This window comes from Bacteroides parvus (genome assembly GCF_017309675.2).
GTDB lineage: Bacteria > Bacteroidota > Bacteroidia > Bacteroidales > Bacteroidaceae > Bacteroides > Bacteroides uniformis.
The window spans coordinates 230686-1153431 of the sequence record NZ_CP084680.1 but is presented as its reverse complement, the minus strand read 5'-3'; the positions used below and the strand labels follow the sequence as shown (position 1 = coordinate 1153431).

The following is a 922746-nucleotide window of genomic DNA, read 5'->3' as shown; positions in this document are numbered from 1 at the left end:
GAGAAAAAGACAACCTCGACGATGAAATGGCAGATATTCTCTGGGTACTTCTCTGTATTGCAAACCAGACCGGAGTGAACCTGACAGAGGCTTTCCGCCGTAACTTCGAGAAGAAAACCAGACGTGACCAGACAAGACATATCAATAATCCTAAATTGAAAGACCATGGAGAAGAATGAGCCTACCCAGAGTAAGTATGACGCCGCCCTGGCAAAGTACAACACCCAACTGGATGATGCAGAAATAGCTGCACAAGTTGCCAGAATCATTGCAGAGAAAGTACCGGCAAACAATACACCGGAGGTAAAGAAATTCCTGTTCAACTGCATTGACCTTACCACCCTGAAGAGTGAAGACAGCGATGAAAGCGTCATGAAATTCACCCAGAAAGTGAATAAATTCGACGAAGAGTTCCCCGACCTGAAGAATGTGGCAGCCATCTGTGTATACCCCAATTTTGCAGAAGTCGTAAAAGATACGCTGGAAGTGGAGGATGTAAAAATAGCTTGTGTATCAGCAGGTTTCCCCTCCTCCCAGACTTTCATTGAAGTGAAAGTGGCAGAAACTGCCATGGCACTGATGGAAGGCGCCGATGAAATAGACATCGTTATTTCGGTGGGCAAGTTCCTGGCTGGAGACTATGAAAGCATGTGCGAGGAGATACAAGAACTCAAAGCAACCTGTAAAGAGCACCACATGAAGGTAATCCTCGAAACCGGAGCTTTGAAGACGGCTTCGAACATCAAAAAAGCATCCATCCTTTCCATGTATTCGGGTGCCGATTTCATCAAGACTTCCACCGGCAAGCAACAGCCTGCCGCCACACCGGAGGCCGCTCTGGTTATGTGCCAGGCCATCAAGGAATATCACGAGCTGACGGGTATCAAGGTAGGCTTTAAGCCCGCAGGAGGAATCAACTGCGTGAACGACGCACTGATTTACTACACCATCGTCAAGGAAGTGCTCGGCGAAGAATGGCTGAACAACGAACTGTTCCGCTTGGGAACCAGCCGTCTTGCTAACCTGCTGCTTTCGGAAATCAAGGGCGAGGAAATGAAATTCTTTTAAGAGGAAGTTGCATTTACCTATAAATAAAGCCTGATGGAATGGATTCCATCAGGCTTTTTCATATTATCAACCGGAAATAGTTCCGTTATTTTTCCCGTTCCACCACATAGTCCAGATACCCGGTAAGCGCTGCTTTTACCTCCGTATCGGGCAAAGAAGCCAGCAAAGAAAGGGCCTTTCTCTTATAATCATGCATCACTTGCGAAGCATACTCTATGCCACCATGCTGCTTGGTAAACTCGATTAAATGGGCTATTTCACTAGGCGTTGCCTCTCCGTTCTTTATCTTCACGGCAATCTCTTCCGCTGTTTTATCCTTCACGGTATTGAGTACATGGAGCACGGGCAGGGTCAACTTCCCTTCCACCATATCATTTCCGGTAGGTTTGCCTATCTCCTTGCTCTCGGAGTAATCGAAAATATCATCCTTTATCTGAAAACAAAGCCCGATATATTCACCGAACAGACGCGCAGATTCCGCCATTTCATCGCTGGCTCCCACCGAGAGCGCGCCCGCCTTCGTACAAGCAGCAAAGAGCACGGCCGTCTTCTTGCGGATGACGTCGAAATACACTTCCTCAGAAAAATGAAGATTACTGACGTTGGAAAGCTGCAGAAGTTCACCATCTGCCAAATCCTGCCCCAGGCAGGAGACAATGTCAATGATGTCATGATTACGGGTCATGCCCACTTGCACCAACGCTGTCGCAAGCAGATAATCGCCTGCCAGCACGGCTACCTTATTATTGAAAATGGCATTAACGGAGAGTTGTCCACGGCGTTCAGTACTTTCATCCACTACATCATCGTGTACAAGGCTTGCATTATGGAGAAGTTCCAGTGCAACCGCAGCATGCAGGGTTGCAGGACATACTTTACCGAAAAGCTTCGCAGCCAGAAGCACCAGAATGGGGCGCATCATCTTCCCGTTCTTCTGCCGGATATGCGCAATCACGCTGTTCAGCAAAAGGTTGGAACTGGAAAGGGTACTTTCAAAAAGTTTCTTGAAGTCCTCCAGTTCCTCAGAAATCGGAGATTTTATCAATGATGAGTTGTCCATGCATCGCTATTTGCCTACAAAAATAGTAATAAAACGGTTAATACGGTATTTTTTTGTACTTTTACCATGAAAAAAAGGATTAAATGTATGAATTCAATCGATAAACTGTTTTTGCTCGATGCCTACGCACTGATATATCGGGCCTATTACGCGTTCATCAAGAACCCGAGAACCAACTCAAAAGGATTCAACACCTCGGCCATTCTGGGCTTTGTAAACACCCTGGAAGAAGTGCTTAAAAAAGAGAATCCCACACACATAGGAGTAGCCTTCGACCCGTCAGGCCCTACCTTCCGCCACGAGGCCTACGAGCAATACAAGGCACAGCGCGAGGAGACACCCGAGACCATCCGCCTTTCCGTACCTATTATAAAGGATATCATCCGCGCCTACCGCATCCCCATCCTTGAGGTGGCCGGCTATGAAGCGGACGACGTGATAGGCACGCTTGCCACCGAAGCAGGGCGGCAGGGCATCACCACCTATATGATGACACCCGACAAGGACTACGGCCAGCTGGTATCGGACCGCATCTTTATGTACCGCCCCAAGCACACCGGCGGATTCGAAGTGATGGGTACCGAAGAAGTAAAAGCCAAATTCAACATACAAACCACCGAGCAAGTCATCGATATGCTGGGACTGATGGGCGATGCTTCCGACAACATCCCCGGCTGTCCAGGTGTGGGCGAGAAAACCGCACAGAAGCTGATTGCCGAATTCGGCAGCATCGAGAACCTGCTGGAACACACCGACCAACTGAAAGGCGCACTGAAAACGAAGGTGGAGACAAACCGGGAGATGATTACCTTCTCCAAATTCCTTGCTACCATCAAAACAGATGTCCCCATCCGGCTCGATATGAATTCGCTCGTCCGGGAAGAACCGAACGAAGAAGAACTCCGCAAGATTTTCGAAGAGTTGGAATTCCGCACACTCATCGACCGGATACTCAAAAAAGGAAACGGCAACTCTTCCTCCCCCACCCCAACCTCTCCGACACCCGACCTCTTTGCCGGCACTCTGTTTGCCCAGCCGCAAACCTCCAATCCCGAAAACAGCGCCCCCGTTCAAGGCGATTTGTTTGCAAATTTTGCGGGCGAGGGGACGGGAGCTTCTGAAAATTCAAATCTGAAGCGGTTAGAAATGCTCGATGTAGACTATCAACTCATTGATACAGAAGAGAAAAGAAAGGGAATTATTCAAAAGTTGCTTACAAGCGAAATTCTCTCAATAGATACAGAGACTACCGGAACCGAGCCAATGGATGCCGAACTCGTGGGAATGAGCTTCAGTGACGCCGAAAATCGGGCATACTACGTACCCGTACCTGCTGAACGAGAGGAAGCCTTAAAAATTGTAAACGAGTTCCGCCCCCTCTTCGAAAACGAGAAATCCATGAAGGTGGGACAAAATATCAAGTACGATATGATTATCCTCCAGAATTACGGAGTCCGGGTGAAAGGCAAGCTTTTCGACACCATGCTCGCCCATTACGTGCTTCAACCCGAACTGCGACACAACATGGACTATCTGGCGGAAATCTACCTGCACTACCAGACCATCCACATCGATGAGCTGATTGGAGCGCGAGGCAAAAACCAAAAGAACATGCGCGACCTTCCACCCGAAGATGTCTACCGTTATGCCTGCGAGGATGCGGACGTCACCCTCAAACTGAAAAACGTGCTGGAAAAGGAACTGAAGGAGCAAGGTGCCGAACATCTGTTCTACGAAATAGAGATGCCGCTCGTCCCCGTACTTGTCAATATAGAGAGCAACGGAGTGCTGCTCGATACGGAAGCATTGAAGCAGTCGTCCCAGCACTTCACTGTCCGCCTGCAGGAGATTGAAAAGGAAATCTACGAGATGGCTGGCGAGACATTCAATATCAGCTCCGCCAAGCAGGTAGGCGAAGTGCTGTTCGACAAGCTGAAAATCGTGGAGAAAGCGAAAAAGACCAAAACCGGACAATACGTCACCTCCGAAGAGGTGCTGCAAAGCTACCGCAGCAAGCACGACATCATCGGGAAGATACTGGAATACCGCGGACTGAAGAAACTGCTGAGCACCTATATAGATGCCCTGCCCCAGCTCATCAACCCACGTACGGGCCGCATACACACCTCCTTCAACCAGGCGGTAACCGCTACCGGACGCCTCAGCTCCAGCAATCCCAACCTGCAGAACATCCCCATCCGCGACGAAGACGGAAAGGAAATCCGCAAGGCGTTCATCCCCGACACCGACTGCGAGTTCTTCTCTGCCGACTACTCGCAGATAGAGCTGCGCATCATGGCACACCTCAGCGAAGATAAGAACATGATAGACGCCTTCCTCAGCGGACACGACATCCACGCCGCTACCGCTGCCAAGATATATAAGATAGATATAAACGACGTAACCGCCGACATGCGCCGCAAGGCAAAAACGGCAAACTTCGGCATCATCTACGGCATCTCCGTCTTCGGGCTTGCCGAACGCATGGGCGTTTCCCGCCAGGAAGCCAAAGAGCTGATAGACGGCTACTTTGAAACCTACCCACAAGTGAAGGAGTATATGGACAAAAGCATCCAAGTGGCACGCGAGAACGGCTATGTGGAAACCATCTTCCACCGCAAGCGCTTCTTGCCGGACATCAACTCAAGAAACGGGGTGGTACGGGGCTATGCCGAACGGAATGCCATCAACGCTCCCATCCAGGGAAGTGCCGCCGACATCATAAAAGTAGCCATGGCACACATCTATCAGCGCTTCCAAGCTTACAATCTGAAAGCAAAGATGATTTTACAGGTCCATGACGAACTAAATTTCAGCGTTCCAGAGGCAGAAAAAGAGCTTGTACAGAAAATCGTAATCGAAGAGATGGAGCAGGCATATCGCATGTACGTACCCCTGAAAGCCGATTGTGGGTGGGGAAACAACTGGTTGCAGGCACACTAAACAGCCCAATAACTTTATTTAACTTACAATCAGAAAGCAACAGAAGCAATCCTTTCCAAATACAGTTTGCTCATCAGAATATCCGGCAACCTCGCTGCCGGATATTTTTTATTCACCAATCTTGCCAAAAGGAAAGCATACCGGAACCCTCACTACTGACATATTGATAAAATTTAATCCGATATTTATATTTATGTCAATTTAATACGTACCTTTGCAGCGAAATCAATGACATATTGATAGAAAATAGAAAGTTAAACTAAAAAAGACATAAAACCATGAAAGCAAAAGTATCTTTAAAAACAGTGATTGTTTCAGCACTTCTCTTAGTTTGCGGATTAAATGCCTCAGCCGACAATAAGAGCAACCTCATTTACAATTCGGAAGAAGTAAATGGCATGAAGGTGGCAGAGACCGTATACAAGATGGACGGAAACACGCTTGCCAACTATATGAAGTACAATTATAAGTACGACGACCAGAACCGCATGACGGAAAGCGAAGCCCTGAAATGGAACAGCACCAAGAATACATGGGGCAAGGACATGTGCATCCGCTATGCATACCAAGGCAAGACGATGACTACCACATACTACAAATGGAACAACAAGAAAGGCGAATACATACTGGTTCCCGAGATGACAGTAATCATGGACAACCCTAACATGTAATTGACAAACTCTCTCTTAAAGTAAGAAATCTTATTCCTAACAACAATAACCGAAACCTTTCATAAAAGAGCCGGAATGATTCGCACATTCCGGCTCTTTTATTATATCTTCGCCTCCTAAAAAGGAATGCCACATGATACCCGAGACCCTCATTACCTATATCGAGACAGCAATCATTCCCCGGTACAAGGAGTTTGATAAGGCACACAACCTCTCACACGTCCGCACCGTCATCGAAGAAAGCCTTGCCCTCGCCCGGCAATATCCCGAAGCGGACGAACGCCTGGCATACGTCATTGCCGCCTACCATGACACGGGACTGTGCCGCGACCGCGCCACCCACCACCTTGTCTCCGGCGAGATACTGATGGCGGACTCCACCCTGCGGCAATGGTTCTCCGACACGGAAATCCTCCTCATGAAAGAAGCCGTAGAGGACCACCGGGCCTCCACAGACCACGAACCTCGTAGCATCTACGGCAAGATTGTTGCCGAAGCGGACCGTATCATCGACCCGGACATCACCCTGCGCCGCACCGTCCAATACGGCTTGAAACAGAATCCTGCCGCCGACAAGGAGTGGCACTACCAGCGATTCCATCAGCATCTCATGGCAAAATATGCACCCGGCGGTTATCTGAAGCTTTGGTTTCCCGAGGGGAAGAATGCGGAACAGCTGAAGAAGCTCCAAGCCATTATCGCAGACGAAGGACGACTGCGGCAAGTTTTCAACCGAATATTCGAGGAGGAAAAGCAATAGCGGTATCAATGAAGCATATACCCCATTTCATTTCCGACTATGGAAACGGTTTGTTTCCTATAATGGAACAGAGTGTTCTCTATAAGGAAACAAAGTGTTTCCTATAACGGAACAAATCGTTTTATCCCGTCGAAACAAGTCGTTTCATACAAGAGAAACAATCTGTTCCGACGGGGTGTAACAAAGTGTTCTGTACTGTGAACTAATACAATAGCTCTATTTAGAAGGTCTCACAAGATAAGTATCCGCCTCCATAAGTATAAAGACTTATGGGCGTGGCAACATGAGGAAATCATAAAACTCACAGATGGACTGGCCTTCGGTCTCTGATTCGAAGACAAAGAAGAGCGGCTGCTTTCCCTTATGCAGCTTTGCCGGAATAGAGAGCGGAGCATAAAACTCCCTGCAAGTGCTGCCAGCCTTCACATCCACAAGTCCTATCTCTACACCACCTTTTGTTGTCCAAGGGCTACCCAGCATGATGCGGATGCGTCCGTCGGTATCTTCAGCCTTCAACCTTAACTGCATCTGCAAAGGCTTATCTTGCGGAACGGCATTCATATTCAAGTATTTATATCCTACAATCGACCCGCTTGTATTATTCACCACCGGAGCGAACGGGATTTTGTGGTTGTTATCGCCGGCATAGGGATTATTATCCCGGTACACAGGCCGGATGTAAGACCCCGTGTAGACATAATGGGGATAAACCTCTTTGATACCTCCGGGATTGGTGTGCCAACAAGCCAGTCCGGCCGAGATGCGTTGCATAGGATTGAGCCCTTCAAGAAGGAAACCCTCAGAGTTGAATTCCCCGCGTGAAATCACAACTTTCCCGCCTTTTCCTTTTTCCACCTTTACATCAATGGCCGACACCATAGCCTGGCGTGCATAGCAATCAGTACCTATCTGGCGATGATAGAACACGTACCATTGCTTGCCTATCTTACAGATACTGCCATGCGTATTTCCACCGGGCATGGCAGAAGCTATCACATTGCCTTTTTCATCATATTCGCGCGCCCGCGCATCGATGATTGTTCCGCCATAGGTCCAGGGGCCCAAAGGATGCTCGCTGTAGGCATAGGCCAACGTATAATTGCTGGCGTTTGGCAAGCCATCTTCACCCTCAGCGGTAGTACGGCTATAGATAAACACATACTTATCCTCAATCTTGCGGATGGAGGATGCCTCAAAGAAGCGGAATATACCTTCCTGCCGATAGCCTGAAACCATGTTCTCCACCACTTCGGTACCCGGCTTTACCGTGCACATGGTAGCAGGGTCCAACTCCGCGCCATGCGAAATGCCAAATCCCCAATAACCATACACACGTCCATCATCATCGACAAACACTGCGGGGTCGAATCCCAAACAACCGAAAGTCTCGCGAGGACGCTCCTTATGCCAGTTGCATACCGTAAACGGGCCATCGGGACGGTCGCTTTTGGCAATCATGGAATTGCGTCCGCCACCTTGATTGTTCGGAAAAAGGTAATAAGTTTTCTTACCATCGGCATCGGTAGTTACTGTCACGTCAGGAGCAAAAAGCACGTCGTCGGTTCCATCAGCATTCAGTTTATACAGTTCGGGCGACTCATTGACTTTAAATATCACGCCGTCATATCTCCAACGGGTCAAGTCTTCTACGGGTGCCGACCACACCACTTGGTCACGTCCGCAATACATCCACTTGAGATTATCGTGCGAACCATAAATATAAAGACGGTACTTGCCGGGACAGTCAGGATCCTCAAACACATAGGGCTCACCATCAGGAATAAATTCCCAAAGCGGCAGATAAGGATTCTGTGCAGATAATGTAAAAGACAGACCGATGAGACAAGAGAAAATCATCAGAATTTTTCTTACTTTGTTTTTCATAATCGCATTGATTTATAGAATGATACTTAAATTTATAATTGCAACAAAACTATCAATTTATCATTTTACTCTCGTGCTTTTAATGCAAATTAACACACCCACTTTCCCCGGTAAGTACTATCTTTGCTTAAAAAAGTGAAGATAGGCCGCACCTCAGCATAAAAAATGAACGCGTTCATTTCATTCTGCCTTCGGTTTGCACTATCTTTGCATCCAATTAACTGAACAATAACTAAAAAACGAGATAACACTATGGCATTAAAAGCTGGTATCGTGGGCCTTCCCAACGTAGGAAAATCCACTCTTTTCAACTGCTTGAGCAGCGCAAAGGCACAAGCGGCAAACTTCCCGTTCTGTACAATCGACGCCCAAATGGGGCAAGTGTCCGTACCCGACGAACGACTGACGAAGCTCGCCGAGCTGGTTCACCCGGGGCGTATCGTACCCGCCGTGTGCGACATCGTAGACATTGCCGGACTGGTGAAGGGCGCCAGCAAAGGTGAAGGACTCGGCAACCAATTCCTGGGCAACATCCGCGAGTGTGACGCCATCATCCACGTGCTGCGCTGCTTCGACAATGGCAACATCGTCCACGTGGACGGCTCGGTGAACCCCGTACGCGACAAGGAAATCATCGACACAGAGCTGCAACTGAAAGACCTCGAAACCGTGGAAAACCGCATCAAGCGCGTAGAGAAAATAGCCAAGGTGGGTGGCGACAAGGCGGCAAAGATAGAGTACGAACTCCTGCTCCGCTACAAGGATGCCTTGGAACAAGGGCAAAGCGCCCGCACCGTCATCCCGCAGAACGACGACGAGGAACAATGTGGCAAGCAGATGTTCCTGCTCACCACCAAACCCGTGCTGTACGTCTGCAACGTGGATGATGTCAGCGCCGCCGGCGGCAATCAGTACGTAGAACAGGTGCGCGAAGCCATCAAGGGCGAGGATGCGGAACTCATCATCATCTCCGCACAGACCGAAGCCGATATTGCCGAACTGGAGACATACGAGGAAAAACAGATGTTCCTCGAAGACCTGGGACTGAAAGAAAGCGGTTGTAACCGCTTGATTAAAGCTATCTACAGCCTGCTGAATCTCGAAACCTTCATCACTGCCGGAGAGATGGAAGTAAAGGCATGGACCTATCGCAAGGGATGGAAAGCGCCGCAATGCGCCGGCGTTATCCATACGGATTTCGAGAAAGGGTTTATCCGGGCAGAGGTCATCAAGTATGAGGATTATATCAAGTATGGCAGCGAAGCAGCCGTGCGCGAAGCCGGAAAGTTGGGTGTGGAAGGCAAGGAGTATGTGGTGCAGGATGGGGACATCATGCACTTCAGGTTCAATGTGTAATGATATTCATTCCAGATGGCAATGTACTTTCTTTGTACATTGCCATTTTCTAATAAACTCCATACAATAACAATACTGTGAAACAGATTATCTTCCTTTTATTCTTATTGTCCTGTACTGCCGTTTATGCACAACAGCAAGACTCAGTAACCATTCACGGACGGGTGACTGATTACAACGGACAGCCGATAGACAGTGCCAGCATCTGGTGGCAAAACCCGCAGTTCAATGACATCATAGAAGCCATAACCGACAAAGACGGGCATTACACGGCCCGTATACCCAAAGGGAAATATCAAAGTGCAGCCTCTATTTATCTGCCCTCCTATGCACACATTGCCATGAAAAGCGGGCTGCCCGAGACTGAACACCGCCTGGAATTCTGGGCCTGGGATTTCATCGCCGACCGCGACACTACACTCGACATACGTTATCATCGTATGGAAGCTTATGGCCTGCGTGCTTTCCGCATCCCCGGAGCCATGCCTACTTATCAGATATACGTCCGTCCCATGAGCTTGACACGTACCTACCAATGGATGAAAGAAACAAAGCCCGAGTCATTGGTACACGGTGAAAACCTGAGTGACATTGAGCAACAAGAACAAAACAAAGAAACCAGAGAATGCCAGATGGCTCCCCGCCCCGGGCAACTGAAAGTCACTGTCTGGATAGACGGCGAGAAAGTCCCCGTGCTGATGAAGCAGGAAATAAAAGAATATTTCGACAGCAACGAATATGGTAACGCCTATCTATTGACAGTAGACATGCCCAAGCATCCCAGAAAAGACCTTCCCTACCGTATTTTCAAAGTAGAGCTGGAAGACATGGAGAACGGTGACCGGGGCGAAGGGCTTTACTATATGGAAAAGGAAAACTACGTTCAATAAACCATACACAACAAATGGCAAACAGTAATCTGAAATACCTCATAGCAGGTACCGGCGGCGTAGGCGGAAGCATCGCCGCCTTTCTTTCATTATCCGGCAAAGACGTCACTTGCATTGCACGTGGCGAACACCTTGCCGCCATACGCGGGAACGGATTGCAACTGCACTCCGATTTGAAAGGTGAACATTCTCTGAAAGTGGCGGCATTTACCGCAGAAGAATTCCAAGGCAAAGCGGATGTTATCTTTGTCTGCGTCAAAGGTTATTCCGTAGACTCCATTACGGAACTCATCAAACGTGCCTCACACGAGCGTACAGTGGTAATCCCCATCCTAAATGTTTACGGAACCGGTCCCCGTATCCAACGGTTGGTCCCCGGCGTCACGGTGCTCGACGGCTGCATCTACATCGTAGGATTCGTATCCGGACGGGGAGAAATCACGCAGATGGGAAAGATTTTCCGGCTCGTCTACGGAGCACACCGCGGCACGATTGTTTCCCGTGAAACATTGGAAGCCGTGCAACGCGATTTGCAGGAAAGCGGCATCAAAGCCGAAATCTCCGACGACATCAACCGGGACACATTCGTCAAGTGGTCCTTCATTTCTGCTATGGCCGTCACCGGAGCCTATTACGACGTACCTATGGGCGAAGTCCAGAAACCGGGCAAAGTGCGCGACACCTTTATCGGACTGTCACAAGAGAGTACAGCTTTGGGCAGGAAGTTGGGTATAGAATTCAAGGAAGACATCGTGCAGTATAACCTCAAAGTAATAGACAAACTCGCCCCCGAAAGTACCGCCTCCATGCAGAAAGATATGGCCAAAGGGCATCAGAGCGAAGTACAAGGCTTGTTGTTCGACATGATTACGGCTGCAGAGGAACAAGGGATTGAGGTGCCGACGTATAGGATGGTGGCGGAGAAATTCAAATAAACTGCCACAATGAACTGCCAAACGAGATAATTTCATACCTTTGTCCCGAACAACCCCGTAATTCAGTAATTTAATTCTTCATAAATATGCTATCACTACTCACCATCAACTGGAACCCCGACCCCGAACTATTCAACTTCTTCGGCATATCCATCCGCTACTACGGTTTGTTATGGATTATCGGCCTCGCTTTTGCCTACCTTATCGTGCAACACCAGTACCGCGACCGCAAAATAGACGAAAAGAAATTCGAACCTCTTTTCTTCTATTGCTTCTTCGGCATACTGATAGGCGCACGACTGGGCCACTGCATATTTTACGACTGGGCCTACTACCAAGACCACTTCGTTGAAATGATTCTCCCCATCAAGCAGACCGCCGCAGGATGGAAAATGACGGGCTACACCGGCCTTGCCAGCCACGGCGGCACGCTGGGCCTGATTATCGCCCTCTGGATGTACTGCCGCAAGACGAAGATGCACTACATGGACGTGCTCGACATGATAGCCGTTGCCACTCCCATCACCGCCTGCTGCATCCGCCTTGCCAACCTAATGAACTCCGAAATCATCGGCAAACCGACCGACGTGCCCTGGGCATTCATCTTCGAGCGGGAAGACATGTTGCCCCGCCATCCGGCACAGCTCTACGAAGCCATTGCCTACTTCATTTTCTTCTTGGGAATGGTCTGGCTATACAAACGCGGGCAGAAGAAACAAGAGAGCAAACTTGAAACAGATTTCAGCACCACCAAGCGGAAATCAACCACCGTGCAGGCCGAAGCCTCCCTGCCCTATCACCGCGGTTTCTTCTTCGGACTCTGCCTGACGGAGATTTTCACCTTCCGTTTCTTCATCGAGTTCCTGAAAGAAAACCAGGTGAACTTTGAGGACAACATGACGCTGAACATGGGCCAGTGGCTCAGTATCCCGTTTGTGATTATCGGGGTGTATTTCATGTGTTTCTACGGGAAGAAGAAATGAAACACGGCCCCTTCTTCTATGCGCTCTACACCGGAGTGGCATGCATCATTATCATGGTGCTGCTACAGCCCTTCGGCATAGACCGGGTGGAGCACTACAAGTACCCCATCATCGTGGGCTATGCCGTATTGTCTGCCATCGCCTATCTGCTGGCGAGCTTGCTGACAACCTACGCGCTGCGAATGCCGCGACGGGAAGAATGGGACTTCAAACGCAACATTGCCGTCGGACTGCTTATCTGCCCCATTATGGGAGCTTTCATCTGTTGCTATTCTGCATGGGCCTACGCCGGAGACATCCGGCAAGGCTGGTTTTATCCCGACGGACGTTTCACGCTGAAAGCGTTCTGGATAAACAGCGGATATACACTCATCATCTCTTTCTTCCTCACTTTGTTCAGCTACTATATGGAACACAGCCGCCAGCTTGCCAAGCGCCTGCAGGAGGTAATGGAGCTGAACGAGGCACTGGCCAAGGAAAAGAAGAAACAGAACCTGCAGATGCCGGAAGAAGCCTCCTCCGAAGCCTGCAGAATTTCCGGTAACCCCACTGCTTCCGGTTCCGCGGAAAGCGCCGCTTCCCCCGAACACATTAAAACAGCCGACAGCCCTCTGCATTTGGAAGGCAACAGCCGGGAGACAGTGGAACTGAAATCGCCTGCAGAACTACTCTTCGTGGAGTCGGACGGGAACTATGCCCTCGTGCACTATCTATATGAGGGAAAAGAAGTACACAAAGCCTTGCGCTGCACCCTGAAGCAGATGGAAGAACAACTGCAAGGAGTGCAAGGCATCATGCGCTGCCACCGAGCCTACATTGTGAATATAGCCCACGTAGAGCATGTATCGGGTAACGGACAAGGTTATCGGCTGACCCTGAAAGCCACCAAAGAGCAAGTCCCCGTATCGCGCCAATACGCCGCAGCCATCTACCGGAGCATCCGTATTTAAGTCCATTCATCCCTCCATTCGTCCCAAACAGCCGTCACACATCACCTTCAGCCGTCGTCTGTCCCACATTCTTGCCCCTACCGGGATTCATCCATAGCTTTGCCAACGGATTTCAAAACGAAAAACTAAAAAGCAAAGTTATATGAACAGAAGAATCGTACTTATCCTCCTCGCACTGGCAGCAACCATCGCTGCCGCACACGCACAGAAAATGACAGAAACCTATCATCAGGACAGTCTGCTGATAGACGTAGAAACCCAAGAAGTCGTAGTGCAAGCCTCTCCCTGCCTCCGGCGCGGCGACCGGAACATCTATTTCCCTACCGCACAGCAGAAGCAGCTTTCCACCAACGCACTGGGACTGTTGGAGAAGATGCAGCTCAACGGCCTGCAAGTGAACAGTCTATTCAACACTGTAGAAGTATCGGGCGGCGGCACTCCCGTCTTCTGCATCAACGGCCGTCCTGTGGAACTGAAGGACATCCTTGCCCTGAAGCCCGATGAAGTGGCGCGTGTGGAGCACAACGACAATCCCGGCGCACGCTTCAAGGATGCAGCCGTCGTCATCAACTACAAGCTGAAACAGAGCATGCAGGGAGGCGGATTCATGGCAGACCTGATGGAGGCCGTGAACACAGTATATGGCGTGAACCGCGTTTCCGGGAAATACAACCACAAGGCATCGGAGTGGAGCGTAAACTACGACATGCAACATGCCGCTTTCAAAGAGTTCTACAACGAGAACCGCGAAGAATACCTCTTCGACGACAACCGCCACGTGCTGCAGCAAGAAGAAGGAATCCCCGGCCGCCTGCGCTATAACCACCACTGGCTCACCCTGAACTACAATTACCTAAAAGCGGACAACCGGATGCTGAACGTGGCTTTGCGCGGCAAGTACCTCAACACGCCCAAGTCCGAACTGGACAGCCGCCTCTACAACCCCGAACTCTCCACTTCCCCCTTGGAATTGCTCAACCACAGCCGCGACCACTCCGCCACAACCGCCCTCGACCTCTACTATCAACACAACCTGCCCCGCCGACAGACGCTCATCCTCGACTTCACCGGCAGCTACACCGACACCGACAGCCGCCTGGACTATCTGATAAGCCAAGGCAATGCCTCTTCTCCCCTGAGTCGCCTCAGCAACAACGTGGACGGCAAGAAGTACGCCCTCATCGCTGAAGCCCTCTACGAGAAGTCCGCCTCCCCCACCGACACGTGGAGCATCGGCCTGAAGCAGACCTACGGCTACGCCAACAACCGCTACTTCGGCACCGAGAACACGGAGAACCGCCTGCACAACTCAGAACTCTACCTCTACACCGAATGGAACCGCAAGATGGAAAAATGGAACCTGTCCGTAGGTATGGGCGGCAGCTACCTCCGGGCAAGCCAAGAAGAGCAGTCTTACCATCGCCTGCTGCTGCGCCCCATCCTCCGTGCCGGATTCACCCCCTCGGACCGCTTCACCATCCGATATCGGGGCAGCGTGGAGAGCATCGCCCCCACCCTGGCCGAGCTGAGCTGCGTGGAGCAGCAACTGGACTACTACCAGCTGCGCCGCGGCAATGCCCTGCTCACCCCTTCCACCGAATACCGCAACCGGCTGACCCTAGACTACCACCGCACCGACTGGAGCACCGCCCTCAACCTCAGCTTCCACTACCGCAACAACCCCATCATGGAGCAGACCCGGCAGGAGCAGAACCTCTTTGTACGCGAGATGGCCAACCAGGACAGCTGGCAGAAATGGAACGCCGAATACGAATTCCGCTACCAGCTGATGCACGGACTGATTTCGCTGCGTGCCGCCCTCGGCATGGACTACTTTGACAGCCGCGCCGCCGACTACCACCACACGCACTGCAACCTCTACGCCGTGGTCAACGCCCAAGCTGCCTACAAGTGCATGGCTCTCACCTTCAACCTGCGCACCCACCGTCCCACCCTCTACGGCGAAACGCTGGCCTTGGGCGAAGACCTGCACGACATCGCTCTGACCTACTTCAAGAAGCGTTTCAGCCTTACCCTTGCCATGAACAATCCCTTCATGGACAACTACCGCATAGGCAGCGAAAACTGGAACCGCCGGGCCGGGAATACCAGCTACCAATACGTCAACGAAACCTCGCGTATGCTGCTGGTGAAAGTGACCTACGGCATGGACTTCGGACGAAAACGCAAGACTGCCGCCAAGCGCATACAGAACGAAGATACGGACACCGGCATCCTTAAAGGAAACAAATAGAAGCAAAATAAACATTTCAGCCCCACATAAGCAACATACCTGCCCCTTTCATCTGTGTGGATTTCTCTACTTTTACGGCATCGAAACAGTAACCGTAAATCATATATTTATCATGAAAGAGAGACAACTGATGAAAGGGGCAGCTTTTATGCTGCTGGCAGCAACTGCCACCCCGCCCGCGCATGCCCAACTGAAAACAAATGCCGGCGTGCAATACCTGCTTTCCCAGTCGAAAGACATGAGCCAGGATTTTCTGGACCTCAGCAACACCTATTTCTTCGCCGACAGTCTGGTATCGTTCGACACCTCCACCGGTAAAGGAACTGTCCAGTGGAAACGCCAGCAACTGATGCCCCGCCAGGCATTCAATGCAAACACTTACCTGCACCAGCCCCTCCAGTCGCTGGACTTCCCGGAGACCGCCTACGACAATAACCCGCAACTGACGTTCACCGTCGAGCCGGTCAGCGAACGTACCCTCCGCATCCGTATGCTCACCTCGCCCATCGTGCCGAAAGAAGATGCTGACGACCCCATGCTCATAGGAAAGCCCGCCGACGGACGCTCCTTCTGGAAAGCCGAGAAGACGGACAAAGGTACGCTGTACACCTCCCGATACGGCAGCCTGCTCATCCAGAACTATCCCTGGCGTCTGGTACTGAAAGACGCCGACGGACGCCTGCTGACACAGACCCGTTGCTGGAGCGACAACGACTCTACGCAGGTCAAGGTACCTCCATTCAGCTTCATCAAGCGCGGCTCGGACAACTCACGCAGCATCAATCCCGTATTCAGCCTCGCGCCGAACGAGAAAATCTACGGTTGCGGCGAGTCCGCCACCGCACTGAACAAGGCCGGGCAGAAGGTCAACCTCTTTGTCACCGACCCGCAGGGCCCCGAAACCCCGGACATGTACAAGCCCATCCCCTTCTTCTTCAGCAACCGTGGCTACGGCATGTTCATGCACACTTCCGCCCCCGTGACCTGCGACTTCGGCTGTTCCTACATCGGAGCCACCAAACTCTTCATGGCAGACGAAGCGATGGACATCTTCATCTTCCTAGGTTCGCCGAAGGAGATGCTGAGCGAATACACCGCACTGGTAGGACGGCCCGAAATGCCCCCCTTGTGGAGCTTCGGCACCTGGATGAGCCGCATCACCTACTTCAGCGAAGCAGAGGGCCGCGACGTAGCCCGGAAACTGCGTGAGAACAAGATACCGAGCGATGTCATCCACTTCGATACCGGCTGGTTCAGCGTGGACTGGCAATGCGACTACGCCTTTGCCGCCGACCGCTTCGACAATCCCCGGCAGATGCTCACCGACCTGAGGTCACAAGGTTTCCGCACCTGCCTCTGGCAACTTCCCTACTTCACTCCGAAAAACAAGTTCTTCCCTGAGTTGGTAGAACGCGGTCTGTACGTGCGCAACGGCAAGGGACAGCTCCCCTACGAGGACGTGGTGCTGGACTTCACCAACCCCGAAACCGTGCAGTGGTATCAAAAGAAGCTCGGCAACCTGATTGAAATGGGTGTAGGCGCCATCAAAGTAGACTTCGGCGAAGGTGCCCCACTGGATGCCATCTATGCCAACGGCCGTAGCGGACTATACGAACACAACCTCTATCCCCTGCGCTACAACAAGACCGTGGCCGAGGTAATCAAGAAGATACACGGCGAAAACATTATCTGGGCACGTTCCGCATGGGCAGGCTCACAACGCTACCCGCTGCACTGGGGCGGTGACGCCGCCACTACCGAAACCGGTTTCGAGGGAACCATCCGCAGCGGCCTCTCCATCGGACTGAGCGGATTCTGCTTCTGGAGCAATGACATAGGCGGCTTCGTGACCCAAAGCCCCGAAAGCCTCTACCGCCGCTGGCTGCCCTTCGGCTTCCTCACCAGCCACAGCCGCGTGCACGGAGCACCTCCCACCGAGCCGTGGTACTACGGGAAAGAGTTCACAGACTATTTCCGCCGTTGTGCCGAACTGAAGTACAAACTGATGCCCTACGTATATGCACAATCCAAAGAGTGCACCGAAAACGGCTGGCCGATGCTCCGCGCCCTGCTGCTGGAGTATCCCGACGACCCGGGTGCATGGCTGGTAGAGGACGAGTACATGTTCGGTTCCAATCTCCTCGTGGCACCCATGCTCGAAGAGGGCAGCGGACGGGATGTCTACCTCCCCGGACGGCAGAAATGGATAGACTACCAGACCGGAAAGGTGTATGCTCCGGGATGGAACCATATCGAGTGCGGCACCCTGCCCATCATCATTCTTGTAAAGGACGGTTCGGCCATCCCCCATATCCCCGTGGCACAATGCACAGACCAAATGAAGTGGGACAAGATTACGTGGAAGAAGTATCTGGCAGACGAAAAGAAAGCCGAAGGGTTGCTCTGTCTGCCGCAGGACGGACGGTTGCAACGAATGTCCATCCCATAATCCCCTATCCTTTCATGTACGAGATGCGCATCTCAAGTTGCATGAGATATACATCTCGTACATCATGAGATGCACATCTCGTGCAGACAAAAGGTATAGATTGAGATAACAACCAAGAATGTTTGCTATGACAACTCACTACATTGAATCCATTAAACCCTAATGAACCATGAGAAACAAGTCACTACTCCTCATTTTCTCTCTGCTGCTTTGCCTGCAGACAAGCGCACAACAAACACAAGCCTTCCAAGATACCACGCTCACCGACGAACAGCGCGTAGACCATCTTCTTTCCATCCTGACATTGGATGAAAAGATAAACCTTCTTTCCACCGACCTCGGTGTCCCCCGCCTCAACATTCCCCGTTGCGGACACTACGAAGGACTGCACGGGCTGACCCTCGGCGGGCCTGCCATGTGGGGCGGACGCCAAAGAACGGAAGATGGGAAAGTAGTCCCCACAGACTGCCCCACCACCATATTCCCCCAATCCTACGGTCTGGGCTCCACATGGGACACCGATTTGGTGCAGAAAGTAGCGGAACAAGCCGCTGAAGAAGCCCGCTACTACATGCAGACCACCGGTAACAAGCGTCATGCCCTCGTGATGCGCGCTCCGAATGCCGACCTTGCCCGCGACCCGCGCTGGGGACGTACCGAGGAGAGTTTCGGAGAAGATGCTTTCCTCACCGCCCAACTCACCATTGCCAGCGTACGCGGCCTGCAAGGCAATCATCCCCGCTACTGGAAAACTGCCTCTCTGATGAAACACTTCCTTGCTAATAGTAACGAGGACGGACGGGACAGCACTTCCTCCGACTTCGACACGCGGCTGTTCCATGAATACTACGCTTATCCTTTCTATAAAGGCATCACCGAGGGAGGCAGCCGCGCCTTCATGGCCGCCTACAACAGTTGGAACGGCATCCCCATGTCCATCCATCCCTGCCTCAAAGAGATTACCCGCAAGCAATGGGGCAACAACGGTATCATCTGTACGGACGGCGGTGCCCTGAAACTGCTGATTGAAGCGCACAAGAGTTTTCCAAGCTTTGCGGAGGGTGCCGCTGCCGTAGTAAAAGCCACCACAGGACAGTTTCTCGACGTATACGTTCCTTACGTCAAGGAAGCGCTGGAAAAGGGATTGCTGACCGAAGCCGACATTGACAAAGCCATCCGCGGGAACATCTTCGTCGCCCTCAAGCTTGGCTTGCTGGACGGGGACCACTCCCGTAACCCTTATCTCTCCATCGGAAAGGACAGTACGCAGGCACCGCCTTTCATGACAGCAGAAGCCCGCAGGCTGGCACGGGAAGTCACCGCCAAGTCCGTGGTATTATTGAAAAACAAGAATCTCCTGCCACTCGATGCCGGAAAGCTGCGTAAAATAGCCGTTATAGGCCCGTATTCGGACAAAATCGTACAAGACTGGTATAGTGGTACCCCGCCTTACGAAACAACGATTCTGAGTGGCATACGCAATGCTGTGAAAGAAGGAACCGAAATCATCCACGCCGAAGACAACCGCATGGGCCAGGCGGAAAAGGCTGCCGCAGCCGCCGACATCGCCATTGTATGTGTAGGAAACCATCCTTACGGCACACGTGCGGACTGGAAGTTCTCTCCCGTCCCCAGTGACGGCCGCGAAGCCGTGGACCGCAAATCGCTGATGCTGCCCGATGAAGACTTGGTGAAGCTGGTGCTCAAAGCCAATCCCAATACCATACTGGTGCTCGTCAGCAGTTTCCCCTACACCATCAACTGGAGCCAGGAGCACGTGCCTGCCATCGTTCACATCACCCACTGCAGCCAGGAGCAGGGCAACGGACTGGCCGACGTACTCTTCGGCAAGGTAAATCCAGCCGGACGTACCGTACAGACGTGGGTGAAAGACATCATCGACCTGCCCGACATGATGGACTACGACATCCGCAACGGACGTACGTATATGTACCACCAAGGCCCTGTGCTCTATCCTTTCGGCTATGGTCTGAGCTATTCCGACTTTACGTACGAGAAGATTGAATCCGTCAAGCAAGACAAGAAGAACATCCGCGTGACGGTATCAGTGAAGAATACCAGCGGACGCGACGGAGAAGAAGTCGTACAGCTCTATGCCAGCTATCCGGACTCCAAAGTGGAACGTCCTTCCAAGCAGTTGCGCGCCTTCAAGCGTATCCCCATCAAGGCCGGCGAAACCCGGGAAGTGACGCTTACCGTTCCCAAAGAGGAGCTCGGCTATTGGAACGAAGGAAAGCAGATGTTCGTTGTAGAACCCGGAACGGTGAAGCTGCTGATAGGGGCTTCGTCGGAAGATATACGGTTGGAGGGAAAGATCAGGCTATAAGAATGAAAAAGCCATCCCTTAACATACCGACTATAAAAATTAGCGAGTTATGCCACAACAACGTGGCAAACCCGCTAATTACATATTTGCAAGCATAAATGAAGTACAAGGTCACTTTACAATAAACTCATATCTTCCTGCCGCCAGTTCCACCACCCGTACATTCTCGGCCTTGTCAGGTAAAGTGAGTGTAGCTGTACTGTTAGCGGGCACTGTAACTTCATAATGCACACATTTCCCTTTCCATTCCCAGCGAGAAACAATTTCACCGTAAGGCGACCGATGACGAGCTTCAAACCGTTTCAATCCCTTTATGAAATGGGGACGGAGCAGAATGTTTTGAAAACCAGGTTGCGCGGGATCAGGGAAAATACCTCCCAGCCCCTTGTAGAACCAAGCACCTATTTCACCGAACATCATATGATTGTCCGAGATGTCACGAGTAGCCTGCAAATCCCAGTTCTCGAGCAGCGTAGTGGCACCGTTCACCATCCACCAACCCCATGAAGGATAAGTGTCCTGTACAGCCACCTTATAAGCTGTTTCAGCATAACCATTTTCGCTGAGTGCATTCAGAATAGCTTTAGCTCCTAATACACCCACATCCAAGTGAAAACCGTCCTCCTCTACCTTATGTGCCAAGTTAGCTGCCACTTTTCCTATCAACTTTTCGGGCACAATCTTCCATTGCAAGGGAACACTCAATTCGGTTTGTGAACCTTCGGCATAGATGCCTGTTTCTCGATTCAGGAACTTATCATTGACAGCTTGCTTTATCTCCTCCGACAAGGCATTATAATATTCGTAATCGGCCTGTTTGCCGAAGAGTTTGGCAGCAGCGGCCAAAATCTTGGTATCTACATAAAAGTAGACCGAGGAAGTCAGCTCTTTATTGGATTTTGACTTCACCGGCACCCAGTCTCCGCGCCCCCACGTAGTGAGATGATTGTTAGAGATACGCTCCACATAATCCACATAACGTTTGATGCTCTCGTAACAATCGCTCAAGGGCTTGCTATCACCGTAGAAGAGGTAGATATTCCAAGGGATGATGGCAATAGTACTAGTCCAGTCCAGCCCGTTGTCTGTACCATATCCCCATCCACCAGTTGGAATAATATCGGGCAGCACTCCGTTGGGCTGCTGTTCGTCACGATGGTCGGCCAACCATTTTTCGTAAACGGTAATTCCATCAAAGTTATAAAATGCTGCCTCAATGGCAAAATGACCGTCACCAGTCCAACCGTTCTTCTCGCGCTGAGGGCAATCGGTGGGGTAGCCCATCAGATTGGAAAGGTAAGAGTGATTGGCAGCATGGAGCAGCTTGCCTATCAGTGGACTCGAAGATTCCAAGCTACCTACTGCCGGCACATCACTGTGCATGAAGTAAGCAATCAAGCTGTTTTGGTCAAGCTCAATAGGCTTATCTGCCACTACCTCCACATAACGAAATCCCTTGTAATTAAATCGGGGCATGAACTCATCCTCTTCTCCACTCAGAATGAGAATGTCCGTCTGAAAAGGGTCTTTCTCCTTATCGCCTCGAAAGTAGACATCAATGTTCGAGAGATCGAGGCGGCCATTTGGATGTAAGCGTTCGCCATGTTTGATTCTGACCTCCGTTCCCCGTTCACCCGAAACATGAATACAAGTCACACCGGACATATTTTGCCCGAAATCATAGATGTATGTTTTCTCGTCCACTTTGCGGAAAGAGACGGCGGGGAAAATCTTTACATTACGGATGGGATGTACTTGCTGGGCAGTGACATTGGAAGAAGGTACACTCCGATAGGCTACTCCGCGCCACTTGGAATCATCGAATTCCGGAGTGCTCCATCCTTTCTGCTCCAGACGTGCATCGTAGTGCTCGCCAGTATAGATACTATTAAAAGTGATTGCACCCGACGCTGTCCGCCAACTGAGATCGGTGGGAATAGTCTCCACGCTTCCATCGGTGTAAGTAATGCGCAAGTCCAGACAGAAAGCGGGACGGTTGCGCCAAGGGGCACGGTCGAAGTCCCACACTGCTTTGGATTGATGGTTATACCAGCCGTTACCCAAAAGTACGCCAATAGCGTTGTCACCATTCTGTAATTGTGAAGTCACATCATAAGCCACATACAAGTTGCGGCGATCAAAGCGGGTATAGAGAGGGGCAAGGCAGTGGTCTCCTACCTTCTCGCCATTGATGTAAAGCTCATATAGTCCAGCAGCGGCAATATAAGCACGCGCTGACTTTACCTTTTTGCCGGTCTTGAACTCTTTTCGGAAGTAAGGGGCAGGCCCATAATGAATATCCTTGCCATCGCCAATCCAAGCACCTTGCCAATGTTGCATCCCCATCATGCCCGTTTCAAAGTAAGAGACAGGAGAAGCTGTCTCCTTATATTCCATGTCGCTGCAGATTACTTTCCAATAATATCTAGTGAAAGGCTGCAGTTTTTTGCCCGCATAGGCCACAAGCTGATTACGGGAATCGTTCTTTCCACTATCCCACATCCTGCCACAGCCATTGACCACATTCAACGAGTCTTCGTCTACCACAATCCGCCAGGAAGTCTGCACAGCTCCCTGCCTACCATCTTCCATCCGCCAAGAAAGGCGTGGAACGGGATTATCCAAACCTATAGGTCTGTCAAGATGTTCGCTCCTCAGATCAACCAAACGAACCGGAGTCTGCCCTTGTACAGTAATGCAAGCAAAGAATGTGAATAGAAGCAGTATATTTCTTTTCATAACTCCATTGTTTATCTATTCCGTAGTAATCACCAGTTCCTTGCCCTCCCTCAGTTGGTCATGGGTGATAAAGTAACCGTCAATCTTTTTACCGTCATAAGTAATGTCAATAATCTTCTTGCCGCTTCCTTTCTTCACAATCGTAAAGGGACGACCATTCAGATTGAACGTCACTTTATCGAACAAGGGAACAGTAACAATATATTCAGGATCGGCAGGCGAATAAGTGTAAAGTCCAATAGCATTGAGCACATACCACGAAGACATCTCGCCGGCATCATCCATCCCTGCATAAGCCAGCTTGTCGGCACCCATGTCATAGTAGTGGTTCATCAGACTGTCAAGAATGCATTGGGCTTTCTCTTGTTTGTCTATGAAATAATAGGTGTAAGGAATGCTGTGTCCCGGCTGGTTTCCGTGGCAATAGTTTCCGATGAATCCGGTCAGGTTGTGGGCCTCGTAACCTCTCCACGGTTCGCTGAATAAGGAATCCAGTTTAGCCTCCACCGCCTCTTTACTGGGATAGAGCTTAATCATGCCTTCGGGGTCGTGGGGGGCGAAGAAGAGGGCGTTCCATGCATTGGCCTCACGGTACATGTACTGGTAATAGGGATAATACGGATCGAAATCCTGAATCCAGCTACCATCGTCAATCTTACCTCTCCAAAAGCCGGTAGAGGGGTCGAATAGCGTCTTGTAGTTGTTGGAGCGTTCCATCATCAGTTTGTAGTTGGCTTCATCTCCCAGCTCCTTGGCTACCAAGGCTACGGCATAGTCATCGTAAGCATATTCCTGGGTCTTGGTCACAGCCCCTTTGTATTCGTCCCATGTGGGTACATTCACTGTGTCTTTTTCAGCAATCCAACCTCGCTCCATATACTCATCCAAATAGCGACGTCCTCCTTTACCGGGCACCGTAGCATTTTTCAGAATCAACTTATAAGCACGCTCCAGATCGAAATCATGCAAACCACGCAACCAAGAACCAGAAATAAAAGTGGAAGCGTGATCACCATGGAAGAAGGTGGGCATGTAGCCGTCACGCTTCTCACCTTTGTCAATAATAGACCTAATGATGTCAGTAGTCACATCGGGAGAAATCATACCTATGAGTACCAGTTTGTTGCGATAATCGTCCCAAAAAGAAGGGTCAGTGTAATAGTGGAAGCCGTTATTCACTACTTCGCCACGGACATCAGTATATTCATGATTCACATCGCTACGCAAAGCCGGCCATTTAAAAGCATGGAAGAAAGTAGAATAAAACAATCTCTTTTCACGTTCCGTGCCACCTGCAACTTGAATCTTGGAGAGGAGTGCTTCCCAAGCCGCATCAGCTTCTTCTGCCACTTGTGCAAAACTTTTGTTCAACATTTCGGCCTTCAAATTCATTTGAGCATTCTCTATACTCACAAACGAGAAACCAGCCTTCACTTCCAAAGGTTCAACACCTTTGCTGTCGATAAAACGCAGCACAGCCACCTCATGTTTGTCGTCTTTTACCATTTCCACTTGGCCTATTTTATAGTTGGTCTTAGCGTAAAAGTAGATTTTACCATCGCCATCTTGATAACCCGTGAACGTATTATCGTCAACCTTCTCAATCTTCCAATCACGGACATCATTATTAGAACGGCGGATGTCTACCAATAATGACTTATCGTCGCCCTTGCCGAAAGTATATTTATGGTAGGCACAACGCAAGGTACTGGTCAACTCGGCGTTCACTTTATAGCGTTCCAGATAAACTTGGTAATACCCCGGATGCGCAGATTCCTTCTCGTGACTAAACCCGGAGCAATAATTACCCGGAGCGATAGTTCCCACCACTGGCAACATGGGGACATGCAACAAGTTCCAATGCCCTTTAGCAGTATGTGAAAAACCATAAATCACAGTGTCCTCATATTGATAGCCCGCACCGCTACGAAACTGTGTAACGGGGCTGAGCTGCACCATTGCGTTGGGCAAGGTAGCACCCGGATAAGTTTCCGCACCCCATGTACGTGACTTTATTTTGCGCGTATACCCTAAGTCCTCAGGCTCCCACAAAGTAGCCGTACCCAAGAAAGGATTGACATATTCGGTTAATTTCTTCTGCGTACCGCCACAGCCCGTCAGAACAATCAGGGCGAACAGTAGAAATAAATATTGATTCTGTTTCATCTTTTGTGTTTATTTTATATAAAAAACTGTTGTCTCTAAAAACATTATTTCCAAAATAACTGCCAATTAAAACTGGCTCTAAAAAAAAATGTGCCGAAACCCAATAACCAGATTGAGTTTCGACACACTTTTAATTGCTAACTTATTTCAGGCTCTTTTCAAAGAGAGCTTTGGCTTCAATCAAAGTACAACCACTTGTCTGCGTAGTCAGATGGTTGTTGCCGCTATTGTTCATTGCCCAGTTAGTATTATACAGCAAATCAAGTTTATTGATTCCCTTTCGCCACAAGATTTCAGCATTATTGTTAAAGAAAGTGATGAATTTCTTCTTATATATGGGGTCCAAATTCGGTTCCATAATCAACTGCACATAATAACGCATGAAAATACCCTTAAACAAACCTCCGTCACCATCGCCTTCATCACGAAGTAAATTATTTCCAGTATCTATCATGCTGCTATTACTGATAGCGAAATTGGCAGCCTTACGAGCATCTTTCAAATAGGACTCTTCTCCTGTGATCTTATACAGTTCGTAAGCAGCACCCAAGAATGTACCTTGGTTATAAGAAAGAGAAAGTGTACTCAACTCACCCGTCTCACCGTTCACATTATCATAGATGGCGCCGGTAGCAGGGTTAAATAAATTTTCACGCTCCCATTTATAAATATTGACAGCCCAATCCAAATCCTCCTGATTCCCGTTAATACGGTAAAGACGAGCAGCAATCAAAGCAGCAGGGCCGTTGGAACAAGCATTTTTGCTCCATAGCTGGTCGTGAGTCCAAGCAATGCCACCACCTGCGTAATCGTTCCAACCGGTCTTGATTTCATTCCACATCTCTTGAGAAGTTTCCAGATACTTGTTTTCATCAGTAACTTCGTACAAGCGAATCATGGTGAGAGCAATCCACTCCATATCATCATAAAAGTTGTTCCAATAACTGCCACCGTTCTTTGCCTTGATACCGACATACCATTTGTCAAACAAGTCGCTGTACTTGCTATCTCCGGTACGATTGTAAGCATCTATCATCACATCCATAGCATGAGCCTGCGGCCAATAATGGAAATCCTTGATTGAACCGTCATTCCCGTAGTTGAAATAATTCTCTTCCGTATTCCAGAAACGATCTATCAGGGTCACAGAACTGCTGTCGGCAGCCGCATCCCAATCTATGGTGTAAAGCCCCTTATCATACATATACTCATCTTCTATCTCGCACGATTGAAGTGCCAAAAGAAGCAGGGGCAGACAAAATAATATTTTTTTCATAATCTCTCCTTAAATTAGTTGGCCAATTCCACTTTATGAGTATAGTTCTCCACATTGAATATCACACTAATCTTGGTGATGGCACCCGGATTGTGGCCATCGGCCGCACCATCGAATTCATTGTTCAGTTTCCACTTCTGATCCCATTGGTTATCAGGAGTCTCCATAATGTAGAAATAAGGATCTTCGGGAGTAGCCGCACCAGGATTAGAGTCTGTAGTATTCTTGGTTCCCCAATACTGTATACTACCATCAGCATAAGTCATCAAGAACTTATAGCGTTGGTCGCGCCCCCATCCTTCTTGCTTGAACTCAATTTTATCCTGACCGCAGAACACACCGTTTCCAACATAAGGCAATTCAAAAGTTGCGGCACCACTCGGGCAGAAGTAGAATTCCATCTTACTTACTTCCCTGACGGTTACAGATGCAATGGAGAAATCCATCTCAATGCGATAAACTCCCGTCTTTTCTACGGTTGTCTCGCCTTCGCCTTCCATAATCTTATTGCCATTGATATAAAACACCTTGGCACCTTCGGCTGCTCTATCTACCAGTTTGTAAGTCTTTCCGCCTTCCAACTTCGTAAAGACTTCGAACTTATCCTTTTCGGGTGAAGCACACGCCACGGCCTTAGAAGCATCCATACCACCTTCAGTAGCACTTCCGGTCAAGTAAAGCTGTGCTGGAATCTCTTCAAATCCCACCAAGCGAGTGATGGTGAGCTTCTTGCTTTCCTTTGCCATTACAGAATTCAAACCTCTGGAAGCCATTACTGTCCAAACAAGTGTACCCGTCTCACCACTGTTCAATCCGGCAGCCGCACCAACCTTGTTCAATGTCTTGTGGCTGATGGTAGCATAGCTCAAAGAACCGCCATTGTCAGAAAGCACTTTGTAAATAGGCTTAGAAAAATCTCCACCTTCTTTATCGAATACCACTTCATAAAGAGGGGCACCGCTATCTTCAGCCTTGGCCGACTCCCATTCAAAGAACAGGCTGGCGCTGGCCGACGATTGCAAGACTACTTCCTTGCCGTCAGTGGGTTCATACAACTGATTTACTGAGGAAACTTTGGAATCCTTGTATTCCATGTCTTCCGTACAAGACGTAGCAAAGAGGACTACCGAAAAAAGAGCTATTGTTGAGAATATTGTTTTCATTGTTCTATTGTTTTTAATGAGTTTAGATACACGTTAATTTCCATATCCCGGATTGTTAGGTGCCAGATTGGGATTCAAATTGATTTCACTGATAGGAACTGCCCAAAGGTAATCTCTTGCCTCTTCGAACTTGCGAGTGTCAAGCTTATTCTCGTCCACGAAGCTTGCACCGCGCACCTTGCCCGACAAGTATTCGTTGCCAGCCTTCCAACGCTTAATATCATACCAGCGCAAACCTTCCATCGCCATTTCTACACGACGTTCGTCGCGAATAATCTGCCTCATCTCTTCCTTGCTCTTTCCGGCAGGAAAGTTCAAGGCTGCATCGGCAGTGAATCCGGCACGTTCGCGGATGGGACGGATGGTCTTGTTCCATACCGCTTCAGTCATACCGCTTGTTTCGTGAACAGCCTCAGCATACATCAGCAAGATGTCAGCATAACGCATAGTGATGATGTTCATACCGGAATTCTGATCACCGGAAGCCTGCGGATTATAATACTTACGAGTGAAATAACCGGTAGAAGTGCCGTTTCCACCACCATCGTAGGCATCGGTTCCCGAACCCGGACGAATGTTGATGACTACGTCTTTACTGCCATCGTCCACATTGCCACTCCAATCATAGCCATCATAAATGATAGTAGCGGTGAGACGTGGGTCACGGTTATCGTAAGGATAAGCAGGGTTATAATCTGTCCCGGCTTCACTGATAGTCTTTCCACTAAGCATCAGATAAGTGTCTACCAACGATTGCTGCGGCACACGGTTCACGGCACGTCCGCCTCTTGACAAAGGAATCATGTCTACCATCTCACCCCAAGTAATCAAATTGGGTACATAAGAACGATCCATGATAATCTCTTCATTATACTCATTGGCTTCATCAAAAAGCCCGGCATAATCAGGAAATAAAGCATAAGTACCATATTCGCCTTGTTTGTTCATCAGATTGTCGCAATAAAGCATCACATTGTTCCAGTCGCTATCCATCAAGTAGACACGAGCCTGCAAAGCACAAACGGCACCTTTAGTAATTTTGCCCTTGTCTTCTTCGGGCAATTGGTCGCGAGTGGGAAGCGCATCCTTGATGTCTTCCAATTCTTGGTGAATGAAGCTGATAATGGTTTCGCGGTCTGTACGACTTACACTCCGCGATTCTTCCAGCGTGATGTCCTCCGTAAAGAAAGGTACTGCACCATAAAGGTTAGTCAGACGGAAGTAGAGGCTTGCACGGATATAGCGTATCTCGGCAATCATACGTGCTTTAACAGATGCGTCCATGTTGGGTACCAGATCCACCTTTTCAAGGAACACGTGGCAGGTCTTTATACCTCCGTAAAGGTCTTTCCATTCATTCTTGAAGATGTCGAGCGAGGGAGTGGCCATACCTTTGCGAATGGCACGTTGGTCGTCCACACTGCGACCGTCGTAAGCATTGTCACTCAAACTTTCATCGCTCCACATACGGCCTGCATTGTACATCTGGCTGTAAGCCATATTCACCACATACTGGGCTTTGGTGGTGGAAGTCCAATAAGAGTTATCCGTAAATTTGTTTGTCGGTGCGTTCTCCATCTCGTTGCAACTGCAAAGCATCAGAACAGCCATTCCGGCAAAAGCTATATATTTTTTTAGTTTCATAGTTATCTGTTGTTTTTAGAATTCAATGTCTATACCGAAACCATAGTAACGGAGCGTCGGATAGTTTCTACCAGAATTGGCGCCACTATTACCCATCTTAGAGTCGAACTCAGAAGATTCAGGGTCAATAAACGAGTTATTACTGAAAGTCAGCAAGTTTTGTCCGTTGACATAGATACGTGCCTTTTCCATGCCCACCTTGCGGCTCCATGTTTTGGGGAATGTGTAACCAATCTGCAAGTTCTTCAGACGCAGGTATTTTCCATCCATCAAGAATAGGTCGGAACCTTGTCCGCTTCCGTAGTTGTTTCTGTTGGAAGTAGAACCCGGGGCAGTAAGTCTCGGCCAACGTGCATCGGTGTTGGTAGGAGTCCAGAAATCCAGTTGATGCTTATAGATATTATAAGAGTAATTGGCGTGGAACGGTTCAATCAATTCACCACGAAGCATCATGTCACGCTTGCCCACACCCTGCCAGAACATACCGAAATCGAATCCTTTCCATTCTACATTGTAGTTGAAACCGAAAGTAAGACGAGGGAAGGCATTACCCAAGATAAACTTATCCTTCGAGTCGATGACACCATCTTCGTTACGGTCTACAAACTTCACGTCACCCGGCTGTACCTTTCCACCTACAGGAATAGCCGATGCCTCAATCTCCTCGTAGCTTTGGAAAAAGCCGTCCATCTTGTAACCGTAGTAAGACTCCAACGGACATCCTTCACGGGTGATACGGCTCAACTCCTCTATTTGTGAGATTCTTTCGTGACCAGGGTACTTCAGCACTTCATTCCAAGAGTCACCAAGATTGAAGTTGAAGTTATGATTTGCGGCTCCCGTTTTCAAACGATAGTTGATAGAGAGGTCCCAACCTTGATTCTGCATCTCACCAATGTTGTCCATCGCCATATCCGTACCAAATACCGAAGGCACAAGGGGCTTCATTAAAATGTCGCTCGTACGCTTGTAGAAATAGTCGAACGTCACATTCAAAGCGTTATTGAAGAACGAAGCGTCTACACCCACGTTGAAGGTTTTGGTCTTTTCCCAAGTCAAATTATCCTTACCTAACTTAAAACCTGCGCCCGATACTGTCTGGTTGTTGTATGCGTAAGAGTTGTTGTACAGTTCGTAAACAGTAAAACGGTCATAAGTACCAATAGACTGGTTACCCAAAATACCAAAAGAAGTACGCAGTTTCAAGTCACCCACACGTTCCTTGTAAGCCTGCATAAAGTTCTCCTCGCTCAAACGCCAGCCTAATGAAACAGAAGGGAAGAAACCCCATCGGTAGTCTTTATGAAACTTGGAAGAAGCGTCATAACGGAAGCTGAATTCTGTATAATATCTGTCAGCGTAAGAATACCCCACACGTCCCAACAGAGAAGTCAGACTGGTACGGTTGGATTCATCTACAAATGTTTTTCCTGTGATGTTTCCCACAGTACTATTGGTAATGTCTGTACCAATACCCAAGTCGGGATCTACCCCCTTCTTCTCAATCTCATTGCTAGACGAAGTAAACGATTCATTGGTTACTCCAAAAAGCCCGCTGACATTGTGTTTACCGAATGTCTTGTTGTAATCCAACAAAAGTTGGCTATTAATAAGGTAAGCCGTATGATTCCAGTTACTGGTCCGATAGTCAGTATCTTTCACTGGACGTGGTTCGGTAGCCTCTTCATTCAAGTAATAGGATACGCCCAAATTGCGGGTAGAACGCATGTCGTTTATCACATCCGCACCCAACACTCCACGCAACTTCAATCCGTCAATAAGCCGGAATTCAGCATTGACATTAGCGTTCAGATAATTGTTACGATACTTGTTACGGCCACCAGCTTCCAATGCTCCCAATGGGTTAAATTCAGTCAATACATCATTTAACAAATATCTTCCATCTTCCGATTTCATTTTGTAATAATAATAAGTAGGTACACGGGCGGCATCCACTTCCAAACTCCCACCGGTGGTACTTACACTATTATTACGTGTATAAGCCAAAATAGCATTCAGTTTCAAACGTCCCACTTCCGTGCTAACATTGGTACGAAAATTATAACGCTGCACGCCAAAATCACTGTTGCCCACATAATTACTTTCCTGGTCATAATAACCCATGGACACCATGTAAGTAGTTTTATCACTACCTCCAGATACGCTTAGATTGTAATTCTGCTGTAAGGCTGTGCGGACTATCTGATCAAAAAACCAGCTTTCTTCATTTTGATGGGCAGCCAGGTCACGGATTTGATCGGGTGTATACAAAGGAGCCTCTCCAGCATTGGTGGCAGCTAAATTGCGCAAAGTAGCGTTCTGATAGCCTTTCACCGGAGAAAACAAGATATCCGGATTCTGCCATCCCATCATACCACTTAACCGAACTGTCGCACGCTGGTTCTTCTTACCTTTCTTAGTAGTAACCAAAACTACACCATTGGAAGAACGTGAACCATAAATAGCAGCTGTACCGGCATCTTTCAAGATGGAAATGTTCTCAATATCATTGGGATTCAATTTATCGAAACTACCGCCATCAGCTACCAATCCGTCTATGACAAAAAGCGGACTATTGTCATTCACAGTGCTGATACCACGAATATTAAAGTTAGTCTTACGATCATTAGGATTGCTACTGCGCTGCTGGATAACCACGTTGGGCGCAGCCCCTTGCAAAGCATCTGTCATGTTAGCCACGGGACGGTCTTCGATCATGGAAGCCTTTACCTGGTCTACAGCACCTACGGCACTCTTGCGGGTAGTAGTACCATAACCGATGACAATAACTTCATCCAGCACCTTGGTATCCTCCTTTAAGACAACATTCAATTGTTTTTGATTTTTCACAGCAATTTCCTGAGTGGCATATCCCACATAGGAAAAGACGAGAACATCTTGGGCACTACAAACAATGGAATAGTTTCCGTCCACATCTGTAATGGTACCCACACCTTCTTTACCCTTAACAGTAACACTCACTCCAATCAGGCTTTCACCTGTGGCATCCTTAACGGAACCTCTCACCGTGGCATTGTTTTGCTGCACCACAGTAATAGTCTCCGCATGTGCATAAACCGCAGGAGCCTGCGCCAGCATAGTCACAGCAGGCAAGGCAATAAGCCAGAACTTATAGTTCCCACCTATCCGAGCCAGCAATGAATTTACTGTGTACACTCGATTCTTTTTCATATTCTTTAAGATTAAACATTATAATAAATCACGATAAAAAAAGGAAAAGAACACAAATAATACCAACGAACAACCAATTCATGCAATTTGTATCCTAATCCTCCTTCCAGCGCACTTTATTGATTTTAAATAATTCCTGTTTTTACAAGCTGTTCAGCAAATCCACTTTACCCTCGTTCACTAATTTCAAAATCAATTCTCCAAACAGCGTATTCTGCCAAGCAAACCATGCACGGGTAAAGTTAGTGGGGTCATCCTTGTGGAAAGACTCGTGCATGAATCCCGTACCGGCATCCGTATCCATCAGCATTTTGATACAAATCTTTATCTCCTCATCATTCTGGCTGGTGAATGCCTTCATCATGATACTCATAGGCCATACCATATCATAACCAATGTGCGGACCTCCGATACCTTCACCGGCTTTACCTTTAAAAAAGTAAGGGTTGCTGCCACTCCACACAAAGCGGCGTGTATTCTGATAGATAGGATCGTTTACGTCCACATCACCCAAATAAGGCATAGCAAGAAGGCTGGGTACATTGGCATCGTCCATTAACAGATGATTGCCGAATCCATCTACTTCAAATGCATAGATTGTCCCAAACTCAGGATGATTGTAAGTGGCATATTTCTTCAGGGCTGCCTCCACTTCGGCTGCCAAATCGGTGCATTCTTTGGCCAAGGATGTTTCCTTGTTTACTTCCGTCAGAATTTCAGCAGCCTTTCTCAGAGAAGAGACAGCGAAAAAGTTGGAAGGGACCAGGTACTGAAGCGTAGTGGCATCGTCCGATGGGCGGAAAGCGGAAACAATCAGTCCCACCGGTTTGACCGGAGCACCCAAGCCGTCGTTATTCAGCGTATCCAGAGCACGTTCCGTCTTACGTTGGAAACGGTAAGGGCCTACACCGTCCTTACGCTGCTGTTCCTTGAAAGTCTTCAGGATAGCAGTAATTGCCTTCATCCATTCACCGTCGAAGATACTGCTGTCACCAGTTACTTTCCAATACTGGTAAGCCAGACGAAGCGGGTAACAAAGAGAGTCTATCTCCCATTTGCGCTCGTGCAGTTCGGGCTTCATATCTGTCAAGTCAGTCATCCAGTTGCCACCCGTAGGTCCGTCGTTGAAAGCATTGGCGTACGGATCAATGTTGATGCAAAGGAACTGACGGCGAATGACACCTTCGAGCATCTCTTTCAATTGCGCATCATTGTTGGCTAACTGCACATATGGCCACACCTGCGCACCGGAGTCACGCAGCCACATAGCATGGATGTCACCGGTATAAACAAAAGTATCGGGTTTACCGTCCAGCATGCGAAAGTGTACAGTAGTGTCAAGCGTATTAGGAAAGCAATTCTCAAACATCCACGCCAACTTAGGATTGGTAAGCAGTTTCTTCACGCGAACAATCTCAGCTTCCACCGCTTTTGAGGTGAAAAGGCGTTTCTTCATTTTTGGACGATTGCTCTTGTAAGCAGCAGTCATCTGAGCATAGTTCTCCACACAAGTGTTGTCACCTTTCAGGATAAAAGTGTCTGCCTTAGCATAGCCTTGCATACAGAGCATGGCAACAGCGCACAAGGTAATGTTTCTCTTTTTCATTTGGTCTGATTCGTTTTAATTATAAAGACTGATTAGCGAACACGGCCAAACGCGCGTACATCTCTACCATGGCGGCTTGTGTCAGCAGCCATTTACGATTGTCGCGGCTCTTGCCGGTGAAATCAGTATTGAAAAGGCCGTTATCTTCACGGGCATGCGTCCAAGCATAGTCCAGACTGCGGGCAAAGGAATCAAGATAAACCTTGTTACCGTCCACCTGATAGAGTTCCATAAAACCACGCAACATAACGGCGGTGAACCACACATCACCCTTCTTCAGCATATGGAACGGTTCTCCCTGTCCGGGGGTGAATTCCATGAAGAAATAATTATGACAAGCAGCAGCAATCGCTTGCGCATCCTTCAGATACTGCCCATTACCGGTAAGCTGATAGAGCAAAGCAGCCGACTGCATCATCTGACCGCTGTTATAGGCAAATTTGGCACGTCCTATCTCACCGTCCAAACGCATGTTGTCGAAGTAAAGGCAGTCTGTTGTGTCCTGCAATGTTGCTTTAGTCCACTCGTACAAACTCTTCCCTTTCTCAAAATAGGAGCTGTCTTGCGTAGCCTTGAAAAGTTTCAGGGCAAAGACGGAACCAGGGGCGTTGGAACAAGTGTTCTTTGATTCCTTCTTCTGTTCGCACCAATAGATACCTCCTCCCAAACAATCGTCCATACCGCTTTCTATAAACTTCCAGATAAGCTTGGCGCTCTGCAGATAGTTCTCTTGGCTAGTCATCAGATAGACGTCTGTGAAGTCAATGCCGAGCCACACGTTGTCATCGTAAAAGCGGTCGGACAACGGAGCGTCCTTGATGTAAGAAGCATACGCTTCGGGCATACGACGAGTATCGAAATATTCAGCAAGTCCCGGAAGCACTTTCTCATCAAGCAACTTCTGATAGTTCCCGAAATCTTTCTTGTTATCTTTAGTGGCCTCCATCAACGCATTCACTGCGGAGAAGGTACCGGAATAAGGCCACAAATAAGAGTAGAGATTGGGACGGTTCTTTTGTTCCTCGGAAGCCAGATAAGTAGCGGTATAGCCTTCCACGTCCGAAGGATAATTCTCACGCAACAGACAAGTGCCCGGTGCGGAATAGTGAGCATATAAGGAATCAAGTGTTTGTGTAGATCTGACCAGCATTGCGTTATCTGCCACAGCCGGTTCTTTCTGTGTCTTGCATCCGGTTACTGCCAAGGCGCATGCCAATAGGCAGAGGAGTGCTTTCTTGGAATTTTTCATCTTTTTTCTACGGCATTAAATTGTTCGACTTGTTTTTCACTCCGTTGCAGGAGTCTTCTTTTATATAATATATAAACCCTATTAAAAACGATTGCAAAAATAGACAGTAAGGTTAAAAGCCAACTATAAATCCGTGACATAACCGTCCACATTCCGGACATGGCAGAATTCTAAAACAAGTTTGTCACAAAACAGACACACCGTTTCCCCCATACTTCGGAAACATCATTTCCCAACAACTGGAAATTCTGAAATACGCAGGGTTGTACAACCGTAGGGTATCAGCGTGATTTCTTGCTCTCCTCCTTCGGCACTGCCACAGAAAGAGAAAGGCTGGGGCCCTGCCATTTCATTATATACTGTCCAAGTAGGGATAAGACGAGCCTTCATCTTTATTTCAACCGGTGCATTTTCCTGATTCCAAGGAAAGTCCAATTGCTGTTTTTGGCTATTGATACTTACTTGGGCCACCTCGTTCATTCTGTTACGGTCAAAATCCACCAATCCGTAGTTCCATGGATCCGAAGAAGTCACCTGATAATAATAAGAACCATACCAACTATCCTTAAACTCTTTCTTTTCCCAATTTTCTTCCATTTTCAGGGCATATACCAACGGACCTCTTTCAATAGATACTGCGTTTTCATACCAAGTGCTAGTAAAGACCTCCATGGGCAGATACAGTTCAATCTTATCATTCCGCTTCCATATACGGTCTACGATAGCTATTTTCCCACCTTTGACAGTTTGCTCCATCTTTCCATTTACCCGTATTTCAGCTTGCTTGCACCACTTCGGAACACGCAGGTGAAATGGAAATTTCACTTGTTTCACCTTATTTCTCACCTCTTTAATGGTAAAAGTTATCTGATGATCCATCGGATAGTAAGTATCTTCACTGATAACCACCGGTACATTATCACCCACATTGGCTGTTACTTCCGACGGAGAATAGACAATGGCTGCAATGCCGTTATCAGGTGTGGCATACCATAGGTGCTGTGTAAATTTTGGCCAACCTTGGTGCATATTCGAAAAACAACATGGGTATCCAGTCAGAGTGCCAAAAGCAAGGTCTGTTCCTTCATGATCCTGGTCGAAGTTGCGACGATGGCGTGTTACCATCACCTGATTCGGTTGCTGGAAATATTGCTTAGTCATAAAGTCATCGGATATTTGGGCTGGTAAAGCATTAAAAGCAATGCGTTCCAAATGGTCGGCAAAGTCTATGTCTCCTGTAATCTCCACCATTTTTTCCAGCGAGTACATCAACTCTACGGCCGAACACAACTCCGAGCCTTGTGTAGGATTGTTTCCATGCAAAGCCTCATCGCCTCCATACATGCCTTGCGGCTGTCCGTGGAACCGGCGAATATCTCGAAAGCCTTCCTTGACAGCATCAATATATTTCCGGTCGGTATCTTGCTGATAATAAATAATCGGTTCTTTGATGCCTTGTGCCAAATTAACACAGTGTATAGTGCAGGGTCTGCGCAAGTCTCCCCTATCTACCATATCTATGAAACTGAAACTCTGCCGGTGCAGCAAATGCCCCAATTCAAGCAAAAAATCCTCCCCCGTAAGATTATAAAGCCAATATACAGCTTGCAAATTGTCACAAGCACGGAATTCTGCCCAACTGCTCCAGTGTCCTAAAGGTTTTTGCGGCAAGGTATTCAGTTGATAACGGAAATATTTTGTCATAAAAGCGACGACTCTCTTATCGTTCGTTGCCGAATAATACTGCTGTAGGATTTTCAGCACGACCATACGCGGCCACCAGTCTTGCGAGTTATCACGTTGCAGTCCAGGCTCTCCCGGATAATCTTTTTCAGGACCGAAGAATCCGTCCTCACGCTGGCTCTGCAAAGCCCATTCTATCCAAGGTTGCACTTTGGCTTTCAAGACATCATCATCCAGTATATACGCCAAAGGAAGTAGACCGTCTATCCAGTATGGACCGCGTTCCCACTGGTCTCCATCACCACCTAACCAACCATTGCGTTTGCCCATAACCGAAGGGTAAAGAACATCCATCTGACCACTGGCGCCATTTTTCTGACGAACCAGCATTTCGTGCAACCAGCCTTTAGGTTTGATACTGCCTAAAGGAAGTTCCATTAAGGGCTTACGGAGTAGAGGATAGCGATTATTCTTGTAGTTTCCTTCTACTACCTGGCTCAAAAGAGCATCCACTTGTTTCTCCGCCTCAGGCGTAAACCACTTTTGAGCAGATATTGTAAAGAGATTAGCAGCTAATAAACATACAACAGCAAATATTTTAATTTTCATTTTTCAAGGTATTTGTTATTTCCAATAAATTTACTTCAATAGAGTTGTTAACTTACTCACATTAAGCACTTACACCTGAGAATCATCAGATCCTTGTGTCTGTGGTGACAGACACAAGGATCTGAAAAATGGGAATATAATAACTGTTTATTCGTATACTTCCATTTCATAAATGCGCACATCTTTACCAGAAGCCGATTGCATGGGCTGTGTCACTAAAAGACGCAGGTAGCGAACACTTTCAGACTTATTTAGCGTGCGATTCAGTACATTCTTACCATTACCAGAAACATAGTCCAGTGTGCGCCATTCACCATTCTTGTCGCTCTTACCTTGCAGAAAGCAGGAGGAAGTGACGTAGGAATGGTTTTCGCCGGCAGCGTTCAGTAACTTCCAGCCATTAATGCTTCTTTCACCGCCCAAATCAAAGTCTACGTAGTGGGGCATTTCAGCAATAGCACACCACTTTGTGTTTTCGTCGCCATCTACCATGAAAGCCGGCTTCTCTTTCTCGTTCACATAGCTTGAATAGCCCATTACCATGTCCTGCTTCAGAATGTTCACTCTCTCTGTGGAGCTTTCCGTCTGATAGCGATTGCACTTGTTTGCCGTACGGAACAGTTCGGAAGCGGGACAAACAGAAGTAGCAGCAACATCAGTCAAAGTGGCGGCAAAAATAACAATATCCTTATTATCGGGCAATACCACCTCAGTAGCCTTTTCTGGCAGGTCTATTGCGAACTTAAACATGTAAGTGAACTCATACGGCTGATCGCCTTCACCGGAATGGCGGTGCGTACCCACATAGGCAACTTCAGCATCTTTCAGATAACCTTCCGTATGTCCGGTGTGCCCCCACTGACCGATGAAGCCAGTATAAGAAGGAACAATGACTTCCTGCACATACTTGCCTACGCGGAATATCCCCTTCACATCTTTATCAGAAGCGGCAGCAGCAAGGATATAGAGTCTGTTATAAGTACAGTCGGCGGGCAGTTTCAGTACATTGCCCTTGCAAGCCATACCATTCAGCTCTTCACGTGTCTCCAATTTGAAAGGCACTCCATGCACATTCATCTCGGCAGGTATCAATTCAGCAGCATAAGAATAACCAGACTCAAAGTTGGCAGCAGCCTTGAACTCGTTCCAACTGAAGCACTTCTTATCATAAACAAGGGGCAATGGTTCGGCCACCGTCTGCACCTTTTTATTGGAAGCAAAACGTACCTTGTAGGTCTTAATGCTGTTTGGATTGACTGACACTTCCAAGCGATTTCCACTGAATGTAGCCTTACCGATGGTCTTTTCCGTACCATCTGCTTCTACAGCAGCCACAAGGTTGTCGGCAAAGACAATCGAGGCTTTCTGCGCCTGCTTGCCTGCGGCTTCATACACGCGTACCACATATTCATCTGAACTTTCGGCTTTCTTTAAGGCTTTAATAAGTACATTCCGGTTATCGGAAAAAGCCAATGAATAGCTCTTACCTAATTCGCCGCGATGCTTTCCAACAACGAACGCCTTGATGCGCTGGTTCAGCAACTCAGCATTCTCGCGGGTTTGAACTACGTCCAAAGCGCCCACATGACCTACCAAGCTGTAAGTAAAGGTATGGTGACCGAAGTCCTGACGATCTTGATAAGCATAGTTCTTTTTTGTCTTCGGAGTGTGCAGCAAAGTGAGACGCAAGGTATTGTTATCAGGCTTGTCCCAGCCATATTTGCTGTCGTTCATGATGGAAACGCCATAAGAGCCGTTAGCGTCCGTCAAATCTGCCCAATATTGAGCGTATACTTCGTAAGCGGTCAAGATGTTGTTTCCTCTCTGCACGCTGCCTACGCCCAAGTCGTAAGTGGCCACCTCATTATTCAAATTGAGGGGAAACTCAGCCTTCAACAGAGCGTTGGTAGACTGCCAGTCCACTTCGTTAGTAAAGTCAATGCGGTGGGCCAATACACCTTCATACAAATGGATGTACTGGCGGAAAAAAGAATCATCGTGACGTTTCTCCACGCAGAGAGTCTTACGTAATGCACCGTTTTCGCAAAGAGTCACTTTCACATCCTCGGTGATGGAAATAGGAGTAGCGTCCACAGTCTCTTTCAATATCTCCCATGCCGGCCATTCGAATGACTTGTTTTCAGTGAAGAGGGCTAAACGAATAGCCTTACCAGCCTTTACCAATTCCTTGTTGTTTCTCTTGTCGAACAGTGAAGTAATGTCACCGTTCTCATTCAATGTCAGTTTGTAGAACGAATTTTCAACACTTGCAGCTTCAACAGCAGACATCTCTTTTCCTTCGCCGGAGAGGCGGACATCGTAAACTGCGTATCCATTGGCGGGTACAGTGGCTTCTACTAACAAGCGGACCTTTCCATCAGTATATGAAACCAACTGAGAAACCACCAACTTGCCTTGTTCGTTATATACAGCTACACTTTTGGGAAAACGGGAAGCCTCCACTTCGATGGTCACCACATCTGCAGCCTTGAAGCCCGAAGCGTTATAGAGCACTACGGGAATCCCCTTGACACGAGTATCAAGCTTGCCTGCCACACTTCCCACAGAATGAGTCAGGATACCGGAGAACTGTTTCAGAGAGAGAAGTTCATCGTTCCAAGAAAATTCATAGGCACGGGGAATGCTGGTACCAGTCAAATCATCGTGGAATTGGTGGAATATGAAGCGCTGCCAAGACTCCGTCAGGCTCTTACCAGGATATTCGGCAACCCCCAAAAGGGCAGCAGCCACAGAAGCACGTTCAGCGGCATCACCCAAAAGTTCATTTTGACGATTATAGAGTTTCATAGCAGCCTGTGAAGTGTAGCAGCCGGTTCCATGAACGTCCATCAGCAATTCACCGTCAAATACGGGGAGCTCGGGATGGCTGCCATAAGGCTGGTAATCCTTGAACAACTGGTCACTGGCTGCACTGATAATCTTCAACGGACCGTCTCCCTTGATACCTTTCTCCACGGAAGCCACAGAAGCGATGGTAGGTGAACCGCCCACATCACCTGTTCCATAGTAGCGGTAAACGGTATTCAGGGGAGTGCATTTGGAGAGTTCCATCAAATATTCATTTTCTGAAAGGTCTTCATTATCCCAACGACGACCGTAATCATATCCGTGAGCCAGCATGACGGACGCTCCATCCACTCCTTTCCACAGTCCGATGGTAAAGGGATGCTTGCTCTTACCGTAGAAAGGATTGTTACGCCAATCCAGCTTCTGTGAAGAGAAACCTATCAGTCCACAATGGGCAGCAACAGTAGGCAATGTCCAACCGAATCCGAAGCAATCGGGAAGGAAGATGTCGGTACTTTCTACCCCCAGCTCCTTACGATAGAACTCCTGCCCCAGCATAATGTTGCGAATAAACGATTCAACAGACGGCACCAAAGTGTCGGTAGCATCCCAACTGGCCCCACTCACATGCCATCGACCTGCCTTTACAAAAGCCTTCATCAGTTCGTATTCACGAGGATAATATTCCTTCATCCAAGCATATTTCACTCCACCTTCAAAATTAAAGATATAGTCGGGGTACTGGTTCAAAAGGAAAAGGTTCTGATTCAAGGTATTCCAAACATAATCCTTAATAGTAGTCTGAATGTCCCAGTTCCACTGCGTGTCCAAGTGGGCATCTGCCACCATGTACGCTTTTGCTTTCTTCGGTGCAACGGTCTGAGCCGATAATTGTCCTCCTGCAACGGCCAACATCACGGCTCCCGCTATCAGATGGGTCTTCCCCATCAGTATTCGTCTCTTTTTCATGGTTTTGTTATTATTGTTTTTTCGTAAAAGATAATGTCAATTCGATATAAACCACCGCATTCTTTGTTATAAATGTGCTGCCTCCTCTAGCCGCAAACCGCTCTTTCACCTTCTCTCTTTAGCCTCCATCCGGCAACAATAGTTTTCTGACATGTGGAATGTTGGTAACAAAAATAGCCCATCCTTCACTCTCATACTGTACAGATTCGCGACATAGATATGTAAAAAGTCGTCTGTGGCATGATTTTATATATTTATGTCATAAATAGCATACATTTCCTACAGAATACAAACTACTTTTGTATATTGTAAAAATCCAAAAGCTAAGAACATGAAAAAACAATTCCTACTCTCGGCAGTTCTCTGCCTCTCACTGACCGCTTTCGGACAGAAAGTACATCAACTGGCCTCACCCAGCGGAAACATCCGCATCTCAGTGGAGCTGACCGATCAAATCCAATATGATGTAACCCAAGGAAATCAAACACTGATGGACAACTGTGTCATTGGTCTGGAAACTGCCAACCACCAGCTGGGCATCCATCCTAAACTAAACAAAGTAGTACGCCAAAATGTAAACGAGGAACTGACTCCCATCGTACCCCTGAAATTCTCTACTATAACCAACCGCTACAACCAATTGCTACTGAAGTTTAAAGGAGGCTATTCAGTAGAGTTCCGTGCCTTTGATGACGGATTCGCCTACCGCTTCCTTACTGACCTGAAAGGCGAGCAAGAAATAATGAATGAAATCCTCCGCCTGAACTTTGTGGATGATTGCCTGCTACATCTTCAGCAACCTGACGGCTTTAAGACTTCCTATGAAGAAGAATATCGCCACCAAACAAGCAGCGAGTGGAAAAACTCCAATCGCATGGCTCTGCTTCCCCTTTTAGCCAGCACACCCAAAGGTGACAAAATCCTCATGAGTGAAACCAATCTGACAGACTATCCCGCCATGTTTCTGAAAAACGATGGACAAGGCGGCATTACCGCCGTCTTCCCCCGTCTGCCTCTTGAATTCGGAGAAGACGGTGACCGCAGTCTCAAGATTCTGAAAGAAGCCAACTGCATAGCCCGTACCGCAGGCAAGCGCAGTTATCCATGGCGTTACTTCGTCATTACCGACGATGACCGCAAACTTATAGAAAACACTCTATCCTATCGCCTCGCTGAAAAGAATGTCATAGAAAACACCTCTTGGATTAAACCAGGACTAGCCAGCTGGGAATGGTGGAACGGAGCCACACCCTACGGCCCCGACGTGGACTTCAAAGCAGGTTGCAACCTTGACACCTACAAATACTTCATCGACTTCGCATCCCACTACGGCGTAGAATATATAGTAATGGACGAAGGCTGGGCCATGAACACCCGCAACCCCTATAAACCCAATCCCTCGGTAGACATACACGAACTCATCCGCTACGGCAAAGAAAAAAACGTAGGCATTGTGTTATGGCTCACTTGGCTTACGGTAGAAAACCACTTTGACCTATTCGAAACTTTCGAAAAGTGGGGTGTGAAAGGCGTAAAGATAGATTTCATGGATCGTAGCGACCAATGGATGGTAAACTTCTATGAACGCGTAGCACATGAAGCCGCCAAACACCATCTCTTCGTTGACTTTCACGGTGCTTTCAAACCTGCCGGATTAGAATACAAATACCCAAACGTACTCTCCTACGAAGGCGTAAGAGGTATGGAGCAAATGGGCGGATGCCGTCCCGACAACAGTGTCTATTTCCCCTTCATACGCAACGCAGTAGGAGCCATGGACTATACTCCCGGCGCCATGCTTAGCATGCAGCCTGAAGTCTACCATTCCGAACGTCCCAATTCTGCCAGCATCGGCACACGTGCCTATCAGATGGCACTCTTTGTTCTTTTTGAAACCGGCCTGCAGATGATGGCAGACAATCCTACCCTCTATTATCGCAACGACGAGTGTACACGTTTCATCACCCAAGTACCCCAAACATGGGACGAAACCATCGCTCTCGAAGCCAAAGCAGGAGAATATGCCATCGTGGCCAAACGCAAAGGAGAACAATGGTATATAGGAGGCATGACCAACAACCGCGAACGTGAACGGGTCTTTAACATCTCCCTTGATTTCCTGCAAGAAGGAAAAAATTATCTCATGACCTCTTTTGAAGACGGCATCAACGCTGACCACCAAGCCATGGACTACCGCAAGCAAGAACAATCCTTGAAGAAAGGCGACCATATCACAGTCCGTTTGGCACGCAACGGTGGATTCGCTGCGGTCATTCGCTAATCATATCCATACCTATCTGCTCCGTACAAATACATTTCTAAGGATACGGAGCAGATACAAAGCAAACTGTAAGCCTACAACTAAAGAAATATATTGCAAATATTGACTGTTTCCACCTTAAAATATATCTTTGCAACTCAAAATCAATACAACAAGCCACATGAAAGACATATGCTGGAAAGGCCATACGATTTTATTGCTTATCAGCCTCTTATGCTGTTTTCCGGATTTTGTGTACGCTTACAGCCTACGGCAATTCTCCAATAAAAACGGTCTTTCCAATAGTGCCATCCAATCCCTTTACCAAGATAGCCAAGGTGTACTATGGATAGGAACATGCGACGGACTGAACGTGTTTGACGGCAACAATATCCACCTATATACGCCCGTTGATGTGTCACGCAACCTATTGTCAGGCAACATTATCAGCCAGATCGTAGAATCAGAGCCAGGCATACTGTGGTTACAAACCAACTACGGGTTAGACAGATTGGATACATACCGACAGACCTGCCGGACCTTTACCGAATTCAAGGACAACATCTTCTTGGCACGAAGCAACAACAAGTGCATGTTAGTGCTGAAAGATGACGGAAATCTGTATCACTACCAACAAGAGAACCAGAAATTTCTCCAGTTAAACATCTCTTCCATGGATTTTAATAAAGTACTGTCCATGACCATTGATTCCAACAACCTGCTTTGGATATTCGCAACTGGAAACAACACTCGTTGCTATCGTCTGAACCACACGGGAAAAAGCGTGACACTGATTCCGGAAAAGCCATTTGGACATCACGGCTTGAAGCATGCCTTCATCGGAGAAGATTCAGCCTACTTCATTGATGAAACCTATGCCCTCTACGAATATAGTTTCAGCAACCGACAGTGTTACTACATTGCCGACCTGAAAGACGAAATAGAAAAACGAGGTGAAGTATCTTCCATCATCAAACGAGAAAATGACTTCTGTATCGGTTTCAAAAGCAGCGGCTTGATAGTACTGAAATATGAAGCAAACCAAAAGATTAAATACCGTATAGAATACACTGAAATACAGTCGGGCATCTTCTGTCTGATGAAAGACAAATTTCAAGATATCGTATGGGTAGCTACCGACGGAGAAGGGTTATACATGCTTTACAATGACACATTCACCATGACCAACACCCTGCTCAACACTCCCGCATATCAGGTGAACAACCCGGTACGCAGCCTTTACCTCGACCCACAGCAAACCTTATGGATAGGAACCAAAGGCAGTGGCATATTGCGTATACCGAATTATCTTGTCAACAATACACCCGAAAAACATGATCGTCTCATCACCGGTAACAGCACATTGACCGACAACTCCGTCTACTGTTTTGCACCCGGTGGAAAAGACCGACTTTGGATAGGTACGGAAAACGGAATCAATTATTATTCCTACTCTACCCACCAATTGAAAGAACTGGCGGTACAAGCCAATGGAACCAAAGTGAAATATGTGCACTCCATTGATCAAACCAATGACAGTACACTTTGGATTTCCACCGTGGGCGAAGGAATCGTAAAGGTGACACTAGAAAATCAGAGAAAAGATCCTATTGTGAAGCATGCTACACGGACTTTGGTGAGTAACGGACATATGGCATCAAACTATTTTTTCACCTCCTACCGTGAAAGCAGCTCTACGCTGTGGTTCGGGAACAGAGGGCTCGGAGCCTACCGCATTGATGTACGTACTGGAGAAATGGCACAGTTCCGCTTCAACAACTTGGTAAACAGCCAAACCGCCAACGATGTGTTCGCCATACACAAAAACGAGCAAGGCTACTGGCTGGGCACTGGATCAGGGCTTCTCCGCTTCTACTCAAACGAAGACGGAAACCCAGACAGCATCAGTGCAAAGCTCTACACCAACAGCACCGTACATGGTATCTTGGAGGACAACCGAGGCAATCTCTGGGTGAGTACCAATCAAGGATTAATGAGACTCAATCCCCAAGAACAGACCAAGCAGACCTACAACAACGGAAACGGACTGGCCGTGACCGAATTTAGTGATGGAGCCTTCTACAAAGACAATGCTACGGGAATCCTTTTCTTTGGAGGTGTAAACGGCTTCGTCACCGTGAAGCCCGATTCTTACATCACCACGGACTATATGCCCGAAATCAGCCTGAAAGGACTTTCCATCTTCGGTAAGGAATACAACCTGCATGACTTTTTACATTACAAAGACGGGAAGCCCGTGCTACAACTGGACTACAAACACAACTTCTTCCAGCTCAACTTCCGGATAACAGACTACATTAACGGAAACGACTATTTCTACTCCTATAAACTAAAGGAAGCAAGCGACCAATGGATAGAAAACGGAGTTTCACCCAATGCCATCTTCTCCAACCTTTCCCCCGGAGAATATACTCTGTTTGTGAAATACCGCAACAACATCAACGGTAAAGAAAGCCATCCGCAAGCCTTCACCATTTACATCGCTCCTCCCTGGTATCTCAGTACCTGGGCCTATGTGGGCTACTTTTTGTTAGGGTTACTATTATGTACAGGCATAGTCGCCTATGCATTCTATACCTACCGCCTGAAGCGGCAGCACATGATGAAGAAAATGGAACGACAGAAAAAAGAGGAAGTCTATGAATCAAAACTACGCTTCTTCACCAACATCACCCACGAGTTTTGCACCCCCCTCACCCTGATTCAGGGACCGTGCGAGAAGATACTCACCCACAAGGAGACAGATATCTACACGCACCGCTACGCCAAGATGATTCAGCAAAATGTGGAAAAGCTGAATGGTCTCATTGTGGAATTGCTGGAGTTCAGAAGACTGGAAACGGAAAACAAAATGCTCTCCATACAGCCGCAACCTGTTTCCGAAAAGTTAAGGGACATCGCCGAATCCTTCGGTGACATGGCGGAAAACAGAGAAATGAACTACTGCCTTGACATAGCCCCCGAACTGACATGGAACACCGACCTGAGCTGCTTCAACAAAATAGCCGGAAACCTCATATCCAACGCTTTCAAGTACACACCCGACAAGGGGAACATCAGCGTAACATTGTACACGAAAAACGAACGTCTTATTTTGAAGATAGCCAATACCGGCAAAGGCATCACACCGGAAAATCTCGGAAAGATATTCGACCGCTATAAGATTCTCGACTCCGTGGAGATGAACGGCAAAAACTCAAGAAACGGACTGGGGTTGGCCATCTGCAAAAACATGGTGACCCTGTTGGAAGGAGACATAAACATCGAAAGCACACCGGGCGAACTGACCACCTTCACTGTAAGCCTTCCCTCGCTCCCCCCAAACGGACAAGAAGTACCGCAAACTGCATACGAAGCGGCTTCTCCAAGCATTCCCACCGAAGAAGTGCAAGAATTGCCCGAAAAATACACCCAAGAATTCGACGCAAACAAGCAGACGGTCATGGTGATAGATGATGACCCTTCCATGCTGTGGTTCGTATCCGAAATATTCACAGAGAAATACAACGTACTCTCTTTCAATAATGCCCAAAAGGCATTAGACAGCCTGGAGCAACGACAGCCAGATCTCATCATCTCAGACGTGATGATGCCCGATATAGATGGGTTATCCTTCACCTTCACCATCAAGCAACACAAGCTGTGGAGCCATATTCCCCTAATCCTGCTCTCAGCACTGCATCACGAAGACGACCAAGTAAAAGGACTGGAATCGGGGGCGGATGCCTATGTCACCAAGCCTTTCAATGTGAAATATTTGGAAAAGATGGTCTATCATCTCATCCGCCGCGAAGAAAACCTGAAGGAATATTATAGTTCGGCACTCAGCACCTTTACCTGGAAAGAAGGAAGCTGCTTGCACAAAGAAGAACAAGAATTCTTAGAGAAAATGACAGAAGTCATTGAAAAGAACTTAGCCAATCCAGACCTGCAAGTAGAACTTTTGAGTAAGGAAATGGGCTACAGCAGCCGGCAGTTCTACCGCAAACTGAAACCACTTACTGACAAATCGCCTGCCGACATCATCAAAGAATACCGCCTCTCCACGGCGGAACGCTTGTTAGTCTCCAGCAACTTCACCATCGAAGAGCTGATGGACCGCACGGGATTCACCAACCGAAGCACTTTCTATAAAGCTTTTTCACAACGTTACGGAATGCCACCCCGTCAATACTGCGAACAGCAAAAGAAGAACGTGAAGGAAGGACAGGAAATCACTAATACTTAATCATCTTATACCATCTGTATTTATGAAAAGAAGCTCTTTTTTGAGTATCGCATTCACCGGGCTGCTTGCTACCGCAACAGCACAAACTCACGAACAACCCGAATGGAATGACCTGAACATTTCGGGAGTGAACAAAGAAACGGCATGCCAAACCGCTATTCCCTTTGCCGACGAAGGACAAGCCCTACGCCTGAGCATCGAGGAATCCCCCTATTATCAAACTCTGAACGGTACATGGAAATTCCATTGGGTGGCCGATCCCGAAAAACGGCCGAAGGATTTCTTCAAGCCCGACTACGACGTAAGTGGCTGGGATAACATCAAAGTGCCCGCCACATGGCAGATAGAGGCTGTACGCCATAATAAGCCCTGGGACAAGCCTTTGTATTGTAATACCATTTACCCTTTCTGTGATTACAGTAAAGGAGTACAATGGCCCAACGTCATCCAACCTCGCCCGGCAGACTATACTTTTGCCAACATGCCCAATCCCGTAGGCAGTTACCGACGTGAATTCACTTTGCCCACATCTTGGAAGGGCAGAGATGTATTTATTCGCTTCAATGGAGTGGAAGCAGGTTTCTATCTTTGGTTGAACGGTAAAAAAGTGGGCTATTCAGAAGACAGCTACTTACCTGCCGAGTTCAATCTGACTCCCTATTTACAAGAAGGAAAAAACACATTGGCAGTTGAAGTGTACCGTTTCACCGATGGAAGTTTTCTTGAATGTCAAGATTTCTGGCGGTTCAGCGGTATCTTCCGCGATGTATTCCTATGGTCAGCACCACGCACGCAAATTAGGGACTTCTTCTTCCGAACCGACTTGGACGGAGATTATCGTAATGCTACAGTTTTTTTGGACGTGGAAATCACCGGTAAGAAAAGTTCTGCCGAACTCATAGTGAAGCTCTCCGACACAGAAGGAAAGGAAGTGCTATCACGCACTATCCACGCCACAAAAATAGGTAGTACCCATCTGGAATTCGATGTGAAGAACCCACTGAAATGGACAGCCGAAACACCCAGCCTCTACAACCTGACCCTGACCCTAAAACAGAAAGGAAAAGTGACAGACCTACGTAGTGTAAAGGTAGGCTTCCGCGAAATAGAGTTTGCCAAAAACGGACAACTGCTGATTAACGGCAAACCCACTCTTTTCAAAGGTGTCAACCGCCACGATCACAGCCCATTGAATGGCCGTACCGTCTCCAAAGAAGAGATGGAAAAGGACGTACAACTAATGAAAGCGCTGAACGTAAATGCTGTCCGTACCTCCCATTACCCCAACAACCCTTACTTTTACGACCTATGCGACCGCTATGGCATCTATGTATTGGCAGAAGCCAATGTAGAGTGCCACGGCGAAATGCGTCTCTCACACGAGCCACAGTGGGAAAAATCATTCACCGAGCGCAACGAGAACCAAGTGAAACGTTTCCGTAACCACGCTTCCATCGTAATGTGGTCCATGGGCAACGAATCGGGAAACGGAAACAACTTCTCCACTGCTGAAAAGGCCATCAAACGTTTGGATACTACCCGCCCCACCCACTACGAGGGAAACAGTTCCTTCTGCGACGTGACCAGTTGCATGTACCCAAGTGTGGACTGGCTGGAAAACGTAGGCCGTGAACGATTGGAGAAAATACAAAAGGGCGAGATCGTGAAACCTCACGTAGTATGCGAGTATGCCCATGCCATGGGAAATTCCATAGGAAACTTCAAGGAATACTGGGAAACCTACGAACGCTATCCGGCACTCATCGGAGGTTTCATTTGGGATTGGGTGGACCAAAGCCTGCGTATGCCCACTCCCGACGGCAAAGGCTTCTACATGGCCGTAGGCGGTGACTTTGGTGACAAGCCCAACGACGGTAACTTCTGTACCAACGGCGTCATCTTCTCCGACCGTACATTATCTGCCAAATCCTATGAAATGAAGAAGATACATCAACCCATCCGCATAGAAGCATTAGGGAATGGCAAATATAGAATCAGCAACAAGCGATTCCATGCCAATATGGAAGACCTCTACGGGAGATACGAAATAACGGAAGATGGAAGGACCGTCTGCTCAGGCAATCTGGAAGATTTGAAGCTGGAAGCACAGGCAAGCAAAGTCATCACCCTGCCAGACATACCCGCAACGAAGGTACCCGGAGCAGAATACTTTATCAATTTCAGTTTCTGCCAAAAAAGAGATACCGAATGGGCAAAAGCCGACTACGAGGTAGCCACCGAACAATTCAAGCTATCAAGCAGCGAGAAACCTATATTCGTACCCGAAAAAGGAAACATCAATCTAAACGAAACTGCCGACGCATTGGTGGTGAAAGGTGAACGTTTTGAAGCTGTCTTCTCCAAGGAAGAAGGAACTTTATCGGCATATACATTGAATAATATCCCCCTGATAAGTAAAGGACTCGAACTGAACCTCTTCCGTGCTCCCACCGACAACGATAAACAGGTAAGTGGCGATTGGCAACGCAAAGGCCTTTACCAGCTGCAAGCGGAAACCGGCAAATGGGAAACCCACCAAGAAGAGGACAGAATAACCCTGCACATCCGGAACTGCCACAAAGGTAAACTCGGTTTTGAGTATCGCACAGAAATAGAATACACCGTAAATGCCGATGGTTCCATCATGGTGAACAGTGTCATCATCCCGGTATCCGACAGCGAAATCATTCCGCGTGTGGGCTATCGAATGGAACTGCCCGAAGGCTTCGAGCGTATGCGTTGGTATGGACGTGGCCCATGGGAAAACTACGTAGACCGCAAGGATGCCACCCCAATAGGCGTATACGAAAGTACAGTATCCGACCAATGGGTGAACTATGTAAAGCCTCAGGAGATGGGTAACCATGAAGAGGTACGCTGGATTTCCATCACCAACGCCGACGGTATGGGCTTCGTTTTCGTGGCAGGCGACCAAATGGCGGCTTCTGCCCTGCATGTCAGAGCACAAGACATGGCAGACCCCGACCATCTGCAAAAACTGATTCACAAATACGACATCCCGATGCGCAAGGAGACAGTTCTTTGTCTTGATGCCCACAATCGTCCTCTGGGCAACGCAAGCTGCGGTCCAGGCCCGATGAAAAAATACGAACTGCAAGCAACTCCCGTAGCATTCAGCTTCATCATGATGCCTTTGGAAAGAAGCTACACGCAAAGTGAGCTTACCAAGAAAGCACGCGTACAGATGCCTGCATGCATGCCCGTAATGGTAGAACGCGATAACAACGGTTACCTGCAAATGAGTACCGGAACTCCGGACGCGACCATCTTCTACAGCCTTAACGGTAACGAATACCGGGAATACACAGCTCCATTCGAGTTCATTGACGGTGGAAAGATACAAACATACGCTGTTTCTGGAAAATTAGGCAAGAGCCTGGTCACTACTATGGAACTACCCATATTCGTAGACCACTCGGCATGGAAGGTGGTCTCCTCCAGCAGCGACAGCCAAGGAGAAGAGGCGCAAAACGCCATCGATGGAGACCCTTCCACGTATTGGCACACCCGTTGGCACGAACCCATTCCAGAGTTTCCACACAGCATTGTGGTAGACATGGCTTCCCTACTGGTAGTGGACAAATTCATCTACACAGCACGACATTCCAATGATAACGGACACGTCAAAGACTACGAGCTAAGCTTCAGCAAAGACGGAAAAAATTGGGAAAGCACCGTCAAAGGTACATTCTCCAATCTGACGTCTGCCCAAACCATAACATTGGAAACACCCGTCACTGCCCGTTACTTCAAATTCGTTCCCTTGTCCGAAATGCACGGCAGGAAATGGGCTTCGGCAGCCGAACTGAATGTGAGCATCCTGAAAAACATCAGCGGAGCATCCCAGAGACAAATAGTGGTCTCCGTAGACAGCGATGCAGACAACAGCATGAAGCTGGCGGCAGACGGTAACATAAACACCTATTGGCACACGGTACACAACCAATTCTACATAGCTCCCTACCCTCATGAGATACATCTTTCCCTATCCAAAGAGGCCACTATAAAGGGTATCCGCTACACTCCGCGACAAGATAGCGAAGAAGGACGGATAGCTTCCTATGAAGTATATGCAAGCAAAGATGGAAAAAATTGGGGGCAGCCCATTATCTATGGCACCTTCCATATAGGTACAGCAACGCAAACTATAGAATTTACTCCTTGCCGGGCACGTTATGTGAAACTATTGGGATTATCGGCCCATGACAAAGGAAAGAAAGCTGCCATAGCAGAATTAGAGATAATCTTGGAAGAATAATTTTAGAGGAAAAACTATTAACCATGGAGTTTCAGGGCTTGTGCAAAAACTTGTACAAGTCCTGAAATTCCACGTTTTCTCCTATAAGTAAAAATCACTTTCCCTTCACTATCCGCTTAATATCATTCAGCTTGTTCAGCGCCTCCAGCGGCGTCAAGTTATTCACATCCAGATTCAGTATCTCATCGCGTATCTGGCACAGCACCGGGTCGTCGAGCTGAAAGAAGCTGAGCTGCATACCACCGCGTGTCTCTCCCACTTCCACCATCGGTTTGCTGGAAATCCCCTGCTGGCGGTTGTCTGTTTCCAGTTGTTTCAGAATGTCATTGGCACGCTTCACGATGCTTTTGGGCATACCCGCCATTTTGGCTACATGAATACCGAAGGAGTGTTCGCTGCCACCGCGCTCCAATTTGCGCAGGAAGATGACTTTGTTATCTATCTCCTTCACCGAAACGTTGTAGTTCTTAATACGCTTGAAGCTTTTCTCCATCTCGTTCAACTCATGGTAGTGCGTGGCAAACAAGGTGCGTGCCTTCGCCTTTGGATGCTCATGGATATGCTCCACAATCGCCCAGGCGATGGAAATACCGTCGTACGTAGAAGTACCGCGTCCCAGCTCGTCGAACAGCACCAGGCTGCGGGGAGAAAGGTTGTTCAAGATATCCGCCGCCTCGTTCATCTCCACCATAAAGGTAGACTCGCCCACGGAAATATTATCGCTGGCACCCACACGGGTGAATATCTTATCCACCAAACCGATATGGGCACTCTCCGCAGGCACGAAACTGCCGATTTGAGCCAGCAGCGTAATCAGCGCCGTCTGCCTCAGCAAAGCGGACTTACCCGCCATGTTGGGACCCGTAATGATGATAATCTGCTGCGTCTGGCTGTCCAGCATCACATCGTTGGCAATATACTTCTCGCCGATGGGGAGCTGCTTCTCAATGACCGGATGCCGTCCCTGATGGATTTCCAGCACGTCGTCGTCGGCAATGACGGGGCGTATATAGTTGTTCTCGCGCGCCGCTGTGGCAAAGGAGAGCAGGCAGTCCAACCGTGCTATCTGGTTCGCATTGATTTGAATGGCAGGAATGAACTCGCTCAAAGATTGTACCAGCTCTGCATAGAGTTGTGTTTCCAGTACCAGTATCTTGTCCTCCGCGCCGAGAATCTTCTCTTCGTACTCCTTCAACTCCTGGGTAATATAGCGCTCGGCATTGGCAAGGGTCTGCTTGCGTATCCACTCTGCCGGCACCTTGTCCTTATGCGTGTTGCGCACCTCGATGTAGTAGCCGAAGACATTGTTGTAGCCTATCTTCAAACTGGGAATCTCTGTCAGTTCGCTCTCTCGCTGCTGTATCTGCAACAGATAATCCTTACCGGAATAGGCAATCTGGCGCAGCTCGTCCAGCTCGGCACTGACACCGGATTTGATGACACCTCCCTTATTAATCAATAACGGCGGGTCATTGTCTATCTCCCGGTCAATGCGGTCGCGGATAAACTGGCAGATATTCAACTGCTCGCCTATATGGTTCAAGCTGGCATTATCGGCATCCATGCAAGCCGCCTTGATGGGTTCTATCGCCTGCAAAGCCACCTTCAGCGCCACCACCTCACGCGGAGAGACACGCCCTACCGCCACTTTGGAGATGATGCGTTCCAAGTCGCCAATCAAATGCAACTGCTCTTCTATCAACTCTTTGAAATCAGGCTGGCGGAAAAAGTATTCCACCACATTCAGCCGCTCGTTAATCGGCTGCACGTCCTTCAACGGGAATACCAGCCAGCGTTTCAGCAGGCGGGCACCCATCGGGCTGATGGTCTTGTCTATCACATTCAGCAGACTGCTGCCACCGTCGTTCATCGACCCCATCAACTCCAGGCTGCGCACCGTGAACTTATCCAGGCGGACATACTTATCCTCCTCGATGCGTGCCAGCGAAGTGACATGCCCTATCTGCGTATGCTGCGTCATGATGAGGTATTGCAGGATGGCTCCCGAAGCGATGATACCGTTCTTGAGATGCTCCACACCGAAGCCTTTCAAGTTCTTCACCTCGAAATGCTTCAGCAGCTTTTCGCGGGCAGATGTCTCGGTAAACACCCAGTCGTCCAACTCGAAGGTGAAGAACTTGCTGCCGAAGTTTCCTTCGAACATCAGCCGCTTGCCACGCTCGAAAAGCACCTCTTTGGGGGCAAAGTTGTTCAGCAGCTTGTCCACATAGTCGAAAGGTCCTTCCGCCGTCAGAAATTCGCCCGTAGATATGTCCAGGAAAGCCACACCGCAGGCACCCTTACCGAAATGCACGGCAGCCAGGAAGTTGTTCTCCCGGTAGTTCAGCACATTGTCGTTGATGGAAACTCCCGGCGTCACCAGCTCCGTGATGCCGCGCTTCACCAGTTTCTTCGTCAGCTTCGGGTCCTCCAACTGGTCGCAGATGGCCACACGCTTGCCGGCACGTATCAGCTTGGGCAGATAGGTGTCGAGCGCATGATGCGGGAAACCCGCCATTTCGATGGTTTTCCCCTTGCCATTGGCACGTTTGGTCAAGGTAATACCGAGGATTTCGGACGCAACGACGGCATCGGTGGAATAGGTTTCATAGAAGTCACCACAACGAAACAGCATGACAGCATCGGGATGCTTTGCCTTCAAGTCGAGGAACTGCTTCATCATCGGGGTAAGGACAATATCTTCGTGCATACAAGTCTTTAATTTTTAATTTCCAAAGCTTTGAGCCAAGAGAGCAGGAAATCGTCAAGTAAGACCCAAAACTTAATGTGACAAAGATAATTCTTTTTTAGAAAACAGCCACGGAGAGGCTTCAAAACCTTAGCAAGCCTTAACAAAGAGACGCATTTTCCTAAAACATGTTATAAAACAGTCTTTTTTATTTGCTTTATTTGGAGATAAGCAAAAAGTTCGTACCTTTGCAATGTGTTTTTCATAGTATTAGATTTAAGGTTAACAAAGGTTGGAGTACAGCGGTACTCCTTTTTTTATGCCCATACCTTTCGTATCTTTCCCCTTTTCCCTTACAAAAGTACATATTCACTCGGCGAAACGCCCTTTATCTTCTTGAAAACCTTGTTCATGCGATCCCAACAAGGATGAGCAACAGTTGTCTCCCATTTACTACATTCCCTATTTAAGCAACAATTCCTGCAATACTGCATTTTAAATTCTTGCTTACTAAAACTTATTCGTCCGACAGCCGTTGAATTATCGTCCGACAATTGTCGGACGATAATTCAACGGCTGTCGGACGATAATTCAACAAGTATCGGACGAATAAATCTTAGCAAATAGAGAGATAGATGGCTTACCGCTTGATTTATTTGTGATTATCCGCGCACACAATCAGTACCTCCCCAAAAGAATCAAGTTGCCAATGGGGTCTCATAGAGATTGTCATTGCAACTTCAGGAATGGCAACGTATTTCCACCGGTAGACAACGGCAATTTCCCGTCCCATTTCTCCACAGCCTTTAGTTGAATCAATTCCGGCGTGATGCTTTGTTGAAGGATACGGTTGGCATCTGCCTTACCCTTGGCGGCAGCTACTACCTTTTCCGCCTCGGCTATAGCGGCTTTCTTTTCATTCTCCACCTTCAAGGCATTCTGCACAGCAGTATTCTTTTCGTCAATGGCAGCTTGCAGTACATCGTTGGGTTTCACGGACGACTGTATGTTGGTAAACGTAAAGCCACGGGTACTGAGACGCTCCTTCAGTAATGCCTCCACCTCCTTCTCGAAAGCCGGACGGTTGTTGATGAGCGAATCCGTCTCATAGAGTCCTGCCACGTCCTTATAAGCGTTCTTCACTTCCGTCAGGATAACACTCTGTTCCAATTCTTCGGTAGTCTTGCGATAGCGTAGAAAAACTACTTTGGCATCCTCCCGCTCAATGAAGTATTCTATAGTAGGGTCTGTCTTGAAGATGGTTCCCTTCTTGTCCTGAATGTCGAAAGGTTCGTAGTCTACAATCTGCGCAAATGCAGGATATTCGAATAGCTGCTTGGCAAAACGGTTGTAAACCACCCATCCGGTTTCCACCTTGGCATCATCTACTCCACGCTCACTACCGGCCAGATTGACGATGATGCCCGTCTGTCCCGAATCAATACGCTCCACGGCAAACATGACCAAGAACAATACTATAATTCCAATGACTGCGACTCCTGCCGCGCCTACTCTCACTGTTGATTTGTTTGTGACTTTCATGGTGTTTTCTGTTAGTTTAATGAGTGAATAATGCTCCAAAGATATTTATAATTGTTTGTTCAAGAAAGGCAATCCGGTTATTTTTGGAGAGAACATTACCTAAAGACAAGGCCTCCCTCCACGGCTTTCTCATTTAAGGGAGTTATAGGGGTTATCACTTCGCTCCGCTCCGTTAGAAGTAAAGGAGTTAAAGCCGATACTCTTGTCTATGTAGTCACAGAAGTATTGGCTTTAACTCCTCTAACTCCCTTAAATGAAAGAGCCGTGGTCTCCCCCCCGCACATAGTACGGAAAGGAGACCTACAGTCTCTATATCATCGGAACTTTTTCAGCCCTACAGACTACTATCCCAAAGGGTTCTCACCCTGGTCGCCGCCACCATCGGAACCGTCACTGCCATCACTCCCGTTAATACGGTCTACATCCTTCAGCACAAGACCATCCGAACGCGTGGCACCGGATGCAATGATACGGATATCGCTGTTTGCACGGAAGCGGTTCTTTCTTCATACCATCTTACGAAATCTTAAGCAATGTACTCAAGGCAATTTCTCCGACACCGGGAAGCTCTACCTTCCCCGGTGCCGAAGAAACAAGAAACCCGCATTGCCTGTATAACACTGTAAATATCCTATGCAAAGACAGAGAGAGCCTCCCTTACTTCACCACACCGTCCGCCATCGTAAATCCCTCTAGCGAACCGGCTTTCACCTGAATACAAATCACACTGATGGCACTGTCCGCAGCGGCAGACAACTGACGTTCTCCTGCCGGAGCCACACGAAGCCAGTCACCAGCCTGCAACTCTACGGTTTCTCCGTCAATCACCATGGTGCCACGTCCGGAAAGGACGGCATAAATTTCTTCATTCTGCTTGTGCGAATGCACAAAGGGCACTCCTCCGCCTGCCGGCAGATTACTGATGGATACTTCCGCACCGGTCAGATTCAATGAATCGTGCAGCTCGACACGTGCCTCGCCTGCGGGCACATTTACCTTCTGATAGTTCTTCATAATGATTTCTCCTATATGTTTTGATTTACAGCCGCAAAGTTAGGCGACTGCCACATGTCACACAATAAGGCACTTAGAACTCAGTCTGTTACCTCCATGTAACCGTTATTGAAAGCCAAAGGATTGAAGTTTTCACTTTAACGTGAATTAACCTCTTTCGGGTTGCCCTCCCTCCCCCACCGAAACAGCCACGCCCGCAGAAACCGCCTCATGAACAAAAAGCAAACAAACAGGAAGATTATTTGACTCCAAAAGAAGAATTTTCTACATTTGTATTTTAAACGCCAAAAGAATACTACTAATATATATGAAAAAATACTTCCTACTAATAATTGTCCTGCTCCTTCAGGCAGTGCCGTCTCCAGCCGGCAACACTGTTCCGGACAATACTTATTTCCTCAGCAGGATAGACCATCAGCAAGGATTGTCACACAGCGCCGTATTCTGTTTCTACCAAGACTCAGCAGGACTGATGTGGCTGGGTACCTACGATGGGGTGAACTGCTATGACGGACGAAACATGGAAATCTTCCGCTCTGAGTTCTCGCCCGAAAAGACACTGAACAACAACATCATCCACGCCATCAACCAGGCAGACAACGGATGCCTCTGGATCAGCACACACCTGGGCGTGAACCGTCTGTCGCCGACAGCCCGCAAGGTAGTGGGCAGCTACGAGTTCAAGGACTACTATTTGCACTCCAACCAGCACGGAGACACATGGATCATTGCACAAGATACACTCTACTTCTACAACCCGCGCCTTGAACGGTTCGTCAAACTGCAAGCACCTACCGTATCGACCGAGGACATGGACCGCCGCTCGTTCGTCACCCCCAACGGTATCTTCTGGCTCTTCCCACAAGATACGGGCACGCTGATACAAGTGTCCATCGACAACTTCGAGAAGGACTCGCTCTCCGTGAAACCAACCGCTGTGACGAGCGCCTTCCATCCCAAAGCCATCCGACACATCTTCTACCAGAACAACTGTTTCTGCTTTATCGACTCGGACCATGACCTCTACCTCTATGACCTCTCGCGCAAGACGAAAATCTACATCCGCAACCTCGCCTCACTGCTGGCGTATGGAGACGACATAGAGGGCATCGTACCCTTCCACGAGGACATCATCATCGCCTTCCGCACACATGGGCTGATACGCCTCTGCACCTCCCACAAGTTTGAGATAGAGATGATAGAGCGCAACGTGCGCATCTACGACATCTTCCACGACCCGCAGCAAGGCATCCTCTGGGTGGGCACCGATGGACAAGGGGCACTGATGTACTCGCGCAAGCAGGACATTGCCACCAACTTGCTGCTCGGCAGCCTTTCACCCAACCTCAACCGACAGGTGCGCTCCATCATGACCGACACGCAGGGCGACCTCTGGTTCGGCACCAAGGGCGACGGACTACTGCACATATCGCGCTACGACGAGGGCATCAAGCCCGAGAAAACGGAAGTGATTGCCCCCGAAGGCCGGCAGAAGGCCACCGACTACCGGAAGTGGGAACGGGAATTCCACGTCTACATACTGAAACAGAGTCGCTATTACAACGGTTTCTGGCTGGGCACGGGCACGCCGGGGCTCTACTTCTACTCTTACGACGACCACACCCTGCAGCAAGTGGAAGGCCATCTCTCCGATACTACCGTCGAGGTGCACGACCTGCACGAGGAGAACGACAGCACGCTCTACATATCCACCTCGGGCAGCGGTTTCCGCAAAATCACGTTCGAAGGAGACGGGAAGCTGTTCCGCACCAAACGGGTCGTGCCCTACGAATTCTTCCACAAACAGAAAGAAATTACCATGTTCTTCCCCATGACAGCCGGAGGCGACTCGCTCCTATGGCTAGGAAGCCGGGGCCAGGGCATCGTAAAGTTCAACAAGACAACGGACGAGTATACCGTCATCTCCCTGAAGTCCCTGCTCCACAAACCGACAGACGATATACTGAGCCTACACGCCGACAGCCTGGGCAACCTCTACGTGGGCAGCACCTCGGGATTCATCATCCTGCCCGCCCCCACCACGCACGCCACCCCACGCTGCATAGACCGCAGCCAAGGCATGCTGAACGACATGATTCACGGCATACTGGAGAACAACCACGGCTTCCTTTGGCTCTCCACCAACCGGGGACTGGTGAAGTACAATCCGGAAAACCAATCGTTTCACACCTACTATTACAACTCGGGCATGCAGGTAGGCGAGTTCAGCGACGATGCCTACTACCGTTGCCCCTACTCCGGACGGCTCTTCTTCGGTGGCATCGACGGACTGCTCTATCTGAAGAAGGAGAAAGACAAAAGCACGCCCGACCGCTACCCCGACCTACTGCTGCGCAAGCTCAGCCTGGGACGCCGCCAAGTGGCGTTGTCCGACTATTATACCGACAACGGAAAGGCCCTGCAACTGCCGGCCGGCGAAAACTCCTTCTCGCTGACCTTTGCCGTACCCGACTTCCTCTCGGCCAACGACATCGAATACTCCTACCGGCTGGAAGGATACGACCGGGAATGGTCGCCCTTCAGCAATGCCAACGAAACGTTCTACACACACATACCCACAGGTAACTATATCCTCCATATAAAATATAAGAAGGACGTCTTCGACAATGAATTCAAATACTATTCGCTGCCCATCCGCATCCTGCCGCCCTGGTACCTGAGCAAGACAGCTTGTGCAGTATATGTATTGCTGTTCCTGCTCGTGGCAGGGATATCCGGCTACGCATTCCACCGCAAACGGTCGTACCGCCGCCTTACCACACGCTTCCAGCGCCCCGATGAACCGGATGCCACCAACATGGCGGACTACAGCCGCAGCATGCTGGACCGCCTTACACTGCTCTACCAGGCTTGCGACCGCCTCCGTGCCGACAACCTCACGCCTGCCGAGCAGCGTGAAACCGTAGAAACCATGCGCGAAACCCTCATGACCGCCCTCCTGCATCCCGATACGCTGCGGGGTGAAGAATTCCACCTCTTCTTCCCCAACCGCTTCATCGTGACGGCCGAGGTCAACGTGAAGGAAACTCTGGAACGTGTGCTGCACACCCTAGACAAGCAAGTGATCGCAACCACCGGCATCCGCCTCTCCACCCCTTCCAGTCTCACCTTTCCGGTCTACGAGAATGCGCTCTACAGCATCCTCTACTACTGTTTCCTGCGGATAACCAAAGAAACCGGAGCCCAACCTACCCAAGTGGAAGCCTCGCTCCACGGAGATCGGCTGTACCTGACCTTCACCGGCGAGGGCAAAAGCATGAAATATTTGCATGACGCCCTCACCAATCAAACCCAACCACCCAAGCAGAAAAGTGCCGACTCCACCTTCGGCATACAGCTACTGGCACATTTCGTACAATCTACCCTCGAAGTGACCCACACCGAACTGCACTGCGAAGAGCCGTGGCAGAGCCTCACCCTGAGCCTTGCCCCCGTCACTCACGAAGCATCTGCCGAAGGAGAGAAGAAAAGTGTCCTTCTGCTCGAAGAACGTGCCGAAATGACGTGGCTTGTCAGCAACCTGCTGGCCGACGATTATCACGTCATGCCCGTGCGCACCATCGAAGAAGCCTTCGAAGAGATGCGCCGCTCGCTTCCTTCGGTATTCATAGCCGACCTTTCGGTATACGCAGGAGCCGAAGAGCGCTTCATGGAACATATTCGGCGCAACCGTACGCTGCTGTCGCACATCCCCTTCATCCCGCTGCTGACGTGGCAGGTCAGCTCGTCGGTGCAACGCGAACTGGTGCTGTGGGCTGATTCCTATCTGACACTGCCCTACGACATCCTTTTCCTGCGCGAGCTGGTGTACGTGGCCATCTATGGCAAGCACGAGGCCAAGCAAATCTACATGGACGAGCTGGGCGAACTGGCACACCACATCTGCTGCACTACCCACGAGCAGACGGAATTCATACGCCGGCTGCTGCAAGTCATCGCCCACAACCTGAAGCAGGAAGAACTGGGCTCGGCTTTCATTGCCGAACGCATGAACATGAGCCCGCGCAACTTCTATCGCCGTCTGAAGGATGTCTCCACGCTGTCGCTCAGCGACCTCATCCGCAACTACCGCATGGAGAAGGCCAGCCGCCTGCTGCAAGAAGAGGAGCTCTCCATTCAGGACGTGATAACCGAAGTAGGCATCTCCAGCCGTTCTTATTTCTACAAAGAGTTCACACGCATGTTCGGCATGACACCGAAAGAGTATCGGGAGAAGAACAGGCCAAAGGAAGAAGCGACACTTTAGTTCCCTGTTCACGCCTGCACATCTTTCACCTTTTTCCGCATCACCCTGTCCATCGGGGATTCCGGTGAAACTTCTTTTCACGATGAGCATCGTGAAGTGAAGGCCTGAATACGCCAAGTTGAGGTTTACGACCGCCAACCTTTACGCTGACAAACATAAGTGCCCGTCGTCTTGAACACCAGTGTCTGTTATAACAAACACCAGTGTCTGTCGCGTCAAGCACCGGACTCTGTCAAAACAAGTATTGCCATCCATCCGCCCGGAATCTCCAATAACGTAATATAAAACTTTTGTTCATTTTCCATCAGATATGAATCAAATGAAGATAGTACCACTTAATCAATTTGACTCATAAGTATACCATTATAAGCAAAATCACATCCGATTCAGGCTTAACACGACTTTAAAAAGAGGCACAACCTTGTTCTCTCCTTGTGCTCTATATAGACACACACACATATAAAACTCTTATTTACAATTACTTTAAACTGTACTCTACAGAACATCCTTGTACTCAACAGCGACCACCCGCTTTTGCCAAAAATCTGTCACCCACACGGACTGTTCCTTATCGGCAAACTCCTTATTTTGCCGCCGAAGCAAAAAAACGCGAGTATTTTTTGTAACCTTAATATTCACTTTTAAACCAAAGTAACATGAACTTATTTGGGATGAAAAAACATCACTTGAAAGCGCTATGGATATGGGCGCTTTTGGCAACGTTCTGTCTGGAGGTTCACGCGCAAAGCGGAACAGTGACAGGACGCGTTTCCGATGAAAAAGGAGAACTCCTCATCGGAGTAAGCGTACAGGAAAAAGATACGGGCAACGGTACCATTACCGACATCAACGGCCAGTACACCCTGAAGCTGACTACTGCCAATCCTACCCTTGTCATTTCCTACGTAGGATACAAACCGCAGGAAATCGCCGTGAACAAGAAAACCCTGATTGACGTGATTCTTGCCGAAGACGTATCGGCACTGGACGAAGTAGTGGTAGTGGCCTATGGACACCAACGTAAAGTGTCCGTGGTAGGTGCACAGTCGTCCATGAAGATGGATGACATCAAGATGCCCACCGCCAACCTCTCCTCCTCCATCGCAGGCCGTCTGGCAGGTGTGGTAGCCGTGCAACGCACGGGTGAGCCGGGACACGACGATTCCGACATCTGGATTCGCGGTATCTCCACCTTCACCAACCAGAACACCAAACCGCTGGTACTGGTAGACGGTGTGGAACGTAGCTTCAGCAACATCGACCCCGAAGACATCGAATCGTTCACCGTACTGAAAGACGCCTCTGCCACGGCCGTTTACGGTGTGCGTGGCGCCAACGGTGTAGTTATCATCAAGACCAAGCCGGGAAAGGTGGGCAAACCGCAGTTCAACCTCGACTACTACGAAGGATTCGTCACCCTGACCAAGCGTCCCCAACTGGCCGATGCCTATACCTATATGGATGCCGCCAACGAAGCGAACATGAACACCAACGGACGTCTGCTCTATACCTCGCAGTACATCGAGGCCACGAAGAAGGCCAACGGTCTGCTGCCGAACGACAACCCCACGATGTTCAACCAATACCTCTATCCGGCCGTCAACTGGATGGACGAGCTCTTCAACGACCTGGGCCACAACCGTCGTGTGAACATGAGCGTGCGCGGCGGTGTGCCCAATGCCACTTACTACGTCTCACTGAGCTACTACAACGAACGAGGCCTGACACGTACCGCACAAATGGAGAACTATGATGCCAACATGCGCTACGACCGCTACAATTACACCGCCAACCTCAACCTGAAACCCACCGAGACCACCACCATCGACCTGGGCTTCAGCGGCTACCTCGCACAAGGAAACTACCCGCAGCAGTCCACCTCCAGCCTTTTCTCGGCAGCTATGGACATCAACCCGGTCTATTTCCCCAAGTTGATGCCCGACGGTTCTGTCCCCGGCATATCGTCCAACGGTGACTTCCGTAATCCATACGCCGACCTGACACGCCGCGGATATACCAACGAAGCACGCAATCAGCTCAACTCCAACATCCGCGTGACACAAGACCTCGGCTTCTGGAAGTGGAGCAAGGGACTGAGCGCCACAGCCATGATAGCTTTCGACGTGAACAACTCACGCAATCTCTACTATAAGAAACGCGAAGACACCTACTACTTTGCCGGCTCCAAAGACAGCGAAACCGGCTTGTGGAACGAAGATGTATTCGACGCCAACGGCGAATACCGCTTGAACCGTACCTATCAAGGAAACCACGAACTGAGTTTCGAGCAGTCTTCTTCGGATAACCGCAGCACTTATTTCGAGGCTTCGCTCAACTACGACCGCTCCTTCGGCCTGCATCGCGTAGGCGGGCTTTTCCTTTATAGCCAGAAGAACTACCGTACCAGCCAGAACCTCTCCAAAGACGACAATGGTACCCTGGTAGGTTCACTACCCTACAAGCAACAAGGCATCGCCCTTCGCGGAACCTACTCCTGGAACGACCGCTACTTCTTTGAAGTGAACATGGGTTACAACGGTTCTGAGAACTTCAGCCCGCAGAAACGTTTCGGTCTGTTCCCTGCATTCGGTGTGGGCTGGGCCATCTCCAACGAAGATTTCTGGCAACCGTTGCAGAAATACGTCTCTTACTTCAAAGTACGCTATACCGACGGTCTTGTAGGTACGGACGCCGTTACCAACCGCCGCTTCATGTACCTCGACCAGATGGGAAGCACAGGCGGCTACCGCTTCGGTGTGAACAACGACGGTGTAGGCGGATGGGGCTTCTCCAAGTACGGAGCCAACGTAGGATGGTCTACCTCACGCAAGCAAGACCTAGGTATCGACCTGAAATTCCTGAACGACAACCTCTCCGTGTCGGTAGACCTCTTCAAGGAGCACCGCAAGGACATCTTCCTGCAGCGTGCCACCATCCCCGACTATGCAGGATTCATTGAAATGCCTTACGGCAACCTGGGTATCGTGGATAACAAAGGTATCGAAGCCACGCTGGAATACATGCAGCAACTGGGCAAGAGTACCTTCCTGACCGTACGCGGAAACATCTCCTGGAATGAAGACGAAATCATCGAGAATGACGACCCCGCAGCCGTATATCCTTGGCTGGAACGCCGCGGCACCAACGTGAACGGCCGCTGGGGATGGATTGCCGAAGGCCTTTTCACCAGCGAAGAAGAAATCATGGACCATGCCAAGCAGTTCGGTGAAGAATATCCGGGACAAGTATCCCGTCCGGGCGACGTGAAATACAAAGACCTGAACGGTGACGGCGTCATCGACGACTACGACCGCTGCCTCATCGGCCAAGGCGACGTGCCCAAAATCTACTACGGCTTCGGTGCCGACCTGCAGATGGGTAACTTCTCCATCGGCGCCCTCTTCTCGGGTACCGCAAAGGCCGACCGCTGCCTCTCGGGCAACGCCATCCACCCCTTTGCCGATACATCGGGCTACTCTAACCTCTACGACAACATCGGTGACCGCTGGTCGGCCGACGACCCCACCAACCAGGATGTGTTCTATCCGCGCCTGCAATACGGTGCCACGGCCAATGAGAACAACACCAAGACCAGTACCTGGTGGCAGAAGGACGTCAGCTTCCTGCGCCTCAAGCAGATGACCGTTGCCTACAACTTGCCCAAGGCATGGCTTAACAAGACGTTCATCAAGAACGCACGAATCTACGTGATGGGTACCAACCTGCTCACCTTCTCGAAGTTCAAGCTGTGGGATCCAGAGTTGAACACCAACAACGGTACGTCGTACCCCAACTCGCGCACCTATTCCATAGGAGTGAACGTGAATTTCTAATCCACCCGTCAAAACAAACAAGAAAACTCATGAAAAATATATTCAAGATAGGAGCTCTGGGACTGCTGATGTCCGTAGGATTGAGCTCATGCAACGACTTCTTCGATGCCATACCCGGCGAACAGTATGACATGGAAGACACCTTCACCAACCGTCAGAAAACCGAACAGTTTCTGAACAACGTATACAGCTACGTGCCCGACGAAACCAGAGAACGCTACAGCACCAACTACTCCGACCAGCCGGGTACCATTGTTACCGGTGCCTCGCTCGAAGCCAACATCACCTGGAGCTGGCATTCCAGCAACGAGTGGACCATGGGTATGACCTACGCTTCGTCCAGCTGGATCAACTTCTGGTTCATCAATTACTACAAAGGCATCTCCAAGGCAAGCTCCTTCATTGCCAACGTGGACCGCTGTGCCGAAGCCAGCGCCAACGACCGCCTGGTGTGGAAAGCACAGGCCCGTGCCCTGCGCGCCCTCTACTACTTCTACCTCTTCCGCATGTACGGGCCGGTAGTGCTCTTAGGCGAAGATGCCCTGGCACTGGACACCCCGCTCGAAGAACTGCTGAAAGAGCGTAACTCCGTAGACGAATGCATCGACTACATCACTGCCGAGCTCGACCTCGCAGCTCAAGACCTGCCCGACCGCTACAACGGCTCCAACCTGGGACGCATCGACAAAGGCGCCTGCAAGGCTTTCAAAGCGAAAGTACTTCTTTACGCCGCCAGCCCGCTCTTCAACGGCAACAGCGATTATGCCGAAATACGCAACAAAGACGGCAAGCAGCTCTTCCCGCAAGAATACTCACAAGCCAAGTGGGAAGCCGCACGGCAGGCATACGCCGACTTCTTCAACCAATTCGGCAGCCAGTACAAGCTCTACACCGTATCAGGCAGCAATGGCCCAGTAGACTTCTATGAATCGTACCGCCAAGTTACAGACGGCGTACACTACGGCGATGACAACAAAGAGCAGATTTTCATCCGTCTGGCAGACCACAGCGACCATACTTACGAAGTGACCCCCTACCACGCACACCTATCGAGCGAAAGCTCCATCCGCGGCGGTCTGGGATTCGGCACCACGCAAGAGATGGTAGACCTCTTCTTTACGGACAAGGGTGTGCGCATTGTGGACGACCCCGACTACAAGGAATACGACGGCATCCCCTCGGCCGACATGTACACCGTGACCGAGGACTACAATAACCCGATGAATCCCGCACGCAACTACTTCCTGGCACGCAACGAGAAAGAAAACGAACCCAACTACGTACTGAAACAATGGAAAAACCGCGAGGCGCGCTTCTATGCCAACATCACCTTCAACGGCTCCACCTGGGTGAAAGACGACACCAACCAGGGCAAGATTACCTCCGTGTTCAGCCTGAACGGCAACTCAGGCTTCAACAAAGCCGGACACGACGCCCCGGTAGAGGGATATGGCGTACGCAAGATGGCTCCCATCAACGGCGTATGGAGCGGCAAGCACTGCGCCAACCTGTTGCGCCTGGCCGACATGTATCTGGGCTATGCCGAGGCATTGAGTGCCTGCGGCGACTATGAAGGAGCCATGCAGCAAGTGAATCTGGTACGTGCACGCGCCGGTGTGCCGGGCTACGGCAACAAGGGCGGCAAGGATGCCAACGGTTACGACTTCCTCACCTATCCTGCCGACCGCGACAACGTGGACAAGCGCATCCGTCGCGAGCGCCTCATCGAGCTGGCCTACGAATGGAACTACTACTACGACGTGCGCCGCTGGAAGGTGGCCGACATGGCCGTGGGTGACGACTGGATTTATCCCTCTTACCACCGTGGCGGTGAAGGCGGAGACATCCACGGCATGAATTCCAAGGCAGACTTCCCCGCCTTCTTCGAGAAAGTAGTGACCGAGACACGTGTCTTCAACAAACGCCACTACCTCTTCCCCATCCCCGACCAGGAGATCCGTCGTAACCCGAAGATGGTACAGAACCTGGGCTGGAACGCAGAGACGGGAGAGAGCCAGGAATAAGAACGAGAAACGAACAACTAAAATCATAACAGATGATAAGACTGAAATCCATACGATTGTTCACTTTCTCTATCCTGAGCGCGGCGGCATTGCTTACGGGCATGCCGGCGTGCTCCTCGGACAGCGGAGATGGACCGGGCGGAGAAAACAAGGGCGACAACTCGTCGCCTTACCACTCGCTGCCCGCGGAAAACCGCAACATGCCCTGCGGCGGAACTGTAGTGGCACAATACTCGGACGCACCCGAGGCCTGCTCCATAGCCAAGCTAGTGGACGGAGATGCGGGCACGAAATACTGCACGCGCCACAACAGCTTCAGCATCACCTGGAACGGCAACAGCAACGTGGCCGTACTCTCCTACTCGCTCACCTCTGCCGACGACGCTCCGGAAATGGACCCCAAGGCATGGACGCTGGAAGGCTCCACCGACAGCAAGACGTGGAAGACGATAGACTCGCGCAGCGACCAGACCTTCGGCTCGCGCAAGGAGAAGAAGGAGTATGAAGTGGAAAACAACGTGACCTACCGTTACTACCGTCTCAACGTGAAGCAAAATGCCGGAAGCGAAAGCACCCAGATAGCCGAATGGACTCTGTCTGCCGCCGCAAGCACGGGCGAGAACATAGACGACCTGCTCCGCTTGGCAGGCGGGAAGACCGCCTCGCAAATCACTCCCATGGGCACCATCCACGAGAGCGACCGCAAGGCATCCGCCCAAGATTTGGAATGGCTGAAAAACGCTACCGCACAGCCGGAGACATTCGACGGACTGGCATGGAAAACGTTTGACGTGGCAGGCTCCATCTACCCCTTCGGCGACCCACTGCCTGCCGACATCAACCAGCATAGCATAGGAGACTGTTGCGCATTGGCTGTTATGGCCGACCTGGCATACACCTATCCCAAATACATCCGGAGCATGCTGAAGGAAAAGGAAGGCAACACGTATGCCGTCAGCCTCTTCGACCCCATGGGGAAACCGGTGGAAGTGTGCGTAGACAACTACTTCGTGGCCGACGGCAACAAACTGGGCGCCTGCTCGGGCAAGACGAACAACGTGACCTGGGCCACCATCATAGAGAAAGCACTCATCAAGTGGCTGCAAGTCTATAAAGGCTCGTCGAGCATCAACGGCATCGCCACGGAATACGTAGCTGCCATCCTCACCGGAAGCGGTAACACCTATTCGTTTGCCCCCGGCGTACTGTCAGGCAAGGATATGAAACGCGCCGTAGTGTCACTCGTGATGCAGCGCCAGCTGGTGATAGGCGGATTTAAGGACGGAGACAAGCCCATCGACGGAAAATACAAGTCGGTGAACTTCCACGCCTACAACTTCCTGCTGCCGCCCTCGAACAAGTACCTCTTCGTGATGCGCAACCCCTGGGGACTACTCCCGCTCATCTCGGGCGGCTACAGCGACGGCAAAGAAGACGGACTGCTGCAGATTGAGGACGATGGTGTGATACCGCCCATCATCGACCTGCGCATCTGCTCGCCCGGAGCCGCCAAAGGATACGCCTCACAAGGCACGATGATGCCTTATACGCCACCCTCGTATGCACCGGTACCCATGCGCATCCCGCGCGCCGTGCTTGCACCGCGGGCTTTCTGAATAAACTACCGAAAAACAACATTCTAAAACGAAAAACAATGAAAAAGATAAGATACACACTACTCGCCTCGTGCCTCTTCGCCCTTTGCGGCTGCGGCACCACCGACGTATGGAAAGACTGGGAAGACCAGGGAACCATGAACGAAGAAACCCGCCTCCGCCCCTCGGAAGTGAAGAAACTACTCTGCGCCGCCGACGGCTGGAAACTCTCCTACGAAGGCGTGGACTTCTACCTGCAGTTCGACGAAAACGGAAACGTCATCACCAACACAAACGAAAAGATACTCCGCCCCGAACTGGAGGCACAATACCACCTCGACTTCAAGGGCGAACAGACCGTGCTGCTGACCTTGGCAGGAAACACCTCGCTGCAATACCTCAAGAACAACCAGGAATCCACATTCCTTATCAGCAGCTATGCCTCCGACCTCATTGCAGCCACAGGACAGGCCCACGGACTCACCATGAACCTCTCGCCCGTCACCACGGCCGACCTTGCCGCGAACCGTGAGACCAAGGCTGCCATCCTCCACCGCGTGGAGGCCCTCGAGAACATCAGCTGCGGAGCCATCCGTGAGAAGGGAGGCGATATACTGGCCTATTATACACTGAGCTCGGACAACGACAACAACTGGTCCATGCAACTCACCGACATCGCGGACGGCAAGGTGGTGCACACCAACCATGCCCTCGTGCTCAACGTGGAGGATGACCGCCTCGGCGTAGTCACCGCCCCGGGTCTGGACATCAAGGGACACGCTCTGAAAAGCATCACTTACGACTACGACGGTGCCACACAGCCCGTCATCGGCAACGCCAGCCTCGTCTTCGATTTCAACGCAGGCGCCTCCTGGACAGATGCCTACATGGGCAACTGGAACACCCACATCATCGATGCCAAGGCAAGCAGCCTCGACCTCTCGCTGATGCCCGAGTCGCAACTCGAGATGGACAACCGCTCGCCGCGCAACCTCGTCATCTGCCCGGGCAGCATCAGCGATGAAGATGCAGGCAAGTGGCACTATGTCTTCTTCGAGCTGAACGCAGCCGCCAATAACGGAAACTCGTGCGTGCTTTTCAGAAACACCGCCATCACTACTCCCTTCGGCGGCTATGGCAACGACGTGAATCTCGCAAAAGAACAATTCAAGCCCCTCATCGACCTGCTCTTCTGCGAAAGTGGGCTCTGGGTATGGGAGAAGGACGGAAATACGTACTTCATCCAGCCGGCAGGAAACGGATGGTTTAAGTTCCAATAAAAAAGCAAATATGTAAATGCTGATTAAGCGGATAAATGAAACAAAATCCACTTAATCAGTACTCAAACATCTCTCCCCAAAGTATTCACATTATCAACCTCATTCCTATGAACTACAAGAAAATAATCCTTGCACTTACCGTAGCGACTTCCATCCTTGCAGGGCATGCACAGCAGAAAGAGCCGGTGGACTACGTCAACCCGCTGATGGGCACCGACTCCAAGATATCACTCTCCAACGGAAACACCTACCCCGCCATCGCCCGCCCCTGGGGCATGAACTTCTGGATGCCCCAGACCGGAAAGATGGGCGACGGATGGGCTTATACCTACACCTCGGACAAAATCCGCGGCTTCAAGCAGACCCATCAACCCAGTCCGTGGATCAATGACTACGGACAATTCTCCATCATGCCCATGACCGGCCGGCTGAAGATAGACCAGGAGCAGCGCGCCTCGTGGTTCTCGCACAAGGCGGAAAAAGCGATGCCCCACTACTACAGCGTCTATCTGTCCGAATACAACCTCACTACCGAAATCACCCCTACGGAGCGTTGCGCCTACTTCCGCTTCACCTTTCCCCAGGCAGACAAGGCATACGTGGTGGTGGACGCCTTCGACCGAGGCTCGTACATCAAGGTCATCCCCGAAGAGCAGAAAATCGTAGGCTACACCACACGCAACAGCGGAGGCGTGCCCCAGAATTTCCGCAACTACTTCGTCATCGTCTTCGACAAGCCTTTCACCTTCAACAAAGTGTGGGCTGACTATCATACCGTGGAGAAACACCTCGAACTGCAATCCAACCACGTAGGTGCCGCCATCGGCTTCTCCACCAAGAAAGGCGAACAGGTACATGCCCGCGTGGCCTCCTCGTTCATCAGCCCCGAACAAGCGGAACTGAACCTGAAGGAGATAGGCGTCAAGAGCTTCGACCAGACCAAGGAAGAAGGCCGCCGCGCATGGAACGACATCCTTGGGCGCATCCGCGTGGAGGATGACAACACCGACCGCCTGCGCACGTTCTACTCTTGCATGTATCGCTCGGTGCTCTTCCCACGCATGTTTCACGAAGTAAACGCCCAAGGCGAAACCGTGCACTACAGCCCCTACAACGGACAGGTGCTGCCGGGACACCTCTTTACCGACACCGGCTTCTGGGACACGTTCCGCTGCCTCTTCCCCTTCGTCAACCTCGTCTTCCCCTCCATGGGCGAGAAGATGCAGGAAGGACTGCTGAACACCTATCTTGAAAGCGGATTCTTCCCCGAATGGGCCAGCCCCGGGCACCGAGGCTGCATGGTGGGCAACAACTCTGCCTCCGTGGTGGCCGACGCCTTCATAAAGAACATCACCAAGGCCGATGCACAAAAGATGTACGAAGGACTGCTGCACGGAGCCAACAGCGTACACCCCCGCATTGCCAGCACGGGCCGATACGGCTACGAACACTACAACAAGCTGGGCTATGTGCCCTACGATGTGAAGATAAACGAAAACGTGGCACGTACGCTGGAGTATGCCTACGACGACTGGTGCATCTACCGCATGGGACAGCTCCTGGGCCGACCCGCCCAGGAGCTGGAACTCTACAAGCAACGCAGCCGCAACTACCGCAACGTGTTCGACCCCGAAACCCGCCTGATGCGCGGACGCAACGCCGATGGCACCTTCCAGGCACCGTTCAACCCCTTCAAGTGGGGCGACGCCTTCACCGAAGGCAACTCTTGGCACTACACCTGGTCCGTCTTCCACGACGTACAGGGACTCATCGACCTGATGGGCGGCAAGCAGACGTTCACCGCCATGCTCGACTCCGTGTTCAGCCTGCCCCCCGTCTTCGACGACAGCTACTACGGCGGTGTCATCCACGAAATACGCGAGATGGAGATAGCCGGCATGGGAAACTATGCCCACGGCAACCAGCCCATACAGCACATGATTTACCTTTACAACTACGCCGGACAGCCCTGGAAAGCCCAATACTGGCTGCGCGAAACCATGAACCGCCTCTACCTGCCCACACCGGACGGCTACTGCGGCGACGAGGACAACGGACAGACCTCGGCCTGGTATGTGTTCACCGCACTGGGATTCTACCCCGTCTGCCCCGGAAGCGACCAGTACGTGCTCGGTGCCCCCTACTTCAAGAAGGTGACGCTGCAACTGGAAAACGGCAAAAAACTTGAAATCTCCGCCCCGAAAAACAGTGATGAAAACCGCTATATCCGTTCCCTCAACTACAACGGGAAGAACTATACCAAAAACTACCTCGACCACTTCGAGTTGCTGCGCGGTGGCAAGCTGACCTTCAACATGGACAGCCGTCCGAACAAGACGCGCGGCGTGAAGGAGAGCGATTTTCCGTATTCACTCAGCAATGAGTAACAAGTCATAAATGACAAAAACATTCTTAACCACATCATCATGAAGATTAAAACATTCATCATCCTGCTGACAGCCGCGACCCTGCAAGTAGCGGCCCAGCAGCCTGCCGACTATGTCAACCCCATCATCGGCACCAATGGCATGGGACACACCTTCCCCGGGGCCTGCACTCCCTTCGGGCTGATACAGCTCAGCCCGGACACCGATACCATCCCGCACAACGTGGACGGACGGTATCAGGGCAAGGCCTACGAGTATTGTGCCGGCTATCAGTACAGCGACTCCACCATCGTCGGCTTCAGCCACACGCACCTGAGCGGCACGGGCCACTCCGACCTGGGCGACATCCTGCTGATGCCCGCCACCGGCAGCCCGAAACTCACTCCCGGACGTGCCGCCACTCCCAACGAGGGCTACCGCTCGCGCTACGACCACGCCACCGAGAAGTCTACGCCCGGATACTACGAAGTGACCTTGGCCGACCATGGCATACGTGTCCAGCTCACCGCCACGCAACGGGTAGGCATACACAAATACACCTTCCCTTGGGGCGAAGCCGGGCACCTCGTACTGGACCTAACGCACGGCATCTACAACTACAACGGCAAAGTGCTCTGGGCCAACCTGCGCGTGGAGAACGACACCCTGCTGACTGGCTACCGCATTACCAACGGATGGGCGCGCACCAATTACACCTACTTCGCCATCTCCCTCTCGCAGCCCATACGAGACTACGGCTACCGTGACTTGGAACCCGTGAAGTACAACGGCTTCTGGCGCCGCTTCAAGCTGGAGAAGAACTTCCCCGAAATCACCGGCAGGAAAATCGTCTCCTACTTCCATTTCGACACCCGGCAGAACAGCGAGCTCGTAGTCAAAGTGGCCCTCTCTGCTGTCAGCACCGAAGGCGCCCTGAAGAACCTGCGCGCCGAAGCCGCCGGCAAGAGCTTCGAACAGCTGGCCGACGAAGCCCGCGAAAGCTGGAACCGCGAACTGCGCCACTTCACCGTGGAAGGCACAGCAGATCAGAAAGCGATGTTCTATACCTCGCTCTACCACACCATGATTAATCCTTCGGTCTACATGGACGTGGACGGCCAGTACCGCGGACTCGACCACAACATCCACCGTGCCGACAGATTCACCAACTATACCATCTTCTCCCTTTGGGACACGTACCGCGCCCTGCATCCCTTCCTCAACCTGGTGAAGCCCGACCGCAATGCGGACATGGTGAAGTCGATGATTGCCCACGCCCGGCAGAGTGTACACGGCATGTTGCCCGTGTGGAGCCTGATGGGCAACGAGAACTGGTGCATGAGCGGCTATCACGGAGTGTCGGCCGTATCGGACGCCTTGGTAAAGGACGTCTTGAAAGGCGAAACCGACGAAGCCCTCAAGGCGATGGTCAGTACCTCTACCGTGCCCTACTATGAAGGGGTGGCCGACTACATAAAACTGGGCTACATCCCCTTGGAAAAGAGCGGTACGGCTGCCTCCAGTACGCTGGAGTATGCCTACGATGACTTCACCATCTACCGGGCAGCCCTGAAAGCAGGCCACCGCGAACTGGCGGACGTGTATCGCAAGCGCGCCCTCAACTACCGCAACCTGTACGATCCTTCCATCGGCTTCGCCCGCCCGCGCCTGGCAGACGGCTCCTTCAAGCAGGAGTTCGACGTATTGCAAACCTACGGCGAAGGCTTCATCGAAGGAAACTCCTGGAACTTCTCCTTCCACGTGCCCCACGACGTGCTGGGACTGATGCAAGTGATGGGAGGTGAAAAGCAGTTCATGGAGAAGCTGGACAAACTCTTCGCCATGCACCTGCCCGAGAAGTACTATGAGCACAATGAAGACATCACTGCCGAATGCCTTGTAGGCGGCTACGTCCACGGCAACGAGCCGAGCCACCACGTGCCCTACCTCTACGCCTGGACCTCGCAACCCTGGAAGACGCAGTACTGGCTGCGCGAAATCCTAAACAAGATGTATCGGAACGACATCAACGGCTTGGGCGGCAACGATGACTGCGGGCAGATGTCGGCCTGGTATCTCTTCTCGGTGATGGGATTCTATCCCGTATGCCCGGGTACGAATCAATATGTGCTGGGCGCTCCCTACCTGCCCTACCTGAAACTAGAACTTCCCAACGGCAAGACACTGGAAATCAAAGCACCCGGTGTAAGTGACAAGAAGCGCTACGTGCAGTCGCTGCGCATCAACGGCAAGGAATACGGCAACATGTACATCAGCCACAGCGACCTATTGGAGGGTGGCGTATGGGAATTCAAGATGGCCGCTTCGCCCAACAAGCGCCGAGGCACCGCCACCAACGCGAAGCCTTACTCACTGACGGACGGAAAGGAGGAGAATTGAGAAGCCACTGCTTATCAACAGTATAAGAACTTGCGAAACTTCAACCGACAACTTAAAAACTCAAAAGATATGAAAACAAGAAATCTGCTCTACACTGCCTGCCTGGCAGCCGCCTTCGGCACCTACGCGTGCCAGCAACATACACAAACTGCAGCCAAACCGACCGACTGGAACGATTACAACGTCGGCACTATCCTCTTCGAAGACAAAGCACCCGAATCGGCCGGTTCGGACATCTATCACCGCATCATTCCCGATGCCGAATCGTACATCAAGGAACAGGCACGCACCGTGCTGGCCACGCTCTATGCCTCGCCCGAAGACAGCATCGCACCGGTGCACAACATCCACTATACGCTGGAAGACATCGACGGCATCTCCGCCAAGGGAGGCAGTAACGGTGACGTGACCATCTTCTACAGCACGCGCCACATCGAAAAATCATTTGCCGAAGCCGATACCGCAAAACTCTTCTTCGAGACCCGCGGCGTGCTGCTGCACGAACTGACCCACGCCTACCAGCTGGAACCGCAAGGCATCGGCTCGTATGGTACCAACCGCGTGGTCTGGGCATTCATCGAGGGCATGGCCGATGCTGTGCGCGTGGCCAACGGCGGCTTTGGTCCTGATGGACGCCCCAAAGGCGGCAACTACATGGACGGTTACCGGAAAGCGGGCTACTTCTTCGTATGGCTGCGCGACAACAAGGACCCCGAGTTCCTGCGCAAGTTCAACCGCAGCACGCTCGAGGTGGTGCCCTGGTCGTTCGACGGTGCCATCAAGCACGTCTTGGGCGAAAAATACAATATTGACGACCTGTGGCATGAGTACCAGGTGGCCATAGGAGACATCGAAGCATAACACATACAAACAGACTATGAACAATGGACAAGAAAGGTAAAAAACAGTTTTTAGGATTCACACTGGCATGCCTGGCGCTCTCCGCGCCGGGCATCGCCCAATCTGAGAAGCTCATCGATTACGTGAATCCTTTCGTGGGTACCGACGGCTACGGCAACGTCTATCCCGGTGCCCAGATTCCCTTCGGAGGTATCCAGATAAGCCCGGACACGAACCACCGCTTCTACGATGCGGCCTCGGGCTATAAGTATAACCACACCTCGCTGATGGGCTTCAGTCTGACCCACCTGAGCGGTACGGGCATCCCCGACCTGGGCGACTTTCTCTTCATGCCCGGCACGGGCGAGGCGAAGCTCACTCCCGGCACACCCGAGAATCCCGACGAAGGCTACCGCTCGCGCTACTCGCACGAACGCGAACAGGCCACGCCCAATTACTACACCGTACACTTGGACGACTACGGGGTGAAGGCCGAAATGACCTCGGGCCTGCGTAGCGGCATGTTCCGCTTCACCTATCCCAAAGCGGAGAAAGCGTTTATCCTCATCGACTTGAACCATACGCTGTGGCAGTCGTGCGAATGGGCCAATCTGCGCATGGTGAACGACTCCACACTGACCGGCTACAAGCTGGTGAAAGGCTGGGGCCCCGAACGCCATGTCTACTTCACCGCCACCTTCTCGAAGAAACTGGACGGACTGCGCATCATGCAGGATGGAAAACCGGTAATCTACAACACCTCGCGCTTCCGCAGCGACCGCGAGGCATGGGGCAAGAACCTGGTGGCCTGCATCTCCTTCGCCACCCGAGAGGGAGAGGAAGTGACCGTGAAGACCGCCATCTCTGCCGTCAGCACCGACGGAGCCGCACGCAACCTCCGCGAACTGGACGGCCTGACCTTCAATGCCCTGAAAACCCGGGGCGAAGAGTTGTGGGAAGAGGAACTGAGCAAATATACCCTCACTGCCGACCGCAAGACCAAGGAAACGTTCTATACCTCGGCCTACCACGCCGCCCTGCACCCGTTCATCTTCCAGGATGCCGACGGCAGCTTTCGCGGGCTGGACAAGAACATCGAGAAGGCCGAAGGATTTACGAACTATACCGTCTTCTCGCTGTGGGATACGTACCGCGCCCTGCATCCCTGGTTCAACCTGGTGCATCAGGACGTGAACGCCGACATTGCCAACTCCATGCTGGCACACTATGACAAAAGCGTGGAGCGGATGCTGCCCGTCTGGTCGTTCTACGGCAACGAGACGTGGTGCATGATAGGCTATCACGCCGTATCGGTGCTGGCGGACATGATTGTGAAGGAAGTGCCGGGCTTCAACTACGAGCGCGCCTACGAAGCCATGAAGACTACGGCGATGAATCCCCACTACGACTGTCTACCGGAGTATCGCGAACTGGGCTATGTACCCTTCGACAAGGAGGCAGAATCGGTATCGAAGACCTTGGAGTATGCCTACGACGACTATTGCATCGCACAGGCAGCCCGCAAGCTGGGCAAGGAAGAGGATTATCGCTACTTCCTGAACCGTGCCCTCTCCTACCAGACACTGATTGACCCCGAGACCAAATACATGCGCGGACGCGACAGCCGGGGCCAGTGGCGCACACCGTTCACTCCCGTAGCCTATCAAGGTCCCGGCTCGGTGCACGGCTGGGGCGATATCACGGAAGGATTCACAGTGCAATACACTTGGTATGTACCCCAAGACGTGCAAGGGTACATCAATCTGGCAGGAAAGGAGTTGTTCAAGAAGCGCCTCGACGAGCTGTTCACCGTGGAGTTGCCTGAGGATATTCCCGGAGCACACGACATTCAAGGCCGTATCGGAGCTTACTGGCACGGCAACGAGCCTTGTCACCATGTGGCTTATCTCTACAATTACTTAAGAGAGCCTTGGAAATGCCAGCAGTGGGTGCGTGCCATCGTAGACCGCTTCTATGGCAACACACCCGATGCGCTGAGCGGGAATGACGACTGCGGACAAATGTCGGCATGGTATTTGTTCAACTGTCTGGGATTCTATCCGGTAGCGCCCTCAAGCAATGTCTACAACATCGGCTCGCCTTGCCTGGAGGCCGCCAGCGTGAAGATGAGCAACGGCAAGCTGATAGAGATGCAGGCCGACAACTGGTCTCCACGGAATGTATATGTGAAAGAGCTGTACGTAAACGGCAAGAAGCATGACAAATCCTACCTGACGTATGAGGATATCCGCAACGGAGTGAAGCTGCGGTTCGTGATGAGCAGCAAACCCAATTATCGCCGGGGAGTATCGAAAGGAGCAGTGCCGCCTTCCTTGTCGAAAGAGGGGAAGACAATGAAGTATGGTTCCGGCGAATCCGTATCCGAGGAATAAGTATAATCAACCATTATTTTGCTACATAAAAAAATACATTTTCTATCTGTTGGCTCTTGTCCTCGCCGGGTGCACGCACAGCGGCGGGATAAAGCCCGCAAATACAGGCATCCAGGTGCTGCAAATAGACTGGAAACACATCAGCGACAAGCTGGATTATGCGCCGATGGTGGAAGACAGCATCCTGATGTTTCAGCTCGAAGCAACGAATGAGTGCCTGATTGGCGAAGTCACGAAACTAATCTATCAGAACGACCTGATTTATATAGCGGACAATCTTGGCAAGCGCGTGTTCGTGTTCGACACCACCAGCAAGCTGCAAGCCGACATCCACCGGGTGGGCAACGGACCGGGCGAGTACACCCATATCTCCTGCTTCGCCGTACATGGGACGGAAATGGTGATATTCGACCATTTCCTGGGCAAGTTTTTCTTCTTCGATGCAGAAGGGCGGTTCCTGCGCGAAAAACCAGCCGACGGTATATGGACGGAAGATTTGTTCTGCATAGGCGACAAGCTCTATCTGCCCAACAGCAACCGGACACACGAAGGCTGTTATCATCTGTTCGCACTGGACCTGAAGGAGGGTGACAAGCTGGAAAAGCATCTTCCCTTCTAAGAGGAGGCGGACGACGGCAACGGGAATGGAGCCTGGATACCTACTGATGAAGAAGCGCTGTTGTGGTTCTATCCTTACGACGAAGTGTACAAGCTGAAAGACGACAGCATCTCCCTACGGTACAAGGTAGATTTCGGAAACCGGTGACTGCCCCAGCAGTATATCGATGGTGACGGAACCACTGCCCTACAAACCGTCTTCCAGGATAATTATGTGACAGGGATAGACCGTATCCAGCAGTCGAAAAGGTATCTGTTGATGCAATTCGAAGATGCGGAAAACGAGTATTTCACCCTATATGACAAAGAAACGGACGATATGCGGACAACAAAGTCACTATACAACTCCCTATTGGGCAGACTACCCTTGCAGCAGGAGGGAGAGCACTTCACCATCCAGCACGATCACATCGTCCAATGCCATGATGCCTACTTCTTCCAGCTTTGGAACACGAACGGGCACTTGGAATCGGGAGATACACGGTTCTATACGGAAGAACTCAGAAAAAGATTTGTGGAACTGGCACGGACAGAGGTCCATGGATAAAAGATATACATTAAGGATGTCATAATACCTCCAACTAGAAAAGTTCGAGTATGTATCAGAACTCTCTCTTTATGGAATTTACTCCTGCTACAGCTATTTGTAGCAGGGGTATTTCTCTATTTCATGAACCAACGATTCAAATGATTATGAGGAGCAACTACTACGAATTTATAGAATTTCGAGTGGGGAAGTTCTTTCAGATTTACCGTATAGGAAGTGGTGCCGGCGGGCAACTTGGCAAGCTCGATGTAATTGTCCTTGCTTCCGGTCTTGAAATGATTAGTCGTAGCAGCGTAGACGGTGACCGGCACTTACTCCGCGTAAGTGCGCCATGACAAGGTCACGGTGTCGTCATAAGGCATGGTCTTCAAGTCGCAGATGTCTGTCCGACCGATGAAAGGAATGCCATCCTGCTCCCAAAGGACATCCGAAGGCACCTCGAAACCAAGGTAGCGGCTGAGAGACGGAGCTATGTCGGTTATGGCCAGATTACGGTCTGCGAAATGCGCATTGACCGGCACGTTGGTCGAAATCCAGGTGGTGTGCTCGCGCTCGGACTGGCTCCCATGTCCGTAGCCGTTTTCAGTGCGACCGTGGTCGGTGGTGACCACTACCATCCACTCTTCATCGAAATGCTCTTCGCGATACTTCACAATTTCCCATACGCGTGCCACCTGCTCGTCGGCTTTGCGCACATACGCATCGAAGAATTCGCCGTTGCCCTCTATATGGCCTGCATCATCGGTGTACCACAGATAAAACCAACTGAGGTCGGGTGCATCCCGGCGGATGCTCTCGGCAGCATCCTTGGATACTTGTTCGTCGTAGTCGAATACATGCAAATCCTTCTCCTTGTGCGGAAAGCGGACTTTATCGAGATCGTAACCGTCACTGACGTAGTCTATCTTCAAGCGGCCTGTCTCCTCCTTGCTCTCTCCTATGAGCACAGTACGGTTGTCGATCCAGCTCGAGTAGAGTCCGGTCTTCACCGGACGCGACTGCTCCTTGGCGATGCGGAAAATGGTCCAATAGTTGTAATTGGGCTGTAGGTTGTCATTGCCTCCCACATTATGCTTGTTCAGCCAGGTGGCTGTCAGCAGATTGGTGTAACCGATGGCCGATATAATGGGCGTTTGCGAGTAAGTGCCTATTTCTCCACCGGTATATGCCCGGGCATATGCGCCTCTTGAAGCGATGTCGAAGACAGCGGGTGTGTGCAAGCGCTCTATCTGGTCGGCAGGAACTCCGTCTATGACGATATAGACTGCTTTTTGGGTACGGGCACACAAGCTGATACACCACAGTGCCACAAGTAAGGTAGTGATGGTGTAACGTTTCGTCGTCGAATTATTTGAGTTTGAGCACAAATTTAATGAGAATCTCTGGAAAAGGCTAATAAAAAGGAGGAAAAGTCTTCGTAATACCACGGTTCTTTCATTCAAAAAACTCTGCCCATTTCTCCGGCACCGGGGAAGGCAGGGTTCCCCGGTGCTGGAGAAATAAGTGGATTGATACTTGCTTTATCGTAACGGTGGCATCTGAAAACGTGGTGGGGCAAGTGTCGGCCCACCGGAGTTCATTTTATCAGGAAAAACGACATTACGCAGAATCTCATACAAAATTCCGCCCATGTCCAGACTTAATTTAAACTTGTCTAATTTATAATAAGGAATCACCACGGGCACCGTCTCCCAACGACCGCGATAAGCATCGTAATAACGTTGTACCCCGACTTCCATCCCAAAACGTTCGGACATATCTAGCGATATGGTGGCACCATAATGGTGGGTATCCATCCCATAAGGATTTCCTATGGCATACGAACCGAAAACTTTAAAAGTTACACGGTCCGAAGCCTGATACCGCAAAACTCCCGAAGTACTGAAAGCCTGCCCGGTGGAATGAATCATATTTATCTTCATGGCATCTACGCCAAGCTGAAGCGTCAGCCTTTGGTTAAAGGCGTGCTGATATCCCAGGGAAGCATTGTTGAAACGTCCGATACCCGGTACGCTGGTCTGCCCACCAGAACCGAATAACATACCGTGAGGGAACTGTCTTAATACACCACTTGCGCTGTAATCTCCCCGAAATAGCAGAGAAGGATTGGTCTGATAAGGCAGACGAAGAGACTCTTTCAGTGAAAAATCGGGCAGAGAATAGGAGTGTTCCGGATGAAACATAGAAGAAGGGGCAAAGTTTCCAGAGGGAAGCTCAAAAGGAGAGAATAGAGATTCATTGAATTCTGGCTGTATCTGTATACTGTCACGAATGAAACGTACACTGTCTTCCTGCGCAAAAAGCAACTGCGGCACAAAAGCCAACAGCAGGCAGATTCCCAAACGGACATCAAGACAAGAAATATTGACTTTCCGTTTTATACACATATACCCTCCTTATTTATATTCATAATACTGCTATACAAAAATAACGAAAATAAATCAGAAGAGCAGTACATATACTGCTAAATTATTACAATATAGAAGAATACATTATTAATTTTCTATCAATATCAACCCTACTCCTTTCACTGTTTTAATGGTTACCGACTCGTCTTCCGAAAGAAGTTTCGTCTTGCCTATTATTTTGAAGACAAAGATAGAATTTTATCATAGAAAAGGAGAATTTTACTTTTTTTCCGCCCAATATACTCCTCCCAATATCAGCACCGCCCCCATCAAAGCAACTATAGTAAGCTGTTCGCCAAGCAGAAAAGCAGAACCTACCAGAGTGAAGAGAGGATTCAGATAAATATAGTTGGAAGCTCTTATCGTTCCCAGCTGTTTTAAGACTACGTTCCAGACTACAAAACAAATCAAAGAAGCCAATACACCCAGGAAAAGTAAATTGAACAAAATAGCCGGCTCGAGAAGACGGACAATGTCGAAGTTCCAGGGATGAATCAGAAATGCAGGAAGAATAGTCAATACCCCATAAAAAAATATCTTACGGGTAATAAAAATTATACTGTAACAGTTGGACATTTTTCTCATTATTAAACTATAGAATGCCCAGGAAAAAGCTGCAAGTAAAGTAAGGAAATCACCTAAAGGAGAAATCTTTAATACAAAACTACCATTATAAACCACCAATGCCACACCAACCAACGCCAGCAAAGAACCAGCCATCAATCCACGGGTAGCCTTTTCCTTTTTATAAATCCACAAAGAAAGAATGGTCGTGAGCAATGGTGCCGTACAGACAATAAATGCCACATTCGTCGCCAATGTAATCTCCAAAGCTGTATTTTCCGTAAAAAAGTAAAATGAACCGCCTGCTATACCTCCTAAAAACAGCCAAGATTCATCTTTCCAATTATCAGCAAACAGTTTTCGGGGAGAAATAAACCAGATGCCCAGATAAGCTATCAGGAAACGAAGCAAGAATATTTCCTGCGGGGAAAGGCTATGCCCAATCAATACTTTCGTTGAAATAAAAGTCAGACCCCAAATACCTACCGTAAGGACGGCGACAATATGATAAGTATAATTTTTCATTGCGTTCATACACTTCCGATAAGTTGCGCAAAGATACGACTTTCTTCTTCAACACAATAACGCGAAGGATGAAATCTTCCCAGACTTCATCCTTCGCTATATCCTAAAAATCTTTTAGTAAATATCCTATTGAATTAATTTAGCTATTATTTGTATTACAAACAAAAAATTAGTTTTAAAAGCACATCACAAATGTAAGTAATAAAAAGTGAATTATCAAGCCTTTGCCATTGTTTTTTATGTTACTTAGCTACAAATCTGAAAATAAACCCGTAACTTTGCACCGATATTAACCGGATACTAACCGGTTTTAACCATGGAATAAACAATGTTTTCAACAAAATATTAATAAATACCACTATGGAATACAATTTCAGGGAGATTGAAAAGAAATGGCAGAAAAGGTGGGTGGAAAACAAAACCTACCAAGTAACGGAAGACGAAACGAAAAAGAAATTCTATGTGCTGAACATGTTCCCCTACCCCTCCGGTGCGGGATTGCACGTAGGTCATCCGCTGGGATATATCGCTTCGGATATTTACGCCCGCTACAAACGACTGCAAGGTTTCAATGTACTGAATCCCATGGGATATGACGCTTACGGTCTTCCAGCAGAGCAATATGCCATACAAACGGGACAGCACCCTGCAATTACGACCGTCAACAATATCAACCGATACCGTGAACAGTTAGATAAGATAGGTTTCTCTTTCGATTGGAACCGCGAAATTCGTACCTGCGAACCGGAATATTACCATTGGACCCAATGGGCGTTCCTCAAAATGTTCAACAGTTACTACTGCAACGATAAAAAGCAGGCACGTCCTATCCAGGAACTGATTGAAGCATTCAGCCAAACCGGTACTGAAGGAATGAATGTGGCTTGTGGCGAGGAATTGAGTTTTACCGCCACAGAATGGAATGCCAAGAGTGAAAAAGAACAGCAGGAAATCCTGATGAACTACCGTATTGCCTATCTAGGCGAAACAATGGTTAACTGGTGTCCGCAACTTGGTACCGTACTTGCCAATGACGAAGTAATAGACGGTGTCAGTGAACGCGGCGGTTTCCCTGTCATCCAGAAGAAAATGCGCCAATGGTGTCTCCGTGTATCTGCCTATGCACAACGCTTATTGGATGGACTCGATACCATTGATTGGACCGAATCCTTGAAAGAAACCCAAAAAAACTGGATAGGACGCAGTGAAGGTGCGGAGATACAATTCAAAGTGAAAGACAGTGATTTGGAATTCACTATTTTCACTACCCGTGCAGATACCATGTTCGGTGTCACCTTCATGGTATTGGCTCCCGAAAGCGAACTGGTACCACAACTTACCACCGACATACAAAAAGATGAAGTAAACGCTTATCTGGAACGCACCAAAAAACGTACTGAACGCGAACGTATTACCGACCGTAGCGTTACCGGTGTATTCTCCGGAAGCTATGCCCTCAACCCCTTTACCGGTGAGGCAGTACCCATCTGGATAAGCGACTATGTGCTTGCCGGATATGGTACGGGTGCCATCATGGCTGTGCCTGCACACGACAGCCGTGACTATGCTTTTGCCAAGCACTTCGGCCTCGAAATCCGCCCGCTGGTAGAAGGTTGCGATGTAAGCGAAGAAAGCTTCGATGCCAAGGAAGGTATTGTATGCAACTCTCCACGAGAAGGTGTTACTCCCTATTGTGACCTTTCATTGAACGGACTGACCATCAAAGAAGCGATTGCTGCTACCAAGAAATATGTGAAAGAGCACAATCTGGGACGTGTAAAGGTGAACTTCCGTCTGCGTGATGCCATTTTCTCACGTCAGCGCTATTGGGGCGAGCCGTTCCCGGTTTACTACAAGGATAACATGCCTTATATGATTGATGAAAGTGCCCTACCCCTGGAATTACCCGAAGTTGCCAAATTCCTGCCTACCGAAACCGGTGAACCTCCATTGGGACATGCCACAAAATGGGCTTGGGATATTGTGAACAAATGTGTTGTGGAAAACGAAAAGATAGACAACACCACCGTCTTCCCACTGGAACTCAATACTATGCCCGGATTTGCCGGTTCAAGCGCCTATTATCTGCGCTACATGGACCCACACAACAACCAGGCACTTGTGGATAAGAAAGTAGATGAATACTGGCACAATGTAGACCTTTACGTAGGCGGTACCGAACATGCAACTGGTCACTTGATATACTCCCGTTTCTGGAACAAATTCCTATACGACCTCGGCATCTCCGTAGCCGAAGAACCGTTCCAAAAGTTGGTGAATCAGGGCATGATTCAAGGACGAAGCAATTTTGTCTATCGCATCAAAGATACCAATACATTCGTGTCCCTAAATCTGAAAGACCAGTACGATACTACCCCACTCCACGTCGATGTGAATATCGTATCCAATGATGTTCTGGACCTTGAAGCTTTCAAAGCATGGCGTCCCGAATACGCAACTGCCGAGTTTATTCTGGAAGACGGCAAGTACATCTGTGGATGGGCTGTGGAAAAGATGAGTAAGTCCATGTTCAACGTTGTCAATCCCGATATGATTGTCGACAAATACGGTGCCGACACTCTCCGCATGTACGAAATGTTCCTCGGCCCGGTAGAACAATCAAAGCCATGGGATACAAACGGAATAGACGGTGTACACCGCTTCATCAAGAAGTTCTGGTCACTGTTCTACGACCGCAACGACAATTATCTGGTAACAGATGAACCTGCCACCAAGGAAGAACTGAAATCCCTCCACAAACTGATTAAGAAAGTGACGGGAGACATTGAGCAATTCTCTTACAACACAAGTATCAGTGCTTTCATGATTTGTGTAAACGAGTTGTTCGGGATGAAATGCAGCAAGAAGGAAATTCTGAACCAGTTCATCATCGTTCTGGCTCCCTTTGCTCCGCATGTATGCGAAGAATTGTGGGAGACTCTGGACAATGCAGGTTCTGTATGCGATGCCAAGTGGCCAGTATGCAACGAAGAATACCTGGTGGAAGATACGGTCAACTACACCATTTCCTTCAATGGAAAGGCACGGTTCAACATGGAATTCCCCGCAGATGCGGCATCGGATGCCATCCAGACTGCTGTATTGGCCGAAGAACGCTCTGAAAAATGGATAGAAGGCAAGACCATTGCCAAAGTAATCGTAGTACCAAAGAAGATTGTGAACATCGTTGTTAAATAACAGATATGCAAATTACAAAACCAACCAAAGCGGAAGTGACGAGGGAACTGAAGGATTATATCTTCATCACTTTGGGGCTCATCAGCTATGCATTGGGATGGGCAGCTTTCCTCATCCCTTACCAGATTACGACCGGAGGTACTACCGGTATTGGTGCCATCATCTATTATGCCACTGGATTTCCCATCCAGTGGTCATACTTCATCATCAATGCCGTACTGATGACTTTTGCCATCAAGATACTCGGACCGAAGTTCAGTATCAAGACCACGTTTGCCATCTTCGGACTGACCTTTTTTCTATGGTTTTTCCAGCTGTTGGTGAATGGTCCCGATGGTGTCCCTCCCCAACTGCTGGGCGAAGGACAAGACTTCATGGCTTGTCTGATAGGTGCTGCAATGTGCGGTGCCGGCCTGGGCATCGTATTCAACTGCAACGGTAGCACGGGAGGTACGGATATTATTGCAGCCATCATCCACAAATACAAGGATGTCACACTGGGACGCATGATAATGGCCTGTGACTTCATCATCATCAGTTCCTGCTACGTGGTATTTCATGACTGGAGACGTGTGATATTTGGTTTTGTAACTTTGTTTGTCATCGGGTTTGTACTGGATTACATTGTCAATAGCACCCGGCAATCTGTTCAATTCTTTATTTTCTCCAAAGAATATGAAAGGATTGCCGATCGCATCACCAAAGAAACCCATCGCGGTGTAACGGTACTCGACGGTATCGGCTGGTACAGTAAACACAACGTGAAGGTACTGGTCGTACTTGCCTACAAACGCCAATCGGTAGAAATATTCCGGATGGTGAAAGATATAGACCCGAACGCTTTCATTTCCCAAAGTTCCGTCATCGGTGTATACGGAGAAGGTTTCGACCGGTTGAAAGTGAAATAGGGACTTGTATAAGCCACAAGTATAAGGAGAACATAATATGAGAAAGAAATTTGTATTTGCCACCAACAATTCACACAAACTGGAAGAAGTGACTGCCATTTTGGGAGAAAAGGTCGAACTTCTCAGCATGAAGGATATCAAATGCGATACTGACATTCCGGAAACTGCAGACACACTTGAAGGAAATGCTTTGCTGAAAGCAAAATATATCTTCGATAACTATCATCTGGACTGTTTTGCCGACGATACCGGTTTGGAAGTGGAGGCCCTTGGTGGGGCACCGGGTGTATATTCCGCCCGTTATGCCGGCGATGCACACAATTCGGAAGCAAACATGAAGAAGTTGCTGAAAGATATGGAGGGCATCGAGAACCGTAAGGCACAATTCCGTACCGTATTTGTACTTATCATCGACGGAAAGGAACATCTGTTTGAGGGCATCGTGAAAGGAGAAATCACAAAAAACAGAAAAGGTACTTCAGGTTTCGGTTACGATCCCATATTCATTCCCGAAGGATATACGCAGACTTTTGCAGAAATGGGGAATGAACTGAAGAATAAAATCAGTCACCGGGCATTGGCCACTAACAAGTTGTGTAAGTTTTTAATGAGATAATGTTTTTAATGTGCTGATATGCTAATGTGCCAATGTGCTAATTAGCTGCGCTGTCACGCCAAAAGGTCATTAGCACATTGGCACATTAGCATATCAGCACATTATAACCCCAGTTGAGCCGATATTTCCAACATCCTCTTAATCGGTTTCACTGCTTTTTCTGCAATCTCAGCATCCACCTTTATTTCCGGTGATTCATTTTTCAAACAATCATAAAGCTTTTCCAGTGTATTCAGCCGCATGTAACTGCATTCATTGCAGGCACAAGTGCTGTCGTTGGGAGGAGCCGGAATAAATGTTGTCTGCGGGCATTGTTTCTGCATCTCGTGCAGGATACCGCTTTCGGTAGCTACAATGTAGCTCTTTTCGGGATGTGCCACTGCATACTTCAGCAAAGCTGCCGTAGAGCCTACCACATCGGCCAGTTTCAAGACTGTACTCTTGCATTCGGGATGTGCCAGTACCACCGCATCGGGATGCTGCCGTTTTATTTCAACAATCTTTTCAACCGAGAATTCCTCGTGTACATGGCATGCGCCATCCCATAATAACATATTTCTTCCGGTAATGGAGTTGATATAATTACCCAAGTTCCGGTCTGGGCCAAAGATTATTTTCTCATCTTTGGGGAAGCTTTCCACAATCTGCTTTGCATTGGTAGAAGTTACCACCACATCGGTCACCGCCTTTACGGCAGCCGTTGTGTTCACATAGGATATCACCGTATATCCGGGATGCTCTTTGACAAACTGACTGAATTTGTCTGCCGGACAACTGTCTGCCAACGAACAGCCTGCTGCCATATCGGGCACCAGTACCTTCTTGTCGGGACAAAGTACCTTCGCCGTTTCTCCCATGAAGTGCACACCGCACATCACGATGATGTCTGCCTCCGTCCGGGCCGCCCATTGCGCCAAAGCCAGACTGTCGCCCACGTAATCGGCTATATCTTGTATTTCACCTTTCTGGTAGTAGTGTCCCAGAATGATTGCGTTCTTCTCCTTCTTCAGCTGCTTGATAGCTTCTATAAGATTATCCATAATTATATTTTTTAATTTCTCTTTCTTCTTTAAAAATCCTTTGATAGTAATGATAGGCTGTTAACAGTGTGGACAAATAAATACGATTTTTCTTGCCTATGAAGTTATTAGTATCAAGCTGAATTTTACTCTTATGCTTATAAACCGGGGTTTTTAAGTTTATCCGTTGATAATAAGACTTCTGCTAAACAGCATTAACATGTTGTTAATAATATGCAAAGTTAATAACTTTAGAGTTATAAACCGATGAAACCAGGCTGAAAAATATGTTGAATGAAGCCTGGAAAATTCTCCTTAACTTTTTTGGTTTGTTCGTTTCACTGCTGTAATATGCAGACCTTTGAATAATGCAAGGATTATTTTTAAAATTGTTTCCCTATTGTATTGACACCTTTTCAACGGTTATTAACCGGGATATAAACGGAAAAAAGTATCTTTGCGGGGAGATTTAAAAGTATATTGTCATGCGTAAACTGAAGATAACTGAACTGAATCGTATTAGTGTAGAGGAATTTAAGGAAGCCGAAAAACTGCCTTTGGTAGTGGTATTGGATAATATCCGCAGTCTCCATAATATAGGTTCCGTTTTCCGTACTTCGGATGCTTTCCGCATCGAGTGCATTTATCTTTGTGGCATTACAGCTATCCCACCCCATCCGGAGATGCACAAAACAGCTTTGGGAGCGGAATTTACCGTAGATTGGAAATATGTTGATAACTCTGTTGAAGCTGTTGATAACCTAAAAGCCGAGGGATACATTGTTTATTCTGTAGAGCAGGCGGAAGGTAGTGTGATGCTGGACGAACTGGTGCTGGACAAGACTAAAAAGTATGCTGTGGTAATGGGAAATGAAGTGAAGGGTGTTCAACAAGAAGTGATTGACCATTCGCACGGTTGCATTGAAATTCCTCAATACGGCACAAAGCATTCGTTGAATGTATCGGTTACGGCGGGTATTGTTATTTGGGATTTATTCAAGAAACTGAGATAATAACAGGGCTGTTAATAAGCTGTCAATATATCGGGTTTGTTGGAGCTATATAGGTATGATGAGAGATTTTATGAACAGTGGTTGATTATAAAAATCAACCACTTTATTCATTGTAAATTAATGCTTTATCTCCTAATCTATCCTTTTTGTTAACCATGTATTCAACACATATCGGTTGTATGTGGAAAACTTGCTGTACAGTTGGTGTCTTTTCTTATTTTTTGTATATTTGCTGAATATATATAAATCATATCGATATGAAAAAGATAATATCTTCATGGATAGGCATTTTTGTAGGTTGTACTATTCTGGCAGCAGGTTTTGTTTACTTTATCAATCCTTATAATCTTGTTCCTGGCGGGGTGTATGGAGCCAGTATTGTGCTTCATAATCTGTTCCCTTCTATTCAAGTAGGTACTTTCGGTTATATGTTTGATATTCCTTTGCTTATCATTTCCGTGCTGGTACTGGGAGCAAAATTGGGAGCACGTACTATCGTGGCGGCACTATTCACTCCGCTTGCCATGAATGTGCTGTCTCTCCTCTCCTATCCTTCTGAAGAAGCGCTCCATCAGTTGGACCCTACACAGTTGCTGGGTGGCAGTCTGAATATGTCCGACCATTTGATGCTGACTTCTGTGATTGGTGCGGTAGTTATCGGTATAGGCTGTGGTATTGTAGTGCGTAGCCGGGCTACTACAGGAGGTACGGATATTGTGGCGATGATATTGCAGAAATATTGCCATATACGTTTTTCAAAGGCGATACTGCTGGTAGATGGCATCGTGGTGGGATTCGGCCTATTGGTTATCGGTTTCGGTATTGGAAATCCGGATGATGCTACACAACCTTCGTGGCATTTGTCTTTCTATTCACTGATAGCTATTTTTGTCACTTCGAGGGTATTGGCCTATGTGATAAATGGGGAGAAGAATGACAAGATACTGTTTGTCATCAGTGATATGCGCCTTACCGCTTTGCACGACTATATTCTTAAAGATTTGGACCGTACAGCCACTTGCATCAAGAGTAGTGGTCTTTATACCAATGTAGACAAGGAAATGCTGTTTCTTGTGGTGAGTTACAAGGAAGTGGTAGGTATCAAGCAGAAGATAAGGGAAGTAGACCCAAAGGCTTTTGTAGTGGTTACCGATGCTTATGATGCATTTGGTGAAGGTTGGAAAGAGCTTCCGATGGCAGGAGAGGTACAACCCGAATAAGTAGTAATAAACAATTGTTCATTCTGTTATTAACTGAATATATAGCTTAATATCAATTGTTTAATAACTAATTATTTGTGTTGCTAACATAGTTTTCAACATGGTGTTAACTATAAGTTTTTTGTTTGAATGAACGGTATTGTTGCGAAGTCGATGATGTGGAACTTATGGCATGGTTGCCATAAATTGAGTGCAGGTTGTAAGTATTGTTATGTTTATCGTGGTGATGCTCGGCGAGAGGTGGACAGTTCGGTGGTGGTGCGGACAAAAAACTTTGACCTGCCTTTGCGTAAAAAGCGTAACGGAGAATTCAAGATACCACCTGGAACATTTGTCTACACCTGCTTTACTTCCGATTTCTTTGTGGAAGATGCTGACAAATGGCGGGCCGAAGCATGGGAGATGATTCGTTACCGCAGTGATCTGCATTTTATGATGATTACCAAGCGTATAGACCGTTTTTCTGACTGTCTGCCCGATGATTGGGGAGACGGATATGATAATGTAACCATCTGTTGTACGGTTGAAAACCAGACTTGCGCCGATTATCGCTTGCCCATCTATAGGATGGCTCCCATAAAGCATAAGATAATAATCTGTGAACCGCTGCTGGAAAGGATAGATTTAAGTACTTATGCTGTTGGCGAATGGATTGAACAGATAGTTGCAGGGGGAGAATCCGGTTACGAAGCCCGCCCTTGTGATTTTGAATGGGTGATGGACCTTCGCAGAATTTGTGTGGAAAATAAAGTGGAGTTCTGGTTCAAGCAGACCGGCTCTAAGTTCGTCAAAGACGGAAAGACATATGATGTGAAACGCCAGTTTCAACATTTGCAGGCACGCAAGGCGGGAATAAACATCAGTTTATAATTGTCCGCTTTCCACCATCAATATCACCCGTTCGGTCAATGCATCGTCTCCCATAGGGTCGTATTGCTTCTTTAGACTGGCGCCGAAGAGTGCGGCAAAAGTCTGGTAGAAACCGGCTTTGAAAGGGCCCATAAAAGCTTTTACCAGTTCATATCCGGTGGAGTTGGTCTGTCGGTCTACCAGTTTTATTAACAGTTTGCCTTGGGCAAAGGTAAGTTTCTTCATGCGGGGAGTGTATTGCTCCTTCAAGCTTTTCTCTACTGCTTTCATGTGTTTCTGGCGGGCTTTCTCGGTGGGCAGGGTCATCATGTATTCGTAGGTTTCAATGATGGCACGGTTAATCTCCTTGGAGATGGGAAGTACCTTCTTTACGTCACGAATGAGTTTGTAGTACTTGTTCATGTCGCGCTTGTTCTTGAATTTAAGCGGCTTGAAGATGTAGACAGTGGGGAGCTTGACATAAGGGATGGTATCTCCTTCGTAAACGCACATGGGAGTAAGATAGACACTCTTTTGCGCAGCAGACTGTGGTTGCTGCTGTGCAAAACATTTCAGGCTTCCGAGAGAAAGAAACATGATGAGTATTACTATGTTAAGCCTTGCGTTCATGTTGCAAAAGTACACCATTCTGTGTAATGTTGTTGCATCATGTTGATTTTTCCTTGCTCAATTAACTTATTTAAGGTAACTTCGCTTCCCAAAACATGAAAGTGACCTACTATTAATGGAATTACTCAAGATAGGAGTTTTTGTAAGTATGCTGTCAATGACTCCTATGCTTGAAGCTCAAAATATATCCGGCCTTCAGAAAGAACAGCCTTTACTTCTTTTGGAAGAAAATTTGGAACAACTTTCCATCGGGAATGAGGAAGAATACGGTTGGGAAGATGAATTGGAGGAGTTGTCCCGACGTCTGCAAGAGCCTGTCAACCTCAATGCCGCCACTAAACAGCAATTGGAGCAGTTTCCTTTTCTTACGGATATACAGATAGAGAATCTTCTGGCTTATGTCTATATATACGGACAGATGCAGACCATTTATGAATTGCAACTGGTGGAGGAGATGGATAAACGTACCATCGACCTACTGCTGCCCTTTGTCTGTGTGCGGGCAGTGAAAGCGGGTAGGGGGTATCCTGCTTTAAAATCTATACTGAAATACGGGAAACACGAAACATTGGCACGTTTGGATGTACCGTTCTATATCCGTAAAGGATATGAGAAGAATTACCTGGGACCTTCCCTTTACCATTCTTTGCGCTATAATTTTCATTATGGAGATTATCTCCAAATAGGCGTGACGGGAGAGAAGGATGCCGGAGAACCATTCTTTGCCCTGCACAACAGAAAAGGCTATGATTACTATTCTTTCTATTTTCTGATAAAGAATCTGGGGCGGCTGAAGGCTTTGGCATTGGGCAATTACCGTCTGAGCTTCGGGCAGGGACTGGTACTTAGTACGGATTTTCGTTTAGGAAAAACATTCTCTATGTCTACAACAGAATATCGTACCGGAGGCATCCGTAAGCATAGTTCTACTGATGAGTACAATTATTTCCGGGGAGTGGCGGCAACGGTGGGAGTATTGCCTTACTTGGATATTTCGGCTTTCTATTCGCATCGCTCCATGGACGGTGTGGTGGAGGATGGCGAGATAACTTCCATTTACAAGACAGGGTTGCATCGCACGCAGAAGGAGGCAGATAAAATGAATGCCTTTGCCTTGCAGGTAATAGGTGGAAACATGACCTATGAAAAGAACTCTCTGAAGGTGGGAGTAACGGGGATTTACTATTTTTTCAACCGTCCTTACAAGCCTCGGTTGAACAAGTATGCAAAGTATAATCTTCATGGAAGTGATTTCTATAACGTGGGTATGGATTATAGGTATCGTCTGGGCCGTTTTGTCTGGGTGGGGGAAGCGGCAACCGGCAGTAAAGGCTATGCGTTGCTGAACCGGCTGAAGTATAATCTTTCTTCCGATTATCATCTGCTACTTGTTCACCGGTATTATTCATATGATTATTGGACTTTGTTTGGGCGTTCCTTTGGCGAAAGCAGTATGCCGCAGAATGAGAATGGATGGTATTTGGCAGCAGAGGCCACACCTTTCGCTCATTGGAAGTTTTTCACTTCACTGGATGTGTTTTCTTTTCCTTGGTGGAAATACCGTATAAGTAAGCCCTCAAAGGGAGTGGATGCCATGTTTCAGGTTACTTATACTCCTCGAAAGAGCCTTTCGATGTATTTTAATTATCGGTACAAACAGAAAGAAAGAGACGTGACGGGTACAAGCGGTGCAGTTATCGAACCTATCTATCACCATAAACTCCGTTATCGGCTGACCTATATGCCGGGAAGATATATCTTTCGTACTACAATAGATTATAACCACTTCCGTCAGCAGGATGGGGAAGGGTATCGCTTTGATAGACGGCAAGGTTATCAGTGTACTCAATTTTGCTCGTACACTTTCCCCTTCCCTCTGTCAGTTTCCGTGCAGGGAACCTGGTTTCATACGGACGATTACGATTCGCGTGTTTACGCCTCCGAGCGTGGATTGTTATATACTTTCTATACCCCTTCCTTCTATGGCAAAGGGTTCCGTTACTCCGCTCATCTGCGATATGATTTGAGTAAGAACTTCATGTTTCTTGCCAAATTCGGACAGACGGTTTATCAGGATAGGGAGACGATTGGTTCGGGCAATGATGAGATACCGGGAAATAGGAAAGCGGACTTGCAGATGCAACTGCGTATCAAGTTTTAGAAACTGTTTTAATTTTATTTTTCAGGTTGCCTCAGAAGAAAACTGAAATAAAATTAAAACAGTTTTTTAGAGTCTTCTCTTTATCTGTCACTTTCTTCCAACATGAAAATTTCATTTACAGTCTTTCCGAATATCTCTGATATTTTCAATGACAGCAAGGTGGAAGGGACATACTTTCCCGATTCTATGGCATTGATGGTTTGCCGGCTCACTCCTATGGCTTCAGCCAATTGCTGTTGGGTCATATGCTTGATGGCTCTTTCTACCCTTAATGTATTAGTCATTGTTGCTCCTCCTAAATTTATAAAGTTCAATGTTGTACTTTATGATGAACAGAAACAATATCATGAACAAGTCTATAAATACAAAATTAAGATATTGCATGTCATAAATCAGCATAGTGCATACTATCAGTAGGGAATACGCTGTTATGGTAGCCCAGATAAGAGAGTTTGAACGAATATTGGCAATGCATTCATCTTCGTCCTTTTCTTTTGAGAAAGCTATGAACAAGAGTGAAACCGTAAGCCCTATCATACTCAACTCGTCGAATAAAGAGTTCTTGATAATACCCCAGGGAATTACTGACAACGCGTTTACCTTCAACCAATCTTCATTGCTGCCGTCGAAAAGGCAGATGAAGGACGTGATGGCGAATGGGACAAATAAACACCAACCTATCTTTCTGAAAGTGGTTGGAAATAAATAGTTCTTTCTCATAATACTATGCATTTAGATGTTATCTGCAAATGTAATGTATACTTTACATATAAACAAGTAAAATAGATAAAATGTAATGTATGATTTACTTTTTTAACATGAAATGTATGCTTTATAAAGGGAATATTTTCTTTTATGGGTAAACTTTTGCAAGCCGAACATTGCCAGATACCATAGTTTTCACTTAACTTTGGAGCGGTAAGATTGTTTAAGCATTAATCAAACCGTAAATCGTCAAATCATAAATAGTATGACTGTCATTTATCCATCTCCCATATTCGGTCCCGTTCATTCTCGCCGTCTGGGAGTATCTTTGGGAATAAATTTATTGCCGGCAGACGGCAAAGTATGCACTTTCGACTGCATTTACTGTGAATGTGGCTTCAATGCCGACCATCGTCCCAAACAGCCGTTGCCTACGCGCGAAGAAGTCCGTTCGGCCCTTGAAGCCCGTCTGCGGGACATGCAGCAAAACGGACCTACACCGGATGTACTGACTTTTGCCGGTAATGGAGAACCGACGGCACATCCCCGTTTCCCCGAAATCATAGAAGATACACTTGCCTTGCGCGACAAGTATTTTCCGAATGCAAAGGTGAGCGTACTGAGCAATTCTACCTTTATTCATCGTCCTGCCGTATTCGAGGCTTTGAACAAGATTGACAACAACATCCTTAAACTGGATACGGTAGATGAAGAGTATATCCGTGTACTTGACCGTCCTACCGGACATTACTCCATCCGGGAGATTATAGAAGGGATGAAAGCGTTCAAAGGGAACTGCATTATCCAGACCATGTTTCTCAAAGGAAGTTATAAAGGACAAGATATGGATAATACATCCGATAAATTTGTTCTTCCCTGGCTGGAAGCTGTCAAGGAGATTGCTCCCCGCCAAGTGATGATTTATACCATCGACCGCGAAACGCCCGACCATGATTTGCAGAAGGCCACCCGCGAGGAACTGGATCGCATTGCGGAACGGATACGGGAAACGGGTATACCGGTAAGTGTTTCTTATTAATAATATACTTATGAAATCAATAGCAATTAAAGATTTAAGCGAGAACTTCTTCGAAGTGATAGGCAAAGAGTGGATGCTGGTTACGGCAGGCAGTAAAGAACATTTCAACACCATGACTGCCAGTTGGGGAGGTATTGGCTGGCTTTGGAACAAGCCGGTGGTGTTTGTCTTTATTCGTTCCGAGCGCTATACGTATGAGTTTATGGAGGAGAACGAATATTTCACTCTTTCTTTTTTAGGAAAGGAAAATCGGAGCATTTACAACCTTTGTGGCAGTAAATCGGGTAGGGAAGTGGATAAGGTAAAGGAAACTGGTCTGAATCCTATCGTTACCGAGCGGGGAAACATTCTCTTTGAGCAGGACCGCCTGGGATTGGAGTGCCGCAAGCTTTTCATTACCGATATGAAAGAAGAACTCTTTCTCGACCATTCCGTCTACGAGCGTTGGTATGGCGGTGACCACGGTGGATTGCACCGGGTTTATGTAGCCGAGATTGTAGATGCCTGGGTAAAGGAATAGCTCCTTTACCACAGTTTCAAGTCATATTCGGCTTCCACCTTCTCTTCTATTTCATCCGGAAGGGCGGGGAAGAAGTCGATACCTGTAATACGTTCCACTTCGTCCACTGTATTGACGTAGCTGTCCAATGGATGATTGCCTGATGCATTCTTATAAATGAAGCCGATGGCTTTGGGGGGATTGCTGTCTGCACACAGAACGACCTTGAAGAATGCTTCGGGCACTGTAATTTTGTGCTTCTTACCAATGGTACGGTGACGTTGGTCATAGAGAATAGGACCGCATACAATGTATATCTTGCCTTCTTCTTGTGCCCAACGGCGGCATGACTCTTCCAGTTCTTTCCAGTCGCCACGGTTTAGATTGTGGTTCTGCGGGCAAATGTTTGTCATGTAGAAGCTCTCTTGCATGGCTTTCCAGTGCCAGCGGTTGTCACCGGCCGGACACATATGTCCGCGGTCCATGCCGGCTCCTTTGTAGTCATCGGTGGTTACTGCCTCGTGCTCAGGCAGGTCGGGGTCGGGCAAGAACTTGTCTGTACGGCTTTCACGCTCCACCAGTTTTTCGGGAGTGAGTTCCCAGGCTACCCAATTGGGTATCTTTAAATCCTTGTTGTAGGATACTGTGTAGCCTTTCCGCTGGAGAATCTGTTCGGAGACGTTCTTCAGCTTTGCCGGTATTTCAAGGCGTGTGCCTGCTGTGAGTTCTATCTTGGCAGGCGTAGAATTCTTTTGCCTGGCATCCGAAAGTATCTTTGCAACGGGTTCATAGGCAAGGCAGACTGCACATATAAACAATATAAGATAATAGACGCCCTGCGATTGTTTCTTTTTTTTTCGTGCCATGCCGGGATTAGTGTTGGATAATCATTTTGGCCCTTTCCAGTGCCACATTTATGTTCGGACAGATATTTTCTTCGCCCAACAGCTCATAGAAGCCCGATTTTTCCAGTACCTTATGTACCTTTTCATTGACACCGGAGAGCACAATGGTTATTTTTTCCTTTTGGGACATCTCACAAAGGCTTGTCAAGTTATGGATACCGGTAGAATCGATGAACGGAACTTTACGCATGCGGATGATGCGCACTTTGGGGCGGTCGCCCAGCCGCGCCATGATTTCTTCGAATTTGGTGGCGATGCCGAAGAAGTAAGGACCGTTTATTTCGTATACTTCCACATCCTCGGGGATTATCAGGTGCTCGTCATTGCTTGCAATGTCCGATTCTGCATTCGGGTCTATTTCATCTTTGATGACGGATATTTCGGTAGTCTCCATGACGCGGCGCATAAACAGCACGCAGGCAATCACCAGACCTACTTCAATGGCAATAGTCAGGTCGAAGATGACGGTCAGGAAGAAAGTAATCAGCAGTACCGTGACATCCGATTTAGGATTCTTCAATAATGCCTTGAACGTACGCCAACCGCTCATGTTATAGGATACTATGACCAGTACACCCGCCAGGCAGGCCATTGGTATATACTGTGCCAGTGGCATGAGAAACAGTAGGATAAGCAGCAACACCACTGCATGAACCATACCTGCTACGGGAGTTTTTCCTCCGTTGTTGATGTTTGCCATGGTACGCGCGATGGCTCCGGTGGCAGGGATACCGCCAAACAGCGGGGTAGCCATGTTGGCAGCACCTTGTGCTATCAGTTCCGTGTTGGAATCGTGTTTGTCGCCTATCACACCATCAGCTACGGTGGCAGACAGCAAAGATTCGATGGCACCCAGTACAGCGATTGTAATGGCTACGGGGAACAAGTTCTTTATCGCTTCCCAATCCAAGGCAGGCATCACGGCATCCGGCAGTTCGGCACGGATGCTGAAACGGTCGCCGATGGTATCGATACAATCAATGCCTCCATATACTTTCATCAGCCAGACTGCCACTGTCACCACGATGATGGCAATAAGTGACCCCGGAATCTTCTTCGAGAACCGCGGTGTAATGGCAATGATGAAGATGCTGACAATACTTACAATCGTGTTCCACCAGTTTACGGTATCGAAATGTCGGAAATAAATCATCCATTTTCCTACAAAGTCTCCCGGAACTTTCTCTCCTCCGAACGTCAGCCCGAAAATGTCGGCAATCTGCGTGGTGAAGATGGTGACGGCAATACCGCTTGTAAAACCTACGATGATGGGATAGGGGATAAACTTAATGACAGCTCCCAGCTTGAACACTCCCAGCAGGATGAGCAGTACGCCTGCCATCAGTGTGGCGACAATAAGCCCCGATTCACCGTATTGCTGGATGATGCCATAGATAATGACGATGAACGCACCGGTCGGTCCTCCAATCTGTACCTTGCTCCCACCCATCAGGGAGATGATGAAACCGGCTATGATAGCCGTAATGATACCTTTCTCCGGTGATACGCCGGAGGCGATACCGAATGCAATGGCAAGCGGGAGGGCAACGATACCTACAATGATACCTGCCATCAGGTCTGCCATAAACAGTTCTTTAGAGTAATTTTTTAAAGCCGTGTATAGCTTTGGTCTGAATCCGAACGCTTTCATTATAATCTACTTTTTTATACGTTTTTTTATACAGAATGTAATGTATATATTGCAAATTGCCTGCAAAAGTAGATAAAATAATGGATATTAGTGAACACAACTGTGATGTATTTTGTTTTCCTTATCAGATATGTGCTATTAATTATGTCTGAAATACCTCTTCGGGTTATCGGTGAAGATAGATTCTTTCTATAAGACGATAAATAAATCCGATGGGGCAGAGGTGTGATTATTCCAAACTAAATTCGTAATTTTGTGTTGTTTATAAACAGTACGAACGACATTTATACGTAATTATATTAACTAATAAAAAAAGAGACTATGGCTAAAAGTGTTAAAGGAACTCAGACTGAGAAGAATCTGCTGACTTCATTCGCTGGTGAATCACAAGCAAGAATGCGTTACACTTATTTTGCAAGTGTAGCCAAGAAAGAAGGTTACGAACAAATCGCCGCTATTTTCACAGAAACGGCTGACCAGGAAAAGGAACACGCTAAACGTATGTTCAAGTGGTTGGAAGGCGGTATGGTAGAAATCACCGCTTCTTATCCTGCAGGTGTTATTGGCACTACCCTGGAAAATCTTCAGGAAGCTGCTGCCGGCGAACACGAAGAGTGGTCATTGGATTATCCTAAGTTTGCTGATATTGCAGACGAAGAAGGTTTCCCCGAAATTGCTCTTATGTACCGTAACATCGCCATTGCCGAAAAGGGACACGAAGAACGTTATCGCGCTTTTATCCAGAATATAGAGACTGCCAGCGTATTTGCCAAGGAAGGTGAAGTGGTATGGCAGTGCCGCAACTGTGGTTTCATCTACACCGGTAAGGAAGCTCCTCAGGTATGTCCGGCTTGCTTGCATCCGCAGGCTTACTTCGAAGTAAAGAAGTCAAACTATTGATAATGTCTCCTGCTTGTGCAGGTATGGATAACGGGAAACGCCCGGATGCTTTCTTCAGAGCATCCGGGCGCTTTGTTTAAATGACCATGTTCGTTTTCCGTGCCAGTATAGTGGTGCGAGTTTTACTTTAGTTACTTCCCGACGTGCGGATAGTCTATCGTATAGTGCAGTCCGCGGCTTTCCTTGCGTTCCATGGCTTGCTTGGTTATCAGGTATCCTACGTTTATCATGTTGCGCAGTTCGCACAGCTCCCGGGTAGCCTTGCTACGCTTGAAGAGTGCTTCTGTCTCCTCGTAAAGTATGTCCAGTCGGTTCCAGGCACGTGTCAACCGGGTATTGCTGCGGACAATACCTACGTATGCCTCCATAATCTGGTTTACTTCCTTCATGCTTTGTGTGATGAGGACACGTTCTTCGGTGGAGATGGTACCTTCGTCGTTCCATTCGGGGATGTCTTCGTTGAAGTCATAACGTTCCAGTACGCTCAGTGCGTGTTTGGCTGCCGCGTCGGCATAAACCACGGCTTCAATCAGTGAGTTGCTTGCCAGACGGTTGCCGCCATGCAGTCCAGTGCACGAACATTCGCCGATGGCGTACAGACGGCGGATGCTGCTCTGTCCGTCCAAGTCCACCTTGATACCACCGCAGAGATAATGGGCGGCGGGGGCTACCGGTATGTATTCCTTTGTAATGTCTATACCGATGCTGAGGCATTTCTTGTATATGTTCGGGAAATGCTTCTTGGTTTCTTCGGGGTCTTTGTGTGTGACGTCCAGATACACATGGTCTTCACCGCGCTGTTTCATTTCGTTGTCGATGGCACGCGCCACGATGTCACGCGGGGCCAGTGAGAGTCGCGGGTCGTACTTCTGCATGAATTCTTTTCCGTCTTTGGTGCGCAGCACGCCGCCATAACCACGCATGGCTTCGGTGATGAGGAACGAGGGGCGGTCTCCCGGATGGAAAAGGGCTGTGGGATGGAACTGGATGAATTCCATGTCTTTCACTGCTCCCTTGGCACGGTAGACCATGGCAATGCCGTCTCCCGTGGCTACCAGCGGGTTGGTGGTATGGCGGTAAACGGCTTCGCAACCGCCCGTTGCCATGATGGTGACTTTGGAAAGGAAGGTATCCACCTCGCCCGTCGCTTCGTTCAGCACGTAGGCACCGTAGCACTTGATGCCGGGGGTATGGCGGGTAACGATGATTCCCTGGTGATGCTGGGTAATGATTTCCACAGCATAGTGGTCGGTCAGTACGGTGATGTTGGGGTGTTGCTTCACAGCTTCGATGAGGCTGGTCTGTATCTCTGCACCCGTATTGTCCTTATGGTGGAGGATGCGGAATTCGGAGTGGCCGCCTTCTTTGTGCAGGTCAAACTCTCCGTCCTCCTTTTTGTCGAAGTTCACTCCCCATTTAATGAGCTCCTTGATTTGTTCGGGAGCATTGCGCACCACCTTCTCTACGGCTTCGCGGTCGCTTATCCAGTCACCTGCAATCATGGTGTCCTCGATGTGCTTCTCGAAGTTGTCCACAGCCAGATTGGTGACGGAAGCGATACCTCCTTGTGCAAAATAGGTATTTGCTTCTTCCAGACCTGCCTTGCAGATAAGGGCTACTGTCCCCTTGTGCGCCACTTTCAGCGCAAAACTCATACCGGCAAGCCCGGAGCCGATAACGAGGAAATTGAACTTTCTTACCATAGGATTTAGTGTTTATCGCTGCAAAACTACAAAATAAGTACATTCCTTGTTCATTCCGTAGGGATTTATTCGTAAAAAGACCTACCTTAGCGGCAAAAATCCGATAGAATGAATAGAATCTTTCATGCCCGTATTGCTGTAGGGCAGTTTTTGTTTCTGGCTCTGATAAGTGGTCTTGCCATTTATATGTTGTGGGATAAATACGTGCTGCCTGCGGCGCTTTTCATGCTTTGGCTGATAGTTGTCATCGAGAAGCTGATTCATACTACCTATACGGTGACTCCGGACGGGAAGCTGAAATTGTATTTCGGCCGCTTCTCGCGCAGCAAGGAGATTCTGCTGAAGGATGTCATTTCCGTGGAGCGTGCCTCTTCCATGCAGATAGGACGGTTTGCAGTAATGCGCTACGTACTGGTGAAGTATGGAGCGGGTAAGTGCGAGGTATTGTTTCCGGTCAAAGAGGAGGAATTCATCCGGTTGATGGAGGAACGGAGAGGATGAGCAATATGGTGTGCCCACGTATGTGATTCCGTTTTAATCTGCCGTTATCGGTTTCATGGTAATGTCTCCTGTGTAGCTTTCCGGAGTTGTTTGTATGAACTTTCCCTTTATCTGTTTTTCCGTTTTTGTATATTCACCTACGAATGTCAGCGTATAGGTAGCTACAAGCTTGCTGTAGTGTAGTGTTCCTTTTATGATGAGCCGACAGTGAGGTGGTATGCTGATGGTGGAAGTACTGCTGTTTGGACCTTTGGCTTTTGTTGTTTCGCTGCCATATTTTATTGTTGTCCCGCTTAACGATAGTTCATCTCCAAACATGTAAGGGGCATTGACGAATATGTCTTCTTCCCCCATCCATGCAAATGCTCCGGGGTCGTTGCTTTGGAAGGTGGTTTCCTGCCATGTGTCTTCAAAGGGGGAGTTTGTGGTGGTAATACTGCTGTTCAAATTGTTTTCCATGATGAAAGGCAGGAGTTCTACATCATAGGTACTGAATCCATCCCCTTCTTCTTCAAAAGAGTATTGAATATCTTTGAACAGATATTTTTCAGCATCTTTAATTTCGTCTTTATCATAACAGCCGGTCGTGCAGACAATCAATATGGCGGACAATACGAGGTGGAATAGTTTCTGTTGTTTCATAGCCTTTACTTTTTTGTGAGGATGTACGTACAAAGATAAGTTTATTTTTTTGAAACTATTCATAGTGAGCACTTTATTTTCCTGATAATTTAGTCTTTCTGTAAATGCAGGTAATCTTTGAATCATAAATAAAGCTTAATTTTAGCTCTTCTGTTTGCAGTTTTTCGGATATGGCAGCGTCCATCATGTAAAAAAGAAACGAACATGAATTTGAATTGTGCCATTTTACATGCAGACCCGGAGATTGCCGGAAGGTTGGAAGAGTATATCGACAAGGTTCCTTTTCTCTCTTTGCACGGAAAGTACGGCAATCCTCTTGAAGCGCTGAAGGATTATTATGAGACAAAAGTGGAAGTTTATTTTGTCGGCATCTATCCGGTGGAAGAAGGTGAAATCAACGGAATGGATTTTTGCAGGCTCTTGTCCTCGTCCACTCGTGTCATTTTCATTACAGATACCGACAAGTATGCTGCCGAGTGTTTCCGCCTGGATGCGTTGGACTATCTGATGGACGGGCTCAATTTCTCCACGTTTTTCCAGTCTGTCAGCAAGGCGGCACGCTGGTTCTCTTTGCAAGATGCAGGTACGTCCGACTCCAAGCACAGGCAAGGTCTGGAAGAGACTCCGAAGGTGATTTACATGCGGTGTGACAACCGCATCATGCGGCTCGACCTGGAGCGGATAAACTACATAGAGGGTTTGGGGGATTACGTCAAGATTTTCTGCAAGGGTGCCTCCAAACCTGTCTTGAGCCTATGCAGTATGAAGTACATGGAGGAAAAACTTCCGGCGGACGAATTTATCCGCGTGCACCGTTCTTTTATTGTCCGCATGGACTGCATCAGCGCCATCGGGCGCAGCACACTGCTCATCGAGCAGAAGGATGTCCCCATTGGCGATGCTTACCGCGAAAGGGTAAAAGGGTATGTGTCCAGGCTGGCAGTGTTGTAATACCCCGTTTTCAGATACTATATACTTTGTTTGTTGGATCTATAGTTCCAGCGTGCTGCATCTATATATGCAACGCGTTGCATATATAGATCCAACAAATGATAATCATTCGGTGTAAAATCCGTGTAATCTGTGGTGAACCGGAACCTTGTATTACTTTAGTTTTGCTCTCGAAATTCTTTCCCCGAACGTCAAGTTCAGATTCAGACTGAACCGGCTTTCCTGCATCAGATTGCTGCGTGAGTTCAGTTGTTTCCGCCACGTGGCGCCCAGCGAGAGATAGGAGTACCGGATGGGGAAGCTCGCCCCTACGCTGGCTTCCAGATACTGCATCTTCCCGCCTTTCAGATTGATATAGGAGTTGCCGAAACCTATTCCGCCCATCAGCTCGGTGGAACGTGCCAGGCGTGGCTTGGTAATGTAGCTGCCGCCTATGTTCACTTTGTGCTGGTTCTCGTATTTCATGGAGGTATAGGAAGAGGAGTTGCGGCTCCAGTCCAGGTAGTTGTAGTCGGCGGTCAGCACCCAGCGTTCGGTGGCCATGCTGAGGCCGGTGCCGAGGTGCATGGGCAGATATTGTGTACGGCTGTGGTATCCTTTATTGAGGTTCTCGCTGGTAGATGAGTTGCTGTAGGTCAGTGTATTGTCGTGGCTGATGGGAAGGGAGGGAGCAAATACCAGCCCTGCTGCCCACTTCCGTTGTCCGGTCGCACCCCATTCGTAATGTATGCCGAAGTCCGCATAAAAGGCCCGTTTGGAGGATTCGTACTTTACGACGGCGCTTTCCTGCGTTTCGCTCTGTGTCACTGTGCCCACTATCATCCCCAGGTTGATGCCGACCGACAGTTGCCTGCTCAGTGCAAAGGCATTGGTGACGTAGCACCGGTATAGTCCGCCCGTACCCTCAAAGAGCGAGTAGGTGTAGTTGCCGGGCATTCCCTCTATCTCTTCTTCGGTCTGGATGACATAGCCCACACTGCTGTATGGTGCTGCACCTACAAGGGCATACCAGCGCGGCAGGACACGGAAGCCCATGCTGATGCGGTTGGGGTTGCCGGTGAAGTTGGAGCTGTGTTCGCTCAGGAAGGAGTAGCGGGCATATGAGGCAGATACACCCACATCGAACGTGAAGCAGGCGGTGTCCATGCGGGTGATGGCTGCGGGGTTCAGCGTGTTCAGAAATCCGGTACGGTTCAGGGCGATGCCCGTGTTGCCCATGCCGGCATAACGTCCGCCGTCACCGGCACTCAGTTCGCCCACTCCGTACATGGAGGTGGGCAGGTTGGTGGTGTTTTGTGCCACGGCGGTGAGGCTTGCCGTACACAGACTGCACAGCAGAAGGGGAATCCAGTAATGGCGTTTCATTGCTCGTTGTATATTTTGAATCTTACGTCTAATCTGCATTGGTTTTCTTGTTCGGGGTCGTTGGTGAAGATGACCTGGTTGAAGGTGGTGGTGCTTTCTTCGTCTGTCAGACTCATCAGCAGTTTCTGCCGCTTGATGCCCGAAGTGCCGTAGTTGTTGCGGATGAATTCGGTGAGGTCGAAGGAGTAGTAGGTCTCTTTCCCGTACATCTCGTCGATGGTCAGGTCGCCGGTCTGTACGGTTACGCCGTCACTGCCGTATACGTAGTCCTCCAGCACATTGTTCTCGTCCGTGATATAAAGGCGGATGTCATTGGGAAGCTGGCTCACTTCGTTGTAGCTCCGGGCCAGAGGATAGAGGTAGAGTGTGGCGCGCAAGATAAGTAATATTTAGAAATGCAATAAAAAACAGAATGACGAGAATTAAACGTAAAACGTTTATAATTAAGCATTTTGCAAGAATTGCAGAACAGACATACCTGCAAAAGACAACAAAATATTGCGACGTTTCAGTTACCAGACTGTTAGCCGCCTGTTTCGGAAACAACGGCAGGTAACCGAATTTTTACCGATAGGAACAAAGCGGATTTGTATTCACTGTTTATCAATGTTTTGCATGCCAAAGGACGCTTTTCAAAGGAGTATTTTTACAACCTAAAAAAGAGCGTTATGAAAGTGGAAAAATTCAAGGTGCTGCTCTACCTGAAAAAGAGCGAGCCGGACAAGACCGGCAAGGCCCCGATCATGGGACGGATCACCCTCAACCGCACGATGGCGCAGTTCAGCTGCAAGCTCTCCTGTACCCCCGGGCTATGGAACGCGCGTGAGAGCCGATTGAATGGCAAGAGCCGGGAAGCGGTGGAGACCAATGAAAAGATAGAGAGGCTGCTGCTTGCCGTACACTCGGCCTTCAATTCCCTCATGGAAAGGAAAAAGGATTTCGATGCCGCCGCGGTCAGGGACATGTTCCAGGGTAATGCGGGCATGCAGATGACCCTGCTCAAACTTCTCGACCGGCACAATGAGGAGATGAAGGCCCGTGTCGGCGTGGACCGTGCACCGACGACAATGTCGACCTACGTGTACACCCGGCGCACCCTTGCCGAATTCATCAAAACGGAATTCAAGGTCTCGGACCTCGCCTTCGGACAGCTCAACGAGCAGTTCATCCGTGACTATCAGGATTTCTGCCTGGAAAAGAAGAAACTGGCAATGGAGACGGTGCGCCATTACCTGTCCATCCTGAAAAAGATCTGCCGCATCGCCTACAAGGAGGGGCACTCGGAGAAATACCATTTCTGCCACTTCAAGCTGCCCAAGCAGAAGGAGACAACACCGAAAGCACTCAGCCGGGAGAATTTCGAGAAGCTACGCGATCTGGAGATACCGGAAAAACGCAGGTCACATGTCATCACCCGGGACCTCTTCCTCTTCGCCTGTTACACCGGCACCGCCTATGCCGATGCGGTAAGCATCACCCGGGAGAACCTCTTCCAGGATGACGAGGGCAGCCTCTGGCTGAAATACCGGCGGAAGAAGACCGACTACCTCGGACGCGTCAAGTTGCTGCCGGAAGCACTCGCGTTGATCGGGAAGTATCGTGACGATACCCGCATCACCCTCTTCCCGCCGCAGGACTACCACACGCTCAGGGCCAACATGAAATCCCTGCGCCTGATGGCGGGGCTGAGCCAGGACCTTGTCTACCACATGGGAAGGCATTCTTTCGCCTCATTGGTCACGCTCGAGGAGGGAGTGCCGATCGAGACCATCAGCAAAATGCTGGGACACTCCAACATAAAGACCACCCAGATATATGCCCGTGTAACTCCGAAGCGACTGTTCGAGGACATGGACAGGTTCGTCGAGGCAACCCGCGATTTGAAACTTATTCTTTAATCCTTAAACAATTAAACAATCATTATCATGCGCAGTACATTCAAGCTTTTATTCTACATCAACCGTAACAAGGTAAAATCGGACGGCACGACCGCCGTCCTCTGCCGGATCAGCATCGACGGAAAGAAATCGGCTGTCACGACAGGCATCTATTGCAAACCCGGAGACTGGGACAGCAAGAAGTGTGAAATCAAAACAGCCAGGGAGAACAACCGCCTTACCGCCTTCCGAGGCCGGCTGGAAGAGGCGTACGGGAACCTGCTGAGGAACCAGGGAGTGGTCACGGCCGAGCTGCTCAAGACCACCGTATCCGGTGCCAATTCCGTGCCGGAATACCTCCTGCAGGCCGGAGAGGTGGAACGCGAACGGCTCAGGGTCCGCTCCAAGGAGATCAATTCCACCTCCACCTACCGCCAGTCGAAGACCACGCAGCTTAACCTCAGGCAGTTCATCGAATCCCGCGGGATGAAGGACATCGCCTTTTCGGACATCACCGAAGAATTCGCCGAATCGTTCAAGGTCTTTCTCAAGAAGGAGCTGGGACACAGGAACGGACACGTGAACCACTGCCTGTGCTGGCTCAACCGGCTCATCTACATCGCCGTGGACCGGGAAGTATTGCGTGCCAACCCGATAGAGGACGTGGCATACGAGAGGAAAGAAGCGCCTAAACTAAGGCATATCAGCCGCAGTGAACTGAAGCGGATGATGGAAACCCCGCTGCCCGACCCGATGATGGAGCTGGCGCGCAGGACGTTCATCTTCTCCTCGCTGACCGGTCTGGCCTACGCGGATACGAGGGCTCTCCATCCCCGTCACATCGGAACGACCTCGGAAGGAAGAAGGTATATCCGCATCCGCCGCGCCAAAACGGACGTGGAGGCGTTCATCCCGCTGCATCCCATAGCCGGACAGATACTGGATCTTTACAACACCACGGATGAAGACAGGCCGGTATTCCCGCTGCCGGTCCGCGATGTCCTCTGGTACGAGGTACATGGAATGGGTGTGGCATTAGGCATGAAAGAGAACCTGTCCTACCACATGGCCCGGCATTCGTTCGGGACCCTGACACTGACCGCGGGCATTCCGATAGAGAGCATCGCCAGGATGATGGGCCATACGAATATCGACAGCACGCAGGTCTACGCCCAGGTCACCGACCGGAAGATATCCTCGGACATGGACCGGCTGATGGAAAGAAGAAAGCCTGCGGCCGGCAAGGAAGCCGCAGGCTAAATAAAAATTGCCGTCGGAATCGTAAATGCAATTCCGGCGGCAATCCTTAAACTTGAATACGATATTATACCAATGCAGCGTGATAGTTCTCCTCCAGCAGCTTCTCGATGTCCGATTGCCTGTACAGGATCTTCCCGCCAAGCTGGATATAGGGAATCCGTCCTTGGTCCCTGTAATCCTGCAGGCACCTGCGGCTGATCTTCAACGTCCCGGAAAGCTCCCTGTCGGTCAGGAACCGTTCCCCGTTGAAGGGAGGACGGTTGTCACGGGCAAGACGTTCCACTTTTTTCTCCATGTTGTCCAGCAGGGCAAAGAACCTGCGGGCACGTTCGTTCTCCTTGTCGATAATGCCTTCCATCTCTTCCGCTCTTTAAAGGTTTCCGTTCTTTCTTCCCTCTCTCACAGCCTTCTCCTTGCGTCTGATGCCGACGTAGGTCATCAGCCTCTCCACGTCTTCGGGCTTGTAATAGAACTTGCGCTGGAGGCGGGTGAACGCCAGCCGTCCGGTATCGCGGAGGGTCTGCAGGGTACGCGGCGAGATGTCAAGGCGCAGGCAGACATCCTGGCCGTCCAGTCACTCTCCGGGTTCCTTACGGCGGTTTCTCTCATACAATCTGTCCACATGTGCGGACAGGTTCTCGGCGCGTGCCAGCATCCTCTCAAGGACACCGGCCTCGATGTAGCATATTTCCATAATTTCAACATGTTTAAATGTCAGTGCGAATATAAGGGAAGAAACCATGAGAGGCAAGCGCGACCGGTACACTGGCAGGAATAGTCATGGATAGTCGGTTTTTGTCATATGGCGCGGGAAAAATACTCCGTAGCCGGTCGGTTTTCACGACCCCCTTTGGAAAACCTGAAGGACGGGTGCGTCATGGCGATGAAAAAAGAAAAATCCCCACCGGAAGTGAAGCGACCCCAAACCGGCAGGGAGTGTAATAATAAAGGAACGGACTGTTCAGCCCTTGATGTAACCGTACTTTTTCAGGTCGTCCATGAAATGCTCCGGCGTATCGGTCCTCACCGTCACCCCGTGCAGTTCCCTGTACCGCCCGGAGAAATTCACCATGTACTCCCCGTCGGTGCACCCGCTGTCAAACCAGCTGCCCTCACGCAGGACGCGTACAAACTCGGAAGAGCCGGAGGCGGCAATCCTGCCGCCATCCGCCAAAATACTTGATCTCGTTTTTTTTATTATCGGTATTTCAAATGTCTCAAAAGCCTCTTTGACAGGTTACCATCCGGGATGATCGCCTGAATTCGCATGTACCGGATTTTCTATTTACCAGATTCCATAATGGTTCTTGCCATCCGTTTTTTCTCTGCGGCTGTCGCTTTTTTCCTCGTGGCATCATGGTCTGTTACCGGATGGGAAAAGCCATCTCCATCACAACCATGAATTATAGTGTAGCCATATTTGTATATAGCCGTATGATACGCTATCCGGATAATGCTATCACAGAATTGCGATATAGCCGGATATCAAAATAGGGATAGCCGGGAGCGAAGGGAGCACGCATCCTTCCGGATATAGATATCTCAAAATCTCCATTTGCAGAAGTGTATAAATATCAATCCATTAATGGAGACGATGAAGAAAAACAATAAGGCGTATACGGCTACCTGTTATTCTCCATTTACAGATGTGTAGAAGTTTCAATCCATTAATGGAGACGATGAAAAAACAATAAGGCGTATACGGCTACCTGTTATTCTCCATTTGCAGAAGTGTAGAAGTAGCAATCCGTTAATGGAGACGATGAAGAAAAACAATAAGGCGTATACGGCTACCTGTTATTCTCCATTTGCAGAAGTGTAGAAGTAGCAATCCGTTAATGGAGACGATGAAAAAACAATAAGGCGTATACGGTTACACGTCATTCTCCATTTGCAGAAGTGTAGAAGTAGCAATCCGTTAATGGAGACAATGAAGAAAAAACATAAGTCGTACACGGCTACATGCCCATTCTCCATTTGCAGAAGTGTAGAAGTAGCAATCCATTAATGGACAATAGGGCATGTAAAGGGCAGATTTTCCGTATATTCGCCTCCTTATCCCCGAATTATGGGCGTAAGTCACATGGTCATGGAGATATATCTATCCTTTAATGGGGAGAACAGCCGGCAAATATCTGATGGAAAAGCCCCACAAACCACAGGAAAATAGCCACACAATGGTCTGATACACAATAATTATTGGAGAAACGAGGTCCGCTCCTGCGGACAGCAAGTTGTGTTTTCGTTAAACGAAAACAGGACGGTTTAACAGCGGAAACACAGCCAAACCGTACTCCCCCAAAAAGCTCCGGAGTCGCTTTTCCGTACCGGTATCAGAAAAGCAACCGACAAATCACATAAAGAAGGAAAGTGAACAGCTTTCCGATATTTTAGTCAGAAATCACATCGGAAATTTTGAACGGTACATGTATTTTTACTTAATAAACAGTACCCCTTGCTGCTTATTCGAGAATATTGCCTATCTTTGTAAAGTCGTGCAAACGACTGACATATATAGTTGATGTGTTTCGCTAACACCTTGTATTAGAAATCTAGTAAATCAGTTATCAAAAGAAGAAGTAAAGTATATAGTCCTTTGTGCAAGGATATAACAAAAAAGAGAGCCTACCGTTTCTCAGCGGCAGACTCTCACGGACAGAGTTCTTTAAAAGTGGCTTAGAATTTGTATCCCAAAGTAATACCGATACTGGCATTATGTGGAGCGTTTCCGTCCATCACTTTGCAGAAACCGAGCTGGGTATCGAGACCGACCAAAATTTTGCCGAATTCTACCCCTAATCCGATGTTCCATCCGGCATCAAAACGGTTGTAGTCAAGGCCGTCGCTGCCAAAAGTATTGACTTTGTCTCCCCCATTGACTGTAATGCCACCAATAGAAGCTCCTCCGTCAAATTTTGTCTTACCACCTACACCGCAAGCAAGGTAAGGACCGGTCGCGATGACCAGATTGGTGTTATCTGCAAGGTTAAAGCGGAATTGTACATTGATAGGAAGTTCCAGATAGAGTTGGTTGATCTTTACGTCTGCATCGGCATCAACGACGGTTCCTTCATAGCCGCTAGAGTATTTGGTCCCTTTTTGTGAGAAGAAGAGAGAAGGCTGTAGAGAAATAAGGTCTGTAAACTGGTATTCCATACCTACTCCGATGCGTGCTCCGGGCTTGAATTTGGAATGGTCGGAATTTTCACCGATATAGCTGCTCAGATTCAGACCGGCTTTTACCTGAAAGGAGACTTGTGCGAATCCAATGGTGCTGCATAACGCAAACAAGACAGTTAAAATACTTTTTTTCATGATTATGTTCATTTTAAGTTTCAATCAAAAAGAAGTCGGACACTTGGTATGTCCGAACTTTCACACACAATGTAGCTTCCAAGCGGATTAGTTTTCATGGATGGTGCAGATGCTTACCCGATTCCAATCCGGTTCTTCAAACATGTTTCCTACACCTTGTCCTTCGGCTGTAATCCGGTTCTCGGCTATTTTATACCGTTTCACTAACAAACTCTTGACGGCATCCGCACGTTGTTGGGCGATACGGGCATTTACTTCGACCTTTCCTTCCGGAGAAGCATATCCTTTGATGGATACAGTAGCCTTTTCATGATTTTTCAAGTAAGTCGCAATACGTTCCACATTAGGGGTCTGAGAAGCTACTACACTGACACCTCCTTGGCGGAAGGTTACCACAGATTCCAATGTTTTCTTGTGGTTGGTGATGGTATCTGTTACGATAACCGGACCCTGATTCTTGCAGTCGGCTAACTGTTGTTCCAATTCAGCATTTCGTTGGTTGGCAGCAGTCAGTTTAGCTTCTTGATCTACGTTGGTTTGTCTCAGGTTATTTATCTGCCCGTTCAGCGCATCCACTTCTGCCTGGTCATACAGTTTGGCAAAAGAGATATGGTGTTTGCCATTGCTGCAACGGAAGTGGTATTTCAGACCGGCTGTAATTTCCCAGGCTGCCCGGTTGGCGTTAAATCCTACGTTTCGTTCACCACATGCGTTCAGGTCATATACCAAGGCTGGTTTGATACCAATGGTCCAAGCTTTGGCTTCACCTAAATTGAAATTGAAGTTGAGTCCCAGTTTGCTGGAGATGCTGTTACGGTCTCCGTCACCGTTTTGGGCATAATGTAGCCAACCGAGTCCGGCTACGGTTTCTATTTCGAATAATCGGGGTGTTCCCCAATATCCTGCAAATAGGTTGCTCAGATTGACGGAAGTCAATAAACTTACATTGGTGTTGTCAAATGCCGTTTTACTGGCAGTCGTATTGATGCTGGTCATGGCTTCCACACCCATACCGAAAAAGGGTGTGAGCTGTTTGCCTATTCCAAGTCCCCATGTGGCTCGCATGTTCGGGAAAAATGCACTGTGGGTCAATGGAGTGGTAACACCGGCATGGATGCCAATAGACCAGTTATCTCCCAAGTTGGCTCCTTCATAAGCTCTTTGAGCATAGATGCCACTACAAGTAAGGCAAGCTACGGTTACTGCAATAAATTTCTTCATAAGAATGAGTTGTTAAAAGTTTAGGGTTGCAATATTAGCATCAATTATAATCCGTTATTATCGACAGGTCTTCTAATTAACAAATATTAAGCACAAACTGTGTTTTGAGTCAATTTTGCATATTTAATAATAAAGTGATCCGAAGGAAAGTATTACATAGGTTATGTTGAGTCAGTACAATGATTCTATGATTTCGTGTTGTATATTTTATCCGGGTGGTTTTCTTTGACGTTTCTGCCTTTATTGATATCTTTGTTGGGGATAATTGGCAAGGAAGAAAGACGATTTCCACACTATAGTAATAAAGACGATAAATATGTGTATACAGAGATTGATTCGGTTTATTTTGAATGTGTTGTTGCTGATGGTAGCTATCACCGCTATGTTGGCATGCATCACCAAAGCGGATATATATTCAAAGATGGTGCATGTAGCCTTGGCTGTAGCTTGTGTGAGTGCGGCCTTTTCCAAAAGATACAGATATGTGTGGTGTAGCATGGCTTTGCTGATTATGTTCATAAGCTTTCTTTGCCATAAAGATATGCTGTAGGACATGGAATCAGATGAATTTCAGAATGTCTGTCTCCTTTTTTATAAGCTATGACCATATTTCCCAAGAAAAAAGTTTGAACCTTTATTTTTATTTATACATTTGTAAGTTACATAGGTTAAACAGCCTGTTTTTAAACCTTGTAGTATAATAGTATAGTTTAATCAAAATATTAAGAAAACATGAAAAAGTACATTGCTGAAATGTTGGGAACGATGGTTCTCGTTCTTATGGGATGTGGCACGGCGGTCAGTTTGTCGTGTACGTCAGCTAACCCTGATTTAGCTTCTACTGTTGTTGGTACGGCTCTTGCCTTCGGACTGTCTGTTGTGGCTATGGCTTACGCTATTGGCGGTATTTCCGGCTGTCATATCAATCCGGCTATTACACTGGGTTGTTTGTTGTCGGGACGTATCAGTGGAAAGGATGCCGGTATGTATATGCTGTTTCAAGTAATCGGTGCCTTTATCGGTTCAGCTATTTTGTGGGTGCTGACTTCCAATTCCGGACTGGTCGGTACAGGAGCCAATGCTTGTCAGGAAGGAGTTTCCGTAATCGGAGCTTTACTGGCGGAAATAGTCTTTACCTTTGTTTTTGTATTGGTGGTATTGGGTACAACAGATGCAAAGAAAGGAGCAGGCAACTTTGCAGGACTTGCTATCGGTCTTTCTTTGGTGCTGGTTCATCTCGCCTGCATTCGCTATACGGGAACTTCGGTTAATCCGGCCCGTAGTATAGCTCCTGCTATTTTCCAAGGTGGGGAAGCTTTAAGTCAGCTGTGGATATTCATCATCGGACCTTTCATCGGTGCTGCATTAAGTGCCGGAGTGTGGAAAGTGTTTGCCGACAAACAAGCCTGATAGAATTGAGTATTTAAAAATAGAATGAACGGATTAGTTACATTTAAAATTGAACGATTATGAAATTGAAAATGTATTTTAGATTTTTGTCAGTTAGACTTAACTGATTGAGAAATAAACTTTTAGCAAAGTATTTGAGAAGTGGCGGTAACGAGTTAGCAACCGTGCGAATTTCAGCGTTTTGCGTTGCTATGCTGTCAAACAACTCTTTAACGAAGCAAAAATAAGAAGTTTTTCTGAGAAAAACAAAATTCGGATGTATCTTTTTCCATATTCTTTTGCTTGAATGATAGAACTTAAGTATATTTGCATTATGTCGTCCACGCCGTGGAATTAACAACGATGGGTGGGCGAGATATTACATAATATAAAAGCGTCATTGATGCTTTGTCTTGTGGCTTTCTGAAACCTGAGAAATTTCGAATTGTTGGTCATGGACAATGTCTGAAGTGAATGCTACGGGTATGTTAAATTGTATCCCGGAGTGTGCAGTGAGAGTATATAATGCTCTCCGCACACTTTTATGGGAACGTGCAACATATTGGCGTGGGCAGACACTCCATTCGTTCACCAACAAGGTTTTCTCAGGACCTCAGAAGCGGACAAGTGGATGTGGAAGCCCACGTTTTTTATTATGTAATCAAAATTTTTAAGCAAAAAAATCGCCTTATCGGGTTTCTAAAGGCACAATAGTTATTTTTATGAAAAAATATGTATTAATGCTCATGTCTCTTTTCATGATGGTATGCTCCGCCAACGCTCAAATCAAGGACGACATTCAGAAAAGTAAGGAACGCGCTGCAAAATTGCAAGCATTGTGTAATGATTACAAGACATCAGGAAGTGCAAATGTGGATGGCTATGGGGATGCAGTGAAGAATGCCGCAGTTTTGGCGATTGCCAACAGTGTACAATTGGAAAATATGTACAAACGAGAAATTGGTGAAACTCAAGATGGTGTAACAGATGTTACAATTACTAAACCTACTCTTGATGAATGGGTAACATTTGCAGCGACTGTAGCAGGAGAAGCCGCAAGCATAAAAGCTGCAACGGATAAAGTTCAAGCGGCTGCTGACGAGGCAAAGAAAATGATAGAAGAGGCATCCAAGCAAAAGAATCCCATGAAAGCTGCAAAAGCTGCAAAAACAGCCAAGGCTGCAACAGCCGTAGTAGAATTTGGAAATACCGCAACTCCAATTTTAGTGGAAGAAAGTGCAGCTCAAGTAAAGGCTGTTAATACAATTATCGAAACTCTGAAATCGGGTAAAAATCTATAATCCCTAACTGATTATGAGATTTGTTATTATTACAATCATTATGACTGCGTGTATCTTTAAAGGGTATGCGCAGTCAAATGATGATGACCGCCAAGTAGTCGGTGTCGCAGAATTTTCTTGTAAAGAAAATAGCCCTTATACTGGATTGGTGACAGAAAAGGTTGTGGAAATGCTTACCAATAGTAAACGTTTCAGAGTAGTTGACCGTACCAGTCGGGAAAAAATAACACAAGAATTGGAATTACAAAAAAGCGAGGCGTTTATTGATAGTGATAATCTTGTAGAGCAAGATGTTGCTGTTGCTGCGGAAAAAATGATTACCGGAGAGATTGTCAAGATACCCGTTTACCGTATGAAAAATGGAGATGGAACAATAAGAGGTTATAAGGCAAGTGTCGCTTTTCAAATGAAGATTGTGGATGTGGCAACGGGGTTGAGTACGGAAGCAACCAGTTTTGAAGGAAAAGCAAGCGATGAGTGCCTTTCTCCGGAAAGTGCCGTTACAATGGCTATGATGTCTTTACAAGATAGAATGGCTGAATATTTTAGGATAAACTTCCCCATTACAGCTAAACTTATGAAGATTGTGAAAGAAAAAAATGGTGTGGCAGAAATTATCCTGATAAAAGCGGGTAAAAAGCATGGGATAAAAGTAGGGGATAAATTCAATGTTGAGGTGCTTGAAATTCTTGATGGAGAAATTCTACCTACTACTTTGGGAATTGTTACTGTGACAGCATTAAAAGGAGAAGCCTATTCAGAATGTAAGGTTAGTAAAAAAGAAGGTAAGGCAATCTACGAAAACTTTAATGCAAATAAGCAAATCAAATGTTTTCTTATTATAAAATAACGGTTTAGATGAAGAAAATACTGATAATATGCCTAATAATGTTGACCGCTATACTTGAAGTTTCAGCACAATATCAAGTAAGCGTATTAAACGCAACAAAAGATGCTGTTTCAATGCGTTGTGTCGGTTATGGGAAAAAGGCTACTATTGCCTCAATGGATGCAGAGTTATCCGCAATAAAGACTTTACTTTTTGTAGGAACGCAGAAAACTCAACACAGTATGCCTCTTGTACAAGAAGATAAAGCCGTAGTCGAAAACAAATACAAGAAGTTCTTTGATGCTTTTTACAGTAAAGAATATCAAAACTTTGTAGAATCATCTATCATAGTTACTCCCTACGGGAAAAACGCATTAAAACAAAAATGTATAACATTAGATGTCTGCATAAGAGTGAACCAATTGAGAACTTATCTTGAAAACAATGGAATTATAAGAAAATTCGGTTTATAAAAACAGAGCGTATGAAAAAAATTATGATACTACTACTGGCAGTATTTCTCAGTAGTATGGCATGGGCGCAGACAGCTACAGTCCAACCCAAAATAATGGTTATCCCATATACCAAACAAGGAGAAGACATTTCTCAAGTAATAGAAAATGATGTCAATAAAAGAATTGTATTAGCTAAAATACGTGAAGCTTTTGATAGTAGAGGATTTACGACCGTTGACTTTGCAGCAAAACTTAAATCTTTATCACGTACATCGGGATTGTCTCAAGAAAGTCAATCAGATTTAAAATCAATGATTATCCAGCAATCGGGTGCGGATATATATGTAGAAGCGGAAATGGATATAGTTCTTTCATCTACTGGGAATAGTGTTAAAACAATACTTACAGCGTATGATATTTCAACTGGTGGCTCTCTCTCAAATAAGGTGGGAGAAAGTGGCAAATTCTACACTGAAGATATTGGTAAACTTGGAGCAAAGGCTGTTGAAAAAGTTGCTGATGAATTCCTTGATATTATTCAAGTAAAATTCACCGATATAGTTAACAACGGACGTTCAATTAATGTGGATTTTAGTTTTGAACAAACCGCTTCCATTTCCATGTCAACAGAAATTGGCAATGATGGTTTAACCTTGTCAGACCAGTTGGAACTTTGGATGAGTGAACACGCTTATAAAAACAATTATCATATACAAGGTACAACTGATAAAAGAATGATATTTGATGATGTGCGTATTCCATTAAAAGATGACAATGGAAATAATTATAATATCAATAAATTCGGACTCGAATTTTTGAAATTTGCAAGAAGCATCGGGCTACAAATTACTCGAAGTACTGCCAATAATACACTTGTTATAACATTTAAATAGTGTCTTACGATGAAAAAAATATTTTTTCTTTTATTGTTATTAGGATATTCTTGCCTTGTTCAAGCTCAAACTGATAATGTCTATATATCTGTAGCAATGCCAAGTGACTGTACCCTTGACGGTAATACAAAATCAATTCTTAAAAACAAACTTTTACAAATTCTTTCTACGGAAGGTGTCGCAGGTACTGAATGTGGTGCTATCATTATAGTTCCGGAAATCAATATAATCAACTCCAATTCTGTATATGGTGGAATGAGACAAATTTTGTCTGTAGAGCTTGGTATAACTGTGACTGTTAGGAACATGATAACAAATACTGTATTCAATACCATGCAAATTGCCTCTAAAGGTGAAGGCTATTCTGATAATGAAGCTAAACGTTCGGCTATCAATAAAATAGATGCACTTAATACTGATTATTCAAGATTTGTAGAAGCAACTAAAATGAAAATATCTGATTATTATAGAAATAATACAGTCTCTTTAATAACCAAAGCCAATACTTTGGCTTCTCAACAACTGTTTGACGAGGCTCTTGCTTTACTTTCTACTTATCCCGAATCATTGCCCGGATATACAAAAGTTTCAAATGCAATGGTATCCATATTCAAAAAATGCCAGACACAATATTGCAGTCAGATTTTACTATCGGCTCAAGCTGCTTATTCTAAGCATGATTATACAGAAGCGGCAGAACTTGTTTCTATGATTGATGCACAAAGTAGCTGTGCCGCACAAGCTAAAGCTTTACTTAATTCTATAAAAAAAGGAATGGATAAGCAGTATAATGATATAATCGCAATGGAAAAAGAGAAAATCCGTTCAGATGAACGTATCAAGTCTGCACAAATAAAAGCTATCAAAGACATTGCTACCGCATATTTCAAACGTCAAACAGAGTATATATTCTTTTGGTAACTGTAAATTCAAATAAAGCAACTCCTAACGGTAAATAAATGTATCGGTCATTCTTACTTAGCATTCAGCAATAAAAGATACGGAACAGAAAAAGCTGCTCCGTATCTCTTAGTTATTTATAATTTCATCCCCTTGCTTTTCCGTTGCGATTGTATGGGCTGTCGCATGCTTTGTTTTAGCCTCTCGAACTGCTCCTTGAACCATTCGCCAACGGGAGTTTGATTGATATACAGCACAAGTCGTTTCGATACGGATTCCTGCCTTATTTTTGCAGTGACGTTTCTTGCCGTGAAACTTCGCCCGTGTTCTTCGGAATAGAGCGTGCCATCGTGCGTTACTTCCCTGCCGGCTATCAGTGTACGGGTCTGTTCCGTGGAAAAGCCCACGATGGCGCATAACTTCTCAACCCGCAGGACTTCTTTCGCCAACGGAAACCATGCGCAGAGCTTCTCCACAAGGCGTGTAAGCCTTGATACCTCTCTCTTGTGTTCGGCTTCTTTCATCTGTATTTCCGTCATGTGCCGTTGCTGCATTTCCAGCACTTGACGGTTGTGGTCTGCCCGTATGGTCTGTATCTCGGCTTGCAGTGCTTCGATGGTTTCCTCGTGTGTGGCTACCTCCCTATGCAGGGCGGTGTTCTCCCTCTCCAGCGTCTTGACCTTGTTGCTCCCGAAAAGAGAACCGACACTCTCGGCGATGTTGGCGGCTGCGGTCGTGGCTGCCCCTTTCAGCCGTTCGGTCTGTATCTCTTTTTTCGCCCGTTCAAGCTCTTCCCGTGCCGTTTCTTTCCGTTCCTGCAATTCCACCACTTCCGTTTTCAGCTCCTCCGTCTGTCGCTTTATGTCACGGTAATATTGCTGCGTGGAAACGTGCCTCGCCTCCGAACCGTCCACGCCCCGTTGTAAACCGTATTTTTTCATCGCAACGGCGTAGCTGTCCTGATAGGCTTTCAGTTTCAAGCGGCTCATGATGTCATCTGCGCACAGCCTCACGGTGTCGGTCGGCTTCTTGCGGTAGCGTTTCTTCGCCTGCTCCTCCCTTTTCTTCCGCTTGCGTTCCCCCTTGACTATCGGCACAAGTGTGACGTGCATGTGCGGCGTTTTCTCGTCCAAGTGCAGGTGAGCCGCCACGATGTTCTCCCTCCCGAACGTGTCGGCAAAATATTTGAGGTTGTCGGCGCACCACTCGTCCAGCCGTCCCTCCCGTTCGATGCGTTCCATGTCTTCGGGTGTTGCTGACACGTTGATGCGGATTGCCCGCACTTGGTTACTTCCGATTTTGCGTGTCAGTCCCGCTTCTTCCAGCCTCCTTTGGATAGCCGCCGAACGGTCTTTCACTCCTTCGGGATATTCGATGAGTTTTCGGTTTAGATGCGTGCGTGTGGGGTCGGCGTTCTTGGGTATGATGAAACGCTCTATGTGGGCGGTCGTCCCGCTGTCGGAACCGTGCGCCTTTTCCATGTGTAAAACTACGAAACCCATATATTCTTCCTTTCTTTTTTGGCTTGTGAAACAATGATTTTTTGTATCTTCAGGGGCGGCAAATGCCGTCCCCGATGGGGTGTGCAGAGGGGCTTGCCCCTTGCCTTATTGGGGAATTTTCAGCGATACGTAGTATTGCGGCTCGGAAAATTCCCTAATAAGCTACGGTATTTTCTCCGTAAATACCCTGCGGCGTGCCGTCCGTCTGCCTTTCGGCGGTGGCTGTCCCTGCCGCCTGCTTACCCGTATAACCCCACCTTATTATTTTTCCCTTTCGGTCGGTGGTGGGCGGCGGGGCGGTCGTTTCCGTTTTTAAAGGCTCTTTTGCACGGGGCGGTCGGATACAAGGTTTTCCCAATAAATACGCTCGCAGCGAAGCGAGAGGAAGATTTATCGGGAAACGGCGCAGCCGCCTGACCTTTAAGCCGACATAAAGCCCCGTGCTTGCTTTGCCTTTGTAAACGGAAATGATTGCTCCGCTTTCCTCTGAAAAGAGAAATAGAACCTGCAATATATATCACCATAGTGATAGGTTTGCATGTTGGTATGCTGATATATTGGTATGTTTGCATGTTGATATGTTGATATGTCATCATGCTTTCCAACGGCTGTTGGGCTTGCCGTCCGAAACAACCGACACGAATACCGTCGTTTTCTCTTTTCGCCCGTGTATAATCCTCTCTAATAATGCCCTGCGGACTTTCGCCGCCCCGAACGATTCGATACGGAAAGCGAGGGCGGCTATCGTTTCGAGGTTGTAAACCTCCGCGCTGTATCTGTCCGATATGCGGATAATGCGCTTTATGTCATATATACTCAAAACTCCGCTTTTGCAGAGTGCCTTTATCCCTGCCCGAACCGTCGGGGCGATAACCCCGAACAGTTCGCAGATTTCTCGCTCGGTCATGGCGGTTGCGCCTATATCGCTCGGCAGGGAGATATTGCCCTGCCCGTCCATCGTGATAATGTTCCTTTCTTCTTTCATCGGTATTCTGTTCTTAATTAAATGGCTCGGCAGATATTCTTCTCCATATCCTCCAACTTGTGCGACAAGGTTTCCATGTCTTGGCTTATCTTCTGGGCGGTGATTTTGGCGTAAATTTGGGTGGTCTTTATGTTCGTGTGTCCCAAAAGGCGGCTCACCGTTTCGATGGGTACGCCGTGCGACAGAAGCACGGTCGTGGCGTTCGTGTGGCGTGCGACATGGTAGGTCAAACGCACCTTGAAGCCGCATTGTCTGCCTATATCTTTGAGTATCTTGTTACAACTGCCGTTGCTCGGAACGGGGAAAACATGACCGTCCCTTGCCAGCCCCTTGTATTTCTCGATGATACGCTTGGGAACGTCCAAAAGGCGGATGTTCGATTCGGTGTTGGTCTTCTTTCTTCGGGTGATTATCCACAGGTTGCCGTCGAAGAATGTTTGCAGGCGGTCGGCGGTGAGGTTCTTCACGTCCGAATACGCCAAACCCGTGAAAACAGAAAAGACGAACAAGTCCCGTACAAGCTCGTGGGTGGCGTTCTTCATCGGTGCGTCCATGAGCGTCTGTATCTCCGTTTGGGTGAGGTAGCCCCTGTCCACGCTTTCGGGAGAGTTGATATATCCCGCAAAGGGATTAAAGGGCAAACGCCCGTCGTTCCTCGCTATGGAAACGATGTGTTTCAACACAATCATGTAGCCCCACACGGTATTGGTGCGGCATTTCTTCTCCGTGCGCAGAAAATACTCGAAGTCGTTGATGAACGTGAGGTTTAGTTCCTTTAATGGAATATCCTCACGCTTGTAGGTATGGGGCAGGAACTCCCGAATATGGTTGCAGACCGTCCGATAACGGGTAAATGTACCCTGCGCCCTGCTGTGCCCGACTTTCTTCTCGAACTCGGCGTTGTGCTGCTCGAACAGCTTCAGCAAAGTTTCCTGCTTGACGCCGATACCGAGATAGGCGTCTTTGAGTTTGGCGGCGGTAACATAACCGTCCGTCTGCATTAACTCTTGATAGCGGCGGTTTACCTCCACACGGATTTTATCTACTGCAAGGTTGATTCTCTGCGCTTCGACGCTCTTGCCCGAAGCACGGCTGTTCTTCACATCCCACAAGCGTGGGGGAACGTCCATCTTGCAACTGAACTGTTTAATCTCGCCGTCCACCGTGATACGGCACATCAGAGGCAGGTTGCCGTTCGGCTTCTCGCTGCCTTTCTTCACGTAAAATAATACCTTGAATGTACTTCGCATAACTCACTCCTTTTTTTGGTTACAAAATTAGTTCTTAGTGAGTTACCGACAGCTATGTAAATCAACGCAAAACGCAGAAAAAGAACCTTTTAGCAAGAAATTTGCACCCGTTACGGGAGTAACGAGGTGGTAACTGAACTTCTGCGCCGTTTGGCTTCGAGGTGGTATTTCGTTGGCTCTGTCCCATAGAAAAACAAAGCGTAACGAACGCTCTATCAGCTAATTCGCTACGCTTTGCCCAAATTTACTTTTTCGCTATGTGTTTATTTTATAATGTTGGCCTTGGGCCTGTTCAGCTTCGCAATGCAAAGTTGTGATGATGACGATGAGGATGCTCCTGTTTCAGAACAACTGGAGAAAGCCTTTATCAATGAATTTGGCAATGTAGCCCATAACTGGTCTACGCGGGGGACTAATCATGTTGCATCTTTCAATCAAGACAATACAGAAAAAGAAGCCTGGTTTGATGCAAATGGAGTCTGGCTGATGACAGAAACGGACATTGTTTATGATGATCTTCCTTTAATAGTAAAACAAGGATTTGAAGGGCTTACTCAATATGAGGGATGGAAGCGTGACGATGTGGATATGCTTGAGCGTAAGGGCATGGAGAAAGTATATGTGATTGAAATCGAAAAAGGCAAGGAGGAATTGGACCTCTATTTTGATGTCAATGGAAATCTGTTGAAGGAAGTGGCTGATAAAGACGATGATTCGTTCAACTATTTACCTTCTGAACTTCCTACTGCTGTAGCTCAGTTACTGAATGAGAAGTATGCCGGTTATAAGTTGTTGGAGGTTGAAGTGGATCCTGTTTCCAAACTTCTGGAAGTGGATGTCCTTTTGCAGTCTGCCCAGTTGGAGGTTTGCTTTGATGTTACAGCATCCTATGCGTGGGTTTCCACTTCAAAGGATGTGCTGTATACGTCTCTGCCTGATGCCGTGAAAACTGCTGCTAAGAATGCAGAAAAAGAACATGCCGGCTATGAGCTGGATGATGAGGAAGCTGAAAAGGTGGTTACTCCTACAGGCACCTATTATATCGTAGAATTGGAAATGGATGGAAAACCTGACATTCAAGTTGAAATTAAAGAAGACGGTACACTAAAACAATAAGATTCATGTAAATACTCAATTCCAATAAAAGAAGAGAGCCTTTTGCTGCATTTCAGTAAAAGGCTCTTTCTTGATTATACAAGTACGGCAAATTTAAAAACGATAAGCAAATCCGAGATTGAATACAGCCTGATCAAAATCACTGACCAGTTGATAACGGAACTCAAAGTTCATCATCCAGTTTCTGGCTATTGCGAAATCAACTCCACCACCAATATTCATGCCAAACCGGCATTCATTGTCGCTGTCGTCATCGCCATCTATATGGACATGATTTCCATGTATGTCCACATCCCAGTCATCATTCCAGTCAAACATCCAATTGGAAAATGTCAGACCAAGCAATGGGTAAAGCTTTACTTTACTTGCCACAGGAAACAAATAGTGGAAATTCAGGTTTACGTCTAACATGCTGACGTTGTCATTCTCAAAGAAATAGTTCAATGAGGGTTCCAGACGTATGGGGTTGGTGATATTGTACTGATATTTCAGTCCCAGACCAACACTCTCAATTTCTGTTCCATAACTTAAACCGAATCCGATTGCTTGTTTTCCCTTTTGTGCATAAGTGTTGCCAACAAGCATCAAAAAGCAAACTGCTAAAAATAAAATCTTTTTCATTTTGGTATGTATTTTGTGTTAAATTAGTCATCGTCATCATCCCAGTCGTCATCATCATCGTCATCATCATCCCATTTATGACGCTTGTATTTTTTAGGATGGTGATACCTGTCGTGATGGTCACAATAGGAACAATAATGTTTGTGCCAATATCTGCTATGGAAATCAATCCTGTCATAAAAAGGATTGTAGTAATCGCTTCCCGGTCTGATACCAATTTCAATCAAAACACGATTCCATTTCCGATAACGTTTATAATAATGGCAGATGTCACGCATGTGTTTGCCGGAAGTCCTTGCTATTTCAAGGGCTAAACCGACATTACCCCAGTCGCGTCCACATTGCCTGTAATAGTCATCCAGAAGACTGCCGCGTGTGTTATACTCCACGCACAATCGTTTCCGGTAGTCGGACAGTTCTACAGAGGCATATTTGTTTGCTCTGCTGATGAACAAGGATAGCCTGTCTTGCGCAAAGATGGAACAAGAAACGGCCATGAGCAATAGTAAAGTATAAAATTTCCTCATAAAACAAATGATTGGTATAATCGTGGACAAAGGTACTATAAAATCATGAGATAATGCAGTGCATCTGAAAAAATACAATCATTTGTTGTTTTTTTTATTAGGACGGATGCTTCAAAGCAAGTCTTAGACAGAGGTGGATGGGTTAAATTAACCAAACGGAAGTCTTTTTATAAAAACAGATAGCTGATTTCTAATTCTATTTGTTACCTTTGAGAATCATTGTAAAATATGGCTTATGGGAACCTTAGGATGCATCAATGACATGTTGCAACGTGATAAGGAAAATCGGGAGTTGCGCAAACGAAACCGGGAGAGGCTAACAGCCACCTACCACCGGTTATTAGATACAGGAAAAGAGACTGACCTCTCTCAGATAACGGTGGAAAAGATGGAAGATATCCGCCGGAAAACTTTGGAAAAAGAAGAGCTGGATAAGGCTGCCAATTTTAAGGCGATGCTTTATTTAGCCTTGGGAATGGCATTAATTTTTCTCTTAGTATGGTTACTTGTGGGATGTAGCGGTAAACCGTCCGGAAACAATCTGTCTGCGGTAAAGAGTGATTCAGCTTCGATTACACAAGGTGCTCAAACAGTCTCCGTTCATACCCAAGACACGATCTGCCATCTTCCAGTAGCTACTCAGAATGTAAAGGATTCTGTGTTTACAGAGCAAGAATTGCAAAAGATACAGAACGAACTGCGAGAACGATATGTGCGTTCAGAAATAAAGGGCACTCGATTAGACGGCAATATATGGGGATGGGGCGTATATGGGAATCATCTTATCGTAAATTTATGTCTAAACTCTCCGGAAGCCAGAGCCATTTTTCGTGAGAAGATTATGGATTCACCCGCTATCCGTTTGGAAGGACCTACAGAACCGTCACCCAACAATCAACGATACACTTCCGACACTTTGGGCATCCATTTATATCCTGAATTCTCTGCATACCCATACACGGCTCATGCCGCCACTTTTGTACTATTCAATCAGAGCGAGTACGAGATAGAGAGTGGAGACCCATACTGGATTACTTATGAAGACCAGCATGGAGTCTGGCGAACTCTTCCCATACATACGGTATTCAATAGTATAGCCTATAGTATTCAGCCTGGTAAGCAATTTCTGTTTAAAGCTAACCTCAACCCAAATGTCTTGCCTAACCGACCGGGCAGATACCGATTTTTCTATGAGGTAGAACTAATGGATAAGAAACAGAAAATCACACTTATGACCGAATTCCGGTTGGCAGACATCAAAGAAGCTGTTCGCGATTCCTCCGATGTAATCAGCGTGGAATATGTAAATTACCATAGAAAGAGTTGATTTAAAGCCTCTTGCGGATATTGTGCGTTTTCGAAAGAACTTTGTTTTTATATATTGTTTTGCCTATGAGAAGCTGTATTGTATTTTTGATAGCTTTTTGCCTTCTTTCAACCGGTTGCGTCCAGCAACGACAGAAAACAGAGACGAAAAAATGTTCTGCCATCCCAATGGATACTTCTCTTGTGGTGGTGGATTCAACCATATTGTTATATTCCAATTTGAAGACTTCCGATAAAGAAATCCATGCTATATTGGAAGAACGGCCTAAATATCCAGGCGGTATGGATGAAGTTGTAAAATACATACAGACTCACATTCAGTATCCTCCAACTGCCGTATACAAAAAAATGGAAGGAAAAGTTTGGATAGAGAGTGTAATTGATCGCGACGGAAAAGTTGTACAGCCTAAAGTAGCATACAGCGTCCATCCCCTGTTAGACCAGGAAGCCCTCCGCATTATAAAAATGATGCCAGACTGGAGGCCGGGGAAACTGAACGGAGAGACCGTGAAAGTAAAATACGTTTTTCCTGTAACCTTCCGTATTGAGGATCTCATTGTGCTTGTTGATGATGGTCCCAAGCGTAATCCGAATGATACGGGAGCTGTAGAAATTGAGTATATTCCTCCCGTAAATTTCGATTCAGTTATCAAGAAATCACCCTCAGTAAAATGGGGTTTCTTAGAGGATGATACAGAAGGAGTGCCCAAGGTTCATTTGGACGATCGGACGCATCAGGAAATTAAAAGCAAAAGTGAAGACGTTAAAATCATTTCAAACTCCTTATCAAACGATAAGGTTTATGTGTCCATTTTCTGTACAAGCCATCGTCTTACGTATAAAGGTGAATACATTTTTTATCGGGAGGATAAGCAAGGAAAATTACATGAAATACACAGTAAAAACATAGACAAAGAGTCTGTGGCCCTTCAGGTGGTAAGAGGGAAGGAAGCCGAAATCGGGATTGATTTACCTAAGAATGCTCAGCCGGGTGATTACCTCTTGAAAATTAGAGTTTATGATGAAGATGAGACTTGCTTTTACAACATATATCAATGGTTTGAAGCTTACACTTCACAGCAGGTTTCAACCAGAGAAAGACCTATTCCTATAGGACCTGCCAATGATTCCGGTAATGAGTTTCTCCCAGACGAAGAAGATGTGTTTGATGTTGTGCAGCATATGCCTGAGTTTCCGGGTGGTATGCCCAAATTGATGGAATTTATCAGACAAAACATACAGTACCCACAGACTGCCAAGCGTAGCAAACTGGAAGGCAGGGTAATCATGCAGGTGGTGATTGATAAAGATGGAACGGTGACCCAGCCTCGAATTCTTCGCAGTGTCAACCCTGTTTTAAGTGCGGATGCTGCATTATGCGAAGAAGCATTTCGCATTGTTTCGATTATGCCCAAGTGGAAGCCGGGTCGTCAGCATGGAGTGAACCTCAAAGTGAGATATGCATTTCCAATCAAATTTGAATTACCGGTTAATTAATTGAACTAAAGTAAAGTATACTATGAGATCAATTACTTTTTATCTATTTAGTCTCAGTATCCTACTGATGGGATGCACCGAGAAAACAGCAAAGGATACTAAAAACATAGCTGATGCTGACACGACTGTAATTTGTAGTTCAGAATCGGTACTCGCCGGCTTCTATAATTTGGGTACAACCACTCAAATGAAAGTGATACAAGGACATTATACACCGGACAGTAAACTAATTTTTGCCGTAGTCCTAAACCCGCAGCATTTTCGATTAAGCTACGGCTATGATTGGACTTTGGAAAAATGGGAAAAGAACAAGTGGATTAGACCCAAAATGAAAGTAACAGAATTTGTATATAGCGACGAATTAATAGGTCCTATATCAGACTTTCTTTGCCTCCAATTTCCTATTGAACATTATGAGATAGCTCCCGGTAGGTATCGTATATTAACATCCGTAGATAATGACAGGGAAGAAATAAAATTAAGTGCTGAATTTGAAATAAAATGAATGTCATGAGAATACTATTCATAACTATACTCTGTGTTTTGCTGGTGGGATGCGCTAACAAATCCAGACAACAGGCAGCGGGGAATGCTCCGATTCCCGCAAAGGATTCTATTTATCACCTACCAGACCAGTATCCAGAGTATCCTGGAGGTATGAAGAAATTAATGGAGCAGATAGAAAACAGCATTCAATATCCGGAAGGAGCACGAAAGAAAGGAGTTGAGGGAAGAGTCATCGTTCAGTTTTTCGTAGATGAAAAAGGGAAGGTAATAGAGCCTCAAGTGTTGAAGAGCGTGGAGCCTTCTTTGAATAAAGAGGCTTTACGTATTGTCAGCATGCTTCCAACATGGAAACCGGGAACATGGGAAGGGAAAGCCCGTAAAGGTGAAATATACAATGCCGGTTCTTTTTAAACTTGAAGAAACGGAGCCGAAGAAAAAGGAAGACAGCACAGTATCTGAACCAGCCATTTTGGGCTTGCAGCCGATGCCGAAGGATATTCCATCCGGAAAACGCATGAATCCGGATTCACTGTCCATGACCACGGAATTTGCCTATTATCCGCTGTCTGCTACCCAGGTGAACGTTTTTATCCATAACCATTCCCATAGAATGTATACGTGTGGAGATGAATACAGTCTCGCTTTCTATAATGAAAGCCTGCAGAAATGGGAACCTTTACCCACCAATCCTATTATCGAGGATATACTTTGGATGCTACATCCCGATTACCATCCATATCGTTTGCAAACTATTGAACTGTATACTTCTGAAATACCCAACCGCCCCGGTAACTATCGGATTTATAAGACCTTTAATGGCGGCGAAGTAGCGTATGCGGAATTTGAACTGGTGGACCGAAAAGGAGTGAAAAGATTGAGGAAACTGATTGATGATTATTGGGACAAGAACTCTGCTAATCCGTGCGACACGGTTGCCCATAATATCAGTACTACTTGGATAGTACATGATGACGGGGATACCATATTTGTGGGCTTGATGAACAACACCCCTCGTTATCAGGAAATGTTTCGGCGAAAAGTGGTCAGCTATTCAGCGGTCAGTCACGGAAAGGTTGTAGAGAACGTAGTATTTGACAAGCCTTCTTTTTCTGACACCCTGCAAGTAACCATGCAGACCGAAAAAGCGGTCTATCCCGTAGGAACAGAAACTATTACGGTTCAACTTACAAACGAAAATCCCAAAGGTCTGTTCTTTGGAGAGGATTATTGGATTGTCCGCAAAGAAGGGCAGCAATGGATTTATCTGCACGATAATGGTTCGTGGACTGATATAGGATATGGTTTGGAGAAAGGGCATACCCTTACCTTTACCGCAAGGCTCCGTCCATTGATCAATGACAACCGTCCCGGGACTTACAGAGTCATCAAGGAAATCGGTTTTTTCGATTCGCGGCAAGATTGGTATATGGCGGCTGAATTCAGAATCGAATAGCAGACGGAAAATGACGCATGGAAAAATGGTCTATCCGACATTCATCTTTCAGCGAGTCAGCTATCCTTGCTGACAAGCATTCCGAAGGTAGCCCTATGGCATAAGTTGAATCTCAAAACATACAAGTCATGAAAGCATTTCGACATATTCCGTTTCAATCACACCCTAACAGCAATGGATTTTCCGTGTGTCTGTTTTTGTTATGCGCCCTGTTTACGGGATGCCAATCGACTTCAACCGTTCTATCTGATAAAGCTGAACAACCGGCTATCACTCAAAAGAAGGCAGGTGAGCAAGTGATTGAAGCATTAAACAGAGCCTATGGTGTGGATACCATAGGGCTTTTCTTGGACAGTCCCCGATGCCCTGACTTCGTAGAAGGAATGTTTTACGAAGATTCTCTTCCCGTCTTTCAGATACGAGGAGACACTGCCAAAGCCAGACGCATTCTGGAAGCGTCCGCCGGGAGCGGAGCCTTCCGGCTGGAAGCCGACACAGAGCATACCTTTACCCAAAAAGAACTAAGGAGCATCCTGGACACCATCAGCAACCGGTTTCATAAGCTACCCGATGGTGCTCTGAAATCCAACATGGACTTTTGGGGAATGGACAATCATACCGCTTTAGTGTTTTTCAAATTGAATACTCCTGCTGCCAGACAAGCTTTCAGGGAACACATCATCGATTCACCGGCAGTATCTTTTGAAGGACCTGAATCACCAATGCCTCATTCTGAAACGGGTGTTCCTGATACTTTAGGCATTTCACTAAGACCGGAATACCCGGTTTATTCCACACAAACCTCAAAAGCATCCTTTGTGCTTATCAACCAGAGCAATAGCAATATCATGTGTGGAGAAGAATATTGCATTACTTACGAGGATGAACAAGGCATATGGCGAAAACTGCCTACCGACCATTTTTTCTTTAGTGTGGGATACCTTGTTCAGCCAGGCGAATATCGTATCCGTACAGCCTCCCTTTATCCAGAGGTGCATCCGAACAAGCCGGGACGCTATCGTTTCCTTTATCACCTTACCCTATTGGACACCCGCACAAGAATACAAATGATGACCGAATTCCGCCTGAGTAATGATGAGAAAGAGTGGAAACAGACCAAGACATTAGAAATACCCATCCATCTTACCATCACACAAAACTCGGACAATTCAGCAACCTCTGAAACCTCAGCTGATGAAAAAATGTCCGGTCAATAACCCTAAAAAATATCCATTGATGAAAACACTATTTACATTTCGACGATTTGACAGGCTGAAAGATTATCTTCAGGATAAATACAGTATTGTACAACCATTAAAATTAGAACGTGATATAAAAAACTTTTTACTATTTGCTACCGGAATAAGTTTGTGCATCCTTGTCAGCTGCCAACAGACTTCATCCCACAAACCTTTTGTAGAGTTATCTTCCTTGGAGCTTTCGGAAGAGGAGATGCCTATGGTATCCATCAGTAATGACTTTGCTTGCAGTTTTTTTCAGAAGATGAATGAACAGGAGAAAGGACAAAGTTTTTTCATTTCTCCTCTGAGTGCCCAATTCAATTTAGGGATGCTTGCCAATGGTGCTGCAGGAAAAACATTAGAAGAAATAGCTTCGGTACTTTCCGTTTCTAAGAGTAAGCCTTCATTGGCCAATAACTACTTTTTAAAACTGATAAGCAATCTGCCTCGATTGGATTCTACGACTGTCTTTCAGTCAGCCAATTCCATCTGGATTCATGACAAGTCACCTGTGAAGGATTCCTTTCAACAAATAAACCGGCAGTATTTTCTTGCAGAAATACAGAACCTGGATTTTTCTGAGCCGAAATCAACAGGCATTATCAACCGATGGGCAAAGGAACAAACGCAAGGGCGTATTCCTCACATCTTGGATCAGGCACAAGGTAACTGTATTCTCATCAATACGTTGTTCTTCAAAGGTGGATGGATTTTCCCTTTTGAACCGGCTGAAACCCGGCAGGAAAACTTTTATCCTGTGAGTGGAAAGAAGCATCCGGTCAGCATGATGCACCTGTCTGATCAATGGTTTGCCTTTTATAAAGCGGAATTGTTTGAAATGGCTACCCTCCCTTACGGAAACGATTCGTATGCCATGACAGTAATTCTTCCCAAGAAAGGTGTATCCATTGACTCCTGCATAGCCACATTTAGTGAAGCCAATTGGAAAGCATGGCTGTCCGCATCAGATAGTATAAGTTGTATGCTGGACCTCAAATTACCTTCTATCAAGTTGGATTACAAATCCGACATCATTCCTACTTTCCAGAAAATGGGCATCCATGATGCTTTTAATGAAAATTGTGCAGATTTTTCACGTATGACAGATATACCTGCCCACATTTCTGAAATCGAACAATTTACCCGATTGGAAGTAACGGAAACAGGCACAGTTGCAGCAGCAGCGACTATTACAAATGTTGTTTTTGAATCAGAAATAGTGCCAGAGATTACACCTTATCCATTCCATGTCAATCGTCCATTCTTATTAGTTATCCATGAAAATAAAACAGGTTTAATTTTGTTTATGGGAAAGATGATGGATATTCTGTAATCTGAAATACTGAGCATTGCAAGGGAGAAAAAATAACTTTAGCAAGCAGAAAGCTTATCTATAGCATCCGTATTGTATAATCCTCAACATTAGAACGTGACATGAAGATACCTACATTTTTCAAAAGTCTGATGACAGCTATCATTTTCCTTCTTATTCCTTGGGAAGGAAAGGCTACCGGACTGTCCGGTGATTTCATCTATCTGCAGGGAGAAGAATGGGAATTGTTGGCCAAGCCCATCAATAGGGATTCTGTTCTGTTTCATCGGTTGATGGAATTTTTGCCGGACAACCATTGCATTACTACCGCCAATTGGGAAGGCTATACCGCCTATTGGGAAGTGCAGCAATCCCATCTGTATCTGCATCATTTGGAAGTCTGTGTCTATGATAAACAGAAAAAAGAAGAGTATTCCCTCACTTATCAGCCAGACCAGTTGAAAGAAGTGTTTCAGCCTTACTACCAAGACGAAAAAATTGGTGCCCGCTGGTTTAGTGGGGAACTGCGTGCCGGGAAAGGTGAACTGGTGCGTTACGTACACAGCGGCTTCGACCGCAATCTAGAAACGGAGCAAGTGATGATGCTTCAACACGGTCGTATAAAAAGTTGCCGGACTTACCATAATACCCTACGGGCTGGCATGAAAATGCAGCATGCTCAGGATAAAATCATCCGACGTTTCCCCTGGCATCGCTTTCCGGAATACAAAGGTCAACGTATAACCTTTTTTGTTGAGAATGTACAATGCAGTTCAGACGGCCATCTGGTGGATGTGGATGTAAGAACTATATTCGTTCGTCCCCAACGGGAAAACATCGAAGACGGAAATCATCCTTTAGCAAAGGCATTTGAAGAAGTACTGAAGAGCATTTATCCTTGGGAGGTGTTGTTTATCAACGGAAAGTACACGATTGAATTTAAGGATTTTGTACTTTCCATTTGGAAAGATAAGCTAAAGCCTTCTCAAACAAACGATACTACGAAATACACCTTTGTAGGCAAGGTTTATGGCGAAGAAGTGCGGCAGATTCCTCCTTACGATGTGGTCAAATTCCCAGCAGGCGGTGCCTATCTGACTTTGGCTGGAAAGCCTTTTCAGGGTTGGCTGGCCGATTCTACGGGAACATTCAGCATAGAGCATTTGGAAAAAGGTGAATACCGTTTGAAAGTACAGTTTATAGGCTTGACATCCTGTGATACCCTTATCCATGTGCCCATGAAGGATGATACTTTGCAGCTCAGGCTTTCTTTGCCTTACGACTATTTGGAAAAATACGATTGTTCACCGGCTCTGTCTCGCGAATACATTGAGCAGGGGAAACCCAATCTGAGGCTCATCATTCCGATTGGGCAGGAAGAGGAGATCCAAAAGCATCCCTTTTGGAAGAAATATGGGGTTACGTATTTCAGGTACTCCCCCTTGAAGGAGGACGGTAAGCTAGATTGTTATTTAGGTACTCCCAACCATCTGCTGACTGCTTACAACGAAGAAGTTTTCCGGTATTTGGATAAAAAGTTCGGCCAGAAATGGCGTAAGGAAGTACCTACCGGCATCTTCGGATTGGACCAGTCTCTGAACGAACTGCATGATTATAACTGGCTCATCAAAACACTGAGCAGAGAGTGTAAATATCCCGTTGCCCAGCAAAGAAGGAACAAGGGTTGTGTTTTACAGGTGGAATATACTGTGACCCCGGAAGGTTATATCAGCCATGCTACGGTACTCAACCAAGCACCCCGTGTATTCCGAAAGTCGGTGATGCAAGTTTTTCAATCGCTACGGAATGTACCCACTGTCTTGCGCCCCGGGAAAAGTACTCTCAGCATCCAATTCTGGCTGGATAACATGGCGAAAAGCCCTCACGCAGATGTTTTGATAATCGGCTACAGTTCTTGTGATACCCCTGTCTTGATGAAATAGATGGATAGGCTGTCGTTTATCTAAAATAAAATCAGCCCATCCATTATCCGTCTTTCGTCAAAATACGTATCTTTACCGAAAAACCATTCCTATGCAGCCTATGAGAACGCGAATATCTTTTTATCGTACAGTCTTATCAGCACTTCCGTCAGTCGTGTTGATGCTTGCCATCAGACTTTTATGGGTCGGATGTCAGCATAAGTCAATTGCAATCCACCGTGAAAATGGTTGGTATCCTGTAACGGGCGACTCCAATGACAGTCTTTCTTTGGAGCCTATCGTTACGACGAAAGATTTCAGTGTTTTACGATTAGATTCGGATGCCTTTGGCAAATACGTAATTTTTGGACAGATACATCCGTATTATATGAACCTATGGGCGGAAGAAACAGAAAAAGCCATTGGAAAACAGATTGCTTTTGTGTTTAATGATTCAGTGATAAGCACCCCCACTGTAAATATGAGAATTGAGAGTGGAAATTTTGCCATAACCTCTTATTGTGACACTTTGCTGCCGGAAATTTATGAGGAACTGAACAAGGAAATCAATCCTTCTTACTCGGACAGTTTGACAAGACTTGCTACTGCCCGATTATGGAAGGAAGCGAAAGAATTTAAAAAGACACTGACGGACACGACCTTTTTGAAAACCAAGGGGATGATGTCTTATGCCGCTATAGATGTAATGAATGCCAACGGATTTAATCCGCATTATGCCTATAATCAAGTCGTTTATCTCAAAGCCTTGGATAGAGCCAGAAAGAAAATATCCATAAAGAACGGACATGTGATTTTCCCCTGTCAACGTGGTAAAGACCTGAATATATCAGATAACTTATTTCTGTTTATACAATCCTTATTTAAAGAGTGGAATCAATGGTTGGATACCGGCAAGTATCAGCTAGTCAAAGATGAAGATGGTTTGTATACTGTTGAGCCACTTTCTGAAAAGAAGGATAAGCAGGTCTCTGTTTCTCTTTCTTCCGCCAAATTTGAGAAACAACCTATAACGGAAGAATCAATTGACCAAAGAGCTGGTCAGCAAGTAATAGATGCTTTGAGTAAAGCATATGGCACGGACTCAACAGTTATCGGCGATTTCTTGGACAGTCCGCGCTGTCCTGCATTCTTGGAAGGAATGTTTTTTGATGGTTCTACACTGGTCTTTCAAGTAAGAGGAGATACCACAGTAGCACGGCGCACACTGGAAGCAACAGCCCAAAGCGGTGCTTTCCGGCTGGAGCCTGCTACAGCTAAAAATTTTACCCAAAAGCAGCTGAAAGAGATTTTGAATGTTATCGATAGTAAAAGAGAGAAACTTACAGATGAATGCTTGAAATCCAATTTGATGTCTTGGGGTATGGGTAGCCATCATATTCACGTAACTTTTATCATGAACACTCCGGAAGCCCGAAAAGCTTTCCGGAAAAAGATTATTGATTCACCGGCTGTGTTATTTGATGGAACAGCAGATAACACACCTAACGATTACATCGGTGTCAGCGATACCTTGGGCATCTTGCTACAATCTGACTATCCGGTCTATTCCACTCAAAGTAAACGAGCCACTTTTGTTTTAGTCAATCACAGCCAAGTAACATTAGAATCCGGTGAATCTTATTACATCACTTACGAAGATAAGCAAGGCGTATGGCGAAATCTGCCCATTCATACCATATTTAATTGTGTAGCCCATATCATTGGCCCGGGAAAAAATAAGCATTTATCCGGTTCTTTGTATCCGGAAATACATCACAACAAGCCTGGAAGATACCGCTTCTTCTATCCCGTTACTTTTACGGACACCGGAAGAGACGTTACTCTGATGGCGGAATTCAGGCTGACAGACAATCCACAAGAATTGGCAGAAGGACAGAAGGAAAAGAGATCTGCCATACCCTCTACCCAAGATAACCGACCAGTTGGAACTATAACAACGTCTGTACCGGAAGTTCCGACAGAAGACAACAGCCTTTTCAAAATAGTAGAATGTATGCCCGAATTTCCCGGAGGGATGAAAGGTTGTCTGGATTTTATACAGACCGAAATGTGCTATCCTGAAGAAGCCAAGAAAGCAGGCATTCAAGGGCGGGTAATCCTGCAATTCATCATCGAGAAAGACGGCACGCCCGCCCAGCCTCGGATTGTACGTAGCGTTCACCCCTTGTTGGATAAAGAAGCCTTACGAATTATCCGACAAATGCCGAAGTGGACACCGGGAAAACAAGATGGGAAGCCCCAACGGGTACTTTATACCATTCCGATTTCATTTCGGTTGCCTAAGCCATAAACATACCATTGTCTGATTTTAATTCCATATACATATGAAACGATTTTTTCTATCCTTCATACTGCTTGGATGCATCTTTCAACTTGAAGCACAAGAAAGAACAGTCAACGATACTATTCTGATGTTGGAAAACAAAATATGGAGAACAGAACTTCCTTCTGAAAAATCCTATACGCAAGAGATGGAGTTCAGAGAGGGTGGATGGTGGACTACCTTCACGTATAATGGGGAAAAAACAGTACTAGAAGACTCTTACCGCATTAGTGAAGATACCATCAAAACATACGGCTGCAAGCAGTATTTAATTCTGGAATTGAATGATAGTACACTTGTTATCCGTTATCTACCCAAAGAATTGGTCATAGGCAATGGTCCTGTAAAATACATCAACACGATTAACTCACCCGCCAAAATGCTTGCAAACGAGCAACGGTTAGACAGTATCTGGAGGAAAGAAGATATTTGGAATAAGGGAGTTGCTGATATTTCTGGGAAGCCTATCAAAGATTTGTCAACCATTGAACCTCCCCGATGGGCGGTATGGGATTACGATTTGACAAAATACTATGTTTCCCAAATGAAATACCCTGAAGAGTTGCTAAAAAAGAATGTGGCAGGCTATTCTGTAGTGATGTTTGCTCTTGACACATTAGGCTTGCCACGCTGGAATACCATTTTGACGACCATCCATGAAGATTTTGATAAAGAAGTTATCAGACTGACCAAAGAGCTTCCACACTGCCTGCCTTGCAGGGACAAAAACGGCAAACGAATGGAGTGTCTTTATACGGTATATGTCCCTTTCCTGCCCCAACATTATAGGGATAGGGTAAAGGCGGACAGCGTTAGGAAAGAAGAATTGAAACAAAGTTTTGTGGAATGGGAAGCTGTGTCTTATTTTGAAAAAGCAAATCCGTATGCAATTACCGACTACATTAATGAACGCCTAACATACGATTCCAATCTATTAAACGGTAAAAAAGAAATCAAAGGGATTTATACGATACGCATTGATTCTTACGGAGAAATAATAAAGGTAGAGACCTTACGAGGTTGTGGCATACAAGAATGGGACAACCAAGTATTGCAAATCATAAAAGGTATGCCACGGTGGACTCCTACCATCAATTTTCATGGTAAAGGTGAATATCGGAACTCTGTTTGGACTGTACCTGTTTTATTCAAGAATGATAGTCCAACAAAAAATGAACTGCATGATTATAACTAACTGGCTCAACAAGACTTTGAGCAGGAAATGTAAATATCCCGTTGCCCAGCAAAAAAGGAACAAGGGGTGTGTTTTACAGGTGGAATATACTGTGCCCCCGGAAGGCTATATCAGCCATGCTACGGTACTCAACCAAGCACCCCGTGCATTCCGAAAGTCAGTGATGCAAGTTTTTCAATCGCTACGGAATGTACCCACTGTCTTACGCCCCGAGAAAAGCACTCTCAGCATCCAATTCTGGCTGGATAACATGAAAAAATCCCCTAAAGCAGATGTAGTCATTATCGGGTATACCTGGGATGATAAGCCGGTCTTGATGATGTAGATGAGTAGAATATCGTTTGTATGAAATAATCATCTTGTCATTTGTTCCAAGGCAAACATTCGATCGTCATTTCTGTAACGAAGATATGGTTTAGCAAATATTCTCCCATACTTGACATACTAAAGGAATTGTCGGCACGAGGTGTGGAGGTTTTCGCTTTGGTCAAAAACAATACAGCGAAGGAAGAAAAATTGAAAGAGACAGGAATCCGAACCAAGGTTAATGATTCATTGTCAATGGATGTTGTTATCATTGACAAGTCTTTGATATGGTATGGAAGCGTCAACTATCTTGGTTACAATACAGATGAAAACAATGCCATACGCATTTATGATTCAAAAGTGGCTGATCAAATTTTGGAAGCTCTATATACATAACATCTGTCGGTCCTTTATCCAACTTGTGCAGAAGAAGTACATAGAGATGGAATATCGATTTTTCATTAAACAGCTATTGGAAAAGAACGTAAAAAATCGTATCTTTGCAAACAAGAAAAGCGTTCTTTTGGTTGATGCAGGACGTTGCAGAATATAGAAGCTCGCTCGTTTCTAAATCGTTACCTGTTTAAGATAATGTCTGTTTTAAATGTTTGATTTTTAATAAGAAAAGAAAATTTAAATGTCTTTCTCTATGGAGACTATCTGTCCGGCACTTCCGAGGCTGTTGAGGTAGGGGAATTCCAGTTGGTTGTAGTAGCCCGTCAATCCCTGCATATAGGCCAGGCAACCCATGTCGCCGGAGTGGACGAGGTTCTCTATTCCGCTTTTCAGGGAGGCAAGGTGGGTGCCGGTGGGGTCGTGCCGGATACCGGTATAGGCATAGTCGGTGTTTACGCTGAAAGTCAGCACTTGTCCGGTACGTTGGTTGGAGACTTCCTGGTAGTGGAGGTTGATGCTCATGGCAGAGTCGTTCACCATGAATCCGGTGATACACTGCCCGTCGTTTTCGGGCACAAAGACCAGTCCGGGGAATTTTTTCTTGAACTTGTCTTGGGTATCGAAGTAGTCTTCCTGAGCCACGAGGTCATTCAGCAGTTGTTGTCCCCATGAGTCGGGCAGGCGGACGCTTACTTCCTTCTTCCGCCCCGGGCGGGGGGTGAAGGTAAAGCTGAAGAGTGGGGCATCTTCCGTCGGGAGTACGGTGCTGTTGTAAAGGTCCTCGTCGTTGTCCAGCACGATGGGGTTTTTCAGCCGGTAGATGGAGATGCGCTGTTGCGTCAAGGTATCTCCCCAGAAATGGCCCGAAGGTATCATCTGCAGTACGAGGGAGTCGAGGGTATAGGTGTGGTCTGTGTTGGGGGTGAAGTCGGACGTGGAGTATTCGGCATAGTAGGTGGCGGATACATCTCCCCAAGAGCTGCTCCGGTAATGTCCCAGCTGGCAGATGCTGTCGCCCCGGGTCTCTATGGAGTCCAGCAGGATGGTGCTGATGTCTACCGAGCATGTGTCTACGTATACATTATAGAAGGAGCTTTCCACGAGGCTCTTTCCAAGCTGCGAGTTCTCGTCCTGGCAGGCGCAGAGGATAGCGAGGACTGCGAATAAGCTGTACAATGATTTCTTCATTTCTGTTCTTTTAGTTGGCGGCAAAGGAAGGGCAAAACTTTTATATCTTTCTACAAAAATCGGCGTTCGGACGGTTTTTATCGGTAAAGGCGTTTAACGGGAATTTCGGACTGTTCGTCGGTTATTTTTGCCGGTGTGGTTGCGGCGGTTTACTTTTGCGGGCAGAACTTCCGCCCTTCTGAAAGAGGAGGGGAATAGTTTCGGCATCCCGATACTAAAACTATTCTCCTTCCTCTTCAGGGGAACGAGGGGTATGAAAAATTAATCTTTAAAACAATAAACAATGAACAGACTATTGGTAGGAATAATGTTGCTGGCCATCGTGTGCATTGCCGGCAGTTGTACGGACGAGGATGAATACACTCAGGGGCAGTGGATGAAGAAAGCCAGCTATAACGGTGTGTACCGCGCTTATGCCTCCGGCTTCACCATCGGCAATTATGGGTATTTGTGTGGTGGCTTCTACGGAGCGAACAAGGATTACCTGAACGACCTTTGGGAGTATGACATGAGCCGGAACAGCTGGACGCAGTGTGCCGACATGCCCGTTGCCGGGCGCAAGGCTGCCGTGGGCTTTGCCGTGAATGGCAAGGGATACATTACGACCGGTTCCGTGAAGGACGGCTCCTCGTCCTACTGTGTGGCAGATACCTGGGAGTATGACCCTGCCACGGATGCCTGGACACGGAAAGACGACTTCAAAGGCGGGGTGCGCGACGGTGCCCTGGCTTTCAGTATAGGCGGATATGGCTATGTCGGTACGGGCTGCAACAGCGACGCTACCGGCAGCGAGAGTGCCTACAAGATGGACTTTTACCGTTTCAATCCCAATGGCGCCGAAGGTTCGCAATGGGAAGCGGTGAGCGGGTATGGAGGCGAGAAGCGCTACTTCGGTACGGCATTCGTCATCGATGAGGTGGCCTACATCTGTTGCGGGCGAAACAACAGTACCGATCTGGTGGATTTCTGGAAGTTCGACGGAAGCAACTGGACCCAGTTGCGTGACATTGCCGATACGGACTCCGACAATGACTATGACGATGACTACGCCATCACACGGTCCGAAGCCGTATCCTTCGTCATCGGTGGAAGGGGATTTGTGGCTACGGGAATACGTAACAGCACTTCCTTGAGCAGCGACTACTGGCTGTACGACCCTGACAAGGACTTATGGTACGGCGATTCCGATGACGACTTTACCCCCATTACAGATGTACATAATTATCCTTCCGGTGCTTCTTCGCGCAGGGCTGCCGTTGGTTTCTCTACCGGCGAACGTGGTTTTGTGCTGACGGGAACAAGTGGTACCAGCTACTTTGATGATGTGTACGAACTTCTACCCGATGAGGAAGAGGAAGTCTGATTCGCCCCATAACTGAACGGAACTTATGAAGCTGATGTTTATGATGATAAAGATAGGTGTACCGGCTGTGATGGCGGTATGCCTTTCTTGCTGTTCGGGTCATACTGCCGGCGGTGGCAATGAGTTGAAATGCCGGGTGATGGAGGTGGAAGGCGGTTACGGCTACGTGGTGCTGCATGGAGCCGATACCCTGATATATCAACCTTTTATACCTGCTTTGAGCGGTCGCCTGCCATTTGCAACAAAGGTGGAAGCGCTGGCGGCCGGTCGGTTGGTATGCCGCAAGCTTGCCGATGGGCAAGCTCCGGCATTGAGCAGGGAGGAGGTGGAGTCTTGTCTGACAGACACCGGACTCTAATCTTCTAAAGAATCCTTTACTTCGTGATGTATTTCCGAGCAGTCATAAGGGTATCTCTGCATGAATTTACCCTTGAGTACCTTCTTTGTATCGCTACCGGGACGTGAAAGAGTGGCGGTGAATGTCACTTGAAGCCGTTTGTAGTAGATGGTTGAAGTGTATATGTTCCATTTCATGCCCACTATATCCATTTCAAAATGTTTATATCTCAATTCGTCTTCTTTGTAGTACTTGCCTTGGGCAAGGAAGAATAGCTGTTGTTGCCCCATCACCACCTTTCCGTCTTCTATACGGTCGGGCAGGTAGATGCTGCGTTTCTTCGGGTCTATCCAGTTGAAGACATCGTTGGAGTGGTCGTTGAGCAAGAATGCGTATTCTGTCCATTTGTTGATGAACGGATAATGGTCATGCTTTCCGGTTGTGTTGCCCATAGTTTCATCTTTATAGGTACTCTTGTCGGGTTCCGTCCCGGCTTCTTCCACCCCGTCATTATTTTCCACGCTGTATTCAATGGATTCTATCTGATAGAAATTCTCGCATGGCGCTTGCCGTATGGTGATTTGTTCTTTGTAGAAGCCCGTCTTCATCTCAAGGTTGAGGATAAGCCCGCGTTCTTCTCCGTCGAAATTATCTTCAGTCTTTAGTGTGAGCCGGGTTTCGTTCTCGCGGGTGAGGTCAAACCAGCGGAAGTGAAGGCTTCCCAAGCCTTCCAACTGTAAGGGGCGGTTGTTGGTGTCTACCATTGTGGTTCCGCCAAGGGTGGTGATGGAGGCAATGCGCCAGTCACTACGTGTCAGGTCTATCTGCAGGGTAGAGGCATCTCCATCCAGAGTAGTTTCCTGCATGGGCGAGAGGCGAAGGTCATCGTCGTTGCTACAAGCTGTCAAGCCGCAAAGAAAAAGAGCGAACAGAAGGATGGGTTGGAATAAGTCAGTCGTTTTCATGTTGGTTATTATTTGATTTATGTCCATTGGACGTGGCATTCTTTGTAAATGCTGCACGACAAAGATAATTATTTCCTCTTTACGGTGTATTCTCCGAAAGAAAGAAGTACTCTTTTTTGCCGGATAATACGGGTTTTATTAACTTGCGCACAAATTAACCACTAATCACTAACCATTAATCATTGATTCCATGAAATACCAAGTTGCCATTATCGGTGGAGGTCCTGCGGGATATACTGCTGCCGAAGCTGCCGGAAAAGCAGGATTGAGTGTCGTACTATTTGAGAAGCAGAGTCTCGGTGGAGTGTGCCTGAATGAAGGGTGTATCCCTACCAAGACCTTGTTGTATTCGGCCAAGACCTATGACGGAGCCCGCCATGCTTCGAAGTATGCGGTCAGTGTGCCCGAAGTATCGTTTGATTTGCCCAAGATTATTGCCCGCAAGCAGAAGGTAGTGCGCAAGCTGGTATTGGGAGTCAAAGGAAAGCTGACTGCCCATGGTGTGACGATTGTCAGTGGAGAGGCCACAGTGACGGACAAGAATCATGTGGAGTGCGGCGGAGAAACCTACGAATGCGAGAACCTGCTGCTCTGCACCGGTTCCGAAACCTTTGTCCCTGCCATTCCCGGCATAGACAAAGTGTCCTATTGGACTCATCGTGATGCGCTGGATAACAAGGAACTGCCCGCTTCGCTTGCCATCATCGGCGGCGGTGTCATCGGTATGGAGTTCGCTTCTTTCTTCAACAGCCTGGGAGTGCAGGTAACTGTCGTCGAGATGCTGGACGAGATACTGGGAGGCGGTATGGACCGAGAGCTGGCGGGTATGCTCCGTGCAGAGTACGCCAAGCGGGGAATCAAGTTCATGCTGAGTGCAAAAGTAGTGTCTGTCATGCCGGATACTGCCGAAGCTTCTTCCCTTATCCAGGTGAATTATGAAACAGCCGACGGTCCCGGTTCCGTCGTTGCCGAACGGCTTCTGATGAGTGTCGGGCGCCGTCCGGTAATGAAAGGCTTCGGATTGGAGAATCTGGGCTTGGAAAGAACGGAGCGCGGAAATGTCTTTGTCAACGGACAGATGCAGACCTCCGTTCCCGGAGTATATGCTTGCGGTGACTTGACGGGATATTCCTTGCTGGCGCATACAGCCGTTCGCGAGGCGGAAGTAGCCATACATTCCATCATTGGCAAGAAGGATGCCATGAGCTACCGTGCCATCCCCGGCGTGGTATATACCAATCCCGAAATAGCCGGTGTGGGCGAGACGGAAGAATCCCTTCAGAAGAAAGGCGTAGCCTACCGTGCAGTGAAGCTGCCGATGGCGTACAGCGGTCGTTTCGTCGCCGAGAACGAAGGTGTGAACGGTGTCTGCAAGTTACTGTTGGGTGGCGACGATACCGTATTGGGGGCACATGTTTTGGGTAATCCCGCTTCGGAAATCATCACGTTGGCAGGCATGGCCATTGAGCTGAAACTTACTGCCGATGAATGGAAGAAGATTGTCTTTCCGCACCCCACGGTGGGAGAGATATTCAAGGAGGCATTGTAGAACCCATGACTATTGTTTCATATAAACATAAAAGATGAAAACCGTAAAGCTAATCACCTGCGACGATGCCTTTCAGGCACATGTTATTCAGGGTGCCTTGAAGAATGAGGGCATTGCGTCTGTTTTGCATAATGAAAACATGTCTTCCGTGATGCGCGGATATGTCCGTGATGTCACGGGAGTGGATATATTTGTCTATGAGGACGAATATGACAATGCCCTCCGTCTGCTTGAACGGAACCAGATGATTCCGGAACAGTTGAGGTACTGCCCCCATTGCGGTTCGGATGAGATTAAGTTTGTGCTGAAGAAGAGCCATCGGGTGCGTGCTGTGGTGGCTGCTGTTATTGCGGCATTGTCGGCCGCACCTCCGGGCACTGAGCATTGGGAGTATGTATGCAGGAAGTGCGGCACTCATTTTGAGAAGCCGGTGGCGAAAGGAACAATTGAAGAATAATCAGGTGTTTATTCTTTTAACCGCTTTTCAATCCAGTCCCGGTTTTTACGTCCCAATCGGCTTTCCGCAAAATCCAGGAAAGCCGATGTGTCTGTTATATGGGCTTGGATGACACCTGCCAGAAAGTTGAAGAAAGGTTCTTCACCCACCCGGACAAGCAGGTCGGCGAGTAGTACTGACCCTTTCCTATAGAGGGCAAGATGCGCTTCGCGGTCGTTGCGGTCAATACCCCAGATAGGACGGATATGGCGTGTTTCCTTACGATAGGCGTCGATGTAAGCGGCATAGGCTTTCTCGCCGCGGGCGTGGCGTATGTATTGCAAAGCACTGAATTCGGCAAAAGATTCGTTCAGCCAGTCGTGCCAGGATTCCACCGGAGCCTTGTTCCACCAGAAGTGGCCGATTTCGTGGGCGGTGTTCTTGAGTACATATTCATTGAATGTTCGTGAACTGAGCATAATGAAATTTTTACGGCTGTACCCTCCTGAGGTGCCGGAAGCTGAAAGCAGGAATTTCATGTAAATATCCTCATCTCCCGCAATTTTATAAAGGCGTCGGAAGAATTTCAAGGCATTGTGGCAACATTGAAGTGCCGAGTCTGCACCGGCATCCGGGAAGTCTGTATAGATAAGTTCAATGGTAGTTCCGTTATCATTGATGCGGCGGCTTTTCAGCATGGGTGAAGCCAGGATAACATTGTCGAAATTCTCCCAAGGTTGCTCCATTTCCCACATCCCTTCTTCTGTATGGGAAATAATACCTGAGCCGCTCACCGTATAACCGTCAGTGATGCCGATTCGTAAGTGCGAATAATCTGCCCGGTTACCGTTGCAGACAGGATACCATCCCGTATAGTAACCAAGTTCAATCCAATGGTCATTGAATGATTTTGCAGGGCCCTGCACTTCCTGCATGTAGAGTGTGTAACGGGTATTTATGCGGCAGCGGTCATCGGCTCCTGCCGGCCGGTAGAGGGTCAAGGTCCGTCCGTCGGGAATGAATTGGGCAGGTGCTGGGGCAAGCGTATCGAAACGGTAGGTTATCTCCCGGCTGTTGTGGCGTAGTGTGTCGATACGGGCATGGCGCCATAGTACCAACGAGATTGAGTCACTGTCCTGGAAATCAACTTCAAACGAACCGCCTACTTCGACCTGTCGGTTCGGTACATCAATCTGTACGGTTAAGTCATAACTGACAATGCGCGGAGATTCTTGTGCCCGAAGCATGGGGGAGAAAAGGAGGCATATTGTAAAGCTGGCAATTGTAAGTTGTAGTTTCATGGTACATCAATTTTAGAGTGATAGTAACTGGGAGATTTTGCCTATGTAAAAGTAGTATTTTTAAAGGAATATTAAGATGGATGGCTGGATATAATTTATGAAAAGACTACCTGGTTATTGTTCATTTGTAAGATTGTCGTACTTTTGCCTTTAAAGATAAATATATTTATGAAAAGGATATTGTTGCTGTTAATTTTATCCGTCTGCCTGCTCCCATTGTGGTCCCAAGAGACGGTAACTCCGGTGAAGCCGCTCTCTGCGCGGATTGATGCGTTGATAGAACACAAACTTCCCGCAGGCTCTAATGTGGCCATTTCGGTCTATGACCTGACTGCCGGCAAGCCCTTGTACGGCTATCAGGCGGACAAGCTTTCCCGTCCCGCTTCCACCATGAAGCTGCTGACCACCATTACCGCCCTTTCCCGTCCCGAAGCCGACGAGCCGTTCCGTACGGAAGTGTGGTATCAGGGAACCATTGAGCGCGATACCTTGCAGGGGAATATGTATGTGATAGGCGGTTACGACCCGGAGTTTGATGAAGAGGCATTGGATTCCCTGGTGGCTGCCGTGGCCCGTTTCCCCTTCTCTGTCATCAAAGGCAAGGTGTATGGAGATGTCTCCATGAAAGACTCCTTGTACTGGGGCAGCGGCTGGTTGTGGGATGATACTCCCTATTCCTTCCAGCCCTACCTCTCACCGCTGATGCTGAATAAAGGAGTGGTGAAGGTTACCGCCACACCCGGCGAACGGGGCGACAGCGCACGCCTTGAATGCACTCCCGCCTCTTCCTATTATACACTGACGAACAAGACCCAAAGCCGTACCCCTTCTGCCGGACGTTTCCGTGTGTCGCGCGACTGGCTGGTGAACGGGAACAACATCACCGTGACGGGCAACGTCGATGCCCGCCGTGCAGGTACGGTCAATATATTTTCTTCGCAGGACTTCTTCATGCATACCTTTATGGAACGGTTGCAGGCACGAGGCATCCGGTGCATTCCGGCGGCAGAAGCGGAAGTCTCTTACCTCTTCGGCGAGTTCCGGCAAGACAGTCTTTCCGTGCGGATGGCTTCCTATGAAACTTCCGTGCAGGATGTGGTGAAACAGATAATGAAGGAGAGCGATAATCTCAATGCCGAAGCCATGCTCTGCCGGTTGGGTGTGCAGAGCAGCAGAAAGAAGCGTGTCTCTGCCGAGGACGGGCTTTCTGCCATCCGCATGCTGATAAAAGAGATGGGATATAACCCCGATAGGTATAATCTGGCAGATGGTTGCGGCCTTTCCAATTACAACTACATTTCACCGGAACTCTTGGTTTCTTTCCTGCGATATGCCTACTCGCGTACGGATGTTTTCCAGAAACTTTATAAGGCTTTGCCCATTGGCGGCGTGGACGGTACACTGGAGTTCCGCATGAAGAAAGGCACCCTTTCCCACAGAAATGTACATGCCAAGACGGGTTCCTTTACCGCCATCAACTGCCTGGCCGGCTACCTTAAAGCCCGCAACGGACACGAGATAGCCTTTGCCATCATGAACCAGAATGCACTGTCGGGCAGGGAAGCACGCGCTTTCCAGGATGCGGTGTGTGATGAAGTGATACGTTGAGGTTTAGCCATCGTAAAGTTGACCTTTAGCGTCGTAAAGTTAAGGTTTAGCTTCCTAATGCAGACCTTTACGGAGTGAGCCCCAAGAGTAGGGGAAATCATTCCTCTTTCGTATTGCGGTAGCGTGCCGGAGACATACCCAGATAAGACTTCACATACTTCCCGAAGAAAGACTGGTTGGGGAAATTAAATTCTTCTGCAATCTCCTTGATGGACTTGTCCGAATGCTTCAGCCGGTACTTGATGTGCTCGATGGCACTTTCGTTAATCAAGTCAAGCGGTGTACGTCCGCACGCTTGTTTGATAACCTTCGAAAAGTGTTTGGGGCTGTAGCAGAGTGCATCGGCATAATATCCTACAGAACGGTGTATGCCGTTGTCTTTGGACAACATCTCTATAAATTTACACAGGATATAGTCGGACTGTTTGATGCTTTCTTTTGTATCGGCTGTCATTGCTGAAGGGTTCACTTCTTTGTTGAGGTGTCCCAACATCTCACAGAAAATGGCAGAAAACAAGTGTTGCATCACTTCCCTATGATAGGGATGAGGCTCGTCGTTTATCTTTGCCATAAGCAGTTCCCGGTAGAATTTGAAGATTTCCTTGTCTCCTTCCTCCCCGACAGATTTTATGGGATTGTTGTGGATATGCATAACGGTATTCCATGTATCCTTCTCCATCTTGACCACGCGTTGTAGGAACTGTGTGGAGAATGCGGCAAGCCTTATCTTGTGCTTTGGGCTTACCATCGCGTGGCTGATAATGGTATTGGGAAGGCCGAGCAGTAAGTCGCCTGCTTCCAGTTGGTAGGTTTTGTAGTTGACGTCCAACTGGATACAGCCTTCTAGACAGATAGCGATAAGGAAGCATCCTAATCTTATTGTATCTTCATTGTAGGGGCTTCCCTCCAGACTGTTGATTATGACAAAGTCATTGTCTACATAGTCAAGGACATGTTCGCTGTTCTTAAAGTCCGCGATTTCTACGATTTTTATGTTCCCTTTCTCCATATTCTTCCTTTTTCGTTTTGCAAAGTTGGTGAATAATGGGAAATATGGAATGTTCCATTATGCGGCTTTCTTGTTCTATATGTCATTTATAGACAATTCATTAGCCTTAAAAAAGATGAATGTCGAAAAAGGGATATCCTTGGAGTGTAATTGGTCATTATGGCGTTGTTCCTTTCTCCTACTTTTGCCACCAGTTTTAACAAAAATACAATGAGAAAGAGTATGATTACATTAAACAGGAAATGGATACGGCTGATAGGGATTGTCGGTTGTACAATGTGTTTGGCATCTTGCAAGCAGGCAACGGATGCTTCCGGAATGAAACCTTCTTACGCTACCATGAAAGTGGAGGCGACAGACAAAGAGCTTTCCACTTCGTATTCGGCAACGATACGCGGACGGCAGGACATAGATATCTATCCGCAAGTGTCGGGTACCATTGAGAAGCTTTGTGTGACTGAGGGGCAGAAGGTGCGCCGCGGACAGTCGCTTTTCATTATCGACCAAGTGCCCTACAAGGCTGCCCTCAAAACGGCCGTGGCCAATGTGGAGGCTGCACGCGCTGCACTGGCTACTGCTGCACTGACTTACAATAGCAACAAGGAACTGTATGCGCAGAAAGTGGTTTCGGAATTTAGTCTGAAGACTGCCGAGAACGCCTATCTTACCGCCAAGGCACAGCTCTCGCAGGCCGAAGCCCAGGAGATAAGTGCGCGCAACAACCTCTCCTATACGGAAGTGAAGAGTCCCAGCGACGGTGTGGTGGGGGCATTGCCCTACCGTGCAGGAGCATTGGTCAGCCCCAGCCTGCCGCAGCCGTTGACAACGGTCAGTGACAACAGCGACATGTACGTTTACTTTTCCATGACCGAAAACCAGTTGCTTGCCCTGACCCGCCAATACGGAAGCATGGACGAGGCGTTGAAGAACATGCCTCAAGCGGAACTGAGACTGAACGACAATTCCGTCTATGACAAGAAAGGAACCATCGAGTCCATCAGTGGCGTCATTGACCGTCAGACGGGTACGGTAGTGGCACGTGTGGTATTTCCCAATGAATCGCGCCTGCTCCACAGTGGGGCGTCGGGCACGGTGGTGGTGCCTACCACTTATAAGAACTGTATTGTGATTCCGCAAGAGGCCACCGTGCAGTTGCAGGACAAGACAGTGGTATATAAGGTAGTGGATGGCAAGGCCGTTTCTGCCTTGATTACCGTGGCCGGAATAAATGACGGACGCGAATACGTAGTGCTGGACGGACTGGAAGTCGGCGACGAGATTGTTTCCACCGGTGCCGGACTGCTGCGCGAAGGGACACAGGTGAAATAATGAACTGCTATTTATCAACTATCAATGACCCATTAAGATGAAAGGAAATATATTTATAAAGCGGCCGGTGATGGCTATCTCCATCTCCGTACTGATTCTGGTGATAGGGCTTATCTCGCTCTTTACGCTGCCGGTGGAACAGTATCCTGATATTGCACCTCCCACGGTGTACGTCAGCGCCAACTACACCGGTGCCGACGCCGAAGCCGTATTGAACAGTGTCATCATGCCGTTGGAAGAGAGTATCAACGGTGTGGAGAACATGATGTACATCAGCTCTACCGCCACCAATGCCGGTTCTGCCACCATACAGGTCTACTTCAAGCAGGGCACGGACCCCGACATGGCTGCGGTGAACGTACAGAACCGCGTATCCAAGGCGCAGGGACTGCTGCCTGCCGAAGTGACGAAAATCGGTGTGACTACCCAGAAGCGCCAGACCAGCTTCCTGCAAATCGGTGCTTTGGTAAGCACCGACGGACGCTACGACCAGACTTTCCTAGCCAATTACCTCGATATCAACGTGATTCCGCAGATTAAGCGTATCGAAGGTGTGGGTGATGTAATGGAGCTGGGCGATACATACAGCATGCGTATCTGGCTGAAACCGGAACGGATGGCGCAGTATGGACTGGTTCCTTCGGATGTGACCGCCGTATTGGGCGAGCAGAACATCGAGGCGCCTACCGGTTCGCTGGGCGAGAGTTCTAAGAACGTATTCCAGTTTACGATGAAATATCGCGGACGCCTGAAAAGTGTGGAGGAATTCCAGAATACGGTGGTACGCTCGCAGAGCGACGGTTCCGTGCTTCGTCTGAAAGATGTGGCGGATGTGGAGCTGGGTACGTTGACTTACAGTTTCCGCAGTGAGATGGACAGCAAGCCGGCTGTACTTTTCATGATGTTCCAGACGGCAGGCTCCAACGCAACCGCCGTCAACAAGCAGATTACTGCACAGATAGACGAGATGAGGAAGAGCCTGCCCGAAGGGACGGAGTTTGTGACGATGATGAGCTCCAACGACTTCCTCTTCGCTTCCATACACAATGTGGTGGAGACGCTGGTGATTGCCATTATCCTGGTAATCCTGGTGGTGTACTTCTTCTTGCAGGACCTCAAGAGTACGCTCATACCGTCCATCTCCATTATCGTGTCGCTGGTCGGTACGTTTGCCTGCCTGGTGGCTGCGGGGTTCAGTCTCAATATCCTGACGCTGTTTGCACTGGTGCTTGCCATCGGTACGGTGGTGGACGATGCCATCGTGGTGGTGGAGGCGGTGCAGTCCAAGTTCGACGCCGGATATAAGTCTCCCTACCTTGCCACGAAGGATGCGATGGGCGATGTGACGATGGCTATCATCTCTTGTACCTGCGTGTTCATGGCGGTGTTTATCCCCGTGACGTTTATGGGTGGTACTTCGGGTGTGTTCTATACGCAGTTCGGCATTACGATGGCAACGGCAGTGGGCATCTCCATGATTTCGGCATTGACGCTTTGCCCCGCCTTGTGCGCCATCATGATGCGTCCGTCGGACGGCACGAAGAGTGCGAAGAGCATCAACGGACGGGTGCGCGTGGCATACAATGCTTCGTTCAACGCCGTGCTGGGAAAATATAAGAAAGGTGTGATGTTCTTTATCCACCGCCGCTGGATGGTGTGGACTTCATTGGCGGCTACCGTCGTATTGCTGGTTTACTTGATGAGCACCACCAAGACAGGGCTTGTGCCGCAGGAGGACCAGGGTGTCATCATGGTGAACGTCAGCACCTCACCGGGAAGCACGCTGGAAGAAACTACGAAGGTGATGAACAAGTTGGAGGATATTCTGAAGAGCACACCAGAGATAGAGCACTATGCCAAGGTGGCAGGCTACGGGCTGATGTCCGGTCAGGGAACTTCCTACGGCACCATCATCATCCGTCTGAAGGACTGGGGTGAGCGAAAGGGGAGCGAACACACGTCCGATGCTGTGGTGGCACGCCTCAATGCCCAGTTCTACGGTGTGAAGGAGGCGCAGATATTCAGCTTCCAGCCGGGTATGATTCCGGGCTACGGTATGGGTAACTCCTTAGAGCTGAACCTCCAGGACAGAACGGGCGGTGACATGGCAACGTTCTACGAGGCAGTGATACAGTTCCTGGGTGCGCTGAACCAGCGTCCTGAGGTGGCTATGGCGTATACCTCTTATGCTATGAACTTCCCGCAGGTATCGGTAGATGTAGATGCGGCCAAGTGTAAGCGTGCGGGCATTTCGCCGAGTGTGGTGCTCGACGCGTTGGGCAGTTATTGCGGTGGAGCTTATATCTCCAATTACAACCAGTTCGGTAAGGTATACCGCGTCATGATGCAGGCATCGCCCGAATATCGTCTGGACGAACAGGCACTGGGTAATATGTTTGTGCGCAACGGTACGGAGATGGCTCCGGTCAGCCAGTTTGTGACATTGAATCGGGTGCTTGGTCCGGAGACGGCCAACCGCTTCAATCTGTATAGCGCCATCTCTGCCAACGTGAATCCGGCAGAAGGATATTCGTCCGGTGAAGTGCAGAAAGTGATTGCGGAAGTGGCGGAACAGACATTGCCGCTGGGCTACGGTTACGAGTACGGAGGTATGGCACGTGAGGAAGCCAATACCGGTGGTGCGCAGACTGTCTTTATTTATGCCATCTGTATCTTCCTTATCTATCTCATTCTGGCATGTCTCTACGAGAGCTTCCTGGTGCCGTTTGCGGTCATCTTCTCCGTACCGTTCGGGCTGATGGGTTCGTTCCTCTTTGCCAAAGTCCTTGGCTTGGAGAACAACATCTATTTGCAGACGGGTGTAATTATGTTGATTGGTCTGCTTGCCAAGACAGCTATTCTGATTACGGAGTATGCCATTGAGCGGCGCCGCAAGGGAATGGGCATTGTGGAATCGGCCTACTCGGCCGCCCAGGTCCGCCTGCGTCCTATCCTGATGACGGTGCTGACGATGATATTCGGTATGCTTCCGTTGATGTTCTCGAGAGGTGCGGGTGCCAACGGCAACTCTTCGCTGGGTACGGGTGTAGTAGGCGGTATGCTTGTAGGAACATTGGCATTGCTATTTGTGGTTCCCGTATTCTATATCATCTTTGAGTACTTGCAGGAGAAGGTTCGTCCGCCAATGGAGGAAGAAGCCGATATGCAGGTATTGCTTGAAAAGCAGAAGAGTGAGGCAGAACGGGCGAAAGATTGAGGAAAATAAAATAAAAACAGATTGGAACAATGAAGAAACATATCATCCTATTGTCCGCCGCCGGTTTGCTGTTCAGCAGTTGCGGCGTGTACACCAAATACAAACCCGCTACCGAGGTCCCCGACGGCCTCTACGGGGAAGAAATAGCCACTTTTACGGAGAGCACCGACGGTTCTCCGGTGGCTCCCGAAGACAGCCTGGACCTTGGCCTGGGCGGCATGGACTGGCACGAGCTTTTCACCGACCCGCATCTGCAGGCACTCATCGGGCAAGGGCTACAGAACAATACCGACTACCAGTTGGCACAACTCCGTGTGGAGGAAGCCGAAGCCACCTTGCTGTCCGCAAAGCTTGCTTTTCTGCCCTCCTTTGCCCTTGCACCGCAGGGCACGGTGAGCAGCTTTGACACTCACAAGGCTACGCAGACCTATTCGTTGCCCGTCACTGCCAGTTGGGAACTGGATATTTTCGGTCGTATGCGTAATGCCAAGAAACAGTCGAAGGCACTCTATGCGCAGAGCCGGGACTACCGTCAGGCCGTGCGCACCCAACTCATTGCCGGGATAGCCAATACTTACTATACCTTACTGATGTTGGACGAGCAGCTTGCCATCTCCAGGCAGACCGAAGAGACGTGGCGGGAAACCGTTGCTTCCACCCGTGCCCTGATGAATGCGGGCATGGCTAATGAGTCTGCCGTGTCGCAGATGGAGGCCACATACTATCAGGTGCAGACTTCCGTGCTTGATTTGGAAGAACAGATAAACCAGGTGGAGAACAGCCTTGCGCTGTTGCTGGCAGAGACGCCCCGTCATTACGAGCGCGGTGTGCTGGCAGAGCAGCAGTTCCCCGCGGACTTTTCCATAGGGATTCCTGTCCGGCTGCTTTCCTGCCGTCCTGATGTCCGCTCAGCCGAGCGGACACTGGAAGCGGCGTTCTACGGTACCAATGCGGCGCGTTCCGCCTTCTATCCCTCCATTACGCTGGGTGGGAGTGCGGGCTGGACCAATTCCGCCGGTTCAATGATTGTGAATCCCGGCAAGTTCCTGGCTTCGGCAGTGGGTTCGCTGACGCAGCCGCTCTTTGCCCGCGGGCAGGTCATTGCACAGTACCGCATAGCCCGTGCCCAGCAGGAGGAGGCTTCCCTTGCCTTCCAGCAGACATTGCTGAATGCAGGCAGCGAGGTGAACGATGCCTTGACTGCTTGGCAGACAAGCCTATCCAAAAGCGAACTGCTGGACAAGCAGGTAGCTTCCTTGCAGACAGCTGCCCGCAGCACTTCCCTGCTGATGGAGCATGGCAACACCACCTATCTGGAGGTGCTTACCGCCCGGCAGACATTGCTCAACGCACAACTGGCACAGACGGCAAATCGATTTTCTGAAATACAAAGCCTGATTAACCTCTACAAGGCGTTAGGAGGAGGTCAGGAATAGAGTGTCATCATACTACTCTCTCTGCATCTTCATTTTAAATGTGAAGGAAGGGCTGTCCGGGAAGTGATTCCAGGACAGCCCGTTTTCAATGAATAGGAGGGATCAAATGGAGGCAAGTATTTCTCTGGACAAATTATTGCAGTTTTTCACTCAATGCGAACGATAAGTGTTGGCTCGGTGAGAGATCGATTGAAGAAACTGAAAAGGAAACTGAAGCAAAAGATAGTGAGTTTACCGGTAAGAAGGAGGTTTTGCCAGGAATTGATGCAGGGATGTAGTAGGTACTGAAATAGCTTGTTGTTGGATCTATAGATGCAGCGTGTTCCATCTATATATGCAACGCGTTGCATATATAGATCCAGCAAACCGGAAATATACATGCAACGCGGCATATCTTTCGGGCGGTTTCTCTCCGCCTTTGAGGGAGCGGTTTATTTATACTGTGCCCAGTCTACATTCTTCATGTCTCCACTTTTGGCCAGCTCAGCGTGCATAGCCAGTGCGGCGCGCAGAGCGTGGGGAGTTTGTGATTTGCCGTCGGTCAGCTTCAGGTAATCCCACAGTATGTTCTTGTAGTCCGGATGGACACAGTTTTCGATGATGGCTTGTGCACGCTCTTTCGGACTCTTGCCGCGGAGGTCGGCCACACCTTGTTCGGTGATGATGATATTGACATCGTGTTCCGTGTGGTCTATGTGCGAAACCATCGGCACGATAGCCGAGATTTTACCTTCCTTGGCAACGGACGGACAAGTGAAGATGGAGATATAGGCATTGCGGGTGAAGTCACCGCTTCCGCCGATGCCGTTCATCATCTTGGTTCCGCCGATGTGCGTGGAGTTCACGTTGCCGTAGATGTCGGCTTCGATGGCAGTGTTGATGGAGATGATACCGAGTCGGCGCACCACTTCCGGGCTGTTAGAGATTTCCGACGGACGGAGCACCAGTTTGTCGCGGAAGAAGTCCATATCCTGGTAGATACCTTCCAGACAGTCGTTCGTTACGGTCAGTGAGCAGGCGCTGCCGAATTTCACGCGGCCTTCGCGGATAAGTCCGATAACGGAGTTCTGGATAACTTCTGTGTACATTTCAAAAGCAGGGATGGTCTTGTCACGTCCCAAAGCGCCCAGTACGGCATTGGCAATGTTGCCCACACCGGATTGCAACGGCAGGAAGGTAGGCGGAATGATTCCGCGTTTCATGTCGGCGGCAAGGAAGTCGGCCACGTTCTGCCCGATTTTGTCGGTCAGCGGGTCGGCGGCGGCAAACGAACGTGCCTCGTCCGGCCAGTTGGTCTCCACTACGCCGACAATCTTTTTCGGGTCTACCTGGATGTAGGGCAGGCCGATACGGTCGCTCGGCTTGTAAATGGGGATTTCGCGGCGGTAAGGAGGGTCTAGGGGTTCGTAGACGTCGTGCAGACCCATGGCACTCTTGCTGTGGGCGGCATTCAGTTCCACGATAATCTGGTCGGCTAGGCGGCAGACAGTCGGAGCGATACCGCCGGCTGCCGTCAGGTAGATTTTACCGTCGGGAGTAACCTCGCATGCCTCGATGATGGCAACATTCACTTTTCCCATGAAACCGTAACGGACTTCCTGAGCCATCTGTGAAAGGTGGATGTCGTTGTAGGCTATTTCACCGTTGTTCACGGCTTTGCGGAAATCAGCGTTGGTGGTGTAAGGAGCACGGTAGCGGATAGCTTTAGCGCGTGAAAGGATACCGTCGCAGGAATCTCCGGTAGAAGCACCGGTGAAGATACCTATCTGGAACGGGTTTCCTTTTGCATGTTCTGCTTCCGCGATTTTTGCTAATTCAGCCGTAACGGCTTTGGCTGTTCCTGCGGGGGTAAATCCGCTCAAGCCGATGTTGTAGCCATGTTTGATGAGGCTCGCAGCTTCTGCTGCCGAAATGTAATTGAGTGCCATAATATAAATAGTTATTTTTTCGTGTAAAGATTCTGAAGGGGCTCGTAATTGGTTCTGCAATTATCGACTGTAAACTATCCGTTCTTTAATATTTTCGTTGAAGTATTTCTGACCAGATAATGGCTTTCCTCGCTTCTTCTGCCGAGTGGATGCCGTATTCGGACATTGCTTCATCAGATTCCTGCGGACGGGATGCCGGGGAGGGAGGGGAAGCCTTTATGGAAGTGTGCTTGGATTTGGCAGACGGTTTGGATACCGGCTTGGGCTTTTCTGTCGGTTTGGGGCCTTCGGGAATAAAGCCTCCGTAAGTGTCTTCGCCCCAGTATTCGGGCAGTGGGTTGTCGACGTCGGGCATAGGTATGTCGGGACTCTTGTCAGCGTTTTTATCTGCTTCTTTCTTAAACTGCTTGACGAGTCCGATTACTATGACAGCCGCAACTAACAGAAACTTGAAGACATCTTCCATATTCTTTTTGATTTTCCACCCAAAGATAGTGCAATTATCTCTTATCTTTGCTTTTGGGCAAAGTTATTATTTAATCTGATTACAGCCAAGGAATTGGTAATAAAAAAGGGCAGCTTCACAGCTCCCCTTAATTTTTTTAACCTAAACCTTAACTATGAAAAAATCTAATGTTTCTTTCATTCCACAAATTTGTGAATTAATTTGCTCTATGCCAAATTAACACTCGGAAAATGTTTATTCTCTTAACATTAATTAGCTGATAAGGCGCAGATTGACAACTTGTAATGGCATTTTTCTTTCATTTCATCCGTTTATTGGGAGGGAAGAAGTATCTTTGCGCTCCGAATGACAGATACCAACTTATGATATAAACTGATTTTAAACGAATTGATTATGGAAAAAGTAACGGGAGCAGACTTTAAATCTGCAACTGCTGATGACAACAAGAAGTTGTTTATCGAGACTTACGGCTGCCAGATGAATGTGGCCGACAGTGAAGTGATTGCATCCGTCATGCAGATGGCGGGATATTCGGTGGCCGACACCCTGGAGGAAGCCGATGCGGTGTTTATGAATACCTGCTCTATCCGCGACAATGCGGAGCAGAAGATTCTGAACCGTCTGGAATTCTTCCATTCGCTTAAGAAGAAGAAACGCGGCTTGATAGTGGGTGTGCTGGGCTGTATGGCAGAGCGTGTGAAGGACGACTTAATCACCAACCATCATGTGGACTTGGTGGTGGGACCGGATGCCTATCTTACTCTGCCCGAACTGATTGCCTCGGTAGAGGCCGGTGAGAAAGCCATCAACGTGGAGCTTTCCACTACAGAGACCTATCGGGATGTCATTCCCTCGCGCATCTGCGGAAACCACATCTCCGGCTTCGTGTCCATTATGCGTGGTTGCAACAATTTCTGTACCTACTGCATCGTTCCCTACACCCGTGGCCGCGAGCGCAGCCGTGATGTGGAAAGCATCCTCAATGAAGTGGCCGACCTCGTGGCAAAGGGTTACAAGGAAGTTACCCTGCTGGGACAGAACGTCAATTCCTACCGCTTCGAGAAGCCGGACGGAGAGACGGTTACCTTCCCAATGCTGCTGCGCACCGTGGCAGAGGCAGCGCCGGGCGTACGTATCCGTTTCACCACCTCGCACCCTAAAGACATGAGCGACGAAACTCTCCAGGTCATCGCCGACATGCCCAACGTATGCAAGCACATCCACCTGCCGGTGCAGAGTGGGAGCAGCCGCATCCTGAAGCTGATGAACCGCAAGTACGACCGCGAGTGGTATATGGACCGCGTGGCAGCCATCCGCCGCATCATCCCCGATTGTGGCTTGTCTACGGATATATTCTCCGGTTTCCATAGTGAGACGGAGGAGGACCACCAGCTTTCCCTCTCGCTGATGGAGGAGTGCGGATACGATTCCGCCTTCATGTTCAAGTACAGCGAACGCCCCGGTACGCATGCTTCCAAGCACCTGCCGGACGATGTGCCCGAGGAGGTGAAGATTCGCCGTTTGAATGAAATCATCGCCTTGCAAAACCGTCTCTCTGCCGAGGCGAATGCCCGTTGCGTGGGCAAGACGTACGAGGTGCTGGTGGAAGGTGTTTCCAAACGCAGCCGCGACCAGTTGTTCGGCCGTACAGAACAGAACCGTGTGGTGGTGTTTGACCGTGGCACGCACCGTGTGGGCGATTTTGTGATGGTGAAGGTTACCGAATCCAGTTCGGCTACGCTGAAAGGAGAAGAGGTAGCCGGCTGACGGGATAGAAAAGTCTCGATGACATCAGTATGATGACACCGGTATATAGAATAAAAGCACGAGCCTCACGGCCCGTGCTTTTCATATTATAAACTTTAAATTTTATTCTGCCATGGCCAGAATATTCGCTACGTAGTCGGTCTTGTTGTAGCTTACCAGGGTCAATTCGGACTTTGGAACGTCCTGGTTGTAGAGTTTGTAAGCTACCGGCATGTTTTCATCGTTCAATTCATACACACTTTTCTTCATGTCTTTGTCATAAGCCTTGTGAGACTCGTTCCAACGTGCGTAGGACATGGTGATTTCATCATTGCCATATTGGTATGTCATTTTAAAGTAAGGTATCCATTCATCTTTTGCACCGTCCCACTTGGAGGCTTCCTTGCAGGTCAGGCGTTTCTGGTCGTCATAAGAGTATTCATAACGGATGTGCCGGTAAAGTTGTGCGCCGTCTTGCTTAAAGATGGTCTTGGCAACTACTAATTCGTTTTTCACTTCTTCATTGGTGATGAAGTTGTTTTCCTGAGCTTTCACTTCTGTATTCATAACGCTTACGATAGTCATTGCTACGAATGCGACTGCCTTGAATAAATTTGTAGTTTTCATAATCTTTATTTTTAATTGTTGTTACTTACTCTGTTTCTTTTAGACGTTGTTCCCGATTAAAAGGTTGCATTCCAACTAATCTTTTTCTCAAACGCCTTCGCCTAATTATAGTCAATTCCCATGCCAAATATTTAAGTTGTTGATAATCAATGAATAAATGCTTTCGAAAACTGTTCATTATCGGACAGTTGTCCGCTTAATATCGAACAGTCGGTCATTCGTTCCGCCGGCTGGCCGGAGTAAGCGTTTGTTTTCTTAAATCTCCTTAATGGAAGCCCTATAAATCACTTTTTATTTGTTATTTTGCACCAAATTTAGGTATAGTGTGGTCTGTTTCATTTGGGCTGCACTTCCTTATTGGCAGAACGTTCGATGAATAAACTCACTATAAAAGCTTGTCCGTTATGTGGTGGAACGCATTTGGAGCGTGCCCTGACATGTGTAGACCATTATGCCTCGGGCGAAATGTTCCACTTGTGTCGCTGCCGGGATTGCGGTTTCCTTTTCACGCAAGACTTTCCCGTGGAGGCTGAAATCGGTCGTTACTACGAAACTCCTGATTACATTTCACATACCGATACCCGCAAGGGGGCGATGAACTCCGTGTACCACTGGGTGCGCAACTATATGCTGGGACGCAAGGCACGTCTTGTGGTCCGTGAAGCACACCGCAAGGAGGGCCGTCTGCTGGATTTGGGTACGGGGACCGGTTACTTTGCCGATGCCATGCAGCGTCGCGGCTGGCAGGTGGAAGCTGTGGAAAAGAGTGCGCAGGCGCGTGCCTTTGCCAAAGAACACTTCAATCTGGATGTGAAACCCCATACGGCATTGAAAGATTTTGCACCGGGCAGTTTCGACGTCATCACCCTATGGCATGTCATGGAACATCTGGAACCCCTTAACGAAACGTGGGAAACCCTGCACTCCCTGCTGACTGAAAAGGGGGTGCTGATTGTAGCTGTGCCCAACTGCTCTTCCTTCGATGCAAAGAAATACGGGGCTTACTGGGCTGCCTACGATGTGCCCCGCCATTTGTGGCACTTCACACCGGGCACCATCCAGCAATTCGGTTCCAAGCATGGCTTCATCATGGCAGAGCGGCATCCCATGCCGTTCGATGCTTTCTACGTGTCCATGCTGACGGAAAAGCACATGAGGCACTCGTGTACTTTCCTGCGGGGAATGGTGACCGGTACACTGGCCTGGTTCAGCGCGTTGGTGAAGAAGGAACGCAGCAGTTCCATGATTTACGTGTTCAGGAAGAAAGGGTGAGAAAAGGGATTAGGGATTAATGATTAATAGCGACTGATTTACATAACTTGTAGCTTGTAACTCGTAACTTATAATTGATATAATGAAAGGAAAGAATAACTCGGTATCCTATTTTGACATGCAGTTCATTACGTCCAGCATCAGTACGACGCTGGTGTTGCTGCTGTTGGGGCTGGTCGTATTCTTTGTGCTCGCGGCTCATAATCTTTCCGTGTACGTCAAGGAGAACATCAGTTTCTCCGTGCTTGTCAGTGACGACATGAAGGAGAGCGACATCCTGAAGCTGCAGAAGAGGCTGGACAAGGAGGCTTTTGTGAAGCAGACGGAGTACATTTCCAAGAAGCAGGCACTCCGCGAGCAGACTGAGGCGATGGGTACGGACCCGCAAGAGTTCCTTGGCTACAATCCTTTCACTGCCTCCATCGAAATCAAGCTGCATTCCGACTATGCCAATTCGGACAGCATCGCCAAAATAGAGAAACTGATTAAAAAGAATACCAACATCCAGGAAGTGCTCTACCAGAAAGACTTGATAGATGCCGTGAACGATAATATAAGGAACATCAGCCTGATGCTTCTGGGGCTGGCTGTGATACTGACGTTTATCTCCTTTGCGCTGATAAACAACACCATCCGTCTGGCTATATATTCCAAGCGTTTCCTTATCCACACCATGAAGCTGGTGGGGGCAAGCTGGGCATTCATCCGTCGTCCGTTTCTGCGGCGCAATTTCTGGATAGGTGTGCTGGCCGCTTTCATAGCCGACAGTATTCTGTGGGGAACCGCCTATTGGCTGGTGTCCTACGAACCGGAGCTGGTCAAGGTGATTACGCCCGAGGTGATGGTGCTGGTGTCGGGTGCCGTGCTGGTGTTCGGCATACTTATTACGTGGCTGTGCGCTTTACTCTCCATCAACAAATATCTGAGGATGAAGGCAAGCACGCTGTATTATATTTGACGCCTTAAAGTGCATAGAGAGAAAGTACTGTTAGTACGGTACGTTAGATTGTAAATTGTAAATAGTTAAATTGTAAATGTATAGATGAGTAAAGAGAAATTTGCTTTTGATAAGACCAATTTTATCCTGCTTGGCATCGGAATGGCGGTGGTTATCATTGGTTTTCTTCTGATGACCGGTCCCGCGTCTACCCCGACGACCTTTGAGCCGGACATTTTTAGTGTGAGACGCATCAAGGTGGCTCCGGTGGTTTGCCTGCTGGGGTTTGTGTTCATGATATATGCCGTGCTGCGCAAGCCTAAAGGCAGCGGCGCGGGGGAGCAGTAACCCAACCCCTTACACCCTAATAACTTATAACTTATAATTCATAACAGTGGAATGGTTTGAAGCGCTTATCCTTGGGCTTATTCAAGGACTGACCGAATATCTGCCGGTGAGCAGTAGCGGACATCTTGCCATCGGTTCGGCATTGTTCGGCATTGAGGGAGAGGAGAATCTTGCTTTTACGATAGTGGTACATGTGGCTACGGTGTTCAGTACGCTGGTGATACTCTGGAAAGAGATTGACTGGATTTTCAAGGGACTGTTCAAGTGGCAGATGAACGAGGAGACACGTTACGTCATCAATATACTGGTATCCATGATACCTATCGGCATTGTGGGGGTATTTTTCAAGGACGAAGTAGAGGCCATTTTCGGTTCGGGACTGGTCGTTGTGGGCTGCTGCCTGCTGCTGACAGCTCTGCTGCTGTCTTTCTCCTATTATTATAAGCCGAAGCAGAAGGAGAACATCAGCATGAAGGATGCCTTTATCATCGGTCTGGCACAAGCATGCGCGGTGCTTCCGGGGCTTTCCCGTTCGGGCAGCACCATTGCAACCGGTCTGTTGCTGGGCGACAACAAGGCGAAGCTGGCACAGTTCTCTTTCCTGATGGTGATGCCTCCCATCCTGGGCGAGGCACTGCTGGATGGAATGAAGATGATGAAAGGTGAGGCGGTTGCAGGGGATATTCCGACGCTTTCGCTGGTGGTAGGTTTCCTGGCTGCTTTTGTTTCGGGCTGCCTGGCCTGCAAGTGGATGATAAATATTGTGAAGAAGGGCAAGCTGATTTATTTTGCCATCTATTGCGCGATAGCCGGTGTCATAACGCTCATATTAAGCTAAAGCCCCTCCTTGTGTGGGGGAAAGACTGATTACTCCGGAAATCAATAAGAGAAAAATATTAAGTTGTACCATTTTATCCCCCTCCCTACCGAGGAGGGGTTAGGGGAGAGGCCAATGAATTTTAAAGAAGGAGAAGTCCTCTATTTCAATAAACCGCTGGGATGGACATCGTTCAAGGTTGTGGGACATGCGCGTTACCACATCTGCCGGCGGATAAAGGAGAAGAAGTTGAAAGTAGGCCATGCCGGTACCCTCGACCCGCTTGCTACGGGGGTTATGATAGTCTGTACGGGCAAGGCCACGAAACGGATTGAGGAATTCCAGTATCACACGAAGGAGTACGTTGCCACCATCCGGTTGGGTGCCACCACTCCCTCTTACGACCTGGAACATGAGATAGATGCCACCTATCCCACGGAGCACATCACCCGCGGACTGGTGGAGGAGACGCTGAAGAAGTTCATCGGCGAGATACAGCAAGTGCCTCCCGCCTTCTCGGCATGTATGGTGAACGGGAAACGTGCCTACGACCTTGCCCGCAAGGGAGAGGAGGTAGAGCTGAAACCCAAGTTGCTCGTCATCGACGAGATAGAGCTGCTGGACGACGGGCTGGATATTGCCGAACCGTGGATAAAGGTACGCGTAGTATGCAGCAAAGGAACCTATATCCGCGCCCTGGCACGTGACATCGGCGAAGCCCTGCAGAGCGGCGCCCACCTCACCGCCTTGGAGCGTACCCGTGTAGGCGACGTCCGGCTGGCAGACTGCCTCAATCCCCTCGATTTCAAAGAGTGGATAGAGGCGCAGGAGATAGATATTTAGTTATAAGTTATGAGTTATAAGTTATTTGCTATGAAGTGTAGCATACTGCCGGATAACTCATACCCTCTTATGACTAAAACAGACTGATATAAATAATAAATAACTCATAACTTATAACTCATAACTAATTATGAAACTGTCGCAATTCAAATTCAAGCTTCCCGAAGAGAAGATAGCTTTGCACCCCACGAAGTACAGAGACGAGTCACGTCTGCTGGTGTTGCACCGTAAGACGGGTGAGATTGAGCACAAGATGTTCAAGGATGTTCTGGACTATTTTGATGACAAAGATGTGTTTATCTTCAACGACACCAAGGTTTTCCCTGCCCGCTTGTACGGTAACAAGGAAAAGACCGGTGCGCGTATTGAAGTGTTCTTGTTGCGTGAGTTGAACGAAGAGCTCCGGTTGTGGGATGTACTGGTGGACCCTGCCCGTAAAATACGTATCGGCAATAAGCTCTACTTCGGTGACGACGACTCCATGGTGGCTGAGGTTATCGACAACACCACTTCGCGCGGGCGTACGCTTCGTTTCCTTTACGACGGTCCGCACGATGAGTTCAAGAAGGCGCTCTATGCGCTGGGCGAAACGCCGCTGCCCCACAGCATCATCAACCGTCCCGTAGAGCCGGACGATGCCGAACGTTTCCAGTCTATTTTTGCACGCAACGAAGGAGCTGTTACGGCGCCTACCGCCAGCCTGCACTTCAGCCGCGAGCTGATGAAGCGTATGGAAATCAAGGGTATTGACTTTGCCTACATCACCCTGCATGCTGGCTTGGGTAACTTCCGAGACATTGATGTGGAAGACCTTACCAAGCACAAGACAGACTCCGAGCAGATGATTGTGAACGAGGAAGCCGTACGGATTGTGAACCATGCCAAAGACCTGAACCGCCAAGTCTGTGCCGTAGGTACCACCGTGATGCGTGCCATCGAGAGCACCGTCAGCACCGACGGACATTTGAAGGAATACGAGGGTTGGACCAACAAGTTCATCTTCCCGCCGTACGACTTTACCGTGGCCAATGCCATGATATCCAACTTCCACATGCCGCTCAGTACCCTGCTGATGATTGTTGCCGCTTTCGGCGGTTACGAGCAGGTGATGGAGGCATACAATGTGGCATTGAAGGAAGAGTACCGCTTTGGTACGTATGGAGATGCGATGCTGATTACAGACCGGTAATTATGGTTGTTTATTTCAGTCTTGGTACCAATCTCGGCGATAAGGAGCAGAACCTCCGCATGGCCGTCCAAAAGATAAGAAAGCAGATAGGTGAAGTGATTTCCCTATCTGCTTTTTATGCTACTGCTCCGTGGGGCTTTTCTTCCGATAATACTTTTCTGAATGCCGCACTCTGCGTAGACACTGCTTTGGCGCCTTTGGAGGTGTTGCAAACGACGCAGGAAATCGAGCGGGAGATGGGGCGTACGCATAAGTCTGTCAATGCAGTGTATAGCGACCGTGTGATAGACATCGACCTGTTGCTCTGTTTTGCCGATGACGGTACTCCCGTTTTGCTGGATACTCCCGAACTGAAACTTCCTCATCCGCTGATGCAGGAACGCCGTTTCGTGATGGAGCCGTTGGCGGAGATTGCTTCAGGCGTGGTGCACCCGGTATTGGGAAAGACAATCGGGGAATTGTTGCAAAATCAGTGTTAATCTCTGCTATCTGTAGCGCAGATACAAGATTTCTTTTTTATCTTTGCCTCCGGAAAGCGAAGATAGGCTGCACCTCAGCATAAAAAATGAACAAGTTCATTTTGTTCTGCGTTCGGTTTGCACTATCTTTGCGCCCGAAAACGATATGTGGAGAGATTTGAGTAGCTTGCAACCACAGAAAAAAATGCTAAAACACATCCTTTTCTGACGGCACGTTTGTGTGCCGGATGCATCTACTCCACACACCTCCTTCCGCCATTCGTTGAATTATCAATTATCAACTATCAATTCTCAACTGAAATGGGATATTTATTCACATCCGAATCGGTGTCTGAAGGACACCCCGACAAAGTGGCCGACCAAATATCGGACGCTGTGCTTGACAAACTGTTGGCCTACGACCCCAGTTCGAAAGTAGCTTGCGAAACTCTGGTTACTACCGGTCAGGTAGTGCTGGCTGGAGAAGTGAAAACCAAAGCGTACGTTGACATGCCTCTCATCGCACGCGAAGTAATCAAGAAAATCGGCTATACCAAAGGCGAGTATATGTTCGAGAGCAATTCGTGCGGCGTGCTGAGCGCCATCCACGAGCAGAGCCCCGACATCAACCGCGGCGTGGAGCGACAGGACCCCATGGAACAAGGTGCCGGAGACCAGGGAATGATGTTCGGCTACGCCACCAACGAAACGGAGAATTACATGCCGCTTTCACTGGACCTTGCACACCGCATCCTGCAAGTGCTGGCAGATGTCCGTCGCGAAGGCAAGGTGATGACCTACCTCCGTCCCGACGCCAAGAGCCAGGTTACCATCGAATATGATGACAACGGCACGCCGGTACGCATCGACACCATCGTAGTCTCCACCCAGCACGACGACTTCGTCCAGCCTGCCGACGACAGTGATGCCGCCCAGCTGAAGGCCGACGAGGAAATGCTCGCCCAAATCCGCCGGGATGTAATCGAGATTCTGATGCCGCGTGTCATTGCTTCCATCCATCATGAAAAGGTGCTGGCACTGTTCAACGACCATATCACATACCACGTCAACCCCACGGGCAAGTTCGTAATCGGTGGTCCTCACGGTGACACCGGGCTGACGGGACGCAAGATTATCGTAGATACCTACGGTGGCAAGGGTGCCCACGGCGGCGGCGCTTTCTCCGGAAAGGACCCCTCTAAGGTAGACCGCAGCGCAGCTTATGCAGCCCGCCACATTGCCAAGAATCTGGTAGCTGCCGGCGTTGCCGACGAAATGCTGGTGCAGGTAAGTTACGCCATCGGTGTGGCACGCCCCATCAATATTTTCGTAGATACTTATGGCCGCAGCCACGTCAATATGAGCGACGGTGAGATTGCCCGTAAGATTGACGAGCTGTTCGACCTTCGCCCCAAGGCAATAGAAGACCGCCTGAAACTGCGCAACCCCATCTATCAGGAGACTGCCGCCTACGGACACATGGGCCGCGAGCCGCAGACCATCGTCAAGCATTTCAAGAGCCGCTACGAAGGCAACAAGGACATTGAAGTGGAACTCTTCACCTGGGAGAAGCTGGACTATGTGGACAAGGTGAAAGCCGCATTCGGTTTATAATCAGCATAGCTTTACGGCTATTTATATAGAAGGCTGCCCTTCTGCATCTCCGGAATATCGGTATATGCAGAAGAGGTGGCTTTCGTGTTTTTGCTCGTCACGGGGGCATGGTGGTTTATCAACAAGCGATTCTTCTTCTCTCTTTTCCTTATTTTACAAGCAATTTTGCCATTGCATTCGTAGCTTACCTGCAAAATGTGCATGGAATGTGTACAGTAATCTCCTCTAAATAGTGTACCTTTGTGAACAACAACGAATATAGGGCTGCCTATGAGATACCTTTTGCTTGCTTTTTCCTTCTTTTTAGTAACTTCTGTGCTGTGCCAGTCGTGCAAGGAGGAAGTCACTTCTGCACGTTCCATGCTCGTGGCAGCAGATTCCATGATGTGGAGCAATCCCGACAGTGCTTTGCTGGTGTTGGAACAGATACCGGATTCCCGCGAGTTGCGGGGAGAAGAACGCGCCTTGTATGCGTTGCTGCTGACGCAAGCCCGATACAAGAGTTGTGTGCTGCTGGAGAACGATTCGCTGATACAGATAGCGGTAGACTATTACGAAGGAGGCGGAAAGCAGGAACGGCTGGCGCAAGCATATTTCTATTGGGGATGTGTCTATATGGAAAATAAAGAGTTTCCGAAGGCGATAAGCCTCTATCTGAAGTCGCTGGAACTGATGCCAAAGAAAGACTCTATATTCGTGGCGATGCTGTACAGCCATTTGGGGAACTGTTATAATGAGCAAGATTTACATTCTACGGCAAGGGAAATGTATCGGAAGGGATATAATTTATGTGCAGTGAAGGATTCTGCACGTTCTTTTTATGCATTAAGAGATATTGGAAATACCTTTTTGTTGGAATATCAATTGGATAGTGCGCTTTGTTACTATCAACAAGCTTTAAAAATTGCATCCTCGCTGCAAGACAATGAGTGTTTATCCCTTATTTATAAAAACATAGCGGGGCTTTATAATGAGTTGGGGCGGTATATGGAGGCGGAATCGGCTCTTTCAAAAGCTTTACCCTATTTGACCGTTGAGGAAGATTATACATCGGCTTGTTCTATAAAGGGGGATATTCTAAATTCCTTAAATCGGAATGATTCTGCTGTTTATTATTGGAAAATTGGAGCAAGGTCTTCTAATATATATGTAAAGACATCGTCTTATAATCATTTGTTTGAAGGATATAAAAAAATGAAGGATTGGGAAAATGCTACTGTATATGTTGACTCTTTCATTCTTTTCTATGACTCCATTCAAATGATGAATTATCGTGCAGAACTTGATGAACTGATGGATAATCATTTAATAGAACTTCATAAACGTGAATTGTCTGTCAGAAATCAACGGATAGTTGCAGGCTTGGCGGTTCTTTTTTTGTTATTCATGTTTGTATTGGTCATTGTTTATCTGTGGCGTGATGCCCGTAGGAAAAAGGAGTATATGGCTTTGCAGCAGCGCTTGATGGAAAACCGTGCGGAGGTGATGCTTTTGAATGAAATTCCTGAATCAGCTTCTAATACGAAAGTAGCAGAATTACACAAATTGGAGGAGGAACGATTCAGTATCTGTGTTTCTATATTTAGAACCACCGAGGGAAGTAGAAAACTTGATGAATTGAAGAAAGCAACTGCTAAAATGCAGGTTTCGATTGCAGATACTTATAGGCAAGTGATGGTGAGTGATATAAGAAAGACTTTTGCCGATGTCATGAAAGATTTGAAGGAACACTATCCCGGTTTGACTAATGATGATTTGCTTTATTGTATATTGTCTTTGCTCCGTTGTTCCAAATTTATTGTTTTATGTATACTGGATGTCTCTTCGGACGCTATAAAAACGAGAAAGAGCCGTATCAAGAATAAAATTGATGAAGAACTGTTCAATCGTATGTTTGACTATTGATAAATAGCGTATTATAATGGATTTGTTACTTCTGTTACATTGCTCTGTTACCACTGTTACCTCTTTTTTGTAGGCTTTCTTATAAAAGATTAAGTTATTTGCAGTATTAAACTTTTAATAACTTAATTAATAATGAGAACAAGAAAACTACTATTGTGTCTATTTGCATTTACTTGTATGAATATAAATGCAATGTCTCAGAAACGACCGAAAAAGATAGATCTTGAAAAAATTGTAGCTTCTTCTACTACAAATAGTAAAGGAACACGTTCTGCTATCTTAGAGGCTTCTGCATTATTCGATTCTAATTCAGAATCAATTATGATAACTTCTTAGAATGGCTTTGCTGATGTCAAGGTTTCAGTTACCAACCTTTTTACTAATGAAACCATCTTTTCTGATTCATACTCTACTTTTGAGATAATACTAAATTTAGCAGGCTTATTAAATGAAGGAGAAGAGTATCGTTTAGAAATTACTATCGGAGATACCGTTTTATACGGGGATTTTATTTACTAACATTATATTTAAGAAAAAATGAAGAAACATTTGCTGTTCGCCTTTTTAGGTGCGCTGGCTTGTTACTCATGCAGTAACAGCTACGATTTGTTGGAAAATGATGCGGAGCTTGCTAAAGCTGCTGAAGATTATGAGCTATCAACCAGAGCAATTAATGAGGAGGGGGATACGGCAAAAATTGAGACTGTAGCCGATGAACAAGTTATTCAGGCTTTGATGGATGAGTACGAGCAGGAATTAATGAATAGACAGTCTGTTGCTAAAGAAAGAGTAATGAGAACTGCTTACACTGGAACTACTGATGTAGTAGGGGTGTTCAAAGTAGAGTCATGTGGGACTTATAAAGAACTGACACTTTATCTTGATGCAGAAGATACAAGACAGAATTCTAAGATTGAAGGTTATGTAGGAGATACGTTTGTAGATAATAATGGCAATGTCCGTTTCAAATTCTGCTTGACGGAAGCAACTCAATATTATCCTGGAGGAGTTTTTCTTGTTGACCATATAAATTACAGTCAGTTTGGTGGTACAATGGATATACTTGTTCGTTATCATGATTGTGATGATAAGCATACTGATAATAAAATAATTGATAGCACACATCCTGAATACCAAAGAATTGATCAGCTTGGAGGGTATACTGTCGTGAATTCTAATGCAGCATTAGCCTGGGCTTACCCTCCTTATCCTCGCAATCAATGGGGCTATATTCCTGGAGTTGGTCCTCGAAATTCTATTAAGTATGGAGTTTTAGCTTATGCCTATACTATTGAGGACTTAGGCATGATTTATGTTGATGACGAAGATTCCAGCAATAAAAACTGGCTTAAATCCTATAAGGGATATACATACAAAGATAAATTGTCTGGTGACCAAGGCATGTATGGAATTAATGCTACAGACAACACAAGATATTATGTTTTATTAAACACAAACAAAGGTTTTGCATTGAATAATATATTCCATCCTAATTTTGGAACCCCTATACCAAGACCGTAATAATATGAAATATCAAATATTTTGCTGTTTACTTCTTTTATGCTCTTGTTCCAACTGGGACAAGAGCATTGTGGCAGAAGTGAATGGACATAAAGTTTATTCTTCCGAGCTGTCTCAATTAACTACCCAAGAGACTTTTGATTTGCTTAATACAGCTTATGAGATAAAGATGAAGGCTTTGGAAGACTTGATTAAACAAAAGTTGATAGAGCAAGAAGCCACCGTTGCAGGAAAAACTTTCGAGACTTTTTTGAATGACTATATAGAAAAGGTGATGAGCATTAAAGAAGACAGCCTGCTTGCAGTGTATGGTTCTGTAAATGAGCGAATTCTCCATTCAAGGGAGAGATTAAACAAGATTTCTTCAGAAAGTATTGAAGGAACTATTTCTGTGAAGAATGATATTCGTGCAGCTATCATTCAGCATTTGGCAGATTCATTGTATAATAAGGCGCAAGTTAAAAGATACCTTTATCCTCCTAAACAGCCCAAATGTGTTGTTGGTGATTTGAACGTGCGCTATAGGGGCAATCTGAATGCTGCTACAACTTTCATTGTTGCTTCCGACTTTGACTGCAAACGTTGTGTTGATTTTGAAAAGACATTGAGGCGGATTTATGATAAATACAAGGAGCGGGTAAAGTTTGGATTCATCAATTTTGCTGATGAGCCTACCCTTGCATCCTTATCGTGCGAGGCTGCTTCCAGGTATGGTAAATTCTGGGAGTTCCACGATGCTATTTTTGAACACGAAGCTTTGGTAGATTCATCTTTTATTTTTAATATAGCCACAAATTTGGGTTTAGACTTAGAAGCATATAAACAAGAGTTGTTGTCTGCTCCAAATTATGATAAGGTAAACCATGCTATCAATAAGTTGATGGAACGGGGGCTTTTTGCCACTCCTACCATTATCATTAATAACAGACTAGTATACATCACAAATTCGTATGAGGAACTGACTAGACTCTTAGACCAAGAATTACAAAACAGATAAACTCTGATGCCGATGGTAAGATACCTTACAATTACATTTCTGGCCGGCCTTTCTCTCCTGCTTGCAAGTTGTGAGGAAGTGTTTGATGTCAATATCCCCGATTCTATGCTTGAGGGAATTGTATTTAATGGAGTAATTACAAACGAAAATCCCCCTTATTTCTTTCTTTTGAGGGAACCGGCATTGATGTCGGCTGAAGATTATGCCTATGAGGGTATAGAAGATGCTGTGATGATTGTTACGGACCTTACTGAAGGTATCAGAGATACTATGCAGGTGCTTTATCCGTATGGTGATTACGGTGGAGTGTTTTATGATTTTTATGATTATCATTTAAAGAAGAATACTCGCGAAAGAGTGAACCTCATGTATGATAATGGTTCTGGCAGGGGTATGTATGTCACTACCAAAATTTATGGCATAGAAGGTCATTCTTATCAATTGGATATTTATCACGATGGTAAGCATTATCAGTCCGATGTCCAGAAGATGGAGCCTGCACTTGTCATTACTGATTTGAAGCTGAAATATTTCGACTTTAATGAAAAAGGAGGCAGGTGGGCGCCATGTATAAGTTTCACTAATCCGTCTGAGGTAGATAACTATTATTTGTTCCGGTTATATTCGCGTACTTACAAGCATTTTTCTTTTTCGCGCCCTCACTCTTTGTTGGGCTCCAATACCTTTTGGGAGTATTCTATCTTGAGCGATGAGTATCTTGAAGAGAATGTGGTTGATTTTCTGATTGACGACGGAGAAAATCCTCTGGGTTATCCTCCGGGTTGGGATTATCCCATGGGAGATTCTGTATATGTATGGGCTCAGACCATATCCAAGAGTTGTTATGACGTTTTCGACCAGATGATACGCCAGTTCCGGTCGGATGGTGGCGCTTATACACCTGCACCGTCATCGGTGGGCAGCAATATAAGCGGCGGGGCGTATGGCTGCTTCCGTGTGAGTGCGGTTTCCGAAAAAGGTATTGCAACGGGGGAAAGATGATGCGTTCTTTTTTGTAATCGTAAGAAGATAAAATTAATGAAACTGTTGCTGATTTATTTCTGTATTTTGTTTTTGAGTTGTCAGGCAGTGGTTGCTCAAAAGGCCGTTGTACGAGGATGTGTGACGGATGCCAAAACGGGTGAGATTCTTTCGGATGCCAATGTGCTGGAACGAAGGTCGGGAACGGGGATGGCAACCAATGCTTACGGACTTTATTCCATATCACTTCCCAAAAGGGAATGTATATTGCAATGTTCCATGTTGGGGTATGTTACTTGGAGAGATACCTTGACTTTATCAGGAAATACGGTGGTGAATATCGCATTGACTCCCGATGATTATTGGCTGAAAGGTATCGAGATAGTGGGAAGCCGCAAGCATAGCGGACAATTTGCTTTGGAAGCAAAGGAAATACAAGCATTGCCATCTGTGGGAGGGGAACCGGATTTGATGAAGTCATTGCAGTTTCTGCCCGGAGTGCAGAGTGGCAATGAAGGGACAAACAATATTTCTGTACGGGGTAGTAACCAATGGGGAAATCTGGTCTTGCTGGATGAGGCTGTAGTTTATAACCCCAGTCATGTATTGTCCTTCTTTTCGGTGTTCAACAACGATGCCATCCGTGAGGTGAACTTGTACAAATCGTTCTTCCCGCTGAAGTATGGCGGTCGTTCTTCATCCGTCATAGACGTGCGTATGCGCGAAGGTAACAGCAAGGAACGTGAACGGAGTGCCAGCTTGGGGCTGATAGCCTCGAAAGTGTTGTTGGAGGGACCTTTGAAGAAGAAAGAGGGGTCTTATCTGGTTTCCGGCCGGTTTGGATATCCGGGTGTAGTAGCCGGACTGTTGGGAAGTAACCTGACGTCGAAACCGCAGATGTGGTTTTATGATGTCAATGCCAAAGTGAACAGAACGCTGGATGCTCGAAATCGTATGTTCTTTTCCTTGTATAGCGGAGGCGACCATACCGTGTTCAACAAGCTGGTGAAAGGCTATGGGATGGATTGGGGAAATGCTACGGCTACGATACGTTGGAATCATATACTGAATGATAAGACAAATGTGAATACAAGCGCTGTCTTCAGCAACTATTATTATAAGTACAAATCGTTGTCGGACGGATTGAGATATGTGTGGAAGTCGAACATGCAGTCGTATCAGTTGAAGTCGGATTGGGAGAGGTATCAGAACAATCTGCTGACCTTGAAGGGAGGGGTGAACCTGCATTATTTCACTACGATGCCCGGTGAGGTGGGCAAGTCCGGTAAGGATTCTAACATCACTCCTTCGGAAATGTCGCGCAAGAGTTTGTGGGATGCGGCATTGTATGCCGAGGCAAATTATAAATTCCTGCCCCGTTTTCTTCTGAATGCCGGGGTTAGGCTGTCCGTATTGCATGCACCGGCCTCTACCTATTATGCAGCCAAGACATTTGTGATGCCCGAACCCCGTGCCGAACTCTCTTTTATTCCGAATGCCTCGCACCGGTTTTCCGCATCGTATACACAGGCGGCACAGAGCATACACATGCTTACCACCTCTTCAGTAGGTATCCCCTCGGACATGTGGATGCCTGCCAATGCACTGTTGAAGCCCTCCGTCATGCGCCAACTGGCATTGGGATATGAATACAATTTCCCTGATAAGGAATATACATTGTCACTGGAGGCATATATGCGCCGAACAAACCATGTGGTAGATTATAGGAAAAATGCCGATATTTTTCAGAACGACCGGATAGAGGATGAAGTCGAAACCGGTTCTGCCAGAGGGTGTGGATTGGAATTCTATTTGTCAAAGAATAAAGGAGCCGTGACCGGATGGATTAGTTATACTCTCTCGCGTGCGCGTAACCGTATAGGAGGAGAGGAGTACCGACCGGTGTACGACCGTCCCCATAACCTGAAATTGTTCGTAAACTGGGAAATGAACAGACATTGGTCTCTGTCTTCCACTTTCTCCTATGCATCGGGGATGAATCTTACGCTTCCCGTTGGAAAGTATGAATCGGAACATGTACTGGTCTATATTTATTCTGACCGGAATGGTTATCGTGCCCCGGCTTTCCACCAGTTGGACTTTTCGGCAACGTGGCGTATCAGGCAAGACCGTAGCTTGAGCCTTTCCATCATCAATGCTTATAGCCGGAAAAATGTGTTCTCTATTTATGCAGGGAGGCAGGGGCACTTTTCTGTAGGAAACGGGCGTATCTATAAACTGTATCTTTATGGCATCGTCCCTTCGCTGACCTATTCTTTCAAGTTTTGAGATAACTCTTATTTTTTTCCTCCACCGGCAGTACAAACACGAACCTTGCCCCCTCCTTGTACTCCTTGTCCAGCAGCACTTTCCCTTTCAGTCGTTCGGCGATGAGGCGGCAGATATTGAGTCCCAGGCCGGTGCCTTGCTCGAAGTTGTCGGCCTTTTCAAAGCGTTCGAAGATGGTTTCCGAGTATTCCGGGGGAATGCCGGTACCGGTATCGGTGACGGAGAAGGTGACGTATCCGGGATGCTCTGTGAGGGAGCAGTGCAGGCGGATTTCGCCTTGTGTGGTGTGTTTCTCGGCATTGGTAAGGAAGTTGATGAGTATCTGGCACACACGTTGCCCGTCGGTGCTCAGTTCGTAGCAGTCGTCCACTTCGGAGGTGTAGTAGAGCTTCACGCCTTCGGGCGTGCGGTGTTCAACGGTGGTTATGGCTTCCCGGCAGAGTTTGTTGCAACTGTGCGGCGCTATCTTCATGGTGTATCTGTTGCTTTCCAACTCGGCTGCGCTGAGGATGTCCTCCACCAGTGTGAGGAGGAGGTCGGAATTGTGCTGTATGAGATGGCAGAAATCCTGCCTTTCCTCTTGGGAAAGGTTCGTGTCGGGGGAAGTGATGAGTTGTGAGAAGCCCACGATAGAGTTGAGCGGTGTCCGTATTTCGTGACTCATGTTCTGCAGGAAGATGCTCTTTGCCTTGTTGGCTGCTTCGGCTTGGTCGCGCGCTTCGGAAAGTTCCTCGTTCTTGTGGCATAGTTCGAGGTTGACTTTACGTTTGCGGTGGAGGTAGAGCATTAGGAAAAGCAGAGATAACAGTAAAAAGCCGGTGACAATGCTGAAAAGAGTGATGCGGTAGCGCGAGGTGGCCTGTATGTTTTCTATTTTCAGGCGTTCGGCGCCTATCTGGGTGTTCAGTTCGGCGATGTCCGACAGTTGCAGCAGATTGTTTGTCGAATCCAACTGCTGGTAATATTTTTTCAGATATTTGATGGCATTGGGATAGTCTTTGGCGCATTCGTAAATGTAGGCATGTTGTTGCAAGCCTTTCTCGGACAATTGGTCAGCGTGGGCATGGGCCTGCTCATACTGTTTGTCCAGTATGTTCTTGCTGATGTGGGCTATCAGTAGGGAAACGTTGGCAGAGAGCTTGCAGCGGTCTGCCATTTGTACGGCTTCTTTATAACAGTCGTTGAATTCATCTATACGTTTCTGCTTGAACAGTATCAAGCATTTCTCTATCATGGCTTGGGCTATGTTCCGTTCTGTTTTAGCGCTCTTCAAGGCTTTTTCGCAATAGTCCAGTGCGGTGGCGTAATCTTTTTGGGTGTTACGGTAATATTCGGCAAGGTTTGAGTATAGTTGGCTGGGATCCTGGTCGGGCATATTCTTCAGCATATAGTCCAAGGCTTCCTGATAGTATTGGGCGGAGAGGTCGAAGTTTCCGCGTGATTTGTAGATATGGCCCATGGTTCGGATACAGCTGAAGATACCGTAAGGGTATCTGTCGGCAAAAGCTTGCTTTTTCATTTTTTCCGCTTTCTGCAAGGCGAGCAATGAGCGTTGTTGGTTCAGGAAGTAGATGATTTCGCTGCTCCAAGCGTGATAATAATATTGCAGATAGTTATTGGCACGTGAAATCTCTTTCAGGTCAGTGGATGCCTTTTCTATTTTGCTATCATCTTTTTGGGATATATAGAACTGCAGGGGGATGATGTATGCCAGGCATTGTGCTTTTTTGTCACCGAGCTTCAGAGCCTGTTGATACAAAGTGTCGGCCACCAGCAGCCCCTCCTGCTGGCGTGCCTGCTTGGAAGCCCGCTGGTAGATGGGGTAGAGTGCATCGTCTATCTTGTAGGGATTGTTCTGTGCTGCGGAAGGTAGGGACACCCATACTGAAAGCACTAGAAAACATAACCTTGAAAGAATGCACTCCCTCTTTGTTCTATTGGATGGAATAAGCATGTTTTTTCCGGATACTTATTATTATGCCTATGGCATCGCAAAAATAAGATAAAAGAATAAATTACAAGTTTTTTATTTGCATAATTTCTCTATTTACTTGTTAAATAGTTCTTGTCAGGAGTGTTCTTACGAAATTTCCGGTGATAATGCCGCCCTCTACATCATCATATTCTTCCTTATTGAGAACTTCACGATGGCCATCGCTTCGACCTTCAGGACACGGCAGGTTCGGGCGGCAACGACGGCGACCAGGGCGAAAATCCTTTGGGATAAAATTATTTACGATTTGACGATGTACGATTGGAGTTAGTACTGCTAAATAGCCGCGCCTGTGTAGGCATTTATGATACGAGGAGTAATCCCAATCGTACATCGTCAAATCGTACATCTCTTAATCATTAACTCTTAATCCCTATTCATCATTCATGCGAAAAATCAACAACATCGTGGTGCATTGCAGCGCCACGCGGGAGGGCCATGCGCTCACTCCCGAAGCTTTGGAGGCAGAGCACCGCCGTCGCGGCTTCCGCACGACGGGCTATCACTACTATATCCGGCGCGACGGCACTGTGCTCGGGGCCCGCTCTCTGGAACTGCGGCCACAACAAGTATTCGGTCGGCATCTGCTACGAAGGCGGACTGGATGCCATGGGGAATCCGAAAGATACCCGCACCCCGGAGCAGCGTTCGGCACTCCGGCTGCTGGTACACCAGCTGCTGAAGCAGTTCCGGAATGCCCGTGTCTGCGGCCACCGCGACCTGAGTCCGGATTTGGACGGGGACGGAACGGTGCAGCCACGGGAGTGGGTGAAGCAGTGCCCGTGCTTCGAGGTTAGTAAAGAACTTTAATCCCCCCCTAGGACTCCCTGAAGGGGGAGGGGGATAGTCCTGAAGATTGAGCGCGCGCAGGATTGGCGGGAGTATTCTCCTTCCCCTTTAGGGGAACGAGGGGTCTAAAAACACAGAACATCATGAAAATAAGTAAAGAAACTTGGAAAGACATCCTGAAAATTGTGGGTACTATCATCGCTACCATAGCCAGTGTGCTGGGGGTGCAGGCGATGCCGCTCTGATTTCCCGGATGACAACTACCCCGCTTACAGCTTGGTATACAAAGCTACCAAGTGGGGCAGTTTTATGAAAAAAAACAGAAAGCATTCGTTCAAGTTTCGCAAGTCCTCTGTTGAAAGTCAATTATTGGATTTACGAAACTTAAGACTTTTACTCATCAGGAAATACAAAAAAACATGAAGCGAACAATTTATATCCTATTTTGCTGCCTATGGTGTGCAATTGCTACGTTTGCGCAGTCAGACAATATTCTTATCTCTAATGTGACTCCACCTTCCCCTCATGCACAAAGCATGCTGAAGGCAGGACATTTTCCGGTGTCCGGCTATACAGGGGTACCGGATATTACCATCCCCCTCTATACCGTCCAGTTGAAAGATTTTTCCTTTCCCGTCTCTCTTTCCTACAATGCCTCGGGCATCAAGGTAAATGAGGAGGCCACTCGGGTAGGGCTGGGCTGGACATTGAATGCCGGCGGAGTTGTGACCCATACCGTGAGAGGACGTTATCAGGACTTCTGCGAGTGGGCCTATTTCAATGACTCCCCGGATAACCAGCTCCAGGACATTGCGGGCATCTATCATATCGACACTTATCTTACGCAGGGAGCCGGCACTTCCTTGCCGTTCGCTCTACCCCAAGGTATGACCCATGAAATGCTGTACAGAGCTTTGACGAGCGATACTTATGCCAGTTGTGGCGGTACGGAACTGGCTCCTGATGTCTTCCACTATCACTTCTTGGGATATTCGGGAAAGTTCATATTTTCTCACTCGGGCCACATAGTGAAGGAAAGAGAAGACAATGTGCGGATTACGCCTCTTACGGAAAACGATGCTATGGGCCATCCCAAACTGGCCGGCTGGGTCATGACCACCCCCGATGGCACTGAATACCGTTTTGAACAGACTGAACAGACGTTTTTCACAGACAGTCCGCGTGCAGAAAGCTATTCCAGTGCTTTCTACCTGACGCGGATAAAGACAACGGCCGAAGCAGTGGTTACATTCGGCTATAAAACCAGGGATTTCCATTTGGCTTCTTTTGCCAATATTCAGGACAGTCGGATGGAACAATATATCACCGCGGATATGGCTTATTACAAGGTGCCCTATCTGGATAGAATCAGTTATCCCGGTGGCAGCATTAGTTTTGAGTATGCCACAGACCGGTTGGACTACAGTTCGGAAGTGCGCTTGTCGGCTGTTCGCATCAACGACGCTGCGGGCAACAATCTGAGCAAGTGGGAGTTGATTCAGGGATATTTTGTTTCCAATGCCAACACTGGCTTCGATGTGCCTACCCTTGACGAACTGAATCGCAGGCTGCCTAACAGCGCTTATTACAACTCCACATGGAACAACAAGATGTTTACGAAAGATTGGAATACCAAAAGACTGAAACTGACCGGACTCAAACATACGGCAAGCAATGTGGCTTCACCGGAAGTCTATTCCTTTTCCTACAACGAAGCCGCTCTACCCACCAAGTTGTCGGAAGCTCGTGATCATTGGGGATATTATAATGGTGCGGCCAACAAAAGTCTGATTCCTGCCTATTGCTGTAACAGCAATCAAAAGTCTGATTCGGTCATTTTGGAACATGGAGGCAGTGCCGATCGCGAACCCACTCCGGCATTCGCACAAGCATTCCAGTTGAGGTGGGTGACATATCCGACGGGGGGAACGGCGGAATTCACCTATGAATCGAATGTATACAAGACAAATGATTTTGAACAAGACCCCTATAAAAAAGATTTGATGTACCGCGTACAAGAGGTGGTATTGTCTGCCAGCCAGCGCCACAAATACGACAGCTACGGCAATCCTCTGTATGTCTCTGCCGATGGAACCGGAAACATGGTTTTCCTATGGAGCTACCAAGGCATGTACCCGGTGGCAAAAATCGTGAATGCCACGTATGAAGAGGTAAAGGCAGCCCTGGGCACCGCTCCCGAATCACTGTCCTCCTCTTCCAGTCCCGATACGGCACTGATAGACGGACTGAGGACGAAATTGGGCAAGGCGCATGTCACCACCTATACCTATAAACCCCAGGTGGGGTTGCTGACAGAAACTTCTCCGGCAGGAACAACCACTTACTACGGATACGACAACTTCGGCCGCCTGTCAGAAGTCTGGATGCTGGAAGGACTGTCCAGAAAAGTGCTTCAATCCTATGAATATAATTATGTCAATCCCTAAAACAACATGGCTATGAATAAGATTTTAAGATATATACTATTGATATTCGCTTTGGGCATCTCTTTGGAAATGCAGTCTCAAAGCTCCGGTCCGGCAACGGTCTCGTTCAGCAAGGACAAGAATTATGTGGCTACGCTCACTCCCCGCAACGGGGTTTCCTCCGTGGCTTGCAACAACGGGACAATCAGCAATTACGAAAGCGGCAACGTGCAGGTTTCCATCTGTTACATGGATGGATTGGGACGCCCGGCGCAGCAGGTGGAATACCGCACTTCGCCTGCGGGAAAGGATCTGATAAGCATGCAGGAGTACGCTTCCCTTGATGTGCCGGAAAAGCACTGGCTGCCGGTGGCTTTCAGTGCGGGCGGGGCATATACCGCCCCCTCCTCTGTCACGGCACAGGCACGGACGAACTACGGCGACACCGCTCCTTATGGCATGTCTTCCTATGAGGAACCCATACACCGACGCGTCTGTGAGGAGTATGGTGCCGGCCAGCTGTGGCACGACAACCGGAAGCGTGTGCAGACAAGCTACCTGACCAACAGGACGGGCGACAACCGGCTTGACTGCATCCGCTACAAGGTAGGGGGTGTCGGGAGCGGCACTGCATTGGTGCAATCCGGCAGCTATGCTTCGGGAGAGCTCAGTGTGGTATGCACCACGGACGAGGACGGGAACGTTTCCTACCTGTTTACCGACAAGCTGGGACGTATGGTATTGCAGCGCTGGGTCATTGGAAGCGACAACCACGACACCTACTACGTCTACGACAACCGGGGCAATCTCCGCTTCGTCCTTCCCCCGCGCATCCGGGACGAGGGAATCTCACAAGACAAGCTGGATGCACTGGCCTATTGCTATCGGTACGACAGCCGTGACCGGTGCGTGTGGAGGAAGCTGCCCGGCTGTGATGCCGTGCGCTATGTCTACGACAAGGCCGACCGTCTGATTTTCGTGCAGGACGGCAACCTGAAGGGACAAGGCAGATGGCGCTTCACCATTCCCGACGCTCTGGGCCGTACAGTGCTTTCCGGGCTCTGCTCGGACACCCTGCCGGTGGTTGGAAGTCCGGTGGAAGCGGAGTTCACGGGCAGCGGAAGTTATAAGGGATATGCCGTGAAAGTGGGTGGAACCGTCCGTGAACTTTCCGGAAGCAGGCTGCTCACTGTGAACTACTACGACAACTATGACTTTCTTGGCAAGAACGGTTTTCCTGCCTATGCCTACGACAGTTCCATGGAGTCCTCCGGATACGGCACCAAATCCGATGCCCGGGGAATGCTTACGGGCAGCGTGACGGGCTTGGCCGGGGACGGCGCCGGACAGCTTTACAGTGTGGTGTATTATGACCGCCGTTCACGGCCCGTCCAGCGGCAAGGTTCCAATTCCCTGGGAGGCAAGGAAACGGAATACACGGCCTATAACTTTACCGGCCAGCCTACCAGGTTGCGCCATGTTCATACTGCCCAAGGCAAGGCTGTCCGTACGGAGGTCCGTACATATTCCTATGACCATGCAGGCCGGTTATTGACGGTGAAGCACAAGCTGGATGCTTTGGGAGAGGTTACGCTCGTGAACAATGTCTATGACGACCTGGGGCGTCTACAGTCGAAGTCGCTGCATGGCAGTGCCGTCAACAAGCAGACCTATGCTTACAACATCCGCAACTGGCTGACGGGGGTCAGCGGAAGCAAGTTCACGCAGAATCTGTATTATAACACCGGAAACGGAGTAGCGAAGTACAACGGCAGCATCAGCAGCATGACTTGGAAGGCAGGCAATGAAAGCACCGTCCGCGGCTATAAGTTCACCTACGACGGTCTGGATAGGATGCTGAATGCTATTTATGGGGAAACGGCAGGCATCAATACGAATGCCAACCGTTTCAGCGAGAATGTGACGGGCTATGACAAGAACGGTAACATCAAGGGATTGCAACGTTACGGGCAGACCGGAGCTTCTGCCTACGGCCTGATAGACAACCTGACTTTTACGCTGAACGGTAATCGGTTGAACCGCGTGGACGATGCGGTAGCGGTTTCCACTTACAACGGCGGCTTTGGTTTTAAGGACGGCGTGAAGCAGGCGAATGAATACACTTACGACGCTAACGGGAATTTAACTAAAGATTTAAACAAGGGAATCACCGGAATATCGTATAATTGTTTAAATTTGCCGAATGCAGTAACCTTCAGTGACGGAAGTACAATTACCTATACCTATGGAGCTGACGGCACAAAGCTAAGAACAGTCCATAAGATAGGCAGCGCTACCACCACTACCGATTACTGCGGAAATGTGGTCTATGAAAACGGAGTGCAGAAGATGCTTCTTACCGAAGAGGGCTATGTCAACCTGACCGGAACTCAGCAGTATCACTACTATCTGAAAGACCATCAGGGGAACAACCGGGTAGTTGTCAACCAGTCAGGCACTGTAGAGGAAACGAACCATTACTATCCCTTCGGAGGGGTATTTGCAAGTACTACGAATGTCCAGCCTTATAAGTATAACGGCAAGAAATATGACACGAAGAAAGGACTGAATTGGTATGACTATGGAGCAAGGCATTATGATGCGGTACTGGGACGGTTTACGACTGTTGACCCTCTGGCGGAGAAGTATTATTCGATAGGGATGTATGCATATTGTAGTAATAATTCCGTACGCTATATTGATCCGACAGGTATGTCCATAAGTCCGATTTATGACGAAGAAGGTAAGTTGATTGGTACAGATGATGAAGGTCTGCAAGGAGAGGCCATTATTATGAACAAGTCAAACTTTAAACAAGACATGTCTCATGAAGAGGCACTAAGCCATAGTTTAGGGTATAATGGATTGGCAGATGAAGAAGCGCGCTCTAACTACTTGGAGAGTTATACAAGTCTTAAAGACAGACCGGATTATGATGGATATTTGACCTTGGAGGAAGCTAATAAATGGTATAGGGAAGGGAAAGGACAACCTCTATTCACATCTTTAGCAAAAATAGATTTATCAGGGATATACTCTTTAGGAGAAAAATATGTGAGAGAAATAAAAAGTTTTAATTTATTGTTGCATAGTGGCTCCTTAAATGATGGATTAGTATACGGAAACGTTACTTTAAAACGATATCCGAATCATTCAGTAAGAGCTTTTTCTGATAAATATGATTTTGAAATGCACAATGGTCGGAATCCATTGAATTGGGGAAGAAATATAGAAACTATTATAGGAAATAGGGTTGCAGGAAGGGGACAACCATATGAAATAAATATTTATGGAAGTGCTAAACTGACACCATTTTTACCTTGGATAAAATAATATGAAGAGATATGAAAAAGGGATGTATTGTTCTACATTTGCTTTGTAGTTTATTTATTCAAAGTTGCATTTCTGATTCTATTAAGAACTTAGGAAATGGATATTTTTATAGAGATGAAGGAGAGAATATAAAAGATATTCTTTGTCAAAATTCCAATGGTGGAGAAATACCGGCAACTGTACTTGACTATATCTATAACGATGAATATATTATTGCAAAACAGAAGCCTAAATATCCTCAAGAACCTTTATACAAAAGAAAATATGAATATGGAACAAACGATAGTTTATTCTATTGGATAATTTTAAAAACAAACGATGTTGTATTGGGACCTTTGAGTTGGCAAGAGTATTTGGATATGAGATTAAAATACCAAATACCAATTGAGCTATCTTTGTACTGATTTTTTGTCGCAGCGGATGTTCTTCATCCGCTGCTTCTGAATATTAGAATCTCCTGCTTCGATAAGCCAAATGATTCCCTGCTTATATTGCCCCATCTCTATAAGCAGGGAATTTTATTTCATACCTGACGAACGTTCCGGGCGGAGCTTTATTGAACCGCATAGCCTATAAAGTGAACGGGACAGGTAGGAACGCCACGCTTTCCAAATCAGGGAACTGCTCTTCGGGCAATCTTTACATTGTGCGCACCACGGACGAGGACAGGAACGTTTCCTGCCTATTCACCGACAAGCTGGGACGTATGGTATTGCAGCGCCGGGTCATCGGAAGCGACAACCACGACACCTACTATGTCTACGACAACCGGGACAATCTCCGTTTCGTCCTTCCCTCGCGCCTGCGGGACGAGGGAATCTCACAGGAAAGGATGCACTGGCCTATTGCTATCAGTACGACAGCCGCGACCGCTGCGTGTGGAGGAAGCTGCCCGGATGTGATGCCGTGCGCTATGTCTACGACAAGGCCGACCGTCTGATTTTCGTGCAGGACGGCAACTTGAAGGGACAAGGCAGATGGCGCTTCACCATTCCCGACGCTTTGGGCCGTACAGTGCTTTCCGGCCTCTGCTCCGAGCCCCTGCCGGTGGACGGAAGTGCGGTGGAAGCGGAATTCACGGGCAGCGGAAGCTATAAGGGATATGCCGTGAAAGTGGGTGGAACCGTCCGTGCACTTTCGGGAAGCAGGCTGCTCACAGTGAACTACTACGACAACTATGACTTTCTTGGCAAGAACGGTTTCCCCGCCTATGCCTACGACAGTTCCATGGAGTCCTCCGGATACGGCACCAAATCCGATGCCCGGGGAATGCTTACGGGCAGCGTGACGGGCTTGGCCGGGGACGGCGCCGGACAGCTTTACAGTGTGGTGTATTATGACCGCCGTTCACGGCCCGTCCAACGGCAAAGTTCCAATTCCCTGGGAGGCAAGGAAACGGAATACACGGCCTATAACTTTACCGGCCAGCCTACCAGGTTGCGCCATGTTCATACTGCCCAAGGCAAGGCTGCCCGTACGGAAGTCCGTACATACTCCTATGACCATGCAGGCAGGTTGTTGACGGTGAAGCACAAGTTGGATGCTTTGGGAGAGGTTACGCTCGTGAACAATGTCTATGACGACCTGGGCCGTCTACAGTCGAAGTCGCTGCATGGCAGTGCCGTAAACAAGCAGACCTATACTTACAACATCCGCGGCTGGCTGACGGGGGTCAGCGGAAGCAAGTTCACGCAGAATCTGTATTATAACACCGGAAACGGAGTAGTGAAGTACAACGGCAGCATCAGCAGCATGACCTGGAAGTCCGGGAACGAAAGTACAGTCCGCGGTTACAAATTCACTTATGACGGTCTTGACAGAGTACTGAACGCTACCTATGGCGAGACAGCAAGTATCAGCACGAATGCGAACCGCTTCTCGGAGAACGTTACGGGGTATGACAAGAACGGCAATATCAAGGGATTGCAGCGTTACGGGCAACTCTCTTCAACCTCCTACGGCCTGATAGACAACCTGACTCTCACCCTGAACGGCAATCAGTTGAGCTGTGTGGAGGATGCGGTGAGTACCGCTGCATACGGTACAAACACTGCCTTTGTGAACGGTGCAAGCGTCGCAGGGGAGTATGCCTACGATGCCAATGGTAATTTAACAAAAGATTTGAATAAGGGAATTACCGATATTCAATATAATGTATTAAATTTGCCCAGTACGGTATCGTTCAGTGATGGTAGCACAATCACCTATACTTATGGTGCTGACGGCACGAAACTGAGAACAGTCCATAAGATAGGTAGTACAACCACAACGACTGACTACTGCGGTAATGTGATCTATGAAAACGGTACTCAGAAGTTGTTGCTCACCGAAGAGGGTTACATCAACCTGACCGGTACCCAGCAGTATCATTACTATCTGAAGGACCATCAAGGTAACAACCGTGTAGTAATCAACCAGTCAGGTACTGTGGAGGAAACGAACCATTACTACCCTTTCGGTGGTGTGTTTGGCACTGCAGGCAATACCCAGCCTTACAAGTATAACGGTAAGGAGCTTGATACGAAGAAGGGTTTGAACTGGTATGATTATGGGGCGAGACATTATGATGCTGCGTTGGGAAGGTTTACGACGAATGACCCGTTGGCGGAGAAATATTATTCGATGAGTCCGTATACTTATTGTGCCGATAATCCGGTAAAGTTCATAGACCCAAATGGTATGGAATATGCTCCTGGTGATCTGTTTAAGACTAAAAGAGCAGCAGCTAAAGATTGGGGTATGTATTATAATGGTGCATCTATTATACGTAAACGTGAAATGGGCTCTTCTATTTATGAAGTTAAGCAAAAGGGAAAGCTAAAGGGATATTCTTATAGTGCAGCCAATGAAGGAGAGCACAGCGTATCTATAAGCTTACCTCCTAACGGTGAGAGATTTGTAGGATCGATTCATTCGCATGGAGACGCGGACGCAGAGCATATAAATAATAAATTCTCAAAAGCTGATATAAAATATATTGAGAAAACAAAAGAAAATGGTTATTTGGCTACGCCGAGTGGCGATTTGTTAGAATATAATCCTTATAGTAAGAAAACATCAATAGTGACTAGTGATCTTCCTAGTGATCCCAAAGATCCTAAACGAAAGAATAATATTAATCCGAAAGATATTCCTGCTGAAAAGGGTAAACAAAGAATGAAAGAATTGCTACAAAAGCCAGATTTAAACATTCCTGTTAGCCAGAGAGAACATATTCATTGGGTATTTTAAAAAGATAGCAATATGTATAGGACTTATTTTTTTGCTTTAATGCTATTTGCGATGTCATGTACAAACAGTACATCGAAGGTCGGAGAAGATCAACAATCATCTCAACAGATTGAGTATGTAATGAATGATAGTCTCTCAACAGATTTTTATACTGATATGAAAAGCTATGTTCCTGCAGAGGGATTTATACCTACAGCGGATATTGCAGTAAAGATAGCGGAATGCGTACTATTGGAAATTTATGGAAAGGAAAGTATAGAGAAAGAAAAACCTTTTTCTGTTAACTTGGTAAATGGAATATGGGTAATAGAAGGGCATATTCCTAATGGAAATGATAGTGCGCTGACTTTCTGTGGACAATCTTATGTGGAAATAAGAAAAAGTAATGGTGAGATTATAAAGCTTTTGCATACTAAATAAAAAATATTACTCTAATATAAGTTGCCTTTTTTCAATGAGATTTATTTAATTACTATCCTAACATCAGATATGCTATATCTTGTATGTTAGGATAGTTTTTTAGGTCTATCAAATGATGTAGGTCATGCAGGACTACATCCGTACTCTCCGGATGCTTAACAGCACGGGCACTTCCTATCTGGATAACATTTCCTATATGTATTATTTGTACGACAGTCTGGGACGGCTGACCCTGCAGGGGGGAATCCTTCTTCCAGTCCTACCGTGCTTGTGCAGAACAACTTGCTCAGTGGCTACGACATCACAAGTACGGTTTATACTTTCTCCAACAAGCCGTCTGGTGTGACACATACACATACTGCCAGCGGAAAGACCACGCGCACGGAAGTATATACCTATACCTACGACCATGCGGACAGAATAAGCAAAGTGCAGCATAGTCTTGGCAGCACTGCGATTACTCTGTACGATGCGACTTATGACAACTTCGGTCGTTTACTGACCAAGCAGTATCACGGTACGAGCACCAACAAGCTGACTTATACCTACAACCTGCGTAGCTGGCTGACGGGAATCAGCGGCACACGCTTCACGCAGAACCTGTACTACAACACGGGTGTGGGTACTGCGAAGTACAACGGCAGCATCAGCAGCATGACCTGGAAGTCCGGGAACGAAAGTACAGTCCGTGGTTACAAATTCACTTATGACGGTCTTGACCGGATGCTGAACGCTACCTATGGCGAGACAGCAAGTATCAGCACGAATGCGAACCGCTTCTCGGAGAACGTTACGGGTTATGACAAGAACGGTAACATCAAGAGTTTGCAACGTTATGGCCAGACTGGTGCCAGTGCCTACGGCCTGCTTGATAACCTGACTTACACATTGACCGGTAATCAGTTGAGCTGTGTGGAGGATGCGGTGAGTACCGCTGCATACGGTACAAACACTGCCTTTGTGAACGGTGCAAGCGCCGCAGGGGAGTATGCCTACGATGTCAATGGTAATTTAACGAAAGATTTGAATAAGGGAATTGCCGATATTCAATATAATGTATTAAATTTGCCCAGTACGGTATCGTTCAGTGATGGTAGCACGATTACCTATACTTATGGTGCTGACGGCACGAAACTGAGAACAGTCCATAAGATAGGCAGTACAACCACAACGACTGACTATTGCGGTAATGTGATCTATGAAAACGGTACTCAGAAGTTGTTACTCACAGAAGAGGGTTACATCAACCTGGCCGGTACCCAGCAGTATCATTACTATCTGAAGGACTATTAGGGTAACAACCGTGTAGTGATCAACCAGTCTGGCACTGTGGAGGAAACTAACCATTACTACCCTTTCGGTGGTGTATTTGCCACTGCAGGCAATACCCAGCCTTACAAGTATAACGGTAAGGAGTTTGATACGAAGAAGGGTTTGAATTGGTATGATTATGGGGCGAGACATTATGATACGGCGTTAGGAAGGTTTACGACTAATGACAGATTTGCCGAGAAGTATTATTCGATGTCTCCGTATCAGTACGGGGCGAATAGTCCGGTTGTTAATATTGATGTGAATGGAGATAGTATTAGAATTTGCACTGAAACTCAGTCCTTTGGTCACACATGGATTAGTGTTGGTGAAGGATCTAATATGACTGTTTATAGCTACGGACGATACAATGGAACTAATAAAGGGCCAGATAGAAGCTCTAATTCTTTAGGAAATGGTTCCGGTGTTCTTTTAAAGTTAATGGGGGATGAAGCAAAAGCTTACAATGACAAAAAAAGCAGCTGGTGGAATGTCTGTATTTGTAGTAACAGATGTGGCAGATGAAAAAGTTGCTAATATTTTAGACGAAAAGTTTAATTAATATGTCAACTACAATGCCAGATAATCCTAAAAGTGATTATTATAACAGTTCTTCTGCTCGTATTATTGATGAATATAAGCTGACAAGTAATAATTGTACAACAATGGTATCTGACGTGTTGAATAAAAGTGGGTCAAATGCTCTGAAAGGGACAAGGCTACAACAAACAAGTAATTTGGGAACATGGACTACTATTCCTATTGTCAACAGATTTGTTCTTCCAATATCAATGCAGAATCATTTAGTGAGAATATCCAAACCAGGAGGTGTAGTTTATAAAACAAGATAGATTATGAAATGGCTTAGAATTGTGTTTGTTGCCACATCAATAATTCTTTCATTATTAATTATATACGCAATTATTAATTGTGAAATTAGTTATAAATATGAGATTGAAAATCGATGTGGGGATAAGATTGATATCTTATGGGTTGAGGAGTGGCTAAAAGAAACGATTAAAGTGTGGAAGTTTTTTCTATGCTATGTAATCATTAATATCTTTTATTTAGTAGCTTCTCTTGTCAATAGCCGTAAATCTTCAAAAGAAAAATGCAGTTTATCATAAACAAACGCAGTCTCTTTTGTATTGATAATTAGGCCGTCTTGCCTTGATATGAATTGACTATTTTTATCGTTATCCTAACATCAGATATCCCATATCTTGCATGTTAGGATATTTTTTTGTCATATAACAGTCATACCATTTCTAATGTTGTAACTATCCTCCGTGCCGGGCTACACCCTTTTTTGCAGATGGCTATACCATCGCATAGAAAGGGTGTAGCCATCCGGAGTAAAAGGTGTAGCCTCGTGAAATGTGTCCTACGAATGCTTTTGGCGGGGATAATAGCGGCTTGCATAGAATCTGTGTTCCTTTGTCCGCGTCTTGTTTTTATACTGCTTCATCCGAAGAAGAAAAGGAAGCGCAAGAATCTACGGTGGCAGATAACATTACCCCGACAGTATAACATATCATATCCGACCATAAAAATCCATGCCCGAAGACCAATGCTCCGAGCGTGGTGTTTCGTATGGCATTCGCCCAATCGACCTGGTATAATTGGCTGATTTCTACGCAATAAGAAAACAGTAAGGAGATTGCGGCCACTTTGAGTATGGATGCCGAAGGGAAGAGAAAGCGTAATCCCCAATAGACCATAGCTGCCCAAAGTGTATCGCCAATATACTCTGCAATAAATTTAGGCAATGCATTGCCATATTTCCGGGAAGCAAGTCCTGCCAATATGATGACGAAAGTGACGGTTAAGTAAATCCAACGTTTGTATTTCACATCATGATGTTTTAGGTCCATTGCAAATTTATGGAAAATTGACAGATATGAGTGAGAAGGAAGAGCTTTTTCGTATTTTTTCCTATCGAACGGTCTGTGTAAGGCTATAAACAGAAAAGCAAATGAAGGGCAATACTATGACACGTATATGGCCAAAAATAACTATTGGTACAGCATGCATGAACTGAGCCGCATGGACGATGAAACAGGCGACCCCTTGCCGGGTGACCGGAGACTTGCACCTATTCCCGTCGGATTTACCGTTCGGAGCGGTGGCACCCAATGGCTGTTCGAGAACAGCGTCCGCACCACAAATCCGGAAGAACTTTGGAAATAAGACTCTCTTGTTTCAAATCTCCCCGAAATCATGTACCTTTGTGGCGATACCTAAAAAAGGGTGTGGCAAGATGATGAACAAGATAAATTCCGTATGCGTATATTGTGCTTCGAGCACAAAGATAGATTCCGTTTATTTCGATGCAGCCCGTGAGTTGGGCACTCTGCTGGGGCAGCGGCAAATTCGCTTGATTAATGGTGCGGGAAATATGGGACTGATGTCCGCTGTGTCCGATGCGGCACTCCGGGCAGGGGGAGAGGTGACGGGCGTCATTCCCCGCTTCATGGTGGAGCAGGGATGGCATCACACCGGACTTACCCAACTCGTGGAAGTGGAAAGCATGCACGAACGGAAAAAGACAATGGCCGACTTGAGCGATGCCGTCATCGCCCTGCCCGGTGGTTGCGGCACCCTGGAAGAACTGCTGGAAATCATCACTTGGAAGCAACTCGGACTGTATCTGAACCCGATTGTGATACTGAATGTCAAGAACTATTTCGACCCTCTGCTCGATATGCTCCGGCAGGCGGTGGACGAAAACTTCATGCGCGTGCAGCACGGTGCCATCTGGCATGTGGCGCAGACACCGCAGGAAGCCGTGGAACTGATATATACCACTCCCTTGTGGGACGCCTCCATCCGTAAATTCGCTGCAATATGATAGGGCTGTTGATGGCTTGGGCAGTAGTGGGGACGGAGGGGATTCCTATTCCATATTCTCCGAGAATGGACGATGGCATCACCGTGGTCCTTTTGTGCTGTTTCTTTCTGTCGGCCTATGTCTTGTCACGCAGCCGCAAGTTCCTGCTGCAACTGGTGAAGGATTTCCTGCTTCATCGCGAACGTACCAGCATATTTGCCACTTCCACAGCCGCCGATATGCGCTATCTGCTGCTGCTCATCCTGCAGACCTGCATCCTAGCAGGCGTCTGTATCTTCAACTACTTCAATGATATACAGCCGGAACTGGTACACCATGTGCCGCCGGGACTTCTATTGGGGATTTACATCGGTATGTGTCTTCTCTATTTGTGCTTGAAGTGGATGCTTTACTCTTTTCTGGGTTGGATTTTTTTTGACGAAAGTGTTACAACGCTATGGCTTGAGTCCTATTCTACGCTACTTTATTACTTGGGATTCGCCCTTTTCCCGTTTGCTCTGTTCATAGTCTATTTTGATTTGAGTTTGCAGCTGACGATAATAATCGGATTGATTTTAGCCTTTTTTGCTAAAATATTGATGTTATACAAGTGGTTAAAGCTTTTTTGTAACAATTTATATGGCGGTTTACTTTTAATTTTGTACTTTTGTGCCCTTGAAATCATGCCTTGTTTTGTGTTATATCAAGGTGTGATGCAGCTAAACAGTTATTTGATAATAAAATTTTAGGACGTTGAAAATTAAGAAAGTACTTGTGTCGCAGCCGAAACCGGCATCAGAGAAATCTCCTTACTACGACATCGCCGAGAAGTATGGTGTGAAAATAGATTTTCGCCCATTTATCAAAGTGGAGAGCCTTTCAGCGAAAGAGTTCAGACAACAGAAAATTTCGGTCTTGGATCATACTGCCGTTATTTTTACTTCGCGTCATGCTATTGATCATTTCTTCCACTTGTGTACAGAATTGCGTGTGACAATTCCCGAAACAATGAAGTATTTCTGCGTGACGGAGGCCGTTGCTCTGTATATCCAAAAGTATGTGCAGTATCGTAAGCGTAAGATTTTCTTCGGAAACACCGGGAAGATTGACGATTTGATACCTTCCATTGTTAAGCATAAGACTGAAAAGTACTTGGTACCAATGTCGGATGTACACAATGATGACGTGAAGAATCTGCTGGATAAGAATAAGATTCAGCACACGGAAGCTGTCATGTACCGTACTGTCAGCAATGACTTTGCTGCAGATGAGGCTTTTGATTATGACATGCTGGTGTTCTTCAGTCCGGCAGGCATCAGTGCCTTGAAGAAGAATTTCCCTGATTTTGACCAGAAGGAAATCAAGATCGGAACATTCGGCTCTACCACTGCCCAGGCAGTCCGTGATGCCGGACTTCGTCTTGACCTGGAAGCTCCCAGCGTGCAGGCACCCTCAATGACGGCGGCGCTTGACATGTTTATCAAGGAGAATAATAAAGGAAAGTAAAAAGAGAGAAATAAAGAGAGAAATAAGGATTAGGGATTAAGGATAAAGGATGAAAGAACCTATTCACCTCCACCTCCTTTATTCTTTATCCCTAATCCTTTATCCCTAATCCCTAATCCCTAATCCTTGTTTCTCATGCCAAATACCTTGCGTAAGTCCGAACGGTTGGACAAGAAGAAAGTGATAGAGAAGATGTTTGCGGGCGGCTCACGCTCGTTTTCGGTTTTCCCTTTGCGTGTGGTGTATCTGCCGGTGGAGGAGCTGGAGGCACCCGTTTCCATTCTTGTAAGTGTTTCGAAACGCCGTTTCAAGCGGGCGGTGAAGCGCAACCGCGTGAAACGCCAGATACGTGAAGCCTACCGCATGAACAAACACGGACTGCTGGCCGTGCTGACGGAAAAAAAGTGCCGTCTGGCCGTGGCCTTTATCTATCTTTCGGACCAGTTGGTAGACTCTTCTGTCATTGAGGACCGTATGAAGACAGCTTTGGCACGCATTGTCGAGAAGGTAGCGGCAAATGCTGAAGCCGAGCAAACTCCGCAGGTGTCATGAAGCGTCTGCTTTCATATCTGCTGCTGCTTCCCATCTATTTCTATCAGAAGTGCATATCGCCCATGATAGGGCCTTCATGCCGTTTTACCCCCACTTGTTCGCAATATGCGGTGGAGGCCATCAAGAAACACGGACCTTTCAAGGGGTTTTGTCTGGCAGTAAGGCGCATTCTGCGCTGCCATCCCTGGGGAGGTTCCGGATATGATCCCGTTCCATGAATATTCCAGTAGACATACATACACACCGGTTTCCGCAAGTACCCGGAACTGCCATTGCAAATTGCTATCCCGAAACGTTCTCTCCACAGAGCGGCGGATGGTATTCGGTGGGGATACATCCCTGGCATATAGGTCGGAGTGGAGGTGAACACTCTGGAGTTGAAGGTGCTGTGGCTAGCAGGGTGTGCGGCCTGGAGGAGTTAGTGCGTCATCCCCAAGTACTTGCCGTGGGCGAAGCCGGGCTGGACAAGCTGGCAGATGCTCCGATGGATTTGCAGGTGGAAGTGTTCAGACACCAGGCATGTTTGGCAGAGGAAGTGGGAAAGCCGCTGGTGATTCATCTGGTGAAGGCGGTTGATGAACTGCTGAAGGTGAAGCGGGACTTGCGCCCGTCGAATCCGTGGATAATACATGGTTTCCGTGGCAAGGCGGCGCTGGCGGAGGAATATCTGAAACATGGCTTTTATCTTTCATTCGGGGAGAAATACCAGGAAGCAGCCTTGTGCCGGGTACCTGCCGACCGGCTGTTCATCGAAACGGATGAAAGTGAAGTTTCCATCGGGGAATTGTATGCACGCGCTGCCGAAGTGCGCGGCATCTCTCCCGAGGAGCTTGGAGAAACACTCCGGAGAAATGTCTGCAAAGTCTTTTTTAAACCCTAAGAGTTGTTTCTTCGAATAAAGAGTCGTATTTTTGCGCAGATTAAAATAGGAATCAAACAATTCATAGATAATCACTTAAATAATTAATCAGATAACTTAATCATTCGATGAATTTTGTAGAAGAATTAAGATGGCGTGGCATGCTCCACGATATGATGCCGGGTACGGAAGAACTTCTGGCTAAGGAACAAGTGACTGCATACATTGGTTTCGACCCTACTGCGGACTCTTTGCACATCGGGCACCTTTGCAGTGTGATGATTTTGCGTCACTTCCAGCGTTGCGGACACAAGCCGTTGGCACTGATTGGCGGTGCTACGGGTATGATTGGTGACCCTTCCGGAAAGTCTGCAGAACGCAATCTGCTTACGGAAGAGACGTTGCAGCGCAATCTGGCCGGTATGAAGGCCCAGCTCTCCAAGTTCCTGGATTTTGATTCGGATGCCCCCAACCGTGCCGAGTTGGTGAACAACTACGATTGGATGAAGAACTTCACTTTCCTCGATTTTGCCCGTGAAGTGGGTAAGCACATCACCGTGAACTATATGATGGCGAAAGATTCTGTAAAGAAGCGTCTGAACGGTGAGGCACGTGACGGTCTTTCCTTCACGGAATTCACCTACCAACTGTTGCAGGGATACGACTTCCTTCATCTGTATGAAACCAAAGGCTGCAAGCTCCAGATGGGTGGCAGCGATCAGTGGGGTAACATCACTACCGGTGCCGAGCTGATTCGCCGTACGAACGGCGGGGAGGTGTTTGCACTGACCAGCCCGCTGATTACGAAGGCCGACGGTGGCAAGTTCGGCAAGACAGAGTCCGGAAACATCTGGCTCGACCCGCGCTACACTTCTCCATATAAGTTCTACCAGTTCTGGCTGAACGTGAGCGACGAGGATGCCAAACGCTACATAAAGATATTCACTGCACTGTCCAAGGAGGAGATTGACGCTCTAACGGCCGAGCACGAGGCTGCTCCCCATTTGCGCGTCCTTCAGAAGTGTCTGGCCAAGGAAGTGACTATCATGGTTCACTCCGAAGAGGACTATAATGCTGCTGTGGATGCATCCAACATCTTGTTTGGCAATGCAACTTCTGATGCACTGAAGAAGTTGGACGAAGATACGCTGCTGGCTGTGTTCGAGGGTGTTCCCCAGTTCGAAATATCCCGTGATGCACTGGCTGCCGGTGTGAAGGCGGTGGATTTGTTCGTGGATAATGCTGCTGTATTCGCTTCCAAGGGCGAGATGCGTAAGCTGGTGCAAGGCGGTGGCGTTTCTCTGAATAAGGAGAAACTGGCTGCTTTCGACCAGGTGATTACGACAGCCGACCTGCTGGACGAAAAATACCTGCTGGTACAGCGCGGCAAGAAGAATTACTATCTGATTATCGCCAAATAGCGGTATCCTAAAGAGAAGTAATTAAGGAAATAATGCTTCGGCAGTAAAAATAGCCCCGAAATATTTGGATATTTCGGGGCTTCCTTTTATCTTTGCACCGCTTTTTAACAGAAAGCCCTATGTTTGGACTATGGTGTAATGGTAGCACAACAGGTTTTGGTTCTGTTTGTCCAGGTTCGAATCCTGGTAGTCCAACTACGATGCAGCTAATTGCAGCTAAAAACCCACTAAAATCGCAAGTTTTAGTGGGTTTTTTTGTTATTCTTTCCCCCTCTTGTTGGCACTATAGGTATAGATTTTTTCTTTTTACGAATCTTTGAACGATATTGCTATATAATTGACACAAATTTATACGGTTTCTCCATTTTCTTTTGTTACATTTGCATCGTGTACGCAAACGATGTGTATTTGATGGCTGAAGTTATAACCTATTAAATGTAGTGCAATCATGAAAACGAACTATGAAATTCGCTATGCTGAGCATCCCGATGATGTGAAAAGCTACGATACGAAAAGCATTCGCTGCGATTTCCTTATAGGGAAGGCATTCTCCCAAAATAAAGTTTCCATTGAGTATAAACTACTTGCAAATCGTACATAAATAGAATATCACTTATTTAAACTTAATAATTTAACGTTATGAATCCGTATTTGAATTTTTCTTTGGAAGGTAAAGTAGCCCTTGTTACAGGTGCTTCTTATGGTATCGGTTTTGCTATCGCTTCAGCTTTTGCAGAGCAAGGAGCAACTATCTGTTTCAACGATATCAACCAGGAGTTGGTAGACAAAGGCTTGGCTGCCTATACTGAAAAGGGTATCAAGGCACGCGGTTATGTATGTGATGTGACAGATGAACCTGCTGTTCAGGCCATGGTAGCCCAGATTGAAAAGGAAGTAGGCTCTGTTGATATCCTCGTAAACAATGCCGGCATCATCCGCCGTGTTCCTATGCACGAGATGGAGGCTGCTGACTTCCGTCGTGTAATCGATATCGACCTCAATGCTCCGTTCATCGTATCAAAGGCTGTTCTGCCTGCCATGATGAAGAAGGGCCACGGTAAAATTATCAATATCTGCTCTATGATGTCCGAACTGGGGCGTGAGACTGTGTCGGCCTATGCCGCTGCCAAGGGTGGCTTGAAGATGCTGACTCGCAACATCTGCTCTGAATATGGTGAATATAACATCCAATGTAACGGTATCGGTCCGGGTTACATCGCTACCCCGCAGACTGCTCCGCTGCGTGAAAAGCAGGCCGACGGTAGCCGTCACCCGTTCGACTCGTTCATCTGCGCCAAGACTCCGGCAGGCCGCTGGCTGGCTCCGGAAGAACTTACCGGTCCGGCAGTGTTCCTGGCATCGGAAGCCTCTAATGCGGTAAACGGTCACATCCTCTATGTAGACGGAGGTATCTTGGCTTATATCGGAAAGCAACCGAAATAAATTTGAAGGATAATTGAGAAGGTGATAAAGTGGCAGGATAATGTCACTGTCACCTTTTTCTTTTGGGCACGGATTACGCGGAAAAGATAAGGAAAATCCGTATAATCCGCGAAATCCGTGCCTAAAAGAAAGTTATACAACTGATTAGGAAAAAGCAATGATTATATGAGAAACTTTCTTTTATTGTATATGGCGACCCTCTGCTGTCTTGCTTGCAACGATAGCAAGACAGTGACCGTTACGGTAACCAATCCGCTGATGATGGACCGTTCCGATGAGATGGTAGAGGTGTCTATGACCGAAATCTCGAACCGTCTGAATCTGGCAGATACCGCACAGATTGTGGTTCTGAATGTCGAAGGGGAGCAGGTTCCCTACCAAGTGACCTACGATGACAAATTAATCTTCCCTGCTACGGTAGCCGCCAATGCATCGGCTGCATATACCGTCCAGGCCGGTACTCCCGTCGATGTGGAGGTAAGGGCTTGTGGGCGGCAGTATCCCGAACGTCTGGACGACATGGCCTGGGAGAACGACTTGGTAGGCTTCCGTGCCTACGGTCCTGCATTGCAGGAAAGGGGTGAACGCGGTTTCGGCTACGACTTGTTCACGAAGCGAGGCACTGCTGCACCGGTATTGGAAGACATGTATGCCAAGGAACTGGATGCAGACTCCTGGAAGCAGGTTAATGAATTGCGCAAGACAGACCCGAAGGCAGCCGATGAGCTGGTACGCACATTCTCCTATCATATAGACCACGGTTATGGCATGGACTGCTATGCAGTAGGCCCAACATTGGGAGCCGGAGTGTCTGCATTGATGGTGAATGATACCATTATCTATCCGTGGTGCTACAAGACGCAGGAGGTGCTGGACAACGGTCCGTTGCGCTTCACGGTGAAGCTGGAGTTCAATCCGTTGGCTGTGAAAGGGGATACTGCGGTGGTGGAAACGCGTCTGATTACGCTGGATGCCGGTTCTCATCTGAACCGTACTGCCGTTTCGTATAGCAATCTAAAGGAATCTTTGCCCATTGTTACCGGTATTGTGCTGCACGAACCGGACGGTGCTGTGGTGGCTGATGCCGCCGGTGGCTATATGACGTATGTAGACCCCACTACCGGACCGGATAATGGCAAGATATTTATGGGTGCCGCTTTCCCTGCCGTTGTGAAGGAAGCCAAAACCGTGCTTTTCCCCGTAGAGGAGAAGAAGATGCGTAACAATGCAGACGGCCACGTACTGGCTGTCAGCGACTATGAGCCGGGTGCCGACTACGTGTATTACTGGGGTTTTGCCTGGGACCGTGCGGACATCAAGACGGCTGAAGCCTGGAATAGCTATATGGCGGCATTTGCACAGAAGGTACGCAATCCGATGACGGTGAGTATCCGTTAAGTTGATTTTCCTCCTTTTCCGAAAGCGAAGCTTGAGAAGCTGGAGGCTTGTAACTGTCCGGGCGAATGACAAGTGTTCTCAGAATAAGCTCTTCCCCTTGTAGACAAGTTCTGCAACGTTTTTGGCCTCCAGTTTTTCCATCAGGCGCTTCCGGTAAGTCTGTATTGTATTGATGCTGAGAAATAGTAATTGGGATATTTCAGAAGTGCTCAGTCCTTGCGAGAGATAGGCGAGCACTTCTTTTTCACGTCTCGACAATTCGGGAAGTGCATGTGGTAGGGTGTTTTGTTTTTCCTTGTCCAGTTCGCTGAAAACATTGCTGAAGTATCTGGTTCCGTTTTTCAGTGTACTGATGGCGTCTCTCAATTCGCTGGTGCTGGCATTTTTTGAAACAGCTCCGTTGATGTTTAGGGTGGATAATTTGGCTATGATCCAAGGTTCTTCATGCATGGTATAGATTAAAATGCCGCATTCGGGTATCTGGCTGTGAAGGTGGGATATGAGTTGGAATCCATTCATATCCGGTAGTTCAAGGTCAATGATGCAAAGGTCGAATCTCTCTTTGAGGGTCAGTTGTTCCACGTCTTTTGCACAAGTGGCTCCTTTGCACGTCACTCCTTCGAGTTGCGAGGCCAATGCGATGATGCCTTCAGCAACAATCGGGTGGTCATCTATTACCAGTATTCTGTATGTTTCTTTGTTTGGTTTCATTCGTTTATGTTAAGCAGTAGGGTGAAAACGTTGTTTTCTGTTGACGAGCATACATTGGCGGTAGCGTTGATGGCTCTGATACGGTCGTTTACGGTGCGCAATCCTATGCCGTCATTGTTGTTTGTTGCTGTTTGTTGCTTGTTTGCATTCTTACCGTTGTCTGTAATTTGCAGGGTATATTTATTTTCATTGTCGGCACGGAGACTGATGACTATATGACTGGCTGAGGCATGTTTCACGATGTTCATGGTGAGCTCTTGTACGATGCGGTACAGCTCATAAGCGGTTTCATTGGGAAGATGGCGTGATGCGTTGTTCTCCGTTGGATGATAGCTGACCTCTATGCCGGTGTTCTCGGTCAGTTTGGCAGCATAACGGTCGAGTATCTGGTCTAGACTGAGATGCTCGAATTCGGGAGGCATCAGTTCGTGTGAGATATTCCGCACGTTGTTTCTCAGTTTGCTGACGAGTGAGGCCAGTTCCTGCTCATTCCCTTTGCTGGCAGAAGTTTCTATCTTCATTTGCAGCCCCAGCAGGTCGTTGGCTATGCCGTCATGCAGTTCCTTGGCAAAATATTTGCATTCCTCTTCCAACCCTTCAATGTAACGGCGTGCCGAGTTCAGTTCGTTTTCTTGCTTTAGCAGTTCAATCTTCTTTTCGGCTATTCGTTTCTTGTGGCGGAGCGTCAACAAAGTAATGAGAGCAAGACCGGACAGAAGGGCTACAGCAATGGAGGCTTTTAGCAGGAAGGCTTGGTGTTCCAGTTGTTCTTGTTGCAGGTGGGCTATCTCCAATTCCTTTTCTTGTGTGTGATATTTCACGTTGAATTCTGCCATTTGTTGCGTCAGATTGTGCTGTGCCAGCGTATCAGTCCACATGCGGGCACTATCCATATAGGTGTAGGCCAGTTTGGGGTTTCCCAAGGCATCGTAGCATCGTGCCATTTGTGTAAATAATGTTTTGGGCTCGGTACCGGTTTTCCGGTTACGCAGCCAGTGGAAGTCCTTCAAGGCGCGGGCATAGTTTTTGCGGTTTGTTTCGGTGGCTGCCCTCGATTGTATGAATCCTATGGCAGCGATGGAGTTGGATGGTACCCGTTGTAGTAGTTTGTTCCCCAATTTCAAGTAGTGGTCTATGGAATCGGGTTGTTCTTTTCGTTCAAAGAGTCTCAGCATGCCGGGCAGGCAGCGTATCTTCCATAGGTCTTCGTTTCCCTCTCCGTGGCAGGCAATGTTCCAGGCTTTGCGGTTGGATTTTTCAGCATCATCCAGCTTGTTCAGTTCAGCCTTTATGGTTGCCCTGATTTGCCAGGTGGTGAAGGCTACGAATGGGTCTTCGGTTCTGGCGGCATGTTCGGCGGCCATGTCGGTATACTTTTCGGCTTCGTCCAGCTGCCTGATATTGAAGTATAGGATGGACACATTGTTGCAGATGTGGGCTATCCAGCTTTCGTCTCCGTATTGCAAGGCAGTGTCCAGTGCTTTATTGTAATAGTAGAGTGTAGAGTCATTCATTTGGTGCTGACGGTAGAGGAGGCCCAAATCGTTGTATACGCTGATGTGCTTTTCCAAATCATCTATCTGCGGCAGGTAGGGGAGCACATTTTTTTTCATGGCAAAGGCTTCTTCTGTCTTTCCCACATAGACCAGCAGTGTGGCTTGTTCGTTCAGCAAGATGGGATACATGAAGGAGTGCTTTACGTTCCGGGTGGCAAAGGCGCTGTCGAAGCTACGTTGCGCTTCATCGTAGTGTCCTTCTTCCATGAGATTGGCTGCCCGGTTGTAGAAGTGTGCCAACAGAGTGTCTGTTGGTATTTCTCCGGCGTGAAGCAGGATAGTGGTTAAAGAAAAGAGGAGTGATAATAGCTTAGTATGACGTACCCTCATATCGGTATATTTTAGTGGAATTCAATCTGTGCTTAGTTGTTGCAAATATACGTCTTATTCATTTTGCTTTTTATTGGAGATGCTGAATTTTTTCTGTATGTGGCTGAAAAATCACCTTTTTCAGTGACAAGGAGTGAAAGGAAAAGTTTATTACTTTGCAAAAAATATTAAGCTTTGTCTGGGAATGATAAATGGCCAAAAGTATCTGTCCGGGTTTGAATGGCAGAGTCTTGTTGTCGTGAGATACGGACGGCATTCCTTATACTTTTGTTATTATGGATTTTCCTTAGAGGGATGGGGATAAAACAAGATTTGTAACTTATGAAAATGTTTAAAATGATGGCTGCCTCCATGTTGGGTGTGGCGTTGTGCTTGGGATTCACTGCTTGCAGTGACGATGACGAAAATGAGAATGGTGAGGGTGGCGAAAACACCGCCACTGTGGTCAATCCTTCGCAAGTGTTTACGGGAGGGCTTCCGAAGTCGGTTTCGGGCATGGCGATTTCTCACAATGAAGAAGGGCTGGTGACGAACATTACAACTGAGGATGGGGATAAAGCCGTCTTTGAGTACTTTCCCGCTACTACAAAGGCAGATGTTGCAAAGGACCGAGCAAGAATCACCGTGACGGATGAAGAGGGCGATGTTACAGAACTGAACTTGCAGCTCAACAGCGATGGTTATGTGGAATTTTGCAACTCAATAGACCACGCTGGTACTCCCGATGCCGATGAGTTTACTTGGGAGATGGAATACGACACTGAAGGCCATCTGGTTGTAATGAAACGCTCTGAAAGCGATGGTGAAATAACGAACATCACCTATAAGGATGGAGATGTGGTGAAGACTTCCACACGTTATGTAGCTAGTGGGGATCTCAATGGTGACGGAATTATCGACAGCAATGACGAGTGGGAGTATAGTGCTGCCATAGACTATACGACGGATAATATAACAGCTCCTATCGAGAATAAGGGCTGCCTGATGTTGTTTGATGAAATACTGGATGTGGATATGGACGAGATGATATATGCCTATTATGGAGGCATGCTTGGTAAGGCTACGAAACATCTGCCGCTTGTAGGGCATTATACATACAATGGCGAGGACTCTGTGTCCGATATGTATTTTACATGGACATTGAATTCCGACAGTTATCCTACGGAACTGGTTGTAAAAGACCAGTGGGATGAATACAGATGTACATTTACTTGGTAATTATAAAACATCTGTTTATTCTTGTGGAACAGGACATGAGCCTATAAAATGTAAGGGGTTGCCTTTTGCCGAGACAACCCCTTCTTATTTTATGTGGAATTTATTGTGACAGCAGATGTTGGTAACTTTCTGCTGTTTCAAGTTTATAATACTTTGAATTCATATCCCTCTTCCTTCAGGAAGTCAATGGCGCGCGGCAATGCGTACTGCAGGTTTCCGTTGCACCAGGATTTCAGGGAATCGTGGAAGGTGATGATGGAGCCGTTGCGGGCGTAGCGCATCACGTTGGCAAGCACTTGCGGACCGCGCAGCTTCTTGCTGTAGTCGCGGGTCACGAGGTCCCACATCACAATCTTGTAGGTTCGTTTCAGCGTGAGATACTGGTTGGCGAACATATGGCCGTGGGGAGGGCGGAACAAGAGAGGGTAGAGAACCTTCTCCACATTGCAATTGATGTCCCCACCCATTTCCATGAAAATCTTCGCCTGTTCGGTATTTCCCAGATAATTCTTGGCCGTGTATTCAAATCCACGGATATGGTTGAAGGTGTGGTTACCGATGCGGTGCCCACGCTCAACGACCATCCGGAATTCGTCCGGATGCTTCCGTATGTTGTCACCTACCATGAAGAAGGTGGCTTTGATGTTGTGCTTATCCAGCAGGTCGAGCACCCAGGGAGTTACTTCGGGGATAGGGCCATCGTCGAAAGTCAGATAAACGGCTTTTTCATTGGGGTCCATCCTCCAGACTGCACCGGGATATAGTTTGCGAAAAAACTCAGGAGGTTGTTCTATAAACACGTGATTAATGATTAATTAGGGATTAAGGATTAGGGATTAGGGGTTAAGGATTAGGGGTTAAGGATTAGTTATTAATGATTAGTGATGAACTGCACAGGCTAATCCCTAATCCTTTAATCCTTAATCCCTAATCCTTATTCTCACTCCTTCATTCTGTCCACATACATATTATACAGTTCTTCCACCTTCGGCTCGTAGATTTCGGCGAGCTTGGAGTTGTACTTCTTCATGGCCTTCACCTCGGCATCGAGTACAGCCCAGTGGTATTCAAATTCACGGGTAGAAATCATGAAGCGGTTGTCGTCCAGGCTCAGATACCAGGTCAGGTACTCTACAGCCTTGTCAGCAAGGGCTTTCATCATCTCGTCCGCCTTGGCGGTTTCGCCCAGTTGGTAGTAGGCTTCCGCCATCTGTACGGCACCGTTCTGCCAGTCGTAAGGCACGTTGTAGGCGGGAATCATCTTTTCGGCATAGTCCAGGGCGGCTTTTGCCTTGTCTTTCTTGCCCTCACGCATCAGCTGCTGCACGAGTTGGGAGAAGATGCGACGGTGAGAGTGACACATGCGCATGGCGTTCTCGTCGATATAGATGCCCGGCTTGTCGATGCCACCGAACTTGAACTTGTTCATCAGGTTGTCGTACATCTTTTCGGAGTCTATTGTCACGCCCGTCTTACTGGTGTCGAACGGAGTGAAACGATAGGCAAGACCTTCCTGAACGAAGTGGTTCTCCATGTTCAGCTGGTTCTCCCTGCCTACGCTGACAGCGATATAGATGGGGCGTTCCCAGTTGGCCTCGCTCAGCATTTCGAGCATCATCAACTCGCTCTTGTAGAGGGCGCGTTTGCCTTTCAGCGAAATGTGCATGTAGTCGGGGATTGAGTCGCCCGGTATCATCATGCCGCTGCGGCGCACGGCTTCCTTGTCTACCTTGATGACAATGCTGTCGGTAGGAATCACCTTCAAGTCCTGATTCTTGTTGCGCACCCAGTTCTTGAGGATATTCTTTAGCTCATACGGGTTGTCACCGAATTCTTTCTTTACATTGACCAGTGCTTCGGGATTACCGTCCAGTGCCTGCTTCTCGGCTTCGGCATAGAGCTGGTCGATGCTTTTCTTGTACTCAGGCTGGATGGGGACGTATTCGTTGGTGCCTTCTACGTACTCCATTCGGTCCCACGTGATGGGGAGAGAAGGACTGTCGTAGGCGGGGCGCTTCATCTGGTCGATGTACCAATCGGTCTGCAGGTACGAGAGGTTGCAGGTGCGGGCGTCGGTACGGAAACCTTCGGTCTCCTGGTTGTACCAGAGGGGGAAGGTATCGTTGTCACCGTTGGTATAGATAATCGGGTTGCCGCTTTCTTGTAGGGACATCAGGTAGTTCTGGCCGAAGTCGCGTGCCATGTAGCGGTCGCTGCGGTCGTGGTCGTCCCAAGTCTGGCTTGCCATCTGCACGGGGACAAAGAGGCAGGCTACGGAAACGATGGCGGCAGCAGGCAGTTCCTTCATCTTGGCATAGTCTTGAAGCAGACGGACGAGTCCTGCCACACCCATACCAATCCAGATGGCGAAGGCGTAGAACGAACCGGCGTAGGCATAGTCACGTTCGCGCGGTTGGCTCGGAGTCTGGTTCAGGTAGAGCACGATGGCAATACCGGTCATGAAGAAGAGGAAGAAGACCACCCAGAATTGCTGGATGCCTTTCTGCCCACGGTAGGCTTGCCATAGCAGGCCGATGATACCCAGCAGCAGGGGCAGGCAGTAGAATACGTTGTGTCCCTTGTTGTCTTTCAGTTCCTGAGGCAAGAGGCTCTGGTCGCCCACCAGCCAGTTGTCAATGAACGGGATACCGGTAATCCAGTTGCCGTGTTCAATTTCTCCGCTGCCTTGTATGTCGTTCTGGCGTCCGGCGAAGTTCCACATGAAGTAGCGCCAGTACATCCAGTTGAGCTGGTAGGAGAAGAAGAACTTGATGTTTTCCCACTGTGTGGGCATGTTTACCATAATCATGTTGCCGCATTTGTCATAGGGCACATCGTAACCCTTGATGTCCTGCCAGGCATGGTATTGTTGTGTATGGGCACTGCTGTACATACGCGGGAACAGCATGTTCTGGGCGTATTCGTACTCAATGCGTCCGGGGATTTCGATGTACGAATCCTTTTCGTCGGGCGTAGCTTTCTCCTTGCGGATGAACTTCGTGCCGTTGTACTTGATGCGCGGTTCGCAGTAACCGTCTTTCACGTCCAGCGCCACTTGCGAGGAAAAGGCAGGGCCATAGAACAACGGGCGTGTGCCATACTGCTCGCGTCCCAGGTATTCGCCCAGTGTGAAGATGTCCTCCGGAGAGTTCTGGTCCATCGGCGTGTTGGCGGTGGAGCGGATGACGATAAGTGCATACGAGGAATATCCGATGACAATCATCATGGTGCAGAGCAGCGAGGTGTTCAGCGTGCGTGCCGATACGCGGAATTTCTCTTTGACGGCTGCCTGCGTCTTCGGACGGAGGTAGAGCCACAATGCGGCAATGACGATGATACCGATAACCACCGAGCTGGTGCCGTGTCCGTAGAACGGGATACCCAGCATGGCGATGGTGAGTATGAACGAGAGTGCCATACGTGCCTTGTTGCGTTCGGTATAGCTTTCGTAGATACCCCAGATGAGGCAGGCTGCCAACAGGATGATATATACGATGACACCCGTGTTGAAGGACATGCCCAGCGTGTTGACGAAGAGCAGTTCGAACCAGCCGCCCACTTTCACGATACCCGGCACGATGCCGTAGAGTACGGCTGCTACCAGTATGCCCGAAGCGAGCAATGCCAGCAGGGAACCTCGGGCATTGGCGTTGGGTACTTTCTTGTAGTAGTATACCAGTACGATGGCGGGCAGGCAGAGCAGGTTCAGCAAGTGCACGCCGATGGAAAGTCCCGTCAGGTAGGCGATAAGAATCAGCCAGCGGTCACTGTGAGGCTCGTTGGCAACGTCCTCCCATTTCAGTATGAGCCAGAATACGACGGCAGTGAACAGTGAGGAGAAGGCATACACCTCGCCTTCCACAGCGCTGAACCAGAAGGTATCGCTGAACGTGTAGGCAAGTGCGCCCACCAGACCGCTACCCATGATGGTAACCATCTGGCCGCGTGTGATATTGTTTTCGTCTGTCACCACAAGTTTGCGTACCAGGTGCGTGATGCTCCAGAAAAGGAACAGGATACATGCGCCGCTCATCAGCGCGCTCATGTAGTTCACCATCTTGGCAACGGTGGAGGCATCGGAAGCAAATTGTGAGAATAGGTTGGCTACCAGCATGAAGAACGGTGCGCCGGGCGGGTGTCCTACTTCCAGCTTATAGCCGGTGGTGATGAACTCCGGGCAGTCCCAAAAGCTTGCAGTAGGTTCGATGGTCATGCAGTAGACCGTCGCTGCAATGAGGAAGGTAATCCAGCCTACAAGGTTGTTTACGGTTTTGTACTGTTTCATTCGGATGAAATTCGTTATTATTCAGTTTTGTTTTTTACAAGCTGTTTTGCCATCGCTTAGTCAACGTATTGGCATATATGGGCGCAAATATAATGATTTCGCTTCTAAATAGGTGACAATAAGCAGCATTATTAGGATAGGTTAAGGGATTTGCTGCATCTATAGATGCAGCACGGTGGAAGTATAGATGCAGCGCGGTGGAAGTATAGATGCAACAATGATGATTCTATAGAGGGAATATCCGGCCGATAAAGGGGGATGCGGAAAGGAAATATCCTCCTTGCTTGTCTAAATGAATCTTTCGTTTATAACCGAAAATCTAGCCTTTTTCGCAAATTTTTTAGGTTATGAACGAAAGAGTTGATAGAAATATTCGTTTATAACCGAAAATTGTTATCTTTGCAACTAAAGTTTAGGTTATGGACGAAAGAATGGATATACTTAGGAAGTACAATCTCTGGACAGAAGGAGATTTTGACTTTGGTTTCATGCGGGTAGCTTATACCGGCAGAATCATGGACTACGTAGGTAATCGTCTTGTAAAGGTGCTTATCGGTCAGCGGCGTACCGGAAAAAGTTATGTGTTGAGACAGATAGCAAGGGAACTGATAAGAAACGGTGTCCCTCCGCAGAACACCTTGTTCATCAACCGGGAACTGAGCGACTTTGCTTTCTTGAAGACTCACAAGGATTTGGAAGAGTTGGTGGCGCTTTATAAAAGCGAACTGCACCCTCAGGAAAGGATGTATATTTTCATCGACGAAGTGCAGCTCATCCAAGAATGGGAAAAGTCGGTCAATTCTTATTCGCAGGACTATACCGAGGAGTACGAGCTCTTTATCAGCGGCTCCAACTCACGGATGCTGTCCGGTGAGCTTGCCACGCTGCTTTCCGGGCGATACGTCCAATTTCCGATATATCCCTTCAGCTATCAGGAGTATACAGAGATAAGGCATCTGGAACAGAACCGTGAGAGCTATATGGGCTATATGAATACGGGCGGAATCCCGGAACTTTTTGTCTTGCCCGAAAAGCAGGAGGTGCAGCGCAATTACTTGTCTGCCTTGAAGGACACCATCTTGCTGAAGGACATCATCCAACGCTACAGCATACGTGACCCCCGACTGCTTGAGGACCTTTTTGCGTTTCTTGTAGGCAATGCCTCTAATTTAGTGTCCATCGGCAACATCGTGAACTATTTCAAGAGCCAGGGCCGGAAGACGAGCTATGATGCCGTGGCTGCCTACATAGGCTATATCGAAGACTCGTTCTTGGCGTATCGTTGTGAACGCTTTGACTTGCGCGGAAAGGAAATACTGTCCGGTACGGCGAAATATTACATCAACGACCTTGCCTTTAAGAATTTCCTCTATCCCGGAACAGCCTATGATGTGGGTTATAAACTGGAGACTCTTGTCTATCTGGAGTTGCTTCGGGCGGGCTATGATGTCTATACCGGATGTGCTAAAGAAAAAGAGGTGGACTTCATCGCTCGGAAAGGTGACCGTACGATATATCTGCAATCCACCTACATGCTGGTAGATGAACAGACGGTGCGCCGTGAGTATGCTTCGTTGGAGGCGATACAAGATAATTATGAGAAACTGGTTGTCTCGCTTGATGACTTCTGCCTGCCGTCCAATGAAGGAATACGGCATGTGCGGGCGTGGGAACTGGGTGGATTGCTTGAAAGATAGGGATATTTCTGTAAATGTGACAAAAAGCATTGCTTTTGTCTTTGCTTTCTCGGCGTATCAAGGCTTTCGGAGATATATTTTCAATTTATTAGGAGGAGGAATGTTTTGATATATTCCTTATAATCTGTATTTTATATGTTTTTGTTCTCGAATTTCCTTTCGTATAGACAGAGAGATGGAAATACGGGGGATCCTCATACGATAGAAAATACAAAGTGTCAGAATGGTAAAAGTAGAATACCCACCATTGATGTGAATAACATTAATGATGGGCATTCTACAATGTGTTGAGTTATATCGACGTTACGTTACTTCATTCGTTATCAAGCTTGCCACTTCGGAAGTTCCGATGGTGCGGACACTCACCACGCGGTGTGCTCCGTTTTCATCTTGCTCAAAGCATAGTTTCTGGTTGTGGGTATCGTTCTCATAGACATAAAGTACGCCGGCTGAGTATGTTCCCGTCAGGGTGAACTGCGGTTCCACTTTGGCTGTAAAGGTGAACGGCTTCGTGTTGTCTATCTCTGTAAAGATAACAGGTGAGTTGTTGATGGCAGTTCCATCCGGCGAACGGAAATAGTCTGTCTGCGGACCGGCAACAAACTTCAGTGTGTCGTTGAATACGGTGACATTGTTCTCCGCCCCGTTCTTGGCTTGGGTAAATTGTATGTTACTGAGTTTGACGTTGCAGGATGAAAGTGTTTCTTTCTCTGGCACTATAAAATATTTTGTGTAAATGGAAAATACGGGATTCAAAATCGAGTTCCGTATTTTTTATTTTATACATTTACCAAATGAAAAAGATTATGAAAGAAAAGAATCAAGTAGTGCCTGATGAGGTATTAAGCAAGGAGTTCCTTAGCCAGTTCAAGACAGAAGCGGATGTGAGCAGGTTTCTGAATCAGTTGCATGCGCAGGTATTGGAAAAGATGCTTGAAGGTGAGATGGATGCCCATTTGGGGTATGAGAAGAATTCCGTGGCAGGGAACAACACCGGCAACTCCCGGAATGGCAGTTATCCGAAGAAAATTCAGACCGGACATGGAGAGTCTGTCATCTCCATTCCGCGTGACCGCAACGGGCAGTTTGAACCGATAGCAGTCCCCAAGCATGAAAGCCGGGGACTTTCTATAGAGAAGCTTGTTATCTCCCTGTATGCCAAAGGAATGAGTGTTTCCGATATAGAGGAGGAGATGCGTGAGATTTATGAAATAGAGCTCTCTACATCAGCCATTTCCATTATTACAAACAAGGTAAGCCAGGCTGCGCAGGAATGGCAGAACCGTCCTCTGGATCCGGTCTATCTGATAGTCTGGATGGATGGTATCGTCTTCAAGGTACGGGATAACGGCAAGATTATAAACAAGACCGTCTATCTTTGTGTCGGTCTGAAACAGAACGGCCTGAAGGAAGTCCTTGGCATGTGGGTCGGCAAATCGGAAAGTTCCTCTTTCTGGATGGGTGTCCTGACCGACTTGAAGGCTCGTGGAGTGCAGGATATACTGATTACCTGTACTGACAATCTGAATGGATTTACAGATACCATCCGTACCGTATTCCCCCAGTCATCCACTCAGATCTGTGTGGAACATCAGATCAGGAACTCCTGTAAATATGTCGTTTATAAGGATAAGAAAGAGTTTACGGCGGATATGAAGAATATCTACAATGCACCTAATAAGGAAGTTGCTGCCGCAGAACTTGACAATCTGGAAAAGAAATGGGGAGGAAAGTATCCATACGCCATACTTTCATGGAGAAACAACTGGGATGATCTGACTGTTTTCTTCCAGTTCCCATTGGAAATCAGGAAAATAATCTATACCACAAATCTTATTGAGAATCTGAACGGAAAAATCAGAAAGTACACCAAATCAAAGCTTTCATTCCCGTCGGACGATGCCGTAAAAAAGACCGTGTATCTTTCACTTATGGAGATTGAAAAGAAATGGACAATGCCTATTTCAAACTGGGGATTGATTATGAACCAGTTTATGCTTATATTTGAAAACAGAATCCAGATATAAGAACAAACTTACAACTGAATCCTGTTTCCATTTACACAAAATTTTGGACAGTACCCTTTCTCTACTGCCGCATCCGGTTTACTCTCGGCGCAACCGGTCATTAAGATGCTCATAAGCAATCCAAAGTATGAATGTTTATTCATTGTGTAATTGTTTTTTGTTTATGTTGCAAAGTTAGTGAATTTAGAGTCTTTCAGTAATACTCCCTCTTGAACCACAACTCAAATACCGGGTTGGAGAATATGTACTGCTCCCCTTTATCGACCAATGTGCCGTATTGAAAAGGTGATTTTATGGGCTGCTTGTTCTTGATTTAATGACAAATATACAGATTATACATTCATGTATAATTTCTTTTCTTTTATTTCTATTCAGCCTTGTCGTTTTCCAATCCCCGCCCTAATTCTGCTCAAACTCACCGGAGTAATCCCCAGATACGTAGCAAGGCATTCCAGCGGGATTCTTTGCAGCAGTTCCGGGTTATTCTTCAGCAGTACTTCGTACCGTTCGGCTGCGGAAGTAAACAGCAAGGGGATGAATTTCTCTTCAGTCTGCAGGAATTCTGTCTCTGCAAACTTGCGTTCCCAATTGGCGATGTGGATGTCTTCTTGGAACAATCTTGCCAGGACACTCTGTTTCAAGACGTAAAGAATGACGTCCTCCATGCATTCCACGGTTTCATAACCGGGTGCGTTGCCGATGTAGCTTTTCAGTGAAACGACTGTGGCTCCCTCGGCACCAATCCAGAAGGTGATTTCTTTGCCTTTTGCTTCCACGTAGGCGCGGACAATACCTTTCCCGACGAAGAAAATGTTTCTCTCCGTCTTTCCGGCTTCCAGTATGAGGGAACCTTTGGGGTAAGCTACTTCCGCAATGTTCTCCACCAGCTTGTCGACAGATGCCTTTGGCATTGGATATATGGTATGGATAATATCGTATTTGTTCATTATCAAGCAAGTATTGGTTCTTAGTGTGGCAAAAATACGATTTTCGACCTTATCCGGTGCTTCTTATCAAATGTAAAGTGGCAGGAGTACGGGAAAGGTTATCTTTGCTCCCTCTTTAAATGTATAATGAAACAGAAGAATTGAGTATGAACTGGATTATTTTGGTTGTAGCCGGACTGTTTGAGTCAGGCTTTGCCTTTTGTCTGGGAAAGATGAAAGGCGTTACGGGTACGGAATATTATCTTTGGGGTGCAGGTTTTCTTGTCTGTCTGGCCATCAGTATGTTGCTGCTTGCCAAGGCGGTGCATACGTTACCTATCGGGACGGCCTATCCCGTGTGGACGGGGATAGGTGCGGTAAGTACGGTAATATTGGGGATTGTATTCTTTGATGAGTCGGTTTCCTTCATCCGTTTGTTCTTTATTACTACGTTGATAGCTTCTATTGTAGGTTTAAAGATGACTTGATTCCTACGATTGCTGCGGAACAATGCGATGTAAACTTTTGACTTGAAAAAGGATGAACGTGAGCAAAAAAGCCCTATTTTTGCTCACGTTATTGAATTCTGAATAAGTAGTAAACATAAATATGCCATGAAAAGTAAAACTCTTGCATTGATTCTATTATGCTGCACCGCTTCATTGGGCGCCAAGGTAAAACTGCCTGCACTGGTAAGTGACAATATGGTTCTTCAGCAACAGACGGAAGTAAAACTGTGGGGAACGGCTGCACCGAAAGCCGAAGTACGCGTCACGCCTTCGTGGAATGGACAGACAACGACTTGCCGTGCCGATAAGGACGGACGTTGGCTGCTTGCCGTGAAAACTCCGGCAGCAGGATACACGCCTTATGAGATAACCTTTGATGATGGAGAAAAAACTACGTTGACGAATGTCCTAATCGGTGAAGTATGGCTTGCTTCCGGTCAGAGTAATATGGAAATGCCCTTGAAAGGTTTTGCCGGCTGTTGCATCATGAATGGGGTGGATGATATCATAGCTTCTGCCGAAAATAAGGGTGTGCGCATGTTCACCGTTCCCAAGCATCAAACGTATGAACCGCAAACAGACTGCGAAGGTAGTTGGAACCTCTCCTCCATCGAGACCGCACCCGATTTCAGTGCAACAGCTTACTATTTCGCAACTTCACTGAGCCGTGCCCTCCGTATTCCCGTGGGTATCATCAGCAGTGCCTACGGTGGAGCCACTGTGGAAGGTTGGATAAGCCGGGAGTTGCTGGAAAACTATCCGGACATTTCCCTCAACCCCGATTCCATCGAACGCCTGCACCCCATGCACCGCCCCATGCTGATGTACAATGCCATGCTGAAGCCGCTTCAGAACTATACCATAAAGGGATTCATCTGGTATCAAGGCGAGTCTAACGTAGGCCGCCATGAAACATATGCCGAGCGCCTGGCCGACATGGTGCAGCTGTGGCGCAAGGAATGGGGACTGGGCGAATTGCCTTTTTACTTTGCAGAAATAGCTCCTTATGCCTATGGAGGCACTCAGCAAGAGAAAGCTGCCTACCTGCGCGAAGCGCAATTTCGTGTCCAAAGCCAGATTCCGAACAGTGCCATGATTTCTACCAACGACCTTGTGGAACCTTACGAGATATACAACATCCATCCCCGCAACAAGAGGAAGGTGGGCCAACGTTTGAGTTATCTGGCATTGAACCTCACCTATGGATTGAAGCAGATACACTGTTTCGGCCCACAATATAAGTCATGGACTGCTAAAGGCAATGAAGCCTGGGTTTCTTTCGACCACCTGGAAATGGGTATCTGCCGTAACTATGACCTTCGTGGCTTCGAAGTGGCAGGCGAGGACCGTGTATTTCATCCTGCCGATAAAGTATGGCTGCACTGGCAGACGAATGAAGTGGTAATCTCTTCAGAAAAGGTATCCCATCCCGTCAGCGTGCGCTACTGTTTCCATGATTTCCAGATTGGTACGATGATTGGCGGAAATGAATTGCCTACCATTCCGTTCCGTACGGATAATTGGTGAAAGAACGGAAAGTAGATAAACACTTTCATTATACTATAATATTAGGCGCGGGTTACGCGGAATCCATGGATGCAGTAAACTAAATCCGTGTAATCCGCGCCTAAAAGAAAATATCCAGAGGGTTTTGTTCCCCCCTCTGTCTTTCTTATTGTTTCAGCAACTGTTCTGCTGCAAGTACCAGGAACATATAGTGGGACGAACCTCCTCCCAACACATACTCAGTCTGTTGCCAGAGGAACGGGAACGTCAGGAGTTCCGGGAAGTCGGGACGGATAAGCGCTGTACCGGAAATGACTCCACCGGGAATGTACGACCAGTCTGCGCGGTTCAGTCCGTAGCCTACAGTGGCTGATTGTGCGCCAACACCCGAGGCGAAGGAAGCCTGGTTGGAGCCCGGGTGGCATCCGAGAATGAAGTTGAGGGCATTGAATACCGGTGCTTTCGGGAATATTTCCGGATAGGCGGTTGTCAGGAAGTAGTGCTGGAAGCCGAAACGCTGTATATCCCAGCCTGCACCCCAGATATTCGGACGGTAGGGAACGCCATAAGGAGTTTCATGCACTTGCTTGTCCAGTTCTTGTTTGTATCCGGCCAGAGCTTTGCGGAAAGCGGTAGAGAAGGCTTTGGCTTTCTTGTTCTTCATCTGTGCAAACTGTTGTTCTACGCGTGCCGTGTACCAGCCGATTCGGCCTATCTGCTTGATGATGAGCTCCTGGTTGTCCAGGATGAAGTCCATATAGGGTTGTTCGCCCGTGGTGAGGTACAACTCTACGGCTGCCTGCACTTTGGGGAACAAGGCTCTGTTGTTGCCGCTTTCGGTAGAAGCATATACTTTGCGGGCAATGTCGAGACAATGTACACTCAATGTATCATTGAAGCCTTTCAATACGCGTGATACGGCAGCAAGTTGGGCGGCTGTCGACAGTTCTCGTCCGGGGTTGTCCTCTGTAAATATCCAACGGTCGTCTTCATTACCGATTTTTCCGTCCGTCATGGCGGCGGCATCACCCAGAAGTACGTATTGGCGAAGGTCGTTGCAGATGATTCCCCGGTAGAGACGTCCCAGTGCCAGGTAGCCGTTGACTACCGTAAGGGCGCCGTTCTCTACTTGTTGCAGCAGGTCATTCTTACCGTCGGGCTGGTGGATTTCCGTCACACGGTTTATCTGGTCGATGGAAGTCACGTCGAGATTCGGGCGGAAAGCTTCGTAGGCCAGTGCCAGGATATAGGATTCTCCGGCTTGGGATTCGATGCGGAGGTCAAAGTCTCCGGCATCGTGCCAGCCGCCTATGTTCACTCCGGGAACCACTTCACCCGGTTTGAATTTGGACAGGCCCTCTTTCTGGTCGTAGCCGTCGATATGATTGTGTGCCGGTGCCATCCGGGCATCGTCCATGTGGCAGCAGTCGTGCCATACGCGGTATTTCTCGTTGACGCGCATGTGGCACATCTGTACGGGAAGGAAGTATTCCAGTACGGGTTGCCATACGCCACGGGCATATACGTCATTGTCGATGCGGAAGATAGGAGATACGGAGGTATCGTATTTAATCTTGTAGAGTCCCGGTTCCTTCACATCCGTGAAGTCCACCTTCAGATAGTTGTATCTTAGGAACTTGCCCCAATTGGCAGGAGTGACGTTCTTGACCACTTTCTCGCCGTCTGCGTCAATGCGGATGATTTGTGCCGTTTCCTTTCTATTGTCACGTATATCCATTTCGATGACGGCTTCCTTGTCCTGGGCGGGATGATAACCTATCTGTGAAGTCTGGATAACCGGCTGATACATCCAGTCGGCCACTACGTTCGGAGTGATAATCCATTTGACGACCCCTTTGGTGACACCCGGTTTTATGTTGCTGCGCAGTACGAACCAGCCGTTATTGTGGTTCATACGCCCGTCAAACAGTTGTAGGTCACCACTCAATGATTCGATGGTTACTTTGTTGTAAGGGTCGTCGGGGCGGGAGGTAAACTTACGGCCTTTGGCATAAGGTTCGCTGATGATGTCGTCGGCCACAATCGGGCTGTAACCTTTTCCTATCAGTTTGTCCATGTCTGCCAGCGATTGCTTGCCGTCATGATAATTTCCCGTATGCAGATAGTTGGGTTGGGTTGTCATTAGGGGGGAGTTGGGTTGTTGCGGGAAGATGCCGCTCTGACCGTCCATAATCCAGGGCTTGCCGAAGAGGGAACCCGGGAAGAATTCAAGGTTGAAGCCCACTTTTCCGATGAATTCCTGGGGAATGGGGCGGTCCAGGTCTACGGTCACCTCTATGTGTTTACCTTTGCTTTCCACTTGTACCGTATATATAAGGTGGAGATCCGGGTAAATCATCGGGTTGAATCCGGTGAGGTGGCGTGAGGAGTCGGGATAGCAGAGCGTAGCGGTGATGCTGTTGTCGCTGAGCTTCCGGTCGAGTTGTTTCGGTACGGGCTGCCATTGTCCGGGGGTGGCTTCCAGTCGGATGTCTCCATTCGTTGCTACGCGGTGTCCATTCATGATGATACATACTCCTCCTTGGTGTCCCTCGGGATAGATGTCATCAAAAGCCATGACGTCTACTCCCTGGTTCTTGAAATAACCGGAAGATGTCAGCTTGAAATCTTGTGCATGCAGTGCACCGCTACTGCAGAGCAGTGCCAGGGCGGATGCGAATAGAAAATGTCTCTTTCTCATAGTATCTATTTTTGAGTTACAGAATTCTCCACTAATATACGGACTAAAAAGGAAACGGATGGTTTTTGTTTGTAGCCAATAACGTTATAAAATGTATCTTTTTCCGGTGTTTGCCTATGTTTCTGGGGCAGATATTGTAGCACTTGACGAACACTGGTGTTTGACAAAACAAGGATTCAGTACCCAAAAATGACCTTTATCGGAACCAATTGTATCCCTTGAAAAAGGATGGCAATGAGTAATGACAACTTGTTTTTTTGTAAATTTGCAGTGTAACTATGGCCAATTTCTTAAATCGCTACATTATGAGACACCTATTTCCCGTTTTTCTGCTGATTGTAGTAGGGCTGCTGATTGCACCTTTCCTAAAAGCGCAATCACACGCGGATAAGATTTTAAAAGATGAGATAACCTCAGACTTGAAAGAGAATATCCTCTCTTTTTGGGAAAAATACAGTGTAGACCCTTCCGGAGGTTTTTACGGTTCATTGGGACGTGACGGTGCCCCGATAGCGGATGCTCCCAAAGGAGGCGTACTGAATGCCCGCATCCTCTGGACTTTTTCAACCGCTTATCGGATGTATGGCGATGCTGCCTACCGCAAACTGGCTGACAGGGCGCAACGCTATTTCATAGACCACTTCATCGACCCGCAGTATGGAGGCGTATATTGGCTGATAAAAGCAGACGGTACTCCACTGGATACGGACAAGCAGACTTACGGCTGCTCTTATGCCATCTACGGTTTGTCCGAACATTTCAGAGCAACAGGCAACAATGAAAGCCTGCAAAAAGCCATAGAGCTTTACCGGACCGTGGAGAGCAGAATCAAAGACCCCGTAAACGATGGTTATATAGAATCTTTCACCCGCGAATGGGAAGTTCCCAAAAAGCTGGGATATGATGGAGATGGTGTTGCCACCAAAACAATGAATACCCATATCCATGTATTGGAGGCATACACAGCGTTATATAAAGTATGGAAAGATGACGGCCTTCGCGAGCGCCTTGCAAAAGTGATAAACTTGATAACAACCAAACTGTATAACTCACAAACACATCACCTGATATTATACTGTGATTCGAACTGGAACAATCTGGATGACATTGACTCTTACGGGCATGACATCGAAACTTCCTGGCTGCTGACGGAAGCTGCAGAAGCTCTGGGTGACCCGGAGGTCATCGGGAAATGCAGGGAAGTGGCTTTGGAACTTGCAGACGCCTCCTTGAAAGAGGGCATCAACCCGATGGGTGCCATGATGTACGAACGGCATAAGGACAAAATCAGGAAGGATGCTTCCTGGTGGTGCCAGGCGGAAACTGTGGTAGGATGCATCAATGCCTGGCAGCTGACCGGTGAACAATCTTATCTGGACAGTGCCGTCCGTACCTGGAACTTCATCAAATCACGGATGATAGACAAGGAGTATGGCGAATGGTTCAGAACTGTGCTGGAAGATGGGACTCCCCGCTACAAGGAACCTAAAGCAAGTATGTGGAATTGTCCTTATCATAACAGCCGTATGGGGTTTGAGATTGATACAAGACTGAAATGACAACCTTTTATATATTTGATATAATGAAGAATTTACGAATTTTCCAGTTGGGAATGGCTGCATTGCTGTGTGGCATATTGTCTCTGCCGCTTTCTGCCCAGACGGAAGTGATGGCATGGAGCAATATCACGGGTGTCCGTGTAGACGGTGAATTGATAGACTTTGAGTCGTCCCTGCGTGTCGGAACCTTGAAAGGGGATATGGAGATTACCGGAAAGGAGAAGCAGGTCCGTCCCGTTTTCCATCGTGAGGGGGATATGCAGGAAGTGACGACTACTCTGCGAGGTGTAAAGTTCCATCAGAAAGTGACTGATAAGGGAAAAGGCTTGGTGGAGATTTCTATTGATGCGCTGTCGGACACTACTTTGAACCAGACAGCCTATTACTGTATTGCTTTAAGTCCGGAAAACTACGCTGATGCCAAAGTAAGGACAAGTGGCAGGAAGCTGACCGTTACTTCGGCTAATAGGAAGTTGGAATTCAAGTTCAATAAGTCTGTAAAGGCCACGGTTGAAAAAGAATCCACCGGTACCGTAGTTTATATCTCGCTGATGCCGACTCTGAAAAAGGCTGAGAGAACTGCATTGTCCATGGCACTGCATGCTTCCGGAGTGATAGATCATAGTGACGCGGAAATTATATTGGATATGCAGAATCCGGGCAGTCTGTTTACAGGCTTTGGAGGGAATTTCCGCCTGCAGAATCCTGCTGCCGACCCTAAAGTGATAGATTACTGTCTGGAAAATTTGCGTGTAGCCTATGGACGTGTGGAATTTCCGTGGAGATTGTGGCAACCGGAAGAGGAAGCCGACCCTATTGCCACCGCACAGAATGGGGGACTGAACAAGCGGGTGGAGGAAAGTCTCCTCATGGCAAAGCGCTTGAAGGCGATGGGAATGCCGGTAATACTAAGCTGCTGGTTTCCACCTGCGTGGGCCATTGACGGAGGTCCTGCAAGTTATGCTCGTCAAGGCGGTGTCATTGCTTATCGTCTGGATAACCGGAAAAAGGAGAAGATTTATAAATCCATGGCAGATTATCTGTTGTATGCCAAACAGTATTATGGTATTGAGTTCTCCATGTTCTCGTTCAATGAATCGGATTTGGGTATTGATGTCCTCCACACTCCGCAGGAACATGCAGATTTCATTAAGGAGTTCGGTGCTTATCTGGCAGGGTTGAATCTTCCTACCCGCATGCTGCTTGGCGACAATTCGGATGCCACGACTTTCGATTTCATCCTTCCTGCTTTGAACAATCTTGAGACTCATAAGTATATTGGTGCAGTTTCTTTCCATTCATGGCGTGGTTGTGATGATGTTACGTTAAAGAAGTGGGCGGATGCTGCCAAAGCGATCAATGTACCACTCTTGGTTGGTGAGGGTAGTACGGATGCCGCTGCTCATGGTTATGCCGAGATATTCAATGAGTCGACGTTTGCACTTTATGAAATCAATCTGTATACGCGTATTTGTGCCATTTGCCAGCCATTGTCCATCTTGCAGTGGCAGCTTACTTCAGACTATTCGTTGTTGTGGGGAGACGGCATTTATGGTTCCAAAGGTCCTTTGCGTCCTACGCAACGTTTCTGGAATATCAAGCAACTGGCCTCCACTCCGGCCGATGCCTTGGCCATTCCGGTCAGTAGCAGCAAGAAAAACGTAAACTGTGCGGCTTTCGGAAATATGGTGCGTGGGGAATATGCCGTCCATATGGTCAATAATGGGGCGGATTGCGAGGCGGTCATCTCCGGTATCCCTGCAGAAGTGAAGGAACTGAAAGTCTATGTGACCAATACAAAAGACTGCATGAAGGAAACTGCAGTGAAAGTGGAGAATGGGCAGGTACGGGTACACTTGCCGGCCATCAGTTTCATTACCTTATTGTCTGATAAATAGTTTTGAAATAGAATAATATAAATGATTACTAAAGAATAGTGATATGAATATAACTACATGTCTGTTTACAGTTCTGGGAGGGATGGCCACTTTAGGGCATCCTTCAGAAACTATACGTTTGAATCAGTTAGGGTACTATCCCCAGCAGGAAAAAGTAGCTGTGGTGAATACCGGTGAGGTCCGTGAATTTACCATAGTAGATGCAGCCACGGGTAATCGGGTATTTTCCGGTAAGCCCGGATATATTGCTTCATCTGCTTGGTCGGATAAGAGCAGGACGATATTGGATTTCAGTGACATCACGGCACCGGGAAACTATTTTCTGATGGTTAACGGAGATTCAGTGGCATTCGAAATAAAAGAAAGAGTACTGTCCCCTTTGGCCGATGCAGCTTTGAAATCTTTCTATTACCAACGTACGGGCATGCCCATCGAAGCGACTTATGCGGGTCGGTGGAGCCGTCCGGCAGGCCATCCCGATGACAAGGTACTGATACATCCCAATGCTGCCGGGCCGGAACGTAAGGCGGGAACGGTGATTTCTTCTCCGGGAGGATGGTATGATGCCGGAGACTATAACAAGTATATTGTGAACTCCGCCTATTCCATTGGACTGATGCAGGCGATTTATGCCCGCTTTCCTGATTATTTTATCCGTCAACAGGTGAACATCCCGGAAAGCGGAAACCACACGCCCGATTTGCTGGACGAGATGTACTATAACCTGAGATGGATGCTGACTATGCAAGACCCTGCCGACGGAGGAGTCTACCACAAGCTGACTACCCCTTCGTTCGAGGGATTCATCAAGCCTACGGAGTGTAAGCAGCCTCGTTATGTGGTTCAGAAATCAGTAACGGCGGCATTGGACTATGCTGCGGCTTTGGCGCAGGCTTCTGCCTTGTTTACTCCTTACGAAGAGGATTATCCGGGCTTTTCGACAGTGGCTTTACAGGCTGCCGAACGTGCTTACGCCTGGGCAGAAGCGCATCCGCAAGCGCTCTATCATCAGGACCTCCTCAACAAGCAATATCAACCTGCCGTGGTTACGGGAGCTTACGGTGATCGTAGTGCCGATGACGAATTCTTCTGGGCGGCTTCCGAGCTCTATCTTGCTACGGGAAAGCCCGTTTACCGGGAACAAGTGAAGAAGCATCTGCCGACTGCATATAAGACTCCTTCTTGGGGCAATACCACTGCGTTGGGCGTGTTTGCCTGGCTGCAACCGGGCAGGGAATATCAGGGTGAAGACGTGGAATTGGCAAATGCCATGAAAGACCTGTTACTGGACTATGCTGTCGAGGCTGTGCGGGGTGCTGACCGCTCTCCTTTCCATGCTCCTTACGGCAACGATGCCAAAGATTTCTTCTGGGGATGCCTTGCCGAAGGGTGTGCTAACCAAGCCACTTCACTGGTTTGCGCCTATTTGCTTACGGGCGAGAAGTCGTACCTGACGAACGCCTACCGCAATATGGACTACATTTTAGGAAAGAATGCTACGGGATATTGTTATGTTACCGGTTTCGGGATGAAGAGTCCTCTGTATCCGCACCATCGTCTTTCTACATCGGATGATATAGAGGCACCTCTTCCCGGTTTCCTGGTTGGCGGTCCCAATCCTGGGCAGCAGGATGGCATTGCTTATGCTTCCAACCTGCCGGATGAGTCTTATGCAGATGTGGAGGGTTCGTATGCTTCCAATGAGATAGCCATTAATTGGAGTGCCGCTTTGGTGGCGTTGGTGTCTTCGTTGGATGCTTTGATGTCAAAATAATGTTGCTATTCAGCCTGCTGCCTTATAAATTCGGATGGGCTGATGTTGAACTCTTCTTTAAAATGTTTGGAGAATACCTTGGGGGAGTTATACCCCAAGGTATATGCAATTTCCGAAACTTGCATCTGGCTTTCTGTCAAGAGTTGTTGTGCACGTTTCATACGGATGGTCCTGATGAATTCGATGGGTTTCTTTCCCGTTATCTTAATCATTTTCTTGTAGAAATAGCTGCGTGATATATTCAGGCTGCTGGCCAGCTCCTCGACGGAAAACTCGGTTTCGCTGATATTGTCCTCTACAATCTGGATGGCTTTTTCCACCAGCTGCCGGTCAAGGGGAGTGATGGTGATACGGCTTGGCTCGATTTTAATGTCCTGATTGAATATTTCCTGACGTTTGACGTTCATCTCGATAATCTTGTTGATGCGCAGCTTGAGGACTTCCATATTGAAAGGCTTGGTGATATAGTCGTCTGCACCAACGCTAAGCCCTTCCAATTGGTGTTCTTCACTTGTCTTAGCTGTCAGGAGGATAATGGGGATATGGGAGTAGCGTATGTCATTCTTGATGGTTGAACATAGTTCCAGACCATCCATCTCGGGCATCATGATGTCACTGACCACTAAATCAATATCTTCCTTTTCCAGTACATTTAGTGCATGTTTTCCGTTTGTGGCTTTTAATACATGATACTGCCTGGCAAGACTTTCAGAGAGAAATTTCAAGAAGTCGTAGTTGTCATCTACGAGTAGTATGGTGAATGGATGGGATTCTTCCTTTATTTCCGGTTCTTCGACCGGTTCTCCGTTTTTGGTTTCATTACTGTTCTGGTGCAGGGGTAGGGTAATCAGGAATACAGAACCACAAGGCTGGTTATCCCTGACACAGACAGTACCCTGATGCATCTTTACGTATTCGGAAACAATGTGCAGTCCAATGCCGCTGCCTCCGTTGCTCGACTGGTTTTTGCTCGACTGATAGAATCTTTGGAATATTTTCTCCTTGGATTTATCTTCTATGCCGCAACCGGTGTCGGTAAAGGTCAGCTCAAGATTTGTGCCTCTTACGGCAATATCCAGTGAGATGCTTCCTTTATTGGGAGTGAACTTGAATGCATTTGACAGGATATTTGTGCATATCTTGCGTATCTTGCCATAGTCAAAATCCATGAATACAGAATGTTGTGGAGCGGTAAGGCTATAGCTGATGTTCCGTTTCTGTGCTATCGGATCGAAAGAGTGGAATATTTCACTCAGAATGATAAGGATGTTGTCATGTTTGCATTTCAGGGTTTCAGCCTTGGCATCCAGCTTTCTGAAATCCAGCAGTTGGTTAATCAATTCCAGCAGATAGTCGGCATTTTGTTTGACTATATCCAGAATGCCTTTACGATATTCGGGATGGTCTACGAAAAACTCTTCAAGCGGATTGATGATAAGTGACAAGGGAGTCCGCAGTTCGTGGCTTATGTTGGCAAAGAACTGCAGTTTCATATTGTTGATTTTCTGCTGCCTTTCATTTTCCACCTCGATGGCCTGCATGATTTGTTTCTGCTTTTGGCGTAAGCGCAGATTGCGGATAATGGACAGAAGGATACACAAAATGATACCGGTATATATGGTATAGGCCCACCAGGTGCGCCACTAAGGAGGGAGTATCTTTATTTTCAGTTCCTTGACGTTGGGGCTCCATATGCCTTGTGAGTTGCATGCCTTAACGGATAAAGTATAGTTTCCGGCAGTCAGCATGGATAGGTTTACTTTGTTGTTTTCAACATAAATCCAGTTGGAATGAATCTTATAGGCATATTTTATCTTATCCGTTTCCACCAGGTCGAGGGCAGAGAAGGACAGAGTGAATGAATTTTCCTTTTCAGTGAAGGAAAGATGTTGTGCACATTCAAGTGAGCTGCCGTTCAGGATGTCCGGATGGGGCATTCCGGATTTGAATTCAATGTCGGTAAGGTAAATGTTGGCATCATAACTTGTGGTCAGGATGTCTTGTGGAATGATAGTCTGGTAACCTTGAGGAGTACCTATCAGTATATTGCCGTTCTGCAGTTTGAGGATGGCGTGGACATTGGTATCGTTGCATATCAGTCCGTCGCTTACGGAGTAGTTCACGATGGTGTATGTATCGTTTGTTATTTTGATTCGTGAGATGCCGTTGCCGGTGCCAATCCACATTTGGTTGTTGTTGTCTTCCGTGATGGCTCTGACGAGATTGGCGGCAAGCCCGTTTTTCTGGTCAAGGAAGTAGATGGAGTCGTTCTTCTGGTTCCATATGCTCAGTCCGTGTGGATGTCCTATCCAAAGAAGGTCCCGGCTGTCCTTATAGACAGTGAGCATATTGTTCTCCTTGAAACGGCTGGCTTCGGCGTATATATTATAGGCTTGGGTTTCCGTATCGATAATAATGAGTCCTCCTCTGGTTGCTACGTAAAGGGTGCTGTCTTTGTCATAGTACATATCACGGACAAAGAATTCTCCCGGACGGTACAAGATGGTGTCAAACTGCCCGGTTTCCGGATTTAACCTCTGTATATATCCTTTCATGGTACCTATCCAGATGTATCCGTGTTTGTCCACCTCTACTGTATACACATTGTTTTCGAGAAGCTGGCTGTTGCTTACCGTGTATTGTTTGATTTGCCCTTTCGAGTAGCATAGCAGTCCTTTCTGGAAGGTGCCTATCCATAGGCGGTTTTTGGAGTCGATGGATAAGTCGACTACAATATTGGCGGGAGTTGCTATCTTTTCGTATGAATCGGTCACCAGTGAACGTCGGATTAGTCCCGTACCGTCTGTTCCGTAGTAAATGGATTCCTGGCTTGTGTCTTCGCAGAAGGTTAGGATATCATCATATTCCAGGGATTTGTTGCATAGTATGATTTGAGACATGGGGCTATAATAGGAAATACCGTGTTTGAAATTCCCTATGTATATGGTTCCGTCTTTGTCCCGGTAAATGGTATTCAGATTGTTGCTGGCAATGGTGTGCGGTTTCAATGGATTGTGCACCAAGTTGGTAAGAGATTTGGTCAGGGCGTTGTAAACGAACAACCCCATATGGCTGGTAAGTATCCATACGTTGCCGTCTCCCAGGTCGAGGATGCGTTGCACGCGATTGTACTGTATGTGAGTGTTATTGTTCAGGCTGATGTTCTCCCATTGCTGTGTAAAACTGTTCTTGTGCAAAAGCAGGCTGTTTTGGAAGGTGTATACCCATAGGTTTTCGTTTTGGTCTATGTAAATGTGTGGCTCATGATTCTCCAGCAAAGGTCTATAGATGGCGGGAATGGCTATTTCCTTGACTTCGGAAGTCTGCTTGCTGATACTGTATAGGATACCGTTGGAGTACATTATATAAATGAACTGGACACCTATATAGAGGCTTGAAATCTTTTCAACTGCCAGTGGATAGGCTTTGATGGAGCTGTTGTCCATGCTTCGTATGTAAAGTTTGGAATAGTCGTAGGCCCAAAATTCATTCTTGGAGGTTTTTCCCATCCTCAGAATGTTTTTACTGGGGATTTGCAGCCCATCGAGTATGGGTTTATAGTCATTGTCGAATTTACCGGTCTTATAATTATAGATACTGTAGCCGCTGGAAGTCCTTATCCATACATTGTCGTCCGGTCCTTCGAAAATTTCGCTGATGGCATCGTCCGGCAGGTTGGAGTTGTTCTGGTAATACTGCTGGAAGGAGTAGCCGTCGTATTTGTTGAGTCCTGATTCTGTCCCCACCCAGAGGAATCCCCTATTGTCTCTGTAGATGCTTCGGATACTGTTGTTGGAGAGTCCTTCTGTTGTAGAGAGCTGCTTGAACATGACAGCCGGCGGGATTTCCGTTGAGTTACCTTGAACAGTAAGGAGAAAGGTCAGGTTGCATATAAGGAATAGGAGCAGTTGTTTCATGTATTTTCTTTATTAGAAGGATTAACAATATTGTAACTGCAAACTTAAATATAATCCTCCGAACGAGCAAGGGAAGATTTGCGTATTCGCGTGGGATGATATCCTCCGTTTGGTGAAAAATAGTATGCATTTTGTTTCCAATGATCCTATATGGGTTCTATGAAACAAAACCGGATATTAAAAGACATTTTTAAGGCATCTGTGTTTCCTTTAAGAAAAATACATTTGCAGGCAAGATCATTTAAATCCTAATAGTATGAAGAAAGAACTTTTAGCAGTGGCGATGCTGTTGTTTGCCGGCGGCAATCTGTTGGCACAGCCACATGTCAATGACGGTACCTCGTATCTGATGAACCAACCTCTGGACATGAGTACCGATTTCCGTGACTTGAGTAATACTTTGTTTTTTGCAGATCACCTGGAGTCATTCGATGCCAAGTCGGGTGAAGGGCTGGTGAACTGGAAACGCGGGCATCTGATGCCCCGTCAAGCCTTCAATACCAACGGTGCACAGCCCCGGAAAATGAGAATGCTCGATTTTCCTTTCACTGCCTATGAAAATGACCCTAACCTCAAATTCAAGATTGACTTTGTAACTCCGCGTACGGTACGTATCCGTATGCTAACGACCCCGGTGGAACCTAAACCTGCCGCTTCCATCATGTTGGTAAAGGAACCGGGCAGGGATGGAAGCTGGAAAGTTACCGAGACGAATGACAAGATTGTCTATTCCAGTGACTATGGAACCATTCAGATTAACAAGAATCCCTGGAGAATCGTCTTGAAGGATAAAGCCGGACGTATCTTGAGCCAGACTGCCGCTTTGAGTGATGCGGACTCTACGCAGGTAAAATATACACCGTTCTGTTTTGTGAAGCGGGGAAGTGACAATGCCCGCCGCATCAATCCGGTATTTACCTTGACTGCGGATGAAATGATTTTTGGTTGCGGAGAGTCTGCCACTGGGCTGAACAAGGCCGGACAGAAGGTGAACTTGTTTGTTACAGACCCACAAGGGCCTGAGACGGACCAGATGTACAAACCGATTCCTTTCTTTATGAGTAACCGGGGATATGGCATGTTTATGCATACATCCGCTCCCGTGACTTGTGATTTTGGTGCTACCTATATTGGGCTGAACAAAATGTTCATGGGTGACGAGAACCTGGATTTGTTCGTTTTCTTCGGCGAGCCGAAAGATATTCTGGACGAGTACACCGATTTGGTAGGAAAGCCGGGCATGCCCCCCTTGTGGTCTTTCGGTACGTGGATGAGCCGTATTACCTATTTCAGTGAAAAGGAAGGTTATGATGTAGCGGCCAATATCCGTAAGAACAAGTATCCGTGCGATGTTATCCATTTCGATACCGGCTGGTTTGATGTGGACTGGCAGTGTGACTATAAATTCTCCGAGAACCGTTTCCAGAATCCACAGCAGATGTTGAAGGATTTGAGGTCACAAGGTTTCCATGTATGTTTGTGGCAGTTGCCTTATTTCACTCCTAAAAATCGTTATTTCTCTGAACTGATAGAGAAAGACATGTATGTGAAAAATGGAAATGGTGAACTTCCCTACGAAGATGTGGTGCTCGATTTTTCCAATCCGGAAACCGTAAAGTGGTATCAGGACAAACTGGCGGGATTGCTGAATATCGGTGTCAGTGCCATTAAAGTAGACTTCGGCGAGGCTGCTCCACTGAACGGTATTTACGCTTCCGGCAAGAGCGGATGGTATGAGCATAACCTCTATCCGGTGCGTTATGATATGGCAGTGTCCGAGATAACCAAGAAGTTGCACAACGAGAATATAATGTGGGCACGTGCCGCATGGGCCGGTTCCCAGCGTTATCCATTGCATTGGGGCGGTGATGCTGCAACTACGAACACGGGACTGCTAGGTACGCTTCGTGCAGGCTTGTCCTTCGGCTTGTCCGGTTTCTCCTTTTGGAGCCATGATATGGGTGGCTTTGTAAAAGCCACTCCGGAGGACTTGTATTGCCGCTGGATACCGTTCGGTTTTCTTACTTCCCATACCCGCGCGCATGGGGCACCTCCGACAGAGCCGTGGTTGTACGACAGCAAGCGTGTGCAGGATGTCTTCCGCAAGAGTGCAGAGATGAAGTACCGTCTGATGCCTTATGTGTATGCTCAGGCTAAGGAATGTACAGAAAAGGGCTTACCGATGCTAAGAGCCTTGTTTGTAGAATTTCCCGATGATCCGGGAGCATGGAAAGTGGATGACGAGTATCTCTTCGGTTCGCAGATTCTGGTTGCCCCCTTGCTTGAATCCGGTATGACGGGCCGCACAGTTTACCTTCCCGAAGGAAAATGGATAGACTACCAGACAGAGAAAGTCTACGAAGGTGGATGGCACCAAATTGAAGCAGGCAGTCTGCCGATAATCATGCTGGTACGTGACGGTTCGGTACTTCCTCATCTGAAGTTGGCGCAGTCCACTGTTGAGATGGATTGGAGCAAAATGAACCTGAAGGTATACAGTGCTGACAAGAAGCAGGCGGAAGGATTGGTTTGTCTACCTGCCGACAACCGTATTCAGGTTGTGAAAGTGGATTGTGGAAAGGCCAAACCGCAACTGTTGAACCAGGTTGAAGGCACTTCCCTGAGTTTCTGAACTTAATCTTTGAAAATCTATATTGAATTCACCCCTGCCGGTATGGAAGAGAAAGGGATATAGTTACCGAAATCTGTGTTACTATGGTGGCACAGATGTGCCTTCCCAATGGCACGGCAGTGCCTCTATAGTGGCACAAAATTGTGTCGCATATCTTTTTCCCGATGTGCTTATGACCGGGGTATTTGTTAAACCTAAGTATTTAGTATTTATGAGAAATGTGATGAAGTATTTGGGTATCATGTCAGTATCGCTGGCATGTGCCGGACCTCTCTTTGCAACAAGCGTACAGCCGTTTGCAGGTGTCACTGTCGTACAGCAGAGTGTAGTTACTGTGAAGGGCCAAGTGGTGGATGAGAAAGGCGAGCCCATCATCGGTGCCAATGTCATTGTGGAAGGTACGACAAACGGTATGATTACCGATTTGGACGGTAACTTCTCCTTGCAGTGTCCCGTAGGTTCTACGCTGAAGACCAGTTACATCGGTTATCTGGCGCGAACGGTCAAAGTAACCGGGAATATGAATGCTCTGAAAATTATTTTAAAGGAGGATACCGAAACCTTGGATGAGGTAGTTGTTGTGGGCTACGGTACGATGAAGAAATCCGACCTCACCGGTTCTGTGGCTTCCGTGAATGCGGAGGAAATGATGAAGCGGAATCCGGTGAACTTGGGACAAGGTTTGCAGGGAGCTGCGGCAGGTGTATCTGTCATCCGTTCTTCCGGTGACCCGGAAGGAGGTTTCTCCATCCGTATCCGCGGTGTGGCAACCGTGAATGGCTCTGCCGACCCACTCTATGTAGTGGACGGTGTGCAGGTGGGAACTTCCATCGATTTCTTGAATCCTAATGATGTAGAGTCCATCGAAATTCTGAAGGATGCTTCGGCTACGGCAATCTATGGTACTCGCGGTGCCAATGGCGTCATTATGATTACTACCAAGAACGGTGGTAAGGGGAAGGCAAAGGTGAACTTTTCGGCCAACTATGCCCTCCAGTTCAATTCGAATAAGATTGATGTGGCTGATGCGGGCTTGTTTGCAAGTGCTGTACGTTCCGCCGTCAAGAATGACGGTATTGCCATGACCAATCTGGCATATGGCGAGGATTACATAGGCAGACTGAACAGCATTGACTGGCAGGATGAAATGTCACGCACGGCATTACAGCAGAACTATAACCTTTCTGCTTCGGGAGGCAGCGAAAATACCCAAGCCAACTTATCTCTGGGTTATTTGAACAACCAGGGTATCGTGATTGAGTCGAATTTTAAACGCTTGACGGCACGCGCTAATATCACTCACAAAGTGAAAGACTTTCTGCATGTAGGCTTGAACTTGAACTATGCACATTCGGAAAAGATGGGAGGAGGCAACCTGAGAAACTATGCACAAGCCATTCCAACCATGGATTATGTAGAGGACGGTGTTTTCTATTCCATGCCTATTGTGTTGCCCGACGGTACTTGGGGACATTACAAGAAAGAAGGCAATGGAGACGTGAACAAGGGAGCTGACAATCTGGTTGCTGCTGCCAAGACTGCCGACAGTATTAATAAATGGGACCGTATGCTTGCTAGTGCTTTCCTACAACTCGATTTGTACAAAGGATTGACTTTCAAGACTATTGCCAGTTATAATTATTATACAAAAGGTTATAATGGCTATACAGCCTATAATGATAGAACCTTTGGAACTCAAGACCGTAAGGACTCGTTCTCGCTGAACCAGAGCCAGTCCACTTCACTCGGTCTGGAAGCGTTCTTGAACTATGACTGGTCCAATGAGCATCACCGCGTAAGTGCAATGGCCGGTTTCTCTACCAGCGATACGAACGGTGCCTGGCTGAATTCCAGTGCCAACGATTTCCCGGCAGACAACATCCGCAAAATTTCATTGACCAATGACCCATCGTCTAAACAAACGGATGGTGGGCTGGATTTGAAGACAAGATTCCTTTCTTACTTCGGCCGTCTGACTTATACTTTGAACGACCGCTATATTGTGACTGCAACGGTACGCCGCGACGGTTCTTCGAACTTTGGTGCCGGCAATCGTTATGGTACATTCCCTTCCGCTTCTGTAGCTTGGCGTCTTTCCGAGGAAAAGTTCATTAAGGATTTAGAACTGTTCAGTAACTTGAAGTTGCGTGCCGGATGGGGACAGACCGGTAATGCGGGCAATGGTACCAACTTGTCCATAGCACAGTTGTCTTCGGCAAATGCAATGTACTGGTTCTTTAATGGTTCGAGTGTGATTAACGGTGCCGGTATTGCCCAGCAGAAAGAAATTGATACCAACCTGAAATGGGAAACCAATGAGCAGACAAATATCGGTATTGACTTTGCCTTTATGAACAATGAGCTTTCTTTCTCTGCCGATTACTTTATCCGTGACGCAAAGGATCTGCTTCTGTATCGCCAGATTCGTCCTTCTACCGGTTTCTCCAATGTCTATACTAACGCGGGACATATCCGTAACTCAGGTTTCGAGTTTACTGCTGCGTGGAACAAGAGCTTCAGCGATTGGAATATCGGCATAAGACTGAATGGGTCTACCCTGAAGAACGAGGCTATTGAAGTCGGCGATCCGATATTCAGCAAGTCAGGTTCAGCACAAGATGGCGACAACTGGGACAACCACTCCATTACACAGAACGGCTATCCTGTAGGTTCCTACTATGGCTGGAAGGTAGAAGGCATTTTCAGAACCCAGGCCGAAATTGATGAAATGAATAGGCTGGCGGTTGAAAAGGGAGTTGAAAGTGGTGTATATCAGGACAAGACTACCCAGCCCGGCGACTATAAGTTTGTTGATTTGAATGGTGACGGGCAGATTACCGATGCCGACCGTACTGTTATAGGCAATGGATATCCCAAGTTCACTTACGGAATGAACCTTACCGCTTCCTGGAAAAACTTTGATTTCTCGATGAACTTGTACGGTGTAGCCGGTATGGATATCCTTTCTTATTCTTCGGCCCGCTTGACCTCAGTCTATGCACCCGACGGCGGTTATCAGAATGTACTGAAGGAATATATCAATAATGCATGGTCATCTTCGAATACCGGCGCCAAATATCCGCGTATCACCAAGACAGACTATAATAAGAACATGCGTGTGTCCGACGCCTACATCCAGAAGGGGGATTATCTGAAGATTTCAAATATTCAGATAGGATATACATTCCCGAAGAATGTGCTGAAACCGGTGAAAATGGAAAATGCACGCGTATTTGCCAGTGTCGACAATGTATGTACCATCTCTTCGTACAATAAGTTCGGCGATCCGGAAGTCGGTGACTCCAATGTATTGTATTCGGGATTTGACGGAGGACGTTATCCGTTCCCGATGTCGGTTACTTTCGGTCTGAGTGTACAGTTCTAATACTAACGGATAAAAAATATGATTATGAAAAACTTATATAAACTGTTGATCGGTGTGCTGGCCTTAAGCACCGTAACGTCTTGTGACGATTATTTGGAAGTGGATCATTACGATATTCTTCCGGCAGATTTCATGTTTAAAACGGAGGAGAATGTCCTTTCCGGATTGAACGGACTTTATGATACCTTTTATACGGACCAGCACGGTTCCGGTGATGACGAAACATGGGGATTCAAGCCTCAGGTATTTGCTGCCAACCATTCTACGATGGACTGTCAGGCTTCCGGTTGGGATGCGGAATGGCAGCGTCATGCCTGGAAACCCGATAAGGGTTCCCTAGAGACTGCATGGCGGATGAGTTATCGTGCAGTGGACCGTGCAAACCGTTTCCTGGCTGGCCTGGAGACGGCGGATGCCTCTATATTTGCGGACAGCAATTCCAAGACCGTTTATGAAGCGCAAGCACGTGCCATCCGCGGTTATAACTACCTTTACCTGACGAAACTTTTCGGAAGGGTACCGATGTTGCTTACCGGTGAAACCTATACTACTTCGGTAGGAAAGGCACGTCCGGAATCCGTGGATGAGACTTATGCGGCTATCGAGGAAGATTTGTCTTTTGGACGCGACCATCTGGACTGGTTACCCATGAATGGTGAATACGGACGTATAACCAAGGGGTTCTGCAAAGCTTATTTGGCCGAGCTGTATATGTTGAAGAAAGACTTTACGAAAGCCAAGACGGAACTAAAGGATATAGTGGACAGTGGAACCTATTCATTGGAGCCCTGCTTCGGTAACCTGCATGCCTGGGATACACATTGGACCAAAGAATCTGTATTTGAGGTGATGTATCATGAACAAGGATATATGGGCTGGGGAGCCGATTCGTCTTCAGATGCCATGATGTGGTACGGATATATGTGTGCGGCACCCGAATGGGGAGGCTGGGGGTCTCTCTGTCTTTCTTGGGAGTTTGTACGTTCCTTTGAACCGGGTGACAAACGCCGCCAATACTCTGCTGTTGCCAAAGGGGATACGCATCCCATTACCGGGCAGACTGTAGGGGTGACAAGTGGTTTTGACGGTCTTTTCCAAGGTTCCGAAAATATGCCTACTGTTTATTCCTTGAAATACTGGAGATGCAAGCCAGGTGAGAACAACAAAGTATTCAACCCTATTTCGTTGACTTTGAAGCGTTATGCAGGCATCATGCTCGACTATGCAGAATGTTGTTTCGAGACAGGTGACAACGCTACCGGATGGAACATGATACGTCAGATACGTAACCGTGCTTGGGGTAATTTGGAGATGGGAGCGACGATGATTGACCTACCCGCCGACATGTTGAATACCCAGACGGTGGAAGTGCCGGATGCAGAGACCTATTATACAAGCTATAAAGCAGCCAAAGGCTATACTTCTCCGGTATGGAAGGTGGCGCTGATTATAGAGCGTCGCCATGAATTCAATGCCGAGTTCTCGCTTTACCATGATTTGTGTCGTATGGGTATGTGCAAAGAATGGTTTGCCGCCGAATATCCGAAGACAGTAGCCAACTCTTCACAAGAGGCTTGTCTGCAGACTGGTGACTCATTCCGTTTCTTTGAGCACGAGGCTTATCAGGAAATCTTCCCGATTCCGACGAATGAGATTCTGACCAACCCGCTCATCAATCAGGCTGACCAGAATCCGGGATATTGATAAATTATAAATAAACACTTAATAATAAAATATTTGTGAGTGAAATGTCAGGCACCAGTAGTTGTTGTGATAGACGTCAGCGTCTGTCGTGATGAAAGCCGGTGTCTGACATGACAAACACCAGTACTTGAGACGACGAACACCAGTTTCTGATAAACGGGGAATTATACAAGGAAAAGTTTGATGGTTTTAGAGAATAATTATGGAAAGGAAGATGTTTTATTGGATAGCACTGCTGGTTGCGTCTTGTCTGGCAGGCTGCCGGTCGTATTCAGGGGAGACAGATATGCAGACACGCATGCGTACAGAGATTGTCACGAATGTCAGAGACAGCGTGTTGCCGTTTTGGATGGATTATGCAGTGGCTCCCGACGGCGGTTTTTATGGAACTGTATTGCGGAATGGTACTCCGGTAGTGGATGCTCCGAGAGGAGGGGTTCTGAATGCCCGGATTCTGTGGAGTTTTTCTGCCGCATACCGTACATTTAAGGATGAGGCTTATCTGAAGCTTGCGGATAAATCGCAACGCTACTTCATTGATACATTTATAGATAAAGAACATGGTGGGGTATATTGGCTGGTCAATCCTGACGGTGAGGTGCTGAATGCTTCCAAATATACGTATGCCATGACCTACGCCATCTATGGGTTGGCTGAACACTATCTGGCAACGGGTAACAGCGAGAGTCTGGATATGGCTGTCGGTTTATATCATACCTTGGAGGAGAAAGGCCGCGAACCGCAATATGACGGTTATGTGGAATCTTTTACTGAAGATTGGAAACAACTGGATAATTATGATAACAATGCACCCAAGACTATGAATGCGCATTTGCACGTGCTGGAGGCTTATACCCTTTTATATCAGTGCTGGAAAGACGACGGACTGAGGAAAAGACTCGAATTCTGCACCGAGTTGTTTATGGACCGCATTTATGACTCTTCAAGGAGACATTTTAATTTGTTCTTTGATAATGCATGGAACAGTCTGGTTGAGATGGACTCTTATGGACATGATGTAGAGGCGGGATGGCTGCTTTGTGAGGCTGCCCGTGTGTTAGAAGATCGGCAACTGATGGATAGGGCGAATCGGCTTGCGCTGGATGTGACGGATGCTTGCTTGGCGGAAGGACTGAGTGACAAAGGGTATATGATGTATGAAAAGAAGGGCGGAAGAACAACCGGGCATGCCTCATGGTGGGGCCAGATTGAAACGATGATAGCTTGTGTCAATGCCTGGCAAATCAGCGGGAATGACGTTTATCTGCAATCGGCCGATACGGTTTGGACTTTCGTAAAGGACTGTATGATAGACCGGGAATACGGTGAATGGTACAGTGATTGTTTTGATGGAGAACCCAAGAAGGATACTCCCAAAGTGAGTATGTGGCGTTGCCCGTATCATACGGTACGCTTGGGAGTAGAAATACATAATCGTTTAAAATAGTATTTATGAAGAAATTTATAGCAGGTGCAGCATCACTGATGCTTTGTATGGGGCTGCACGCCCAGGATTTCAGAATCAATCCATCGGGATATTTTGAGAATGGCGGGGCCAATGTGATGGTGTTCAGTGACGTCTACCCTGAAGGACACCAGGGAGGACTGACCCTTGTTTTGAATGGAGACCGCAGGGCTGCCAATGGAGATGTGCGCTTTGAAATCTCGCAAGGGCAGTGGCAGGGATTGCCCAAGATGAGAAGCCGGGTGGTGGATGAGGCTGACAATGAAATCCGTGTCACATTGAGTTATCCGGATTCGGCCAAACACATGGCAGGCTTTAATCCGATGCTTTATCCGGATTTTGTTTTTGGCTATACCATTAAGGTCAAAGGCGAGAAGGATTATCTGGTATTGACCGTTGATTTAGACCAACCAGTGCCCGAGCGGTTTGCCGGCAAGTTGGGCTTTAATCTGGAATTGGTACCTTCCACTTTGCTGGGCAAGCCGTGGATTATGGACAACCGGACGGGAGTCTTTCCCCACCAGGCGATGGGGCCCACCATGAAACAGTCTTCCAATATGGAGTATATCGGAGATTTCAATCCTGACGGGAAAGCTGATTTGGACCAGTTGCTGTTGGATAGAAAGACTTATAACCCGATGATTGCCGATGATATCGTCTCTGCTCCTTTGGCCGCAGGGAAAAAGTTTGTACTCAATCCTCAGGATGATTTGGCAAAGATTACGATTGAAAGTGAGAAAGGAGACTTGTTGCTGTATGATGGAAGGATAAATCATAACAACGGTTGGTTTGTGCTCCGTTCGGAGTTCCCGGCAGGGACAAAGGAAGGTGCGGTGAAATGGATAATCCGTCCGACAGTCACTAAAGACTGGCGTTATGCACCGGTGGTGCAAGCCTCTCAAGTAGGTTACCATCCTGGACAGAAGAAAGTGGCTGTCATAGAGTTGGATAAACGGGATACAGACTTCAAGCAACCTGCCCTTTATCGCATTGCTGCCGATGGCAGGAAACTGGTAAAGCAGCAGGCTGCCAAGGATTGGGGAGATTTCCAACGCTACCACTATCTGCAGTTCGACTTCACGGAAGTGACGGAAGAAGGGCTCTATCAGGTAATGTACGGCGATGCTGCTTCTCCGGTGTTCCGCATTGCCAAAGATGTGTGGGACAAGGGTATCTGGCAGGCAGAGGTGGAATACTTCTTGCCGGTACAGATGTGCCACATGCGTGTGAACGAAAAATACCGTGTATGGCATGACTTCTGTCATCATGACGATGCACGTATGGCCAAAACCGATATCAACCATATAGACGGATATACTCAGGGAACCTCTACTCTTTGTAAGTACCAGCCGGGTGATTTGGTTCCAGGGCTGAATGTGGGTGGATGGCACGATGCAGGGGACTATGACTTGCGTGTGGAATCCCAGGCAGGCGAGGCCTATATACTTGCCATGGCTTGTGAGAACTTTGGTGCCTATTGGGACGAGACTTCCATAGATTTTGAAAAGAAGATAGTCGAGATTCACCAGCCGGATGGAAAGAATGACTTGTTGCAGCAGGTGGAAAACGGTGCTTTGACGATAGTGGCGGGTTGGAAGGCTCTGGGGCGTCTCTACAGAGGGATTCTGTGTCCTACCGTACGCCAGTATGCACACTTGGGTGATGCGTCGGCCCATACAGACCATGTCAGTGGGACTGCCGACGACCGCTGGGTGTTTACGGAGGACAACCCTGGTAGGGAACTTCAGGTGGCTGCCTGGCTGGCAGGTATTTCACGTGTCTTGAAGGGACATAACGATGCATTGAGAGCGGATTGTCTGGAGATAGCCCGTGAATTGTTCAGGATTACCCGCTGCGACAACAACCGGGTGCTGACAGCCAAGGTACATGCTGCCGTAGAACTTTATTTGGCGACAAAGGAAGTGGAGTACCGTGATTTCGTTTTGCAGCAGCAGGATTTCATCTGCAAGAATATCCGTCAGACGGGTTGGTTCATCGGACGTTTCGACAAAGCTGTGGGAAATGCACGTTTCAGCAAGGCTGTTCGCAAAGCACTGCCGGAGTTGCAGGCTATGTATCAGGAGTATAGCAGTAAAACTCCGTATGGGGTGCCGCATGACAGAGGTAACCGTTCTTCCGGTTCATGGGAACCCCAGCATCTGGGCTACAATTACTGTTACCTGCATGCTGCCTATCCTGACTTGTTTGCACCGGACTATATTTTCAATGCTGTCCAATACCTGCTCGGTATGCATCCGGGACGTAATCAGGCAGCGTTTGTAACGGGAGTCGGTGCCGAAACGATGAAAGCTGCCTATGGTGTCAACCGTGCCGACTGGTCTTATATTCCGGGTGGAGTGTCTCCGGGTACAAATCTGATTCGTCCCGACTTGCCCGAATTACTTCATTTCCCGTTCTTATGGCAGGAAGGTGAATACTGTTTGGGCGGACATGCTACGTGGTTTATGTATATGGTATTGGCATCTCAGAAAATATTGAATGGTAATGAACAGTAAAATAAAGGTAGATAAGTTTGTAATTGTAGCTTTTCTGCTCTGCATGGTCTGCACTATGGCCATGCAGGCAAAAGCTTATGACAATTTTAAGGTATCGGTCTATGTACGTGCCTACGAGGTAGACAAGATGAAGGACATCCATTGGCTGGATTCGACTTGGAATGTGATTTCACAACAGTTGGAAGTGGACAAGATTTATCTGGAAACACATCGTGATTTACTGATTGTGGATGACGCCACCCTGGAGCAAGCTAAGAAATTTTTCCATGACCGGGGAATAGAGACTGCCGGAGGAATTACCTACACCATCAACGAGGCAAACAGTTTCGAGACGTTCTGCTATTCCAATCCCGAGCATCGTGAGATGGTGCGAAAGATTGCAGAACATACGGCAAAGCACTTTGACGAGTTTATTCTGGATGACTTTTTCTTCACCAGTTGCAAGTCGGACATAGAGATAAAAGCCAAAGGTGCGCAGAGCTGGACGGAATACCGTTTGAAGCTGATGACTGAAGCCGGGCGCGACCTTGTGCTGAAACCTGCCAAGAAGGTGAATCCTCGTGTAAAGGTAATCATCAAGTATCCCAACTGGTACGACCATTTCCAAGGTTTGGGCTTTAATCTGGAGGAAGGTCCCCAACTCTTTGACGGTGTCTGGACGGGTACCGAAACAAGGGACCCTGCCGGCAACCAGCATCTGCAGAATTATCTAAGCTATAATATTATCCGCTATTTCGATAATCTGCGTCCGGGCTACAACGGTGGAGGATGGGTGGACTCCGGTGGACTGAATCTAGGCATGGACCGCTATGCTGAGCAGCTGCATCTGACCATGCTTGCCAAGGCTCCCGAAATCATTCTCTTTGCCTATAACCAGCTTCTGGGCGTGAAGTTGTCTCCCAGGTTCCGTACCCCTTGGCAGGGCATGGGCACCAGCTTTAATTATGATGAGATGACTGCCCCTATCCGGCAGAAGGACGGAACTTCCATAGAGCCTACCACCATGGCACGCATTGCGGATGTTGTATTGAAACAGACTGATAAACTGATAGGTAAGTTGGGTAACCCCATTGGCATCAAGTCCTACAAGCCTTTTCATGTGGCGGGTGATGATTTCTTGCAGAATTATCTGGGCATGATAGGTTTGCCGATGGATATACGTCCCGTTTTTCCGAAAGACCAACAAGTGGTGCTGCTGACTGCCCAGGCGGCTCAAGCTCCGGAGCTCATGACCGACATTAGGAAGCAATTGCAAAGCGGACGGGATGTGGTGATTACAAGCGGCTTGCTGAAAGCCATTCCTGAAAAAATTGCCGAAATAGCGGAATTGCGTTGTACCGATTTGAAAGCTCTTGTCAATGATTTTGGCCGATACGGACAAGCCGGACGCGATTTATTGATACCGCAGGTTCAGTATTATACGAATGATGCTTGGGAAGTAGTCAGTGCGGGCCGTCCGTTGACGGGAGGAGTATCGGGGTATCCTATTTTGTTGAGAGCTCCCTATGCCGCCGGCAATCTATATGTATTGACCATTCCCGATGATATGGGAAATTTATATGATTTTCCGGCAAAAGCCTTGAATGAGATTCGCCGCATTATGAGTAGGGATATGGATATCTATTTGGAGGCTCCCTCCAAAGTCGGATTGTTTGTGTATGACAATAAAACACTGGTGGTGGAGAACTTCAATGATGAACCGGTGGAAGTGCGTATTGTTACCGATGATGAGGTGACGAGGTTGGAAAATCTGGAGAATGGGGATATTCTGGCTCCCCTTCCTGCCGAACCCGTACAGAGCAGGCGTCCGGTGACACCAAAGAACTCTTTCCGTTTGTCATTACTGCCCCATTCGTATAAGGCTTTCCAATATAAATGACGGGTAAGAAGATTGTCGGATAGTTATTCGGAAGGGTAACGGGAGGTCGGTTCTACAATGGGCCGGCCTCCTTTGCTTCCAGTCATCCGTGAGAATGCTTGTGTTCTTTCAATATCCTGTGTGGCAGCGTCCCGTGCCCCAGCAACTCTATCGGGCAGTTGAAGTTGCGTTCCAGCCATTCTTCCGTAACGCCGGTATCGGGATGGTAGTCCAGGGTTTCGTTGACGCAGGCAATGGACTTGACTTGCTGCAACACCGTGCCGATGTCGTGGCTGACGAGAATAATGGCGCAATCCTTGTTTATCTCTGCCAGCAGTTCGTAGAGGCGGGCTTCGAAACGCTTGTCGATGTATGTGCTGGGTTCGTCGAGAATCACCACCTGCGGGTCGGAGATGATGGCACGGCCCAGGAGGGCACGTTGCAACTGTCCGCCGCTTAGGGCGCCGATGGCACGCTGCTCCATGCCTTCCAGCCCCATGCGGGCTATCACGGCAGAGGCTTTCTCGCGGTGCCGGGCGGTGAAGCGTGAAGCCAGCGGCTTCTTGCTGCTGAGTCCTGAAAGGATGACCTCCTCTACGGTGATGGGAAATTTCCGGTCGATGCTGCTGTATTGGGGCAAGTAACCCATGGATAATTGACAATTGACAGTTGATAATTGGCAATTGGCAATTTCGGAGGGGGATGGGGGGCAGGAGTGGTATAGAATCTCCCCGGCAGTGGGTTTCAGCAGTCCCAGTATACATTTGATAAGGGTAGTCTTTCCACCGCCGTTGGGGCCGATGATGCCCAGAAAATCACGTTCGTAGATAATAAGGTTTATATCATGCAGTACGGTCCGGTTATCGTATCCGGCGCTGAGGTTCTTTATCTCTATAATGGGGGATGCAGGCATAGCTTCTTCTTCGTTAAATGGACAGAATCATCGTTTACTCTTTTACAAGCGCTCTGGCGGTATTCATCATCTCCTCCTTCCAGTCGTATGAGAGGGGATTGATAGCCACCACCCGGGTTCCGGTCTGCTGGGCGATAAGGTCGGCATTGCGGCGGTCGAATTCCGGCTGTACAAAGATGATGCGTACCTTCTCCTTCTTGCAGGAGTTTATCAGGTTCTTCAGATGGGTGGGAGAGGGTTCCTTTCCACCGGCTTCGATAGGAATCTGGTGCAGGTTGTAGTCGCGGGCAAAGTAGGAAAGTGCCGGATGATAAATCATGAAGGCACGGTCGGCATTCGGACTGGAAAGCATCTGGCAGATGAGGCTGTCCGTATGCTCTATCCGCCGGATGAGTGCGTTGTAACGTTCCATGTAGGCGTTTTCATTGGCTTTGTCTATGGTGCAGAGTGCATTCAGAATGTTCCCGGCAATGATTTGGGCGTTGATGGTGGAGTTCCAGATGTGGGGTTCCACACCACCGGCGTGCGTATGGCCTTCGTGTACATGTCCGTCTTTATGGTGATGCGCATGGGTCTCGTCCAGAATAAGTTCCACATTCTCGGACATGTCGAAGAATTGCAGGTGGGGAGCATTGTCCGTCAGTTTTTCCGTCCATGTCTGTTCGAAACCGATGTAGCCGATGCGGAAATAGGCCTTACTTTGCGCGAGGTCGACGAGCTGCTGGGGCGTGGGGTCGTAGGTTTCCGGACTTGAACCTTTGGGCACCATGCTGACGACGGTGAATTCATCGCCGGCAATGGCTTCGGTGAAATACCGCAGCGGCTCGATGGTGACGGTAATCACGGGTTTATCGTCATTCTTCTTGTTCTGTTGGCCTCCTTGCTTGCACGAGAAGAGCAAGGTGGCTATGAGGAGTAAAAAACAAAACTTTTTCATTTACAATTTACTATTTACAATTTACAATTTGGCTGCGCTGTGGCAGGGGGCATCAACTATTCATTATCAACTATTCCTTATCCATTATCACTTCCTCTTTCCTTCCCCTCAGTATCTCCCGTTTCCCTCCGGGGGGACCTGGGAGACGCTCTACCTTGAATCCTATGGCTTGCAGCATGCGACGTACTACTCCTTTGGCGCAGTAGGTGGTCAGCACGCCATCAGTGCTCATGGCGGCATGGATATTCCGGAAGACTTTTTCCTCCCACATTCCCGGTTGCTTTTCGGGTGCAAAGGCATCGAAGTAGACAACATCAAACGGAGATTTGTTAATCATTAACAAACTGTCAATGTTTATTGTTTCGACATCTGCCTGCACTTTTCTCAGTGTGAAATAAGGAGTTATGGCAACTTCTTCTTCCCACGCAGCCCGATGCAGTTCCTCGAACAGAGGATTGTCGCTATATTTTAGCGCATCCACCTCCGGCCATGCAAGCGGATAGAGTTCAATACCGATATAGTGCACAGGTCTCTTTTCCTTTTCGGCAGTTTCCAGTGTAAGCAGGGCATTCAGTCCGGTGCCGAAACCGATTTCAAGGATATGCGGGCGGGCAGTAGCGGATGCTTTCAGTCCCATGTCGATGAAGATGTGCTGTGACTCTGTACGTGCCCCCTTTACCGAATGATAATGTTCATTCAGTTCCGGTACAAACAGTGTCGCACTTCCGTCTTCCGTCTTCTCTATGATTCGTTGCATCACTTCTGCTTTTGTTGAATGTTTTTATTTAGTTTAATTCTCTGTGATTCAGCGTGTTGTTGCGCCTATATATCCAGCGTGCTGCATCTATACATCCAGCACGTTGCATCTATACATCCAACGCGTTGTATCTATACATCTATTGCTCAAACTCACTACATGTCAATAATTCATCATCGAAATGGCTCCTTGTAGTGCCCACAGCATAGCTATGTAGCGCACCAGTTTCCCTGCAAACATGGACGTGGTGGTCAGCATCAGATTACTGCGCATGAAGCCCAGTGCAATGGCTATAGCCTCTCCCACAAAAGGCAGAAAGGCGAAGAAAGCCATCAGTGCCCCTTTCCCTTGGAGGAAATGCTGCATCCGTTCTATCTTTTCCCTTTTTACCTTGAAATATTTCTCAATCCAGTCTATACGTCCCAGACGTCCCATGTAGTAGCACGTCATGCCTCCCAGCGTATTTCCCAAGGTGGCGGAGAGTACGCACAGTGCCGGGCTCAGACCGACCTTGACCAGTGCTACCATCACTATCTCGGAACTGAACGGAATGATGCTTCCTGCCAATAGGGCAGAGATGAACAGACCGACATATCCCCAGTCAATCAGCAGCTGTACGAGTGTATCTACAAAAGCGTCCATATATTGAATCCTAATAGAATGAATAATCCGATAAATGCACAAATGAAGAATATATTGGAACTGCGGCTATTTGTCAGTACAAACAAGTGTCCCGCCAGGATGCTGACACCGATGAGCAGGAAGGACATCAGGTGGACACTCAATGCCGGTTGCAGTCCGATATAGACAAAGATGCAGAAATTCAGCAGGATGAGGAAGTGTAGATAGCTCCGGGTGCGTATCTTGTCTTCATAGCCGGCAATGAGACAGTGTGCCGCGCTGACGATGAACAGAACAAGGAGATACCCAAGGGTGGCGAGTTTCCACGGCTGATAGTCGAACCGGATGGGAGCGAAGGTCACCAGCTCGCGGAAGGGCTGGCAGAAGAGTTCCATTTGCCCGTAGTAGAGGGCGTGTCCCAGCAACAGCCAGTAGGGTACGCTCCATCCTACCAAGGAAGCAAAGAAACTTTTGGGTTGGAGAGACTGGAAGTTGTAGGCGCCTATCCAGAAGATAGGGACAAACAGCATGAGCTGCGGAAAAAGCAGGCTGCCCAGTCCGATGAAGACAAAGGCGTGGAAGAGACTGCCCGTGGGCCGTGCCTGCTGGTAGCTCCTGAAGAGGAAAAACAGTGCCACCAGGAAGGAGGCGGATGCCAAGTCTCCCGCATACAGCATGTGCAGGCCGGGGCAGACGGATATCAGCAGGAAGTAGACAGAAGTCTGTACCGATGCCCGCATCCGGATGATGGCGAACGTATTGTTGAGCTGTATCAGGAAATACCCGATGACGGCATACAGAATAAAGCTGAAGAGACGGTTTGCCCAGGTGGGGATGCAGAAGTCGCAGAATGTTTCCCAAAGGGAATATCCGCTTTGCTGTGTCTCCGTCTCGGGCAACAGAACGGCAGTCAGTATCCAGCAGGATACTGAAATCAAGATAGCGGCGGGTAGTGTGAACCGCCCTGCCGTTATCCGGTTCTGGAATCTCTTCGTTCTCATTTATAAATCAAATCCTATATCTCTTCTGAAATATTTCTTCTCGAAGTCTATCATGTCGGCCACGCGGTAGCTCTTCTGCAAGGCTTCTTCCTTCGTTTCACCATAGGAGCAGACGGCGATGACACGGCCACCGGCGGTTACGGTCTGTCCGTCTTTGGTGGCTGTTCCGGCATGGAAGAGGATGCTGTCTGTTTCGGCAGCCTTCTCGAATCCGGTCATCACCTTGCCCTTTTCGTAGGCTTCCGGATATCCTCCGCTCACCAGCATGACGCAAGCGGCTGTGCGTGGGTCGAATTCCAGTGTACGCTGGTCGAGGTCGCCCTGGGCAACGCCTTCGAGCAGGTCTACCAGGTCGCTCTTGATGCGCAGCATCACACTTTCGGTTTCGGGGTCGCCCATGCGGACGTTGTATTCAATGACCATCGGTTCGCCCTTCACGTTGATAAGTCCCAGGAAGATGAAGCCTTGATAGCCGATTTCTTCTTCCAGCAGCCCGTTTACGGTAGGTTCGATGATGCGGGTGCGTACTTTTTCCATAAATGTTTCGTCGGCAAAAGGTACGGGAGTAACACTGCCCATACCGCCGGTGTTGAGGCCTTTGTCGCCTTCGCCGATACGCTTGTAATCTTTGGCTACGGGCAATACCTTATAGTGGCGGCCGTCTGTCATCACGAATACGGAACACTCGATGCCGCTGAGGAACTCTTCAATGACTACCGTGGCGCTGGCATCGCCGAACATGCCGCCCAGCATTTCCTTCAGCTCTTTCTGAGCTTCTTCCAGTGTGGGGAGAATCAGCACGCCCTTGCCTGCACAGAGTCCGTCGGCCTTCAGTACGTAAGGCGCTTCGAGGGTTGCGAGGAAATCGAGTCCTTCTTGTAAGTTGTCGGCGGTGATGCTCTTGTAGCGGGCAGTGGGGATGTTGTGGCGCATCATGAAACCTTTGGCAAATTCCTTGCTACCTTCCAGTGTGGCACCTTTGGCGGTGGGGCCGATGATGTCGATATGGCAAGTGGCAGGGTCTTCCTTGAAACTGTCGAAGATGCCTTGTACCAGCGGGTCTTCTGGGCCCACAACAATCATGTCGATTTCTTTCTCAAGGGCAAAAGCCTTGAGTGCGGGAAAGTCTGTCGCCTTCAGGTTCACATTCTCGCCTGCTTCGCTTGTACCTGCATTGCCGGGAGCAATATATAGTTTCTCTACTTTCGGGCTTTGGGCAATCTTCCATGCCAGAGCGTGTTCGCGGCCACCGGAGCCTAATAATAATATTTTCATGGAGTTATAAATTATGAGTTATAAGTTATAAGTGATTAGTGCTTAGGGATTGGCGGTTAGTGAACTCTTAATGTTTCCCGTCGTATAGCATGATGTGCAAATCCTTAATCCCTAATCCTTTCTATAAATAATCTTCAAAGTACCTGGTTATCTTCTCGTGCAGATGCACACGGTCGCGTCCCAGGACGTTGTGCTTGTGCGTGGGATAGATAAACAAATCGGGATAGGTACGGGCATCCACGCACGCCTTCATGAATGAAAGGGTGTGCTGCGGCACGCAGGTGTCGTCGTGGTCGTCGTGTATGATGAGCAGATGTCCTTTCAAGTTACCGGCAAGGTTTTTCAGGTTCGTCTGCTTGTAGCCTTCCGGGTTCGTCTGCGGAGTGTCCATATAACGTTCACCGTACATTATCTCATAGTATGCCCAGTCGATGACGGGTCCGCCGGCAACACCTACCTTGAAAATTTCGGGATAGCGCAGCATCAGCGCCGTAGTCATGTGTCCTCCGAAGCTCCAGCCGTGCACGCCGATACGCTCTCCGTCCACATAAGGCTGGCTTTTCAGGAATTCTACGCCCTTCACCTGGTCTTTGCCCTCTTCGATGCCCAGCTGGCGGAAGGTGGCGTTTTCAAACTCCAGTCCACGGTTGCTGCTGCCACGGTTGTCGAGGCTGAAAATGATGTAGCCTTTGTTTGCCATGTAGATGTCCCAGCCGCGGGCATCGTTCATCCAGCCGTTCGTTATCATCTGGGCGTGCGGGCCGCCGTATACGTAGACGATGGCGGGATACTTCTTTGCCGGGTCGAAGTCGGCAGGCTTTATCAGGCGGTAGTACAAGTCTGTCTTGCCGTCTGCGGCTTTGATGGTGCCTACTTCTATGCTGGGCATTTCAAAGCCTTCGTAGGGGTTCTTGGCTGTCAGCAGTGTGTGTTCCCGTTGTTTCTTCGGGTTGGTGGACATCAGTTTTATGATACGGGGGCAAGTGGGCGAAGAGGCATTGTCGATGAGGTAAGTTCCCATGAAACCGGAGATTTGTGCCGAGTGCACGCCGGTTGGGTCTCCTATCAGGCTGCGTTTGCCATTCTTCAGGTTGACAGCGTAAAGGTTGCTCTGCAAAGGAGAGATTTCCGTACTCTTGATGATGAGCTCTTTCGTGTTCCGGTTAAAACCTACGATGTCTTGTACAAGCCAGGGGCCGGAGGTGAGTTGCTTCAACAGTTCCCCTTCCGTATTGTATAGGTACAGATGGTTGAAGCCGTCACGCTGGCTTTGATAGATGAACTTGTAGCTGTCCCATGGCAGGAATAGAATGGGAGATTGCGGCTCCACATATTTGGGATGTCTCTCTTCGATGAGCACTTGTTGCAGCTTTCCGCTTTCAGCATCGTACTGGCACAGTTTGGAGTGGTTCTGGTCTCGGTTTAGCTCTATCAGATAGAGGCTTTTGCCATCCGGTGCCCAGGTGATGTTGGTGAAGTAGCGGTCTTTTGGGTCGCCCATGTCCAGGTAGATGGTCTTTTGAGTAGCCGGATTGTAGATACCTACCTTTACCTGATGGCTGAGCATGCCGGCCATGGGGTAGCGTATTTTATCCACCAGTGCTATTCTTGTCGTGATGTCAACCAATGGATAGGGGGTGACCATGCTTTCGTTCATTCGATAAAAGGCCAGCAGGTCCCCGGCAGGATTCCAGAAAGTGCCTTTTGAAATGCCGAATTCATTGCGGTGCACACTTTGTCCGCAGACGATACCTTCCGGTTCGTTGGTGACTTTCAGGGTTTGCCCGTCACTGGTCATCACATAGAGATTATTGCCGATAGTATAAGCCAAATGGCGGCTTACCTCGTTCCAATCCTCATTTGCGGCTTGGGCGGGGCAAGGCTGGCTCCAGATGACTTTTTTCTTCTTCCAGTCGACGAGGGCACGGTACTTGCCGGTGTTCAGCAGCAGGAGTGGGTCTATTTGGACTTGAATACCCTGATTGACGCCTCGGGGTACGTTGACAGCCTTTGCAGCATGAAAGTGACGCAGTTTTCCAAGTCCTTTTTCTTCCAGCAGCGCGTTGGCTTCTTCCAATGTGATGGCAGTGAATTTCTCTCCGGGCTTGGCACCTAATCCTTTGACAGCCCATGTACCTTCTATATTGTCGATGCCAAGTTCCAGACAAGCGGCATCGCCCCACCACTGGTACCACTTGTTTTCGGCAGTATGGTAGGTTTCACCTCCGGGAATAAGGTCTTCCAGGGTCGGCTTTTTCAGTTCTTGTGCCATGACGTTTGTTGTAAACAGAGCAGGCACTGCCATCAGCAGTGCAAGAATGCTCTTACTTATTTTCTTTGCATTCATTCTCCTTGTCATTGTTCGTGTTATTCTTCTTCCTTCTTTCCCGCCTCTCTTCTTTTTCTTTCCGGGTAAGACTCACCCGACTTTGTTCTGCGTTCTCCACCGAATTCGCGTCTTTCCCTCGGTCTGAATTCCCGTTTTTCCCCGTCTTTGAACTCTCTTCTTTCACGCGGACGGAATTCTCGCTTTTCGCCGTCCTTGAATTCTCTTGGTCTGCGTTCACCGTTGAATTCGCGTCTTTCGCCACTGAATTCACGTCTCTCTCCACTGAATCGGGGACGGAATTCGCGTCTTTCTCCGGGTTTGAACTCTTTCCTTTCTCCTGAAGCCGGACGAAATTCTTTGCGCTCCTTGCTCAACTCCTCGCCTTCGGCACGGAATTCCTTGTACTTTCCGTCGAAGATTTCGTACTGGCGGAATTCACATTCCAGTGCACCGTTGAATAAAGGTATCTTGGAGGTGGCTTTTAGCCCGATTTGGTCGAAGCACTCTTCGCGGTAAGATAGAACCCATGCAGTGTTGCCCGTAAAGGCGTGTTTCAGACGCTCGCCAATCATGGAGTAAAGTCCCAGCAGGTCGTTGGTAGAGATACGCTCCCCGTAGGGTGGGTTGGTGATGATGATGGATTTCTCCGCAGGTTGCTCGAATTGCTGGAAGGGTTGCAGCTTCAATACTACATCCTTGCTTACGCCGGCAGCCTTTATATTGTGTGTGGCAATTTCGTTTGCCTTCGGGCTGTTGTCGTAACCGTAAATCTTATGTGTGAATTCGCGTTCCTGACTGTCGTCATTGTATATCGTGTCGAACAGCTCTTGGTCAAAATCCACCCACTTCTCGAAAGCGAACTCCTTGCGGAATACGCCCGGAGCGATGTTGCGTGCAATCAGCGCCGCTTCGATGGGAATGGTTCCCGAACCACACATCGGGTCTATCAGGTCGCATTCGCCACGCCAGCCAGTCATCAATATCATGCCGGCGGCCAGCACCTCGTTCAGCGGGGCCTCTACTGCTTCCTGGCGATAACCGCGGCGGTGCAGCGATTCGCCGCTGGAGTCGAGAGACAGCGTACATTTGGTTTCGGCAATGTGTATGTTCAGCAGCACGTCCGGTTTGTTGACACGCACGCCGGGACGTTCGCCGGTCTTCTCGCGGAAATAGTCTACGATGGCATCCTTCACCTTGTAGGAAACGAACTTGGAATGACGGAACTCTTCACTGAATACAACCGCGTCCACGGCAAAGGTCTTGTCCGTATCCAGATAGTCTTCCCATCGGATGGCTTTAATCTGTTCGTAAACCTCGTCGGCATCCTTGGCTGTAAAGTGTTTGATGGGTTTCAGTATCCGGATGGCTGTACGCAGGCAGAAGTTGGCTTTGTACATCATTTCCTTATCACCACTGAAAGATACCATGCGGCGGCCTATTTCTATTTCGTTGGCGCCCAGTGCAGTCAGCTCTTGTGCCAGTACCTCTTCCAGTCCTTGGAAGGTTTTGGCAATCATTTCAAAAGATTGTTCGCTCATCTATTTATTTACTATTTTACTGTTTTTATTCTATTGTTTATCAGTAATTTGCCTCCCGTTTGTTAGGCACTGGCGTCTGTTGGCTCAGACACCGGTGTTTGTTGTGTTGGACACTTGTGTCTGACGTGACAGACACAAGTGCCTGACAAATGCAGCAATATTGCCTTTTAAACGAGGTTTGAGGCTTCTCATTTCTTCGCCTTTGTCTGTACAATTCTCGCTCCTGCCGGAACATCCTCCGTCACCCAGATATTGCCGCCCACAGTGGCTCCTTGTCCGATGGTGATGCGTCCCAATATGGTGGCGTTGGAATAGACTATCACATTGTCTTCCAGAATGGGATGGCGGGGAATACCCTTGATGGGCTTGCCGTCTTCGTCCAGCGGGAAGCTCTTGGCACCGAGGGTCACACCCTGGTACAGCTTTACGTTGTTGCCGATGATGCAGGTCTCGCCGATTACCACACCCGTACCATGGTCGATGGTAAAATAACCGCCTATTTCCGCTCCCGGATGGATATCGATTCCTGTTTCACTATGCGCCATCTCGGTGATGATGCGGGGAATGAGGGGGACACCCAACTTGAGCAGTTCGTGTGCAATGCGGTAGTTGCTGATGGCTCGGATGGCCGGATAACAGCTGATGACTTCGCCGAACGACTGTGCGGCGGGGTCACCATTGTAGGCAGCCTCCACATCTGTGGCAAGCACCCGTCTCATGGCCGGCAGGTTGCTGATGAATTTGGCAGCCAATAAAGCGGCTTCTTCCCGTTGGAGCTCGGTACAACAATTGCATTCGCCATCGCCTGCAAAGCAGAGTCCGGCAAGGATTTGTTCGGTCAGCAGGTCGAACAAGCGCTCCACGTTGACACCGATATGGTAAGTCACCGTGCGGCTGTTGACCGTGGAATTTCCGAAATATCCGGGGAAGATGATGGCCCGCGCCAGTTCGATGATGTCGCGCAGCGCTTTTGCCGAAGGCAGCGGATTGCCGTCCGTATGCTGGTGAAACAATCCCTTGTATGATTCGCTTTCCGATAGCTCATCGACTGCTTGTGTCAAAATGTGGGTAAAGTTGAGTGGACTCATTATGATATCCTTAAGTTTAAAAGTGGAGGCAAAGATAGGAAATACTCGTCAAATATCCTACATATCCCTCATTTATAGTACATATTTACCATATTTGTGGTATTTCCCACGAACCGATTTTGCGCTACTTTTGTCTTGTAAGAAATAACGTACCTCATTCCACTCCGGATTGTTAGTCTTTTCCCTTAGGGGGAATGAGGGTTTTTAAAACAGTTGGATTATGAAGAAGATAGCAGAACGCCTTACCGACCTGGTAGGCAACACTCCCTTGTTGGAGTTGAATAATTATAACAAGAATAAAAGTTTGAAAGCCCGTGTTATCGCCAAATTGGAATATTTTAACCCTGCCGGTAGCGTGAAGGACCGCGTGGCGCTTGCCATGATAGAAGATGCCGAGGCAAAAGGGCTGTTGAAGCCCGGTGCCACCCTCATCGAACCTACCAGTGGCAATACGGGCATAGGGCTGGCTTTTGTAGCCGCCGCCAAAGGTTACAAGCTGATACTGACAATGCCCGACACAATGAGTCTGGAGCGCCGCAACCTCTTGAAAGCTCTCGGTGCGGAACTGGTGCTGACTCCGGGTGTTGACGGTATGAAAGGCGCCATAGCCCGTGCCGAGGAACTGAAGGCCGCCAACCCCGGTTCGTTGATTTTGCAGCAATTCGATAATCCTGCCAATCCGGCAATGCACGAGCGTACTACGGGACAGGAAATCTGGCGTGATACGGACGGTCGGGTGGATATTTTTGTGGCAGGTGTAGGTACGGGAGGCACGGTGAGCGGAGTGGGCGCAGCCTTGAAAGCCAATAACCCGAAGGTAAGGATTGTGGCTGTGGAGCCCGAAGATTCTCCCGTACTTTCCGGCGGAAAGCCCGGTCCCCATAAAATACAAGGTATCGGTGCGGGATTTGTGCCGAAGAACTATAACAGTGCCGTGATAGACGAAGTGCTGCAGGTATCCAATGATGATGCCATCCGTACGGGTCGCGAACTGGCGAAGTATGAGGGATTGCTGGTCGGCATCTCTTCGGGGGCTGCCGTTGCTGCGGTTGCCCGCCTGGCAAGGTTGCCCGAAAATGAGGGCAAGACGATTGTCGCGCTGCTGCCCGATACGGGAGAACGGTATCTTTCGACGCTGTTGTATGCGTTTGAGGAATACCCATTGTAAGAGCAAACATTTCTGCCGGTTATCCGCTCCATCAATGTGGAGCAGGTAGCTGGCAGATGGTATTTATAGTTCGCTTGGTCTTAACCCGAACGACCGGCAGCTCATTTTCTCTACTTTCACTTCCCATATCTTGACATTGCGTACGGCAGGTTCGGCATATTTGCATTCATTCTCCGTGTATTGCTTCATCAGCATGTCGAGTACGCGTCGCTTCTCTTCCATGTCTTCCACGAAGTGTACTTTTCCATGGCAGATGACACTGCGCGACTTCATGCTATAGCTGCATGCCACTTGCCGGTGCATATAGACCAGTTCGTGTCCTTCGCAGAAGGTGATGCAAACTTGCGGGTGCTTTGTTATCATCTCCACTTTACTACCTTCCGGGCCGGAATGCAAGTATATCACTCCGTCTTGATAGGCAAAGTTCATGGGAACCGCATATGGGTTTCCTTCAAGGTCTGTGATGCCCACTATGCAATATGGACATTTGCGGATAATTTCCTCAATCTGTGTAGGGTCCGTAATAGTAATCGTCTTCATCGTGCAGGTCTCATCCCCGGTCTCTCTCTGAAAGAAAGGGATCGGGGATGATTTTAAATTATAGGGTTATTCTATACCAGTGCAAAATCCAGTTGTTTCTTCTCCAGATTGGCGCGTGCCACTTTGACGGTGATGGCGTCTCCCAAGCTGTATATCCGGTTTTTACGGCGCCCGCGTAGGCAGTAGTTCTTTTCGTCGAATTCGTAATAGTCATCGTCGAGGTCACGGATGGGAATCATGCCTTCGCATTTGTTTTCGTTCAGCTCCACGTAGAGGCCCCATTCCGTTACACCGGAGATGACACCGTCGAAGGTCTGTCCCAGGCGTTCGGTCATGAACTCTACTTGCTTGTACTTGATGGAGGCGCGTTCCGCGTTGGAGGCTATCTGCTCCATGTTACTGCTGTGCTCGCAGAGGGCTTCGTATTTCTGTTCGGACACGGTGCGGCCTCCCTGGTCCAAGTACTTGGTGAGCAGACGGTGCACCATCATATCCGGATAGCGGCGGATGGGCGAGGTGAAATGGGTGTAGTAATCGAAAGCCAGACCATAGTGCCCCACGTTATGTACGGAGTAGCGTGCCTTCTGCATGGCGCGGATGGAGACGGTTTCAATCAAGTTCTCCTCCTTCTTGCCCTGGATGTCATCCAGCAGGTGGTTGATGGATTTGGAAATGTCGGTCTTTGTGCCACTGGTGCGCAGCTTGTAGCCGAAACGGGCGATGAACTGTGCCAGGTTGTCCAGCTTCTCCGGGTCGGGGAGGTCGTGAATACGGTATGGCAACACTTTGGCTTTCTTGCCTTTGGGCACACGGCCTATCTTTTCGGCTACGGTACGGTTGGCAAGCAGCATGAACTCCTCTATCAGCTTGTTGGCATCTTTCGACTCCTTGAAGTAGACGCTGACGGGTTTGCCCTTCTCGTCAATTTCGAACTTCACTTCGTAGCGGTCGAAGTTGATGGCTCCTGCCTTAAAGCGGTTCTCACGCAGTATTTTGGCAAGCTTATCCAGTTGGAGCACCTCTTCCTTGAAGTCTCCTTTGCCGGTTTCGATAATCTCCTGGGCTTCTTCGTAGGTGAAGCGGCGGTCGCTTTTGATGACGGTATGCACTACGCGCGAGTTCTTCACTTCTCCCTTTTCCGTCATTTCGAAGATGACGGAATAGGCCAACTTCTCTTCGTCGGGGCGGAGGGAGCAGATGAAGTTGCACAATCGTTCGGGGAGCATCGGGATGGTGCGGTCTACGAGGTAGATGGATGTGGCACGCTTCTCGGCTTCCTTGTCTATGATGCCGCCCTCTTTCACGTAATGGGTCACGTCGGCGATATGTACGCCCACTTCCCAAAGTCCCTCTTTCAGTTTGCGGATGGAGAGGGCGTCGTCGAAGTCCTTGGCATCTTTGGGGTCGATGGTGAAGGTGGTTACGCCCCGGAAGTCCTCGCGTCGGGCTATTTCCTCGGCGGAGATTTCGGCGGGTATCTTGTCAGCGGCTTTCTCTACGGCGGCTGGATAGACATAAGGCAGCCCGAATTCCGCGAGGATGGCATGCATCTCGGTGGTGTTGTCTCCGGCGCGTCCCAGGATGTCGATTACCTGACCGATGGGGTTTTTGGCTTTGTCGGGCCATTCCACCACCTTTACGATGGCTTTGTCGCCCGTTTTGCCGCCTTTCAGTTTCTCTTTGGGGATGAAGATGTCGTTGGCAAGCGTACGGTTTTCCGTTACAAGGAAAGCGTATGACTTGGCAACTTCCAGGGTACCCACGAAGGTGTCGTTGGCACGTTCCAGTATCTCGATGACTTCTCCTTCGGCTTCGCGTCCGCGGCGCTTGGCATAGAAGGCGATACGCACTTTATCATTGTTCATGGCATGTGCCGAGTTGCGTTCGGCTATGAATATCGGTTCACCTCCATCTTCGGGGATGAAGGAGTTCTTGCCATTGCTTTTGCGCTGGAAGGTTCCGGTCATTTCCACACCGTGGTTGTTCAGCTTGTACTTGTGTTTGTCCACTTCTGTGATATAGTCGTCCATTGACAGTTCGGACAAGATATCCATACACAGCATCTTCAGCGGATGTGTGGTGAGGTGAAGTTGTTCAAAGATGTATTTCAAGGATAATACTTCGTCTTGCTTTGTGTGGAAGAATTCAAGCAACACTTTGACGAGTTCTTTCTTCTTCATGCGTTTGCCGGCTTTCTTTTCTTTCTTTTTGGCCATAATGATAATGAATTAATGTGCACATTGTTCTCTCTTGCAAAGTAAACAAATAAATACGTTCCTTCGTTCACTCAGACTTCAAAATATTATCATTCTATTGAAAATAATGAAGAGACGACAGATTGTAATGGATTTATGTACTATATTTGCACAAAAAGCGAGATAGGCTGTACCTTAGACGAAAAGCAGATGGAAATGCAAACTCTGAACAAAAAAGCAGATGCCACACGGGAAAAAGACATTTACCGGGTGACGGTTGTGGGAAGTGTGGTAAACTTTCTCTTGCTTGTCTTCAAGTTCTTTGCAGGTATTGTGGGGCACAGTGCCGCCATGCTGGCGGATGCGGTGCATTCTTTGTCGGATTTCATTACAGATATTATTGTCATTGTATTTGTGCGCATCTCAGCAAAGCCCGAGGATGAGGGGCACGATTACGGTCATGGCAAGTACGAGACGCTGGCAACTGCCATTATCGGTGTCTTTCTGTTGTTTGTGGGATTCGGCATTTTCTGGAACGGGGCTTCCTCCATTTACCGTTTCCTGCAAGGCGGTTCTTTGCAGGAGCCCGGTATGCTGGCGCTGGTGGCTGCATTGGTATCCATCGTTTTCAAGGAAGTGCTTTATCAATATACCGTTTTCAAGGGTAGGAAGTTGAATTCGCAGGCGGTTGTTGCCAATGCCTGGCATCACCGGAGTGATGCGCTTTCATCCATAGGCACGGCAGTGGGGATAGGTGGAGCCATTCTTTTGGGTGACCATTGGCGGGTGCTGGACCCGGTGGCGGCGGTTATTGTCAGCTTCTTCATTATGAAGGTGGCTGTGCAATTGTTGATACCGTGTGTGGACGAACTGTTGGAGAAATCATTGCCTGCCGAGGTAGAGGATGAGATAATAAAGACAATTCTCTCTTTTCCCGGTATCAGCTCGCCGCATCACCTTCGTACGCGTCGCATCGGCAGTTATTGTGCCATCGAGGTGCATGTGCGTATGGATGGCAGCATCTCGCTGGAGGAAGCTCACGAGACGGCAACGGCGGTGGAGAACAAGTTGAAAAGGCAGTTCGGCAAAGGAACACTGGTCAGCATCCATGTGGAGCCGGTGAAGAAGAGTAACGAGGCGACAAAGTAATAAAGGAGCGCCAAGGTGACGGATTGGATGAAAAGTAATCGGATGAAAAGTAATTAGTAATTTGTAACTGAAGAAGTGGAATCGATTTTAATTACAGGAGCAAGCGGATTTATCGGAAGTTTCATCGTGGAGGAAGCGTTGAAGCGCAAGTTCGGTGTGTGGGCGGGTGTACGCTCGTCCAGCAGCCGCGAGTATCTGCGTGACCGCAAGATACATTTTCTCGAACTGGACTTTGCGCATCCCAATGAACTGAGGGCGCAGCTTTCGGGACATAAAGGGACCTACAATAAGTTTGATTATATTGTTCATTGTGCCGGTGTGACGAAGTGCGTGGACAAGAACGAATTCGATTTGGTGAATTACCTGCAGACCAAATACTTCATCGATACGCTGAGGGAGCTGAACATGATTCCCAAGCAGTTTATTTTCATCAGTACGCTGAGTGTGTTCGGTCCGGTACGCGAGAGGACCTACGACCCGATTATGGAGAGTGACCCCCCTTCACCCAATACCGCCTACGGGCTCAGTAAACTGAAAACAGAACTTTATTTGCAGAGTATTCCGGGTTTCCCCTACGTCATCTACCGGCCGACGGGTGTATACGGGCCGCGTGAGAAGGATTATTATCTTATGGCAAAGTCCATCCGGCAGCATACGGACTTTTCTGTGGGCTTCCGCCGCCAGGACTTGACGTTTGTATATGTAAAGGACATCGTGCAGGCCGTCTTCCTCGGGATAGAGAAGCAGGTGTCCCGCCGCGCCTATTTTCTGGCTGACGGGAAGGTGTATAGTAGCCGTGCTTTTTCCGATTTGATAAGGAAAGAATTGGGCAACCCGTTTGTTATTCGCCTGAGATGTCCGTTAATTGTATTGAAAGTCGTATCTTTGCTCGCTGAATTTTGGGCGAAGCGGCAGAACAAGACCAGTACGCTCAATTCGGACAAGTATAGAATAATGAAACAACGCAACTGGCAGTGTGACATCACACCGGCCGTCGAGGAACTGGGCTTCAGTCCTGAGTACGACCTGGAACGGGGTGTAAAGGAAACCATTGCCTGGTATAAGGATAAGGGATGGCTTTAGATTTATTTAAAAGGGTAGAAACCCGTAAGGGGCTTTTTGCGGTAGAGAAGATTACGCTGATATACAATTTGCTGACTTCCATTCTCATTCTGTTTCTTTTTCAGGAAATGGATCATCCGGTGCAGATGCTTGCAGACCGTGTTGTCATTGCGGGTATGACGTTCCTGCTGATGTATCTTTACCGGCTGGCACCCTGCAAGTTCTCTGCCTTTGTGCGCATAGCCATCCAGATGTCACTGCTTTCCTATTGGTATCCCGACACCTTTGAGTTCAACCGGATATTCCCCAATCTCGACCACGTGTTCGCGTCGGTGGAGCAGTGGATGTTTGGCGGACAGCCTGCTGTATGGTTCTGTGAAAGGTTTCCGCAGATGTGGGTGAGCGAGCCGTTCAATATGGGATACTTCTTCTATTATCCGATGATTCTGCTGGTGGTGGTGTGGTATTTCCTTTATCGTTTCGACCTTTTCGAGAAGGTTTCGTTCGTCATCGTCACCGCTTTCTTCATCTATTACCTTATTTATATCTTCGTCCCCGTTGCCGGGCCGCAGTTCTACTTCCCCGCCATTGGAAGCGACCATGTGGCGCAAGGTATCTTCCCGTCCATCGGTGACTATTTCCATCACCATCAGGAACTTCTTCCCGGTCCGGGCTATGAGCACGGCTTCTTCTACAACCTGGTGGAGAGTTCCCAGCAGGTGGGTGAGCGCCCCACGGCTGCTTTTCCCAGTTCGCACGTCGGAATGTCTACGGTACTGATGATTATGGCATGGCGTGGCAGCAAGCGTCTGTTTGCCTGCTTGTTTCCTTTCTATCTGCTGTTGTGTGGGGCTACGGTCTATATCCAGGCACATTACCTGATAGACTCTATCGTGGGTTTCGTATCGGCTTTCGGCATTTATATCCTGGCCACGTGGATGTTCAAGCGATGGTTTGCGCAGCCGATGTTCCGCTAGTCGGGCACGGTGATTATCTTTCCACTGTCTGTGGGCAATACCAATGTACGCGGATAAACTTCTGCCGGAAGTGAATGCTGGAAGTTTACGATGAGCTGTTTGAGTAGTTTTTTCTTTTTCATAAAGACATATTTATGGGATTCTTTCTTGGGAAGACGAATATAGGGACTTGTTTCTTTCTGCCAAAGAAACAATGTTTTTTTTCTTGCCTCCTTGTTGGCAAGGTTTTGCCTTCCCATTGGCAAGGCTTTGCCATAGGCATGGCAAAAGTTTGCCAAGGGCAAGGCAAGTGGTTGGCAAAATTTCTTGCTGACAGACAGTGAGTTATGCGGATGGCAACAAAGCGTGTCATCTGTGTCTGAATACTCCCCCCCCTCTCAGAAGCTATTCAAGAAGGGGCGTGAGGATGATTGCTCAAGTATCGGACTCGATGGTAAAAATCGTATGCGGTTTTCTCCTATGGCAGCAACGGTTCTATCTCTTCGAAGATGCGGTACAGTTCCTCCTTCGTCTCTGTCCGCAGCATGGCTATCCGGGTGTCGCGGAAATTGGGAATCCCTTTGAAGAGCGGGCTTGCTGCCAGGTGGCGGCGCACGTGCAGTATGCCCCGTCGTTCATCCAGCAGGTTGACGCTGTCTTCCACTTCCTGGCGGAGTACGTTCAGCCGCCATTCGGAACTCAGCGGAGGGAGTTCTTCGCCCGTCTCCAAATAATGCTTCACTTCCTTAAAGAACCACGGGCGGCCGAAGCTGGCACGGCCTATCATGATGGCGTCCACACCGTAGAGGTCGAAGCATTCTTTGGCCCGTTGGGGAGTGGTGATATCACCGTTGCCGATGATGGGAATGTGCATGCGTGGGTTATTTTTCACCTCGCCGATAAGTGTCCAGTCCGCCTCACCGGTATACATTTGGGCGCGGGTACGGCCGTGGATGGTGAGGGCGGCAATGCCGCAGTCCTGCAACTGCTCGGCAAGGTCTACGATGATTTTACTGTTGGCATCCCAGCCCAGGCGGGTCTTCACGGTGACGGGAATCTTCACGGCATCTACCACGGCACGAGTGATTTCCAGCATCAGCGGAATGTTCTGTAGCATACCGGCACCGGCACCCTTGCCGGCAACGCGCTTCACGGGGCAGCCGAAGTTGATGTCCAGCGTGTCCGGGTGTGCCTGCTCCACGATGCGGGCGGCTTCTACCATGGTGACGGTGTCCCGTCCGTATATCTGTATGGCTACGGGCCGCTCTTCATCACTGATATTCAGTTTCTGCTGGGTCTTGCCTACGGAGCGTATCAAGGCATCGGCAGAAACGAACTCGGTATATACCATGTCTGCTCCGAAGTGCTTGCACATCAGGCGGAAAGCAGGGTCGGTGACGTCCTCCATCGGGGCGAGGAATACGGGGCGTGGGCCCAGGTCTATATCTTTAATCTTCATAATCTAAGCGGATTTGTCCGCAAAAGTACAGAAAAAAGCCTACCTTTGCATACTCTAATTCAAAAAGAAATGATGAAACACTCAATCAGTGACTTCGAAATCATGGCACCGGTAGGCTCGCGCGAATCTCTCGCAGCAGCCATACAAGCAGATGCCGACTCCATCTATTTCGGTATCGAGAACCTGAACATGCGTGCCCGTTCGGCCAATACCTTCACTATCGACGATTTGCGGGAGATAGCCCGGATGTGCGATGAACATGGTATGAAAAGCTATCTTACCGTCAATACCATCATATACGACCATGACATTCCGCTGATGCGTACCATTGTAGATGCGGCAAAGGCGGCAGGTATCTCGGCTGTCATTGCCGCCGATGTGGCAGTGATGAGCTATGCCCGTCAGATAGGGCAGGAGGTACACCTCAGCACACAGCTCAACATCAGCAATGTGGAAGCCCTGCGCTTCTATGCGCAGTTTGCCGATGTGGTGGTGCTGGCGCGTGAGCTGAATCTGGAGCAGGTGGCAGAAATCTACCGACATATCCGTGAGGAGAATATCTGCGGTCCCAGCGGAGAGCAGATACGTATAGAGATGTTCTGCCACGGTGCCCTTTGCATGGCAGTCAGCGGAAAGTGTTATCTCTCATTGCATGAAATGAACCACTCCGCCAACCGCGGTGCCTGCATGCAGGTATGCCGCCGCAGCTACACGGTGCGCGACAAGGAGACGGATGTGGAATTGGAGGTGGACAACCAGTACATCATGTCCCCCAAAGACTTAAAAACTATCCACTTCATGAACAAGATGCTGGATGCAGGTGTTCGTGTTTTCAAAATTGAAGGACGTGCCCGCGGACCCGAGTACGTGCGCACGGTAGTGGAGTGTTACAAAGAAGCCATCCGTTCCTATCTGGACGATACATTCACCGATGAGAAGATTGCCCGGTGGGATGAACGTTTGAAGACGGTCTTCAATCGTGGTTTCTGGGACGGCTACTACCTGGGACAACGCTTGGGCGAATGGACCAAGAACTACGGCTCTGCCGCTACGGAACGTAAAATCTATGTGGGTAAGGGCATCCGCTACTTCTCAAACATCGGTGTGGCGGAGTTCCTGGTAGAAGCAGCCGAAGTGAGCGTAGGCGACAAGTTGCTGATTACGGGTCCCACAACGGGTGCCGAATTCGTCACTTTGGACGAGGCACGCGTCGATTTGAAACCCGTGCAGACTGTAAAGAAAGGCCAGCATTTCTCGATGAAATCGGTGAAAATACGTCCCAGTGACAAACTCTACAAGCTGGTCAGCGTAGAGGAACTGAAGAAGTTCAAAGGCTTGGATGTGGAGAAACAACGTGGCTAAGTATCAAATAGTAAATAGTCCAATACTAAATATGAATTATATCTATGAACTTCCCATGAAGGTGCGCGACTATGAATGCGACCTGCAAGGCATCGTCAATAATGCCAATTATCAGCATTATCTGGAGCATACGCGCCATGAGTTTCTGTTGAGTGCCGGCGTCAGCTTTGCCGGACTGCACGAGCAGGGGGTAGACCCGGTAGTGGCACGTATCAATATGGCTTTCAAGACTCCCCTGAGGAGTGGTGACGAGTTTGTTTCCAAACTTTATATGAAGAAGGAAGGTATCAAGTACGTCTTCTATCAAGATATCTTCCGTGTTTCCGACGGTAAGGTCTGCCTCAAAGGCGTGGTAGAGACCGTGTGTGTAGTCAATGGCCGGTTGAGCGACAGCGAACTGTTCGACCGCCTTTTTGCCCCTTATCTCAACCCGTGTAAGTCCGTGTAATTTTTGGTGGAATGAACAGTGACGAACGGATTTGCAGTATAGCTCTCACACTTTGCCCCGGTATAGGACATATCGGGGCAAAGCGTTTAATAGAGGGTATGGGCAGTGCTGCCGAAGTATTCAGTCGGCGGAAGGAGCTTCCCGAAATCATGCCCGGTGTGAATCCGGGGGTAGTGACGGCTCTTGATTGTCCCGCTGCCTTTCTGCGTGCCGAGCAGGAGATGGAGTTTGTAGAGAAGAATCGTCTTTCCTGCCTGACGTTGAAGGATGAGGCTTACCCTTCGCGCTTGCGTGAATGTGAAGATGCGCCGATTGTACTTTTCTTTAAAGGAAACACCGATTTCAACCGCCTGCATGTCATCGATATGGTAGGTACACGTCGTGCCACCGATTACGGCAAGCAATTCTGTATCGACTTCCTGCGCGATTTGGCCGTTCTTTGTCCCGATGTGCTGGTAGTAAGCGGACTGGCCTACGGGATAGATATCCATGCCCATCGGGCCGCTTTGGCAAATCATCTCCCTACCGTTGCTGTCCTTGCTCACGGACTGGACCGCATCTATCCGTATGTCCACCGGAAAACAGCCATCGACATGCTGGCACAAGGCGGACTGCTGACCGAATTCCTTACCGGGACGAATCCGGACAAGCATAATTTCGTCAGCCGCAACCGTATTGTGGCGGGTATGAGTGATGCTACCATTGTGGTGGAGTCTGCCGCAAAGGGAGGTTCCCTTATCACTGCAGAGTTGGCGGAGGGATATCATCGTGACTGTTTTGCTGTTCCGGGACGTGTTACGGACGAATCTTCCATCGGTTGCAACCGGTTGATACGCGACAACAAGGCTGCCCTTATCCAGAATGCGGAAGAGTTTGTGCAGATTATGGGCTGGTCCGTAGCGGAGCAGCCTGCCCGGACAGAAGGTATTCAGCGTAATCTCTTCCCGGAACTGACGGAAGAGGAGGAGCTTGTTGTACGCATCCTTATGCGGCAAGGAGACCTCCATATCAATGCGATGGTGGTGGAAGCGGATATACCCGTCAACCGGATGAGTGCCTTGCTTTTTGAATTGGAGATGAAAGGAGTGGTCAAGGCAATGGTGGGCGGTGTCTATCATTTGCTGACCTGAGCGCGGCAGGTCTCTTGCCTTATATGGACGGTTGCCCGTATTTCATGATGAACTTTTCCGGATGGTCCGTCGCTATGATGTCTACCCCCAGGTCGACCGCCTTCTGGTTCTCTTCCGTCTTGTCGTCCAGCCCCAGGACAAGTGCCAGTACCTGCAGGTTGTGCTCACGGCATTTCTTTACGAATTGCGGGGTAAGGGAGTCAATCCAGACGACAGCGATGTCGGGATGCAGTTCCTTTACGACATGCTCTATGTCCTTTTCACTTTTGATGTAGGCTTGCAGGGTTCTTACCTCGGGTGCCATTTTTCTGAAGCATTTGGCATGATACTCCTTGCTGAAGGTGAAGTTGCTGTTTTCCAGCATGCCTTCGTCCTTTATCAGATTCAGTAATTGGTGCAGACCGCCGTTGCGGTAGTCGATGGTGATTCTTAAACCGTGCTCTTTGGCCTTGCGTAGCAGGTCGGTAAGGCGTAGTACCCGTTGTCCGGCAAATCGGGGCGCAAACCAAGAGCCGGCATCCAGTGTGTCGATGTCGGCGGACAGCCATTGGGAGATGGCGCCGGTACCGTTGGTGGTACGGTCGAGGGTGGAATCGTGCAGTACGTAGAAGACACTGTCCTTACTGATGCAGACATCGCATTCTATATTGCCTACACCGTATTTGATGCACGAATCTACGGATGCCATTGTGTTTTCGGGAGCAATGGTGGCCGCACCACGGTGTGCGCTGGTCAGGGGTATCTTGGTGGTGGCAGGCCGTTGGGAACATCCTGCGGTAAGTAGGATTATGGAAAGCAATGCGAGTACCGGTTTTTTCATAATGGGCTCAAGTGGTGATGTTTTCTTCTTTAACAGTTATAAAAGCCATCGAAGATAGCTATTTTTTGTCATTCGGAGAAACGTATGGGTATAAAAAAAGGAGTACCGCCGTACTCCAACCTTTGTTAACCTTAAATCTAATACTATGAAAAAAATCACATTGCAAATGTAAGGTTTCCATTGTTATCTTCCAAATTTCAGAATGATTCTGCTACTTCTTTTGTATTTCTTTCACTGAATTTTACTGTTTTCGCACACGGATTGACTTTTTGAGAGAGTATGGAAAGAATCTATTCACAGCGTCCCGGATAAGGCAAAAGTTGCAAATCTGTTTCAATCGTTTCACAGAACCTTTCAGCCTTTGAAAAGAGTGATGGAAAGTGGATTTTATTCGGTAATTATCTTCTACTTTTGTTTGTATACAACGCGAAATTATGGGAAAACGCATTCTTATATATGTTCTTTGGCTACTCCTTTTTTGCATGATGTCGGGGCAGGTAATAGGGCAGAATAAGTCGGCGGAATCTCATAGCCATACTTGTAAAACGGTGCTGGCGTTAAAAAATAATTTGCTTTACGACCTGGCCTTGGCTCCGAACATAGAAGTGGAGCTGCCATTGAGAAAGAGGTGGTCTTTGAATGTTGAGTACAAATGCCCTTGGTGGTCTGACAGCGGATGTGGTTTCTGTTATCAGTTCCTTTCGGGAGGGACAGAGGTACGTTACTGGTTGGGAAACCGCTATACGCATGGAATATTGTTCGGACATTTCCTGGGAGCATATGCCGAAGGAGGTACCTATGATTTTCAGTTGAAAGAGGAGAAGGGATACCGGGGGAAGTATTACGCAGCTGCAGGAATAACTTATGGATACGTGCGTCCACTGGCTCGGCATCTGGCGATTGAATTCAGTGTGGGCATTGGATACTTGGATACGGAGTACAGGAAATATACTTCTTATGGAAATGACTTGGTTTGGGTCAGCAGTGGAAAGTATCACTTTATCGGGCCGACAAAAGCAAAAGTTTCTTTGGTGTGGCTTCTAACGTCGGGGAGATGAGTGGTATGAAAGATGCACGGCATATGATTCTCTGGCTGTTCTTCGGACTGTTGCCAATGCTGGGAAGCTGTGACTTCCGCGATATGCTGGATGATTATCCCGTTAGCGGAGTACAGATTAAATTGGATTGGAAAGGGGTGACGGATAAGCTGCCGCAGACCATGCGGATTATCTTCTATCCGAAAGATACTCAGAGGAGAAAGGTTGAAAGTTATCTGCCTGCCGAAGGGGGTGAGGTGAAGGTACCGCCGGGGAGGTATGCGGTGGTGGCCTATAACTTCAATACGGAGAGTATACAGATACGGGGCGACGAGAGTTATGAGACGATTGAGGCTTTTACGGGACACTGTACGGGGCTGGATATACACGAAGATATGGTTTGGTCGCCCGACCCTTTGTATGTGGTGGCTTTGGACGAGGTGGAAATAAGGCAGAGTGATGTGGCGCTTCCGTTGGACTGGAAGCCGGAAGCGGTAGTGGACCATTATTCCTTTGATATAAAGGTGGAAGGATGGGATAGAATATTGAGCATCATCTGCCATGTGGACGGCTTGAACGGAAGTTACTTTATAGGCAACCGTGCTTGCCATTTGAGCGAGGTACCTATATGTGTGAATACAAAGCGTGAAAACGGGCTTTTATGGGGGTATTTCTCCAGTTTTGTATTACTGAAAGATGCCAAGACCCGTGCGGATAGTCCTATGTTGCTGACATTGAAGATTGTGAAACGAGATAAAACGGTTCAAGAGGTGAAGGTGGATATCACGGAAGTGATTGAAACAGCTCCTCCCTCGGGAGGAGGCGAAGAAGAACCTGATGTGGGCGTTCCTGGGTCGGAAATCCATATCGAGGTTCCCGTACCGGAGGACAAGGTTGTGGTGGATGATTTGGAACCGGGAACCGATGAAGGAGATGGAGGGATTGGTGGCGATGTGGATGATTGGGATGATGAGACGGATGTGGAGCTACCGGTGAATTGATAGCAAACAGACAAATAAATATATTAACTTTAATAACAGACAATTATGAAGAAGGTTTTATTTTTGGCTTTGGCTGCAGCAGCAGTAATGAGTTGCTCGGAAAGTGAGGAGATAGAGAATGCCGGACAAAAGGCGGAGATTAAATTGGGAACAGTAGTGGGTAACACTACGAGAGCCGCAGTGACTGATTTGCCGGAATTGCAGAAGGTAGGGTTCACTGTGTATGCTTATAATACGGGAGCAACAACAATGGCCTCTGTTGCGACTTTTGATGCAATGAAGGAATTCATGGCAGATGTTAAGGTAACTTATAGTGCTCCCGACTGGAGTTTGACTGGGGGAACATATTATTGGCCAATGACGGATAACTTGCAGTTCTTTGCTTACGGGGATCCGGGTACCGGGGCCTTGACGTACAATCAACCGGCTGCTGGTGCTATATATCCTTCCATTACTTATACGGTAGCGGATGTAGTTACCCAAACGGACTTGGTAGCCGCGAAAGCGACGGATGCAACCAAGGCATCAAATGCCAGTGGGGTATCTTTGAAATTCGGCCATATACTGACGCAAATAAATTTCACTGTCAAGGCAGCCGACGCTTTGACTTATAAACTGAAAACACTTACAATATCCGGTGTGCACAATAAGGGAACTTATGGTTTTGATGATTCAACATGGAAGTCACAGGAAGGAACGGCTACTTATGCACATACGATTGACGGTGGTGCATTGGAAGTGAATACAACGGGTGTGGAAGTGAATACAGCCTGGATGTTGATGCCCCAGACGTTGGATACGAACGCCAAAATCAATGTTGTCTATGACATCTATGAGAAAGACGTTCTTCTTGATACTGTAACTTCCGCCATTGACTTGGATGGTACACAAGCCTGGGGTGAAGGCAAAAAGATACGTTATACGCTGACGCTGGCCAATAAGGCGGCAAAAGTAACCTTTGTACCTGAAGTTGGTCCGTGGAGTACGGCTGATGATACGAATGTGGAAAAATAAAAGGCAGTATCCATAATTTTGTGTAAATAGAAACGGGTACTGTCCGCAAAACTGAATTGCTTCTATTTTATTCATTCCCCGAGACTTCTTTATGAAAGTTTTCGGGGAATGTTTCTTTTATGAGTATTATTTATCTATTTTTGTCACTGCAACAAACAAACAAATCTACTTGCCGATGCCCAACTCTTCTGCTTGCGGAGGTAAAAAACAATGCGCTCAATGTCCCAAGGCTGTGGACAATGCAATAATATATGCTTCTCACCCCAGAGGATTCCATCTGCCGGCACGGAAGTGTGAGGAAAATATTGTAATTTTTCTGCTGCAAGGAGAAGTGCTTGTTAACAGTAAGGAGTATGCGGGAACTGTGTTGCATGCAGGTGAGTTCATCCTTCAAGCCATTGGTTCAAAGTACGAAATACTTGCCATGACGGATGTGGAATGTGTTTGTTACCGGTTCAGTAAGCCTGAATTCTTCTGTGAGGACCGGTATAACCATATCATGAAAGAGATTACCCCTCCATTGATATTCTGTCCTTTGACCATTACTCCCGAATTGCAGCTCTTTCTGGAAAGTTCCAAGGCCTATTTGTCCGAGGAGAAAATTTGCCGGGAAATGCTTTGTTTCAAACGGAAAGAACTTGCTTTCATTCTTGGAAATTATTACTCCGACTATGAGCTTTCCATGCTGATACATCCTCTTGCCCAGTATACTAATTCCTTCCATTACTTTGTCTTGCAGAATCATGCCAAAGTCAAGACAGTAGAGGAATTTGCCCAGCTGGGAGGATATACAGTGGCTACTTTCCGGCGTATATTCAATTCTGTTTTTCATCAACCGGTGTACGAGTGGATGATGGAACGGAGGAAGGAAAGTGTGGTTTATGAACTTCGTTATACGGATGCTTCCATATCAGAGATTTGCTATAAATATGGCTTTGAATCGCTGCCTCATTTTTCCAATTTCTGCAAAAAGAATTTCGGGGCTTCTCCCCGTAGCTTGCGTGCCGGCAATTTATCTGAAGTAAGCGGCATGTCATAAAAAAACTCCTCCGGCGGTTTCCCGGCAGAGGAGTCTCTTGTGATATTAATCAAATATAGTGAAAGCTGAGTGATAAATCTGAGCTTGCTCAAAAGGTTTATCCGAAGCGCATCCTATATTATTTGCAGAAAGACCGGATTAGTCTTTCAGTTTCGCAATGATAAAGTCGCGGTTCAAACGAGCAATGTTGCTGATGGAAACATTCTTCGGGCATTCAGCTTCGCACGCACGGGTATTGGTACAGTTACCGAAACCGAGTTCGTCCATCTTGCTCAACATAGCCTTGGCACGGCGCAATGCTTCCGGTTTGCCTTGGGGCAACAGGTTCAGCTGGCTCACTTTGGCAGAAACGAACAGCATAGCAGAACCGTTCTTACAAGCAGCCACACAAGCACCACAACCGATACAGCTGGCAGCATCCATAGCCTCGTCAGCGATGGGCTTCGGAATCAGGATAGCGTTGGCATCCTGGGGAGCACCGGTACGTACGCTGACGTAGCCGCCTGCCTGCATAATCTTGTCGTAGGCCGTACGGTCGACCATCAAGTCCTTGATAACCGGGAAACCGGCAGAGCGCCACGGTTCAACAGTGATGGTATCGCCGTCGTTGAAACGACGCATATAAATCTGGCAAGTCGTAGCGCCGGTTGCAGGACCGTGGGGGTGTCCGTTGATGTAGAGCGAACACATACCGCAGATACCTTCGCGGCAGTCGTGGTCGAATACAACCGGTTCTTTACCTTCAGAAATCAGCTGTTCGTTCAGGATATCCAGCATTTCGAGGAATGAAGTATCGCCCGGGATATCTTTCATTTGGTATGTTTCAAAAGCGCCTTTTGCTTTCGGACCCTTCTGGCGCCATACCTTGAGCGTAAATGATATATTTTTATCCATTTTCTTTAATTCTTTAAATGTTCAACTTCCCGATTAGCTCTTGTAGTTACGAGTCTGTACCTTGATTGCTTCGTAAACCAGCGGCTCTTTCAGCAATACCGGTTCCTTTTCGTCAGAACCCTGATATTCCCAGCAAGCCACGTAGAAGTAGTTTTCATCGTCACGCTTGGCTTCGCCTTCTTCAGTCTGATATTCTTCACGGAAGTGACCACCGCAGCTTTCGTTACGGTTCAGTGCATCGTAAGCAACCAGCTCGCCCATAGTGATGAAGTCGTACAGACGGATAGCCTTGTCGAGTTCTACATTCATACCTTCCTTGTCGCCCGGGATGAACAGTTCTTTCTCGAACTCCTTGCGGACTTCTTTCAGCTTCTTCAGACCTTCCTTCAAGCCTTCGGCCGTACGTCCCATACCTACATATTCCCACATAATGTGGCCCAGTTCCTTGTGGATAGAGTCTACAGACTTCTTACCCTTGATGTTCATCATCCAGTCAATCTTCTCCTGAACGGCCTTTTCTGCAGCTGCAAATTCGGGCAGGTCGGTAGAGAAACGGGGAACTGTAATCTGGTCGGCCAGATAGTTCTGGATAGTGTAAGGCAATACGAAGTAACCATCGGCCAGACCTTGCATCAGGGCGGAAGCACCGAGGCGGTTTGCACCGTGGTCGGAGAAGTTACATTCACCGATGGCGAACAGTCCCTTGATGGAGGTCATCAGTTCGTAGTCAACCCAGATACCACCCATGGTATAGTGGATAGCCGGATAAATCATCATCGGGTTTTCGTATGGGCTGACATCAGTGATTTCTTCATACATATCGAAGAGGTTGCCGTAACGTTGTGCAACGACATCTTTACCCAGGCGGTTGATAGCTTCGGAGAAGTCAAGGAATACGGCAAGACCGGTGTTGTTCACGCCGAAGCCCTTGTCGCAGCGTTCTTTGGCAGCGCGGCTGGCAACGTCACGCGGAACGAGGTTACCGAATGCCGGATAACGGCGTTCCAGGTAGTAGTCGCGGTCTTCCTCGGGAATATCTTTTCCTTGCAGTGTACCTTCCTGCAGTTTCTTGGCATCTTCCAGCTTCTTCGGAACCCAGATACGCCCATCGTTACGCAGAGATTCGGACATCAAAGTCAGTTTGGACTGCTTGTCACCGTGAACCGGAATACAAGTGGGGTGAATCTGTACGTAAGCAGGGTTGGCAAACCAGGCACCTTTACGGTAGCAAGCCATTGCAGCAGAGCAGTTACATGCCATTGCATTGGTAGAAAGGAAGTAGGTATTGCCGTAACCACCGGTAGCGATTACCACAGCGTGGGCGGCAAAACGTTCCAATTTACCGGTAACGAGGTTCTTTGCAATGATACCGCGGGCACGTCCGTCAATGAGGACAACATCTTCCATTTCGTAGCGGGTGTACAGTTTTACGGTACCTACGTTCACCTGGCGGCTCAATGCAGAGTATGCACCCAGCAACAGCTGCTGTCCGGTCTGACCTTTAGCGTAGAAAGTACGTGATACTTGGGCACCACCGAAAGAACGGTTGTCCAGTGTACCACCGTATTCGCGGGCGAAAGGAACACCTTGTGCAACGCATTGGTCGATAATATTGTTGGATACTTCAGCCAGACGGTAAACGTTGGCTTCGCGGGCACGGTAGTCGCCACCTTTTACTGTATCGTAGAACAGACGGTACACAGAGTCACCGTCGTTTTGGTAATTCTTAGCAGCATTGATACCACCTTGTGCAGCGATGGAGTGTGCACGGCGCGGAGAGTCCTGGATACAGAAGTTGAATACTCTGAAACCCATTTCGCCCAGAGAGGCGGCAGCACTGGCACCGGCAAGTCCGGTTCCTACTACGATGATGTCCAGACGACGTTTGTTGGCAGGGTTTACTAATTTTTGGTGAGCCTTATAATTGGTCCATTTCTCAGCCACCGGTCCTTCCGGTATTTTAGAATCTATCTTAGTCATAATGCAATTTACAATTTAGTCATTTACAATTTGAATTTAGCAAGCGCCGCACAATGATTTTGCAAAGAATACGACAACTACCAGAGCGAAGCAGAGGACAACGATAGTAGAATAGATGTTGGAGATACATTTCCAACGGTTAATCCATACTTTGTTGTTCCAGCCCAAAGACTGCATGGAGCTCCAGAAACCGTGAGTGAGGTGGAACCACAATGCGCCCAGCCAAACAAGGTAAAGCACTACGAATACCGGATTGCTGAAGGTGTTCTGAATGTGATAGACACCGTTGGCTGCATATGCCAGCGTGAGGGTGTCGGCATGCATGCCCATGTTGTGCATCAACTCGGGAAGCTGCATTTTAGCCCAAAAGTTTACGAGGTGCAGGCCCAAACCTACGATTACGATGATACCCAATACGAGCATGTTTTGAGAAGCCCATTCCACAGTCTTGGGCTTTTCCGTAACGGCATAGCGTTCGCTACCACGTGCCTTACGGTTCTGCATAGTCAACCAGAAAGCGTAGATGATGTGGATGATGAATAAGGCAGCCAGACCTACCGTAGCCACCAATGCGTACCAGTTTGCTCCCAAGAACTCACAAACCATGTTGTAGCCATTAGCCGAGACTAATGCAACCAGGTTCATCGCCATGTGAAATGTCAGAAACAGGACAAGGGCGATACCGGTAACGCTCATCACCACTTTCCTTCCTACAGATGAATTACTTAACCACATAAATGATTGAATTTAAGTTATTTAATAGTTTGAAAATTTGTTCTATCAGGATACTTCTGTAAATGTTTCGCAAAAATAGGAGAAATCCAGCGATAAAGCAAGCGATTAAAGAAATAATTCCGTAATCCGGCAGGATGCGAAGTTTGCGGACAAGTAAAAGGTTTACTCGTCCTCCTGGTCTTTGCCTTGCTCTTTGCAGATAATGGAAATCTTTTCTCCGTTTGCCAAACGTTTTCTCAGGGCGCGGGGTGTGTCTCCGAAAGAGTCTTTGCAGAAGTGGGCAAAGTGGGATAGGGAATCAAAGCCATAGCGGGCGCTGATGACTGAAATGCGTTGTTTGGTATATTGCAGGTCGTTCAGAATTCCTTCGCGTTTCTTGTCCAGAATCCACTCATATACCGGGACCCCATACATGTTTTTAAACATACGGCGGAATGTGGTGGTGGTATATCCGCCGAGGTGGGCAAACTCCTCCACATTCTTCACTTTGTCGTAGTTCTGCATGACGAAATACTGGAAGCTTTCCGTATAAGTACTGATGGGGTAGAAAAATGTACTGATTTGGTGTAGTGGATAGTAGCATGTTAATATGTATGTCAGTTCCTGGCATTTCATTTCAATGTATTTGCTGCACGCATAAGGCTGCTCGTTGAGGTAGCAGGCAAGGCTTTTCAGAAGTCCTTCGAGCATGGGAATTGCTGTAAGCGGGGTGTAAATCAGAGGGGCTTCCGAGCGTTTCAGTATCTCCTTGTAACGTTCTTCGCAAATCAGGGGGAGCTCGGTGAACCAATAGACAATATATTCCACTTCAGTTAGAGCCAAGAGCTCTACTTTGGAGCCGATGGCTTGCAGAATGAGCTGGCGACTTTGGAGAGTGGTGCCCGGATATTCGTTACTGTTTACAAGTAATTCGCCTTTCAGCATAAATATCATGCAGTTCTGTGTGCACTTTTCAGCAGAGAAATGTTGTCCCTTGGGATAGTGGCGGTAAACCAATACTTCTTCTGATTTTTGAGGACATACCACACAATCAATCTGTCGGTTGCAGTAAGTTTCCAGTCTCATGAAATGATTAGCAAATTATTATAAATGTGGCAACAAAGATAGAATTTTTTTGTGAAAACTCTATCTATTTGTCCTATCTTTGCGTCAAACTAGTATAAAGGACTTATGAAAAAGGCTGTTTTTTTTGTATATTTTATCTGCCTTGTTGTATCCGGTCTTTCGGCACAGAATTGGGATATCAACACTTTGCACCGGGTTAACAGTTGGGATGGCAAGTTTGTCCGTAACTATAATAAGATAATTTCACGTTCGGAGCCCTATATTGCTGTCGGTGTTCCGGTGGCGATGGCCGTTGCCGCTTGGATAAAACATGATAAGGGTTTGCTGAAAGATGCGGTCTACGTAGGTACAAGTGTGGCGGGGGCTTTTGTTGTGACTTATGGAATGAAGTATCTGGTGGGTCGTGAACGTCCTTATGATAAATATCCCGACAGAGTACATGCATATAGTCATGAAGGCAGCCCGTCTTTTCCTTCCGGGCATACGGCAACGGCTTTTGCCCTTGCCACCTCGCTCAGTGTGAAGTATCCTAAATGGTATGTGATAGCTCCGTCTGCCTTGTGGGCTTGTTCCGTGGGAGTTTCCCGTATGAACGAGGGAGTGCATTATCCGTCGGATGTATTGGCGGGGGCTGCAATCGGTGCAGGATGTGCTGTGGTCAATATCTATGTCAACAAGTGGTTGAATAAATGGCTGTTTGGAGAATAATTTTAGGCGCGGATTACGCGGATTTAGTTTACGTATTCCGCATAATCCGCGCCTAATGTCGGTTTTAAGCCGGCTATTGAATAATGGTACTGTAAATGTCGTCATTCAACACTTTTAGAGCTTGCTGTACGCTCTGGTTCGTATTGTTCATCACCTGGAAGTATTCGTTCATGTCCCATAGGTCACGGGCAATCAAGGCTTTGAGTTGTGTCTTGATGAGCGGTAGGGATTGGTGGTACTGTTTCTCGTCAAACTTGATTTTCTCCTTGTCGGCAAGCGCACGTATTTCGGCAAGGAAGTTATCGTCTATCTCGAATTTCTCGTTGAAGGCTTCAAATTTCTTGTATTTGTTCTGCAGCTCCTTCCGGTGTTTCTCGATGTAGCCGGTAGTGGCTTTGATAACCACGCCTTTGGCTACGAGATTGCGGTGATAGTCTGTGTACTGGGTAGTGTCGATGGGGACGAAAAAGTCGGGCATGATACCTCCACCTCCGTAAACGGTACGCCCCATACGTTTGGTCTGCACTTTCAGGGAGTCGGCAAAATGGATACTGTCCGCATGAATCATTTCTCCATGATTGAAGCGGTCTATCAGTTCCTGATTATATTTATCCTGACTGTTTTCTCCACTCAGACGACCATCGAGGTTGGCGGTACTGTCGTAAGGCTTCTGGATGCAACGCCCCGAAGGGGTATAGTAACGGGCTATGGTCAGACGAATCATGGAACCGTCCGGCAGGTCGATAGGACGCTGTACCAGTCCCTTACCGAATGTGCGGCGCCCTACTATCACACCTCTGTCCCAGTCCTGAATGGCCCCGGTCACGATTTCGCTGGCAGAAGCGGAGTACTCGTCCACCAATACGATGAGGCGTCCGTTCTTGAAGTTGCCCGTACCTTTGGCAAAGAAATCACTGCGGCGCGAAGCCCTTCCTTCGGTGTAGACAATGAGTTCTTTTTGCTTGAGAAACTCGTTGGCAAGGTCGATGGCGGCATTCAGATACCCTCCTCCGTTTCCTTGCAGGTCGAGGATTAGGTCTTTCATCCCCTTTTTCTGCAGGCTTTTCAGGGCTTCTGCAAATTCTTCAGCAGTGGTTGCTCCAAAGCGGTTGATGCGTATATAGCCAATTTTGGGTTGTATCATGTAAGAGGCATCCAGACTGAGGATGGGAATTTTGTCACGTTTTACGTTGAAGTACAGCTGGTCTTCCACGCCACGGCGTACGATGGTCAGTTTCACTTCCGAGTCTTTCGGTCCGCGCAGGCGGCTCATAATATCTTCCGTGCTCATTTTTACTCCGGCAATGGCACTGTCGTTGACGGCTACGATACGGTCACCGGCAAGGATACCCACTTTCTCGGAAGGACCGTTGCTGACGGGTTGTATCACAAGCAGGGTATCTTCTATCATCTGAAATTGTACACCGATGCCCTCGAAATTGCCTTGTAACGGCTCGTTCATTTTCTTTACTTCTTCGGCATTGTTGTAGGTGGAGTGCGGGTCGAGTTGTGCCAGCATCTTGATGATGGCTTCTTCCACCAGCTTGTCTTCATCCACCTTGTCCACATAGAGGTTGGTGATGGCAAACTCTGCCATCTGTAGTTTGCGCAGGGCTTCATTATTCGGCTTTTGCGCTTGCGCCGTCATCGCGCATATACATATTATAATAGTAAATAGTTTCTTCATCATCTCCATTTTAATTCCTAATCCTTAATCCCTAATCTCCATTCCTTCCGGTATGAACATGCTGATGTCCTTGCCGTATTGCAGTAGTTCGCGCACAGTGGTGGAGCTGACGCAGGTAAGTTCCGGCTCGGTGAAGAGCAGGATGGTTTCTATGCCGGTCAGTTTGCGGTTGATGTCGGCAATGGTTTCCTCATATTCGAAATCCTTGACGGTGCGTATGCCGCGTATAATTAGGCTGGCATCTACCTGCCGGGCAAAGTCGATGGTCAGGCAATCGTATGACTGCACAATGATGCGCGGCTCATTCCGGTAGTAGTCCCGTATCATCTGTTCGCGCTTTTCCAGGGGGAAATACGTGTTCTTGTTTTCATTGATGCCGATTCCTATAACGATTTCGTCGATGAAAGTTAGTGCACGGCTCACTACCGAGGAGTGTCCGATAGTAAATGGGTCGAATGTTCCCGGAAAGATAGCTCTTCTCATGATGCCAAGTCTTCTTCTATAACCAAGTTGTTGATAATAAAGTTTTGCCGTTCCATGGTATTCTTACCCATGTAGAATTCCAGCAGTTCCTTTACGAGGTCTGTCTTGCGCAGCGACACTTGCTCCAGACGCATGTCCTTGCCGATGAAATGCTTGAACTCGTCTGGCGAGATTTCTCCCAGACCTTTGAATCGGGTGATTTCGGGGTTGGGACCCAGTTCTTCAATGGCTTTCACACGTTCCTCCTCAGTGTAGCAATAGCTTGTCTTCTTCTTGTTGCGCACGCGGAAGAGCGGAGTTTGCAGGATGTATACATGTCCCTTCTTTATCAGGTCGGGGAAGAACTGCAGGAAGAAGGTGATAATCAGCAGGCGGATATGCATGCCGTCCACATCGGCATCGGTGGCTACGATGACTTTGTTGTAGCGCAGTGTTTCTATGCCGTCTTCTATATTCAAGGCTGCTTGGAGCAGGTTGAATTCTTCGTTTTCATAAACTACTTTCTTGGTCAGTCCGTAGGTATTTAGCGGTTTACCACGCAGGCTGAATACTGCTTGGGTATTCACGTCACGGCTCTTGGTGATGGAGCCGCTGGCAGAGTCTCCCTCGGTAATGAAGATACAGGATTCGGTTTCCTGATCCTTGCCTTTACCGTCACTCAAGTGGTAACGGCAGTCGCGCAGCTTGCGGTTGTGCAGGTTGGCTTTCTTGGCGCGCTCGCGTACCAGCTTGTTGACGCCGGCAATGGCTTTGCGCTCTTTCTCGGAGTCCTGTATCTTTTGCAGCATCACTTCGGCCACAAGCGGGTTCTTGTGGAGGTAATTGTCCACTTCCGTCTTGATGAAGTCTCCTACGTATTTGTTTACTGTGGGGCCGGCGGGCTTGTGCTCCTGCGGCGCGGCAGGCCACATGTTGTTGCTGCCCAGTTTCGTTTTGGTCTGGCTTTCGAACATGGGTTCTTCCACGTCGATGGCGATGGCGGCTACCAGTCCGTTGCGTATGTCGGCATACTCCTGGTTCTTGTTGTAGAATTCCTTGATGGTACGGGCAATGTGTTCCTTTAAGGCAGTCTGGTGTGTACCGCCTTGGGTGGTGTGCTGCCCGTTGACAAAGGAGTAGTACTCTTCACCGTATTGATTGGTATGTGTGAAGGCAATCTCGATGTCCTCTCCTTTCAAGTGGATGATGTCGTAAAGGCCTTCGCTGGTCATGTTGTCTTTCAGCAAGTCCTCCAGCCCGTGGCGGGAGACGATGCGCTGTCCGTTGTAAATGAAGGTGAGGCCCGTATTCAGGTAGGTGTAGTTGCGCAGCAGGGTTTCTACGAACTGGTTCTGGAAGGAATAGTTGTAGAAGAGCGTGTTGTCCGGTTCAAAGAAGATATAAGTTCCGTTTTCTTCTGTCGAGTCTTCGGTCACATCACTCAACAGCGTTCCTTTCTCGAAGATGACGGTACGTACTTTGTCGTCGCGGTAGCTGCGTACCTCGAAACGGCTACTCAGCGCATTGACCGCCTTGATGCCCACGCCATTCAGTCCGACACTTTTCTTGAAAGCCTTCGAGTCATATTTACCCCCGGTATTCAGTTTGCTGACTGCCTCTACCAGTTTGCCTTGCGGGATGCCTCGTCCATAGTCGCGCACGCTGACGCGCAGGCCGTCTTCTATAGTCACTTCTATACGCTTTCCGGCACCCATCTTGAACTCGTCGATGCTGTTGTCCATCACTTCTTTCAGCAACACATAGATACCGTCGTCGTTCTGTGAGCCGTCGCCCAGACGGCCTATGTACATACCGGAACGGACACGGATATGCTCCATGTCGTCCAGGTGGCGGATGTTGTCGTCGGTATATTCTACGCTGGAAACGGGGCTCTCTGTGATATTGTTGTCTGCTTCTTCCAGCGGCAGGGTCATATTGTTGTTATCTTCCATAAGTACGTTATTCCTTCATATTGCGCATTGCGACAAAGGTAATGAGAAATTCGGGGGTTCGCAAAAAAATAATGTCTTTTATGGACTTCTGACAAGCTTATATTCTGGATTTAGAATTTATTTTATTCCCTTCACAAAGCATCTTCTCCGTTTGTGCTGTTCCGTCTTGAAGTACTCCCATTGCGCTTGTACTTTGCCGTTCAATTCCAGCTCCGGATTACTTTCGGCATACTCGAAACCAAGTTGCTGATAGACGGGGATAAGGTCGGAGAACAGCAGTGCATTGACGCCCTTGTTCTGATATTCCGGTTTTACGGCAACCAGCAGCAAGTCGAGCATTTTGGGATATTTCTTCAAGAAGATGGTCTTGGCCAGGTGATACCAACCCATAGGAAGCAGGCGCCCGTGGGCTTTTTGCAACGCTTCGGCGAGGGATGGCATAGAAATGCCTACGGCAAGCAGCTGGTCATCGGCATCGGTAATCAGTGTCACCATGCGAAGGTCGAGGATGGGCAGGTACATCTTGACGTATTGGTCAATCTGCCGTTGGCTCAGTGCAGAATAACCGTAGAGGGGCTGATAGGCTTCGTTCATCAGTTCGAAGATGGCCTGACCGTAGTCTTGGGCAATCTTCTTGGCCGATGTGTATTTCTTTATCTTGAGGTTATACTTGCGCTGGATGAGGTCGGAGATGCGCTTGTGCTTGTCGGGTATGGCATCCGGAATGTAGATTTTGTACTCCACCCAATCGGCATCCTTCTCAAATCCCATGCGCTCCATATGTTGCGGATAGTAGGGATAGTTATAAATGGTGGCCATGGTGCTGAGCTGGTCGAATCCTTCGATAAGCATACCTTCGGCATCGAAGTCTGTGAATCCCAGCGGGCCTTGTATATGTGTCATTCCCCGTTCTTTTCCCCATTCTTCCACGGTGCGAATCAGGGCATCGGAGACTTCCGCATCGTCGATGAAGTCTATCCAGCCGAAGCGGACTTCCTTTTTGTTCCAGGTTTGGTTTGCCTTGTGGTTGATGATGGCAGCTACACGTCCTACGATTTTACCTTCCCGATAAGCCAGGAAATAGTCGGCTTCACAAAATTCAAATGCAGCGTTTTTCTTCTTGTTGAAGGTGTTGAGCATGTCATCGAAAAGGTCGGGGACGGAATAAGGGTTGTTTTTGTATAGCAGGTAGTTGAAACGGATAAAGCGTTTCAATTCCCGTCTTGTGGTTACTTTCTTGATTGTAATTGCCATAGTTGTTCAATATTGAGGTGGCAAAGGTAATGCAAACTGAGAGTAGAACAAAATAAGCTTGCTTATTTTTTATGCCGAGATGCAGCTTGCCTTATTTAAAGATACGTGATAATCTTTAAAATACCGCGTAGAGTGTCTGTAAATTTGCTGTTAGAGGTTGTATATCAGTACCGCTGTGTAGGCAATGTAGCAGAGAATCAGAATGCTCCCTTCCAGCCGGGTGATGATGCGTTTCCCGAAAAAGACACCGAACAGCCAAAGCAGGAGGCTGGCCCCAACAAGTACCCACAAATCGAAATTGGTGATGCCCGTCAGACGCAGTGGAGTGATGGAGGCCGAACAACCCAGCACAAAGAATATATTGAAGAGATTGCTTCCGATGACGTTTCCGATGGCTATTTCGGGGTTTTTCTTCAAGGCGGCTACGATGGAGGTGGCAAGTTCGGGCAGTGATGTGCCGCCTGCTACGAGCGTAAGGCCGATGATGGATTCGCTGACACCCAATCCGCGGGCTATGCCGCTGGCGCCGTCTACAAAGAAATTACCTCCGATGATGAGGCCGGTAAGTCCGCCGAGAATGTATAGGGTAGACTTCCACGCGGGTAACAGTCTGATTTCGTCTTCTTCCTGCAAGTGCTCTTTTTCCGGTTCCTTCATACTTCCATCCCTTTTTGCGATGGCAAAAGTATAACTCAGGAAAATGGCAAAGAAGCATAGCAGCAATAGGCCGTCGGTGATGCTGAGTATGTTCTCCCCACCGCCGTCCAGAAAGACATCGTTGGCACAAATCAGCAGGACGAAGGATGAAAGGATGCAAAGGGGTATTTCGCGTTTCAGTGTATTGCGGGTGATGGCTATCGGGGCAAAAAGGGCTGTACAACCCACAATCATCAGGGTATTGAACGTATTGCTTCCCACCACATTACCAATGGCAATGTCTGCACTGCCTTTGAGAGCAGAGGAGATGCTGACGGTGAGTTCCGGTGCGGAAGTACCGAAGGCAACAATGGTGAGCCCGATGACGATGGACGGTATATGGAAACGTTTGGCAACGGATGCGGCACCATCTGTCAAGCCATTGGCACCCAAAAGAATGAGGAGCAGTCCTCCGACAAGAAACAATATATCCATAAGTATGTCAATTTTGAGTACAAAGATAATGCAAACTGGATATAGAATTTTCATGTTTGCATGAAAAAGTTATGTTGATTAGGATAGGAAGTTAAAAACATTCTGTATGTTTGGAGCATTTATTGGGTATGCTTGCATAATTAAAGAATCAAATCAAGAAGTTTATATATGAAGGTTATCCGTACTTTCTGTCTTAGTTGGCTGTTGATGCTGGCGGGCGGAGTGTCAGCTCAGCTGGTAGATAAAGTGCTCAGTGTTTTAGGGGAGGATAGTGTGGGGAGTGTCACAGTGGCAAGGACCGACTCCGATTCGATTCAGTTGTCGCTTGTCCGGCGGGAGTTGGAAACAGCCCGGCTGAACGAGGCGAATTTGCGGATGGAAATGGAGCAGATGAAGTTGGCGGGCTATGCGGCCGATTCGGTGAAACTGGCATTGCAGAAACAACGCATTGATTCGTTGCGGACGGTGACGCCGGGTATTCCGGTGGTGGTAGAGAAGGACACCTTGTTCTATCTATATGCCAAGCGTGGAGGGCATACGCCTCAGCAGCGGGCCAAGGATGTAAGTAGCGTCATCGAAGCATTGGGCACGCGTTTCAGTCTGCGTCCGGACTCTGTTTATTTGGAGAGTACGGATATTGTTACGGACTTGATGTATGGCGAAAAGGTCATCATTTCCTTTACCGATCAGGATGCTTTGTGGGAAAACTGTACTCGCGACCAGCTGGCCGCCAGCAAGAGGCATGTCGTGGTGGACAAACTAAAAGCCATGCAGAAGGAGCATAGCTTGTGGCAGTTGGGTAAACGCATCTTGTATTTTATCCTGGTGCTTGTAGGACAATTCTTCCTATTCAAGTTTACTAACTGGCTGTTCAGAAAGCTCAAACTACGCATCCAGAAACTGAAGGATACCAAACTGAAACCGATCTCCATTCAGGATTATGAATTGTTGGATACGCAGAAGCAGGTCAACCTGCTGGTGTTTGCTGCCAATCTGGTGCGTTATGTGGTCATGCTGTTGCAGTTGTTGCTGACAGTTCCACTGTTATTCTCCATTTTCCCTCAGACCAAGAGTTTGGCTTATACATTATTCTCCTACATCTGGAATCCTATAAAGGTCATTCTGAATGGAATAACCGACTATATACCCAATCTGTTCACTATCTTTGTGATATGCTATGCGGTGAAGTATTTAGTCAGACTGGTGCGCTATCTTGCCAATGAGGTGCAGGCTGAACGGCTGAAGATAAACGGCTTCTATCCGGATTGGGCCATTCCTACCTATCACATTGTGCGCTTCTTGCTTTATGCGTTTATGATTGCCATGATTTACCCTTATTTGCCGGGTTCCAAGTCGGGAGTCTTCCAGGGAATCTCTGTGTTTGTCGGCTTGATTGTTTCGCTCGGCTCCAGTACAGTTATCGGCAATATCATTGCAGGGCTGGTCATAACCTACATGCGACCTTTCAAGCTGGGTGACCGCATCAAGCTGAACGACACTACGGGCAACATCATTGAGAAAACGCCGCTTGTCACCCGCATCCGTACCCCGAAGAATGAGGTGGTGACCATTCCGAACTCTTTCATCATGTCTTCCCATACGGTCAATTACAGCCAGTCTGCCCGTGAGTATGGATTGATTATCCATTCGGAGGTCAGTATTGGCTACGATGTTCCGTGGCGGAAGACACACCAGCTGTTGATAGAGGCTGCATTGAATACCCCTGGAGTGATAGATGATCCCCGCCCGTTTATATTGGAAACTTCCCTTCAGGATTATTATCCGGTTTATCAAGTGAATGCCTATATCAGGGATGCCAACAGCCTTAGCCAGATTTACTCTGATTTGCATCAGAATATCCAGGATGTTTTCAACGAAGCAGGCATCGAAATCATGTCTCCTCACTACATAGCTACGCGTGACGGCAGTGAGACGACCATACCCAAGGATGACTTGCGGGATAAAGGGAAATCATGATTTCCCTTTATCCCGCAAGTACAAGCTTTTTCGTATTCGGTGATAATATTACAGTTCATCTATTATCTCCTGCAAGATCCTTTTCTGTTTTGTTTTGAAAACTTTTCGATGTATTCTTCAGTGTGACTGTATTTTCTTCAACATTTCCGGATTTTCTGTCGCGAAGAGTTTAGTAGGTTATTTGCTGCGCGTCACCGTGTGCAGTACATTTCCTTTCTTGTCAATCATGCGCAGTTCCAGTGTCTTTTTGCTGGCCGATACAATGGAGAAACCCGGTTCGGGGCTGCAGAATACGGTTCCTTCGATGGGCTTCACCTTGCGGGCGAGCGAACCGGCGGAATTGGTGATATAGTCGATGTCGCTGCCTGCCACGCGTACATGCTGGAAGTTGTGGATGTGCCCGCAGATGTACATATCCACCTTGTGCTTGCGCAGAATGGGATCGAGGTGTGCCTGCATATCCGCGCGTTCGCTCTCGTCCTTCGGGGTTTCGGCATAGATGGGATGGTGTCCGGCAACGATAACCCAGTCTTCCTTGGCGGCGCTCAGTACGGAGTCCACCCAGGCAAGTTGCTTCCGGTAGTCCTGCTTGCAGGCATCGGGATAGGTATCGCTTTCATTGCGGTATTTGTCAATCATCGGGGCGGTGTCTACCCAAAGGATGCGGATAGTAGCGCCTTTATCCTCGAATGTCTTGGTATAATAACGGGCAGGCATTGTCCAGCGGCGGCTGACGTTACTGTAGTCGAGCACAGCTTGCGTATTGCCGCGGTATTCGTGGTTGCCCAGCAGGGGGAACCAGTCTATCATCAGCTCCGGATGGCTGTAGATAAGTTCGTAGTTGGTCATCCAAAGAGGGTCGTTCACACTGCGTACACCTTCAAAATGGTGTACATCGCCGGTGGCAAGTACGAATTCGGGGTCTGCGCCGTTCTCTGCCATCTGTCCCATCAGTTCGGCAATGGGTTTCTGGTCGTAGTAGCCGTTGCGGCCGAGGTCGTTGGCTACGTAGAAGTTGAACTTCTTGTCGAAGATGGAGTAATCGGTAATTTGGGCAATAGCCGCGTTGCCGAGTAGGGCAACCAATAATAAAAGGAATAGTTTCTTCATAATCAGTCATCATTAAAAATTAATCTTCACTCCTGCATTCACTTTCACGCCGTAGTATTCTGCCTGCATGGTACGGTCTTTCGTGCCCTGGTAGTAGCGTAGTGGCTGGTTCAGCAGGTTGTTGGCTTCGGCGTAGAAGGTAGTCTTGAATTTCTTTCCGAAGGTATAGCTCGCGTTTACGTCCATATAGTTCACTTTGTCGTAGTAGCGGTCGTAGAAGGTGCTTTCTCCCATTTCGTCGATGAAGTCGGAAGCGAAGTTATAGCTCAGACGCAGGTTCAGGCCGCCTTTCTCAAAGTATAGGGAAGCGTTTGCGGTATGCTCCGGAGAACCTGGCATGCTCAAGTCTTTCTCATTCTCGCGGCCTTCGAAGTTGAAGTCTTCCACACGGGAGTGGGTGTAGGTGTACGTTCCGTAGAAACCTACACATTTCAGAGCGGGAGCAATGAAGCTGAAGTCGCGCTGGTAGGATAACTCTACCCCTACCAGGTTGGCGTTGCCCGCATTCTTGGGTTGGGTGAAGCGGGTGTAGGTGTTACCCTGGTATTCGTAGTTGGTGCTCACCTGGTCTACGATGAAGTCGTCTATCTTCTTGTAGAAGATGCCGGCGCTTATCAGACCGATGCTGCGGAAGTAATAGTCGGCACTCAAGTCGAAGTTGTAGGAGACGGTAGGTTTCAGCTCCGGGTTTCCGATGGTGATTTCGTTGTCGGAACGCTTGATATTCACACTGGGCACGAGGGCCGAGTATTTGGGGCGTGACAAGGTTTGGGTAAACGAACCGCGCACTTTGAAGTCATCGTTTACATTCCACTTGGCGAGCAGCGACGGCAGGAAGTTGATGTAGCTGTTGCGCTGACGGTCGGTCTTACTGGTGAGGTCTTCGTCGGCATCGTAGGTGCGTCCCGTATAGGCAAGGTTGGTGTTCTCTATGCGGAGTCCGGTCATCAGTTCCACGTCTTTTGTCAGTTTTTGGTCGAAGCGGAGGTAGCCGGAAGTCACGGTTTCGCGGGCATCGAAGTTACCGGCAAGTTCTTCCTGCACCTGCTCTTTCTCAAAGAGGGAAGCGTTGTTCAAGTCTAAAGAGCCGGTGTATTCCTTGCTAGCGTAGATGCCTGCCTGGTATTTGTTGTCGGGCATGAAGTTCTTGTTGGTTTGGTCCACTGTATTTGCCAGGCTGTTCGTCATGAAGGCGTCCTCGTTCAGAGGAGAGTATTCGTAGAAGTCCACTTCTTTATCCTTGGTCTTGCGCACCACCTTTGCGCCGAACTTCAGCTTGTTGCCGTTCTTGAAGGGAAGCTTGAAGTTGGCGGAGAACTTCAGGTCCTGCTCCTTGATGTCTTCCTGCTGTTCCGTCAACTCTTTCAGGCTGAATTCATCGTTCAGCGTCATGGTAGAGCCTGCTTTGGGGCTGGCAAACGGTTCGCGTTCGTCGCTCAGGTCCATGTCGAACTTCTGTTTCTTCAGTTGGAAGTCGATGTAGCGTTCGTTGGGACGTTCTTCGCTGGCTTTGGCATAGCTGGCGTGCCAGTCCATGGAGAGTGAGCCGAAGAGGTGTTCGCCGCCGAGGGCAAAGTCCATGGTGCGCTGGCGTTCCAGGCGGGCGTTGCGGTTGTCCGGCGTACCGGCTTTGGTCTGTATGCGTACGGTGGCGTTGCCGTCGGCATCAAGGTCTTTCAGCGTGGTGCGGTAGCGATTCTCCCAGTCGTTGCGGTTGTTGAAGATGCCTTTGAAGGTCAGTTTGTGGTTGGCATCGATGTCCCAGTCCAGTGCGGCAGAGTAGCTCTGGCGTTCGCGGGTGACGTAGTATTGGCGGATTTGGTAGTCGTTGACGTACGTCTTGCCGTCATCGTCCTGCTCCCACACGAATTCGGTGTCGTAGGAGCCGGAAGGTGAGTTCTGATAGGAGGCCGATACAATCAAGCCGAGTTTGTCGTTGAAGAAGCGGTCGCCGTAGGTGAAGCCAAGGTTCAGTTGCGCCTTTTCGCTCACCCAGTTGTAGCCGGTTCCGGCAGTGGCGGCAATGGTGCGCTTGTAGGGGGAGTTCTTGGTGACGAGGTTGATGCTGCCGCCGATGGCGTCGCCGTCCATGTCCGCAGTGACCACCTTGTTTACTTCGATGGTCTGAATCATATCTGCCGGAATGAGGTCGAGCTGTACGTTGCGCGTATCGCCTTCGGCAGAGGGAACGCGGTTGCCGTTGATGGTGACGGAGCTGAGGTCGGCACTCGTGCCCCGTACTTGCCCGAAGCGCGCCTCGCCTTGGTCGTACTGCACGTTGATGCCGGAGATGCGTTTAAGGGCGTCACCGATGTTGGAGTCGGGGAACTTGCCTACCTGGTCGGCAGAGACTACATTCGTAATCCCCATGTTGTTTTTCTGTGAGTTGATGGCACGGCGCTGTCCCTGGAAGGCGCCGCCTACCACCACTTCCTGCAACTCCACACCTTCGTTTAGCACGACGTCTTTCTCCAGTGTGCGGCCTGCGGGGATGGTGATTTTCAGTTCTACGGGCGAGTAGCCCACGTAGCTCACCTTTACTGTATAGGTTCCCGGGTCAAGGTTAGAGAAAGTGTAGAAGCCGTTGACGTCGCTCGTCACGCCAGTGTGTAGTTTCTCGATGTAGATAGAAGCGCCCGGGAGAGTCTGTTTAGTGGCGTCAATGATACGCCCGCGTACAGTTCCTTGTTTCGTGACATTTGCTTTTTCGTCGGCCATGGCTGTATTGCCGGTGGCGGTGAATAAGAGCAGGAATAAGAATGCTCTCAAGATCTGTTTCATAATTGTTATTATCTGTTAATAATCTGCCGCAAAAGTAGGAGGTTGCCGTTACGCGGATTTTGCAGAGAGTTGAAGAACAGGTAACGATTCGGTTACAATGAAGTTACATAAGCTCTTGGAGGTAGTACTCTTTCGGCGCTATCTCTTTTTGTCGTCGTCTGGCAGACTAATGCTAAGGATGCACGAGATGCACATCTCAGACTGCATGAGATGTACATCTCGAACAGTATGAGATGTACATCTTGTGCAAGGAAAGATATAGGGTTTGGTGTCTTATCCGGTAGTCTGGCAGCGGATAAGTACCTTCTTTTCGTCTGCCAGGGTAGTGGCAAAGAGATAAGAGTCTCCCCCTTCGGCCAGTTTCAGCCGTTTGCGCAGTTCGGCAACGGTGGCGGGAAAGTTGCGTACGGTGAGGTTCGCCTTTTTCTCGGCAGCCAACATCTCTTTCATTTCTTTCTTGCTGAAGCCGCAGGAGGAGGAGATTCGGAACTTGCGGCCGGGGAAGTCGGGAAGGAGGCTGTCCGAAGTGTAGAGGTGGCTGTTGGGATGCAGCTTTTTAACCTTATATAATAAGGAAAGGCTGCGGAACGCTCCGGCTTTCAGCACGGAGGCATTCGGTTCGTAGAGGTACGATTTCAGTTGAGGAGTGTAGGGGCATGCACACTCTTTCTCTTGCCCGCGGGTGAAGACAAGGGTTTGGGGAGCCGGGGCGGAGGTGAAGTTGACGCAATGGATGGGGACGTCGTCTGTTGGCAGGCTTCCGCCTTGTCCCAGCAAGAGCAGCAGCTCCTTGCATTCGTTGCCTACGGAGACGATGTGTGCCTGGCGGACATGTTTCAAATCGTTCATGGCAAGGGTGAGGTCGAGCATGGGGGAGAGTTTTATCAGTACGTGCCGTGCCTTCCGGAGCAGCAGGTCTTCCAGGGTGGCTACATCGGGTTCGCAGTCGCCGATGGCTATGGTCTTTCCGCCGTGTCCGTCGCGGCGGGCAGGGTCTATGAATATGCAGTCTACGGGTTCCATCTCTTGCAGATGGCGGACGCTGTCTGCGTGGCAGACGGAGATGTGATTTAGGCCGAGGGCAGGAAAGTTGTGTGCGGCTATCTGGCAGAGGGCTTCCTGGCGCTCTACGTAAGTGGCGTGCCCGAAGCAGCAGGAGAGGAAGGAGCAGTCGATGCCGAAACCTCCGGTGAGGTCGGTAAAAGTGGCGGCTGGTGCAGGGGCGCTGTCCTTCGCGGGATGCTCTTGTTCTGTGCATAGCAGGTTAGCTATGATCTCCGCTTTATACTGTGCCGTTGCTTGGGAGGAGCATTGCTCCAATGAGAGGTGGGCGGGGTAGAGGATGTCGTCGTTCTTCGCCCATGCGGGTATTTTCTCTTTGGCAACCTGCCAGCCGGAAATTTGTGTGATGGCAGCGGGCATGTCTACCGAAGGGTAGCGGCGTGCCTGCAAAGCAAGGCTGCGCACGTCGTCGCGACGATGCTCGCGAATGAAACGGAGGGTGTCTTGGGATAAAGGCATGGCTTGGCTTATTTATTCTGATGCAAAGTTATCTCAAAAAGGGCAAAGTAAGGCATGAATTCGTAGCTTTCTGTCTGATTATTTTTCAGACACAGATGACGCTGATTACGCAGATTAAGAAGATTAAAATCCGTGTCATCTGCGTCAAAGCGATAGCAAAATTAAGTTTTCGGACAAGCTGGGGGTGAGAGTTAAGGGATGACCCGGTATCGCTCCTTCGCCGTCTGCCTGCCGACGCGATTGAAGTGCCACCATTCGCTGGATAGCGGGCGGAATCCGGCTTCTTTCATTACCTGCCGGAGCAGCAGGCGGTTTTCACGTTCTTGTTCCGTCAGCTTGCCTTGTGCCACGAGCGTGGCTTCTTCCGTGATGTGGGCTTCCTTGCCCAGATGGTCTATCGGGGTGCCCATGGGCAGAGGGGTTCCTTTATCGTCGAGTATGCTGATGTCCACTGCCAGTCCGTAGTTGTGCAGGCCACCGCCGCGCGAGGGGTTGGAGACATAGATGTATTTGGAGGTTCCTTTCACTACGTCCCACATCTTCTGCTGTACGGACAAGGGGCGTGCTGCGTCGTAGACGATGAGGCTGTAGCCGGGGCGCCGCTCTTTCAGCAGGCGTTGTGCCTGCTTCAGGCTTTTCATGGCATCGGGGTGCAGGTAGGCTTCTTTCAGGTCTTCGTACAATAGGGTTCCGGTGAAATTGTCGGCACGGGTGTACATCAAGTCGATGGCGATGCTGCTGTCCGCTTCGGCGATGTTGACGAAACCGAGGGAGTCCAGGTAGCGGGCTGTCAGGCTTTTGGCTGGAGCCGGAGGGACGGATGCCGCTACGGTGTCGGCGTACGGGATGGTGGCTTCCGTACCCGGGTTTTGTATCTGCTTTGGCGCTTGTTTTCCGCTACAACCGTATAGTGAGCAGCCAAGCAGCAGATATAACGAGTAAAAGAAATATCGTTCCATCTTACAAGGCGTTCTTGGCGGTAAGGATTGATTTCATCAAGGCTATGTCCGAATGTACTTCTCCCTGCATCAGGTATTTGTTTTTCCGTTGGCAGGTGGCTTCGTAAATCTCCTTTGCCTTTGCTGTGTCCTTGTCCCGGTAGAGCGCCAGGGCGCAGAGCAACCGCTGTTTGGAAGAGGTCACATCCTTGTATTGCCGGATGTAGGTATCCAGCTCATCGGTATATAATTCTTTTGCCCGTGCGGTCCTCTTTGTCACCAGTGCGGTGAAGAGCAGCTCGCAAGCGTTTTCCTTTATCAAAAGTCCGATGACTTCGTGCCGGTGACTCATTATTTTCTCGAATGCATTGTAGGCGGCTTCCCATTTTTCGCAGTCGAGCAGGCGTGAGGCGCTCATCAAGGCTATGGTGACCTGCAGGGCATCTTTGTAGTTGATGTCTTCCGTTTGGCTGAACCATTCGGCAGGCATGTCCTTAGGACGCATGCCCTCTTGCACCAGTGCGTTGATGCGCAGCTGGGTGACCAGTGCCTGCTTGCTCTTGCTGTCCTTGAGAAGCAGGCGCATGTTGTCGGCATCATTGCCGATGCCGCCCATCTTCATGGGGATGCCGTTCATCCCTGCAAGGAGAATGCCAATTAGAGAAAGAATCAGAAGGAAGAATTTCAGCAGGTAAGGCAGCCCGTCTACGGTCAGCAGGGGGAGGAAGGCAAGGATGGCGGTCAGCAGGTTGGCAAGCACTCCACCCAGGTTGTACAAGGTGGTCGGGATATCTTCAAGAGTCCTTTCGGGTGGGGTAAGCAGGCATTGGCCTCCCGTTCCGGCAAGGCTGAAACGCTTGATGCATAATTTCCCGTCTTTCCGTATGAAGGTAAGGTTGAAGATGCGGAAGGAGACGAAGCGGTAGTCGGTTGCCAGTCCGCAGACAAGATGCCCGCCTTCGTGCAGAAGTACTTGCAGGAAGATGGAGAATAGCAGAATCAGTATGGCTAACAAGGAAACTCCTACTGTCTCCAGCATGCCGGTTTCGGCAAACTTGCTGTGTAAACCGTCGAACGAGTCTCCCCAAACCAGGACTCTTACACCTATTATTCCTACAAAGCCGATGCATGCCCCGACCATGAATCCTCCGGCCAATTTAAGTACTTTCTTCATCCTGATATCTTGATAAATGTGTTTGCCGGCAAAGGTAAAGGATTTTATCTGAAATGCAACAGCTTGCCCCATGTATCATAAAAAGAAAGAGATTGTGATTGCCATAACCTCTTTCCGTCACCTAAACCCACTACGCAGGCTACAGATAGGGAATTATAGTAATATAGATACCCGTAATGATGGCCGAAGTGATTACTCCTGAAATATTAGCACCCAGGGCATCTCCCAAGATGAAGGAATTGGGGTTGTCCTTGCTTACTATCTTCTGGGCAACCTTCGCCGTAGTAGGCACGCAGCTCACGGCTGCAATTCCGATGACCGGATTGTAATTGCCCCGCTTGATGAAGTACATGATGTACCCTCCAATGATTCCGCCGATACCGGAGAGCAGCAGTGCGCCCATACCCAATACCAACAATTTAAGAATTTTAGGGTCGAGCAGCAGATGTGCGTCGCAAAGTACGCCTAACAACAGGCCGAGCATGAAAGTAGAACCATACAACAGCGGACCACTTACAAAATCGTAGATATGCTTCATCCCCGATTCGCGTACTGCCACTCCGAGGAATAAGGAGAAGAACAGCGGTGAGGCAACCGGGAACAGAAAACACAGTACAGCACACAATATAGCCGAGAAAGCCAGTTTTACTTTGGCATCATAGTTTTTGGGCGGCTTCTTGCTCGTCATCTTGATGGCGCGCAGGCGTTTCGGCACCAGCAGCTTCACCAGATAGGGGTAACCGCCATACGTCAGTCCCAGATAGAGATAGGCCACTACCGTGATGGGTACAAACAGATGTTTGGCCAGGGCTAGGGAAGTGAAAAGCACCATCGGCCCGTCCGCACCTCCTACCATGGCTACGGAAGCGCTTTCTTTCAAGGACAGTCCCAATGCAGATGCGATGGGTACAGTCAAGAAAGTTCCCAATTCGGCACATAGGGCAAGGAATATGCTGGCAAACGGTTTCTGCAGCAGGAAGCCCACGTCGAGCAGGGTGCCGATACCCATAAATACGAAGCATGCAATCAATCCGTTGCTGAAGGTCAAGGTGTAGACCGGTTGCAGGAAGTCTATCTGCATGGTATTCATCAAGTCGTCCGTATCCGAAAGCATCGGGTCCAGAAAGAGATTCCCCAATGTACCGTTGGGCATGAAAAGGGTGCCGCAATTAATGGCGACCATACCCAGTCCCATGGGAATCATGACCATGGGCTCCAGTACGCCTTTCCATCCCAGGTAAATGAGCAGCAGGCCCAGGGCCATTAAAAATACACGGGCAGAGGAGAGCAGCCAGCCGCTTTCCATCATTGTTCCGAATCCTTGGAACAAGGTTGCAAAATCTATATTCTCCATGATTAGTCTTTGTTTTCGGTGTCGTTGTTCTTTTTAGTCTTGTTCTTGTTGTCACGGTGGCTGATGGCATCTTCCAGATACATTATATGGGTATCTTCCGGGTAGAAGTAATCTACCAGGTTTTTCTTGGAAACGCCGTGGCTCACTCCGTGGTAATAGCCCCGAGGCTTTTCGTTTTCACGGTCCACACCCCGGCTGTAGTCTTCGCGCGTGTCGTTGCCGAAGATGTTTCCGTGCATGGAGGGGGTGTGTAGTATCAGTTCCATCTTCTGGCGGAACTTCTTTATGCGGCGCAGGCGGAGTAACTCCTGCTGGTGGGAACTGTAGAAATCGAGTGAATCGGCTGCGCTGGCTATCAGTTTGATGATGAATGCCACAAAGAAACCGATTGCAAAAGTGAGCCCCATCATCTCAAGGGTGGGGAGGAATAAATCGGACATAGTTATGATATTAATGTGATGAAATGGATAATAAAAAAGCGAAAGATGTACATGCAGTACACCTCCCGTAATGGTTTGCAATAAGTCCGATAAAGTCTAAATCAGGATATGCAGCAGTGCATAGATGTAGTATCCGCAGGAATAGCGGAGGGCACTGGGATTGAATGAAAGGTTGGCGCTCTCTCCGGCAGACAGATGGCTGGAAAGCAGATGCTCCAGTTGCCCGGCTAGTTTCAGAATTCTCATCTTCAAGAATTTCGGAGAGGCGTGGTTATGTGTGTATAGACTGTTCGGACACAACGCTTCGTTGGTCCAGCAGTCGGTATTTTCGTCATTGAAAAGTGAACGGTGGGTGACTGTGTACGATGCACATTGTGTGTAGGCGGTAAAAGAGCATTCGGAGGCCGGACTCCCGGCAGTATTCCGTGAGTTTGGCTGTTCCTCCTGGGAGATGGCAGTCAAACCCAGACAGAGGAAAGTAAACATAAGTATGTAATACAGATGTTTCATCATAGCAAAGTAAAGGAATAAATAATTTTGGACAAAGTTATCTGCTGGCAAATGGGTCTCGAAGTATTTCATGGTCTGTTCCTTGATGTACTCTCCGTCGGGTGTCACCAGGGTTGTGTAGTCCCCACAAGCCTGGATGTATAATAGGTCTTCCACTTTGATGATGTGAATTCGGGAGCCGTCTTTTACCGTGATCCGGTCAATACTTTCTTCTTGTGGCAGGGGAGCGGCCTTTTCTGCCCCGGGGGCGGTGAAATCTTCTGTTTAAGTGTCTGCCACAATCTGCAGATGATACCACAAAAGGATAGCGATCCAGGCAAGAATACCGAACAAGAGGCGGAAAGGAATGGTGGGGGCAAAGGGGATGTATGCTATTCCGGCTATTCTTACCATTATGTTGCATATCATGAAGCTACCAGCCAGAAGAGAATGCCGGCGATGCTACGATGACATTCGTTCTATACATGGAGACGGTGCCTACAATAAACCTGCTTCCATTGCTTAATCTTTTATTTCAAGACCTCCGAAGGATATGTTTCCGCGTATCACAAGTACGCACCATTCTTGTTTGGCAGGTGTGCCTTGCCAGCGTTTGTCTTCACATCCGCCGCAAAAGCAACTGCATTCTATGCGTACTTGCCAGTCGGCGGGTATGTACAGTTCCACTCCTCCCCAACTGCAGTCCAAGTCTATATAGGTTTCTCCGGGTGCTATGTTCGTGTGGCGCAGGTCGATGGTAGTACCGCCGAAGTAGGTGTGTATGTTCGCTCCCTTGAAAAGCTCGTCGAGTACGACGTGGCGTACGGCACTCAGGGAGTTGTTGGAGCAGAGGAATCCGTCGTCAGACTGGCATTGTTGTTCCTCTTGCTCTCCCATTCTCTTGTTCATCATCCGTTGTACCATCTTGGCACGGCGATGCACTGTCCTTTGGTGTGTCCAGTTTCTCCTATGGTGATGTCTGAGAAAGAAAATGCCGATGAGGATAAGGGCCAAGGGCCACAGCATGGCTTGGAAATTGCCGGGGGATAGCATGAGTTTGCTTCCCAAGAGGTAGAGTCCCGCCAGCAATAGGACACCTCCTGACAGATAGTGCTTGCGTATCATGGTATAGATACCTGCTATTATAAATAAGGAGTGCCAGGCAACCAGCATATTGAACCATTCTTTGGTGATGATACCCATATTGCGTGCGAATAGCAATAGGCCTGAAAGGATAAAGAGCGAGGCGGTCAGCACTTTGCCGGAGCCTGCATGGGATGGGAATTTTTGTTTTTCTTCCATTGTTTCTGGTTTTATGATTGATGGTCCAAAGATAGGGCTAACTTGCATGCTGCCAAATACTTTCCGGGTGATTGCCGGCAGAAAAACCGATGAATGCCGGATGGGAATCGGTGAATCCGGAGTTATCTGTTCCTCCACCAATACCAGATGAAGCGTAGTCCGGTGCCGAGAAGTGCGAGAGAAAGTCCGGTATAGAACACTGCGATGAAGGAGTCGGGCAGAAGGTGGCAGGTACGTATTACAATTCCCATTGCAATCATGCCTATCATGACAATCCATCCTTTTACGTCGAAAAAGGAAAAGGGGCAGTGCTTCCCTTTCTTCTGTGAGATACGGAGAGTATGTTTCTTGTATAGCCTATGGAAAATGATGCCGAAGAATAGCAGGAATACCAGGCTGGCTTCGCAGACTTTGAATAGCCAATAATGTCCGTCATCTATCCAGCAGGTCAGGCCTATACGCAGAATATTGACTCCTGCCAATGACCATATGGTTCCGGCAGTTATGAGCAGTGTATTTGGAGATACTCCGTATTTCATGATGAAGGTTGTTTTATTACACAAATACCGGGCTTGTATAGCGGAGTCCAAAAATTAAAAGAGGCTCTATTCTATTAAGAATGAGCCTCTTGTTTGTGGACCAGCCTGGGCTTGAACCAGGGATCTCCAGATTGTGAGTCGCAAATATTTGATTTTCAGCGATTTGCATTTTATATCTTTTCATATCCATACATCTTGATTTCCAAGCCCAAAGATAATATTTCCTTTTCAAATAATATTTCTTGTTTTCTTCTATTTTCCTAAGATGTGTGCAAATTGTGTGCAATTAGATTTGTACGGTAATATTGGGTTATATCAATAATAGGAAGCTTGTCATCTTATATAAAACTCGAAGACCTCTCCGGGTGCGCTATTCAAATGGGAAGCGTGGGAGGTCATATTAATTGCAAATATACTAAATGTATTTGAATATTCTATTTTATCTCTCTTGATATTGAGCTTTTAATAGAATACAAATTAATATCATGCTGATAAAATCCTAAAACAATAGCCTCATTGATATTATGTTGATGAGCAAATTGTTTTATTTTCATTTGCATTGCATGTGGAGAAATCATGGAATGTTGCTTGAGGAATGTATTCCATAAGTCTTTACCAATTAAAGAGCACTTGGCGAATTTGTTTGCTTCTTCCTCGCATTTATTTATTTCAGCTCCTTCTATGGCAATGTATTTCTGTTCTCTATTGTTAATAAGATGCATATAAACATGGTATATCTCATGCAATAAAGCGAAAGCATAATTATCGATTTTGTTTAATCGTAATGTTAATACAATGGTCGGATTTTTTCCTTGCCAAAAAGAAAATCCATCAATCGGTGTTTTGTCGAATTTAGACACTATAATAAATTTAATTCCATATCGTGACAGAATTTCTTTTGTCTTATCAATAGTGTTTATGTTTACAACAAACATTTGATTCAATTCCTGCACAAGTCTTTCTAAACTGTTTTCATCAAAATCGGCAACATCCGGCATTTGTGAACTTTGATAGAAAGCAAAATGTTTCCATGAGAAAATGTTAATTGGGTCGCTCTTTAAACATTCAGATTTCTTAAAATAAGAAAGTTCCTTTTCTGAAGAAAACGAAGCTATTAGTTCTTCAACTGAAGTTACGCCGAAAATTGAATATATTATTTTTATGTTTTCTGATATTTTCGTTCCAATAACATTTAATTTCTCGAAATATTTGACAGAACAATATTGAGAAATTACTTTCCATATCTCAATATTCTTTTTTCGTTCTACTATTTTCTTATTTATATTTGCTTGGTCTATATCATATTGATTTTGTAATGATAACCAATATGAAGCATCTATTCCTAAAATTTCCTGTAGCAAAACAGCAACTTCAGGAGTTACAGCACGACGTCCCTTTATAATATCATTGAGTACGGAAGTAGGCATGCTCATAAGTGAAGCCAATTCTTTTTGCTTCATTTCTCTTGCATCTAATTCATCCTTAATGATTTCACCCGGATGAATGGCTATACAAGGTACGCAATCGTTTAATTTGATTTTAGTCGCCATAATGGTTGGATATTTCTATTAATTCTATTTCAGTAATTATCAATGAACCGTCTATTGTGGAACTTTGAAATATTAATCTCCAACGTCCGGTACATCTAACCGATTCAAAGTCTTTTAAGTCACCTTTCAATCGTTCATAATGCAGACTTCCGATTCTGAATAAATCTTCTATTCTTGTGGCTGCTTTTAAATGATTATATGCTTTTATATAACCTTTGATTACATCCTTAGGAAGTCTCTTGTATCTTTTGTCATTGGTGCAACCCTCTTCCAATAACTCAATTAGTGCTTCATCTTCTGTATAGATATTCATGCAATTCGTTATCTTTCTGCAAAGATAAGTATTTTATTCTTTATGATAATATATATCATAGAATAAATTATCAAATTTGATAATTACATGATATAGTTTTTCAAATAAACAATAAAAAAGGATATATTGTTTCGTGAAAAACATCTTTTCAAAATTATTGGTGTGTTAATGATTGGCAAACCATTTAATTCAATTAATATGCTGCACTTATTCTATTTTCTATGTTTATTTTATGCTCGGAATCTTCAAACATAATCTGAAAATCAATGCGAACTCTTTAAAATTGAAGAATCGGATTCAATGGCTTTGAATGTTTAACTTTTATTATCTATTTATCGATAGCTGTATTTTTCCGACTTTTAGTGATACTTCTCAATAATGTTCTTGAAATGAGCGAAGCGTATAATTCTTATTTACAGACTAATATATATACTATGTTTTGCTATTATCGTTTTAAACCGTTTGAAACTAATGTCTAAACTACTCAAAACCAATATTCAAAAGGTTTCAAAACGTTTATATTTCCATTCAAATGAGGATATATAGACTATCGTAAGCAATTCCGCTTGCGGGTAATCACTAAAACCATGTATAATTTTTCAAAAGACGGTATCGTAGTCTCTACGGTACTTGATGCACGTACTGCCAACAAAGAAGGCAAATATCCTATTAAAATCAAGGTTTATTATCAAAGAAAGCCCAAGTATTATTCTATTGGTATCTGCATGACGAAAGAAGAATGGAACAAACTCCCGGATAGCAAATCTTCTGAAAGCAAGAAAATCAGACAAGCCATTGAAAGTAGTTTTTCTTTAGTCCGTATGAATGTTGAAGCTTTGGCAGAGAAAGGAACATTCTCTTTTAATACGCTCAATTTGCGTTTGGGAAAAGCTACCGGTGATACTCTGAACAGTGCCATACGAGCTAAGATTGAGGAACTGAAAAACGAAGAAAGAATCGGGACAATGCAGTTCTATCAAACTACATTGGTAATGGTTGAGGAAGTCGGCGGCAAAGATATTCCATTTAGTACTGTTACGGTTGAATGGTTACAAAAATGCGAAAGACTTTGGTCGAAAACGAGAAGTATTTCTACAATCGGTATGCACATGAGAAATATTCGTACTTTGATGAATGAAGCCAAGAGAGCCGGCGTTATCAAAGAATCGCAATACCCATTCGGAAAAGGTCTGTTCGAGATAAAGACCGGTATCGGAAGAAAGAAAGGATTGACAAAGAAACAGTTGAAGGCCATTTTCGATTATAAGAGTGAAAATGAAACCACTAACAGATATAAAGACCTCTGGATATTCATTTACTTGTGCAACGGTATCAATCCGACAGACATGCTGAAATTGAAGTTCTCGGATATTGTGGACGGTGAAATATGTTTTGTGAGACAGAAAACAGAGCGCACGACAAAGAATAGGAAAGAGATACGTGCAGTTGTTTCTCCCCAATTACAGGCAATAATTGACAAGTGGGGCAACAAACCGTTACCCGATAATTACATATTTCCTTATATGAAAGGGCATGAGACAGCCATAGAGCGTAAAGCGATTGTACGTGATGTTGTCAAGCGAATCAACAAACGTATGAAGTTGATAGGTGAAGAATTGGGTATCGGCAATATCACCACATACACCGCAAGACATTCATACGCTACCGTATTGAAACGAAGCGGAGCCAATATCTCTTATATAAGTGAATCCTTAGGACATACCGACTTGAGGACTACGGAAGCATATCTGGCGAGTTTCGAGAAAGAGGAGCGTGCTAAGAACACTAACCTTTTGACCTCGTTTTTGTAGCCTATATAGCCTATATGGGGCTCTTCTTACTTTCCTGCCCGGTAATTCTATTCATAAAGGAAACCGGGCTTTCTTTATGCAAAATCACCGGTGCGAGAGCTTAATTCAGGTTAAGAATATAGTTAAAATACCTTTTTCTTTTATATTCCGACAAAAAAGAGGATATATGTAATGTCCGATGATTCATTTATTCGGAGTATTACTAAATTCAAAAATAAATAAAGTTATGGCACGAAAGAAAAAAGTAGAAGAAGAACAACCGGTGACTGCCGAAGTTGTAGAGACTAAAAAGAAATCTTCAAAGAAAGCACCAAAGACTAAAATGTCTGCTCAAAAAGAAAGCATACAGGAAACCGGTGTTCAAGAGCCGATTGTCAAAGAAGAAAATACGAAAGATTCTTTTAAAGACAAAGATTATACAATCGATGAGCTTATAGATATGTTAGGGCCGGATATTGATTGTGAGGATGATACAGAGTTTTCATTAACGGAAGATACTTCTTCACAAGAACAGGAATACACAATGGAGGATATGCTTGCTGTATTGGACGAGTCAATCGATAATGACGATGAAGAATGTGTTTCAGATGAAATACTTGATAAATTCGACAAGACACTCGAAGAAAAAGATTTGGGCGATGATTATTTTCAGAAGAAAGAAGAACGGCTTAAAGAAATGGAGCTGGAGCATGAACTTCACGAATTCGCCATTGATGAAATGCTGAATGAATAAGAATATCTAATTTTGCAACCTGCAACAGTCTCTTTATGAGATGTAACTTTGTGATGTGCCTTATTTTTTCTAATTTTGCATGGTCATGGCAACATGGCAGACATATTAGAAATTTAAGGTACACGAAAGTGTTTAACTGATTCTCCGGAATAAAGTCTGGTAAACTATTAACGAACGGGAATAAGTTAGCATCTCTCGCGTCATATCCATATATGGCGTGGGGAGACTGTTGCTTGTTTTAGTTCAAGGGTTTTACCAGAGCCTATTCCGTAAAATAAGTTAGCAGCCCTCACGCTTTCGCATTTTATAAACTTCTTCTGTGTGGGCGGGAAGAATGGAATAAATACTGGTAATTATGAAGAAATTTTTATTAATGTTAGGTGCGGTAGCTTTATTTACTGCATGTAGTGATGACGGTGGTTCCGGTAGTGGCAATATCAATTATGAAGAAGGTTATAAATACCTTACGAATTTGAATGTGAGTGACGCCAAGATGATTTATCAGAAATCATCCGCAACAAGAGCAACAGGGGACGACTCTTATTACAAACTTGACTTATCAGGTAATGAGGTAAAGTTATCAATCAAGGGAGAAGACGGTCAAGACCATAATATTGGTATTCATAAAGTTTTGAAATTGAGCGATAAAGTTCTTCTTGTAAATCCTATCGCACAAGATATTATCGATTTGTTCTATAAACCTGAACCTGATGGTTTAGGTATAAGTGTAGCTTGGGGTAGTACAGAATACCTCTCCATTGTTGATGTCCAAACAGAAAAGATATATCGATGGCCCAAGGAAATAGATGTATATTTGGGTGAGGGGATAGAGTTGCAAACAGTATTGGACAATCAAGGAAACATTTATATTGCAACGAATAATCATCAGATTTATAAGCTTGATGTTTCTAAATTTACACTACAACCAATGTTAGCTGATGGACAAAATTTCACGAATTTTGATGTTACTGGAGATGGATTCATTATATATTGGAATAATTATGGCGATAATAAAAACTATAAGGTAAAATGTCCGGGTGGTAGAATATATCCTATTACTGATATTCCTTTTGTTATAAACAATGAACTATATTCATATCAAGATAAAAAGATTATCAAATGGGAAATGGTTGGTAATAATGAATTGAAAGAAACAGAAATCTGTAAGATAGAGGGTGGCGATGAATATCCTGATATTGATATTTGGGGTATTATATATAATTACGCCCGAAATACTGTTCTATTACAAACCAATTATGGTCGGTACTATGAATTTGATGGAACAACATATCAATCAGTAGAACTTCCAAATAGTTTTAATTGGCATGAAGGAGTTGAGGGGCATTTCCAAACGAATAGAGCATGGTATATACAAAATAATACTCGCTTTTATAAAATGAGCATGGCGGATTATCAAGAGTCAGAGTTCAGAATAAATGACTATGAAATACAAACCCTTTTTGCAAGTCTAGAAAGTTCCAATATAACATTTAGTGGTATTAGATATATGGATGGTGCAAATGTTGTAGGAATCATCACAGAGTCAGATGAAGTGGTAATCGATAATGTTGCCGACAACGGAAATAAAATTATTAATCTTATTTCGTTGAACTGATAATAATCGAGAGTAATACACTTATAGAATCCTCTTATTGCTTATGTAGTAAGAGGATTTTTTATACCCAAAAACTTTAAAACATGAACGAAAGAATTACTCCATCCAACATTACGGAGCTGAAAGAAAATGAAATATTTGTGTTCGGTTCAAACTCAAACGGTGTACATAATGGAAATGCCGCAGCAACAGCGATGAAATTCGGTGCTATTATGGGACAGGCTGCGGGAATACAGGGACAGACCTATGCGATGCCTTCCAAACACATTGAGAATCTTAAAAAACATATTGATGATTTTCTACTATATGCAGAACAACATTCGGAATATACTTTTTTAGTTACAGAGATAGGATGCGGAATATCCAAACATTCGCCATTTGAGATTGCACCGTTATTCAAAGAAGCGGTTCATATAAAGAACATCAATTTGCCTTTGTCCTTTTGGGATGTTCTGAATGGTGGCATACAAGCCAGAATCAAACAGGTTGCCGAAAAAGAATCTCCTTCCGTTTCTGATTTTTGTCAAAGAACGGGATTGTCTTTTACTATACTGATGAACATTTTATTCAGAAAAGAACTTCCTACCGTCTGGATTGTGCAAAAGATACTGATTGCCTTTCCGTCTATAAATGCAAGGTGGCTACTTTTAGGAGAAGGCAATATGAAACTCACGAAACGCAATAGTTTTTTCACAAGAATAAACGATTTTCTGCATATCCTTTTCGCTTCCAAATAGACGTAAGATTATTATTTTCCCATACCAAAAATAAGGCTGTTTTCGTCTCCTGTATCGTGCTTTTCTCCTGCCTCTAATACTCGGTATAAAGAAGCACGAGCATATCTCGAATATGAAAGAATAAATAAAAGTAGAAAAATATTACATAGTGAATAAAGTGAATAAAGTGAACTATATTTTATAAAAAGTATAAAGTTTTATATCGTTATATGGTCTATAAAATAAGAATATGCTCTATTATAAAAATATAGTTCACTTTACTCACTTTATTCACTTTTATCTTTTCTTATAAAAGGATTTCTGTAGGGCAATTCTTTATATCAAAGTTTTCTATGGCATTCCATAAATCTTCTTGATATTCATATAATGGCTCTATTAAGACTTCTGGAAAAATAGCCTTGTCTGATATTTGGGCGAGACGAAAACCGGAAGTTTCAAATTTGCGTCCAACCTCACTTTTCATTCTATAAGATTCAACGACCTCAAAAGAGTACTCTCCTAAAAACTTCAATCTGCAATATTTTTGAGGATACCAGCCGATACAGACGATTTCACCTTCAAGCAATGATGAAAACTTGAAATAGTCCATTCCATTGAATCCTTTCTCTATGTCAAAGTCCGTATTGGTCTGTTTGTATTCGTGGCAGAATGTTTCCCAATCCTTATATCCTAAAGCACGAGCCATGAAAGATAATTTTCCAACATCCGGCTTTCTTTCCTTGTCTGCATCTTTATCTCCCCAATAACGACGTAATGTATCAACGCTGATAGTTTCAGATTGCTGGATAACGCTTCCGTCTTCATATTTTGGGAGAGGAAAATTTGTATTGCTCTGTTTCTTTATATAATCGCATAGGTCAGAGTATGCATTATCTGAACTCAAATCTATATTAGAAACTCTTACTAACTCGTTTTTTAAAGTTTCAAACCTCTCTTTGTCTATCGGTATTCTTTTCTTTGCCATATTACTACATGATGTTTATGACAAAAATACAAAACGTAAGCAACTAATCAAATATATTTCATGCCTGAACGTGCCAAAATCAATAATTTCTTTTCGGTAATATATGTAACAAACTAATAATTAGTCTGATACAAACGTGCCTGAATGTGCCTGAACGTGCCTTTTTATGCCGCTTTTGGACCTTTGTATTTTTGCACCAGAAACAAAAAACAAAAGGTATGGAACATCAAAAAACAAGTTATGACACGTTGCCGGAACGGATAGATTATCTGATTCAGGAAATATCAGAGATAAAAAACATTCTGATAAACAGAATAGAAAAAAGGGAAGAAATACCAAAGTGGCTGAATAAGGAGCAAGCCTTAAAATATATTCAAAAACAAGGATATAAATTAAGTTCATCGAAACTCTATAAATTATCAGCAACAGATAATATACCTTGTCACAGGTCAGGACGTAATCTGTATTTCTTTGCTGAAGAATTGGATAAATGGTTAAACAACCAAATTGAGGAGGAAGGCAAAACGAGCCAAAATCTTTCAACTCAATCAATACAATTAATTATAAAATCGGCTCAACAAAGATAGGAGATAAATAATATGAATAGTAATAGCAACAATAATAATATTCCAATGATAAATCATCCGTATAAAACAGCAAAAGGCTTGAAACGATATGTAAGAGATATTTTGCAGCAAGTACAACAAGAGGAAACATTGAAGAAAATAATAGATATATCTTCAAAAATAGACTATCCGGTTATTTATCATCTTGATGATGATAAAAAACTTGAAAAACTTGCAGAACTACGTAGGAAAGAAAACAATGGGGGATTGTCAGAAAATGAAACAAGAGAATTAAAGGGGTTAGAGCCGGATGATGAAGTCAAATATATTATATTGATAGAAGAATTAATGAAGAACGCGGATGAGTTTAAATTGGGGCTCGGCATTGAGCCGGACAGTATTCAGCCATATATTTATACGGGCTGTTACTGGAAAAACATAACCCGTCCACTTTTGAAGGAATTTCTTGCCGTAGCGGCAAATAAGGCAGACTTCAATTATTATGATATTAGACTGAGTAGGAATCTTGAGAGATTGTATAATCAGTTTGTCGCTCTTTGCACTCTTGTACCGGACTTGAATGAGAAAAAAGATGAGGTGAAAATTAATCTAAAGAATGGGACATTTGTCATTTCAAAGGACAAACAAGAGTTGAGAGACTTTGACAAGCGGGACTTTTTTAAATATCAATTGCCTTTTGAATACAATTCTAAAGCGACTTGTGATGATTTTAAGGCTTTCTTGAATGAGGTTTTACCTGAAAAAGAATCACAAATGATTCTTGCAGAATATTTGGGATATATTTTTACTCAAAACTTGAAATTAGAAAAGTGTTTGATTTTGAAAGGTGAAGGAAGCAACGGTAAATCCGTCATATTTGAAATAGTGCAAGCACTGCTTGGAGAACACAACACTTGTTCCTATACGATAAGTAATTTATGTAATGAAAATGGATATTTTAGGGCACAATTAGGTAATTATCTGCTTAACTATTCGTCAGAACTCGGAGGAAAGAATATCAATCCTGACTTGTTCAAGAAGCTAATCAGCAATGAGCCTATTGATGCGCGTTCTCCTTATGGACATCCGTTTATTATTCGGAATTATGGAAAGTTTATGTTTAACACTAACAAATTTCCTAATAATATTGAATTTACCCATGCCTACTTGCGAAGATTTATAATCTTGAACTTTGAAGTGATTATTCCGGATGAAAAACAAGATAAACATCTCGCCAAGAAAATAATATCCAAAGAATTAAGCGGTATTTTCAATTGGGTGCTGGAGGGATTGGGAAGGTTGTTGAAGCAACAACAATTTACAGAATCGCCAAAGGCAAAAGAACTTCTTGAGGAAATGAGATTTGAATCTGATAGTGTGGCACAATTCATAGAGGCAAAAAAATACGTGCCTTCTGTATCAGATAATGATAGAGTTTTATTAAAAGATTTTAGAGAAGAATATAATGCGTATTGTTGTATAAAGAAGTTGATACCTGTGAGACGAAAAGAATTTTCAACTCGCATAAAGAGTTTGAAATTTGAGATTGAGAAAGGTGGTGGTGGGAATAATTATATTTTTGTGAAAAGTAATAATATTGCTAAACAATTTGTAGAAAATTCATTGCCTGATGGCCTGTAAAAAAGTAAGAAATATGGAAAATATCATAAAAGTATCAATGTTTGAAAGTGCGCAAAATCGTTATGCAAGCGGAGTAGTGAACTTATGGGACTGGTTGTTCTTAGAGGACTATCGTACTGTTTTAATCAAAGAACTTCGAAATGAATCTGATTTGATGAAACGGCGAGAATTGAAAGAACTTCTTCCTGCAATAACTGTCAGTTGTGTTTGTTCTGAACGACGAACTGAAAAAATTTACGAGTATACGAACTTGATTTGTATTGATATTGACGGAAAAGATAACCCGTCAATATCAAACATAGAAGACCTTAAGATTAAGTTGGGTGAACTACCTTATATTATGTATTGTGGATTGTCTGCAAGCGGAAATGGCTTGTTCTGTATCATTCCTTATGCGGACCCTACTAATCATAAGAATGTCTTTGAAGCCATAAAAAACGATTTTGAAGAAATGGGTATCATTATAGATAAAAGTTGTGGCGATATATGCCGTTTACGCTTCCTTTCGCATGATACGCAACCGTATGTCAATAAACATGCGGAAGTTTATACGTCTAAGCCAAAAACAAAATCAAATGCAGTGGAATATATTTATAAGCCAAAACAGAAATATAAAACGAAACCACCTAAACCCCGAACGCTTCTTATCCCCAATGCGATAGAAACCTTTCTTCGTCCAAATAATTTTGTTTTGGAAAGTGCCACTCCTTTAACAAAGAAACAAAAGGTTGAGCGGCTATTGAATGAAATAACCAGAAATCAAGTGGATATTACTTATTATTATGATGATTGGATTGCCATTGGCAATATCATTAAGAATATGTTTGGTGAGGAAGGTAGGGCTTTATTTCATAAGGTCAGTAGTTTTTATCCCAATTATGATTATGATGAAACTGATAGGGAATATTCCGCTATGATAATTGGACGGTATCGATATAATAGTGACCGCTTATTTGAAATAGCCGCAGAATACAAGCTCATTTCCCCAATCAAAAAATAATTTTGAGAAGAAAAGGGATGACTACCGGTGTGTAGCTTATCTCTTTTCTTATATCCGTTTGTGCAAATTATATGCGAAAACCTCATCATGGGCATAAATCGGAGAGCACTCTTGCCAATAGAAGAAACTAAAAGAAAAAGAATATCATTTACCGGTGTGTCACGTTTATCATTGATTATCACCACTTTCCAAAGGTTGTGTGCAAATTGTGTGCAAGGAGTTTTAGTGTGCAAGAAAAAAGCCGCTACAAGGTTGCTTGTAACGGCTTGATTTTCTTTGTTTTATGCTTCGTGGACCAGCCTGGGCTTGAACCAGGGACCTCCAGATTATGAGACTTTATATTTAGACTTTATAAAAGGCTATTTATCAACAAGTTTATAATCTCTTTGTAAGCTTGTTAGTCAACAATTAGTCAACATTAAATTTACGATACAAATATACAAATTCTTGTTTATTTTAAGATGTTTCATTCCATTTGATTTAAGGATTTGTTCAACATTTCTGTAATAGGGGGCTTATAATTGAAATATCCTCTCTAAAAGGTTGTATTAGTCCATACATGGAGTTAAATGGGTCTCTCCATTAACCTCTTTATCTTTTATAATGGCTAAGTAGTGTATAGTTGAAATACAGCCATCTCTCCATTCCAGTATTTAATAATGAGATATTAACATTAGTTTCCCCTCTGTAATATGGTTAACTTCGTATCAGATTAATTCAATTATCAATTATCAAATTAATACAATTATGAGACTTACCAAGAAGAACTCTCCTAAAAGTTACACTATCTACTACCTACCACAAGAGATTAAAGAAACTATGGTTACAGAGGTCAGTTACCTGCCTATTACCAGAGAGAGACTGGAACAGTTCTTTAAAGATGCGGCAAGTAAACGAAAGCCTAAATTAGTCAAGAAGCGGAAACAGTCAAGGCAGCAAGGGAGTTAATTCCATGCTGCCTTTATACTTCAATACTTATTTCCTTTTATATGAATTAGTCAAGACTTAATCTGACAGTTACGTATAAAAAGAATAAATTTGTAACAGAAAACAGATTAAGTTATGACAACATCAGAAAAGGTCATCAAGAACAAACTGGGATTGCTTGAACTCTCCCAACAGTTAGGAAACGTATCACGTGCTTGTAAGGTTATGGGCTACAGTCGTGACAGTTTTTATCGTTTCAAAGAGTTGTATGAACAAGGCGGTGAAGTCGCCTTGCAGGAGATTTCTCGCCGTAAGCCTGTCATAAAGAACCGTGTGGAAGAACACATCGAGCAGGCAGTCGTACAGATGGCGATAGACAATCCTGCATTGGGGCAAGTCCGTGTATCCAATGAGCTACGTAAGAAAGGTATTCTTATTTCGCCGGGCGGAGTGCGTTCCATTTGGCTACGGCACGATATGGAGACCTTCCAGAAACGCCTGAAAGCATTGTCAGCCAAAGTGGAACAAGAGGGCATTATCCTTGATGAGAACCAAGTGGCGGCATTGGAAAAAGCAAAAGAAGAAAAGCAGGCTCATGGAGAGATAGAAACTTATTATCCCGGTTTTCTACTTGCCCAAGACACTTATTATGTAGGATATATCAAAGGTGTGGGACACATTTATCAGCAGACCGTCATTGATACTTACTCCAAAATCGGATTTGCCAAGTTGTATGACAGAAAGAATGCGCTTGTTGCTGCCGATATGCTTAACGATAGGGTTATTCCTTTTTTCGAGCAGCATGACTTGAAACTGATGCGTATGCTAACAGATAGAGGAACAGAATACTGCGGAAACAGAGAAAATCATGAGTATGAATTGTATTTGGCTGTGGAAGACATTGATCATTCTAAGATTAAGGCGAAAAGCCCTCAGACAAACGGTATATGTGAGCGATTTAACAGAACCGTGCAGAATGAGTTCTATGCTATTGCATTCAGAAAGAAAATCTATACCTCTATCGAACAGCTGCAAGCAGACCTTGATATGTGGATGAACTCCTACAATACCCAAAGAACACACTCTGGAAAGTACTGTTTCGGGAAAACGCCCATGCAAACTTTTATCGAAGGAATCGCTGTGGCAAGAAAGTATCAACTGCAAAATCAGGAAATGATAAAACCGAATGAGCAGGATAAAATCTCATTCGGTTGTGAGGATGATGAAACTTGTGTAACTTCGCAACAAACATCTGACAGTTTTTTTGTCCGATAGTAAAACAAATGTCAGAACAAGTCTTGACTATTACATTTTATAAGTCATTTTAGCATATTCTACCCCTCCATCATCCTCTTTCTCCATATATTCAAGAACTAACTTGCTGTTGGATATTTCAAGAACATTCAAATCAAGAGCATAAGTGGCATCAATAGGTCTAAGTGTCAGCAGCTTATTACTCAATGCCCATTTCCCTTCATCTAATTCCGAATTATCCAAATCATATTCAGTATATGTACCGTCAGCTCTGAATGTAAGATTACCAAAATATTCGCATTCATCTTTAGGTGCATGACTCCATTCTCTGTTGTCTTCAGGATATTCTGGCTCTATTTCATACCCTTCTTCGTAAGTTAGTACCCATTGACCTACAATGTTCTCTGTAGTAGGTGTACTTTCTTCTTCGTCATCATCACTACATGCTGCGAAGTTAACACTCATAATTACTGCTACGATAGCCATTCCAATAAATCTTAATGTTCTCATTTTTAATTAATAAATTAAGTTAGTAATATAGTTTATAAATTATAAATATTTATCCACTCCATTTGTACAGCGTACCGTCTTCCGTTCATCCAGCATTCTCATGTACTGCAAGTTCTTGGTCTTGTTGTACATGAACTTATCCTCATGCCAAAGGTGGTAAACAATACCTGCGAACTTCAAATACCGTTTCCGGCAACCACTGTTCAGCAGACGCTTGCCCAAATCAATATCCTCACTTCCCCAACCCTCATAGAATTCATCATAACCGTTTACCTTGATAAAATCCTCACGGAAGAAGGACATGTTACAGCCCAATGCAGCCGAACGCTTTCTACGGTATCTCGGAGCCAAGAAGCGAGCCAGCCATATACAATGGATTGCATTCTCCGGCTTGCTTTCAATTCCTTTCGTCCAGACATGAATCGGGCGTACCATACCGGACTTACATATTTCCTCTGTCAGCTCTTTGCCCAAGTTTACCCTTCCACCTTTCACGTAAATGCCACGACCGGCTTCACGGAGATGGTCGGCTATCAGCTTTGGATGCAGGAACACATCACCGTCTATCTCTATGATATAGTTTCCCGTACTACGGGCTACACACTTGTTGCGCATCATAGCCAATCGGAAACCTTTATCCTCATGCCACACATGTATGATTGGAAACGGTGCCTGCTCTTGCAGCCTTGCTATCAACGAGGCGGTCTCTTCCGTAGAGCCATCGTCTCCTATAATGACCTCATCGGGCAGAACTGTCTGCTTGAACAAGCTGAGTAAACATACTTGCAGAGCATCGCAACGGTTGTAAGTAGAGACTATTACGGAAATCTTCCCCAAGTCCTTTCTATTCATTACTACCAGATTTAAATAAGTTAATCAGATTAATTATTACCACTCTATACACTCTTGCCTTCTTTTATATGGATATATGGATGAAATGGCTTGAATAAGTGCACAGAGTACACAGCATAAAGCTGCACGCAATTTGATTGATTGCCACGTTAGAAATAGAACTGTCTGTTTTGTGAATATCTGTATCGTAGCCAGTGTTCCCTTACTGACCGTTATACAATAAAGAAGCGTGGGAACATTGAATATTACCAAGTTGAGGCTCTGGACTGCCTTGCACAAATAATAAACAATGCCCACGCCAGATATGTATATAGTTCACCCTACAGAGGTGAATATATAACACTGACGTGAGCGTCCTTGCCTATTATCCTTGTGCATGAAATTGTCCAGATTTCAACTTAGGATAATATCTTAAACGCTCTTCGTTAACTAATATGTCCTTCCAACTTCCCAACGCATTAGGCTGTTAGAATTGCTGCAAAGTTACGAATTTACGTTTGATTGGCAAGAACTTATTGTTTATTAAATGCAGAAAGGCATTCCTACTCCATAAATCAAGGTTAGGAGCAAATTTGTAAAAGGTCTATATAAGTAGAAATTTAGAAATTTACTCCCAACTTGAATTATTGGCTTAAAAGGCTGTTCCACTCCATTCTTAATAATTGGTGAGCGCAACCGCCAGTAATCAAAAACTAAGGCAGTCATAGGTATTAAGTAGTTCTTCCTGCCTTAATCCCAAGTATCTCTTGGTAATTGATACACTGGAATGATTGAATAGCTCCATGAGTTTGACAAGTGCAAGCTCCGAACTTTCGCTGTTCATGTTATAGACCTGCCTGCCGAAAGTCTTTCTAAGGCTGTGGCATGAGAAGTTGCCTATATGCAACCTATACTTCCTTTTAACCTCTTTGAGGATTACATTTATCCTCTGTATGGAATAGACCGTACCTTTCCGGCTTACCAATATAGGCGCGTCTATGCCTATAGGACTGATATGCTTGTAGCAGTCACAGATATGCTTCTGTAGCTGCATGTTAATTCTCACAGTCCTTTGCTTTCCCGTCTTGATTTCGATAACGGTAAATTCCTCCGCATTTAATATCTGCTTCCAGCGTAAAGCCAGAATGTCAGATATTCTTAAGCCAGTAAAACAGCCCAGAGCAACAAGAAGCGAGATTTTATAATTCCCGTCTTTGGCTAACTTCCTTATCAAGTTCATTGCCTCGCTCCATTGCAGATAATCTGCGGTTGTACTTGAATATTTAAGTGACATAACGTTCAGTCTTATAATGAAATGAATAAAAGTGAATATCATTTTTAAGTTGAAATATCCAACTTATTGATAATCAAAGAAACATTCACTAATAACAGAAGTGAATATAATAAATAAAGGACACCAAGTTAATGATGTCCTTTGTTACGTTCAAGCCTATATGAACGGCAAATAGGCTTCATCCAATGCACCGCTCTCAATAATCTTTTTGCAAAGTTCATGTGAGGCTTGATTTCTAAGGTCTGTACCATAGCTTTCATCACCAACCATTTGAATGATTGCCACAATGGTTCTCATAAGCTCCTGCTGTAGTGTACGGTGATAATACCTCGTACTCTCTGCAAACCTTTTAGGATTCCAACTATAATCGTTCAAGGCTCTTTCAAGTTCTTGCGCTGCCTTGTATTCGCGACTGTCTTCTATTACCATATCTTTTAATATTTAAGAGGTTTATAAATAAAAAGAGCACCTATACCTTATTATATAGATGCCCTCCATACCAAGCTATCCTTTAACAATGGCATAGCCCAATAGCAGGATATATCCCACCGCTATAAATGGAAACAATGCCATTGCAATGAAGAATACCAAAGTCGCCAGTAACACATAGAATAAATTCCGTAGCATAATCTCCAGTTTTGAGAAACCAGTAATAGAGTATAATTCCAGATACAGCTAAGAAAGAAACCAACTGTATCTTTCATCACCATGCAGAGCGGATGCAATACCCGTTGCCAGTTCTGTAGCGTTGTAGGCTCTATCCAGAAAGCTGTCTATGTAGCTGCTCTTGTTGCTGCCAGTAAGCAGGTTGTAGAACTTCCACATGGATAGGTCACTGCCAAGACTGCCAAAGTTATCATCATTGATATATGCTTTGGCTACACTGTTTATCTGTGTGTCAGTAAGCAGCATTCTGGGGATAGCTTTCTGATAGCCTTGCGGTAACAGTGGGTAAAGCCTCATTCTCCCAAGTAACTGGCAGAATTGATGTTCTGTCATACTGGTATTGCCAAGTGTCTGCATCAGATGTATGTGCTTGGCAGGGTCGTACTTGTTGAACATTTCCAATACAGCACGATACAGCTCACTTGTATTAGTGACCTCCAGACAGCTAATATAACCGTCCGTAGATACGCACAAGTTGGTGCATACCTGGCATGTAAACCCTATGAACACCTTAAAACGCTCTGCACCCTTTTTACTGTACAGATTGGTATGGTTATAAGCCCTAACTCCACCTACAGTAAGGGTCAGCCTATTACCGTTCACCGTCTCGTAGATGGTAGGTATTTCAATCACGAAAGCGCAACGCTCGTAATAAATGGTCTTGTCACTCTCCAATAACTGATTGGCAGGCTTATGTATTGCTTCTGGAATACGACCCTTGATAACGTGTGACACCCTTATATCCGGCTGCCCTATCCGTTCACCGTTAAAGAAAGTATGTGCTGCATCCTGCACCGTCTCAATGAACGAGACGTGCGACAGTGTAGCCTCGTTGTCTTTGGCGAATACTGGAATTATACAGTCGTCCCTCAAATGCTGTAAGGTCGCTTCAACTGTATTAGCCTCTATGAACAGAGGTCGTTTCCCCTTTGTATCGTCCGTTACAACCGTTGCATCCTCTGCAAATTCGCCTAAATTGCAGTTTCTTCTCTGTGCCATGACTGGCATAATCTGTAATGCTTCCATAATCTGTAAATTATTAAGTTGATAATTAGAAATTTCTCCATCTGAATGCCATATAAATGATAATGTACAGCACTATGGCAAACATTGCCTTTGGTGCTGCAATGAACGGTACAATGAGTATTGCACCAACCGTCAGAATAGCCTTTAAATCTTCCATAAGCGATAATTTATTGGTTAGTAATAAGTGAATTAAAGGGAATGGCGCGCTTTATAACGTAATGCCCCATAGACTTCCGCAATTGTGCTCTGTAATACACAGACATTACTGTAGTAGCCAGTAATACCGTAGCCAAAGCGTTTGCGGTCTGGAATGCGATTGCGTTAAACCGTTCATTTCCCATCTAAGAGAGGTGAGGGACATTAGGGGTAACATGACAATTAAGCGCATAATATACACCTCATGCCTGCTTTCTGGCTGATAATTGCACTTTATGCAGTCTTAATAACTGTATGGAAAGAGTTTCCGTATCTGGAAGGGAGGGGGTATTATTTAGAGACTGCCTAATTTGAGTTGGGGTATATAATGCAGCGTATTGGACTTTAGGATAGCAGGAATGCCCCTAAATGCAAATAACTCCATGCCCATGAAGGTTGGAGCTATTTATTACTACATCACAAGCATATGGAGGTAGTATATTCCGAGAGGCTGGTATTTCTGGGAGGGGGTCTATAAAGTAAGCTTCCTCCGAATTTCCCCAGACCTCGCTAATAAAGTTCGCTGATTATCTTTAAACCCTCCTTACCGTTGATGGTGGTTCGGGTATAGTTAAAGTAATCATTCAAAGTCTGTGCCGTTACTCTTTTAGGGGGTTCGATACCGCATTCTTCATAAATCCGCTTGATTGTAGCCTTTATATAGGTCAGCAGGTATCTGCCGCCAACTTTGAAATAGTCATGCATTAACTCCGTTACTTGTGGAGACTTGCATTTAGCCTTATAGATAGCCAACTTCAAGTTATTGGTGATGTATCGCAGCTTGCGTACTTCTGCAATTCCTAACGTATCAACCGCTTCCACTATCAGAGGGTCAGCCTCATAGATGCCATCCCTAAATTCATAGTCGGATTCGGTCTCATAAGGTAAGACCTTCTCCAAAATATCCACTATCACTTTCCTCTTGGAAATGATAGACTTATTGGCGTTACGCAGTTGCAGCCATTCCGCATTGCCTGCTTTATACAGATATGAGCCCCTAAATGCAAAGAAGTATCTCATCAGCGCCTCGTCTGTATAAACAGCAAACAGAGTGTCTTCATTCAGATATATATTCCTTACCATTACATCATTCACATAGTTATCTACCTTACAATACGACTTTCTCTTATTGGCATCCAGAAATTTGTTGAACGGGGAAGTCTCAAGTAATTTGCGGAAGGCATATTGAGCACCGTTATCAGTGGCATTGTTAAGTTCCCTTCTTGTGAATTTATAGCAAACCTCGTATGTATTCACTTCACGCAATACATCTTCCTTACTTCTATAAGTGTAATCATTGAATGAATTGGTAATGTGCGTAATGCGGTTGAGCCCGTTTCTGAACCTGCCTATTATCTGTATCATATCGGAATAGGGGTCCAACACCGTATGCTCAACCAGATACATGTCGGACATCATTATAAGGTCGGGCTTGTAGTCCAGTTCTATATCCATGCCTGCGTTAAATCTGCTTGTGAAGAAGTTGAACTTCTTCATTAGTTTAGGGTCGAATTTGGAATGGGCGTTCTTGAAATTCAATGAATACTTTAACTTACGGACACTCTTGGGAGCACAGAATATGGTGGATTCTTCAAGTATTCCAGCCTTATTCATGAGGGCGTGAATGGCATCCGTAGAGTTGAAGAAGATACAGACACAACCGCTGTCAAATTCATGGATAGTCCGTTTGAAACGTTCCAGTGTGTTATTGGTGTATTGGATATGTATATCCACATGATAGTCAAATTGTGGCTCAATCACCAACATCTGGAAATCCTTGAACCGTGGGTCGGACAGTTCAACCGGAGTGGCAGATACCAGTGCCTTGCCTTTGAACTGGAAGAAGTCGTCTAAAGGCAAGTCAATGCTTTCCCTATAGTCCGCATCCTTCACGAGCTTGTGGGATTCGTCAATCAACATGAAGCATTCACTGTACATATACATATCCAGCTCCTTGAATGCCGCTTTAACCTTGCTGAATGATTCGGGAGTTACCAAGAATTTGTAAAACTTGCCTTCGGAAGCGATGATATACTCCTTAATATCATCCACTCCCACTTTCTCAATTACCCCTATCAGATTGTCATGGACGTGTTTCGGGTCATCACATTTGCACTGGATGGTTGACACATTAGGCTCGATGATTATGGAATGGCGTTTGGCTTTAATCTCGCCATAGGTAGCCCCCAAACCTGTCAGCGTCTTACAAAGTACCGTATCGGTCGGTATCTCTTTAAGGATGGTTTTCAGATAGGGAACCTTACCGTTCTTGTCTTTATTCAGTTTTATAGTATTAATCTTCATAATGGTATATCTTTAAAATGTTATTGATTGGGGGAAACAAGGAGAGAGCTTTACTGGTAACTCTCCCCTTGAGTGTACAGATTACAACAGATGCTTATCTGCCAAGTAGTCCATCAGTTCGTCGGTACGTTCAAGATTAAACTCTACCCGTCCTTTGGGGAAATGGAATATCGATTTGACCTTGCCATAGACTGCTCTAAACAAGGGAACGGTCTGTGGTTTGAACCCATTATCGACCATAAGCTTGAACAAGTCCATTGTGAAGTCCTTGCCTTCTCCATAAGGCTCTACATCATTGGGCTCTACTTTCACATCCTCCGTTTCATTGTTGGTCAAGTATTGCATTATCTTGAGTAAGATGTCTTGGTTGAGTCTCAGCTTGAATTTAGATACTACCCCGGTCTGAATACCAAATGAGGAGTAACCATCCTTGTCTGTGTAAACTTCTATAGTAAGCCGTTCACCTTTATCCATTCTTGAGAGTAATTCTTTGTACGCACTCTCATTGTCGTAGGATGCACTTTTAGGTGTGCCCAGACCTTGTAAACTAAATTTAGACATAATCTTAAAATTTAGAAATTAGACATTAGTTTATTTTGTGAATCGAGAGTGGTGCGCACCGTTTGTCTTTCGATTACGCTGCAAAGTTGGGGATATTAGGGGAGGGCATTAGGGAATAAAATAATCCACCTTTATACTCCCCTTAAGAGAATATAAAAGTGGATTGCTTAATTATCAGATAGTTATACTATCCGTATATGGGGTTTATTGTGTTTATCTTAGTATCCTTGTATTGCTTGATTATCTTCTTTATATTATCGTCATTGTCATTATATGCCTCATTTCTGGTCAGCTTGGTGAAATAGACCAGTTTGGATATGAACAGTAGTTTGCTCTTGGGAGTGTCACCGCTCTTGCCACGCTGGTTATCGAACTGGGGATAGGCTTCAAAGAAGTACAGTAGCATTTGGGTGAACAGCCATATCTGTACGGAGTCTGATGTATTGTAGCCGTTTGGCTCAAACCTTGCTTGATTGAACAAACCATGTTCTGAAACCTCTGCCAATACTTCCTCACAGAAAGCCGCCATGAATGATATGGTATTGGGGTTATCGATGATTAGTCGTTTGCCTTTCACTTGTAAACTTAATGTCATTGGGAGTTTATGGGAGAAACCTATTGCATCATTAAAATCAGCTTCATTCAGCTTTACCATTTCAATGAACTTTGTTATCTCTCCTTTGGACGTGTCATTGAATTTCCAAGTATTTAATGCCTTCCCACTAACGTAATCGCTTATAAACAGAAGTAGATACCAGAATTTATCGGAGTCAATGCCCAATGCCTTTATGATGGCTTGAATACTGTCTATATTGTCATTCCTCATATAGTTGTCATAATTGAAGAATACATTTAGCTTACCTGCATTGTACCGTTGCATGAATTGATAAGGGGATTGTGACGGTAAAAGAACAGAGCTTCCATCTTCTTGAATTTCCATGTCTGGGTGAAACTTATCGGCAATTACAGTTACATATTCCAGTAATTCCTCTTCTTGCCCTACATATTTATCTGTTGTGAAATTATCTATTGGCATGGTTAATTGTATTAGTGCCGTAAAGATAAATAATGCCACTCCATTATGCAACAGAGCGGCATTATAAATTACTACAGATTGTAACTACTGCTTTCCAAACACGTACTTCACGACTTTGGCATTAGCCTTGTTCTCATTTACGAAATCACGTTCAATATAGATGTCCGTTACTTTCATTGCATCGTCAATATGGTTAAGTGCTGCATGGACTATATATTTATCAATGCCAACTTTATTAAGTGCAATGGTAGCCCAACTATGCCTTGCTGCGTAGTATTCCAAATCGTCAATTTCTAATATTGTACCAATTTCTTTTAAGCCGTAGTTGATAGCCTTATTGAAACCCTTCTCGTCAGCATAATATTGATAGAAATTGAAGAGACGTTTACCAGTCTTGTCCTTGTACTTCTCAACAAGAGGCAGGACTAATCTGGGTATGTCAACCTTCATTTGAGCCTTATCCAATCTACGGTCTTTCGTCTTGGTACGATTATAGACGATTGTATTACCTTCCATTTCAGTGGCATTGTAAAGGTCTGCTGAATTGATTCCCATAAGACAGAATGATAGAATGAAACAATCCTTTGCCAAATTATAACGGCAGGTAGATTTGTAGCCTTTCTTCATATCTTTATAGGGTAGCTTCCATAGCTTCTTTATAATATCTGCGGATATGGCTCTCTTTCTTGTTGCTTCCTGCTTGGGTATTTCAAATTCCATGAAGGGTGAGTTGGGGATTAGGATTAAATTCTTCTCCTTCTTATTGTATTTCTTCTTGGCTTCATTGAACAGCTTCTTAATGCTTATCAAATATAGAGAGAGTGAACGATTGGAAGGTATCCGTTTACCCTGCTGCATTAATCTTTTAGTCCGTATCTCGCGTTCTTTATTCAAGAATGCTTTAAAACTTTCTAAGAAGTCAAGGGTAATCAAATTAATATCCAATTCTTCCTTGCCAACAAACCGTACCAAAGCATTGATGGCAGTTGTATAATTGGGTGCTCCTTTTATGGTGGTAGAAGCTATCCACTCACGACTGAACTTTATAAAGTCAATGGTTTGTTGCTTCTCTTGTTCTCCGTTTAAGAATTCAATTATCTCATCTAACGAATAATGATTTTGGTCTAATTGTAGTTTGAAACACTGTTCTCTGTAATAAAGCACCAGTCCATCTATCGCTCTTTTAATGGAAGTGTCCTCTTTAAATTTGAGGGATTTAGTTAGGTCTTTTGAAGTTATAAATAGATTAGTTGATAGTCTTTTAACCTTACGGTCTAAAGTAAATCTAATCTTAACATTGTACGTTCCGTCAACTTTTAGTTCACTCTTCTTGATTTCGGCTTTGATAGTCAGCATGTTAGTAATGTTTAAATCAGTCAACAATTAGTCAACAAATACCTAATACAATACTAAATATAACCAAGCAACAGACCCTTAATCGGAGGTCTCCATGAACTAAAAAAGGCTCTATCTCGTTAGAGATGAGCCTTTTAGTTTGTGGACCAGCCTGGGCTTGAACCAGGGACCTCCAGATTATGAGTCTGTTGCTCTAACCAACTGAGCTACAAGTCCGATGCATCCTTGCTTGGATAGCGGGGGCAAAAGTAGCATTTTCTATTGAAATATGCAAGACTTTTGGATAAAATTCCTTATAACCTTTGTCCTTAGAACTTATAAGTTCGTTTTGGATTCTTGGGAAACCAGCCTTTTTTCACTCGTTCTTCCTGCTCGAATATCTCCTTGATGGTCCAGAACGAGGAAAATGCAAAGACGCCCAAAAGGGAGGCTATCATGATGTTCTCCGTATAAAGGGAGGCAATGATGCCGCCGATGCCGAGTAAAAGGAAAATCCACCAGCACTTGGTGCCCCAATAATATTCGGCTTTCACAACTATGGGGTGAAACAAGCCGATGATGAGGAATGTGCAGATACCTATGACAAGGCCCGACAGATGATATTCGTTCAAGAAATCCATTGTTGTTCGTTATTTCTCGGGGCAAATAGGAATCTCCTTCTTGATGCTCTGTTCCAGGGAAATCAAGGTCTCGGTAGCGGTTACGCCAGGAATCTCCTGCATCTTGTTGTTCAGCAAATCCATCAGATGCTCGTTGTCGCGGGCATATACCTTGGTCAGCATGGTGTACGGACCAGTGGTGAAGTGGCATTCAACAATTTCGGGAATCTTGCCCAGCTCGGCAACTACCGTCTTATACATGGAGCCCTTTTCCAGCTTGATTCCTACGTAAGTGCAGGTTCTATATCCAAGAGACTTGGGATTTACATGATAGCCTGAGCCCACAATAACGCCAAGGTCAATCAAGCGCTGTACACGTTGATGGATGGCGGCACGTGACACGCCACATTCAGCGGCTACGTCCTTGAAAGGGATACGGGCATTTTGGGAAATGATTTCCAGAATCTGCCGGTCAAGATTGTCTATTTTTTCCATAATAGTAAATAAGTAAAGTTCTTGTTGTTATCAAATAGTAAGCAAATATAGGACTTTATTTTAATTTATCTATGAAAATGGACAGAAAAATGAATAAAAGTGAGGGGTAACGATAAGACGCGGATTACGCGGAATATGCGGATTTGGTAAACTAAATCCGTGAAATCCGCGTAATCCGCGCCTAAAAGAAGTATCAAGAGGGTTTTGCCCCTCCCTTCGGATTGTTACATTACTTCTCGATACCCAGCAGTTCCACTTCGAATATCAAAGTAGAGAACGGCTTGATTTGGCTACCGGTTTCTCTTGAACCGTATGCCAGGTCGTAGGGGATATAGAGTTCCCATTTGGAGCCAACGGGCATCATAGTGAGGGCCTCAGTCCAGCCTTTGATTACTTGGTTGGCACGGAAGGTAGCAGGTTCTTTGCGCTTGTAAGAGCTGTCGAACTCTGTTCCGTCAATCAGTGTACCTTTGTAGTTTACTTTCACCTTGCTGCTGTCAGCGGGAACGGCACCGTTACCCTTGGTGATGATTTTGTATTGTAGACCGCTCGGAGTAGTTACTACACCTTCTTTAGTCTTGTTCTCAGCCAGGAACTTTTCACCGGCAGCTTTGTTGTCAGCATACTTCTCTGCAGTCGCTTTTTCTTTGATGGCATCCATCTGAGTGCGCATGTACTCTTGAGCTTTCATCATATCCATGGCACCACCCTTACCAATGACACCTGCGACGAAACCTGCCAGCATATTTTCGCGGCTGATGCTTTGTGTAGAGTCATTACCGAAGATTTGCTGGTTGAAACCTTCTACCCATTGCTTGCTGACCATCTGGCCTACTTGCAGGCCGGTCATGTAGGCCACGTCTTTCTTATCGATTTTGGCTGCACCCTCGTTGAAACCTTTTAGGAATTCTGACATCTGGGTTGAGTCAATGCCTTGTTGTGCAAGATACTGGTCCAAACCTTCTGTACGTGCCATACCGATGGCGTAAGACAATGAATCGATGTCCGTCTTTAAATCAGCTTTCGGACTTTGAGCAGTACAAGATGCCATGCCGGCAGCTACTGCAAGAGCCATGAGAAATGTTACTTTTTTCATTTTGCTTTTACTTGTTGTTTATTTAGATAAAATTTTCTGTAATTCAACTTCGAATATGAGCGTGCTGTGGGGGGGAATCATCTCGCCGGCACCCTGCGCTCCGTATGCCAGATCACTGGGGATGTAGAGTTTCCACTTGGCACCTTCGGGCATAAGCTGAAGGGCTTCCACCCAACCGGGTATCACTTGGTTTACACCGAACGTGGCAGGCTGGCCGCGCTTGATGGAGCTGTCGAACAGCGTTCCGTCAATCAGTGTGCCTTCGTAGTGGCATTGTACCTGGTCGGTTGCTTTGGCATAGTGACCGACGTTTCCTTCTGTGATAACTTCGTATTGAAGTCCGCTGGGAAGCGTAACAACTCCCTCGCGTTTTTTGTTCTCTTCCAGGAACTTTTTGCCGGCTTCTATGTTTGCTGCGTTCATCTTCTCCTCCAGTTCGGCGAAGTACTTGTTGACGATGTCACGGGCTTCTGTGTGGCTGATTGCCGTCTGGTTGCCCTCCAAAACGTCTTTGATTGCTTGTGCAAAGTCATCTACTGCAATGCCTTTGGCACCCATGCTTAAAAGATTCTGACCTATTCCAAGGCCGATAGCATAACTGAATTTATCCATAAGATTCTTTTGTTGACGACCGGATTGGTTTCTTTTCCAGTCTATTGCAAATTTACGAATGACAAAAGTACGTCTTTTATTTGAATGATAAGACTTTTAAGTATTTAATTTTTCTTATTTATATCACAACTTGAACATTCTTCTTATATTTGTCTTACTTTAATAAAGGAAAGGAGCAGAAAATGAAGAACTTGGTCATATTGTCGGGTGCCGGTATGAGCGCCGAGAGCGGCATCAGCACATTCCGTGATGCGGGCGGACTGTGGGACAAATATCCGGTGGAGCAGGTGGCGACTCCCGAGGGGTATGCACGTAATCCGGAACTGGTCATTAATTTCTATAACGAACGTCGCAAGCAGTTGCTCGATGTGGTGCCGAATGCCGGGCATCTGGGCGTTGCCGACCTGGAGAGGGATCTCAATGTAACGGTCGTCACCCAGAACGTAGATAATCTGCACGAGCGTGCCGGCAGTACGCACGTGATACACTTGCATGGGGAACTGACGAAGGTTTGTTCCAGCCGCGACCCTTATAATCCGCATTTCGTCAAGGAACTGGCGCCGGAGGAATATGAAGTAAAGTTGGGCGACAAGGCGGGCGACGGTACGCAGCTCCGCCCGTTCATCGTGTGGTTTGGCGAGTCGGTGCCGGAGATTGAAACTGCCATCCGGTATGTGGAGCAGGCGGACATCTTCGTCATCATCGGCACCAGCCTGAACGTTTATCCCGCTGCGGGACTGCTGAACTACGTGCCCCGTGCCGCCGAAGTGTATCTGATAGACCCCAAGCCGGTGGACACGCACGTCATGCGTCCGATACATGTCATTCAAAAGGGAGCTTCGGAAGGGGTAAAAGAGTTGAAGGCGCTGCTTGCAGCTACCCAGCCTCCTTTGCCTTAGGACTTAATCTCCTACGTCTTAGGACTTAACCCCTCACGGTATAGGACTTAATATGCAGAACATCCGGATGTCTTTCTCCAAAACACCCGGATGTTTTACCCAAAAACATGGGGATGTTTTGCCCCATTACATCCGGATGTTTTAGGTGAAAACATGGGGATGTTTTGGGTACTCACTCCTATACTGTAGGGAGCTGGGTATAGGGGGGGATTCCCACAAGGTATAGGTCTTGCGGGAACAAAGTATATTTGCCCTCGAAACTTGTGCTATTTCTTTATCACGGCCCGTAATACGAACCAGGCATGATGGGCTATGGTACTCGCCAGTCCGTAATGCCGCGCCATGATGCGGAAGCGTTCGCGCAGGGATGCTTGCCGGTTCTGGGTGGTCATTCCCTCTTCCAGATAGTCGATGAGGGTGAGATGGGTATTGTGCAAGGTCCGTGCCTTCTTCATCACCTGGATGCACCAGTCGAAGTCGGCGGAGAAGCGGTATTGCAGGTCGTAGGGTTCTACAAGGGAAGCTTTGGCAAAGAAGGCCTGATGGCAGACCAGCATGCCCTGCTTGAAGCTTCGCCAGGTAAGCACTTCCGGGGCGGCGAGGCGGCGCATGCGGATGAAGTGGCCTTCCTTGTCCACCAGCTCCGTTTCGCCGTACAGCACGTCGGGTAGTTCGTTGCCGGAGATGGAACGCACCATCTGCTGCAAGGTGTCGTCCTCGTGGAAGCTGTCGCCGGCATTGAGGAAGCAGAGGTAATCGCCGGTGGCAAGGCGGATGCCTTTGTTCATGGCGTCGTACAGTCCCTTGTCCGGTTCGCTCACGATGCGGGTGATGCGGTCGCGGTAACGGTCGATGATGGAGAGCGTGCCGTCTTTGGACGCACCGTCCACAATGATGTATTCCACGTGGTGGTAGGTTTGCGAGATAACGCTTTGAATCGTGTCCTCCAGTACCGCTTCGGCGTTGTAGGTCACGGTGATGATGCTGAATTTCGGGGTGGGGTGGTTATGCATTTCTTCCGGTCACTTTGTTGTAAAGGTCAATGTATTTCTTGGCGACGACGTTCTCCGAATAGTGGGAGATGGCTTTCCGGCAGGCTTGTTCCGAGAGGCTGGGGTAGTCGGGTTCGGTCAGCGTCCAGTAGATGCCGTTGGCAAAGTCTTCCGAGGATTTGTATTGTGCCACGTAGCCGTTGTGCAGATGGTCTATCATCTCAGGGATGCCGCCCACGTTGAATCCGACGCAGGGAATGCCGCATGCCATGGCTTCCATGATGGTGTTCGGCAGGTTCTCTTCCAGCGAGGGGGTCACGAAGATGTCCACGGCATTGTAGATGTTCACCAGTTGGTGTTCGTTGCTGACGAAGTTCAGCGGGTAGACTTTGAATGGAAGCAGGTTTTCCAGTTGTTGCGATTGGTTGCCGAAGACGACGACACCCAACTGTTCCCGGAGTTCGGGATGCTTGTCAGCCAGCAGTCGGCACGATTCTATCAGGTAGTCGATGCCTTTCCGTTTGTCCGTAATCTTCACCGAGCCGAACAGCATGAGTTTCTTGTCTTGCGGCAGTAGGCAACGGCTGCGGGCTTCCTGCCGGTTTCGGGGCTTGAAGAGATTGGTGTTGATGGGGTTGGGGATGCATGTCACGGCATGCCCGCAGAAGAGGGCGCTTGTCCGGGCACGTTCTTCCAGCCAGCGGCTGCAGGTGACGAAGTTGATGTGACGGTTGCGATACAATGCCTGCTTTTTGTGGAAGATGCGGTAGGAAAGGTCACGTTTGCCTCCACCTCCGTGGATGAAGGGGCAGTTGTGGCATTCCTGCTGGTAGTGGGTGCACTCGCGGGCATGGTGACAGATGCCAGTGCAGGGCCACATGTCGTGCATGGTCCAGACGACGGGCTTGCCCGAGGCGAGAATCTTCTCGATGTTCTTCAGCGAGAGCATCCCTTGGTTTATCCAGTGCAGATGGATGACGTCTGCTTGCTGGAATTCGGGCAGTGAGGTGATGTCTGTCCCCGTGTTGGCAATGTCTACGGCAAAGATGTTCTTCTTGTTGAAGCGGTTGGCGCTCCAGATGACGATGCGCTCCCAGACGAACTTCCACACCATGCGCCAGTTATGGTCCAGTGACACAACGGAGATTTGGTCGGTCTGCTTGTCGCGTACCAGCAGCTTGGCTTTGATGCCGTGGTTCTTGAGTGATTCCATCAGACGGCTGGCGGCGATGGCTGCGCCGCCGATGCGTTCGGATGTATTGATAAGTAGTACTCTCATGACTGTTGTTCGTTTCTTCTTTTTTGAATGTTTTTTCTTGTTACAGATGCCGGTCTTGTTTCATCCATTTCCGGATACGCTTTTGCAGCGTTTGCCATATGATGGTGAAGTTGCCGTACCGTAGGTTCAACGCCAGTTCCTCGAACGACCGTGCAATCTTTATCCAGGGATGCCGCCATGCCATGATGCGGTAAACGCTATCCTTGTAGGCTGTGTTCTCGATGACGTGACGAGGGTGCTTCAGTGGAAACTCCACTTCGTGGCGTTTCATGGTGAAGATGCGGCGGTAACCGCGCGGCATGGTGTGCACGGAGCCGGCAAAGTGGGTGGAGTCGGCAGTGGCTCCCAGATTGTTTATCATGTTGCGGGTGGGCACGATGCTCAGACCCGAATTGAACAACATGGAAGCGTGGAAGATGGTTTCGTAATAGGCTTTCCCGTGTTCGCGGTGGCGTTGGCACATGTAGATGAAGTCTTTGCGGTAGCGCCGTGTGTGGATGAGGTTCTTCAGTTGCCGCATGTTCTCCTTGTCGTCCAGGAAGGTGTAGAATTCATCCCATTGGTCCGTCACCCGCCGCCAGCTCGCCCATCCCCAGATGGAGAAGGTGGTGGCGAAGAAGTAGTCGGAAGTGATGTCGGGTGTAATCTCCTCGTTGTTGAATCCGGCAATCATGCTGATGCGTGTGTCGTGCTCATACTTGTCGAGCAGTTCCTTGCAGAAGCCGAAGAAAGAGACGGCGGGCACGTCGTCATCCTCAAGCACGATACATTTGTCCGACAAGGAGAATGCCCACTTCTGTGCCATGTATTCCGATGGGTCGCAGCCGTAGTTCTTCTCTTGGTAGTTGTGGTGTACTTCGCATTCCCAGTCGATGTCTGCCACTACTTTGCGACAAGCTTCTATGCCCGGCATGTCACGCTCGCCGCGCGGGCCGTCCTGATAGAGAAACAGTCGTGCGGGGCGTGCTTTCTTCACTTGTTCGAATACTTGCGCCAGCAGTTTGGGGCGGTTGAAGAAAAGAATCAGTACAGATACATCTACAAGGGCTGGTTTCATGGCAATTTTGTTGGATTAGGAGGTGGCTATATGGTCATTTGGTATGTTGAAAGAAAGAACTGCCGGATAATGATTGTTTATCTTGTCCTGCTCTTCTTCTGTATACCGGTGTAAAGTGGGATAGTTGTACCGTAGAAAGTTTTCCAATCCATCAGGTGCTTTCAGATAAAGTGGACCGAATTTGATTGGTTGTAAATGGTTGAGACTCGTCTCCAAAACATGGTCGGTAGTGGTAATCACATTGTTGTAATACAAAGTTTTCCATGAGTTGAAACAACTTTGCATTATCACCATCAAACGGTAGATTGTCTTTTTAGAGAGTGTCATATCAACTATCCGGTTCAGAAGGCAGGCAACAGCTCCACGATTGGTAGGGTTGGATATTTGACATTTTCCGAAGTGTTTCCATAGCCATACCTCTTTTCCCATCAGGCAGCATTTCAGAAAGTTGACGGCTTCATATTGTATCTTCCTTAATAGCTTATTGTTTGGAATACGGTCAAAAGGGAATATATCGACAAAGATTCCCTGATGCATAGGTACATCTTTAAACATCTCTTCGACAAACAAGGTGTTGTTTTTCTTGACTTTGGCAAAGTAATAAGGACTATGAGGGTCGGTATGTATCCATGAAAGAAAGTATGGTTCTCTCAGTTCTTGGGAGGCTATCTGGAGAAACTTATTGTAGTCTTCCCGTTTCATACCTATATCTATGTCGTCATCCCAAGGAAGAATCGCTTTGTCATAGAGTGCCCCTATTGCTGTTCCGCCGATTACAAAATAGGGAATATTGTGTTTGTCGCAGATGCGCACAATCTCTTCCAGTATTTCGTATAGCACCTGATGTAGTTGGGTCAGTTCTTCTGGGGTATATTGCTTCACCATGGATACCATTTTTGATTGATGTCTGCAAAAATAATGATAATAGTTGAAAGGAGCACTTTCCATTTCAATCTTCTTTTGCGAAATCGGACTTGAGTTTTTCTATCAGTGTGTCGGACTCCCCGCTTACCACTTTCCGGCAGAACATCTTTCCAGACTGCTGCAATACCGGCAGGTCCTCGAGTGTCATCACGCGGATGGATGCGCCGTAGTCTATGTAGTGCAAGGGGGTGAGACGGGTAAGTCCGGGGTATTCTCCCTCTAAAAGAAGCCCTTTTGAGGCAAAAGGGGAGTTGAATACGATGGTCTGTATGCACAGTTCGCTGGGTACAAAGCTGGTTCTGAAATACTTCACCAGCTTCTCCTCCGTGCACAACTTTTCATATACATATCGTGCGCAGGGCAACGTGATGGCCCAATAGTCGGAACCGAAATAGACATCTGCCTGCTTGCCTTCCAAGGGTGCAAAAGGGGCTTTCCGGATGGGGAGTATCTGTACCAGCTTGCGCGATGCTACGATGAGTTTGTTCTTCCACCATATACTCTTCCAAGGCAGGTCACGGAAAGGGTGGTAATGGGTTATCTTGTGCAACTGCTGTTTCACGGTGCAGTGTGTCAGGTTGAAACCGCCGATGAATTCAGTGTCTTGATGCTCCTCAAAATAGCGGTGGATGGCGTTGTTGCTCCATAATGGGTAGTCCTGCCCGCTCAGGCATACTACGCGGGTATAGGGGATACCGCTGTGCAATACGGCAGCAAGCAATTCTTTCTGGTATTCCACTTGTTCCCATCCTCCCCAGCTTATCCGGTGGCGGGGCACGAAAGTGACCTTGTCTCCCAAGGCTTCTTCAAAAGGGTGTATATCGGCATTGAGGTCGATGTGCACGTAGAAGTCTGCCCGGTCATCCAGTGCGGCAACCAGGCGTGCCAAGTGTGGGGCATCCTTGTAGGCGGATATGATGTAGGCTATGCGGCTCATGCTCTTTTTTTCTTTAAGAGGAATTCAATGCTTTCCCGGAAGATGGTAGATTGTAGTTTCCACAAAACCAGTGCATAAAGCCCAGCTACCATAATGATTTTGGCTGCCATATTTAAGTATAGGTTTTCTATGGGCTGAGTGGCATAGTGAGTTGATACTACGAGTACAATGGATAGGGAGAGATAAGGAGAGATGTCTTTCAGCATATCGCGCAGTCTTAATCCTATCTCCCTCTTGACAAAACGGAACCATACAAATAGCCAGCCGATATTGATAATGACGAAAATACGCAGCATCCACTCCAACCCGTATGGGTATATGGCACATACAGCTACTATTTGCAGCAGGCTCAAGCTGATGGTGCTCCACATATAGATAGAAGAATGCCCCCGGCTGATGAGCAGGTTGGAGAACAGATTGATGACGGGAATAAATGCTCCCCAAATACATAACAGTTGCAAGATATCGGCACTGGGCAGCCACTTCTCCGTGATAGTGATAACAATCAGTTCCTTCGAAACCAAACTCAATCCCAGCATGGCGGGGAAAGAGATAAAGGCGGTGAAGCGCAACAGCTTTCTGAATACGGCAAGTTGCCGTGCCTTGTCATCGGCAACACGGGTAAAGACGGGTTGTGCAATGCCGTTTATCATGCCCGTAATCGTGGTATGTCCCATGCCGTTCCACTTGTTTGCCTGCGTAAAGTTACCCACTTCCCGTTCCGAGTAGAACTTACCCAACAAGACGGAAAACAAATTGTTATTGATTATGGTGAAGATATTCGTAATGATTATCTTACTGCTGAACCCTATCATCTCCTTAATGGGTGTGAAGTCGAACCGGAAGTGGGGTCTCCAACGCGAGAAGTAGAAGTTAAGAATCGTCATTACGGTGATGAAAGAGATGCTTTGCAATGCAATCCCCCAATAGGCGAATCCGTTGGCAGCCAGTGTGATGCCCACAATGCCGGAGACTATCAGACTCGAAATGGAGATGATGGTAGTGTCCTTGATTCTGAGATTCTTGAACAGATACGCTCTCGGTGCGATGCTCATGCTTGAGATGACGAATCCGAGGAAAGAGAGACGGGACAGCGGTATCAGCTCGGGCGTATCGTAGAAGTCGGCAATCAGCGGTGCGGCAAAGAAGAGTAATATATATATAGTAGTGCTGCACATCAGGCTGAACCAGAACACGGCGTTGTAATCCTTGTGCAAAGTCTCCTTCCGGTTGGTCAGTGCCGAAATGAACCCACCCTCCTGCAAGGCGGCGGCAATGGCGGAGAAAATGGTAAGCATCCCTACCATACCATAATCCGAAGCATCCAGCAGACGGGCAAGGACTATTCCGAATCCCAGATTTAACAACTGCTGTATGCCGTTGCTGAATCCTCCCCAGAAGAGGCCTTTGGCTGTTTTTTCTTTGAGTGATGTATCGGACATAGTTTATTGGTTGATAAGCCAACGAGTTAACAAGGCCACGAGGCTTTTCCTTCCTCCCTGTAGCCTTGTTAACTCGTTACCTTGTTACTGCTTTATTTCACCTCGCTGCCCGGTTTCACCTCTTTCAGCAGTGAAGTCACCGCCAGCGAGCCGTCATAATTCTCGGCAGAGAGAATCATTCCTTCACTTACCAGCCCGTTCTTGAATTGGCGTGGAGCGAGGTTGGCGATGAACAGCACTTGCTTGCCTACCAGTTCTTCCGGTTTGTAGTGCTGGGCAATGCCGCTGACGATGGTGCGGTTTTCCAGCCCGTCGGCAATCTTGAACTTCAGCAGCTTCTTCATCTTGGGCACTGCCTCGCATTCAAGCACTGTACCTACGCGGATATCCAGCTTTTCAAAGTCTTCGAAGGCGATGGTCGGCTTGATGGGGTTTGCCTTGTAGGTGGCGGCTTCGTTTGCCTTCTTGGTGGCAAGCAGCTTGTCCACTTGTGCCTGGATGACGTCGTCCTCTATCTTTTCGAACAGCAGTTCGGGGGTGCCCAGCTGGTGTCCGGCAGGCAACAGGTCGGTGTGTCCCAGCTCTGCCCAGTCAAAGCTGTCCATGTTCAGCATCTTGCGAAGCTTCTCGCTGCTGAAGGGCAGGAACGGTTCGAAAGCAATGGCAAGGTTGGCGACCAACTGCAACGAGATGTGGAGAATGGTGGCTACGCGCTCCATGTCTGTCTTGGCAAGTTTCCACGGTTCGGTGTCGGCAAGGTATTTGTTTCCGATGCGGGCAAGGTTCATCGCTTCCTTTTGTGCGTCGCGGAACTTGAATACGTCCAGTAACTTCTCCACTTCTGCCTTGACGTCGGCAAATTCTTTCAGCGTCTCGCGGTCGTAGTCGTTCAGTTCGCCTGCGGCGGGTACTACGCTGTCGAAGTACTTCTTGGTGAGTTGCAGGGCGCGGTTCACGAAGTTGCCATAAACGGCAACCAGTTCGTTGTTATTGCGTGCCTGAAAGTCCTTCCAGGTGAAGTCGTTGTCTTTTGTCTCCGGTGCGTTGGCTGTCAGCACGTAGCGCAGCACATCCTGCTTGCCGGGGAAGTCAACGAGATACTCGTGCAGCCATACTGCCCAGTTGCGTGAAGTGGAAATCTTGTCGCCCTCCAGGTTCAGGAACTCGTTGCTCGGCACGTTGTCTGGCAGGATGTAGCTACCCTCTGCCTTCAGCATGGCGGGGAACACGATGCAGTGGAACACGATATTGTCTTTTCCGATGAAGTGTACCAGACGCGTTTCGGGGTCTTTCCACCATTTCTCCCATGTGTCGGGCAGCAATTCTTTGGTGTTGCTGATGTAGCCGATAGGGGCGTCGAACCATACATAGAGCACTTTGCCCTCGGCACCCTCTACGGGAACGGGAATACCCCAATCCAGGTCGCGGCTCACGGCACGCGGCTGCAAGCCCATGTCGAGCCAGCTCTTGCATTGGCCATAAACATTGGGACGCCACTCCTTATGGTCTTCCAGAATCCATTGGCGAAGCCATTCCTCGTGCTTGTCCAGCGGCAGATACCAGTGCTTTGTCTCGCGCATTACGGGCTGGCTGCCACTGATGGCACTCTTCGGATTAATCAGGTCCGTGGGGCTGAGGCTGGTGCCGCACTTCTCGCATTGGTCACCGTAAGCGCCTTCGGCATGGCAGTGGGGGCACTCGCCGGTGATGTAGCGGTCGGCAAGGAAGGTCTTGGCTTCTTCGTCGTAATACTGCATGCTGGTCTTTTCGATGAATTCTCCCTTATCGTACAGCTTGCGGAAGAAGTCGGAAGCCGTGTCGTGATGCGTCTTTGAAGTAGTACGGCTGTACACGTCGAAGGAGACGCCGAACTCTTCGAAAGACTTCTTTATAAGTGTATGATAGCGGTCCACCACGTCTTGCGGGGTGATGCCTTCCTTCTTGGCGCGGATGGTGATGGGCACTCCGTGTTCGTCGGAGCCGCCGATGAAGATTACATCTTCCTTTTTCAGTCTCAGGTAGCGGACGTAGATGTCGGCAGGAACATAAACGCCTGCCAGGTGTCCGATATGAACCGGGCCGTTGGCATACGGCAATGCCGAGGTCACGGTGGTACGTTTGAATTTCTTTTCCATTGTGTTATTATGTATCTCTTTTGTTATGAACGCTTTTAGTGGCACAAAGATAGCTGTTTTCTGCAAAATATGAGTATTCTTCCAGATTCTTTCCAGATTTAGGCCTCATCTTTGTCCTACGAAACGAACAAATTTGATATTGATAATGTAAAAAATGAAATGACTATGAAACTGGAAAAGTACTTCTTATTATTGGCGTTAGGCGTGTTTGCCTTTGCCTTGCAAAGCTGTGATGATGACGACAACGACGGAATCTCCGTGCCCGCGGAACTGAGTAATGCGTTGGCCAAGGAGCATCCCAATGCTCAGCGTATAGAATGGGAAACAAAAGGTGCATATTATGTGGCCGATTTCCATGAGGACAATTTCGAGAAGGAGGCTTGGTTCACCAAAGACGGTGTATGGCAGATGACCGAAACCGACCTCCGTTATGCGGACCTTCCCGCTCCGGTGAGAAGCTCTTACGAGAGTAGTACCTATTATAATGTATGGAAGGTGGAAGATGTAGACAAGCTGGAACGTAAGGAAATGGCTGTTGTCTACATCATCGAAGTGGAGAAAGGTAATCAGGAAATGGACCTCTATTATTCGGAAGACGGCATTCTGGTGAAAGAAGTGGCCGATGCGCACAACGGCGGTTCTCCCGAAGATTATCTCCCTTCTGATATTTCCACCGCCATCAAGGATTTTATAGCAGAGAAATATCCTAATGCCCGCATTGTGGATATTGAAAAAGAAAAGAGCGGTATGACAGAAGTCGAAATCGTGCATGGAAATATCAGCAAGGATGTGATGTTCACCGCTGAGGGTGCATGGGCCTATACTACCTGGGACATCAGCAAGAGGCATCTGGAGGATGTAGTGAAGAACGCTGTTATGGCTGCCCATCCTGGTTATGTCATTGATGATGCCGACTTTATTGAGACTCCCGATGGCAGTTACTTTTTGGTAGAGATGGAGCAAGGGGAAAGGGAAATCTACGTAAAGGTGACAGCGGAAGGTGAAATACTGCCATAGTCTTATACAGTGTATTTATCGATTGCTTACCTTCTAATGTAAAGCCGTTCACTGTAAGGTGTAACGGCTTTTATTCCATGAACGGTCGTTACCTTATAGTGTAAATGGAGTTACTGTTGGGGTAACTGGAGTTATCATATAAACATATTTTGCATTATGTAAAGTGTGTAACGCAAAACGTGGAATCATTAGGTGTGAAACAAGTCGGCTTAGAACTGAGAAATCCTTTTCTGATTTATGGCTATGCCTCTCTCCGATACTTTTGCGACCAAACGGAGGAAACGGAAAAGATGCTTTCTGCATTGGAGAATGGTAGAAACATTGCCTTGATTACTTTCCAGCGTATTGGAAAAACGGGGTTCATAAAGACGTGTTCTATAATATGCAGCAGCGTCAGGCGAAAGATGATGTTGCTTGTTTTTTATATGGACATATTTGCCACGCGGAATTTGCCTGCTTCTGTTTGCTTGCTGGCAAAAACAGTACTTGGACAGTTGGATACGCTTAGTGAAATGGTGTTGCACAAACTGTTTTTTTCCGTTCTTGCCATCCGATGGTTAGTACTGATGAGCTATACCTACCGTATCTTTGAATTTTGTACTGGATAAGTCCGAGCAGACTTTGAAGGAGAATTTCGATTATATGGCTGTATCGGCGTTTCGAAGGCTATGTCTGGTATATGCAGACATTGCTGAACTGGCTAGCAATATGAAACGGTGATCGAGGTAGGGCAGGCGGAGCGGGTATTGGCTGGGGTGCTGGAAGAGAATGCTCCAGTCTATCTATGGGGATTTGGCTGAAAAGTTTGCCTTGAATTACTGTTTATCATCTGATGATTTCGTCTCAGCACAATATACTCCTTTTCCCGAAGAAGAATTTGGAAACGTGCATCTTGTCCATAGCCCATGCCATACTCATGCAGCCGCTAAGAGTGAAGACGGTAGCAGTGACAAGGAACAGTATCCCCGTAGGGTCGAAGGCAAATACGGGTAGAAACGCTTTGGACAGAATGGTGAAAATGGGCGAGAAAAGGAGTATGACCAACGTATTGCGTCCTATAAAGAAGGAAAGCCGCTTGGCTTGTGCCGGCAGATAATTGTAGACTGCCAACAACAGGCTGATGGAAAGCCAGGTGATGGCGACTCCTGCCAGAGTACCCCTATCCAGATTGGCGGGAAAGCAGCATAGTATTACGAATGGAACAATGGCGAAGGTTGTGGCGCGAAAGACTTGTGTAAAACGAAGCCCGCTTTGGCTCACTGTCATGCCGATAAGGAAATAGAGGGCATTGGAGAAGTTCATCAATCCTCCCCAATGGGAAAGGGCAAACAGGCAGACACCGGCCACAACCAGCCGGGAGACAACCGACAGCCGTACATAGCGGAATGTGATATAATAGATGAGGCTGCACAGAATCAGTGTATGCAGATACCAGTAAGGCCCCATCGGATGGAGGAATATCTTGTCGAGTAATATAGCAGGAGTAATGGCATCTACACTTTCGCGTACGGGCAGGAAATGCGACATCACCGTATAGGCCGCCTCCATGCAGGCATACGGAATGAAAATCCATAGAAACTTGCGGAGAAAGCTTCGGGCATCCTTCCGGTTATTGGCCAGATAGCCCGAAATAATCAGGAAAGCGGACATGTGGAACGTATAGACGATTTGTTTCGCATACGGATACTTGTCACCTATATATACAAGGTGGAAGATAATCATCAGGGTGATGAAGATGCATTTCAGATAATCTATCTCTTTGACACGGCTTTCCATATGGGGTAGTTTTCTGCGTATTGTTATTGATGGCACAAATATATATACTTCCGTAAACTTATTTATATTTTGCAAAGGGATTAAGCTTATTTTCTCTTTTACCGATTGCTTTTATGTATGGAAAATGTATATTTGTGCATGAATCACTAACTTAATGTAAAAACAACTATGATAACAAGCCAATTGCTTCACCCGGCCAGTATTGTGGTAGTGGGAGCATCTAACAATGTACACAAACCCGGAGGAGCTATCCTGAAAAATCTGCTTAGCGGCGGATATACCGGTGAGCTTCGTGCCGTGAATCCGAAAGAGACTGAAGTGCAGGGTGTTGCTGCCTTTGCGGATGTGAAGGACATTCCCGATACGGACCTTGCCATCCTTGCCATACCTGCCGCGCTTTGTCCCGATGCGGTGGAGGTGCTTGCCGCGGAGAAGCAGGTGAAGGCGTTCATTATCCTTTCTGCCGGTTTTGGTGAGGAGACCCATGAGGGTGCTGTGCTGGAAGATCGCATACTGGAAACGGTGAACCGGTATGGAGCCTCTCTGATAGGCCCCAACTGTATCGGTTTTATGAACTCGTGGCATCACAGTGTATTCAGCCAGCCCATCCCGCAACTGCATCCGCAAGGGGTAGACTTGATTTCCAGCTCCGGTGCCACAGCGGTGTTCATATTGGAGAGCGCTGTGACCAAGGGCTTGCAGTTCAACTCTGTATGGTCTGTGGGCAATGCCAAGCAAATCGGTGTGGAGGATGTATTGCAATACATGGACGAACACTTCAATCCGGAAGCGGATTCCAGAATAAAACTTCTTTATATTGAGAGTATCGGTGATCCCGACCGTCTGCTGTTTCATGCATCCTCGCTCATCAAGAAGGGCTGCAAGATTGCGGCCATCAAGGCGGGCAGTAGCGAAAGCGGCAGCCGGGCGGCGAGTTCGCATACGGGGGCCATTGCCAGTAGCGATTCGGCGGTAGAGGCCTTGTTCCGTAAGGCGGGTATTGTGCGTTGCTATTCGCGCGAGGAGCTGACAACCGTAGGTTGTATCTTTACACTGCCGGAACTGAAAGGGAAAAACTTCGCCATCATTACCCATGCCGGCGGTCCGGGAGTGATGTTGACCGATGCGTTGAGTAAGGGCGGACTGAATGTCCCGAAACTGGAAGGACCGGTGGCGGAGGAACTTAAGGGCAAGCTTTTCCCCGGTGCGGCTGTGGGGAATCCCATTGATATTCTGGCTACGGGTACGCCGGAACATCTGCGCCTCTGTCTGGAGTATTGTGAGGAGAAGTTGGACAATATTGATGCTGTAATGGCTATTTTCGGTACTCCGGGACTGGTGACCATGTTTGAAATGTATGACGTGCTGCATGAGAAGATGCAGCATTGCAAGAAGCCGATTTTTCCGATTCTTCCTTCCATCAATACGGCAGGAGCCGAGGTTGCTGCTTTTCTGGCAAAAGGCCATGTGAACTTTGCCGATGAAGTGACTTTGGGCACGGCACTTTCTCGGATAATGAATGCCCCGAGGCCTGCCAATAATGAAATCGAGCTCTTTGGAGTGGATGTTCCCCGTATCCGCCGGATTATAGATTCCATTCCTGCGGACGGTTATATCGCACCGCACTATGTGCAGGCATTGCTCAGCTCTGCAGGTATTCCTATTGTGGAGGAGTTTGTTTCGGACAACAAGGAAGAAGTGCTTGCCTTTGCACGCCGCACGGGATTCCCGGTGGTGGCAAAGGTGGTGGGGCCGGTGCATAAGTCGGATGTAGGCGGTGTTGTGCTCAATATCAAAAGTGAACAGCATTTGGCATTGGAATTCGACCGTATGATGCAGATTCCCGAAGCCAGTGCTATTATGGTGCAGCCGATGCTGAAAGGGACGGAATTGTTTATCGGTGCCAAATATGAAGAGAAGTTCGGACATGTGGTACTCTGCGGCCTGGGCGGTATTTTTGTGGAGGTGCTGAAGGATATATCTTCCGGTCTTGCACCGTTGTCCTATGAGGAGGCTTACTCCATGATTCACTCGTTGCGTGCCTATAAGATTATCAAAGGTACGCGCGGGCAGAAGGGTGTGAATGAAGATAAATTTGCCGAAATTATTGTACGGCTTTCCACCTTGCTGCGCTTTGCAACGGAAATCAAGGAGATGGATATCAATCCATTGTTGGCGACTGAAAAGCAGGTGATAGCGGTGGATGCGCGCATTCGGATAGAGAAATAAGGGTTAGAGATTAGGGATTAGAGATTAAAGGGGCTGACTGTTAATCGCTCACCGCTAATCCCTAATCCCTTTTTCATCCTGCCCAGTCCTCCCTATCCAGATTCCTATATCCGATAGCTTCCGCCAAGTGTGCCGGCTGTATTGATTCGCAGTCTTCCAGGTCGGCGATGGTGCGTGATACTTTCAATATGCGGTCGTAGGCGCGGGCCGAAAGGTTCAGCCGGTTCATGGCAGTTTTGAGCATGGCAAGTCCTTTGTCATCCGGACGGGCGTAGCAGGCAAGCAGTTTACTGTTCATCTGGGCATTGCAATATACACCGGGAATGTCTGCATACCTTGTTTCCTGAATTTGTCGGGCATGTATCACACGCTCTCGTATTGTTGCGCTCGACTCACCCGGGCGAGTGTCTGCCATCTTTTCAAAAGGAAGTGGGGTAACTTCGATTTGCAGGTCTATGCGGTCGAGTAAAGGTCCGGATATGCGATTTAGATACTTCTGTACTTGCCCGGGACTGCAAACACAGCCTTTGGTCGGGTGGTTGTAGTATCCGCATGGGCATGGGTTCATGGAGGCTACCAGCATAAAACTGGCAGGATATTCCACATTGCATCGAATGCGTGATACAGTAATTTTTCTATCTTCCAGCGGTTGGCGGAGAACCTCCAAAACGCTGCGGTTATACTCAGGCAATTCGTCGAGGTATAGGATTCCATTATGAGCCAGACTGATTTCACCGGGTTGGGGGAAACTGCCTCCACCAGTCATGGCTACTGTGGAAATGGAATTGTGCGGATCACGGAATGGCCGTTTTGAGATAAGTCCGCCACCTTTACCGAGTTTTCCGGCAACAGAATGAATCTTGGTCGTTTCCAGGCTTTCTCCCAATGATAAAGGAGGAAGTATGGAGGGAAGACGTTTTGCCAGCATAGACTTTCCGCTACCCGGGGCCCCAATGAGAAGAATATTGTGGCTGCCTGCGGCGGCTACTTCCAGCGCTCGCTTTACATTTTCCTGCCCTTTCACTTCTGCAAAGTCCAGTTCAAAAGAGCTTTGTTGGGAGTAAAACTCTTCGCGGGTATTGACTTGTGTCGGGGATAATTTTTGTTTTCCGTTGAAGAACTCAATGACATCTTTGATATTCTCCACGCCGTAGACTTTTAGGTTGTTCACTACAGCGGCCTCATGTGCGTTCGAGCAAGGAACTATCATACCCTCAAACCCCAGCTCTCTGGCCTTAATGGCAATGGGGAGTGCTCCTTTGATAGGTTGCAGACTACCATCAAGGCTTAGTTCACCCATCAACAGATAGCGTTCCAGCTTATCGGACTGGATAACTTCGCTGGCGGCAAGTATGCCGATGGCTAAAGGTAAATCGTAAGCTGTACCTTCCTTGCGGATATCTGCCGGTGCCATGTTGATGACGATATTACTGGTAGGCATCCGGTAACCGTTGACTTGCAAAGCAGATATGATACGTTGATGGCTTTCTTTGACCGCAGAGTCCGGTAAACCGACTAAATAGAACATACAGCCTCTGGAACTGTTGACTTCAATGGTGATGAGGGTTGCGTCAATACCTTGAACAGCCGCTCCAAAAACTTTTATGAGCACGTTTTTAGTGATTAGGGGTTAGGATGGCAGGATAGGCTACCGTCGGTTTTGTTTTTTGAGTTTTTTTTCACTCTCTTTCTTCTCTTTTTCCTTTTGCTCTATCTCCTCCAGTTTCTTCTTGATGTCTTCCTCACTCATATTCTTCCCTTCAATTTTTCCGGAAGGGCTAAGGAACAGGTTGGCAGGCAATGCTTGTATGGCGAGCTGCTTGATGGGCGCTGTGTTCCATCCGGAGAAATCACAACTCTGTTCCCACCTCAGGGTATTTCTTTTGATTGCTTCTTCCCATTCCTTTCTGTCGATGTCCAAGGAAATACCCCAGAGGGCAAATAGTTTGTTCTTTTCTTCTTTCTTGTAAATCCGGCGCAGGGCAGCGTTGGCTTCCATGCTTTGCGGGTCCCAAGATGCCCAGAAATGTATCAACAGATATTTGTCTTTAAAGCTGGTGCGACTGATTTGTGTACCTTTGGCATTGGGCAGGTTGACGTAAGGGATAGTTTTCCCGATGGATATCTTCTCTTCTTCTTGGATCAGATCAAGCAGTTCGTCCACATACGGACGGTCTTTTAAGCCTCCGGTCATGTTTGCTGTCATTTCTTTGATTAAGGCGAAGTCCGGTTGCGGTTTTTGCACGAAATATTTCTCCAGCAGATAGATACTTACCAGTGAAGAAGGATGGTTGTTGATGAAGGCTTCTGCTTTTTCTTCCAATGCTTTCTCCGAGGGAGTACTCAAGCCTTTCAACTCTTTCTGAAAGGCGGTTAGTTCTTCATTGGGGACATTTCCCGTGATTTCCAGTGAAGTAAGCTCGGCGGCAGAACCTTTTATCTTTATGTTGTCTCCTTTGTCCAGGTAAAGCGGATATTCCGTACCGTCGCTGAATTGCAACCATGTAGAGGCAAGTGTGTCGGTGGTGAGGGTTGCAGAGAACTTGTCATCCTTGACAAGCAGTGTGTCCATACGGTTATAGAACTTGTCCGTACCATATATATAAAGGGTATCATTCCCCAGCCCTTTGATTTCACCGCTTAGGTGGACTGAATTCGTGTTTTTGCTGCCGCAGGCAGACAATATAATAAGCAGAAGGTATGCAAGATAGATTTTCTTCATTCCGGTTCTTTTTCTGATACTTCGTCGCGAAAATACTTCTTTTTGGTGTGAATAAAAAGAAATGCCCGACATATTTCTATGCCGGGCACGTTCTTTTCAGTCTAACCTTTATTATTTGATGATATTCATAAAGTCAGTGTTAGTGAAGTATTTGGCGAATTCTAGGTCAGAAGCAGCTTTCTTTGCCAAAGCCGGTTCTTTTGCAATGGCATTTTTCAGACTGCTGGTTACCATAGATGTATTGTTGGTTCTTGCGCCAAGTACAGCCATCAGGTAGTCAGTGTAAGCGTCCGGCTTTTCGATAGCGGCCAATGTGCTCTTTGCTTTGTTGTAGTCCTTAGCCAGGATTTGTGCCAAAGCTGCACTGTTGGTTTTTGTATCGCCGAATGAGTTGACAGCCTTGTCGTACTGACCTTGAGCAACATACAGATTACCCAATGCCTCGTTCAGCTCCTTAGAACCGGAAGCCTTGCTCAGGTAGCCTTCTGCTGCGGTCTTGTCACCCTTGGTCAAAGCAATCAGACCAAGATTCATGTTGACTTCAGGAGCATCCTTGATAGAGAGAGCTTTCTTGAAGTAGCTTTCAGCCTTGTCAAGATCACCAGCTTGATAAGCCAGTTTACCTAAGTTGTTGTAAGCACGGAAATCGTTCGGGTAGATTTGAGTAGCTTTTGTGAAGATGGCTTCTTGTTTGGTAGCATCTTTAGTCAAGGTAGTGGCATACAGCAATTCTTCGATGTTCAACTGCTTGGCATCGCTGTCGGCGAGGCTTGCGATTTCTTCGTCAGACTTACCGATGATTTCGTAGTTCAAAGTCAGGCGTGAACGACGCAGTTGCGGCAGGATTTCGTCGGCCAAAGTCTTATAAACAGAAGAGATGTTTTTGATTTCTTGTTCTCTTTGTTCAGGATCCTGATACATGGAAAGAACGCGAAGAATCAATTCTTTGTCTTGGATGTTTGATTTGGATACCAGTTCCTGGAAACCTTCCCAGTCTTGAGCTGTATACTTGGTGTCTACTGCTGCATCGATTTTGGCTTTCTTCAAATCTTTGTTGATGATTTTAGCTGTGTTGTCCTGACGGTTTTCAGCCAATGTAGTATTCAAGTCTACACCACCATCAGGAGAAGCGTATGCGGAGATTTCGATGTTGCTGATCTTCTTGTTGGCAGCTTCGTTTATGTTCTTCACTTCTTTGCCGAATTCTTTGGCAGTCTTTAATTCGCTGGCGCGTACGTTGGCTTGTTGGATCAAGAACATGATGTTGGCGTCATGCTTTTCTTTGATGATACGTTGGAAAGCGTCGTCACCGTTGGCGGGGTTAGCGCTACCCAATGTTTGTTCCAGCATCTCAGAAGTGGAAATTACACCGTCAGCTACTTTTACAGCAGGGATGGTGACAGTCTTTTTACCGATTGTAGCCTTGAATTCCAGATACAGTTCGGATTTTGCCATTTCCGGTACATAGTCGAAAGATGTTTTCATCGTGTAGCTGCCGCCCATCTTGTAAGAGATAGTCTGGTCGTTACCTTCCACTTTTTCGCCTTGGAATACGGCAGATTGGCCCTTAGCTTCGCCACCGTTCCATTTCAATACTGGAGTCACTTCTACCACAGCCTTCTTGTTGAAGTACTTTTCGGGGAATTTTCCGTTGATTGTAGCGGGAACTTTACCACCTACAGCCTCCAGAACTTGAGGAGTTACGGTGAAATAATCAGATGACAATTCACCCATTTTTTTGCTGCATGATGTCATTAATGCAACAACCATTGCCATTAAAAACGGCAGATACAATTTCTTAGTCATTTTAGGTATAAATTAATTGTTTGTAATTGAAATTTGTCTATTCCATGTTAGTGTGCTGTTTGGGCATGAACATAACAACGCAAAGATATTAAATCCTATTACAGTTTGTTAACCCTCGCAGTAATTTTATCATAATTTAATGAATTTCCCGTTCTTTGCGATACTTTATATTGCGGGGATGGTGTTCTATGATTTCACTGCGCAATCTGTTCCGGTCGATGTGTGTGTAAATTTCTGTTGTAGCAATGGATTCGTGCCCCAGCATACTTTGTATGGCGCGTAGGTTGGCGCCTCCTTCAAGCAGGTGAGTGGCAAAGGAGTGGCGGAAGGTGTGTGGGCTGATGTTTTTGGTGATGTCGGCCTTCTCTGCCAGTTCTTTGATAAGATGGAATACCATGATGCGCGAGATGTTTTTGCCCCAGCGTGCCAGAAATACATAGTCCTCGAAGTCTTTCTTGATTTTCCAGCCTCCATTACGGTCTACGAACCAGTTCCTTATTTCTTTGATGGCACGGGACGATATAGGTACAAGGCGTTGTTTGCTGCCCTTACCTTCTACCTTGATGAAGCCTTCGTCGAAATACAAGTCGGAGATTTTCAGGTTGCACAGTTCCGATACCCGTAGGCCGCAACTGTATAGAGTCTCGAGGATGGCCCGGTTGCGTTGCCCCTCGTTTGTGCCTAGGTCAATGGCGGAGATGATGCGGTCTATCTCTTCCACCGTCAATACTTCTGGAAGCTTGAATCCGATTTTGGGACCCTCCAACAGTTCGCTGGGGTCTCCTTCCAGGTAGTCGGCTATGACTAGGAAATGGAAAAATGACTTGATGCCCGACAAGATGCGTGCCTGCGAGCGGGGATGGATGCCGATGTCGTGCAGTCCGGAGGCAAAATGCTGCAAGTCATCCAGGGTAGTGTCAAGGATAGCGATACCCTCTCCTTCCAGAAAGTGCAGCAGCTTCTGTAAGTCTGTTTGGTAAGCATCCACTGTATTGGGTGAGAGTGCTTTTTCCAGTTTCAGATACTGGTGGTACTTTCTGATTATCAGCGTTTGTTTCTCCTTATTCGTGGATTTTTCTTCTGATTTCATTTCTTTTTTCTACCTTTGCTTCGCGAAAATAGACTGCATTTCAGCAAATTGCAAATAAATTTGCATCTGCTTTCGGTTTGCACTATCTTTGCACCGCAAAGGTATAAAAAATTGTGTTATGAGGATACAGATTATTAATGGCCCCAATATAAATCTCTTGGGCAAACGTGAACCTTCCATTTACGGTAGCGTTACTTTTGAAGACTACCTTGCCGAACTCCGTAAGAAATATGCGGATGTACAGATTGACTATTTCCAGTCCAACATTGAGGGAGAGCTGATAGACAAGATTCAGCAGGTGGGTTTTGATGTGGACGGCATCATTTTGAATGCGGGTGCTTACACTCACACGTCCATCGCTCTGCAAGATGCTATCCGTTCGGTCACTTCTCCAGTGATTGAGGTGCATATCTCTAATGTACATGCCCGCGAGGCTTTTCGTCATGTGTCCATGATTTCCTGCGCTTGCAAGGGTGTCATTCTCGGTTTCGGGCTGAACTCCTACCGTCTGGCCATGGAGGCATTAAAAGATTATTAAATAAAATAGGTATATAGATTATGTTATTGAAGCAAACGAAGATTGTCGCAACGATTTCTGACCAGCGCTGTGATGTTGATTTTATAAAGCAGTTGTTCGATGCAGGTATGAATGTTGTACGTATGAATACTGCACATCTTGGCCGTGAAGGTGCCGAGAAGTTGATTAATAATGTGCGTTCGGTTTCCAACCGCATCGCTATCCTGATGGATACGAAAGGACCGGAGGTCCGTACGACGGTTCTGGCTGAGCCCATTCCTTTCAAGGCGGGCGACCGCGTGAAGGTGGTAGGCAACCCGGAGCAGGAGACTACCCGTGAATGTATCTCGGTATCCTATCCCCATTTCGTCAAAGACTTGAATGTGGACGGCCATATCCTTATTGATGACGGTGACTTAGAGTTGGTCGTTGTAGAGAAGACCCCCGACTATCTGCTCTGCGAAGTACAGAATGAGGCTACTCTGGGCAGCCGCAAGAGCGTCAACGTTCCCGGCGTCCGCATCAATCTGCCTTCTCTGACGGAGAAGGACCGCACCAATATCCTTTATGCCATTGAGAAGAACATAGACTTCATTGCCCACTCCTTTGTGCGCAATAAGCAGGATATACTCGACATCAAGGCAATTCTTGACGCTCATAACAGCGATATCCGTATTGTTGCTAAGATTGAGAACCAGGAAGGCGTTGATAATATCGATGAAATCCTGGAAGTAGCCGACGGTGTGATGATAGCTCGCGGTGACCTCGGTATTGAAGTTCCGCAGGAACGTATTCCGGGCATCCAGCGTGTGCTCATCCGCAAGTGTATTCTTGCCAAGAAGCCGGTGATTGTTGCCACACAGATGCTTCATACCATGATTTCCAATCCGCGTCCCACCCGTGCGGAGGTAACGGACATTGCCAATGCCATCTATTATCGTACGGATGCCTTGATGTTGAGCGGTGAAACCGCCTATGGAAAGTATCCGGTAGAAGCAGTGAAGACGATGACCAAGATTGCCGCCCAAGCGGAGAAAGACAAGTTGTCTGACAACGATATCCGTATTCCGCTGGACGAGAACAGCAACGACGTGACTGCGTTCCTGGCCAAACAAGCGGTAAAGGCTACCACCAAACTGAAAATCCGTGCAATCATCACCGACAGTTACAGCGGCCGCACTGCCCGTAACCTTGCCGCTTTCCGTGGCAAATATCCGGTGTTGGCCATCTGCTACAAGGAAAAGACTATGCGGCACCTTGCCCTTTCCTACGGTGTGGAAGCTATCTATATGCCCGAACTTGCCAACGGGCAGGAATATTACTTTGCAGCCTTGCGCCGCTTGTTGAAGGAAGGCCGTTTATGTCCTACGGACATGGTGGGCTACCTGAGTAGCGGTAAGGAAGGCACACAGACCTCTTTCCTTGAAATCAATGTCGTAGAAGATGCCTTGAAGCATGCTGAAGATAGTGTGTTGCCCAACAGTAACAGATACTTGTAGGATAAGGGATTAAGGATAAGGGATTAGCGGTTAATGATTAATTAATAATTGTGCGCAGAACTAACCCCTAATCCCTAACCCCTAATCCCTTATCCCTAACCTATAATCCATTAACAAAGTGACGATTGACGAATACATTTTGCAGCACATTGATGATGAGGGCGATTACCTGAAAGCGCTCTATCGCGACACGCATGTCAAGTTGCTATATCCCCGCATGGCTTCCGGACATTTGCAGGGGCGTATGCTCAAGATGTTTGTCCGGATGATTCGTCCCCGGCAGGTGCTGGAGATAGGGACTTATAGCGGATATTCCGCACTTTGCATAGCAGAAGGACTGCCGGAGGGCGGGATGCTGCATACGTTTGAAATCAACGACGAGCAGGAGGACTTCACCCGTCCGTGGCTGGAGAATTCCGATTACGCGGATAAAATCAGGTTCTACATCGGTGATGCTTTGGAACTGGTACCGCAACTGGACCTCACTTTCGACCTTGCCTTTATTGACGGAGATAAGCGTAAATACATAGAGTATTATGAAATGGTGCTCGCCCGTCTTTCCGGCGGTGGATATATCATTGCCGACAATACCTTGTGGGATGGCCATGTGCTGGAAGAACAACCCCATCGCACAGACCTGCAGACAATCAGTATCAAAGCCTTCAATGATTTGGTGGCGCGGGATGCGCGTGTGGAGAAAGTCATTCTTCCCCTGCGTGACGGATTGACGATTATCCGTAAGAAGTAACTGTTTTTCTATCTTTTTCTCAGCAGCCGCTTGCTGAGGTATCTCACCGGATACCATACGGACAAGAAGCCTACAGTGATGACCGTTACGAATACCAGAATAATATCCGTGGCATGTACACTTACCGGATAAGCGTCTACTACAAAACTTCCGTTTCCTCCCCCCAATGAAATCAACCCGAAACGTTGCTGCAGAAAGCACAGCAACAATCCTAAAACGATGCCGGAGAGGGCGCCGAACACAGAAATCATCCTGCCTTCGAACAAGAAGATGCGCGCTATGAGCCGGTCATCGGCACCCAGGTTGCGCAGTGTCTCCACGTCCTCCCGTTTGTCCAGTATCAGCATGGACAGCGAACCGATGACATTGAAGCATGCGATACCCAGAATGAAGGTGAGGAAGAGATAAGAGATGAGTTTCTCTATTTCCATGATGCGGAAAACATCGGCCTGCTGCTCGTAGCGGTTCTGTACAATGAACCGGTCGCCGAGAATGCCTGCTATTTTCTTTTGTACGGAGCCGATGTTGGAACCGGGTTTCAGTTTCATCTCGATGGCAGAGACTTCCGTGTCATAATTAAACAGACGGCGGGCAAAGTCGAGTGACGTCAGTATGTAGCGTGAATCGTATTTTTGCTGGTTGACGGCAAAGATGGCGCCGGGCGAGAAGAGATACTCCCGGTTGAAAGCCGCAGTGGGGTTGGCTATGTTTACCCGTACGTTCCGTTTGGGGGCATAGACCTGCAACGGGTCTACGAACTGAATGCCGGTGCCCAACTCGGATATAAGTTCCACACCCAGAAAACCATAGTCCACCACCGAGTCGCTCAGTAGGAACTTTCCCGTCCCATAGAGCAAGCTGTCGATGGAGGTAAGCTGTTCGAAATTGTCCTCCACTCCCTTGATGACGGCCATTGCCTGGCGGTCCTTGTACTGCACCATGGCATTCTCTTCCAGTGTTTCCGTCCACACGTCAATCTCGGACAGGGCGTGTACTTGCCGGATGCACGCTTCGTGCGGGTCGAAAACCTTACCTTCGCGGACGGTGATTTTCAGTTCCGGGTCGAAAGCTGTGAAAAAGCCTGCCACCATGTCCTGAAAACCGTTGAACACGGACAAGGTGCATACCAACGCCAACGTAGCCAATGCCACTCCACACACCGAAATACCGGAGATGATATTAATGGCATTGTGTTTCTTCTTGGAGAAGAGGTAGCGGCGGGCTATAAAGAAGGGAAGGGACATTATTTCAGCAGTTCGTCAATTCGTTCCAGATAGTCCAGTGAGTCGTCTACGAAGAACTTCAGTTCGGGGATAATGCGTAGTTGGTGGCGTACGCGGGTACCCAGTTCAAAGCGTATGGACTTCATGTTTCCGTTGATGTTCTTGACGATTTCTTCGCTTTTCTCCGAGGGGAATATACTGAGATAAGCGCGTGCCACGCTCATGTCGGGGCTGATGCGTACGGCACTGACGGAAATCAGTATGCCGGGCATGGACTTGGTTTGCAACAAGAAGATATCACTCAGTTCCTTCTGCAGGAGACGGGCTATTTTATTTTGTCTGGTAGTTTCCATACTGTTCATTTTTTTATGCTGGGGTGCAGCCTGTTTTCACGTTAGCAAAGTTACTGAAATATATCGTTCTGCCGACTGTTTATAGCTTTTTTTTCATTCTTTTCCCTATTGTAGGGTTCATTCTTTTCCGTTCTGTCGATGAGATATGCCTTTTCGTAGATTCTATTTGTTGTTCTTGTTATGCTTCCCTAACTTTGATGTCAGTTCGGAGAACTGCTGATGATGAGTGAAGAAGGAAGAGAACCATTCCGTTATAGAAGAGACTCTCTCTAAATAGCGTTTTTTCATGTATTATTGACTTGAGCCGTTTTTACCCGGGAGGGTAGAAACGGTTTTTTTGCGCATCTGACCGGGCTTTCTTGTCTCTTGCATAGGCTTCCGTTGTGTGTTACATAGGCTTCTGTTGTGTTTTGCACGGTGGTTTGTCTTGAGAAGCCTTTGGGTTTATCATGTGCGCACGGCTGTGGTACGCCTTTTCCACAGTCGTGAAGAAGACGTGCCACAGCTGTGAAGAATATGCTTCACAGCCGTGGTTTTTCATCAATATATAGGGGTTGACAGAACAGACATAAGGGAATGACAGAACAAACATGAGGGGATAACGGAACGGACATAAGCACTCGACGCATTCCGCTATTCATACCCTGATACGGCATGCGTCGAGTGCTTATGGGGGAATGATATGATATTTTTTTTATGCCTTTACATACTTCCTTTTAGCTATCAGCACTGCCACGATGATACCTATCACCAGCAGTGCCAGTGCTCCGTAGGCGATGCCTTCCGTCACGTGCAGGCTGGTGGGGTCAAAGCGCATTTCGATGGTGTGCTGTCCGGCAGGAACATACATTGTGCGCAGGATATAGTCGGCGCGTGCCAGTTCGGCAGGCTGTCCGTCGATGGTTACGTGCCAGCCGTCCGGATAATAGATTTCGGAGAATACGGCAATACCGTCTTGGGCATTGTTTGTTTCGTACGTCAGGCGGTTAGGTGCGTAACTTGTCAGGCGGATGCTGGAGAGGCTGTCTTTATAACTTTCCGTGGTACCTTTCAGTACATCCTTGAAGCGGGCATCCACTACGGCTGTCTCTGTGGGTATGATGCTGTCCAGGGCGTCAATCTCTTCGTTGGCGTTGTTCACATACTGCACCTTGTTTACAAACCATGCATTGCCGTAGGCGTGCGGGTTGAGGATGGGAACGGTTTGTCTTTGCTGCCCTGCAGGGAAGATGAAGTATTTGGTGTTCAGCATGTTCAGTACGCGGAACTTATTGGCATCTACGCTGTCCATCTCACCTCCGGCGGTGGCAATGGCCTTGTAGGCCGCCTGCATTTCGGGAGAGATATGATGCTCTATCATTTCCTGGTAGCGGCGCAGCTTGGCCGGGTGATAACCGCCGACGCTTTTGTGCCAGTAGGAGGTATTGTTGTCATCGAAGGTGCTGGTGGCAAAGTTCAACACACGATAGTCCAAGCTGGTATCTTGCAGTATCAGCTCGTCTGTATTCGTCTTGGTGAAGGTTTCCGTACGGATGGAGTGGGGCACGAACTGGGCATCATTCAGATAGCGCTTGTTGACCCCCCACATATCTGCCAGGCAGAGTATGGTGATACCTGCAATGGTCAGCGAGCTACGCAGCTTGCCGCTTGCATAGAGCCAGAGCAGGCTGCAGCCGATGCCTATGATGATGAAGCTACGCAGGGCGTCGCTGCTGACGAGTTCGGCACGCATCTCTCCCAAGTTGGCAAGGATGCCGGAGAGTTCGTTGGCGGGTATCATCTGCTGGTTGACGGCATTCTGCAGCATCTGTGCCTCTTGGGCGGGCACGTAGCCGGAGCCGATGCTGCCCGGGGCAACGGCAAGCAGCAGGGCGATGCCTGCAGTGAGCAGCAGGCTGATGCCGAGGGGCTTCTTTTCCTGCTTTAAGATTTCCGGCTCTTCGAGCAGGCGTTTCAGGGCAAAGATAGCCAGCAAAGGTATCGTGAACTCTGCTATGACAAGGATGGAGGACACGGCGCGGAACTTGTTGTACAACGGGACGTAATCGATGAAGAAATCCGTCAGCGGCATGAAGTTCTTGCCCCAGGACAAGACGATGGAGAAGAAGGTGGCTCCTATCAATGCCCACTTCAACGGTCCTTTCACGATGAAGCATCCCAGTACGAACAGAAATAAGACGAATGCTCCGACGTAGACGGGACCCGACGTCATGGGCTGGGTACCGAAATATTGTGTCAGTGAGCCGTACAGACTGCTGTACATCGGGTTTGCCTTGCTCATGGCGGTTTCACTCTGGCTGAGAGCGGCGGATGCTCCGCCTTTGAAGTTGGGCACCAGCAGAGTCAGTGTTTCGTCGATGCCGTAGCTCCACTGGGTGATGTAGTCGCGGTCCAGCCCGCTACTGGTCTGCTTAGCAGCGTCGCCGGTCTGCACCAGTTCGCTTTTGCCGCGCATGGTTTCTTTGCTGTAGGCATAGGTGTGATAGAGGTTGGATACGTTGGCGGCTATGCCGACGAGGGCTGCCACAATCAGTACGGCACTTGCCTTGAAGAACTGGGGCAATGTCTTGGTACGCCATGCTTTCTCGAAGTAGGCTCCCACAAAGAAAAGGATGACGAAGAAGAAGTAATAGGACATCTGCACGTGGTTCGAGGTGATTTGCAGGGCCACGAACAAGGCGGTGAGGATGCCTCCCCACAGCAGTTTCCCACGATAGGCGAGCACAATGCCTGCTATGGTGGGCGGCACGTAGGCAAGGGTGATGAACTTCCAGATGTGTCCGGCAGATATCAGGATGAAGAAATAGGACGAGAATGCCCACATGATACCGCCCAGTCCGGCCAGCCAGACCGGTATGCCGAAGACGCGCAGCAGGATGTAGAAGCCGAGCATCAGCATGAATGTGAGGCACACATAGTCGGGCAGGAAGAGTTGGTAGGCTTTCTGTACCCACTGCAGTGACTTGGTGGAGTCATACGAAGGGGCTATCTGATACATGGGCATACCGCCGAACAGCGAGTTTGTCCAACGGCTGCGTTCGCCCGTCTGTTCGTAATACTCCTTGACTTCTTGTCCTGCCCCTGCTCCTGCAGCCGTGTCGTGCTGAAAGAGAATACGGTTTTCTATATCCGCCGGGAAGAAGTAGGCGAAGGAAAGGAGGACGAATGCCAAGATGGCAATAAGGTCGGGAAGAAGCTTCTTCATGAGTTATAAGTTATGAGTTATCAATTAATCAATTGTGGGGCAAAGATAGTGCAAACCGAATACAGAACTTTCATGCTTGCATGAAAAAGTTTTGTTGAGGTGCAGCCTATCTTCGCTTTTGTGGCAAAGATACATAAATGCAGATTGTTATTGTCACGTTATCGGCAGAATGTTGTACCTTTGCCTTTCCAAAAAAAGATTAAAGTGCTTTAATGGTAATATGCAAGCTTAAATTATTATAGATATGACAATAGGGATAATCAGTGCAATGGACAGCGAACACCGCCGGTTGGTGGAGCGCTTGCAGGATAAGAATACGTCGGGCGATGGTAGTTTCCGCTATGTGGAAGGTACATTGGGCGGTAACCATGTAATCTTGACGCAATGTGGCATCGGTAAGGTGAGTGCAGCGGTAGGAGCTTCGGAACTGATACGGCGCTTTTCTCCGGACTGCATCGTCAGCACCGGTGTGGCGGGTGGTATTGATGCTTGCCTGAAGGTGACGGATGTAGTGGCAAGCCAACGTCTGGTGTATCACGACGTCTGGTGCGGCGACGGTAACGAGTACGGACAGGTACAAGGTTTCCCCGCCTCTTACGAGGGCTGTCCCTCTCTGTTGAGACATGCCTTGTCGCTGAACGAAGCCGGAATGGAAAGTCGCATCCACAGCGGACTTGTCTGTACCGGCGACCGGTTCATCACCAACCGTATGGAGCTGGATACCATCAAGCAACGTTTCCCCGGCGGTCTTGCCGTTGATATGGAGTCTGCCGCCATTGCGCAGACTTGCCATCTGTACAATGTTCCTTTTCTCAGCTTCCGCATCATCAGCGACACACCCGGAGTAGAGGACCATGCTTCGCAGTATGCCGATTTCTGGGGAACCATGGCAGAGCGTTCATTCCTCACGATATGGACCTTCCTCTCCACCCTTCCCAGCAATTTATAACTCATAACTTATAACTTATAACTTATAACTCATGAAGAAGATTCCCAGTTTTACAATCGACCACATCCGCTTGTTGCGCGGCATTTACGTATCCCGCCAGGATGAAGTGAACGGAGAAACAGTCACTACTTTCGACATCCGTATGAAAGAGCCCAATCGCGAGCCTGCCTTGGGACAAGGTGCTCTACACACCATCGAACACCTTGCCGCCACCTACCTGCGCAACGACCCGCAGTGGCAGGACAAGATTATCTATTGGGGCCCCATGGGCTGCCTCACCGGTAATTATCTGCTGATGAAAGGTGACTTGAAGCCGCAGGACATACTGACACTGATGCAGGACACCTTCCGCTTTGTTGCCGAATATGAAGGTGAAGTCCCCGGTGCCGCTCCGCAAGATTGCGGCAACTACCTGCTCCACGACCTTCCGATGGCTAAATGGGAGTCTGCCAAATACCTGCATGAGGTATTGGAACAGATGAAAGAGGAGAATATGAAATATCCGGAAAAAGAAGAAAAATAAGGGGTTAAGGATAAAGGATTAGGGATAAGGGATAAGGGATTATTGGGGTCGCATAGACTTTAATATAGGCATAACCCCATCCTTGATCCTTATCCTTTATTATTACACAATCTCAATCCCTTGCTCCTTGCAAAGTTGCAATCCCAAGTCTTTCAGCTTGAATTTCTGTATCTTGCCGCTTCCTGTCATGGGGAATTCCTTGATGAAGAAGATATACTTGGGTATCTTGTAGCGTGATATTTTGCCGATGCAGAAATCTCGTACATCCGATTCGTGCATATCCACTCCTTCGTGCAGGATGATGAAAGCGCCTACGGCTTCACCGTACTTTTTAGAGGGAATGCCGGCTACCTGCACGTCTTTTACGCCTTCCAGTTGATAGAGGAACTCTTCTATCTCGCGGGGATAGATATTTTCACCACCGCGGATAATCATGTCCTTGATGCGTCCTGTGATGCGGTAATTGCCGTCCTCGTCCTTTATTCCAAGGTCTCCCGAGTGCAGAAAGCCGTTCTCATCAATGACTTCGGCTGTGGCTTCCGGGTTTTTGTAGTAACCCTTCATGGTGTTGTATCCGCGGTTGCACATTTCGCCTTGTACGCCTACGGGACACTCTTCTCCGGTTTCGGGGTCGATAACCTTTACTTCCGTATGTTCAAAGTCGTGTCCTACGGTATTGCAACGTACATCGAACGGGTCGTCTATCCGGGTGGCGGTCATTCCGGGAGCAGCTTCGGTCAGCCCGTAAACGCTGGTCACTTTCATGTACATTTTCTCTTCCACCTGCTTCATCAGCTCTACCGGGCAGAGGGAACCTGCCATGATACCCGTACGTAGGCTGGACATATCGAACATGTCGAACATCGGATGGTTCAGTTCGGCAATGAACATGGTGGGTACACCGTAAAGTGCCGTGCAGCGCTCCTTGTGGATGGAGGCGAGCACTACCAACGGGTTGAAGCGTTCCACCATTACTTCCGTACAGCCGTGTGTCAGGCAGTTCATGGTGGCAAGTACCACGCCAAAGCAGTGGAACAATGGTACGCAGACGCAGAGCTTGTCGTCGGCGGTAAACTTCATGTGCTCACCGGTAAGGAAACCGTTGTTGGCAATGTTGTAGTGGGTAAGCATGACGCCTTTCGGGAATCCCGTAGTGCCTGAGGTGTATTGCATGTTCACTACATCGTGGCAAGTGACCTGACTTTTGAGCTCATTCAGGCGGCTGTCTTCTATATTGTTGCCCAAGAGAAGTATTTCGGCCGTGTTGTACATGCCCCGGTGCTTCTCCTGCCCCACGTAGATGACATTTTTCATATAGGGGAAACGTTCGCTTTTCAGGTGTCCGCGTTGGCAGGTCTTCAGTTCCGGAAGCATGGTATAGGTCATCTGCACAAAGTCACTGTCCTTTTCGCCATTGACGATGCAGAGGGTATGCATGTCGGAGTTCTGGCAGAGATATTCCAGCTCGGACTGTTTGTAGTTGGTGTTTACCGTTACGTAGACGGCACCTATCTTGGCGCAAGCGTATAATAGGGTCAGCCAGTCGGGTACGTTGGCTGCCCAGATACCTACGTGTGTTCCCCGCTCCACGCCGATGGCGATAAGTCCTTTGGCCATGTCGTCCACCCGGCGGTTGAACTGGCTCCAGGTGAAACGCAGGTTGCGGTCGGAGTAAACGATATATTCTTTGTCTGGTGTTGTTTCGGCCCAATGTTCCAACCATTGGCCGAGGGTGCGTTCGTATAACATGATGTGGAAGTTGAAAGTGGAAAGGTGAAAATAGAAAGTATTTATCATTTTCCATTTTCACCTTTCAATTTTCCATTAATTTAAATTGGTGTATAAACTACTGCAAGTATCTTGGCTGCCTGCCCTTCATAGGCGTGTACGTGGTGCGGAACGATGGAATCGTAATAGATGCTGTCACCTTCTTCGAGCAGGTAGGTGTTTTTGCCGTAACTGATTTCCATGGTCCCTTCCATCACCATGATGAATTCTTCGCCTTCGTGTGAGGAGAGTACAAAGTCACTGTCGTCCGTAGCGGCCACATCAATGATAAACGGCTCCATGTGGCGGTCGGCTTTGGATTTGGAGAGTGAATGATACTCCATATGCTTGCGGCTGTGGATGGCATTGTTGGAGAAACTGATGCTGTTCTGCGATTCGTCCTTACGGCAGACCACGGGACCGTTCTCATCCTGGTCGTCAAGAAAAGTTCCCAAACGTACACCCAGTACACGAGCTATCTTGATGAGGGGAGCCAGTGACGGGAGGTCGATGTTGTTTTCTATACGTTCAATCTGTTCGATAGCAAGTCCCGAACGCTGTGCCAGTTCTTCCATACTGATGGATTGGCTTTCACGGAGTGATTTTATTTTTTCTCCTACAATTTTGCTGGTATCCATAATGATAGTATTTTCTGTCTAAAGGTTATAATTTATAGCTATTAAACCGCAAAAATAAGAGAAACTTTTACTTGATGCAACATTCTGAGGGAAAATATTGCTGAAATATATCCGGTGGTCGGCTTATTTGTATAATATTCTTCTGTTCTGTTTCTCTTTCTTCCCCAAAGTTCTGTTTATAGCCGCTTTAAGTCTTGTTCCGATACGTGCTTTCCTTTGTACGCTTTGCCTGCCGCATTGAAGCGATAGCTTAGGTTCAGGGAGAAGCTGCGCGAGTCCGGGTTTGCCTTTTTCGTATAGGTCAGCCGGGGACCGAACAGCATGAAGGAGCCATACCGGGAATTCCACAGGTCATTGACTTGCAGTCCGAGCGTCAGCCTTTTGTTGAAGAATGTTTTGCGGATGCCGGCGTCTATGCCCCAATAGGAACGTTGCAGCATGGCGCCGAAGTTGCCTTCGCTCTGGTAGTCGGCATCAAGGGAGAGAGTCCACTCGTCCGGAAGCTGGAGACTGTTTTGCAGAAAGAGGTAAATGCTGCCGCGGTTCATATTCTTGCTACTGCCTTGATTGGTGACTTTGAAGAACGGTTGGGCGAAGTAGATGCCGAGCTCCGGTTTCCAGATGCCGACGGTGGGTGACAGATGGGCAGAGGCGGTGAGATACTGCATCCGTTTGAAATTTCCGGTAGTGAAGATGACAACATCCGGATTGTCCTCGTATTCTTTGGTCATGAAGGCAATGGCATTGCGGCGGTATTGGTAGTTAAGTCCGAATTGTACCCACTTGTAAAGGGCCGTGAACTGCAGGTCGTGGTTGGTTTCGGGGGTGAGCAGCGGGTTTCCGCCTTCGTAGATGAAACGGTTGTTATAACTCAGTGTGCTACGTAGCTGGAAGAAGCTGGGGCGGTTGCTTTTGGCTGTATAGCTGAGATTGGCTTGGGCTTTGCCGAGAGGAAAGTCTACCGATAGGTTGGGGCACCAGTCATTGTAAGTACGACTTTGACCGGGCACGTACTCTTCCTGCTCCCAATAGTCGGAGACGGCATGCTCGAAGCGCAGTCCTGCAAGAAGGCTGATTTTTCCTAATGTCAGTGAGTATTCGGCAAAGACGGCGGACTTGCTTTCGTCGATTCGACTGTCTGTATCGGGAAGTATGTGCTGCCGGTTCAGGAAATTGTCATTTCGCCGGATGAAGGTGTAATCGGCGCCGGTCTTCAGTTCACCTTTCCAAAGGGGATGGGTCAGAATCAACTTGGCGGCATAAAGGCGGTTGTCGGCGTGGTTGAAAGAGCTGATGTCGCGATTGCCTTCGGTCTGGCTTTCTTCTTGAGCCTCCTGGTGATTATAACTTTTGCCGTATACCAGGTCGGTGTTGAAGTTTATGTAGAGTTGCTTTATGCTGCCCTGATAGTAGGCATTCAGCTGGTGCCGGCTGGTTTGCTGCAAGTTTTGAGAGGAATGTATGGTGTGATCGGCCAACTCTTCATTCGCCCGGACGGTATATGTCGAATGATCACTGCTGTGATAATCGGGGGTACGATGAAACTCATAGGAGGCACCGAGGCTGTGTTGGGGGGTGAAGTCGTAACTGGCGCTTGCTTTTCCTCCGGCAAGCAGTCCCTTATTATATAAGTGACCCCGGTTATTTACATCCCATTGTATTTCGGACGGTATCTGGTAGCGAACCTCCTGGTGGCGTTTTCTGTTTTCATAATTGGTGTACAGCATGCCCAGTAGGGCCAGTCCTTTCTTCTGATAATTCAGATTGACTTGTCCGTAATGGCTGCTGCGTCTCCGTTGGGTGATTCCTGCACGGAAATTACCGCCAAAACTGTCTCTTTTGTTACGTACGGTGCGTATACGTACAACGGCTTTAACGGTAGCATCGTACTCTGCACCCGGGTTGGTGATGAGTTCCACTTTTTCAATATCGGCGGCAGAGAGGCGTTGCAGCTCGGAGTTGTCTTGCAGAAGGCGGTTGTCTATATAGATGACCGGTGTCCCTTTGCCAAAAACGGTATACCCCTCATCAGAGGAGCGCAGTCCGGGGATATGTTTCAATACGTCGTTGGCATCATTCAAGGATGCGAGCAGGGTTTGCCGTACGCTTGTCTCCAACTTTCCGCCCTTTAGTCGGAAAACGGGACGGGCGGCGGTGATGACGGTTTCCGCAAGTAGCACGGCATCGGTTTGCAATATCCAGTTGTGGGTACTCCCGGTGGGGCAAGGCTGGCAAAGGGTTTTGTAACCGATGGAAGAAATTTGTAGTAGATAGTTTCCGGGAGCGGGAGGGAGAAGTTCAAAACTACCGTCGCTTCGGCTACACGTTCCTTGTATGAAGGTGGAATCTTCGGAAAGGAGGGCGATGTTGGCAAACTCTATCGGTTGCTTTTCCTCTGTGAGAATTTTACCTTGGATGGAGGGTGTTGCCGGGCTGGTTTGTGCTTTTGTTGTCGTGACGCTCATTAGGAGCAGGGCAAGAATACATATTATCTGTTTCATGTTCCGGTTGTTGTTTGATTTCGGGACACGAAGGTATCCGCTTTCTGCCGGGATGGAAGAAACAAAAAGCGGATAGTTGTCTGACATTTGCCTGACAATAGACTGACAATACTTTCTTTTGTCCTTTTAAAGGGGGAAGATGATTACTTTTCTGTATCCATCTCTCCGGTGAACGAGATGGACTGTTTGTTCATGGGTTGCACATGGATACTGGTAGAACCATCGGGAAAGATGGTGAGGCGGTACTCATAATTGTCTTCATCACTACGGGTCTTGAAGTCTATTTGGATTTTGCCTTTTTTGAGTGCTCTAGTTGTGTATGCGGTGATGGATGCATTGAAATTCAGGTTCTTGCCTCCTCCATACGGAGCATTGTAGGCCACTCCAAAGTAAGGCAGGTAAGAGAAAACGGAGTCGTTTCTGATTTCCAGTGTGTAGTTGGTGGTCAGGTTACGACTACCGCCTCTCATCGGTTGCATCCGATCTACGTTGATTTTGTATTGTTTAGCAGCAATAGCTTCTTTTACAGCACGTTCAGTGCGCGCTTTCTTTTCGTTACGGTTTTGGGCGGTTGTCGGCATTGCGACAGTCAGGCAGATTAGCCCTAATAGGATAAGTTTGTTAGTCTTCATGATTCTATAATGTTTAGGTTTTTATTTCCAGTCCGTAGGCGCGGCCACGATCTGTTGTTATTCTGAGGTTGCTGTTGTCCTCGACAATGGGCTTCAGACGCCGTATCAATGTGTAAAGCGTTTCGTCTGCATTGTCTTTTCCCGGCCATAGCGATTGGCAGATGTCGGATTTGAAAAGTAGGTGTGAGGAAGAAAGGTAGAACATCTCCATCAGTGTGTACTGCATGGGGGTGAGTTTTAGCTTTTCCTGCTGTTCGTTATAGAAGCAGGCTTCCTGGAGGGAAAGCGAAAGGTTGCCGAAAGTGATGGTGTTTTCCTGCTGTTGCCCGTTACAAGTATCAGCATCAGTCCTTGTGCGCCGACGGAAATAGAAAAAGGTGAATCCTCCCCAGAGGAGGGCGGCCAATAGCAATGTTGCCGGAATTGTCTGCTTGGATAAACTGAACAGCATGGCAGCTGAGCAGCGGGCATATCCTCGGAAAGAAAGCGTCAGTCCAGATGCATCGGCTGTGGTGGAGAGCCATACTAATGTGTCGCTGGCAAGACATCCGGCAGGAATTTCATTGAATACGGTGGCGGGAGCATTCTTTTTCAGTATATGCAGCGAAAGTGTGGAGACATCTTTCAATCCGGTGACGGACAATGCTTCGGTAAAGGCTCTGTGGGAACCGCTTACGGAAACGGGAGTACCCATCACTTCTTGCAACTTGGCATAGGTTTGGATGGTGTCCGCATTCAACCATAATCCCTTGTTCTGCAATACTGTGCGTTGCAGTGCCTGGTTCAGGTCAGAGACCACACGTTGTTCTGCCTGCGAATAGCTGTGATAACCAAAGCCGAATGATAGCAGTATCAATAGAAAAGTGATTGCTATCGAAAGATTTGCTGCTGATACTTTTCTTTTCATGGATACAAAATTAGGTATAAATCGGATTATAAACAAAAAAGGAAGTTTCCTTTTGGAAAACTTCCTTTTTTGATGGTTTTGCCGCAAGTAGATTACTTACGCAAGCCGAGTTCTTTGACGATAGCACGATATCTGGTGATGTCGCGGTCCTTCAGATAAGTCAGCAACGCACGGCGTTTACCTACCAACATAGTCAAAGCTCTTTCTGTACTATAATCCTTTCTGTTGAGCTTAAGGTGCTCAGTCAGACGAGCAATACGGTAGGAAAACAAAGCTATCTGAGCCTCAGCTGAGCCAGTATCAGTGTTAGACTTTCCGTATTTGCCGAAGATTTCTTGCTTTTTAGCAGCGTCTAAATACATAATGTTTAATTAAAAGTTATTATAAATATTCCCTTTCGGGGCTGCAAAGATAGGGATAAACTTTTATATCACAATGATATTCAGCAAAAAAATCATATCTATACTGCATATCTAATCCAAAATCACTAACTTTGTCGCCTGAAAATAATAGGTATTATATGCAAAAGATTAGAAACATTGCAATTATTGCCCATGTGGACCATGGGAAAACGACGCTCGTTGACAAGATGCTTTTGGCCGGAAACCTTTTCCGCAGCAACCAGAGCACAGGTGAATTAATGTTGGATAACAATGACCTGGAGCGTGAACGAGGTATAACGATTCTCTCAAAGAACGTTTCTATCAACTACAAAGACACCAAGATTAACATTATTGATACTCCGGGACACAGTGACTTCGGAGGTGAAGTGGAACGTGTATTGAATATGGCGGATGGATGCATTCTGCTTGTGGATGCTTTCGAAGGTCCTATGCCGCAGACACGGTTTGTATTGCAGAAAGCTCTGCAGATTGGTCTGAAACCTATTGTTGTTGTGAATAAGGTGGATAAGCCAAATTGCCGTCCCGAAGAAGTGTACGAGATGGTGTTCGACTTGATGTTCAGCTTGAATGCAACCGAGGACCAGCTGGATTTCCCCGTTATCTACGGTTCTGCCAAGAATAATTGGATGAGTACCGACTGGCAGCAGCCGACTGATAACATTTATCCGCTTCTGGACTGTATCTTGGAGAATATTCCTGCCCCCGAACAGTTGGAAGGTACACCGCAAATGCTGGTTACTTCGCTGGATTATTCTTCGTATACCGGGCGTATTGCTGTGGGCCGCGTGCACCGTGGCACATTGAAAGAAGGCATGAACGTGTCTTTGGCAAAGCGTGACGGGAGTATCGTGAAATCAAAAATCAAGGAACTGCATACATTCGAAGGTATGGGCCGTGTAAAGGTGCAGGAAGTGTCTTCCGGTGACATCTGTGCATTGGTAGGTATCGAAGGATTTGAAATCGGAGATACGGTCTGCGATTACGAAAATCCGGAGGCGTTGCCGCCCATTGCCATTGACGAGCCTACGATGAGTATGCTCTTCACCATCAACGACTCTCCGTTCTTCGGTAAGGAAGGTAAGTTTGTTACTTCCCGCCACATCCACGACCGTTTGATGAAGGAGTTGGATAAGAATCTTGCTCTTCGTGTGCGCAAGAGCGAGGAAGACGGCAAGTGGATTGTTTCCGGCCGTGGCGTGCTTCATCTTTCCGTACTGATTGAGACCATGCGTCGTGAAGGGTATGAGTTGCAGGTAGGGCAACCGCAGGTAATCTTCAAGGAGATTGACGGCGTGAAATGCGAACCTATCGAAGAGCTGACCATCAATGTTCCCGAAGAATATGCCAGCAAGATGATTGATATGGTGACCCGTCGTAAAGGTGAAATGGTAAAGATGGAAAGTGCCGGCGAACGTGTAAATCTTGAGTTCGACATGCCGTCGCGCGGTATCATCGGTCTGCGTACCAACGTGTTGACCGCTTCCGCCGGAGAGGCCATCATGGCGCACCGTTTTAAGGAATATCAACCGTATAAGGGTGAGATTGAACGGCGTACCAACGGTTCTATGATTGCCATGGAGTCCGGTACGGCTTTTGCCTATGCCATTGACAGGTTGCAAGACCGCGGTAAATTCTTCATTTTCCCGCAGGAAGAGGTTTATGCAGGCCAGGTAGTGGGCGAGCATTCCCATGACAACGACTTGGTGATTAATGTAACGAAGTCCAAGAAGCTTACCAATATGCGTGCCAGTGGTTCGGATGATAAGGCACGTCTGATTCCTCCCGTACAGTTCTCTCTTGAGGAGGCACTGGAGTACATCAAGGAAGACGAATACGTGGAAGTTACTCCTAAATCAATGCGTATGCGTAAGGTTATCCTCGATGAGCTTGAGCGTAAACGCGCAAACAAGAACTGATAAACAGAAGAGTTTTAGTTGTTATATATGAAAGGAGTGCCCCGCCGAAAGGTGAGGCACTCCTTGTTTATTGTCGTCATTCAAACGAAAGTCAATCGATGAATTTTACCTTTGCCGCATTACGGGGTTTGGCAGCGGGCGTTTCATCCGGATAGCCGAAAGCGATACAGTAAAGTAGCTGATAGCCTTCCGGAATATCCAGTTTCTTCAGGTATTCGGCAGCAGCCGGAGTAGAGGTCATGAAGCGCGTGGGACCGCCCAAGCAGCAAGAACCGATTCCCATGGACCAGGCTGATAGAATCATATTCTCACCCAGCAGTCCGCAGTCAATCTGCGAAAGGTCATAAGACGGGTCATTGGCAATAAATACTACTGTAGAAGCGTTGCGAAACATGTTCTTGAATTTCGGGTCTTCGGCGGCTTTGGGATTTTCCTTCTTGTAGATTTCCGTAATGCCGTTGATGAAATCCGGGTTATCCACTACACGCACTTCCCACGATTGCTTGTTCTGTCCGTTGGGTGCATTGATACCGCAATCCAGGATAATCTGCATGGTGTCGCGATTCACGGCTTGCGGTTTGTACTGGCGGATACTGCGGCGTGACATGATGGTTTCAATCACCGCATTCTCTTTGCTTTCATTTGCATTGGCAACTTGGGTCTCTTTCTGGACTTGGGCACCGCAACTGCAGAACAGCAACAAACTTGCGCCTGCCAACATCAATCTGATACTTTTCATATTGCTTTATTTGAATAATGGTTTCTGCAAAACTACTAAAACTTTCGGATTATCAATGAGATAGAGATATTAAAAAAGAAAAAAGGCATCTCCCGGAGGAGATACCTTTTTCATATGTTTCTAACTTTATTGTCAGATTAGAGCTTCGGACCAGCAGCAACCAGAGCCTTACCAGCTTCGTTGCCAGTGAACTTAGCGAAGTTCTTGATGAAGCGGCCAGCCAGGTCTTTTGCTTTTTCTTCCCATTGGCAAGCGCATTCGTAAGTATCGCGAGGATCAAGAATCTTCGGATCTACGTTAGGCAATTCAGTAGGAACCACGAAGTCGAAGAAAGGAATAACCTTCGTCGGAGCCTTGTCGATAGAACCGTCGAGGATAGCGTCGATGATACCACGAGTATCTTTGATAGAGATACGTTTGCCGCTACCGTTCCAACCAGTGTTAACCAAGTATGCCTTAGCACCAACCTTGTTCATCTTCTTAACCAATTCTTCTGCATATTTAGTAGGATGCAAGCTCAAGAAAGCAGCACCGAAGCAAGCAGAGAATGTCGGAGTCGGTTCAGTGATACCACGTTCTGTACCAGCCAACTTAGCAGTAAAGCCAGACAAGAAGTAGTACTGAGCTTGTTCAGGGTTCAGGATAGATACCGGAGGCAATACACCAAATGCGTCAGCAGACAAGAAAATTACCTGGTGAGCGTGAGGACCCTTAGAAACCGGTTTAACAATGTTATTGATGTGGTAGATAGGATAAGAAACACGAGTGTTTTCTGTTACGCTCTTGTCAGCGAAGTCAATCTTGCCGTCAGCAGCAACTGTAACGTTCTCCAACAGAGCGTCACGCTTGATGGCAGCGTAGATATCGGGTTCGCTTTCTTTATCCAAGTTGATAACCTTAGCGTAGCAACCACCTTCGTAGTTAAATACACCTTCGTCATCCCATCCGTGTTCGTCGTCACCGATCAACAGACGTTTCGGGTCAGTTGACAAGGTAGTCTTACCAGTACCGGACAGACCGAAGAAGATAGCAGAGTCAGTGCCTTCCATATTAGTGTTGGCAGAGCAGTGCATAGAAGCGATACCACGCAACGGGTTCTTGTAGTTCATGATAGAGAACATACCCTTCTTCATTTCACCGCCGTACCAAGTGTTCAAGATAACCTGTTCGTTGGTCTTCAAGTTGAATACAGTAGCTGTTTCAGAGTTCAGACCCAGTTCCTTGTAGTTGTCAACTTTTGCCTTAGAAGCGTTGAATGATACGAAATCGGGTTCTCCGTAGTTAGCCAGTTCTTCAGCAGTCGGGCGGATGAACATGTTAGTTACGAAGTGAGCCTGCCATGCCACTTCCATGATGAAACGTACTTTCATACGAGTAGCGGGGTTGGCACCACAGAAGGTATCAACAACAAACAGACGCTTGCCGCTCAGCTGCTTAACAGCTTTAGCTTTCAAGTCAGCCCAAGCTTCTTCAGAGCAAGGTTTGTTGTCGTTTTTGTATTCTTCAGAAGTCCACCATACAGAATCTTTGCTGGCTTCATTCATTACGAAGAATTTATCTTTAGGAGAACGACCGGTATAGATACCTGTCATTACATTTACAGCACCCAGTTCAGTTACCTGACCTTTTTCAAAACCTTCCAAACCTGGTTTGGTTTCTTCTGCGAACAGTACATCGTAAGACGGGTTGTGGATAATTTCCTTCACGTCTTGGATACCGTACTTGCTTAAATCTAAATTTGCCATTTCTTTTAATGATTTAAAATGTTGGTATTTGGTTTATAATCTCTTTCCTTAATCTCTTTTTACCTTTGATTTACAAGGGAAAACGGGTGTAGAAAAGCTCTTTTTTTCCTGCTTTTCAGCAGGTCCCTTGTTTTTCGCCTACAAAAGTAATACTTTCTTTTTAAAGAAAAGCTCTATTAGAGAAATTTTTCTCTAATAGGAAATCTTTTATAAAACCATAACAATATCTGCTAACTGAATGTTGCAAATTGAGTGAAATTCGTTTACTTTGCAGCAGATTTTAATGTGCTAATGTGCTGATATGCCAATGTGCTAATTGCCATGCGGCATTACGTACACCACATTTGCACATTAGCATATTTGCACATTAGCACATTTATAGTTATGAAGGTTATCAACTTTGCCGAGACAAATTCTGTCTTGAACCAATACGTGGCGGAAATTCGTGATGTAGCAGTCCAGGGCGACCGTATGCGTTTCCGCCGTAATATTGAACGCATTGGAGAGATAATGGCGTATGAAATGAGTAAGGAACTGACGTATTCTGTCAAGCAGGTACAGACTCCCTTGGGGGTGGCGTCGGTCAGCACACCCGATGACGAGGTGGTGATTGCCACTGTTTTCCGTGCCGGATTGCCTTTGCATACTGGATTCTTGAATATGTTCGACCATGCCGGGAACGCTTTTGTTTCCGCTTACCGTTATTATAAGGATAAGGAATGCCGTACGGTGGATGTACACATCGAATACATCGCTACTCCGGATTTGTCCAAGAAGACATTATTGATTGTAGACCCGATGCTTGCCACGGGAGAAAGTATGGAATTGGCCTGGAAGGCCTTCGTCACCAAGGGGATGCCGGCCAAGTTGCAGATAGCTTGTGTCATAGCCAGCCAGCAGGGCGTAGAGCATCTGGAAAAGCTGTTCCCTGGAGATGAAGTGACCTTGTGGTGTGCAGCAATCGACCCGGAGATGAACGAGCATTCCTATATCGTTCCCGGGCTGGGAGATGCCGGAGATTTGGCGTTCGGTGACAAGATATAAGGTTCATATATCTTTTCCATCAGCCTTTTCCCAAGTGCGGGCCTATAATGCCCCGGTTCATAATAATTGTGGATGTCTTTCGTGTATTCGTTGATACCGGTGAAATCAAACACATTCCGTTTTCCGAAGAAGCGCTTTAGCGTCTTTACGTCGGCAGGGTTTATGTTGACCTGCAGGTAGTCGGGACTGATAATGATTTTCACATCGGTATTATGCTTCCGGCAAATCCACTTTATTTCCTGCAACAAGCTGATTTGCTTTTCCCTGAGCACTTGGGGGGCTTCCCGGTATTTCCCGTCTCTATAATTCTTCATTTTCTCTTTGGTGAATTCTCCTTTCCGGTTTTCCCAGTACTTATCTCCCTCTTCCTTTATCATTTTCTCTCTGGGATTCAGCACATCATTGGTTACCGGGTTTCGGGTGGAGCCATAGGGGTTTATAATCCCTTTCATGTAAGGGCGATAGGTATGGAACAGCTTGTAGTCCAGATAGGGGAAGAGAAAGTTCGGGTAGAAGAAGGCTTGGCAGAATTCCTTCTGAAACTTGAAGTTGCTTATTCCCGATATGGCGGGCGGCAGAATGTTGGAATGTCCGGTCAGGCAGCGGTCGTTGTGCAATGATTCCTTGTCGATAATCAGCAGCAGGTTCTTGATTGTTGCACCTGCCTTGTCCAGTGCCTTCAGCTTCAGGCAGACGGCGGCGAGGCTTTCGGCATTTCCGAATAGCCGTACGGCCCTTCCGCCGTGGAGGTATTTCTCCCATTCATGGCATTGATAAGCCATAGTGCAGGAGTTTCCCATGATATAGGAGTCGATGGGGATGGTATCCCGGTTGTTCAGATACATCTGCCACCCCACGTACCCTTCGTTTAGTACAACCGGGGTTTGGTCGTATCGTTCATAGTTCTTCAGGACCATGAAAGGGTCGTCCAGGAAATAGACTGCCAGTAGGGCTATAAAAGGGATAAAAAGGATAAAGAGCTTTTTCATGAAACGTATGGCTGCGTTCCGTTCGCTGTTTTTCTTCATCATGTGTCTTTATTGTCAAAATTGTAAATATATGAAGCTGTCCGAGTTGAACTGTCCCAGTGTGAAAAGTATTATGGCGAGCAGATAATAGATACTCCATCTTACGGCTGTCGGCTGTCGTCCGAGGGCTTCCAGCAAATCATGCTTGGACATGAAATATTCGTAAACCAATATCAGTACGAGTGCGCTTCCTGCCACAATGCTGTTGTGGTCCGGCATTCCGATGTTCATTTCCTTCCAACTGTAATGTACGCCGAAGGAGAGGTGGCTGATGTAGTGGAACGCTTCGGCCATGGAACTTGCCCGGAAGAATATCAGAGATACGGCAAAAAGTAGGTAGGTCCTTACGACGGATAATGTGGCATATAAGCGGCTTCCCAATTGGGCTTTCAGTCTGCGGTGAAATGTCGTGGTCTTCATCTCGTAGAAGATGATGACACCTTGAATTAGTCCGTAGACAGCGAAGTTCCATCCGGCACCATGCCAGATACCCAGTCCCGTGAAGGTCAGCGCCAGACTTAGAAATACGCCCCATTGTCCCCATCCACGCAGGCTCGAGGACAACGGGAGGTACAGATAGTCGCGTACCCAGAATGAAAGCGACATGTGCCATCGGCGCCAGAAGTCGGCAGTGGTCTGTGCAATGAACGGCCGGTTGAAGTTTGGGCTGAGCTTGAATCCCAGCATGCGCGCTCCTCCCAATGCGATGTCGGTATATCCGGAGAAGTCGGCATACAGCTCTATCGGATATAGGAGGCATGCCATCAGCAATTGCACGCCTGAGGCTGTGTATACCGACCCGAAGACACCGTCTATGTATGGGGCGATGGAGTCGGCCAGTATCAGTTTCTTTATCAGTCCCACGACAATCAGTCTCATTCCGTAGACCATGGATGCATAGTCCGTAGCTTTGCAGGACTTCAGTTGGGGGAGCATGTCACCTGCCCTTTCTATGGGACCGGAAAGGAACTTCATGAAGAAGAGCATGTATATCATGAAGTCGGGCAGGCTCTTTTCCGGTTCTTCTTCTTGCCAATAGATTTCTGTCAGGTACGAAATGGCCTGGAAAGTATAGAAAGAGATTCCCAGCGGAAAAAGGATGTGGCAGTCTGTAAGCCGGTCGGCATACCGGAATGCCAACCAGCTCACGACCAGAAAACACACACCTGAAAAATAAATTCCCTTCATGCTGCTTTCCCGCTTGGTCTGTCCTATCCATTTGCCAAGGTAGAAGGTGGTAAGCGTGAGGATGAGGGCCGTTATCAGAAAAGTGAGGTGGTAGAAGCCTATGAAGAGGCAGCTGGCTGTCAGTAAGGTCGCTTTTCTGAATCGTGAAGGAAGCGTATGGTATAGAATGAAAGTACACGCAAACAGTACGACGAAGTTCAGGGATATGAATGACATTTCCTAGTTGGTTTTGGTTAAAATGGCATGGCAGATGTCTCCCACGTTTTTGAGTTTTACAATATCTCTGAAGGTGAAGCGTACATTGAATTTCTTCTCTATCTTGTTTATCAGTTGCATGTTGGTCAGTGAATCCCATCCTTCCACATCCTGGGCGGTGGTCTCATTGTCAAGTACAATGTTCTCTCTTTTCAGTACCTCCCGAAAGATGAGGCTCATTTCATTCAAAATAGTCTGTGTATCCATTGTCAAGTTTAAATTAGTTCTTGTATTTTCTTTCTGTCTGTTTTGCTACTGGTGTTCAGCGGAAACTGTTCCAGGCAATGCATATGCTTGGGAATCATGTAGTAGGGAAGCCTGCTATACAGATATTCCTCCATCTGCTGTTTGTCGAGCTGTTTCTTCTCTACGACGAGATGTAGTTCGCACTGATTGCCGTTGTCGTATTTGGGAATGACGACTACACGGCATTCACCGTTGAAAAAGTTTTTTGCCACATGTTCAATCTCGCTCAGCTCGATGCGAAATCCTTGTATCTTTATCTGTGAGTCTTTTCGTCCGCAATAGATGATGTCACCGTCGGCATCCATCCGGCAGAGGTCTCCCGTCTTGTAGTATACTTTTCCATTGGCGGTCTCTACGAGGCATTCCCCGTTTTTTTCGGGAGCATTCCAGTATCCACCCATCACTTGATTGCCGCTAATCCATAGTTCGCCGGTTTCTCCGGTAGGCAGCGGGCGACCGTCGTTATCCATAATTAGGGCATCGATGCCTTCGAAAGGCCTTCCGATAGCGGTCATGCCGTTGTGATGCTTGCAGGAGGTGACGGGTATCCGGTAGGCAGTGCAGTAGATGGTTCCCTCTGTCGGTCCGTATAGGTTTATGAAAGAGGCATTGGGGACACATTTTCTGAAAGCATCCAACAGCTCCGCGTCAGAAGCCTCGGCAGTAACCACTAGATATCTAAGTGCGGGGAGGTGTATCTCCGGAAAATAGGGACGTAGCAGCTGGAGCAGTGAAGGGGCCACGGCAGCGAAGGTCAGGTCGTATTTTTCCAGAGTTTCAATTACGTTGATGTATTTCACGCCTTCCGGAGAAACGGTGTATATGCAAGCACCCAGCGTCAGCGGATATAGAAAGGATACGATGGAAACGTCGAAAGTGAGTTCGAACATCTGCAGCATCCGGTCGTTTTCGTCCAGTTGCCAGTCGAGGCGGTGGTAGGCGGTATAGAAAGCATTTAGGTTACGGCGGGAGATGGGTACTCCTTTGGGTTCGCCCGTGCTTCCAGAGGTAAAGATGATGTAGGCATTTTCCTCTTCTGCCGTATGGAGGATGTCTTCTGCGGCATGGAACGTGGCGGAGTTCTCTGCCTGCTCTATTTCGGAGGTACATATCAGTTCCAGATTCCGGGTGTCGAGGTTCAAGATATGGATATTCTCGGTATGCAGCACGAGGCGAATGCCTGCCGAGTCGGCAATTCTGTCGTTCCTATGTTTGGGGTAGGAAGGATGGAGGATGACGTATGTCTTTCCGCAAATCAGTGCAGATAGTATGGATGCGTATGTTTCCAGTCTGTTTTCTGCGACGATGCCGATAATTTTGTCTTCTCTGTCCTTGAATAGGGAGGATATTTTCTGTACGCAAGTTGCCAGCTCTCCATAAGTGCAGGCCGTGTCTTCGATGACGAATGCTGGTCGGTCGGCATATTTGCCGAAGGCTTTCATGATGTCGCCAATCAAGTCATTTGGATATTTTTTCATTTAGTCCGTTATGTTATAGTTCAGTTTTTGCGGAAGCGATGTTTGTCCGTCGTTTATTAAAGACAGTGGTTTCCCGCAATCTCCCTACCGGGAAATCCTTAAGATTTCTAAAAAAGGAGGGATACTGTTCGGAATAAAAGAAACAGAGGGGGCAAATACATACTCACCACAGGATAGCACGGATTAACACTGCTAAAAACTCTTTATTATCAGAACTCCTAAGGCAATCTGTGTTAATCTGTGTTATTCTGTGGTGAGTATGATATACTCTTCGGGCAAAATGGGTTTGCAAACAAAGTCCTTATTTTGCCCAGAACAGTTTGTGGTAGTAAGTGTCTTCGGCCGACACCTCTTTATAGTAGGGATTGTAGTTGACTTCCGTATTCGGGTATCTCCAGCGGTTCGGCACATTTGTGATGGTACCGGCTACTTCGGGGAAGACCAGGCCGGACGGATAGCCGGTACGTCGGATGTCACTCCATGCCTCGCGACTGGCCAGGAAACCGAAATGCAGCCACTTTTGGGTAATGATAGCATCCAGCTTGTCTGCATATTCCGTGCTGTTCCATTTGGCAGCAGCGAAAGAGGCTGTTTCTTCGGCAGTGGGGGCATTATACCGGCGTGCGTTTTCACCCGTACTTACCGAGTCGTAATAGTAGTAAAGCGTGATGGACTGGCCGACAGCCTTTTTGAACTCTTCTTCCGCTTTCGCTTCATTCTTTGCCACTCCATACCCCATTTCATAGGCTTCCGCTTTCAGGAAATGGATTTCGGGTGAGGCCATTATCAGCATGTCGAATTTATCGTTTTCCCAAAAGAAACCTTTCTGCGTGATTTGTGAGAAACCGGTGTTGCTGGTATTGACTTCGTCTTGTGCCTGCGAGTTGTAATATTCCGTCAGCTCATCCGCCACGGTGAGGTCTGTGCCCAGATAACGGTGCTCGTCCAATTGACCGGTGTTTTGGTTGGTAATCTTCACGGGATTGAAGTTGAGCAGGATGCGCGGGTCGTCTTCTCCTTTCACATAAACGCCGCTCAGTGGGTCATTGCTGGTCATATCATAGTTGCCATGGCCCAGCATGCGGTCGATGATGGCGCCCGAAGCGAGTCGGTTGGTTACCCAGTCACCCAGTCCGTGGCCTGCGGTGAAGTTCAGTTGCCCAGACTTCTGGTTGACAATGAGAATGTTGTTTTCTTGTTCCTCTATCAACGGATAGGCCGACGGATTTTCCAGGATTTCCTTGATGGCGGTACGGCCTTCCGCCTGCAAGTCTCCCTGCGCGGCTACGCGCAGGGCAAGGCGTAGGCGCAAGGAGTTTGCATAACGTTCCCATTTGTCCATGTCCCCGTTGTTGATAAAGTCTTGTGTATTGAAGTTCCTCGGTGTGGGGATGGAGCGGAACCGCGGAGCAATTTCTTTGAGCTCGTCAAGAATGGTTTTATATATATTCTCGGCCTTGTCATAGTGAGCATACGATTTACCTACATCGTTGGTAAGCGGCAGCGTGCAAGCTTCCGAGAAAGGCATATCCCCGAAAACGTCCACTGTGGCGGCAAAGAAATCGTACAACTGTACTTTGGCGGCAAGATAGAATGCCTCGTCCTGGGCTTGTTCTGCCGCGCTTTCTTCCTCGTAGAGAGATTCCAGCTTACGGAACTGGGCCAGTGCCGAATACACATTGTCCCACTGTCCGTCAATAGCGGGTATATAGCCGGGGGTATACATATCCGTAGTGTTGGAGTAGCCGAAGGTTTGTGCATACTTGCCCGTAAACTGTGAATCGAATCCGAAGAACCGGTTGTATTCGTAAACATCATAGTCCTTTACTTTTTGGAAGACTCCTACCATCAGATTACTGATGGTGACTTGGGTTACTTTGGAGGGGTCTTCGTATTTGCTGTCGAAGTCATAATCCGTACAGCCTGATGTTGTCAAGAGGAATGCTCCCAATGAAACAAGAGATAATATCTTTGTCTTTTTCATACTCTTTGTTGTTTTTTGGATGGTTGTTTTGTCAGAAACTTGCACGAAGTGAAACACCGAAACTGCGGGTAGCTGTGGTAGAACTTCCCACGGTAGCCTGGTTGGCCCAGGATGTTCCGACGGACGACTCCGCATCGTAGTTTTTCAGTGCTTTGTAGAAGTAGAAGAGATTACGTCCGAAGACCGACACACTCAGCCGGCCCAGTCCCAGTTTGGAGATCATCTTTTCGGGAAATTGGTAGCCGATGGTCAATTCACGCAGTTTGACATAAGAATTGTCGAATACCGAATGGCGGTATGTCAGCTGTTCGGCCTCCGTTCCCCAATTATAGGTGGTGTTGTAGTAATAGCCTGCCGGAATGATACGTGTGTTTCTTTCGCCAGTGGAGGCCACTACACCCGGAAGAATGATGCCGTCGTGGTAGATTATCTCTCCGTTGGGGCCGGCACCCGTGGAAGGGTCTACTTGTACCGGAATTCCGCTGGAATTGTTGTCGCCCGGATAGTAATAGGATAGTCCGCCGTGTTCCGTATCACGGTACTTTAGGGATTCGGGTGTCAGACCCACTGCGGTGGCATATTGGTTCATTTCGTTGATGACATCTCCTCCGATGCGGAAGTCGATACTGAAATCGAGGAATACATTCTTGTAGGAGAAAGAGTTGAATAGACCTCCTACGCCTGCTGGATTGATGTTGCCGACTTTCTGCAATTCGGTTTGGTTGAGGTAAAGACCTTTATCGGAAACGAGGTACTCACCGTTTTCGTTCACCTGGGGAACCTGCGCATAGATGTCACCCATTGGCTGGCCTTCCACAGCTTGTATTTTTATTCCACTGCCTCCGGAGTTGAGTATTTCCAGATAGGGCACTCCATCGGCCAGTTTCACCACTTTGTTCTTATATACACCATAGTTGGCTGTCAGGTCCCAGCGGAAATCTCTGGTCAGTATGGGAGTGGCACTGATTGATATATCCCAGCCGTGGTTGGCTACCTCGCCCACATTCATCAACACATTCTTTACGCCTGATGTGGAAGGTTGCGGCGTGGAGAGTATCTGGTCCTTTACACGGTTGTTGTAGTAGGATATATCTATACCCAACCGGTTGTTTAAAAACTTGCTTTCCAGACCTATCTCGTATTCGTACTTCTTTTCCGGACGGATATCTGCATTCCCCCATGAAGAGGGAATGGTGTTCCAGGTGAATCCGTTGTCTGAACCTTGCTCGTAGACGATATTGGCGGTATAGGTTTCAGGAGCATTTCCTACGATACCGTATGAGAGGCGCAGTTTTCCATAGTTCCACCATGACGGCATGTGGAAGGCTTGGGTGAAGAGGAAACTCAGATTAGCGGAAGGATAGAAAAAGCTCTGGTCTTTTAGGGTAGACGAGCGTTCCTGGCGTCCGGTCAGTTCAAGGAATAGATAGTTGTCCCATCCCAGGCTCAGTGTACCCATATAGCCGGTTTTCAGTAGTTCCATACGTTGCAGGGTACTGCTTGGCGTGTAGCGGCTGGCATTGAGGTCGAACCAGTTTTCCGTGACAAGCCCGCCATTGGTGGAGACCCTCATATTGTTCATATTTTCGTAGCGTCCGGTCCAGCCTACGGTGGCGGCAATGTCGAAGCGGTTGATATTATAGTTGAAGTTCAACATAACATCTCCATAGACAATGTCGTAACGGCGGTTGATGGACTGGAAGCTACCGTTGGGGTCGTATAGGGAATTGGGTTGTTCGCTTTCATATTTCAGTGTTTGCTTCACATCTGTGATATCAGTTGAAACCTGGGCGCGCAGACTCAGCCAGTTGGTTATCTGCCAGGTGGGGCGAATTATACCGATGAGCCGATTCTCTGTCTCGTCGCTATGGTGATGGTACATATTCCACAGCATGTTGTTCACTCCGGTGGCGTAACTGGGGTCGTAGGCCCATGATTCCTCAGGAGTCAGCGTGGCGTTTCCTCCGACAAAGGTATTACGGTATCCCAGACTGGTGACGTAGCTTTGTTTCAGATAGGGAATGTCCAGGAAGGTGGAGAACATGTTGCCGAAACCGCTGTATAGGTTGAGCGAGGTTTGCGGACGGTCTTCTACATTCTGTACGATGTAGTTAAGGGAGTATTCCAGTTTCAGCGGTTTCGCCAGTTGATACGAACCGGTCAGCTTGAAGTTGTGTTTGGTGAAGCTTCCGGTCAAGGCATTGGGAATCTCGTCCATGAATGTGTAGGAGAAGCGGTTGCTGGTGGTTTCCGTCCCTTGTGAGATGGCGAGATTGTAAGTCTGGGTCCAGCCGGTGCGAAACAACTCTTTCCACGGGTTGTCGGTCAGTGCCTGGTAGGGGCGCATCTTCCCGTCCCAGTAAAGTACCTCGCTACCGTCGTATTTCGGGCCGAAGGACAAGGTGGTGGAACGGAGGCTTTTGTAGCTTTGTCCGTTTAGGGTTCTCTGATAGAAGCCTCCCGTCTGTTTCTCATAATCGCTGTATGCGGTGTTGTAGGTTCCCGGCCCGTATACGGTCTGTACTTTTGGCAGATAAGCCGGTAAGTTTGCCATGACTTGGGCATTGAAGTCCACCGTCAGCTTGCCACTTTTGGCGCGTTTGCTGGTGATGACTACCGCACCGTTTGCAGCCTCCGAGCCGTAGAGAGCTGTGGCGGAAGCTCCTTTCAGAATACTGAGGCTCTCGATGTCCTCTGGGTTGATGTCTACCAGACCATTGGAACGGATTTGTCCGTCGTTGCCAAATTCAGCGAAGTCCGTGCTTTTGCCCGTGCCGCCGTTGCGGATGGGTACCCCGTCCAGAATGATGAGTGGCTGGTTATTTCCAGTGATAGAGGTCAGGCCGCGTACGTTGATGGAGACAGCTCCGGCAGAACCGCCCTGTGTTTGTGTAATGCGGACTCCCGGTGCTTTACCGTACATGGCAGAGGCAAAATTGGGTGCTCCTGCCTTTACCAATTCGTCTGCACTGATGGTACTGATGGCATAACCGACACGTTTCGTATCTTTTTTGATACCCATTGCCGTTACTACGACTTCTTTCAGTTGCTGGGTATCTTCGCTGAGTGTAATCTTCAGGTCGCCTTGCTTTTTTCGTTTTGCCAGGTTTATCTCCCGGGTGGCATAGCCCATGTAAGCGATAGAGAGTGTTGCATCTGCAGGAACGGTCAGTGTGAAGTTGCCGTCCACATCGGTAATGACGCCGTTGTTGGTACCTTTCTGTATGACGCTGGCACCGATAAGCGGTTCTCCTGTTACATCTCTCACAATGCCTTTAATGGTTCGGTTTTCTTGTGCGAAGGCTGTTCCGGTGAAAAGAAATGCTAATAACCAACTTGCAATAATCAAACTTTTTTGGAAGTGCGACACTGAATGTGGAATGTCACACCGTTTTCTCATCCTGATTTTCATACTACTGAAAAATAATTGATTTATCTTATTATAAATATTACGTCCTTTCGGCGGATATTTTAGCAAGAGATATGCCAAACGAAAGGCAAGCTATCCTTTCAAGGATGAATAATGTTGATAATCAATCGTTTATTTTTAATTGGGAAAAGGGAAGTTCGGGTGTTTGTGGTGTGGAGATGTGGAAAAAATCCACAGTAGGTATTCCACAATTTCCTTCTCTTCCCTTGAAGTCTTGTTGTCGGCCCTTATTGGTAGCCTTGTTCGTCGGAGGTATGTTCTATCGCTGTAATAAAATCTGGTGCAGTTGCAGTGGTTGCATTTTCTTTTCAGGGTGGGAGTGCTTTTGACCTTTATCTGGGAAGGATTACTCGAACGAAGGAACCATCAGCCTGCGGTTTGTGAGAGAAAGGATAGGTAGGTACTCTTACTTTTGGGAAATTAATATCATGTTTGCACCTTATTTGTTTCGTGCAAACATAATATTAATAAGAAATGATACAAGCTATTAATATTGCAACTCAAAAGTGTGGAAGCAAAATGCGCTTCCATACTTTTGAGTTGCTTCCACAGCATCTGAAATGCCGTTGGATAAGAAATTTCGGCAGATGAGTGGAAGTGTGGAAGCAACTTATGCAAAAATCTTAGTGGTTTATTTTACTTCCCACGTATCGTTCGTCATCAATAACTCCTCGAAGTTGTGATACTTCTTCTTGGCAGACACCTCTTCGATTTGTTCATGAACGGCATCGTCGTAAGTAGGAGCTTCCACATCGCGGATAACACCGAGTGCAATCGGGAAGTCGGGACCTTCCATTAGGGCAAGCTTTAGTTGCAGGGTGTTGTCCATGCAGTGGGCATCGTGGATGAGGATATCCTTCTCTGTAATGCCGTTCTCACCGAGTTTCACGACTTTCAGACCAAAGCCTTCCTGCATCAGGCCGTATTCGTTGTTCTCGCCGAAGAACATCGGTTCGCCATGTTTCAGGTAGATGGCATTCTTGGAGCGGTCTTCCTTTTTGGCTACGGAGTCATGCGTACCGTTATTGAAGATAACGCAGTTTTGCAGAATCTCGCAAACGGAAGCCCCTTTGTGAGCCATGGCTGCCTTCAATATTTCCACTGTCCCCGGAGCATCGGTAGCTACCGCGCGGGCAAAGAAACGGCCACGGGCACCGAAACAAAGCTCTGCCGGGTGGAATGGATCTTCTACCGTACCGTAGGGAGACGACTTGCTGACGAAACCACGCGGAGAGGTCGGGGAATATTGACCTTTGGTCAGACCGTAGATGCGGTTGTTCAGCAGAATCATGTTCAGGTCGATATTACGGCGTACGGCGTGGATGAAGTGATTACCGCCGATGGCCAGACCGTCACCGTCGCCGGAGATTTGCCATACCGTCAGGTTGGGATTGGCAACCTTGGCACCTGTAGAGATGGCAGCAGCACGTCCGTGGATGGTCTGCATCGCATACGTATTCATATAATAGGGCAGACGGCTGGAGCAGCCGATACCTGAGATGACGGCATTCTCCCAAGGAGCTTTGCCGATTTCTGCCATTGCTTTGTGCAGTGAGGCCAGAAAGAAGTGGTCACCACAACCCGGACACCAACGAGGTTGTCCTTTTTTATAGTCTTTTGCTGTATATTCGCACATAATCTTTTTAAATTGATAGTTGATAATTGATAGTTGATAATTGGTGGTTGGTCATTGATAATCCGCATATTACGCATGGTTATTATCAATAGTTAACAGTCAATTGTCAATTAATTTATTGAACGCTGCCACCAGCTCGGCAACGACGAACGGCTGTCCTTTGACTTCGTTGAACTGGTACGGGGTGAAGTTGTCTATCTTCATACGTAGATAACCGGCAAATTGTCCGAGGTTTTGTTCGGCAACTACCACCTTCTTGTACTTCTTCAGAACAGCCTCCGTGTTCTTGGGGAGTGGGTTTAGATAAGTGAAGTGGGCGAGGGCAACCTTCTTGCCTGCCTTCTTCATCTCTTCCATGGCCGAATACAAGTGGCCGTATGTACCGCCGAAACCGACAATCAGCAAATCGGCATCGTCTGCACAGCCTTGCACTTCTACATCAGGTACGGGGATTTTGGCCACCTTCTCGGCACGTAGGTGGCACATCAAGTTATGGTTTTCGGGATCGGTGGAGATGGCACCGGTATTGCTGTCTTTCTCCAGACCTCCGAGGATGTGCATATAGCCTTCTTGTCCAGGGATGGCCCAGTAGCGGACACCCGTTTCAGGATTGCGTTTGTACGGAGTATAGTTGTCCTTCATTTCGGGAGTCACATAGGGAGGAGTGATGGCGGGATAGTCTGCCAGTTTGGGCAGCTTCCAGGCGCCGGAACCATTGGCAACAAAGCCGTCGGTCAGCAATACGACCGGAGTCATGTGTTCCAATGCAATCTTGCTTGCCATGTAGGCTGCATCGAAACAGTTTGTGGGTGAAGAGGCAGCGATGACGGGCATTGGGCTTTCACCGTTGCGGCCGAACAGTGCTTGTAACAAGTCTGTCTGCTCTGACTTGGTGGGCAGACCGGTAGAAGGGCCGCCACGTTGCACGTCGAGCACAACCAGCGGAAGTTCTGTAATGACTGCCAGGTTCATGGCTTCCGATTTCAGACAGACACCGGGACCTGAAGTGGAGGTCACAGCCAGCGCGCCTGCAAAAGCGGCGCCGATAGAAGTGGCGCAACCGGAAATTTCGTCTTCACACTGCACGGTCATCACGCCCAGAGACTTGTGCTTAGAGAGTTCGTGCAGTACATCGGTTGCCGGAGTAATGGGATAGGAGCCGAGGAACAGCTTCAGGCCAGCCTTTTCAGCTGCGGCGATGAAGCCGTAAGCAGTAGCTTTGTTACCCGTGATATCCATGTATCTGCCGGGAACGGTGGTTTTACTTTCAATCTTATATGTGTGGGCTACGGAAGCATGGGTGTTGTGTCCGTAATCATATCCTGCATGTATAACCTTGATGTTTGCCTCGGCAATTTCGGGCTTTTTGGCGAATTTCTCGCGGATGAAATCTTCGGCTATCTTTAGGTCGCGGTTGAACAGCCAACATACCAGACCTACTGCAAACATGTTGCGGCATTTCAGCATGGATTTGTTGTCCATTCCGGTGTCGGCAAGGCAGTCTTTCACCATCTTTGAGATGGGGGCGGCGATGACATCCTGCTTAATACCCATTTCCTCTATCGGATTATCGGTCTTGAAAGCCGCCTTTTCCAGGTCTGATTTCTGAAAAGCGTCTGTATCGATAATGATACAAGCAGTGGATTTAGCAAACTTATATTGGGTTTTCAGTGCGGCGGCGTTCATCGCTACCAATACGTCGCATTTGTCACCCGGGGTATAGACTTTCTCAGCACCGATATGTACTTGGAAACCGGAAACACCGGTAAGTGAACCTTGCGGGGCGCGGATATCTGCCGGATAGTCGGGGAATGTACTGATATCATTGCCCACGGTAGCCGAAACTGTTGAAAAGATGTTGCCGGCGAGCTGCATACCATCGCCGGAGTCTCCGGAGAAGCGGACTACCACTTGCTCCAGTTCTTTGACCATCATGTCGTTTGCCATAACTTACGAATTACTATAGATTAATTTTTGGGGGTTACTGTATTCTATCACTGACCGACAAATTTCGTAAAGTTAATCGGATTAACAAAACTTTTTTCGGAAAATCGACAGAATACATTATCTTTGCATTCGCAATCTACTGCAATATGCAGAATCTATGCAAAAGGTCTTGTAGTTCAACGGATAGAATAGAAGTTTCCTAAACTTTAGATCCGGGTTCGATTCCCGGCGAGACTACAAAAAGAGGTTGTGTCAAAATGCTGACACAGCCTTTTTTTATGCGCAAAGCCCAGACTTTCTCAAGCCCGGGCTTTGTTATTACCCAAAGTTTTCGTATCTTTAGGCATAAAGTTTTTCGTTATGGCAAAGTTACATTTTCGTCCTTACATTCCCAACCAAACCGTTCTTTTTCCACAAAGAATTGATGAAAACATAGCTGCGAACGACCCGGTCCGCATCGTGAATGCTGTTATTGACAACCTCAATCTTGAGAGTTTCAAGAAGCTTTATAAGGAAACGGGCCGTTGTCCTTATCATCCTAAAATGATGCTTAAGGTGATAATCTACGCCTACATGAATAATATCTATTCTTGCCGTAAAATAGAGAAGCACCTCCTTCGTGACATTCATTATATTTGGCTTGCCGGTAATGAGCATCCGGATTTTATCACGATCAACCGTTTTCGTAACCGTGTAAAGGAGGAAATAAATAATGTATTTACCCAGTTGATTTTTGTCCTTGCCGATAAAGGTTTCATCAGCCTTGATGTGGAGTATATTGACGGCACCAAGATTGAATCCAAAGCCAACAAATATACTTTTGTCTGGCGCAAGACAGTCGAACGGAACCGTACGAGACTAATGGATAAAATCCGTATTCTCTTGGAGCAGGTGGATGAAACCATTGCACAGGAGAACTCTATAAAAGACACATCCGTGGAGTTTACTTCCTGCAGGCTCTCTGACATAGTGGATGAACTTAAAGAAGCCCTGGAACGCCAGCCTGCAACAAAGGATAAGGAAGAAAAGAAAGCCCTGCGCAAAAAGAAGAAGCAGGTCAGGGAACTTGAAGGGTATCGTGACAAGCTGATAGAATATGACAATCACCTTGATACCCTTGGAGAACGTAACTCCTATTCCAAGACCGATCCTGGTGCCACATTCATGCGCATGAAAGAAGATGCCATGAAGAACGGGCAGACCAAACCCGGATATAATCTGCAAATAGGTACTGAAAACCAATTTATCACAGACTTCCGTCTGTTTCCCAACCCTACCGATACACTGACCCTCATACCTTTTTTCCACTCTTTCCAGTACCGCTATAACCGTTTACCGAATATCTGCGTGGCAGACTCCGGTTACGGTTCGGAAGAAAATTACCGGTTCATGCAGGAGAATGGGATAGAAACCTTCATCAAGTACAATTACTTCCATAAAGAACAGCGTCCCCGTTATACTCCCAACCCGTTCCATGCCGAAAGTCTCCATTACAATGCCCAAGAGGATTATTACGTTTGTCCTATGGGACAGCACATGAACCGTATAGGAACCAAACGTGACAAGACAGCGAGCGGATACATCACCGAAAGTGCCCGGTATAAAGCAAAAAGATGCGAAGGTTGCCCTTTGCGTGGCAGTTGTTTTAAAGCTCGGGGGAACCGTATTATAGAAGTCAACCACCGATTAAATCAATACAAACGGCAGGCACGGGAAAGGTTGCTCTCAGAAGAAGGTATCAAGCATAGAGGCAGGAGGTGTATAGAACCAGAAGCTGTGTTTGGACAAATGAAATACAACATGGCATACAGAAGATTCCGGCATGTGGGAGAAGACAAGGTTACAATGGACTTTGCTTTCTTTGCTATAGCCTTTAATATCAAAAAAATGTGTGCTAAACAGATAAAAGAAGGAAAGGGGCTCATTACAGTTGCCAAATATTTGTTTATGGGACTATTTATAACCCGATATAATTGGAATATAGCAACTTGCTGCCAAATGCATGAGGAAAAAGTAGCATAGCCAAAAGAAAATATAGCAGAACTTAAAATATAAAAGAGGTTGTGCCAACGTTTTGACACAACCTCTTTTTAGTTTATAGTTTTTTGTCTAAATTTTTATTTGGCTACTTCTACAGCTGCTTCAGTACCTTTCTTGTTTTTCATCAACAGATATGCGATAGGAGATGCAACGAACAGAGAAGACAGTGTACCGAATACAACACCCAGAATCATGGCGAATGCGAAGCTGCGGATGGAATCACCACCGAGGATGAAGATGCACAGCAACACAATCAAGGTGCTCAGTGAAGTATTGATGGTACGTGCCAAAGTTGTATTCAATGAGTCATTGAACAACTGGAACTTGTCACGCTTCGGATAGAGACCGAAGAATTCACGTACACGGTCAAAGATTACCACCTTGTCGTTGATAGAGTAACCGATAGCTGTCAGGATGGCACCGATAAAGGTCTGGTCGATTTCCAGAGAGAACGGCATCCAGCCCCAACAGATGGAGTAGGCACCCAGGATGATGATAGTATCACAAGCCAATGCGGATACTGAACCGATACTGTATGCAATATTGCGGAAACGGATCAGGATATAGATACCGATGGCAATCAATGCAAGTACAACAGACCAGATGGCTGAAACCTTAATGTCGTCTGCGATACTCGGACCTACCTTCTGGGAACTGATAATACTTCCGCCCGTATGGTTTTCGCGGTCGATGAAGGTTTCCAAAGTGATGTTCTGAGTCAGCAACGGTTTCAATGTTTCGTATAAGTATGCTTCGATCTCAGAGTCGATGTTGTTACCTTCTTCTTCGATACGGTAGTTGGTACTGATACGTACTGTCTTGCCGTCCGTGCCGATGGCGATAACGCTGACATTGGCATCACCGAACTTACTGGAAATAAGCTCTCGAACTTGTTCCGGCTCTACCTTATTCTCAAACTGTACTTTGAAGTTACGTCCACCAGTGAAGTCGATACTCTGGCTCAATCCGCGGGTAGCGAGGAAAGCGATACATATAACTATGATAACTCCAGTAGTGGTCAGCCACAATTTGTTTCTACCCATGAAGTCGAAGTGTACATTCGCCATCAAGTTCTTTGAAATCTTGGAAGAGAATGTCAGATTCAGGAGTTTGTCCTTGCTCATGAAATGGTCATAGAACAGACGCGTCATGAATACGGCAGTAAAGAACGAAATCAAAATACCGATAATCAATGTAGTAGCAAAACCACGGATAGGACCTGTACCGAAGTTGAACAAGATAATACCGGTGATGATAGACGTCAAGTTGGAGTCGAAGATTGCAGAGAAGGCGTTGGAGTAACCGTCAGCCAATGCTTTCTTTACACCCTTGCCTGCACGGAGTTCTTCTTTGGTACGTTCGTAAATCAATACGTTGGCATCTACAGCCATACCCAGTGCCAGCACCATACCGGCAATACCGGACATCGTCAATGCTGCTTGGAAAGAAGAAAGGATACCCAATGTGAAGAACAAGTTCAGTACCAGAGCACCGTTGGCAACCATACCCGGAATGAATCCGTACATAGAGCACATGTAAACCATCAGCAGAATCAATGCTACGATGAATGACATGATACCGGCATTGATAGAAGCTTGTCCCAGTGAAGGACCTACGATATCTTCTTGTACGATGTGTGCAGGAGCCGGCATCTTACCTGATCTTAACACGTTTGCCAAGTCTTTTGCTTGTTCCGGAGTAAAGTGACCGGTAATCTGTGAGTTACCGCCCGTGATTTCATTGTTTACGTTCGGTGCTGAGTAAACATAACCGTCCAGCACGATAGCAATGCTTTTGCCGATATTCTGTTTGGTGAGCTGAGCCCAACGGCGGGCACCGTCAGTGTTCATAGACATACTTACGGCAGGTTTACCGTAATGGTCGTATTCGTCTTTGGCGCTAACCACTACATCACCTTCCAGAGGCGCCTTGCCGTTACGTTCTGTAGAACGGATGGCATAAAGTTCGAAAGTCTGGGCTTTCGGATCGTATTCATAAGGAGATACGCCCCACTTCAGACGCAAGTCTTTCGGCATTTCGGCCTGAACTTCCGGCATGGAAAGGTATCTGTTGATTTCAGCAGTATCCTTGTAGTTGGCATAAGCAACAACAGGACCTTGCCCGCTGGGGTTGACCTGCAGGATGGCGAACAGCGGGTGTTCTTTCTTTATCTGCGCAAGGTCAACAGCTTGTGTTTTGTTTTCGCCTTTTAAAGCAGCGGCAAGACTGTCGGCTGTGCTGGTAGCTTGTGCTACGGCAGGAGTTTCGGTAGCTGCGCTGTCTGCCTCTTCTGTCGGAGTTTCGCTTGCAACGATGGCACGCAACTTGGTGTCGGCAGCTTGCAGATAAGGAGTAACATCTTTTGCTGTGTATGTTTCCCAGAATTCCAGATTGGCGGAACCTTGTAACAATTTTCTTACACGTTCAGGCTCTTTGATACCCGGAAGTTCCACCATGATGCGCCCCATCTTGTCTTCCAGACTTTGGATGTTAGGCTGAACTACACCGAAACGGTCAATACGGGTACGGAGTACATTATAGGAATTCTCAACAGCCGCCTTTACCTCTTCGCGCAATACTTTTTCAACTTCTGCGTCGGTAGATTTCTGAGTTACCTTGTCTTTTAATTGTTGGGTTGCGAACAGCTGTGACAGCGGAGCACCCGGAGCAAGCTTGTGATACTCTCTGACGAACAAGGTGATCACGTCATCCTGGCTTGTGGTAGCTTGTTTGGCGGCAGTGGCCAATGCTTGGTTGAATGCTTCGTCAGTCTTGTTGTCAGCCAATACTTTGATGACATCGGGTACGGATACTTCAAGGATGACGTTCATACCGCCCTTCAAGTCCAAACCTAAACTGATCTCCATCTCACGACATTGTTTCAGCGTCCAATTGCCAAAATACACTTTCTCATTAGCCAGAGAATCGAGGTAGTCCTGCTCTACTTTCACATCGCCTTTTGCAAACTCTTTGGCCTTACTTGTGTAATGGCGAGTTACAAAAGAGAAGGAGAGATAGAACACACACACCAGTGTGAGCAATATCGCAAAAACCCTTACAAATCCTTTGTTTTGCATGTTACTTTTAGTTTATTATGATTACTTTTTAATTAAATTCTGTTGCATACAAGGCTGCAAATATAGCTTTTTTTTCACAAATCTTACTTCATACCGCGATTTTTTAACATCGGGTCTAATTGAGGCTCAGTTCCTCTGAAGTTCTTATAGAGAGTCATCGGGTCTTCGCTGTCTCCTTTTTCCAGAACATTTTGGCGGAAAAGGTCGGCTGTTTGCTTGTCGAAGATACCGTGTTCTTTGAAGGCTTCGAAGGCATCATTGTCTAGAACATTGGCCCAGAGATAGCTGTAGTAGCCTGCCGCATAGCCGCCAATGATGTGGTTAAAGTACGTGGTACGATAACGGGGAGCTATTTCCGGAATCAGCCCCAGTTGGTCCATTGCTTCTTTTTCGTATGCAACGACATCAAGACCTTCGGTGTCAGTCAGGTTATGCAGATTCATGTCGAGGATGGCGGCGGCCAGCAACTCGGTAGTCATGAAACCCTGATTGAACGTTTTTTGGTTCAGTATCTTTTCAATCAGGCTGTCGGGGATGACTTCGCCAGTCTTGTAATGCTTGGCATACATTTTCAGCACTTCGGGTTCGGTGGCCCAGTGCTCGTTGATTTGGGAGGGGAGTTCCACGAAATCGCGTACGACATTGGTGCCTGAAGTACCTTTATACTGGCATTGGGTTAGCAATCCGTGCAGAGCATGGCCAAACTCATGGAACAAAGTTTCTACTTCGTCGATAGTCAGCAGGGAGGGAGTGCCGCCTACCGGCTTGGTGAAGCTGCATACGTTGCATACCAATGGGCGTACGCCGTCTTGTTGCTCACGGTAATTACTCATCCATGCTCCGCCACTCTTGCCGGGGCGGGGGAAGTAGTCTACATAGAAAATGCCCAGTTGTGAGCCATCGGCGGCTTTCACTTCGAACACTTCCACATCGGGATGATAGACGGGGATGCCCTCGAGTTTAGTCAGTGTGATGCCATAGAGCTTGTTGGCAACGGCAAAGGCGCCTTCGCGTACATTTTCCAGCTTGAAGTAGGGCTTGATTTCTTCTTCTTCGAGATTGTATTTTTCTTTGCGCAGTTTCTCGGTGTAGTACCACCAGTCCCATGCTTCCAGTTTCTCTCCTTTGCCTTCCTTGTCCATCAGCTTTTGCAGCTCGGCTGCTTCGGCTTTTGCCTTGGGGAGTGCATAGCTCCATAAATTGTTGAGGAAGTCCATCACGGTAGCGGAATTCTTTGCCATTGTATTGTCCAATACAAAGTTGGAGTAACAATCGAATCCCAGCAATTGCGCCTTTTCAAGTCTCAGGCTTACGATGTCGGCAATGATTTTTTTGTTGTCGTTCTTGTCATTGTTGTTGCCACGGTTGATGTAGGCTTTGTACATCTGCTCGCGCAGCGGGCGGTTGGCTGAATATTGCAGGAAAGGCAGGCGGCTTGCATTGTGCAGGGTGAACAGCCATTTGCCTTCTTGTCCGGTGGCACGGGCTTCGACCAAGGCGCTTTCGCGGAACCATTGGGGAAGTCCGGCGAGGTCTTCTTCTTTTTCTACATAAAGCTTGAAATCGTTGTTTTCGTTCAGGATGTTGTTGCTGAACGTGATTCCGAGCGTGGAAAGCTGCTTGTTGATTTCGCGCAGGCGGGCTTGTTTGTCGGCCGGAAGATTGGCGCCGGAACGGACAAAACCCTTATAAGTCTTTTCCAGCAGTCTTTGTTGCTCACGGGTCAGACCGAGAGCATCTTTCTGATTGTAGACAGCATCTATTTTCTTGAAAAGCTCCTGATTGAGTGAGATGTTGTCTTCGTGTTCGGCCAATGTCGGGGCCAGTTTCATGGAAAGGGCTGTCAGTTCATCGGTAGTTTCGGCCTCCGTCAGGTTGAAGAATACACCGCCTACACGGTCCAGAGTTGGGGAGCTGTTGTCGAGAGCAACAACGACATTTTCGAAAGTGGGAGCTTCCGTATTGGCAATGATGGCTTGGATATTGGCATTCTGCTCTTCTATACCTTTTTGGAATGCGGGTTCATAGTGCTCCAACTTGATTTTATCGAATGGAGGCACTCCATTGGGTGTTTGAAACTCGGTAAGGAACGGATTGCTTTCCGTCTGGGTGGCACAGGAGTACATCATACAACTTGCTGCTAAAATTAGAATACATTTTTTGAACATTGTTTTCTAAGTATTAAATGTTAAGTATTAATTCTCAATTCTCAATTCTTTTTGGTGATATAACACCATATCGGATAGTGGTCTGAATCCTTGATGGAACGGTCTACTGTACAATTGTAGGCTTTCAGGTTCTTGCTGGTCAATATATTGTCTATCCGAAAATAGAATCTGTTCTGATTGTAAGAAATTCCTAATCCCCGTCCTGATTTGGTGAATGCATCGTCCAGATTTTGGGCGATGGTACGATGAGTATAAGAGATGGGGGTGTCGTTGAAATCGCCACATACAATGATACAAGGATGTGGTGAAGCTGTTATTTCGTGTGCAATCGTGTCAGCTTGCGGTGCGCGGATGGCTGATGCCTCTGCTAATTTACGTATGAGCAGGCGCATACCGCTTTTCACCTTTTCTTTTTCAGGGGATTTCAGCATGTTTTCGTACACGGCTTTATCGGCTTTGGTCAATTTGTTGGACTCCAAATGATTGTTGATGAGGGTGACTGTATCCTCTCCTATTTTTACTTCATACAGTACCGAACCGTTGTACTCGCTGGAATAATCTAGTACACGTGCCGAGAGAATCGGATATTTGGAATAACATGCTATCTTGTTGGTATGCCCTTTTTCCCTGCCCACCGTGTTGATGCGGTGATATGGATATGCCTTGAGTTCCTGTTCCACATCTTTTTGCGAAAGGTGCCGGGATGATTCTGTCGTGGAGTATTCTTGGAGGCAGAGGATATCGGCATTACTTTCTTTTAAATAAGTCAGTATGGGATTCTTGCCATTCTGCTTGATGGCTCCGTCAAATCCCATGATGTTGTATGAGAGTAATTTGAAACTTGTTTCAGGCAACTTGTTTGTATGAAAGTTGATGGGCAGATAAGTGCGTGTCTGTGAATAACAAAGTAGTAATCCTATCAAGGGAAGCAATGCGGTTTTGTAACGCTGGATGACCAGCCAAAAGATGAAGAAGCCTATATTTATCATCAGAAAAACGGGAAATGTCAGTCCCAGGCACGACTGCACCGGATGTGTGACCGGCTGTATGTGCGGACTATAGGCGGTAAACAGTAGCAAGCCCGTAAACAAGGCATTGACCGCCAAAATCAGGAGGGCGACAAAATTACCTAAATACTTCATTATAATAATTGAAAATTGAAAGGTGAAAACTGAAAATAAGAGTGGCGGCTATTTTCTCATTCTCCATATTCCACTTTCCGTTTTCCATTTGTTTAACGTTTACTTGCGTCGAACAAGCTTTTCTTTTCCTCCGTAGTAAGGCTTTCGTATCCCGATTTCTTTAATTTGTCGAGAATGCGGTCTATTTCGTCGGATTGGGCTTTTTTCCGTGCGTTGTAATCATAATCTTTTTGTTTACTGGTACCGTAATGTACTTTCATTTTCGGCTTTCGGGGTTTAAAGCTGACGATGGAAACTAAAGCATCCAGACATTTGTTTATACATGAGGTCAGGTCACTGCCTTTGCTGAGGCTGGCAGCAAACCATAACCCTGCCAGCGCACCTCCCAAATGTGCGATGTGTCCACCGGCATTGCTGGAGGTAATGAATAGCAAATCGGTGCCTATAACGATAAGCGCCAGATACTTCAGTCGGATGGTTCCGAAAAGAAATAGATGTATCGGATAGTTGGGCTCACGATAGGCTGTGGCAGCTACGATGGCAAGCACGGAAGCAGAGGCACCCAGCATGAAAGAGTAATTTATCATGGGGTGGAAGTACGGGAAAATATGATAGGCGGCAATATAGAGCAAACCACCGCAGATTCCTCCCAAAATGTACACACCACGCAGATGCTTTGCAGAAAAGAAGTTCAGGAATAGTGCTCCGAACCAATAAAGCCACAGCATGTTGAAAAGAATGTGCATGAATCCTGCATGCATGAACATGTACGTCAGCAGTGACCACGGTTGCAGAATGAAGCGTGAAAGTGATGCCGGTAATTCCAGCCATTCGAATATTCCCATCATACTCCGATTGAACAATTGGAGCATGACTTCAGTCAGAGTGGTGAATATGAATACCGCTGCATTGATGTAAATCAACTGGATATAGATATTTCCTCTGCGAAAGTTTTCTTTCAAATCAGTTATAATAGTAGCCATTTCCTCTGTTCTTTTTTCTCCAATACATAATCAAGATAAAACCGAATACCATACCGCCCAGATGTGCAAAGTGTGCCACATTGTCTCCTGCGTTATTTGCAAATCCGGCATATAGCTCAATCAGGGCATATCCGATAACAAAATATTTGGCCTTGATGGGAACCGGTAACGGGAAGATGAACATTTGCTGGTTGGGGAACAACATGCCGAATGCCAGCAGAATGGCGTATACTGCTCCCGAAGCTCCCACGGTAGTCATCATATTGAGATATTCCTCCATCGGGATGATGGCCATGCCGGTATTCACGCTGTCATAGGCGGAAAGCACTGTCTCATAATGAATATACTGTACCACCTCCTGAATAATTCCGGCTCCTATACCGCATGCCAGATAGTAGAACAGAAATCGTTTAGGCCCCCATACCTGCTCTAAAATACGTCCGAACATCCATACGGCAAACATGTTGAAAAATATGTGCGCGAATCCGGCATGCATGAACATATATGTTATCAATTGTGCTGCATTGAAATCTTCGGCAAGGAAAAAATGCAATCCCAGATATTGGGCGAGGTCGATGCCGTAGCTTTGGGCGACAATGCTACCCAGAAACATCAGCACATTAATGATTAAAAGGTTCTTGGTTACAGTAGGTATAGTATTCATAATCTGTTGTTTCAATTCATTTTACAGTTCAAAAACAGTTGCCTGTTTTTGCTTTCTCCGGCAAAAATACGAATAAATTCTGTTCTATAACAGAAAAAGCAGATTCTATTCCTTCTTTTTCGTTGTTTTCCAATATTTTTTTAATGTTTTTATTTGATATTCAGAAATATTGCTCTATTTTTGTGGAGGTTTGTGATGAAAAGTAAAAATATCTTTTGTGTAACATATTAATTAATTTTAAGCATTATGAATAAGGCGGAACTTATTAGCGCTATGGCAGCGGAGTCTGGTTTGTCAAAGACTGATTCAAAGAAAGCATTGGATGCATTTATCGCATCAGTCACTAAGGCAATGAAGGCCGGTGATAAAGTATCATTGGTTGGTTTTGGAACTTTCAGTGTGGTGGAAAGAGGAGCGCGTATGGGTATCAACCCCTCTACTAAAAAGCCTATCGAGATTGCTGCAAAGAAAGTTGTTAAATTCAAACCAGGTGCGGAATTGACAGCTGAATAAGAACAGTATACTCAACATACAAAGAGGGGACGTTTTACAAGGAGCGTCCCCTCTTTGTATGTTGAATATCTTGTGAGTCAATAAAAACAAGCCTGCTTGTTTTGTACTGATTTCGGTTTACGCTATCTTTGCACGCAGGAAAATACATTTGAATCATGAATATAGAACAGAAACTGGTATCGTCCGTCATCGGCGGACTGAAAGCGCTTTACGGACAGGATGTTCCTGCCGCACAAGTGCAGTTGCAGAAAACCAAGAAAGAATTTGAGGGACACCTCACGCTGGTTGTATTCCCTTTCCTCCGTATGTCCAAGAAAGGACCGGAGCAGACGGCCCAGGAAATCGGTGAATACTTGCAGGCAAACGAGTCTTCGGTTGCAGCATTTAATGTCATTAAGGGCTTCCTGAACCTGACCATTGCCTCCTCTGCGTGGATAGAATTGTTGAATGGCATTCATGCGGACAAGCAGTACGGTATCGTGGCTGCTACTGACAACTCTCCATTGGTGATGATTGAGTATTCTTCTCCCAACACCAACAAACCGCTTCATTTGGGCCATGTACGCAACAATCTTTTGGGAAATGCGCTGGCTAATATAGTGGCTGCCAACGGTAATAAGGTAGTAAAGACAAATATTGTCAATGACCGTGGAATTCATATCTGCAAGTCCATGTTGGCACGGCAGAAGTACGGGAATGGTGAAACTCCCGAATCATCCGGCAAGAAGGGAGACCACTTGATTGGCGATTACTATGTTTCCTTCGACAAGCATTATAAAGCGGAAGTGAAAGAACTGATGGCCAAGTTCCAAAGCGAAGGCATGAATGAGGAAGAAGCCAAAGCCAAGGCAGAAGCTGAATCTCCTTTGATGAAGGAGGCTCGTGAAATGCTGGTAAAGTGGGAGGCCAATGACCCGGAAGTACGTGCGCTCTGGAAGAAGATGAACGACTGGGTGTATGCAGGCTTCGACGAGACTTACCGTATGATGGGTGTAACTTTTGATAAGATATATTACGAATCAAACACGTACCTCGAAGGTAAGGAGAAGGTGATGGAAGGCCTGGAGAAAGGCTTTTTCTACCGGAAAGAAGATGGCTCTGTATGGGCGGACCTCACGGGGGAGGGGCTGGACCACAAGCTGCTGCTGCGTGCGGACGGTACATCCGTCTACATGACGCAGGATATAGGTACTGCCAAACTCCGCTTTGCAGATTATCCCATCGACAAGATGATTTATGTGGTAGGCAACGAACAGAATTACCATTTCCAGGTATTGTCCATCCTGCTCGACAAACTGGGCTTCGAATGGGGTAAAGGGTTGGTGCACTTCTCTTACGGTATGGTGGAACTTCCCGAGGGCAAGATGAAGAGCCGCGAAGGTACAGTAGTTGATGCTGACGACTTGATGGCGGAGATGATTGATACAGCCAAGGAAACCAGCAATGAACTGGGTAAGCTGGATGGTCTGACAAAGGAAGAGGCGGACAATATCGCCCGTATCGTTGGTCTGGGTGCCTTGAAGTACTTCATCCTGAAAGTGGATGCCCGCAAGAACATGACATTCAATCCAAAAGAGTCCATCGACTTTAATGGTAATACGGGACCGTTCATCCAATATACTTATGCACGTATCCAGTCTGTTCTCCGCAAGGCAAAAGAGGCCGGTATCGAAATCCCTGCTCAGTTGCCTGCCGGCATTGAACTGAGTGAGAAGGAAGAGGGATTGATACAGATGGTTGCCGACTTTGCCGCTATTGTGAAGCAGGCAGGTGAGGATTACAGCCCGTCCATCATTGCAAACTATACGTATGACCTTGTGAAGGAATATAACCAGTTCTACCATGACTTCAGCATTTTGCGTGAGGAGAACGAAGCAGTGAAGGTATTCCGCCTTGCATTGTCCGAGAATGTAGCCAAAGTGGTACGCTTAGGTATGGGCTTACTGGGAATTGAGGTGCCGGATAGGATGTAAACATCGCACTATAAAAGAATAAGCCCGGGGATACTTCTTCGGGCTTATTCTTTTATAGTACAATTTTTATTCTTGTGGTATAAATAATAGAAGTTTAAATTATCGCCTCCTTTCTCCCATTTTATACGTGTAGACTAAGTCCTATTTTGTCTTGCTTGTTTTGGCAGTTGCCTTGGCGGTTGTTTTAGTCGTTTTCGTTGCTTTCACCGCCTTTGCAGTCCGCTTAGACTTGCCCGTATCCTTGTCGCTTTGCAGTTTCACAATTTCCAGACAAGCCTGAAGGTTCAGGTCTTGAGGGATGATGTCTTTAGGAATCTTGTAGTTGCTGCCTTTATAAGCGATGTAAGGGCCATAGCGTCCATTCAGGATTTCCAGTTCCGGTTCTTCCTCAAACTTCTTGATATGTTTCTGGGCTTCTGCTTCTTGTTTCTTTTGCAAAAGTTCAATAGCTTCTTCCAGCGTAACGGTCATCGGGTCCATTGTCTTGGGTAACGAGGCATACAAGCCGTTGTTCTGGATATAAGGTCCGAAACGTCCCGCACCTACGACTACATTCTTGCCTTCATACTCTCCGAGAGTACGGGGAAGTTTGAACAGCTCCAGCGCTTCTTCCAGCGTAATGGTCTCGATGGACATTTCTTTTTTTACCTGGGCGAAACGGGGCTTTTCCTCATCTTCGGCAGTACCTATCTGTGCTACTGGGCCGAAACGTCCGATTTTTACAGACACTTGTTTTCCGCTGACGGGGTCTGTTCCTAGAATCCGTTCGCCTGCCTTGTGGGCGGTTTTCGCGGCAAGTGTGTTTTCTACTGAAGGATGGAATTTCTTATAGAATGTTTTCAGAATGGCGGTCCATTGCTTGTCACCTTCGGCTATTTCGTCGAATTGCTTTTCGACGCTCGCAGTGAAGTTGTAGTCAAGGATGTCCGGGAAGTACTCTATCAGGAAGTCATTGACCACAATACCGGTGTCTGTCGGCATCAGTTTTGACTTTTCAGCTCCGGTGATTTCTGTATGGTTGTTGTCCGTTATTTCATTACCCTGCAAGTTAAGCACATTGTAGGTGCGTTCTTCACCTGCTTTTTCTCCTTTTATCACGTATTCGCGTTGCTGGATGGTGGAAATGGTCGGAGCATAGGTAGACGGACGTCCGATACCCAGTTCCTCCAATTTGCGCACAAGGCTTGCTTCCGTGTAGCGGGGAGGGTGTTGGGTGAAACGTTCGGTAGCGGTGATACCTTCATGTTCGAGCTTCTGTCCTTTTTTCAGAGGGGGCAGTAGGCGTGCCTCATCTTCCTGGGTTTCTACGTCATCATCGTATGATTCGCGGTAGACACGGAGGAAACCGTCGAATTTCACCACTTCGCCGGTTGCAGTGAAAGTCTCCGTCTCGTTGCTGATAGCAATGGTTACGGTTGTCTTTTCCACTTCGGCATCTGCCATCTGCGAGGCGATGGTACGTTTCCAGATGAGGTCGTACAGCTTTCTTTCCTGTGGGGTACCTTCTATCTTGGCATTCTCCATATAGGTGGGGCGGATAGCTTCGTGGGCCTCTTGCGCTCCTTTGGTCTTGGTGGCGAAGTGGCGGTTGTGTACGTAACGTTCGCCCATCAGGTTGGAGATGGTTTCACGGCTGGCGTTGACGGCAAGTTCGGAAAGGTTGACGGAGTCGGTACGCATGTAGGTTATCAATCCGGATTCGTACAGACGTTGCGCCACCATCATGGTCTGTGCCACGGTGAAGCCCAGTTTGCGGGCAGCCTCCTGCTGCAAGGTAGAGGTGGTGAACGGGGCTGCGGGAGTTTTCTTCAGCGGACGGGTAGTGATGTCGCTGATGGTAAACGTGGCTGCTTTACAGCTCTCCAGCAATTTCCGGGCTTCTGCCTTTGTCTTAAGCCGGTGCGCCAGTTCGGCTTTCATTTCCACTGTTTTGCCGTCAGTGTCCGGAACGAGGAATACGGCGGTAACACGGTAGGATGCTTCGGTCTGGAATGCATGTATCTCGCGTTCGCGCTCTACAATGAGACGGACGGCTACGGACTGTACACGGCCTGCAGAAAGGGCAGGTTTCACTTTCTTCCACAATACCGGTGAAAGTTCAAAACCTACGATACGGTCCAGGATACGTCGGGCTTGCTGGGCATCGACCAGGTTGATGTCAATGTCACGGGGATTTTCTATCGCTTTCAGGATGGCACCTTTGGTGATTTCATGGAAGACGATGCGTCTGGTGTGTTCCGGCTTCAGTTTCAGCACTTCGTACAAGTGCCATGCGATGGCTTCCCCTTCGCGGTCCTCATCGGAAGCCAGCCATACGGTTTCTGCCTGCTCGGCTTCTTCTTTCAGCTGGGTTACGATTTTCTTTTTATCCGCCGGTATCTCGTAATGCGGTTTGAAGTCTTTGTCTACGTCAATACTGAATTCTTTTTTCTTCAAATCACGTATATGGCCGTAGCTGGAAAGGACTTTGAAATCTTTTCCAAGGAATTTCTCGATGGTTTTTGCTTTCGCCGGAGACTCGACTATGACAAGGTTTTTCTGCATAAATTTCTGTTTTTTAGTGACTCCCGCCACTGAATTCGCCCGCAAAAGTAGGAAAAAAAGATTCTTCCCACCTTATAATATAAGGAGAATTTAGCAAAAATGACCTTTTTTGTTCAATTTAGAGCTCCGGCTTGTGCTGCCCCTATTAAAAGAGGAAGCTTACTCCGCCTAAGAAACTAAGACCTTCTGAAGGGTATCCCCAGTAGTACTGGTAATCTTTGTTCAGCAAGTTGTTCACGCGCGCATACACGGAGATACCTTTGAAGAGTTCGTAGCTGCCGTTCAGATAGAGATTGCTGACGGGGTCCGCCTTGTTGCCCTCCACGCCCTGGCGTGAGATGTGCTGATAGCCGATGCCGACAAGCAGTGGGGAGATGGGGCGTACCTTGAGATTGAGATTGCCTTCTACGGAAGGTTTGAAGCTTACTACGACATCAGAACCGTCTGAGTCCGTTGTCCAATGGCGATAGACGGCATTGGCGGCGAGATAGAAAACATCCTTGTAGTTGTAGCTCAGGTCGGCTCCGGCGTAGAGGTTCTTGGTATCTTCTGTGAGGTAAACATTGCTTATCCCGTCGGACTTGACAGTCGGAGTGTCAATCAGGTCGTTTTTCAAATCTTGATATCCGCCGTATAGGTTGAACCACAATCCGCTGACCGGGCTTGCCTTGAAGCCGATGGCTGCGTTGAGCTGTTCGTAGGTATTGTCAAGCTGCTGGTTTGTAATGCCATAAGGCGTAATGGTTTCCAGACGGCGGAAATCGTTCTGTAGCCGTCCTCCCTTACCTTGTGCGTAGAGGATGTAGCTGTCCGAGAAGATGTATTGTATTTCTACGTCGGGAGCGGCGCGGAACTTCTTGCCGAAACCGAAAGCCAGGTCGACGTGTGCGCCGAGACGTATTTTCCAGTCGTCATTCTGAAAGAGATAGTATGGATTGAAGTCTACGTCGGTGTGATTCTCGAAACGTCCGTCGCTGTAGAATGTATTGTCCATGGCAAAAGCCATGCCGATGGTCTGCTCATCGGAGATGGAACCGGTGACATCGGCTTTGGTACGCACGATATTTTCTTTGATATTGCTCACCATGAGGTCGTGTTGGCGCTGGTAGACCAACAAATTGGTTTCGGCACGGAATTGGAGAGGCATATCGTCGCTCGTGGAACTTACCCCGAAATGTACATCACCCGAAACGAATTTCTGCTTGTTGCTGACGAAGTCGGGCAGGAAGTTGAAATTGCTTTGGTTGAACTTTCCGGCAATATTCAAATCGACTTTGCTGAAGGCATGTACATAATCCATGGCAGCATGGGTACGGTAGTAGAATGAATTCCACTTCCCGCCATTATCCGGCAAGTCCAGTTTGCCATCCATGCCATCCATTGTGAATGTCAGGTTGAGGCGGTCTTTGGGGGATAAAGAGAAGAGGTAGTTGGCGCGTACATCGAGGTTACCGTAGTTACCGTATCCCAAGCGTACATATCCGGGCAGCGCTTTCGCCTGCGTCTCTTTTCCGGTATAGGCTTGCATGATACCTGCCGGGATATGGGTTGCCGGCATCAGGGTGGCGTCATATTCCACCGCCTTTTTGCTGACGGTAGGAGGTTCCACCCTGGGAAGCACGTTCACTTTGGAGGCATCCATGATGTCCGGATTATATTCTTGTTCCACGACTACCGTACGGTTCATGGTGGTGTCTTGGGGTTGTGTCTGGGCTTGTGCTCCCCAAGAGAGGGAGACAAGCATAGTTCCTGCGAGGATATATTGTTTCTTTTTCATAATGTGCTATATTTCTTACTTCAATTTCTCCAGTCTTTCGTCAATCATACTTGCTATATCGTCGTCGGCCTGGTAGTTCTGCTGCAGGCTCAATAGGTATTGGCGTGCATCAAGCTTTTTGTCCATGGCTACATATACATCAGACAGAAGGATGAAACTGCGTGCCAGCCAGTAGGCATGCGGTGTGCTCTGGTCGATGAAATTAAGGATTTCCTTTTCTGCAGAGGCATAATTACCGGTGTTGTACCATTGTAATGCCACCAGATATTTGGCTTCGGCTCCATAAAGGGTACGGGTGTCTTTGGCCAGCAGTTGAAGGTCATCCATTGCCTTCTTGTCGGCTTTCTGGTTGAGGTATGCCTTGGCACGGTAGTACAATGCCTCGTTCCGGAGCTCCGGAGACAGCTTGGCTTCGGCAAGCAAGGCTGTGGCGGCGTTGATGACTTCCGCATCATCATGCATCAGTGCTCCACAGCGCAGTACACCGATAGCGCCAAGCTGGCGGCGCTCTGCCGTGGTGGCTTTGGCTTGCAATTTCTTGTAGTCGGCCAATGCCAGGTCATATTGCTGGCGGTTGAACAGAATTTCTCCATGCATCAGCAAAGCCTCTTCAGAATATGGGTTATCGGGGTATTCCAGCAGTTTTCCGGCATGTTCCAATACCGCCTCGTCATCTTTCTGCTCTTTGCCTATGACGCAGAGGTAGTAGTGTGCATTCAGGCTGAAAGCGCCTCCCGGATAACTTTGCAGATAGCGGGTGAAGCTCTCTTTGGCAGGTGCGGCTTCGCCTTTCATATATACTTTTTCGGCAGCGATGTAAGTCAGCGAGTCTTGCTCACTGGGTTCGAAGCGGATTTCTCCCGGCATTTGGGCGGCAAGGGCGGCAAACTCATCCACGCGGTTGGCATCTACGTAGATGGACTTTAAGTCGCGCATGGCAAGGCGGGCTTCCTCGCTTCCGGGATATTGGGTGACTACATGTTTGTAGGCTTCTATGGCACGGTCATAGTCGTCGTTCTGGTAGTAAAGCAGGCCGATTTCGGCGGCGGCTTTACGGCTGACGGGGCTTTCGGGGTATTTGGCAAGCAGCTCGCGGAAGGTGGCGATAGCCTGGCGGCTGTTGTTGCTCTGTACGTAGGAGCGTCCCTTCTCGTAGAGGGCATTGATGGCGTAGGGCGAGTTGGGATATTTGGCTGCAAGTCGGTCCAGCATGCTCACCTTTTCCGTATAGTTTTTCTGCATGCCATATACCAGTGCTAATTGATAGACGGCATAGTCTCCGGCGGGAGTGTTCAGGTTCTCAGCTTTGGCGTAGTATTGCTTGGCTTCCTCGAAACGGCGGACGTGCAGGTTACAGTCACCGATGCGGTTGTAGGCATCTGCCAATGCGGTCGGGTTTTCGCCTTTCTCCAGTTGGACAAAGTTGCGGAAACGGTTCTCTGCCGTCGAATAGTCTTTCTGGTGGAAAGCGATGTAGCCCAGGTTATAGTAGGCAAGGGCAAACATTTCCGTATCCCTCTGCCGGGTGAGTGACAGATATTCGTTGAAATTGCGGGCGGCTTCTCTCATCCGGTTCAGGCGGTAATAAGACTCGCCGAGCCAGTAGAGGGCGTCTGCCTTGGTCTGGAGGTTGTATTGTCCCAGCGTGACGCTTTGGTTGAAGTAACCGATGGCTTGCTCGAACTGTGTGTTGGCAAAAGACTGGGTCCCGAGTTGGAACAGAATCTTCTGCTTGGCTTCCAGAATGGCTTTGCTGGGATGGGAGATGCGGTCGATGGATTTGAGTGCGGCATCGTAGCTGCGTGTATTCATGTACACTTCCACCAGGTAGTTGCTGACTTTCTCGGCATAAGGAGAGTTCGGGAACTCGTTCAGGAATTTCTCAAAGACGGTCACCGATTCGCCGAAAGCGGAATAGGAGGTCTCGTGGATGCATAAGGCGTAGTTATAGGCGGCTTGTTCCTTGACTTTCATATCGGCGTTGGAGGCGGCAGCCTGCTCGAAAGCCATACGCGCTTTGGTCTTGTCTGCCAGTTGCAGATAAGACAGTCCCATGTGCAGGTATGCGTTCTGCGAAAGGGCGTCGTTTTCGGCAGTCACTCTGCCGAGGACGGAGGGGACTTGCGAATACACGCCGCATTGATAATAGGACATTCCCAGCATGTAAAGGGCATCCCTTCTATGAGCGGCAGATTCGGCATTGTGTTCTATATATTGTCCGAAGGACTTTACGGCTTCGTGATACTTCCCGAAATGGTATTCGGCTGTACCGAGGATACGGTTCAGCTCCGCCGTGTGGGTGTAGCTCAGACCGTCGGGATGGGCTGACAGTGCATTCTGCGCCACGATTTCCGCCTTGTCGTACTGCTTCTTCAACAGATAGATTTCGGCGATGTAATAGGGAACCAAGTCCTTGTATTTGGCATTGTCCTGCAAAGGCAGGAAACCGCTGAGCGCTTCGTCATACCGTCCTTGGGTATATCGGATATAAGAGATGTAGTAAGCACAGTCCGCTGCATACTTGCGGCTGGTGCTACGCAGAGTCTCGAACCAGATGGCTGCTTCCTTTACGTTGCCCGTTTTCAGGTAGCAGGTGGCAAGGCGGTAGGTCATGTCGTCTCGCTCCTCGGAACCCAGCAGGTCGAGGCGGGCGGAGTTGAACATGGCGAGGGCATCGTCATAATTGCCTTCGAAGAAGTAGGCGGAGGCAATCAGTGCGTAGATGCGGTTGGCATGGGGAGTATCGGGATATTCGTCCAGGAAGGCACGGAGCAGGTCTATGCTTTTGGGGTCTCTGAGTTCGTATGCGGCGCATACCAGCATGTATTCCGCTTCCTGTCGCTCGCCCGTGTCGGGCAGAGGCTTGCCGTCTGCATTCATCTGGCGTACATAGGCTTGCAACGGGGAGATGGCGGCGGCATAGGCCTTTTGTTGGAACAACGTCTGTCCTTCCTGGTAGAGTCGCTTGGGAGAAGTACTCTTCTCGCTTGTTTGTGCTGAGGCGAGTAAAGGTGCGCAACAGAGTGCTGTGCACAATATTCGGGAGATTTTATGTTTCATCTTCTTTTGTTAGAATAGGTATTTTACAAAAATACGGGTTTTAACCCGGAAATGTTACACTTGTTTGGCTTTTTTAGGATATATACCATAATAGGAACGAATAATCATTCGCTTTTGTTCTTTCGCATGTCTTCCAGGAAGATACCCACTCCTTTGCGGATGGAGCCGAGCCCGAACTCTTCCGTACGGATATCTTTCAAGGGGAGGAAGAAGAGGTCTGCCGCGTCGTCCATCGCCTTGAAGTGCAAGGTGTCCTCCACCGTACAACGGAAAAACATATCCAGCGTGTGTACGGGGAAGCCGGAATAGATGTAGATGTTGGGCAGGGAGAAGAGATATTCGGCCTTTGCCACCTTCATGCCGGTTTCTTCCTTCACTTCGCGGGCAACGCCTTCCTCGCCGGTCTCGGTCATGTCGATGAAGCCTCCGGGAAGGTCCAGCGTCCCTTTGGCAGGCTCTTTGGCACGGCGGCAAACCAGCAGTTCGTCGCATTCGTTCAGTATTAAGGCGACGGTGGCGGAAGAGGGGTTGAAGTAGTAGACGAAACCGCAGTCGGCGCATTGCTTTGACTTCCCGTTATGAACTTCGAAATGGGCTGAACCGCATTTCGGACAATATTTGAATTGCGAAAGTGGATGTTCCATGATATTTTAGCCTTTGTCCGGGGGACAAAGATAATGGAAACCAGGTGTAGAATGAAAGGAACAGAGTGAATTTTTCGTATCTTTGGCGACTATAAAACCATATCGGATGAAAGATTTTGCTGCCATTGATTTTGAAACGGCCAACGAACAGCGTACCAGCGTTTGTAGTGTAGGAGTGGTTATCGTACGTGATGGAGAGATTGTGGACCATTATTATAACCTCATCCGTCCCGAACCGGAGTATTACACTTATTGGAATACCCGCGTGCATGGTCTGACGTTGGCAGATACCCGGGATGCTCCTATCTTTCCCGTTGTGTGGCAGGAAATAGCTCCTCGCATTGAAGGCTTGCCATTGGTAGCGCACAACAAGGCCTTTGATGAAAGCTGCCTGAAAGCTGTTTTCCGTACTTACTGCATGGATTATCCGGATTATGAGTTTCATTGTACTTTGCAGGCATCACGTCGCGTCCTGAAAGGATTGCCCAACTATCAGTTGCACACAGTGGCAGCTTGTTGTGGCTACCAACTGGAGCAACACCACCATGCATTGGCGGATGCGGAGGCTTGTGCATGGATAGCCAAACAAGTCATATAAAGGAGGAAGTTCATGTGGAATCCCGCTCCGTAGCTGTTTATAAAGCCAATCGTAATCCTATGCTTGCATCATGATACACTTGGCTATTGTTGTTTCTACATGAAACACGGCATCTTCGTGGTGATGATAAATAGCATCCGCCTCGTAGAGTCCGATTTGAGCCATATTCGTAGAAAGAGGAACACCATTCTTGAATGTTTCCGCTCATGTCATACAATCCCAATTCATTCGGTCTTTTTAAAGCCACGGGATGGGTGTGATGTTCGCTGTTCTCATCATACCATGCAACTTCATCAATAGAATTTGAACCGGCGTATTTATACCCTTTGCTTTGATTTCCTCCTCGTGCCGCATACTCCCATTCTTCTTCGGTTGGAAGACGGAACTTGCGTCCGGTAACATTGTTTAGTCTTTGAATAAAATCTATGCAGTCAATCCATGATATATTCTCGATAGGAAGATTCTCCTCTTTGGATTCCGATTGATAGTTTCCCATAATCGCATTCCATAATTTCCGGGTAACAGTGGTTTCTCCCAAGTAGAAGTTCTGTATATCCACTCTTTTGTTGCTTTTTTCGTCACTATAGGCTTCGTGCTCTTGTTCTGAAGTAGCTCCCATCATGAAAGTTCCTGCTTCAACGAAACACATTTTGAATAAAATTCCTTTTACGTCAATTGATAGATATTGGTGGTCTGTCCTTTTTTGTATAACCGTGTTTTCCTTAGAAGAAGATGTACCGTCTTGAGGATGTTCATGAGGCTCCATTGCTATCAGGGACAGAAATTCTGTAATAGATTGTGGCCTTTGTTTGCGTGCTGGAGCCATACACTTTTCTATTGCAGTTGCTATTCTGGGAGCTATATAATCTGGAATTGTTAATCCTTCGTCTACAATGTCAGAAGCTTCGGGCGGTGTTTCTCCTGTCAGTAACTTATACATGGTAGCGCCTAATGAATAAATGTCTGTGCTGGGCATGAACATGCTTGTACCACCTTGTCTATATTGTTCTATGGGGGCATAACCTTTACTGATTCCTGTAGGAGTGGTGCTCGTTTGACTTCCGTCTATATCATATCGTTTGGAAATTCCGAAATCTATTAATACAGCATCTTCCTCACCTCTGAGCAGAATGTTGGAAGGTTTGATGTCTAAGTGTAAAATCTTCTTTTGATGGATATACTGTAATGCTTTAGCTGTTTGGCAGATGTAGTTTAATGCTACCGCGGTGTCTAACTTCCCTTGCTTCTGTATTAACCTGTCCAAAGAGTCTCCGTCAATATATTCCATTACATAATATGCAGTTGCATTTTCCTCAAAAATGTCATGAATGCGGATGATATGCGGATTGTCCATCTGGGCAATGGTTTGAGCTTCTTTTATGAATTTTATTCGGAAACGGTCCACTATATCTCGACTACCTTGTGAGCCCAGAAGAACTTTGGAAGTAGTCTCTTCGCGTTCACAGTATTCTTTCATAAAGAACTCTTTAATGGCGACAGACCGGTTCAGTCCCGTCTGAAGCCCTAAGTAAGTAATGCCAAAACCACCTTGGCCAAGTACTTTTTCTATTTTATATTTGCCTCCTTGCAGAGATGTTTCCGATAGTAGCTGCATATTCTTGGATTATTTTTGTAATATAGTGTTTTCTATTTGGTGATTTGTTTTGGAATGCTCTTTCTCCCCCTTTATAGCTTTCAACAGAACGAAAGAAGCGGCGTAGATAACGATAAAAAGTAATATGGCGAATGCAAGAATCTTGACAATCGGCAGCCTGCGCTTTTGTCTCTTATCCTCTTTAGTTTCAGCGCTCTTTTTCCCCTCTCTTTCGATTGTCCTTGTTCCAGCAGTCATGACACGGTTGTCCGGAACGGATTCTATAGGACTTTCTTCTTTGCCTTTTTCTTCTTTTGTATAATTATCCGGAATTAAGTCTAAAATATGAATAAGAAATGCAGAATGATTATCCCGGTTGTTTTCACTGACCTTGGTCAGGATTTGTATTTTTTCATCATCTGTTGTGTCAGGGTCAGAGAGGATATTCAGCAAGTCACTATCGTCAGTTTCCTCTAACATGCCATCCGAGCACATGAAGAAATAGTCACCGGGGCGGATGTCTGTAATATGTTTTATGTCTGCTTTAGGACGTCTTTCCAGGTTGGGTTGCATGGCACGGGTAATGACATTCTTCTGCTTTGAGGTTTTCATCTCTTCAAGGGTGATTTCACCGATGTCATATAGGTCGTTTATCAACGAGTGATCTCTTGTGTGGAAAATGTATCTTTCAGAAGGTCGGATATGATAGATGCGGCTGTCACCGATATGGGCAAGCAGGCATCCGCCACTATGAAATTTCAGAAGAGTCATGGTGGTCCCCATCTTTTTGGCGGCACCATTATCCTTTTGGTCTAATGAATCATAGGCTGCATTGAGCGCCTCGTTAAATTGCTCGTCTGTGAAAGCCCCTTCCGGTGAAGTTTGTGACAAGATGTATTCACTCATCGTTTGGCATACTGTCTGGCTGGCAACCTCACCCGACTCATGACCACCCATTCCATCGCATACGATAAACAGGCGGTCTTCTGCCGTTACTTCACCTGATACGGGGAAGATGGAATCTTCCTGATTGCTCCGTTGTCCCAATTCGTAGATAGTTAAGGGGTTTAAAACATATTTCATATCCAATTTTGTTTTAGGTTTAAATGATTGTATCATCTTCAGAAAGAAGTATGAATTTCAATGTCGTATTCGACATTTTTATGATTTCACCTCCATGCAGTATGATACGGTCACCATTTTCAATTAATCCAGAATTGATATAAGTGGCATTTTTGTTTTGAGCATTCGAAAAATAGTGTATATAACCACCGGTTTTCAGTTTGCGTACCTCAATAATGGAATGTGAACGGCTCATTGTAAGGTCATCTGTATCAATCTGTACAGTGGCGTTTGATGTTTGTGCCTTTCGTCCGATTGTATTTATCCCTAGGGATAAAGTATACATATGACTTGTGCCAATTTTCTGAAGTTTGCCGATACTCTGATTTTTTGAATGGTCAATGTGGGTTTCATCTCCCATGGTGGTGTCATCATTTTCATTCGGTGGAGTATATTGTTGTTTGGGAACTTTGTAGTCAATGTACTTTGATGCCTTTTTGCATACTGGGCATGGAATACTCTTGGTTTCCAGGCCTGCTATCTTTTTTATAGTCAGAACGGCACCGCAGTTCGGACACTTGATTCTTAATAATTCTGATTCCATTTGTTCTATTCTATTATTGTTACCATATCATTACCGGCATAGAATCGCTGAACTTACCCCACATGACAGGGTGCTGCTTGTCCCTTGACAGCTTTTTTACCCCTTGGCTGACAAATTCGAAAAGCTCTTTAGCTGTGATGATCCGATCACGGTTTACGTCGGCTCCGCCTCGTAGTCCCCGTTGCAGGCATGTTGTGAAGAACCCGTTTTTCATGGAAGGAGACTCTATAGAGACTTCATTTTCACGGGAAGAAAGGAACAGCATTACTTTTAATGAAGAGGGGGATATATTCGATGAGTTTCTACGTGGTTCTCTCATCTTTCCAGAGAAACATGCATCTGCAAATATCATTTTGTTCTTGGCTGCACTTTTTGCCATTGTTTTCTTGATGTCTTGATAAGTAATCATTGCATCATAGCCCACAAATCCACCTTTATATCCATGACCACTAAAAAAAAGGACAATGATGTCTTTGGCTGAGGCTTTATTGAAAATTCGCGTCATACTGCTTAATACATTACTTCGGGTGGCTTGTGCATCGATTAATAATATTGTTTCTGCTTTCTGATTTTTCTGATTTTTCTGATATATCCATTGTATGGTCTCTGCATCTTTGGCAGGCAATGTTAAATCATTCTCTGTGCCGGGATAGTCTGCAATGCCTACGGAAACTAAATATATATTCTGTGCCAGGCTTTGCAGGCTAAACAAGCATATGCATATCAGTGAAAATAATATCCGCTTCATTCTCATCTTGTCCGTTGATTAGGCAAATCCGCTGGAGTCAGCATCATTAATATAATCAGGCATATCTGCCAGATAATCATCCGAGGGTATTGCATCCATCTGCTGCTGCAAATCGGCAACTTCCAGTCCTTGGTCTTGTATGTTGTAGACTTCATTTTCGCTGATTACTCCATCTCCATTTACATCGGCTCCCATCAGGTCGAAAGTGCCGTTATGATCCACATCTACCACATAAACTTCTTGTCCGTTTATTTCCAGTTGTCCGATGGTAACCATCGAGCCGTCATCCATGGTTTCATCACTGATTCCTACAATCTGAACTTCATCTTCAACGTGTGCATTTTCATGTTCCACATTGACTATTTCCGGTTCTTCCGTTGCATGATGTTCCGCTACATTATGGCTCTCTTCTGTAGCGTGTTCTGCTGTCTCGTGATTTCCCGAACCACTTGCTCCATAGGAAACGCGACTTCCGAATTCTGCCCGCTGTTCTGGTGTCATGTCACTCCATTCATTGGCGTAATATGTACCGTATACGTCACCGTGCCATTCAAAGACTCCTCCCGGTCCTACCTCCTGGCGCGCTGCTGCAAAGGCTTCGCTGAAAGACATATCGTCACTGACTGTTGCAACCGGTAACCCTTCTACAGAGATGTGTGAGTCTGGAGAAACGGGAGTAGAGCCATGGCTTGTTGCTGACTGGCTGCCGTGGCTGGGAGCGTCACTGTCATTGGCGGCACTGGAAGAGCTGGTGAAAAAGGTACTGGCGCCACCTAATAAAATTCCAGATATGCCACCTATTGTTACATGTTTCCATGAACTGGCTTTTTTCGCAGGCTGTTCCTTTGAGGTGCTCTGATTGTTGTTCGGCAATGTTTCTTCGTTGTCGTTCTGTTGCTGGTTAAGAATGGTGTCTTCTGAGTTCATAAGGCTGATATTTTTTAGTATTAATAATGTCTTTTCATATAGAAAACAGTTGACTGTCTTCTACAATGGTATCATCACTGTATATAGCATTGTCCAGCAAAGGAATATCCATCGTTTCTCCTGCTACCCAGTCCATGACGTCTTGCATATCTGATTGAAAGATATCTCCTTCGTCTGGATATTCAATGTCTTCGATGACAATTTCATCATTCTCCGTACTGGCCATGTCTATCGCTTCACTTTCAGCCGGAGAAAGAGGGTCTATGGTGTAGGCTATGTCTGCAGTGACGGGATCTGATATTTCTATAGATACAGTTTCTGGTTGTATCATCTCATCAGTGCTGCTTTCCTCTGCAATTTCCAGTGTCTCGTTGTCTTCATTAGAGTCAGTTTCCCATGCTCTTGTTGAATAAGCTGCTGCTGCAAAAGCCGCTCCTCCTATTGCTGCTCCCGCGCTTGCAGCTACTCCAAGATTCTTAGCGTATTCTGATTCTGAGACTTTTAACTGCTTCTTTTCCATAACCAATGTTTTCTTTTATGTTTCAAAGATATTGATTTGAAATGATAACCTATATAAGGATTTGTGTATATTACATGAAATGCGGTGATTCTTGTATGAAATAACCGTATAGGTGGTCATTCTCAAGCTGATGAGGTCGTTTTATTCATCAAAGAATGTTTTTGCTGTAGAAGTGACGTGGTTCTTGACTTTGCTGATGGGTATCACAATGGAGGGAGCGCCTGCTGCGTAACTGGCAATTTCATAGGGAGCATACGAGAAGAAAACACCATCTTTTGTAATCCATGGGTCTGTTTCGGGCAGAGGGAGGTTGTTGATATTGTATAATTCGTTGTTCAGTTGAAGGTTGTCCATCAGCTCGTCATCGGTCACCACCCCGAAATATTTTTTCAAACCAGCTTTTATGTCGTTTTGTATCGCATAAGGGCGCATAATCATGTCTTTTGAGAATTTTTTTCCATCAATTTTCCCTTTGGCATTAATTTCTTGTGCCAACGATTTTCCAATGATATATTCCATGCTATAGTAGGAAGTGTCATTCTCCTGAAATACGTCAAGCACTCGTATAATATTCTTGTGATTGAGGTCTGAGCTAATCTTAGCCTCTTTTAGAAATTTCTTTTGAAACTTCTCTACAAATTTTTTCTTACTGGTTGTTGGCACTGTTACTGTGCCCGACACATTGTCACGCTCACAATATTCTTTAAAGAAAAACTCCTTTATAGCGACTTTTTTGTCGGTTAGCGTTTGGGTGGCCAAATAGGTGATGCCGAACCCTCCTTGTCCTAAGACTGTTTCTATTTTAAATTCTGAACGGTTTCGTCTAACCGTTTGATGAATAAACATTTAACGGAGTATCTGAAAAGTAATGGTAACGACTAGGAAACCGTGCGATTTTCAGCGTTTTGCGGTGTTTTACTATCAAATAACTCTTTCAGGTGCAAAGATACGACAAATCTTTGATATAGTATCCAATACAAACAGTATTCGCCATTTTTTGCCTTTCGATATATACCTATTTGCTTATGCCGTTATTTTTTGCAGATTTGGATAAAAAAGGAAAGGCAAAATTCAGGAAGCATTGAAATTCTTTACTTTAGTTAGTGCAAAAATCGAATAATTTATTGTAACTTTGCAGCGGATTCGGTGTGCATATAATACCATCCCAATTAAGATAAGTCGCAACATATATAGTGGTTTTCAATATGATTATGAACAATTGTACAATATTAACAGGTAAAAACACCGTTAATATTGCATATCATAAACCTTGGTAATTTTTCCACATTCAAATCTAATTAATTCGATTTGAATGTCATTGTCTTTGTAATCCGGCATGCTATTTCAGGCTTGTCGAGAGATTTTTTGTGCTATAAAATCAAGAAACATTCAAAAGATAAAAGGAAAAATTCAAATGGAAAAAATCAGAAATTGGAAACAAGATTTCTATACAATATGGGCGGGGCAAGCTGTGTCCCTGATAACAAGTGGGGTTCTTCAAATGGCCATCATCTGGCATCTGACAAATACAACAGGGTCTGCGATGGTGTTGTCAATGGCGACCTTGGTTGGGTTTCTACCTCAAGCGGTTTTAGGTTCTGCAATCGGAGTACTTGTTGACCGCTGGAACCGGAAAATGGTCATGATTGGTGCAGATGTCATCATAGCTTGTGCTGGACTGGTACTTACCGTAATTTCCCTGTCAGCGGAACTACCTGTATGGATAGTAATGCTCATCCTCTTCATTAGAAGCGTTGGCACTGCATTCCATTCCCCTGCGTTAAGTGCGGTAACACCTCTTTTAGTGCCTGAAGAACAGTTAGTCAAATGTGCCGGCTACACCCAGTCCATCCAATCGGCAAGTTTCATCCTAAGTCCGGCAATTGCCGCTTTTCTCTATGCAAAATGGGGGTTGAATTCTGCGGTTGCCCTTGACGTATTCGGAGCAATAATTGCCTGTATCACTGTTGCAATGGTTCACATCCCAAAACAACCGATTGAAGCGCTGCAGCAAGAAAACTTTTTCACCGAACTGCGCATTGGCTATAACGCAATACGACAAAATAAAGCTCTTTTCACATTGCTTTGGATAGGAGCAATCAATATGTTCATTTATATGCCAATCAATGCGCTATTTCCGCTGATGAGTATGAATTATTTCGAGGGAAGTACCTTGCATGCTTCCGTGGTGGAAATTGTTTTTGCAGTTGGTATGTTGTTGGGCGGACTTCTATTGGGCGCATGGGGAGGTTTCAAAAAGCGCATGGCAAATATCATCGGCTCTATCTTTCTTATGGGAGTGTCATTGACTGTTTCCGGCTTGCTACCAACCAATGGTTTTATGATATTTGCGATATGTTGTACGTTGATGGGCTTTTCTGCCCCATTCTATAATGGAGTACAGACCGCGCTATTTCAAGAACAGATACAACCCGAGTATTTAGGGCGTGTTTTCGGACTTCTTGGCAGCATCATGTCGTTTGCCATGCCGCTTGGGTTGGTAGTGTCGGGTGCATTTGCAGACCAAATCGGGGTAAACCGTTGGTTTTTGTTCTCAGGTATGGCTATTCTGCTTCTCGCTATAATAGCCTTATGTCTTCCACAACTTAGAAAGGTCGACAATCAAAAACAAAAATCATGATTTATGAAACGTAACTAAATCTAAACAGCAATAAGCCTCTGATAGGGAAATACGATTATCGGAGGCTTATTGCAATCTGTTTTAACTACTTATGTAATTCCTCTACTTTTCCTTTGTGGTTGAATTGGCTGTCGTATGCTCTGCCGTAGCCTGTCGAACTGTTCCCTGAACCATTCGCCTATGGGCTGGCGGTTGATTACGAGTGTCAGTTTAGACTTGTCCGCAGGGTCTTTCACCACTTGAAAGCCTGCTCTTTCTGTCGTAAAACTCCGATTATGTTCCTCCGAATAAAGTTTGCCCTCGTATATCAAAGGCTTACCATAAGTCAATGTCGTGGTCTGCCTTTCATTGAACCCGACAAGGCGGCACAGGCTCTCTATTCTCATAATTTCCTTTGCCATAGGAAACCATGCACACAGCTTTTCGATAATGCGTTTCAAACCTGATACTTCATCTTTGTGTCTGACACTTTTTTCCGCCATCTCCTTACGGTGATTCTGCTGTATTTCCAACAACTGGCGGTTGTGCTCGGTTTGCATCGTGTGTATGCGGTTTTGCAGTATCTCAATGGTTTCCTCATGGGTGGCAACTTCCCGATACAGGGCGGTGTTCTCCCTTTCCAAAGTCTTGACCTTGTTGCTCCCGAAAAGAGAACCGACACTTTCAGCTATGTTGGTCGCTGCGGTGGTGGCTGCACCTTTCAGTTTCTCGGTCTGTACCTCTTTCTTGGCTTGTCTGAGTTCCTGTTCGGTTTCGGTTTTCTGCTCCTGTAACCGCTTGTTTTCTGCATCAAGGGCAGCGTTCTTTTTCTGTATGTCCCGATAATACTGTGTCGTGGTGGTGTGCCGTGCTTCGGAACCTCGCACACCTCGCTGTAATCCGTATTTAGCCATAACCCTTGCATAATTGTCGTGGTACGCAATCAAGGTCTGACGGTTGAACAGGTCATCGGCACACAAACGGACGGTATTTGCTTTCTTGTGATACTTCCGTTTGCCGTCTTCCTGCTCTTTCTTGGCTTTGCGCCTTTCACCTGTCACGATGGGAACAATGGCTGCATGGATATGCGGTGTCTTCTCGTCCATGTGAAGATGGGCGGCAACCACGTTCTCCCTGCCGAATGTGGCTTGCAGCCATTGGATGCTGTCGCTGCACCATTCGTCAAGTCTTCCGTTTTCCTGTATGTCCATCATGTCCTCATGTGTTCCCGACAGAACCACTCGGACTACACGGACTTGGTCATGTGTAATCTTCCGCTTGATGCCTGCCGTGTTCAGCCTGTGGGCAATCGCTTCATCCCTGCCATGAACGCCATCGGGGTATTCTATAAGTACCCTGTTCAGATGCGTTCTTGTCGGGTCTGCGTTTTTAGGTATGATTCTTCTCTCTATATGGTCGGATTGTACGGTGTCCGATGAACCTTTTGCTTTCTTTATGTCCAATGAAAAATATCCCATGTAGTTTGATTTTTACGGTTATTGTTATGAGTGTATTCTCTGCCTGTGGCATTGGCTCTCAGGGTTTCCAAAGGGATTTCCCTTTGGCTCGATAGGGAGTTTTTAGCATTACCGTGTAATGCGTGAAGAAAACGCCCTATTGAGCTATGGTATTTCTGTCTAAATACCCTTGGGAAAGCGAACCTGTTCCCCTCTATATTTTCAGCCCTTTCTTTTTCGGTGGCTGCATCATCCGCCTTGCGGATTGTACTTGCTTCTCCTCCTTTATCGGCTCTGTCGATTGGGACAAGAGTTTTTTGCACAGGTACTCGTTCAAGTCATTATACCCTGCATAGTGAACCGACATATCCTGCAAGCGGTCACCCAACATCCGTTGCAGGTTGGCGTATGCGTTCCGTCCTGCTGTGTCATTGTCAAGGAAACAGCCGATTCGGGTATAGGTTGCCAATATGCTTTCCGCTTTCGAGAGGTTGGAAACGGAGTTGAGAATGACGTAATCCTGTGCATTCAATCGTGGGTGTTGCGGATTGTTCTTTACTCGGATGGTCAGGAACGAGAGATAATCCATGAAGCCCTCGAAAAGATAACAGACGGTTCGTGGCTCTTTTTGCTGTCGGATATGGGTGATGTCCTTCGGGGCGACACATCCCTTGAAGTATCTATTACGCACTTCATACCCTCTTGCCATATTCGGGAAGCCGATGGCGAAATAGGGTTTGTCGGCATTCTCAAACCGCAGTTCCTTACACTCCCTTTTGGCGAGTTCAATGTCTATCCCCCTTTCTTGCAGATAGGCAATGAGCGCAGGTGATGACAGCTCGCCAACTCTTAATACCCGATAAGTGCGGTTGTCGGATTGCTGCTTGCCAAAAGAAAACGATGCAGGGCGGATGTATGGTGTCCGTTCCTCTATGCGCTTCAACAGGCAGGTTACATCTTCCGTATGGTAGAGTTCCGCTGCCAATGCGATGATGTTACCGCCCTTGCCAAGTCCAAAATCGTACCATTTGTTGAGTTCTGTGTTTACCTTGAAAGATGCGTCCGTTTCCTCTCTCAGCGGTGATTTGTACCAAAAGCTGCTGCCCTGTTGCTTGACGGGCGTGTAACCCAAACTTTGCAGATAGTCTGCGATTCTGATTTGTTTAACTTCTTGTATGTTCATGATATTCTATAGATTTGATGATGATTGTAAAAACGTTGATTTGTTGAATGGCTTATATAACACATTTATTTACAGAAAGATATTTGCTCAACATCTTCTCAACAAACCACTCGCCAAAAGAGAAATCAACAATCGGGTGCTGTTCCTCTCTCAACTTCTCTTTTCGATTGTTGAGATTTTGTTGAGAGTGTATATTGTTTATTGTCAGCATAGTTATATCCTTATTCATCAATTCAACAAAAAAAAGAATGATATTACAGGGATTCAAGTTGTTCCCTCGTGACAGAATAGAAACGACCGACCCGTTTTACAGGCTCATACCGACACTCCCGATTGTAGTTGAATTGGTAGGTGGTATAGGTCAGTCCGTTGGGTGCAGGCGTAAGTTTCCAACACTCCTGCAACACCTTTCGGACTTGGTGCTTCTCCACTTTTACCTGCGAGTGTACCAGCAACAGAAGAATGTCGTTGTAGCAGAACGAGAATGTGTCCGTGCCGACACTATCCATGATGTCAAGTATCAGCTCGTGCATCTCTATCTCCAGTCGGTTACGGTTGCTGCGGATTATCTTCTGCAAGGCTTCGGTATGCAACAGCGATGGAGCAAACCACATACGGCTTTCCTTTTCGGTGGATAGTGTTCTGTGTTGCAGGAAATGAAGAAAGGCGGGTATCTCCGCTTTCAGCTTTTGCAGGAAGTCGGTATCATCAGACTGCAAGCGGTCTATCTTGCGTACCCAATAGCGTGTTTCCCCTGCATCAATGATTACAGGCAAGTACTCGTTGTTGGAGCATAGCACGAACTTGGCGAAAAACGCTATCTCGTCACGGTCTTTGCCTTTGGCTTCCACCTTGTAGGAAAGTGTGGTGCTTAGGTTCTTCAACCGCTCGCTGTCCTCCCTACGGTTGAGCAGCACCTCGTCCACCACGATAAGCAGTTTGCCGGCCCAGTCGGAATTGAATTGGCTACGGAAATCCTCGTTGGTGTTAAAGGTTACATTGTTCTGAAATAGGAGTTTTAGAAAATTCAGAAATGTGCTTTTGCCTGTGTTGCGTTCCTCTGATACCAACAGCAGGATAGGCAGCTTTTGAATGGGGTACAAGTAGAGCAGTTGTAGGTAGTCCATGCCCAACTCGTATTGCTCCCCGAAGATGTGACCTACCAAAGATTGGATATGCGAGAAATCGCCCTCTTTAGGTTGGTGGTCTATCGGTTCATAGAGGTTAAGGAACTTGCCGACCACGGGATGGTAGCCGATGTGTTCGGGTACGGTGCAGAAGCCGTCATACTTGGGAACGCTGCCGATGTAGTCCTTGCCGTAGTCTTGGCGCAGGGTTTCGTTGTTCCATGCTATGCGTTTCCTTACATACCCTCCGTTCAGTTTGGGCTGCTCCACAATCTTGTAAAGCGTAGTCCCCACTCGGATGAATTCCTCCTTTGCCATGCCACCATCCGATGGCGGTCTGTGGCTGTCTTGTTGTTTGTTAGCTGACATAATCAAATGGTTTTAAGTTTGAAAAATACCAGCTACAAAAGTATAAGCATTTATCGGATAAGTTGTTACGCAAAACGCGGCAGAACGGTGACAAATAGCCCCCGAAGAAAAAACTTTCAATGGTTTGGAACGGAAGTCGGGCAGGACAGACGAAAAAACTCCCAAAAAACGAATGTGGGGATTACGCTTTTCGGGAGAAAAAATTGGAGTTCCTGTTGATATGTCGGTCAGATTATATGCTGACACGCTGGCTTGATTACTCTATTCGTGACTGAATGAATGGATTCCGTCAGTCGTGCAACCAATTCAGCTACGAGAAGTATTCGGCTTTGGCTATGCCGTTGGTGTTCAGCGAAAAGAAGATGCTTGTTTTCTCTTTTCGCAAGTACAGTCTTTCAAGAACGGCATTGCGCACCTGCTTCGCACTGTATGTGCCGATACGGAACGCAAGGGCGATTATCGTTTCAAGGCTGTAAACCTCCATGCTGCACTTGTCGGACAGTCGGATGGTATGCCTTATCTCACACTCATTCAGAATGCCGTTCTTGCAGAGTGTCTTTATCCCTGCCCTGATAGTCGGGGCGGTTACATTGAACAACTCGCAAAGCTCCCACTCACTCATGGCGGTTGCCTGTATATCTTTCGGCATAACTACATTGCCGAACTCGTTCATTGTTATGATGTTTCTTTCCTCTTTCATTATCGTTTGATTTAAGGGTTACTGAATGGCATTGCAAATGTTCTTTTCCATATCCTCCAGTTTGTGCGACAATGTTTCCATATCCTGACTAATCTTTTGGGCTGTGATTTTTGCGTAAATTTGGGTCGTTTTTATGTTGGTATGTCCCAAAAGTCGGCTGACGGTTTCAATGGGTACTCCGTTGGATAACAGCACAGTGGTCGCTGCCGAATGTCTTGCTACATGATAGGTCAAGTGGACTTTTATACCGCACAACTTGGCAATGGCTTTCAGCTTCTTGTTGCAAGTCGTGTTACTCGGCATGGGGAATACTTTATTATCTCTTGTCATACCCCTGTACTTCTCTATTATCTTTCGGGGAACATCCAACAATCGGATATTGGATTCCGTGTTAGTTTTCTTTCTTCGGGTGATAATCCACAGATTTCCGTCAAAGAATGTTTGCAGGTTGTCTTCCGTAAGGTTCTTGACATCGGAATATGCCAAACCTGTAAAGGTGGAGAACAGAAATAAATCCCTGACAAGCTCGTGTGTCTTGTCGGGCATATCGGTGTTCATCATTGTGTGTATCTCCTCTCTCGTAATATACCCTCTGTCCACGCTTTCGGGAGAGTTGATGTACCCTGCAAAGGGATTGAACGGCAGACGACCGTCATTCCTCGCTATGGAAATAATGTGTTTCAGCACAATCATGTAGCCCCAAATGGTATTGGTGCGGCATTTTTTCTCAGTACGCAGGAAATACTCGAAGTCGTTGATGAACGAGAGGTTCAACTCTTTTAACGGAATATCTTCACGCTTGTAGGTATGGGGTAGGAACTCACGGATGTGCTTGCAGACGGTAACATAACGTCGGAATGTTCCTTTTGCCCTGCTGTGTCCCACTTTCTTGGCAAATTCGCTGTTGTGTTGTTCAAACAGTTTTAGCAAGGTTTCCTGTTTGATACCGATGCCGAGATAGGCATCTTTCAACTTGGCAGCAGTGACATAACCGTCCGTCTGCATCAACTCTTGATAACGGCGGTTTATCTCCACTCTGATTTTGTCAACGGCACGGTTGATTCTTTGCGCTTCGGCACTCTTACCCGAAGCACGGTTGTTCTTCACGTCCCACAGGCGCAAGGGAACATCCATCTTGCAACTGAACTGCTTAATCTCTCCGTCCACCGTAATGCGACACATCAAAGGCAGGTTGCCGTTGGGTTTCTCACTGCCTTTCTTCACGTAGAACAATACCTTAAATGTACTTCTCATAACTCACTTTTTTTTGGTTACAAAATTAATTCATAGTGAGTTACCGACAGATACGACACATAACGCCAAACGATGCAAAATTTAGGTTTCGCAAGAAATTTGCATCATCGCACGGGTAATGATAAAGTAACTGAACTTTTGCTGCGTTTGTCCATATTCTGTCTCTTCTTGGCTTTTGAACAAGAGAAAAATATAGCGTAACGAACGCTTTTTCAGTCTGTTCGCTACGCTTTACTCAAATTTGCTATTCCGTTAGGTGTTTATTTTATATTTTCCTCCTTGCAGAAGAGTTCCGTTTTGTAATTGCATAATCTATAAGATTTATTGATGTGTTATATGGTTGATTGCGAGTAGTAGTATGATTGTTGCAGAAAATAAAATCGCATGAAGCTTCTTTCGAGGTGATAACCAAAATATGAGCAAGTCTGGTAAGATGACAAGGCTTGTTATGGTGATAATTCCTCCTACTCCTATGTTGGGTCCAATTATTAGCATTAGAGTCATGACTCCAGCAAAGATGGCCATAAAGCTTTCTTTTGCTATGCTTATGACCTTTGCTCCCTCTTCAGGGGGCGTTTTATTAGAAACTACTGTGAGAACAGTTTCGTTGAAAGAAGGAATTTGGGAAGTGATGGCCCTTTGAAGCCTTGAGAATATGCCATGCCAGTTTTTGGGCAATTCATTGGTGCGTAATTCATCTAAAGCCTCATACTCCACCTTTATATCTGCATAGGATTTTTTTGTAGAGAAGAGGGAGAATCGCATGCGGTAAAAAATATCTGGTGCATTATCCACTTCATAATTGAATGAGTCATAAGCTGTTTGTAAACTTAACTCTCGTAGGTTTGATAATAGTTTTTTGAATTTTTGAGAGGTATATGGATAAGTATAAGTCTGTATCTTGGTTTCTGGTATAGTGAATACTTTTACGGTAAGTGCAATAGAGTTTGCGGTGATTATAATATCTGTAGAAAAATTTCTATCACTTCCCATGAATACCTTTTCTAATGATAGGGTTATTTTGTTTGTTTCCGGCAAAACTATCAATGAATTATCTTCAATAAGAATGGTGTCTTCTGCATGACCTCCTTCAATTTCCTGGATAAAAGTTTCTACAGTTTGTGTTCTTGCATTCTTTTCTGGTTTCATTGCATGCTGTATGGCAGTAATGGTCTTGTTACTGATGTTTCTTTCTTGCAATTCGGCTTCCGGAAAGCCATAGTTCATAATATTAGAAGCGTTGGGAGGCGTTTTTCCGGTCAATGTTTTAAATAATGTAGCTCCTAAGGCATAAATATCGATTGTTATAGGAAAACCTTCTCCATCGCGATAACAGCTTTGTTCAATTGGGGCATAGCCTGGGGTGCCATATCCGATGGCAGTACTTGTTTCAGGTTCTCCTTGTGAATTGTATTGTTTGGAAAGGCCGAAATCGATTAATACTATAGAACCATCTTTACGCCGCATTATATTCTTCGGTTTTAGATCAAGATGCAACATCCTATTGTTATGCATGAATTGCAGTGCTTCCCCTATTTGACGGATGCATGTCAAAGCTTCTGATTCGGAGAGACCGTTTTCTGTTTTTATATAAGAATCAAAACTCCCGCCTTCTAAATATTCCATTACGTAATAGCAAGTATTGTTTGCTTCAAAAGCTTCCAGAATGTCTACAATATGTGGATGTTTGAGTTTTGAAAGATTCTTGGCTTCCCGAAGGAATTTTGTTTTATATTCTTTAAAAGCCTTTTCATTGGAACAAGTTACAGTAGTGCCCTCCCTACCATTGAAATTCTTCTGAAAAAATTCTTTTATGGCTACTTGTGTATGGGTATTTAGGCAACCTAACTCTCCTTGAAGTTGTATTGAAGCAAGATAGGCTATACCGGAAGCCCCCTGGCCTAAAATACCTTCAATCTTGTAATTGTAGGAATTACCAGATAGAATAGTACCTTTTCTTAATGATTGTTGAGTTCCTTGCATATTAACTTTGAATTTTGTTTTAAATGTTGGTCACTTTGAAACGGGACGGACAGAACATCCAAGATAGCGAAGGGTGAAGCTTAGCTGATATTGGGTGTTGCTGAAAGAAAGGTAGTTTGAATATCCCGTGGAGTATAAAGTCCCTGACCAATAATAGCCAAAGTTTTTTTGACTGCCAATGTTAGTGCCATAGCGTTGACCTACTGCTGGTAAGAAAATGTAATTTCCACTGGGGCCTGTTATCATATACCCATTGCTCCCTTTATATGAAGTCCATTTCCATGAACATTTCTCGCATAATTCCAACACTTCATTTTTTGTGGGTAAACGCCAGTTTTCTCCCCATTTAATGTGAGCTATATCATAATTGGTGCCGCATATATTGGAGGGTGGATTGTTGTTGGGATAATCAGTATTATTTGTAGATGTATTGTTTCCTGTTGGGTCTGCCCAGCCATATAAGCCTCCATAATCTTCCGGAGAACTTGCACCTACATTCCAACTTGCCCATTTTACACTTAATCCTAAATCAATTGGTTGGGCCGGAAGATTAGGGATTGGATTTTCTATTGCAACTGCTGTATCAGAGTTCTGAGCAGGCACATTGTAGCTTGTTTTGTTTATTACAAAAATAGAGGTTACCAACAATATTAATATTGCAATCAACCATATTTCCCGGTTTGAAAGATGATTGGCTCGTTTGGGAGGAATGTTGGGTGAACCCGGTTCTTCTTCTGCCTTTGGGGAGATAGAGGGAATTATAGTTGTTTCAGATTCTTCTTCATTATACTGCATTGATGGCTTATTGTTATTAGTCAATAACGATAAAAATTCATCAATGCTTTGTGGACGGTCTCTACGGCGCGGTTGCATGGCTTTCTCAATTGTATAGGCCGTTGATTGGGATATACTCGGTGGAAGTGGAGGAAGCCCGTCGTCATTCACATCACTGGCATCAGGTGGAGTCTCATTTGTCAAGAGCTTGTATAAAGTTGCTCCCAAAGAATAGATATCTGTTGCAGGAGAAAAGGTGCTGACGCCTCCTTGCTTATATTGTTCCATTGGAGCATACCCGGCACTGATGCCTATAGGGGTTGTACTGGTTTGATGCCCTTCACCGTCATAGCGTTTGGATAGTCCAAAGTCTATAAGGGTGGCGTTGTTATTATTGTCTAACAATACATTCCCTGGCTTTATGTCAAGGTGGTTCATTTGGTGCTGATGAATAAACTTTAAGGCATCAGCCAGCTGGTAGATATAATGGAGGGCCTTAGACTCTCTGACTGCTCCATTCCTTTTTAGATATTCTGCAAGAGAGCCATTTCCCATGTATTCCATTACATAGTAGGCTGTCTCATTTTCTTCGAACACATCAATGATACGAATGATGTGAGGATGATTCAGCCCGGCTATCATCCGGGCTTCCTTTACGAACTTCTGGCGGAAACGTGCTACTAATTCTTGACTGCCTTGTGAACCGACTGATACATGGGAAGTTGCAACGTCACGGTTGCAATGTTCCTTCATGAAGAATTCTTTAATAGCTACCTTGCGTTCTAAGGCCACTTGTGTGGCAAGATAGGTGATGCCAAAGCCGCCTTGTCCCAAGACTGTTTCTATTTTATATTTTCCTCCTTGGAGGAGAGTGCCGGATTGTAATTGCATAGCTTTTTATTTTGGTGGAAATTGAAATGGTAATCTATATACAGATGGCGATTCTTGTATGAAATAATCGTATAGAAGGAAGTACCTGCTATCTCTACGCGAACTCTATTACTCATTCTCAAGTTTGCGTAGATTTTTTTGGGCAGTTTCACTTCCTTGTTCTGCTGCTTTCCTATACCATTTTATTGCTTCTGCCTTGTTCTTAGGAATACCGGGTTTTCCATATTCGTATATTAGCCCTAAATAAAAAGATGCACTAGCATTGCCTTGTTCTACTGCCATTTTATACCACTTTACTGCTTCCAAGGCATTTTCTTTCTCGTATATATCTCCTAGTCGTTTTAAGGCTTCAGCATCCCCTCTCTCTGCAGCCATTTTATACCATTTTATAGCTTCTGGGTCTTTTTTTCTGGCTCCATTGGAATATATCTCTCCTAATTTTTTTTGGGCTTTAATATCTCCTTGTTCTGCAGCTTTCTTATACCACTTTATAGCTTCGTCTATATCTTCTGGAATGCCTACCTTGTAGAAAAACATATTGCCTAGTCTATACTGTGCATCCACATTTCCTTGTTCTGCCGCTTTCTTATACCATTTTGCAGCTTCTACCCTATTTTGAGAAATACCTTGCCCATAATCGTACATATATCCCAATTTATATTGGGCACTTGCAATGCCTTGTTCTGCTGCTTTTTGATACCATTTTATTGCTTCCGAATAATTTCGCGTAACATTAAGTCCCGTATAATACAAGTTCCCCAGTTCATTTTGGGCTTTTGCATTTCCTTGATTTGCTGCTTTTTGATACCATTTTTCAGCTTCAGTAGCATTCTTTGCGACATCCCGACCAAGAAAGTACATTCTTCCTAACTCATATTGGGCCTCTGTATTCCCTTGCTCTGCTGCTTTGGCTGTTTCCTTAAAGCCGTTCTTTTTCTTTGGAGGCATATTGGCACTCATGGCACTCAGGTTTGCTGTTTCGGTGTTTTGTTGCGCAGGGCGTTCTACATTCCCGGTCGCTGCATTTTCTTTTACATGAGAATTCGGGTTTATATTTTCAGCAGATGTGCTTGCATGTACTGTTACTGATGATGCGTTATTCGGTTCAGAATTTGTTACAGTGTCTGTTGCGGACAGCCATTCTGTTTCTGTATCTGTATCGGAGTTGGAACCTGTTCTGGAAGTAATATAGGCTATAATTCCTCCAATAGACAGAACAGCTATTAGGACAAGAATAATATATTTTAGATTTTTGGGGTGGGGCTGGGAAGATATGTCGTCACTTGAAGGCATAGTCTGTTCTTCATTGGCGGATGTTTGGATAACCGTAGCTTCCTCCAGCGTTATTCCTATATCTTCTTTGGGAGTTGTTTCCGTATCCTTATTTTCCAATATACTTAAAAATGCGGCTACACTTTGCGGTCTGTCTTTTTTCATAGCCGACATGACTTTTGCGATACTGGCTATTAACGAATCGCTTACTTGATGTTTTTGTAGCTCATATGCAGGAAAACCGTTATTCAATATTTCTGAAGCCTCTGGTGGACGGATTCCCGTCAACATCTTATACATAGTTGCACCAAGCGCATACACGTCCATCGTTGCCGGGAAGTCTTTACCTTCATGATAATTACTCTGTTCTATCGGTGCATATCCGGGGGTACCACTTCCCACTGTAGTGCTTGTTTCCGGTTTCCCATTTTTGTCATATTGCTTGGACAAGCCAAAATCGATAAGTACGGCTTCCTGATTCTTACGGAGCATAATATTTCCAGGTTTCAAGTCCAGATGAAGCATCTTATGAGCGTGCATGTAAGATAGAGCGTCTCCTATCTGTTTGGCATACATAATGCTTTCTGCTTCCGTCAAGCCTTTTTGTTGTGTGATGTATGTATCCAGATTTCCTCCATCTACATATTCCATGGCGTAGTAGACTGTGTTGTTGGCCTCGAAGTATTCCAGCACTTTAACGATATGGGGATGGTTCAGCTTACTCAGGTTTTCGGCTTCGCGCGAAAACTTCTTTTTGTAGTCATAATAGACCCCTCCTCTGCTTCCACAAGTAACAGTATTTTCTTCTCGTCCATTGATGTCTTTCATGAAGAACTCCTTGATGGCAACTTGTATGGTTGTTTCGAGTTCACCCAATGCTCCGGAAACTTTGACTTGGGTCATAGCCAAGTAGGTGATGCCGAAAGAGCCTTGACCCAATATCTTTTCTATGGTATAGGTATGTGATTTACCATATAAAATGGTATTTTGTTTAAGTGCATAATTATTTATATTACTCATATTATTAAGTAGTTGATTGTTTGTTTGTTATTATTTATGTTACAATTGTAACAAATCTCTGAATTAAATCTATCTGCTGGAGAAGATGCAAATTTGGGAACTCGTTCTTCAAGGCTCTTTCTTTTTTTCTTTCTTTGTTGCTCTTCTTTCTTTTGTTTTTCTTCTTTGGGGATAACAGGGCGAATGGGGAGTGCAACATTATTGGGCATAACCCTAACTGAATCTTTCAATAGGAAAGCGCGTCCTCTTTTGAATTTGACAAATCCCCCTCCTATTAAAGCTACGGAACCAGTCCAATAATATGCTATGGAACCGCGATTTTCTATATTTTGTCCGTTTTTGATACCGACAGCAGGCAGAAATATATTGTTGCCGTTGGGTCCGGTAATTTTGTATCCCCCTATTTTTTGGTAAGTGGTCCATGTTATCTTGCACTTATCTCTAAGTTCCATGAATTCTTTTGCTGTTGGCATACGCCAATATTTCCCTAATTGAGTTCGGGCAATATCATACTCCGAGCCACAAATATCATCAAAATCATAAATGTTAATAGAGGTAGGTCCACTGCTGGCTGTTCCCGTGGAATCTCCCCAGTAGTATAAATTCCCATATTCTTCAGGAGTTGAGGCACCGAGATTCCACCCGGCCCATCTTACACTTAAACCTAAATCTACAATTTGATCTGTTGAGATTTCATTGTGTTGAACATTGGTTCTTGTTTGCCCAATTTCTGTATTAGAGTTCTCATACCGAATAGATGAATCATGCAGAGCCGAATTATTCATAGATATAGGCGATGTAAGTATAGCACTGTCGGATACAGTACTGTCAAGCCCAATAGCTAAAGAGTTGTCTTGTGCGATATTACTCGTCTTGTTGGTTCTGCTGAGCCAAATAGTACATAATATAAGGATTAGAGCTATAACTCCCCAAAGCCATTCTTTTTTGAATAAGAAAATTCGTTGAGGCTTTGGAATGGAAGAAGGATGCTCTTTTGCTACAAATTCATTTTTAGGGGTATCTAATATTGTAGTTTCATTTTCCAAACCAGGTTTTATCCCTTCATTCAATAATGTGAGAAATTCATTAATGTTTTGCGGTCTATCTTTGCATCGAGGTTGCATTGCACCTTGTATGGCCTTTCTTATCAATGGACTTATCTTTGTTGGCAATGCTGGCAGTCCCTCGTCATTCACATCACTGGCCTCTGGCGGTTGTTGGCTTGTCAACAAATAAAACAATGTTGCTCCGAGAGAGTAAATGTCTGTACCTGGTGAGAATGTTTTTACTCCACCTTGCTTATATTGTTCCAAAGGTGCATATCCTTTGCTGATACCGATTGGCGTACTACTTGTTTGGTTACCGGTGTCATCATAACGTTTGGATATACCGAAGTCTATTAGTACAGCTTCTCCATTGTTCCGAAGCAGAATGTTGGATGGCTTTACGTCCAGGTGCATGGTTTTACGGTGATGAAGATATTCCAACGCATCAGCTATCTGGAGGACATAACTTAATGCTTCAGAATCGGACATTGCTCCATTGGTTTCAATCCGTTCTTTTAAAGAACCGCCATCTATATACTCCATTACGTAATAAGCTGTGTCATTTTCTTCAAATACATCATAGATGGATATAATGTGTGTATGCGCCAATCCTGCAATGATTTGGGCTTCTTTGATAAACTTTTGGCGGAATCGTTCTACTAACTCCCGGCTACTTTGGGTACCCATAATGATATGTGAAGTCTTCTCATTGCGTTCGCAGTAGTCTTTCATGAAGAATTCTTTGATGGCTACTTGACGGTTCAATCCGGTCTGAAGGGCTTGGTAAGTAATTCCAAAGCCACCTTGTCCCAATATGGACTCTATCTTGTATTTTCCTCCTTGAAGGAAAGAACCTGATTGTAATTGCATAGTTTTTTATTTTGGCGGAATTTAAAATTAAAATAATGCAAACTATAACAGTTTATTCTGATACGGGGCGAACGGAATTTCCCTCCTTACAATAGTCGCTGTACAACGGACTCCAGCCGTTAATACTGAAGACGAGGCTGGAGGCGCTACTAGAAGTGCTATTAGCTGTCTTTCGTGTTCCTGACCAATAGCGGCCATTTCTTCCTCGACCATATACCGTTCCACCGTAAGCGTAGCAGTATCCTGATGCAGGGAGGAAGATTCGATTTCCATTCGGTCCTGTTACCATATAGCCTGCAACTTTTTTGTATTCAGTCCATTTCCATATACATTTATCAGATAATTCTTTTAATTCTTGCTGTGTAGGTAGCCTCCATTTCTCTCCCCATTTAGCACGAGCAATGTCATATTGAGTGCCGCTAATGTTGAAAGGGGGAGTGCCACTGAGAGAATCGTTACTATTTGTTGCTTTTTTTTCTCCGGTCGGGTCCGCCCATCCATATAGTCCTCCGTATTCTTCGGGAGAAGATGCTCCGACATTATAGGCTGCCCATTTCACACTCAAGCCAAGATCTACCGGATTGTTTTCAGTTGGAATTACTTCCGTAGCAAAGGCTTCTTCTTTAAGAGGAGTGGTATCACTTGGTTTTTGAGTAAACCAGACAACTGTTGCTAACAAAAGTGCGACGACAACCCCTATAAATATGGGTAACTTGTTACTGCTGGAGGGCTGTTTTTGGGGAGGCAACTTTTCTTTCTTGGCAATGATGGTAATATCCTCTCTTTCCGGTTTATTCAACAATTCTAAAAAATCTTTTATGCTTTGTGGACGTTGTCTTTTGGGTTGCATGGCAGCACGAATCGCTCGTTCGGTAGTTGCCGATATGTTTGCGGGTAAGGCTGGTAGTCCGTCATCGAACACAATGTTGGCAGCCGGCGGTGTCGTTCCGGTCAGCAATTTATAGAGTGTAGCACCTAATGAATAAATATCTGTAGTTGGTGTGAATATTTGCACTCCTCCAGCTACATATTGTTCCATTGGTGCATATCCGGTACTGATACTTACCGGAGTAGTACTGGTCTGTTGCCCGCTTTCATCGTATCGCTTGGATAGTCCGAAGTCTATCAACACTACTTCTCCCTCTTCTCTCCGCAAAATGTTTCCAGGTTTCACATCCAGATGGCTCATCTGCCGTTGGTGGATATAGTTCAATGCTCCTGCTATTTGATGGATGTAATGCAGCGCTTCCGTTTCTTGTAGTGCACCGTATCGCGTCACATATTCTTGCAGAGAACCTCCTTCTATATATTCCATCACATAGTAAGCTGTGTCGTTTTCTTCGAACACATCATGTATACGGATAATATTAGGATGGTTAAGTCCGGCAATGGATTGTGCTTCTTTTATGAATTTTTGCTGAAAACGAGCTACGAGTTCACGGCTTCCTTCCGTCCCGATGGTAATGTGTGACGTATCGGCGTTGCGGTTGCAATACTCTTTCATAAAAAACTCTTTGATGGCTATCCTACGGTTTAGTCTTGTTTGCCATCCTAAATAGGTGATGCCAAAGCCGCCTTGCCCAAGTATTCCCTCTATTCTGTATTTACCCTCTTGTAGAAGGGTGCCCTCTATCAACTGCATATCAATCAATTCCCTTTCTTTTCCCAGTTATTCAGTACTTTTTTCAAGTTCTCTTTCTTTATTTCTGCCATTTCTAATTGTATCGTTACGAGTTGGGAACGTAAATCCAGGCAGATAGAGTCTTGCCGGTCATTTAATCTCTCCATTGTCTCAGTGGAGACATCATTGTAGGTGGCATTCCGCTTTTTGTCTTGTTCCTGTATCTTCTTCTGAAGAGACTTTTCCTGAGCACTCAAAGCTTTTAGCCTGACGGCCTGAATTGTGTCGTTATTACTGCGTACATTTTGGGGGTGGAATGTGGATGCGTGCAGATTACTCATGATACAACACATCAGTAATAGGCACGAGGCGATTATAATATTTTGCGGCTTCATTGTTTCTGTATATTTAGGGTTTATCATATTTTGAAAAATCTTTTACTCCGGATAACATGCTTTTCCCCAGCATATTAGTGGGTTCCACTATTGAGGGTATCAGGGCATATTCGGGTGGGAATCCTTCGGGAGTGTTGGCCGAAACTTCAGCATATTCTCCTTCTGTGGAGCAAAGTGCCTCTTTATAGGAACTTAGTGCTGTTTGGGGGATGAGCAGTTTGATTTTCAGCTTGCCGGCAATTTTTATCAGGAATACTTTTTGTCCGTTGAGCTCTGCGGTGGATATCGGTTCTGTTCTGCGCATGATGATTTGCTCCAGGTGTTCCATCTGGGAGAACTCCCGGTACGAGAGTATCTGTAATGAAGCAGGCAAATCGATTTGGGTTATATTGGGACAATCGATTAAAGCCTTCCAGCGTATAGCGGTGGTGCCGTCGGGAATACGTATCTTTCCTGAGCGTCCGCGGGGGCAACCTAACAGAATTGTTTTGTCTTTGTTATAGAGCATTCCGTCTATGGAAGTAAAGTTTGGATTATTGGCATCCACTTCTATGCTTTGCAACTGTTTCAATGATTTCAAATTCTGCAGGCTGATGAGCTTTGCCGGGATGACGATGGAGGTCAAACGGTCACTCCAGCGGAACATTTTGAGGTTCACTTGTGTCCAGTCGCTGCCCAACGTTACCTGCCCGATTGCTGTACACCGGAAGAATACTCCTTCACCAAAGCGGACGCTGTTGCCGGGAAATACGATTTTCTCTAATCCGCTGCAACCTTCAAAGGCAAAATCGCCTATGGACGAAAGCCCGGAAGGCAGTACAATGCCTTTTAGGGAAGCTGCATTACTGAATGCCTTCTTGCCAATGCCGACAACACGGTATATCGTGTTGTTGTGCTTTACCCTTGCCGGAACGGATATCTCACCGGTATACAGAGAGGGTTGGGGGGCAGAGATGTTCCCTTGGTAGGTAACTTCCACATGTTGTTTCTTTGCATCTACAATGTTGAAGAAGAATTTCTCTCCACTTTTTCCGGTGACGGTGAAATCGTGTGCGTAGAGCAGGGAGGTGCTTCCCAATAATAGGATGAATGTGATTATATTTGTTCGTTTCATAGCTTTAGTAAATATAGTGTGATGAATAGAATTAGGCCATGTAGCCGGTTACGTCGGCATCATTTATATAGTCGGGTATTGGGTCATTGTCTGCCAGCAATGTAGCATCCTCGTTTACGCCGGTTGCTTGTGTGGTTGCCATAGACAATCCTTCCATGCGAATGCCTGCCTCTTCTATATTGATGACCTCATTGTCTGTAATTATTCCATTATTGTCCATATCTGCCACCATGGCATCTGCTATTCCATCCCGGTCGATGTCAACGACAAGAGTTTCTTGTCCGTTGACAATAACACCGGCTATATCCATTTGCGAGCCGTCTTCGCACGTAACCGTTTCATAGGAGACCACACTGATGGTATCTTCGTTATGCGGTTCATCGTTGCTGTTTCCGGGCATGATAGGTGTGGCAGGGGTATCAGGCTTCTGAGGGGCAATTGGCTCATTGGTTAAAGGTACTTCCGAAGTTACTGTAGGGGTATCAGTGTGGGGAGGCTGTACCGGTCCTTCGGTGACTGGCTCTGTTGCAAAAGCTGTCTGGGCCATTGAACCGGCCGCTACGCCTATTGCAGCTCCGATGGATGAGCTGGCGCCATTTTGCCAATTGTAACTTTTCTGTTCCACATTTTTCTGTGTGGAATTTGTGCTTTCCTGGTTTGTTTTTTTAGTCTTCATAGTTGCTCATTTTTAATGGTTTATAACTTATTCTGCAACAAAAATATAAAGAGAGGCATGCAATGGCAAATTTCAAAAAGTATACTACATAAACCCTGCGGTTTAAGGTATCAATCCCTCATTTTTCAAGGGATTCTTACTTCTCGGTAAATTTGGATTTACAATAGGGGCAGCTCGTCATCTTTTTCAGGTCGTCATACTGTTGATATCCCATGAAATGATGGCATTCCGGGTTGGGGCATACATAGTCCTTATGAAATTTCTTATCAAGGTCGTCCAGAAACCTGGGAAGTGTGGAAGATGACCGGTAGGTTATCACAAAGAAATAGATGGCCAATAAAAGTCCTGTAGAATATAGAATGACACGCAAAGCCGGCAGGTCGGCAATGCCCGGAATAAATCCGCAGAAAATGGCAGACATGGAAAATACGCCTGTTACAGAACGGATTGCTGCAGACTTCTTTTCTTTTATCTGTATCTGGAGTTTGGTGTCGTGAAATTCGTCCCATACTTCTTGTAGGTGACGGATAGAGAACGATTTGGGTATTGATGCTCCCAGCCCTTTTATAATGGCCGCTATATCCATGAAGTAATGGTCTGACCCCAGCTCTATGCGGTCTTTTCCGGAAATGTGCTTGGACTCGATTTGCACACCATTGACGTAAGTGACGTTTTCGGGTTTCAGATTGGTAATGATATAGCCTCCTTTGTCATCGGTCACCACTTTACAGTGCTGGCGGCTGACGGATTTGGGTACGCTGTTGGCATTCCCCCAAAAACGGTCTTGGTTGTTTATGCTGATACGCAGGCGGGATGCACCGGCTTCTCTTCCTATGATAAGTTCCATGGCATTATTGTTTTTATTATGCGAATTTTATATTGAGAAATATTTCTTTCAGTTTTTTCAGGGCTTCTTTGGACATCTCCAGTTGAAATGCAAATGATGAATAGTCACTTAAAACGAGTCGCTGTTTGATGACATTTATCTGGTAAACATAGTTCAGATTAATGATGAACCGTTTGCCGATACGGGCAAAGCAGCGTGCTTTTTCTTTCAGTCGCTCTTCAAGGACTTTTTCGGTCTGGGCTAAATTCAAGCAAATAATACCGCGTAGCTTGTTCGTAAGTATTATATTGGTGTAATTTCCATCAGACTCAAAATATACAATCTTGGAAATGTCCAATCTAAGAAGCTCATCGCGTGAATTGAAAAACAAGAAGTTGGTTGTCGTATCCATTGTAACTTATTTATTATTTGTTTTTAATGTATCCTCTTCTGTATAGCTGTTTGATATTAATCCGATTAGAGGAATTTTTACTCGCTTTTTGTACTTTACATCTTCGATAATGATGTCACATAAAAAGTAACTTATATCGATGGTGATTTCTATTGTTTCAGGAGAATATCCTAAATAATCCTTTAGCGGAATGATAAAACGTCTACTGTCTATTTCCATAAAGTAGGAGTCACCGTCTTCGGGAAATGTGGCGCTGCGCCTTAAAGGGAAGCTGCAGAAATTGCATAAAAAAGAGCATTCTCTGACATGATTCTCTAGTGTATACCCCGCCAATACTTTAAAAGGCAGACAATCAAGGAAGGCAAATGAACTTATCTGGCCAATAACAGATGAATACCATATAGATAGGGCTTTAGGCAAGAATTTCCAGTATAGTTCTAAATCGGTCATAGGTATGGCGGGAGATGTTACATCATATTCTTGTAAGATGTGCTCTTCAGCAGTTCCCACTCCGGAGTATTCGGCCTCATAAAGGCCTTCTCCGTATTCGGCAATGCAGTATTCCTCTTTGGAGCAGATGCAGATAGGCATGTCATTTGAATGGATGATGCAAGGTACCGCTGAGGCGATATGGATTTCTTCAGTAACCCGTATCTTTGATGTTTTATCGTTGTCAAAGTACTTGTTGATAAATCTTAATACATCAAAATAATGGCACAGACTTTTCCTATATGTTATGACCTTGAAACGGCTGTCTTGTATAGACTGGCGATTTTTCTTGATGAATGCATCCAGTGAGGTGTTGAAATGTACAATTACCGGATTTATAGGCTTTTCTATTATCTCTTCTACCTGTGTTTTTCCTTCCAGGGGCAGTTCATAAATATTGTCATTCAGAAAATAAACCAGTTTGTCGTCTTGGACGTAATAAAAGGCAATGCCTTGATATGTGGCATGCTGCTTATTGTAGGAAGTGTGTTTGGCACTTTCATCAGTATGGGAGTTCGTAGTGCTATGGGTTAAAGCCACGAACTCATTTACTGTTTGAGGGCGCTTTATCCTCATGGGGGCCATTGCTTTTTTTATGGCCGATATTGTTTGCGCGCTTATGTGCTTTTGCCGCAGCTCTTCTTCTGCAAATCCTTCATTTAGTATTTCAGAGGCTTTGGGCGGGGTCTTTCCTGTCAGCATTTTAAAGAGAGTGGCCCCTAAAGCGTAGATATCCAATGTGGGTGCGAGTATTTTCCCATATTCTTGCGAACCTTGCTCTAAGGGGGCATAACCGGGAGTACCAAGGCCAATAGTAGTGCTTGATTCCGGTTCTCCGTTTTTGTCGATTTGTTTGGATAGCCCAAAATCTATCAGAAACAAAGTGTTATCTGTACGTCGCATGATATTTTTAGGCTTTAAGTCAAGGTGCAGCATCTTTTGGGAATGCATATATTGCAATGCTTTTCCTATCTCCTCTACATATTGTAGCGCTTCTTTTTCCGGCAGCCCTCCTTTCTCCAATATATATGCATCCAGACTGCTCCCTTCGATATACTCCATTACATAGTAGTAGGTGTTGTTCTCTTCAAAAGACTCTAAAACCTTAACGATGTTTTGATGGTTGAGGCGAGCTAGGTTTAAGGCCTCTTTTTGAAATTTCTTTCCATATTTGTATGCAATGCTATTGGGAGATGGCTCATAAATATCTCCTGATGAACTTCTGGCACTTACATCTTGTAGAAAAAATTCTTTGATGGCTACGGATACATTGCTATTCAAGATGCCTAATTCGCCTTTCAGGCAAATTGAAGCCAAATAGGTTATACCGAATGCTCCATGACCTAATACACCTTTAATTTGGTAGTTGTAGGAATGGCCATGGAGTATAGTTCCACAAGATAAAGTGTGAATGCTGCTTTGCATGAATCTATATGTCTGTCTAATTGTTGCTGATACTTGCCTCTTATTTCACTGTGAAAACATATGATTGGGCAGAGTCTTAGCCGTTCAAAGTTATAGAACTTGTTAATGAATTCAAAAGCAAGAAATGTGGGAACTGTACTATTATGCATATTTTCCGGTTATGTGGCTGTAATATGATGTTAAGTGTGACAAACTTTTCTGCTCTACTCTTCTGGGACGGATATTTCCTACAGTTGAACACAAGAGGACTGTAAGCTGGAGTAAAAGGGACGGGCACTTCTTGGCTGAAATACCTGCTGTTTGTCATCCGGATATTTGTAGTTTATAGTTGCGCACAGTTGTGGAACGCTTTCTTCACAGTTGTGGAATAACTTTCTCATTAATGTGAAGAAGGCGTATCACAACTGTGCGCAACTGTTTTTGATGTGGTGTTGGCGTAGGAAAGTACTCTTCTCTGTGCAAGGAGGACCTGCTTCTTGTATAAGAGAAGCCTGCTTTTTTGTAAGAGGACACGGTTATGTAAGCAAAATCTGCTTACATACTTGCATGGTGGTTGCTTACATAACTTAATGCTCTGTGCAGTAGGTTGCTATATGTGTCTATGCAAGCATGCAAGTAGAATGTGCGATAAAGTTATAGTATAGAACTTGAATAGATTCTTGTTTGTGGATTTATCTTTTGCAAAGTCTTGGAATATACTGCCGGAGCACTGATGATAATGGAAAAGAAACTTTTTAAATTGCCGATTTGTTCTTAACTTTGTCAAGCAAAAAGCAATTAAAAAGAGAAAAGATGAATGTAAGAGGAATATCTATATGCTTGCTATGTGCCGGAGCGCTGTTTGTGGCTTGTGGTAGCAAGAGGGGAAAGACTGTGGAAGTTGCTGAACAAGCCGATACGGTACATGTCGTTGGTGGTGATAAGGATAAGCATGGTTGCATTGCATCTGCCGGATATACCTGGAGTGAGGTTCAGAAAGACTGTATCCGTCTGTGGGAAAAAGGAGTCCGTATGAACGCTGTGGATGATGCGGAGAAGGTGTTGTTTCTGGTGTTCAGTCCCGATTCTACCCAAGTGGAACTGTTCTTTTCGGAAGAGGAAATGCCGAACGAGATTCTGGAGCGCCGTGGTCTTCCTTCGGGGGGATATGCTTGGAATGTGGAAGATGATGATACAAAGAATGTGCGTTTGGAAGATGGAAGATGGACGGTCAGCCAGCGCGGTCGGCTTATTTACCGGCAGGCGGAAGAGGCTGCGGGGAACTAATATGTAGAGAAATGGAGGATTTGAAGATATTGACAGAGTCTGTCTGCTGCATAGCCCGTGAAGCCGGATATTTCTTGAAAGAAGAGTGGAAAAACTTCAGCCGGGAAGCGGTACAGAAGAAACAAGCCCATGATTATGTCTCTTATGTAGACAAGGAGTCGGAGAGACGGGTGGTGGCTGCGCTTCGGGAGCTTCTTCCCGAGGCTGGATTTATAGCTGAGGAAGGTTCTGCTGTCTATCACGATGAACCCTACTGTTGGGTAGTGGACCCGTTGGATGGGACAACGAATTATATTCATGATAATGCCCCCTATTGTGTCAGCATCGCTTTGCGCGACAAAGATTCTCTGCTGCTGGGAGTTGTTTATGACCCTTGCCGGGATGAATGTTTTTATGCCTGGCAGGGAGGTGGCGCTTATGTGAATGGAGAACGGATGGAGGTCTCGTCTGTCCAGCAGGTGGAGGATGCCTTTGTAGTGACGGAACTTCCTTATAATTCCGACCGGTATGCACGTACCGGTGAGCATTTGATTCATGAACTTTACGGGCGTGTGGCAGGCATCCGCATGACCGGTTCCGCTGCGCTTGCCATCTGCTATGTGGCTGCCGGACGTTTTGATGCCTGGCTTGAGGCGTTTATCGGCAAATGGGACTTTTCTGCGGCTGCGCTGATGGTGCTGGAGGCTGGTGGAAGAGTCACTGACTTTTGCGGTAGTGACGCCTTTTTGGACGGACATCATATCATTGCCACTAACGGACCGCTGCATCCGTTGTTCTTGAAGCTGGCAGGTGAGGTCTCGCCATTATAGCAAACAAGGCGATGGAGTGTATTGCTCTGTTGCCGTTTTTTTAATACTATACGATGAAAAACATAGTTAAAACCTGGTTCTTTTCTTTTGTCCATCTCTTCTTTCCGCGTCAGTGTGCCGTGTGTGGTGCTATCTTGCAAGAGGGTGAAGAGGGCATCTGCATGAAGTGCAATATGGATATGCCCCGGACAAACTATCATCTTCGTAAGGACAATCCGGTGGAACGTATGTTTTGGGGGAAGATACCTCTGGAATATGCCACATCTTGTTTCTTTTACCATAAAGGGAGTGATTTCCGCCGCATTCTCCATCAGTTGAAATATGGAGGGAGGAAAGACCTTGGCGAAGTGATGGGGCGGTTTATGGCGGCGGAGTTGTCGACTGCCGGTTTCTTCGGTGATGTGGATGTCATTGTCCCCGTTCCTCTGCATCCGCGTAAGCAGAAAATGCGCGGGTACAATCAGAGCGAATGTATAGCTCGCGGCATTTCCGCTGTCACCGGTATTCCCGTAGATACTGCTTCCGTTGCCCGTATGAAGCATACGGAAACGCAGACCCGTAAATCCTCTTATGAACGGTGGGAGAATGTGGACGGTATCTTCTGTCTGCGTCGTGCTGATGCTTTTGCAGGGAAGCATGTACTGATTATAGATGACGTATTGACTACCGGTGCCACCACTACGGCTTGTGCCGATGCGCTCAAGGAAGTGGAGGGCGTGCGCATCAGTGTATTGACACTGGCGGTGGCGGCCTCATAAGTCAGAAACGATAACGGCCGCCTGCTACGATTGTTCCGGTATATCCTACTCCGAATTCTGTGAAGAAGGCAAACCGGCTTCCGTATTCGATGCCTAGGAAACTGAATTGATAAGAGAATTTTGTCTTGTGAAAGACTTCTCCTCCAAAACTGTTCCGGAGGAAATAGGCACCGAGCCCTGCTGAGGTATACAGAGAGAATTTGGGGCGGGTAAACCAGTGCCACCGGAAGGTGGGAAGAACATACAGATACCTTCGGTTGTCTTTGGTGTTTTCATCCAAAACTTCATAAAGGCTACTGGCCGTTCCTCTATTACCGGTTATTCCTCCGGTTACGCCCAGGCTGATTTTGCGGTTGAATCTATAAATATAACTGATGTTCAGAGCACCGTAATAGCTGGTCTTCTCGCGTGTATAGATTCCAAAACTTGCTGTCGGAGCAATAAACTCTTCGGCTATACTATTAGCATCGGTAATGGGGAGGAAGCCGTAACTGACGGATATTTCATGGTGGCGGAATTTTTCCCGCGCAGAAACAAGAGAGGTTTGTGCTTTACCTGCGGTACATAGGTTGAATCCTATGACTAAAAAGAATAAAAGAGTTTTCATTGTAGTTTGGTGCTTGGATTAAGATATGTCTTTCTAATAAATAAAGACAGGTGCTTTTATGAAATTCCTTACTTTACATTTGGCAAATGTATGTTAAATCTTTGAAAATGAAATAGAAGTGTTTGTCTTTTGTGTGGGATAATGTGGGAAAACAAAAAAGGTTCGCCTGATTGACGAACCTTTTCGCTCTTCCTCTTGGACTTGAACCAAGGACCCTCTGATTAACAGTCAGATGCTCTAACCGACTGAGCTAAGGAAGAATATGCATTCAAGTTTTTTCGCTCTTCCTCTTGGACTTGAACCAAGGACCCTCTGATTAACAGTCAGATGCTCTAACCGACTGAGCTAAGGAAGAATGTTGTTTTTTCTCAAATGCGCTGCAAAAGTAATAGGATATTTTGAAATATGCAATATCTTTGCAAAAAAAATATCGAAGATGGATAAAATAATTGGGTTGGGCAATGCTTTGGTTGATGCACTGGCAATCATTGAGGATGATAATATTTTGACGGAGATGCAGCTCCCGAAAGGAAGTATGACTCTGATTGATGAAGATAAGTTCTTGAAAATTAGTGAATATTTCAGCCGGATAAAGACGCATCTGGCTAACGGAGGTTCTGCCGGAAATGCGATTCGGGCAATGGCATGCCTTGGTGCAGGTACGGGATTTATCGGAAAAGTAAACAATGATTTTTACGGTAACTTTTTTCGGGATAGTCTGCTGGAACATGGGACAGAGGCGGATTTATTGCTTTCCACTACCCTTCCGTCCGGTGTAGCCTCTACGTTCATTTCTCCTGATGGAGAGCGTACTTTCGGCACTTATTTGGGGGCGGCTTCTACATTGAAGGCGGAAGATCTTTCGCTGGATATGTTCAAAGGATATGCTTATTTGTTTATAGAGGGGTATCTGGTGCAAGACCATGATATGATTCTCCGTGCCATTGAGCTGGCTAAAGAGGCTGGTTTACAAGTATGTTTGGACATGGCGAGCTACAATATAGTAGAAGGAGACCTTGAATTTTTCTCTCTGTTGGTCAACAAATATGTGGATATTGTTTTTGCCAATGAAGAAGAGGCAAAGGCCTTTACAGGTAAGGAACCGGAGGAAGCATTGGACATCATTGCCAAAATGTGTAGCATAGCCATTGTAAAGGTGGGTGCCCGTGGTTCTCTGATTCGTAAAGGTACAGAGATGGTGCAGGTACAAGCGGCTCCGGTAGAGAAAGTGGTGGACACTACAGGAGCGGGCGACTATTTTGCAGCAGGTTTCTTGTATGGACTGACGTGTGGCTATTCGCTGGAGAAATGTGGCAAGATAGGCTCCCTTCTCTCCAAAGATGTGATACAAGTGGTGGGTACGGAGCTTCAGGCAGCACAATGGGAAAAAATCAAGGAAGAAATTTTATTAATTAATTAGCATATTATCACATAGACATATTATGAGAAGAATTTTAAAGATACGCTGGATGGTTGCCTTGCTGATTGTAGCGGGAGCCGTTTGTTTTTGGGGGTTTAAGAGTGGTGATAGCCGTAGTTTCCAAATAGCAAAGAATCTGGATATATTCAATTCCATTGTGAAAGAGTTGGATATGTTTTACGTGGATACGATTGATCCGAACAAGACTATCCGTGAAGGTATTGATGCCATGCTTTACTCGCTGGACCCCTACACGGAGTATTATCCGGAAGATGACCAAAGCGAACTGGAGCAGATGCTGAAGAATTCCTATGGCGGTATAGGTTCTGTGATTACTTGGAACCCGAAACTGAAACGTTCCATGATATCTGAGCCATACGAGAATATGCCTGCTGCCGATGTAGGCCTGAAAGCCGGAGATATTTTGATGGAAATTGACGGAAAAGACCTTGCCGGAAAGAACAACCAGGAAGTCAGCGAGATGCTTCGCGGACAAGTGGGTACCAGCTTCAAGCTGAAAGTGCAACGTCCCGGTACAGAGAAACCGTTGGATTTCGACATTGTGCGCCGTTCCATCCAATTGCCGTTCATACCTTATTATACGGTGCTGGATAATAATATAGGTTATATCAATCTCAGCACCTTCTCGGGGAATCCTTCCAAGGAGTTCAAGCAGGCTTTTCTGGACTTGAAGAAGCGGGGGATGACTTCGTTGGTGATTGACTTGCGGAACAATGGGGGTGGCTTGCTGGATGAGTCCATAGAGATAGCCAATTTCTTTCTGCCTCGCGGAAAAACACTTGTGACGACAAAGGGTAAGATTAAGCAAGCCAGCAATACCTACAAGACATTGCGTGAACCGTTGGATTTGGAAATTCCTTTGGCTGTTCTGGTCAATGGCGGAACGGCTTCCTCGTCAGAAATCCTTGCGGGTTCTTTGCAGGACCTTGACCGTGCGGTCATTATCGGTAACCGTACTTTCGGTAAGGGATTGGTGCAGACCACCCGTCCGTTGCCATACGGTGGTACCATGAAGCTGACGACTTCTAAATATTATATTCCCAGCGGCCGTTGTGTGCAGGCTATCGACTACAAGCACCGGAATGAGGACGGCAGTGTGGGACGTATTCCGGACAGCCTTACTACCGTGTTCCATACGGCTGCCGGACGTGAAGTGCGTGATGGCGGAGGCGTGACTCCGGACATTGCGGTGAAGCAGGAGAAGCTGCCCAACATTCTGTTCTATCTTGTCAATGACAATCTTATTTTCAATTATGCAACGGACTATTGCCTGAAACATCCTACCATCCCTTCAGCAGAGAAGTTTGAAATTACAGATGCCGATTATGCGGACTTCAAGGCGATGGTGAAGAAGGCGGACTTCAAATACGACCAACAGACAGAGAAGATGCTGAAGAACCTGAAGGAGATGGCCGAATTTGAGGGCTATCTGACTGATGCTTCGAAAGAGTTTGAAGCGCTGGAGAAAAAATTGTCGCATAATCTGGACCGTGACCTTGACCATTTCTCCAAGGACATCAAGAGCATGATTGCGGTAGAAATCATCAAGCGTTATTATTTCCAGCGTGGAAGCATTATCCAGCAGTTGAAAGATGATGATGACTTGAAAGAGGCTGTAAAGATACTGACTGCTCCGGCAAAATACAAGGAAATGTTGAGTGCTCCGACAGTGACGTCAATGTCTCTGCAATAAAGAAAGGAGGCAGCCCCGGTTTTTCTGAGTACCGCTACGAGAGCAAATGAGAATGTTTATGATGAAATAGTATAAGGGCATTCTTAAGAGGATTCTTTTATTTGCTCCTTAATTTATACCGGATAGTCTCTGTATAAGCCTTTTATACACGGCTATTCGGTTAAGTTGTTTGTAGGGTATTAACTTGTTTTATATTTTTGCAGGTGATAATGAAAATATTGACAAGGTTATGAAACGATTGAATTCTCTGAAAGTATGGCTGTCTGTGGTATTGTTGCTTTGCTTCTCTCTTTCCGGACAAGCCCAGTTTCTGCGCACTTCCTACTTTATGGAAGGAAGTAGCCAGCGTATGCAGCTCAATCCGGCCTTGATGCCGGGACGCGGTTATCTGAATATTCCCGCGATAGGTTCGTTGAATGCTACCGTCAACTCCAGTTCCCTGGGGTATAGGGATATTATGGACATTATTGAGAACAGTGATGATAGCGACTATTTCATGAGCAATGACTTTATGAACCGACTGGATGCTATCAATAACTTGAATGTGAATTTGAGTACCGACATTCTGTCTGCCGGGTGGTATAAAGGAAAGAACTTCTGGTCAGTCAATGTGGGGTTGCGTAATGATATCGGTGCTGCCATACCGAAAACCATGTTCCAGTTTATGAATAACATGAGTAACCTGGAGTTTGGTGACAATATTTCTGACTATTTGGGCATTAACGAAACCATTAATGGACAGAAGCTTGAGATAAATTCCTATGCAGAAGTCGGCGTTGGCTTTGCAAGGAATATAACAGACCGACTGGCTGTAGGCGGTAAGGTGAAGATGCTGCTGGGTATCGGTAACTTAAAGCTGAACATTAACCAGATTCATGTGGAAACTCCTTCTGTGGGCTCTTCAGGAGTGACGAGTAAAGCTTCCATTCAAGTGGATGCAACTTTGGAGAACTCGTCAAAGCTGTTAGAACTTCCCGAGAACGAGAATGGTGATTATATCGATGAAATCGATTTTGGCAGTTTCGGTTTTGCCGGATATGGTGGGGCTATTGATTTGGGAATATCTTACAAGTTACTGGATAAATTGACACTTTCTGCTTCAGTTCTTGATTTGGGCTTTATCAAATGGTCTAAATCGAATACCAGTATAGCGCGAGCCAATGCAGAGCAGACTTATGATCTTCTTGACCCGGCCTCGCAGCAGGAGTTCATAAATATTGTGAACAGCGGCGAGATTCTTAACTATGACATGTTGCAGCTCAAGACAGAGGAAGCTTCTGAGAAGAGCCGTACCCGTGGATTGACTTCTACAATGGTTCTTGGCGCTGAATATGCCTTGCTGAATGATTGGCTGGTAGTGGGTGCCTTGTATACCGGTCGTTTTGCCAAGCCGAAAACTTTGAATGAGCTGACTTTCTCTGCCTGCATCCGTCCGACGAATGCTTTCAATGTAGCTGCCAGCTATTCCGTACTTCAAGGAGCCGGTAAAACCTTCGGTCTGGCACTGAAACTGGGGCCTTTCTTTGCGGGAACAGACTATATGTTCTTTGGCAAGAATACGAAGAATGTCAATGCTTATTTGGGTGTTTCTATTCCTTTGGGAAAACAGAAAGCTGCTGAAATCTTATAAAGTGAGTTGTCAGTTGTCGTGGGTTATCTTTCTATAAAAGAGGATAATCTGCGATTTTGTTTTTACGAAAACGCAAAAAGCTTTATCTTTGCTGGTAAATACCTATAAACAGTACTCATGAGAATTGCAATAACGTTTCTCTTGTTTTTGGTTTTCAGTAGTTTGCTGCAAGCTTCACCCATACCTTTTTCTCCTATAGTGAGGAGCTATTCAGTGTCGGATTATAATGCTGGTATTCAGAATTGGGCCATTGCTCAGGACGAAAGAGGAGTGATGTATTTCGGTAATAACAGTGGGCTGTTGGAATTTGATGGAAGTGCTTGGCGGCTGTATGAATTACCGACAAAAGGAATTGTGCGTGCTATATATATCAGTGAAGATGGAAGAATTTATGTAGGCTCTTACGAAGAATTCGGTTATTTTGTCCGTACTCCTTATGACACTCTTCAATATCATTCATTGAAAAATAAGGTGAAAGATTTTGTGTTTCATAATGACGAAATCTGGGATATTGCTTGCGTTCAAGGAGAAATTGTATTTCAATCATTCGGTTCTCTCTTTTTTTATAATGGAAATTCGGTAGAAGGTATTCGAATGAAGAACCTTCCACTGAATTTGTTCCAGGTTGGAAATACTTTTTATTCTCAAAGAATAAACGGCGGACTTTATGTCTTTGCCGGTAGGGAAATGAAAGAACTTATTCCCAGAAAAGCATTTGGAGATAGTGATGTCCTGGCCGGGCTCCCTTATGATGATGCGGTTTTAATGTTTACCCGTAATCAGGGAGGTTTCCTGTATCGAGATGGGAGGGTAGAAAAATGGGAAACTGAATGTGATGATATATTCAGGAAGCATACCATTAATCGTGCGGTGATGACCAAAGACAGTTGCTACGTTGTTGGCACAATATCTGATGGCATATATGCGTTGGATAAAAAGGGAAAGCTGATTTGGAAGGTCAATACGGATAATAAACTACAGAACAATACTGTTTTGAGATTGTATTGTGATGATGACAACAATATATGGACAGCTTTGGATGAAGGTATTGCCTATATACACAACAATTCTTTAATCTATTATTATGAACCTCCATTTCGTAAAATAGGCATGGTATATGATGTCTTGGTAAGGGAAAATGAAGCTTATATTGCTTCTAATCAGGGACTTTATTGGCTTAAGGATGGAAAGACTGAATTAGTTCCGGGTTTGGAAGAACAAGCGTGGTTCGTCGATGAATGGGGAAAACAGATTTTCTGCGGGCACAACAAGGGGACTTTCTTTATATCAGGACTGAAATCAAAGCTGGTATCTGATGTAAAAGGAGGGATGTGTATGGAAAAGATTGAATTGAAGGAACAATCTTTTTTGTTGGAGGGAGCTTATGCGCTTCTGAATTTATATACGGAGACTGCTTCGGGAGAGTATTGCTTTACTCGGTCCTTACGTGGGTTCAGCCACATGATTCGTCATATAGAAGTGGACCATCAAGGGAATATTTGGGCGAAACATTTAAGGAATGGTTTGTATCGCTTTCGGATTGATTCGGATATGAAGCAGGTAAAGGATGTGCGGAAGTATGAGAGCTTGGGAGAAGTGAAAGGTGGGAGTTTTACTTTGTTCAAAATCAATGGTCGGGTAGTTTTTTCTAATGGGGAATATTTCTATACTTACGAAGATATGACTGATTCGATTGTTCCTTATGAAACAATGAATGAGCAATTGATGGAATTGAAAGGAATCAAGACTGTGAGTCATGCGAACGGAGATTACTATTGGTTTGTGGGCGACAGGACTGTGTTTTTGGTGAAGTGTGCGATAAATACTTTCAATATCGAACTTCGGATTCCATATTCTTTGTTTGACGGTCTGGCTGTGGAAGAACGAGGAAGCGTGGTTTATGACAAGAGAAATAATCATTCCTATCTTTGCTTGAATAATGCCATTGCCCGTATTGAAACAGATAGTTCCTCGTTATATAAATCTCAGACCAGGCGTTCTTTATGGATTTCAGAGATGCAGGTTACTGAGGAATTCAGTGATAAACGGAAGACATTGGTCGTGCAGTCGGGAGTCAAGGTCGAACATGAGTTTAATACAGTGAGTTTTACATTGTGCTATCCGGTTTATAACGATTATACTTATAAAGTAAGATACCGGTTGGAAGGGTATTCTGATCAGTGGATACCTGATGGACGCAATTTGCAGAAAAAGTATGCCCGTCTTCCTTATGGAAGTTATGTTTTTCGGGCGGAGATATATGATACTGGTAGAGTTTTGGCATCGGTGGAGTTTCCCTTTGAGATTTTGTCTCCGTGGTATTTGTCTTATTGGGCTGTGGGAAGCTACATTCTGATAGGGTTGTGCCTGCTGGCCTTGCTGCAATATATTGTTTATCGCTTTGTGAAGAAAAAGAAGGACCGTGTGATTGAGCAGCAGCGTGTAGTCCATCAGGCAGAGCTTGAACGGCAAGAGAAGAAGATTATTGAGTTGGAAAAGGAGCAGCTTGAGGCCGATTTGCGTTTTAAAAGTAAAGAATTGTCCAGCGTGGTAATGATGAATATCGCTCATCAGGAGTTTTTGACTTCATTGAAAGAGGAGATACAGAAGCAAAAGTTGTCCGGACAGCATAGTCGTAAGAATTTGGATAAACTTCTTGTTTTGGTCAACAATAATATAGTGTCTGATGAAGAGAACTGGATAATGTTTCAAGCTAATTTTGACCGTATACATGAAAATTTCTTCCGAAACCTGAAACTTCAATATACTGATTTGACTTCAGGAGATTTACGCTTTTGTGCATTGCTCCGCTTGAATATGCCGACAAAGGAGATAGCGAAGTTGCTCAACATTTCTACACGTGGGGTTGATGCTGCAAGATACCGGTTGCGCAAGAAATTCAATCTGCTTCCGGAAGAAAGTCTGACTGATTTCCTTATAAATTTTAAATAACTGTTTTACAGTGGAATATTAATGGGGGAAGTATTAATATTGTACTCCCTCTTTTGTTTTTTAGTGATGGGTGTACTTTTGTTGTAGTGCGGGATGTGGAGGTTGTCGTATGCTTTTCTTTTATTTGCAGCAAAATAATATTTCTATAAATTAAAAGCATGAAAGACATGAAGTATTTACTTTTCAAGTTACAATCATTTTTAGTCTTGTTGGTGTTTACTGCCGTTAGTGCGTATGCGCAGAAATCTCCGGTCGATATGAATCGTTTCATCGACGATTTAATGAAGAAGATGACCCTGGAAGAGAAAATAGGTCAGTTGAATCTGCCGGTTACCGGTGAGATTACGACCGGTCAGGCTAAAAGTAGTAATGTGGCCAAACGTATTCGTGCCGGTGAAGTGGGCGGGCTTTTCAATCTGAAAGGCGTGGAACGTATCCGCGATGTACAGAAGCAGGCGGTTGAAGAAAGTCGTTTGGGTATTCCTCTCTTATTTGGTATGGATGTTATTCATGGATATGAAACGGTGTTTCCCATCCCTTTGGGATTGTCGTGTACATGGGATATGAAGGCGATTGAAGAATCGGCACGTATTGCAGCCATTGAGTCCAGTGCCGACGGTATTTGCTGGACATTCAGTCCGATGGTGGATATTTGCCGTGATGCCCGTTGGGGGCGTGTGTCCGAGGGCAACGGTGAAGACCCGTTTCTGGGAGCAGCCATTGCGCAGGCCATGGTACGTGGTTATCAGGGAAAAGATATGAGCCGTAATGATGAGATTATGGCTTGTGTAAAGCATTTTGCCTTGTATGGTGCCGGTGAGGCAGGACGTGACTATAATACAGTAGATATGAGTCATCAGCGCATGTTCAATGAATACATGTTACCCTATCAAGCGGCGGTTGATGCCGGTGTGGGAAGTGCGATGGCCTCTTTCAATGAGGTCGATGGCATTCCCGCTACTGGAAACAAGTGGTTGATGACGGATGTATTGCGTAAGCAGTGGGGGTTTGGCGGTTTTGTAGTGACAGATTATACCGGAATTACAGAAATGACCGACCATGGCATGGGCGATACGCAGACTGTTGCCGCGTTGGCACTGAATGCAGGTGTGGATATGGATATGGTGAGCGATGCATTTGTAGGTACGCTCAAGAAGTCATTGACAGAAGGAAAAGTGACAGAAGAAGTAATTAATGCGGCTTGTCGCCGTATTCTGGAAGCTAAGTACAAGTTGGGCTTGTTCGATAATCCTTATAAATACTGTGATGTGAAGCGTGCCAAGAAGCAAATCTTTACCAAAGAGCATCGTGCCGTTGCGCGTAAGATTGCTTCGGAGAGTTTGGTGTTGCTGAAGAACGAGGGTAATGTGCTTCCGCTGGCCAAAAAAGGCACTATTGCTGTGGTAGGTCCGTTGGCAGACAGCCGCAGTAATATGCCGGGTACTTGGAGTGTGGCTGCTGTATTGAAGAATGCAACTTCTTTGGCTGAAGGTTTGAAGGCGGTAGCAGGCGATAAAGCCGAAATATTGACTGCGAAAGGCTGTAATTTGATGAGTGATGCCGAATATGAGAAACGTGCCACTATGTTCGGACGTTCTTTACACCGTGACAATCGTTCGGACAAGGAGTTGCTGGACGAGGCTCTTGCTGTGGCTGCCAAATCGGATGTTATTGTGGCTGCGCTCGGTGAGTCTTCGGAAATGAGTGGAGAGAGCAGTTGCCGCACGAATCTTGAAATGACCGACACCCAACGCATGCTGTTACAAGAATTATTGAAAACAGGAAAACCAGTGGTACTGGTGCTGTTTACCGGTCGTCCGCTGGTACTGAACTGGGAGCAGGCAAACGTGCCGGCCATTCTGAATGTATGGTTTGCAGGCAGTGAGGCAGGTTTTGCCATCGGTGATGTACTGTTTGGTGATGTGAATCCGAGTGGGAAGCTGACTACGACTTTCCCGAAGAACGTGGGACAGATTCCTTTGTTCTACAACCACAAGAACACGGGACGCCCTCTTGCCGACGGTGCATGGTTCCAGAAATTCCGCAGCAACTATATAGACATAGACAATGAACCGCTTTATCCTTTTGGTTTCGGCTTGAGCTATACCACATTCTCTTATAGCGACGTGGCTTTGGACAAGACTAGCATGACGGATAAGGGCGAACTGACTGCTACCGTGACTGTGACCAATACCGGCAAGAGAGACGGTGCGGAAGTGGTTCAACTTTATATTCGTGACCTTGTGGGAAGTGTAACCCGTCCGGTGAAAGAGTTGAAAGGCTTTGAGAAGATTTTTCTGAAAGCCGGCGAATCTAAAAAAGTATCTTTCAAGATTACTCCCGAATTGCTGAAGTTCTACAACTACAATCTTGATTTTGTATGCGAGTCCGGTGATTTTGAGGTGATGATTGGCAGAAATAGCCAGGACGTAAAGAAAGCAGCGTTCAAGTTACTCTAACTGATTCTCAAGACGGCAATATGCAGCATTCAAGCCACTGCGTTGAGATGGCATTGTTGCTGCATATTGTCTACATCTTCACTGCAAACGTTTTGCAGTTTTTACTTGATATATAATCTATCGTATAATGGCAATCGGTTATGGAAATCTTATGGTCGGCTTTGAGGCAGTGAAAGGTATGACGTTCTTGAATATGGGATAAAAAACTTCAGAATAGGATAAAAGCCCCCTTTGCTTTTCTATCTTCTTGCTCTATTATATGAATAGTACCTAAATATTTATTATACTTTTATATTCCTTATAATCTGTTGTTTATGTTATGCAGTAGTAGCAATGATGTACCCCTCCGGTGAACTGTGGTACTCTTGTGGTAGCTTGTTTTTTGACATATATCAACTTCTCCGGTATGTTTGCAAAAGAATTTTAAATCAATACAAAATGAAGAAAAATCTACTAATTACATGTGTGATGTTATTGTTTGCCATTACTTCGATGGCACAGAACAAAATTACGATTTCGGGTGTCGTTACGGACAAGACAGGCGAAACTGTTATCGGCGCTTCTGTTCGTGTAAAAGGGCAGGAGAGTAAAGGTAGTATTACTGATATAAATGGTAAATATCAGATTGTTGATGTGGCATCTAATGCTACCTTGATTTTTAGTTATATAGGTATGCGTGAGCAGGAGATTGCCGTAAATGGGCGTTCAACTATCAATGTGAAGATGGAAGAGGACAGCCAGCTCATTGATGAGGTGGTTGTAGTTGGTTATGGTAGTGCCAAGAAACGCGACTTGACCGGTTCTATCGTTACTGTGAAAGCGGATGAGATTGCCTCTAAGCCTTCTACCAATCCACTGGCATCCATACAGGGTAAGGTTGCCGGTGTACAGGTAGTGAATACGGGCCGTGCAGGACAAGACCCTGAAATCCGTGTTCGCGGTACGAACTCCATTAACGGTTTCAAACCCCTTTATGTGGTAGATGGACTGTTCACGGACAATATCAATTATCTGAACACTGCGGATATTGAATCTATGGAAATCTTGAAAGACCCTTCTTCTTTGGCTATTTTCGGTGTGCGTGGTGCCAATGGTGTAATCATCATTACCACTAAAAGGGCAAAAATAGGGAAGACGATGGTCAACATCAACTCCTCAGTGGGTTGGAAGGTTATTTATGACCGTGTAGGTGTGACGAATGCCGAAGAGTTTAAGATGCTGTACAACGAGCAGTTGATATCTCAAGGAAGCGACCCTTATGATTATACTCAATGGACTGGTAACACAGATTGGCAGGATGAGATATTCCAGACAGGTTTTCTGACCAATAACAATGTGAGCATTACAGGTGCAACGGATAAGAGCAAGTTTTATTTGGGTTTGGGTTACGTCATGGAAGAAGGTTCCATTAAAACGGAAAAGCTCAATAAGTTTACCGTAAACTTGAACAGTGAATATAGTGTAACCGATTTCCTGCGTTTTGGTTTCCAACTTAATGGAGTTCGTGCTAAGTATCCTGATGCAAAGGGTGTGGATGGTGCTTTGAAGGCTGCTCCTATTGCTCCTACTCATGACCTTGAATCGGGACTGATACATACGCTGCCCGACTTCCAGCGTGCACAAGTGTGGAATCCTCTTATTGAAACAGAGTTGCGCGGTGCTCACAACAAGTCTGAAAACTATCGCGTGGCAGGTAATGTGTTCGGAGAGATAGATATTCTAAAGAACCTTACGTTCAAAGCGACTTTCTCTATGGACTATGCTTCTAGCCAGGGACGTTCATATTCTCCGCTGATTTATGTTTATAATCCCGATGTGGAGGGGGGGGAAGAACGGTTGACTGAAAGAGAAAGTGTGAACCAAAGCAAGTCTACCTCTCTTGCTGCACAGTCTGACTATGTGTTGACTTATCTCGGACAGTTTGGTAATCATGGATTGACATTGACTGCCGGTCTTACCACCAATTACAATGAGTCTTCCAGTTTGAGTGGTGGACGCAGCCAGCTTGCGGGCTACGGCATTTTGGTGGGCGACGACCCGGACAGATGGTGGCTCTCTACCATCGACGATGTATCTACGGCAACTAATGGCGGTTCTCAGAGTGACAGATTTACCATGTCTTATTTGTTCAGAGCATTGTATAACTACAAGAATCGTTATTTACTTAATGCTTCTTTCCGTAGGGACGGTTCATCTGTTTTCTATAAGACAGGTAATACTTGGGACAACTTTTACTCTTTCGGTGCCGGTTGGGTAATGACCGAAGAGAAGTTTATGCAGAACCAAAATGTAATTAACTTCTTGAAGTTGAAAGGCTCTTGGGGTGTGTTGGGCAGCCAGAATACCGGTTCCAGTTATCCGGCATACGCCACCATTGTTAGTTCGGGTTCAGCTGTGTTCGGTGACAATATCATTGCGGGTAAAGGCCCCAACAAACTGATTTCACCTACTTTGGGATGGGAACGTAATTATTCATGGGAAGTAGGTTTTGACATGCATATGTTCAATGATCGTTTGCAGCTTTCTCCGGTTTATTATAACAAAACAACAAAAGATATGTTGACTTCCATTCCGGGTATTGCAGGTACTGTTCCCGGATTACAGAATGTGGGTGAGATTCGCAATCGCGGTTTTGAACTTAGTGCTTCTTGGAACGACAAGATTGGGGAAGATTGGAGATATGGATTAGGTGCTAATTTGAGCACTATTGATAACAAGGTGCTTTCACTGGTAAACAAAGACTATAATATTATCAGTGGTCCCTCACGTGTTTCCGAAGGTTATCCGATTGGCTATTTCTATGGTTACAAGGTTGAGGGTGTATATCAGAACGAAGACGACATCCGTTTCTCTCCGATTAACTCGGTTGGTTCGGTAACACCGGGTGATTTGAAATTTGCTGATGTTGACGGTAATGGCAAAATTACTGATAATGACCGTACAATGATAGGTAATCCAACTCCTGATTTTACTTACGGTTTTAATGTTAATTTGGGATGGAAGAATCTGGACCTGACTGTTGACATGATGGGTGTTTATGGAAATGAAATTTACCGTAATTGGGGAAGCAGTAGCTATGCACAACTGAATTATCGCACAGAGCAATTGAATCGTTGGCATGGAGAGGGCACTTCCAATTGGGAGCCCTTGCTCGACCCTTCACACAAAATAAATCAGGAGGCTTCCACGTATTTCATCGAAGATGGCAGTTTCTTCAGAATCCGTAATATCGAATTGGGATATAACTTTGACAAACGACTGTTGAATCGTATCAAGGTACAGTCACTGCGTCTTTATACCAATGTGCAGAATCCCAAGACCTGGAGCCGTAACGGCGGATATACGCCGGAAGTGGGCGGAAGTGCTATTTCGTTTGGTATTGATGGTGGAGGCTATCCTATGCCTACAGTTTATACGATTGGTTTTAATTTGACTTTCTAAAATTATATAAAGGCAGACTATGAAGAAGATATTTTATTATATAGCATTTTTAGCAGTAAGCTTTGCACTAACTTCGTGTGAGGATATGTTTGATAGAAAACCGCTTGGACAGCAGACAGAGGATGATTTGACTGGTGGTACTTATGAAACGCAGGTGTTTAATATGTATGCCAAGTTGCGCGGTTTTCATTTGACAAGCGGCAATACTGCATTGGCAATCCACGGTATGCGTTCTGAGGACGCAGAGAAAGGAAGCACATTGTCCGATGGAGCAGCCACTGGCAAGATGTTCGATGACTTTGAATATTTGGCAAGTAATGGGATGATTAAGAGCTACTGGAATGAAAACTATTCATTGATACATAAGGTAAATGATTTGCTTGATGAAATGAGCCAAAACCCGTCATTGACAGAAGGTGACCTCGTCAATAAGGGGGAAGCTTTGTTTGTACGTGCTTTCTGTTATTTTAACCTTGTACGCGCTTTTGGTGAAGTGCCTTTGATTGACTTTAAAGTTTATGATGCAGCTGAGGCAAATGTTCCAAAGTCTTCTGTGGCAAAGATATATGAATTAATAGATTCTGACCTTACGGAAGCCGAAAACAGTCTGCCCAGAACGTGGGAGCAACTTTATGTAGGTCGTCTCACTTGGGGAGCTGCTCGTTCTCTTCATGCACGCACATACATGATGCGTAATGACTGGGGGAATATGAAGGCTGCCGCTGAAGAAGTGATTAACTCCGGTTTATATAATCTGAAAACACCTTATGAAGACATATTCCGGGAAAAAGGTGAAAACTGTAGTGAATCTGTTTTTGAATTGCAATGTACGGCAACAGAATCACAACCAGGTTCTAATGATATAGGAAGCCAGTTTGCTTCCGTTCAGGGTGTACGTGGCGCAGGCGAGTGGAATCTCGGTTGGGGGCAACACACCGCTACTCAAGAATTGGCAGATGCTTTTGAAGAAGGTGATCCGAGAAAAGACGAAACCCTGCTTTATTTTATACGCAACGGCAAGGACGATCCGGAGTCCATACCTGCTAACAAGCCTTATGGCGAGAAACCAGTTTCGAATGCCGATGTTATAGCTAAATACTTTAACAAAAAAGTATATACAGATCCGGCAATGCGTTTGAAATTCACAAAAGGAGGTTATTGGGTGAATATTCGTTTGATACGTTATGCTGATGTGGTATTAATGGCTTCCGAAGCTGCTTGTGAATTGGGTGATTTATCTTCTGCCCGTAACTATTTGGAGATGGTGCGCGCTCGTGCTCGTGGCAATAATATCGGAATCCTACCGGAAGTGACGACCAACAATCAGAATGAACTGCGTGAGGCCATTCGTCATGAAAGACGTGTTGAGTTAGGTATGGAGTTCGACCGTTTCTACGACTTGGTTCGTTGGGGTATTGCTAAAGAGGTACTTCATGCTGCAGGCAAGACCGGTTATCAAGACAGACATGCTTTGTTGCCCATCCCGCAAGACGAAATTGACAAGTCGAATGGTGTATTGGTTCAAAATCCCAATTATTAATCTATAAATGTACTAACTACTTATGAAAAAATATATAGTATCTGTGGCTTCTTGCCTGTTTGCATTGTGTATGCAGTCTTGTTTTCAGGATATGGATCATCCTGCTTTCGACTACCCTGAGAGTACCGGTGAAGTACCTACTACTCCTTTGAAGATGTATCTTCCTTTTGATGAAGAGGACATTCGGGATAAAGGTGAATGGGGATTTTTGGTAGCAGATAACGGGAATGCCAAGTTTGTGGAAGACGGAATCGCTGGCATGGCCTATCAAGGTGCTGAAAATGCTTACATTTTGGCCAAGACTCCTTCTATTTTGGAAAATAACATACCCACTATCGGTGATTTGACTGTAGCTTTTTGGATGAGAACCACTAAGAATACTTCTGCGCAAGGTTTGTTCTCTATCCCTAACTCTATTAAATTCTGGGGCAACTTCGACATCTTCTTGGAGAATAATAATAGCGAGACTCAGGCATTTTTCAAGGTTCATATCTTCAATCAGACAGCAAAAGAGAATGATGAAAGATGGGTTGAGGCAAAAATAGATGATATTTTTGGTAGCGAATGGGTGCATCTGGCTTTTGTGTATGATGGCAATACTTCTACCATTACTGTTTATCGTAATGGTGAGGGGGTCTTTACCAAAGAATTGCCTGATTGTGGGAAATTGAAGTTTAATAATGTAGGCGCTTCTTTGGCTGTTGGTGCATTTCAGTTCAGCACTACTCCGAGTCTTACTTCGGGTGCAGGAGCACAAACCTGGGCAAAGAACTTTCCCGGTCAGCTTGATCAGTTCCGCTTATATGACAAGGTGTTGACGGCAACCGAAATTCAGAGTATTTACTCTGGAAAAGAATGAAGCTACACTTTAATCTGATGCTAAGATGAAAGTATTATATTTCATAGTATGTCTTTTGTTGGTTGCGTGCGGTGGTGATAATCAACCTGAGGTGAATCAGCCTTTCGAGTTGAAGAATATCATTGTGGGTGACCAACAAAACCAACAGACATTTGAGAATGTTGCTCCCAATGTAGCCATTGTTTTGGAGTTCTCGGATGCTGTAGATGAGGCTTCAGCCCGTAACAATATTGCTTTGAAACATGAGGAGCTTCCTATAAGCTGCGATTATGAGTTCCTGCAAGAGAAAAAAGTATCGGTGACTCCTAAGGAGGGGTTTAAAATCTTGTCATCGTATAAATTGATTGTCAATCCGGGGGTGAAGTCCACCTCCGGGGTACTGCTTTCCAATGGCAAGGTTTGTATGATTAAGACAGGAATGGATGATACTGATAAGTTTGAGCGTATTCCTGATGAGGACTTGTTGACATTGGTACAGAAGCAGACCTTCAAGTACTTCTGGGACTTTGGGCATGAATATTCCGGAATGGCGCGCGAACGTACTACTTCGGGCGATGTCGTTACTACCGGTGGTACTGGCTTTGGCGTGATGGCCATGCTGGTAGCTGCTGAACGGGGTTTTATTACCCGTCAGCAAGCTGTTGAACGGGTGCAGAAGATAGTTACTTTTCTTGATAAGGAATGTACGGCTTATCATGGTGCTTATGCACATTGGATAAATGGCGCAACGGGAGCAACCAAACCTTTCAGTGAGAAAGACAACGGTGCCGATTTGGTTGAAACCTCCTTGTTATTTCAAGGTTTGCTTGCCGCTCGAGCCTATTTCAAGGAAAATATGGAAGTAGAAAGCAGGTTGCGTGCCGACATAACCCGTCTTTGGGAAGCTATTGACTGGACTTGGTTCCAGAAAAATGGTGAAGATGTACTATATTGGCATTGGAGTCCCGATTACGGTTTTGAGAAGAACCTGGCAATAAGAGGATGGAATGAATGTCTGATTACTTATATACTTGCTGCTTCGTCTCCAACACATGCTATCAATAAAGTTGTATATGAAGCGGGCTGGGCTAAAAATGGAGGAATCAGGAATGGAAAATCTTATTATGGCATCACTCTTCCTTTAGGTTCGGATAAAGGGGGACCGCTGTTCTTATCTCAATATTCTTTTCTGGGCATTAACCCGCAAGGACTGGAAGACCAATATGCCGATTACTGGGTGCAAAATCGTAATCATACATTGATTAATTACAATTATTGTAAGGAAAATCCTAAAGGATATACGGGTTATAGCGCTTCTTGTTGGGGATTGACGGCAAGTGACGGCGATACGGGATATTCAGCTCATTCACCTACTAATGATAAAGGGGTCATTGCTCCAACAGCCGCTTTGTCTGCATTTCCTTATACTCCGGAGGAGTCAATGGAAGCGCTGCATTTTTTCTATTATAAGATGGGAGACAAACTTTGGAAGGATTATGGTTTTATAGATGCCTTTAATTTGACGGCAGATTGGTACGATACTCAGTACATAGCCATTGACCAAGGGCCGATAATCTGTATGATAGAGAATTATAGAACAGGTCTCCTTTGGAATTTATTTATGTCTATACCGGAAATCCAACAAGGACTGAAGAAGCTTGGCTTTCAGAGTCCGTGCTTAAACTAAAAGAATGATTATGATGAGAATATTGCTATATTTGATACTTTTGCTATATCCTTTTAATTTGATTTCGGGACAGAAAACGCAGAAGCAGCTTTCTGACGACGAACTTATGACCCTCGTCCAGAAGCAAACTTTCCGTTATTTTTGGGATTTTGCCCATCCTGAATCCGGATTGGCGCATGAACGGAGTAACGGTGGTGCCGAGACAGCTACCATTGGTGGGTCGGGATTCGGAGTGATGGCTATCATTGTCGGCATAGAACGTGGGTTTATCACCCGTGAACAAGGTGCTGAACGTATACTGAAGATTGTTCGTTTCTTGAGCGACAAGAATACCGACAGTTATCACGGCATGTGGGCACATTGGATGAACGGTAAAACCGGTAAGACCATTCCTTTCAGCCGTAAAGACGATGGAGCGGATATTGTAGAATCCGCTTTCATGTTCGAAGGCTTGTTGGCTGCCCATCAGTATTTTATAAAGGATAATCCGACGGAAAACCGTATCAGGGGAATGATTAATAATCTGTGGCGCCAAGCAGAGTGGAATTTTTTCACTCAGGGGCAGGATGTGATGTACTGGCATTGGTCACCCAATAACGGATGGGCGATGAATCACCAGATTAAAGGTCATAATGAGTGCCACATTGTGTATATCTTGGGTGCGTCTTCTCCTACTTATCCGATTGCTGGGAGCGTTTATCATAAAGGCTGGGCCAGTGCGAATACTTTTCTGAACGGTCGGGAGTATTATGGCATCAGGCTTCCTCTCGGGGACAATAACGGCAAGGGCGGTCCTTTGTTCTTTACTCATTACTCCTATATGGGGCTTGATCCGCATGGTTTGAAGGACCGCTATGCCAATTACGAGGAACAAATGAAGGCTCATACCTTGATTAACCGTGCCTATTGTATTGACAATCCGAAGGGATATAAGGGTTACGGTGAGAAATGCTGGGGATTGACAGCTAGTGACGGTGATAAAGGCTATTCTGCCCATAGTCCCGGAAATGATCGCGGCGTGATTACGCCTACTGCGGCCCTTTCATCCATCCCTTATGCACCGGAATATTCTTTGGAGGCCATGCGCTATTTCTATGAAGAACTGGGTGACCGTCTTTGGGGTGAATATGGTTTCAAGGATGCATTTAATCTGACTGAGGATTGGTTTGCGCCTTCGTATCTTGCCATTGACCAGGGACCGATTATCGTGATGATAGAGAACTATCGCACCGGTTTGATTTGGAAGCTTTTCATGAGTCATCCCGATGTACAGAAGGGATTGAAGAGATTAGGCTTTACGTCTCCTTATTTGAATAAGGCTGATTAGGTTTGGCTGGATTTGATTTTGGTGAATTTTATATAGATTAAAAAGGATTATAACCATGAAAAACGTGCTTTTCAATAGTGTATTGGTTGCTTTCGTATTGCTTGTCGCCTCGTGCGGCAAGCAACCGGAAGCTAAGGTGGAGGTGATGTCGTTTAATATCCGTCTGGATCATGTAGCGGACAGTATGAATAACTGGAAATACCGTAAGGATAATGCAGCACAGATGATTGCTTATTATGCTCCGGACATTGTGGGCATGCAGGAGGTGGTAAAGAATCAACTCGATGACCTGAAGGAGCGCCTTCCTCAATATACTGCCCTTGGCGTAGGTCGTGCAGATGGAAAAGAGAAAGGCGAATATTGCTCCCTTTTTTATAAGACAGATCGTTTTGAGCTTTTGAAGAACGGAGATTTCGGACTGAGCGAGACTCCCGATTCCATCGGAAAGAAAGGTTGGGATGCGGCATGCGAACGTATCGTGACTTGGGCTGTGTTGAAAGACAAGGTGAGTGGCAGGAAAATAGCTGCTTTCAACACCCACTTTGACCATGTAGGTGAGGTGGCACGTCGAGAAAGCGCTAAGTTAATACTCGAGAAGATAAAGCAAATAGCGGGAGAGCTTCCGGTAGTTATCACTGGAGACTTTAATGGAACGGTAGACTCCGAGCCGGTTACTATATTGACGGAAGGTGGAATGAGGAACGCTTGTTCCACGGCAAAGGTCGTTTACGGACCGACATGGAGCTTTCATGACTTCGGACGTATTCCGGTGGAGAAGCGCAGGCTGATAGATTTTATATTCGTAAATGCTTCTGTAGAGGTGGAGCGTTACCGCACAGTTGGCGATAAGCCGGACAATGGCTATCTTTCCGACCATGCTCCCGTATTGGTTACTTTGAAACTGTAAAGAGGCACTCGTCTAATTCTATTCTGCATTATTTACAAATCATAAGGGCTCAAGAAACACTTGTATACTGAACCTAATTCAGTCGTATAGTGAATGCCATTCAGTCGTATACTGAATAGGGTTCAGTTGTATATTGAATGCACTGCATTCTAACTGTACTGATAATCAATAAATTATAAAACGGTGTTACGCCTTTGATAAATTACAACAAATAATGAATACATGAAAAATAAACTATCCTGGGGAATTGCCTTGTTGCCCTTTGTTCCTTCGGTTTGGATGCAAGGACAAGAACAGAAACAAGGAATAGGAAACAGGCGTCCTAACATTATTTTTATCATGAGTGATGACCATGCCCGACAAGCAATGAGTATATATGGACATCCCATAGGTAAAATAGCTCCTACTCCCCATATTGACCGTATTGGGCATGAAGGGGCGGTATTTCAGAATAATTACTGTTGCAATTCCATTTCCGGTCCCAGTCGTGCAGCCATACTGACTGGTAAGCATAGTCATAAGAATGGTTTTATGAGGAATGGAAATAAAGGATTTGACGGTTCGCAGCAGACACTGCCGAAGATATTGCAAGCAAACGGTTATGAAACAGCCATTATCGGCAAGTGGCATCTTGTTTCAAAGCCTACCGGGTTTGACCATTGGATGATTTTGAATGATCAGGGAGATTATTATAATCCGTATTTTATTACCGAGGGAGATACCACTCGGCATAAAGGATATGTAACTGACCTCATCACTCAATATTGTGAAGACTGGATGAGTGGGCGCGAGGATAAGAATAAACCTTTTTTCCTGATGATGCATCACAAAGCCATTCACCGTAATTGGGTGCCTGCCGAACGGCATTATCATTTGTACGAACACACGCAGTTCCCTTTACCCGACAATTATTATGATGCATACGAAGGACGTTATGCGGCACAAATGCAGAAGATGAATATATACCGTGATATGTACGAAGGTCACGACTTGAAGATGGTTGCGGGTATGAATAGCGACAGTCTGCTATTCGACCCGTGGCCTCATGCTTTTCTTGGTACGATGGAGCCGGATGAGCGCCGCCGTTTTATGGATGCCTATCGTGAACGGAACAATGAATTTTATTCGAAACAGCGTACTTTCAAAGAGGTGGCAGAATGGAAATATCAGCGTTATTTGCAGGATTATATGGCTTGTGTGGCAAGCGTGGACGAGAGTGTAGGAGAAATATTGGATTATTTGAAGCGTACCGGATTGGATAAAAATACGATTGTCGTTTATACTACAGACCAGGGGTTCTATCTGGGCGAGCACGGTTGGTTTGATAAACGTTTTATGTACGAGGAGTCTTTCGGTATGCCGATGGTAATGAGCTGGCCGGGACATATTAAGCCTGGAACGCAGGTAACAGGATTAACTCAAAATATTGATTTCGCTCCCACTTTTCTCGATATGTGTGGAATTGAGATTCCTGAAGACATGCAGGGAGTGTCATTTCGTCGGTTGGTAGAGGGAGAAAATACTCCACGAAACTGGAGGAAGTCACTTTACTATCACTATTATGAATTCCCCGGTTTTCATAGTGTCCGTGCACATTACGGTGTCAAGATGGAGCGCTATAAATTGATGCATTTTTATGTGGATGACAAGTGGGAACTTTATGATTTGAAGGAGGACCCGGCAGAAATGCATAATTTGTATGGTGAAAAAGGGATGGAGAAGGTTGCTGCAGAATTGAAAGCGGAACTTGCCCGCCTGCAGGAAGAATATGATGTTCCTGAATCTCTGTGCAAATAATAGTGCATATTATTATGACGTATAAATGAAGTTTAGAATGAAAAGAATCTATTTATTAATCATTTTAGTAGTAGGCTGTGTAATGTTGTCTGCTCAACAAGATCCATTTACCAATCGCATACCTTGTCATTTGAAGGCTAGTCGTGTAGGTACAAATAGCGTAGAACTTATTTGGGAGAATGTAGTAGAGGCTGTAAGTTATGAGGTTTACAAGGAAGATACTTTATATAAGACTGTTAAAGAAAATCGCATTACAGTGGAAGGGCTGAATTCGTTTGATATTTACTTCTTCTCAGTGAAGGCTAGGAATAGTCATGGAGAGTTCAGTCGCGAGAGCGAGAAACTTTATGTAGCTACCGCTGAGACAAAAAGGCAAAAGGATAAGCGGATGGCGTGGTGGCGTGAAGCCCGTTTTGGGATGTTTGTCCATTGGGGCCCTTATTCTGCATTAGGTGGGCATTATACAGGACCCACGTTTCTGCAGACAAATGAAAAACATCCTTGGATAGAGGCTGACGGCATGATAAAAGATTACTATTCATGCTATCGTCCTGAATGGGTATCTTCCGATGGGAGTATAAAGACAGACCCAACTACAGGCAAACCTTATAAAAGAGGGCAATATGCCGAATGGATAATGTTTGCGGCTCAAATACCCAGGGATGAGTATCTGAAGCGGGCAAAGGAGGATTTCAAAGCAGAAAAATTCGATGCTAAAGAATGGGTAAGGATGGCTAAAGAGGCAGGGATGAAATATATTGTCATTACTTCAAAGCACCATGATGGCATTGCACTTTTAAATACACCTGTGGGGCATACTATTTTTAAAGATACAGATATCCGCAGGGATATATTGAAAGAACTGGTGAATGAAGCGAGGAAGGCCGGTCTGAAAATAGGTTTTTATTATTCGCAGGCATTGGACTGGAATAATCCGGGGGGGATGGGATGGATTCCGCAAAATGACGCGCCTAATCGGGAAGCTTCCTATGCAGACAAAGCAAAATATACGGATGAAATAGTTATCCCTCATTTACACACTATCATAAATGATTATAAAGTTGATCTTATTTGGTGGGATATGGGAGCAAGCAGCGCTCCCGAATTTAAATATCGTATGATGAAAGCTATCAAGAACATACCTGGTACGGAACGTTTAATTTTTAATGACCGAATGGAGGATAAGCTGACGGGTGATTTTAAAACTCCGGAACAAAGCATACCTGATATGCCTTCCAATGGAGATGGTACAGATTGGGAGACTTGTATGACCTTGAATGACAATTGGGGATATGCTGCCCATGATATACGCTGGAAGACTACAGAGGATGTTCTTCAAAAATTGATTGATATTACCAGTAAAGGGGGGAATTATCTATTGAATATCGGTCCGAAAGCAGATGGTACTTTCCCTGCTGAAAGCATCAATTGCTTGGAGGAAGTCGGCAGTTGGATGAAGGTGAACAGTGAAGCTATTTATGGTACAATACCGAGTCCGTTTGTTAGCCAACTCGATTGGGGAAGAGCTACCAGAAAAGAAGTGGACGGTAAACAGTTTCTTTATTTGCATGTTTTTACTCAATATTGGCCGAAAGACGGCAAACTTCTTGTCCCGGATTTTGGCTCTGGGATAAAACGGGCCTATTTATTGATTGATGCGAAGAAAACTTCTTTACCTATAGACAAAATGGGAGACAATCATATATTTTCTTTACCTTTAGACGCTCCTGATAAAATCAGTACGACCATTGTTGTAGAAACTTTGTGACGTAGGTAGGGCTGTAGTATAATAATATAAATATGGATAATATGATGAAAAGATTAAGTGGTTTGGTGCTGCTGTTGTGTTTGGCGAATTTCCTTTCTGCACAAGACATGCATATGGATACTTATTGTAATCCTTTAAATATCGATTACACGTACATGATTTATAATTCGGATAAGAATATCTCCTACCGTTCTGGTGCCGATCCTGCTGTGGTGGAGTTCCGGGGTGAATATTATATGTTTGTTACCCGTTCACACGGTTATTGGCGTTCCAGGGATTTGCTGAACTGGGAGTTTGTACGTCCGGGCAGGAACTGGTATCCGCAAGGGTGTAATGCTCCGGCGGCACATAATTACAAAGATTCGGTACTTTATGTGACCGGTGATCCTTCCGGTTCCATGAGTATCCTTTATACGGATAATCCGGCTTCAGGAAACTGGGAAGCTGTTCCGGCAATTTTGCATAATCTGCAAGATCCCGATTTGTTTATTGACGATGACGGTAAAGCGTATATGTTCTGGGGTTCTTCCAATGTGTATCCTATCAGGGGAATGGAACTGGACAAGAACCGGCGTTTCATCAAGAAGGGAGAAACGAAAGAACTCTTCAATTTGGATATGCCTAAACATGGCTGGGAACGTTTCGGTGAAAACCATACGGATACTGTATTGGGCGGATATATTGAGGGGCCTTGGCTGACGAAGCATAATGGGAAATACTATATGCAATACGGTGCTCCGGGAACGGAATTCAATGTCTATGCCGATGGTGTTTATGTGGCCGATTATCCGATGGGGCCTTATACTTACCAAAAGCATAATCCGGTGTCCTACAAGCCGGGTGGTTATATGAACGGTGCCGGACATGGAAGTACCGTGCTTGGTCCTGGGGGGCAGTATTGGCATTTTGCTTCGATGTCACTCTCTATCAATGTGAATTGGGAACGTCGCCTTTGTATGTTTCCGGCAGGGTTTGATAAAGATGGCATTATGTATGTAGATACCCGTTTCGGAGACTATCCCCGTTATGCACCTGCCGTACCGGGCAAGGCTGGACAGTTCCGTGGCTGGATGTTGCTCTCGTATGGCAAGCCGGTGACGGCTTTTACTACAAAAGACGAATTTAAGGCAGATGCCCTAACGGATGAACTGACTAAAACTTTTTGGCTTGCCGAGGCTAATGACGAACGGCAGTGGGTGATGATTGATTTAGAGAAACCTGCTGATGTGTATGCTGTTCAGATAAACTATCACGATTATCAAAGTAATATGTACGGTCGCTACGAAGGACTCCATCACCGTTATCTCATCGAAGGTTCTCTTGATGGTGAGAATTGGGATATATTGGTGGACCGTAAGGAAAGTTATAGGGATACTCCGAATGATTATGTTGAACTGGCATTACCCAAGTCTGCCCGTTATATCCGTTATAAAAATATAGATATACCGACACCGAATCTGGCTATATCTGAACTTCGCGTCTTTGGATTGGGTACGGGGAAGGCACCGCAACAACCCAAAAAGTTGGTACTTGACCGCCAAGCAGACCGTCGTGACATCTCCATCCGTTGGGAGGCTGTGAAAGGTGCACAAGGTTACAACATACTTTGGGGCATTGCACCGGACAAACTTTACAGCTCTTGGATGGTCTATGATAAGACTGATTTATTGATGAAAACCCTTACTGCTGATCAGGATTATTATTTTTGTGTGGAGGCTTTCAATGAAAATGGTGTATCTTTACGTTCGGAAGTTAAACATGTAAAATAAATAATAAGATGAAACGTATAATCGGCATCCTTTGTGGATTATTCTTTTTCTTGTTTTCGTTTGCACAAGAAACCTTTCAAAAGGAAACTTATATCTCTTCCCGTGGAGATACATTGTTGTATCGTTTGTTGCGTCCAGAGGTGATGAAACCTGATGAAAAGTATCCTTTGGTGCTTTTCCTGCATGGTGCCGGAGAGCGTGGCAATGATAATGAGAAACAATTGGTTCATGGTGGGCAGATGTGGCTTAATCCTGTAAACCGCGAAAAGTATCCGGCGTTTATTTTGGCTCCGCAGTGTCCTGAAACCGGATATTGGGCATATACGGAGCGCCCTTCATCTTTTGCTCCGGCAGATATGCCGTTGGAAGTGCCTGTTTCTCCTATTTTCCGTACGTTGAAAGAGTTGTTGGATTTCTATCTGGCCATGCCGCAGATAGACAAAGACCGTATCTATGTTATGGGACTTTCTATGGGAGGAATGGGTACATTTGACATGGCTGTCCGCTATCCGGAGATTTTTGCGGCAGCAATACCTATTTGTGGAACAGTGAATCCGGCACGGTTGAAGGCTGGCAAATCGGTCAAGTTCCGTATTTTTCATGGAGATGCGGATAATGTAGTAACTCCTGAAGGATCGCGTGCAGCATATCGGGCCTTGAAAGCTATTGGTGCCGATGTGGAATATATTGAATTTCCTGGTTGTAATCATGGTAGTTGGAATCCGGCTTTCAACTATCCTGATTTTATGGAGTGGCTGTTTAATCAGAAGAAAAAATGATGAGAATATTGTCTGTTATCGGAGCGCTCTTTTTAGGGGGCGCTTTTTTAACTTCTTGCACCACTTCCGGTCGGGTAAGTACTTTTGTGGTATTGCCGGATACGCAGACTTATCTGGAGCAATGTCCGGAGGTCTTCGATTCGCAAGTGGACTGGTTGGTTGCCAACCGTAAGAAAATAGATGCCGTGTTCCAAGTGGGAGATTTGACACAAGATAATTCTCCGGTGGAATGGGCATATATGCAGAAAGCTTTTCATCGTGTCAGCCAAGCAGGAATACCTTATTCTGTCGTATGGGGAAATCACGATATTGGCAGTAAACCCGGTAAGTTTTCGGACATACATAACACTGCAATGGCCAACAAGTATTTTCCTCTTTCCGGCTATAAGCGGAAGAGCTATTGGGGAGGTAGTGCAGATGGAAAGACATTGGATAACTATTTCATAAATTTCAGGTCGGGCGATACCGATTGGCTGGTCTTGAATCTGGAATTCGGGCCTTCTGATGAGGCTCTGCAATGGGCCGATTCCATAGTGGGTATTCATCCGGATAAGCTTGTCATATTGAATACACACGCCTATTTGTATTGTGACAGTACGTTGCATGACGGGAAAGACTGGTGGCGCCCTCAAGGATATGGCATCGGCAAAGAGTCTGGGCGCACAGTGAACGATGGTGCTGGAATCTGGGAGAAATTGCTTCTCAAACATCGCAATGTGATAGCTGTCTTTTGTGGGCATGTCTTGAAAAGCGGAGTCGGCACGCTGGTCTCTATAGGGAAAGAGGGAAATAAAGTGTATCAGATGCTGGCAAACTATCAGCGTGGTGTGGAAGGTAGTAGATTGGGAGGTGAAGGCTACTTACGTATTGTAACTTTTAACCGGAAGACAAGGGAGATAGATGTGAAAACCTATTCTACTTGGAATAAAGCCTACCACCCCTCCGAACATCATAACTTTAAGTTCAAAGAGGTGGACTTTGATAAATATCTACGCTGAAATTTTTCAGAAAATAGATTCCTGTGTCTGTGTGGTCAGCAGTTCCAAAGCCTTGATGCCCATAACGGAATTCCCTTTCTGGTTCAGTCTTGGGCTCCATACTGCGACTGAATAACGCAGTGGATAAACTGCAGCTATGCCGCCTCCTACACCACTTTTTCCAGGAAGGCCTACTAGATAAGAGAACTCTCCGGCTTCGTCATAAAAACCACATGTTTGCATGATGGCATTGATCCTTTTTACCTGAGAGGAGGTCAGAGTGATGTTTTCGAACGCAAAGGCTTGTTTATGGTTGGCGAAAGGTAAAAATGCCTTAGACAAATCATAACAGCTCATCTCTATGGAGCATTGCAGGAAATAGAAGCGGAGTACGCGTTCTATGTCATTGTTTATGTTATGATGATATTTCAACAGATTGGTAATTGCCGCATTCAGGTAGCCGTTTTCGCGTTCGGATAGGGCTACTTCTTCATTATAATCAATCTGGTTGTTTCTGCTGAGTGAACGGACAAAACGGATATATTCCTCTTTTGGATGCTTTAAATGGCTCAATAGAATGTCGGTCATCACAATGGCGCCGGCATTGATAAATGGATTTCGGGGAATACCTTTTTCTACCTCTAGTTGCACTAGCGAGTTGAAAGCAGTGCCCGAGGGTTCTTTACCCACTCTTTTCCATAGATTGTCTCCTTCAAGGCTTAGGCACATGGCAAGGGAAAATACTTTCGAAATACTTTGTATGGAGAAGCCGGTAGTAGCTTCTCCATGCATGAAGGTTTCGCCTTGTATGGTGTGAATGCACATTCCGAACTGGTCCGGATTGATTTTGGCGAGTGCCGGAATGTAATCAGCTTGCTTGCCAATAGTGGCATAAGGCTCTATTTCTTGATGAATACCTTTCAGTATTTTCTGATAATCCATATTATAGTTCTTTTATTTCTCTATATAGTCGCCATTGTCCCTAATGAGTTCTATCAGCTTTTCCACCGCCTCTTCTTCGGGAATGTTCTTTTCGATGCACTCCTTCTTCTTGTAGAGGCTGATTTTGCCTCGTCCGGCGCCTACATAGCCATAATCAGCATCGGCCATTTCTCCGGGACCGTTGACAATGCATCCCATGATTCCTATCTTGAGTCCTTTCAGATGGCCGGTGGCTGCCTTGATACGGGCAATGGTACTTTCCAGGTCGTAGAGGGTGCGTCCGCAGCCGGGACAAGAGATGTATTCGGTCTTGCTGGTACGTACACGTCCGGCTTGCAGGATACCGAAAGCAGTGGCATCCACTACTTTGCCGCTTATGGTTTCTCCTTGGTTGAAGAGAAGGATACCGTCGCACAGACCGTCGAAGATAAGTGCTCCCATGTCTGCAGCCGCTTTGATTTGCAGATTTTCCAGTTCGCTTTCTGCGTAGTGTTCAAAGAATACTACCGGGTTTTTCAGGTCTTCCTTCATCATTTGGTGTACCAGGGCGCGTTGTTCTCCCAATCGGTTGGGGTGATTGCTTTGTGAAACTAATACGACTTCCGGATGATACTTCAGGCAGGCGATGGCTTCGTCATTCAGCCCCATGTACGTGATGAAGAGGAATTTCAAAGAAGCGCCGCAGCTGCTTAGGAAAGGAAGCTGGTCTCCTTTGAAGGCGGGCCAGGCATTGTCCGGTTCCGTTCCGCCGTTACTGTGCTCCATCCAGACATCGGCATCGATGATGCATTGCATGCCTTCCGGAAGTTGCCGGGGGATGGAGCGCCCCGTATAGATATAGTCCGGCATGAATTGCGGGTTGAAGTCCATATCTCCGTCCAGGCGTGCAGCGATGACCACAGGCAGATTGTCTCCACCGATATGGTGTACGGCACCGGTCTTGCGGCGGGTGGGAGAGAGATAATTGAATTCCGGTACATCTGCTCCGGGGATGTAGGGGTGGTCGTGTCGTTGTACAATGTAATCCACCAGTTTGCGGGCTACGGGGATTTCTGCCTCCGGAGCTTCACTCAGGGAAACCCGGATAGTGTCACCCAAACCATCTGCCAGCAGGGCACCGATGCCCAGGGCTGACTTGATGCGCCCGTCTTCTCCGTCTCCGGCTTCCGTTACACCGAGATGCAGCGGGAATCGCATGCCTTCTTGTTCCATTACGGCTGCCAGCAAGCGCACTGTCTTTACCATGACCACTGTATTGGACGCCTTGATGGAAATGACTACATCCGTGAAATTCTCTTGCACGCAGATGCGCAGAAACTCCATACAAGATTCCACCATGCCTTCCGGTGTATCGCCATAGCGCGACATGATGCGGTCGGATAATGAACCGTGGTTCACGCCGATGCGGATGGCAGTATGGTTCTCCTTGCAGATATTAAGGAAGGGGACAAAGCGGTCGTGTATCTTCTGCAACTCCTGGGCATACTCTTCATCGGTATACTCCAAATGTTTGAAAGTACGTGCTGCATCCACATAGTTTCCCGGATTGATGCGTACTTTTTCTACATACTGTGCTGCCACGTCCGCTACCTTCGGGTTGAAGTGAATGTCGGCCACAAGCGGCACCATATATCCGTCCTGGCGTAGGCCTATGTTGATATTCATCAGGTTTTCAGCCTCTTTGATGCCTTGGGCCGTGAGGCGTACATACTCTCCTCCGGCGTCGACAATACGTTTGGCTTGCGCCACACTGGCTTCTGTGTCCTGCGTAGCGGTGTTCGTCATACTTTGTATGCGGATAGGATTGGAGCCGCCCATAGGGGTGGCTCCAATGTTTACTTCTGATGTTTCCCGTCGGGAATAGTTGAATAAATCCACGGTAATAAGTGATTAGCGTTTAGTGATAAATGATTAGTGATAAGGGATCAGTGACTACATATCATCTTACTAATCCCTTATCCCTAATCCCTCAATTAGTCTTGTATTCGTACTTCACCTCCTTCAAGTCCTCATTTGCCTTAACTATTTTCTTTTTCAGCCCTTCTTTATAGGCGGCGAATGTTTCAGCCAATGAGGAATCGCTCAGTGCCAGCATCTGTACGGCAAGGATGGCAGCGTTCATGGCACCATTAATGGCAACGGTGGCTACCGGTATGCCCGGAGGCATCTGGATGATAGAGTAGAGGGCGTCTACGCCATCGAGTACAGACCCTTTTACGGGAACCCCGATTACCGGCAGTGTGGTATTGGCAGCAATGACGCCGGGCAGTGCGGCAGCCATACCGGCAGCGGCAATAATCACTTTAATGCCGCGTTGGCGGGCATTCTTGGCAAATTCCTCCACTGCTTCCGGTGTGCGGTGAGCAGAGAGAGCGTTCATTTCGAACGGTACATGCAGGTCATTGAGCAATTGCGCGGCCTTCTCCATAACGGGGAGGTCGGAAGTGCTGCCCATGATGATGCTAACGATTGGAGACATGAATCTTTAAATTATTAAAGGGTTAATTTTATAAGGGTTAGGGATTAACGATTAGGGGTTAGGGACTGCGCTATCATTCCGTCCGGTGCTAATCCCTAATCCTTTCATTTCATTCGTTTATCAGCGCTTTGTAGGCTTCGGCATCCAGCAGGCTGTCGAAGTCGGCATCAGCGGCGGGTTTGATTTTGATGAGCCAGCCTTCGCCGTACGGGTCCTGGTTTACCAGTTCCGGTTGGTCAGCAAGCGCTTCGTTCTGTTCCAGAATTTCTCCGCTTACGGGCAGGAAGAGGTCTGAAATGGTTTTTACTACTTCAATGGTGCCGAACACTTCGTTGGCGGCCAACGTTTCACCTTCGGTTGGGATGTCGACAAACACAATGTCGCCCAGTTGCTCTTGTGCGTAATCGGTAATACCTACATAGGCTACATCACCTTCCAGGCGAATCCATTCGTGTTCTTTGGTGTACTTTACATTAGTCGGGAAATTCATGATCATTAGTTTTTAAGGGTTGATACTATGTAAATTAAAAGTTGAAAATTAAAAATTAAACAAGGCTCTTAAAAAAGGAAGATTCGGAACAATATGTTGCTCAGCGGGTGGAGTACCAGCAACGAGCAAAGAAGCCCTACGGCAAAGCCTCCCATAACTTCGCCCAGGGTGTGGTGTCGTAGGATGATGCGGGCGGTGCCCAGCACGCCAGCCACCAGTATAAAGAGGCATAGCCACCATACGGGATTGTAGCTGAACAAGGCACTGAAAGCTACCAGTCCGCCAATTACGGCTCCGGCGCCTGCCATGTGTTCGCTCAGTTTCCATTTTAAGTTGACAATGACGCAGATTATCATCATTACCAGAGCGGAGAGTATGATGCCGGTCATATACCACGGGATATTGAGCCGGTGCATCATGAGCAGGCAGAATACATAGGAAGTGATGGTCAGAATAAAGGGAATGTATCTCTTTTTTCGTTCCACCAGTTCTTCCGGACTGAAACCGTTGATTTTGCGGAAGATGAAGATAGTCAGTGTAGGCATCAGGATGGTGAAGCAATACACCACGCCCAATACTATCAACTTGTACTGCAACGGCATGATGCGCAGGTACGAGAATATAAACAGAACCAGAAAAGCCAGGAAAGGGATGGAGAACGGTGTGAATACCGCCGAAATCACTTTCGCTGTTCTGATTAAAGTTTTATCTGCTATAATATGCTCTTCCACAACCTAATTTTATTTACGATTTGACTATTTACAATTTACTATTTGAATGCACTAATCTTTAAACCTTAATCCCTAATCGCTCATCCTTTTCTCTCATCTTCTCAGTCTTGCCACGGGGATATTCATCTGTTGGCGATACTTTGCCACCGTGCGGCGGGCTATGGGATAGCCTTTCTCCTTCAGCAGCTCGGTCAGTTCGTCATCGGTCAGAGGCTTTTTCTTGTCCTCGTTGTCAATGCACTCTTTGAGTATCTTGCGTATTTCGCGTACAGACATCTCTTCGCCGTCTTCGGTTGTGTAGCCGTCGTTGAAGAAGAACTTCAGCGGGTAGATGCCGTAGTTGGTCTGTACATACTTGCTGTTGCTCACACGGGAGATGGTCGAGATGTCCAACCCGGTGCGTTCGGCAACATCTTTCAGAATCATGGGGCGGAGCAATGACTCGTCTCCTTCGAGGAAGAAAGGACGTTGCAGGTCTATGATGGCCTGCATGGTAGTCATCAGCGTATTCTGGCGTTGCTTCACGGCGTCGATGAAACCTTGTGCGGCATCCATTTTTTGTTTGAGGAACATCATGGCTTCGCGGGATTCCTTGGACTGGTTGGCCCGGTTCTTGGTGTGTTCTTCCACCATCTCGGTGAAGTCGCGGCTCATGCGCAGTTCCGGCACGTTGCGGTTGTTCAGTGTCACGTTGATGGTACCGTCGTCATAAGTGTCTACCAGGAAGTCGGGCACAATCTGCTGCATGTTCTTGCCGATGGCTTCGCCGAGCGAGGCACCGGGACGGGGATTCAGCTTGCAGATTTCCTTAACGGCTTGTTGCAGGGTATCTTCGCTGATACCTAATTTCTGCATAATCTTGTCCCAATGCTTGCGGGTGAACTCTTCGTAGCACTGGGTAAGAATATCTTCTTCTATATAGTATTGTGGAGGCGAGGGCATGGGCCGTTGCGCTTCCTTACGTCGAATCTGGATGAGCAGGCACTCTTGTAGGGTGCGGGCGCCCAGACCGGCGGGGTCGAAGTCTTGTATAATCTTCAATACTTCTTCCAGCTCTTTGGGAGAAGCGTCGATACCGGCGTAGATGGCGAGTTCGTCGCTGATACTGTCCAGCGATTTGCGCAGCAGGCCATCGTCGTCCAGCGAGCCGATGAGATATTCGGCCAGTTCGCGCTGGTGCGGAGTCAAGTCCTGCTCGCCGAGCTGCTGGCGCAAGGTTTCATAGAAGGAGGTGGCGTCGGAAAAAGGGATTTCTTCTGCCTGCTCCCCTTTGCTGCGGTTGTTCTCCTGCAGCTTGTAGTCGGGGATATCGTCTTCGTTCAGATAATCGCTTAAAGAATCATAGCTGGTGTCTCCACCGTCTTCTGAGCCGGTTTCCGCATCGGGTGTGTCGGGGTATTCGTCGCTGGGAGTATCCTCCTTACCCTCTTCCAGTGCCGGATTTTCCAGAAGTTCGGCACGTACGCGGTCCTCTAGTTCCACGGCGGGAAGTTCCAGCAGCTTTACCACCAGAATTTGTTGCGGCGACAGCGTTTGTATCTGCTGTTGCGCTTGGGTCTGTACTTGTCGGGAGCCTTGTGCCATATTTTTATAAATTATTCTATGCACTCATTGTGCATCTTCTTTCAGATATTTACCGCAAAAATAGTGAATAGTTCGATAACACGAAACCTCTCTGATGATATTTAACAAGAAAAGAGGAAACAAGCTTTTGCCAATAGCTTGGCAAACTTTTGCCATGCCTATGGCAAGACTTTGCCAACGCGGTGGCAAAACTTTGCCAAAGGCTTGAAAAACGTTGGCAAAATAGTCTTCTGATTATGAACTATATAGATTAATCTCCTTTTTGTATTATCTTCTTTCAAAGATTATCTATATCTTTGTCCTATAACTACTAAAACAAGGAATGTTATGTTTGCTAAAGAAACGTATGTGCAGCGCAGGGCCCAGCTGAAAAAAACGATAGGCTCCGGAGTGTTACTGTTTTTGGGTAACGATGAACAAGGTTTGAACTATGAGGACAATACTTTCCGTTACCGCCAGGATTCCACTTTTCTCTACTATTTTGGCTTGTCATTTGCCGGGCTGTCAGCTCTCATCGACATAGATGAAGATAAAGAAATCATTTTTGGCGATGAGCTGACCATCGACCATATTGTCTGGATGGGTACCCAGCCCACCCTTCACGAAAAGGCTTCTGCTGTGGGAATTTCCGAAACCCGTCCTTTTGCCGACATCGTCGGTTATCTGCACAAGGCTGTACAGAAGGGACAGACCATCCATTATTTGCCCCCTTATCGTGCCGAGCATAAGTTGAAACTGATGGACTGGCTGGGTGTTCCTCCGGCACGTCAGGAAGGGTCTGTACCGTTTATCCGTGCGGTGGTGGCACAGCGCAACTACAAGTCGGCAGAAGAAATAGCGGAAATAGAAAAGGCATGCGACGTGACTGCTGACATGCACATCACCGCAATGAAGGTGCTTCGTCCGGGCATGTACGAATACGAGGTTGTGGCCGAAATGAACCGTATCGCCGAGATGAACAACTGCGAGCTGTCTTTTGCCACGATTGCTACTATCAACGGGCAGACTTTGCACAACCACTATCATGGAAATAAAGTAAAGCCGGGTGACCTCTTCCTGATTGATGCCGGCGCCGAGCTTCCTTCGGGTTACTGTGGCGACATGTCGTCCACCGTGCCTGCGGACAAAGCTTTTACTCCACGCCAGCGTGCCGTTTACGAAATCCAGAACGCCATGCACTTAGAGTCTGTCAAAGCCCTCCGTCCGGGCATTCCTTATATGAAGGTGTACGAGCTTTCCGCCCAAGTGATGGTGGAAGGGCTGAAAGAGCTGGGCTTAATGAAGGGCAATGCTGAAGATGCCGTACGCGAAGGGGCGCATGCTTTGTTCTATCCCCACGGACTGGGACACATGATGGGCCTGGACGTGCACGATATGGAGAACCTGGGTGAGCTTTGGGTAGGCTATGACGGCCAGCCCAAGAGTACGCAGTTCGGTCGCAAGAGCCAGCGCCTTGCTATCCCTCTGGAACCGGGCTTTGTGCATACGGTTGAGCCGGGCATTTATTTCATTCCCGAGTTGATTGATTTGTGGAGAGGAGAGAAGAAGTTTATGGACTTCATTGACTATGATAAGGTGGAAGAATACCGTAATTTCGGTGGCATCCGCAATGAGGAGGATTATCTGATTACCGAAACGGGAGCGCACCGTTTGGGTAAGAAAATTCCGCTGACGCCGGAAGAGGTGGAGGCATTACGTTGATAACCACATTTTTAATATATACAGAAAGCCGTTTGTCCCGGTAATGCCGGTGACAAGCGGCTTTCAAATACAATATGTATGGTTTATGCGTGTAGTTCCAGAACGAACCGTGCTCCCTTGTTGTAGCTGCTGTCCAGTGTCAGGCTGCCGTTCATCTTGGTGGCAATCAGTGAGCAGATGGGTAGTCCCAGACCGTCGCCTTGCGTCAAGTCCTTTACTTCGGTGAAAGGCTTGAAGATGTTTTCGCGTTGCTCCTCGGGGATACCGCAACCGGTGTCGCTGATGATGAACTGGTGGGTGTGCGCACCGCGTTTCTTGAAGTCCAGCCATATTTTCCCTCCGGCAGGGGTGTGCTCGGCGGCGTTTTCCAACAAATGCAACAAGACGCGTTCCAGTTGCTCAGGGTTGATTTTCACATTCAGTTTTGGAGCGTTCACGGTCAAGGTGACATCCTCTTGTGTCATCCCTTTGATTTTGTCCATGATGCCTTCACAGAAAGTGGAGATATTCTTTTCCTGCATTTCGTAGGGTTCGGACAAGGTAGTTTCCAACTCGGACAGTTCCTGGATATGGTTGGAGAATGCATGCAGGGCTTTTATGCCCGGCAGTGAGGCGTCGAGCGTGTCCAGTGTCGGTTCCATCTGGGCGGAAATGTTCTGGATGAATTTGGTTTTCAGCTCATTGTGCTCATTGGCAATGCTGATGGCCTTCTTCTGTTTACGGGTGAGGATGATGAAACGCAGCAATACGATGGCGCCGAATACCAGTGCGGCGGCAAGGATGGCGGCGAGTATGCAAAGCCCGATGATGATGTACTGCTTGGCGCTTAGGGAATCATCTTTCTCCTGGATAGTGGCCAGGCTTTCATCGTATTTCTTCTTCAGGGCGTTCAGTTCCTCTTGGGCGGTAAGCGCCTTTACGGAGTCGGTCCATAGGATGTACTTGTCGTAGGTGCGTGCCACCAGTCCGGCATTGTTTGCTTTGCGGGCGATACTGATAAGAGTCTTGTAGCATTCGTCTACTTTGGCGTAGTTCTTCTGTTCCTTATATTGCCCTATCAGGCGGTTGGTAGCCGCATCACCTTGTGTGTTCATGCCGAAGGTGTAGTAATAGTTGGCCTGCGTATAAAGCAGGTCGTTGCTCAGAGAGTCGTTGTGAGAGGCTTTGGCGGTCTCTTCCAGTTTGGTCAGCTGTTCCTTGGCACGTGCGGGATTTTTCAGGTTGATGTACATCTGCAGGCGTTCCTTGTTGATGCGGAAACGTAGGTTGGGCATGGCCTTGCCCGTTTTCTGTTCGCCGGTTGCCACCACTTGCTCGGCACCGCGCAGCAGTTCAAAAGCTTCTTTATAGTAATTCTCCCGATGGTAGAGGGCGCTGGCATTGACGCCGCATTCCACTGCCTGGGCATACTTGTCTTGCGTGGCAAAGGCATTGTAGGCTTGCAGGAATAGATAGCGGGCTTTGATATATTCTTTTTTCGTAAGATTTTCTTGTGCTTGTTTCATCAATTCGTCTGCACGGTTTTGCGCATGGAGTTGAGTAAAGATGCAGAAAGTCGCTAAGAGAAGTATCGAAATAATTTTTTTCATGTGTACGTTTGTTTTATTTGCTCACAAAGTTAGAATAAAAACTTAGTATTTGAAGCTACTGCCTCCTAAAAATTCTCTCAATAAGGATGTCGGTGGAATTTCTTTGTCCTGCACGGGGGTGAAATATTTGATGAATTTCAGCAACCGGTAGGCTTCTGCGTATTCCGGACAGTTCCGTGGAACACTGGTAAGGATGGGCTCTGCGTGGCAGCGGAGCACGGCGAATTCGAACAAGAGGGCAGAGTTGAACATAACGTCGGCATTTTCCTGGTAGGGGAATATCCATTTGTCCTCGCCGGCACGTACACTGGGCCAGCGTGAAATGGTCTCTTGTGCCGAGTAGCCGCGGTAGTTGAAGTCGCGGATGATGCGGCGCAGCAGGCGGTTGTCCGTGGTGGGAATCCAGTTGTGGTCGTCCAGCGAGATGGTGGTTAGGGCGGATACATAAATCTTGTATTTGCTGGCGGCGGGAATCTGTGGTGTCAGTTCAGGGTTCAGGGCATGGATTCCTTCCAGGATGAGGATGGTATGCTCGTCGATGCGAAGTTTGTCGCCCTTGTACTCTTTCTTCCCGAGGTTGAAGTTGAAGCGGGGCAGCTCCACTTCTTCGCCACGGAGCAATGCCTGCAGCTGGGTGTTGAAGAGTTCGAGGTCGAGGGCGTAGAGTGATTCGTAGTCGTAGTTTCCGTTTTCGTCGCGTGGGGTGTCTTCACGGTCTACGAAGTAGTTGTCCAGCGAGATGGGATAGGGACGCAGGCCGTTGGTCATCAACTGCACGCTGAGCCGCTTGCTGAAAGTCGTCTTTCCGGAGGACGATGGACCGGAGATGAGTACGAGCTTCACCCGGTTTCCGTTTTCGCCGCGGTGGTAGATGTCGTCAGCTATTTGGGCTATCTTTTTCTCCTGCAGGGCTTCGGCTACGTTGATGAGGTCGGTGGCATGGCCTGTCTCGCAAGCCAGGTTGAAGTCGCCCACGTTACTCAGCCCCATGATGTAGTTCCAGCGCAGGTGTTCCTTGAATACGTCGAGCATCTTCTCCTGTTTCACCACTTCTTCCAGTACATTCGGGTTCTCCTTGTTGGGGATACGCAGCAGCAGGCCGTCGTAATACTTCACGATGTCGAACAGCCAGATGAACCCGGTACTGGGCAGCAGGTTGCCGTAGTAGTAGTCTACGGTGTCGCCCAATGTGTAATAATAGGTATATAGCGAGCCGGAGGTTTCCAGCAGCTTAACCTTGTCGTTCATGCCCCGTTCGCTAAAGATACGCACAGCCTCGGTGGTGTGGCATTCTACACGATGGTAGGGGATGTTTTCGGCGATGATTTCCTGCATCCGTTTCTTGATGGCGGTCACATCTTCCAGCTCTATGGAACGGCCGATGCGCAAGTTACAGAAGTAACCTTTGGATACCGGATGCTCTACGAACAGTTTTCCTTCCGGAAACAGCTCGCTGACAGCTTTGTAAAGAATGAAGCAGAGGGAACGGACATAAGTGCGCATGCCTGAGGAGTCACGTATGTCGAGAAACTCTACATCCTTATTGTTGTATACACGGAAATTCAGTCCTTCGGAACGGTTGTTGACTTTTGCACTGACTACCTGATAGGGGAAATTTAGATTAAAACCGTAATAAATATCCAAAAGTGAGCTCCCTATAGGGAATTCTTTAGAAATATTATTATTTTTGCAACAAATTTGTAACATGTGTTTCATGATGTCTCGTTTTTAGTGGGTTGACACGTTAAATATAGGACATTATAACACGTGAAGGAATGAAACACCTTAAATAATTAAAGATGGAATATTCTTTTTATGATTTTTTAAAGCTACTCGGCTCATTGGCACTGTTTCTTTACGGAATGAAGATTATGAGTGAGGGGCTTCAAAAATTTGCCGGTGACAGACTGCGGAAAATATTGACCGCAATGACAACCAACAGAGTGACCGGTGTGTTGACGGGCGTGCTGATTACAGCACTTGTACAATCTTCCTCTGCAACCACGGTGATGGTTGTAAGTTTTGTCAATGCGGGGTTGTTAACGCTTTCACAGTCCATAGGTGTCATAATGGGTGCTAATATCGGTACGACTGTTACGGCATGGATTATTTCAGCTTTAGGTTTCAAGGTGGACATTGCCGCCTTTGCTCTTCCTCTTCTTGCTTTCGGCATTCCTCTCCTCTTCTCTCAAAAAAGTAACCGCAAGTCTGTCGGTGAATTTATTTTCGGTTTCTCATTCTTGTTCATGGGGCTTTCCTATTTGAAAAACAATGCTCCTGACTTGAGCCAAAATCCTGATATGCTGTCATTTGTGCAGGACTATACCGACATGGGCTTTATCTCCATACTCCTTTTTGTGGGTATCGGTACGGTGTTGACCATGATTGTGCAGGCATCTGCGGCAACTATGGCCATTACGCTTATTATGTGCGCCAACGGCTGGATTAGTTTCGAATTGGGGGCAGCACTGGTTTTGGGAGAGAATATCGGTACAACCATCACGGCAAACCTTGCGGCGCTGACCGGTAATACGCAGGCGAGGAGGGCTGCTTTGGCTCATTTGGTATTCAATGTGTTTGGTGTGATATGGGTGTTGTGTCTTTTTACCCCCTTTACCGAGGCTGTGTCATGGTTCGTAGAGAACGTGATGGGTACTAAAGATCCGGCTGTGGCCGTATCCTTCAAGCTTTCGGCATTCCATACTTGCTTCAATATCTGCAACGTGCTGATATTGATATGGTTCGTGAAGTTTATCGAACGTACGGTCTGTGCCATTATTCCAATGAAGGAGCAGGACGAGGAATATCGCTTGCGTTTTATCTCGGGCGGTATGCTTTCTACGGCAGAGCTGTCCATCTTGCAGGCAAGCAAGGAAATACATCTCTTTGCCGAACGTACCCGCCGTATGTTCGGAATGGTGCAGGACTTGCTGCATACGGAGAAGGATGATGATTTCAACAAAGTGTTCAGCCGTGTGGAGAAGTACGAGAATATCAGTGACAGCATGGAGCTGGAGATTGCCAATTATCTGAATCAAGTGTCCGAAGGGCGCCTGAGTTCGGAAAGTAAGTTGCAGATACGTGCCATGCTGCGTGAAGTGACGGAGATAGAGAGCATCGGCGACAGCTGCTATAATCTGGCACGTACCATCAACCGCAAGCGCCAGACCAACCAGGATTTCACCGAGAAGCAGTACGAGCATATCCATTTCATGATGAAGCTGACGGATGATGCCTTGGAGCAGATGATTGTCGTGGTGGAACATCCGGAGCATGCAGGCGCGGATGTGAACAAGTCCTTTAATTTGGAGAACGAAATCAATAATTACCGCAATCAGCTGAAGAACCAGAATATTTTGGATGTGAACAACAAGGAATATGATTACCAGATGGGTGTTTACTATATGGACATCATTGCAGAATGTGAAAAGCTGGGCGACTATGTGGTGAATGTAGTGGAGGCCAGCAGCGATATAAAAGAAAAGAAAGCGTCTTAGGACGCTTTCTCAAATTCTTCTTTGCCTACTCCGCACAAGGGGCAAACCCAATCTTCGGGAAGGTCTTCGAAAGATGTTCCTGGTTCTATTCCATTTTCAGGGTCGCCTAATTCAGGGTCATAGACATAATCGCATACAGTGCAAATGTACTTTTCCATAAATTTCTTTTTTAGGTTTATTCTTCTATAATAACGTTTAAAAGCCCTTTTTGTTTTATTGTTGAACAAAATAGTCTATTTTTGTTTCTTATTAAAACAACATTTATGAAAATGGCCGACAAGCTGTTCTGTGCGATTATGCGGGATGCCATAGAGAATGCCGGCTGTTCCAAATCGGTGTTTCTGGCGAATATGAGCCATGAAGTCTGTACTCCGTTGAACGTAATTGTCGGATTCTCGGAATTGCTGGCCTCTGCATCGACGGGCGAGGAGGAGATACTGTTACTGGAAATTGTGCAAAGTTATTTCTACGTAAAAGACACGGGAACCGATATTCCTTAGGAGAAGTTGCCACATGTTTTTGAACGTTTCGTCAAGCTGAAGCAGGGAAAGGAAGGTACCGGACTGGGGCTCTCCATTTGCCAGACCATTGTCCGCAAATTGAGGGAGGCGAAATAGGCGTGGAATCGGAAGAAGGGGCAGGTTCGACTTTCTGGTTCACATTGCCGTGGGAGCCTGCAACCGGACCGAAACTGGTAAGGGAAAAAGAGAATCGATGACAGTCAATTAATCACTAATCATTATATAGGTATTGTTTTCCCGGATTATTATTGTATTTTTGCGTTCCAAAATTAAACCTAAAGACTTGCATGACTGCAATAAAGGATGATTATTATCATGTCGGGCTGACCGACGAACAAGTGCGGAAGAGCCGCGAGGAACATGGAGTAAATTTATTGACGCCTCCTAAACGGCCTTCTTTATGGAAATTGTATCTGGAGAAGTTTGAGGACCCCGTAGTAAGGGTATTGCTGGTTGCCGCTCTGTTTTCTTTGATTATTTCCATTGTAGAGAATGAATATGCCGAGACTATCGGCATTATAGTAGCCATTCTGCTGGCTACCGGTATCGGTTTCTTCTTTGAATATGATGCCGGAAAGAAGTTTGACCTGCTGAATGCAGTGAACGAAGAAACTTTGGTGAAAGTAATTCGTAACGGACATGTGCAGGAGATTCCCCGTAAAGATGTAGTGGTGGGTGATATCGTGGTGCTGGAAACCGGTGAAGAGGTTCCGGCGGACGGTGAATTGCTGGAAGCCATTTCCCTGCAAGTGAACGAATCGAATCTGACCGGTGAGCCGGTAGTGACGAAAACTACCGTAGAAGCCGACTTTGACGAAGAGGCTACGTATGCTTCCAACCGCATTTTACGCGGTACAACGGTGGTGGATGGACATGGCGCCATGCGTGTGGAGGCTGTGGGCGATGCTACGGAAATCGGTAAAGTGGCACGTCAAAGTACCGAACAGAATACGGAACCTACTCCACTGAATATTCAGTTGACCAAATTGGCCAATCTAATTGGAAAGATTGGCTTTTCCGTAGCGGGTCTGGCTTTTCTCATTTTCTTTGTAAAGGATGTGGTACTGGTCTATGACTTTTCTTCATTCCACACCTTCCGTGATTGGCTGCCGGCCTTGCAGGCTACTTTGCAATACTTTATGATGGCAGTTACCCTGATTGTGGTGGCTGTGCCCGAAGGATTGCCGATGAGCGTAACACTCAGTCTGGCGTTGAACATGCGCCGTATGCTCTCCACCAACAATCTGGTGCGCAAGATGCATGCATGCGAGACGATGGGAGCCATTACAGTGATTTGTACCGACAAGACCGGTACATTGACCCAAAATCTGATGCAGGTGCATGAACCCAATTTCTATGGTTTGAAGAATAACGGGCAGTTGGGGAATGATGACCTCAGCAAGCTGGTAATGGAAGGTATCAGTGCTAACTCCACTGCTTTCCTGGAAGAAGAGGTGCCTGGCGAGAAGCCGAAAGGGGTGGGTAACCCCACGGAGGTGGCACTGCTGCTTTGGCTGAACAGCCAAGGATGCGACTATCTGGCGCTGCGTGAGAAAGCTACGGTTATCGACCAGCTGACTTTCTCTACGGAAAGGAAATTCATGGCTACCCTGGTGCAATCCCCCCTGATTGGGAAGAAGGTGCTGTATGTGAAGGGAGCTCCCGAGATTGTTTTGGGTAAATGCAAGGATGTCATGTTGGACGGCAAGCGTGTGGATGCGGTGGAATACCGTTCTACAGTGGAGGCTCAGTTGCTCAACTACCAGAATATGGCTATGCGTACACTTGGCTTTGCATTCAAGATTGTGGATGATGCGGAAGCGTCTGATTGTGTGTCATTGGTTGCTGAAAATGACTTGTCGTTCCTCGGTGTGGTTGCCATCAGTGATCCTATCCGTCCGGATGTGCCTGCGGCCGTTGCCAAATGCCAGTCGGCAGGTATCGGAGTGAAGATTGTGACGGGAGATACACCGGGTACGGCTACCGAGATAGCACGCCAGATTGGTCTGTGGAAACCGGAGGATACGGAAAAGAACCGCATTACGGGAGCTGCATTTGCCGAATTGACGGATGAGGAGGCATTGGACCGTGTGATGGACTTGAAGATAATGTCGCGTGCACGCCCCACAGACAAACAGCGTCTGGTGCAACTGTTGCAGCAGAAAGGTGCGGTAGTGGCTGTGACGGGTGACGGCACGAATGATGCTCCTGCGTTGAACCATGCGCAAGTGGGACTTTCGATGGGTACCGGGACTTCCGTTGCCAAGGAGGCCAGCGACATCACGTTGCTGGATGACTCCTTCAACAGTATAGGTACGGCCGTGATGTGGGGACGTTCTCTATATAAGAATATACAGCGTTTCATTGTTTTTCAACTGACTATCAATTTTGTGGCTTTGTTTATCGTTCTCCTGGGTTCACTGGTGGGTACGACGCTTCCTTTGACCGTCACGCAGATGTTGTGGGTGAACCTGATTATGGATACGTTTGCGGCCCTGGCCTTGGCGTCCATTCCACCCAGTGAGAGCGTGATGAAGGAAAAGCCGCGTAAGAGTACGGATTTCATTATAACCAAGTCCATGAGGTATTACATTTTGGGAATGGGTTTTGCCTTTCTGGTATTGCTTATGGGAATGCTCTTCTGGTTTAACAGTGAAGAGGGGGGGATGACTACCTATCGGTTGACTGTGTTCTTCACGTTCTTTGTTATGCTTCAGTTCTGGAACTTGTTCAATGCACGTGTGTTCGGCACTTCGGACTCGGCGTTCAAGGGTATTTCCAAATCTTATGGCATGGAGCTGATTATACTTGCCATTTTGGGCGGACAGATACTGATTGTACAGTTTGGTGGAGCTGTATTCCGCACAGTGCCGCTCGATTTTATGACTTGGATGACGATTGTCGTTTCTACCTCGTTTGTTTTGTGGATAGGTGAACTGGTTCGCCTTATCCGACGTTTAACACAGAAATAGTGATGAAAAGAAGAGGAATCAAGAACCTTATTATTGATTTTGGCGGAGTTCTGATTGATTTGGACCGCCAGCGCTGTTTAGAGAATTTCAGAAAGCTGGGATTGCCGGACGTGGAAGTCATGTTGGACCTCTATCACCAGCAGGATTTCTTCCAGAAATATGAAAAAGGGTTGATTACCAGTGCGGAGTTCCGGGAAGTGATTCGTGGAAAGATAGGGAAACCGGTGACTGATGCCCAGATAGATGACGCCTGGAACAGTTTCCTAGTGAGTATTCCTACTTTTAAATTGGATTTACTGTTGGAACTGCGCAAAAAATATGTGGTCTATCTGCTGAGCAACACCAATGAAATCCATTGGCAATGGTCGTGTCTGCACGCGTTTCGCTACAAGGCTTTCCGTGCGGAGGACTTTTTTGAGCATATCTATCTCTCTTATGAGATGAAGATGGCAAAACCGGATGCCGATATATTTCAGAAAGTACTGGATGAGACCGGTATTCTTCCCAACGAGACTCTTTTCATTGACGATTCTGAGGCCAATTGCCGGACAGCGGAGGCGTTGGGTATTTCTACCTATACGCCAAAGGCCCACGAGGATTGGAGACATGCAGTTGTTTTGTGAAACATCGGACATTGGTTCCCGTCCAAGTGTAGCCACTATCGGTTTCTTTGACGGAGTACATCGGGGACACCGCTACCTGATAGAGCAAGTGTGTGCGGTAGCTGCCGGGCGTGGGCTTGCTTCGTCGGTCGTGACTTTTCCGGTACATCCGCGTAAAGTGATGCAGGCCGATTATCATCCGAAGTTATTGACCACTTGTGATGAGAAAGTTTCCCTGCTTGCCAAGACTGGGGTGGATTATTGCATGATGCTTGATTTTACTCCTGAAATAGCCCGGCTTTCGGCACGGGAATTCATGTCCATACTGAAGGATCGCTATCAGATACAAGCTTTGGTAGTGGGGTACGACCATCGTTTCGGGCATAACCGCAGCGAGGGTTTTGAAGACTATGTGCACTATGGTCGCGAATTGGGTATGGAGGTGCTTCTTGCACGCGCGTATTCTTATAGTAAGGAGACATCGGTAACGGAGGTTACTGTCAGCTCCTCGGCTATTCGCGGTCTGTTGCTGGAGGGAAACGTTTCGGAAGCTGCCGAGTATCTGGGATATGATTTCTTTTTGGACGGTACGGTTGTCGGCGGCTATCAGGTGGGGCGTAAGATAGGTTTTCCTACGGCTAATCTCCGTGTTTCCGATTCTGACAAGCTGATTCCCTGCGATGGTGTGTATGCCGTCCGTGTCTGTGTTGAAGGCAAGGAGTACGGCGGTATGCTAAGCATTGGCTACCGGCCTACGTTGGAGAACGGACCCGATCGCAGTATTGAGGTCCATATATTCCGGTTTGATGCTGATATTTATCAGCAGCCGATGCGTCTTTCCTTTGTGCGCCGCACCCGTCCTGAACTGAAATTCGACAGTATAGAAGAACTTATTGCCCAGCTTCACCGTGACGAGGTGGAGATTAAATCCATTCTTTCTTTATAAACATAAGGCGAGGTCATTTATCCCCTTGCAGTTCTATGTATTTTCCCGTTTGAAGTGTTTGTTTTCTGTATATTTATCGTAAAACGTGTTTTTTTTATTGTTTTTCGATAAATATTTTCTGTTTTTCTTTGTCATATCAAAAAAAGGCCTTTTATTTGCATATCGAAAAACGATAAATGATTATCGAAAAACAAAATAAAGAACTAATAAAACAATAACGGTATGAAAACTTTAGTAATGACAACAATTTTTGTAGTGACAGTAGTGATAAATGCTTTTGGTGGTAATATCCAGGAAAACTTTGCCTATAATGAAGTGATGAACGGAAATCAGGTGGAGTCCCAAATTGTATATAAAGTAGAGAACGGTAAGTTTCTGCAGAACCATTTGAAATACAATTTCACCTATGATGCCCAAGGGCGTACGATACAGAAGGAGGCGTTGAGATGGAACGAGATTGAGCAGGCGTTTGAACGCTTCTATTGCTTGAACTACAATTATACGGAAGCCGGTACGGATGTGGAATATGCCTTGTGGGACAACAAGACGAATGCCTACTCCGATGTGAAGGAAAAAGCTGTTTATCTGCAGGCGGGAGATGACATCAACTACTTGAGTTACAAATGGAGTAAGAAGGACAACGACTGGAATCTGTTGGTGGAACATGCCACTGCGGAGGAAGACGTATTGCTCCTGGCAGTAAAATAAATGAAGAACAATATAGAAATGAGGGAGGGGTTTAGGTTATGAGAAGAGCATTCATGAGTATTACACTATTGGTATTGTCACTTTCTACAGTGATGGTGCTGCTGATGGGACTTGTTGCCACAGCTTGACGGATTGACAGAGAAAATGTGTATCTTTGCGAACTTTTAGACGAATAGAACAATGAAAACGGCAATAAAACTAGTATTGATTTACTTTTTGATGCAGATTGTAGGAGCACTGTTTGCAGGACCTTTCTGTCTGCTGTATACGTATTTCGCTTATGGAACTTTCGACATGGACAAGGCTGGTCAGATTGCTGTGGCGCCTACCATGCTGCTGGGCTTTGTTTTCATGGGACTGTACTTGTGGCGCAAGAACTACCTGACGGGAGACAAGCATCTGTATTCTCCGGTGTCAGTCCTTTATCTGGCATGGAGCCTGCTTGCCGGAATGACTTCCATATGTATAATAGGTCTTCTGATGTCCGAACTTACTTTTTTGCCCAATTTGTTGGACCAGACATTTGATATACTGCAATCCGGTTGGCTGGGTATTCTCTGTATTTCTGTTTTGGGACCCGTACTGGAAGAACTGCTTTTCCGTGGTGCCATTACCAAGGAGCTGCTTCGCAGATATAGCCCGGCAAAGGCTATCTTGTTTTCCGGGTTGATATTTGGTATCTTTCATCTGAATCCGGTTCAGATAATAGGTGCTTGCCTCATCGGTTTCTTGCTTGCCTGGCTTTATTATAAGACACGGAGTCTTATGGCATGTATTCTGATACATATCATGAATAACGGCTTGTCTGTCTATCTGAGCCTGAAACATCCTGAAATGGAGGATGTGACACATCTGCTGAGTAACCCGTATGTACTGGTTTGGGCAGTGGTTTTCATATTGTTGCTTCTACTCTCCTTGAAACAACTGAATAAATATAATATATCTGATACTAATACAACAACAACTGAATTATGAAAAGAAGATTGAACATTCTCTGCCTGGTGGTAATGCTTGTACTGAGTTACTCGGTATTGGAGCAGGGGTACTATATCTTTCTGGGAGCCAAGATGGGGGCGCAGACCGGACTGGAGCTGGGAAAGAAAGGGAGTGACATTGCTGCCTACAAGGAACTGATGAACCTGAAGGTTGTCAACCTGATACCTTCTTCCATGGAGTCGTTTGATTTCTTCAGGGATTCCGTCTACAATGAGAAAAGCAGGAGTTATGTGCCTGCAGCCTACTCTTCGTTGATGGTCAGCGTAGATTCTCATGATTCTGTCGGGAAAGTGGTGGCAAAATATTTGCTGATATATCTGCATTTGGGCTTTTCCCTTTGGGCGGTAGTATTGTTTATCCGCTTGATAATCTCTATCAACAAGTCCGACATCTTCAACTGGCGGAATGTACGTCGGCTGCGTCGATTGGGAATGGCACTGGTTGTCAGCTTCTGCTGTACCTTTGCGTCATCATATCTTGATTTTATAGGTATCGATACCGTATTCTCGCTGCATGGTTACGAGCTGAGCCTCTCAGAATTGGTGAGCACTACCACGCTGGTACTTGGGCTTTGTTCGCTGATTGTAGGTGAAGTGTTTGCCATTGGATTGAAAATGAAGGAAGAGCAGGATTTGACGATTTAATAATAAGAAGAACGGACAGAGATATGAATAAAATCAGAGTATGCGCCTTCCTGGCTTTGGTAGTGTTTATTGGTAGTGTTGTAACGGATATGTTTAGTGGATTTATGGACGGCTGGAATGAGGCGGGCGACCAGAAGGATTTTCATGCCTTACCCTCCGTGTCACTTTTGGTGCGGGCAGATGATACGCTGCCTGCCGATACTTTGATTAGTGCGGCACAGGATACGCCCATGTATTGCAATACAAGTGAGGTATCGGTGCAAGGTTTCCGTAGTACGAAGTGGCGGTGGGTATCGTTCTTGCTGTTTCCTGCGGGACTGTTTGCGCTTTACGGGTTCTATAGTGTGGCGCGGCTGGTGCTTACTGCCACGAAAGGCGAGGTGTTTGTGCACAAGAATGTGCGTCGGATGCGCATCTTTGTCTATGCGCTGATTTCGGTGAGTCTTTTATTCGAGTTGCAGCAATGGGGCATCTATCATGACTTGGCTTCTCAAGTGCGGCTGGAGGGATACGAGGTGTTGCCTTATTCTTTCAAGTATGCTTGGTTCAATTATATGCTGTTGGCATTGTTCACCGAGATATTCGCCATCGGCGTGAAGATAAAGGAAGAGCAGGATTTAACGGTTTAATGTGGGGGGAGGATTATGAAAAAGATAAGTATATTGGGTATCCTGGCTATATTGGTCATTGTTGCAGAGTTTACCTATGCGATGATAGCGGGCTGGGTGGATATGAAGAATAGTTTTCTTGAGGGTTACAATAGTGTAAATGTGCATTCGGGAACTCCACAGCCGGAGTATTCCGGTTTATTTGATAAGGTATATGTGGATGTAAGACCTTTGGAAACGACAGCAGTCGATTCCTTGACGAATCGTTTTGCCGATAAGTCAGTACCTTATCAGGTAAAGAGAATAGGCACTGTGATTGTCCCCACTGTCTGGAGTTCCATAGTGAACTTCTTTGCCATGTTTGCCATCATTCCTTTCTTTGTAGGAATCTATTGTCTGATACGTTTGCTGGTATCCATCTCAAAGCGGGAAGTGTTTACTTCGGATAATGTAGCCCGGTTGCGTTTCTTTACTTATTCGTTTGCTGCATTGTACGGCTTGATGACTTTGCACGATTGGCTGAATCATCTTGAAGCAGTGAAGCAAGTGGCTCTGCTGGGCTATGAAGTGGTTGCATCGCATGATACGGATTTCACATCCCTGGTTATTATAATTCTTTTCACCGAGATATTTGCCGCCGGGGTGAAGATAAAGGAAGAACAGGACTTGACTATTTAAAAGTGAGAGGAGGGATTATGACACTTATGAAACAAAAGGAACCAAAGGAACCAAAGAGACGGATAGCGCTTATTATGAATGTGCTGTTTTATTTCTGTGGACTATGTATTGGTGGCGGCATTGTTCGTAATCTGACATTGTGCTATGAGTTGGGAAAGGATGATACTGCTAATTTTATCTGGCACATATTACCCGAATCAGTAACAATGCTGGTGATGACAATATGTGGCTTGTGTATTTTTCTCATTCTCCGCAATGTGAAGAAAGAGGAAGTGTTTGTTTATCAGAATTCATCTTTGATACAAACCATTGGGGTGCTGATAGCATTGAATGGGCTTTTTCAGGTAACTCTCTCCTGGTTTACTCCCGAAGGAGTACCGACTGATACTTCTTATCGGATATTCGTGTTATTGGGAGTTTTCATCATCTTTATGGGCTATCTTTTTAAGATGGGAGTTCGTATGCGTGAGGAACAAGAGTTGACGATTTAAATAAAAGTGAAGAGCGCGATATGAAGAAAAGTGTGAAATATGGTCTGTATTTCGTTGTCGGACTTGTGGCGGTTTTATTGTTGGCAAGTATTGTCTATTTTCTCCTCTTGTTTCCGGCCTTTGACGGGAAGTGGAAAGTCTATATTGTAATGCCGTGGATGTATCTGTGCATATATGGTTATTACCGGTTGACGAAACGGTACACTGACTGGTGGTGTGAGTGGGAAAAGAATAATTGATAAATAGAACACAATTATATGATTATAGTAAACCTTGACATAATGATGGCCCGAAGAAAGATATCTTTGGGCGAACTGGCGGAGAAGATTGATATTACGCCTGCCAATCTCTCTATTCTCAAAACCGGAAAGGCTAAGGCCATCCGTTTCTCTACACTGGAAGCAATCTGTAAGGAACTTGATTGCCAGCCGGGGGATATACTGGAGTTTAAGGAGGGATAAATAGGGAGAAGAAGGCGCAAGTAGAGGTTGAAATGCTTACCGCCTTAAGAAACTCCGTTTATGTACTACAGTAAACACCTTTACATACTACGGTAAACGCCTTTACATACTATGGTAAACGTCGTTACTTCATAATGTAAAAGCCGTTACATTCTGGAGTAACGGCTTTTACATTATAGGGTAAACATCCGGTAAATATAATCTGCTGATTATTAGCTTATATATTGTCGGTCGTAACCTTTAGATGCCTTTCGCTTTGAAGGCCAGCGCATACATTCGCATCTGCTTTACCATAGACAGCAGTCCGTTGCTACGGGTGGGCGACAAGTGTTCCTTCAGTCCTATTTTATCAATGAAATAGAGGTCGGCGTTCAGTATCTCATCCGGTGTGTGCCCGGAGAGTACTTTGATAAGCAGTGAAATGATTCCTTTCACAATCAGTGCGTCGCTTTCGGCCTGGAAAATAATTTTTCCGTCCACTTCGTCTGCCTGCAGCCATACGCGGCTCTGGCAACCTTCAATCAGGTTTTGTTCCGTCTTGTATTTTTCGTCGAGCGGTTCCTGCTCGTTTCCTAAATCAATAAGAAGTTGGTACCGGTCCATCCAATCGTCGAAATCATTGAATTCGGCAATTACTTCATCTTGTACTTCGTTGATACTTATCATGGGATTTACTATTTTACTATTTACGATTTACTATTTGATGGTCTATTTCTCATTGTAGATGATTTCGAGCAAGGTCTGTCCCACTGCGTTGAGAGTGCCCTTGTCGATGATGTCCATGGTGTCGTCTATCGTGTGCCAGAAGTCACCGAAGCCGGTGTCGCAGTTCGGGTCATAGTTGATGATGTCTACGCAGGGAATCTGCCGCAGGTTGTATACATACATATGGTCGTCTGTCACTTCGGTGCCTTTTTCTTTGGGGAAGAAGTTGCCGAAGCCCAGGCGGTGGGCTGTGTTCCATATCTTGTTCACGTACTTACCGGCGGTTCTTTGAGAGAACTGTTCCTTGTAGAAGGTGGCGTTCTTTCCACCTACCATGTCGAGCAGGATGCCGTAGCGGGCATTATAGCCGTCTACATGGGGTACTCGTCCCCAATATTGCGAGCCCAGGCACCAAGTGTCGTTCTTGTATGTACCTTGATAGAAGTAGGGGATGCCATAGTCTTCAGCGTCAAAGAAGATGATGTCGATGCCGATGGCTGGAGCCTGCTGTTGCAGTTGGCGGGCCACTTCGAGCAATACGCCTACACCGCTGGCTCCATCATTCACACCCAGGATGGGGCTGTGATGCTTCGTCTTGTCGGCATCCTGGTCGGCATAAGGACGACTGTCCCAATGGGCACAGAGCAGTACACGCCTTTTACTTTCCGGATTATAGGCGCCGATAACGTTGCGCGCTTTCAGGATGGTGTTGTCGTAAGCCACCAGGTCGGCATGCTGGTTGTATACCTTGGCGCCGAATTCCTCCAGCTTCTTGGCAAGGAATTCTCCGCAGGCTTTGTGGGCGGCGGTGTTGGGCACGCGCGGACCAAAATCCGCTTGGGTCTGTATGTATTGGTATGCACTGTCTGCACTGAACTGGGGTACTTGGACAGTCGCTTTGGTCGCATCGCCCTCACTGTCATTATCGGCTGCAGACTTGCTGCTGTTGTTGCTGCATGCCACTATCGCTACAATCAGCAACAGCAGCAACGGGATGAATGTATAATTCCGTTTCATTCTCTTTCTGTATTAAAACTTAGTTTCACTTCTTTCTTTCCAACTTCCAATGTTACCGCAGCACCGTTTATCAACGGTACGTTCATGCTGACATGTCCGACGGGAAAATCGAAACATATCGGATAATCGTATTCCTTCACCAAATCGGCCAATGCACCATATAGGTCTTTTCCCAGGGACTTGTTCTCTTCGTATTCGGTGAATTGTCCGATGATGAGGCCGGAAAGCTTGTCGAGGACACCGCCCAGTTTGAGATTGTACATCATGCGTTCCACCGCATGCGGGCGTTCTCCCACATCTTCGATGAAGAGAATGGTGCCTTCGGCGGGAATGTCGTACGGAGTGCCGCGCAGCCCGTAGAACACTGACAAATTGCCACCGCGCAACACGCCTTTTCCCTTTCCTTTATGATTTAGTTTGTGCCCCGGGCAGACATAACTGAATGCTTCCGTTCCTCCCAATGCCTGCCCGAACAGTACATCCTTCAGTGCTTGTGTGCAGAAGTCGTCTTCCGGTTCTACTGTGAGATGGCGCGCCATGGGGGCGTGCAACGACGCGAAGCCATTCTGCTGGAACAGATTATGGAGGGCGGTGATGTCACTGAATCCGATGAGCCATTTGGGATGCTGCCTGAACTTGGTAAAATCCAGTTTGCCTATCAGATGCACGGCTCCGTAACCGCCCCGGCTACAGAATATGACTTTGGCTTCTTCATCGTTCATGGCTTCCTGCAGGTCCTCAAGGCGTTGCCGGATACTTCCTGCATACGTTCCGTTGGAACTTCCCGCATGCTTTGCGAATACGACTTCCAGCCCCCAGGACTTCAAACGTTTGTAGGCGCCTTTCAGGAAAGATTTGTCAATCTTGCTGGAAGGGGAGAGAACAATGACACGGTCACCTTCCTGCAGATACGGAGGGAAAATAAGACTACCCATACTATATTATCAATCTATTTTGGGCAAAAGTACACAATTCACCACAGATATCACAGATTAACACGGATTTTTAACAGAAGAGAGCGAGGAGAGGGGAATGTGTTCTGTGCAAATTCGTGTCATCTGTAGTGAATATATCAAAATGATATTAAACATATAAAATTTCAACGGGATAAATGCTGCATTTCTCGACATTTTTTTAGATATTTGCTAAAAATCTAACGTTATGGAACCAATACGGAACTTTGCCCAGTTAACAGCCCACCTGAAAACCTTGAATAAGAGGAAACGTATTGCGGTAGTCTGTGCCAATGACCCTAATACAGAATATGCCATATCCCGTGCCTTGGAGGAGGGGATTGCGGAATTTCTGATGATTGGCGATTCTGCCATATTGGAAAAATATCCCACCTTGAAGAAATATCCTCAATATGTCAGTACCTTGCATATAGAAGATTCTGATGAGGCTGCACGTGAGGCGGTGCGTATCGTACGCGAGGGTGGAGCAGATATCCTGATGAAAGGCATCATCAATACCGACAATTTGCTACGTGCCATTCTGGACAAGGAGCATGGTTTGTTGCCTAAAGGAAAGATTCTGACCCATCTGGCCGTGATGCAGATACCTACTTACGATAAACTGCTCTTTTTCTCCGATGCTGCGGTCATTCCCCGCCCGACGCTTCAACAGCGCATTGAAATGATTTGGTATGCCATTCATACTTGCCGCCATTTCGGGATAGAGCAGCCACGTATCGCGCTGATTCATTGCACGGAGAAGGTCAGCGCCAAATTCCCCCATTCTTTGGACTATGTGAATATTGTGGAACTGGCGGAAGCCGGAGAGTTCGGCAATGTCATCATCGACGGTCCGCTAGATGTGAAGACCTCTTGTGAGAAGACGAGCGGTAACATCAAAGGCATTGTATCACCGATTGACGGGGAGGCGGATGTGTTGATATTCCCAAACATCGAATCGGGAAATGCTTTTTATAAGGCTGTATCTCTGTTTTCTCATGCCGATATGGCCGGGTTGCTGCAAGGACCCTCATGTCCGGTGGTATTACCGTCGCGTAGCGATTCTGGTTTGTCCAAATATTACAGCATTGCCATGGCTTGCCTGACCAGCGGGGTGAAAGAGTCTTAATTGTAATTAGTAGTTTGTAGTTCGTAATTTGTAAATCGTAATCAATGAAAATACTGGCAGTAAATCCCGGTTCCACCTCGACAAAAATTGCTGTCTATGAGGATGAAACTCCCCGTCTGGTACTCAACATCCGGCATTCGGTGGAGGAACTTTCCCAATTTCCCCGTATCATCGACCAGTTCGAATTCCGCAAGAAGTTGGTACTGGAAGCTTTGGACAACAATGGAATCCCTTTTGAATTTGACGCTATCGTGGGGCGTGGAGGATTATTGAAACCCATTCCGGGTGGTGTTTATGTAGTGAATGACGCCATGTTGGATGATATTGCCCATGCGATGCGCAGCCATGCATGTAACTTGGGATGCCTGATTGCTTCCGAACTGGCAGCTCTGCTTCCCGGTTGCCAGGCTTTTATTGCAGATCCCGGTGTAGTGGATGAGTTAGATGAAATAGCCCGCATTACGGGTTCGCCTTTGATGCCACGTATCACCATTTGGCATGCCCTGAACCAGCGTGCCATCGCCCGGAGATATGCTGCCGAGCACAACACCCGATACGAAAACTTGAACCTGGTTATCTGCCATCTGGGTGGCGGCATTTCTGTGGGGACACACTGCAAGGGGCGTGCCGTCGACGTGAACAATGCACTGGACGGTGAAGGTCCTTTCTCGCCGGAACGTGCCGGGACCTTGCCTGCCGGGCAGCTGATAGATGTTTGCAGCTCCGGTCGTTTTACCAAAGAGGAACTGAAGAAGCGTATTTCCGGTCGTGCCGGTTTGACGGCACATTTGGGTACGACAGATGTTCCTGCCATCGTAAAGCGGATAGAGGAGGGGGACAAGCACGCGGAACTGGTGCTGAATGCAATGATTTATCAGATAGCCAAGTGTGTGGGCGCCGCTGCTGTTGTGCTTTATGGTAAGGTGGACGCCATTCTGCTTACGGGAGGTATGGCACATTCCGAGTACATCACTTCACGATTGCAGGAGCGCGTGTCTTTCCTTGCTCCTGTTCACGTCTATCCCGGAGAAGACGAATTGGAAGCATTGGTACTGAATGCGCTGGGAGCTTTGCGTGGAGAGCTTCCGGTGCAGGTTTATCGGTAATAAGCATATTTTTTGTGCTCTTTAGCGGAACACTTTGTCTCAACGTACAAAATAGTTTGTTTCCATACAGCAAGACACTTTGTTTCTTTCTTTTGAAACAAAGTGTCTTGCTGTATGGAAACAAACCGTTCCGTTATATAGAGACTCGGTTTATTTACCGTAATCGTCGTACATCATCAACAGATGTGAGGAGCTCCAGCTGAAATGGGGAGCTTTCAGGCGTCCGCCGGTATGGGTTCCGTAGTTCTCGTGGATGGGAGCACCCTCTTTCAGCCCGCTTAGGCGGTCGAAGACTTGCAGCGTATATTCATCTGCCAGCTGGTTGTAGCCGTAGTTGCGCAGTCCGCGGATGGCAAAGTAGGTTTGGTCCAGCCAGATGGGGCCACGCCAGTAGCCGCGCGGATTGTATTTGGGATTGTCGGCGGCAATGGTAGGGAAGGGGATATACGTGGAGAACTTTGCCGTATCTTGAAGTATGGGCAGCATGCTGTCCACTTGCGCCTGTGTGGCAATTCGGGTCCACAACGGAGTGTAGGCTTCGCAGCCCGGCTCTTCGATGAATGAACCGTCCTTCAGACGGCGGTCGCAGAAGAAGTTGATGTTCTTGTCAAAGAAATAGTCGGCTACCTGGCTACTGTAGTCCGGTGCGTCGAAAGGTATCTTCAGCAGGCTGGAGAACTTCTTCAGCAGTTTGCATTCCAGTGCCAGATAAGCGTTCAAGTCCACACTCTCCTGATCCATACTCCAGGCATCCTCGTAGCCTTCGTTTTTCAGCATCACGGCGCCGTCAAAACGGATGGCGTTGTCCATACCGCTTTCCCAGGCGGCAGCTTCCAGTGTTCCGTCGGTAGCACCGTATTCGCACATGCCATTGCGGTTGTGGTCGCGTTTTTCGTACCACCATTTATAATAGGAGAGCAGTTGAGGGTACATTTCGGCAACGAAGGCGGTGTCACCCGTATGGGTGAAGATTTCGTCGACAGCCCAGCATACCAAGGGAGGTTTGCTGTCACGGGCATTGTTCTCGGAGGGGTCGGTATAGATACAGTCGATAATCATGCCGTCCGGTTGCTGGTAGTCGAACATGGCGCGGATGTTGTTCTTGGCCAGTTCGGGGTCGAACTTGGCGGTTCCGGCACTGAAGCGCCAACTGTCCCATGCCCAGAAGCCGACGAAATAACCTACGGCATGGCTCGGGATGATGCCTTCGTGAAGCAATCCGCCGCGGTGTGTCCGCCAATTGGAGATGAGCGTGGTGACGGCTTTCACGGCGATGCGGTCGTATTCGGGCTTCATGTCCTTGCGCAGTATCTTGGTGAGGTAACCTTCCCAACGTTCGGCATTGGCTTGCAGGGCGGGGGTGGGATTATTGAGCAAGCCCGGCAGGTTTTGCAGGCCGGCAGTCATCTCTTTTTCGGAAGTGAAGAAAGAGATGGCTACGTTGACGGGGTAGCGCGGAGAGCGGACGAGGGCTGTATAGTTATTGTCAGTCTTGGCCAGCTCTACATTAGGAGTAAAGGTCACGGTTACGGTTTCGCCACTGGGATGACGGGCGATGACGGAGTTCTGTTCTACGCTGACGGTGATGTCTTTGCCCCATTGGCTACCGGAGAACAGCAGGTCTTCAGCCGTGTCGGCTTCGATGCGCAGCAAGGCGGTCGAGGCACTTGTGAAGTTGAGCCGTTGCGTGATGCTCCCGTGGGTGGAATGTGCCGACATATAGAGCTCGCCGGGGTAATAGCAAGTGGAATCCGGAACAAAAATCTCTTGTGTATCTTTGGCAAAGCTTACGACGGCGGCTGACTGTGCCATCCACTGGCGGCGGAACATATCGAGGCTGAAGGGGCCGCAGAAGCCGTTGACCCATTGTTGCCGTTCGGGCAGCGTGAAGCCCATCCACGAGCCGGCGTCGGTGAACCAACCGTAGCAGCGGTGCAGGGTGTCGGGAGTATAGGAGATGTCCAGTATGTCGGCGAAGGTATACCGCTTCTCCGTAGTGCTTTTCATGCCGGGGGTGCAGGATGCGATGCCTGCGGCCAACAATGTGAAGCAGAGTATGCGTATAAATTTGTATTTCATATGAATGAGGTATTTAACGGTTATTTGTGCGCTTGTTCCGCCGCATCGTCCTCCGGTGCGAGGGGAGCGAGTGTGAAGCTGTATTTCCATTCGTGTGGAGTGATGGTGTACTCGGGATGCACTTGTGCTCCCCAAGTATTGTCACCGCCTACGCCCATCTGCTTGTGGTCGATGTTGAGCCATACCATATCTTTCTTCTGGATGCTTCCACCGTGGCGGCGCTCCATCTGCGAGGGACGGTATTCAATGTCCTCCATCGGGAAGTTCCAGGCGCTTACGCTCAACGGTTCCTCGCCCACTACCAGCAGGCCTTCGCCGGTTGCATTACGTAGGGCCACCCAGCGTACGTCACAATGATTGGCCGTCTCTTGGGCACGTACATACGGATGGAATTGTTCCCACACCGTGGCGTTGTAGAGGCCTATCAATGCTCCCGTCTTGCGGTCGGCATACGTCTCTTGCGGACCACGGCCCAGCCAGGTCATCATTTCATATTCGGCAGGGAGTATCATGCGCATGCCCAGGCGCGGCATTTCACTCAATGGCTTCTTGCCGGGGGTGAAGTGCATGGTTACTTGAACCTTGCCGTCGGGAGTGATTTTGTAGAGAGTCTGCAAATCAGCATCTAGTTCTTCCATGCGGTAGGTCGCAGTGACAGTAGCCGTTTGTCCGGCTTCCGCAACTTCGATATGCTGTAGTTTGGCATCGCGTCCAGCGTTTTTCCAAGTGCCGCAGCGTATCAGATGTCTGTTTGGAATGTCATTGTCAGTCAACGGGCGCCAGAAGTTGGGTTGCAGCCCTTCCTTAATCAGATTCTTTCCGTTGTAGTTCAGCTCTGTCATTTCACCGTTTCGGGTAGAGAAAGCTACCTGGAAGTTATTGCCTTTCACGGTCAATGCTTCGTTGTTGCGGTTTACGGTCAACGTTCCCTCCACCGGCTGAACGGTTTTGGCTGACGGGACGGAAGGCAGTTCCCATTGTTCGATGGCAACCTCGTGTCCTTTCGGTACTAATGGCGCTTCGTGCTTGGTGAATGCACGCAGTGTGAGGAAATACTCTTTGCCGTCGGCAGGCAGCGCTTTCAGTGGCAATTCTATGTTGGCAGAGTTTCTGGGAGTAATCTTGGGGAAATCCATCTCACCGTTCTGAACGGTCTTGCCGTCGCATTCTACTGCCCAGCGGAGGGTATATCCTTCCAATCCGATGAAATCGTGCCAGTTGGTGACCTTTATCTTGTTCGGGGTGAAGGCGAGCGGTTCGAAATGGATGTATTGCAATACCTTCTTCACTTCGTAGATGTGTGGGTGCGGGGTGCGGTCGGCAGCAATCAAGCCGTTGGCACAGAAGTTGGAGTCGTTGACGACGCCTACAAATCCCATGTCGCCGCCAAAAGCCCAGATGTCGTGCTGGTTCTCGTCCTTGATGGCAAACGTCTGGTCCACCCAGTCCCAAATGAAACCGCCTTGCAGCTGGTCGTACTTGTAAATCAAGTCCCAGTAGTCCTGGAAGTTACCTACGCTGTTACCCATGGCATGGGCATATTCGCAAAGAATCATGGGGCGGGCATCACGTTGGTTCACGTGTTGGCGCAACCTCCAGATGCGTGCGTACATGGGGCAATAGATGTCGCTCTTGGAGTTGTAGCCACCCCCTTCGTATTGTATGGGACGGGTAGGATCTATCTTCTTGGTATAGTCATACAGAGTTTCGAAGTGCTTGCCGTAGCCCGACTCGTTGCCCATGGACCAAGTCACGATGGCAGAGTAGTTGCGGTCGCGCGCAATCATACGACTCATCCGCTGCATGAAAGGCACCTCCCAGGCGGGGTAGTTGGCAAGGGTCTCATCTTTGTGGAACATCATGCCATGGCTCTCGATGTTGGCTTCGTCTACCATATAGAGTCCGAATTCCGTGCAAAGCTCGTACCACGCATAGTTGTTCGGGTAGTGGCAGTTGCGTACACCGTTCAGGTTGAACTGCTTCATCAGCTGGATGTCGTGTATCATGGAAGCTACGGTGATGGTACGTCCCTTGTGCGGGTCGTGCTCGTGACGGTTCACCCCCTTGAAGAGGACGGCCTGGCCGTTAATCATCTGCATGCCGTTCATCATTTCCACGGTACGGAAGCCGAAAAGGTGCGTAAAGGATTCCTGCGGTTTTCCTTGTGCATCAAAGGTGCTGACTACCAGCGTGTAGGTGTTCGGTGTTTCGGCATTCCAGGCTCGTGCATTCGGGAACACTTGCTGCTGGGTAAACAAAGTGTCTGTGGCAGAGGTTATGGACTTTTTCCGGTCATAGATAACCTTGTCCTTGTCCATTACCTTGACTTCCACCGTTTCTCCGGCTTTAGGCCGATGGAGGAATACGTCCAGCTTTAGTTCGCCATCCTTGTAGTTGTTTATCAGTTCCGCTGTCATCCGGAAGTCCTTGACGCGGCTCTGGGGGCGGGCGTAGAGATAAACACTCCGTTCGATGCCGCTGTATTTCCAGTAGTCCTGGCCTTCCAGGTAGGAACCGTCGCTATAACGGAATACTTTTACTGCCAGTTTATTGTTGCCCTTCTTCAGCAGGTGGGTAATGTTGAAGTGCGACGGTAGGCGGCTGTCTTCTGCATATCCTGCCAATTCGCCGTTTACCCATACATAGTAGGCAGACTCCACCCCTTCGAAATCAAGAAAGATGTCCATGCCTTCCCAGCTAGCCGGGACGGTGAACTCGCGGATATAAGCACCTACGGGATTGTAGTCGGTAGGCACGTAGGGCGGATTGGGCGGGAACGGATAACGGGTATCTGTATAGATAGGTGCATCGAAGCCTTGCAGTTCCCAGCTTCCCGGAACTTCAATTTTACTCCACTTGCGGGTACTGAATCCGGGCTTGTGAAAGTCTTTGGGGCAGAGGTCATTGTTCTTTGAAAAAAGAAATTTCCAGGTGCCGTCCAGAGTGATACGGCGTTCCGTTGCAGAATTAACGTCGAACCGTACGTCGGCGGGCAAGGTACGTTGTTTCAATGCGTTGGCTTCATTCGTAAACGGAGTGAAGTGGGCGTGCATCGGTTCTCTGTTCATTTCGTTGACTTGCGGGTTTTGCCACGGCTCATTGTCTGCCAGGGCACCGGTGCAAAGCAGCGAAGAGAGAAGAAAGGTATAAAGTTTGGTCTTCATATTATTAATGATTAATTGGAAGTTGAAAATGGAAAATGGGAAACGGAAAATTTTCACCTTTCACCTTTCCATTTTCAGCTAAATAGAACAAAACAATGTCACTAAGAATGGGACGCTGAAGTCTACTACAAATCCATGGAAAATGGAAACTACTACAAACTGCTGTCCGGCTGTCCGTGTGATGATGGGCAGTGTGGTGTCCATCGTCGTGGCTCCTCCGGCAGAGATGGGAGCAAGGTTTCCGAACCATCGTACCAGCAACGGAGCGGCTAGCAGTGTCAGAATCTCCCGGCTGATATTGGCAAGCAGGGCGATGGTGCCCAGCTCGGCTCCCTTGTATTCGGTAATGAAGATACTGGAGAGCGAGTAATAGCCGAATCCGGAACCTACGGCCAGACAGTCCGTTATAGAACGGTGTGTCAGAATCAGGCTGACGGCTGCGGAGCCTGCTAGCGTTCCCAGTATCGTCATGATGGGCAGGAATACCAGTCGCGGATTGAGTGAACGGAAATTCTTCAGGGTTTGCGGGTCGTTACCCACGCTCAGCCCTACACTGAACATCAGCGCACAAAGCGCGTAGTAGCTGATGTTGGTTTCTGCAATATCAAAGGGCAACAGATGGCATACGCCGCAAATCGTACCCAGTACGAAAAAGCCCACTATGATAAGACTTCCTTTCATGCCCTTCCTCCTTTCTTGTTATACAAGGCTCTCCACAATGCCCAGGCGGCGATGACGCTTCCCAAGGTTCCTCCCAGGGTGAGTATCACAGCTTCAAGGCCTATGGTATGGAGTCCCTTGATGATTTGCTCGTTGCTTCCGACCTCGATGCCGAGGATAAACAGCAGCAACCAGATGAGCAGGGTGATGATTTGGTGGATTTTCTTTAAGTCCCGTTTCCGTAAGAGATAGCCCAGCAGCATTCCCGTGAGCATTAGTCCGATGATTGTAAACATATCTATGTCGTTTTTTAGTGGCAAAGATAGTATGGTCTATTTTTGCAGGTGCAAAGATAAAGCTTTCAAAGCAAACAAGGCGGCATTGCCGGGGGCGAATGCCGCCTTGATATACTATTTGGGAAAAGGATTATTCGTTTATTTTATTGTTGGTCTGAATCTCCATCAGAGGAATGGGCAGGAAGGAATGGGTAGATGCACTGAATCCGGTTCTGCCGTCAGCCTTCATGGCTTCGTCCAGTTTGCCCCAACGACGGAGGTCATAGAAGCGTGAGTTTTCCAGTGTGAATTCCACCAGACGTTCATGTTCAATCTGTGCTTTAACAGCAGCTTGGTCACTTCCGGTCATGGCAGGCAGTTTGCCGTGCACGCTACGTACTTCGTTAATCAATGGAATGGCTTTTTCTGGATGGCCTTGTTCATTGTAGATTTCAGCCTTCATCAGCAGTACATTGGCATAACGCATCAATGGCATGTTGGTACCTACGTAGTTTTGTGCATAGTCGCTCCAAGTTGAAGGCATGTATTTACGGTAATTATATCGGGTGGCAGAATTCTCATCATAGATGTCATCGTAATTGTACCCCAGAATGTGCCCGCCTTCATAGTAATACGGATCATCAAACATCATGGAACCATAGGCACGGGCATCGTACATGTTACCTTCGGCAATGCGTCCTTCTTTCAGGAATTCGTTGTACATCATGTCGCTGACACGGATTTCGTCCCAACCGGACATGCTGCCCGGAGCTACCCAGAAGTGGAGTACGTGCTTGTGGAAAGTACCGTCGGCCGTACTGTTGGTAAACTGAAGTTCCAGAATGGACTCTTTGCAATTCTTGTTGGTGCCGTCGAACATGCTTCCGTAGTCGGACTCCAGTTCGTAGCCGGTCACTTTGTTGAAAGCGGCTTCTGCCAGCCCCAGGTATTCGGCCTTTTTGTCACTTTCTTCATAAGCACGGGTTAAGTAAGCCCATCCCAGGTAAGAGTAGGCTGCTCCTTTGGTTACACGTCCCGCTTCGGAAGAAGGGCGGTCTTGTGGCAGCATGCTGCCTGCTTTGTCCAGTTCAGTACAGATAAAGTCCCATGCTTCCGTTCTGGTAGACAATGCTTTGTGAGTCTGGGATTCTCCGGTCAGATATTCATTGCGGATAATGATTTTCTCCCAGCTCATAATCAGTTTGAAATGATAGTAGGCACGCAGGAACAGAGCTTCGCCCGTAAGATGGTTCTCGTCATCGGCACTCATCTTCTCACCGCTGGTCTGTACTTTGTCAATACCGTATAATACGTTGTTGGCGTAGTTGATGCCATTGTAATTGTTCATCCAGTATTCTTTGATGCTGGAGTTCTCATTGTTGTAGGTGAATCCGTACAATGCAGCCCATTCCGGATAGTTGTTGACGTCCTGGCCTTTTACCATCTCATCGCTACGGAAGGTTTCCACAACAAACTTGACTTCTGCAACCGTGTAAGAGCCGGTGCGGTTATCCAGCTGGCCATATACCGCTGATAGACCTGCCTCTACATCGGCTTTATCTCTCCAGTATTTGTCTGTAGAAAAGTCGGGAGACTCTGTCGTCAGGAAATCATCGCATCCTGCCAGTAAGGCGGCGCATAAGAAAGAGGCTATATATATAATTTTTTTCATTGTCTTCTTGTTTTTAATGGTGATTAGAATGTAACTTGCAGACCTACTACAAATGAGCGGGTGAACGGGTATACAAAGGAGTCTACACCGGTGTCCAGAATGCTTGAAGAGAATTCAGGGTCGATACCGGAATATTTGGTGATGGTAAAGAGATTCTCTCCACTGACATAGAGGCGGCATTTTTCAAGATACATTTTCTTAGCTAAAGCCCTGGACAAGCTGTATCCTAACTGCAACTGGCGAAGGCGGACGAAGTTACCGTTTTCGAGGAAGCGATCGGATTCACGGGTATTTTCATTCGGGTCACCCAGTACAGCTCTTGGCATGCTTGTTCCTGCGTTTTGCGGTGTCCATGCATTCATGGTGCTTGTGAAGTAGTTTCTACCGGCGTCCATTCCTTCATAATACAGACGGTTTACGTTGTAGAGTTTGTGCCCCCATGCACTGCCGAACTGGAAGGAAAGGTCAAAGTTCTTATAGGAACCGCTGAATGACAAGTTGGCTTCCACCTTGGGAATACCGGAACCGGAATATACCTTGTCGCCGGAGTCGATGCTTCCATTGCCGTTTACATCCTTGAAGCGGATATCACCGGCTTTGGCACTCGGCTGGAGACGTTCGCCTGCACTGTTTACGTAAGCAGCAGCTTCTGCATCAGTCTGGAATATGCCGTCAGTCTGATACAGCCAGAAGCTGGCTACCGGATAACCTTTCAGTGTTTGGGTTACGAAGTGGCCGTCACCCTTCCAGGCAGAACCATAAAGTATCTGGTTCGGGTCTGCCTTCAACATTTCGTTGTGGATGGTAGAAAGGTTGAAACCGATATTATAGTCGAAACCGTTGATGTTGTCTCCATAGTTCAATTCAAGCTCGAAACCTTTGTTTACCATCTTTCCTACGTTGACAGTAGGATTGTAGATACCTGCAGAAGGCGGCATGACTTTTTCAATCAGTAAGTCTTCCGTTGTGTTGTAATAGTAGTTAAGGCTACCGCTCAACTTATTGTTGAAAAGACCGAAGTCGAAACCGATGTTTTTGGTATCGGTAGTTTCCCAACGCAAATCGTCGTTTACCAGATAGAGGTTGGACATGCCGGCCCAAGGATTGCCACCTTGTATGTAGCTCATCCATTGGGTATTGCTGTTACTCATTGTTGGCGCATAATAGTAGCCCAGTGCACTCTCGCTACCCAGGCGTCCCCAGCTGGCGCGGAACTTCAAGTTGCTGATAGGGGTGCTTTTGGGGAAGAAATCTTCCTCGCTGATTCTCCATCCCACTGCTACGGAAGGGAAGGTACCCCAACGGTTGTTTTTACCGAACTTGGAAGAGCCGTCGGAACGTACAGTCACTTGCAGCAAGTAACGGCTGGCGTATGAGTAGTTGAAGCGTCCGAAGAAAGAAGCGCGGTTGTAATCGTAGAAAGTACCTGTGCCGGCAAATGTACCGCCGATACCTGCATCGATTGTGGGAGATGTCGGGTCGAAGAATCCGCCGGGAACCTCGCTGGAACTCAGACTGCCGCCTACTACATCATATTCGGTTTTCTTGCCTTCCACGCTGACAGAACTTTTATCTTGATGGGCAGAAATGATGGAGTTACCTACCATGGCAGTAACGGAGTGCTTGCCGAAGTCTTTCATGAAGGTCAATACATTCTCGAATGTTTGCTTGCGATAGTATGAGTTGTACTCGTAGTTATAAGGATAGAGGCTCGGCTCTTGTGCATTGGCTTCGTATTTGGCACGATGATAACGGTCGTTGTAGTAGTAACCGTCGTACGTATAGCTTGTTTTGAATGTAAGCCACGGGGCGAGGTTCATGGTCAGACCGATATTGCCGGTAATGTCGTAACCCGTATATTTTCTGTCTTTGTAATGGTCGTCTGCCATGACATTACGGTTGGTTGGGAATTCCATCTTGGTACCGTCTACCGACATGTCGGTCAGACCGTATCCGTATGTCTGGTTTTCGTCGTAAACGGGCACCAGTGGCGAAATGGAGTACATTTCTTTTAAGGAATACTGAGGCTGTTTGCTTTGTGTGACCTTGAAGTTCAAGCTCGCATCGAAATCAAAGATATATTTGTGTGCATTCAGTTTCAGACGGGCATTGTCCTGGATGTAAGAGTTACCTTTAAAGATACCCTTCTCGTCGGCATGGCCATAAGAAAGTGAATATTTAGCAACTTCAGAACCTCCGATGAGGTTTACATAATAGTTCTGTGCGATGCCGGTACGGAGCATTTCATCCTGCCAGTTTGTATCGGCACCGGTAGGGTTCTGTCCATTCTTGTACGTAAGATAAGCGGGCTTGTTTGTCCCTGCATTCTCGTACATCATGTTGTGCACTTTCAAGTAGCCGTCTGCATTGAGCATGTCGAACTTCTTGGCTACCGAGTTGACCGTCATATATGTATTAAAGGAAACTTTCAGTTCTCCTTCCTTTCCGTTCTTGGTAGAAACGATGACTACACCATTGGCGGCCACAGAACCGTAGATGGCAGCGGCGGCACCATCTTTCAGGATTTCCATGGATTCGATATCCTGCGGATTGATGGTGTTGATGTCGCCAGGATACCCGTCGATGATGTAAAGCGGCTCGTTGTCACCCATAGTCTTGATACCACGGATTTTTACGGAAATGCTTGCACCTGCATTACCTCCCGATTTCAATACGCTTACACCGGCAATTTTACCTTGCAGTGCTTCGGTTGCGCTGGTAGTGGCACGCTTCATCAAATCTTCCGCTTTCACCGAAGAAATGGCACCGGTCATGTCGCTCTTCTTCATCGTACCGTAACCTACGACTACGACTTCATCCAGCATTTCAGAATCATCTTTCAATGCTATTTTGATGTTCTTCTGCCCGTTGAGGGGAATTTCCTGGGTTACATAACCCACATAAGAGATTACCATAGTTGCTTTAGGAGAGACTGTCAACGTAAAGTTGCCGTCAACGTCGGTGATGCAACCATTGCCGGTTCCTTTCTCCAAGATACTGGCACCGATAAGAGATTCTCCTTTGGTATCGGTTACGGTACCGGTTAGCTGGATGGTTTGCGCTAATGCACTTAGCGGCGCTAGACATACAAAGAGCAAAGCAAGTAGTAATGCTCTTTGCAAATACTGTTTAATTTTACCCATGTGTGATAAAGTTTTTTAAGGTTAATACTTTGTTTTTCACAAGGGCAAAGGAAGTGATATAATTATAAGGTTGACTATGACCTTTATCTATAAAATATCTACAAAGGAGGCTGAAAGCACTATTATTTAATCTACAAGATGATTGATAAAACGTTGAATAATAATATTTTATTGTAATATAATATATCTACAAGAGAGCTTTTCTCTTCGGCTTCGTTTTTAGAAGCTCTGGAGGTATTCAACCAAGTCTTCTTCTGTGGATAAGTTCAAGGATTTGCGTAAACGATACCGGTTCATATTGATTGTTTTGGGAATGGTGCCGGTTATCATGGAGATTTCTTTGGTTGACAGATTGACGCGCAATAGAGTTGCCAAGTATTTTTCGCCTTGCGTCAGATTAGGGTGTTTTAATGCAAGTCGGTCCAGAAATTCTTTGTTCTTTTCTTCTATATTCAGCAATAAGCTGCTGTTTGTCTTATCTCCGCTTTGATATTGGCTGATGAAGGCATTCACTTTTTTTAGGTGGGGAATGAGTGTTTGGTTATCCATCTTATAACCCTCTTTAATCATCCCACGTATCTTGTCGAGTAGCTCATTGCGGCTTCTTAGGAATACGGCAAAGCTGGTGACCTCCTGGCGGCTGTCATCCAAAGCACTCTGCACGTTTTTCAGTTCCATTTCTTGCTGTTGTAGTTTCAGTTCGGATACTTCGCGTTCGGAGAGTTCCAACTGATAGCGGGTTTCAATCAGTTGCAGGTCTTTTCTGCGTTTATACCATTTATATAGGAAGATACTGACAGCTAAACCGAGAATAAGTATGCTGCCCAAGAGCCATAGATTGCGTTTCAGCAATTCTATTTCATAGGTTTGTTCCTGCATTTCAGTGGCATGCTTCTGGTCCTGGTATCTTTTATAGGAAATTTCCTGCTCGATGTTACGCAGCTTGTTGCTGCTTTGCAGCTCTTTGCTCAGGTGCTGCATTTTCTCCAGGTATTTATAGGCTTGGGCATAGTCACCTATAGCTGCATATACCATGGACGAATATTCGTAATTGTCGCAAATCAGTTCGCGGGCTCCGATATTATGGGCATACTCGTAGGCTTTATGCAAGGCTTCCAGGGCTTTGGAGTATTGCTTGTCATAGTAATACTGTTTCCCCATGTTGTTGTAGTTTTCGCCAAGAGACCATTGGGCGTCCAGATTCTTGTTGATGGTGATGGCTTCCTGGATGAAAGAAAGTTTCTCTTCCGTATTTCCCTGGTACAGACAAAGGTTGTTCAGGTTGGTTGCAATCTCTTTCAGGTTTCGTTGGGCACGGTTGATGGCCAGCGCACGTTGGAAGAAACGCTCGGCAACGGTAAATTCGTTCATGAAGTGGTGCATAACTCCACGTTCGTTATAGCATCCGGCCACAGAAGTGGAATCACCAATGGCTTTGAATATGGAGGTTGCCTTGTCGTTTAGTTCTATGGCTTTGTTGTAGTCTCCCAGTTTGCTGTAGACACGTCCCATGAGGGAGTATAGTTGGGCACTTTGTTGCTTGTTTGCGGGGGTGATGTATTTCTGAGTATCATATAGATTCTTGATACTCAGGTCAAAGTTGCCCAATAGCTGTTCTGCCTGGCAATAAAGGAACATGGCCTGCGCACGGACCTCACTGGGCTCATCTTCGGGAAACAAGGCAGAAGCCTGAGCAGCATAGTAGGAAGCTTGTTTGGGGGTGTTGTATAGGCATTTCTGTGCTTGGTCAATCAATTTCTGTGCTTGCTGCATGTCTTGAGCTTGCAGTGGGGCAAGTGCTGACAGAAGACATACGAGTAGTAGACATAGGTTTTTCTTCATGGCATCGTCTTGTTTCTGCAAATTTAATTAATTCTTCTTAGAAGTCAGGTTTCCCTCCAAAAAGATTTATCTTTGTGCCTCAAAGATAGCGATATATATGTTATTACCTTATTTGAATAAAGACTTGATAGAGGCGGGATGCGATGAGGCCGGTCGCGGCTGTCTGGCCGGTGCGGTCTATGCCGCTGCCGTTATTCTGCCAACGGACTTTAAGAATGAACTTCTGAATGACTCCAAGCAGCTGACGGAAAAACAACGCTATGCCTTGCGTGAAGTGATTGAGAAAGAGGCTCTGGCATGGGCGGTGGGCGTCGTCTCTCCCGAAGAAATTGACAAAATCAATATTCTTAATGCCTCCTTTCTTGCCATGCACCGTGCTGTTGACCAACTGAATGTCCGTCCGCAACATCTGCTGATAGACGGCAACCGCTTTAAAAAATATCGGGACTTGCCGCATACTACCGTAGTGAAAGGAGACGGGAAGTACCTTTCCATCGCTGCCGCCTCCATTTTGGCAAAGACCTATCGTGATGACTACATGAACCGCCTTCACGAGGAATATCCGTATTATGACTGGAATCGTAACAAGGGGTATCCCACCAAGAAACATCGTGCCGCCATTGCTGAGCGGGGCACTACACCCTATCATCGCTTGACGTTCAATCTCTTGGGGGATGGGCAGTTGTCGCTGAACTTCGGACAATGATGCTGTTTAGAACCACTTAATCCTTCTGAACCATACGAATGTCACTGCTGATAATATTGCCGACAAAAGTATGATGAAAATAAACGCGTGCGGAAAACTCTCCAGGTGGATGTCCACATTCATGCCGTAGAAACTGGCTATCAACGTGGGAATCATCAGTGTAATGCTGAGGCTTGTCATACGTTTCATGATGGCATTCACATTGTTGGAGATGATGGAGGCGAAGGCATCCATGGTTCCCGTCAGGATATCACTGTAGATGTTTACGGTATTGTATGCCTGCTTCAACTCGATGACCACGTCTTCCAATAATTCCAAATCCAGATAATTGGTGTCTTGAAAGATGTTTTTCAGCCGTCCTATCATCACTTCATTGCCACGGATGGAAGTGTTGAAGTAGACCAGCGTCTTTTGCAGCTTCATCAGTTGCAGGAGATCTTCGTTGCGGATGCTTTTCTCCAGCTCTTTTTCGGCGGTGGCCACATCGTTGTTTATCTGTTTCAGATACTTCAGGAACCAGACGGCGGAAGAGTAGATGATTCGCAGAATCAAATCCAGTTTATTGTTGACGACTATGTTCTTCCGGCGGGTGTGCTGAATGAAGTCCGGTATCAGCTCCGTGTGGTGATAGCAGACAGAAACGATGATTCCGTCATTGGTGATAATGCCGATGGGCACAGTGATGAACGGCACGCCGCGTTGGTTGCTCTGCATCGGGATGCGGAGGATGGTCAGCAGCCAGTTGTCTTCTGTTTCCGTACGTGGGCGCTCGTCCACGTCGGCTATGTCTTCCAGGAATGATTCGGGAACTTTCAGCTCTTCGGTTAGGAATTTGAAATCATCGTTGTCCGGGCATTCTACGTTGACCCAGCAGTTGGGTTGCCATTCGGCCTTTTCAGTGAAGCCGTTTTCACTGTAGAGATACTTTCTCATTGTTTGCCTCCTTTCAGGTTGGAACAGAGGCATTGCAGTCAACGTCTCCGTTCGTTTTATTGGTGAATACTATTGCACGTTCGTGGGTTTGAATCGTCCATATTTCTTGTTTTTTATTTTTTAAGCGTGGCAAAAGTACATAAATCATTTGAAACAGTACGCTTTAACAGCTGTTTTTTGTACCTTTGCAGCGCAAAAACAGGTTCCTACTATAAAGAACGTTTGTATCATACAAAAAGATTATACAATTAAATTCGATTAATATTATGAGTAAGAAAGCCCTTTTAATGATTCTTGATGGCTGGGGCATCGGCGATCAAGGCAAAGATGATGTGATTTTCAATACACCTACTCCGTATTGGGACAGTCTGTTGGCAACTTATCCGCATTCCGAGCTTCAAGCAAGCGGTGAAAACGTTGGTTTGCCCGACGGACAGATGGGTAATTCTGAAGTAGGTCACCTCAATATCGGTGCCGGACGTATCGTTTACCAGGATTTGGTGAAGATTAACCGTGCTTGTGCCGATGGCAGCATTCTGAAGAACAAGGAAATTGTTTCTGCTTTCTCATATGCAAAGGAAAACGGCAAGAATATCCACTTTATGGGACTGACCAGCAACGGTGGCGTGCACAGCTCTTTTGACCATTTGTTCAAACTCTGCGATATTTCCAAGGAATACGGTATCGAGAATACCTTCATCCACTGTTTTATGGACGGTCGTGATACCGACCCGAAGAGTGGTAAAGGTTTCATTGAGCAGTTGACTGCTCATTGCGAGAAGTCTGCCGGCAAGATTGCTTCCATCGTGGGACGTTTCTATGCCATGGACCGCGACAAACGTTGGGAACGTGTGAAGGTTGCTTACGATTTATTGGTAAACGGTGAAGGCAAGGTTGCTACGGATATGGTCCAGGCTATGCAGGAGTCCTACGACGAAGGCGTTACGGATGAATTCATCAAGCCGATTGTGAACGGTGGCTTCGACGGTACCATCAAGGAAGGTGATGTTGTAATCTTCTTCAACTACCGCAATGACCGTGCCAAGGAATTGACCGTTGTCCTCACCCAGCAAGATATGCCCGAACAAGGCATGCAGACCATTCCGGGCCTGCAGTTCTACTGCATGACTCCGTACGATGCCAGCTTCAAGGGTGTGCATATCCTTTTTGATAAGGAGAACGTACAGAATACCTTGGGCGAATACCTCGCTGCCAATGGCAAGACCCAGCTGCACATTGCCGAAACAGAGAAGTATGCACACGTGACTTTCTTCTTCAACGGTGGCCGCGAGACTCCCTACGATGCTGAAGAGCGCATCTTGGTTCCTTCTCCGAAGGTTGCCACTTACGACTTGAAGCCCGAAATGAGTGCGTACGAGGTGAAGGACAAGCTGGTTGAAGCTATCAAGACCCAGAAGTTCGATTTCATCGTGGTGAACTACGCCAATGGTGATATGGTGGGACATACCGGTATCTACGAAGCTATTGAGAAGGCAGTGAAAGCCATCGACGAATGTGTGAAAGATACTGTTGAAGCTGCCAAGGCAAACGATTATGAAGTAATCATCATCGCCGACCACGGTAATGCCGACCATGCTCTGAATGAGGATGGTACTCCGAATACTGCCCACTCTCTGAATCCCGTTCCTTTCGTTTACGTTACTGCAAACAAGGACGCCAAGGTTGAGAACGGTGTATTGGCTGACGTAGCTCCTTCTATCCTGCATATCTTGGGTATGGAACAGCCGGCCGAAATGACTGGTAAGGATTTGATTAAGTAAGGCGTCAAGGCCGTAACAATATTTAGACGCGGATTATACGGATTCCACGGATGCTCTTAAAGTTGAGTCTGTGCAATCCGGATAATCCGCGTCTTTTTTTAATAGAATGATTATGATACAGATTGGTGATGTTGTGGTTTCTTTCGATGTCTTGCGCGAGAAGTTCTTGTGTGACTTGGGTGCCTGTCAGGGGATTTGTTGCATTGAGGGCGATGCCGGTGCTCCCGTAGAGCTGGACGAGGTGGAGAAACTGGAAGAGGTGCTTCCGCTGATTTGGGACGAGCTTTCTCCCGAAGCCCGCACCGTGATAGAGGAGCAAGGTGTGGTCTATACCGATTGTGAAGGTGACCTGGTGACTTCTATTGTGAACAACAAGGATTGCGTCTTTACCTGCTATGATGATAAAGGCTGTTGCTATTGCGCCATCGAAAAGGCTTATCGTGAAGGTAGGACCAACTTCTACAAACCCATATCCTGTCATCTCTATCCGATAAGGGTGGGGAACTACGGACTCTATAAGGCAGTGAACTATCATCGTTGGGATGTCTGCAAAGCCGCTATGTTGTTGGGACAAAAGGAAAATCTGCCCGTGTACAAGTTCCTGAAAGAGCCGCTTATCCGTAAGTTTGGTGAGGACTGGTATGCAGAGTTGGAATTGGTAGTGGAAGAGATGAAGAAACAAGGAATCCTATAGTTCTTCTGTATGGAGACGGGTCTCTTCTTTGGAAGAGAAGAGGGATAAAGGAAAAGCCCCGGTCAGCAGGATTATCCTGCCCGTCCGGGGCTTCCTCGTTGTAAGATGTGAGGTTGGTTATTAAATTAATTAAGCGTCAATATTTGCATACGTTGCATTCTTTTCGATGAAATCGCGGCGCGGGCCCACGTCTTCACCCATCAGCATGGAGAAGATATAGTCGGCTTCAGCTGCATTTTCAAGATGCACCTGCTTCAGCATGCGGTTTTCCGGATTCATGGTGGTTTCCCACAACTGTTCCGGGTTCATTTCACCCAAACCTTTGTAGCGTTGGGTGTGTACTGCGTTTTCCGAACCGCCGCCGTAAGTGTCGATGAACTTCTGGCGCTGCTGGTCTGTCCAGCAATACTCTTTCGCCTTGCCTTTGGTGCAAAGGTAAAGGGGAGGAGTGGCGATGTACAAGCAACCCTGCTGGATAACTTGCGGGAAGTAGCGGAAGAAAAGCGTCATAATCAGCGTGTCGATGTGAGAACCATCGACGTCGGCATCGGTCATGATGATAATCTTCTTGTAGCGCAGCTTGTCAATGTTCGCTTCTTTGCTGTCTTCACCGTCCACGCCGAAACGGATGCCCAGCGCCTGGATGATATTGTTTACTTCGTCGCTCTCGAATGCCTTGTGCCACATGGCCTTTTCCACATTCAGAATCTTACCGCGAAGCGGCAGGATAGCTTGGAACGCACGGTTACGGCCTTGCTTTGCTGAACCGCCTGCCGAGTCACCCTCGACGAGGAACAATTCGCATTCTTCCGGGTCCTTGCTGGAGCAGTCGGCCAGTTTGCCCGGCATGCCGCCACCCGACATCGGCGATTTGCGTTGTACGGATTCGCGTGCCTTACGTGCGGCGATACGTGCCTGGGCGGCAAGAATCACCTTGTCTACAATCAGCTTGGCTTCCTTCGGGTGTTCCTCCAAGTAGTAGGTGAGGGCCTCGCCCACAGCCTGGTCTACGGCGCCCATCACTTCGTTGTTACCCAGCTTTGTCTTGGTCTGTCCTTCGAACTGAGGCTCTGCCACCTTGATGGAGATAACGGCAGTCAGTCCTTCGCGGAAGTCGTCGCCTGCAATCTCTACCTTGGCTTTCTCCAGCATCTTGTTGTCTTCGGCGTATTTTTTCAACGTACGGGTCAGTGCACGGCGGAAACCTGCCAAGTGGGTACCCCCTTCAATGGTATTGATGTTGTTTACGTAAGAGTGTACATTTTCGTTATAAGAAGTGTTGTACATGATGGCTACTTCCACCGGTGTGCCTTGCTTCTCGGTGTTGATGTAGATTACATCGTTCATGAAGTGTTCGCGTGAGGAGTCCACGTAGCGCACAAATTCCTTCAGGCCTTCTTCCGAGTAGAAGATTTCCTTCTTGGCATTTCCTTCTTCGTCCTTTACGCGAAGGTCGGTCAGTGAAATCTTGATGCCTGCGTTCAGATACGCCAGCTCGCGCATGCGGGTGGCAAGAATATCATAGTTGTAGACTGTCTCCGTAAAGATGGTACCGTCCGGCCAGAACTGTTGGCGTGTACCGGTAATGTCTGTTGTGCCCACTTCTTTGACGGAGTAGAGCGGATGTCCGCAGGAATATTCCTGCTGATAGATTTTTCCGTTACGGAAAACCTGGGTAGTCATGTGTGTAGACAAGGCATTTACGCAAGATACACCTACACCATGCAGACCTCCCGATACCTTATAGGAACCTTTGTCGAACTTTCCTCCGGCATGCAGTACGGTCATTACAACTTCCAGCGCGGATTTCTTTTCCTTTTCGTGATAGTCTACCGGGATACCACGTCCGTTGTCTTGTACGGTGATGGAGTTGTCCTCGTTAATGGTGACTTCGATGTGGTCGCAATAGCCGGCAAGTGCCTCATCGATGGAGTTGTCCACAACCTCGTACACCAGATGGTGAAGTCCTTTGCTGCTAATGTCGCCAATATACATCGCGGGACGCTTTCTCACTGCTTCCAAACCTTCCAGTACCTGGATGTTTTCGGCAGAATAGCTCCCGTTATTGGAGTGAATCTGTTCTTCAGTCATAATCTTTTTTCCTTATTGTAATAACAGAGCAAATATAGTGAAAATCCTCGGGATATGGTGCTAAACAAACGGATAAATTCGGGTAGTTTACAGCTTTTTAGCACAGAAAAGAAACTTGTGTGGAAGCAGGTAAATAGAGAGGTATAAATGAGAAAGGCCGGACTAAAAAAGTCCAGCCTTGTAATATCTTTTGTGTAACAGTCAACTTAAGCCAGCTTGTTGATATAGATAGCCAACTTTGATTTCAAGTTGTTAGCCTTGTTCTTGTGGATTACATTAGTCTTAGCCAATTTATCCAACAGTTTTGTGATACCCGGATACATTGCTGTTGCTGCAGCTTTGTCTGTAGTAGCACGAAGCTTACGAACAGCGTTTCTCATGGTCTTGCCATAATATCTGTTGTGAAGTCTTCTTGTTTCTTCTTGTCTGATTCTCTTCAGTGATGATTTATGATTTGCCATCTCGACTAATCTTTTTTTAATTCGTTTATTTTTTTATTTTGTAGCCCGTGGGGGAATCGAACCCCCCTTTCAAGAATGAAAATCTTGCGTCCTAACCGATAGACGAACGGGCCATCCTTTGGTGAGCGTTTCCGCTCTTGCAAAGAGTCTTTATTTCTCGTTTGCGGATGCAAAGGTAGAAACTATTTTTGAATTACCAAAACATTCGCAAGAAAAAAATATAGCTTTTTGTTGTCTTTTGTCTTAGAATGGAGCGTTATCTATTGAAAATCAGTGTAATATATGCTTTTATTTTTTTACACTCCTTACCTTGTTTTTTTATTCTTCTCCTTTTGTTTCTCTTCTTTCGGGCTTTTTTTGTAGCTTTGTTATCAGATTGAAACCAGATAAAGAAATCGGGAATGTTACAGAAAACACAGGGAATTGTACTGCATACCTTGAAATATAAGGATACATCTCTCATTGCAGACATCTATACAGAGGTGGCTGGCAGGGCTTCCTTCATGGTGTCCATACCCCGTTCGCGCAAGGCGGCGGTGAAGCCGGTACTCTTCCAGCCGCTGGCATTGGTGGAACTTGAAGCCGATTTCCGTCCTAATGCCACTATATATAAGGTGAAGGAGGCGAAGTCTCTTTATCCTTTTGCCACGCTTCCCTACGATCCCTACAAATCCGCCATCGCTTTGTTTCTTTCGGAATTCCTTTATCGCGCCGTCCGGGAGGAGGCGGAGAACCGTCCGCTGTTTGCTTATCTGTATCATTCCGTCATCTGGCTGGATGAATGCAGGGAGGGGTTTGCCAATTTCCATCTGGTCTTCCTGATGCGCCTTTCCCGTTTTCTCGGTTTGTATCCCAACCTGGAGGATTATCATGCCGGAGATTACTTCGATTTGCAGAATGCTTGTTTCACTCCCTTGCGTCCGCAGCTTCATTCCAATTACATCGCTCCCGAGGAGGCGGCCCGCCTGACACAGCTGATGCGCATGAATTATGAAACGATGCATCTTTTCACCATGAGTCGGTTGGAGCGTACCCGCTGCCTGAACATTATGAATGAATATTATCGTCTGCACCTGCCGGATTTCCCGGTGCTGAAGTCTCTTGAAGTCTTGAAAGAATTGTTTGATTGAGGAGCGCCAATCTTGCTTGTCGGATGAAACAATAGCTCCTGATTGCGCGAGATGGGCATCTTATGCTGCATGAGATGTATATCTCATACAACACGAGATGCCCATCTCATGCAATTGAATCCGAATATTCCTTATCTCCTTCGCTATACTTTATCCCAGCAGTTCCTTTACTTTGGCTGAGATGGCGCGGCCTTCGGCAAGTCCGGCAAGTTTCTTGCTGGCTACACCCATCACTTTGCCCATGTCCTTGCCGCTGGTGGCACCGACCTCGGCTATGATTTCCTTCAAGGCTGCTTCCAGTTCTTCGGCGCTCATTTGCTTGGGCAGATAGGTTTCAAGCACCTTTACTTGTGCCAGCTCATCGTCTGCCAAGTCCTGGCGACCTTGCTGTACATAGATTTCAGCGGCGTCTTTGCCTTGCTTGGTCAGTTTTTGGATAATCTTCAAAGCATCTGCATCGCTCAGGGTATCGTTGGCTCCGGGAGCGGTTTTGGCTTCAAGGAATACTTTCTTTACGTTTCTCAATGTTTCGAGAGCCACTTTGTCTTTGGCTTTCATGGCTGTTTTAATGTCTTCGCTGACTTTTTCAAATAAATCCATATTGTTATAGGTTTACTCCTGTTCTCCTGAAGGGGAGGAGGATGGTTTTACATATCGGGAACGGAAAAATCAGAAGGTGATGACTCCCCCTGCACCGCCTTCTGCTTCTTGCGCGGCTTCGGTGGCGAGCTGCCCTTCCTGCTCTGCCTTCATCTTGATGCTGTTCAGCGTGCTTTTGTCACGCAGATAGGTCGGAGAATTCTCTACCATGCTGATGATGTCGGCGTTGTCCATGTCTTCGGGATTGAAGAGATAGATATGGCGACGGCGGCTGCGCTGGGAACGGGCGTTGGCATCCTTGCCGTAGTACACTTCGCGGCGGTTGCGTCTCTGTTCCTCTTCCTCCTCCAGCTCGGCAAGGCGTTGCTGTTCTTCGGCGGTGCGCTGGGTGATGCGGTCGTCCATCTCCTTCATGTGGATGTCCTGGATACCGAAACCGGTGGCAAGCAGGGTGATTTTCACTTTCTGTTCCAGTTTGTCGTCGATGGCCATACCGAATTTGGTCTCGAAGTCGCGGCTGAAACGGTTCATGAATTCCTTTACCTCGTCCATTTCGCTCATCATCAGCTTGTATTGTGAGCTGTAAGAGATGTTGAGGAGTACCTTCTTGGAATTGAAAATGTCGTTGTTGTTCAGCAACGGCGAGTGCTGCGCATTCTTGATGGCTTCGCTGACACGGTTGTCACCTTCGCCGTAGCCGGTACTCATGATGGCTACGCCGCCGTCCTTCAGCACTGTTTTCACGTCGTTGAAGTCGAGGTTCACCTTTCCATGCAGGGTGATGATTTCGGCAATACTCTTGGCGGCTACCGAAAGGGTGTCGTCGGCCTTGTCGAACGCGTCGTCCACGGACAACTCGCTGTATATCTCGCTCAGCTTTTCATTGTTGATGACCAGCAGGGCATCTACGTGCTTGCTGATTTCCTCTACGCCATCCAGTGCCTGGTCTATCTTCTTGTCGCCCTCCCAGCGGAAAGGGATGGTGACGATGCCGATGGTCAGGATATCCATTTCCTTGGCGGTCTGTGCAATGATGGGTGCGGCACCCGTACCGGTACCACCGCCCATTCCGGCAGTGATGAATACCATCTTGGTGCCGTCGTTCAGCATATTCTTGATGTCTTCGATACTCTCTTCTGCTGCCTTGCGGGCACGGGCGGGGCGGTTTCCGGCTCCCAGGCCTTCTTTTCCAAGCTGTAACTTCACGGGCACGGGAGAGTCCTTCAACGCTTGGTTGTCTGTGTTACACAGTACGAACGTCACGTCGTGTATACCTTCCCGGTACATATGGTTCACGGCATTGCCGCCACCTCCGCCTACACCGATTACTTTAATGATTTTCGGTGAATCCGTCGGGAAATCGAATTGTACTATATCTTCCATAATAACTTAATTTTCTGGCACATTATCACATTATTACTTCATATCGTCGTCCGAGAAGATTTCGTTGGAAATCTTGTTGAAAGTCTTTTCGAACCAGCTGGGGCCTTCTTTCTTTTTCTTCTTTTTCTCTTCCTTTTCGCGCAGCTCCCTTTCTTTTCGCTCACGCTCCTTGCGTTCTTTCTCTTCCCTCTCGCGCTGTGCCTTGGCGGCGCGTGCGGCAGCTTCCTGCTCTTTCAGCGCTTCGTCGTCAACGAATATGTCGACCGGTTTGGGAGGAACATTGGAGGCAGGCTGCTGCACCGGTTTCACCTCTTGCAGGCAGCAATTCTCGTTGCCGGCAGCCAGCAGGCCCAGCAGTGTGTTGTGCATGCCGTCCTTTTTGGGCTCTTCGCTGCGTGTGTGGACGGTGGTCTGTACGAACTTGGCGGTCTTTACCTTTTCAATCTTGCTCACTCTATGGAAGGCTTTCTCAAGATTCTTCAGATTGGCTCCTCCACCGGTAAATACTACACCGGAGAAAAGTTTGTCCTCGTAGCCGGAAAGCTGTAACTGGTTCCATACGTTGGCAAGGATTTCTTCTGCACGGGCTCCGATAATATTGTTCAGCAGGGCCAGTTCGAAGGTACGGCCGTCTTCCGACGTGCATACGGCAGGGGTCTCGGCGTCTTCTTCCTCCTCGTAGAGGGCATCACCGTATTGCAGTTTCAGCTTCTCGGCATCTTCCTCTTCCATTTGCAGGGAAGTGATGTCGTGGGTAATGTTGTTTCCACCCAGCGGCAGTACGCTGAGGTAGCGCAGGATATTGTTCTTATAGACCAGCACGGTGGTGGTGTCGGCACCGAAGTCCACCAGTGCGCAGCCCGAACGCATCTCGTTTTCAGTCAGCACGGCTTTGGCCAACGCAGTGGGGGCTACGAGCAGGTCGTCGGCAATTTCCACTTTGGCTTGCTCGAAGCTGTGTTCGAGGTTCTTTTTCAGCGAGGCGCGCGCCACGATGTTGAGGAACTGTCCGGTGATGTATTTTCCGGCAACTCCTACGGGCTCCACGTGCAACGTGTTGTCTATCTTGTATTCTTGTGGGGCTACATCCAGCACACTCATGTCTACTAGGGGTACATCACGGTTCTCGTCGCAAATCTCGTCTACCAGTTCTTGCGAAATGATGCTCTCTTCCTCCAGCGTACGGCTTACCGCATTCCTCACCGTGCGCAATGATTGTCCGCCGATGCCTACATATACTTTGGCGATGGAGTTGTTCAGCTGGCCTTCTAGCTTGTTGATGATGGAAGTCAGCGCTTGTGCGGTCTTGTCAATGTTGTAGATGGCCCCTTTGTGTATAAACGAGGATGCATCTTCGCATGCATAAGCCAACACCTGGATACTTCCGTCACTGTTCTTCTTCCCTGCGATACCGGAAATCTTGGAAGAACTCAACTCGATAGCGGCGATGAAATCTGTTGTTGCCATATCTATTTATTTACTATTTTACAATTTACAATTTACTGCGCTTTGATAAGGGATAAATCTCTTTACTCCCTCTTCGTGCAGATAATCTGATTATCGAATTCAACGTTAATGCGGGAGTATTTGTTCCAGCCCACCTGGTTCAAACCTCTTTCGTAGAATGCTTTTACACGTTTCAGTTTCTTTTCAAAACCGGCCATCTTACCCAAATAGATGAGATGGTCGCCGACACGTGGCACTAATTCTATATTTTTGCCAGGCAGTACATGAATCTGTTCAATCTGTGCATTCCAAAAAGAATTCTTCTGCAAAAATACACCAAACTTATATAAATCCCTCATGGCAAACGACTTTTCTACATTTCCGGTCACTACGGCAAGGTGTGCAACGCATTTTGCATCGGGGGGCATTACAGTACCCTTGTTGTCCAGATAGTAGTTTTCGCCATTGGCGCTCATCACGCGCAGGATGGGGATTCGCTGGGTCACTTCGATGCAGAGCTTGCCGCTCGGGGTCTTGTAGCACTCCACCTGGTCGATGAGGGGATGCTTGGCAAGTTCGCGCTCCAAGGTCTTGGTGCGCACGCGTTTCAGGTCTTTCCCAATGGGGCTGATGCCTTTCTTCTCCAGCAGGGTAGCTACTTCCTTCTTCGTGATGAAGCCGGCATATACCGTGTCTTTTATCACCAGCTCCACGTCATGGCACACCTGGGTGGCCGGTTTGCGGTTGAGGGCAGTGACAGCCACCACCAGATAGACAATGACAAGCAACAGGACGATAGAAAGTAGAATCCTTTTAACCATGATACTTCTCTGATAATAGTTGGGTGATTTGGGGAGCATAGTTGTCCAGGTCGCCGGCTCCCAGCACTACCACTACTTCGGTATGCTTCTGGGCGAGGAGGCTGAGGACGTCTTCTTTCCTACAGATACATTTCTCGATGCCGGGGCGGAGGTTGTCATAAATCAGCTGACTCGTCACGCCGGGAATTGGTTGCTCGCGGGCAGGGTATATCTCTGTCAGAATCACCTCATCGGATAGGGAAAGGCTGTTTGCAAAATCCTGGTAGAAGTCGCGGGTACGGGTGTACAAGTGAGGCTGGAAGATGACGGTTACCTTCTTGTCTTGGTACAGTTCACGGACGGACTTCAGACTTTGGGCTATTTCCGCCGGATGGTGGGCGTAATCGCTGAGGAATACAATTCGGTCATTCTTCAGCTTGAAGTCGAAACGGCGGTCCACTCCGCGGAAGCTTGCCATGCCTTGCTTGATTTCCTCGTCGGTGGCACCGCTGAGATGGGCGAGTGCCATGGCGGCAACGCCGTTCTCGATGTTGATGCTGACGGGAACACCTAGCTGGATATCATTGATGCGGGTGTCCGGTGCTACGAAATCGATGAAAATTTCACCGTTTCCGATACGGATGTTCTCGGCATGGAAGTCACCTTCATGGCGCGAGTAGGTATAGGTGGCTACCCCTGGCTGTACGTCGGGCTGCATCTCCAGTCCTTTGTGCAGAATCAGGGCGCCGCCTGGTTGTATAAGCGCGGTGTAGTGGCGGAAGCTTTCGAGATAGGCTTCTTTGGTGCCGTATATATCCAGGTGGTCGGGGTCGGTGGCAGTAATGACACTCATCCAGGGTGACAGCCAGTGGAAGGAACGGTCGAACTCATCTGCTTCGATAACGGTATAAGGACTGGTGGCGGAAAGCAGCAGATTCGTACCGTAGTTCTTCGAAATACCTCCGAGGAAGGCGGTGCAGCCCACGTGTGACTGGTGCAGCAGGTGGGCAGCCATGGTGCTGGTGGTAGTCTTGCCATGCGTACCTGCCACGCACAAACCTTTGCTGCTGCGGGTGATGATGCCCAATACTTGGGAGCGCTTATATATGTCGAAACCGTTTTCACGGAAATAGGTCAGTTCTGCATGCTCTTGCGGCACGGCGGGGGTATAGACCACGAGCGTGCTTGCCTTGTCTTTGCACACCTCCGGAATAAGGTTGATATTCTCTTCGTAGTGTATCTGTACTCCTTCCGTAATCAGGCGTTCTGTCAGTTCGCTCGACGTACGGTCGTAGCCCGCTACTTTCTTTCCTTTAGAGAGGAAATAACGTATCAGCGCACTCATGCCGATACCGCCGGCACCAATGAAGTAAACGGATTTAATTGTTTCTATATTCATATCTTTCATTAAGATGCTCTCCTAATTTATTTCTTAATTAACTTCAATACCTCCTTCGCAATAATTGTTGCCGAGTCCGGCAACGCCAGCTTGGAGATATTCTTGCTTAAGTCTTGCAGCTTCTCGGAGTTGGCGATTGTCTCCAACGCCACCGGTAGCAGCTTCTCTTTCGCTTCCACATCCTTCACATAGATAGCTGCACCCTTATCCACCAGCGCCAGCGCATTCTTGGTTTGGTGGTCCTCTGCCACATTGGGTGAGGGAACCAGGATGACTGGCTTGTGCAGCAGGCAGAACTCGGAGATGGAACCGGCTCCTGCACGTGAAATCACCAGGTCGGCAGCCGCGTATGCATTTGCCATATCCTTAATGAAGTCCGTCACGTACAGATTGGGGATGGCACTAATGCGCGGGTTGCGTACGGCTTCTCCCGTTGTATTTGTAATAGCTTCTCTGACTTGGTCAATGTATATCTTCCCCGTTTGCCAGATGAATTGCACTTCGGGATTGGCGCGAATGACATCCAGTCCGGCACTCAATGTCTGATTGATGGTGCGGGCTCCGAGACTGCCGCCCAATATCAGTATTGTTTTCTTCTCCGGGTTCAGTCCGAAGTATTTCACGGCATCTTCGCGGCAGATGGAGTGGTGGAGCAGATTCTGGCGCACCGGATTACCGGTCATGATTATCTTTTCTGCCGGGAAGAATTTTTCCATACCTTCGTAAGCCACACAAATCTTGCATGCCTTCTGTGCCAGCAGCTTGTTAGTGACACCGGCGTAGGAATTCTGTTCTTGTATCAGTGTGGGAATACCCATCATTCCCGCCATTTTCAGCGTAGGACCACTGGCATAGCCACCTACACCGACAGCTACTTGCGGGCGGAACTCCTTGATGATGCTCCGTGCTTTCCACTGGCTCCGTATCAGTTTCAGCAATACGGAGACGTTCTTCCACAGATGTTTACGGTCAAATCCGGCAACGGGTAAACCTATAATCCGGTAACCAGCATCGGGAACACGCTGCATCTCCATTCTTCCTTCGGCACCTACGAAGAGAATCTCTGCGTCGGGACACAACTCTTTTATGGCGTTGGCAATGGAGATAGCCGGAAAGATATGTCCTCCGGTACCACCGCCGCTGATGATAAGCCTCACTCCCTTCCCCGTAGAGAGAGGGGTAGAGTTACTTTGACTTGTATAGTTGTTTGCCTCTTTACTCATATTCTTGTTCTTCTTTATTTTTGTATTATTGGCATACTCGCCATTACTCAATCACTCTTTTCTCCCCTCCCTATAGGGGAGGGGGTGGGGGAGAGGCTGTTATTCAAACTCCGCATCACTGTTCAGTACCTTTGCTGTCGGTTCGGCGGCTGTTTGTGCCTCGCTGTCGATCGGTTGTTTCAGGTTTTCTGCATTTCCGGTATCCACCAGCATAGTCACTTGTGCATCATGCATCCGTTGTTCCTCCAGTTTGGCTGTATAGCGGCTGACGCTCAGTATCATGCCGATGTAGGCACAGTTGATGAAAGTGGATGTACCACCCTTGCTGATGAGCGGAAGCGGTTGTCCCGTGACGGGTGCCAGACCTACGGCAACCATCATGTTGAACAACGCCTGCGTGACGAGTAGCAAGGCTATTCCGGTAATGAGGAAAGCGGGGAAGGTGCGGTCGCATTTTTTGGCGATACGGCCCACTCGCACCAATAGGCAGACATAAAGGAACACAACGACTATCCCGCCTACCAGTCCCAGTTCCTCAATGATGATGGCATAGATAAAATCGGAGAATGCCTGGCTCAGAAAGTCACGTTGTACGGAGTTTCCCGGGCCCTTGCCTACAACGTTACTCGTAGCTACGGCAATACGGGCATGTGCCACTTGCCCGTCGCCGTCGATGTCGAATTTGGCAGCAGGAACTTCTTCCTTGTTGGTAAAGTCTGCAATACGGGATTTTACAGTGGTAAAACGGTGTCCCATCGGTATATTTTCCAATGTCTTGTCTGGCGTGGCCAGCAGGAAGGCAACAAAGACTGTAACGAATGCCACAATCCCTCCTCCCAGTATCAGTAGGTTCCTGGCAGATACCCGCCCGATGAACATCATTAGGTAGACCGTTCCGAAGAGCAACATTCCCGTTGAGTAGTTTTCCGGCAGGATAAGGCCACAGACTATGCAGGTAATAATCATGATGCGCTTAAAGGCTTTCGGACTTGCACCGTCTTCGTCCTGCCCTTTCGAGAGGATAAAGGCTGTAACGATGACGACGGCCATCTTCGCTATTTCCGACGGCTGGAACTGAATGCCCATGAAGGTCATCCAGCGGGCTGCGCCGTTTACGCGGTCACCGGTAATGAATCCCATCAGCATCACAAAAGCCAGCAGTCCGATGGATATCGGAAGCAAGAATACCGGGAACACCTGGAACCATTTATAGGGGATGTTGTGTACCAGTACTACAATGACGGCACCTACCATCAGGAGAATGCTGTGCTGCGTAATCGGTCCCCAGTGGTCGCCACTCTTGTAGGTCAGCGTACTGGCAGCACTGAATACCTCTGTGATGGAGATGAGGCAAAGGAAAAGGAAAATAATCCAAATCACTTTGTCGCCTTTGAATATGCTCTTTAATAAATCCAATGCTTCGCAAATTAAAAATTAATAATTAAAGAATTACAAGTTGACAGTCTCATGCGGCACTTGTCTTTTATAGTGCTCTGACACATGCTTTGAACTGTTCGCCGCGGTCTTCATAACTCTTGAAGAGGTCGAAGGAGGCACAGCAAGGGCTGAGCAACACGGTTTCACCTTTCTTTGCCAGTTTGAAGGCTGCTTCTACGGCATTCTTCATGCCGGTCTGAACATCAGCTACGGGCAATCCTAAGCGGTCGAAGAAGTCGTGCAGCTTTTCGTTGTGTAATCCCAAATATACCAGGGCAGAGCACTTTTCGCGTACAAGGTCTTCGATTTCCGTATAATCATTTCCTTTGTCCTTACCGCCGAGGATAAGTACGGTTTTGCCGGTCATGCTTTGCAGGGCATACCAGCAGGAGTTTACGTTCGTTGCCTTGGAATCATTGATGAAGCTTACGCCGCGTACGGTGGCTACTTTCTCCAATCGGTGCTCCACTCCCTTGAAGTCGGACAAAGCCTTGCGGATATATTCTTTTCGGATACCGGCCAAGTTGGCCGAGATACCAGCGGCTAATGAATTGTATAAGTTGTGTGTGCCGTGCAGCGCCAGCTCCTCTTGCTCCATATTGAAGGCTATCGGTTCGTTGATTTCCACTTCACCGTCTTCCACGTATGCGATGGCTCCGTCTTCCTTTACGGCAGCGAACGGGTAAAGATGGGCGCGCAGGCCATGCTTGTCCAGTTCGCGCTTGATGATGGGGTCGTCGTTCCAGAAGATAAAAGCGTCTTCCGGTGTCTGGTTTTGGGTGATGCGGAATTTGGCGTCCACATATTTCTGCATACAGTGGTCGTAACGGTCCAAGTGGTCCGGAGTGATGTTCATCAGTACGGCAATGTTGGCACGGAAGTTATACATATTGTCCAGTTGGAAGGAACTCAGCTCAATGACGTAGTAATCATGCTGCTCCGTGGCTACCTGCAAGGCCAGGCTGTTGCCGATGTTGCCGGCGAGGCCGACGTTCAGTCCTGCACTCTTGAAGATGTGATAAATGAGCGAGGTGGTTGTAGTTTTTCCATTTGAGCCGGTGATACAGACCATCTTTGCGTCAGTGTACCGTCCCGCAAACTCTATCTCAGAGATGATGGGCGTACCTTTTTCCTTTAATTTCACAATGAGCGGAGCGTCGTTGGGGATACCGGGGCTTTTCACCACTTCGTCAGCATTCAGAATCAGCTCTTCTGTGTGGTGTCCCTCTTCCCAGGCAATGCCGTATTTATCCAGCAGTTCCTTGTATTTGTCTTTAATAGCAGACATGTCGGAGACGAACGTGTCGAAACCTTTCACTTTGGCCAGTACAGCAGCGCCTGCGCCGCTTTCGCCAGCTCCTAATACTACAATTCTACTCATAATATTTATATACTAATATGTCAATGTGGAAACTATGCTAATGCATCCCACATTATCTAATCTTTAATGTTATAATTGTTATCGCTGCCAGTACAATCGTCACAATCCAGAAGCGGATGGTGATTTTGGATTCGTGGAACAGCTTGTCCGGTTTGGTGAATACCACGCTGCATCCCGGTTCTATCAGGCTCATGGAAGTGCGGAAGTGGTCGTGTATCGGCGTTCTTTTGAAGAGACGTTGTTTCACGCCTTTCCGCTTGCCTGTCTTGTAGTAGAGGCGTTGCAGGATGACCGAGAGGTTCTCCACCAGGAAGATACCGCAAAGGATGGGTATCAGCAGTTCCTTGTGAATAATGATGGCGTATACTGCGATGATTCCTCCAATGGTCAGACTGCCCGTATCGCCCATGAATACTTGGGCCGGATAGGCATTGTACCATAAGAAGCCGATAAGTGCACCGATGAAGGCACAGATAAAGATTACCAGTTCTTCCGAGCCGGGAATGTACATGATATTCAGGTAGCCGGCATATTCAATGTGGCTCGACACGTAGGCGAGTATTCCCAAGGTCAGTCCGATAATGGCGGAGTTCCCTGCCGCCATTCCGTCCATTCCGTCATTCAGGTTGGCTCCGTTGCTGACGGCGGTAACTACGAAAATAGTGATAATCACGAACAATATCCAACCTGCTGTTTGGGCATGTTCACCCATAAAGCTTACTAAGTCGGAATAGTCGAAGTTGTTGCTTTTGAAGAACGGGATGGTGGTCTGCGTTGCCTTGATTTCCTTGGCTGCATGTACTACTTCTATTTGTCCCCCTGGCTTCTCTATTTCTATGTTCTCGCGGATAACCACCTGCGGGCTGAGGTAGAGAGTCAATCCGACGATAAGTCCTAAACCTACTTGACCGATGATTTTGAACTTACCGTGCAGGCCTTCCTTGTCCTTTTTGAATATCTTGATGTAGTCGTCGGCAAATCCTAGCGACCCTAACCAGATTGTGGTAATCAGCATCAATATCATATAAATATTGTCTAACTTGCCCAGTAGCAAGCAAGGAATGAGTGTGGCAAAAATAATGATGACACCGCCCATGCTGGGTACTCCCACTTTGTTCACACCGAATGGATCGATACTGGCATCACGTTGCGTTTCGGTAATTTGCTTGCGCTTCAGTAGATTGATGAACTTGTCTCCCCAGATGCTCGAAATGAGCAATGCCAGAATGATTGCCATCAACGAACGGAAGGATGTATAGCCGAACATGCCCGCACCGGGGAAGTCATATTTGTCTAACCATTGAAATAAGTAGTATAACATAATGTTAATTATTTAATTATTTCATTTAATATCTCTTTGTCGTCAAAATGGTGTTTCACGCCTTTAATCTCCTGATAATTCTCATGCCCTTTGCCTGCAACGAGAATCACGTCTCCCGGCTGTGCCAGCATGCAGGCTGTCTTGATGGCTTCGCGGCGGTCGGTGATGCTGATGGTTTTCTGCATGTCGTCTTTATCCAGCCCCGCCAGCATGTCGTTGATGATGTCCTGCGGCTCTTCAAAGCGCGGGTTATCGGAGGTAATGATGACCCGGTCGCTCAAGCGGGCGGATTCTTTGGCCATGATGGGACGCTTGCCTTTGTCGCGGTTGCCGCCGGCACCTACAACGGTAATCACTTTTCCTTTTCCTTCCAGCACTCCGTGAATGGCGTTCAATACATTGACCAGGGCGTCTGGAGTATGCGCATAGTCCACAATGGCAGTGTAGCCTTTCGGTGAACGGATGGCATCGAAGCGGCCGGTTACCGGACGCAGCGTACTGAGGGCAACCAGTACATCTTCTTCTTTCTTGCCCAGCAATACGGCAGTACCGAATACCGCCAGCAGGTTGTAGGCATTGAATTTTCCGATGAAACGTACTGCCAGCTCGTGGTTGTTGAAGTCAAGTAACATTCCCTCGAAATGAGATTCCAAGACTTTGCCTTTGAAGTCGCTAAGACTGCGCAAAGAGTAGGTGTATACTTTCGAACGGGTATTCTGTGTCATCACGAGTCCGTTCTTGTCATCCAGGTTGGTCAGGCTGAAAGCTCCTTTCGGCAGTTCGTCGAAGAACTTTTTCTTGGCCTTGAGATAGTTCTCCACCGTTTTATGATAATCCAGATGGTCGCGGGTCAGATTAGTGAAAATACCGCCGGCAAACTTCAGACCGCTGATGCGCTTCTGGGCAATGGAATGGGAACTGACTTCCATGAAGGCATACTTGCAGCCGGAGTCCGCCATCTCTCCAAGTAGGCGGTTCAAGGTTATTGGGTCCGGGGTGGTATGTTCGGTCGGTACGGGCTGGTCGTCGATGTAATTACATACAGTGGAAACCAGTCCGACCTTGTAGCCGAAGTAGCGGAAAGTATTATATAATAAGGTAGCAACGGTTGTTTTTCCGTTGGTTCCGGTCACGCCGATGAGTTCCATCTTGGATGTAGGGTCACCATAGAAAGTGGTGGCCACTTTCCCTACGGCATCTTCACTGTCTTTCACCAGAATGTAGGTGGTGCCGGTCTTGAGCTCTTCCGGCAATTCTTCACACAATACTGCGACAGCCCCTTTGTCGATAGCAGCTGGGATATAGGCATGCCCGTCGGTCTGCGTACCACGCATGGCCATGAACAGATGTCCGGTTTCTATCAGGCGGGAGTCTATATTCACTCCCGTTATCTCCATGTTTGTACTTCCGGCAATCCGGACCGGCTGTATTGTTGCCAACAAATCACTTAATTTCATACCTTATTATATAATGTATATCCAAATCTTGTTTATTCTCATGTTAACGTAGTGTCAGGGCTATGGTTTGTCCTTTCACTATCCGACTGCCGCTTGCTATGGACTGGTTCCTCACCCGTCCTACGCCGTTTAGCCTTACTTTCAGTCCTTTGCTCTCTAAAAGGTAGACTGCATCTTTCGCTCCCATACCGACCACGCTGGGCACGGTGCCCGAGGCCAGTTCCTGGTCTTGCAGGATGACTGCCGACGGGGCAGCTTGTGTATGTCCCCACTGCTCCTTTTTCTTTTGTTCGGAGAACTGTTTCTGGACGGGAACTTTCAGATCGTTCAATACAAGGAGCGCCTCATTCATCTCTCCGGCTTTCACGGGAGGAATCACATTGGTGGTACTGTCTATGGCACTGCGTATGTCAAAACGCAGGTCTTTGGCATAAACTCTTTCCGCTATTTTCCCAAAGACACTACCTGCCATCAGACCGCCTGAAGCTGGTAACCCAGGCTTCTGAATGGAAACGATGCAACTGTATTTAGGTGCTTCCGAGGGGAAATATCCGCAGAAACTTACAAGGTAGTTCACCCGTCCCGACTTATATCCGGCTGCTCCTTGAGAAATCTGTGCCGTACCCGTCTTGCCCGATACGGAGAACTGCTTGCTGCCGGCGGGTTTTGCCAGACCTTGCGATACCACTTTCCGAAGGATTTCGCGGATCTGTGTCAGGGTATGGTCGGAACATATCTTGGGATTGATTACTTCCGTAGGATATTCTTTCACTACCTCACCATCCTTTACCGCTGCTTTCACAAACTTGGGGCGTACCATGACCCCATTGTTGGCTATGGCATTGTAGAAGGTCAGTATGTTCATAGGAGGTACCTGGGTCTCGTAGCCGATACTCATCCACGGTAAAGTCGTTTTGGCAAAATAACGCTCTTTAGGTCCTTTGATGTTGGGCTTTCCTTCACCAGGAATTTGCAGATGAAGCGGCTGGTCGATGCTCATGCGCTTCAAACCGTCCACGAACTTCTGCGGATTATCCTTGTAGTGCTTGTCGATGAGGTAGGAGACGCCCACATTGGAAGAAACTTCCAGAATACGTGTCACATCTATCTTTCCATAGCCTCCCCGGTGCCAGTTGTGGTCTCTCATCTTGCTGCCGTACATATTCATAATACCGTTGCCCGTGTCTACCTCGGTATCCGGGGTTATCTTGCCGTCTTCCAGTGCCACCATAATGGAGGCTGTCTTGAAGGTGGAGCCCGGTTCCAACATATCGCTGATGGCATTACTGTTCATTTCGTAGTAATTGCCGTCTCCGGCTTTCATCATGTTGACAATGGCCTTTACTTCTCCGGTAGCCACTTCCATCAGTACGGCTACCCCGACATTGGCATTGATTTCCTTCAACTTGTCCACCAGGGCTTTTTCGCAGATGTCCTGCATGCCTACGTCGAGGGTGGATATGATGTCACAACCGTCTACCGGGGGAAGGTCTACGATATTCAGGTATTTGTTCATCACCTTCTGACGGTGGGTAATACCGTTCCGTCCTTTCAGCAGGGTGTCGAAGGCCAACTCAATGCCGTTGCGGGCTCCCATGGCTGTATCGGCATAAAGACGGCCCAGGGTTTGGGCTGCCAAAGAACCGAACGGCTTTTTACGCTGGTTGTATATCTGTTCGTGGAAACCGCCTCGGTATTTGTTCATCTTGAATACGGGTAACCGCTTGGCTTCCTTATACTGAATGTAAGAGATGCGCCGGTTGCGGTTGGGAAGAATGTTGTAGTTCCGGCTCTTCATCTCCCGCCCCTTGCGCAGATGGCTTTTGAAGGTGGCGGCACTGATGTCCGGAAAAATCTGATGAAGCCCGATACAGATGGAATCGAAATTGGCTTTCCAGATAGAATCCTTGCGCTGCTGGTCCTTTTTGCGGCGCTTCTCGTCCCTTTCGCCGGACATGAAGTCCATATATATTTTATATTCCGGCAGCGAACTTGCCATCAGTTTACCATCCGAGGACAGGATATTTCCCCGGTTGGGCTTCACCGTTACATTCTCTTTGACGAAGCGGTCGGCTACATCGTGCCAGTACTGTCGCTCGGCAAACATAATCATGGCGCCTTTCACAACAATAGCTATCCCCACCAGCCCCATGAGTAGGACGACGAAGAAGTAACGGGTCATTATGTTTTTTTTATTTACAGCCAATGTTATTTACGATTTAACGATTTACGATGTGCTATTGAAATTACTTTAATCCTCAATTCTCCATTATTTTAGTAAGTACGGTGGATTAGTGGAAGTCTGCAAATCACTTTCTTTGGTGGCGATGTATTCTTCGATGCGCGATTGGCGGCTCCGTTCCATTAATTCCGAACTGCGTGTCAAGGCATCGTACTTGATGTCTATCAACTCTTTTTTAAGGTTGTCTATCTCTATCAGTTGCAGTTGGCATTCGTAACGGTTGTTGATGTAAATAATGATAAGCACCATGATAAGGAACAACAATCCGGCTTGACGGCGGAAGAAGTCTGTGGCCAGAATGTCGCCTCCTATGATGTTTTTCAGTGAGGTGCGTTTTTTCACCTTCTCCGTATTCTTTTCTTCTTGTTTCTTTTCCATTGCTAGTCACTAATCATTCGTTACTCTTTCTGCAATTCTCAGCTTGGCGCTGCGCGAACGCGGATTGCGCTCTATCTCTTCCTCGTCCGGTACAATTACTTTGTTGTTGACCAGCCGGAACGGGGTCAATACGTTCCCGAAGAAATCTTTTTCGGCCTTGCCTTCCACGTTGCCGGTTTTCATGATATTCTTCACCATACGGTCTTCCAGGGAGTGATAGGTTATCACCACCAGACGGCCTCCCGGCTTTAGCGCTTCTGTTGCTGCATACAGCATTTCTTTCAGTGCCTCCATTTCCTGGTTTACCTCAATGCGCAATGCCTGGAATACCTTTGCTAGTTCTTTCTTCTCACGTTCGCGGCCGAAGAGTGGCTTGACGATTTCCAAAAATTCGCCGATGGTGGCAATTCTCTGCGTAGCCCGTGCTTTAACAATGACAGATGCCAGTTTCCGGCTGTTCTTCAGCTCGCCGTACAGATAAAAAATATCGGCCAGCTTTTCTTCTTCGTAGGTATTCACGATGTCGGCAGCTGTCAGGCCGGCACGTTTGTTCATACGCATATCCAGTGCTCCGTCGAAGCGGAAGGAAAATCCCCGTTCGCTGTCATCAAAGTGATGGGAAGATACGCCGAGGTCGGCAAGTATGGCATCCACTTTTTCGATGCCGTGATAGCGTAGGAAGTTGTGCAGGTAGCGGAAGTTGCTGCGTACGAATGTAAAATGCGGGTTGTTCACAATGTTGCGTTCCGCATCTTCGTCCTGGTCGAAGCTCAGCAGCCGGCCGCCGTCTTCCAGGCGGGACAGTATCTCGCGCGAATGTCCTCCTCCACCAAACGTTACGTCTACATACGTGCCGTCCGGACGGATGCTCATCGCATCTACGCTCGGCATCAGCAATACGGGGATATGATATGTTGTTTCTTCTTTCATCATCTGTTGTTTATAGCTTATTTTCGTCACAGCAAATATTTTCGTCTCCCAGCAGCTCTTCAAGAGCCTCACTGAACTCGTCAGGGTTCATGAATGGTTGTTCGGCACGTTCCTTGGCCCAGATTTCTATTGTGTTGTCCACGCCAATGAAGCGGACATCACTTTGTATACCCACCATTTGCAGGTAACGCTTTGGGAGCAGGATGCGTCCGTTCCCGTCAGGGATCATGATTTCCGCGTCACTTACGAACTGGCGGAAAATCATTTGCTGTTTAGCGTTCCATTTATTCAGCCGGCAGCGAAGTTGGTTTTGGGTGGCAAACCATACACTTTCCGGGTAGAGCACCAGGCAATCCTGATATACGTCCTTGCGCAACACGAGCTTTTCTTCGGAAGCGGCCTGCAGCTGTTTCCGGAAGGTGGCCGGGATGAAAACTCTTCCTTTTGCATCTGCCTTCGCCTCGATATTACCTAAGAATTGTATCATTTCTCACCTTATTATAATAAGCGACGGTAAAAATACACATTTCTCCACAATTCCCCACAATCTTTTAACTAAAATCTTAGGAAGAAGTTTTCAACACCTTGTTGATAGCTTATTCATTTGATAATGAAGCTACTTTTGAAGCACTTTGCTGGTGGGGAATTTGTGTAGTCTCTTTTGAAAAGATTCAGTTAGAGATGGCGGGTCTTTGGTTTGAAAGTCGCTTGTTGGTGGAATGGTGTCTTGGGCGGGAAACTTCTTTCCCAGCCTTGCGGATATCTAAACCAAGCCTTGGTTTTTCTATCTCAAGGCTTGGTTTGGAAAAACCAAAGTTTGGGATAAAGCTCTTTCTTAACTCTTCCTTGTTTTAGTATTAACTTCTTAACTCTTTTTTGTTAATTTACCATCTTTTTTTGTGAACGTTACCGTTTGCCGGGAGATGATGGGGAGGAGTGATAATATTTCCCTAGGGTGGTTGATTATTATATTCATCCACAGAATCCGGTGGATAAATCTTTTTTTTACTGTATGCTGTTCAGCGAGTCAAGTTTGTCTTCATTGACCAGCTGTACGTAGTGCCATACCTGCGTACTTGACGTGCTTGCTCATGGCCGGCTGTACGACAAAAACAGCAGGAGCTTCCATTGCCATTGTTACAAATGTGCAGGCTGTAATGGTTGTCTGTTTCTTCATGTTGTTTATTAATCACTCGGTTTTTCTTTAGGTATCTTGGTTTGTATTCTATGATTGTCTGAAAATAAGTATATTTCGTTTTTATCCGGCCAATAAATAAACAATTCTTTGCTTGCCGTATTCTCTTATCTGAAATCCTTCAAGTCATGCTGCAGCTTCTGGCGGGTAAAAAAGATACGGCTCTTTACTGTTCCAAGTGGGAGGTTCAGCTTTTCTGCGATTTCACGGTACTTGAAACCGGAAATGTGCATGGAGAAAGGTATCTTGTACTCACGTGGCAGGGCATTGACAATGCGGTGCATTTCCTTCAGGTCGTAAGCACTTTCTGTGCTGTCGAGTGTGAGGTCATGCGGTGTATTCAGATGATAGAGATTGTCTGTGGTATCTGCAAACGTCTGGTCACGTACCACTTTACGGTAATTGTTGATGAAAATATTACGCATGATGGTATATATCCATCCTTTAAAGTTGGTATCAGGTGTATACTTCTCTTCATTGTCCAGAGCTTTTAATGATGTCTCTTGAAGCAGATCGTTGGCTTCTTCGCGGTTGGAGGTTAATTTATATGCAAAGCGTAATAAGTCGTTTTGAACTCCGAGTAGGTCTTGGGTAAATGTTCTATTATTCATAATGGATGTTTTTTTAATTATTGTTCGTTTTATTGATGATGCAAAGTTATGGATGATTCTTTTTTTTGATAGACGGAAATCAAACTCTCTTTGGGGGGAAATCTAATAATTGGCAGTTTTCAGGTGGTTTTGGTTAGCTTTCAGTGCTTCGGATAGCTGGAAAGGTGGAATGTAACCAGAGGTTACTACCTGATTTTTGTAAATAATATTATCGCAAAGCGTAACGGCTTGAATATGTTCGTGCAGAAATATAAAGGCGAGGCCATGAAAGGTAGACATGGGATTGTCCCGGCCTACCTTTCTCTCTTTTGATACAACTAAAATTTGTACTCTTCTTAATTTATGGAAATCACTGGTTTTATATGCTGGGTTCTTAAACAAAATCCTTCAAGTCTTGTTGTAATCTTTGGCGGGTGAAGTAAATGCGGCTCTTTACCGTGCCTAAGGGTAACCCCAGCTTCTCTGCAATTTCGCGGTACTTGAAGCCGGAGACATGCATGGAGAAGGGAATCTTGTACTCCCGTGGCAGGGCGTTGACAATGCGGTGCATCTCTTTCAAATCATATGCTCTTTCTGTGCTCTCAAAAGCGGTGTCATGCGGCAGGTTCAGGTGATAGAGATTATCCGTGGTGTCCGCAAAAGTCTGGTCACGCACCACTTTGCGGTAATTGTTGATGAAGATATTACGCATGATGGTATATATCCATCCTTTGAAATTGGTATCGGGAGTATACTTCTCTTCGTTATCCAGAGCTTTCAGGGATGTTTCCTGCAGGAGGTCGTTGGCTTCTTCACGGTCGGAAGTAAGTTTGTATGCAAAACGCAATAAATCGTCTTGAACTCCGAGCAGGTCTTTTTTAAATGTTATATTGTTCATATGTGCTATGTTTTTTCGTTAATCATGATATTGCAAGTTTACGGAAGTTTTCTTTTTCAGGCAGACGGATTTCAAACACACTTTAGGGGGAAAACTGTCAATTGATAGTTTTTAGGTGTTATTTGATAGATTTCGGGTGTAGTTTTCTGTCCTTTTTTTGCGATTAATTAAAAAGATGAGTTAATTTTGCACATTCATTTCATCAAAAGAAGAATGGCTGACGACTCTTTATTTTTGATTGACATAGACAAGATACTTCGGGAAAAGGCTCCGAAGAAGTCTAAGTATATCCCCAAGTTCGTAGTTTCTTATTTGAAGCATATCGTTCATCAAGAGGAATTGAATGTCTTTTTGCGGGAGTCGAAAGATAAAGTCGGTGTGGATTTTCTGAAAGCTTGTCTGGAGTTCCTTGATGCCAATATTGTGGTAAAGGGGGAGGAGAATCTGCCTAAAGAAGGGCTTTATACTTTTGTATCCAACCATCCCCTGGGTGGGCAGGACGGAGTGGCGTTGGGTTATGTCTTGGGCTCCTTTTATGGCGGCAAGGTGAAATATATGGTCAACGACCTGCTGATGAACCTGCACGGACTGGCACCGCTCTGCATCCCCATCAACAAGACGGGAAAGCAGGCCAAAGACTTCCCGAGAATGGTGGAGGCGGGATTTGCTTCGGACAATCAGCTCATCATGTTTCCCGCAGGTCTTTGTTCACGTAGGCAGAATGGGGTCATCCGTGACTTGGATTGGAAAAAGACCTTTATCGTGAAGAGTGTCGAAGCCCACCGTGATGTAGTTCCCATCCACTTCGAAGGGCGGAACTCCAATTTCTTTTATAATCTTGCCAATCTTTGTAAGATATTGGGTGTCAAGTTCAATATCGCCATGCTTTACCTGGCAGATGAAATGCTGAAGAATCGCCATAAAACATTTACTATCACCATAGGGAAGCCTATCCCCTGGCAAACTTTCGATAAATCGAAAAGCCCGGCTGGATGGGCGCAATATGTGAAGGATATTGTATATAAATTGTAGAGAGACCGTATTTATATAAAAGAAGAACTACTAACAGAGAAATATGGAAGATGTAATTGCACCGATAAGCAAGGAGCTGTTGAAAGCGGAGTTGACTGAGGAGAAGCGCCTGCGCATGACCAATAGAAGTCATAACCAGATATATATCATTACTGCCCAAGACTCTCCGAATACCATGAAGGAGATCGGCCGTTTGCGCGAGATTGCGTTCCGCGCTGCGGGAGGAGGAACGGGCAAGTCTATGGATATTGACGAATATGACATCATGGACAATCCGTACAAGCAGTTGATTGTCTGGAATCCGGAAGCTGAAGAAATTTTGGGTGGATACCGTTATATCTTAGGTACGGATGTGCGTTTTGATGAACATGGTGCCCCTATTCTGGCAACTGCCCATATGTTTAACTTTTCGGATAAATTTTTGAAGGACTATCTTCCTACGACCATTGAGTTGGGACGTTCGTTCGTTACGTTGGAGTATCAGTCTACGCGTGCAGACAGTAAAGGTCTGTTTGCGTTGGATAATCTGTGGGATGGTTTGGGCGCACTGACCGTAGTCATGCCCAATGTGAAGTATTTCTTCGGAAAGGTGACTATGTATCCCAGCTATCATCGTCAGAGTCGTGATAAGATTCTTTATTTTCTTCGGAAACACTTTGCGGATAAGGACAACCTGATTACTCCGATGAAGCCGTTACTTCTGGAATCGGACGAGAGTGAATTGGCAGCTCTCTTCTGTAAAGACTCTTTTAAAGAAGACTATAAGATTTTGAATTGTGAAATCCGTAAGGCGGGGTATAATATTCCCCCTCTGGTGAATGCCTATATGAGTCTCAGCCCTACCATGCGTATGTTTGGTACAGCCATCAATTACGGTTTCGGAGATGTGGAGGAAACGGGTATCCTGATTGCCGTGGACGAGATTTTGGCAGAAAAGCGCATTCGCCACATCGAGTCATTCATAGCGAGCGCACCGGAGGCATGCAAGCTTACGTCGGGAGCAAATAAGGTTGTATCATAGGACTATCCGGAAGAATGCTTGTCGTCTGTTATACCGCTGGCAAGCTATTCCCGTTTATTTTCCTGTATAAATCGAGTGCAAATACATCTGTCATTCCGGAGATGTAATCCAATACCGCCTGTATTCTTTCATAGAGTGCAGGCGCTTTTATGTTGTACTGGCCCGATACGCGATTGATGAGCAGTTGCGAATATGCCTTTTCTGGAGAACGCACGGCGTCAATCATCAGTTCGAGTAGGGTACTGATGATGCGGAAACCGGCAAGTTCAATGTCCAGTACGTCGCGTGAGCGGTAAATCCTCTTCAGGGAGATGTCTGCACAGTGCTTGTAGGCATTGGCTGGTACCTCGGATATATGGTTGATGAGGCTTCCTTCAAATTCTCCTTTCAGAATCTTTTCTTCATTGTCTACAAAGGCTTGCACGCATTCGCCGATAAGCAGCCCGATAACGCTGGAACGCAGATAGGCTATTTGCTCATTGGTGTCACTTACTATCTCCATCGTTTTGAGCCGGTGTGCTTGGCGCTCTTTCGAGAAATAAGAAAGAAGCAACTCTTTGGTTTCTTGTGTAGTCAGAATTTTCAGTTTGTGAGCATCCTCAATATCCATCATCTGGTAGCAGATGTCATCGGCGGCTTCCACCAGATAGACTAGCGGGTGGCGGGCATATTTCAACGGGGCATCGTTCTGCTTCTCCATACCCAACTCTTCTGCTATGCGGCGGAAACTTTCTTCCTCTGTGATGAAGAAACCGAATTTTGACTTTTTGCCAGCAAGACTCGATGAAAAGGGATATTTCACGATGCTTGCCAAGGTGGAGTAGGTGAGTACAAATCCTCCCTGTCGCCTTCCCTCAAACTGGTGGGTAAGCAGGCGGAACGCATTTGCATTTCCTTCAAAGTGAGTAAGGTCCTCCCATTGGGCAGGTGTCAGTTGGCCCTTCAGGGACATTCCTTTTCCTTCAGAAAAAAAGGTGGAAATTGCTCGTTCTCCCGAATGTCCGAAAGGAGGATTTCCCAAGTCGTGTGCCAGGCAGGCGGCGGAAACGATGGAGCCTATTTCGGTGAGGTAGCTGTCTTGCAGTTCCGGACGGCGGGCAATGAGAGCTTTCGATACATCGTTGCCTAGTGAGCGACCTACACATGATACTTCCAGGCTGTGCGTCAATCGGTTGTGGACGAATACACTACCGGGAAGAGGGAATACCTGGGTTTTGTTCTGCAGACGGCGGAAGGGGGCGGAGAAGACAAGGCGGTCATAGTCACGTTGGAATTCCGAGCGGTTTTCATGGCGTTCCTGATGAAACTCTTCCAGTCCGAAACGTTTGGCAGATATGAGCGTATTCCAATTCATCATGATGTTATTTACGATTGAAGTTACTATTATTTAACTGCAAATGTATCACTATTTTGTATAAAAAGCCGTATTTTCGCCCAAGTTTATAGTGAAACGGAGATGAATTGCGAAACTTGAATTACTCGAATTGTAAGAATAGAAGTAGCCCTAATTGTAAATCGTCAAATCGTAAATAACATCATGTTGAACGTACAAATCATCAATAAATCAAAGCATCCGCTTCCGGCTTATGCCACTGAGCTGTCTGCAGGAATGGATATCCGTGCAAACCTTAATGAATCTATTTCGCTGGCTCCGATGCAGCGGTGTCTGGTGCCTACTGGCCTTTATATCGCTCTTCCGGAAGGATTTGAGGCGCAAGTGCGTCCGCGTAGCGGATTGGCCATTAAGAAGGGGATTACCGTGCTGAACTCCCCTGGAACGATTGATGCCGATTACCGTGGTGAAGTTTGTATTATTCTCGTCAACCTTTCTGCAGAAACCTTCGTCATCGAAGATGGGGAGAGGATTGCACAAATGGTGATAGCGCGTCACGAACAAGCTCTTTGGCAGGAAGTGGAAGTGCTGGATGAGACGGAGCGCGGTGCCGGTGGCTTCGGGCATACGGGTAAAAAATGAATGGATATTGTTCCGTTTTTACGGGCTAAGAATTTATAATTAAATAGATGAGAATCAGAGTAAAAATAATACTTGCGTTGTTGATAGGTGCCTTCTGCCTTACTACGTATGGAGTGCAGGCTGCCAATGTTCAAGCTTCTAAGGAGAAAATGAGCGGGTACGGTCGGCCTGAAAAGGCACGGAAGGAATTGAAGAAACGGAAGAAGTCGAAGAAAGCCGATGTTTCGCCCGTAAAGGAGCTTACCCCCGAACAGCAGCGCCGTTACGACTACTTCTTTCTTGAGGCCGCCCGTCTGAAAGTCCAGAAAGACTATGATGCAGCTTTTGATGTCCTGCAACATTGCCTGACGATAAACCCGAACGCATCATCGGCTTTGTATGAGATGGCCCAGTATTATATGTTCCTCAAGCAGGTGCCGCTGGGACAAGCCGCGTTGGAAAAGGCGGTGGAGAATGCTCCCGACAATTACTGGTATGCCCAGGGACTTGCCAATCTGTACATGCAGCAAAACGAAACGGAGAAAGCCGCTGTCTTGTTGGAAAATATGGCGGTACGTTTCTCGGATAAGCTGGACCCGCTATACAACTTGCTGGAGATTTACAACCGCCAGGAAGAGTATGACAAAGTTATCGGTATACTGAACAAGCTCGAGGAACGGATGGGCAAGAACGAACAGCTCAGTATGGAGAAGTTCCGCATCTATCTGCAAAAGAAGGACGACAAGAGCGCCTTTCATGAAATAGAAAGTCTGGTAGAAGAGTATCCCAACGATAGGCGCTATCAGGTGGTACTGGGGGATGTCTATATGCAGAACGGGAAAAAGCAGGAAGCTTATGAGATTTACAAGAAGGTGCTGGTCGAAGAGCCGGACAATGCAATGGCCATGTACTCATTGGCTTCTTACTACGAAGAGACCGGACAGAAGGAACTATATGAACAGCAATTGGACACGCTGTTACTGAACAAGAAAGTGGCTTCGGACACCAAACTGAATGTGATGCGGCAGTTCATCGTGCAGAATGAGCAGGCAGGCAAGGACAGCACACGTGTCATTACGCTCTTCAACCGTATCATGGAGCAGGAGCCCGATGAGGCACAATTACCTTTGCTGTATGCCCAATATCTTCTTTCCAAAGGAATGAACAAGGAGGCAGGACCGGTTCTGCGTCAGGTTCTGGCGATAGACCCTACCAACACAGCGGCTCGTATGACATTGCTGGGGGAAGCCGTGCGCCAGGAGGATTACAAGGAAATAATGAATTTGTGCGAAGCCGGTGTGGAGTCCAATCCCGATATGTTGGAGTTCTATTTCTATCTGGCCATTGCCTACAACCAGGCGGAACGGACGGATGATGCTCTTGCCATCTGTCAAAAGGCTTTGTCACACGTCAAGGACGATAGCAAGAAGGAGGTCGTATCAGATTTTTATGCCATTATCGGTGATGCTTATCACACCAAGAATCTGCATGCGGAAGCTTATGCGGCTTATGATTCCGCTTTGGTGTACAATCCTTCAAACATCGGTGCCTTGAATAACTACGCATATTATCTTTCCGTGGAGCGTCGCGACTTAGACAAGGCGGAAGAGATGAGCTACAAGACAGTGAAAGCCGAGCCGAACAATTCCACCTATCTCGATACATATGCATGGATATTGTTTGTTAAAGGTAATTATGCCGAGGCGCGTCTCTACATAGATGAGGCGATAAAGAATGATAAAGATAGCAGTGACGTGGTCTTGGAACATTGCGGAGATATCTATTACATGACTGGCGATGCGGAAGGTGCCTTGAAATACTGGAAACAAGCCTGGGATAAGGGCAATCGCTCTGATACGTTGAAACAGAAAATACAAAAAAAGAAATATATATCAGATGAAACTAAACCTGCTGAATGATATGGCAAGGACGTGCCGCCTATTGTCCTTGCTGTTGTTGCTGGCTGTGGGGTTTGCCGGTTGCAAGACTTCGCGTCACTCAAGTTCTCTGTCCGGAGAATCTGCCTGCCTTTCCTCCAAAGTGCAGCTGACGGTACCCCATAAAGATGCCACCCTTACTGTGAACGGTACGATGAAGTTGAAGAAGGAAGAATGCATGCAGATTTCCTTTCTGATGCCGATACTTCGTACGGAGGTGGCACGTATGGAAGTCACCCCGGATGAGATTCTGTTGGTAGACCGTATGGGAAAACGTTATGTCCGTGCAACACGTAAGGAACTGAAGGATGTGCTGCCCAAGAAGGCGGATTTTGCCCATTTGGAGAAACTGCTTTATGCTGCTTCCAAACCCAATGGTAAGAAGGTGCTTACCGGCAAGGAACTCGGGATACCCTCTCTGGAAAAGGGAAAGATTGAACTTTCCAACTTCTCGGATAAGCCTTTTGTACTGGCCCCTACCCAGCTCTCACAGAAATATAAAGAGGTGGAGCTGGAGGAACTGCTGGAAATGCTGATGGACCTTTGATTAGTTGATCATTGATAGTTGATAGTTGTTGGATAATCCCTTATAACTTATGAAGCTTCTCCTTTTCTTCTTTCTCCTCCTTTTGCCGGTTTCTCCGCTCTTTGCCCAGTCCAACAAGCTGATTAAGGAACTGGAAAGCAAGCGTGGTGCCTTGCAGAAACAGATAGTAGAGTCGGAGACGCTGTTGATAACCACCAAGAAGGATGTGGGAAGCCAGTTGAAAGGTCTTGCTGCACTGACCGGACAGATAGAAGAACGCAGACGTTATATTCTGACTATCAATAATGATGTGGAATCCATAGAGCGCGAGTTGTCTTCATTGGGACGTCAGTTGACTCGCTTGCAACGTGACCTAAAGGACAAGAAGAAGAAATATGAATCGTCCGTCCAATATTTGTATAAGAACCGTTCCATTGAAGAGAAGCTGATGTTCATTTTCTCTGCCAAGAGCCTGGCACAGACCTATCGACGCATGCGTTATGTACGCGAATATGCCACTTATCAGCGCCTGCAAGGTGAGGAGGTGTTGAAAAAGCAGGAACAGCTGAACCGTAAGAAGGCTGAGCTTCAGCAAGTGAAGGCTGCCAAGGAAGGATTGCTGAAAGAACGTGAAGAGGAGAAAGTCAAGCTGGAAGCGCAGGAGAAGGAACAGAAGTTGTTGGTGGCCAATCTGAAAAAGAAACAGCGGGGATTGCAGAACGAACTGAATAAGAAACGCCGTGAAGCCAATCAGCTCAATGCACGCATTGACCGCCTGATAGCGGAAGAGATAGAGAAAGCGCGTAAACGTGCGGCAGAAGAAGCGCGCCGTGAGGCAGCCGCACGTAAAAAGGCTGGTGAGAAAACTGCGACTGCCTCTACGTCCGCAAAGCCAAAGGCACAGCCTTTGGATACTTACTCCATGAGTAAGGCAGACCGTGAATTATCCGGGAATTTTGCTAATAATCGCGGTAAGTTGCCGATGCCCATCACTGGAGCGTATATCATTACCAGCCATTACGGCCAGTATTCTGTAGAAGGTTTGCGCAATGTCAAGCTGGACAATAAAGGCATCGATATACAAGGGAAACCGGGTGCCCAAGCCCGCGCCATCTTCAATGGTAAAGTGGCGGCTGTCTTTAAACTGAACGGACTGTTCAATATCCTTGTCCGTCACGGGAATTATATATCCGTCTATTGCAACTTGTCATCGGCCTTGGTGAAGCAGGGCGATGATGTTACCACCAAACAGACCCTCGGACAAATCTTCTCGGATGGGGCCGACAATGGTCGTACGGTGCTACATTTCCAATTGAGGAAAGAGAAGGAAAAACTGAATCCGGAGCCGTGGCTGAACAGATAATGATAATTTAAATTTTCACTCCTTCCAGCAACTCCAAATACATTCCTATCGCCTCCTCTATCTCCTTGACAAAGATAAATTCATCGGCAGTGTGTGAACGGGCACTTTTCCCTGGTCCCATCTTTAGAGAAGGGAACGGCATCAGTGCCTGGTCGGACAAGGTCGGTGAGCCGAAAGGAGTACGTTTCATGGTAATAGCCTTTTGCACTACCGGATGCTCCGGAGCTACGTGTGAAGAGCTTAGCCGGAAGGAGCGGGCTTTGGCTTCACACGTGATGTGTTTCTGTATTTCATCGAATAGCTCCTGATTGCTATAACACTCGTTGCTGCGAATGTCTACGACAAAAGTACAACGGTCGGGAATGACGTTATGCTGTGTACCGGCGTTTACCATGGTTACGCTCATTTTCACGGGACCCAACAGGGAAGATTCTTTTGGAAAACGGTAATCACGAAACCAGGCAATATCATCCAATACCTTATATATAGCATTATCTCCCTCGTTTCGGGCAGCATGTCCCGATTTTCCGGTAGCAGTTACGTCCAGCACCATCAATCCTTTTTCTGCAATGGCAGGTTGCATCTCTGTCGGCTCGCCTACAATGGCAAACTGTATGGGAGGGAGTTCCGGCAATACGCATTCTATTCCCCCCTTGCCTGATACTTCTTCCTCACACGAGGCAAGATATATCAGATTGTAGGCCTGAGTGGTGCGGCACAATGTCAGGAATACTTGCAGCAGGCTGACTACACTGGCTCCGGCATCGTTGCTGCCCAGCCCGTAGAGCTTTCCATTACTTTCCAGCGTTGGTTTGAAAGGATCTTTCCGCCACCCGTTGACGGGTTTTACGGTGTCGATATGGGAATTCAGCAGCAAGGTCGGTTTCTTTAGGTCGAACATCGGGCTGAGGCACCATACATTGTTGCCTTTACGTCCTGTTGCCATGCCTTGCATTTCGATATAGTTCTGCAGATAATCCGCCGCTTTCTCCTCGTCGCGGCTCAAGGAAGGAATGGCTATCAGTGATTTGAGCAATCCGATTGCTTCGGAAGTTAAAGTCGGTATATCGTAAATCATATTCGGTAAATAAATAATCCTGCTGCAAACTTACGAATAAAAAACGGAAAGGAGTACCCATATTGAATAATTACCCGCTAATATCGGATTAGTTTCAAATGAAACCACTACCTTTGTACCGTATTTACCAATATCAAAAGTTATGACTTATCATCATTTGTCTGTTCTGGTGCACCGCCAGGCAGAGAAGTATGGAGACAAAATAGCCCTGAAATACAGAGACTATGAAACTGCACAATGGATACCCATCTCTTGGAAAGAGTTCTCACAGACTGTACGCCGGACTGCCAATGCAATGGTGGCTTTGGGAATAGAGCCGCAAGAGAATATCGGTATCTTCTCGCAGAATAAACCCGAATGTCTCTTTACTGATTTCGGTGCATTCGCCAACCGGGCGGTGACTATACCTTTGTATGCTACCAGCTCACCGGCTCAGGCACAGTATATCATCAACGATGCACAGATACGTTATCTGTTTGTAGGCGAGCAGTTCCAGTACGATGCCGCTTTCAGTGTGTTCGGATTTTGCCAGTCTCTGCAGCAGCTCATCATCTTCGACCGTGCTGTGGTGAAAGATCCGCGCGACATGACTTCCATCTATTTTGATGAATTTATGGCAATGGATGAAGAGTTGCAGCACAATGCCATTGTAGAAGAACGTACAGCAGCTGCCTCAGATGATGACCTCGCCAATATCCTTTATACTTCCGGTACTACCGGTGAGCCGAAAGGTGTCATGCTCCATCATTTCAATTATAGAGAGGCTTTCCGCATTCATGATATCCGATTGCCTTTCATAACAGACCAGGATGTTTCCATGAACTTCCTTCCGCTGACCCATGTATTCGAAAAGGCATGGACCTACCTTTGTATACACCGGGGGGTGCAGGTCTGCATCAATCTCCGTCCACAAGATATACAGACTACTATTAAAGAGATACGTCCTACACTGATGTGCAGTGTACCCCGTTTTTGGGAGAAAGTCTATGCCGGTGTGCAGGAGAAGATTTCCCAGGAAACCGGTCTGCGTAAGGCGATGATGTTGGATGCCATCAAGGTGGGCAGGACGCATAACATTGATTATGTGCGTCAAGGAAAGACTCCTCCGATGATGCTTCATCTGAAATACAAGTTCTACGAAAAGACCATTTATGCTCTGCTGAAGAAGACGATAGGTATTGAGAACGGTAATTTCTTCCCTACGGCAGGTGCTGCTGTGCCCGATGAAATCTGCGAGTTTGTGCATTCTGTAGGTATAAACATGGTGGTGGGCTATGGTCTGACGGAATCTACGGCTACCGTTTCCTGCTTCCTCAACGAAGGCTATGAGATTGGTTCCGTAGGTACGGTGATGCCTGATGTGGAGGTGAAGATTGGCGAGAATAACGAGATACTTCTTCGTGGTAAGACTATCACTACCGGATACTACAAGAAACCGGAGGCAACGGCTGCTGCCATCGACCGTGACGGTTGGTTCCACACGGGTGATGCCGGTTATTTGAAGGATAGTCATCTGTATCTGACGGAGCGTATCAAAGACTTGTTCAAGACCTCTAACGGAAAATACATTTCGCCGCAGGCATTAGAAACGAAGCTGGCTATTGACCGTTACATTGACCAGATTGCTGTCATTGCCGATGAGCGTAAGTTTGTTTCCGCTTTGATAGTTCCCGTTTATGGCTTTGTGAAGGATTATGCCAAGGAGAAAGACATTGCATACGGCAATATGGATGAGTTACTGCAACATCCCAAGATACAGGCGTTGTTCCGTGCCCGTATCGATACCTTGCAGCAGCAATTTGCCCATTATGAGCAAGTGAAGCGTTTCACACTTCTGCCGGAACCATTCAGCATGGAGCGTGGGGAACTGACGAATACGCTGAAGCTGAAACGTTCTGTTGTGGCAAAGAACTACAAGGAGCTGATTGATAAGATGTACGAAGAATAAAACTTTGTTTTTTTGTTTATAACCGTCCGACCTGGGGTGAATCTTTTTCATTCCGGGCCGGACGGTCTGTTTTTTATCTCCTTCTTCTGAACAGAAAGAAACTACCCCCTGCACTGCGAGAAACTAATCATCTGTATACTGCTGACTGGCAGTTTTTATGCTTCTTATTATTCTTACAACAGCTGTTATAAGAAAAGAATACAGCTGTTGTAAGAAACTAACATGACTGTGATAAGAATAATGAGATGCGAGAAAATAGTTAGTTTGTCGCAATGGAGAGGTTAATTTGCCGCGGTGCCGGGGGGGATTCTCTTGTAGATAATGAAAGCCTCACTCTTAGGCGAGGGAGAGAAGGGTGATGCCGTAATCTGCTTAAAACCATGCAATAAAGCACCGGTTCTGCCAGCAGCTTTTCTTCATTAACTTTTATTAGCAAATAAATCGTCCTTTTCCGATAGGGTTGCGGTTGTGCCCCCGGTTTTATATACGAGAGCTTGAAAGAAATCTGCAGAATAAAGACATTTGGATAAGCTTAAATATTAACCGTAACATACTAATAGCCTATGAAGCATACAAAGAAGAAGAAATGAGAGGAACAGTCAATCAGACTGGCCGATCGGGATAACAGATTTCCGAGAATCTGTTTATTAACTTAACACATATTTAATCTAATATTTATTTTCCGAAAAACAGCTTATGAAAAAAAGACTTATGCTAACCTTGGTTTGCCTGATGGCGGCCATTAGCTGGGTAGCAGCCCAAAATTCCCCCATTACCGGTATCGTTATTTCAGCTGAAGACAATGAACCGATTATCGGAGCTTCCGTATTGGTAAAAGGAAGTACTACCGGAGCCGTAACAGATTTAGACGGCAAATTCACTATTACAGATGCACCCGCAGGTGCCACGACACTGCAAGTGTCTTTCGTAGGTATGATAACACAAGAAGTTCCCATCACTCCGGGAACGATAAGAGTCACATTAAAGAATGATGCCAAGCTACTGGATGAAGTGGTGGTAACGGCATTGGGTATTGCAAAGAAAGAAAAATCACTGACTTACTCTACTCAAGTGGTGAACGGCGACGAATTGGTTCGTGCCAAGGACCCCAACATGATGAATGCGCTGGCCGGTAAGACGGCAGGTGTGCAAATCAACAAGAGTTCTTCCGGTCTGGGTGGTTCTTCCAAGGTCATCATCCGTGGTAACCGTTCTGTAAGCGGTAATAATCAGCCTCTTTACGTGATAGACGGGGTGCCGTTCGGTTCCTCCACTAACGAAAATACTTCAACTACCATTGGTGGTGATAATGACAGTGGTAACTACGACCGTGGCGACGGTATCTCCAATTTGAATCCCGATGATATTGAGAGTATGAATATCTTGAAAGGTCCTGCGGCAGCCGCTTTGTATGGTAGCTCGGCTGCCAACGGTGTGGTAATCATCAATACCAAAAGAGGTAAAGAAGGTCGTGCCAGCATTTCTTTCAATACCAATACCACTTTTGATATGGCTGCCTATGGTATTCCCGAATTCCAGAATCATTATACCGGCCAAACGACCAGCTGGGGCGGTAAGATAAACGGTAGTCCCGACTATACTGACGATTTCTTCAAGACGGGTGTTACCACTATTAACTCTCTTTCTTTAAGTATGGGTTCAAAGGCTATGCAGACTTATTTCTCCTATGCCAATACTTACGGCAAGGGTGTGGTAGAAGGCAACCGTTTGGTGAAACATAACTTTAATTTCCGCGAAACAGCAAATTTCTTCAATAATAAGTTGACGGTCGATGCCAACGTCAATGCCATGTATCAGAAAGGAAACAACCGTACCACTTCAGGAGGTTATTATATGAATCCTTTGGTCGGTTTGTACCACTTCCCGCGTGGTGGTGTAGAGGGTGGTAAAGATTTTAACTACTACAAGGATAACTATCAAGTGTTGAATACCGGACGTAATATTATGGATCAAAACTGGTATAAGACTTCCGGAACCGATATGGAGCAAAATCCTTATTGGCTTATCAACAAAGTGCCTAATGAAGATACGAGGTACCGTACTTTGATAAACCTGAGTGTGAAATACCAGATTAACGATTATTTCAGTATCCAGGCTCGTGGTAGCGCCGACTATATAGTGGATAAAGACAATACCCGTATGTATGCAGGTACCAGCCCTATCCTCTGCGGTATGAATGCTGCTGGAACCGGAACCAATGGCCGTTACAGCTATAATGAGCAAAGTGAACTTTCTACTTATGGAGATGTCCTCTTTACGTATCAACAACAGTTCGAGAATTTCAGCTTTAATGCATCAGTCGGTGGCAGTATCAATGATTATAATGGCAATGGAACCGGTTTCGATTCCTATCCGGGTACACTCTCCATTCCCAATGTATTTACGATGCAGAATGTGACTCTCAATGCAGGCTCTTTGAGTGATTGGAGAAAACATACACAAAGCCAGAGCGTGTTCTTTACCGGTCAGATTGGTTTAAAAGACCAGCTTTTCCTTGACGTGACGGCACGTAATGACTGGACTTCTACCTTGGCCTATACCAAGTATAAGAACAAGGGCTTTTTCTATCCGTCAGTAGGTCTTACCTGGTTGCTCAACGAAACTTTGAAGTTGCCTTCCTGGATTAGTCTTGGGAAAATCCGTGGTGCATGGTCACAAGTAGGTAACGGTTTGGATACCTATCTCTCCAATCCACTTAATACGATTACAAAGAACGGCAGTATCAGCTTTAATACAACTTCTCCTTTTGATGAGTTGAAACCTGAAAAGACGACTTCTCTGGAATTTGGAACCGAATGGCGCTTCTTTGACAGCCGCTTGGAGTTTGATTTTACTTACTACAAGACGAATACAAAGAACCAGCTCTTCACCTTGCCCGCTCCTTCCGGTTCAGAGTATAATACCTATTATGTAAATGCAGGTGACATTCAGAACAGTGGTATAGAAATTATGATGAACGCCACTCCGGTGATGACCAATAGTTTCCGTTGGAAAACCGGCGTCAACTTTGCCACCAACAAGAACGAAGCCAAAGCATTGGCCGGTGAAGCATTGGGATATTTCCAATTCAGTGGCGGTGAGAGTAATAATGTATGGAGCCGTCTGGAAGTAGGTGGTTCGTTCGGCGACTTCTACGGAACAACTTTTGAACGTGATGATAACGGTAAAATCAAGTTTGGCGATGACGGTCTGCCATTGGTGAACAAATCCGATCCTAAAAAGCTGGGTAACTCAAATCCTGATTTCAATTTAGGATGGAGCAATACGCTTACCTGGAAAGACTTCTCGTTGTATTTCCTTATTGACGGACGCTTTGGTGGTAAAGTGATGTCACTGACAGAAGCCGACCTTGACCAGCAAGGTGTGAGCAAGGCTACCGGTGATGCACGTGACCGTGGATATGTGATGCTCGAAGGGCATAAGATATCCGGAGAGCAGGCTATACAAGATTTTTATAATCTGGTGGGCGGACGTGCCGGTGTGACAGAGTACTATACTTACAGTGCCACTAATATTCGTTTGCGCGAACTTTCCATAGGATACAATCTGCCCCAGGCATGGCTGACTAAGATTGGTGTCATCAAGAGTGCGCAAATTTCGCTGGTGGGCCGTAACTTGTTCTTCTTCAAGAACAATGCTCCTTATGATCCCGATGGTATGCTGTCTACCAGCAACCGTTTGCAGGGTGTCGATGTGTTTGGTATGCCTACCAACCGTTCGATAGGTTTCAACTTGAAGGTTAATTTTTAAATAGACTTATAATTATGAAGAATATATTGAAATATACGGCAACTGCGTTGCTGGCAGCTTCCATGTTTACCGCATGTACCGGTGCATTCGATGACTTGAATACCGACCCGAAAGGAGTAAGTGACGAAGAATTGAAGCAGGACAACAACTATATAGGCATGCATTTTATTCCGATGATGCAGTCCATCTATTATAATAATGGCGGTGGTACTAATCCGTGGGAATATCAGCTGATACAGAATCTGAATGCAGATATGTGGTCGGGCTATGTAAGTACGGCTACTGCCTTTGCCGGTAATGTAAATAACATTACTTATGCGATGAATGCAGGTTGGAATGATAACTGCTGGGATTATGCTTATAATCACGTGATGTCCCAGAGTCTTAAAATTACGCGCAAATGTGAGAAAGACATGGAGACATATTCCCATTTCGCAGCCATCAATACCATTTGCCGTGTGATAGCCATGTCTCGTTTGACCGATCAATACGGGTGTATTATCTATACTCATTATGGTGAATCGGCTACAGGTGGTACTTATGATTCCGGGCAGGATGTTTACAAGAAGTTCTTTGAAGAACTGAGGGAGGCTGCTGATGAACTGCGTGCAGTGAAGGACAAAGATGTGGCTTCGTTCGCTCCGTTTGACTATGCTTATGGGGGTGACCTCAATAAATGGGCCAAATTGTGTAATACTATCCGTTTGCGTCTGGCCATGCGTATCGTGAAATACGACGCTGCATGGGCAAAGAGCGAGGCTGAGGCTGCCATGAATGATAGTAATGGGCTGATTGAAACCAATGATGCGAATTTTGGTATTGCTGGAAACGGTTATGTGAACCCGCTTTACGGCCTGGCCTTCAGCTATGGCGACTGTGTGCTCAATGCCAATATTCCCTCTCTGCTGGGAGGGATGAATGATGCCCGTTTGGAAAAGTATGCCACAACAAATGCTGACGGTGATTTCTTCGGTATCCGTAATGGTGTGAAAGGTTTGGAAGAGGGCAAGAACTCGGATAATTACAAGGCGATTGTGAGCAAACCTAATCTGGTTGCAACGTCTCCGGCTATTTTGGCTACTGCCGGTGAAACGATTCTTCTGGAAGCTGAAGCTGCCCTGCGTGGTTGGAATGTGAATGGTAAAGGTACTGCTAAGGATTTGTACGAGAAGGGAGTGAAGGCTTCATTTGAACAATGGGGAGCTGCTGTAGGCGATTATTTGAGTGGCACTACTGCTGCTGTTGCTTATGTGGATCCTATTATTCCGGCAGCCAGTATCGAAGGTCAAAGCAAGGTGACCGCTCAATGGGATGAGTCTTTGAGCAACGAGGAGAAATTTGCTAAGATTGCTACACAGCGCTGGATTGCTGTCTATCCCGAAGGTATGAACGGTTGGGCCGAGTTGCGTCGTACCGGTTATCCTAAACTATTCCCAGTGATGGTAAATTACAGCCAGGGTGAAATTGATACTGACCTTGGACCACGTCGTTTGCCTTTCACCATTAATGAAAAGGACAATAATCCTACCGGTTATGCCAAAGCTGTCGAAATGCTTGGTGGTCCTGATAATGCGGCAACCCGTGTATTCTGGGATGTGAACAAATCGAATTTCTGATATCCTTACTGAGTAAAAGGTATGCCGGAGACAACTTCGGCATACCTCCTTAATCTCTTGAAAGGGAATCATTTTATTTTGATAGATTTCAAATATCTTCAGATAGAGTTTAAACCTCTGTCTGACTATTCTTGCTTAATATTGTAGCTTGATTTATGTTAGCTGAAAAGAACAAGTTTCGTGCGAAAAATTGAATTAAACTTATTTACTGTATATGAGGAATATCATTAAACCTCTCTGCTTGTTGACCGGTCTGCTTTGTACCCCGGCTGTTTGGCTTCATGCCCAAGTAGATGAAAAGTTGAAAGCCGACATCGTCAGTACGGGTTACGTGCACAGTCCGTTGCCGCTCGACGAGACAAAGGCTTTCGAGACATTCGGCTTGAAAAAGAAAGTGTTGGAAACTATGATGCTGTGTGATATGGAGGATTTCTCCAAATGGTCGCACAAGGGCATCGGTAAGATTGGTTTGACTGATGAACGGAGCAAGTCTGGCAAGCATAGCCTGCGTCTGGAAGCTCCTGCCCATCCGGAGAAGATTCTCGGCTGGGGGTTGGGACGTGGCACTTGCATGGCCTCTTATGATATAGGAGGTGTGAACTGGGAAGGTTACAACCGTCTGAAGTTCTATATCTATCCCACGTGCGAAGGGGCACGCAGCATTTACCTGAACCTCTATGTGGAAAATGACGGAGAAATAAAAGTACCCGACATTTACGGTCGGGAAGGATACCACGAAATCAACTTGAAAAACAACCAATGGAACGAATGTTTCGTCGAGATGTCCGGGCTGGCGCGCGACAAGGTGACCAAGATTTCATTTGCTATCGAAGTGTTCGGCAAGGAACGCACTATGGGAGATTCCCTCCGTTTCGATGTGGATGCCGTGGAATTGCAGAAAGTGGAGAATCCGGAAACCGTGAAAGGCTGGATGCCCGCACAAAACCGCATCATCTTCTCTACTACTGGTTATGGCATAGAGAGTCCCAAGAGCGCCATTGTCAATGTGGAAAAGCACGGCGGACAGTTCCAGTTGAAGGATGCCGCGACGCAGGCCATTGTCTATACCGGCCCCATCCGTAAGGAAAAGACCGGTCTGGGAGAGTTCGAGACGATAGACTTTTCCGACTTCAAGACGCAGGGACGTTACGTCATTCAGGTAGGGGATGTCACCACCTTGCCTTTCTATATCCATAAGGATGTGTGGGAGGATTCTGCCTGGCGGATGGTCAACTTCCTGTTTTGCGAACGTTGCGGTTATCCCGTTCCCGGAAAGCACGGGGCTTGTCATAATGACTTGCATGCCACTTACAACGGACATATTATTCCTATAAACGGAGGATGGCACGATGCTGCCGACATGTCCCAACAGACCTTACAGACGGGAGAAATAGCCTATTCCTTGCTCTTGATGGCCGAACGCGCCAAAGAAAAAGGCAATGTCGACTTGTACAACCGCCTGATGGAAGAGGCTTTGTGGGGAATGGACTATGTGATGAAGACCCGGCTGGGCGATGGTTACCGTGCACAGACGTGGGGTACCAATCTATGGACTGACGGTGAGGTAGGTACCGACGACGATGCCGGCCGCCGTGAACTGCTTGTCCATAACGGAGCTTTGGAAAACTTCCTGCTTGCAGGAATTGAAGCGTATGCCTCCATGATGGTTGAGAAGGATGAAGCCCTCAGGAGCAATCTGAAAAAGATTGCAAAGGAAGACTTCGGTTATGCCATGAAACGCTTTAATGAGTTGGGCTTTGCCGAACTGATAAAGAAGGGTGGGGGACATGCCGCCATGGCATCCGAAAGCCAGTATCACGCCAATATTTCATGGGCAGCCAGCATGCTCTACAAGCTGACCGGCGAACAGCAGTATGCCGATGAGGCCGTGAAGGCTATCCGCTACACCTTGCAGTGCCAGCGCACCGAACCGCTGAAAGACAAAGACAAGACCTGCGGCTTCTTCTACCGTGATTTGGCCAGGAAGTCCATTGTACACTATACCCACCAGTCCCGCGACTATGCCTATATGGAAGCCCTTGCCGCCCTTTGCGAGACACAGTCCGGTCATGCCGAGTATGAGCAGTGGATTCGTGCCATGAAACTCTATGGCGGTTATCTGAAGAATATCATGAAGTATGTATATCCTTATGGAATGGTGCCCAGTGGCATCTATCACAAAGATGAAGTGAAGGATTCCGCCAACTTCTACGCCGTTCAGGTAGGGATTCGCAGCGGTGCCGATAAGGATTTCGAGGAACAGCTCGAAAACGGTATCCGTCTGGATAAAGAGCATTATTTGCGCATATTCCCCGTCTGGTTCTCGTTTAAGGGAAATATTGCCGTACATTTGTCTACCGGTAAAGCTGCCGCTATCTGTGCCAGGGTACTGAAGGACAAGGAACTGAAAGACATTGCCGAACAGCAGCTCTTCTGGGTTGTAGGCAGGAATCCTTTCGGACAGTCCATGATTTATGGGGAAGGCAGCAACTATCCGCAGCTCTACACGGCATTGCCCGGAGAAACGGTAGGAGAGATACCCGTAGGTATGCAGTCCTATTTCAATGAGGACACGCCCTATTGGCCACAGTTCAATACGGCTACTTATAAAGAGGTGTGGGGCTCTTCGGCAGCCAGATGGCTGATGTTGGTTTCTGAATTCTAAAGCAAGATGATATGAGTGACAAGACTGTTTATTCACGGCGCAACCTGGCCATCGACATGCTGAGGGCATTGACCATGTTCATCATGATTTTCGTCAATGACTTCTGGAAAGTGCATGACGTACCCCATTGGCTGGAACATGCCGTCTATGGTGAGGATTTTATGGGACTGGCGGATATTGTATTCCCCTGCTTTTTGTTTGCAGTGGGAATGTCCATACCTTACGCCATTGAGCGCAGATATGCCAAGGGCTTCTCGGCAGAGTCCACCTTGGGGCATATCCTTTCCCGCACCTTTGCCTTGCTGGTGATGGGGGCGTTTATAACGAACTCGGAGTTCCGGCTTTCACCGGAAGCTCCCTATCCGATAGGAGTATACTGGTTCCTGATGGCCATAGGCTTTATCGGTGTGTGGAACCAATATCCGAAACCGGCTTCCGGCACTCAGAAGAACCTTTTCCGTGCTTTTAAAATAATCGGAGTATTGGTTCTCCTTTACCTTGCCTTCACGTTCCGCAATCCGCAGGGAGGTGTATTCGGTGCCTATTGGGGAATATTGGGCTCCATCGGCTGGACCTATCTGGTATGTGCCGTAATCTATATCTTCAGCCGTGACCGGTTGCAGTATCTGCTGCCTGCCTGGGGTGCCTTTATCCTGATATGCCTGCTGGGTACGCCTTTGCGCGAGGGCTTTGGCGGTGAGGCTATCCTTGCCTTTCCCGAACGCAACTTCTATCAGGGCATGTTGTCCATTCTGCATATCGGCAACGGGGCTTTGCCCGCATTTACAATGGGAGGTGTCATCCTTTCCATTCTCAGCGCCCGCTATGCCGGCAAGGGTGACGGCTGGAAACTCTGCAATGGGCTGACGGTTGCCGTTCTGCTTCTGCTGGTCGGAATTGGGACACACCATTTCTGGATTGTGGCCAAGATGGGTGGCACTCCTCCCTGGGTGTTCTATGTGACTGCCATTTCCGTGGGGCTCTACACACTGCTCGGCTATCTGGTCAGCCATCAGGTCACAGGTTGGTTCAACCTGATACGCCCTGCCGGAACGGCTACGCTGACCACTTATCTGGTACCTTATGTCTTCTATGGCTTTGCTGATGTGACCGGTGTTGTCCTGCCGGACTGGTTCACACATGGATTCATGGGGCTGGTCAACTGCCTTTGTTTTGCCTTTGTGGTAATCGGCGTTACCTGGGTGATGGAAAAACTGCATGTTAAACTTAAAATTTAGATAGAATGAAAAAGAGCTTTTTACCTGCATTCTTGCTGCTGTTCCTTGCGCTGGGCATGTTCTCGTGCCAGCAGGGAGCTAAGGAAACAACCAAGGAATATCCCATGTTCTGGACGTGGCTGGACTATCGTCCCGGCATGAACTTCGACTCCATCTGCCAAGTGATGAACGACATCGGCATGGATGGAATTATGCTGAATGCGCCGACTCCCGACGATTACCGGGCTGCCATACCGGTTGCCCATAAACACGGAATCGAAGTGTATGCCTGGTTATGGACCATGAATCTGGAACACGACCGTGACAAGATATTGAAGGAGCATCCCGAATGGTTCAGCGTGAATCGTAACGGCAAGAGCCTGGCAGACACTACCGCCTATGTAGGCTATTACAAGTTTCTCTGCCCGGCATTGCCCGAAGTCCGCGAGTTCATCAAGGAAAAAATCAAGGCCTACTGCGAAGTGGAAGGCTTGAATGGCATTGCCATCGACTATCATCGTTTTGTGGATGTGGTGCTTCCCACCACCTTGTGGCCCCATTATGGCATTGTGCAGGACCGTGAATACGCTGCGTGGGATTACGGTTACCATCCGGAAATGCTCAGGTTGTTCAAGGAGCAGTACGGTTATGACCCCCGCGAGCAGGAAGACCCTTCCCTCGATGTGAAGTGGCGCCAGTTTCGTTGCGACCAGATAACCGAAGTGGCCAATATGATTGCCGAAGTGGTGCATTCCTACGGCAAGACAATGGCTGCCTCCCCGTTCCCCACCCCGAAGATGGCTTCACGCATGGTGCGTCAGGACTGGGGCAAATGGAATCTCGACATCGTGTTCCCGATGGTTTACCATACCTTCTATACGGGTGATGCCAGCTTCATTTCCGACTGTACGGTTGAGAATGTACGCGACAAGAACGATATGACTACACTGTACTGCGGCATGACCGCCACCGACGGCCCGATGATGTTCGAATGCATGGATGCCGCTCTCAACAACGGCGCCCAGGGAATTGCCGTATTTACCATTCATGGACTGCGTTCTCCGGAGGTGAAGAGGCAGTTCAAGGCTTATACGGACAGTGTCAGAGCCGTGCGTGCCGCCAATGGCGGGGTGATAAAGGCTACCCATCCCGAAGTGGCGGATCCCGACCCCTTCAAGCATGAAGGCATTATGAAGCTGATGCAGGAACGCATGCAGCAAATCATAGCCAAGGCTGCCGGCAAGGAAGAGCCGGCTCCGCTGGCATTGGGCGAGTACAAGGAGGTGGATTCCTATGACGCGACACGCTGCTACCAAGTGGTGGATGAGAATAGCAAGACTACTTTTGACGTGACATTCTATCTTTACGGCGACGTTGTTTCCGGTTGGGATGTAGCAGTAGCAGACAAGGCTTCTACTAATAAGAAATGAAAGGACGTTTTATGATAGTGAGAGATTACGGGAGCAAACTCCTTCTGCTCTTGGTGTTTTCAATGGTAGGCATGGTTTGTTGCAATGCCCAGAGTGGAAAGAGCTTGTGTGTAAAGAAAGTAATGTGTACGGCTTCACCGGAAGGTGAGGCTGTGCCGTCCTTGCTGGACGAGAACGGGATAGAGTTTCAGCCCCTTGATGTGGTCAACTGGAAAGATTATCCCTACAAGCCGGAAGTGAGTTTCCGCATAGCCCATACGGGGCGCGAAATCCTGCTCCACTACAAAGTGAAGGAAGCCAGTGTGCGTGCAGTGGCCTCCGGAGACAATGGCCGGGTATGGGAAGATGCTTGTGTGGAATTCTTCGTATCTCCCGAAGGTGACGACCGCTATTACAATTTCGAATGTAACTGCGCCGGCAGGCTGCTGATTCAGGGAGGTGCAATCAATGAGCGCCGTCCTACGGCGAGTCAGGAAGTGCTGGGCATGGTGAAACGTTGGAGCTCGTTGGGCGGCGAACCTTTCGAGGAACGTTTGGGCGAGTGCAGCTGGGAACTGGCCATGGTTATTCCCGTTTCCGCTTTCTTCCAGCATTCCGTCGGTTCTCTGGACGGAAAAACAATGAAAGGGAATTTCTACAAGTGTGGTGACAAACTCCAGACTCCCCACTTCCTTTCTTGGAGTCCTATCGGGCTGGAACGCCCCATGTTCCACTGTCCGGCCTTTTTCGGCACCTTGTCTTTTGAATAAATCTTTAGGGTGTTTTGGTGGAATCATTTGCCGTTAGCATTACTTATTGGATTGACAATTGCGGAATTATGTGTTTTTTTATACCTTTGCACTTCCTAAATTGTAAATGCATATATGATTACCGCAGAACAACTGAAAGATATCAAAGAACGTACCGAGGCGTTGAACCGCTATCTGGACATTGAAGGAAAGAAGATACAGGTGGAAGAAGAGCAGCTCCGCACCCAGGCTCCCGGTTTCTGGGATGACCAGAAGGCTGCCGAGGCTCAGATGAAGAAAGTGAAAGGCTTGCAGCAATGGATTTCTGGCTACAATGAGGTAAAGACCTTGACTGACGAGGTACAACTGGCTTTCGACTTTTACAAAGACGAACTGGTGACTGAAGAGGAAGTGGACGATGCCTATGCCAAGGCAATCACTGCTGTCGAGGCCCTCGAACTCAAGAATATGCTTCGCGAGGAAGCCGATCAGATGGACTGTGTGCTGAAAATTAACTCTGGTGCCGGTGGTACGGAGAGCCAGGACTGGGCAAGCATGCTGATGCGTATGTATCTGCGCTATGCCGAGACTCACGGCTATAAGGCCACCATCGCCAACCTGCAGGAAGGAGACGAGGCAGGTATCAAGACTTGTACCATCGAGATTTCCGGCGATTATGCCTACGGTTATCTGAAAGGTGAGAACGGTGTGCACCGCCTGGTGCGTGTTTCGCCCTACAATGCCCAGGGCAAGCGTATGACTTCTTTTGCATCCGTGTTTGTCACTCCCTTGGTAGATGATACCATCGAGGTGAATATCGAACCTGCCCGCATGTCATGGGATACCTTCCGAAGTGGTGGTGCCGGTGGACAGAACGTCAATAAGGTAGAGTCCGGTGTCCGTCTGCGCTATCAGTATAAGGACCCATATACGGGCGAAGAGGAAGAAATCCTGATTGAAAATACCGAGACACGAGACCAGCCCAAGAACCGCGAGAACGCTCTCCGCCTTCTTCGTTCCATGCTCTATGATAAGGAACTCCAGCACCGCATGGCCGAGCAGGCAAAGGTGGAAGCCGGTAAGAAGAAAATCGAATGGGGTAGCCAGATTCGTAGCTACGTCTTCGACGACCGCCGCGTGAAAGACCACCGTACCAATTTCCAGACCAGCGACGTGAACGGTGTGATGGACGGAAAGATAGACGGCTTCATCAAAGCTTACCTGATGGAGTTTGCAGGAAGTGGCGAATAAATTTTCTCCCTTTCATTTGCATTCTTCCCGAATTTCTTCTTACTTTGTTCATCGTTGAACTTTAAACTATAAAACACACCATGGGAAAAAGTAAGAAGAAAGCAATGCACAGCCAGAAGGAAGAGCAACAAGCCAAGAAAGTGATGATGACGATGGGAGTAATAGCCATTGTATTGGTCATCGCCATGTTTGTGGCTTACTCTTACTGGGGCTGATAAAATCACTGGAAACGACATGCCGCAGGAGATAGAACGGAAATTCCTCGTGACGGGAGAATACAAGCCACAAGCGTATGCACACAGCCGTATCGTACAAGGATACATCAGTAGTGCGCGTGGACGGACGGTACGGGTGCGCATCCGTGATGAGCGGGGATTTCTCACCATCAAGGGTGCATCCAATGAATCGGGAACCAGCCGCTACGAGTGGGAAAAGGAAATCCCACTGTGCGAAGCGCGGGAACTGCTGAAATTGTGCGAACCGGGTATCATCGACAAGACCCGTTACCTTGTGCGTAGCGGACAGCATACTTTTGAGGTGGACGAGTTCTATGGCGAGAACGAAGGGCTGACTGTGGCTGAGGTGGAACTCTCCTCGGAAGACGAGCCTTTCGTGAAACCTGCATTCATCGGACGGGAGGTGACGGGAGACATCCGCTACTATAACTCGCAGCTGATGAAACACCCTTTCACCACGTGGTAGCAAACCAATTGTATGCCGTACTTGTTTAATCGTCATGGAGAAACTTTACGACTACCTGCCAAGAGAACTGGTCACCTTCCTTTTGGTCACCGTATTCTCTTTACTCATCGGGCTTTCACAGCGTAAAATCAGCTTGAAGCGCGAAGGGGAGACTACGCTTTTCGGTACCGACCGCACCTTCACCTTTATAGGCATTCTGGGCTATCTGCTCTATATTCTCGACCCTACGGGCTATCGTCTGTTTATGGGAGGAGGAGCCATTCTGGGGCTATTGCTCGGACTGAACTATTATGTGAAGCAGTCACAGTACCATGTGTTCGGAGTAACCACCATCATTATTGCACTCATCACCTACTGCATTGCTCCCATTGTGGCCACGCAGCCGTCGTGGTTCTACGTCATGGTCATAGTGACCGTCCTGCTCTTCACCGAGTTGAAGCATACCTTCACGGAACTGGCCCAGCGCATGAAGAACGACGAGATGATTACGCTTGCCAAGTTCCTTGCCATCAGCGGCATTATCCTGCCGATGCTGCCCAATGAGAACCTTATTCCCGGCATCAACCTGACGCCATACAGCATTTGGCTGGCCACAGTGGTTGTATCGGGCATTTCCTACCTTTCTTATCTGTTGAAGCGCTACGTCTTCCATGAGTCGGGCATTCTGGTTTCGGGCATCGTGGGAGGCTTGTACAGCAGCACGGCTACCATTTCCGTACTGGCGCGAAAGAGCCGTAAGTCGTCTGCGCAGGATGCTCCCGAATATGTGGCGGCCATGTTGTTGGCGGTCAGCATGATGTTCCTCCGTTTCTTGATATTGATAGGTATTTTCAGCCGGGAGACGCTACTGGTCATTTATCCCTACTTGCTGATAATGTCGGTGGTGACGGCAGCCGTGGCATGGTATCTGCATTCCAAGCGGAAACGGGTGGACGACGGCATGCGTGACACGGAGAACGAGGACAGCAGTAACCCGTTGGAATTCAAGGTAGCGCTGATTTTTGCCATGCTGTTTGTGGTGTTCACTATCTTGACCCACTATACGCTGGTGTATGCCGGTACGGGTGGACTGAACCTGCTCTCTTTCATTTCGGGGTTCAGTGATATTACTCCTTTCATTCTGAACCTGCTTCAAGGAACAGGCAGTGTGGCGGTGCTGGTGATTACGGCTTGCAGTATGCAGGCTATTGTCAGCAATATAGCGGTGAACATGTGCTATGCGTTATTTTTTGCCGGCAGGAAAAGCCCTTTGCGCCCGTGGATATTGGGGGGATTTGGTTGTGTTATTGCCATAAATATCTGTCTGTTACTTTTCTTCTATTTTCTCTAAATAGCTTTCTTTTTGCTTTTTTAACTCCGAAAGTCTCGTAAATGCATGAAAAGAGGCTATTTTTGTCGAATTCACTGTGACAAAACTCGAACGGGAAACGTCTAATACGAAGACAATAAAGAATAGTCACTAAAAATAAAAACGCAATGAGAATCAAATGGACTGTGCTGCTATGGATGCTGATGATTTCGGGCCTGGTTGCAGCGCAAAACACGGCAAACACTTCTTTTCAGGTTAAAGGAATTTTGCTAGACTCGCTCACCCAGGAGGGTGAACCTTATGCTACCATTAAAATCGTGAAGAAAGAGGCTCCTGCAAAAGCGCTGAAAATGCTGGTAACGGACATGAAAGGTCAGTTTCAGGAGAAAGTACCCGGCACGGGCAACTTCGTGATGACCATCACTTCCGTGGGACGTACTCCCATCGTGAAGAACTTTTCTGTGAAGGCAGGGGAGAAGCTGGTGGACTTCGGTACGCTGTATATCGTAGATGCCTCCAATGAGTTGGGACAAGTGGAGATTGTAGCTCAGAAGCCTCTGGTGAAGGCAGATATCGACAAGATAGAGTACAATGTGCAGGACGACCCTGACGCCCAGTCGAACTCTGTGCTGGAAATGCTTCGCAAGGTACCGTTGGTAACGGTGGATGGCGAGGACAATATTCAGGTGAACGGGAGCAGCAGCTTCAAGGTATACGTCAACGGAAAGCCCAACAACATGATGAGCAACAATCCGACGGAAGTGCTGAAGAGTATGCCTGCAAACAGTATCAAGCATATTGAAGTGATAACCAATCCTGGCCCCAAGTATGACGCCGAAGGTGTGGGAGGGATTTTGAACATCGTCACCGTGGGCAGCGGAGTCGAAGGCTATACGGCTACGTTCAGTGCCAACGTCAGCAATCGCGGTGCAGGCGGCGGGGCATTCGGTACCATCAAGAGTGGCAAGCTGACCGTCAGCGCCCGCTACAATTACAACTACAACGATCAGCCCCGCAACTATAACAGCGGTAGCCAGCATGTGACACCGGAAGCTGTTACGGAGAATTCTTCCAATCTGGACTATGACGGCAGCAACAAGGGACACGGTTCTTTCCAGTCGGGCAGCATGGAGGCCAGCTACGAAATAGATACATTACGCTTGGTTACCATGTCTTTCGGACTTTGGGGTGGTGGGAATAAGAGTAACGGCTCTACGGACTACATCGCCACTTTCCCGGAGAGCATGAACGCTGCTCCCATTTACAGTTATTCTGCCTTTAACCGCAGCAAGTCTTCCTGGTATTCTATCGACGGAGGTGTAGACTACCAGCGTCTGTTCAAGGTGAAGGACCGTATGCTGACGTTTTCTTACAAGATAAACACCCGTCCGCAAACATCGGATTCCTATACGGAATATGAAATAGACAATGGCTATAACCCCGATTGGGCAGACTATCTGAACCGCTTGAAGAACCTGCATAACGACGGTGAGCAGAATACCACGGAGCATACGTTCCAAGCCGACTATACCACGCCTATCGGTAAGCTGCATACACTGGAGGCAGGCGCCAAGTACATTCTGCGCAACAACTCTTCGGAAGACGACCGTTTTGATGCGGACGATACCGGAAAGTATGAATACAACAAAGACCAGAGCTCGCACTACAAGCATTTAAACGATATCATTGCCGCCTATCTGGGATATGGGCTGAAGGTGAAGAGACTTTCGGGCCGTTTGGGATTGCGCTACGAGCATACCATCCAAGACGTGAAGTATTTGGTGGGCCGGGGTGAGGATTTCACAAAGAACTTTGACGACGTAGTGCCTTCCGCTTCCATCGGCTACAAGCTGACGGATATGTCCAATCTGCGTTTGGGATACAACATGCGTATCTATCGTCCAGGAATCTGGTCTCTGAATCCTTATCTGAATGATACGGATCCCTCCTACATCAGCCAGGGTAATCCGGAACTGGACAGTGAGAAGAGCCATGCTTTCAACTTGAGTTACAGTAACTTCACACAGAAGTTCAACATCAATATCTCGGCCCGCTACTCGTTTACCAACAACAGTATTGAGAATGTGACAAGGCTCATGCCCGATACGGAGATTGAGGGATTGAAGAACCCCACGGGCAAGGATGTGCTTTATTCTACCTATGCCAACATCGGCAAGACCCGTTATGCCAGTGTGAACGGTTACGTCAACTGGAATGCCACTCCACGTACACGTATCTACATGAACATGAGCGGCAATTACTCTTATCTGGAGGGCAGTGAAGGCATGCGTAACGATGGCTGGAGCCTCTTTGCCTACGGCGGTGCACAGCAGACGCTGCCCCATGACTGGCGCATCAGTCTGAATGTCTTCGGACAGACGCCGTGGATTATGCTGCAAGGTAAGGGCAGCAGCTTCTTTGATTATGGCTTGAGCGTCAACAAGTCCTTCCTGGACAAGCGCCTCACCTTGTCTGCCTTTGCCAGCAACTTCTTCAAGAAGTATATGGACCAAAGCTCCACCACCGAAGGCAACGGTTTTATACGTGAAAGCAACTATAAGTACAGCCGCCAACGTTTCGGCATAAGCGTCAGCTACCGTATCGGTGAGCTGAAGGCAAGCGTGAAAAAGGCTGCGCGCACTATCAGCAATGATGATGTGAAGAGCGGTGGCAGCGGTTCCGGTGGTGGTGAATAAGTTGTAAATACATTGTCAGGCAAATGACTCGTAGGACACAACAGATGGACGGGATTTAGGGTGTTGAATTGCTAAAAATCCCCTTCTGAAACTTGTACCTCTCTATTCTTCAGAGAATACAAGTTTCAGAAGGGGATTTTTTATGATAGTAACTTACTTGCTGACTGTTGAGAGCCCCAACTTCTTCAGCCCTTTCTGCACATCCGGATGGCTCATGAAGAGCTTCCACAGCAGCCCTGACCGATAATTCTCAATCATGACGGCTATCGGGCCCTGGTCAATGGCGAGGTAGCGCTGCGGAAACCAGTTGTCCGTTTCGCTGAAAGCATCGTAGAAGCCATAGGGGCCGAAGACCTTATCTCCCATCTCGTAGAGGTGGCGCATCACTTGCAACGACTGTTCCGGGGTATAGACGATGGATGACAAGGCGGCAGTTGGAGAGATGACTCCCTGGTCGTCGCGTTCGTTGGGAGCGTGGGCGGCATATCCGTTGACGGAGTAGCTGGCTGTCAGTCCCCAGCAGTCGGGCCCGAAACCTTTGTAGTGCTTGGGGTTGCGGACACAGTAGGCACGGTTCACAAGCGTCAGGTTACGCATCTCGTCGAAGTAGTTGGCGCAGTATTCATCCTTCAGCCCGATGGGGTCGAGGCCGAGGAACGAGTATTGTGCCCAGAAGAGCGGTCCGGCTTCTGTGCCTTGATAGCGCAGATGCAACTCGATATTCTCCACTTTATGAGGGTCTACAATGGCCCCGTTCTGCGCCCAGCCCTCGTGATAGACTGCTGCAGGCACGCCGTGGGTAGGCGAGGCGGCGGCAAGGATATACATGATGAGGCATTCGTTGTAACCGTGTACGGGAAAGTTCATTTCCCAACCGTATTCCGGACTCCAGTGCCAATAGAGCACGTTCTGGCCGTTTTGGCGGTAGAAGTTCCAGTCCACTTCGCGCCACAGCTTGTCGATGCGGGCGGCGAGGGCTTGCTCGGCGGGCGAACCGTCGATGTAGTACTGGTGGACGGAGAGCAGGGCCTGCATGATGAAGGCTGTTTCTACCAGGTCGCCGCCATTGTCTTTCTGCCCGAAAGGTTTCACTTTGCCCGTATCGCCATACCACCAGTGCGGGTAGGCACCGTGGAAACGGTCGGCGGTTTCGAGGAAGGAGACGATTTTCTCCATTCGTTCCAGCCCTTCCTGGCGGGTGACATAGCCGCGGTCTATACCGGCAAGTATAGCCATGATGCCGAAGCCGCTTCCGCCGGACGTGATTACGTTCTGGTCGTTCTCCGGATAGACACCGTCCATGTGGATGCGTTCGCGTGCCAGTCCGCTGTTGGGCTCGGCACCTTCCCAGAAGTAGTTGAAGGTGCGACGTTGCACGGTGTCCATCAGGGCATCGTCGCTCAGCCGGTCTTCTTTGGCGGCGGGGCTTTTGCATTGCGTGAAACCGAGCAACAGCAGGAACAATAATAAACTGTATTGTATTTTTATTGTACCAATGTTTACTTGTTTTTTTATCATTTACTTATCTATATTCATTGCACGGTCAATTCAACAAGTATAGGACAGTGGTCGGAAAGGTAGCTGTTCTCCGGTTTGTCTTGGATAACGCGGTAGCGGTCTATCTTTGCGCCTTTGGTCACGAAGACATAGTCCAGCAGTACGCGTTCCTCCACCGGCAGGCGGCCGAAGTCATGGAAAGACCAGGACGGACCGTAGGTGACGGCAGCTGTCTTTGCGGCATTTTCCATTCCTCCCTTTTCCAGCGTTTGCAGAGGTTCTTCACCGGGCGTACAGTTAAAGTCACCAGTGATGATGGCGGGCATGCCCGGTGCTATCTCCTTGATTTTGTCGAGAATGAGTTGCACGCCCTCTTTGCGGGCTGTCTTTCCGTCGTTGTCCAGATGGGTGTTGAAATATACAAACTTTTGTCCGTTGTTCTTTTCCTGCAGTATCGCCCAGGTGGTGACACGGTTGTAGGAAGCGTCCCAGCCCTTGATGCCGATAGTTTCGGGTTGCTCGCTGAGGGAGAAATTGCCGTATTCCACCAGTGTAAACCGGTCGGTCCGGAAGAATATCGGGCAGTATTCGCCTGCTTCCTTGCCGTCGTCGCGCCCCACGCCGAGTGCTGTGTATTGCGGCAGCCCGCGTTTCAGGTCTTCCATTTGGTTGTGAAGCACTTCCTGCATGCCCAGCAAGTCGGGGCTGTAGTAGGCTATCATACGGCAGGCGTCACCCTTGCGGTAATTCCAGTTGTTTACACTGTCCGAAGGAATATCCAGGCGGACATTGAACGTCATCACTTCCAGCGGCTGTCCGTTCTGTACGGAGGGCTGGCTCTTGCAGCTGCCAAGGAGCAGAATGCTGCAAAAACAAAGGAGTAAAGTAGTATATCTCATGTTTTCTTGTTTTTAGAGTGCAATATTAAATATTTTATTTTATTTCAGCGTCAGTCGGGCTGTCTTTTCTGCCTGGCTGCTGCCACCTATCATCACATCGAACTCTCCCGGTTCGGCCACGTGGTTGAGGTCGTAGTCGTAGAAGCGGAGCAGCTCAGGGGTAATCTTGAAGGATACGGTCTTGCTTTCGCCCGCTTTCAGGAACACCTTTTCAAAGCCTTTCAGCTCGCGTACGGGGCGGGTAATGCTGCCTACGAGGTCGCGGATATAGAGCTGCACGACTTCTGCGCCGTCACGCTTACCGGTATTGGTCACGGTGACTACGGCAGTGGTGGAGCCATTTTGCCCCATGACCGGGGTACTGAGGGCGATGTCGCTGTACTGGAAAGTGGTGTATGAGAGCCCGTATCCGAAGGGATACAGCGGTTCATTGTCCACATCCAGATAGTTGCTGCGGAACTTCTCGAACCAATTACCGGCAGCCAGCGGGCGACCGGTATTCTTGTGGTTGTAGAATAAAGGTATCTGCCCTACGTTCTTCGGGAAAGTCATGGTCAGCTTACCGCTTGGGTTCACGTCGCCGAACAGTACGTCGCCGATGGCGTATGCCGCTTCACTGCCACCGAACCATACGTTCAAGATAGCGGGCACATGTTCCTGCTCCCAGGTGAGCGTCAGCGGCCGGCCGGTGAAGAGGGTTAGTACAACGGGCTTTCCGGTCTTCAGCAAGGCCTCCAGCAGGGTGCGTTGCACGTCGGGGATGCCGAGGTCGGTACGGCTCGAGCTTTCACCGCTCATTTCGGAAGACTCGCCCAGGGCGGCTACAATCACGTCGGCACCGGAGGCCACCTTCAAAGCTTCGTCCAGCAGTTCCTTATCCGTACGGTTGTCCCGGCTCAGCGATCGGCCGAATAGGGTGGCGCGTTCCTCGTAGGCTACATCACCGATGAGGTTGCTGCCTTTGGCGTAGGTGATGTTCACCCGGCCGGCTGTCATCTCCTTCAGTCCTTCGTACAGAGAGGGATAGTCATCCAGGCGTGCGGCAACACTCCAGGTACCGGGCATGTTGCTGCGGGTATTGCCCAGAGGGCCGATGACGGCGACGGTGCCTTGCTTCTCTAAGGGAAGGACAGGACGAGAAGAATTCTTGCCTTGTCCCTCAAAAGGTTCGTTTTTCAGCAGCACAAAGCTTTCGGCGGCAATCCGGCGTGCGGCGTCGCGGTGCTCGCGCGTGAAGATGTCGCGTGCGGGACGGCTGAGGTCGCAGTATTTGTAAGGGTCATCAAACAGCCCTAACTTGTATTTCGCTTCAAGGATGCGGCGGCAGGCTGCATCCAGCGTCTTCATGGTTATTTTACCTTCGGTGAGCGACTTTTTCAACGTGCCCACGAAACCTTCGCTCACCATATCCATGTCCACACCGGCGTTGAGCGCACGGGCGGAAACGGTCTGCAGGTCACCGATGCCGTGCTCCACCATTTCGGAGATACCGGTAAAGTCGGTCACCACAAAACCGCTGAACCCCCATTGTTTGCGCAGCACGTCTGTCATCAGCCAGCGGTTGGCTGTGGCGGGCACACCGTCCACTTCGTTGAAAGAGGCCATTACACTGCCCACTCCGGCATGGACGGCTGCTTCATAGGGGTACATGTATTCGTTGAACATGCGGTTGCGGCTCATGTCTACGGTGTTGTAGTCGCGTCCGGCTTCTCCGGCACCGTACAGTGCGAAGTGCTTGACGCATGCCATGATTTCGTCGTTCCGTTTCAGTTGGTCGTCCGGGTCTTTCCCCTGATACCCCAACACCATGGCGCGGGCGATGGAACCTCCGAGGAACGGGTCTTCGCCCGACCCTTCGGATACACGTCCCCAGCGCGGGTCACGGCTGATGTCCACCATCGGGCTGAAGGTCCATGAGATGCCGTCGGCACTGGCTTCTGTGGCGGCGATGCGGGCAGACTGCTCGATGGCTGCCATATCCCACGTGCAGGAGAGGCCGAGGGGGATGGGAAAGATGGTCTCATAGCCATGTATCACATCCATGCCGAACAGCAGGGGGATGCCCAGGCGGGAGTTCTCTACGGCCAGTTTCTGTACGTCGCGTATCTTGGCTACTCCTTTCAGATTGAAAAGCCCTCCCACGAGCCCCTGCTCAATCTTCTTGGCCACGTCGCTGCTCTTTGCCTGACCGGTGGTGATCTCTCCGGTCACGGGCAGGTTGAGCTGGCCGATTTTCTCTTCCACAGTCATCCGGCGCATCAGTGCGTCGACGAAGCGGTCCATGTCCTGCGGAGACTTCTGCGCCTGCACGGTGGCGGTGACGCCTATTAAAGCGGTCGCGAGCAGCAGACTTGTTCTCTTGAAAATTTTCTTCATATTCATATTGAATTAATTGTTTGTAAGTATGTTCCCTTCATTGTTTTTAGATTGCCGTCACTCTATTGCAGTAGCGCTATGACTTCTTTGCAACGGTGTTGCAATTTCTCTGCAGTGATACTGCAAACGGTTTGCAGCGCTACTGCAACTGCTTTGCAGCGACACTGCAACTGTTGTGCAGTGCTACTGCAACACCTTTGCAGTGCCACTGCAAAAAGTTTGCAGCTCTTTGCAGTAGCAATGCTTTGATTGCAAGTAAGTTATGAAACAGACCTTTTGCCATTGATTGGGCCGGCTGTTTCCTTTGGCCGGGTATCAATAGTCGGGGTTCTGCACCAGTACTCCGTTCGATTTGTCTATCTCTGTCTGGGGCAGAGGCAGCAGCGCATTCTTGTCTTGGTAATTCTTTCCGGCAGCTTGCAGCACTTCTTTGGCAATGCCCCAGCGCACGAGGTCGTAGAAGCGGTCGGGTTCCAGTGCCAGCTCTACGCGGCGTTCGTGGCGAATAGCGTCACGCAGCACAGACTGGCTGGCAGATTCTACCTTCGGAAGCACGTCTGCCAGTGTGCCGCGGGCATGGGCGCGTACTTGTTCCAGATACCCGGCGGCTTCGCCCGTTAGCCCTTTCTCGTTGGCGGCTTCGGCAGCCATCAGTAACACGTCCGGGTAGCGGATGAGGCGGATGTTTACCCAGAAACCCATGCGGGTGTACTTGCGGCGCAGTGTCGGGTCCGTGTAGGCCTTCTTGTTGAAGTAGGCACCCATGGCGGTGGATACGGGTGACTCGCCATAAGGCTGGTTGGTGTTCTCCGGTGTGATGGGCTCGTCCGTGCTGCGGCGGAAGTAGAGCAATGTGGCGTTCCGGCGCGGGTCGCCCGGTTCAAAAGCTTCTCCCATCAGTTTGGTGGCCATGTGCCAGCCCCATCCCAGGTCCCACTCGCCGGCTCCGCGCACCCCTTGCACCTGGCAGAACTGGCTGCCGATGCTGGTATCCTCTTTCATGGCATCGGTGGCTTCGCATTGCAGTTCGAAGATGCTCTCACCGCAATTCTCCCCTTCTACGGTGAAGACTTTGTCGACCGGTGTATTCAGGTTGTAGATGCCCGACTTTATCACTTCGGTGGAGGCTGTGTACATATTGTCCCAATCGTTCCGCATCATATAGGTGCGTGCGTGCAGGGAGCGTGCGGCGCCCCAGGTCAGCCGTCCCGTATAGTCGCTGTCCCACCGCAGGGGCAGGCATTCTTCGGCTTCGGTCAGGTCTTTGTCAATCTGTTCGTATATCTTTTCCGCCGTGGTCTTGGGCACGTTGGCATCGGAGGCTTCCACTACCTTGATGGTGACCAGCGGCACTTCGCCAAAGGCGCGTACCAGGTTGAAGTAGCACCAGGCACGGAAAAAGAGCGCTTCGCCACGGTTGCGGATGGCTTCGGTGTCGTCCTTGTGTCCGCTCTTCTCAATGTCGTCCAGGATTTCGTTGCACTGGTAGATGATTTTGTAGTTCTGTCCCCAATAGGCACTGAGCGGCCCGTTGGAGGCAGTGTATTCGAAGTCGTCCCACATGGCGGCCTCGTTGCTGCCGTCGCCGGCATCACTGCCTTTCTCGGAGTCCTCGCTGCGCACCATGTGCACCATAAAAGCAGGAATACCGGCAGTGATGTCGTACGAGCGCATCAGGTAGTAGACGTTGAATATCTTCCCGCCTACAAGGGCGTTAGGAGAGTCATCTTCCGTGAACTGCCCCAGCGGGTCGCGGTCCAGGAAGTCGTTGCAGGATGTCAGTGAGAGGGCTGTTGCACCCACCAGCAATGTAAATATGTATTTTATCAGTTTCATAAATTTATATTTTTCATTCCCCGTTCCCTTTGAAGGAGTCGGGGGAGGTTTGAAGTTACTCTTTTTTAGGAGAGAGGCTTTTAGAACGTCAGATTAAATCCGAACGTATAAATCGCCGGCATCGGATAACTGCCGTCGTCCACCCCGAAGGCGATGGCGCTTCCGCCCAGTTCCGGGGTATATCCGGTGTTGTGCTTCCACGTCTTTAGGTTCTGTATGTTCACGTAGAGCTTCAGCGCCTGCATGCCTATCTTCGAAATCAGCGCCTTGTCGAAGTTGTATGCCAGCGACACGTTACGGATGCGGAAGAACGAGCCGTCCTCTATGTAATACTCGGAGTTCAGGTTGTTGATGGTATGCTTGGTGTTCAGAAGCGGCTGGGTGTTGCTGGTCCCTTCACCGTGCCAGCGGTCCATGCGTTGCTCCATAAAGTTGAACTGGCTCCAGTTGTAGTTGTCCCAGGTACGGTAAATCTGATTGCCGCCTTGTCCCATCATGTCTACTGCCAGCTCCCAGTTCTTGTAGCCCAGGCCGAGCGTGAAGCCGTAGGTGACATCGGGTGTAGGATTACCAATCATCGTACGGTCTGCCGTGGTGATTTCACCGTCACCGTTCACGTCGCGGAATTTCAGGTCGCCCGGGGTGACGGTTGCCAGTGTGTTCTTGGGAGAGTGCTCAATCTCCTCCTGGGTCTGGTAGACACCTTCCACCTTGTAGCCGTAGAAGTAGCCGATGGGGTATCCGGCCATTGTGTAGCTCTGCTGCTTGTCTCCGGCTATGATGGAATAGCCTTCCTGCACGAGGCTCAGTACCTTGTTCTTGATGGTGGCAAGGTTCATCCCCACGTTGTAGTTCCAGTCGCCTATCCGGTCGCGCCAGCTTAGGGCCAGCTCTACGCCCGAATTCTCGATGGAGCCGAGGTTTCCGATACCCGGTACGGTTCCGGAGATGCCCGGCACTTCGGCCAGCAGGTCTTTGGTTTTCTTCTTGTAGTACACGCCTTCAAAGTGCAGGCGGTTGCGGAGGAAGTTGGCTTCTGCACCGGCTTCCCAGGCTTCCACCTTCTCCCAGCGCAGTTTGGGGTTGGGCAGGTAGGCAAGCTGGTAGCCCGGATAGATGGCGGACGGGGTGCCGAACACGGCGGAGTAGGCATTCGTCAGCAACGGTTCGGCGGGATAGGCACGATCCAGGTTCTGGTTGCCCAGTGTGCCCCATGAACCTTTCAGTTTCAGCATGTCCAGCCAGGTGATGTCCTTCATCCATGCCTCCTCGCTCATCAGCCAGCCCAGGCCGACGGAGTAGAAGTTCTGCCATTGGTTGCCGGTGTAGGAAAAGGCGGAAGAGCCGTCCCGGCGGTAGGAGCCGTTGAACAGGTACTTGCCCTTGTAGTTGTAGAGGATACGTGCCAGTACGGACACGGTGGAACGTTCCCACTGCGTGCTGCCGTTGGTGGCGGTGGCTGCGTCGCCGATGCTGATGTACCATTTGTCGGGATTGTCCGGGATGACCAGACCTACTCCCTGGGTACGGGCGCCGTTCAGATTCTCGAGCTTGTTGTAGTAGGTGGTGAAACCGGCTGTGGCCGTCACGCTGTGGTCTCCCCAGGAGTTGGTGTAGGTCAGCAGATAGTCGTTCTGTACCTTCATTTCCGTCTCTTTGGCTTGGGACACTCCGGTCTTTCCGTTGCCCAGCGTGGCTATGTCTCCTTCGACGCTTGCGTCATATACCTGGATAACCGGGGTGTATGTCCGTGTGCTGTTCGAGGCATAGTCCAGGGAGAACATGGCCTTGAACTGGAAGTGTTTTAGGAAATCCCATTGGCCGTACACATTGCCCGAGCCACGGTAGTTCTCGGCTTTCGTGGTATTCGCCTTCAGGTCCACGTCCACCATCGGGTTGTTCATCTGTGCCTTCTGGAATCCGGGCAGTGAAGTGTAGAGGCCGTACTCGGAATTGAATACATGCGCCACCGGAGCTGCGCGCAGGGCCGTAGCCACACTCTTCGTGTCGGCGGGCAGCATGCGTGCCCCGTTGAATTGGAAACCTACCTTGAGGTTGTCCGTCACTTTATAGTCGTTGCTGATGTTCAGCGTGATTTTGCTGTACTTCTCGTGCTTGATATTGCCTTGTTCGTAAGCATAGCCCGCACCGAGATAGAAGCTGTTCTTATCCGAGGCACCCGTGATGCTGATGTTGTTGTTGGTGATGAACCCGGTCTGGAAGATTTCATCCTGCCAGTTGGTGTTTCCCGTCCAGTCCGAGAAGTTGTATTCCGGGTTGCCTTCATTCCTCAACTGTTCGTTGTACAGCAGTTTGAATCCTTCGGCATCCGTCAGTGCAATTTTGTCGGTGACGGACTTGAAACCGAACGAGCCGTTGATATTGATGCGTGTCTGTCCCTCTTTCGCCTTCTTGGTGGTGATGATAATCACACCGTTGGCACCGCGCACACCGAAGATGGCGAGCGACGACGGGTCTTTCAGTATCTCCATGGATTCGATGTCTTGCGGATTCAGGAAGTTGATATTGTCGTTGAACAGTCCGTCCACGACATAGAGTGGCTTGTAGCCGTTGATGGAGTTTGTTCCGCGTACACGGATTTCCGGGTCGGAGCCTGCCTTGCCGGAGTTTATCACCTGCACGCCGGCAATCTTGCCTTGTAGTGCGGATACGGGGTTGACCACCGGCTTGTTGGCGATTTCGTCGCCTTTAATGTTGGTGATGGAGCCCGTAAGGTCTCGCTTCTTGGCGCTGCCATAACCGATGACCACGGTTTCGGCCAGCATCTGCGAGTCGTCTTTCATCTGGACGTTGATTACCGACTGGCTGCCTACCTTGACAGCTTGCTTCACCATGCCTACATAGGAAAAATCCAATGTGTTCTCCGGGGTGGCCTGGATGGAGTACCGGCCGTCTATGTCGGTAATCACGCCATTGGAGGTTCCCTGCACCAATACGGTGGCACCAATCAGCGGGTCACCCAGGGCATCGGTCACGGTACCGGTTACTGTTTTCTCCTGCGCCGATGCGGCGGTACTTGCCAGCAGGCACACCGTCAGAAACAGGTTTCTCAGTCTTCCGGTTTTCTTCTTGGGAAGGTTTAGGTTCTTCTTCATTACATTGATTTTTTAGTGGATAAATCATTCAGTTTCTCCTCTGAACAATCAAAATGCAAAAAAGATTTGGTGACGGTGTTAAAAAAGGGCAGCCCGGTTCTTGCGGACTGCCCTCTTACCTAAAAGCAAAACTATACCTATTTCAACTCAAAACTCGTAGTCTTTACATCGCGGCTGTTGGGTCCAATCATTACGTGGAACTCGCCGGGTTCGTATACATACTGTATGTCGTAGTTGTAGAACTTCAGCAATTCGGGGGTAATGGTGAAGGTCACCTGCTTGCTTTCGCCTTTCTTCAGGTGGATGCGCTCGAAGCCTTTCAGCTCTTTCACGGGGCGGGTAATGCTGCCCACCAGGTCGCGGATATAGAGCTGTACGATTTCATCTGCATCGTAGTTGCCCGTATTGGTTACGGTTACGGAAGCGGTCAGCTTGCCGTCCGCATTCAGTTGCTTGGAGCTGAGCGTGATGTCACTGTATTGGAAGGTGGTGTAGCTCAAGCCATAGCCGAAGGGGTACAACGGGTCGTTACTCACATCCAGGTAGTTGCTGCGGAACTTCTCGAACCATTTGCCTTCTTTCAGAGGACGGCCGGTATTCTTGTGATTGTATGCCATAGGCAACTGGCCCACATTCTGTGGGAAAGTGGTGGTCAGCTTACCGCTGGGGCAAACGTCTCCGAACACTACGTCGGCAATGGCGTCGGCAGCTTCACTACCTCCGAACCATACATTCAGGATGGCGGGAACATTTTCATTCTCCCAAGTCAGCACTACGGGACGTCCGGAGAACAATACCAATACTACGGGCTTGCCCGTTTTCAGCAATGCTTCCAGCAGGTGGCGCTGTGCGTCCGGCATTTCCAGTTCGGAACGGCTGCTGCTCTCACCACTCATCTCGGAAGACTCGCCGAGGGCTGCTACGATGACATCGGCTTGTGCGGCTACTTTCAGGGCTTCGTCCAGCAGTTCTTGATCATTGCCACGGGGCAGTTCACGGCCGAACATCGTGGCGCGTGTCTGGTAGTCGGCATCGTACATCAGGTTGCTGCCTTGTGCATAGAGAATGTTGGCCTTGGAGCCGACAGAATTCTTGAAACCTTCCAGCAGGGTGCTGTATTTGTCTGCTGTGGCTGCCACACTCCAAGTGCCCGGCATGTTGGCACGGGTGTTGGCAAGTGGGCCAATCAAGGCGATGTTGCCTTTGCGTTGCAAGGGCAGTAGGTTGTCCTGGTTCTTCAGCAGCACGAATGTCTCTGTGGCAATCTGGCGGGCAATGGAGCGGTGCTCGGGAGTGAATACTTCTTTTTCGGCACGCTTCACGTCGCAGTATTTATACGGATTGGCAAACAGTCCCAGCTTGTATTTGGCTTCTAGGATGCGTCGGCAGGCTTTGTCAATGTCGGCCTCAGTCACTTTGCCTTCTTTCAGGGATTTCTCCAGTGTGCCGATAAATCCGTCGGCTACCATGTCCATGTCTGTTCCGGCGGTCAGGGCACGTGCGGATACTTCCTGCAGGTCGCCGATTCCGTGGTCTATCATTTCGGAGATGGCTGTATAGTCTGTCACCACGAAGCCGTCGAAGCCCCATTGGTTGCGCAGTACGTCGGTCAGCAACCAGTGGTTGGCAGTGGCGGGTACTCCGTCAATTTCATTGAAGGAGGTCATGGCACTACCTACGCCGGCCTCTATGGCAGCCTTGTAGGGAGGGAAGTATTCGTTGAACATACGGTTGCGGCTCATATCCACCGTGTTGTAGTCGCGGCCGGCCTCTCCGGCGCCATACAGTGCGAAGTGCTTTACGCAAGCCATTATCTCGTTGTTGGCACTCATATCCTTACCTTGATAGCCGCGAATCATGGCTTGTGCAATGGCTGAACCCAGGAATGGGTCTTCACCGTTGCCTTCGGATACGCGTCCCCAACGGGCATCGCGGCAGATGTCTACCATCGGGCTGAATGTCCAGCAGATACCGTCCGCACTTGATTCGATGGCAGCTATACGGGCCGATTTCTCTATGGCTTCCATGTCCCAGCTACACGAGAGTGCCAGGGGAATGGGGAATACTGTTTCGTAACCGTGAATCACGTCCATACCGAACAGCAAGGGGATGCCTAGGCGGCTGTTCTCTACGGCCAGTTTCTGTACTTCGCGGATGTTTTTCACACCTTTCAGGTTGAACAGACCGCCGACTTCACCGTTGCGGATTTTACTGGCAACGTCGCTACTCTTGGCTTGTCCGGTAACGATGTTTCCCGTCACCGGCAAATTGAGCTGACCGATTTTCTCGTGCAATGTCATTTTGCCCATCAACTCCGTAATGAACTTGTCCATGTCCTGCGGAGTGCCTTGGGGTGTGCTTTCTTTGGGCGTTGCCGTCACGGTGAGGGCAGAGAAAGCCAAGGCTGCTAATAATGAGTATTTCTTCATGCTATATAGAAAATTATTTAGATGCGATTTGTTGGAAGCCCAGCTTCTGCAGACCTTCCTGGATTTCGGGACAGCTCATGAAGAGTTTCCACAACAATCCGGTGCGATAGTTCTCGATCATCGGGGCAATGGTGCACTGGTCGATGGCCAGATAGCGGGGCACTGTCCAGTTGCTTGCTTCGGAGAAGGCATCGTAGAAACCGTACTTGCCCCAAATCCAGTCTCCTTTGGAATAGAAATACTTCAGCGCACGCATGGATTCCTCCGGTGTATAGGGGAAGCTGGACAAGGCTGCCGTCGGTGTGATGACGCCATGATCATTGTCACCCGGGCAATGGGCTGCATAGCCTTTGGTAGAGTAGCTGGCTGTAAGTCCCCAGCAGTCCTTGCCGTAGCCTTTGAAGTTCTTCGGGTTCTCCACGCAGTAGCGGTAGTTGGAGAGGGCATGGTTGCGCACCACGTTCCAGTAGTTGGCATAGCGGTCACTGAGATTACGCGGGTCCAGACCGATGTACGAGTATTGTGCCCAGAATAAGGGGCCGCCCAGTTTCTCGGCTCCGTTGTGTTTCAATTCCAAAGGCAGGCCGTAGGGGGCAGAGTCGGACTTGATACCGCCGCCGCGTGCCCAACCGTTGTGGTAGGCCGAAGCTGGAACGGGATAAGTAGGGGAGGAGGCTGCGAGCACATACACAATCAATGCCTCGTTGTAGCCTTCCAGCGGAAAGTTCATTTCCCAATTGTATTCGGGAGACCAGTGCCAGTAGATGACATCCTTGCCATTCTGATACCAGCTGAACTCCATCTCTTTCCACAATTGGTCAATCTTTTTTGCCAGTTTCTTTTCCTGCTCGTTACCGTCGCGGAAGTATTGGCGCACGCAAAGCAAGCTTTGCATCAGGAAGCAGCTTTCCACCAGGTCGCCGCCATTGTCCTTTTGTCCGAAAGGCTTCACCTCTCCGGTCGGACCGTACAGCCAGTGGGGCCATACGCCGTGGAAGCGGTCGGCGCGTTTCAGATAATCGGCAATTTGGGTCAGGCGCTTCACGCCTTCGGCTCTGGGGATAAAGCCACGCTCTATACCTACCAGCAGACCGGCAACACCGAATCCGCTGCCACCGATGGTGACGACGCTCTGGTCTTTCTCGGGATATTCTCCGTCTAGGTGAATGCGTTCGGGTGCCAGTCCGGAAACCGGTTCCGCACCGTCCCACATGTAGTTCAAATGTACCTTTTGGATGTAATCCAGCATTTCGTCATCCGAAGCGAATGATTCGGGACGTACTTCCTCTATGTCGGGCTTTTCTTCTTTTCCGTTCTCTTTCCCGCTTTCCTTCAGGTCGGAAGAGCAGGACGCGCAGCTTGCCAGTGTGGAAATTAGGAACAAAGCCAGCACATGTATCATTATTGGTTTTTTCATATCTTTATTTTTTGTGTTTAATTTTTTGTCGTCTTGCACAATGGCGAGCGTCCGTTTTCGTTCAGCGCTTCGACAGTGAAGTAATAGTCCGTGTCTGCATCCAGTCCGCGGAAGTCATATTCCGTCTGTCCCAGTACCGTGATGGCATTGTACATCTTGCCTTCGGCAGTGCCGTAGTAGATGTTGTAGCCATAAGCGCTTGCTTCGGGTTGCCAGGAGATAAGGGCATTCCGGCGGTCTTTCTTGTCACGTTTCACGGTCAGTCCTTTTATGGTTTGTGGGACATCACCGTCACCGTTTCCGAAGACGCGGAAACCGGACAAGGCGACATTTCCCGTAGGCATGTGTACATTCTCGTATTTCAGATAACGGGCATGCAACGGCTCGTTGAGTTCGATGTAGTCATGCGGACAATCCTTGTCACTGTCACTCTTGTCTATGACTAATGTCCATTCTTTTCCATCCTCGGAAGCAAAAATACGGTATTGGTGATAGATATCCATGGCACGGTTGTATTGGACCGCTTTATGGTCGTAGAAGTTCAATTGCACGGCACGTATATTCTTTGTACTGCCCAGGTCTATCCTAGCCCATTCGCCGGGATTACCGGAGCGTGCTGCCCAGTAGGTACGCATACTTTCGTCTGTCAGGTTGGAAGCTACGTGGATGCTGTCTGTGGAAGAAACCTCTACTGGCTTGCCGTAGGACAAAAGCATCCATCCCGTAAAGCGGTCTTCCGGATTCTTTATGTCCATCGGTTCCGCCCAGTTGGGGTAGTCACCGAAGGCAGTGGATGAATACATGGTACCATCCTTGTCGAAAGCCACAGGATAAAGACCGATGCGGCGTTCGAACTTATATTTCAGGGAGAGCATGCAGGTGGCGACATGCCAGTAATTGCCTTTCACGTCGCGGAACGTGCCTCCGTGACCGGCACCTTGCACATATCCTCCCGGCTTGTAGCACATCGGGTTATGCTTTTGATAGACAAACGGGCCCAGTGGGGAATCCGAAACATATACGCCGTCGGCATATACCTTGAATTCCGTACCCGGAGCGCCATATTGGAAATAATATTTGCCATTGTGCTTAGTCATGTAAGCACCCTCTGTAAATGGACGAAGCGTGACTTCGTCGTCATTGTTCATGCCGAAGCGTTCCCAGCCGTGTTCTTCAGGACGGAGCATCATGACGTCGTGAATCTTACTGATGGGGTAGAAATCATTCCGGTCCAGTTCCACTGCCTTTAGCGGGTATTCATTGCTGGAGCCATAATACATATATAGTCTGCCGTCATCGTCCAGGAACATGCAGGGGTCCCATGTGGGAAGCACATTCTTTTCGATGGCACGTTTGAAACGTCCCGTTTTGGGGTGTGTGCTGTACCACACGGCTAGACCTTCGTAAGTGGAGCCGGTATAGAACAGTGTATCACCGCTTACATAGGCTGCCGGCGCGCACTGGTCGTCATCTGTAGGCTTGCGCTGGAAGCTGGCAGGAACGAAATCCCAATCCACCAGATTCTTGGAATAGTGAAAACCGCCCTGGTTGGTGGAGAACAGAAAGTATTCTCCCTTGTATTCTACCGCCATTGGATCGGCGGAGGAACGGAACGAACCATTGGGGCGCACATTGTTGTTGAAAGGCTCGAAATTGTAACTGATGTTCATCGGATTGCAGAAGGTTCGCGACAGAGGCGCATGCGGGTCATACCATCGGGTCGCTTGAGCCGGACGGCGGATTGTGGTAGCCTGGTGTACCTCATTTTCCATTATCACCTCAATATGGGTTTCATCCAGTGCCAGGATTCTGTTCACTATCTTTTTTCCGGGATAGTAGACATACAGATGTACGTCATTCTTCGCTCCTTTGATGGCAAAGCTGCCGTCGTGGGCAGTGGTATTGTGCATGGGACTTGCAAAGAACATGACTGTAGCACCTTCAAGCGGTTGTCGGTTACTGTCCAATACGTGTCCTTTTACAATACGGTCTTGGGTCACAGTAATGTAGTAGTCGCTAACCTGCCCTTTCACAACTTTAATGGAATCATCCGTGGTTGCCTTTGCCGTCAGAGCGGCAAAGGCTATTCCACAGCTGATTAAGATTTTTCTTATCATGGTATGGATTTGGAATAAAGATTGCTTTGAATTAGTCAATCGGGTCGAGCTTCAGATCGGGAAGATCATCAAGCTGATTGGATGGAAGAGGCCAGTACGTCTTGGCTTCAGTCCAACCTTTCGGTCCGAGTTCTGCAGCTGCCTTTCCGGTACGAACCAGGTCGACATAACGGTTGCACCATTCATTGCAAAGTTCCATACGGCGTTCATCCAATACGTCATCCAATGTGACACCGCTTTTGGTAGGCATTTCAGCGCGTGCACGAACCAGATTATAGCCGTTGTCACCGTCTTTTCCTTGGCGAATCTTGGCTTCGGAGTTCATCAGTAACACTTCTGCATAACGGAAGATGCGCACGTTGTTGTTGGCACCGTAGTCAGTACGCGGTAAGGTCATCTGATTGTAGGGAAGATACGCCTTTCCATTCCAGCAGTCAGTCATGGTGCCGGATGTTGCACCGACTGTCCAGCCTTCACGGGTTTTCTGTCCGGCTCTCAGGAAGGAGGTTTCGGCACGTACGGTTTCGCCGCGTGCATCGGCCCATGCCACGAACTCTGGTTCATAGCCGATGAAGTTCCATCCGCCTAAGCTCGGTTCGGCACTGTTGGGGCTTGTTATGGTAGTTCCTTGGAACGGGAACCAATTGTCAACGCCCAGATAGTCTCCTGAGCCGTTGCCATAGTCGGTCACTTGGCACTCGAATAAGGACTCGTCACACAACTTTCCTGGAATCTTGAACAGATTATAGAAGTCGGGATATAGAGAGAAGTTGCCGTTATTGATGATGTCGTCCGTCAAGGTTTCAACTTGTGCATAGTCTCCCTTCAAGAGGTAAATCTTGGCAGCCAGCATTTCGGCGGTAAAGGCTGTCACTGCGCCTTTATGCTCCATCTGGTTGGGACGCATACGGGGTAGTTTCTCCATTGCGTAATTCAAATCCTCCTCCAGCATATAGTCATATACTGAATTTACATTGGAACGACGGAAATCAGTCTGGTAGTTGTCTCTGTAGATTACAATAGGTCCGAAGTTGGTAACCAACTGATAGTAAGCCCATGCACGAATGGTGCGTACTTCTCCGCAATAGGTCTCATACGAAGTGTAGTCGTTGCTTCCGGGGGTCAGGTATTGGGCATAACCGTTAAGGGACTCCAGGGCTGAGTTGGCTGTACGGATAATTTCGTAGAAAGTGACCCAAACATTATTGAGCGCCCAGAAAGAGTTCGTATAATTGAAGTGGCGGCCGAAATCTACGGCTGCTCCCTGGTCATCTGTACGCCCTGACCATACGTCACCGTCACGAGTGAACATGATCAGTGCATTGGCCCAGTGCATGGCTGATGTGCGCACTTTGGAATACACGCCGACAACGGGTTGATACATGTTGCCCGTATTGGTGAAGTCCACGCTTTGTTCCGGTACCTTGTTTTCCGGATCGATGTTGATGAAATCGGAACAAGCAGTCGTACTACCCAGCAGCATCATTGCCGGGAGGATATATGCTAATGTTTTCTTTATGAATTTCATTGTTATATGTTTTTAGTGTTTTGGATAGTTTAGAAATCAATCTGCACTCCGAAAGTATAAGTCGAAGTCAAAGGGTATACTTCTGTATCCCAACCTTCGGCATCCGACAATTCAGGTGTGAAGCTGTTTGCCTTGAATGTTGTGAACGGACGGTCAGCTGTCAGAGAGAGGCGGATGCCCGGCATTACGTAGCTGCCAACCTTAACATTCTTGAATGAGTAGCCCAACGTGATGTTTTGGATACGGAAGTAGTTGGAGCTTTCTACAAAATAAGAGGCATTGTTGCTGTCCGAGGTATTCCAAGTCTTGAGCAATGCTTTGGCAGACGGATGTTCATTGGTGGAACCCGGTCCGGTCCAGCGGTTTTCGTACTGGGCTTTGTCGAAGTTGTAGTCGGATTGTGCATAGCGCAAAGCACGTTTTCTGTTCCACAATTCTCCACCGGCTTGTCCGTAAGTAGTCAGGTTAAAGTCGAAATTCTTATAAGCGAATCCGAGGTTGAATCCGTAAGTGAAATCGGGGATATAAGAACCTAGTACCTGCTTGTCGCTTCCGTCGATGACGTGGTCTCCATTTACATCCTGGTATTTGAAATCACCTGGTTCGAGGCCATTGGCTACAGCAATCGGGTCGGCGGCACATTCTTCCGGAGTCTGGTAGATACCGATAACTTTGAAACCATAATAAGAGTTCATTTTCTCGCCTACCATGTTTACGGTCTTGCCACCCTTGATGATGGTCATGTTGTCTTTCAGGCTCTTTACCTCATTGTGCAGATAAGAGAGGTTGACGCCTACGTTGTAGGTGAAATCCTTACCGATTTTGTCGTTCCAGTTCAGTGAGAAGTCGATACCGCTATTCAGAATCTGTCCGTTGTTGCCTGCGAGGGTTTCATTTTGCATGGGTAGTTTCGGAGAGATAACCGCATTGTCAGTCAGACGGTAATACCAGTCGATGTCGGCACTCAAACGGCTGTTTAAGGTAGAGAAGTTGACACCTACGTTGGTTTCGTTTACGACTTCCCAACCCAGCCAGCTGAAGTTGGTGGAGTTGATGAAACCGTCAAGAGCAGTTCCCAATACGGCTTGTGTGTTCTGGATACTTGCGAAGCCTGCACTTGCGGCAATCTTGTCGTTACCCAGCTTACCCCAGCTTGCGCGGAGTTTCATGTAGTCGAATATATTTTGATTCTTCATGAACGGTTCTTGAGAGATGACCCATGCGGCACCGACAGAGGGGAAGTAACCCCATTTGTCGTTGTATTTGGAAGAGCCGTCGGCACGGAAAGTAAACATTAACATGTACTTGTCAGCGTAGTTATAGTTCAAACGTGTGAAGTAGGAGAGACCGCGGTATTTCCAGCCGTCATCTTTTACGGTAGCGCCTTCCTTGTTACCCAAGGATATATATTTCCAGACATCCTCACCTTCGGGAACATTGGTAGCTGTACCTTCCAGTGACTTCATCTGTTCCTGACGCATGGATACACCCAGCATGCCGGTGAAGGAGTGCTGCCCCCACTTGTCGGTATAAGTGGCCACGTTGTCCCATACCCATTTGTTATAGTCGGTATTCTTTTTGGTCAGGCTGGTAGTGGCCTGTTGCTGGTGAGTGCCGATGTAATAGGTCGGTGTGAAGTCTGTACCACGGATAGCACGATAGTCGTAGCTGTAGCTCGTACGTACATTCAGCTTGTTGGGGAGGAGGTTGAGCTGTGCGTAGAAGTTGCTCAACACCTGATAGACATCATTACGGTTGTCGTAATAGTTGGCTGTGGCAACGGGGTTCTTGAAGTTGGAACCCAGACCCACCTGTTCGGGTGACGCATACTTGTCGGGGAAGATGGTGTCATCGCGGGTATTGTCGAACACGGGGATGATGGACGGAGTGTTGAATGCCTGTTGCCAAGCTGCATTCTTGGGCAGTTGCTGCTGTGAGCTGCTGAATACACCGTTGAATCCGAGCTTCAACCAGCTGCGTGCATCGAAATCCAATGCAGCGCGGAAGTTGAGACGGCGGTAGTAGTTGTCAACATCCATGATACCGTCTTGTGACAAGTAGCTCATACCGGCAGAATAAGTGGCCTTTTCCGTACCGCCGGATACATTGAGGCTGTGGTTGGTCATCATGGCTGTACGTAATAGCTCGTCATACCAATTGGTGTCTGCATTGAACTTCAGGGCATTGAGGTCACCTCCGAAGGTCTCGATAGACTTTTCGAAGATGTGCCCGTAAGAAGCAGCGTCCGCTTCCATCAACATGGTGGCATATTCGTGGGAGTTACACATTTCCAGCAGGTTGGTTGCTTTCTGGATACCTACGTAGCCATTGTAGGTTACTTTGGCATCCTGATTGCGTGCACCACGTTTGGTAGTAATGATTACAACGCCGTTGGCGGCACGAACACCGTAGATGGCTGATGCAGATGCATCTTTCAGAATGGTCATGTCCTGAATGTCAGAGTTGTTCAGGAAGTTGATGTCATCGTAGAACATTCCATCTACTACATAGAGAGGAGAGGTATCGCCAAAAGAACCCATACCGCGGATAGTAACTTTGGGGCCGTCGCCCGGTGTTCCCGAATTGATGATGTTAACGCCTGGTACCTTTCCCTGCAATGCTGCCATTGGAGAGGAGGTCGGAACATTAACTAATTCTTTTTCTTTAACGACATCAATCGGAGCTGTCAAGTCTTTCGCTTTGGCTGAACCGTAACCGATGACAACGACTTCATCCAGCAGTTGCGTATCTTCCCGCAGCCTTACATTGACAACGGATTGTCCCGCAGCACTTATTTCCTGCGGCAACATGCCTAGATAGTTAAACACAAGTGTTGCCTCTTCAGGGACACCGTTAAGTACATAGTTACCGTCGAGGTCGGTAGCTGCTCCAATAGTAGAGCCTTTTACTACAACCGTGGCTCCGATGATCGGTTCATTGTTCTGGTCAACAACAGTTCCTTTAACTGTCTTTGTTCCTTGTGCCAAAACTGTCAGTGGCAACGAGAACAAAATCATGAATAGAAGAAATAATGTTTGCCTTCTCATAACTAAATTTAAGAGTTAATAATTCTGCCGGCAAAGAAAGTAATAACGGCAAGTAAGGCAAAAAAAATCACTACCACGATAATACGCTTAGAGTAAAAAGGGGTACTGTTTTACTACGTTTTAGTGTATCTTATTTCTAATAATCAGTTTATTATGATAGAATGGTTTGTAGCCGTATTATTTCAAGTCAATGAGAAAATCTACTAATCCCGTTCCGTCGGGGATATCCAGCTTCTTGCGCAGACGGTAGCGTGCTGCCTCCACTCCCCGGATGGTAAGGTTGGTCATTTGCGCAATGTCTTTCGTAGAAAGGTTTAGGCGCAGCAGTGCGCAAAAACGCAGATCGGTGGCGGTAAGGCTGGGATAACGTTCGCGCAGGTTGCGGAAGAATTTCTCATGAATTAGGTCGAAATTGTTCTGGAATACGTCCCAGAACTCTTGTGTCTCGATGTTTTCGTTGATGAGCTTCAGCAGAGATTCGAGGTTCTTGCGTCCATATTGCCCTTTTACCAGGAATTCTTGCACGGCAGCACGAAGTTTCTCCAAGATTTCGTTCTTGGCAAATACACCCAGCGCCATGCTGGCAAGGTCTTTACTCTTTGCTGACAGCTCGGCTTCCAGCAATTGTTGCTGCTGTAGAGTTATCAGATGTTCCTGCTCACGCATCTTGATGTTCTGCTGCATCTGCTCAGCTTCGTACTCTTTCCGTTTCTTTTCCATGGCACGGTTGGCGCGCCACTTGGAGAAGAAGTAGAGAAGTGCAATGAGAACTATAAGATAGAGTGCAAAAGCATAATAGGTGAGGTAGAAAGGACGGGCTATGGCGAAATGATATTCCACTTCACCGATTTTCTGTCCCAAATCATTATAGGCTTCTGCTTGGAATGTGTATTCTCCGTAATCCAGGCTACCGTAGCGGATTTCGGGCTCTTTTAGGTCTGATGTCAGAGCCATGCCTTGTCCTCCTTGCAGGACATAATGGAAATGTACGGACAATTTATTGTAATGCGGCAGGCTTACCGAGAACAGCAAATCCCGGTAATTGCTTTCCAGTTCGACATTTCCCTGCAGAGGCAGGCGTTTCTCCTTTTTATCTGAAGAAGAGCAAATGACAGAGCTCAGTGATAGGGCGGACTCCAACGTTGGACTGAGGCTGTCTGTGTTTTTGCTGTAACTGGCGATTCCGTTATTTAGATTAAAATAGACAACGTCATTGTCAACGAACACATTGTTGTAGTTCTCTATACATGGAGAATCAAACAGTTCGATGAGAATGCGTTGTTTCACGATGTACTCTCCTTCCGCGTACTCTACCAGTGCGTACTCATGTGAACCGGACAGCCAGAAGCGGTCGTTCGTGACGGATACCACAGAATGGGCATTCCTGATGTAAGGCAGAATGGTATTCAGCTTTTGGAAGGGGATAATCTGCCGGGTGATGTCGTCATAGGTATAGAAGCCATTGGGACTGGAAAAGACGATACGTCCCCGCATTTTCATTACTTGGATAGGGCCGATGATATATTCCGAGCCTAAATGGGAGATGTGCCGTACGCTTTTTACAGCCGACAAGTCATCGCTCAAGACTATTTTATAGACTCCCTGATACATGTGTGAAGCCCAGATGACACCGCTTTGGTCAACCTCCAAGTGCATGACCGGTGCAATGAAGCCGTCTACGACATGCGAAAAGGTCCATTGACCGTTCTTCTTTTTATAGATACGCAAATTGGCGTAGGATGATTCCAACAGTATCTCTTCGCCATAGAGGGTGCACTTAATCAGACACGTACTGCTGTTGGTATTGCTTATGACGGAAACGTTCCCTTTTTCGCCTATTAATAAGGTATGGGCATTGTTACCTGCAAAGAGTTGCCCGTCAATGTCCTTTACATACCAGTTCTGTCCTTCGCTATGGGGAAGCAAACGCATATTTCCGGTAATCTGGTGGTATTCGTACAAGCCCTGGTTGGTGGCCAGATAGAAACAGTCACCCCGGTGGGCTATGTCGTACACCATACCCAGCTTGGTTTCATGGTTGGCAGGGGTCAGTAGCATGACGGGGGAGTTGTGGTGGATGTATGCGATGCCGTCGTCCAATGCTGCCCATACGTTGTTGTCTTTGTCACAGAACAGTCCCAGGACTGTGTTGTTGTCCAAACGGTTATCCAGATTGAAGTGCCAGAGGCAATGTCCTTTGCGGTCGATGGCGTATATGCCGTTTAGGACTGTACCTATCATGAATATGGAGTCATTGGTCATGACGGCGCGGTTCACCCGCTGTTTCTTCAGCTCTGCATCAATGTCTGTTTTCCAGGGGGTGATGTCACCCGTGTAGCGGAACAGTCCGTTGTTCTCCGTGACCATCAGGAAGCTGTTGTTTCCGTCGGGCAGTAATGCCACTACATTGTCATCGTTCACTTTGCTGCGGGGAAAGAGGTGATGGAACTCCTTGCCGTCGAATTCATAGAAGCCTTCATCAATCATTTGTGTGTAGATATGTCCGTTTTGGTTGTAGAAGTAGAGCGGCTGTTGTTGTCTGTTGCGGAAAGCGCGTACCATTTTCCCGTCGTAGGAGAACCATGCGCTGAACGACTGGAAGTAGATGCGGCCGTCCAGCTCTACAATGTTCCATATCTCGTTGTTCTCCATGGGGAAATTCTTCAGGAATTTGCTCAAAGAATGGTACCGGAGAGTGCCTGCCTCCGAATACTTGAAATAGCCGAATTCCTCGAATGCCCCCACATAGATGCGATCTTCCTTGACGTATACTGAACGTACAATATGGTTTCCCGGTACTTTGTGTAGTGTCCAGCGATAACCGTCATATACCAGGAGTCCTTGGCTGTTGCCGAAAAACATTTCGCCGTTGCTACCTTGCGCACATGCCCAGTTCTGATAACCGGCTTCATAGTCTTTGGCAAGATAGTTGGTGACGGCGGGCATGAAGGAAGAAGCCCTGGCCTGGATGAAGAGAATAAACAATAAAAGGCACACTACCCAACGCTTGAAAAGCATCGGTCTTATCGTATTTTGTTTCATTTTTTAGGTTAATCGAAGTGTTTCTTGGAAGCAAAGATACAATAAGTATTCTAAATATTGTGTTTTGATGAGATAAAAAAGGTACTTGAAGCGGTTAGGGAGGATGCTTCTTAATGAATATCCTCCCCTCTTAGTTGTTTGTCTTTTGAAAATTATTATAGGGATTGTGCGGATGATAGGACTCGAACCTACACGCCTCACGGCACCAGATCCTAAGTCTGGCGCGGCTGCCAATTACGCCACATCCGCGGAATAATTCCGATTAGCGGTGGCAAAGATAGAAAGAATTTTCGTTTTGGCAAATTGTTTTTTAGATAAAGTCGTTTTAGGAAGTCACTTTCAGCATTTTTCTTGCTTCCTCAATGATGGTATCCAGGTCATTGTTCTCATCTTCTTTGCTCATATCCACCTTTTTGTCTGGGTCGATGCCGAACTCGATATGCTGTTTTTGGGCATCGAGGTGCGGGCTGGCAGAAAAGCGTACTCCCCATCCGTTGGGCAGTTCCGAAGAGAATGGCAGGCCCGACCCTCCGCCGGTTTTATCACCAACCAAGGTGACATTGGGAAAACAGCGCATGGAATTGACAAAATCATTGGTTGCACTATAGGAATGACGGTTTGTCAGGACAATTACCTTTTTTTGCCAGCGGATACTGTTGGAAGGTTCTACATAAATGGGAGTCGGATCTGAAAAATCGCTATGGCCTTTGCCAGTTTTGTGCTGAATATATCCCGTCAGTACTTTTTTATTCGTGAAACGTTGTACCATTCGGGTGGCGTTTGTCAAGTTGCCGCCACCGTTGTTGCGCACGTCGATTATCAGGCCATTGCAAGCGGAAAGGTATAACAGAATCTCATCCAGGTTGCCGTTTCCGATGCCGCTGGAGAAATCACCGTAATAGATATATCCTATGTTGTCCTCCAAGATGGTATATTTGGCGCCTCCGGCAATGCGGTAGTCTCTTCCCAGGTACTTTTCAATGATACTTTCGTTGAAGTTACGGGGATAATCCAGATACCAGTCCCAGTAGCGTGCCATGTTGGAAGAAGAGTACAAGTTGACATGTCCGTCTTTCAACTCGGCAAGCATGTTACCTAATATTTCAAATAGACCGTCGTAGCTCATTCCCGGGGTGATGAGCGGTTGGTACTTGTCATGAATGGCATTCCAATCTATTTGCTTGTAGTCCAGGAAACAGTACTGTTCGTCTATTATTTTCCACAAGGCTTCGAAATTGCCTTGTGGGGTATTGTTAACCTCTTCCTCACGAATACATCCGTTCAATAGGGGCAGTAACATGAGTAGGGCACTCCAAATTATTAAGATATATATTCTTTTCATGCACATTATCCTTATCGTCTTATCATTTATCACCTTGTCACTTTTTACTTTCTCTTGTTAGGAAACAGATAGAGTTCCTTTACGAACCCCACCATGAATACGTGCGAGTAAGTATGTGTCTTTATTTCGTTTACTTTGGACTGTTGTGCGTCCCATATGTAAGCAAAACGCATCCGGGCACGTCCCACCGGAAAGTCGGCGGTCAGCATTTGTCTCAGAGAGGGCTGGTTGTGCAGGGAGGTGAAGTTCACTACTCCGTCCCAATGTCCCAACGTAAATATCTCGTAGTAGGACTGTCCATAGTTGGGCATGAACATGATACCTGCCAAAGGAAGATTCACCTGATAGCGTAGTGTGATGGGACGGTTCTTGATGCGTAAGTCCCAAATAGCCATTCCCGATGCGGCAAGGTTGATATAGGCACGTGCTTGGGCGGGGTTGTTTCCGTTGCGCAGATTATAGACAAAGCCACCGTTGAAGTCGCCGACTCCTCCGGCAAGCAGTTTGAAATTGCCCGTGATTGGAAAATTATAATGCAGGCCGTAGTTCCAGTTGGCCAGTCCGGAGAATGTATTGTTATTGTCTACTTTATTGTGTGTGTATCCCAAGTCTGCCTGGAAGAAAGTTTGCAGAGATACGTTGCCGCCCATCAACCGTGTCATCCGCATGCTTTCGCGGGAGATACGGAAATCGATTCCCTTGTACTCCTGAGGTGAAAGATAAGTGTCGAACACGTTGGTGAAGCCGATACCATACATGGTGGCACGAGTGATGATACGGTTGCGGTTGGTGGAGTCAGCCCGTAGCTCCCGGTCGATGCTGCATTGTGCTTCTTGTGCTTTCAGTCCGGCACTTCCCAAGAGCAGTCCGCATAGGATTATTATCTTGTATACGTACATATTAAATTCTCAATTACAAATTAGTAATCGTCAGCCAATCCCTAATCCTTCATTCTCATTCTTCATCAAAACAGCTTCATCTGTCCTGTCAGCTCGTCCAGTATGTCCCCTTCACTTTTACCGTGGTCGGGGTCCAGAATTTCCGGTTCTTCATCCGTTTCCTGCTCTTCGGTTTCCTGCGAGGGTTCCGGTTGACGGGTAGGCTCCAGTTCGTTGATGGTTTCTATAGTATAGGTGGTTAGGCGCTTGCCTTTTGCTTTGAAGCCTTTCACGGCGATGAATTCGTCGGCTTCCACCACCATCGGCTCTCGGAAATTGTCGTGACCGCCAAACACCACTTCTAAACGTGGGTAGCACTCGTCTGTCAGCAGAATGAGGCTGCTGTTCTTGTTTTCTCCTAAATAGTTTTGCTTGCGGGCGGTTACTTCGAAGCAGAAACGCTTGATGTAAGGATAGTTCTGCTGGTCGGCATCGTAGAGTACGGCGGTCCATACTTTGTTCGGATCGTATTTCTCCAATACGCGTATGCCGTCGTCATAGTGATTGTTCAGGTCGAAGTTGGTGGCATAGAACTCTCCGCTGTTCTGTACGACAAGGATGGTGTCTTCGCTCTGGAATTCTCCGAGATATTCTCCGCGACCGTCGTAGTTGAGGCGCAGCACGTCACGGTCGAACCAGACTTTCCGTCCGCCCAGGGTGGAGCCTCCGCGCTGTTTCAAGGCTATCTTGTGTACGGGGAGTTTCGTGAGTATATTTCCCATGGCCTGCCGTCCCTTGATATTGATATTGCTGAAATCCTCCTCGAAGATGATGCGGCGTACGCGGGGATTGGGTTTCAGGGTTACCTTGATGATTTCGGCTTCGCCGTTGGGGTTGGCGGTGAAGTAGGTGATACGGGAGTCGGGGGTGCCCTGCGTCACATCGTATTCGCGGTCACGCACCACGGAAGTGACGGCAAAACGCTTGATATAGCTTGTCCCCTCCTTACCGTCACGGTAGCAGACATTGTAGATGGTACGTTTGTCGTTCTTCTTGAAAATGTTGGCATAAAGTATATTCTTGCCTACGAACTTCTTGTCGGCCACTGGGGTAATGATATATTTTCCATCGCGGAAGAAGATAATCACGTCATCTATGGGCGAGCAGTTGCCTATGAATTCGTCTTTCTTCAATCCAGTTCCGATGAACCCCTCTTCGCGGTTGATGTACAGCTTTTCGTTGGCTTCGATGACTTTGGTTGCCTCGATGGTGTCGAAGTTACGCAGTTCCGTGTGGCGGGGGAAGCCTTTGCCGTACTTGTCTTTCAGCATACGGAACCAGTCGACGGTATATTCCACGATGTTTGCCAGATGGCGGTCTATCTCCTCTATGTCCTTCTTCATGCGTGCTATCAGTTCCTCTGCCTTGTCGGAGTTGAACTTGAGGATACGTGCCATCTTTATCTCCATCAGCCGGAGGATGTCTTCCTTGGTCACTTCGCGGATGAAAGTCGGGTAGTAGGGAGTCAGGCGCTCATCGATATGTTCGCAGGCGGCATCCATGTTTTTGGCTTGTTCAAACTCCTTATCCTTGTAAATACGTTCTTCAATGAATATCTTTTCGAGTGAAGCGAAATGCAGGCTTTCCAGTATCTCTCCCTTACGGATTTCCAGTTCCTGGCGTAGCAGTGCCAATGTGTTGTCGACTGATTTGCGCAATACATCACTCACGGTGAGGAAGTGGGGCTTTTGGTCGTCGATGACACAGCAATTGGGAGAGATGCTCACTTCACAGTCGGTGAAGGCATAGAGGGCATCGATGGTCTTGTCGGATGATACACCCGGGGCTAGATGCACTAATATTTCCACACTGCCGGATGTCAGGTCCTCTACCTTACGTATCTTGATTTTTCCTTTTTCGCTGGCCTTTACGATGGAGTCGCATACACTGGCCACCGTTTTCCCGTAAGGAATTTCCTTAATGGCAAGTGTCTTGTTGTCTATCTTTTCTATTTTGGAGCGCACGCGTATCGCACCGCCACGTTCACCGTCGTTGTATTTGGATACATCGATACTGCCTCCCGTCTGGAAGTCGGGGTACAGCTTGAATTCTTCGTTGTGCAGATAGCTGATGGAAGCATCGCACAGCTCATTGAAGTTATGTGGTAATATTTTGGATGACAGGCCTACGGCAATACCTTCCACACCTTGTGCAAGCAGCAGTGGGAATTTTACCGGTAGTGTAACCGGTTCTTTGTTTCGCCCGTCATAAGAGAGTTTCCATTCGGTGGTCTTGGGGTTGAATACCACGTCCAGTGCGAACTTGGAGAGACGTGCTTCGATATAACGGGGGGCAGCGGCGCTGTCACCCGTCAGAATGTTACCCCAGTTTCCCTGGCAATCCACGAGCAAGTCCTTTTGTCCCAGTTGTACCAGAGCATCGCCGATAGAAGCATCACCGTGAGGATGGAACTGCATGGTGTGTCCCACGATGTTCGCCACCTTGTTGTAGCGCCCGTCTTCCATGCGGCGCATGGAGTGGAGGATACGCCGCTGTACGGGTTTCAGACCATCCATGATATGGGGTACGGCACGTTCCAATATAACGTATGAGGCGTAGTCCAGAAACCAATTCTGGTACATGCCGCTCAGTTGGTGCTTTATATTGGCATCCTTTGCGTCCGCAGGTTTGTAATCCGAGTGTTCTTCGCTCCCGGCCGGGAGTTCCTTGTCCAAATCATCTTTCGGTGCTTCAAAATCTTCGCTCATATTTGTTCGGGAATTGTCTATTCTATGATATTACTGATTTTTCAGTCGCAGGCAAAAATACAATTTTTGTTCGATAAATGAGAATTTGCGCAGAACTATTGTGCCAAATCCTTCCCATTTTTTAAAACTTCTGCCCGTTAATGGAACTAATCTGTCTCTTTCCCGTTAGCGGAATTATATTGAGGACGTGCTTCCGCCTCTTTGCGGACAGCGATGTTGCTTTTGTCTTTCTTGCCGACAAGTTGGCAAGGTTTTGCCAAAGGCATGGCAAAACTTTGCCAATATGGTGGCAAAACGCTGGCAAAGTAACTTGCTGGCTTGTTGTGTGTTGGCTCGAATTGTGCAGCGATATCATCACAAGGGTGAAGAGATACTGGGCAGATTCTGCCGACGGATTCATTATTTTGTGAATTTCCATTCGTCAAATAAGAACTTTCCGTTCCCGAATACGAAGTAAATGTCGTGTTTGCCTTTTATCCGTTTGTCCAACGGCTTTGTCAATGTTTGCCACGTATCGGTATCAAAGGTCAAGGTGGATAGGAGCGGACCGTCTGGACTGTCCATGTGTATTTCGATGGAGCCTTTCCCTTTTATCTTCATCTGTATGGCTTGAGGTGATTGCGGGAATTCCGCACCGCGGACACAGATGGCCTGTCCGCTCTTGTTTCCTACGGCAGACATGTTGCCTGTTTGTCCGGTCGGTTCAAAGGCAACGCCGCGTGTGGCGGCTGTGGTCTCGGCCTGTTGCTGCGCAAACGGGTCGAGAGGCTTGATTTGTGAAACGCCCTTGGCTGTGGCTGTGCCCATGTGGATAGTGAGGTCCTTTTCGTCCACCTCTATTTCTTCCACGCAGATACTGCGGACGCCCACTTTGAGGTCGCGGCTGTCCTGCAAGCCCAGTGAGTGGTAGAAGAGATAGTACTTCCCTTGAAATTTTACCAGATGTGTATGGTTGTTGCTGTCGGACATGCCATAGTCGCCGGGATTTTTGAAGTAGTTGTCCCGATAGGTCCAGCTGTCTGTCTCAAGTGGCGTGCGACTCGTCATGTAGCTCATGCAGCACCGGCTCGGCTTGTCTATATCCTTGTGGGGCCATGCATCCCGGTTCTTCCAGTTGGTGTTGTAGGTGTAAATCCAAGTGCCGTTCAGATAGTTCAGTTCGTTTGCTTCAAAGTGGTATGGCGCTTTTATTTCAACTATTTCGCTGTCCAGCGTCTTCATGTCATTTGCCAGCCGCACGATGCGTGCGTCTCCGGGAATGTAGTCGTCGCTGTCGCCCCCGCCAAAGGAGAGCCAGCCGATGCCCTTGTCGTCGATGACTACTCCCGGATCGAAGGGAGCTTTACACTTGCCGAGTCCTGGAGTATTGCCGTCTACCACGCATTTGCCCAATGGGTCTGTCCAGGGCCCCACGGGGGAAGTGGCGGTCAGCATACCTACACCGGAACCGCTGTTGGAGTAGTACAGATAGAAGTGTGTTTTGCCGTCGGCCTCCTTGCGCGAAGCGATGGAAGGTGCCCACGAAGCCATTCCCCAGGGAGCCAGAGCCTTTACATTGATTACTCCGTGATAAGTCCAGTTCACCATGTCGTCAGAAGAGACCATCGTCAGCGAATGGATGTGCTGATAGGTGTTTTTCCCGTTACGGCCCACTACATCATATTGCTGGTGGTCGTTAGTGCCGTACACATAAATGCGGCCGTCGTGCACCACTGCTGTGGGGTCGGCCATGTATTGGAAGTCGAGAAGGGGATTGGCATTGCCGGTAGAGAACTTGGGCGAGAATTCAAAAGATTCTGCCAAAGCGCTGTCTGTAGAAACCGGAATGTTTTCAGAAGAGGCAATGCTGTCTGCCCGGAAGGGGGCTAAGGGGATGCCTTCCGTTGAAAAAAGGTTGCCTTGAGCAGCGTCACTGAAGCAGTAGCGAATGGAAACCGGGCTTTCGATTCCTTTTACCGGGACAATCAGCTTTCCCCCGTCTATCCTGGCCCGGGCCTCTTGCCATTCCTGGCCGGCTGCGGCCATCATCAGCCCCTCTATCCTTTTCCCGTGTACGGTCAGTCCGTTCTTTATGTCTTTGAAAGAGATTGTCACATGGTTGCCTTTGCGGCAGGCGCTTTCAAAGACCGGGCTTTTATAGGGGCCTGCATATATATGGTATGTATCGTCCAGTGCAAGATTGGCGAGACGTTTGCCTACGCTTCTTTTGTCACGTGGATGGATGTCCTGCACATTGTCCACCAAATCTGACACGGTAATCATCTTGACCTTGTCCAGCATTTCGGGCAACATGGCCTGCTGCTCGCGTAGCAGTGCCGGTCCGTTGTCTTTGGAGTGGTATTGGAAGGGGGCTATCTGGACCAGATAGAATGGGAATTCCTTGTTAAATCCGGTACGCCACGAGCCTATCAGCCGCTGCATCACCCGGGCGTAGGAGCTGGCACGGCCTTGGTTGGCTTCTCCCTGATACCAGATGCATCCGGCAATGCCGTAGGGCATCACAGGATAAATCATGCTGTTGTACAACGTGCCTGTTTCAGCCGGAAACCAAGGATTGGATTCATACGGATAGTCGGACAGGATAGGGTCGCTCATTACGTATTCGCGCGGAGTCCATGTCTCGGCAGTAGTTCCGCCCCATGCGGCTACGATGATCCCTACCGGTACGTCCAGTTCTTCTTGAATGTTACGACCGAAGAAGTAGGCTATGGCACTCGTGTTACGCATTGTTTCAGGTGTACAATGTGTCCATTGTGAGAAACAGTTTTCTTGAGGAAACGGAGCTGCAATCTTGGGCATGTGAAAAATTCGAAGATTAGGGCAATGGGCATTTTCCACTTCCTCGTCTCCATTTTTTATGCCATGGTTGGCGCTCCATTCCATATTGGATTGTCCGCTGCACAGCCAAACTTCGCCTAGCATGACATCGGTCAAGGTTACTTCTGACGAGCCGCTGAAACGAATCTCATAAGGTCCGCCCGCTTCGTCAGAAGGTACACGAGCCGACCATTTCCCCGTATTATTGACTTGGGTCTTGATTATTTCCCCTTTCATCCATTCGGGGGCGATGGAAATTGTTTCTCCCGGAATACCCCATCCCCAGAAAGTAAGTTCTGAGTTACGTTGCAACACCATGTGGTTGGAAAAGATGGCAGGGAGTTGTATCGCTGCTTGCGATTTTAGGATGCCGAGCAGCATGAACAAACTTGAAAGGGCAAGAAAATGATGATATTTTTTTATACGAATATTTATTTTCATAATGTAAATCAATAGTTGTTTTTAGAAATCACTGCATTTTAACCGTTACTTTTTTTCCATTATAGGCTACTGTCTTTTTTATGCCATCTACGGTTACTATGTTGAATTTCCGTTCTTTCAACATACCGGGAAACTCTCCTTGACGATTTTCGATAGTGAGCATGCGAGCACGGTCATTCCATTTCATCGTAATGGTGCTGTACATGCCTTTTTCATAATTGTAGTTATCGTTCTCGTCTTCGTAAAGTGTGAACTCGCCGTTACAACCGGGATACACTCTTATTTCCAAGTTGTCCCATGACTTCTCGGTACTATACTGTACTTTGGGACCTATCGGTAGAATGGAACCTGCTTTCACATAAAGTGGCAAAATGTCAATAGGGGTATCTTTCACGATGTATTGTCCGCCGGATTGTTTTTGGTCGGTCCAAAAATCGTACCATTCAGCATTTTCAGGCAGATATATTCGCATGGACTTGACAGTACTGAAATCTTCTACACGGATGGTGTCCGAAACTGTTTTGGTATACATTGGTTGGGTTACGGGGCATACCAATAGGGATTTGCCGAACATATACTGATTGTGGATGTTCCACACGTTGCGGTCATGGGCGAAATCCATTGCCAAGGCACGCATAAAGCTGGACTGTTTGGCGGTTACCTCCCATGCGGTTGTGTAGATGTATGGTAACAAACTATAGCGTAACCGAATGTATTTCTCAATCGCATCGTATATCGGCTCGCCTTTTTTGCCGAATTGATAGATTTCTCTGGGAGCACCTTCCCCATGTGACCGCATCATGGGACAGAATGTACCGAACTGTATCCAACGGGCATAGAGCTCGCGATAATCCGGGTCATTTAACATCAAGGGATATTGCCATAGGAAGAATCCGCCGATATCGCTGTTCCAATGGGGAATGCCGCATAGTGAGAAGTTTAATCCCGCAGGTATTTGCTTCTCCAAAACTTCCCATGATGCTGTGATATCTCCTGTCCATGTATTGGCACCATAACGTTGCTGGCCGGCAAAGGCTGAGCGGGTAAGGATAAATACGCGTTTATCCGAAGTTACGGCACGCTGGTGGTCGTACACTCCACCTACACTCATTAAAGGGTAGGCATTGCGTACTTTACGGAATGACCCCAAATAGGTGGGCGTGTCAAAGTCTTCAGGAATGGGGTGAAAATGGTCGGGTTCGGTAGAGTCCATCCACCAGCCGTCTATACCCACAGAACGTAGGTTCTCGTTCAGGTACTTCCAATAGATGTCGCGTGCTTGCGGATGGTAGGCATCGTACACGCGGGCACCGGATGGATAGTCCATATTGGGAGGCCACTTCTCAGAACCGGATTCGGGCCATGTGCGGAAGTTGAAGAGCATGTTCCCTTTATCCAACTCGCGATAGGGTTTGGTATGTGGTCCGAAAGCTGACCAAATGGAGATAATAATGTGGGCGTTCATTCCGTGTATGTCTTCCATCATTTTTGGGGGGTCGGAGAATTCTTCGTTCAAAAAATCCATTGCGTTCCACAGGTAGTTGCTTCCCCAGTATCTCCAATCCTGGATAATTCCATCGAGGGGCACACCTAATTCGCGGTATTTTTGCACTACGCCAACAATCTCTTTTTGGCTTTTGTAGCGTTCACGGCTTTGCCAGAATCCATATGTCCATAATGGAAACATGGGCACTTGTCCTGTGAGGTAGCGCATCTGGGCAACTACTCCATCGGCATTTTCGCCGTACATGAAGTAGTAGTCAATGCAGTCGCCGACTTCAGAAAGGAAGGATGTCTCTTCTTGATTGTCTTTGAAGATGGTTGGCGAATAGTTGTCCCAAAAGAGACCGTAGCCTTTGACGGACTGGAAGAAGGGAATCACATCCTCAAGATTGTCTTGGATAAGGCGTTTGGTCTGGTTACGTTGCGACATTTTGCCGTTTTGCAATTGTCCCAATCCATAAATAGCTTCGTCTTTCTCTAAGGTGAACGATTGATAAACGCTGAAGGTTTTTGTGCCGGCATCGTTGAAATCATCAAAACGTGCGCCTTTATTTTGTTCCTGCAACAGCGATTTTCCATCGGAAGAGGCAAAAGTTATTTGTCCGGTCTCTTCGTTGAGATGGACTGTAAGCTGATGGCTTTTGATAGTCAATATGCCCCCTTTCGAAGAGACGGATAGTTTTACTTTTTCCGGTTGCCCGATGACCGACAAACTTTCTTTGGTATACTTCCAGCCGTCAGGCGATTTTAAGATTCTCACTGTGACAGGAGAGAAGAAGCTAATATCTATATTTATACCTTGCACAGTGCTTTTTATGCCTTGTGAGGTGCGTTGGTAGGTTTGTGCTCTGCCTTGTTCTGCTATGAAAAATGTCAGCATCAGCAGGACAAATAGTCTTAAAAAAAATCTCTTTTTCATACAATATCAGCAGTTTAACGGTTAGTGATTTTCAGTACCAAAGAAATAGGATTGGGAGTCTTGTCTTTGGGAAGGTCAATAAGCAAGCCTTTGGAAGTTCTTCTGAACTTTGCCTTTCCGCCTCCTAATAATTCTACCTTTTCGATTTCTCCTTTGCAGTAGGGACTGCCGGTAGCCAGTGATTTTATCTGTATTTTTCTGTCTGAGGGCCATTTCATGATATGGGCATACAAGTATTTCCCTTTTTTCACAAACCGGATGTCGGCAGAAGTGTAGGGTGCGTTCTTGCCTTCGTTGAATCCTGCTCCGTCCAAAGGTATTGCTGTTTCTGTGGAGGGACCTTCACCATAAATACACCAGGGACGTGTGTCGAATATTCCTTCTCCGTTCACCTCCATCCAGGCGGCTATGTCTTCCAGAATTTTTTCTTCCTTGTCGTCGATGGTGCCGTTTCCTTTCATTGGTACGCTTAGTAATAGGTTGCCATTTTTACTGACGATGTCAATGAGCATGTGGATGACGGTCTCGGCTGATTTATACCAGTTGTCTTCGTAAGCAGAGCGGTTATAGTGCCAAGTACCGAGGCAACTACAGGTCTGCCATGCTTTGTCTTGGCACTCGGAGGGAACTCCTTTCTCTACATCCCATACGATGGCCTCTTTATGTTTGGCTTCCAGCTTCTTTCCGAAGACTACAGCATTGAGATTGCCCTTGTGAAGCTTCATGTTCTGGTTATAGTAGTGCGACACGACTTTCAGCCCCGTATCGTTGATGGGCCAGAAGGGGAGTACGCTGTCGTCGAAATAGACCAGGTCGGGATGATATTTGTTTATCATGTCCACTGTGCGGTCGAAGAAGTTGTCGTAGTAACTCTGCGGGGGGACAGAGGTTCCTTCGGGCCAGTCCCATGCCACCCAAGCATGTCCGCTCAGGGCATGATTCTGTACGTATAGCTCTTGCGGGTCGTAACCTTCCCACCATTTTCCCTTGCCGTCTTCCTTAGTCACTACGCGGGCATCGTAGGAGATTCCTGCGTATGGGCCTTTCTTGTCGGCTCCTTGTGCAGTTTCATACCATGTCCAAGCGTGGGAGGAGTGGATGCTGACACCGAAGGGCAGTTTGTTTTTGCGGGCCGCTTTCTCCCATTCGCCCAGTACGTTTCGCTTGGGGCCCATGTTGACGGAATTCCATGATTGGTATTTACTGTCCCACAAGTCCATGTTGTCGTGATGGTTGCCCATGGCAAAGAAATATCGGGCACCGGTTTTCTTGAAAAGGGCTACCAGCCTCTCCGGATTCCATTTCTCGGCTTTCCATTCGTTGATTACATCCTTGAAGCCGAATTCCGAAGGATGTCCGTAATGCTCCAAGTGCCACTTGTAGGCAGCACCGCCCTCTTCGTACATGCCACGACCGTACCAGTCGCCGGCTTCGGGTTGGCATTGCGGACCCCAGTGTGCCCATATGCCGAATTTGGCGTTGCGGAACCATTCGGGCACTTCGTATTGGGACAATGACTCCCAGGTGGGTGAGAACTTGCCCGGTTCTGCTTTCTCTTGTTGTGCCAATGCACTGCCCCCTTGCAGGATGCAGGCAGATAGGAGAATTGTTTTAAAGATGTTTCTTTTCATACCTTTATTGTTGTTTACAAAATGTTTATTCCCTTTTTGAATGCATTGATGAACGGATTATTCTGTTTTGTCCATATACTCCATGATAAATCCATACCGGTAGGAGCGATTGCCGTCAATGGTGTATGGCTTCATGGTCTGTGCGCCCCATCCGTCGTTTCCACCTACTCCGTGTATGTTAGAGTCGATATTCAGGTTGATGAAGTCGCGTTCGGGCAGTTCGTGCGCATGTTCTTTCCCTTCCAGGTCTTCTTCCCCGTAGGGCCATATACGGAAACATAGGGGTTGCAGGCCTTTGACTTGTATTTTCCATCGCTCACTGTCTCCCAGCATGAACCAGCGTGTATCGCACCGGTTGGCATTGTCTTGCGGTACGATGTAGTTCGTGATAAATTCGTGTATGCCACACTCGTAGACTCCCAGGAAAGCGGAGCTCTTGCGGTCGGGATAGTTCTCGAACTTGCCGCGTCCGTACCAGGCTATCCGATTCAGCGCCGAGGGCATTCTCATGCGCATACCGAATTTGGGCATCAGCGGAATATCTTCCTTTTCAGGCTGATAGGTTGCTTCTACTTGTATGCGGCCTTTGCCGTCCACAGTGTAGCGGAGATGGTAACCGGCTCCTATCCGGGGGAGGGAGAGACTGGCATCCACTATCACCATACCATCGTTTACGGTTGCTTGGCATGCCTTTACGATACGTTTTTGCTCTGCATTTTTCCAAGCGCTCAAACGTTCATTGTAGCCGTTGCGGACCTGAATGTCATTTGCCGGTTTCCAAAAATAGGGTTCCAAGGCACTGTGCAACAACTCTTCTCCCTTGACTCGCCAACTCACTAAAGCACCGGTACTCTTTTCTATGGTGAACAAGGCATCGGCGGCTATAATTTCTACCGCTTCGGGTGTTTCCTTAAATGTAGCCTTCCCGCCGTCATCCTTCAATTGTGGGAATTCATAGTCATGATACGTAAGTTGTTCCTTGGCAACTTTGAAGCCCTTCTCTGCCCACGTCGTGGATTCCTTCAACGTGGCATATACATTGAGGCAAAGTTCCCCACACTTATCCGGTCTTGAAAGTACCTCCAGCAGATTCCCTTCGGACAAGTGGAGGTCGCCGTTGCGTACAGCCTTTCCGTTGCATATCCACTCATAGCTGTAATCGAATTCATCCAAATCGGAAAACGCATACCCGTTGGTCAATTTGATTTGCTGTGTTCCCTTCTTTTCAAACTTGATGTATTGATATACTTTTTGTACTTCATAGTAATGGGGGTGAGGCACCCGGTCGGGAGATACCAACCCGTTAATGCCGGTGGGACCGTCGTTGGGATAGTCCCCGAAATCTCCTCCATACGCCCAGAATTCATCGGGCAGTAATGGGAGTGACGAGGGGCTCTCGCCGAAACTTAACGGTGCACCGTTAAGCTTTTTAGGAATGCCTTGGTCTACCCAGCACCAAATGGCAGCTCCGATAATACTTTCGTCCTTTTCAATCACATCCCAATACTCCTTGAGGTTGCCGATGGAATTTCCCATGGCGTAGGCATACTCTCTCATGAATACGGGGCGGTCGGTTATTTTCTCGCCAAGTTCCTTCAAAGCGTCGGGATGCAGATAGGCTTCGTCATAGACATCGGATACGGTGCGGTCTGTGTCGTCGTATATCGGTCTGGTGGGGTCTAAGGCACGGATTGTGTCTGCCATAGCTCGCAAATTGGCACCGCTTCCACCCTCGTTGCCCAATGACCAGAATAGGATGCACGGATGGTTCTTGTCCCTTTCCACCACGGCTACTGCCCGGTCCACATGGGCCAGTGTCCATTGAGGGTTGTCTCCTAATACTTTGTTCCCCAAACCGTAGGCATGACTTTCGTGGTTCGCTTCGTCCATTACGTAGATTCCATACTTGTCACATAGCTCGTACAGCAATGGCAGATGTGGGTAGTGGGACGTGCGTATCATGTTGATGTTGGCTTGTTTAATCAACCGGATATCTCTCTCCATCGTCCGGCTGTCGACAAAGAATCCCATACGGGGATGAAAGTCGTGACGGTTCACTCCTTTCAGCTTGACGGCTTTCCCGTTGACTTTGAAGACGTCTCCCGCGATTTCTATTTTCCGTATGCCCCAATGGTATTCGAACGATTCCAAAAGTTCATTCTTTCTGCGAAGCTTGATGTGGATGTCATATAGATGCGGTTTCTCGGCAGACCATAGTTGAGGCTCCCGGAGCATTTCGGACAGCGTGACGCTCGTTTCAGAAAAGGCCTGAATAGTACCTACGGGAGCCACCATTTTTTTGTCGAGTTTATTTCCTCTGTTGTCTTTCCCCACCAGGTTTATTTCTACGGTCAGGTCTTTTACTTTGCGGTCGGTCTGGTTTCTTATCCAAATTTCGGTTCCGAATGTAGCTGAACGCATGTCGTCCGACAAGTCGCTGCTGAACCTATAGTCCCGGATATTTGTCCGGGGACGTACCCATAGCTCTACCGGCCTGAGTATTCCACTAAGCCGCCACATGTCCTGGTCTTCCAGATAACTGCCGTCCGACCACCGATACACTTCCACTGCCAGACGATTGGTTCCGTTCTTCACAAATTCGGTTATGTCAAACTCGGCAGGCGACATCGAATTCTGGCTGTAGCCTACCCGCTCTCCGTTTACCCAGACATACATGGCCGATTTTACTCCTTCAAAGTGAAGGTATAGGCACTTGTCTTTCATATCGGGCGTCACTTCGAACGTGGTGACATAAGAGCCTGTGGGATTTCTGTGCCCGTAGCTGTAATATTCGGCGGGAGGCTCGCTTGTCACTTTGGGTGCATCCTTCTGGAAGGGATAGTTTACGTTGGAATAGATAGGTTTCCCATAACCTTGCAATTGCCATGCTCCCGGTACTGTGATGGTATCCCATGTGTCGGTATTGAAATCATTCTTGTAGAAGTCGGCCGGGCGCTTTCCCGGGTCGGCAGACCATTGGAATCGCCACTTGCCGTTCAGGGATCTGATTTCTTTGCAATCGGCTTTTTGCGAAGGCAATGTCAGTGTGGCATGATACGGCTCTTTGTTGATGCCGACTACAATAGGATTCTCCCAGTCCGGAACTTCTTGGGCGCCGGCATATAGGGCACTTAGCAATAGAAAGGCAAATATCTTTTTTCTCATTTTTTCTCATTTTTTCTGATGGTCAATAAACTTCCATGATGAGAACTCCCCAGGGGGGCAATGTTACATGGTCTCCTTCTTTTACAGTCTTGCCGGAAATCAGCTCTTTGGACGTCGGATAGTTATGAGTGATTTCTTTGCTCTCGCTGCTGTAATTGAAGAAGTAACGGATGGCTTTTCCGGCTTTGTTTATTCCCGAACGCTGTATGATGGGGAACACGTCGCTCTCTGAAGAGATGATACCGGCATGGATGGCTGCCTTTCGCACGATGGCATTCAGCAATTCCTGCGAAGGGTAGGCTCCTATGTAGGTCAGTTTGCCTTTGCCATACTTGTTTTCGGTGACAACGGGCCATTTGCCGAAGAACGGATGCTCTGCATAAGCCAACGGGGTGGCTGTCTCGGGAATCAGGAATTCATACCAGTCGCTTATCTGGTTCTTTCCCTCTAATTGAAAGGGGTTATCCTTTAATGATAAGTCACCGATAGTGGAGAATTCCTGGTAATGGAAGCCGCAGGCTTTGCGTAGCGGCCCGGGAGCCAAGGTGGCCCGAACTGCGGAGTGCTCATTGCAGTAACTGCTTTTGTGCATCATTACCACGTGTCCGCCGGACTGTACGAATTCATCAATGGCTAATAGCAATTGGTCGGTAGCCACATACAAAGGGGGAATGACAAGCATGTCATATCCGCTGAAATCGGTTGTCTTGTCACAAGGGATGATGTCCGTTTCTATGTTTTGGAAATAGAGGGCTTTATGCACCATATCAATGGGATAATTGCTCTTGTAAGTGTAGGGCATGAAGCCGAGAGCATGATAAGAATCATGACTGTAGAGGATAGCCGCCCGGTTTTTCTTTTTCAGGTTCGCGATGTGGCTGCCTATTCTTTCCAACTCTTTGGCGGTGGTGGTGAATTCCTTGTATATGCGGTTGGGCTGGAGGTCATGGCCCAGCACGCCTCGCCAGTATGTCTCCTGCCCGTAGTGCAGGGTAGACCAGTGCCAGTATTCCACCATATTGGCTCCGGAAGCATAATGTGCGTACACATTCTGCCGCAACTGGTTGTCGTAGGGAGGAAACTGGGTGCGGGCATCCCAGCCAATGCCTTGTGCGTTGGTTTCCATGACGATGTAATTGTTGTCGGCCACGGTGCGCACGAAGTCACCGGCATAAGCGATGCGCTGGCCGTCTTGTTTATCCTGTACATCGTGATAGACATTGATGGCAGGATATTGCATCTGCCTGAAACTTTCCACTTGGTCTATATTATGGAAGTCGGGCATAAAGCAGTGGGTGACAAATTGGTCTTTACGCTTGTATTCATTTACAAGGTCGCACTGCCAATTCAGGAAATCGGCCACTTCTTTCCGGTTATAGCGTTCCCATTCATTCTTGTACGAGGGGCTTGTCACTCCATCGCGCCGATAGAATTCTTCCCAGGTATTGATGTTCATTCCCCAGTAGTTCAGCCCCCATTCCTTGGCAAGCAGGTTCAGGTCATTGTTGAATTTCTGTTTGATGTAGTTCCTGAATCCGAAGAAATAGTCTCTGTTGTTTACTCCGCGCGCTTCTGTTTCGTTGTCCACTTGATACCCGATGACTGCCGGATGCTGTGCATATCTTTCCAGCATCTTGCGGATAATCCGTTCGCAATAGAATTGGTAGGTCGGGTTTGTAAAATCCATGTTCTGTCTGATTCCATAATAGGCTTTGTTTCCTTTGGTGTGTTCTGCCAGCACTTCCGGGTGTTTGTATGCCAGCCATGCAGGAATGGAATAGGTGGGAGTTCCCAAGATGACTTTGATTCCTGCTGCATGCATCTTGTCCAGAATGTGGTCCATCCATTCAAATTCAAAATTTCCTTCTTGCGGCTCAAATACTCCCCAGGCAGATTCTCCAACGCGCACTACTGTCAGGCCGGCTCTTTTCATCAGCCGGATATCTTCATCCAGTCGCTCATAGGGCATATATTCATGATAGTAGGCTGCACCATAAAGCACGTTGTCGAATGAATACTGCGCTTTTATTTGTAAAGCGCTTAAAAACAACACTAATAGAATAAAGTAATTTTTGTTTTTCATAATCTTACCAGTCCGATACAATATTTTTATTTCATCATAGGTCTTATGCTGATGGTTCTCCGATATTCCTGCGGCATTGCCTTGTAAGCACCGAATACACCGCGGGCCGTACAGCCGACCCCGGTAGTGGCATAATCGAGATTCAGGGTCATGCCTTTCTGCTTCTGCAATTGGTAGGTATACATCGCTTTCGTCAGATTGTCTGTGCTGTACGGATAAATGTTGAAGTTGAACCATTCGTTCATCTTGAATTGAAGGCCGATGCCTTTGTCCGTGGTCAGTTGCAGCCAGCGTACATCTGTCCGCAATCCGTAATCTTGTGGCATTAGATAGGGCTCGTACATAGCTTGTACGGTAGAGGCATATATCCCCGTCGGATAGCCGGTTTTCCGGTCCGGATAGTTCTCTTGCGGTCCTCGGCCGTACCATTTCACTTGGTCGAGCGCATCGCTTACGGTCAGCGTAAGTCCTATGCGAGGAAACCAAAGCGGCATTTTCCCTTCAGGCTTCAATACATGGCGTATCTCTATCGTCCCTTCACTATTGATAATATACTCATAGTGGTTGATGATGCCGTTGTTCTGTACTCCTTCGATGTAGAGGTCTTTTTTCTCTTTTTCTCCTTTGCCCATCAATTCCGCATCAATGATGTGTATATGTACGCCTTCGGTGGTTTCGGACACCGAAAAAGAGAGGGGCTGATGTGTCAGGCGGTCAATCCCTGCAGAATACATTTCTGTGGCTACCGTGTATCCGTAACCTTCTTTCCAGTTGGAGGAGCGGGCGCTGGAGGCATTCCAGTTGTCCAGCTCATTGGCCAGCGGGGCACGCCAAAGATTCAGCCGGAGCGGTGATTCCAGCAGTTCCATATCTTGAACAACCATCGACGTCAGTTGTCCGTCGGTACGGTTGAATACATATTTGAAGCCATCTCCGGAGACAACCAATTCTTTCTCCGAAAGTGAATAGGAAGGTACGCCTTGAGCCTTTTCTTCCGAAGAGCATGACAGGCTCCAAGGCAGTTCAAGTTCTTCCCATGCCACCTCATGTCCGGCTTTTGCCCACAATTCATCTTTTTTCAGGACGGCATGAAGCATCAGGCGGTATTCTTTGCCGGGAATCAGGGCTGGCTTCTTATAAGGTATGTGCACCAGCTCTTGGCTAAGCGGCGCTGTTGAGAGTGCCAAGTCGCCCGATTGAATAACCTTGTCATCTTCTTTCAATTCCCATCGTATGGCATATCGGGAAGCATTTGTATAATGATTGCGATTCCATAACTCAACGACTCCCTCTGTCACATCCGACATGGAAAAAGAAAGAGGTTGTCCGGTTTTCTTCATTTGCCACATTTCGGGCTGTACGCTACGGTCGGGCCAGATGCTGCCGTACGTACGTGCACCGATGCCGTAACTGTAGAATGTACCATTTTCCGTCTCTTGCTCAAAATCTAGCCACAGAGCGGCTTCTTCCGGGTGAAAAGAGGAAGTCAGTGCCTTGGCGAAAATGCCGACTTCGTCCATTTGAGCATCGCAGATGTAGACCGAAGTCTCTTGGCCGTGTGTTTCTGCATTCCGACCGATGTTGACGGGGTAGGGGAAGTTCCGGATATTGCCCGATGCTTGTGTGGAGGCCTTTTCTGCTCCGTCTATATAGATGGACATTTTCTGTCCGTCGTAGACGCACGTCACTTGATGCCAGTTGTATTCCCAGTCAGTAGGCAAGGAGGCGCATACGGAATGCTTTTTATCAGTATAGATATAAAATTCCAGTTTGTCTTTACCGCGTTGTTGCAGCCCGAACTGATAATTGCCTTTTGTGATGAATGAGCCGCAACTGCTTACCAGTTTCCGGGGGTAGATTCTGCAAGTGAGTGTCAGTTCATTACTGTTCAACTCCACATTGTCTGCACGATAGACCTCTACCCATTGGTCGTGACCGTTCAAGTCCAGCACCGTGTTCTTTCCTTCCTTCACCAAGCGGGCATTTCCCATCAGATGGGCGGGAGTATGGAAGGGCGAAAGGTCGTCCACTTGCCTTATCCGTTCGGTCAGTCCCGGACTTACAAAATCCCAGATGGCCCCTCCTATCAGGCGGGGATGTCGGTAGATGGCTTCCCAATAATCGTCCAGGGCACCGCCGGCATTGCCTGCAACCGATAAGTATTCATCCATAAACGATGGTCGGGAATCCTCTCCTATGCCTACCTGCATTTCCAGTTCCATAGGAGTAGGGTAACGGGGTCCGATAATATCTTCTGCCGGATGGGAGAATGCATTTCCGCCATACATCCAGAAGCGGGTGGGGTCCAGCGATTTCCCTTCTTCAATGGTGTGGGTAATGTTGATACCTTCACCGCTTTCGTTTCCTGCGCTCCAGAACAAGACGCAGGGATGGTTTCTGTCCCGTAACACCATTCTGCGGCATCGCTCGCGATACATCTCTTCGTATTCCGGGAGACTTGAAATCCATTCCGAGGCATGGGCTTCATCGCCCACCTCGTCTATGATATAAAGCCCGTATTCATTGGCCAGTTCCAAATACTTATTCACCGGAGGATAGTGAGAGGTACGTACGGCATTGAAATTAAACTGTTTCAACAATTCAAAATCCTTGCGTATGGTGGCTTCGTCCATGACATGTCCCTCTTCGGGATGCTGCATGTGCGAATTTTGTGCATTGACTTTCAGTGGGATACCGTTAAGATAAAAAACACCGTCTTTGATTTCCGTCTTTTTGAATCCGATGACCGTTTCTATCTTGTCTTTCTGCAGACCGGCCGGATTGGATAATTCCAGACCGAGCGTATAAAGCTCGGGTGTCTCGGCTGTCCATTTCCGGGGTTCTTGTACCAAGGTATGCAACTGTATTGTCTTTTCCGCAGCGTCCATTTCAAATGGAGCTGCGGAAAAGTTACAGATAATCTTGCCGTTTTTATCCTTTAAGTAAGCTTTCAATCCATAATTCTCATTTGGCTTCTTTTGGTAGTCCTTGATTTTTACCTGAATACTTAACTGCGAATCGGTATACGTATTATCAAACTCTGTGATTACTTGCCAGTCGAATATCCTGACAGCAGGTGTGGCGTACAACCATACGTCGTCAAAGATTCCGGCCAGTCGCCAATAATCTTGTCCTTCCAGGTAATAGCCGTCCGAATACTTTAGTACACAGACAGCCAGCGTGTTTTCGCCCGGTTTCAAATAAGGAGTGATGTTGTATTCGGCAGGTTCTTGTGCTCCTTCATTGTAGCCCACTTCATGACCGTTGACCCATACAAAAGAAGCGGATGCCACTTTCTCGAACCTTAAAAATATCTGGTCTTTTGCTGCCCAACTTGCAGGTACCTTGAATGTTCGCCGGTATAGTCCGGTAGGGTTATACTCTTTGGGAGCATGTGGTGGATTCACCCCGAAGGGAGCAGATACATTTCTGAACAGCTTGTCACCATAACCTTGCATTTCCCAGTTTGAGGGAACTTTGATGTCGCCCCATTGCTTATCCGGGAATTCGGGGTTAAAAAAGTGTGCAGGTATCCCTTCCGGTGTATCGCACCAGAAAAACTTCCATGTCCCATTCAGTAGCATGCTCTTTTCGGGCATATGCCAAGCGTGTCCTTCCTCTTGTCCTTTTTCAAATACAGAAGGGTTGTCTATATACCAGAGCATATCCTTAAGGAAGGATTTGTCTTGTGCATAGGATTGCAGGCACAAGGCTACTGAACACAATGGCAGAAACAGTTTTCTCAGATTCATTTTTTTGTAATTCGTGCTGTCCATCCACCGCCGGGTGCCAGTTGTACATTGAGTTTGTCTTTGGCAGTGACGATGCGTACTTCTTTTTTATAGTCGGTAGCTTCACGGTCGGCATTGATGCCGTCGGCAAAGATTTCGGCTTCGTAGTTGCCTTCGCTGAGGAAGGAGAGGTCGATGGTGCAGCTACGCGGAGTCCAGTTGGTCATGCTGCCTACAAACCAAGTGTTTCCTTTGCGGCGTGCTATCGTGATGTATTCGGCTATTTTACCATCAAGAGCAATGGTTTCGTCAAAGGTAGTGGGAACCTTGGCGATGAAGTCGGTGCATTCCTGTTCCTTCATGTATTTGCTGGGACTGTCGGCAAGCATCTGCAAGGGTGCTTCGAAGACGGTGTACATAGCCATCTGGTGTACACGTGTACCTTGACTCATGGGGTGGTCGTTGACGGAGCGGAACAGGGAACGGGTAGCATTTACCATAGCTCCCGGCGTATAGTCCATCGGACCGGCGAGTTGGCGCAGATAGGGGGCGGTAACGTCGTAGCGCGGGAAGTCATGCAAGGGTGCACCGTTCACGATGGGCTCCCACTTGCTGTTTTCCAGTCCTTTCACCCCTTCAAAGTTGAGGATGTTGGGATAGGCGCGCTGGATGCCGAAGGGTTTCAGTCCGTGTAGGTCAAGCAACATGTGATGCTTGGCGGCACATGCTGCGAGTTGTTCGGTAGAAGAGATGGCGAGTTGGTCGTCGCGGTCGAAGAAGTCAATTTTGAAACCTTTGATTCCCATTTGTGCGTAGTGGCTGATAACTTGTTCCACGGCAGGGGAGATGTCGCCTCCTCCCGTAAGATTGCGCCAGCTTGCCCAGAGGATGATGCCTATGCCCTTTTGGTTGCCGTATGCCACCAGTTCTTCGAGATTGATTTCGGGACTGATGTCTTCCATTAATGATTCCTTTCCGCTCCAACCTTCGTCGATGATGATATACTCCAGCTGGTTTTCGGCGGCAAAGTCGATGTATTTCTTATAGGTGGGCGTATTCATGCCTGCCTTGAAGTCCACGCCGGTCAGGTTACAAGTATTCCACCAGTCCCATGCCACTTTTCCGGGTTTAATCCAGGATGTGTCAGCGATGCGGCATTCGGGTGCGAGGCGTTGCATCATGTCGTTGTTGGCGAGTTGTGTGTCGTGGGTAACAACAAGCACGGCACGCCAAGGATAGGTCTGTTTCCCTGTGGGACGCCCGTTGGGGCAGAAGTAGGGGGCATTGTTGGGCTTGCTGATAACGTCGGCACGTTTGGTAGGGACGAGGTTCAAGCGGTCATAGCCTCCGATGACTGTTTCCAGTGGATAGGGGGCGAATTCTGCCTTCACTCCGTGGGGCATCTGTGGGTTGGCAGTGAGGAACATGCCGGGATAGTTGGACAATCCGGCTTCCATAATGACGGCTTTCTTTCCGTTCTCCAGTTCTACCATCAGCGGAGTAATGGCAAGCGAGTCTTTGTACATGCGAGAGAGGGGGGCCTCATCGTAGTAGGACTCGAAGGAGTAGCAGTAACGCTCGCCGGCGCGATTGTCGTTAATATAGGGCACGAAAGCGTGGTAATCGCGGTCGAAGTTGAACTCGGCAATCTCGTCCTTCACGCAGAAAGGTTTGCGCAGTTCGGAAACAAAACGATAGGCGGCTCCGTCGTCGTAGGCGCGGAACTGTATGCTATAGCCGTTACGGCATTTCAGAGTGAGTTGGTTATAAGTGTCCTTCACACTCGCCTTTTTGTAGAAAGGAGTGGGGAAGGAAGTGTCGACGGAAGTGCGGGTAGCTTTGGTCACCTTCACATCTTTGCCGAAGGTGAAAGCAATGGGCTTTCCCTCAGCTTCCGTGCATTGCATAGCAATATCCGAAGGCAAGAGAACGGTAGTACAGTCGTGGGCAATCGCCCAGTTGAGGCTTTTTCCGGCTTCGATGTTGACAATTAGTTTCCCGTCCGGTGAATTCAGTTGATATTGCTGTGCTTGTGCAGTCAACGCACAAGAAAGCAATAGGCTAGCGAAACAACTGCTGATTCTTTTCATTTTTTATTTTATTATTGATTATCAATCTTTACTTAATTCCGTTGATATTTAGCAGGAATAGCCATCATCTCTTCTAAGAAGAGAGGATCGTCAAACTGGCAAGTCTGTCGGTTGTATTGTCCCCCCGGAGTGTCCCAGAGCATCGGGCACATACCGCGCGAGTAGATGGCCTCGGTTACAGAAACACAGAAGAGCCTTATCACTTCCTTTGTTCTGTTTTTGGACTCGGCGCAATATTCGCCTACGATGACGGGGATTCCTTTGTCTACGCAATTCTTCTTTAGTAGGTCCATATTGTCGTTCAGTTCCTTGAAGTCAGCTTCCGTTCCCCAGCTTTCTCGGCCTACACCCCAGTCGACAACCTCACCTCCACCCAGTATGGCAAAGTCTGCGGGAGTATAGTAATGCACAGTAAGAGCAAGTCGATTGGCGGGATCGTTCGGCATCTTGAACAAGGGATCGTAGGCATACTCCAAGTTGGTGTTGTAGATTTCCACCAACAGATGACGTTTGGCGTTGTTACCGCCGCTGTTTCTTACTATGTCGACAAAGAGCTGGTTGAGGTCGTTCACGTATCCCAGTGCCTTTGCCTTGTCGGCTTCACTACCGCTCCACGGGGTCCAAATTTCATCGTACCCGATTTCATTCATTGGCTCGAACAATAAATGGTCGCCGTACTTCTCGAAGCGTTCGCATATCTGTTTCCAGATGGAAGTGAATTTTTCTTTTGCTTTGCTGTCGGTGGGTACTTGTTTAATCCATTCGTTTTCGTGGTGGATATTGATGATAGCCACCATACCACAGTCGAGGGTCCAGTTCAGGATTTTCTCTACGCGGTCCATCAGGTCGGGATGCACCTTGAAGTCGTCGGACAGCAGATTGCCCCAGCTGACCGGTATACGCAGGGATGAGTAGCCCGCTTTGGCATATCCTTCAATGATTTCTTGTGTGATAACGGGACTTCCCCATGCTTGTTCGTAATTGAGAATGCTGCTTGGGTCTATCCAGTCGCCTACAGCATCCAGCGTGTTGCCCAGGTTGATGCCCAGTCCCATTTCGTTAATCAGTTGGTGAGTCGTGAGGTTCTCGCGTACAGTGTATTTTTCCGGTTCATCGCTTTGGATATAGGCTGCCTGCTCCACGTTGATTTCTTGTACGTGCTCCTTTACGCTGACGGTGATGGTGGCGTTGCGCACGTCGGGCGTGGTGTTGGGTTCTACGGTTATGTTATAGATTGCTTGTACGGGAGTGCTGCTTTCCGAGGTTACTTTGCACCATGCTTCCGAACTTTGGAAAGTGGCTGGTTTATTGGGTGTGATACCGAATTTCCTGCTACCTCCCGTTTGTTCAAAATGGAAGGAGGTAGGTTCTACGATGATTTTCAGTTCTTTTTTATCGTCAGAGCAAGCTGTCATCAGAAATAGAACCAGACTGGTTAATAAGGTTTTCTTGAAGATTTGTGTCATGGTATCGGTGAATTTTCGTTTTAATAATTTCGGTGTATTTATTTTTAGACGCTGATTCAATTGAATCAGCGTCTAAGAGTTTAAAAGAAGGTGTCACTTTGTGTAATCCCGTGCCCGATTTTAATTCAAATTATTGAATTATTGTATCTTGACAACTCGGAAATTATCAAAATACATTTCGATGTTGTACGGACCATTTTCGCTAGGGTTTGTCATCTGGAGTGCCAACTCGTCACCGTCACGTTTTTGGAACTCGCTCCAAGTGGCTTCGTCTACCAGTTCGGAAAGTGGAATGCTGCACTGCATCCATTGACCTACTTCGGTTTTCCCGGTGAAATCACTCACCGGACGATAGTTCGTGTAGTTGTGAGCCTCATTCCCTTTTAGGTAGATGCGGAAGACAGGACCTTCACCATATTCTACTGCTACGAAACATTCGAATTGCAAAGCCAGTTCGGAAGTCGGTGTATTAGTAGGCAGGAAGGCTGCGTCGATGCCCCATACGGCACCGTTCTGCAATTGGCCCCACCAGTAGTTCCATGCTGAAAGTTCGCCTGATATGCTGTAGCATTTACCATCCGAGAAGAAAGGAGCTGCCGTGCCGTCGGCTGTGATGGGTGCAGCTTGTCCGCCCCAGGAGAACCAACCGATGTTGTCATAGTTCAATACAACATTCTCCAAAGGATAAAAGCCCGGAACTTCGGCAGTGCCGCCCATGGTGGTGATGGCGAGTGAGCAAGTGCCTTGAGGTGCACGCGGCATGGTGAAGGTAAGCATATCATTGGCTTCGCTTACGGTTACAGTAGAGAGGTCTACCGAGCGGTTACCCATTGTGATGGAGGCGATATCCATGAAATTCTGTCCCAGTACGGTAACTGTAGTACCCGTGATAGGCATCATGGAGCTTACCTTGCTGATACTCGGCGGGAGGGCTGTGCGACGGAAGGGAGTGAATGCGGATGCGGTATAGCACTCCACTACCAGGCTGCCTTCATCAATCAGGCCTGCGGGAGCATTGAATGAAATCTCGGTGAAGTCTCTATTAACTGTGTAGTCAGTCACTTCTACTGAAACAGGTGCATCGGTGATGTCGTCCACGGCAGTGGTGAAATAGACACGCTGAATTTCGTAGAAGTTACCGCCCACGATGCGCAGAGGCGTACCCGCCTCCACGGGGAAGGTTGTGGCTACACGGGTGATGTAGGGTGCGGGCGAGAGCACATGCATGGAGTACGTGGCAATGCCGTGCGAGGTCTCGATACGCAGTTCGCCTTTCAGTTCCGGATTGGCACCTGTCAGTTGCAATTCGCTGGGAATGGTAAGTATCAGGTTAGTGGAAGTTCCGTAGTTGCTGTTGAACGAAATTTCTTGTTCGTTGATAAATACTTTCTTCACATCGTTCAGATTCTCTCCGATGACTACAATCATGGTGCCCGGATTTACATCGGTAAACGTACTGTCAGCTTTCTCGGGATCGATAAGACGGATGTGGTGGATTACGGGAACACCACCGCCCTCATCATCGTTGCAGGCAGTGAAAAGATTGCATGCCAATAGGATGGTGAGCAACACAAAAGGAAAATGTATATATTTCATATTAAAGTCGTTATTTGAGATAATGAATGTATAACTTGGTTTATTCACTGAATTCGTATGCTACCGGTTCTTCGTTCAGTAGCGGATTCTGGATGACATCGCTTTCCGGATAAGGCATCAGGATGTTGCCGTGGTGGATTTCGATATTCTCGCCCGGTTCCTGCCAATTTTCTATGCCTTCGAGGAAAGTGTCGCCTTCTTTCTTGCCGAAGTGAAGGTAACCGTCTTCGTCCTTCACGATGAGGTCTACTGTATAGCCGCGGTGTTGGTTCTGGAAGTAATTCAGCATGTAGTCGGGTTTCCAGTGATACCACGATACCATGTCATACCAGTTACAATACTCCATCGAGAACTCTACGCGGCGTTCGCGAATGATGTCTTCGAAGGTTACGCGTTCCTTGCGAGGGATACGTGCACGGTCGCGTACCTGGTTCAATGCTTCCAGGCCGGGGCCTCCAGTCAGTTCTTCGCTGTTGCCCAGACAAGCTTCGGCATAGGTCAGGTAAACATCGGCAAGGCGTAGGATGTAGGTGTTGAGAGGAGAGTTCATGGACTGGACATAACCGTCGTTGTCGTCGTCCGGACCGCCCGGTACACCTTTTTTAATGCAAGAGGTGTTGCCATCGTATGTATAGCCTCCGTCGGCAATGCAGATGTATGAATAGTATGTACCCGGTGTGCAGAAGGTGGCATTGCGGCGGATAGTGTCGCCCAACTCATATTGCTGGAGCATATCGATACTTGCCTGATAGCTGCTCCATACGTTTACACCGCCGGTCATCTCGCTGTTGCCGGCGAGGTCGGCAAGTAGAGTGTTGCATACGCCCCAATCACCCAGTGGCACCCACTGCATGGCAATGAGCGATTCAGGATTGTTGTTGTGCTTATACTTGAAGAGGTCTTCATAGTTTTCGTAAAGGCTGATGCCGCTATTGTTTATCACGTCGGCGGCCAGTTCCTTGGCTTTCTCCAGGTCAGCGTTGTCGCGTGCGCCTCCTTTCCAGCCTGAGCGGGCGAGGTAGACTTTGGCAAGCATGCCTTTTGCCCCCCATGCGCTGGCACGTCCTTTGGCGGTTGCCACTTCAGGAAGATTTTCGGTTGCATAAGTGAGGTCACGAATAACGAGTTCCAGTACATCTTCTTCGCGGTGGAGTGGTTGCATGGGATTGGCAACCACTTTGTCGTTGTCTTCGATGATGATAACCGGTCCCCAGAGGCGGACCATGTAGAAGTAGGCACAAGCACGCATCAGGCGGGCTTCGGCAATGGCTGTACGCTTGGCACGTTCGCTTACGCTGTTGCTACATTTGGTCTGCACATCACTGATAACGGCATTGGCCATTGTAATGACCGAGTAGAAACCTGTCCATGCGTTGGCAAGGTTTTCACTTAAGGCTGTTACCTTGAAGTTGGTGAACTCGGGAGCTCCCCAGCGACTGAAGTTGTCGTTGGCACGGTTACTGCCCAGCGGTACGATAGCGCGGGAGTTGAGGTCGAACCATGCACGGTTGTAAAGTGGTGCAGTGGCTTGTTCGAGTGCATTGTCGGAAGTGTAGTATGTCACATCTACATAGTTTCCTTCGGGAGCACGTTCCAGAAATGAGTCGCTACATGCTGTGAGCAGAAGGAGCGATGATATAAGGGTTAAAAATCTGTGTTTCATAACTATATTGAGATTTTAAATGATAAATGATTTGTTAGGCCCATTAGAAATTGAAGTTAAGACCAAATGTATAGATACGTTGCGAAGGATAGCGCGCATCGTCCACACCACGTAGCAATACATTGTAGTTCAAGGCGCCTATTTCGGGATCGTAGCCTTTGTAGCCTGTGATGGTACAGAGGTTCTGGATGTTGACGTAGAGGCGCAGATGGTCTATCTGCAAATGGCGCAACCATTTCTGTGGGAAGGTGTATCCCAGCGAGATGTTCTTTATGCGGAGATAGGAAGCGTCTTCCACAAAGCGGTCGGAGATACGGTTGTTGTCGTTGGCGCTACTGGTAGTGATGCGTTGTACTTTGGCTGCATCGGCGTTGGCCACGTAAACATTGGAAAGTACCTCGTCGCCGACTTCGGGGTCGTACATGGCGATTAGGGCAATGTCGGTAGCTTCTTTCAGCAGGTTACTGTTACGCATGGGGTCGGTGAAGGTGCGGCGAATCAGGTTGATGGCCTTGTTGCCCACCGAGCCGTTCAGGAAGATGTTGAGGTCAAATCCCTTATAAGAAAGGTAGTTGTTGAAGCCGAACGTGAATTTGGGTGCCGGATTGCCGAGGAATGTGCGGTCTTTCTCATCAATTACACCGTTGTTGTCGCGGTCTTCATAGATGTAGTCACCTACCCAGATGCCCGATTTGCCGATGGTCTGGTCCTTCGGGATGGCTACTTGGATGCGGTTGCCCGTTTCGTCGAGCAGGAAGTTGCCGTCGGCACCTTTCTTGTAGAAATCTCCTTCTTCCTTGAACATACCGATTACTTTATAGCCGTAGAACTGCCCGACCGGTTCGCCCACCATGGTGTAGGTCAGTGTTTCCGAACCGTTGATTCCCGAAATAGCGGATGATTCGGAGTAGAGTTTCGTCACTTCGTTGCGGTTGATGGAGAAGGTGAGTCCTGAGGTCCAGGTGAAATCACGTGTCTGGATGTTGTGCGTGTTTAGGGTAAATTCCACACCTTTATTGGTCATAGCACCGGCATTGACCCATGGTGCACGAATCAGACCGCTTACGTAGGTAGGAAGAGAAGCTTGCATCAGCAGATTGTCCGTTTTCTTGTAATAAGCATCGGCAATGAACTCTATGCGGTTGTTGAAGAGGGCGAGGTCGAGTCCTACATTGAAGGAGTTTGTTTCTTCCCACTTCAGTTCACGATTAGGATAGTTGCCTGCATAGAAACCAGTGCCCCAGATGGAGGCTGCCGAAGCCATGGTGACGCCATAGGCATAGGAACCTGCCCATTGGTTGCCTACCACACCCCAACCCAAGCGGAGTTTCAGTGAGTTGATGGCTTCCACATCTTTGAGGAAAGCTTCGTTATTGACTTTCCAAGCCAATGCTACCGAAGGGAACCAACCCCAACGACTTTCTTTGGCAAACGAAGACGAACCGTCGGCACGGAGCGTAGCGGTCAGCAAGTAGCGGTCGTTGTAGTTGTAGTTCAGACGGCCGAAGTATGATTCGATGGCGGATGAACCACGGGAACTGTTGGCTTTTGCTGTTGTGGCATCGCCCGCATCCAGTTCGTGTACGGAGTTGAAGAGGAAGTTGGTACGACTGCCGCTCAGCGACTCGTACTTATTTTCTTGCGCTTCGTGTCCCAGCATGGCAGAGAGGCCGTGTTTGCCGAAGGTATTATTATAAGTAAAGTAAGTTTTCAATGTCCAGTTGCTTCCGTTGCCGGCTCCACGGCTTGCTGACGACTGCTGCTTGAAGTGCTCGTAGTCGTAGGAGGGGGTAAACTTATAGTCGTTGCTGTAATTGAAGTTGGCGGCATATTCCGTACGGAATACGAGTCCTTTCCACAGCTTGATGTCGGCAAAGGCGTTGACATAGACTTGTGTGCTGCGACTATAGTTTTCGTTTTGGATAAGGTCGGAGAGGGGGTTGGAGAAGTAAGTTCCATACATGTTCTCCGTCTGCATACCGAAACTGCCGTCTGGGTTGCGGGCAGGCACTTCGGGGAGCTGGTTCAGGGCATTGTAGATGGCACCCGAACCGTCCACGTTGTTGGTCTGCTGTGTACGGGCTACGGAGGCACGCAAGCCAGTGGTGAGCCACTTGTTGATGTCGTTGTCCATGTTGACACGGAAAGAGAAACGCTCGAAGTCCGAACCGAATACAATACCGTCTTGCTTCATGTAGCCGCCTGATAGCGAGTATTTCATGCTCTTCGAGCCTCCGGAGATGTTTATCTGATGGTTGTGCATCGGGGCAGTGCGGAAGATTTCATTCTGCCAGTCGGTACCGCGGCTGAGGAGTGAGGGGTCTTTGAACTCTTCGCGTGCGCCGAAGCCGATGGTGGCGGCGCGGAGGTTCTGGTAAACGGCATATTCGGGGAGTGTCAGTGTTTCCAGTTTCTTGGGAAGCTGTTGCAAGGCATAGTAACCTTCGTAGGAGACCTTTGTTTTGCCCTCTTCGCCCTGACGGGTGGTGATGAGTACTACACCGTTGGAGGCGCGGCTACCATAGATGGCTGTGGCCGATGCATCTTTCAATACTTCCATGGAAACGATGTCTGCAGGGTTGATGGAACTGAGCACGCTGTTGTTGCTGGTGTTGTTGCCTGAGATGGCTACACCGTCGATAACGTAGAGCGGTTCGTTGCCGTTCAAGGAGTTGATACCACGGATGCTGACCGAGATACCGCCACCCGGAGTTCCGGAATTCTGGGTCACCTGCACACCGGCGGCACGTCCTTGCAAAGCTTGGTCGAGCGAGGTGACTACGGACTTTTTCAGTTCGTCACCCGTCACGCTGACTACGGAACCGGTCAGGTCACTGCGTTTCATCGTACCGTATCCCACTACTACTACTTCGTCCAGCATCTCATTGTCTTCTTGCAGCAGTATGTCGATGCGGGTGGTGCGCTCTACTTTCACCTCTTTGGTGCGGTAGCCGATGTAAGAGACTATCAATGTTTGTCCCAGATTTGCCTGGATGGTGTAACGGCCGTCGATGTCGGTAATGCCGCCCGTATTGGTTTCTTTCACTTTGACGGTGGCTCCTACAAGTGGCTCACCGCCCGATTCTGATTTAACGATACCGGATACTGTTTTGGTTTGTCCATACGTGGAAACAATACCCAAACCTAGTAACACGATAACAAGCAATTGTCTCAATTTTGTCCATTCCCATTGAGAGCATACATTTGCGTGTAACTTCATAATACTTTAATTTAAGATTTAAAAATAACTGTTATCAAAAGCTACTGCAAATATGGAAAGTTATCATAATAGCATAGGTCTATCATGTCTCAAATAACATACCTTTATGTTTCAAGTTATCATTTTAGACTGCGGATGTAATCAGATGGTGATATTCCAAATTCATTCTTGAAGTTTACAGTGAACCTTTTTGGAGAACTGAATCCTACCTCATAGGCAATTTCTGCAATTTGTTTCTGGCTTTCTTTTAGAAGTTGCTTACTGCGCTTCAAACGGATAATCCGGATGAATTCTGCCGGACCTTTACCGGTGATACACATCAGCTTTTTGTAGAGATGGCTACGACTCAACCCCAATTCTGCTCCTAACATTTCCACAGAGAAGTCGGAATCACTCATGCGCTCTTCTACTATTTTGATAGCTTTTTCAATAAATTGTTCGTCTAGTGGAGTGATTGTTATTTCATTAGGTGTCACTTCTATTTTCTGACTGAATTTACGATGGCTTTTTTCTGTCCATTCAATAAATTTCCTGATGCGCAGCTTTAGTAATTTGAAGTCAAAAGGCTTTACGATATAGTCATCGGCTCCTTGCTCAAATCCTTCACTTTTGTATTCTTCTGCCATACGGGCTGTAAGCAATATAACGGGAATGTGGGACCATTGCATGTTTGTTTTGATTTGCCGACATAGCTCTGTTCCATTCATCACTGGCATCATGATGTCGCTTATTACAATATTGACGCTGTTTTTTTCTAATATCTTCAATGCCTCTGCTCCATTGTAGGCAACCTGTATGGCGTATTCATCGGACAGGTATTCAGACATGAAACTACAGAAATCCTTGTTGTCGTCCACCAACAAGATGGTATACCGCAATTCTTCCGCATTTGGAACGGGAAGTTCATTCGGAGCTTTGTCATTGTTTAGCAGTTCCGGAAGTAATTCCTCCTTTTCACTGGCATATGTGACGATAGGCAATTTAACGGTAAATACGGAACCTTTAGGAAAATTGTCCGTGACGGAGATTGTTCCTTTGTGTAGATGTACATATTCGTTTGCAATATGCAGGCCGATTCCACTGCCGGTTTTTTCCGAAGTTTGTTGCACCTGATAAAAACGTTCGAAGATATGTTTCTTGTCTTTGTCTATGATACCTTGTCCGTTGTCTGCCACACAGATGCATACATTGTCATCTTCGCGATAAAGATGTACATTGATTTCTCCTTTATCAGGAGTGTATTTGAAGGCATTGGACAACAAGTTGTTCATTACTTTTTTTATTTTAACCGGATCGAAGGACATGTTCAGGTTTTCTACTTCGCACATGAAACAGAAGCTGATGGTATGGTCAAGAGCATACTCTTGAAAAGTACTGCAAATCTCGCGGATAAAGTTGACAATATCTCCCGATTTGTAATGAGCTGTCTCGGCTCCTACATCCAGTTTCCGGAAATCAAGCAGAGAGTTTATCGATGTAAGTAATTGTTGTGCATTTTTATTGATTGTATTTAGCTTTTTGCGTATTCCGTTATCCAGGGGTTCTGATAATAACATTTGTAACGGGCTGATGATAAGTGTCAGTGGTGTACGTAAATCATGGCTTATATTTGTAAAGAACTTTAGCTTCATCTCATTCAGAAGCAACTTTTGTTCTTGCTCCAGTTTTGCTCGTTGTTGTTCCAGTCTTATGTAATGATGCTTTTTTAATCGGTATATTACATAGGATATTATGCCAATGGCAAACAATATGTACAAGATGATGGCAACATTACATAAATATATTGGAGATGAAACGGTTATATTCAACTCGCTAGCTTCGTCATTCCATATACCGTCACTGTTACAGGCTTTGATTAATAGTTTGTAATTACCAGGAGGAAGGGTGGTGAAAGCCACCTTGTTTTCGTTTGTATAGTACCATTGGGTATTTAATCCTTCCAGTTTATAGGCATATCTTATTTTATCAGCATTCAACAGATCGCCTGCAGCAAATTCGATGGAGATTAAATAATCGTCATATTTGACAGCCAATGATGGGGTTCTGCCAAGTACAGTTGTTAATAGTTTGCGTCCTTCATATATTGAGTCTACTTCTATATGTTGATTGCCAATGGTCAGATTCGTAAAATACACCTTTGCCAGCGGTCGGCTCTTTTCGGTCAGTTTGTTCGGATTTATGGATGTATAGCCACTGGTGCCTCCCAGCAGCAAATCTCCGCTGGACAATTTACAAGAGGAATGGGAGTTGAAATGATTTTCTGACAGTCCGTCTCTGGTAGAAAGATTCTTGAAAGAAAAGTCTAATCCTTTCTGGGTGTCCGGCGTTACTTCCAGTATAGACAATCCGTTACTTGTTGCAAGCCACATGTTACCGTGATTGTCTTGAGTTATACTATTAATGAGATTGTCGCACAATCCGTTGGTTACGTTGAACCAGTACAGTGAATCATTTTTTAAGTCCCAGGCGGTCAATCCTTGTTTATGGGCTAACCACAATATATCTCTGTCGTCCTTGAATACGGAGGAGATGAAGAATTGCTTGAATGGCTGTGTCTCTTTTCGATTGGCATAAATCATTTCGGGCTTTCTCGTCACGATGTCCATTACACAGAGTCCGTATGTAGTCCCGATATACATTTTGTCTCCATAGTCATAATAGATATTGAGTACATTGATGTTATTCCCGTCAGGCAGTAGATAACTTGTCGCAGTATTCGCGTCCGGATTAAAACAAGTCAAAGTTCCCAGTACGTAGCCTATCCATAAGTTTCCATATCGGTCTTCCTTCATGCTCCATACGCCACTGTATGGCAGTTGGCTGTTCTCTGGAGTAAAATGGCGAATACTGTTGTTCTCATAGCAGAACAATCCGTCTTGATAGCTTCCTGCCCAAATACGTCCTTTATTGTCTTCGAGAAGACTGATGATGGCTATGTCGGGGATGGATAGTTTGCGAATGGCAAATCCTTTTTGTTTTTCTTTCACATAAAGTCCGTTTCCATCTGTTCCTAGCCAAATGTTTCCGGCCTTATCCTCTAAAATGGAGGCTATGTCACCGCATTCTTTATGCTGGGTATCAATAAATTCATAGAAGCTTTCGTGATAATAAGAAACTCCTTTTTTGAAATTTCCTAACCAAATGACACCTGAATCATCACGGTAGATTGCATTTATTCTGTTGGAAGCAAGGGATGTGGAAGACATAGGGTTGTTCAGAAGGTTGACAAGGTTGTCATTTACGTAGTCGTAAATGAATACTCCTTTATGGTCCGTTCCTATCCAGACATGTCCGTTTGAGTCATCCAGTATGCTCCTTACTGCATTACTTTTTGTCTCTATTTTAGAATGGAGATTGATTTGGTTCCATTCCGATTTTATGTTTTTCTTATAGAATATTTGTTCATCGGTATATGAATACAGCCAGATGCCTCCATGATAATCAATGTATATATGCTTTTCGATAATAGAGTTGGAGGGTAAGCTGATACTATCTACCCGTTTATATTTTTTTGCGTTGTTTCCTACTTTCAATAAGGTTGAATTCCAAAGAAGATACAGGTTTTCACCATCATCACTGATACTCAGTTCCGGAGTTTCTTCTGGAAAGTTTTCTATTTTGAATGTTTGAAGGACTTTATGAGAAAAATTGAAGTAAAAAGCATTTTGGCCTTGCAGTACCCATAAATTGTGTTTTTTGTCAACATGTACTTTGTAGGTACCATTTATCTGGATGCCTATTTTAAGGAGGTATGAGGGAATATCGGTAATGAAGTTGTCTTTGTCCCGGTCGTATATACAATATCTTGCCTCGCTTCCAATCCACAAATTGCCCCAACCGTCTTCCTGTAAGTTCCAGATGTCGTTAGACAATAAAGAATGGATGTCTTTTTCTTTGGGCTGATACACTTTAAAGCTATATCCGTCGTATCGGTTCAATCCATTGGCGGTTCCTATCCATAAAAAGCCTTCACTGTCTTTCAATATGGTTTTTACGTTATTGTTTGAAAGCCCGTTTTCTACTTTCAAATGGCGAAATACATACGGAGTTTGTCCTGCTAACGGTAGATAAGCCAGTAACAGAAGAATGAGGGGGAACGCTAATTTGTGTAAATAGTTTGTAAAAGACATACTATATAATCTGAAATTGAATTCTCAAAGATAGCAATATCTTATTTAAATAAACGTAAATATGTTGCATTAATAGGTCTGTAATGGGTGCAGCAGGTACTACTTATCCGATACCCCGCTTGGGAATTCCTGCCATTGTGTTGGCTGATGGACCTGCAGGTTTACGTATAGATCCTATCCGCGAAGGGGATTCTGCTACTTATTATTGTACACATTTTCCTATCGGTACGTTACTTGCTTCTACTTGGAATCAGGATTTGGTGGAGGAAGTTGGAAAATCAATTGGTAATGAAGTGTTGGAATATGGTGCGGATGTTTTACTGGCTCCTGCTTTGAATATCCATCGGAATCCTTTGTGCGGGCGTAATTTTGAATATTATTCCGAAGACCCGTTGGTGTCTGGCAAGATAGCTGCTGCATATGTTAGAGGGATACAGAGCAACGGAGTGGGAACTTCCATCAAACATTTTGCTGTTAACAACCAGGAAACCAATCGGAATGCTAATGATGCTCGTATCACTCCTCGTGCCTTACGGGAAATCTATTTGAAGGGGTTCGAAATTGCAGTGAAGGAATCGGCACCATGGACAGTAATGTCCTCTTACAATCATATTAATGGCACCTATGCTTCTGAGAATACAGACTTGCTGTCCACTTTATTGCGTGATGAGTGGAATTTCGAGGGTATGGTGGTAACTGACTGGTTTGGAGGGAAGGATGCCGTGGCTCAGATGATAGCAGGTAATGATATGCTCCAACCGGGAAGGGCTAACCAGTATGATATGATTATCGAAGGGGTGAAATCCGGAAAATTGGATGAATCCATACTGAATCGTAATGTGAAGCGTGTTCTTGAACTTATTCTCCAAACTCCTCATTTTAAAGAATACAAATATTCCAATAAACCTGATTTGAAGGCGCACGCAGCAGTTACCCGCCAGTCAGCGACTGAAGGAATGGTTTTGTTGAAGAATAATAACGAGATCTTGCCATTTGAAAGGAAGGTCAGAAATATAGCTCTTTTCGGGTGTACTTCCTATGATTTCATAGCAGGAGGTACCGGCTCAGGTAATGTGAATCGTGCCTATACAGTCTCATTATTGGATGGTTTGAAGAATGCTGGATACCAGATAGATGAAGCATTGAAGGCCGATTATGAACAGTATATTGAGGCCGAGAATAAGAAAAATACTCCTGACTCGTCTCAGCCTTTCTCCAGATTTATGCCGGTACCTCGCCCGACAGAACTTATCCCTACTACAAAGGTGTTGTCAGAACAAGTTGCTAAAGCGGATGTTGCATTGGTTACGCTGGGACGTACTTCCGGTGAATTTGTAGACCGTAATGTCAGTGATTTTGAACTGAGTGAGGAAGAATTGCAACTGCTGAAGTCCGTCAGCCAAGCTTTCCATGCTGCTGGGAAGAAAGTGGTGGTGGTATTGAATATCGGAGGTGTAATCGAAACAGCTTCTTGGAAAAAACTACCGGATGCTATTTTGCTGGCTTGGCAGGCAGGACAGGAGGGTGGAAATAGTGTGACGGATGTGTTGAGCGGTAAGGTATCTCCATCGGGTAAGTTGACAATGACTTTCCCGAACAAGTTGATGGACGTTGCTTCTTCGACCAATTTTCCTATGGATGCTAGGGCTAATACAGATGTGAGGAATAAGGAGGACAAAAGCTCTTCAGTGAAGAATGTAGACTATACGGATTATGAAGAAGATATTTTTGTCGGTTATCGCTATTTCGATAGTTTCGGAAAGCAAGTGTCTTATCCCTTCGGCTATGGTCTTTCGTATACAACATTCGAGTATGTCAATCCGTCTGTCAAAGTTGATAATGGTATATATTCTGTTTCTATTGATGTGAAGAATGTTGGTAAGTTTGCAGGGAAAGAGGTTGTTCAGCTTTATGTCTCCGCTCCCAATAGGTTTCAGATGAACAAACCGGAAAAAGAACTTAAAGCTTTTACCAAAACTAAGGAATTGAGGCCAGGTGAGACTGTTACTGCCACTTTGAAACTGAACACTACGGATTTGGCTTCTTATGATGAAGCTTCTTCTTCATGGGTAGTGGATGCTGGAAATTATAAGTTTTTGATTGGAACCTCTTCCAAGGATATTAAGGCTGTACTTGATGTTGATGTGGTATCAGTTGTGGAAAAAACAAATGACATATTTAAACCACAAGAGACTGTTAATACGATAAAACGCTGAAGGTGAGTATAATATTATTCTTGGTTGTGATTAGGTTGATTTGTAGTGCTTAGGTAAATTAATTGTAATTGGGTAAAATTGGGAAAGAAGCTGCCTCGGAGTTATGAGGTAGCTTCTTCTTTTATTTGGTAATAAGATAAATTAATACCCTCCGTGTCCTACTTACGATATAAATCCCTATCTTTGTGGCGCTTTTTAGCTGAAAATAAGATTCAAATTAATTTAGATACAACAGAAAATGGCACAAGAAGACGTTTTTAAGAAACTCGTATCACACTGTAAGGAATATGGTTTTGTGTTCCCTTCCAGCGAGATTTATGATGGACTGGGAGCTGTGTATGACTATGGTCAGATGGGTGTGGAACTAAAAAATAACATCAAGCAATACTGGTGGCAGAGTATGGTACTGCTGCACGAAAATATTGTCGGTATCGACTCAGCTATCTTTATGCACCCCACTATCTGGAAAGCCAGTGGACACGTAGATGCTTTCAATGATCCTTTGATTGACAACCGCGATTCCAAGAAACGTTATCGTGCCGACGTGTTGATAGAGGACCAGCTTGCCAAGTATGATGATAAGATAAACAAAGAAGTGGCTAAAGCAGCCAAGCGTTTTGGTGAGGCTTTCGATGAGGCTCAGTTCCGCAGTACCAACGGTCGTGTGCTGGAACACCAGGCCAAGCGTGATGCCTTGCATGAACGCTTTTCCAAGGCTTTGAACGATAATAATCTGGACGAACTCCGTCAGATTATCCTTGACGAAGAAATCGTTTGCCCTATCAGTGGCACAAAGAACTGGACAGAGGTGCGTCAGTTCAATCTGATGTTCTCAACAGAAATGGGTTCTACCGCCGATGGTGCCATGAAGATATACCTTCGTCCGGAAACGGCACAAGGTATCTTTGTAAATTACCTGAATGTACAGAAAACCGGTCGCATGAAGATTCCTTTCGGTATCGCCCAGATTGGTAAGGCTTTCCGTAACGAAATCGTAGCCCGCCAGTTCATCTTCCGCATGCGCGAGTTCGAGCAGATGGAAATGCAGTTCTTCGTGAAGCCGGGTACGGAGCTTGACTGGTTCAAGACCTGGAAGGCTACTCGTCTGAAATGGCACAAGGCGCTGGGCTTCGGCGACGACCATTACCGTTTCCACGACCACGACAAACTGGCACACTACGCCAATGCTGCTACAGACATCGAGTTCCTGATGCCTTTCGGTTTCAAGGAAGTGGAAGGTGTTCACAGCCGTACTAATTTTGACTTGTCCCAGCATGAGAAATTCTCCGGTAAGAACATCAAGTATTTCGACCCTGAAACCAACGAAAGCTATACTCCGTATGTCATCGAAACCTCGATAGGCGTAGACCGTATGTTCCTCAGCATCATGTCTGCTTCCTACTGTGAAGAGAAGCTGGAGAACGGTGAAACGCGCGTAGTATTGAAACTTCCCGCTGCCCTGGCTCCGGTGAAGCTGGCTGTGATGCCGTTGGTAAAGAAAGACGGACTGCCCGAAAAGGCACGCGAAATCATTGACAACTTGAAGTTCCACTTCCATTGCCAGTATGACGAGAAAGACTCCATCGGCAAGCGTTACCGCCGTCAGGATGCCATCGGTACTCCGTACTGTGTAACTGTAGACCACCAGACATTGGAGGACAATTGCGTGACCTTGCGTAACCGTGACACCATGAAGCAAGAACGTGTGGCTATCTCCGAACTGAACAATATCATTGCAGACCGTGTAAGCATTACATCACTGCTGAAAACGTTGCAATAAACCGGTTACGGAATAGACTGATGCGTGAACAAACTGAAATAGTAAATAGTAAAATAGTAAAATAGTAAATGAAAAAGTCCCTTTTGTTTTTGCCTTTCCTGCTGTTGCTGGTGGGTGCTTTTATTTCTTGTGAAGAAGTGGAGGAGGCTGGGAAGTATGATAACTGGAGAGAACGCAATGAGGCATTTGCTGACTCGATAAAAAGGCTGACTGGCGAGAACTATGTTGCCACAGCAGAGCAGGCTGATGCTATGGAACTCGGGAAACTGTATGCCATACAGACGACTGCCAGCACTACCGAAGGTGCCCAGTATGTATATTGCGAGAAGCTTGTGAAGAATGAAACAGGGGAACGTCCGTTATATATGGGATACCATTCTACTGTCAGTGCTTTTTATTACGGAACTTTAATTGTCGGTGATCAAATTGACGGAAATTTTGATGGGTATAGTGCTTTGGATACTAATATTCCATTGAATTCGTTGAAAGCACCGACAGCTTTTGATTCCCCAACCACTTTTGGTGTTGCAAATGTAATTCCCGGATGGACAGCAGCCTTGCAGTTAATGCGGGTAGGCGAGCGTTGGATGCTTTATATACCTTGGCAGAGCGCCTATGGATCCAGTGGTAATAGTGATGGAACAATCCCTGGATATACCGCATTGACGTTCGATTTGTTGCTGGAGCGCATCGTAGAATAACCGGTATAAATAATAAAAAAGTGGTGAAGATTTTTCTTCACCACTTTTTTATTATTTATAATAGAGGAGTCTATATTTTCTTCTTGATGGCCTTTACCCAAATCTTGTATCCATCCTCATTCAAATGCAACCCGTCGTTGGTTAGTTCGCTGCGCAGTACATTCGTTCCCTTCTCTGTAAACAAGGGGAAGAGGTTGATATAAGCGATGTTTTTTTCTTTGGCAAGTGCTTCCAAACGAAGGTTGACTTCGGGGATTATATCGGTTTTCCCAGTCAGGCTTTTGTACCGGCCGAAACTTTCATTGAAAGGAAGCAGGCTTTGCAAGTATAGTTTCGTATCGGGAGATTCTTTCTGAATACGTTCCACGGTTGTACGAATCATACTTACAATGCTGTCCGACGTCAAATTGTGGGAAATATCGTTGACTCCGATAAGTAGGAACAGCTTGGCGGGATGTCCGGGGAGTATCTGGTGCAGACGGTCGTAGATACCCATCACTTCGTCACCGATAATGCCACGGTTGCGTACGTTCTTCTTGCCGAGGCGTGCCGACCAGTCACCACCGCCTTCAGTCAGGCTGTTGCCAAGCATGACGATGTCTTTGCTTGTAATGGCAGGCTCATCCATAAACTGTAGGAAGCGTTTGTAGTAATGGTCTGTATAGATGTGCGGAACGGGACAGATGGAAGCGGCTACAGCGTTGGCAACCAATGAACGCAGACGAACCACGCTATGCCCGTCTTCCGGATGCACGGCATTGATAAGCAGTATGACAGAAGTGTCATTGTCTGGATCGATAACGATGGAAGTACCTGTATATCCGGTATGGCTATAGGTGTTCGGGCCGAACAAGTCCCCGTTGTTAGAGGCGTATGCTGTAAAGCAGTCCCAGCCGAGAGTACGTCCCAGACTGGCTGTGGCGCGTGGCACGGTACGCATGGTTTTTACACCCAGCGGGCTCAGGATACGGCGGCCGTTCCATTCGCCTCCGTTCTGCAGGGCTGCGCAGAGCACGGCAATATCTTCGGCACAGGAGAATACTCCGGCGTTGCCGCTGATGCCTCCGTTCATGATACGGGCCAGCGGGTCGTGTACTTGTCCGCAGAGGACTTGCCCGTCAGGTTGTTTTTCGGTTGGCGCGATGGCATTGTGCCAGTTTCCTTCGGTGATACCTGCCCAGTTTGCATCTGTTGTATTTATCCATTTGCCATTCTTGTCACGTTGGCAGGGCAGATAGTCGGTATGCTCCATGCCGAGTACATCAAATATGTTTTCACGGGCAAAATCACGCAGACTTTGGCCGCTTATTGTCTCGATGATATGCTGCAGGGTGATGAAGTTGAGGCAACTGTATTGGAAATCTGTCTGTGGCTTGAAGTCACGTTTGCAAGTAGCGATGTATTCCATAAGACCATCCGGATTGGGGGAACCGTATTGCTTTTCAAGTTCGCCTACTGGTGCGTATGGGGGCAGTCCGGAAGTATGTGTCATCAAGTCGGCAATGCGGATTACCTTCTTCTCTTTGCCGTCTTCGCTTTCCCAGTTTTTGAAATGGGGTATGTAAAGGCTGACGGGGTCCAGCATACGGAGCTTGCCGCGTTCTGCCAGTATCATTGTACATACGGCAGTCGACATGGATTTGCTGCATGATGCCATATCAAAGATGGTATTGGTAGTCATTGGCTCTACACTGGGGTAGATGCGCTTGCTACCATAGGCTTTCAAGTATGCCATTTTCCCATTGCGCACTACGGCAAGTACGGCACCGGGAATATCCTTGTTGGCGATAGCCGTTTCAATCGCTTCATCGGCATACATCAGTTTGCGGGAGTCCATTCCCACCTGTTCAGGAGCTACACGCTGCAAAGGCTGCGCAGTGGCAACTTGCAGACAAAGAGAAAAAAGAAAAAAACAGATTGCTTTCATAATAAAAAGATTTGCCCCGCCCCCCTATGAAAGGGGTTTTGACACACTCTTGAAAGGGGAAGGGGATAATTAATCGGGTTAATTGTTCTTGAAACTATTCTTCTTCCTCTTTAGTGGCACGAGGGGCTCTGTACGCATCCACTGCCTTCTTCACCGAGCCGTGCATCAACAGCAGTGCCTTGGCTTTGCCATAGTCCAGTCCAAGTTCCTCTACAATCATACGGGTACCACGGTCCACAAGCTTTTTGTTACTGAGCTGCATATTCACCATTTTGTTGCCTTTCACGCGTCCCAACTGTATCATGACGGAAGTAGTAATCATATTCAGTATCATTTTCTGTCCTGTTCCCGATTTCATGCGTGAGCTTCCCGTCACATATTCAGGCCCTACAATCATTTCGATGGCTACATCTGCCTCTGCTGCCATTGGAGAGTCCGGGTTGCTGGTGATACAGCCGGTCAGTATGCCGTGTTCGCGTGCCTCGTGCATGGCACTAATCACGTAGGGGGTGGTACCGGATGCAGCAATACCGATGACCGTATCCTTATCTGTAATATTGCGTTCCGTCAGTTCTTCCCAACCGCGGTGAATGTCATCTTCGGCATTCTCTACCGGATTTCTCAATGCAGTGTCACCACCGGCAATCAAGCCGATAACCAGCGTGGGGGGCATACCGAAAGTCGGTGGAATTTCCGAAGCGTCGAGTACGCCCAGACGTCCACTGGTACCCGCACCCATGTAGAAGATGCGTCCGCCTTGTTTCATGCGGGGCACAATCTGGGTTACCAACTTTTCTATTTGAGGGATTGCCCTCTGTACGGCAAGCGCCACTTTCTGGTCTTCGGTATTGATGTCTTCCAGAATTTCACGGACTGATTTCTTTTCCAAGTCATTGTAGAGCGATGGTTGCTCTGAGATTTTTACGAACATAAGGCTATTTACTATTTGACGATTTACTATTTACGATTTGTCACTTTCAGTTGTGATATTTGATGAGTCCTTCCATGGGGCTCTTGATGATTGCACCCAGTTGGATACCCATTTCTTTGGCAGCTTCTGCCAGAACTTCCTTGTAATAGAAGGCTACTGAACCGATGAAATGTACTTTTTGATGCTGATAGTCTTCATATTGCATGACGTTGCGTTTAAGGAATGCCTTAAAGCTGTTCAGTACCAGAGCGCGTACACAAGGTTCACCCAGATTCTGTGCAAGAAACGGTGACAAACTTGCCAGGAAACGGTTGGGGAAAGGTTTACGGTAGACACGGTCGATGATATCAGCAGGTGTCAGGTCGAACTGTTTGAGGAATTTTTCTTTAAGTTCAGGTGTCATCTGATTTTTCAAGATATCGCCTACTAGTAGTTTGCCTAAGCAGGCTCCGCTGCCTTCGTCTCCCAAGATGAATCCGAGAGGAGATACATTGGTGACAATGCTTTTCCCGTCATAATAACATGAGTTGGAACCGGTTCCCATGATGCAGGCAATGCCTGAGTCATGTCCGCAGAGGCCACGTGCGGCAGCCAGCATATCGGTATTGACTTCCACTTCATTTTTCACATTGAGGTGTTTGGTAATGGCACGGTGTACCATACTTATCTTGTCGGGAAATCCGCATCCTGCACCATAAAAGTATACGGCATCCAGTTCACTTGTTTTCAGCTGAGGTAATAGAGCTGTTGCTATTTCATTACTGATTTCCTCTTCCGACTGAAAGAAAGGGTTTGTACCCTTCGTGAATATCTGTTGGATAAGTACTCCATTCTCTACAACACACCAATCGGTTTTTGTAGAGCCACTGTCTGCTATTAAAATCATATAAAATAGTTTTTAAGGATTAAGGATTAGGGATGATGGATTAAGGATTAGGGTATTGCATATAATAAAGGTGATATCATTAAACATTAATCCCTAATCCTTCATCTTTATTCTCATATCTTGATATATATTTTTCGTTTGTACAACTGGTAGCCGATACACCAGTTAATGGCGATAAACAGCAGGGCAAAGGCAAGGGAACCGGCGGTTTCACCGAAAACGGGCATGAGGACTATATTATATAAGAATCCGTGTATACTGATGCTGCCGTCTCCCCACGGGAAACTGATGCTACCGAAAAGTATGCTAAGTACGCCGCCCAATACATACATGAACAGCGGATTCACACCGAATGCCTCGAAAAACATGCTCCACTTCTTATAGCCTTTCACATCAATAATCCAGATAAGCAATGCCAGAAAACTGGATGCCAGTCCGCAAGTGACGAGTACGTAGGTAGGAGACCATATTTTCTTGTTGATGGGGCAACCGTAGCTTAGCAGGAAACCGGAGAAAGTAAGGATAACACCTACCAGAAACAGTGTGATAAGCTGCGAATTGAGAAATGAGGCACGGTCTTCCGACTTGTTGCCGTCCAGCATCAGCCGTCCTACACAGAATCCCAGCAACACGTGTGCAATGGCAGGGATAGTACTTAACAAACCTTCGGGATCTATGCCGTTATCCTTGTACATGTGTGCAGGGGTTAGGATAGCACGGTCTACCACGGAAAGAATGTTTGTTTCATTATAGGCAAAACCGTTACCACACATCAACAGTATGAAGTAACCTATCAATAGGCTGGCGATCAGATAAGGTATATGTTTATGCTTCATGGTTAGTGCAATGATGGAGGCTGCACCGTAGCAAAGGGCCAGCCGTTGCATGACACCCAGAATACGGATACGGTCGAATGTCCAGACGGAAGCCCATAGTTTCTCTCCGAAACTGAGGTCGTCCGGAGCGGAAGCCCAGTAATAACAGAAACGCGAGAACCAGCCGATGGCCATGCCTATGAGGAAAATGACGATGGTACGTTTCAGTATCTTCATGCCGGTGGTGTGGCTGAACTCGAAGTTGTATTTCTTCAGGGAAATGTACGTAGAAATTCCCATGATAAACATGAAGAAAGGAAAGACGAGGTCGGTGGGAGTCAGGCCGTTCCACTCTGCATGTCGCAAGGGGGCATAGATATGTCCCCACGAACCGGGGTTGTTTACCATAATCATACCTGCGATGGTGACACCACGAAGAATGTCGAGTGCAAGGATGCGTTTGCTTACTTTTGTACTGTTCATTGTAATATTTGTGTGTTAAGTTATCAATCCTAATTATCAGCCGCCTTTGTACATTCGTCTACCAGATAAGCGATGGATACGTAGGGGATACCTGAGTTTGTTGTCAATCCGATTTCACAAGTGCGGCTGTTGGAGTAGCCTATACTCACCCCGGATGCTTCTATTTGCGGACGGAGTTTGCGTAGGGCGTACGAGTTCAGCTCAGGATAGGTGAATCCCCGGTCTCCGGCAAAACCGCAGCAACCTACTTCTTCCGGTACGATGACTTTACTGGAGCAGAGACGTGCAAGGGCTATAATGGTATCTGCCAGTCCCATTTTCCGCATGGAGCAGGTGATGTGGACTGCTACGGGGCGGTTGATGGGTGTGAAAATCAGCTTGTCACGTAAGAATGTATAGATGAATTCCGCAGGTTCATATAGTTTCATCTTCTTGATGCACTCGCGCATGCGGTGCAAACAAGGGCTTTGGTCACAGAGAACAGGATATTTGCCTTGTTCGCTGGCTTCCCAAAGTGCGGCCTCCAGTTCGGCTGTCTTGCGGTCGGCAATGTCCAGCATCCCTTTGCTTTCCCAAATGGTACCACAGCAAAGCTTGTCCATATCTTTCGGGAAGATGATTTCGTAATCGGCTTTTTGTAACAAAGACACCATTTTGTTTACCAATGGCTGCTCTACGGGAGACTTCTTGGCCAGACCCATAGTCTGGTTGATGCAGCTGGGGAAATAAACTACGGCCTCTCTTTCCTTGCCCCCTTTTCCGTAGGGAGGGGGAGTAGTTACTTTTGCTTTATTATAAGGACGGAGAGGTTTTGGCATAGCCGGCGTCCATAGAGGTATGCCTAATGCATTATGTAGGCCTTTGGTAATATTGCCCATGGCCTTTGTACCTAATAGGGAGTGGCTGAAATTGGCCAAGGACAATATGGGACGCAGTGTACTCTTGACACCGGCAAAATGATTGGCGACAAAGTCTCCAGCTTTGTATCCCAGACTGCCTTTGGGCAATGCTTCCTGGCGGATTACATGGGTGAGGTCACCCGTATTGATACCCATCGGACACGACATGGAGCAGAGACCGTCTCCGGCACAAGTCTGGTTGCCGGGATAGCGGTATTGCTTTTCGAGCAGTGCAAGGCGTGTCGGGTCCTCACCGCTTTGTTTCAACCGGGATATTTCGCGCTGCAACACGATGCGCTGGCGCGAGGAAAGGGTAAAGCCGCAGGAGAGACAGTTGACTTCGCAGAAACCGCACTCGATACACTTGTTTAATTGAGAATAGACAGTTGATAATTGAGAATGGGGTACAGCGTCATTGTCAATTGTTCCTTTTCCATTTTCCATTAATAAAGGCAGCGGCTTGAAGTTCTTGATATGGCATTGCGGGTCATCATTGAATATGACACCGGGGTTTAGCAATCCTTGTGGGTCAAACAGCTCTTTGACGGCTTTCATGGCTTTGTAGGCGTCATCTCCCCATTCATGGCGGACAAAGGGAGCCATATTCCGGCCCGTACCATGCTCGGCTTTCAGGGAACCGTCATATTTATCTACTACCAAGGTCTTGATGTCATTCATCAAGTTTTCGTAGCGTTTCACTTCCGCTTGGGTACTGAAAGACTGGTTGATGATGAAGTGATAGTTTCCTTCGAGAGCATGGCCGTAGATGCAGGCGTCATTATATCCGTGGCGGGCTATGAGCTGTTGCAGTTCTGCCGTTGCCTCCGGAAGATCTTCAATGTGGAAGGCGATGTCTTCGATGAGGCAAGTGGTTCCCGGCTGGCGGGTACCTCCTACAGAGGGGAAGATGCCGGAACGGATGGCCCAGAATTTGGAATATTCCTCCGGACGGTCAGTGAAGCGTACCGGAATATAAGTTGTGAAGGCTTGCAGGCATGTTTCGATGGTGGATATGTTTTGTTGGAGTTCTTCGGGGGTACGGGCTTTGGTTTCAGTTAGCACTGCGGTTAGCCCGGTTTCGTCGCCCGGCTCTACGTCGGGGAGGGTGGAGGAGGCAACTTCACCTTTGTATTTCAGGAATATGGGGTCGTTGACGGAAGAAAGGCTCTTGCAGTCCAGCATTTCAGCCCCTTTTACTGTCCATTCACCGGTTTTGCCGACCAGCTTCTTCATGGCTACCACAGCGCGGCTCGCTTCTTTTATGGTCTTGAAGTAGAGCATAGCACTGGCCTTGTAGGGATAGTCATATTCGGTCTTCATCGTCACTTCCGAAAGGAATGCCAATGTACCTTCGGAACCTACCATGAGGTGGGCGATGATTTCGAACGGGTCATCAAAACGGACAAAAGGCAGCAGATTGAGCCCAGTTACGTTTTTGATGGAATATTTGTAACGGATGCGTTCAGCCAATTTTTCGTTGGTACGTATTTCGTCACGCAGTGCGCAGATGCGGCGGATAAAGTTGCGGTGGGTCACTTCGAAGGAGGCGCGGCTGGCGGGATTTCCGGTATCCAGCAGGGTACCGTCCATTAGGACGATGCGAGCGGAAACAAGCACTTTGTCGCTGTTGGCATGCGTGCCGCAATTCATGCCGGAAGCATTGTTCATGACTATACCGCCCACCATGGCGCTTTTTACCGAGGCGGGATCCGGTGCAAACTTGCGGCCGTAGGGGGCCAGCAATTCGTTCACACGTTGTCCGATGATGCCCGGTTGGAGGGTTATCTGTTCATGGTCGGCAGATATGCTGTATTTTTCCCAATTCTTGCCGGCTACGATGAGGATGGAGTCACTAATGGCTTGTCCCGACAAACTGGTTCCTGCCGCTCGGAAGGTGACTGGTAACTCGTGGCGGCTAGCCAGTTTCAACAGTTGTGAAACTTCGTCCTCGTCTTTTGAACGGATTACAATCTGAGGAATTAGGCGGTAGAAACCGGCATCCGTACCCCAAGCCAGCCGGCGAAGTTCGTCGGTATAAATTCTTTCCTGCGGAATGATTTGGCTTGCTTCCTGCAGGAAAGCCATGTAACTGCGCTCTTTCATATCTGTTTTTTTACTATCGTATCATTTCTCTTCAAAGTAGGCTATAAACAGGGCTGATGGGGATACCCTCAGTATGATCGCTATCTTTCCTCTTTGTTCGTCTGTAAAACTATTTATATAAATAATACTTTTTCGACAACTTACGAAAGTCTTCGGCATCCTTATACCAGTAGTCGCGTATATCTTCCCAACGGTTCCGCTTCGAAAAGCGTTCGCGTATCTGCCGCGAACCACTTACCTTGTCGAACATCGAGAAACGTCCCTTGTCGGCATGGTCAAACACGGCACGGTCCGGATAGAGGGCGGCGACTTCCTGCATGACCAGGAATTGTAGGTCGCTCAACGGTGCTTTGCCGAAATCCATGATGTGCACTTGCACACCTTGCAGCAACTCGCCTTTGCCTACACTGTAGAACGGTTTCAGGTACATCGGTCTGAAGATAACCCCTGGTACGTTCAGACGGTTCAGGTTTCCGGCCAGCTTCTCTGCTTCCACCCACGGTGCGGCAAACATCTGGAACGGAATGGTATACCCCACACCAATGGACATATATCCCAGCTCTCCCAGGATTCCGCTGACGGGATAGAAGAATGCAGAATGTGGATGTGGAATGTGTGGAGAGGAAGGAACCCATTGCAGTCCGGTTTGGGTATAATCCATCTTGCGTTTCCAGCCTTTCATCTTCACTACGTGGAGATTGCATTGTTCCCCATCCTTCAACATCTTCTCGCCATTGAGCATCAGTGCCAGCTCACCGCAAGTGAGAGCGTAAAGGTACGGAATTTTAAACTGGCTTACAAAAGAAATGCAATCATCTTCAACTAAGTTACCCTCAATTTTCAATCCGCCTACAGGATTGGGCCGGTCCAGCACGATGAATTCCTTGCCGTTTTCGGCAGCGGCTTCCATAGCCAGTCCCATGGTGCTGATGTAGGTAAAGGAACGGCAACCGATGTCCTGGATGTCATATACCAATACATCTACGTCTTTCAGCATATCCGGTGTGGCCTTGCGAGTCTTTCCGTAAAGCGAATATACGGGCAGTCCGGTAGTCGCGTCTTTGATGTCCGTTACATGGTCGCCTGCGTGCACATCACCGCGCACGCCGTGTTCGGGGCCATAGAGTGCCACAAGATTTACGTTCGGGGCCTCGTGCAGTATGTCGATGGTAGACTTCATCCGGTTGTCCACTCCCGTCGGATTGGTAATCAACCCTACACGTTTACCTTCCAAGCATCGGAAATTCTGTTCTTTCAGTACTTCGATGCCGGTCTTTATTCTTATCTTCTGTGCCTGCATCGCACCTCCGCAGAGGAGGCAGAGCAAGGATATTATAATAATCTTTTTCATCGCTAATCATTAAACATTAATCACTTTTTCCCATATTCCGGGTCTATTCTTCTGTCTGCAAAAATGGTGACAACAACCGTGGCGAAACAGCATATCATCACCAACCAGAAGAAGTCGATATATCCGATAGCCTCCTGAATGTATCCCGCAAACATCCCTGGAATCATCATGCTCAGTGCCATGAATGCGGTACAGATGGCATAGTGGGAGGTCTTGAATTCGCCTTCGGAGAAGTACATCATGTAGAGCATGTAGGCCGTGAAACCAAAGCCGTAGCCAAATTGCTCGATGGCGATGGAGGTTGAGATGGCAAACAGATTGTCGGGCTGGGCAATGGCAAGATAGACAAACGTCAGGCATGGCAGAGTCATGCATCCTGCCATCCACCAGATGGATTTTTTCAATCCGATGCGTGATGCGAATAATCCTCCCAGAATACCGCCCAGGGTGAGGAATATGACTCCGATGGTGCCGTATACGATACCTACTTCTGCTGTCGATAGTTCCAGACCTCCCGATTCTTTGGAGGCAACCAGGAAAGGCATACACATTTTGATGAGGAATGCTTCAGGCAGGCGGTACAGCAACATGAACACGATGGCCAGCAATGCACCCGGTTTGGTGAAATAGGTGGCGAATGTTCGTCCGAATTCTCTGAATATGGCTCCCGCAGTAGCGGCATCGGCTGCCAGTGTAGACTTGTCCGAGGCGGGTTTGGGGACTGCAAAGAGGTGATAGAACGTCACCAAGCTGAACAGAACGGCTGTAACCAGCATCGTGATGGTCCATGACAGCGGAATGTTTTCGGTTCTCAGTTCGATGGCGCCGGCAATGGCTACGAGCACGCCTTGTCCGAAGATAGAGGCGAGCCGGTAAAACGTGCTTCGGATGCCAACGAAGGCTGCCTGGTCACTCTGTTTCAGTGCCAGCATGTAGAAGCCGTCGGCGGCAATGTCGTGTGTGGCAGAGGCAAAAGCCGTGATGATGAACAGCATCAGCGTGATGCTGAACATGCTGATGGGGGTTGTTCCGGCCGCCATAGTCGCCTCGTCCGGCCGTGGAATGGACAGCGTCAGCAGGATGAATGCCACAGACATCAGAATCTGCATGGAAAGGGTCCACCATCTTTTGGTCTTGATGATGTCGACAAACGGGCTCCAGAAGGGTTTGATAGTCCATGGCAGATAGAGCAGGCTTGTGAACAAGGCCATTTCTCCGTTCGGTACGCCCATTTTGGTAAACATCATCACGGAGATGTTGTTTACGATAAAATATGGAATGCCTTGTGCAAAGTACAAGGTGGGTACCCATGCCCATGGCGATATGTTTTTTGTATGGTTCATGATATTGATTTATTGTGTTCTATTCGATTATTCATACAGCTTGTCAATGCTGGCACCTATATAGTAGTGCAGCAGTATTGCATCATACTTATACCCTTGCTCGCCCATCACGGCTGCACCTATTTGGCAAAGTCCCACACCATGCCCCCAACCGGCGCCGGTGAGGATGAAGCGTCCGGGAATGCCTTCGGCGGACAACTCCTCTTTGTCTACCACGAAGGCAGAGCTGTAGAGGTGTGAAGTGGAGAGCGTGCGGCGGATTTCCAGTTCCTTGCCGATGGTGAGTGTGCGTTTGGTTCCCACAATCTTCAGTTTCCAGAGGCGTCCGCTGGTTCCGCGGGCTATGGGGATAAGGTCGATGATTTGTCCGTAGTCAATGCCTGAACGTTTCAGAATGAGGGCTGAAAGCTCTTCCTGGGTATATTCCACTTTCCAGCGATAGAAGTCCGTAGTCTCCTGGTCATAGTTATTGAGTACCTGCGAGAGGATTTTCTTGTCGGTGGTGTTGCAGAATGCTTCGGGGGAGGTACGAATCCAGCGGTCCGCTTCGACTTCCTGCGTCAAATCGGGCAGTGTGGCGTGCGTTTTGCTGTCTCGTTGTTGGGCAAGATAGGGGTATTTGATGTCTTCCCAGCAGTATTGGAACTCCTCGAAAGCACCGCCGCAGCATTTGGAGAAACGGGCGTCGCAAATCTTACCATCAGATGTCAGTACCTGGCCGCGGGTAGCGGAGATGGCTTGTTTCACAATATCGGTAGAGGCACGTGTAATGCCCTGGTAGCGTTGACAATGGTCGTCGGCGCATACATCGAAACGTGTGTGGTCTTCTCGGTCGTACCAGCGAATCAGCTCTTCGTCGGTCTGCGTAAAGGCCGAGTAGTTAGCTTGGGCTTCGGTGATTTCCTTATTCTTTTGTATTTGTGCCAGTAGCCAGCTTCGGGAGATGACAGCGTGTGCCTTGAGCAGCTCCAGAGAAGCGGTGGCACTCATCTCGGAGGAGATGACGCTGGTCAGATAATCTTCTACATGGATGACGTTGATGCCGGTGAGCTTTCCATTCTCAACGATGATTTTGAGAGCACCCAGAAAACGCTGGTCTTCCTTGCGCTCCCAATGGAAATTGATGCCGATGGTAACGTCCAATAGTTCGAAGGCATCGGTCTGCTCGTGTTGCGGTTCAAACAGCAGTTCGTCATACCGGCGTCCATTCCAGAGAATCTTGCCTTCGTCGTAGGTCACTACCTGCTTGCCGCTGACTTCCGTTCCGTCCATGCGATACGGATTCAGCAAAACGAATTCTATCTGCGGTTCAAACAGAATGCCTACTTGTACTTTGGGCTCTTTCATAATGGTATTTCTTTAAAATTAGAGTTCTTGGATTTCAGAAGTCATATTTTTTCCCTGATACGCTGCCGTACCTTGTGGAAATCTGTGGCAGAGAGGCATACTTCACTTAATATCTGCGCCACGTCTTCCGCAGTGATTTTCAAGAAATCCTTTTCTACGGGGGTGATAAAGACACCTCCCAAGTCGACGGATGCCGGGCTGCTCAACAGATTGGCTTCTCCTTCGGCAGTATAGCAGGCGGGGCGGTGTTTCTCGCGCGGGAAGACAAAGACCACCCAACGGTCGGCCTCGTATAGGACCAGTACGTTCATCATCGGCTCGTCTTCTTCGGGTTTCACGTCCAGAGAACGGTAAATGATGTCGAACAAGTCTGCCGCGTCCTCTTTGGAGATGGATTCAATCACAAGTGTGGCACGGGGAGCGTCGTCAAGATACCACAGTGCTGCTTTCCTATAATCGGCTATTTTCCCGGCAGTCTGTCCGCGCCAGTCCTTTTCAATAGGCATGAACCCTTTGTTTCCTGCCTGGAAATGAGCATGGTCGGGGGCGGAAGCACCACATTTGGGACCGTTGTAGAAGATGGTGTAATCCGTCAGCGCCTCGGCCAGCTCCAGCATGTCGGTGAAGCGGGTGGCTATGCGTTGAGGGGTATGTGCCAGTTCCGGTACTGTCAGGTGGCGGGGGAAGATGGGGAATGGATTCACCAGAATATTGTAGTGTCCTCCGAACGGGATACCTTTCTGTACCGGCGGCAAATTGGCCGGGCACAGAAAGCATTTCCGTTCCAGGATGGACTTGGCATCCACTTTGGCACCGGAGGAAACGATGCGTGCGGGGTTGAACTGTACCTTATAAAGTATCCCGTTTACATTCAGCTCTTTCACCCGCACACCGGAGAGGGCGGCATAGTTGTTGCGTGCCGTCTCCCAGGATGCCAATTGTCCAGTCAGAAGATGGTGTATCGTTTGATTCATATCACTTGTTTTTGTTCATCGCTATGCGTGCCTGAAGTTCCCAGGTACGGATGCGGTCTTTGTAGAGGTTGTGTCCGTTCATTTTCACGATGTCCAGTGAGGCATCGGAGTTGTCGTCCCAACGGCGGCAGAGGTAGACCACGTCGTACACACGTCCTATCTGGTATTGGCGGGAGAAGTTCAGTCCCAGTGCATAGTCTTCGCCATAGCTGGTATTGGGTACTTTCACTTCGCGCAGCACCGGGGTATAGAAGGCGCGCGGGGCACCCAGACCGTTGATGCGGAGGGCGTTGTTGCGTCCGTTTGCCGGAGTCCATTCCTTGTGGTCGATGATGCCCGGAGCAATCATGTTCATGTTGAAGTCCGTCATCATATAGGTGCCTACTACCATGGCGCAGTTCTGCTCGTAGAAGGCGCGGACCATGATGGCGAGTGTATTTTCGTCTTTGTATACGTCATCGCTGTCCAGCTGCACGGCAAACTTGCCGCACTTGGGGTGGTGTACCCCCATATTCCAGCAACCGCCGATGCCGAGGTCGGTACGTTCGGGGATGATATGGATGACGCGTTCGTCATCCTTGAATTCATCGATGGCCTCCGTAGTGCCGTCTGTGGAATGGTTGTCGATGATGATAAGATTATATTTAAAGTCTGTCTTCTGCATCAATACAGATTTGATGGCGTCACGGATGGTACGGATACGGTTGCGTACCGGAATGATGACGGAGGCCTCATATTCGAAGTTACCGGCAGAGAACTCAATCTTCTTGAACTCCGGTGCCAGATATCCCCCGATTTCTTTCAGATGTTCGGTACATGCCTGCTCCATCTCAATCTGGCGGTCACGGTTTTTGGGGTCTACATAGTCGAAAATCTTTTCGCCGCTCTTGCGGGTATCGTTTTCCACCTCGCTGTATAAGTATTCGTTGATATGTACCAAGTCTGAATGTTGGCTCAATTTCAAGCGCAGGTCGTAAAGTCCGGCGAAGTTGTAGTCAGACTTCATGTGTCCGGCGGCTTCCTTTAGTTTTTCGGTGTTGAAAAGGAGCAGGGAGCCAAAGTTGAAGTCATCCCTCAAGGAACCGAATTGGTAGTCGATTACCGGAGCGTTGCTCTGCTTGCCGTCTGCTATTTGGTAGTGGTCGGCATATACCATACCGGCGCTTGAATCTTCAAGGATGTGTATCATACGTTCCAGTGCAAACATACCCATTTCGAGCGTAGTCTCTTTGGTATAAAGCAATGTGTATTCTCCTTTGGCTGCATTAGCAATAGCTTTGAGGGTTGCACTGCTGTAGGGCATGTCAACAAACAATATTTCGCAGTCCGGGAGCGATTCCAGAGTGGCATCGGTCGTGATTAACCGGATTTCTTCTATAAGTCCTGTCGCCTGTAGGCTATTCACTGTTTTTTCTACTTGTTCTTTTCCTGCGTAGGGAAGAAAGCAACTGATTTTATTCATGATATATCTTTTAATTTTTAATTCTCAATTTTTAATTCTCAGAAGTCCCACTTCCCCGCTGGTTGCCGTGAATAGAACTTCGTGGCCGTTCAACGGAACTACGGTACTGATGAGTGAATTTCCTATTTTATGTTTCCACAGTACTTTGCCTGTTTTTCCTTCCAGTGCGAAGATAAGTCCTTCTTTGGTACTGCCAAACATTACCCCCTCTTTTTCCACTTGCATGGAGGGGGCATGCTCATAACCGAAACCTACATTGGTTGCCCACAACTCCCGCGGAGTATCTCCTTGAGCTGCATAGCAAACAATGCTGTCGTTCATCGTTTTGCTATAGATACGTTCACCGTCTTCGGAAAGTCCGATGGTCTCGCGCACCATGGACTGGAAGGTGCGCCACACGGTATTGCCCGTATGGATGTCTATGGCGGTCATGGCGCGTTGCGGGTCGGTAATGAATACTTTGCCGTCGGTGGCTACCGGCCATACGGCGGCTGGAGAGAAGTGCATACGGGTCAGTCCGCCCGTCCATTTCCATAGTTCATGCCCGTTTGCCTTGCTCAGGGCATACAGTGTATTGTCCCATGCGCCGAAGATAACTTTGTCTTCCGTCACCAACGGCTTGGTCTCGATGTAGCCCTTCACGCTGGTGTAGGCCCAGATTACTTTTCCCGTATGGATGTCTATGGCACGGAAAGTGGCGTCACTGGCACCGATGTATGCTCTGCCGTCTGCGATGGTCACGGCTCCGAGCACCGGTTCGGCGGCTTCTACCGTCCAGAGCAGGCTGCCGTCTTTGGCGTTCAATCCGTAGATGCGACGGTCAGCAGACCCGAATACAACGATACCCTCGCTTACGGCCGGAGTACCGACAATGCGCTTGCCGGATTCAAAGCTCCATAGCTTTTTACCGTTTTTCAGGGCGTAGGCTGTCAGCTGTCCCATATCGTCTCCTACGAACACTTTATCTTTTTCTACGGCGGGAGAGCAGTAAATGCCTGCGCCCGTCTGCACCATCCATTGCTCCTTTACTTGCGGATACTCCTTGTTGACCGAGAAGTCAGGATATTTCTCTGCCTTTCCGTTGCGGTCGTAATACTGTCCGGTCAGCGAGAATGCTGTCCACTGCTTCTTGGGCTCGCCGATACGTTGCGTGTATACCCGGATGGAATCCCCGGTTACTTCATAGATGCCGTAACCCGGTTTCCCTTCTTTGTCGCACAGGTTGCTGCGCATCAGTACGCCCGGAATGCCGTCGTAACGTAAATCCCGGTTGCTGTGGTAGTGTCCGCCGATAAACAAGCGCACGTTGTAGGGGCGGACGGCATCCGTCACCTCATACCAATTGTCCACATCACCTTCCATTAGCGGGTAGTGGGTGACAAGTATCACCGGTTTGTCTTTGCCGTTTTTATCCATTTCTTCCGTCATCCAACGGATATCTTGCGGCACTACATGCCCGTAGGCCATACGCATCAGCGGACCGGAGTTGAAGCCGAGGAAAAGGAATCCCTTATGCTCGAACTCGAAGCGTTCGCCGCCAAAGATTTCTCCGAAAGCGGTACAGCCGGAGTCGCTCCATTTCGTTTCATGGTTGCCTAGGACTACGTGGTAGGGGACCTTCAGCAAGTCAAGGCACGATTTCACTTTTTCCATGGTAGTACGGTCGCCTTCTTCGGTCAGGTCGCCCGTCACCAGGACAAAGTCGATACTGTCGGTGGCATTAATCTGTGCCACGGAACGCAGCAGGTCCTCTGTGGGATTCGGATTGTTCGGGGTCAGATGAATGTCCGTCAGTTGGGCAAAACGGAATGTCCCTTGCTGTGCCTGCATCCCCAGGGGGAGCAGGCAAGCCATCAGGACGATTATTAACAGTCTTCTGTTCATAGATGATGATTGGTTGATATTACTTGTTGTCATTGAAGAATGTCAGTACAGCATTCATGAATGCCTCTCTTTCAGAATCAGTACGTATGGATTCAAAAGGGAATCCCAATACAACAGTCTTGTAGTCGCCTTGGTAGGCCACACCGGCACTCAGGTTGTTTTCAGAATACCGCATCACGGTGTGTGCATCTTTGGTTGCCGGTTCAATGGCGTCCGGTGATTCCACCACATACGAATCGGCATTCAGCTCATTGTGATAGGTATAGTTTCCTGAAAGGGCGGGGAACGGAGAAGCTACGCTTTTCACCTTACCCATTGTAGCCGCTTGTCCCACACGCCACTTATATTTCAGTACTTCCATCGCAAATTTCTTGTCGGCTTCGTCGGCGGTTGCAAGGCGGTTGTCCCATAAATCCGTTCCTACAAAAGCGCCCGAAACAAAGATATTTCCACCTTGCTTACAATAAGCCGCAATAGCCTCCTGCATCGGTTTGCTGAAAGTCTTGAACTCCAACGGTTTTACGCCTCCCCGTCCCATCTTGGTCTGGCATTGCTTCCCAAGTATCAAGTCCACATACCTATACTCCCTCATATCCACCGGAATATTCTTCTCTCCCTTTCCTACGGGGGAGAGACTTTCATTACTAACCGATACAAACGAATATCCCGCTTTCAGGATAGCGGCACCATGTATGGCAGGATAATCGAACGTATTTCCTGCGATGACTTGGGTCTCGTAATTTCCATAACTGTCGCCGAAACCGGAGGCGTCGTCGTCCATCCAGGGAATGGAACGGCGGTATTCCTTCATCTTGCCAATGTAGCTGATGTCATGGATATAGGGGACCCCGTGGTCCTGCTCATCCAGAAATCCGGCAAGGAGGGTGTCGGCGGGGGCGGGGGCCGTAAAGTCGGCAGGGGCACTGATGCGGTCGAATCCGTTTATCACCAATACGGTACCTTTGGAATTGAACGCCCGTCCGGCGGAAAGAATTTCGGAAGGGAAACTCTCGCCGCCCTTGTTGACAGCGGTAACCTTGTAGCTGCATACCATGCCGGCGAGGAGCGTGGTTCGGTAACTGTTGCCGTCCACCAATACTCCGTTGTCGAAATCCCCGTCGCCGATACGGGTATAAACAATGTATTTCTCTGCTACGGCAGTTGGTTCCAACGCATCCGCTACGGGTTGCCAGGTCAGTTCCACTTCGTTCTCGCTGGTCATGCGCAAGGTCATGTGGTCTACCGGTAACGGTTGCACTACATAATCCATGTTGTATTGTGAGCAGAGGAACTGAAGCATACCTTTGTAGATGGCGCGGCTTACGGTGAAACGGAAACGCGGGTCCAGTCCGTAGCGCATGTCTGCAAAGTTTTGATGGGAAAGTAGTTCGAGTAGCATGGTAGGTACGCGGGGTACACGGGCCTCATAGTAGGATTGGTTCCATTTGCCCCGGCGTGTCCATTGGGGTTCGTAGAGGGTACGCACGTCACGCACGATGTTGGACTGAATCAAGTCTGTCAGGTCGTGGCTCAAGTAGCGGGATGCTCCGTTGGCGAATTTCTCATTGTAGGCGTTGGTATAGTAGATGCCGAGTGTCCCGATGATGGAATCGTTCAGTGTAGTTCCTGCATCGGAGTGGAAGGCAAAGGCCATGTTGACAGGGATGTTCAGCCCTTTTTCCGTCGGGTTCACGGCAGAGCCTCCGGAAAGGTAGTTCACCCAGATACCACGGCATTTATAGTCGTCGGTATAGTCATTCTTGCCGTTGCTTTCTGAATATACGCTGTCCGGTATGCCTGCCCATTGCAGCCAGTAGCGGGCGGCTTCGCAGAAACGGGGATAACCGCTGACTTCTCCCCGGGCTATGTTCCCCATGCCGCCGCCTATCTTCACGGCGTCGGCAGTGATGATTCTTCCTACTTTGGAGGAAAGGTTGCTCAGAACGACTTTGCATTCATTGTTCCGGCCGGCATTGAAGCCGAAGGTGCCGAGGTAAATCCAGGTGCCGCCTCCCATTTGCTGGTTTACCTTGAACTGCGTGGTGCCGCCTTTGTGATAGACGGTGTAAAGGGCATCGTCCGCGCTGTTTGGCAAGGTTTGGTAAGAGACGTATACGGCGTATTGTCCGGTCGAAGGGATTTCGGGAATCCATTCGGCGGTGCTTGCGTTTCCTTTCTTGATGGTTTCTATGGCGCGGTAGGTGCCTTCCTTGAAAGGATTCTCAAAGTCTATGTATTGGGGGCGCAGGTGGGCGAAGCCTTGTCCTTCTCCCTGACTCCAGAGCTTGTCACCGGAATTTTCTGTATAGACGGAACGGCCGGTCAGGCAACCGTCATTGTCTACGATGACTTCTGCCGTCTGGCAATCGCGTTCGCGGGGAAGCAGCACATTGGCACCGGCATTTTCCAACATCGGTACGAGGAAGGGCAATACGTAGCTCTGGGTGTAGAGGTCTTCCACTGTCTGGAAGATACGCGCACGCTGCCATTCCCAGCGGTCGAGTTTTGATTCGTAGTACCAGCCGTGGCTTTGCCATAGGGCGATATGCCGGTTATGCAAGCCGTTGGTGGGGGTGTAGGGGGAGGAAACTTCGGTAACCAGAGGCTTGGAAGCGACGGGGCTGAATGTCTTCGTCTTTTTGTCTTTTTTACTGCGCAGGGCTTGGGGAACCAGTTCTTCGATACTGCGCTTGTTGGTACGGATTTGCAGCTTGTATTTGGCAAACTCCACCGGCAGCAGGGCGCTTACGCCTTGGTAGATTTCGGCCACATTGTCCTCACGGAAAGGAATATAGGCACAGTTCATGTTGGCAAACAGTTGCAGTGTATTTCCTTCCACAGCCACTGAGTCGATGCTGATACGTCCTACGGAAACTTCTTTTCGTGCGGTGGTATCCAAGAATTTCCCGATTGCCTGGCGGACATCCGTCGGAAGTCCTTGCGCGCCTCCCGCGTGGGGGAAGAGGGAGGCGGCAAGCAGACTAAGTAAAAACTGACGTCTTACATTCATAGATGATGTATTAAGTTAATTGTTCTTTTTATCTTTCTTAATCAATAGACAGAGACCGATGAAAGTGAACAGTGCATTGAAAATCAGCAATTCGTAGCTGAATTGATAACCTCCGAACCAGACTTCGGAATTCTTCTGCAGAATGAAGCAGAGAACCGGGGAGGCGATGGCAACTAACGGGATGTACTTGTCACGCACTTGTTGTTTCATGAAAATGCCGAAAGCAAACAGACCCAGGATAGGACCGTAGGTATAGCTTGCCAGAATATATACAGCGTCGATGACACTGGTGTTGTTGAGAAGATTGAATACGAAAATGGTGATTCCCATGACAACCGCCATGCCGATGTGCACTTTCTTGCGCATCTTCACAACCGTCTCTTCCGACTTGCCTTTCGTTCCCAGAATGTCTACGGTGAAGGAAGTGGTCAGCGCGGTGAGTGCCGAGCCTGCGGCTGAATAGGCAGAAGAAATCAGGCCGATGATGAACAGTATGCCCACAATGGCAGGGAAATAGTTGCCGGTGGCAATCAGCGGGAACAGTTCGTCACTCTTCTCCACCGCAATCTGCTGGTTGGCGGCAAAGATGTAGAGCAGCACGCCCAGCATCAGGAAAAGCAGGATGACGAAGAACTGCGAAATGACACTGGTAATCATGTTCTTCTGTGAGTCCTTGAAGTTCTTGCAGCTCAGGTTGCGCTGCATCATGTCTTGATCCAGCCCGGTCATGGCAATCATGGTGAAGGCACCGGCGAGGAACTGCTTGAAGAAGTACTGCTTGCTGTTCACATCGCCGAAGAAGAAGATGCGGGACATGTCACTGTCGGCAATGGTGCTTACCATACCGGTAAATGACAGATTGAGGTCGGAAGCGATATACCAGATGCAGAGTACGACCGACACCACCAAGCAGAATGTCTTCAGAGAGTCTGTCCAGATAAGAGACTTTACGCCACCCTGGAAAGTGTACAACCAGACCAGTGCCACCGTGATGGCCACGTTCAGCAGGAAAGGCAGTCCGAAAGGTTCGAATACCAGCAGTTGCAGCGTCAGGCATACGAGGAACAGACGGACAGCGGCACCGAGCATTTTGGAGATGAAGAAGAACCAGGCACCCGTGCGGTAGGAAGACATGCCGAAACGGTTCTCCAGATATTCGTAGATGGATACCAGGTTCATTTTGTAGAACAGCGGTACCAGCAGATAGGCTATGATGAGCTGTCCGGCAATGAAGCCCAACACCATTTGCAGATAGCCGAAGCTGCTGGCGGCAACCATGCCGGGTACGGATACATAGGTCACACCTGAAATGGCGGAACCGACCATGGCGAACGCCACGACATACCAGGATGACTTGCGGTTACCCACAAAGAAGCCGGCGTTGTCTGCCTTCCTTCCTGCAATATAGGATACCGTGAACAGTATCGCGAAGTAGGCGGCTATGGTGATGATTACGGATAGTGGAGTCATAATGTTTATTTACAATTTGTTCATTTACAATTTACAATTTGCCATGCGGCGTTTCTTTAGTATAAACTGTTGTACCTTCCCATTTACTTTTGAATTGTACCTTCTCTGAAATTGTACATTGTAAATAGTGAATTGTACATGTCTTTATTCTTCGTAGAGCAGGTAGGGCTTGCGCTGTACCTTGAATTTCTCTACGTCGTCTTTCCATCTTGCCTTGATTTCTTCGGCGCTCTTCCCTTCCTTTATCATTTTGCGCACGTAGTCGGTGCCTATCAACAGTTCGAAGAAGGAACGGAAGAAGTGGTCGTCCATGTTCAGATTCCGGTAAGCGTCTATCACGTAACTCAAGTCAATACCGCGTTTCCAGATTTCCTCGTCGCTCATGTTGCTCAGGTTCACGCCGTGGCAAAGCTTGCCCAGCTGGGGCGGATTCTTGGCTCCGGGAACACTGCGCGGGGTGAAGCTGTAGCTGTAGCCCGTCATGTTGGGATGCCCGTAGACCTGGAAGGGGAGGTCGGTTCCTCTTCCCAGACTGACCGGAGTGGCCTCGAAATAGCAGGTCGAGGGGTACAGATAGATGGACTTCATGTTCGGCAGATTGGGGGACGGGGGAATCGGCAGCTTGTATAGGGTCTGGTGCGTATAGTTCTTGCAGGGAATGACGGTCAGGTCGCAAGTGCGTGACGCCGGCAACCAGCGTTCGCCGTTTACCATCAGGCCCAGTTCGCCCAGCGTCATGCCGTGCACCACGGGAATCGGCAGCCAACCTACACCGGATTTATATTTCATGTCCAGTATCGGGCCGTCCACGTAGTGTCCGTTCGGATTGGGGCGGTCCAGTATCAGCACCTTACGGTTGTATTCTGCACAAGCGTCCATCAGCCGGCACATAGAGGCATAATAAGTATAGAATCTCAGGCCTACATCCTGGATGTCTACCACAAGGATATCGAACTTGCGCATGGATGCTTCGCTTGGTTTTCCGGATTTCCCGTCGTACAGCGAGAGGATAGGTACTCCGGTCTTCTTGTCTACCGAGCTGGACACGTGTTCGCCTGCGTCGGCATCTCCTCTGAAACCGTGTTCAGGGGAGAAAATGGCTACTACATTGAACTTGTTTTCCAGCAGAATATCCAACAGATGCTTGTCTCCTATCATTCCTGTATGATTGGAGAATATGGCAATTCGTTTATCTTTTAGGATTGGAAAATACTCGGAAGTCTGTTCATCACCTAAAATAATTCGTTCTTCTTGTGCCCGGCACAGTAAAGAACTACATAGCACAAAGGCTAAAAGCAGCAGTTTCTTCATAATAGTATTATTAAGGAGGACGTTGTTTGCAACAAAGATACGGTTTATTTTAATATCAAAAACACTTATTTGGGTATTTTTAGTATTATCAATCATAATTTGCAAATAGTCAACTGTTCACCTTATTAATAATGGTTGAACTGCATCAACTGCGTACGGAAATACTTTTTATAAAAAGAGTGAGGGCCAAGTTTGCCCTCACTTTGGTACAATCGGTGGGAGTGCCGGTTCATTCTTCTATTCTTACCAGATGATAAAGTGTTCCCCGGTTCGATTTCTTGTTGAGGATGTCCAGCTTGCGGAGCGTGCGCCCGAAAGCTGCTATCCGGTTGATGGCCAACTTATCCCTCGTTTTCTGTTGCAGGTCGTTGAAAATCTGCATGGCTGTGAGCCATTCGCCTTCTTCGCTCTCCTCCGCGCCACGGAAATGGCAAAGGAAAAGTTCTTCCAATGGGTCTACCCGCTCGAATTCCCGGTTGTACTCCTTTACGATTGCTTCGTCAGTGTCGTCCAGCCAGTAGCGTTCACCCTTCATGATGTCGTGCATGGCTTGGGCATAGAGCTGGTGATAATTGATAGTGACGTTTGTCTGGATAGGACCGGTCACTTCGATGCAGATGAAACGGCGACTTCCCGACGGGTCGGTCAGCAGGTCTTTCAGATTGCTGGTCCCGATGAAGGAGGCATAGCGGCGCATTTCCTGAATAGTGGTACCGTAGGGCTTTCGCAGGTTGGCAACCGGTTTTTGCAGGAGGTGCTTCAAGAAGCCTTGCTGATTGGCGTTTATCTGGTCGAATTCGTCGATGTTAATCAGAAAAAAGCGGCCAAGGCTGCGCTCCGCTTCCTGCTTGCTCTTGAAGTCGATACTGTCGGTGTAGCCGAAACGCAGTTCCGGTGGCAATAGGATGCGGCAGAAAGTACTTTTGCGGTAACCTTGCGGACCTACGAGCAGGGGCGAGGTATTGTTGCCGTGCTGTTTGTCGGTTCCCCGCCAATGTGCCACCATGCCAAGAAACCACCGGTAGAACAGTTCCCTCCAGTGGGGATTGTGGCAGGGCACGAGGTCGGCCAATGCGCGGATGCGGTCTTTGCCGTCCCAGCGTCCGGTGTTATAGAGATATTCTTCGATGGGGTTGTATAGCGGCACGTAGTCCGAAGACAGGAAGCGGGTGATGTCGCGGTCCCACACACGTACTCCCTCTTTCAGTGCCTTCATGGCGATGCTGCTGCGTACGCGCTGGTCGGCAGGTTGGAAGTAGAAGTGGATGGAGTCGCGCTGCCGGTATTCCAAGTCGCCAAGCACGGTGTTGTAGCGGAATTCGTAGCGGCGTTTCATGAACTCCTCCAGCCGGAAAGCAGTTTCCTGGTCTTTGTTCAGGCTGCTGCGGGTGCCGAAGCCTTTCAATTCCCCGTAAAGGTTATGCAGCGTCAGGCGTACAAGGGGTTCGTCTGCCTCCCGGTAGTAGTGCATCAGTGTCTGGCGCACCGCTTCTTCTTCAGGAATGCCGGCTTTGAAGCAATGTTCGGCAAGGCGGGACAGCAGCGGGCGCAGGTCGTCGCCCCGTCGCCAGTTGTCCAAATCGCGGAAGGCACGGTCGAGGGCGGCCTCGAAGAGCAGGTTGCATGTGTCCGCCACTTCGTAGCCGGGAGTCATTCTCAGCAACGGATTGCTTTCCTGCTGTTTCCGTTGGCGGTAGTTGTCTTCCGAGGGCAGGGCGCAGGGCTGTTCCAGGCAGAAGGCCACGGCGGTGGGGCTATAATAGGGCTGTTCGTCCACGGTCATCCGGCAGCTTTGTAGGAGTGAAGGAGCCTGGAGGGTGATGGGGAAAGGGAGAAGGGGTTGGTAGCACTTCACTGCCAGGCGGTAGGCGTGGGCGTGGAATAAGGCGATATCGTCTTCATTCTTTGGAAGCCCTCCGTCGGGCAGGGTGAAGCGTACCCATATTTTGGCGCTTCGTCCGCTGGAGCCACAGAAGGCGGCAAAGGTTTGCGGCAGCAGGGCGGCTTGTTGTTTCACCAGTTCAGCTTCGGCCACCCCGGCCAGATTGTTTACTTCCAGTAGTATCAGCCCGTTGTAGGTCTTTATCCGATGTTCTCCTGCTTTGGTGCGGGTCATTTCTACGGCGGGATAGAGACGCGGCAGTCTGTCGATATGCTCATATCGGGCGTTGGTCCCTTTCAAATGCGGGATGATGCTACGCAGCTCCGTAATGTATCCGGTCTTGTTCTCGGTTTTCAGCTTTTCCATCAACATGTCCGTTTCTTGTGTGCTGACGGCCTCTTTTCCGCTTTCGCGTTCCTCTCTGATCAGTGTGATTTTCATTCTTTATCGTGTATGTAATATTCTTGTAAAGATACGCCGGGAAAGGGGGGGATACAAGCTTTTCAAGGATTATTTTCCGATTGGCTTCTTTTTTGGGGTGGAATGTCTATATGTTTCTTTTATAAAAGGTGTTTGTTTCTTTGCTTATCCCCATAGTTTTGTCTATTTTTACACCAGAGTTTATGAACAGTCCACTAAAGTGGTCTTTCTTGTTCATATTAGTGAACGGAGCAGCTCACTACAGTGAACGGTTCTGCTCACGGGCTGGGCTGTGATATAACCTTTGTACTTCAACAGACTGCGTACGTACTTCGCACGTGTTCCGTGCAGTGCTTTATCGTATAATGTAACCCTTTAACGCAGTTTGAACTATGGCTATTTTGTTTGATTGGTACGAGAATCCGGACTCGTACGACAAATCTCCGGAAGATAAAATCCTTCATCCCCGTCTCCGCCTAAATGGGAGCAGGTCTACCGATGAATTGCGGCGGGACATCCAGGCACGTTGCTCATTGACAGAAACCGATGTGACGGCTGTGCTTGATGCTGTGTCGCACGTCATGGGCAGGGAACTTGCCGAAGGAAGGCAGGTGCATCTCGACGGCATCGGCTACTTTCGCGTGTCGCTCACCACGACCGAACGGGTAGTGGCTGCTACCAAGCGTAAGTTGACGAAGGTGAAGATGGCGGGTGTGAAATTTCGTGCCGACCAAAAACTGAAAAATGAAATTGGTACCATCAAGGCAAAGGCTTTGAAGGCAAACGAGCATTCGGCTAAACTGACGGATAAAGAGATAGACCGTCGGCTGACCAACTATTTCGCCACTCGCCCTTTTATGACACGGAATGACTTTCAAAGCGTTTGCGGCATGATGCGTACTACTGCCATGCGGCATATCCGTCGGCTGCGCACCGAAGGAAAGTTGAAGAATGAGGGAACAATGCTGCAACCGATTTATGTACCCGTTTCAGGATATTACGGTAAGAATGAGTGACTTATAACTTTGAACGAAGAAATCTTGTGGTGAGGGCAAATTTTGCCCTCACTTTTTAAATTTGCTCTCACCCACCTCTTGAATGCCGATGAATAGGGCGATGCGTGCGAAAGGTGAGGGTGGTGAGGGTGGATGTGTGAAATTTAGTTTAGTTTGATGGGCGGCTGAATATGGGTATTCCCATACGGTGTATATGTTCCAAAAGGTCGGCATTCTTTAATTTGCCATAGATGGAAAGGTCTACGCTGTAAGGCAAAAGCAGGTCGTCTATTTCATCGGAAAGGCTGCTTAAAGTATTATACGTAAGTCTGTCTCCCATCAGCGTGATGTCTATGTCAGAAAAAGGCTTGAAATTTCCTTTGGCTCGTGAGCCGTACAAAACAGCCTGCTCTATTTCTTCATGTTTCCGGAAGAGATTGCATAGCTTTTCCAGTTCATTGTCGGTCAATCCGTACATAGCTCAATCGAATAAGGATGGTGTATTCAAGGATTGCATTTTCTCTTCAGAGACTACATCGTTGTCATGATTGTGCGATGTCAGATTTCGGGCTTCTATAGTCTCCGTCCATTGCTTGTCATCAATCAATCCCATTTCAAGGGCTTTGCGTATGGCATCACGGGAGCTGCGGATGTCGGTATACCCCTGATATTCTGCATAGTCCTTCATCACTTTCCAGGCCAGTTCGTGGGTATATTCAAAACGCTGTATCCATCGTATGTCTTGCTGTACCATGATAGCTGTCTGTTTTTAAGTAAGCAAATATAAGCTTCTTTTGTGTAACGAGCAAATGGATGGGGGCTTTTTCGTGAAAGCTGTCTGGGGCTATTTTGGAGAAAGGCTGTTTTTAGGTGTGGAATAAGTTCCTGAATTTGTTGAGCCGATGTCGAAATAGTTATATATGTATGTTCTGGTTCCACATGCATTTATGAAATCAACCGTTACGCAAACTCGTTCAATTTCATGACTGTTCCGACTGCTGAAAGTAGTGAAATAATATCCTTGCATGTCTACCTCCCAATCGCAGTCAACACTCCAATGAAAATCATGCGCACCTTCAGGAATAGGATTCAATCCGCATTCACCTCCGCTTTGTGACAGATAGCCATATATAATGTCATGGTCATTTTCTTGTATTCCTGATACATTGAAAGTAATTGGTTTGGAAAACTGAACAGTGTATTCCTTTGTGTGTACTATTGCGGTTAAGGTCGTATAAATGGAACTGCCTCCGGGTGTCCCTAAATTATTCAGGGTGATAGCAGGTGATGCCTGATTTAATTGCGAATATAAATCGTTGCCAACAATCCAATCCACTGTTGCTTTTGTGGGAAAATTCTTGATACTGAATGTCCCGTTGTCACAGATTACGTCAGGGCCAATCAGTTGCATTGATGTCTTAGATACACTCAAAGGTAGCTCATTGGTAAAATTATCGGTTTGATTTTTATATTTGTAGCTCACTTTGACACTTGCGTTACCGGGTTGTGTCGGTACGATTGTTACCGTAGAGCTGTTCTGACCACTTACTATCTTAATATTCTTCCCGGTCCAATAAAATGTATGTGCCTTGCTGTCATTGATGGAATATATGTATTCTTTATATTGTTCAATATTTCTGTAGCCATCTATTTGAGGACCCATATTGGGAAAACTGATATTGCTTTTCCGAGCCATGAAATACTCTTTTGCTCCGATAGAATTTATGTAGAAATCATGGACTTCTACTCCGACATCGCTGTTCTTGAAGGCTTGCTTTGATTTCAAATTTATTTGGAATCTACTTTGTGTGACAGATGCACTTTGAGAGACTTCAGCGAATAGATTTTTATCGTAAGTCCACTTTATGCCCGTATCTTTGTTTATGGAATAATTGCACCAAAGTGTTATCGTATCTCCCAATTCAAATGTTGAAGGGGCATTGATTGGCATAGGTTTCATTTTGACATTGATGTTTCTTAGATCTGCGGTAAGTTCGATTGTACTTTTTTCAGGACGTACCATCAGGGTAGAATTACTACCTGCTTTAGTCCATAATACATTTATTGGAAAATGGTTTTTTCCTGCTGGAATTTGGGTTACCCATGTACTCTCGAATCGTTCTTGGTAGTTTGTTTTGAATCGTGCTTCTCCACCGACTGCTGAAATTCTTATACCTACAGATTGTTTTTGTATAGGAATACTTAAATCATAAGTGTAGTAACCATCACTAACATAGGGGTTCATTTCGCCCGTAATAGTACCGCTTATGTAGGAAGCACGTGTTGTGACATCAGAATAGAAATCCTTATCTTGTAACTCGTCTGTTTGTTCTTCTTTGTTGCAACTACTATTGATGAAGCAGATTAGTAGTACGAAAAATATGTTCTTCTTTTTCATGATATGTTTCTTGTTAGTATGTTATGAACGAAGGGAAAGTATATGATATTGATTTATGGTTCCTTTTAGAAGGTGCTATTCGTGTTTCTATACACCTTTTAAAGGGAATAACAAAAGCGTCCATACATTTGTATTTAGATACATGGAATGTATGAACGCTTTAATTAAATCCAAACGAGGTACAGCGCGATATGCTGTTTTTAGTTGATTACCAACCCGGATTCTGCTTCATGTTTTTATTCAGGGTCAACTGTGTAGTTGGAATCGGGTAGAAATAATGTTTGGCTTCATAAGTACGGATTTGTGCATCGGAGGCATCTATATATCCGTTCTTGGTCGCTTCTTCACAGTCAGGCACATTGCTTACGTTGGCGCCCAACATGGTGTTCGGGTACTTGGTTGAATCCAATTTGTCGAGCTGGTGCCAACGGATTAAATCCCAATATCGGTACCAGTTATCCATAATCAGTTCGCAACGGCGACAGCGGCGTATCTCCCAAATCAGATTGCTTACTCCCATATTATTGGCAGGATCGGCATCTGGAGTAGTTGTCATAGCCGGCAGGCCGGCACGAGCTTGAAGCTTGTTTATGGAGTTGTTGAGATCGTCTTGTGTGAGAGAACCCATTTCGGCTTTGGCTTCTGCAAAGTTCAGATAAATAACTGAAATCCAATAGAGCGGGCAGTCGGTGTATTGGTAGCCGATGTTGTTTCGGTCGCTTACACTCAATTCTTCGGGGTTATCATACTTGGCGATGCCATAACCGGTCGATGTGGTGAAGGCTGCTACACCGGCACGGCTGTAGGCGTGGCCTCTGAAAGAAAGTACCGGGTCAAGAATTTCGGACAGGCGCTTGTCGCGTACGGCCAAAACCTCTCTTATAGAGTAATTTTTGTCTGCATCCAATACGGCTGCATCGTCCTTGTTTTTCGAGGTTGTTGCCAACGGTTTTCCATCAAGGAAAAGGAAACTGTCGAATGCGTCCTTTGAAATGCCGTGCGTACCACTTGTGTTGATTGTGTAGTCAATGGTGGAGTGCCTTAGCGAACTTTGTGCATAAGGCTTGTAGAAAATCATTTCCGGATTGCTTGCCAGGCTGACAGAATTATAGTTGGCTTTGTAACTATTACTTAGAGAGTAGTTTTTGGCCATAAGATATTCGCAGGCTGATACACATTCTTGCAAGTATTTGTTGGCGCGGCTCTCATCAGCGGCTTTGCCATTCTCGGCTTGAGTGCGATATTTGCAGTATGTACCTTCATATAAGGTGATGTCTGCTTTCATGGCATATGCCATGTCGGTGCTGAAACGTTGCCGATTGCTGTTTGCGGTAATGTGTTCGCACGCATAATTGATGTCTGCCAGCACATGGTCCATCACTTCATCCCGGTCGGTGCGTGGTCCGTAGAGGGCTTCGTTGTCGGCTGGGTCGATAACTTTGTCTATCCATTGAACATCGCCGTACATACGGACCAACTGATAGTATTCCCACGCACGGTTCATGCGTGCAAGACCTTCATAGTGGGCCTTTGTTGCTTCATCAAGAGAGGAAGACTGTACACCGGCAATGATATAGTTGGCGCGTCGGATTTCTGTGAAAGGGGCTGACCAGTTTGTGGAAGATGCGACCACGTTAGTGTAAGTCCAGTTATGGCTTTCTGCATCTACCTGGTCATCGCTTATTGTTTTGAAGTAGAACCATCCTCCACTGGCTCCGTTGCCAAAGCCGGTAAAGTTGTTATAAAAAGTATTGCACTGATTATCCAAATTATCGGTGTTGCTCCAGTATGCCGGAGTATTCGTGAAGGTATCCAAGGGGGATTTGTCCAGCAAATCGTTGCAACCGGTTAACATCGCCAGCGCTGTGACCCCATATATAAATAATTTCTTCATTGTTCTTAAGTTTTTGAGGTTGTTATAATGTTACCTGGACTCCAAATGAGAATGTGCGTGTAATAGGAGCTATACGTCCCCATCCACCGGCTGTAAGTCCATTGCCTGTACTGATTTCGGGGTCGACTGGAAGGTCATTCCCTTTGTGGAGCAGAAAGAGGTTGCTGCCACTGAAGTAGATACGTGCTTTCTCAATGTAGGCTTTGCGTGTCCACTCTTTCGGAAGGGTATATCCCACAGTTACGTTCTTCAGACGAAGATAGGACATGTCTGTCAAATAGCGGGATTGGGGATAGTAGTTGTTGCAGCCGTTAGCTATACCGGATACGGTACCTCCACTATTATTTGTACCACGATAAAGACGTGGATAACGGTTGCCTTGATTTACCTCATAACCGGTAATGGCGGTATAGTCTGAATTCCAAAGCACTTTGTTATAGCTTGTTTGGTGGGAATAGATGGCTACGTCGGCATGTACCATGGCGGGAAGGTTTAGGGAAGAAGTCGTCCAGTCCTCACGTTTGCCTACACCTTGGAAGTAGAGGTCAAGGTCGATACCTTTCCACGCTCCGCCTAAATGGAAGCTGTATTCGTAGCGTGGCATAGAGTTTCCGATGACTTTCAAATCGCCGTGGTCGTCTGCTGTGCCTTTTCCACCGTCAATCTTGCCATTGCCGTCCAAATCCTTGAACTTGACGTCTCCCGGGCCGTAATGGAAATTACCGGATTCCAGTCCTGCCTGGCTTGCAATGCCGTTTGCATAATTCCATGAACCGTCTGCATTTTGGCTGGTGAAGTCTTTTTCCTCGAAGTAACGGTCGGTTTCAAAACCGAAAATGTCACCGTAGGTTTTACCGGTGTAATAGGTGCTGAGCAGTTTGGAATCATTGTCCCACTTTGTTACTTTAGTCTTGGAGTCACCGATGTTGAAGTTGGCATATACGTCGAAGTCGCCGAAGGTATGGCGCCAGTTCAAGTTCAACTCCCATCCACGTGTACGTAAGGTACCGGCATTTTCATAAGGAGCAGAAGCACCCAGAGTGTTCGGCAATACTTGTGCCGGTGCCAGCATGTCACGATTCTCACGTTGGAACCAGTCGAAACCTATAGTCAGTTCGTCATTCAAGAGACCCAGGTCAAGACCTATATTGAGGGTGCGGATACGCTCCCAGGTCAAAGTACTTGATACCAAATCCGGCATGTTATACATGGTCAGGAGATTAGCGTTGGCATTATTGTTTTCAATCCAATAGATATAGCCGGTACTTTTATTGTTCAACCGTTGGCTTATTAATTGTTCGAACATGTAGTCGCCCACAGCCTCGTTGCCGATTTCGCCAAAAGAAGCACGCAACTTACCATTGCTGACAATATGTTTCAGTGGGGCGAAGTAGGCTTCTTCGGAGAAGCGGTAGCCGATGGATGCAGAAGGGAAGAAGGCCCACTGGTCGGTATGGGGGAAACGGGAAGAACCGTCGTAACGTCCGTTCAGTTCCAATAAATAAATGCCTTTGTAGTCATAATTGATACGGCCGAAATAACCGGCAGAAGCGCGGGATGTATGATTCCAACTCAAATCTTGTCCATCCTTGCCAGCCATATTCAGTTCGGGGTATCCCTCTTGATCGTACATCACATTGCGGGTACCATACAGATATTTGTATTCCTCTTCTTCTGCGTTGACACCTGCCATTACATTCAGATTGTGTTTTTTGGCAAATGTTTTGGTATAGTTTACGTATGCGTTGGCCGTCCATGTGTTCTGTTTGGAAAAGTCTCTCCAGATACCGCTATTGCCTTTAGTGACGATGTAAGAGGGTACCGGTTTCCCGCTCCAATTGATGCCGTAAACGGAGTTGTCCTGCGAACCGCTGTTCATATTCTGAATGGCATATGTAAAGTCTGCATTAAGGGTCAGTCCTTTAACGATTTCAGCTTTCAAGAAAGTGTTCATACGGGTCAGGTCTGTTGTCACTTCACGATCGGCAGCTTGCTTCTGCATGGCCATGACGCGTGTGTCATAGCCGTCGATTGTGCCCGAAGGAATGAAATAAGAACCCCAACGCCACAAATATTGGTAGGTGTTGGCCCATGTGTCCGGGCGTTTATAGTTCTTACGACTATAGTTGATGCGTGCACCCACCTGTAGCCAGTCGTAAACATTAGTGGTGACATTGACTGAGGCATTGTACTTTTTTAGTTCGTCCGGGTGAATCTTCATCTGTCCTTGCTTTTCGTTGTAGCCGAAAGATAGGTAGTAATTGGTCTTACCAGATGTTCCTTGTATAGAAACATTGTGGCTCATGGAAGGAGCAGCTTTGTTGAAGTAGATGTCCTGTACATCCCAGTCAGCATAATAAAAAGGAGTGCCGTCCAATACGATATAGTCACCCACGTTACTATCGCTTTGGTAGAGGTTCATAGGACGGTAGCCGGTCTTGCCGCCGTTCTGTTGCTGCCACTTTTCGGCGTAAGGTAACAATTTGTCGAAATACATACCGAACAATTCAGGCATACCGGCACCACCGTTCATACTGGCTTCGATACCCATCTTTAATTGTGTGGGTACATCGGGATAGTCCGGCAGGTAAGTAGCTTGATCCCATGCAAAATTGTTGCTGTAATTGATGGTAACCTTTTCGCTAGGCTTTGCGCTCTTGGTATTGATTAGAATCACACCGAAAGCGGCGCGCGTTCCATAAATGGAGGAAGCGGAAGCGTCCTTCAGTACGGAAATATTTTCGATGTCTTGCGTATCGAGGAAAGAAATGTCATCCATCGGAACGCCGTCCACTACAATGAGTGGATTGCTGACTTCTCCATTACTCAATGTCCCCAAACCACGTATACGCATGGAGGCTGTCTCGTCGATGGCACCACTTGTGGTGAGAATGCTTAGTCCCGGAACAGCCCCTTGCAATGCTTTGGCTACATCTTGTTGTGGACGACCTGCCATTGTCTTGTTTAAGTCCACTGTAGAAACTGCTCCTGTCAAGTTAGCCTTCTTTTGTACACCGTAGCCTACTACTACTACTTCATCCAGCATCTCGGTATCTTCTTTCAGAGTTATTCTCATCGTTTTGGCTGCCTTCACTTCTTGTGTCTGATAGCCCACAAATGATATTTTTAGTGTTGCTCCCGGTGTTATGGTCAATGTAAACTTACCGTCTAAGTCGGTAATTCCGCCGTTGGTAGTCCCTTTTTCTACTACGCTGGCACCGATAATCGGTTCGCCGGCTGCATCGACAACTAAACCGCTGATGGTGATAGCTTGTAATTGTTCTGTTACACCAAGCGATTTATCAGGATTGGCTTGTGCAGCCATCACGTTGCCGCTACTTAATAACAGTGAGCTGATTGCCACTGCTGTGAGGAGTTTGCTATGTGTTAGTCCTCGTTTTTTGTGATCTTCATTCATAAATGATTGATGATTTGTTGTTAATTAAATACTTCTTAAATTTAGGGTAAGGGTAATAAGGGCCGAATAGTGAGACTATTCAACTTGCAGGATTGTTTCTTCTTCCATAGGCATTTTCTCTTTTTAAAGGTTCATAACTTTATATTATCTCTTGTTTTCCTATTTGTTTGCTAAGTTCAGACGGAACTTGGAATTCAGTTAGATAGTATCTTATTGTTAGTCTGTTATCGTCTTGTTTTGACTAAAACGCGGTTGCGTTGGAAAAGTGGGAATACTTTGTTGGATGATTGAGGATATGAGCAAAAGGGAGATGTATGGCCAGTAAAATGATTTTTTCTTGAAATAGCCTTGGAAAGATTAAAAAAAGCTATATATTTGTATTCAATTCTAAAACTAACTACCTATGAAACTAATTGCAGAAAGTGGTTCTACGAGAACAGAATGGGCGCTGGTTGAAGATAATCGTCTGATACAGCGAGCCTTCACAGAGGGCTTAAATCCTTTCTTTCAAACGAGAAGAGAGATTAGCCGAAGTGTGCGGTTAGGATTACCCGAGCATTTTTTCAAAAGGAAATTGGAACAAGTCTATTATTATGGTGCCGGATGTACTTCTTATGAAAAGAAAAATGTATTGGGAGCTTCATTGGTAGCACAATTCAAAACTCCAATTCAGGTAGAGAGTGATTTGCTGGCAGCTGCACGTGGCTTGTTCAAATGCGAGGCCGGCATTGCTTGTATTTTGGGAACCGGCTCAAACTCATGTTTTTATGATGGGAAAATCGTTGTAAAGAATGTCCGGGCAGGAGGTTACATCCTGGGGGATGAGGGTAGTGGTGCTGTATTGGGCAAAATGTTCTTGTCTGATGTACTGAAAGGTTTGGCTCCTAAAGATGTAACGGCGGATTTCTTTGAGAAGTTCCGTATAAGTCCGAATGAGGTTATGGAATCTGTGTATAACCGCCCGTTCCCCAATCGCTTTTTGTCTACTATATCTTATTTTTTGGCTGATTATACCAATGATGACTATGTATTTGAGCTGATTACCGGTAATCTGAGAAATTTCTTTACTCGTAATGTCTGCCAATATGACTACAAAAATTATCCTATTCGTTTTGTGGGTTCATTGGCTTACAGCTACGCGACCATTTTGCGGGAAGTTGCCCGTGAATTTGGCATCGAACTGGAAATCATTGAAGAAACACCAATGAATGGCCTGATTGAATTCCATTCTTTAAATATAGAAGAACCTTAAATTCTTTATATAATAAGGTGTATAACCTCCTTTTTGCAAATGTATAAATATAAAGTTAAATAAATGCAAAGGAATGTTCTTGATATTAAATAATAATGTATCTTTGTTAGGACGAAATGAATGAATCATTTCTCACCTTTGTTAATAACGAGTTTTTTATCTCTTAAAACAACCAATAGAGTTAAGTAATTAACAAGATTTTAACCTTGTATAATATATAACTAAGTTCCGTCTGGACTTGGTAAATAAATAGAAAAAAGAGAGATAATATAAAAATGTGAACCTTTAAATAAAGAAAACGCCTATGAGAAATTAAAGAAGCCTTCGGAAATAGTCTGACTAATCCGAACTATATGATTCCCTTACCCTAATTTTGAAAAACTGGTTTAATTAACAAAATCATCAATCACTTATGAATGAAGATCGCAAAAAACGAGGACTTGCCAATGGTAAGTTCTTTACGGCGGTGGCAATCTGTGCTCTGTTTTTAGGCAGTGGCAACGTGATGGCTGCCCAAACAGCATCCAACGACTCACAAGGAGTACAAGAACAGATGCAATCTATCTCTGTAACTGTCACAGTTGTAGATACAAAAGGTGAACCTATTATTGGTGCCAATGTCATTGAGAAAGGTACGACCAATGGTGGCATTACGGATTTGGATGGAGTTTCCAAATTAAATGTAAAGCCCGGTGCTATTCTGCAAGTATCATTTGTGGGATATACTACTCAAGAAGTTAAGGCAACTTCGGTAATGAAGGTTGTTTTGAAAGATGATACGGAATTGTTGGATGAAGTTGTCGTAGTAGGTTATGGTGCACAGAAAAAAGTGAACCTGACTGGTGCGGTGGCTTCCGTGGACGTGAACAAAACAATCGATAGCCGTCCTATCACGGATATAGGTCGTGCCTTGCAGGGGGCTGTGCCGGGATTGACCATCACTACCAACTCCGGTGAGATAGGTGGTGCGCCTACTATCAAGATTCGTGGTAGTATCGGTTCTCCAAACGGTGATTCCAAACCTTTGATTCTTGTAGATAATGTGGAAGTAACGGATATTTCTATGGTGAATCCGGACGATATTGAAAGTATTTCTGTATTGAAAGACGCCGCTTCTGCTTCTATTTACGGTGCTCGTGGTGCATTTGGCGTATTGCTGATTACCACAAAATCAAGAAGTAAACATGAACGTCTTTCTGTAAAATATACCAATAACTTCGCATGGCGTACGCCGACCAAGACACCCGAACAACTTCCGGGATGGCAGCAGGCTGATATAAACTTGCAGGGTGTAATCAATCAGACTAAGGGATCTGCCGCATTTTATAACGTAGTGGGTAATATGCGTGTGGATGCTACACATGTGCAGAAAATGAAGGATTACTGGGATAAATATGGTTATGGTGACCAGTTTGGCCGTGAGATGGAATTGGGTCGTGACTTTGAGTTCCGCGATGGCGGTATGTTCTTTATCCGCACTTGGGACTGGTATGATGAATACATCAAGGACTGGGCTCCGCAGCAGAACCATAGCCTTTCTATCAACGGTGGCAACGGAAAGACTAATTACAATATCGCTTTGGGTTATCTGAGCCAGGATGGTATGATGAAAATCAATTCGGATGATTATACACGTTATAATGCTAATATCTCTTTGAACTCTGAATTGAACAAATATGTATCTGTCCGTACAGGTGTCATGTTTACCCGTTCTGATTATGACAAGCCGTTTAATTATGGGAGTGATTTGTATGATCCAATGTACTATCTATATCGTTGGCAGCCGATGATGCCTTACGGTACTTTTGAGGGTAAGGAATTCCGCAATGCTTTGACAGAGTTGAAGAGTGCTCCTACTACAACCAAAGAACGTGAATATCTCCGTTTGGCGGGTGGTGCAACAATCAAACCTATTAAAGATTTGACAATTGATATTGATGTTGCTTACAGTACAGTGGAAAATCGCTATAAGGAGTATGGTACGCCGAGCTTGACCAGTGGTTATGAAATCTTCACTGCCCGTCCGTCTGTTGAGGCATTACGTGATTCTTATGGCAGTTATCTATCTGCTGCTACTTATGATTATGTATATCAGGAAACCGGACGCACGGAGAATCTGACAGCTAACTTCGTGGCAACTTATGCCAAACGCTGGGGAGATCATGATTTTAAGGCGATGGCAGGTTCCAGCCTTGAAAAGAGCGAATATGAATATTACTGGGCACAACGCAAAGGTCTGCTCGACCCTGCAAAACCGGAATTGAATCTGGCTACAGGTGACCAGACTACAAGCTCCTCGCATACATGGTGGTCTGTAGCAGGCTTCTTCGGACGTCTTAATTACTCTTACAAAGACCGATATATGTTGGAGTTGAACGGCCGTTATGATGGTTCCTCCCGTTTCCCTTCGGGCAACCGCTTCGGTTTCTTCCCCTCTATGTCTGCCGGTTACCGTATTTCTGAAGAACCGTTCATGCAGTCGTTGAAACCTTATTTGAGTACTTTGAAGGTTCGTGGTTCTTGGGGTATGATTGGTAATCAGGATGTAGGTACCGACCGTTATATCTCCACTCTGTCCACTTCTGTTGACAGTTGGATTATCGATGGAAAGAAAGTACAGTCAACGCAAAAACCGACTATTGTGTCTTCAACCCTTACTTGGGAGAAAGTTACTACACTTGACCTTGGCTTGGATGCCCGTTTCTTCAATGATGCTTTGGGAGTAACGTTTGATTGGTATAACCGTACTACCAGTGATATTTTGACTACTGCTAACCTGCCTGCCACATTGGGTGCTGCCGCTCCATATGAAAATATGGGTACTATCCAGACCAAAGGATGGGAGCTTGCCATTGACTATCGCCATACCTTCAAGAATGGTCTGCACTTTGGCGTGACGGCTTCTGTTGCCGATGACAAGACTGAAGTAACCAAGTGGACGTATAATACAAAGATTCCTTCTTATGGAGCTACCGGATGGTGGGATAAGAGTGCTTATAAAGAAGGTATGGTTTTGGGAGATATCTGGGGCTTGCAGTTCGACCGTTTCTTGACGGAAGATGACTTTAATGCTGACGGTTCTTTGAAAGCCGGTTTGCCCGACCAGACTAAAGTATTCCCTGCCGGTTATCAATTTGCTCCCGGTGATGTGCTTTATAAAGACCTCGACAACAACGGTGAAATCGTAAAACAGACCAATACAAATGACAAGGGTGACCTTAGTGTTATAGGTAACGCCCTGCCGCGTTTACAGTTTGGTTTGAATTTGGATGCTGCTTGGAAAGGCTTTGATATAAGCATGTTCTTCCAGGGGGTAGCCAAGAGAAAACTTTGGGCGGCAGGTAACCAGGTATTGCCAGGCTTTACTACCGGTGAACCCTTCTACAAAGGTGCTGAGGATTATTGGACTCCCGAAAACACAGATGCTTTCTATCCCCGTCCGATGGATTACCAGCAGTCTGCTTCGGGTAACTATAGCGTGAATGATCGCTATTTGCTGAATATGGCTTATCTGCGTCTGAAGACATTTACTGTGGGATATTCTCTTCCTAAGGTTTGGTTGAGTAAATTCAAGGTGCAAGGTTTGCGTGTTTATTTTACAGGTGAAAACCTTTTTACCATTGATGGTGTGAAACCTGCTATCGATCCTGAAATAGGAATACGTACGGCCAATGGTAAGAGTGACCAGCGTAACTTTGGTCGTAGCTATCCATATCAGAAGACAGTGTCGTTCGGTATTCAGCTTAGTTTATAATCTAATAGTAATTGCAGTTATGAAAAAGAAAAATTTATTATACATCGTTTGTGCGTTGGCAATGAGCTCGCTCTGCGGTTGCGACGATTTTTTGGATAAAGACCCGCAGGACAAGCAGACCAATGACACTTATTGGCAGACTGAAACTTCTTTGCGTACTTATGCGCAAGACTTCTATTCTTCCTACTTTACAGGATATGGTACCGACTATACAGTTTTTGCCGGTTATTTCTCTGGAGATGATTATACGGATGATTTTATCAATCTGAATAATGCAAATACAAACGGTTCAGGATATATTTATTTCTCCACTTCTGCCACTACGGACTGGAATAGCCGGACCGGAACTTGGTCGGATAATTATAGTGTTATTTATAAAGCCAATGTCATGCTTGAGAAGATTCCCGGAATGAATATTTCGGACGAAGCCAAGAGACACTGGGAAGGTATTGCACGCTATTTCCGTGCAATGGCCTATAGTACGCTGGCAAAGTATTATGGCGGTGTTCCTTACTACGATAAGGTGACAGACCCGGCAGACCCGACTCTTTATAAAGACCGTGATTCTTATTTGTATGTAGTGCAGAAGATACAAGAGGATTTTCAATATGCATTGGATAATGTACGTACGGATGATACGAAGCGCCAAGTCAACAAATATGTGGTTGGTGCGTATATGTCACGCGAAATGCTGTATCATGCCACATGGCTGAAGTATCACGGTACTACTGTAGGTCCTACTTCAGAGAAGGTGGCGGATGGTGATATTAAGAACTTGCTGCAAGGAGCCATTAATGGTGCAGAGGTCGTGATGAACTCTGGTATCTATTCAATAGGCAATACCTATAATGCTTTGTTTACTACGGACGATTTGGCTAACAATCCGGAAGTCATCTGGTATCGTGAATATACAAGCGGTTTGCAGTGTAATGCTTTGATGTCCTACAATGGCCCGGAAGATCAGACTCAAGGTGGTGTTACGCAAGATGTAATCAACACTTATCTTTGCAGTGACGGTTTGCCGATAGGTCAGTCTCCGCTGTATCAAGGTAAGGAAGATCCGAGTATTCAGAAGTCATTTCAAGACCGTGACCCGCGTTTGTATCAAACTATTGCCGATAGCCTCCGTATCATGAGCGCCATGGGTACAAATTATACTGAAGGTACATCACCAACGGGATATCCTACCAAAAAGTTCTTGAACGACGAGTGGTGGGTGGCTGGTCTGGATTATTGTACCGGTAGATTAAGTCCGGCTGATGCGCCGTGTATCCGCTATGCGGAAGTGTTGCTGAACTATGTAGAAGCACGTTATGAGATTGCTCAAGTGGGGGGTAACATTTTCTCGCAGAGTGACCTTGACAAGTCTATCAATGAACTCCGTGACCGTCAGTTGACGAAGTGGGGAGATACTGAAGCCAAGACAATGCCGAAAGTTCAACTGAATGGCGGCAACTTGAGTGTGAATGGGGTTGTTATCAATGACCCTGCCCGTGACCCTGATGTCAATCCGGTTTTGTGGGAAATCCGTCGTGAGCGTCGTATTGAGTTGATTATGGAAGGCCGTCGTGGTGAAGACCTCCGTCGTTGGGCCAAGTTTGAATACTTAAACTCAGAAGATGCAAATGGTTATCCTACCATGTCTTTCCTGGGTGCTTATGTCAATATGGCCGATTATCCGGAAATATCTTCAAAAGATGATTCCGGCAAGAGAGTGCTCTATCTGTTCGACCCAGAGAATCCGGGTAATGAGGATACTGAAAAAGGGTATATTTATTATCTTCGTGAAAAGGAACTTCGCATATTCAAGGCTGGTGAATTGAATTCGGAACGCTACTATTTGCGTGCCATACCGGCTGCACAGTTGACTATTTATGAGAATAAAGGTCAGGCGTTGACTCAGAACCCAGGTTGGTAATATTATAAAGTAGATTATAAAAATAAGGGATGTCCTCACAAAACGAGGACATCCCTTATTTTTTATTCATTGTTCTCTTACAGTGCCTTTTCCTTAATCAGGTATTCTGCAATCTGCACCGCATTCAGTGCAGCCCCTTTTTTGATTTGGTCACCTACAATCCAGAATGTCAATCCGTTCTCATTGCTGAGGTCCTTACGGATACGACCAACGTAAACCGGGTCTTTGCCGGCGAGGAACAACGGCATGGGATATTCTTTTTCTGCCGGGTTGTCCATCAGAACCAAGCCGTCGCCTTTGGCAAATGCTTCGCGAGCTTCTTCAGTGGAGATGGGACGCTCTGTCTCTACCCAGATGCTTTCGGAGTGGGAACGGAGGGCAGGAACACGTACACAAGTAGCACTGACTTTTACGTCAGAGTGCATAATCTTGCGTGTCTCGTTGTACATCTTCATTTCCTCTTTGGTATAGCCGTTTTCGGTGAATACGTCGATTTGCGGAATGAGGTTGAATGCCAGTTGGTAAGCGAATTTCTCAACGGTTACGGGTTCGCCTGCCAATACCTGGCGGTATTGCTCGTACAACTCGTCCATGGCAGCAGCGCCGGCACCACTAGCAGCCTGATAGGTAGAAACGTGTACGGTCTTTATATGGGAAAGCTGTTCGATGGCTTTCAGTGCCACTACCATTTGGATAGTAGTACAGTTGGGGTTGGCGATGATGCCGAGAGGACGTTCTTTGGCGTCGGCGGCATTCACTTCGGGCACTACCAAAGGTACATTGTCGTCCATACGGTAAGCGCTGGAATTGTCAATCATCACTGCTCCGTACTTGGTAATGGTTTCGGCAAATTCTTTGGAGGTGCCTGCGCCTGCGGAAGTGAAAGCGATATCAACCCCTTTAAAGTCATCATTGTGTTGCAAGAGTTTCACCTCGATCTGTTTACCGCGGAAGGTATATTTGGTTCCGGCACTGCGTTTAGAACCGAACAATACTAACTCGTCCAACGGGAAATTTCTTTCATCGAGCACTCGCAGGAACTCTTGTCCCACGGCTCCGCTTGCTCCAACAATAGCTACTTTCATTTTTCTTTTGTTTTAAATTAAGTTTATAAAAAAGTGAAATACTATCTCTAAAAAGATAGAATCGGTCGCAAATTTATAACAAAATGCTGTATAGCACCGCATAAAGTGAAAAGTTTTTCGTTATTTTGCATTCAAAACCTAAAACTTATAGTCTATGGATTGGTTTGACTTCAGCTTGAAACTTCCCATCACCGACCCTACATGGATATTCCTCCTTGTACTCCTCATTATATTGTTTGCTCCCATATTGTTGAATAAGCTTCGTATTCCGCACATTATCGGAATGATACTGGCGGGGCTTGTCATTGGGGAGCATGGTTTCAATATCTTGGTGCGTGACAGTAGTTTTGAGCTTTTCGGCAAAGTAGGCTTGTATTACATCATGTTCCTTGCCGGTCTGGAAATGAATATGGGGGACTTCAAACAGAACCGGGGCAAAGCGCTTGTACTGGGACTCTTGGCTTTTATTGTGCCCATAGGCATAGGCTTGGTAACGAATATAGCTTTGTTGAAGTATGGGGTACTGACCTCTGTCCTACTGGCAAGTATGTATGCGTCGCATACGCTGGTGGCCTATCCCATCGTGATTCGTTACGGTGTGTCGCGGCATCGCAGTGTGAGTATTGCAGTGGGGGGGACGGCGGTTACGGATACACTCACTTTGCTGGTTCTGGCCGTTGTGGGTGGTATGTTCAAGGGGGAGTCGGACGGCTTCTTCTGGGTATGGCTTGTCATAAAGGTTATCTTCCTGGGTATTTTGATTGTATATCTGTTTCCACGCATAGGCCGTTGGTTCTTCCGGAGGTACGATGACAACGTGATGCAGTTCATATTTGTGCTTGCCATGGTTTTCCTCGGAGCCGGATTGATGGAGTTTGTGGGGATGGAAGGTATCCTGGGTGCTTTCCTTGCAGGTTTGGTTTTGAACCGGCTGATTCCGCATGTCTCTCCGTTGATGAACCATCTGGAGTTTGTGGGCAACGCCTTGTTTATTCCCTATTTCCTGATAGGTGTGGGTATGTTGATTGATGTGCATGTGATTTTCGGTCATGGCGATGCTCTGAAAGTAGCGGCTGTAATGATTGTGGTGGCATTGGCAGGTAAATGGATTGCCTGCTGGCTGACGCAGAAAATATATAAAATGGGAGGGATTGAACGGGAGCTGATGTACGGATTGAGCAATGCACAAGCAGCGGCAACGCTGGCGGCTGTGTTGGTGGGGTACAACATCATTCTGCCCAATGGGGAACGCTTGCTGAACGATGATGTTTTGAATGGTACCGTCCTGCTGATTCTTGTAACTTGCGTTGTGAGTTCGTTCATTACGGAACGTGCCGCACGGAAGATTGCCATGGAGGAGGCGCATCTGGAAGAAAACCGCTCCGTGGAAGCGGAGAAGATATTGATTCCGATAGCCAACCCCGATACGATTGAAGACCTGATAAATCTTTCTTTGGTGATACGCGACCCGAAGCAACGGGATAATCTGTTGGCACTGAATGTCATCAACGACGATAGCAGTTCTGAAAGTGCCGAATTGCGTGGGAAACGCTATCTGGAAAAGGCTGCTATGATAACGGCCTCGGCAGATGTGCCGTTGAGGCAAATCACACGTTACGACTTGAATATCGCTTCGGGCATTATCCATACGGCAAAAGAATATGCGGCAACGGATGTCATTATAGGTCTGCACCGTAAGGTCAATATTGTGGATTCATTCTTCGGTATGCTGACGGAGAATCTGCTGAAAGGCTTGCATCGCGAGGTGATGGTTTCCAAATTCTTGATGCCTATTAACACAATCAGGCGGGTGATTGTGGCGGTACCTCCGAAAGCCGAGTATGAGGCGGGATTCCTGAAGTGGGTGGAACATTTCTGTCGGTTGGGGAGTACTTTGGGTTGCCGGGTGCATTTTTATGCCAATGAAGAGACTACCGCCCATCTTCAAGGGCTGGTGAAAGCCAAATATGGACAGACATTGACTGACTTTTCTCGCCTGGACGATTGGGGGGATTTACTGATATTGACCGGACAAGTGAACTTTGACCATCTGTTAGTGATTATCAGCGCTCGTCGGGGCTCCATCTCCTATGACAGCTCCTTCGAGAAGTTGCCGGCACAAATCAGTAAATATTTTGCAAACAATAGTCTGATTGTGTTGTATCCAGACCAACTGGGTGAACCGCAGGATGCGGTATCCTTCTCAAATCCGCGTGGCAACAATGAGTCGCAGCATTACGAGAAGGTAGGCAAATGGTTCTATAAGTGGTTTAAGAAAAGCTAAAATGGAAGATTGGAAACAGCGAACACAACTCCTGCTGGGAGATGAAAAGATGGAACGGCTATGCAAGGCGCATGTACTTGTCGTAGGACTGGGTGGTGTAGGTGCTTATGCGGCCGAGATGCTATGCCGTGCCGGAGTGGGGCGGATGACGATTGTCGATGCCGATACCGTGCAGCCAACGAACATAAACCGTCAGTTGCCGGCTCTGCATTCTACCCTGGGGCAGAAGAAGGCGGAGATATTGGCATCACGTTTTAGGGACATTAATCCGGCTCTGGAATTGAGAGTGTTGCCCGTATTCCTGAAAGATGAGAACATACCGGAACTGCTGGATGCTGCGGCTTATGACTTTGTGGTGGATGCCATTGATACGCTTGCTCCAAAATGTCACTTGATAGTGGAAACCATGAGGCGGCATATCAAGATTGTGTCCAGCATGGGGGCGGGAGCAAAGAGTGACATTTCGCAAGTGCGCTTTGCCGATATATGGGATACCTATCATTGTGGATTGAGCAAGGCTGTGCGTAAGCGTCTGCAAAAAATGGGCATAAAGCGGAAACTTCCAGTTGTTTTTAGCACTGAACAGGCTGACCCGAATGCCGTTTTGCTGACGGACGACGAGATGAACAAGAAGTCCACCTGTGGAACAGTGAGCTACATGCCTGCAGTTTTTGGCTGCTATTTGGCCGAATATGTAATTAAAAGACTATAGTAATAGCACTTGAAAGAAAACTATCAAATAGTAAATAGTAAATTGTCAAATTGTAAATAGCCTAGTGATTCATTTAGAGAATATAACCAAGAGTTTCGGTAACCTGCAAGTGTTACGGGGTATTGACCTGGAGATAGAGAAAGGGGAGATTGTCAGCATTGTAGGCCCTAGTGGAGCGGGTAAAACTACCTTGCTGCAAATCATGGGTACGTTGGACATGCCGGATGACGGTTCAGTGGTTATTGACGGTACACAAGTCAACCGTATGAGGGAGAGGGAACTTTCCGCATTCCGCAACCGGCATATCGGCTTTGTGTTCCAGTTCCACCAACTTCTGCCGGAGTTTACGGCTTTGGAGAATGTAATGATACCGGCCTTTATTGCCGGAAAAGGACAGCAGGAAGCCAAGGAAGCAGCTACGGAAATTCTTGAATTCATGAGGCTTGCCGAACGGGCCTCCCACAAACCGAATGAGTTGTCGGGAGGTGAGAAGCAGCGTGTGGCGGTGGCCCGTGCTCTCATTAATCATCCGGCAGTGGTGCTGGCAGATGAACCTTCCGGCAGTTTGGATACCCATAATAAGGAAGAACTGCACCAGCTCTTTTTTGATTTACGTAACCGTTTCGGACAAACGTTTGTTATCGTAACCCATGATGAAGGACTGGCGCAGCTCACCGACCGGACGATACATCTGATAGACGGGGAAATCAATAAAATGGTCTGAGCCTGTCAGTGCGGTTTTTCCAAGTTCGATATGGTGGTTTGCCTCGTTGAGAGAGTGGCATGTTATTCAAAGCAGATGTAGTGGCTGATTCTCTCTAAGTCGGTATCGGAGAATTCCTCGTAAAGTGCAAAAGGTTTCAGGCTATGAAGGTCGCCTTTCTTCTTTCGGTATTCTACAAAGGCCTTTGCCTGGTAGAAGTTGATGTAAGGATGGTTGCGCAGCCTCTCTATGCTACTATGGTTCAGGTTGATGAGGCGGATGGCTCGGGTGTCGATGGAAAACCAAGACTGCAATTGGCTGGTGTCCAAATGGATTTCTTGTAGTTGCGTGATGTCGTAGAACCCTCCCAAGCGTTGCCGGTAACCGATGATTAGACGGGCAATGCCGCTACCGATGCCTGGTATTTTCTTCAGCTCTGTGGTGTCGGCGCGGTTCAGGTCGACAAGGATTCCAGCCGGATATTTTTCCGGTGCAATTCGGGAAGTAGCAGCGCTATTATTACTCGAAGGAGAGTTATACAACTGGACGGTTCTTGTCTCTGTGTCTTCCGGAGTGATGTGGATATAGGGCAGGAGTGTCTGATATTGTTTTTCTGTCATTCCATATATTTTCCGGAAATTTTCTGCCTTATGGAACTTCCCTCCTTTACTACGGTAGCGGAGTATGTTCCGCGCCATCCATCCGGGCAGTCCCAGTCGGCAAAAAGTAACGGAGTCGGCAGTATTGGGATTGAAACGGACCAGGGAGACGGTTGTCGGTTGTTTTGGAGAGGAAGAATTAAGTCTGTTGTCCCATTTTTGTTCCTTTTCTTGTATGGATGCGATGAACGATTCGTATTCTGCCATGGCAGTGGCCTGCCGCCGGATTGCTTCATCGGAGAGAGGGCGGTGTTCTCTTTGGTATATATAAATATACCCGGAGAGAAAGACGAGAATGATGCCGATAATCAAAACCAGTATTCCGCGCCTTTCTCCCCGGGAGAAATAAAGGAATTCTTTGAAGGGGTTCTGCATGATGGCCTATTTCAGAAAACCCAGTTCATTGATAAAAATCAGTGCAATTCCTATAGGAGCAATGTATTTCAGGATGAATATCAATAGCTTGTAGACGGATACTTTCAGAGTGCCGTTGTTGCTGACTTCTTCCCATACGATTTTCTTGTCCAGATACCAGCCTATGAAGATGGAAATGAACAAACCGCCTAACGGTAACATTAGCTTGGCCGTTACAAAATCGAACAAATCGAATAGGTTTAACCCGAATACGGTATAGCTCTTGCCGATACCGAGAGACAGTGAGCAGAATACTCCTAAGAAAATACAACCTGCTGTCACATATCTGGCTGCTTTGCTGCGTGAGAACTTGAACTCTTCATGCAGATAGGCGGTTACCACTTCGTGCAGGGAAATGGTGGAAGTAAGTGCTGCCAATGCCAGTAGGATATAGAACATCAGAGACAGCAGTATCGCCAGCCAGGGAATATTGCCGAACGCTTGCTGAAAGACATTCGGTAGGGTGATGAATAGCAGGCTGGGACCCGCATCCGGTTTGATACCCACAGAGAAGGCGGCAGGGAAAATGATGAATCCTGCCAAAATAGCTACCATAGTGTCGATGGCGGCCACGTTGAGTGCCGTTTTGGGCAGGTTCGTATCATTGCGGAAATAGGAGGCATATGTACAGAGACATCCCATCCCCAAGCTCAAGGAGAAGAATGCCTGGCCCATAGCTCCAAGGAACACATTGCCGTCCACTTTGCTGAAGTCCGGTTTCAGCAGGAATTCAATACCTGCTCCTGCTCCGGGCAGAGATATAGAGCAGATGGCAAGGATTATCAATAGGACAAACAGCATCGGCATCATGATTTTGGCTGATTTTTCAATACCTTTTTCCACTCCTTTGACAATAATGAGATGGGTGGCCAGCAGGAACAGCACCAGCCAGATGACCGGACGCCAGGGGTTGCTGACAAAGCTGTTGAAGGATGCGATGAAATCGGCTGCCGATTTCCCGGCAAAACTGTTTGTGGCTGCTTCCCCGATAAACTCAAGCGTCCATCCTGCCACAACGGAGTAATATCCCAGAATAAGGAATCCGGCCAGTACGCCCATACGTCCTACCCAGCGCCAATGCGTGCCGGGTGCTAATTTTTGATAAGCCCTTGCTGTATTGGCACGCGAGCGCCTGCCGATGAGGAATTCTGCAATCATGATGGGGATGCCGAGAATGAGCACGCAAACCAGGTATACAAGGATAAATGCTGCACCTCCGTGATTCCCGGTCTCAAACGGGAAACGCCAGATGTTACCTAAACCGACTGCGGAGCCTGCCGAGGCAAGTATGACACCTAATTTGCTTCCGAAGTTGGCTCTGTCACTTTTTGTCATAAAACGTAGATTTTTCTTTCAATTCGTTATTAATACCACCTAAAACATGCAAATATAGAAAATGTTCTGTACTTTTGCGCACAGTTCGTTGATTATTTGGTATATGCTATATTATATTAAGAAATATCCGGTGTCGCTTTTTATTATTCTGACGGTGATTTATCTTTCATTCTTTAAACCGCCTTCTACAGAAATAAGCAAGATTCCCAATATAGACAAGGTGGTGCATATCTGTATGTATTTCGGCATGTCGGGAATGCTGTGGCTGGAGTTTCTTCGCGCTCACCGGAGAGACAACGCCCCTTTATGGCATGCATGGGCAGGGGCGTTTGTCTGTCCCGTTTTGTTCAGCGGAATGGTGGAGTTGCTGCAAGAATACTGCACGACATACCGCGGCGGAGACTGGCTGGATTTTGCGGCCAATACCACGGGAGCGGTGCTTGCATCAATGGTCGGCTATTTCATTTTAAGGCCAAGGATGAAATAGGATTATAAGTATTCAACTACGGAACTTAGCTTGATGCCGTTCGACCCTTTTATCAGAATTGTTTTCCCACAAGGTTTCTCTCTTTGCAGCTCTGCGATGAGTGCGGTTACATCGGGATAACTCTGATAAGAGTGGCGTGTGGCGGCAAACAATTTCCCAACAAGAGCTACGTCCTTGAATCCGCATTCTTCCAGATAGTCTGCAATCTTCTGGTGCTCGTCGGCACTGTCTTTACCCAATTCCCGCATATCTCCCAATATCAGCATTTTGTTTTTGGCCTGCATGTTCCGGAAGTTACTGATGGAAGCCATCATGCTTGTGGGATTGGCATTATAGGCATCGATAATCAGTGTGTTGTCCGCTGTTTTTTTCAGTTGTGAACGGTTGTTTTGTGGGGTATATCCGGCCAGTGCTTTATCTATTTGCTCCGGTTCCACACCAAAAAAATGTCCGATGGTGACAGCTGCCAGAGCATTGGGGAAGTTATATTCACCGATAAGTTGGGTTTGTACTTCGTGATATTTGCTTTCGTTTCCCGTTTTCCACTCGAAGGTGAGGTAAGGAGAATTGCCGGTGACGTGTCCGTTGATGTACAGCTCGTCCTCGCTGCCGTAGGCAATCTGGTGGAGTCCGTAGGCTATCTTTTTCAAGTAGGGGTTGTCGTTATGGATGAAGATGGTAGCTTCTTTCCGCGTCCGCAGATAGTCGTACATCTCTCCTTTGGTCTTGATGACTCCTTCAAAAGAGCCGAATCCCTCCAGATGGGCTTTTCCTACGTTGGTAATGATTCCGTAGTCAGGTTCGGCTATCTCTACCAGCTCCTTGATGTCTCCCGGGTGGCTGGCGCCCATTTCCACTACGGCAAGTTCGTGTTCAGGGCGCAGGCGGAGTAAGGTGAGGGGAACACCGATGTGATTGTTCAAATTTCCCAAGGTATAGAGCACGTTGTGAGTTTGCGAAAGTACGGTGGACATCAGTTCCTTGGTAGTGGTCTTTCCGTTTGTACCCGTAATGCCGATGATGGGTGTACGCATCTGCCGACGGTGGTAATTGGCAAGTTGTTGCAAGGTTTTCAAGCTGTTTTCCACCACGATGTATCGTGTATCGCCTGCGGGGGCATAGGCTTCTTCATCTACTATGGCATAAGCACTTCCGCTTTCCAGCGCCCGGGCGGCAAAGGCATTTCCGTTGAACGACTCGCCTTTCAGTGCAATGAATAAAGAACCTTGGGGGCAGTTACGGCTGTCAGTAGTGACACTGGTACATGTTAGGAATATCTGATGTATAGCTGTTATATTCATGACTTTATAATTAAATCAATCTGTGTGAATCTGTGTAATCTGTGGTAAACCATCGTGCAAAGATATAGTTTTAATCCTCTCCCTTCCCGGGTACAAGCAAAAAACTTATCAGTTTTATGAGTTTATGTATTTTGAAACCACTTTTTTGTTTACATTTGCAGGTACTATATAGAACAGACTGCCTATGGAAATTACAACTGCCCGATATATAAATGTCAACGGTTCGCTGCTTGACCTTTCTCAACCCCGTGTCATGGGCATACTGAACGTTACTCCAGATTCCTTTTATGCCGGTAGCCGTACACAGACAGAGGCGGAAATAGTACGCCGGATGAAACAGATAGTTTCGGAGGGAGCGGCCATTATTGATATAGGCGCTTACTCTTCCCGTCCCAATGCCGACAATGTCTCTGCCCGGGAGGAGATGGAACGGCTGCGTATGGGGCTGAAAATACTTTTTGAGATACAGCCGGATGCTGTGGTGTCGGTAGACACTTTCAGGGCGGATGTGGCAAGAATGTGTGTGGAGGAGTATGGGGTTGCCATCATCAACGATATTGCGGCCGGTGAGATGGATGCGGATATGTTCCATACCGTTGCGGCGTTGAATGTGCCTTATATTATGATGCACATGCAAGGCACTCCGCAAAGTATGCAGCAGCATCCTCATTACGACAATCTTCTGGAAGAGGTTCTCTTGTATTTTGCACGCAAGGTGCAGCAATTGCGTGACTTAGGTGTGAAAGACATCATTCTGGACCCCGGTTTCGGCTTTGGAAAGACAATAGAGCATAATTATGAATTGCTGTCCCATCTGGAAGATTTCCGTATTTTTGAGTTGCCTTTATTGGTAGGTGTTTCACGTAAATCGATGATATACCGCTTGTTGGACATTACTCCTCAGGAGGCGCTGAATGGTACTACGGTGCTCGATACCATCTGTCTGCTGAAAGGTGCTGACATTCTCCGCGTACACGACGTGAAAGAAGCCGTGGAAACCGTACGGATTGTGCAAGCTATGCGAAATAATTCCTAGTCCCTAACCCCTAATCATTCGATATCGTGTTTTTTGAATTTGGAATAAAAGATTTTATAGATATTCTGTTAGTGGCTTTTTTGCTGTACTATACGTATAAGCTGATGAAAGCCTCCGGTTCTATAAATGTGTTTACGGGTATCCTGGTGTTTATCTTGATATGGCTGGTGGTATCGCAGGTGCTGGAGATGAAATTGCTCGGTTCTATCTTCGACAAGCTGGTCAGTGTAGGCGTGCTGGCGCTTATCATTTTGTTTCAGGACGAGATACGGCGCTTCTTGCTGACACTCGGCTCGCATCAGCATGCCAGTGCGCTGGTGCGCTTCTTCACCGGTAACAAGAAAGAGAAGCTGGAACATGACGACATCATGCCGGTGGTAATGGCATGTATCAGTATGGGGAAGCAGAAGGTTGGTGCCCTGATTGTCATTGAACATAATCTGCCTTTGGATGATGTGGTGCGTACGGGAGAGATTATCAATGCCGATATAAACCAGCGTCTGATTGAGAATATTTTCTTTAAGAACAGTCCGTTGCACGATGGAGCGATGGTTATCAGTAAGAAACGTATCAAAGCGGCGGGATGTATCCTGCCTGTTTCCCATAATCTGGACATTCCTAAGGAACTGGGGCTGAGGCATCGTGCTGCCATGGGGATTTCCCAGGTGTCTGATGCGCATGCCATCATTGTATCGGAGGAGACCGGAGGCATTTCAGTGGCTTACAAAGGACAATTCTATCTGCGTCTGAATGCAGAGGAATTGGAAAGTTTGTTAACAAAGGAAAGCTGAGGTGTGACAAAATCTCCTATTTTTACGTCATATAACTATGATATAAAAAACAATATCTTATAACTAATAACTGAAAAGGATGGATAGACGAAATTTCTTGCGGACGGGAAGTCTGGCGATGTTAGGTTCGCTGGCAGTACCCTCGTTGGCTATGCCTGCGTCAGTACGCGGAGCTTTAGGAGGAGCAGATAATCAGTCTGCCGTAGCTTCGGCAATGGTTCACTTCGGTGTGACGGAGGCTGACTTGAAGAAAGTGATGGCTGCCGCTCTGGAAAAAGGCGGCGATTATGCTGACCTTTATTTTGAACACACATTCAACAACAGTGTGGTTCTGATGGACGGCAAAGTAAACAACTGTGGAGCTAACATTGACTTCGGTATGGGCGTACGCGTATTGGCAGGCGACCAGACGGGTTATGCTTATGTGGAAGGGGTAACTATGGAAGAAATGCTGCGTGCTGCACGTACTGCTGCCCGTATCGCCTCTTCGGGCAAGGCCGGAAAATCTGTAGGACTGACGGAAAAGACAATTGCCAAAAGCCGCTATGCCGTCACTGAACCTTGGGAGGACGTGAGTGTCAAGGCAAAAATACCTTATTTAGAAAAGCTGAACGAAAAGATTTTCTCTTTGGACAATCGTGTACGTAAGGTGCAGGCTTCTCTTTCTGACAGTACATCGCACGTGCTGTTCTGTAATTCCGAGGGCGTGAGCTACTACGACTACCGTCCGATGGTTTCTTTTATGGCAGTCTGCATCATGGAAGAGAATGGAAAGATGGAGAACGGTTATGCTGGTCGTTCTTACCGCAAGGGTTTTGAATTCATGACGGATGACATCGTGGATATTATTGCACGTGAGGCGGTGGATAAGACTGCTATCTTGTTCAAGGCTGTGAAACCCAAAGGTGGCGAAATGCCCGTCGTGATGGGGGCTGGCGGTTCGGGTATCTTGTTGCACGAAGCCATAGGACATGCTTTTGAGGCTGACTTCAACCGTAAACGTACTTCCATTTTCTGCGACCTTTTGGGAAAGAAGGTGTGCGATGAGCATATCAACGTGGTGGATGACGGTACCATCGCCTTCAATCGTGGAGCCGTGAATTTCGACGATGAGGGTGTGGAAGGTCAGAAAACCTATATCGTGAAGGAAGGTATCCTGACCAGTTATCTGCACGACCGCATCAGTGCCAAGCATTATGGGGTGGCTCCTACTGGAAACGGACGTCGCGATACTTTCCGTAATACTCCTATCCCCCGTATGCGTGCCACTTATATGGAAGCCGGCAATATGAAGGAAGCGGACATTATCTCCACCGTGAAGAAAGGTATCTATTGTGACCAGTTTACCAATGGCCAGGTGCAAATCGGTGCCGGAGACTTTACCTTCTTTGTGAAGTCGGGTTACTTGATTGAGGATGGCAAGCTGACGCAGCCCGTCAAGGATATAAATATCATCGGTAATGGTCCGAAAGCATTGGCTGACATCACGATGGTGGCAAATAACGATAAGATTGACAACGGTACTTGGACTTGTGGTAAAGACGGTCAGTCTTGTCCCGTTACCTGCGGTATGCCATCGGCACTAGTCAGCAAGCTGACTGTAGGAGGAGAAAGTTAATTATCAACTATCAATTAAAGACATGATTACAGACGACAATAAGAAATTGGCACAATGGGCAATGGAATATGCCTTGAAGAACGGTTGCCAGGCAGCCAAACTGGTGCTATATACAAATTCTAATTCTTCTTTTGAACTGCGTGACGGCAAAATGGACCGTTTGCAGCAGTCTACGGAGAATGGTTTGGGATTGAATCTTTATGTGGACGGACGTTTCGGCTCTTTTTCCACCAATCGGCTGGATAAGAAAGAATTGGAAACTCTTATCACGAATGGTATAGAGTCTACCCGCTATCTGGCGGTGGATGAGTCGCGTATGCTGGCCGACCCTGCACGCTACTATAAAGGAGGCAAGCCTGACTTGCAGCTTTTTGATAAGAAACTCTATGAAGTCAACCCGGATGATAAAGTGGCGATTGCCCGTGCTGCTGCAGAGGAGGTATTGGGCAAGGATGAGCGTATCATTTCGGTTGATTCTTCTTATAGTGATGGTGAGGGTTCTTCCTATCGTTTGATAAGCAACGGATTTGAAGGCGAGTCGAAGAGTACCTGGTTCTCTGTCTCAGCCAGTGTATCCATTAAGGGAGAAGGTGAAGCGCGTCCTCAGGATTACTGGTACGACTCGGCTCTGTTCTATGATAAATTGACGAAGACGGGAATCGGTGCCAAGGCATTGGAACGCGTATTGCGCAAGCTGGGACAGAAGAAAGCAAAGTCGGGTAAATATACAATGGTGGTTGACCCTATGAATGTGGGAAATCTGCTCAGCCCGATGCTAAGTGCATTGTATGGCAGTGCTCTGCAACAAAAGAATTCCTTCCTGATGGACAAGCTGGATGCGAAGGTGGCTTCGGACCTCTTCACGTTGCGTGACGAGCCGCATGTCATCGGTGCAAACGGTTCGCGCTACTTCGATAATGAGGGTGTGGCTACTGAACCCCGCACTGTCTTTGATAAGGGGGTGCTGAAAACTTATTTCATCGATACCTACAATGGTAAGAAGATGAATATGGCTCCTACTATCAGTACGCCTTCACGCCTGATTCTGGTACCGGGTGATAAAGACCTGAACGGGTTGGTGGCAGATGTTAAACAAGGCATTTTGGTTACGGGCTTCAATGGCGGTAACAGCAATAGCAGTACCGGTGACTTCTCTTATGGTATAGAGGGGTTCCTTATTGAAGACGGTAAGCTGACACAGCCTGTCAACGAAATGAATGTGACGGGTAACATGGTTGCTTTGTGGAATTCCTTGGTTGCTGTGGGCAATGACCCTCAACCAAACCGCTCATGGCAGATTCCTTCGTTGGTATTTGAGGGAGTCGACTTCAGCGGATTGTAATGCTAGTTCAACATCAAGCTCATATATGGGCTTGATGTTGCAAATATTTTTTCGGTGAGTTCACCGATTGTAAGTGCCAAGTGGCTGCCTGGCAGACGCTTGGCACTATTCATACATTTACCATTGTTGAGGTAGTAGTAACCGTTATTGGCACTGACTTGCTCATCAGTAAGATGAATGCTGAGTTCCAGTTCCGGATGGACCGTAGCATAGAGTTGCAGCATGGTTTTGGCATTGATGATGCGTGCCATGCCCAAAAGTTGGCTTTTATCGGTAGTGGGAGGAGTGAGAACCCGGATGGACGGGAGATTCAGGCTTTGGCAGATATGTTGAAGCAGTAAAGTGTTTGTTACGGGAGTATCCGACACGATTTCTCCAATGCGCCAGTTGGCTTTCCCTATCGGATAGGTAATGGCCAAAGCCGTGATTTCCTTCCCATTGCTCAAAGTGCAAACGAAGCCCTGCCCCAGTTGTAAATCGGCAATGATAACCTGAAAATCCTCTTTCGTATGCTGAATGCAGCAAGGGCGCTCCCGCAATTTCCGGTCGAGATATTCATATCTTTTTTCACTATACTCGGCAGACATTTCCAAAGTAAGGCCCGTATCGGCTGCCGGTATGCCGGAAGCGATAAAAGTCTCTTCGGCATAGCGGAATACGGGTGCATAACCACTGCGGGCATAGTAGTCGAACAGCCACGGCTCTGCCGGTATCAGGGTGGATAAGGCGACATTATTGTGTAGCATCCGTGCAAAGGCTTGTGATAACAGCTCGTGCATTACGCCCCGGTTACGGTAATCAGGGTGTGTGCAAGCGCCGGATATATAGGCTGTATGAATATCTTCTCCTTCGAACGTCATAGGATAAGGCAACATTTGTAGGGAGGCAATCACTTCTTCGCCGCTTTGGATGGCAATATTGATATCATTGTTGTAGCGGAGCCGAAAATACAATTCAGTAAATTCCTCACTATCATTGAAACAGAGCTTCCATAGCTTCTTTACCTTTTCCCGCATCATCAATCCCTTATTCTTTTAATCCTTAATCCTTACTCTCACCACTTAATCGCTTCCACCGGCTCGTCTTTCAGACATGCCACGTATTTTTCCAGAATAATGGCAGGCTGGTACGAAAGTTTGGCCTTGCGCAATCCTTCAATACCCAAATCCTCTTCACGGTTGAGGTAGACATATTGTTCGGGGATGTGGTTGGCAAATTCATAGTTAATCATTGCGTATGCTCCGTCTATGCTGGTATCGGCCTTTTCCACATGTACCCCGAAGGTATCTTGGTTGATGGGCATTCCGAAAGTGAAGGCGGCAATTTTGCCGTCTACATGCAGGATGCCTCCGGTCAGTCCCAGTTCTTCAAAATTGTGGAGGGCGTAGACCAGTGCGCGACGTTCGTTGCCCGTTCCTTCATGCTGGTCGCAGTTGTTGGCCTTACACCATTCAGCTTCCAGGTCCAGACATTCCTGGATGCGGTCGGGAGTGATGGGAGTATATTCGTAATTATAGGTGCGTTTAAATTTGTTGACATGATTCCGTTTGGACTGGAATTTCTTTCCGGCAAGCGTAGCGAGCTCTGTACGCAGATAGAGGTAATCGGCATAATCCCGGTCTGCTGTGAACTGGAATTTTCCGGGCATGAAGGCTTCCAGTTCCGAGCACATGCCCGAACATATTCCCAGCAGGCAGAAAGGTTCTCCTTCCCGGTGTGCGTCTTCGACCAGTGCGTCCAGTACTTTTGTCAAATCTCCGTTGCCTATCGGCATCATGTACACCAGTTCGTCGTTTGCCCAGAATTTCAGTAGGAGGAAGCCGTCCATGATGGCAAACTTTGTATTGTATAGAAAACGCCAGCTGCATAGGTTGGAGAAAGAGAGGTCGCAATTCCGTCGCGGACTGTTCTGTGTATAGGAGGTAATCAGTTTTTTGTCTTGTAATTCGATATCTTTAAATGAAATCATACGTTGTTTTTAGTTGGTTATGATTATAGATAACAAAAATAAGAAGATTTTGTTAGAGTAGCCCTAATAATCGCAGGATAGTTGGGGTCAGCAATGCTGTGAAGATACCGTTCAGGGTCAGGCCGAGGCTGGCGAATGCGCCGTATTTGCGGCTGATGTCCATGGCAGTGGAAGTTCCTACCGCGTGGGCGGCGGCTCCCAAGGAAAGGCCTTGTGCCATAGGACTGCCGATGTGGGTCAGTTTCATGGTCTTGAAGCCCAGTATTCCTCCCAGTAAGCCTACGCAGACCACTACGGCGGCGGTAAGTGAGGGAATGCCGCCCAGCGACTTGGTTACTTCCATGGCTATCGGCGTAGTGACCGACTTGGGTGCCAGGGAGTAGATTATCTCGTCGGAAGCCCCCATCAATTTAGCTATCAGCACGACAGAGATAACTCCCACAATGCAGCCGGCAAGTTGTGACAGCATGATGGGGAGCAGTTGTTTCTTAATCGTTTCCAATTGGAGGTATAGGGGGACGCCCAGAGCTACAACAGCGGGCTTTAGCCAGAATTCTATCAGATGTCCTCCTTCATTGTAGGTCTCATAACTGATATGTGTCATCTTCAGGAAGACAATGAGGATGGCGATTGTCAGCAGGATGGGGTTCAGCAACATGATGCCGGTCTTTTTCTGCAGGAGTTTGGCTAGAAAGAAAATCCCGAAGGTGACAGCCAATAGGAAAAATTCGTTTTCTAAAAAGTTCATTTGATTTTACGTGTTAGTTGGTGAACCCATCCGGTGACTACAATCACCAGCAGGGTGCTGATTATGGAAGCGGTTACTATCGGCCAGAACTCGGAGGCGATGACATCGAAGTAAAGCATGAGGGCTACACCGGGCGGTACAAAGAAAAAGCCCAGGTTGGCAACCAGGAAGTCGGACATACCCTGCACCCAGTGCAGTTTAATCCAACCCAATTTCAAGAATAGGGTGAGCAGCAACATACCGATGATGCTGGAAGGCAACTTGATACCTGTAAGGAAAACAATCAGTTCACCCAAAGCTAAGCATCCGAAAAGGATGGCGCATTGACGAATCATACTATTATAATACCTATTGTTATATGTTGAAAACGCTGCAAAGGTAGGTATTCTATGTATTGCTTGTTATCGTTATAACCTGATTTTTTTCATGTCGTTTGCAGAGTCGGGTAGGTTATTCCTGCCGGACGGGTAATTGTTTGTTGCAGAGGGGTACGTGCGCGTACACACGAATGCGGGGAACAGCTAATGTTAAATAATATAATAATTATGGACTGAACAGTAAAAAGACCGACATTTGCAATGTAGATATTGCAAAATTGTGTACTTTTGCGGCGTGAATAACACATACTGCCGATTCTTAATAGACAATTAAAATATCATGCAAAGATTAATTAATGAAATTGTTGAGCGCGCCAAAGCAAACCGCCAACGAATTGTTCTTCCCGAGGGTACGGAAGAACGTACATTGAAAGCTGCCAATCAGATATTGACTGATGGGGTGGCCGACTTGATTATCCTTGGAAAACCTGCTGAGATAGAGGCTTGTGCCAAAGAGTGGGGATTGGGGAACATCAATAAGGCTACCATTATCGACCCGGAAGACCATCCTAAGAAAGAAGAATATGCCCAGTTGCTTTGCGAACTTCGTAAGAAGAAAGGCATGACCATCGAAGAGGCTCGCAAGCTGGTTGTCGACCCGCTTTATTTAGGCTGTCTGATTATAAAGAATGGAGATGCTGACGGCCAGTTGGCAGGTGCACGCAACACTACGGGCAATGTACTTCGTCCTGCTTTGCAGATTATCAAGACTGCTCCGGGCATCACTTGCGTTTCGGGTGCCATGCTGCTGCTGACGCATGCTCCTGAATATGGAAAGAACGGCATCCTGGTGATGGGTGACGTGGCTGTGACTCCGGTGCCCGATGCAGAACAATTGGCACAGATTGCCGTATGTACGGCACGTACAGCTCAGGCAGTTGCCGGTCTCGATCCGAAAGTTGCCATGCTGAGCTTCTCTACCAAGGGCTCTGCCAAGCACGAAGTGGTGGATAAAGTGGTTGAGGCATTGAAGATTGCCAAGGAAATGGCTCCCGACATTGCCATCGATGGTGAGTTGCAGGCCGATGCTGCTTTGGTGCCGGAAGTAGGTGCAAGCAAGGCTCCGGGTTCTTCCATTGCCGGACATGCCAATGTACTGGTTGTTCCCAGTCTTGAGGTGGGTAATATTTCCTATAAGCTGGTACAACGTCTGGGACATGCCGATGCTGTAGGTCCTATCCTGCAAGGTATTGCCCGTCCGGTGAACGACCTTTCACGCGGTTGCTCCATCGAGGACGTTTATCGCATGATTGCCATTACTGCAAATCAGGCTATTGCAGCCAAAAAGAACGCTGAATAACTTCTAAATCTGATATATAATATGAAAATCTTAGTATTGAACTGCGGTAGCTCGTCCATCAAGTACAAATTGTTTGATATGGACCGGAAGGAAGTTATCGCCCAGGGTGGTATTGAAAAAATTGGTTTGAAAGACTCTTTCCTGAAGTTCACCTTGCCCAGCGGTGAGAAGAAGATTCTTGAAAAGAATATTCCCGAACATACTGTAGGTGTGGAATTTATTCTGAACACCTTGACAAACCCTGAATATGGAGCCATCAAGTCTTTGGACGAAATCAATGCCGTAGGCCACCGTATGGTGCATGGAGGCGAAAAGTTCAGCGAGTCTGTACGACTGACGCCGGAAGTGCTTGCCGCCTTCACTGCCTGCAACGACCTGGCTCCGCTCCACAATCCTGCTAACCTGAAGGGTGTAAATGCAATATCTGCTATTCTGCCGGATGTTCCGCAGATTGGTGTATTTGATACGGCTTTCCACCAGACCATGCCGAAGCATGCCTATTTATATGCCGTGCCTTATGAGCTTTATGAAAAGTATGGTGTACGCCGTTACGGTTTCCACGGGACATCCCATCGTTATGTATCACAGCGCGTCTGCGAATTCCTGGGTGTAGAGCCGGCAGGAAAGAAGATTATCACTTGCCACATCGGTAACGGCGGTTCCATTACTGCCATTAAGGACGGCAAGTGCGTGGATACCAGCATGGGCCTGACTCCGCTTGAGGGGCTGATGATGGGTACCCGCAGCGGTGATATCGATGCCGGTGCTGTTTCCTTCATTATGGAAAAGGAAGGTCTGGATGTAAACGGTATATCCAACCTCCTGAACAAGAAGAGTGGTGTGCTGGGTATCTTCGGTGAATCCAGTGACATGCGCGACCTGGAAAATGCCGTAGCTGCCGGCAATCCGAAGGCTGTCCTGGCTGAAGAAATGTACTTCTACCGTATCAAGAAATATATCGGTGCCTATGCCGCTGCTTTGGGTGGTGTGGATATCGTAGTATTTACCGGTGGTGTCGGTGAGAATCAGGCAAGTGCCCGCTGGGGTGCATGCGAAGGCCTGGAATTCATGGGTATAAAGCTGGATGCTGAGAAGAACAAAGTACGTGGTGAAGAAATGGTTATTTCTACCGAAGATTCTCAGGTGAAGGTAGTGGTAATCCCCACTGACGAGGAGCTGATGATTGCTTCGGACACGATGGATATTCTGAAGAAGTAATATCGCTGTAATATCTCCCGGTTCCGGCTTCCCGGAGTCCGGATGTGGTTTCGCCCCTGCAAATATGTAATGTATTTGTAGGGGCGAAATGTTTTCCGAATCCTTTAAAATTGCTATCTTTGTTACTCGGTTAAAAACAATAAAGGCAATTTTCCGAATAACTTTAAATAAGAACTGCTTATGAAACGATTAATGTATGTGTTGTTCTTTGTACTGCTGACCAGCGGCATGGCCTATGCCCAGCAGGCGAAGTACGTGTTTTATTTCATCGGTGATGGAATGGGTGTGAACCAGGTGAACGGTACGGAGATGTATCTGGCCGAACAAGAAGGGCGCATCGGTGTAAAGCCTTTGCTGTTCACTTCTTTCCCGGTTGCCAGCATGGCGACTACCTTCTCTGCTACCAACTCTGTGACTGACTCTTCTGCTGCTGGAACAGCCTTGGCTACCGGTGTTAAGACTTACAACGGCGCTATCGGTATGGACGATAATAAGAGTGTGCTCCAGAGTGTGGCCGAGAGAGCTAAAAAGTCCGGTAAGAAAGTTGGGGTAACTACCAGCGTCAGCGTGGACCATGCTACTCCCGCCGCATTCTATGCCCATCAGCCGGACCGTGGCATGTATTACGAGATAGCCCTCGACCTGCCGAAAGCCGGTTTCGACTTCTATGCAGGCGGTGGTTTCTTGAAACCGACTACCACTGTCGACAAGAAAGAGGCTCCGAGCATCTTCCCTATCTTTGAAGAAGCCGGTTATACCGTTGCAAGAGGCCTTGACGAATATAAGTCGAAGTCTGTCCAGGCGGACAAGATGATTCTTATCCAGAAAGAAGGGGCAGAGCCTTCTTGCCTGCCCTATGCCATCGACCGCCAGGAAGGCGACCTGACACTGGCCGAAATTACCGAGAGTGCCATCTCTTTCCTGACCAAAGGCAGTAACAAGGGTTTCTTCCTGATGGTTGAAGGTGGAAAGATTGACTGGGCCTGCCACGGAAACGACCCCGCCACAGTCTTTGAGGAAGTGGTGGATATGGACAACGCCATCAAGGTGGCTTACGAGTTCTATAAGAAGCATCCCAAAGAAACGCTGATTGTGGTAACTGCCGACCATGAAACCGGCGGTCTGGGGCTGGGTACCGGTAAGTACGAGCTTCAACTGAAAGCCCTTGCCAAGCAGAAGCAGTCTCAGGATATCCTTTCACGTTCCATCACGGACTTACGCAAGATGCGCAAGGTTATCAACTGGCCGGAAATGAAGGAATTCCTGGCAGAAAAGATGGGTTTCTGGAAAGAACTGCCGGTAAGCTGGGAGCAGGAGAAGATGCTGCGTGATGCTTACGAAGAATCATTTGTGAACAAGCATGTAGTGTTTGAGGAAAGTCTTTATGCCAAGACTGAGCCCCTGGCCGTTGCCGCCAAGAAGGTGATGAGCCAGATTGCCATGGTAGGCTGGACCAGCGGTGGCCATACAGCCGGATATGTGCCGGTATTCGCAGTAGGTGCAGGTTCCAAGCTGTTCGTGGGTAAGATGGACAACACGGAAATCCCGAAACGCATAGCCAAGGCTGGCGGATACAAATAATAAAAGGTCACCACAGATTACACGGATTCTCACAGATTGGAAGCTCTGAAATCAAGTATAAGAGACTAATCTGTGAGAATCTGTGCTATCTGTGGTGGCTGTCAATTTATTCCTTAAGGTCCTTCTTTATAATTTCATCCATCTCCCGGATACGTTTCTCCCGTTCCTTGGCGGATTTTATTTTCTGGTCCTTGTATCCGGTATCTGTCCGTTCGGAGACCTCTTCGCTCCATTCCTCGAATTCATCCGTTGCCGGACGTCCGTGCGGGTCTATGTTCTCTTCGGCAATCGGGTCGTTTCTGTAAATCATATCATCCATGACGCTAATGTTTTTAATGTTATGATATTACTACAACCATGCCGGGAAAAAGTTCCGGTGACCTTCACTTTTTTGTAATCATTTATAAGAATAAACGTTTTATAGCGCGGGCAGCAGGTACTTCCATATTAGATTCAGCTCTGCCTGCATGTCGGGGATGTTGGCGGTGACGGCAATGACGGCATCCTTGTCCGGCAACACCAGTATGTATTGTCCGTTGGCACCATCGGCACGGTAGGCGTTGTGGCGGCAGCGCCACATCTGGTAGCCGTAGCCCTGCAGCCAGTCGCTTGTCTTGGCGCTCATCTTCGCTTTCTTCAGCATCTCCGGTTTCATGCCGGCGGGCAGTGAGGGCACTTGGCAGGCAGATGCCTCCTTTACCCATTTTTCGGGCAGAATCTGCTGTCCGTTCCAGTTTCCTTTCTGCAGGAACAGTTGTCCCATCTTGGCAAGGTCTTCCGTTTTGAGGTACAACCCCCAGCCTCCGGTATTGATGCCTTGCGGGCTTTCCTGCCACCGGGCGTTGACGATGCCAAGCGGGCGGAACAGACGGGGATAGAGATAATCCACCACTTTCTCGCCCGTCACTTTCTGTACGATGGCTGAGAGCATGTAGGTTCCCAGGCTGTTGTAGGTGTAGAAGGTACCGGGCTTGTGCTCCACGGGGAAGGCAAGGAACTCCTGCACCCAATCGGCGTCCGCCTTTTTGCGTACCGTTCCGGTGGGGTCGGTGTCGTGCCCGCAGTTCATGGTCAGCAGGTCGCGTACGGTCATGGCTGCCAGATTTTCGCTGACGGTTGCCGGAAGCTTGTCGGGGAAGAAGGAGATGACCTTGTCCGTCAGCTTCAGCCTGCCTTCGGAGGCGGCAAGTCCCACGGCGGTGGCGGTGAATGTCTTGCTGACGGAGTTCAGGATGTGAGGCTTATCCTCTTTCCCTTCGCCCATCCATTCTTCGGCAATGACATTGCCGTGTTGCACAATCATGATACTGTGCAGGTCTTGTCCGGCTTTCTTTACGGCATCCAGATATCTGTTCATGGCCTTGTCCAGCTCCGGAGTAGCGGCGGTGCGGGGCAGGCCCTTGGTCAGTTGGTTGATGGAAATCAGCTTTATGCCTTTGTCCTCAATGGCTTTCCGGACATGGGGGCTTGTCAGCAGGTCGGTCACTCCCTGGCGGTCCAGCGCCACGTCCTCATATCCGACGTGGAAGACGGTTTTCATTTCATCGTTGTCCAGTGCCGGGTGGTCTAAGAAAAGGTAGCGCTGGCCCGGCTGCAACTTCTCCAATGCTTTGATGAAGCTGGCCTCCTTTTCTTCGGCGGTTCTTTTGGGGCCGTCGTATCCGATGTAGGTAAACCGGTAGTCCTTGGAGGAGTCCATGCGGTCGATGGACGGCAGGTTGTATTCTTTGGCGAGCCGTTGCACCAGCTCGTTCACTTCTTTGCTGAAACCGGTGGAGAGCATGTGTCCGGACAGATGGCTGAGTTGCGGAATGCTTTTCAGCGTCGTCTCTATCTGCGCGCGGAACTCCTGCTCTATCTCCTTGATGTCCCATTTCTGCTCCATGATGGACTGTCCCGGATAGGCGGGGTTAGGGGACATCATCGGGTAGAAATAGCCGTTCTCGTCCGTCAGGCTGGGGCAGTGGGTCAGCGGACGCCACTTCACGTTCTCCCACTCGCTGGTGATGACGAGGTACAGGCCGACGTCCAGTCCCGGATTTTCTTTCAGCATCTTGATGGCTTCCGGATACCAGGCTGCTACGGGCATCACTTCCACGCTGCGGGCAATACCCGAGCGGTAGGTCTGGATGCAGGCTTCGTTGACGGAATGCAGGGCACCGAGATCGTCAATGCGGATGACAAGTGTCGGGGCGCCGGATTGTCCCCATACCGGCAATGCTCCTGCTGCGAGCAGGCATCCGGCAATCATGTTTTTCAGTCTTAAAGGTTTCATGGGTGGTAATGGTATGATGGTTAACAGTTTGGAAATGCGGGTTATAGCTTCGTCTCTCCCTCCACAAAATTCTCAAGGAAGAGGTTCTCGCCGTCAAAGACGGCGTACGAGAAGTAGTTTATCCAGTCGCCGAGGATGAGGATGCGGGCGGTACTGCTCAGCATTAGGTCCAGTTCGATGTGGCGGTGACCGTAGATGAAGTAGTTGATGTTGGGATGGCTTTTCAGGTATTCCTTGGTGTAGAGCACCAGGTATTCGTTGTTTTCTCCCATGTATGCGGGTTCTTTCCCGTCTATGCGTTTCAAGCGGCTGTGCTTGGCCCAGTTCAGTCCCAGCTCCATGCTCCAGCGGGGGTGCAGGGCAGAGAACAGCGTCTGTAGGGTACGGCTGCGGAACATGGCGCGCAGCATCTTGAACTTCTTGTCCGGGTCGCCCAGCCCGTCACCGTGGGCAAGGTAGAACTCTTTTCCGAAGATTTCGGTGGTCAGCGGTTCGCGGTGTATCATGACGCCGCACTCCTTGGTCAGATAGTCGCCGCACCAAAGGTCATGGTTTCCCGTGAAAAAGTGGACTTCCACTCCCAGGTCGGTCAGTTCGGACAGCTTGCCCAGAAAGCGGGTGTATCCTTTGGGCACTACGGTACGGAATTCGTACCAGAAGTCGAACATGTCTCCCAGCAGGTATACGGCCGATGCCTTGTGCTTGATGCTGTCCAAGAAGTTGACCAGCCTCCGTTCTTGGGTTCGTCCGTGTTCGATGGCTCGTGAGCCCAGGTGAGCATCCGAGAGGAAATATACATTCTTCATTTTCAACTTTCCATTTTCAACTTTGAACTTTCAACTGATTTAAAGGAATCCCAGTTCCAGTTTCGCTTCTTCGCTCATCATGTCCTTGTCCCACTCGGGTTCGAAGACGAGATTGATGGTGGCGGAGGTAACGTCGTCGATGGATTCCACCTTCTGGCGCACATCTTCCATGATGAAGTCGGCTGCCGGACAGTTGGGGGCAGTCAGCGTCATGTCGATGGAGGCTTCTCCCTGGTCGGAGACGTCTATTTTGTAAATCAGTCCCAGGTCGTATACATTTACCGGTATTTCCGGGTCGAATACGGTCTTGAGCATGGAGACTATTTTCTCTTCTATTTCAAATTTGGTCATATTCGTAGGGTTTTATATATAGGTTTTCAAAGAACAAAGCTATGGAATTTAATTGAAAATGCAAAGGAACGCCCTCCTTTTCATTACTTCAGAAAGGGTTTGACGGTGGGGAAACACGCTTCACCCGCTGGGGGAACTCCCTTTACCCCTGGGGAAACTCCTTTTACAATAGGCGGTAAAGGTCTTTACAATATGGGGTAAAGGGCGTTACAATATAGGGTAACGGCTTTTACATACCGCGGTAACGGCTTTTACATTGGCTGGTAAATAGCAGGTAAATACAATGTGCTGATAGTTAGTGTTATGACCGCTTTTGTCTTTCGTATAGTATGTCCGTAACTTGGATTATTTATAGCAATCCTTCGTCGTTGAAGCTGTAATGGCTTCCGTCCGTGACGATGACGTGGTCGGTCAGGTGTATGTTCATGGTTTGGGCGGCTTTCCTCACGAGTTCCGTCAGCTGCCGGTCGTCGTTGCTGGGGTGCGGGTTGCCGGAGGGATGGTTGTGGATAAGGGCTATCTGTGTGGCGCGTTGCAGCAGGGCTTCGCGCAGGATACTGCGCACGTCGGCGGTGGTCTGGTCGATACCGCCACGGCTGATGCGTACCTTGTCTATCACTTTGGCGGCGTGGTTCATAAGCAGTACCCAGAACTCTTCTGTGGCAAGGTCGCAGAGCAGGGGATGGAACAGCTCGTAGATGTCGGCGGAAGAGCGGATGGCAGTACGTCCGGAGCGTTCCTGCAGCTTGCGGCGTTTGCCTAGTTCCAGGGATGCCATGACGGTGATGCTTTTGGCGGGGCCCATGCCTTTGAATCGGGAGAAGTCCCGCACCTCCCATTTGCCCAGGCGGTTGAGGTCGTTGCCGCAGGCGGCGAGTATGCGCTGCATCAGTGTCACGGCGGTTTCTTCCGTATTGCCGGAGCCGATGAGGATGGCTAGCAGTTCGGCATCGCTCAAGGCTTCCGCCCCTTTCTGCATCATCTTTTCCCGCGGGCGGTCCTCTGCAGCCCACTGGTTGATATTCAGTTTCTCCATATCATCCCTAATCCTTAACCCCTAATCCTCCTTATTTGTAAAAGTTCTTTTTGAACGCCTCGAACTCGTCCTTGCCAAGTATGCAGCGGTTCCACCAGGCGCGCAGGAACCCCGTCCCGTATCCGATGAGCTGGATGAAGGAGGCGGCAACGGAGTAGAGCCCGATGCTGAGGCTACGGTTCCGGATAGTGGAATCGATGCATACCAGAAGCGCATAAAGAGCGATGGGCAGCAGGCTGTACGGGCAGAAGGGCGTTCCCAGCAGGAATATGGCCACTCCCAGGGTAAATGCGGCCGGCAGCAGGTGGACGAGCTTCAGTGATTCCGGATACTTCTTGTACAGATTGATGCGGGCAATCCCGGAATTGTGTACCTGCTTGAAGAACTTCCGGAAGTCTGTCCGGCGCTTATGGTATACCCAGGCACCGGGGAACAGCCGGCATGTATATCCTCCCTTGAAGATTCGGATGCTGAAGTCGATGTCCTCCCCGAAGCGCATCCGCGAGAATCCGCCCAGGGCTTGGTACACTTCCCGCCGCACACCCATGTTGAAGCTGCGCGGATAGAACTTGTCCATCTTCTTCTTCCCCCCACGGATACCGCCGGTGGTGAAGAAGGAGGTCATGGAGTAGTTGATGGCTTTCTGTATGTCTGTGAATGATTCGTGCGCGCGGTCGGGGCCTCCGAAGGCATCGGCGGCTTCGTGCTGCAGCTCTTCTTCCACAGCAAGGAAATAACCTTCGGGCAGGATGCAGTCCGAGTCCAGTATTATCAGGTATTCGCCCTTGCTTCGTTCCGCCCCGTAGTTACGGGTCTGCCCGGGGCCGGAGTTGGGCTTGTCATAGTAATGCACGTCCAATAGTTCCTGATACTTCTCTGTGACCGGCTTGCAGGGGATGGAGGAGCCGTCCTCCACCACAATCACTTCAAAATCCTTGAAACTTTGCTGCGTCAGGCTTTGCAGCAGTTCGTCTACCTCATCGGGGCGGTTGTATACGGGGATGATGACGGAGTATCTCATGGGTATGGCTCTATGTTTTGGTTATCTCCGCAAAGATATATCATTTAAGCTTTGCAGATGAATAAATGGAAAGAAAAATCCCCGGATGCCAAGTGGAGCACCGGGGATGATATGAAAAGGGCATTTGCCTGATTTCCAAAAGGGCTTATGCTTTTACGCGGCTTACGTAAGAACCGTCGCGCGTATCGATTTCGATAGTCTCGCCTTCGTTGATGAACAAGGGGACGCGGACTGTGGCGCCGGATTCTACTGTGGCGGGCTTCAGCGTGTTGGTGGCTGTGTCGCCTTTCAGTCCCGGTTCCGTATAGGTAATCTTCTGCTGAACCTTGATGGGCACGTCGGCATAGAGCACGGTTTCTGTGGAAGCGTCTGATACCACGTCTACTATCATTCCTTCGAGCAAGAAGTCAACACCGTTGATGAGGTCGTGGGCGATGGGAATTTGGTCAAAAGTCTCCTGGTTCATGAATTGGTAGTTGTCACCGTCATGATAGAGGTATTGGTGGGGACGACGTTCTACACGCACGTCTTCCAGTTTCTCACCGATGTTGAAACGACGTTCCAGAACGTAGCCGTTCACCACGTCTTTCAGCTTGGTACGCATGAAGGTATTACCTTTTCCCGGCTTTACATGCAGGAAGTCGATGCAGAAATACAGCTTGCCGTCCATGCGGATGCAAGTTCCGATTTTAATGTCTTGGGCATTAATCATACTTATAGTCTTTAATATTATTATATTGGTATTTACTTCTTTAGTGCTGGTTTGCGGGTGCAAAAGTAATGGAATTCGGTAAAAAACACAAAAACTTTTGAGAGAAAATGAGTTATCTCTTGGTTTATTTGAAAAAAGTACCTATTTTTGCAGCCCGAATTCGTGAGAATAATAACATAAAACAAGATACAGTAATGAAAAGAACATTTCAACCCTCGAACAGAAAGAGAAAGAACAAACACGGTTTCCGTGAGAGAATGGCTACAGCAAACGGCCGCAGAGTATTGGCAGCACGTCGTGCTAAAGGCAGAAAGAAACTGACTGTTTCTGACGAATACAACGGAGTAAAGGCATAATAGTCGTTCTCGTTCGTATTAAAGAAATAAGGGAGCTGCAAAAGACTGATTCTGGTCTTTTGCAGCTTTTCTTATGTATTGTGCCCGCTTCTCCGGAAAAAACTATTGCCAACTCCGTGTACTATGTGGTGAAAATTGTATCTTTGTCCCAAATAATGCATTATCGATTATGACAATAAAAGATTTTTTCTCTTTCCGGCAGAACCGGTTCTTCTGGGCGAACATCCTTGCGATGGCCGTTGTGGTAGTGGGATTGCTGTTCGGAGTGCTGAAAGGACTGGATATATATACCCGCCACGGCGAGGCTGTGATAGTGCCCGATGTGAAGGGCATGGGAGTGGAGGAAGCCGAGAAAATGTTCCGTAACCGCGGCTTGGTCTGCATCGTTTCGGATTCCAGTTATGTCAAGACTCTTCCTGCCGGCTGCATCCTCGAATATAATCCGGCAGCCGGACAAAAGGTAAAGGAAGGACGTACCATCTATCTTACGATCAATACGATTGAAGTCCCTCTGCACATAGTGCCCGATGTGGCGGACAACAGTTCGCTGCGGCAGGCGGAAGCGCGTATTCTGGCTTCGGGCTTCAAGCTGGCCGAGATACAGTATATTCCGGGTGAGAAGGACTGGGTGTATGGCGTGAAGTATAAGGGTCGTCAGCTTTCCATCGGCGAGAAAGTGCCCACCGGCGCAGTGCTGACGCTGATGGTGGGAGATGGAGGCGCCTTGAAGGCAGACTCCCTGGGAGTGGATTCCGTGGGAGGTACCGTTGAACCCGTGTTGTCCGAAGACTCTGCGGCAGATGAGTCCTGGTTCTGATAAACATCTGACTCCAATCGTAAATTGTAAATAGTCAAATTGTAAATGCCGTGATGATAGAAGAATTGCCGGATGATATAGATAATGATGAGCTGGACGACGTAGAGCCGGTGGGTGACGAGGCGCAACTCTATGAACACTTCCGTGTGGTGGTGGACAAGGGGCAGGAGATGATGCGGGTGGACAAGTATCTGTTCGACCGCTTGACGAACTCTTCGCGCAATCGCATCCAGAAGGCTGCCGATGCAGGCTTCGTGATGGCGAACGGCAAGGCTGTGAAAAGCAGCTATAAGGTGAAGCCGATGGATGTAATCACTGTGATGATGGACCGTCCACGCTATGAGAATGAAGTCATCCCCGAAGACATCCCCCTTGATATAGTATATGAGGACAAGTATCTGATGGTAGTGAACAAACCTGCCGGTCTGGTGGTGCACCCCGGTCATGGCAACTATCACGGTACGCTTGTCAACGCCATAGCCTGGCACATGAAGGATAATCCCGATTATGATGCCAATGACCCGCATGTGGGACTGGTGCACCGCATCGACAAGGACACCTCCGGCCTGCTGGTGATAGCCAAGACTCCGGATGCCAAGACGAATCTCGGCAACCAGTTCTTCAACAAGACGACAAAACGCCGTTACCGGGCGCTGGTCTGGGGAAATGTGGAACAGGATGAAGGGACCGTTGTCGGCAATATCGGCCGTAATCCCAGAGACCGCATGCAGATGACCGTCCTTCCCGACGACCAGGGAAAGCATGCCGTCACCCATTACCGGGTGCTTGAACGTTTGGGATACGTCACATTGGTGGAGTGTATCCTTGAAACGGGACGCACCCATCAAATCCGTGTGCACATGAAGCACATCGGACACATACTTTTCAACGACGAACGTTACGGCGGACACGAAATCCTGAAAGGAACCCATTTTGCCAAATACAAACAATTTGTAAACAACTGCTTCGACACTTGTCCGCGGCAGGCATTGCATGCCATGACGCTGGGGTTTGTGCATCCCGTCACCGGAGAAGAAATGTACTTCACTTCGGAATTGCCCGATGACATGACCCGGCTGATAGACAAATGGAGAGGCTATATCAGTAACAGAGAATTAGAATGAAACGCACGATTGCTATTGTAGCCGGAGGAGATACCTCCGAATTCCACGTCTCCCTGCGTAGTGCACAGGGGATTTACTCCTTCATCGACAAGGAGAAGTATACCTTATATATTGTAGAAATGCACGGACTGGACTGGCATGTACAGCTGCCCGACGGCGCCAAGGCTCCGGTAGACCGCAATGACTTCAGCTTCGTGCTGGGTGGCGAGAAAGTGACATTCGACTTTGCCTATATTACCATCCACGGAACTCCGGGTGAGGACGGCCGTCTGCAGGGCTATTTTGATATGCTCCATATCCCTTATTCGTGTTGCGGAGTACTGGCAGCGTCGCTCACGTACGATAAGTTTGCCTGCAACCAGTATCTGAAAGGTTTCGGTGTGCGCATTGCCGAATCGTTGTTGCTGCGCGGCGGACAGTCGGTGACGGATGAAGATGTGATGGAGAAAATCGGTCTGCCTTGCTTCATTAAGCCCAGCTTGGGAGGTTCCAGCTTCGGCGTGACCAAGGTGACGGCGAAAGAGCAGATACAACCTGCCATAGCCAAGGCATTTGCGGAAGCGCAGGAAGTACTGGTGGAGGCCTTTATGGACGGAACCGAGATTACCTGCGGCTGTTACAAAACAAAAGACAAGTCCGTAGTGTTCCCCATTACGGAGGTGGTGAGCTACAACGAGTACTTCGATTATGAAGCTAAGTATAATGGTGCGTCTGACGAGATTACTCCCGCCCGCATCTCGGACGATTTGACCCGCCGGGTGCAGACGCTGACTTCTGCCATTTATGATATACTCGGGGCCTACGGCATTATCCGTGTGGACTATATCATTACCGAAGGGGAAAAAATCAATCTGCTGGAGGTGAATACCACCCCCGGAATGACTGCCACCAGCTTTATTCCCCAGCAGGTTCGCGCTGCCGGAATGGAGATGAAGGATGTAATGACAGATATTATAGAAAACAAGTTTAAGGATTAATCATTATTCATTATGAATGCGAACGTGGAATTTGATGAAATCCGTCCTTATCATGATGAGGAACTTCCTCAAGTCTATGAGGAACTGATTGCCGATGCGGCGTTCCGGCAGGCAGTGGATACTGTGATGCCGGGTGTACCTTTTGAAGTATGGTCGCAGAAAATGCGCGCGTGTAAAACCAAGCTGGAGTTTCAGAAGACTTTCTGCTATGGGCTTCTGTGGAAGCTGGCGAAGGAGGCTACGGATGGATTGACTCTGGACCATACAGCGTTGCCGGACAAGTCGGCAGCATATACCTATGTCTCCAACCATCGCGACATTATTCTCGATTCCGGTTTCTTGTCCATTCTGTTGGTAGACCAGGGTATGGATACGGTAGAGATAGCCATTGGCGACAACCTGCTTGTCTATCCGTGGATTAAGAAATTCGTGCGTGTCAACAAGTCCTTCATCGTGCAGCGTGCGTTGACCATGCGCCAGATGCTGGAGGCTTCCGCACGCATGTCCCGCTATATGCACTATACCATCAGTGAGAAGAAACAGTCTATCTGGATTGCACAACGCGAAGGGCGTGCCAAGGACTCCAACGACCGCACGCAGGACAGTGTGCTGAAGATGCTGGCAATAGGCGGTGAAGGCGACGTCATTGACCGCTTGATGGAAATGAACATAGCTCCGCTTGCCATTTCCTATGAATACGACCCTTGCGACTTCCTGAAAGCGCAGGAGTTCCAACTGAAACGGGACATTGAAGGCTATAAGAAAACGACGGCTGACGACTTGCTGAATATGCAGACCGGACTGTTCGGCTATAAAGGGCGGGTACATTTCCAGACGGGTGCCTGCATGAATGATGAATTGGCGAAGATAGACCGTTCACTTCCGAAGCCCGAACTCTTTGCACGCATGTCTGCACTGATAGACAAACGTATTCATGCCAGCTACCGGATGTATCCCAATAATTATGTGGCGCACGACCTTCTCGAGGGGAAGGAGGATTTTTCCGACCATTACACTGCCGGGGATAAGCAGCGCTTCACGGCCTATATAGAACAACAGTTGGAGCGTATCTCCATTCCCAATAAGGACGTGGACTTCCTGCGCGGAAAAATGCTGCTGATGTATGCCAACCCGTTGAAGAATTATCTGGCGGCTATAAAAGAATGAATACATGAAGAAGTACTGTGATTGGTGGCTTTTGCCTTTGTTGGCCTGTCTGTTGACTGGTTGTGGCGATGATGATTATCATTATCCTTCCGTGAAGCTGGAGTTCCTGACTGCCTTTTCGGGGGCTGACGGCTATCTGCAGTCTGTTGTGACGGATGAAGGGGAAACCTTGCCGGTAGTGGAGGACAAGACAAAGACGAACATAGAGGCAAACGCCTCGGTACGTGTCATCAGTAATTATGCTTCGGAGGTAACTGCCGATGGAACTGCCGGTGCGGTGCTGTATGCCTTGAGCGGTGTTCTTTCTGTCGCTCCCCAAACGGCTGACAAGTTCGAGGAGGGCGTCAGGACAGACCCTACTGATGTGCTGGGTATCTGGATGGGACTCGACTATCTCAATATGACACTGATAGTCAAGGAGAATGGTGAGCATAAGTTCCATTTTGTTGAGGATGAAGTGATTGTGGATACTGCTATCGGGTGTAGTGAAGTATATCTGACGCTGTATCATGACGCAAAGGAGGAGGTAGTGTCTTATACCAGACGTGCCTACGCTTCCGTACCTTTGCGGCAGTATGCGGCAGTGGGTATACAGAAGGTTATGGTTCATTTCAGTGTGCACACTTATTCCGGTGACATCAAGACTTACGATTTTGTTTATAACCCTGACTAAAATGAAATATTCGATGAAGACATTGTTCGCGGGCTTTTGCCTCGTTTTTACCACCCTCTTTTCCTGCCAGCAGAAGGAGGGACAGTTCAAGTCTGTTTCGGTAGATGACTTTTCCACATTGATAGCCAATCCGGAGGTGCAGCTTCTGGATGTGCGTACTGTTGCCGAATACTCGGAAGGACACGTGCCCTACAGTATCAATATCAATGTGCTGGATGAGTCGTTTGAAACGATGGCCGACTCCACTCTGCAGAAGGACAAACCGGTTGCAGTATATTGTCGTAGTGGTAAGCGTAGTAAAAAGGCCGCTGCCATACTGAGCAAAAAAGGATATATAATCTATGACCTTGACAAAGGTTTCATCGGTTGGGAAGAAGCGGGCAAGGAAGTGGAAAAGTAATAGCGGTGCAGCTGAAATGCATTTGCTATAATTTCTTTTTAGGCGCGGATTACGCGGATTTCACGGAAAAATTTAAGAAAAGAATCCGCGTTTTCCGCGTAATCCGCGCCTAAAAAGAATAAAGTAGTCTTGTCCTCTGGTTAGAGGCTTTCAAGCAGTCTCTTCAGCACCACTGTTGCTGAAATCTCCCGGTTGGCCGCTTCGGGGATTACGATGGACTGCGGGCTTTCTATCACATCATCCGTCACAATCATGTTGCGTCGAACCGGCAGGCAGTGCATGAAGTAGGCATTGTTGGTAACGGCCATCTGGCGCTCGCCTACTGTCCAGGTGCGGTCTTTGCTCAATATTTGTCCGTAGTTGTCGCCTGTATAGGCCGCCCAGTTCTTGGCATAGACAAAATCGGCCCCTTCAAAAGCTTTCATCTGGTCATATTCTACGCGGGCATTTCCTACGAACTTGGGGTCGAGTTCATAACCTTCGGGATGTGTAATCACAAAGTCATAATCAGTTGCATTCATCCATTCGGCAAAGGAGTTGGGGACAGCCTGAGGCAATGGACGCGGATGTGGAGCCCATGTCATCACTACTTTGGGGCGTGCCGTCTTCTTATATTCCTCAATGGTTATCAGGTCGGCAAAACTCTGCAGCGGATGGCGTGTGGCAGCCTCCATGGAGAATACCGGCCGGCCGGAATGCTTGATGAACTGCTCCAGTATCACTTCGTTGTAATCGTCTTCCTTACTTTCGAAACGTGCAAAAGAACGTACGCCGATGACGTCGCAATAGCAGCCCATCACGGGAATGGCTTCCAGTAAGTGTTCCGGTTTGTCACCGTCCATGATGACGCCACGCTCTGTCTCCAGTTTCCAGGCTCCCTGGTTGATGTCCAGTACAATGACGTTCATGCCCAGGTTCAGTGCCGCCTTCTGTGTACTGAGGCGGGTGCGCAGGCTGGAGTTGAAGAAAATCATCATCAACGTTTTGTTACGTCCCAGTTCCACATATTTGAAACGGTCTTTTTTAATCTCGAATGCTTCGTCCAGTGCAGACTTCAGGTTACCGATGTCCTGCACGCAAGTAAAGTTCTTCATATTTACAGTCTTTTTAGTGTATCTATATCTTTGTTATTCGGCTGTCAAGGTCTGGTCTGTCCGGAACCTTCAACAATCCATTTGTATGTGGTGATTTCTTCCAGAGCCATCGGACCGCGGGCGTGCAGCTTCTGTGTGCTGATGCCGATCTCGGCACCGAGCCCGAATTGTGCGCCGTCGGTGAAAGAGGTCGGTGCATTGACGTATACGCAAGCGGCGTCCACTTCCCGGCAGAACCATTCGGCACGTGTCTTGTCGTCCGTAATGATGCATTCGCTATGTTTGGAACCGTACTCCCGGATATGTGCCAATGCTTCCTGGAAAGAATTCACGGTTTTAATGGCCATCTTGTAGTCCAGGAACTCTCTGCCGTAGCAGTCTTCAGTGGCAAGTCTCAACAGCTCGACGGGATATTTGTCACGCAGACTGTGGTAGGCGGGTTCATCGGCAAATATCTCTACATTGCTTGATTGTAGCGGCAGGCATAGGCCGGGCAAATCAGCCAGGCTGTCGGCTTCGATAATCAGGCAATCCAAAGCGTTGCATACACTGACACGGCGTGTCTTTGCATTGGCAATGATGGATGGACCTATGCTTATATCGCCATAGCGGTCGAAGAACGCATGGCATACGCCGGCACCTGTCTCTATAACCGGTACTGTGGCATTCTGGCGTACGAAATTTATCAGGCTGCTGCTGCCGCGCGGAATTATCAAATCTACATAATCGTTGGCATGCAGTAGTTCGGCAGTCGCTTCTCTGTCGGCAGGAAGCAGTTCTACGATATGTGTATCTACGTTGAAATGCTCCAGTACCTCGTGTATCACGCTGATTATGGCACGGTTGGAATAGTCTGCATCGCTTCCGCCTTTCAGAATACAGGCATTGCCGCTTTTAAGGCAGAGTGAGAAGACATCGAAACTGACGTTGGGACGGGCTTCGTAGATAATGCCTATGACGCCGAAAGGTACACTGACCCTTTTTATCTTCAATCCGTTGGGTAATACGTTCTCTTTAAGGACTTTTCCCAGAGGAGAAGGGAGGGCAGCTACGTTGCGGATGTCCGCAGCGATGTCCTGCAAACGGCTTTTTGTCAGTTTCAGGCGGTCGTATTTAGGGTCGGTAGAAGGCATACGCTCCAAATCCTTCTGGTTTTCACTCAGAATGAAGTCTGTTTTGTTTATGGCAGCGTCTGCAACAGCCAGTAATATTTGATTGATTTCTTTGTCGCTCAACGCTAACATGTTACGGCTGGCATCTTGTACGGCGACAAAAGTTTTGTTTAAGTTCATTTTTTTATTGAATATAGAGTGATAAATATGCAAGTATATATATTGTGGGATAGTATCCGTCTGTGGCTTATTCTATATATAGGTAGTCGTAGTGCACTACGGGTTTCTTTCCATGTTTTCCCATCGTTTCCCGTGCCTGGCTGGAGTCACAGTTGGCTTTTCCCACACCGATGGGTTTACCGCCGAAGTCGATAATCCGTACGATGTCGTCCTTCTCGAACTCGCCTATAACGTCAGTGATACCTACCGGTAGGATGCTTACTGCTTTGTCCGAGAAGAGCAGTTCGGTGGCACAATGATTGATGTGCAGTTCCCCTTTGGCAAACCCTTCGCTGTGTGCAATCCATTTCTTGATGCTCGATACCGGTTCCGGAGATGGAATGAAACGGGTATAGTTTAATTCTTCATTCTTCATTATTTTCACGAGGATGTTGTCCCGCTTCCCATTGGCTATGATTACTGTGATGCCCTCATCCGCCACTTTGCGGGCAATGTTGGTTTTTGTCAGCATACCGCCGCGTCCGAAGCTGGATTTGGAAGTTTGTATGTAGGAGGAGAGGTCTTTGCCTTGTTCTATTTCACGGATGACCTGAGAATTCGGGTCGGCGGGTGAACCGTTGTAGATACCGTCTATATTGCTGAGAATGATTAGTGCCTGGGCATCCATCATGGAGGCTATCAGGCCGGACAGCTCATCGTTGTCGGTGAACATCAGTTCGCTCACGGAGATGGTGTCGTTCTCATTGACAATAGGAATGACGCCGTTCTCCAGCATTACGGTCATACAGTTTTTCTGGTTGAGGTAATGGCGGCGGGTGGAAAAGTTCTCTTTCATTGTGAGCACTTGTCCCACGGGGATTCCATGCTCCCGGAACAGTTCGTAGTAACGGTTGATGAGCTTGGCCTGCCCTACAGCGGAAAAGAGCTGGCGCTGGTCTACGCTGTCCAACTTCTTGGTGGGGCGCACTTCGCTACGTCCCGAAGCAACGGCTCCGGAAGAAACAAGTATTATTTCTATGCCGGCCTTGTGCAACTCGGCTATCTGGTCCACCAAAGCGGACATGCGGGTGACGTCGAGAGTGCCGTCACGACGTGTCAAAACATTGCTGCCTACCTTGACAGCAATTCTATTGAAATCAATCTCCATTTTCTCTCTTTTCGTATTCACGGACTACTTCCATGGCGGCTTCGTAGTCCTTCTCATTGACGAGAACGGAAACATCTACCGCAGTGGCAGGCAGTACAACGTTTACTACCATTCCGTCTTTTGTTACAGCTTCAATATCACTATTTCCCAGCAGGCTCTTTACAAGTTCTGCTTCCCACGGTGAACCGGTGAACACCTCAACGAGTTTGCTTTTATCTTCTTCTTTCATGATGGTAAGAATTTAGAGGTTTCTGTCTTACAAATATAACAAATGTTTTTGTTTTAATGTTTAATGCTGACGGATTTATAGTTCAATCCTCTCAACTCTTATCGATTCATTCAGGAAAGTAGAAGCCGATTCTGTGAATTTCTCCTCCGATTCCGTGGTGCGGTAGACGCATCTTCCACCTTTGGTACATTTTTTGTCCATTTCCGGATGACGGTGAAGATAGTCTTTCAGACTGTCTGCCACCAGTTCCCCTTGGGTGACGGTCGTGATGCCGTCGGGCATGTATTGCTGTATCTTGGGCAGCAGCAGCGGGAAGTGCGTGCAGCCTAGAATGACGGTATCTATCTGTGTGTCTTTGGCCAGCAGGTTGCCGATGTTCTTGCGTATGAAGTAGTCGGTACCCTCACCTTGTGCCTCGTTGTTTTCTACGAGGGATACCCATAGAGGGCAGGCTTCACCGCTCACTTTGATGTCGGGGAAGAGTTTATGCACTTCCAGCGGATAGGATTCAGACTTGATGGTTCCTGCTGTGGCAAGCACTCCCACATGGCGGCTTTGGGTTATGTTCCCTATGCATTCTACGGTTGGGCGGATTACTCCCAACACACGACGCATTGGGTCGAGGCGGGGCAAATCATTCATTTGTATGTTGCGCAGGGCTTTTGCCGAAGCTGTATTGCATGCCAGGATGACAAGATGGCATCCCATCTCGAACAGTTTGGTGACTGCCTGCAAGGTGAACTCATAGACAATCTCGAATGAGCGGGTCCCGTAAGGCGCACGTGCGTTGTCGCCCAGGTAAATGTAGTCATATTGGGGAAGGACTTCCCGTATCTTGCTTAGGATGGTCAGTCCGCCATATCCGGAATCGAATATTCCGATGGGACCGGCTGCAGAAGGTAATGTCTGTTTCATGCGTTCTAAAGGCTATGTACCATGCAAAGATAATTCAAATTTCTCAGTAATGTATAAAAAATAAGCGCGGATAAAACTATCCGCGCTTGCTTTATCATAAATAATTCTATTATTTAATGCCCAATTGCGTTTTGACTTTGGCAGTTACATCAACGCTCTGTGCTCCTACGAATGGTATCGGGGTACGGGCTAAGTCAAAAATGTAGACAACACCTTCAGTTTTGCCGACAGCTTGGATGGCTTCGTCCAGTTTCTTATAGATGGGAGCCATAGCATCTTGCTGTGCTTTCTGCATACTTTGATAAGCTTCTTGTTGGAACTGTTCCTGACGTTGAGCCATATCCTGCAGCTCTTTCTGACGTCTTTCTGCAATGTTTTTCGGCAGAGAGTCGGCTTGTGCCAGGAATTCTTGGTACTTCTTTTGGAATTCTTCGTTGGTACGCTGCATTTCATCCTGGTATTTTTTAGACATGGCGTCCAAGTCAGCTTGGGCTTTGGTAAATTCAGGCATAACAGCGATTACATCTTGAGAATTCATGTGAGCGAATTTAGCTTGCGCCATAGCTCCCAGCGGGAGGGCGAACATAACTACGAGTAGTGCGATTTTTTTAAGCATAATGTTTATTATTTATTTGAATGATTATTCGTCGGGGGCAAATATAGCGCAAACTGAACGCAATACAAAATAAGCAAGCTTATTTTTAATCTTGAATGCAGTCTATATTCTGAAACAAATGTATGAAATTAATTTGAATATCCCAGTTTTGCAAGTACTTCATTGCTGACGTCAATACTTGGCGAGGCAAAAATGATACTTGATGCGGAAGCACGGTCTACAACTACCGCATATCCGTTCTGTGTAGCAATTTCCTTTACAGCATTGTATATTTCATCTTGAATGGGTTGCATCAGACTTTCACGTTTTTTATACAGTTCGCCTTCCGGACCGAAGTATTTGCGGCGTAGCTCGGCTGCCGATTTCTCTTTAGCGACAATCTCTTCTTCCTTTTTGCCTCTTTGTGTTTCAGAAAGGGAAGCAATCTGAGACTGATAGTTCTTGTACAGAGTCTTGGCTTCTTCGGAAATCTTTTCGACTTCACTCTGCCATTGTCTGGAGGCTTGTTCCAGTTGTTCATTGGCACGTTCGTAAGCAGGAATATTTTTCAGGATATATTCCATGTCAATCAAGGCGAACTTCTGTGCACCGGCTGTTATACTTACTGCAAACAGCGTAAAAAGGATCAATAAACTCTTCTTCATAACGATATTTATTTAATTGACGATGGATAATTGTCTATCGTCCATTGCTTAGAATTCTTGTCCCAGGATGAAGTGGAACTGGCTACCGCCATATTGCGAGGAACCCATTATTTTGTCGAAACCGTAAGCCCAGTCAATCCCCATCATACCAATCATCGGGAGGAAGATACGGACACCGACACCGGCTGAACGTTTCAACTCGAACGGGTTGAACTTATTGACATCATGCCATGCATTACCGGCTTCCACAAACGTTAACGCATAAATACTGGTACTTGTTTCGAGCATCAAAGGATATCTTAATTCCAGTCCGAGACGTGTATAGGCATAACCTTCAGAACCGTATGGAGTCAATGAACTGTTCTCATAACCACGAAGTGCGATACTTTCTGTAGCATAGCTGGAGTAGCCGGTCATACCGTCACCACCCACGTCAAACGTTTCGAACGGAGACTTTTTGTATTTGTTGTAATGTCCCAGCAAACCGAATTCTACACGTCCCATCAATACCGGAGTACGTTTAACGGTAATCGGATCCATTAACGGGATATAGATTTTGGATTTGAATTTCCACTTGTGGTATTCAATCCACTTGTGCATCTTGTTCATGTCTTCCTGGCTGCTGGTGCTGTACTTGCTGTAATCGGTACCGTCGAACAGAGAGAAAGGCGGTGTGATTTGTGCAGACAACGAGAACTCGGAACCTTGGCGCGGATAAATCGGGTTGTCGATAGAGCTACGGGACAAGGTCAAGTTGAGGCTGAGGTTATTACACTTACCGTTGGTAACCGGGAAGTACTGCCAGTCACTCAGAACATAGCGTTGGTAAGACAACTCGGCTGTGAATTGGAAATAGTCATCCGGCCACTTCAAGCGCTTACCGAACATCACTGCAAGACCATACATCTGGATAGATTTGTCCGGGTCGTAATAGTTCTCGTAGTTGTTGTAATTGCCGTAGTTGTACATACCGTAGCCATACATACCACTATAATAGCTGTTGTAATAGCTGTTCATGTAGGCCGAATTGTAATAACGGCTACTGATGTCGGTCTGGCGGGAATAGAAAGCCGATACGGAGAATGCATTCGGGCGTTTACCGCCAAACCACGGGTCGTAGAATGAAACGCTGTATGACTGATAGTATTTGGCATTGGTCTGGCCGCTGATGGTCAATGTCTGGCCGTCACCTTGCGGGAGGATACCGCGGTAGTTCTCACCCGGGTGAAGCAGGTTGGCCAGAGAGAAGTTAGTGAACTTCAGACTTAACTTACCGATAATACCTGTTTGTCCCCAACCGGCGGAGAACTCTACCTGGTCGTTGGCTTTGGATACAAGGTCATAACCGATGTCTACCGTGCCGTCTTCCGGTCTCGGCTGGATGTCGGGTTGGATTTGTTCGGGGTCGAAGTGTCCCATCTGCTGGATTTCACGCATGGAACGCATCAGGTCTTCACGGCTGAAGAGTTCGCCCGGACGGGTACGGAGTTCACGGCGTACTACGTTTTCATACAAACGGTCGTTACCGTTGATGCTGACTTTATTGATGGTAGCCTGGCGGCCTTCGTAGATACGCATTTCCAGGTCGATGGAGTCGCCCACGATGTTTACTTCCACCGGTTCGAGGCTGTAGAACAGATAACCGTTGTTGTAGTAGAGGTTGCCGATGGCATCGTCATCGGTCATTGTACGTTCTTCAAGTAACTTTTGGTTGTAGACGTCACCCTTCTTCATCTGGAGGAGGAAGTTCAGTTGTTCGGAAGGATACAGTGTGTTACCTACCCAGGTTACATTGCGGAGGTAGTATTTCTGTCCTTCCTCAATCTGCATGAAGATGTCTACCGTGCGGTCATCGTAGGGCTTGATACTGTCTGTCACGATGATGGCGTCACGATAACCCAGTTCGTTGTATTTGTCGATAATCAGTTGTTTGTCCGCTTCGTAGTTGTCCTCAATGAATTTCTTGGTGCGGAACAGATTGAGCAGCTTGCCCTTTTCGTTTGTTTTCTTCATCACACGCTTCAGCTTCTTGGTCGTGAGGGCCTCGTTGCCTACAATGGTGATTTGATGTACTTTCACTTTCTCCTTCTTGTCGATGTCGATGTTGACAATCACTTCATTCTTCTTTTCTGGATCATCACGTTGGGTGATGATTACATCTGCATTCTTGAAGCCCTTGTCGTCAAAGTAGCGCTTTATCAGGGTCTTGGCGCGGTCCACCAGGTTAGGTGTAATCTGACCGCCCTTTATCATGCCGATTCTGCTTTCCAGGTCTTCACGCTCCGACTTCTTCACACCGTTGTAGCGTATGTCGGAAACACGCGGACGCATGGTCAGATGAATGGTCAGCCAAATTTGGTCGCCTTCAATCTTGTCTGCTGTAATTTCCACGTCAGAGAACAGACCGTGGCGCCAGTAGCGCTTACAAGCTTGTGTAATCTCGTCACCCGGCACGGTGATAGTCTGCCCTTTGGATAGTCCGGACAATCCGACAATTACATAATCTTCATAGTTCTGGGCTCCTTCGACCTTAATGTCGGCTATTTCATACTTCTTGGGGGTTCCCGAATAGAGTATAACCGGCTTTTCGGTTTCATCGGTGTTGTTTACGTCCTGTGCTGCTGTTGTCAGTGCGCAGCCGAAAAGGCAGACAAACGTTACGAGTATGGAGAAAATACGATAGTGCATCTTTTTATTTACTATTTTACAATTTACTATTTACTATTTGTGTGTCCGGTGATTAATTGATTTGCTCGCTGGTCTTGCCGAACCTGCGTTCGCGTTTCTGATAGTCACATATGGCTTTGCGTAGTTCTTCTTCACGGAAGTCGGGCCAATAGGTATCACAGAAATAAAGTTCCGAATAGGCGCATTGCCAGAGCATGTAGTTACTGAGGCGGAGCTCTCCTCCGGTACGTATCAGCAGGTCGGGGTCGGGCATGAAGTGGGTCGTCAGATGACGGGATATGAGCTCACTGTCGATTTGTTCGGGTTTCAACTCACCTTTCTGTACCAAACCGGCTATTTGCCGGGCAGCCTCCGTTATTTCCCAGCGGGAAGAGTAGCTCAATGCCAGCACCAGGCACATTCCCGTGTTGTGGGAGGTGTGTGCCACGCAAGTGTTGAGCCGTTGCTGTACGTTGACTGGCAGTTTTTCAATATCTCCTATTACTCGGAAACTGATATTGTTCTTCATGAACGTCTCTTCCTCTATGGAGTCGAAGAGCAGCCCCATCAAGGCAGCTACCTCGTCCGACGGACGATTCCAGTTCTCGGTAGAGAACGTATATAAAGTAAGGTATCTGACTCCTAATTTAGCGGCTTCCTCTGCAATGACGTGCACAGTCTCTGCGCCGGCCTGATGTCCATAGCTGCGTTCGTGTCCACGCTGCTTGGCCCACCGTCCGTTACCGTCCATGATAATCGCCACGTGCTGGGGTATCCGGTTTAGATCGATTTCTTCCTTATATGACATCATTATTATTGTATTTCGAAGCCCAATCTGTTAAGACGTCCGCGCCATACTTCATTTTTGGTGCCGTTACCGCCGAATATCACCCAAATGAAGTCCCGTTTGTCTGCCGGGGCCACAGTTTTGTCTTTTGTCGGTTCCACTATAATGGAGTACGCGCCTTTTCCTTTGAATTCCTGGGGTAACAGGAATTTGGTTTCTGTCTTGCTCCATGCAATGCCGGTGATGGAGCTGTAGATAGCGTCAAGTTCCCCTCCGAAGCAATAGAACATGCCGCCATAGTACATGATGGCTGGGTTGTCCATGCCGGGACAATATGTGTCATACATGGTGTTGGCCAGGCTTGCCCAACCTTTGCCGTCCAATGAGAACCAAGGTGTTGTCTCTTTTTCGTTGGCTAGCGGCATTCCTGCCAGAACCACCTTCTCTACACCATTGCCGGTGCTGGTCTGGGTGGTGGATATGTTTTCGGTAGGGAATCCTGCCGGGACTTCTTCAAGGATAAGGTTGTCAGCAGTGTTTTCCGCTTCCCAATTCTTTCCGTCTTTACAGATGTTGAAATATTGCTTTCCGTTGATTTCCACAATACCCGAGAGCCGGTCGGAGAAACCATTGATGAGGACTATAACATTGTCTCCCAATGTAGTGACTTCTGTCCAGGCGGCGCCGTTGGTGGAACTGAATACTCTTTTGCTTTCTGTAACCATATAAAGCGCACTGTTATACTCTACGGCAGATGTCAGCTTTACGTCTGAGGGGAGGTTGCTGACATTGACTTTGCTCCAGTTGTATTTATCGGGCGCAGTCGATGTCTTGTAAGCAGTAGTGTTGGAAGTGTAGACAAATAGTTCGTCTCCCAGTACAACCGCTTTTTGCTGACCTGAATTGATGGTATTGGAGAATACATTTCCTCTTTTCTGCATGTCTGTCCAAACGAGTGAGTCCGGGTCTTGCAGATGTACATTAACTTTCAGTTTATATTCGCGGACTGTAACGCCGTCGGCGGCATGTGCTTTGAACAGCATGCCGGCATCGTTGTTCATGGCGGGTCTCAAATCCACGGAGTCCGATATGACGAATACCGTGTCGGTAGGCGAGCCTGAAGTTATCCAACCGGTAACGGTCATAGTATCAATCAGAATACGGTCAATGATGGTGTCTGAACCTACAGGCAATGAGTCTCTGTTATAGATGAGTCTATTGAGCTGGTCAATTGTAAATTTGTAATGTTTGCCATGTATGGTATCGATACCAAAAGCATGTATAGTAGCATCGGAGCTGAATTCATAATTGTCGTCAGAGTCAAGGCATGAACTTAGAGCAAATGACACAATAAGAAAACTCACAATTACTGATAGAAACTTTATTCTCATTTTGAAAGTTAGTGTTTATTTACAAGTTGCAAAAATAGGAACATTTTTTTCTATAAACAGCTTTACGGGGAAGTTTTATATAAAATTATAGATAATATCCCCCTTTTTCTCGATAAAAAAGCCCTGAAATGAGGCTATTGACTGTTTCTTGAGGCCGTATAATGGCGAAAACTCCTGCCAAAAGAATACTCTGTTGCAAATGGATATCCGTCACTGATTTCGGGTGCTTTGACGCCGGAATGAAGAAGGTACGGAGCTTCTTCCACAAAGATTTCGTCCCACAATCCGGCATCAATGAAGGATTGGAGCGTTTGGCTGCCACCCTCTACCAAAAGGGATTGTAATCCGCGTGTATACAGCGTTTCCATGATTTCGGGGAGTACATCCCGCCGGTAGTCGCTGACTGGCAGATACTCTACATTCGGTAGCGGAGCGTGCGGGGCTTCTGTAAAAACGAGGGTCGGCACGCTACCGTCAAATAGGTGAAGGTTGGGGGATAGCTTTTGTTGCCGGTCCAGCACGATACGTACCGGTGAACAGCCGTACCAATGGCGGACATTCAGGCCGGGATTGTCCAGTTCAGCCGTACGGGTACCTACTAATATGGCACTGTGCTCTGCCCGTTTCTTGTGTACCAGCATCGAAGTCAGCAGGCTGGAGAGGATAACTGGTTTACCGTCCGTGCGGGAGTAATCGATATATCTGTCAGAAGATTCCGCCCATTTTAGGGTGATGTAGGGGCGTCGCAAAGTATGGAAAGTGATGAACCTGCGGATGAGCTGCCGACATTCTGTTTCCAGCACTCCGACAATAACTTCACGTCCGGCATCCTTCAGTTTCTGTATGCCCCGGCCCGCAACCTTAGAAAAAGGGTCCCGGCACCCGATGACGATACGTGGAATCTGCTTCTCGATGATGAGGTCTGCACAAGGAGGAGTTTTGCCATAGTGCGAACACGGTTCCAGGCTGACATAGATGGTGGAACGTTTCAGCAGGGACGTGTCTTTCACGGAACGGATGGCGTTGACCTCGGCGTGGGCTTCTCCACAGCGCACATGGTATCCCTCGCCTATGATTTTCCCGTCACATACTATTACCGCCCCCACCATCGGGTTGGGTGCTGCATTGCATAGCCCGTTTTGTGCCAGTTGGATACATCGCAGCATGTATTTCTCTTCTTCTGAATTCATATCCTTGCTTACCTTTTGGTTGAATAATCAAAATTAATGATTACTTTTGCAGCCCGAATAAAACCGGACCCCGAATGAATGTAACCGTTTCACATATCCGCAGTGCTTTGCAGGAATGCTACCCTCCCCGGGAGGCGGCCAATCTTTCCCGTATTGTCTGCTGTGAAATGTTTGGTCAGGGTAATATTGACTATTACCTGGGCAAAGATATGATTTTATCTCCAAACGATGAAAGGGAATTGGAAAGCATTCTTTCCCGTCTGTGCAATTTTGAGCCCATACAGTATGTGCAGGGTACTTCCCGTTTCCTGGGGCGTACTTTTCGGGTGGCTCCGGGGGTGCTTATTCCCCGTCCCGAAACGGAAGAACTGGTGGAGAGGATGCTGAAGGAAGTCGCTCCGGTTTCCCGTATTCTCGACATTGGCACCGGAAGCGGGTGTATTGCCGTCACTTTGTCTAAGGAGTTGCCGGAGGCGGAAGTAACAGCTTGGGACATTTCCGGAGAAGCTCTTGCCATAGCCGGCGACAATAACCACCTTTTGCAGGCCTCCGTGCTATTTGTACAGCGTGATGTCCTGACGTATCAACCGGTTGAGGGTGAATGTTTTGATGTAATCGTCAGTAATCCGCCTTATGTTACGGAAACAGAAAAGCGGGATATGGAACCAAACGTCTTGAACTGGGAACCCTCACGGGCTTTGTTTGTTCCAGATAGCGACCCGCTCCGTTTCTATCGGCGTATAGGTGAACTGGGACGGAGCATGCTGACGGCCGGCGGCCGACTCTATTTTGAAATCAACCGGGCATTTGGAGAGGCTGTCGCTTCGATGCTTCGCAAGCAAGGCTATACGAATGTCCGTATCCGAAAAGATATTTCCGGCAACGACCGGTACGTAATTGCAGAACGATGATAGAAATAACTGAAACTGAAGCTTTGAACAGAGTGGCGGCATATTGCTCCACTGCCGAGCATTGCCGGGCGGAGATTGCGGAGAAACTGCAACGCTGGGGCATTGCCTATGATGCCATAGACCGTATCATCAACCGTCTGGAACAAGAGAAGTACATTGATGAAGAGCGCTTCTGCCGCGCTTTCATCAACGACAAATACCGTTTTGCCAAATGGGGCAAGATGAAGATAGGGCAGGCGCTCCAGTTGAAAAAGATATCTTCATCTGTCTATTGGCCCTATTTGAACGAGATTGATGAGGAGGAATACCACGCCGTCCTGCAGAAGCTGCTGGTGGCAAAGCGTAAAAGCGTCCGTGCCGAAAGTGAGTATGAGTTGAATGGCAAATTGGTGCGTTTTGCCTTGAGCAGAGGGTTCGAAATGAAGGATATATGTCGTTGCATAGAGGTTTCTGAGGAAAATGACTACTCCGAATGAAAATTATCGGCTTTCTCTTTTTTATTCTCATTCTGTTTCCGTATTTTTGCGCCATATTTATCATATATAGATTAGTTTTGCTATGAAAACTTTAGAAAGATTGTTTGCAGAGAAGTTGCTGAAGATAAAAGCGATTAAACTACAACCGGCTAACCCGTTCACTTGGGCATCCGGATGGAAGTCTCCGTTTTATTGTGATAACCGCAAAACCCTTTCTTATCCTTCTCTCCGTAGTTTCGTGAAGATTGAAATTACGCGTCTGATTTTGGAACGTTTCGGACAGGTGGATGCCATTGCCGGTGTGGCAACGGGGGCTATCCCGCAAGGTGCCTTGGTGGCCGATGCATTGAACCTGCCGTTTGTATATGTACGCTCCACTCCGAAAGACCATGGACTGGAGAATCTGATTGAAGGTGAACTTCGTCCCGGCATGAAGGTGGTAGTCGTGGAAGATTTGATTTCTACGGGTGGAAGCAGCTTAAAGGCTGTAGAGGCTATCCGCCGTGACGGATGTGAGGTCATCGGCATGGTGGCTGCCTATACTTATGGTTTCCCGGTTGCCGAAAAGGCCTTCAAGGATGCCAAAGTGCCTTTGGTGACGCTGACCAATTACGAGGCTGTGATGGAAGTGGCGTTGCGTACGGGCTATATCGAGGAAGAAGATGTGGAGACTCTGAATGAATGGCGTAAAGACCCTGCACATTGGGAGTCCGGGAAATAAGAACTTATTTGTAAAAATGTTAATATGGATAAAAGAGCCATTCGGATAGATTCTGTCCGGATAGTTCTTTTTTCTTTTTGAATACGATTGATTATGACGAAATTTGAGAGTGGAGTGAAAGTTGTACCGGCTTCACAAGAAGCTGTTTATGAAAAGCTTTCCGACTTGAGCAATCTGGAGAAGGTGAAAGACCGTCTGCCTGAAGACAAAGTGAAGAACTTGAGTTTTGATGCGGAGAGCATGACGATAGAGGTGGCTCCCGTGGGAAAGATTACGTTGCAGATTGTGGAGAAGGAACCTTGCAAGTGTATCAAGTTTGCAACAACCACTTCACCGCTGCCCTTCAATTTGTGGATACAGATTGTACCCGTCACTGAAACCGAATGCAAGATGAAGCTGACCATCGGCATGGATATAAATCCGTTTATGAAGGCCATGGTGCAGAAACCCTTGCAGGAAGGATTGGAGAAGATGGCAGATATGCTGGCGATGATACAATATTAATCATTAATCATTAGAAACAACGTGGCTCAGAAACTTTGGGAAAAATCCGTTCAGGTAAATAAGGATATCGAACGCTTCACGGTAGGCCGTGACCGTGAAATGGACCTTTATTTGGCAAAGCACGATGTGCTGGGTTCCATGGCGCACATCACGATGCTCGAAAGCATTGGCTTGTTGACGAAGGAAGAACTGCGGCAATTGCTGGCCGAATTAAAGAAAATCTACGCGATGGCCGAGCGTGGAGAATTTGTGATAGAAGAGGGAGTGGAAGACGTTCACTCACAAGTGGAACTTATGCTGACGCGCAACTTGGGTGATATAGGTAAGAAAATACACAGCGGACGTTCGCGCAACGACCAGGTGTTGCTCGATTTGAAGCTCTTTACCCGTGCAGAGATAAAGGAAGTGGCGGAGGCTGTGGAACAATTGTTCCATGTGCTGATTATGCAGAGCGAACGCTACAAGGATGTACTGATGCCGGGTTATACACACTTGCAGATAGCCATGCCATCTTCTTTCGGACTCTGGTTTGGGGCATATGCCGAGAGCCTGGTGGACGATATGATGTTCCTTCAGGCAGCTTTCAAGATGTGCAACCGCAATCCTTTGGGTTCTGCTGCGGGATACGGTTCCTCGTTCCCGCTGAACCGTACGATGACTACCCGTCTTTTGGGATTTGATTCCCTCAACTACAACGTAGTGTATGCCCAGATGGGGCGTGGCAAAATGGAGCGTAATGTAGCTTTCGCCCTTGCCAGTGTGGCCGGAACCATATCGAAATTGGCTTTTGACGCATGTATGTTCAACAGTCAGAACTTCGGTTTTGTGAAGCTGCCGGACGATTGCACTACCGGCTCCAGCATCATGCCTCACAAGAAGAACCCGGACGTCTTTGAACTGACGCGTGCCAAGTGCAACAAACTGCAATCCCTTCCCCAGCAGATTATGATGATAGCCAACAATCTTCCTTCCGGCTATTTCCGTGACTTGCAGATTATCAAAGAGGTCTTCCTGCCTGCTTTTCAGGAACTGAAAGACTGTCTGCAGATGACGACTTACATTATGAATGAAATCAAGGTGAACGAACATATTCTTGATGATGACAAGTATCTGCTTATTTTCAGTGTGGAGGAAGTCAACCGCTTGGCACGTGAAGGGATGCCTTTCCGCGATGCCTACAAGAAGGTGGGACTGGATATTGAAGCCGGAAACTTCTCGCACAGCAAAGAGGTACATCATACCCATGAAGGCAGTATCGGAAACCTTTGCAACGATGAAGTCTCTGCCTTGATGCAGAAAGTGGTAGATGGTTTCAATTTTGAGACCATGCAAGCTGCAGAGAAAGAGTTGCTGGGCAGGTAAAAGGTTCTGCGGGTTCAAGTCCCGCTGCGAGTACTGTACTTTTATAAAAAAAAATTTGGCAGAAACGGGAAAACTGTTTATCTTTGCACCCGTTCTCCAAATGCGGAAATAGCTCAGTTGGTAGAGCATAACCTTGCCAAGGTTAGGGTCGCGAGTTCGAGTCTCGTTTTCCGCTCTCTTTTCCCTTTTTAGGATGCTCGAATGGTGGAATGGTAGACACGAAGGACTTAAAATCCTTTGGCCATTGCGGCTGTGCGGGTTCAAGTCCCGCTTCGAGTACTCGATTAAGCTCTGTGAATCATTGATTTGCAGAGCTTTTTCTTTATAAGCTCTTGATATGAAAGACCGTTTCTCTATAGCGAACAAAGTGTTTCCCTTAATAGAACAAGTTGTTTCATTATGGCGAACAAAGTGTTTCCCTTAACAAAACATTTCGTTTCATCATATGAAAACAAACTGTTTTTCCTTATTGGAACAAACTGTTTCTCTATACTTGAACAAAGTGTTCATCGCTGTGAACTAACAAACTAACTATAATATATAGTAGATGATATGCGCGTGGCACTTGCTAATATGTGCTTGCAGATGAAATAAAAGAATCTATATAAATAGCCTCCTCTTTATTGTTCAGAACAGCTTGGGGCGTTTGTTATTGAACCGATAGCCGATACCCAACATCAGATAATTGGGCTCATGAAATTCCCGGAGGTTATATCCTATATGGAGATACGAATTGCGTGTTACGTCTATTTTCAGGGCAAGAATCTGATAGAAAGACTTCATGTCACCGCCGCCGTGCAGAACGTTGGCTCCCAGACCGATACCTACCGTGAAGTAAGGCATGACAAACTCTCCGCGGGCAGATAAGCCCAGCGCCATCTGCTTTTTGGCAGGCGGGGTATAGAAGCCGTTCTCTTCTTCGTACGATTCTTTCATGTTCGCACTGTGGTCGTATACGCCGTCCAACGCCACACCGGCGCGGAATTTATAGCCGAAGTTGTACATGGGTGCAAAGCTGAAACCGAACACGTTGTAAGTGCCGGGTGCGGGTACCTGGCCACTACTGCCTTCATGGGCCACTGCTTTCTTTCGCCAGGAGCCGAACAAAGTCAGGTCGTAGCTGACGTGGCGGGGGAATGGAGGAACGATAGGGCGTTGCCATGACTGGGCAAGCTCATCCGCTCTGCGGTTAAAGTTATATACCAGCCCCACTTTACAGTCCACCGTGTTCAGACCGAAGTTGGGATATTGGGTGTTTCCGTTGGAAAAGTGGCTTCCGGTAGCTCCTATCATCAGGTCGAACTTGAGGGAGAGTGCCCACTTTAAGTAGAGGTTCACATTGAGATAAGCATTCACTTTCGAGCCGATAATCTGGTTCTCCGGGTTGTCGTATTCATCGTAGGGTTTCCAGCCGAACGATGCGCCGAAGTTCCATTCATAGTTCAAGGATATGCGGGGGCTGAATTGGGCGATACGTCCCCCTTGAAACAGATAGACCGCCAGCGGGTTGCCCAGCTCTTCCGGATTGCCGAAGTTGAAATAGCCGACTCCAATCCCTTGATAGGCTCCTATATAAGCCTGGTCGGCAACGGTGTGGGGACGGAGCTGGAAGGAGTATTTCAGATGGCCGGCATAGGCATTTTTCATGGGCTTGTATTGGTGGTTGGAGTACTCCAGAAAAGGGTTGGTCTGAAAAATATAGCCAGCACGCCCTTCTACGCCTAATCTGTGGATGAAGCGCTGTGAGAAAGGGAGTGTGTCCCGTTTGTATTCCGAATGGCTATCGGATGTCCATTGTTGGGCGTATATTGTATCAGACAAGAAAAGTCCCGCTCCTAAGAAAGCCAGTATTTTCCATATCTGCATTCTATTTTTCATATGCCGTGTCGGTCTTTCTTGTTTATAAATGTTCCAAGTGAAGTTTAATTTCGTGCAAATATAGTTTTTTTATCCTTTTGACATTCACAATGAGACAACTATTTGTAAAAAGAGGGGGTAAAACTGAAATCGTCAATAAAATGGCCGACTTCGGTTTTACCCCCTCCTTATTCATTCACCCGGATGCTGTCTTATGATTCGGATGCTGGGTGGCGAGCATTATTTCTGGTCGTTCTCCCGGATTTCCACCCGGCGGATTTTCCCGCTGATGGTTTTGGGGAGCTCATCAACAAATTCGATGACACGTGGGTATTTGTAGGGAGCCGTCACTTTCTTCACATGGTTCTGCAACTCCTTGACAAGCTCTTCTCCGGCGCGTGCCTTGTACTCTTTTGCCAATACAATCGTAGCTTTTACCACTTGGCCGCGGATTTCATCGGGCACACCGGTAATGGCACATTCCACTACGGCTGGGTGGGTCATCAATGCACTTTCCACTTCGAACGGACCGATGCGGTAGCCGCTGCTTTTGATGACGTCGTCGGCGCGGCCTACGAACCAGAGGTAGCCGTCTTCGTCCTTCCAGGCTACGTCTCCCGTGTAGTAAATACCGTTGTTCCATGCCTCGTGGGTGCGGTTGGCATCGCGGTAGTATTCCTTGAACAATCCCAGCGGTTTGCCTTTGTCGGTACGGATTACAATCTGTCCCTGTTCACCGGCTTCCACGGAACGTCCTTCGTGGTCTATCAGGTCTACGTCGTATTGCGGATTGGGCAATCCCATGCTGCCGGGTTTCGGTTCCATCCACGGCATGGTGGCAACGGTAAGGGTCGTTTCGGTTTGTCCGAATCCCTCCATCAGCTTGATGCCCGTCAACTTCTTGAAGGTCTCGAATACGGCGGGGTTCAATGCTTCTCCGGCGATGGTGCAGTATTCCAGACTGGATAGGTCGTACTTCGTGAGGTCTTCGTGGATGAGGAATCGGAAGATGGTGGGCGGCGCACAAAGCGACGTGACGTGATAATCTTGTATCTTCTCCAGTATGGCTGCGGGAGTGAATTTCTCGTGGTCGTATACAAATACGTTGGCGCCGGCAATCCATTGTCCGTAGAGCTTGCCCCACACGGCTTTTCCCCAACCGGTGTCGGCAATGGTGAGGTGTAGGCTGCTCTCTTTCAGGTTGTGCCAGAAGCTGCCGGTGACGATGTGTCCCAACGGATAGGTGAAGTCGTGGGCCACCATTTTGGGCTCTCCGGTAGTGCCGCTGGTGAAGTACATCAGGGAGATGTCATCGTTCGTATTCGGATGTTCAGGTTTCACGAAAGGAGCAGCAACCTCGATACCTTTGTGAAAGTCTTCGAATCCTTCGGGAACTTCCGGCCCGACGCTTACGAGGCGTTTCACAGAAGGAGACTCCGGCATGGCTGCCGTGATATGGTCGGTGATGACGCTTTCGCCGGCGCAGACTATCATCTTGATGTCTGCGGCGTTGCAACGGTATACGATGTCTTTCTTCGTCAGCAGGTGGGTGGCGGGAATCACCACTGCACCGAGTTTGTGTAGTGCCACGATGCTGAACCAGAATTCGTAACGGCGCTTTAGTATCAGCATCACCATGTCTCCGTGGCCGATGCCGAGGCTTTGGAAATAGGAAGCCGTCATGTCTGTGTACCGTTTCATGTCGGCAAAGGTAAATTGCCGGCATTCGCCCTGGTCATTGGTCCACAACAGTGCGGGTTTGTCGGGTTGCTCGGCGGCCCAGGCATCCACTACGTCGTAGCCGAAGTTGAAATTCTCCGGTACGTTTATCTTCAAGTTCTTGATGAAGTCCTCCTGTGAGGTGAAGGATGTTTGAGATAAAAATCTTTCTACCATAACTTTATTACATAATTACTGCCAGGAATTTTACAGTCTTTCCGTCAAGCGCCTTCATGCCGTGCGGCAGTTTGGAGTTGAAGTACAGACTGTCTCCTTCATTTAAGATTAAGTCTTTGCCGTCGATGCTGACCATCATACGGCCTTCCAGTACGAGGTTGAACTCCTGACCGGCATGGCTGTTGTAATGTATCGGCTCGCTGTCCGGTTTCGGTTCTACGGTCACGATGAACGGGTCTGCCGTGCGGTTGATGAAACCGGCTGCCAGTGATTGGTATTTATATGCCTTGGTACGTTCTATACTGGTTCCTTTTCCGGCACGTGTCAGGAAGTAGGAGCTCATTTTGGGCTCTTGCCCAAACATCAGTGCGTCCAGTGATATGCCGTAGTGCCGTGCTATCTTCTGCAGCATGCTGACCGAGATGTCGAATTCTCCGGTTTCGGCCAGGCGGTACTCTTCTGCAGAGATGTCACAGTCGCGGGCGATATCGTCGGCAGTCAGTTCCAATACGTCACGCAGTCCGCGCAGGCGTTCGGCTATTTGTCTGATTTGTTCGTCCATAATTATATTTGTTTTAAATGGGTTGTTATTGAAATACACCGTTACGCCGCAGGGCATTGGCATATTGGCACATTAAATACTCGCTTTGATAGCTTTAATCACAGTGGAGGTGAATCCTTCGTGTTCCAGTTCGTTGATTCCCTTGATGGTAATTCCTCCGGGAGTACACACCTTGTCAATCTCAACACTGGGGTGTGTGTTACTGTTCAGAATCAGCTCGGCTGCTCCCTTCACGGACTGTGCCACCATGCGCATGCCGTCTTTGGGGTAGATACCCATTTCAATGCCGGTTTGCATGGCTGCCTGGATGTACTTCAGCACATAGGCGATGCCACAGGAAGTCATGGCGGTGGTTGCCGCAATCTTTTCCTCGGGAATGAGCATGGCAAGTCCCATCTGGTTGAAAATGTCCAGCATCAGCTGCTCCTGCTCCTTGGTGGCATTGCGGCTGGCGATGAGTGTCATACTTTCCATTTCGCTGATGGCTGTATTGGGAATAAGGCGGAACATGGTCATTTCCTTGTCTGCTACATAGTGTGTCAGTTCTTCGAAGGGAATACCGGCTGCAACGGAGATAAGAATCTGTGTGCCTCTCAGTTTCAATTCCTTTACCACAAGTTTCATCAGCCATGGCTTCACGGCAAAGATTATCATATCTGCACCGGTCACTGCTTCCTGATTGTCGTTAGTCACTTGCAAAGCGGGGAATTCTGCCTTCAGTTTGTCCAGCTTGTTCTGGGTGGGGTTGGAGACAATGATGTCACCGGCAGGGATGATTGTTCCTTTTGCCAGCCCGCGGGCGATGGAGCCTCCCATATTTCCGGCACCGATAATTGCTATTTTCATATTTTCTTGTTGTTAAAAGAGTTGTCTGTTGGCAAAGGTAGATAAATTAAAGAACTTTCTTGAAGCGTTTCAAGAATTCCTTTGCTTCGTCCATGCTGAGGCACAGAGGCGGCAGCAGGCGGAGCACATTCGTACCGCTTACGCCGGTGAATACATGTTGCTCTTTCAGCAGTCTTAGGCGCAGTACCTTGATGGGGGCTTCAAATTCCAGTCCTATCATCAGTCCTCGTCCTCGAACGTCCTTGATTTGCGGGAACTTTCTCAGTTCTGTCATCAGGAAGTCACCGACTTGCGCTGCATTTTCTATCAGTTTTTCTTGCTCTATGACGTCCAGTACGGCAAGGGCGGCACTGCAAGCCAGGTGGTTTCCACCGAAAGTGGTTCCAAGTTGCCCGTATACCGGTGTAAACATCGGGCTGATGAGTACGCCTGCCATCGGGAAACCATTGCCGATGCCTTTTGCCACGGTGACGATGTCGGCTTTGATGCCGTTGTACTGATGGGCGAAGAACTTGCCGCTGCGTCCGTAGCCGCTTTGGATTTCATCGAGAATCAAGACCGTGTTGTGTTCCGTACAAGTCTGGCGGAGAGCCTGCATGAATTCGTCTGTCGGCAGTTGGATGCCGCCTACACCTTGTATGCCTTCGATAATCACTGCGCAGACATCTCCTTTGGACAATTCGGCCTTCATGGCTTCGATGTCGTTCAACGGGAGGTAGGTGACGTGCCCGCAGTTGTTGATGGGAGCGATGATTTTAGGATTGTTCGTTACTTCCACCGCCAGTGAGGTACGTCCGTGGAATGCTTTTGAGAAGGATATCACACGGGTACGGCCATTGTAGAAAGAGGCGAGTTTCAAGGCGTTTTCATTGGCTTCGGCACCGCTGTTGATGAGGAAGAGTGAGTAATCATCATAGCCGCAGACCTTTCCCAAACGCTCTGCCACTTGCTGTTGCAGCTTGTTGATTACTGAGTTTGAGTAGAATCCTAACGTAGCAACTTGATTGCTCACCATCTCTACATAATGTGGATGTGCATGTCCGATTGAGATGACTGCATGGCCACCGTAGAGGTCGAGATATTCGGTACCGTTCTCGTCCCATACATGGCAGCCTTTTCCTTTGACGATGTTGATGTCAAAGAGAGGGTATACGTCGAATAAATTCATTTTTTTTTAGAATGCAGAAGGTTTCAACCGTAAACCTACGGTCTCTTCCAGGTTAAACATTAAATTCATGTTATGGACAGCTTGTCCGCTGGCGCCTTTCAGGAGGTTATCGATGCAGGAAATGATAAGCAGTTTGTCGCCGTGCTTCTCCAGATGGATGAGGCACTTGTTGGTGTTTACCACTTGCTTCAGGTCGATATTCTTCTCCACGATGTGGGTAAAGGAATCTTTGGCGTAATATTCTTCGTACATGCGGACGATTTCTTCCAGGGCCACTTTGGTCTTCACCACAATGGTGGTGAAGATGCCGCGCGGGAAGTCGCCGCGGTAGGGGATGAAGTCAATGTCCGCATCAAAGCTGTTCTGCAGCTGTTTGAGCGATTGCTTGATTTCGGGCACATGCTGGTGCTCGAAAGCTTTGTAGACACTCATGTTGTTGTTGCGCCAGCTGAAGTGGCTCGTGGCGCCCGGTTTCACACCGGCGCCGGTACTTCCGGTAATGGCGTTCACCATGATATCATCATTCAGCATCAGATGTTTGGCAAGCGGTAGCAGCCCCAGCTGTATGCAGGTGGCAAAGCAGCCCGGATTGGCTACGTGCTTCGCTTTGCAGGTGGCACGGCGGTTCAGCTCCGGCAGGCCGTAGATGAAGTCGTGTTCGGGAGAGGCTATGCGGTAGTCCATGGAGAGGTCGATGATTCTCAGTTCCTCGGGCACGTTGTGGCTTTCGAGGAACTTCTTCGTGTCGCCATGTGCCGTACAGAAAAAGAGTACGTCGATTTCTTCCAGCGGGAGCTGGTCGGTAAATACCAAGTCTGTTTCGCCGTACAGTCCTTCGTGTACGTCGGTAATTTTGTTGCCGGCGTTGCTTGAGCTGTTTATGAAAACGATTTCCGCTTCCGGATGGTTGAGCAGCAAACGTATCAGTTCGCCTGCCGTGTATCCGGCTCCGCCGATGATTCCTACTTTAATCATTTCGATAATATCTATTTGGTTCTTGTGGTATAACAATTAGCATTATAATGTATATGGGTATGCCTGCAAATGCAGTAAAGATCGTGGCGAACGTATAGACGATACGCACCAATGAGACATCGAGTCCGAAAAAGTTTGCCAGTCCTGCACATATGCCTGAAAGCATCCTTCCAGTCCGGGGACGTGTCAGTTTTTGCTTCCTGCCGGTCATTTAGATTTTCTCGTCTTTATGATTTGAATAATAAGCACGCAGTGCTGTGGAGGTTACTTTGATGAAGCCCTTGGCATCTTCTGCCGTCCATCCTTTCTGCATCTCACCGTATTCACCAAACTTGTTTTTCACAAGGTCATCTTTGCTTTCTACACCTACGGTAGAAAAGCAGAGCGGGTGAAGTTCGAGGATAGCCGTACCGTTTACGTTGCGTTGCGAGGATTCCAGCATGGCTTCGATGTCGCGCATTACTGGTTCCAGATATTGGCTTTCGTGCAGGAACATGCCATACCAGTTGGCTACCTGGTCCTTCCAGTATTGTTGCCATTTGCTCAAAGTGTACTTCTCGAGGAACTTGTGTGCTCCGATAATCAGCATAGGTGCGGCAGCTTCGAAACCTACGCGGCCTTTGATACCGATAATCGTGTCGCCTACGTGCATGTCGCGGCCGATACCGTATGCCGCACCAATCTCTTCTACCTTCTGGATGGCTTTGATGGGGTCGTCGAATGTCTCGTCGTTCACGGCTTTCAGCTCACCTTTTTCAAAAGTGAGGCGCAACAGCTCGCTGCCCTCTTTGGTGCAGTGTTTCAGATAGGCGCTTTCGGGCAATCCCTGCGCGGAATCCAGAATCTCGCCACCACAGATGGAAGTGCCCCACAAACCTACGTTATAGGAGTATTTCAGTTTGGTGAAGTCGGCGGCAAAGCCGTGTTTGTTCAGATAATCAATCTCTTCCTGACGGCTCAGTGCCATGTCGCGTGTCAGCGTGATGATTTCCACGCCCGGAGCCATGACGAGGAAAGTCATGTCGAAACGAATCTGGTCGTTACCCGCACCTGTAGAACCGTGGGCGATGGCATCCGCGCCGATTTCGTTGGCATAGCGTGCAATGGCCAATGCTTGGAAGATACGTTCGGAACTTACAGAGATAGGATAGGTGCCGTTACGCAAAACATTGCCGAATACCATGTATTTCAAGCTTTTCTCATAGTATTCCTGCGTCACGTCGAGGGTGACGTATTCTTTGGCGCCCAGCTTGTAGGCATTTTCTTCGTTTGTCTTCAACTGTTCAGCACTGAAACCGCCCGTATTGGCACAAGCTGCATATACTTCGTACCCTTTTTCTTTGGTAAGATACATCACCGTAAACGAGGTATCCAAACCTCCGCTGAATGCGACTACTACTTTCTTCTTCTTTTCCATATCCTTAGTATTTTTATATTTTATCCTCTTCGTGCAGCTTCGGGTCGTAAAGCATTGCTGTGCAAATGCAGAATTTACGGTTCTTAGCTACCAATATATCATGGTTTATACAGCCTTCGCAACCTTTCCAGAACGATTCGTCATCGGTCAGTTCGTTGAAGGTGACGGGCACATATCCCAGCTCGGTATTCATTTTCATGACGGCAGCTCCGCTGGTGAGACTGAAAACTTTAGCATTAGGCCAGCGTAGGCGTGCCAGGCGGAAAGAAGCGGTCTTGATACGTTTTGCCAGCCCCAGTCCCCGATATTTGGGGTGTACTATCAAACCGGAGGTTGCTACATATTGCTTGTTACCCCAGCTCTCTATGTAGGTGAAACCGGCAAAATCATCTCCACACAAGGCTATGATGGCCTTTCCTTCTTTCATTTTAGTAGCTACGTATTCGTGTGTGCGTTCTGCGATGCCCGTTCCGCGTACCTTGGCAGCTTCCCGGATGGTATCCAAAATCTTGTCTACGTAAACTTCATGTGAGGCGTCAGCCACCATCACATCAATTTGTTTCGAATCCATTTCTTATTTAATTTCTTGTTTTTTGTTGTTATCTATCATTTAATGTTCGGGATGATTTGCGATAGGAAGCTGCGTACCTCGTCATGTGACGCTGCTTCGTGCACCACCAGCATGATGGTGTCATCTCCGGCAATGGTACCCAGAATGGCGGGACACTCTCGGTTGTCGATGTCGTAGGCCATGCTGCTGGCATATCCGGGCCGGGTACGGATGACGGCAATATTGCCCGAAAATTGAAGTGAAACGAATCCGCTTGTCATCAGCATTTCACTTGCACTCTGGTCGTTCGAACGTTTATACATGATGTTGTTGGGCAGCACATATACGTATTTACCGTTCATGTTCGCTGCTTTCGCTACTTTCAGCTGTTTCAAGTCGCGTGACAAGGTGGCTTGTGTCAGTTCAAAGCCTTCCTTGCTCAAAGCTTGCAACAGTTCTTCCTGAGAACTGACGTCTTTGCTTGAGATAATCATCTTGATGGCGTCTAACCGATTGGCTTTTTTCTTCATTTTCTGTATAATTATTCTAAGAGTAGTGCAAAATTAGGGATTATTTCGGAAAGAATATGCAAAAAGGAGAGCTTTTTTATTCTTTTTATACATCGGGTGTACTGTATATGTTGTTTTTGTTCTCTTTGTTGGAGTCTTGTTTGTTCTTTTACGTTATTGGAGATTGTTTCCGTATGTCTTTGGTAAATGTTGATATAATATAGAATAGATATGCAATTGTCAAATCTGACACCCTTTCAATCAAAAACTGTACAAAAATTATATGCATAGAAATAGAATCCCTCAGGTTTTTACGTTGGTCCCAGATTGTTACGTTGCCCCCCCCCCTCTCTTATGGTCGGGAAACCGGAGGAGAGGAGGGATGAAATAAAAAAGGCTTAACTTCTAAAAGTTAAGCCTTTTCTGTCGGAATGAGGCGACTCGAACGCCCGACCCCTACGTCCCGAACGTAGTGCGCTACCAACTGCGCTACATTCCGATTGTTTTTGAAAAGTGGTGCCACCAGGAATCGAACCGGGGACACAAGGATTTTCAGTCCTTTGCTCTACCAACTGAGCTATGGCACCTTTTTCGTTTGTGGGTGCAAAGATAAAGAGTTTTTTTTATACCGCAAGGCTTTTTGAGGAAAAATATCTTAAAAAGGTGCCTCGCTCCATAGAGCGAGGCATCTTACTTTTGAGAATCACTTGCTATCGAAGAAATCAGTCGATATTCGGATTGATGCTGTGCCAGTCTTTGATGGCAGGCAGTACTCCCATTTCTATCACTTCGTCACGAAGTTTGCAGAGGTGGGCATAGCTTTCTTTCAGTTTGGCTTCTTCTTCGGGTGTGCCGTTCAGTTCCTTGTAGTGTACACCGTCTTTGGTAATTTCAGTTTCCATTGCCATCATGATGTGGTCGAAGCCGTGGCTGTGTACATATGTACCGGCAGGCCAGCGGAACGGTTTGCCACCCATCGCTGCAGCTATCATTTCGATAGAGACGTATGCCGGACTCTGGAAGGAAGAACGTCCACGGAGGGCGATGATGTTGGCACCGCCTTTGGTTACCTTAGTCTGGATTTCGACCCACTGCTCTTTAGTCAGGGCAGGGGTACCGATGATATCAAGTAACGGTTTACCGTCCACCTTGGCGGTAGAGGCATATACAGCCATCTGTTCACCATGACCGCCGTAGGTACGGCAATTTTCGATTTTGTCGGGGGCAATGCCGAAGTGCTTGGAAAGTTCACTGCGCAGGCGGGTGCTGTCGAGGGCAGCCAGTGTGGTCACTTGTGAAGGTTTCAGGCCGGAATACAATAGGGTAATCAGACCGGTGATGTCGGCAGGGTTGAAAATGACAACCACGTGCTTCACATCCGGACAGTAGGCTTTTACATTCTTACCGAATTCTTCGGCAATAGCGGCATTGCCTTTCAAAAGGTCTTCGCGGGTCATGCCGGCCTTGCGGGCGGCACCGCCTGATGATACCACATACTTGGCACCGGTCAGCGCTTCTTTGATATCGGAGGTAAATGTGATGTTCATTCCTTCGAATCCGCAGTGGAACAGCTCTTCGGCCACACCTTCCAGTCCGGGAGCATAAGGGTCGTACAGACATAGGTTGGGAGTGAGATGCATCATGATTGCAGTCTGTGCCATGTTTGAACCGATCATGCCGGCTGCGCCGACGATTGTCAATTTGTCATTTGTCAGAAATTCCATAATCTTTTTTATTTAAAGGTGAGTAATATCTTTTCTTGCTGATTGTCACGATACAAAGATAACCCTTTTTGAAGAGAGTTGTTCATAGAAAAAAGTTATCTTTTAGAGCAAAAAGTTATTTCTTCTTTCCGAACTGCTGTATTGTACCTAAATTACTTATCTTTGTTGGGAAAATGAAGATAAGTAAGAAACTATGAGCATTAAGTTAGGAAAGTACAATACGCTGGAAGTGGTGAAGGAGGTAGCCTTCGGCATGTATCTGGACGGTGGCGAAGAAGGTGAAATTCTGCTTCCGTCGCGTTATGTCCCCCAAGACTGTAAGGTGGGAGCCAAACTGAACGTTTTTATATATCTTGATAACGAAGAACGCCTGGTAGCCACTACTCTGACACCATTAGTGCAGGTCGGGCAGTTTGCCTGCTTGGAGGTGGCGTGGATAAACCAGTATGGCGCTTTCCTTAACTGGGGATTGATGAAGGATCTTTTCGTCCCCTTCCGCGAACAGAAAATGAAGATGCAGGTGGGAAAGAAGTATGTGGTTCATGCCCATTTGGATGATGAAAGCTATCGTATCGTGGCATCGGCCAAGGTAGACCGTTATCTTTCCAAAGAGAAGGCCGCCTATGAGTCGGGGCAGGAGGTGGATATCCTGATTTGGCAGAAGACGGATTTGGGATTCAAGGCGATCATCAACGATGAATATAGCGGCTTGCTATATGAGAGCGAGATATTTCAGCCACTGCACACGGGCATGAGGATGAAAGCCTATGTGAAGCAGGTACGTGAAGACGGCAAGATAGACCTGCTGCTTCAAAAAACGGGGCAGGCTAAAGTAGAAGATTTCTCAGCTACGCTGCTGGACTATATCCGTGAACAGGGCGGACGGATAGCTTTGAATGACAAGAGTCCGGCAGAAGAAATCTATGCAACTTTCGGTGTCAGCAAGAAAACCTTCAAAAAGGCTGTGGGAGATTTGTACAAAAAACATCTGGTTGTATTGGAGGAAGATGGAATCAGGATTAGGAATTAGTCCCAGTCATTAGGAATTTCCCTACTTGTAAATAGAGACAATCATTAGGGAGGGGAATTTCCTCTCCCTATTTTTGTCGTACAATAAAAAAGAAAAGTCATGATACGTCATTTGATATTAAGTGTTTGTCTAGTTCTGGTAGCGTTTCCCGCAATAAAAGCGGCGCCCATAGACGGAATCCGTATAGAAAGTCCATACCGTAGAGTGGTGGTATTGGTCGACGGACAGCAGGTTTGCCTGCCTACTTTCAGTTGTTTTGTAGCCAATCTGCGTGGTAGTTGTCGGGTGGAGGTTTATGAAGCGCCATCCCGTGGGGGGAATCCTCGAAGAGGAAAACTCCTATATGATGAACGTGTGCATTGCTCCATCAATGAAGTGGAAGATATTTTCATTCCAGAGGACAAAAGACCTGGTGGAAACTGGGGTACTTCTAATCATCACAAGCCTGGCAGACCCGGTGACAGACCGTCAGGGGGCGGGCAGTATGAACGGGTAATGTCTCCCTCTGCCTTCGAACAGTTTATGGGGCTGATGGAAAAACAGAGTTTCGATTCAGACCGTAAGGAAGTGCTCGACCATGCCTTGCTGACCTCTTGGTTCACTACTGACCAGTGTATCCGTCTGATGGATTTTTATCGTTTCGACAGTGAAAAGAAGCAGTTGATGAAGAAGATTTATCCTAAAATAGTCGATAAACCGAATTTCTATTATGCGATAGACAAGCTGACCTTCTCGTCGGACAAGAACGAGATAAATGCCTTCATCAAACAATATCATGAGAAGAATAACTAAAAAAGGAGGGATTATGAAACGGATTATATTTATATTTCTTGCCGCTATGATGAGCACAGCTGTTTGCAGTGCGGCAATGAGCAACAGCAAAGTGCGTAAAGAGACCCGCTTTCTTACGGACAAGATGGCCTATGAATTGAACCTGAATACAGAACAGTATAATGACGTGTACGAAATAAACTATGATTTCATTTCCGGTATACGCTATCTGATGGATGACGTTCTTCGGGGGGAGGAATGGGCCTTGAATCGCTATTACGATTATCTGGATGTGCGCAATGACGATCTTCGATGGGTGCTGAATAACCGGCAGTATGGCCGTTTCATGCAGGCCGCCTATTTTTACCGTCCGGTTTATGTAAGTGGTGGGCGTTGGTCTTTTAGGGTTTACATCACTTACACCAACCATAATCATTTCTATTTCCCGCGGCCGTATCATTACCGTACATATTGCGGTGGGCATTGTCGTACGCACTATCACAACAGCTATTATCGCGGTCGTTACCATCATCCGCACTATACCGGTTCGTGGAGCATTCGGAATGATAAGTCGTACCACACCAGCCGCCGTTCAGATTTCGGTTCGGTGAACATCCGCCCTAATTCGCATAAGCGTCCGGCAGGCAGGGATGATGTATATACCACGCGACGTAGCAACGGTAGTAATAATCGCATTAGTACAGGTACACGTAACAGCAGTACGCGACGTAGTAGTGTGGATAGTGGCAGAAAGTCGAGTAAAGAGAAAATAGAAACCACAAGAACTAAAAATAATGATAAGAGCCCCAGCCGTAGCAGGGTAAAGACGGAAAGTAAGGAAAGAAGAAATGCTTCCGGCGTACGGAATTCCGAAAGCCGTCGCAGCAGCTCTTCAAGCACTACCCGCAGTAGCTCTTCCCGTTCTTCGGAAAATACAAGGAGATAGAAGAACAAAAAACTCCCCTCTCGCCTGCATGAAGCAGGGAGAGGGGAGAATCAAACACAACAACTAAAATTATACTTCGTTTTTTACTCAATCGGTTCTCCTTTATAGAAATCCAGAATCTTGGTACGGAACAGATAGTCATACTTGGCCTGCAGTTCGTCTGATTGGGATTTCATAAGGTTTTGTTTTGCTTCATTGTATTCCACGGCATTTGCTTTACCATTTTCATATTTCTCGCTCATCAGCTTGAAAGATTCTTCGCTGGCAACGGTGGCTGTATGGCTGCTGGTATATTTGCTTTCGGCAGCGGCGGCGTTGTACCATGCTTGCTGGATTTCCTTGTAAAGCGTCTTTTTGGCATTATCCAGTTGCAAGGCATAGTTTTCACGTTGCAGGCGTGCCGTGCGCACCCGGTTACGGGTAGAGAGGCGGTTGAAAATAGGTACGCTGAGGTTGAAGCCTACATATTTGTTGAAGTTATCGTTCATCTGCTGGCTGAAGGTGCGGTCAATGGTAGAATAGTAATTCGTACCGAGGCTACCGTTCAGGCTCAGTTGTGGGTAGTAGTTGCTCTGGGCGATGCGGATGCTGTGCTTGCTGCCTTCCAGACGGAACTGTGCAGCCTGGATGGAGGCTTTGCTTACCATAGCTGTTTGGAATATTTCATCCGGAGGAGTGAGAGGAACCAACTTCAGATTGACTGCCGGAGATTCCAGATTGAACCCTTCAGGTGTTTCCAGCTCGATAAGCTGGCTGAGGTCGAGCAGAGCCAACTTATAATTATTGTTCGTCTGTACCACATTCATCTCGTCTTGTGCCACACGTGCTTTGGCTTCTGCCAGTTCTGCCGGAGAAGCCTTGCCCAGTTCTGCCAGCCGGCTGATACGGACATATTGCTCTTTACTCAGTTGTACTTGTCCCAGCGCCACCTGGTGGAGCTCTTCATTGAACAGCACTTGCAGGTAGGCCGAAGCTATATTGATGGCAATATCTTCCTTGGCTTTGTCCAGGTCGGCAATGGCAGCTTTGAGGTTCAGTTTGGCCAATGCATACTGGTGGGGAATTTCCAGACCGGTAAAAATAGGTATGCTGGTATTGACGGACATGTTGGTTCCGTGACTGCTGGTGTTGACGTATACAGTGGAGTAGTCTCCCGTATCCTCGTTCTTGATGGCTGTTTGCGTACGTCCCCAGTTCCAGCTCTGGCCGGCACTGGCATTCAGGTTCGGCAGTCGTGCCCATTTGGCTGTATTTACCTCGACAGCACTCTGTTCGGCAGCGTTGGCTGTTTGGCGGATACTGATGTTATGCTCGATGGCATAGTCTATGCATTGGCGCAAAGACCAGCGTTCCTGCGCCTGCACTGAGATACTGCCGAATATGGCGAGGTATAAGAATATCTTTTTATTCATGTCGTATATCTTTTTAAGCTATTCCGTTTGTTAATCCTTTTTCTCTGCACCGCGAAGCTTATCCTGGGCACTGATGCCGCTTTTGATGGCAATCTTTATGCCGTCGCTCATGCCGACCTGGATGGGGCGGCGTTCGAACTTTTGTACCGGTACGCTGTCCGTCATTACATATACAAAGGTACTGTCCCCATTGAATTCAACAGTACTTTCCGGAACGGCAAGCGTTTTCTGGGCACGGTCCAATACGATTTCTGCGTTGGCAGAATAGCCGGAACGTATCTGTACGCTGTCCGGTGCGGCAATGGCAGCTTTGATTTCAAACTGGTTGGCACCGTTTTCTTCCACACCCTTCGGAGATATGTATTCCAGTGTGGCATCGAACGAAAGATTCTGCAGGGCGCCGATTGTCAGTTTCACCGGCATACCTTCGTGTACACGGCCCACTTCCGTTTCGTCAATGTTGCCGCGGAAAATCAAATCGTTCATGTTAGCAACGGTAGCGATAGTGGTTCCGTCATTGAAGGTGTTACTCATGATAACCGAGTTACCGACTTTGATGGGCACATCCAGAATCAGACCGGTAATGGTGGAACGAATCAGCGTACTACTGAAAGAGGCGCTGTTCTTGGTGATGCCTTCCTTTACAATTTCCAAGTTGTCTTTTGCAGTCTGCAGTTCCTCGCGTGCTTGCTTTACACTTACCTCTCCTTTTTCATACTCTTCAGCGCTGATAAGCTTGTCGTTGTACAACTTCTGGGTACGTGCGAAGTCTGTTTCGGCTTGGGCAGCGTTGATTTCCGCCAACCGTACGCGGCTTTCGGCTGAGTTTAATGTGCCTAGTTCTGGAATAACCTTCACTTTGGCAATCACTTCGCCTTGTTTTATGCTTTGTCCGGCCTCCTTGTACACTTCAGATATGATACCGGAAATCTGCGGTTTAATGAGTACTTCGTCTCTTGGTTCCACTTTGCCGGTGGCTACGGTGGTCTTTTCGAGGTCTGTCACTTCCGGAACTACTGTTTCGTATACCTTTACTTTAGGTTGGGACTTCTGATATAGGAATATAAATGTCCAGATAAACAAGGCAGCTATTACTACCAATAATGCAATTTTCAGATACTTTTTAGTTCTCATCTTATATTTATGATTTAATTATTTACTATTGATATAGTAACCATTGTTTCATGGTTTACGGTTGATAATCTTTTATAGGTTTATTCATCCCTGATTGCTTCAATTGGTTTGATTGCCATGGCGCGATAGGCAGGTGCCAGTCCGGCAAGCACTCCCAATGCGATGAGGAGGATGCAAGTTCCGATAGCCAGTCCGAATGAAACCTGGTAGTGGGTTTTGATAACTCCAGGGTCGTTGGCAGCCTTTTCAAGTATTTGCAGTACAAATACGGCAAAAGAAATGCCTGCCATACCCGCTATAGTGGTCAGTACCATGCTTTCCGAAAGAATTTGTTGCAGGATGTCTTTAGGACGGGCACCGATGGCACGCCGTATGCCTATTTCCGTAGTACGCTCCTTGACGGTTACCATCATGATATTCGATACGCCGATGGCTCCGGCGAACAATGTACCCAGACCTACCATCCAAATAAGAAAGTGTACTCCGGTCATCAGGTTGTCCATCATAGAGAACATAGCTTCCGCATTCAGGAACATGACGGCTTGTTTGTCATCGGGAGCAATGTAATGCGCTGCTTTTACGAGGCGTTCCACTTCGGGCTGTACGTCTTTTACTTTTATTCCCGGTTTCATGATGAAACATACCACATCCAGTTTCTTTCCGAGGTTGTAGGTCTGCTGCATGGTGGAGAAAGGCAATACAATGGCTTCGGAGGCTTGTCCTTGTATGTTGACATTGCCTTCGGATGAACACATTCCGATAATCCGGTAATAGATTCCGTTCACCCGAACGTATTTGCCGCAGGGGTCTTCTCCCGGTTTAAAGAGACTTTCGTATACACGTTTGCCGATAACACACACTTTACGTGACTCTTTGATGTCGACGTCGTTGATAAAACGGCCGTAAGTCATTTCCTGATGTTCTATCTGCTCATACTCCGGGTACAGCCCCTTTACACTACATTCATATTTGTTTTCTCCATAGACAGCGGTCTGTCCCCAAAGGGCAAATGAAGGCGTGGCGAGTGCGATGCCGTCCACACTGCGCACACGGTCCACATCTTCCATTTCCAAGTCCCACCAGCGTCCCTTGCGGAATCCCTTGTAGGCTTCGCTTGTCTTTTGTGCGGCGATAAAGCCCGAGTTGGTCGCAAATCCTTCGAACTGGGATTTCAGTTCTTCCTGCATGCCTTGTCCGCCACCGATGAGTGCTACCAGCATAAAGATGCCCCAGAATACACCGAATGCAGTCAGCAGGCTTCTTGTCTTGTTTCTTGTTATTGTGATGAGGATTTCCTCACATGTATCTATGTCTATTTTCATAATCTTTAATCTGCTCTAAGTGCTTCGATAGGACTGATACTCACGGCTTTCTTTGCCGGGAAGAATCCGGCAAGTGTACCTGCTATGATGAGGGTCAGTGTGGCTTGGACGGCAATGCTGAGGTCTACGGTGGGATCGGAGAACATGGTCTGCTGGAACATGCCGGCATCCATCGTCTGGTTACCGAAAGCAGAGTTCATCCATTCCGTCACCCCGATGCCTGCCACCATACCGATATAACCGAATAGCGTAGTGATAGTCACGCTTTCCACAATAATCAGCCAAAGGATGGAGAAGGGCTTTGCTCCCAGTGCCTTGCGGATACCGAATTCACGGGTACGTTCTTTAACGGTAATCAGCATGATATTCGATACACCGACAATACCGCTCAACAAGGTAAAGATACCGATAACCCAGATGGCGGTGCGTAGAATACCCATTGCGTTTTGGGCTTGCAGATAGTTGGTGAAACGGTTCCATATCCAGATGGCGCTGTCGTCGGTAGGGTCGAAGCGATGGTTGGTGGCAATGGCTTTACGGTATTCTTTTTCAAAGGCCTCATTGCTTTCTATACTGCTCAGGTTCTTGGTCGTGAAGATGATGTTATTCAACTTGTCTCCTTTATTGTAGATGGTCTGTAAGGTGGAGAAAGGAATGTAGGCCTCGTTTGCCTCGCGGTCTCCCTGGTCATTGTAGAGCCCCACTACCTGATAGGCCACTCCACCTGCATTGACAAATTGTCCGATAGGTTCGGTATGTGTTTTGCCGAAGAGGATATCTGCGGATTTCTTATGGAGGATGATTACTTTACGCCGGTCTTTCAGATCGCTGTGGTTGATGAAACGTCCGTCTGCCGTCTTCACGGTTTCCACTTCTGTGTAGTTAGGGTATACGCCCAGCAGGGAGATATTGATATATTCTTGTCCAAAACTGACGTTTACATTGCTCTGGCGTACTGTGGCACCGGCACTAATGACATTTTCTGTAAATTGCTTTTCCGTGTCGTCCATGTCCCGATTGTCCAGTTGGATGAAACGTCCTTCCTTCAGACCGTCGTATGATTTGGTAGTCCAGCCGGGAAAAATGCGGATGGAGTTCAAGGCACGTTCCGACGCATTCTGTTCGAAAGCATGTATGATGCCGTTCCCGGCTCCGAGCAATACGATGAGCATGAAGATGCCCCATGCTACGGCAAAGCCCGTCAGGAACGTACGCAGCTTGTTACGTTTGATGGTTCCGTATATTTCTTGCCAAAGGTCTATCATTGATAATTAAAGATTAAGAATTAAAAATTAAAGAAGGGAAAGAGGGCTCTTCCTTCATTATTTCATGAACCCGTCTTTTCCGAACGGGCTTGCATCGTGATTCAAGTTTGTTTCGATGCTGCCTATGACGCCGTCTTTGATGTGGATAATCTTGTCCGTCTGGTTGGCAACGCCGCTTTCGTGGGTCACGACTACGATGGTCATGCCCGTATCGTGCAGTTCCTTCAGAATCTGCATCACCTCTACGGAAGTCTTGCTGTCGAGCGCGCCGGTAGGTTCGTCGGCAAGGATAATCTGCGGCTGGGTGATGAGGGCGCGGGCGATGGCTACACGCTGTTTCTGTCCGCCGGACATTTCGTTGGGCATGTGGTGTGCCCAGTCTTTCAAGCCCAGGCGGTCGAGGTACTCCAATGCCATCGCATTGCGTTTCCGTCGGCTCACTCCTTGATAAAAGAGGGGAAGTGCCACATTTTCTACTGCGTTCTTGAATGAAATCAGGTTGAAGGACTGGAAGATGAAGCCAATCATGCGGTTGCGGTACTCGGCAGCCTTCGTCTCGCTGAGATTTTTGATAAGAGTACCGTTCAGATAGTATTCTCCGGTGTCATAATTATCCAGAATGCCCAGTATATTGAGTAAAGTGGACTTTCCCGAACCCGATGAGCCCATGATGGAAACAAATTCACCCTTCTGAATGTCGAGGTTGATGCCTTTGAGCACGTGCAGTGGTGCTCCGTTGTAATAGGTCTTGTTAATGTCTTTTAGTTGTATCACTGTTTTCCCTGTTTTTTTGCTTTACTCTTATTAATTTTCACTATTAGACGCAGCTATGCTACGAAAAGTTGCAAAAGTTGCAAACTTTTTTAAAAAAAGATTTTGCAGTGTCGTTTTTCTTTGTGATTTTTGTAACCATGAATATGATTAACTAACCCTTTAAACAAACGTAGTATCATGAATTCAAACATGGAAAAGCCCTATGTAGTGGGCATTGACATAGGCGGAACGAACACCGTCTTTGGTATTGTAGACGCACGCGGAACTATTATTGCAAGCAGTTCCATCAAAACCGGAGCTTATGAAGACGTCAATGATTATGTAGACGAAGTTTGCAAGAATCTGTTGCCGCTCATTATTGCCAATGGCGGTGTAGACAAGATAAAAGGTATCGGTATCGGCGCTCCTAACGGAAACTATTACAGCGGTACCATTGAGTTTGCCCCGAATCTTCCTTGGAAGGGCGTAATTCCTTTGGCTGCCATGTTTGAGGAGCGTTTGGGTATTCCTACCGCTTTGACAAACGACGCCAATGCTGCCGGTATCGGTGAAATGACTTACGGTGCGGCTCGCGGTATGAAAGACTTTATCATGATTACGCTGGGCACCGGTGTAGGTAGCGGTATCGTTATTAACGGTCAGATGGTATATGGCCATGACGGTTTTGCCGGAGAGTTGGGACATACTATTATCCGTCGTGAAAACGGTCGTCTCTGCGGATGCGGACGTCACGGTTGTCTGGAAACTTACTGCTCGGCTACGGGTGTGGCACGTTCTGCCCGTGAGTTCCTGACCAAGAGTACCGAGCCAAGCTTGTTGCGCGACATTCCAGCAGAAAACATTACTTCCAAGGATGTGTATGATGCAGCTGTGAAGGGCGACAAGATTGCTCAAGACATCTTTGAGTTTACCGGAACTATCTTGGGTGAGGCTTTGGCTGATTTCATTGCTTTCTCCAGCCCGGAAGCTATCGTACTGTTCGGTGGTCTGGCAAAAGCGGGCGACTATATCTTCAAGCCTATCCAGAAAGCCATTGATGACAATGTATTGAATATCTACAAAGGCAAGACTAAGTTGCTGGCTTCCGAGTTGAAGGACTCTGATGCCGCTGTGCTGGGTGCCAGTGCATTGGGCTGGGAGCTGAGAGATACCAAGTAATCGATATCAGGGAAACTGATAAAGGAGGGGGATGTGTCAAAACTCCCCTTTTCTCGAAATCACCCTCGCTACAACTACCTGTGGCGAGGGTGATTTTTAGTTTAGGAGAGTTTCGACACACCTTTTTTCTTTGGTGGCACATATTCCTCAGCAATAAAGTTATGTCACAAGTTGCTTCCACACTTCCACCCATTCTGTATCCCTTTATTCATCGGGGTTGCGGATGCTGTGGAAGCAACTTGAAAAGGTGGAAGCAAAAGTTGCTTCCACCTTAAATTTACACCAAATAATCTATTAATATATTGTAGTACAATAAATTAATAGGATATGGAGCAATTTGCCAATATCGTGTAAACAAGCTATTGGTTTCCTGCAAATACGGTATTAACTTTATAAAAGCCCGTGCGATAATAGGTGGAAGCCAGGCTTTCGGTGTGGATAAGATAGGTATTCAGTATGGAAAAGCTATGCCTATGACAGCTGTTTAACGGCCGTGAGGCGCTCGTCTAACGGCCATAAAGCGCTTTGTTGACGGTCGTTAGCAGAGCGCCTTACGGCCGTTGGGCGCTGATAAACTAACGTATCAGCAAGAAGAAAGGCTTATGTGAAAGGAAAGGAGCGCAGGCTTACAGTGTTTGGAATGAGGTCGTAGGAGTAGAGTATTGCATGGTGTATGCATACTGTGTATATTACTAAAAAAGGGAAACTGACATTGTCAACTTCCCTTTTTTATTTCGAAATAGGAGTCTGGAATTAACCGTTAACTCTTTTTTCTTTGATTCTTGCTTTCTTACCGGTAAGAGCGCGCAGGTAGTACAGTTTAGCGCGACGAACTTTACCCACTTTGTTCACTTCGATGCTGTCGATAGCCGGTGATTCAATCGGGAAAATACGTTCTACGCCTATGGTTCCTGACATCTTACGTACTGTAAAACGTTTCTTGTCTCCATGTCCGGCAATCTTGATAACAACACCACGGTACAGCTGTACACGTTCCTTGTTACCCTCGACAATACGATATGCTACTGTTACAGTGTCACCTGCCTTGAAGCTCGGGTGCTGTTTTCCGGTAGCAAATGCTTCTTCTGCAATTTTAATTAAATCCATTGTTTTTATTATTAAATTGTTTCATCGTTACAACGCAACATACCAGGCTTCTCTCTTGGTGTCCTGACAGCGATTGCGCGAAAGCGGTGCAAAGGAACGAATTATTTGCCAGATACACAAGTGCTTCAAGCTTTTTTTCGCCAGTTGGAATGATTTTTGAGCGTTTCATTCTGCTAAACGCAAGTCTAAATAATCGGTTAATTGTGTGGCTCAGTCGCAAAAGAAAAGTATATTTGTAGCAATTTAAAACTAAATGAATATGAAGAAACAAACTTTCAGTCTCCTTGCGGGGGCAGTGTTGGCGGTTGCGCTTCTATTGGTTTCCTGCCATTCTTCCTACGAAGTGACCAAGGTAGAGGGAGGCAGAATTCCCATGAACTCTGTCTGGGATGCCGAGCCGGATGCCGAAGCTGTGGCTTTGCTGGCGCCTTACAAGGCCCGGATGGACAGCGTTATGTATCATGTGGTGGGAACCGCAGAAATGTCGATGGACAGATTCCGGCCCGAAAGCCTTTTATCCAATCTGATTGCAGATGTACTGCGTGAGGCTGCGGTGGAAGTGCTGGGCAAACCGGCCGATATGGGGCTAATCAATATCGGTGGAATCCGGAACTCCCTGACGGAAGGAGACATCACTACCGAAAACATCTATGAGATATTGCCTTTTGAGAATTCGCTCTGTGTGCTGACGATGAAAGGCTCTGCCATGAAGCACTTGTTTGAAAACATTGCGGTGAGACTTGGTGAAGGGGTGAGTGGTATACAGTTGGAAATCAGCAAGGATGGCAAGCTGCTCCAGGCTTCCATTGCCGGCAAGCCGGTGGAGGATGACCGTGACTATACGGTTGCCACGATTGATTATCTGGCTGATGGAAACGATGGAATGACGGCTTTCCTGCAGGCGGATAAAAGGGAGTGCCCGGATGGGGCTACACTGCGCGGTCTGTTCATGAAGTATGTGGAGAAGCAGACGGCAGCCGGCAAGAAGGTGACTTCGCGCATGGAGGGAAGAGTGGTCGTTAAAGAGTAAGCATTAAAAAAACAGAAGTTCTATGAAACATATATATTCCTTGGCAGCCCTGCTGCTTTTCATGCTCCCCGCATCGGCACAACAAGAGGAGCGTGTCATTACTGAAGAACCCCTTTGCCTGGTGTCCACCGATTCTGTATCGTCCGGCCAATCCGGAAAACAACTGTTTATCCTGCATACCAGCGATATGCACAGCCGTATAGAACCCATCAGTGCCGAGGCTGCCGACGAGTATGCCGGGATGGGCGGTGTGGTGCGCCGTGCCGGTTTTGTAAAGCAGTTTCGCGGCAAGCATCCGGATATGCTGCTGCTGGATTGCGGAGACATCTCGCAAGGCACCCCTTATTACAACTTTTTCAAAGGCGAGCTGGAGGTCAAGATGATGAATCTCATGGGTTATGATGCCATGACGATAGGTAATCATGAATTTGATTTCGGACTTGAGAATATGGCGGAATTGTTCCGTATGGCGGATTTCCCCGTGGTCTGTTCCAATTATGACGTGACGGGTACGGTACTCGAAGGACTGGTGAAGCCTTATATCACCTTGGTGCGCGAAGGGGTGAAAATCGGTATCTTCGGCCTGGCCCCTAAGATGGAAGGGCTGGTGCAGGCAGATAAATGCGTAGGCATTGTCTACAACGACCCGATAAAGGTGGCCCAGGAAATGACAGACCTTCTCAGGGAGAAGGAGAATTGCGAGGTTGTGATTTGCATGTCTCATTTGGGTATCCGCAGTGCAAATCCCGAAGGCGCTTCCGACGAGAACCTGGTAGGCAAGACGCGTGGCATTGATGTCATTTTGGGAGGACATTCGCATACTTTTATGGAAAAGCCTGCCGTTTATCTGAATGCGGACGGCAAGAGCGTTCCCGTGCTGCACACCGGAAAGAGTGGCATCTACGTAGGAGAAATGGTACTTACTTTAACTGAAAAATAGCATGATGAAAAGACTCACCCTCCTTTTATGGGTTGCAGGATTGTTTATATTGGGATTATCTTCACTTCACGCCCAGACCGGAGGCCCGTTTCTTCCTTCGGCTGCAGACAACCGGTGCCGGCAATGGGTGGACTCCGTGTTGTCAGGCCTGAATGTACACGAAAAAGTGGGGCAGCTCATCGTTGCCACCATTCCGGCCAGAGCAGACAAGGCCACGAAAAAGCAGATGCGCGAGCTGGTAAAGAAATACAAGGTCGGTGGCTTGCTGTTTTCCGAAGGTACTCCGGAAGAGCAGGCTATCTTGACCAATATGGCCCGGAAGGATGCCAAGATTCCCGTTATGGTTACTTTCGATGGAGAGTGGGGACTGTCAATGAGGCTGAAAGGCGCTCCGGACTATCCCCGTAATGCCGCCTTGGGATGTATCGAGGACAATGGCCTGATTGAAGAATATGGACGTGAGGTGGCCCGCCAGTTCCGCGAATTGGGGGTACACGTCAATTTTGCACCCGATGCGGATGTCAATACGAATCCGCTGAACCCGGTGATACACGTACGCTCCTTTGGTGAGAACCCGCAGCGGGTGGCGGAAAAGGTGGTGGCATACAGCCGTGGGCTCGAAAGCGGGGGCATACTTTCCGTTTGCAAGCATTTCCCCGGGCATGGCGACACGGATGTGGATTCTCATAAGGCGCTTCCTGCCTTGCACTACGACCGTGCACGCCTGGACAGTGTGGAACTTTATCCCTTCAAGGAAATGATACGTGCCGGATTGGGGGGTGTCATGGTAGGCCATCTGCAAGTGCAGGCGCTGGACCCGGACGGGGTGACTCCTTCTTCCTTGTCGCGGAATGTGGTGACCGGGTTGTTGAAGGATGAACTCGGCTTTAAAGGGCTGGTGTTTACCGATGCCTTGGACATGAAGGGTGTGTCTGCCATTCCGCAGGTAACTACCAAAGCGCTGCTGGCGGGAAATGATATGGTGCTGGTACAGTTCAATACGAAGAATGCGGTGCAGGAGCTGGTAGATGCAGTGGAGTCGGGACAACTGAGTAAGGACGAACTTGATGCCAAGTGCCGCAAGGTATTGATGTACAAGTATATGCTTGGCTTGAGAAACCGCCAGCCGCAACTTCGGGTCAGCGGAATGAGCTATCGCATCAATACGGAGGAAGCGCAGGCGTTGGCTGCCAAGTTGCGCCGTTCGGCAGTGACTGTATTGAACAATTATTTCGATGTCCTCCCGCTGGCACCGGTGGAAGGTGATATTGCCGTGCTCAGCATCGGAGAGAAGGAGGCGGATGCTCCCTTTGTGGAAGCTATGAAAAAGAATGCAGGCATCAGCCATTTCCACTTGCCTTGGAATGCCGATGAGGCTCTCTGGCAGGAAGTGCAGGGGCAGTTGGCTGCTTTCCGTCGCGTGGTTATCAGCATCACCGGTTCGGCTTATGTCAGCGACCGTGATGTGGCCTTTCTGGAAGGCTTGAACCTGCGTGCTCCGCTGGTCTATACTTTTTTTACCTCTTACCGTACATTGCAACCTCTGATGCCCGCACTTGCCAAATCCAGTGCTGTGGTGCTGGCACATTCGGCAGAGACGGATTTGCAGCAGTACGTGGCTGATGTCCTTTTTGCCAAAAAACCGGCCAGTGGCAGAATGTCGATGAGTATCGGTAAACTGTTTCCAGCGGGAACGGGCTGTATGATTGAGCCGGGCATGAAACCGGGGAGGACTGTTCCGGAAGATTACGGCATGAAGTCGTATGTGCTGCAAAGTATCGATGCCGTTGCCCGAAAGGGACTGGAAGCGGGAGCTTATCCCGGTTGCCGCGTGCTGGTGTGGAAAGACGGACTGCCGGTATATGACAAAGGCTTCGGAACCCACTCTGATAAGGATACCACTACCGTCCGTTCTTCGGACCTTTTTGATTTGGCTTCGCTGACCAAGACTACGGCTACGTTGCTTGCCGTCATGAAACTGTATGATGAGAGCAAGATAAAACTGGATGACAAGGTTTCCGCTTATCTGCCCTTCTTGCGCAATGGTAACAAGCGGAACATTACCATCCGCGAACTTTTGTTCCACGAATCGGGGCTTCCTCCCTATATCCGCTTCTACCTGGACATCATAGACCCGAATTCGGTACACGGCCCGTACTCCCAGAGTTGGGTGGACGAGTGGCATCGTACGCAGGTAAGCGAGCATAGCTATTATTGTTCCGATTTTAAGTTCCGGAAAGGGATGGTGTCCGACAAGAATACACCGGCCTATACTCTGCACATGGCAGATGGCATGTGGCTGAACAAGAGTTTCAAGAATTCTATCCTTCAGCGAATAGCCAAGTGCGAGTTGGACGGCAAACGTTATGTTTACAGCGACCTTGGCTTCGTGCTGTTGCAGCAGGTAGTGGAGAAGGTGACGGAGCTGCCGATGGATTTGTACCTTGCCCGTGAGTTCTATGCCCCGATGGGATTGCAACGTACTATGTTTCTGCCTTTGACGAAGTTCACCAAAGCGGAAATCATGCCCACGGCATCCAATGACTTCCTGCGTCGCCAGGATATATGCGGATATGTGCATGACGAGACTGCTGCCTGCATGGGTGGGGTGTCCGGTAATGCAGGACTTTTCTCTACGGCCGAAGAGGTGGCAAAGGTTTATCAAATGTTGCTGAACGGCGGTGAATTCAATGGCAAGCGTTTCTTGAGTGAGGCAACCTGCCGTTTGTTTACGACGGAGAAATCCGCCATCAGCCGTCGCGGTCTGGGATTCGACAAGCCGGATGTATCCATTGTGAAGCGCAGCCCTTGTGCTCCTTCCGCTCCGGAAGCGGTATATGGACATACCGGATTTACCGGTACTTGTGCTTGGGTGGACCCGGAAAACAAGACGGTGTATGTATTCCTCAGCAACCGCTTGTGCCCCAATGTATGGAACACGAAACTGGGTGACATGAATATAAGAAGAGATATCCAGGAATTGATTTATAAAAGTATTATTCCGCAAATCCCCTAAAAACAATCTATCTATAAGGAATGAAGAGAATATGCCTGCTTGCCTATATCACTATATTGTGTTGTCTTTGTCCGCTTCTGAAAGCGCAGCTTGGCCCGATGCCGTTTACTCCGGTGCCGCCGAACGACCCTTCGCTTGTACGTCTCTTGAACAGTGACGTGCGGTGCAGGCAGTGGGTGGATTCCGTCATGCAGCGTCTGACTCTGAAAGAACGCATCGGACAACTGTTCATCTATACGATTGCCCCCCGGCAGGACAAGGCCAACAAGGAACTGCTGCGTAAGGTGGTGGAGGACTATAAGGTAGGCGGTCTGTTATTCTCCGGCGGATTGATGCAGAACCAGGTGATGTTGACCAATGAGGCGCAGCGGATGGCGGAAGTTCCGCTGATGATTACCTTTGACGGTGAATGGGGACTGGCTATGCGCCTTCGCGGTACCCCGAACTTTCCGCGAAACATGGTGCTGGGCTGCATACAGAACGATACACTGATTTATGAATATGGGCGCGAGGTGGCCCGCCAATGCCGTGAACTGGGGGTGCAAGTGAATTTTGCTCCCGTAGCGGATGTGAATATCAATCCCAAGAATCCGGTTATCAATACCCGTTCCTTCGGTGAAAGTCCGTTCAATGTGGCGAACAAGGTTGTTGCCTACTCCAAAGGGTTGGAGGATGGTGGTGTGCTTTCTGTCAGCAAGCACTTTCCGGGGCATGGAGATACGGATGTGGATTCTCATAAGGCGTTGCCCGTGCTGCCTTTTACCCGTGCCCGTCTGGACAGCATAGAGCTTTATCCTTTCAGAAAAGCCATTCGTGCCGGACTGGGAGGTATGATGGTGGGGCACTTGGAGGTGCCTGCCATCGAGCCGCAAAAGGGGCTTCCGTCTTCGCTTTCGCGTAAGGTGGTTTCCGGTTTGTTGGTGAATGACCTCGGCTTTCAGGGGCTTGTCTTTACGGATGCCCTTGCCATGAAAGGGGTATCGGGCAATGAAAGCATCTGTTTGCAGGCGCTGAAGGCCGGCAATGATTTGCTGCTTGTCCCCCGGCGTATCAAGGAGGAAGTGGAGGCTGTGCTTGCCGCTGTGAAAAAAGGGGAGCTGACAGAGAAAGAGATAGAGGCGAAATGCCGTAAAGTACTGAAATATAAATATGCCCTTGGGTTGGAAAAGAAACCCCATGTGCAGCTTTCAGGTTTGGGGACCCGCATCAATACTCCGAAAACGCGTGATTTGATGCGCCGGCTGAACTTGGCGGCCATCACTGTGCTGGATAACCGGGACGAGGTACTTCCGCTGGACCCTTCCATCGGTGAAGTTGCCGTACTCAATGTGGGAGAAGCGCAGGAAATCCGGCCGTTCCTCAAAGAACTGTCGCAGTATACCCGTCCTGTGGAGTTCCATTTGGGCAAGAATCTGCCGGAGGCTGACGGGAACCGTTTGAGAAATGCGTTGGCCAAGTATAAACGTATTCTGGTCTGTGTCACCGAACACCGTTTGACGCCCTATCAGAATTTCTTTGCAAAGTTCGCTCCTGACGTACCGGTGGTCTATCTGTTCTTTATTCCCGGCAAGCAGGTATTGCAGATAAAGCAAGGGAGCGCTGCTGCCGAAGCGGTGGTTTTGGCACACTCCTCCAACGGGGAGGTACAGCAGCAGGTTGCCCGGATTGTTTATGGCAGTGCTTGTTCAGAGGGACGCTTGTCTGCCAGTATCGGTAGTCGGTTTGCTGCCGGTGCGGGAGTGACGCTGACTCCTCAAAGTACCCCCCGCTTTGTGCCCGAAGAGCATGGTATGAATTCCCGTCTGCTGGCTGAAATAGACAAGATAGCCGAAGAAGGCATTCGTGAAGGGGCTTACCCCGGTTGCCAGGTAGTGGTGCTGAAGGATGGCAGGGAGATGTATAATAAAGCTTTCGGTACCCACGTCTGGAACGAGGCTGGAAGCAAGGCGCTTCCCGTGAAGAAAACGGATGTGTACGACATCGCCTCACTGACAAAGACCACGGCCACACTGCTTGCCGTAATGAAGTTGTACGATGGCGGGCGTCTCAGCCTTACAGACCGGGTGTCGGATTATCTGCCTTTCCTGCAGGATACGGACAAGAAGAATATTACGGTACGCGAGCTATTGATGCACGAGTCCGGTCTGCCTTCCACCTTGCTGTTCTATCAGGAAGCGATTGATGAAGAAAGCTACACCGGCACTTTGTTCAAGGCGCGCCCTGATGCCCTGCATTCCGCACGCATCGGACGGCAGACTTGGGCGAACCCTAAGTTCCGCTTCCGCCAGGGACTGACGTCGAAGGTGCAGACACCGGAATATACGATGCAAGTGTCCGACAGCCTTTGGCTGAACCGTTCCTTCAAGCAAGAGTACTTGCAGAAGATTGTGGATACTCCGCTTAGAGACAAGCGTTACCGTTATAGTTGTGTGGGCTTTATCTTGTTGCAGCAGTTGGTCGAGGCGCGCACCGGCATGTCTATGGACGAATATCTGGCCAAGGAATTCTATACTCCGATGGGATTGGAGCGTACGGGGTATCTTCCTCTGCGCTTCTTGAAGAAGGAAGATATTGTACCTTCATCAACAGACCCTTTCTTGCGTAAGACTACCTTGCAAGGATTTGTACATGATGAATCCGCAGCTTTTCAGGGTGGCGTTTCCGGTAATGCCGGGCTGTTCTCCACTGCCGAAGAAGTGGCAAAAGTCTATCAGATGTTGCTGAATGGGGGTGAACTGGACGGTAAGCGCTATTTGAGCAAGGAGACCTGCAGGGTATTTACTACCACCGTCTCAAGGATAAGCCGTCGGGGGCTGGGATTTGATAAGCCCGACCGGCGTAATCCCCAGAAAAGTCCCTGCGCAGAGTCTGCCCCTGCTTCTGTCTACGGCCATACCGGTTTCACGGGCACTTGCGCCTGGACAGACCCGGAGAACGGCTTGGTTTATGTCTTTTTGAGCAACCGCACCTATCCGGATGTGTGGAATAACAAGTTGATGAGGCTGGATATAAGGACGAGGATTCAGGAGGCTGTATATAAGGCGATGCTGGGAGGAAAAAAATAACTGGTAGAATTAAAAAGAGCCTCCCTTGCTCACGCAGGAAAGGCTCCTTTCTTCTTCAATTTTGAAACAATTAAATTCTATCTGTTAAGCTTTAAGTGTGTGTCTTATCAGAACGCAATACCTACGCGCAGACCGAAATTGCTCAAACCGTCTACGCTGTACGTAAAGAGGTCACCTTTGTTCGTACCGTAACTGTAATAGGCTGCGAAATGCAAGCCCGGTCCATAAGCCCAAGGATACACATTGAAACCAATTTCAGGAGATACATAGAAACCCCATGTATCCTTGTTGGCTTCGAATACGTTGAAGGTTGACTTCAACTGTGCATATTCAGCACCCAGTTTTACACCGGCATACGGCTGGAATGCACCTCCACGGTTCCATACATAGCGGGAGGCCAGACCGAAAGGCAACTGGAATGCAGTGTGCTGCTGGTCGGTATTCAGACTGCCGCCTTCGCCTACGGGAAGTGTCTGGCGACCGAAATACTCATGGTTGCTATGGTAGTTCAAGAAAGCTCCCAATGCAAAATTGTCTGTCAGGAAGTAACCGCCTTCAAAATTCATACCCCAGCCGCTTGATTTGTCGGCGAAGTTGTTGCTGAGGGGAAAGTTATATTGCCAGTCGATATTGGCATAACCGTTATCGGTCATCTGTGCCTTCGTCGGTAGGGCGAAGACGAGAGCAAGAGCGGCAACCGCAAATACTCTCAAGGAAAGATATTTTATTGTTTTCATACTTTGTTCTTGTTTTTTGGTTCAATGGCAACTTCCCAGTCCGGAAAGGATGCTGCCGTATTATTCTTGTTACCTTAATATTGGGTAACCCGTCATTTGTCACTTATAGCTCGTAGCTTGTCACTACTTGTTAGTCAGGTAAGTTGATTGAGTGAAAGCTTGGTTCACACCTTGCACGGCAAGTTTGGTATTGACAGAAGTAGAACCACTCAGCAAGCCGCTCATATAGCTGGTCCACAGAACAGGAAGTTTCTCGCTCTGGCCTTGCGGCGCCTCCAGATTCAACAATTCGCTGATAAAGGAACCGGTGCTGTAGGAATAGTTCACGGCATAGGGATAATACCATCCGCCCCAGTTGCCCCAGTAAGGAGCATCCCAGTAGCCTGGATAGTTCCACCACCATTCGGGACGTCCGTAGTCGGTGAAGTAATAGGTACTTCTGACATAGCTTACCTGCAAGCCAAGGTCGGCTTCTTCCCGGTCATCCACACGGATGTAGCCGCGGCTGTTCATGTTAGCAACATAAGCGCTGAGAATTTCCTGGGCATTCTCATCTTTCCAGTATTCGGCATTTTCCTTATCACCGATAACCAGAATGCTGTCCGGCAAGTAATAAGTTTCGAAGGTTTTGAAATCCGCCTTCTTGTCATAGTTGGTATAAACCAGATAATTATTGTCCAGCTTATCCATGTCAGGGTCTTTTTCGCAAGATGCAAGCGTCACTGCAAAGACCGCTAATAATAGGGGAATAAATTTCTTCATACTTTTATAATTGTTTAGGTTTAATATAAATTCCTGCCCTATGGTACCTTAGGCTTTTGTGAGAAAAAACAAGATAGGATATAAAAGGTTCACGTAGAGGTATGTTAAAAGTGATAAAGGAATAGGGTGACAGCACTTTTAACGTAACTGTCACCCTATTGCACTTATCATGTCATTACTTTATCACCCTATCATCTTTTCCATATCCGTGCTGTCCATCCTCCTCCGGGTGCCATGTGTATGTTCAGCTTGTCTCCCGAGGTCACGGTGCGTACTTCTTTCTTGTAGTCGGTTGCTTCCCGGTCGGCATTGATGCCGTCGGAAAAGATTTCGGCTTCGTAACTTCCTTCTCCGAGGAAGGAAAGGTCGATGGTACAGTCGCGTGGTGTCCAGTCGGTCATGGAGGCGATGTACCAGACGTCTCCCTTGCGGCGTGCCAGTGTAAGGTATTCGCCTACTTCACCGTCCAGTGCCACGGTCTCGTCGAAAACGGTAGGCACTTTGGCAATGAAGTCCGTGCATTCCTTCTCCTTCATATATTTGCTGGGGCTGTCGGCAAGCATTTGCAGCGGGGCTTCGAAGAGGGTGTACATCGCCATCTGGTGGACGCGCGTACCCTGGCTCATCGGATGGTCGTTGACGGCACGGAAGGTTTCGCGGGTTGCGTTCATCATGGCTCCCGGTGTGTAGTCCATCGGACCTATAAGCATGCGCAGGTAGGGAGCAGTCACATCATAGCGTGGGAAGTTGTGGAGCGGGCTACCGTTCACTATCGGCTCCCATTTGGCATTCTCCAGTCCCTTTACACCTTCAAAGTTCAGGACGTTGGGATAGGTGCGCTGTATACCGTATGGCTTGAGTCCATGCAGGTCCAATACCAGGTGGTGCTCGGCGGCGCAGGCTACAATGCGTTCTACGGACTGTACCAGTGGCTGGTCGTCACGGTCGAAGAAGTCTATCTTGAAACCCTTGATACCCATCTGTGCATAGTGGCTGAATGCGGCTTCCGTATCTTTGGCAGAGTTTCGCCAGCTTGCCCAAAGAATGATGCCGACACCCTTCTGGTTTCCATAGGCGATGAGTTCCTTTAAATCGATATCCGGATTCAGGTCTTTCAGTAAAGATTCGTTTCCGCTCCAGCCGTCATCGATGATGATATATTCCAGGTTGTTGTCGGCGGCAAAGTCGATGAATGCCTTATAAGTCGGGGTGTTCATGCCGGCTTTGAAGTCTACGCCAGTTAGGTTGCAGGTGTTCCACCAGTCCCAAGCCACTTTGCCGGGTTTAATCCAGGAAATGTCTTTGATGCGGCAGGCGGGAGCAAGACGCTGTGCCATGTCGTTGTCGGCAAGCTGCGTGTCCTTTTCGGTGACGAGCACCACACGCCAGGGGAGCTCCTGCTTGGCACAACGGGCGATGTAGTCTGCACGCTTGGTCGGTATCAAGTTCAGCCGGTTGTGTCCGCCGATTATTTCTTCCAGCGGATAGGGGGCAAATGCTGCCTGCACTCCTTGGCGTGTCTGGGGATTTACTGTGAGGAACATGCCGGGATAGTTTTCCAATCCGGCTTCCATGATAACGGCTTTCTTTCCTCCGTCCAGGCAAACCATCAGTGGGGTGATGGAGAGTGAGTCGGTGTGCATTTTGGACAACGGGGCTTCGTCGTAGTAAGACTCGAAGGAGAAGCAATAGCGCTCACCATTGCGGTTGTCGTTTATGTAAGGTACAAATGCTTGGTAATCCTTGTCGAAATTGAAGTCCGCTGTTTCGTTGAGGACGATAAACGGCTTGTTCTGTTCGGAAATGAAGCGATAGGCAGCGCCGTCATCGTATGCGCGGAACTGTACGTTGTAGCCTCCGCGGCATTTCAGTGTCAGCTGGTTGTAGACATCCTCCACACTTGCCTTTTTGTAGAGGGGAGTGGGGAAGGAGGACTCCACGGACTTGCGTTCTGCACGGATTACTTTTACATTTTTACCGAAAGTTATTGCTTTCTTGGCTGATTTTTCATCTCTGCCTTGCAGGGCGATGGCAGAGGGTTGCAGCACTGTGGTGCCGTCGTGTGCAATCTGCCAGGTGAGGGCTTCTCCGGCATCTACCGTAACGGATAGTTTTCCGTTGGGTGATGCAAGTTGGTATTGCTGTGCACGGACCGTGCCCAAGCAAAGGAATAATAAACAAAAGGTTTGAATAAGGAGGCTTTTCATGTTGATTTATTTTTGAATGATTTTCTTTATCTTCTCCAGTTCCTCGGCAGAGAAGTCTGTATTTTCAGTCGCTTTCAGGTTATCTGCCAGTTGGGTAACGGAGCTCGCTCCGATGATGACGCTTGTCACCAGGTCGTCCTTCAACAGCCAGGCAAGTGACATCTCGGCAAGGGTTTGCCCGCGTGAGGCAGCAACCTCGTTGAGTGCCTTGATTTTTTGCAGCGTCTCGTCGGTCAGTGCTTCTTTCTTTAGGAAAGCCCCCTTTGCCATGCGCGAATCTTCGGGAATACCGTTCTGGTAGCGGTTGGTCAGCAGGCCCTGCGCCAGCGGGGAGAAGGCGATGAAGCCGGTTCCGTTCCCTTTGGCTTGCTGCAGGATACCTTCTTCTTCCGGTTCGCGGTTGAAGAGATTGTATCTGCCTTGATAGAGCAGGCAGTGTACATCCCGTTCTTCCAGGTATTTGTAGGCAAACTCGGCCGCCTCTTTGGGATATTTGGAGATTCCTACATAGAGTGCTTTGCCTTGCCGTACGATATCAACCAGTGCTTGCAGGGTCTCTTCAAGCGGAGTATCCGGGTCGTAGCGGTGGGAGTAGAAGATGTCCACATACTCCAGGTTCATCCGTTTCAGACTTTGGTTGAGGCTACTCATCAGGTACTTGCGTGAGCCCCACTCCCCGTAGGGGCCGGGCCACATGTCGTGTCCGGCCTTGGTGGAGATGAATAGTTCGTCCCGATAGGACATGAAGGATTTCTTCATAATCATTCCGAAAGTCTCTTCGGCGGAACCGTAGGAAGGACCGTAATTGTTGGCGAGGTCGAAATGCGTGATTCCACGGTCGAAGGCATAGTGCGCCATGGCTTGGGAATTGGCAAATGTGTTCACGTCGCCGAAGTTGTGCCACAATCCGAGTGATATTTCAGGCAGCAGGATGCCGCTTTGCCCGCAACGGCGGAATTTCATGCCGTTGTTGTAGCGTTCGGCCGCCGGAGAATAAATTGGGTTTATCATGATATTGTATTTTGTGGGTTACCCCATTATTACTTCTACTGTATGCGTGCCCGGCAGATGCTTCACTACATTGCCTTCTACCGGCTTGCCGTCTACCGTGACGGACTTGATGCCTTTGCACACACCATCGGGATTCTTCACGGTAATATGATATTCTGCCCCGCGGAACCTACGCTTCACGTTGAAGCCTTTCCAGCCTGCCGGGATACAAGGATTGATTTCCAGACCTTCATACGAAGGCTTGATGCCGAGTATGAATTGCGTGATGGCATACCACATCCAGGCAGCCGTTCCAGTCAGCCAGCTGTTCTTGCCTTCGCCGGGGCGGGCGGCGTCCTTGCCGGCCACCATCTGGCAGCATACGTAAGGTTCTACTTTATGCAGGGCACTGTGCTCTTCGGTGTACGACGGGCATATCTTGCGGAAATACTCCCAGGAACGGTCGCCCCGGCCCAGTACGGTTTCTCCGATGATGACCCACGGGTTGTTGTGGCAGAAGATACCCGCATTTTCCTTGTAGCCGGCGGGATAGGTGGAGATTTCTCCATACTCCACAACATAGCGGGTGAAGGGCGGATTGTTGAGTACAATACCGTGCTCGCAGTCCAGGCGTTCCTTTACGGAGTCCAGTGCTTTTTCTACCATGCCTTCTTCCAGTCCGATGCCTGCCATGGTGCACCAGCCTTGCGATTCGATGAAGATTTGTCCTTCTTCGTTCTCTTTGGAGCCTACCTTGTGGCCGAAGTAATCGTAGGCGCGCAGATACCAGTCTCCGTCCCAGCCGTGTTTTTTTACGGCTTCCACCATATTATCTATATAGGTTTGCGCTCTGTTTGCTTCGTCGTCTTTACCCAGGTGGCGGCATAGTTCCACATAGTCGCGTCCGCATACAACGAACAAGCCGGCAATCATCAGCGATTCTGCCTGGCTGCCTTCCGTCTGGTTTTCCGTGGTCTGGAAGGATTCATTCGGGTCCCAGGAGAAGCAGTTCAGGTTCAGGCAGTCATTCCAGTCGGCACGGCCGATGAGGGGCAACATGTGGGGGCCGAGGTTCTCGATGACGTGGTTGAAGGAGACGCGCAGGTGCTCGAACAGAGACACTTCCGAACCTTCTTTGTTGTCGAAGGGGACGGGCTCATCCAGGATACTGAAGTCTCCCGATTCCTTGATGTATGCCACCGTACCGAAGATAAGCCACATGGGGTCGTCGTTGAAGCCGCCGCCGATGTCGTTGTTGCCGCGTTTGGTCAGCGGTTGGTATTGGTGGTAGCATCCTCCGTCGGGGAATTGCGTGGAGGCTATGTCGATGATTCGTTCGCGGGCTCGTTCCGGTATCTGATGCACGAAGCCCACGAGGTCCTGGTTGGAGTCGCGGAAACCCATTCCACGACCGATGCCGCTCTCGAAGAAAGAGGCGGAACGGGACATGTTGAAGGTAATCATGCACTGATACTGGTTCCAGATGTTCACCATGCGATCCAGCTTTTCTTCGTCGGTCTTCACGACGTAGATGTCCAGCAGGCGGTCCCAGTAGGCTTTCAGCTCGGCAAAGGCGGCATCTACTTTGGCGGTAGTGTCGAAGGCCGAAATCATCGCCTTAGCCTTTACCTTATTTATAATAGGTGAAGAGGGTACGCTCTGCTTGAATGCTTTATGCTGAGATGCTTCATGCTCCTCGAACTTTGCCTCCTGCTTGTTTTCCACATAGCCCAGCAGGAAGATGAAGTCGCGGTTTTCGCCGGGTTGCAGCTCTACTTCCAGATAGTGTGAGGCGATGGGGCTCCAACCGTGGGCAATGCTGTTGCCCGGTCTGCCTTCTACTACCCGTTCCGGGTCGGCAAACTCGTTGTAGAGTCCCACAAATGTTTCGCGGTCAGTATCGAAACCGTCTACGGGTGTATTGACACTGTAGAAGGCGTAGTGATTGCGGCGTTCCTTGTATTCTGTCTTGTGGTAGATGACGGACCCGTCCACTTCCACCTCTCCCGTGGAGAAGTTACGCTGGAAGTTCTCCATGTCCGTAGCGGCATTCCACAAGCACCATTCGGCAAAAGAGAACAGTTTGAGTTTTCTCACTTTGGCAGAAGTATTCCGCAAGGTCAGCTTCTGCACCTCTCCCCAGGTCTTCAGTGGGACGAAGAAGAGCAGGCTGGCTTCGATGCCGTCTTTGGCTCCGGTGATGCGGGTGTAGCTCATGCCGTGGCGGCATTCGTAGCTGTCGAGTGCGGTCTTGCAGGGCTTCCAGGTGGGAGACCATACGTTGCCGCCTTCGTTGATGTAGAAGTAGCGTCCCCCGTTGTCCATCGGCACGTTGTTGTAGCGGTAGCGGGTGATGCGGCGGAACTTGGCGTCCTTGTAGAAGGAATAGCCTCCGGCGGTATTGGAGATGAGTGAGAAGAAGTCTTCATTGCCCAGGTAGTTAATCCATGGCCAAGGTGTTTTGGGGTCGGTAATGACGTATTCGCGGTTGTCGTCATCGAAATATCCGAATCTTTTGTCTTTCATATTATTTCTTGTATTTAGTTTGATACATTCTTCGTTAGTTGTGGCACCCGGCCATTTTCCCGGAAGCACGCTTCAAATTTAAAAACTTTTCTCCTATCACCCTTGTTTGCCCGGTGTGTTTTTTCCCCTCGGAAACATGAAGTACCGGAAAAAGATACAAAAGTATCACCGCACGAATCTTTTTCGCTCTATCTTTGTAAACACATTTTATGATTAACCGATATGAAACACTTATTCGCATTTCTGTTCCTTCTTGGAATTACCTTTTCTCTTTCTGCCCAATCCGTCCGCGAACGTATTTTGCTGGACGACGGCTGGCAGTTTGCTTTTGGCAATGCTTCCTCACCGGAGAAAGATTTCGGCTGCGGAACGGAGTACTTCAACTATCTGACCAAGGCAGCCTCTATCCATAATGAGGGCCCTTACTCTCCCAAGTTCAATCCGGAGAAGTGGGGTGTGGACTGGAAGACGGTCAATCTTCCGCATGACTGGGTGGTTGATTTGCCTTATGCCAAAGAAGCGAGCCACAGTCATGGCTATAAAGCCGTCGGCTATAAATTCCCCGAAAACTCTGTGGGATGGTACCGAAAGACCATCACCGTGCCACAAGAGGACCTCGGCAAACATCTTTATCTTCAGTTCGACGGTATCTTCCGTGATGCCCGTATCTGGATAAACGGTTTCTACCTGGGACACGAACCGAGCGGCTATGCCACGCAGGTGTATGACATTACGGAATACCTGAATTACGGAGAAGAGAATCTTATCTGCGTCCGTGCGGATGCCACGCTCGAGGAGGGCTGGTTTTACGAGGGTGCGGGCATCTACCGCCATGTATGGCTGAACAAGACGGCGCCGTTACATGTAGCTCCTTTCGGAACCTTTGTGCACAGCACGCTGGCCGCACCTTTTGACAAGGCCAAGCTGACGATAGAGACCACTGTTGAAAACTCCGGTCTGCAAACGGAGGATTACCGCCTCTGCCATATCCTCCGGGATGCCGACGGCAAGGAAGTGGCACGCTGCGAAACGGCCGGTAAGCCGGTACTGCCGAAAGACCGCCAGCTCACCGTCGGTGAAATAGCGCTGGACAAACCTCATCTTTGGAGTGTGGATACACCTTATCTATATACACTGCTTACGGAAGTCTATCAGCATGGCAAGCTGGTGGATGCTTATACCACTACTACGGGTATTCGTGACATCCGCTTCGATGCCGACAAGGGCTTCCTCTTGAACGGACAGCCTCTGAAACTGAAAGGTGTGAACATGCACCAAGACCACCCCGGAGTAGGTGCCGGCATTCCCGATGCCCTGCAAGTGTACCGACTGAAGGAACTGAAGAAGTTCGGCTGCAATGCCTACCGTTCTTCCCATAACCCGATGACTCCCGAAATGCTCGATGCCTGCGACAGCCTCGGCATCCTTGTGATAGAAGAAAACCGTCTGACGGGTGTCAACGAGGAACATACTCGCCTGCTGAAACGCATGATAGACCGCGACCGCAACCATCCGTGCATTATCCTTTGGAGTGTAGGCAACGAGGAGTGGGGCATCGAGTGGAAAGAAAGCGGTACACGCATTGCTGCCACGATGCGCGAATATTGCCACCGTTTCGACCCTACGCGCCTCATGACCGTTGCTTCGAGCAGTGGCCCTGCCATCTTGATTCCCGCAGACGTGGCCGGTTATAACTACATCCTTCAGAATCCAGTAGAGCAGCACCGCAAGGATTATCCCGGCCGCCGTGCGCTCGGTTCGGAAGAGACTACGGGCTGTGGTACGCGCGGCATCTACTTCGATGCCCACGACAAAGGCCACATGGTGGCGCACAACCGCAAGCCGAACGGACCTGACAGCCTGCTGAACTGCATCGAGCGTGGCTGGAAATTCTATGACGAACGTCCCTATTTGGCGGGTCTTTTCTATTGGACGGGTTTCGACTACCGCGGCGAGCCCAACCCCATGAAGTTCCCGGCTACGGGCTCACAATTCGGCATTCTGGACTACTGTGGCTTTCCCAAGGACGAAGCCTGGTATCTGAAGTCCTGGTGGACGGATGAGCCGGTGCTGCACATCCTTCCTCACTGGAATCTGCAAGGTCACGAAGGTGATAGCATTGATATTTGGGTATACAGCAACTGCGATGAAGTGGAACTGACCGTGAACGGCAAGAAACTGGAGCGCAAACCGATGCCCCGAAACGGTCATCTTTCTTGGAAAGCCGTTTACCAGCCCGGTGCAGTGAAGGCTGTAGGCTATAAGAACGGCAAAAAAATATTGGCCCGTACTGTGGAGACTACCGGTGCTCCTGCCCGTATCTCCCTGACGGCAGACCGTTCCGTCATTCAGGCAGACAATCGGGATGTGGCAGTGTGTAACATTGAGTTGCAGGACAAGAAGAAACGTTTTGTCCCCACTGCCTGCAACGACTTGACGATAACCGTCTCCGGTCCGGTACGCATCCTTGGGGTGGGGAATGGAGACCCCGCTTATCAGGCTACGGAACGTCCGGCCGACGCCGATGCCCGCACCTATCAGGTAAAAGCATTCAACGGACTTGCACAGGTGCTGTTGCAAAGTATCGGCGAAGCGGGAGAAGCCACACTGACGGTCGTTTCGAAAAACCTGCCGGAAACTTCCTGCGTTTTGAAGCTGCAGAAGTAAGCAGCTTATCATTCATATCATCCGGCGAAGCGGAGATCTTTCTTTTGTCTATGGGGCAAGAGAGGGATCTCCGCTTCTTTCTTCCTCAAACTATAGTGTGTAAGTGTGCGAGATGTGCATCTCGTGTTGTATGAGATGTATATCTCGTACAACATGAGATATACATCTCATACATCCTTACATTAGAGCTTGAGGAGGAGAAGAACGGAAGTTTTGCTTTTCCGGGCGGGACTTTCCCGGGTATCTGCTCATATATAACAATTATTACCTCTAAATGTAACAAATGGTACTGTTGTGGGATTAAAAAGAATGAGTATATTTGTGGCATGATATTTTTTTAACCAATGCCTATGGAAAACCAGAACTATATCATGAGGGAGATAACCCCTCTGTCGGAACGTGACTGTTTCTATATTGCCGATCGTCACAAAACAGAATTTACCTACCCCATCCATTGTCACGCAGAGTATGAACTGAACTTCACGGAACATGCTTCCGGCGTACGTCGTGTGGTGGGCGATTCTGCCGAGATTATCGGTGATTATGACCTGGTACTGATAACCGGTAAGGAGTTGGAGCATGTATGGGAGCAACATGAATGTACCTCCGGGGATATTCGGGAGATTACCATCCAGTTCTCTCCCGACTTGTTCTTCGGGAACGTTGTCAACAAGAACCAGTTCGACAGTATCCGCCGGATGCTGGAGCGTGCACAGTGCGGACTTAGTTTCCCCATGCAGGCCATCATGAAGGTGTACAACTGGCTGGATAAGCTGGCTTCCGAGGAGCAGGGCTTTTATGCCGTGATGAACTTTCTCCGTATCCTTTACGAACTTTCCCTCTATGACAATGCTCGGGTGTTGTCCAGTTCTTCGTTTGCCAAGATAGAGACTTTCTCTGACAGCCGCCGGGTACAGAAGGTGCAGAAATACATTTCCACCCATTATCAGGAGGATATCCGGTTGGCTTCATTGGCCGATATGGTGGGCATGACCCCGGTCTCTTTCAGCCGTTTCTTTCGCCTGCGCACCGGCAAGACGCTTTCCGACTACATTATTGATATCCGTCTGGGCTTTGCCACGCGTATGTTGGTAGATTCCACGCGTACTATTGCAGAGGTGTGCTATGACTGCGGCTTCAACAATCTGTCCAATTTCAATCGTATGTTCAAGCGGAAGAAGGGATGCTCGCCGAAGGAATTCCGTGAGAATTATCGGAAAAAGAAGCTGGTGATATGATAAAAAAGTATTGGTATTCTTCATTGAAAGTGCCTATTTTTGCACCAATGATTAATACTAATATCTGATATCATGAAAAGAGTTTTTTCCTTATTTTTATGTCTGCTGTGTGTATGTGCTGTGACGGCGCAGATACGCGGCAATGAAATCCGTGTAGTCGTTTCACCCGACCATAGCGATTGGGTGTATCGTCTGAATGAGAAGTGTACGTTTACCGTCCGGGTGCTGAAGGCACAGAACCTCTTGCCCGATGTCAAGATTGACTATGAACTGGGCCCCGAAATGTATCCTACTGAAGTAAAGAAAGACATGGTGCTGAAAGATGGTACCTTGAAGTTGCAAGGCACGATGAAGACTGCAGGCTTCTTGCGTTGCAAGGTCAAGGCGCATGTGGACGGCCGGACTTATGAAGGGCTGGCTACATCGGCCTATGCTCCTGAGCAGCTGCAACCCGTGACGAAACTTCCTGCCGATTTTCAGGATTATTGGGCCAAGACCTTGGAAGAGGCGCGCAAGACTCCGTTGAATCCCCTTATGACGCTGCTTCCCGAACGCTGTACGGAAACGGATAATGTATATCAGGTCAGCTTCCAGACAAAAGCCTGGGGAGGACGTTTTTACGGTATTCTCAGTATTCCCAAGAAAGAAGGGAAGTATCCGGCTTTGCTGCGTGTGCCCGGTGCGGGTGTCCGCCCTTATGCGGGAGATACGTATACGGCTCCTGGAAAGGTAATTATATTGGAGGTGGGTATCCACGGCATTCCCGTCACGATGCAGCAGTCTGTATATGATGCGCTGGCAGGTGGGGCGCTGAGCAATTATTGGACGTTCGGCCGCGACAATCGGGATGCTTCTTACTATAACCGTGTGGTGGTAGGCGCTTTGCGTGCTGTGGATTTTATCTGTTCGCTGCCGCAGTACAACGGGAAAGCGCTGGGCGTTACGGGCTCCAGCCAGGGCGGTGCCTTGTCTGTGATTACGGCGGCTCTTGATTCACGCGTTACTTTTCTGGCGGCAGTTCATCCTGCCCTGTGCGACCACGAAGCCTTCTTCAAGAAGCGTGCTTGCGGTTGGCCCCATTATTTCTATTATTACGGTGCTCCCGATGAAAAGCAGCTTGAAACGGTACGCTATTATGATACGGCAAACTTTGCCCGCCTGCTGAATGTGCCCGGTTGGTTCAGTTGGGGGTATAACGATGAGGTCTGTCCTCCCACTTCCATGTATGCAGCCTACAATGTGATTGCTTCTCCGAAGGAATTGCATCCTTATCTGGAAACCGGACATTATTGGTATCAGGAACAGTGGGATGAATGGCTGGACTGGATACGGAGACAACTTGATGTGCCAATGTGATTAATCACATTGGCATATTAATCTGATAATATAGTATCATTTTTTATGATATGAGCCGCGTATCTTTGTGTATCGCTTAAAAACTGATAATATGAAGAAACAATTCCTTTTACTGACAGTACTTTTATTCCTTTTGGGAGCATGTGCCCCTAAGCCTGCGGAGCATTCGTTTATTAAGGTCAATGCCGATGGACAGTTCGTTCGCGACGGAAAACCCTATTATTTTGTAGGTGCCAATTTCTGGTATGGTGCCATTCTTGGTTCCCAAGGTGAAGGCGGCAATCGTGAACGGTTGCATAAGGAGCTGGACTTTCTGAAAAGCATTGGCATCAACAACCTGCGCGTATTGGTGGGTGCTGACGGTGAAAATGGCATAAAGACGCGGGTAGAGCCCTCTTTGCAAGTGGCACCGGGCGTCTATAATGATACTATCTTGGCCGGATTGGATTATTTCATGAATGAACTGCGTGAACGTGATATGACAGCTGTACTCTATTTGAACAATTCCTGGGAATGGAGCGGCGGCTATTCTGTTTACCTGCAATGGTCCGGACACGGTGATGCCGTGGTACCTGCCGTAGACGGATGGCCCGCCTATATGGAGTATGTCAAGCAGTTCCCCAAATCGGACAGCGCGAAGGCCTTGTTTGCCAATCATGTCAATTATATTGTTTCGCGAACCAATAGGTATAATCAGATAAAGTATGTGGACGACCCCACTATTATGTCTTGGCAGATTGGTAACGAGCCTCGCGCTTTCTCTGACGAGAACAAGGAGCCGTTTGCCCGTTGGATGGCTGATGTAGCTGCACAAATCAAGTCCCTCGACCCGAACCACATGGTGTCTTCCGGCAGTGAGGGCGCGTGGGGATGCGAAATGGACATGAATCTTTTCGAGAAGATTCATGCCGACCCCAACATCAATTATCTGAATATCCACATCTGGCCCTACAACTGGGGCTGGGTGAAGGCTGACAGCCTGACGGAACTTCTTCCGCGTGCCAAGGAGAATACTAAGAAGTATATAGATGACCACATGGTCATTGCCCGGAAGTACAGCAAGCCGATTGTTTTGGAGGAGTTCGGTTTTCCCCGTGACGGCTTCAGTTTCTCCAAAGAGGCGCCGACCACTGCCCGCGATGAATATTACCGTTATGTATTCGACCTCATCCGCCAGGATCGTGAGAGCGGCGGACTCTTTGCCGGATGCAACTTCTGGGCATGGGGCGGTTTTGCCGGACAGAATCCCGACCATGTATTCTGGGAAAAGGGAGATGACTATACCGGTGACCCTGCCCAAGAACAACAAGGACTGAACTCTGTCTTTGCCACGGACAGCACTATTGAAATAATTAAAGCGGAAAACCGGAAGTTGCAAAATTAAACCTATCCTTTCCGTGTAATCCCTGCCTGAAAATTAGAATGTAAGCGTGTACAAAGCGTTTGTACCGTTATATAAGAAAGATTATTACTCTAAATACTAAGTATGATATGAAAAGCATATGGAAAGTTATGTTGGCGGTTTGTTGCCTAGGTATGACCATTGGTTGTGGAACAAACCCGTCGAAGAATGAAAATGTAAAAGAAACACTACCGGCATTGGTGGTCAATGGTACGCAGTTGATGAATACCGAAGGAGACACGGTGGTATTGCACGGTGTCAGCTATGGCTGGCATCAGTTCTGGCCCCGTTTCTACAATGCCTCTTCGGTTGCTTATCTGGTCAATGACTGGGGCGCACAAGTGCTTCGGGCCTCTATGGGAGTGGATTTGGATAGCGCCTGCTATGTGAACAAGCCCGAGTTCGGTATTGAGTGTGTTACGAAAGTGGTGGATGCCGCTATCAAGAACGGCGTTTACGTCATCATTGACTGGCATAGCCACAATCTGCGGCAGGAAGAAGCAAAGGAATTCTTCACCCAAATGGCTACCCGTTACAAAGGGGTTCCTAATGTTATCTATGAGGTTTTCAACGAACCGGTGGAAGACAGTTGGGAACAGGTGAAGGCATACTCTGTGGAGGTTATCAAGACGATTCGTGCCATAGAGCCGGATGCCGTTATCCTCGTAGGTTGTCCGCATTGGGACCAGGACATCCATTTGGCTGCAGACGATCCTATTACCGGATATAGCAATATAATGTATACACTCCACTTTTATGCCAATACCCACGGACAGTGGCTGCGCGATCGCGCCGACTATGCTCTGGGCAAGGGCTTGCCGATTTTCGTTTCCGAATGTGCCGGTATGGAGGCAAGTGGGGACGGCCCCATCAATAAAGAAGAGTGGGGGAATTGGCTGGAGTGGATGCAGCGGCATTCCATCAGCTGGGTGGCCTGGTCTTTGTCTGACAAGGATGAGACTTGCTCCATGTTCTATCCGTCGGCTTCTTCCGAGGGAAACTGGAAAGATGCAGACATGAAAGAGTGGGGGAGAATGGTTCGTGACGAATTGACGACACTGAAAAAATAGCCCTTTAAAAACAATATGATTTAACCATTAATAATTAAGAAAAAAGAATTGTGCTTATGGAAGAAAAGAAGAATGATGCTGTGAAAACATGAATTGTTTGGAAGTAATTTTAAGTGTCAACGCCTTGATTGCATGTCACGGTTTCTTGACTTACTCTCATTTTGTTAACTAAAAAAATCTTCTTTTGGGAGGTTTTGTGTTTGTTTTAAATCTAAGAAATGCAGTATGAATTTAAATTTTAGAAAGACAGCGCTGCTTGCGGGTATATGTTCGGTGTTCAGCCTGGGTTATACCCCTCAGCTTTTCGCAGTATCATCGGTGGATACCGTTGAGGCAGTGCAGCAAACAAAGAAAATTACGGGTGTCGTCAGCGATGCGATGGGCCCTATCATTGGTGCCAATGTATTGGAAAAGGGCACTACGAATGGTGTAATTACCGACATTGACGGTAATTTTGCCTTGAATGTGAAACCGGGAGCTACCATCGTGGTTTCCTTTATAGGCTATGTCAGCCAGGAAATAAAGATAACGGACCAGACAACGGTGAACATCACGTTGAAGGAAGACTCTGAAATGTTGGATGAAGTTGTTGTGGTAGGTTACGGTACGATGAAGAAAAGCGACCTTTCCGGTGCTTCCGTTTCCATGAGTGAAGACAAGATTAAGGGCTCTATTATTACCAACCTTGACCAGTCATTGCAAGGACGTGCTGCGGGTGTGACGGCTGTCAGCACTTCCGGTGCTCCGGGCTCTTCCTCTTCTATCCGTGTACGTGGTCAGGCCACTATCAATGCCAATGCCGAGCCGTTGTATGTAATTGACGGTGTGATTGTACAGAGTCAGGGACAAAGCGGTTCATCTTATGGTTTGGGCGATGCATTGGGTAATGGCTCGGTTTCCACCATTTCTCCGCTTTCCACCATCAACCCTGCTGATATCGTCAGTATGGAAATTCTGAAAGATGCTTCGGTAACCGCCATTTACGGTGCGCAAGGTTCCAATGGTGTGGTTTTGATTACGACCAAACGTGGTAAGGCGGGTGAGGCTAAGTTTACTTATGACGGTATGTTTGCCGTTCAACGCCAGACAAAGCGTCTGGATATGATGAATCTGCGTGAGTATGCCACTTATTATAATGATTTGGCAAACATGGGTGAAATCTCTGACCCTAGTAATTATTATGCCGATCCTTCTCTGCTGGGAGTAGGTACAAACTGGCAGGACGCCATCTTCCAGACTGCTTTGCAGCATCAGCACCAGATTTCGGCACAAGGTGGTACAGAGAAGATACAATACTACGTATCAGCTTCCTATATGGATCAGGACGGTACCATCATCGGTTCAAACTTTAACCGTTACAGCTTCCGTGCCAACTTGGATGCCCAACTGAAGAAGTGGTTGAAACTCGGTTTGACTGCCACCTATACAGCAACGGGTGATGACCTGAAACTGGCAGACAGTGATGAAGGTTTGATTAACTACTCGTTGACCACTCTTCCTGATATACCTATCTATAATCTGGATGGCAGCTATGCCACCGTTGTTCGCGAAGGCTATACGAATCCTAACCCGATTGCCCTTGCCATGATGGATGACATCCTGCTGGACCGTCAGAAACTGACAGGTAATATTTTCTTTGAGGTCACTCCGATTAAAAATCTGGTATGGCATGCCGAACTGGGTTATGACATCAGTTCCAGCAAAGGTGAACGCTACAAGCCGATGGTTGATTTGGGTGGATGGGTACGTTCCAGCAATGAAAGCAGTATCCAGAAGAACAGCAGTACATTCTGGCAATTGAAGAACTATGTGACCTATTCCGGAAACATAGGCGACAAGCATCATTATACGGCCATGGTGGGTCAGGAGTGCTGGGAGTCCAGCTATGACTTCACGAGTGTGTTCAATAGCGGTCTGCCTTCGGATGAAGTGCACAATCCGGCCTTGGGTACGGGAACACCGACTATCAACGCAGGTTTTGGAAGTTCGTCCATGGCATCTTTCTTTATACGTCTGACTTATAACTATGCCGACCGTTATCTGGGTACTTATACCTATCGTTATGACGGTTCTTCAAACTTCGGCCCTGAAAACCGTTGGGCAGGCTTCCATTCGTTGGCTGCTTCCTGGCGCTTTTCCAATGAAACGTTCTTTGAACCGTTGAAGAAGGTAATCAGCAACGGTAAGCTGCGTTTGGGATGGGGACAAACAGGTAATGCCAACATCGGTGGTTATGCCTGGGGTACATCCATGAATCGTATGCCTTCTGGTCTGGGTATGGGGTATCGCCCCTCCAATATACCGAACACTTCCATCAAATGGGAGTCTCAGGAGCAATGGAACGTCGGGGTGGATTTGGGATTCCTGCACGACCGTATCAACCTGACGGTAGAGTGGTATAAGAAAACTTCCAGTGATATGTTGATGCCGTTGCAATTACCTTCTTATATGGGTACTTCCGGCAATGGTTCTTCTGCATTGGCTGCTCCGAAAGGTAATTATGGTGACATAGAGAATACCGGTTTTGAAATCTCTCTGAACACGCATCCCATTACGGGTAAGTTTGAATGGGACTCCGATTTCCAGATTTCTTTCAACAAGAACAAACTGAAAGGATTGGCAGGTACAGCCAATGCCCAGATTGTAGGTTACGGACAGTGGACCGATGTAGTCAGTGTGTCCAGTGTAGGCGAATCACTTTATAACTTCTATGGATTTGTCTGTGATGGTGTTTACAAGGACCTGGAGGACCTTCAGACTTCTCCGAAACCTGCCAAGTACCCGGCAAACGGTGTATTTGACCGTACCAATACCGTATGGGTGGGTGATGTGAAATATAAGGATATCAGTGGTCCTGACGGTGTGCCCGATGGCGTTATTGACGACTATGACAAGACCAATATCGGTTCTCCGATGCCTAAGTTTACTTTTGGCTGGACCAATACTTTCCGTTACAAGAACTTCGACTTGTCCGTTTTCATCAACGGTTCCTATGGCAACAAGGTGTACAACTACCTTTCCATGAAGCTGACGCATATGAACTCTCCATGGACCAACCAGTTGAATGCTGTAAACGGACGTGCACAGCTTGTTCCTATCAATCCGAACAAGGTCTACGAAGATGGAACCATGTGGTATAATGATGTGTCTAACGTCATGGTGGCAAACCCGGGAGCTTCCATTCCACGCGCCACTATCAATGACCCGAATGACAACGACCGTATCAGTGACCGTTATATTGAAGATGGTTCCTATATCCGCCTGAAGAATATCTCTTTGGGATATACTTTCCCGAAAAAGACGATTGATAAGTTGGGGCTGAGCAACTTGCGTATCTATGCCAATATTCAGAACCTGCTGACCATTACCGGTTATGATGGCTATGACCCTGAAATTGGTGCTAGTACTTCAAGCGTCAATGTATATGGTCTGGACAACGGACGTTATCCGTCTCCTACAGTTTATTCATTCGGCTTGAACGTTTCATTCTAACACTTTAATTTGAAGAAAACATGAAAATCAGATATATTAAATATTGGGCGTTTGCAGCTGTACTCGGTATGGGAACAGTTTCATGCGAAGATTTCCTGGACCGTCCTACTGAAGATAATTATAACGAATCGAATTTTTACCAGAATGACGAGCAATGTGTGCAAGGAGTCAATTACCTTTATAACTCACCTTGGTATGACTTTCAGCGCGGTTTTATTAAAGTCGGTGAAATCTTGTCCGGAAATGTATACGAGGGAAACAGTCCTTACCTGAATTTTACGGTGAATGGTACGGATGAGAACCTTGTGAATATGTCCTATTCTTTGTGGGCAGTTATCGGTCATGCCAATACCGTATATACTCGTTTGAAGACGGCAAATGCGTCAGAAGCTGTGAAAAATCAGTGTATGGGCGAGTGTCTGGCATGGAAAGCCATGGCTTACTTCTATTTGGTACGTAGTTTTGGGGCAGTACCCATTATCCATGATAATACGGCTGAATTGAATTCCGGTAATTATAACTCCAAATTCAAGGTGGAGACAGCCGATGTGTACGAGTATATCATTATGACTCTGGAGAAAGCTATGGAATTGCTTCCGGCCAGAGGCGAAACGGGACGTATTGATCGTTATTGTGCCGAAGGTCTTTTGGCTAAGGTGTATCTGACCAAGAGTGGTCTTTCCGGTACTCGCAATGCGGATGATTTGGCAAAAGCGGCAGAATATTCCAAGGATGTAATTAATAATTCCGGTCGTAATCTGCTGGCCAACTATTCCGATGTTTTCCGTTTGGCTAACAACAAGAATGAAGAGTGCCTCTTCTCTTGGCATTGGTCAGCAGGACGTGACCCTTGGACACAGCAGAATACATTGCAGTCGGACTTGGCAATGGTGGGATTCGATGAATTTGGTGACTGCTGGGGCGGTTATGCCGGTCCGTCGGTTGATTTGCAGGATGCATTTGGAATTTCCGCTTTGGAAAGCCCTGAGACTCGTTCGGATACGGATACCCGTCGTAAGGCTACCATGATGATGGCAGGTGATGTATACAGTTATTTCTGGCAGGACAAGGGCGGATTCGATTATCTGCGGTTTATCTATGATGCCGAATATGGCAAGGGTGGCCCTAATGGCGATTATCAGTCTCCTACCGGTGCCAATCATGTGAAGCATCTTTATGGTAACAATAATGACCATCTATTGGGCTTGGGCGTATCGGCTGGTAATATGTACAGCGGCCTGGCAACCCATATCCTGCGCCTGTCCGATATCTATCTGGTATATGCCGAGGCGAAAATGGGACTGGCTACCTCTACTACAGACCAGAGTGCATTGGATGCTTTCAATGCAGTACGTGGCCGTGCCATTCCGGGAGTTACTCCGAAAACCTCCATTACTTGGGAGGACGTCTGGAAGGAACGTCGGCTGGAACTGGCTTGCGAAGGTGACCGTTGGTATGATTATGTACGTTTGGCATATTATGATTCCCAGCGTGCTATCAATGAGCTGAAGGCGCAGCGCCGTGATGTTTATTATAATCTGGGCACTACCTACAAAGCTTATTATGAGAATGGTAGTTGGACGGTAAATCCGGATGAAACTCGTTACAACCCGGATGCAAAGGCACCGAATGTAACAGTTTCCAGTTTTACATTGCCGTTCCCGACAGAAGACGTGGTGTTCAATCCTAATTTGATGAAAGACCCGGTACACGTAGATGTGCGTTCTGAATTCAGTTATTAATTTAATGCTTGAAAAGATGAAAAATAATAGATATACGAATTGGTTCTTCGCGGCAGTTGTTGTCGCAGCAGGCTTTTCCATGGCAGCTTGTGAGGATGAACCGGATAAATATGAGGTGGCAGGCGGAAAGCCTATTTTGAAGTATGTTCGTGTCCCTGATCCGGCTGCGGCAGATTCTTTGCTGACGGGGGCCTATATGGCGAATACGATTTGTCTGGTCGGTGAGAATCTGCGGAGTGTTTACGAGCTCTATTTCAATGACCAGAAGGCGATACTTAATACAAGTTACATCACTGACCATACACTTATGGTAGATGTTCCGAAAGAGATTCCTTCGGTAGTGACCGATAAGATTTATATGGTGACCAGAGCAAAAGATACCATAGATTATGACTTCAAGGTGTTGGTTCCGGCTCCTACCGTGAACTCCATTTCTTGTGAGTTTGCAAAGCCGGGTAGTGAGGTGACACTGATTGGTGACTATTTCATTGATGACCCGAATGTGCCACTGACCATTACGATGGCCGGTAATGTGGAAGTGACTAATATTACGAACATAACCAAGACTGCGGTCAGTTTTATTCTTCCGGACAATGCTCCTGCAGGCTATATCAACGTGAAGTCTATTTACGGTACCGGACGTTCCAAATTCCGCTATCATGATACCCGCAACATACTCTTTGACTGGGATGGCTCTCATGGCGGTATGGCTATTGCTCATGGTTGGCGTGATGGTAGTGCGGTATTGAAAGAAGCCGATGAAAATAGTATTGATGGTGCATATATTCGTTTTGCCGGGGAACTTAAAGGGGGAATCGGTGCTACTTGGGATGAAGAACATTTTTCATTCAATTACTGGCCGGAACCGTCTGCCGGTTATCCCGAACTTTCTGCACGTCCTGAGTTTGCAGAACTGCTCGAGGAGTATGGTGTCAATGGTTTGCAACTGAAATTTGAGGTGAATATTCCTTCTTCCAATCCGTGGCAGTCTTGTGCTCTGCAAGTAATGTTTACTGGTAATGATGTGGTGACGTATGCGACCGGAAACAATGCTTACTTTAGTGATACGAATGTGCCGCGAGGTTTATGGTTGCCCTGGAAGAATACGGGTTCCTATGATACGGGCGGTAAATGGACAACCGTTTCCATGAATCTGTCCGAGTTCAACAAGACGCATGAAGGCAATAAGTGTGATAGGGCTTTTGACAAGACTATGCTGACCGGATTGACATTCTTTGTCTGGGCAGGTGGTGTGGAAGGTAAGGATTGCAATCCGGTGATTATGATTGACAACATCCGTGTGGTACCTATTGAATAACCTTTTAAATAGAATACTGATATGAATAAAACATATAAATTTCCGGCACTGTGGATGATGTGCCTGATGCTCTTCAGTTGCTTGACGTTTACGGCCTGCGACAATGGGGATGATGAAGATACCAACCAATATAAAGGGGGAATCAATCTGAATGTATTCGGACCGAGTCCCGTAGCTCGCGGCGGTGTACTCCGTTTCCTGGGCAGTGGCATGGATAAGGTGACTGCCGTTGCTATTCCCGGTTGCGACGATATAACAGACATCGAAGTGGTCAGTGATACGGAAATCCGTGTCACTGTACCCCAGACAGCCCAGCCGGGGTTGGTTGTCTTGAAGACTCCGAAGGGGGATATTACAACAAAAACAGAGTTGACATTTACGGAGCCGATTGATTTGGCATCTGTTTCTCCTCTAGAAGTGAATCCTGGTGAGGTTATTACAATTACCGGCGAATATTTGAATCTCATTAAAGAAATTATTTTCGCGGATAACGTTATTGTGACCGAATTCGAAAGCCAAGAACGTAAGGAAATAAAAGTGAAAGTACCGGTTGAAGCTAAAACGGGGCAGATTATTATTTCGGACGGAGCTGAAATCCCTAATTGGATATATAGTGAGGAAATGTTGACTGTTGCACTTCCTACCTATACAAAAAGTAGTACTGGGACAATCAAGGCTGGTAGTTCATTGGTGATTGAAGGGGAAAACTTAAATTGGGTTTCTTCTGTGAAATTTGGAGATGTAGAAGTTTCAGAAATTACTGTTTCTGAGGATGCTAAAACATTGACTGTTGTTGTTCCGGCTACGGCTAAGAGCGGAGCTGTGACGTTGGTATGTTACTCTGGGGCTGAAGTTGCGGCAGGTAAAATTGCTACAGTAGTTCCTACGGACTTGTCTGCTGTTCCCGAAATAGTAAAGAATGGTACTGATATTACGATTACAGGTAAAGATTTAGATTTGATTGTCAGTGCAACATTCCCGAATGTTTCTGAGGCTGTTGAACTAAAACAGGGAGCGTCTGCTACTCAGATAACACTTACTGTTCCTGAATTGGCTCAAGATGGAGATATTGCTTTAAATTTGTTCAATGGAGAAAGTGTGACTATTGCCTATAAAACATTGAAGCCTACCATTGCTGTATTTACTCCGGCTGCTTTGACGGCTGGTGATACATTGATAATTGCTGGTACAGATTTGGATTTAGTTTCAGCTATTGTTTTTGCAGGTGAGGATTCACCGACAGCAATGCTTGCGAAGTATAATCATATAAGCGATGAACTGTTAGGCATAACAGTGCCGGGCGTTGCGGAAACATGTGCTCCAACTTTGATTCTAAAGAATGGAATGGAGGTTAAGACTACTCTGACATTGAATATCACTCCTGCCACTGATCCTGCTATTGCTACAATTAATCCGAGTGCTGTTGTTCAAGGTCGTGAATTTGTAATTACGGGTAAAAATTTGAATACCGTAGAAGCATTCTATATAGGTGAAGTTAAAGTGACGGCGTTTGGTAAACGTACGGAAACTGAGGTCGAAATGACGGTTCCCAAAACAGCGGCAACTGGTGTGACGGCTATTAGAATGGTTAATTATGAGGGTAAAGAATTTACATCTGATGTAACGATGGAGGTGTTGGCTCCAGAAGCGACCATTTGGGAAGGTTTCGTTGTACTAGGGAACTGGGCAAATGGGTGTCAAGACCTTGCATGGGGAGGATATGATTGGAATACGGTTGTCGTAGGACAAACTTTAAATTTCTATTTTGAAGAAGATACATCGAGCACTTGGTGGCAACTTAAATTGGGGCAAGGTGACGGTTGGACTACATTGCCAGATTTTAAGAAGGTTGCAGGTGGAGATGCTGTAAATATTGAGGCGGGAGCAACCAAATATTCTTATTCACTTGGTGCAAATGATTTAAAAGCATTGCAGGAAAGTGGTGGTCTTATTTTCCAAGGGGGATATTTGATTGTAAAGAAAATTACAATTGAAGTAAAATAAAAAATAGAAATATTGTTAGCTTATGAAAACTTTAAATATAAGATGGATGCTCATCCTGGCAATGGTCTTTATTTTTGCCTCCTGCGATACTGATGTCGATCATGATATCCCTGCAGTGGATGCACCGGTATTGGTGTCTACTACTCCTGAGAGTGGAGCTGCCAAAGTGAAAACGGGAGAAATCACCATTGAGGTGAAATATGACAAGAATATATTCTTTGCAACGGACAATCTGAGCGAAATCCAGTTTACCGGTGGTGAACTGATAAGTGCCGATGTGCTTGGCGCAAGCAATATACTGACTGTAAAAGTGAATGTTCCCAAGCGAGAGACGGCTTGTTCTCTTTCTATTCCCGAGGGAATAGTAACAGGACCGAACCAAATGCCTGCTCCGGCTGTATCGGTTCAGTTTTCTACTGTCGCTTTGGACAAGACACTGGTTGCCGCTACTTCGGTTAAAGCTGTGAAACTGTACAATTATCTATTGGATAACTTCGAGACGAAGACACTTTCTGCCATGATGGCCGATGTTGCCTGGAATACGGAAATGTCCGAAAAGGTGTACGGATGGACTGGAAAATATCCGGCTATCAACTGTTTCGACTATGTTCATCTGCCGGCATCTGTAGCTGGAGCAGACTGGATTAATTACGGTGACATTACTCCTGTTAAGGATTGGTCTGACAAAGGTGGCATCGTAGCTGCCATGTGGCATTGGAATGTACCCAAGAAAGTTGTAGGCGAAGCTTCTTCTACCCAAATATGGAAAGGAGAGACGGTAATGCCGGGTGATTGGAGTGGAAATGTACAGATGACGGATGATGCTGCAAAAGCTGTCTTTGCTGATGCGCAAGTGGGTCAGGTGATACGCGTGGCTGTGAAAGATGTGGCAGAGGGGGCGCAAGGTTCGTTCAAAAACAGTGGTTGGAGCGAGATTGCTTCAGGAACTGATTATTTTGACATATCCGGGGACTATACATTGTTGATTACCGAGGATATTTTGAAATCCCTGCAAGAAGGTGGTCTCATCATTGGCGGACATGATTATACAGCAGTTGCTGTTTATCTTGAAAGTAACGGTACAGCTCTTGACCCGAACAAGGATTATGCCTTCTATAAGGCAGATACGGAGTTTGACGCTGCCAATGCCACGGTGGAAGGCACTTGGGAAAACAAGGTATTTACCGAAGATTTGAAAAATGCTGCCGCTTACTTGAAGCTGTTGAGAGATGCGGATATTCCGGTATTGTGGCGTCCATTCCATGAGGCAGCCGGTGGCTGGTTCTGGTGGGGTAAGGATGCTGCCAGCTTTAAATCTCTGTGGATTGCTATGTTCAACTACTTCAAGACTGAAGGATTGGATAATCTTATCTGGGTTTGGACTACCGAGGGCGATGATGCCGATTGGTATCCGGGAGACCAATATGTAGACATCGTGGGACGTGATATTTATAATAAGGAAACTGCGGATTGTGTTTCAGAATATACTTCCATTGCCGGAAATTATGGAAATAAGATTGTTTCGCTGAGCGAATGTGGTACGGTCGGACTTATTTCCGAACAATGGGCATCTGGTGCGCGTTGGAGTTGGTTCATGCCGTGGTATGACGGAACAAATGAGGACGGCAGTCCGGTAGTCCATGCTGATGAAGCATGGTGGAAGGATGCTATGAACCAGGAATTTGTCGTTTCTCGTGATGAGCTTCCTTCTATGGAATAGCAATTTTTAATAATAAAATGGAAAGGGGTGTCTCTGGTTAGTATCGGGGCAACCCTTTCTGTTTTTTATAGCTTTTAGTTGTCTGTTGTGGAATTCATGCTTTATACTTTTAGGGGAAATAGTAATGGATGTTAAATGAGTGTCGTTATTTGATAAGATAGTATTATAAAGTTTGTTGTCAAAAGTCTACTTTTGTCAAGCCTGATTGAAATTTGATAATAATCATATAATGTTTAACCGTTAATGAAATGAAAAATGCTTATGGGAAAGGAGTAATATGTATACCAACCACTTTATAAATAAGGTATATTTAATTTTTCCTCAAAAAGAGAAGTTTAACCTTATATTAAACGGTAGATGCCGCCAGGCAATACCAATTCATTAATCTAAGAAAAATATAAGTATGAATTTAAATTTCAGAAGAACCGCGCTGCTCGTAGGTATCTGTTCGGCTGTCAGCCTGACTTATACTCCGCAACTTTTCGCCGCATCGGTCGATGCAATAGATGCTGTGCAGCAAGCAAAAAAAATCACAGGTACTGTAACAGATGCAATGGGACCGGTTATCGGTGCTAATGTATTGGAAAAAGGCACCACAAATGGTGTTATTACTGATATTGACGGTAATTTCACATTGAATGTTCAGCCGGGAGCAACGATTGTTGTGTCTTTTATCGGTTATCAGCCGCAAGAAATCGTAGTAGGCAACCAGACTAATTTCAAAATTCAGCTGAAAGAAGATACGGAATTGCTGGATGAAGTAGTCGTAGTAGGTTATGGTATTCAGAAGAAGAAACTGGTGACAGGTGCTACGGTTGAGGTAAAAGGTGAAGACATCGCAAAATTAAATACCACGCAGGCATTGGGCGCTTTGCAAAGCCAGTCTCCGGGTGTAAATATTCAGGCCGTTTCCGGTCAGCCAGGCGATGGATTTAAAATTAATATTCGTGGTGCTGGTACTAACGGAAATACAGCTCCAGTTTACGTCATTGATGGTGTAGCCGGTGGCGATATTAACGCCTTGAATCCTGCCGATATTGAACGTATTGATGTGTTGAAAGATGCTGCATCTTGTGCAATTTACGGTTCGAGCGGTGCCAACGGTGTTATCCTTGTTACTACGAAGCAGGGTAAGGTAGGAAAGGTTTCTGTATCTTATGATGGAAACATAGGCTGGGCAAATGTATATAAGATGCCTGATATGCTGAATGCCAAAGAATATATGGCGGTAATGGATCAAGTAGCCTATAATAATGGAGGCCAACCGTATGATTGGTCAAAATTCGTAGATGCTGATTTGCTGACTGCTTATCAGAATGGTACCAATCCAGGTACAGATTGGGTAAAAGAATTCCGGAATAAAAATGCTGTGGTTACTAATCATGCGTTGAATGTAACAGGTGGTTCTGAATTCTCCAAGTTTTCGACAGGTATAGGCTATCAGTATCAGGATGGTGCATTCGGTGGTCCAGTGAAGACTGACTATCGTCGTTTTACTTTCCGCATTAATTCTGAGCATGTGATATACCGTAAGGGAGATATGGATGTGATAAAGTTTGGTGAGAATATATATTATCAGCACAAACAGAATCAAGGTGTGCAGTTAGGTAATCAATATTCGAATGACCTTTCTAATGCTTTGCGTGCTATTCCTCTGATTCCTGTATATAATGAGAATGGTGATTTCTTCATGTATGATGATTTGAAGAATTTTGGAACGAGTGCTAATGGTATACTTGATTATACTGCATATGCTTCTAATCCGATGGCTCACATGGTATATAATCAGGCTGGGAATAATAAGAATAAGAATTTTAATCTGAACACAGCGGCATATCTGGAAGTACAACCACTTAAGAATCTTATTTATAAAGGTCAGGTTAGTTACAAACAATGGTCAAGTTCATGGCGCTCATATCTTCCTGTTTACCGCATTAATAATCAGGGGGATAGCCGTGATAAAGACCAAACGATAAATAACGTGTCTTTGGGTTGGAACTGGAGTTTGACTAATACGTTGAGTTATCGGTTTGATATTACAGACTTACATCATTTTGATGTTTTGGTTGGTACAGAGTATTCTAAATCAAGACCAACTTATGGCGAATCAGTAGAGGCAACCGGTTATAATAGTGCTTTTGGCGACTTTACGCATGCTTATTTACATAATACAGAACGTAAAGCTACTGCTACAGTAGATGGTTATCCCTCGGATTATGGTTCTAAGATGTCTTATTTTGGACGTCTGAATTATGACTTTAAGGAAACTTATATGTTTTCTGCTATCATTCGTGCCGATGGTTCGTCTAAGTTTGCGAAAGGCAATCAATGGGGATATTTCCCATCATTCTCTGCTGGTTGGGTTATTTCAAACGAGGCTTTTATGAAGAATACTGCTTCTTGGCTTGGTTTCTTGAAAATCCGTGCTGGTTGGGGACAGAATGGTAATGACAATATCCCTAATTCAAATTGGCGTGCCGGTTACGAGTTTGGCGATTATGGCCTTTATACATTTGGCTCAGATAAGAATGGAGGTACAACCGGAGCTTACCCGAATCGTCTGGCTAACCCCGATTTGACATGGGAAACTTCAGAACAGACCAATATCGGTATTGATGCCCGTTTCTTGGATAACCGTCTGAGTTTTACCATGGACTGGTATAACAAGCAGACGAAAGATTTGTTAGTGGAAGTGGGTACCAATGCGGCTTCCGGTTTCTCTTCTCAATATCAAAATGCCGGTACGGTAAAGAATACTGGTCTTGAACTTTCAATGGGCTGGAGAGATCAGATTGGTAAGGAGTTCAAGTATGGAGTGAATGTCAATATGGCCTATAATAAGAATGAAGTGACGGAGGTTAATAACGCCAATCATTTTATTGAAGGCGGTAATGATTTGTTGGCTCAGAGTACGGGTCGGTTTGTCCGTATGGAAGAAGGACATCCTATTGGCTATTTTTATGGTTATAAGACGGACGGTGTCATTCAGAACCAGAATGACTTGCAGGCATATCTTGACCAGAATTGTAAAGGCAATGCGGCAAACTCTAAGCAAGGTGCAAGTATTAAACCGGGCGATTTGAAGTTTGTGGATGTTGATGGAAATGGGGTGATTAATGATGATGATAAGACTGATTTGGGTAATCCTCATCCTGACGTGACAATGGGGCTTACGTTAAGTGCGGAATATAAAGGATTTGATTTCTCTGTAACAACCTATGGCGCTTTTGGTGCACAAGTGGCTCGTTCTTGGAGAAAGTTCTCAGACGGACAGTATGAAAACTATACGACAGAAGTTTACGATTACTGGCACGGAGAAGGAACCTCAAACAGATATCCGCTGCTTGCGCCGGGAAATAGTGGACAGAATTTCCAGGCCATTTCAGATATTTATATTGATGATGCCGACTATGTTCGCATTCAAAATCTGACAATAGGATACGATTTCAAGAGAATTTGGAAGAACTGTCCGTTCCAGCAACTTCGTGTGTATGCTGCTGCACAGAATCTATTTACTTTTACCGGTTATAAAGGGATGGATCCGGAGAATGGTAGAGCTCTCAATGACAAAGAACCGTGGGTAACCGGTGTTGATGTAGGTAACTATCCTCAACCTCGTACTTATATGGTAGGTGTTAATGTTAAATTCTAAAATTGATACATGATGAAAAAAATAGCATATTTAATAGGGGCAGCTTTGATGATGGCAGGAACGTTTACTTCTTGTAGTCTGGACTCGATGAGTCTGACGGAAAAAGATACGACCAATTTTCCTAAAACGGCTGAAGATGCCAATCAGGCTTTAGCTGCCATATATCAGAACCTGAATAATGTCAATGCTTTTCCGCAGCAGTCTTTCTTGTATAATTCCCTGCTGGCTTGCGATGATATGTTGGGTGGTGGTGGTCCCAATGACAAGTTGATGCAATCTTTAGACCTTCTTTGTAATACGGGTACAAATGCTACGCAGGATTACTGGGTGGCTCGCTATCAAGGAATCAACCGTGCCAATACGTTGTTGGAGGCTCTTGCCGGTATTGAAATGGATCCGGAAGTAAGAGCGCAGGCTGAGGGCGAAGCCAAGTTTCTTCGTGCTTTTTATTACTACGAGTTGGCTTCTATGTATGGCCGTGTACCTTTGGTGATTACTGCTTTGTTGCCCGAAGATACTACTCCTCCGACTGCCGCTGTTATCTGGGGGCAGATTCTGCAGGATCTTCGCGATGCGGCTGCAAATATGCCGGCTGTTCGTAAATCGGATGGGCATGTTGATAAATATACGGCTGAAGCTATGTTAGGACGTGCTTGGTTGTATTATACCGGCATGTATGGCAATGGTGAAACTCTGAACGATTTGGTTAGTACGAACTATAGTCCGTTGACTTCAGTTGATTTGCCTGATGGGACAACTTTGACCAAGCAGGATGTGATTGGATATATTGATGATTGTGTGAATAATTCCGGTTATAGTCTTGTTCCTGAGTTTCGTAATTTGTGGGCATATACCAATAGATGTACGGTAGAAGATTTTCCGTTTACTGCCGGTCAGGGGCTGAAATGGGTAGAAGATGATGCAGCGGTAAATCCCGAATCCATGTTTGCCATTAAATATAATAAACTTGCATCTTGGAGCACTACTATCGGTTATGGTAACGGTTATGCTCTGCATTTTGGTGTACGTGGCAATGATCAGGCCAATTCTTTCCCCTTTGGACAAGGATGGGGGGCCGGTCCTGTAGCTCCCAATCTTTATAATGATTGGAGTGCGGCAGAACACAATGATGCCCGTCGTCCGGCCTCCGTATTCAAGACGGAGGATATGCCGAGTTATAATAAAGGTGGTGGTGACGGCTTTATCCAAGAAACAGATTATTATCAGATGAAAATAGGTTCTATTATGGCTTATAATACGGGTGAGGCTGGAAATAAAACGATTGAACCGGTATTTGAGAAGATAATGTATGGTGCCGACGGCTGGATTAATGATAATCTGATGCAAACCGGTTCTATTCATGATTTGGTTTTGATTCGTTTTGCGGATGTATTGTTGATGCAGTCTGAATTGAAGGAAGATGTTAGCGGTATAAACAGAGTGCGTAGTCGTGCCGGACTTGAACCTATTGGTACATATTCGTTGGCTGCATTGCAGAATGAACGCCGTTGGGAACTCTGTTTTGAAGGTACTCGCTGGAACGATATTCGCCGTTGGCATATTGCTGCCGATGCCCTTGAAAGACAGACGGGAGCAAAAGTTTATACAAATGGGGTTGAAAGCCGTAATGTGGCGCAGAACGGTGGTTATGCCGCACGTTATAAGGCTACGGCAGGTTTCCAGAAGATTCCCGAAAACCAAGTCCTCTTGAATGAAGGAAAGGTAGAACAAAATGCGGGTTATACGGATGCAAGTGCTGAGTATAATGGTTGGCAAGAATAGAATATGAATTTAAAATGAAAAAAGATATGAAAAAGATATTATTCGCAATGCCTTTGTTTGCAATGCTGCTGGTGGCTTGTGATCCGATAGTGGATGAAATCAGTCCGGATCCTAATGTCACACCGGAAAATCTTACTTTTGAACTTGTAGCCAAGAATCAGGGAAACAACAACATTCGGATTGTTCCTACTCCGTCACGTTATGTGAAGGTTTATGATGCTACGTCTGATACCAAGTTGGCAGAAGGTACGGCTCCGTCGGTTCAAGTAGCTCCTCCTAATAAAGAATTGCAAGTGTATATAACAGCCATTAATTCGGACGGCTCCATTACAAAATCGGCTTCCAAATCAATAGCAGTAACGGAGTACACGGATCTTCCTGCTATTTATGCTGATATCTTTGGTACAACTCCGGATGGTGGTTATGGCACAACAACTTGGACTTGGAATACAGAAGCCGAAGACGGCTGCTGGGGTAATGGTGGATTTCTGTCAAACACAGGTCCCGGTTGGTGGGTTGTCCGTAGTGGAGAAATTGATGGGCAGGCTATAGGTGCGGGACTACCTGATGACGGATTGAATGGTTGGTTCTCGCTTAGTCTGTCAGGTGTCCAGACAAGCCGTGGTGAAAGTGGCTCTGTAAAAGTTTCAGAAGATATGGTACAATCTGGATGGGATGTAGGTACAATTGAATTTTCTGGTACTATTCCTTTGTTGGGCGTACAACCTAATCAAGGAAATGCACGTCAGTATGTATATCACATCTTGAAAATCACAGAGGATGAACTTCGGCTTTGCGCACCTGAGCCAGGGGTGACTTCTGGAGGTGGTACCGCATGGTTCTGGAATTTCAAGAGAAAATAGTCAATATTGGATGTGCGGGCGGGTAATATCCGCCCGTATTCCTCAAGTAATAATCACATAAAAAACAAAGTGGTAAACAATATGTTTTGACAGCGTGTGAACTAGGATTCTCCATATTGTTATTTCTTGGCTCGTGGAATTTATCGTGTGATTGCATTAGAGATTATACGACATAGTCTAATTGGGGAACGTTTGTCGTAGGAAGTACTTTCAGAGCGTCAAGAGGATATCTCAATTTGGTTTATATAGGAGATCTTCCTTATACTCAAAGCATAGTTCAAACACTTGGTACTACTTTTACATTAATCCAGGCACATATACTATAAAATCTTTGAGTGCTACCAATGGAAATTATATTTATTGGGAGTATGGAAATGTTAGACAACCGCTTTCTGCAGGTAGGGCTTTCACAGTTCCTACGTCATTCTTCTCCACTGTGTTTTCTAAAGGAGCACTTTAAAATAATTAGATCTTATAAATAAGCTATTAAATTCAAAGCAGTTGTCGTTACCTCCGACCTCATTAGTCGTCCGTAACATCGGATAATTGTAAATGCATTAACCGAATAGTACAATTGTTTAATGGTTAAATCAGGAAAAGGCGGGTCGTGAGATTCGCCTTTTCGCATTCTTTCTCTATTGCCTTTCTGCATACAATTCACATTTCTTTTTGCATTACCCTTGATTTCCGGGCGCAGAATGTTCCTTTTTATCCCTTCACCTCCTTCTCCTATCCTCCTGTTCATCGGCTTTTTCGGTGAAACTGCTTTCCACCCTCATCGCCCCGTTTTTGCATCGCGCGACACACCGTAGTATCCCGGCATGGCCCGATAGATGGGTTGCGTGGGTTTCCCTACATTCTTCAGCTTGCCTTCTTGCTGCAACCGTTTCAGGTGGACGTTTGCGGTGGTGCGTGCCATGCCGCACAGCGCTTGGAAGTCACTGCGAATCAGCACGTCGTGGTCGGCAAAGTATTCTTTCAGCTTCATGTCTATCTCCACTTCCGAAAGCTTCAGGGAGTGGCGGGTGTATTTGCTGCGGATGGCACTGACTCCCGTCATCGCTTGTTTCAGCCTGACGTCGGGACGGAAGCTGATGCTCTTCAGCCGGAGTTTCAGGTGCTTGTTCGGGGTGCTGCGGGTCACTTTCTGTGTGGCTTCCAGGGTGGGGGCGAAGTAGCCCAGCCCTTCGATGTGCACCTCGTGCCCGTCGCGCAGTTCTTCGCCGCAGATTTGCGTCAGACAGTCTATCGCGTTCATTACGTCGCCCACCGTGAGCGAGCTGCGGGCATGTACGCGGTTGTAGAGCTGCCGCATGGTTATTTTCCCGTTGAGCAACGGGCGAGGATGGAGGCCTCTTTCTTCCGGGTCTTCCTCATTGGTGCCCGGATTCTCGTACCAGTCATATAGTATTGCCATATCAATAGGTTTTAGTGCGTTCAACGTATTTGCTTCTTCCCTCGGAAGTGTCTTTCTATAAGTGAACGACCCCGGTCGGCCGAACGAACAACTCTGGCTGTTCGATTGAACGACCTGGGTCAGCCGATTGGATAACTCGGGTCGTTCACTTATAAAGAATCGTGTAAAAGTACTGAAAATAAAGGGCTCTGCAGCATAAATAAGTATGTTTGTCGGCAGGAATGATTTTTGAAGAAAGCGGGACAACTGATAGCCTTTTCCGAAAGGCTGAAACATGCACAAAAAGAAATACCGAAACCGGGAGGAACGGGAAGAAAAGCGCCGCCGGAGCGCGAAAGCTGTAAGCGCACAACGAGGCTTTTTATCGTGTCAGTCTTGCCGAGGAAGCGGTCTGCAACTTGTTCCGTGCTCCGTTTCGGCAAAGAAGAGTCTTGACCTGACTGCTGCCGATATCTTCGACGAGCTGCAAAAGGCGCATCCCGCCCTGATGCGTGGCAGCAATCCCATGCAGTTCGGTTCAGTGCAGCTGCAGGCGGGGCTGAAACGTCTACGGCAATGTATATGAGGTGGTGAGAAGGAAAAAGAAGTTTCACCGGAAAGGGCTGAATGATAGGGAAATAATGTGAATATTTATATACTAAGGCGGTCTTGTCCACATAGAAATAACCGCCTTTGCGCAGCTTCTCAAAGTCCTGGATGCCGATGTGATAAATATTTTTGCTCCTAATAACTGTATATTTTATACTTTTCTATAAAAGTAACTTTTTTATAAGAACAAAACAAGCGAAAGTTGCGATTTTCACTACTCCTTGTCGGATAAAAAACTTATCTTTGCGATTGAAACAATCTCTCGTTAATGATATGAAATACACATCATACTCTTATCCTTCAGGCAGGGCGGAAGTGGCTGCATTTGTTGTAACCGGCGGAGTGACGGAATACCATGTGATGATACATGCCACCGACCCGAAACAGACCTACCGTGAGCAGATGAATGCCGTGCTGGATGCGTATGCCGCTTTACTGAAAAAAGAATTGCCCGGAGCCGTGGCGGTTTTTAAAAGATATTTCTTGAGTGATGCCGCCAACCAGGCGGAACTGTTGCTTGCCGCTACGGCGGAAAGCTCCGATTGCGCGCTGTCCGTGGTGGAACAATCGCCACTGGATGGTACCAAGATTGCTTTGTGGGCATATCTGCAGACCGATGTGCAGACACGAGTGCTGCCAAACGGACTGTATGAAGTGAAACACGGTGCTTATCGCCAGCTCTGGATGGGAGGCAGCTTCAACCGTGCCGCCAATTCGGAATACCAGATGCGTCTTTTGCTCAACGACTATGCTATGCAACTGATGGAAGAAGGGTGTACCTTGGCCGACAATTGCCTGCGTACCTGGATATTTGTGCAGAATGTGGATTGCAATTATGCCGGTGTGGTCAAGGCGCGCAATGAGATGTTTGTCACTCAGAACCTGACGGAGAACACGCACTATATTGCCAGTACCGGTATCGGTGGGCGTCATGCCGACCCGAAAGTATTGGTGATGCTTGACGCTTTTGCCGTAGCGGGATTAAAGCCCGGACAAATCAAATATCTCTATGCCCGCACACATCTGAACCCCACTTATGAGTATGGAGTCAGTTTCGAACGGGGAACGGCGGTGGATTACGACGACCGCCGGCAAGTACTCATTTCCGGTACAGCGAGTATCAACAACCGTGGGGAAGTGATGTATGCCGGAGATGTACGCCGTCAGACAGAACGGATGTGGGAGAATGTGGAGGCTTTATTGAAGGAGGCCGATTGTGGCTTTGGAGATGTGGGGCATATCATTGTCTATCTGCGTGATATGGCGGATTATACCGTAGTAAAGGAGATGTTTGATGAACGCTTTCCCGATACGCCGAGAGTGATTACGCTGGCTCCTGTCTGTCGCCCGGGGTGGCTGGTGGAAATGGAGTGTATGGCGATGAAGAAAATCTCTGATTAAAAATATTATCTTTGGTTAATTGAATATTAGGCTGACAGTTGGTAAACGCCTACCTTTGTTGAAATTCTAATGTATAAGGATGAAAACACGTATCTTGCTTTTTTGTATCAGTTGCCTTCTTTGGGCAAGTTGTGGAAATTCCGGACAGAATTATGTGATTGAAGGAACGTTGCCGTCGGTGAAATACGACGGGGAATGGATATACCTCGTGCCGATGGAGAATGCACCGGGGCGGGTGGATTCTGTAAAGATAACCAATGCCTCTTTTTCTTTTTCCGGACAAGGGGAGGAGATGAGGGTGTTGCGTCTGCGCCATCTGCTGCGTATCTACATCCAGGAACTGCTGGTGGTGACGGAGCCGGGAACCATACATGTGAAGGCCGACTCTGTCGGTTCGGTAACGGGCACTCCGCAAAATGATGCCCTTCAGAAATGGAAAGAGGGGAGGGAAAAGAAGCAAGAGGCTTACCATTTTATCCGGACGGGACTACGGAATGCCACCGGAAAAGATTCACTGCATCTGATACGGATACGTGACAGTCTGAGGATGCAGGAGCAGGAAACGAACTTTCTGTTTTTGAAAGAGCAGGGAAACAATACGTTGGGGACATTCATGCGGAAGATGGTGCGTGGCTCCTTGACGGAAGAACAACAAAAACTGTTGGATGAAAGCTTGCAGAAGGAAATACATTGAATGGGGAGCGGCAGGAATCGGTGCTTTGGCGTTGTTTCTTTTTTTCTTCCGGATATTGCCCTATCATCTGTTCCATCGGGAGCAGACACAGCTCTTTTTGCTTGCCACCGAACCATTGGCCGGGTATCTGCGGCATCCGGCGGCTCTGGCACGTCTGTCAGGAGATTTCCTCACTCAATTCTTTTATTACGAAGGGGGTGGCCCGACCATAATGGCTGTCGTGCTGTTGCTTTGGGGAGTGGTGGTGTTTCGTTTGTTGGCTCCGTACATGGGACGTTGGGCGTGGATTCCTACGGTGTTGGCGGTGGCTTGGGAGGCAGGAAGGCAATGCGGATTGAGTTATCCGCTTTCCGGCACAATCGCTTTAACCGGTATCGGAGGTATTTTGTTGTTGTGCCGTAGCTGCATGCGACGTTCGTGGAAGTCGGGCTTACCGGTAAGCATATTGGCGGTATTGTCCGGCTATTGGCTGTTTGGCTGTGGCGATTGGTCGTCACGATGGTACAATATGCCCGATTTAGGGCGGGAATATCTTTTGGCGTTGGATTCGGAAATGTATTTCGGCCGTTCGGAAAAAGTACGGAAACTGTTGGCAGAGGGTGAATACCGTTCTCCGTTCACTGCCTATTATTATAATTTGCTGAATGCACAGCAGAACCGGCTTCCCGACCAGCTGATGGATGGTTATCAACCGGCTTCGCAAGGGCTGTTTCTGCCTGTGGCTCCCCATTCTACCTACCTTACTATTTATGCAGCCAATGAAGTCTGGTTTGCGTTGGGAGATATGACGATGGCTGAACATGCCGCCATTTTGGGAATGATTTTTTCTCCGCACCACACTGGGGCAAGAGCTGTCAAGCGTTTGGCGGAAATCAACCTGGTGAACGGTGATGAGGCGGCGGCCATGAAATATCTTCGTCTCCTGCAAAAGACAATGTGTTACCGTGATTGGGCAGAACGGCGTATTCCCGGAAAACAGACGGCCGAAGTTTGCCAATGGCTGGAACGGAAGCGGTTGTTGTTGCCTGCAACGGATACTTTACGTTCTTCTGCCAACATTCCGCTTTCACTTCGTCATTTGTTGCGTAACAATCCTGATAATGTGTTGGCATGCGATTACCTTCTCTGCTTTGATTTGCTGAATAAGGATATTGGTGCTTTCGCCCGGGATTATCAAGAGTTTGCTGCCCATCGGATACCTTCCAGACTATATGCCGAGGGACTGCTTGTCTATCTTGCGGGCAACAAGTCTCCACTGGATGAAGTGAGGAAGTGGAATATTCCGCCTCAGGTATTGGATGAGTTTGGCGATTATACCCGACTGTACGAGGCGAATGGTGGTAATGGTGCCTCTTTGCAAGCCAAATACGGAAAAACATATTGGTTTTATTTCCACTATGCTACGATGAAAAAGGAGAAGTGATTTATGATGAGCGATGAATAGAGATATGAAATATATACAGGTTGTTGTGGAGCTGTTGCTGTGCTGCTGCCTATATGCTTGTAGTCCCTGTCCGGAGTCTGTACAGCCTGCAGACCGGTTATTGGAGCTCTATCCTGAATATCAGGATGTAACCATTCCCTGCAATGTGGCTCCTTTGAATTTCCTTGTGCGGAATGAAGGGGTGGATGCGGTGTGCGTGAGTGTAAAGGGAGCATCGGACAGCTTGCAGATAAACGCGCGTGGGAACAAGGCGGTGTTTCCCTTGAAAGCCTGGCGTGCATTGTTGGAAGCGGAGAAGGGGCATACTTTGGAAGTGACTGTTACTGCCCGTACCAGCGGTCGCTGGCTACGCTATCCTTCTTTTGCATGGCAGGTGGTGGCGGACAAGCTTGACGCCTATGTCAGTTACCGTCTGATAGAACCCGGTTATGAAGTATGGAATGCCTTGCAGATACGTGAACGGTGCATTGAGAATTTTGAAGAGCGTATTTTGGCGGATAACAGTCAGACAGACGGCAAATGCATGAACTGTCATGTGCACGGAGGAAATAGTGGCAACCTTTCGATGTTCCATCTTCGGGGCGAGGGAGGGGGGACTATCCTGAACCGTGACGGCAAGCTCCGTAAGCTTGCCTTGAAGAATGGACAGATGATATCTGCGGCTGTCTACGGGGATTTCCATCCTGACGGGCGGTATGGTGTGTTCTCGTCTAATGTGATTATTCCCATGTTCCATACGGAAAGTAACCGCCGTCTGGAAGTTTACGATACCGTCTCCGATTTGGCTGTCGCCGATTTTGACGGAAACCGGATGATTGTGTCTCCGCTTACGGCGGATTCCACCGTATTAGAAACTTTTCCCACTTTCTCTGCCGACGGGAAATGGATATATTACTGCTCGGCTCCAGCTGTTCCATTGCCGGACAGTGTACAGCAATTACGCTATTCGCTTTGCCGCATTGCGTTCGATGCCAATCACGGCACCTGGGGCGACCGCGTGGATACCCTTTGGAATGCCCGGCTGGAGAAAGGCTCCGTGTGTCATCCGAAAGCTTCACCGGACGGCCGCTACCTGCTCTATACCGTTGCTGATTATGGAACATTCCCCATTTGGCACCGGGAGACGGAATTGCAGCTGATGGATTTGCAGACGGGTGCCATCGATTCCCTGCCAATGGTCAACTCCAACCGTTCGGACACTTATCACAGTTGGTCGTCAGGTAGCCGTTGGTTTGCCTTTGCCAGCAAGCGGGGTGACGGGCAGTACGGGCGGGTTTATTTTGCCTATCTGGATGCCGAAGGAAAGGCGCATAAGCCTTTTGTGCTACCCCAGTCCGACCCTGAAAAAGACGATTTGACATTGAAATCCTACAATATCCCCGATTTGTCGGCCACTCCCGTTCCTTTTGATGCTTCTTCCATCAAGCGGATAAACCGGCAACTGAAGGCTGAGGAATTCAAATGACAAGACATACAGAGAGTAACAGATTGTAAATAATAAATTGTAAATAGTAAATGTTCTTATTTCTGAAAAAGACTTGGAAGATAGGGCTGTCGATACTTTTCGGCGTAGCGGTGCTTCTCTTTTGGGGAAACGTATATCCGGCCCATATTTCCTATCAGGAGCAGTTCCAGCTTTTCTTGTTCGATGCCGACTACTGGTGGAAACGGATAGCGGTTCCCGGTGGGTTGGCCGATTATATCGCTGAGTATCTGACGCAGTTCTATTATCACGTGTGGGCGGGAGCTTGTATTCTGGCTTTTTTGTACGTGTTGTTGCAACGGTTGGTTTGGAAACTGGCGAAGGAGCAGGGTGCGGCTGATGTGTATTATCCGCTGAGTTTTCTGCCTATCATTGTCTTGTGGCACTTCATGGGTGATGAAAATGCGATGCTGTCATTGGTGGTGGCTCTGCTGTTAGCATTGTCTGCATCCTGCTGGTATGCGGATTTAAAGGGGAAGTGGCTGCGTGTGGCGTACATTCTGATAGTCCTTCCGCTACTTTACTGGACAGCGGGTGCGGCACACTTTATCTTTATGGGCTGGGTGATTGTACGCGAGTTCTTGTTGAATCTTAAAGGTAAGAATTTCTGGGGTGGTGTCGGAGTGTTCTGGGGGGTAGGATTGTGGGGTATCGGCTGTCCGCTATTGGCAAGCATGTGGGTACAATTTCCTATTTACCGTCTGATGGGCGGTATAGGATATTACCGTTTCCCGGCAGTGATTCCCTGGATAGAGATAGGGCTTGCCGTATTGCTGGTTGTCCTCCCTTTCCTGCTGGCCGCTTTGCCCGCTTTGAAGAAGAAACCGGTATTTTATGGAGTTCTGCAAGTGGTGGCGGTAACATTGTTCGGTTATTACTACGTGGCAGCCGGTTGCGATATGGATAAAGAGGAAGCGATGGAGTATGACCAGCTGGTACGTAATAAACAATGGCAGGAGGTTATAGAAAAGGCAGAAGAGAAGTCGCCGGTTTCACCTTTCGGCGTGACCTGCCTGAATCTTGCTTTGGGAAAGATGGGACAGATGGGCGACCGCATGTTCGAGTTTTACCAGAACGGGACGGAAGGGCTGCTACCGGAGTTTCAGCGTGACTTTACTTCGCCGTTGCCCACCAGTGAGGCGTATTATCATTTGGGGATGGTCAATACGGCACAACGTTTCACTTTTGAGGCGATGGAGGCCATACCTAACTTCAACAAGAGTGGCCGTTGCTTCAAGCGTCTGGCAGAGACGAACCTGATAAACGGGCAATACGAAGTGGCAGCCAAGTACCTGCGTTTGTTGAGGAAGACAATCTTCTATAAGGATTGGGCGGAGGATGCCATGACCTATCTGTATAATGAGGAAAAAATCAATGCCCACAAGGAGTGGGGTTGGTTGAGGCAGATACGCTATACGGAAGACTTCTTGTTCAGCAGCCAGGAAACGGACATCATGCTGGGGCTGCTTTACCAGCACAACCACCGGAACCGGATGGCATTTGAGTATATGCTGGCCTATGTCCTGCAGCAACGTGATTTGGAACGTTTCATGAAGTACTATCCGCTGGGTAAGCATGCCGGCTACGACCATATTCCCCGCAGCTATCAAGAGGCGTTGATATATGTATGGACACAGACGCACAAGAACTTCCAGGGTATGCCGTGGAGCATTTCGCCCCAAGTGGTGCGGGATGTAACGGAATTTGCGCGGATATATACCTCGCAGCAGAATGCCCGGCAGATGTTGGAGGCGCGTTTCGGCAGTACATACTGGAATTATTTGCTACTAAGAAAGTAAAATGAAAAAGATGAAGAATATAGCTGTTTGCATAATGGCTGCATGGTGGTTTGCCGCTTGCAGCAATTCGGTGACTTCCCCGGAAAGGGTGGATGAATGGCCGGATATCTATCCTGACTATATCGGTGTGACTATTCCTGCAACCATTGCTCCCATGAATTTCAATTGTATTGGCGGAGCGTACGAACGTGTGGATGTGACCGTGATCGGAGGAAAGTCCGGAGAGATGCATGTTAATGATAAAATAGTATCATTTCCGCAAGAGGCATGGCTAGAGCTTTTGGAGGAGAACAAGGGTGATAGCCTTCAGTTTACGGTATGTATCCGGAAAGATGGCGAGTGGAAACAGTACCGCTCTTTTCCCATGTATGTCAGTCCGTATCCTATAGATTATGGGGTGGTATACCGCAAGCTGGCTCCCGGATATGAAGTTTATAGCAAGATGGGCATTTATGAGCGCGACCTTTCTTCGTTCGAGGAGCGTTCCTTGCTGGAGAATACCATGGTGCCGGGCATGTGCCTGAATTGTCATGCTTTCAACAAAACAAATCCGGACCATCTGAGCCTGCATGTCCGTGGAAAGAACGGAGGGACCTTGATGCAGATAGACGGGAAGCGCGAAATGCTGGATACGAAAACGGATTCCACTCTCTCTGCGGCTGTATACCCTTATTGGCATCCAAGCGGCAAATATATTGCCTATTCTGTCAACAATACGCGCCAGTCTTTCCATGCTGTGAAGGATGAACGTGTGGAAGTGCTCGACTTGGAATCGGATGTACTGGTCTACCATCCCGAGACACATGAATTGCTGCTCTCCCCCTTGCTTCAGAAGAAGGAAGTCTTCGAGACTTTTCCCGTGTTTTCACCGGACGGACGCAAATTGTATTTCTGTGCAGCGGAGGCCAAGCCGATACCGGCGGAATATAAGGAAATACGTTATAGCTTGTGCAGTATAGATTTTAACCCGGAAGACGGGACATTTGGCGAAACGATAGATACGCTGGTCAATGCGGCAGCTATGAAGAAAAGTATCTCCTTCCCGAGACCTTCGTACGACGGCGAATATATCATGTTTACTTTGTCGGATTACGGGAATTTCTCAATTTGGCATAAAGAAGCCGATTTATGGTTGTTGGATTTGAAGGATGGCGGTATGCGTCCCATAAAGGAGGTGAACAGCGATGATACGGAAAGTTTCCATAATTGGAGCAGCAACTCTCGATGGTTTGTGTTCAGTAGCCGCAGGGGAGATGGGCTTTATACCCGTCTGTATCTAGCAAGTATGGATGAGAATGGGGTGGTGGGCAAGCCTTTTCTGCTTCCTCAGGAAAATCCGTGGGAGTATTACGACCGTCTGGTTTACTCGTACAATGTTCCCGATTTTACAAGCGAATCGGTGAAGCTGGAACGCCGGAAGGTGGAACGGGGAATTGTCTCGCGGAAGCGCGTTCCGGTGAAAGTAAGATGATACGTTTTTTATATTCTGTTTTTTAATATAGTAAAGGGATAAAATTGTATCATTTTCTCTTGGTGCAATCCGCTATCTTTGTACTAGGAATTAGTGGTACCAATAATAATACCGTAATTGAAAAACATGGATATGAGAAAAGTAAAATTTGTTACGATGATGCTGGCGGTGAGTCTGTTGACCGCCTGCGGTTCTTCCAAGAAAGAACAGAGTGTGAATGAAGAGACGGCTGCTGCACGTACGCAGGAAACGGAGAGATTACTGGCTAACTTGAAGAAAATCCCTTCCAAAGGTATCATGCTCGGCCATCATGACGATACGGTATATGGTATCGGCTGGGAAGGTGAGGAAGGCCGTTCGGATGTGAAAAGCGTGTGTGGCGACTATCCGGCTGTCATCAGTTTTGATTTGGGAGAGTTGGAACTAGGGAATGCCGCCAATCTGGATAAGGTGCCCTTCGATAAAATCAGGAAAGAGATAATCAATCAGTATCAGCGGGGCGGCATGGTTTCGCTCAGTTGGCATGCGCGCAATCCTGAAACGGGCGGTGATGCCTGGGATGTATCGGATACGACGGTGGTGAAGTCCATCCTGCCCGGTGGAGAGAATCATCAGAAGTTTGCCGGCTGGTTGGGAGGAGTGGCCGATTTCCTTCATTCGTTGAAGACGGCGGACGGCGTGAAGATACCCGTACTTTTCCGTCCCTGGCACGAACACAGTGGCAGCTGGTTCTGGTGGGGCGAGAAACTGTGTACCCCTGAAGAGTATAAGACATTGTGGCACATGACAGTGGACACTCTGCAGGCCAGGGGAGTGGATAATGCACTCTATGCTTACTCTCCGGGCACGGAACCCAAGGACACAACGGAATATTTGAAGAAGTATCCGGGCGACGAGTTGATAGACGTTATTGGCTTCGATACCTATCAGTTCGACCGGGATACCTATCTTGCCGGGATGGATAGGGCACTTTCCATTATCGACAGTATAGGGAAAGCACACAATAAGGTGATTGCTGTGACCGAAACCGGTTACGAAGGAATCCCCGATGCCAAATGGTGGACAGGTACTCTGCTGCCTGCGTTAAAGAAATATTCGCTTGCTTATGTGCTGGTGTGGCGCAATGCCCGTGAAAAGGTGACCCATTACTATGCCCCCTATCCGGGACAGACATCTGCGGAGGATTTTGGGGAGTTTTATAACAATCCCAAGACGCTGTTTGCAGCCGATGTAAATCTGTATCAATAAACAAACAATCAATATAACAGACATGGAAGCTTTTAAAGAAAAGGTAGAGAGGCTCTTTCAGAAACACGAAGAGCTGATTACGAGAAAGAATGTGGCCGTGGAAGACGGCAATGGCATATTCACACGTTATAAATATCCGGTAGTGACGGCTGCTCATACACCTGTATTCTGGCGGTATGATTTGGATGAGAAGTCCAACCCGTACCTGATGGAACGCATCGGTATGAATGCGGCCATGAATTCGGGGGCCATTAAGTGGAATGGCAAGTATCTGATGGTGGTACGTGTAGAGGGCGCTGACCGCAAGTCGTTCTTTGCCGTAGCCGAGAGTCCCAACGGCATTGATAATTTCCGGTTTTGGGATTACCCTATCACCATGCCTGAAGATACGATTCCGGCAACGAATGTATACGACATGCGTCTCACGGCTCATGAGGACGGCTGGATTTACGGTATCTTTTGCGCCGAACGCCACGACGACAATGCGCCCGCCGGTGACTTGTCCTCGGCTACGGCTACAGCTGCCATTGCTCGCACCAAGGATTTGAAGAATTGGGAACGCCTGCCCGACCTGAAGACCAAGAGTCAGCAGCGCAACGTGGTGCTGCACCCGGAGTTTGTAGATGGCAAGTATGCCCTCTATACCCGTCCGCAGGATGGCTTTATTGATGCCGGTAGCGGTGGTGGTATCGGCTGGGCGCTGGTGGATGACATAACCCATGCCGAGGTGAAGGAAGAGAAGATTATCGACCAGCGCTACTATCACACCATCAAGGAGGTGAAGAATGGTGAAGGTCCGCATCCCATCAAGACTCCGAAAGGCTGGTTGCATCTGGCTCATGGTGTCCGCGGTTGTGCCGCCGGATTGCGTTATGTGCTTTATATGTACATGACTTCTTTGGAAGATCCGACGAAACTGATTGCCACTCCCGGTGGGGCCTTTATGGTACCCGAGGGTGAGGAGCGTATAGGTGACGTAAGCAATGTGCTTTTCACCAACGGCTGGATTGCCGATGAAGACGGAACTGTATTTATTTACTACGCTTCTTCTGACACGCGGATGCATGTAGCCACTTCTACCATTGACAAGCTGGTGGACTATTGCATGAATACGCCTGCTGACTGCTTGTCTTCATCAGCCTCGGTAGAAACGTTGAAGAGACTGATAGACAAGAATCTGCAGATAATGAAATAATAAAAATACAACATACTATGGCAACACTAAAAGAGAAAATCGGTTATGGTTTTGGGGATATGTCTTCCTCTATGTTCTGGAAAATATTCTCCTATTACTTACCGTTCTTCTATTCGAATATTTTTGGCTTGAGCTTGGCTGATGCAGGATTGCTGATGCTGGTGACACGTATTTGGGATGCAGTGTCCGATCCGATGATGGGAGTCATTGCAGACCGTACTCATACGCGTTGGGGCAAATACCGTCCTTATTTATTATGGATTGCAGCTCCTTTTGCCATTGCTGGGATTTTACTTTTTACAACGCCCGACATGGGGACAACGGGTAAGCTGGTATGGGCTTATGTCACTTACATCCTGATGATGACGGTATATACGGCAATCAATGTACCATACGGGGCTATGCTGGGAGTAATGACTGATGATTCGAATACAAAAACGGTTTTCTCTTCTTACCGTATGTTTTTTGCATACGGAGGTAGTTTTATCGCTTTGGGAGCATGGGAGCCATTGTGCAATTGGTTTAAATCAATGGACTATAGCAATGCTTCCAGTTGGCAATATGCCATGGTATGTATTGCCACGCTCTGCTTTTTAGGCTTTCTGTTTTGCTTTAGCATGACGCGCGAGCATGTCAAGAGTGTGGCGTCCGAATCTATCGGCAAGGATGTGAAGTCGCTGGTGCGCAATTCGCCTTGGTGGATATTGAACGGTGCGGCGTTGCTGTCGAATTTCTTCAATACGGTGCGTGGAGCTACTGCCGCCTACTTCTTCAAGGACTATATCAGTGCCAATGCATTCCTCGATTTTGGGGTATTCAATCTGGTGTTGTATGCCGGTCTGTTCCTGATGGTGGGTGAAGTGTGTAATATGATTGGTGTGGCGCTGGCTGTGCCTCTTTCCGTGAAGTTTGGAAAGAAGTCAACCTATATCATTTCGCTCGTGTGCCTGGTAGTATTCAGTGTGCTCTTCTTCTTTGTGCCGAATGACGGGCTGGGATGGTGGCTGATGATGGTTTTCCAGGTGCTTATCTCCATTTGTACCGGTATCGTATCCCCGCTTATTTGGAGTATGTATGCCGATGTGGCCGACTATGCCGAGCAGAAGGACGGTACGTCATCTACAGGGCTGATATTCTCTTCTGGCTCTATGGCACAGAAGTTCGGCGGTGCATTTGCTGGCTGGGCAGTAATGGCGCTGTTGGCATTCTTTGGTTACAACACTGCAGAGAATGCTGTGCAGACGCCCGAAGCGCTGGATGGCTTGAAGTATCTGATGAGCTTTATTCCTGCTGCGATAGCTGTACTTTCCATTCTTGTCGTATTCGTCTACCCGTTGAACAAGACGCGTATGGCAGCCATCAATGCAGACTTGAAAAAGCGTCGTGAGAACCTTCAGCAGAATAACTTATAACTTAAACTCATAGAATAGTGGATATCAAGAAGATGAAGCAGGAGATGGAGGAGGAGTTGGTCTCCAATATCCTCCCCTTCTGGATAAACAGAATGACGGATGAAGTGAACGGCGGCTTCTACGGCCGTATCACGGGTCGAGAGGAGGTGAAGCCCGAAGCTGAAAAGGGGGCCATCCTGAACGCCCGCATCTTGTGGACCTTTTCGGCTGCATACCGCTTGCTGAGGAGGCCGGAGTATCTGGAAACGGCTACGCGTGCCAAACGCACTCTTATCGACCGTTTCTACGACAATGAATTTGGCGGAGTTTATTGGTCTCTCGACTATAAAGGCAATCCGCTCGATACCAAGAAGCAGATTTACGCTTTGGGTTTCGCCATCTACGGGCTGAGTGAATATGCTCGTGCCACGGGCGATGATGAAGCACTGGCATATGCCATCCGCTTGTTTGAGACGATTGAAGAGCATAGTTTCGACCCCGTGAAGAACGGTTATTGTGAAGCCTTGACCCGCGAATGGGGAGAGATAGCCGACATGCGCCTCAGCGCCAAGGATGAGAACGAGCGCAAGACGATGAATACCCATCTGCATATTTTGGAACCTTATACCAACCTTTTCCGGATATGGAAGGATGCTCGTCTGGAGAAGCAGCTTCGTAATTTGATAGGTCTTTTTACTGAACGGATTCTGAATATCAAGACCGGCCATCTAGAATTGTTCTTCAATGATGATTGGGTGAGCAAGTACCGAATTGTCTCCTACGGGCACGATATCGAAGCTTCCTGGTTGATACACGAGGCTGCCCTTGTTCTGGGCGATAAGGAGCTCCTGGAGAAAGTGGAACCACTTGTAGAATACATCGCTGCCGCTGCCGATGAAGGATTGACGCCCGACGGCAGCATGATATACGAGACTTTTCTGGATAAGGGAAAGACCGATACCGACCGCCACTGGTGGGTGCAGGCCGAGAACGTAGTGGGACATGCCAACCTCTACCAGCACTTTGATGACGAAGTGGCCATGCAGAAGGCTCTCCGATGCTGGGGTTTCATCAAGCAGCATCTGGTAGACTACAAGTACGGAGAATGGCATTGGAGCGTGCGTGCCGACGGCACGGTGAACACCGATGATGACAAGGCGGGGTTCTGGAAATGTCCGTATCACAACGGACGTATGTGCATGGAAATTATTGAACGTTTTTCATAGGTTTTCTATCATAAGAAGATGAATAGATTGATGGTTTTGGGGATTCTTGTCTGGATGGGGATTGCGCTGCACGCGCAATCTCTTTATCCGGACTTCAGCAAGCTGAACTTCGGGTGCGACGGAAACAGCATTACCGCAGGCGAACAATGGTCTAAGACTGTAGTGGATAAACTCGGATTCGCTACACATCACAACGTGGCGGTCGGTTCTGCCACATGGGCATGCCATCCCGATACTCAGGATTATGGCAGCGAAGCTTTTGCCGGCATCTCCGGCGGTTGGCAGGCTACGGAGGATAAGCATGAGTTGCAGATGCGGCACAACAACGTGTCAAAGGTGCATATCCAGAAGTTCATAGCCGAAGTGGAAAGTGGCGCTTACCCTGCGCCCGATGTCTTTGTGTTCTCTATGGGAACGAATGACCGTAACTTGGGTAGTGCCGAAGAGGCCCTTAAAGGGAAGACGCTCGATGAAGTAGATGTCAACACCATGGCGGGCGGTGTCCGTTGGTCCATTCAGACCATTCTGGAGCATTATCCCCAATGCCGCGTATTCGTGTGCACGCCGATTCAGACCGGCAACCCCGAACACAATGCACTGAATCTGCAGAAGATTGCCATCTTGCGTGAGTTGTGCCGGGCGCTTTCCGTGCAGCTGATAGACTGTTACTCCAACTGTGGTATCACCGAAAAGTTTGAGCAGCCTTCCGGTAGTGGGCGCTATCTGCGCGACGGGTTGCATCCCGACAAACCGGGGCAGGAGCTGATGGGCCGTTACATCGCGAAGGAGATACGGAACCATTTCTTTTAGTTCCGTTCTGCATATTCCGGTTGGAATAACTTATCATTTAGGGCTTGTAAAGCCCTTTTTTTGTCTGTATTCTTAATGACGAATGCCACGTCATTATTGCTGCTGCCATATGAAATCATCCGTAGGGGGATGTCCTTTAGCGCCTCCATAATCTTTGCCTCAAACCCGGCAAATTCCCATTGCATGTTGCCCACCACGGAGACGATGGTCATGCGGTCTTCTACCAATACATGGGCATATTGGCGTAGTTCGGAGATGATGTTCGATAAACGAGTGCAGTCGTCTATAGCCACAGATACGTCCAGATTGGAAGATACCAGCAGGCAGAGGGGGGTACGGTACTTGGCAAAAATGTCGAAAATCTTGCTGATGAACAGATAGGGACACAGATTATGGTTCGATTCGAACTTTATGTATATGATGTGGTCCTTGGCGGCTATGGCCTTGATGATATTGTCGTCCTGCAGGTTGGAAATCAGCGTGCCTTCTGCCGATGGTTCCATAGAGTTAAGCAACCGGACGGGAATATTCCTTAGGCGTGCCGGAGCGATACAGAAAGGATGCAGTATCTTGGCACCATAGAAGGCCAGTTGTTCGGCTTCGTTGAAGCTGAGGCGTTTCACGGGGCGGGTACCTGACACCTCGCGCGGATCATTGTTGTGCATGCCATCTATGTCCGTCCATATTTGTATCTCGTCTGCTTGGAGGGCGGTGCCAATGAGGGAAGCAGTGTAATCACTGCCGCCGCGTTTCAGGTTATCTGTTTCGTTATAGGCATTCTTGCAGATGAAACCCTGAGTGATGAAGAGATTGATGCCGGGATGGCAGGCAAGCTGTTCTCGGAGTTTTTGTTCTATATATTCCAAGTCAGGTTCGTTGTCGGGGCCGGTACGCATGAAGTCGAATGCACAAAGCAGTGCATTGGGAATTTTCAGCTCGCGCAGGTAGAAATGCATCAGAGCGGTACTGATAAGTTCGCCTTGTGCCAGCACCTCCTTCTCTTCGACGGAGGTGAAAGAGTTCTTGGTAAATTTCCATAGTTGCTGGAAGCGGTCGAGGATATAATCTATTGCTTCCCGTTTCAGTTTCTCGTCGGTCAGCAACCCATTGGCAAATTCGATGAACTGGAATTCCAGCCGGGTGATGCGGTCGTGGGCTTGTTCCATTTCACGGTTGAATAAGTTGGCGGCAATCTCCTCCAGATGGTTGGTAGTGCCTGCGGTGGCAGACAGTACCACAATCTTGGGTGTTGCATCTTTAATGAGTGTTGCTACATGTTTCATTCTCTCTACGGTGCCGACGGAAGTTCCGCCGAATTTACAAACTTTCATTTCTTGTTTCTTTTTTAACAGTTTCATAATTGCATTCATCCGGAGGTTCTTCCTTCCGGCTTTTCATTTCAGGTGGCCTCTTCCCAAAATGAAAGGGGGGAGGACGGGGCTTGCCACCTGAGCTTGGCCTGCATAATGCCGTTGTAGCATTGCCGTGGTGGGATATTCATGCTCTGGCTGGTAGCAGGCTCTTGGCTTTTCATTTATAAAAGTTCAAAAGATGTGCCGTCGATATTCGGGAAAAGCCTTATATTTGCACACCCCTGTTTTTACCGTTATCAGTTTAAAAACTTATCGAATAGATATGAGTAAGATTCTAATCATTGATGATGAAGTACAAATCCGTACTCTTCTGACGCGTATGATGGAGTTGGAGGGGTATGATGTCTGTCAGGCCGGTGATTGTAGGGCTGCCCTGAAACAACTGGAACTCCAAAATCCTGATGTTGCTTTGTGCGATGTATTTCTGCCCGATGGAAATGGGGTGGACTTGGTGTTGGCTATCAAGAAGGCGGCACCCAATGTGGAAGTCATTCTGCTGACAGCGCATGGCAATATCCCCGATGGAGTACAAGCCATCAAGAACGGTGCTTTCGACTATATCACCAAGGGAGACGATAATAACAAGATTATTCCTCTGATAAGCCGTGCCGTAGAGAAAGCGCGTATGAATGTACGGTTGGAAAAACTGGAGAAGAAGGTGGGGCAGACGTACTCTTTTGATTCTATCCTGGGAGAATCCAAAGTTCTGAAGGATGCCGTTTCATTAGCTCAGAAGGTGTCGGGAACTGATGTTCCTGTACTGTTGACTGGAGAAACGGGCACGGGTAAGGAGGTATTTGCCCAGGCCATCCATTACAGTAGTAAGCGTGCACGGCAGAATTTTGTAGCGGTTAACTGTTCTTCGTTCAGCAAGGAGTTGCTGGAAAGTGAAATGTTCGGTCATAAAGCCGGTTCGTTTACCGGTGCATTGAAGGATAAGAAGGGACTGTTCGAGGAAGCGAACAATGGGACTATTTTTTTGGATGAAATCGGTGAGATGGCGTTTGAACTGCAAGCCAAGTTGTTGCGTATTCTTGAAACCGGTGAGTATATTAAGATAGGTGATACGAAACCTACCCGTGTCAATGTCCGCATCATTGCCGCTACGAACCGCAACTTGTCCCAGGAAATTGTTGCCGGACGTTTCCGTGAGGATTTGTTTTATAGATTAAGCGTATTTCAGATACATCTGCCGCCATTGCGCGAACGTGCAGGTGATATCCGGCTGTTGGCGAAGGCCTTTATAAAGAGTTTTGCAGAACAGCTGGCGCGTCCGGTGGTTGAAATAGCTCCCGCATTTCTTGAAGCATTGGACTCCCAACCGTGGAAGGGAAATATCCGTGAATTACGTAATGTGATAGAACGTAGTATGATTGTTTGCGAGAGCGGACATCTGGACATTGCTGATTTGCCGTTTGATATTCAGAATGCCCATTATGAACACTCCAATGATTCAAGTCCCGGCAGTTTTGAACTTTCAGCTATGGAACGCCGGCATATTGCCCGTGTACTGGAGTATACAAAGGGGAATAAGACAGAAGCAGCCCGGTTATTGAAAATAGGTTTGACGACGTTGTATCGGAAGATTGAGGAATACAAGATCTCAGAACGCCTTCTATAATAGGGGGCTCAGTATACGACTGAGGTACCTTCGATATAGGACTGTGGCAAGATTATTTTTGAAACAGTCTTAGAAGCAGAAAGTGCCTATGGACTAAAACATATCAAAACAGGTTGCACCTTTTCATTTTGAAAAGGTGCAACCTGTTTCTTTTTATACTTATGTAGTTTGTATTTTGTTGATAATTAATGATGTATGTCATGCGCGCTCTTTTTGGCACATATTTGGCATATTCCCGGCAGACAAAAATATGTAGTAACATTTTAAAAGGTAAAAACATGGGAATAACAGTATCATTTATTTTTTGCCTATTGAGCGGCTTGTTCGCCTTTTGGCTTTTCTGGAAATGTGTAGATTGGTTTGAGAAGATTTAAAAGAGAGAATTATGTACACAGCTTTATTTGTATTAGGTATTGTAATGTTCGGGTATCTGACTTATGTGCTGATAAGACCCGAAAAGTTTTAATGAATGGAGAGTGGAGAAATGAACACTGAAATTTTAGGTGTAGCCTTGCAGATTGTTCTGCTGATTGTGATATCCTATCCTCTGGGAAAGTATATTGCCAAGGTTTACAAAGGCGAAAAGACATGGTCGGATTTCATGAAGCCGGTCGAGAGATTGATTTATAAAGTGGCCGGAGTCAATCCGGAGGAAGAGATGAACTGGAAACAGTTCTTGAAAGCCCTGCTGATTCTGAATGCCTTTTGGTTTGTATGGGGCATGGTGCTACTCTGTACACAGCAGTGGTTGCCGTTAAATCCGGATGGAAACGCTAACCAGACACCGGATCTGGCATTCAATACATGTATCAGTTTTATGGTGAACTGTAATTTGCAGCATTATTCTGGTGAAAGCGGACTGACATATTTTACACAGTTGTTCGTTATTATGTTGTTCCAATTCATTACCGCCGCTACCGGTATGGCAGCTATGGCAGGTATCATGAAGGGTATGGCTGCTAAATCGACGAAGACTATCGGTAACTTTTGGAAGTTCTTGGTTTTGAGCTGTACACGTGTATTATTACCGCTTTCGTTGATTGTGGGCTTCATCCTCATTCTACAAGGTACTCCGATGGGATTTGATGGTAAGCTGGAAGTTCAGACGATGGAAGGACAAACCCAGTTGGTTTCACAAGGTCCTACGGCAGCGATTGTTCCTATCAAGCAATTGGGTACGAACGGTGGCGGTTACTTTGGATGTAACTCTTCACATCCGTTGGAAAATCCTACTTACCTGACGGACATTGCAGAATGCTGGTCTATCCTGATTATCCCTATGGCAATGGTCCTTGCACTTGGTTTTTACACCAGACGCAGAAAGATGGCCTACTCTATCTACGGCGTAATGCTTTTTGCTTTTCTTGTCGGTGTTTGCATCAACGTTTCGCAGGAGATGGGAGGTAATCCGCGCATTGATGAGATGGGAATTGCCCAAGACAATGGAGCAATGGAAGGTAAGGAAGTCCGTTTAGGGTCTGCTGCTACTGCTCTTTGGAGTATTGTGACTACAGTTACTTCCAATGGCTCTGTAAATGGTATGCATGATTCAACGATGCCTCTTTCCGGTATGATGGAAATGCTGAACATGCAGATTAATACGTGGTTTGGAGGTGTGGGTGTAGGTTTCATGAACTATTATACATTCATCATTATCGCCGTATTCATCAGTGGACTGATGGTGGGACGTACTCCGGAATTCCTCGGTAAGAAGGTAGAGGCGCGTGAAATGAAGATTGCTACCATTGTGGCACTGCTTCATCCGCTTATCATCTTGGGCGGTGTGGCACTTTCTTGCTTTTTGTTCGCTCATTATCCTGAATTTGTGGCAGGTGAAGGCGGCTGGTTGAATAATCCCAGTTTCCACGGACTAAGTGAGCAGCTTTATGAATATACTTCGGCTGCGGCCAATAATGGTTCTGGCTTCGAAGGATTGGGCGACAATACTTACTTCTGGAACTATACTACCGGCTGGACGCTGATTTTAGGACGTTTCTTGCCTATCGTAGGTCAGGTAGCCATTGCTGGTCTGTTGGCCGGAAAGAAATATGTTCCGGAGAGTGCCGGTACGCTGAAGACGGATACAGTAACTTTCGGTGTGATGACTTTTGCCGTTATCTTTATTGTGGCTGCCTTGTCATTCTTCCCGGCACATGCATTGAGTACGATTGCTGAACATTTCAGTTTGTAATAGTAGTTTGTAAAAAGTAATTTCATAGGTATGAAAGATAATAAATCAGCTTCTCTGTTTCAGAAGGAGCAAGTAATGGAAAGTTTGAAGCAATCATTCGTGAAGCTGAATCCACGGGTGATGATAAAGAATCCGATTATGTTTACGGTGGAAGTCGTAACGGTTGTCATGCTGATTGTCTGTTTCCTTTCATTAGGTACTTCGGAATATGGAGCGTTCGGATATAATTTCTTGGTATTCATCATCTTGTTTGTGACGTTGCTGTTTGCTAATTTTGCTGAAGCCATTGCTGAAGCGCGTGGTAAGGCCCAAGCTGACAGCTTGCGTAAAACCCGTGAAGAGACTCCGGCTAAAGTGCTGGTTGACGGTAAGATCCATACCGTTAGCAGTTCACGTTTGAAGAAAGGCGACTATTTTATTTGTGAAGCGGGAGATACGATTCCTGCTGACGGTGAGATTGTGGAAGGTTTGGCTTCCATTGATGAAAGTGCCATTACCGGTGAATCTGCTCCGGTAATCCGTGAGGCCGGTGGTGACAAGAGTTCCGTAACTGGTGGTACAAAAGTTCTTTCTGATAAAATCAAGGTACTGGTGACGCAGCAACCGGGTGAGAGCTTTCTTGACAAGATGATTGCTTTGGTAGAAGGCGCTACTCGCCAGAAGACTCCGAACGAGATAGCATTGACTATTCTTCTGGCCGGTTTCACCTTGGTATTCGTCATTGTATGTGTGACGTTGATTCCTATGGCCGACTATACGAATATCGACCATCCGGGAACTTATATCTCCATTGCAGCCATCATTTCTTTGTTTGTCTGCTTGATACCGACTACTATCGGCGGACTGCTTTCTGCCATCGGTATTGCGGGGATGGACCGTGCTTTGCGCGCTAATGTAATCACAAAATCCGGTAAGGCAGTAGAAACAGCCGGTGATATCGATACCTTGTTGCTTGACAAGACCGGTACCATTACAATCGGTAACCGTAAAGCCACCAAGTTTCATCCGGCTTCGGGTGTTGACGAGAATTTGTTCGTAGAGGCTTGCTTGTTGTCCTCACTTTCTGACGAGACTCCGGAGGGTAAGTCCATCATTGAACTGGGACGTGAAAACGGTCATCGTATGCGTGATTTGAATACTACCGGTGCTCATATGATTAAGTTTACAGCCGAAACAAAATGTTCGGGTGTGGATTTGCAGGATGGTACTCAGATACGTAAAGGTGCATTCGACGCTATTCGCAAGATTGTGGAAAATGCCGGAAACAAGTTCCCGAAAGAGATTGAAGAGGTGATTGCTGTAATTACCAGCAACGGTGGAACTCCGCTGGTGGTATGTGTCAATCAGAAGGTTACCGGGGTAATTGAGTTGCAGGATATTATCAAACCGGGTATTCAGGAACGTTTTGAGCGTCTTCGCAAGATGGGTGTGAAAACTGTGATGGTGACCGGTGACAACCCTTTGACAGCCAAATACATCGCAGAGAAAGCTGGAGTGGATGATTTCATTGCTGAAGCCAAGCCGGAAGACAAGATGGAATATATTAAAAAAGAACAGCAGGCCGGTAAGCTGGTGGCTATGATGGGTGACGGTACAAACGACGCTCCCGCCCTTGCACAAGCTAATGTGGGGGTGGCGATGAACAGCGGTACGCAGGCAGCCAAAGAAGCCGGTAATATGGTGGACCTTGACAACGACCCGACGAAGCTGATTGAAATTGTGGAGATTGGCAAACAGTTGTTGATGACACGCGGTACGTTGACTACCTTCTCCATTGCGAACGACGTTGCCAAGTACTTTGCCATTATCCCTGCTTTGTTTATGGTAGCCATCCCTCAGTTGGCTCCTCTGAACATTATGGGACTGCATAGCCCTGAAACGGCTATTCTCTCGGCTGTCATATTCAACGCTATCATCATTCCTATCTTGATTCCGTTGGCTTTGAAAGGTGTTCAGTATAAGCCGATCGGTGCCAGTGCGCTACTTCGTCGCAATCTGTTGATTTATGGTGTGGGTGGCGTCATTGCTCCGTTTGTCGGCATCAAACTGATAGATATGATAGTTAGTCTGTTTTTTTAAAACTTGGATAAAATGAAAACTCTTTGGAAATCATTTAAAATAACAATTGCATTTTGCATATTTTTCTCTCTGTTCTATATCCTTGTCTTGTGGATATTTGCACAGTTCGCCGGTCCCAACAAGGGAAATGCAGAGGTGGCAACCCTCAATGGTAAAGTGGTAGGTGCTGCCAATGTAGGCCAGATGTTTACGCAAGATATTTATTTCTGGGGACGCCCATCTGCGGGTGATTATACAGCCGATGCTTCAGGTGGTAGTAACAAAGGTCCTACGAACGATGAATACCTGGCAGAAGTGGAAGCCCGTATTGATACTTTTCTGGTACATCATCCTTATCTGAGCCGCAAGGATGTGCCTGCTGAAATGGTAACCGCCAGTGGTTCCGGTCTAGACCCACATATCACACCTGCTTGTGCTTATGTACAAGTGAAGCGTGTGGCTCAGGCACGTGGCATGAACGAGGCTGAAGTGAAAGCCATTGTAGACAAGAACATCAGCAAACCCTTTTTGGGGGTGTTTGGTACGGAAACTGTCAATGTGCTGGAACTGAACATTGCATTAGAAGAAGCCGATCAGAATAAATAATTTTTTAGTTGTGTTTGTCATGTGTTATGGGCAGGAGCGGAAGTATTTCTGTTCAGGCAGCGAAAGACTGTCATTTTACAGGGGGAGCCGAAACTTCCTTCCTGCCTTTCAACGATTGATTAGTAATGGTAAATAAATAGTTGGATATGAAAAGTTTAAAAATATCAATTCTAGTTTTTGCGAGTATGGTGGCTGCTTGTTTTATGGGAACCGGCAAAGTGCAAGCTCAGGAATTTACAATACAAGGTGATTTGGTCAGTTCTTATGTTTGGCGCGGCTTTTACCAGACGGGAGTAAGTTTTCAGCCTACTTTGGGTTTTGGGGTCGGTGATTTTTCTTTGACAGCATGGGGCTCTACCGATTTTGACGGAGCTTCTTCAGGAGAAGGGGCTGCGGCTAAGGAGATTGATTTGACCGCTGCCTATGTTTTTGGAGAATCAGGTCTGACTTTTTCTGTTGCCAGCTTGTGGTGGGGCGGACAAGGAGCAAGAAAGTATTTCAATTTTAAGAGCCACGAAACGGCGCATCACTTTGAAGCAGGATTAGCCTATACATTGCCGGTTGAAAAGTTTCCTTTGTCAATCGCTTGGTACACTATGTTTGCCGGAGCTGACAAAGATGACAAAGGCAGGCAGAATTATTCTTCGTATGTTGAACTCAACTATCCGTTCAGTGTCAAGTCTGTAGATTTGAACCTTACTTGCGGATTTCTGCCTTATGAAGCTGGGGTAGGAGTATATGGTGTTCCTAACAGTGGATTTGCTGTAACCAATGTGGCACTGAAAGGTATTACGGAAGTCAAGATTACTGACAGTTTCTCAATACCTGTATTTGCACAAGCCATTTGGAATCCTCGTATGGAAGATGCACATCTGGTATTCGGCGTTACTTTAAGGCCATGATTTATTTAGATATAACTTTAGAACTCATGAATTAGTGTTGGATGCCCGTGGCGGTCGTGATGATCGTTGCGGGTTATATGGTATATATAAAACAAGCAAGAAACAGAAGAAATGAGTAGGGAAGAAAGCGTACAACATTTTCTTGATTTGATTAAAAAGTCGCGGCGTGGCAAGTTCAAGGTCTACATCGGCATGATTGCCGGTGTAGGTAAATCTTATCGTATGCTTCAGGAAGCACACGAGTTACTTGACAACGGAGTAGATGTGAAGATAGGCTATATAGAGACACATGGGCGTGCCGGTACGGATGCCATGTTGGAAGGATTGCCCGTTGTTCCTCGTCGTAAGATATTCTATAAAGGGAAAGAACTGGAAGAAATGGATTTGGATGCCATTATCCAGATACACCCTGAGATAGTAGTGGTGGATGAACTGGCACATACCAATGTGGAAGGTAGTCGGAATGAGAAACGCTGGCAGGATGTGATGGATTTGCTTGATGAGGGTATCAATGTGATTTCCGCCGTTAACATCCAGCACATTGAGAGTGTCAATGAAGAAGTGCAGGGCATTTCGGGTATTGAGGTGAAGGAACGTATTCCCGATAGCGTTTTGCAAGAGGCAGATGAGGTGGTGAATATTGACTTGACTGCGGAAGAATTGATAGCCCGTTTGAAAGCTGGAAAAATTTACAAACCGGAAAAGGTCCCTACTGCCTTGAACAATTTCTTCAAAACGGAAAATATTCTCCAATTACGTGAACTGGCTTTGAAAGAGGTGGCTTTGCGGGTGGAAAAGAAAGTGGAGAATGAGGTGGTTACCAGTGTGGGAGTCCGTCATGAGAAGTTTCTGGCATGTATCAGCAGCAACGAGAAAACACCACGACGCATCATTCGTAAAGCTGCACGTCTGGCAACCCGCTACAATACTTCGTTTGTCGCCCTTTATGTACAGACTCCCAGAGAAAGTACTGACCGTATCGGTCTGGCAAATCAAAGGTATTTGTTGAACCACTTCAAATTGGTGACTGAACTGGGGGGGGAGGTTGTTCAGGTACAATCGTCGGATGTGTTGGGAAGCATTGTGGATACTTGTAGGGAGAAACAGATAACAACTGTCTGCATGGGAAGTCCGTCACTTTCTTTTCCGAAATCATTGTTTATGATATTGAAATACCGAAAATTTGTGCGTGATTTGGCACAAGTAAACATAGATTTGATTATACTTGCATAATATTAATTCTTAGGAACATTATGAATATTCGTACAAAATTGATACTCAGCGTAGGGGTGTTGGCTGGAATGATTATTTTGCTGGTTGCTCTTTCTGTGGTGAATCTACAGATACTGACGGCTACGGAGCCGGATAGTCCTGCTGCTGTACCGGGATTGCAACGTGCATTGCTCTGGATTTCTGTGATAGGTGGGGTGTGTATTTTTGCCAGTATCATATTATTGGTATGGCTTCCCCGTTCCATCAGCAAACCTATTCAAGAACTGACACGTGGGATTCTTGAAATAGCGAACCATAATTATGAGAAACGTCTGGATATGAGTGGACACGAAGAGTTTCGTGAAGTGGCTGATGGTTTTAATCGGATGGCGGAACGACTGACGGAGTATCGCGCCAGTACGCTGAACGACATACTTTCTGCTAAGAAATTTCTAGAAGCTATTGTGAATAGTATTGATGAACCTATTATTGGCTTGAACCGTAATAGGGAAATTCTCTTTATCAATAATGAGGCTTTAACTGTGCTGAATTTGAAACGGGAGGAAGTAATTCGCCGTTCGGCTGAGGAGCTTTCTTTGAAGAATGATTTGCTTCGCCGTTTAGTTCGTGAATTGGTAACTCCGGGTGAAAAGAAAGAACCGTTGAAAATTTATGCAGACAATAAGGAGAGTTATTTTAAAGCTTCTTACATTACCATTATAAATACAGAGGCTGATGATGACGAACCTCATAATCTTGGCGATGTGATTTTACTGAAAAATATTACAGAATTCAAAGAATTGGACAGTGCCAAGACTACTTTTATCTCGACTATTTCTCATGAACTGAAAACGCCTATATCCGCTATTCTGATGAGTCTGCAGTTGTTGGAGGACAAACGGGTAGGGGTGTTGAACGACGAACAGGAGCAATTGTCGAACAGCATCAAGGAAAATGCTGATCGCCTTCTTGGGATTACCGGGGAATTATTGAACATGACGCAGGTGGAAGCCGGTAAATTGCAGATGATGCCTAAGATAACGAAGCCCATTGAACTGATAGAGTATGCTATCAAGGCCAATCAGGTACAAGCTGATAAATTCGGCATTCAGATAGAAGTGGAGTATCCGGAAGAAAAAATGCCTAAATTGTTTGTCGACAGCGAAAAGATTGCTTGGGTGCTCACCAATTTATTGAGCAATGCTATCCGCTATTCCAAAGAGAACGGGAGGGTGGTTATCGGCGCTAGGCATGACGGGGACTTTGTAGAAATGTATGTGCAGGACTTTGGAAAAGGTATCGACCCGCGTTATCATCAGAGCATTTTTGACCGTTATTTCCGAGTGCCGGGCACTAAAGTGCAAGGTAGTGGTTTAGGTCTTTCCATTTCGAAAGACTTTGTGGAAGCTCATGGCGGTACATTGGCTGTCCAGAGTGAGCTGGGTAAGGGGAGTCGCTTCGTTATCCGGTTGAAAGCGTAACGTTTTCTATTTTTTACGGTACTGTTGCGGAGACATGCCGGTTTGTTTCTTGAAGAATGTTCCAAAATAAGAAGCATTGGGAAAATTGAAGAAGTCGGCGATTTCCTGGATGTTTTTCTGGGTGTTCTTGAGTAGTGAGATGCTTTTGCGGATGATGGATTTAAATATCAGTTCCTGCACCGTGAATCCGCAGACGGACTTGGATAGTGCAGAGAGGTATTTGGGTGATAAGCAGAGTTTGTCTGCATAAAACTCTACGCCGCGTTCTTCCGTGTAGTGTGCATCTATCAGCTGAATCAGCCGGATAAAGATTTCATGTTTGTGACCAACCGTTGTTTTTAGGTTCATCAGTTTACGGTTGTAAATGGAACAGATGCGGTATGTAAGTCCCAGTAGAAGCAGTCTTTGTTCGTAATCATTAAAGGTGTTGTTGTCTAAGTGCAGGGTATTGTCCAATAGGGACATGTATTTCAAAACTTCTTCTTCATCTCCGGTGTTCCATACGTAGCATGGTTCAGTCCGGAGCTGCATGTATAGGTACATGGCTGCCACTGAATTGCCTATGATGTCCCGTATCGGTTCTATCTGGTAAATGAATATGAATAGTTGCAGGTCTTCCGATTCGCTCAACACTTGGAAGAGAGAATCTTCCGGGATGAAAACTGTTTCGCCAGCTTGGGCCGAGAATGCTTTCATGTTAAGTGAAAAGGTGAAGTTGCCTTGGCGGCAGACAATCAGTCCTGCTCCATTAATCATAAAAGGTTTTTTCAGGGAGGCAGGAAAGGAGCAGAGCATACCTTCTGAACTACAAATGTTTTCTCCGTTTGACAATGCGCGGTCTAAGTGGGATAAACGTTCTTGTTGGGTATCCATAACAGACAAAATTACAGGTTATACTGAAAATTGTCTGCTAAGTTAGTAATTTTCGTTTAGGATACCGCACGACAAGCACAAATATCATGCAAAACAAGCAGGCGTAGAGTGTCCATCCTGCCATTTCCTTTACAGCAGAGAGGGTGGCCTGCACTTGGATGCGTCCTTTGGTGGATATGGCAGCCATGCTGATTGCTTCTTGTTTGCTCTTTCCCTGATATTGCATACCTTGTACGGTCTGGGTAAACGAGGTGGATGCTTCGGGGTGCAGCATGTCTACATTCTGTGCATAGCGGGTGACGTAGTGCTGTTGGCGTTCTTGCAGTACATTCGTATAGAGTGCGGCTCCGATGCTGGGAGCCAATACCATGCGTACGGTAAGCATGGTACATATCCAAGAAGAAAGATATTTGTAAGGCATGCGTTGGGTGGCGTAGGTTGGAATCAGCGAATAGAGGAACATCATACCGGTAGAACGGATGATGACCGGATACTTCATCCGTTCGTACAGTCCTGCACCTTGTACCTCGAAATACATGAACATGGCGGAAAGCCCCAATAGAAGGAAACCGGCGGCAAAGAGATATTTGAAGTGTACGCCTTTTACGCTGAGCCAGATAGTGGCTATACCGCCGATGAGGTAGCCCAGCATGGACCAGTTGCCCAGGGTGGCATTCTGGAAGTTGTCCAGTTTCATGCCTATGCCCGTGAATACATTGACAAACATGGCGCTGGAATTCAGTACCATTAACAGAAAATAGAATAGGAAACCCATACGGATGGTACGCAGTTTGAATACATCGAGCTGATAGTAAGGATTGCGCTGGGTAGACTCGATATAGAGAAATATGCCGCCAGCAATGATGGCGCAGACTGTGGCCCATTGTATGGTTGGGTCATCGTACCAGTCGAGCACTTTGCCATAAGTAAGCACGTAGGTAATGCAGGTCAGTGTGATGCAGAAGATGGAGGCATTGCCGAACTGCTTGAAGTTGATGGGGAAACGGCGGGTGGTATATTTATGATAAGGCATAGTAATGAAGGTGATGAGGATGCAAAGTAATAGTAGCCCCATCATAAAGTAGTGTATGTACTGCCATTCATATTCAAAAGCGAGCCAGGCGGTGAGCGAGGTTCCCAATTGCCCCAGTACCATGAAGAATAGGTAGATGGCGGGTTGTGCCGCACTCCGTTCGATGTCCAGCTTGTCCCAGCCTTCGTCAGTTGTGGGCTCGTTGCCGGGTGTAATTTTGTCGTACGCCTCGATATGCCCTGCATACTTTATGAGGGTGAAGAGGTTGACCATCATCAGCACCATTCGTAGGAATCCCATAAAGATGCTGCATAGTGCCAGCAGGAAAACGCTGTCTGTCTTGGCACAGATATAGCTGAAGATGTACATCAGGGAGAATCCTGCCAGGCACATCATTTTCTGCCGGCGTATGACTACCAGCCTATACAGAAAAGGGCAGAATGCTGCCATGCCAATGGAAGTGGCGAAGTTGGCAAACTGGATATGCTCGGAAATGATGCCGAGTTCGCTCATCATTTCGGTGCTTGCCACCGAGTAGGTACCGCCCACAGTCAGTATCGGCAAAAAGAATACGAATAGGATGATGATACCTACCGGTTTGGGTACCCAGTTGTAGAAAGGATAGTTCTTGGGGTATGAGGGCATGGGGATAAGGGTTAAGGGGTTAGGGATTAAGGGTTAAAGATTAAGGATTAGGGGGTAAGGATTAAGGAGTTGGTTGCCTTAATCCCTAACCTCTAATCCTTAATCCCTATTTTTTTGTTTTCGCTTTGACTATTACCATCATACCGGCGGCAAGGCTACTGTTGTCTTCTTTAGACAAATCGGTAAAGTCGATGCGGACTGGGATGCGTTGTTGTATCTTCACGAAGTTACCGGCAGAATTATCCGTGGGCACTAGGGAATACTTGGAACCAGTGGCTCCGGAGATGGCAGTGATTTTCCCTTTGAACTCTTTGCCGCTGATGGCATCAACGGTAATGGCTACTTCTTGTCCCAAGTGCAGATTCTCAATTTGGGTTTCCTTGTAGTTGGCTATAATCCACTTTTGTGTGTCAGGCAGAATGTAGGTGATGGTTTGTCCAGCAGTAATGAATTGTCCTTCTTCAAGAGTACGCCGTCCCAATTTCCCATCACAAGGAGCTACTACTACGGTGTAGGAGAGGTTCAGCCGTGCCATTTCGAGTGCGGCTGTTGCCCGTTGTATGGCAGCTTCTGTATTTTCACGGCGATGTGACACTTCGTTCACACCCGACAAGGCAGCTTTCTGTTGCCGTTTCACAGCTTCCAACTTCTTGTGGGTAGCTGCATATTCGGTTTCTATCTGTTCCAATTGAATGGGGGTGGCAGCGTTTCTCTTCACCAAGTTCTGGTATCGCTGGCGGTCTTTCTCCAGCTTGGTAAGGCGGATTTCTATCTCTGCTATGGAGGCGTCGTAGACAGAGGCTGTAGTTTGCGTGGTTTGTAGTGTAGCACCAATGACTGTGGCGCCGGCTTGTGCATCCTTGAGTGCAGCTTCAGCTTCCATGACTCTGATTTTATATTCCCGGTCGTCCAATATAAGTAAGGTATCTCCTTTGTGTACTTCTTGGTGTTCTGTGAAACAAATTTTCTTGATATATCCTGATGCGCGCAGATTGACGGGAGATATGTATTGTTCAATCTGTGCATCATTACTGGTTTCCGTCCGTTTGTAGTTCAAAAAGAGGCAGGTCACTTGAATTATTCCCCAGATAAGGATAGCTATTCCTAATAGGCTGACAACGATTTGCCAACGGCGAAGCTTCTTCAATTTCCGTGCTTTCTCTTGATGGGTACTTGCGGTGTTATTGTTCTCTTTTGTTTCCATATCTTCTATATTATATTGTTTATTCATTATTATATATATCCGTCCTTGAATACGGACTCTATTCATCTTCCTCTTTAAGGAATTGAGGGGCTCAACGTCTCCAGCTGTCCCGTCAGCTTCAGCAAAGTCAGATTGGTTATCCGGTAATTGTAGTGGGCACTGATATAGTTGTTTTGGGCTTCGCTCATCCGCATTTCGTCCTGCAATACTTCGGTCATTGAGGCGATTCCTTCCCGATAACGGTCCATAGTAACGGTATATACATCTTCAGCAAGTAGATAATTGTCTTTCTGCTTCTTAAAGTTACGCTGACTGTTCATCAGGTCATTGGTAGCATTCAGATATTGTGTCTGAAGATTCTTTCTGGTATTCTCTTGGGCGAGTTTGATGTTCTCTATGTCGATGGTTGCCTTACGCATCTTGTAGCGTTTGTCCAGTCCGTCGAAAATGGGAATGCGTAAGGAGAGGCCCACTCCATAGGAGCGATACCAATGGTTGGAAGGGCCGGAATGGAACCAATGGTAAGCTTTGTCTGTATAGGCGGAAAACATCCAGCTTCCTGTCAGGTTCAAGGAGGGGATGTAACCGTTGCTGATTATTGTTTTCTGCTGTTCAGCAAGTTGTTTTTGTGATTGCAACAGCTGGAGTTCATATAGTGTTTCGGACAGCCCGGTGAGTGCTGCGGGCGTAATCGTTTCTGTATTCACTGGTACCAGTGCTATTCTTTCTTCCGCCGGATAGTCGATAATGTATTTAAGTAGATTCAGCTGCTGTTCCATCATGGCTTGTGCGTTGTCGTGCTGCACCTTGAGGTTCTCCAAGTTGATGTTGACGCGTTTCACATCTACTTCCATAGCCATGCCGTTGTCATAGAAGGCTTGAGTGATATCTCTCAACTCTTCCAGGCGAGTGATGTTGGCTTTTATCAAAATAATCTGTTCAGCTGTAACCTGTCCTAAATAGTACATTTGACTAATTTGGAGGATGAGGTCTTCTCTTGCCTTTCCATAAGAAAGGCGATTCATCTCATCCATGGTTTTGGCTATGGATAGAGTGGTGTAGAGTGTCTGGTTATAAAGTGGTATCTGCAACTGTAATCCAAAGTTGGCGTTGTATTGCAAGGTTTGGGTTACATTGTAGGGATTGCCATATGCTGAACCGTCGGTAACGGAGACGGGTGGATCGATATTGTCGTTATAGTTGGCAAAACCATTGATTTGGGGTAGCAGTTTGGCTCGATTCTCAGAGATGCCGTATTTCCCTTTTTGTATTTCCTTCCGTTTGCTTTGCAAGGACAAGTTGTTTTCGATACCTATTTTGAGGCAGTCCTCCAAGGTTAGGGTATTTTGTGCTCTTGTACCTAGTGCAAGCAGACACAGAAAGGAAAATGTGAACAGTTGTCTTTTCATAATAGTCACTTGATATTTGCACACAAAGTTAGTGGCTTAAAATGCAAGAGGACTATCCATATATCAACTGTTTGTATTCATATTTTCCTTTTTACTATAATTTGAAAACAAACCATAGTAAAAAATGAGTATTAAAAACAAAAAAGACCGCCAAGAGTGGAAGCCTCCTAACAGTCTAAATCTTCTTTGTAGCGGGACCCGGGATTGAACCGGGGACCTCATGATTATGAAACCGAGCTGTACCGATGTCTTCCTATTTCTTTGCGTTTCACGCTTTTACTTAAGAGGCTCTTTTTCAAGGGCAAATATAATATTTCTTTTTCATCCGTAATCACGTTATTTCTTCTGTTTTCCGGTGATTTGTGCAATTTTCGTGCAAATGGGCGTTTTTGAACTGGATTTCATATCAGATACCTAACACTATATTCGCATCAATATTGAGTTTCCGGCTCATTTCACGAGCTACTTTAAGGGTAGGCTCGCAACGTCCCGTAAGATAGTCGCTGACACGTGAAGGGCTTACTCCAAGAAGTTCTGAAAGTTTCGCCTGATTCAATCCCATTTCATACATACGAAGTTTTATCACATCCACTAAAGAAGGTGATTTTATCGGATAGTGTTCATCTTCATAATCCGCAACAAGTTCTGACAACAAATCCAATTCTATCAGATTCTTGTCATTCAAAGGCGTATTGTCATCAACCAATGGCAGAAGCTCTTCTATTCTATCCATTGCTGCCTTATAAGCTGTTTCATTCTGAATCTTTGCCATACGTCTATATATTTTTAGCGTCAATTACATCATATTCGGCATGAGTACCGATAAAGCGAATCAAGACTGTTTTTATCGTAAACTTGATTACTACAATCAACCGATAATTGTTTCCTCTGATATTGAATACATAGTGTTGGTTGCCTACATTATCCACACTGTTAAACATCTGTTTCATATCAGCAAAACAAGTCCACTCTGCTTTCTTCACTTTCTGATACCAGTCTTCGAGTGCAGTTTCCGCGTCAGGATGCTCGGTATAATACTCGATTATTTTGCTTCTCGCTATTATTCTCATGCTTTTTGTTGTTTATGCAAAAGTAATCACTTTATATTGAAATACAAAATATTCTACCGAATTTCAGAATATACCTATTCAATGTTGCCTTAAAATATTTCCAAAACAATACTGCAAACTTTGTTTGAAAATACCTGTAAATGCCTTTTGAAAGGTCTGTTTAACTTATAATTCCAAAAATTGGGGGATATATTACCGGTAAACAATTCCGTTTACAACTAACTCAAACATCATGATTAAAATCATTAAAAACGGCGTTGTCGTGTCGGTTGTACTCGACACTCGCACCATTAATAAAGAAGGTACTTATCCGGTAAAAATCAAAGTGTATTATCAGGGCAAACCAAAGTATTATTCAGTCGGTATCTGCTTGACTTCAAAAGAAGAACTTGAAGAAGCGCTTGAAGGCAAGTCCAAAGAGTGCAGAGACATTCAGGAAGAAATCGGGAAAGAGCTCAGCCGTATTCTAAAGAATGTGGAATATCTGGCCGAACGAGGAACTTTCTCTTTTGACCGTCTGAATACAAGACTAGGAAAAAACATCGGCGGTACTATCAATGAAATGCTTGAAGCCAAGATAAAAGAACTGGATGAAAACAACAAGTTCGGTTCCAAGACTTTTTATCAAAGTACGCTCTCACTGATTAAGCGGTATAAAAGGAATAATGTACCAATTAGGGATATTACAGTTGAGTGGCTGCGTGATTTTGAGAAATTCTGCCTGAAAACAGTAAGTCAGACAACTTTGGCTATCAACATGAGAAATATTCGTGCTATCATGAATATTGCCAAATCTGCCGGAGTGATTAGAGAGGCTGATTATCCTTTCGGGAGAGGCAAATACCAGATAAAGGAAGGTGTAGGCAAGAAAAAAGCACTCAACAAGAAACAACTCAAAGCTATCGCCAATTATTCGGACGGTAACAAGTTCACAGAGTTTTATCGTGACTTATGGCTATTCATCTATTTCTGCAACGGTATCAACGTTGCAGATTTGATAAACCTTAAATTCTCTGACATTCAAAACGGAGAAATTTCGTTTATTCGTGAAAAGACAAAGGACCGTACTCGTGACACAAAACGGATTTATGCACCGATAACTCCTGAAATGCAGTCTATTATTGAAAAGTGGGGGAACAATCCGAGAAAGAGTATTTATATATTTCCTTTTATGAAAGCCGGTGATGATGCTTGGGAACATGAGAAGAAAAAGAAGAATCTCACCAAGCATATAAATGACAGAATGAAGGTTATCGGTGAGAAATTAAATATAGGCAAGATAACAACATACGTTGCGAAACACAATGCTTTTGCTATCTAACTGAAAATTAAATAGTTCTCTTGTTATTTTTATTTAATAGGTAACTATTTAGAAACGAGCGAAATTCAGCGGCTTGTTTCATCTTGCATACATTCAAAGGACGTTTTTGTTATGCAAAAATAAGGTTTTCAAGTGAGAAAAACAAAATATCCTTAGGCTTTATCTCCTAAAAACTACCAGTAATGGGGGGCTGGAAAACAATCCTCCTTTTGAAGATATTTCTCTTCTTTTATGTACATATCCGCGTATGCTTTGCGGAACAAATGTCTTTTTCTATTATTAATATTCATCATTTCCTTTTTTGCCAAACGCATCTTACTATCAGGTCTGTCCTTTTTTCTATAGTTGTGTCCCTGGCATAAGACTGTCCTGCCGGGTTACGGGTATGGAAGTGTTCCTCTTCCCCTTTGTCTGGCGGTTGCATCTCAAAGGTTCATCCCGGGCAAGGCAGCCGGTAACACAAGCAGGGCGGTCCGTCGGAGTCCACGTAATAATTTCACATTTTCTGTGTTTCTTTCTGTAAGGCTTCCTTCAGCGTCTGCTTGTCCAGTGTTTTCTGTTTCGACATGAGCAGCTGCAGGGCGCAACGGCGCACCACGTTGGTTATGGAAAGAAAGGTAAAAATAATAAAAGAATTGATTCGCTTCAATAAAAATCCAGTTTTTTTCATATCGGACATTATACCTTTGTTGTTTCGGGTATATTAAAAGGCGTGCCATAAGAAACTTTACAAAAGTATTAGGACACAAAATCAATCTTTTCTATGCAGATATATGCTGAACTGATTAACCCAAAGGTCGGAGAAGATACGGACAAAATTTTCGATAAGATTAGTTTCATATATCGCTTAGCTAATTAGAAATGTATTCTACATAGAGATACACTTGGCACAAAAAACATCGTAAGATATATAACTTGATGCAATCCTTTCCGCACAGCCATGCAAGCGTCGGAACAAACAGGCGGGATATTTGACGTAACTTGTGCACCGCTTATCAACCTGTGGGGATTTGGCTTTACAAAGTTTGACAGCATCACTCCGCAACTCGTAGACAGTATCCGCCACTTTGTAGGCTTCCGAAAAGTGCGTTTACAGGGCAACCGTGTGATGAAAGACGATCCCCGCATCCTGCTCAATTTCTCGGTGCTCGGCGGCGGTACTATCTGTAACATAATCGCGTGTTTGTTCGACCGCAAAGGCATATCGAACTATATGATAGATATCGGCGGCGAAATGATAGCGAAAGGAAAGAACCCGCAAGGGTGGAATTGGTGCATTGGCATTGTCAGACCGAAGGATGACAGTACCGGAACAAACTCCGAGCTTGAACAAATTGTGCAACTGTCGGAACGGCTGGGACTCGCAACTTCCGGCAACTACCGTAATTTCTATCTGAAAGATGGAAGGAAATACGCTCATGCCATCAATCCGATAACAGGATATCCGGTTCAAAAGGATATATTGAGTGCTACAATTATTGCCCATCAGTGCATGCTTGCTGATGCCTATGCAACGGCCTTTATGACGTTGGGGAGCCGCAAAGCCCGTCAGTTGTAGAAAGAGCATCCGGAAATTGACAATTTCATTATCTATACGGACAGTTGCGGAAACTACCGGACAGAGTACTCGCCGCGAATGAAAAGGTATCTGGCAGATTAATGTTTTCTATATTCCTGCGGAGTAGAGCCGGTGAACCGTTTAAAGAATTGGGTGAAGAACGCCGTATTTTCAAATCCCAGCGAATGGGCTATCTCCTTTACGAACATATACGCAATTACTTCGGCGTGAAAGTGACAAAGGGAGTCGCTTTCCAGTTTATGGTGAACAACCTGTTGAGCAAGGAGTGCGGCTATCGTTCGATAACATTCATGGTGAAATTGGATATTACTTTTTAACAGTAGAAGGATAATAACCAGGAGCCGTAATGGAGAGATTACTTTCGTTACGACTCCTTTCGCATGCCGTCTGCATGATTTTAACGTCTCAACTCTCTTATTCACAGTCGTTAGACCATGTGTAGCCATGTGTATCGCATTCCACATCATTGTAGAAAAAATGCCCATCAGACATTTGCATTATGCAATATGAATAATTCATAAGGGTCTGTTTTACAGCAATATGATAAATATCCATTTATTTGGCACGGTGATTGTCTATTCTTTAGCGTAAGACGATAAGATGTTTAACAATTTAATAATTAGCATTATGAAAAAGGTATTGTTTGCAGTAGCACTGGTAATGGGATTAGGTAGTTCAGTAGCATTCGCTAACAACATGGCATCAGATGTTGAAATCGTTGCAATGGTGAACGAGTTTAAACCGATTGATATAAAGGAACTCCCGCAGGCAGTTCAGGACGCCATCAAGAAAGACTATGCTGAATCCACCATTAAGGAAGCAGCCGTAGAAGTGGCAGAAGATGGCGTAAAGACTTATAAAGTAACTTTGGTTGATGCCGTCGGAACCGAAAGCGTTGTGTTTTTCAACGAAAAAGGTGAAATGCTGAAATAATTCTGAATGGTTATTTAGGATAACAGTTACATTTGCACATAAAATAAACAAGGCTGTCTCAAATAAACTTTGGGATGGCCTTTTTTGTGTCTGCAAAAAATCGGGTAAGCCCTAACTTCGCTCAGCCAGAACTTGCCCATCTCCCTAATTTTTTGTATCTTAGGGCATCAAGTAAGATATCCCAAAGATAATGTTTAAAAGTTACACATCCAACGATAATCTGCTTTTACCTCCATGTTTAGGCGATTTTATTCCCCGGAACGATCCGGTCCGGGTTGTTCACCGCATCATTGAACAGATAAACCTTGAAGCACTTTACCGTAAGTATTCCCCTAAAGGCTGTTCTGCGTACCACCCACGCATGATGCTTCAGATTCTTGTCTATGCATTTGCGTAATATCTATTCCAGCCGTCGCATAGAAGAGTTCTGTCGTAATGACATACGCTTCATGTGGCTTACCGGCAATGTAACTCCTGACCATAATACCATCAACCGTTTCCGCAGCAGCCGGCTAAAGGATGTGCTGAAGACGATATTTGCAACCATTGTAAAGTTTCTCGTGGCGGAAGGTTTTGTAAGTCTGGATGTGGCCTGTACTGACGGGACGAAGATGGAGGTGAACGCCAACCGTTATACGTTCGTCTGGGGGGCAAATCTATACATACCCGCATATCCAGAATCGCGGAACAGCTTGAGGAGATATGGCAATACGCCGAGTCCCTCACCAAGCAGGAACTGCGTGATTCCGCTCCGGTTGCCTATCAGGATATCACCCCGGAGAAAGTGGAAAAGGCACTCGGGCAGATAGATGATGCCCTGAATGGAGTGGATGCTGACAAGAAGATGAAAGCGAAGGTAAGACGTGTAAGGAAGTCATGGCCTGAACAGCTCAAGAAATATGAATCGCAGGGAAAGATACTTGACGGACGTAACAGCTACTCAAAGACAGACAATGATGCTACTTTCATGCGCATGAAAGATGACCATATGAAGAACAGACAACTCAAACCCGGATACAATCCCCAGTTCAGTACCAATAAACAGTTCATTCTGAACTATACCATCCATCAGTGTTGGGCGATACCTCCACCTATCCTCTGCATATGGATGATTTCCATTCCCTCTACGGCAGATACCCTGACGTGTCTGTCTGTGATGCCGGATACGGAAGTGAAGAGAACTATCTGTATGCTTTCAGACATGGCATTGAAACCTTTATAAAGTACAATTATTTTCATAACGAAGAAACCGACGGCATGTATTGTCCTACGGGACAGAGAATGGAAAGACTCTCCGATGCAAGGCGGGTAACAAACAACGGTTTTGTGCAGACCATATCAAGATACAAGGCACGTAACTATAAGGACTGCCCGTTAAGATGCCGGTGCTACAGAAGCCGCTCGGAAAGGATTGTACAGGTAAATCACCGTCTGAGGAAAATCAAGGAAAGAGAACGTGAAAAGCTACTCTCTGATGAAGGTCTGAAATATCGCAGTCAGCGACCACAGGATGTGGAAGCCGTATTTGGAAACCTCAAGAACAACAAGCACTTCAAGAGGTTCCATCTTCGTGGATTTAAGAAGGTTGAAATTGAGTTCGCCCTGCTAGCCATAGCATATAATCTTGCAAAAGTAGCCTCTTAGGAGGCTTATGGCAACGAAAAAGCAGTTTGAAAGGATGAAATCTTCAAAAGTAAGTTTGTAAACACCTCTTTTGAGACAGCCTCTCCTTTTTTAGTAAATTTGTATCTGTCTAATTTTTAAGCCCCTATATCCATACTCAATCTAACCAAACATCGCATGAAGTGGTACTGCTTCATCCAAATGCAACTGATAGGCACGTTCGTACATTATTTTGTGCTTGATTGTATCGTTATATCCATTGCAGCCATTATCTGTAGTCCATTTGTATCCATGACCCATTACAGACAGGCGTTGTTCAGTATGACTTATTTTTCCTCCCTGGTGTTTTTTATGGAGTATGCATTGTGCATTTTGCGGCACCGGCCAAATATCCGGATAGAGGCATAAACCGTGCACGATGGAAATATATTTTTTCATTCTACGGTTTGTGGGCTCCGTGACCATTTTCCCTTATATGTTAACCTATATGTATTGGGATACGAATATTGTCCATGCCATTATCCTCCTTTACATTTTTATTATTGTCAAATAGATAAGATACTCACGGAAGAGTGGGTTATGGCCTATACTGCCTGCGGCATCATGGTCTGTTTTTCTGCTTGTACTATATAGAGCTTAATGTACAGCTTGAGGATTTCAAAAAAATTGTGACGGGCTTTGGCAGGCAGTAATTCTAAGACTTTTAATGAAGAAAAATTAAGCCACCCCTTAAAAAAGGAGATATTTCCTTTGAAAGAATTCATTTCTTTTATTACATTTGTATTAGTCTTTTAAAAATAGAAGATTTATAGTAAAGCGTTAAGGCATTATCCAAGTTCAGGAAATCCCCAATTTCGAAACAACAATTGGATAATACATTGGACGCTCCACGTACTATTTATATAGATTTTTGTTATATATAGGCGTGGGGCTTTGTGTATTATATATTGTTGAGTATGGGGATACTTCTGAACGGTAATACCAAAGTTCCCACGCTTGACTTTATATAAACACAACTCCACGGAACAGGGTTGGCTTATTATAAACATTATGAAAGCAACTTGTTTTAAAAGCGAGACAACTGTCTCCAACGACTTCCCCCCTTCGTTTGTTACTGTCTTTTGTGGAATATTCTATCCTTTCATTTCCATCCTGTCTCTTTCGTGACATACCGTTCATTATCATAATCATACAAATTACATGCCAAGACACTTTTCTGCCTTCTCCTTCTATGGTACTAGATAATAGTAACTCCCCCTGTCACACAGAGGAAGAACTTTGGTTGCAGGTACTTTCTCTATCAAGAGAGTTGCAGGACTGTAAAGCTAGTCTGCACCATAATACTTTGGACTGTATTTCCGATAAGATTGAAGGAATAGAAAGAGAACTGGATATCTTATTGGATATTCTGCAAGGAAGACAAGACAAAAAGACACCATAGCACTATTTTTTGTGACAATTTGTCTATGCGGATAAGTATCCTATTATTTAAGCCTCGTTTAAGAATTCCGTTTTATGGGTTACCCACAATCGAATGGAATTTTTATATACAGGGAATAACACATAATATTAGTAATGGATTTTCAATATTCAGAGTGATAATGGATAAACGAATAGAAAACGCCATGAATGAGTTGATCAATACAGAAATATGGTCAACCGGTTTATACCTGTCATTGCAGGTCTATTTTGAAGATGAACGGCTTCCAATACTTAGCTCCTGGCTAAACTCCCAAGCACAGGACAATATGAACAAGGTTTATCAGATGATGAATCGGATATGCCATGATGGAGGATGTGTTGCAATCAATGAAATGAAACGGGATACACATGAATGGACAACGCCATTGAATGCCCTGAATGAATTGCTTGAACACGAGCAGTACATATCATGTCAGGTAAACACATTTCTCATATTATGCCGGAATGTGAATATGTCCTTCCATTCTTTCATCAGCGGGCTGTATGCAGACCGTATATATGTAAGTACGGTATTTATGGAATTATTACGTATCCTCGCCAAGGAAAACGAACGGAGACTACCTTATTTTTGACGGTATGGATTTAAGATTGATATTCTGCAAAATTTAATATTGCAGAATGCTATCTGGTATGTTTTTTGCGATATAATAATCGACAATAAAATATATGTCATCATGGATATATTTGTATATATAACATTGTGTTTCACTTCGCTATTCACCTTGATGGACCCGCTTGGAGTGATGCCGGTATTCCTGCAAATGACTGATGGAATGGATACGAAAGAACGCAGATGTATCGCCTTGAAAGCATGTACCATTGCATTTATCATATTAGTCCTTTTTACATTATCGGGCAGGTTCCTGTTTCATTTTTTCGGCATCTCAACAGACGGATTCCGGATTGTGGGAGGTATCATCATCTTTAAAATCGGATATGATATGTTGCAGGCACATTTCACCCATGTGAAACTGAATGAAACTGAACGAAAAGAATATTCCAAAGATATAACCATCACACCTCTTGCCATTCCGATGTTATGCGGTCCGGGAGCGATTTCCAGTGGAATAACATTGATGGAAGATGCTTCGGAATATACTTTCAAAATAGTATTGCTTGGCGTAATCGCTTTGGTCTGCATTCTTTCATTCTTTATTCTGTGCGCGTCCACCCAGCTTTTAAAAATCTTGGGAGAGACGGGAAACAATGTAATGATGAGACTGATGGGACTTATTCTGATGGTGATCGCCGTGGAATGTTTTATCAGCGGGATACGTCCGGTATTAATTGAAATTTTGAAACAAGCCCATGCTTGTTCTTAAAGAAGAGAGATAATTTGGATTTATTATTAACATTAAAAGTTTGATTCGTCATGACTGAAAAATTGCAAAATGCCCTGAATGAGCAAATCACAGCAGAATTATGGTCTGCCAACCTGTATTTATCGATGTCTTTTTATCTGGAAAGAGAGGGCTTTTCCGGAATGGCTCGCTGGATGCAGAAACAATCTGCAGAAGAGATCGGGCATGCATATGCCATTGCTGAGTACATGATTAAGCGTGAGGCAACCCCGAAAGTGGACAAGGTCGATGTGGTTCCACAAGGTTGGGGTAACCTTGTTGAAGTATTCGAACATGCTTTGGAGCATGAAAAACATGTTTCCAAACTGATTGATGAATTGGTACAGGTAGCATCCGAAGAGAAAGACAATGCCACTCAGAACTTCTTGTGGCAATTTGTTCGTGAGCAGGTAGAAGAAGAAGCGAATGTACTCAATATTGTTAGTCGGCTAAGGAAAGCCGGAGACAGTGCTATCCTTTTTATGGATGCAAAACTGGGTGAACGGGAGTCATAAACCAGAATAATCAATAAAAATAAATAAGATGAAAATAGTAGATTTATTGGGAGGACAGGCTGAGTACTACCTGAACCATACATGTAAGACGATAGACAAACAACTTATCCATATTCCGGGACCGGATATGATAGATAAGGTATGGATGAATTCCGACAGGAATATACGCACCTTGGAGAGCCTACAAGCCCTGTACGGGCACGGGCGTTTGGCCAATACCGGGTATGTCTCCATCCTGCCGGTGGATCAGGGGATAGAACATTCTGCAGGAGCGTCTTTCGCCCCCAATCCGCTTTATTTCGATCCCGAAAACATCATAAAGCTGGCCATTGAAGGAGGATGCAACGCCGTGGCATCCACATTCGGAGTTCTGGGAGCTGTGGCACGTAAGTACGCCCATAAGATTCCTTTCATCGTGAAGTTGAACCATAACGAGCTGTTGACTTATCCGAACAGCTACGACCAGGTAATGTTCGGTACGGTAAAAGAGGCATGGAACATGGGTGCTGTAGCTGTCGGCGCTACCATTTATTTCGGTTCGGAACAAAGCCGCCGCCAGATAGTAGAAGTGTCACAGGCTTTTGAATATGCCCACGAACTGGGAATGGCTACTATTTTATGGTGCTATTTGAGAAACAGCAGCTTCAAAAAGGATGAAACCGACTATCATGCCGCTGCCGATTTAACAGGACAAGCCAACCATATCGGGGTTACCATCAAAGCCGATATCGTGAAGCAGAAGCTCCCATCCAATAACGGCGGTTTCAAGGCTATCGGATTCGGAAAGACAAACGAGCGTATGTATTCGGAACTGACCACTGACCATCCGATAGACCTTTGTCGTTATCAGGTGGCGAATGGCTATATGGGACGTGTCGGATTGATCAACTCGGGCGGGGAATCCCATGGGGAATCCGACCTGCATGATGCCGTCGTAACGGCAGTAGTAAACAAGCGTGCAGGTGGTATGGGGCTGATCAGCGGTCGTAAGGCTTTCCAGAAACCGATGAAAGACGGAGTTCAACTTCTGAACACCATTCAGGACGTATATCTGGATTCTTCAATAACCATTGCATAAAGGAGAAGTATCCATGAAAAGAATAGTGTTATTACGTCATGGCGAAAGCCTATGGAACAAAGAAAACCGTTTTACCGGATGGACGGACGTGGATTTAAGCGAGAAAGGAGTCGAAGAAGCCTGCAAGGCAGGCGATGCATTACGGGAGGCCGGATTTTCTTTTGAGGCAGCTTACACTTCTTACTTGAAACGTGCCGTAAAAACGTTGAACTGTGTCCTGGACCGGCTGGATGAAGACTGGATTCCGGTTGAAAAGACCTGGCGGCTGAACGAGAAGCATTACGGCATGCTTCAAGGACTGAATAAGAGTGAGACGACGGTCCAATATGGTGAAGAACAAGTACACATCTGGCGAAGAAGCTATGACGTGGCTCCCGCTCCGGTAGGCAAAGATGATCCCCGTAATCCGGGCATGGATATCCGCTATGCCGGTGTGCCAGATAGGGAACTTCCCCGTACGGAATCCCTGAAAGATGCTATTGGGCGTGTCATGCCTTACTGGGAATGCATCATCTTTCCCGCATTGATGTATAAGGACAGCCTGCTGGTAGTCGCCCATGGCAACAGCCTGCGCGGAATCATCAAGCATCTCAAAGGGATTTCCGATACGGATATTTCCAACCTGAACCTGCCTACGGCGGTTCCTTATGTCTTTGAATTTGACGACAGACTGGTTCTTGTCAAGGACTACTACCTTGGAAACCCGGAAGAGATACGGAAACGGACAAAGGCTGTAGCCGAACAAGGTATGATCAGACGATAAAAGTCAGTCAATCAGACTGGATTGTATTGTCTTTTTGAATATTTTATTTATTAACAATTAAAAAAGGAGGTAAAAATGGTACCTGTAAAAACAAACTCAAACTGGTTGCCGAGTATTTTTAACGATTTCTTCGAGAATGAGTGGCTGGCAAAAACGGGAGTTACGGCTCCTGCCATCAATGTCATTGAGAATGACAAGGACTACAAGGTTGAAATGGCGGCTCCCGGAATGACAAAGGATGATTTCAAGGTGAATGTTGACGAGAACAACAACCTGACAATCTGCATGGAAAAGAAAGAAGAGAAGAAGGAGGAGAAGAAAGACAAGAAGTATCTCCGCCGCGAATTCTCATATTCCAAGTTCCAGCAGACCATCCTGCTGCCTGAAAATGTGGAGAAGGATAAGATCTCCGCAAAAGTCGAACACGGGATTCTGTCCATTGAAATCCCGAAAATGAAGGAGGAAGAAAAACAAAAAACTTTCAAGGCTATCGAGGTTAAATAATTCCAGATCTGGAATGTCGTAAGGTCGGACAGGCTTTTCTTGTTCGGAAAAGCCGTCCGACCTTTAACAGACACTTCCGGAACAGGGAACCGGCACAACCGATGAAGGAATTCAATTTTGAAAAAGAACTACTTGGCGTACAGGACGAACTGTTCCGTTTTGCGTACAAACTGACAGCTAACAGGGAGAAGGCGGAAGACCTGTTGCAGGATACCCTGCTCAAGGCAATGCTTCACAAAGAAAGTTACAACAAGAACACGAATTTCAAAGGGTGGCTGTTTATCATCATGCGCAACACGTTTATCAACGGTTACCGGGCGGAGGTCGGTCATACCCGCCTGTACATATCCTCCGATCCTGCATATTATTCGCGGATCATGGACGAGTCCCGTACAGAGGAGGTGGACAAGAACTATGACCTGGAAAAGATACGTAATGCCATCAAAAGTGTACCGGAGTCACATTTCATACCTTTTGAGATGTACCTGTCAGGATTCAAATACCGTGAGATAGCGGAAAGAACCGGCGTGAGTTTGGGAACTATAAAGAGCCGTATTTTTCACTGCCGGAAAAAACTGAAAGCTATATTGGCAGAATGAAACAAAACAAGAACTGAGATAGATGAAAAAAGATGAATATATAGGAATTCTGACTTCCGGAGGGGACGCTTCCGGAATGAACGCGGCTATCCGTGCCGTGACCCGCGCCGCTATTTTTAACGGATTTAAAGTGAAAGGAATTTATAGAGGTTACGAGGGGCTGATTGCCGGTGAAGTGAAAGAACTCACTACGGAAGACGTAAGCAGCATTATCCAGAGGGGAGGTACCATACTGAAAACAGCTCGCTCCGAGACTTTCATCACTCCCGAAGGACGCAAGAAAGCTTATGAGATCATACAGAAAGAGAACATCAATGCATTGATAATTATCGGTGGAGACGGTTCCCTGACGGGAGCCCGGATCTTTGCGGAGGAGTATGATGTGACGTGCATAGGATTGCCCGGCACCATTGACAATGATCTGTACGGCACCGATTTTACCATAGGATATGATACGGCCCTGAACACCATCGTGGAGTGTGTGGACAAAATCCGGGATACGGCCACCTCGCACGACCGCATTTTCTTTGTCGAGGTGATGGGGCGTGATGCGGGCTTCCTGGCACAAAACAGCGCAATAGCTTCCGGTGCTGAAGCGGCCATCATTCCGGAAGACCGGACGGACGTGGACCAGTTGGAAACATTCATCGGACGTGGATTCAGAAAGACGAAAAACAGCAGCATCGTAATTGTGACCGAAAGTCCTGAAAACAAGAATGGAGGTGCCATGTATTACGCCGACCGGGTAAAGAAGGAATATCCCGGATATGATGTCAGGGTTTCTATCCTGGGCCATCTGCAACGGGGTGGCGCTCCGAGTGCCAATGACCGCATACTGGCAAGCCGGCTGGGTGAAGCCGCAATCCAGGCCTTAATGGAAGGCCAGCGAAATGTTATGATAGGCATACGGAACAACGAGATTGTTTATGTTCCTTTTGTCCAGGCAATCAAAAAGGACAAGCCTATTGACAAAAGCCTGATCCGGGTCCTTAACGAATTATCGATCTAAAATAACCGTTAATATGTCAGAAGTTGCTCCTTTAATATCGGATCTTGCCATAATTCTGATTATTGCCGGTATTGTAACCGTCATTTTCAAGTGGCTGAAGCAACCGGTCATATTGGGCTACATTGTAGCCGGTATTATGGCGGGTCCTTCCGTTTCCCTGGTCCCGACTGTTTCCGATCCTGCCAATATCAAAATATGGGCGGACATCGGTGTCATTTTTCTGCTGTTCGCGATGGGACTGGACTTTTCGTTCAAGAAATTGATAAATGTGGGCATTACGGCTATCGTTGCCACTGTCACTATTGTATGTGGCATGATGTTCATAGGCTATACAGCGGGGAATGCAATGGGGTTCTCCCACATGAGCAGTATTTTTCTGGGTGGAATGTTGTCCATGTCGTCCACGGCCATCGTATTCAAGGCCTTCAATGACATGGGACTTCTCCAACAGAAATTCACCGGCATTGTCTTGGGGATTCTTGTCATCGAAGATCTGGTGGCGGTAGTGATGATGGTTATTCTTTCCACGTTGGCGGTAGGCAAACATTTTGAAGGGAAGGAGATGCTGGAAAGTATATTGAAGCTGGCCGCTTTCCTGATTTTCTGGTCGGCATTGGGTATCTATCTGATACCTACCCTGCTGAAGAAGATACGCCGTTTCACCAGCAACGAGATTTTATTGATAACCTCTCTGGGACTTTGCCTGGGAATGGTGATGATTGCGACAAAAGCGGGATTTTCTGCCGCATTGGGAGCCTTTGTCATGGGGTCCCTGCTGGCAGAGACCGTTGAAGCGGAAAAAATCGCACATATCGTACAGCCGGTAAAAGACCTGTTCGCTTCCATATTTTTCGTGTCGGTGGGAATGATGATCGATCCTGCCATGATGTGGGAATATGCCGTCCCTATTCTTATCCTGACATTGCTGGTACTGTCCGGTCAGGTCCTGTTCGGGAGCTTTGGTGTCCTGCTTTCCGGCCAGCCGTTGAAAATTGCCATACAGTCCGGCTTTTCACTGACACAGGTCGGTGAGTTCGCATTCATCATCGCATCTTTAGGCGTCAGTCTGAATGTCACGGACAAGTATCTCTATCCGGTCATAGTGGCCGTATCTGTCATAACGACTTTTCTTACCCCCTATATGATACGGCTTTCGGAACCGGCATACCGGTTTATAGACATCCACATGCCTGGATTCCTGAAAGATTATCTCGTACACTATACGTCCGGGGCAATGACTGTAAAACACCAGGGCACTTGGCATAAACTGATCCGGTCTATGCTGGTGTCTGTCACACTCTATCTGGTCGTATGCGTTTTTTTCATCACTTTATATTTTTCCTATGTGCATCCTTTGATTAGGAAAAGTCTGCCGGGAATGGAAGGGAACTTGTTGGGCTTCATCATCATCTTTCTTGTCATATCCCCGTTTCTATGGGCCATCATCATGAAAAAGAACAATTCAGCCGAGTTCCGTAAACTCTGGACGGACAACAAGTTCAACAGAGGGCCTTTGGTATCAATCGTACTTGTCAAAATACTGATTTGCACGATTATCATGATGAGTATCATTACCCATCTTTTCAATGTTGCCTTGGGAGCCGGGCTGGTAGTTTCTTCCCTTATCATTGCCGTCATTTATTTCTCCAAGCGGATCAAGAAACGGTCGCTGACTATAGAGAGACAATTTATGGCAAACTTTCAAGGGACGGATGGGAATGGACTTTCTACAGAAAGTGATACAGGCTCCACCCTTGGCAGCAATATCCCGTTCAAGGAATTACATTTGGCGGATTTCACAGTATCCCCTGATTCCATATATGTGGGCAGAACATTAAAAGAAAGCAGCCTGCGCACCTTGTTTCAGATAAATGTGATTTCAATCACCCGTGGAGAAAAACGCCTGGATATACCACAAGGGGAAGAGCATCTCTATCCATATGACAAGGTTACGGTCGTAGGTACGGACCGGCAGTTGGAAAGCTTCCGGACATCCATGGAGCAAAAGAAGGTAGAAAGGAACGGGAACGGAACATCCTCGCAGGATGAGATGGAAATAGGGCAATTTCCTGTCGAAGGAGGTTCACCATTGATCGGAAAGACGATCCGGGAGGCAGACATATCGGATAGCATCATTATCGGAATAGAGAGAAGTACCGTGAATATTATGAATCCAGACCCTGATACAATTTTCAAGGAGAATGATACGGTATGGATTGTCGGTAAACGAAAAATAATAAAAGGATTGAATAAAGATTAGAACTTATTTAATTTAATATAAAATGTCATGGAATATTCAAGTTATAATGTAAATACCCCTCAATGGAGGGAGATTACAGTAGGTTCACATCTTCCTGCAGAACTGCGGAAGCTTGCAGAAATCGCACATAATCTCTGGTGGACATGGAATGATGACGTAAAGAAACTGTATTGTGATTTGGACCCGGGACTTTGGAAAGAGGTGGAACAGAATCCGGTATTGTTTCTGGAGCGGATAAATTATGAAAAGCTGGTAGCGCTGGCACATGATGAGAACTTTGTCTATAAAATGGATGCCGTCTATTCCGCCTTCAAAAAATACATCGATGTGGAACCGGACCACCAGCGCCCGTCAATAGCTTATTTCAGCATGGAATACGGCTTGGATGAAGTTCTTAAGATATATTCCGGTGGTTTGGGAATGTTGGCGGGGGATTACCTGAAAGAGGCGTCGGACAGCAATGTGGACCTTTGTGCCATAGGACTTTTGTACCGTTACGGTTATTTTGACCAGTCGCTTTCCATGGACGGCCAGCAGACAGTCAATTATAAAGCGCAGAATTTCGGGCAGCTCCCGATTGAAAAGGTAATGCAACCGGATGGGAAACAACTGGTAATCCACGTCCCCTATGCCGACAGTTTTGTGGTACATGCCAATGTTTGGAAAGCCAGTGTGGGGCGTATCCCCCTTTATCTGCTGGATACGGACAATGAACTCAACAGCGAGTTTGACCGCCCTATCACTCACCATCTGTATGGAGGTGACTGGGAGAATCGGCTAAAACAGGAAATTCTGCTTGGCATAGGCGGGATGATGACGCTGAAAGCTTTGGGTATAACGAAGGATGTATATCACTGTAATGAGGGGCATGCCGCATTGATCAATATCCAGCGGCTTTGTGATTACATAAATGGCGGCTTGAATTTTGGGCAGGCCATGGAGCTGGTACGTGCTTCCTCACTTTATACCGTACATACTCCCGTACCCGCTGGTCATGATTATTTTGACGAAGGGCTTTTCAATAAATATATGAAGGGATATCCTGGCAAGTTGGGTATAACCTGGGATAACCTGATGGATCTCGGGCGTCACAATCCGGGAGACAAGGAGGAACGTTTCTGCATGTCTGTCTTCGCCTGCAAGACCTGCCAGGAGGTAAACGGCGTCAGCAAGTTACATAAATCGGTATCCCAGCAAATGTTTGCGCCGATCTGGAAGGGATACTTCCCGGAAGAGAACCATGTGGGTTATGTAACCAACGGGGTACATCTGCCTACCTGGTGTGCGGCAGAATGGAAAAAGCTTTTCAAGGACAATTTTGATGAGAACTTTTTCTGTGACCAGTCCAATCAGAAAATCTGGGAGGCTGTCTATGGCATCCCAGATGAAGAGATATGGAATACCCGGTTAAAACAGAAAGCAAAATTGCTGGACTATATCAAAAGCAAATGCAGCAAGGACTGGCTCAGGAGTCAGGTTGATCCGGCATTGAGCGTTTCCATTTTTGAGAGATTCAATCCCGATGCCCTTCTAATAGGTTTCGGACGCCGTTTTGCTACATATAAGAGGGCTCATCTTCTGTTCACGGATATAGACCGACTTGCTAGGATCGTGAATAATCCGAAATATCCGGTACAGTTCATCTTTGCAGGCAAAGCCCATCCCAATGACGGTGCCGGGCAGGGACTGATCAAGCAAATCGTGGAAATATCCCGGCGCCCGGAATTTTTAGGTAAAATCATATTCTTGGAGAATTACGACATGGACCTGGCGCGCCATCTTATCTCGGGTGTGGATATCTGGATGAATACCCCTACGCGGTTGGCAGAAGCTTCGGGTACGTCGGGCGAGAAGGCATTGATGAACGGTGTGCTTAATTTCTCCGTGCTGGACGGTTGGTGGTATGAAGGATACCGCAAGGATGCCGGATGGGCACTGACCGATAAAAGTACTTATCAGAATGAACAGTACCAAAACCAGCTGGATGCCGAAGCCATCTATTATTTGTTGGAGCATGACATCCTGCCACTATATTACGAGCATGGGGGGAAGAACTATTCGGAAAACTGGGTCAAGTATATCAAGAACTCAATCGCACAAATCGCTCCCCATTTTACCATGAAAAGACAGTTGGACGACTACTATGACAGGTTCTATAACAAGCTGTCAGAGCATTTCCATATTCTGGCAGCCGACAACTTTGCGAAGGCGAAAATGATGGCTGACTGGAAAGCAAACGTCCGGAGCAGATGGGATGCCATAGAAATCAAATCCATAGAGGCTGGGAATGGGCTGAATGCCACGGTTGAAGCCGGAAAGGAATATGAGGTGACGGTTGTCGTTGATGAGAAAGGCCTGGATGACGCAATCGGAATAGAATCGGTCATTATCAGGCATGAAGGCGGTCAGGATCACATATATGAGGTAATTCCCCTTTCGTCAGTTTCCAAGAATGGGAATTTATATACCTTTAAGGCGACATCCGGCATTTTCAACGCCGGAAGCTTCAAGCAGGCCTTCCGTATGTATCCCAAGAATGCTTTGTTACCTCACCGGCAAGATTTCTGTTATGTACGATGGTTTTAATGAACAGTAAAAGGATATGCAAAAACAACGTATGAGCGGGCAAAATCAAAAAACAGATAAACGGATAGCATGGCCGATCATCATCATGAACTTCACGGGAGTGTATGACTACGAGGCGTTTGCCCGGAACAATAAGTTTATATGGCTGGACTGTCGTCATCTTTATGGTACAGAGGGCTACTGTGACAGGGATGGTACTTTGGCTTTGAAGCGGATGATTGCTGATTATCCGGCGGAGGGAGTCCATTTCATCGATTCAGGCAATTATCATTATTTGACTAAATTCTGGACAGACAAACTCGAAACTCCGTTTTCGCTGATTGTGTTCGACCACCATCCCGATATGCAGCCACCGTTGTTTGACAACATACTTTCTTGCGGAAGTTGGGTAAAGGATATATTGGACCATAACAACAACTGCAAGAAAGTAATTATCGTAGGTGCTTCAGACAAACTGATACAGGCTGTGCCGAAAGGATATGAAAGACAAGTCCGGTTTTACAGTGAAACTACGCTCATGCACGAAGAGGGTTGGCAGGACTTTTCTTCCGGACATATCAACGGGCCGGTTTACATTTCCATAGACAAGGATGTCTTGAATCCGGCTTCGGCAGCAACAAACTGGGATCAAGGTTCTCTCAGCTTATGGGAATTGGAGAAACTGCTGGCTGTTATTCTTCAGAAAGAACAGGTAGTGGGCATTGACATCTGTGGGGAATGCTCCACAACACTCAATCTTTTTGAAGAAAAACGGGAAACCATCATGGATAGCCGGGCAAACAAAGAATTGCTCAGACTTATCCGGTCATCCTCCGGCCTTCAATAGAATTAGTTTTTTCTTGTTATTATAATTTATCATATAAAAATAATTTAGCTTTATGAAAACAATTGTTCGAAGAATTGGGCTTGTTGCACACGATGCAATGAAAAAAGACATGATAGAGTGGGTTCTCTGGAACTCGGAACGTCTGATAGGACATAAATTCTATTGTACGGGTACAACCGGTACACTAATTAAAAAAGCCCTTGAAGAAAAACATCCTGAAATCAAATGGGATATCACAATCCTGAAATCTGGTCCTTTAGGAGGTGACCAGCAAATTGGTTCGCGGATCGTAGAAGGAGAAATAGACTATCTGTTCTTTTTTACAGATCCGATGACACTACAGCCGCACGATACGGATGTGAAAGCATTGACCAGACTGGCTGGAGTTGAAAATATTGTTTTCTGCTGTAACCGTTCGACTGCGGACCACATTATTACGAGTCCTTTATTCACTGACCCAACTTACGAACGTATTCATCCGGATTATACCAATTACACGCAGCGTTTTGAAAACAAGGGAATCATATCTGAAGCAGTGGAGCAAGTGAAAAAGCGGAGGAATAAAAGTGAGAATAACATTTCCAAATGAACTGTAATAAGTAGTAGCATATTTATAAGGCTATCTAAGAAACAAGTTGTTTACATCTTTCAGAACTGGTATCTACTGAATGGTAATCTGCTTCCACCAACCAGAAGGGTTGGTGGAAAGAAACCACTTATAAAATATTTCGCTTCCTTTATGCATCCCAGTCGAAAAAGGACAAGGGCATTGCGGGTGTACATCACTCCTTTCACCTTCTTGTTTAGTCCTTCCAGCAAAGTCTTGCTACCAGTTTTTTCTGGAACTACCTTGTGAAAAATTATGCGAAAATCGCCTTTCTGTGCCCGGATTCATCCGCAGGATCCCATGCCAAAGGGACATGGAACATGCCGGTAGCTTATCCCCCACGACTCCGGAGCATCAGGGGGTAGGGACGGTTTGGCGGCAGGTTGCCGTTAAACCGTACGATTTTCGTTTAACGAAAACACAACTTGCTGTCCGCAGGAGCGGACCATGTTTCTCCAATAATTATTGTGTATCAGACCATTGTGTGGCTATTTTCCTGTGGTTTGTGGGGCTTTTCCATCAGATATTTGCCGGCTGTTCTCCCCATTAAAGGATAGATATATCTCCATGACCATGTGACTTACGCCCATAATTCGGGGATAAGGAGGCGAATATACGGAAAATCTGCCCTTTACATGCCCTATTGTCCATTAATGGATTGCTACTTCTACACTTCTGCAAATGGAGAATAACAGGTAGCCGTATACGCCTTATTGTTTTTCTTCATCGTCTCCATTAACGGATTGCTACTTCTACACTTCTGCAAATGGAGAATAACAGGTAGCCGTATACGCCTTATTGTTTTTTCATCGTCTCCATTAATGGATTGAAACTTCTACACATCTGTAAATGGAGAATAACAGGTAGCCGTATACGCCTTATTGTTTTTCTTCATCGTCTCCATTAATGGATTGATATTTATACACTTCTGCAAATGGAGATTTTGAGATATCTATATCCGGAAGGATGCGTGCTCCCTTCGCTCCCGGCTATCCCTATTTTGATATCCGGCTATATCGCAATTCTGTGATAGCATTATCCGGATAGCGTATCATACGGCTATATACAAATATGGCTACACTATAATTCATGGTTGTGATGGAGATGGCTTTTCCTATCCGGTAACAGACCATGATGCCACGAGGAAAAAAGCGACAGCCGCAGAGAAAAAACGGATGGCAGGAACCATTATGAAATCTGGTAAATAGAAAATCCGGTACATGCGAATTCAGGCGATCATCCTGGATGGTAACCTGTCAAAGAGGCTTTTGAGACATTTGAAATACCGATAATAAAAAAAACGAGATCAGGTATTTTGGCGGATGGCGGCAGGATTGCCGCCTCCGGCCCTTCCGAGTTTGTACGCGTCCTGCGTGAGGGCAGCTGGTTTGACAGCGGGTGCACCGACGGGGAGTACATGGTGAATTTCTCCGGGCGGTACAGGGAACTGCACGGGGTGACGGTGAGGACCGACACGCCGGAGCATTTCATGGACGACCTGAAAAAGTACGGTTACATCAAGGGCTGAACAGTCCGTTCCTTTATTATTACACTCCCTGCCGGTTTGGGGTCGCTTCACTTCCGGTGGGGATTTTTCTTTTTTCATCGCCGTGACGCACCCGTCCTTCAGGTTTTCCAAAGGGGGTCGTGAAAACCGACCGGCTACGGAGTATTTTTCCCGCGCCATATGACAAAAACCGACTATCCATGACTATTCCTGCCAGTGTACCGGTCGCGCTTGCCTCTCATGGTTTCTTCCCTTATATTCGCACTGACATTTAAACAAGTTGAAAAATATGGAAATATGCTACATCGAGGCCGGTGTCCTTGAGAGGATGCTGGCACGCGCCGAGAACCTGTCCGCACATGTGGACAGACTGTATGAGAGAAACCGCTGTAAGGAACCCGGAGAGTGACTGGACGGCCAGGATGTCTGCCTGCGCCTTGACATCTCGCCACGTACCCTGCAGACACTCCGCGATACCGGACGGCTGGCGTTCACCCGCCTCCAGCGCAAGTTCTATTACAAGCCAGAGGATGTGGAGAAGCTGATGGCCTACGTCGGCATCAGACGCAAGGAGAAGGCAATGAGAGAAGGAAGGAAGAACGGAAACCTTTAAAGAGCGGAAGAGATGGAAGGCATTATCGACAAGGAGAACGAACGTGTCCGCAGGTTCTTTGCCCTGCTGGACAACATGGAGAAAAAAGTGGAGCATCTTGCCCGTGACAACCGTCCTCCCTTCAACGGGGAACGGTTCCTGACTGACAGAGAGCTTTCCGGAACGTTGAGGATCAGCCGCAGGTGCCTGCAGGATTACAGGGACCAAGGGCGGATTCCCTATATCCAGCTTGGCGGGAAGATCCTGTACAGGCAGTCGGACATCGAGAAGCTGTTGGAGGAGAACTATCACGCAGCATTGGTATAATATCGTATTCAAGTTTAAGGATTGCCGCCGGAATCGTAAATACAATTCCGGCGGCATTTTTTTATTTAGCCTGCGGCTTCCTTGCCGGCCGCAGGCTTTCTTCTTTCCATCAGCCGGTCCATGTCCGAGGATATCTTCCGGTCGGTGACCTGGGCGTAGACCTGCGTGCTGTCGATATTCGTATGGCCCATTATCCTGGCGATGCTCTCTATCGGAATGCCCGCGGTCAGTGTCAGGGTCCCGAACGAATGCCGGGCCATGTGGTAGGACAGGTTCTCTTTCATGCCTAATGCCACGCCCATTCCATGTACCTCGTACCAGAGGACATCGCGGACCGGCAGCGGGAATACCGGCCTGTCGTCATCCGTGGTGTTGTAAAGATCCAGTATCTGTCCGGCTATGGGATGCAGCGGGATGAACGCCTCCACGTCCGTTTTGGCGCGGCGGATGCGGATATACCTTCTTCCTTCCGAGGTCGTTCCGATGTGACGGGGATGGAGAGCCCTCGTATCCGCGTAAGCCAGACCGGTCAGCGAGGAGAAGATGAACGTCCTGCGCGCCAGCTCCATCATCGGGTCGGGCAGCGGGGTTTCCATCATCCGCTTCAGTTCACTGCGGCTGATATGCCTTAGTTTAGGTGCTTCTTTCCTCTCGTATGCCACGTCCTCTATCGGGTTGGCACGCAATACTTCCCGGTCCACGGCGATGTAGATGAGCCGGTTGAGCCAGCACAGGCAGTGGTTCACGTGTCCGTTCCTGTGTCCCAGCTCCTTCTTGAGAAAGACCTTGAACGATTCGGCGAATTCTTCGGTGATGTCCGAAAAGGCGATGTCCTTCATCCCACGGGATTCGATGAACTGCCTGAGGTTAAGCTGCGTGGTCTTCGACTGGCGGTAGGTGGAGGTGGAATTGATCTCCTTGGAGCGGACCCTAAGCCGTTCGCGTTCCACCTCTCCGGCCTGCAGGAGGTATTCCGGCACGGAATTGGCACCGGATACGGTGGTCTTGAGCAGCTCGGCCGTGACCACTCCCTGGTTCCTCAGCAGGTTCCCGTACGCCTCTTCCAGCCGGCTTCGGAAGGCGGCAAGGCGGTTGTTCTCCCTGGCTGTTTTGATTTCACACTTCTTGCTGTCCCAGTCTCCGGGTTTGCAATAGATGCCTGTCGTGACAGCCGATTTCTTTCCGTCGATGCTGATCCGGCAGAGGACGGCGGTCGTGCCGTCCGATTTTACCTTGTTACGGTTGATGTAGAATAAAAGCTTGAATGTACTGCGCATGATAATAATTGTTTAAGGATTAAAGAATAAGTTTCAAATCGCGGGTTGCCTCGACGAACCTGTCCATGTCCTCGAACAGTCGCTTCGGGGTTACACGCGCGTATATCTGGGTGGTCTTTATGTTGGAGTGTCCCAGCATCTTGCTGATGGTCTCGATCGGCACCCCTTCCTCGAGCGTGACCAATGAGGCGAAAGAATGCCTTCCCATGTGGTAGACAAGGTCCTGGCTCAGCCCCGCCATCAGGCGCAGGGATTTCATGTTTGCCCTGAGCGTGTGGTAGTCCTGCGGCGGGAAGAGGGTAGTGCGGGTATCGTCACGGTACTTCTCGATCAACGCGAGTGCTTCCGGCAGCAGCTTGACGCGTCCGAGGTAGTCAGTCTTCTTTCGCCGGTATTTCAGCCAGAGGCTGCCCTCGTCATCCCGGAAGAGGTTCTCCCGGGTGATGCTTACCGCATCAGCATAGGCGGTGCCGGTGTAACAGGCGAAAAGGAAGAGGTCCCGGGTGATGACATGTGACCTGCGTTTTTCCGGTATCTCCAGATCACGCAGCTTCTCGAAATTCTCACGGCTGAGTGCTTTCGGTGTTGTCTCCTTCTGCTTGGGCAGCTTGAAGTGGCAGAAATGGTATTTCTCCGAGTGCCCCTCCTTGTAGGCGATGCGGCAGATCTTTTTCAGGATGGACAGGTAATGGCGCACCGTCTCCATCGCCAGTCTCTTCTTTTCCAGGCAGAAATCCTGATAGTCACGGATGAACTGCTCGTTGAGCTGTCCGAAGGCGAGGTCCGAGACCTTGAATTCCGTTTTGATGAATTCGGCAAGAGTGCGCCGGGTGTACACGTAGGTCGACATTGTCGTCGGCGCACGGTCCACGCCGACACGGGTCTTCATCTCCTCGTTGTGCCGGTCGAGAAGTTTGAGCAGGGTCATCTGCATGCCCGCGTTACCCTGGAACATGTCCCTGACCGCGGCGGCATCGAAATCCTTTTTCCTTTCCATGAGGGAATTGAAGGCCGAGTGTACGGCAAGCAGCAGCCTCTCTATCTTTTCATTGGTCTCCACCGCTTCCCGGCTCTTGCCATTCAATCGGCTCTCACGCGCGTTCCATAGCCCGGGGGTACAGGAGAGCTTGCAGCTGAACTGCACCATCGTGCGGTTGAGGGTGATCCGTCCCATGATCGGGGCCTTGCCGGTCTTGTCCGGCTCGCTCTTTTTCAGGTAGAGCAGCACCTTGAATTTTTCCACTTTCATAACGCTCTTTTTTAGGTTGTAAAAATACTCCTTTGAAAAGCGTCCTTTGGCATGCAAAACATTGATAAACAGTGAATACAAATCCGCTTTGTTCCTATCGGTAAAAATTCGGTTACCTGCCGTTGTTTCCGAAACAGGCGGCTAACAGTCTGGTAACTGAAACGTCGCAATATTTTGTTTTCTTTTGCAGGTATGTCTGTTCTGCAATTCTTGCAAAATGCTTAATTATAAACGTTTTACGTTTAATTCTCGTCATTCTGTTTTTTTATTGCATTTCTAAATATTACTTACATGGCACGCCATACTTATGCTACCGTATTGAGAAACGAGGGTGTTCCGGTGTCTATAATATCACCTATGTTGGGTCATACAAGCGTAACCACTACCGAGATATATCTTGCCGATTTGGAGTCTGAAAATAGAGCCAGAAATGCGAGTTTATTGAGCTTTTAAGGCTTGTATATAGGCTATATTGGGGCAGCTTCGATATTCTGCCCGATTCTCTTGCTTTGTGGGGAATCGGGCTTTCTTTATGCAAAATCACCGGTGCGAGAGCTTAATTCAGGTTAAGAATATAGTTAAAATACCTTTTTCTTTTATATTCCGACAAAAAAGAGGATATATGTAATGTCCGATGATTCATGTATTCGGAGTATTACTAAATTCAAAAATAAATAAAGTTATGGCACGAAAGAAAAAAGTAGAAGAAGAACAACCGGTGACTGCCGAAGTTGTAGAGACTAAAAAGAAATCTTCAAAGAAAGCACCAAAGACTAAAATGTCTGCTCAAAAAGAAAGCATACAGGAAACCGGTGTTCAAGAGCCGGTTGTCAAAGAAGAAGGCACAAAAGATTCTTTTAAAGACAAAGATTATACAATCGATGAGCTTATAGATATGTTAGGGCCGGATATTGATTGTGAGGATGATACAGAGTTTTCATTAACGGAAGATACTTCTTCACAAGAACAGAAATACACAATGGAGGATATGCTTGCTGTATTGGACGAGTCAATCGATAATGACGATGAAGAATGTGTTTCAGATGAAATACTTGATAAATTCGACAAGGCACTCGAAGAAAAAGGTTTGGGCGATGATTATTTTCAGAAGAAAGAAGAACGGCTTAAAGAAATGGAGCTGGAGCATGAACTTCACGAATTCGCCATTGATGAAATGCTGAATGAATAAGAATATCTAATTTTGTAACCTGCAACAGTCTCTTTATGAGATGTAACTTTGTGATGTGCCTTATTTTTTCTAATTTTGCATCGTCATGGCAACATGGCGGACATATTAGAAATTTAAGGTACACGAAAGTGTTTAACTGATTCTCCGGAATAAAGTCTGGTAAACTATTAACGAACGGGAATAAGTTAGCATCTCTCGCGTCATATCCATATATGGCGTGGGGAGACTGTTGCTTGTTTTAGTTCAAGGGTTTTACCAGAGCCTATTCCGTAAAATAAGTTAGCAGCCCTCACGCTTTCGCATTTTATAAACTTCTTCTGTGTGGGCGGGAAGAATGGAATAAATACTGGTAATTATGAAGAAATTTTTATTAATGTTAGGTGCGGTAGCTTTATTTACTGCATGTAGTGATGACGGTGGTTCCGGTAGTGGCAATATCAATTATGAAGAAGGTTATAAATACCTTACGAATTTGAATGTGAGTGACGCCAAGATGATTTATCAGAAATCATCCGCAACAAGAGCAACAGGGGACGACTCTTATTACAAACTTGACTTATCAGGTAATGAGGTAAAGTTATCAATCAAGGGAGAAGACGGTCAAGACCATAATATTGGTATTCATAAAGTTTTGAAATTGAGCGATAAAGTTCTTCTTGTAAATCCTATCGCACAAGATATTATCGATTTGTTCTATAAACCTGAACCTGATGGTTTAGGTATAAGTGTAGCTTGGGGTAGTACAGAATACCTCTCCATTGTTGATGTCCAAACAGAAAAGATATATCGATGGCCCAAGGAAATAGATGTATATTTGGGTGAGGGGATAGAGTTGCAAACAGTATTGGACAATCAAGGAAACATTTATATTGCAACGAATAATCATCAGATTTATAAGCTTGATGTTTCTAAATTTACACTACAACCAATGTTAGCTGATGGACAAAATTTCACGAATTTTGATGTTACTGGAGATGGATTCATTATATATTGGAATAATTATGGCGATAATAAAAACTATAAGGTAAAATGTCCGGGTGGTAGAATATATCCTATTACTGATATTCCTTTTGTTATAAACAATGAACTATATTCATATCAAGATAAAAAGATTATCAAATGGGAAATGGTTGGTAATAATGAATTGAAAGAAACAGAAATCTGTAAGATAGAGGGTGACGATGAATATCCTGATATCGATATTTGGGGTATTATATATAATTACGCCCGAAATACTGTTCTATTACAAACCAATTATGGTCGGTACTATGAATTTGATGGAACAACATATCAATCAGTAGAACTTCCAAATAGTTTTAATTGGCATGAAGGAGTTGAGGGGCATTTCCAAACGAATAGAGCATGGTATATACAAAATAATACTCGCTTTTATAAAATGAGCATGGCGGATTATCAAGAGTCAGAGTTCAGAATAAATGACTATGAAATACAAACCCTTTTTGCAAGTCCAGAAAGTTCCAATATAACATTTAGTGGTATTAGATATATGGATGGTGCAAATGTTGTAGGAATCATCACAGAGTCAGATGAAGTGGTAATCGATAATGTTGCCGACAACGGAAATAAAATTATTAATCTTATTTCGTTGAACTGATAATAATCGAGAGTAATACACTTATAGAATCCTCTTATTGCTTATGTAGTAAGAGGATTTTTTATACCCAAAAACTTTAAAACATGAACGAAAGAATTACTCCATCCAACATTACGGAGCTGAAAGAAAATGAAATATTTGTGTTCGGTTCAAACTCAAACGGTGTACATAATGGAAATGCCGCAGCAACAGCGATGAAATTCGGTGCTATTATGGGACAGGCTGCGGGAATACAGGGACAGACCTATGCGATGCCTTCCAAACACATTGAGAATCTTAAAAAACATATTGATGATTTTCTACTATATGCAGAACAACATTCGGAATATACTTTTTTAGTTACAGAGATAGGATGCGGAATATCCAAACATTCGCCATTTGAGATTGCACCGTTATTCAAAGAAGCGGTTCATATAAAGAACATCAATTTGCCTTTGTCCTTTTGGGATGTTCTGAATGGTGGCATACAAGCCAGAATCAAACAGGTTGCCGAAAAAGAATCTCCTTCTGTTCCTGATTTTTGTCAAAGAACGGGATTGTCTTTTACTATATTGATGAACATTTTATTCAGAAAAGAACTTCCTACAGTCTGGATTGTGCAAAAGATACTGATTGCCTTTCCGTCTATAAATGCAAGGTGGCTGCTTTTAGGAGAAGGCGATATGAAACTCACGAAACGCAATAGTTTTTTCACAAGAATAAACGATTTTCTGCATATCCTTTTCGCTTCCAAATAGACGTAAGATTATTATTTTCCCATACCAAAAATAAGGCTGTTTTCGTCTCCTGTATCGTGCTTTTCTCCTGCCTCTAATACTCGGTATAAAGAAGCACGAGCATATCTCGAATATGAAAGAATAAATAAAAGTAGAAAATTATTACATGGTGAATAAAGTGAGTAAAGTGAACTATATTTTATAAAAAGTATAAGGTTTTATATCGTTATATGGTCTATAAAATAAGAATATGCTCTATTATAAAAATATAGTTCACTTTACTCACTTTGTTCACTTTTATCTTTTCTTATAAAAGGATTTCTGTAGGACAATTCTTTATATCAAAGTTTTCTATGGCATTCCATAAGTCTTCCTGATATTCATATAATGGCTCTATCAGGACTTGTGGTAAAATAGCCTTGTCTGATATTGGGGCGAGACGGAAACCGGAAGTGTCAAACTTGCGTCCAATCTTACTTTCCATTCTATAAGATTCAACGACCTCAAAAGAATATTCTCCTAAAAACTTCAATCTGCAATATTTTTGAGGATACCAGCCGATACAGATTATTTCATTTTTGCATAACGAAGAAAACTTGAAATAGTCCATTCCATTGAATCCTTTCTCTATGTCAAAGTCCGTATTGGTCTGTTTGTATTCGTGGCAGAATGTTTCCCAATCCTTATATCCTAAAGCACGAGCCATGAAAGATAATTTTCCAACATCCGGCTTTCTTTCCTTGTCTGCATCTTTATCTCCCCAATAACGACGTAATGTATCAACGCTGATAGTTTCAGATTGCTGGATAACGCTTCCGTCTTCATATTTTGGGAGAGGAAAATTTGTATTGCTCTGTTTCTTTATATAATCGCATAGGTCAGAGTATGCATTATCTGAACTCAAATCTATATTAGAAACTCTTACTAACTCGTTTTTTAAAGTTTCAAATCTCTCTTTGTCTATCGGTATTCTTTTCTTTGCCATATTACTACATGATGTTTATGACAAAAATACAAAACGTAACCAACTAATCAAATATATTTCATGCCTGAACGTGCCAAAATCAATAATTTCTTTTCGGCAATATATGTAACAAACTAATAATTAGTCTGATACAAACGTGCTTGAATGTGCCTGAACGTGCCTTTTTATGCCGCTTTTGGACCTTTGTATTTTTGCACCAGAAACAAAAAACAAAAGGTATGGAACATCAAAAAACAAGTTATGACACGTTGCCGGAACGGATAGATTATCTGATTCAGGAAATATCAGAGATAAAAAACATTCTGGTAAACAGAATAGAAAAAAGGGAAGAAACCCCCAAATATTTAAGTACGGAAAATGCACTGGCCTATTTAAAAAAGACAGGTTTTCCAATGAGCAAGTCCCAATTGTATAAACTTACATCTTGTGGAAGAATGCCTTTCCATAAAAGTGGTAATACATTATTGTTCATTCCAGAAGAACTTGACAAATGGTGTGAAGATAAAATTCAAACTGTATCACATGAAGAAAATGAGTTGCAATTATTAATTAAAAGTCCTTTAAACAAATGGAAGAAAAAAGTATGATGAAAAAGTTATTAACGCAAAGAATCAAGAAGCCGGAAGAGATACCCAAATATCTATCCATTAAACAAGCCAAACTTTACTTGGAGAAAAAAGGATTTTTGGTGAGCGAGTCGGAACTATATAAGATGACTTCGGAAAGCAAGATACTTTTTTATCAGTCAGGAAACCGGAATTACTTCTTTCCTGACGAACAGGAAGAATGGCTGCAAGAACAACTCGGAATGAAAAGTGAAACGAGTCGATACTTAACAGGACGAGATACAATTAATTATATTACAAAATCGGCTCAATTAAAAAAAGAAAAAATGACAACAATCAAAGAATTAAAACAATTTATTAAATTCTGGATACATCAAAAATGTTTGATATTCAAAGGACAAAGCTTTAAGTATGAACCTTTCTGGAATGAATATAAAGAATATTGCTCGAAACACAATTATCCAATACCTGACGAACTGTTGTTTTGGGCTATACTTGATGATTGTGGACTCCAAATCGATGTAGATGAAAAAAGAGAAATGATAGTTATATTGTCTCGCTAATAAAATTTTAAACATTAATCAATGGAACGGAGATTTTAATAAAATTTCCGTTCCTCTAAAAAAAATAAATCATGTGTGAATTCAAAAAAACAAAAGAAAACCCTCCAATAGCTCTTAAGAATGCTGTGTTGAAAAATAGCGCATACACAACATGGGATGAAGCAAAAAAAGAATGGGAGTTTGATAAATACTATTATAATACAACTCAAAGAGTATGTTGCCCATGCAGTCTCCGAGAAATAAAGCATATTGTTGCTATAAAAAATAAGATAACGAATAATGTTTTAGAAATAGATATTAAATGTGCGGAAATTTATTTTGGATTCAGAGAAGGAAAAAAAATTAAGGAATCAATACAAAGATTATGTAGAAATATCGATTTAGGAATGGACAGAGTTGCACTTGATTATCTGTTTAAAAACAGGTGTATTGGAAATATTAGTTATAATGATTATGAGATAGCAAAAATGAGACGTGAGTCAAAGCACTATTATTCAGACCGCATAATTAATGCACGTCAGGAGATAAATCATATATTAATGAATTATACAAATTATGAGCATAAAGAAAAATTAAAGCAGATTGATTATATGATTGGAGTTTCTGAAGAATATCCTCTATTAAATGTAGATTCATTAATTACAGCCCGCCAAACATTTCTAATCAATGGCGTAGTGAACATGGAAGAATTACATGAATTTATGAAAATCACAGGTAAATATGGAGCATATTATTCGGAAAAACAAAAAGTTAGAATACTGGATGAATATTTTAATCGCAGGTGGCATAATGCTTTGAGTAGATTCGTGGACGAACGAGAATATTGGGACAAAATTACATATTTTACCACTCTTACAACTAAAGAAGAAGCAAAAGAAAGGGTAATGAGTAAGAAACGAACAAGAAAACCAAAAAAGTCTAAAGTTGAAAATGAAATTCAAAACATCAATCTTGCGGAAGGATTGGAGGATACTGTAATAGATTTAAATTCAGATGATTGTATTGACTATTACGGTGATGATTGGGATGAGGAAAATTTTGATGAAAGTAAGTTTGCGTTTGGTACGGAATCTATGTATCGAAAGTTTATGAATATATTATATGAGTGGATAATAGAAGATATGAAGAAAAAGGAGATAAGAAAATCTAAGTTATCCACAAATCAGTCGTATTCATTAGAAGATGTTGTTTGCTTCATCGATATTCCTATTATTACGAAAATATTTAAGGAGGTATCTTGTTCTTCTTTCTATCAGCTAATGGTTGAGGAAGGTTTATCTCTTAAATATTCATGCCAGATTCTTGATTGGCTGATACGTAATTCTGATAAAGGTGTAAAAAAATCAAAGATGGTAACAATGAAAAATATGCTAAGGCGCTATGGATTCAAACTTATGCACAATGATAAAATAACTCGTATTTTACCATCAAATGATGAAGAGCAAATATTTTTAACATTCTAAACGGTTTATTTTTAGATACAAAGATTCAAGATGTACTTTAAATACTCTTGAATCTTTGTCTTTATATATTTTTAGAAGCAGATTATCAAATTGCTTAATGGTGAGATACTCTTTCATGAGGTATAACTTTATAACTTGAATGTACTTAATTGGCTTGAGAATGCTCTTGCTTGAAAATAGATTATCAAACCACTTAACGGTGAGATGCTCTTTCATGAGGTATAACTTTATAACTTGAATGTACTTAATTGGCTTGAGAGTGTTCTTGCTTGAAAGTCGATTATCAAATCACTTAACGGTGAGATGCTCTTTCATGAGGTATAACTTTATAATTTGAATACGCTTAATTGGCTTGAGAGTGTTCTTGCTTGAAAGTCGATTATCAAACCACTTAACGGTGAGATGCTCTTTCATGAGGTATAACTTTATAATTTGAATACGCTTAATTGGCTTGAGAGTGTTCTTGCTTGAAAGTCGATTATCAAACCACTTAACGGTGAGATACTCTTTCATGAGGTATAACTTTATAATTTGAATACGCTTAATTGGCTTGAGAATGCTCTTGCTTGAAAGTCGATTATCAAATCACTTAACGGTGAGATACTCTTTCATGAGGTATAACTTTATAATTTGAATACGCTTAATTGGCTTTGAGAGTGTTCTTGCTTGAAAGTCGATTATCAAATCACTTAACGGTGAGATGCTCTTTCATGAGGTATAACTTTATAACTTGAATACGCTTAATTGGCTTGAGAGTGTTCTTGCTTGAAAGTCGATTATCAAATCACTTAACGGTGAGATACTCTTTCATGAGGTATAACTTTATAATTTGAATACGCTTAATTGGCTTTGAGAGTGTTCTTGCTTGAAAGTCGATTATCAAATCACTTAACGGTGAGATGTTCTTCCATGAGGTATAACTTTATAACTTGAATGTACTTAATTGGCTTGAGAATGCTCTTGCTTGAAAATAGATTATCAAATCACTTAATGGTGAGATGCTCTTTCATGAGGTATGATTTTATAATTTGAATACGCTTAATTGGCTTTGAGAGTGCTTTTGCTTGAAAGTCGATTATCAAATCACTTAACGGTGAGATGCTCTTTCATGAGGTATAACTTTATAACTTGAATACGCTTAATCTGTTTGAAAGTGCTTTTGCTTGAAAGCTGGTTGTCGATAGTAATATTACATGAAAACAAGAAAATTGTAAGATATGTACTTCTTACTCAATTTTATCGCGATGAAAAGAGGTAATTACCGGTGTGTAGCTTATCTCTTTTCTCATATTCATTTGTGCAAGATTTCGTGCAAGAAACATCATTCGAGAATGATTTTATTGTGATTCAAGCCTCATCATTGGACATCTTAAGTCTTATCTCGAACATTACCGTTAAGAAAAACCAAGCAATGAAAAGAAAACAGAAGAAAGAGATTTTAAAGTAGAATTATCTTACGTTTTCATTGATTATCAGTGTTTTACATTAAAATCCGTGCAAAATCTGTGCAAATACCTCTATAAATAAAAAAGACAACCAAGAGTGGAAGCCTCCTAATTGCCTAATTTACAAGCCTTTCGACTTAGTAGCGGGAACCGGGATTGAACCGGTGACCTCATGATTATGAATCATGCGCTCTAACCAGCTGAGCTATCCCGCCATCATTTCTCGATTGCGGGTGCAAAGATATAGCTTTTATTTAAATTGCCAAAACTTTTATGGATATTTTCTGCTTTTTCTTTTGCTGATAGGGTGCTGAAGTGGTTTGCAGTACTTTTTATTAAACGTATTTGTATAACATTATCAATGAATTAGGGGTGTATGGAAAGGGAGATATAAATAAATTTGATGATTTATTTTCTGTAATTAGAAAAAAGTATTTATCTTGGCTGGCGCAATAAAAAGCAGAATAGACTATGGAAAGAAAGAAAATACATTTGGAATATCTCTTGAATGCGACTTCTAAAAGTATTCTTTGGGCAGCGATAAGTACCCCTACTGGTTTGGAGGGCTGGTTTGCTGATAGGGTTCAGTCAGACGATAAAACAGTAACCTTTTTTTGGGGAAAAACAGAAAAACGTGATGCCGAGATTATTGCCGTGCGAGCGTATTCATTCATCCGCTTCCGCTGGCTGGACGATGAGAACGAGCGAGAATACTTTGAACTGAAGATGACAAACAATGAGTTGACCAATGATTTCGTATTGGAGATAACAGACTTTGCCGATATAGACGAGGTGGGTGATTCGCGTGAATTATGGGAATCGCAAGTGGATACTTTGCGAAGAACTTGTGGTTTTTAGTTAACTTTAGATTAAAAATTTCCCGTACTCCCTTTTTTGTACTACTTTTGTGCTCTCATTGCATGAAACGAGTAAAATGCTGCGCATAAAAAAGTTAGATATATTTGTTTTGAAGAGCTTTTGCATGCTCTTTATGGGTACTTTCTTCATCTGCCTCTTCATCTTTATGATGCAGTTTTTATGGAGGTATGTGGACGAAATGGTAGGAAAAGGATTGGAGATGACTGTCCTTGCACAGTTTTTCTTTTATTCTGCGCTTTCGTTGGTACCTGCGTCGTTGCCGCTGGCTATTCTGCTGGCTGCCCTTATCACCTTTGGAAATTTCGGAGAACGTTTTGAATTACTTGCCATGAAGGCAGCCGGTATTTCTTTATTGAAAATCATGCGGCCCCTGATTATCTTTATTTGTTTCATCTGTTGTGTCTCTTTCTATTTCCAAAATGTCATAGGACCAAAAGCCCAAACAAAATTATGGACTTTGCTTATTTCCATGAAGCAGAAATCTCCCGAAGTGGATATTCCTGAAGGTGTGTTCTACGATGAAATAGATGGTTATAATCTGTATGTGAAGCATAAGAACCGCAAAACTGGTATGCTGTATGACGTACTGATATATAATTTTGAGAAAGGTTTTGAGAATGCTCAAATTATCAAGTCTGATTCGGGACGTCTGGAGATGACGGCTGACAAACAGCATTTATATTTGCATTTATACAGTGGTGAGCAGTTTGAGAATTTGAAATCGCAGAACATGAACCAAAGGAATGTGCCTTACCGGCGTGAGACATTCCGCGAAAAGCATGCAATCATTGAGTTCAATTCGGATTTCAATATGGTGGATGCAGGTATCATGAGTAATCAGTCCAACAGTAAGGATATGAAAATGCTGCAGGCGGACATTGACTCCATGAAATTGCAGAATGACAGTGTGGGGCGTGGTTATTATAAAGAAGCTATGGCAGGAACTTATAAGGTGACAGCCAGCTTGTCTAAAGAGGATACATTGAAGATTGAAAAGGCTTATTTAGGTGAGTACAATGTAGACAGCCTCTACAATGTGGCTACACTGATGCAGAAACAGAAGGTTATATCCACGGCCGTCAGCCGTGCAGAGAGTGCGGGGAGTGACTGGAGTTTTAAGAGCTTTAATATATCGCAGACTGAAAGCAGCCTTCGGCGGCACATGACTTCCTGGCATGAGAAACTGACTCTTTCTCTGGCATGTCTCATCTTCTTCTTTATTGGCGCGCCACTCGGAGGAATTATCCGTAAAGGAGGCTTGGGAATGCCGGTGGTGGTTTCTGTATTGATTTTTATTATCTATTACATCATCAACAATACAGGGTATAAGATGGCTCGTGACGGACAGTGGGTTGTCTGGATGGGTATGTGGACCAGTACCGCTGTCTTGGCCCCATTGGGTGCATTCCTGACATATAAATCCAACAATGATTCAGTGGTATTGAATGCTGATGCCTATATAAATTGGTTCAAGAAGGTTGTGGGCATTCGCAGTGTACGCCATCTGTTCCGTAAGGAAGTAATCATCCACGATCCTGATTATACACGTATTCCGGAAGAGCTGAAGGCTTTGTCCGTAGACTGTCGTGAATATGCTGATAGAAAGGGGTTGAAACGTGCTCCCAATTACTTTAAATTGTGGATGACTGATAGCCAGGATGAGGCGGTGGAAGATATTAACGAACGTTTGGAGAGTCTGATAGATGAGATGTCGAATACAAGATCCGTTACTTTGTTGACAGCGCTGAACACCTATCCGGTCATCCCCGTCCATGCGCATGTCCGTCCGTTCCGCAATTATTGGTTAAACTTGCTCTGCGGTATTGTTTTCCCGATAGGCTTGTTCTTTTATTTCCGTATCTGGGCATTCCGTATCCGTCTGAATAAGGATATGGAGCGGATTATCAAGACAAATGAAGATGTGATTGGAATTATAGAAAGAGATCAGAATAAATAAAAACAAAATAGATTATGGAAAATGTAAAGTTGAATACGATAGAAGAGGCCATTGAAGACTTCAAAGCCGGTAACTTTGTGATTGTTGTGGATGATGAGGACCGTGAGAATGAGGGTGATTTGATAATTGCAGCTGAAAAGATTACACCGGAGAAAGTAAACTTTATGTTGAAGCATGCCCGCGGTGTGCTTTGTGCTCCAATTACAGTTTCGCGTTGCAAGGAACTGGATTTGCCGCATCAGGTATCGGATAATACTTCTGTATTGGGTACTCCCTTCACAGTTACTGTTGATAAATTGGAAGGCTGTAGTACTGGCGTTTCTGCGGCAGACCGCGCTGCTACTATCCAGGCGTTGGCCGATCCGGCTTCTACTCCGGCCACTTTCGGGCGTCCTGGCCACATTAATCCGTTGTATGCCCAGGAGAAAGGTGTGTTGCGCCGTGCTGGACATACGGAGGCGGCTATTGATATGGCACGTTTAGCTGGACTTTATCCGGCGGGAGCCCTTATGGAAATAATGAATGAGGATGGTACAATGGCTCGTTTGCCCGAATTGCGTAGAATGGCAGATGAATTTGGCTTGAAATTGATTTCCATCCGTGACTTGATTGCCTACCGTTTGAAGCAGGAGTCTATTGTAGAAAAAGGAGTGGAAGTGGATATGCCTACAGACCACGGTCATTTCCGTTTGATTCCTTTCCGCCAGAAGTCGAACGGTTTGGAGCATGTAGCTTTGTTCAAGGGTACTTGGGAATTGGATGAACCGATTCTGGTGCGTGTACATTCTTCTTGTGCCACTGGTGATATATTCAATTCCAAACGCTGTGATTGTGGCGAGCAGCTGCATAAGGCAATGGAGATGATAGAGAAAGCCGGTAAGGGGGTAGTTGTATATCTGAATCAGGAAGGTCGCGGCATTGGTCTGATGGAAAAAATGAAAGCATATAAATTGCAGGAAGAAGGCATGGATACTGTAGAAGCTAATATTTGCCTGGGACATCTGGCAGACGAGCGTGATTATGGTGTAGGTGCCCAGATTCTTCGTGAGATAGGAGTGCACAAAATGCGGCTGATGACCAATAATCCCGTGAAGCGTGTAGGCTTGGAGGCTTACGGTTTGGAAATAACGGAGAACGTAGCTATTGAGACTACTCCGAATCCATACAACGAGCGTTATCTCCGTACCAAGAAAGAACGTATGGGACATACACTTCATTTCAATAAGTAACTGTCTTTTTGTTTTCTTATATCAAAGAAAATCGCTTATTTTGCAACCGGATTTGCGTAACAATCATTAAATAGTAACAAAATGAACCAATTATCAGATCGTTTAAACAGTTTGTCGCCTTCTGCGACACTGGCTATGTCTCAAAAGAGCGCAGAGCTGAAGGCTCAAGGCGTAGACGTAATTAACCTGAGTGTGGGAGAACCGGACTTCAATACTCCCGACCACATTAAAGAGGCTGCGAAAAAGGCGATAGACGATAACTTTTCTCGCTATTCTCCAGTGCCGGGTTATCCTGCCTTGCGTAATGCAATTGTAGAGAAGTTGAAGAAGGAAAACGGTCTGGAATATACCGCCGCACAAATTTCTTGCGCCAATGGTGCCAAGCAGTCGGTTTGCAATGCAATCCTGGTATTGGTAAATCCGGGTGACGAAGTAATTGTGCCTGCTCCCTATTGGGTCAGTTATCCGGAAATGGTAAAGTTGGCTGAGGGTACGCCGGTTATCGTACCTGCCGGTATCGACCAGGACTTTAAGATAACACCTGCACAGCTGGAGGCTGTCATCACCCCGAAGACAAAGGCGCTGATTCTTTGCTCTCCCTCTAACCCTACGGGTTCGGTGTACAGCAAGGAGGAGTTGGCAGGCCTGGCCGCAGTATTGGCAAAGCATCCGCAGGTTGTTGTGATTGCCGATGAGATTTACGAACATATCAACTATATCGGCAAGCATCAGAGCATAGCGCAATTTCCCGAAATGAAAGAGCGTACGGTCATTGTGAATGGTGTTTCCAAAGCATATGCAATGACTGGTTGGCGTATCGGTTTCATTGCAGGTCCGGAATGGCTTGTGAAGGCTTGCAATAAATTGCAGGGACAGTATACTTCCGGTCCTTGTTCTGTATCTCAGAAGGCTGCTGAGGCTGCTTATACGGGTACACAAGCTCCGGTGGAGGAAATGCGCAAGGCTTTCGAGCGTCGTCGTGATTTGATTGTAAAGTTGGCCAAGGAAGTTCCGGGTTTCGAGGTGAATGTACCGGAAGGTGCTTTCTATCTGTTCCCTAAATGCGATTCATTCTTCGGTAAATCTGCCGGCGAACGTAAAATCAATGATTCAGATGATTTGGCCATGTATCTGTTGGAAGTGGCTCATGTGGCTTGCGTAGGCGGTGCTTCTTTCGGAGCTCCTGAATGCATTCGTATGAGTTATGCAACCAGCGATGAAAATATAGTTGAAGCTATCCGTCGTATAAAAGAAGCACTGGCTAATCTGAAGTGATTCTAACTTCTTCTACAAACTTATTTTAGCAAGACATCTGTCATGCTGTCACGAGCAGTTCGTTTCATCAAAGCGGACTGCTCGTTTTGTTATGGCAAACACTCTGCTTCATTATGGCAAATACTTTGTTTCATTATAGCGAACACTCTGTTCCATACAGTATAAACACTTTGTTTTATACTGTACGAACATTTTGTTTTCTACTTATGGAACAAAGTGTTCATGTCTGTGAACTAATGTGTTATCCGTATATAGAAAATAACAATGAAGGGTTTGAAGGTACTGAATCTTACGTGGGGGATATAAAAAAGCGCAGGCAGTTTATCTGCCCACGCTTTTGTTTTTGATACTGGGATTGTATTATTCTCCCGGATGAATTGCTTCAGAAGGACAAACATCTGCACAAGTACCACACTCTGTGCAAGTCTCAGGGTCGATATGATAGATATCACCTTCAGAGATAGCGCCAACCGGACACTCGTCGATACAAGTTCCGCAAGCAATACAATCGTCACTAATTACGTAAGCCATTTTCTTTTAGATTTAAATTATTATTAGTACTAATTCGTTCGGCAAAAATAGTGGTTTTCTTTATTACTTGCTATCAATCTTGATTAAAAACGTATAATTTGTATGTCGTCTAAATAAGGAGTCGAGAAAGCGGCATAGCATACCGCAGAGACTGAAAAATGTTCATTTTTGAACTTCGTAAACGAATTGCTCTGATACTATTGGCTTTAGCTGGAACTTAAGCAGGTTTTCAGCTTTTAAGAAAGAGTCGGATAGGTAAAAGTAATCACTGCGATTTCTCCTTCTTCGACATTCTCGGTTTGATAGGTACCTTTGAAATGTTCAAAGAACAACTGGTTGATTTTCTGTTGCACTGATACTTTTTGAGAGGCAAACCTGGGATCGGCTATCGGGCTGTTCTCTATCCGGCATGCTATGATGTGTTTGTCCGGATGGTTGACCAAGAACATGCTGACTTTGCGCGTTTCTTTACAGTCGTTTGGATAAAGCAGCATACTTGTCACTATTTGTGTAAGGCGGTTGACGTCGGTATGGATACGCGCATCTCCTACCTCCACTTGTAGTTTCAGGAGGATATGGCCTTCACTGCGCATTTGTATTAGAAAACCTAGTTCGTTGCACCATTCTTTTACATAACAATCCTGCAATTGAAATTTCATCATATTCGCTTCCAGGCGTGAGAGGTCCAATACGTCGTTTACCAGTTGGATAAGCTCACCCGAATTGGCCTGGATAATACCGGAATACTCTTTTCGCTCTTCTTCATCCAGCTCGTTGTCGGTGGAAAGCAGTTGGGAGAAACCGACTACATTGTTCAGTGGAATACGGATATTATAACTCATATTGGCAAGGAAACGGCTTTTTACTTCGTTGGCTTCTTCGGCAATAATTGCCAATTTACGCATTTCCTTCTCATCTTGTTGCAGCCGCTTCCTGCTTCTATACATATGTAGGTTGAAAAGTAACAAGGCTATAATGATGATAATGGAGGTGACCAGACAGATACGGTGAAAACTGGCTTGCCGCTGTTCTTTTTGGAGAAGCAGTTGGTCCATATTATATAGGCTTTGTATCTGTTCTATCTGTGAGGTGGAGAATACTGTATATAACGAATCTCTTGCCTTGGTTATTTGTTTATAGATAGGAAGTGCGTCGTCCGGAAACCCCATCTTTACTAGTATATCCGCTTTCTGAAGTCCATAAATCATGGCATCATCCAGTGAAATAGGGGTTACAAGTTCAATGGCGTCTTCTAAATAAGCCAACGCTTTGTCGTATTCTTTTGTCAGTTGGTAATATTCGGCATATGCTGCCAAACGTATCAACCGATAAGGAAGAAATGAAGATGTACTGAGATGCCGTTCTGATTGCTGCAAATATTCCCATGCTTCCGCAGGCCGTTGAAGGCGGGTATAGTAAAGGGCGTATTGTAAATCTATGAGCAGATACAAATTGGTATAGCCGTTTGTCAGTACGGTGGTGCCTTCTTCCTGCAATCTATTTTTGGCATTGTTGAGTTCCTCCAGATACCGGAACATGTTGCCATTGTCATGCAGATATGAGTAAGCCAGTACCGCTTTTGTCAATAAATCAATCTGAGTGGCAAGGGAGGAGTCCGGATTTGTCAGTTCAAAAGCCTTGTTCAGGTAGGTGATTCCTTCTTTGTAACGTAAGGTATTGAAATATCCGGTCATCAGGCATAGGCATGCTTCGCGCATACCGTCATGGTTGCCGAGACTTTGAGCTTTGTCGTACATGTCTTGTGCTTGTTTGAGGGCTAATTCAATCTTCTGGCTGATGATATAGCATTCTATCATCATCTTTTTGCCTCTGAAGTAATGGCGGTAGTAGTTGTGCTCTTCAGACAACTGTTCGAGCCTCCTCAGCCATTGTTCTGCACGTTTTTGGTCCAGTAGATTGTAGTAATAAATAATGTGCGCATATATGGCGGCACTCTGGTAATGTACATTTTTCTGAGCGATGGCCTCTTCCAGTAATTTGTTCTCGTAATAGATGAATGTCGGTGACAGTTGGTCAAGCAGTGCTATCTGATATAGAGTTCTCAATCTGGTGGTATCGGCTGGAGAGGCTAGATATATACGTAGCAGGCTATCCTTGACTTCTGCCCGTCGCACATCTGCGTGTGCGGACGGTAATAGCCAGCATAAGGCAATGAGCAATGTAAATATCTGTTTCATTTCTTATGCTCCTTTCTGCCTGTCTGGCTTATGGGGTGGGTGAAACAGAAACGTGAGCCTTCGGTATACTCTGAATCAATCCATATTTGTCCGCCGATATGCTCTATGATAAGTTGGCATATGGAGAGTCCCAACCCACTGCCTTGAGCATTCTCATTCAGCTTTTCAAAACGTTGGAAAATGTTGGCTTGCTTGTCTTTGGGAATGCCGCAACCGGTATCTGTTACGGTGAATAGTACGGTATCGTCCGTTTCTTTTTCCAGCTTTAGGACAATGCTGCCTTGTGGGGTAAATTTGGTAGCATTTATCAGTAGGTTAATCAGGACTTGCTGCAGGCGTGAGTCGTCAGTCTCGATGGGCATTTCTTCCAGCTCGGTGGTGAATGTAAGTTCAGCTTGTGTCTGTTTCACTTTATTCACAGTGTCTATCACATTTCTGCATATGCTTACGGCATCATGTTGTACAATACAGAATTGCAGTTTGCCGAATTCAAGACTCGATAGATCTATCACGTCGTTAATAAGCTTCAGCAATAGTTCTGAGTTCTGTTGGATAACTTCATTGCATTGACGGCGTGTCTCATCGTCCAGTCCCTCTTCCGTCAATAGGGATGAAAAGCCCGATAACGCATTGAGCGGGGTACGGATTTCGTGGCTCATGTTCGAGAGGAACACGCTTTTTGCACGCATGGCATTTTCGGCATTTATCCGTGATGTTGCTAGTTTTTGGGTGGAGAGCTTCACCTTTTCCCGCTGCCTTTTGAGTAGGATGGCAAGTAGAACAAATAACGTTACTAATGCCATCGTTCCTACCAATATGCTGGTTATGATTTTATTGTATTCGTTATTGCTGGCTGTCTCTGCCTTATCTACCTGGTATTTTGCCTTTATCGTATTGATTTGCCGGATATAGCTTTGTGAAGCGAGTGTATCTATAGGAGGATACAATTCCTGGTAGATTCGGCAGGCTTCCATGGCCATGCCTTGTATTTTACAGAGATAGATTTTTTCCAGCGAAGTCCAGCGGTAATACGTGGAGCGCTTATTACCGGAGTATTCTGCTTGCAATTTGGAGTAGATGTCCAGAGCTTGTTTCCAGTATTGTTTGTCCAAATTTCCCATGGCTCTATAGTAGGCAGCAGTGGTATAATCCAAGTGAAACCGGTAGAACTTTTCTGGGTGCAGTTGGTAAATGGAGTCTATTTTGTGGAGCCAGATGTTTGCTTCATCAAGATAGTCTTGTGAGAGGTGCCCATGGGAAATGGCAAAATTCGTCTTTTCGATGCAGAAAAAGAAGTCTGTCGGGTAGTCAGGCTCTTGATATAATATTTTTTCCAGCTCTTCCAGGATTTTCTCTGCTTCTTCCAGACGTCCTTTCCGTTGCAGAACGTTGGACATTTTTAAAAGAAGCTGTGCCCTATATGGATGCTGGTCTGAAATGTTGGATAGTTCAGTCAAAGCATCCTGGTATGATTCCAGGGCTTTATCCCCCATGTTGGCTATTGTGTTATAGGCGTCTCCAATGGCCTGGTTGGCCACTACCATACCAAATTGGTAGTCTGTAGCTTTGGCTTCTTCGTACATAAGTTGTGCCCGGTTCGTTGCTAAGCTGATATCGCCGCGCAATGTGTAGGCATTGGCCAATTGAAGTTGTAATAGAAAATACGTCGTTCTATCTTCATTTGATTGTAGGGTGGAAAGAAGTTGCTCACTCCACGTAATGACGCTGTCTATGGATATGGAGTCATCATAGAGAACTTGTCTTTTGACCAATGATTGCAGAATACTCTGCTTTTCTTGATTGGCTATTGTATGTGCTGATAAGACAGAAGTATACAATAGCTGCCCCAATAGCATCCATATAATCATTTTTGTTCTCAAATGTTTGTTTGCCTCTTTTGTTTATTATTGGCAAAAATAAATATAAATGAGTAAATAAAAAATTAAATAGATGCTTTTTTCTCCTTTATACTCAATTTGTTAGCAACTTTATGCAGTCGATTGGAAGGAATTAATACAGTTCCAAACCAAACTCTTCTTTTAGTTGTAGTAGGGCACTGTTCTTTTGTGCCATCATCTGGAATTTTTCAACGCGTCCGTAGGCACGTACCTTTTCAGTAGGAGCACTAATCCGGACAGTCATGGTGACTTTGCGGTTCTTTAGCCGGGTACGTAGGTAATTTTGCAGAGTGGGTATCATGCCGGTAAATTCCTTGGCAACGATTTCATTGTCTACTACAGCCTCAAAAGTTGTGTCATTTATTAAAGTGATGCGCATGTTCTGCATGCGCTTGGCTATGGCTACTTGCTCCTTGGGCATACGTCCGGCATACTCCTGCCAGTAATAGTTCAAATCCCTTTCATTGAAGATGTAGTCCTCTTCTGGTTGTGCTGCTTGGTGGGCGGCAGTAGAGTTGGATGAAGGGTTTCTTTGTTCCTCTTCTATATGGGGGCGTTTGATGGATACCCCTAATCCGGACATTTTCATGACCGGAATTTTTTTCTCTTCTCTCCCTTGTGCCATTAATATGGCAGCAGGTGTAGCATGTGGAGTTGTAGTATTGCCATGCTGCGTAGCAGCAGGTTGAGGAGTTCTGTTTGGCTGTACTGCCGGCTGTACAGTTTGTTGGGGCATGGCAGCAGTGGCTTGTGGCTGCTGAACGGCGGCAGGCTGCGTGAATATGGGTTTTATAGCTTGTTTAGGGCTGCGCCCATTGGTGCCGTCGTCCTCCTCGGCGGTCAGTTGTGCCACTTGTATCAGAGTAAGCTCTACCAATAGCCGTTTGTTTTTACTGGCACGGTAATTCAGGTCACAATCATTGCAGAGCTTCATGGCACGGTAAAGAAAGGAGAGGGGGCATTGCTGTGCTTGTGCCTGATAACGTTCGCGGATGCTTGCACCCACTTCAAGCAACGGCAGTGTTGCCGGGTCTTTGCTGACAAGCAAGTCACGCAGGTGGGATGAAAGTCCGGTGATGAAGTGGCTACCGTCGAAGCCTTTGTTGAGCACATCATTCAGTAATAGCAACGCGTCACTGATTTTGTTTTCAAGAAAGAATCCGGTTAGTTTGAAGTAGTATTCATAGTCCAGCACATTGAGGTTTTCAATCACGCTCTTATAGGTGATATGTCCTCCGCTGAAGCTTACCACCTGGTCGAAGATAGACAAGGCGTCGCGCATACCGCCGTCTGCTTTGAGGGCAATGACATTCAGTGCTTCCGGTTCAGCAGTGATGCCTTCTTTGGAAGCGACATATGCGAGGTGTGCTACGGTATCTTCCACACCAATCCGGCTGAAATCATATATTTGGCAGCGTGAAAGGATGGTGGGCAATATCTTATGCTTCTCGGTAGTGGCAAGGATGAATATGGCATGGCGTGGAGGCTCTTCCAGTGTTTTCAGGAAAGCATTGAAAGCCGAGGCAGACAGCATATGTACCTCATCAATGATATATACTTTGTATTTACCTATCTGAGGTGGAATGCGTACCTGCTCCACCAATTGGCGGATGTCATCTACAGAGTTGTTTGAGGCGGCATCCAGTTCATGGATATTGTAGGAGCGTTGCTCATTGAAGGCAGTGCAGGATTCACACTGGTTGCATGCTTCACCGTCTGCTGTGGGACTCATGCAGTTGATTGTTTTAGCAAAGATACGGGCACAGGTCGTTTTTCCCACGCCTCTCGGACCGCAAAAAAGATAGGCATGCGCCAATTTTCCGGTGGCAATGGCGTTCTTCAAGGTAGTGGTCAGTGCACGTTGGCCTACCACAGACTCAAAGGTCGAGGGACGATATTTCCGTGCAGATACGATATAGTTTTCCATATTCGGGATATTCTTTGCTTTTTGTGCAAATGTACACAAAAAAAAGAAATCTTTCGGTTATTCCTCTTATCTTTGTGACGTGAAGTTATATGATGGGCAAGTTCCATCATGAATGATAAATTGCTAAATAGTAGATAACGAGATGGATAAACTTGCTTCTCTCTGGTCTTTTGTCCGCAAGCATAAATATTTGATTACGCTTGCGTTGTTTGCTGTAATTATCGGGTTCCTGGATGAGAACAGTGTTGTACGCCGTTTGGGTTACGCCCGGGAAGAAAGTCGTCTGCGCGATGAAATAGAAAAGTACCGCAAGGAATACGAGGAGAATACCGAACGGCTCAATGAACTTGCCGTCGACTCCGGTGCCATCGAACGGATTGCCCGTGAGAAGTATCTGATGAAAAAGCCCAATGAGGATATTTATGTATTTGAAGAAGATATAGAAGAATGAAACAACTGATACCCGCCCTTTTTGCAGTAGGGGCCGTGATGCTCCTGGCTGGAGCTGCCGTTTATATTACGGGCTGGCCTCTTTCACCTTATATATATACTGTCGGTGCTACGATGGTTGCTTTGGCACAAATCAATTCTCCGTCCAAGTGTAAAAGTCCCACCGTCAAACGCCTGCGTCGGCAGCAAATATTCGGTGCACTTTTGCTGGTGCTTACGGGGGCATTCATGCTCTTTACAAGGGGCAATGAATGGATTGTGTCTCTGACGATAGCCGCCATTCTTGAGCTTTACACTTCGGTACGTATTCCACAAGAGGAGGCGAAAGAAGGTTTAAGCTAAATCCGGAACATATATTCTGCATAAACAAGAGGGGCTGAACTCTTTTATAGAGCCAGCCCCTTTCTCATTTAGTTAATCTTCTGCGTTATCCGTCTATCTTTTTACCTTTTCTACTGTCAGAACTGCCGAAGAGATACCTGCCGTTACGTCAACAGTGAACCGGTAAGCAACACCGTTTTCCAAACTTTTGCCTTTTACGAGTCCCAAGTTGCCGGCATCACGTCCATTGGTACCGTCACCTATAAATACTAGGTCACTGGTGGTAGACAAGGCATCGTTTTTATATTCACCTCCCCAACCTTGCTGGTGGAAGAACTTGAAGTTGATGTCATCTGATTTGATTTGCTCTCCCGCTACTACCGTCACCTGATATTTCTTTGCTTCAATCTGTGACATGCAGAGCCCTTTCTCTGTGGTCCAACCTACGGCATTGGTTGCTACTGAGGGCTTACCGATGCCATCACCGATAATCCAAAGGGCACCGGTTCCGTCATCGTTCAGTGTATCGGTACTTGTTCCGTTCATTTTCAATACTTCCAAATAATTTAGGTCCAGATTGGCAATGATACGGTAAGTTCCGTCGATGGGTAAAAATTTCAGTGAACCGTCTTCATTCTTTTTGAAGAAGTCGGGATCTATCCAGTACTGGTTGAAGTTGGGAATATCTGCGGTGATGTTGTCCCCTTGTTTCAGGTTGAGGTCGATGCTGTAATGGTTATCATCCACCATTTCCATTTCAGAGCCGTTCAGTAACAATTTCACGAAAGGGGCGGCCGCATAAGTCAGCGTGTTGAAGGAGATGGAATACTTCCCGGCTGACAGACTGGAGAAAGTAATCTCACTGGAAGTACCTTGTGTGATGGCACCGTTACTCCATCCGAAATTGATTTCATTGCCGTTGGCGCCTACTTTAGGAGCTTTGATGTAACCTTTCACTTTTTGTGCAAATTCACTGGTCACACTATACTGATTGGCTGCGACTTTTTCCATGCGGTATTCTTGGTCTCCGGAAATCAGAGTCAGGTAGGGGAAGTCCGGACGACTCAGCGCCACGTCGTAGCTTTTTTCTGTAATCGTAAAGTTGATGTTCTGCAGGATAAACTTCAGTGTAGCTGTTCCGTTGGGAATGTTTGCCAGATAGGGAACATATATTTTCCCGTTATACTCTTGTCCGCTAACTTTGGTACGGATTACAGTTTCGGAAACCATTTCGTCACTGAAGTATAACTGTGCTTTCAGTGTAGAAAGAGGTACATCTGCGTCCGAAGCTTTGATTGTAAAAGGCAGACTGTCGCCGAACAAGGCTGAAGAAGGTTCTGCCTGAAAGTCCATTGTCGGGTTGCCGGGAACCGGATCGTCATCGCTGCAGGCATTCAGCATGGCTATGCTTGCCAATGCCATCAGATAGTATTTAAAGTTTTTCATTATAATCTTCTGTTTAATTTGTTAGTCTTATTTTTTCCAACGATAAGAAACGACTGCTTTAGCCGGTACTTCGTAGGAGAAGTAGTGAGTGCCGTCACTTACAGTAATTCGTTTGGCATCTGCATTGTTGTTTGCCAATACGAAGGCATAGGTGCCGTCAGTGTTTTCAAAGGCCGAGTAGGTGACCCCATTGGCAGTGTAACCAGTCGTTCCGATACGTACAGCACCTGGTTTCACGACTGAAGACATGTGGCCGATAAGGTAATAATGGGAATTGCGGACAATTTTAGAATAGTTTGTATTGTCGATATCTACTGCACCGTAGCAGGTCTTGCAAGAACCGTCTGAAGGGCTTACCGGTCCCAGGTCACTGTCTAACATCAGGTTCCACACAATAGCACCGCGGCACCAGTTGTTGGCTGTCCCCAATGCTATTTCTTCCATATCGTTAAGCAGACGTGCTTCTAAATCGCGGCCGGAGTTCCAGGTGCCGATGGATGTTTCTGTGAAAAGCAATTCCTTGTTGGGGTAAAGCTTATGGATGTTCAGCAGTTCGGAACGGTTACCGCCATAATTGTGGTAGGCAGCACCTGCAATGTACTGTGAGGCTTCCGCATCATCATAAATCTTGGTGGGGTAACTTTTTTGATCGGCCAGATTGTCGTAGTTATAGTTATGGTCGAAAACATAAATCTTTGTGGCAACTCCGGCTTCTTTGAAAGCGGGACCCAGGCCGGTCTTGATGAAGTCACGGGCTTCTTCCCATCCCATAAACAAGGATGCTGAGTTACCGTGGTTCAGCGGTTCGTTCTGCGGAGTCACAGCGTGGATTTTGATACCTTCCTTTTCGAAAGCTTGTATCCATTTTACGAAATATTCGCCATACGTTCTGTAATATTCGGGGTTCAAGTGTCCGCTGGTCCATGAGTCAAAGGGTACACGTTCTTCCAGGCTTTTCACTTTCATCCACTTCGGACATGTCCATGGAGCAGCAATCACTTTGACAGTAGGATTGATTGCTAGAATTTCCTTCAATATAGGAATTACATACTTGGTGTCTTCCATCGGAAGGGCAAAGTGCTCAAGTCCCTTTTCGTCACAGCAAGTAAATTCACTGAATGAGAAGTCGGAACAACCGATGGCAATACGTACATAGCTGAAGCCGTAGCCTTCTTTATCCGAGAATGTCTCAGTCAGAAACTTCGTGCGGTTCTCTTGTGTCATTTGCATCAGGTTGTAACTGGTAGAGCCAGTAATGGCTGCGCCAAAACCGTCCATTTCCTGATAACGGGTGGTGGGGTCGAGTGTCACGGTAGAAGGTGACATGTTGCTTCCGGTGCCGAAGGCCAGTCCAGACTTTTTCAAGTCGTAAGTACGGCTGGTGTTCGTCACATAGATAGTAACATCTTTTGCCTCTTCTGTAGGTTGGTCTGGTGTAGGAGTGACGTCACTGTCATTATCATTGCCGCAGGCTGCCAATACAGCGAAGCAGCCTAATGCGGTAGTGAATATATTTTTCAAATTCATATTCTATTGATTTTTATATTACTTTTTATTGTTAATAGCCTGGATTCTGTACCAAATTCTCATTCTGGTCAATGGCTCCCTGAGGGATTGCGAGTAGATAAGAGTTTTCATTAAACAAATTCTCTTGTGCAAGGCGGCCACTGTCTTTGGCATAAACGGCGTTCATCACTTCTTCTACCTTATTGAGGCGGCAAAGGTCGTACCAGCGTTGTCCCTCAAAAGCAAGTTCCATACGGCGTTCGTCCATATAAGCTTGGAGCAATGCTTCTTTACTGCTACGGGTGCTTTGTGGAAGTTTACCCAGTCCGGCACGGTTACGGATGCGGTCAATAATGTCGGCTGCACCGTTCAAGTCGGGAGTTTCTCCCATAATTTTGGCTTCAGCCTTAAGAAGTAGGATGTCGGCATATCTCAGATAAATGATACTGTTGAAAGCAGAGCGGCATTTGTACATGAAAGCATAATGGTCTGCCGGATAATAGTTGCTCCATCCGCACTCATACCATACAACAGACTCATTGTAGCGTTTCGTGTCTCCTTGCTCCTCATAGAGGCGGATAAGGTCGCGGGAAGGAGTAATCCATTTGGCCCAGGTAAAGCTTTCATCCCAGTTGCTTAAGTTGCGGCCAAACATCCACGTACACCAGTTCCCTGAACCAGGAGGAAAATGAGCTTCGAGAATAGCTTCTTTAGTATTGCGTACCCGGCAGTCTTTTTTTTCTGTATCATAAGCCCAAAGGTCGCTGAAGTCTTCTACAAGGTCGAAGCCGTCGGCAGCCAATTCGTCGGCATATTTGATAACTTTTGCATAATCGCGCAGAGGCTTTTCTGCATAGACTTTGGCAAGCATGGCACGTGCCACCGATTTGGTAAGTATGCTCTTGTCGGATGCATCGTTTGTCGGTGTGTTGGGGTTTTCCACAGCTTCAGTCAAGTCTTTTTCTATTTGGGCATAAGCCTCTTCAGCTGTATTCTGTGGAGGAAAGTAGGTCGGGTACATCTCTTCTACGTTGTCTTCGGTGATGTCACCACCCACGGTAGTGATGACAGGGAAATTCCCCCATAAACGTACCATATCGAACATTACCATGGCACGGAATATCTTGGCTTGTGATTGATATTTGCCACGTTCACTGTCGCTGAGGGCCTTGAGTTGCTCACAGCCTACGATGATACGGTTGGCTTCGGCAATATCACCCAGAAAACGGTCCCAGTCACGTTTTAGTACGGAATTAGATCCTTCAATGGAATTGGTTTCATAAGGTACTACTTCTGCACCCGTTGTTCCGGCGTATGCATTGTCGGAGTGGGCGTCACCGATAAGCAGTTTGTCGACATACCAGTGCTCCTGCTGGTCGCGGAATTTTTTATGAAGGGTTACCATTGAGGTTTCCACATCTTGCACACTGTTGAAAATAGGTTTTTCATCTGTTTTGTCCACTCCTTCCGTTACATCCGAGTAGCTGTCTACCGGATTATAGTCCAGATCACATGAGGTTGCGGTTAGTGCCAACAGTACACCGCAAGCTATACTTTTATATATATGCTTTGATTTCATAAGTTATTTCTTCTTTTTTTTAGAATTCAACATTGATACCGAAAACGAATGCTTTACTCTGTGGATAGGTTCCATAGTCGATACCTTGTACGGAACCGCTGTTGCCATATTGGTTTACTTCAGGGTCCATACCGGAATAACTGGTCCAGGTTAGCAAATTGCTTGCAGTGAAGTAGGGTTGTACGCGGCTGATACCCCATTTCTTAAACTGGCGGCAACGGATGTTGTAAGAGAGTGAGATGTCTTTGACACGCAGATAACTGCCATCTTCTACAAAGTAAGTGGAGTTCTTGATGTTGAAGTTGGCTCTCGGAACACTGGTAATCTGTCCGGGAATCCTCCATCGTTTCAAAACTTCTGTTGATTGGTTTTTACCGTCATACATACCTTCGGTTTCCATGCGGGACACATTGAAGATGTCGTTTCCGTAGCTTCCTTGAATGAAGATGCTCAGACTAAGGTCTTTCCAAGTAAAAGTGTTCGTCAATCCGTAGATGAAGTCGGGATTCGGATCGCCGATATAGGTACGGTCAGAAGTGGAAATTTTGCCGTCTTCGTTGAGGTCGCGATAAATCAGGTTACCGGTTTCGGGATCTACACCGTCACTGATGTAGCCGTAGAAGCCACCCAAAGGACGTCCCGGTTCATTGCGTACGATGTTTTCCTTTACTACCTCGGCACTGCTTGCTGCTGTATAGACTTTTTGTAATGATAGCTTAGTCAGCTTGTTCTTGTTGAAAGATATGTTGAAGTCTGTGTCCCAAGAGAATTCGCCGGTCAGGTTGTGAGAATTGAGTGAGAATTCAAATCCTTTATTGGTCATCTCGCCTTCATTACGGGTGATGCTGGTAGTTGCTGCTGCACCTGCAGGCAGACTTACATTCATCAACATGTCTGTTGTCTTCTTGTAATAGTAATCCATGCTGAAGGTCAGTCTATTGTTCAGCACAGTTAAGTCAAGACCGATGTTGGTTTGGCTGGTGGTTTCCCATTTCAGGTCACTTGTTCTAAGGTTGGCTTGGCTGATACCGGGAACTGCATGGTCGTTGCCTTCTTCAAACCACGGTATGCGGTTGATGTTGTAGCGTTGCAGATATGAGTAATCACCTATGCCGCTTTGGTTACCGGTCTGTCCCCAGCCGCCGCGAAGCTTCAAGTCATCAATCCAAGTAATGTCTTTCATGAATTTCTCTGACGAAATACGCCAGGCAGCCGAGAAGGAGGGGAAAATGCCCCAGCGATGGTCGGGATGCAGCTTGGATGAACCGTCGGCACGCATGTTCATGGTAAGCATGTACTTGCTGTCATAATTGTAGGACACACGGGCAAAATAGGAAGAGATAGCCCACTGTGAGGCTCCTGATCCGGTACCGTCCCATGAAATTTTATTGGCGGCATTCAGAGTGTGTATTTTATCGTCCCGGAAGTGTGAACCATTAATATAGCTGTTGGTATAGTCTGATTTGGTGTAGGAAGAACCTGCCATGACGTCGATGCCATGTTTCTTGATGTTGGTGTTGTAAGTCAATACATTATCGAAAACCAATACGGTATTCATGTTTCGGTTGTCAGAGGCTGTTCCGAAACTGTTGCGTCCGTCGGTAGTTGATATTGGATCGAGAAATGTAGTGCTTACACCGTTGCGGCGGTCCAGTGCTACAGATGATTTCAACTTCAGGTTGGGCAGGAAGCTGATGGTAGCGGCTCCGGATGCGATGAGGCGGTTTTCCTTGTTTTTGTTGTTTTTCTGGCGGGCTAGGTTTTCCATCGGGTTCATGATATTTACCCCATAGAAGTTCTTATTGTATTGATTCGGCTTTTCAGGGTCCCAAATAGGAGCATAGGTCGGTGTATTGATAACTGAAAGGACTACACCTCCACGGTTGGCACCTGTTCCGGAAATGATGCCGGTGTTTCCGATGTTATCGGAGTAGGAGATATTGGCACTTACATTCAGCCAACTGCGTATTTGGTTGTCGATATTGGCACGGAAGCTGTATCGTTTGAAGTACGTACCTTCCAAAATTCCTTTTTCATCCAGATAACCGGCAGAGAGGAAGTATTTCATCTTTTCGTTTCCGTTAGACACGGACACTTGATAGTTCTGAGTTTGTCCGGTTTTGTAAACCTCGTCAAACCAGTCTGTTTGGTCTGTTAAACCTTCAAGGTCAGCGGGATTGACGGCGCCAATCTCTTTCTGTAATTCACGGTATTGCTCTGTATTCAAAGCCTCCATGCTTTTGGCCACTTTCGTCATACCATATTGTACGTTCAGTGCTACTTTGGCATTGCCTTCTGCTCCGGCTTTGGTCGTAATTAGTACTACACCGTTGGCTGCACGTGAACCATAGATGGCTGCCGATGAAGCGTCCTTTAAGATAGAGAGGCTTTCGATATCATTGGGTGATAAGAAGTTGATATTGTCTACAGGTACACCATCCACTACGTAGAGCGGGTCGTTGCTACCATTGAATGAGGTGGTACCACGTACACGGATACTCATACCACCGCCCGGTTCGCCGCTGGGCTGCATAACCGACACACCGGCTGCTTTGCCTTGTAGGGCTTGGGCGGCCGATACAATGGGGCGCTGATCCAAATCCTTTGTAGAAACCGTAGATACGGCAGTGGTTACGTCTTTGCGTTTTACACTTCCATAGCCGATGACTACCACTTCGTCCAGCAGTTCGTTGTCTTCCTGCAATGTGACATTCATGTTGGTGGTTGCTTTTACCTCCATCGTTTTATAGCCGATGAAAGATATTACCAGTGTGGCATTTTGTTCTACACTTAGGGAAAACTCTCCGTCTAGATTGGTGACAACACCGTTTGTTGTTCCCTTTTCCAATACAGATGCGCCGATGACCTCCAGGCCTGCGGTATCTACTACTTTACCCGTAGCTGTCAATCGTTGGGCAAATGCATTTGTTGACATTAGCAGTACGAGTAATGTCAGAAGGAGCTTGTAACTCCGCGTAAGAAGATTTCTTGTAATCATTCTCATAGTACTTTTATTAAAAGATTTGATTTATTTAGAAAAGTATGTTCTAATAGGGATTAGTTGTTTTTCCATAGTACACTTTCCTTTCTGTTTGCAAAGATAGTGGACAACCCTATTTGTCTGATAGGTGGGTAATGTGTGGAAGTAAGTCTGTATAAAATTTAAATATCATAAAATCAGTGTATTATAATATTTGTGGTTAGTGGGTAAAGTAAAGGTTTGCTACTATGGAAGTAGGTTTGGACATACTGTGTTATTACTTCAAACGATCGAAATAGCTCTTAATTTTAGTGTACTTTTTTAGGGTAGAAGTAGCTTATCTTTAGATAGATTAATTTATCTTTGTGCTCTCTGCTTTATGTAAATAATAGAAATGAAAAGAAAAATCATAGCTTTGCTGTTTTTGCTGGTGGGGTGTACTTTCCTGAATGCGGCACCTTACAGTGAAAAGATAAAAGAACTACTGGTACGCCTTGACTCTCTGATTGCGCAGAAAAACACGTTTGTTATGCTTAAAGAGGCGAAGATTGCTCAGTTGCACAAGCTTCAAAAGGATGTGCGTACTTTGGAGGAGAGATATTGGCTGAATAAAAATCTTTATGATGAGTATTGTGTCTATAATGCCGATTCTGCAATGAATTATGTGGTAGATAATTTGGATATAGTTTATAGGCAGAATGATAAATACCGGCAGATGGAGTGGAAGATAAAAAAGTCTTTTCTGTTGGCTGCCACCGGTTTGTTGAAAGAAGCCCAGGATGAATTGCGCGGAGTTTCAGGCGGTTCGCTCCCCAAAGAATTGTTAGTGGACTATTATGGACAAATGCTGTATCTGTATTCGCATTTCAATCAGTATACCGGTAGTGAAATGGCCACTTTGCATGAACATTATGCACAGTTGGAACGTGTTTACAAAGACTCCTTGAATATGGTTCTTACCCCTGAACATCCCTTGTTCTTGTGGTATAAGGGGCAGGTAGTGCAAGGTACGGACAGTATGTATGTTTTTAAGGAGCGTTTGCAGAAGGGAATCTTTAATTCTGCATTCGATACTCGGCGTGATGCCATGAATGCTTACGTGCTGGCTTGCTTTTATCGCGAGTCCGATGAGCAAGAAAATTATCTGACTTACCTGATATATTCTGCTATGGCCGATGTACGTATCTCCAATAAAGATATTGCTTCGCTGGAAGAGCTGGCGGGGGTGCTTTTTAGTTTGGGTGATATTGACCATGCCTATGTCTACATGAGTTACTGCTTGCAGAATGCCTTGGCATATCGGAACCGGGTGAGAGTAGTAGGCATCTCTGCGGTGCAGGACACCATTCATCAGATTTATCAGGAACGTAATCAGAAGCAAGAAGCGCGGTTACGTATGTATTTGGTATTGGTCAGTGTCTTGTCCTTGATATCCTTGTTTGCTTTTCTGTATATATATAAGCAGATGAAGCGGTTGAAGCAGTCGCGCCAACAGCTGAATGAGGCAAACAACCGCTTGAATAAGCATGTGGAAGAACTTTCGAAAATGCACGGACAAGTGGCAGAAACGAATGTACAGCTTACTTCTTTGAATGAACAGCTGAGAGATACCAATAATCAGCTTCGTGAATCCAACTATGTGAAGGAGGAATACATAGGTTATGTTTTTTCCATTTGTTCCAATTATATCAGCAAGCTGGATGAGTATCGGAAAAATATCAATCGTAAGCTTAAGGCAAATCAGTTGGAGGATGTGAAAGCATTAACCGATACTCATTCTATGGCACAGAATGAGCTGAAAGAGTTCTATCATAACTTTGATGCTATCTTCTTGCACATTTATCCGGATTTTGTAAGTGACTTCAATGCCTTGCTCCATCCTGACGAGCAGATTGTGCTAAAAGATGGTGAGTTGCTGAATACGGAATTGCGCATTTATGCTTTGGTGCGTTTAGGTATCACTGATAGTGTGAAGATTGCCGAATTCTTGCATTATTCACCTCAGACCGTTTATAATAATCGTTTGAAGACACGTAATAAGGCTATCATTCCTCGGGAAGAGTTTGCTGCCGCTGTGCGTTCTTTGGGTAGGGCACAGAAGTGGACTTGATAAAGGCTTCTACTGATTGTCGCTGTATGGCGTATAGATGGTAGCTAAGAATTAGGATACAAACAGCGATGTACCACCTTATTTTTCCCTAAGAACTAATCTTTCCACACCCGTATTTCTTTCTTACCACAGCTGTGGTAAGAAAGAAATACGGGTGTGGAAAGAAAGCAACATATCTGTGGTGAGAAAAGTTGTTCATTAGTTCCCGTTTAGTTTCCGTGCTTTCCGGATGTAGCCTTTCGCAGGTTTATTGTCAGTTCTCTTTGTGATTCGCAAGCGCGGTGCCTGTCGTTCTGTGGTCTATGTCAAGGTGTGAATTGGAGCTTGTATTGCGCGCGCGTATATATATAATGTGTCCCTTCCTTTCCTTATCCCAGTTTCCTTTAAAAAACATGCTTTAAAACATATCTATCAATCAGTGAGTTATGAAAAAGTTCATGGAATCTCTCAAAAAAACCGTGTATAAATTTTGCAGATGTCCATAAAAGGCCTACTTTTGCATCCGCTTTCGGGAACGAAGGCGGCGATGTTTTGACATTCTGACAGTAAAACGGAGCGGTAAGCTTCCATTTTTCTCTTCTTTGCCATCGGTTTCTTCCGGAACTTCGGTCTTGGAAAAGAAAAATGAAAAAAAACTTCCGAAAATATTTGGAAGTTATGCTTTAAAGTTCTTACCTTTGCACCCGCTTTTGAAAATGAAAGCAGCGCGAGTTGACATTCTTTTAAAAGAAACGGTGCCTGGTTCTTCTTCCTTTTTCTTTTTGCCTCCCTTTCGACAAGAGAGACGACGAGGAAAGAGAAAAGAGAGAAGAAAAAAGAAAAAAAACTTCCGAAAATATTTGGAGGATATACTTAAAAGTTCTTACCTTTGCATCCGCTTTCTGAAAAGAACAGCAATCGTGAAACGAGCGATCTTTGAACAGATTTACATAAACAATACAAGTAGTACAAGAGCAAGGCTTTTCCTTATCAATGGGGAATTGCCTTGGGTAAAACAAGAGAACCGTCAATACTTATTTTATATAGGTAAAGATAAACTTTTGAATTCGAGCGTCCTGAACAGATAACAAGCTGTCGCACATTAATTTTTTTTAATTTGCGCAGTCACGATACTTTTACAATGAAGAGTTTGATCCTGGCTCAGGATGAACGCTAGCTACAGGCTTAACACATGCAAGTCGAGGGGCATCAGGAAGAAAGCTTGCTTTCTTTGCTGGCGACCGGCGCACGGGTGAGTAACACGTATCCAACCTGCCGATGACTCGGGGATAGCCTTTCGAAAGAAAGATTAATACCCGATGGTATATCTGAAAGGCATCTTTCAGCTATTAAAGAATTTCGGTCATTGATGGGGATGCGTTCCATTAGGTTGTTGGCGGGGTAACGGCCCACCAAGCCATCGATGGATAGGGGTTCTGAGAGGAAGGTCCCCCACATTGGAACTGAGACACGGTCCAAACTCCTACGGGAGGCAGCAGTGAGGAATATTGGTCAATGGACGAGAGTCTGAACCAGCCAAGTAGCGTGAAGGATGACTGCCCTATGGGTTGTAAACTTCTTTTATACGGGAATAAAGTTAGGCACGTGTGCCTTTTTGTATGTACCGTATGAATAAGGATCGGCTAACTCCGTGCCAGCAGCCGCGGTAATACGGAGGATCCGAGCGTTATCCGGATTTATTGGGTTTAAAGGGAGCGTAGGCGGATGCTTAAGTCAGTTGTGAAAGTTTGCGGCTCAACCGTAAAATTGCAGTTGATACTGGGTGTCTTGAGTACAGTAGAGGCAGGCGGAATTCGTGGTGTAGCGGTGAAATGCTTAGATATCACGAAGAACTCCGATTGCGAAGGCAGCTTGCTGGACTGTAACTGACGCTGATGCTCGAAAGTGTGGGTATCAAACAGGATTAGATACCCTGGTAGTCCACACAGTAAACGATGAATACTCGCTGTTTGCGATATACAGTAAGCGGCCAAGCGAAAGCGTTAAGTATTCCACCTGGGGAGTACGCCGGCAACGGTGAAACTCAAAGGAATTGACGGGGGCCCGCACAAGCGGAGGAACATGTGGTTTAATTCGATGATACGCGAGGAACCTTACCCGGGCTTAAATTGCAAATGAATGTTCTGGAAACAGATCAGCCGCAAGGCATTTGTGAAGGTGCTGCATGGTTGTCGTCAGCTCGTGCCGTGAGGTGTCGGCTTAAGTGCCATAACGAGCGCAACCCTTATCGATAGTTACCATCAGGTTATGCTGGGGACTCTGTCGAGACTGCCGTCGTAAGATGTGAGGAAGGTGGGGATGACGTCAAATCAGCACGGCCCTTACGTCCGGGGCTACACACGTGTTACAATGGGGGGTACAGAAGGCAGCTACACGGCGACGTGATGCTAATCCCTAAAACCTCTCTCAGTTCGGATTGGAGTCTGCAACCCGACTCCATGAAGCTGGATTCGCTAGTAATCGCGCATCAGCCACGGCGCGGTGAATACGTTCCCGGGCCTTGTACACACCGCCCGTCAAGCCATGAAAGCCGGGGGTACCTGAAGTGCGTAACCGCGAGGAGCGCCCTAGGGTAAAACTGGTGATTGGGGCTAAGTCGTAACAAGGTAGCCGTACCGGAAGGTGCGGCTGGAACACCTCCTTTCTGGAGTGACGTCTCGACTCGATCGTTGGTTCTTGAAGTTATGCTTCCATAAGAACCTCTTGTACTGCGCGTACTTGTTTATTAAAATATACGAGAAAAGTAGAAGCCGAGCCGTAAGGCGAGGGTTTGACTGACAGTCCTATAGCTCAGTTGGTTAGAGCGCTACACTGATAATGTAGAGGTCGGCAGTTCAACTCTGCCTGGGACTACTTCTCAGTTGGTGACCGACCGGTTACGATTTAGCGGGTCTTTCATCAATGGTGAAGGGGGATTAGCTCAGCTGGCTAGAGCACCTGCTTTGCACGCAGGGGGTCAACGGTTCGAATCCGTTATTCTCCACTTCTCAAGATTAGGAATTATCTTTAATCCTTAATCCTTGACAACGATCTTTGACATGATGTGACCAAAAAAAGTAAAGTTGAAAGCTGAAAGTATATATCGACCATACGTGATCGGTAAGACAAAAAGTAAGTAAGGGCACATGGCGGATGCCTTGGCTCTCGGAGGCGATGAAGGACGTGATAAGCTGCGATAAGCCGCGGGTAGGTGCAAATGACCTTTGATCCGCGGATTTCCGAATGGGACAACCCGATATCCTGAAGGGATATCATCCCGCAATGCGGGAGGCTAACGCAGGGAACTGAAACATCTTAGTACCTGCAGGAAAAGAAAATAAATAATGATTCCCCCAGTAGTGGCGAGCGAACGGGGAACAGCCCAAACCATCCATGTTACGGCATGTGTGGGGTTGTAGGACCACGTTGTGGCAAGAAAGTTGGTGAGCAGAATGTTCTGGAAAGTACAGCCATAGAGCATGATAGCTGCGTATGCGAAGCCAACCGAAGCCTAGTGGTATCCTGAGTAGCGCGGAGCACGAGGAATTCTGCGTGAATCTGCCGGGACCATCCGGTAAGGCTAAATACTCCCGAGAGACCGATAGTGAACCAGTACTGTGAAGGAAAGGTGAAAAGCACTTCGAACAGAAGAGTGAAATAGTTCCTGAAACCATGTGCCTACAAGCGGTCGGAGCACTTTTAGTGTGACGGCGTGCCTTTTGCATAATGAACCTACGAGTTACTTTTTCCGGCGAGGTTAAGGATCTCAGATCCGCAGCCGAAGCGAAAGCGAGTCTGAACAGGGCGTATAGTCGGAAGGAGTAGACGCGAAACCAAGTGATCTACCCTTGGGCAGGTTGAAGGATGGGTACCACCATCTGGAGGACCGAACCAATAAGCGTTGAAAAGCTTCTGGATGACCTGAGGGTGGGGGTGAAAGGCTAATCAAACTTGGAGATAGCTCGTACTCCCCGAAATGCATTTAGGTGCAGCCTTGACTTATACTGACATGAGGTAGAGCGACTGATAAGATGCGAGGGCTTCACCGCCTATCAAGTCTTGACAAACTCCGAATGCGTGTCAGTTCTATGTCAGGAGTGAGGGCATGGGTGCTAAGGTCCATGTCCTAAAGGAGAACAATCCGGACCAACAGCTAAGGTCCCGAAATGAATACTAAGTTGAACTAACGAAGTCAGATTGCTAAGACAGCTAGGATGTTGGCTTGGAAGCAGCCATTCATTTAAAGAGTGCGTAACAGCTCACTAGTCGAGGAGTTTGGCGTGGATAATAATCGGGCATAAGTATTCTACCGAAGCTTTGGGATGAGAAATCATCGGTAGGGGAGCATTCCACTCTGCGTCGAAGGTAAGGCGTGAGCCTTGCTGGAGCGTGTGGAAAAGCAAATGTAGGTATAAGTAACGATAAAGGGGGTGGGAAACCCCCTCGCCGAAAGACTAAGGTTTCCTGATCAACGCTAATCGGATCAGGGTAAGTCGGGTCCTAAGGCTCAGCCGAACGGCGAGGCCGATGGCAGAACCGGTTAATATTCCGGTACTACCTTAAGGAGTGACGTGGAGACGGAGTCGTGACAGCGCCGCGGACTGACGGAATAGTCCGTTGAAGGGTGTAGATATTGATTGTTCCAGGCAAATCCGGAACGAGAGTCGAACCTGACAGTATGGAGCGTCCTTCTGGACAATCCAATAGTGCGTGTAATCATACTTCCAAGAAAATCCGCTAAACTTAATCCTTACGGTACCCGTACCGCAAACGGACACACGTAGTCGGGTTGAATATACTAAGGCGCTTGAGTGATTCACGGTTAAGGAACTAGGCAAACTGACCCTGTAACTTCGGGATAAAGGGTCCTCAAGCAATTGAGGCGCAGAGAATAGGTCCAGGCAACTGTTTAACAAAAACACAGGGCTGTGCAAAATTGAAAGATGAAGTATACAGCCTGACACCTGCCCGGTGCTGGAAGGTTAAGAGGAGACGTCATCGCAAGAGAAGCGTTGAATTGAAGCCCCAGTAAACGGCGGCCGTAACTATAACGGTCCTAAGGTAGCGAAATTCCTTGTCGGGTAAGTTCCGACCTGCACGAATGGTGTAATGATCTGGACGCTGTCTCAACCGTGAGCTCAGTGAAATTGTAGTATCGGTGAAGATGCCGATTACCCGCGATGGGACGAAAAGACCCCGTGAACCTTTACTATAGCTTAACATTGAATTTGGGTAATTGATGTGTAGGATAGGCCGGAGGCTTTGAAGCGGGCACGCCAGTGTTCGTGGAGCCGCTGTTGAAATACGGCCCTTTGATTATTTGAGTTCTAACCCGCTGTTGCGGGGACACTGTTTGGTGGGTAGTTTGACTGGGGTGGTCGCCTCCAAAAGCGTAACGGAGGCTTCTAAAGGTGCCCTCACGACGATTGGTAACCGTCGGCAGAGTGTAATGGCATAAGGGCGCTTGACTGGGAGACTCACAAGTCGATCAGGTAGGAAACTAGAGCATAGTGATCCGGTGTTTCTGTATGGAAAGGACATCGCTCAAAGGATAAAAGGTACTCCGGGGATAACAGGCTGATCCCTCCCAAGAGCTCATATCGACGGAGGGGTTTGGCACCTCGATGTCGGCTCGTCACATCCTGGGGCTGGAGAAGGTCCCAAGGGTTGGGCTGTTCGCCCATTAAAGTGGCACGCGAGCTGGGTTCAGAACGTCGTGAGACAGTTCGGTCTCTATCTATCGTGGGCGCATGAAATTTGCGTGGCTCTGACACTAGTACGAGAGGACCGTGTTGGACTGACCTCTGGTTTACCGGTTGTGCCGCCAGGTGCATTGCCGGGTATCTAAGTCGGGATTGGATAAGTGCTGAAAGCATCTAAGTACGAAGCCAGCCACAAGATTAGATTTCTCAGGGTCGTTGTAGACTACAACGTTGATAGGACGCAGGTGTACAGGCAGCGATGTCATAGCCGAGCGTTACTAATTGCCCGTTCACTTTTTGCCTTGCCTTGTATGGAGGTATATACGTTCAGCCATAAATGAATGCTTTGCTTTTTTCGCATCATGTCTACCTTATTCAGGTGACTACAGCACCGGGGTTCCACCTCTTCCCATTCCGAACAGAGAAGTTAAGCCCGGTCACGCCGATGGTACTGCGTAACAGTGGGAGAGTAGGTAGTCGCCGTTTTTCAGAAGAAGCCTCCGTGTCTGATAAGGATACGGAGGCTTCGTTCGTTTACATATATCTCCTCTAACATTCCGTTTCTACCGCTAATCACTATACCTTATTATATATAATTATTCATCGCATGTTCATCAGATTAATTCCCGAATTAAGGTGCTAAATGAATGATTAAAAACGCTTAGTTCGTTTTCTTTACATATACTTGGATGCTGGTATGGATTGTTCTTGTGTTTTAGTTCATGAGTTTTCTGCTGATTTGTAGTGATATCTGAGTGAAATGAACATAAAAAAACGAATATTTTACTCTAAATACTACATAATGAGGATAATTATTCGTATCTTTGTCGCCCGAATAAACAAAAGAAGCTTTGGGAAAGTTTGATAAATACAAAATAGACCTGAAAGGTATGCAAGCAGATTCATGCAAATATGAGTTTGTGCTAGACAACCTTTTCTTTGCCAATATTGATGGACCGGAAGTGCAGAAGGGTAAAGTCAATGTGGTGTTAGTTGTAAAGAAAACATCTCGTGCTTTCGAATTGAACTTCCAGACAGACGGAATGGTGTGGGTGCCATGTGACCGTTGTTTGGACGATATGGAACAGCTTGTCAGCTCGACAGATAAGCTGCTGGTTAAGTTCGGTCATGAATATGCCGAAGAAGGTGACAATCTCATAGTAATTCCCGAAGAGGAAGGTGAGATTAATGTAGCATGGTTTATGTACGAGTTTGTAGCTTTGGCCATCCCCATGAAGCATGTGCATGCTCCGGGTAAGTGTAACAAGGCAATGACCAGCAAATTGAGTAAGCATATGCGCACCACTCCGGATGATGATATGGCTGAGGATACATTTGCTCCGGAAGAAGAGGTGGAGCTGATGAATGAAGAAGAAACGCAGGTAGACCCGCGTTGGGACGAATTAAAGAAAATATTAGATAACAATTAAAGATTAAAGAAAATGGCACATCCTAAGAGAAGACAGTCAAAAACAAGAACTGCGAAGAGAAGAACTCATGATAAAGCAGTAGCTCCTACACTGGCTATTTGCCCGAATTGTGGTGAGTGGCATGTATATCATACTGTATGTAGTGCATGCGGTTACTATAGAGGTAAGCTTGCAGTTGAAAAGGAAGCTGCCGTATAATTACGGTCAGTTTGACTAAAACTTATACTTGAATATCGGGCGTCTAAAAAGATTTGTAATTTAATAAGCAAACCTTTTTAGACTACCGTTGTTTCAGTAGTTCTATAAGTAAACAAGATTTTAATGGAAAAAATAAATGCAGTAATTACAGGAGTCGGCGGTTATGTACCTGATTACGTCTTGACAAACGACGAAATCTCAAGAATGGTGGATACCAATGACGAATGGATTATGACTCGTATCGGAGTAAAGGAAAGACGTATCCTGAATGAAGAGGGGCTAGGTAGTTCCTATATGGCGCGTAAAGCTGCCAAACAGCTGATGCAACGTACTGGCGCAGACCCGGATGATATAGATCTGGTGATTGTAGCTACTTCTACTCCGGATTACCACTTCCCTTCTACAGCTTCTATTTTGTGTGATAAGCTAAGGCTGAAAAATGCATATGCTTTTGACTTGCAGGCAGCCTGCAGCGGATTTCTCTATCTGATGGAGACTGCGGCCAATTTTATCCGTTCTGGTAGATATAAGAAGGTTATCATTGTGGGAGCCGACAAGATGTCGTCAATGGTTGATTATACAGATCGTGCTACTTGTCCTATCTTTGGAGACGGCGCTGCAGCTTTCATGCTCGAGCCGACAACAGAAGATGTAGGTATTATGGATGCTATTCTGAGAACCGACGGCAAAGGTTTGCCTTTCCTGCATATGAAAGCGGGTGGTTCGGTTTGTCCTCCCTCTTATTTTACTGTAGACAATCACATGCATTACATTTATCAGGAAGGACGTACTGTGTTTAAGTATGCCGTATCCAATATGTCGGATGTTAGCGCGGCCATTGCCGAGAAAAACGGTCTGACAAAGGATAGCATTGACTGGGTGATTCCGCACCAGGCCAATCTTCGTATCATCGATGCTGTGGCACATCGTCTGGAAGTTCCTCGTGAGAAAGTGCTGATTAATATCGAACGTTATGGCAATACTAGTGCTGCTACGTTACCTCTTTGCATCTGGGACTTTGAAGATAAGCTGAAGAAAGGCGACAACCTTATTTTCACTGCATTCGGCGCAGGATTTACCTGGGGAGCTGTGTATGTGAAGTGGGGATACGACGGAAAGAAGCAGTAACATGCTATTGCTGAATATAATATGATAAAAACGCATCCTATCTCGATTCGATGCGTTTTTTTGTCTCAATTCAAATACTGAAGTCATGCACAAAGCAGGTTTTGTAAATATCGTAGGAAATCCGAATGTAGGCAAGTCCACATTGATGAATGTTTTGGTAGGTGAGCGTATTTCTATCGCCACTTTCAAGGCGCAGACCACCCGTCATCGGATTATGGGCATCTATAATACGGATGACATGCAAATTGTGTTTTCGGACACTCCGGGTGTATTGAAGCCAAACTATAAGTTGCAGGAGTCCATGCTGAATTTCTCCACTTCGGCATTGGCGGATGCGGATGTGTTGCTGTATGTGACGGATGTGGTTGAGACTCCCGACAAGCATAATGATTTTGTGGAGAAAGTAGGACAGTTGGACGTTCCGGTATTGCTGCTTATCAATAAGATTGATTTAACCAACCAGGAAAAGCTGGTGGAACTGGTGGAAGCGTGGAAGGAATTGCTGCCGAAGGCAGAAATTATTCCTATCTCTGCTACTTCGAAATTTAATGTGGATTATGTCATGAAGCGGGTGAAGGAGCTGTTACCCGACTCTCCTCCCTATTTCGACAAGGACCAGTGGACGGACAAGCCGGCGCGTTTCTTCGTGACCGAAATAATCCGTGAGAAAATTCTGTTGTACTATGATAAGGAAATCCCTTATTCGGTGGAGGTGATGGTAGAACAGTTTAAGGAGGAGGCAAAGAAAATTCATATCAGTGCCGTAATCTATGTGGAGCGTGATTCGCAAAAAGGTATTATCATAGGCAAGCAAGGAAAGGCTTTGAAGAAAGTGGCTACTGAAGCGCGCCGTGATTTGGAGAGGTTTTTCGGGAAAACGATATTCCTGGAGACGTTTGTGAAAGTTGATAAGGATTGGCGGAGTTCGGACAAAGAACTGCGTAATTTTGGTTATCAGTTGGATTAAGAGTTATTCATACGACTGTGACAGTCGCAAAAAACAAAGAGAGTGAGCTATGGGAAATTTAGTTGCAATCGTAGGACGTCCCAATGTGGGAAAGTCTACATTATTTAACCGCCTGACCAAGACACGTCAGGCAATTGTGAATGAGGAAGCGGGAACCACCCGTGACCGCCAATATGGAAAGACCGAATGGTTGGGACGTGAGTTCTCAGTGGTAGATACTGGCGGTTGGGTAGTGAACTCTGATGATATTTTCGAAGAAGAGATTCGTAAGCAGGTATTGATGGCGGTGGACGAAGCCGACGTGATTCTGTTTGTGGTGGATGTGATGAACGGAGTTACGGACCTCGACGAGCAGGTGGCTGCCATCTTGCGTCGTGCCAAGAAGCCTGTGCTGCTGGTTGCCAATAAGACCGATAATCATGAATTACAATATAATGCCCCTGAGTTTTATAGCCTGGGTTTGGGTGATCCTTACTGTATTTCTGCTGTAACGGGTAGCGGTACGGGCGATATGATGGACCTTATCGTCAGCAAGTTCAAAAAGGAATCTGATGAAATTCTGGACGAGGATATTCCCCGCTTTGCAGTAGTGGGACGCCCGAATGCCGGAAAGTCTTCCATAGTCAATGCCTTTATTGGAGAAGACCGCAACATCGTGACGGAGATTGCCGGTACCACGCGCGATTCTATCTATACCCGCTACAATAAATTCGGTTTTGATTTCTACCTGGTAGATACGGCGGGTATCCGTAAGAAGAACAAGGTGAATGAGGATTTGGAGTACTACTCTGTAATCCGTTCCATTCGTTCCATTGAGAATGCAGATGTATGTATTTTGATGGTAGACGCTACGCGTGGCATCGAAAGCCAGGATTTGAATATCTTCTCTTTGATTCAGAAGAATGCCAAGGGGCTAGTGGTTGTGGTAAACAAGTGGGACTTGGTGCAGGACAAGACTGTGAAGGTGATGAAGACTTTCGAAGATGCTATCCGCAACCGTTTCGCTCCGTTTGTGGATTTCCCTATCATCTTTGCTTCGGCACTGACCAAACAGCGTATTCTGAAGGTATTGGAGGAGGCGCGTGATGTGTACGAAAATCGTATGACGCGTATTCCGACAGCTCGTTTGAACGAGGAAATGCTGCCGCTTATTGAGGCGTATCCACCCCCTTCAATTAAGGGTAAGTATATCAAGATAAAATATATTACGCAGTTGCCCAATACCCAGGTGCCGTCATTTGTTTATTTTGCAAATCTTCCACAATATGTGAAAGAGCCTTACAGACGATTCTTGGAAAATAAGATGCGTGAGAAATGGAAGTTGACCGGAACTCCGATAAATATCTATATCCGGCAGAAGTAAAATATATCGTGATGATATAAGTCGATTCTATTAACTGGTTTTATGAAGAGAAAGCGTTCGGAATATAGTTTCCGGACGCTTTCTTATGTAATAGGTTAGAAAATGAGGTGCAGTTTTATCCTTCAAGGTTCTGTATCTCCACTTCTTTGACTTTCCGGAATAGGTCGGATGCAAATATGAAACTGTTCAACCGCTCGTTGGTGGAAGTGAAGATGTCGTCTTTATTGCCTTCCCATTCTTTGTGTCCTTCGTAAATATAGATAATTTTTTCTCCGATGCCCATTACAGAGTTCATGTCATGAGTGTTGATGAGAGTAGTCATATTGTATTCCCGGGTTATATCTTGTATCAGTTCGTCGATGACAAGCGAGGTCTTGGGGTCAAGTCCTGAATTAGGTTCGTCACAGAACAAGTATTGCGGATTTAGGGCAATGGCACGGGCAATGGCTACGCGCTTCTGCATACCGCCGCTGATTTCTCCGGGAAATTTGTCTTTGGCTTCAATCAGGTTTACACGTTCCAGGCAGAACATGGCACGACGAGTCCGGTCGCGCAGGGTATCGTTGCTGAACATGTTCAGTGGAAACATTACATTGTCCAGTACCGTCATGGAATCAAACAGCGCGGCACTTTGGAAAATCATTCCCATTTCCCGGCGGAGCGCTTTCTTTTCCTTCTTTCCCATGGCGAGGAAGTTGCGGTGGTCATACAACAGTTCTCCTTTGTCTGGTGTCAGCAGACCCACGATACATTTCATGAGTACGGTTTTTCCCGAACCGCTCTGCCCTATAATCAGGTTGGTCTTTCCATTCTCGAAAGTGGCATTGATATCTTTCAGTACCTCTTTTTCTTCAAATGATTTGCAAAGTCCTTTCAGTTCAATCATCCCATTAAAAGTTGAGTTAATATTAGGTCGGCGAATAAGATAAGTACGCTGCTGCATACTACGGAGTCGGTGGACGCCTTACCCACTTCGATGGAACCGCCTTCGACGGTGTAACCGAAGAATGCCGATACACTGGCAATGATAAAGGCAAAGAACAGCGACTTGATGATGCCGCACCAAATAAACCATTCGACAAACATGTACTGCAAGCCGTATTCTAAATCTACTGCCGACATGATGCCGCCGAACCAGCAAGTACAGAAGGCACCTATGATACCAGCGAATATACTGAACGTCACCATCAGTGGAATGGTTGTCACCATAGCAGCAATTTTCGGTAGGATAAGGTAGTTTGCAGAATTGACACCCATAATTTCAAGGGCGTCTATCTGCTGGGTGACCCGCATGGTGCCCAGCTCCGAGGCGATGTTTGATCCGACCTTTCCTGCCAGAATCAGACACATGATGGAGGAAGAGAATTCCAGCAGCATGATTTCACGGGTTACATATCCCACTGTCCAACGGGGCATGAAGGGACTCTCAATGTTCAACTTTATCTGTATGGTGATTACAGCTCCGATGAAGAAGGATATCAGCAATACGATGCCGATAGAGTTCACGCCGAGCTGTTCCAACTCGTTGACATATTGGCGGAAAAACATACGCATACGTTCGGGACGGGCAAATACGCGCCCCATTAGTATGATATATTGTCCCACTGTCTTAAGTGCTTTAAACATAACATATAAGTATTTGAATGCAAATGTACACTATTTCGGCTTATTTTTGCTACATTTGCGGCGAAAACCTTTAGAGTATGGAAGAAGAAAAAGGCATAAAGGACAATGTAGAGGAAGTTAAGGAAAATCTGCAGGTCGGACTAGGCTTGACTGCCGGGGCAGAGCCACGGGAGGAAGGTAGCATGGTGCTGCGTACAGAGGATTTGGTGAAAAAGTACGGAAAGCGTACGGTAGTGAGCCATGTGTCTATTGATGTGAAGCAAGGGGAGATTGTTGGTTTGTTGGGACCGAATGGCGCCGGTAAGACAACTTCGTTTTATATGACCGTAGGGCTGATAACTCCCAATGAGGGACGTATCTTCTTGAATGATTTGGATATAACGAAATATCCGGTATACAAGCGTGCACAGACGGGTATCGGTTATCTGGCGCAGGAGGCTTCCGTATTCCGTCAAATGAGTGTGGAAGACAATATTGCATCTGTACTGGAAATGACCGACAAGCCTTTGGAGTATCAGAAAGACAAGCTGGAGAGCCTGATTGCAGAGTTCCGCTTGCAGAAGGTAAGGAAGAACAAGGGTAACCAGTTGTCAGGTGGCGAGCGGCGCCGTACAGAAATTGCCCGTTGTCTGGCCATTGACCCCAAATTTATTATGTTGGACGAGCCTTTTGCCGGTGTAGACCCGATTGCAGTGGAGGATATTCAGCAGATTGTGTGGAAGTTGAAGGATAGGAATATCGGCATTTTGATTACTGACCACAATGTGCAGGAGACGCTGAGTATTACCGATCGTGCTTATCTGTTGTTTGAAGGAAAGATTCTGTTCCAGGGTACGCCCGAAGAGCTGGCCGAGAATAAGATTGTGCGTGAAAAGTATCTGAGTAACAGTTTCGTGCTTCGTCGCAAGGATTTTATGAAGTGATCCGAATACTGCCATTGATAGAAATAAAAAAAGACCACTCATTCAGTGGTCTTTTTCATTTCTCCTTAAATCTCTATGATTAATATTTTGGAGGTCTTGCTTCTTTCACTACCATCTGGCGGCCGAAGAATTCAGCACCGTCTAGTTCGGCAATAGCTTTAGCTGCAGCAGCGTCATCTTCCATTTCTACAAAAGCGATGCCTCTGAAACGTCCGGTGGTGCGGTCATTGATAAATTTTACAGAAGATACTGTGCCGTAATCTTCCATTGCCTTCTGCAGGTCATTCTCCTTAACGCGGTAGTTAAGGTTTCCAACATAAATGTTCATAATGAAAATGATAAAATAAATATAATGAATAAAACTCTCTTGGAAGGAAGGCTGAATAATAAATGGATTACAACGACAGAGAGTTTACAAAAGCGTTCTTGAAAACGGAAGTAAAAACCATGTAATGGAAATCGAAAAACTAATGCGCCATCATTCCGCGACAAAGAAACGCATAAAATTCGGATAAACAATGTTTTTCTTTAATTATTTTTGTGGATTGTCGTGTCTTCGGGCAACTCTCGTTTCTCCTCATAGAAACCGGACGATTCGGTTTATCATCGTCTTTTCCTCGAGTATCTTTCCAGTAAACTTCCTCTGTTGTCAGCCCGATTGTTGGGCTCTTCTACCGCTCTATCCAAGAATTAAACTGAAATAAATCGGCAATGTTCTTTTGATAATTGAAAGAATAACGCTAATTTTGCACGCTCATTTGAGATATGGAACAAAGTATAAATCAAATAAATAATTGTCAGAATGAACGTTTCATTACAAAACATTGACAAAGTAAGCGCACTGCTTACTGTAAAGCTTGAGAAAGCAGATTATCAGGAAAAAGTAGACAAATCGTTGAAGAGCTTCCGTCAGAAGGCACAGATTCCCGGTTTCCGTAAGGGAATGGTTCCTATGAGCCTGGTTAAGAAAATGTATGGTAAGTCTGCATTGGCCGAAGAGGTGAACAAACTGCTTTCAGAAACAGTATATAAGTATATCCAGGACAATAAGGTAAATATATTGGGCGAGCCTTTGCCCAACGAAGACAAGCAGCAGGAAATAGATTTCGATACTATGGAAGAGTTCGAATTCCTGTTTGATATTGCTTTGGCTCCGGAATTTAAAGCAGAAGTCAGTGCAAAAGATAAGGTAGATTACTATACTATTGAGGTTACAGACGAGATGGTGGATAACCAGGTCAAGGCTTATACTCAACGTAACGGCAAGTATGACAAGGTAGACGTTTACGAGGACAATGACATGCTGAAAGGTTTGCTTGCTGAACTGGATGAAGAAGGTAATACCAAAGAGGGTGGCATTCAGGTGGAAGGCGCTGTAATGATGCCTTCGTACATGAAGAATGATGAACAGAAAGCTATTTTTGCTGGTGCAAAAGTGAATGATGTGCTTGTATTCAACCCGAATACTGCTTGGGACGGAAATGTTGCCGAATTGTCTTCTTTATTGAAGATTGACAAGGAAGCTGCTCCCGAAGTGAAATCCAATTTCAGCTTCCAGGTAGAAGAAATCACACGCTTCGTTCCGGGTGACTTGACTCAGGAAATTTTCGATCAGGTATTTGGCGAAGGCAATGTGAAAACGGAAGAGGAATTCCGTGCCAAAGTGAAGGAAGTTATTGCTAACCAGTTCGTGGCAGACAGTGACTATAAGTTCTTGATTGACGCACGTAAGATGCTGACTGAGAAAGTAGGCAAGTTGGAATTCCCGGATGCATTACTGAAGCGCATTATGCGTCTGAACAATCCTGACAAGGAAGAAAGCTTTGTAGAGGACAACTATGACAAGAGCATCGAAGAGCTGACTTGGCACCTGATTAAAGAACAGCTGGTGAAAGCCAATGATATCAAGGTTGAGCAGGAAGATATCACAAACATGGCTAAGGAAGCTACTCGCGCACAGTTTGCACAATATGGTATGATGAGTGTACCTGAAGAAATCCTGGAGAATTACTCAAAGGAAATGCTTAAGAAGAAAGAGAGTGTAGAAGGCTTGGTTAATCGTGTGGTTGAATCTAAATTGGCTACAGCATTGAAGTCTCAGGTGGAACTGGAGCACAAGAATGTTTCTGCTGAAGAGTTCAATAAGATGTTTGCGTAAGAGCAATGTGAGCCTACGGCTAAAATTTATAAAGAAACACAGAGTTTGACAAACTATAACTCTGTGTTTTTTTGTGTCTCTGTGTTCTTTTTTGTTTCTTTGTATCCTTATAAATTAAAAAAATAGAAAGAAATGGATGATTTTAGAAAATACGCTACCAAGCATCTTGGTATGAACAGTTTGGTACTGGACGATGTGATTAAATCACAAGCCAGCTATTTAAATCCCTATATCCTCGAGGAACGCCAGCTCAATGTAACACAGTTGGACGTGTTTTCCCGTCTGATGATGGACCGCATCATCTTCCTCGGTACGCAGGTTGATGACTATACGGCCAATACTTTGCAGGCTCAGTTGCTTTATCTGGATTCGGTGGATCCGGGCAAGGATATTTCCATCTATATCAATTCGCCGGGCGGTTCAGTATATGCCGGTCTGGGTATTTATGATACCATGCAGTTCATCAGCAGTGATGTGGCTACTATCTGTACAGGTATGGCTGCAAGTATGGCAGCCGTACTGCTGGTTGCCGGTGCTGAAGGCAAACGCTCCGCATTGACCCACTCCCGGGTGATGATACACCAGCCGATGGGAGGTGCCCAGGGGCAGGCTTCGGATATTGAAATCACGGCACGTGAGATCCAAAAGCTGAAGAAAGAACTTTATACTATTATCGCTGACCACTCCCACACTCCCTTTGACAAGGTATGGGCGGATTCTGACCGTGACTACTGGATGACAGCCCAGGAAGCCAAAGAATATGGTATGGTAGATGAGGTTTTGATTAAAAAATAATATGGCAGATTCAAGAAAAAATAAAAATAGATGTAGCTTTTGCGGCCGCACAGAAGATGAAGTCGGATTTCTCATAACGGGGATGAATGGCTATATCTGCGACAGTTGCGCCACCCAGGCTTATGAAATTACTCAAGAGGCTTTGGGGGCTGGCAAGAAGGCAAGTGCCACGAAGCTGAATCTGAAAGAACTTCCTAAACCCGTAGAAATAAAGAAGTTCCTCGACCAATATGTCATTGGTCAGGACGATGCCAAGCGTTTCTTGTCTGTGTCGGTGTATAACCATTACAAACGCCTGCTCCAGAAGGACGGCGGTGATGATGTGGAGATTGAAAAATCGAACATCATCATGGTAGGCAGTACTGGTACGGGAAAGACGTTATTGGCGCGTACTATCGCCAAGTTGCTGCGTGTTCCTTTTACTATTGTAGATGCAACAGTTCTGACAGAGGCAGGTTATGTAGGCGAGGACATTGAAAGCATTTTGACGCGTCTGCTCCAGGTGGCGGATTATAACGTACCCGAGGCAGAGCAAGGCATTGTGTTTATTGATGAGATAGACAAAATAGCACGCAAGGGTGATAATCCTTCCATAACGCGTGATGTGAGTGGTGAAGGCGTGCAGCAGGGATTGCTGAAATTGCTGGAAGGTTCTGTGGTGAATGTTCCTCCCCAGGGTGGGCGCAAACATCCCGACCAGAAAATGATTCCGGTCAATACCAAGAATATTCTGTTCATTTGCGGTGGGGCTTTTGATGGCATTGAAAAGAAGATTGCCCAGCGGCTGAATACACATGTTGTCGGGTATAGTGCTGTACGCAATACGGCAACCATTGATAAGAGCAACATGATGCAGTACATTGCTCCGCAGGATTTGAAGTCGTTCGGACTGATTCCCGAGATTATCGGCCGCCTTCCGGTGCTGACTTATCTGAATCCGTTAGACCGTGCGGCATTGCGCTCCATTCTTACGGAACCGAAGAATTCCATCATCAAGCAATACATCAAACTGTTTGAGATGGACAATGTGAAGCTGACTTTTGAAGATGCTGTATTTGAATATATCGTGGATAAAGCAGTAGAATATAAGTTGGGGGCCCGCGGCTTGCGTTCCATTGTGGAGACAATTATGATGGATGCCATGTTCGAAATTCCGTCAGAACAGAAGGGGCATTTTGTTGTGACGTTGGACTACGCCAAGCGCCAGCTTGAAAAGGCAAATATGGCACGACTGCAAAGTGCTTAAGAATCAGATGGTAATACGGGGTAAAACCGACTATTTTGCTTTTTATTGAAAAATATTCGATGGATTATGCTTGAAATTTAAGAAGTTGTTTATAACTTTGTTAGGGTGCTTTGTGAAAACATGGCGGAGTACCACTATTAAAAGTTAACTCAATAAACAACAACCTAATGAATCATGGCAGGGAAGAAGATTAATTTGACAGACCAGCTGAAGAAATACTTCGGGTTCGATACATTTAAAGGAAATCAGGAAGCAATCATAGAGAATCTGTTGGCGGGTAATGATACATTCGTGTTGATGCCTACCGGTGGTGGAAAATCTTTGTGCTACCAACTGCCGTCCTTGTTGATGGAGGGCACGGGTATCGTGATTTCTCCTCTGATTGCCTTGATGAAGAATCAGGTCGATGCGATGCGTAACTTCAGCGAAGAGGATGGGATAGCCCACTTCATCAATTCTTCCCTAAACAAGAGTGCGATAGACCAGGTTCGGTCTGACATACTCAGTGGTAAGACAAAGCTGTTGTATGTGGCTCCGGAATCACTGACGAAGGAAGAGAATGTGGAGTTTCTGAAAACGGTGAAGATTTCGTTCTATGCCGTGGACGAAGCCCATTGTATCTCTGAATGGGGCCATGACTTCCGTCCTGAGTATCGCCGTATCCGTCCCATTATCAATGAAATAGGAAAAGCCCCTCTGATAGCGTTGACTGCGACGGCCACACCGAAAGTGCAACATGACATCCAGAAGAATCTGGGTATGGTGGATGCGCAGGTGTTCAAGTCATCGTTCAACCGCCCGAATCTTTATTATGAGGTACGTCCCAAGACTGCAAATGTAGACCGGGACATCATCAAGTTCATTAAGAACAATCCCGAAAAGTCAGGCATTATCTATTGCCTGAGTCGGAAGAAAGTGGAGGAACTTGCTGAAATCCTGCAGGCAAACGGAATCAATGCCCGTGCCTATCATGCTGGAATGGATTCGGCTACACGAACACAGAACCAGGATGATTTCCTGATGGAAAAAATTGATGTGATTGTAGCTACCATTGCTTTTGGTATGGGGATTGACAAACCGGATGTGCGCTATGTCATCCATTATGATATACCCAAAAGTCTGGAAGGATATTATCAGGAGACCGGACGTGCCGGAAGAGATGGAGGAGAAGGGCAGTGTATTACTTTCTATACCAATAAAGACTTGCAGAAGCTCGAGAAGTTTATGCAAGGCAAACCTGTAGCAGAGCAGGAAATTGGCAAGCAGCTTCTGCTGGAGACTGCTGCGTATGCCGAATCTTCCGTATGCCGCCGAAAGGCGTTGCTTCATTACTTCGGCGAAGAATATATGGAAGAAAATTGTGGTAATTGTGACAACTGTTTAAATCCGAAAAAACAAGTGGAAGCTCAAGAATTATTGTGTACCGTGATTGAAGCTGTTCTCGCGGTGAAAGAAAATTTTAAAGCGGACTATATTATAGACATAATACAAGGTAAGGAAACTTCAGAAGTGCAGGCGCATCTGCACGAAGATCTCGAAGTATTCGGCTCTGGCATGGGCGAAGAAGACAAAACGTGGAATGCTGTGATCCGTCAGGCGCTTATTGCCGGCTATCTGAGTAAGGATGTCGAAAACTATGGCTTGCTGAAAGTGACGGATGACGGTAGGAAGTTCCTTAAACATCCTAAATCATTCAAGATAGTGGAAGACAATGACTTTGAGGATGTGGAAGAAGAAGCACCTGCACGTGGAGGCGGTGCGTGTGCGGTAGACCCGGCATTGTACTCCATGTTGAAGGACTTACGAAAGAAGTTGTCCAAGAAGTTGGAAGTGCCTCCTTATGTTATTTTCCAGGATCCGTCTTTGGAAGCAATGGCGACCATATATCCGGTGACTTTGGACGAGTTGCAGAACATACCGGGTGTAGGAGCCGGAAAGGCAAAACGCTACGGCGAGGAATTCTGCAAACTCATTAAGCGTCACTGTGAAGAGAATGAGATTGAACGTCCTGAGGACTTGCGTGTGCGTACTGTAGCTAATAAGTCAAAAATGAAGGTGGCCATCATTCAGGCTATTGACCGTAAGGTGGCGTTGGATGACATTGCCATGTCAAAGGGTATTGAGTTTGAAGAGTTACTGGATGAGATAGAAGCTATCGTTTACTCCGGAACGAAATTGAATATTGACTATTTCTTGGAGGATATTATGGATGAAGACCACTTGCTGGATATCTATGATTATTTCAAGGAATCTACCACTGATAAGATTGACGATGCTCTGGATGAATTGGGTGATGACTTTACGGAAGAAGAGGTACGTTTGGTACGCATCAAGTTTATTTCAGAGATGGCAAATTGATTGGCTTTAGTTGATAAAAAAGAAAAAAATGTTGCGTGCAAGTATACGGAATGGAATAAAAACCGTATATTTGCACGCAATAAATTTTAAACGCATAGCCCTATGTCATTTATTGCTGATAAGATTGTAATGGATGGATTAACTTATGACGACGTACTGTTAATCCCCGCTTATTCTGAAGTCTTGCCCAAAACTGTCGAACTCTCGACTAAGTTTTCACGAAACATTGAGTTAAAAATCCCGTTTGTAACTGCTGCCATGGATACGGTTACCGAAGCGAAGATGGCTATTGCCATTGCCCGTGAAGGTGGTATCGGAGTTATTCATAAGAATATGTCCATTGAGGAGCAGGCACGTCAGGTAGCTATTGTGAAGCGTGCCGAAAACGGTATGATTTATGACCCGGTAACTATCAAGAGAGGTTCTACGGTGGCTGATGCGCTGGCTTTGATGGCTGAATACAAGATTGGTGGTATTCCGGTGGTAGATGATGAAAGATATTTGGTAGGTATTGTTACCAATCGTGACCTTCGTTTTGAGAAAGATATGAATAAGCGTATCGACGAGGTGATGACCAAGGAGAACATCATTACTACCAATCCTACGACGGATATGGAGGCTGTTTCTCAAATTCTGCAAGAACATAGAATCGAGAAGTTGCCGGTAGTGGATAAAGACAACAAATTGGTAGGTCTGATTACCTATAAGGATATTACCAAGGCAAAGGATAAACCTATGGCGTGCAAGGATAGCAAAGGTCGTCTGCGCGTTGCTGCCGGAGTGGGAGTGACGAATGACACTTTGGAGCGCATGCGGGCTTTGGTGGATGCAGGGGCGGATGCCATTGTCATTGATACGGCTCACGGACATTCTAAAGGGGTTATTGAAAAATTGAAAGAGGCCAAAGAACATTTCCCTCATATTGACATTGTTGTTGGTAATATTGCTACCGGTGAAGCTGCGAAGGCATTGGTCGAGGCTGGTGCTGATGGAGTAAAGGTGGGCATCGGTCCGGGTTCCATCTGTACTACCCGTGTAGTTGCCGGTGTGGGTGTTCCCCAGTTGTCTGCCGTTTATGATGTGGCAAAGGCACTGAAGGGCACGGGTATTCCTTTGATTGCTGATGGCGGTTTGCGTTATTCGGGCGACGTAGTGAAGGCGTTGGCTGCCGGTGGTTACAGCGTGATGATCGGTTCGCTGGTTGCCGGAACGGAAGAGTCTCCGGGCGATACGATTATTTTCAACGGTCGTAAGTTCAAGTCTTATCGGGGTATGGGATCGCTGGAAGCTATGGAAAATGGTTCCAAGGACCGCTACTTCCAAAGCGGTACCAGTGATGTGAAGAAATTGGTTCCGGAGGGCATTGCCGCCCGCGTTCCTTATAAAGGCACTTTGTATGAGGTGATTTATCAGTTGGTTGGCGGTCTGCGTGCCGGTATGGGATATTGCGGTGCAGCCAATATAGAGAAACTGCACGATGCCAAGTTTACCCGCATTACTAATGCAGGTGTACTCGAAAGTCATCCGCACGATGTATCTATAACCAGTGAGGCTCCGAACTATAGCCGTCCTGAGTAAGATAATAACAAAATAATAGTGAATGCCCGGAGAGAGATTGCCGCTTTCCGGGCATTTTGTTTATATTTGCAGCCGTATAAAAAGAACGGATGGTGCTTATGGTTAGATTGCTTTGGGTGTTTGTCTTCCTTGGGTTCGGATTGGCTGTTTCAGCTCAGGACGATCCGGTATTGATGCGTATCAATGGAAAGGAGGTCCTCCGTTCTGAATTCGAACGTAGCTATAATAAGGACGGTACCTCTGTCGGTGCAGGTCGGAAGGCATTGGATGTATATGTGAATAAGTTTATAGACTTCAGGCTGAAAATAGAGGCTGCCGAAGTTGCGGGATTGGATACTTCCTGTGTCTTTCAGAAGGAGCAGGATGAATATCGCCGTTGTCTGATTAAATCATACCTGACAGATGAGAAGACGGCAGAGCAGGCGGCACGGCAGTACTATGACAAGATGAAATCCGACCGGCGTGCAGGTCGGGTATATGTGAAGCATATTTTTAAATATCTCCCCCAGAATATTTCCGGTCATACCTTGCGTGAGGTGGAGTTTAGGATGGATTCTATCTATAGGGCTCTTGCAAAGGAAGGGGAAAGTACGCCGTCTTTCGATGCTTGCGTCGAGCAATTTTCCGATGAGAAGAAAGCGTTTTGGGTGGGTTGGCTGCAGATGCCGGCGGAGTTTGAGGATATTGTATTCGGGTTGAATGCCGGAGAGATTTCTCGTCCGTTCCTCACTCCTCAGGGCATTCATATCGTGAAAGTACTCGAACAGCAGGAAATCCTTCCTTTTGAGAGGATGAAGGACAAAATCATCCGTTGTCAAACCCGTCGTCATGGAATGGATAAAGGAACGCGGGCTTTTGTGGAGAAACTGAAGAAAGAGTATCACTATATGCCGGATAAAGCCGGTATCGACGAACTGCTGGCTAAAGGAAGCACTTCCCGTACATTGTTTACATTGGATGGCAAGGCATACGGTGGAAAAGAATTTGTCGGATTTGCCGCTGCTTATCCGGCAGGGATGCGCAGACAGTTGGAGGCTTTTACAGTAAAAACGATTCTGGACTATGAAAACTCCCGTCTGGAATGGAAGCATCCCGAATTTTGTGCGTTGGTGCAGGGGCATCGTGACAGCATGTTGCTTGCCGAAATCACTGACCGTGAAGTGGGAAAGAGGAGTGTGGTGGATGAAGCGGGATTGAAAGCATATTTTGAGGCGCACCGTTCGGACTTCCATTGGGACGAACCGCGTTATAGGGGTATTGTGCTGCATTGTACTACCAAGCGAGTGGCGAAGCAAGTACGGAAATTTCTGAAACTGATTCCGGAAGAGGAGTGGATGGATGCCATCCGTCTCACTTTCAATGCCGGCGATACTCCCAAGGTGCAGGCAGAGCAAGGATTATTTGCCCCCGGTGATAATGCATATGTGGATGATTTGGTGTTTAAAAGGAAGGATGCGACTCCGGTTTTGTCATTTCCCTTTACTGCTGTACAAGGTCGTAAGCAGAAGGGACCGGACAGTTGGCAAGAGGTGCGAGAGCCGCTCGTAACCGCTTATCGGAACTATTTGGAAACGCATTGGGTGGCAAAGTTGCGTGCTGCCGGTAAGGTTGAAATTGACCAAGAGGTTTTAAAAACCGTTAATAATCACTGATGCAACCGATTAAAACACTATCTTCGTACCTCAAAACGAAGTAAATATCAGTTGGTGATGCGAACAACCTGCTTTGGGCTTTTAATTTTCCTTCTCTGTGCGGCGTGCAGCGAGCGGCACGACCATAAAGGGCGGACACCGTTAGTGGAGTTGGACGGCAATTTCCTTTACCGGGAAGATTTGCAATCGGTACTTCCGACCGGTTTGTCCAAAGACGACAGTCTGTTGTTTGCAGAACATTATATCCGTAATTGGGTGGAAGATATTTTGTTGTACGATAAAGCGCAGAGCAATATTCCCAATAACGGTGAGATTGATAAACTTGTGGAGAATTATCGCAAAGCATTGATAATGCATACCTATCAGCAGGCTTTAATACATCAGCGACTATCAGAGGAGATTTCAGAACAAGACTTGACGGAGTATTACGAGAAGAATCAGGCGCTCTTCAAAGTGGAACGTCCGTTGATGAAAGGCTTGTTCATCAAAGTTCCTTTGACAGCCCCACAGCTGGGCAATGTTCGTCGCTGGTACAAGATGGAAACCCGTGAGGCGGTGGAACATCTGGAAAAGTACAGTCTGCAGAATGCTGTGAAGTATGAGTATTTTTATGATAAATGGGTGCAGGTATCGGAAGTACTGGATATGCTGCCCTTGAAGGTTTCTGATGTGGACGAGTATCTGGACAAGAATCGCCATGTAGAGCTGAAGGATACAGCTTTCCATTATTTCCTGAATGTGAGCGATTATCGCCCGGTGGGAGAGCAGGAACCCTATGAGTTTGCCCGTAGGCAAGTGAAGGATATGCTGCTGAACGTGAAGCAGGTGGAATTCATGAAGCAAGTGAAGGATGATTTGTACCAACGGGCGGTGAAAAGAGACAAGATTAAATATTATTTAGAATAAGACACCAAGAATGAAACAGTGTATGAACTTTAAGTTTGTAATTTTATTTGCCTTGACGCTATTAGTCGGTTCTACCGTTTATGGACAAGACAACGTGATTGACGAGGTAGTGTGGGTAGTAGGTGACGAGGCTATACTGAAGTCCGAAGTGGAAGAGGCACGCATGAGTGCATTGTATGAAGGACGTAAATTTGACCGTGACCCTTATTGCGTGATACCTGAGGAGATAGCCGTGCAGAAACTGTATCTTCATCAGGCTGCCCTCGACAGTATCGAAGTATCCGAGAGTGAGGTTATCCAGCGTGTGGACTATATGACGAATATGTATATCGCCAATATCGGTTCGCGCGAGAAAATGGAGGAATACTTCAACAAGACTTCCAGCCAGATTCGTGAAACGCTGCGCGAGAATGCCCGTGAAGGATTGAAGGTTCAGAAGATGCAGCAGAAACTGGTGGGCGAGATTAAGATAACTCCGGCCGAGGTGCGCCGTTACTTCAAGGATTTGCCGCAGGACAGCATTCCTTATATCCCTACCCAGGTGGAGGTGCAGATTATCACTCAGCAGCCTAAGGTCCCTTTGGAGGAAATAGAAGATGTAAAGAGACGTTTGCGTGAGTATACCGACCGTGTCAATAAGGGTGAAAGCTTTTCCATGTTGGCTCGTCTGTACTCTGAGGACCGTGGTTCGGCCATGCGTGGCGGTGAGATTGAATTCTCAGGACGCGGTATGCTGGACCCCGCTTATGCCAATGTGGCTTTCAACTTGCAAGACCCCAGCAAGGTTTCCAAGATTGTAGAGTCTGAATATGGTTTCCATATCATTCAGTTGATAGAGAAGCGCGGTGACCGTATTAAAACACGCCACATTCTGTTGAAACCGCATATTCCGGAAGAAGCTCTGGCTGCCGGTTGTGCCCGTTTGGACTCTATTGCTGATGATATCCGCAATAACAAATTCTCTTTTGAAGAGGCTGCCTCCGTGCTTTCGCAGGATAAGGATACGCGCAACAATCATGGTTTGTTGCCGAATCCTAATACGAACACTTCCCGTTTTGAGATGCAGGAACTTCCCCCTGAAATAGCCAAGGTGGTGGATAAGATGAAAGTGGGCGAAATCTCCGAAGCCTTCACCATGATTCCGCAAAAGACCGGAAAGGAAGAGTGCGTGATTGTGAAGCTGAAGAGCCGTACGATGGGACACAAGGCTACCATTGCCGATGACTATCAGAACTTGAAAGAGATTGTGTTGGAAAAACGCCGCGACGAAGTGCTGGACAAGTGGATTCGTGAGAAGCAGAAGCACACGTATGTCCGTATCAAGGATAATTGGAAGAATAACTGTACGTTCAAGTATCCGGGCTGGATTAAAGAATAATCCGGAAGGATTTACATAGATTTGTATGCAAAAGAAGAATACAAAAAATCATTTCCTGAACAAGCATAGATACCTCCTGGTAGGTATTCTATGCTTGTTTGGCATCTGTCTGCTGAGTGCGCAGGACAAGAAGAAGAGTACTGGTGCACCGGAGAAGAAGAAAGTGGACTCAATTGAACAGAAAAAGACGGAGACGCCGGAAAAGAAGAAGACGCGCGTCGATTTGTTGTACGCAGATGAGGCGCAGGCGGACAAACAGTTGCGTCCTGATGTGCAGGTACTCATCGGCTCGGTGAGGATGAAGCATGACAGTATGTACATGTTCTGTGACAGTGCGCTGATATTCGAAAAGATAAATTCTGTGGAGGCATTCGGCAATGTGCGTATGGAGCAGGGCGACACCTTGTTTATCTATGGAGACTATCTGTATTATGACGGCATGTCGCAGTTGGCCATGCTGCGTGAGAATGTACGTATGATAAATCGTAATACGGTGCTGACAACTGACAGTTTGAACTATGACCGTCTGTACGATTTGGGCTATTACTTCGAAGGCGGTACGCTGACCGACGAGGATAATGTGCTGACTTCCGAGTGGGGAGAATATAGCCCTGCCACTAAGTTGGCTGTCTTCAACCACGACGTGAAGCTGGTCAACCCGAAGTTTGTTTTGACTTCGGATACCTTGAAGTATAGTACAGCTACTAAGATTGCCACAATTTTAGGACCCTCCGACATTGTGAGTGATCAAAATCATATTTATTCCGAACGTGGCGTGTACAATACGACTACTGAGCAGGCAGAACTGCTCGACCGTTCCGTACTGACTAACGAAGGCAAGAAACTGACCGGTGACAGCCTTTTCTACGACCGCATCTTGGGATACGGCGAGGCTTTTGACAATGTACAGATGAATGATACGGTCAACCGGAACATGTTGACTGGCGACTACTGTTTCTACAACGAACTGACCAGAAGCGCCGTTGCCACCAAACGTGCCGTAGCTGTCGACTATTCGCAGGGCGACAGTCTGTTCATGCACGGTGATACTTTGAGGCTGATTACCTACCATATGAATACCGATTCCATGTACCGGGAGATGCGTGCCTATCATAAGGTGCGTGCTTATCGCACGGATGTGCAGGCCGTATGCGATTCGTTGGTGTATAATTCCAAGGACTCTTGCATGACGATGTATACCGACCCTATTTTGTGGCACGGGGAACAGCAGTTGTTGGGCGAGGAAATTAAAATTTACATGAACGATAGTACCATCGACTGGGCGCATATCATCAACCAGGCCCTGACGGTAGAGAAAAAGGACAGTATTCACTATAACCAAGTTTCCGGTAAGGAGATGAAGGCTTTCTTCATAGATGGAGACATGCGTCTGGTGGAGGTAAACGGCAATGTACTGGTGGTGTATTATCCGGTAGAGGAGAAGGACAGTTCGCTGATTATGATGAACTATTCGGAAGGCGGACTTTTGAAAATGTACTTGAAGGAGAGAAGGATGGAGCGCGGAGTCTTTGTTGGAAAGACTACCGGTACAGCCTATCCTCTGGACCAGATTCCACCAGATAAGAGCAAGCTGCCTTCTTTTGTCTGGTTCGACTACATCCGTCCGCTCAACAAGGAGGATATCTTCGAGTGGAGGGCTAAAAAAGCAGGTGAAGTATTGAAGAAAAGTGACCGGAAACCTGTAACTTCGCCAAGGAATATGCATATTAAACGAAATAATAAGTAGCGTCATGGGAATGTTTGCAATGCGGAAGCCTCGTGGCTTCAATCATAGCTATATCTATGTGGATGAGCGGAAAGAGAAGTTGGCGAAGATGGAAGAAAACGCCAAGCGTGACCTGGGTATGCTGCCGGAAAAGGAATTCTCGCCCGAGGATATACGGGGCAAATTCATAGAAGGAACAACTCACTTGAAGCGGCGCAAGGAGAGCGGACGTAAGCCGATGCATTTGGGCATAATCCTTGTTGTCATGGCTGTGTTGATTTATCTGTGGTATGCCATCAGTAACGGAATCATTTAATAATGATTAATCATTAATCCCTAATCATTAAACATTATCATGAGCGATATCATTCATTTGCTGCCCGATTCGGTTGCCAATCAGATTGCTGCCGGAGAGGTGATTCAGCGTCCGGCATCTGTTGTGAAAGAATTGGTGGAAAATGCAATTGATGCCGAAGCAGAGGAAATACATGTGCTGATTACCGATGCGGGCAAGACCTGCATCCAGGTGATTGATGACGGGAAGGGTATGTCCGAAACGGATGCGCGCCTTTCTTTTGAACGTCATGCGACTTCAAAGATACGCGAAGCTGCCGATTTGTTTGCCCTACGCACCATGGGCTTCCGTGGAGAAGCGTTGGCTTCCATTGCTGCGGTAGCTGAAGTGGAGTTGAAAACACGCCCAGCCAGCGAGGAGCTGGGGACGCGACTGTTGATTGCCGGCTCTAAAGTCGAGAGCCAGGAAGCCGTTTCCTGCCCTAAGGGAAGCAATTTTTCCATCAAGAACCTATTCTTCAATATTCCTGCCCGGCGTAAATTCCTGAAAGCCAACTCTACGGAGTTGAGCAATATCCTTACGGAATTCGAGCGTATAGCGCTGGTGCATCCTGAGGTAGCCTTCTATCTGTATAGTAATGATACGGAATTGTTCAATCTTCCGGTAATGCCTTTGCGGCAACGCATCATGGCAGTTTTCGGAAAGAAACTGAATCAGCAGTTGCTGTCCGTAGACGTTAATACGACGATGATAAAGATTTCCGGTTTTGTTGCCAAGCCGGAAACCTCGCGCAAGAAAGGAGCGCACCAATACTTTTTTGTGAACGGGCGTTATATGCGTCACCCCTATTTTCACAAAGCAGTGATGGACGCTTATGAGCATCTGATTCCTGCCGGTGAGCAAATCTCCTACTTTATTTATTTCGAGGTAGACCCTGCCAATATCGATGTGAACATCCATCCGACGAAGACGGAGATTAAGTTCGAGAATGAGCAGGCTATCTGGCAGATTATATCGGCTGCGGTCAAGGAATCCTTAGGCAAGTTTAGCGCTATACCTACTATCGATTTTGATACCGAGGACATGCCGGATATTCCTGCATTCGAGCAGGCTCGTCCGATAGAGCCTCCGAAGGTACACTATAACACGGATTTCAATCCCTTCAAGACGTCTTCCACTTCTTCCTATGGAGGCGGTGGCAATTATTCGCGCCCCAAGGTGGAGTGGGAGGGGCTTTATTCCGGTTTGGAAAAGGCTAGCAGGATGAACGAGCCGATGGCGGAAGAGCCTTTTGTAGAGGATACGGTTACCGGTACGGCTCCAAGAGAGGAGGAGAGGGTTTCTTATTTTCAGGAAACGGTTCCTTCCGAGGCAAGCGCCTCTTTCTACGGCAATGAGGCAACGGTAGAGAAAGGAGCGCAACACTTTCAGTTCAAGGGGCGTTTTATTCTGACTTCCGTTAAATCGGGTCTGATGCTGATAGACCAGCACCGTGCGCATGTCCGGGTATTGTTCGACCGCTATATGAGTCAGATTCGACAGAAACAAGGGGTATCGCAGGGGGTATTGTTTCCAGAGATTATCCAGTTGCCGGCTTCGGAAGCTGCCGTGCTGGACGGTATATTGGAAGATTTGTCGGCCGTAGGCTTCGATTTGAGTCCGCTGGGTGGCGGCAGCTATGCCATCAACGGCATACCTTCGGGCATAGAGGGATTGAACCCGGTAGAATTGGTCCGGAATATGGTACATACTGCTATGGAAAAAGGGAATGACGTTAAGGAAGAGGTACAGACAATTCTTGCATCGACTTTGGCGCGTGCTGCGGCCATCGTTTATGGACAAGTGCTGAGCAACGAGGAAATGTCCAATCTCGTGGACAATCTGTTTGCATGCCCATCCCCGAATTATACTCCGGACGGAAAGACGGTGCTGGCGACCATTAAAGAAGACGACATAGAAAAGCTTTTCTCCAAATAAGGAAGAGTGCTTTCTTTGGCATCAAGGCAAAAAAAGTACAAATATTCAGAACCTTTTAGTTCTGTTGGCGTTAATTAGACAGTTTGAATGATAAAGAGTTTAATTAACCACTTAACTATTTTAAGGTATATGAAAAAGATTCTAATGTTACTGGCTTTGGCCGGGGTGTCTTCTGTTGCCATGGCGCAGCAAAAGACTGAAGTTGTGGAAGAGTTTGGTGTTATCCAGGTCCAGGATAAATATCAGGTAATCACTAATCCGTTCTGGAGTAATTGGTTTTTCTCTATAGGCGGTGGTGCCGAAGCAACTTTTGGAGATAATGATAAGGCAGGAAGTTTTGGCAAGCGTATCAGTCCGACGCTGAATTTTGCCATCGGCAAATGGTTCACCCCGGGACTGGGAGTACGTCTGCAATATAGCGGCCTTCAGGCAAGAGGATATACGTATGATGCAGGTGCTGACTACGTGAAAGGCACTCAGATGGATGACGGCTACTACAAACAGCGTTTCGACTATATGAATCTGCACGGAGATGTGATGTTCAATCTGAATGCGCTGTTTGGAGGATACAACCAGCACCGCGTATATGAGATCATTCCTTATGTAGGTGCGGGGTTCACTCACAACTACACAAAGCCTCATCGCGAAGCTTTGTCCGTAAACGCAGGTATCATCAATCGCTTCCGTATTTCGAATGCGATAGATATTAACCTGGAGCTGAGCGCAATGGGCGTTGAAGATAAGTTCGATGGCGAAGTTGGCGGCGATCATGGATATGATGGCGTGCTGAGTGCAACAGTAGGGTTGACATACCGTTTCCCCGCCCGTGGATTCCGTCGCCCGATGCCTCAGTTGATTTCTCAGGTAGAGCTGGCTGCCATGCAGGCACAGCTTGCAGAGATGGGAGCTGCCAACCAGCAGCTGCAGAATGCACTGGTTGCCGCACAGAACCAGCCGGTGGCCGAAGTTACAGAAACGGAAGTGATTGTTCCCGATCCGGACATTGCACCGCGTACCGTATTCTTCAAGATTGGCTCTGCAGAAGTTTCTCCGCGTGAAGCAATGAACTTGTCTTATCTGGCAGATCAGATGAAGCAATTCCCGAACGCCACTTACACCGTAAACGGATATGCTGACTCTGCAACCGGTACACCGGCATTCAACAAAGAGTTGAGTTTAAAGCGTGCACAAGCCGTGGTCGATGTATTGGTAAAACAATACGGAATTCCTGCTGACCGCCTGAAGGTGGATGCCGGTGGTGGTGTCGACAAGTTCGGACAACCGATTCTGAACCGTGTAGTGTTGGTGAAATCAGCCAACTAGGAGACGGGATAAAAGAAACAAGCTACAAGTTACTAGCTACAAAAGACGAGGGGCATGCGTTACCGTGACGCATGCCCCTTTTCTTAATTAACTTATGTGTTCTTCCCTTATTCCCCTCTAAATTTCTTTATTTGCTCTGCAATCAGTTCCGCGTCGTCAAAGTAGTTTATCTTCATAGCCTTGCGTACATCATCCAAAGTTGCGGCGGCAGTTTCCCTGGCAGTTTCGCAACCTTTCTTCAGCATGTCGTAGATGGCAGGGATGTCTTTTTCAAACTCCTTGCGGCGGTTGCGGATAGGCTCCAGTGTCTCTTGCATAATTTCGTTGAGGAACTTCTTCACTTTCATATCGCCCAGACCGCCACGCTGATAGTGGGCTTTCAGTTCGTCCAGATTCGGATATTCGGGCAGATAAAGACTAAAGTGTTCCGGACGGCAGAAAGCATCCAGGTAAGTGAATACGGTGTTGCCTTCCAATTTTCCGGGGTCTTGCACACGCAGGTGGTCGGGGTCGGTATACATGCTCTTCACTTTCTTCTGCACTTCGTCGGCAGAGTCCGAAAGATAGATACAGTTGCCGAGGCTCTTGCTCATCTTGGCTTTGCCGTCCGTTCCCGGCAGGCGCAGGCAGGCTGCATTGTCAGGTAACAGGATTTCCGGTTCCACAAGGGTTTCACCATATATATAGTTGAAACGGCGTACGATTTCACGAGCTTGTTCAATCATCGGTTCCTGGTCTTCGCCCACGGGCACGGTGGTGGCGCGGAAAGCGGTGATGTCCGCTGCCTGGCTGATGGGGTAGGTGAAGAAGCCTACGGGGATGCTTGTCTCGAAGTTACGCATCTGGATTTCGGTCTTTACCGTCGGGTTGCGTTGCAGGCGGCTCACGGTCACCAGGTCCATGTAGTAGAAGGTCAGCTCGCAGAGTTCCGGTATCTGGGATTGGATGAAGATGGTGCTCTTCGTCGGGTCCAGTCCGCAAGCCAGGTAGTCCAGTGCCACCTCGATGACGTTCTGGCGCACCTTTTCTGGATTCTCCATATTGTCCGTCAGCGCTTGTGCGTCGGCGATGAAGACGAAGGTCTTGTCGTACAAGCCGGAGTTTTGCAGTTCCACTCTTCTTCTCAATGAGCCTACATAGTGTCCTATGTGCAGGCGTCCTGTGGGGCGGTCGCCCGTAAGGATGATTTTTTCTTTTGCCATATTATGTATTTTTTAGTTTCTTCATTGTATAAAAGCCATTAGGGCTGGCAAAGATACCTATAATTATCGAAACCTCAAGGGATGACGCTTTCTTTCCTTTTCACGTACACCTTATGGCTTCCGATGCCGCTTGTATCGATTCCGCTGCCGGGAGTGTGGGCCCATTTACGCAGTTCCACAGTGGCGGTGGAGCGGACGAGTCCGGTCAGTTGCCGGTAGATGCTGACAGTAAGGAAGGCGTGTTTGTCCAGATACTGATGCGCCAGAGCCAGACGTTGTTCGGGGGTGTATTTCTTCGACGAGTGTGCGGGTTTCCAGGAGGCACGTTCCAGTTCGCACCAATGGTTGGTTTCTCTAATCAAGGCTTTATCCGTGCGGAAGTTCACGCCACTTACGTAGATGCTCCGTGCGTTTCGCTTCGTGGTGCTTTCTTGGGGCTGTTCGCGTTCCTTGTCGGGGTAGATGGACAGTGCGGGGGTAAATACGCCCAATCCTTCTATCTTCACCGAGCGTCCCATTCCCATTTCGTGGGCCAGGGCTTCGCCCAACTCGCAGATGATTCCTTCGGTTACGCCTTTCGAGAATCCCGAGGTCATGGCGATGTATTCCGCCAGTTCGCGCGTGCTGGTCTGTCCGGTCATCACCATCTTGGGGTAGGTGATCGGTTCGCCCGTGCCTTGCAAGTCGGGCATTTCTTTCATTTGGTAGCGTGTGGTCATTGTTGCGTTCTCCTTTCTTTTCTTTCCTTCGTTGCAAAGTCCTTTTCCCTGCGGAGCAAAGTTCTTTTGGTGGCGGAGAAATCTTAGAATAAAGCCTTTATTCCAAGGAATAGAAATTTTATTTTTAAGAATAAAGGCTTTGTTTGTAGAAACAGAATCCTTGTTCTATTTTTGTATAGGCACAAAGGTAAGTTTCCGTGGCGAGAAAAGCAAGTTTTGGTGGGGAGAATCTTCATATTTATCTGCAAATGCCTTTACTGAGGTATAGTCTTTCTTTTTTATATGGAATCGCATTTTTCGGAAAAAGATTTCGGTTGCGGGTGGCGGTCGTTCTTCTATTATGGAGGATGACGTTTCTTTTATGCAAAAAAACATGCCACAATTTGCTCTTTTCGTAAATAAGTCGTTACTTTGCACAAATTTTAAAGAGACTATGCAATCGCAGGAAATGAGAAGCAAATATAACCTCCGTTCGAATGAATTTCATTCGGGAGCCGTCAGTTTCTCTTTTTTCGAGAAAGATATTTTTAGTTCTTTGGTAATGCGTTAATCCTTTATTGGGTGACGCATTTTTTTTGTGAAATAGCTACAACTCGTAGTTCGTAGCTTGTAACTCGTAACTTAATAGACAACAAGAGAATATGGAAAAGAATTTAAAGAAAGTGCTTGTCTTGGGTTCTGGTGCGCTCAAGATTGGTCAGGCCGGAGAGTTTGACTATTCCGGTTCGCAGGCGCTGAAGGCGTTGCGCGAAGAAGGTATCGGTTCTGTTTTGGTAAACCCGAACATTGCTACTATCCAGACATCGGAAGGTATCGCCGATCAAGTTTATTTCTTGCCGGTAACTCCTTATTTCGTGGAAGAAATCATCAAGAAAGAACGTCCCGACGGCATTTTGCTGGCATTCGGCGGACAGACGGCGCTGAACTGCGGTACGGAACTCTACCAGAACGGAATTCTTCAGAAATATGGCGTGCGCGTGCTGGGTACCTCCGTTGAGGCGATTATGTACACCGAAGACCGTGACCTCTTTGTGAAGAAGCTGGACGAGATTCCGATGAAGACTCCGAAGAGCCACGCTGTGGAGAGCATGGAAGACGCACTGAAGGCAGCCCGCGAGATTGGCTACCCCGTGATGGTGCGCTCGGCTTATGCTCTGGGCGGACTGGGAAGCGGTATTTGTCCGGACGAGGAAGCCTTCATTAAATTGGCCGAAAGCTCTTTCACTTTCTCCAAGCAGATTCTGGTAGAAGAGTCTCTGAAGGGTTGGAAGGAAATTGAATTTGAGGTAATCCGCGATGCCAACGACCACTGCTTCACGGTGGCAAGCATGGAAAACTTCGACCCGCTGGGTATTCATACGGGTGAGTCCATCGTAGTGGCTCCCACTTGCTCATTGACCGACGAGCAGGTGAAAATGTTGCAGGAACTCTCCACCAAATGTATCCGCCACCTGGGCATCGTGGGTGAATGTAACATCCAGTATGCGTTCAACGCCGAGACAAACGACTATCGTGTCATCGAGGTGAACGCACGTCTCTCCCGTTCTTCCGCATTGGCTTCCAAGGCTACCGGTTATCCGCTGGCATTCGTGGCTGCCAAGATTGCTTTGGGCTATACGCTCGACCAGATTGGCGAGATGGGAACTCCCAACTCTGCATATGCCGCTCCGCAGCTGGATTACTTGATTTGCAAGATTCCGCGTTGGGACTTGACGAAGTTCGTAGGTGTCAGCCGCGAAATCGGTTCGAGCATGAAGTCCGTGGGTGAAATTATGTCCATCGGTCGCTCTTTCGAAGAAATCATTCAGAAAGGTCTGCGTATGATTGGTCAGGGAATGCACGGCTTCGTGGGTAATGAAGACGTGGAATTCGAGGACCTGGATTATGAACTGTCGCACCCCACCGACCTGCGTGTCTTTGCTATTGCCGAGGCTTTGGAAAAGGGATATACCATCGACCGTATCTTCGAGCTGACCAAGATTGATCCCTGGTTCTTGGGCAAGCTGAAGAACATCGTAGACTACAAGCAGAAACTTTCTCAATATAATAAGGTAGAAGACATTCCTGCCGATGTGCTGCGCGAAGCAAAAGTGCTTGGCTTCTCCGACTTCCAGATTGCCCGCTTCGTACTGAATCCGCAAGGCAATATGGAGAAGGAAAACCTCGCCGTACGTGCCCGTCGTAAAGAGCTGGGCATCCTGCCTGCCGTGAAGCGCATCAATACGGTGGCTTCCGAACATCCGGAACTGACGAACTACCTCTACATGACATATGCCGTTCAGGGTTATGATGTGAACTATTATAAGAATGAAAAATCAGTGGTTGTGCTTGGTTCGGGCGCTTACCGCATCGGTTCGTCTGTAGAGTTCGACTGGTGTTCGGTGAACGCCATCCAGACTGCCCGCAAGCTGGGCTACAAGTCCATCATGATTAACTATAACCCCGAAACCGTTTCTACGGACTACGACATGTGCGACCGTCTCTACTTCGACGAGCTCTCCTTCGAGCGTGTGCTCGACGTTATCGACCTGGAGCAGCCGCGCGGTGTCATCGTCTCAGTGGGTGGACAGATTCCGAACAACCTGGCTATGAAGCTTCACCGCCAGTCAGTTCCCGTGCTGGGTACTTCACCCATCTCCATCGACCGTGCAGAAAACCGTAACAAGTTCTCCGCTATGCTCGACCAGCTGGGCATCGACCAGCCGGCTTGGCAGGAACTCACCAGCCTGGAAGATGTGAAAGGCTTTGTAGAGAAGGTGGGCTATCCGGTACTGGTGCGTCCGTCTTACGTACTCTCCGGTGCTGCGATGAACGTATGCTACGACGAAGAAGAGCTGGAAAACTTCTTGAAGATGGCTGCCGAAGTATCTAAGGAATATCCGGTTGTTGTATCCCAGTTCTTGCAGAACACCAAGGAAATCGAGTTCGACGCTGTTGCCCAAAACGGTGAAGTGGTGGAATACGCCATCTCCGAGCACGTAGAGTTTGCCGGTGTACACTCCGGTGACGCTACTCTGGTATTCCCGGCACAGAAGATTTACTTTGCAACGGCACGCCGCATTAAAAAAATCAGCCGCCAGATTGCAAAGGAACTCAATATCTCCGGTCCTTTCAACATCCAGTTCCTGGCTCGCAACAACGAGGTGAAGGTTATCGAGTGTAACCTCCGTGCATCGCGCAGCTTCCCGTTCGTATCGAAGGTGCTGAAGCGCAACTTCATCGAGACTGCTACCCGCATCATGCTCGACGCTCCTTATACACAACCGGACAAGTCGGCATTCGACATCGACCGCATCGGTGTAAAGGCAAGCCAGTTCTCCTTCTCCCGTCTGCACAAGGCAGACCCGGTGTTGGGTGTAGACATGTCATCTACCGGTGAGGTGGGCTGCATTGGCGATGATTTCTCCGAAGCGTTGCTGAATGCCATGATTGCTACCGGATTCAGAATCCCTCGTCCCGAGAAGGGCGTGATGTTCTCCTCCGGAGCCATGAAGTCCAAGGTAGATTTGCTGGATGCCAGCCGCATGCTCTTTGCCAAAGGCTATAAGATTTATGCTACGGCAGGTACAGCCGCTTTCCTCAACGCTCACGGCGTGACGACGGAGGCCGTTTACTGGCCGGATGAACGCCCGGATGCGGAAAACAACGTGATGACGATGATTGCCGACCATGCCTTCGACTTGATTGTCAACATCCCGAAGAACCATACGAAACGTGAGCTGACCAATGGCTACAAGATTCGTCGCGGCGCCATCGACCACAATATCCCGTTGATTACCAATGCCCGCCTCGCAAGTGCCTTTATCGAGGCATTCTGCGAAATGAATCTGGAAGGTATCCAGATTAAGAGCTGGCAGGAGTACAAATAATTTGTTTGCTCTGTAAACGATTGCAGGAGCGGAAAGCCGAAAGGTTTTCCGCTCTTTTGTTATACAGGGTTTATTTCCCTATCTTTGTTCGGGGCTGAGTCTCTGTATGAATCAAAAGAAGAAACAATATGAATGAAGTGGAAAAAATGCGTAGCTCCCAGTTGGCGGACATGTCCGTTCCGGAGATACAAGTGAAGTTTGAGCATGCCAAGCGCTTGCTGGCAAAGATGCGTGTGATGAGTACTTACGATGAGGATTACCGGAGCTTGTTGGAGGAACTGGTACCGGGTATTCCCGCCACGTCCGTCATCTGTCCGCCGTTCCATTGCGACCACGGGGATGGTATCCGGCTGGGTGAGCATGTCTTTGTCAATGCCAATTGTACTTTCCTGGACGGAGGATATATCACGATTGGTGCCCATACGTTGGTCGGTCCATGCGTACAGATATACACTCCCCATCATCCGATGGATTATATCGAACGTCGTACGGAAAAGGAATATGCCTATCCGGTGACGATAGGAGAGGATTGCTGGATTGGCGGCGGTGCCATTTTGTGTCCGGGTGTCACCATCGGCGACCGTTGTATCATCGGTGCGGGTAGTGTGGTGACGAAAGATATTCCATCCGATAGCATAGCCGTTGGTAATCCGGCAAAGGTCATTCGGAAAAATGAGGCAAAAAAATGAACATGCTAAATGCTTGAGAAACAGAGTGTGTCGCTAAATGACTAAAAAAATATCGAAAAATATTATGCAAAAGTTTTGGTAATGTCAAAATAAGCTGTACCTTTGCATCGCTTTTGAAACGGAAGTGTACGGGCGTTTAGCTCAGCTGGTTCAGAGCATCTGCCTTACAAGCAGAGGGTCGGCGGTTCGAATCCGTCAACGCCCACACAAAATCCAAGCACTTTCGTTCGTCAAAAGGGCGTTTAGCTCAGCTGGTTCAGAGCATCTGCCTTACAAGCAGAGGGTCGGCGGTTCGAATCCGTCAACGCCCACTGGAAATTTTCATTCGAAGGTGGTCTTGCAAGTGATTGTGAGGCCATTTTTTTTATCCGTTAACTTCCTTTTCTTAAAATCTTTATCCTTTATGTCTTGTTACTCAGAAAAAAGCAGTAATTTTGCAGTCCGATAATTATCATCATAAATACGACGTATGAAACTTGATTTACTTACCGCAATCTCTCCGATTGACGGTCGATACAGAGGCAAAACGGATGTTTTGGCTGCCTATTTTTCAGAATTTGCACTGATTAAATACCGTGTACAAGTTGAGGTAGAATACTTTATCACGCTGTGTGAGCTGCCTTTGCCGCAACTGAAAGGGGTGGATAAGGGTGTTTTCGAAACCTTGAGAAATATTTACCGTAACTTCTCCGAAGCCGACGCACAACGCATCAAGGATATTGAGAGCGTGACGAACCATGATGTGAAGGCTGTGGAGTATTTCTTGAAAGAAGAGTTTGATAAGTTGGGTGGTATGGAGGACTATAAGGAATTCATCCATTTCGGCCTGACTTCACAAGATATCAATAACACGTCTGTTCCTTTGTCTGTAAAAGAGGCATTGGAGCAGGTGTACTATCCTCAAATAGAGGAACTGATAGCACAACTCCGTGTTTATGCGGAAGAGTGGGCCGCTATCCCCATGCTTGCCAAGACACACGGGCAACCGGCTTCGCCTACCCGTTTGGGTAAGGAGGTAATGGTGTTTGTCTACCGTCTGGAACGACAGCTGGCAACGCTGAAGGCTTGTCCGGTGACAGCAAAGTTCGGTGGCGCTACGGGTAATTACAATGCCCATCATGTGGCTTATCCGGAATATGACTGGAAGGCATTCGGCAATAAGTTCGTTTCCGAAAAACTTGGTTTGGAACGCGAGGAGTATACTACCCAGATATCCAATTACGATAATCTGTCTGCCATTTTTGATGCCATGAAGCGCATCAATACGGTGATGATTGATATGAACCGTGACTTCTGGCAATATATCTCTATGGAATATTTCAAGCAGAAGATTAAAGCCGGTGAGGTGGGCTCCAGCGCGATGCCGCACAAGGTGAACCCGATTGACTTTGAAAATGCGGAAGGAAACCTGGGTATGGCGAATGCTATTCTTGAGCACTTGGCGGTAAAACTGCCGGTTTCCCGTTTGCAGCGTGACTTGACGGACTCTACCGTGCTCCGCAATGTGGGTATGCCGTTCGGGCATATCATTATTGCCATACAAAGTTCTTTGAAGGGTTTGCGTAAGTTGCTGTTGAACGAACCGGCCATCTATCGTGACCTGGACAACTGCTGGAGCGTGGTGGCCGAGGCTATCCAGACCATTCTGCGCCGCGAGGCCTATCCGCATCCCTATGAAGCGTTGAAAGCGTTGACCCGTACCAATCAGGCCATTACGGAAGCGTCCATCAAGGAATTTATAGAAGGACTGAATGTGAGTGAAGAGATAAAGAAAGAATTGCGGGTGATTACCCCCCATACTTATACGGGAATTTAAGCAACCACAGAAGTGTGCCGGAGGAATTTCAACTTTTTAGTCCGGCAATTGTTATAGAAACATATAAAATTCAAGGTATAATAGAGACAATGAATGGCCGTGAGGCCAAGGTTTAATTTTATTCGAATAAAAAAACAATGAGTACAGAAAACGAAACTTGGCGTGATGCTTCTTCCTCAGAGGAGAACTCAGGTGCCGGCCGCGATGGTAACCAATTTAACAAGGAAGGTGGCTACAGCCGTCCGTCTTACAACCGTGATAATGGCGACCGTCCTTATCGCCCCAGATTTAACAGTGAAAACGGAGACCGCCCGCAGCGCCTTTATAACAGTGACCGTCCTTATCGCCCGCGCTTTAATCCTGGTGCGGACAATGGTGACCGTCCGCAGCGTCCTCGTTACAATAATGATAATGGCGACCGCCCTTATCGTCCGCGTTATAACAGCGAAGGCGGCGACCGTCCGCAACGTCCTTATGGAAACAATTCGGGGGACCGCCCTTACCGTCCGCGCTACAACAGCGAAGGTGGCGACCGTCCGCAACGCCCTTATAATAGTGACCGTCCGCAGCGCCCGCGTTATGGTAATGAAGGTGGTGACCGTCCGCAACGTCCTTATAACAGTGATCGTTCTTATAATACAGACCGTCCCTATCGTCCGCGCTATAACAGTGAAGATGGCGACCGTCTGCAGCGTCCTCGCTACAATAATGAGGGTGGTGATCGTCCTTATCGTCCACGCTTCAATTCGGGTGGTGGAAGGCCTGGCGGATATGGTAACAGAGATAGCTATAGTCGTCCTGTCCGTCGTTCGGCCGATTATGCCCCCAATGCTAAGTACAGCAAGAAGAAACAGATAGAGTATAAGGAGCAGTTTGTGGACCCGAACGAGCCTATCCGTCTGAACAAATTTCTGGCCAATGCCGGTGTTTGTTCCCGTCGCGAGGCTGATGAATTCATCACTGCCGGAGTTGTTTCTGTAAACGGAGAGGTCGTGACGGAATTGGGAACCAAGATTAAACGTGGTGATGAAGTGAAGTTCCACGACCAGACGGTCAGTATCGAACGTAAGATTTACGTCCTGCTGAACAAGCCGAAAGATACAGTGACTACTTCGGATGACCCCCAAGCACGTCGCACGGTGATGGATTTGGTGAAAGGCGCTTGCAATGAACGTATTTATCCGGTAGGTCGTCTGGACCGCAATACTACAGGTGTGTTGCTGCTGACAAATGATGGTGACTTGGCTTCCAAGCTGACGCATCCCAAGTATCTGAAGAAGAAAATATATCATGTGCATTTGGACAAGAATCTGACAAAAGCCGATATGGAGCAAATTGCGGCCGGTATTCAACTGGATGACGGAGAAATCCATGCAGATGCCATTAGCTATACGGATGACGTCAAGAAAGATGATGTCGGCATTGAAATTCACTCCGGTAAGAACCGTATCGTGCGTCGTATCTTCGAATCGCTGGGATACAAAGTGATGAAGCTGGACCGTGTATATTTTGCCGGTTTAACGAAGAAAGGCCTGCGCCGCGGCGAATGGCGTTACCTCACGGAGCAAGAGGTGAACTTCCTGCGCATGGGTTCTTTCGAGTAATATATAATAAGGTATAATAACTGTTTTATGGAAAAGATTAGTAGAACAAAGGTGGTTGACCTGCTGAAGCGTGAAGATTTTGGCGCTATGGTCAACGTGAAGGGCTGGGTTCGTACCCGCAGAGGTAGTAAGCAAGTAAACTTTATCGCGCTGAATGACGGTTCTACAATAAATAATGTGCAGATTGTAGTAGACTTGGGTAACTTCGATGAGGAGATGCTGAAAGAGATAACTACCGGTGCTTGTTTGAGTGTAAACGGGGTGCTGACGGAATCTGTCGGTTCCGGTCAGAAGGCCGAAGTGCAGGCCCGCGAGATCGAAGTGCTGGGAGCTTGCGATAACACGTATCCGTTGCAGAAGAAAGGTCATTCCATGGAGTTTCTCCGTGAGATAGCCCATCTGCGTCCCCGTACCAATACGTTCGGGGCGGTGTTTCGTATTCGTCACAACATGGCGATTGCCATCCATAAGTTCTTTCATGACAGAGGGTTCTTCTATTTTCATACTCCGATCATCACGGCTTCCGACTGCGAAGGCGCAGGCCAGATGTTCCAGGTAACTACAAAGAATCTGTATGACTTGAAGAAGGACGAGAATGGTTCCATTATTTACGATGATGACTTCTTTGGAAAGCAGGCCAGCCTGACGGTTTCCGGACAGTTGGAAGGCGAACTTGCCGCTACTGCATTGGGAGCCATCTATACATTCGGTCCTACGTTCCGTGCCGAGAATTCCAATACTCCCCGCCACTTGGCAGAGTTCTGGATGATTGAGCCGGAAGTGGCGTTCAATGATATTGCGGACAATATGGACCTGGCGGAAGACTTCATCAAGTATTGTGTGCAGTGGGCTTTGGACAACTGTGCCGACGATGTGAAGTTCCTCAATGACATGTTTGATAAGGGATTGATTGAACGTCTGCAAGGTGTCTTGAAAGAAAACTTCGTGCGCCTGCCCTATACGGAAGGTATCAAGATACTAGAAGAGGCTGTTGCCAAAGGACATAAGTTTGAATTCCCGGTGTACTGGGGAGTTGACTTGGCTTCCGAACACGAGCGCTATCTGGTGGAAGACCACTTCAAGCGTCCGGTTATCCTGACTGACTATCCGAAGGAAATCAAAGCGTTCTATATGAAGCAGAACGAAGACGGCAAGACCGTGCGTGCCATGGATGTGCTCTTCCCGAAGATTGGGGAAATCATTGGCGGTTCCGAACGTGAATCGGATTACAACAAGCTGATGACGCGTATTGACGAACTTCACATACCGATGAAGGATATGTGGTGGTATCTCGATACCCGCAAGTTCGGTACATGTCCCCACTCCGGATTTGGTTTGGGCTTTGAGCGTTTGTTGCTGTTCGTGACGGGCATGACGAATATTCGTGATGTTATACCGTTCCCACGTACGCCGCGTAACGCCGAGTTCTAGGTTTTGGAATATACAAACTGGATAAAATCATCCGCACAAACATTCTGTTGTTTGTGCGGTTTTTTTATATCTAAAAATGTTATAATCTCAAAATAAATCTTTATATTTGTGTCTAACGGAACGACATAACGTTAACCAACATCATACGAATATGAAACGGAACTATTTCTTTACCATGCTGGCAGCGGTGCTGCTTGCGGTAGCGGGAGCCAATGCGCAGGAGAGCGCAGAGTTTAGGCCTGCGGAACTGGCAGGAATTTGGCAGTTATGTCATTATGTGTCTGAAATCCCGGATGTTCCCGGGATATTGAAACCGAGTAACACCTTTAAAGTGCTGAGTGATGACGGCCGTATTGTCAATTTTACAATTATTCCAGGCAAAGATGCCATCATCACTGGATATGGGACTTATCAGCAGCTGACGGATAATTCCTATAAGGAAAGCATTGAGAAAAACATCCATTTGCCCATGTTGGACCATAAAGACAATATACTGGAGTTTGAAATAGGGGACGACGGGGTAATGTACCTGAAGTATTTTATAGCTAAGGACTTGAATGGTAATGAACTGAATACATGGTTCCATGAAACATGGAAGCGGGTGGGCATGCCTGCAAAATTCCCCGAAGACCTTGTCCGTTGATATTTCTTTCTCTTTCCCGTTTCTTTCTCATGCAGCTTTGAAAGCCTTCTATGACGGCATCGACCGATGAAGGCCGCATCATAAAGAGTTGTTCTGCGGAGATTCTTCCCTTTCTCCGCAGGATAACTTTGTCTGTTGTATATCAGCCAAGTGGCTCTCTAAAAAAAAGTGGAAAACTTTTGCCAGTTCTAAGAAAAACCGTACCTTTGCAAGCCGATTATTATCTCGAAAGGATAAGCATTTAATTCATAGCGAGTTAATCTTCCATTGTCCGGGATGACTGGCTTGCGGTGAAGAAAAACATTTTAGTAGTAACATTTTAAAAAACAATTAAGAGTGGATACTTTAAGTTACAAGACCATTTCTGCAAACAAAGCTACAGTGACTAAAGAATGGGTCATTGTTGACGCTACAGACCAGGTATTGGGCCGTCTGGGCGCAAAAGTTGCGAAACTGTTGAGAGGAAAGTATAAACCTAACTTTACCCCTCACGTAGATTGTGGCGATAATGTAATCATTATCAACGCCGACAAAGTAAAATTAACCGGTAACAAGTGGAATGACAAGGTATATCTGTCATATACAGGTTATCCCGGCGGCCAGAGAGAAATCACTCCTGCCCGTTTGCAGGCAAAACCGAACGGTGATGACAAGTTACTGAGAAAAGTAGTAAAGGGTATGTTGCCTAAGAACAAGTTGGGCGCAAAATTGCTGGGCAATATGTATGTATATGCCGGTAGCGAGCACAAACACGATGCTCAGAACCCGAAAATGATTGATATTAACATACTTAAATAAGAGATAATGGAAGTAGTAAATGCATTAGGCAGACGTAAAAGTGCAATTGCACGTATTTTCGTAAGCGAAGGTACCGGAAAGATTACTATTAATAAGAGAGACCTCGCAGAGTACTTTCCATCAAGCATTCTTCAGTATGTAGTTAAACAGCCGTTGAACAAGCTGGGTGTTGCTGAAAAGTACGATATCAAAGTGAACCTCTGCGGTGGTGGTTTCACTGGACAGTCTCAGGCTTTGCGTTTGGCAATTGCCCGCGCACTGGTGAAAATCAATGCTGAGGACAAGGCTGCTCTCCGTTCTGAAGGCTTCATGACTCGTGATCCTCGTTCTGTTGAACGTAAGAAACCGGGACAACCGAAAGCACGTCGTAGATTCCAGTTCAGTAAACGTTAAGAGTTGGAGAACGGTTGGGGCGGACAAGTTGCTTAATTCTCGACTTTCACCTCTCAACTCTCAACTGAAAAAGCGTTTAGTATCTAAACTACCGGGACTCTTCAGATTCAGACTACCCGGCGGTTGGTTTAGAAGAAACAAAAAAGAAAGTAAACGATTAATTTAAAAGAAAATGTCTAGAACAAATTTTGATACATTATTGGAAGCCGGTTGCCACTTCGGTCACTTGAAAAGAAAGTGGAACCCCGCAATGGCTCCTTACATCTTCATGGAGCGCAATGGTATTCATATCATTGACCTCAACAAGACGGTTGCTAAAATTGACGAAGCTGCTGAAGCTTTGAAGCAAATCGCTAAATCAGGAAAGAAAGTCCTGTTTGTTGCTACTAAAAAACAAGCTAAGCAGGTGGTTGCCGATAAGGCTGCATCTGTAAATATGCCTTATGTAATCGAGCGTTGGCCGGGTGGTATGTTGACTAACTTCCCGACTATCCGTAAGGCTGTCAAGAAGATGGCTACCATCGACAAGCTGACAAGCGACGGTACCTATTCAAACCTCTCCAAGAGAGAAATTCTTCAGATTTCACGTCAACGTGCAAAGTTGGACAAGACTTTGGGCTCTATTGCTGACCTGACTCGTCTGCCGTCTGCTCTGTTCGTTATCGACGTAATGAAGGAAAATATCGCAGTTCGTGAAGCTAACCGTTTGGGTATTCCAGTATTCGGTATCGTTGATACAAACTCTGATCCTACGAATATCGATTTCGTAATCCCGGCAAATGATGACGCTACTAAGTCAGTAGAAGTTATTCTTGATGCCTGCTGTGCTGCTATGCAGGAAGGTCTGGAAGAACGTAAGGCCGAAAAGGTAGACATGGAAGCTGCCGGTGAAGCTCCTGCCAACAAAGGCAAGAAGAAAGCTACAAAAGCAAGACTCGACAAGTCCGACGAGGAAGCAATCAATGCCGCTAAGGCTGCTGCTTTCATGAAGGAAGAAGAGGCTTAATCATACTGTTGAGAGTTGAGAATTGAAAGTTGAGAGTTACTTTACGGCAATTCTCAATTCTCTATTCTCAACTCTCAATTACTTTATAAGGATATTATTAACAATTAAAATAAAAAGATATTATGGCTGTAAGTATGGCTGATATAACCAAGCTCCGCAAGATGACCGGTGCTGGTATGATGGATTGCAAGAATGCTTTGACTGAAGCTGAAGGCGATTTCGACAAGGCAATGGAAATTATCCGTAAGAAGGGACAAGCTGTTGCAGCTAAGCGTTCAGATCGCGAGGCTTCTGAAGGCTGTGTGCTGGCTAAGACTACGGGTGACTTTGCCGTTATCATCGCTTTGAAGTGCGAAACTGACTTCGTGGCTCAGAATGCTGATTTCGTGAAACTGACTCAGGACATTCTGGACCTTGCCGTAGCTAACAAGTGCAAGACTCTGGACGAAGTAAAAGCTCTGCCGATGGGCAACGGTACTGTACAGGATGCTGTAACAGACCGTAGTGGTATCACTGGCGAGAAGATGGAGTTGGATGGTTACATGACTGTAGAAGGCGCAAGCACTGTGGTTTATAACCACATGAACAGAAACGGTCTCTGCACTATTGTTGCTTTCAACAAGGCTGTTGAAGAAGGACTGGCTAAGCAGATTGCCATGCAGATTGCTGCCATGAATCCGATTGCGGTAGACGAAGATGGTGTATCTGAAGAAATCAAGCAGAAGGAAATAGATGTTGCTATAGAGAAGACAAAAGCTGAACAGGTACAGAAGGCTGTTGAGGCCGCTTTGAAGAAGGCTGGTATCAACCCGGCTCACGTGGACAGCGAAGACCACATGGAAAGCAACATGGCCAAGGGCTGGATTACTGCTGAAGACGTGGCAAAGGCAAAGGAAATCATTGCTACTGTTTCTGCTGAGAAGGCTGCACATCTGCCTGAACAAATGATTCAGAATATTGCTAAGGGTCGTCTTGGCAAGTTCTTGAAAGAAGTTTGCTTGCTGAACCAGGAAGACATCATGGATGGCAAGAAGACAGTTAGAGAAGTCTTGAAAGAAGCTGATCCTGAATTGAAGGTTGTTGACTTCAAGCGTTTTACTTTGCGCGCTGAATAATTCCGCTTAGAAACGATTCTATAAAAAGAAGTGGCCGTATATGGAGTTGAATTCCTAAACGGTCACTTTTTTTATGCCTCTACAGTTGCAGTGAGACGGATGATGGTTTGGTTTATCCTACGGGCTTAGTTTGCGTGTATCCTTCAGCTTTCAGCAGGTCAATGACACGCTGTTTGAAGTCGCCCTGCACAATGATTTCTCCATCTTTGGCACTTCCACCCACTCCACATTTACTTTTCAGCAATTTGCCCAGTTCTTTCAGGCCATTGTCGGTGCCCACGAAACCGGTGACAAGAGTGACGACTTTGCCGCCCCGGTTCTTGCGGTCCAGCTGCACGCGCAAGCGTTGTTGTGCAGGGGGGAGGGTAGCTTGCTCCTCATCGTCATTCATCTCATATTTGTAGTCCGGGTTGGTGGAATAGACTATATTCAACCGTTCTTTCCAATCATTATTCTTCATACTTTTTTTTAAAAAACTTCCCAAAAGTACGATATTATGTGGAATTATGCAATTAGAAATTATGTTAAGCTTTTGTTGCATCCGTGTTACTGATTAGAAAAAAAGCACTACTTTTGTCAATCGCAATATTGAGAACTTAAATAAGAAACTATGAGCAGTCCGTTACAGAAAAAAGAAACCATGAAGGTGCCGGAACCTACTTTGCGCCGGCTTCCGTGGTACCTTTCCAATGTAAAGTTGCTGAAACAAAAGGGGGAACGATTCGTATCATCCACCCAGATTTCCAAGGAAATCAATATTGATGCTTCACAGATTGCCAAAGACCTTTCGTATGTTAATATCTCGGGCCGTACGCGTGTGGGATATGAGGTGGACACGCTGATAGCTGTACTGGAGGATTTCCTGGGATTTACCAATATACACAAAGCATTTCTGTTCGGTGTTGGAAGCTTGGGAGGTGCTTTGCTGCGCGACTCGGGTCTGAGCCATTTCGGTTTGGAGATAGTGGCTGCTTTTGATGTGAAGCTTGAATTGGTGGGTACGACATTGAGCGGCATCCCCATCTATCATTCGGATGAGTTCAAGCAGAAGATGCAGGAGTACGATGTCAATATAGGCGTGCTGACGGTACCTATCGAAATAGCCCAGCAGATAACGGATTCCATGGTAGAGGGTGGTATCAAGGCCGTATGGAACTTCACCCCGTTCCGTATCCGCGTTCCCGAGAACATTGTCGTGCAGAACACTTCCCTTTATGCCCATCTGGCCGTGATGTTTAACAGACTAAACTTTAACGAAATCAAGTAATGAAGATTATTGCTGTAGGAATGAACTATGCTCTGCACAACAAAGAGCTGGGACATACACACGAGAATAAGGAACCGGTTATTTTTTTGAAACCCGATTCAGCTATACTGAAAGATGGCAAACCTTTCTTTATCCCCGACTTTTCCAACGAAGTGCATTATGAGGCGGAAGTGGTGGTACGCATCTGCCGTTTGGGCAAGAATATTGCTCCTCGCTTTGCCCATCGCTATTACGATGCGGTGACGGTGGGCATCGACTTCACGGCACGCGACTTGCAACGTAAGTTCCGTGAGGCGGGTAATCCGTGGGAGCTTTGCAAAGGTTTCGACAATTCGGCAGCTATCGGTACCTTTGTTCCTTTGGAACAGGTGGGCGGCAATGTACAGAATCTGGACTTTCGTCTGACGATTGATGATAAGGAGGTTCAACGTGGCCATACAGCGGACATGTTGTTCCGGGTAGATGATATCATTGCCTATGTCAGCCGCTTCATGACCTTGAAAATCGGTGACTTGCTGTTCACGGGAACACCCGCGGGAGTCGCTCCCGTCAGCATCGGACAGCACTTGCAGGGTTATCTTGGGGAAGGGAAAGTACTTGACTTCAATATTCGCTGATTATCTTCGTCTTGTTTTTTCTTGTTACCTCGCTTTTTTTCCGTACTTTCGTGTCAACTTAAAGAAGCAACGATATGAAGATACGTGTAGGTTTTGGCTTTGATGTCCATCAACTGGTGGCAGGGCGCGAACTTTGGCTGGGCGGTATCCGCCTGGAACATGAAAAGGGATTGTTGGGGCACTCGGATGCGGACGTGCTCATCCATACTATCTGTGACGCATTGCTGGGAGCGGCGAATATGCGTGACATCGGCTATCATTTTCCTGATACTGCCGGTGAGTTTAAGAACATAGACAGCAAGATTCTGCTAAAGAAAACAATAGAATTGATAGCTACCAAAGGCTATTCGGTAGGTAACATTGATGCCACCATCTGCGCTGAGCGGCCTAAGTTGAAGGCCTATATTCCCGAAATGCAGCGTACGCTTGCCGCGGTGATGGGAATAGACGAGGATGCCATCTCCATCAAGGCCACCACCACGGAGAAACTCGGCTTTACGGGCAGGGAGGAAGGTATATCCGCCTATGCCACTGTATTGATAGTGAAGGAATAATAATATCAACTCAATTTAATCATCCACTTATATGAAGAAAATCTCCTTGGCCTTTTGTCTGGCACTTTTATCCTCCTTGTTCTGCCCGGCACAAGTATCGCCTTTGCAGTTCAACAAGAACGGAGAGTTTAAAATCGTCCAGTTTACAGACATCCACTTCAAGTATGGCAATCCGGCTTCGGATATTGCTTTGAAGCGTATTGGCGAGGTGCTTGATGCTGAGTGCCCCGATTTAGTAGTCTTTACCGGCGATGTGGTTTATGCCGCACCTGCCGATACAGCCATGCGCAAGGTGTTTTCCTATGCTACGGACCGTAAGATTCCTTTTGTCGTAACCTTTGGCAACCACGACAACGAGCAGGGAAAAACACGTGCTGAGCTTTATGACGTTATCCGTTCCATGCCTTTCAATATCCAGCCCGACCGTGGCGGAGTAGAATCTCCCGACTATGTCCTCACACTGAAATCCTCGGACGGCAAGAAGGATGCAGCCCTGCTTTACTGTCTGGATTCCCATTCCTACTCCAAACTACCCGACGTAAAGGGGTACGACTGGCTCACTTTCGACCAGGTGAACTGGTACCGCCAGCAGAGTGCCACTTATAAAGCAAAGAACGGTGGGCAACCTTTGCCTGCACTAGCATTTTTCCATATTCCTTTGCCGGAATATAACGAAGCCGCTTCCGACGAGAACGCCATACTGATAGGTACCCGCATGGAAAAGGCTTGCGCTCCGGAACTGAATACGGGCATGTTCACTGCCATGAAAGAGGCTGGTGATGTGATGGGTATGTTTGTCGGGCACGATCATGACAACGATTATGCCGTAATGTGGAAAGGTATCCTGCTGGCTTACGGCCGTTTCACCGGTGGTAATACCGAGTACAACCATTTGTCCAACGGTGCACGTGTCATTTTGATGAAGGAAGGTGCCCGTACTTTCACCACCTGGATTCGTCTGAAAGGTGGCGAAATTATTGATAAGACGGTCTACCCCGACAGCTATATGAAGGACGATTGGCGTAAGCGTCCGTTGGTGACGGAATAATGGTGAACTTAAAAAGAACGATATGGACAAGATAAGGACCGGATTAGCCGCTTACGGAATGTCGGGACGTGTTTTCCATGCCCCCTTCATCTCCACTAACCCTCATTTTGAATTGACTGCCGTTACGGAGCGCAGTAAGGAACTCTCCCGGGAGAAGTATCCCGACGCTTGTATTGTGCGGAGTTTTGAGGAACTTATCGAAGTGGAAGAGCTGGATTTGGTTGTCATCAACACGCCGGACAGCACTCATTATGAGTATGCCCGCCGCGCCCTCGAAGCAGGTAAGCATGTGGTTGTGGAGAAGCCTTTCACCACCACCGTGGCAGAAGCTGAGGAACTTGTGGCATTTGCCGCAAGCCGGGGGCTGACCTTGAGCGTTTACCAGAACCGCCGGTGGGACTGCGATTTCCTGACAGTTAAGCAAATACTGTCCAAAGGCTTGCTGGGGCATCTGGTGGAGTTTGAATCCACCTTCCCCCGTTATCGTAATTTTATCAAGCCGAATACTTGGAAGGAAACCGGACAAGATGGGGGCGGCTTGACCTATAACCTGGGTGCCCACGTCATAGACCAGGCTGTGCAGCTGTTCGGTATGCCCGAAGCCGTCTTTGCAGATATTGCCACGTTGCGCAAGGACAGCAAGGTAGACGACTATTTCATCATCCATTTGCTACGTCCCTCAAAGGCGCCCGAAGTGAAGATAACGCTGAAATCCAGCTATCTGATGTGTGCGAGCGAACCCCGTTTCGTCCTCCACGGTAGGGAAGGTTCTTACGTGAAATATGGTTTCGACCCGCAGGAAGCCGCCTTGACCGAGGGCGTATTGCCCGGCACTTCGCACTGGGGCGAGGAGGACAAATCCTCTTGGGGACTGCTTTATACGGAAAAAGACGGTAGAATTGTTTATGAACCCTATCCAAGTCTTCCCGGTGATTATGCAGCTTTTTATGAGAATATCTATCGGCATATCCACCACGGCGAACCTTTGCAGAGCGATGCCCGCGAGGTGGTCGGAGTCATCCGCTTGATTGAGGCAGCCTGGGAAAGCAGCCGTATGCAGCGTGTGGTTCGTATCTGATAGAAAATCTTTTACCCGGTAGGGACGTGTAACTTTACATGTGTCAATCGGGTGTATTTCGTACTTCCTATTATATAGGTACGCGCGATGCGTGCCGATGCTATCTTCATTACTTCTCCCATCTGGTAGGCATGTTCCACGGCGGGCAGCTGGCATGATTTCCGGCTTGCCGTGCGTGCATTCAGCCGGATGCTGACGAAGTTGCCGATGGAGTCTTTCAGTTTCAACACTTGGCGTACATAGAAATAAGGAGTGGTCCCTTTGAGCTGCGTCTTGTAGGGGTTGTCTTCCAGTCGCACGCTGAGTACGGTCAGTGTCAGGTTCTCCACTTTTTCCCCTTCCTTCCCCAGGAAACGTCCGCCGGTGGTTTGGTACGTTTTTCTTCGTTGTATGTCGAGGTGGACTGAATGGTAAATCTTGGCAATCTGTACGAAACGTTCCTGCTTGGGGATGCGTGGCTGGAATTTGAAGGCTATCCACGTAAGATAGGCAGGGTCTATACGGAGAATTTCGTGCAGGAAATGTCCGTGGTATTTGCCTATGGAGATAATGTCGTCCCCTTTGCTCTGCATTCTTTTGGCATTGTACTCCACAAGCAGCAGGCTGCGCGGTGAGTAGAAGCATAGCGTGCTTGCCATCCGCAACGTTTCGTGAATGTCGGTGGAAAGGTCGCAAATGTAGAAGATGGACTGTCTCCCGGGCAGTGGAGAGTAAATCCACAAAGTATATTGGAGATACTCAGGCCGGGGCAGTACGATAAGATAGGCCCCTACTTCCTTATAAGAGGCTCTCCCTTGATTGTATGCATTCAGTTTACTATACAATAAGTCTTGTTCAGTCTGCGGTATACCGGGTATGATTGGATTTGCCATAGCTCGGAATAATTTATTCCAAATATACATTTTTGGAATGAAAGAAACAAGGGGAAGCCAAGAAATATCAGAAGCGTACCATCAATTCCAATACTACTTTGTCTTGTTCCGACTCCTTCGCTATGCTGTTTTTGGCATAGAAGTATTTCTCGTAATTCAACCGGAGGTCTGTGCGGAATGCTTTGCTGAGGCTGAAGGTGATGCCGCCCGTTAGGCGTTGGCGTTTGTAGTCGGTCACCGTCAATCTGCCGGTTTCTTCATCGGCGGTTTTGGCGTCGCTCTGGTCGGTCATCATGTCGTAGCGCAGCAGGAAAGACATTTTGTTGAATACTTTCCGTAACGGCAGATCGTAGTTGATGAAGGTGTTGACAGCGTGTACATCTTTGAAAGCGTTGTCGGAATATTGCTTGTACAAATATTCGCCTTCGATATGGAAACGGCCGGTTTCATAGTAGGCACCGATGTCGTAGGATTGCATACGTACTTCTTCCGGCTGGATGCTCTGCACGCTCAGTGTTAGGTTCAGTCCTTTGGTGAAGAGAAATTGGGCTTTGGCGGAGTAGTTCACTTCCTTGTGCCATTCTTTCTGGTTAGTCAGTCCGGAACCGTTGAAAAGTCCTCCTTCCACAGTGATAGGTACACCGGTAGGCAGGGTATATCCTACTGTGAACCCCACGTCCCGTACATTGCCCACTTGCTTGGCGATGAACGAGCGGTTGGGGAAGTATTGCTGGTGCGGTGAGCGGTGGGCGTCGATGGTGAAGGGGACGCGCATTTGTCCGGCGGTGACTGTCAGTCCTTTTGTCGGGAAAAGCCGGGCGTAGGCATCCAGCATCTTGATTTGACCTTCGTCGGAGAGGTCTATCTCGGCTTTGTAGGCTACGCTAGGCAATACGTTACCCGTCACGCTGATGCGGGCATTGCGTACTTCGAAACGTCCTGCACCCATGGTGGTCTGATATTCGTATTTGGCGCGGATGGTTCCGTGGACTTCCGGTAGGTAGTCTTTGGTTTCCATCTTCTCCTTTTCAATCTTTTTTCCGTCCTCGTTGATGGAGGGCGTTTGAGCAATTGCGGCCAGCGGCATCAGGGCAATTAGTACTGTCAATGCACTTTTTTTCATAATCTGTTGTTGTCGAATGATTTGTCGGTGACAAAGTTCGGACATGCGTGTTGTGTTTTTGTGTCATATATGTTGCATTGTTGTTACAAAAACTGTTAGCGAGAAGAACTGTGATAGGTGCCGTTTTAATCTTTTTATGGCTTGATTTAGTTTCTTGCTTTTATTAAAACGTTGGTTGTTAGGATTATATGTGCACTGTAGCAAAAGTTTCAGTCTGAAATATCAATGAAATATTCCTATCTTTGAAGAAAATATCAAGAACGTTTGTTTTAGAACTCTGATGCTTATGAAAAGACAGTTGTTTTTAGCAGGAATAAGTTTGATGCTGGGCGGCATGCCGATGCTTGCTCAAGATATATCTCCGGTGAATTCCGTTTCTTACGAATGGAAGAGTGTACCGATAGTGGGAGGAGGCTTTGTGGACGGTATTGTTTTTCACCCAGAAGCTCCCGGTGTCCGTTATTGCCGCACCGATATGGGAGGAGCCTACCGGTGGGACGCTGCTTCCAACCAGTGGACGCCCTTGCTGGACTGGATAAGTCTGGATGAAAGCAATCTGCAGGGGGTGGAGAGCATTGCCATCGACCCGCAGAATCCGCAGAACGTGTATATTGCCTGCGGTACGTATACCAGTAGCTCCAATGGGGCCATACTTTGTTCTTATGATGGCGGCAGAACCTTTGCCCGTGTCGATGTGCCCTTTACGATGGGCGGCAACGAGAACGGGCGTGGTAATGGGGAACGGATGATGGTGGACCCGCAGAATGGGAATATCATTTATATGGGAACCCGTTTGCATGGTTTGTGGCGCAGTATGGATAAGGGGCAGAGCTGGGCACGGGTGGTGTCTTTCCCGGATGTCTCCGAGAAGTTCAATCCTGCCGACCGTGCTGCATGGGGGAATCGCGGTAGTGGCATTGTCTGCATAGTCTACGATGTACAAGGTACTCAAGATGGGTGTGGTACCCGTGACATTTATGTGGCGGCTTCATTGATGGGAAGGGAAAATCTGTTCGTGAGCCACGACTATGGTGAAAGCTGGCAGCCGGTTGAGGGGCAGCCGGTGCAGTATCGCCCCACGCATATGGTCTTGACCGGTGACGGGCAATTGATTCTGACGTATGGGGATACTCCCGGTCCAAGCCAGATGGGGGATGGAGGTGTGTGGAAATACGATATCCGTAAAGGCAAATGGACAGACATTTCTCCCGTCAGACTGCCAGGTGGCGAAAAGGCAGGATTTGGCTATGCAGCCGTATCTGTAGATTCTCGTAATCCGAAGCATCTGATTGCCAGTACACACAGTCTAGGGGGCAAGCACGGTTATAAAAGTGATGAGATGTTCCGTACGACTGACGGTGGCAAGAGCTGGAAACCGATTTTCAAGACGGGATATGAGTATGATTATTCCAAAGCTCCCTATACAAAGGTAGCGCCCCTACACTGGATGTTCGACATAGAGATAGACCCTACCGACGCTGAACATGCCATGTTTACCACCGGTTTCGGCGGTTGGGAAACTTTCAACCTCTCTGCCGTGGAACGTGGGGAACCGGTGAAATGGAGTATCATGTCTGCCGGTATCGAAGAGACCGTGCCTCTCGAACTCTATGCTCCCGAAAAAGGGGCGCGTCTGATTTCCGGTATCGGTGATTATGGTGGCTTTACGCATTTCGACCTCAATCGGCCCGATTCGTTGGGCAGCCATGCCAATCCTCATTTCGGAAATACGAATGGAGTGACGGGTGCCTGGCTGAAGCAGGATTTGATAGTCAGAGTTGGTACACTGTTCGGCCATCAGCCGGGTGCAAAGACCATTTCATATTCAGAAGATGGGGGCAGGCACTGGACTATGTGTGCCACTGTTCCGACGGAAAAGTCTCGTAATGGGCATATCGCCGTGGCAGCAGACGGCTCTTCTTGGATTTGGACACCCGACCGCTCGGAGGCTTATCTGACCCGTGATAAGGGGGCTTCTTGGCTATCTTGCCGTGGTTTGCCTAAGAATATCCGCGTCATTGCAGACAAGGTGAACCCCCAACGTTTTTATGCTGTAGATGCTGTGGCCGAAATATTGTATAGCAGCGAGGATGGTGGGGCGACTTTTCATGCCGACACATTGAATTTAACTGTTAAACGGTTCCAACGGGGTAATGCCGGTACCGCCGTACGAAGAGGAGATCCGCGTGGAGGACAAGACCGTATCTACGCTACTCCCGGTCATGAAAAAGATTTGTGGATTGCAGCTTATGATGGTTTGTACCGCTCTGCTGCTTCAGAAAAATTTGATTTCCGTGCTTTGGATAAGGTACGTACCATCTATGCTTTTGGTTTCGGCAAGGCAAAGTCGGGCAATGATTATCCTGCCATCTATCTGATAGGCGTAGTCAACGGGCAATACGGTTTCTTCCGTTCTGACGATGCGGCGAACTCTTGGGTACGTATCAATGATGATGTCCATCAATATGGCCTGGTATTGCATATCTGCGGTGACATGCAGGAATATGGGCGGGTCTATATAGGGACACATGGTCGGGGAATTGTGACGGGAGTACCTGCGTCATAACTTTTCCATGTAGTCTTCATAACATCTCCGTATCTACTTCTCATCTAGTCCGTACATCTTCCGCCTCTATAGGAGCGGAGATGATACGGACTTTTAGGCTTTTATAATAGCTGTATAGGAACTTACTTTATTTAAGCAAAATATTATTCGTTTATTAATGTTTTATATATTGCATATCAATCTTCCCTTCATTTCTTAATAAATGTTGGCTAATGTTTTATGATGGTATTGCATAACCTTAAATGAAAACCTAATGATACATTTATATAGATATATTATTTTAATAATTAGCTTTTGCACTACCCAAATAGTTTCCGTATACGGATTGAGATTTCGTGGCGCAGCCAGCTCTATTGACGAAAGAACATCCTATGATGTGTTTGCCCACAGTTGTTCCTCTTTCAAAGACTACTTTGACTTGGAGTTCAACATGGCGCTGTATTCTACCGAGAGTATCGGCTATGTGTTGCGGGTTAAGGGAGCTGACGAAGGACAGATTTTCAATCTTTTCTTTGATTTTTGTGGCGATGACATCTTGTTCCGTCTGAACTAGGAGGGGAAGTGCGTGTTGATAGCCTTGCCTGTCAGTAAGGCGGAGGCATTGGTTCAAGGTGAAGATAGCTTTCAATCTGAAGCAGGATGAGATTACTCTCAAAATTCACAATCAAGAAAAGGTATGTAAGGGTATGCTGTTCTCTGATGAGTTCAGTCCGAAAATCGTGTTCGGTAAGAGTTACCACATCATTGACGTTTCGGAGATAGCTGTTGACAAATTGGTTGTGAATGCCGAGCATACTTACACATTTCCCTTGGATGAGGCAGACGGAGAATCTGTCTGTAAAAGGACCTCAGCGAGCATGGAAGCTCTGGGCATACCTTTATATATGGGTGTCAGTGGCATGGGAGCGGTTATTACAGCCTTTTCTCCGTTATCAACGGCCTCCATTTCATTCTTCAGGGCGTATGTGAGACGTACTGTGTCTTTCACATAGAGGTAGCCGGGTTTCATCTCAAGGGTCCTGGTATGTTCCTCGCCTATCTTGACGTATCTGCTTAAATCGACATTCTCCGGTTCGATGACGACTGTTACAATCGGGAAGGTTATCCATGGCGACCCGGTTACGGTGTGGCGTTTTATTGGTGGCCTGGGACTGGGGGGACGGTAATTTGTTCTGTCGCCCTGCTCCGGGTCTCTTCGATTGCCGCCTCTATCTGTTCCAGGTCGCATAGTCAAAAGGGAGCTTCGGGGCTCCGTTATCGGCAGGTTTGCATTTCTCACTCATCTTTCCAAACATCTTTCTCTTCAGCCATGCCAGGGAGGCGTTCAACTCAACGATCGTACCCCGGAGTTCTTCTATGGTCCTTACCTGGGCTGAGATGATCTCACTCTGTTTGCGGTTGATATCCAGCAGCTGTTCCATTGAGTATTCCACAGCTTGTCCGATTGCATCTTCTTTTGCCATTCAATATCTTTTTTGATGATATAAAGATAGCGAAAAGCTACAAGAAAAACAAGCCTTCAAGCTGTTTGTTTACAACCGTTTACCAATACTTTTTCAAATTGGAAAGCCGTCTCTGCCTGCCTTTACTGACATCTTCATTGATGCCTTCCACCATAACGATCAGGTCACTCCAGGTCGTGGGGTAAGAATGGGTGGTAGGATCATAGGCGGGTATCTTGAAGGTGCCTTCTTCAAGCAGCTTTTCATAAAGGACCAGACCTCCCGGTTCGGCATGGAGCAATTTTATCTTGGTCCGGAAACGGTTGTAGAAAATGAACACGTCTCCACTTCACTCTGTTGCTAACGGAAAAGAACGAAGATAAATTTTTCTCTGCTCATCATGTGTTTACGTCGCTGCATCATAGACATTATTTTTTGCAGCAAAAGTAAGGAGGAAAATGAAAGTATAAGGCGTTATTATTCAAGTACTTACGATGAAAGCGAATTCAATCATTGTTGGTCCTTCGTCAATTTAGGTATGAAAATCATATCAAACTTTTGATTCTTAATTCTGTCATAAAGTCATAAAAATGTGGTTATTTTTTCCTTGATGTAACCTGTGATTACTATGATACCTCTTTATTATTCTGAAAATCTTTGGGAAGTACGCCAAACTTAGCTTTGAAGCATTTGGCGAAATAAGATGAGGAACAGAATCCTGTTTGCTCAAAGATTTCCGTTATGCGGTATCCTTCTTTTAACAACTCGGCGGCCCTATTCAACCTGCAATTCTTCAAATATTCGTTGGGAGACATACCTGTAAGAGCCTTAAGCTTCCTGTAGAAATTAGAACGGCTCATGTTCATTATCGCAGTCAAAGAATCTATTGAGAAGTTTTCGTCTGACAACTGGTTGCTAATGTTTTCTTTCAGCATTTTAAGAAATTCCATATCTTTATTGGAGAAGAAAGCTTCTGTTGGATGTAAATTATTTTCTATGTTAGCCAACGGTTGTATACGTTTCTGCAAGGAACGGCGTAGCCTCAGCAAGTTCCTTATTTGCATACATAATTGCAATATCGTGAACGGTTTTTCCACATACGCATCCGCTCCGTGGCAAAAGCCTTCGGTCTTCGACTCAGGCAATGTCTTTGCCGTAAGCAAGATGACGGGAATATGCGAATATTCTATGTTGTCCTTAACCCTCTGACATAATTCCAATCCATCCATGACAGGCATCATCACGTCGCTTACTATAATGTCCACATCGTGATTGTCTATTATTTTAAGAGCTTGTTCCCCGTTCTTTGCCTTCAGTATCTTAAACCACTTCTTCAAATTTGCCGATTCCATTTTCAGCAAGTCCGGATTGTCTTCAACCAGCAGGACTATGTGGTTCTGTTGCAGCAGTACGTCATCATCGGAAATAGCTTCTTTATCATTCATCATTGCAGAATCTGATAGGACTTCAAGCCTTTCATCTTCTGGTATCAGTTCGTTTTTGTATAAAGGCAGTGATAAAACAAATGTTGTTCCACCCTGCTCGTTGTCCTGCACATAGAGTTTCCCATGATGGTTTTCCGCCAACGTACGCGCATAAGCAAGCCCTATGCCTGTGCCGGGCTGGTGCTTTTCCCCTTTCGACTGATAGAAGACCTGAAATACCTTCTCTTTTTCTTGGTTGTCTATGCCCGGTCCGTCATCGGCAACATAGATATTGACATAATCGCCATCAACATTCGATGATAACACGACACTCTTTTCCGCATATTTCATGGCATTGCTAAGGAGATTTACCAGTATTTTCCTTATTTTATCCTTATCGACCCGTATTTCGTGCTGGAAATCTGCGCCCACATCGTTCTGTAGATTGATGTTCTTTATTTCCGCTATCCCTATAAACTGTTCATAAGTCACTTTGATAAGTGAACCTATATCGGTGGTTTCAAAATTAAGTTTCATTTCCCCCGATTCAATCTTCTGAAAATCGAGCAGCTCATTTGTCACCCCAATCAAATAGTTTACGTTCCTGCTCATTACTGAAAGATACTCTCTCTCCTTGCTGTTGACCGCAGAGTCTTTCATCAAGTTGTCCAGCGGAAGTTTAATCAACGTGAGCGGAGTCTTTATTTCGTGTATCAAGTTTATGAAGAAATTGATTTTGTTTTTGTACAATTCCCTTTCCTTCTCTTCCTTGAACCTTTCCATGCGCAAGTTGTACCTTTTCTTGAGGTGCCTGTCTCGCTTAATCAACAAATACGTCAGCATGGATATTGTCAAAATAAAATAAGCGCAATATGCCCATACTGATAAATACCAGGGTGGAGTAATGATGATTTGCAGCTTGGCAACCTTGTCGTTCCATACTTGGTCGTTATTCGAGCCTTTCACGTACAAGCAATACTTTCCGGGAGCGAGGTTGGTGTACGTTACGGAGTTGCTCTTCGTCTGATTCATCCACGATTTGTCCAGCCCCTCCATTTTATATGAAAACAAATTCTTTTCAGGCTCCACATAACTTAAAGATGCAAAATGCACAGTGAAGCTATTGTACGAATGTGGTATTCTTATTTTCCCAGACAAATATAAAGGTTTATCATTACCGATTATCTTTTCTTTTTCGGCATTTTCCTTGACTTTTAAGAAATTAATGTCAGTGATGTAAACAGGAGGAATAAATTTGTTTTGCTTGAAATTCAATGGATTAAACACGTTGAATCCATTGCTTCCACCAAACATCAAAGTTCCGTTTTTTGTGGTGTACGATGCACTTTCGCAGAAGAAATTCCTCTGCAATCCATCCAATGATGTGAAATAGGTATGATTTAAGCTGTCGTTCGTATTGAGACAACACAATCCAGAATTGGTAGAAAGCCACAACTTTCCCTCCATGTCCTGCTCCATGGAGTTCACCACTATATTTGAATGCAACCCATGTCCCCTGCCATATTCCCCGATAAAGCCATCCTTATCATAGTCAAACAAGCAAAGCCCGTTTCCGTTCGTACTTAATATGAGTTTACCTTCCTTGTCCTCGAAGATTTTTATTACAGAATTATTAGGCAAGGAATAAGGATTTTCCGGATTATGTTTGTAGTATCTCCATGTTTGGGTGTTAAGGTTGTGCCTGTACACTCCTCCGTTATCTGTGGCAAACCAGATATTATTTTTGCCATCCTCATATATATCGGCTATAGCCATCATAGCTCCCAAGATTGTTTCAGTCCTGAAGTTATCGTGTTTTTTGTCATAATAGCACACGCCCCAATTGGTGCCTATTATGATGTCTCCACCTTTAGTCCTTAATATCTTTTTTATATTATTGCTGGTGATGGTGTTTGGTGAGTTAAATGAACTAACGTAGTGCTTTGTTTTCCCAGTTGTAAGGTCCATAACAATCACTCCGTCCGACAATGTTCCTATCCACAATTCATTATTATTCCTGCATAGCGAGCGTATGTCATATTTCAGGTTCGTCCCTGAAGGGGATTCTTCCAGTAGATTTTTCTCTATGTCGTATTTGTACAATCCATTCTGCGAACCTACTAATATAGTGTTGTCCTCCATGCCTTGACAGAAAGCATTTACCATGTAGTTACCTGGTATGTTGTGATTGTAGAATCGCTTATTTCTAGGGCTTATGTGCATCACCCCCGAATGTTCTGTTAGCACCCATATCCCCCCCTCATTGTCTTTTACCAATTCGTTTATGTCCAGATTATAAATGCTCACTTTCTCTGAATATTCAAATTCAGAAATCGCCTCATCGTGGGGAGTGAATATATACAATCCTTTGTTTGTCCCTAACAGCAGTTCTTCGTTACCGAGCGGAATGATGCATTTTACAGACTTGAAGGTCGCATTTTCCAGTTTATGATGCACAATATCTCCCGATTGCGGATAAAACTCAAACAAGTCGTTTGTGTCGCCTCCTCCTATCCAGAGCGAATTTTTCCCTTTGCAGATGAACCTGTTCGTTAGCAAAGGAGTCTCAAGGCTCAGGCGATTTTCCGAGAAATTGTAAGCGTCTGCAAGCTTACCGTTGAGGTCAAAGTGTAAGAACTGTTCCTGCAAGGTGGTCAAATATAAATCTTTCCCATCGGTATATACGTCCAAGATGAACGAGTAGTGTGAATTGTACTGTTCAAGCACATCACTGTCAACATTGTACACGAAATATCCCTGTCCCATTGTAGCGACAAGTATTTTATTGCTGTCCAATTGTACGATTTTACTTACCTCGCTGCTTATGGAAACGCTGTATCTGGTTATTTTGTCGAACTTCTCAAGGGTGCCGATTCTGTCATAAACGTATACCCCGTAGTCAGTGCCCATCCATATCCTGCCTAATTTGTCTTCAAAGAGGGAGTGTATAGAAACGTTTCCTAAGTTGTTATCCGAAATCTTCAGTGGAATGTTCCTTTTACCATCGAAACAGCACAAACCGTTTCTTGTACCTATCCACACGAAACCAAACTTGTCTTGCAAGAGGCACTTTGTCGAATTATGCGGCAGTCCGTCTTTGTCTTGATAAATATTTATTATGTAGTTCCTGTAATCCTGCGCATTCAGACTAGACACCACGCAACAAAACAAAAATATGACCATTAATACGTTTTCCGTTCGTCTTCCAATAGTGTTTGTATGGTATTTTATGTGCATAATACTAAGAATGTTTTTAAGGCACTGTCATTGTATTTTATTTATACCAGCAAAGTTATAAAAATATTCATTAAAAAACAGGTAAGATTGCAAATCTATTTTAAAGGATTTGCAATTTTACCTGTTTACTTCTACCTTATAAAAGTACCCTGTATTTCGCTATCGGCTTTATTTGCCGAACAGCAACATTAGTGCCGGAATGCCTGATGCAGAGTAACTGTCTATCGTATCGGTAGGGTTCACCTTCACATCATATTCCCCACCGCAGATGTTCCTTTGTTCATCCCTATTGTTCCATCCTATGTTTATGGTGTGTTTCAAGAATGGCAGGTATTGCGATTGCCCACAATCGTAAACCAGCATGGCCATGTATTGTGCGAATATTGCCGTGTAAATGCCCTGTTCTATCCCATTCTCAAAAGGAAGTATCCCTTTTGGGGCCGACATGGTCTTTATGGAATAGTTGGCAACGAGTATGGCGTTATCTAAATACGACTTCTCATCGGTGGCTTGATACAGAAGTACCGATGCTCCTATGAAAGTAGCTTGGTTGTAGATGTGTGCCTTCCAATTGGGCGAGTCGCTTGTGCCGTGCTTGCTATCAGCTACCCTTCCGGTTTTGGCATCCAGTAAATTTTCTGTTCCCCATGCGTATATTTCTTTGGCTTTCTCCAAATATTGTGCTTTGGTTTGGTAGAGAGGTCTCTTTACATCTGCCTTTGGCTCTTGCCTGTCATCTGGCACGCAGTTGTAAAGAGTCATGGCTGCCACTACCGTTGGAAAGTTTATGCACGCCATTTTCCCATCGCGCTCACTGTCGTTGGGCTTAGGGTTTCTTATAGGATGCCATTGCCAGAACATCCCGCTTCTCTTAGGGTCATAAGACCCTGTATCGCCAACCTTTTCGGAACCGTACCATACTCGGCTGAAACTGGCTTCCGATAAGTCAAGGTACTCTTTTTCGCCAAACAGTTGATATGCACGCGCCAAGGTTATTGTCCACCACTGTATGTCATCGTATATGAACCAGCCCGTATTCTCATTGTTGTCATGGAAGTCGAAACCGGCATAATGTTTCTTGTTGCCTTCGAAGATTCTGCGGTTCAATTTCAACAAGTTTTCTTTCCTTTTGCTGTTCTTGGTCTTGCAGGCAAGTTTGTATGCATTCATGGCCATGTCCCAATAGATAGGCTGGCACCAGATGGCTGCCGCTCCGTTCCACCGGTCTTTGGCTTCAGAGTATGATGTGTTGGTCTTATATATGTATTTATTTTCATCAAGCAGACACTGGTTAAAGCCATCGTAAGCCTGCCATATTTCTTTTATCGCTTTGTCTTCCTGGCAAGAAGAAAAAGCAAACGTATAAATGCCCGCTATAAAGCCCAGTAAAATTAGCCTCTTTCCTTTTTTCATGTCAAATGTTATTTGTTCACTGAGAATTTGAATATCGTGTTGCTGTTGTATTTTTCTCCCGGGCGTAAGATGCACGACGGCCATTCGGGTTTGTTTGGAGTATCTGGATATTTTTGTGTTTCAAGACATACGGCAGCACGGCAGTTATACTTAATCCCTTTCTTGCCGATTTGTGTTCCGTCCAGGAAATTGCCCGTGTAAACTTGTATTCCAGGTTCATTGGTAAACACCTCCAGTTTTATTCCACTTTCTGTAGATTCCAGTGATGCGCACGCCGTGTTCAAATTGCCCTCGGTGTCAAGTATCCAGTTATGGTCTATCCCGTGTCCGTTCTTCAGTTGTTCGCACTCCTCGATCAGTTTGTCGCCCAGCCTTACTGGTTTTCTGAAGTCGAAGGGTGTTCCCTCCACAGGCAAAATTTCTCCAGTTGTCATAAATGTGCTGTCTATAGGAGTGTAGTTACTGGCGTTTACCATCATCAGATAGTCACTGTTACCCTTCTCCGGCTTTCCGTCAAGATTGAAGTAAGAGTGGTTTGTCATGTTTATGATAGTAGGCTTGTCAGTCTCGGCTTCGTAATTTATGTTTATGGCGTTGTCGTTCGTCAGAGTCATTGATACGGTACATGTCACGTTTCCCGGAAATCCCTCTTCCATGTCTTTCGCGAGATATGAGAGTTTGATTTCATTGTCTGAAACCTTCATGACATCATATATCACGTATTGGAAGCCTTTAAATCCGCCATGCAGACAGTGACCGTAGTTGTTTTGTGGCAACTGGTATTTCACTCCGTCCAAAGAAAACTGTCCGTTACCGATTCTGTTGGCATACCTGCCTATGCTTGCTCCAAAATCAGAGGGATAATCTATGTAATCTTTTATGGATTCAAATCCCAAAACTACATCGCGCATATTTCCGTCCTTGTCCGGAACCATTATAGAAACGATACGTCCACCAAAGTTGGTGACACATACTTCCATGTCGTTTTTATTTTTGAGTGTGTATAACCCTGTATTTTTACCATCCACTACGGCTTTGAAGTTTTCGGGTTGCAGTCCCGAAGCCGTCATTTGCAATTCTTCCTTTTTGTTGCCTGTGCAAGCCATTAATGCCCCCAAAACGAACACGGATAATACTGATGATTTCATAATGATAAGAGTTTGAAAATTAGATACAGCACTTTGGCTAGAAGTTTGAAGTCCAGCCAGAGTGCCGTAAATGATGCGTTAATTATTGTTATCCTGTGAATCTTTTTATCTCAAATATACTAATTTCTTTTACTTATTTTCAAGCATCTTGTCCATCAAAACCTTCATCCAATATCCTCCTATTACCGAACGTGCACGGAAGCCAACCCACAATCCGCCTTCGGTGTGGTGCCAATCGCTGATAGGCACTCGTGTAGCGGTTTCGTCAATATATTTATAGATAGGATTTGAGAATTTCTGGAAAGTGTCCATGTCTGAAGCCATGGCGGCGGTCCACATTACCCAGTCGGACTTTGTGTATTCCTTGCGGCTGTCCAGTGGAAGGCCGAATTCGTTCTGTTTGGTCAGGTAATAGTTTATTTCTTTTTCTATCACATTGTTAGGAAATAATTTAAGTCCCCACATCTTGTCCCATACCATATTGTATTTCTGGCTCCAAGTATCCTTGCGGTCGAAAGCAAGGCGATAGTGGTCGCCCTCTCGGGCCATTTCCTCCCATTTCACAGCCATCTTCTTAGCAATTTCGGCATATTCCTTGGCTACTTTGTTCATACTCAGCATCTTTGCCATTTCGCTATAAGCGGCCACTCCCATGATAGCTTTCACTGCAAGATTGGCGTTATGTGCCCAGTGTCCTGCAAAATCATCCGTGCAAAGTTGGTTCTCGGGGTCTTGTCCGTATTCCACCAAATAGTCAGTCCATATAGTAAGTAGGTCCCAATATTTTTTGGCATAGTTTGCATTGCCTTCAGCCTTTGCAATTGCAGCAGTAAGTATCACCATGTTTCCACTTTCCTCTATCGGCATATCACCTCCATAGACTTGTCCGTTGGCGATAGGATATGTACCAAGGTCGTGTGCGGCAAACGGTTTATTCCATCTTCCTGATGCACTGTATTCGAAAATACTAGTCATCATGGCCTTTTGCAGCTCGGGATTGTATGCCAGAAATAGCGGCGCCGACGGGTAAGTAAGGTCCACTGTGTTAATACATCCGTTACTGTTGTTTTCTTTAGAGAAAAACATCAAGTTTCCCTCCTTGTCGGTGAACAGCTTGTGTGCCGTTATGACCTGCCTGTAAGAGGCGGCACATATTTCGGCATATTTCTTGCCTCCCGCCTTCTCGGCATCGTTCATTATCATGGCATCGAAGTCTCGGCATCGTTCCATAACGTTGTTATAATTGTCTCTTGCGCGCTCAAAAGCATCGAAGATTGTAACTTTCCCGCCGTGCCTCCAGTATGCCATGTGGCGTTCGTACATATATTCTATGGAATAAACATCATCGTAACCCAGCATCATGAACCCGCTCTTTCCTTTGACAGATACATTGCCCAGATCATCACAGTATGCCATTGCCGGCATCTTGTCGGCTTTTCTGGTTATTACTTCCCCTTTCGACGGAAGTAGTTCTCCTTCCTTGGCAAACGAAGCTTTCATGGCATTGTAGTCGCCCAAGCTTACGTTGATGTTTGCATTACTGTTTCCGACCATGTACGCATATCCCCAGTCTATACATATCAGGTCTCCTTTCCTTTCTGTGACAGGTTGGTCAATGCTTCCTGCTTGAATGTAATTCATTCCGTTGTGCTTTATCACCTGTGCCTTGGTGGGCTGTGTCATTTCGTTTATGCTCAACTGTGGTGTGGTTTCTATGTACACTTGTACATCGTGTTCCTTCTTGTCAATGGACTTTGCCTGATATGATATGTAGTTGATAGGAGTAGAAATCAAATCCAAATCGTCAATCATCACCGGAGCAGTGAATACAATGTCAAGTTCTACCGGACCGCATGCAAACGTGTAATAAGTCTGTGTGGGCAATACATCTACCGATTTCTGCACTGCTAAGTTCTCGAAAGCTGCTGCATCGTCGGCTGGAGTGAAAATGCCGAAATCCACATAAGCCCCGCCCGTGGTGTTGTGACAGTGCGCTGCAATCACGTTCTTTCCGTTACGCAGTTTTTTCTTTGTCTCGCTTGTAAGTTCCAGCAGTACGTTGTTTTTCCAAGTATATCCGGTTGACACCAGCCTTTCACCGTTAAGGTAAAGCTCGAAAACATCATCGTGCGAATACTTTATATATATCGGAGCTTTTTCATCCACATCATTCAGTGTAAATTCGCGTCTCACCCAGATGTCTTCGGTTTCCCATTTGGTTCTTGCTACCGGTTGATCGTTTGTGCCGAATGCCCCTTTTCCTTTTTTCCATCCTGAAGCAGAGTAATCTATGTTCGTCCAATTTCCATCGGGCTGTTGGAATGTGTAGTCGCCTTCCCAAGCTTCGCTTCCGGCCATGGGCAGCAAAGCCTGCAAATTTTGTTTTCCCATAAAACGATATACCTTGCCATCTACGCGAACTGCCCCTATCAACGATTTTTCATCGTTGGTCCAGTGCTTGGTCACACCTTCGTTCAAGTTATCGTATGGCGACCATATAGAAAAATATGGGTCTGATGTAATTAATGGCACAGAAGGCAAACGCAAATCTGTCTTTTGTACAGGGGTAAACAAGTCAGTAGCATTAATCTGACAAAAAGCCGTCAGCATTAGCATGGTTAATGTTGTACTTTTCTTCATAATTATCTTCTTTAAACTAATGACAATAAACTTAATTCTTATATATGCAATACCTATTTTCGTCAGGTTGATATGCCTGATTCCTCGACAATGCAAATGTAGCCATCGCACGACTCGCTCATAAATAAAGGTTAATCAAAAAAAAGTAATTTCTATTCAAAATGTGTTCATATATTCCTTGTAGATGTTTTTGTAGTGTATCTTAATTTGTCAATGCGTGCGCCAAAATCTATATAGCCGCGATTATTTATGTGAGTGTCGGCATTCATAGAAGAGTTATTATCACAAGAAAAGCCCTTCTTTGAAAATAACACAAAAAAAGAATACCAAAAAATAGCAAATCCTGTTCTATGAATGCCATAAATGAATCGGAGAACAGTTTATGTTGTTTATTGACCAATGACTTCCCTGTTTTTTCTGTCGTTTATTGTTGATTTGCAATACTACTAATAGAAGAAAGCAACTTTACAAGCGAAACTTTTGCTATATTTTGATAATATAACCTTATTAATTAAAAAATGTACTATGTCTAGAAAAGAGCATTTAGTTTATTTAGCAAGTAGTAGGAGAATGTGGAACATATCCTTATGTATGGCTGCATTTTCTTTTTTGCCAAGTACATTCGTTTATGCTACAGCGGACAATCCGTCTGAAGAAATTGTACTGGCAATGAATTTGGTCCAACAACAGCGCACCGTAAAGGGAGTCGTAGTGGATGTAAATGGAGAACCCATCATTGGGGCCAATGTCAAAGCTGTGGGGAGCACAACAGGAACAATTACCGATGTCAATGGAGAATTCTCACTGACCGTGGCAACCGATGCGACTCTTGAAATCTCGTTCATCGGGTACAAGGCCCAAAAAGTGACCGTTGGGGCTTCCAATAAGGTAACTGTGACATTGAAAGAAGACACGGAAGTACTGGACGAAGTTGTAATTACCGGTTTTGGTATGGCGCAGAAGAAAGCTACGCTGACCGGTGCAGTCTCTTCGGTACGTTCGGAGGACATTGCGCGATCTTCGGCCGTTACAGCAGGTGGTGCGTTGGTAGGTAAGATTGCTGGTGTGAATACACGCCAGCAAGATGGACGTCCCGGTGCCGAAACTGCTTTGCAGATTCGTAACATGGGTACTCCGCTCTTCGTGATTGATGGTGTCATCTCTGACTCAGGACAGTTCAGCCAGATGGACTTCAACGATATCGAGTCTGTTTCTGTACTGAAGGATGCATCGGCAGCTCTATACGGTGTACGTGCTGCCAATGGCGTGGTGGTGGTGACTACCAAGAAGGGGGTACGCAACTCGAAGAATACTGTTTCGGTGAACGCTTATTACGGTTGGCAGAAGAACTCCAAGTTCATCAGCCCTGCCGGTGTGAAGGACTATGTACATGCCTATACTACAGCAGAAACTTTTTCGGGACGTACCGGAGGCGACCGCCGTTATAACAAGGAAGAGTATGACAAATGGATGGCAGGTACGGAGCGTAACTACCAAGGATGGAATTGGAGCGATTATATCTGGGTATCTGCTCCGCAATATTATGTCAATACAAGCTTCTCGGGCGGTACGGATAAGGCAAATTACTATGTAGCCGTGTCTCACATCAACCAGGATGCCACCATCCGCAACTACGGTGGTTTCCGTCGTACCAATGCCCAGATGAACATTGAGATGAATGTAAACGAGCGCCTCAAAGTGGGTGCAAGCATGAACGGACGTATTGAAGACCGCCGTCATCCGGGAGTTCCTGGAGCTGATGATACTTGGTTGCCGCGTTTCGCTACGATGAAGAATCAGCCAACCAAACGTCCGTTTGCCAATGATAATCCTAACTATCCGCAAAAGGTATCAGACCAGGCCGAAACAAATTTTGCTATCTTGAATTACGAAACTACCGGTAAGGTTTCCGATGTATGGCGGGTGATTCAATTGAATGGTACAGCTGAGTATGAAATTTTGAAAGGGCTGAAGTTCAAGGGAATGTTGGGCTACTACTATGCTTATAATGAACTGGATAACCAGGAATATACTTATGAACTGTATGGTTACGACGAAAATAGTGATTCGTATTACGTGACTGACCGCATGGCTAACCCTTACCGTGAACGCAACCGCGAAAAAGTGGAAGATCAGTTCTCTAACTTTCAGTTGAACTTTGACCGCAAGTTTGGCGATCACTCCATTGTGGCCGTGGCAGGTTTCGAGGCCAGCCAGCGCAAGCGTCCCCGCATGTGGCTCCACTCTACGCCGGTTTCCAACAGTATGGATTTGATTCGCTTGAAGGAACTTGTAGAGTTCAATGATGATGGCGACCGCACGGAGGCCCGTATGGGATATTTGGGACGTATCAACTATAACTATGCCGACAGGTACTTGATAGAACTGATTGGCCGTTGGGACGGTTCGTGGAAATTCCGTCCGGGACATCGTTGGGGCTTCTTCCCCTCTGCCTCTTTGGGATGGCGTGTTTCGGAAGAAAACTTCTGGAAAGAGAGTAAAATAGGTAATATCGTTACCAACTTCAAGTTGCGCGGTTCGTATGGTGAAGTGGGTGATGATGCTGTGGCCGACTATTCTGCCTTCGATTTCTTGCCGGGTTATAACTATAACAGTGGCGGTGCTGTGCTTGATGGCAACTGGGTGGTAGGTACGTCTACTCGTGGCTTGCCTAACCAGACTTTGTCATGGATGACTTCCAAGATTCTGGACCTCGGTATCGACCTTGGTTTCTTTAACAATCGTCTGAACGTGCAGCTTGATTACTTCCGTCGTATTCGCGAAGGTATCTCCGAATCTCGTTACGATGTATTGATTCCGAGTGAAGTGGGCTTTGGCTTGCCGAAAGAAAATTTGCGTTCGGATATGCACCGTGGTTTCGATGCTTCAATCGGTTGGACCGACCATATCAACGATTTCAACTACAGTGTGGGAGCCAATGTCACTTATTCGCGCTTCTGGGATTGGGAACAGTATAAACCCCGTTTCAGCAATTCATGGGATGAATATCGCAACAGCATCTGGCATCGTGTGGGCTATGTGAACTGGGGATATGAGGCTGTGGGCCGCTTCAATAGCTGGGAAGAAATTGCTAACTATCCTATTGACAACGACCGCAAAGGTAACCGTACAGTAGTTCCGGGCGATATCAAGTACAAAGACCAGAATAATGACGGTGTTATCAACTATCTGGACGAACGTCCCATCGGTTATCGTGTAGACAGTACGCCAACCCTGAACTTCGGTATCAATTTAGCGGCTTCCTGGAAAGGTTTCGACCTTGCCATGGACTGGACCGGTTCGGGAATGACTTCGTGGCAGCAATGCTATGAGACGGCCCGTCCCTTCCAAAACGATGGTAATAGCCCCGATGAAGTGTTGAAAGATGCCTGGCATCTGTCCGACATCTGGGATGCCAACAGTGAATTGATTCCGGGCAAATATCCGATGCTCCGTCTGAATTCGGACGAAACCAGTGCTTACGACAAAAGTACCTTCTGGCTACACAATGTGCACTATATCAAGCTCCGTAACCTGGAGTTCGGCTATACGCTACCCAAGAATTGGCTGGGACGTAGCGGTATCAGCAACCTGCGTGTGTTTGTTTCGGGTACCAATCTGCTGACCCTCTCCAATCTGTCGGTAATGGATCCGGAATGTGTTTCGGATAACGGTTTGGACTATCCGCCGATGAGAGTGATAAACCTTGGTGTTAATCTTAAATTTTAAGTAAGCAATGAAAAAAAGATATTTGTTTGCAGCCGCGGTTGCTGCAATGTTGTCAATGAGCAGTTGTAGCGGTTTCCTGGATACGAAGCCCGATACGTTGCTGACACAGGATCAGACTTTCGGTGACCCTGAACTGGTGAAATCGGTATTGGCCAACTTTTACGGTCGGGTGACCATCGGCCAGCGCATCGATGATTGGGATCAGTGGACTATGCTGGATGAGGTGATTCATTATGATACGAACGATGACCAGAATATCGATCGCAACAAGTGGCGCAATTATGATTATACGCTGGTGCACGACCTGAACCAGTTCTTGGAAGCTATCAAGCCCTCTGCCGCTGTGGATGAGGCGACCAAGACGGCTTACATGGGTGAAGTGCGCTACATCCGCGCATGGCTCTATTTCTGTATGGGACGTACTTTGGGCGGTGTGCCCATTGTAGGCGACCAGGTATTCGACTATACGCCCGGCATGGACATCACGACACTGCAAGTGCCCCGTTCTACGGAAGAGGCTCTTTATGACTATGTCATTTCAGAATGCCAGGAAGCAGCCCGGATGCTTACTAAGGATACCAATAGAAATTCTGCACGCGCCAACTATTGGGTAGCGAAGATGCTTGAGGCTCGTGCGGCGCTGACTGCAGCTTCACTTGCTACTTACAACACGGTAGAAGCACATCCTCAGTTGCGTACTGCTGGTGGTGAGGTCGGCATTCCGGCTTCGCGTGCCAAGGATTATTATGAAACAGCTTTGGCTGCTGCCAAGGAGGTGATTGAGAATGGTCCGTACACTCTGATGCGTGCCAAAGACAATACACCGCAGGCTTATGCCGACAACTTCTACAAGGCCGTGTGCCAGAAAGACGGCAATACGGAAGTTATCTGGACACGCGACTACGTGTCACCGGGACAAACTCACGGATTTACGAAAAACAATCTGCCCAAAAGCATTGAGCAGGATACCGGAAGCGACCGTCTCTCTGTACTTCTGAATTTGGTAGAGGCATTCGAACCGATAAACGCTCCCGAAGAACAGAGAGGAACGACCGTGCCGTTCGAAGTTGGTACACCGGATAATCCACGTTTCTTCGATGATCCCACTGAACTTTTCCTTGAACGAGATCCGCGTTTGATGGGCTCCATCATCGTACCGGGCAGTACTTTCGACAGCAAAGTGATTGAAATGCAAGCCGGACAGTTGAGGAAAGAGAATGGAAACTGGGTTGAACTGACAGGTGCACGCAATTCGCACGATGATAGCGGCAACCTGATTACAGCCAATAACGGTCCGTTCGGAGGAAACGAGCGCGAGATAAACCGTACAGGATTTTATGTACGCAAGTACTTGGATGCCACTCCGTCGGCAGGTACCATCGGTAGAGGATCAGCTATGTGGAATGTTTATTTCCGTATTGCCGAAGCTTATCTGATTGCTGCCGAAGCAAGCTGGGAGCTGTCGCGCAATAATAGTGACACGGAAGCATTGAAATACATCAATGAGGTTCGTTCACGTGCAGGTGTATTGCCTTTGACAATGATTGACCACGAACGAATCATGCACGAGTATCGTGTAGAGTTGGCCTTCGAAGGAGGTCGCTGGTGGAATCTGAAACGCTGGATGGAAGCAGACAAGATTTGGACTGGAAGCGAAGATACGCGTACATCAAAGCGTCTGGGCTTGTGGCCTTACCGTGTAGTGGCTCCGGGCGATGTGAATAATGGTAAATGGGCGTTCATTGAGAAAGACATGCAGAAATTGGATTTGTGGCGTCGTCCATTGAAATGTACCGATGTGCAGTACTATTCTGAAATAGACAATGGTTGGATAAACAACAATCCGAAGTTGGTGAAGAATCCCTATCAATAACTTTAAAAAGAAGAAACAAAGAACATGAAAACGATATCTAAAGTTTTTTCAGCTATTCTTTTGACGGCTTTGACTCTTACGAGCTGTATGAAGGATAATTATGATGAACCTACTTCTTTTATCAGAGGAAGAGTGGTTTATAAAGGCGAACCTTTGCAACTGTGCGGAAACGAGGCGGTGAGATTGCAACTGTACCAGCGTGGCTATGCGAAGCACGATCCGGTAGAAGTATTCGTCAACCAGAACGGTGAGTTCTCCGTATGTATTTTCGATGGTCAGTACCAACTGATTACCAAGGACGGAAACGGTCCTTGGAGCCCTGCCGGACGCGACACGATAGAAGTAAGCCTGCGCGGACATGCGGAAGTGGATGTGGAGGTGACTCCTTATTACTTGGTGGACAATGCGCAAATGAGTTTGGACGGCAACAAAGTGAATGCTTCGTTTACGGTGAACAAGATTGCAGGCATAGGCATTGACCGTGTGTTTGTTATGTTGGGCACTACCCAATTCTTGAGTGACGGCGAACACAATGTGGACCGTTACGATGAAATGGATAACATGGGCAGTTACGATGAAACTGGGAAAACATATACTTTTGCTACAAAAGATTATACGAATCATCAAATGTTTCAGACGGCTCTGAAAAGAGGGACTTTGTTCGGTCGTATCTGTATATGGCCTAAAGGTTCTGACCAAGGAATCTATTCCGAGGTATTCCGCTTGAAATAATTGTCTTGTCAGATAAAGATTGTTGAATAGGGGGGAAGAGGGTGCCGGTTTTGCCCTTTTTCCCCTTCTTTGGGTTCGTCTGGCATGAACGTATTCTGACAGATAATAAGTGTTATTAGTTGTGATAGCGACATAGAAAAATAGAGTTTTGTTTTTAATGAAAATAGTAAATGAATAAATCATATATCCTTGCATTGGCATTATGTGCGGCCTCTTGTTCTTCAGTAACATCCTATGATGAAGCCCAAATGCTCAATGTCATTCCCACAGAGAAAGTTAATATAAATTATGTCAGTAACCGTGCGCCGCTACAGCCCATGCGGTTCATCAAACTACCAGTCGGCAGCATTCGTCCCGAAGGTTGGGTACGAACCATGCTGGAATTACAACGCGATGGTCTGAACGGACATTTAGGCGAAATCAGTGCTTGGCTGCAGAAAGAAGACAATGCGTGGCTGAAGTCCGGTGGTAAATGGGGC

The 922746-nt window shown here is 47.0% G+C and carries 694 protein-coding genes, 16 tRNA genes, 3 rRNA genes and 13 pseudogenes (2 of these 726 cut by a window edge); 373 read left to right on the top strand and 353 right to left on the bottom strand.

Annotated elements, in window-relative coordinates; genetic code table 11:
* On the top strand, positions 1–179 hold the 3' portion of the coding sequence (locus tag JXR92_RS04545; protein ID WP_044468049.1) for a nucleotide pyrophosphohydrolase. The gene continues 160 nt to the left of window position 1, outside the view; 179 of the gene's 339 nt are visible here — the last part of the coding sequence; the start codon falls outside the window, past its left edge; its stop codon occupies positions 177–179.
* Positions 166–1068: a deoxyribose-phosphate aldolase gene (gene deoC / locus JXR92_RS04540; protein ID WP_117599889.1), complete on the top strand. Its 903-nt coding sequence runs from the start codon at positions 166–168 to the stop codon at positions 1066–1068. Before JXR92_RS04545 ends, deoC begins: the two co-directional genes overlap by 14 nt.
* 85 nt (positions 1069–1153) lie before the next feature.
* On the opposite strand, the gene JXR92_RS04535 is transcribed toward deoC, so the two are convergent.
* On the bottom strand, positions 1154–2128 hold the full coding sequence (locus JXR92_RS04535) for a polyprenyl synthetase family protein (RefSeq protein WP_117599890.1): 975 nt from the start codon (positions 2126–2128) through the stop codon (positions 1154–1156).
* Positions 2129–2215: 87 nt separating this feature from the next.
* On the opposite strand from JXR92_RS04535, the gene polA reads away from it, so the two are divergent.
* From polA to JXR92_RS04520, 3 genes are all read left to right on the top strand, one after another.
* Entirely contained in the window at positions 2216–5071 is a 2856-nt protein-coding gene (gene polA / locus JXR92_RS04530) for a DNA polymerase I (protein WP_117599891.1), read from the top strand.
* 278 nt (positions 5072–5349) lie between these two features.
* Entirely contained in the window at positions 5350–5742 is a 393-nt protein-coding gene (locus tag JXR92_RS04525) for a DUF3836 domain-containing protein (RefSeq protein ID WP_005826180.1), read from the top strand.
* A gap of 133 nt (positions 5743–5875) precedes the next feature.
* Complete coding sequence (locus JXR92_RS04520) at positions 5876–6502, top strand: HD domain-containing protein (protein WP_117599892.1); 627 nt, start codon at positions 5876–5878, stop codon at positions 6500–6502.
* A 267-nt stretch (positions 6503–6769) separates the two neighbouring features.
* On the opposite strand, the gene JXR92_RS04515 is transcribed toward JXR92_RS04520, so the two are convergent.
* Positions 6770–8386, bottom strand: a complete 1617-nt coding sequence (locus tag JXR92_RS04515) for a family 43 glycosylhydrolase (protein WP_138345242.1) — start codon at positions 8384–8386, stop codon at positions 6770–6772.
* A 252-nt stretch (positions 8387–8638) separates the two neighbouring features.
* On the opposite strand from JXR92_RS04515, the gene ychF reads away from it, so the two are divergent.
* The 8 genes from ychF to JXR92_RS04475 all read left to right on the top strand — a co-directional run bounded on the left by ychF (position 8639) and on the right by JXR92_RS04475 (position 20550).
* The gene (gene ychF, locus JXR92_RS04510; protein ID WP_138345244.1) at positions 8639–9742 is read left to right on the top strand and encodes a redox-regulated ATPase YchF; all 1104 of its coding nucleotides are present in this window, start codon (positions 8639–8641) and stop codon (positions 9740–9742) included.
* A 77-nt stretch (positions 9743–9819) separates the two neighbouring features.
* Positions 9820–10632, top strand: coding sequence for a carboxypeptidase-like regulatory domain-containing protein (locus tag JXR92_RS04505; protein ID WP_138345246.1), 813 nt, complete (start codon positions 9820–9822; stop codon positions 10630–10632).
* Positions 10633–10646: 14 nt separating this feature from the next.
* Positions 10647–11567 (top strand): ketopantoate reductase family protein, encoded by a 921-nt coding sequence (locus JXR92_RS04500; protein WP_138345249.1) that lies wholly within the window; start codon positions 10647–10649, stop codon positions 11565–11567.
* An 86-nt stretch (positions 11568–11653) separates the two neighbouring features.
* Positions 11654–12550, top strand: coding sequence for a prolipoprotein diacylglyceryl transferase (lgt, locus tag JXR92_RS04495; RefSeq protein WP_117964341.1), 897 nt, complete (start codon positions 11654–11656; stop codon positions 12548–12550).
* The gene (locus tag JXR92_RS04490; RefSeq protein WP_138345251.1) at positions 12547–13500 is read left to right on the top strand and encodes a LytR/AlgR family response regulator transcription factor; all 954 of its coding nucleotides are present in this window, start codon (positions 12547–12549) and stop codon (positions 13498–13500) included. Before lgt ends, JXR92_RS04490 begins: the two co-directional genes overlap by 4 nt.
* Before the next feature lie 142 nt (positions 13501–13642).
* A complete protein-coding gene (locus JXR92_RS04485; RefSeq protein ID WP_138345253.1) occupies positions 13643–15754 on the top strand; it encodes a porin family protein in 2112 nt (703 codons plus the stop codon).
* Positions 15755–15866: 112 nt separating this feature from the next.
* On the top strand, positions 15867–18203 hold the full coding sequence (locus JXR92_RS04480; RefSeq protein WP_119962004.1) for a glycoside hydrolase family 31 protein: 2337 nt from the start codon (positions 15867–15869) through the stop codon (positions 18201–18203).
* Between the two features lie 169 nt (positions 18204–18372).
* Entirely contained in the window at positions 18373–20550 is a 2178-nt protein-coding gene (locus tag JXR92_RS04475; RefSeq protein WP_119962005.1) for a glycoside hydrolase family 3 C-terminal domain-containing protein, read from the top strand.
* 111 nt (positions 20551–20661) lie between these two features.
* Here JXR92_RS04475 and JXR92_RS04470 read toward each other — a convergent pair whose 3' ends face one another.
* From JXR92_RS04470 to JXR92_RS04425, 10 genes are all read right to left on the bottom strand, one after another.
* Positions 20662–23289, bottom strand: coding sequence for a glycoside hydrolase family 78 protein (locus JXR92_RS04470; protein WP_138345254.1), 2628 nt, complete (start codon positions 23287–23289; stop codon positions 20662–20664).
* Positions 23290–23304: 15 nt separating this feature from the next.
* On the bottom strand, positions 23305–25455 hold the full coding sequence (locus JXR92_RS04465) for a GH92 family glycosyl hydrolase (RefSeq protein ID WP_005833933.1): 2151 nt from the start codon (positions 25453–25455) through the stop codon (positions 23305–23307).
* A gap of 142 nt (positions 25456–25597) precedes the next feature.
* Entirely contained in the window at positions 25598–26731 is a 1134-nt protein-coding gene (locus JXR92_RS04460; RefSeq protein WP_005824849.1) for a glycoside hydrolase family 76 protein, read from the bottom strand.
* Positions 26732–26745: 14 nt separating this feature from the next.
* Complete coding sequence (locus tag JXR92_RS04455; protein WP_119962008.1) at positions 26746–27894, bottom strand: SusE domain-containing protein; 1149 nt, start codon at positions 27892–27894, stop codon at positions 26746–26748.
* 33 nt (positions 27895–27927) lie between these two features.
* Positions 27928–29538, bottom strand: a complete 1611-nt coding sequence (locus JXR92_RS04450) for a RagB/SusD family nutrient uptake outer membrane protein (protein ID WP_117964346.1) — start codon at positions 29536–29538, stop codon at positions 27928–27930.
* A 15-nt stretch (positions 29539–29553) separates the two neighbouring features.
* Positions 29554–32730: a SusC/RagA family TonB-linked outer membrane protein gene (locus tag JXR92_RS04445; protein WP_117964347.1), complete on the bottom strand. Its 3177-nt coding sequence runs from the start codon at positions 32728–32730 to the stop codon at positions 29554–29556.
* A 142-nt stretch (positions 32731–32872) separates the two neighbouring features.
* Positions 32873–34336: a glycoside hydrolase family 125 protein gene (locus JXR92_RS04440; protein ID WP_005824841.1), complete on the bottom strand. Its 1464-nt coding sequence runs from the start codon at positions 34334–34336 to the stop codon at positions 32873–32875.
* Positions 34337–34355: 19 nt separating this feature from the next.
* A complete protein-coding gene (locus tag JXR92_RS04435) occupies positions 34356–35585 on the bottom strand; it encodes a glycoside hydrolase family 76 protein (protein WP_119962009.1) in 1230 nt (409 codons plus the stop codon).
* Positions 35586–35810: 225 nt separating this feature from the next.
* Positions 35811–37877, bottom strand: a complete 2067-nt coding sequence (locus tag JXR92_RS04430) for a beta-L-arabinofuranosidase domain-containing protein (RefSeq protein ID WP_005824835.1) — start codon at positions 37875–37877, stop codon at positions 35811–35813.
* 147 nt (positions 37878–38024) lie between these two features.
* Entirely contained in the window at positions 38025–41654 is a 3630-nt protein-coding gene (locus tag JXR92_RS04425) for a glycoside hydrolase family 38 N-terminal domain-containing protein (protein ID WP_138345256.1), read from the bottom strand.
* A gap of 331 nt (positions 41655–41985) precedes the next feature.
* Here JXR92_RS04425 and JXR92_RS04420 point away from each other — a divergent pair, with 331 nt between their 5' ends.
* The 3 genes from JXR92_RS04420 to JXR92_RS04410 all read left to right on the top strand — a co-directional run bounded on the left by JXR92_RS04420 (position 41986) and on the right by JXR92_RS04410 (position 52442).
* Positions 41986–43935, top strand: a complete 1950-nt coding sequence (locus tag JXR92_RS04420) for a glycoside hydrolase family 97 protein (protein ID WP_098031903.1) — start codon at positions 41986–41988, stop codon at positions 43933–43935.
* 160 nt (positions 43936–44095) lie between these two features.
* On the top strand, positions 44096–48163 hold the full coding sequence (locus JXR92_RS04415) for a hybrid sensor histidine kinase/response regulator transcription factor (protein WP_138345258.1): 4068 nt from the start codon (positions 44096–44098) through the stop codon (positions 48161–48163).
* A 22-nt stretch (positions 48164–48185) separates the two neighbouring features.
* Positions 48186–52442 (top strand): glycoside hydrolase family 2 TIM barrel-domain containing protein, encoded by a 4257-nt coding sequence (locus JXR92_RS04410; RefSeq protein ID WP_120139008.1) that lies wholly within the window; start codon positions 48186–48188, stop codon positions 52440–52442.
* A 94-nt stretch (positions 52443–52536) separates the two neighbouring features.
* Here the strand turns inward: JXR92_RS04410 and mutS are convergent, their stop codons facing one another.
* From mutS to JXR92_RS04390, 3 genes are all read right to left on the bottom strand, one after another.
* Positions 52537–55152 carry a DNA mismatch repair protein MutS gene (mutS, locus tag JXR92_RS04405; protein ID WP_119962015.1) on the bottom strand — a complete coding sequence of 872 codons (2616 nt, stop codon included), beginning with the start codon at positions 55150–55152 and terminating at the stop codon, positions 52537–52539.
* 708 nt (positions 55153–55860) lie between these two features.
* Positions 55861–56673, bottom strand: coding sequence for an SPFH domain-containing protein (locus JXR92_RS04400; RefSeq protein ID WP_005824816.1), 813 nt, complete (start codon positions 56671–56673; stop codon positions 55861–55863).
* A 657-nt stretch (positions 56674–57330) separates the two neighbouring features.
* On the bottom strand, positions 57331–57687 hold the full coding sequence (locus JXR92_RS04390) for a cupin domain-containing protein (RefSeq protein ID WP_138346326.1): 357 nt from the start codon (positions 57685–57687) through the stop codon (positions 57331–57333).
* A gap of 307 nt (positions 57688–57994) precedes the next feature.
* Between JXR92_RS04390 and JXR92_RS04385 the strand changes: the two genes are divergently transcribed.
* The 11 genes from JXR92_RS04385 to JXR92_RS04335 all read left to right on the top strand — a co-directional run bounded on the left by JXR92_RS04385 (position 57995) and on the right by JXR92_RS04335 (position 79850).
* Entirely contained in the window at positions 57995–61954 is a 3960-nt protein-coding gene (locus JXR92_RS04385) for a helix-turn-helix domain-containing protein (RefSeq protein WP_226791284.1), read from the top strand.
* Positions 61955–62610: 656 nt separating this feature from the next.
* Positions 62611–65787 (top strand): SusC/RagA family TonB-linked outer membrane protein, encoded by a 3177-nt coding sequence (locus JXR92_RS04380; protein ID WP_138346320.1) that lies wholly within the window; start codon positions 62611–62613, stop codon positions 65785–65787.
* 29 nt (positions 65788–65816) lie between these two features.
* Positions 65817–67811: a RagB/SusD family nutrient uptake outer membrane protein gene (locus JXR92_RS04375; protein ID WP_138346317.1), complete on the top strand. Its 1995-nt coding sequence runs from the start codon at positions 65817–65819 to the stop codon at positions 67809–67811.
* Between the two features lie 32 nt (positions 67812–67843).
* A complete protein-coding gene (locus JXR92_RS04370) occupies positions 67844–69427 on the top strand; it encodes a C2 family cysteine protease (RefSeq protein WP_138346314.1) in 1584 nt (527 codons plus the stop codon).
* Between the two features lie 38 nt (positions 69428–69465).
* Complete coding sequence (locus JXR92_RS04365) at positions 69466–70686, top strand: hypothetical protein (RefSeq protein ID WP_138346311.1); 1221 nt, start codon at positions 69466–69468, stop codon at positions 70684–70686.
* A gap of 107 nt (positions 70687–70793) precedes the next feature.
* Positions 70794–73073, top strand: coding sequence for a GH92 family glycosyl hydrolase (locus JXR92_RS04360; RefSeq protein WP_138346308.1), 2280 nt, complete (start codon positions 70794–70796; stop codon positions 73071–73073).
* Positions 73074–73112: 39 nt separating this feature from the next.
* Positions 73113–75452 carry a GH92 family glycosyl hydrolase gene (locus tag JXR92_RS04355; RefSeq protein ID WP_138346305.1) on the top strand — a complete coding sequence of 780 codons (2340 nt, stop codon included), beginning with the start codon at positions 73113–73115 and terminating at the stop codon, positions 75450–75452.
* A gap of 69 nt (positions 75453–75521) precedes the next feature.
* Positions 75522–76313 carry a basic secretory protein-like protein gene (locus JXR92_RS04350; RefSeq protein WP_138346302.1) on the top strand — a complete coding sequence of 264 codons (792 nt, stop codon included), beginning with the start codon at positions 75522–75524 and terminating at the stop codon, positions 76311–76313.
* Between the two features lie 23 nt (positions 76314–76336).
* A complete protein-coding gene (locus JXR92_RS04345; protein ID WP_138346299.1) occupies positions 76337–78685 on the top strand; it encodes a GH92 family glycosyl hydrolase in 2349 nt (782 codons plus the stop codon).
* Between the two features lie 49 nt (positions 78686–78734).
* A complete protein-coding gene (locus tag JXR92_RS04340; RefSeq protein ID WP_171030467.1) occupies positions 78735–79304 on the top strand; it encodes a 6-bladed beta-propeller in 570 nt (189 codons plus the stop codon).
* A gap of 213 nt (positions 79305–79517) precedes the next feature.
* The gene (locus JXR92_RS04335) at positions 79518–79850 is read left to right on the top strand and encodes a hypothetical protein (RefSeq protein ID WP_138346295.1); all 333 of its coding nucleotides are present in this window, start codon (positions 79518–79520) and stop codon (positions 79848–79850) included.
* A gap of 116 nt (positions 79851–79966) precedes the next feature.
* Here JXR92_RS04335 and JXR92_RS04330 read toward each other — a convergent pair whose 3' ends face one another.
* From JXR92_RS04330 to JXR92_RS04315, 5 genes and pseudogenes are all read right to left on the bottom strand, one after another.
* Complete coding sequence (locus JXR92_RS04330; RefSeq protein WP_226791283.1) at positions 79967–80161, bottom strand: hypothetical protein; 195 nt, start codon at positions 80159–80161, stop codon at positions 79967–79969.
* Positions 80162–81160, bottom strand: a complete 999-nt coding sequence (locus JXR92_RS04325) for an alkaline phosphatase family protein (RefSeq protein ID WP_226791282.1) — start codon at positions 81158–81160, stop codon at positions 80162–80164.
* Positions 81161–81370: 210 nt separating this feature from the next.
* Entirely contained in the window at positions 81371–82237 is an 867-nt protein-coding gene (locus JXR92_RS04320) for a hypothetical protein (protein WP_138346293.1), read from the bottom strand.
* Positions 82238–82345: 108 nt separating this feature from the next.
* Positions 82346–82420: pseudogene (locus JXR92_RS17540) on the bottom strand (DNA-binding response regulator); the annotation flags it as partial.
* A gap of 57 nt (positions 82421–82477) precedes the next feature.
* Entirely contained in the window at positions 82478–83356 is an 879-nt protein-coding gene (locus JXR92_RS04315) for a DMT family transporter (RefSeq protein ID WP_138346291.1), read from the bottom strand.
* Between the two features lie 351 nt (positions 83357–83707).
* On the opposite strand from JXR92_RS04315, the gene leuS reads away from it, so the two are divergent.
* From leuS to JXR92_RS04300, 3 genes are read left to right on the top strand one after another with little or no spacing between them, the layout of a single operon-like run.
* Positions 83708–86545, top strand: coding sequence for a leucine--tRNA ligase (gene leuS, locus JXR92_RS04310; protein ID WP_138346289.1), 2838 nt, complete (start codon positions 83708–83710; stop codon positions 86543–86545).
* A gap of 5 nt (positions 86546–86550) precedes the next feature.
* Complete coding sequence (locus JXR92_RS04305; protein ID WP_117599927.1) at positions 86551–87453, top strand: YitT family protein; 903 nt, start codon at positions 86551–86553, stop codon at positions 87451–87453.
* Positions 87454–87490: 37 nt separating this feature from the next.
* Positions 87491–88069 carry a non-canonical purine NTP diphosphatase gene (locus JXR92_RS04300; RefSeq protein ID WP_117880893.1) on the top strand — a complete coding sequence of 193 codons (579 nt, stop codon included), beginning with the start codon at positions 87491–87493 and terminating at the stop codon, positions 88067–88069.
* 101 nt (positions 88070–88170) lie between these two features.
* On the opposite strand, the gene nadA is transcribed toward JXR92_RS04300, so the two are convergent.
* Entirely contained in the window at positions 88171–89109 is a 939-nt protein-coding gene (gene nadA / locus JXR92_RS04295) for a quinolinate synthase NadA (RefSeq protein WP_005825202.1), read from the bottom strand.
* Positions 89110–89573: 464 nt separating this feature from the next.
* Here nadA and JXR92_RS04290 point away from each other — a divergent pair, with 464 nt between their 5' ends.
* The 3 genes from JXR92_RS04290 to JXR92_RS04280 all read left to right on the top strand — a co-directional run bounded on the left by JXR92_RS04290 (position 89574) and on the right by JXR92_RS04280 (position 92191).
* Positions 89574–90101: an RNA methyltransferase gene (locus JXR92_RS04290; RefSeq protein ID WP_117688942.1), complete on the top strand. Its 528-nt coding sequence runs from the start codon at positions 89574–89576 to the stop codon at positions 90099–90101.
* 257 nt (positions 90102–90358) lie between these two features.
* Entirely contained in the window at positions 90359–91321 is a 963-nt protein-coding gene (locus JXR92_RS04285) for a YitT family protein (RefSeq protein WP_005825206.1), read from the top strand.
* A 129-nt stretch (positions 91322–91450) separates the two neighbouring features.
* A complete protein-coding gene (locus JXR92_RS04280; protein ID WP_138346286.1) occupies positions 91451–92191 on the top strand; it encodes a DUF5131 family protein in 741 nt (246 codons plus the stop codon).
* Here JXR92_RS04280 and JXR92_RS04275 read toward each other — a convergent pair.
* Complete coding sequence (locus tag JXR92_RS04275; RefSeq protein WP_005833968.1) at positions 92186–92818, bottom strand: DUF4294 domain-containing protein; 633 nt, start codon at positions 92816–92818, stop codon at positions 92186–92188. The two genes, JXR92_RS04280 and JXR92_RS04275, sit on opposite strands and share 6 nt — an antisense overlap.
* A 97-nt stretch (positions 92819–92915) precedes the next feature.
* On the opposite strand from JXR92_RS04275, the gene JXR92_RS04270 reads away from it, so the two are divergent.
* Positions 92916–94961: a helix-hairpin-helix domain-containing protein gene (locus tag JXR92_RS04270; RefSeq protein WP_138346284.1), complete on the top strand. Its 2046-nt coding sequence runs from the start codon at positions 92916–92918 to the stop codon at positions 94959–94961.
* Between the two features lie 80 nt (positions 94962–95041).
* On the opposite strand, the gene JXR92_RS04265 is transcribed toward JXR92_RS04270, so the two are convergent.
* The gene (locus JXR92_RS04265) at positions 95042–95245 is read right to left on the bottom strand and encodes a helix-turn-helix transcriptional regulator (protein WP_008662275.1); all 204 of its coding nucleotides are present in this window, start codon (positions 95243–95245) and stop codon (positions 95042–95044) included.
* Positions 95238–95681, bottom strand: coding sequence for a hypothetical protein (locus JXR92_RS04260; protein WP_117588639.1), 444 nt, complete (start codon positions 95679–95681; stop codon positions 95238–95240). Before JXR92_RS04260 ends, JXR92_RS04265 begins: the two co-directional genes overlap by 8 nt.
* A gap of 250 nt (positions 95682–95931) precedes the next feature.
* Here JXR92_RS04260 and JXR92_RS04255 point away from each other — a divergent pair, with 250 nt between their 5' ends.
* Both JXR92_RS04255 and JXR92_RS04250 read left to right on the top strand, forming a co-directional pair.
* Positions 95932–96705, top strand: coding sequence for a radical SAM protein (locus tag JXR92_RS04255; protein WP_057281510.1), 774 nt, complete (start codon positions 95932–95934; stop codon positions 96703–96705).
* A 10-nt stretch (positions 96706–96715) separates the two neighbouring features.
* Positions 96716–97225, top strand: coding sequence for a flavin reductase family protein (locus JXR92_RS04250; RefSeq protein ID WP_009037517.1), 510 nt, complete (start codon positions 96716–96718; stop codon positions 97223–97225).
* Between the two features lie 5 nt (positions 97226–97230).
* Here the strand turns inward: JXR92_RS04250 and JXR92_RS04245 are convergent, their stop codons facing one another.
* Both JXR92_RS04245 and JXR92_RS04240 read right to left on the bottom strand, forming a co-directional pair.
* Entirely contained in the window at positions 97231–98070 is an 840-nt protein-coding gene (locus JXR92_RS04245; protein WP_061412277.1) for a DNA/RNA non-specific endonuclease, read from the bottom strand.
* Between the two features lie 7 nt (positions 98071–98077).
* Entirely contained in the window at positions 98078–99760 is a 1683-nt protein-coding gene (locus JXR92_RS04240; RefSeq protein ID WP_138346282.1) for a SulP family inorganic anion transporter, read from the bottom strand.
* A 321-nt stretch (positions 99761–100081) separates the two neighbouring features.
* On the opposite strand from JXR92_RS04240, the gene rbr reads away from it, so the two are divergent.
* A complete protein-coding gene (rbr, locus tag JXR92_RS04235) occupies positions 100082–100660 on the top strand; it encodes a rubrerythrin (protein WP_005825226.1) in 579 nt (192 codons plus the stop codon).
* Positions 100661–100791: 131 nt separating this feature from the next.
* Here the strand turns inward: rbr and nadB are convergent, their stop codons facing one another.
* Positions 100792–102363 carry an L-aspartate oxidase gene (nadB, locus tag JXR92_RS04230; protein ID WP_138346280.1) on the bottom strand — a complete coding sequence of 524 codons (1572 nt, stop codon included), beginning with the start codon at positions 102361–102363 and terminating at the stop codon, positions 100792–100794.
* Between the two features lie 108 nt (positions 102364–102471).
* Between nadB and JXR92_RS04225 the strand changes: the two genes are divergently transcribed.
* The gene (locus JXR92_RS04225) at positions 102472–102864 is read left to right on the top strand and encodes a PH domain-containing protein (RefSeq protein ID WP_117599934.1); all 393 of its coding nucleotides are present in this window, start codon (positions 102472–102474) and stop codon (positions 102862–102864) included.
* Between the two features lie 33 nt (positions 102865–102897).
* On the opposite strand, the gene JXR92_RS04220 is transcribed toward JXR92_RS04225, so the two are convergent.
* The gene (locus tag JXR92_RS04220) at positions 102898–103506 is read right to left on the bottom strand and encodes a hypothetical protein (protein WP_117599935.1); all 609 of its coding nucleotides are present in this window, start codon (positions 103504–103506) and stop codon (positions 102898–102900) included.
* A 204-nt stretch (positions 103507–103710) separates the two neighbouring features.
* Here JXR92_RS04220 and JXR92_RS04215 point away from each other — a divergent pair, with 204 nt between their 5' ends.
* The gene (locus JXR92_RS04215; RefSeq protein ID WP_119962184.1) at positions 103711–104457 is read left to right on the top strand and encodes a LytR/AlgR family response regulator transcription factor; all 747 of its coding nucleotides are present in this window, start codon (positions 103711–103713) and stop codon (positions 104455–104457) included.
* A 153-nt stretch (positions 104458–104610) separates the two neighbouring features.
* On the opposite strand, the gene JXR92_RS04210 is transcribed toward JXR92_RS04215, so the two are convergent.
* On the bottom strand, positions 104611–105822 hold the full coding sequence (locus JXR92_RS04210) for a PorV/PorQ family protein (protein ID WP_138346278.1): 1212 nt from the start codon (positions 105820–105822) through the stop codon (positions 104611–104613).
* Positions 105819–106199, bottom strand: coding sequence for a hypothetical protein (locus JXR92_RS04205; RefSeq protein WP_226791281.1), 381 nt, complete (start codon positions 106197–106199; stop codon positions 105819–105821). The genes JXR92_RS04210 and JXR92_RS04205 overlap by 4 nt, the downstream gene beginning before the upstream one ends.
* A 291-nt stretch (positions 106200–106490) precedes the next feature.
* On the opposite strand from JXR92_RS04205, the gene JXR92_RS04200 reads away from it, so the two are divergent.
* Positions 106491–107720, top strand: coding sequence for a site-specific integrase (locus tag JXR92_RS04200; protein WP_008670537.1), 1230 nt, complete (start codon positions 106491–106493; stop codon positions 107718–107720).
* 27 nt (positions 107721–107747) lie between these two features.
* A complete protein-coding gene (locus JXR92_RS04195) occupies positions 107748–108959 on the top strand; it encodes a site-specific integrase (protein ID WP_206897472.1) in 1212 nt (403 codons plus the stop codon).
* Between the two features lie 64 nt (positions 108960–109023).
* Here JXR92_RS04195 and JXR92_RS04190 read toward each other — a convergent pair whose 3' ends face one another.
* The 5 genes from JXR92_RS04190 to JXR92_RS04170 all read right to left on the bottom strand — a co-directional run bounded on the left by JXR92_RS04190 (position 109024) and on the right by JXR92_RS04170 (position 113495).
* The gene (locus JXR92_RS04190; protein ID WP_005859453.1) at positions 109024–109317 is read right to left on the bottom strand and encodes a helix-turn-helix domain-containing protein; all 294 of its coding nucleotides are present in this window, start codon (positions 109315–109317) and stop codon (positions 109024–109026) included.
* 12 nt (positions 109318–109329) lie between these two features.
* Positions 109330–109533, bottom strand: a complete 204-nt coding sequence (locus JXR92_RS04185) for a helix-turn-helix domain-containing protein (protein ID WP_009016895.1) — start codon at positions 109531–109533, stop codon at positions 109330–109332.
* Between the two features lie 387 nt (positions 109534–109920).
* Positions 109921–110133 carry a hypothetical protein gene (locus JXR92_RS04180; protein WP_206897473.1) on the bottom strand — a complete coding sequence of 71 codons (213 nt, stop codon included), beginning with the start codon at positions 110131–110133 and terminating at the stop codon, positions 109921–109923.
* 1502 nt (positions 110134–111635) lie between these two features.
* Positions 111636–112274, bottom strand: coding sequence for a porin family protein (locus tag JXR92_RS04175; protein WP_206897474.1), 639 nt, complete (start codon positions 112272–112274; stop codon positions 111636–111638).
* Between the two features lie 87 nt (positions 112275–112361).
* The gene (locus JXR92_RS04170) at positions 112362–113495 is read right to left on the bottom strand and encodes an OmpA family protein (RefSeq protein WP_206897475.1); all 1134 of its coding nucleotides are present in this window, start codon (positions 113493–113495) and stop codon (positions 112362–112364) included.
* A gap of 316 nt (positions 113496–113811) precedes the next feature.
* Between JXR92_RS04170 and JXR92_RS04165 the strand changes: the two genes are divergently transcribed.
* From JXR92_RS04165 to JXR92_RS04135, 7 genes are all read left to right on the top strand, one after another.
* Entirely contained in the window at positions 113812–114045 is a 234-nt protein-coding gene (locus tag JXR92_RS04165; RefSeq protein WP_206897476.1) for a hypothetical protein, read from the top strand.
* Positions 114046–114227: 182 nt separating this feature from the next.
* The gene (locus tag JXR92_RS04160) at positions 114228–114905 is read left to right on the top strand and encodes an MIP family channel protein (protein WP_132215962.1); all 678 of its coding nucleotides are present in this window, start codon (positions 114228–114230) and stop codon (positions 114903–114905) included.
* A gap of 701 nt (positions 114906–115606) precedes the next feature.
* Entirely contained in the window at positions 115607–116185 is a 579-nt protein-coding gene (locus JXR92_RS04155) for a hypothetical protein (RefSeq protein WP_117693473.1), read from the top strand.
* Between the two features lie 13 nt (positions 116186–116198).
* On the top strand, positions 116199–117035 hold the full coding sequence (locus tag JXR92_RS04150) for a CsgG/HfaB family protein (RefSeq protein WP_117693471.1): 837 nt from the start codon (positions 116199–116201) through the stop codon (positions 117033–117035).
* 8 nt (positions 117036–117043) lie between these two features.
* Positions 117044–117487, top strand: a complete 444-nt coding sequence (locus JXR92_RS04145; protein WP_117881297.1) for a hypothetical protein — start codon at positions 117044–117046, stop codon at positions 117485–117487.
* 11 nt (positions 117488–117498) lie between these two features.
* Positions 117499–118362 carry a DUF6175 family protein gene (locus JXR92_RS04140; protein ID WP_117693467.1) on the top strand — a complete coding sequence of 288 codons (864 nt, stop codon included), beginning with the start codon at positions 117499–117501 and terminating at the stop codon, positions 118360–118362.
* A gap of 9 nt (positions 118363–118371) precedes the next feature.
* The gene (locus JXR92_RS04135; protein WP_117693465.1) at positions 118372–119283 is read left to right on the top strand and encodes a hypothetical protein; all 912 of its coding nucleotides are present in this window, start codon (positions 118372–118374) and stop codon (positions 119281–119283) included.
* 116 nt (positions 119284–119399) lie between these two features.
* On the opposite strand, the gene mobV (JXR92_RS04130) is transcribed toward JXR92_RS04135, so the two are convergent.
* From mobV (JXR92_RS04130) to JXR92_RS04115, 4 genes are all read right to left on the bottom strand, one after another.
* Entirely contained in the window at positions 119400–120764 is a 1365-nt protein-coding gene (gene mobV, locus JXR92_RS04130; protein WP_117693463.1) for a MobV family relaxase, read from the bottom strand.
* Positions 120765–120918: 154 nt separating this feature from the next.
* Positions 120919–121275: a hypothetical protein gene (locus JXR92_RS04125; protein ID WP_165859785.1), complete on the bottom strand. Its 357-nt coding sequence runs from the start codon at positions 121273–121275 to the stop codon at positions 120919–120921.
* An 81-nt stretch (positions 121276–121356) separates the two neighbouring features.
* Positions 121357–121749 carry a hypothetical protein gene (locus JXR92_RS04120; protein ID WP_005797051.1) on the bottom strand — a complete coding sequence of 131 codons (393 nt, stop codon included), beginning with the start codon at positions 121747–121749 and terminating at the stop codon, positions 121357–121359.
* Positions 121750–121766: 17 nt separating this feature from the next.
* The gene (locus tag JXR92_RS04115; RefSeq protein ID WP_005797050.1) at positions 121767–122999 is read right to left on the bottom strand and encodes a site-specific integrase; all 1233 of its coding nucleotides are present in this window, start codon (positions 122997–122999) and stop codon (positions 121767–121769) included.
* 303 nt (positions 123000–123302) lie between these two features.
* On the opposite strand from JXR92_RS04115, the gene JXR92_RS04110 reads away from it, so the two are divergent.
* Positions 123303–124115: a PepSY-like domain-containing protein gene (locus tag JXR92_RS04110; protein WP_226791280.1), complete on the top strand. Its 813-nt coding sequence runs from the start codon at positions 123303–123305 to the stop codon at positions 124113–124115.
* A 93-nt stretch (positions 124116–124208) separates the two neighbouring features.
* On the opposite strand, the gene JXR92_RS04105 is transcribed toward JXR92_RS04110, so the two are convergent.
* Both JXR92_RS04105 and JXR92_RS04100 read right to left on the bottom strand, forming a co-directional pair.
* A complete protein-coding gene (locus tag JXR92_RS04105; protein ID WP_132215967.1) occupies positions 124209–124736 on the bottom strand; it encodes an outer membrane protein in 528 nt (175 codons plus the stop codon).
* Positions 124737–124759: 23 nt separating this feature from the next.
* Positions 124760–125263, bottom strand: a complete 504-nt coding sequence (locus JXR92_RS04100; protein ID WP_206897478.1) for a hypothetical protein — start codon at positions 125261–125263, stop codon at positions 124760–124762.
* 235 nt (positions 125264–125498) lie between these two features.
* Between JXR92_RS04100 and JXR92_RS04095 the strand changes: the two genes are divergently transcribed.
* The 11 genes and pseudogenes from JXR92_RS04095 to JXR92_RS04040 all read left to right on the top strand — a co-directional run bounded on the left by JXR92_RS04095 (position 125499) and on the right by JXR92_RS04040 (position 138762).
* The gene (locus tag JXR92_RS04095) at positions 125499–126590 is read left to right on the top strand and encodes an immunoglobulin-like domain-containing protein (RefSeq protein ID WP_206897479.1); all 1092 of its coding nucleotides are present in this window, start codon (positions 125499–125501) and stop codon (positions 126588–126590) included.
* A gap of 65 nt (positions 126591–126655) precedes the next feature.
* On the top strand, positions 126656–128086 hold the full coding sequence (locus JXR92_RS04090) for an energy transducer TonB (protein WP_206897480.1): 1431 nt from the start codon (positions 126656–126658) through the stop codon (positions 128084–128086).
* 22 nt (positions 128087–128108) lie between these two features.
* Positions 128109–128591, top strand: coding sequence for an immunoglobulin-like domain-containing protein (locus tag JXR92_RS04085; RefSeq protein ID WP_132215975.1), 483 nt, complete (start codon positions 128109–128111; stop codon positions 128589–128591).
* A 5-nt stretch (positions 128592–128596) separates the two neighbouring features.
* Positions 128597–129004 (top strand): energy transducer TonB, encoded by a 408-nt coding sequence (locus JXR92_RS04080; RefSeq protein WP_206897481.1) that lies wholly within the window; start codon positions 128597–128599, stop codon positions 129002–129004.
* Positions 128988–130046: an immunoglobulin-like domain-containing protein gene (locus JXR92_RS04075; RefSeq protein ID WP_226791279.1), complete on the top strand. Its 1059-nt coding sequence runs from the start codon at positions 128988–128990 to the stop codon at positions 130044–130046. Before JXR92_RS04080 ends, JXR92_RS04075 begins: the two co-directional genes overlap by 17 nt.
* Positions 130047–130174: 128 nt before the next feature.
* On the top strand, positions 130175–131263 hold the full coding sequence (locus JXR92_RS04070) for an immunoglobulin-like domain-containing protein (protein ID WP_206897482.1): 1089 nt from the start codon (positions 130175–130177) through the stop codon (positions 131261–131263).
* Positions 131264–131282: 19 nt separating this feature from the next.
* Positions 131283–132620, top strand: coding sequence for a serpin family protein (locus JXR92_RS04065; protein WP_226791278.1), 1338 nt, complete (start codon positions 131283–131285; stop codon positions 132618–132620).
* A 131-nt stretch (positions 132621–132751) separates the two neighbouring features.
* Complete coding sequence (locus tag JXR92_RS04060) at positions 132752–134542, top strand: FEKKY domain-containing protein (protein ID WP_226791277.1); 1791 nt, start codon at positions 132752–132754, stop codon at positions 134540–134542.
* Between the two features lie 160 nt (positions 134543–134702).
* A complete protein-coding gene (locus JXR92_RS04055; RefSeq protein ID WP_226791313.1) occupies positions 134703–136832 on the top strand; it encodes an energy transducer TonB in 2130 nt (709 codons plus the stop codon).
* A gap of 34 nt (positions 136833–136866) precedes the next feature.
* Positions 136867–138385: pseudogene (locus JXR92_RS04050) on the top strand (energy transducer TonB).
* A 41-nt stretch (positions 138386–138426) separates the two neighbouring features.
* Positions 138427–138762 (top strand): phospholipase D-like domain-containing protein, encoded by a 336-nt coding sequence (locus tag JXR92_RS04040; RefSeq protein ID WP_226791274.1) that lies wholly within the window; start codon positions 138427–138429, stop codon positions 138760–138762.
* A gap of 237 nt (positions 138763–138999) precedes the next feature.
* Here the strand turns inward: JXR92_RS04040 and JXR92_RS04035 are convergent, their stop codons facing one another.
* Positions 139000–139950 (bottom strand): DUF4270 family protein, encoded by a 951-nt coding sequence (locus JXR92_RS04035; RefSeq protein ID WP_226791273.1) that lies wholly within the window; start codon positions 139948–139950, stop codon positions 139000–139002.
* Positions 139951–140233: 283 nt separating this feature from the next.
* Here JXR92_RS04035 and JXR92_RS04030 point away from each other — a divergent pair, with 283 nt between their 5' ends.
* Both JXR92_RS04030 and JXR92_RS04025 read left to right on the top strand, forming a co-directional pair.
* Positions 140234–141313 carry a Kelch repeat-containing protein gene (locus tag JXR92_RS04030; RefSeq protein WP_151882445.1) on the top strand — a complete coding sequence of 360 codons (1080 nt, stop codon included), beginning with the start codon at positions 140234–140236 and terminating at the stop codon, positions 141311–141313.
* Positions 141314–141338: 25 nt separating this feature from the next.
* Entirely contained in the window at positions 141339–141671 is a 333-nt protein-coding gene (locus tag JXR92_RS04025; protein WP_016272216.1) for a DUF4907 domain-containing protein, read from the top strand.
* Here the strand turns inward: JXR92_RS04025 and JXR92_RS04020 are convergent.
* Positions 141668–142615, bottom strand: coding sequence for a hypothetical protein (locus JXR92_RS04020; RefSeq protein WP_206897486.1), 948 nt, complete (start codon positions 142613–142615; stop codon positions 141668–141670). The two genes, JXR92_RS04025 and JXR92_RS04020, sit on opposite strands and share 4 nt — an antisense overlap.
* A gap of 190 nt (positions 142616–142805) precedes the next feature.
* Here JXR92_RS04020 and lpdA point away from each other — a divergent pair, with 190 nt between their 5' ends.
* Entirely contained in the window at positions 142806–144164 is a 1359-nt protein-coding gene (lpdA, locus tag JXR92_RS04015) for a dihydrolipoyl dehydrogenase (RefSeq protein ID WP_138346365.1), read from the top strand.
* A gap of 34 nt (positions 144165–144198) precedes the next feature.
* Positions 144199–144621, top strand: a complete 423-nt coding sequence (locus JXR92_RS04010) for a putative signal transducing protein (protein ID WP_057097314.1) — start codon at positions 144199–144201, stop codon at positions 144619–144621.
* 8 nt (positions 144622–144629) lie between these two features.
* Here the strand turns inward: JXR92_RS04010 and JXR92_RS04005 are convergent, their stop codons facing one another.
* Complete coding sequence (locus JXR92_RS04005; RefSeq protein ID WP_138346368.1) at positions 144630–145901, bottom strand: M1 family aminopeptidase; 1272 nt, start codon at positions 145899–145901, stop codon at positions 144630–144632.
* 168 nt (positions 145902–146069) lie between these two features.
* Between JXR92_RS04005 and dacB the strand changes: the two genes are divergently transcribed.
* On the top strand, positions 146070–147509 hold the full coding sequence (dacB, locus tag JXR92_RS04000; RefSeq protein WP_138346371.1) for a D-alanyl-D-alanine carboxypeptidase/D-alanyl-D-alanine endopeptidase: 1440 nt from the start codon (positions 146070–146072) through the stop codon (positions 147507–147509).
* A 97-nt stretch (positions 147510–147606) separates the two neighbouring features.
* Here dacB and JXR92_RS03995 read toward each other — a convergent pair whose 3' ends face one another.
* Positions 147607–148518, bottom strand: coding sequence for a helix-turn-helix domain-containing protein (locus JXR92_RS03995; RefSeq protein WP_138346374.1), 912 nt, complete (start codon positions 148516–148518; stop codon positions 147607–147609).
* 222 nt (positions 148519–148740) lie between these two features.
* Between JXR92_RS03995 and JXR92_RS03990 the strand changes: the two genes are divergently transcribed.
* The 3 genes from JXR92_RS03990 to JXR92_RS03980 are packed head-to-tail and all read left to right on the top strand — an operon-like array spanning position 148741 to position 154500.
* Positions 148741–149847 (top strand): efflux RND transporter periplasmic adaptor subunit, encoded by a 1107-nt coding sequence (locus JXR92_RS03990; RefSeq protein ID WP_117599972.1) that lies wholly within the window; start codon positions 148741–148743, stop codon positions 149845–149847.
* A gap of 37 nt (positions 149848–149884) precedes the next feature.
* Positions 149885–153064 (top strand): efflux RND transporter permease subunit, encoded by a 3180-nt coding sequence (locus JXR92_RS03985; protein ID WP_138346380.1) that lies wholly within the window; start codon positions 149885–149887, stop codon positions 153062–153064.
* A 29-nt stretch (positions 153065–153093) separates the two neighbouring features.
* Entirely contained in the window at positions 153094–154500 is a 1407-nt protein-coding gene (locus tag JXR92_RS03980) for a TolC family protein (protein WP_117599945.1), read from the top strand.
* Between the two features lie 431 nt (positions 154501–154931).
* Here JXR92_RS03980 and JXR92_RS03975 read toward each other — a convergent pair whose 3' ends face one another.
* A complete protein-coding gene (locus JXR92_RS03975; RefSeq protein WP_117599946.1) occupies positions 154932–156428 on the bottom strand; it encodes an acetyl-CoA hydrolase/transferase family protein in 1497 nt (498 codons plus the stop codon).
* A gap of 85 nt (positions 156429–156513) precedes the next feature.
* A complete protein-coding gene (locus tag JXR92_RS03970) occupies positions 156514–156894 on the bottom strand; it encodes a hypothetical protein (protein ID WP_117599947.1) in 381 nt (126 codons plus the stop codon).
* Positions 156895–157287: 393 nt separating this feature from the next.
* On the opposite strand from JXR92_RS03970, the gene miaB reads away from it, so the two are divergent.
* Positions 157288–158661 carry a tRNA (N6-isopentenyl adenosine(37)-C2)-methylthiotransferase MiaB gene (miaB, locus tag JXR92_RS03965; RefSeq protein WP_117599948.1) on the top strand — a complete coding sequence of 458 codons (1374 nt, stop codon included), beginning with the start codon at positions 157288–157290 and terminating at the stop codon, positions 158659–158661.
* Positions 158662–158763: 102 nt separating this feature from the next.
* On the opposite strand, the gene JXR92_RS03960 is transcribed toward miaB, so the two are convergent.
* Positions 158764–159267, bottom strand: a complete 504-nt coding sequence (locus JXR92_RS03960; protein WP_138346383.1) for a DUF3836 domain-containing protein — start codon at positions 159265–159267, stop codon at positions 158764–158766.
* A gap of 372 nt (positions 159268–159639) precedes the next feature.
* Here JXR92_RS03960 and JXR92_RS03955 point away from each other — a divergent pair, with 372 nt between their 5' ends.
* The 14 genes and pseudogenes from JXR92_RS03955 (at position 159640) to JXR92_RS03895 (ending at position 174438) form a co-directional block, all read left to right on the top strand.
* A complete protein-coding gene (locus JXR92_RS03955; RefSeq protein ID WP_005833996.1) occupies positions 159640–160539 on the top strand; it encodes a class I SAM-dependent methyltransferase in 900 nt (299 codons plus the stop codon).
* A gap of 82 nt (positions 160540–160621) precedes the next feature.
* Positions 160622–161497, top strand: a complete 876-nt coding sequence (locus tag JXR92_RS03950; protein WP_117965045.1) for a cell division protein FtsX — start codon at positions 160622–160624, stop codon at positions 161495–161497.
* An 84-nt stretch (positions 161498–161581) separates the two neighbouring features.
* Positions 161582–161824: a DUF3098 domain-containing protein gene (locus tag JXR92_RS03945; RefSeq protein ID WP_117599949.1), complete on the top strand. Its 243-nt coding sequence runs from the start codon at positions 161582–161584 to the stop codon at positions 161822–161824.
* 46 nt (positions 161825–161870) lie between these two features.
* Positions 161871–162662 (top strand): undecaprenyl-diphosphate phosphatase, encoded by a 792-nt coding sequence (locus tag JXR92_RS03940; protein WP_005825291.1) that lies wholly within the window; start codon positions 161871–161873, stop codon positions 162660–162662.
* 114 nt (positions 162663–162776) lie between these two features.
* The gene (gene truB, locus JXR92_RS03935; RefSeq protein WP_005825294.1) at positions 162777–163484 is read left to right on the top strand and encodes a tRNA pseudouridine(55) synthase TruB; all 708 of its coding nucleotides are present in this window, start codon (positions 162777–162779) and stop codon (positions 163482–163484) included.
* Between the two features lie 130 nt (positions 163485–163614).
* Positions 163615–164673, top strand: a complete 1059-nt coding sequence (gene queA / locus JXR92_RS03930) for a tRNA preQ1(34) S-adenosylmethionine ribosyltransferase-isomerase QueA (protein WP_005825296.1) — start codon at positions 163615–163617, stop codon at positions 164671–164673.
* Positions 164674–164675: 2 nt separating this feature from the next.
* Entirely contained in the window at positions 164676–165152 is a 477-nt protein-coding gene (gene folK / locus JXR92_RS03925) for a 2-amino-4-hydroxy-6-hydroxymethyldihydropteridine diphosphokinase (protein ID WP_005825297.1), read from the top strand.
* Between the two features lie 300 nt (positions 165153–165452).
* Positions 165453–166745, top strand: coding sequence for a methionine adenosyltransferase (metK, locus tag JXR92_RS03920; protein WP_025834620.1), 1293 nt, complete (start codon positions 165453–165455; stop codon positions 166743–166745).
* 270 nt (positions 166746–167015) lie between these two features.
* Positions 167016–168650, top strand: a complete 1635-nt coding sequence (locus tag JXR92_RS03915; RefSeq protein WP_117599954.1) for a tetratricopeptide repeat protein — start codon at positions 167016–167018, stop codon at positions 168648–168650.
* Positions 168651–169004: 354 nt separating this feature from the next.
* Positions 169005–169169: pseudogene (locus tag JXR92_RS17535) on the top strand (DUF3244 domain-containing protein); the annotation flags it as partial.
* Between the two features lie 18 nt (positions 169170–169187).
* Complete coding sequence (locus JXR92_RS03910) at positions 169188–170171, top strand: hypothetical protein (RefSeq protein ID WP_138346386.1); 984 nt, start codon at positions 169188–169190, stop codon at positions 170169–170171.
* A 4-nt stretch (positions 170172–170175) separates the two neighbouring features.
* On the top strand, positions 170176–171168 hold the full coding sequence (locus JXR92_RS03905) for a thioredoxin domain-containing protein (protein ID WP_138346389.1): 993 nt from the start codon (positions 170176–170178) through the stop codon (positions 171166–171168).
* 12 nt (positions 171169–171180) lie between these two features.
* Positions 171181–172170 carry a DUF4249 family protein gene (locus JXR92_RS03900; RefSeq protein ID WP_138346392.1) on the top strand — a complete coding sequence of 330 codons (990 nt, stop codon included), beginning with the start codon at positions 171181–171183 and terminating at the stop codon, positions 172168–172170.
* A gap of 36 nt (positions 172171–172206) precedes the next feature.
* Positions 172207–174438 carry a TonB-dependent receptor gene (locus tag JXR92_RS03895; protein WP_117965036.1) on the top strand — a complete coding sequence of 744 codons (2232 nt, stop codon included), beginning with the start codon at positions 172207–172209 and terminating at the stop codon, positions 174436–174438.
* Here JXR92_RS03895 and JXR92_RS03890 read toward each other — a convergent pair.
* Positions 174428–176392, bottom strand: a complete 1965-nt coding sequence (locus JXR92_RS03890) for a tetratricopeptide repeat-containing sensor histidine kinase (protein ID WP_119962195.1) — start codon at positions 176390–176392, stop codon at positions 174428–174430. The genes JXR92_RS03895 and JXR92_RS03890 overlap by 11 nt on opposite strands.
* Positions 176393–176489: 97 nt before the next feature.
* Here JXR92_RS03890 and JXR92_RS03885 point away from each other — a divergent pair, with 97 nt between their 5' ends.
* The 12 genes and pseudogenes from JXR92_RS03885 to JXR92_RS03830 all read left to right on the top strand — a co-directional run bounded on the left by JXR92_RS03885 (position 176490) and on the right by JXR92_RS03830 (position 189068).
* Positions 176490–176702, top strand: coding sequence for a hypothetical protein (locus tag JXR92_RS03885; RefSeq protein ID WP_171030469.1), 213 nt, complete (start codon positions 176490–176492; stop codon positions 176700–176702).
* A 115-nt stretch (positions 176703–176817) separates the two neighbouring features.
* A pseudogene (locus JXR92_RS03880) lies at positions 176818–177241 on the top strand (N-acetylmuramoyl-L-alanine amidase).
* A 122-nt stretch (positions 177242–177363) separates the two neighbouring features.
* Complete coding sequence (locus tag JXR92_RS03875) at positions 177364–177465, top strand: smalltalk protein (RefSeq protein ID WP_005825315.1); 102 nt, start codon at positions 177364–177366, stop codon at positions 177463–177465.
* Positions 177466–177639: 174 nt separating this feature from the next.
* Positions 177640–179667, top strand: coding sequence for an RHS repeat domain-containing protein (locus JXR92_RS03870; RefSeq protein ID WP_138346394.1), 2028 nt, complete (start codon positions 177640–177642; stop codon positions 179665–179667).
* A gap of 12 nt (positions 179668–179679) precedes the next feature.
* Positions 179680–182979 (top strand): RHS repeat domain-containing protein, encoded by a 3300-nt coding sequence (locus tag JXR92_RS03865; protein WP_226791271.1) that lies wholly within the window; start codon positions 179680–179682, stop codon positions 182977–182979.
* 11 nt (positions 182980–182990) lie between these two features.
* Positions 182991–183383: a DUF3997 domain-containing protein gene (locus JXR92_RS03860; protein ID WP_117965026.1), complete on the top strand. Its 393-nt coding sequence runs from the start codon at positions 182991–182993 to the stop codon at positions 183381–183383.
* Positions 183384–183556: 173 nt separating this feature from the next.
* A complete protein-coding gene (locus JXR92_RS03855; protein ID WP_131225637.1) occupies positions 183557–183919 on the top strand; it encodes a hypothetical protein in 363 nt (120 codons plus the stop codon).
* Positions 183856–186210, top strand: coding sequence for an RHS repeat-associated core domain-containing protein (locus JXR92_RS03850; protein WP_206897487.1), 2355 nt, complete (start codon positions 183856–183858; stop codon positions 186208–186210). Before JXR92_RS03855 ends, JXR92_RS03850 begins: the two co-directional genes overlap by 64 nt.
* Before the next feature lie 12 nt (positions 186211–186222).
* Positions 186223–186630, top strand: a complete 408-nt coding sequence (locus JXR92_RS03845) for an NTF2 fold immunity protein (RefSeq protein ID WP_051642902.1) — start codon at positions 186223–186225, stop codon at positions 186628–186630.
* 270 nt (positions 186631–186900) lie between these two features.
* Positions 186901–188226 (top strand): annotated as a pseudogene (locus tag JXR92_RS03840) (RHS repeat-associated core domain-containing protein); the annotation flags it as partial.
* Between the two features lie 278 nt (positions 188227–188504).
* The gene (locus JXR92_RS03835; RefSeq protein WP_226791268.1) at positions 188505–188792 is read left to right on the top strand and encodes a hypothetical protein; all 288 of its coding nucleotides are present in this window, start codon (positions 188505–188507) and stop codon (positions 188790–188792) included.
* Between the two features lie 3 nt (positions 188793–188795).
* A complete protein-coding gene (locus JXR92_RS03830) occupies positions 188796–189068 on the top strand; it encodes a hypothetical protein (protein ID WP_009037544.1) in 273 nt (90 codons plus the stop codon).
* Between the two features lie 327 nt (positions 189069–189395).
* Here JXR92_RS03830 and JXR92_RS03825 read toward each other — a convergent pair whose 3' ends face one another.
* Positions 189396–189794: a ribosomal maturation YjgA family protein gene (locus tag JXR92_RS03825; protein WP_138346647.1), complete on the bottom strand. Its 399-nt coding sequence runs from the start codon at positions 189792–189794 to the stop codon at positions 189396–189398.
* Between the two features lie 148 nt (positions 189795–189942).
* Here JXR92_RS03825 and JXR92_RS03820 point away from each other — a divergent pair, with 148 nt between their 5' ends.
* From JXR92_RS03820 to JXR92_RS03765, 12 genes and pseudogenes are all read left to right on the top strand, one after another.
* On the top strand, positions 189943–190131 hold the full coding sequence (locus tag JXR92_RS03820) for a hypothetical protein (protein WP_009037546.1): 189 nt from the start codon (positions 189943–189945) through the stop codon (positions 190129–190131).
* Positions 190132–190204: 73 nt separating this feature from the next.
* Positions 190205–190792 (top strand): LOG family protein, encoded by a 588-nt coding sequence (locus JXR92_RS03815; protein ID WP_117601092.1) that lies wholly within the window; start codon positions 190205–190207, stop codon positions 190790–190792.
* Entirely contained in the window at positions 190789–191520 is a 732-nt protein-coding gene (locus JXR92_RS03810) for a DUF4271 domain-containing protein (RefSeq protein WP_117601042.1), read from the top strand. The genes JXR92_RS03815 and JXR92_RS03810 overlap by 4 nt, the downstream gene beginning before the upstream one ends.
* 4 nt (positions 191521–191524) lie before the next feature.
* Positions 191525–192277: a uroporphyrinogen-III synthase gene (locus JXR92_RS03805; protein WP_005834069.1), complete on the top strand. Its 753-nt coding sequence runs from the start codon at positions 191525–191527 to the stop codon at positions 192275–192277.
* Positions 192278–192412: 135 nt separating this feature from the next.
* The gene (gene rnpA, locus JXR92_RS03800) at positions 192413–192829 is read left to right on the top strand and encodes a ribonuclease P protein component (RefSeq protein WP_119962147.1); all 417 of its coding nucleotides are present in this window, start codon (positions 192413–192415) and stop codon (positions 192827–192829) included.
* On the top strand, positions 192826–193047 hold the full coding sequence (gene yidD, locus JXR92_RS03795) for a membrane protein insertion efficiency factor YidD (RefSeq protein WP_005831056.1): 222 nt from the start codon (positions 192826–192828) through the stop codon (positions 193045–193047). The genes rnpA and yidD overlap by 4 nt, the downstream gene beginning before the upstream one ends.
* The gene (locus JXR92_RS03790; protein WP_117881053.1) at positions 193044–193709 is read left to right on the top strand and encodes a TatD family hydrolase; all 666 of its coding nucleotides are present in this window, start codon (positions 193044–193046) and stop codon (positions 193707–193709) included. The genes yidD and JXR92_RS03790 overlap by 4 nt, the downstream gene beginning before the upstream one ends.
* A 107-nt stretch (positions 193710–193816) precedes the next feature.
* Positions 193817–195109 (top strand): tyrosine--tRNA ligase, encoded by a 1293-nt coding sequence (gene tyrS / locus JXR92_RS03785; protein ID WP_005834072.1) that lies wholly within the window; start codon positions 193817–193819, stop codon positions 195107–195109.
* A 124-nt stretch (positions 195110–195233) separates the two neighbouring features.
* A tRNA-Gln gene (locus JXR92_RS03780) sits at positions 195234–195304 on the top strand.
* A 253-nt stretch (positions 195305–195557) separates the two neighbouring features.
* Positions 195558–195692 (top strand): annotated as a pseudogene (locus JXR92_RS03775) (5-keto-4-deoxyuronate isomerase); the annotation flags it as partial.
* A gap of 56 nt (positions 195693–195748) precedes the next feature.
* Positions 195749–196552: a gluconate 5-dehydrogenase gene (locus JXR92_RS03770; protein ID WP_005831048.1), complete on the top strand. Its 804-nt coding sequence runs from the start codon at positions 195749–195751 to the stop codon at positions 196550–196552.
* A 165-nt stretch (positions 196553–196717) separates the two neighbouring features.
* A complete protein-coding gene (locus JXR92_RS03765) occupies positions 196718–197950 on the top strand; it encodes a DUF4861 domain-containing protein (RefSeq protein ID WP_138346135.1) in 1233 nt (410 codons plus the stop codon).
* Between the two features lie 78 nt (positions 197951–198028).
* Here the strand turns inward: JXR92_RS03765 and JXR92_RS03760 are convergent, their stop codons facing one another.
* Together JXR92_RS03760 and JXR92_RS03755 are read right to left on the bottom strand one after the other, a co-directional pair.
* On the bottom strand, positions 198029–198661 hold the full coding sequence (locus JXR92_RS03760; protein ID WP_005831042.1) for a response regulator: 633 nt from the start codon (positions 198659–198661) through the stop codon (positions 198029–198031).
* Entirely contained in the window at positions 198658–200547 is a 1890-nt protein-coding gene (locus tag JXR92_RS03755) for a tetratricopeptide repeat-containing sensor histidine kinase (protein WP_061411979.1), read from the bottom strand. The genes JXR92_RS03760 and JXR92_RS03755 overlap by 4 nt, the downstream gene beginning before the upstream one ends.
* 321 nt (positions 200548–200868) lie before the next feature.
* Here JXR92_RS03755 and JXR92_RS03750 point away from each other — a divergent pair, with 321 nt between their 5' ends.
* Positions 200869–201765, top strand: a complete 897-nt coding sequence (locus JXR92_RS03750) for a DUF4595 domain-containing protein (protein WP_005831035.1) — start codon at positions 200869–200871, stop codon at positions 201763–201765.
* A 143-nt stretch (positions 201766–201908) separates the two neighbouring features.
* On the opposite strand, the gene JXR92_RS03745 is transcribed toward JXR92_RS03750, so the two are convergent.
* Positions 201909–202565 carry a polysaccharide deacetylase family protein gene (locus JXR92_RS03745; protein WP_005831030.1) on the bottom strand — a complete coding sequence of 219 codons (657 nt, stop codon included), beginning with the start codon at positions 202563–202565 and terminating at the stop codon, positions 201909–201911.
* A gap of 140 nt (positions 202566–202705) precedes the next feature.
* Positions 202706–206050 carry a DUF2723 domain-containing protein gene (locus JXR92_RS03740; protein WP_138346133.1) on the bottom strand — a complete coding sequence of 1115 codons (3345 nt, stop codon included), beginning with the start codon at positions 206048–206050 and terminating at the stop codon, positions 202706–202708.
* 419 nt (positions 206051–206469) lie between these two features.
* Between JXR92_RS03740 and JXR92_RS03735 the strand changes: the two genes are divergently transcribed.
* On the top strand, positions 206470–207747 hold the full coding sequence (locus JXR92_RS03735) for an ATP-binding protein (protein WP_138346131.1): 1278 nt from the start codon (positions 206470–206472) through the stop codon (positions 207745–207747).
* 303 nt (positions 207748–208050) lie between these two features.
* Here JXR92_RS03735 and JXR92_RS03730 read toward each other — a convergent pair whose 3' ends face one another.
* The gene (locus tag JXR92_RS03730) at positions 208051–208464 is read right to left on the bottom strand and encodes a DUF1349 domain-containing protein (RefSeq protein ID WP_226791266.1); all 414 of its coding nucleotides are present in this window, start codon (positions 208462–208464) and stop codon (positions 208051–208053) included.
* Between the two features lie 89 nt (positions 208465–208553).
* On the opposite strand from JXR92_RS03730, the gene JXR92_RS03725 reads away from it, so the two are divergent.
* Positions 208554–209774, top strand: coding sequence for an IS256 family transposase (locus JXR92_RS03725; protein WP_373152592.1), 1221 nt, complete (start codon positions 208554–208556; stop codon positions 209772–209774).
* A 371-nt stretch (positions 209775–210145) separates the two neighbouring features.
* Here the strand turns inward: JXR92_RS03725 and JXR92_RS03720 are convergent, their stop codons facing one another.
* A complete protein-coding gene (locus JXR92_RS03720) occupies positions 210146–210721 on the bottom strand; it encodes a Crp/Fnr family transcriptional regulator (protein ID WP_138346125.1) in 576 nt (191 codons plus the stop codon).
* Between the two features lie 146 nt (positions 210722–210867).
* On the opposite strand from JXR92_RS03720, the gene JXR92_RS03715 reads away from it, so the two are divergent.
* Complete coding sequence (locus JXR92_RS03715) at positions 210868–211188, top strand: DMT family transporter (RefSeq protein WP_117601093.1); 321 nt, start codon at positions 210868–210870, stop codon at positions 211186–211188.
* Positions 211189–211314: 126 nt separating this feature from the next.
* Complete coding sequence (locus JXR92_RS03710; protein WP_138346123.1) at positions 211315–212736, top strand: sialate O-acetylesterase; 1422 nt, start codon at positions 211315–211317, stop codon at positions 212734–212736.
* A 145-nt stretch (positions 212737–212881) separates the two neighbouring features.
* Here the strand turns inward: JXR92_RS03710 and JXR92_RS03705 are convergent, their stop codons facing one another.
* The gene (locus tag JXR92_RS03705) at positions 212882–215416 is read right to left on the bottom strand and encodes a glycoside hydrolase family 9 protein (protein ID WP_138346121.1); all 2535 of its coding nucleotides are present in this window, start codon (positions 215414–215416) and stop codon (positions 212882–212884) included.
* Between the two features lie 305 nt (positions 215417–215721).
* Here JXR92_RS03705 and JXR92_RS03700 point away from each other — a divergent pair, with 305 nt between their 5' ends.
* Genes JXR92_RS03700 through JXR92_RS03690 form a run of 3 tightly spaced genes read left to right on the top strand, consistent with a single transcriptional unit; the run spans position 215722 to position 220647 of the window.
* Entirely contained in the window at positions 215722–216975 is a 1254-nt protein-coding gene (locus tag JXR92_RS03700; RefSeq protein ID WP_138346119.1) for an AGE family epimerase/isomerase, read from the top strand.
* A gap of 23 nt (positions 216976–216998) precedes the next feature.
* On the top strand, positions 216999–218873 hold the full coding sequence (locus JXR92_RS03695) for a glycoside hydrolase (RefSeq protein WP_226791264.1): 1875 nt from the start codon (positions 216999–217001) through the stop codon (positions 218871–218873).
* Positions 218874–218916: 43 nt separating this feature from the next.
* Entirely contained in the window at positions 218917–220647 is a 1731-nt protein-coding gene (locus JXR92_RS03690) for a glycoside hydrolase family 9 protein (RefSeq protein WP_117965007.1), read from the top strand.
* A 5-nt stretch (positions 220648–220652) separates the two neighbouring features.
* Here JXR92_RS03690 and JXR92_RS03685 read toward each other — a convergent pair whose 3' ends face one another.
* Positions 220653–222248, bottom strand: coding sequence for a hybrid sensor histidine kinase/response regulator transcription factor (locus tag JXR92_RS03685; RefSeq protein ID WP_226791262.1), 1596 nt, complete (start codon positions 222246–222248; stop codon positions 220653–220655).
* Between the two features lie 42 nt (positions 222249–222290).
* The gene (locus JXR92_RS03680; protein ID WP_226791260.1) at positions 222291–224564 is read right to left on the bottom strand and encodes a ligand-binding sensor domain-containing protein; all 2274 of its coding nucleotides are present in this window, start codon (positions 224562–224564) and stop codon (positions 222291–222293) included.
* A gap of 256 nt (positions 224565–224820) precedes the next feature.
* Between JXR92_RS03680 and JXR92_RS03675 the strand changes: the two genes are divergently transcribed.
* The 6 genes from JXR92_RS03675 (at position 224821) to JXR92_RS03650 (ending at position 238145) form a co-directional block, all read left to right on the top strand.
* On the top strand, positions 224821–227196 hold the full coding sequence (locus tag JXR92_RS03675) for a glycoside hydrolase family 31 protein (protein WP_138346115.1): 2376 nt from the start codon (positions 224821–224823) through the stop codon (positions 227194–227196).
* 211 nt (positions 227197–227407) lie between these two features.
* Positions 227408–230581 (top strand): SusC/RagA family TonB-linked outer membrane protein, encoded by a 3174-nt coding sequence (locus JXR92_RS03670; RefSeq protein WP_226791258.1) that lies wholly within the window; start codon positions 227408–227410, stop codon positions 230579–230581.
* A 24-nt stretch (positions 230582–230605) separates the two neighbouring features.
* On the top strand, positions 230606–232285 hold the full coding sequence (locus JXR92_RS03665; RefSeq protein ID WP_057253926.1) for a RagB/SusD family nutrient uptake outer membrane protein: 1680 nt from the start codon (positions 230606–230608) through the stop codon (positions 232283–232285).
* A 202-nt stretch (positions 232286–232487) separates the two neighbouring features.
* Positions 232488–233732: an AGE family epimerase/isomerase gene (locus JXR92_RS03660; RefSeq protein ID WP_138346112.1), complete on the top strand. Its 1245-nt coding sequence runs from the start codon at positions 232488–232490 to the stop codon at positions 233730–233732.
* Positions 233733–233737: 5 nt separating this feature from the next.
* A complete protein-coding gene (locus JXR92_RS03655) occupies positions 233738–236266 on the top strand; it encodes a glycoside hydrolase family 9 protein (protein ID WP_138346110.1) in 2529 nt (842 codons plus the stop codon).
* Positions 236256–238145 carry a hypothetical protein gene (locus tag JXR92_RS03650; protein ID WP_171030460.1) on the top strand — a complete coding sequence of 630 codons (1890 nt, stop codon included), beginning with the start codon at positions 236256–236258 and terminating at the stop codon, positions 238143–238145. The genes JXR92_RS03655 and JXR92_RS03650 overlap by 11 nt, the downstream gene beginning before the upstream one ends.
* An 82-nt stretch (positions 238146–238227) precedes the next feature.
* Here the strand turns inward: JXR92_RS03650 and JXR92_RS03645 are convergent, their stop codons facing one another.
* The 9 genes from JXR92_RS03645 to epsC all read right to left on the bottom strand — a co-directional run bounded on the left by JXR92_RS03645 (position 238228) and on the right by epsC (position 248583).
* A complete protein-coding gene (locus JXR92_RS03645; RefSeq protein WP_138346108.1) occupies positions 238228–239037 on the bottom strand; it encodes a metal ABC transporter ATP-binding protein in 810 nt (269 codons plus the stop codon).
* A gap of 34 nt (positions 239038–239071) precedes the next feature.
* Positions 239072–239974 carry a metal ABC transporter solute-binding protein, Zn/Mn family gene (locus JXR92_RS03640; RefSeq protein WP_138346106.1) on the bottom strand — a complete coding sequence of 301 codons (903 nt, stop codon included), beginning with the start codon at positions 239972–239974 and terminating at the stop codon, positions 239072–239074.
* Between the two features lie 70 nt (positions 239975–240044).
* Positions 240045–240731 carry a tRNA (5-methylaminomethyl-2-thiouridine)(34)-methyltransferase MnmC2 gene (gene mnmC2 / locus JXR92_RS03635; protein WP_138346104.1) on the bottom strand — a complete coding sequence of 229 codons (687 nt, stop codon included), beginning with the start codon at positions 240729–240731 and terminating at the stop codon, positions 240045–240047.
* Positions 240732–240893: 162 nt separating this feature from the next.
* Positions 240894–241373 carry a YqaA family protein gene (locus JXR92_RS03630; protein WP_005830979.1) on the bottom strand — a complete coding sequence of 160 codons (480 nt, stop codon included), beginning with the start codon at positions 241371–241373 and terminating at the stop codon, positions 240894–240896.
* Complete coding sequence (locus JXR92_RS03625; protein WP_206897488.1) at positions 241358–242353, bottom strand: hypothetical protein; 996 nt, start codon at positions 242351–242353, stop codon at positions 241358–241360. The genes JXR92_RS03630 and JXR92_RS03625 overlap by 16 nt, the downstream gene beginning before the upstream one ends.
* Positions 242354–243628, bottom strand: coding sequence for a phosphoribosylamine--glycine ligase (purD, locus tag JXR92_RS03620; RefSeq protein WP_131225625.1), 1275 nt, complete (start codon positions 243626–243628; stop codon positions 242354–242356). It abuts the gene before it with no gap.
* A 121-nt stretch (positions 243629–243749) separates the two neighbouring features.
* A complete protein-coding gene (locus tag JXR92_RS03615; RefSeq protein WP_138346102.1) occupies positions 243750–245975 on the bottom strand; it encodes a S9 family peptidase in 2226 nt (741 codons plus the stop codon).
* Positions 245976–245995: 20 nt separating this feature from the next.
* Positions 245996–247495: a THUMP domain-containing protein gene (locus JXR92_RS03610; RefSeq protein ID WP_138346100.1), complete on the bottom strand. Its 1500-nt coding sequence runs from the start codon at positions 247493–247495 to the stop codon at positions 245996–245998.
* Positions 247496–247683: 188 nt separating this feature from the next.
* Complete coding sequence (epsC, locus tag JXR92_RS03605) at positions 247684–248583, bottom strand: serine O-acetyltransferase EpsC (protein ID WP_117601067.1); 900 nt, start codon at positions 248581–248583, stop codon at positions 247684–247686.
* A gap of 220 nt (positions 248584–248803) precedes the next feature.
* On the opposite strand from epsC, the gene cysK reads away from it, so the two are divergent.
* Entirely contained in the window at positions 248804–249751 is a 948-nt protein-coding gene (gene cysK / locus JXR92_RS03600) for a cysteine synthase A (protein WP_117601068.1), read from the top strand.
* Between the two features lie 63 nt (positions 249752–249814).
* Here cysK and JXR92_RS03595 read toward each other — a convergent pair whose 3' ends face one another.
* Positions 249815–250291: a pyridoxamine 5'-phosphate oxidase family protein gene (locus JXR92_RS03595; RefSeq protein WP_117601069.1), complete on the bottom strand. Its 477-nt coding sequence runs from the start codon at positions 250289–250291 to the stop codon at positions 249815–249817.
* A gap of 71 nt (positions 250292–250362) precedes the next feature.
* On the bottom strand, positions 250363–252507 hold the full coding sequence (rnr, locus tag JXR92_RS03590; RefSeq protein ID WP_117601070.1) for a ribonuclease R: 2145 nt from the start codon (positions 252505–252507) through the stop codon (positions 250363–250365).
* Positions 252508–252702: 195 nt separating this feature from the next.
* On the opposite strand from rnr, the gene JXR92_RS03585 reads away from it, so the two are divergent.
* The 3 genes from JXR92_RS03585 (at position 252703) to JXR92_RS03575 (ending at position 255674) form a co-directional block, all read left to right on the top strand.
* On the top strand, positions 252703–253635 hold the full coding sequence (locus JXR92_RS03585; protein ID WP_463320141.1) for a cation diffusion facilitator family transporter: 933 nt from the start codon (positions 252703–252705) through the stop codon (positions 253633–253635).
* A 75-nt stretch (positions 253636–253710) separates the two neighbouring features.
* Positions 253711–254718 carry an NAD-dependent epimerase/dehydratase family protein gene (locus JXR92_RS03580; RefSeq protein ID WP_044468321.1) on the top strand — a complete coding sequence of 336 codons (1008 nt, stop codon included), beginning with the start codon at positions 253711–253713 and terminating at the stop codon, positions 254716–254718.
* On the top strand, positions 254709–255674 hold the full coding sequence (locus JXR92_RS03575) for a phosphatase PAP2 family protein (protein ID WP_005830954.1): 966 nt from the start codon (positions 254709–254711) through the stop codon (positions 255672–255674). Before JXR92_RS03580 ends, JXR92_RS03575 begins: the two co-directional genes overlap by 10 nt.
* Here the strand turns inward: JXR92_RS03575 and JXR92_RS17455 are convergent.
* Both JXR92_RS17455 and dusB read right to left on the bottom strand, forming a co-directional pair.
* Positions 255671–255796 carry a hypothetical protein gene (locus tag JXR92_RS17455; RefSeq protein ID WP_005834280.1) on the bottom strand — a complete coding sequence of 42 codons (126 nt, stop codon included), beginning with the start codon at positions 255794–255796 and terminating at the stop codon, positions 255671–255673. The genes JXR92_RS03575 and JXR92_RS17455 overlap by 4 nt on opposite strands.
* Positions 255797–256131: 335 nt before the next feature.
* Positions 256132–257112, bottom strand: coding sequence for a tRNA dihydrouridine synthase DusB (gene dusB, locus JXR92_RS03570; RefSeq protein WP_138346098.1), 981 nt, complete (start codon positions 257110–257112; stop codon positions 256132–256134).
* A 69-nt stretch (positions 257113–257181) separates the two neighbouring features.
* Here dusB and JXR92_RS03565 point away from each other — a divergent pair, with 69 nt between their 5' ends.
* The 3 genes from JXR92_RS03565 to dprA are packed head-to-tail and all read left to right on the top strand — an operon-like array spanning position 257182 to position 260052.
* Positions 257182–258474 (top strand): peptidase U32 family protein, encoded by a 1293-nt coding sequence (locus tag JXR92_RS03565; RefSeq protein WP_138346096.1) that lies wholly within the window; start codon positions 257182–257184, stop codon positions 258472–258474.
* Positions 258475–258505: 31 nt separating this feature from the next.
* Complete coding sequence (locus JXR92_RS03560; protein ID WP_117601073.1) at positions 258506–258922, top strand: acyl-CoA thioesterase; 417 nt, start codon at positions 258506–258508, stop codon at positions 258920–258922.
* 11 nt (positions 258923–258933) lie between these two features.
* On the top strand, positions 258934–260052 hold the full coding sequence (gene dprA, locus JXR92_RS03555) for a DNA-processing protein DprA (protein ID WP_117601074.1): 1119 nt from the start codon (positions 258934–258936) through the stop codon (positions 260050–260052).
* Positions 260053–260071: 19 nt separating this feature from the next.
* Here dprA and JXR92_RS03550 read toward each other — a convergent pair whose 3' ends face one another.
* Positions 260072–260872, bottom strand: a complete 801-nt coding sequence (locus JXR92_RS03550; RefSeq protein ID WP_138346094.1) for a glycerophosphodiester phosphodiesterase — start codon at positions 260870–260872, stop codon at positions 260072–260074.
* A 542-nt stretch (positions 260873–261414) separates the two neighbouring features.
* On the opposite strand from JXR92_RS03550, the pseudogene JXR92_RS03545 reads away from it, so the two are divergent.
* The 4 genes and pseudogenes from JXR92_RS03545 to JXR92_RS03530 all read left to right on the top strand — a co-directional run.
* A pseudogene (locus JXR92_RS03545) lies at positions 261415–261930 on the top strand (DUF3575 domain-containing protein); the annotation flags it as partial.
* Positions 261906–262910 carry a DUF5119 domain-containing protein gene (locus tag JXR92_RS03540; protein ID WP_410489346.1) on the top strand — a complete coding sequence of 335 codons (1005 nt, stop codon included), beginning with the start codon at positions 261906–261908 and terminating at the stop codon, positions 262908–262910. The pseudogene JXR92_RS03545 and the gene JXR92_RS03540, both read left to right, overlap by 25 nt.
* A gap of 45 nt (positions 262911–262955) precedes the next feature.
* Entirely contained in the window at positions 262956–263924 is a 969-nt protein-coding gene (locus tag JXR92_RS03535; protein WP_131225622.1) for a fimbrillin family protein, read from the top strand.
* A gap of 175 nt (positions 263925–264099) precedes the next feature.
* Entirely contained in the window at positions 264100–264963 is an 864-nt protein-coding gene (locus JXR92_RS03530) for a helix-turn-helix domain-containing protein (protein WP_117601097.1), read from the top strand.
* 138 nt (positions 264964–265101) lie between these two features.
* On the opposite strand, the gene JXR92_RS03525 is transcribed toward JXR92_RS03530, so the two are convergent.
* From JXR92_RS03525 to JXR92_RS03510, 4 genes are all read right to left on the bottom strand, one after another.
* Positions 265102–265857 carry a succinate dehydrogenase/fumarate reductase iron-sulfur subunit gene (locus tag JXR92_RS03525; RefSeq protein WP_005830925.1) on the bottom strand — a complete coding sequence of 252 codons (756 nt, stop codon included), beginning with the start codon at positions 265855–265857 and terminating at the stop codon, positions 265102–265104.
* 33 nt (positions 265858–265890) lie between these two features.
* Positions 265891–267837, bottom strand: coding sequence for a fumarate reductase/succinate dehydrogenase flavoprotein subunit (locus JXR92_RS03520; protein ID WP_117601079.1), 1947 nt, complete (start codon positions 267835–267837; stop codon positions 265891–265893).
* Between the two features lie 36 nt (positions 267838–267873).
* Complete coding sequence (locus JXR92_RS03515; RefSeq protein ID WP_005830923.1) at positions 267874–268572, bottom strand: succinate dehydrogenase/fumarate reductase cytochrome b subunit; 699 nt, start codon at positions 268570–268572, stop codon at positions 267874–267876.
* 162 nt (positions 268573–268734) lie between these two features.
* Positions 268735–269637, bottom strand: coding sequence for a helix-turn-helix domain-containing protein (locus JXR92_RS03510; RefSeq protein ID WP_131225621.1), 903 nt, complete (start codon positions 269635–269637; stop codon positions 268735–268737).
* Between the two features lie 105 nt (positions 269638–269742).
* Here JXR92_RS03510 and JXR92_RS03505 point away from each other — a divergent pair, with 105 nt between their 5' ends.
* Positions 269743–270345: a phosphatase PAP2 family protein gene (locus tag JXR92_RS03505; protein ID WP_117601081.1), complete on the top strand. Its 603-nt coding sequence runs from the start codon at positions 269743–269745 to the stop codon at positions 270343–270345.
* A 73-nt stretch (positions 270346–270418) separates the two neighbouring features.
* Here the strand turns inward: JXR92_RS03505 and JXR92_RS03500 are convergent, their stop codons facing one another.
* From JXR92_RS03500 to JXR92_RS03480, 5 genes are all read right to left on the bottom strand, one after another.
* On the bottom strand, positions 270419–272032 hold the full coding sequence (locus JXR92_RS03500; protein WP_171030461.1) for a S41 family peptidase: 1614 nt from the start codon (positions 272030–272032) through the stop codon (positions 270419–270421).
* 24 nt (positions 272033–272056) lie between these two features.
* Positions 272057–272515 (bottom strand): pantetheine-phosphate adenylyltransferase, encoded by a 459-nt coding sequence (coaD, locus tag JXR92_RS03495; protein ID WP_005830918.1) that lies wholly within the window; start codon positions 272513–272515, stop codon positions 272057–272059.
* Complete coding sequence (locus JXR92_RS03490) at positions 272512–274446, bottom strand: DNA topoisomerase IV subunit B (protein ID WP_370528673.1); 1935 nt, start codon at positions 274444–274446, stop codon at positions 272512–272514. Before JXR92_RS03490 ends, coaD begins: the two co-directional genes overlap by 4 nt.
* Before the next feature lie 117 nt (positions 274447–274563).
* A complete protein-coding gene (locus JXR92_RS03485; RefSeq protein WP_117964970.1) occupies positions 274564–275700 on the bottom strand; it encodes an N-acetyltransferase in 1137 nt (378 codons plus the stop codon).
* Between the two features lie 150 nt (positions 275701–275850).
* On the bottom strand, positions 275851–276831 hold the full coding sequence (locus JXR92_RS03480) for a calcium/sodium antiporter (RefSeq protein WP_138346090.1): 981 nt from the start codon (positions 276829–276831) through the stop codon (positions 275851–275853).
* A gap of 168 nt (positions 276832–276999) precedes the next feature.
* On the opposite strand from JXR92_RS03480, the gene JXR92_RS03475 reads away from it, so the two are divergent.
* Positions 277000–278808 carry a mechanosensitive ion channel family protein gene (locus JXR92_RS03475; RefSeq protein ID WP_117964966.1) on the top strand — a complete coding sequence of 603 codons (1809 nt, stop codon included), beginning with the start codon at positions 277000–277002 and terminating at the stop codon, positions 278806–278808.
* Between the two features lie 177 nt (positions 278809–278985).
* Here the strand turns inward: JXR92_RS03475 and JXR92_RS03470 are convergent, their stop codons facing one another.
* The 12 genes and pseudogenes from JXR92_RS03470 to JXR92_RS03415 all read right to left on the bottom strand — a co-directional run bounded on the left by JXR92_RS03470 (position 278986) and on the right by JXR92_RS03415 (position 292319).
* Complete coding sequence (locus JXR92_RS03470; RefSeq protein WP_165853620.1) at positions 278986–279918, bottom strand: metallophosphoesterase; 933 nt, start codon at positions 279916–279918, stop codon at positions 278986–278988.
* 12 nt (positions 279919–279930) lie between these two features.
* Complete coding sequence (locus tag JXR92_RS03465) at positions 279931–282699, bottom strand: TonB-dependent receptor (protein ID WP_117964963.1); 2769 nt, start codon at positions 282697–282699, stop codon at positions 279931–279933.
* Positions 282700–282972: 273 nt separating this feature from the next.
* Positions 282973–284220, bottom strand: a complete 1248-nt coding sequence (locus tag JXR92_RS03460) for a class I SAM-dependent methyltransferase (protein ID WP_138346088.1) — start codon at positions 284218–284220, stop codon at positions 282973–282975.
* A gap of 191 nt (positions 284221–284411) precedes the next feature.
* Entirely contained in the window at positions 284412–285179 is a 768-nt protein-coding gene (locus tag JXR92_RS03455; protein WP_138346086.1) for a M15 family metallopeptidase, read from the bottom strand.
* Position 285180: 1 nt separating this feature from the next.
* Positions 285181–286332 carry a hypothetical protein gene (locus JXR92_RS03450; protein WP_226791256.1) on the bottom strand — a complete coding sequence of 384 codons (1152 nt, stop codon included), beginning with the start codon at positions 286330–286332 and terminating at the stop codon, positions 285181–285183.
* Between the two features lie 139 nt (positions 286333–286471).
* Positions 286472–287686 carry a sodium ion-translocating decarboxylase subunit beta gene (locus JXR92_RS03445; RefSeq protein WP_138346082.1) on the bottom strand — a complete coding sequence of 405 codons (1215 nt, stop codon included), beginning with the start codon at positions 287684–287686 and terminating at the stop codon, positions 286472–286474.
* Between the two features lie 2 nt (positions 287687–287688).
* Positions 287689–288126 (bottom strand): LapA family protein, encoded by a 438-nt coding sequence (locus JXR92_RS03440; protein ID WP_138346080.1) that lies wholly within the window; start codon positions 288124–288126, stop codon positions 287689–287691.
* 537 nt (positions 288127–288663) lie between these two features.
* Positions 288664–289123, bottom strand: a pseudogene (locus tag JXR92_RS17530) (LytR/AlgR family response regulator transcription factor); the annotation flags it as partial.
* A gap of 14 nt (positions 289124–289137) precedes the next feature.
* Positions 289138–289917: a LiaF transmembrane domain-containing protein gene (locus tag JXR92_RS03430; RefSeq protein ID WP_138346076.1), complete on the bottom strand. Its 780-nt coding sequence runs from the start codon at positions 289915–289917 to the stop codon at positions 289138–289140.
* 122 nt (positions 289918–290039) lie between these two features.
* Positions 290040–290456, bottom strand: a complete 417-nt coding sequence (locus JXR92_RS03425; protein WP_005834337.1) for a hypothetical protein — start codon at positions 290454–290456, stop codon at positions 290040–290042.
* A gap of 434 nt (positions 290457–290890) precedes the next feature.
* Positions 290891–292006: a HigA family addiction module antitoxin gene (locus JXR92_RS03420; protein WP_025076463.1), complete on the bottom strand. Its 1116-nt coding sequence runs from the start codon at positions 292004–292006 to the stop codon at positions 290891–290893.
* Positions 291996–292319, bottom strand: coding sequence for a type II toxin-antitoxin system RelE/ParE family toxin (locus JXR92_RS03415; RefSeq protein WP_005798232.1), 324 nt, complete (start codon positions 292317–292319; stop codon positions 291996–291998). Before JXR92_RS03415 ends, JXR92_RS03420 begins: the two co-directional genes overlap by 11 nt.
* 587 nt (positions 292320–292906) lie before the next feature.
* Here JXR92_RS03415 and JXR92_RS03410 point away from each other — a divergent pair.
* The 4 genes from JXR92_RS03410 (at position 292907) to JXR92_RS03395 (ending at position 297215) form a co-directional block, all read left to right on the top strand.
* On the top strand, positions 292907–294130 hold the full coding sequence (locus JXR92_RS03410; RefSeq protein WP_138346074.1) for a site-specific integrase: 1224 nt from the start codon (positions 292907–292909) through the stop codon (positions 294128–294130).
* Positions 294131–294356: 226 nt separating this feature from the next.
* Positions 294357–294863, top strand: a complete 507-nt coding sequence (locus JXR92_RS03405) for a hypothetical protein (RefSeq protein WP_206897489.1) — start codon at positions 294357–294359, stop codon at positions 294861–294863.
* A 355-nt stretch (positions 294864–295218) separates the two neighbouring features.
* On the top strand, positions 295219–296478 hold the full coding sequence (locus JXR92_RS03400) for a YncE family protein (protein ID WP_226791254.1): 1260 nt from the start codon (positions 295219–295221) through the stop codon (positions 296476–296478).
* Positions 296479–296561: 83 nt separating this feature from the next.
* Positions 296562–297215: an A1S_2505 family phage non-structural protein gene (locus tag JXR92_RS03395; RefSeq protein ID WP_138346680.1), complete on the top strand. Its 654-nt coding sequence runs from the start codon at positions 296562–296564 to the stop codon at positions 297213–297215.
* A 286-nt stretch (positions 297216–297501) separates the two neighbouring features.
* Here the strand turns inward: JXR92_RS03395 and JXR92_RS03390 are convergent, their stop codons facing one another.
* A complete protein-coding gene (locus JXR92_RS03390; protein WP_115502223.1) occupies positions 297502–298179 on the bottom strand; it encodes a hypothetical protein in 678 nt (225 codons plus the stop codon).
* 218 nt (positions 298180–298397) lie between these two features.
* On the opposite strand from JXR92_RS03390, the gene JXR92_RS03385 reads away from it, so the two are divergent.
* The 4 genes from JXR92_RS03385 (at position 298398) to JXR92_RS03370 (ending at position 303588) form a co-directional block, all read left to right on the top strand.
* Complete coding sequence (locus JXR92_RS03385) at positions 298398–298766, top strand: MerR family transcriptional regulator (RefSeq protein ID WP_115502222.1); 369 nt, start codon at positions 298398–298400, stop codon at positions 298764–298766.
* A 12-nt stretch (positions 298767–298778) separates the two neighbouring features.
* Entirely contained in the window at positions 298779–300386 is a 1608-nt protein-coding gene (locus JXR92_RS03380) for a DNA primase family protein (RefSeq protein ID WP_117979842.1), read from the top strand.
* 13 nt (positions 300387–300399) lie between these two features.
* Positions 300400–301386, top strand: a complete 987-nt coding sequence (locus JXR92_RS03375) for a BT4734/BF3469 family protein (protein ID WP_158573911.1) — start codon at positions 300400–300402, stop codon at positions 301384–301386.
* Positions 301387–302448: 1062 nt separating this feature from the next.
* A complete protein-coding gene (locus JXR92_RS03370; protein WP_094582489.1) occupies positions 302449–303588 on the top strand; it encodes an IS481 family transposase in 1140 nt (379 codons plus the stop codon).
* Positions 303589–303618: 30 nt separating this feature from the next.
* Here the strand turns inward: JXR92_RS03370 and JXR92_RS03365 are convergent, their stop codons facing one another.
* The 15 genes from JXR92_RS03365 to JXR92_RS03300 all read right to left on the bottom strand — a co-directional run bounded on the left by JXR92_RS03365 (position 303619) and on the right by JXR92_RS03300 (position 316148).
* Positions 303619–304077 carry a lipocalin-like domain-containing protein gene (locus tag JXR92_RS03365; protein WP_138346241.1) on the bottom strand — a complete coding sequence of 153 codons (459 nt, stop codon included), beginning with the start codon at positions 304075–304077 and terminating at the stop codon, positions 303619–303621.
* 39 nt (positions 304078–304116) lie between these two features.
* Positions 304117–304929 (bottom strand): glycosyltransferase family 2 protein, encoded by an 813-nt coding sequence (locus JXR92_RS03360; RefSeq protein ID WP_008665367.1) that lies wholly within the window; start codon positions 304927–304929, stop codon positions 304117–304119.
* Between the two features lie 685 nt (positions 304930–305614).
* Positions 305615–306202 carry a tyrosine-type recombinase/integrase gene (locus JXR92_RS03355; RefSeq protein ID WP_009037601.1) on the bottom strand — a complete coding sequence of 196 codons (588 nt, stop codon included), beginning with the start codon at positions 306200–306202 and terminating at the stop codon, positions 305615–305617.
* 156 nt (positions 306203–306358) lie between these two features.
* Positions 306359–306631, bottom strand: coding sequence for a hypothetical protein (locus JXR92_RS03350; protein ID WP_009037602.1), 273 nt, complete (start codon positions 306629–306631; stop codon positions 306359–306361).
* Between the two features lie 75 nt (positions 306632–306706).
* Complete coding sequence (locus JXR92_RS17445; protein ID WP_255342452.1) at positions 306707–306829, bottom strand: hypothetical protein; 123 nt, start codon at positions 306827–306829, stop codon at positions 306707–306709.
* A gap of 48 nt (positions 306830–306877) precedes the next feature.
* Positions 306878–307894 carry a DUF3871 family protein gene (locus tag JXR92_RS03345; RefSeq protein WP_009037603.1) on the bottom strand — a complete coding sequence of 339 codons (1017 nt, stop codon included), beginning with the start codon at positions 307892–307894 and terminating at the stop codon, positions 306878–306880.
* Between the two features lie 705 nt (positions 307895–308599).
* Positions 308600–310393, bottom strand: coding sequence for a hypothetical protein (locus JXR92_RS03340; protein ID WP_120137356.1), 1794 nt, complete (start codon positions 310391–310393; stop codon positions 308600–308602).
* Between the two features lie 81 nt (positions 310394–310474).
* Complete coding sequence (locus JXR92_RS03335; RefSeq protein ID WP_009037604.1) at positions 310475–310954, bottom strand: hypothetical protein; 480 nt, start codon at positions 310952–310954, stop codon at positions 310475–310477.
* A gap of 187 nt (positions 310955–311141) precedes the next feature.
* Entirely contained in the window at positions 311142–311990 is an 849-nt protein-coding gene (locus tag JXR92_RS03330) for a hypothetical protein (RefSeq protein ID WP_009037605.1), read from the bottom strand.
* Between the two features lie 84 nt (positions 311991–312074).
* Positions 312075–313346, bottom strand: coding sequence for a phage integrase SAM-like domain-containing protein (locus tag JXR92_RS03325; protein ID WP_138346243.1), 1272 nt, complete (start codon positions 313344–313346; stop codon positions 312075–312077).
* A 142-nt stretch (positions 313347–313488) separates the two neighbouring features.
* Positions 313489–313562, bottom strand: a tRNA-Ile gene (locus tag JXR92_RS03320).
* A gap of 92 nt (positions 313563–313654) precedes the next feature.
* Entirely contained in the window at positions 313655–313966 is a 312-nt protein-coding gene (locus JXR92_RS03315; protein WP_005830847.1) for a DUF4491 family protein, read from the bottom strand.
* A gap of 9 nt (positions 313967–313975) precedes the next feature.
* Positions 313976–314440 carry an Lrp/AsnC family transcriptional regulator gene (locus JXR92_RS03310; RefSeq protein ID WP_005830846.1) on the bottom strand — a complete coding sequence of 155 codons (465 nt, stop codon included), beginning with the start codon at positions 314438–314440 and terminating at the stop codon, positions 313976–313978.
* 229 nt (positions 314441–314669) lie between these two features.
* Complete coding sequence (locus JXR92_RS03305; RefSeq protein ID WP_138346245.1) at positions 314670–315536, bottom strand: FKBP-type peptidyl-prolyl cis-trans isomerase; 867 nt, start codon at positions 315534–315536, stop codon at positions 314670–314672.
* 18 nt (positions 315537–315554) lie between these two features.
* Positions 315555–316148, bottom strand: a complete 594-nt coding sequence (locus JXR92_RS03300) for an FKBP-type peptidyl-prolyl cis-trans isomerase (RefSeq protein WP_138346247.1) — start codon at positions 316146–316148, stop codon at positions 315555–315557.
* Between the two features lie 182 nt (positions 316149–316330).
* Between JXR92_RS03300 and JXR92_RS03295 the strand changes: the two genes are divergently transcribed.
* Positions 316331–317047 (top strand): SIR2 family NAD-dependent protein deacylase, encoded by a 717-nt coding sequence (locus JXR92_RS03295; protein ID WP_138346249.1) that lies wholly within the window; start codon positions 316331–316333, stop codon positions 317045–317047.
* Between the two features lie 266 nt (positions 317048–317313).
* Here JXR92_RS03295 and JXR92_RS03290 read toward each other — a convergent pair whose 3' ends face one another.
* The 7 genes from JXR92_RS03290 to metG all read right to left on the bottom strand — a co-directional run bounded on the left by JXR92_RS03290 (position 317314) and on the right by metG (position 325813).
* A complete protein-coding gene (locus JXR92_RS03290; RefSeq protein ID WP_117964630.1) occupies positions 317314–318060 on the bottom strand; it encodes a glycosyltransferase family 2 protein in 747 nt (248 codons plus the stop codon).
* Positions 318053–319318 carry a glycosyltransferase family 4 protein gene (locus tag JXR92_RS03285; RefSeq protein ID WP_008662500.1) on the bottom strand — a complete coding sequence of 422 codons (1266 nt, stop codon included), beginning with the start codon at positions 319316–319318 and terminating at the stop codon, positions 318053–318055. The genes JXR92_RS03290 and JXR92_RS03285 overlap by 8 nt, the downstream gene beginning before the upstream one ends.
* Before the next feature lie 40 nt (positions 319319–319358).
* Positions 319359–320375, bottom strand: coding sequence for a hypothetical protein (locus JXR92_RS03280; RefSeq protein ID WP_016272354.1), 1017 nt, complete (start codon positions 320373–320375; stop codon positions 319359–319361).
* Between the two features lie 15 nt (positions 320376–320390).
* Complete coding sequence (locus tag JXR92_RS03275) at positions 320391–321260, bottom strand: LicD family protein (RefSeq protein WP_005834345.1); 870 nt, start codon at positions 321258–321260, stop codon at positions 320391–320393.
* A 64-nt stretch (positions 321261–321324) separates the two neighbouring features.
* Positions 321325–322236 carry a beta-1,6-N-acetylglucosaminyltransferase gene (locus tag JXR92_RS03270; protein WP_087333210.1) on the bottom strand — a complete coding sequence of 304 codons (912 nt, stop codon included), beginning with the start codon at positions 322234–322236 and terminating at the stop codon, positions 321325–321327.
* On the bottom strand, positions 322233–323678 hold the full coding sequence (locus JXR92_RS03265) for a lipopolysaccharide biosynthesis protein (RefSeq protein ID WP_117713744.1): 1446 nt from the start codon (positions 323676–323678) through the stop codon (positions 322233–322235). The genes JXR92_RS03270 and JXR92_RS03265 overlap by 4 nt, the downstream gene beginning before the upstream one ends.
* A gap of 92 nt (positions 323679–323770) precedes the next feature.
* Positions 323771–325813, bottom strand: a complete 2043-nt coding sequence (gene metG, locus JXR92_RS03260) for a methionine--tRNA ligase (protein WP_009037611.1) — start codon at positions 325811–325813, stop codon at positions 323771–323773.
* A gap of 165 nt (positions 325814–325978) precedes the next feature.
* Here metG and JXR92_RS03255 point away from each other — a divergent pair, with 165 nt between their 5' ends.
* Both JXR92_RS03255 and JXR92_RS03250 read left to right on the top strand, forming a co-directional pair.
* Entirely contained in the window at positions 325979–326830 is an 852-nt protein-coding gene (locus JXR92_RS03255; RefSeq protein ID WP_165491368.1) for a PepSY-like domain-containing protein, read from the top strand.
* A gap of 179 nt (positions 326831–327009) precedes the next feature.
* Entirely contained in the window at positions 327010–327438 is a 429-nt protein-coding gene (locus JXR92_RS03250; RefSeq protein ID WP_117713745.1) for a hypothetical protein, read from the top strand.
* A 235-nt stretch (positions 327439–327673) separates the two neighbouring features.
* On the opposite strand, the gene JXR92_RS03245 is transcribed toward JXR92_RS03250, so the two are convergent.
* Entirely contained in the window at positions 327674–328606 is a 933-nt protein-coding gene (locus tag JXR92_RS03245; protein ID WP_117601403.1) for an acyltransferase family protein, read from the bottom strand.
* Between the two features lie 168 nt (positions 328607–328774).
* On the opposite strand from JXR92_RS03245, the gene JXR92_RS03240 reads away from it, so the two are divergent.
* Positions 328775–330835 carry an acetate--CoA ligase family protein gene (locus JXR92_RS03240; protein WP_117601402.1) on the top strand — a complete coding sequence of 687 codons (2061 nt, stop codon included), beginning with the start codon at positions 328775–328777 and terminating at the stop codon, positions 330833–330835.
* A 73-nt stretch (positions 330836–330908) separates the two neighbouring features.
* On the opposite strand, the gene JXR92_RS03235 is transcribed toward JXR92_RS03240, so the two are convergent.
* The 4 genes from JXR92_RS03235 to xerD form a co-directional block, all read right to left on the bottom strand.
* Entirely contained in the window at positions 330909–332447 is a 1539-nt protein-coding gene (locus JXR92_RS03235; protein WP_117713747.1) for a YifB family Mg chelatase-like AAA ATPase, read from the bottom strand.
* Positions 332448–332483: 36 nt separating this feature from the next.
* Positions 332484–333557, bottom strand: coding sequence for a TlpA disulfide reductase family protein (locus JXR92_RS03230; RefSeq protein WP_138346251.1), 1074 nt, complete (start codon positions 333555–333557; stop codon positions 332484–332486).
* Between the two features lie 111 nt (positions 333558–333668).
* Positions 333669–335363 carry a tetratricopeptide repeat protein gene (locus JXR92_RS03225; protein WP_117601399.1) on the bottom strand — a complete coding sequence of 565 codons (1695 nt, stop codon included), beginning with the start codon at positions 335361–335363 and terminating at the stop codon, positions 333669–333671.
* Positions 335364–335499: 136 nt separating this feature from the next.
* Positions 335500–336453 (bottom strand): site-specific tyrosine recombinase XerD, encoded by a 954-nt coding sequence (gene xerD, locus JXR92_RS03220; protein ID WP_117601398.1) that lies wholly within the window; start codon positions 336451–336453, stop codon positions 335500–335502.
* Between the two features lie 118 nt (positions 336454–336571).
* Here xerD and aroQ point away from each other — a divergent pair, with 118 nt between their 5' ends.
* The 3 genes from aroQ to JXR92_RS03205 all read left to right on the top strand — a co-directional run bounded on the left by aroQ (position 336572) and on the right by JXR92_RS03205 (position 339217).
* Positions 336572–336991: a type II 3-dehydroquinate dehydratase gene (gene aroQ / locus JXR92_RS03215; RefSeq protein WP_005834372.1), complete on the top strand. Its 420-nt coding sequence runs from the start codon at positions 336572–336574 to the stop codon at positions 336989–336991.
* 20 nt (positions 336992–337011) lie between these two features.
* Positions 337012–338469 carry a pyruvate kinase gene (gene pyk / locus JXR92_RS03210; protein WP_005834375.1) on the top strand — a complete coding sequence of 486 codons (1458 nt, stop codon included), beginning with the start codon at positions 337012–337014 and terminating at the stop codon, positions 338467–338469.
* A gap of 118 nt (positions 338470–338587) precedes the next feature.
* Complete coding sequence (locus JXR92_RS03205) at positions 338588–339217, top strand: O-methyltransferase (RefSeq protein WP_005834376.1); 630 nt, start codon at positions 338588–338590, stop codon at positions 339215–339217.
* Between the two features lie 8 nt (positions 339218–339225).
* Here the strand turns inward: JXR92_RS03205 and JXR92_RS03200 are convergent, their stop codons facing one another.
* The 3 genes from JXR92_RS03200 to JXR92_RS03190 all read right to left on the bottom strand — a co-directional run bounded on the left by JXR92_RS03200 (position 339226) and on the right by JXR92_RS03190 (position 343998).
* Positions 339226–340461, bottom strand: coding sequence for an FtsX-like permease family protein (locus tag JXR92_RS03200; RefSeq protein WP_117601397.1), 1236 nt, complete (start codon positions 340459–340461; stop codon positions 339226–339228).
* Complete coding sequence (gene rbfA / locus JXR92_RS03195; RefSeq protein ID WP_005834378.1) at positions 340461–340793, bottom strand: 30S ribosome-binding factor RbfA; 333 nt, start codon at positions 340791–340793, stop codon at positions 340461–340463. The genes JXR92_RS03200 and rbfA overlap by 1 nt, the downstream gene beginning before the upstream one ends.
* Positions 340794–341487: 694 nt before the next feature.
* Complete coding sequence (locus tag JXR92_RS03190) at positions 341488–343998, bottom strand: YfhO family protein (protein WP_044468329.1); 2511 nt, start codon at positions 343996–343998, stop codon at positions 341488–341490.
* A 244-nt stretch (positions 343999–344242) separates the two neighbouring features.
* Here JXR92_RS03190 and JXR92_RS03185 point away from each other — a divergent pair, with 244 nt between their 5' ends.
* Both JXR92_RS03185 and JXR92_RS03180 read left to right on the top strand, forming a co-directional pair.
* On the top strand, positions 344243–344947 hold the full coding sequence (locus JXR92_RS03185) for a 5'-methylthioadenosine/adenosylhomocysteine nucleosidase (protein WP_117964636.1): 705 nt from the start codon (positions 344243–344245) through the stop codon (positions 344945–344947).
* 31 nt (positions 344948–344978) lie between these two features.
* A complete protein-coding gene (locus JXR92_RS03180; RefSeq protein ID WP_117964637.1) occupies positions 344979–345470 on the top strand; it encodes an S-ribosylhomocysteine lyase in 492 nt (163 codons plus the stop codon).
* A 102-nt stretch (positions 345471–345572) separates the two neighbouring features.
* On the opposite strand, the gene JXR92_RS03175 is transcribed toward JXR92_RS03180, so the two are convergent.
* From JXR92_RS03175 to rpsO, 6 genes are all read right to left on the bottom strand, one after another.
* Complete coding sequence (locus JXR92_RS03175; RefSeq protein WP_008662551.1) at positions 345573–347219, bottom strand: AMP-binding protein; 1647 nt, start codon at positions 347217–347219, stop codon at positions 345573–345575.
* 80 nt (positions 347220–347299) lie between these two features.
* On the bottom strand, positions 347300–347875 hold the full coding sequence (locus JXR92_RS03170; RefSeq protein WP_005830747.1) for a helix-turn-helix domain-containing protein: 576 nt from the start codon (positions 347873–347875) through the stop codon (positions 347300–347302).
* A 176-nt stretch (positions 347876–348051) separates the two neighbouring features.
* Positions 348052–350376: an outer membrane beta-barrel family protein gene (locus JXR92_RS03165; RefSeq protein WP_138346253.1), complete on the bottom strand. Its 2325-nt coding sequence runs from the start codon at positions 350374–350376 to the stop codon at positions 348052–348054.
* 143 nt (positions 350377–350519) lie between these two features.
* Positions 350520–351008: a DUF4251 domain-containing protein gene (locus JXR92_RS03160; protein WP_131225600.1), complete on the bottom strand. Its 489-nt coding sequence runs from the start codon at positions 351006–351008 to the stop codon at positions 350520–350522.
* Between the two features lie 13 nt (positions 351009–351021).
* Positions 351022–351915, bottom strand: a complete 894-nt coding sequence (locus JXR92_RS03155) for a helix-turn-helix domain-containing protein (RefSeq protein WP_138346255.1) — start codon at positions 351913–351915, stop codon at positions 351022–351024.
* Positions 351916–352007: 92 nt separating this feature from the next.
* Positions 352008–352277, bottom strand: a complete 270-nt coding sequence (gene rpsO / locus JXR92_RS03150; protein WP_005830737.1) for a 30S ribosomal protein S15 — start codon at positions 352275–352277, stop codon at positions 352008–352010.
* A 158-nt stretch (positions 352278–352435) separates the two neighbouring features.
* Between rpsO and typA the strand changes: the two genes are divergently transcribed.
* Complete coding sequence (typA, locus tag JXR92_RS03145; protein WP_138346257.1) at positions 352436–354235, top strand: translational GTPase TypA; 1800 nt, start codon at positions 352436–352438, stop codon at positions 354233–354235.
* Between the two features lie 91 nt (positions 354236–354326).
* Here the strand turns inward: typA and JXR92_RS03140 are convergent, their stop codons facing one another.
* Complete coding sequence (locus tag JXR92_RS03140) at positions 354327–354974, bottom strand: nitroreductase family protein (protein WP_117589179.1); 648 nt, start codon at positions 354972–354974, stop codon at positions 354327–354329.
* 137 nt (positions 354975–355111) lie between these two features.
* Entirely contained in the window at positions 355112–356719 is a 1608-nt protein-coding gene (gene pckA / locus JXR92_RS03135) for a phosphoenolpyruvate carboxykinase (ATP) (RefSeq protein ID WP_008662559.1), read from the bottom strand.
* A 384-nt stretch (positions 356720–357103) separates the two neighbouring features.
* Here pckA and upp point away from each other — a divergent pair, with 384 nt between their 5' ends.
* The gene (upp, locus tag JXR92_RS03130) at positions 357104–357763 is read left to right on the top strand and encodes a uracil phosphoribosyltransferase (RefSeq protein ID WP_005830723.1); all 660 of its coding nucleotides are present in this window, start codon (positions 357104–357106) and stop codon (positions 357761–357763) included.
* On the opposite strand, the gene JXR92_RS03125 is transcribed toward upp, so the two are convergent.
* The 8 genes from JXR92_RS03125 to JXR92_RS03090 form a co-directional block, all read right to left on the bottom strand.
* Positions 357706–358794, bottom strand: coding sequence for a histidine kinase (locus JXR92_RS03125; RefSeq protein ID WP_138346259.1), 1089 nt, complete (start codon positions 358792–358794; stop codon positions 357706–357708). The two genes, upp and JXR92_RS03125, sit on opposite strands and share 58 nt — an antisense overlap.
* A 12-nt stretch (positions 358795–358806) precedes the next feature.
* The gene (locus JXR92_RS03120) at positions 358807–360195 is read right to left on the bottom strand and encodes an MBOAT family O-acyltransferase (protein WP_138346261.1); all 1389 of its coding nucleotides are present in this window, start codon (positions 360193–360195) and stop codon (positions 358807–358809) included.
* A 3-nt stretch (positions 360196–360198) separates the two neighbouring features.
* Positions 360199–360441, bottom strand: a complete 243-nt coding sequence (locus JXR92_RS03115; protein WP_005830717.1) for an acyl carrier protein — start codon at positions 360439–360441, stop codon at positions 360199–360201.
* Positions 360442–360449: 8 nt separating this feature from the next.
* Complete coding sequence (locus JXR92_RS03110) at positions 360450–361958, bottom strand: amino acid adenylation domain-containing protein (protein ID WP_138346263.1); 1509 nt, start codon at positions 361956–361958, stop codon at positions 360450–360452.
* Positions 361959–362259: 301 nt separating this feature from the next.
* Positions 362260–363942, bottom strand: a complete 1683-nt coding sequence (locus JXR92_RS03105) for a SusD/RagB family nutrient-binding outer membrane lipoprotein (protein WP_138346265.1) — start codon at positions 363940–363942, stop codon at positions 362260–362262.
* A gap of 31 nt (positions 363943–363973) precedes the next feature.
* On the bottom strand, positions 363974–367354 hold the full coding sequence (locus JXR92_RS03100; RefSeq protein WP_390437454.1) for a SusC/RagA family TonB-linked outer membrane protein: 3381 nt from the start codon (positions 367352–367354) through the stop codon (positions 363974–363976).
* 649 nt (positions 367355–368003) lie between these two features.
* Entirely contained in the window at positions 368004–369008 is a 1005-nt protein-coding gene (locus JXR92_RS03095) for a 2-oxoacid:ferredoxin oxidoreductase subunit beta (protein WP_131225597.1), read from the bottom strand.
* 99 nt (positions 369009–369107) lie between these two features.
* Positions 369108–370955 (bottom strand): 2-oxoacid:acceptor oxidoreductase subunit alpha, encoded by a 1848-nt coding sequence (locus tag JXR92_RS03090; protein WP_131225596.1) that lies wholly within the window; start codon positions 370953–370955, stop codon positions 369108–369110.
* A gap of 165 nt (positions 370956–371120) precedes the next feature.
* Here JXR92_RS03090 and JXR92_RS03085 point away from each other — a divergent pair.
* Both JXR92_RS03085 and JXR92_RS03080 read left to right on the top strand, forming a co-directional pair.
* Positions 371121–371192: transfer RNA gene (locus JXR92_RS03085), tRNA-Arg, on the top strand.
* Positions 371193–371315: 123 nt separating this feature from the next.
* Positions 371316–372977 carry an IS1182 family transposase gene (locus JXR92_RS03080; protein WP_131225595.1) on the top strand — a complete coding sequence of 554 codons (1662 nt, stop codon included), beginning with the start codon at positions 371316–371318 and terminating at the stop codon, positions 372975–372977.
* Positions 372978–373072: 95 nt separating this feature from the next.
* Here the strand turns inward: JXR92_RS03080 and secDF are convergent, their stop codons facing one another.
* From secDF to JXR92_RS03055, 5 genes are all read right to left on the bottom strand, one after another.
* A complete protein-coding gene (gene secDF / locus JXR92_RS03075) occupies positions 373073–376072 on the bottom strand; it encodes a protein translocase subunit SecDF (protein ID WP_129643589.1) in 3000 nt (999 codons plus the stop codon).
* A gap of 83 nt (positions 376073–376155) precedes the next feature.
* Positions 376156–378240 (bottom strand): M3 family metallopeptidase, encoded by a 2085-nt coding sequence (locus tag JXR92_RS03070; RefSeq protein ID WP_131225594.1) that lies wholly within the window; start codon positions 378238–378240, stop codon positions 376156–376158.
* 41 nt (positions 378241–378281) lie between these two features.
* On the bottom strand, positions 378282–379382 hold the full coding sequence (locus JXR92_RS03065; RefSeq protein ID WP_117600125.1) for an endonuclease/exonuclease/phosphatase family protein: 1101 nt from the start codon (positions 379380–379382) through the stop codon (positions 378282–378284).
* A gap of 92 nt (positions 379383–379474) precedes the next feature.
* On the bottom strand, positions 379475–380365 hold the full coding sequence (locus tag JXR92_RS03060) for a rhomboid family protein (RefSeq protein ID WP_117964656.1): 891 nt from the start codon (positions 380363–380365) through the stop codon (positions 379475–379477).
* The gene (locus JXR92_RS03055) at positions 380346–381029 is read right to left on the bottom strand and encodes a rhomboid family intramembrane serine protease (RefSeq protein WP_171030407.1); all 684 of its coding nucleotides are present in this window, start codon (positions 381027–381029) and stop codon (positions 380346–380348) included. The genes JXR92_RS03060 and JXR92_RS03055 overlap by 20 nt, the downstream gene beginning before the upstream one ends.
* A 246-nt stretch (positions 381030–381275) precedes the next feature.
* Between JXR92_RS03055 and JXR92_RS03050 the strand changes: the two genes are divergently transcribed.
* Together JXR92_RS03050 and argS are read left to right on the top strand one after the other, a co-directional pair.
* Positions 381276–381542, top strand: coding sequence for an HU family DNA-binding protein (locus JXR92_RS03050; RefSeq protein WP_117878811.1), 267 nt, complete (start codon positions 381276–381278; stop codon positions 381540–381542).
* A gap of 155 nt (positions 381543–381697) precedes the next feature.
* Entirely contained in the window at positions 381698–383515 is a 1818-nt protein-coding gene (gene argS, locus JXR92_RS03045) for an arginine--tRNA ligase (RefSeq protein ID WP_138344699.1), read from the top strand.
* Positions 383516–383656: 141 nt separating this feature from the next.
* Here argS and topA read toward each other — a convergent pair whose 3' ends face one another.
* The 4 genes from topA to JXR92_RS03025 all read right to left on the bottom strand — a co-directional run bounded on the left by topA (position 383657) and on the right by JXR92_RS03025 (position 391540).
* Positions 383657–386059 (bottom strand): type I DNA topoisomerase, encoded by a 2403-nt coding sequence (gene topA / locus JXR92_RS03040; protein WP_117878815.1) that lies wholly within the window; start codon positions 386057–386059, stop codon positions 383657–383659.
* A gap of 145 nt (positions 386060–386204) precedes the next feature.
* Positions 386205–387836, bottom strand: a complete 1632-nt coding sequence (locus JXR92_RS03035; RefSeq protein ID WP_138344697.1) for a TonB-dependent receptor — start codon at positions 387834–387836, stop codon at positions 386205–386207.
* A gap of 15 nt (positions 387837–387851) precedes the next feature.
* Positions 387852–390896 carry a tetratricopeptide repeat protein gene (locus JXR92_RS03030; protein WP_138344695.1) on the bottom strand — a complete coding sequence of 1015 codons (3045 nt, stop codon included), beginning with the start codon at positions 390894–390896 and terminating at the stop codon, positions 387852–387854.
* Between the two features lie 104 nt (positions 390897–391000).
* Complete coding sequence (locus JXR92_RS03025; RefSeq protein WP_131225590.1) at positions 391001–391540, bottom strand: NUDIX domain-containing protein; 540 nt, start codon at positions 391538–391540, stop codon at positions 391001–391003.
* A 106-nt stretch (positions 391541–391646) separates the two neighbouring features.
* On the opposite strand from JXR92_RS03025, the gene JXR92_RS03020 reads away from it, so the two are divergent.
* Entirely contained in the window at positions 391647–392138 is a 492-nt protein-coding gene (locus JXR92_RS03020; RefSeq protein WP_131225589.1) for a 3'-5' exonuclease, read from the top strand.
* 37 nt (positions 392139–392175) lie between these two features.
* Here the strand turns inward: JXR92_RS03020 and JXR92_RS03015 are convergent, their stop codons facing one another.
* The 7 genes from JXR92_RS03015 to JXR92_RS02985 form a co-directional block, all read right to left on the bottom strand.
* A complete protein-coding gene (locus tag JXR92_RS03015) occupies positions 392176–393753 on the bottom strand; it encodes a bifunctional serine/threonine-protein kinase/formylglycine-generating enzyme family protein (RefSeq protein WP_165491366.1) in 1578 nt (525 codons plus the stop codon).
* Positions 393754–393762: 9 nt separating this feature from the next.
* Positions 393763–394815, bottom strand: coding sequence for a PP2C family protein-serine/threonine phosphatase (locus tag JXR92_RS03010; protein WP_165491365.1), 1053 nt, complete (start codon positions 394813–394815; stop codon positions 393763–393765).
* Positions 394816–394834: 19 nt separating this feature from the next.
* Positions 394835–395398 carry an FHA domain-containing protein gene (locus JXR92_RS03005; RefSeq protein WP_117600149.1) on the bottom strand — a complete coding sequence of 188 codons (564 nt, stop codon included), beginning with the start codon at positions 395396–395398 and terminating at the stop codon, positions 394835–394837.
* Between the two features lie 19 nt (positions 395399–395417).
* Positions 395418–396146 carry a caspase family protein gene (locus JXR92_RS03000; RefSeq protein ID WP_226791252.1) on the bottom strand — a complete coding sequence of 243 codons (729 nt, stop codon included), beginning with the start codon at positions 396144–396146 and terminating at the stop codon, positions 395418–395420.
* A gap of 18 nt (positions 396147–396164) precedes the next feature.
* Entirely contained in the window at positions 396165–397073 is a 909-nt protein-coding gene (locus tag JXR92_RS02995; protein ID WP_119961490.1) for a hypothetical protein, read from the bottom strand.
* A gap of 34 nt (positions 397074–397107) precedes the next feature.
* Positions 397108–397593, bottom strand: coding sequence for a hypothetical protein (locus JXR92_RS02990; RefSeq protein WP_119961491.1), 486 nt, complete (start codon positions 397591–397593; stop codon positions 397108–397110).
* Positions 397594–397734: 141 nt separating this feature from the next.
* Positions 397735–398439 carry a protein kinase domain-containing protein gene (locus tag JXR92_RS02985; protein ID WP_206897529.1) on the bottom strand — a complete coding sequence of 235 codons (705 nt, stop codon included), beginning with the start codon at positions 398437–398439 and terminating at the stop codon, positions 397735–397737.
* A 568-nt stretch (positions 398440–399007) separates the two neighbouring features.
* Between JXR92_RS02985 and JXR92_RS02980 the strand changes: the two genes are divergently transcribed.
* A complete protein-coding gene (locus tag JXR92_RS02980; RefSeq protein WP_016564142.1) occupies positions 399008–400234 on the top strand; it encodes an MFS transporter in 1227 nt (408 codons plus the stop codon).
* Between the two features lie 89 nt (positions 400235–400323).
* On the opposite strand, the gene mobV (JXR92_RS02975) is transcribed toward JXR92_RS02980, so the two are convergent.
* The 16 genes from mobV (JXR92_RS02975) to JXR92_RS02900 form a co-directional block, all read right to left on the bottom strand.
* Positions 400324–401691, bottom strand: coding sequence for a MobV family relaxase (gene mobV / locus JXR92_RS02975; RefSeq protein ID WP_022508104.1), 1368 nt, complete (start codon positions 401689–401691; stop codon positions 400324–400326).
* A gap of 193 nt (positions 401692–401884) precedes the next feature.
* Positions 401885–402853 (bottom strand): toprim domain-containing protein, encoded by a 969-nt coding sequence (locus JXR92_RS02970; protein WP_016564201.1) that lies wholly within the window; start codon positions 402851–402853, stop codon positions 401885–401887.
* 254 nt (positions 402854–403107) lie between these two features.
* Entirely contained in the window at positions 403108–404349 is a 1242-nt protein-coding gene (locus tag JXR92_RS02965) for a primase-helicase family protein (protein WP_016564203.1), read from the bottom strand.
* A 310-nt stretch (positions 404350–404659) separates the two neighbouring features.
* Complete coding sequence (locus JXR92_RS02960) at positions 404660–405049, bottom strand: hypothetical protein (RefSeq protein ID WP_016564204.1); 390 nt, start codon at positions 405047–405049, stop codon at positions 404660–404662.
* Between the two features lie 18 nt (positions 405050–405067).
* Complete coding sequence (locus tag JXR92_RS02955; RefSeq protein WP_016564205.1) at positions 405068–406303, bottom strand: site-specific integrase; 1236 nt, start codon at positions 406301–406303, stop codon at positions 405068–405070.
* 321 nt (positions 406304–406624) lie between these two features.
* Entirely contained in the window at positions 406625–408286 is a 1662-nt protein-coding gene (locus JXR92_RS02950; RefSeq protein WP_138344691.1) for a serine/threonine-protein kinase, read from the bottom strand.
* Between the two features lie 30 nt (positions 408287–408316).
* On the bottom strand, positions 408317–409951 hold the full coding sequence (locus tag JXR92_RS02945) for a serine/threonine protein kinase (RefSeq protein WP_138344689.1): 1635 nt from the start codon (positions 409949–409951) through the stop codon (positions 408317–408319).
* Positions 409952–410059: 108 nt separating this feature from the next.
* Positions 410060–412243 carry a serine/threonine-protein kinase gene (locus JXR92_RS02940; protein WP_138344688.1) on the bottom strand — a complete coding sequence of 728 codons (2184 nt, stop codon included), beginning with the start codon at positions 412241–412243 and terminating at the stop codon, positions 410060–410062.
* Positions 412240–414159 carry a serine/threonine-protein kinase gene (locus JXR92_RS02935; RefSeq protein ID WP_138344686.1) on the bottom strand — a complete coding sequence of 640 codons (1920 nt, stop codon included), beginning with the start codon at positions 414157–414159 and terminating at the stop codon, positions 412240–412242. The genes JXR92_RS02940 and JXR92_RS02935 overlap by 4 nt, the downstream gene beginning before the upstream one ends.
* 52 nt (positions 414160–414211) lie before the next feature.
* Positions 414212–415801 carry a serine/threonine protein kinase gene (locus tag JXR92_RS02930; protein WP_226791250.1) on the bottom strand — a complete coding sequence of 530 codons (1590 nt, stop codon included), beginning with the start codon at positions 415799–415801 and terminating at the stop codon, positions 414212–414214.
* 5 nt (positions 415802–415806) lie between these two features.
* Positions 415807–416175 carry a hypothetical protein gene (locus tag JXR92_RS02925; RefSeq protein ID WP_129643329.1) on the bottom strand — a complete coding sequence of 123 codons (369 nt, stop codon included), beginning with the start codon at positions 416173–416175 and terminating at the stop codon, positions 415807–415809.
* 13 nt (positions 416176–416188) lie between these two features.
* Positions 416189–417289 carry a leucine-rich repeat domain-containing protein gene (locus tag JXR92_RS02920; protein WP_131225583.1) on the bottom strand — a complete coding sequence of 367 codons (1101 nt, stop codon included), beginning with the start codon at positions 417287–417289 and terminating at the stop codon, positions 416189–416191.
* 31 nt (positions 417290–417320) lie between these two features.
* Entirely contained in the window at positions 417321–417965 is a 645-nt protein-coding gene (locus JXR92_RS02915) for a hypothetical protein (protein WP_117958803.1), read from the bottom strand.
* A 136-nt stretch (positions 417966–418101) separates the two neighbouring features.
* Positions 418102–418812: an FHA domain-containing protein gene (locus JXR92_RS02910; RefSeq protein ID WP_138344682.1), complete on the bottom strand. Its 711-nt coding sequence runs from the start codon at positions 418810–418812 to the stop codon at positions 418102–418104.
* Positions 418813–418828: 16 nt separating this feature from the next.
* On the bottom strand, positions 418829–419203 hold the full coding sequence (locus JXR92_RS02905; protein WP_131225581.1) for a LytTR family DNA-binding domain-containing protein: 375 nt from the start codon (positions 419201–419203) through the stop codon (positions 418829–418831).
* A 6-nt stretch (positions 419204–419209) separates the two neighbouring features.
* A complete protein-coding gene (locus tag JXR92_RS02900; RefSeq protein WP_138344681.1) occupies positions 419210–421117 on the bottom strand; it encodes a serine/threonine-protein kinase in 1908 nt (635 codons plus the stop codon).
* Positions 421118–421909: 792 nt separating this feature from the next.
* Here JXR92_RS02900 and JXR92_RS02895 point away from each other — a divergent pair.
* The 3 genes from JXR92_RS02895 to JXR92_RS02885 are packed head-to-tail and all read left to right on the top strand — an operon-like array spanning position 421910 to position 423950.
* Positions 421910–422383, top strand: coding sequence for a hypothetical protein (locus JXR92_RS02895; protein ID WP_138344680.1), 474 nt, complete (start codon positions 421910–421912; stop codon positions 422381–422383).
* A gap of 11 nt (positions 422384–422394) precedes the next feature.
* Positions 422395–423192: an inositol monophosphatase family protein gene (locus JXR92_RS02890; protein ID WP_138344679.1), complete on the top strand. Its 798-nt coding sequence runs from the start codon at positions 422395–422397 to the stop codon at positions 423190–423192.
* Between the two features lie 53 nt (positions 423193–423245).
* Positions 423246–423950, top strand: coding sequence for a ComF family protein (locus JXR92_RS02885; RefSeq protein WP_119961373.1), 705 nt, complete (start codon positions 423246–423248; stop codon positions 423948–423950).
* A gap of 1 nt (position 423951) precedes the next feature.
* Here JXR92_RS02885 and JXR92_RS02880 read toward each other — a convergent pair whose 3' ends face one another.
* From JXR92_RS02880 to JXR92_RS02870, 3 genes are all read right to left on the bottom strand, one after another.
* Positions 423952–424557 (bottom strand): outer membrane beta-barrel protein, encoded by a 606-nt coding sequence (locus tag JXR92_RS02880; protein ID WP_119961374.1) that lies wholly within the window; start codon positions 424555–424557, stop codon positions 423952–423954.
* 186 nt (positions 424558–424743) lie between these two features.
* Positions 424744–424817 (bottom strand) — tRNA-Asn (locus tag JXR92_RS02875).
* A gap of 21 nt (positions 424818–424838) precedes the next feature.
* A tRNA-Asn gene (locus JXR92_RS02870) sits at positions 424839–424912 on the bottom strand.
* 81 nt (positions 424913–424993) lie between these two features.
* Here JXR92_RS02870 and JXR92_RS02865 point away from each other — a divergent pair.
* The 16 genes from JXR92_RS02865 to JXR92_RS02790 all read left to right on the top strand — a co-directional run bounded on the left by JXR92_RS02865 (position 424994) and on the right by JXR92_RS02790 (position 451583).
* The gene (locus tag JXR92_RS02865; protein ID WP_119961375.1) at positions 424994–425977 is read left to right on the top strand and encodes an adenosine kinase; all 984 of its coding nucleotides are present in this window, start codon (positions 424994–424996) and stop codon (positions 425975–425977) included.
* A gap of 22 nt (positions 425978–425999) precedes the next feature.
* Positions 426000–427691, top strand: a complete 1692-nt coding sequence (locus JXR92_RS02860; RefSeq protein WP_138344678.1) for a S41 family peptidase — start codon at positions 426000–426002, stop codon at positions 427689–427691.
* 229 nt (positions 427692–427920) lie between these two features.
* Complete coding sequence (locus JXR92_RS02855; protein WP_171030405.1) at positions 427921–429321, top strand: DUF5723 family protein; 1401 nt, start codon at positions 427921–427923, stop codon at positions 429319–429321.
* Positions 429322–429438: 117 nt separating this feature from the next.
* Positions 429439–432273 carry a ligand-binding sensor domain-containing protein gene (locus tag JXR92_RS02850; protein ID WP_119961378.1) on the top strand — a complete coding sequence of 945 codons (2835 nt, stop codon included), beginning with the start codon at positions 429439–429441 and terminating at the stop codon, positions 432271–432273.
* A 167-nt stretch (positions 432274–432440) separates the two neighbouring features.
* Positions 432441–434732 carry a beta-glucosidase BglX gene (bglX, locus tag JXR92_RS02845; protein WP_119961447.1) on the top strand — a complete coding sequence of 764 codons (2292 nt, stop codon included), beginning with the start codon at positions 432441–432443 and terminating at the stop codon, positions 434730–434732.
* A 438-nt stretch (positions 434733–435170) separates the two neighbouring features.
* On the top strand, positions 435171–438173 hold the full coding sequence (locus tag JXR92_RS02840) for a SusC/RagA family TonB-linked outer membrane protein (protein WP_165491363.1): 3003 nt from the start codon (positions 435171–435173) through the stop codon (positions 438171–438173).
* A gap of 19 nt (positions 438174–438192) precedes the next feature.
* Positions 438193–439713, top strand: coding sequence for a RagB/SusD family nutrient uptake outer membrane protein (locus JXR92_RS02835; protein WP_117600174.1), 1521 nt, complete (start codon positions 438193–438195; stop codon positions 439711–439713).
* 22 nt (positions 439714–439735) lie between these two features.
* Positions 439736–440572 carry a LamG domain-containing protein gene (locus tag JXR92_RS02830; RefSeq protein WP_117600175.1) on the top strand — a complete coding sequence of 279 codons (837 nt, stop codon included), beginning with the start codon at positions 439736–439738 and terminating at the stop codon, positions 440570–440572.
* A gap of 25 nt (positions 440573–440597) precedes the next feature.
* Positions 440598–442238: a glucoamylase family protein gene (locus tag JXR92_RS02825; protein WP_138344676.1), complete on the top strand. Its 1641-nt coding sequence runs from the start codon at positions 440598–440600 to the stop codon at positions 442236–442238.
* Between the two features lie 10 nt (positions 442239–442248).
* Positions 442249–443565, top strand: coding sequence for a glucoamylase family protein (locus JXR92_RS02820; RefSeq protein WP_117600282.1), 1317 nt, complete (start codon positions 442249–442251; stop codon positions 443563–443565).
* A 55-nt stretch (positions 443566–443620) separates the two neighbouring features.
* Positions 443621–444472 carry an endonuclease/exonuclease/phosphatase family protein gene (locus tag JXR92_RS02815; protein WP_117600177.1) on the top strand — a complete coding sequence of 284 codons (852 nt, stop codon included), beginning with the start codon at positions 443621–443623 and terminating at the stop codon, positions 444470–444472.
* A 222-nt stretch (positions 444473–444694) separates the two neighbouring features.
* Complete coding sequence (locus JXR92_RS02810) at positions 444695–446269, top strand: sulfatase family protein (RefSeq protein ID WP_005834483.1); 1575 nt, start codon at positions 444695–444697, stop codon at positions 446267–446269.
* 37 nt (positions 446270–446306) lie between these two features.
* Positions 446307–448037 carry an alpha-L-fucosidase gene (locus JXR92_RS02805; RefSeq protein WP_171030404.1) on the top strand — a complete coding sequence of 577 codons (1731 nt, stop codon included), beginning with the start codon at positions 446307–446309 and terminating at the stop codon, positions 448035–448037.
* Positions 448038–448081: 44 nt separating this feature from the next.
* Entirely contained in the window at positions 448082–449806 is a 1725-nt protein-coding gene (locus JXR92_RS02800; RefSeq protein ID WP_117964764.1) for a family 43 glycosylhydrolase, read from the top strand.
* Positions 449807–449814: 8 nt separating this feature from the next.
* Complete coding sequence (locus JXR92_RS02795; protein ID WP_005834487.1) at positions 449815–450585, top strand: carboxylesterase family protein; 771 nt, start codon at positions 449815–449817, stop codon at positions 450583–450585.
* Complete coding sequence (locus JXR92_RS02790) at positions 450582–451583, top strand: metallophosphoesterase (RefSeq protein WP_005834489.1); 1002 nt, start codon at positions 450582–450584, stop codon at positions 451581–451583. The genes JXR92_RS02795 and JXR92_RS02790 overlap by 4 nt, the downstream gene beginning before the upstream one ends.
* 6 nt (positions 451584–451589) lie before the next feature.
* On the opposite strand, the gene JXR92_RS02785 is transcribed toward JXR92_RS02790, so the two are convergent.
* The 6 genes from JXR92_RS02785 to rpoN all read right to left on the bottom strand — a co-directional run bounded on the left by JXR92_RS02785 (position 451590) and on the right by rpoN (position 457788).
* The gene (locus JXR92_RS02785) at positions 451590–452504 is read right to left on the bottom strand and encodes a glutaminase (protein WP_005834492.1); all 915 of its coding nucleotides are present in this window, start codon (positions 452502–452504) and stop codon (positions 451590–451592) included.
* A 12-nt stretch (positions 452505–452516) separates the two neighbouring features.
* Positions 452517–454382, bottom strand: coding sequence for a 4-hydroxy-3-methylbut-2-en-1-yl diphosphate synthase (locus tag JXR92_RS02780; protein ID WP_117964677.1), 1866 nt, complete (start codon positions 454380–454382; stop codon positions 452517–452519).
* 91 nt (positions 454383–454473) lie between these two features.
* Positions 454474–454983 carry a 5-(carboxyamino)imidazole ribonucleotide mutase gene (purE, locus tag JXR92_RS02775; RefSeq protein ID WP_008662630.1) on the bottom strand — a complete coding sequence of 170 codons (510 nt, stop codon included), beginning with the start codon at positions 454981–454983 and terminating at the stop codon, positions 454474–454476.
* A gap of 109 nt (positions 454984–455092) precedes the next feature.
* Entirely contained in the window at positions 455093–455473 is a 381-nt protein-coding gene (gcvH, locus tag JXR92_RS02770; RefSeq protein WP_117600283.1) for a glycine cleavage system protein GcvH, read from the bottom strand.
* 68 nt (positions 455474–455541) lie between these two features.
* Positions 455542–456204: a phosphatase PAP2 family protein gene (locus JXR92_RS02765; protein WP_131225577.1), complete on the bottom strand. Its 663-nt coding sequence runs from the start codon at positions 456202–456204 to the stop codon at positions 455542–455544.
* Between the two features lie 93 nt (positions 456205–456297).
* Positions 456298–457788, bottom strand: coding sequence for an RNA polymerase factor sigma-54 (gene rpoN, locus JXR92_RS02760; RefSeq protein WP_138344675.1), 1491 nt, complete (start codon positions 457786–457788; stop codon positions 456298–456300).
* 327 nt (positions 457789–458115) lie between these two features.
* On the opposite strand from rpoN, the gene JXR92_RS02755 reads away from it, so the two are divergent.
* Positions 458116–459489 carry an aminopeptidase P family protein gene (locus tag JXR92_RS02755; protein WP_117600183.1) on the top strand — a complete coding sequence of 458 codons (1374 nt, stop codon included), beginning with the start codon at positions 458116–458118 and terminating at the stop codon, positions 459487–459489.
* A gap of 83 nt (positions 459490–459572) precedes the next feature.
* Here JXR92_RS02755 and JXR92_RS02750 read toward each other — a convergent pair whose 3' ends face one another.
* Positions 459573–461078, bottom strand: coding sequence for a sensor histidine kinase (locus JXR92_RS02750; protein WP_138344674.1), 1506 nt, complete (start codon positions 461076–461078; stop codon positions 459573–459575).
* A gap of 42 nt (positions 461079–461120) precedes the next feature.
* On the bottom strand, positions 461121–462794 hold the full coding sequence (locus tag JXR92_RS02745) for a nucleoside kinase (protein ID WP_005834505.1): 1674 nt from the start codon (positions 462792–462794) through the stop codon (positions 461121–461123).
* Positions 462795–462877: 83 nt separating this feature from the next.
* On the opposite strand from JXR92_RS02745, the gene JXR92_RS02740 reads away from it, so the two are divergent.
* Positions 462878–464575 (top strand): Na/Pi cotransporter family protein, encoded by a 1698-nt coding sequence (locus JXR92_RS02740; protein ID WP_005834507.1) that lies wholly within the window; start codon positions 462878–462880, stop codon positions 464573–464575.
* Here the strand turns inward: JXR92_RS02740 and rd are convergent.
* Positions 464572–464733: a rubredoxin gene (gene rd, locus JXR92_RS02735; RefSeq protein WP_005830549.1), complete on the bottom strand. Its 162-nt coding sequence runs from the start codon at positions 464731–464733 to the stop codon at positions 464572–464574. The genes JXR92_RS02740 and rd overlap by 4 nt on opposite strands.
* Positions 464734–464874: 141 nt before the next feature.
* On the opposite strand from rd, the pseudogene JXR92_RS02730 reads away from it, so the two are divergent.
* The 12 genes and pseudogenes from JXR92_RS02730 to JXR92_RS02675 all read left to right on the top strand — a co-directional run.
* Positions 464875–465293 (top strand): annotated as a pseudogene (locus tag JXR92_RS02730) (sensor histidine kinase); the annotation flags it as partial.
* 90 nt (positions 465294–465383) lie between these two features.
* Positions 465384–468068 carry a calcium-translocating P-type ATPase, PMCA-type gene (locus JXR92_RS02725; RefSeq protein WP_138344673.1) on the top strand — a complete coding sequence of 895 codons (2685 nt, stop codon included), beginning with the start codon at positions 465384–465386 and terminating at the stop codon, positions 468066–468068.
* A 2-nt stretch (positions 468069–468070) separates the two neighbouring features.
* Complete coding sequence (locus JXR92_RS02720; RefSeq protein WP_005830542.1) at positions 468071–468691, top strand: HAD family hydrolase; 621 nt, start codon at positions 468071–468073, stop codon at positions 468689–468691.
* On the top strand, positions 468675–469616 hold the full coding sequence (locus tag JXR92_RS02715) for a bifunctional riboflavin kinase/FAD synthetase (RefSeq protein WP_117600186.1): 942 nt from the start codon (positions 468675–468677) through the stop codon (positions 469614–469616). The genes JXR92_RS02720 and JXR92_RS02715 overlap by 17 nt, the downstream gene beginning before the upstream one ends.
* A 222-nt stretch (positions 469617–469838) precedes the next feature.
* Complete coding sequence (locus JXR92_RS02710; RefSeq protein ID WP_005834518.1) at positions 469839–470324, top strand: DUF3836 domain-containing protein; 486 nt, start codon at positions 469839–469841, stop codon at positions 470322–470324.
* Between the two features lie 180 nt (positions 470325–470504).
* Complete coding sequence (locus JXR92_RS02705; protein WP_206897504.1) at positions 470505–471299, top strand: CPBP family intramembrane glutamic endopeptidase; 795 nt, start codon at positions 470505–470507, stop codon at positions 471297–471299.
* Positions 471296–471964, top strand: coding sequence for a DUF2975 domain-containing protein (locus tag JXR92_RS02700; protein WP_005830532.1), 669 nt, complete (start codon positions 471296–471298; stop codon positions 471962–471964). Before JXR92_RS02705 ends, JXR92_RS02700 begins: the two co-directional genes overlap by 4 nt.
* Before the next feature lie 23 nt (positions 471965–471987).
* Positions 471988–472593 (top strand): DUF2975 domain-containing protein, encoded by a 606-nt coding sequence (locus JXR92_RS02695; RefSeq protein ID WP_005830530.1) that lies wholly within the window; start codon positions 471988–471990, stop codon positions 472591–472593.
* Positions 472594–472608: 15 nt separating this feature from the next.
* Positions 472609–473250, top strand: a complete 642-nt coding sequence (locus JXR92_RS02690) for a DUF2975 domain-containing protein (RefSeq protein ID WP_005830526.1) — start codon at positions 472609–472611, stop codon at positions 473248–473250.
* Positions 473251–473267: 17 nt separating this feature from the next.
* Positions 473268–473741 carry a DUF2975 domain-containing protein gene (locus JXR92_RS02685; protein WP_022402156.1) on the top strand — a complete coding sequence of 158 codons (474 nt, stop codon included), beginning with the start codon at positions 473268–473270 and terminating at the stop codon, positions 473739–473741.
* Positions 473742–473761: 20 nt separating this feature from the next.
* Positions 473762–473980, top strand: coding sequence for a hypothetical protein (locus JXR92_RS02680; RefSeq protein ID WP_005830523.1), 219 nt, complete (start codon positions 473762–473764; stop codon positions 473978–473980).
* A gap of 18 nt (positions 473981–473998) precedes the next feature.
* Positions 473999–474202: a helix-turn-helix domain-containing protein gene (locus tag JXR92_RS02675; protein WP_005830522.1), complete on the top strand. Its 204-nt coding sequence runs from the start codon at positions 473999–474001 to the stop codon at positions 474200–474202.
* 240 nt (positions 474203–474442) lie between these two features.
* Here the strand turns inward: JXR92_RS02675 and JXR92_RS02670 are convergent, their stop codons facing one another.
* The 3 genes from JXR92_RS02670 to JXR92_RS02660 are packed head-to-tail and all read right to left on the bottom strand — an operon-like array spanning position 474443 to position 476859.
* Positions 474443–474865, bottom strand: coding sequence for a SufE family protein (locus tag JXR92_RS02670; protein ID WP_034523308.1), 423 nt, complete (start codon positions 474863–474865; stop codon positions 474443–474445).
* A 45-nt stretch (positions 474866–474910) separates the two neighbouring features.
* Positions 474911–475924, bottom strand: coding sequence for a M20 family metallopeptidase (locus JXR92_RS02665; protein ID WP_138344672.1), 1014 nt, complete (start codon positions 475922–475924; stop codon positions 474911–474913).
* Entirely contained in the window at positions 475921–476859 is a 939-nt protein-coding gene (locus JXR92_RS02660) for a S66 peptidase family protein (protein WP_138344671.1), read from the bottom strand. Before JXR92_RS02660 ends, JXR92_RS02665 begins: the two co-directional genes overlap by 4 nt.
* Positions 476860–477085: 226 nt before the next feature.
* Here JXR92_RS02660 and JXR92_RS02655 point away from each other — a divergent pair, with 226 nt between their 5' ends.
* Positions 477086–478006 (top strand): phosphate acyltransferase, encoded by a 921-nt coding sequence (locus JXR92_RS02655; protein ID WP_117600190.1) that lies wholly within the window; start codon positions 477086–477088, stop codon positions 478004–478006.
* A 44-nt stretch (positions 478007–478050) separates the two neighbouring features.
* Entirely contained in the window at positions 478051–479112 is a 1062-nt protein-coding gene (gene buk, locus JXR92_RS02650) for a butyrate kinase (RefSeq protein WP_117600191.1), read from the top strand.
* Between the two features lie 150 nt (positions 479113–479262).
* Here buk and JXR92_RS02645 read toward each other — a convergent pair whose 3' ends face one another.
* From JXR92_RS02645 to JXR92_RS02615, 7 genes are all read right to left on the bottom strand, one after another.
* Entirely contained in the window at positions 479263–481191 is a 1929-nt protein-coding gene (locus JXR92_RS02645) for an MGH1-like glycoside hydrolase domain-containing protein (RefSeq protein ID WP_138344670.1), read from the bottom strand.
* Positions 481192–481211: 20 nt separating this feature from the next.
* Positions 481212–484355: a beta-galactosidase, LacZ type gene (gene lacZ / locus JXR92_RS02640; RefSeq protein ID WP_138344669.1), complete on the bottom strand. Its 3144-nt coding sequence runs from the start codon at positions 484353–484355 to the stop codon at positions 481212–481214.
* Between the two features lie 78 nt (positions 484356–484433).
* Positions 484434–485036 (bottom strand): LysO family transporter, encoded by a 603-nt coding sequence (locus JXR92_RS02635; RefSeq protein WP_005830487.1) that lies wholly within the window; start codon positions 485034–485036, stop codon positions 484434–484436.
* Positions 485033–485311, bottom strand: coding sequence for a LysO family transporter (locus tag JXR92_RS02630; protein WP_117600194.1), 279 nt, complete (start codon positions 485309–485311; stop codon positions 485033–485035). Before JXR92_RS02630 ends, JXR92_RS02635 begins: the two co-directional genes overlap by 4 nt.
* A 130-nt stretch (positions 485312–485441) precedes the next feature.
* A complete protein-coding gene (locus tag JXR92_RS02625; RefSeq protein ID WP_117600195.1) occupies positions 485442–486962 on the bottom strand; it encodes a RagB/SusD family nutrient uptake outer membrane protein in 1521 nt (506 codons plus the stop codon).
* A 23-nt stretch (positions 486963–486985) separates the two neighbouring features.
* A complete protein-coding gene (locus JXR92_RS02620; RefSeq protein ID WP_138344668.1) occupies positions 486986–490105 on the bottom strand; it encodes a SusC/RagA family TonB-linked outer membrane protein in 3120 nt (1039 codons plus the stop codon).
* A gap of 219 nt (positions 490106–490324) precedes the next feature.
* Entirely contained in the window at positions 490325–491947 is a 1623-nt protein-coding gene (locus JXR92_RS02615) for a tetratricopeptide repeat protein (RefSeq protein WP_119961449.1), read from the bottom strand.
* A gap of 97 nt (positions 491948–492044) precedes the next feature.
* On the opposite strand from JXR92_RS02615, the gene JXR92_RS02610 reads away from it, so the two are divergent.
* Complete coding sequence (locus JXR92_RS02610) at positions 492045–492653, top strand: ribonuclease HII (protein WP_005834538.1); 609 nt, start codon at positions 492045–492047, stop codon at positions 492651–492653.
* A 6-nt stretch (positions 492654–492659) separates the two neighbouring features.
* Here JXR92_RS02610 and JXR92_RS02605 read toward each other — a convergent pair whose 3' ends face one another.
* A complete protein-coding gene (locus JXR92_RS02605) occupies positions 492660–493586 on the bottom strand; it encodes a magnesium transporter CorA family protein (protein WP_005834540.1) in 927 nt (308 codons plus the stop codon).
* 266 nt (positions 493587–493852) lie between these two features.
* Here JXR92_RS02605 and gpmI point away from each other — a divergent pair, with 266 nt between their 5' ends.
* Positions 493853–495367, top strand: a complete 1515-nt coding sequence (gene gpmI, locus JXR92_RS02600) for a 2,3-bisphosphoglycerate-independent phosphoglycerate mutase (protein WP_005834542.1) — start codon at positions 493853–493855, stop codon at positions 495365–495367.
* A 112-nt stretch (positions 495368–495479) separates the two neighbouring features.
* A complete protein-coding gene (locus JXR92_RS02595) occupies positions 495480–496061 on the top strand; it encodes a DUF3109 family protein (protein ID WP_008662683.1) in 582 nt (193 codons plus the stop codon).
* Between the two features lie 129 nt (positions 496062–496190).
* Here the strand turns inward: JXR92_RS02595 and gyrB are convergent, their stop codons facing one another.
* From gyrB to JXR92_RS02580, 3 genes are all read right to left on the bottom strand, one after another.
* Positions 496191–498152, bottom strand: a complete 1962-nt coding sequence (gene gyrB, locus JXR92_RS02590; protein ID WP_008662686.1) for a DNA topoisomerase (ATP-hydrolyzing) subunit B — start codon at positions 498150–498152, stop codon at positions 496191–496193.
* 206 nt (positions 498153–498358) lie between these two features.
* Positions 498359–498613, bottom strand: a complete 255-nt coding sequence (gene rpsT, locus JXR92_RS02585; protein WP_005830420.1) for a 30S ribosomal protein S20 — start codon at positions 498611–498613, stop codon at positions 498359–498361.
* Positions 498614–498654: 41 nt separating this feature from the next.
* Positions 498655–498726, bottom strand: a tRNA-Glu gene (locus JXR92_RS02580).
* Between the two features lie 288 nt (positions 498727–499014).
* Here JXR92_RS02580 and recO point away from each other — a divergent pair.
* On the top strand, positions 499015–499743 hold the full coding sequence (gene recO / locus JXR92_RS02575) for a DNA repair protein RecO (protein ID WP_138344667.1): 729 nt from the start codon (positions 499015–499017) through the stop codon (positions 499741–499743).
* A gap of 150 nt (positions 499744–499893) precedes the next feature.
* On the opposite strand, the gene JXR92_RS02570 is transcribed toward recO, so the two are convergent.
* The 14 genes from JXR92_RS02570 to mraZ all read right to left on the bottom strand — a co-directional run bounded on the left by JXR92_RS02570 (position 499894) and on the right by mraZ (position 516227).
* The gene (locus JXR92_RS02570) at positions 499894–500343 is read right to left on the bottom strand and encodes a GatB/YqeY domain-containing protein (RefSeq protein WP_005830410.1); all 450 of its coding nucleotides are present in this window, start codon (positions 500341–500343) and stop codon (positions 499894–499896) included.
* Positions 500344–500412: 69 nt separating this feature from the next.
* The gene (ftsZ, locus tag JXR92_RS02565; RefSeq protein ID WP_117600200.1) at positions 500413–501726 is read right to left on the bottom strand and encodes a cell division protein FtsZ; all 1314 of its coding nucleotides are present in this window, start codon (positions 501724–501726) and stop codon (positions 500413–500415) included.
* 33 nt (positions 501727–501759) lie between these two features.
* Entirely contained in the window at positions 501760–503193 is a 1434-nt protein-coding gene (ftsA, locus tag JXR92_RS02560) for a cell division protein FtsA (RefSeq protein ID WP_138344666.1), read from the bottom strand.
* Between the two features lie 62 nt (positions 503194–503255).
* Complete coding sequence (locus tag JXR92_RS02555) at positions 503256–503993, bottom strand: cell division protein FtsQ/DivIB (protein WP_138344665.1); 738 nt, start codon at positions 503991–503993, stop codon at positions 503256–503258.
* Entirely contained in the window at positions 503986–505371 is a 1386-nt protein-coding gene (gene murC / locus JXR92_RS02550) for a UDP-N-acetylmuramate--L-alanine ligase (RefSeq protein WP_138344664.1), read from the bottom strand. The genes JXR92_RS02555 and murC overlap by 8 nt, the downstream gene beginning before the upstream one ends.
* A 26-nt stretch (positions 505372–505397) precedes the next feature.
* Positions 505398–506594 carry an undecaprenyldiphospho-muramoylpentapeptide beta-N-acetylglucosaminyltransferase gene (murG, locus tag JXR92_RS02545; protein ID WP_117600285.1) on the bottom strand — a complete coding sequence of 399 codons (1197 nt, stop codon included), beginning with the start codon at positions 506592–506594 and terminating at the stop codon, positions 505398–505400.
* 99 nt (positions 506595–506693) lie between these two features.
* Positions 506694–508010 (bottom strand): FtsW/RodA/SpoVE family cell cycle protein, encoded by a 1317-nt coding sequence (locus JXR92_RS02540; RefSeq protein ID WP_117600203.1) that lies wholly within the window; start codon positions 508008–508010, stop codon positions 506694–506696.
* Positions 508011–508077: 67 nt separating this feature from the next.
* Complete coding sequence (murD, locus tag JXR92_RS02535) at positions 508078–509412, bottom strand: UDP-N-acetylmuramoyl-L-alanine--D-glutamate ligase (RefSeq protein WP_117600204.1); 1335 nt, start codon at positions 509410–509412, stop codon at positions 508078–508080.
* Positions 509413–509464: 52 nt separating this feature from the next.
* Positions 509465–510733 (bottom strand): phospho-N-acetylmuramoyl-pentapeptide-transferase, encoded by a 1269-nt coding sequence (gene mraY / locus JXR92_RS02530; protein WP_117600205.1) that lies wholly within the window; start codon positions 510731–510733, stop codon positions 509465–509467.
* Between the two features lie 8 nt (positions 510734–510741).
* Complete coding sequence (locus JXR92_RS02525; RefSeq protein WP_117600206.1) at positions 510742–512190, bottom strand: UDP-N-acetylmuramoyl-L-alanyl-D-glutamate--2,6-diaminopimelate ligase; 1449 nt, start codon at positions 512188–512190, stop codon at positions 510742–510744.
* A gap of 43 nt (positions 512191–512233) precedes the next feature.
* A complete protein-coding gene (locus JXR92_RS02520) occupies positions 512234–514372 on the bottom strand; it encodes a penicillin-binding protein (RefSeq protein WP_117600207.1) in 2139 nt (712 codons plus the stop codon).
* Positions 514373–514459: 87 nt separating this feature from the next.
* Positions 514460–514810 (bottom strand): FtsL-like putative cell division protein, encoded by a 351-nt coding sequence (locus JXR92_RS02515; protein WP_005830386.1) that lies wholly within the window; start codon positions 514808–514810, stop codon positions 514460–514462.
* 9 nt (positions 514811–514819) lie between these two features.
* A complete protein-coding gene (gene rsmH, locus JXR92_RS02510; protein ID WP_117600286.1) occupies positions 514820–515740 on the bottom strand; it encodes a 16S rRNA (cytosine(1402)-N(4))-methyltransferase RsmH in 921 nt (306 codons plus the stop codon).
* Positions 515741–515750: 10 nt separating this feature from the next.
* The gene (gene mraZ / locus JXR92_RS02505; protein WP_117600208.1) at positions 515751–516227 is read right to left on the bottom strand and encodes a division/cell wall cluster transcriptional repressor MraZ; all 477 of its coding nucleotides are present in this window, start codon (positions 516225–516227) and stop codon (positions 515751–515753) included.
* Between the two features lie 98 nt (positions 516228–516325).
* On the opposite strand from mraZ, the gene JXR92_RS02500 reads away from it, so the two are divergent.
* Positions 516326–516595: a hypothetical protein gene (locus JXR92_RS02500; RefSeq protein ID WP_226791248.1), complete on the top strand. Its 270-nt coding sequence runs from the start codon at positions 516326–516328 to the stop codon at positions 516593–516595.
* Positions 516596–516779: 184 nt separating this feature from the next.
* On the opposite strand, the gene JXR92_RS02495 is transcribed toward JXR92_RS02500, so the two are convergent.
* The 3 genes from JXR92_RS02495 to JXR92_RS02485 form a co-directional block, all read right to left on the bottom strand.
* Complete coding sequence (locus JXR92_RS02495) at positions 516780–516917, bottom strand: hypothetical protein (protein ID WP_158562784.1); 138 nt, start codon at positions 516915–516917, stop codon at positions 516780–516782.
* Between the two features lie 125 nt (positions 516918–517042).
* On the bottom strand, positions 517043–517546 hold the full coding sequence (locus JXR92_RS02490; RefSeq protein WP_117600209.1) for an RNA polymerase sigma factor: 504 nt from the start codon (positions 517544–517546) through the stop codon (positions 517043–517045).
* A gap of 373 nt (positions 517547–517919) precedes the next feature.
* Complete coding sequence (locus JXR92_RS02485; RefSeq protein ID WP_117600211.1) at positions 517920–518423, bottom strand: RNA polymerase sigma factor; 504 nt, start codon at positions 518421–518423, stop codon at positions 517920–517922.
* A gap of 213 nt (positions 518424–518636) precedes the next feature.
* Here JXR92_RS02485 and JXR92_RS02480 point away from each other — a divergent pair, with 213 nt between their 5' ends.
* Entirely contained in the window at positions 518637–519455 is an 819-nt protein-coding gene (locus tag JXR92_RS02480) for a 1-acyl-sn-glycerol-3-phosphate acyltransferase (protein WP_117600212.1), read from the top strand.
* A gap of 43 nt (positions 519456–519498) precedes the next feature.
* Positions 519499–520476, top strand: a complete 978-nt coding sequence (locus JXR92_RS02475; protein ID WP_117600213.1) for a GNAT family N-acetyltransferase — start codon at positions 519499–519501, stop codon at positions 520474–520476.
* 28 nt (positions 520477–520504) lie between these two features.
* On the opposite strand, the gene JXR92_RS02470 is transcribed toward JXR92_RS02475, so the two are convergent.
* Positions 520505–521833 (bottom strand): deoxyguanosinetriphosphate triphosphohydrolase, encoded by a 1329-nt coding sequence (locus JXR92_RS02470; RefSeq protein WP_119961400.1) that lies wholly within the window; start codon positions 521831–521833, stop codon positions 520505–520507.
* A gap of 183 nt (positions 521834–522016) precedes the next feature.
* Between JXR92_RS02470 and dut the strand changes: the two genes are divergently transcribed.
* Genes dut through JXR92_RS02450 form a run of 4 tightly spaced genes read left to right on the top strand, consistent with a single transcriptional unit; the run spans position 522017 to position 526256 of the window.
* On the top strand, positions 522017–522451 hold the full coding sequence (gene dut / locus JXR92_RS02465) for a dUTP diphosphatase (protein WP_117703874.1): 435 nt from the start codon (positions 522017–522019) through the stop codon (positions 522449–522451).
* A gap of 47 nt (positions 522452–522498) precedes the next feature.
* A complete protein-coding gene (locus JXR92_RS02460; RefSeq protein ID WP_138344662.1) occupies positions 522499–524349 on the top strand; it encodes a tetratricopeptide repeat protein in 1851 nt (616 codons plus the stop codon).
* Complete coding sequence (gene lolB1 / locus JXR92_RS02455; protein ID WP_138344661.1) at positions 524327–524914, top strand: lipoprotein insertase outer membrane protein LolB1; 588 nt, start codon at positions 524327–524329, stop codon at positions 524912–524914. Before JXR92_RS02460 ends, lolB1 begins: the two co-directional genes overlap by 23 nt.
* 49 nt (positions 524915–524963) lie before the next feature.
* On the top strand, positions 524964–526256 hold the full coding sequence (locus tag JXR92_RS02450) for a murein hydrolase activator EnvC family protein (RefSeq protein ID WP_117703847.1): 1293 nt from the start codon (positions 524964–524966) through the stop codon (positions 526254–526256).
* Between the two features lie 7 nt (positions 526257–526263).
* Here JXR92_RS02450 and JXR92_RS02445 read toward each other — a convergent pair whose 3' ends face one another.
* Entirely contained in the window at positions 526264–527334 is a 1071-nt protein-coding gene (locus JXR92_RS02445) for a M20 family metallo-hydrolase (RefSeq protein ID WP_117588744.1), read from the bottom strand.
* 142 nt (positions 527335–527476) lie between these two features.
* On the opposite strand from JXR92_RS02445, the gene JXR92_RS02440 reads away from it, so the two are divergent.
* From JXR92_RS02440 to JXR92_RS02390, 12 genes are all read left to right on the top strand, one after another.
* The gene (locus JXR92_RS02440; protein ID WP_117964720.1) at positions 527477–529282 is read left to right on the top strand and encodes an AMP-dependent synthetase/ligase; all 1806 of its coding nucleotides are present in this window, start codon (positions 527477–527479) and stop codon (positions 529280–529282) included.
* A 696-nt stretch (positions 529283–529978) separates the two neighbouring features.
* On the top strand, positions 529979–533053 hold the full coding sequence (locus tag JXR92_RS02435; RefSeq protein ID WP_117703849.1) for a SusC/RagA family TonB-linked outer membrane protein: 3075 nt from the start codon (positions 529979–529981) through the stop codon (positions 533051–533053).
* Between the two features lie 14 nt (positions 533054–533067).
* Positions 533068–534669, top strand: coding sequence for a SusD/RagB family nutrient-binding outer membrane lipoprotein (locus JXR92_RS02430; protein WP_171030403.1), 1602 nt, complete (start codon positions 533068–533070; stop codon positions 534667–534669).
* 214 nt (positions 534670–534883) lie between these two features.
* The gene (locus JXR92_RS02425) at positions 534884–537334 is read left to right on the top strand and encodes a glycoside hydrolase family 9 protein (protein ID WP_138344660.1); all 2451 of its coding nucleotides are present in this window, start codon (positions 534884–534886) and stop codon (positions 537332–537334) included.
* A gap of 11 nt (positions 537335–537345) precedes the next feature.
* A complete protein-coding gene (locus tag JXR92_RS02420) occupies positions 537346–538572 on the top strand; it encodes a DUF5009 domain-containing protein (protein WP_138344659.1) in 1227 nt (408 codons plus the stop codon).
* A gap of 5 nt (positions 538573–538577) precedes the next feature.
* Positions 538578–539981 (top strand): family 10 glycosylhydrolase, encoded by a 1404-nt coding sequence (locus JXR92_RS02415; protein ID WP_005830352.1) that lies wholly within the window; start codon positions 538578–538580, stop codon positions 539979–539981.
* Positions 539978–540730, top strand: coding sequence for a carbohydrate-binding family 9-like protein (locus JXR92_RS02410; RefSeq protein WP_117964728.1), 753 nt, complete (start codon positions 539978–539980; stop codon positions 540728–540730). The genes JXR92_RS02415 and JXR92_RS02410 overlap by 4 nt, the downstream gene beginning before the upstream one ends.
* Positions 540731–540844: 114 nt before the next feature.
* Entirely contained in the window at positions 540845–541960 is a 1116-nt protein-coding gene (gene prfB / locus JXR92_RS02405) for a peptide chain release factor 2 (protein WP_005830350.1), read from the top strand.
* 80 nt (positions 541961–542040) lie between these two features.
* Entirely contained in the window at positions 542041–542175 is a 135-nt protein-coding gene (locus JXR92_RS17440) for a hypothetical protein (protein WP_005830349.1), read from the top strand.
* Between the two features lie 19 nt (positions 542176–542194).
* Positions 542195–542662 (top strand): CYTH domain-containing protein, encoded by a 468-nt coding sequence (locus tag JXR92_RS02400; protein ID WP_117964730.1) that lies wholly within the window; start codon positions 542195–542197, stop codon positions 542660–542662.
* A gap of 34 nt (positions 542663–542696) precedes the next feature.
* Positions 542697–543992, top strand: coding sequence for an MgtC/SapB family protein (locus tag JXR92_RS02395; RefSeq protein WP_117964732.1), 1296 nt, complete (start codon positions 542697–542699; stop codon positions 543990–543992).
* 146 nt (positions 543993–544138) lie between these two features.
* A complete protein-coding gene (locus tag JXR92_RS02390) occupies positions 544139–546667 on the top strand; it encodes a TonB-dependent receptor (RefSeq protein ID WP_138344658.1) in 2529 nt (842 codons plus the stop codon).
* A 153-nt stretch (positions 546668–546820) separates the two neighbouring features.
* Here the strand turns inward: JXR92_RS02390 and JXR92_RS02385 are convergent, their stop codons facing one another.
* The 27 genes from JXR92_RS02385 to JXR92_RS02255 all read right to left on the bottom strand — a co-directional run bounded on the left by JXR92_RS02385 (position 546821) and on the right by JXR92_RS02255 (position 605414).
* Positions 546821–548185 (bottom strand): glucoamylase family protein, encoded by a 1365-nt coding sequence (locus JXR92_RS02385; RefSeq protein ID WP_138344657.1) that lies wholly within the window; start codon positions 548183–548185, stop codon positions 546821–546823.
* A gap of 14 nt (positions 548186–548199) precedes the next feature.
* Positions 548200–549063: an endonuclease/exonuclease/phosphatase family protein gene (locus tag JXR92_RS02380; protein ID WP_117964738.1), complete on the bottom strand. Its 864-nt coding sequence runs from the start codon at positions 549061–549063 to the stop codon at positions 548200–548202.
* Between the two features lie 39 nt (positions 549064–549102).
* Complete coding sequence (gene bglX / locus JXR92_RS02375; RefSeq protein ID WP_138344709.1) at positions 549103–551439, bottom strand: beta-glucosidase BglX; 2337 nt, start codon at positions 551437–551439, stop codon at positions 549103–549105.
* A gap of 315 nt (positions 551440–551754) precedes the next feature.
* Positions 551755–553275 carry a RagB/SusD family nutrient uptake outer membrane protein gene (locus JXR92_RS02370; protein WP_138344656.1) on the bottom strand — a complete coding sequence of 507 codons (1521 nt, stop codon included), beginning with the start codon at positions 553273–553275 and terminating at the stop codon, positions 551755–551757.
* Between the two features lie 80 nt (positions 553276–553355).
* Positions 553356–556391, bottom strand: a complete 3036-nt coding sequence (locus JXR92_RS02365) for a SusC/RagA family TonB-linked outer membrane protein (protein WP_138344655.1) — start codon at positions 556389–556391, stop codon at positions 553356–553358.
* A gap of 137 nt (positions 556392–556528) precedes the next feature.
* Positions 556529–558820, bottom strand: a complete 2292-nt coding sequence (gene bglX / locus JXR92_RS02360) for a beta-glucosidase BglX (RefSeq protein ID WP_138344654.1) — start codon at positions 558818–558820, stop codon at positions 556529–556531.
* Positions 558821–558833: 13 nt separating this feature from the next.
* Entirely contained in the window at positions 558834–560237 is a 1404-nt protein-coding gene (locus JXR92_RS02355) for a glucoamylase family protein (protein WP_226791246.1), read from the bottom strand.
* A 17-nt stretch (positions 560238–560254) separates the two neighbouring features.
* Positions 560255–562354, bottom strand: a complete 2100-nt coding sequence (locus tag JXR92_RS02350; protein WP_138344653.1) for a family 43 glycosylhydrolase — start codon at positions 562352–562354, stop codon at positions 560255–560257.
* Positions 562355–562385: 31 nt separating this feature from the next.
* Positions 562386–563882, bottom strand: a complete 1497-nt coding sequence (locus tag JXR92_RS02345; protein WP_117600229.1) for a RagB/SusD family nutrient uptake outer membrane protein — start codon at positions 563880–563882, stop codon at positions 562386–562388.
* 29 nt (positions 563883–563911) lie between these two features.
* The gene (locus tag JXR92_RS02340; protein WP_117600230.1) at positions 563912–566929 is read right to left on the bottom strand and encodes a SusC/RagA family TonB-linked outer membrane protein; all 3018 of its coding nucleotides are present in this window, start codon (positions 566927–566929) and stop codon (positions 563912–563914) included.
* 177 nt (positions 566930–567106) lie between these two features.
* On the bottom strand, positions 567107–569971 hold the full coding sequence (locus JXR92_RS02335; RefSeq protein WP_138344652.1) for a ligand-binding sensor domain-containing protein: 2865 nt from the start codon (positions 569969–569971) through the stop codon (positions 567107–567109).
* A 167-nt stretch (positions 569972–570138) separates the two neighbouring features.
* A tRNA-Leu gene (locus tag JXR92_RS02330) sits at positions 570139–570220 on the bottom strand.
* Positions 570221–570296: 76 nt separating this feature from the next.
* On the bottom strand, positions 570297–571313 hold the full coding sequence (locus tag JXR92_RS02325) for a S41 family peptidase (RefSeq protein WP_117600232.1): 1017 nt from the start codon (positions 571311–571313) through the stop codon (positions 570297–570299).
* A 44-nt stretch (positions 571314–571357) separates the two neighbouring features.
* On the bottom strand, positions 571358–572212 hold the full coding sequence (locus tag JXR92_RS02320) for a DUF3316 domain-containing protein (RefSeq protein ID WP_117965652.1): 855 nt from the start codon (positions 572210–572212) through the stop codon (positions 571358–571360).
* 65 nt (positions 572213–572277) lie between these two features.
* Entirely contained in the window at positions 572278–574959 is a 2682-nt protein-coding gene (locus JXR92_RS02315) for a DNA gyrase/topoisomerase IV subunit A (RefSeq protein WP_117965649.1), read from the bottom strand.
* A gap of 399 nt (positions 574960–575358) precedes the next feature.
* The gene (locus JXR92_RS02310) at positions 575359–578217 is read right to left on the bottom strand and encodes a family 43 glycosylhydrolase (RefSeq protein ID WP_138344651.1); all 2859 of its coding nucleotides are present in this window, start codon (positions 578215–578217) and stop codon (positions 575359–575361) included.
* A gap of 28 nt (positions 578218–578245) precedes the next feature.
* Positions 578246–580639: a glycoside hydrolase family 31 protein gene (locus JXR92_RS02305; protein ID WP_138344650.1), complete on the bottom strand. Its 2394-nt coding sequence runs from the start codon at positions 580637–580639 to the stop codon at positions 578246–578248.
* Between the two features lie 14 nt (positions 580640–580653).
* Positions 580654–582270, bottom strand: a complete 1617-nt coding sequence (locus JXR92_RS02300) for an alpha-L-fucosidase (RefSeq protein WP_138344649.1) — start codon at positions 582268–582270, stop codon at positions 580654–580656.
* A 57-nt stretch (positions 582271–582327) separates the two neighbouring features.
* Positions 582328–585435 (bottom strand): glycoside hydrolase family 2 TIM barrel-domain containing protein, encoded by a 3108-nt coding sequence (locus JXR92_RS02295; protein ID WP_138344648.1) that lies wholly within the window; start codon positions 585433–585435, stop codon positions 582328–582330.
* 22 nt (positions 585436–585457) lie between these two features.
* Positions 585458–587518: a beta-galactosidase gene (locus tag JXR92_RS02290; RefSeq protein ID WP_008662743.1), complete on the bottom strand. Its 2061-nt coding sequence runs from the start codon at positions 587516–587518 to the stop codon at positions 585458–585460.
* A gap of 26 nt (positions 587519–587544) precedes the next feature.
* Complete coding sequence (locus JXR92_RS02285; protein WP_226791245.1) at positions 587545–591270, bottom strand: beta-galactosidase small subunit-related protein; 3726 nt, start codon at positions 591268–591270, stop codon at positions 587545–587547.
* A complete protein-coding gene (locus tag JXR92_RS02280) occupies positions 591267–593339 on the bottom strand; it encodes a glycoside hydrolase family 97 protein (RefSeq protein WP_138344646.1) in 2073 nt (690 codons plus the stop codon). The genes JXR92_RS02285 and JXR92_RS02280 overlap by 4 nt, the downstream gene beginning before the upstream one ends.
* A gap of 32 nt (positions 593340–593371) precedes the next feature.
* Positions 593372–594805, bottom strand: coding sequence for a cellulase family glycosylhydrolase (locus JXR92_RS02275; protein WP_131225561.1), 1434 nt, complete (start codon positions 594803–594805; stop codon positions 593372–593374).
* A 138-nt stretch (positions 594806–594943) separates the two neighbouring features.
* The gene (locus JXR92_RS02270) at positions 594944–596401 is read right to left on the bottom strand and encodes a glycan-binding surface protein (protein WP_131225560.1); all 1458 of its coding nucleotides are present in this window, start codon (positions 596399–596401) and stop codon (positions 594944–594946) included.
* A 40-nt stretch (positions 596402–596441) separates the two neighbouring features.
* Positions 596442–598064 (bottom strand): RagB/SusD family nutrient uptake outer membrane protein, encoded by a 1623-nt coding sequence (locus tag JXR92_RS02265; protein ID WP_131225559.1) that lies wholly within the window; start codon positions 598062–598064, stop codon positions 596442–596444.
* A 43-nt stretch (positions 598065–598107) separates the two neighbouring features.
* Positions 598108–601284 (bottom strand): SusC/RagA family TonB-linked outer membrane protein, encoded by a 3177-nt coding sequence (locus tag JXR92_RS02260; protein WP_131225558.1) that lies wholly within the window; start codon positions 601282–601284, stop codon positions 598108–598110.
* 119 nt (positions 601285–601403) lie between these two features.
* Complete coding sequence (locus JXR92_RS02255; protein ID WP_131225557.1) at positions 601404–605414, bottom strand: hybrid sensor histidine kinase/response regulator transcription factor; 4011 nt, start codon at positions 605412–605414, stop codon at positions 601404–601406.
* An 83-nt stretch (positions 605415–605497) separates the two neighbouring features.
* Here JXR92_RS02255 and JXR92_RS02250 point away from each other — a divergent pair, with 83 nt between their 5' ends.
* The 3 genes from JXR92_RS02250 (at position 605498) to JXR92_RS02240 (ending at position 610111) form a co-directional block, all read left to right on the top strand.
* Positions 605498–607630: a beta-glucosidase gene (locus JXR92_RS02250; protein ID WP_226791243.1), complete on the top strand. Its 2133-nt coding sequence runs from the start codon at positions 605498–605500 to the stop codon at positions 607628–607630.
* Between the two features lie 238 nt (positions 607631–607868).
* A complete protein-coding gene (locus JXR92_RS02245) occupies positions 607869–609410 on the top strand; it encodes a glycine--tRNA ligase (protein WP_138344635.1) in 1542 nt (513 codons plus the stop codon).
* A gap of 68 nt (positions 609411–609478) precedes the next feature.
* Positions 609479–610111 carry an FKBP-type peptidyl-prolyl cis-trans isomerase gene (locus JXR92_RS02240; protein WP_138344634.1) on the top strand — a complete coding sequence of 211 codons (633 nt, stop codon included), beginning with the start codon at positions 609479–609481 and terminating at the stop codon, positions 610109–610111.
* A gap of 70 nt (positions 610112–610181) precedes the next feature.
* Here the strand turns inward: JXR92_RS02240 and JXR92_RS02235 are convergent, their stop codons facing one another.
* The 15 genes from JXR92_RS02235 to JXR92_RS02165 form a co-directional block, all read right to left on the bottom strand.
* Positions 610182–612038 (bottom strand): serine hydrolase, encoded by a 1857-nt coding sequence (locus JXR92_RS02235; RefSeq protein ID WP_138344633.1) that lies wholly within the window; start codon positions 612036–612038, stop codon positions 610182–610184.
* A gap of 94 nt (positions 612039–612132) precedes the next feature.
* Positions 612133–612969, bottom strand: a complete 837-nt coding sequence (murQ, locus tag JXR92_RS02230) for an N-acetylmuramic acid 6-phosphate etherase (protein WP_138344632.1) — start codon at positions 612967–612969, stop codon at positions 612133–612135.
* Positions 612970–613015: 46 nt separating this feature from the next.
* Entirely contained in the window at positions 613016–613855 is an 840-nt protein-coding gene (locus JXR92_RS02225) for a BadF/BadG/BcrA/BcrD ATPase family protein (protein ID WP_117600241.1), read from the bottom strand.
* 113 nt (positions 613856–613968) lie between these two features.
* Positions 613969–615153 (bottom strand): acyltransferase family protein, encoded by a 1185-nt coding sequence (locus JXR92_RS02220; RefSeq protein ID WP_138344631.1) that lies wholly within the window; start codon positions 615151–615153, stop codon positions 613969–613971.
* A 29-nt stretch (positions 615154–615182) separates the two neighbouring features.
* Positions 615183–618155, bottom strand: coding sequence for an FAD-binding and (Fe-S)-binding domain-containing protein (locus tag JXR92_RS02215; protein ID WP_138344630.1), 2973 nt, complete (start codon positions 618153–618155; stop codon positions 615183–615185).
* 109 nt (positions 618156–618264) lie between these two features.
* A complete protein-coding gene (locus JXR92_RS02210; protein WP_117600244.1) occupies positions 618265–619506 on the bottom strand; it encodes an exo-beta-N-acetylmuramidase NamZ family protein in 1242 nt (413 codons plus the stop codon).
* Positions 619507–619526: 20 nt separating this feature from the next.
* Positions 619527–620849 (bottom strand): MFS transporter, encoded by a 1323-nt coding sequence (locus JXR92_RS02205; RefSeq protein ID WP_117965635.1) that lies wholly within the window; start codon positions 620847–620849, stop codon positions 619527–619529.
* A gap of 27 nt (positions 620850–620876) precedes the next feature.
* Positions 620877–622196, bottom strand: coding sequence for a SpoIID/LytB domain-containing protein (locus JXR92_RS02200; protein WP_005834675.1), 1320 nt, complete (start codon positions 622194–622196; stop codon positions 620877–620879).
* A 41-nt stretch (positions 622197–622237) separates the two neighbouring features.
* Positions 622238–623170, bottom strand: coding sequence for a DUF4922 domain-containing protein (locus JXR92_RS02195; RefSeq protein WP_131225550.1), 933 nt, complete (start codon positions 623168–623170; stop codon positions 622238–622240).
* Position 623171: 1 nt separating this feature from the next.
* Entirely contained in the window at positions 623172–624632 is a 1461-nt protein-coding gene (locus JXR92_RS02190) for a glycosyltransferase family 2 protein (RefSeq protein ID WP_005834677.1), read from the bottom strand.
* Positions 624633–624656: 24 nt separating this feature from the next.
* Positions 624657–626516: an outer membrane protein assembly factor BamB family protein gene (locus JXR92_RS02185; RefSeq protein ID WP_034523321.1), complete on the bottom strand. Its 1860-nt coding sequence runs from the start codon at positions 626514–626516 to the stop codon at positions 624657–624659.
* A 19-nt stretch (positions 626517–626535) separates the two neighbouring features.
* Complete coding sequence (locus JXR92_RS02180) at positions 626536–629526, bottom strand: golvesin C-terminal-like domain-containing protein (protein ID WP_131225549.1); 2991 nt, start codon at positions 629524–629526, stop codon at positions 626536–626538.
* Positions 629527–629541: 15 nt separating this feature from the next.
* Positions 629542–630996: a sodium:solute symporter gene (locus JXR92_RS02175; RefSeq protein ID WP_138344629.1), complete on the bottom strand. Its 1455-nt coding sequence runs from the start codon at positions 630994–630996 to the stop codon at positions 629542–629544.
* A gap of 144 nt (positions 630997–631140) precedes the next feature.
* Positions 631141–632307, bottom strand: a complete 1167-nt coding sequence (locus JXR92_RS02170; RefSeq protein WP_117600247.1) for an exo-beta-N-acetylmuramidase NamZ family protein — start codon at positions 632305–632307, stop codon at positions 631141–631143.
* A 229-nt stretch (positions 632308–632536) separates the two neighbouring features.
* Positions 632537–634630 carry a BT4734/BF3469 family protein gene (locus JXR92_RS02165; protein WP_138344628.1) on the bottom strand — a complete coding sequence of 698 codons (2094 nt, stop codon included), beginning with the start codon at positions 634628–634630 and terminating at the stop codon, positions 632537–632539.
* Positions 634631–635001: 371 nt separating this feature from the next.
* Here JXR92_RS02165 and JXR92_RS02160 point away from each other — a divergent pair, with 371 nt between their 5' ends.
* Positions 635002–635625, top strand: a complete 624-nt coding sequence (locus JXR92_RS02160; protein WP_005834690.1) for an HU family DNA-binding protein — start codon at positions 635002–635004, stop codon at positions 635623–635625.
* A 148-nt stretch (positions 635626–635773) separates the two neighbouring features.
* Here the strand turns inward: JXR92_RS02160 and JXR92_RS02155 are convergent, their stop codons facing one another.
* From JXR92_RS02155 to JXR92_RS02135, 5 genes are all read right to left on the bottom strand, one after another.
* Positions 635774–636082, bottom strand: coding sequence for a nucleotidyltransferase domain-containing protein (locus tag JXR92_RS02155; RefSeq protein WP_005824948.1), 309 nt, complete (start codon positions 636080–636082; stop codon positions 635774–635776).
* A gap of 3 nt (positions 636083–636085) precedes the next feature.
* Positions 636086–636358, bottom strand: a complete 273-nt coding sequence (locus JXR92_RS02150; RefSeq protein ID WP_005824947.1) for an HI0074 family nucleotidyltransferase substrate-binding subunit — start codon at positions 636356–636358, stop codon at positions 636086–636088.
* Between the two features lie 90 nt (positions 636359–636448).
* Entirely contained in the window at positions 636449–638002 is a 1554-nt protein-coding gene (locus tag JXR92_RS02145) for a hypothetical protein (RefSeq protein ID WP_005824945.1), read from the bottom strand.
* 208 nt (positions 638003–638210) lie between these two features.
* Positions 638211–639896, bottom strand: coding sequence for a RagB/SusD family nutrient uptake outer membrane protein (locus tag JXR92_RS02140; RefSeq protein WP_005824940.1), 1686 nt, complete (start codon positions 639894–639896; stop codon positions 638211–638213).
* Between the two features lie 22 nt (positions 639897–639918).
* Positions 639919–643314 (bottom strand): SusC/RagA family TonB-linked outer membrane protein, encoded by a 3396-nt coding sequence (locus tag JXR92_RS02135; protein WP_044468867.1) that lies wholly within the window; start codon positions 643312–643314, stop codon positions 639919–639921.
* Positions 643315–643717: 403 nt separating this feature from the next.
* Here JXR92_RS02135 and JXR92_RS02130 point away from each other — a divergent pair, with 403 nt between their 5' ends.
* The 3 genes from JXR92_RS02130 (at position 643718) to JXR92_RS02120 (ending at position 650238) form a co-directional block, all read left to right on the top strand.
* Positions 643718–644566, top strand: a complete 849-nt coding sequence (locus JXR92_RS02130; protein ID WP_005824933.1) for a hypothetical protein — start codon at positions 643718–643720, stop codon at positions 644564–644566.
* A gap of 412 nt (positions 644567–644978) precedes the next feature.
* Positions 644979–648320, top strand: a complete 3342-nt coding sequence (locus JXR92_RS02125; protein WP_117965614.1) for a SusC/RagA family TonB-linked outer membrane protein — start codon at positions 644979–644981, stop codon at positions 648318–648320.
* A 19-nt stretch (positions 648321–648339) separates the two neighbouring features.
* Positions 648340–650238: a RagB/SusD family nutrient uptake outer membrane protein gene (locus JXR92_RS02120; protein WP_138344627.1), complete on the top strand. Its 1899-nt coding sequence runs from the start codon at positions 648340–648342 to the stop codon at positions 650236–650238.
* A gap of 77 nt (positions 650239–650315) precedes the next feature.
* Here JXR92_RS02120 and JXR92_RS02115 read toward each other — a convergent pair whose 3' ends face one another.
* Complete coding sequence (locus tag JXR92_RS02115; protein ID WP_117965608.1) at positions 650316–651323, bottom strand: aspartate-semialdehyde dehydrogenase; 1008 nt, start codon at positions 651321–651323, stop codon at positions 650316–650318.
* A 154-nt stretch (positions 651324–651477) separates the two neighbouring features.
* On the opposite strand from JXR92_RS02115, the gene JXR92_RS02110 reads away from it, so the two are divergent.
* From JXR92_RS02110 to JXR92_RS02100, 3 genes are all read left to right on the top strand, one after another.
* Complete coding sequence (locus JXR92_RS02110; protein WP_117965605.1) at positions 651478–653607, top strand: cation:proton antiporter domain-containing protein; 2130 nt, start codon at positions 651478–651480, stop codon at positions 653605–653607.
* A gap of 1 nt (position 653608) precedes the next feature.
* Positions 653609–654319, top strand: coding sequence for a tRNA threonylcarbamoyladenosine dehydratase (locus JXR92_RS02105; protein ID WP_117600250.1), 711 nt, complete (start codon positions 653609–653611; stop codon positions 654317–654319).
* 64 nt (positions 654320–654383) lie between these two features.
* On the top strand, positions 654384–655043 hold the full coding sequence (locus JXR92_RS02100) for an ABC transporter ATP-binding protein (protein WP_117600251.1): 660 nt from the start codon (positions 654384–654386) through the stop codon (positions 655041–655043).
* 62 nt (positions 655044–655105) lie between these two features.
* On the opposite strand, the gene JXR92_RS02095 is transcribed toward JXR92_RS02100, so the two are convergent.
* Positions 655106–656056 carry a ComEA family DNA-binding protein gene (locus tag JXR92_RS02095; RefSeq protein ID WP_117965602.1) on the bottom strand — a complete coding sequence of 317 codons (951 nt, stop codon included), beginning with the start codon at positions 656054–656056 and terminating at the stop codon, positions 655106–655108.
* A 6-nt stretch (positions 656057–656062) separates the two neighbouring features.
* Positions 656063–657430 (bottom strand): sodium-dependent transporter, encoded by a 1368-nt coding sequence (locus JXR92_RS02090; protein ID WP_117600253.1) that lies wholly within the window; start codon positions 657428–657430, stop codon positions 656063–656065.
* 103 nt (positions 657431–657533) lie between these two features.
* Here JXR92_RS02090 and JXR92_RS02085 point away from each other — a divergent pair, with 103 nt between their 5' ends.
* Positions 657534–657917: a VanZ family protein gene (locus tag JXR92_RS02085; protein ID WP_005824913.1), complete on the top strand. Its 384-nt coding sequence runs from the start codon at positions 657534–657536 to the stop codon at positions 657915–657917.
* A 2-nt stretch (positions 657918–657919) separates the two neighbouring features.
* Here JXR92_RS02085 and JXR92_RS02080 read toward each other — a convergent pair whose 3' ends face one another.
* Entirely contained in the window at positions 657920–659218 is a 1299-nt protein-coding gene (locus tag JXR92_RS02080; protein WP_117600254.1) for a UDP-N-acetylmuramoyl-tripeptide--D-alanyl-D-alanine ligase, read from the bottom strand.
* Between the two features lie 184 nt (positions 659219–659402).
* On the opposite strand from JXR92_RS02080, the gene folP reads away from it, so the two are divergent.
* From folP to JXR92_RS02060, 4 genes are all read left to right on the top strand, one after another.
* Positions 659403–660254: a dihydropteroate synthase gene (folP, locus tag JXR92_RS02075; protein WP_138344626.1), complete on the top strand. Its 852-nt coding sequence runs from the start codon at positions 659403–659405 to the stop codon at positions 660252–660254.
* A 26-nt stretch (positions 660255–660280) separates the two neighbouring features.
* Positions 660281–661045 carry a diadenylate cyclase CdaA gene (gene cdaA / locus JXR92_RS02070; protein WP_005824908.1) on the top strand — a complete coding sequence of 255 codons (765 nt, stop codon included), beginning with the start codon at positions 660281–660283 and terminating at the stop codon, positions 661043–661045.
* Between the two features lie 79 nt (positions 661046–661124).
* Complete coding sequence (locus JXR92_RS02065; protein ID WP_117965597.1) at positions 661125–662663, top strand: TldD/PmbA family protein; 1539 nt, start codon at positions 661125–661127, stop codon at positions 662661–662663.
* Between the two features lie 22 nt (positions 662664–662685).
* Positions 662686–664005 (top strand): TldD/PmbA family protein, encoded by a 1320-nt coding sequence (locus tag JXR92_RS02060; protein WP_117965594.1) that lies wholly within the window; start codon positions 662686–662688, stop codon positions 664003–664005.
* A gap of 2 nt (positions 664006–664007) precedes the next feature.
* On the opposite strand, the gene JXR92_RS02055 is transcribed toward JXR92_RS02060, so the two are convergent.
* Genes JXR92_RS02055 through JXR92_RS02040 form a run of 4 tightly spaced genes read right to left on the bottom strand, consistent with a single transcriptional unit; the run spans position 664008 to position 667057 of the window.
* Complete coding sequence (locus tag JXR92_RS02055; RefSeq protein ID WP_138344625.1) at positions 664008–665024, bottom strand: GNAT family N-acetyltransferase; 1017 nt, start codon at positions 665022–665024, stop codon at positions 664008–664010.
* A gap of 35 nt (positions 665025–665059) precedes the next feature.
* Positions 665060–665974 (bottom strand): DUF2156 domain-containing protein, encoded by a 915-nt coding sequence (locus tag JXR92_RS02050; RefSeq protein ID WP_117600259.1) that lies wholly within the window; start codon positions 665972–665974, stop codon positions 665060–665062.
* A gap of 52 nt (positions 665975–666026) precedes the next feature.
* A complete protein-coding gene (locus tag JXR92_RS02045; RefSeq protein WP_005824898.1) occupies positions 666027–666722 on the bottom strand; it encodes an LrgB family protein in 696 nt (231 codons plus the stop codon).
* Positions 666719–667057: a CidA/LrgA family protein gene (locus tag JXR92_RS02040; RefSeq protein ID WP_117600260.1), complete on the bottom strand. Its 339-nt coding sequence runs from the start codon at positions 667055–667057 to the stop codon at positions 666719–666721. The genes JXR92_RS02045 and JXR92_RS02040 overlap by 4 nt, the downstream gene beginning before the upstream one ends.
* A 322-nt stretch (positions 667058–667379) precedes the next feature.
* On the opposite strand from JXR92_RS02040, the gene pta reads away from it, so the two are divergent.
* The 3 genes from pta to JXR92_RS02025 all read left to right on the top strand — a co-directional run bounded on the left by pta (position 667380) and on the right by JXR92_RS02025 (position 671198).
* Positions 667380–668399: a phosphate acetyltransferase gene (gene pta, locus JXR92_RS02035; RefSeq protein WP_117600262.1), complete on the top strand. Its 1020-nt coding sequence runs from the start codon at positions 667380–667382 to the stop codon at positions 668397–668399.
* A gap of 21 nt (positions 668400–668420) precedes the next feature.
* Positions 668421–669617 (top strand): acetate/propionate family kinase, encoded by a 1197-nt coding sequence (locus JXR92_RS02030; protein WP_117965588.1) that lies wholly within the window; start codon positions 668421–668423, stop codon positions 669615–669617.
* Between the two features lie 180 nt (positions 669618–669797).
* On the top strand, positions 669798–671198 hold the full coding sequence (locus JXR92_RS02025; RefSeq protein ID WP_117965585.1) for an alkaline phosphatase: 1401 nt from the start codon (positions 669798–669800) through the stop codon (positions 671196–671198).
* 106 nt (positions 671199–671304) lie between these two features.
* Here the strand turns inward: JXR92_RS02025 and JXR92_RS02020 are convergent, their stop codons facing one another.
* The 7 genes from JXR92_RS02020 to efp all read right to left on the bottom strand — a co-directional run bounded on the left by JXR92_RS02020 (position 671305) and on the right by efp (position 677399).
* On the bottom strand, positions 671305–671517 hold the full coding sequence (locus JXR92_RS02020) for a hypothetical protein (RefSeq protein ID WP_008662841.1): 213 nt from the start codon (positions 671515–671517) through the stop codon (positions 671305–671307).
* A gap of 99 nt (positions 671518–671616) precedes the next feature.
* The gene (locus JXR92_RS02015; protein WP_138344624.1) at positions 671617–673473 is read right to left on the bottom strand and encodes a ChbG/HpnK family deacetylase; all 1857 of its coding nucleotides are present in this window, start codon (positions 673471–673473) and stop codon (positions 671617–671619) included.
* A gap of 41 nt (positions 673474–673514) precedes the next feature.
* Positions 673515–674279: a UDP-2,3-diacylglucosamine diphosphatase gene (locus tag JXR92_RS02010; RefSeq protein WP_005824878.1), complete on the bottom strand. Its 765-nt coding sequence runs from the start codon at positions 674277–674279 to the stop codon at positions 673515–673517.
* A gap of 39 nt (positions 674280–674318) precedes the next feature.
* The gene (locus JXR92_RS02005) at positions 674319–674630 is read right to left on the bottom strand and encodes a metal-sulfur cluster assembly factor (protein ID WP_117965579.1); all 312 of its coding nucleotides are present in this window, start codon (positions 674628–674630) and stop codon (positions 674319–674321) included.
* Positions 674631–674979: 349 nt separating this feature from the next.
* Positions 674980–675666 carry a RadC family protein gene (gene radC / locus JXR92_RS02000; protein WP_022401073.1) on the bottom strand — a complete coding sequence of 229 codons (687 nt, stop codon included), beginning with the start codon at positions 675664–675666 and terminating at the stop codon, positions 674980–674982.
* 31 nt (positions 675667–675697) lie between these two features.
* Positions 675698–676687 carry a glycosyltransferase family 2 protein gene (locus JXR92_RS01995; protein ID WP_138344623.1) on the bottom strand — a complete coding sequence of 330 codons (990 nt, stop codon included), beginning with the start codon at positions 676685–676687 and terminating at the stop codon, positions 675698–675700.
* 145 nt (positions 676688–676832) lie between these two features.
* A complete protein-coding gene (gene efp, locus JXR92_RS01990; RefSeq protein ID WP_005825176.1) occupies positions 676833–677399 on the bottom strand; it encodes an elongation factor P in 567 nt (188 codons plus the stop codon).
* A gap of 194 nt (positions 677400–677593) precedes the next feature.
* Between efp and rpmH the strand changes: the two genes are divergently transcribed.
* The 7 genes from rpmH to JXR92_RS01955 all read left to right on the top strand — a co-directional run bounded on the left by rpmH (position 677594) and on the right by JXR92_RS01955 (position 682913).
* Positions 677594–677755: a 50S ribosomal protein L34 gene (gene rpmH, locus JXR92_RS01985; protein WP_004292199.1), complete on the top strand. Its 162-nt coding sequence runs from the start codon at positions 677594–677596 to the stop codon at positions 677753–677755.
* A gap of 169 nt (positions 677756–677924) precedes the next feature.
* The gene (locus JXR92_RS01980) at positions 677925–678572 is read left to right on the top strand and encodes a PASTA domain-containing protein (RefSeq protein WP_117600267.1); all 648 of its coding nucleotides are present in this window, start codon (positions 677925–677927) and stop codon (positions 678570–678572) included.
* 53 nt (positions 678573–678625) lie between these two features.
* Positions 678626–679696: an RluA family pseudouridine synthase gene (locus tag JXR92_RS01975; protein ID WP_005834741.1), complete on the top strand. Its 1071-nt coding sequence runs from the start codon at positions 678626–678628 to the stop codon at positions 679694–679696.
* Positions 679693–680673 (top strand): D-alanine--D-alanine ligase, encoded by a 981-nt coding sequence (locus tag JXR92_RS01970; protein ID WP_117965576.1) that lies wholly within the window; start codon positions 679693–679695, stop codon positions 680671–680673. Before JXR92_RS01975 ends, JXR92_RS01970 begins: the two co-directional genes overlap by 4 nt.
* A gap of 12 nt (positions 680674–680685) precedes the next feature.
* A complete protein-coding gene (locus JXR92_RS01965) occupies positions 680686–681840 on the top strand; it encodes a 1-acyl-sn-glycerol-3-phosphate acyltransferase (RefSeq protein WP_117965573.1) in 1155 nt (384 codons plus the stop codon).
* Positions 681841–681844: 4 nt separating this feature from the next.
* A complete protein-coding gene (locus JXR92_RS01960; RefSeq protein ID WP_117965571.1) occupies positions 681845–682513 on the top strand; it encodes a NigD1/NigD2 family lipoprotein in 669 nt (222 codons plus the stop codon).
* A 13-nt stretch (positions 682514–682526) separates the two neighbouring features.
* Positions 682527–682913 carry a rhodanese-like domain-containing protein gene (locus tag JXR92_RS01955; RefSeq protein ID WP_117965661.1) on the top strand — a complete coding sequence of 129 codons (387 nt, stop codon included), beginning with the start codon at positions 682527–682529 and terminating at the stop codon, positions 682911–682913.
* A 140-nt stretch (positions 682914–683053) separates the two neighbouring features.
* Here JXR92_RS01955 and JXR92_RS01950 read toward each other — a convergent pair whose 3' ends face one another.
* The 11 genes from JXR92_RS01950 to ribD all read right to left on the bottom strand — a co-directional run bounded on the left by JXR92_RS01950 (position 683054) and on the right by ribD (position 694885).
* Positions 683054–684007 carry a Rossmann-fold NAD(P)-binding domain-containing protein gene (locus tag JXR92_RS01950; RefSeq protein ID WP_138344622.1) on the bottom strand — a complete coding sequence of 318 codons (954 nt, stop codon included), beginning with the start codon at positions 684005–684007 and terminating at the stop codon, positions 683054–683056.
* 44 nt (positions 684008–684051) lie between these two features.
* Positions 684052–685299: a glutamate-5-semialdehyde dehydrogenase gene (locus JXR92_RS01945; protein ID WP_117965568.1), complete on the bottom strand. Its 1248-nt coding sequence runs from the start codon at positions 685297–685299 to the stop codon at positions 684052–684054.
* 67 nt (positions 685300–685366) lie between these two features.
* Entirely contained in the window at positions 685367–686446 is a 1080-nt protein-coding gene (gene proB, locus JXR92_RS01940; RefSeq protein ID WP_087332249.1) for a glutamate 5-kinase, read from the bottom strand.
* Complete coding sequence (locus tag JXR92_RS01935) at positions 686436–686675, bottom strand: DUF2007-related protein (RefSeq protein WP_005825154.1); 240 nt, start codon at positions 686673–686675, stop codon at positions 686436–686438. Before JXR92_RS01935 ends, proB begins: the two co-directional genes overlap by 11 nt.
* A gap of 75 nt (positions 686676–686750) precedes the next feature.
* Positions 686751–687590 (bottom strand): glutamate racemase, encoded by an 840-nt coding sequence (murI, locus tag JXR92_RS01930; protein WP_005834749.1) that lies wholly within the window; start codon positions 687588–687590, stop codon positions 686751–686753.
* Between the two features lie 109 nt (positions 687591–687699).
* Positions 687700–688206, bottom strand: coding sequence for an OmpH/Skp family outer membrane protein (locus tag JXR92_RS01925; RefSeq protein ID WP_005834750.1), 507 nt, complete (start codon positions 688204–688206; stop codon positions 687700–687702).
* A 128-nt stretch (positions 688207–688334) separates the two neighbouring features.
* Positions 688335–688850: an OmpH/Skp family outer membrane protein gene (locus JXR92_RS01920; RefSeq protein ID WP_005834752.1), complete on the bottom strand. Its 516-nt coding sequence runs from the start codon at positions 688848–688850 to the stop codon at positions 688335–688337.
* A gap of 48 nt (positions 688851–688898) precedes the next feature.
* A complete protein-coding gene (gene bamA, locus JXR92_RS01915; RefSeq protein ID WP_131225540.1) occupies positions 688899–691538 on the bottom strand; it encodes an outer membrane protein assembly factor BamA in 2640 nt (879 codons plus the stop codon).
* A 52-nt stretch (positions 691539–691590) separates the two neighbouring features.
* Positions 691591–692325 carry an isoprenyl transferase gene (locus JXR92_RS01910; protein WP_138344702.1) on the bottom strand — a complete coding sequence of 245 codons (735 nt, stop codon included), beginning with the start codon at positions 692323–692325 and terminating at the stop codon, positions 691591–691593.
* 5 nt (positions 692326–692330) lie between these two features.
* Entirely contained in the window at positions 692331–693695 is a 1365-nt protein-coding gene (locus JXR92_RS01905) for a DUF6242 domain-containing protein (protein ID WP_119961423.1), read from the bottom strand.
* Between the two features lie 134 nt (positions 693696–693829).
* Positions 693830–694885 (bottom strand): bifunctional diaminohydroxyphosphoribosylaminopyrimidine deaminase/5-amino-6-(5-phosphoribosylamino)uracil reductase RibD, encoded by a 1056-nt coding sequence (gene ribD, locus JXR92_RS01900; protein WP_057258828.1) that lies wholly within the window; start codon positions 694883–694885, stop codon positions 693830–693832.
* 74 nt (positions 694886–694959) lie between these two features.
* Here ribD and prmC point away from each other — a divergent pair, with 74 nt between their 5' ends.
* From prmC to JXR92_RS01865, 7 genes are all read left to right on the top strand, one after another.
* Complete coding sequence (gene prmC / locus JXR92_RS01895) at positions 694960–695796, top strand: peptide chain release factor N(5)-glutamine methyltransferase (protein ID WP_131225539.1); 837 nt, start codon at positions 694960–694962, stop codon at positions 695794–695796.
* On the top strand, positions 695793–696272 hold the full coding sequence (locus JXR92_RS01890) for a regulatory protein RecX (RefSeq protein WP_057258824.1): 480 nt from the start codon (positions 695793–695795) through the stop codon (positions 696270–696272). The genes prmC and JXR92_RS01890 overlap by 4 nt, the downstream gene beginning before the upstream one ends.
* A gap of 82 nt (positions 696273–696354) precedes the next feature.
* Positions 696355–696993, top strand: coding sequence for an orotate phosphoribosyltransferase (gene pyrE, locus JXR92_RS01885; RefSeq protein ID WP_057258820.1), 639 nt, complete (start codon positions 696355–696357; stop codon positions 696991–696993).
* Between the two features lie 93 nt (positions 696994–697086).
* Positions 697087–697497: an SRPBCC family protein gene (locus JXR92_RS01880; protein ID WP_117958816.1), complete on the top strand. Its 411-nt coding sequence runs from the start codon at positions 697087–697089 to the stop codon at positions 697495–697497.
* Positions 697498–697518: 21 nt separating this feature from the next.
* Positions 697519–698859: an argininosuccinate lyase gene (gene argH, locus JXR92_RS01875; protein ID WP_131225538.1), complete on the top strand. Its 1341-nt coding sequence runs from the start codon at positions 697519–697521 to the stop codon at positions 698857–698859.
* 102 nt (positions 698860–698961) lie between these two features.
* A tRNA-Gly gene (locus JXR92_RS01870) sits at positions 698962–699034 on the top strand.
* 20 nt (positions 699035–699054) lie between these two features.
* A tRNA-Leu gene (locus tag JXR92_RS01865) sits at positions 699055–699138 on the top strand.
* A gap of 348 nt (positions 699139–699486) precedes the next feature.
* On the opposite strand, the gene JXR92_RS01860 is transcribed toward JXR92_RS01865, so the two are convergent.
* The 13 genes from JXR92_RS01860 to JXR92_RS01800 all read right to left on the bottom strand — a co-directional run bounded on the left by JXR92_RS01860 (position 699487) and on the right by JXR92_RS01800 (position 710363).
* Positions 699487–700737 carry an acyloxyacyl hydrolase gene (locus tag JXR92_RS01860; protein WP_138344621.1) on the bottom strand — a complete coding sequence of 417 codons (1251 nt, stop codon included), beginning with the start codon at positions 700735–700737 and terminating at the stop codon, positions 699487–699489.
* A gap of 219 nt (positions 700738–700956) precedes the next feature.
* The gene (locus JXR92_RS01855; RefSeq protein ID WP_138344620.1) at positions 700957–702612 is read right to left on the bottom strand and encodes an AMP-binding protein; all 1656 of its coding nucleotides are present in this window, start codon (positions 702610–702612) and stop codon (positions 700957–700959) included.
* A 7-nt stretch (positions 702613–702619) separates the two neighbouring features.
* Positions 702620–703174 (bottom strand): helix-turn-helix domain-containing protein, encoded by a 555-nt coding sequence (locus JXR92_RS01850; RefSeq protein ID WP_016272528.1) that lies wholly within the window; start codon positions 703172–703174, stop codon positions 702620–702622.
* Positions 703175–703246: 72 nt separating this feature from the next.
* Positions 703247–704020, bottom strand: a complete 774-nt coding sequence (gene proC / locus JXR92_RS01845; protein ID WP_138344619.1) for a pyrroline-5-carboxylate reductase — start codon at positions 704018–704020, stop codon at positions 703247–703249.
* 46 nt (positions 704021–704066) lie between these two features.
* Complete coding sequence (locus tag JXR92_RS01840; RefSeq protein WP_117600277.1) at positions 704067–705188, bottom strand: aspartate aminotransferase family protein; 1122 nt, start codon at positions 705186–705188, stop codon at positions 704067–704069.
* A 6-nt stretch (positions 705189–705194) separates the two neighbouring features.
* The gene (argC, locus tag JXR92_RS01835) at positions 705195–706163 is read right to left on the bottom strand and encodes an N-acetyl-gamma-glutamyl-phosphate reductase (RefSeq protein WP_005825122.1); all 969 of its coding nucleotides are present in this window, start codon (positions 706161–706163) and stop codon (positions 705195–705197) included.
* Positions 706156–706374, bottom strand: a complete 219-nt coding sequence (locus JXR92_RS01830) for a PspC domain-containing protein (protein WP_138344618.1) — start codon at positions 706372–706374, stop codon at positions 706156–706158. Before JXR92_RS01830 ends, argC begins: the two co-directional genes overlap by 8 nt.
* Positions 706375–707580 carry an argininosuccinate synthase gene (locus JXR92_RS01825; protein WP_138344617.1) on the bottom strand — a complete coding sequence of 402 codons (1206 nt, stop codon included), beginning with the start codon at positions 707578–707580 and terminating at the stop codon, positions 706375–706377.
* A 13-nt stretch (positions 707581–707593) separates the two neighbouring features.
* Positions 707594–708151 carry a GNAT family N-acetyltransferase gene (locus JXR92_RS01820; RefSeq protein ID WP_005825115.1) on the bottom strand — a complete coding sequence of 186 codons (558 nt, stop codon included), beginning with the start codon at positions 708149–708151 and terminating at the stop codon, positions 707594–707596.
* 35 nt (positions 708152–708186) lie between these two features.
* Positions 708187–708660, bottom strand: a complete 474-nt coding sequence (gene argR, locus JXR92_RS01815) for an arginine repressor (RefSeq protein ID WP_005825113.1) — start codon at positions 708658–708660, stop codon at positions 708187–708189.
* Between the two features lie 405 nt (positions 708661–709065).
* Positions 709066–709138: transfer RNA gene (locus JXR92_RS01810), tRNA-Pro, on the bottom strand.
* A 15-nt stretch (positions 709139–709153) separates the two neighbouring features.
* A tRNA-Phe gene (locus JXR92_RS01805) sits at positions 709154–709226 on the bottom strand.
* Positions 709227–709361: 135 nt separating this feature from the next.
* A complete protein-coding gene (locus JXR92_RS01800) occupies positions 709362–710363 on the bottom strand; it encodes a malate dehydrogenase (protein WP_025833211.1) in 1002 nt (333 codons plus the stop codon).
* A 193-nt stretch (positions 710364–710556) separates the two neighbouring features.
* Between JXR92_RS01800 and JXR92_RS01795 the strand changes: the two genes are divergently transcribed.
* The 3 genes from JXR92_RS01795 to JXR92_RS01785 all read left to right on the top strand — a co-directional run bounded on the left by JXR92_RS01795 (position 710557) and on the right by JXR92_RS01785 (position 713110).
* Positions 710557–711393, top strand: coding sequence for a CvfB family protein (locus tag JXR92_RS01795; RefSeq protein ID WP_117878924.1), 837 nt, complete (start codon positions 710557–710559; stop codon positions 711391–711393).
* Positions 711394–711492: 99 nt separating this feature from the next.
* The gene (locus JXR92_RS01790) at positions 711493–712185 is read left to right on the top strand and encodes a DUF4476 domain-containing protein (RefSeq protein ID WP_117601214.1); all 693 of its coding nucleotides are present in this window, start codon (positions 711493–711495) and stop codon (positions 712183–712185) included.
* Between the two features lie 13 nt (positions 712186–712198).
* On the top strand, positions 712199–713110 hold the full coding sequence (locus tag JXR92_RS01785; RefSeq protein WP_119961426.1) for a hypothetical protein: 912 nt from the start codon (positions 712199–712201) through the stop codon (positions 713108–713110).
* Between the two features lie 83 nt (positions 713111–713193).
* Here JXR92_RS01785 and JXR92_RS01780 read toward each other — a convergent pair whose 3' ends face one another.
* The 5 genes from JXR92_RS01780 to JXR92_RS01760 form a co-directional block, all read right to left on the bottom strand.
* Positions 713194–714522 (bottom strand): TolC family protein, encoded by a 1329-nt coding sequence (locus tag JXR92_RS01780; RefSeq protein WP_138344616.1) that lies wholly within the window; start codon positions 714520–714522, stop codon positions 713194–713196.
* Between the two features lie 30 nt (positions 714523–714552).
* Entirely contained in the window at positions 714553–715656 is a 1104-nt protein-coding gene (locus tag JXR92_RS01775) for an efflux RND transporter periplasmic adaptor subunit (protein ID WP_117601217.1), read from the bottom strand.
* A gap of 80 nt (positions 715657–715736) precedes the next feature.
* Positions 715737–716978 (bottom strand): ABC transporter permease, encoded by a 1242-nt coding sequence (locus tag JXR92_RS01770; RefSeq protein ID WP_117601218.1) that lies wholly within the window; start codon positions 716976–716978, stop codon positions 715737–715739.
* Positions 716979–716983: 5 nt separating this feature from the next.
* The gene (locus JXR92_RS01765; protein ID WP_117601219.1) at positions 716984–718243 is read right to left on the bottom strand and encodes an ABC transporter permease; all 1260 of its coding nucleotides are present in this window, start codon (positions 718241–718243) and stop codon (positions 716984–716986) included.
* Positions 718244–718300: 57 nt separating this feature from the next.
* Positions 718301–719017 (bottom strand): ABC transporter ATP-binding protein, encoded by a 717-nt coding sequence (locus JXR92_RS01760; RefSeq protein WP_117601220.1) that lies wholly within the window; start codon positions 719015–719017, stop codon positions 718301–718303.
* 177 nt (positions 719018–719194) lie between these two features.
* Between JXR92_RS01760 and JXR92_RS01755 the strand changes: the two genes are divergently transcribed.
* Entirely contained in the window at positions 719195–720175 is a 981-nt protein-coding gene (locus JXR92_RS01755; protein ID WP_117601221.1) for an ROK family protein, read from the top strand.
* A 753-nt stretch (positions 720176–720928) separates the two neighbouring features.
* Here the strand turns inward: JXR92_RS01755 and rplS are convergent.
* Positions 720929–721282, bottom strand: coding sequence for a 50S ribosomal protein L19 (gene rplS, locus JXR92_RS01750; RefSeq protein ID WP_004292313.1), 354 nt, complete (start codon positions 721280–721282; stop codon positions 720929–720931).
* A 259-nt stretch (positions 721283–721541) separates the two neighbouring features.
* Between rplS and JXR92_RS01745 the strand changes: the two genes are divergently transcribed.
* The 4 genes from JXR92_RS01745 to JXR92_RS01730 are packed head-to-tail and all read left to right on the top strand — an operon-like array spanning position 721542 to position 729333.
* Positions 721542–722312 (top strand): 5'-nucleotidase C-terminal domain-containing protein, encoded by a 771-nt coding sequence (locus JXR92_RS01745; RefSeq protein ID WP_016273980.1) that lies wholly within the window; start codon positions 721542–721544, stop codon positions 722310–722312.
* A 22-nt stretch (positions 722313–722334) separates the two neighbouring features.
* Positions 722335–723252 (top strand): bifunctional metallophosphatase/5'-nucleotidase, encoded by a 918-nt coding sequence (locus tag JXR92_RS01740; RefSeq protein WP_057281336.1) that lies wholly within the window; start codon positions 722335–722337, stop codon positions 723250–723252.
* Between the two features lies 1 nt (position 723253).
* On the top strand, positions 723254–726268 hold the full coding sequence (locus JXR92_RS01735; protein ID WP_138344615.1) for a glycoside hydrolase family 3 N-terminal domain-containing protein: 3015 nt from the start codon (positions 723254–723256) through the stop codon (positions 726266–726268).
* A 20-nt stretch (positions 726269–726288) separates the two neighbouring features.
* Positions 726289–729333: a glycoside hydrolase family 3 N-terminal domain-containing protein gene (locus tag JXR92_RS01730; RefSeq protein ID WP_138344614.1), complete on the top strand. Its 3045-nt coding sequence runs from the start codon at positions 726289–726291 to the stop codon at positions 729331–729333.
* A 107-nt stretch (positions 729334–729440) separates the two neighbouring features.
* Here the strand turns inward: JXR92_RS01730 and JXR92_RS01725 are convergent, their stop codons facing one another.
* The 5 genes from JXR92_RS01725 to JXR92_RS01705 all read right to left on the bottom strand — a co-directional run bounded on the left by JXR92_RS01725 (position 729441) and on the right by JXR92_RS01705 (position 736555).
* Positions 729441–730070: an outer membrane beta-barrel protein gene (locus JXR92_RS01725; protein WP_005834794.1), complete on the bottom strand. Its 630-nt coding sequence runs from the start codon at positions 730068–730070 to the stop codon at positions 729441–729443.
* Positions 730071–730193: 123 nt separating this feature from the next.
* The gene (locus tag JXR92_RS01720; protein ID WP_005834796.1) at positions 730194–730832 is read right to left on the bottom strand and encodes a DUF4136 domain-containing protein; all 639 of its coding nucleotides are present in this window, start codon (positions 730830–730832) and stop codon (positions 730194–730196) included.
* 191 nt (positions 730833–731023) lie between these two features.
* Complete coding sequence (locus JXR92_RS01715) at positions 731024–733039, bottom strand: glycoside hydrolase family 97 protein (protein ID WP_138344613.1); 2016 nt, start codon at positions 733037–733039, stop codon at positions 731024–731026.
* A gap of 6 nt (positions 733040–733045) precedes the next feature.
* Complete coding sequence (locus tag JXR92_RS01710; RefSeq protein WP_138344612.1) at positions 733046–734050, bottom strand: aldo/keto reductase; 1005 nt, start codon at positions 734048–734050, stop codon at positions 733046–733048.
* Positions 734051–734068: 18 nt separating this feature from the next.
* Positions 734069–736555 (bottom strand): glycoside hydrolase family 94 protein, encoded by a 2487-nt coding sequence (locus JXR92_RS01705; RefSeq protein ID WP_138344611.1) that lies wholly within the window; start codon positions 736553–736555, stop codon positions 734069–734071.
* A gap of 222 nt (positions 736556–736777) precedes the next feature.
* Between JXR92_RS01705 and galA the strand changes: the two genes are divergently transcribed.
* From galA to JXR92_RS01640, 13 genes are all read left to right on the top strand, one after another.
* The gene (galA, locus tag JXR92_RS01700) at positions 736778–739222 is read left to right on the top strand and encodes a beta-galactosidase GalA (RefSeq protein WP_131225530.1); all 2445 of its coding nucleotides are present in this window, start codon (positions 736778–736780) and stop codon (positions 739220–739222) included.
* A 350-nt stretch (positions 739223–739572) separates the two neighbouring features.
* A complete protein-coding gene (locus JXR92_RS01695) occupies positions 739573–740460 on the top strand; it encodes a helix-turn-helix domain-containing protein (protein WP_057256135.1) in 888 nt (295 codons plus the stop codon).
* A gap of 72 nt (positions 740461–740532) precedes the next feature.
* Positions 740533–741816: an acetylxylan esterase gene (locus tag JXR92_RS01690; protein ID WP_061411757.1), complete on the top strand. Its 1284-nt coding sequence runs from the start codon at positions 740533–740535 to the stop codon at positions 741814–741816.
* A 91-nt stretch (positions 741817–741907) separates the two neighbouring features.
* Entirely contained in the window at positions 741908–743200 is a 1293-nt protein-coding gene (locus JXR92_RS01685) for a glycoside hydrolase 5 family protein (protein ID WP_138344609.1), read from the top strand.
* Between the two features lie 107 nt (positions 743201–743307).
* A complete protein-coding gene (locus JXR92_RS01680; protein WP_131225529.1) occupies positions 743308–744288 on the top strand; it encodes a glycoside hydrolase family 5 protein in 981 nt (326 codons plus the stop codon).
* Positions 744289–744513: 225 nt separating this feature from the next.
* Positions 744514–747780, top strand: a complete 3267-nt coding sequence (locus tag JXR92_RS01675; protein ID WP_206897503.1) for a SusC/RagA family TonB-linked outer membrane protein — start codon at positions 744514–744516, stop codon at positions 747778–747780.
* A 20-nt stretch (positions 747781–747800) separates the two neighbouring features.
* Entirely contained in the window at positions 747801–749522 is a 1722-nt protein-coding gene (locus JXR92_RS01670; RefSeq protein WP_117601318.1) for a RagB/SusD family nutrient uptake outer membrane protein, read from the top strand.
* A gap of 16 nt (positions 749523–749538) precedes the next feature.
* Entirely contained in the window at positions 749539–750840 is a 1302-nt protein-coding gene (locus JXR92_RS01665) for a glycan-binding surface protein (protein ID WP_171030402.1), read from the top strand.
* Positions 750841–750861: 21 nt separating this feature from the next.
* Complete coding sequence (locus JXR92_RS01660; protein WP_117601316.1) at positions 750862–752844, top strand: IPT/TIG domain-containing protein; 1983 nt, start codon at positions 750862–750864, stop codon at positions 752842–752844.
* Between the two features lie 22 nt (positions 752845–752866).
* A complete protein-coding gene (locus tag JXR92_RS01655) occupies positions 752867–754564 on the top strand; it encodes a glycosyl hydrolase (protein WP_138344608.1) in 1698 nt (565 codons plus the stop codon).
* Positions 754565–754967: 403 nt separating this feature from the next.
* On the top strand, positions 754968–758216 hold the full coding sequence (locus tag JXR92_RS01650) for a SusC/RagA family TonB-linked outer membrane protein (protein WP_117966679.1): 3249 nt from the start codon (positions 754968–754970) through the stop codon (positions 758214–758216).
* Positions 758217–758228: 12 nt separating this feature from the next.
* Positions 758229–759998 (top strand): RagB/SusD family nutrient uptake outer membrane protein, encoded by a 1770-nt coding sequence (locus tag JXR92_RS01645; RefSeq protein ID WP_117966704.1) that lies wholly within the window; start codon positions 758229–758231, stop codon positions 759996–759998.
* 26 nt (positions 759999–760024) lie between these two features.
* Entirely contained in the window at positions 760025–760861 is an 837-nt protein-coding gene (locus JXR92_RS01640) for a hypothetical protein (RefSeq protein ID WP_117601331.1), read from the top strand.
* A 775-nt stretch (positions 760862–761636) separates the two neighbouring features.
* Here the strand turns inward: JXR92_RS01640 and JXR92_RS01635 are convergent.
* Positions 761637–762278: an HU family DNA-binding protein gene (locus JXR92_RS01635; protein ID WP_117601313.1), complete on the bottom strand. Its 642-nt coding sequence runs from the start codon at positions 762276–762278 to the stop codon at positions 761637–761639.
* Positions 762279–762552: 274 nt separating this feature from the next.
* Here JXR92_RS01635 and JXR92_RS01630 point away from each other — a divergent pair, with 274 nt between their 5' ends.
* Positions 762553–762843, top strand: coding sequence for a DUF3874 domain-containing protein (locus JXR92_RS01630; protein ID WP_226791241.1), 291 nt, complete (start codon positions 762553–762555; stop codon positions 762841–762843).
* Positions 762844–762892: 49 nt separating this feature from the next.
* Here JXR92_RS01630 and JXR92_RS01625 read toward each other — a convergent pair.
* A pseudogene (locus JXR92_RS01625) lies at positions 762893–763006 on the bottom strand (AAA family ATPase); the annotation flags it as partial.
* Between the two features lie 133 nt (positions 763007–763139).
* Between JXR92_RS01625 and JXR92_RS01620 the strand changes: the two are divergent.
* The 11 genes from JXR92_RS01620 (at position 763140) to JXR92_RS01570 (ending at position 777028) form a co-directional block, all read left to right on the top strand.
* Positions 763140–764267, top strand: coding sequence for a Rid family hydrolase (locus JXR92_RS01620; RefSeq protein WP_117601312.1), 1128 nt, complete (start codon positions 763140–763142; stop codon positions 764265–764267).
* A 79-nt stretch (positions 764268–764346) separates the two neighbouring features.
* A complete protein-coding gene (locus JXR92_RS01615) occupies positions 764347–764961 on the top strand; it encodes a DUF4369 domain-containing protein (RefSeq protein WP_005824998.1) in 615 nt (204 codons plus the stop codon).
* Positions 764933–766384: a DUF6057 family protein gene (locus JXR92_RS01610; RefSeq protein ID WP_117601311.1), complete on the top strand. Its 1452-nt coding sequence runs from the start codon at positions 764933–764935 to the stop codon at positions 766382–766384. Before JXR92_RS01615 ends, JXR92_RS01610 begins: the two co-directional genes overlap by 29 nt.
* A gap of 25 nt (positions 766385–766409) precedes the next feature.
* On the top strand, positions 766410–767870 hold the full coding sequence (locus JXR92_RS01605; RefSeq protein WP_165491359.1) for a TolB family protein: 1461 nt from the start codon (positions 766410–766412) through the stop codon (positions 767868–767870).
* A 50-nt stretch (positions 767871–767920) separates the two neighbouring features.
* Positions 767921–769687 (top strand): DUF6057 family protein, encoded by a 1767-nt coding sequence (locus JXR92_RS01600; protein WP_117601309.1) that lies wholly within the window; start codon positions 767921–767923, stop codon positions 769685–769687.
* Positions 769688–769697: 10 nt separating this feature from the next.
* A complete protein-coding gene (locus JXR92_RS01595; protein ID WP_370528743.1) occupies positions 769698–771158 on the top strand; it encodes a TolB family protein in 1461 nt (486 codons plus the stop codon).
* 132 nt (positions 771159–771290) lie between these two features.
* The gene (locus JXR92_RS01590) at positions 771291–772406 is read left to right on the top strand and encodes a glycoside hydrolase family 26 protein (RefSeq protein WP_117966701.1); all 1116 of its coding nucleotides are present in this window, start codon (positions 771291–771293) and stop codon (positions 772404–772406) included.
* Between the two features lie 22 nt (positions 772407–772428).
* Positions 772429–773601 (top strand): glycoside hydrolase family 130 protein, encoded by a 1173-nt coding sequence (locus JXR92_RS01585; protein ID WP_206897502.1) that lies wholly within the window; start codon positions 772429–772431, stop codon positions 773599–773601.
* A 17-nt stretch (positions 773602–773618) separates the two neighbouring features.
* Positions 773619–775013, top strand: coding sequence for an MFS transporter (locus tag JXR92_RS01580; RefSeq protein ID WP_117601307.1), 1395 nt, complete (start codon positions 773619–773621; stop codon positions 775011–775013).
* A gap of 17 nt (positions 775014–775030) precedes the next feature.
* Positions 775031–776218: an AGE family epimerase/isomerase gene (locus tag JXR92_RS01575; protein ID WP_117601306.1), complete on the top strand. Its 1188-nt coding sequence runs from the start codon at positions 775031–775033 to the stop codon at positions 776216–776218.
* Between the two features lie 18 nt (positions 776219–776236).
* The gene (locus JXR92_RS01570) at positions 776237–777028 is read left to right on the top strand and encodes an SGNH/GDSL hydrolase family protein (RefSeq protein ID WP_117601305.1); all 792 of its coding nucleotides are present in this window, start codon (positions 776237–776239) and stop codon (positions 777026–777028) included.
* On the opposite strand, the gene JXR92_RS01565 is transcribed toward JXR92_RS01570, so the two are convergent.
* Positions 777025–778359 (bottom strand): aspartate kinase, encoded by a 1335-nt coding sequence (locus tag JXR92_RS01565; protein WP_119961455.1) that lies wholly within the window; start codon positions 778357–778359, stop codon positions 777025–777027. The two genes, JXR92_RS01570 and JXR92_RS01565, sit on opposite strands and share 4 nt — an antisense overlap.
* A 304-nt stretch (positions 778360–778663) precedes the next feature.
* On the opposite strand from JXR92_RS01565, the gene JXR92_RS01560 reads away from it, so the two are divergent.
* From JXR92_RS01560 to JXR92_RS01525, 8 genes are all read left to right on the top strand, one after another.
* Positions 778664–780022 carry a sigma-54-dependent transcriptional regulator gene (locus JXR92_RS01560; protein ID WP_117966665.1) on the top strand — a complete coding sequence of 453 codons (1359 nt, stop codon included), beginning with the start codon at positions 778664–778666 and terminating at the stop codon, positions 780020–780022.
* 385 nt (positions 780023–780407) lie between these two features.
* Positions 780408–780488 (top strand): K(+)-transporting ATPase subunit F, encoded by an 81-nt coding sequence (gene kdpF, locus JXR92_RS17525; protein ID WP_055305132.1) that lies wholly within the window; start codon positions 780408–780410, stop codon positions 780486–780488.
* Positions 780489–780506: 18 nt separating this feature from the next.
* Positions 780507–782213, top strand: a complete 1707-nt coding sequence (gene kdpA / locus JXR92_RS01550; protein ID WP_119961456.1) for a potassium-transporting ATPase subunit KdpA — start codon at positions 780507–780509, stop codon at positions 782211–782213.
* Positions 782214–782243: 30 nt separating this feature from the next.
* Complete coding sequence (kdpB, locus tag JXR92_RS01545) at positions 782244–784292, top strand: potassium-transporting ATPase subunit KdpB (RefSeq protein WP_119961440.1); 2049 nt, start codon at positions 782244–782246, stop codon at positions 784290–784292.
* Between the two features lie 12 nt (positions 784293–784304).
* Positions 784305–784877, top strand: coding sequence for a K(+)-transporting ATPase subunit C (locus JXR92_RS01540; RefSeq protein ID WP_005824709.1), 573 nt, complete (start codon positions 784305–784307; stop codon positions 784875–784877).
* A 146-nt stretch (positions 784878–785023) separates the two neighbouring features.
* Positions 785024–785779 carry a hypothetical protein gene (locus JXR92_RS01535; RefSeq protein WP_119961441.1) on the top strand — a complete coding sequence of 252 codons (756 nt, stop codon included), beginning with the start codon at positions 785024–785026 and terminating at the stop codon, positions 785777–785779.
* 111 nt (positions 785780–785890) lie between these two features.
* Positions 785891–787012 carry a sensor protein KdpD gene (locus JXR92_RS01530; RefSeq protein WP_119961442.1) on the top strand — a complete coding sequence of 374 codons (1122 nt, stop codon included), beginning with the start codon at positions 785891–785893 and terminating at the stop codon, positions 787010–787012.
* Positions 787013–787032: 20 nt separating this feature from the next.
* Positions 787033–788472: a sensor histidine kinase gene (locus JXR92_RS01525; RefSeq protein ID WP_117601302.1), complete on the top strand. Its 1440-nt coding sequence runs from the start codon at positions 787033–787035 to the stop codon at positions 788470–788472.
* A 6-nt stretch (positions 788473–788478) separates the two neighbouring features.
* Here the strand turns inward: JXR92_RS01525 and JXR92_RS01520 are convergent, their stop codons facing one another.
* From JXR92_RS01520 to JXR92_RS01495, 6 genes are all read right to left on the bottom strand, one after another.
* A complete protein-coding gene (locus tag JXR92_RS01520) occupies positions 788479–789345 on the bottom strand; it encodes a helix-turn-helix domain-containing protein (RefSeq protein ID WP_119961443.1) in 867 nt (288 codons plus the stop codon).
* 37 nt (positions 789346–789382) lie between these two features.
* Positions 789383–791023, bottom strand: coding sequence for an efflux MFS transporter permease (locus tag JXR92_RS01515; protein ID WP_117601301.1), 1641 nt, complete (start codon positions 791021–791023; stop codon positions 789383–789385).
* Positions 791024–791129: 106 nt separating this feature from the next.
* The gene (locus JXR92_RS01510; RefSeq protein WP_035449880.1) at positions 791130–792227 is read right to left on the bottom strand and encodes an HlyD family secretion protein; all 1098 of its coding nucleotides are present in this window, start codon (positions 792225–792227) and stop codon (positions 791130–791132) included.
* Between the two features lie 74 nt (positions 792228–792301).
* Entirely contained in the window at positions 792302–793636 is a 1335-nt protein-coding gene (locus JXR92_RS01505; RefSeq protein WP_138344607.1) for a TolC family protein, read from the bottom strand.
* A 406-nt stretch (positions 793637–794042) separates the two neighbouring features.
* Positions 794043–794408, bottom strand: a complete 366-nt coding sequence (locus JXR92_RS01500) for a helix-turn-helix domain-containing protein (RefSeq protein WP_138344606.1) — start codon at positions 794406–794408, stop codon at positions 794043–794045.
* A gap of 4 nt (positions 794409–794412) precedes the next feature.
* A complete protein-coding gene (locus tag JXR92_RS01495) occupies positions 794413–794706 on the bottom strand; it encodes a type II toxin-antitoxin system HigB family toxin (protein ID WP_138344605.1) in 294 nt (97 codons plus the stop codon).
* 232 nt (positions 794707–794938) lie between these two features.
* Here JXR92_RS01495 and JXR92_RS01490 point away from each other — a divergent pair, with 232 nt between their 5' ends.
* On the top strand, positions 794939–796027 hold the full coding sequence (locus tag JXR92_RS01490; protein ID WP_226791239.1) for a site-specific integrase: 1089 nt from the start codon (positions 794939–794941) through the stop codon (positions 796025–796027).
* Positions 796028–796523: 496 nt separating this feature from the next.
* Here JXR92_RS01490 and JXR92_RS01485 read toward each other — a convergent pair whose 3' ends face one another.
* The gene (locus JXR92_RS01485; protein ID WP_226791237.1) at positions 796524–796676 is read right to left on the bottom strand and encodes a hypothetical protein; all 153 of its coding nucleotides are present in this window, start codon (positions 796674–796676) and stop codon (positions 796524–796526) included.
* Between the two features lie 18 nt (positions 796677–796694).
* Between JXR92_RS01485 and JXR92_RS01480 the strand changes: the two are divergent.
* A pseudogene (locus JXR92_RS01480) lies at positions 796695–796886 on the top strand (site-specific integrase); the annotation flags it as partial.
* An 81-nt stretch (positions 796887–796967) separates the two neighbouring features.
* Entirely contained in the window at positions 796968–797585 is a 618-nt protein-coding gene (locus tag JXR92_RS01475; protein WP_005825771.1) for an FAD:protein FMN transferase, read from the top strand.
* 98 nt (positions 797586–797683) lie between these two features.
* On the opposite strand, the gene JXR92_RS17420 is transcribed toward JXR92_RS01475, so the two are convergent.
* Positions 797684–797794, bottom strand: coding sequence for a helix-turn-helix domain-containing protein (locus tag JXR92_RS17420; RefSeq protein WP_229031962.1), 111 nt, complete (start codon positions 797792–797794; stop codon positions 797684–797686).
* A gap of 439 nt (positions 797795–798233) precedes the next feature.
* Between JXR92_RS17420 and JXR92_RS01465 the strand changes: the two genes are divergently transcribed.
* Both JXR92_RS01465 and JXR92_RS01460 read left to right on the top strand, forming a co-directional pair.
* Positions 798234–798539, top strand: a complete 306-nt coding sequence (locus JXR92_RS01465; RefSeq protein WP_005859437.1) for a hypothetical protein — start codon at positions 798234–798236, stop codon at positions 798537–798539.
* Between the two features lie 190 nt (positions 798540–798729).
* Positions 798730–800183, top strand: a pseudogene (locus JXR92_RS01460) (IS1182 family transposase).
* Between the two features lie 141 nt (positions 800184–800324).
* On the opposite strand, the gene JXR92_RS01455 reads toward JXR92_RS01460, so the two are convergent.
* A complete protein-coding gene (locus JXR92_RS01455) occupies positions 800325–800600 on the bottom strand; it encodes a hypothetical protein (RefSeq protein WP_151881457.1) in 276 nt (91 codons plus the stop codon).
* 793 nt (positions 800601–801393) lie between these two features.
* Between JXR92_RS01455 and JXR92_RS17480 the strand changes: the two genes are divergently transcribed.
* From JXR92_RS17480 to JXR92_RS01380, 16 genes are all read left to right on the top strand, one after another.
* Positions 801394–801603: a hypothetical protein gene (locus JXR92_RS17480; protein WP_005654431.1), complete on the top strand. Its 210-nt coding sequence runs from the start codon at positions 801394–801396 to the stop codon at positions 801601–801603.
* A 160-nt stretch (positions 801604–801763) separates the two neighbouring features.
* Positions 801764–802216, top strand: a complete 453-nt coding sequence (locus JXR92_RS01450) for a ferritin-like domain-containing protein (protein ID WP_008777875.1) — start codon at positions 801764–801766, stop codon at positions 802214–802216.
* Positions 802217–802318: 102 nt separating this feature from the next.
* A complete protein-coding gene (locus tag JXR92_RS01445) occupies positions 802319–802966 on the top strand; it encodes a MarC family protein (protein ID WP_005851956.1) in 648 nt (215 codons plus the stop codon).
* A gap of 50 nt (positions 802967–803016) precedes the next feature.
* The gene (locus tag JXR92_RS01440; protein WP_005825794.1) at positions 803017–803499 is read left to right on the top strand and encodes a ferritin; all 483 of its coding nucleotides are present in this window, start codon (positions 803017–803019) and stop codon (positions 803497–803499) included.
* Between the two features lie 28 nt (positions 803500–803527).
* Positions 803528–804577 carry a class I fructose-bisphosphate aldolase gene (locus JXR92_RS01435; RefSeq protein WP_005825795.1) on the top strand — a complete coding sequence of 350 codons (1050 nt, stop codon included), beginning with the start codon at positions 803528–803530 and terminating at the stop codon, positions 804575–804577.
* A 13-nt stretch (positions 804578–804590) separates the two neighbouring features.
* Complete coding sequence (gene gpmA, locus JXR92_RS01430; protein WP_005825796.1) at positions 804591–805340, top strand: 2,3-diphosphoglycerate-dependent phosphoglycerate mutase; 750 nt, start codon at positions 804591–804593, stop codon at positions 805338–805340.
* Between the two features lie 75 nt (positions 805341–805415).
* Complete coding sequence (locus JXR92_RS01425) at positions 805416–805844, top strand: Hsp20/alpha crystallin family protein (RefSeq protein WP_005825798.1); 429 nt, start codon at positions 805416–805418, stop codon at positions 805842–805844.
* 101 nt (positions 805845–805945) lie between these two features.
* Positions 805946–806443, top strand: a complete 498-nt coding sequence (locus JXR92_RS01420; RefSeq protein ID WP_005825799.1) for an RNA polymerase sigma factor — start codon at positions 805946–805948, stop codon at positions 806441–806443.
* Between the two features lie 22 nt (positions 806444–806465).
* Complete coding sequence (pfkA, locus tag JXR92_RS01415) at positions 806466–807452, top strand: 6-phosphofructokinase (RefSeq protein WP_005825800.1); 987 nt, start codon at positions 806466–806468, stop codon at positions 807450–807452.
* A gap of 13 nt (positions 807453–807465) precedes the next feature.
* A complete protein-coding gene (locus JXR92_RS01410) occupies positions 807466–809712 on the top strand; it encodes a cation:proton antiporter domain-containing protein (RefSeq protein ID WP_005825801.1) in 2247 nt (748 codons plus the stop codon).
* Between the two features lie 27 nt (positions 809713–809739).
* On the top strand, positions 809740–812298 hold the full coding sequence (glgP, locus tag JXR92_RS01405; RefSeq protein ID WP_005654457.1) for an alpha-glucan family phosphorylase: 2559 nt from the start codon (positions 809740–809742) through the stop codon (positions 812296–812298).
* Between the two features lie 16 nt (positions 812299–812314).
* Complete coding sequence (locus JXR92_RS01400) at positions 812315–813124, top strand: arginase family protein (protein ID WP_005825802.1); 810 nt, start codon at positions 812315–812317, stop codon at positions 813122–813124.
* Between the two features lie 52 nt (positions 813125–813176).
* On the top strand, positions 813177–813713 hold the full coding sequence (locus tag JXR92_RS01395; protein WP_005654459.1) for a methylglyoxal synthase: 537 nt from the start codon (positions 813177–813179) through the stop codon (positions 813711–813713).
* 1333 nt (positions 813714–815046) lie between these two features.
* Positions 815047–815259: a hypothetical protein gene (locus tag JXR92_RS01390; protein WP_005825814.1), complete on the top strand. Its 213-nt coding sequence runs from the start codon at positions 815047–815049 to the stop codon at positions 815257–815259.
* A gap of 388 nt (positions 815260–815647) precedes the next feature.
* Entirely contained in the window at positions 815648–815851 is a 204-nt protein-coding gene (locus JXR92_RS01385; RefSeq protein WP_074668675.1) for a helix-turn-helix domain-containing protein, read from the top strand.
* 12 nt (positions 815852–815863) lie between these two features.
* A complete protein-coding gene (locus tag JXR92_RS01380; RefSeq protein WP_083790987.1) occupies positions 815864–816157 on the top strand; it encodes a helix-turn-helix domain-containing protein in 294 nt (97 codons plus the stop codon).
* 65 nt (positions 816158–816222) lie between these two features.
* Here the strand turns inward: JXR92_RS01380 and JXR92_RS01375 are convergent, their stop codons facing one another.
* Complete coding sequence (locus tag JXR92_RS01375) at positions 816223–817434, bottom strand: site-specific integrase (protein WP_005825818.1); 1212 nt, start codon at positions 817432–817434, stop codon at positions 816223–816225.
* A gap of 19 nt (positions 817435–817453) precedes the next feature.
* A complete protein-coding gene (locus tag JXR92_RS01370; RefSeq protein ID WP_005825819.1) occupies positions 817454–818683 on the bottom strand; it encodes a site-specific integrase in 1230 nt (409 codons plus the stop codon).
* Between the two features lie 206 nt (positions 818684–818889).
* Between JXR92_RS01370 and JXR92_RS01365 the strand changes: the two are divergent.
* From JXR92_RS01365 to JXR92_RS01350, 4 genes and pseudogenes are all read left to right on the top strand, one after another.
* Positions 818890–819136: pseudogene (locus JXR92_RS01365) on the top strand (tyrosine-type recombinase/integrase).
* Between the two features lie 229 nt (positions 819137–819365).
* On the top strand, positions 819366–819872 hold the full coding sequence (locus tag JXR92_RS01360; RefSeq protein ID WP_206897501.1) for a hypothetical protein: 507 nt from the start codon (positions 819366–819368) through the stop codon (positions 819870–819872).
* 355 nt (positions 819873–820227) lie between these two features.
* Positions 820228–821487, top strand: a complete 1260-nt coding sequence (locus tag JXR92_RS01355) for a YncE family protein (protein ID WP_138346677.1) — start codon at positions 820228–820230, stop codon at positions 821485–821487.
* 83 nt (positions 821488–821570) lie between these two features.
* Positions 821571–822224, top strand: a complete 654-nt coding sequence (locus JXR92_RS01350) for an A1S_2505 family phage non-structural protein (protein ID WP_226791235.1) — start codon at positions 821571–821573, stop codon at positions 822222–822224.
* A gap of 286 nt (positions 822225–822510) precedes the next feature.
* Here JXR92_RS01350 and JXR92_RS01345 read toward each other — a convergent pair whose 3' ends face one another.
* On the bottom strand, positions 822511–823188 hold the full coding sequence (locus tag JXR92_RS01345; RefSeq protein ID WP_206897528.1) for a hypothetical protein: 678 nt from the start codon (positions 823186–823188) through the stop codon (positions 822511–822513).
* A 218-nt stretch (positions 823189–823406) separates the two neighbouring features.
* Here JXR92_RS01345 and JXR92_RS01340 point away from each other — a divergent pair, with 218 nt between their 5' ends.
* The 3 genes from JXR92_RS01340 (at position 823407) to JXR92_RS01330 (ending at position 825780) form a co-directional block, all read left to right on the top strand.
* On the top strand, positions 823407–823775 hold the full coding sequence (locus tag JXR92_RS01340; RefSeq protein WP_206897527.1) for a MerR family transcriptional regulator: 369 nt from the start codon (positions 823407–823409) through the stop codon (positions 823773–823775).
* Entirely contained in the window at positions 823757–824317 is a 561-nt protein-coding gene (locus tag JXR92_RS01335; RefSeq protein ID WP_138346704.1) for a MerR family transcriptional regulator, read from the top strand. The genes JXR92_RS01340 and JXR92_RS01335 overlap by 19 nt, the downstream gene beginning before the upstream one ends.
* A gap of 71 nt (positions 824318–824388) precedes the next feature.
* Positions 824389–825780 carry a hypothetical protein gene (locus tag JXR92_RS01330; RefSeq protein ID WP_138346707.1) on the top strand — a complete coding sequence of 464 codons (1392 nt, stop codon included), beginning with the start codon at positions 824389–824391 and terminating at the stop codon, positions 825778–825780.
* Between the two features lie 1586 nt (positions 825781–827366).
* Here the strand turns inward: JXR92_RS01330 and JXR92_RS01325 are convergent.
* Positions 827367–827440: transfer RNA gene (locus JXR92_RS01325), tRNA-Met, on the bottom strand.
* Between the two features lie 256 nt (positions 827441–827696).
* Here JXR92_RS01325 and JXR92_RS01320 point away from each other — a divergent pair.
* The 4 genes from JXR92_RS01320 (at position 827697) to JXR92_RS01305 (ending at position 832565) form a co-directional block, all read left to right on the top strand.
* Positions 827697–828083: an START-like domain-containing protein gene (locus JXR92_RS01320; protein WP_005824726.1), complete on the top strand. Its 387-nt coding sequence runs from the start codon at positions 827697–827699 to the stop codon at positions 828081–828083.
* A gap of 76 nt (positions 828084–828159) precedes the next feature.
* Positions 828160–830061 carry an LptF/LptG family permease gene (locus JXR92_RS01315; protein WP_117967013.1) on the top strand — a complete coding sequence of 634 codons (1902 nt, stop codon included), beginning with the start codon at positions 828160–828162 and terminating at the stop codon, positions 830059–830061.
* 14 nt (positions 830062–830075) lie between these two features.
* Entirely contained in the window at positions 830076–831290 is a 1215-nt protein-coding gene (locus tag JXR92_RS01310) for a bifunctional 3,4-dihydroxy-2-butanone-4-phosphate synthase/GTP cyclohydrolase II (protein ID WP_117967010.1), read from the top strand.
* Between the two features lie 81 nt (positions 831291–831371).
* Complete coding sequence (locus tag JXR92_RS01305) at positions 831372–832565, top strand: pyridoxal phosphate-dependent aminotransferase (RefSeq protein WP_119962287.1); 1194 nt, start codon at positions 831372–831374, stop codon at positions 832563–832565.
* Between the two features lie 360 nt (positions 832566–832925).
* Here the strand turns inward: JXR92_RS01305 and JXR92_RS01300 are convergent, their stop codons facing one another.
* The 4 genes from JXR92_RS01300 to JXR92_RS01285 all read right to left on the bottom strand — a co-directional run bounded on the left by JXR92_RS01300 (position 832926) and on the right by JXR92_RS01285 (position 839119).
* Positions 832926–833096 (bottom strand): DUF362 domain-containing protein, encoded by a 171-nt coding sequence (locus JXR92_RS01300; RefSeq protein ID WP_005834872.1) that lies wholly within the window; start codon positions 833094–833096, stop codon positions 832926–832928.
* 236 nt (positions 833097–833332) lie between these two features.
* Entirely contained in the window at positions 833333–835294 is a 1962-nt protein-coding gene (locus tag JXR92_RS01295; protein WP_138346504.1) for a sensor histidine kinase, read from the bottom strand.
* The gene (locus JXR92_RS01290) at positions 835291–837162 is read right to left on the bottom strand and encodes a tetratricopeptide repeat-containing sensor histidine kinase (protein WP_138346501.1); all 1872 of its coding nucleotides are present in this window, start codon (positions 837160–837162) and stop codon (positions 835291–835293) included. The genes JXR92_RS01295 and JXR92_RS01290 overlap by 4 nt, the downstream gene beginning before the upstream one ends.
* Before the next feature lie 142 nt (positions 837163–837304).
* The gene (locus JXR92_RS01285) at positions 837305–839119 is read right to left on the bottom strand and encodes a DNA polymerase III subunit gamma/tau (protein WP_138346498.1); all 1815 of its coding nucleotides are present in this window, start codon (positions 839117–839119) and stop codon (positions 837305–837307) included.
* Between the two features lie 142 nt (positions 839120–839261).
* Between JXR92_RS01285 and JXR92_RS01280 the strand changes: the two genes are divergently transcribed.
* Positions 839262–839570, top strand: coding sequence for an FtsB family cell division protein (locus JXR92_RS01280; RefSeq protein ID WP_005824736.1), 309 nt, complete (start codon positions 839262–839264; stop codon positions 839568–839570).
* Positions 839567–839911, top strand: coding sequence for a hypothetical protein (locus JXR92_RS01275; RefSeq protein WP_117601294.1), 345 nt, complete (start codon positions 839567–839569; stop codon positions 839909–839911). The genes JXR92_RS01280 and JXR92_RS01275 overlap by 4 nt, the downstream gene beginning before the upstream one ends.
* A 93-nt stretch (positions 839912–840004) precedes the next feature.
* Here JXR92_RS01275 and JXR92_RS01270 read toward each other — a convergent pair whose 3' ends face one another.
* From JXR92_RS01270 to JXR92_RS01255, 4 genes are read right to left on the bottom strand one after another with little or no spacing between them, the layout of a single operon-like run.
* Positions 840005–841336 (bottom strand): DUF5125 domain-containing protein, encoded by a 1332-nt coding sequence (locus JXR92_RS01270; RefSeq protein ID WP_138346495.1) that lies wholly within the window; start codon positions 841334–841336, stop codon positions 840005–840007.
* A gap of 27 nt (positions 841337–841363) precedes the next feature.
* Positions 841364–842863, bottom strand: a complete 1500-nt coding sequence (locus JXR92_RS01265) for a glycoside hydrolase family 30 protein (RefSeq protein ID WP_117601292.1) — start codon at positions 842861–842863, stop codon at positions 841364–841366.
* A 31-nt stretch (positions 842864–842894) separates the two neighbouring features.
* Entirely contained in the window at positions 842895–844421 is a 1527-nt protein-coding gene (locus JXR92_RS01260) for a RagB/SusD family nutrient uptake outer membrane protein (RefSeq protein ID WP_117601291.1), read from the bottom strand.
* Positions 844422–844440: 19 nt separating this feature from the next.
* On the bottom strand, positions 844441–847356 hold the full coding sequence (locus tag JXR92_RS01255) for a SusC/RagA family TonB-linked outer membrane protein (RefSeq protein ID WP_370293446.1): 2916 nt from the start codon (positions 847354–847356) through the stop codon (positions 844441–844443).
* Between the two features lie 439 nt (positions 847357–847795).
* On the opposite strand from JXR92_RS01255, the gene JXR92_RS01250 reads away from it, so the two are divergent.
* The 12 genes from JXR92_RS01250 (at position 847796) to der (ending at position 860278) form a co-directional block, all read left to right on the top strand.
* Positions 847796–849511, top strand: a complete 1716-nt coding sequence (locus tag JXR92_RS01250; protein ID WP_117601289.1) for a DUF6377 domain-containing protein — start codon at positions 847796–847798, stop codon at positions 849509–849511.
* 611 nt (positions 849512–850122) lie between these two features.
* On the top strand, positions 850123–850578 hold the full coding sequence (locus JXR92_RS01245; protein ID WP_226791233.1) for a hypothetical protein: 456 nt from the start codon (positions 850123–850125) through the stop codon (positions 850576–850578).
* Positions 850579–850628: 50 nt separating this feature from the next.
* Positions 850629–852155 (top strand): 16S ribosomal RNA (locus JXR92_RS01240).
* Between the two features lie 135 nt (positions 852156–852290).
* Positions 852291–852364 (top strand) — tRNA-Ile (locus JXR92_RS01235).
* Between the two features lie 56 nt (positions 852365–852420).
* Positions 852421–852494 (top strand) — tRNA-Ala (locus tag JXR92_RS01230).
* 122 nt (positions 852495–852616) lie between these two features.
* Positions 852617–855494: ribosomal RNA gene (locus JXR92_RS01225) — 23S ribosomal RNA — on the top strand.
* Positions 855495–855567: 73 nt separating this feature from the next.
* Positions 855568–855678: ribosomal RNA gene (gene rrf, locus JXR92_RS01220) — 5S ribosomal RNA — on the top strand.
* Together the 16S, 23S and 5S rRNA genes with 2 tRNA genes alongside form the textbook arrangement of a ribosomal RNA operon.
* Positions 855679–856043: 365 nt before the next feature.
* Positions 856044–856622, top strand: a complete 579-nt coding sequence (locus JXR92_RS01215; RefSeq protein WP_005829530.1) for a DUF177 domain-containing protein — start codon at positions 856044–856046, stop codon at positions 856620–856622.
* 12 nt (positions 856623–856634) lie between these two features.
* Complete coding sequence (rpmF, locus tag JXR92_RS01210; RefSeq protein ID WP_072546213.1) at positions 856635–856820, top strand: 50S ribosomal protein L32; 186 nt, start codon at positions 856635–856637, stop codon at positions 856818–856820.
* 123 nt (positions 856821–856943) lie between these two features.
* Positions 856944–857948 carry a beta-ketoacyl-ACP synthase III gene (locus JXR92_RS01205; RefSeq protein WP_005829534.1) on the top strand — a complete coding sequence of 335 codons (1005 nt, stop codon included), beginning with the start codon at positions 856944–856946 and terminating at the stop codon, positions 857946–857948.
* Between the two features lie 85 nt (positions 857949–858033).
* Positions 858034–858915 carry a GTPase Era gene (gene era, locus JXR92_RS01200; RefSeq protein WP_117600764.1) on the top strand — a complete coding sequence of 294 codons (882 nt, stop codon included), beginning with the start codon at positions 858034–858036 and terminating at the stop codon, positions 858913–858915.
* Between the two features lie 49 nt (positions 858916–858964).
* A complete protein-coding gene (gene der / locus JXR92_RS01195) occupies positions 858965–860278 on the top strand; it encodes a ribosome biogenesis GTPase Der (protein ID WP_117600765.1) in 1314 nt (437 codons plus the stop codon).
* A 115-nt stretch (positions 860279–860393) separates the two neighbouring features.
* Here the strand turns inward: der and JXR92_RS01190 are convergent, their stop codons facing one another.
* Both JXR92_RS01190 and JXR92_RS01185 read right to left on the bottom strand, forming a co-directional pair.
* Complete coding sequence (locus JXR92_RS01190) at positions 860394–861164, bottom strand: ABC transporter ATP-binding protein (protein WP_005829539.1); 771 nt, start codon at positions 861162–861164, stop codon at positions 860394–860396.
* The gene (locus JXR92_RS01185) at positions 861161–861904 is read right to left on the bottom strand and encodes an MlaE family ABC transporter permease (protein WP_117600766.1); all 744 of its coding nucleotides are present in this window, start codon (positions 861902–861904) and stop codon (positions 861161–861163) included. Before JXR92_RS01185 ends, JXR92_RS01190 begins: the two co-directional genes overlap by 4 nt.
* Positions 861905–862086: 182 nt before the next feature.
* Here JXR92_RS01185 and lptB point away from each other — a divergent pair, with 182 nt between their 5' ends.
* Positions 862087–862827 carry an LPS export ABC transporter ATP-binding protein gene (gene lptB, locus JXR92_RS01180; RefSeq protein ID WP_034523256.1) on the top strand — a complete coding sequence of 247 codons (741 nt, stop codon included), beginning with the start codon at positions 862087–862089 and terminating at the stop codon, positions 862825–862827.
* 79 nt (positions 862828–862906) lie between these two features.
* On the opposite strand, the gene JXR92_RS01175 is transcribed toward lptB, so the two are convergent.
* On the bottom strand, positions 862907–863155 hold the full coding sequence (locus JXR92_RS01175) for an RNA recognition motif domain-containing protein (RefSeq protein WP_117600767.1): 249 nt from the start codon (positions 863153–863155) through the stop codon (positions 862907–862909).
* Between the two features lie 474 nt (positions 863156–863629).
* Between JXR92_RS01175 and tig the strand changes: the two genes are divergently transcribed.
* The 12 genes from tig to JXR92_RS01115 all read left to right on the top strand — a co-directional run bounded on the left by tig (position 863630) and on the right by JXR92_RS01115 (position 880219).
* Positions 863630–864985, top strand: a complete 1356-nt coding sequence (gene tig, locus JXR92_RS01170; RefSeq protein WP_117600768.1) for a trigger factor — start codon at positions 863630–863632, stop codon at positions 864983–864985.
* Between the two features lie 132 nt (positions 864986–865117).
* Positions 865118–865780 (top strand): ATP-dependent Clp endopeptidase proteolytic subunit ClpP, encoded by a 663-nt coding sequence (clpP, locus tag JXR92_RS01165; protein ID WP_117600769.1) that lies wholly within the window; start codon positions 865118–865120, stop codon positions 865778–865780.
* Between the two features lies 1 nt (position 865781).
* Positions 865782–867026 (top strand): ATP-dependent Clp protease ATP-binding subunit ClpX, encoded by a 1245-nt coding sequence (gene clpX / locus JXR92_RS01160; RefSeq protein WP_117600770.1) that lies wholly within the window; start codon positions 865782–865784, stop codon positions 867024–867026.
* A 174-nt stretch (positions 867027–867200) separates the two neighbouring features.
* Positions 867201–869384, top strand: a complete 2184-nt coding sequence (recQ, locus tag JXR92_RS01155; RefSeq protein WP_117600771.1) for a DNA helicase RecQ — start codon at positions 867201–867203, stop codon at positions 869382–869384.
* Between the two features lie 102 nt (positions 869385–869486).
* Positions 869487–870962: an IMP dehydrogenase gene (guaB, locus tag JXR92_RS01150; protein WP_117600772.1), complete on the top strand. Its 1476-nt coding sequence runs from the start codon at positions 869487–869489 to the stop codon at positions 870960–870962.
* An 89-nt stretch (positions 870963–871051) separates the two neighbouring features.
* Positions 871052–872614: a peptidylprolyl isomerase gene (locus JXR92_RS01145; protein ID WP_138344870.1), complete on the top strand. Its 1563-nt coding sequence runs from the start codon at positions 871052–871054 to the stop codon at positions 872612–872614.
* Positions 872615–872671: 57 nt separating this feature from the next.
* The gene (locus JXR92_RS01140; RefSeq protein ID WP_138344872.1) at positions 872672–873520 is read left to right on the top strand and encodes a peptidylprolyl isomerase; all 849 of its coding nucleotides are present in this window, start codon (positions 872672–872674) and stop codon (positions 873518–873520) included.
* A 10-nt stretch (positions 873521–873530) separates the two neighbouring features.
* Entirely contained in the window at positions 873531–874898 is a 1368-nt protein-coding gene (locus tag JXR92_RS01135; protein WP_117600775.1) for a peptidylprolyl isomerase, read from the top strand.
* Between the two features lie 25 nt (positions 874899–874923).
* On the top strand, positions 874924–876645 hold the full coding sequence (locus JXR92_RS01130) for an OstA-like protein (protein WP_138344874.1): 1722 nt from the start codon (positions 874924–874926) through the stop codon (positions 876643–876645).
* A gap of 4 nt (positions 876646–876649) precedes the next feature.
* Positions 876650–876940 (top strand): hypothetical protein, encoded by a 291-nt coding sequence (locus JXR92_RS01125; RefSeq protein ID WP_016274449.1) that lies wholly within the window; start codon positions 876650–876652, stop codon positions 876938–876940.
* A gap of 39 nt (positions 876941–876979) precedes the next feature.
* The gene (mutL, locus tag JXR92_RS01120) at positions 876980–878896 is read left to right on the top strand and encodes a DNA mismatch repair endonuclease MutL (protein WP_117600777.1); all 1917 of its coding nucleotides are present in this window, start codon (positions 876980–876982) and stop codon (positions 878894–878896) included.
* 129 nt (positions 878897–879025) lie between these two features.
* The gene (locus JXR92_RS01115) at positions 879026–880219 is read left to right on the top strand and encodes an OmpA family protein (RefSeq protein ID WP_035458168.1); all 1194 of its coding nucleotides are present in this window, start codon (positions 879026–879028) and stop codon (positions 880217–880219) included.
* 107 nt (positions 880220–880326) lie between these two features.
* On the opposite strand, the gene trpS is transcribed toward JXR92_RS01115, so the two are convergent.
* Positions 880327–881421: a tryptophan--tRNA ligase gene (trpS, locus tag JXR92_RS01110; RefSeq protein ID WP_138344876.1), complete on the bottom strand. Its 1095-nt coding sequence runs from the start codon at positions 881419–881421 to the stop codon at positions 880327–880329.
* A 74-nt stretch (positions 881422–881495) separates the two neighbouring features.
* A complete protein-coding gene (locus JXR92_RS01105) occupies positions 881496–882140 on the bottom strand; it encodes an HU family DNA-binding protein (protein WP_117600779.1) in 645 nt (214 codons plus the stop codon).
* A 641-nt stretch (positions 882141–882781) separates the two neighbouring features.
* On the opposite strand from JXR92_RS01105, the gene carB reads away from it, so the two are divergent.
* The 12 genes from carB to tsf all read left to right on the top strand — a co-directional run bounded on the left by carB (position 882782) and on the right by tsf (position 895504).
* Positions 882782–886009: a carbamoyl-phosphate synthase (glutamine-hydrolyzing) large subunit gene (gene carB, locus JXR92_RS01100; RefSeq protein WP_117600781.1), complete on the top strand. Its 3228-nt coding sequence runs from the start codon at positions 882782–882784 to the stop codon at positions 886007–886009.
* A gap of 128 nt (positions 886010–886137) precedes the next feature.
* A complete protein-coding gene (locus JXR92_RS01095) occupies positions 886138–886698 on the top strand; it encodes a sugar O-acetyltransferase (RefSeq protein ID WP_016274434.1) in 561 nt (186 codons plus the stop codon).
* Between the two features lie 130 nt (positions 886699–886828).
* Positions 886829–886903 (top strand) — tRNA-Val (locus JXR92_RS01090).
* A 31-nt stretch (positions 886904–886934) separates the two neighbouring features.
* Positions 886935–887009: transfer RNA gene (locus tag JXR92_RS01085), tRNA-Val, on the top strand.
* Positions 887010–887167: 158 nt separating this feature from the next.
* Positions 887168–888514 (top strand): adenylosuccinate lyase, encoded by a 1347-nt coding sequence (purB, locus tag JXR92_RS01080; RefSeq protein ID WP_138344878.1) that lies wholly within the window; start codon positions 887168–887170, stop codon positions 888512–888514.
* 137 nt (positions 888515–888651) lie between these two features.
* Positions 888652–890118: a pseudouridine synthase gene (locus JXR92_RS01075; protein ID WP_138344880.1), complete on the top strand. Its 1467-nt coding sequence runs from the start codon at positions 888652–888654 to the stop codon at positions 890116–890118.
* Between the two features lie 27 nt (positions 890119–890145).
* On the top strand, positions 890146–891549 hold the full coding sequence (asnS, locus tag JXR92_RS01070; RefSeq protein ID WP_098032870.1) for an asparagine--tRNA ligase: 1404 nt from the start codon (positions 890146–890148) through the stop codon (positions 891547–891549).
* A 151-nt stretch (positions 891550–891700) separates the two neighbouring features.
* Positions 891701–892192: a DUF4488 domain-containing protein gene (locus JXR92_RS01065; RefSeq protein WP_035450126.1), complete on the top strand. Its 492-nt coding sequence runs from the start codon at positions 891701–891703 to the stop codon at positions 892190–892192.
* Between the two features lie 336 nt (positions 892193–892528).
* Positions 892529–892990, top strand: a complete 462-nt coding sequence (gene rplM / locus JXR92_RS01060) for a 50S ribosomal protein L13 (protein WP_117600785.1) — start codon at positions 892529–892531, stop codon at positions 892988–892990.
* Between the two features lie 6 nt (positions 892991–892996).
* The gene (rpsI, locus tag JXR92_RS01055; RefSeq protein ID WP_005829603.1) at positions 892997–893383 is read left to right on the top strand and encodes a 30S ribosomal protein S9; all 387 of its coding nucleotides are present in this window, start codon (positions 892997–892999) and stop codon (positions 893381–893383) included.
* 172 nt (positions 893384–893555) lie between these two features.
* Entirely contained in the window at positions 893556–894389 is an 834-nt protein-coding gene (gene rpsB / locus JXR92_RS01050; RefSeq protein ID WP_005829604.1) for a 30S ribosomal protein S2, read from the top strand.
* 122 nt (positions 894390–894511) lie between these two features.
* Entirely contained in the window at positions 894512–895504 is a 993-nt protein-coding gene (gene tsf / locus JXR92_RS01045; RefSeq protein WP_005829605.1) for a translation elongation factor Ts, read from the top strand.
* A gap of 112 nt (positions 895505–895616) precedes the next feature.
* On the opposite strand, the gene JXR92_RS01040 is transcribed toward tsf, so the two are convergent.
* A complete protein-coding gene (locus JXR92_RS01040) occupies positions 895617–895964 on the bottom strand; it encodes a translation initiation factor (RefSeq protein WP_061411216.1) in 348 nt (115 codons plus the stop codon).
* A gap of 150 nt (positions 895965–896114) precedes the next feature.
* On the opposite strand from JXR92_RS01040, the gene JXR92_RS01035 reads away from it, so the two are divergent.
* The 5 genes from JXR92_RS01035 to JXR92_RS01015 all read left to right on the top strand — a co-directional run bounded on the left by JXR92_RS01035 (position 896115) and on the right by JXR92_RS01015 (position 900068).
* Positions 896115–896771: a redox-sensing transcriptional repressor Rex gene (locus tag JXR92_RS01035; RefSeq protein ID WP_061411218.1), complete on the top strand. Its 657-nt coding sequence runs from the start codon at positions 896115–896117 to the stop codon at positions 896769–896771.
* Positions 896771–897388, top strand: coding sequence for a fumarylacetoacetate hydrolase family protein (locus JXR92_RS01030; RefSeq protein ID WP_061411220.1), 618 nt, complete (start codon positions 896771–896773; stop codon positions 897386–897388). Before JXR92_RS01035 ends, JXR92_RS01030 begins: the two co-directional genes overlap by 1 nt.
* Positions 897389–897462: 74 nt before the next feature.
* The gene (gene ispF, locus JXR92_RS01025) at positions 897463–897942 is read left to right on the top strand and encodes a 2-C-methyl-D-erythritol 2,4-cyclodiphosphate synthase (RefSeq protein ID WP_005829658.1); all 480 of its coding nucleotides are present in this window, start codon (positions 897463–897465) and stop codon (positions 897940–897942) included.
* Between the two features lie 31 nt (positions 897943–897973).
* Positions 897974–898990, top strand: coding sequence for a metallophosphoesterase family protein (locus JXR92_RS01020; protein ID WP_138344882.1), 1017 nt, complete (start codon positions 897974–897976; stop codon positions 898988–898990).
* Positions 898991–899012: 22 nt separating this feature from the next.
* Positions 899013–900068 carry a Gfo/Idh/MocA family oxidoreductase gene (locus JXR92_RS01015; RefSeq protein WP_057097605.1) on the top strand — a complete coding sequence of 352 codons (1056 nt, stop codon included), beginning with the start codon at positions 899013–899015 and terminating at the stop codon, positions 900066–900068.
* Between the two features lie 11 nt (positions 900069–900079).
* Here the strand turns inward: JXR92_RS01015 and JXR92_RS01010 are convergent, their stop codons facing one another.
* Together JXR92_RS01010 and JXR92_RS01005 are read right to left on the bottom strand one after the other, a co-directional pair.
* Complete coding sequence (locus JXR92_RS01010; protein WP_061411225.1) at positions 900080–900940, bottom strand: exodeoxyribonuclease X C-terminal domain-containing protein; 861 nt, start codon at positions 900938–900940, stop codon at positions 900080–900082.
* A 67-nt stretch (positions 900941–901007) separates the two neighbouring features.
* Entirely contained in the window at positions 901008–902063 is a 1056-nt protein-coding gene (locus JXR92_RS01005; protein WP_138344884.1) for a porin, read from the bottom strand.
* 286 nt (positions 902064–902349) lie between these two features.
* On the opposite strand from JXR92_RS01005, the gene JXR92_RS01000 reads away from it, so the two are divergent.
* The 3 genes from JXR92_RS01000 (at position 902350) to JXR92_RS00990 (ending at position 905621) form a co-directional block, all read left to right on the top strand.
* Complete coding sequence (locus tag JXR92_RS01000) at positions 902350–904629, top strand: exo-alpha-sialidase (RefSeq protein ID WP_226791231.1); 2280 nt, start codon at positions 902350–902352, stop codon at positions 904627–904629.
* Between the two features lie 325 nt (positions 904630–904954).
* Positions 904955–905182 carry a hypothetical protein gene (locus JXR92_RS00995; RefSeq protein WP_226791229.1) on the top strand — a complete coding sequence of 76 codons (228 nt, stop codon included), beginning with the start codon at positions 904955–904957 and terminating at the stop codon, positions 905180–905182.
* Between the two features lie 58 nt (positions 905183–905240).
* Entirely contained in the window at positions 905241–905621 is a 381-nt protein-coding gene (locus JXR92_RS00990; protein WP_226791227.1) for a hypothetical protein, read from the top strand.
* Between the two features lie 216 nt (positions 905622–905837).
* On the opposite strand, the gene JXR92_RS00985 is transcribed toward JXR92_RS00990, so the two are convergent.
* From JXR92_RS00985 to JXR92_RS00960, 6 genes are all read right to left on the bottom strand, one after another.
* On the bottom strand, positions 905838–906092 hold the full coding sequence (locus tag JXR92_RS00985; RefSeq protein ID WP_226791225.1) for a transposase: 255 nt from the start codon (positions 906090–906092) through the stop codon (positions 905838–905840).
* Between the two features lie 79 nt (positions 906093–906171).
* Complete coding sequence (tnpB, locus tag JXR92_RS00980; protein WP_138344888.1) at positions 906172–906411, bottom strand: IS66 family insertion sequence element accessory protein TnpB; 240 nt, start codon at positions 906409–906411, stop codon at positions 906172–906174.
* Between the two features lie 286 nt (positions 906412–906697).
* Positions 906698–910678, bottom strand: a complete 3981-nt coding sequence (locus tag JXR92_RS00975) for a hybrid sensor histidine kinase/response regulator transcription factor (RefSeq protein ID WP_195485911.1) — start codon at positions 910676–910678, stop codon at positions 906698–906700.
* 222 nt (positions 910679–910900) lie between these two features.
* Positions 910901–912145 (bottom strand): glycoside hydrolase family 76 protein, encoded by a 1245-nt coding sequence (locus JXR92_RS00970; protein WP_138344892.1) that lies wholly within the window; start codon positions 912143–912145, stop codon positions 910901–910903.
* A gap of 8 nt (positions 912146–912153) precedes the next feature.
* Positions 912154–913293 carry an aldose epimerase family protein gene (locus tag JXR92_RS00965; protein WP_138344894.1) on the bottom strand — a complete coding sequence of 380 codons (1140 nt, stop codon included), beginning with the start codon at positions 913291–913293 and terminating at the stop codon, positions 912154–912156.
* A 129-nt stretch (positions 913294–913422) separates the two neighbouring features.
* Positions 913423–915933 (bottom strand): glutaminase domain-containing protein, encoded by a 2511-nt coding sequence (locus JXR92_RS00960; RefSeq protein WP_171030414.1) that lies wholly within the window; start codon positions 915931–915933, stop codon positions 913423–913425.
* Between the two features lie 525 nt (positions 915934–916458).
* On the opposite strand from JXR92_RS00960, the gene JXR92_RS00955 reads away from it, so the two are divergent.
* From JXR92_RS00955 to JXR92_RS00940, 4 genes are all read left to right on the top strand, one after another.
* Complete coding sequence (locus JXR92_RS00955; protein ID WP_138344897.1) at positions 916459–919662, top strand: SusC/RagA family TonB-linked outer membrane protein; 3204 nt, start codon at positions 916459–916461, stop codon at positions 919660–919662.
* Between the two features lie 7 nt (positions 919663–919669).
* Entirely contained in the window at positions 919670–921535 is a 1866-nt protein-coding gene (locus JXR92_RS00950) for a RagB/SusD family nutrient uptake outer membrane protein (protein ID WP_138344899.1), read from the top strand.
* 24 nt (positions 921536–921559) lie between these two features.
* The gene (locus JXR92_RS00945) at positions 921560–922267 is read left to right on the top strand and encodes a DUF3823 domain-containing protein (RefSeq protein ID WP_138344901.1); all 708 of its coding nucleotides are present in this window, start codon (positions 921560–921562) and stop codon (positions 922265–922267) included.
* Between the two features lie 170 nt (positions 922268–922437).
* A protein-coding gene (locus JXR92_RS00940) for a beta-L-arabinofuranosidase domain-containing protein (RefSeq protein ID WP_138344903.1) crosses the window boundary here: on the top strand, positions 922438–922746 show its beginning. It continues 1716 nt past the right edge of the window; the window shows 309 of its 2025 coding nt (coding positions 1–309); its start codon is at positions 922438–922440; its stop codon lies beyond the right edge, outside the window.

Coding starts and splice junctions, on each gene's coding strand:
- deoC (WP_117599889.1), top strand. CDS start 166: ATGGAGAAGAATGAGCCTACCCAGAGTAAGTATGACGCCGCCCTGGCA.
- JXR92_RS04535 (WP_117599890.1), bottom strand. CDS start 2,128: ATGGACAACTCATCATTGATAAAATCTCCGATTTCTGAGGAACTGGAG.
- polA (WP_117599891.1), top strand. CDS start 2,216: ATGAATTCAATCGATAAACTGTTTTTGCTCGATGCCTACGCACTGATA.
- JXR92_RS04525 (WP_005826180.1), top strand. CDS start 5,350: ATGAAAGCAAAAGTATCTTTAAAAACAGTGATTGTTTCAGCACTTCTC.
- JXR92_RS04520 (WP_117599892.1), top strand. CDS start 5,876: ATGATACCCGAGACCCTCATTACCTATATCGAGACAGCAATCATTCCC.
- JXR92_RS04515 (WP_138345242.1), bottom strand. CDS start 8,386: ATGAAAAACAAAGTAAGAAAAATTCTGATGATTTTCTCTTGTCTCATC.
- ychF (WP_138345244.1), top strand. CDS start 8,639: ATGGCATTAAAAGCTGGTATCGTGGGCCTTCCCAACGTAGGAAAATCC.
- JXR92_RS04500 (WP_138345249.1), top strand. CDS start 10,647: ATGGCAAACAGTAATCTGAAATACCTCATAGCAGGTACCGGCGGCGTA.
- lgt (WP_117964341.1), top strand. CDS start 11,654: ATGCTATCACTACTCACCATCAACTGGAACCCCGACCCCGAACTATTC.
- JXR92_RS04490 (WP_138345251.1), top strand. CDS start 12,547: ATGAAACACGGCCCCTTCTTCTATGCGCTCTACACCGGAGTGGCATGC.
- JXR92_RS04485 (WP_138345253.1), top strand. CDS start 13,643: ATGAACAGAAGAATCGTACTTATCCTCCTCGCACTGGCAGCAACCATC.
- JXR92_RS04480 (WP_119962004.1), top strand. CDS start 15,867: ATGAAAGAGAGACAACTGATGAAAGGGGCAGCTTTTATGCTGCTGGCA.
- JXR92_RS04475 (WP_119962005.1), top strand. CDS start 18,373: ATGAGAAACAAGTCACTACTCCTCATTTTCTCTCTGCTGCTTTGCCTG.
- JXR92_RS04470 (WP_138345254.1), bottom strand. CDS start 23,289: ATGAAAAGAAATATACTGCTTCTATTCACATTCTTTGCTTGCATTACT.
- JXR92_RS04465 (WP_005833933.1), bottom strand. CDS start 25,455: ATGAAACAGAATCAATATTTATTTCTACTGTTCGCCCTGATTGTTCTG.
- JXR92_RS04460 (WP_005824849.1), bottom strand. CDS start 26,731: ATGAAAAAAATATTATTTTGTCTGCCCCTGCTTCTTTTGGCACTTCAA.
- JXR92_RS04455 (WP_119962008.1), bottom strand. CDS start 27,894: ATGAAAACAATATTCTCAACAATAGCTCTTTTTTCGGTAGTCCTCTTT.
- JXR92_RS04450 (WP_117964346.1), bottom strand. CDS start 29,538: ATGAAACTAAAAAAATATATAGCTTTTGCCGGAATGGCTGTTCTGATG.
- JXR92_RS04445 (WP_117964347.1), bottom strand. CDS start 32,730: ATGAAAAAGAATCGAGTGTACACAGTAAATTCATTGCTGGCTCGGATA.
- JXR92_RS04440 (WP_005824841.1), bottom strand. CDS start 34,336: ATGAAAAAGAGAAACATTACCTTGTGCGCTGTTGCCATGCTCTGTATG.
- JXR92_RS04435 (WP_119962009.1), bottom strand. CDS start 35,585: ATGAAAAATTCCAAGAAAGCACTCCTCTGCCTATTGGCATGCGCCTTG.
- JXR92_RS04430 (WP_005824835.1), bottom strand. CDS start 37,877: ATGAAAATTAAAATATTTGCTGTTGTATGTTTATTAGCTGCTAATCTC.
- JXR92_RS04425 (WP_138345256.1), bottom strand. CDS start 41,654: ATGAAAAAGAGACGAATACTGATGGGGAAGACCCATCTGATAGCGGGA.
- JXR92_RS04420 (WP_098031903.1), top strand. CDS start 41,986: ATGAAAAAACAATTCCTACTCTCGGCAGTTCTCTGCCTCTCACTGACC.
- JXR92_RS04415 (WP_138345258.1), top strand. CDS start 44,096: ATGAAAGACATATGCTGGAAAGGCCATACGATTTTATTGCTTATCAGC.
- JXR92_RS04410 (WP_120139008.1), top strand. CDS start 48,186: ATGAAAAGAAGCTCTTTTTTGAGTATCGCATTCACCGGGCTGCTTGCT.
- mutS (WP_119962015.1), bottom strand. CDS start 55,152: ATGCACGAAGATATTGTCCTTACCCCGATGATGAAGCAGTTCCTCGAC.
- JXR92_RS04400 (WP_005824816.1), bottom strand. CDS start 56,673: ATGAAAGTCACAAACAAATCAACAGTGAGAGTAGGCGCGGCAGGAGTC.
- JXR92_RS04390 (WP_138346326.1), bottom strand. CDS start 57,687: ATGAAGAACTATCAGAAGGTAAATGTGCCCGCAGGCGAGGCACGTGTC.
- JXR92_RS04385 (WP_226791284.1), top strand. CDS start 57,995: ATGAAAAAATACTTCCTACTAATAATTGTCCTGCTCCTTCAGGCAGTG.
- JXR92_RS04380 (WP_138346320.1), top strand. CDS start 62,611: ATGAACTTATTTGGGATGAAAAAACATCACTTGAAAGCGCTATGGATA.
- JXR92_RS04375 (WP_138346317.1), top strand. CDS start 65,817: ATGAAAAATATATTCAAGATAGGAGCTCTGGGACTGCTGATGTCCGTA.
- JXR92_RS04370 (WP_138346314.1), top strand. CDS start 67,844: ATGATAAGACTGAAATCCATACGATTGTTCACTTTCTCTATCCTGAGC.
- JXR92_RS04365 (WP_138346311.1), top strand. CDS start 69,466: ATGAAAAAGATAAGATACACACTACTCGCCTCGTGCCTCTTCGCCCTT.
- JXR92_RS04360 (WP_138346308.1), top strand. CDS start 70,794: ATGAACTACAAGAAAATAATCCTTGCACTTACCGTAGCGACTTCCATC.
- JXR92_RS04355 (WP_138346305.1), top strand. CDS start 73,113: ATGAAGATTAAAACATTCATCATCCTGCTGACAGCCGCGACCCTGCAA.
- JXR92_RS04350 (WP_138346302.1), top strand. CDS start 75,522: ATGAAAACAAGAAATCTGCTCTACACTGCCTGCCTGGCAGCCGCCTTC.
- JXR92_RS04345 (WP_138346299.1), top strand. CDS start 76,337: ATGGACAAGAAAGGTAAAAAACAGTTTTTAGGATTCACACTGGCATGC.
- JXR92_RS04320 (WP_138346293.1), bottom strand. CDS start 82,237: ATGTGTATAAAACGGAAAGTCAATATTTCTTGTCTTGATGTCCGTTTG.
- JXR92_RS04315 (WP_138346291.1), bottom strand. CDS start 83,356: ATGAACGCAATGAAAAATTATACTTATCATATTGTCGCCGTCCTTACG.
- leuS (WP_138346289.1), top strand. CDS start 83,708: ATGGAATACAATTTCAGGGAGATTGAAAAGAAATGGCAGAAAAGGTGG.
- JXR92_RS04305 (WP_117599927.1), top strand. CDS start 86,551: ATGCAAATTACAAAACCAACCAAAGCGGAAGTGACGAGGGAACTGAAG.
- JXR92_RS04300 (WP_117880893.1), top strand. CDS start 87,491: ATGAGAAAGAAATTTGTATTTGCCACCAACAATTCACACAAACTGGAA.
- nadA (WP_005825202.1), bottom strand. CDS start 89,109: ATGGATAATCTTATAGAAGCTATCAAGCAGCTGAAGAAGGAGAAGAAC.
- JXR92_RS04290 (WP_117688942.1), top strand. CDS start 89,574: ATGCGTAAACTGAAGATAACTGAACTGAATCGTATTAGTGTAGAGGAA.
- JXR92_RS04285 (WP_005825206.1), top strand. CDS start 90,359: ATGAAAAAGATAATATCTTCATGGATAGGCATTTTTGTAGGTTGTACT.
- JXR92_RS04280 (WP_138346286.1), top strand. CDS start 91,451: ATGAACGGTATTGTTGCGAAGTCGATGATGTGGAACTTATGGCATGGT.
- JXR92_RS04275 (WP_005833968.1), bottom strand. CDS start 92,818: ATGGTGTACTTTTGCAACATGAACGCAAGGCTTAACATAGTAATACTC.
- JXR92_RS04270 (WP_138346284.1), top strand. CDS start 92,916: ATGGAATTACTCAAGATAGGAGTTTTTGTAAGTATGCTGTCAATGACT.
- JXR92_RS04265 (WP_008662275.1), bottom strand. CDS start 95,245: ATGACTAATACATTAAGGGTAGAAAGAGCCATCAAGCATATGACCCAA.
- JXR92_RS04260 (WP_117588639.1), bottom strand. CDS start 95,681: ATGAGAAAGAACTATTTATTTCCAACCACTTTCAGAAAGATAGGTTGG.
- JXR92_RS04255 (WP_057281510.1), top strand. CDS start 95,932: ATGACTGTCATTTATCCATCTCCCATATTCGGTCCCGTTCATTCTCGC.
- JXR92_RS04250 (WP_009037517.1), top strand. CDS start 96,716: ATGAAATCAATAGCAATTAAAGATTTAAGCGAGAACTTCTTCGAAGTG.
- JXR92_RS04245 (WP_061412277.1), bottom strand. CDS start 98,070: ATGGCACGAAAAAAAAAGAAACAATCGCAGGGCGTCTATTATCTTATA.
- JXR92_RS04240 (WP_138346282.1), bottom strand. CDS start 99,760: ATGAAAGCGTTCGGATTCAGACCAAAGCTATACACGGCTTTAAAAAAT.
- rbr (WP_005825226.1), top strand. CDS start 100,082: ATGGCTAAAAGTGTTAAAGGAACTCAGACTGAGAAGAATCTGCTGACT.
- nadB (WP_138346280.1), bottom strand. CDS start 102,363: ATGGTAAGAAAGTTCAATTTCCTCGTTATCGGCTCCGGGCTTGCCGGT.
- JXR92_RS04225 (WP_117599934.1), top strand. CDS start 102,472: ATGAATAGAATCTTTCATGCCCGTATTGCTGTAGGGCAGTTTTTGTTT.
- JXR92_RS04220 (WP_117599935.1), bottom strand. CDS start 103,506: ATGAAACAACAGAAACTATTCCACCTCGTATTGTCCGCCATATTGATT.
- JXR92_RS04215 (WP_119962184.1), top strand. CDS start 103,711: ATGAATTTGAATTGTGCCATTTTACATGCAGACCCGGAGATTGCCGGA.
- JXR92_RS04210 (WP_138346278.1), bottom strand. CDS start 105,822: ATGAAACGCCATTACTGGATTCCCCTTCTGCTGTGCAGTCTGTGTACG.
- JXR92_RS04200 (WP_008670537.1), top strand. CDS start 106,491: ATGAAAGTGGAAAAATTCAAGGTGCTGCTCTACCTGAAAAAGAGCGAG.
- JXR92_RS04195 (WP_206897472.1), top strand. CDS start 107,748: ATGCGCAGTACATTCAAGCTTTTATTCTACATCAACCGTAACAAGGTA.
- JXR92_RS04190 (WP_005859453.1), bottom strand. CDS start 109,317: ATGGAAGGCATTATCGACAAGGAGAACGAACGTGCCCGCAGGTTCTTT.
- JXR92_RS04175 (WP_206897474.1), bottom strand. CDS start 112,274: ATGAAAAAAAGTATTTTAACTGTCTTGTTTGCGTTATGCAGCACCATT.
- JXR92_RS04170 (WP_206897475.1), bottom strand. CDS start 113,495: ATGAAGAAATTTATTGCAGTAACCGTAGCTTGCCTTACTTGTAGTGGC.
- JXR92_RS04165 (WP_206897476.1), top strand. CDS start 113,812: ATGTGTATACAGAGATTGATTCGGTTTATTTTGAATGTGTTGTTGCTG.
- JXR92_RS04160 (WP_132215962.1), top strand. CDS start 114,228: ATGAAAAAGTACATTGCTGAAATGTTGGGAACGATGGTTCTCGTTCTT.
- JXR92_RS04155 (WP_117693473.1), top strand. CDS start 115,607: ATGAAAAAATATGTATTAATGCTCATGTCTCTTTTCATGATGGTATGC.
- JXR92_RS04150 (WP_117693471.1), top strand. CDS start 116,199: ATGAGATTTGTTATTATTACAATCATTATGACTGCGTGTATCTTTAAA.
- JXR92_RS04145 (WP_117881297.1), top strand. CDS start 117,044: ATGAAGAAAATACTGATAATATGCCTAATAATGTTGACCGCTATACTT.
- JXR92_RS04140 (WP_117693467.1), top strand. CDS start 117,499: ATGAAAAAAATTATGATACTACTACTGGCAGTATTTCTCAGTAGTATG.
- JXR92_RS04135 (WP_117693465.1), top strand. CDS start 118,372: ATGAAAAAAATATTTTTTCTTTTATTGTTATTAGGATATTCTTGCCTT.
- mobV (WP_117693463.1), bottom strand. CDS start 120,764: ATGGGTTTCGTAGTTTTACACATGGAAAAGGCGCACGGTTCCGACAGC.
- JXR92_RS04120 (WP_005797051.1), bottom strand. CDS start 121,749: ATGAAAGAAGAAAGGAACATTATCACGATGGACGGGCAGGGCAATATC.
- JXR92_RS04115 (WP_005797050.1), bottom strand. CDS start 122,999: ATGCGAAGTACATTCAAGGTATTATTTTACGTGAAGAAAGGCAGCGAG.
- JXR92_RS04110 (WP_226791280.1), top strand. CDS start 123,303: ATGCAAAGTTGTGATGATGACGATGAGGATGCTCCTGTTTCAGAACAA.
- JXR92_RS04105 (WP_132215967.1), bottom strand. CDS start 124,736: ATGAAAAAGATTTTATTTTTAGCAGTTTGCTTTTTGATGCTTGTTGGC.
- JXR92_RS04100 (WP_206897478.1), bottom strand. CDS start 125,263: ATGAGGAAATTTTATACTTTACTATTGCTCATGGCCGTTTCTTGTTCC.
- JXR92_RS04095 (WP_206897479.1), top strand. CDS start 125,499: ATGGGAACCTTAGGATGCATCAATGACATGTTGCAACGTGATAAGGAA.
- JXR92_RS04090 (WP_206897480.1), top strand. CDS start 126,656: ATGAGAAGCTGTATTGTATTTTTGATAGCTTTTTGCCTTCTTTCAACC.
- JXR92_RS04085 (WP_132215975.1), top strand. CDS start 128,109: ATGAGATCAATTACTTTTTATCTATTTAGTCTCAGTATCCTACTGATG.
- JXR92_RS04080 (WP_206897481.1), top strand. CDS start 128,597: ATGAGAATACTATTCATAACTATACTCTGTGTTTTGCTGGTGGGATGC.
- JXR92_RS04075 (WP_226791279.1), top strand. CDS start 128,988: ATGCCGGTTCTTTTTAAACTTGAAGAAACGGAGCCGAAGAAAAAGGAA.
- JXR92_RS04070 (WP_206897482.1), top strand. CDS start 130,175: ATGAAAGCATTTCGACATATTCCGTTTCAATCACACCCTAACAGCAAT.
- JXR92_RS04065 (WP_226791278.1), top strand. CDS start 131,283: ATGAAAACACTATTTACATTTCGACGATTTGACAGGCTGAAAGATTAT.
- JXR92_RS04060 (WP_226791277.1), top strand. CDS start 132,752: ATGACAGCTATCATTTTCCTTCTTATTCCTTGGGAAGGAAAGGCTACC.
- JXR92_RS04055 (WP_226791313.1), top strand. CDS start 134,703: ATGCTTGCCATCAGACTTTTATGGGTCGGATGTCAGCATAAGTCAATT.
- JXR92_RS04035 (WP_226791273.1), bottom strand. CDS start 139,950: ATGAAGAAATCATTGTACAGCTTATTCGCAGTCCTCGCTATCCTCTGC.
- JXR92_RS04030 (WP_151882445.1), top strand. CDS start 140,234: ATGAACAGACTATTGGTAGGAATAATGTTGCTGGCCATCGTGTGCATT.
- JXR92_RS04025 (WP_016272216.1), top strand. CDS start 141,339: ATGAAGCTGATGTTTATGATGATAAAGATAGGTGTACCGGCTGTGATG.
- JXR92_RS04020 (WP_206897486.1), bottom strand. CDS start 142,615: ATGAAAACGACTGACTTATTCCAACCCATCCTTCTGTTCGCTCTTTTT.
- lpdA (WP_138346365.1), top strand. CDS start 142,806: ATGAAATACCAAGTTGCCATTATCGGTGGAGGTCCTGCGGGATATACT.
- JXR92_RS04010 (WP_057097314.1), top strand. CDS start 144,199: ATGAAAACCGTAAAGCTAATCACCTGCGACGATGCCTTTCAGGCACAT.
- JXR92_RS04005 (WP_138346368.1), bottom strand. CDS start 145,901: ATGAAACTACAACTTACAATTGCCAGCTTTACAATATGCCTCCTTTTC.
- dacB (WP_138346371.1), top strand. CDS start 146,070: ATGAAAAGGATATTGTTGCTGTTAATTTTATCCGTCTGCCTGCTCCCA.
- JXR92_RS03995 (WP_138346374.1), bottom strand. CDS start 148,518: ATGGAGAAAGGGAACATAAAAATCGTAGAAATCGCGGACTTTAAGAAC.
- JXR92_RS03990 (WP_117599972.1), top strand. CDS start 148,741: ATGATTACATTAAACAGGAAATGGATACGGCTGATAGGGATTGTCGGT.
- JXR92_RS03985 (WP_138346380.1), top strand. CDS start 149,885: ATGAAAGGAAATATATTTATAAAGCGGCCGGTGATGGCTATCTCCATC.
- JXR92_RS03980 (WP_117599945.1), top strand. CDS start 153,094: ATGAAGAAACATATCATCCTATTGTCCGCCGCCGGTTTGCTGTTCAGC.
- JXR92_RS03975 (WP_117599946.1), bottom strand. CDS start 156,428: ATGGCACTCAATTACATTTCGGCAGCAGAAGCTGCGAGCCTCATCAAA.
- JXR92_RS03970 (WP_117599947.1), bottom strand. CDS start 156,894: ATGGAAGATGTCTTCAAGTTTCTGTTAGTTGCGGCTGTCATAGTAATC.
- miaB (WP_117599948.1), top strand. CDS start 157,288: ATGGAAAAAGTAACGGGAGCAGACTTTAAATCTGCAACTGCTGATGAC.
- JXR92_RS03960 (WP_138346383.1), bottom strand. CDS start 159,267: ATGAAAACTACAAATTTATTCAAGGCAGTCGCATTCGTAGCAATGACT.
- JXR92_RS03955 (WP_005833996.1), top strand. CDS start 159,640: ATGAATAAACTCACTATAAAAGCTTGTCCGTTATGTGGTGGAACGCAT.
- JXR92_RS03950 (WP_117965045.1), top strand. CDS start 160,622: ATGAAAGGAAAGAATAACTCGGTATCCTATTTTGACATGCAGTTCATT.
- JXR92_RS03945 (WP_117599949.1), top strand. CDS start 161,582: ATGAGTAAAGAGAAATTTGCTTTTGATAAGACCAATTTTATCCTGCTT.
- truB (WP_005825294.1), top strand. CDS start 162,777: ATGAATTTTAAAGAAGGAGAAGTCCTCTATTTCAATAAACCGCTGGGA.
- queA (WP_005825296.1), top strand. CDS start 163,615: ATGAAACTGTCGCAATTCAAATTCAAGCTTCCCGAAGAGAAGATAGCT.
- folK (WP_005825297.1), top strand. CDS start 164,676: ATGGTTGTTTATTTCAGTCTTGGTACCAATCTCGGCGATAAGGAGCAG.
- metK (WP_025834620.1), top strand. CDS start 165,453: ATGGGATATTTATTCACATCCGAATCGGTGTCTGAAGGACACCCCGAC.
- JXR92_RS03915 (WP_117599954.1), top strand. CDS start 167,016: ATGAGATACCTTTTGCTTGCTTTTTCCTTCTTTTTAGTAACTTCTGTG.
- JXR92_RS03910 (WP_138346386.1), top strand. CDS start 169,188: ATGAAGAAACATTTGCTGTTCGCCTTTTTAGGTGCGCTGGCTTGTTAC.
- JXR92_RS03905 (WP_138346389.1), top strand. CDS start 170,176: ATGAAATATCAAATATTTTGCTGTTTACTTCTTTTATGCTCTTGTTCC.
- JXR92_RS03900 (WP_138346392.1), top strand. CDS start 171,181: ATGGTAAGATACCTTACAATTACATTTCTGGCCGGCCTTTCTCTCCTG.
- JXR92_RS03895 (WP_117965036.1), top strand. CDS start 172,207: ATGAAACTGTTGCTGATTTATTTCTGTATTTTGTTTTTGAGTTGTCAG.
- JXR92_RS03890 (WP_119962195.1), bottom strand. CDS start 176,392: ATGCTTATTCCATCCAATAGAACAAAGAGGGAGTGCATTCTTTCAAGG.
- JXR92_RS03875 (WP_005825315.1), top strand. CDS start 177,364: ATGAAAATAAGTAAAGAAACTTGGAAAGACATCCTGAAAATTGTGGGT.
- JXR92_RS03870 (WP_138346394.1), top strand. CDS start 177,640: ATGAAGCGAACAATTTATATCCTATTTTGCTGCCTATGGTGTGCAATT.
- JXR92_RS03865 (WP_226791271.1), top strand. CDS start 179,680: ATGAATAAGATTTTAAGATATATACTATTGATATTCGCTTTGGGCATC.
- JXR92_RS03860 (WP_117965026.1), top strand. CDS start 182,991: ATGAAAAAGGGATGTATTGTTCTACATTTGCTTTGTAGTTTATTTATT.
- JXR92_RS03845 (WP_051642902.1), top strand. CDS start 186,223: ATGTATAGGACTTATTTTTTTGCTTTAATGCTATTTGCGATGTCATGT.
- JXR92_RS03835 (WP_226791268.1), top strand. CDS start 188,505: ATGTCAACTACAATGCCAGATAATCCTAAAAGTGATTATTATAACAGT.
- JXR92_RS03830 (WP_009037544.1), top strand. CDS start 188,796: ATGAAATGGCTTAGAATTGTGTTTGTTGCCACATCAATAATTCTTTCA.
- JXR92_RS03820 (WP_009037546.1), top strand. CDS start 189,943: ATGGCCAAAAATAACTATTGGTACAGCATGCATGAACTGAGCCGCATG.
- JXR92_RS03815 (WP_117601092.1), top strand. CDS start 190,205: ATGAACAAGATAAATTCCGTATGCGTATATTGTGCTTCGAGCACAAAG.
- JXR92_RS03810 (WP_117601042.1), top strand. CDS start 190,789: ATGATAGGGCTGTTGATGGCTTGGGCAGTAGTGGGGACGGAGGGGATT.
- rnpA (WP_119962147.1), top strand. CDS start 192,413: ATGCCAAATACCTTGCGTAAGTCCGAACGGTTGGACAAGAAGAAAGTG.
- yidD (WP_005831056.1), top strand. CDS start 192,826: ATGAAGCGTCTGCTTTCATATCTGCTGCTGCTTCCCATCTATTTCTAT.
- JXR92_RS03790 (WP_117881053.1), top strand. CDS start 193,044: ATGAATATTCCAGTAGACATACATACACACCGGTTTCCGCAAGTACCC.
- tyrS (WP_005834072.1), top strand. CDS start 193,817: ATGAATTTTGTAGAAGAATTAAGATGGCGTGGCATGCTCCACGATATG.
- JXR92_RS03770 (WP_005831048.1), top strand. CDS start 195,749: ATGAATCCGTATTTGAATTTTTCTTTGGAAGGTAAAGTAGCCCTTGTT.
- JXR92_RS03765 (WP_138346135.1), top strand. CDS start 196,718: ATGAGAAACTTTCTTTTATTGTATATGGCGACCCTCTGCTGTCTTGCT.
- JXR92_RS03760 (WP_005831042.1), bottom strand. CDS start 198,661: ATGAAACCAAACAAAGAAACATACAGAATACTGGTAATAGATGACCAC.
- JXR92_RS03755 (WP_061411979.1), bottom strand. CDS start 200,547: ATGAGGGTACGTCATACTAAGCTATTATCACTCCTCTTTTCTTTAACC.
- JXR92_RS03750 (WP_005831035.1), top strand. CDS start 200,869: ATGAAAATGTTTAAAATGATGGCTGCCTCCATGTTGGGTGTGGCGTTG.
- JXR92_RS03740 (WP_138346133.1), bottom strand. CDS start 206,050: ATGAAACAGTACAAAACCGTAAACAACCTTGTAGGCTGGATTACCTTC.
- JXR92_RS03735 (WP_138346131.1), top strand. CDS start 206,470: ATGGACGAAAGAATGGATATACTTAGGAAGTACAATCTCTGGACAGAA.
- JXR92_RS03725 (WP_373152592.1), top strand. CDS start 208,554: ATGAAAGAAAAGAATCAAGTAGTGCCTGATGAGGTATTAAGCAAGGAG.
- JXR92_RS03720 (WP_138346125.1), bottom strand. CDS start 210,721: ATGAACAAATACGATATTATCCATACCATATATCCAATGCCAAAGGCA.
- JXR92_RS03715 (WP_117601093.1), top strand. CDS start 210,868: ATGAACTGGATTATTTTGGTTGTAGCCGGACTGTTTGAGTCAGGCTTT.
- JXR92_RS03710 (WP_138346123.1), top strand. CDS start 211,315: ATGAAAAGTAAAACTCTTGCATTGATTCTATTATGCTGCACCGCTTCA.
- JXR92_RS03705 (WP_138346121.1), bottom strand. CDS start 215,416: ATGAGAAAGAGACATTTTCTATTCGCATCCGCCCTGGCACTGCTCTGC.
- JXR92_RS03700 (WP_138346119.1), top strand. CDS start 215,722: ATGAGACACCTATTTCCCGTTTTTCTGCTGATTGTAGTAGGGCTGCTG.
- JXR92_RS03695 (WP_226791264.1), top strand. CDS start 216,999: ATGAAGAATTTACGAATTTTCCAGTTGGGAATGGCTGCATTGCTGTGT.
- JXR92_RS03690 (WP_117965007.1), top strand. CDS start 218,917: ATGAATATAACTACATGTCTGTTTACAGTTCTGGGAGGGATGGCCACT.
- JXR92_RS03680 (WP_226791260.1), bottom strand. CDS start 224,564: ATGAAACAACTGCTCCTATTCCTTATATGCAACCTGACCTTTCTCCTT.
- JXR92_RS03675 (WP_138346115.1), top strand. CDS start 224,821: ATGAAGAAAGAACTTTTAGCAGTGGCGATGCTGTTGTTTGCCGGCGGC.
- JXR92_RS03670 (WP_226791258.1), top strand. CDS start 227,408: ATGAGAAATGTGATGAAGTATTTGGGTATCATGTCAGTATCGCTGGCA.
- JXR92_RS03665 (WP_057253926.1), top strand. CDS start 230,606: ATGAAAAACTTATATAAACTGTTGATCGGTGTGCTGGCCTTAAGCACC.
- JXR92_RS03660 (WP_138346112.1), top strand. CDS start 232,488: ATGGAAAGGAAGATGTTTTATTGGATAGCACTGCTGGTTGCGTCTTGT.
- JXR92_RS03655 (WP_138346110.1), top strand. CDS start 233,738: ATGAAGAAATTTATAGCAGGTGCAGCATCACTGATGCTTTGTATGGGG.
- JXR92_RS03650 (WP_171030460.1), top strand. CDS start 236,256: ATGAACAGTAAAATAAAGGTAGATAAGTTTGTAATTGTAGCTTTTCTG.
- JXR92_RS03645 (WP_138346108.1), bottom strand. CDS start 239,037: ATGCCTGCATCCCCCATTATAGAGATAAAGAACCTCAGCGCCGGATAC.
- JXR92_RS03640 (WP_138346106.1), bottom strand. CDS start 239,974: ATGAAAAAGTTTTGTTTTTTACTCCTCATAGCCACCTTGCTCTTCTCG.
- mnmC2 (WP_138346104.1), bottom strand. CDS start 240,731: ATGCAACGAATCATAGAGAAGACGGAAGACGGAAGTGCGACACTGTTT.
- JXR92_RS03630 (WP_005830979.1), bottom strand. CDS start 241,373: ATGGACGCTTTTGTAGATACACTCGTACAGCTGCTGATTGACTGGGGA.
- JXR92_RS03625 (WP_206897488.1), bottom strand. CDS start 242,353: ATGAGAACGAAGAGATTCCAGAACCGGATAACGGCAGGGCGGTTCACA.
- purD (WP_131225625.1), bottom strand. CDS start 243,628: ATGAAAATATTATTATTAGGCTCCGGTGGCCGCGAACACGCTCTGGCA.
- JXR92_RS03615 (WP_138346102.1), bottom strand. CDS start 245,975: ATGAATGCAAAGAAAATAAGTAAGAGCATTCTTGCACTGCTGATGGCA.
- JXR92_RS03610 (WP_138346100.1), bottom strand. CDS start 247,495: ATGAGCGAACAATCTTTTGAAATGATTGCCAAAACCTTCCAAGGACTG.
- epsC (WP_117601067.1), bottom strand. CDS start 248,583: ATGAGTCCACTCAACTTTACCCACATTTTGACACAAGCAGTCGATGAG.
- cysK (WP_117601068.1), top strand. CDS start 248,804: ATGAAGAAGATAGCAGAACGCCTTACCGACCTGGTAGGCAACACTCCC.
- JXR92_RS03595 (WP_117601069.1), bottom strand. CDS start 250,291: ATGAAGACGATTACTATTACGGACCCTACACAGATTGAGGAAATTATC.
- rnr (WP_117601070.1), bottom strand. CDS start 252,507: ATGGCCAAAAAGAAAGAAAAGAAAGCCGGCAAACGCATGAAGAAGAAA.
- JXR92_RS03585 (WP_463320141.1), top strand. CDS start 252,703: ATGCAAACTCTGAACAAAAAAGCAGATGCCACACGGGAAAAAGACATT.
- JXR92_RS03575 (WP_005830954.1), top strand. CDS start 254,709: ATGGCTTTAGATTTATTTAAAAGGGTAGAAACCCGTAAGGGGCTTTTT.
- JXR92_RS17455 (WP_005834280.1), bottom strand. CDS start 255,796: ATGAAAAAGAAAAAACTACTCAAACAGCTCATCGTAAACTTCCAGCAT.
- dusB (WP_138346098.1), bottom strand. CDS start 257,112: ATGAAGATTAAAGATATAGACCTGGGCCCACGCCCCGTATTCCTCGCC.
- JXR92_RS03565 (WP_138346096.1), top strand. CDS start 257,182: ATGATGAAACACTCAATCAGTGACTTCGAAATCATGGCACCGGTAGGC.
- JXR92_RS03560 (WP_117601073.1), top strand. CDS start 258,506: ATGAATTATATCTATGAACTTCCCATGAAGGTGCGCGACTATGAATGC.
- dprA (WP_117601074.1), top strand. CDS start 258,934: ATGAACAGTGACGAACGGATTTGCAGTATAGCTCTCACACTTTGCCCC.
- JXR92_RS03550 (WP_138346094.1), bottom strand. CDS start 260,872: ATGAAAAAACCGGTACTCGCATTGCTTTCCATAATCCTACTTACCGCA.
- JXR92_RS03535 (WP_131225622.1), top strand. CDS start 262,956: ATGAAGAAGGTTTTATTTTTGGCTTTGGCTGCAGCAGCAGTAATGAGT.
- JXR92_RS03530 (WP_117601097.1), top strand. CDS start 264,100: ATGCCCAACTCTTCTGCTTGCGGAGGTAAAAAACAATGCGCTCAATGT.
- JXR92_RS03525 (WP_005830925.1), bottom strand. CDS start 265,857: ATGGATAAAAATATATCATTTACGCTCAAGGTATGGCGCCAGAAGGGT.
- JXR92_RS03520 (WP_117601079.1), bottom strand. CDS start 267,837: ATGACTAAGATAGATTCTAAAATACCGGAAGGACCGGTGGCTGAGAAA.
- JXR92_RS03515 (WP_005830923.1), bottom strand. CDS start 268,572: ATGTGGTTAAGTAATTCATCTGTAGGAAGGAAAGTGGTGATGAGCGTT.
- JXR92_RS03510 (WP_131225621.1), bottom strand. CDS start 269,637: ATGAGACTGGAAACTTACTGCAACCGACAGATTGATTGTGTGGTATGT.
- JXR92_RS03505 (WP_117601081.1), top strand. CDS start 269,743: ATGAAAAAGGCTGTTTTTTTTGTATATTTTATCTGCCTTGTTGTATCC.
- JXR92_RS03500 (WP_171030461.1), bottom strand. CDS start 272,032: ATGAAGAAACTATTTACTATTATAATATGTATATGCGCGATGACGGCG.
- coaD (WP_005830918.1), bottom strand. CDS start 272,515: ATGAGAAGAGCTATCTTTCCGGGAACATTCGACCCATTTACTATCGGA.
- JXR92_RS03490 (WP_370528673.1), bottom strand. CDS start 274,446: ATGGAAGATAACAACAATATGACCCTGCCGCTGGAAGAAGCAGACAAC.
- JXR92_RS03485 (WP_117964970.1), bottom strand. CDS start 275,700: ATGGCAATTACAATCAAGAAAGTAACCACAAGACGGGAATTGAAACGC.
- JXR92_RS03480 (WP_138346090.1), bottom strand. CDS start 276,831: ATGGATATATTGTTTCTTGTCGGAGGACTGCTCCTCATTCTTTTGGGT.
- JXR92_RS03475 (WP_117964966.1), top strand. CDS start 277,000: ATGAAGGTTATCCGTACTTTCTGTCTTAGTTGGCTGTTGATGCTGGCG.
- JXR92_RS03470 (WP_165853620.1), bottom strand. CDS start 279,918: ATGAAGAAACTATTCCTTTTATTATTGGTTGCCCTACTCGGCAACGCG.
- JXR92_RS03465 (WP_117964963.1), bottom strand. CDS start 282,699: ATGAAACAGATCTTGAGAGCATTCTTATTCCTGCTCTTATTCACCGCC.
- JXR92_RS03460 (WP_138346088.1), bottom strand. CDS start 284,220: ATGCCTTTATCCCAAGACACCCTCCGTTTCATTCGCGAGCATCGTCGC.
- JXR92_RS03455 (WP_138346086.1), bottom strand. CDS start 285,179: ATGGAACGATATTTCTTTTACTCGTTATATCTGCTGCTTGGCTGCTCA.
- JXR92_RS03450 (WP_226791256.1), bottom strand. CDS start 286,332: ATGAAGAAAGTACTTAAATTGGCCGGAGGATTCATGGTCGGGGCATGC.
- JXR92_RS03445 (WP_138346082.1), bottom strand. CDS start 287,686: ATGGAGAATATAGATTTTGCAACCTTGTTCCAAGGATTCGGAACAATG.
- JXR92_RS03440 (WP_138346080.1), bottom strand. CDS start 288,126: ATGTCCGATTTATTCCTCCCCACCCTTGAGATGATGGGGCTCACTTTT.
- JXR92_RS03430 (WP_138346076.1), bottom strand. CDS start 289,917: ATGGAAGAAAAACAAAAATTCCCATCCCATGCAGGCTCCGGCAAAGTG.
- JXR92_RS03425 (WP_005834337.1), bottom strand. CDS start 290,456: ATGAAATACGGAGTATCTCCAAATACACTGCTCATAACTGCCGGAACC.
- JXR92_RS03420 (WP_025076463.1), bottom strand. CDS start 292,006: ATGGCGACTAAAATCAAATTAAACGATTGCGTACCTTGTATAGCCATT.
- JXR92_RS03415 (WP_005798232.1), bottom strand. CDS start 292,319: ATGAATATCTATACAGAAGATGAAGCACTAATTGAGTTATTGGAAGAG.
- JXR92_RS03410 (WP_138346074.1), top strand. CDS start 292,907: ATGTATAATTTTTCAAAAGACGGTATCGTAGTCTCTACGGTACTTGAT.
- JXR92_RS03405 (WP_206897489.1), top strand. CDS start 294,357: ATGGCACGAAAGAAAAAAGTAGAAGAAGAACAACCGGTGACTGCCGAA.
- JXR92_RS03400 (WP_226791254.1), top strand. CDS start 295,219: ATGAAGAAATTTTTATTAATGTTAGGTGCGGTAGCTTTATTTACTGCA.
- JXR92_RS03395 (WP_138346680.1), top strand. CDS start 296,562: ATGAACGAAAGAATTACTCCATCCAACATTACGGAGCTGAAAGAAAAT.
- JXR92_RS03390 (WP_115502223.1), bottom strand. CDS start 298,179: ATGGCAAAGAAAAGAATACCGATAGACAAAGAGAGGTTTGAAACTTTA.
- JXR92_RS03385 (WP_115502222.1), top strand. CDS start 298,398: ATGGAACATCAAAAAACAAGTTATGACACGTTGCCGGAACGGATAGAT.
- JXR92_RS03380 (WP_117979842.1), top strand. CDS start 298,779: ATGAATAGTAATAGCAACAATAATAATATTCCAATGATAAATCATCCG.
- JXR92_RS03375 (WP_158573911.1), top strand. CDS start 300,400: ATGGAAAATATCATAAAAGTATCAATGTTTGAAAGTGCGCAAAATCGT.
- JXR92_RS03370 (WP_094582489.1), top strand. CDS start 302,449: ATGACAACATCAGAAAAGGTCATCAAGAACAAACTGGGATTGCTTGAA.
- JXR92_RS03365 (WP_138346241.1), bottom strand. CDS start 304,077: ATGAGAACATTAAGATTTATTGGAATGGCTATCGTAGCAGTAATTATG.
- JXR92_RS03360 (WP_008665367.1), bottom strand. CDS start 304,929: ATGAATAGAAAGGACTTGGGGAAGATTTCCGTAATAGTCTCTACTTAC.
- JXR92_RS03355 (WP_009037601.1), bottom strand. CDS start 306,202: ATGTCACTTAAATATTCAAGTACAACCGCAGATTATCTGCAATGGAGC.
- JXR92_RS03350 (WP_009037602.1), bottom strand. CDS start 306,631: ATGGTAATAGAAGACAGTCGCGAATACAAGGCAGCGCAAGAACTTGAA.
- JXR92_RS17445 (WP_255342452.1), bottom strand. CDS start 306,829: ATGCTACGGAATTTATTCTATGTGTTACTGGCGACTTTGGTATTCTTC.
- JXR92_RS03345 (WP_009037603.1), bottom strand. CDS start 307,894: ATGGAAGCATTACAGATTATGCCAGTCATGGCACAGAGAAGAAACTGC.
- JXR92_RS03340 (WP_120137356.1), bottom strand. CDS start 310,393: ATGAAGATTAATACTATAAAACTGAATAAAGACAAGAACGGTAAGGTT.
- JXR92_RS03335 (WP_009037604.1), bottom strand. CDS start 310,954: ATGTCTAAATTTAGTTTACAAGGTCTGGGCACACCTAAAAGTGCATCC.
- JXR92_RS03330 (WP_009037605.1), bottom strand. CDS start 311,990: ATGCCAATAGATAATTTCACAACAGATAAATATGTAGGGCAAGAAGAG.
- JXR92_RS03325 (WP_138346243.1), bottom strand. CDS start 313,346: ATGCTGACTATCAAAGCCGAAATCAAGAAGAGTGAACTAAAAGTTGAC.
- JXR92_RS03315 (WP_005830847.1), bottom strand. CDS start 313,966: ATGGATTTCTTGAACGAATATCATCTGTCGGGCCTTGTCATAGGTATC.
- JXR92_RS03310 (WP_005830846.1), bottom strand. CDS start 314,440: ATGGAAAAAATAGACAATCTTGACCGGCAGATTCTGGAAATCATTTCC.
- JXR92_RS03305 (WP_138346245.1), bottom strand. CDS start 315,536: ATGAAAAAAGTAACATTTCTCATGGCTCTTGCAGTAGCTGCCGGCATG.
- JXR92_RS03300 (WP_138346247.1), bottom strand. CDS start 316,148: ATGGATAAATTCAGTTATGCTATCGGCCTTGGAATAGGTCAGAATCTT.
- JXR92_RS03295 (WP_138346249.1), top strand. CDS start 316,331: ATGAAGAACTTGGTCATATTGTCGGGTGCCGGTATGAGCGCCGAGAGC.
- JXR92_RS03290 (WP_117964630.1), bottom strand. CDS start 318,060: ATGCATAACCACCCCACCCCGAAATTCAGCATCATCACCGTGACCTAC.
- JXR92_RS03285 (WP_008662500.1), bottom strand. CDS start 319,318: ATGAGAGTACTACTTATCAATACATCCGAACGCATCGGCGGCGCAGCC.
- JXR92_RS03280 (WP_016272354.1), bottom strand. CDS start 320,375: ATGAAACCAGCCCTTGTAGATGTATCTGTACTGATTCTTTTCTTCAAC.
- JXR92_RS03275 (WP_005834345.1), bottom strand. CDS start 321,260: ATGGTGAAGCAATATACCCCAGAAGAACTGACCCAACTACATCAGGTG.
- JXR92_RS03270 (WP_087333210.1), bottom strand. CDS start 322,236: ATGAGCCGCATAGCCTACATCATATCCGCCTACAAGGATGCCCCACAC.
- JXR92_RS03265 (WP_117713744.1), bottom strand. CDS start 323,678: ATGTCCGATACATCACTCAAAGAAAAAACAGCCAAAGGCCTCTTCTGG.
- metG (WP_009037611.1), bottom strand. CDS start 325,813: ATGGAAAAGAAATTCAAACGTACCACCGTGACCTCGGCATTGCCGTAT.
- JXR92_RS03255 (WP_165491368.1), top strand. CDS start 325,979: ATGAAACTGGAAAAGTACTTCTTATTATTGGCGTTAGGCGTGTTTGCC.
- JXR92_RS03245 (WP_117601403.1), bottom strand. CDS start 328,606: ATGGAAAGCCGTGTCAAAGAGATAGATTATCTGAAATGCATCTTCATC.
- JXR92_RS03240 (WP_117601402.1), top strand. CDS start 328,775: ATGATAACAAGCCAATTGCTTCACCCGGCCAGTATTGTGGTAGTGGGA.
- JXR92_RS03230 (WP_138346251.1), bottom strand. CDS start 333,557: ATGAAGAAAATCTATCTTGCATACCTTCTGCTTATTATATTGTCTGCC.
- JXR92_RS03225 (WP_117601399.1), bottom strand. CDS start 335,363: ATGACTAAGAAATTGTATCTGCCGTTTTTAATGGCAATGGTTGTTGCA.
- xerD (WP_117601398.1), bottom strand. CDS start 336,453: ATGAAATCAGAAGAAAAATCCACGAATAAGGAGAAACAAACGCTGATA.
- aroQ (WP_005834372.1), top strand. CDS start 336,572: ATGAGGATACAGATTATTAATGGCCCCAATATAAATCTCTTGGGCAAA.
- pyk (WP_005834375.1), top strand. CDS start 337,012: ATGTTATTGAAGCAAACGAAGATTGTCGCAACGATTTCTGACCAGCGC.
- JXR92_RS03200 (WP_117601397.1), bottom strand. CDS start 340,461: ATGTCCCTTCCCTTCTTTATAGCCCGCCGCTACCTCTTCTCCAAGAAG.
- rbfA (WP_005834378.1), bottom strand. CDS start 340,793: ATGGAAACTACCAGACAAAATAAAATAGCCCGTCTCCTGCAGAAGGAA.
- JXR92_RS03190 (WP_044468329.1), bottom strand. CDS start 343,998: ATGAAGAAGCTTCTTCCCGACCTTATTGCCATCTTGGCATTCGTCCTC.
- JXR92_RS03185 (WP_117964636.1), top strand. CDS start 344,243: ATGACAATAGGGATAATCAGTGCAATGGACAGCGAACACCGCCGGTTG.
- JXR92_RS03180 (WP_117964637.1), top strand. CDS start 344,979: ATGAAGAAGATTCCCAGTTTTACAATCGACCACATCCGCTTGTTGCGC.
- JXR92_RS03175 (WP_008662551.1), bottom strand. CDS start 347,219: ATGTTATACGAACGCACCCTCGGCCAATGGTTGGAACATTGGGCCGAA.
- JXR92_RS03170 (WP_005830747.1), bottom strand. CDS start 347,875: ATGGATACCAGCAAAATTGTAGGAGAAAAAATAAAATCACTCCGTGAA.
- JXR92_RS03165 (WP_138346253.1), bottom strand. CDS start 350,376: ATGAAACAGATAATATGTATTCTTGCCCTGCTCCTAATGAGCGTCACG.
- JXR92_RS03160 (WP_131225600.1), bottom strand. CDS start 351,008: ATGAAGACTAACAAACTTATCCTATTAGGGCTAATCTGCCTGACTGTC.
- JXR92_RS03155 (WP_138346255.1), bottom strand. CDS start 351,915: ATGAAAAGAAAAGTATCAGCAGCAAATCTTTCGATAGCAATCACTTTT.
- rpsO (WP_005830737.1), bottom strand. CDS start 352,277: ATGTATTTAGACGCTGCTAAAAAGCAAGAAATCTTCGGCAAATACGGA.
- typA (WP_138346257.1), top strand. CDS start 352,436: ATGCAAAAGATTAGAAACATTGCAATTATTGCCCATGTGGACCATGGG.
- JXR92_RS03140 (WP_117589179.1), bottom strand. CDS start 354,974: ATGAAAAGTATCAGATTGATGTTGGCAGGCGCAAGTTTGTTGCTGTTC.
- pckA (WP_008662559.1), bottom strand. CDS start 356,719: ATGGCAAATTTAGATTTAAGCAAGTACGGTATCCAAGACGTGAAGGAA.
- upp (WP_005830723.1), top strand. CDS start 357,104: ATGAAGGTTATCAACTTTGCCGAGACAAATTCTGTCTTGAACCAATAC.
- JXR92_RS03125 (WP_138346259.1), bottom strand. CDS start 358,794: ATGATGAAGAAAAACAGCGAACGGAACGCAGCCATACGTTTCATGAAA.
- JXR92_RS03120 (WP_138346261.1), bottom strand. CDS start 360,195: ATGTCATTCATATCCCTGAACTTCGTCGTACTGTTTGCGTGTACTTTC.
- JXR92_RS03115 (WP_005830717.1), bottom strand. CDS start 360,441: ATGGATACACAGACTATTTTGAATGAAATGAGCCTCATCTTTCGGGAG.
- JXR92_RS03110 (WP_138346263.1), bottom strand. CDS start 361,958: ATGAAAAAATATCCAAATGACTTGATTGGCGACATCATGAAAGCCTTC.
- JXR92_RS03105 (WP_138346265.1), bottom strand. CDS start 363,942: ATGAAAAAGACAAAGATATTATCTCTTGTTTCATTGGGAGCATTCCTC.
- JXR92_RS03100 (WP_390437454.1), bottom strand. CDS start 367,354: ATGAAAATCAGGATGAGAAAACGGTGTGACATTCCACATTCAGTGTCG.
- JXR92_RS03095 (WP_131225597.1), bottom strand. CDS start 369,008: ATGTGCGAATATACAGCAAAAGACTATAAAAAAGGACAACCTCGTTGG.
- JXR92_RS03090 (WP_131225596.1), bottom strand. CDS start 370,955: ATGGCAAACGACATGATGGTCAAAGAACTGGAGCAAGTGGTAGTCCGC.
- JXR92_RS03080 (WP_131225595.1), top strand. CDS start 371,316: ATGGCAAAGTTACATTTTCGTCCTTACATTCCCAACCAAACCGTTCTT.
- secDF (WP_129643589.1), bottom strand. CDS start 376,072: ATGCAAAACAAAGGATTTGTAAGGGTTTTTGCGATATTGCTCACACTG.
- JXR92_RS03070 (WP_131225594.1), bottom strand. CDS start 378,240: ATGTTCAAAAAATGTATTCTAATTTTAGCAGCAAGTTGTATGATGTAC.
- JXR92_RS03065 (WP_117600125.1), bottom strand. CDS start 379,382: ATGAAGTATTTAGGTAATTTTGTCGCCCTCCTGATTTTGGCGGTCAAT.
- JXR92_RS03060 (WP_117964656.1), bottom strand. CDS start 380,365: ATGGCTACTATTATAACTGATTTGAAAGAAAACTTTCGCAGAGGAAAT.
- JXR92_RS03055 (WP_171030407.1), bottom strand. CDS start 381,029: ATGAATACTATACCTACTGTAACCAAGAACCTTTTAATCATTAATGTG.
- JXR92_RS03050 (WP_117878811.1), top strand. CDS start 381,276: ATGAATAAGGCGGAACTTATTAGCGCTATGGCAGCGGAGTCTGGTTTG.
- argS (WP_138344699.1), top strand. CDS start 381,698: ATGAATATAGAACAGAAACTGGTATCGTCCGTCATCGGCGGACTGAAA.
- topA (WP_117878815.1), bottom strand. CDS start 386,059: ATGCAGAAAAACCTTGTCATAGTCGAGTCTCCGGCGAAAGCAAAAACC.
- JXR92_RS03035 (WP_138344697.1), bottom strand. CDS start 387,836: ATGAAAAAGAAACAATATATCCTCGCAGGAACTATGCTTGTCTCCCTC.
- JXR92_RS03030 (WP_138344695.1), bottom strand. CDS start 390,896: ATGAAACATAAAATCTCCCGAATATTGTGCACAGCACTCTGTTGCGCA.
- JXR92_RS03025 (WP_131225590.1), bottom strand. CDS start 391,540: ATGGAACATCCACTTTCGCAATTCAAATATTGTCCGAAATGCGGTTCA.
- JXR92_RS03020 (WP_131225589.1), top strand. CDS start 391,647: ATGAAAGATTTTGCTGCCATTGATTTTGAAACGGCCAACGAACAGCGT.
- JXR92_RS03015 (WP_165491366.1), bottom strand. CDS start 393,753: ATGCAGCTACTATCGGAAACATCTCTGCAAGGAGGCAAATATAAAATA.
- JXR92_RS03010 (WP_165491365.1), bottom strand. CDS start 394,815: ATGAAATATGTTTTAAACCCCTTAACTATCTACGAATTGGGACAACGG.
- JXR92_RS03005 (WP_117600149.1), bottom strand. CDS start 395,398: ATGGAATCAGAATTATTAAGAATCAAGTGTCCGAACTGCGGTGCCGTT.
- JXR92_RS03000 (WP_226791252.1), bottom strand. CDS start 396,146: ATGAAGCGGATATTATTTTCACTGATATGCATATGCTTGTTTAGCCTG.
- JXR92_RS02995 (WP_119961490.1), bottom strand. CDS start 397,073: ATGAACTCAGAAGACACCATTCTTAACCAGCAACAGAACGACAACGAA.
- JXR92_RS02990 (WP_119961491.1), bottom strand. CDS start 397,593: ATGGAAAAGAAGCAGTTAAAAGTCTCAGAATCAGAATACGCTAAGAAT.
- JXR92_RS02985 (WP_206897529.1), bottom strand. CDS start 398,439: ATGTTTATTCATCAAACGGTTAGACGAAACCGTTCAGAATTTAAAATA.
- JXR92_RS02980 (WP_016564142.1), top strand. CDS start 399,008: ATGGAAAAAATCAGAAATTGGAAACAAGATTTCTATACAATATGGGCG.
- mobV (WP_022508104.1), bottom strand. CDS start 401,691: ATGGGATATTTTTCATTGGACATAAAGAAAGCAAAAGGTTCATCGGAC.
- JXR92_RS02970 (WP_016564201.1), bottom strand. CDS start 402,853: ATGAACATACAAGAAGTTAAACAAATCAGAATCGCAGACTATCTGCAA.
- JXR92_RS02965 (WP_016564203.1), bottom strand. CDS start 404,349: ATGTCAGCTAACAAACAACAAGACAGCCACAGACCGCCATCGGATGGT.
- JXR92_RS02960 (WP_016564204.1), bottom strand. CDS start 405,049: ATGAAAGAGGAAAGAAACATCATAACAATGAACGAGTTCGGCAATGTA.
- JXR92_RS02955 (WP_016564205.1), bottom strand. CDS start 406,303: ATGAGAAGTACATTTAAGGTATTGTTCTACGTGAAGAAAGGCAGTGAG.
- JXR92_RS02950 (WP_138344691.1), bottom strand. CDS start 408,286: ATGCAAGGAACTCAACAATCATTAAGAAAAGGTACTATTCTATCTGGT.
- JXR92_RS02945 (WP_138344689.1), bottom strand. CDS start 409,951: ATGCAATTACAATCCGGCACTCTCCTCCAAGGAGGAAAATATAAAATA.
- JXR92_RS02940 (WP_138344688.1), bottom strand. CDS start 412,243: ATGAGTAATATAAATAATTATGCACTTAAACAAAATACCATTTTATAT.
- JXR92_RS02935 (WP_138344686.1), bottom strand. CDS start 414,159: ATGCAATTACAATCAGGTTCTTTCCTTCAAGGAGGAAAATACAAGATA.
- JXR92_RS02930 (WP_226791250.1), bottom strand. CDS start 415,801: ATGCAGTTGATAGAGGGCACCCTTCTACAAGAGGGTAAATACAGAATA.
- JXR92_RS02925 (WP_129643329.1), bottom strand. CDS start 416,175: ATGAAGCCGCAAAATATTATAATCGCCTCGTGCCTATTACTGATGTGT.
- JXR92_RS02920 (WP_131225583.1), bottom strand. CDS start 417,289: ATGAAACGAACAAATATAATCACATTCATCCTATTATTGGGAAGCACC.
- JXR92_RS02915 (WP_117958803.1), bottom strand. CDS start 417,965: ATGAAGACTAAAAAAACAAACCAGGAAAGCACAAATTCCACACAGAAA.
- JXR92_RS02910 (WP_138344682.1), bottom strand. CDS start 418,812: ATGGAACTTATCATAGGAAGAGAAGCCGGTGCATCCCGCCTGCGTATC.
- JXR92_RS02905 (WP_131225581.1), bottom strand. CDS start 419,203: ATGGATACGACAACCAACTTCTTGTTTTTCAATTCACGCGATGAGCTT.
- JXR92_RS02900 (WP_138344681.1), bottom strand. CDS start 421,117: ATGCAAAGCAGCATTCACACTTTATCTTGTGGAACTATACTCCATGGC.
- JXR92_RS02895 (WP_138344680.1), top strand. CDS start 421,910: ATGAATGTAAGAGGAATATCTATATGCTTGCTATGTGCCGGAGCGCTG.
- JXR92_RS02890 (WP_138344679.1), top strand. CDS start 422,395: ATGGAGGATTTGAAGATATTGACAGAGTCTGTCTGCTGCATAGCCCGT.
- JXR92_RS02885 (WP_119961373.1), top strand. CDS start 423,246: ATGAAAAACATAGTTAAAACCTGGTTCTTTTCTTTTGTCCATCTCTTC.
- JXR92_RS02880 (WP_119961374.1), bottom strand. CDS start 424,557: ATGAAAACTCTTTTATTCTTTTTAGTCATAGGATTCAACCTATGTACC.
- JXR92_RS02865 (WP_119961375.1), top strand. CDS start 424,994: ATGGATAAAATAATTGGGTTGGGCAATGCTTTGGTTGATGCACTGGCA.
- JXR92_RS02860 (WP_138344678.1), top strand. CDS start 426,000: ATGAGAAGAATTTTAAAGATACGCTGGATGGTTGCCTTGCTGATTGTA.
- JXR92_RS02855 (WP_171030405.1), top strand. CDS start 427,921: ATGAAACGATTGAATTCTCTGAAAGTATGGCTGTCTGTGGTATTGTTG.
- JXR92_RS02850 (WP_119961378.1), top strand. CDS start 429,439: ATGAGAATTGCAATAACGTTTCTCTTGTTTTTGGTTTTCAGTAGTTTG.
- bglX (WP_119961447.1), top strand. CDS start 432,441: ATGAAGTATTTACTTTTCAAGTTACAATCATTTTTAGTCTTGTTGGTG.
- JXR92_RS02840 (WP_165491363.1), top strand. CDS start 435,171: ATGAAGAAAAATCTACTAATTACATGTGTGATGTTATTGTTTGCCATT.
- JXR92_RS02835 (WP_117600174.1), top strand. CDS start 438,193: ATGAAGAAGATATTTTATTATATAGCATTTTTAGCAGTAAGCTTTGCA.
- JXR92_RS02830 (WP_117600175.1), top strand. CDS start 439,736: ATGAAAAAATATATAGTATCTGTGGCTTCTTGCCTGTTTGCATTGTGT.
- JXR92_RS02825 (WP_138344676.1), top strand. CDS start 440,598: ATGAAAGTATTATATTTCATAGTATGTCTTTTGTTGGTTGCGTGCGGT.
- JXR92_RS02820 (WP_117600282.1), top strand. CDS start 442,249: ATGATGAGAATATTGCTATATTTGATACTTTTGCTATATCCTTTTAAT.
- JXR92_RS02815 (WP_117600177.1), top strand. CDS start 443,621: ATGAAAAACGTGCTTTTCAATAGTGTATTGGTTGCTTTCGTATTGCTT.
- JXR92_RS02810 (WP_005834483.1), top strand. CDS start 444,695: ATGAAAAATAAACTATCCTGGGGAATTGCCTTGTTGCCCTTTGTTCCT.
- JXR92_RS02805 (WP_171030404.1), top strand. CDS start 446,307: ATGAAAAGAATCTATTTATTAATCATTTTAGTAGTAGGCTGTGTAATG.
- JXR92_RS02800 (WP_117964764.1), top strand. CDS start 448,082: ATGAAAAGATTAAGTGGTTTGGTGCTGCTGTTGTGTTTGGCGAATTTC.
- JXR92_RS02795 (WP_005834487.1), top strand. CDS start 449,815: ATGAAACGTATAATCGGCATCCTTTGTGGATTATTCTTTTTCTTGTTT.
- JXR92_RS02790 (WP_005834489.1), top strand. CDS start 450,582: ATGATGAGAATATTGTCTGTTATCGGAGCGCTCTTTTTAGGGGGCGCT.
- JXR92_RS02785 (WP_005834492.1), bottom strand. CDS start 452,504: ATGGATTATCAGAAAATACTGAAAGGTATTCATCAAGAAATAGAGCCT.
- purE (WP_008662630.1), bottom strand. CDS start 454,983: ATGTCTCCAATCGTTAGCATCATCATGGGCAGCACTTCCGACCTCCCC.
- gcvH (WP_117600283.1), bottom strand. CDS start 455,473: ATGAATTTCCCGACTAATGTAAAGTACACCAAAGAACACGAATGGATT.
- rpoN (WP_138344675.1), bottom strand. CDS start 457,788: ATGGCACAAGGCTCCCGACAAGTACAGACCCAAGCGCAACAGCAGATA.
- JXR92_RS02755 (WP_117600183.1), top strand. CDS start 458,116: ATGTTTGCTAAAGAAACGTATGTGCAGCGCAGGGCCCAGCTGAAAAAA.
- JXR92_RS02750 (WP_138344674.1), bottom strand. CDS start 461,078: ATGAAAAAAATTATTTCGATACTTCTCTTAGCGACTTTCTGCATCTTT.
- JXR92_RS02745 (WP_005834505.1), bottom strand. CDS start 462,794: ATGAAACACATGTTACAAATTTGTTGCAAAAATAATAATATTTCTAAA.
- JXR92_RS02740 (WP_005834507.1), top strand. CDS start 462,878: ATGGAATATTCTTTTTATGATTTTTTAAAGCTACTCGGCTCATTGGCA.
- rd (WP_005830549.1), bottom strand. CDS start 464,733: ATGGAAAAGTACATTTGCACTGTATGCGATTATGTCTATGACCCTGAA.
- JXR92_RS02725 (WP_138344673.1), top strand. CDS start 465,384: ATGACTGCAATAAAGGATGATTATTATCATGTCGGGCTGACCGACGAA.
- JXR92_RS02720 (WP_005830542.1), top strand. CDS start 468,071: ATGAAAAGAAGAGGAATCAAGAACCTTATTATTGATTTTGGCGGAGTT.
- JXR92_RS02715 (WP_117600186.1), top strand. CDS start 468,675: ATGCAGTTGTTTTGTGAAACATCGGACATTGGTTCCCGTCCAAGTGTA.
- JXR92_RS02710 (WP_005834518.1), top strand. CDS start 469,839: ATGAAAACTTTAGTAATGACAACAATTTTTGTAGTGACAGTAGTGATA.
- JXR92_RS02705 (WP_206897504.1), top strand. CDS start 470,505: ATGAAAACGGCAATAAAACTAGTATTGATTTACTTTTTGATGCAGATT.
- JXR92_RS02700 (WP_005830532.1), top strand. CDS start 471,296: ATGAAAAGAAGATTGAACATTCTCTGCCTGGTGGTAATGCTTGTACTG.
- JXR92_RS02695 (WP_005830530.1), top strand. CDS start 471,988: ATGAATAAAATCAGAGTATGCGCCTTCCTGGCTTTGGTAGTGTTTATT.
- JXR92_RS02690 (WP_005830526.1), top strand. CDS start 472,609: ATGAAAAAGATAAGTATATTGGGTATCCTGGCTATATTGGTCATTGTT.
- JXR92_RS02685 (WP_022402156.1), top strand. CDS start 473,268: ATGACACTTATGAAACAAAAGGAACCAAAGGAACCAAAGAGACGGATA.
- JXR92_RS02680 (WP_005830523.1), top strand. CDS start 473,762: ATGAAGAAAAGTGTGAAATATGGTCTGTATTTCGTTGTCGGACTTGTG.
- JXR92_RS02675 (WP_005830522.1), top strand. CDS start 473,999: ATGATTATAGTAAACCTTGACATAATGATGGCCCGAAGAAAGATATCT.
- JXR92_RS02665 (WP_138344672.1), bottom strand. CDS start 475,924: ATGAAACGGAATTATACATTCATCCCGTTGCTGCTGTTGCTGATTGTA.
- JXR92_RS02660 (WP_138344671.1), bottom strand. CDS start 476,859: ATGGGTAGTCTTATTTTCCCTCCGTATCTGCAGGAAGGTGACCGTGTC.
- JXR92_RS02655 (WP_117600190.1), top strand. CDS start 477,086: ATGGAACCAATACGGAACTTTGCCCAGTTAACAGCCCACCTGAAAACC.
- buk (WP_117600191.1), top strand. CDS start 478,051: ATGAAAATACTGGCAGTAAATCCCGGTTCCACCTCGACAAAAATTGCT.
- JXR92_RS02645 (WP_138344670.1), bottom strand. CDS start 481,191: ATGAAATACAAATTTATACGCATACTCTGCTTCACATTGTTGGCCGCA.
- lacZ (WP_138344669.1), bottom strand. CDS start 484,355: ATGAAGACCAAACTTTATACCTTTCTTCTCTCTTCGCTGCTTTGCACC.
- JXR92_RS02635 (WP_005830487.1), bottom strand. CDS start 485,036: ATGAAAGGAAGTCTTATCATAGTGGGCTTTTTCGTACTGGGTACGATT.
- JXR92_RS02630 (WP_117600194.1), bottom strand. CDS start 485,311: ATGTTTACAATCATCGGACTAATGCTCACGGGAATGCTGCTGGGCTAT.
- JXR92_RS02625 (WP_117600195.1), bottom strand. CDS start 486,962: ATGAAAAAAATTATATATATAGCCTCTTTCTTATGCGCCGCCTTACTG.
- JXR92_RS02620 (WP_138344668.1), bottom strand. CDS start 490,105: ATGGGTAAAATTAAACAGTATTTGCAAAGAGCATTACTACTTGCTTTG.
- JXR92_RS02615 (WP_119961449.1), bottom strand. CDS start 491,947: ATGAAGAAAAACCTATGTCTACTACTCGTATGTCTTCTGTCAGCACTT.
- JXR92_RS02610 (WP_005834538.1), top strand. CDS start 492,045: ATGTTATTACCTTATTTGAATAAAGACTTGATAGAGGCGGGATGCGAT.
- JXR92_RS02605 (WP_005834540.1), bottom strand. CDS start 493,586: ATGAGAAAGTATCTCTACAGTGAAAACGGCTTCACTGAAAAGGCCGAA.
- gpmI (WP_005834542.1), top strand. CDS start 493,853: ATGAGTAAGAAAGCCCTTTTAATGATTCTTGATGGCTGGGGCATCGGC.
- JXR92_RS02595 (WP_008662683.1), top strand. CDS start 495,480: ATGATACAGATTGGTGATGTTGTGGTTTCTTTCGATGTCTTGCGCGAG.
- gyrB (WP_008662686.1), bottom strand. CDS start 498,152: ATGACTGAAGAACAGATTCACTCCAATAACGGGAGCTATTCTGCCGAA.
- rpsT (WP_005830420.1), bottom strand. CDS start 498,613: ATGGCAAATCATAAATCATCACTGAAGAGAATCAGACAAGAAGAAACA.
- recO (WP_138344667.1), top strand. CDS start 499,015: ATGTTACAGAAAACACAGGGAATTGTACTGCATACCTTGAAATATAAG.
- JXR92_RS02570 (WP_005830410.1), bottom strand. CDS start 500,343: ATGGATTTATTTGAAAAAGTCAGCGAAGACATTAAAACAGCCATGAAA.
- ftsZ (WP_117600200.1), bottom strand. CDS start 501,726: ATGGAAGATATAGTACAATTCGATTTCCCGACGGATTCACCGAAAATC.
- ftsA (WP_138344666.1), bottom strand. CDS start 503,193: ATGGCAACAACAGATTTCATCGCCGCTATCGAGTTGAGTTCTTCCAAG.
- JXR92_RS02555 (WP_138344665.1), bottom strand. CDS start 503,993: ATGGTTAAAAGGATTCTACTTTCTATCGTCCTGTTGCTTGTCATTGTC.
- murC (WP_138344664.1), bottom strand. CDS start 505,371: ATGAATATAGAAACAATTAAATCCGTTTACTTCATTGGTGCCGGCGGT.
- murG (WP_117600285.1), bottom strand. CDS start 506,594: ATGAGTAAAGAGGCAAACAACTATACAAGTCAAAGTAACTCTACCCCT.
- murD (WP_117600204.1), bottom strand. CDS start 509,412: ATGAGTAGAATTGTAGTATTAGGAGCTGGCGAAAGCGGCGCAGGCGCT.
- mraY (WP_117600205.1), bottom strand. CDS start 510,733: ATGTTATACTACTTATTTCAATGGTTAGACAAATATGACTTCCCCGGT.
- JXR92_RS02525 (WP_117600206.1), bottom strand. CDS start 512,190: ATGAAATTAAGTGATTTGTTGGCAACAATACAGCCGGTCCGGATTGCC.
- JXR92_RS02520 (WP_117600207.1), bottom strand. CDS start 514,372: ATGACCCGTTACTTCTTCGTCGTCCTACTCATGGGGCTGGTGGGGATA.
- JXR92_RS02515 (WP_005830386.1), bottom strand. CDS start 514,810: ATGGAAAAGAAACAAGAAGAAAAGAATACGGAGAAGGTGAAAAAACGC.
- rsmH (WP_117600286.1), bottom strand. CDS start 515,740: ATGAAAGAAGAAACAACATATCATATCCCCGTATTGCTGATGCCGAGC.
- mraZ (WP_117600208.1), bottom strand. CDS start 516,227: ATGATACAATTCTTAGGTAATATCGAGGCGAAGGCAGATGCAAAAGGA.
- JXR92_RS02495 (WP_158562784.1), bottom strand. CDS start 516,917: ATGAAGAAACAGACAACCATTACAGCCTGCACATTTGTAACAATGGCA.
- JXR92_RS02490 (WP_117600209.1), bottom strand. CDS start 517,546: ATGAATAATAGAACATTTACCCAAGACCTACTCGGAGTTCAAAACGAC.
- JXR92_RS02485 (WP_117600211.1), bottom strand. CDS start 518,423: ATGAACAATATAACATTTAAAAAAGACCTGCTCGGAGTTCAAGACGAT.
- JXR92_RS02480 (WP_117600212.1), top strand. CDS start 518,637: ATGGCTGACGACTCTTTATTTTTGATTGACATAGACAAGATACTTCGG.
- JXR92_RS02475 (WP_117600213.1), top strand. CDS start 519,499: ATGGAAGATGTAATTGCACCGATAAGCAAGGAGCTGTTGAAAGCGGAG.
- JXR92_RS02470 (WP_119961400.1), bottom strand. CDS start 521,833: ATGATGAATTGGAATACGCTCATATCTGCCAAACGTTTCGGACTGGAA.
- JXR92_RS02460 (WP_138344662.1), top strand. CDS start 522,499: ATGAGAATCAGAGTAAAAATAATACTTGCGTTGTTGATAGGTGCCTTC.
- lolB1 (WP_138344661.1), top strand. CDS start 524,327: ATGAAACTAAACCTGCTGAATGATATGGCAAGGACGTGCCGCCTATTG.
- JXR92_RS02450 (WP_117703847.1), top strand. CDS start 524,964: ATGAAGCTTCTCCTTTTCTTCTTTCTCCTCCTTTTGCCGGTTTCTCCG.
- JXR92_RS02445 (WP_117588744.1), bottom strand. CDS start 527,334: ATGATTTACGATATACCGACTTTAACTTCCGAAGCAATCGGATTGCTC.
- JXR92_RS02440 (WP_117964720.1), top strand. CDS start 527,477: ATGACTTATCATCATTTGTCTGTTCTGGTGCACCGCCAGGCAGAGAAG.
- JXR92_RS02435 (WP_117703849.1), top strand. CDS start 529,979: ATGAAAAAAAGACTTATGCTAACCTTGGTTTGCCTGATGGCGGCCATT.
- JXR92_RS02430 (WP_171030403.1), top strand. CDS start 533,068: ATGAAGAATATATTGAAATATACGGCAACTGCGTTGCTGGCAGCTTCC.
- JXR92_RS02425 (WP_138344660.1), top strand. CDS start 534,884: ATGAGGAATATCATTAAACCTCTCTGCTTGTTGACCGGTCTGCTTTGT.
- JXR92_RS02420 (WP_138344659.1), top strand. CDS start 537,346: ATGAGTGACAAGACTGTTTATTCACGGCGCAACCTGGCCATCGACATG.
- JXR92_RS02415 (WP_005830352.1), top strand. CDS start 538,578: ATGAAAAAGAGCTTTTTACCTGCATTCTTGCTGCTGTTCCTTGCGCTG.
- JXR92_RS02410 (WP_117964728.1), top strand. CDS start 539,978: ATGAAAGGACGTTTTATGATAGTGAGAGATTACGGGAGCAAACTCCTT.
- prfB (WP_005830350.1), top strand. CDS start 540,845: ATGATTACCGCAGAACAACTGAAAGATATCAAAGAACGTACCGAGGCG.
- JXR92_RS17440 (WP_005830349.1), top strand. CDS start 542,041: ATGGGAAAAAGTAAGAAGAAAGCAATGCACAGCCAGAAGGAAGAGCAA.
- JXR92_RS02400 (WP_117964730.1), top strand. CDS start 542,195: ATGCCGCAGGAGATAGAACGGAAATTCCTCGTGACGGGAGAATACAAG.
- JXR92_RS02395 (WP_117964732.1), top strand. CDS start 542,697: ATGGAGAAACTTTACGACTACCTGCCAAGAGAACTGGTCACCTTCCTT.
- JXR92_RS02390 (WP_138344658.1), top strand. CDS start 544,139: ATGAGAATCAAATGGACTGTGCTGCTATGGATGCTGATGATTTCGGGC.
- JXR92_RS02385 (WP_138344657.1), bottom strand. CDS start 548,185: ATGATAAAAAAACAAGTAAACATTGGTACAATAAAAATACAATACAGT.
- JXR92_RS02380 (WP_117964738.1), bottom strand. CDS start 549,063: ATGAGATATACTACTTTACTCCTTTGTTTTTGCAGCATTCTGCTCCTT.
- bglX (WP_138344709.1), bottom strand. CDS start 551,439: ATGAAGAAAATTTTCAAGAGAACAAGTCTGCTGCTCGCGACCGCTTTA.
- JXR92_RS02370 (WP_138344656.1), bottom strand. CDS start 553,275: ATGAAACTGATAAAATACATATTTACATTGCTGGTGGGTGCAACAGCC.
- JXR92_RS02365 (WP_138344655.1), bottom strand. CDS start 556,391: ATGAAGAAGAACCTAAACCTTCCCAAGAAGAAAACCGGAAGACTGAGA.
- bglX (WP_138344654.1), bottom strand. CDS start 558,820: ATGAAGAAATACTCATTATTAGCAGCCTTGGCTTTCTCTGCCCTCACC.
- JXR92_RS02355 (WP_226791246.1), bottom strand. CDS start 560,237: ATGAAAAAACCAATAATGATACATGTGCTGGCTTTGTTCCTAATTTCC.
- JXR92_RS02350 (WP_138344653.1), bottom strand. CDS start 562,354: ATGATAAGAAAAATCTTAATCAGCTGTGGAATAGCCTTTGCCGCTCTG.
- JXR92_RS02345 (WP_117600229.1), bottom strand. CDS start 563,882: ATGAAATTCATAAAGAAAACATTAGCATATATCCTCCCGGCAATGATG.
- JXR92_RS02340 (WP_117600230.1), bottom strand. CDS start 566,929: ATGAGAAGGCAAACATTATTTCTTCTATTCATGATTTTGTTCTCGTTG.
- JXR92_RS02335 (WP_138344652.1), bottom strand. CDS start 569,971: ATGAAACAAAATACGATAAGACCGATGCTTTTCAAGCGTTGGGTAGTG.
- JXR92_RS02325 (WP_117600232.1), bottom strand. CDS start 571,313: ATGAAAAGAATATATATCTTAATAATTTGGAGTGCCCTACTCATGTTA.
- JXR92_RS02320 (WP_117965652.1), bottom strand. CDS start 572,212: ATGTACGTATACAAGATAATAATCCTATGCGGACTGCTCTTGGGAAGT.
- JXR92_RS02315 (WP_117965649.1), bottom strand. CDS start 574,959: ATGAGCGAAGATTTTGAAGCACCGAAAGATGATTTGGACAAGGAACTC.
- JXR92_RS02310 (WP_138344651.1), bottom strand. CDS start 578,217: ATGAAAATAAATATTCGTATAAAAAAATATCATCATTTTCTTGCCCTT.
- JXR92_RS02305 (WP_138344650.1), bottom strand. CDS start 580,639: ATGAAAAAGAGATTTTTTTTAAGACTATTTGTCCTGCTGATGCTGACA.
- JXR92_RS02300 (WP_138344649.1), bottom strand. CDS start 582,270: ATGAAAAGAAACATCTTTAAAACAATTCTCCTATCTGCCTGCATCCTG.
- JXR92_RS02295 (WP_138344648.1), bottom strand. CDS start 585,435: ATGAGAAAAAAGATATTTGCCTTTCTATTGCTAAGTGCCCTATATGCC.
- JXR92_RS02290 (WP_008662743.1), bottom strand. CDS start 587,518: ATGAAAAACAAAAATTACTTTATTCTATTAGTGTTGTTTTTAAGCGCT.
- JXR92_RS02285 (WP_226791245.1), bottom strand. CDS start 591,270: ATGAATCTGAGAAAACTGTTTCTGCCATTGTGTTCAGTAGCCTTGTGC.
- JXR92_RS02280 (WP_138344646.1), bottom strand. CDS start 593,339: ATGAAAAGAATCAGCAGTTGTTTCGCTAGCCTATTGCTTTCTTGTGCG.
- JXR92_RS02275 (WP_131225561.1), bottom strand. CDS start 594,805: ATGACACAAATCTTCAAGAAAACCTTATTAACCAGTCTGGTTCTATTT.
- JXR92_RS02270 (WP_131225560.1), bottom strand. CDS start 596,401: ATGAAATATATACATTTTCCTTTTGTGTTGCTCACCATCCTATTGGCA.
- JXR92_RS02265 (WP_131225559.1), bottom strand. CDS start 598,064: ATGAAACACAGATTTTTAACCCTTATATCATCGCTCCTTCTGCTCACA.
- JXR92_RS02260 (WP_131225558.1), bottom strand. CDS start 601,284: ATGAAGTTACACGCAAATGTATGCTCTCAATGGGAATGGACAAAATTG.
- JXR92_RS02255 (WP_131225557.1), bottom strand. CDS start 605,414: ATGTCTTTTACAAACTATTTACACAAATTAGCGTTCCCCCTCATTCTT.
- JXR92_RS02250 (WP_226791243.1), top strand. CDS start 605,498: ATGGGTGCAGCAGGTACTACTTATCCGATACCCCGCTTGGGAATTCCT.
- JXR92_RS02245 (WP_138344635.1), top strand. CDS start 607,869: ATGGCACAAGAAGACGTTTTTAAGAAACTCGTATCACACTGTAAGGAA.
- JXR92_RS02240 (WP_138344634.1), top strand. CDS start 609,479: ATGAAAAAGTCCCTTTTGTTTTTGCCTTTCCTGCTGTTGCTGGTGGGT.
- JXR92_RS02235 (WP_138344633.1), bottom strand. CDS start 612,038: ATGAAAGCAATCTGTTTTTTTCTTTTTTCTCTTTGTCTGCAAGTTGCC.
- murQ (WP_138344632.1), bottom strand. CDS start 612,969: ATGTTCGTAAAAATCTCAGAGCAACCATCGCTCTACAATGACTTGGAA.
- JXR92_RS02225 (WP_117600241.1), bottom strand. CDS start 613,855: ATGATTTTAATAGCAGACAGTGGCTCTACAAAAACCGATTGGTGTGTT.
- JXR92_RS02220 (WP_138344631.1), bottom strand. CDS start 615,153: ATGAACAGTACAAAAGTAAGCAAACGCATCCTTGCACTCGACATTCTT.
- JXR92_RS02215 (WP_138344630.1), bottom strand. CDS start 618,155: ATGAAAGAGCGCAGTTACATGGCTTTCCTGCAGGAAGCAAGCCAAATC.
- JXR92_RS02210 (WP_117600244.1), bottom strand. CDS start 619,506: ATGAAAAAGATTATTATAATATCCTTGCTCTGCCTCCTCTGCGGAGGT.
- JXR92_RS02205 (WP_117965635.1), bottom strand. CDS start 620,849: ATGAACCATACAAAAAACATATCGCCATGGGCATGGGTACCCACCTTG.
- JXR92_RS02200 (WP_005834675.1), bottom strand. CDS start 622,196: ATGAAAGAGCCCAAAGTACAAGTAGGCATTCTGTTTGAACCGCAGATA.
- JXR92_RS02195 (WP_131225550.1), bottom strand. CDS start 623,170: ATGAATCAAACGATACACCATCTTCTGACTGGACAATTGGCATCCTGG.
- JXR92_RS02190 (WP_005834677.1), bottom strand. CDS start 624,632: ATGAATAAAATCAGTTGCTTTCTTCCCTACGCAGGAAAAGAACAAGTA.
- JXR92_RS02185 (WP_034523321.1), bottom strand. CDS start 626,516: ATGAACAGAAGACTGTTAATAATCGTCCTGATGGCTTGCCTGCTCCCC.
- JXR92_RS02180 (WP_131225549.1), bottom strand. CDS start 629,526: ATGAATGTAAGACGTCAGTTTTTACTTAGTCTGCTTGCCGCCTCCCTC.
- JXR92_RS02175 (WP_138344629.1), bottom strand. CDS start 630,996: ATGACTCCACTATCCGTAATCATCACCATAGCCGCCTACTTCGCGATA.
- JXR92_RS02170 (WP_117600247.1), bottom strand. CDS start 632,307: ATGAAGAAACTGCTGCTTTTAGCCTTTGTGCTATGTAGTTCTTTACTG.
- JXR92_RS02165 (WP_138344628.1), bottom strand. CDS start 634,630: ATGAAAATCACACTGATCAGAGAGGAACGCGAAAGCGGAAAAGAGGCC.
- JXR92_RS02160 (WP_005834690.1), top strand. CDS start 635,002: ATGGCTATTTTGTTTGATTGGTACGAGAATCCGGACTCGTACGACAAA.
- JXR92_RS02155 (WP_005824948.1), bottom strand. CDS start 636,082: ATGTACGGATTGACCGACAATGAACTGGAAAAGCTATGCAATCTCTTC.
- JXR92_RS02150 (WP_005824947.1), bottom strand. CDS start 636,358: ATGGTACAGCAAGACATACGATGGATACAGCGTTTTGAATATACCCAC.
- JXR92_RS02145 (WP_005824945.1), bottom strand. CDS start 638,002: ATGAAAAAGAAGAACATATTTTTCGTACTACTAATCTGCTTCATCAAT.
- JXR92_RS02140 (WP_005824940.1), bottom strand. CDS start 639,896: ATGAAGAAATTATTTATATATGGGGTCACAGCGCTGGCGATGTTAACC.
- JXR92_RS02135 (WP_044468867.1), bottom strand. CDS start 643,314: ATGAATGAAGATCACAAAAAACGAGGACTAACACATAGCAAACTCCTC.
- JXR92_RS02130 (WP_005824933.1), top strand. CDS start 643,718: ATGAAACTAATTGCAGAAAGTGGTTCTACGAGAACAGAATGGGCGCTG.
- JXR92_RS02125 (WP_117965614.1), top strand. CDS start 644,979: ATGAATGAAGATCGCAAAAAACGAGGACTTGCCAATGGTAAGTTCTTT.
- JXR92_RS02120 (WP_138344627.1), top strand. CDS start 648,340: ATGAAAAAGAAAAATTTATTATACATCGTTTGTGCGTTGGCAATGAGC.
- JXR92_RS02115 (WP_117965608.1), bottom strand. CDS start 651,323: ATGAAAGTAGCTATTGTTGGAGCAAGCGGAGCCGTGGGACAAGAGTTC.
- JXR92_RS02110 (WP_117965605.1), top strand. CDS start 651,478: ATGGATTGGTTTGACTTCAGCTTGAAACTTCCCATCACCGACCCTACA.
- JXR92_RS02105 (WP_117600250.1), top strand. CDS start 653,609: ATGGAAGATTGGAAACAGCGAACACAACTCCTGCTGGGAGATGAAAAG.
- JXR92_RS02095 (WP_117965602.1), bottom strand. CDS start 656,056: ATGCAGAACCCCTTCAAAGAATTCCTTTATTTCTCCCGGGGAGAAAGG.
- JXR92_RS02090 (WP_117600253.1), bottom strand. CDS start 657,430: ATGACAAAAAGTGACAGAGCCAACTTCGGAAGCAAATTAGGTGTCATA.
- JXR92_RS02085 (WP_005824913.1), top strand. CDS start 657,534: ATGCTATATTATATTAAGAAATATCCGGTGTCGCTTTTTATTATTCTG.
- JXR92_RS02080 (WP_117600254.1), bottom strand. CDS start 659,218: ATGAATATAACAGCTATACATCAGATATTCCTAACATGTACCAGTGTC.
- folP (WP_138344626.1), top strand. CDS start 659,403: ATGGAAATTACAACTGCCCGATATATAAATGTCAACGGTTCGCTGCTT.
- JXR92_RS02065 (WP_117965597.1), top strand. CDS start 661,125: ATGGATAGACGAAATTTCTTGCGGACGGGAAGTCTGGCGATGTTAGGT.
- JXR92_RS02060 (WP_117965594.1), top strand. CDS start 662,686: ATGATTACAGACGACAATAAGAAATTGGCACAATGGGCAATGGAATAT.
- JXR92_RS02055 (WP_138344625.1), bottom strand. CDS start 665,024: ATGATGCGGGAAAAGGTAAAGAAGCTATGGAAGCTCTGTTTCAATGAT.
- JXR92_RS02050 (WP_117600259.1), bottom strand. CDS start 665,974: ATGATTTCATTTAAAGATATCGAATTACAAGACAAAAAACTGATTACC.
- JXR92_RS02045 (WP_005824898.1), bottom strand. CDS start 666,722: ATGAACTTTTTAGAAAACGAATTTTTCCTATTGGCTGTCACCTTCGGG.
- JXR92_RS02040 (WP_117600260.1), bottom strand. CDS start 667,057: ATGATTCGTCAATGCGCCATCCTTTTCGGATGCTTAGCTTTGGGTGAA.
- pta (WP_117600262.1), top strand. CDS start 667,380: ATGCAAAGATTAATTAATGAAATTGTTGAGCGCGCCAAAGCAAACCGC.
- JXR92_RS02030 (WP_117965588.1), top strand. CDS start 668,421: ATGAAAATCTTAGTATTGAACTGCGGTAGCTCGTCCATCAAGTACAAA.
- JXR92_RS02025 (WP_117965585.1), top strand. CDS start 669,798: ATGAAACGATTAATGTATGTGTTGTTCTTTGTACTGCTGACCAGCGGC.
- JXR92_RS02020 (WP_008662841.1), bottom strand. CDS start 671,517: ATGGATGATATGATTTACAGAAACGACCCGATTGCCGAAGAGAACATA.
- JXR92_RS02015 (WP_138344624.1), bottom strand. CDS start 673,473: ATGAAACCTTTAAGACTGAAAAACATGATTGCCGGATGCCTGCTCGCA.
- JXR92_RS02010 (WP_005824878.1), bottom strand. CDS start 674,279: ATGAAGAATGTATATTTCCTCTCGGATGCTCACCTGGGCTCACGAGCC.
- JXR92_RS02005 (WP_117965579.1), bottom strand. CDS start 674,630: ATGACCAAATTTGAAATAGAAGAGAAAATAGTCTCCATGCTCAAGACC.
- radC (WP_022401073.1), bottom strand. CDS start 675,666: ATGGAGAAACTGAATATCAACCAGTGGGCTGCAGAGGACCGCCCGCGG.
- JXR92_RS01995 (WP_138344623.1), bottom strand. CDS start 676,687: ATGAGATACTCCGTCATCATCCCCGTATACAACCGCCCCGATGAGGTA.
- efp (WP_005825176.1), bottom strand. CDS start 677,399: ATGATTAATGCCCAAGACATTAAAATCGGAACTTGCATCCGCATGGAC.
- rpmH (WP_004292199.1), top strand. CDS start 677,594: ATGAAAAGAACATTTCAACCCTCGAACAGAAAGAGAAAGAACAAACAC.
- JXR92_RS01980 (WP_117600267.1), top strand. CDS start 677,925: ATGACAATAAAAGATTTTTTCTCTTTCCGGCAGAACCGGTTCTTCTGG.
- JXR92_RS01975 (WP_005834741.1), top strand. CDS start 678,626: ATGATAGAAGAATTGCCGGATGATATAGATAATGATGAGCTGGACGAC.
- JXR92_RS01970 (WP_117965576.1), top strand. CDS start 679,693: ATGAAACGCACGATTGCTATTGTAGCCGGAGGAGATACCTCCGAATTC.
- JXR92_RS01965 (WP_117965573.1), top strand. CDS start 680,686: ATGAATGCGAACGTGGAATTTGATGAAATCCGTCCTTATCATGATGAG.
- JXR92_RS01960 (WP_117965571.1), top strand. CDS start 681,845: ATGAAGAAGTACTGTGATTGGTGGCTTTTGCCTTTGTTGGCCTGTCTG.
- JXR92_RS01955 (WP_117965661.1), top strand. CDS start 682,527: ATGAAGACATTGTTCGCGGGCTTTTGCCTCGTTTTTACCACCCTCTTT.
- JXR92_RS01950 (WP_138344622.1), bottom strand. CDS start 684,007: ATGAAGAACTTTACTTGCGTGCAGGACATCGGTAACCTGAAGTCTGCA.
- JXR92_RS01945 (WP_117965568.1), bottom strand. CDS start 685,299: ATGAACTTAAACAAAACTTTTGTCGCCGTACAAGATGCCAGCCGTAAC.
- proB (WP_087332249.1), bottom strand. CDS start 686,446: ATGGAGATTGATTTCAATAGAATTGCTGTCAAGGTAGGCAGCAATGTT.
- JXR92_RS01935 (WP_005825154.1), bottom strand. CDS start 686,675: ATGAAAGAAGAAGATAAAAGCAAACTCGTTGAGGTGTTCACCGGTTCA.
- murI (WP_005834749.1), bottom strand. CDS start 687,590: ATGAAACAGACATTACCTTCTGCAGCCGGTCCCATCGGAATATTCGAT.
- JXR92_RS01925 (WP_005834750.1), bottom strand. CDS start 688,206: ATGCTTAAAAAAATCGCACTACTCGTAGTTATGTTCGCCCTCCCGCTG.
- JXR92_RS01920 (WP_005834752.1), bottom strand. CDS start 688,850: ATGAAGAAGAGTTTATTGATCCTTTTTACGCTGTTTGCAGTAAGTATA.
- bamA (WP_131225540.1), bottom strand. CDS start 691,538: ATGCACTATCGTATTTTCTCCATACTCGTAACGTTTGTCTGCCTTTTC.
- JXR92_RS01910 (WP_138344702.1), bottom strand. CDS start 692,325: ATGTCATATAAGGAAGAAATCGATCTAAACCGGATACCCCAGCACGTG.
- JXR92_RS01905 (WP_119961423.1), bottom strand. CDS start 693,695: ATGAGAATAAAGTTTCTATCAGTAATTGTGAGTTTTCTTATTGTGTCA.
- ribD (WP_057258828.1), bottom strand. CDS start 694,885: ATGAATTCAGAAGAAGAGAAATACATGCTGCGATGTATCCAACTGGCA.
- prmC (WP_131225539.1), top strand. CDS start 694,960: ATGAATGTAACCGTTTCACATATCCGCAGTGCTTTGCAGGAATGCTAC.
- JXR92_RS01890 (WP_057258824.1), top strand. CDS start 695,793: ATGATAGAAATAACTGAAACTGAAGCTTTGAACAGAGTGGCGGCATAT.
- pyrE (WP_057258820.1), top strand. CDS start 696,355: ATGAAAACTTTAGAAAGATTGTTTGCAGAGAAGTTGCTGAAGATAAAA.
- JXR92_RS01880 (WP_117958816.1), top strand. CDS start 697,087: ATGACGAAATTTGAGAGTGGAGTGAAAGTTGTACCGGCTTCACAAGAA.
- JXR92_RS01860 (WP_138344621.1), bottom strand. CDS start 700,737: ATGAAAAATAGAATGCAGATATGGAAAATACTGGCTTTCTTAGGAGCG.
- JXR92_RS01855 (WP_138344620.1), bottom strand. CDS start 702,612: ATGGTAGAAAGATTTTTATCTCAAACATCCTTCACCTCACAGGAGGAC.
- JXR92_RS01850 (WP_016272528.1), bottom strand. CDS start 703,174: ATGGACGAACAAATCAGACAAATAGCCGAACGCCTGCGCGGACTGCGT.
- proC (WP_138344619.1), bottom strand. CDS start 704,020: ATGAAAATAGCAATTATCGGTGCCGGAAATATGGGAGGCTCCATCGCC.
- JXR92_RS01840 (WP_117600277.1), bottom strand. CDS start 705,188: ATGAATTTATTCGACGTATACCCTCTCTTTGACATCAACATCGTCAAA.
- argC (WP_005825122.1), bottom strand. CDS start 706,163: ATGATTAAAGTAGGAATCATCGGCGGAGCCGGATACACGGCAGGCGAA.
- JXR92_RS01830 (WP_138344618.1), bottom strand. CDS start 706,374: ATGACCGGCAGGAAGCAAAAACTGACACGTCCCCGGACTGGAAGGATG.
- JXR92_RS01825 (WP_138344617.1), bottom strand. CDS start 707,580: ATGGAAAAGAAGAAGAAAGTAGTAGTCGCATTCAGCGGAGGTTTGGAT.
- JXR92_RS01820 (WP_005825115.1), bottom strand. CDS start 708,151: ATGGATTCGAAACAAATTGATGTGATGGTGGCTGACGCCTCACATGAA.
- argR (WP_005825113.1), bottom strand. CDS start 708,660: ATGAAGAAAAAAGCCAATCGGTTAGACGCCATCAAGATGATTATCTCA.
- JXR92_RS01800 (WP_025833211.1), bottom strand. CDS start 710,363: ATGGAATTTCTGACAAATGACAAATTGACAATCGTCGGCGCAGCCGGC.
- JXR92_RS01795 (WP_117878924.1), top strand. CDS start 710,557: ATGAGCATTAAGTTAGGAAAGTACAATACGCTGGAAGTGGTGAAGGAG.
- JXR92_RS01790 (WP_117601214.1), top strand. CDS start 711,493: ATGATACGTCATTTGATATTAAGTGTTTGTCTAGTTCTGGTAGCGTTT.
- JXR92_RS01785 (WP_119961426.1), top strand. CDS start 712,199: ATGAAACGGATTATATTTATATTTCTTGCCGCTATGATGAGCACAGCT.
- JXR92_RS01780 (WP_138344616.1), bottom strand. CDS start 714,522: ATGAATAAAAAGATATTCTTATACCTCGCCATATTCGGCAGTATCTCA.
- JXR92_RS01775 (WP_117601217.1), bottom strand. CDS start 715,656: ATGAGAACTAAAAAGTATCTGAAAATTGCATTATTGGTAGTAATAGCT.
- JXR92_RS01770 (WP_117601218.1), bottom strand. CDS start 716,978: ATGAAAATAGACATAGATACATGTGAGGAAATCCTCATCACAATAACA.
- JXR92_RS01765 (WP_117601219.1), bottom strand. CDS start 718,243: ATGATAGACCTTTGGCAAGAAATATACGGAACCATCAAACGTAACAAG.
- JXR92_RS01755 (WP_117601221.1), top strand. CDS start 719,195: ATGAATTCAAACATGGAAAAGCCCTATGTAGTGGGCATTGACATAGGC.
- rplS (WP_004292313.1), bottom strand. CDS start 721,282: ATGGATTTAATTAAAATTGCAGAAGAAGCATTTGCTACCGGAAAACAG.
- JXR92_RS01745 (WP_016273980.1), top strand. CDS start 721,542: ATGAAGAAACAAACTTTCAGTCTCCTTGCGGGGGCAGTGTTGGCGGTT.
- JXR92_RS01740 (WP_057281336.1), top strand. CDS start 722,335: ATGAAACATATATATTCCTTGGCAGCCCTGCTGCTTTTCATGCTCCCC.
- JXR92_RS01735 (WP_138344615.1), top strand. CDS start 723,254: ATGATGAAAAGACTCACCCTCCTTTTATGGGTTGCAGGATTGTTTATA.
- JXR92_RS01730 (WP_138344614.1), top strand. CDS start 726,289: ATGAAGAGAATATGCCTGCTTGCCTATATCACTATATTGTGTTGTCTT.
- JXR92_RS01725 (WP_005834794.1), bottom strand. CDS start 730,070: ATGAAAACAATAAAATATCTTTCCTTGAGAGTATTTGCGGTTGCCGCT.
- JXR92_RS01720 (WP_005834796.1), bottom strand. CDS start 730,832: ATGAAGAAATTTATTCCCCTATTATTAGCGGTCTTTGCAGTGACGCTT.
- JXR92_RS01715 (WP_138344613.1), bottom strand. CDS start 733,039: ATGAAAAGCCTCCTTATTCAAACCTTTTGTTTATTATTCCTTTGCTTG.
- JXR92_RS01710 (WP_138344612.1), bottom strand. CDS start 734,050: ATGATAAACCCAATTTATTCTCCGGCGGCCGAACGCTACAACAACGGC.
- JXR92_RS01705 (WP_138344611.1), bottom strand. CDS start 736,555: ATGAAAGACAAAAGATTCGGATATTTCGATGACGACAACCGCGAATAC.
- galA (WP_131225530.1), top strand. CDS start 736,778: ATGAAACACTTATTCGCATTTCTGTTCCTTCTTGGAATTACCTTTTCT.
- JXR92_RS01695 (WP_057256135.1), top strand. CDS start 739,573: ATGGAAAACCAGAACTATATCATGAGGGAGATAACCCCTCTGTCGGAA.
- JXR92_RS01690 (WP_061411757.1), top strand. CDS start 740,533: ATGAAAAGAGTTTTTTCCTTATTTTTATGTCTGCTGTGTGTATGTGCT.
- JXR92_RS01685 (WP_138344609.1), top strand. CDS start 741,908: ATGAAGAAACAATTCCTTTTACTGACAGTACTTTTATTCCTTTTGGGA.
- JXR92_RS01680 (WP_131225529.1), top strand. CDS start 743,308: ATGAAAAGCATATGGAAAGTTATGTTGGCGGTTTGTTGCCTAGGTATG.
- JXR92_RS01675 (WP_206897503.1), top strand. CDS start 744,514: ATGAATTTAAATTTTAGAAAGACAGCGCTGCTTGCGGGTATATGTTCG.
- JXR92_RS01670 (WP_117601318.1), top strand. CDS start 747,801: ATGAAAATCAGATATATTAAATATTGGGCGTTTGCAGCTGTACTCGGT.
- JXR92_RS01665 (WP_171030402.1), top strand. CDS start 749,539: ATGAAAAATAATAGATATACGAATTGGTTCTTCGCGGCAGTTGTTGTC.
- JXR92_RS01660 (WP_117601316.1), top strand. CDS start 750,862: ATGAATAAAACATATAAATTTCCGGCACTGTGGATGATGTGCCTGATG.
- JXR92_RS01655 (WP_138344608.1), top strand. CDS start 752,867: ATGAAAACTTTAAATATAAGATGGATGCTCATCCTGGCAATGGTCTTT.
- JXR92_RS01650 (WP_117966679.1), top strand. CDS start 754,968: ATGAATTTAAATTTCAGAAGAACCGCGCTGCTCGTAGGTATCTGTTCG.
- JXR92_RS01645 (WP_117966704.1), top strand. CDS start 758,229: ATGAAAAAAATAGCATATTTAATAGGGGCAGCTTTGATGATGGCAGGA.
- JXR92_RS01640 (WP_117601331.1), top strand. CDS start 760,025: ATGAAAAAGATATTATTCGCAATGCCTTTGTTTGCAATGCTGCTGGTG.
- JXR92_RS01635 (WP_117601313.1), bottom strand. CDS start 762,278: ATGGCAATACTATATGACTGGTACGAGAATCCGGGCACCAATGAGGAA.
- JXR92_RS01630 (WP_226791241.1), top strand. CDS start 762,553: ATGCACAAAAAGAAATACCGAAACCGGGAGGAACGGGAAGAAAAGCGC.
- JXR92_RS01620 (WP_117601312.1), top strand. CDS start 763,140: ATGAAATACACATCATACTCTTATCCTTCAGGCAGGGCGGAAGTGGCT.
- JXR92_RS01615 (WP_005824998.1), top strand. CDS start 764,347: ATGAAAACACGTATCTTGCTTTTTTGTATCAGTTGCCTTCTTTGGGCA.
- JXR92_RS01610 (WP_117601311.1), top strand. CDS start 764,933: ATGAAAGCTTGCAGAAGGAAATACATTGAATGGGGAGCGGCAGGAATC.
- JXR92_RS01605 (WP_165491359.1), top strand. CDS start 766,410: ATGAAATATATACAGGTTGTTGTGGAGCTGTTGCTGTGCTGCTGCCTA.
- JXR92_RS01600 (WP_117601309.1), top strand. CDS start 767,921: ATGTTCTTATTTCTGAAAAAGACTTGGAAGATAGGGCTGTCGATACTT.
- JXR92_RS01595 (WP_370528743.1), top strand. CDS start 769,698: ATGAAGAATATAGCTGTTTGCATAATGGCTGCATGGTGGTTTGCCGCT.
- JXR92_RS01590 (WP_117966701.1), top strand. CDS start 771,291: ATGAGAAAAGTAAAATTTGTTACGATGATGCTGGCGGTGAGTCTGTTG.
- JXR92_RS01585 (WP_206897502.1), top strand. CDS start 772,429: ATGGAAGCTTTTAAAGAAAAGGTAGAGAGGCTCTTTCAGAAACACGAA.
- JXR92_RS01580 (WP_117601307.1), top strand. CDS start 773,619: ATGGCAACACTAAAAGAGAAAATCGGTTATGGTTTTGGGGATATGTCT.
- JXR92_RS01570 (WP_117601305.1), top strand. CDS start 776,237: ATGAATAGATTGATGGTTTTGGGGATTCTTGTCTGGATGGGGATTGCG.
- JXR92_RS01565 (WP_119961455.1), bottom strand. CDS start 778,359: ATGAAAGTTTGTAAATTCGGCGGAACTTCCGTCGGCACCGTAGAGAGA.
- JXR92_RS01560 (WP_117966665.1), top strand. CDS start 778,664: ATGAGTAAGATTCTAATCATTGATGATGAAGTACAAATCCGTACTCTT.
- kdpF (WP_055305132.1), top strand. CDS start 780,408: ATGTACACAGCTTTATTTGTATTAGGTATTGTAATGTTCGGGTATCTG.
- kdpA (WP_119961456.1), top strand. CDS start 780,507: ATGAACACTGAAATTTTAGGTGTAGCCTTGCAGATTGTTCTGCTGATT.
- kdpB (WP_119961440.1), top strand. CDS start 782,244: ATGAAAGATAATAAATCAGCTTCTCTGTTTCAGAAGGAGCAAGTAATG.
- JXR92_RS01540 (WP_005824709.1), top strand. CDS start 784,305: ATGAAAACTCTTTGGAAATCATTTAAAATAACAATTGCATTTTGCATA.
- JXR92_RS01535 (WP_119961441.1), top strand. CDS start 785,024: ATGAAAAGTTTAAAAATATCAATTCTAGTTTTTGCGAGTATGGTGGCT.
- JXR92_RS01530 (WP_119961442.1), top strand. CDS start 785,891: ATGAGTAGGGAAGAAAGCGTACAACATTTTCTTGATTTGATTAAAAAG.
- JXR92_RS01525 (WP_117601302.1), top strand. CDS start 787,033: ATGAATATTCGTACAAAATTGATACTCAGCGTAGGGGTGTTGGCTGGA.
- JXR92_RS01520 (WP_119961443.1), bottom strand. CDS start 789,345: ATGGATACCCAACAAGAACGTTTATCCCACTTAGACCGCGCATTGTCA.
- JXR92_RS01515 (WP_117601301.1), bottom strand. CDS start 791,023: ATGCCCTCATACCCCAAGAACTATCCTTTCTACAACTGGGTACCCAAA.
- JXR92_RS01510 (WP_035449880.1), bottom strand. CDS start 792,227: ATGGAAACAAAAGAGAACAATAACACCGCAAGTACCCATCAAGAGAAA.
- JXR92_RS01505 (WP_138344607.1), bottom strand. CDS start 793,636: ATGAAAAGACAACTGTTCACATTTTCCTTTCTGTGTCTGCTTGCACTA.
- JXR92_RS01500 (WP_138344606.1), bottom strand. CDS start 794,408: ATGGCAAAGATTCAGAATGAAACAGCTTATAAGGCAGCAATGGATAGA.
- JXR92_RS01495 (WP_138344605.1), bottom strand. CDS start 794,706: ATGAGAATAATAGCGAGAAGCAAAATAATCGAGTATTATACCGAGCAT.
- JXR92_RS01490 (WP_226791239.1), top strand. CDS start 794,939: ATGATTAAAATCATTAAAAACGGCGTTGTCGTGTCGGTTGTACTCGAC.
- JXR92_RS01475 (WP_005825771.1), top strand. CDS start 796,968: ATGCAAGCGTCGGAACAAACAGGCGGGATATTTGACGTAACTTGTGCA.
- JXR92_RS17420 (WP_229031962.1), bottom strand. CDS start 797,794: ATGTTCGTAAAGGAGATAGCCCATTCGCTGGGATTTGAAAATACGGCG.
- JXR92_RS01465 (WP_005859437.1), top strand. CDS start 798,234: ATGAAAAAGGTATTGTTTGCAGTAGCACTGGTAATGGGATTAGGTAGT.
- JXR92_RS01455 (WP_151881457.1), bottom strand. CDS start 800,600: ATGAAAAAATATATTTCCATCGTGCACGGTTTATGCCTCTATCCGGAT.
- JXR92_RS17480 (WP_005654431.1), top strand. CDS start 801,394: ATGGTACTAGATAATAGTAACTCCCCCTGTCACACAGAGGAAGAACTT.
- JXR92_RS01450 (WP_008777875.1), top strand. CDS start 801,764: ATGGATAAACGAATAGAAAACGCCATGAATGAGTTGATCAATACAGAA.
- JXR92_RS01445 (WP_005851956.1), top strand. CDS start 802,319: ATGGATATATTTGTATATATAACATTGTGTTTCACTTCGCTATTCACC.
- JXR92_RS01440 (WP_005825794.1), top strand. CDS start 803,017: ATGACTGAAAAATTGCAAAATGCCCTGAATGAGCAAATCACAGCAGAA.
- JXR92_RS01435 (WP_005825795.1), top strand. CDS start 803,528: ATGAAAATAGTAGATTTATTGGGAGGACAGGCTGAGTACTACCTGAAC.
- gpmA (WP_005825796.1), top strand. CDS start 804,591: ATGAAAAGAATAGTGTTATTACGTCATGGCGAAAGCCTATGGAACAAA.
- JXR92_RS01425 (WP_005825798.1), top strand. CDS start 805,416: ATGGTACCTGTAAAAACAAACTCAAACTGGTTGCCGAGTATTTTTAAC.
- JXR92_RS01420 (WP_005825799.1), top strand. CDS start 805,946: ATGAAGGAATTCAATTTTGAAAAAGAACTACTTGGCGTACAGGACGAA.
- pfkA (WP_005825800.1), top strand. CDS start 806,466: ATGAAAAAAGATGAATATATAGGAATTCTGACTTCCGGAGGGGACGCT.
- JXR92_RS01410 (WP_005825801.1), top strand. CDS start 807,466: ATGTCAGAAGTTGCTCCTTTAATATCGGATCTTGCCATAATTCTGATT.
- glgP (WP_005654457.1), top strand. CDS start 809,740: ATGGAATATTCAAGTTATAATGTAAATACCCCTCAATGGAGGGAGATT.
- JXR92_RS01400 (WP_005825802.1), top strand. CDS start 812,315: ATGCAAAAACAACGTATGAGCGGGCAAAATCAAAAAACAGATAAACGG.
- JXR92_RS01395 (WP_005654459.1), top strand. CDS start 813,177: ATGAAAACAATTGTTCGAAGAATTGGGCTTGTTGCACACGATGCAATG.
- JXR92_RS01380 (WP_083790987.1), top strand. CDS start 815,864: ATGGAAGGCATTATCGACAAGGAGAACGAACGTGTCCGCAGGTTCTTT.
- JXR92_RS01375 (WP_005825818.1), bottom strand. CDS start 817,434: ATGCGCAGTACATTCAAGCTTTTATTCTACATCAACCGTAACAAGGTA.
- JXR92_RS01370 (WP_005825819.1), bottom strand. CDS start 818,683: ATGAAAGTGGAAAAATTCAAGGTGCTGCTCTACCTGAAAAAGAGCGAG.
- JXR92_RS01360 (WP_206897501.1), top strand. CDS start 819,366: ATGGCACGAAAGAAAAAAGTAGAAGAAGAACAACCGGTGACTGCCGAA.
- JXR92_RS01355 (WP_138346677.1), top strand. CDS start 820,228: ATGAAGAAATTTTTATTAATGTTAGGTGCGGTAGCTTTATTTACTGCA.
- JXR92_RS01350 (WP_226791235.1), top strand. CDS start 821,571: ATGAACGAAAGAATTACTCCATCCAACATTACGGAGCTGAAAGAAAAT.
- JXR92_RS01345 (WP_206897528.1), bottom strand. CDS start 823,188: ATGGCAAAGAAAAGAATACCGATAGACAAAGAGAGATTTGAAACTTTA.
- JXR92_RS01340 (WP_206897527.1), top strand. CDS start 823,407: ATGGAACATCAAAAAACAAGTTATGACACGTTGCCGGAACGGATAGAT.
- JXR92_RS01335 (WP_138346704.1), top strand. CDS start 823,757: ATGGAAGAAAAAAGTATGATGAAAAAGTTATTAACGCAAAGAATCAAG.
- JXR92_RS01330 (WP_138346707.1), top strand. CDS start 824,389: ATGTGTGAATTCAAAAAAACAAAAGAAAACCCTCCAATAGCTCTTAAG.
- JXR92_RS01320 (WP_005824726.1), top strand. CDS start 827,697: ATGGAAAGAAAGAAAATACATTTGGAATATCTCTTGAATGCGACTTCT.
- JXR92_RS01315 (WP_117967013.1), top strand. CDS start 828,160: ATGCTGCGCATAAAAAAGTTAGATATATTTGTTTTGAAGAGCTTTTGC.
- JXR92_RS01310 (WP_117967010.1), top strand. CDS start 830,076: ATGGAAAATGTAAAGTTGAATACGATAGAAGAGGCCATTGAAGACTTC.
- JXR92_RS01305 (WP_119962287.1), top strand. CDS start 831,372: ATGAACCAATTATCAGATCGTTTAAACAGTTTGTCGCCTTCTGCGACA.
- JXR92_RS01300 (WP_005834872.1), bottom strand. CDS start 833,096: ATGGCTTACGTAATTAGTGACGATTGTATTGCTTGCGGAACTTGTATC.
- JXR92_RS01295 (WP_138346504.1), bottom strand. CDS start 835,294: ATGAAACAGATATTTACATTGCTCATTGCCTTATGCTGGCTATTACCG.
- JXR92_RS01290 (WP_138346501.1), bottom strand. CDS start 837,162: ATGATTATATGGATGCTATTGGGGCAGCTATTGTATACTTCTGTCTTA.
- JXR92_RS01285 (WP_138346498.1), bottom strand. CDS start 839,119: ATGGAAAACTATATCGTATCTGCACGGAAATATCGTCCCTCGACCTTT.
- JXR92_RS01280 (WP_005824736.1), top strand. CDS start 839,262: ATGGATAAACTTGCTTCTCTCTGGTCTTTTGTCCGCAAGCATAAATAT.
- JXR92_RS01275 (WP_117601294.1), top strand. CDS start 839,567: ATGAAACAACTGATACCCGCCCTTTTTGCAGTAGGGGCCGTGATGCTC.
- JXR92_RS01270 (WP_138346495.1), bottom strand. CDS start 841,336: ATGAAAAACTTTAAATACTATCTGATGGCATTGGCAAGCATAGCCATG.
- JXR92_RS01265 (WP_117601292.1), bottom strand. CDS start 842,863: ATGAATTTGAAAAATATATTCACTACCGCATTAGGCTGCTTCGCTGTA.
- JXR92_RS01260 (WP_117601291.1), bottom strand. CDS start 844,421: ATGAAATCAAAGCATATATATAAAAGTATAGCTTGCGGTGTACTGTTG.
- JXR92_RS01255 (WP_370293446.1), bottom strand. CDS start 847,356: ATGTCAACAAATGCATTTGCCCAACGATTGACAGCTACGGGTAAAGTA.
- JXR92_RS01250 (WP_117601289.1), top strand. CDS start 847,796: ATGAAAAGAAAAATCATAGCTTTGCTGTTTTTGCTGGTGGGGTGTACT.
- rpmF (WP_072546213.1), top strand. CDS start 856,635: ATGGCACATCCTAAGAGAAGACAGTCAAAAACAAGAACTGCGAAGAGA.
- JXR92_RS01205 (WP_005829534.1), top strand. CDS start 856,944: ATGGAAAAAATAAATGCAGTAATTACAGGAGTCGGCGGTTATGTACCT.
- era (WP_117600764.1), top strand. CDS start 858,034: ATGCACAAAGCAGGTTTTGTAAATATCGTAGGAAATCCGAATGTAGGC.
- der (WP_117600765.1), top strand. CDS start 858,965: ATGGGAAATTTAGTTGCAATCGTAGGACGTCCCAATGTGGGAAAGTCT.
- JXR92_RS01190 (WP_005829539.1), bottom strand. CDS start 861,164: ATGATTGAACTGAAAGGACTTTGCAAATCATTTGAAGAAAAAGAGGTA.
- JXR92_RS01185 (WP_117600766.1), bottom strand. CDS start 861,904: ATGTTTAAAGCACTTAAGACAGTGGGACAATATATCATACTAATGGGG.
- lptB (WP_034523256.1), top strand. CDS start 862,087: ATGGTGCTGCGTACAGAGGATTTGGTGAAAAAGTACGGAAAGCGTACG.
- JXR92_RS01175 (WP_117600767.1), bottom strand. CDS start 863,155: ATGAACATTTATGTTGGAAACCTTAACTACCGCGTTAAGGAGAATGAC.
- tig (WP_117600768.1), top strand. CDS start 863,630: ATGAACGTTTCATTACAAAACATTGACAAAGTAAGCGCACTGCTTACT.
- clpP (WP_117600769.1), top strand. CDS start 865,118: ATGGATGATTTTAGAAAATACGCTACCAAGCATCTTGGTATGAACAGT.
- clpX (WP_117600770.1), top strand. CDS start 865,782: ATGGCAGATTCAAGAAAAAATAAAAATAGATGTAGCTTTTGCGGCCGC.
- recQ (WP_117600771.1), top strand. CDS start 867,201: ATGGCAGGGAAGAAGATTAATTTGACAGACCAGCTGAAGAAATACTTC.
- guaB (WP_117600772.1), top strand. CDS start 869,487: ATGTCATTTATTGCTGATAAGATTGTAATGGATGGATTAACTTATGAC.
- JXR92_RS01145 (WP_138344870.1), top strand. CDS start 871,052: ATGGTGCTTATGGTTAGATTGCTTTGGGTGTTTGTCTTCCTTGGGTTC.
- JXR92_RS01140 (WP_138344872.1), top strand. CDS start 872,672: ATGCGAACAACCTGCTTTGGGCTTTTAATTTTCCTTCTCTGTGCGGCG.
- JXR92_RS01135 (WP_117600775.1), top strand. CDS start 873,531: ATGAAACAGTGTATGAACTTTAAGTTTGTAATTTTATTTGCCTTGACG.
- JXR92_RS01130 (WP_138344874.1), top strand. CDS start 874,924: ATGCAAAAGAAGAATACAAAAAATCATTTCCTGAACAAGCATAGATAC.
- JXR92_RS01125 (WP_016274449.1), top strand. CDS start 876,650: ATGGGAATGTTTGCAATGCGGAAGCCTCGTGGCTTCAATCATAGCTAT.
- mutL (WP_117600777.1), top strand. CDS start 876,980: ATGAGCGATATCATTCATTTGCTGCCCGATTCGGTTGCCAATCAGATT.
- JXR92_RS01115 (WP_035458168.1), top strand. CDS start 879,026: ATGAAAAAGATTCTAATGTTACTGGCTTTGGCCGGGGTGTCTTCTGTT.
- trpS (WP_138344876.1), bottom strand. CDS start 881,421: ATGGCAAAAGAAAAAATCATCCTTACGGGCGACCGCCCCACAGGACGC.
- JXR92_RS01105 (WP_117600779.1), bottom strand. CDS start 882,140: ATGACCACACGCTACCAAATGAAAGAAATGCCCGACTTGCAAGGCACG.
- carB (WP_117600781.1), top strand. CDS start 882,782: ATGGAAAAGAATTTAAAGAAAGTGCTTGTCTTGGGTTCTGGTGCGCTC.
- JXR92_RS01095 (WP_016274434.1), top strand. CDS start 886,138: ATGAATGAAGTGGAAAAAATGCGTAGCTCCCAGTTGGCGGACATGTCC.
- purB (WP_138344878.1), top strand. CDS start 887,168: ATGAAACTTGATTTACTTACCGCAATCTCTCCGATTGACGGTCGATAC.
- JXR92_RS01075 (WP_138344880.1), top strand. CDS start 888,652: ATGAGTACAGAAAACGAAACTTGGCGTGATGCTTCTTCCTCAGAGGAG.
- asnS (WP_098032870.1), top strand. CDS start 890,146: ATGGAAAAGATTAGTAGAACAAAGGTGGTTGACCTGCTGAAGCGTGAA.
- JXR92_RS01065 (WP_035450126.1), top strand. CDS start 891,701: ATGAAACGGAACTATTTCTTTACCATGCTGGCAGCGGTGCTGCTTGCG.
- rpsI (WP_005829603.1), top strand. CDS start 892,997: ATGGAAGTAGTAAATGCATTAGGCAGACGTAAAAGTGCAATTGCACGT.
- rpsB (WP_005829604.1), top strand. CDS start 893,556: ATGTCTAGAACAAATTTTGATACATTATTGGAAGCCGGTTGCCACTTC.
- tsf (WP_005829605.1), top strand. CDS start 894,512: ATGGCTGTAAGTATGGCTGATATAACCAAGCTCCGCAAGATGACCGGT.
- JXR92_RS01040 (WP_061411216.1), bottom strand. CDS start 895,964: ATGAAGAATAATGATTGGAAAGAACGGTTGAATATAGTCTATTCCACC.
- JXR92_RS01035 (WP_061411218.1), top strand. CDS start 896,115: ATGAGCAGTCCGTTACAGAAAAAAGAAACCATGAAGGTGCCGGAACCT.
- JXR92_RS01030 (WP_061411220.1), top strand. CDS start 896,771: ATGAAGATTATTGCTGTAGGAATGAACTATGCTCTGCACAACAAAGAG.
- ispF (WP_005829658.1), top strand. CDS start 897,463: ATGAAGATACGTGTAGGTTTTGGCTTTGATGTCCATCAACTGGTGGCA.
- JXR92_RS01020 (WP_138344882.1), top strand. CDS start 897,974: ATGAAGAAAATCTCCTTGGCCTTTTGTCTGGCACTTTTATCCTCCTTG.
- JXR92_RS01015 (WP_057097605.1), top strand. CDS start 899,013: ATGGACAAGATAAGGACCGGATTAGCCGCTTACGGAATGTCGGGACGT.
- JXR92_RS01010 (WP_061411225.1), bottom strand. CDS start 900,940: ATGGCAAATCCAATCATACCCGGTATACCGCAGACTGAACAAGACTTA.
- JXR92_RS01005 (WP_138344884.1), bottom strand. CDS start 902,063: ATGAAAAAAAGTGCATTGACAGTACTAATTGCCCTGATGCCGCTGGCC.
- JXR92_RS01000 (WP_226791231.1), top strand. CDS start 902,350: ATGAAAAGACAGTTGTTTTTAGCAGGAATAAGTTTGATGCTGGGCGGC.
- JXR92_RS00985 (WP_226791225.1), bottom strand. CDS start 906,092: ATGGCAAAAGAAGATGCAATCGGACAAGCTGTGGAATACTCAATGGAA.
- JXR92_RS00975 (WP_195485911.1), bottom strand. CDS start 910,678: ATGGTCATATTTTTGTTTTGTTGCGTGGTGTCTAGTCTGAATGCGCAG.
- JXR92_RS00970 (WP_138344892.1), bottom strand. CDS start 912,145: ATGAAAAAAGGAAAGAGGCTAATTTTACTGGGCTTTATAGCGGGCATT.
- JXR92_RS00965 (WP_138344894.1), bottom strand. CDS start 913,293: ATGAAATCATCAGTATTATCCGTGTTCGTTTTGGGGGCATTAATGGCT.
- JXR92_RS00960 (WP_171030414.1), bottom strand. CDS start 915,933: ATGAAGAAAAGTACAACATTAACCATGCTAATGCTGACGGCTTTTTGT.
- JXR92_RS00955 (WP_138344897.1), top strand. CDS start 916,459: ATGTCTAGAAAAGAGCATTTAGTTTATTTAGCAAGTAGTAGGAGAATG.
- JXR92_RS00950 (WP_138344899.1), top strand. CDS start 919,670: ATGAAAAAAAGATATTTGTTTGCAGCCGCGGTTGCTGCAATGTTGTCA.
- JXR92_RS00945 (WP_138344901.1), top strand. CDS start 921,560: ATGAAAACGATATCTAAAGTTTTTTCAGCTATTCTTTTGACGGCTTTG.